General features: G+C 71.3%; 931 protein-coding genes, 3 tRNA genes, 68 pseudogenes and 6 riboswitches (2 of these 1008 running past the window's edge). Of the genes and pseudogenes, 542 read left to right on the top strand and 460 right to left on the bottom strand.

Going from position 1 to position 882339, the window contains the following annotated elements:
• Positions 1-400: the 3' portion of a TetR/AcrR family transcriptional regulator gene (locus tag O0235_RS06800; RefSeq protein ID WP_270057786.1), read on the top strand. The gene continues 215 nt to the left of window position 1, outside the view; 400 of the gene's 615 nt are visible here — the last part of the coding sequence; its start codon lies beyond the left edge, outside the window; the stop codon is at positions 398-400.
• Here the strand turns inward: O0235_RS06800 and O0235_RS06795 are convergent.
• Positions 397-1155, bottom strand: a complete 759-nt coding sequence (locus O0235_RS06795) for a dienelactone hydrolase family protein (RefSeq protein ID WP_270057785.1) — start codon at positions 1153-1155, stop codon at positions 397-399. The genes O0235_RS06800 and O0235_RS06795 overlap by 4 nt on opposite strands.
• A 129-nt stretch (positions 1156-1284) precedes the next feature.
• On the opposite strand from O0235_RS06795, the gene O0235_RS15750 reads away from it, so the two are divergent.
• Positions 1285-1707: a very short patch repair endonuclease gene (locus O0235_RS15750; protein ID WP_373324387.1), complete on the top strand. Its 423-nt coding sequence runs from the start codon at positions 1285-1287 to the stop codon at positions 1705-1707.
• A complete protein-coding gene (locus O0235_RS06790) occupies positions 1694-2707 on the top strand; it encodes a hypothetical protein (RefSeq protein WP_270057784.1) in 1014 nt (337 codons plus the stop codon). Before O0235_RS15750 ends, O0235_RS06790 begins: the two co-directional genes overlap by 14 nt.
• On the opposite strand, the gene O0235_RS06785 is transcribed toward O0235_RS06790, so the two are convergent.
• From O0235_RS06785 to O0235_RS06765, 5 genes are all read right to left on the bottom strand, one after another.
• Positions 2625-3632, bottom strand: a complete 1008-nt coding sequence (locus tag O0235_RS06785; RefSeq protein WP_270057783.1) for a DNA cytosine methyltransferase — start codon at positions 3630-3632, stop codon at positions 2625-2627. The two genes, O0235_RS06790 and O0235_RS06785, sit on opposite strands and share 83 nt — an antisense overlap.
• A gap of 176 nt (positions 3633-3808) precedes the next feature.
• Positions 3809-5974: a catalase/peroxidase HPI gene (gene katG / locus O0235_RS06780; RefSeq protein WP_270057782.1), complete on the bottom strand. Its 2166-nt coding sequence runs from the start codon at positions 5972-5974 to the stop codon at positions 3809-3811.
• 203 nt (positions 5975-6177) lie between these two features.
• Complete coding sequence (locus O0235_RS06775; protein ID WP_270057781.1) at positions 6178-7251, bottom strand: type II restriction enzyme NmeDI-related protein; 1074 nt, start codon at positions 7249-7251, stop codon at positions 6178-6180.
• Positions 7252-7293: 42 nt separating this feature from the next.
• The gene (locus tag O0235_RS06770; protein ID WP_270057780.1) at positions 7294-7722 is read right to left on the bottom strand and encodes a DUF1801 domain-containing protein; all 429 of its coding nucleotides are present in this window, start codon (positions 7720-7722) and stop codon (positions 7294-7296) included.
• The gene (locus O0235_RS06765) at positions 7719-8132 is read right to left on the bottom strand and encodes a DUF1801 domain-containing protein (protein ID WP_270057779.1); all 414 of its coding nucleotides are present in this window, start codon (positions 8130-8132) and stop codon (positions 7719-7721) included. Before O0235_RS06765 ends, O0235_RS06770 begins: the two co-directional genes overlap by 4 nt.
• 595 nt (positions 8133-8727) lie before the next feature.
• Between O0235_RS06765 and O0235_RS06760 the strand changes: the two genes are divergently transcribed.
• The gene (locus tag O0235_RS06760; protein WP_270057778.1) at positions 8728-9063 is read left to right on the top strand and encodes a YnfA family protein; all 336 of its coding nucleotides are present in this window, start codon (positions 8728-8730) and stop codon (positions 9061-9063) included.
• Between the two features lie 9 nt (positions 9064-9072).
• Here O0235_RS06760 and O0235_RS06755 read toward each other — a convergent pair whose 3' ends face one another.
• Positions 9073-9471 carry a hypothetical protein gene (locus O0235_RS06755; RefSeq protein WP_270057777.1) on the bottom strand — a complete coding sequence of 133 codons (399 nt, stop codon included), beginning with the start codon at positions 9469-9471 and terminating at the stop codon, positions 9073-9075.
• Positions 9472-9511: 40 nt separating this feature from the next.
• Positions 9512-9697: a hypothetical protein gene (locus O0235_RS06750; RefSeq protein ID WP_270057776.1), complete on the bottom strand. Its 186-nt coding sequence runs from the start codon at positions 9695-9697 to the stop codon at positions 9512-9514.
• A gap of 38 nt (positions 9698-9735) precedes the next feature.
• Between O0235_RS06750 and O0235_RS06745 the strand changes: the two genes are divergently transcribed.
• Positions 9736-10446: a hypothetical protein gene (locus O0235_RS06745; RefSeq protein ID WP_270057775.1), complete on the top strand. Its 711-nt coding sequence runs from the start codon at positions 9736-9738 to the stop codon at positions 10444-10446.
• Between the two features lie 9 nt (positions 10447-10455).
• Here O0235_RS06745 and O0235_RS06740 read toward each other — a convergent pair whose 3' ends face one another.
• The 3 genes from O0235_RS06740 to O0235_RS06730 all read right to left on the bottom strand — a co-directional run bounded on the left by O0235_RS06740 (position 10456) and on the right by O0235_RS06730 (position 15344).
• Complete coding sequence (locus tag O0235_RS06740; protein WP_270057774.1) at positions 10456-10875, bottom strand: EamA family transporter; 420 nt, start codon at positions 10873-10875, stop codon at positions 10456-10458.
• Between the two features lie 42 nt (positions 10876-10917).
• Complete coding sequence (locus O0235_RS06735) at positions 10918-12759, bottom strand: DUF190 domain-containing protein (RefSeq protein WP_270057773.1); 1842 nt, start codon at positions 12757-12759, stop codon at positions 10918-10920.
• A 75-nt stretch (positions 12760-12834) separates the two neighbouring features.
• Positions 12835-12911: riboswitch (Fluoride riboswitch) on the bottom strand.
• 3 nt (positions 12912-12914) lie between these two features.
• Positions 12915-15344, bottom strand: a complete 2430-nt coding sequence (locus O0235_RS06730) for a plasma-membrane proton-efflux P-type ATPase (RefSeq protein ID WP_270057772.1) — start codon at positions 15342-15344, stop codon at positions 12915-12917.
• Between the two features lie 188 nt (positions 15345-15532).
• Between O0235_RS06730 and O0235_RS06725 the strand changes: the two genes are divergently transcribed.
• A complete protein-coding gene (locus O0235_RS06725) occupies positions 15533-16318 on the top strand; it encodes a hypothetical protein (RefSeq protein WP_270057771.1) in 786 nt (261 codons plus the stop codon).
• 52 nt (positions 16319-16370) lie between these two features.
• On the opposite strand, the gene dnaN is transcribed toward O0235_RS06725, so the two are convergent.
• Complete coding sequence (gene dnaN / locus O0235_RS06720) at positions 16371-17519, bottom strand: DNA polymerase III subunit beta (RefSeq protein ID WP_270057770.1); 1149 nt, start codon at positions 17517-17519, stop codon at positions 16371-16373.
• Between the two features lie 211 nt (positions 17520-17730).
• Between dnaN and O0235_RS06715 the strand changes: the two genes are divergently transcribed.
• Genes O0235_RS06715 through O0235_RS06705 form a run of 3 tightly spaced genes read left to right on the top strand, consistent with a single transcriptional unit; the run spans position 17731 to position 21464 of the window.
• Positions 17731-18825 (top strand): iron ABC transporter substrate-binding protein, encoded by a 1095-nt coding sequence (locus tag O0235_RS06715; RefSeq protein ID WP_270057769.1) that lies wholly within the window; start codon positions 17731-17733, stop codon positions 18823-18825.
• A 13-nt stretch (positions 18826-18838) separates the two neighbouring features.
• Positions 18839-20434 carry an ABC transporter permease gene (locus O0235_RS06710; protein ID WP_270057768.1) on the top strand — a complete coding sequence of 532 codons (1596 nt, stop codon included), beginning with the start codon at positions 18839-18841 and terminating at the stop codon, positions 20432-20434.
• A complete protein-coding gene (locus O0235_RS06705; protein WP_270057767.1) occupies positions 20334-21464 on the top strand; it encodes an ABC transporter ATP-binding protein in 1131 nt (376 codons plus the stop codon). The genes O0235_RS06710 and O0235_RS06705 overlap by 101 nt, the downstream gene beginning before the upstream one ends.
• 14 nt (positions 21465-21478) lie before the next feature.
• Here O0235_RS06705 and O0235_RS06700 read toward each other — a convergent pair whose 3' ends face one another.
• The 3 genes from O0235_RS06700 to O0235_RS06690 all read right to left on the bottom strand — a co-directional run bounded on the left by O0235_RS06700 (position 21479) and on the right by O0235_RS06690 (position 24347).
• A complete protein-coding gene (locus tag O0235_RS06700; protein WP_270057766.1) occupies positions 21479-22330 on the bottom strand; it encodes a VOC family protein in 852 nt (283 codons plus the stop codon).
• Positions 22331-22554: 224 nt separating this feature from the next.
• Positions 22555-23793 (bottom strand): ATP-binding protein, encoded by a 1239-nt coding sequence (locus O0235_RS06695; RefSeq protein WP_270057765.1) that lies wholly within the window; start codon positions 23791-23793, stop codon positions 22555-22557.
• A gap of 128 nt (positions 23794-23921) precedes the next feature.
• A complete protein-coding gene (locus tag O0235_RS06690; protein ID WP_270057764.1) occupies positions 23922-24347 on the bottom strand; it encodes a tyrosine-protein phosphatase in 426 nt (141 codons plus the stop codon).
• Positions 24348-24415: 68 nt separating this feature from the next.
• Here O0235_RS06690 and O0235_RS06685 point away from each other — a divergent pair, with 68 nt between their 5' ends.
• Positions 24416-25219 (top strand): enoyl-CoA hydratase/isomerase family protein, encoded by an 804-nt coding sequence (locus tag O0235_RS06685; protein ID WP_270057763.1) that lies wholly within the window; start codon positions 24416-24418, stop codon positions 25217-25219.
• A gap of 533 nt (positions 25220-25752) precedes the next feature.
• On the opposite strand, the gene O0235_RS06680 is transcribed toward O0235_RS06685, so the two are convergent.
• The 6 genes and pseudogenes from O0235_RS06680 to mutM all read right to left on the bottom strand — a co-directional run bounded on the left by O0235_RS06680 (position 25753) and on the right by mutM (position 29963).
• Positions 25753-26268 (bottom strand): methyltransferase, encoded by a 516-nt coding sequence (locus O0235_RS06680; protein ID WP_270057762.1) that lies wholly within the window; start codon positions 26266-26268, stop codon positions 25753-25755.
• A 74-nt stretch (positions 26269-26342) separates the two neighbouring features.
• Positions 26343-26525 (bottom strand): annotated as a pseudogene (locus O0235_RS15745) (methyltransferase family protein); the annotation flags it as partial.
• Between the two features lie 73 nt (positions 26526-26598).
• Entirely contained in the window at positions 26599-27384 is a 786-nt protein-coding gene (locus O0235_RS06675) for an alpha/beta fold hydrolase (RefSeq protein WP_270057761.1), read from the bottom strand.
• Positions 27385-27430: 46 nt separating this feature from the next.
• On the bottom strand, positions 27431-28162 hold the full coding sequence (locus O0235_RS06670) for a hypothetical protein (RefSeq protein ID WP_270057760.1): 732 nt from the start codon (positions 28160-28162) through the stop codon (positions 27431-27433).
• Between the two features lie 39 nt (positions 28163-28201).
• Positions 28202-29107, bottom strand: a complete 906-nt coding sequence (locus O0235_RS06665; RefSeq protein ID WP_270057759.1) for a phosphotransferase — start codon at positions 29105-29107, stop codon at positions 28202-28204.
• The gene (gene mutM / locus O0235_RS06660) at positions 29097-29963 is read right to left on the bottom strand and encodes a bifunctional DNA-formamidopyrimidine glycosylase/DNA-(apurinic or apyrimidinic site) lyase (RefSeq protein WP_270057758.1); all 867 of its coding nucleotides are present in this window, start codon (positions 29961-29963) and stop codon (positions 29097-29099) included. Before mutM ends, O0235_RS06665 begins: the two co-directional genes overlap by 11 nt.
• Before the next feature lie 57 nt (positions 29964-30020).
• Here mutM and ruvA point away from each other — a divergent pair, with 57 nt between their 5' ends.
• Positions 30021-30680 (top strand): Holliday junction branch migration protein RuvA, encoded by a 660-nt coding sequence (gene ruvA, locus O0235_RS06655; RefSeq protein WP_270057757.1) that lies wholly within the window; start codon positions 30021-30023, stop codon positions 30678-30680.
• A gap of 1 nt (position 30681) precedes the next feature.
• On the opposite strand, the gene O0235_RS06650 is transcribed toward ruvA, so the two are convergent.
• Positions 30682-31053 carry a hypothetical protein gene (locus O0235_RS06650; protein ID WP_270057756.1) on the bottom strand — a complete coding sequence of 124 codons (372 nt, stop codon included), beginning with the start codon at positions 31051-31053 and terminating at the stop codon, positions 30682-30684.
• A gap of 104 nt (positions 31054-31157) precedes the next feature.
• On the opposite strand from O0235_RS06650, the gene O0235_RS06645 reads away from it, so the two are divergent.
• Together O0235_RS06645 and O0235_RS06640 are read left to right on the top strand one after the other, a co-directional pair.
• Positions 31158-31661 carry a hypothetical protein gene (locus O0235_RS06645; RefSeq protein ID WP_270057755.1) on the top strand — a complete coding sequence of 168 codons (504 nt, stop codon included), beginning with the start codon at positions 31158-31160 and terminating at the stop codon, positions 31659-31661.
• A gap of 55 nt (positions 31662-31716) precedes the next feature.
• Positions 31717-33846: a phosphoinositide-specific phospholipase C-related protein gene (locus tag O0235_RS06640; protein WP_270057754.1), complete on the top strand. Its 2130-nt coding sequence runs from the start codon at positions 31717-31719 to the stop codon at positions 33844-33846.
• 10 nt (positions 33847-33856) lie between these two features.
• Here the strand turns inward: O0235_RS06640 and O0235_RS06635 are convergent, their stop codons facing one another.
• From O0235_RS06635 to O0235_RS06625, 3 genes are read right to left on the bottom strand one after another with little or no spacing between them, the layout of a single operon-like run.
• Entirely contained in the window at positions 33857-35527 is a 1671-nt protein-coding gene (locus O0235_RS06635; protein ID WP_270057753.1) for a Na/Pi cotransporter family protein, read from the bottom strand.
• 6 nt (positions 35528-35533) lie between these two features.
• Positions 35534-35974, bottom strand: coding sequence for a DUF6941 family protein (locus O0235_RS06630; protein ID WP_270057752.1), 441 nt, complete (start codon positions 35972-35974; stop codon positions 35534-35536).
• Positions 35975-35984: 10 nt separating this feature from the next.
• The gene (locus O0235_RS06625) at positions 35985-38333 is read right to left on the bottom strand and encodes a heavy metal translocating P-type ATPase (protein ID WP_270057751.1); all 2349 of its coding nucleotides are present in this window, start codon (positions 38331-38333) and stop codon (positions 35985-35987) included.
• 195 nt (positions 38334-38528) lie between these two features.
• Here O0235_RS06625 and O0235_RS06620 point away from each other — a divergent pair, with 195 nt between their 5' ends.
• Positions 38529-40550 carry a methyl-accepting chemotaxis protein gene (locus O0235_RS06620; protein ID WP_270057750.1) on the top strand — a complete coding sequence of 674 codons (2022 nt, stop codon included), beginning with the start codon at positions 38529-38531 and terminating at the stop codon, positions 40548-40550.
• A gap of 223 nt (positions 40551-40773) precedes the next feature.
• Positions 40774-41400 carry a superoxide dismutase gene (locus O0235_RS06615; RefSeq protein WP_270057749.1) on the top strand — a complete coding sequence of 209 codons (627 nt, stop codon included), beginning with the start codon at positions 40774-40776 and terminating at the stop codon, positions 41398-41400.
• Between the two features lie 124 nt (positions 41401-41524).
• On the opposite strand, the gene O0235_RS06610 is transcribed toward O0235_RS06615, so the two are convergent.
• Both O0235_RS06610 and O0235_RS06605 read right to left on the bottom strand, forming a co-directional pair.
• Positions 41525-42832 (bottom strand): glycosyltransferase family 4 protein, encoded by a 1308-nt coding sequence (locus O0235_RS06610; RefSeq protein WP_270057748.1) that lies wholly within the window; start codon positions 42830-42832, stop codon positions 41525-41527.
• The gene (locus O0235_RS06605) at positions 42829-44223 is read right to left on the bottom strand and encodes a glycosyltransferase family protein (RefSeq protein WP_270057747.1); all 1395 of its coding nucleotides are present in this window, start codon (positions 44221-44223) and stop codon (positions 42829-42831) included. The genes O0235_RS06610 and O0235_RS06605 overlap by 4 nt, the downstream gene beginning before the upstream one ends.
• 111 nt (positions 44224-44334) lie before the next feature.
• On the opposite strand from O0235_RS06605, the gene nhaA reads away from it, so the two are divergent.
• Genes nhaA through O0235_RS06590 form a run of 3 tightly spaced genes read left to right on the top strand, consistent with a single transcriptional unit; the run spans position 44335 to position 47931 of the window.
• Positions 44335-45723, top strand: coding sequence for a Na+/H+ antiporter NhaA (gene nhaA / locus O0235_RS06600; RefSeq protein WP_270057746.1), 1389 nt, complete (start codon positions 44335-44337; stop codon positions 45721-45723).
• 55 nt (positions 45724-45778) lie between these two features.
• Positions 45779-47722, top strand: coding sequence for a hypothetical protein (locus tag O0235_RS06595; protein WP_270057745.1), 1944 nt, complete (start codon positions 45779-45781; stop codon positions 47720-47722).
• Entirely contained in the window at positions 47722-47931 is a 210-nt protein-coding gene (locus tag O0235_RS06590) for a hypothetical protein (protein WP_270057744.1), read from the top strand. Before O0235_RS06595 ends, O0235_RS06590 begins: the two co-directional genes overlap by 1 nt.
• A gap of 15 nt (positions 47932-47946) precedes the next feature.
• Here the strand turns inward: O0235_RS06590 and O0235_RS06585 are convergent, their stop codons facing one another.
• Positions 47947-48357, bottom strand: coding sequence for a hypothetical protein (locus O0235_RS06585; protein ID WP_270057743.1), 411 nt, complete (start codon positions 48355-48357; stop codon positions 47947-47949).
• A gap of 229 nt (positions 48358-48586) precedes the next feature.
• Between O0235_RS06585 and O0235_RS06580 the strand changes: the two genes are divergently transcribed.
• Positions 48587-50068, top strand: coding sequence for a sensor domain-containing diguanylate cyclase (locus tag O0235_RS06580; RefSeq protein ID WP_270057742.1), 1482 nt, complete (start codon positions 48587-48589; stop codon positions 50066-50068).
• A gap of 81 nt (positions 50069-50149) precedes the next feature.
• Positions 50150-52435 (top strand): PAS domain S-box protein, encoded by a 2286-nt coding sequence (locus O0235_RS06575; protein ID WP_270057741.1) that lies wholly within the window; start codon positions 50150-50152, stop codon positions 52433-52435.
• Here the strand turns inward: O0235_RS06575 and O0235_RS06570 are convergent.
• Positions 52432-52671, bottom strand: coding sequence for a hypothetical protein (locus O0235_RS06570; protein WP_270057740.1), 240 nt, complete (start codon positions 52669-52671; stop codon positions 52432-52434). The genes O0235_RS06575 and O0235_RS06570 overlap by 4 nt on opposite strands.
• A gap of 465 nt (positions 52672-53136) precedes the next feature.
• On the opposite strand from O0235_RS06570, the pseudogene O0235_RS15740 reads away from it, so the two are divergent.
• Positions 53137-54736 (top strand): annotated as a pseudogene (locus O0235_RS15740) (FAD-binding oxidoreductase).
• A gap of 751 nt (positions 54737-55487) precedes the next feature.
• Here the strand turns inward: O0235_RS15740 and O0235_RS06555 are convergent.
• Both O0235_RS06555 and O0235_RS06550 read right to left on the bottom strand, forming a co-directional pair.
• Positions 55488-56399 carry a diacylglycerol/lipid kinase family protein gene (locus O0235_RS06555; RefSeq protein WP_270057737.1) on the bottom strand — a complete coding sequence of 304 codons (912 nt, stop codon included), beginning with the start codon at positions 56397-56399 and terminating at the stop codon, positions 55488-55490.
• A gap of 725 nt (positions 56400-57124) precedes the next feature.
• The gene (locus O0235_RS06550) at positions 57125-57508 is read right to left on the bottom strand and encodes a (2Fe-2S) ferredoxin domain-containing protein (protein ID WP_270057736.1); all 384 of its coding nucleotides are present in this window, start codon (positions 57506-57508) and stop codon (positions 57125-57127) included.
• Between the two features lie 237 nt (positions 57509-57745).
• Here O0235_RS06550 and O0235_RS06545 point away from each other — a divergent pair, with 237 nt between their 5' ends.
• Positions 57746-59317, top strand: coding sequence for an ABC-F family ATP-binding cassette domain-containing protein (locus tag O0235_RS06545; protein ID WP_270057735.1), 1572 nt, complete (start codon positions 57746-57748; stop codon positions 59315-59317).
• Here the strand turns inward: O0235_RS06545 and O0235_RS06540 are convergent.
• Positions 59314-59901 (bottom strand): phage adaptor protein, encoded by a 588-nt coding sequence (locus tag O0235_RS06540; protein WP_270057734.1) that lies wholly within the window; start codon positions 59899-59901, stop codon positions 59314-59316. The two genes, O0235_RS06545 and O0235_RS06540, sit on opposite strands and share 4 nt — an antisense overlap.
• 73 nt (positions 59902-59974) lie before the next feature.
• Here O0235_RS06540 and O0235_RS06535 point away from each other — a divergent pair, with 73 nt between their 5' ends.
• Positions 59975-60559: an inorganic diphosphatase gene (locus O0235_RS06535; protein ID WP_270057733.1), complete on the top strand. Its 585-nt coding sequence runs from the start codon at positions 59975-59977 to the stop codon at positions 60557-60559.
• A 15-nt stretch (positions 60560-60574) separates the two neighbouring features.
• Here the strand turns inward: O0235_RS06535 and chrA are convergent, their stop codons facing one another.
• Positions 60575-61819, bottom strand: coding sequence for a chromate efflux transporter (gene chrA / locus O0235_RS06530; RefSeq protein ID WP_270057732.1), 1245 nt, complete (start codon positions 61817-61819; stop codon positions 60575-60577).
• A 120-nt stretch (positions 61820-61939) separates the two neighbouring features.
• Here chrA and O0235_RS06525 point away from each other — a divergent pair, with 120 nt between their 5' ends.
• From O0235_RS06525 to O0235_RS06515, 3 genes are read left to right on the top strand one after another with little or no spacing between them, the layout of a single operon-like run.
• Entirely contained in the window at positions 61940-62266 is a 327-nt protein-coding gene (locus tag O0235_RS06525) for a hypothetical protein (protein WP_270057731.1), read from the top strand.
• A complete protein-coding gene (locus O0235_RS06520; protein ID WP_270057730.1) occupies positions 62263-63216 on the top strand; it encodes an ABC transporter ATP-binding protein in 954 nt (317 codons plus the stop codon). Before O0235_RS06525 ends, O0235_RS06520 begins: the two co-directional genes overlap by 4 nt.
• Positions 63213-63950: an ABC transporter permease gene (locus O0235_RS06515; RefSeq protein ID WP_270057729.1), complete on the top strand. Its 738-nt coding sequence runs from the start codon at positions 63213-63215 to the stop codon at positions 63948-63950. Before O0235_RS06520 ends, O0235_RS06515 begins: the two co-directional genes overlap by 4 nt.
• Before the next feature lie 5 nt (positions 63951-63955).
• Here the strand turns inward: O0235_RS06515 and O0235_RS06510 are convergent, their stop codons facing one another.
• The gene (locus O0235_RS06510) at positions 63956-64525 is read right to left on the bottom strand and encodes a TMEM165/GDT1 family protein (RefSeq protein ID WP_270057728.1); all 570 of its coding nucleotides are present in this window, start codon (positions 64523-64525) and stop codon (positions 63956-63958) included.
• 308 nt (positions 64526-64833) lie between these two features.
• On the opposite strand from O0235_RS06510, the gene O0235_RS06505 reads away from it, so the two are divergent.
• A complete protein-coding gene (locus O0235_RS06505) occupies positions 64834-65037 on the top strand; it encodes a dodecin family protein (protein WP_270057727.1) in 204 nt (67 codons plus the stop codon).
• On the opposite strand, the gene O0235_RS06500 is transcribed toward O0235_RS06505, so the two are convergent.
• Together O0235_RS06500 and O0235_RS06495 are read right to left on the bottom strand one after the other, a co-directional pair.
• Positions 65021-66220: a hypothetical protein gene (locus O0235_RS06500; protein WP_270057726.1), complete on the bottom strand. Its 1200-nt coding sequence runs from the start codon at positions 66218-66220 to the stop codon at positions 65021-65023. The genes O0235_RS06505 and O0235_RS06500 overlap by 17 nt on opposite strands.
• A gap of 59 nt (positions 66221-66279) precedes the next feature.
• Entirely contained in the window at positions 66280-66921 is a 642-nt protein-coding gene (locus tag O0235_RS06495; protein ID WP_270057725.1) for a class I SAM-dependent methyltransferase, read from the bottom strand.
• A 164-nt stretch (positions 66922-67085) separates the two neighbouring features.
• On the opposite strand from O0235_RS06495, the gene O0235_RS06490 reads away from it, so the two are divergent.
• Entirely contained in the window at positions 67086-68465 is a 1380-nt protein-coding gene (locus O0235_RS06490; protein ID WP_270057724.1) for an MFS transporter, read from the top strand.
• Between the two features lie 10 nt (positions 68466-68475).
• Here the strand turns inward: O0235_RS06490 and O0235_RS06485 are convergent, their stop codons facing one another.
• Positions 68476-69015, bottom strand: coding sequence for a hypothetical protein (locus tag O0235_RS06485; protein WP_270057723.1), 540 nt, complete (start codon positions 69013-69015; stop codon positions 68476-68478).
• 152 nt (positions 69016-69167) lie between these two features.
• On the opposite strand from O0235_RS06485, the gene O0235_RS06480 reads away from it, so the two are divergent.
• The 6 genes from O0235_RS06480 (at position 69168) to O0235_RS06455 (ending at position 73376) form a co-directional block, all read left to right on the top strand.
• Positions 69168-69464, top strand: coding sequence for a hypothetical protein (locus tag O0235_RS06480; RefSeq protein ID WP_270057722.1), 297 nt, complete (start codon positions 69168-69170; stop codon positions 69462-69464).
• A 106-nt stretch (positions 69465-69570) separates the two neighbouring features.
• Positions 69571-70758, top strand: a complete 1188-nt coding sequence (locus O0235_RS06475; RefSeq protein ID WP_270057721.1) for an MFS transporter — start codon at positions 69571-69573, stop codon at positions 70756-70758.
• Positions 70755-71213, top strand: coding sequence for a hypothetical protein (locus O0235_RS06470; protein WP_270057720.1), 459 nt, complete (start codon positions 70755-70757; stop codon positions 71211-71213). The genes O0235_RS06475 and O0235_RS06470 overlap by 4 nt, the downstream gene beginning before the upstream one ends.
• A gap of 165 nt (positions 71214-71378) precedes the next feature.
• Positions 71379-72278: an enoyl-CoA hydratase-related protein gene (locus O0235_RS06465; RefSeq protein WP_270057719.1), complete on the top strand. Its 900-nt coding sequence runs from the start codon at positions 71379-71381 to the stop codon at positions 72276-72278.
• A gap of 28 nt (positions 72279-72306) precedes the next feature.
• Positions 72307-72990, top strand: coding sequence for a DUF433 domain-containing protein (locus O0235_RS06460; RefSeq protein ID WP_270057718.1), 684 nt, complete (start codon positions 72307-72309; stop codon positions 72988-72990).
• Positions 72987-73376, top strand: coding sequence for a PIN-like domain-containing protein (locus tag O0235_RS06455; protein ID WP_270057717.1), 390 nt, complete (start codon positions 72987-72989; stop codon positions 73374-73376). Before O0235_RS06460 ends, O0235_RS06455 begins: the two co-directional genes overlap by 4 nt.
• A 36-nt stretch (positions 73377-73412) precedes the next feature.
• On the opposite strand, the gene O0235_RS06450 is transcribed toward O0235_RS06455, so the two are convergent.
• On the bottom strand, positions 73413-74588 hold the full coding sequence (locus O0235_RS06450; RefSeq protein WP_270057716.1) for a cytochrome P450: 1176 nt from the start codon (positions 74586-74588) through the stop codon (positions 73413-73415).
• A 343-nt stretch (positions 74589-74931) separates the two neighbouring features.
• A complete protein-coding gene (locus O0235_RS06445; RefSeq protein WP_270057715.1) occupies positions 74932-75768 on the bottom strand; it encodes a DNA adenine methylase in 837 nt (278 codons plus the stop codon).
• Positions 75769-75841: 73 nt separating this feature from the next.
• On the opposite strand from O0235_RS06445, the gene O0235_RS06440 reads away from it, so the two are divergent.
• On the top strand, positions 75842-76729 hold the full coding sequence (locus O0235_RS06440) for an NUDIX hydrolase (RefSeq protein WP_270057714.1): 888 nt from the start codon (positions 75842-75844) through the stop codon (positions 76727-76729).
• Here the strand turns inward: O0235_RS06440 and O0235_RS06435 are convergent.
• A complete protein-coding gene (locus O0235_RS06435) occupies positions 76708-77076 on the bottom strand; it encodes a hypothetical protein (RefSeq protein WP_270057713.1) in 369 nt (122 codons plus the stop codon). The two genes, O0235_RS06440 and O0235_RS06435, sit on opposite strands and share 22 nt — an antisense overlap.
• A gap of 55 nt (positions 77077-77131) precedes the next feature.
• On the opposite strand from O0235_RS06435, the gene gyrA reads away from it, so the two are divergent.
• Both gyrA and O0235_RS06425 read left to right on the top strand, forming a co-directional pair.
• Positions 77132-79798, top strand: a complete 2667-nt coding sequence (gyrA, locus tag O0235_RS06430) for a DNA gyrase subunit A (protein WP_270057712.1) — start codon at positions 77132-77134, stop codon at positions 79796-79798.
• Positions 79799-79810: 12 nt separating this feature from the next.
• Positions 79811-80653: an EamA family transporter gene (locus O0235_RS06425; RefSeq protein WP_270057711.1), complete on the top strand. Its 843-nt coding sequence runs from the start codon at positions 79811-79813 to the stop codon at positions 80651-80653.
• Between the two features lie 73 nt (positions 80654-80726).
• On the opposite strand, the gene O0235_RS06420 is transcribed toward O0235_RS06425, so the two are convergent.
• Together O0235_RS06420 and O0235_RS06415 are read right to left on the bottom strand one after the other, a co-directional pair.
• Entirely contained in the window at positions 80727-81491 is a 765-nt protein-coding gene (locus tag O0235_RS06420; RefSeq protein ID WP_270057710.1) for a YceI family protein, read from the bottom strand.
• 164 nt (positions 81492-81655) lie between these two features.
• On the bottom strand, positions 81656-82960 hold the full coding sequence (locus O0235_RS06415) for a thiolase family protein (protein WP_270057709.1): 1305 nt from the start codon (positions 82958-82960) through the stop codon (positions 81656-81658).
• Between the two features lie 609 nt (positions 82961-83569).
• On the opposite strand from O0235_RS06415, the gene O0235_RS06410 reads away from it, so the two are divergent.
• From O0235_RS06410 to O0235_RS06400, 3 genes are read left to right on the top strand one after another with little or no spacing between them, the layout of a single operon-like run.
• Positions 83570-83827, top strand: a complete 258-nt coding sequence (locus O0235_RS06410; protein ID WP_270057708.1) for a hypothetical protein — start codon at positions 83570-83572, stop codon at positions 83825-83827.
• A gap of 38 nt (positions 83828-83865) precedes the next feature.
• Positions 83866-84171: a nucleotidyltransferase family protein gene (locus tag O0235_RS06405; protein WP_270057707.1), complete on the top strand. Its 306-nt coding sequence runs from the start codon at positions 83866-83868 to the stop codon at positions 84169-84171.
• Positions 84155-84553, top strand: a complete 399-nt coding sequence (locus O0235_RS06400) for a nucleotidyltransferase substrate binding protein (protein ID WP_270057706.1) — start codon at positions 84155-84157, stop codon at positions 84551-84553. Before O0235_RS06405 ends, O0235_RS06400 begins: the two co-directional genes overlap by 17 nt.
• A gap of 17 nt (positions 84554-84570) precedes the next feature.
• On the opposite strand, the gene O0235_RS06395 is transcribed toward O0235_RS06400, so the two are convergent.
• From O0235_RS06395 to O0235_RS06365, 7 genes are all read right to left on the bottom strand, one after another.
• A complete protein-coding gene (locus O0235_RS06395) occupies positions 84571-84864 on the bottom strand; it encodes a zinc ribbon domain-containing protein (RefSeq protein WP_270057705.1) in 294 nt (97 codons plus the stop codon).
• The gene (gene pspAA, locus O0235_RS06390; protein WP_270057704.1) at positions 84854-85147 is read right to left on the bottom strand and encodes a PspA-associated protein PspAA; all 294 of its coding nucleotides are present in this window, start codon (positions 85145-85147) and stop codon (positions 84854-84856) included. Before pspAA ends, O0235_RS06395 begins: the two co-directional genes overlap by 11 nt.
• Positions 85148-85158: 11 nt before the next feature.
• Positions 85159-85866: a PspA/IM30 family protein gene (locus tag O0235_RS06385; RefSeq protein WP_270057703.1), complete on the bottom strand. Its 708-nt coding sequence runs from the start codon at positions 85864-85866 to the stop codon at positions 85159-85161.
• Positions 85867-85971: 105 nt separating this feature from the next.
• Positions 85972-86916 (bottom strand): TerC family protein, encoded by a 945-nt coding sequence (locus O0235_RS06380; RefSeq protein WP_270057702.1) that lies wholly within the window; start codon positions 86914-86916, stop codon positions 85972-85974.
• Positions 86917-87137: 221 nt separating this feature from the next.
• Entirely contained in the window at positions 87138-87764 is a 627-nt protein-coding gene (locus tag O0235_RS06375; RefSeq protein WP_270057701.1) for a hypothetical protein, read from the bottom strand.
• Positions 87765-87972: 208 nt separating this feature from the next.
• Positions 87973-88048: transfer RNA gene (locus O0235_RS06370), tRNA-Thr, on the bottom strand.
• Positions 88049-88102: 54 nt separating this feature from the next.
• Positions 88103-89035: a transglycosylase SLT domain-containing protein gene (locus tag O0235_RS06365; RefSeq protein WP_270057700.1), complete on the bottom strand. Its 933-nt coding sequence runs from the start codon at positions 89033-89035 to the stop codon at positions 88103-88105.
• A gap of 311 nt (positions 89036-89346) precedes the next feature.
• Between O0235_RS06365 and cysS the strand changes: the two genes are divergently transcribed.
• The 5 genes from cysS (at position 89347) to panC (ending at position 94017) form a co-directional block, all read left to right on the top strand.
• Complete coding sequence (gene cysS / locus O0235_RS06360) at positions 89347-90720, top strand: cysteine--tRNA ligase (protein ID WP_270057699.1); 1374 nt, start codon at positions 89347-89349, stop codon at positions 90718-90720.
• 81 nt (positions 90721-90801) lie between these two features.
• Positions 90802-90939, top strand: a riboswitch (cyclic di-AMP (ydaO/yuaA leader).
• 94 nt (positions 90940-91033) lie between these two features.
• Positions 91034-91525: a hypothetical protein gene (locus tag O0235_RS06355; protein WP_270057698.1), complete on the top strand. Its 492-nt coding sequence runs from the start codon at positions 91034-91036 to the stop codon at positions 91523-91525.
• 296 nt (positions 91526-91821) lie between these two features.
• A complete protein-coding gene (panD, locus tag O0235_RS06350) occupies positions 91822-92229 on the top strand; it encodes an aspartate 1-decarboxylase (protein WP_297677448.1) in 408 nt (135 codons plus the stop codon).
• Between the two features lie 37 nt (positions 92230-92266).
• Positions 92267-93109, top strand: coding sequence for a 3-methyl-2-oxobutanoate hydroxymethyltransferase (panB, locus tag O0235_RS06345; RefSeq protein WP_270057696.1), 843 nt, complete (start codon positions 92267-92269; stop codon positions 93107-93109).
• A 98-nt stretch (positions 93110-93207) separates the two neighbouring features.
• A complete protein-coding gene (gene panC, locus O0235_RS06340) occupies positions 93208-94017 on the top strand; it encodes a pantoate--beta-alanine ligase (protein ID WP_373324427.1) in 810 nt (269 codons plus the stop codon).
• 634 nt (positions 94018-94651) lie between these two features.
• Here the strand turns inward: panC and O0235_RS15735 are convergent.
• Both O0235_RS15735 and O0235_RS06335 read right to left on the bottom strand, forming a co-directional pair.
• On the bottom strand, positions 94652-94837 hold the full coding sequence (locus O0235_RS15735; RefSeq protein ID WP_373324384.1) for a type II toxin-antitoxin system HicA family toxin: 186 nt from the start codon (positions 94835-94837) through the stop codon (positions 94652-94654).
• Positions 94834-95049 (bottom strand): type II toxin-antitoxin system HicB family antitoxin, encoded by a 216-nt coding sequence (locus tag O0235_RS06335; RefSeq protein WP_270057694.1) that lies wholly within the window; start codon positions 95047-95049, stop codon positions 94834-94836. The genes O0235_RS15735 and O0235_RS06335 overlap by 4 nt, the downstream gene beginning before the upstream one ends.
• A 257-nt stretch (positions 95050-95306) precedes the next feature.
• Here O0235_RS06335 and rbp point away from each other — a divergent pair, with 257 nt between their 5' ends.
• From rbp to O0235_RS06315, 4 genes are all read left to right on the top strand, one after another.
• Positions 95307-95657 carry an RNA-binding regulator gene (rbp, locus tag O0235_RS06330; RefSeq protein WP_270057693.1) on the top strand — a complete coding sequence of 117 codons (351 nt, stop codon included), beginning with the start codon at positions 95307-95309 and terminating at the stop codon, positions 95655-95657.
• Positions 95658-95788: 131 nt separating this feature from the next.
• Positions 95789-96007 carry a translation initiation factor IF-1 gene (infA, locus tag O0235_RS06325; RefSeq protein ID WP_270057692.1) on the top strand — a complete coding sequence of 73 codons (219 nt, stop codon included), beginning with the start codon at positions 95789-95791 and terminating at the stop codon, positions 96005-96007.
• An 82-nt stretch (positions 96008-96089) separates the two neighbouring features.
• On the top strand, positions 96090-96509 hold the full coding sequence (locus tag O0235_RS06320; RefSeq protein ID WP_270057691.1) for a spore germination protein GerW family protein: 420 nt from the start codon (positions 96090-96092) through the stop codon (positions 96507-96509).
• Between the two features lie 93 nt (positions 96510-96602).
• A complete protein-coding gene (locus O0235_RS06315; protein ID WP_270057690.1) occupies positions 96603-96806 on the top strand; it encodes a hypothetical protein in 204 nt (67 codons plus the stop codon).
• Between the two features lie 777 nt (positions 96807-97583).
• On the opposite strand, the gene O0235_RS06310 is transcribed toward O0235_RS06315, so the two are convergent.
• A complete protein-coding gene (locus O0235_RS06310) occupies positions 97584-98018 on the bottom strand; it encodes a hypothetical protein (RefSeq protein ID WP_270057689.1) in 435 nt (144 codons plus the stop codon).
• A 36-nt stretch (positions 98019-98054) separates the two neighbouring features.
• Positions 98055-98191: pseudogene (locus O0235_RS16195) on the bottom strand (methyl-accepting chemotaxis protein); the annotation flags it as partial.
• Between the two features lie 43 nt (positions 98192-98234).
• On the opposite strand from O0235_RS16195, the gene O0235_RS06305 reads away from it, so the two are divergent.
• On the top strand, positions 98235-98459 hold the full coding sequence (locus tag O0235_RS06305) for a hypothetical protein (protein ID WP_270057688.1): 225 nt from the start codon (positions 98235-98237) through the stop codon (positions 98457-98459).
• A 65-nt stretch (positions 98460-98524) separates the two neighbouring features.
• On the opposite strand, the gene O0235_RS06300 is transcribed toward O0235_RS06305, so the two are convergent.
• The 6 genes and pseudogenes from O0235_RS06300 to O0235_RS06280 all read right to left on the bottom strand — a co-directional run bounded on the left by O0235_RS06300 (position 98525) and on the right by O0235_RS06280 (position 101091).
• On the bottom strand, positions 98525-98668 hold the full coding sequence (locus tag O0235_RS06300) for a hypothetical protein (RefSeq protein WP_270057687.1): 144 nt from the start codon (positions 98666-98668) through the stop codon (positions 98525-98527).
• Between the two features lie 13 nt (positions 98669-98681).
• Positions 98682-98855 (bottom strand): annotated as a pseudogene (locus O0235_RS15730) (HAMP domain-containing protein); the annotation flags it as partial.
• A gap of 19 nt (positions 98856-98874) precedes the next feature.
• Positions 98875-99042, bottom strand: a complete 168-nt coding sequence (locus tag O0235_RS06295) for a hypothetical protein (RefSeq protein ID WP_270057686.1) — start codon at positions 99040-99042, stop codon at positions 98875-98877.
• Positions 99043-99134: 92 nt separating this feature from the next.
• Entirely contained in the window at positions 99135-99539 is a 405-nt protein-coding gene (locus O0235_RS06290) for a hypothetical protein (RefSeq protein ID WP_270057685.1), read from the bottom strand.
• Positions 99540-100034: 495 nt separating this feature from the next.
• A complete protein-coding gene (locus O0235_RS06285; protein ID WP_270057684.1) occupies positions 100035-100319 on the bottom strand; it encodes a hypothetical protein in 285 nt (94 codons plus the stop codon).
• A complete protein-coding gene (locus O0235_RS06280) occupies positions 100291-101091 on the bottom strand; it encodes a nucleotide-binding protein (protein ID WP_270057683.1) in 801 nt (266 codons plus the stop codon). The genes O0235_RS06285 and O0235_RS06280 overlap by 29 nt, the downstream gene beginning before the upstream one ends.
• Before the next feature lie 180 nt (positions 101092-101271).
• Between O0235_RS06280 and O0235_RS15725 the strand changes: the two are divergent.
• Both O0235_RS15725 and O0235_RS06270 read left to right on the top strand, forming a co-directional pair.
• Positions 101272-101799: pseudogene (locus O0235_RS15725) on the top strand (PAS domain-containing protein); the annotation flags it as partial.
• A gap of 312 nt (positions 101800-102111) precedes the next feature.
• Positions 102112-103101, top strand: coding sequence for an ATP-binding protein (locus O0235_RS06270; RefSeq protein WP_270057681.1), 990 nt, complete (start codon positions 102112-102114; stop codon positions 103099-103101).
• Between the two features lie 34 nt (positions 103102-103135).
• Here the strand turns inward: O0235_RS06270 and O0235_RS06265 are convergent, their stop codons facing one another.
• On the bottom strand, positions 103136-103279 hold the full coding sequence (locus O0235_RS06265) for a hypothetical protein (RefSeq protein ID WP_270058107.1): 144 nt from the start codon (positions 103277-103279) through the stop codon (positions 103136-103138).
• Between O0235_RS06265 and O0235_RS15045 the strand changes: the two are divergent.
• A pseudogene (locus O0235_RS15045) lies at positions 103231-103662 on the top strand (response regulator transcription factor); the annotation flags it as partial. The gene O0235_RS06265 and the pseudogene O0235_RS15045 sit on opposite strands and share 49 nt — an antisense overlap.
• 157 nt (positions 103663-103819) lie before the next feature.
• Here the strand turns inward: O0235_RS15045 and O0235_RS06255 are convergent.
• The 6 genes and pseudogenes from O0235_RS06255 to O0235_RS06240 form a co-directional block, all read right to left on the bottom strand.
• A complete protein-coding gene (locus O0235_RS06255) occupies positions 103820-104179 on the bottom strand; it encodes a type III PLP-dependent enzyme domain-containing protein (protein ID WP_270058042.1) in 360 nt (119 codons plus the stop codon).
• Between the two features lie 78 nt (positions 104180-104257).
• A complete protein-coding gene (locus tag O0235_RS06250) occupies positions 104258-104449 on the bottom strand; it encodes a hypothetical protein (RefSeq protein WP_270057680.1) in 192 nt (63 codons plus the stop codon).
• 115 nt (positions 104450-104564) lie between these two features.
• On the bottom strand, positions 104565-105038 hold the full coding sequence (locus O0235_RS15720; RefSeq protein ID WP_373324382.1) for a hypothetical protein: 474 nt from the start codon (positions 105036-105038) through the stop codon (positions 104565-104567).
• Entirely contained in the window at positions 105005-105676 is a 672-nt protein-coding gene (locus tag O0235_RS15715; RefSeq protein WP_373324381.1) for a hypothetical protein, read from the bottom strand. Before O0235_RS15715 ends, O0235_RS15720 begins: the two co-directional genes overlap by 34 nt.
• 49 nt (positions 105677-105725) lie before the next feature.
• On the bottom strand, positions 105726-105926 hold the full coding sequence (locus O0235_RS15710) for a hypothetical protein (RefSeq protein WP_373324461.1): 201 nt from the start codon (positions 105924-105926) through the stop codon (positions 105726-105728).
• Between the two features lie 230 nt (positions 105927-106156).
• A pseudogene (locus O0235_RS06240) lies at positions 106157-107628 on the bottom strand (amidophosphoribosyltransferase); the annotation flags it as partial.
• 73 nt (positions 107629-107701) lie between these two features.
• On the opposite strand from O0235_RS06240, the gene O0235_RS06235 reads away from it, so the two are divergent.
• From O0235_RS06235 to O0235_RS06220, 4 genes are all read left to right on the top strand, one after another.
• Positions 107702-107911 carry a hypothetical protein gene (locus O0235_RS06235; RefSeq protein WP_270057678.1) on the top strand — a complete coding sequence of 70 codons (210 nt, stop codon included), beginning with the start codon at positions 107702-107704 and terminating at the stop codon, positions 107909-107911.
• Between the two features lie 6 nt (positions 107912-107917).
• The gene (locus O0235_RS06230; protein ID WP_270057677.1) at positions 107918-109126 is read left to right on the top strand and encodes a serine hydrolase domain-containing protein; all 1209 of its coding nucleotides are present in this window, start codon (positions 107918-107920) and stop codon (positions 109124-109126) included.
• 413 nt (positions 109127-109539) lie between these two features.
• The gene (locus tag O0235_RS06225) at positions 109540-109704 is read left to right on the top strand and encodes a hypothetical protein (protein WP_270057676.1); all 165 of its coding nucleotides are present in this window, start codon (positions 109540-109542) and stop codon (positions 109702-109704) included.
• 13 nt (positions 109705-109717) lie between these two features.
• A complete protein-coding gene (locus tag O0235_RS06220) occupies positions 109718-110368 on the top strand; it encodes a hypothetical protein (RefSeq protein ID WP_158066980.1) in 651 nt (216 codons plus the stop codon).
• A gap of 527 nt (positions 110369-110895) precedes the next feature.
• On the opposite strand, the gene O0235_RS06215 is transcribed toward O0235_RS06220, so the two are convergent.
• Positions 110896-111834, bottom strand: a complete 939-nt coding sequence (locus O0235_RS06215) for an aldo/keto reductase (RefSeq protein WP_270057675.1) — start codon at positions 111832-111834, stop codon at positions 110896-110898.
• A 94-nt stretch (positions 111835-111928) separates the two neighbouring features.
• Between O0235_RS06215 and O0235_RS06210 the strand changes: the two genes are divergently transcribed.
• Entirely contained in the window at positions 111929-113281 is a 1353-nt protein-coding gene (locus O0235_RS06210) for an MFS transporter (protein ID WP_270057674.1), read from the top strand.
• Here O0235_RS06210 and O0235_RS06205 read toward each other — a convergent pair.
• The 3 genes from O0235_RS06205 to O0235_RS06195 form a co-directional block, all read right to left on the bottom strand.
• Positions 113278-113760: a hypothetical protein gene (locus O0235_RS06205; protein WP_270057673.1), complete on the bottom strand. Its 483-nt coding sequence runs from the start codon at positions 113758-113760 to the stop codon at positions 113278-113280. The two genes, O0235_RS06210 and O0235_RS06205, sit on opposite strands and share 4 nt — an antisense overlap.
• An 86-nt stretch (positions 113761-113846) precedes the next feature.
• Positions 113847-114758: a 1,4-dihydroxy-2-naphthoate polyprenyltransferase gene (locus O0235_RS06200; protein WP_270057672.1), complete on the bottom strand. Its 912-nt coding sequence runs from the start codon at positions 114756-114758 to the stop codon at positions 113847-113849.
• Positions 114755-115450, bottom strand: coding sequence for a ubiquinone/menaquinone biosynthesis methyltransferase (locus O0235_RS06195; protein WP_270057671.1), 696 nt, complete (start codon positions 115448-115450; stop codon positions 114755-114757). Before O0235_RS06195 ends, O0235_RS06200 begins: the two co-directional genes overlap by 4 nt.
• Positions 115451-116140: 690 nt before the next feature.
• Here O0235_RS06195 and O0235_RS06190 point away from each other — a divergent pair.
• From O0235_RS06190 to O0235_RS06140, 11 genes are read left to right on the top strand one after another with little or no spacing between them, the layout of a single operon-like run.
• Positions 116141-116503, top strand: a complete 363-nt coding sequence (locus tag O0235_RS06190; protein ID WP_270057670.1) for an NADH-quinone oxidoreductase subunit A — start codon at positions 116141-116143, stop codon at positions 116501-116503.
• Positions 116500-117060 (top strand): NADH-quinone oxidoreductase subunit B, encoded by a 561-nt coding sequence (locus O0235_RS06185; RefSeq protein WP_270057669.1) that lies wholly within the window; start codon positions 116500-116502, stop codon positions 117058-117060. Before O0235_RS06190 ends, O0235_RS06185 begins: the two co-directional genes overlap by 4 nt.
• Positions 117057-117575, top strand: coding sequence for an NADH-quinone oxidoreductase subunit C (locus O0235_RS06180; protein WP_270057668.1), 519 nt, complete (start codon positions 117057-117059; stop codon positions 117573-117575). The genes O0235_RS06185 and O0235_RS06180 overlap by 4 nt, the downstream gene beginning before the upstream one ends.
• 37 nt (positions 117576-117612) lie before the next feature.
• Entirely contained in the window at positions 117613-118770 is a 1158-nt protein-coding gene (locus tag O0235_RS06175) for an NADH-quinone oxidoreductase subunit D (protein ID WP_270057667.1), read from the top strand.
• Positions 118767-119924: an NADH-quinone oxidoreductase subunit NuoH gene (nuoH, locus tag O0235_RS06170; protein WP_270057666.1), complete on the top strand. Its 1158-nt coding sequence runs from the start codon at positions 118767-118769 to the stop codon at positions 119922-119924. Before O0235_RS06175 ends, nuoH begins: the two co-directional genes overlap by 4 nt.
• Positions 119921-121534: a NuoI/complex I 23 kDa subunit family protein gene (locus O0235_RS06165; RefSeq protein ID WP_270057665.1), complete on the top strand. Its 1614-nt coding sequence runs from the start codon at positions 119921-119923 to the stop codon at positions 121532-121534. Before nuoH ends, O0235_RS06165 begins: the two co-directional genes overlap by 4 nt.
• Positions 121534-122034, top strand: coding sequence for an NADH-quinone oxidoreductase subunit J family protein (locus O0235_RS06160; RefSeq protein WP_270057664.1), 501 nt, complete (start codon positions 121534-121536; stop codon positions 122032-122034). The genes O0235_RS06165 and O0235_RS06160 overlap by 1 nt, the downstream gene beginning before the upstream one ends.
• Before the next feature lie 4 nt (positions 122035-122038).
• Complete coding sequence (gene nuoK / locus O0235_RS06155) at positions 122039-122347, top strand: NADH-quinone oxidoreductase subunit NuoK (protein ID WP_270057663.1); 309 nt, start codon at positions 122039-122041, stop codon at positions 122345-122347.
• A gap of 18 nt (positions 122348-122365) precedes the next feature.
• Positions 122366-124270 (top strand): NADH-quinone oxidoreductase subunit L, encoded by a 1905-nt coding sequence (gene nuoL, locus O0235_RS06150; protein ID WP_270057662.1) that lies wholly within the window; start codon positions 122366-122368, stop codon positions 124268-124270.
• A gap of 4 nt (positions 124271-124274) precedes the next feature.
• Positions 124275-125780, top strand: coding sequence for a complex I subunit 4 family protein (locus O0235_RS06145; RefSeq protein ID WP_270057661.1), 1506 nt, complete (start codon positions 124275-124277; stop codon positions 125778-125780).
• 1 nt (position 125781) lies between these two features.
• Positions 125782-127281, top strand: a complete 1500-nt coding sequence (locus O0235_RS06140; protein WP_270057660.1) for an NADH-quinone oxidoreductase subunit N — start codon at positions 125782-125784, stop codon at positions 127279-127281.
• An 84-nt stretch (positions 127282-127365) separates the two neighbouring features.
• Here the strand turns inward: O0235_RS06140 and O0235_RS06135 are convergent, their stop codons facing one another.
• On the bottom strand, positions 127366-127812 hold the full coding sequence (locus O0235_RS06135; protein ID WP_270057659.1) for a plastocyanin/azurin family copper-binding protein: 447 nt from the start codon (positions 127810-127812) through the stop codon (positions 127366-127368).
• A 168-nt stretch (positions 127813-127980) separates the two neighbouring features.
• Between O0235_RS06135 and secA the strand changes: the two genes are divergently transcribed.
• The 3 genes from secA to O0235_RS06120 all read left to right on the top strand — a co-directional run bounded on the left by secA (position 127981) and on the right by O0235_RS06120 (position 131915).
• Positions 127981-130593 (top strand): preprotein translocase subunit SecA, encoded by a 2613-nt coding sequence (gene secA, locus O0235_RS06130; RefSeq protein ID WP_270057658.1) that lies wholly within the window; start codon positions 127981-127983, stop codon positions 130591-130593.
• Complete coding sequence (locus O0235_RS06125) at positions 130593-130985, top strand: hypothetical protein (RefSeq protein WP_270057657.1); 393 nt, start codon at positions 130593-130595, stop codon at positions 130983-130985. The genes secA and O0235_RS06125 overlap by 1 nt, the downstream gene beginning before the upstream one ends.
• 69 nt (positions 130986-131054) lie before the next feature.
• Positions 131055-131915, top strand: a complete 861-nt coding sequence (locus O0235_RS06120) for a PIG-L deacetylase family protein (RefSeq protein WP_270057656.1) — start codon at positions 131055-131057, stop codon at positions 131913-131915.
• 6 nt (positions 131916-131921) lie between these two features.
• On the opposite strand, the gene O0235_RS06115 is transcribed toward O0235_RS06120, so the two are convergent.
• On the bottom strand, positions 131922-134219 hold the full coding sequence (locus O0235_RS06115) for a CaiB/BaiF CoA transferase family protein (protein WP_270057655.1): 2298 nt from the start codon (positions 134217-134219) through the stop codon (positions 131922-131924).
• A 124-nt stretch (positions 134220-134343) separates the two neighbouring features.
• Here O0235_RS06115 and O0235_RS06110 point away from each other — a divergent pair, with 124 nt between their 5' ends.
• Positions 134344-134889 (top strand): hypothetical protein, encoded by a 546-nt coding sequence (locus tag O0235_RS06110; RefSeq protein WP_270057654.1) that lies wholly within the window; start codon positions 134344-134346, stop codon positions 134887-134889.
• 556 nt (positions 134890-135445) lie between these two features.
• On the opposite strand, the gene O0235_RS06105 is transcribed toward O0235_RS06110, so the two are convergent.
• On the bottom strand, positions 135446-136021 hold the full coding sequence (locus O0235_RS06105) for a hypothetical protein (protein WP_270057653.1): 576 nt from the start codon (positions 136019-136021) through the stop codon (positions 135446-135448).
• A 238-nt stretch (positions 136022-136259) separates the two neighbouring features.
• On the opposite strand from O0235_RS06105, the gene O0235_RS06100 reads away from it, so the two are divergent.
• From O0235_RS06100 to tsaD, 11 genes are all read left to right on the top strand, one after another.
• Positions 136260-137030, top strand: coding sequence for a cytochrome c oxidase subunit II (locus O0235_RS06100; RefSeq protein ID WP_270057652.1), 771 nt, complete (start codon positions 136260-136262; stop codon positions 137028-137030).
• A 3-nt stretch (positions 137031-137033) separates the two neighbouring features.
• Entirely contained in the window at positions 137034-138890 is a 1857-nt protein-coding gene (locus O0235_RS06095) for a cytochrome c oxidase subunit I (RefSeq protein WP_270057651.1), read from the top strand.
• Between the two features lie 12 nt (positions 138891-138902).
• Positions 138903-139106: a cytochrome C oxidase subunit IV family protein gene (locus tag O0235_RS06090; RefSeq protein WP_270057650.1), complete on the top strand. Its 204-nt coding sequence runs from the start codon at positions 138903-138905 to the stop codon at positions 139104-139106.
• The gene (locus O0235_RS06085; RefSeq protein ID WP_270057649.1) at positions 139107-139676 is read left to right on the top strand and encodes a cytochrome c oxidase subunit 3; all 570 of its coding nucleotides are present in this window, start codon (positions 139107-139109) and stop codon (positions 139674-139676) included.
• Positions 139677-139698: 22 nt separating this feature from the next.
• Entirely contained in the window at positions 139699-140205 is a 507-nt protein-coding gene (locus O0235_RS06080) for a hypothetical protein (protein WP_270057648.1), read from the top strand.
• A 359-nt stretch (positions 140206-140564) separates the two neighbouring features.
• Complete coding sequence (locus O0235_RS06075; RefSeq protein WP_270057647.1) at positions 140565-140756, top strand: hypothetical protein; 192 nt, start codon at positions 140565-140567, stop codon at positions 140754-140756.
• A 132-nt stretch (positions 140757-140888) separates the two neighbouring features.
• Positions 140889-141779 (top strand): pyridoxal 5'-phosphate synthase lyase subunit PdxS, encoded by an 891-nt coding sequence (gene pdxS, locus O0235_RS06070; protein ID WP_270057646.1) that lies wholly within the window; start codon positions 140889-140891, stop codon positions 141777-141779.
• 13 nt (positions 141780-141792) lie between these two features.
• Positions 141793-142305 (top strand): DinB family protein, encoded by a 513-nt coding sequence (locus O0235_RS06065; protein WP_270057645.1) that lies wholly within the window; start codon positions 141793-141795, stop codon positions 142303-142305.
• A gap of 461 nt (positions 142306-142766) precedes the next feature.
• Positions 142767-144323, top strand: coding sequence for an MFS transporter (locus O0235_RS06060; RefSeq protein ID WP_270057644.1), 1557 nt, complete (start codon positions 142767-142769; stop codon positions 144321-144323).
• A gap of 175 nt (positions 144324-144498) precedes the next feature.
• Positions 144499-146214, top strand: a complete 1716-nt coding sequence (locus O0235_RS06055; RefSeq protein WP_270057643.1) for a hypothetical protein — start codon at positions 144499-144501, stop codon at positions 146212-146214.
• Positions 146215-146348: 134 nt separating this feature from the next.
• Positions 146349-147335, top strand: coding sequence for a tRNA (adenosine(37)-N6)-threonylcarbamoyltransferase complex transferase subunit TsaD (gene tsaD, locus O0235_RS06050; protein ID WP_270057642.1), 987 nt, complete (start codon positions 146349-146351; stop codon positions 147333-147335).
• Positions 147336-147359: 24 nt separating this feature from the next.
• Here the strand turns inward: tsaD and O0235_RS06045 are convergent, their stop codons facing one another.
• Positions 147360-148049, bottom strand: a complete 690-nt coding sequence (locus O0235_RS06045; protein WP_270057641.1) for a hypothetical protein — start codon at positions 148047-148049, stop codon at positions 147360-147362.
• Between the two features lie 84 nt (positions 148050-148133).
• Here O0235_RS06045 and O0235_RS06040 point away from each other — a divergent pair, with 84 nt between their 5' ends.
• The gene (locus tag O0235_RS06040) at positions 148134-148676 is read left to right on the top strand and encodes a DinB family protein (protein WP_270057640.1); all 543 of its coding nucleotides are present in this window, start codon (positions 148134-148136) and stop codon (positions 148674-148676) included.
• On the top strand, positions 148673-149740 hold the full coding sequence (locus tag O0235_RS06035) for an LLM class flavin-dependent oxidoreductase (protein ID WP_270057639.1): 1068 nt from the start codon (positions 148673-148675) through the stop codon (positions 149738-149740). Before O0235_RS06040 ends, O0235_RS06035 begins: the two co-directional genes overlap by 4 nt.
• On the opposite strand, the gene O0235_RS06030 is transcribed toward O0235_RS06035, so the two are convergent.
• The 5 genes from O0235_RS06030 to O0235_RS06010 form a co-directional block, all read right to left on the bottom strand.
• Positions 149737-150633: a DsbA family protein gene (locus O0235_RS06030; protein ID WP_270057638.1), complete on the bottom strand. Its 897-nt coding sequence runs from the start codon at positions 150631-150633 to the stop codon at positions 149737-149739. The two genes, O0235_RS06035 and O0235_RS06030, sit on opposite strands and share 4 nt — an antisense overlap.
• A gap of 128 nt (positions 150634-150761) precedes the next feature.
• On the bottom strand, positions 150762-151676 hold the full coding sequence (locus tag O0235_RS06025) for an ABC transporter permease (protein WP_270057637.1): 915 nt from the start codon (positions 151674-151676) through the stop codon (positions 150762-150764).
• A gap of 20 nt (positions 151677-151696) precedes the next feature.
• Positions 151697-152644, bottom strand: coding sequence for an ABC transporter permease (locus O0235_RS06020; protein ID WP_270057636.1), 948 nt, complete (start codon positions 152642-152644; stop codon positions 151697-151699).
• Between the two features lie 67 nt (positions 152645-152711).
• Entirely contained in the window at positions 152712-154238 is a 1527-nt protein-coding gene (locus tag O0235_RS06015; RefSeq protein ID WP_270057635.1) for an ABC transporter substrate-binding protein, read from the bottom strand.
• 694 nt (positions 154239-154932) lie between these two features.
• On the bottom strand, positions 154933-155358 hold the full coding sequence (locus O0235_RS06010) for a hypothetical protein (RefSeq protein ID WP_270057634.1): 426 nt from the start codon (positions 155356-155358) through the stop codon (positions 154933-154935).
• Between O0235_RS06010 and O0235_RS06005 the strand changes: the two genes are divergently transcribed.
• The 4 genes and pseudogenes from O0235_RS06005 to O0235_RS16185 all read left to right on the top strand — a co-directional run bounded on the left by O0235_RS06005 (position 155339) and on the right by O0235_RS16185 (position 157185).
• Entirely contained in the window at positions 155339-155881 is a 543-nt protein-coding gene (locus O0235_RS06005) for a cytochrome P450 (protein ID WP_270057633.1), read from the top strand. The two genes, O0235_RS06010 and O0235_RS06005, sit on opposite strands and share 20 nt — an antisense overlap.
• Positions 155878-156105: pseudogene (locus O0235_RS06000) on the top strand (hypothetical protein); the annotation flags it as partial. The gene O0235_RS06005 and the pseudogene O0235_RS06000, both read left to right, overlap by 4 nt.
• 101 nt (positions 156106-156206) lie before the next feature.
• Positions 156207-156754, top strand: a pseudogene (locus O0235_RS16190) (acyl-CoA dehydrogenase family protein); the annotation flags it as partial.
• Positions 156755-156756: 2 nt separating this feature from the next.
• Positions 156757-157185 (top strand): acyl-CoA dehydrogenase family protein, encoded by a 429-nt coding sequence (locus O0235_RS16185; protein WP_444546137.1) that lies wholly within the window; start codon positions 156757-156759, stop codon positions 157183-157185.
• Positions 157186-157237: 52 nt separating this feature from the next.
• Here O0235_RS16185 and O0235_RS05990 read toward each other — a convergent pair whose 3' ends face one another.
• The 5 genes from O0235_RS05990 to O0235_RS05970 form a co-directional block, all read right to left on the bottom strand.
• A complete protein-coding gene (locus tag O0235_RS05990) occupies positions 157238-158029 on the bottom strand; it encodes a ThuA domain-containing protein (RefSeq protein ID WP_270057631.1) in 792 nt (263 codons plus the stop codon).
• Positions 158030-158059: 30 nt separating this feature from the next.
• Positions 158060-158818 (bottom strand): SDR family NAD(P)-dependent oxidoreductase, encoded by a 759-nt coding sequence (locus tag O0235_RS05985; RefSeq protein WP_270057630.1) that lies wholly within the window; start codon positions 158816-158818, stop codon positions 158060-158062.
• Between the two features lie 52 nt (positions 158819-158870).
• Complete coding sequence (locus O0235_RS05980) at positions 158871-160586, bottom strand: PEP-utilizing enzyme (protein WP_270057629.1); 1716 nt, start codon at positions 160584-160586, stop codon at positions 158871-158873.
• 12 nt (positions 160587-160598) lie between these two features.
• The gene (locus O0235_RS05975) at positions 160599-161384 is read right to left on the bottom strand and encodes an SDR family NAD(P)-dependent oxidoreductase (RefSeq protein ID WP_270057628.1); all 786 of its coding nucleotides are present in this window, start codon (positions 161382-161384) and stop codon (positions 160599-160601) included.
• A gap of 124 nt (positions 161385-161508) precedes the next feature.
• Positions 161509-162156 carry a TetR/AcrR family transcriptional regulator gene (locus O0235_RS05970; RefSeq protein ID WP_270057627.1) on the bottom strand — a complete coding sequence of 216 codons (648 nt, stop codon included), beginning with the start codon at positions 162154-162156 and terminating at the stop codon, positions 161509-161511.
• A 165-nt stretch (positions 162157-162321) separates the two neighbouring features.
• On the opposite strand from O0235_RS05970, the gene O0235_RS05965 reads away from it, so the two are divergent.
• From O0235_RS05965 to O0235_RS05940, 6 genes and pseudogenes are all read left to right on the top strand, one after another.
• On the top strand, positions 162322-163290 hold the full coding sequence (locus tag O0235_RS05965) for a thiamine pyrophosphate-dependent dehydrogenase E1 component subunit alpha (RefSeq protein ID WP_270057626.1): 969 nt from the start codon (positions 162322-162324) through the stop codon (positions 163288-163290).
• A gap of 18 nt (positions 163291-163308) precedes the next feature.
• Positions 163309-164310, top strand: coding sequence for an alpha-ketoacid dehydrogenase subunit beta (locus tag O0235_RS05960; protein WP_270057625.1), 1002 nt, complete (start codon positions 163309-163311; stop codon positions 164308-164310).
• A gap of 2 nt (positions 164311-164312) precedes the next feature.
• A complete protein-coding gene (locus tag O0235_RS05955) occupies positions 164313-165320 on the top strand; it encodes an NAD(+)/NADH kinase (RefSeq protein WP_270057624.1) in 1008 nt (335 codons plus the stop codon).
• On the top strand, positions 165310-166665 hold the full coding sequence (locus O0235_RS05950; RefSeq protein WP_270057623.1) for a dihydrolipoamide acetyltransferase family protein: 1356 nt from the start codon (positions 165310-165312) through the stop codon (positions 166663-166665). The genes O0235_RS05955 and O0235_RS05950 overlap by 11 nt, the downstream gene beginning before the upstream one ends.
• Positions 166662-167540: pseudogene (locus O0235_RS15700) on the top strand (FAD-dependent oxidoreductase); the annotation flags it as partial. The gene O0235_RS05950 and the pseudogene O0235_RS15700, both read left to right, overlap by 4 nt.
• A 145-nt stretch (positions 167541-167685) precedes the next feature.
• Positions 167686-168027: an oxidoreductase dimerization domain-containing protein gene (locus O0235_RS05940; RefSeq protein ID WP_270057621.1), complete on the top strand. Its 342-nt coding sequence runs from the start codon at positions 167686-167688 to the stop codon at positions 168025-168027.
• A gap of 8 nt (positions 168028-168035) precedes the next feature.
• Here O0235_RS05940 and O0235_RS05935 read toward each other — a convergent pair whose 3' ends face one another.
• Both O0235_RS05935 and O0235_RS05930 read right to left on the bottom strand, forming a co-directional pair.
• Positions 168036-168467 (bottom strand): DUF3237 domain-containing protein, encoded by a 432-nt coding sequence (locus O0235_RS05935; RefSeq protein WP_270057620.1) that lies wholly within the window; start codon positions 168465-168467, stop codon positions 168036-168038.
• A gap of 95 nt (positions 168468-168562) precedes the next feature.
• The gene (locus tag O0235_RS05930) at positions 168563-169327 is read right to left on the bottom strand and encodes an SDR family NAD(P)-dependent oxidoreductase (RefSeq protein WP_270057619.1); all 765 of its coding nucleotides are present in this window, start codon (positions 169325-169327) and stop codon (positions 168563-168565) included.
• A gap of 78 nt (positions 169328-169405) precedes the next feature.
• Here O0235_RS05930 and O0235_RS05925 point away from each other — a divergent pair, with 78 nt between their 5' ends.
• Both O0235_RS05925 and O0235_RS05920 read left to right on the top strand, forming a co-directional pair.
• Positions 169406-169852, top strand: a complete 447-nt coding sequence (locus tag O0235_RS05925) for a hypothetical protein (protein WP_270057618.1) — start codon at positions 169406-169408, stop codon at positions 169850-169852.
• A 2-nt stretch (positions 169853-169854) separates the two neighbouring features.
• Positions 169855-170397: a carboxymuconolactone decarboxylase family protein gene (locus tag O0235_RS05920; RefSeq protein WP_270057617.1), complete on the top strand. Its 543-nt coding sequence runs from the start codon at positions 169855-169857 to the stop codon at positions 170395-170397.
• Here the strand turns inward: O0235_RS05920 and O0235_RS05915 are convergent.
• Complete coding sequence (locus O0235_RS05915; RefSeq protein WP_270057616.1) at positions 170394-170678, bottom strand: hypothetical protein; 285 nt, start codon at positions 170676-170678, stop codon at positions 170394-170396. The genes O0235_RS05920 and O0235_RS05915 overlap by 4 nt on opposite strands.
• 116 nt (positions 170679-170794) lie before the next feature.
• On the opposite strand from O0235_RS05915, the gene O0235_RS05910 reads away from it, so the two are divergent.
• The 8 genes from O0235_RS05910 (at position 170795) to pyrG (ending at position 178490) form a co-directional block, all read left to right on the top strand.
• Positions 170795-171073, top strand: a complete 279-nt coding sequence (locus O0235_RS05910; protein WP_270057615.1) for a hypothetical protein — start codon at positions 170795-170797, stop codon at positions 171071-171073.
• A gap of 21 nt (positions 171074-171094) precedes the next feature.
• Complete coding sequence (locus O0235_RS05905; RefSeq protein WP_270057614.1) at positions 171095-172480, top strand: aromatic ring-hydroxylating oxygenase subunit alpha; 1386 nt, start codon at positions 171095-171097, stop codon at positions 172478-172480.
• 5 nt (positions 172481-172485) lie between these two features.
• Entirely contained in the window at positions 172486-172989 is a 504-nt protein-coding gene (locus O0235_RS05900; protein WP_270057613.1) for a hypothetical protein, read from the top strand.
• Positions 172986-174476: an acetyl-CoA hydrolase/transferase family protein gene (locus O0235_RS05895; RefSeq protein WP_270057612.1), complete on the top strand. Its 1491-nt coding sequence runs from the start codon at positions 172986-172988 to the stop codon at positions 174474-174476. Before O0235_RS05900 ends, O0235_RS05895 begins: the two co-directional genes overlap by 4 nt.
• Complete coding sequence (locus tag O0235_RS05890) at positions 174473-175285, top strand: SDR family NAD(P)-dependent oxidoreductase (protein ID WP_270057611.1); 813 nt, start codon at positions 174473-174475, stop codon at positions 175283-175285. Before O0235_RS05895 ends, O0235_RS05890 begins: the two co-directional genes overlap by 4 nt.
• 97 nt (positions 175286-175382) lie before the next feature.
• On the top strand, positions 175383-176246 hold the full coding sequence (locus O0235_RS05885) for a sulfurtransferase (protein ID WP_270057610.1): 864 nt from the start codon (positions 175383-175385) through the stop codon (positions 176244-176246).
• Positions 176247-176322: 76 nt separating this feature from the next.
• Positions 176323-176775, top strand: a complete 453-nt coding sequence (locus O0235_RS05880) for a SufE family protein (RefSeq protein ID WP_270057609.1) — start codon at positions 176323-176325, stop codon at positions 176773-176775.
• Positions 176776-176864: 89 nt separating this feature from the next.
• On the top strand, positions 176865-178490 hold the full coding sequence (pyrG, locus tag O0235_RS05875; protein WP_270057608.1) for a CTP synthase: 1626 nt from the start codon (positions 176865-176867) through the stop codon (positions 178488-178490).
• Between the two features lie 18 nt (positions 178491-178508).
• Here pyrG and O0235_RS05870 read toward each other — a convergent pair whose 3' ends face one another.
• Complete coding sequence (locus O0235_RS05870) at positions 178509-179759, bottom strand: NYN domain-containing protein (RefSeq protein ID WP_270057607.1); 1251 nt, start codon at positions 179757-179759, stop codon at positions 178509-178511.
• Between the two features lie 137 nt (positions 179760-179896).
• Between O0235_RS05870 and O0235_RS05865 the strand changes: the two genes are divergently transcribed.
• The 6 genes from O0235_RS05865 to O0235_RS05840 all read left to right on the top strand — a co-directional run bounded on the left by O0235_RS05865 (position 179897) and on the right by O0235_RS05840 (position 183625).
• Positions 179897-180739: an FTR1 family iron permease gene (locus tag O0235_RS05865; RefSeq protein WP_270057606.1), complete on the top strand. Its 843-nt coding sequence runs from the start codon at positions 179897-179899 to the stop codon at positions 180737-180739.
• Positions 180736-181122 (top strand): cupredoxin domain-containing protein, encoded by a 387-nt coding sequence (locus tag O0235_RS05860; protein WP_270057605.1) that lies wholly within the window; start codon positions 180736-180738, stop codon positions 181120-181122. Before O0235_RS05865 ends, O0235_RS05860 begins: the two co-directional genes overlap by 4 nt.
• A 73-nt stretch (positions 181123-181195) precedes the next feature.
• Positions 181196-181333, top strand: a riboswitch (cyclic di-AMP (ydaO/yuaA leader).
• A gap of 72 nt (positions 181334-181405) precedes the next feature.
• Positions 181406-181888, top strand: coding sequence for a hypothetical protein (locus O0235_RS05855; RefSeq protein ID WP_270057604.1), 483 nt, complete (start codon positions 181406-181408; stop codon positions 181886-181888).
• Positions 181888-182409, top strand: coding sequence for a hypothetical protein (locus O0235_RS05850; protein ID WP_270057603.1), 522 nt, complete (start codon positions 181888-181890; stop codon positions 182407-182409). The genes O0235_RS05855 and O0235_RS05850 overlap by 1 nt, the downstream gene beginning before the upstream one ends.
• A 14-nt stretch (positions 182410-182423) precedes the next feature.
• Positions 182424-183074 carry a cytidylate kinase-like family protein gene (locus O0235_RS05845; RefSeq protein WP_270057602.1) on the top strand — a complete coding sequence of 217 codons (651 nt, stop codon included), beginning with the start codon at positions 182424-182426 and terminating at the stop codon, positions 183072-183074.
• Positions 183075-183157: 83 nt separating this feature from the next.
• Entirely contained in the window at positions 183158-183625 is a 468-nt protein-coding gene (locus tag O0235_RS05840; protein WP_270057601.1) for a DUF2269 family protein, read from the top strand.
• Positions 183626-183641: 16 nt separating this feature from the next.
• On the opposite strand, the gene O0235_RS05835 is transcribed toward O0235_RS05840, so the two are convergent.
• Together O0235_RS05835 and O0235_RS05830 are read right to left on the bottom strand one after the other, a co-directional pair.
• The gene (locus O0235_RS05835; protein WP_270057600.1) at positions 183642-184130 is read right to left on the bottom strand and encodes a hypothetical protein; all 489 of its coding nucleotides are present in this window, start codon (positions 184128-184130) and stop codon (positions 183642-183644) included.
• Positions 184131-184173: 43 nt separating this feature from the next.
• Positions 184174-185430, bottom strand: coding sequence for a M16 family metallopeptidase (locus O0235_RS05830; RefSeq protein ID WP_270057599.1), 1257 nt, complete (start codon positions 185428-185430; stop codon positions 184174-184176).
• 265 nt (positions 185431-185695) lie between these two features.
• Between O0235_RS05830 and glnA the strand changes: the two genes are divergently transcribed.
• Both glnA and O0235_RS05820 read left to right on the top strand, forming a co-directional pair.
• Positions 185696-187141 carry a type I glutamate--ammonia ligase gene (gene glnA / locus O0235_RS05825; protein ID WP_270057598.1) on the top strand — a complete coding sequence of 482 codons (1446 nt, stop codon included), beginning with the start codon at positions 185696-185698 and terminating at the stop codon, positions 187139-187141.
• A 111-nt stretch (positions 187142-187252) separates the two neighbouring features.
• Positions 187253-187888 (top strand): DJ-1/PfpI family protein, encoded by a 636-nt coding sequence (locus O0235_RS05820; protein WP_270057597.1) that lies wholly within the window; start codon positions 187253-187255, stop codon positions 187886-187888.
• Here O0235_RS05820 and O0235_RS05815 read toward each other — a convergent pair.
• From O0235_RS05815 to O0235_RS05800, 4 genes are all read right to left on the bottom strand, one after another.
• Positions 187843-189348 (bottom strand): carboxylesterase/lipase family protein, encoded by a 1506-nt coding sequence (locus O0235_RS05815; protein WP_270057596.1) that lies wholly within the window; start codon positions 189346-189348, stop codon positions 187843-187845. The genes O0235_RS05820 and O0235_RS05815 overlap by 46 nt on opposite strands.
• 174 nt (positions 189349-189522) lie before the next feature.
• Positions 189523-189822 carry a hypothetical protein gene (locus O0235_RS05810; protein WP_270057595.1) on the bottom strand — a complete coding sequence of 100 codons (300 nt, stop codon included), beginning with the start codon at positions 189820-189822 and terminating at the stop codon, positions 189523-189525.
• A gap of 108 nt (positions 189823-189930) precedes the next feature.
• Positions 189931-190917 carry an NAD(P)H-quinone oxidoreductase gene (locus O0235_RS05805; protein WP_270057594.1) on the bottom strand — a complete coding sequence of 329 codons (987 nt, stop codon included), beginning with the start codon at positions 190915-190917 and terminating at the stop codon, positions 189931-189933.
• A 52-nt stretch (positions 190918-190969) separates the two neighbouring features.
• Positions 190970-192244, bottom strand: a complete 1275-nt coding sequence (locus tag O0235_RS05800) for an FAD-dependent oxidoreductase (RefSeq protein WP_270057593.1) — start codon at positions 192242-192244, stop codon at positions 190970-190972.
• A gap of 88 nt (positions 192245-192332) precedes the next feature.
• On the opposite strand from O0235_RS05800, the gene O0235_RS05795 reads away from it, so the two are divergent.
• Both O0235_RS05795 and O0235_RS05790 read left to right on the top strand, forming a co-directional pair.
• Entirely contained in the window at positions 192333-193256 is a 924-nt protein-coding gene (locus O0235_RS05795) for a cyclase family protein (RefSeq protein WP_270057592.1), read from the top strand.
• 31 nt (positions 193257-193287) lie between these two features.
• A complete protein-coding gene (locus O0235_RS05790; RefSeq protein ID WP_270057591.1) occupies positions 193288-194415 on the top strand; it encodes an alpha/beta hydrolase in 1128 nt (375 codons plus the stop codon).
• 7 nt (positions 194416-194422) lie between these two features.
• Here the strand turns inward: O0235_RS05790 and O0235_RS05785 are convergent, their stop codons facing one another.
• Both O0235_RS05785 and O0235_RS05780 read right to left on the bottom strand, forming a co-directional pair.
• Entirely contained in the window at positions 194423-195436 is a 1014-nt protein-coding gene (locus tag O0235_RS05785) for a cytochrome d ubiquinol oxidase subunit II (RefSeq protein ID WP_270057590.1), read from the bottom strand.
• Complete coding sequence (locus O0235_RS05780; protein ID WP_270057589.1) at positions 195426-196784, bottom strand: cytochrome ubiquinol oxidase subunit I; 1359 nt, start codon at positions 196782-196784, stop codon at positions 195426-195428. Before O0235_RS05780 ends, O0235_RS05785 begins: the two co-directional genes overlap by 11 nt.
• Positions 196785-196931: 147 nt before the next feature.
• On the opposite strand from O0235_RS05780, the gene O0235_RS05775 reads away from it, so the two are divergent.
• From O0235_RS05775 to O0235_RS05765, 3 genes are all read left to right on the top strand, one after another.
• The gene (locus tag O0235_RS05775; RefSeq protein ID WP_270057588.1) at positions 196932-198161 is read left to right on the top strand and encodes a PQQ-dependent sugar dehydrogenase; all 1230 of its coding nucleotides are present in this window, start codon (positions 196932-196934) and stop codon (positions 198159-198161) included.
• A gap of 72 nt (positions 198162-198233) precedes the next feature.
• A complete protein-coding gene (locus O0235_RS05770; protein ID WP_270057587.1) occupies positions 198234-199277 on the top strand; it encodes an LLM class F420-dependent oxidoreductase in 1044 nt (347 codons plus the stop codon).
• Positions 199278-199300: 23 nt separating this feature from the next.
• Positions 199301-199753 (top strand): hypothetical protein, encoded by a 453-nt coding sequence (locus tag O0235_RS05765; protein WP_270057586.1) that lies wholly within the window; start codon positions 199301-199303, stop codon positions 199751-199753.
• On the opposite strand, the gene O0235_RS05760 is transcribed toward O0235_RS05765, so the two are convergent.
• Positions 199720-200283, bottom strand: a complete 564-nt coding sequence (locus tag O0235_RS05760) for a hypothetical protein (protein WP_270057585.1) — start codon at positions 200281-200283, stop codon at positions 199720-199722. The two genes, O0235_RS05765 and O0235_RS05760, sit on opposite strands and share 34 nt — an antisense overlap.
• Before the next feature lie 83 nt (positions 200284-200366).
• On the opposite strand from O0235_RS05760, the gene O0235_RS05755 reads away from it, so the two are divergent.
• Positions 200367-201221 carry an alpha/beta fold hydrolase gene (locus tag O0235_RS05755; protein WP_270057584.1) on the top strand — a complete coding sequence of 285 codons (855 nt, stop codon included), beginning with the start codon at positions 200367-200369 and terminating at the stop codon, positions 201219-201221.
• 18 nt (positions 201222-201239) lie between these two features.
• Here O0235_RS05755 and O0235_RS05750 read toward each other — a convergent pair whose 3' ends face one another.
• The gene (locus O0235_RS05750) at positions 201240-202220 is read right to left on the bottom strand and encodes a M23 family metallopeptidase (RefSeq protein WP_270057583.1); all 981 of its coding nucleotides are present in this window, start codon (positions 202218-202220) and stop codon (positions 201240-201242) included.
• 259 nt (positions 202221-202479) lie between these two features.
• Here O0235_RS05750 and O0235_RS05745 point away from each other — a divergent pair, with 259 nt between their 5' ends.
• Entirely contained in the window at positions 202480-204471 is a 1992-nt protein-coding gene (locus O0235_RS05745) for a hypothetical protein (RefSeq protein WP_270057582.1), read from the top strand.
• 81 nt (positions 204472-204552) lie between these two features.
• Here the strand turns inward: O0235_RS05745 and O0235_RS05740 are convergent, their stop codons facing one another.
• Positions 204553-205827 carry an ABC1 kinase family protein gene (locus tag O0235_RS05740; protein ID WP_270057581.1) on the bottom strand — a complete coding sequence of 425 codons (1275 nt, stop codon included), beginning with the start codon at positions 205825-205827 and terminating at the stop codon, positions 204553-204555.
• Between the two features lie 131 nt (positions 205828-205958).
• On the opposite strand from O0235_RS05740, the pseudogene O0235_RS15695 reads away from it, so the two are divergent.
• The 3 genes and pseudogenes from O0235_RS15695 to O0235_RS05735 form a co-directional block, all read left to right on the top strand.
• Positions 205959-206582, top strand: a pseudogene (locus O0235_RS15695) (outer membrane protein assembly factor BamB family protein); the annotation flags it as partial.
• Positions 206583-206766: 184 nt separating this feature from the next.
• A pseudogene (locus O0235_RS15690) lies at positions 206767-207117 on the top strand (outer membrane protein assembly factor BamB family protein); the annotation flags it as partial.
• Between the two features lie 22 nt (positions 207118-207139).
• A complete protein-coding gene (locus O0235_RS05735) occupies positions 207140-207313 on the top strand; it encodes a hypothetical protein (protein ID WP_270057580.1) in 174 nt (57 codons plus the stop codon).
• Positions 207314-207336: 23 nt separating this feature from the next.
• On the opposite strand, the gene O0235_RS05730 is transcribed toward O0235_RS05735, so the two are convergent.
• Positions 207337-208182, bottom strand: a complete 846-nt coding sequence (locus O0235_RS05730) for an SDR family NAD(P)-dependent oxidoreductase (protein ID WP_270057579.1) — start codon at positions 208180-208182, stop codon at positions 207337-207339.
• A gap of 136 nt (positions 208183-208318) precedes the next feature.
• Positions 208319-208600, bottom strand: a complete 282-nt coding sequence (gene rpsT / locus O0235_RS05725; protein ID WP_270057578.1) for a 30S ribosomal protein S20 — start codon at positions 208598-208600, stop codon at positions 208319-208321.
• Positions 208601-208631: 31 nt separating this feature from the next.
• Here rpsT and O0235_RS05720 point away from each other — a divergent pair, with 31 nt between their 5' ends.
• The 7 genes and pseudogenes from O0235_RS05720 to O0235_RS05690 all read left to right on the top strand — a co-directional run bounded on the left by O0235_RS05720 (position 208632) and on the right by O0235_RS05690 (position 215026).
• Positions 208632-208934, top strand: a complete 303-nt coding sequence (locus O0235_RS05720; protein WP_270057577.1) for a hypothetical protein — start codon at positions 208632-208634, stop codon at positions 208932-208934.
• Positions 208935-209025: 91 nt separating this feature from the next.
• A pseudogene (locus O0235_RS15685) lies at positions 209026-210039 on the top strand (ABC transporter substrate-binding protein); the annotation flags it as partial.
• A 118-nt stretch (positions 210040-210157) separates the two neighbouring features.
• Positions 210158-210892, top strand: coding sequence for an ABC transporter substrate-binding protein (locus O0235_RS05710; protein ID WP_270057575.1), 735 nt, complete (start codon positions 210158-210160; stop codon positions 210890-210892).
• Positions 210893-211002: 110 nt separating this feature from the next.
• Entirely contained in the window at positions 211003-211956 is a 954-nt protein-coding gene (locus tag O0235_RS05705; RefSeq protein ID WP_270057574.1) for an ABC transporter permease, read from the top strand.
• Position 211957: 1 nt separating this feature from the next.
• A complete protein-coding gene (locus O0235_RS05700) occupies positions 211958-212872 on the top strand; it encodes an ABC transporter permease (protein ID WP_270057573.1) in 915 nt (304 codons plus the stop codon).
• 91 nt (positions 212873-212963) lie between these two features.
• Positions 212964-214268 carry an adenylosuccinate synthase gene (locus O0235_RS05695; protein WP_270057572.1) on the top strand — a complete coding sequence of 435 codons (1305 nt, stop codon included), beginning with the start codon at positions 212964-212966 and terminating at the stop codon, positions 214266-214268.
• A 17-nt stretch (positions 214269-214285) separates the two neighbouring features.
• Entirely contained in the window at positions 214286-215026 is a 741-nt protein-coding gene (locus O0235_RS05690) for a phosphoglyceromutase (RefSeq protein WP_270057571.1), read from the top strand.
• A 39-nt stretch (positions 215027-215065) separates the two neighbouring features.
• Here the strand turns inward: O0235_RS05690 and O0235_RS05685 are convergent, their stop codons facing one another.
• Complete coding sequence (locus O0235_RS05685; protein ID WP_270057570.1) at positions 215066-215737, bottom strand: SDR family NAD(P)-dependent oxidoreductase; 672 nt, start codon at positions 215735-215737, stop codon at positions 215066-215068.
• Complete coding sequence (locus tag O0235_RS15680) at positions 215619-215933, bottom strand: SDR family NAD(P)-dependent oxidoreductase (protein ID WP_373324377.1); 315 nt, start codon at positions 215931-215933, stop codon at positions 215619-215621. Before O0235_RS15680 ends, O0235_RS05685 begins: the two co-directional genes overlap by 119 nt.
• Positions 215934-216055: 122 nt before the next feature.
• Here O0235_RS15680 and O0235_RS05680 point away from each other — a divergent pair, with 122 nt between their 5' ends.
• The 4 genes from O0235_RS05680 (at position 216056) to O0235_RS05665 (ending at position 218342) form a co-directional block, all read left to right on the top strand.
• Positions 216056-216445 (top strand): hypothetical protein, encoded by a 390-nt coding sequence (locus O0235_RS05680; protein ID WP_270057569.1) that lies wholly within the window; start codon positions 216056-216058, stop codon positions 216443-216445.
• Between the two features lie 55 nt (positions 216446-216500).
• A complete protein-coding gene (locus tag O0235_RS05675) occupies positions 216501-216971 on the top strand; it encodes a hypothetical protein (RefSeq protein WP_270057568.1) in 471 nt (156 codons plus the stop codon).
• 100 nt (positions 216972-217071) lie between these two features.
• Entirely contained in the window at positions 217072-217716 is a 645-nt protein-coding gene (locus tag O0235_RS05670) for an SCO family protein (RefSeq protein ID WP_270057567.1), read from the top strand.
• Complete coding sequence (locus tag O0235_RS05665) at positions 217713-218342, top strand: copper chaperone PCu(A)C (RefSeq protein WP_270057566.1); 630 nt, start codon at positions 217713-217715, stop codon at positions 218340-218342. The genes O0235_RS05670 and O0235_RS05665 overlap by 4 nt, the downstream gene beginning before the upstream one ends.
• A gap of 99 nt (positions 218343-218441) precedes the next feature.
• On the opposite strand, the gene O0235_RS05660 is transcribed toward O0235_RS05665, so the two are convergent.
• From O0235_RS05660 to O0235_RS05640, 5 genes are all read right to left on the bottom strand, one after another.
• Positions 218442-218972, bottom strand: coding sequence for a hypothetical protein (locus O0235_RS05660; RefSeq protein WP_270057565.1), 531 nt, complete (start codon positions 218970-218972; stop codon positions 218442-218444).
• 97 nt (positions 218973-219069) lie between these two features.
• Positions 219070-219528, bottom strand: coding sequence for a hypothetical protein (locus O0235_RS05655; RefSeq protein ID WP_270057564.1), 459 nt, complete (start codon positions 219526-219528; stop codon positions 219070-219072).
• A gap of 496 nt (positions 219529-220024) precedes the next feature.
• Positions 220025-220438: a hypothetical protein gene (locus O0235_RS05650; RefSeq protein WP_270057563.1), complete on the bottom strand. Its 414-nt coding sequence runs from the start codon at positions 220436-220438 to the stop codon at positions 220025-220027.
• A gap of 30 nt (positions 220439-220468) precedes the next feature.
• Positions 220469-220900: an Hsp20/alpha crystallin family protein gene (locus O0235_RS05645; protein ID WP_270057562.1), complete on the bottom strand. Its 432-nt coding sequence runs from the start codon at positions 220898-220900 to the stop codon at positions 220469-220471.
• Positions 220901-221012: 112 nt separating this feature from the next.
• The gene (locus tag O0235_RS05640; RefSeq protein WP_270057561.1) at positions 221013-221381 is read right to left on the bottom strand and encodes a response regulator; all 369 of its coding nucleotides are present in this window, start codon (positions 221379-221381) and stop codon (positions 221013-221015) included.
• Positions 221382-221673: 292 nt separating this feature from the next.
• Here O0235_RS05640 and O0235_RS05635 point away from each other — a divergent pair, with 292 nt between their 5' ends.
• The 5 genes from O0235_RS05635 to dnaK all read left to right on the top strand — a co-directional run bounded on the left by O0235_RS05635 (position 221674) and on the right by dnaK (position 226384).
• On the top strand, positions 221674-222144 hold the full coding sequence (locus O0235_RS05635) for a hypothetical protein (RefSeq protein ID WP_270057560.1): 471 nt from the start codon (positions 221674-221676) through the stop codon (positions 222142-222144).
• A complete protein-coding gene (locus tag O0235_RS05630; RefSeq protein ID WP_270057559.1) occupies positions 222141-222356 on the top strand; it encodes a hypothetical protein in 216 nt (71 codons plus the stop codon). The genes O0235_RS05635 and O0235_RS05630 overlap by 4 nt, the downstream gene beginning before the upstream one ends.
• Before the next feature lie 444 nt (positions 222357-222800).
• Entirely contained in the window at positions 222801-223829 is a 1029-nt protein-coding gene (gene hrcA / locus O0235_RS05625; protein WP_270057558.1) for a heat-inducible transcriptional repressor HrcA, read from the top strand.
• 33 nt (positions 223830-223862) lie between these two features.
• The gene (locus O0235_RS05620; RefSeq protein WP_270057557.1) at positions 223863-224459 is read left to right on the top strand and encodes a nucleotide exchange factor GrpE; all 597 of its coding nucleotides are present in this window, start codon (positions 223863-223865) and stop codon (positions 224457-224459) included.
• Between the two features lie 32 nt (positions 224460-224491).
• Complete coding sequence (gene dnaK / locus O0235_RS05615) at positions 224492-226384, top strand: molecular chaperone DnaK (RefSeq protein WP_373324375.1); 1893 nt, start codon at positions 224492-224494, stop codon at positions 226382-226384.
• 55 nt (positions 226385-226439) lie between these two features.
• Here the strand turns inward: dnaK and O0235_RS05610 are convergent, their stop codons facing one another.
• On the bottom strand, positions 226440-227246 hold the full coding sequence (locus O0235_RS05610) for an inositol monophosphatase family protein (RefSeq protein WP_270057556.1): 807 nt from the start codon (positions 227244-227246) through the stop codon (positions 226440-226442).
• Entirely contained in the window at positions 227243-227992 is a 750-nt protein-coding gene (locus tag O0235_RS05605; RefSeq protein WP_270057555.1) for an SDR family NAD(P)-dependent oxidoreductase, read from the bottom strand. Before O0235_RS05605 ends, O0235_RS05610 begins: the two co-directional genes overlap by 4 nt.
• A gap of 75 nt (positions 227993-228067) precedes the next feature.
• Here O0235_RS05605 and O0235_RS05600 point away from each other — a divergent pair, with 75 nt between their 5' ends.
• Positions 228068-228694 carry a DNA-3-methyladenine glycosylase family protein gene (locus tag O0235_RS05600; RefSeq protein ID WP_270057554.1) on the top strand — a complete coding sequence of 209 codons (627 nt, stop codon included), beginning with the start codon at positions 228068-228070 and terminating at the stop codon, positions 228692-228694.
• An 18-nt stretch (positions 228695-228712) separates the two neighbouring features.
• Here the strand turns inward: O0235_RS05600 and O0235_RS05595 are convergent, their stop codons facing one another.
• A complete protein-coding gene (locus O0235_RS05595) occupies positions 228713-229651 on the bottom strand; it encodes an SPFH domain-containing protein (protein ID WP_270057553.1) in 939 nt (312 codons plus the stop codon).
• Between the two features lie 344 nt (positions 229652-229995).
• On the opposite strand from O0235_RS05595, the gene O0235_RS05590 reads away from it, so the two are divergent.
• Positions 229996-230931 carry a CAP domain-containing protein gene (locus tag O0235_RS05590; RefSeq protein ID WP_270057552.1) on the top strand — a complete coding sequence of 312 codons (936 nt, stop codon included), beginning with the start codon at positions 229996-229998 and terminating at the stop codon, positions 230929-230931.
• Between the two features lie 96 nt (positions 230932-231027).
• A complete protein-coding gene (locus tag O0235_RS05585; protein WP_270057551.1) occupies positions 231028-231735 on the top strand; it encodes a DUF4352 domain-containing protein in 708 nt (235 codons plus the stop codon).
• Here the strand turns inward: O0235_RS05585 and O0235_RS05580 are convergent.
• The 4 genes from O0235_RS05580 to O0235_RS05565 all read right to left on the bottom strand — a co-directional run bounded on the left by O0235_RS05580 (position 231717) and on the right by O0235_RS05565 (position 236210).
• Positions 231717-232454, bottom strand: a complete 738-nt coding sequence (locus tag O0235_RS05580) for a helix-turn-helix transcriptional regulator (RefSeq protein WP_270057550.1) — start codon at positions 232452-232454, stop codon at positions 231717-231719. The genes O0235_RS05585 and O0235_RS05580 overlap by 19 nt on opposite strands.
• A 53-nt stretch (positions 232455-232507) precedes the next feature.
• The gene (locus O0235_RS05575; RefSeq protein ID WP_270057549.1) at positions 232508-233875 is read right to left on the bottom strand and encodes a serine hydrolase domain-containing protein; all 1368 of its coding nucleotides are present in this window, start codon (positions 233873-233875) and stop codon (positions 232508-232510) included.
• A 2-nt stretch (positions 233876-233877) separates the two neighbouring features.
• Positions 233878-234318 (bottom strand): nitroreductase family deazaflavin-dependent oxidoreductase, encoded by a 441-nt coding sequence (locus O0235_RS05570; RefSeq protein WP_270057548.1) that lies wholly within the window; start codon positions 234316-234318, stop codon positions 233878-233880.
• Between the two features lie 98 nt (positions 234319-234416).
• Positions 234417-236210 (bottom strand): ABC transporter substrate-binding protein, encoded by a 1794-nt coding sequence (locus O0235_RS05565; protein ID WP_270057547.1) that lies wholly within the window; start codon positions 236208-236210, stop codon positions 234417-234419.
• A gap of 187 nt (positions 236211-236397) precedes the next feature.
• Here O0235_RS05565 and O0235_RS05560 point away from each other — a divergent pair, with 187 nt between their 5' ends.
• Both O0235_RS05560 and thpR read left to right on the top strand, forming a co-directional pair.
• On the top strand, positions 236398-237249 hold the full coding sequence (locus O0235_RS05560) for an amidohydrolase family protein (protein WP_270057546.1): 852 nt from the start codon (positions 236398-236400) through the stop codon (positions 237247-237249).
• The gene (gene thpR, locus O0235_RS05555) at positions 237246-237857 is read left to right on the top strand and encodes an RNA 2',3'-cyclic phosphodiesterase (RefSeq protein WP_270057545.1); all 612 of its coding nucleotides are present in this window, start codon (positions 237246-237248) and stop codon (positions 237855-237857) included. The genes O0235_RS05560 and thpR overlap by 4 nt, the downstream gene beginning before the upstream one ends.
• Positions 237858-237864: 7 nt before the next feature.
• Here thpR and O0235_RS05550 read toward each other — a convergent pair whose 3' ends face one another.
• Together O0235_RS05550 and O0235_RS05545 are read right to left on the bottom strand one after the other, a co-directional pair.
• Positions 237865-238488, bottom strand: a complete 624-nt coding sequence (locus O0235_RS05550) for an MBL fold metallo-hydrolase (RefSeq protein ID WP_270057544.1) — start codon at positions 238486-238488, stop codon at positions 237865-237867.
• A 55-nt stretch (positions 238489-238543) separates the two neighbouring features.
• Positions 238544-239587, bottom strand: coding sequence for a beta-ketoacyl synthase N-terminal-like domain-containing protein (locus O0235_RS05545; protein ID WP_270057543.1), 1044 nt, complete (start codon positions 239585-239587; stop codon positions 238544-238546).
• Between the two features lie 439 nt (positions 239588-240026).
• On the opposite strand from O0235_RS05545, the gene O0235_RS05540 reads away from it, so the two are divergent.
• Positions 240027-240473, top strand: coding sequence for a Fur family transcriptional regulator (locus O0235_RS05540; RefSeq protein WP_270057542.1), 447 nt, complete (start codon positions 240027-240029; stop codon positions 240471-240473).
• A gap of 54 nt (positions 240474-240527) precedes the next feature.
• Positions 240528-241703 (top strand): thiolase family protein, encoded by a 1176-nt coding sequence (locus O0235_RS05535; RefSeq protein WP_270057541.1) that lies wholly within the window; start codon positions 240528-240530, stop codon positions 241701-241703.
• A gap of 27 nt (positions 241704-241730) precedes the next feature.
• Here the strand turns inward: O0235_RS05535 and O0235_RS05530 are convergent, their stop codons facing one another.
• The gene (locus O0235_RS05530) at positions 241731-242348 is read right to left on the bottom strand and encodes a TetR/AcrR family transcriptional regulator (RefSeq protein ID WP_270057540.1); all 618 of its coding nucleotides are present in this window, start codon (positions 242346-242348) and stop codon (positions 241731-241733) included.
• A gap of 22 nt (positions 242349-242370) precedes the next feature.
• On the bottom strand, positions 242371-242544 hold the full coding sequence (locus tag O0235_RS05525; protein WP_270057539.1) for a hypothetical protein: 174 nt from the start codon (positions 242542-242544) through the stop codon (positions 242371-242373).
• Between the two features lie 143 nt (positions 242545-242687).
• On the opposite strand from O0235_RS05525, the gene O0235_RS05520 reads away from it, so the two are divergent.
• Together O0235_RS05520 and O0235_RS05515 are read left to right on the top strand one after the other, a co-directional pair.
• Entirely contained in the window at positions 242688-243596 is a 909-nt protein-coding gene (locus O0235_RS05520) for a matrixin family metalloprotease (RefSeq protein ID WP_270057538.1), read from the top strand.
• A 28-nt stretch (positions 243597-243624) separates the two neighbouring features.
• Complete coding sequence (locus O0235_RS05515) at positions 243625-244581, top strand: Acg family FMN-binding oxidoreductase (protein ID WP_270057537.1); 957 nt, start codon at positions 243625-243627, stop codon at positions 244579-244581.
• A 4-nt stretch (positions 244582-244585) separates the two neighbouring features.
• On the opposite strand, the gene O0235_RS05510 is transcribed toward O0235_RS05515, so the two are convergent.
• Positions 244586-245071: an NUDIX domain-containing protein gene (locus O0235_RS05510; RefSeq protein ID WP_270058040.1), complete on the bottom strand. Its 486-nt coding sequence runs from the start codon at positions 245069-245071 to the stop codon at positions 244586-244588.
• Between the two features lie 57 nt (positions 245072-245128).
• A riboswitch (ZMP/ZTP riboswitch) is annotated at positions 245129-245210 on the top strand.
• Between the two features lie 46 nt (positions 245211-245256).
• On the opposite strand from O0235_RS05510, the pseudogene purH reads away from it, so the two are divergent.
• Together purH and O0235_RS05495 are read left to right on the top strand one after the other, a co-directional pair.
• Positions 245257-246832 (top strand): annotated as a pseudogene (gene purH / locus O0235_RS15675) (bifunctional phosphoribosylaminoimidazolecarboxamide formyltransferase/IMP cyclohydrolase).
• A gap of 118 nt (positions 246833-246950) precedes the next feature.
• Entirely contained in the window at positions 246951-247469 is a 519-nt protein-coding gene (locus O0235_RS05495) for a group I truncated hemoglobin (RefSeq protein WP_270057535.1), read from the top strand.
• Between the two features lie 10 nt (positions 247470-247479).
• Here O0235_RS05495 and O0235_RS05490 read toward each other — a convergent pair whose 3' ends face one another.
• Positions 247480-249789: a DEAD/DEAH box helicase gene (locus O0235_RS05490; protein WP_270057534.1), complete on the bottom strand. Its 2310-nt coding sequence runs from the start codon at positions 249787-249789 to the stop codon at positions 247480-247482.
• Between the two features lie 148 nt (positions 249790-249937).
• Here O0235_RS05490 and O0235_RS05485 point away from each other — a divergent pair, with 148 nt between their 5' ends.
• Genes O0235_RS05485 through O0235_RS05475 form a run of 3 tightly spaced genes read left to right on the top strand, consistent with a single transcriptional unit; the run spans position 249938 to position 253206 of the window.
• On the top strand, positions 249938-250798 hold the full coding sequence (locus tag O0235_RS05485; RefSeq protein ID WP_270057533.1) for an FxLYD domain-containing protein: 861 nt from the start codon (positions 249938-249940) through the stop codon (positions 250796-250798).
• Between the two features lie 57 nt (positions 250799-250855).
• The gene (locus tag O0235_RS05480) at positions 250856-251500 is read left to right on the top strand and encodes a TlpA family protein disulfide reductase (RefSeq protein WP_270057532.1); all 645 of its coding nucleotides are present in this window, start codon (positions 250856-250858) and stop codon (positions 251498-251500) included.
• Complete coding sequence (locus O0235_RS05475) at positions 251497-253206, top strand: cytochrome c biogenesis ResB family protein (RefSeq protein WP_270057531.1); 1710 nt, start codon at positions 251497-251499, stop codon at positions 253204-253206. The genes O0235_RS05480 and O0235_RS05475 overlap by 4 nt, the downstream gene beginning before the upstream one ends.
• A 13-nt stretch (positions 253207-253219) precedes the next feature.
• Here O0235_RS05475 and O0235_RS05470 read toward each other — a convergent pair whose 3' ends face one another.
• The 7 genes from O0235_RS05470 to O0235_RS05440 form a co-directional block, all read right to left on the bottom strand.
• Positions 253220-254992, bottom strand: a complete 1773-nt coding sequence (locus tag O0235_RS05470) for an ABC transporter ATP-binding protein (RefSeq protein ID WP_270057530.1) — start codon at positions 254990-254992, stop codon at positions 253220-253222.
• Complete coding sequence (locus O0235_RS05465; RefSeq protein ID WP_270057529.1) at positions 254989-256737, bottom strand: ABC transporter ATP-binding protein; 1749 nt, start codon at positions 256735-256737, stop codon at positions 254989-254991. Before O0235_RS05465 ends, O0235_RS05470 begins: the two co-directional genes overlap by 4 nt.
• A gap of 169 nt (positions 256738-256906) precedes the next feature.
• On the bottom strand, positions 256907-258148 hold the full coding sequence (locus O0235_RS05460) for a hypothetical protein (RefSeq protein ID WP_270057528.1): 1242 nt from the start codon (positions 258146-258148) through the stop codon (positions 256907-256909).
• A 184-nt stretch (positions 258149-258332) separates the two neighbouring features.
• Positions 258333-258716 (bottom strand): hypothetical protein, encoded by a 384-nt coding sequence (locus tag O0235_RS05455; RefSeq protein WP_270057527.1) that lies wholly within the window; start codon positions 258714-258716, stop codon positions 258333-258335.
• Between the two features lie 181 nt (positions 258717-258897).
• Complete coding sequence (locus O0235_RS05450; protein WP_270057526.1) at positions 258898-259851, bottom strand: LLM class F420-dependent oxidoreductase; 954 nt, start codon at positions 259849-259851, stop codon at positions 258898-258900.
• 169 nt (positions 259852-260020) lie between these two features.
• Entirely contained in the window at positions 260021-260470 is a 450-nt protein-coding gene (locus O0235_RS05445) for a DUF6691 family protein (RefSeq protein WP_270057525.1), read from the bottom strand.
• A gap of 9 nt (positions 260471-260479) precedes the next feature.
• On the bottom strand, positions 260480-260983 hold the full coding sequence (locus O0235_RS05440; RefSeq protein WP_270057524.1) for a YeeE/YedE family protein: 504 nt from the start codon (positions 260981-260983) through the stop codon (positions 260480-260482).
• Positions 260984-261114: 131 nt separating this feature from the next.
• Between O0235_RS05440 and O0235_RS05435 the strand changes: the two genes are divergently transcribed.
• The 3 genes from O0235_RS05435 to O0235_RS05425 all read left to right on the top strand — a co-directional run bounded on the left by O0235_RS05435 (position 261115) and on the right by O0235_RS05425 (position 264437).
• Positions 261115-261477 (top strand): CZB domain-containing protein, encoded by a 363-nt coding sequence (locus tag O0235_RS05435; protein ID WP_270057523.1) that lies wholly within the window; start codon positions 261115-261117, stop codon positions 261475-261477.
• A gap of 82 nt (positions 261478-261559) precedes the next feature.
• Positions 261560-262525, top strand: a complete 966-nt coding sequence (locus O0235_RS05430) for a hypothetical protein (protein WP_270057522.1) — start codon at positions 261560-261562, stop codon at positions 262523-262525.
• An 892-nt stretch (positions 262526-263417) separates the two neighbouring features.
• Entirely contained in the window at positions 263418-264437 is a 1020-nt protein-coding gene (locus tag O0235_RS05425) for a cytochrome c oxidase assembly protein (protein WP_270057521.1), read from the top strand.
• On the opposite strand, the gene O0235_RS05420 is transcribed toward O0235_RS05425, so the two are convergent.
• Together O0235_RS05420 and queC are read right to left on the bottom strand one after the other, a co-directional pair.
• On the bottom strand, positions 264434-265144 hold the full coding sequence (locus tag O0235_RS05420; protein WP_270057520.1) for a 7-carboxy-7-deazaguanine synthase QueE: 711 nt from the start codon (positions 265142-265144) through the stop codon (positions 264434-264436). The two genes, O0235_RS05425 and O0235_RS05420, sit on opposite strands and share 4 nt — an antisense overlap.
• Positions 265144-265893, bottom strand: coding sequence for a 7-cyano-7-deazaguanine synthase QueC (gene queC / locus O0235_RS05415; RefSeq protein ID WP_270057519.1), 750 nt, complete (start codon positions 265891-265893; stop codon positions 265144-265146). Before queC ends, O0235_RS05420 begins: the two co-directional genes overlap by 1 nt.
• 699 nt (positions 265894-266592) lie before the next feature.
• Between queC and O0235_RS05410 the strand changes: the two genes are divergently transcribed.
• Both O0235_RS05410 and O0235_RS05405 read left to right on the top strand, forming a co-directional pair.
• A complete protein-coding gene (locus tag O0235_RS05410; RefSeq protein WP_270057518.1) occupies positions 266593-267225 on the top strand; it encodes a gamma-glutamyl-gamma-aminobutyrate hydrolase family protein in 633 nt (210 codons plus the stop codon).
• Positions 267222-267902 (top strand): phosphoribosylanthranilate isomerase, encoded by a 681-nt coding sequence (locus O0235_RS05405; protein WP_270057517.1) that lies wholly within the window; start codon positions 267222-267224, stop codon positions 267900-267902. Before O0235_RS05410 ends, O0235_RS05405 begins: the two co-directional genes overlap by 4 nt.
• On the opposite strand, the gene O0235_RS05400 is transcribed toward O0235_RS05405, so the two are convergent.
• Positions 267899-268519 carry a cytochrome P450 gene (locus O0235_RS05400; protein ID WP_270057516.1) on the bottom strand — a complete coding sequence of 207 codons (621 nt, stop codon included), beginning with the start codon at positions 268517-268519 and terminating at the stop codon, positions 267899-267901. The two genes, O0235_RS05405 and O0235_RS05400, sit on opposite strands and share 4 nt — an antisense overlap.
• Here O0235_RS05400 and O0235_RS05395 point away from each other — a divergent pair.
• From O0235_RS05395 to O0235_RS05385, 3 genes are all read left to right on the top strand, one after another.
• Positions 268499-269050, top strand: coding sequence for a hypothetical protein (locus O0235_RS05395; RefSeq protein WP_270057515.1), 552 nt, complete (start codon positions 268499-268501; stop codon positions 269048-269050). The two genes, O0235_RS05400 and O0235_RS05395, sit on opposite strands and share 21 nt — an antisense overlap.
• 158 nt (positions 269051-269208) lie before the next feature.
• Positions 269209-269655, top strand: coding sequence for a GNAT family N-acetyltransferase (locus tag O0235_RS05390; RefSeq protein ID WP_270057514.1), 447 nt, complete (start codon positions 269209-269211; stop codon positions 269653-269655).
• On the top strand, positions 269652-270467 hold the full coding sequence (locus tag O0235_RS05385) for a MaoC family dehydratase (protein ID WP_270057513.1): 816 nt from the start codon (positions 269652-269654) through the stop codon (positions 270465-270467). Before O0235_RS05390 ends, O0235_RS05385 begins: the two co-directional genes overlap by 4 nt.
• A gap of 910 nt (positions 270468-271377) precedes the next feature.
• Here O0235_RS05385 and O0235_RS05380 read toward each other — a convergent pair.
• Positions 271378-271614, bottom strand: coding sequence for a hypothetical protein (locus O0235_RS05380; RefSeq protein ID WP_270057512.1), 237 nt, complete (start codon positions 271612-271614; stop codon positions 271378-271380).
• Between the two features lie 89 nt (positions 271615-271703).
• Positions 271704-272516, bottom strand: a complete 813-nt coding sequence (locus O0235_RS05375; protein ID WP_270057511.1) for a PD-(D/E)XK nuclease family protein — start codon at positions 272514-272516, stop codon at positions 271704-271706.
• Between the two features lie 39 nt (positions 272517-272555).
• Here O0235_RS05375 and O0235_RS05370 point away from each other — a divergent pair, with 39 nt between their 5' ends.
• The 4 genes from O0235_RS05370 to O0235_RS05355 all read left to right on the top strand — a co-directional run bounded on the left by O0235_RS05370 (position 272556) and on the right by O0235_RS05355 (position 275669).
• On the top strand, positions 272556-273767 hold the full coding sequence (locus O0235_RS05370) for a CaiB/BaiF CoA transferase family protein (RefSeq protein WP_270057510.1): 1212 nt from the start codon (positions 272556-272558) through the stop codon (positions 273765-273767).
• Between the two features lie 41 nt (positions 273768-273808).
• Positions 273809-274480 (top strand): PaaI family thioesterase, encoded by a 672-nt coding sequence (locus O0235_RS05365; protein WP_270057509.1) that lies wholly within the window; start codon positions 273809-273811, stop codon positions 274478-274480.
• 113 nt (positions 274481-274593) lie between these two features.
• Complete coding sequence (gene dps, locus O0235_RS05360; RefSeq protein WP_270057508.1) at positions 274594-275076, top strand: DNA starvation/stationary phase protection protein Dps; 483 nt, start codon at positions 274594-274596, stop codon at positions 275074-275076.
• A 296-nt stretch (positions 275077-275372) separates the two neighbouring features.
• On the top strand, positions 275373-275669 hold the full coding sequence (locus O0235_RS05355; protein WP_270057507.1) for a hypothetical protein: 297 nt from the start codon (positions 275373-275375) through the stop codon (positions 275667-275669).
• Here O0235_RS05355 and O0235_RS05350 read toward each other — a convergent pair.
• From O0235_RS05350 to O0235_RS05335, 4 genes are all read right to left on the bottom strand, one after another.
• Positions 275666-276460: an enoyl-CoA hydratase/isomerase family protein gene (locus O0235_RS05350; protein WP_270057506.1), complete on the bottom strand. Its 795-nt coding sequence runs from the start codon at positions 276458-276460 to the stop codon at positions 275666-275668. The genes O0235_RS05355 and O0235_RS05350 overlap by 4 nt on opposite strands.
• Before the next feature lie 95 nt (positions 276461-276555).
• On the bottom strand, positions 276556-277029 hold the full coding sequence (locus tag O0235_RS05345) for a hypothetical protein (RefSeq protein WP_270057505.1): 474 nt from the start codon (positions 277027-277029) through the stop codon (positions 276556-276558).
• A gap of 273 nt (positions 277030-277302) precedes the next feature.
• Positions 277303-277908, bottom strand: coding sequence for a hypothetical protein (locus tag O0235_RS05340; protein WP_133117472.1), 606 nt, complete (start codon positions 277906-277908; stop codon positions 277303-277305).
• Between the two features lies 1 nt (position 277909).
• Positions 277910-278386, bottom strand: coding sequence for a hypothetical protein (locus O0235_RS05335; RefSeq protein WP_098502682.1), 477 nt, complete (start codon positions 278384-278386; stop codon positions 277910-277912).
• 415 nt (positions 278387-278801) lie between these two features.
• On the opposite strand from O0235_RS05335, the gene groES reads away from it, so the two are divergent.
• Both groES and groL (O0235_RS05325) read left to right on the top strand, forming a co-directional pair.
• Positions 278802-279128 (top strand): co-chaperone GroES, encoded by a 327-nt coding sequence (gene groES / locus O0235_RS05330; RefSeq protein WP_270057504.1) that lies wholly within the window; start codon positions 278802-278804, stop codon positions 279126-279128.
• An 83-nt stretch (positions 279129-279211) separates the two neighbouring features.
• On the top strand, positions 279212-280834 hold the full coding sequence (gene groL, locus O0235_RS05325) for a chaperonin GroEL (protein WP_270057503.1): 1623 nt from the start codon (positions 279212-279214) through the stop codon (positions 280832-280834).
• 80 nt (positions 280835-280914) lie between these two features.
• Here the strand turns inward: groL (O0235_RS05325) and O0235_RS05320 are convergent, their stop codons facing one another.
• From O0235_RS05320 to O0235_RS05310, 3 genes are all read right to left on the bottom strand, one after another.
• Entirely contained in the window at positions 280915-281997 is a 1083-nt protein-coding gene (locus tag O0235_RS05320) for a Zn-dependent alcohol dehydrogenase (protein ID WP_270057502.1), read from the bottom strand.
• Positions 281998-282076: 79 nt separating this feature from the next.
• Complete coding sequence (gene mscL, locus O0235_RS05315; protein WP_270057501.1) at positions 282077-282466, bottom strand: large conductance mechanosensitive channel protein MscL; 390 nt, start codon at positions 282464-282466, stop codon at positions 282077-282079.
• A 192-nt stretch (positions 282467-282658) separates the two neighbouring features.
• On the bottom strand, positions 282659-284080 hold the full coding sequence (locus O0235_RS05310) for a WD40 repeat domain-containing protein (RefSeq protein WP_270057500.1): 1422 nt from the start codon (positions 284078-284080) through the stop codon (positions 282659-282661).
• On the opposite strand from O0235_RS05310, the gene O0235_RS05305 reads away from it, so the two are divergent.
• Entirely contained in the window at positions 284072-284206 is a 135-nt protein-coding gene (locus tag O0235_RS05305) for a hypothetical protein (RefSeq protein WP_270057499.1), read from the top strand. The genes O0235_RS05310 and O0235_RS05305 overlap by 9 nt on opposite strands.
• A gap of 927 nt (positions 284207-285133) precedes the next feature.
• Here the strand turns inward: O0235_RS05305 and O0235_RS05300 are convergent.
• A complete protein-coding gene (locus O0235_RS05300) occupies positions 285134-286492 on the bottom strand; it encodes a HAMP domain-containing sensor histidine kinase (protein ID WP_270057498.1) in 1359 nt (452 codons plus the stop codon).
• Between the two features lie 3 nt (positions 286493-286495).
• Positions 286496-287203 (bottom strand): response regulator transcription factor, encoded by a 708-nt coding sequence (locus O0235_RS05295; RefSeq protein ID WP_270057497.1) that lies wholly within the window; start codon positions 287201-287203, stop codon positions 286496-286498.
• Between the two features lie 89 nt (positions 287204-287292).
• On the opposite strand from O0235_RS05295, the gene O0235_RS05290 reads away from it, so the two are divergent.
• Complete coding sequence (locus tag O0235_RS05290) at positions 287293-287916, top strand: TlpA family protein disulfide reductase (RefSeq protein WP_270057496.1); 624 nt, start codon at positions 287293-287295, stop codon at positions 287914-287916.
• Between the two features lie 14 nt (positions 287917-287930).
• Here the strand turns inward: O0235_RS05290 and O0235_RS05285 are convergent, their stop codons facing one another.
• Together O0235_RS05285 and O0235_RS05280 are read right to left on the bottom strand one after the other, a co-directional pair.
• A complete protein-coding gene (locus tag O0235_RS05285) occupies positions 287931-288134 on the bottom strand; it encodes a hypothetical protein (protein WP_270057495.1) in 204 nt (67 codons plus the stop codon).
• A 13-nt stretch (positions 288135-288147) separates the two neighbouring features.
• Positions 288148-289467, bottom strand: coding sequence for a ferredoxin reductase family protein (locus O0235_RS05280; protein ID WP_270057494.1), 1320 nt, complete (start codon positions 289465-289467; stop codon positions 288148-288150).
• A 129-nt stretch (positions 289468-289596) separates the two neighbouring features.
• Here O0235_RS05280 and O0235_RS05275 point away from each other — a divergent pair, with 129 nt between their 5' ends.
• On the top strand, positions 289597-293220 hold the full coding sequence (locus O0235_RS05275; RefSeq protein WP_270057493.1) for a PDDEXK-like endonuclease domain-containing protein: 3624 nt from the start codon (positions 289597-289599) through the stop codon (positions 293218-293220).
• A 7-nt stretch (positions 293221-293227) separates the two neighbouring features.
• Here the strand turns inward: O0235_RS05275 and O0235_RS05270 are convergent, their stop codons facing one another.
• The 3 genes from O0235_RS05270 to O0235_RS05260 form a co-directional block, all read right to left on the bottom strand.
• Positions 293228-294454 carry a serine hydrolase domain-containing protein gene (locus tag O0235_RS05270; RefSeq protein WP_270057492.1) on the bottom strand — a complete coding sequence of 409 codons (1227 nt, stop codon included), beginning with the start codon at positions 294452-294454 and terminating at the stop codon, positions 293228-293230.
• Between the two features lie 61 nt (positions 294455-294515).
• Positions 294516-295286, bottom strand: coding sequence for an SIR2 family NAD-dependent protein deacylase (locus O0235_RS05265; RefSeq protein WP_270057491.1), 771 nt, complete (start codon positions 295284-295286; stop codon positions 294516-294518).
• Positions 295287-295445: 159 nt separating this feature from the next.
• A complete protein-coding gene (locus tag O0235_RS05260) occupies positions 295446-296687 on the bottom strand; it encodes an acyl-CoA dehydrogenase family protein (RefSeq protein WP_270057490.1) in 1242 nt (413 codons plus the stop codon).
• 167 nt (positions 296688-296854) lie between these two features.
• Between O0235_RS05260 and O0235_RS05255 the strand changes: the two genes are divergently transcribed.
• Together O0235_RS05255 and O0235_RS05250 are read left to right on the top strand one after the other, a co-directional pair.
• A complete protein-coding gene (locus tag O0235_RS05255) occupies positions 296855-298171 on the top strand; it encodes an AAA family ATPase (protein WP_270057489.1) in 1317 nt (438 codons plus the stop codon).
• Positions 298164-299543, top strand: a complete 1380-nt coding sequence (locus O0235_RS05250) for a vWA domain-containing protein (RefSeq protein ID WP_270057488.1) — start codon at positions 298164-298166, stop codon at positions 299541-299543. Before O0235_RS05255 ends, O0235_RS05250 begins: the two co-directional genes overlap by 8 nt.
• On the opposite strand, the gene O0235_RS05245 is transcribed toward O0235_RS05250, so the two are convergent.
• Complete coding sequence (locus O0235_RS05245) at positions 299540-300700, bottom strand: DnaJ domain-containing protein (RefSeq protein WP_270057487.1); 1161 nt, start codon at positions 300698-300700, stop codon at positions 299540-299542. The genes O0235_RS05250 and O0235_RS05245 overlap by 4 nt on opposite strands.
• 229 nt (positions 300701-300929) lie before the next feature.
• Between O0235_RS05245 and O0235_RS05240 the strand changes: the two genes are divergently transcribed.
• The 7 genes from O0235_RS05240 (at position 300930) to O0235_RS05210 (ending at position 306737) form a co-directional block, all read left to right on the top strand.
• Positions 300930-301367, top strand: coding sequence for an RrF2 family transcriptional regulator (locus tag O0235_RS05240; RefSeq protein WP_270057486.1), 438 nt, complete (start codon positions 300930-300932; stop codon positions 301365-301367).
• Positions 301364-302299 carry a cysteine synthase A gene (gene cysK / locus O0235_RS05235; protein WP_270057485.1) on the top strand — a complete coding sequence of 312 codons (936 nt, stop codon included), beginning with the start codon at positions 301364-301366 and terminating at the stop codon, positions 302297-302299. Before O0235_RS05240 ends, cysK begins: the two co-directional genes overlap by 4 nt.
• Before the next feature lie 89 nt (positions 302300-302388).
• Positions 302389-303495: a molybdopterin-synthase adenylyltransferase MoeB gene (moeB, locus tag O0235_RS05230; RefSeq protein ID WP_270057484.1), complete on the top strand. Its 1107-nt coding sequence runs from the start codon at positions 302389-302391 to the stop codon at positions 303493-303495.
• 42 nt (positions 303496-303537) lie between these two features.
• Positions 303538-303834, top strand: coding sequence for a MoaD family protein (locus tag O0235_RS05225; protein WP_270057483.1), 297 nt, complete (start codon positions 303538-303540; stop codon positions 303832-303834).
• Positions 303835-303844: 10 nt separating this feature from the next.
• Positions 303845-304789, top strand: coding sequence for a PLP-dependent cysteine synthase family protein (locus O0235_RS05220; protein WP_270057482.1), 945 nt, complete (start codon positions 303845-303847; stop codon positions 304787-304789).
• Between the two features lie 438 nt (positions 304790-305227).
• Complete coding sequence (locus tag O0235_RS05215; protein ID WP_270057481.1) at positions 305228-305770, top strand: hypothetical protein; 543 nt, start codon at positions 305228-305230, stop codon at positions 305768-305770.
• A 52-nt stretch (positions 305771-305822) separates the two neighbouring features.
• Positions 305823-306737 carry a DUF4328 domain-containing protein gene (locus O0235_RS05210; RefSeq protein WP_270057480.1) on the top strand — a complete coding sequence of 305 codons (915 nt, stop codon included), beginning with the start codon at positions 305823-305825 and terminating at the stop codon, positions 306735-306737.
• Between the two features lie 72 nt (positions 306738-306809).
• Here the strand turns inward: O0235_RS05210 and O0235_RS05205 are convergent, their stop codons facing one another.
• Positions 306810-307352 carry a ferritin gene (locus O0235_RS05205; RefSeq protein ID WP_270057479.1) on the bottom strand — a complete coding sequence of 181 codons (543 nt, stop codon included), beginning with the start codon at positions 307350-307352 and terminating at the stop codon, positions 306810-306812.
• Positions 307353-307528: 176 nt separating this feature from the next.
• On the opposite strand from O0235_RS05205, the gene O0235_RS05200 reads away from it, so the two are divergent.
• Both O0235_RS05200 and coaBC read left to right on the top strand, forming a co-directional pair.
• On the top strand, positions 307529-308302 hold the full coding sequence (locus O0235_RS05200) for a type III pantothenate kinase (RefSeq protein WP_270057478.1): 774 nt from the start codon (positions 307529-307531) through the stop codon (positions 308300-308302).
• Positions 308303-308318: 16 nt separating this feature from the next.
• Complete coding sequence (gene coaBC, locus O0235_RS05195) at positions 308319-309542, top strand: bifunctional phosphopantothenoylcysteine decarboxylase/phosphopantothenate--cysteine ligase CoaBC (protein ID WP_270057477.1); 1224 nt, start codon at positions 308319-308321, stop codon at positions 309540-309542.
• Positions 309543-309560: 18 nt separating this feature from the next.
• Here coaBC and O0235_RS05190 read toward each other — a convergent pair whose 3' ends face one another.
• Positions 309561-310466 carry a TVP38/TMEM64 family protein gene (locus O0235_RS05190; RefSeq protein ID WP_270057476.1) on the bottom strand — a complete coding sequence of 302 codons (906 nt, stop codon included), beginning with the start codon at positions 310464-310466 and terminating at the stop codon, positions 309561-309563.
• A gap of 87 nt (positions 310467-310553) precedes the next feature.
• On the opposite strand from O0235_RS05190, the gene O0235_RS05185 reads away from it, so the two are divergent.
• The 3 genes from O0235_RS05185 to O0235_RS05175 all read left to right on the top strand — a co-directional run bounded on the left by O0235_RS05185 (position 310554) and on the right by O0235_RS05175 (position 312079).
• Positions 310554-311114, top strand: a complete 561-nt coding sequence (locus tag O0235_RS05185) for a GNAT family N-acetyltransferase (protein WP_270057475.1) — start codon at positions 310554-310556, stop codon at positions 311112-311114.
• 117 nt (positions 311115-311231) lie between these two features.
• On the top strand, positions 311232-311852 hold the full coding sequence (locus O0235_RS05180; RefSeq protein WP_270057474.1) for a hypothetical protein: 621 nt from the start codon (positions 311232-311234) through the stop codon (positions 311850-311852).
• Complete coding sequence (locus O0235_RS05175; RefSeq protein WP_270057473.1) at positions 311849-312079, top strand: hypothetical protein; 231 nt, start codon at positions 311849-311851, stop codon at positions 312077-312079. Before O0235_RS05180 ends, O0235_RS05175 begins: the two co-directional genes overlap by 4 nt.
• On the opposite strand, the gene O0235_RS05170 is transcribed toward O0235_RS05175, so the two are convergent.
• Both O0235_RS05170 and O0235_RS05165 read right to left on the bottom strand, forming a co-directional pair.
• Positions 312076-312906, bottom strand: coding sequence for a GNAT family N-acetyltransferase (locus tag O0235_RS05170; protein ID WP_270057472.1), 831 nt, complete (start codon positions 312904-312906; stop codon positions 312076-312078). The genes O0235_RS05175 and O0235_RS05170 overlap by 4 nt on opposite strands.
• Positions 312903-313325 carry a DUF983 domain-containing protein gene (locus O0235_RS05165; RefSeq protein ID WP_270057471.1) on the bottom strand — a complete coding sequence of 141 codons (423 nt, stop codon included), beginning with the start codon at positions 313323-313325 and terminating at the stop codon, positions 312903-312905. Before O0235_RS05165 ends, O0235_RS05170 begins: the two co-directional genes overlap by 4 nt.
• Positions 313326-313357: 32 nt before the next feature.
• Between O0235_RS05165 and metH the strand changes: the two genes are divergently transcribed.
• On the top strand, positions 313358-316897 hold the full coding sequence (gene metH, locus O0235_RS05160; RefSeq protein ID WP_270057470.1) for a methionine synthase: 3540 nt from the start codon (positions 313358-313360) through the stop codon (positions 316895-316897).
• A 66-nt stretch (positions 316898-316963) separates the two neighbouring features.
• A complete protein-coding gene (locus O0235_RS05155) occupies positions 316964-317896 on the top strand; it encodes a TIGR03619 family F420-dependent LLM class oxidoreductase (RefSeq protein ID WP_270057469.1) in 933 nt (310 codons plus the stop codon).
• Positions 317897-317930: 34 nt separating this feature from the next.
• Here the strand turns inward: O0235_RS05155 and O0235_RS05150 are convergent, their stop codons facing one another.
• The 5 genes from O0235_RS05150 to O0235_RS05130 are packed head-to-tail and all read right to left on the bottom strand — an operon-like array spanning position 317931 to position 320487.
• Positions 317931-318119 (bottom strand): hypothetical protein, encoded by a 189-nt coding sequence (locus tag O0235_RS05150; protein ID WP_270057468.1) that lies wholly within the window; start codon positions 318117-318119, stop codon positions 317931-317933.
• A complete protein-coding gene (locus tag O0235_RS05145; RefSeq protein ID WP_270057467.1) occupies positions 318119-318622 on the bottom strand; it encodes a GNAT family N-acetyltransferase in 504 nt (167 codons plus the stop codon). The genes O0235_RS05150 and O0235_RS05145 overlap by 1 nt, the downstream gene beginning before the upstream one ends.
• 4 nt (positions 318623-318626) lie before the next feature.
• On the bottom strand, positions 318627-319412 hold the full coding sequence (locus O0235_RS05140; protein ID WP_270057466.1) for an enoyl-ACP reductase FabI: 786 nt from the start codon (positions 319410-319412) through the stop codon (positions 318627-318629).
• Positions 319413-319456: 44 nt separating this feature from the next.
• Complete coding sequence (locus tag O0235_RS05135) at positions 319457-319858, bottom strand: pyridoxamine 5'-phosphate oxidase family protein (protein ID WP_270057465.1); 402 nt, start codon at positions 319856-319858, stop codon at positions 319457-319459.
• On the bottom strand, positions 319843-320487 hold the full coding sequence (locus O0235_RS05130; protein ID WP_270057464.1) for an MBL fold metallo-hydrolase: 645 nt from the start codon (positions 320485-320487) through the stop codon (positions 319843-319845). The genes O0235_RS05135 and O0235_RS05130 overlap by 16 nt, the downstream gene beginning before the upstream one ends.
• A 122-nt stretch (positions 320488-320609) precedes the next feature.
• Between O0235_RS05130 and O0235_RS05125 the strand changes: the two genes are divergently transcribed.
• Positions 320610-320816, top strand: a complete 207-nt coding sequence (locus O0235_RS05125) for a hypothetical protein (protein ID WP_270057463.1) — start codon at positions 320610-320612, stop codon at positions 320814-320816.
• Here O0235_RS05125 and O0235_RS05120 read toward each other — a convergent pair.
• Together O0235_RS05120 and O0235_RS05115 are read right to left on the bottom strand one after the other, a co-directional pair.
• Positions 320783-321379 carry an AAA family ATPase gene (locus O0235_RS05120; RefSeq protein WP_270057462.1) on the bottom strand — a complete coding sequence of 199 codons (597 nt, stop codon included), beginning with the start codon at positions 321377-321379 and terminating at the stop codon, positions 320783-320785. The genes O0235_RS05125 and O0235_RS05120 overlap by 34 nt on opposite strands.
• The gene (locus O0235_RS05115; protein WP_270057461.1) at positions 321369-322247 is read right to left on the bottom strand and encodes an alpha/beta fold hydrolase; all 879 of its coding nucleotides are present in this window, start codon (positions 322245-322247) and stop codon (positions 321369-321371) included. Before O0235_RS05115 ends, O0235_RS05120 begins: the two co-directional genes overlap by 11 nt.
• Positions 322248-322312: 65 nt before the next feature.
• Here O0235_RS05115 and O0235_RS05110 point away from each other — a divergent pair, with 65 nt between their 5' ends.
• A complete protein-coding gene (locus tag O0235_RS05110; RefSeq protein WP_270057460.1) occupies positions 322313-322609 on the top strand; it encodes a type II toxin-antitoxin system Phd/YefM family antitoxin in 297 nt (98 codons plus the stop codon).
• On the top strand, positions 322606-322989 hold the full coding sequence (locus O0235_RS05105) for a type II toxin-antitoxin system VapC family toxin (RefSeq protein WP_270057459.1): 384 nt from the start codon (positions 322606-322608) through the stop codon (positions 322987-322989). The genes O0235_RS05110 and O0235_RS05105 overlap by 4 nt, the downstream gene beginning before the upstream one ends.
• Positions 322990-322992: 3 nt before the next feature.
• On the opposite strand, the gene O0235_RS05100 is transcribed toward O0235_RS05105, so the two are convergent.
• From O0235_RS05100 to O0235_RS05085, 4 genes are all read right to left on the bottom strand, one after another.
• Entirely contained in the window at positions 322993-324156 is a 1164-nt protein-coding gene (locus tag O0235_RS05100) for an acyl-CoA dehydrogenase family protein (protein ID WP_270057458.1), read from the bottom strand.
• A 77-nt stretch (positions 324157-324233) separates the two neighbouring features.
• Positions 324234-326126 carry a PAS domain-containing sensor histidine kinase gene (locus O0235_RS05095; RefSeq protein ID WP_270057457.1) on the bottom strand — a complete coding sequence of 631 codons (1893 nt, stop codon included), beginning with the start codon at positions 326124-326126 and terminating at the stop codon, positions 324234-324236.
• 75 nt (positions 326127-326201) lie between these two features.
• The gene (locus O0235_RS05090) at positions 326202-326990 is read right to left on the bottom strand and encodes an acetyl-CoA hydrolase/transferase C-terminal domain-containing protein (RefSeq protein ID WP_270057456.1); all 789 of its coding nucleotides are present in this window, start codon (positions 326988-326990) and stop codon (positions 326202-326204) included.
• Complete coding sequence (locus O0235_RS05085; RefSeq protein WP_270057455.1) at positions 326965-327522, bottom strand: hypothetical protein; 558 nt, start codon at positions 327520-327522, stop codon at positions 326965-326967. The genes O0235_RS05090 and O0235_RS05085 overlap by 26 nt, the downstream gene beginning before the upstream one ends.
• An 87-nt stretch (positions 327523-327609) precedes the next feature.
• Between O0235_RS05085 and O0235_RS05080 the strand changes: the two genes are divergently transcribed.
• The gene (locus O0235_RS05080) at positions 327610-328170 is read left to right on the top strand and encodes a DinB family protein (protein WP_270057454.1); all 561 of its coding nucleotides are present in this window, start codon (positions 327610-327612) and stop codon (positions 328168-328170) included.
• Here the strand turns inward: O0235_RS05080 and O0235_RS05075 are convergent.
• Genes O0235_RS05075 through O0235_RS05065 form a run of 3 tightly spaced genes read right to left on the bottom strand, consistent with a single transcriptional unit; the run spans position 328164 to position 330533 of the window.
• On the bottom strand, positions 328164-328394 hold the full coding sequence (locus O0235_RS05075) for a hypothetical protein (RefSeq protein ID WP_270057453.1): 231 nt from the start codon (positions 328392-328394) through the stop codon (positions 328164-328166). The two genes, O0235_RS05080 and O0235_RS05075, sit on opposite strands and share 7 nt — an antisense overlap.
• Positions 328391-329356 (bottom strand): 4-hydroxythreonine-4-phosphate dehydrogenase PdxA, encoded by a 966-nt coding sequence (gene pdxA, locus O0235_RS05070; protein WP_270057452.1) that lies wholly within the window; start codon positions 329354-329356, stop codon positions 328391-328393. The genes O0235_RS05075 and pdxA overlap by 4 nt, the downstream gene beginning before the upstream one ends.
• Before the next feature lie 40 nt (positions 329357-329396).
• Entirely contained in the window at positions 329397-330533 is a 1137-nt protein-coding gene (locus tag O0235_RS05065) for an acyl-CoA dehydrogenase family protein (RefSeq protein WP_270057451.1), read from the bottom strand.
• 106 nt (positions 330534-330639) lie between these two features.
• Between O0235_RS05065 and O0235_RS05060 the strand changes: the two genes are divergently transcribed.
• From O0235_RS05060 to O0235_RS05040, 5 genes are all read left to right on the top strand, one after another.
• On the top strand, positions 330640-332328 hold the full coding sequence (locus tag O0235_RS05060; protein WP_270057450.1) for an aldehyde ferredoxin oxidoreductase C-terminal domain-containing protein: 1689 nt from the start codon (positions 330640-330642) through the stop codon (positions 332326-332328).
• Between the two features lie 92 nt (positions 332329-332420).
• On the top strand, positions 332421-332687 hold the full coding sequence (locus O0235_RS05055) for a hypothetical protein (RefSeq protein ID WP_270057449.1): 267 nt from the start codon (positions 332421-332423) through the stop codon (positions 332685-332687).
• Entirely contained in the window at positions 332680-332928 is a 249-nt protein-coding gene (locus O0235_RS05050) for a hypothetical protein (protein ID WP_270057448.1), read from the top strand. The genes O0235_RS05055 and O0235_RS05050 overlap by 8 nt, the downstream gene beginning before the upstream one ends.
• Before the next feature lie 44 nt (positions 332929-332972).
• Positions 332973-333872 carry an enoyl-CoA hydratase-related protein gene (locus O0235_RS05045; protein ID WP_270057447.1) on the top strand — a complete coding sequence of 300 codons (900 nt, stop codon included), beginning with the start codon at positions 332973-332975 and terminating at the stop codon, positions 333870-333872.
• Positions 333873-333877: 5 nt separating this feature from the next.
• Positions 333878-334303, top strand: a complete 426-nt coding sequence (locus O0235_RS05040; RefSeq protein ID WP_270057446.1) for a PaaI family thioesterase — start codon at positions 333878-333880, stop codon at positions 334301-334303.
• On the opposite strand, the gene O0235_RS05035 is transcribed toward O0235_RS05040, so the two are convergent.
• Entirely contained in the window at positions 334300-334950 is a 651-nt protein-coding gene (locus tag O0235_RS05035) for a hypothetical protein (protein WP_270057445.1), read from the bottom strand. The genes O0235_RS05040 and O0235_RS05035 overlap by 4 nt on opposite strands.
• An 82-nt stretch (positions 334951-335032) precedes the next feature.
• Here O0235_RS05035 and O0235_RS05030 point away from each other — a divergent pair, with 82 nt between their 5' ends.
• The 3 genes from O0235_RS05030 to O0235_RS05020 are packed head-to-tail and all read left to right on the top strand — an operon-like array spanning position 335033 to position 336725.
• On the top strand, positions 335033-335428 hold the full coding sequence (locus tag O0235_RS05030; RefSeq protein WP_270057444.1) for a nuclear transport factor 2 family protein: 396 nt from the start codon (positions 335033-335035) through the stop codon (positions 335426-335428).
• Between the two features lie 27 nt (positions 335429-335455).
• On the top strand, positions 335456-335629 hold the full coding sequence (locus tag O0235_RS05025) for a hypothetical protein (protein WP_270057443.1): 174 nt from the start codon (positions 335456-335458) through the stop codon (positions 335627-335629).
• Position 335630: 1 nt separating this feature from the next.
• Positions 335631-336725: a glycerate kinase gene (locus tag O0235_RS05020; RefSeq protein WP_270057442.1), complete on the top strand. Its 1095-nt coding sequence runs from the start codon at positions 335631-335633 to the stop codon at positions 336723-336725.
• A 1-nt stretch (position 336726) separates the two neighbouring features.
• Here O0235_RS05020 and O0235_RS05015 read toward each other — a convergent pair whose 3' ends face one another.
• On the bottom strand, positions 336727-337005 hold the full coding sequence (locus tag O0235_RS05015; protein ID WP_270057441.1) for a metal-sensitive transcriptional regulator: 279 nt from the start codon (positions 337003-337005) through the stop codon (positions 336727-336729).
• A 112-nt stretch (positions 337006-337117) separates the two neighbouring features.
• Between O0235_RS05015 and trxA the strand changes: the two genes are divergently transcribed.
• The 3 genes from trxA (at position 337118) to O0235_RS05000 (ending at position 338835) form a co-directional block, all read left to right on the top strand.
• On the top strand, positions 337118-337444 hold the full coding sequence (gene trxA, locus O0235_RS05010) for a thioredoxin (protein ID WP_270057440.1): 327 nt from the start codon (positions 337118-337120) through the stop codon (positions 337442-337444).
• A gap of 76 nt (positions 337445-337520) precedes the next feature.
• The gene (gene trxB / locus O0235_RS05005) at positions 337521-338465 is read left to right on the top strand and encodes a thioredoxin-disulfide reductase (RefSeq protein WP_270057439.1); all 945 of its coding nucleotides are present in this window, start codon (positions 337521-337523) and stop codon (positions 338463-338465) included.
• A 70-nt stretch (positions 338466-338535) separates the two neighbouring features.
• Positions 338536-338835, top strand: a complete 300-nt coding sequence (locus O0235_RS05000) for an FmdB family zinc ribbon protein (protein WP_270057438.1) — start codon at positions 338536-338538, stop codon at positions 338833-338835.
• A gap of 13 nt (positions 338836-338848) precedes the next feature.
• Here O0235_RS05000 and O0235_RS04995 read toward each other — a convergent pair whose 3' ends face one another.
• From O0235_RS04995 to O0235_RS04950, 11 genes and pseudogenes are all read right to left on the bottom strand, one after another.
• The gene (locus tag O0235_RS04995; RefSeq protein ID WP_270057437.1) at positions 338849-339667 is read right to left on the bottom strand and encodes an aldolase/citrate lyase family protein; all 819 of its coding nucleotides are present in this window, start codon (positions 339665-339667) and stop codon (positions 338849-338851) included.
• Positions 339664-340209 carry a DinB family protein gene (locus O0235_RS04990; protein ID WP_270057436.1) on the bottom strand — a complete coding sequence of 182 codons (546 nt, stop codon included), beginning with the start codon at positions 340207-340209 and terminating at the stop codon, positions 339664-339666. The genes O0235_RS04995 and O0235_RS04990 overlap by 4 nt, the downstream gene beginning before the upstream one ends.
• Before the next feature lie 73 nt (positions 340210-340282).
• Positions 340283-341611 (bottom strand): glutamine synthetase family protein, encoded by a 1329-nt coding sequence (locus tag O0235_RS04985; RefSeq protein ID WP_373324426.1) that lies wholly within the window; start codon positions 341609-341611, stop codon positions 340283-340285.
• 49 nt (positions 341612-341660) lie between these two features.
• Positions 341661-343004 carry a 30S ribosomal protein S12 methylthiotransferase RimO gene (gene rimO / locus O0235_RS04980; protein WP_270057434.1) on the bottom strand — a complete coding sequence of 448 codons (1344 nt, stop codon included), beginning with the start codon at positions 343002-343004 and terminating at the stop codon, positions 341661-341663.
• Positions 343004-343432 (bottom strand): PASTA domain-containing protein, encoded by a 429-nt coding sequence (locus tag O0235_RS04975; RefSeq protein WP_270057433.1) that lies wholly within the window; start codon positions 343430-343432, stop codon positions 343004-343006. Before O0235_RS04975 ends, rimO begins: the two co-directional genes overlap by 1 nt.
• Before the next feature lie 292 nt (positions 343433-343724).
• Positions 343725-343919: pseudogene (locus O0235_RS15665) on the bottom strand (helix-turn-helix domain-containing protein); the annotation flags it as partial.
• A gap of 89 nt (positions 343920-344008) precedes the next feature.
• Positions 344009-344833 carry an isocitrate lyase/PEP mutase family protein gene (locus tag O0235_RS04970; protein ID WP_270057432.1) on the bottom strand — a complete coding sequence of 275 codons (825 nt, stop codon included), beginning with the start codon at positions 344831-344833 and terminating at the stop codon, positions 344009-344011.
• Positions 344834-344907: 74 nt separating this feature from the next.
• Positions 344908-345807, bottom strand: a complete 900-nt coding sequence (locus O0235_RS04965; protein WP_270057431.1) for a 50S ribosomal protein L11 methyltransferase — start codon at positions 345805-345807, stop codon at positions 344908-344910.
• Between the two features lie 9 nt (positions 345808-345816).
• Positions 345817-346950 carry a molecular chaperone DnaJ gene (dnaJ, locus tag O0235_RS04960; protein WP_270057430.1) on the bottom strand — a complete coding sequence of 378 codons (1134 nt, stop codon included), beginning with the start codon at positions 346948-346950 and terminating at the stop codon, positions 345817-345819.
• 68 nt (positions 346951-347018) lie between these two features.
• The gene (locus O0235_RS04955; RefSeq protein ID WP_270057429.1) at positions 347019-347768 is read right to left on the bottom strand and encodes an SDR family NAD(P)-dependent oxidoreductase; all 750 of its coding nucleotides are present in this window, start codon (positions 347766-347768) and stop codon (positions 347019-347021) included.
• A gap of 106 nt (positions 347769-347874) precedes the next feature.
• A complete protein-coding gene (locus O0235_RS04950; RefSeq protein ID WP_270057428.1) occupies positions 347875-349275 on the bottom strand; it encodes an amidase in 1401 nt (466 codons plus the stop codon).
• A 195-nt stretch (positions 349276-349470) separates the two neighbouring features.
• Between O0235_RS04950 and O0235_RS04945 the strand changes: the two genes are divergently transcribed.
• From O0235_RS04945 to O0235_RS04930, 4 genes are all read left to right on the top strand, one after another.
• On the top strand, positions 349471-349923 hold the full coding sequence (locus O0235_RS04945; protein ID WP_270057427.1) for a CBS domain-containing protein: 453 nt from the start codon (positions 349471-349473) through the stop codon (positions 349921-349923).
• Positions 349920-351320, top strand: a complete 1401-nt coding sequence (locus tag O0235_RS04940; protein WP_270057426.1) for a ferredoxin--NADP reductase domain-containing protein — start codon at positions 349920-349922, stop codon at positions 351318-351320. The genes O0235_RS04945 and O0235_RS04940 overlap by 4 nt, the downstream gene beginning before the upstream one ends.
• A gap of 45 nt (positions 351321-351365) precedes the next feature.
• Positions 351366-351968, top strand: a complete 603-nt coding sequence (locus O0235_RS04935) for a PilZ domain-containing protein (protein ID WP_270057425.1) — start codon at positions 351366-351368, stop codon at positions 351966-351968.
• A 64-nt stretch (positions 351969-352032) separates the two neighbouring features.
• A complete protein-coding gene (locus O0235_RS04930; RefSeq protein WP_373324425.1) occupies positions 352033-352809 on the top strand; it encodes a DUF169 domain-containing protein in 777 nt (258 codons plus the stop codon).
• A gap of 1 nt (position 352810) precedes the next feature.
• On the opposite strand, the gene O0235_RS04925 is transcribed toward O0235_RS04930, so the two are convergent.
• Together O0235_RS04925 and O0235_RS04920 are read right to left on the bottom strand one after the other, a co-directional pair.
• Positions 352811-353764: an alpha/beta fold hydrolase gene (locus tag O0235_RS04925; RefSeq protein WP_373324424.1), complete on the bottom strand. Its 954-nt coding sequence runs from the start codon at positions 353762-353764 to the stop codon at positions 352811-352813.
• A gap of 122 nt (positions 353765-353886) precedes the next feature.
• The gene (locus O0235_RS04920; RefSeq protein ID WP_270057422.1) at positions 353887-354141 is read right to left on the bottom strand and encodes a hypothetical protein; all 255 of its coding nucleotides are present in this window, start codon (positions 354139-354141) and stop codon (positions 353887-353889) included.
• Positions 354142-354308: 167 nt separating this feature from the next.
• Between O0235_RS04920 and O0235_RS04915 the strand changes: the two genes are divergently transcribed.
• Entirely contained in the window at positions 354309-355085 is a 777-nt protein-coding gene (locus O0235_RS04915; RefSeq protein ID WP_270057421.1) for a phosphatase PAP2 family protein, read from the top strand.
• Here the strand turns inward: O0235_RS04915 and O0235_RS04910 are convergent.
• Positions 355063-355344, bottom strand: coding sequence for a hypothetical protein (locus tag O0235_RS04910; protein ID WP_270057420.1), 282 nt, complete (start codon positions 355342-355344; stop codon positions 355063-355065). The two genes, O0235_RS04915 and O0235_RS04910, sit on opposite strands and share 23 nt — an antisense overlap.
• A gap of 127 nt (positions 355345-355471) precedes the next feature.
• On the opposite strand from O0235_RS04910, the gene O0235_RS04905 reads away from it, so the two are divergent.
• The gene (locus tag O0235_RS04905; protein ID WP_270057419.1) at positions 355472-356320 is read left to right on the top strand and encodes a hypothetical protein; all 849 of its coding nucleotides are present in this window, start codon (positions 355472-355474) and stop codon (positions 356318-356320) included.
• A 22-nt stretch (positions 356321-356342) separates the two neighbouring features.
• Here O0235_RS04905 and purM read toward each other — a convergent pair whose 3' ends face one another.
• Positions 356343-357392: a phosphoribosylformylglycinamidine cyclo-ligase gene (purM, locus tag O0235_RS04900; RefSeq protein WP_270057418.1), complete on the bottom strand. Its 1050-nt coding sequence runs from the start codon at positions 357390-357392 to the stop codon at positions 356343-356345.
• Positions 357393-357909: 517 nt separating this feature from the next.
• On the opposite strand from purM, the gene O0235_RS04895 reads away from it, so the two are divergent.
• Positions 357910-358587 (top strand): GNAT family N-acetyltransferase, encoded by a 678-nt coding sequence (locus tag O0235_RS04895; RefSeq protein WP_270057417.1) that lies wholly within the window; start codon positions 357910-357912, stop codon positions 358585-358587.
• On the opposite strand, the gene O0235_RS04890 is transcribed toward O0235_RS04895, so the two are convergent.
• From O0235_RS04890 to O0235_RS04880, 3 genes are all read right to left on the bottom strand, one after another.
• Positions 358536-358781, bottom strand: coding sequence for a hypothetical protein (locus O0235_RS04890; RefSeq protein ID WP_270057416.1), 246 nt, complete (start codon positions 358779-358781; stop codon positions 358536-358538). The genes O0235_RS04895 and O0235_RS04890 overlap by 52 nt on opposite strands.
• Positions 358782-358900: 119 nt before the next feature.
• Positions 358901-359695, bottom strand: a complete 795-nt coding sequence (locus O0235_RS04885) for a DUF2851 family protein (protein WP_270057415.1) — start codon at positions 359693-359695, stop codon at positions 358901-358903.
• On the bottom strand, positions 359692-359931 hold the full coding sequence (locus tag O0235_RS04880; protein WP_270057414.1) for a helix-turn-helix domain-containing protein: 240 nt from the start codon (positions 359929-359931) through the stop codon (positions 359692-359694). The genes O0235_RS04885 and O0235_RS04880 overlap by 4 nt, the downstream gene beginning before the upstream one ends.
• Before the next feature lie 147 nt (positions 359932-360078).
• Between O0235_RS04880 and O0235_RS04875 the strand changes: the two genes are divergently transcribed.
• Positions 360079-360207 carry a hypothetical protein gene (locus O0235_RS04875; RefSeq protein WP_270057413.1) on the top strand — a complete coding sequence of 43 codons (129 nt, stop codon included), beginning with the start codon at positions 360079-360081 and terminating at the stop codon, positions 360205-360207.
• A gap of 474 nt (positions 360208-360681) precedes the next feature.
• Here O0235_RS04875 and O0235_RS04870 read toward each other — a convergent pair whose 3' ends face one another.
• Entirely contained in the window at positions 360682-361584 is a 903-nt protein-coding gene (locus tag O0235_RS04870; RefSeq protein WP_270057412.1) for a M23 family metallopeptidase, read from the bottom strand.
• A 311-nt stretch (positions 361585-361895) separates the two neighbouring features.
• On the opposite strand from O0235_RS04870, the gene rnhB reads away from it, so the two are divergent.
• The 5 genes from rnhB to O0235_RS04845 are packed head-to-tail and all read left to right on the top strand — an operon-like array spanning position 361896 to position 365344.
• Positions 361896-362828 carry a ribonuclease HII gene (gene rnhB / locus O0235_RS04865; RefSeq protein ID WP_270057411.1) on the top strand — a complete coding sequence of 311 codons (933 nt, stop codon included), beginning with the start codon at positions 361896-361898 and terminating at the stop codon, positions 362826-362828.
• On the top strand, positions 362825-363193 hold the full coding sequence (locus O0235_RS04860; protein ID WP_270057410.1) for a YraN family protein: 369 nt from the start codon (positions 362825-362827) through the stop codon (positions 363191-363193). The genes rnhB and O0235_RS04860 overlap by 4 nt, the downstream gene beginning before the upstream one ends.
• A gap of 59 nt (positions 363194-363252) precedes the next feature.
• Positions 363253-364344 (top strand): Rv3169 family protein, encoded by a 1092-nt coding sequence (locus O0235_RS04855; RefSeq protein ID WP_270057409.1) that lies wholly within the window; start codon positions 363253-363255, stop codon positions 364342-364344.
• A gap of 47 nt (positions 364345-364391) precedes the next feature.
• Positions 364392-364739 carry an FmdB family zinc ribbon protein gene (locus tag O0235_RS04850; RefSeq protein ID WP_270057408.1) on the top strand — a complete coding sequence of 116 codons (348 nt, stop codon included), beginning with the start codon at positions 364392-364394 and terminating at the stop codon, positions 364737-364739.
• Entirely contained in the window at positions 364736-365344 is a 609-nt protein-coding gene (locus O0235_RS04845; protein WP_270057407.1) for a translin family protein, read from the top strand. Before O0235_RS04850 ends, O0235_RS04845 begins: the two co-directional genes overlap by 4 nt.
• A 6-nt stretch (positions 365345-365350) precedes the next feature.
• Here O0235_RS04845 and O0235_RS04840 read toward each other — a convergent pair whose 3' ends face one another.
• On the bottom strand, positions 365351-366355 hold the full coding sequence (locus O0235_RS04840; protein ID WP_270057406.1) for an isocitrate/isopropylmalate family dehydrogenase: 1005 nt from the start codon (positions 366353-366355) through the stop codon (positions 365351-365353).
• 173 nt (positions 366356-366528) lie between these two features.
• Between O0235_RS04840 and O0235_RS04835 the strand changes: the two genes are divergently transcribed.
• The 6 genes from O0235_RS04835 to O0235_RS04810 all read left to right on the top strand — a co-directional run bounded on the left by O0235_RS04835 (position 366529) and on the right by O0235_RS04810 (position 373169).
• Positions 366529-368595 (top strand): sodium-translocating pyrophosphatase, encoded by a 2067-nt coding sequence (locus O0235_RS04835; RefSeq protein WP_270057405.1) that lies wholly within the window; start codon positions 366529-366531, stop codon positions 368593-368595.
• Positions 368596-368703: 108 nt separating this feature from the next.
• Complete coding sequence (locus O0235_RS04830; protein WP_270057404.1) at positions 368704-370602, top strand: hypothetical protein; 1899 nt, start codon at positions 368704-368706, stop codon at positions 370600-370602.
• 26 nt (positions 370603-370628) lie between these two features.
• Positions 370629-371195 (top strand): GNAT family N-acetyltransferase, encoded by a 567-nt coding sequence (locus O0235_RS04825; RefSeq protein ID WP_270057403.1) that lies wholly within the window; start codon positions 370629-370631, stop codon positions 371193-371195.
• A 128-nt stretch (positions 371196-371323) separates the two neighbouring features.
• Positions 371324-371459, top strand: a riboswitch (cyclic di-AMP (ydaO/yuaA leader).
• Between the two features lie 89 nt (positions 371460-371548).
• Positions 371549-371767, top strand: a complete 219-nt coding sequence (locus O0235_RS04820) for a hypothetical protein (RefSeq protein ID WP_158066575.1) — start codon at positions 371549-371551, stop codon at positions 371765-371767.
• A 139-nt stretch (positions 371768-371906) separates the two neighbouring features.
• Positions 371907-372170, top strand: a complete 264-nt coding sequence (locus O0235_RS04815) for an antibiotic biosynthesis monooxygenase (protein WP_270057402.1) — start codon at positions 371907-371909, stop codon at positions 372168-372170.
• Between the two features lie 222 nt (positions 372171-372392).
• The gene (locus O0235_RS04810) at positions 372393-373169 is read left to right on the top strand and encodes a response regulator (protein ID WP_270057401.1); all 777 of its coding nucleotides are present in this window, start codon (positions 372393-372395) and stop codon (positions 373167-373169) included.
• Between the two features lie 100 nt (positions 373170-373269).
• Here the strand turns inward: O0235_RS04810 and O0235_RS04805 are convergent, their stop codons facing one another.
• Together O0235_RS04805 and O0235_RS04800 are read right to left on the bottom strand one after the other, a co-directional pair.
• On the bottom strand, positions 373270-375471 hold the full coding sequence (locus O0235_RS04805; protein ID WP_270057400.1) for a vWA domain-containing protein: 2202 nt from the start codon (positions 375469-375471) through the stop codon (positions 373270-373272).
• A gap of 80 nt (positions 375472-375551) precedes the next feature.
• Positions 375552-376181 (bottom strand): DsbA family oxidoreductase, encoded by a 630-nt coding sequence (locus O0235_RS04800; protein WP_270057399.1) that lies wholly within the window; start codon positions 376179-376181, stop codon positions 375552-375554.
• 81 nt (positions 376182-376262) lie between these two features.
• On the opposite strand from O0235_RS04800, the gene O0235_RS04795 reads away from it, so the two are divergent.
• Positions 376263-377060 carry an enoyl-CoA hydratase/isomerase family protein gene (locus O0235_RS04795; protein WP_270057398.1) on the top strand — a complete coding sequence of 266 codons (798 nt, stop codon included), beginning with the start codon at positions 376263-376265 and terminating at the stop codon, positions 377058-377060.
• Between the two features lie 66 nt (positions 377061-377126).
• On the opposite strand, the gene O0235_RS04790 is transcribed toward O0235_RS04795, so the two are convergent.
• From O0235_RS04790 to O0235_RS04770, 5 genes are read right to left on the bottom strand one after another with little or no spacing between them, the layout of a single operon-like run.
• On the bottom strand, positions 377127-378713 hold the full coding sequence (locus O0235_RS04790) for a long-chain-fatty-acid--CoA ligase (protein WP_270057397.1): 1587 nt from the start codon (positions 378711-378713) through the stop codon (positions 377127-377129).
• 40 nt (positions 378714-378753) lie between these two features.
• Positions 378754-379872, bottom strand: coding sequence for a 5-(carboxyamino)imidazole ribonucleotide synthase (purK, locus tag O0235_RS04785; protein WP_270057396.1), 1119 nt, complete (start codon positions 379870-379872; stop codon positions 378754-378756).
• Complete coding sequence (purE, locus tag O0235_RS04780) at positions 379869-380360, bottom strand: 5-(carboxyamino)imidazole ribonucleotide mutase (RefSeq protein ID WP_279348176.1); 492 nt, start codon at positions 380358-380360, stop codon at positions 379869-379871. Before purE ends, purK begins: the two co-directional genes overlap by 4 nt.
• A 25-nt stretch (positions 380361-380385) precedes the next feature.
• A complete protein-coding gene (locus tag O0235_RS04775; protein WP_270057395.1) occupies positions 380386-381024 on the bottom strand; it encodes a hypothetical protein in 639 nt (212 codons plus the stop codon).
• 58 nt (positions 381025-381082) lie between these two features.
• Complete coding sequence (locus O0235_RS04770; RefSeq protein WP_270057394.1) at positions 381083-381508, bottom strand: hypothetical protein; 426 nt, start codon at positions 381506-381508, stop codon at positions 381083-381085.
• 147 nt (positions 381509-381655) lie between these two features.
• Between O0235_RS04770 and O0235_RS04765 the strand changes: the two genes are divergently transcribed.
• From O0235_RS04765 to O0235_RS04755, 3 genes are all read left to right on the top strand, one after another.
• A complete protein-coding gene (locus O0235_RS04765; protein ID WP_270057393.1) occupies positions 381656-381850 on the top strand; it encodes a ferredoxin in 195 nt (64 codons plus the stop codon).
• Positions 381851-381949: 99 nt separating this feature from the next.
• The gene (locus tag O0235_RS04760; RefSeq protein WP_270057392.1) at positions 381950-383245 is read left to right on the top strand and encodes a cytochrome P450; all 1296 of its coding nucleotides are present in this window, start codon (positions 381950-381952) and stop codon (positions 383243-383245) included.
• 103 nt (positions 383246-383348) lie between these two features.
• Positions 383349-384653 (top strand): cytochrome P450, encoded by a 1305-nt coding sequence (locus O0235_RS04755; RefSeq protein ID WP_270057391.1) that lies wholly within the window; start codon positions 383349-383351, stop codon positions 384651-384653.
• Between the two features lie 290 nt (positions 384654-384943).
• Here O0235_RS04755 and O0235_RS04750 read toward each other — a convergent pair whose 3' ends face one another.
• A complete protein-coding gene (locus tag O0235_RS04750) occupies positions 384944-386230 on the bottom strand; it encodes a S49 family peptidase (protein ID WP_270057390.1) in 1287 nt (428 codons plus the stop codon).
• 262 nt (positions 386231-386492) lie between these two features.
• Here O0235_RS04750 and O0235_RS04745 point away from each other — a divergent pair, with 262 nt between their 5' ends.
• The 9 genes from O0235_RS04745 (at position 386493) to O0235_RS04705 (ending at position 395594) form a co-directional block, all read left to right on the top strand.
• Positions 386493-387110, top strand: coding sequence for a hypothetical protein (locus tag O0235_RS04745; protein ID WP_270057389.1), 618 nt, complete (start codon positions 386493-386495; stop codon positions 387108-387110).
• A complete protein-coding gene (locus O0235_RS04740; RefSeq protein ID WP_270057388.1) occupies positions 387049-387969 on the top strand; it encodes an ABC transporter ATP-binding protein in 921 nt (306 codons plus the stop codon). The genes O0235_RS04745 and O0235_RS04740 overlap by 62 nt, the downstream gene beginning before the upstream one ends.
• On the top strand, positions 387956-388843 hold the full coding sequence (locus O0235_RS04735; protein ID WP_270057387.1) for a hypothetical protein: 888 nt from the start codon (positions 387956-387958) through the stop codon (positions 388841-388843). Before O0235_RS04740 ends, O0235_RS04735 begins: the two co-directional genes overlap by 14 nt.
• Positions 388840-389766, top strand: a complete 927-nt coding sequence (locus O0235_RS04730; RefSeq protein ID WP_270057386.1) for an ABC transporter ATP-binding protein — start codon at positions 388840-388842, stop codon at positions 389764-389766. Before O0235_RS04735 ends, O0235_RS04730 begins: the two co-directional genes overlap by 4 nt.
• The gene (locus tag O0235_RS04725) at positions 389763-390500 is read left to right on the top strand and encodes an ABC transporter permease (RefSeq protein WP_270057385.1); all 738 of its coding nucleotides are present in this window, start codon (positions 389763-389765) and stop codon (positions 390498-390500) included. The genes O0235_RS04730 and O0235_RS04725 overlap by 4 nt, the downstream gene beginning before the upstream one ends.
• Positions 390501-390608: 108 nt before the next feature.
• Positions 390609-392612 carry a PhoX family protein gene (locus O0235_RS04720; RefSeq protein WP_270057384.1) on the top strand — a complete coding sequence of 668 codons (2004 nt, stop codon included), beginning with the start codon at positions 390609-390611 and terminating at the stop codon, positions 392610-392612.
• Between the two features lie 348 nt (positions 392613-392960).
• Positions 392961-394256 carry a DnaA ATPase domain-containing protein gene (locus tag O0235_RS04715; protein ID WP_270057383.1) on the top strand — a complete coding sequence of 432 codons (1296 nt, stop codon included), beginning with the start codon at positions 392961-392963 and terminating at the stop codon, positions 394254-394256.
• Positions 394257-394311: 55 nt separating this feature from the next.
• Entirely contained in the window at positions 394312-394872 is a 561-nt protein-coding gene (locus O0235_RS04710; protein ID WP_270057382.1) for an RNA polymerase sigma factor, read from the top strand.
• On the top strand, positions 394869-395594 hold the full coding sequence (locus O0235_RS04705; RefSeq protein WP_270057381.1) for an anti-sigma factor: 726 nt from the start codon (positions 394869-394871) through the stop codon (positions 395592-395594). Before O0235_RS04710 ends, O0235_RS04705 begins: the two co-directional genes overlap by 4 nt.
• 8 nt (positions 395595-395602) lie before the next feature.
• On the opposite strand, the gene O0235_RS04700 is transcribed toward O0235_RS04705, so the two are convergent.
• Complete coding sequence (locus O0235_RS04700; protein WP_270057380.1) at positions 395603-396286, bottom strand: PIG-L deacetylase family protein; 684 nt, start codon at positions 396284-396286, stop codon at positions 395603-395605.
• 139 nt (positions 396287-396425) lie between these two features.
• Here O0235_RS04700 and lexA point away from each other — a divergent pair, with 139 nt between their 5' ends.
• Positions 396426-397064 (top strand): transcriptional repressor LexA, encoded by a 639-nt coding sequence (gene lexA / locus O0235_RS04695; protein WP_270057379.1) that lies wholly within the window; start codon positions 396426-396428, stop codon positions 397062-397064.
• A gap of 52 nt (positions 397065-397116) precedes the next feature.
• Complete coding sequence (locus O0235_RS04690; protein WP_270057378.1) at positions 397117-398106, top strand: ABC transporter ATP-binding protein; 990 nt, start codon at positions 397117-397119, stop codon at positions 398104-398106.
• On the opposite strand, the gene holA is transcribed toward O0235_RS04690, so the two are convergent.
• The 7 genes from holA to rdgB form a co-directional block, all read right to left on the bottom strand.
• Positions 398103-399224: a DNA polymerase III subunit delta gene (gene holA / locus O0235_RS04685; protein WP_270057377.1), complete on the bottom strand. Its 1122-nt coding sequence runs from the start codon at positions 399222-399224 to the stop codon at positions 398103-398105. The two genes, O0235_RS04690 and holA, sit on opposite strands and share 4 nt — an antisense overlap.
• Positions 399225-399258: 34 nt before the next feature.
• Positions 399259-400842, bottom strand: coding sequence for a citramalate synthase (gene cimA, locus O0235_RS04680; RefSeq protein WP_270057376.1), 1584 nt, complete (start codon positions 400840-400842; stop codon positions 399259-399261).
• Between the two features lie 177 nt (positions 400843-401019).
• Positions 401020-401373, bottom strand: coding sequence for a response regulator (locus O0235_RS04675; RefSeq protein WP_270057375.1), 354 nt, complete (start codon positions 401371-401373; stop codon positions 401020-401022).
• On the bottom strand, positions 401370-402053 hold the full coding sequence (locus tag O0235_RS04670) for a sensor histidine kinase (RefSeq protein WP_270057374.1): 684 nt from the start codon (positions 402051-402053) through the stop codon (positions 401370-401372). The genes O0235_RS04675 and O0235_RS04670 overlap by 4 nt, the downstream gene beginning before the upstream one ends.
• Positions 402054-402087: 34 nt before the next feature.
• Complete coding sequence (gene lipA, locus O0235_RS04665; RefSeq protein ID WP_270057373.1) at positions 402088-403014, bottom strand: lipoyl synthase; 927 nt, start codon at positions 403012-403014, stop codon at positions 402088-402090.
• A 46-nt stretch (positions 403015-403060) separates the two neighbouring features.
• A complete protein-coding gene (locus O0235_RS04660) occupies positions 403061-403570 on the bottom strand; it encodes a hypothetical protein (protein ID WP_270057372.1) in 510 nt (169 codons plus the stop codon).
• On the bottom strand, positions 403567-404190 hold the full coding sequence (gene rdgB, locus O0235_RS04655; RefSeq protein ID WP_270057371.1) for an RdgB/HAM1 family non-canonical purine NTP pyrophosphatase: 624 nt from the start codon (positions 404188-404190) through the stop codon (positions 403567-403569). Before rdgB ends, O0235_RS04660 begins: the two co-directional genes overlap by 4 nt.
• A 95-nt stretch (positions 404191-404285) precedes the next feature.
• Between rdgB and O0235_RS04650 the strand changes: the two genes are divergently transcribed.
• Together O0235_RS04650 and O0235_RS04645 are read left to right on the top strand one after the other, a co-directional pair.
• Positions 404286-405326 (top strand): zinc-binding dehydrogenase, encoded by a 1041-nt coding sequence (locus O0235_RS04650; RefSeq protein WP_270057370.1) that lies wholly within the window; start codon positions 404286-404288, stop codon positions 405324-405326.
• A 55-nt stretch (positions 405327-405381) separates the two neighbouring features.
• On the top strand, positions 405382-407100 hold the full coding sequence (locus tag O0235_RS04645; protein WP_270057369.1) for a cation:proton antiporter: 1719 nt from the start codon (positions 405382-405384) through the stop codon (positions 407098-407100).
• Between the two features lie 99 nt (positions 407101-407199).
• Here O0235_RS04645 and rplL read toward each other — a convergent pair whose 3' ends face one another.
• Both rplL and rplJ read right to left on the bottom strand, forming a co-directional pair.
• Positions 407200-407598 carry a 50S ribosomal protein L7/L12 gene (gene rplL, locus O0235_RS04640; RefSeq protein ID WP_270057368.1) on the bottom strand — a complete coding sequence of 133 codons (399 nt, stop codon included), beginning with the start codon at positions 407596-407598 and terminating at the stop codon, positions 407200-407202.
• A 45-nt stretch (positions 407599-407643) separates the two neighbouring features.
• Positions 407644-408168: a 50S ribosomal protein L10 gene (gene rplJ, locus O0235_RS04635; protein ID WP_270057367.1), complete on the bottom strand. Its 525-nt coding sequence runs from the start codon at positions 408166-408168 to the stop codon at positions 407644-407646.
• A gap of 635 nt (positions 408169-408803) precedes the next feature.
• On the opposite strand from rplJ, the gene O0235_RS04630 reads away from it, so the two are divergent.
• Together O0235_RS04630 and moaC are read left to right on the top strand one after the other, a co-directional pair.
• The gene (locus tag O0235_RS04630) at positions 408804-409016 is read left to right on the top strand and encodes a hypothetical protein (RefSeq protein WP_270057366.1); all 213 of its coding nucleotides are present in this window, start codon (positions 408804-408806) and stop codon (positions 409014-409016) included.
• A complete protein-coding gene (gene moaC, locus O0235_RS04625; RefSeq protein WP_270057365.1) occupies positions 409006-409506 on the top strand; it encodes a cyclic pyranopterin monophosphate synthase MoaC in 501 nt (166 codons plus the stop codon). Before O0235_RS04630 ends, moaC begins: the two co-directional genes overlap by 11 nt.
• On the opposite strand, the gene O0235_RS04620 is transcribed toward moaC, so the two are convergent.
• Positions 409488-410105 carry a nicotinate-nicotinamide nucleotide adenylyltransferase gene (locus tag O0235_RS04620; RefSeq protein ID WP_270057364.1) on the bottom strand — a complete coding sequence of 206 codons (618 nt, stop codon included), beginning with the start codon at positions 410103-410105 and terminating at the stop codon, positions 409488-409490. The two genes, moaC and O0235_RS04620, sit on opposite strands and share 19 nt — an antisense overlap.
• Positions 410106-410214: 109 nt before the next feature.
• Between O0235_RS04620 and groL (O0235_RS04615) the strand changes: the two genes are divergently transcribed.
• The 6 genes from groL (O0235_RS04615) (at position 410215) to O0235_RS04590 (ending at position 414691) form a co-directional block, all read left to right on the top strand.
• Complete coding sequence (groL, locus tag O0235_RS04615) at positions 410215-411822, top strand: chaperonin GroEL (RefSeq protein WP_270057363.1); 1608 nt, start codon at positions 410215-410217, stop codon at positions 411820-411822.
• A 112-nt stretch (positions 411823-411934) separates the two neighbouring features.
• Positions 411935-412375: a hypothetical protein gene (locus O0235_RS04610; protein WP_270057362.1), complete on the top strand. Its 441-nt coding sequence runs from the start codon at positions 411935-411937 to the stop codon at positions 412373-412375.
• Between the two features lie 19 nt (positions 412376-412394).
• Complete coding sequence (locus tag O0235_RS04605; RefSeq protein WP_270057361.1) at positions 412395-412697, top strand: acylphosphatase; 303 nt, start codon at positions 412395-412397, stop codon at positions 412695-412697.
• 78 nt (positions 412698-412775) lie between these two features.
• Complete coding sequence (locus O0235_RS04600) at positions 412776-413066, top strand: helix-turn-helix transcriptional regulator (protein ID WP_270057360.1); 291 nt, start codon at positions 412776-412778, stop codon at positions 413064-413066.
• Between the two features lie 48 nt (positions 413067-413114).
• On the top strand, positions 413115-413786 hold the full coding sequence (locus O0235_RS04595; protein WP_270057359.1) for a nitroreductase family protein: 672 nt from the start codon (positions 413115-413117) through the stop codon (positions 413784-413786).
• Between the two features lie 110 nt (positions 413787-413896).
• Positions 413897-414691, top strand: a complete 795-nt coding sequence (locus O0235_RS04590; protein ID WP_270057358.1) for an alpha/beta fold hydrolase — start codon at positions 413897-413899, stop codon at positions 414689-414691.
• Here O0235_RS04590 and O0235_RS04585 read toward each other — a convergent pair.
• Both O0235_RS04585 and O0235_RS04580 read right to left on the bottom strand, forming a co-directional pair.
• Positions 414688-415164, bottom strand: a complete 477-nt coding sequence (locus O0235_RS04585; RefSeq protein WP_270057357.1) for an MOSC domain-containing protein — start codon at positions 415162-415164, stop codon at positions 414688-414690. The genes O0235_RS04590 and O0235_RS04585 overlap by 4 nt on opposite strands.
• Positions 415154-415567 (bottom strand): PaaI family thioesterase, encoded by a 414-nt coding sequence (locus tag O0235_RS04580; RefSeq protein ID WP_270057356.1) that lies wholly within the window; start codon positions 415565-415567, stop codon positions 415154-415156. Before O0235_RS04580 ends, O0235_RS04585 begins: the two co-directional genes overlap by 11 nt.
• Positions 415568-415619: 52 nt before the next feature.
• Here O0235_RS04580 and O0235_RS04575 point away from each other — a divergent pair, with 52 nt between their 5' ends.
• Positions 415620-415958, top strand: a complete 339-nt coding sequence (locus tag O0235_RS04575) for a hypothetical protein (protein WP_270057355.1) — start codon at positions 415620-415622, stop codon at positions 415956-415958.
• A 12-nt stretch (positions 415959-415970) separates the two neighbouring features.
• Here O0235_RS04575 and O0235_RS04570 read toward each other — a convergent pair whose 3' ends face one another.
• From O0235_RS04570 to O0235_RS04560, 3 genes are read right to left on the bottom strand one after another with little or no spacing between them, the layout of a single operon-like run.
• Complete coding sequence (locus O0235_RS04570; protein WP_270057354.1) at positions 415971-416438, bottom strand: DinB family protein; 468 nt, start codon at positions 416436-416438, stop codon at positions 415971-415973.
• Positions 416439-416474: 36 nt separating this feature from the next.
• Positions 416475-416663, bottom strand: coding sequence for a hypothetical protein (locus O0235_RS04565; RefSeq protein WP_270057353.1), 189 nt, complete (start codon positions 416661-416663; stop codon positions 416475-416477).
• 6 nt (positions 416664-416669) lie between these two features.
• Positions 416670-418142, bottom strand: a complete 1473-nt coding sequence (locus tag O0235_RS04560; RefSeq protein WP_373324423.1) for an NADP-dependent isocitrate dehydrogenase — start codon at positions 418140-418142, stop codon at positions 416670-416672.
• A 146-nt stretch (positions 418143-418288) separates the two neighbouring features.
• On the opposite strand from O0235_RS04560, the gene O0235_RS04555 reads away from it, so the two are divergent.
• Positions 418289-419614 carry an MFS transporter gene (locus tag O0235_RS04555; protein ID WP_270057351.1) on the top strand — a complete coding sequence of 442 codons (1326 nt, stop codon included), beginning with the start codon at positions 418289-418291 and terminating at the stop codon, positions 419612-419614.
• A 70-nt stretch (positions 419615-419684) separates the two neighbouring features.
• Complete coding sequence (locus O0235_RS04550) at positions 419685-420629, top strand: LLM class flavin-dependent oxidoreductase (protein ID WP_270057350.1); 945 nt, start codon at positions 419685-419687, stop codon at positions 420627-420629.
• Positions 420630-420662: 33 nt separating this feature from the next.
• On the opposite strand, the gene O0235_RS04545 is transcribed toward O0235_RS04550, so the two are convergent.
• Both O0235_RS04545 and O0235_RS04540 read right to left on the bottom strand, forming a co-directional pair.
• Entirely contained in the window at positions 420663-421880 is a 1218-nt protein-coding gene (locus O0235_RS04545) for a ribonuclease H-like domain-containing protein (RefSeq protein WP_270057349.1), read from the bottom strand.
• Positions 421881-421923: 43 nt separating this feature from the next.
• Complete coding sequence (locus O0235_RS04540) at positions 421924-423228, bottom strand: dihydrolipoyl dehydrogenase family protein (RefSeq protein WP_270057348.1); 1305 nt, start codon at positions 423226-423228, stop codon at positions 421924-421926.
• Between O0235_RS04540 and O0235_RS04535 the strand changes: the two genes are divergently transcribed.
• The 4 genes from O0235_RS04535 (at position 423197) to O0235_RS04520 (ending at position 426943) form a co-directional block, all read left to right on the top strand.
• Entirely contained in the window at positions 423197-423442 is a 246-nt protein-coding gene (locus tag O0235_RS04535) for a hypothetical protein (protein ID WP_270057347.1), read from the top strand. The genes O0235_RS04540 and O0235_RS04535 overlap by 32 nt on opposite strands.
• Positions 423443-424059: 617 nt before the next feature.
• Positions 424060-424866: an enoyl-CoA hydratase gene (locus O0235_RS04530; protein ID WP_270057346.1), complete on the top strand. Its 807-nt coding sequence runs from the start codon at positions 424060-424062 to the stop codon at positions 424864-424866.
• A gap of 47 nt (positions 424867-424913) precedes the next feature.
• On the top strand, positions 424914-426254 hold the full coding sequence (locus O0235_RS04525) for an MFS transporter (protein ID WP_270057345.1): 1341 nt from the start codon (positions 424914-424916) through the stop codon (positions 426252-426254).
• A 92-nt stretch (positions 426255-426346) separates the two neighbouring features.
• A complete protein-coding gene (locus tag O0235_RS04520; protein WP_270057344.1) occupies positions 426347-426943 on the top strand; it encodes a GNAT family N-acetyltransferase in 597 nt (198 codons plus the stop codon).
• Positions 426944-426957: 14 nt separating this feature from the next.
• On the opposite strand, the gene O0235_RS04515 is transcribed toward O0235_RS04520, so the two are convergent.
• Positions 426958-428469, bottom strand: coding sequence for a leucyl aminopeptidase (locus O0235_RS04515; protein ID WP_270057343.1), 1512 nt, complete (start codon positions 428467-428469; stop codon positions 426958-426960).
• Between the two features lie 103 nt (positions 428470-428572).
• Here O0235_RS04515 and O0235_RS04510 point away from each other — a divergent pair, with 103 nt between their 5' ends.
• Both O0235_RS04510 and O0235_RS04505 read left to right on the top strand, forming a co-directional pair.
• A complete protein-coding gene (locus O0235_RS04510; protein WP_270057342.1) occupies positions 428573-429367 on the top strand; it encodes a phosphatase PAP2 family protein in 795 nt (264 codons plus the stop codon).
• Positions 429368-432157: 2790 nt separating this feature from the next.
• The gene (locus O0235_RS04505) at positions 432158-432898 is read left to right on the top strand and encodes an aldehyde dehydrogenase family protein (RefSeq protein ID WP_270057341.1); all 741 of its coding nucleotides are present in this window, start codon (positions 432158-432160) and stop codon (positions 432896-432898) included.
• Between the two features lie 6 nt (positions 432899-432904).
• On the opposite strand, the gene O0235_RS04500 is transcribed toward O0235_RS04505, so the two are convergent.
• From O0235_RS04500 to O0235_RS04490, 3 genes are all read right to left on the bottom strand, one after another.
• A complete protein-coding gene (locus O0235_RS04500; protein ID WP_270057340.1) occupies positions 432905-433129 on the bottom strand; it encodes a hypothetical protein in 225 nt (74 codons plus the stop codon).
• Between the two features lie 105 nt (positions 433130-433234).
• Entirely contained in the window at positions 433235-433363 is a 129-nt protein-coding gene (locus tag O0235_RS04495) for a hypothetical protein (protein ID WP_270057339.1), read from the bottom strand.
• 19 nt (positions 433364-433382) lie between these two features.
• Entirely contained in the window at positions 433383-433724 is a 342-nt protein-coding gene (locus tag O0235_RS04490; RefSeq protein WP_270057338.1) for a P-loop nucleotide/nucleoside kinase family protein, read from the bottom strand.
• Between the two features lie 123 nt (positions 433725-433847).
• Between O0235_RS04490 and rpsO (O0235_RS04485) the strand changes: the two are divergent.
• A pseudogene (rpsO, locus tag O0235_RS04485) lies at positions 433848-434078 on the top strand (30S ribosomal protein S15); the annotation flags it as partial.
• Between the two features lie 174 nt (positions 434079-434252).
• Positions 434253-436491 (top strand): annotated as a pseudogene (locus O0235_RS15660) (polyribonucleotide nucleotidyltransferase); the annotation flags it as partial.
• A 27-nt stretch (positions 436492-436518) separates the two neighbouring features.
• Here O0235_RS15660 and O0235_RS15655 read toward each other — a convergent pair.
• Positions 436519-436635 (bottom strand): annotated as a pseudogene (locus O0235_RS15655) (P-loop nucleotide/nucleoside kinase family protein); the annotation flags it as partial.
• A gap of 58 nt (positions 436636-436693) precedes the next feature.
• On the opposite strand from O0235_RS15655, the gene rpsO (O0235_RS04460) reads away from it, so the two are divergent.
• Positions 436694-436960 (top strand): 30S ribosomal protein S15, encoded by a 267-nt coding sequence (gene rpsO / locus O0235_RS04460; RefSeq protein WP_270057333.1) that lies wholly within the window; start codon positions 436694-436696, stop codon positions 436958-436960.
• A gap of 153 nt (positions 436961-437113) precedes the next feature.
• Positions 437114-439305, top strand: a pseudogene (locus O0235_RS15650) (polyribonucleotide nucleotidyltransferase); the annotation flags it as partial.
• Between the two features lie 274 nt (positions 439306-439579).
• Here O0235_RS15650 and O0235_RS04445 read toward each other — a convergent pair.
• Entirely contained in the window at positions 439580-440824 is a 1245-nt protein-coding gene (locus tag O0235_RS04445; RefSeq protein WP_270057332.1) for an LLM class flavin-dependent oxidoreductase, read from the bottom strand.
• Positions 440825-440965: 141 nt separating this feature from the next.
• Between O0235_RS04445 and O0235_RS04440 the strand changes: the two genes are divergently transcribed.
• Positions 440966-441448, top strand: a complete 483-nt coding sequence (locus O0235_RS04440) for a DUF1003 domain-containing protein (RefSeq protein WP_270057331.1) — start codon at positions 440966-440968, stop codon at positions 441446-441448.
• Here the strand turns inward: O0235_RS04440 and O0235_RS04435 are convergent.
• The 3 genes from O0235_RS04435 to O0235_RS04425 all read right to left on the bottom strand — a co-directional run bounded on the left by O0235_RS04435 (position 441445) and on the right by O0235_RS04425 (position 443873).
• Positions 441445-442359 (bottom strand): acyl-CoA thioesterase, encoded by a 915-nt coding sequence (locus O0235_RS04435; protein ID WP_270057330.1) that lies wholly within the window; start codon positions 442357-442359, stop codon positions 441445-441447. The two genes, O0235_RS04440 and O0235_RS04435, sit on opposite strands and share 4 nt — an antisense overlap.
• A 69-nt stretch (positions 442360-442428) precedes the next feature.
• On the bottom strand, positions 442429-442653 hold the full coding sequence (locus O0235_RS04430; RefSeq protein WP_270057329.1) for a DUF2277 domain-containing protein: 225 nt from the start codon (positions 442651-442653) through the stop codon (positions 442429-442431).
• 29 nt (positions 442654-442682) lie between these two features.
• Positions 442683-443873 carry an acyl-CoA dehydrogenase family protein gene (locus O0235_RS04425; RefSeq protein ID WP_270057328.1) on the bottom strand — a complete coding sequence of 397 codons (1191 nt, stop codon included), beginning with the start codon at positions 443871-443873 and terminating at the stop codon, positions 442683-442685.
• 79 nt (positions 443874-443952) lie between these two features.
• Between O0235_RS04425 and O0235_RS04420 the strand changes: the two genes are divergently transcribed.
• The 3 genes from O0235_RS04420 (at position 443953) to O0235_RS04410 (ending at position 446691) form a co-directional block, all read left to right on the top strand.
• Positions 443953-444942: a sensor domain-containing diguanylate cyclase gene (locus O0235_RS04420; protein ID WP_270057327.1), complete on the top strand. Its 990-nt coding sequence runs from the start codon at positions 443953-443955 to the stop codon at positions 444940-444942.
• Positions 444939-445898 carry an HDOD domain-containing protein gene (locus tag O0235_RS04415; protein WP_270057326.1) on the top strand — a complete coding sequence of 320 codons (960 nt, stop codon included), beginning with the start codon at positions 444939-444941 and terminating at the stop codon, positions 445896-445898. Before O0235_RS04420 ends, O0235_RS04415 begins: the two co-directional genes overlap by 4 nt.
• Before the next feature lie 61 nt (positions 445899-445959).
• A complete protein-coding gene (locus O0235_RS04410) occupies positions 445960-446691 on the top strand; it encodes a diguanylate cyclase domain-containing protein (RefSeq protein WP_270057325.1) in 732 nt (243 codons plus the stop codon).
• A 16-nt stretch (positions 446692-446707) separates the two neighbouring features.
• Here O0235_RS04410 and pyk read toward each other — a convergent pair whose 3' ends face one another.
• Positions 446708-448153 carry a pyruvate kinase gene (pyk, locus tag O0235_RS04405; protein ID WP_270057324.1) on the bottom strand — a complete coding sequence of 482 codons (1446 nt, stop codon included), beginning with the start codon at positions 448151-448153 and terminating at the stop codon, positions 446708-446710.
• 55 nt (positions 448154-448208) lie between these two features.
• Between pyk and O0235_RS04400 the strand changes: the two genes are divergently transcribed.
• Together O0235_RS04400 and O0235_RS04395 are read left to right on the top strand one after the other, a co-directional pair.
• Positions 448209-448688 (top strand): hypothetical protein, encoded by a 480-nt coding sequence (locus tag O0235_RS04400; RefSeq protein WP_270057323.1) that lies wholly within the window; start codon positions 448209-448211, stop codon positions 448686-448688.
• On the top strand, positions 448685-449224 hold the full coding sequence (locus tag O0235_RS04395; RefSeq protein ID WP_270057322.1) for an FKBP-type peptidyl-prolyl cis-trans isomerase: 540 nt from the start codon (positions 448685-448687) through the stop codon (positions 449222-449224). The genes O0235_RS04400 and O0235_RS04395 overlap by 4 nt, the downstream gene beginning before the upstream one ends.
• On the opposite strand, the gene O0235_RS04390 is transcribed toward O0235_RS04395, so the two are convergent.
• Entirely contained in the window at positions 449221-450531 is a 1311-nt protein-coding gene (locus tag O0235_RS04390) for a CaiB/BaiF CoA transferase family protein (protein ID WP_270057321.1), read from the bottom strand. The genes O0235_RS04395 and O0235_RS04390 overlap by 4 nt on opposite strands.
• 21 nt (positions 450532-450552) lie before the next feature.
• Entirely contained in the window at positions 450553-450834 is a 282-nt protein-coding gene (locus O0235_RS04385; protein ID WP_373324373.1) for an acyl-CoA dehydrogenase family protein, read from the bottom strand.
• A gap of 29 nt (positions 450835-450863) precedes the next feature.
• On the opposite strand from O0235_RS04385, the gene O0235_RS04380 reads away from it, so the two are divergent.
• Positions 450864-451178, top strand: a complete 315-nt coding sequence (locus O0235_RS04380) for a hypothetical protein (RefSeq protein WP_270057320.1) — start codon at positions 450864-450866, stop codon at positions 451176-451178.
• Here the strand turns inward: O0235_RS04380 and O0235_RS15645 are convergent.
• A pseudogene (locus tag O0235_RS15645) lies at positions 451139-451693 on the bottom strand (acyl-CoA dehydrogenase family protein); the annotation flags it as partial. The gene O0235_RS04380 and the pseudogene O0235_RS15645 overlap by 40 nt on opposite strands.
• A gap of 62 nt (positions 451694-451755) precedes the next feature.
• Positions 451756-452838, bottom strand: a complete 1083-nt coding sequence (locus tag O0235_RS04370; RefSeq protein WP_270057318.1) for a phosphotransferase family protein — start codon at positions 452836-452838, stop codon at positions 451756-451758.
• Between the two features lie 110 nt (positions 452839-452948).
• On the opposite strand from O0235_RS04370, the gene O0235_RS04365 reads away from it, so the two are divergent.
• From O0235_RS04365 to O0235_RS04315, 11 genes are read left to right on the top strand one after another with little or no spacing between them, the layout of a single operon-like run.
• Positions 452949-453980 (top strand): glutamyl-tRNA reductase, encoded by a 1032-nt coding sequence (locus O0235_RS04365; protein ID WP_270057317.1) that lies wholly within the window; start codon positions 452949-452951, stop codon positions 453978-453980.
• On the top strand, positions 453977-455107 hold the full coding sequence (locus tag O0235_RS04360; protein WP_270057316.1) for a hypothetical protein: 1131 nt from the start codon (positions 453977-453979) through the stop codon (positions 455105-455107). The genes O0235_RS04365 and O0235_RS04360 overlap by 4 nt, the downstream gene beginning before the upstream one ends.
• A 2-nt stretch (positions 455108-455109) precedes the next feature.
• A complete protein-coding gene (locus tag O0235_RS04355; protein WP_270057315.1) occupies positions 455110-456108 on the top strand; it encodes an aldo/keto reductase in 999 nt (332 codons plus the stop codon).
• Positions 456105-456884, top strand: a complete 780-nt coding sequence (locus tag O0235_RS04350) for a chlorite dismutase family protein (RefSeq protein ID WP_270057314.1) — start codon at positions 456105-456107, stop codon at positions 456882-456884. Before O0235_RS04355 ends, O0235_RS04350 begins: the two co-directional genes overlap by 4 nt.
• A gap of 41 nt (positions 456885-456925) precedes the next feature.
• Complete coding sequence (cobA, locus tag O0235_RS04345) at positions 456926-458404, top strand: uroporphyrinogen-III C-methyltransferase (RefSeq protein ID WP_270057313.1); 1479 nt, start codon at positions 456926-456928, stop codon at positions 458402-458404.
• On the top strand, positions 458401-458922 hold the full coding sequence (locus tag O0235_RS04340; RefSeq protein WP_270057312.1) for a precorrin-2 dehydrogenase/sirohydrochlorin ferrochelatase family protein: 522 nt from the start codon (positions 458401-458403) through the stop codon (positions 458920-458922). Before cobA ends, O0235_RS04340 begins: the two co-directional genes overlap by 4 nt.
• Positions 458919-460370 carry a CbiX/SirB N-terminal domain-containing protein gene (locus O0235_RS04335; RefSeq protein WP_270057311.1) on the top strand — a complete coding sequence of 484 codons (1452 nt, stop codon included), beginning with the start codon at positions 458919-458921 and terminating at the stop codon, positions 460368-460370. Before O0235_RS04340 ends, O0235_RS04335 begins: the two co-directional genes overlap by 4 nt.
• Entirely contained in the window at positions 460367-461638 is a 1272-nt protein-coding gene (locus O0235_RS04330) for a glutamate-1-semialdehyde 2,1-aminomutase (RefSeq protein ID WP_270057310.1), read from the top strand. The genes O0235_RS04335 and O0235_RS04330 overlap by 4 nt, the downstream gene beginning before the upstream one ends.
• A complete protein-coding gene (hemC, locus tag O0235_RS04325) occupies positions 461635-462531 on the top strand; it encodes a hydroxymethylbilane synthase (RefSeq protein WP_270057309.1) in 897 nt (298 codons plus the stop codon). Before O0235_RS04330 ends, hemC begins: the two co-directional genes overlap by 4 nt.
• A 4-nt stretch (positions 462532-462535) precedes the next feature.
• Positions 462536-462985, top strand: coding sequence for a nitroreductase/quinone reductase family protein (locus O0235_RS04320; RefSeq protein WP_270057308.1), 450 nt, complete (start codon positions 462536-462538; stop codon positions 462983-462985).
• A gap of 32 nt (positions 462986-463017) precedes the next feature.
• On the top strand, positions 463018-463878 hold the full coding sequence (locus O0235_RS04315; protein ID WP_270057307.1) for a class I SAM-dependent methyltransferase: 861 nt from the start codon (positions 463018-463020) through the stop codon (positions 463876-463878).
• Here the strand turns inward: O0235_RS04315 and O0235_RS04310 are convergent.
• From O0235_RS04310 to O0235_RS04295, 4 genes are all read right to left on the bottom strand, one after another.
• A complete protein-coding gene (locus O0235_RS04310; RefSeq protein ID WP_270057306.1) occupies positions 463875-464486 on the bottom strand; it encodes a hypothetical protein in 612 nt (203 codons plus the stop codon). The genes O0235_RS04315 and O0235_RS04310 overlap by 4 nt on opposite strands.
• Positions 464486-466174 carry a bifunctional lysylphosphatidylglycerol flippase/synthetase MprF gene (locus O0235_RS04305; RefSeq protein WP_270057305.1) on the bottom strand — a complete coding sequence of 563 codons (1689 nt, stop codon included), beginning with the start codon at positions 466172-466174 and terminating at the stop codon, positions 464486-464488. The genes O0235_RS04310 and O0235_RS04305 overlap by 1 nt, the downstream gene beginning before the upstream one ends.
• On the bottom strand, positions 466171-467262 hold the full coding sequence (locus tag O0235_RS04300) for a lysylphosphatidylglycerol synthase transmembrane domain-containing protein (protein ID WP_270057304.1): 1092 nt from the start codon (positions 467260-467262) through the stop codon (positions 466171-466173). Before O0235_RS04300 ends, O0235_RS04305 begins: the two co-directional genes overlap by 4 nt.
• Before the next feature lie 64 nt (positions 467263-467326).
• The gene (locus O0235_RS04295) at positions 467327-468355 is read right to left on the bottom strand and encodes a PHP domain-containing protein (protein WP_270057303.1); all 1029 of its coding nucleotides are present in this window, start codon (positions 468353-468355) and stop codon (positions 467327-467329) included.
• 59 nt (positions 468356-468414) lie between these two features.
• Here O0235_RS04295 and O0235_RS04290 point away from each other — a divergent pair, with 59 nt between their 5' ends.
• From O0235_RS04290 to O0235_RS04250, 9 genes are all read left to right on the top strand, one after another.
• Complete coding sequence (locus tag O0235_RS04290) at positions 468415-469644, top strand: class I SAM-dependent methyltransferase (protein ID WP_270057302.1); 1230 nt, start codon at positions 468415-468417, stop codon at positions 469642-469644.
• A gap of 87 nt (positions 469645-469731) precedes the next feature.
• Complete coding sequence (locus O0235_RS04285; RefSeq protein WP_270057301.1) at positions 469732-470271, top strand: HNH endonuclease; 540 nt, start codon at positions 469732-469734, stop codon at positions 470269-470271.
• A gap of 67 nt (positions 470272-470338) precedes the next feature.
• Positions 470339-471667, top strand: coding sequence for an acetyl-CoA hydrolase/transferase family protein (locus O0235_RS04280; protein WP_270057300.1), 1329 nt, complete (start codon positions 470339-470341; stop codon positions 471665-471667).
• An 87-nt stretch (positions 471668-471754) separates the two neighbouring features.
• Complete coding sequence (locus O0235_RS04275; protein ID WP_270057299.1) at positions 471755-472657, top strand: crotonase/enoyl-CoA hydratase family protein; 903 nt, start codon at positions 471755-471757, stop codon at positions 472655-472657.
• 31 nt (positions 472658-472688) lie between these two features.
• Positions 472689-472916, top strand: coding sequence for a hypothetical protein (locus tag O0235_RS04270; protein WP_270057298.1), 228 nt, complete (start codon positions 472689-472691; stop codon positions 472914-472916).
• Positions 472913-473497, top strand: a complete 585-nt coding sequence (locus O0235_RS04265) for an SDR family oxidoreductase (protein ID WP_270057297.1) — start codon at positions 472913-472915, stop codon at positions 473495-473497. Before O0235_RS04270 ends, O0235_RS04265 begins: the two co-directional genes overlap by 4 nt.
• Before the next feature lie 203 nt (positions 473498-473700).
• A complete protein-coding gene (locus tag O0235_RS04260; RefSeq protein ID WP_270057296.1) occupies positions 473701-473931 on the top strand; it encodes a hypothetical protein in 231 nt (76 codons plus the stop codon).
• 18 nt (positions 473932-473949) lie between these two features.
• The gene (locus O0235_RS04255; RefSeq protein WP_270057295.1) at positions 473950-474333 is read left to right on the top strand and encodes a DUF2089 domain-containing protein; all 384 of its coding nucleotides are present in this window, start codon (positions 473950-473952) and stop codon (positions 474331-474333) included.
• Positions 474326-475390: an SHOCT-like domain-containing protein gene (locus O0235_RS04250; RefSeq protein ID WP_270057294.1), complete on the top strand. Its 1065-nt coding sequence runs from the start codon at positions 474326-474328 to the stop codon at positions 475388-475390. Before O0235_RS04255 ends, O0235_RS04250 begins: the two co-directional genes overlap by 8 nt.
• A gap of 9 nt (positions 475391-475399) precedes the next feature.
• Here the strand turns inward: O0235_RS04250 and O0235_RS04245 are convergent, their stop codons facing one another.
• A complete protein-coding gene (locus O0235_RS04245; RefSeq protein ID WP_270057293.1) occupies positions 475400-476698 on the bottom strand; it encodes an acetyl-CoA hydrolase/transferase family protein in 1299 nt (432 codons plus the stop codon).
• Positions 476699-476793: 95 nt separating this feature from the next.
• On the opposite strand from O0235_RS04245, the gene O0235_RS04240 reads away from it, so the two are divergent.
• The gene (locus O0235_RS04240; protein WP_270057292.1) at positions 476794-478206 is read left to right on the top strand and encodes a cryptochrome/photolyase family protein; all 1413 of its coding nucleotides are present in this window, start codon (positions 476794-476796) and stop codon (positions 478204-478206) included.
• Here O0235_RS04240 and mgtE read toward each other — a convergent pair.
• Complete coding sequence (gene mgtE / locus O0235_RS04235) at positions 478187-479539, bottom strand: magnesium transporter (RefSeq protein WP_270057291.1); 1353 nt, start codon at positions 479537-479539, stop codon at positions 478187-478189. The two genes, O0235_RS04240 and mgtE, sit on opposite strands and share 20 nt — an antisense overlap.
• A gap of 177 nt (positions 479540-479716) precedes the next feature.
• Between mgtE and O0235_RS04230 the strand changes: the two genes are divergently transcribed.
• The gene (locus O0235_RS04230) at positions 479717-480760 is read left to right on the top strand and encodes a DUF8740 domain-containing protein (RefSeq protein ID WP_270057290.1); all 1044 of its coding nucleotides are present in this window, start codon (positions 479717-479719) and stop codon (positions 480758-480760) included.
• Positions 480757-481056, top strand: coding sequence for a hypothetical protein (locus O0235_RS04225; protein ID WP_270057289.1), 300 nt, complete (start codon positions 480757-480759; stop codon positions 481054-481056). Before O0235_RS04230 ends, O0235_RS04225 begins: the two co-directional genes overlap by 4 nt.
• A gap of 99 nt (positions 481057-481155) precedes the next feature.
• On the opposite strand, the gene O0235_RS04220 is transcribed toward O0235_RS04225, so the two are convergent.
• The 7 genes from O0235_RS04220 to O0235_RS04190 form a co-directional block, all read right to left on the bottom strand.
• Positions 481156-482022, bottom strand: a complete 867-nt coding sequence (locus tag O0235_RS04220; RefSeq protein ID WP_270057288.1) for a class I SAM-dependent methyltransferase — start codon at positions 482020-482022, stop codon at positions 481156-481158.
• A gap of 54 nt (positions 482023-482076) precedes the next feature.
• Positions 482077-482152: transfer RNA gene (locus tag O0235_RS04215), tRNA-His, on the bottom strand.
• 61 nt (positions 482153-482213) lie between these two features.
• Entirely contained in the window at positions 482214-482879 is a 666-nt protein-coding gene (gene phoU / locus O0235_RS04210) for a phosphate signaling complex protein PhoU (protein ID WP_270057287.1), read from the bottom strand.
• Positions 482880-482902: 23 nt separating this feature from the next.
• The gene (gene pstB / locus O0235_RS04205; protein WP_279348177.1) at positions 482903-483706 is read right to left on the bottom strand and encodes a phosphate ABC transporter ATP-binding protein PstB; all 804 of its coding nucleotides are present in this window, start codon (positions 483704-483706) and stop codon (positions 482903-482905) included.
• 99 nt (positions 483707-483805) lie between these two features.
• Positions 483806-484729, bottom strand: a complete 924-nt coding sequence (gene pstA, locus O0235_RS04200; RefSeq protein ID WP_270057286.1) for a phosphate ABC transporter permease PstA — start codon at positions 484727-484729, stop codon at positions 483806-483808.
• Entirely contained in the window at positions 484726-485694 is a 969-nt protein-coding gene (pstC, locus tag O0235_RS04195) for a phosphate ABC transporter permease subunit PstC (RefSeq protein WP_270057285.1), read from the bottom strand. The genes pstA and pstC overlap by 4 nt, the downstream gene beginning before the upstream one ends.
• Before the next feature lie 153 nt (positions 485695-485847).
• A complete protein-coding gene (locus O0235_RS04190; RefSeq protein ID WP_270057284.1) occupies positions 485848-486942 on the bottom strand; it encodes a PstS family phosphate ABC transporter substrate-binding protein in 1095 nt (364 codons plus the stop codon).
• Positions 486943-487267: 325 nt separating this feature from the next.
• On the opposite strand from O0235_RS04190, the gene O0235_RS04185 reads away from it, so the two are divergent.
• Together O0235_RS04185 and O0235_RS04180 are read left to right on the top strand one after the other, a co-directional pair.
• Positions 487268-487945, top strand: a complete 678-nt coding sequence (locus tag O0235_RS04185; protein ID WP_270057283.1) for a response regulator transcription factor — start codon at positions 487268-487270, stop codon at positions 487943-487945.
• Between the two features lie 74 nt (positions 487946-488019).
• On the top strand, positions 488020-489543 hold the full coding sequence (locus O0235_RS04180) for a sensor histidine kinase (RefSeq protein ID WP_270057282.1): 1524 nt from the start codon (positions 488020-488022) through the stop codon (positions 489541-489543).
• Here the strand turns inward: O0235_RS04180 and O0235_RS04175 are convergent.
• From O0235_RS04175 to O0235_RS04160, 4 genes are read right to left on the bottom strand one after another with little or no spacing between them, the layout of a single operon-like run.
• Positions 489494-490456 carry a phosphotransferase family protein gene (locus O0235_RS04175; RefSeq protein WP_270057281.1) on the bottom strand — a complete coding sequence of 321 codons (963 nt, stop codon included), beginning with the start codon at positions 490454-490456 and terminating at the stop codon, positions 489494-489496. The genes O0235_RS04180 and O0235_RS04175 overlap by 50 nt on opposite strands.
• Positions 490456-491391 (bottom strand): phosphotransferase family protein, encoded by a 936-nt coding sequence (locus O0235_RS04170; protein ID WP_270057280.1) that lies wholly within the window; start codon positions 491389-491391, stop codon positions 490456-490458. The genes O0235_RS04175 and O0235_RS04170 overlap by 1 nt, the downstream gene beginning before the upstream one ends.
• A 44-nt stretch (positions 491392-491435) precedes the next feature.
• The gene (locus tag O0235_RS04165; protein WP_270057279.1) at positions 491436-492212 is read right to left on the bottom strand and encodes an SDR family NAD(P)-dependent oxidoreductase; all 777 of its coding nucleotides are present in this window, start codon (positions 492210-492212) and stop codon (positions 491436-491438) included.
• Position 492213: 1 nt separating this feature from the next.
• Positions 492214-493164 carry an SDR family NAD(P)-dependent oxidoreductase gene (locus O0235_RS04160; RefSeq protein ID WP_270057278.1) on the bottom strand — a complete coding sequence of 317 codons (951 nt, stop codon included), beginning with the start codon at positions 493162-493164 and terminating at the stop codon, positions 492214-492216.
• Positions 493165-493312: 148 nt separating this feature from the next.
• On the opposite strand from O0235_RS04160, the gene O0235_RS04155 reads away from it, so the two are divergent.
• Genes O0235_RS04155 through O0235_RS04145 form a run of 3 tightly spaced genes read left to right on the top strand, consistent with a single transcriptional unit; the run spans position 493313 to position 494570 of the window.
• Positions 493313-494068 carry a PIG-L deacetylase family protein gene (locus O0235_RS04155; RefSeq protein WP_270057277.1) on the top strand — a complete coding sequence of 252 codons (756 nt, stop codon included), beginning with the start codon at positions 493313-493315 and terminating at the stop codon, positions 494066-494068.
• 27 nt (positions 494069-494095) lie between these two features.
• Complete coding sequence (locus tag O0235_RS04150; protein ID WP_270057276.1) at positions 494096-494242, top strand: hypothetical protein; 147 nt, start codon at positions 494096-494098, stop codon at positions 494240-494242.
• A gap of 40 nt (positions 494243-494282) precedes the next feature.
• On the top strand, positions 494283-494570 hold the full coding sequence (locus O0235_RS04145; protein WP_270057275.1) for a DUF503 domain-containing protein: 288 nt from the start codon (positions 494283-494285) through the stop codon (positions 494568-494570).
• Between the two features lie 9 nt (positions 494571-494579).
• Here O0235_RS04145 and O0235_RS04140 read toward each other — a convergent pair whose 3' ends face one another.
• The 4 genes from O0235_RS04140 to O0235_RS04125 are packed head-to-tail and all read right to left on the bottom strand — an operon-like array spanning position 494580 to position 497823.
• Positions 494580-495494, bottom strand: coding sequence for a glycosyltransferase family 2 protein (locus O0235_RS04140; protein ID WP_270057274.1), 915 nt, complete (start codon positions 495492-495494; stop codon positions 494580-494582).
• Positions 495473-496105, bottom strand: a complete 633-nt coding sequence (locus tag O0235_RS04135) for a serine O-acetyltransferase (RefSeq protein WP_270057273.1) — start codon at positions 496103-496105, stop codon at positions 495473-495475. The genes O0235_RS04140 and O0235_RS04135 overlap by 22 nt, the downstream gene beginning before the upstream one ends.
• Positions 496089-497042 (bottom strand): ABC transporter ATP-binding protein, encoded by a 954-nt coding sequence (locus O0235_RS04130; RefSeq protein ID WP_270057272.1) that lies wholly within the window; start codon positions 497040-497042, stop codon positions 496089-496091. The genes O0235_RS04135 and O0235_RS04130 overlap by 17 nt, the downstream gene beginning before the upstream one ends.
• On the bottom strand, positions 497032-497823 hold the full coding sequence (locus O0235_RS04125) for an ABC transporter permease (RefSeq protein ID WP_270057271.1): 792 nt from the start codon (positions 497821-497823) through the stop codon (positions 497032-497034). Before O0235_RS04125 ends, O0235_RS04130 begins: the two co-directional genes overlap by 11 nt.
• A gap of 65 nt (positions 497824-497888) precedes the next feature.
• Here O0235_RS04125 and O0235_RS04120 point away from each other — a divergent pair, with 65 nt between their 5' ends.
• Positions 497889-499025 carry an NfeD family protein gene (locus O0235_RS04120; protein WP_270057270.1) on the top strand — a complete coding sequence of 379 codons (1137 nt, stop codon included), beginning with the start codon at positions 497889-497891 and terminating at the stop codon, positions 499023-499025.
• Positions 499026-499035: 10 nt separating this feature from the next.
• On the opposite strand, the gene O0235_RS04115 is transcribed toward O0235_RS04120, so the two are convergent.
• The 6 genes from O0235_RS04115 to O0235_RS04090 all read right to left on the bottom strand — a co-directional run bounded on the left by O0235_RS04115 (position 499036) and on the right by O0235_RS04090 (position 510385).
• Complete coding sequence (locus O0235_RS04115; RefSeq protein WP_270057269.1) at positions 499036-499809, bottom strand: SDR family oxidoreductase; 774 nt, start codon at positions 499807-499809, stop codon at positions 499036-499038.
• 64 nt (positions 499810-499873) lie between these two features.
• Positions 499874-501118, bottom strand: coding sequence for an MFS transporter (locus O0235_RS04110; RefSeq protein WP_270057268.1), 1245 nt, complete (start codon positions 501116-501118; stop codon positions 499874-499876).
• 48 nt (positions 501119-501166) lie between these two features.
• On the bottom strand, positions 501167-502114 hold the full coding sequence (locus O0235_RS04105) for a prohibitin family protein (RefSeq protein WP_270057267.1): 948 nt from the start codon (positions 502112-502114) through the stop codon (positions 501167-501169).
• Positions 502115-502345: 231 nt separating this feature from the next.
• Positions 502346-503392, bottom strand: coding sequence for a Holliday junction branch migration DNA helicase RuvB (ruvB, locus tag O0235_RS04100; RefSeq protein WP_270057266.1), 1047 nt, complete (start codon positions 503390-503392; stop codon positions 502346-502348).
• A 25-nt stretch (positions 503393-503417) separates the two neighbouring features.
• Entirely contained in the window at positions 503418-508268 is a 4851-nt protein-coding gene (locus tag O0235_RS04095) for a PAS domain S-box protein (RefSeq protein ID WP_270057265.1), read from the bottom strand.
• A 71-nt stretch (positions 508269-508339) separates the two neighbouring features.
• Positions 508340-510385 carry an APC family permease gene (locus O0235_RS04090; RefSeq protein ID WP_270057264.1) on the bottom strand — a complete coding sequence of 682 codons (2046 nt, stop codon included), beginning with the start codon at positions 510383-510385 and terminating at the stop codon, positions 508340-508342.
• 133 nt (positions 510386-510518) lie between these two features.
• On the opposite strand from O0235_RS04090, the gene O0235_RS04085 reads away from it, so the two are divergent.
• Positions 510519-511352 carry a universal stress protein gene (locus O0235_RS04085; protein WP_270057263.1) on the top strand — a complete coding sequence of 278 codons (834 nt, stop codon included), beginning with the start codon at positions 510519-510521 and terminating at the stop codon, positions 511350-511352.
• Positions 511336-514038 (top strand): cation-translocating P-type ATPase, encoded by a 2703-nt coding sequence (locus tag O0235_RS04080; RefSeq protein ID WP_270057262.1) that lies wholly within the window; start codon positions 511336-511338, stop codon positions 514036-514038. The genes O0235_RS04085 and O0235_RS04080 overlap by 17 nt, the downstream gene beginning before the upstream one ends.
• Here O0235_RS04080 and O0235_RS04075 read toward each other — a convergent pair.
• Both O0235_RS04075 and O0235_RS04070 read right to left on the bottom strand, forming a co-directional pair.
• The gene (locus O0235_RS04075) at positions 514022-514561 is read right to left on the bottom strand and encodes a hypothetical protein (RefSeq protein WP_270057261.1); all 540 of its coding nucleotides are present in this window, start codon (positions 514559-514561) and stop codon (positions 514022-514024) included. The genes O0235_RS04080 and O0235_RS04075 overlap by 17 nt on opposite strands.
• Entirely contained in the window at positions 514558-514683 is a 126-nt protein-coding gene (locus O0235_RS04070; RefSeq protein WP_270057260.1) for a hypothetical protein, read from the bottom strand. Before O0235_RS04070 ends, O0235_RS04075 begins: the two co-directional genes overlap by 4 nt.
• Positions 514684-514822: 139 nt before the next feature.
• On the opposite strand from O0235_RS04070, the gene O0235_RS04065 reads away from it, so the two are divergent.
• Positions 514823-515728 carry a TIGR03560 family F420-dependent LLM class oxidoreductase gene (locus O0235_RS04065; protein WP_270057259.1) on the top strand — a complete coding sequence of 302 codons (906 nt, stop codon included), beginning with the start codon at positions 514823-514825 and terminating at the stop codon, positions 515726-515728.
• Positions 515729-515733: 5 nt separating this feature from the next.
• Positions 515734-515877 carry a hypothetical protein gene (locus O0235_RS04060; RefSeq protein WP_270057258.1) on the top strand — a complete coding sequence of 48 codons (144 nt, stop codon included), beginning with the start codon at positions 515734-515736 and terminating at the stop codon, positions 515875-515877.
• 13 nt (positions 515878-515890) lie between these two features.
• On the opposite strand, the gene O0235_RS04055 is transcribed toward O0235_RS04060, so the two are convergent.
• Positions 515891-516763 (bottom strand): PAC2 family protein, encoded by an 873-nt coding sequence (locus O0235_RS04055; RefSeq protein WP_270057257.1) that lies wholly within the window; start codon positions 516761-516763, stop codon positions 515891-515893.
• A gap of 53 nt (positions 516764-516816) precedes the next feature.
• Here O0235_RS04055 and dinB point away from each other — a divergent pair, with 53 nt between their 5' ends.
• On the top strand, positions 516817-517998 hold the full coding sequence (gene dinB / locus O0235_RS04050) for a DNA polymerase IV (protein WP_270057256.1): 1182 nt from the start codon (positions 516817-516819) through the stop codon (positions 517996-517998).
• A 49-nt stretch (positions 517999-518047) separates the two neighbouring features.
• A complete protein-coding gene (locus O0235_RS04045; protein ID WP_270057255.1) occupies positions 518048-518713 on the top strand; it encodes a MerR family transcriptional regulator in 666 nt (221 codons plus the stop codon).
• Positions 518714-518767: 54 nt separating this feature from the next.
• On the opposite strand, the gene O0235_RS04040 is transcribed toward O0235_RS04045, so the two are convergent.
• On the bottom strand, positions 518768-519868 hold the full coding sequence (locus tag O0235_RS04040; RefSeq protein WP_270057254.1) for a hypothetical protein: 1101 nt from the start codon (positions 519866-519868) through the stop codon (positions 518768-518770).
• A gap of 253 nt (positions 519869-520121) precedes the next feature.
• On the opposite strand from O0235_RS04040, the gene rplI reads away from it, so the two are divergent.
• The 5 genes from rplI (at position 520122) to O0235_RS04015 (ending at position 524701) form a co-directional block, all read left to right on the top strand.
• Positions 520122-520631, top strand: coding sequence for a 50S ribosomal protein L9 (rplI, locus tag O0235_RS04035; RefSeq protein ID WP_270057253.1), 510 nt, complete (start codon positions 520122-520124; stop codon positions 520629-520631).
• A gap of 81 nt (positions 520632-520712) precedes the next feature.
• Positions 520713-522107 carry a replicative DNA helicase gene (dnaB, locus tag O0235_RS04030; RefSeq protein WP_270057252.1) on the top strand — a complete coding sequence of 465 codons (1395 nt, stop codon included), beginning with the start codon at positions 520713-520715 and terminating at the stop codon, positions 522105-522107.
• Positions 522091-522819, top strand: coding sequence for a DnaD domain-containing protein (locus O0235_RS04025; protein WP_270057251.1), 729 nt, complete (start codon positions 522091-522093; stop codon positions 522817-522819). The genes dnaB and O0235_RS04025 overlap by 17 nt, the downstream gene beginning before the upstream one ends.
• Positions 522734-524137 carry an ATP-binding protein gene (locus O0235_RS04020; protein WP_270057250.1) on the top strand — a complete coding sequence of 468 codons (1404 nt, stop codon included), beginning with the start codon at positions 522734-522736 and terminating at the stop codon, positions 524135-524137. The genes O0235_RS04025 and O0235_RS04020 overlap by 86 nt, the downstream gene beginning before the upstream one ends.
• A gap of 24 nt (positions 524138-524161) precedes the next feature.
• Positions 524162-524701: a DUF4352 domain-containing protein gene (locus O0235_RS04015; RefSeq protein ID WP_270057249.1), complete on the top strand. Its 540-nt coding sequence runs from the start codon at positions 524162-524164 to the stop codon at positions 524699-524701.
• Here O0235_RS04015 and O0235_RS04010 read toward each other — a convergent pair.
• The 3 genes from O0235_RS04010 to moaD are packed head-to-tail and all read right to left on the bottom strand — an operon-like array spanning position 524688 to position 525933.
• Positions 524688-525233 (bottom strand): NUDIX hydrolase, encoded by a 546-nt coding sequence (locus tag O0235_RS04010; protein ID WP_270057248.1) that lies wholly within the window; start codon positions 525231-525233, stop codon positions 524688-524690. The two genes, O0235_RS04015 and O0235_RS04010, sit on opposite strands and share 14 nt — an antisense overlap.
• Positions 525230-525682 carry a molybdenum cofactor biosynthesis protein MoaE gene (locus tag O0235_RS04005; protein ID WP_270057247.1) on the bottom strand — a complete coding sequence of 151 codons (453 nt, stop codon included), beginning with the start codon at positions 525680-525682 and terminating at the stop codon, positions 525230-525232. Before O0235_RS04005 ends, O0235_RS04010 begins: the two co-directional genes overlap by 4 nt.
• Before the next feature lie 2 nt (positions 525683-525684).
• On the bottom strand, positions 525685-525933 hold the full coding sequence (gene moaD, locus O0235_RS04000; RefSeq protein ID WP_270057246.1) for a molybdopterin converting factor subunit 1: 249 nt from the start codon (positions 525931-525933) through the stop codon (positions 525685-525687).
• A 50-nt stretch (positions 525934-525983) separates the two neighbouring features.
• Here moaD and O0235_RS03995 point away from each other — a divergent pair, with 50 nt between their 5' ends.
• The 9 genes from O0235_RS03995 to O0235_RS03955 all read left to right on the top strand — a co-directional run bounded on the left by O0235_RS03995 (position 525984) and on the right by O0235_RS03955 (position 534177).
• On the top strand, positions 525984-526694 hold the full coding sequence (locus O0235_RS03995) for a ComF family protein (RefSeq protein ID WP_270057245.1): 711 nt from the start codon (positions 525984-525986) through the stop codon (positions 526692-526694).
• A 148-nt stretch (positions 526695-526842) separates the two neighbouring features.
• The gene (locus tag O0235_RS03990; RefSeq protein WP_270057244.1) at positions 526843-527832 is read left to right on the top strand and encodes an AAA family ATPase; all 990 of its coding nucleotides are present in this window, start codon (positions 526843-526845) and stop codon (positions 527830-527832) included.
• A 25-nt stretch (positions 527833-527857) separates the two neighbouring features.
• Positions 527858-528799 (top strand): DUF58 domain-containing protein, encoded by a 942-nt coding sequence (locus O0235_RS03985; protein WP_270057243.1) that lies wholly within the window; start codon positions 527858-527860, stop codon positions 528797-528799.
• Complete coding sequence (locus O0235_RS03980) at positions 528796-529713, top strand: hypothetical protein (RefSeq protein WP_270057242.1); 918 nt, start codon at positions 528796-528798, stop codon at positions 529711-529713. The genes O0235_RS03985 and O0235_RS03980 overlap by 4 nt, the downstream gene beginning before the upstream one ends.
• Entirely contained in the window at positions 529710-530657 is a 948-nt protein-coding gene (locus O0235_RS03975) for a VWA domain-containing protein (protein WP_270057241.1), read from the top strand. The genes O0235_RS03980 and O0235_RS03975 overlap by 4 nt, the downstream gene beginning before the upstream one ends.
• Positions 530654-532498 (top strand): VWA domain-containing protein, encoded by a 1845-nt coding sequence (locus tag O0235_RS03970; RefSeq protein WP_270057240.1) that lies wholly within the window; start codon positions 530654-530656, stop codon positions 532496-532498. Before O0235_RS03975 ends, O0235_RS03970 begins: the two co-directional genes overlap by 4 nt.
• Before the next feature lie 69 nt (positions 532499-532567).
• The gene (locus O0235_RS03965) at positions 532568-533023 is read left to right on the top strand and encodes a GerMN domain-containing protein (protein WP_270057239.1); all 456 of its coding nucleotides are present in this window, start codon (positions 532568-532570) and stop codon (positions 533021-533023) included.
• Between the two features lie 35 nt (positions 533024-533058).
• The gene (locus O0235_RS03960; protein ID WP_270057238.1) at positions 533059-533304 is read left to right on the top strand and encodes an Lrp/AsnC ligand binding domain-containing protein; all 246 of its coding nucleotides are present in this window, start codon (positions 533059-533061) and stop codon (positions 533302-533304) included.
• 3 nt (positions 533305-533307) lie between these two features.
• Positions 533308-534177 carry a cytochrome c oxidase assembly protein gene (locus O0235_RS03955; protein ID WP_270057237.1) on the top strand — a complete coding sequence of 290 codons (870 nt, stop codon included), beginning with the start codon at positions 533308-533310 and terminating at the stop codon, positions 534175-534177.
• Between the two features lie 12 nt (positions 534178-534189).
• Here the strand turns inward: O0235_RS03955 and O0235_RS03950 are convergent, their stop codons facing one another.
• Positions 534190-534690 carry a YajQ family cyclic di-GMP-binding protein gene (locus O0235_RS03950; RefSeq protein WP_270057236.1) on the bottom strand — a complete coding sequence of 167 codons (501 nt, stop codon included), beginning with the start codon at positions 534688-534690 and terminating at the stop codon, positions 534190-534192.
• A gap of 124 nt (positions 534691-534814) precedes the next feature.
• On the opposite strand from O0235_RS03950, the gene O0235_RS03945 reads away from it, so the two are divergent.
• Both O0235_RS03945 and O0235_RS03940 read left to right on the top strand, forming a co-directional pair.
• On the top strand, positions 534815-536479 hold the full coding sequence (locus O0235_RS03945) for an acyl-CoA mutase large subunit family protein (RefSeq protein ID WP_270057235.1): 1665 nt from the start codon (positions 534815-534817) through the stop codon (positions 536477-536479).
• A 12-nt stretch (positions 536480-536491) separates the two neighbouring features.
• Complete coding sequence (locus tag O0235_RS03940; protein ID WP_270057234.1) at positions 536492-537655, top strand: pyridoxal phosphate-dependent aminotransferase; 1164 nt, start codon at positions 536492-536494, stop codon at positions 537653-537655.
• 6 nt (positions 537656-537661) lie between these two features.
• Here the strand turns inward: O0235_RS03940 and O0235_RS03935 are convergent, their stop codons facing one another.
• The 4 genes from O0235_RS03935 to O0235_RS03920 all read right to left on the bottom strand — a co-directional run bounded on the left by O0235_RS03935 (position 537662) and on the right by O0235_RS03920 (position 540883).
• The gene (locus O0235_RS03935; protein ID WP_270057233.1) at positions 537662-538225 is read right to left on the bottom strand and encodes a Gmad2 immunoglobulin-like domain-containing protein; all 564 of its coding nucleotides are present in this window, start codon (positions 538223-538225) and stop codon (positions 537662-537664) included.
• A 104-nt stretch (positions 538226-538329) separates the two neighbouring features.
• Positions 538330-538851, bottom strand: a complete 522-nt coding sequence (locus O0235_RS03930) for a DinB family protein (protein ID WP_270057232.1) — start codon at positions 538849-538851, stop codon at positions 538330-538332.
• Between the two features lie 68 nt (positions 538852-538919).
• Positions 538920-539909: a 2-dehydropantoate 2-reductase gene (locus tag O0235_RS03925; protein WP_270057231.1), complete on the bottom strand. Its 990-nt coding sequence runs from the start codon at positions 539907-539909 to the stop codon at positions 538920-538922.
• A gap of 41 nt (positions 539910-539950) precedes the next feature.
• Entirely contained in the window at positions 539951-540883 is a 933-nt protein-coding gene (locus O0235_RS03920; RefSeq protein ID WP_270057230.1) for an LLM class flavin-dependent oxidoreductase, read from the bottom strand.
• 87 nt (positions 540884-540970) lie between these two features.
• Between O0235_RS03920 and O0235_RS03915 the strand changes: the two genes are divergently transcribed.
• The 5 genes from O0235_RS03915 to O0235_RS03895 all read left to right on the top strand — a co-directional run bounded on the left by O0235_RS03915 (position 540971) and on the right by O0235_RS03895 (position 545617).
• Entirely contained in the window at positions 540971-541681 is a 711-nt protein-coding gene (locus tag O0235_RS03915; protein ID WP_270057229.1) for a histidine phosphatase family protein, read from the top strand.
• A 78-nt stretch (positions 541682-541759) separates the two neighbouring features.
• Complete coding sequence (locus O0235_RS03910) at positions 541760-542527, top strand: SDR family NAD(P)-dependent oxidoreductase (protein WP_270057228.1); 768 nt, start codon at positions 541760-541762, stop codon at positions 542525-542527.
• A gap of 10 nt (positions 542528-542537) precedes the next feature.
• Complete coding sequence (locus O0235_RS03905) at positions 542538-543017, top strand: GNAT family N-acetyltransferase (RefSeq protein ID WP_270057227.1); 480 nt, start codon at positions 542538-542540, stop codon at positions 543015-543017.
• 127 nt (positions 543018-543144) lie between these two features.
• On the top strand, positions 543145-544914 hold the full coding sequence (locus O0235_RS03900; RefSeq protein ID WP_270057226.1) for a bifunctional diguanylate cyclase/phosphodiesterase: 1770 nt from the start codon (positions 543145-543147) through the stop codon (positions 544912-544914).
• Between the two features lie 103 nt (positions 544915-545017).
• On the top strand, positions 545018-545617 hold the full coding sequence (locus O0235_RS03895) for a TetR/AcrR family transcriptional regulator (protein ID WP_270057225.1): 600 nt from the start codon (positions 545018-545020) through the stop codon (positions 545615-545617).
• 134 nt (positions 545618-545751) lie between these two features.
• Here O0235_RS03895 and O0235_RS03890 read toward each other — a convergent pair whose 3' ends face one another.
• Complete coding sequence (locus O0235_RS03890; RefSeq protein WP_270057224.1) at positions 545752-546147, bottom strand: DUF1232 domain-containing protein; 396 nt, start codon at positions 546145-546147, stop codon at positions 545752-545754.
• A gap of 93 nt (positions 546148-546240) precedes the next feature.
• Here O0235_RS03890 and folE point away from each other — a divergent pair, with 93 nt between their 5' ends.
• Positions 546241-546819 (top strand): GTP cyclohydrolase I FolE, encoded by a 579-nt coding sequence (folE, locus tag O0235_RS03885; RefSeq protein WP_270057223.1) that lies wholly within the window; start codon positions 546241-546243, stop codon positions 546817-546819.
• Between the two features lie 343 nt (positions 546820-547162).
• The gene (locus tag O0235_RS03880) at positions 547163-547948 is read left to right on the top strand and encodes an EAL domain-containing protein (RefSeq protein WP_270057222.1); all 786 of its coding nucleotides are present in this window, start codon (positions 547163-547165) and stop codon (positions 547946-547948) included.
• A 2-nt stretch (positions 547949-547950) separates the two neighbouring features.
• On the opposite strand, the gene O0235_RS03875 is transcribed toward O0235_RS03880, so the two are convergent.
• Positions 547951-548709 carry a fumarylacetoacetate hydrolase family protein gene (locus O0235_RS03875; protein WP_270057221.1) on the bottom strand — a complete coding sequence of 253 codons (759 nt, stop codon included), beginning with the start codon at positions 548707-548709 and terminating at the stop codon, positions 547951-547953.
• A 99-nt stretch (positions 548710-548808) separates the two neighbouring features.
• Here O0235_RS03875 and O0235_RS03870 point away from each other — a divergent pair, with 99 nt between their 5' ends.
• Complete coding sequence (locus O0235_RS03870) at positions 548809-549234, top strand: pyridoxamine 5'-phosphate oxidase family protein (protein WP_270057220.1); 426 nt, start codon at positions 548809-548811, stop codon at positions 549232-549234.
• Positions 549235-549338: 104 nt separating this feature from the next.
• Positions 549339-549725, top strand: coding sequence for a DUF805 domain-containing protein (locus O0235_RS03865; RefSeq protein ID WP_270057219.1), 387 nt, complete (start codon positions 549339-549341; stop codon positions 549723-549725).
• A gap of 37 nt (positions 549726-549762) precedes the next feature.
• On the opposite strand, the gene O0235_RS03860 is transcribed toward O0235_RS03865, so the two are convergent.
• Entirely contained in the window at positions 549763-551502 is a 1740-nt protein-coding gene (locus tag O0235_RS03860; protein WP_270057218.1) for an acyl-CoA dehydrogenase family protein, read from the bottom strand.
• A 17-nt stretch (positions 551503-551519) separates the two neighbouring features.
• On the opposite strand from O0235_RS03860, the gene O0235_RS03855 reads away from it, so the two are divergent.
• Genes O0235_RS03855 through O0235_RS03845 form a run of 3 tightly spaced genes read left to right on the top strand, consistent with a single transcriptional unit; the run spans position 551520 to position 555444 of the window.
• Complete coding sequence (locus O0235_RS03855; protein ID WP_270057217.1) at positions 551520-552767, top strand: galactokinase; 1248 nt, start codon at positions 551520-551522, stop codon at positions 552765-552767.
• Positions 552764-553510 (top strand): nucleotidyltransferase family protein, encoded by a 747-nt coding sequence (locus O0235_RS03850; protein ID WP_270057216.1) that lies wholly within the window; start codon positions 552764-552766, stop codon positions 553508-553510. Before O0235_RS03855 ends, O0235_RS03850 begins: the two co-directional genes overlap by 4 nt.
• Positions 553507-555444, top strand: coding sequence for a glycoside hydrolase family 36 protein (locus tag O0235_RS03845; protein WP_270057215.1), 1938 nt, complete (start codon positions 553507-553509; stop codon positions 555442-555444). Before O0235_RS03850 ends, O0235_RS03845 begins: the two co-directional genes overlap by 4 nt.
• Here O0235_RS03845 and O0235_RS03840 read toward each other — a convergent pair.
• Positions 555441-555926: a flavin reductase family protein gene (locus O0235_RS03840; protein ID WP_270057214.1), complete on the bottom strand. Its 486-nt coding sequence runs from the start codon at positions 555924-555926 to the stop codon at positions 555441-555443. The genes O0235_RS03845 and O0235_RS03840 overlap by 4 nt on opposite strands.
• A 75-nt stretch (positions 555927-556001) precedes the next feature.
• On the opposite strand from O0235_RS03840, the gene O0235_RS03835 reads away from it, so the two are divergent.
• Positions 556002-556541, top strand: coding sequence for a pyridoxamine 5'-phosphate oxidase family protein (locus O0235_RS03835; protein WP_270057213.1), 540 nt, complete (start codon positions 556002-556004; stop codon positions 556539-556541).
• Here the strand turns inward: O0235_RS03835 and O0235_RS03830 are convergent.
• The gene (locus O0235_RS03830) at positions 556475-556852 is read right to left on the bottom strand and encodes an MGMT family protein (protein ID WP_270057212.1); all 378 of its coding nucleotides are present in this window, start codon (positions 556850-556852) and stop codon (positions 556475-556477) included. The genes O0235_RS03835 and O0235_RS03830 overlap by 67 nt on opposite strands.
• 28 nt (positions 556853-556880) lie before the next feature.
• On the opposite strand from O0235_RS03830, the gene O0235_RS03825 reads away from it, so the two are divergent.
• Complete coding sequence (locus O0235_RS03825) at positions 556881-558056, top strand: CaiB/BaiF CoA transferase family protein (RefSeq protein WP_270057211.1); 1176 nt, start codon at positions 556881-556883, stop codon at positions 558054-558056.
• A 113-nt stretch (positions 558057-558169) separates the two neighbouring features.
• Here the strand turns inward: O0235_RS03825 and O0235_RS03820 are convergent, their stop codons facing one another.
• Entirely contained in the window at positions 558170-558367 is a 198-nt protein-coding gene (locus O0235_RS03820) for a hypothetical protein (protein ID WP_270057210.1), read from the bottom strand.
• Positions 558368-558559: 192 nt separating this feature from the next.
• On the opposite strand from O0235_RS03820, the gene O0235_RS03815 reads away from it, so the two are divergent.
• Both O0235_RS03815 and O0235_RS03810 read left to right on the top strand, forming a co-directional pair.
• Entirely contained in the window at positions 558560-559237 is a 678-nt protein-coding gene (locus O0235_RS03815) for a winged helix-turn-helix transcriptional regulator (protein WP_270057209.1), read from the top strand.
• Between the two features lie 28 nt (positions 559238-559265).
• On the top strand, positions 559266-559757 hold the full coding sequence (locus O0235_RS03810; RefSeq protein ID WP_270057208.1) for a peroxiredoxin: 492 nt from the start codon (positions 559266-559268) through the stop codon (positions 559755-559757).
• Here O0235_RS03810 and O0235_RS15640 read toward each other — a convergent pair.
• Both O0235_RS15640 and O0235_RS03795 read right to left on the bottom strand, forming a co-directional pair.
• A pseudogene (locus O0235_RS15640) lies at positions 559741-560695 on the bottom strand (transketolase family protein). The gene O0235_RS03810 and the pseudogene O0235_RS15640 overlap by 17 nt on opposite strands.
• Positions 560692-561534 (bottom strand): transketolase, encoded by an 843-nt coding sequence (locus O0235_RS03795; RefSeq protein WP_270057205.1) that lies wholly within the window; start codon positions 561532-561534, stop codon positions 560692-560694. Before O0235_RS03795 ends, O0235_RS15640 begins: the two are co-directional and overlap by 4 nt.
• A 75-nt stretch (positions 561535-561609) precedes the next feature.
• On the opposite strand from O0235_RS03795, the gene O0235_RS03790 reads away from it, so the two are divergent.
• The gene (locus O0235_RS03790; RefSeq protein WP_270057204.1) at positions 561610-562017 is read left to right on the top strand and encodes a VOC family protein; all 408 of its coding nucleotides are present in this window, start codon (positions 561610-561612) and stop codon (positions 562015-562017) included.
• A 42-nt stretch (positions 562018-562059) separates the two neighbouring features.
• On the top strand, positions 562060-563958 hold the full coding sequence (locus O0235_RS03785; RefSeq protein WP_270057203.1) for a S9 family peptidase: 1899 nt from the start codon (positions 562060-562062) through the stop codon (positions 563956-563958).
• A 22-nt stretch (positions 563959-563980) separates the two neighbouring features.
• On the opposite strand, the gene O0235_RS03780 is transcribed toward O0235_RS03785, so the two are convergent.
• Positions 563981-564532, bottom strand: coding sequence for a flavin reductase family protein (locus O0235_RS03780; protein WP_270057202.1), 552 nt, complete (start codon positions 564530-564532; stop codon positions 563981-563983).
• A gap of 89 nt (positions 564533-564621) precedes the next feature.
• Between O0235_RS03780 and O0235_RS03775 the strand changes: the two genes are divergently transcribed.
• From O0235_RS03775 to O0235_RS03695, 17 genes are all read left to right on the top strand, one after another.
• Positions 564622-564963, top strand: coding sequence for an HIT domain-containing protein (locus tag O0235_RS03775; RefSeq protein ID WP_270057201.1), 342 nt, complete (start codon positions 564622-564624; stop codon positions 564961-564963).
• A 23-nt stretch (positions 564964-564986) separates the two neighbouring features.
• The gene (gene yqeK / locus O0235_RS03770) at positions 564987-565637 is read left to right on the top strand and encodes a bis(5'-nucleosyl)-tetraphosphatase (symmetrical) YqeK (RefSeq protein ID WP_270057200.1); all 651 of its coding nucleotides are present in this window, start codon (positions 564987-564989) and stop codon (positions 565635-565637) included.
• Between the two features lie 132 nt (positions 565638-565769).
• Positions 565770-567347 (top strand): flagellar basal-body MS-ring/collar protein FliF, encoded by a 1578-nt coding sequence (gene fliF, locus O0235_RS03765; RefSeq protein ID WP_270057199.1) that lies wholly within the window; start codon positions 565770-565772, stop codon positions 567345-567347.
• A 6-nt stretch (positions 567348-567353) separates the two neighbouring features.
• Positions 567354-568373, top strand: a complete 1020-nt coding sequence (fliG, locus tag O0235_RS03760) for a flagellar motor switch protein FliG (RefSeq protein WP_270057198.1) — start codon at positions 567354-567356, stop codon at positions 568371-568373.
• A complete protein-coding gene (locus O0235_RS03755; RefSeq protein ID WP_270057197.1) occupies positions 568357-569055 on the top strand; it encodes a FliH/SctL family protein in 699 nt (232 codons plus the stop codon). Before fliG ends, O0235_RS03755 begins: the two co-directional genes overlap by 17 nt.
• On the top strand, positions 569052-570470 hold the full coding sequence (locus tag O0235_RS03750; protein ID WP_270057196.1) for a FliI/YscN family ATPase: 1419 nt from the start codon (positions 569052-569054) through the stop codon (positions 570468-570470). The genes O0235_RS03755 and O0235_RS03750 overlap by 4 nt, the downstream gene beginning before the upstream one ends.
• Entirely contained in the window at positions 570454-570882 is a 429-nt protein-coding gene (gene fliJ / locus O0235_RS03745; protein WP_270057195.1) for a flagellar export protein FliJ, read from the top strand. The genes O0235_RS03750 and fliJ overlap by 17 nt, the downstream gene beginning before the upstream one ends.
• A complete protein-coding gene (gene flgB / locus O0235_RS03740) occupies positions 570879-571277 on the top strand; it encodes a flagellar basal body rod protein FlgB (RefSeq protein WP_270057194.1) in 399 nt (132 codons plus the stop codon). The genes fliJ and flgB overlap by 4 nt, the downstream gene beginning before the upstream one ends.
• An 11-nt stretch (positions 571278-571288) precedes the next feature.
• Entirely contained in the window at positions 571289-571735 is a 447-nt protein-coding gene (gene flgC / locus O0235_RS03735) for a flagellar basal body rod protein FlgC (protein WP_270057193.1), read from the top strand.
• Positions 571736-571784: 49 nt separating this feature from the next.
• Positions 571785-572072: a flagellar hook-basal body complex protein FliE gene (gene fliE, locus O0235_RS03730; protein ID WP_270057192.1), complete on the top strand. Its 288-nt coding sequence runs from the start codon at positions 571785-571787 to the stop codon at positions 572070-572072.
• Positions 572072-573328 carry a flagellar hook-length control protein FliK gene (locus O0235_RS03725; protein WP_270057191.1) on the top strand — a complete coding sequence of 419 codons (1257 nt, stop codon included), beginning with the start codon at positions 572072-572074 and terminating at the stop codon, positions 573326-573328. The genes fliE and O0235_RS03725 overlap by 1 nt, the downstream gene beginning before the upstream one ends.
• 12 nt (positions 573329-573340) lie before the next feature.
• A complete protein-coding gene (locus O0235_RS03720; RefSeq protein ID WP_270057190.1) occupies positions 573341-573898 on the top strand; it encodes a flagellar hook capping FlgD N-terminal domain-containing protein in 558 nt (185 codons plus the stop codon).
• Positions 573895-574257 (top strand): TIGR02530 family flagellar biosynthesis protein, encoded by a 363-nt coding sequence (locus O0235_RS03715; protein WP_270057189.1) that lies wholly within the window; start codon positions 573895-573897, stop codon positions 574255-574257. Before O0235_RS03720 ends, O0235_RS03715 begins: the two co-directional genes overlap by 4 nt.
• 89 nt (positions 574258-574346) lie before the next feature.
• Positions 574347-575630, top strand: coding sequence for a flagellar hook protein FlgE (locus O0235_RS03710; protein WP_270057188.1), 1284 nt, complete (start codon positions 574347-574349; stop codon positions 575628-575630).
• A gap of 55 nt (positions 575631-575685) precedes the next feature.
• On the top strand, positions 575686-576663 hold the full coding sequence (locus tag O0235_RS03705; protein WP_270057187.1) for a YncE family protein: 978 nt from the start codon (positions 575686-575688) through the stop codon (positions 576661-576663).
• Between the two features lie 24 nt (positions 576664-576687).
• Positions 576688-577128: a hypothetical protein gene (locus O0235_RS03700; protein ID WP_270057186.1), complete on the top strand. Its 441-nt coding sequence runs from the start codon at positions 576688-576690 to the stop codon at positions 577126-577128.
• A 38-nt stretch (positions 577129-577166) separates the two neighbouring features.
• The gene (locus O0235_RS03695) at positions 577167-577943 is read left to right on the top strand and encodes a hypothetical protein (protein WP_270057185.1); all 777 of its coding nucleotides are present in this window, start codon (positions 577167-577169) and stop codon (positions 577941-577943) included.
• A 10-nt stretch (positions 577944-577953) separates the two neighbouring features.
• Here the strand turns inward: O0235_RS03695 and O0235_RS03690 are convergent, their stop codons facing one another.
• From O0235_RS03690 to O0235_RS03680, 3 genes are all read right to left on the bottom strand, one after another.
• Positions 577954-578745, bottom strand: coding sequence for an enoyl-CoA hydratase-related protein (locus tag O0235_RS03690; protein WP_270057184.1), 792 nt, complete (start codon positions 578743-578745; stop codon positions 577954-577956).
• Between the two features lie 68 nt (positions 578746-578813).
• Complete coding sequence (locus O0235_RS03685; protein ID WP_270057183.1) at positions 578814-579713, bottom strand: hypothetical protein; 900 nt, start codon at positions 579711-579713, stop codon at positions 578814-578816.
• Positions 579710-580288 (bottom strand): RDD family protein, encoded by a 579-nt coding sequence (locus O0235_RS03680; RefSeq protein WP_270057182.1) that lies wholly within the window; start codon positions 580286-580288, stop codon positions 579710-579712. Before O0235_RS03680 ends, O0235_RS03685 begins: the two co-directional genes overlap by 4 nt.
• Positions 580289-580367: 79 nt before the next feature.
• Between O0235_RS03680 and O0235_RS03675 the strand changes: the two genes are divergently transcribed.
• A complete protein-coding gene (locus O0235_RS03675; protein ID WP_270057181.1) occupies positions 580368-581609 on the top strand; it encodes a hypothetical protein in 1242 nt (413 codons plus the stop codon).
• Positions 581606-582031, top strand: coding sequence for a VanZ family protein (locus O0235_RS03670; protein WP_270057180.1), 426 nt, complete (start codon positions 581606-581608; stop codon positions 582029-582031). Before O0235_RS03675 ends, O0235_RS03670 begins: the two co-directional genes overlap by 4 nt.
• Here O0235_RS03670 and O0235_RS03665 read toward each other — a convergent pair.
• From O0235_RS03665 to O0235_RS03655, 3 genes are read right to left on the bottom strand one after another with little or no spacing between them, the layout of a single operon-like run.
• Entirely contained in the window at positions 581979-582200 is a 222-nt protein-coding gene (locus O0235_RS03665) for a hypothetical protein (RefSeq protein WP_270057179.1), read from the bottom strand. The two genes, O0235_RS03670 and O0235_RS03665, sit on opposite strands and share 53 nt — an antisense overlap.
• A gap of 30 nt (positions 582201-582230) precedes the next feature.
• Positions 582231-583505 (bottom strand): MFS transporter, encoded by a 1275-nt coding sequence (locus O0235_RS03660; RefSeq protein ID WP_270057178.1) that lies wholly within the window; start codon positions 583503-583505, stop codon positions 582231-582233.
• A gap of 46 nt (positions 583506-583551) precedes the next feature.
• A complete protein-coding gene (locus tag O0235_RS03655) occupies positions 583552-584811 on the bottom strand; it encodes a Glu/Leu/Phe/Val family dehydrogenase (RefSeq protein ID WP_270057177.1) in 1260 nt (419 codons plus the stop codon).
• An 84-nt stretch (positions 584812-584895) separates the two neighbouring features.
• Here O0235_RS03655 and O0235_RS03650 point away from each other — a divergent pair, with 84 nt between their 5' ends.
• The 5 genes from O0235_RS03650 (at position 584896) to O0235_RS03630 (ending at position 589614) form a co-directional block, all read left to right on the top strand.
• The gene (locus O0235_RS03650) at positions 584896-585876 is read left to right on the top strand and encodes a 2-hydroxyacid dehydrogenase (protein ID WP_270057176.1); all 981 of its coding nucleotides are present in this window, start codon (positions 584896-584898) and stop codon (positions 585874-585876) included.
• Positions 585877-585966: 90 nt separating this feature from the next.
• Positions 585967-586614 carry an orotate phosphoribosyltransferase gene (locus O0235_RS03645; protein WP_270057175.1) on the top strand — a complete coding sequence of 216 codons (648 nt, stop codon included), beginning with the start codon at positions 585967-585969 and terminating at the stop codon, positions 586612-586614.
• A 72-nt stretch (positions 586615-586686) separates the two neighbouring features.
• Positions 586687-587292: an RNA polymerase sigma factor gene (locus tag O0235_RS03640; protein WP_270057174.1), complete on the top strand. Its 606-nt coding sequence runs from the start codon at positions 586687-586689 to the stop codon at positions 587290-587292.
• Positions 587289-588476 carry a hypothetical protein gene (locus O0235_RS03635; RefSeq protein WP_270057173.1) on the top strand — a complete coding sequence of 396 codons (1188 nt, stop codon included), beginning with the start codon at positions 587289-587291 and terminating at the stop codon, positions 588474-588476. Before O0235_RS03640 ends, O0235_RS03635 begins: the two co-directional genes overlap by 4 nt.
• Before the next feature lie 79 nt (positions 588477-588555).
• On the top strand, positions 588556-589614 hold the full coding sequence (locus O0235_RS03630) for an NAD-dependent epimerase/dehydratase family protein (protein ID WP_270057172.1): 1059 nt from the start codon (positions 588556-588558) through the stop codon (positions 589612-589614).
• Between the two features lie 90 nt (positions 589615-589704).
• Here the strand turns inward: O0235_RS03630 and O0235_RS03625 are convergent, their stop codons facing one another.
• Positions 589705-590511 carry a LysM peptidoglycan-binding domain-containing protein gene (locus tag O0235_RS03625; protein WP_270057171.1) on the bottom strand — a complete coding sequence of 269 codons (807 nt, stop codon included), beginning with the start codon at positions 590509-590511 and terminating at the stop codon, positions 589705-589707.
• 601 nt (positions 590512-591112) lie between these two features.
• On the opposite strand from O0235_RS03625, the gene rpsL reads away from it, so the two are divergent.
• The 39 genes and pseudogenes from rpsL (at position 591113) to O0235_RS03430 (ending at position 613720) form a co-directional block, all read left to right on the top strand.
• Entirely contained in the window at positions 591113-591559 is a 447-nt protein-coding gene (gene rpsL, locus O0235_RS03620; protein WP_270057170.1) for a 30S ribosomal protein S12, read from the top strand.
• 33 nt (positions 591560-591592) lie between these two features.
• Entirely contained in the window at positions 591593-592063 is a 471-nt protein-coding gene (rpsG, locus tag O0235_RS03615) for a 30S ribosomal protein S7 (protein WP_270057169.1), read from the top strand.
• 12 nt (positions 592064-592075) lie between these two features.
• Entirely contained in the window at positions 592076-594151 is a 2076-nt protein-coding gene (gene fusA / locus O0235_RS03610) for an elongation factor G (RefSeq protein WP_270057168.1), read from the top strand.
• Positions 594152-594199: 48 nt separating this feature from the next.
• Positions 594200-595398: pseudogene (gene tuf, locus O0235_RS03605) on the top strand (elongation factor Tu).
• Between the two features lie 29 nt (positions 595399-595427).
• Complete coding sequence (rpsJ, locus tag O0235_RS03600) at positions 595428-595736, top strand: 30S ribosomal protein S10 (RefSeq protein ID WP_098504685.1); 309 nt, start codon at positions 595428-595430, stop codon at positions 595734-595736.
• Between the two features lie 5 nt (positions 595737-595741).
• Entirely contained in the window at positions 595742-596377 is a 636-nt protein-coding gene (gene rplC / locus O0235_RS03595; RefSeq protein ID WP_270057167.1) for a 50S ribosomal protein L3, read from the top strand.
• Positions 596374-597039: a 50S ribosomal protein L4 gene (rplD, locus tag O0235_RS03590; protein ID WP_270057166.1), complete on the top strand. Its 666-nt coding sequence runs from the start codon at positions 596374-596376 to the stop codon at positions 597037-597039. Before rplC ends, rplD begins: the two co-directional genes overlap by 4 nt.
• Positions 597039-597335 carry a 50S ribosomal protein L23 gene (gene rplW / locus O0235_RS03585; RefSeq protein ID WP_270057165.1) on the top strand — a complete coding sequence of 99 codons (297 nt, stop codon included), beginning with the start codon at positions 597039-597041 and terminating at the stop codon, positions 597333-597335. Before rplD ends, rplW begins: the two co-directional genes overlap by 1 nt.
• Positions 597336-597338: 3 nt before the next feature.
• Complete coding sequence (gene rplB, locus O0235_RS03580) at positions 597339-598166, top strand: 50S ribosomal protein L2 (protein ID WP_270057164.1); 828 nt, start codon at positions 597339-597341, stop codon at positions 598164-598166.
• 14 nt (positions 598167-598180) lie between these two features.
• The gene (rpsS, locus tag O0235_RS03575; protein ID WP_270057163.1) at positions 598181-598468 is read left to right on the top strand and encodes a 30S ribosomal protein S19; all 288 of its coding nucleotides are present in this window, start codon (positions 598181-598183) and stop codon (positions 598466-598468) included.
• Between the two features lie 2 nt (positions 598469-598470).
• Positions 598471-598809 carry a 50S ribosomal protein L22 gene (gene rplV, locus O0235_RS03570; RefSeq protein WP_098504679.1) on the top strand — a complete coding sequence of 113 codons (339 nt, stop codon included), beginning with the start codon at positions 598471-598473 and terminating at the stop codon, positions 598807-598809.
• 3 nt (positions 598810-598812) lie between these two features.
• Positions 598813-599583: a 30S ribosomal protein S3 gene (rpsC, locus tag O0235_RS03565; RefSeq protein WP_373324368.1), complete on the top strand. Its 771-nt coding sequence runs from the start codon at positions 598813-598815 to the stop codon at positions 599581-599583.
• Positions 599583-600002 (top strand): 50S ribosomal protein L16, encoded by a 420-nt coding sequence (rplP, locus tag O0235_RS03560; protein ID WP_270057162.1) that lies wholly within the window; start codon positions 599583-599585, stop codon positions 600000-600002. The genes rpsC and rplP overlap by 1 nt, the downstream gene beginning before the upstream one ends.
• Position 600003: 1 nt before the next feature.
• Positions 600004-600219 carry a 50S ribosomal protein L29 gene (gene rpmC, locus O0235_RS03555; protein WP_270057161.1) on the top strand — a complete coding sequence of 72 codons (216 nt, stop codon included), beginning with the start codon at positions 600004-600006 and terminating at the stop codon, positions 600217-600219.
• 4 nt (positions 600220-600223) lie between these two features.
• Complete coding sequence (rpsQ, locus tag O0235_RS03550; protein ID WP_373324367.1) at positions 600224-600553, top strand: 30S ribosomal protein S17; 330 nt, start codon at positions 600224-600226, stop codon at positions 600551-600553.
• Positions 600550-600921 carry a 50S ribosomal protein L14 gene (gene rplN, locus O0235_RS03545; protein ID WP_098504674.1) on the top strand — a complete coding sequence of 124 codons (372 nt, stop codon included), beginning with the start codon at positions 600550-600552 and terminating at the stop codon, positions 600919-600921. Before rpsQ ends, rplN begins: the two co-directional genes overlap by 4 nt.
• A complete protein-coding gene (rplX, locus tag O0235_RS03540; RefSeq protein WP_270057160.1) occupies positions 600921-601238 on the top strand; it encodes a 50S ribosomal protein L24 in 318 nt (105 codons plus the stop codon). Before rplN ends, rplX begins: the two co-directional genes overlap by 1 nt.
• Positions 601238-601783 carry a 50S ribosomal protein L5 gene (rplE, locus tag O0235_RS03535; RefSeq protein WP_270057159.1) on the top strand — a complete coding sequence of 182 codons (546 nt, stop codon included), beginning with the start codon at positions 601238-601240 and terminating at the stop codon, positions 601781-601783. Before rplX ends, rplE begins: the two co-directional genes overlap by 1 nt.
• Positions 601784-601793: 10 nt before the next feature.
• Positions 601794-602099: a 30S ribosomal protein S14 gene (gene rpsN / locus O0235_RS03530; RefSeq protein ID WP_270057158.1), complete on the top strand. Its 306-nt coding sequence runs from the start codon at positions 601794-601796 to the stop codon at positions 602097-602099.
• A gap of 32 nt (positions 602100-602131) precedes the next feature.
• Positions 602132-602536 (top strand): 30S ribosomal protein S8, encoded by a 405-nt coding sequence (rpsH, locus tag O0235_RS03525; RefSeq protein WP_270057157.1) that lies wholly within the window; start codon positions 602132-602134, stop codon positions 602534-602536.
• Positions 602537-602550: 14 nt separating this feature from the next.
• Positions 602551-603099 carry a 50S ribosomal protein L6 gene (rplF, locus tag O0235_RS03520; RefSeq protein WP_270057156.1) on the top strand — a complete coding sequence of 183 codons (549 nt, stop codon included), beginning with the start codon at positions 602551-602553 and terminating at the stop codon, positions 603097-603099.
• A complete protein-coding gene (gene rplR / locus O0235_RS03515; RefSeq protein ID WP_270057155.1) occupies positions 603096-603461 on the top strand; it encodes a 50S ribosomal protein L18 in 366 nt (121 codons plus the stop codon). The genes rplF and rplR overlap by 4 nt, the downstream gene beginning before the upstream one ends.
• On the top strand, positions 603462-603977 hold the full coding sequence (rpsE, locus tag O0235_RS03510; protein WP_270057154.1) for a 30S ribosomal protein S5: 516 nt from the start codon (positions 603462-603464) through the stop codon (positions 603975-603977). It abuts the gene before it with no gap.
• Between the two features lies 1 nt (position 603978).
• Positions 603979-604164: a 50S ribosomal protein L30 gene (rpmD, locus tag O0235_RS03505; protein WP_270057153.1), complete on the top strand. Its 186-nt coding sequence runs from the start codon at positions 603979-603981 to the stop codon at positions 604162-604164.
• Complete coding sequence (gene rplO, locus O0235_RS03500) at positions 604164-604637, top strand: 50S ribosomal protein L15 (RefSeq protein WP_270057152.1); 474 nt, start codon at positions 604164-604166, stop codon at positions 604635-604637. The genes rpmD and rplO overlap by 1 nt, the downstream gene beginning before the upstream one ends.
• Before the next feature lies 1 nt (position 604638).
• Complete coding sequence (gene secY, locus O0235_RS03495) at positions 604639-605970, top strand: preprotein translocase subunit SecY (RefSeq protein WP_270057151.1); 1332 nt, start codon at positions 604639-604641, stop codon at positions 605968-605970.
• A gap of 1 nt (position 605971) precedes the next feature.
• On the top strand, positions 605972-606610 hold the full coding sequence (locus O0235_RS03490) for an adenylate kinase (protein ID WP_270057150.1): 639 nt from the start codon (positions 605972-605974) through the stop codon (positions 606608-606610).
• 7 nt (positions 606611-606617) lie between these two features.
• Positions 606618-607388, top strand: coding sequence for a type I methionyl aminopeptidase (gene map / locus O0235_RS03485; RefSeq protein ID WP_270057149.1), 771 nt, complete (start codon positions 606618-606620; stop codon positions 607386-607388).
• A gap of 28 nt (positions 607389-607416) precedes the next feature.
• Complete coding sequence (infA, locus tag O0235_RS03480) at positions 607417-607635, top strand: translation initiation factor IF-1 (RefSeq protein ID WP_098504661.1); 219 nt, start codon at positions 607417-607419, stop codon at positions 607633-607635.
• A 28-nt stretch (positions 607636-607663) separates the two neighbouring features.
• Positions 607664-607777: a 50S ribosomal protein L36 gene (gene rpmJ / locus O0235_RS03475; RefSeq protein WP_158067480.1), complete on the top strand. Its 114-nt coding sequence runs from the start codon at positions 607664-607666 to the stop codon at positions 607775-607777.
• A 6-nt stretch (positions 607778-607783) separates the two neighbouring features.
• Positions 607784-608164, top strand: a complete 381-nt coding sequence (gene rpsM, locus O0235_RS03470) for a 30S ribosomal protein S13 (RefSeq protein WP_270057148.1) — start codon at positions 607784-607786, stop codon at positions 608162-608164.
• 12 nt (positions 608165-608176) lie between these two features.
• Positions 608177-608587, top strand: a complete 411-nt coding sequence (gene rpsK, locus O0235_RS03465; protein ID WP_270057147.1) for a 30S ribosomal protein S11 — start codon at positions 608177-608179, stop codon at positions 608585-608587.
• 15 nt (positions 608588-608602) lie between these two features.
• Complete coding sequence (gene rpsD / locus O0235_RS03460) at positions 608603-609232, top strand: 30S ribosomal protein S4 (RefSeq protein WP_270057146.1); 630 nt, start codon at positions 608603-608605, stop codon at positions 609230-609232.
• Between the two features lie 27 nt (positions 609233-609259).
• Positions 609260-610456, top strand: coding sequence for a DNA-directed RNA polymerase subunit alpha (locus tag O0235_RS03455; protein WP_270057145.1), 1197 nt, complete (start codon positions 609260-609262; stop codon positions 610454-610456).
• 4 nt (positions 610457-610460) lie between these two features.
• Entirely contained in the window at positions 610461-611108 is a 648-nt protein-coding gene (gene rplQ, locus O0235_RS15040) for a 50S ribosomal protein L17 (protein WP_308445659.1), read from the top strand.
• Positions 611056-611871 carry a tRNA pseudouridine(38-40) synthase TruA gene (gene truA, locus O0235_RS03445; protein ID WP_270057144.1) on the top strand — a complete coding sequence of 272 codons (816 nt, stop codon included), beginning with the start codon at positions 611056-611058 and terminating at the stop codon, positions 611869-611871. Before rplQ ends, truA begins: the two co-directional genes overlap by 53 nt.
• Positions 611868-612275: pseudogene (gene rplM, locus O0235_RS03440) on the top strand (50S ribosomal protein L13); the annotation flags it as partial. The gene truA and the pseudogene rplM, both read left to right, overlap by 4 nt.
• A gap of 321 nt (positions 612276-612596) precedes the next feature.
• On the top strand, positions 612597-612995 hold the full coding sequence (rpsI, locus tag O0235_RS03435) for a 30S ribosomal protein S9 (protein ID WP_270057143.1): 399 nt from the start codon (positions 612597-612599) through the stop codon (positions 612993-612995).
• Between the two features lie 161 nt (positions 612996-613156).
• Positions 613157-613720, top strand: a complete 564-nt coding sequence (locus O0235_RS03430; RefSeq protein WP_270057142.1) for a hypothetical protein — start codon at positions 613157-613159, stop codon at positions 613718-613720.
• Between the two features lie 10 nt (positions 613721-613730).
• On the opposite strand, the gene O0235_RS03425 is transcribed toward O0235_RS03430, so the two are convergent.
• From O0235_RS03425 to O0235_RS03375, 11 genes are all read right to left on the bottom strand, one after another.
• Positions 613731-614219: a GNAT family N-acetyltransferase gene (locus O0235_RS03425; protein ID WP_270057141.1), complete on the bottom strand. Its 489-nt coding sequence runs from the start codon at positions 614217-614219 to the stop codon at positions 613731-613733.
• Between the two features lie 10 nt (positions 614220-614229).
• Positions 614230-614994: an aminoglycoside adenylyltransferase domain-containing protein gene (locus O0235_RS03420; protein WP_270057140.1), complete on the bottom strand. Its 765-nt coding sequence runs from the start codon at positions 614992-614994 to the stop codon at positions 614230-614232.
• 9 nt (positions 614995-615003) lie between these two features.
• Complete coding sequence (locus tag O0235_RS03415) at positions 615004-615807, bottom strand: alpha/beta fold hydrolase (protein WP_270057139.1); 804 nt, start codon at positions 615805-615807, stop codon at positions 615004-615006.
• A gap of 65 nt (positions 615808-615872) precedes the next feature.
• Positions 615873-616892 carry a VWA domain-containing protein gene (locus tag O0235_RS03410; RefSeq protein ID WP_270057138.1) on the bottom strand — a complete coding sequence of 340 codons (1020 nt, stop codon included), beginning with the start codon at positions 616890-616892 and terminating at the stop codon, positions 615873-615875.
• A complete protein-coding gene (locus O0235_RS03405; protein ID WP_270057137.1) occupies positions 616889-617809 on the bottom strand; it encodes a DUF58 domain-containing protein in 921 nt (306 codons plus the stop codon). Before O0235_RS03405 ends, O0235_RS03410 begins: the two co-directional genes overlap by 4 nt.
• Positions 617806-618756, bottom strand: coding sequence for an AAA family ATPase (locus O0235_RS03400; protein ID WP_373324422.1), 951 nt, complete (start codon positions 618754-618756; stop codon positions 617806-617808). The genes O0235_RS03405 and O0235_RS03400 overlap by 4 nt, the downstream gene beginning before the upstream one ends.
• 246 nt (positions 618757-619002) lie before the next feature.
• The gene (locus tag O0235_RS03395; protein ID WP_270057135.1) at positions 619003-620892 is read right to left on the bottom strand and encodes an aldehyde ferredoxin oxidoreductase family protein; all 1890 of its coding nucleotides are present in this window, start codon (positions 620890-620892) and stop codon (positions 619003-619005) included.
• A 99-nt stretch (positions 620893-620991) separates the two neighbouring features.
• Entirely contained in the window at positions 620992-623355 is a 2364-nt protein-coding gene (locus tag O0235_RS03390; RefSeq protein ID WP_270057134.1) for a CaiB/BaiF CoA transferase family protein, read from the bottom strand.
• A gap of 4 nt (positions 623356-623359) precedes the next feature.
• On the bottom strand, positions 623360-623605 hold the full coding sequence (locus O0235_RS03385) for a hypothetical protein (protein WP_270057133.1): 246 nt from the start codon (positions 623603-623605) through the stop codon (positions 623360-623362).
• A 127-nt stretch (positions 623606-623732) separates the two neighbouring features.
• Positions 623733-626315, bottom strand: a complete 2583-nt coding sequence (locus O0235_RS03380; RefSeq protein WP_270057132.1) for a Calx-beta domain-containing protein — start codon at positions 626313-626315, stop codon at positions 623733-623735.
• A gap of 183 nt (positions 626316-626498) precedes the next feature.
• Positions 626499-628070, bottom strand: a complete 1572-nt coding sequence (locus O0235_RS03375; protein ID WP_270057131.1) for an acyl-CoA carboxylase subunit beta — start codon at positions 628068-628070, stop codon at positions 626499-626501.
• 89 nt (positions 628071-628159) lie between these two features.
• Here O0235_RS03375 and O0235_RS03370 point away from each other — a divergent pair, with 89 nt between their 5' ends.
• Positions 628160-630397: a CaiB/BaiF CoA-transferase family protein gene (locus O0235_RS03370; RefSeq protein ID WP_270057130.1), complete on the top strand. Its 2238-nt coding sequence runs from the start codon at positions 628160-628162 to the stop codon at positions 630395-630397.
• 72 nt (positions 630398-630469) lie between these two features.
• Here the strand turns inward: O0235_RS03370 and O0235_RS03365 are convergent, their stop codons facing one another.
• The 4 genes from O0235_RS03365 to O0235_RS03350 all read right to left on the bottom strand — a co-directional run bounded on the left by O0235_RS03365 (position 630470) and on the right by O0235_RS03350 (position 633981).
• The gene (locus tag O0235_RS03365; protein ID WP_270057129.1) at positions 630470-631678 is read right to left on the bottom strand and encodes a thiolase C-terminal domain-containing protein; all 1209 of its coding nucleotides are present in this window, start codon (positions 631676-631678) and stop codon (positions 630470-630472) included.
• A 2-nt stretch (positions 631679-631680) separates the two neighbouring features.
• On the bottom strand, positions 631681-632097 hold the full coding sequence (locus O0235_RS03360; RefSeq protein WP_270057128.1) for a Zn-ribbon domain-containing OB-fold protein: 417 nt from the start codon (positions 632095-632097) through the stop codon (positions 631681-631683).
• 133 nt (positions 632098-632230) lie between these two features.
• Positions 632231-632995: an ABC transporter permease gene (locus O0235_RS03355; protein ID WP_270057127.1), complete on the bottom strand. Its 765-nt coding sequence runs from the start codon at positions 632993-632995 to the stop codon at positions 632231-632233.
• The gene (locus O0235_RS03350) at positions 632992-633981 is read right to left on the bottom strand and encodes an ATP-binding cassette domain-containing protein (RefSeq protein WP_270057126.1); all 990 of its coding nucleotides are present in this window, start codon (positions 633979-633981) and stop codon (positions 632992-632994) included. Before O0235_RS03350 ends, O0235_RS03355 begins: the two co-directional genes overlap by 4 nt.
• 169 nt (positions 633982-634150) lie before the next feature.
• Between O0235_RS03350 and O0235_RS03345 the strand changes: the two genes are divergently transcribed.
• A complete protein-coding gene (locus O0235_RS03345; RefSeq protein WP_270057125.1) occupies positions 634151-634792 on the top strand; it encodes a carboxymuconolactone decarboxylase family protein in 642 nt (213 codons plus the stop codon).
• A gap of 9 nt (positions 634793-634801) precedes the next feature.
• Here O0235_RS03345 and O0235_RS03340 read toward each other — a convergent pair whose 3' ends face one another.
• Positions 634802-635536 (bottom strand): hypothetical protein, encoded by a 735-nt coding sequence (locus O0235_RS03340; protein WP_270057124.1) that lies wholly within the window; start codon positions 635534-635536, stop codon positions 634802-634804.
• A gap of 65 nt (positions 635537-635601) precedes the next feature.
• On the opposite strand from O0235_RS03340, the gene O0235_RS03335 reads away from it, so the two are divergent.
• From O0235_RS03335 to O0235_RS03325, 3 genes are read left to right on the top strand one after another with little or no spacing between them, the layout of a single operon-like run.
• Positions 635602-635859, top strand: a complete 258-nt coding sequence (locus tag O0235_RS03335) for an FmdB family zinc ribbon protein (RefSeq protein ID WP_270057123.1) — start codon at positions 635602-635604, stop codon at positions 635857-635859.
• Between the two features lie 28 nt (positions 635860-635887).
• Positions 635888-637294, top strand: coding sequence for an FAD-binding oxidoreductase (locus O0235_RS03330; RefSeq protein ID WP_270057122.1), 1407 nt, complete (start codon positions 635888-635890; stop codon positions 637292-637294).
• Position 637295: 1 nt separating this feature from the next.
• Entirely contained in the window at positions 637296-637667 is a 372-nt protein-coding gene (locus O0235_RS03325; RefSeq protein ID WP_270057121.1) for a hypothetical protein, read from the top strand.
• Here the strand turns inward: O0235_RS03325 and O0235_RS03320 are convergent.
• The 10 genes from O0235_RS03320 to O0235_RS03275 all read right to left on the bottom strand — a co-directional run bounded on the left by O0235_RS03320 (position 637653) and on the right by O0235_RS03275 (position 654328).
• Entirely contained in the window at positions 637653-640934 is a 3282-nt protein-coding gene (locus O0235_RS03320) for a UvrD-helicase domain-containing protein (protein ID WP_270057120.1), read from the bottom strand. The genes O0235_RS03325 and O0235_RS03320 overlap by 15 nt on opposite strands.
• Positions 640931-644113, bottom strand: a complete 3183-nt coding sequence (locus O0235_RS03315; RefSeq protein ID WP_270057119.1) for a PD-(D/E)XK nuclease family protein — start codon at positions 644111-644113, stop codon at positions 640931-640933. The genes O0235_RS03320 and O0235_RS03315 overlap by 4 nt, the downstream gene beginning before the upstream one ends.
• Before the next feature lie 40 nt (positions 644114-644153).
• The gene (locus tag O0235_RS03310; RefSeq protein WP_270057118.1) at positions 644154-645146 is read right to left on the bottom strand and encodes a phosphotransferase family protein; all 993 of its coding nucleotides are present in this window, start codon (positions 645144-645146) and stop codon (positions 644154-644156) included.
• 130 nt (positions 645147-645276) lie between these two features.
• Positions 645277-646518 carry an acyl-CoA dehydrogenase family protein gene (locus tag O0235_RS03305; RefSeq protein ID WP_270057117.1) on the bottom strand — a complete coding sequence of 414 codons (1242 nt, stop codon included), beginning with the start codon at positions 646516-646518 and terminating at the stop codon, positions 645277-645279.
• A gap of 57 nt (positions 646519-646575) precedes the next feature.
• Positions 646576-647487, bottom strand: coding sequence for a metal ABC transporter permease (locus tag O0235_RS03300; protein WP_270057116.1), 912 nt, complete (start codon positions 647485-647487; stop codon positions 646576-646578).
• Positions 647484-648209, bottom strand: coding sequence for a metal ABC transporter ATP-binding protein (locus tag O0235_RS03295; protein WP_270057115.1), 726 nt, complete (start codon positions 648207-648209; stop codon positions 647484-647486). Before O0235_RS03295 ends, O0235_RS03300 begins: the two co-directional genes overlap by 4 nt.
• A 50-nt stretch (positions 648210-648259) precedes the next feature.
• Positions 648260-649219, bottom strand: a complete 960-nt coding sequence (locus O0235_RS03290) for a metal ABC transporter substrate-binding protein (protein WP_270057114.1) — start codon at positions 649217-649219, stop codon at positions 648260-648262.
• A gap of 90 nt (positions 649220-649309) precedes the next feature.
• Positions 649310-652000 carry an AAA family ATPase gene (locus O0235_RS03285; RefSeq protein WP_270057113.1) on the bottom strand — a complete coding sequence of 897 codons (2691 nt, stop codon included), beginning with the start codon at positions 651998-652000 and terminating at the stop codon, positions 649310-649312.
• 96 nt (positions 652001-652096) lie between these two features.
• Entirely contained in the window at positions 652097-653122 is a 1026-nt protein-coding gene (locus tag O0235_RS03280; RefSeq protein ID WP_270057112.1) for a metallophosphoesterase family protein, read from the bottom strand.
• 33 nt (positions 653123-653155) lie between these two features.
• Entirely contained in the window at positions 653156-654328 is a 1173-nt protein-coding gene (locus tag O0235_RS03275) for a two-component system sensor histidine kinase NtrB (protein ID WP_270057111.1), read from the bottom strand.
• Positions 654329-654571: 243 nt separating this feature from the next.
• Here O0235_RS03275 and O0235_RS03270 point away from each other — a divergent pair, with 243 nt between their 5' ends.
• The 7 genes from O0235_RS03270 to O0235_RS03240 all read left to right on the top strand — a co-directional run bounded on the left by O0235_RS03270 (position 654572) and on the right by O0235_RS03240 (position 661572).
• Entirely contained in the window at positions 654572-656221 is a 1650-nt protein-coding gene (locus O0235_RS03270; protein WP_270057110.1) for a globin-coupled sensor protein, read from the top strand.
• A 144-nt stretch (positions 656222-656365) separates the two neighbouring features.
• Positions 656366-657013: a helix-turn-helix transcriptional regulator gene (locus tag O0235_RS03265; RefSeq protein ID WP_270057109.1), complete on the top strand. Its 648-nt coding sequence runs from the start codon at positions 656366-656368 to the stop codon at positions 657011-657013.
• Positions 657014-657073: 60 nt separating this feature from the next.
• A complete protein-coding gene (locus O0235_RS03260; protein ID WP_270057108.1) occupies positions 657074-657733 on the top strand; it encodes a helix-turn-helix transcriptional regulator in 660 nt (219 codons plus the stop codon).
• 94 nt (positions 657734-657827) lie between these two features.
• Positions 657828-659072, top strand: coding sequence for an LLM class flavin-dependent oxidoreductase (locus O0235_RS03255; RefSeq protein WP_270057107.1), 1245 nt, complete (start codon positions 657828-657830; stop codon positions 659070-659072).
• A gap of 29 nt (positions 659073-659101) precedes the next feature.
• Complete coding sequence (locus tag O0235_RS03250) at positions 659102-659884, top strand: alpha/beta fold hydrolase (RefSeq protein ID WP_270057106.1); 783 nt, start codon at positions 659102-659104, stop codon at positions 659882-659884.
• A 98-nt stretch (positions 659885-659982) separates the two neighbouring features.
• A complete protein-coding gene (gene ribD / locus O0235_RS03245) occupies positions 659983-661107 on the top strand; it encodes a bifunctional diaminohydroxyphosphoribosylaminopyrimidine deaminase/5-amino-6-(5-phosphoribosylamino)uracil reductase RibD (RefSeq protein WP_270057105.1) in 1125 nt (374 codons plus the stop codon).
• Complete coding sequence (locus O0235_RS03240) at positions 661108-661572, top strand: EVE domain-containing protein (RefSeq protein ID WP_270057104.1); 465 nt, start codon at positions 661108-661110, stop codon at positions 661570-661572.
• A 9-nt stretch (positions 661573-661581) separates the two neighbouring features.
• On the opposite strand, the gene O0235_RS03235 is transcribed toward O0235_RS03240, so the two are convergent.
• The 5 genes from O0235_RS03235 to thrB form a co-directional block, all read right to left on the bottom strand.
• Positions 661582-661998, bottom strand: coding sequence for a YbaN family protein (locus O0235_RS03235; RefSeq protein WP_270057103.1), 417 nt, complete (start codon positions 661996-661998; stop codon positions 661582-661584).
• Between the two features lie 111 nt (positions 661999-662109).
• On the bottom strand, positions 662110-664161 hold the full coding sequence (locus O0235_RS03230; protein WP_270057102.1) for an NHL repeat-containing protein: 2052 nt from the start codon (positions 664159-664161) through the stop codon (positions 662110-662112).
• The gene (locus tag O0235_RS03225) at positions 664148-664561 is read right to left on the bottom strand and encodes a hypothetical protein (RefSeq protein WP_270057101.1); all 414 of its coding nucleotides are present in this window, start codon (positions 664559-664561) and stop codon (positions 664148-664150) included. The genes O0235_RS03230 and O0235_RS03225 overlap by 14 nt, the downstream gene beginning before the upstream one ends.
• Positions 664562-664719: 158 nt before the next feature.
• A complete protein-coding gene (locus O0235_RS03220) occupies positions 664720-665211 on the bottom strand; it encodes a GNAT family N-acetyltransferase (RefSeq protein WP_270058035.1) in 492 nt (163 codons plus the stop codon).
• On the bottom strand, positions 665211-666116 hold the full coding sequence (gene thrB / locus O0235_RS03215; RefSeq protein ID WP_270057100.1) for a homoserine kinase: 906 nt from the start codon (positions 666114-666116) through the stop codon (positions 665211-665213). The genes O0235_RS03220 and thrB overlap by 1 nt, the downstream gene beginning before the upstream one ends.
• A 140-nt stretch (positions 666117-666256) precedes the next feature.
• Here thrB and O0235_RS03210 point away from each other — a divergent pair, with 140 nt between their 5' ends.
• The 7 genes and pseudogenes from O0235_RS03210 (at position 666257) to O0235_RS03180 (ending at position 671061) form a co-directional block, all read left to right on the top strand.
• Positions 666257-666457, top strand: a complete 201-nt coding sequence (locus O0235_RS03210; protein WP_270057099.1) for a hypothetical protein — start codon at positions 666257-666259, stop codon at positions 666455-666457.
• A 58-nt stretch (positions 666458-666515) separates the two neighbouring features.
• On the top strand, positions 666516-667181 hold the full coding sequence (locus O0235_RS03205; protein ID WP_373324365.1) for an NADH-quinone oxidoreductase subunit B: 666 nt from the start codon (positions 666516-666518) through the stop codon (positions 667179-667181).
• Positions 667182-667245: 64 nt separating this feature from the next.
• Positions 667246-667461 carry a hypothetical protein gene (locus tag O0235_RS03200; protein ID WP_270058106.1) on the top strand — a complete coding sequence of 72 codons (216 nt, stop codon included), beginning with the start codon at positions 667246-667248 and terminating at the stop codon, positions 667459-667461.
• A 76-nt stretch (positions 667462-667537) separates the two neighbouring features.
• Entirely contained in the window at positions 667538-668188 is a 651-nt protein-coding gene (locus tag O0235_RS03195) for a phosphoribosyltransferase (protein WP_270057098.1), read from the top strand.
• 48 nt (positions 668189-668236) lie between these two features.
• Complete coding sequence (locus tag O0235_RS03190; protein WP_270057097.1) at positions 668237-669163, top strand: M14 family metallopeptidase; 927 nt, start codon at positions 668237-668239, stop codon at positions 669161-669163.
• Positions 669164-669266: 103 nt separating this feature from the next.
• Positions 669267-670523, top strand: a pseudogene (gene uvrC, locus O0235_RS03185) (excinuclease ABC subunit UvrC); the annotation flags it as partial.
• Between the two features lie 64 nt (positions 670524-670587).
• Positions 670588-671061 (top strand): helix-hairpin-helix domain-containing protein, encoded by a 474-nt coding sequence (locus tag O0235_RS03180; RefSeq protein WP_308445675.1) that lies wholly within the window; start codon positions 670588-670590, stop codon positions 671059-671061.
• Here the strand turns inward: O0235_RS03180 and O0235_RS15635 are convergent.
• Together O0235_RS15635 and O0235_RS03175 are read right to left on the bottom strand one after the other, a co-directional pair.
• The gene (locus tag O0235_RS15635; RefSeq protein WP_373324364.1) at positions 671058-671342 is read right to left on the bottom strand and encodes a type II toxin-antitoxin system HicA family toxin; all 285 of its coding nucleotides are present in this window, start codon (positions 671340-671342) and stop codon (positions 671058-671060) included. The two genes, O0235_RS03180 and O0235_RS15635, sit on opposite strands and share 4 nt — an antisense overlap.
• The gene (locus O0235_RS03175; protein WP_270057096.1) at positions 671290-671520 is read right to left on the bottom strand and encodes a type II toxin-antitoxin system HicB family antitoxin; all 231 of its coding nucleotides are present in this window, start codon (positions 671518-671520) and stop codon (positions 671290-671292) included. The genes O0235_RS15635 and O0235_RS03175 overlap by 53 nt, the downstream gene beginning before the upstream one ends.
• Before the next feature lie 49 nt (positions 671521-671569).
• Here O0235_RS03175 and O0235_RS03170 point away from each other — a divergent pair, with 49 nt between their 5' ends.
• The 4 genes from O0235_RS03170 to O0235_RS03155 are packed head-to-tail and all read left to right on the top strand — an operon-like array spanning position 671570 to position 674721.
• Positions 671570-672193, top strand: coding sequence for an SGNH/GDSL hydrolase family protein (locus O0235_RS03170; RefSeq protein ID WP_270057095.1), 624 nt, complete (start codon positions 671570-671572; stop codon positions 672191-672193).
• Positions 672194-672242: 49 nt separating this feature from the next.
• Positions 672243-672656, top strand: a complete 414-nt coding sequence (locus O0235_RS03165) for a hypothetical protein (RefSeq protein WP_270057094.1) — start codon at positions 672243-672245, stop codon at positions 672654-672656.
• Positions 672657-672701: 45 nt separating this feature from the next.
• Positions 672702-674039, top strand: coding sequence for a M28 family metallopeptidase (locus O0235_RS03160; protein WP_270057093.1), 1338 nt, complete (start codon positions 672702-672704; stop codon positions 674037-674039).
• A 28-nt stretch (positions 674040-674067) separates the two neighbouring features.
• Entirely contained in the window at positions 674068-674721 is a 654-nt protein-coding gene (locus O0235_RS03155) for a LysM peptidoglycan-binding domain-containing protein (RefSeq protein WP_270057092.1), read from the top strand.
• A gap of 13 nt (positions 674722-674734) precedes the next feature.
• On the opposite strand, the gene O0235_RS03150 is transcribed toward O0235_RS03155, so the two are convergent.
• From O0235_RS03150 to O0235_RS03140, 3 genes are all read right to left on the bottom strand, one after another.
• Positions 674735-674983: an MCP four helix bundle domain-containing protein gene (locus O0235_RS03150; RefSeq protein WP_270057091.1), complete on the bottom strand. Its 249-nt coding sequence runs from the start codon at positions 674981-674983 to the stop codon at positions 674735-674737.
• Between the two features lie 349 nt (positions 674984-675332).
• Entirely contained in the window at positions 675333-676553 is a 1221-nt protein-coding gene (locus O0235_RS03145; RefSeq protein ID WP_270057090.1) for a CaiB/BaiF CoA transferase family protein, read from the bottom strand.
• Positions 676550-677785, bottom strand: a complete 1236-nt coding sequence (locus O0235_RS03140; RefSeq protein ID WP_270057089.1) for a CaiB/BaiF CoA transferase family protein — start codon at positions 677783-677785, stop codon at positions 676550-676552. Before O0235_RS03140 ends, O0235_RS03145 begins: the two co-directional genes overlap by 4 nt.
• Positions 677786-677865: 80 nt before the next feature.
• On the opposite strand from O0235_RS03140, the gene O0235_RS03135 reads away from it, so the two are divergent.
• The 4 genes from O0235_RS03135 to O0235_RS03120 are packed head-to-tail and all read left to right on the top strand — an operon-like array spanning position 677866 to position 680180.
• Positions 677866-678516, top strand: a complete 651-nt coding sequence (locus O0235_RS03135) for a nitroreductase family protein (protein ID WP_270057088.1) — start codon at positions 677866-677868, stop codon at positions 678514-678516.
• A 19-nt stretch (positions 678517-678535) separates the two neighbouring features.
• The gene (locus tag O0235_RS03130) at positions 678536-678835 is read left to right on the top strand and encodes an Rdx family protein (RefSeq protein ID WP_270057087.1); all 300 of its coding nucleotides are present in this window, start codon (positions 678536-678538) and stop codon (positions 678833-678835) included.
• A gap of 4 nt (positions 678836-678839) precedes the next feature.
• On the top strand, positions 678840-679364 hold the full coding sequence (locus O0235_RS03125) for a ribonuclease FAU-1 family protein (protein WP_270057086.1): 525 nt from the start codon (positions 678840-678842) through the stop codon (positions 679362-679364).
• Between the two features lie 57 nt (positions 679365-679421).
• Positions 679422-680180, top strand: a complete 759-nt coding sequence (locus tag O0235_RS03120; RefSeq protein ID WP_270057085.1) for an alpha/beta fold hydrolase — start codon at positions 679422-679424, stop codon at positions 680178-680180.
• Between the two features lie 6 nt (positions 680181-680186).
• Here O0235_RS03120 and O0235_RS03115 read toward each other — a convergent pair whose 3' ends face one another.
• Positions 680187-680570, bottom strand: a complete 384-nt coding sequence (locus tag O0235_RS03115) for a hypothetical protein (protein WP_270057084.1) — start codon at positions 680568-680570, stop codon at positions 680187-680189.
• Positions 680567-681118, bottom strand: coding sequence for a Panacea domain-containing protein (locus O0235_RS03110; protein ID WP_270057083.1), 552 nt, complete (start codon positions 681116-681118; stop codon positions 680567-680569). Before O0235_RS03110 ends, O0235_RS03115 begins: the two co-directional genes overlap by 4 nt.
• Before the next feature lie 124 nt (positions 681119-681242).
• Between O0235_RS03110 and O0235_RS03105 the strand changes: the two genes are divergently transcribed.
• On the top strand, positions 681243-681749 hold the full coding sequence (locus tag O0235_RS03105) for a 4Fe-4S binding protein (RefSeq protein ID WP_270057082.1): 507 nt from the start codon (positions 681243-681245) through the stop codon (positions 681747-681749).
• Between the two features lie 59 nt (positions 681750-681808).
• Here the strand turns inward: O0235_RS03105 and O0235_RS03100 are convergent, their stop codons facing one another.
• Positions 681809-682099, bottom strand: coding sequence for a 4a-hydroxytetrahydrobiopterin dehydratase (locus tag O0235_RS03100; RefSeq protein ID WP_270057081.1), 291 nt, complete (start codon positions 682097-682099; stop codon positions 681809-681811).
• A 424-nt stretch (positions 682100-682523) separates the two neighbouring features.
• On the opposite strand from O0235_RS03100, the gene O0235_RS03095 reads away from it, so the two are divergent.
• Positions 682524-683951, top strand: a complete 1428-nt coding sequence (locus tag O0235_RS03095) for an ABC transporter substrate-binding protein (protein WP_308445674.1) — start codon at positions 682524-682526, stop codon at positions 683949-683951.
• Here O0235_RS03095 and O0235_RS03090 read toward each other — a convergent pair.
• The 11 genes from O0235_RS03090 to O0235_RS03040 all read right to left on the bottom strand — a co-directional run bounded on the left by O0235_RS03090 (position 683948) and on the right by O0235_RS03040 (position 694058).
• Complete coding sequence (locus O0235_RS03090) at positions 683948-684631, bottom strand: winged helix-turn-helix transcriptional regulator (protein WP_270057080.1); 684 nt, start codon at positions 684629-684631, stop codon at positions 683948-683950. The two genes, O0235_RS03095 and O0235_RS03090, sit on opposite strands and share 4 nt — an antisense overlap.
• Before the next feature lie 198 nt (positions 684632-684829).
• Positions 684830-685117 carry a flagellar biosynthesis anti-sigma factor FlgM gene (gene flgM, locus O0235_RS03085; protein WP_270057079.1) on the bottom strand — a complete coding sequence of 96 codons (288 nt, stop codon included), beginning with the start codon at positions 685115-685117 and terminating at the stop codon, positions 684830-684832.
• 50 nt (positions 685118-685167) lie between these two features.
• Complete coding sequence (locus O0235_RS03080) at positions 685168-685806, bottom strand: sortase (RefSeq protein ID WP_270057078.1); 639 nt, start codon at positions 685804-685806, stop codon at positions 685168-685170.
• 182 nt (positions 685807-685988) lie between these two features.
• On the bottom strand, positions 685989-686285 hold the full coding sequence (locus O0235_RS03075) for a hypothetical protein (RefSeq protein WP_270057077.1): 297 nt from the start codon (positions 686283-686285) through the stop codon (positions 685989-685991).
• Positions 686285-686698 (bottom strand): flagellar export chaperone FliS, encoded by a 414-nt coding sequence (fliS, locus tag O0235_RS03070; RefSeq protein WP_270057076.1) that lies wholly within the window; start codon positions 686696-686698, stop codon positions 686285-686287. Before fliS ends, O0235_RS03075 begins: the two co-directional genes overlap by 1 nt.
• Before the next feature lie 72 nt (positions 686699-686770).
• Positions 686771-689131, bottom strand: a complete 2361-nt coding sequence (gene fliD, locus O0235_RS03065) for a flagellar filament capping protein FliD (RefSeq protein WP_270057075.1) — start codon at positions 689129-689131, stop codon at positions 686771-686773.
• 3 nt (positions 689132-689134) lie between these two features.
• Positions 689135-689464 (bottom strand): hypothetical protein, encoded by a 330-nt coding sequence (locus O0235_RS03060; RefSeq protein ID WP_270057074.1) that lies wholly within the window; start codon positions 689462-689464, stop codon positions 689135-689137.
• Between the two features lie 132 nt (positions 689465-689596).
• Positions 689597-689989 carry a flagellin gene (locus O0235_RS03055; protein WP_270057073.1) on the bottom strand — a complete coding sequence of 131 codons (393 nt, stop codon included), beginning with the start codon at positions 689987-689989 and terminating at the stop codon, positions 689597-689599.
• Positions 689986-690792, bottom strand: coding sequence for a flagellin N-terminal helical domain-containing protein (locus tag O0235_RS03050; protein ID WP_270057072.1), 807 nt, complete (start codon positions 690790-690792; stop codon positions 689986-689988). The genes O0235_RS03055 and O0235_RS03050 overlap by 4 nt, the downstream gene beginning before the upstream one ends.
• Positions 690793-691048: 256 nt before the next feature.
• Positions 691049-692242, bottom strand: coding sequence for a flagellin N-terminal helical domain-containing protein (locus O0235_RS03045; protein WP_270057071.1), 1194 nt, complete (start codon positions 692240-692242; stop codon positions 691049-691051).
• Positions 692243-692513: 271 nt separating this feature from the next.
• The gene (locus O0235_RS03040; protein WP_270057070.1) at positions 692514-694058 is read right to left on the bottom strand and encodes a flagellin N-terminal helical domain-containing protein; all 1545 of its coding nucleotides are present in this window, start codon (positions 694056-694058) and stop codon (positions 692514-692516) included.
• A 241-nt stretch (positions 694059-694299) separates the two neighbouring features.
• Between O0235_RS03040 and O0235_RS03035 the strand changes: the two genes are divergently transcribed.
• Entirely contained in the window at positions 694300-694512 is a 213-nt protein-coding gene (locus tag O0235_RS03035) for a hypothetical protein (protein ID WP_270057069.1), read from the top strand.
• A 3-nt stretch (positions 694513-694515) separates the two neighbouring features.
• Here O0235_RS03035 and rpe read toward each other — a convergent pair whose 3' ends face one another.
• The gene (gene rpe, locus O0235_RS03030) at positions 694516-695181 is read right to left on the bottom strand and encodes a ribulose-phosphate 3-epimerase (protein WP_270057068.1); all 666 of its coding nucleotides are present in this window, start codon (positions 695179-695181) and stop codon (positions 694516-694518) included.
• Positions 695182-695245: 64 nt separating this feature from the next.
• Here rpe and fakB point away from each other — a divergent pair, with 64 nt between their 5' ends.
• From fakB to radA, 4 genes are read left to right on the top strand one after another with little or no spacing between them, the layout of a single operon-like run.
• Positions 695246-696085, top strand: coding sequence for a DegV family protein (fakB, locus tag O0235_RS03025; protein ID WP_270057067.1), 840 nt, complete (start codon positions 695246-695248; stop codon positions 696083-696085).
• Positions 696082-698520, top strand: a complete 2439-nt coding sequence (gene recG / locus O0235_RS03020; protein WP_270057066.1) for an ATP-dependent DNA helicase RecG — start codon at positions 696082-696084, stop codon at positions 698518-698520. Before fakB ends, recG begins: the two co-directional genes overlap by 4 nt.
• Positions 698521-698545: 25 nt before the next feature.
• Positions 698546-699958 (top strand): hypothetical protein, encoded by a 1413-nt coding sequence (locus tag O0235_RS03015; RefSeq protein WP_270057065.1) that lies wholly within the window; start codon positions 698546-698548, stop codon positions 699956-699958.
• A 40-nt stretch (positions 699959-699998) separates the two neighbouring features.
• Complete coding sequence (gene radA, locus O0235_RS03010; protein WP_270057064.1) at positions 699999-701429, top strand: DNA repair protein RadA; 1431 nt, start codon at positions 699999-700001, stop codon at positions 701427-701429.
• Here radA and rodA read toward each other — a convergent pair.
• From rodA to ligA, 6 genes are all read right to left on the bottom strand, one after another.
• Positions 701352-702515 carry a rod shape-determining protein RodA gene (gene rodA, locus O0235_RS03005; protein ID WP_270057063.1) on the bottom strand — a complete coding sequence of 388 codons (1164 nt, stop codon included), beginning with the start codon at positions 702513-702515 and terminating at the stop codon, positions 701352-701354. The genes radA and rodA overlap by 78 nt on opposite strands.
• Positions 702512-704440, bottom strand: coding sequence for a penicillin-binding protein 2 (mrdA, locus tag O0235_RS03000; RefSeq protein WP_270057062.1), 1929 nt, complete (start codon positions 704438-704440; stop codon positions 702512-702514). The genes rodA and mrdA overlap by 4 nt, the downstream gene beginning before the upstream one ends.
• The gene (locus O0235_RS02995) at positions 704437-704658 is read right to left on the bottom strand and encodes a hypothetical protein (protein WP_270057061.1); all 222 of its coding nucleotides are present in this window, start codon (positions 704656-704658) and stop codon (positions 704437-704439) included. Before O0235_RS02995 ends, mrdA begins: the two co-directional genes overlap by 4 nt.
• Positions 704659-704958: 300 nt before the next feature.
• Positions 704959-705795 carry a rod shape-determining protein MreC gene (gene mreC, locus O0235_RS02990; protein ID WP_270057060.1) on the bottom strand — a complete coding sequence of 279 codons (837 nt, stop codon included), beginning with the start codon at positions 705793-705795 and terminating at the stop codon, positions 704959-704961.
• A gap of 27 nt (positions 705796-705822) precedes the next feature.
• The gene (locus O0235_RS02985) at positions 705823-706884 is read right to left on the bottom strand and encodes a rod shape-determining protein (protein WP_098504569.1); all 1062 of its coding nucleotides are present in this window, start codon (positions 706882-706884) and stop codon (positions 705823-705825) included.
• A 127-nt stretch (positions 706885-707011) separates the two neighbouring features.
• A complete protein-coding gene (ligA, locus tag O0235_RS02980; protein WP_270057059.1) occupies positions 707012-709081 on the bottom strand; it encodes an NAD-dependent DNA ligase LigA in 2070 nt (689 codons plus the stop codon).
• 52 nt (positions 709082-709133) lie between these two features.
• Between ligA and hisH the strand changes: the two genes are divergently transcribed.
• The 6 genes from hisH (at position 709134) to O0235_RS02950 (ending at position 712676) form a co-directional block, all read left to right on the top strand.
• Positions 709134-709787, top strand: coding sequence for an imidazole glycerol phosphate synthase subunit HisH (gene hisH, locus O0235_RS02975; protein ID WP_270057058.1), 654 nt, complete (start codon positions 709134-709136; stop codon positions 709785-709787).
• Positions 709784-710509, top strand: a complete 726-nt coding sequence (gene hisA / locus O0235_RS02970) for a 1-(5-phosphoribosyl)-5-[(5-phosphoribosylamino)methylideneamino]imidazole-4-carboxamide isomerase (protein ID WP_270057057.1) — start codon at positions 709784-709786, stop codon at positions 710507-710509. Before hisH ends, hisA begins: the two co-directional genes overlap by 4 nt.
• Before the next feature lie 61 nt (positions 710510-710570).
• Positions 710571-711359, top strand: coding sequence for an imidazole glycerol phosphate synthase subunit HisF (gene hisF, locus O0235_RS02965; protein WP_270057056.1), 789 nt, complete (start codon positions 710571-710573; stop codon positions 711357-711359).
• Entirely contained in the window at positions 711356-711703 is a 348-nt protein-coding gene (gene hisI, locus O0235_RS02960; protein WP_270057055.1) for a phosphoribosyl-AMP cyclohydrolase, read from the top strand. Before hisF ends, hisI begins: the two co-directional genes overlap by 4 nt.
• Before the next feature lie 10 nt (positions 711704-711713).
• Positions 711714-711935 carry a DUF2905 domain-containing protein gene (locus O0235_RS02955; protein WP_270057054.1) on the top strand — a complete coding sequence of 74 codons (222 nt, stop codon included), beginning with the start codon at positions 711714-711716 and terminating at the stop codon, positions 711933-711935.
• Between the two features lie 9 nt (positions 711936-711944).
• Entirely contained in the window at positions 711945-712676 is a 732-nt protein-coding gene (locus O0235_RS02950) for a dihydrofolate reductase family protein (RefSeq protein WP_270057053.1), read from the top strand.
• Here O0235_RS02950 and O0235_RS02945 read toward each other — a convergent pair.
• The gene (locus tag O0235_RS02945; protein ID WP_270058032.1) at positions 712673-713935 is read right to left on the bottom strand and encodes an SLC13 family permease; all 1263 of its coding nucleotides are present in this window, start codon (positions 713933-713935) and stop codon (positions 712673-712675) included. The genes O0235_RS02950 and O0235_RS02945 overlap by 4 nt on opposite strands.
• 144 nt (positions 713936-714079) lie before the next feature.
• On the opposite strand from O0235_RS02945, the gene uvrA reads away from it, so the two are divergent.
• The 5 genes from uvrA (at position 714080) to O0235_RS02920 (ending at position 720452) form a co-directional block, all read left to right on the top strand.
• Positions 714080-717223 carry an excinuclease ABC subunit UvrA gene (uvrA, locus tag O0235_RS02940; RefSeq protein WP_270057052.1) on the top strand — a complete coding sequence of 1048 codons (3144 nt, stop codon included), beginning with the start codon at positions 714080-714082 and terminating at the stop codon, positions 717221-717223.
• A 198-nt stretch (positions 717224-717421) separates the two neighbouring features.
• On the top strand, positions 717422-718273 hold the full coding sequence (locus O0235_RS02935) for a hypothetical protein (protein WP_270057051.1): 852 nt from the start codon (positions 717422-717424) through the stop codon (positions 718271-718273).
• Between the two features lie 10 nt (positions 718274-718283).
• Positions 718284-718943 carry a hypothetical protein gene (locus O0235_RS02930; protein ID WP_270057050.1) on the top strand — a complete coding sequence of 220 codons (660 nt, stop codon included), beginning with the start codon at positions 718284-718286 and terminating at the stop codon, positions 718941-718943.
• A gap of 58 nt (positions 718944-719001) precedes the next feature.
• Positions 719002-719802: a hypothetical protein gene (locus O0235_RS02925; RefSeq protein ID WP_270057049.1), complete on the top strand. Its 801-nt coding sequence runs from the start codon at positions 719002-719004 to the stop codon at positions 719800-719802.
• Positions 719799-720452, top strand: a complete 654-nt coding sequence (locus O0235_RS02920) for a hypothetical protein (RefSeq protein WP_270057048.1) — start codon at positions 719799-719801, stop codon at positions 720450-720452. The genes O0235_RS02925 and O0235_RS02920 overlap by 4 nt, the downstream gene beginning before the upstream one ends.
• Here O0235_RS02920 and O0235_RS02915 read toward each other — a convergent pair.
• Entirely contained in the window at positions 720446-721375 is a 930-nt protein-coding gene (locus O0235_RS02915; RefSeq protein WP_270057047.1) for an alpha/beta fold hydrolase, read from the bottom strand. The two genes, O0235_RS02920 and O0235_RS02915, sit on opposite strands and share 7 nt — an antisense overlap.
• Before the next feature lie 229 nt (positions 721376-721604).
• Here O0235_RS02915 and O0235_RS15630 point away from each other — a divergent pair.
• The 3 genes and pseudogenes from O0235_RS15630 to O0235_RS02900 all read left to right on the top strand — a co-directional run bounded on the left by O0235_RS15630 (position 721605) and on the right by O0235_RS02900 (position 724138).
• Positions 721605-722593, top strand: a pseudogene (locus O0235_RS15630) (acrylyl-CoA reductase family protein).
• Positions 722594-722646: 53 nt separating this feature from the next.
• Positions 722647-723513, top strand: a pseudogene (locus O0235_RS15625) (pyruvate kinase); the annotation flags it as partial.
• Positions 723514-723592: 79 nt separating this feature from the next.
• Entirely contained in the window at positions 723593-724138 is a 546-nt protein-coding gene (locus O0235_RS02900; protein WP_270057044.1) for a pyruvate kinase, read from the top strand.
• A 132-nt stretch (positions 724139-724270) separates the two neighbouring features.
• Here O0235_RS02900 and O0235_RS02895 read toward each other — a convergent pair whose 3' ends face one another.
• The 6 genes and pseudogenes from O0235_RS02895 to O0235_RS02875 all read right to left on the bottom strand — a co-directional run bounded on the left by O0235_RS02895 (position 724271) and on the right by O0235_RS02875 (position 727039).
• Positions 724271-724909, bottom strand: coding sequence for a glycosyltransferase (locus O0235_RS02895; protein WP_270057043.1), 639 nt, complete (start codon positions 724907-724909; stop codon positions 724271-724273).
• 35 nt (positions 724910-724944) lie between these two features.
• Positions 724945-725187: pseudogene (locus O0235_RS15620) on the bottom strand (hypothetical protein); the annotation flags it as partial.
• Complete coding sequence (locus O0235_RS02890) at positions 725142-725408, bottom strand: glycosyltransferase family protein (protein ID WP_270057042.1); 267 nt, start codon at positions 725406-725408, stop codon at positions 725142-725144. The pseudogene O0235_RS15620 and the gene O0235_RS02890, both read right to left, overlap by 46 nt.
• A 28-nt stretch (positions 725409-725436) precedes the next feature.
• Positions 725437-725850: a UDP binding domain-containing protein gene (locus tag O0235_RS02885; protein WP_270057041.1), complete on the bottom strand. Its 414-nt coding sequence runs from the start codon at positions 725848-725850 to the stop codon at positions 725437-725439.
• Positions 725847-726713: a nucleotide sugar dehydrogenase gene (locus tag O0235_RS02880; RefSeq protein WP_270057040.1), complete on the bottom strand. Its 867-nt coding sequence runs from the start codon at positions 726711-726713 to the stop codon at positions 725847-725849. The genes O0235_RS02885 and O0235_RS02880 overlap by 4 nt, the downstream gene beginning before the upstream one ends.
• Positions 726707-727039: a hypothetical protein gene (locus tag O0235_RS02875; protein WP_270057039.1), complete on the bottom strand. Its 333-nt coding sequence runs from the start codon at positions 727037-727039 to the stop codon at positions 726707-726709. Before O0235_RS02875 ends, O0235_RS02880 begins: the two co-directional genes overlap by 7 nt.
• Between O0235_RS02875 and O0235_RS15615 the strand changes: the two are divergent.
• Positions 726967-727638 (top strand): annotated as a pseudogene (locus O0235_RS15615) (glycosyltransferase family 4 protein); the annotation flags it as partial. The gene O0235_RS02875 and the pseudogene O0235_RS15615 overlap by 73 nt on opposite strands.
• A 617-nt stretch (positions 727639-728255) precedes the next feature.
• On the opposite strand, the gene O0235_RS15610 reads toward O0235_RS15615, so the two are convergent.
• Together O0235_RS15610 and O0235_RS02865 are read right to left on the bottom strand one after the other, a co-directional pair.
• A complete protein-coding gene (locus O0235_RS15610; RefSeq protein ID WP_373324362.1) occupies positions 728256-728624 on the bottom strand; it encodes a hypothetical protein in 369 nt (122 codons plus the stop codon).
• Complete coding sequence (locus O0235_RS02865) at positions 728624-730498, bottom strand: hypothetical protein (protein WP_270057037.1); 1875 nt, start codon at positions 730496-730498, stop codon at positions 728624-728626. The genes O0235_RS15610 and O0235_RS02865 overlap by 1 nt, the downstream gene beginning before the upstream one ends.
• 290 nt (positions 730499-730788) lie before the next feature.
• Here O0235_RS02865 and O0235_RS02860 point away from each other — a divergent pair, with 290 nt between their 5' ends.
• From O0235_RS02860 to O0235_RS02840, 6 genes and pseudogenes are all read left to right on the top strand, one after another.
• A complete protein-coding gene (locus O0235_RS02860) occupies positions 730789-731715 on the top strand; it encodes a carbohydrate ABC transporter permease (protein ID WP_270057036.1) in 927 nt (308 codons plus the stop codon).
• A gap of 141 nt (positions 731716-731856) precedes the next feature.
• Entirely contained in the window at positions 731857-732603 is a 747-nt protein-coding gene (locus O0235_RS15035) for a carbohydrate ABC transporter permease (RefSeq protein ID WP_308445673.1), read from the top strand.
• 85 nt (positions 732604-732688) lie between these two features.
• Positions 732689-734064: pseudogene (locus O0235_RS02850) on the top strand (ABC transporter substrate-binding protein).
• A 74-nt stretch (positions 734065-734138) separates the two neighbouring features.
• Positions 734139-734558: pseudogene (locus O0235_RS15605) on the top strand (ABC transporter ATP-binding protein); the annotation flags it as partial.
• Positions 734559-734911: 353 nt separating this feature from the next.
• Entirely contained in the window at positions 734912-735244 is a 333-nt protein-coding gene (locus O0235_RS15600) for a TOBE domain-containing protein (RefSeq protein WP_373324421.1), read from the top strand.
• Between the two features lie 83 nt (positions 735245-735327).
• On the top strand, positions 735328-736419 hold the full coding sequence (locus tag O0235_RS02840; RefSeq protein WP_270057033.1) for a Zn-dependent alcohol dehydrogenase: 1092 nt from the start codon (positions 735328-735330) through the stop codon (positions 736417-736419).
• 83 nt (positions 736420-736502) lie between these two features.
• Here O0235_RS02840 and O0235_RS02835 read toward each other — a convergent pair whose 3' ends face one another.
• Positions 736503-736976: a redoxin domain-containing protein gene (locus tag O0235_RS02835; protein ID WP_270057032.1), complete on the bottom strand. Its 474-nt coding sequence runs from the start codon at positions 736974-736976 to the stop codon at positions 736503-736505.
• Between the two features lie 151 nt (positions 736977-737127).
• Here O0235_RS02835 and sodN point away from each other — a divergent pair, with 151 nt between their 5' ends.
• The 16 genes and pseudogenes from sodN to O0235_RS02760 all read left to right on the top strand — a co-directional run bounded on the left by sodN (position 737128) and on the right by O0235_RS02760 (position 743641).
• The gene (gene sodN, locus O0235_RS02830) at positions 737128-737574 is read left to right on the top strand and encodes a superoxide dismutase, Ni (protein WP_270057031.1); all 447 of its coding nucleotides are present in this window, start codon (positions 737128-737130) and stop codon (positions 737572-737574) included.
• Between the two features lie 96 nt (positions 737575-737670).
• A complete protein-coding gene (ffh, locus tag O0235_RS02825; RefSeq protein ID WP_270057030.1) occupies positions 737671-738816 on the top strand; it encodes a signal recognition particle protein in 1146 nt (381 codons plus the stop codon).
• Entirely contained in the window at positions 738747-738986 is a 240-nt protein-coding gene (locus O0235_RS02820; RefSeq protein WP_270057029.1) for a hypothetical protein, read from the top strand. Before ffh ends, O0235_RS02820 begins: the two co-directional genes overlap by 70 nt.
• Positions 738987-739192: 206 nt before the next feature.
• Entirely contained in the window at positions 739193-739354 is a 162-nt protein-coding gene (rpsP, locus tag O0235_RS15595; protein ID WP_373324419.1) for a 30S ribosomal protein S16, read from the top strand.
• Positions 739351-739497 (top strand): hypothetical protein, encoded by a 147-nt coding sequence (locus O0235_RS02815; protein ID WP_270057028.1) that lies wholly within the window; start codon positions 739351-739353, stop codon positions 739495-739497. The genes rpsP and O0235_RS02815 overlap by 4 nt, the downstream gene beginning before the upstream one ends.
• A 3-nt stretch (positions 739498-739500) precedes the next feature.
• A complete protein-coding gene (locus O0235_RS02810; RefSeq protein WP_270057027.1) occupies positions 739501-739746 on the top strand; it encodes a KH domain-containing protein in 246 nt (81 codons plus the stop codon).
• Positions 739743-740321, top strand: a complete 579-nt coding sequence (gene rimM, locus O0235_RS02805) for a ribosome maturation factor RimM (RefSeq protein ID WP_308445672.1) — start codon at positions 739743-739745, stop codon at positions 740319-740321. Before O0235_RS02810 ends, rimM begins: the two co-directional genes overlap by 4 nt.
• Positions 740322-740425: 104 nt before the next feature.
• On the top strand, positions 740426-740596 hold the full coding sequence (locus O0235_RS02800; RefSeq protein WP_270057026.1) for a hypothetical protein: 171 nt from the start codon (positions 740426-740428) through the stop codon (positions 740594-740596).
• Positions 740597-740659: 63 nt separating this feature from the next.
• Positions 740660-740735 (top strand) — tRNA-Ala (locus O0235_RS02795).
• 10 nt (positions 740736-740745) lie between these two features.
• Entirely contained in the window at positions 740746-741117 is a 372-nt protein-coding gene (locus tag O0235_RS02790) for a 2Fe-2S iron-sulfur cluster-binding protein (protein ID WP_270058029.1), read from the top strand.
• 3 nt (positions 741118-741120) lie between these two features.
• On the top strand, positions 741121-741375 hold the full coding sequence (locus O0235_RS02785; RefSeq protein WP_270057025.1) for a 4Fe-4S dicluster domain-containing protein: 255 nt from the start codon (positions 741121-741123) through the stop codon (positions 741373-741375).
• A 32-nt stretch (positions 741376-741407) separates the two neighbouring features.
• A pseudogene (locus tag O0235_RS15590) lies at positions 741408-741533 on the top strand (LysR family transcriptional regulator); the annotation flags it as partial.
• Positions 741497-742333, top strand: a complete 837-nt coding sequence (locus O0235_RS02775; protein WP_373324418.1) for a LysR family transcriptional regulator substrate-binding protein — start codon at positions 741497-741499, stop codon at positions 742331-742333. The pseudogene O0235_RS15590 and the gene O0235_RS02775, both read left to right, overlap by 37 nt.
• Positions 742334-742375: 42 nt before the next feature.
• A pseudogene (locus tag O0235_RS15585) lies at positions 742376-742803 on the top strand (nucleotidyltransferase family protein); the annotation flags it as partial.
• Between the two features lie 6 nt (positions 742804-742809).
• Positions 742810-742968 (top strand): hypothetical protein, encoded by a 159-nt coding sequence (locus O0235_RS02765; RefSeq protein ID WP_270057023.1) that lies wholly within the window; start codon positions 742810-742812, stop codon positions 742966-742968.
• Between the two features lie 295 nt (positions 742969-743263).
• A complete protein-coding gene (locus O0235_RS02760; protein ID WP_270057022.1) occupies positions 743264-743641 on the top strand; it encodes a hypothetical protein in 378 nt (125 codons plus the stop codon).
• On the opposite strand, the gene O0235_RS02755 is transcribed toward O0235_RS02760, so the two are convergent.
• Entirely contained in the window at positions 743638-743763 is a 126-nt protein-coding gene (locus O0235_RS02755; RefSeq protein ID WP_270057021.1) for a hypothetical protein, read from the bottom strand. The genes O0235_RS02760 and O0235_RS02755 overlap by 4 nt on opposite strands.
• A 201-nt stretch (positions 743764-743964) precedes the next feature.
• On the opposite strand from O0235_RS02755, the gene O0235_RS02750 reads away from it, so the two are divergent.
• The 6 genes and pseudogenes from O0235_RS02750 (at position 743965) to O0235_RS02720 (ending at position 750532) form a co-directional block, all read left to right on the top strand.
• The gene (locus O0235_RS02750) at positions 743965-744279 is read left to right on the top strand and encodes a YbjQ family protein (protein ID WP_270058027.1); all 315 of its coding nucleotides are present in this window, start codon (positions 743965-743967) and stop codon (positions 744277-744279) included.
• Between the two features lie 78 nt (positions 744280-744357).
• Positions 744358-745375 (top strand): annotated as a pseudogene (gene gap / locus O0235_RS15580) (type I glyceraldehyde-3-phosphate dehydrogenase).
• Positions 745376-746244: 869 nt separating this feature from the next.
• A complete protein-coding gene (locus O0235_RS02735; protein WP_270057019.1) occupies positions 746245-747696 on the top strand; it encodes a hypothetical protein in 1452 nt (483 codons plus the stop codon).
• Positions 747697-747706: 10 nt separating this feature from the next.
• Positions 747707-748735 (top strand): annotated as a pseudogene (locus tag O0235_RS15575) (DUF2298 domain-containing protein); the annotation flags it as partial.
• Positions 748686-749717: a DUF2298 domain-containing protein gene (locus tag O0235_RS02725; protein ID WP_270057018.1), complete on the top strand. Its 1032-nt coding sequence runs from the start codon at positions 748686-748688 to the stop codon at positions 749715-749717. The pseudogene O0235_RS15575 and the gene O0235_RS02725, both read left to right, overlap by 50 nt.
• Positions 749718-750148: 431 nt before the next feature.
• Positions 750149-750532: an eCIS core domain-containing protein gene (locus O0235_RS02720; RefSeq protein ID WP_270057017.1), complete on the top strand. Its 384-nt coding sequence runs from the start codon at positions 750149-750151 to the stop codon at positions 750530-750532.
• 145 nt (positions 750533-750677) lie between these two features.
• On the opposite strand, the pseudogene O0235_RS15570 reads toward O0235_RS02720, so the two are convergent.
• The 3 genes and pseudogenes from O0235_RS15570 to O0235_RS02710 all read right to left on the bottom strand — a co-directional run.
• Positions 750678-750998: pseudogene (locus O0235_RS15570) on the bottom strand (peroxiredoxin family protein); the annotation flags it as partial.
• Between the two features lie 40 nt (positions 750999-751038).
• Positions 751039-751662 (bottom strand): SAM-dependent methyltransferase, encoded by a 624-nt coding sequence (locus O0235_RS02715; protein WP_373324417.1) that lies wholly within the window; start codon positions 751660-751662, stop codon positions 751039-751041.
• A 74-nt stretch (positions 751663-751736) separates the two neighbouring features.
• Positions 751737-751910, bottom strand: a pseudogene (locus tag O0235_RS02710) (SAM-dependent methyltransferase); the annotation flags it as partial.
• 393 nt (positions 751911-752303) lie between these two features.
• On the opposite strand from O0235_RS02710, the gene O0235_RS02705 reads away from it, so the two are divergent.
• The 17 genes and pseudogenes from O0235_RS02705 (at position 752304) to O0235_RS15540 (ending at position 764732) form a co-directional block, all read left to right on the top strand.
• Entirely contained in the window at positions 752304-752708 is a 405-nt protein-coding gene (locus tag O0235_RS02705; RefSeq protein ID WP_270057016.1) for a MarR family winged helix-turn-helix transcriptional regulator, read from the top strand.
• On the top strand, positions 752705-753103 hold the full coding sequence (locus O0235_RS02700; protein ID WP_270057015.1) for a histidine phosphatase family protein: 399 nt from the start codon (positions 752705-752707) through the stop codon (positions 753101-753103). The genes O0235_RS02705 and O0235_RS02700 overlap by 4 nt, the downstream gene beginning before the upstream one ends.
• A pseudogene (locus O0235_RS15565) lies at positions 753100-753222 on the top strand (hypothetical protein); the annotation flags it as partial. The gene O0235_RS02700 and the pseudogene O0235_RS15565, both read left to right, overlap by 4 nt.
• Before the next feature lie 65 nt (positions 753223-753287).
• Positions 753288-753413: a hypothetical protein gene (locus O0235_RS02690; protein ID WP_270057013.1), complete on the top strand. Its 126-nt coding sequence runs from the start codon at positions 753288-753290 to the stop codon at positions 753411-753413.
• On the top strand, positions 753410-754087 hold the full coding sequence (locus O0235_RS02685) for a hypothetical protein (protein WP_270057012.1): 678 nt from the start codon (positions 753410-753412) through the stop codon (positions 754085-754087). Before O0235_RS02690 ends, O0235_RS02685 begins: the two co-directional genes overlap by 4 nt.
• Positions 754088-754158: 71 nt before the next feature.
• Complete coding sequence (locus O0235_RS02680) at positions 754159-754527, top strand: winged helix-turn-helix domain-containing protein (protein ID WP_270057011.1); 369 nt, start codon at positions 754159-754161, stop codon at positions 754525-754527.
• 26 nt (positions 754528-754553) lie between these two features.
• Positions 754554-756315: pseudogene (aspS, locus tag O0235_RS02670) on the top strand (aspartate--tRNA ligase).
• A gap of 141 nt (positions 756316-756456) precedes the next feature.
• Positions 756457-758123 (top strand): annotated as a pseudogene (locus O0235_RS15560) (peptide ABC transporter substrate-binding protein).
• A gap of 3 nt (positions 758124-758126) precedes the next feature.
• Complete coding sequence (locus tag O0235_RS02655) at positions 758127-759077, top strand: ABC transporter permease (RefSeq protein WP_270057008.1); 951 nt, start codon at positions 758127-758129, stop codon at positions 759075-759077.
• Positions 759078-759174: 97 nt separating this feature from the next.
• Positions 759175-759234 (top strand): annotated as a pseudogene (locus O0235_RS15555) (hypothetical protein); the annotation flags it as partial.
• The gene (locus O0235_RS02650; protein ID WP_373324416.1) at positions 759210-760052 is read left to right on the top strand and encodes an ABC transporter permease; all 843 of its coding nucleotides are present in this window, start codon (positions 759210-759212) and stop codon (positions 760050-760052) included. The pseudogene O0235_RS15555 and the gene O0235_RS02650, both read left to right, overlap by 25 nt.
• Before the next feature lie 72 nt (positions 760053-760124).
• Positions 760125-761308 (top strand): annotated as a pseudogene (gene tig / locus O0235_RS15550) (trigger factor); the annotation flags it as partial.
• Positions 761309-761411: 103 nt separating this feature from the next.
• Positions 761412-762042, top strand: a pseudogene (locus tag O0235_RS15545) (ATP-dependent Clp protease proteolytic subunit).
• A gap of 29 nt (positions 762043-762071) precedes the next feature.
• Positions 762072-763391, top strand: a complete 1320-nt coding sequence (gene clpX, locus O0235_RS02635) for an ATP-dependent Clp protease ATP-binding subunit ClpX (protein ID WP_270057006.1) — start codon at positions 762072-762074, stop codon at positions 763389-763391.
• 54 nt (positions 763392-763445) lie between these two features.
• The gene (locus O0235_RS02630; protein WP_270057005.1) at positions 763446-764300 is read left to right on the top strand and encodes a hypothetical protein; all 855 of its coding nucleotides are present in this window, start codon (positions 763446-763448) and stop codon (positions 764298-764300) included.
• Between the two features lie 13 nt (positions 764301-764313).
• On the top strand, positions 764314-764529 hold the full coding sequence (locus O0235_RS02625) for a S26 family signal peptidase (RefSeq protein ID WP_270057004.1): 216 nt from the start codon (positions 764314-764316) through the stop codon (positions 764527-764529).
• A complete protein-coding gene (locus O0235_RS15540) occupies positions 764526-764732 on the top strand; it encodes a S26 family signal peptidase (RefSeq protein WP_373324361.1) in 207 nt (68 codons plus the stop codon). The genes O0235_RS02625 and O0235_RS15540 overlap by 4 nt, the downstream gene beginning before the upstream one ends.
• Here O0235_RS15540 and O0235_RS16245 read toward each other — a convergent pair.
• Together O0235_RS16245 and O0235_RS02620 are read right to left on the bottom strand one after the other, a co-directional pair.
• Positions 764657-764929 (bottom strand): NUDIX hydrolase, encoded by a 273-nt coding sequence (locus O0235_RS16245; RefSeq protein ID WP_506005443.1) that lies wholly within the window; start codon positions 764927-764929, stop codon positions 764657-764659. The two genes, O0235_RS15540 and O0235_RS16245, sit on opposite strands and share 76 nt — an antisense overlap.
• Positions 764872-765702: an NADPH-dependent FMN reductase gene (locus O0235_RS02620; RefSeq protein ID WP_506005442.1), complete on the bottom strand. Its 831-nt coding sequence runs from the start codon at positions 765700-765702 to the stop codon at positions 764872-764874. The genes O0235_RS16245 and O0235_RS02620 overlap by 58 nt, the downstream gene beginning before the upstream one ends.
• A gap of 55 nt (positions 765703-765757) precedes the next feature.
• Between O0235_RS02620 and O0235_RS02615 the strand changes: the two genes are divergently transcribed.
• Both O0235_RS02615 and O0235_RS02610 read left to right on the top strand, forming a co-directional pair.
• Positions 765758-766672: a ribokinase gene (locus tag O0235_RS02615; RefSeq protein WP_270057003.1), complete on the top strand. Its 915-nt coding sequence runs from the start codon at positions 765758-765760 to the stop codon at positions 766670-766672.
• A 1523-nt stretch (positions 766673-768195) separates the two neighbouring features.
• Positions 768196-768900 (top strand): hypothetical protein, encoded by a 705-nt coding sequence (locus tag O0235_RS02610; RefSeq protein WP_270057002.1) that lies wholly within the window; start codon positions 768196-768198, stop codon positions 768898-768900.
• 11 nt (positions 768901-768911) lie between these two features.
• Here O0235_RS02610 and ribH read toward each other — a convergent pair whose 3' ends face one another.
• The 4 genes from ribH to O0235_RS02590 are packed head-to-tail and all read right to left on the bottom strand — an operon-like array spanning position 768912 to position 771218.
• The gene (ribH, locus tag O0235_RS02605) at positions 768912-769382 is read right to left on the bottom strand and encodes a 6,7-dimethyl-8-ribityllumazine synthase (protein ID WP_270057001.1); all 471 of its coding nucleotides are present in this window, start codon (positions 769380-769382) and stop codon (positions 768912-768914) included.
• Positions 769379-770626, bottom strand: a complete 1248-nt coding sequence (locus O0235_RS02600) for a bifunctional 3,4-dihydroxy-2-butanone-4-phosphate synthase/GTP cyclohydrolase II (RefSeq protein ID WP_270057000.1) — start codon at positions 770624-770626, stop codon at positions 769379-769381. The genes ribH and O0235_RS02600 overlap by 4 nt, the downstream gene beginning before the upstream one ends.
• The gene (locus tag O0235_RS02595; protein ID WP_270056999.1) at positions 770623-770877 is read right to left on the bottom strand and encodes a riboflavin synthase family protein; all 255 of its coding nucleotides are present in this window, start codon (positions 770875-770877) and stop codon (positions 770623-770625) included. Before O0235_RS02595 ends, O0235_RS02600 begins: the two co-directional genes overlap by 4 nt.
• On the bottom strand, positions 770832-771218 hold the full coding sequence (locus O0235_RS02590) for a riboflavin synthase (protein WP_270056998.1): 387 nt from the start codon (positions 771216-771218) through the stop codon (positions 770832-770834). Before O0235_RS02590 ends, O0235_RS02595 begins: the two co-directional genes overlap by 46 nt.
• A 150-nt stretch (positions 771219-771368) precedes the next feature.
• Positions 771369-771500, bottom strand: a riboswitch (FMN riboswitch).
• Between the two features lie 924 nt (positions 771501-772424).
• Between O0235_RS02590 and O0235_RS02585 the strand changes: the two genes are divergently transcribed.
• Positions 772425-773219 (top strand): hypothetical protein, encoded by a 795-nt coding sequence (locus O0235_RS02585; protein WP_133117616.1) that lies wholly within the window; start codon positions 772425-772427, stop codon positions 773217-773219.
• Here the strand turns inward: O0235_RS02585 and O0235_RS02580 are convergent.
• The 3 genes from O0235_RS02580 to O0235_RS02570 form a co-directional block, all read right to left on the bottom strand.
• Complete coding sequence (locus O0235_RS02580) at positions 773216-773368, bottom strand: hypothetical protein (protein WP_270056997.1); 153 nt, start codon at positions 773366-773368, stop codon at positions 773216-773218. The two genes, O0235_RS02585 and O0235_RS02580, sit on opposite strands and share 4 nt — an antisense overlap.
• Before the next feature lie 29 nt (positions 773369-773397).
• Entirely contained in the window at positions 773398-773871 is a 474-nt protein-coding gene (locus tag O0235_RS02575; protein ID WP_270056996.1) for an exonuclease domain-containing protein, read from the bottom strand.
• A gap of 207 nt (positions 773872-774078) precedes the next feature.
• Positions 774079-774996 (bottom strand): MFS transporter, encoded by a 918-nt coding sequence (locus O0235_RS02570; protein ID WP_270056995.1) that lies wholly within the window; start codon positions 774994-774996, stop codon positions 774079-774081.
• A 267-nt stretch (positions 774997-775263) separates the two neighbouring features.
• Here O0235_RS02570 and O0235_RS15535 point away from each other — a divergent pair, with 267 nt between their 5' ends.
• From O0235_RS15535 to O0235_RS02560, 3 genes and pseudogenes are all read left to right on the top strand, one after another.
• Positions 775264-775761 (top strand): PmbA/TldA family metallopeptidase, encoded by a 498-nt coding sequence (locus O0235_RS15535; protein WP_373324360.1) that lies wholly within the window; start codon positions 775264-775266, stop codon positions 775759-775761.
• Positions 775707-776636, top strand: a pseudogene (locus O0235_RS15530) (TldD/PmbA family protein); the annotation flags it as partial. The gene O0235_RS15535 and the pseudogene O0235_RS15530, both read left to right, overlap by 55 nt.
• Before the next feature lie 91 nt (positions 776637-776727).
• Positions 776728-778080: a TldD/PmbA family protein gene (locus O0235_RS02560; protein WP_270056993.1), complete on the top strand. Its 1353-nt coding sequence runs from the start codon at positions 776728-776730 to the stop codon at positions 778078-778080.
• 72 nt (positions 778081-778152) lie between these two features.
• On the opposite strand, the gene O0235_RS02555 is transcribed toward O0235_RS02560, so the two are convergent.
• The 5 genes from O0235_RS02555 to O0235_RS02535 form a co-directional block, all read right to left on the bottom strand.
• Complete coding sequence (locus O0235_RS02555; protein WP_270056992.1) at positions 778153-779232, bottom strand: CAP domain-containing protein; 1080 nt, start codon at positions 779230-779232, stop codon at positions 778153-778155.
• 132 nt (positions 779233-779364) lie between these two features.
• Positions 779365-779745, bottom strand: coding sequence for an iron-sulfur cluster assembly scaffold protein (locus O0235_RS02550; protein ID WP_270056991.1), 381 nt, complete (start codon positions 779743-779745; stop codon positions 779365-779367).
• 16 nt (positions 779746-779761) lie between these two features.
• The gene (locus tag O0235_RS02545; RefSeq protein ID WP_270056990.1) at positions 779762-780211 is read right to left on the bottom strand and encodes a UbiA prenyltransferase family protein; all 450 of its coding nucleotides are present in this window, start codon (positions 780209-780211) and stop codon (positions 779762-779764) included.
• A 64-nt stretch (positions 780212-780275) separates the two neighbouring features.
• Entirely contained in the window at positions 780276-781160 is an 885-nt protein-coding gene (locus tag O0235_RS02540) for a YbaK/EbsC family protein (RefSeq protein ID WP_270056989.1), read from the bottom strand.
• Positions 781157-782047, bottom strand: coding sequence for a bifunctional 5,10-methylenetetrahydrofolate dehydrogenase/5,10-methenyltetrahydrofolate cyclohydrolase (locus tag O0235_RS02535; protein WP_270056988.1), 891 nt, complete (start codon positions 782045-782047; stop codon positions 781157-781159). The genes O0235_RS02540 and O0235_RS02535 overlap by 4 nt, the downstream gene beginning before the upstream one ends.
• A gap of 122 nt (positions 782048-782169) precedes the next feature.
• On the opposite strand from O0235_RS02535, the pseudogene O0235_RS02530 reads away from it, so the two are divergent.
• The 7 genes and pseudogenes from O0235_RS02530 to O0235_RS02510 all read left to right on the top strand — a co-directional run.
• A pseudogene (locus tag O0235_RS02530) lies at positions 782170-783528 on the top strand (NAD(P)H-hydrate epimerase); the annotation flags it as partial.
• Positions 783529-783542: 14 nt separating this feature from the next.
• Positions 783543-783752: pseudogene (locus O0235_RS15525) on the top strand (NAD(P)H-hydrate dehydratase); the annotation flags it as partial.
• Positions 783658-784182, top strand: coding sequence for an ADP-dependent NAD(P)H-hydrate dehydratase (locus O0235_RS15520; protein ID WP_373324415.1), 525 nt, complete (start codon positions 783658-783660; stop codon positions 784180-784182). The pseudogene O0235_RS15525 and the gene O0235_RS15520, both read left to right, overlap by 95 nt.
• 30 nt (positions 784183-784212) lie before the next feature.
• Positions 784213-785479 (top strand): annotated as a pseudogene (gene fabF, locus O0235_RS15515) (beta-ketoacyl-ACP synthase II).
• 379 nt (positions 785480-785858) lie between these two features.
• Positions 785859-786107 (top strand): annotated as a pseudogene (locus O0235_RS15510) (DHH family phosphoesterase); the annotation flags it as partial.
• A gap of 434 nt (positions 786108-786541) precedes the next feature.
• Positions 786542-786730 (top strand): annotated as a pseudogene (locus tag O0235_RS15505) (single-stranded-DNA-specific exonuclease RecJ); the annotation flags it as partial.
• Between the two features lie 159 nt (positions 786731-786889).
• Positions 786890-787183 carry a hypothetical protein gene (locus O0235_RS02510; RefSeq protein WP_270056984.1) on the top strand — a complete coding sequence of 98 codons (294 nt, stop codon included), beginning with the start codon at positions 786890-786892 and terminating at the stop codon, positions 787181-787183.
• A gap of 424 nt (positions 787184-787607) precedes the next feature.
• On the opposite strand, the gene O0235_RS02505 is transcribed toward O0235_RS02510, so the two are convergent.
• Together O0235_RS02505 and O0235_RS02500 are read right to left on the bottom strand one after the other, a co-directional pair.
• Positions 787608-788219, bottom strand: a complete 612-nt coding sequence (locus O0235_RS02505; protein ID WP_270056983.1) for a tyrosine-type recombinase/integrase — start codon at positions 788217-788219, stop codon at positions 787608-787610.
• Entirely contained in the window at positions 788216-788515 is a 300-nt protein-coding gene (locus O0235_RS02500) for a site-specific integrase (RefSeq protein ID WP_270056982.1), read from the bottom strand. Before O0235_RS02500 ends, O0235_RS02505 begins: the two co-directional genes overlap by 4 nt.
• A gap of 79 nt (positions 788516-788594) precedes the next feature.
• Here O0235_RS02500 and O0235_RS15500 point away from each other — a divergent pair.
• From O0235_RS15500 to O0235_RS15490, 4 genes and pseudogenes are all read left to right on the top strand, one after another.
• A pseudogene (locus O0235_RS15500) lies at positions 788595-788882 on the top strand (hypothetical protein); the annotation flags it as partial.
• Between the two features lie 62 nt (positions 788883-788944).
• Positions 788945-789091 (top strand): annotated as a pseudogene (locus tag O0235_RS15495) (hypothetical protein); the annotation flags it as partial.
• An 81-nt stretch (positions 789092-789172) separates the two neighbouring features.
• Positions 789173-789538 carry an acyl-CoA dehydrogenase family protein gene (locus O0235_RS02490; protein ID WP_270056980.1) on the top strand — a complete coding sequence of 122 codons (366 nt, stop codon included), beginning with the start codon at positions 789173-789175 and terminating at the stop codon, positions 789536-789538.
• Positions 789535-789983 (top strand): annotated as a pseudogene (locus O0235_RS15490) (acyl-CoA dehydrogenase family protein). The gene O0235_RS02490 and the pseudogene O0235_RS15490 overlap by 4 nt, the downstream one beginning before the upstream one ends.
• Before the next feature lie 86 nt (positions 789984-790069).
• On the opposite strand, the gene O0235_RS02475 reads toward O0235_RS15490, so the two are convergent.
• On the bottom strand, positions 790070-790312 hold the full coding sequence (locus tag O0235_RS02475) for a hypothetical protein (RefSeq protein ID WP_270056977.1): 243 nt from the start codon (positions 790310-790312) through the stop codon (positions 790070-790072).
• Between the two features lie 121 nt (positions 790313-790433).
• On the opposite strand from O0235_RS02475, the gene O0235_RS02470 reads away from it, so the two are divergent.
• Both O0235_RS02470 and O0235_RS02465 read left to right on the top strand, forming a co-directional pair.
• Positions 790434-790592, top strand: a complete 159-nt coding sequence (locus tag O0235_RS02470; protein ID WP_270056976.1) for a hypothetical protein — start codon at positions 790434-790436, stop codon at positions 790590-790592.
• A gap of 11 nt (positions 790593-790603) precedes the next feature.
• Positions 790604-791977 (top strand): Ppx/GppA phosphatase family protein, encoded by a 1374-nt coding sequence (locus O0235_RS02465; protein ID WP_270056975.1) that lies wholly within the window; start codon positions 790604-790606, stop codon positions 791975-791977.
• Here the strand turns inward: O0235_RS02465 and O0235_RS02460 are convergent.
• From O0235_RS02460 to O0235_RS02445, 4 genes are all read right to left on the bottom strand, one after another.
• Positions 791937-792428 carry a SixA phosphatase family protein gene (locus O0235_RS02460; protein ID WP_270056974.1) on the bottom strand — a complete coding sequence of 164 codons (492 nt, stop codon included), beginning with the start codon at positions 792426-792428 and terminating at the stop codon, positions 791937-791939. The genes O0235_RS02465 and O0235_RS02460 overlap by 41 nt on opposite strands.
• A 6-nt stretch (positions 792429-792434) precedes the next feature.
• On the bottom strand, positions 792435-792572 hold the full coding sequence (locus tag O0235_RS02455) for a hypothetical protein (RefSeq protein WP_270056973.1): 138 nt from the start codon (positions 792570-792572) through the stop codon (positions 792435-792437).
• Between the two features lie 216 nt (positions 792573-792788).
• A complete protein-coding gene (locus O0235_RS02450) occupies positions 792789-793067 on the bottom strand; it encodes a hypothetical protein (protein ID WP_270056972.1) in 279 nt (92 codons plus the stop codon).
• 96 nt (positions 793068-793163) lie between these two features.
• Positions 793164-793352 (bottom strand): hypothetical protein, encoded by a 189-nt coding sequence (locus O0235_RS02445; RefSeq protein ID WP_270056971.1) that lies wholly within the window; start codon positions 793350-793352, stop codon positions 793164-793166.
• Positions 793353-793458: 106 nt separating this feature from the next.
• Between O0235_RS02445 and O0235_RS02440 the strand changes: the two genes are divergently transcribed.
• Complete coding sequence (locus O0235_RS02440) at positions 793459-794244, top strand: LOG family protein (protein ID WP_270056970.1); 786 nt, start codon at positions 793459-793461, stop codon at positions 794242-794244.
• A gap of 82 nt (positions 794245-794326) precedes the next feature.
• Here O0235_RS02440 and O0235_RS02435 read toward each other — a convergent pair whose 3' ends face one another.
• Positions 794327-795184 carry a MaoC/PaaZ C-terminal domain-containing protein gene (locus tag O0235_RS02435; protein WP_270056969.1) on the bottom strand — a complete coding sequence of 286 codons (858 nt, stop codon included), beginning with the start codon at positions 795182-795184 and terminating at the stop codon, positions 794327-794329.
• Between the two features lie 114 nt (positions 795185-795298).
• Here O0235_RS02435 and O0235_RS02430 point away from each other — a divergent pair, with 114 nt between their 5' ends.
• Positions 795299-796120, top strand: a complete 822-nt coding sequence (locus O0235_RS02430) for an aldo/keto reductase (protein ID WP_270056968.1) — start codon at positions 795299-795301, stop codon at positions 796118-796120.
• On the opposite strand, the gene O0235_RS02425 is transcribed toward O0235_RS02430, so the two are convergent.
• Together O0235_RS02425 and O0235_RS02420 are read right to left on the bottom strand one after the other, a co-directional pair.
• Entirely contained in the window at positions 796108-796230 is a 123-nt protein-coding gene (locus tag O0235_RS02425) for a hypothetical protein (RefSeq protein WP_270056967.1), read from the bottom strand. The genes O0235_RS02430 and O0235_RS02425 overlap by 13 nt on opposite strands.
• 104 nt (positions 796231-796334) lie before the next feature.
• Positions 796335-796538 (bottom strand): CDGSH iron-sulfur domain-containing protein, encoded by a 204-nt coding sequence (locus O0235_RS02420; RefSeq protein WP_270056966.1) that lies wholly within the window; start codon positions 796536-796538, stop codon positions 796335-796337.
• Between the two features lie 92 nt (positions 796539-796630).
• Between O0235_RS02420 and O0235_RS02415 the strand changes: the two genes are divergently transcribed.
• The 4 genes and pseudogenes from O0235_RS02415 (at position 796631) to O0235_RS02395 (ending at position 802660) form a co-directional block, all read left to right on the top strand.
• Positions 796631-797350: a (Fe-S)-binding protein gene (locus tag O0235_RS02415; RefSeq protein WP_270056965.1), complete on the top strand. Its 720-nt coding sequence runs from the start codon at positions 796631-796633 to the stop codon at positions 797348-797350.
• Between the two features lie 525 nt (positions 797351-797875).
• Entirely contained in the window at positions 797876-799108 is a 1233-nt protein-coding gene (locus tag O0235_RS02405; RefSeq protein WP_373324414.1) for an LUD domain-containing protein, read from the top strand.
• Between the two features lie 86 nt (positions 799109-799194).
• Positions 799195-799866 (top strand): annotated as a pseudogene (locus O0235_RS15485) (PAS domain S-box protein); the annotation flags it as partial.
• Positions 799867-799936: 70 nt separating this feature from the next.
• Positions 799937-802660 (top strand): hybrid sensor histidine kinase/response regulator, encoded by a 2724-nt coding sequence (locus tag O0235_RS02395; RefSeq protein ID WP_270056962.1) that lies wholly within the window; start codon positions 799937-799939, stop codon positions 802658-802660.
• Here the strand turns inward: O0235_RS02395 and O0235_RS02390 are convergent.
• The 3 genes from O0235_RS02390 to O0235_RS02380 form a co-directional block, all read right to left on the bottom strand.
• A complete protein-coding gene (locus O0235_RS02390; RefSeq protein WP_270056961.1) occupies positions 802612-803601 on the bottom strand; it encodes an MBL fold metallo-hydrolase in 990 nt (329 codons plus the stop codon). The genes O0235_RS02395 and O0235_RS02390 overlap by 49 nt on opposite strands.
• A 131-nt stretch (positions 803602-803732) precedes the next feature.
• Complete coding sequence (locus O0235_RS02385) at positions 803733-804632, bottom strand: SDR family NAD(P)-dependent oxidoreductase (protein ID WP_270056960.1); 900 nt, start codon at positions 804630-804632, stop codon at positions 803733-803735.
• Between the two features lie 73 nt (positions 804633-804705).
• On the bottom strand, positions 804706-805176 hold the full coding sequence (locus tag O0235_RS02380; protein WP_270056959.1) for a hemerythrin domain-containing protein: 471 nt from the start codon (positions 805174-805176) through the stop codon (positions 804706-804708).
• Positions 805177-805324: 148 nt separating this feature from the next.
• Here O0235_RS02380 and O0235_RS02375 point away from each other — a divergent pair, with 148 nt between their 5' ends.
• From O0235_RS02375 to O0235_RS16235, 9 genes are all read left to right on the top strand, one after another.
• Positions 805325-805738, top strand: a complete 414-nt coding sequence (locus O0235_RS02375; RefSeq protein ID WP_270056958.1) for a rhodanese-like domain-containing protein — start codon at positions 805325-805327, stop codon at positions 805736-805738.
• A gap of 82 nt (positions 805739-805820) precedes the next feature.
• Positions 805821-806636 carry a branched-chain amino acid ABC transporter substrate-binding protein gene (locus tag O0235_RS02370; RefSeq protein ID WP_270056957.1) on the top strand — a complete coding sequence of 272 codons (816 nt, stop codon included), beginning with the start codon at positions 805821-805823 and terminating at the stop codon, positions 806634-806636.
• Positions 806537-807058: an ABC transporter substrate-binding protein gene (locus O0235_RS02365; protein ID WP_308445670.1), complete on the top strand. Its 522-nt coding sequence runs from the start codon at positions 806537-806539 to the stop codon at positions 807056-807058. The genes O0235_RS02370 and O0235_RS02365 overlap by 100 nt, the downstream gene beginning before the upstream one ends.
• A gap of 102 nt (positions 807059-807160) precedes the next feature.
• Positions 807161-808114, top strand: coding sequence for a branched-chain amino acid ABC transporter permease (locus tag O0235_RS02360; protein WP_270056956.1), 954 nt, complete (start codon positions 807161-807163; stop codon positions 808112-808114).
• 123 nt (positions 808115-808237) lie between these two features.
• A complete protein-coding gene (locus tag O0235_RS02355) occupies positions 808238-809257 on the top strand; it encodes a branched-chain amino acid ABC transporter permease (RefSeq protein ID WP_270056955.1) in 1020 nt (339 codons plus the stop codon).
• Positions 809254-810153 carry an ATP-binding cassette domain-containing protein gene (locus O0235_RS02350; RefSeq protein ID WP_270056954.1) on the top strand — a complete coding sequence of 300 codons (900 nt, stop codon included), beginning with the start codon at positions 809254-809256 and terminating at the stop codon, positions 810151-810153. Before O0235_RS02355 ends, O0235_RS02350 begins: the two co-directional genes overlap by 4 nt.
• Positions 810140-810847 carry an ABC transporter ATP-binding protein gene (locus O0235_RS02345; RefSeq protein WP_270056953.1) on the top strand — a complete coding sequence of 236 codons (708 nt, stop codon included), beginning with the start codon at positions 810140-810142 and terminating at the stop codon, positions 810845-810847. Before O0235_RS02350 ends, O0235_RS02345 begins: the two co-directional genes overlap by 14 nt.
• Before the next feature lie 111 nt (positions 810848-810958).
• A complete protein-coding gene (locus tag O0235_RS16240) occupies positions 810959-812335 on the top strand; it encodes a CoA transferase (protein WP_506005451.1) in 1377 nt (458 codons plus the stop codon).
• A complete protein-coding gene (locus O0235_RS16235) occupies positions 812269-812811 on the top strand; it encodes a hypothetical protein (RefSeq protein WP_506005450.1) in 543 nt (180 codons plus the stop codon). The genes O0235_RS16240 and O0235_RS16235 overlap by 67 nt, the downstream gene beginning before the upstream one ends.
• On the opposite strand, the gene O0235_RS16230 is transcribed toward O0235_RS16235, so the two are convergent.
• Entirely contained in the window at positions 812777-812968 is a 192-nt protein-coding gene (locus O0235_RS16230; RefSeq protein WP_270056951.1) for a hypothetical protein, read from the bottom strand. The two genes, O0235_RS16235 and O0235_RS16230, sit on opposite strands and share 35 nt — an antisense overlap.
• Positions 812969-813501: 533 nt before the next feature.
• On the opposite strand from O0235_RS16230, the gene O0235_RS02330 reads away from it, so the two are divergent.
• Positions 813502-814497 (top strand): alpha/beta fold hydrolase, encoded by a 996-nt coding sequence (locus O0235_RS02330; protein ID WP_270056950.1) that lies wholly within the window; start codon positions 813502-813504, stop codon positions 814495-814497.
• A 71-nt stretch (positions 814498-814568) separates the two neighbouring features.
• On the opposite strand, the gene O0235_RS02325 is transcribed toward O0235_RS02330, so the two are convergent.
• The 9 genes and pseudogenes from O0235_RS02325 to O0235_RS02285 all read right to left on the bottom strand — a co-directional run.
• Positions 814569-815615: a hypothetical protein gene (locus O0235_RS02325; protein ID WP_270056949.1), complete on the bottom strand. Its 1047-nt coding sequence runs from the start codon at positions 815613-815615 to the stop codon at positions 814569-814571.
• Entirely contained in the window at positions 815546-816307 is a 762-nt protein-coding gene (locus tag O0235_RS02320) for a molybdopterin-binding domain-containing protein (protein ID WP_373324359.1), read from the bottom strand. The genes O0235_RS02325 and O0235_RS02320 overlap by 70 nt, the downstream gene beginning before the upstream one ends.
• Entirely contained in the window at positions 816286-817335 is a 1050-nt protein-coding gene (locus O0235_RS02315) for a 2Fe-2S iron-sulfur cluster-binding protein (protein WP_270056947.1), read from the bottom strand. The genes O0235_RS02320 and O0235_RS02315 overlap by 22 nt, the downstream gene beginning before the upstream one ends.
• 7 nt (positions 817336-817342) lie before the next feature.
• Positions 817343-817816, bottom strand: coding sequence for a NuoI/complex I 23 kDa subunit family protein (locus O0235_RS02310; protein WP_270056946.1), 474 nt, complete (start codon positions 817814-817816; stop codon positions 817343-817345).
• Positions 817817-817950: 134 nt separating this feature from the next.
• Positions 817951-819303, bottom strand: a complete 1353-nt coding sequence (locus O0235_RS02305; protein WP_270056945.1) for a GmrSD restriction endonuclease domain-containing protein — start codon at positions 819301-819303, stop codon at positions 817951-817953.
• 87 nt (positions 819304-819390) lie between these two features.
• Positions 819391-820422: an MFS transporter gene (locus tag O0235_RS02300; protein WP_270056944.1), complete on the bottom strand. Its 1032-nt coding sequence runs from the start codon at positions 820420-820422 to the stop codon at positions 819391-819393.
• Positions 820344-820550, bottom strand: coding sequence for a hypothetical protein (locus O0235_RS02295; protein WP_270056943.1), 207 nt, complete (start codon positions 820548-820550; stop codon positions 820344-820346). Before O0235_RS02295 ends, O0235_RS02300 begins: the two co-directional genes overlap by 79 nt.
• An 87-nt stretch (positions 820551-820637) precedes the next feature.
• On the bottom strand, positions 820638-821177 hold the full coding sequence (locus O0235_RS02290) for a Rossmann-fold NAD(P)-binding domain-containing protein (RefSeq protein ID WP_270058022.1): 540 nt from the start codon (positions 821175-821177) through the stop codon (positions 820638-820640).
• Between the two features lie 21 nt (positions 821178-821198).
• Positions 821199-821524, bottom strand: a pseudogene (locus tag O0235_RS02285) (lactate/malate family dehydrogenase); the annotation flags it as partial.
• Between the two features lie 156 nt (positions 821525-821680).
• Between O0235_RS02285 and lepA the strand changes: the two are divergent.
• Both lepA and O0235_RS15465 read left to right on the top strand, forming a co-directional pair.
• Positions 821681-823501: pseudogene (lepA, locus tag O0235_RS02275) on the top strand (translation elongation factor 4).
• Positions 823502-823595: 94 nt separating this feature from the next.
• Positions 823596-823757 (top strand): annotated as a pseudogene (locus O0235_RS15465) (Lrp/AsnC ligand binding domain-containing protein); the annotation flags it as partial.
• A 106-nt stretch (positions 823758-823863) separates the two neighbouring features.
• Here the strand turns inward: O0235_RS15465 and O0235_RS02270 are convergent.
• From O0235_RS02270 to O0235_RS02260, 3 genes are read right to left on the bottom strand one after another with little or no spacing between them, the layout of a single operon-like run.
• The gene (locus O0235_RS02270) at positions 823864-824781 is read right to left on the bottom strand and encodes a nucleoside hydrolase (protein WP_270056942.1); all 918 of its coding nucleotides are present in this window, start codon (positions 824779-824781) and stop codon (positions 823864-823866) included.
• A 39-nt stretch (positions 824782-824820) separates the two neighbouring features.
• Entirely contained in the window at positions 824821-826179 is a 1359-nt protein-coding gene (locus O0235_RS02265; RefSeq protein WP_270056941.1) for a hypothetical protein, read from the bottom strand.
• Positions 826179-827057 (bottom strand): UTP--glucose-1-phosphate uridylyltransferase, encoded by an 879-nt coding sequence (locus tag O0235_RS02260; RefSeq protein ID WP_270056940.1) that lies wholly within the window; start codon positions 827055-827057, stop codon positions 826179-826181. Before O0235_RS02260 ends, O0235_RS02265 begins: the two co-directional genes overlap by 1 nt.
• Before the next feature lie 65 nt (positions 827058-827122).
• Here O0235_RS02260 and infC point away from each other — a divergent pair, with 65 nt between their 5' ends.
• From infC to rplT, 3 genes are read left to right on the top strand one after another with little or no spacing between them, the layout of a single operon-like run.
• Positions 827123-827866, top strand: coding sequence for a translation initiation factor IF-3 (gene infC, locus O0235_RS02255; RefSeq protein WP_270056939.1), 744 nt, complete (start codon positions 827123-827125; stop codon positions 827864-827866).
• Positions 827867-827869: 3 nt separating this feature from the next.
• Positions 827870-828070 (top strand): large ribosomal subunit protein bL35, encoded by a 201-nt coding sequence (locus O0235_RS02250; protein WP_270056938.1) that lies wholly within the window; start codon positions 827870-827872, stop codon positions 828068-828070.
• A gap of 17 nt (positions 828071-828087) precedes the next feature.
• The gene (gene rplT / locus O0235_RS02245) at positions 828088-828453 is read left to right on the top strand and encodes a 50S ribosomal protein L20 (protein WP_270056937.1); all 366 of its coding nucleotides are present in this window, start codon (positions 828088-828090) and stop codon (positions 828451-828453) included.
• 78 nt (positions 828454-828531) lie between these two features.
• Here rplT and O0235_RS02240 read toward each other — a convergent pair whose 3' ends face one another.
• The 22 genes and pseudogenes from O0235_RS02240 to O0235_RS15450 form a co-directional block, all read right to left on the bottom strand.
• A complete protein-coding gene (locus O0235_RS02240) occupies positions 828532-829320 on the bottom strand; it encodes an ABC transporter permease (RefSeq protein WP_270056936.1) in 789 nt (262 codons plus the stop codon).
• A 493-nt stretch (positions 829321-829813) separates the two neighbouring features.
• Positions 829814-830235: pseudogene (locus O0235_RS15460) on the bottom strand (ATP-binding cassette domain-containing protein); the annotation flags it as partial.
• Between the two features lie 66 nt (positions 830236-830301).
• Positions 830302-830532: a YggT family protein gene (locus O0235_RS02230; RefSeq protein WP_270056934.1), complete on the bottom strand. Its 231-nt coding sequence runs from the start codon at positions 830530-830532 to the stop codon at positions 830302-830304.
• Positions 830533-830624: 92 nt separating this feature from the next.
• Positions 830625-830885 carry a YggT family protein gene (locus tag O0235_RS02225; RefSeq protein WP_270056933.1) on the bottom strand — a complete coding sequence of 87 codons (261 nt, stop codon included), beginning with the start codon at positions 830883-830885 and terminating at the stop codon, positions 830625-830627.
• Between the two features lie 124 nt (positions 830886-831009).
• Positions 831010-831195 (bottom strand): annotated as a pseudogene (locus O0235_RS15455) (pyrroline-5-carboxylate reductase family protein); the annotation flags it as partial.
• A gap of 110 nt (positions 831196-831305) precedes the next feature.
• Positions 831306-831671 carry a pyrroline-5-carboxylate reductase family protein gene (locus tag O0235_RS02220; protein ID WP_270056932.1) on the bottom strand — a complete coding sequence of 122 codons (366 nt, stop codon included), beginning with the start codon at positions 831669-831671 and terminating at the stop codon, positions 831306-831308.
• Positions 831668-831811 (bottom strand): hypothetical protein, encoded by a 144-nt coding sequence (locus O0235_RS02215; RefSeq protein ID WP_270056931.1) that lies wholly within the window; start codon positions 831809-831811, stop codon positions 831668-831670. The genes O0235_RS02220 and O0235_RS02215 overlap by 4 nt, the downstream gene beginning before the upstream one ends.
• Before the next feature lie 19 nt (positions 831812-831830).
• Positions 831831-832352: a YggS family pyridoxal phosphate-dependent enzyme gene (locus O0235_RS02210; RefSeq protein WP_270056930.1), complete on the bottom strand. Its 522-nt coding sequence runs from the start codon at positions 832350-832352 to the stop codon at positions 831831-831833.
• 8 nt (positions 832353-832360) lie between these two features.
• Positions 832361-832624 carry a hypothetical protein gene (locus O0235_RS02205; protein ID WP_270056929.1) on the bottom strand — a complete coding sequence of 88 codons (264 nt, stop codon included), beginning with the start codon at positions 832622-832624 and terminating at the stop codon, positions 832361-832363.
• A gap of 97 nt (positions 832625-832721) precedes the next feature.
• A pseudogene (locus O0235_RS02200) lies at positions 832722-835114 on the bottom strand (vitamin B12-dependent ribonucleotide reductase).
• Between the two features lie 68 nt (positions 835115-835182).
• Positions 835183-835506: a hypothetical protein gene (locus O0235_RS02190; protein ID WP_270056926.1), complete on the bottom strand. Its 324-nt coding sequence runs from the start codon at positions 835504-835506 to the stop codon at positions 835183-835185.
• A gap of 4 nt (positions 835507-835510) precedes the next feature.
• Positions 835511-836077 carry a transcriptional regulator NrdR gene (gene nrdR, locus O0235_RS02185; RefSeq protein WP_270056925.1) on the bottom strand — a complete coding sequence of 189 codons (567 nt, stop codon included), beginning with the start codon at positions 836075-836077 and terminating at the stop codon, positions 835511-835513.
• Positions 836078-836224: 147 nt separating this feature from the next.
• Positions 836225-836503, bottom strand: a complete 279-nt coding sequence (locus O0235_RS02180; RefSeq protein ID WP_270056924.1) for a hypothetical protein — start codon at positions 836501-836503, stop codon at positions 836225-836227.
• Between the two features lie 152 nt (positions 836504-836655).
• The gene (locus O0235_RS02175) at positions 836656-837240 is read right to left on the bottom strand and encodes a methyl-accepting chemotaxis protein (protein ID WP_270056923.1); all 585 of its coding nucleotides are present in this window, start codon (positions 837238-837240) and stop codon (positions 836656-836658) included.
• Positions 837129-837521 (bottom strand): methyl-accepting chemotaxis protein, encoded by a 393-nt coding sequence (locus tag O0235_RS02170; RefSeq protein WP_270056922.1) that lies wholly within the window; start codon positions 837519-837521, stop codon positions 837129-837131. The genes O0235_RS02175 and O0235_RS02170 overlap by 112 nt, the downstream gene beginning before the upstream one ends.
• Positions 837490-838287: a HAMP domain-containing protein gene (locus O0235_RS02165; RefSeq protein WP_270056921.1), complete on the bottom strand. Its 798-nt coding sequence runs from the start codon at positions 838285-838287 to the stop codon at positions 837490-837492. Before O0235_RS02165 ends, O0235_RS02170 begins: the two co-directional genes overlap by 32 nt.
• A gap of 112 nt (positions 838288-838399) precedes the next feature.
• Positions 838400-839182, bottom strand: a complete 783-nt coding sequence (locus O0235_RS02160) for a succinate dehydrogenase/fumarate reductase iron-sulfur subunit (RefSeq protein ID WP_373324412.1) — start codon at positions 839180-839182, stop codon at positions 838400-838402.
• A gap of 5 nt (positions 839183-839187) precedes the next feature.
• Positions 839188-841100: pseudogene (locus O0235_RS02155) on the bottom strand (fumarate reductase/succinate dehydrogenase flavoprotein subunit).
• A 9-nt stretch (positions 841101-841109) separates the two neighbouring features.
• Positions 841110-841799 carry a succinate dehydrogenase cytochrome b subunit gene (locus O0235_RS02145; protein ID WP_270056917.1) on the bottom strand — a complete coding sequence of 230 codons (690 nt, stop codon included), beginning with the start codon at positions 841797-841799 and terminating at the stop codon, positions 841110-841112.
• Between the two features lie 223 nt (positions 841800-842022).
• On the bottom strand, positions 842023-842565 hold the full coding sequence (locus tag O0235_RS02140; protein WP_270056916.1) for an NUDIX hydrolase: 543 nt from the start codon (positions 842563-842565) through the stop codon (positions 842023-842025).
• Positions 842566-842671: 106 nt separating this feature from the next.
• Positions 842672-843883, bottom strand: coding sequence for an RNA polymerase sigma factor RpoD (rpoD, locus tag O0235_RS15020; RefSeq protein ID WP_373324410.1), 1212 nt, complete (start codon positions 843881-843883; stop codon positions 842672-842674).
• A gap of 75 nt (positions 843884-843958) precedes the next feature.
• Positions 843959-844030: pseudogene (locus O0235_RS15450) on the bottom strand (sigma-70 factor domain-containing protein); the annotation flags it as partial.
• A gap of 650 nt (positions 844031-844680) precedes the next feature.
• On the opposite strand from O0235_RS15450, the gene thrS reads away from it, so the two are divergent.
• Complete coding sequence (gene thrS, locus O0235_RS02125) at positions 844681-846504, top strand: threonine--tRNA ligase (RefSeq protein WP_270056915.1); 1824 nt, start codon at positions 844681-844683, stop codon at positions 846502-846504.
• 89 nt (positions 846505-846593) lie between these two features.
• Here the strand turns inward: thrS and O0235_RS02120 are convergent, their stop codons facing one another.
• From O0235_RS02120 to O0235_RS02050, 13 genes and pseudogenes are all read right to left on the bottom strand, one after another.
• Positions 846594-846818, bottom strand: coding sequence for a MaoC family dehydratase (locus O0235_RS02120; RefSeq protein WP_270056914.1), 225 nt, complete (start codon positions 846816-846818; stop codon positions 846594-846596).
• The gene (locus tag O0235_RS02115; RefSeq protein WP_270056913.1) at positions 846809-846991 is read right to left on the bottom strand and encodes a MaoC/PaaZ C-terminal domain-containing protein; all 183 of its coding nucleotides are present in this window, start codon (positions 846989-846991) and stop codon (positions 846809-846811) included. The genes O0235_RS02120 and O0235_RS02115 overlap by 10 nt, the downstream gene beginning before the upstream one ends.
• A 57-nt stretch (positions 846992-847048) precedes the next feature.
• On the bottom strand, positions 847049-847480 hold the full coding sequence (locus tag O0235_RS02110) for an FAS1-like dehydratase domain-containing protein (RefSeq protein ID WP_270056912.1): 432 nt from the start codon (positions 847478-847480) through the stop codon (positions 847049-847051).
• Positions 847481-847557: 77 nt separating this feature from the next.
• Positions 847558-848280 carry a dephospho-CoA kinase gene (coaE, locus tag O0235_RS02105; RefSeq protein ID WP_270056911.1) on the bottom strand — a complete coding sequence of 241 codons (723 nt, stop codon included), beginning with the start codon at positions 848278-848280 and terminating at the stop codon, positions 847558-847560.
• Positions 848281-848358: 78 nt separating this feature from the next.
• Positions 848359-849505: pseudogene (locus O0235_RS15445) on the bottom strand (thiolase C-terminal domain-containing protein).
• 1 nt (position 849506) lies between these two features.
• The gene (locus O0235_RS02085) at positions 849507-849920 is read right to left on the bottom strand and encodes a Zn-ribbon domain-containing OB-fold protein (RefSeq protein WP_373324357.1); all 414 of its coding nucleotides are present in this window, start codon (positions 849918-849920) and stop codon (positions 849507-849509) included.
• 66 nt (positions 849921-849986) lie between these two features.
• Positions 849987-850817: a hypothetical protein gene (locus O0235_RS02080; protein WP_270056907.1), complete on the bottom strand. Its 831-nt coding sequence runs from the start codon at positions 850815-850817 to the stop codon at positions 849987-849989.
• Entirely contained in the window at positions 850784-852574 is a 1791-nt protein-coding gene (locus O0235_RS02075; protein WP_270056906.1) for an alkaline phosphatase family protein, read from the bottom strand. The genes O0235_RS02080 and O0235_RS02075 overlap by 34 nt, the downstream gene beginning before the upstream one ends.
• Before the next feature lie 278 nt (positions 852575-852852).
• On the bottom strand, positions 852853-853437 hold the full coding sequence (locus O0235_RS02070; protein WP_270056905.1) for a carboxymuconolactone decarboxylase family protein: 585 nt from the start codon (positions 853435-853437) through the stop codon (positions 852853-852855).
• A 189-nt stretch (positions 853438-853626) separates the two neighbouring features.
• A pseudogene (locus O0235_RS02065) lies at positions 853627-853998 on the bottom strand (HD-GYP domain-containing protein); the annotation flags it as partial.
• The gene (locus O0235_RS02060; protein WP_270056903.1) at positions 853992-854678 is read right to left on the bottom strand and encodes a GGDEF domain-containing protein; all 687 of its coding nucleotides are present in this window, start codon (positions 854676-854678) and stop codon (positions 853992-853994) included. The pseudogene O0235_RS02065 and the gene O0235_RS02060, both read right to left, overlap by 7 nt.
• A 193-nt stretch (positions 854679-854871) precedes the next feature.
• Positions 854872-855141 (bottom strand): annotated as a pseudogene (locus O0235_RS15440) (response regulator); the annotation flags it as partial.
• A gap of 74 nt (positions 855142-855215) precedes the next feature.
• On the bottom strand, positions 855216-855911 hold the full coding sequence (locus O0235_RS02050) for a metal-dependent transcriptional regulator (protein WP_270056901.1): 696 nt from the start codon (positions 855909-855911) through the stop codon (positions 855216-855218).
• On the opposite strand from O0235_RS02050, the gene O0235_RS02045 reads away from it, so the two are divergent.
• The 4 genes from O0235_RS02045 (at position 855910) to O0235_RS02030 (ending at position 859274) form a co-directional block, all read left to right on the top strand.
• Positions 855910-856554 (top strand): PadR family transcriptional regulator, encoded by a 645-nt coding sequence (locus tag O0235_RS02045; protein WP_270056900.1) that lies wholly within the window; start codon positions 855910-855912, stop codon positions 856552-856554. The two genes, O0235_RS02050 and O0235_RS02045, sit on opposite strands and share 2 nt — an antisense overlap.
• Positions 856555-856940: 386 nt before the next feature.
• Positions 856941-857402 (top strand): hypothetical protein, encoded by a 462-nt coding sequence (locus O0235_RS02040; RefSeq protein WP_270056899.1) that lies wholly within the window; start codon positions 856941-856943, stop codon positions 857400-857402.
• Between the two features lie 274 nt (positions 857403-857676).
• Entirely contained in the window at positions 857677-857982 is a 306-nt protein-coding gene (locus tag O0235_RS02035; RefSeq protein ID WP_270056898.1) for a hypothetical protein, read from the top strand.
• A gap of 65 nt (positions 857983-858047) precedes the next feature.
• Positions 858048-859274 carry a hypothetical protein gene (locus tag O0235_RS02030; RefSeq protein WP_270056897.1) on the top strand — a complete coding sequence of 409 codons (1227 nt, stop codon included), beginning with the start codon at positions 858048-858050 and terminating at the stop codon, positions 859272-859274.
• A 58-nt stretch (positions 859275-859332) separates the two neighbouring features.
• Here the strand turns inward: O0235_RS02030 and O0235_RS02025 are convergent, their stop codons facing one another.
• Complete coding sequence (locus O0235_RS02025; protein WP_270056896.1) at positions 859333-859593, bottom strand: hypothetical protein; 261 nt, start codon at positions 859591-859593, stop codon at positions 859333-859335.
• A 474-nt stretch (positions 859594-860067) separates the two neighbouring features.
• Positions 860068-860256, bottom strand: a complete 189-nt coding sequence (locus O0235_RS02020; protein WP_270058103.1) for a hypothetical protein — start codon at positions 860254-860256, stop codon at positions 860068-860070.
• 54 nt (positions 860257-860310) lie between these two features.
• Between O0235_RS02020 and O0235_RS02015 the strand changes: the two genes are divergently transcribed.
• Positions 860311-860643 (top strand): class F sortase, encoded by a 333-nt coding sequence (locus tag O0235_RS02015; RefSeq protein WP_270058020.1) that lies wholly within the window; start codon positions 860311-860313, stop codon positions 860641-860643.
• On the opposite strand, the gene O0235_RS02010 is transcribed toward O0235_RS02015, so the two are convergent.
• From O0235_RS02010 to O0235_RS01940, 15 genes and pseudogenes are all read right to left on the bottom strand, one after another.
• Positions 860636-861745: a glycosyltransferase family 2 protein gene (locus O0235_RS02010; RefSeq protein ID WP_270056895.1), complete on the bottom strand. Its 1110-nt coding sequence runs from the start codon at positions 861743-861745 to the stop codon at positions 860636-860638. The two genes, O0235_RS02015 and O0235_RS02010, sit on opposite strands and share 8 nt — an antisense overlap.
• A gap of 64 nt (positions 861746-861809) precedes the next feature.
• Entirely contained in the window at positions 861810-862325 is a 516-nt protein-coding gene (locus O0235_RS02005; protein WP_270056894.1) for a glycerol-3-phosphate acyltransferase, read from the bottom strand.
• Between the two features lie 168 nt (positions 862326-862493).
• Positions 862494-863159 carry a lycopene cyclase domain-containing protein gene (locus O0235_RS02000; RefSeq protein ID WP_270056893.1) on the bottom strand — a complete coding sequence of 222 codons (666 nt, stop codon included), beginning with the start codon at positions 863157-863159 and terminating at the stop codon, positions 862494-862496.
• Positions 863156-864454 (bottom strand): cytochrome P450, encoded by a 1299-nt coding sequence (locus O0235_RS01995; RefSeq protein ID WP_270056892.1) that lies wholly within the window; start codon positions 864452-864454, stop codon positions 863156-863158. The genes O0235_RS02000 and O0235_RS01995 overlap by 4 nt, the downstream gene beginning before the upstream one ends.
• Positions 864357-865307 carry a UV DNA damage repair endonuclease UvsE gene (uvsE, locus tag O0235_RS01990; protein ID WP_270056891.1) on the bottom strand — a complete coding sequence of 317 codons (951 nt, stop codon included), beginning with the start codon at positions 865305-865307 and terminating at the stop codon, positions 864357-864359. Before uvsE ends, O0235_RS01995 begins: the two co-directional genes overlap by 98 nt.
• A 400-nt stretch (positions 865308-865707) precedes the next feature.
• On the bottom strand, positions 865708-866001 hold the full coding sequence (locus O0235_RS01985; protein WP_270056890.1) for a hypothetical protein: 294 nt from the start codon (positions 865999-866001) through the stop codon (positions 865708-865710).
• Positions 865980-866153 carry an FAD-dependent oxidoreductase gene (locus tag O0235_RS01980; protein ID WP_270056889.1) on the bottom strand — a complete coding sequence of 58 codons (174 nt, stop codon included), beginning with the start codon at positions 866151-866153 and terminating at the stop codon, positions 865980-865982. Before O0235_RS01980 ends, O0235_RS01985 begins: the two co-directional genes overlap by 22 nt.
• Before the next feature lie 25 nt (positions 866154-866178).
• Complete coding sequence (locus O0235_RS01975) at positions 866179-866541, bottom strand: phytoene desaturase family protein (protein ID WP_270056888.1); 363 nt, start codon at positions 866539-866541, stop codon at positions 866179-866181.
• Positions 866429-866728: pseudogene (locus tag O0235_RS15435) on the bottom strand (hypothetical protein); the annotation flags it as partial. The pseudogene O0235_RS15435 and the gene O0235_RS01975, both read right to left, overlap by 113 nt.
• Before the next feature lie 184 nt (positions 866729-866912).
• Positions 866913-867562: pseudogene (locus O0235_RS01970) on the bottom strand (phytoene/squalene synthase family protein); the annotation flags it as partial.
• A 245-nt stretch (positions 867563-867807) separates the two neighbouring features.
• Positions 867808-868131, bottom strand: coding sequence for a GNAT family N-acetyltransferase (locus O0235_RS01965; protein ID WP_270056887.1), 324 nt, complete (start codon positions 868129-868131; stop codon positions 867808-867810).
• A complete protein-coding gene (locus O0235_RS01960; RefSeq protein WP_270056886.1) occupies positions 868056-868352 on the bottom strand; it encodes a GNAT family N-acetyltransferase in 297 nt (98 codons plus the stop codon). The genes O0235_RS01965 and O0235_RS01960 overlap by 76 nt, the downstream gene beginning before the upstream one ends.
• Before the next feature lie 52 nt (positions 868353-868404).
• Positions 868405-869480 (bottom strand): annotated as a pseudogene (locus O0235_RS15430) (alpha/beta fold hydrolase).
• A gap of 126 nt (positions 869481-869606) precedes the next feature.
• Positions 869607-869996 carry a poly(R)-hydroxyalkanoic acid synthase subunit PhaE gene (locus O0235_RS01945; protein ID WP_270056884.1) on the bottom strand — a complete coding sequence of 130 codons (390 nt, stop codon included), beginning with the start codon at positions 869994-869996 and terminating at the stop codon, positions 869607-869609.
• Positions 869997-870026: 30 nt separating this feature from the next.
• Positions 870027-870509 (bottom strand): helix-turn-helix transcriptional regulator, encoded by a 483-nt coding sequence (locus tag O0235_RS01940; protein WP_270056883.1) that lies wholly within the window; start codon positions 870507-870509, stop codon positions 870027-870029.
• A gap of 102 nt (positions 870510-870611) precedes the next feature.
• Here O0235_RS01940 and O0235_RS01935 point away from each other — a divergent pair, with 102 nt between their 5' ends.
• The gene (locus O0235_RS01935; RefSeq protein WP_270056882.1) at positions 870612-871088 is read left to right on the top strand and encodes a hypothetical protein; all 477 of its coding nucleotides are present in this window, start codon (positions 870612-870614) and stop codon (positions 871086-871088) included.
• A 78-nt stretch (positions 871089-871166) separates the two neighbouring features.
• On the opposite strand, the gene O0235_RS01930 is transcribed toward O0235_RS01935, so the two are convergent.
• The 13 genes and pseudogenes from O0235_RS01930 to O0235_RS01870 form a co-directional block, all read right to left on the bottom strand.
• Positions 871167-871295: a hypothetical protein gene (locus O0235_RS01930; protein WP_270056881.1), complete on the bottom strand. Its 129-nt coding sequence runs from the start codon at positions 871293-871295 to the stop codon at positions 871167-871169.
• Positions 871253-871939: an esterase/lipase family protein gene (locus O0235_RS01925; RefSeq protein WP_270056880.1), complete on the bottom strand. Its 687-nt coding sequence runs from the start codon at positions 871937-871939 to the stop codon at positions 871253-871255. The genes O0235_RS01930 and O0235_RS01925 overlap by 43 nt, the downstream gene beginning before the upstream one ends.
• Before the next feature lie 586 nt (positions 871940-872525).
• Positions 872526-873167 (bottom strand): thioredoxin family protein, encoded by a 642-nt coding sequence (locus O0235_RS01920; RefSeq protein ID WP_270056879.1) that lies wholly within the window; start codon positions 873165-873167, stop codon positions 872526-872528.
• A 244-nt stretch (positions 873168-873411) separates the two neighbouring features.
• Positions 873412-874506, bottom strand: a complete 1095-nt coding sequence (locus O0235_RS01915) for a MazG family protein (protein ID WP_270056878.1) — start codon at positions 874504-874506, stop codon at positions 873412-873414.
• On the bottom strand, positions 874503-874670 hold the full coding sequence (locus O0235_RS01910) for a hypothetical protein (RefSeq protein WP_270056877.1): 168 nt from the start codon (positions 874668-874670) through the stop codon (positions 874503-874505). The genes O0235_RS01915 and O0235_RS01910 overlap by 4 nt, the downstream gene beginning before the upstream one ends.
• Positions 874667-875656 (bottom strand): Gfo/Idh/MocA family protein, encoded by a 990-nt coding sequence (locus tag O0235_RS01905; protein ID WP_270056876.1) that lies wholly within the window; start codon positions 875654-875656, stop codon positions 874667-874669. Before O0235_RS01905 ends, O0235_RS01910 begins: the two co-directional genes overlap by 4 nt.
• Positions 875657-875691: 35 nt before the next feature.
• Positions 875692-876168 carry a glycosyltransferase gene (locus O0235_RS15425; protein WP_373324356.1) on the bottom strand — a complete coding sequence of 159 codons (477 nt, stop codon included), beginning with the start codon at positions 876166-876168 and terminating at the stop codon, positions 875692-875694.
• Positions 876169-876448: 280 nt separating this feature from the next.
• Positions 876449-877069: pseudogene (locus O0235_RS15420) on the bottom strand (glycogen synthase); the annotation flags it as partial.
• Positions 877066-878301: a hypothetical protein gene (locus tag O0235_RS01890; protein WP_270056873.1), complete on the bottom strand. Its 1236-nt coding sequence runs from the start codon at positions 878299-878301 to the stop codon at positions 877066-877068. The pseudogene O0235_RS15420 and the gene O0235_RS01890, both read right to left, overlap by 4 nt.
• Before the next feature lie 12 nt (positions 878302-878313).
• Positions 878314-879774, bottom strand: a complete 1461-nt coding sequence (gene glgP / locus O0235_RS01885) for an alpha-glucan family phosphorylase (RefSeq protein WP_270056872.1) — start codon at positions 879772-879774, stop codon at positions 878314-878316.
• Positions 879756-880379, bottom strand: a complete 624-nt coding sequence (glgP, locus tag O0235_RS01880) for an alpha-glucan family phosphorylase (protein WP_270058017.1) — start codon at positions 880377-880379, stop codon at positions 879756-879758. Before glgP (O0235_RS01880) ends, glgP (O0235_RS01885) begins: the two co-directional genes overlap by 19 nt.
• Complete coding sequence (locus tag O0235_RS01875) at positions 880283-880543, bottom strand: hypothetical protein (RefSeq protein ID WP_270058102.1); 261 nt, start codon at positions 880541-880543, stop codon at positions 880283-880285. The genes glgP (O0235_RS01880) and O0235_RS01875 overlap by 97 nt, the downstream gene beginning before the upstream one ends.
• A complete protein-coding gene (locus tag O0235_RS01870; RefSeq protein WP_373324409.1) occupies positions 880540-880779 on the bottom strand; it encodes a DUF3417 domain-containing protein in 240 nt (79 codons plus the stop codon). The genes O0235_RS01875 and O0235_RS01870 overlap by 4 nt, the downstream gene beginning before the upstream one ends.
• A gap of 207 nt (positions 880780-880986) precedes the next feature.
• On the opposite strand from O0235_RS01870, the gene O0235_RS01865 reads away from it, so the two are divergent.
• The 3 genes and pseudogenes from O0235_RS01865 to argH form a co-directional block, all read left to right on the top strand.
• Positions 880987-881115, top strand: a complete 129-nt coding sequence (locus O0235_RS01865) for a hypothetical protein (RefSeq protein WP_270056871.1) — start codon at positions 880987-880989, stop codon at positions 881113-881115.
• Between the two features lie 44 nt (positions 881116-881159).
• Positions 881160-881735 (top strand): HAD family hydrolase, encoded by a 576-nt coding sequence (locus tag O0235_RS01860; RefSeq protein WP_270056870.1) that lies wholly within the window; start codon positions 881160-881162, stop codon positions 881733-881735.
• A 6-nt stretch (positions 881736-881741) separates the two neighbouring features.
• Positions 881742-882339, top strand: a pseudogene (gene argH / locus O0235_RS01855) (argininosuccinate lyase) (its annotated part continues 757 nt past the right edge of the window); the annotation flags it as partial.

Raw genomic sequence — 882339 nt, 5'->3', positions numbered from 1 at the left:
CGAGCTGGCGGCGACCGTCACGGAGGCGCTGGCAGCGCGCCCGGCCGATGAGGACCCGTGGGTCTCGCTCCGCCGGGCGTTCGATGCCGTCGTGGCCGAGGCGGAGGCGGACCGGGCGGCGAACTACGGGCTCACCCGCCTGCTGAACGAAACGGAGGCCCTCCGCGGCCAGTATGCCGAGCGGCAAAAGCGCGCCTGGGTGGAGGCCGCCGCGCCGATCCTCGCAGCGCGCCTGCCGCCGCATGCCGGCCCGGGGCCGGACCTCCGCGCCGAGGCGCTCGTCGCGGCAGCGCTCGGGTGCGTCTCCATCGTTGCCGATGCGTGCCTCGCCTGCGGCCCCGAAGCCGATTTCGCCGCCCTGCTCGACCAGGCGATGGCGGCCGTCCGGCCGCTCAGCTAGCCAGCTGCGGCCCGGCCGAGGTGCCGGGCGAAGAATTCCTCCCACGCCTGCCGTTCGTAGAGCGGGACCTGCACGTGGCGGCCCGGGTTCGCGTGGAGCGTCTTCTCCGCCGAGCCGAGCGCGTCGAACAGCGCGAGCACGGAATCGCGCGGGGCCACCTCATCGTCCCACTGGCACATGACCATCGCCGGCACCGTAATCTGCCGGGCGAGGCGGCCGAATTCCTCGTTCCGCACCCCGGCGAGGCCGAGGACGGCAGCGCGCACGCGCGGTTCGCCCGCGACGAACGGCACGCCGATGGCGGTGCCCATCGACAGCCCCCACCAGCCGACCGGCCCGGCGCCGACCTCCGGCAGCTGCTGCGCCGCATCGAGCACGGCTTTCCATTCGCCGACGGCGCGGCCGACGCGCGCGGCGAGCTGGCGCATCCGATCGGGGTCGATGGGCGGCAGCGCGGCGGCCCCGCGGAGGGCGCGGGCTTGCGCCAGCTCGGCCTCGCTGGCGCGTTCGCCGTGGCCCGGGTTGTCGATGCTCAGGCAGGCGTAGCCGTGGTGGCGGACGAACGCGCGCGCCTTGGCGAGCAGGGTATCGACCCGCTTGTGCTGCATGCCGCCGTGGCAGAGGAGGAGGAGGGGCCGGGGCCCGCGGGCGCCCTCCGGGAGCCAGAGGATGCCCGGCACGCGCTCGCCCTCGATGGTCATCTCGAAGGCGCGTTCGGTGACGCCGAGTTCGGTGGATTCCGCGGTGAACTGCACGGGTGCTCCTTCCCGGCGCGGCGGGGCCGGGGCGCCGTAGATAAGCTAGGGTCCAGCTGTTAACCTAGCCTTGTCAAGGGACCACCCACGCGATTGCCCGTTTTCTAAGAAAAACAGCGGAGCAGCTTTATGGTCGACAGAGTCAATCGAGCAAAGCGATCGGAGATAATGTCCCGCGTACGGTCAAAGCAATGCTCGTCGACGGAGCTTTCCGTAATTGCTGACCTAACAAGCTCCGGCCTTCAGTTCGTTCTCAACCCGCGAGATATAACGGGAAAACCGGACATTGTGATTCCTTCCCTGAAGTTCGCGATTTTCCTTGATGGCTGCTTCTGGCACGGTTGTGATTTGCACTGCAGAATGCCTAAAACCAATTCGGACTACTGGAAGACTAAGATAGCAACCAACAAGCTAAGAGATTCATTAGTCACGACGGTTCTCATGATCAATGGCTGGCGTGTTTGGCGCATCTGGGAGCATGATATTCCTCACATCAGCATTGCTAAACTATTAAAGCCCATAATTGAGGGCCAAGCCGATGGAACTGCATGATATTGAAACTGATTTGCTACAACCTCTTTGTCGAGACTTAGAATCTTTGCTTGCGAACAGTAGTGCTCGCATTAGTTCCGTTACGTTCGAGGAAGTCGTTGCAGAGAGAGCTAAAGAATTTGCCAAAGCGCGGCATCTCCCGTTTATGTATAAAGACCGGCCTTATGCTTTTCCTGACATTGTCATTGACAATGTAGGAATAGAGGTGAAATTTACCAATCAAGACACCTGGCGTGGCGTTGCTAACAGCGTTTTGGAGTCTTCGAAGGTCAAGGACGTTCGCGAGGTATACGTGATATATGGCAAGGCGGGAGGGTTGGTTGCGGTCCGGTGGGCCAAGTACAAAGACGTTATAGTTCACGTGCGGACCTCGCATGTGCCCCGTTTTGAAATCGATATGGACCTTGGCGATCGGGCCGAAGGAAAAAACATTTGGGACCGGGTCGGTATTTCCTACGATGAGTTTAGTGCGATGGATCCTAAAGCAAAGATGAGAATCATCCGAGATTACGCGAGAATGAAGGCTCGTGGGCATAGGGTCCTTTGGTGGCTCCCAGACGACGACGAGCTAGACACAGCGTTACCGGCAGAAGTTCGCCTGTTTCAGGAGCTGGAAGAAAGTGAAAAGAGGCGACTGAGAGCCGAAGTATCTATACTATGCCCGGAAGTAGTTTCTGGTGGTCGGAATAGACGTAAGTATACTCGAGCGGCAAAATTGCTTGTAGCGCGTTATGGAGTAGTCGCTCCTCAATTGCGGGACCTTTTTTCCGCGGGCAGTGTCGCGTTGAGAGGGGACCCAACGCGGGGCGGCAATTATGTACAACGAGCCATGGTGGATATAGAAAAGGAACTAGAGGAAGCTTTGCTTCGTCTGAGCGATGAATTAATTCTCGAATTCTGGGGTGATAGCCCGTCATTTAAAGATCGGAAGCGGACGTGGCTAGCGAAAGTTGATAGGCTGGCCGTGGGATGGGTCCCGTCTGAAGTTCTCTTTCGGTGAGGGTGGCGGCGCACGCCGTAGCGACATGCCAGGCTAGCACGGGAGGGACCGCGTTCCCAATCTGGCGTTCAATGGCACGCATACCGCCATGAAATATAAACGAGTCAGGAAAAGACTGAAGGCGGGCGGCTTCTCGTAACGAAAGACGACGGTGGCCAAGGTAATGGAATTGGATGTTGCCGTGGTGTTCAGCCCTGATGGTTGTGGCGGGACGGTCGCGGGCGATTTGTCGTTTACCTTGGTCTGGACTTGGTTTTGCCCGACTCCAAATGTGCTGTATGGAAGGATTTTCCGGTGAGTCTTCGAGATCGGAAAGGGCGATGTGAGAAGTGATCCACTGGCTTTGGGTGTGAGTTGGGGTGGGGAAGGTGAACGGGGGAATGCCGTGGTGGGTTCCTACGATAAATAGACGTTCCCGAATCTGCGGGACGCCAAAGTCGGCTGCGTTTAAGACCTGAAAGGTCAGTGTGTAGCCGAGGGAGGCAAAATCAGCGAGTATCCTGGAGAAGGTAGTGCGATTGTATTTAAACAGGAGAGATTTGACATTCTCGGCGACGAACATGCGCGGGCGAAGCTGAGAGATGACATCGAGCATCACGGTATAAAGGTTAGTGCGTTTCCCGGCGAGGCCTTGGCGCTTGCCGTTGATTGAGACGTCTTGGCAAGGAAAGCCGCCTATGACGAGGTCGGCTGCGGATGGTAGTTGAGGAAGGGCATCGCGAACGTCGGCGGCAATGATGTTTGGTGCGACATTGGTGGAATAGGTGCGGGCTGCGGAGGGATCAATGTCGTTGGCCCAAATAATGGCAAATGCGTTGAAAGGGTAATAGTGTCCTAGAAACGTGAAACCGCCCACGAAGCCCAAGTCAAAGCCGCCGCATCCGGAAAACAGAGAAACCACTGAAAAGGCCGTTTGGTGGGACATTACACCAACTGGTGGATTCGGGGTATTGGCGGTGGTTGAGTGGGTGGGCTTAAAGTAACTCCCCGCAATGGTAGCAGGGGTGTTTGGGGATGGGCAAGGGGCTGCCCACTGGGCAGCCCCCGGTCCATCGCTGCGTTCCCCCGGCAGCGGATGCGGCGGTTCGGCGCCGGCCGGCCTCAGCTGTGGAGGTCGAACCGGTCCAGGTTCATCACCTTGTCCCACGCGGCCACGAAGTCGCGCACGAACTTCTCCTGCGCGTCGTCGCAGGCGTACACCTCGGCGAGCGCCCGCAGCTCGGCGTTGTGGCCGAAGATGAGGTCGACGCGGGTGGCGGTCCACTTCACGGCGCCGGTCGCGCGGTCGCGGCCTTCGTACTCCTCCTCGGCCTCGCTCGTCGGCACCCACGCGGTGTTCATGTCGAGCAGGTTGACGAAGAAGTCGTTGGTGAGCTGGCCCGGCCGGTTGGTGAGGACGCCGAGCTTCGTCTCGCCGCTGTTCGCTGCGAGCGCCCGCATGCCGCCGACGAGGACGGTCATCTCCGGGGGCGTGAGCGTGAGCAGGGCGGCCTTTTCGACGAGCAGGTGCTCGGCGCGCTTCCGCAGGCCGGGCTTCCGGAAGTTGCGGAAGCCGTCCGCCTTCGGCTCGAGGTAGCCGAACGATTCGACGTCGGTCTGCTCCTGGCTGGCGTCCATCCGGCCCGGGGTGAAGGGCACGGCGACATCGAAGCCGGCATCCTTCGCCGCCTTTTCGACGGCCGCGCAGCCGGCGAGCACGATGAGGTCGGCGAGCGAGATGCGCTTGCCGCCGCTCGCTTCGCTGTTGAACCGCTGCTGGATGCCTTCGAGCACGCCGAGGATGCGGGCGAGCCGCGGCGGGTCGTTCGCGGGCCAGTCCTTCTGCGGCGCGAGCCGGATGCGGGCGCCGTTCGCGCCGCCGCGCCGGTCGGTGCCGCGGAAGCTCGAGGCCGAGGCCCAGGCGGCGAAGACGAGGTCCGAGACGGAGAGGCCGGAGCCGAGGACGGCCGCCTTCAGCTTCGCGATGTCATCGGCATCGACGAGCGGGTGGTCGACCGGCGGGATCGGGTCCTGCCAGGTCCACACCTGGGTCGGCTTGAGCGGGCCGAGGTAGCGGGTGACGGGGCCCATGTCGCGGTGGATGAGCTTGAACCAGGCGCGGGCGAAGGCGTCCTCCAGCTCCTCCGGGTGCTCGAGGAAGCGGCGCGCGATCTTCTCGTAGACGGGGTCCATCTTCAGCGCAAGGTCCGTCGTGAGCATGATGGGCGCGTGCCGCTTGTTCGGGTCGTGCGCATCGGGCACGAGGTTCTGCGCCTCGGGGTCGGTGGGCACCCACTGCCAGGCGCCGGCCGGGCTCTTCGTGAGGTCCCAGTTGTACTTGAAGAGGGTTTCGAGGTAGGAGTTGTCCCACTTCGTCGGCGTCGGGGTCCAGGCGCCTTCGAGGCCGCTGGTGTAGGTATCGCTGCCCTTGCCGGTGCCGTAGCTGTTCTTCCAGCCGAGGCCCTGCTCGTGGATGGGCGCGCCGCCCGGCTCGGGGCCGACGTAGCTGGCAGCGTTGGCGCCGTGCGTCTTGCCGAAGGCGTGGCCGCCGGCGATGAGGGCGACGGTTTCCTCGTCGTTCATCGCCATCCGGCCGAACGATTCGCGGATGTCCTTCGCCGCCGCGAGGGCGCTGGGCACGGCGTTGGGGCCCTCGGGGTTCACGTAGATGAGGCCCATCTGGATGGCGGCGTACGGCTCTTCGAGCTGGCGCTCGCCCTCGTGCCGCTCATCGCCGAGCCATTCCTCCTCGGGGCCCCAGTCGATGTCCTCCGGCTCCCAGACGTCTTCGCGGCCGAAGGCGAAGCCGGCCGTCTTGAAGCCCATCGATTCGAGGGCGACGTTGCCGGCGAAGGCGATGAGGTCGGCCCAGCTGATCTTCTTGCCGTACTTCTTCTTGATCGGCCAGAGGAGGCGGCGGGCCTTGTCGAGGTTCGCGTTATCGGGCCAGCTCGCGAGCGGGTCGAACCGCTGGGTGCCGCGGGAGGCGCCGCCGCGGCCGTCGTGGACGCGGTAGGTGCCGGCGGCGTGCCACGTCATCCGGATGAAGAGCGGGCCGTAGTGGCCGTAATCGGCGGGCCACCAGTCCTGCGAGGTGGTCATCAGCTCGATGAGGTCGCGCCGGAGCGCTTCGACGTCGAGCGTTTTCAGCTCTTCCCGGTAGTCGTAGCCGGGGTCCATGGGGTCGGAGGCGGGATGGTTCTGGCGGAGCAGGGAGAGGTCGGGCTGTTCGGGCCACCAGTCGCGGTTGCGCTTGCCCTTCAGCTTCATGGTGCCATCGGCGGACATGGGCGAGTACTCCTCCAATGCGGTGTGCGGGCGGGATGGATGGTGCCCGGGCGCGGTGTGGGCGGGTGCGCCGCACCGCTGCCCGTGCGAGGGTAGCGAACCGGCCGCGGGCGGGAGGTGAACGGCGTTCCGGCCGCCCCGGCCGCGAAGCGATGGTAGGGCGTGTTTTAGACTCTGTCCAGATCTGGAGTTACTGCGAACGTTCAGATCTCGGCAGGTTCTTCGTAGTCGTCAAGCACCGAATCGGACAGATGCTCGAGGTGCGGCAGGGCGGCAATCTCCCTCACGGCGTCGTAGGAGAGATAGGTGCAGCGCTCCGCGAGGCTCCTCGGCTCGATGAGCGAGAAGACAGGGCGCCGAATCTCGTGGAGGACCTTCTCTCGACGTGCCTCCGGCGCGACGATGTGGAGCTTGATGTCCATGTTCGGCTGGAGCGCGAGCAGGTCGGCCATTCTCAAGATGCCCGAGTAGATGGAAGTCGTGTGCTCGACCTCGAAAGCCCGCCGGATAGACCGTCCTTTGAGCCAGAGTACGTCGATCTGCTCAATGGTCCGGAGGGTGACATCGTCGTAATTGAGGGGAAGGCGTTCAATCAGAGAGTCCGGTTCTCCTCCCCACTCGGCTTTCACCCTGGCCCGGTCATTCGGGGGTATCCACACCTTGAGCCGCATCCGCGAACCGACGGTAGCGAGAAGCGCCTGAATTTGGAGGGACTCGCGAACCTCGGGGAGGGGCGCGCCGTCGTTGGCGGACTCATCCTGGGGAACCACCACCACGACGTCCCGGTCGGTTCCACGAACGAGTGCCACTTGGACCGAAGGGGGCACGGGATAATGAACCGGGTTTTCCTTTTGGCGGGCGAGCTCGCGCGCGATCACGTTCCCGTCTTCCTCTGCGATCGTCACAAGATTCGTCCTGAGCGGTGCCGTCCAGTACCGGAACGTCTTTGGGTGTTTCCGAGTAAATGTAAGTTGATTCCAGATACAGTCTTCCATCATCGGAATTGCATGCTCGAGTGGAAGCAGTGCGCGGGGATTCACGGACACGAGTACCCGATGCTGGCCTTCCGATTCTGGAGAAGCGATAATTACCTCGCCTGTTGCTTCGAGTAGGGCTGCCCATCTGGAGGCTCTCGTCACGTAGCAAACGAAGAGGTCTCCGGCTTTCACGCGGTGTGCCTGCCGAATATGCCGCTCATGAAACCTAACTATCGAACCTCCCGACTTGCGGAAGTCTTCGTATGTTTCAGGCGAGAAGATGCAGGTGTAAAAGGCCATCGTCTACCCATCCTCGGTGTCCCGCCAATGGTAGCGTCGCGTTCAGAAGCCTGCCCAGCCGCGGCGCGCCGCCGCCTGCCGCACCCACGCCTCGAGCTGCGCCTCCAGCGCATCGAAGCCGCCTTCGGGGATATCGACCCAGCGCGCATCCGGGTCCTTCCCCTTCCCCGGCGGCTCCGGTTCGAGCCCGGCGCCGGCGAAGAACGTCACCTTCACGGCGCGCGTGAGGCAGTGGACGCTGCAGAACCAGCCGAGTCCTTCGACGCCGTAGAACGGCGAGTTCCAGCGGACGGCCTTCTTCACGCCGGGCACGGTGCGCTCGACGAGCGCATCGAACCGCCGGCCGATGTCCTGCTTCCAGCCCGGCATCGCGGCGATGTAGGCCTGCACCGGGGCGTTGCCGTCGCCCTTCGGGATTTGCGGGTTGCCGCCCGCCAGCAGCCGCGGCCCCTCGCCGCCCGCGCCGCTCACCGGGCGCGCCCCTTCGCGGCTTTCGCGGCCTCGTTGAGGTCGGCGGCAGCGCGGACGAGCTGGCGGAAGGCATCGGCGTCGAGCGTGTCGCCCTCGGCGAGGTCGATGGCGCGGCGGGTGCCGCCGCCGAAGCCGGCGTTGAAGAGCCCGGACGGGTCGGGCAGGCTCGCGCCGCGGGCGAAGGTGAGCTTCACCTTGTCGCGGTAGGCCTCGCCGGTGCAGAGGAGGCCGGCGTGCGACCACGCCACGACGCCGAGCGGGTTCGTCGGCTTCACCCACTTCAGCTCTTCGACCACGCCGGGGAGGGCCTCGCGGATGAGCTGGCGGATGCGGGCGAGCGTCTCGGCGCGCCAGCCGCCCCAGGCGGCGATGCGCTCGGCGATCGGGTCGGGCGGCGTCGTTTCGGCCATGTGCGAACCCAAGTCTAGTCGCTTGGCGGACGCCGAAACAGACACTGGGCCGGATGTAGTTGCATTGGGGAGGGCCTACCGCCCAAAAAAGATTCCAAATGGTCTTCAGGTTGAGACCCTCGCAAGCTCCCCCTTCAGAGGCGACCACCGAAATAGCAGCAGATCGTTGCCCAAAGATTGCGGAATGCTTTATGCTCAAGAAGATTCCGAATTCTGGACGAGCTTGTCATGTTCTGGACGGGCCCCGCGGATCTTATTGATGAGAATCAGTCCCGAATCGCCGCCGGCGTGGCTCAAGTCGTCGTTCGACGGAATCGTTTCGGGCTAACAGACTGGACCGCGGTCCTTCAAGTTTGGCAGCCGCTTCGAAATAACCCTAGGGCGAGCCTTCAACTTCGGTTGCCGAATGGCTCGAGCGGGCAGTGCCTTCTCGTGAACATCGAAACGGTTGTGAGCGGCAGCTCTTACATAACGCGACTCACGTTGATGGGGAACGGCGAACCGCCATCGTTGCCGGCCTAACCGAGAAGGAATGTGGCCGTCAAGGCGGGCGGCTGGCATCCTCGGGGGCGAACCCCGCTCTGCGAGCGTTGCGATGCCGGAACCGTACCGCGCCATTCTCGTCTTTTTCCTCGCCGGCTGCGCGGAGCTGTTCGGGTCGTGGCTCGTCTGGCAGTGGCTGCGGGTCGAGCGGCCGTTCCCGTTCGGGCTGGCGGGTGCGGCCGTCCTGTTCACCTACGGCGTCATCCACACGCTCCAGAGCGAATCCGAGTTCGGGCGCATCCAGGCGGCCTACAGCGGCATGTTCATCGTCCTCGCGCTGGCCTGGGGCGCCATCGCCGACGGCTGGCGGCCGGACCGGTGGGACCTCGCCGGGGCCGGGCTCGCGCTCGCGGGCATGGCGCTCATGATGTTCGGCCCGCGCGGCTGAAGGGGCGGCTCAGCCGGGGTCGCCGGTCAGCATCCAGTTGAGGAGGCGCTCGACCGTCTCGATGTCGTGCTCTGCGTCGCGGTCACGGTACTGCCGCGGGCCGCGGTTGGCGATGATGGCCTCGGTTTCGATGCCGCCGTTCGCCGCGCGGAGCGGGAGCCGGTAGATGTGATGGCCGGTCCAGCTGCGGAAGAAGTCGACGCACCCTTCCCGGAGGACGCCGACCCACTTGTCGTCCATCGATTCCGGGACGAGGCCATAGGCGAGCCGGGCGAGTTCACGGGGGGCGAACCGGCGGCGGTAAGGGATGACGGCGCGCCGCTTCGGCATGGGACGCATCGCCGCGGCCCATGCGCGGAGCTCTTCGAGCCGCTCGGCGTCGAGTGCGGGAATGGGGGTACGGTCCATGACGGGCGACCCTAGAGCGGGATTTGGGCTCGGCGAGTTCTCAGGTACCGGAGCGGGCGAGCCAGTTGAAGAGGGGCCGAAGCCGGCGAGCATCGCCGATGACGGCAGCTGCGAAATCCGGGGCCACCGCCTGCCACACATCGTAGCTTCGCTCGACGACAACCCCTGGCGCGGCTTCGCCGGCGCGGAAGCGCTCGCCTGCGGCGGCCTGGCCCGGCTGCAGCATTTGTAATGGCGAGTCTGTCCATGAGGTATGATAAGAGCATGAACGCGAAAGCAGAAATGGTCTTGGATGCCCTGCGACAACAGGGCGACGGGCATACGCCTGCCGGTATTGCTTACCAGCTTGAATCCCTCCGGAAATCAGGTAATACAGCCGCCGCGGAGTGTTTCGAGAGGAAGTTGGCTCGGCTGCGTATCCCGGTGGATGGGCAAAACGACCTCTATTTCCGAAACAACATTCTAGGGCTCGGGCGGGAGATTGTGATAGCGAACAGGCTGGCTGAGCAAGGCTTCATAATCACGGTTGAGCCATGCGGGAGGAAAGGTCCTGATTTGGGGATTGAGATTGATAGATGGTCCGGCTATGTGGAAGTCAAGAGATTGGTGCTTCATGAAAAGCTTCGGACAACAGATGATGACTTTTGGAAGAAACTTGAGGCAGTGATGCGCGACGGTTCCAGGCAGTTCTCTGAGAGCCAGAACAATATTCTAGCTGTGGTCGACTTTCGTTCTGCCGGGAGCATCCCAGCTCAAGATACCATCAAAAAGATCTTCGAAGGCGAACCAGGGCATTTTTCAAAGATAGCTGCAGTGTTGTACATTAGTGGAACATCATCGATCAGTTCAGGGTGCTTTCTGAACGAATATAGCCTAGGGAACGTGCCTGAGCAAGTTCTCGCAAGGCTTTCTGCCATCGCGGATGACTCCGACAGTAGATGGCATAATCTTGCGCCGGGTGCTGTCCCCATCTGATGCCCCCGCCTACCCCAGCGCGATCAGGATCGTCCCCGCCGTCACCAGCGCAGCGCCGGCGGCCACCCCCCAGCTCAGCCGCTCGCCGAGGAAGACCGCCGCAAACACCACCGTCAGCACCACCGAGAACCGGTCCACCGGCGCGACCTTCGAAGCCGTGCCCAGCTGCAGCGCCCGGAAATAGAACAGCCACGAAATGCCCGTCGCCAGCCCGGAGGCGATGAGGAAACCGACCGTGCCCCGCGAGAGCTTCCCCAGCTCCTGCTGCGCCCCCGTCGCGAAGACGATCCCCCAGGCGAAGACGAGCACCACCACCGTTCGGATCGCGGTGGCGAGGTTCGAATTGACGTCCTTCACGCCGAGCCGGCCGAGGACCGCCGTCGCCGCCGCGAACACCGCGGAGAACAGCGCAAAGACGAACCAGCTCACCCGCGCACCGTCACCCTTCCCGCCGGCTCGCCGGCCCGGCCCTCAGCTCCCGGCCTGCGCGGCGGCATCCGGCTCTCCCTCGAGCTCGTCCTCGAACACGTCATCGACGACCACCGCGCCTTTCTCGAGGTGCCAGTGCTCGACGGTCTTGTGGACGATGACCTTGCCGGCGAGGAGGTCGCCGTGCCGCTCGCAGAACCGTTCGAGCGCGTCGGTTTCGCCCACCAGTTCGACGCAGAGCATGAGCGACTCGTTCGTCACCTCGGGCGAGGTGCTGCGCGCGTGGATGTCGGTGGTGCCGCTGAAGCCGTAGTGCGTGGGGTGGGCGATGGCGTTCATGAGGCCGTCGCGCCGGGCGGCGTCGATGATCTCGCGGTAGAGCGGGCGGCTGCGGAGGAAGCCGCCGAGGCCGCGGCGCGGCGCGCGCTCCTTCGGCGCCAGGTAGATGCGCACGAGCCCGAGCTCGCGCCGCCGGACGCGGTGGTTCGAATCCATGCCAGGTTCTCCTTCTGCGGGGGTTTTCCCGTTGAACACATCGAAGATGGTGGGCAGCGGCAGCTGGTCGGCTGCCTTCGCCTCGCGCACCAGGCGCAGCGGCGCCTCCGGCGGCACCGTTGCCGGCCGCACCTTCGGCGTCGCCACCCGCTGCGAGAGGTAGATGCCCGAGTGCCCGCTCACCAGGTAGGAAACGAAGCAGGCGACGGCGAGGTAGGGCGCACCCGCCGAGCCGAACAGTTCGATGCCCATCACGGTGCAGGCGAGCGGCGTGTTCGCCGCGCCCGCGAAGACGGCCACGAAGCCGAGCCCCGCGAAGAGGTCCGGCGGCGCCTGGAGCACATCCGCCAGCCGGTTGCCGAGCGAGGCGCCGATGTAGAAGAGGGGGGTGACTTCGCCGCCTTTGAAGCCGCTGCCGAGCGAAACCGCCGTGAAGACGATTTTCCAGAACCAGGCGAAGGGCGATGCGCCGCCCGCGTGGAAGCTCGAGACGATGGTCGTCGCCCCCGGGTCGGGCGAGGTGACGCCGAGCCCGAGGTAATCGCGCGTGCCGAGCACGACGACAAGGCCGATGACGACGAGGCCGCCGGCGGCCGGCCGGAAGAGCGGCTGGCGGATGAGCCGGCGGAAGAGCCGGCCGAGGCCATGAGCCAGCTCTGCGAAGAAGACGGCCGCGAGCCCGAAGATGATCCCGGCGACACACGCCTTCGCCAAAAGCAGGACATCGAACGGCAGGTTGCCGCTCCGGCCGGTGACCGCCACCTGGTAGGCGGTGTGGTGGACATCCCACGCGGCCGCCGTGAAATCGGCGGCGAGGGCGGCGTAGAGCACCGGGATGAGGGCGCTGTACTCCATCCGGCCGATGGCGAGCACCTCCATCGCGAAGATGGCGCCCGCGATTGGGGTGCCGAAGCCGGCGCCGAAGCCGGCCGCGATGCCCGCCATGAGCAGCGTCCGCAGGTCGTCCGGCCCGAGGCGGAGAAGACGGTTGAAGGCGCTCGCGATGCCGCCGCCCATTTGAACGGCGGCCCCTTCGCGCCCGACAGAAGCGCCGAAAAGATGGGCGCCGACGGTGGCGATGAAGATGAGCGGCACGATGCGGGGCGGGATGCCGCCGCCGGGCCGGTGGATCTCATCGACGAGCAGGTTGTTGCCGCCCTCCACGCTCCGGCCCCACCGGTGGTAGAGCGCCGCGCTCGCGATGCCGGCGAGCGGCAGCAGGTAGAGCAGCCACGGGTGATCCCAGCGCGCCTCGGTCGCGTGTTCGAGCAGCCAGAGGAAGAGCGCCGAGACCGTGCCGATGGCCGCCGCGACGGGCGTGAGCAGCAGGAACCACTTGGCGAGGTAGCGGATGACGGCGAGCTGGTCGCGGAAATCGATGAGCGGCATCAGGCGGCCCCCTTCCGGGGGCCCTGCAGGTGGCCGGGTTCGCGGGTCGTCTCCAAAAACGAAACTCCTGCACAGGGTGGTGCAGGAGTCATCAGCACACCGGGCGCCGTGCCGGCGGCGGTTGACGGCAGGACTCCATCGCCGTATGTCCTAGCCTACCGGGCTCCCTGGCCGCTGGCAAGCCCCGGCCCCGCGTGGAGCCCGAGCGCGCGGAAGGCCGCGACCTTCACGAAATCGGCCGCAAGCGCCCCGAGCAGGGTGACCCCCGCCGCGGCGGCGATGACCGGGAGCGGCACGCGCGTAATGAGCAAGCCCCCGCCGACCAGCGCCAGCACGGCCGCGATGTCGGCTGCGGAGGCCGTGACGAGCCAGCGCCCTGGCCGGGACGCCCAGGCGTGGCGCCGCTCCCGCACGAGGTAGATCGTCGCCTGGCTGCTCAGCACGAGGACGAAGAAGGCGAGCGACTGCAGTTCGGCCAGGGCCAGCTTCGGCCAGGCATCGCGCGCGAACCAGACCGTCGTCCCGGAGGCGGCCAGCAGCGGCAGCGCGACGAGCACGGCGCCTGCGAGCAGGGGCCGCGTCGCCCACCGGTCCGGCCGCGGCGAAAACGCGACGCGGTCCGTCATGATCGACATGCTCATCACATCGTTTGCGAGGAGCAGGAGCGCCATCAGCAGCGGGGTGAAGAGCGACTCCTTCCAGAGGAGCACGCCCGCGGTGAGCAGGAGCGGCACTTCGATCTTCTTGATGCTCACGTTCAGGGCGTAGGTGAGGCTCCGCTGGAAGATGCGCCGGCTCTCTTCGATGAGGCCGACCATGTCGACGAGCCCTTCGCGCGTGAGCACCACGGCGGCAGCGGCCTTCGCTACGTCGGTCGCCCCCGCGACGGCGATGCCGGCATCGGCCTGGCGGAGCGCCGGGGCATCGTTGACGCCATCCCCCGTCATGCCGACCACATGGCCGGCGGCCTGAAGCCGGCGGACGAGCCGGAGCTTATCCTCCGGGAGCACCTCGGCGAAGACGGCCGCCTCCACGTCGCCGCCCTCGGGGCCGGAGCGGAGCGCCTCGGCCGTGGCCGCCGGGCCGCTGATGCCGACGCTGGCCGCCACCGCCTTCCCCGTGGCGAGCGTATCGCCCGTGATCATGATGACCCGCACGCCGAGGGCGTGAACTCGGGCGATGAGCTCGGCCGCATCGGGCCGAACCGGGTCGGCGAGGCCGACGAAGCCGGCCTCCTGCCAGCCGCCCGGCCCCGAGACCGCGACCGAGAGGACGCGCATCCCCCGGGCGGCGAGCGATTCGAGCGCGGCCTCCCGCTCCGCCGCCGCAGCGTCGGCGCCGGCAAGCGCAGCGATCACCTGCGGCGCGCCCTTCGTCACGGAGATGCGCCGGCCGCCGTCCTCGATGGTTGCTTCGGACCGTTTCGTCGCGGGGTCGAACGGCTGGAAGGACGTCTTCGGCCGGGGCGGGAGCGCGCCCGGCGCGGCGGCGGCGATGATGGCGAGGTCGATCGGGTCCTGCGTCGCCTCGTCCGAGGCCTCGGCGGCCAGGCGGAGCACCTCCGCCTCGCTGAACCCTTCGCGCGGCACGACGGCCCCGACGGTGAGCCGGTTCTGCGTGATCGTGCCCGTCTTGTCGACGCAGAGGATGTCCATTCCCGCCGCCGCCTGCACCGCTGTCAGCCGCGCGGTCAGGATGCCCTGGTGAGCGAGCTTTCGCGCCCCGAGCGCACCCGCGAGCGTGAAGGCGGCCGGCATCGCGACCGGCACGGAGGCGAGGAGGAGCACCACGATGTAGGCGGCGACGGTCGAGAGGCTCGCCCCGGTGGAGGCGAGGTAGCCCGCGCCGATAGCGGCCAGCGCGAAGTCCAGGATGATGAATGCCCGCACCACCCGGAAGACGACGCCCGCGAGGTGGTCCTCCGCGCCGGAGCTGGCCACCAACTGCGCCGTCTTACCGAAGAACGTGGCCCCGCCAGTGGCCGTCACCTCGCAGGTCGCCTCGCCCTGGACGACCGTGGAGCCGCTGTAGGCGGTGGCGCCCGGCCCGGCATCGACGGCCACGGATTCGCCCGTGAGCGCCGACTGGTCGATGCGGAGGTTCCCCTCGCGGAGGATGACGTCGGCAGGGAGGATGTCGCCCATCCGCACGTGGATGACGTCGCCGATCACGAGCTGCGCCGCCGGGAGGAGCTGCCACCGCCCGTCGCGAAGGACGCGGGCCTGGATGCTGAGCCGCTGACGGAGCAGGGCGACGGCCTCCTTCGCGCGCCGCTCCTGGAGAAAACCGAGCAGCCCGTTGAACAGCAGGACGACGGCGACGATGCCGGCTTCGAGGTACTTGCCGAGCGCCAGCTCGAGGATGACGGTGGCCTCGAGCATCCACGGGATCGGGCCCCAGAACTTGCGCGCGAGCGGCTTCCAGGCCGGCTCTCGCGCCTCCGGGATGACGTTCGGGCCGTGCGCCCGGAGGAGCTCCTCCGCCTGCGCCGTGGTCAGCCCGACAGCCTCGGGCGCGGGCACCTGCGCCGCCGCCCCGGCGGCGGGCGGCGCGGCCGGCTGCTGCGTCCCGTTCGCGCTATCCACCCCGCGGCGATGCTACGCCCGGGAGCCGCCCGGCGGCAACGGAGCGGCCGGCTGCCGCCGGCGTTGCCCTCGAACCGCGCGGGTGCGGCCGCCCGCAGAATGATTTGTTAAACCGGTATTGACTGTGTGTGTGTTTGTGCGTGTAAACTGTCAGCCCATTCGCAGCGAAAACACTCAGGAGGCGGGATATGCTGCGAACTCCAGTCCGAATCCGGAATGCCGTTTTCGCGGTCGCGCTCGCGGCGGCCGTCGGGGCGGTCAGCTTTGCGCTGGGGCGCACCTGCTCCGGGCCCGGCGGCCCCGCCGTCGCATCGCCCGGGGGGCCGCCATCCGCCCCGGGGATGGTGACGCCGCTCGCCACGCCGGGCCCGAACGATGCGATCGACACGAGCAAGCCCGGCTGGGGGCTCCCCTACCTCGAAGCTGATAAGGCGCTGCCCCGCTACGACCAGGTGGTCAACGGCATCGCTGTCGGTCCTTCGGCGAAGCACGAATCCGGGTGGTGCGTCGCGGGCCAGGCGCGGTGGGTCGATGCCAGCGAAGCGGAGGGAACGCCGCTCGCCCTCCCGAAACAGTTCCCCGCCGGCGGCGCGGCGACCGGCGCGCGGGCCGTGCGATGCGGCGACACCATCGTCCACTCGGAGGTTACCGTCGCATTCCCCGCTTCGCCGACCGCGGCGGCGGAGGTCGCCTCGGGGAAGAGCTGGTTCGAGGTTCAGCACGGCGGGCAGGTGGTCATCTACAAGGACCTGGCGACTTCGCCGGGGTTCGCCTCGCAGATCGCATCGGAGCGCTGGGAGGCTGCGAGCGTGAACGGGCTGCCTGCCGCGCTCGGCCGCGCCGTCCTGCGCGATGAATTCGGCGAGAGCGCCGTCGTCGTGTGGGATGAGCGGCGGAACCTGCAAGTCGTGGTGCGGGGCGTCGATATCCACGTCGATGACCTGCTCGCCGTGGCTGCGGAGGCGGTGAAGTGAGCCCCGGTTCCCGGCCCCTGAGCGCTGAGGGCCCCCAAACCCCCTCAGCCCGCTACCACTGCACGAACATCGGCATCACGACGTGGACGTAGCCCGGCTCGGGCACGCCGTTCTCGTCCACGGGGCGGAAGACGCCCTGCGCTGAGGGGCTCGTCATCTCCAGCGCTACCCGGCCGCTTCCCAGCACGTTCAGCACGTCCTGCAGGTAGCGGCTGTTGAAGGCGATCCGCGACGCGTCGCCCTCCACGAGCGCATCGAGCTTCCCTTCGTTGCCACCGACTTCGTCCGCCCGCGCGCTGATCGTCAGCTGGCCCGGCATGCCGCCTTCGCCCGGCGTCATGATCAGCCGGATGATGCCGCTCCCATCGCGCGCGAAGATCGCCGCGATGCGCGCCTCCCGCTTGAACTCGTCCACGTCGACGATCATCCGGGTGTTGAACTGGGCGGGGATGAGCTGGTTGTAGTTGGGGAAGGTGCCCTGGATGAGCTGGGCGACCATCTGCACCTCGTCCCATTCGAACAGCACCTGCGAGCGCTGCGGGTTGATCCGCATCTCGACGGGCAGGTTCGAATCGCCGATGAGGCGGGAAAGCTCGCGCAGCGCCCGCGCCGGCACGATGACTTCGATCGCCTCCGCGGGCGATTCTTCGAGCTGGATATCGGCGACGGCGAGCCGGAAGCCGTCCGCCGCGGCGAGCGTGAGCCGCGGACCGTCGCTCTTCAGGTGGACGCCGGTGAGCACCGGACGCGAATCGTCCGTGGCGGCGGCGAACTCCACGCGCTCGATCGCCCGCTTCAGCGCCTTCGGGTCGAACTTCACCGCCACGCCGTCGCGGATCTCGGCGATGCGGGGGAAATCGGCCGGGTCCATCGCGTTGATGGTCGAATCGTTGCGGGCGCATTCGATGCGGAGCTGGCGGCCGCTCGCCGGCGCTTCGAGCGAGACGGTGGCCGCCGGCAGGTTCGCCACGAAGTCGTTGATCAGGCGGGCCGGCACCGTCGTCGCGCCCGGCTCATCCACCTTCGCGCCGACCCACGCGACGATCGAGATGTCGAGGTCCGTCGCGGCGAGCCGGAGCTTCCCCTCCTCCGTCTGCAGCAGCACGTTGGAGATGATGGGGATGGTGGCGCGCGTGGCCACGGCCCGGCCGACGATGGCGAGGCCGCGCTGGAGGTTTTCCTGGAGCACCTGGACTTTCATGTGTTCACCCGCCTGATCCGATGCGCGGATCCGCGGTGATTATAGGTTCGCCCTCCCCCGCTGGCGAGACCGGGGCCGAAGCGCGTAGGCGCCTTCGCAATTTTCGCCGGGACGTCCAAATCTCTCGATAGAGGCTCGATTTGACACAGGAATTAGGTATCCCTAATCTCCCCGGTGTGACATCTCTCCCTGCGAGGCAACGCTCAGCCCCATGAAACCCCTGCGCACCCTCTTGCTCCTCGCCCTCGCCGCCGCCATCCCCCTCGCGGCCGCAGCCTGCGGCGGCGACGACGATGACGAGCCCACCCCGGCGGCCACCGCCGCCGGCACCGCGCCGGCCACCGCCGCCGCCAGCCCGACGCCCACGCCGAAGCCCTCCGGCTCCATCACCGTCTACTCCGGCCGCGGCGAAGCGCTCGTGAAGCCGCTCTTCGAACAGTTCACGAAGGACACCGGCATCACCGTCAACGTGAAGTACGGCGATTCGGCCCAGCTCGCTACGCTCCTCGCCGAAGAAGGCTCCGCGTCGCCCGCCGATATCTTCTTCCCGCAGGATGCCGGCGCCCTCGGCGCGATCGCGAAGGCCGGCCTCTTCGAGAAGCTCCCCGAGGCGACCCTCGCGAAGGTTCCCGCCACCTACAAGGCCAAGGACGGGACGTGGGTCGGCGTCTCCGGCCGCGCCCGCGTCATCGTCTACAACACCTCCCTCAACCCCGCCGAGCTCCCGACCTCCGTGAAGCAGCTCACGGACCCGAAGTGGAAGGGGCAGGTCGGCTGGGCGCCCACCAACGGCTCGTTCCAGTCGTTCGTCACCGCGCTCCGGAAGCTCGAGGGCGACGCCGCGGCCGAGAAGTGGCTGCGCGACATGATCGCGAACGACGTGAAGGTCTATAAGGACAACCGCGCGATCGTCAGCGCCGTGGCCGCCGGCGAAGTGAAGCTCGGCCTCGTCAACCACTACTACCTCTGGAGCTTCATCAAGGACCAGGGCGAAGGGTTCGCCGCGCGCAACCATTACACCGCAGCCGGCGACCCGGGCACGCTCATCAACGTCGCCGGCGTCGGCCTCCTGAAGACCTCGAAGAACAAGCCGGCGGCGCAGGCGTTCATCGATTACCTGCTCTCGGAAGCCGCGCAGGAGTACTTCGTGAAGCAGACCTACGAGTACCCGCTCGTGACCGGGATGGCGGCCGACCCGCGCCTGCCCGCGCTCGATTCGCTGAAGCCGCCGGCCATCGACCTGAGCGACCTCGACGACCTGCAGGGCACGCTGGCGATGCTCCGCAAGGTCGGCGCGCTCCAGTAGCCGGGGCGCCGCGGTGGCCTTCCTGCCCGGCCGCCGCAGCGCGCAGCGAGCCCCGCTGGCCCTCTGGCCGCCGGGGCTCGCCGTCGTGCTCGCGACGCTCGTGCCGGCGTGGTACCTCCTCCGCCGGAGCACCGAGCGGGGCTGGGCGCCGTGGGAGGCGGTGCTGCGCGACGCCGCCTGGCCGCTGCTCGCGCGCTCGCTCCAGCTCTCCCTCGTCGTCGCCGCCGCCTGCATCCTGGTCGCGCTGCCGGCAGCCTGGCTGACGACGCGGACGGACCTGCCCGGGCGGCGCGCCTGGTCGGTGCTGATGGCCGCCCCGCTCGCCATCCCCTCCTACGTGATGGGCATGACCGTGGTCGAGTTCCTCGGGCCGAAGGGGATGCTGCAGGGCTGGCTGGAGCCGTTCGGGGTCGAGCGGCTGCCGGAGATTTACGGCCTCTGGGGCGCGGCCTTCACGCTCACGGCGACCAGCTTCCCCTACGTCTACCTCGTGCTCCGTGGCGCGCTCGCGGCCGCCAGCTCCGCCGAGGAGGAAGCCTCGCGCTCGCTCGGGGTCGCGCCGTGGCCCACCTTCTTCCGGGTCGTGCTGCCGGGGCTCGTCCCCGCGATCGCCGCCGGCCTCCTCCTCGTCGTCCTCTACGTCCTCAGCGACTTCGGCGGCGTTTCCACGCTCAATTACTCCACCTTCACGCGCGACATCTTCATCGAATACCAGTCCAGCTTCGACCGGACGCGGGCGGCGATCCTCGCGTGCGTGCTCGTCGCGGTGGCCGCCGTCATCCTCGCTGCCGAGATTGCGGTCCGGCGGCGGGCCGGCGGCCGCGTGTCCCGCCGCTCGGCGCCGCCCCGCCCGGTGCCGCTCGGCCGCTGGCAGTGGCCGGCGTTCGCCTTCCTCGGGCTCGTGGTGCTCGCCTCGCTGGCGCTCCCGCTCGGGGTGCTCGGCTACTGGCTGGTGCGCGGCCTGCAGGTCGGCGCCCACTTCCCCGCTATCGGCGAGGCGGCCCGCCACTCGCTGCTGCTCGCCCTCGCGGCGGCCGGGCTGACGGTGGTGCTGGCGCTGCCGCTCGCCATCCTCGCCGCGCGCTACGGCGGCCCCGGCGCGGCGGCCCTCGAGCAAACCGCCTACCTCACGCACGCCCTCCCCGGGCTCGTCGTCGCGCTGTCGCTCGTCTTCTTCGGCATCCGCTACGCCCAGCCGCTCTACCAGACGGTGTGGATGCTGCTGTTCGCCTACCTCGTCCTGTTCGTGCCGAATGCGCTCTCGGCGCTCCGGGCGAACCTCCTCCGCCTGCCGCCGCGGCTGGAGGAGGCGGGCACCTCGCTCGGCCGGCCGCCGCTCCGCGTGCTGGCCACGGTCACCATCCCGCTGGCGCGCCCGGGGATGGCCGCCGCCGCGGCGCTCGTCTTCCTCACCGTCATCAAAGAGCTGCCGGCCACGCTCCTGCTTTCGCCGCCCGGCTTCGAGACGCTGCCCGGGCTCGTCTGGGGCCGAACCTCCGATGCCCTGTATGCTGGTGCAGCGCTGCCCGCGCTCGTCCTCGTCGGGCTCGCGCTCATCCCCCTCGTGGTGCTGGCCTGGAGAGGCGACCCTGCGACCCTCGAATCCTGAACCTGCCCCCCGCCCGGCCGCGGAGGCCCTCCGCATCGACGCCGTCGACGTCCACTACGGCCGCTTCCGCGCCGTCCGCGGGGCGACGCTCGTCCTCGCGCCGGGCGAACTCGTCGCCCTCCTCGGCCGCAGCGGCAGCGGCAAGACGACGCTGTTGCGCGCCGTCGCCGGCTTCGAACGGGTGACCGGCGGCGAAATCCGCCTCGCCGGCGAGCTGATCGAAAGTCCGCTGCACCACGTGCCGGCGCACCGCCGCTCCGTCGGCCTCGTCTTCCAGGAGTACGCCCTCTTCCCGAACCAGACGGTCGCCGGCAACATCGGCTACGGGCTCTCCCGCGGCGAGCGCGGCCGGGTGGAGTCGCTCCTCCGCATGGCCCACCTCGAAGGGCTCGAAGGCCGCTACCCCCACCAGCTCTCCGGCGGGCAGCAGCAACGGGTCGCCCTCCTCCGCTCGCTCGCCCCGCGGCCGCGCGTCCTCCTCCTCGATGAGCCGTTTTCGAACCTCGACGCCGGCCTCCGCGTGCAGATGCGCGACGAAGTCGCCGCCATCCTCCGTGCCGAGGGGATGACCGCCCTGCTCGTGACCCACGACCGCGCCGACGCGATGGCGATCGCCGACCGGGTGGCGGTGATGGACGGCGGCGAAATCATCGAAGTGGCCACGCCCCGGGCGCTCTACTTCGAACCGGCGACGCGCACGGCCGCCTCCTACGGCGGCGACGTCCAGTTCGTGCCCGGCGAGGCGTTCGGCGCGGCGGCCGAAAGTCCGCTGGGGCAGCTGCCGCTGGCGCGCCCGTTCCGCGGCCCGTGTGACCTGCTCATCCGGCCGGAGTGGCTCCGGCTGCGGCACGGCGGCACCCCGGCGCAGGTCTGCGCGCGGCGGTTCGAAGGCGCCGTCACGCGGCTCGACCTCGCGGTGGGCGGCCAGCTCCTGCGGATGACCGCCGCCTCGAGCGAGCTCGCCGACCCCGGCGACGTCGTCGGCGTCACCGTGGCGGTGCCGGCCGTGCCCTTCCCGCGGTCGGAGTAGGGCGTCGCCCGCCCCTACTCCTCGAACAGCTGGAAGAGCACCCCGCCCGAATCCCGCGGGTGGATGAACGTGTGCCGCTTCCAGTCGTTCTCGATGATGCCGCCCCACGGCTCGATCCCCTCTGCCCGCAGCGCCTCGGCCGCGCGGTCCACCGAGGCGACCTCGCAGCAGATGTGGTGCATCCCCGGCCGACGCGTCGCGATGAACTTCTGCACGAAGCTGTCCTCCCGCGTCGGCGCGATCATCTCGAACTGCAGCTTACTCCCCGGGATGGACATGACCGCGCCCCGGTAGCCGAGGTGCTCGTCCTCCCACTCTGAGAGCAGCTGCATGCCGAAGACCCGCTCCTGCCAGGCCACCTGCTTCGCCAGGTCCGGCACGGCCATCGAGACGTGGTCGACCCGCTGCAGGTCGACGATTCCGCCGCCCGCGTTCCGGTCGGCCTCCGGCGGCGGCCGGTGGGCGACGAACAGCTGCCAGAGGATGCCGCCGCTGTCCTTCGGGTGGATGTAGGTGACGTACCAGGCGCCGTCGTCCTGGATGCCGCCGAAGGGGGTGATGCCGAGCCGCTCCAGCTCCTTCGCCGCCGCGTGGATGTCTTTCACTTCGACCGTGATGTGGTGGAGCCCCGGCCCGTTCTGGTCGAGGAACTTCTGCACGAACGAATCCGGCCGGGCCGGCGAGATGACTTCGAACTCGATGCCGGTGCCCCGCACCTGCGAGACGCAGCCGTCGAAGTCCTGGTTCGGGCCGGCCTCCCAGTGATGCAGGAATTTGAAGCCGAGCAGCCGCTCGAGCTTCGCCGACTGGGCCCGCCAGTCGGACGCGGCCATGGAGATGTGGTCGACGCGGGTGATGGGCAGCAAATGGCGCTCCGGGATGGAAGGTGGTGGGGCCTCATCATACCGGGAGGGGCGGGAGGGAGGAGGGAGGAGGGGAGAGAGGGAGAAGGGGAGAGAGGGAGAGAGGGAAGAAAAAGGGAAAGGGCGGGAGATGGACGCCGAACGCGTGAACATTCCTCACATTGTGGCGAAATTTTGAGCACAGTTCGGCGTCGCTGGGGCCGTGGGTCCGGGCGCGGGGCGGCGGCTCAGGCGCGCCAGAGCGCATCGAGCGGCAGCGCCCAGAGCCGGTCGCCCGCGGGGAGCGGCTCCGGGTGAGGCGAGAGCACGGCGCCCGCGATGAACCGGCTGCCCAGCTCGTCGCGGAGCGCCGCGAGGCCGCGGAAGTCCCGCCGCTCCGGCCGCGCGGCTGCCTTCACCTCCAGCGCCGCCACCCGGCCGTCCGGCGCCTCCAGCACGAGGTCGACCTCGAGGCCGGCGTACGTCCGCAGGTAGCTGACCGTCGGCGCGGTCTCGCTCCAGGTCGCCTGCTTCCGCACTTCGGCGACGGCGAACGCCTCGAGCAGCTGGCCTGCCGCCTCCGGGACCCGCTCCGCCATCGCCGCGCCGGTGCCGGCGAGCGCGGCCGAGAGGCCCGGGTCCGCGAGGTACAGCTTCGGGCTTTTCGTCAGCCGGGCGGCGAAGTTCGTCGACCAGGCGGGCAGCGGCGCCAGAAGGTAGAGCGTCTCCAGGTGGCGCAGGTAGCGGGTCACCGTCGAGTGCGGCAGCTGGAGGTCCTGCGCGAGGCCGGCCACGTTCGCCGTGCTGCCGACCCGGCCGGCGATCAGCCGCAGGAGCGCCGGGACGGCGGCGACGTGCTCGATGGCGGCGATGTCCCGCAAGTCGCGCCGGATGATGGTGTCGAGGTACGAGGCGAACCAGCGCCGCCGCCGCGCGGGCAGCTGTCGGCCGACCGCTTCCGGGTAGCCGCCGGCCTCGGCGAGCCGGAGGTAGTCGGCCCGGCCGAGCTCCGAAGGTCCGAGGCCGGCGGCGGGGCTGCCCTCCAGGAGCGCATCGAGGAAGCCCTCCCGGCGGCCGCGCAGCTCGCCCTGGCTGAGGGTGTGGAGTTCGATGATCTCCACCCGGCCGGCGAGCGAATCCGCCACCTGCGGCAGGGCGAGGAAGTTCGCCGAGCCGGTCAGGAGGAAGCGGCCCGGCGCCGGGTCGTCGTCGACCGCCCGCTTGACTGCGAGCAGGAGCTCCGGGAGCCGCTGCGCTTCATCGATGACCAGCGGCTGGCGGGCCGCGCTGGCAGCGAGCCCCGCCGGGTCGGCCCGGGCGAGGTCGAGCGTCAGCGGGTCGTCGAGGGTGAGGTAGCGCCGGCCGGTGCGCTCGGCGATGGCGCGGGCGAGGGTGGATTTGCCGCACTGGCGGGCGCCGGCCAGGTAGACGGCCCGGGTGTCGGCCAGCGCCTCCAGCACGAGCGGCTCGATGTTCCGCCGGTACATGGTGGAAATGCTACCGTTGGATGGTGAAATTTGCACCATGTTCGGCGCTGCCGCGCCCTCCCCCGGGAGCGCCGCGCGGGCGCCCCGGTGGCGAAAAATTCACCACCGGATGGCGAAATTTCGTGCGCTCAGCGCGCAGCCGCGGCGCCGTCCTCCCGCTCCAGCTGCTCCAGGATGTACCGCACCACGCGGCCCGTCCGGTCCATCCCCGCGCTGCAGTGCACCAGCACCGGCTTCGGCAGCTCGAGGAACGCCCGCCACGCCCGTTCGTACTCCTCCGGCCGGTACGGGTGCGTCAGCTGGTCCAGCGTCGGCAGGTGGAAGACTTCGAACCCGCTCCGCCGGTACCGCTCCAGCAGCCCTTCCGGCGCCGCCTTCCGGTAGAGCCAGAGCTGGTCGTTCCCGATGAGGCACATGATCGACCGGATGCCGAACTGCCGCGCCTCCGCAATCCACCGGTCCACCGCCTCGTCGCGCACCGTAAGCTCCGGCCCCGGCGCATAGCCCGGCCGCGGGCTCGTCGCAATCAGCCCTTCGATCACCCAGTTCGGCATCTTTCCAGTAGTCTAGCCCGCGGCCCGCTCACGGTGCGGGCCCGAATGTCCTTTCGCAGGAGTGCCCCATGGCCGCCGAGTACCAGCACCTCCGCATCGCGACTGCCGACGGCATCGCCCTCGTCACCCTCGACCGCCCGGAGGTCTACAACGCCACGAACGACGTCCTCCACGCCGAGCTGACCCGCGTCTGGCGCGACCTCGACGCCGACCCGGCGGTGCGCGTCATCGTCGTCACCGGCGCGGGCGACCGCGCCTTCTCCGCCGGCGGCGACCTCGGCGATATCGAAGCCCGGGCCGCGCTCCCCGCCGAGGAGCGGTTCGAAGCCGTCGTCCGCGTAATGAAGGAGGCGGAGGCGATCGTCTACGAAATGGTGAACTGCGAGAAGGTCATCATCTCCGCCATCAACGGCGTCGCCGTCGGCGCAGGGCTGGCCGTCGCCCTCATGGCGGATATCTCGATCATCGCCGAGGAGGCGCGGCTGACCGACGGCCACGCCCGGCTCGGGGTCGCCGCCGGCGACCACGCCGCCATCATCTGGCCGCTCCTCTGCGGGATGGCGAAGGCGAAGTACTACCTGCTCACCTGCGATTTCATCGACGGGCGCGAAGCAGAGCGGATCGGGCTGGTGAGCCGCTGCGTGCCGCGCGAGCAGCTGATGCCGGAGGCGATGCGCATCGCCCGGCAGCTCGCGGACGGCCCGCAGCATGCGCTCCGGTTCACGAAGAAGGCGCTCAACCAGTGGCTCCGGCTCGGCGGCATCACGGCGTTCGATTACTCCCTCGCGCTCGAAATGCTCGGCTTCTTCTCGGCGGCCCCGGCCGAGGGCGCCCGCGCCATCCAGGAGAAGCGGCCGCCCCGCTGGGGCTAGGGGGAGGGCCGCCTCCCGGCGGCGCGGGATGCCGCCCCCCGGCGGCGGGGGATGGCTCGCCGCCTGTGGCGGCACCGCCGGGGGATGCGGCCGCGCCCCGGCCGCGCGGGCGGCGCTTCGCGCCGGGGAATCATGAGGAAAGGGAGGAGGGAGAAGGGAGAAGGGAGAAGGGGAGAAGGGGAGAAAGGGAGAAGGGGAGAAAGGGAGAGAGCCCCCGGCCGCCCGCGGGTGCGGCAACCTCCGACCTCCAACCTTCAACCTCCGACCTCCAACCGTAGCCGCGGGGCTCCGTCCCCGCGGGGCGCCATGCGCCCAACGGATGCCGCGTGAACCGGGAGGCGGGAGCCGGGAACCGGGAGCCGTGAGAGACGTCCGTCCCCGGCCCCAACCTCCAACCTCCAACCTCCAACCTTCAACCTCCCACCTCCCGCCTCCAGCGCCGGCGCGGAGCGCCGGCATCCCGCGGCGCCGCCGCCGGCAGGCGGCGAGCCATCCCGCCCCGCCGGCAGGCGGCATCCCCCCGCGGCCCGCCCCTACACCAGCCCCCGGCTCGCCGTCAGCACCATCCACCCCGCGGTTCCCTTCACCGGCGCTGCGCCGTCGAAGCGCAGGCCCGCGCGTTCGAAGAGCTTCCGCCACTCCTCCAGCCCGCGCAGGCGGCCGCGCCCCAGCGCCAGCAGCTCGAGGTCGCGCAGCGCCAGCCCCGGCGCCGCCCGCGGGTCGGCTGGCAGCACCGGTTCGAGCAGGAGCAGCCGGCCGCCCGGCGGCAGGGCAGCGTGCGCCGCCGCGACCTCGGCCGCGGCTTCCGCCTCGCCGAGGCAGCTGAGCCCGCCGCCGGCCGCGAGCGGCACGCCCGGCGACGGGGCCCGCCGCGCCCGCTCCAGCCACGCCCGCGCGGCCGGGCTGCCGACGATGCACCCCGGGCCCGGGACCTCGCCCGCGGCCCGGCGGAGCGCGTCGGCCGCGCCCGGCGGCGGCGCGAACCCTCGCCGCCGGCCCGCGGGGCCGCCGGCCGGCCGGTCTCCACCGCCTGCAGCAGCCCGCCCCACGCCTCCCACTCCCGGTTCGCCAGCGCGAGCAGCCGCTCCAGGTAATCGCCCGGCGCCTGGCGGCAGAGGAGGTCGGCCACGGGCGTCGCGCCGAAGCGGCCGTCCTCGCCGACGTCGAGCACGCCCTCGGCGGCCAGCGCGCGCAGCAGCCGGGTCAGCGCCTCCGGGTGCACCCCGGCCGCGCTCGCCAGCAGGAGCGCCGATTTGGGCTGGTCGCGGACGAGGTCGAAGATGCCGAGCCGGGCGGCGACGGCCATCGCCTGGACGAGTGCCGGCGCGGCGAGCGTCCGTTCGAGCCAGCCCGCGGCGCCGCGCTCCCGCCCGGCCACGTCACACCCCCGCCAGCAGGCTGCGCAGCGCGGCTTCCGTCTCCGCCGGCCGCTCCAGGTGCACCCAGTGCCCTGCCGGGATGCGCACCACCCGCGCCGCGGGCGCCGCCTGCGCGAGCAGCTCCGGGTAGCCGGGGTGGTCCATCGCTTCGATGACGAGCGAAGGCTGGCGTTCGAGGGCGGCCAGCAGCCGGCCGCCGAGCGCCGCCATCTCGTCGTCGCTGAATTCGAACAGCGGCGCCCAGAGCCCGAGCGCCACCTCTGGCGGCGTCGCAGCGCTCCGCGCCTCCACGCCCTCCCGCGCCGGCCCTGCCAGCCCGCCGAACATCGAGCCGAACAGCTGCTGCCGGAACGCCAGGTGCGTCTCCGGCGCGCGGATGACCGGCGCAATCGCCTGCATCTGGGCTGCGAACGCGCCCAGCGCCAGCGGCTGGTCGATGACGGCGACGCCGCGCGCGAAGCCGGGCATCCGCGCCGCGATGAAGGCCGCGAGGAAGCCCCCGAAGCTGTGGCCGATGAGCACGGGCCGCTCGATGCCGAGCGCGCCGCACAGGGCCGCGACGTCGTTCGCCAGCGCCTCCGGGAAATAGGCGTGGTCGAACGGCCGCCCGGAGCCGCCGTGGCCGCGCATGTCGGGCGCGATGCAGCGGAACTCGCCGGCGAAGCGCGGCAGCAGCGCCTCCCATGTGGCCGAGCTGTCGCACCAGCCGTGGAGGAAGACGAGCGGCGGCCCCGCGCCGTCGTCGCGGTAGTGGAGCGTCACGGTGGGTCGGGCGAACTCGGGCATGGGCGGCACCTCGGGCGCGGTCGGCGGGGCCGCCATTCTACCCGGCTCAGGGAGCCGCTGCGTCCCCGGCCGCGAAGACCGCCGGCTCGGCTGCCGTCTGCGGGTCGGCCTGCGCCAGCGCCGCCGCGTAGGCTGCGTAGGCGGCTTCGACCGCCGCCATCGTCTCCGCGCCCTTGCCGGCGAGGTAGCCGGCATCGAGCCCCTTCGCGCAGGCGTCGGCCGCCGCCGCGTCGAGCTTCCCCGGCGCCGCCGTGGCGCAGAGCAGCCGGAGCGCAGCCTGCCGCGCCTGGATGGCGCCGATGGAGCCGTTCGGCGCGCCCGCCAGCCAGGCGCCGACCGCCGCGCGGAGGTCGAACAGCTGGAGGGCGATGCGCTGTGCGGCCGTCACCGACGGGTCGGCGCTGCAGGCGAGCGCCCCGGGGAGCGGTGCGGCGGCCCGGTCTGCGCCCGCGGCGGCGGCGGCCTTCGCGCAGAGCGCCTTCCAGCCCTCCGGGGTGCCCGCCGCCGCGGCCGCGATGAGCATCGCCTGCCAGTCGGCCGGCTTCACCGCCTGCCAGCCGCCCTCGGCCGGGAACCAGGCGGCGAAGTCCGGCTCCACCGGTTCGGCCGGCGCGGGCGTCCCCATCGCTGCGATGTAGGCGGGCGTCGCCGGCGGCGGCACGAGCATCGGCCCGACGAAGGGCACGGCGCCGACCCCGGCGGCGAGGTCGGCGGTGTAGCAGCGCGCCGTGCTGAGGAAGAGCAGGGCGAGCACCACCCAGGGCAGCTTCCGAACCACACCGCGATCATCGGCAGGCGGGCCGGCCCGCCGGAGCCGTCAGCCCCAGAGCGCGCCCCGGATCGCTGCCGCGATGGGCGAATCCCCGGCCGGCGCGCGCATCCCCTGCTCGATGCGGACCGCGGCGAGGTTGAGCGCGGCGAGCGCGGCGTCATCGCCGAGCGCCTCCACCTGCCGGCGCGGCAGCCAGAGCAGCTCGTCGGTGCCCCAGGTGAGGCCGGCGAGGTCGGCGAGGTCCGCCGTCGCGGCCGGGTCGAAGCCCCGCAGCCGGGCATACGCCATGGCGAGCGCGCGCCGCGCCGGCGCCCCGAGCCCGCTGGTGAGCAGGAAGGCGGCGAGGTCGAACAGCTGGTGGCCGAAGCCGGCCGCGGCGAAGTTCACGAGCCACGCCTTCCCCGGCGCGAGGAGGACGTTCGCGGCCGTCGCGGCGCGGTGAGCGAAGCCGAACGGCCCGGCGAGGAGCGCTTCGCGGGCGGCGGCGAAGTGCGGCGCGGCGGCCTCCCGCTCCGCCGCCGCGAAGCCCAGCCGGTAGAGCGGCGGCGGGCACTCGGGCAGCACCCCGGCCGGCGCCTTCTCCCAGTCGAGCCCCTCCCGCAGCGGCAGCGCGTGGAGCGCGGCGAGCGCGGCGACGGCCGCCTCCGCCGCCCCCGGCGGCGGTTCGACCTGCAGCGCGGTGAGGCCCGGGACCTCCTCCTCGATGGTGGCGAGGCCGGAGAAGCCGAGCAGCCGCGGCATCGCGGCGAACCCCGCGTTCGCCAGCGCCTCGAAGACGGCGGCGTGGTTCTGCGCCGCCTCGGCCGTGACCGGCCGGCGGACGATGACCGCCCGCCCGCCGCCGCTCCACCGCTCGGGCGCGCCGGGCGCATCGCCGAGCGGTTCGAAGGCCGGTTCGCTGCCGGGCGGCAGCCCGAGCGCCCGCGCCACATCGGCCGGGTCAGCCAGCACGGCGCGCCCCCTCCCCCGCCCGGCGGGGCCGCCGCGCCGGCCGCTGGCAGCGCGGGCAGTAGTGCGTCGCCCGGCCGCCGACGATGCTCCGCGCGATCGGCGTCCCGCAGACGTAGCACGGCTTCCCCGTCCGCCGGAACACCTGCACGAACATGTGCTGCTGGCCTTCGTTCCCCTGCCCGTCGACGTAGTCGCGGAAGCTGGCGCCGCGGTGGGCGATGCCCCGCTCCAGCACCTCGCGGCAGGCGCGGTAGAGCCGCCCCATCGCCGCGCGCGAAAGGTCGCCCGCCGGCGTATCCGGCCGGACGCCGGCGGCGTAGAGCGCTTCATCGACATAAATGTTGCCGAGCCCGGCGAACCGCCGCTGGTCCAGCAGGACGGCCTTCACCGGCGCGCGCCGCCCTTCGAGCACCCGGCGGAACTGCGCCTCCGTCAGCCCGGCGTCGATCGGCTCCGGCCCGAGCTTCGCGGTGACTTCCTCCGCGGAGGCGTGGAGGCGCCACGTGCCGAACTTCCGCAGGTCGCTCCAGCGCAGGTCGTGCCCGTCATCGAGCTGGATGACGGCCCGTTCGTACGGCTCCGGCGGCGCGCCCCGCTCGCGCCACACCAGCCGCCCCGTCATCCGCAGGTGGGCGGCGAACCAGCGCCCGTCGTCGAGTTCGAAGAGAAGGTACTTCCCCCGGCGGCCGAGCGAGCGGATGGTCCGCCCGACGAGGTTCGCGCGGAGCGTCTCGATCGGCGCGCCCGCGAGCAGCGGCAGCGTCCCCGGGTCCACCTCGACGCCCGTGATGGTGCGGCCGGCGACGAGCGGGGCGAGGTCGCGGCGGATGGTTTCGACTTCCGGCAGCTCGGGCACGTCTCGATTGTCGAACCGGCGGCCGGCCACGCGCCACCCGTGGCATACTCGGCGGCGATGATCACCCACCTCCGGGGCCGGCTCGCGCGGATGGACCTCGCCGGCCCGCTCGTCGAGCTCGACGTCCACGGCATCCGGTTCGAAATCCTCGTCCCGATCGTGCTCTGGCCCGAGCTGGCGGAGCTGGCGGGCGAGGCCGACCTCTCCGCCGGCGAAGGCCCCGAACTCGGCCTCCACATCTTCTACCACGTGAACGCGAACAACCCGCTGCCCGTCCTCGTCGGCTTCCTCCGCCGGGCAGAGCGCGACTTCTTCCGGAAGTTCACGACCGTCGAAGGCATCGGCCCGGCGAAGGCCGTCAAAGCGATGAACGTCTCCGTCTCGACCATCGCCCGCGCCATCGAACAGGAGGACCGCGCCACCCTCGCCCGGCTGCCCGGCATCGGCCCCCGCTCGGCCGACAAGATCATCGCCACGCTCCGCGGCAAGGTCGTCGCCGAGGCCGCGCTGCAGGATGGCGGCGTCGAACGGCCGGTCGAGACGGCCGCCTTCGAGGAGCGGCGCCTCATCGCCGACGCCGTCGAAGCGATCGCGGGCCTCGGCTACTCCCGCGCCGAGGCCCGCAAATGGGTCGAAGCCGCCGCCGCCGAGGACCCCTCGCTCGATTCGCTCGATGCGATGCTCGTGGCCGTCCTCCGCCGGCTCGACGCGCGCTGAGCTACCGCCCGGCCAGCCCTGCGCGGATCTTTTCGATGGCCGACATCGCGCCGCGGCCCTGCTGCCGGAGCGCGACCCCCGCGGGGACGGCGGCCGCGGCCTCCCGCCGGACCGCCTCGCGGATGCGCGCGAGCGTCTCCTTCGCCGCCGCGTAGCTGGCCTCCAGCGCTTCGACCGTGTCGCCGCTCAGCAGGGCGGGGTCGAGCGCCGGCTCGGCGGCGGCGAGCGCCTCCCGCAGCCGCGCGATAGCGCGGGCGTGCGCCTCGCGGGCGGCGGCCAGCGCCTCGTCCCGCTCCGCCAGCTGCGCGCGCAGCTCCTCCAGTTCGAGCAGCGCGTCCTGCGCCTGCAGCTCCTCCGGGTCCATCGTCGTCACCTCAGGGTGTGGTCTCCGCCCGACGGTGCCGCGGGGCGGCCCGGAAAGCCAAGGGCAAGCTGGCACATTCCCCGGTGCGGCGGCCTTTGCTACCTTCGGGAGCGATGCGCCTGCCCGTCTCTCCCCGCCGCTTCCTCCTCGCCGCCGCGCTGCCGGCGCTCCTGCTCGCGGGCGCGGCCTGCGGCGACGGTCCCGACCCCGTGCCGACCCCGACGCCGACGCCCGATTACGGGCAGTTCGGCCCGCCGCCGAAGCTGGGCGGCAACATCCTGAAGGTCTATCCCGAGCACGCGAGCACGGTGACGCAGGCCTCCACCCGCTCCCCCGACCCCTCCCGGCCCGGCGGCATCTGCGCCGAGGTCAGCTTCGACGGCACGCCCCAGTACGGCCAGTGGTTCCGCATGGCGGTCGACGGCGTCGAAGTTACCGACAAGCTCACGTGGGTCATCCCCACCCGCGAGCAGCCCCAGAACGGGCGCGTCTGCTACGCCCCGCCGGAGGGCCTCCAGCCCGGCAAGCACGAGGCCGCCCTCGCCGTGCAGGACCCGCTCAACCCGAACGCGCCGACGAAGCAGGTGGTCGGCTGGGCGTTCATGGTCAGCGAGTAGCCGCGCCCGCTAGCTCGAACCCCGTTCATCCGCCAGAATCCCGCGGCACGACGCTATGCCGACGCTCGTCCGTCTCTCCCGCGCCGCCGCATCGACCCTGCTGGGCGTCGCCGCCGCGCTGCTCGTCACCCTCGGCGTCATCCGCCTCTGGCTCGCCGATGTCCTGTACGACGAGGACCGGTTCGCGGCGACCGCCGTCTCGCTGATGGAGAACGACACGGTCCGCGGCGAAGTGCGCCGCGTCGTGGTCGACCAGGCGATCGACCAGCAGCCGGACCTCCTCGCGGCGCGGCCGCTGCTCGAGACGGTCGTCGATACGGCGCTGACGAGCCGGCCGTTCGAGCGCATCCTCGAAGCGGCGGCGCGCGACCTCCACCGCGCCATCTTCTCGAGCGACCGCCAGAGCTTCGTCCTCAACATCTCGGATATCTCCACGCTCGCGCAGGCCGGTCTCCGCGCCTACGACCCCGAGCTGGCCGACCGGCTGCCCGGCGGGCCGAACCTCGGCACCATCGAAGTCGCCAGCCGGGGCGCCGCCACCCGGCTGATGGAGGTCGACCGCCAGCTGCGGGCGCTCACCTGGGTGGTGCTCGCGGCGGCCGCCGCCTGCTTCGTCGCGAGCGGCCTCGTCGGCGGCTCCTTCCGGGCGGCGTCCACCGCCTTCGGCATCGGCCTCGTCGGCGGCGCGCTGCTGACCTGGCTCGGCATCGCCATCGTCGCCGAGCTGCTGGAGACGCGGGTGCCCGGCTCGCGGGTCGCCCGCGAAGCCGCGCGGGAGACGTGGCTCGCCTACAGCCGCGAACTCCGCTCGTGGATGTGGCTCCAGGCCACCGCGGGCGTCGTCATCGCCTCGGTCGCCTCGAGCCTCGTGGCGAACGCCTCCGCCCGCGAGCAGGCCGCGGCCGTCGGCCGCTGGTTCGCCGCCCGCTGGGAGCAGCGGCTCGGCCGGGTCGCGCTCTCCGGCCTCGGCGTGGCGGCCGGCATCCTGCTCTTCCTCTCGCCCGCGAGCACCGGGATGCTGCTCGCGCGGGCGGCCGGCATCGCGCTGGCCTACCTCGCCGGCGTCGAACTGCTGCGCACGCTCGGCCTCGCGCGCGAAGCCGCCCGCCGCGATGCCCCCCGCGCCGCGCGCCGCGAGGCCGCCATCCCGGCGGTCTTCGCCGGCGGCACGCTCGCGGTCGCCGGGCTCGCCGTCGCGGGCCTCTTCTGGCTCAACCGCGATGCCCTCCGCGCGCCCTCGTCTGCCGACCTCGTCCGCTACGACGGCTGCAACGGCCTCGAAGAGCTCTGCGACCGCCGGCTCGACCAGGTGCTCTTCCCCTCGACCCACAACTCCATGGGCGCGGCCGAATCCCCCGGCTGGTTCCTCGCCGAGCACCTCCACCCCATCGACCGGCAGCTGCGCGACGGTATCCGCGCCCTGCTCATCGACGTCTACTACGGCTACCCCACCGGCCGCGGCGTCCGCACCGACCCGACGCTCGTCATCGAGAAGCTGGAGCCCTACTGGGGGCCGCAGGCCCTGGAGGCCGCCAGCCGCCTCGCCGACACCATCGGCCCCATCCCGCCCGGCGCGAAGCCGGGGCTCTACCTCTGCCACGGCTACTGCGAACTCGGCGCCACCCCCTTCGAGGGCGTCATGCGCGACCTCCGCGCTTTCCTCCGCCAGAACCCCGGCGAAGTCGTCATCCTCGTCCTGCAGGATTACGTGGACCCCTTCGACGTCGAAAAAGCGATGACGCGCACCGGCCTCATCGATTACGTCGCCGTGCTCGAATGGGGCCAGCCGCTGCCGACGCTGCGGGAGCTCATCGAAACGGACCGCCGGCTGCTGGTCTTCTCGGAGAACGTGAAGGATGCGCCGGCGCCGCCCTGGTACCACGACGCCTTCACCTGGATGCAGGACACCCCGTTCCTCTTCCGCTCGGCCGAGGAGTTCAGCTGCGAGCCGTTCCGGGGCCGGCCCGACAGCCCGCTCTTCCTCGTGAACCACTGGGTCTCGCGCTTCCCACCGTCGACCCGCGACGCCCTCCCGGCGAACAGCGCGGAGGTGCTGCGCAGCCGGCTCGAACGCTGCTGGCAGGAGCGCGGGATGATGCCGAACATCATCTCGGTGAACTTCTCCGAAATCGGCGACCTCATCCCGGTGGTGGAGGAGTTCAACCGGCGCGGGCCGCGCCAGTAGCGGCTGCCGCTCAGCCGGGCTCCGCGGGCGCCGGCGCGGCCCGTTCGCCAGTCGCCGCCGCTTCGAGGTGGGCGCCCAGCCGCCAGCCGTGGAAGAGCACCCGGGCCATCCAGAGCATCGCATCGAGCCGCTCGACGAGCGGGGGCCGGGGCGCGGGGGGCGCCGGCGCGCCCTCCTCCGCCGGCCGGGGCCGGCTGAACCAGCGGCGCAGCCCCCGGAGTTCGCCCGCCAGCGCATCGGCGACGTTCGGCTCCCGGCGCTCGGCGGCCCGTTCGATCAGCTCCCGGCGCCGCTCCTCCCGCCAGCGGGCATAGGCGGCAGCCTCGGCCTCGGCCGCGGGCAGCGCCTGCCGCAGCGCTTCCGGGTCCGCGAGCGCGCCCGCGAGCGCCCGCGCGGCCGCTGCGAACCGCGGCCCCCGCCGCCGGAACGCCTGCGCTGCCGGCACGGCCGGCGGATGTTCCGCCAGCATCGCCAGCCGGTGGAGGTGGTCCACGGCGTGGAGCAGGGCGACGTACCGCTGCCGGGCGGCCGGGTCGCCGGGTTCGATCCGCTCGACGAAGCGGGTAAGCGGCTCGATCGCTGCCGCTGCCTCGGCCGCGTGCGGCGCGGGCTTCCCCTCGGCGAGGCCCGCTGCCGCCTCGAGCAGCGCCCCGCCGATGCGCCCCGCCGCCCGCCGGGCCGCATCGAGGCCGACGTCCGGCACCTCGGCGACGGCGGCATCGAGGTCCGCCAGCAGCTGCGGGCCGCGCTCCGGCACGAGCCGCGCCACCAGCCGCGAGAACGGCCCGATGACCGGCAGCAGGAGCAGCACGCCGGCGAGGTTGAAGAACGTGTGGAAGGCCGCCAGCGCCACCGCCGGGTCGCCGTCGTCCGCAGCGTCGGCGGAGAGTTCGACGAACGCCGGCAGCGCCGCGAATGCCACCGCGCCCGTAATGGCGTTGAACAGCACGTGCGCCACCGCCGTCCGCTTCGCCGCCGTCGTCGCCCCGATCGCCGCGAGGCCCGCTTTCACCGTGGTCCCCACGTTCTGGCCAATCGCCAGCGCCGCCGCCTCCTCCAGCGTCACCGCGCCGGCATCGACCGCCGCCAGCGTCGTGGCCATCGCCGCCGAGGAGGACTGCATCACGACGGTCATCACGATGCCGACGCCGACGAGGAGGAGCCGGCCGCCGAGCGACGCGCCGCCGAAGCTCCCGGGATCGATCCGCTCCGCGAGGCCCGCCATCCCGTCCTGCAGCGTGCCGATGCCGACGAAGATGAGGCCGAAGCCGGCGAGGGCCATCCCGGCGGCGGCCCGCCGCCCGTCGAACAGCAGCCAGGCGAGCGCCCCGAGGCCGATGAACGGCATCGTCCACTCCGCCACGCGCACCTTCAGGCCGATGGTCGAGACGATCCAGCCGGTGGACGTCGTGCCGAGGTTCGCGCCGAAGATGACGCCGACGGCCCCCTGGAAGCTGAGCAGGCCGGCGCTCACGAACCCGATCGTCATGAGAGTCGTGGCGCTCGAGGACTGCACGAGGGCGGTGACGGCCGCACCGGAGGCGACCGCGGTGAAGCGGTTCCCGGTGAACCGCTTCAGCAGCTCGCGGAGGGCGCTGCCCGCGGCCGTCTTCAGTCCTTCCGTGAGCAGCAGCATCCCGACGAGGAAGATGCCGACGCCGCCGAGGACTTCAAGGACCACCGGCCGCTACCCCGCGGCAGGCCCCGGCGCCGCGCCGGGCGGGGCCGGCACCAGCCGGAACGGCAGCGCCCGCGCATCCTCCCGGCCGCCCGCCATCGCGGCGCGGACGGCGGCCCGGTAGCCGCCGAAGGCCGGCAGTTCGGCGTTCAGCGCGACGGCCGCCTGGATGAGCTGGCTCGAACCGGCGGGCACGTGCGGCGGCCGCCCGACCTGCAGCTGCCCGTCGAGCTGGAACACCGCTGCGCCGTCGTCGTCCTCCAGCCGCAGCTGGAGCGCGATCGGCACGTTCGTCTCGTCCCACGCCACGCGGACGCCGATGGCGACGGCGAACTGGGCGCGGGCGGGCGCGGCGGGGGCCTGCCGCAGGTCCCAGCCGCCGCCCATCAGGTAGAGCTTGCCGTTGATCACTTCGGCGTGGTCGGCGAGGAGCGCGTACTCAATCTCCATGGCCGCCAGTCTACCCCGGCGTCCCGGCGGCCGCCGGGGCCGGGGCCGCAGCCCGCTCCATGCCGAGCAGGGCGGCGAGGTCTTCCTCCTGCGCGAGGTTGAGCCGGAGCAGCGTGGCGAGCCCGATGAGCTGCTGGCGCAGGTCGGCGACGTCTTCCGGGTCGAGCGCCTCGCCGCCCGGCTCGAGGTCCGCCGCCAGCCGTTCGAAGCTGCGGAGCACGCGGAACAGCTCCGCCTGCGTCCGGCTGTGTGCAGCGAGCGGGTCCGGCCCCGGCAGCCGGGCAGCCAGCGCCGGGTAGACGTCGCGCTCTTCCTGCTGCTCGTGGGGCACGACCATCGCGCGGACGCGCGCAGCGGCCGCCTTCGCGCGGGCCGCCAGCTCGGCCGGCGGCAGCGCATCGAGCTCGGCCGCGAAGCTGCGGAGCTCGTCGGCGAGCGCACCCAGCTCGCGGTGGCCTTCGAGCAGCGACTGGAGGACGGCCGGCGGGATGCCCGCCCCGGGCCGCGGCGGCTGCCAGCGGAGCACCCGGAGCGCGTTCAGGATCGCCGCGACGTCGATCCCCTCCTGCAGCAGCGCTCCCGCCACCGGCGGGATGCGGCCGGCCGCCGCGAAGCCCATCGCGAGGAACGACAGCCCCATGCCGAGGACGATGCTCTCGACGGCGATCCGCCGGGCCGATCGCGCCACCAGCATCGCCTCCACCAGCCGGTCCAGCCGGTCGACCATGATGACGCCGTCGGCCGCCTCGGCCGCCGCCGCCGCGCCACGCGCGCCCATCGCCACCCCGACATCCGCCGCAGCCAGCGCCGGCGCGTCATTGATGCCGTCGCCGACCATGAGCGCGGGCGCGCCGGCCCGCGCCGCGACGTGCTCGACTTTCTCCGGCGGCGTCAGCCCCGCCAGCACCCGGTCGATGCCGAGCGAGGCGCCGACCATCTCGGCGAGGCCCGGGTGGTCACCCGTGAGCATCACCGTTTCGCCGATGCCGAGCCGGCGGAGCATGCGCACCACCCGGCCCGATTCCGGCCGGACCGGATCCTCCAGCGCGAAGGCGGCCGCAAGCTCGCCATCGACTCCAAGGAACGTGGCCGAACCGCCGTAGCGGAGCGCCCGCCGCTGCAGCCGGAGCGCCGCCGGCGAGGGCTCCCGCGCGCACACCCACGGCAGCCGGCCGAGCCGCAGCCGCCGCCCGTCGACCTCGCCTTCGAGGCCCATCCCCGGCTCTTCGCGGACCTCGCCCGGGAGCGAAAGCGCGATGCCCCGCTCGGCAGCCGCCCGCACCAGCGCCTCCGACATGATGTGGCCGGAGACCTGGGCGAGGCTGGCCGCCAGCCGCAGCGCTTCGGCCGGGTCGAGCCCGCCCCACGCCGCCAGCACCCGCTCCAGCCGCGGCGTCCCGGCGGTCAGCGTCCCCGTCTTGTCGAAGAAGACGACGCGGACGCGGGACAGCGTCTCGAGCGCGCCGCCGCCTTTGATGACGACGCCGCGCCCGGCGGCCCGCGAAATGCCGCCAACGATGGCGATCGGCGCGGCGAGGATGAGCGGGCACGGCGTTGCCACCACGAGCACGGCGAGCGCCCGCACCGGGTCGCCGCTCCACGCCCAGGCTCCGCCCGCCGTGAGGAGCACGACCGGCACGAAGAGCCCGGCGTACCGGTCGGCCAGCCGCGTCATCGGCGAGCGCGATGCCCGTGCGGCCTCCACCAGCCGGATGATGCCCGCGTAGGTGCTCTCGCCCGCTGTCGCCAGCGCCCGCAGCCGGAAGGGCGCGCCGGCGTTCACCGCGCCTGAGGCAATCCGCTGGCCCGGCCGCGCCTCGGCCAGCCGGCTCTCGCCCGTCAGCGCCGATTCATCGAGCAGCGCCTGGTCCTCGAGCAGCGTGCCGTCGACCGGCACGGTATCGCCGGTCGCGATGAGGAGGAGGTCGCCGGCCTGGACCGCCTCCGCCGGGATGACTTCGACGGCGCCGCCCGCAATGCGGCGCGCCGTCCGCGGGGCCCGGGCGAGCAGCCCGGTGAGCTCCCGCTCCGCCCGGCCGGCCGCGTACGCCTCGAGCGCCTGCCCGGTCGCAAGCATCACGCCGATGACGGCGGCAGCCAGCGTTTCGCCCAGCGCAATCGCCCCGGCGATAGCGAGCACTGCGACCACGTCGACGCCAGCGCGGCGGGCGCGGAGCGCCTCGACCATCCCGCGGAGGGCCGGCACCAGCCCGCCGAGCGCGGTCGCCGCCCAGGCCGCATCCGCCGCCCTGCCGTAGCCCGCAGCGAAGAGCGCCAGCCCGATGGCGGTGCCGGCGACGGTCGCGGCGGGCAGCCGCGCTTCGCGGATGGCAGCCGCCTGCAGCCGGGGAACGCGCATGGCCGCCAGTCTACCCCGGCGTCCCGGCGGCCGCCGGGGCTGAGCAGCTGCTTAGTGGTGGGCCGCGGCCGTCCCCTTAGTGGCAACCTGCCGGCCCCGTAGGTGATCCTCCCGGCGGGCCCGTCGAACTCCGCAAACGATGATGAACACAGCGTGAACGGCGCCCCGAGCGCCGGCGATGGGAGGTCACCAGCTATGGGTTTCGTGCGGGTCCCGCAGGCCGTCTCCAATCTCCGCCTGGTCCACAAAATCCTCGGCGGGTTCGTCGTCGTCCTCGCCCTCATGGCGGTTGTCGCCGGCGTGGGCATCTACCAGCTCGAGCAGGCCGCGCAGCGCGCCGACCGCATGTATGCCATCAACACGCTCGGCGTGCAGTACTCGCTCCAGGCGATCCGCTACCTCAACGCCAGCGCGCGCGACGAGAAGAAGGCGCTCCTCGCTGCCGAGGCCGGCCAGCGCAACCGGGCCATCGATGCCTCGCGCGATTTCCTCGCGAAGGCCCAGCAGGAGCTGGAGAACTACCGGCCGACGATCAGCTCGAAGGATGAGGCCGACCTCTTCCTGCTCATCGAAGAGCTCGCCCAGCGGGTCGTCGCCGGCCGGACGCAGGTGCTCGACCAGGCGGCGAAGGGCGACCAGGTCGGCGCCGTCATCACCGCCTCGCAGATCGAGGCCGATGCCCAGCGGCTGAACGACAACCTGGACCTCCTCGCGCGCTACAACGCGGAGCAGTCGCAAAAGGCCGCGAAGCAGTCGGATACGGCGGCCGCGAATGCGCGGATGCTGCTCATCGGCCTGACCGTCGCGGCCGTGGTGCTCGGCTTCGGCGGCGCGTGGTGGCTCGCCCGCTCCATCGCCGGGGCCGCCCGGAAGGCGGCCGATGCCGCCGACCGCATCGCCAAGGGCGATGTCGAGGTCTCGGTCGACATCCATTCGAAGGATGAACTCGGCCAGATGGCCCGCTCGTTCGAGAACATGACCGCCTACCTGCGCGAGATGGTCGGCGTCGCGAAGGAGGTCGCCAACGGCAACCTCGCCGTGCAGGTGACGCCGCGCGGGTACCAGGACGCGCTCGGCCGCGCCCTGCGCGATATGGTCGAGAACCTCGCGAAGCTCGTGGGCACCGTGCAGGAGAACGCGCAGGCGATCTTCGCCGCCTCGAGCCAGCTCGAGGAGTCCTCGAACCAGATGGCCCTCGCCACCGGCCAGATCGCGCAGGCGATCAACGAAGTGACCACCTCCACCGTCACGCTCAACACCCTCGCGCAGGACAGCACGCACGAGGTCACCCAGCTGGCGGCCGGCTCGCAGCAGCTGAGCGCGAGCGCGCAATCGAGCGCGCAGTCGGCGGCCGAGGGCCAGCGCGAAGCTGAGGCGATGGGCCAGCGGATCGCGCACGCCTCGGAAGTCTCGGCCGAAGTGGCCCGCGCCGCCGAGGCGAGCCGGGAGGCCGCCGTCCAGGGCCAGCAGGCGGTCGCGCAGGCCGTCGCCGCGATGGAGTCGATTGCTGCGGCCGTCGGCCGCGCCTCCGAGCGGGTGAGCGAACTCGGCCAGCTCGGCCAGCAGATCGGCGACATCGTGAAGGTCATCGACGAAATCGCCTCGCAGACGAACCTGCTCGCGCTCAATGCCGCCATCGAAGCCGCCCGCGCCGGCGAGCAGGGCCGCGGCTTCGCCGTCGTCGCCGAGAACGTGCGCGGCCTGGCCGAGCGCTCGAGCGCCAGCACCCGCGAAATCGCCGAGCTCATCGCCCGCGTCCAGCAGGGCACCCGGGAGGCCGTCAACGCCATGGCCGAAGGGGTGCGCGACGTGACCGCCGGCCGCGAAATCACCCAGCACGCCGGCCAGTCGCTCGAGGCGATCATCCAGGCCGTCCAGTCCGCCGCCGAGCGGATGAACGAGGTGGCCGGCGAAGTGCAGGAGCTCGCCCGCGGCGCCACGCGCATCGTCGAAGCCACGGAATCGATCGCGCAGGTGAGCCGCGATTCGGCCGCCGGCGCCGCCGAGATGGCGAGCGGCACCGAGCGGGTGGCGATGGTCATCTCGCAGGTCTCCGTCACTTCGGAGCAGACCTCCGCCTCGGCCGAGCAGGTCTCGGCTTCCACGGAGGAGCTCTCGGCGCAGTCCGAGGAGCTGGCGGCGACGGCCTCCCAGATGCGGGAGTACGCCAAGGCCCTCAGCGAGGCAGCGGCCCGCTTCCGCCTGGCGCAGGGCTGAGCCCGCGGCAGCGGGGCGGAGGAGGCCGGGGGGAGCGGACGCCGCGCTCCCCCCGGCTGCAGCGTGCGCGGCCGCCGGCGGCTTGATGCAAAGAAATGCAGTTGCAAATAACTGCGGAAGGGGCCAGACTACGGGTGCCCGCCCGCCGCCGTCGTCGGTCCTCCTGGGCTGGTGCGAGTGCCCGGCGGCGGGCAGGCCGAACCCTGCGAAGGAGGCACCGGCCTTGCCGACGTATACCCTTCCCGACCTGGCCTACGACTACGGCGCGCTGCAGCCCCACATCAGCGGCGAAATCATGGAGCTCCACCATGCCCGCCACCACGCCGCCTACGTGGCCGGGGCGAACGCCACCCTCGAGAAGCTCGAAGAGGCCCGCGCGAAGGAAGACTTCTCGACCGTCAACATGCTGGCGAAGAACCTCGCCTTCCACCTCTCCGGCCATATCCTGCATTCGATTTTCTGGAACAACCTGAGCCCGCACGGCGGCGACGAGCCGGCGGGCGAGCTGCGCCAGGCGATCGACCGGGATTTCGGCAGCTTCGACGCCTTCATGAAACAGCTGTCGAACACCACGAACAGCGTGCAGGGCTCCGGCTGGGGCGTGCTCGCCTATGAACCCGTCTCCGACCGCCTCGTCATCGAACAGGTCTACGACCACCAGTCGAACATCGCCAACGCCTCGACGCCGATCCTCGTGATCGATGCCTGGGAGCACGCCTACTACCTGCAGTACCGGAACGCCCGCGCGGATTTCGTGAAGGCCGTCTGGAACATCATCAACTGGGAGGACGTGGCGAAGCGGTACGCGGAGGCCCGCGCTGCCCGCGTGCCGATCGTCCGCGCCCCCTGACCGAACCGCCGCGCGTGCGGGCGCGGGGCCTGCGGAGCGCGGCGCTCCCCTCCAACCGCGTTCCCTCCCCGCGCGGCCGCGGGCCGGTGCGGGCGGCCCGGCCCCCGGCGAAGCCGCTCCCGGGCTACAGGTGGAGCGGCGGGCTCTTGCAGGCCTTCTTGAGCGCGACGTAGACGCCGCCCCGGAAAGCGGCCCGCAGCTGCCGCTGCCGCGCCGGCAGCGCGACGCTCTCCCGCCGCGCGCAGAAGTCGGCCAGCGGCTGCACCGCCGCATCCCACGAGAGTTCCGCGCCGATGCGGGCGAGGTTCGCGCGGCAGGTTTCGCGGAAGGCAGCGTCATCCAGCAGCCGCTCGATGCCGGCCGCCACCGCGTCGGCGTCCCGCTCCGGCACCGTGATGCCGAGCGGCTCCCGCTCCACCCGCTCCGCCAGCACATCGCCGCGCGTGCAGACCAGCGGCACCCGCGCCCGGAAGAGGTCGACGTACCGCGTCCGGAAGGCGAACCGCGCTTCGAGGTTTTCGTAGCCGAGGCAGACGCTGGCGTCCGCCTCCGCGAGGTAGCTGTCGATTTCGGCGTAGGGCACCCAGCCTTCGAGGAAGAAGACCGTCCGGTCCTTGAGCCCGAGCTCTTCCGCCAGCTCGATCGTCCGCCGGGTGACGCCCGCGTTCGGGCCGAAGGCGAAATCCGGGTGGTTGATGCCCATGAAGACGAGCTTCACCTCCGGCCGGCGGCCGCCGAGCCGGGCCATCGCCCGCAGCAGCGTCTCCGTGTCGTTCCATTCCGTGATGCCGCCGTTCCAGAGGAGCGCCCGGTCGGCGGGTGCGATGCCCGGCATCACGCCTTTGAGCGCCGGCCCCGCCGGCCGGAGCGGCTGCTGCGGCACGCCGTAGGGCACCACGTCGATGTACCGCCGCAGCGACGGGTCGCGCGCGTAGACCGACGGCGGCACGAGGTCGAGCGCCATCATCATCCCGATCCAGAGGTCGCGCTGGCGGTCGTCCGCGCAGAAGATGAAGTCCGCCAGCGTGAGCTGCATGTTCAGGTACCAGCGGTTCGAGGCCATCCACGTCCGCCGCCACTTCGGCAGGATGTCGCGCTGCGAAAGCTCCATCCATTCGATGAAGAGCGGGGTGAAGGCGTCGAGCGCGAGCCGCGTCTTCCCCATCAGCTGGACGAACTGGGGCGGGAAGTTCCGCGAGACGGTCACGTCATGCTGGCGGGCGAGGAAGAGCGCCTCGCTGTTGCTGTAATACCGCCGGATGCCGACGTTGCGGGCGGGGGGCGCGACCTCGCCCCGGTCGCCCGGCACCGCGAGCGTGATCTCGGCGCCGGGCAGGGCGCGGCCGAGCGCGCCGGCGAGCTGGTACGCCCGCACCCCGGGCGAGGCCATCTGCGGCCCGATCACAGCCCGCGAAAGGACGAGGATTCTCACTTCGCCGCGCTCCCGGCGCCGAGCCGCGCCAGCCGCTCCTGCCGCAGGCGCTCCTTCTTCTCGGCGGCCTCGCGCCGCTCGGAGCGCCGCTTCAGCGCCGCGTCGTACCGGTTGAACACGGCCCGCCGGGCGGTGTAGACAGCGAGCCGCTGCGCCAGCCCGGGCACCCGCTCCCACTTCGGCGAAACCGGCTCGCCCTCCTCCCGGCAGAAGCGGATGAGCGGCTGCATCGTGGCGCTCCACTGGAGCCGCGGCCGGGCGGCGGCGAGGTTCGCCTTGCAGCGGGCGTGGAACTCCCGGTCATCCAGCAGCTTCTCGATGGCGCGCGCCAGCGCCGGCGCGTCGCCCTCCGGCACCACGAGCCCCCAGCCCTCCTGCGCCACCTCCTCCGCCAGCACGTCGCCGTGCGTGCAGATGAACGGCAGCTCGCCCCAGATCAGGTCGACGAACCGGGTGCGGTGGCTGTAGCGCGTCTCCATGTTGTCGAAGTAGGTGCAGGCGGAGATGTCGGCCTCGAGCACGTACTGCTTCGCCTCTTCGTGGGAGACCCAGCCCTCTTCGAAGAAGATCGTCCGGTTGAGCTGGCCGTTGCGCGCCGCGATCGCCTTCGCATCCTGGAAGCGGACGCCCTTGCCGAGCTCCTTGATGCCCGGGTAGGCGGCGCCGAGAAAGAGCAGCTTGATATCGTCCCGGCCGAGCAGCCGGAGCGCCTCGATGAGCGTCGCCGGGTCGTACCACTGGATGATGCCGCCGTTCCAGAGGATGATGCGGTCGGTTTCGCCGAAGCCGGGCCGCACGCCGCGCAGCACCCGCTTTCCCGGCACGGGGAGCTCCGGCCGGATGCCGTGGGGCGCCGAATCGATGTACCGCCGGAGCGTCGGGTCGGCCTCGTACACCCGCGGCGAAATGAGCCCGAGCGACGTCATCATGCCGATGTAGCTGTCGCGCTGCCGTTCGTTGCAGGTGAGGATGAAGTCGGCGAGCGTGAGCTGCATGCCGAGCACCGCCCGCGTCCGTTCGGCCCAGGCGTCGCGATGGCGGCCCTCGTAGTGCTGCATCCCCACCTCCATCCACTCCATCGCGTACTGCGAGAAGAGGTCCACCACGTACCGCTTCCACGGGTAGAAGACGGCGATGTGGGGCGGCAGCATCGAGCTGATGATGATGTCGTGCGATGCGGCCAGCTGGAGCAGGTTCCGCGCGCTCCAGCGGGTCACCCGGTAGGCGCCGTCGGCCGGCTGTTCGGCATCCTCGTTCGGGCCGGCGAGGGTGACCTGCGCGCCGGGCACGTGCTCGGCGAGCACGCGCGCCTGCGCGGTGGCGCGGATGCCCGGCGCCGACATGTGGCTGCCGAGGTAGCCCCGGGCGAGGATGAGGATGCGCGGCCCCATGGCCGCCGATGGTACGGCCCGCCCCTGCCACGCGGAAGCGCGCGCCTGCCCATGCGGGACCGGTTCGGCCCCAATTGACCGCAAGCTTCGCCGATCTACGCTACGGGCGACGTGTTGCGCGCCCTCGATACCCTCATCGGCGGCCATGGCCGCCGTTTCGTTGTCCGGCGGTTCGTGCGTCCTGCCCAGCGCTTTGCCGCTATCGAGGCGTCTGGCGGCATCGTCCTCCTCGTCGGCGCCATCATCGCCCTCGCCTGGGTGAACTCCCCCTGGGACCAGAGCTACTACGACCTCTGGGAAACGGAGCTCGCGCTCGACCTCCACCTGTTCGAAATCCACCAGCACCTCGGCCACGCGGTGAACGACGGCCTGATGGTGCTGTTCTTCTTCGTCGTCGGCCTCGAAATCAAGCGCGAGCTGGTCTCGGGCGAACTCTCGAGCCCGCGCCGGGCGATCCTGCCCGTCGCCGCCGCGCTCGGCGGCATGCTCGGCCCGGCGCTCATCTACACCGCCTTCAACGCCGGCACGGAGACGGCCCACGGCTGGGGCATCCCGATGGCGACGGACATCGCCTTCGCCGTCGGCGTCCTCACCCTCCTCGGCAAGCGGGTGCCGCCGCCGCTCAAGGTCTTCCTCCTCGCCCTCGCCGTCGCCGATGACCTCGGCGGCATCATCGTCATCGCCGTCTTCTACACCGAGTCGCTCTCGCTCGAGGCGCTCGGCTGGGCCGCCCTCCTGCTCACCGTCATGTTCGTCCTCAACCGGGGCGGCGTCCGCGCTATCGGCGTCTACTTCTTCCTCGGCGTGCTCTTCTGGGCCGCGATGCTGAAGTCCGGCATCCACGCGACGATCGCCGGGGTCATCCTCGCGATGCTCACCCCCTCCCGGCCGTACTACACGGACGAGGATTTCGACGCCGCGATGGACCGCCTGCGCACCGAGTACGCCCTCGCCCGCGCGGACGGCGACCACGAGCGGATGCAGCAGGCGCTCGCCCAGATGGAGGACCTCGCCAGCGGGATGGAGAGCCCGCTCGACCGGCTGGAGCACCGGCTCGCGCCGTGGACCGCGTACCTCATCGTGCCCATCTTCGCGATCGCCAACGCCGGCGTGCCGGTGACGGGCGAGATGCTCCGCAACGCCGCCTCCAGCCCGGTGACGCTCGGCGTCGCCTTCGGCCTCGTCTTCGGCAAGCCGATCGGCATCTTCCTCACGAGCTGGCTGTGCGTCCGGCTCGGGCTCGCGCAGCTCCCGGCGAACACCGGCTTCCGGCAGGTGCTCGGCGCCGGGATGATCGCCGGCATCGGCTTCACGGTGGCGCTCTTCATTGCCGGCCTCAGCTTCGACGACCCGTCGCACCTCGACGAGGCGAAGATCGGCATCCTCGCCGCCTCGCTCATCGCAGGTGTGATCGGCTCGCTCTACCTGCTGCTCGCTGCGCCCTCGGCCTCGCACGATACCGGCCTCGAGGCGGCGCGCGCCCGGGCCGCCGGCCACTGACCGCGAGCGTCAGCCGCCGCTCGGAGCTGTGGTCCCGCCGCGCCACGGTGGCGGCATGCGAACCCTCACTCCCTCCCTCCTCGCCCACCAGGCCGCGGCGCGCCGCCGGCCCGCGGTCCGCGTCCTCCTCTCCCGCCGCCGGGCGGGCGTGCCGCTGCTCGCCTTCGGGCCGCCGGCCGCGCTGCCGGGCAGCGAAGCCCCGCACGCCCTCGCCGTCACCGCCGCCGGCACCCGCATCCAGCTGGTCAACGACGGCGGCAGCCTCCGCGCCCGGCGGGACGGGGGCCCGTGGTCGGGCGTCCTCGCCAGCCTGCCCGCCGGCGCGCCCGTCGCCGCCGCCGCCGTGCCGGGCGAAATCGCCGCCGCCTTCGCCGACGGCGCCGCGCTCCGCACCATCCACTCCTTCGACGACGGCCTGACCTGGACCGCGCCGGCGACCCGCGTGACCGAGGCGGTGCCCATCGGCAGCCTCGCCCTCGCCGGCCGCGCCTCGAACGGCAATCTCTGCGCCTTCTACAGCCTGGGCGCGACCCCGGCGGTGAAGCGGCTCCGCCGGACGGGCGGCACCTGGGCCGCCAGCGGCACCACCTGGACGATGGCCGGCAGCTGGGCGGCCGTCAGCGGCCTCGCCGCGGTCCACGCCGCAGGCGACTTCCACCTGCTCGTCACCGGCACCGCGCCCGGGAGCGGCGCCGCCCTCGCGGCGGCCCACGTGATGGGCGACGGCGGGCTGCCGGCGAACGCCTGGTTCGGCCCCCGGGTGGCGGCCGCCGCTGATGCGGCCTCCGGCATCACGTTCGACCGGCCGGCCATCGTCTGGGCGGGGCAGGCTGTCGCCGCCTTCCGCGAAGTGCGCGCTGCGCCGGTCGCGGGCTCCCGCGCGCTGCTCGCGCAGGCCGTTTCGGGCACGCTCGCGCCCTGGAGCGAACCGGTGCCGTTCGCCGCTGGCGCGCCCTTCGGCCTCGCGCTCGCCGCCGATGGGGACGTCCTCCTTGCCGCGCGCGTCGGCGCAGTCCAGGCCGCGCCGCTCGCCGACGAGCTGGACGTCTCCGCCCTGCTGCGCCGGTTCCGGCGGGCCGACGGGCCGGCGGTCTCCCGCGCGCTGGCCGAGCTCGCCGACCCGGCGGGGCTGGCCGGCAGCGAACCGCTCCTCGCGCCGGGCGCCGGCGTGGAAGTGAGCCTCGGCTACTGCTCCGGCCCCGGCGGCGCACCGGAGTACGGCCCCGCCTTCCGCGGCGCGGTCGAAGCGGTCGAGCGGCGCCGGGCGCGCGGCGTGGAGACGGCCGTCCTCCGCATCGCCGGGCCGTGGGAGCGGCTCGCGGCCTACCGCGCCCCGGCCACCTGGCAGCCGCCGCCCGGCAGCACCCGCGGCGAACTGCTCACCGCCCTCGCCGCCCGGGCCGGCATCCCCGTGGCCAGCGCCGCCGACCTGCCGCCGTCCGGCGCGTGGACGACCGAGACGGCCGCCGTCGCCATCCAGGCCGGGGAGGCCGCGCTCCCGGCGGCGCTCCGCCTGCTCGAACCGACCGCCGACGCCTTCCGCGCCGAATCGGGCCTCGAAATCTGCGGGCTCAGCCCGGCCGACCCGGCAGCGTGGGCGCTCGGCGCCGGCGGCCATCCGCTGCTCGCCTTCGAGCCGGCCGCGCGGGCGCTCCCCGCGTGGACCCGGGTGCAGGGCCCGGACCGCGCTGCCGAGGCGTTCCGCGGCGGCGAGCTCTTGCGCGATGGGCCGGCCCTCGTCCCCCGCCGCGAACTCGGCGCCGCCTCCGATTCGCTCGCCGGGGCGTATGCCGCCCGGCTGCTCGCGCGGCTCCGCCGGGGCCGGCCGCTCGCCCGCGCCCGGCTGCCCTTCCACGCCGGCATCCAGCTGTACGACGTCGTCGACGTCGTCCACCCGCTCGCGCCCGGCGGCAGCGCGCGCTACCGCGCGCTCGGCATCGAAACGGCGTACGGCCCGGGCGGGTTCGAAACCGCGCTCACGCTTGGGGAGGTGAACTGATGGCCCTGCGCCGCGCCCGCCTCGTCGCCTTCGATACGGGCAGCTGGACGGCCGCCGTCCGGCTCGACGGTTCGGCCGCCGCTGTCTTCGAGAACGTTGCCGTCAGCCGCGCGCTGCCGGCGGCCGAGATGGTCCCCGGCCGCCGCCTGCTCATCGACACTGGCGACCACCGCCACCCGGCGGACGCCGTCGTCATCGCCGCTTGGTGAGCGCCGCGCCGCCGCTCAGTACTGCGCCTCGAGCGCCTCGTCGTCCGTTTCGAAGGTGTAGACGACCAGCTCGCCGTTCTCCCAGCGCTCGCCGTTCTCCTCGATGCCCGGCGGCACCGCTTCCTGCGGGTCGAACAGCAGGCCGACCACCTGCTCGTAGCTTGCGACCCTCGGGTCGGCGTCGAGCGCCGCTTCGACGTGGACGAGCGGAATCGCTTCATCCGGCAGGACGAGGAACTCCTCCGGCGGGTCTTCGTTCGTGAAGACCGGGCCGATGGGGTCGCCCTCCCGGTCGGTGTAGACGCCTTCGACGAGGTAGGGGGCGCCGGTGTGGGCGAGCGGCTCGCCGAAGGCGCAGCGGTAGGCGATGCGGCGGTGGCGGCGCTTCCCGGTGAGCGCCCCGGGCGGCGGTTCCACGTCGGCCATCTGCGCGAATCCTCCCGGGCGGTGATGGCCCCCAGCGTGCGCCGCCGCGCGGCGCTCCGCAACGGCCGCCCGGGCCCCGCCCCGCCGGCCGCCCGGGCCCCGCCCACTTCCCTAGGGGAACCCCCGGGGCGCGCGAAAAAACACCCTCCTGTTCCGCAGCTGTCTGCCGATATCCACGGTGGAACCACGCGCCCGACACCGGCGCCAACCACCAGGGAGTACCCCGGCCATGCCCGGCTCGCCGCTCGAACGGATCATGCACTCCGACCGCCTGCCGACCATCCCGGCCGTCGCGGTCCGCGTCATCGACCTCGTCCAGCGGCCCGATGTCTCCCTCGATGAGCTCGGCGCCATGATCGAGCGCGACCCGGCGCTGGCCGCCCGCGTGCTCCGCATGGCGAACAGCGGCTTCTACGGCCGGCCCCGCTCCATCTCCCGCGTCCGCGATGCCGTCCTCGTCCTCGGTCTCCGGACCGTGAAGACGCTCGCCCTCGGCTTCACCCTCGTCGCCGACCTCCGCGCCCGCGAAGGCGTCGGCATCGACCACACCTGGCTCTGGCAGCGCAGCCTCTACGCCGCCATCGTCGCCCGCGCCGTCGCCGGCCGCGCCGGCCTCCGCATCGGCGACGAAGCCTTCCTCGGCGGCCTCTTCCACCTCCTCGGCGTCATCGCGCTCGAATCGGCGCTCGGCGACGAGTACCGGGACGTCGCCGCCGAGGCCGGCCGCGACATCGGCCTCCTCCGCGTCCGCGAACTCGAGCGCTTCGGGGTCGACCACAGCCGGGTCGGCGCCGCCCTCGCCGAGCGCTGGAACCTGCCGCCGACTCTCGTCGATGCCGTCCGCCACGCCGGCGACCCCTCCCGCGCCCCGCTCGAGACAGCCCAGCTCGTGATGTGCGTCCACGCCGGCGCCGCCGGCGCCGATGTCATCCTCGGCGACCGGCCCGGCGAACAGCTCGCCGCCCTCCGGACGGCGTGCGAGCGGCTGGGCGTCGCGCCCGCGGCTGCCGAAGAACTCGTCGCCGCCGCCCTCGCCGACGGCGCGGCGCTCGCGGCCACCTTCGATATCCCGGCCAGCTGCCTCGAACCCGGCGAAGTCCTCGCCCGCGCCAACGAAGCCCTCCTCCGCCTCACCATCGAATCCGAGCGCGAGAACGCGGCGCTCCAGGCCGAGCGCGAGCAGCTCATCCAGCAGGCCTCCACCGACGTCCTCACCGGCGTCGCTAACCGCCGCCACTTCCACGAGTTCCTCGAAGAGCATTTCCGCCTCGCCGCCCGCTACGGCACGCCGCTCTCCCTCTTCCTCGCCGACCTCGACCGCTTCAAGGCGCTCAACGACACCTACGGCCACCTCACCGGCGACGAAGTGCTCCGCGCCGTCGCCGCCCGCATGAAGAGCGTCCTGCGCGATGCCGACCTGCTGGCCCGCTTCGGCGGTGAAGAGTTCGTCGTCGTCCTGCCCTCCACGCCGCTGGAGGGCGCCATCCAGAGCGCCGAGCGCGTCCGCGAGGCGATCGCCGCCCGCCCGGTCGAAGTCGCCGGGCAGGAGATCCCGGTCACGGCATCGTTCGGGGTCTCCGCCTACCGCGCCGACGCCCTCATGACGCCCGAGTGGCTGATCAAAGAGGCCGACCTCGCCCTCTACGAAGCGAAGCGCGCCGGCCGGAACTGCGTGCGGGCGGCCGGCGATGAAGTTTCCTCCCGCTTCTGACCAAAAACGCGGGGAAACCCCGAACCCTTCCCGCGAGAAACCCGCTACGCTACTCGCGCGCCGGCGGAGGGCGCCCACGGCATGACCGACGAGCTGCGCGCGGACGCGGGCCTCGACGCCCTTTTCGCTCTCGACCTCTTCCCGGTCGGCGTCTTCCAGACCGACCTCCTCGGCCGCTGCCTGCGCGTCAACCCGCGCTGGTGCGCCCTCGCCGGCCGGACGGCCGAGGAAGCCCGCGGCTACGGCTACCTCGACGCCATCCACCCCGACGACCGCCCGTCCGTCATCGAAGCGACCCGCCGGCACATCGAAGCCGACCGACAGCTCCGCATCGAATACCGCATCGTCCGGCCTACTGGCGAGGTCCGCTGGGTGCTCGCCCAGGCCACCGTCCTCAGCGGCCCCGCGGGGGAACGCATCGGCTACATCGGCACCGTCACCGACATCAGCGACCGCGTCCGCGCCGAGGAGGCCCTCCGCGAGAGCGAAGAGCGCTTCCGCTCCCGCATCGAGTTCAACCCGGAAGCCATCGCCATCCACCAGCAGGGCGTCGTCGTCTATGTGAACCCGGCGGCCGTGGCGCTCATGCGGGCCGCCGGGCCCGGAGACCTCGTCGGCCGGCACATCCTCGACTTCGTCCGGCCCGAATTCCACCCCCTCGTCCGCGACCGCCAGCGACGCCTCGCCGCCGGCGAAGCTGTCGGCCCCGCCGAGATGGAATTCCAGCTCTGCGACGGCAGCACCCGGCTCGTCGAGACCGCCGCATCGCCGACCGTCTTCCGGGGGAAACCGGCCGTCCAGCTCTGGGTGCGCGACATCAGCGAACAGCGCAAGCTGGAAGCGCTCTACCGCGCCGTCGTCGACTCCATCCGCGACCCGATGTGGATCGCCGACCGCGACGACGCCGGCGAATGGCGGCTCGTCTTCGCGAACGCCGCCTACTGCCGCGGCGCGCGCGTCGAGCTCGCCGACATCCTCGGCAAGACATCGCTGGACCTCGCCGCCGCCGGCTACCTCTCCGAACGGCTCGCCCGGGAGCGCGAACAGTACTACCGGCAGGCCGCCGAAGGCGGCCGCCCGGTCGAATACGAGATGCGCGGCGAATGGAACGGCCGCCCCTTCCACATCATGACGACGCTCACGCCGGTCGCCGGGCCGGGCGGCGCCAGCCGCCGCATCGTCGGCTGGTCGCGCGACCTCAGCCGGAAGCTCGAACAGGAGCGCCGCCTCGCCGAATCCGAGCGGAACTACCGCGCCGTCGTCGAAGGCACGAGCGATGCCCTCTGGGTCGCAGACAGGGAAGCCGACGGCGGCTGGCGGATCACCCTCGCCAACCCCCGGACCGCCGAGATGCTGCAGACGCCGCTCGAGCAGCTCACGGGCCGCCGGCTCGAAGAGGCGCTCCCGCCGGAGGCCGCCCGCCGCGCCCTCGAGCGCTACCGGCAGGCCGAGGCCGCCGGCGGCCCCATCGAATACGAAAACGTCATCGAACGCCCCGGCTACCGCCGCGAAGTCGTCACCCACCTGACGCCCGTGTTCGACGAAGCCGGCCGCTGCGTCCGCATCATCGGCTCATCGCGCGATGCTGCCGACCGGCGGAAGGCCGAACTCGCGCTCCTGCAGGCGCAGAAGCTGGAGAGCCTCGGCGTGCTCGCCGGCGGCATCGCGCACGACTTCAACAACCTCCTCACCACCATCCTCGGCAACCTCTTCCTCGTGCGGACCGAGCTGCCGCCGGATTCCCCCCTGCGCGTCTACCTCGACGATGCCGCCACCGCCGGCGAACGAGGCGCCGAGCTCGTGCGCAAGCTGCTCGGTTTCAGCCGGCCCGGCATCGCCGCCCGCGAGCGCGTCTCGCTCACGCGCCTCTTCGAGGAGACGGTCGCGCTCGTCCGCCGGACGCTGACGCCCGCCGTCCGGCTCATCGTCCACTCGGACCCCGGCGACGACACGGTCATCGGCGAATTCGCGGGCCTGCAGCAGGTGCTGCTCAACCTGCTGCTCAACGCCCGCGACGCTATGCCGGAGGGCGGCACCGTCACCATCCTGCGCACCACGCGCGAGCTCGGCCCGGACCCGGGCTGGGCGCGCCGCGGGCTCCTGCCCGGCCGCTACCACGACATCGCCGTCTCGGACACCGGCACCGGGATGCCGCCGGAGCTGCTGAGCCGCATCTTCGACCCCTTTTTCACGACGAAGGGCATCGGCAAGGGCACGGGCCTCGGCCTTTCAACGGCGCTCAGCATCGTCCGCGCCCACGGCGGCTGGCTCGAAGCGGAGAGCGTCGAAGGCCAGGGCAGCACGTTCCGCATCCTGCTGCCGGTCGCCCCGCCGCCGGGGGAGGAGCCGCCCGCCGGGGGCCGCTAGCCGCCCTGGATGCTGACGAGGAACTCGAGCTGGTCGCCGTCCTGCAGCGGCGCGCGGAGGTTCGCCTGCGCCCCGTTCACGATCGGCATGACGGCCTCCGCATCGACCTCCGAGAAGCCCTCGTCGAGGAAGATGGCGAGCGGCGTCAGCCCCTCCCGCCACGCCACCACCGTCTCGGCCTGCTTCGAACGCGTCCGCTTGACCAGCGTCGGGAACCATTTCACTGCGATGCTCATGCCGCGTAGCCTACCGGCCCCCGCGCCCGCGCGCATGGGGCGGGGAGGAGGTTGGAGGTTGGAGGTTGGAGGTTGAAGGTTAGAGGTTGAAGGTTGGAGGTTGAAGAGGCCGCGCGCGGGTGCACGCTCCCTCCCAACTCCCAACTCCCCACTCCGTCGTCGCGGGCCTCCGTGCCCGCGGAGGGCCGGCGAGGCCCACCCCGGCCGTCGAATTCACCCGCCTCCCGCTTCCCGCTTCCCGTCTCCCGGTTCCCGCTTCCCGGACATCCGTTGGGCGCATGGCGCCCCGCGGGGACGGAGCCCCGCGCGCGACGGTGGAAGGTTGGAGGTTGACGAACCTGCGGACGGCGGCAGGCTCCCTCCCAACTCCCAACTCCCAACTCCCAACCCCCAACTCCCGCTTCCCGTCTCCCGCTTCCCGCTTCCCGTCTCCGCTTCCCGCTATCATCCCCGCGGAGGTGACGCATGACCGGACGCCGCAGCTTCTGGGCCTGGGGCCTCGAATCCGAAGAGCCGACCGACGACCAGCGCCGGCAGGCCGCCGCCCGCCTTTCCGCCCGCTACGGCGTCCGCATCGAGGCGCCGCCGGTGCCGCGCATCGAACAGGTCCGCCTCCGGCCGCCCCGCATCCAGCCGCCGCCGTCCCTCGCTGCCATCTGCTCTACCGATACCCATGAGCGCGCGGCCCACCACTACGGCAAGAGCTTCCGCGACATCGTCCGCGCCTTCCGCTGCGACTTCCCCAACCCGCCCGACGTCGTTGCCTTCCCCCGCGACGAAGCGGAGGTTGCGGCCGTCCTCGAATGGTGCGGCGAAGCCGGCGCGGCGGCTGTTCCCTACGGCGGCGGCTCCTCGGTCGTCGGCGGCGTCGAACCCCCGGCCGGCGGCCGCCCCGTCGTCAGCATCGACCTGCGCGAGCTGAACCGCGTCCTCGAAGTCGACCCCGTTTCGCGCGCTGGCGCGCATCCAGGCCGGCGTTCTCGGCCCCGACCTCGAAGCGCAGCTCCGGCCGCACGGCTTCACCCTCCGCCACTACCCGCAGAGCTTCGAATGGTCGAGCCTCGGCGGCTGGATCGCCACCCGCTCCGGCGGCCACTACGCCACCAACCACACCCACATCGACGACTTCGTCGAATCGGTGCGGATGATCACCCCGCGCGGCGCGTGGGAGTCGCGCCGGCTGCCCGGCTCCGGCGCCGGGCCGAGCCCGGACCGGTTCGTCATCGGCAGCGAAGGCATCCTCGGCATCATCACCGAGGCGTGGATGCGCATCCAGGCGCGGCCGCGGTTCCGCGCCTCCGCCGGCATGCTCTTCCCCACCTGGGAAGCCGGCTACGAAGCCGCCCGCCGCGTCGTCCAGGCGAAGCTCTGGCCCGCCAACTGCCGCCTGCTCGACCCCGCCGAAGCCGAGGCCGCGGCCGGCGGCGACGGTGTCCGCGCCCTCCTCATCCTCGGCTTCGAATCGGCCGAGGTGCCGCAGGGCCCGTTCCTGCACGAAGCCGTCCGCATCGCCCGCGAGTGCGGCGGCGAGCCCGACGCCGCCGGCATCCGCATCGCCGACGGCGGCAGCGACGAGGAGGTCGGCCGCCAGGGCGCCGTCGGCGCGTGGCGGAACGCCTTCATCCGCGCGCCCTACCAGCGCAACCTCACCGCCGGCACCGGCGTCGTGAGCGACACGTTCGAGACGGCTATCACGTGGGACCGCTGGCCCGCCTTCGACCGGCTCGTGCGCGAAAAGGTCGGCGAAGCGATCGCGGCCGCCGGCGGGGGGAGCCTCACCTGCCGGTTCACCCACGTCTACCCCGATGGCCCGGCGCCGTACTACAGCTTCCAGGTGCTTTCGAAGCCGGGCGGCGAACTGGAGACCTGGGCCGCCATCAAGCAAGCCGCGAGCGACGCCGTCATCGTCGGCGGCGGCACCATCACCCACCACCACGCCGTCGGCCGCGACCACATGCCGTGGTACCGGCAGCAGCGGCCGCCGCTCTTCGCCGAAGCCCTCCGCGCCGTCAAAACCGCGCTCGACCCGCAGGGCCTGCTCAACCCCGGCATCCTCCTGGAGTGAGGTTGAAGGTTGGAGGTTGAAGGTTGAAGGTTGACGGACCCGCGGGCGGCGGCAGACTCCCTCCCACCTCCCACCTCCCAACTCCCACCTCCCAACTCCGTCGTCGCGGGCCTCCGTGCCCGCGGAGGGCCGGCGAGGCCCACCCGCGCCTCCGAATTCACCGTCTCCCGGTTCCCGGGACATCCGTTGGGCGCATGGCGCCCCGCGGGGACGGAGCCCCGCGGCTACGGTGGAAGGTTGGAGGTTAAAGGTTGGAGGGCGGGAGGTTGGAGGTTGACGGACCCGCGGGCGGCGGCAGGCTCCCTCCCAGCTCCCACCTCCCACCTCCCACCTCCGTAGTCGCGGGCCTCCGTGCCCGCGGAGGGCCGGCGAGGCCCACCTGCACCTCCGAATTCACCCGCGTCCCGGTTCCCGCCTCCCGGTTCCCGTCTCCCGGGACATCCGTTGGGCGCATGGCGCCCCGCGGGGACGGAGCCCCGCGGCTACGGTGGGAGGTTGGAGGTTGGAGGTGGAGGTTGGAGGTTGAAGGTTGAAGGTTGGAGGTTGACGGACCCGCAGACGGCGGCAGGCTCCCGCCCAACTCCCAACTCCTCCCGCCTCCCGCTTCCCCCGCTGCCCCCCACCGCCGGCGCGGAGCGCCGGCATCCCGCGGCGACGCTGCCGAAGGCGGCGAGCCATCCCGCGCCGCGGGCGCCCAGCCCGCGGCACCCCGCGCACGGCCCCCGCGCCCAGCCCGCGGCATCCCGCCCCCTTACCCCTCCCCCCAGAGGTCCGGCAGCGGCCCCGCGGGCAGGCTCACCAGCAGCGCGCCCCGCTCGGCGCGGAACGTCATCGGCGTCTGGCCGACGGGGTCGCCGTCCAGCTGGACGGGCAGGCCCGGCGTTTCGACCGCGACCTCGGCGAAGCGCCCCGCGACGATGTGCTGCCCGCGGCGCTGCCCGGCGAGCACCCGCGCCGCCATCGCGAGGGTCTCGCCCGGGCCGTGGGGACAAAACGCCACCGCATCGAGCAGGCCGTCGTCGATGCGCGCGCCGGGCGTGAGCCGAATGCGGCCGCCGTACAGCCGCGTGTTGCCCAGGACCATCCACGCGAGGGTCTCCTCGCAGAGCGCGCCGTCGGCCCGCCAGCGTGTCCGCCGGGTCCGGAGCGCCGGCAGGTGGAGCAGCCCTTCGAGGATGTAGGCGAGGTCGCCCGCCGCCCGCTTCCAGGCCGGGTTGACGGCGGCGGCGATCTCCGCGTCCCAGCCGATGCCGGCCATCAGGAGGAAGGCGTGGCCGTCCGCCCGGCCGAGGTCCATCGGGACCACCTGTCCGCCGAGGTGGCAATCGATGGCGGCCCGGATGCCGCGCGGGATGCCAGCTTCGCGGGCCCAGATGTTCACCGTGCCGGCGGGGACTGCAGCGAGGGCGGTGCCGCTGCCGGCCAGCCCCTCCGCGGCCTGCCGCAGCGACCCGTCGCCGCCGATGACGAAGCAGAGGTCGTGGCCCCGCTCGGCGGCGGCCCGGGCGGCCTCGGTGGCGCCCGCCGGCGTGGGCGGGACGGCCACCTCCGCATCGACCCCGCGCGCCGCGAGGTAGGCGGCGACCCGCGCGGGGTCGAACCGGCGCGGGACCCCGCGCGCCGCCGGGTTCACGATGAGGGTCGCGCGGCGTTGCATCGTCATGGCACGGGTCCGGTCAGTATAGGGGCAAGCGGAACGATGGCGGCCGGGGGCCGGGTGCGGGATGCCGCGGGCTGGCCGCCCGCGGCGGGGGATGGCTCGCCGCCTTCGGCGGCATCGCCGCGGGATGCCGGCGCTCCGCGCCGGCGCCGGAGGAGGAGGTTGGAGGTTGGAGGTTGGAGGTCGAAGGTTGAAGGTTGGAGGTTGACGGTCCCGCGGACGGCGGCAGGGTCCCTCCCACCTCCCACCTCCCAACTCCGTCGTCGCGGGCCTCTGTGCCCGCGGAGGGCCGGCGAGGCCCACCCGCACCTCCGAATTCACCGTCTCCCGGTTCCCGCTTCCCGTCTCCCGATTCCCGGGGCATCCGTTGGGCGCATGGCGCCGCGCGGGGACGGTCGAAGGTTGAAGGTGGGAGGTCGAAGGTTGCGGGAACGGCGGGGAGCCGTACGCTCCCTCCCAACTCCCAACTCCCAACTCCCAACTCCCAACTCCCAACTCCTAGCTCCCAACTCCCAACTCCTAGCTCCCAACTCCCAACTCCGTGGTCGCGGGCCTCCGTGCTCGCGGAGGGCCGGCGAGGCCCACCCCGGCCGTCGAATTCACCCGCCTCCCGGTTCCCGCCTCCCGGGGCATCCGTTGGGCGCATGGCGCCGCGCGGGGACGAGCCCCGCGGCTACGGCCTCCACCGCCTCCCGCCTCCCGCTTCCCGCTTCCCGGTTCCCGCCTCCCTACCCCAGCGGGTTGCGGCCGATGACGAGGTCCTCCACTTCGCGGCCGCCGATGAGGTGCTCGGCGGCGACGCGCTCGAGATTCTCGGGCGTCAGGCAGGCGTACCAGGTGCCTTCCGGGTAGACCACGCCGGTGGGGCCGGCCTGGCAGATGCGCAGGCAGCCGACCTTCGTCCGGTACAGCTTCGGCGCGCCCGGCGTGCGGTTCACCTTCGCGGCGAGCGACTTCAGCCGCTCCCACGCCCGCTGCCCCTCCTCCGGCGTGCAGCAATCCGGCCCCGTGCAGAGGAAGATGTGGCGTTCGTAGCTGCCGACCTCCCGCTGGCGGGCCGCCTCCCGCGCCGCCTCCAGCCGCGCCCCGTCCGGTTCGCACGCCCCGTCCATCAGCCCCGATCGTCGCCGGGCCGCGGCCAAGGGAAAAGAGAGAGGGAGAGAGGGAGAAGGGGAGAGAGGGAGAAGGGGAGAGAGGGAGAGAGGTTGGAGGTTGGAGGTTGGAGGTTGGAGGTTGGAGGTTGATACTGCCCCCCGCCTCCCGCCTCCCGGTTCCCGGTTCCCGGTTCTCGTCTCCCGCCTCCCGGTTCCCGCCCAACCCCCAACTCCTGCTACCCTCACCCTGTCCCCATGCTTTTCTGCGAACAGGTCGCGAAGTCGTACGGCGCCAAAGAGGTGCTCCGCGATGTCACCTTCACTGTCAGCGAAGGCGAGCGCGTTGGCCTCGTCGGTCCCAACGGTGCCGGCAAATCCACCATCCTCCGCCTCATCGCCGGGCTCGAGCAGCCCGATGCCGGCCGCGCCGGCTACACCGGCGGCAGCCTCGGCTACCTCCGCCAGGAGGCGGACCTCGATGACGGCAACACCCTCCTCCAGGAGCTCTGGCGCGCCTTTCCCGATGCCAGCGCCATCGAGCGCGAACTCGCCCGCGTCGCCGCCGCCATCGAAGCCGGCGAGGGCGACCTCGATGCCCTCGTCGACGAGCAGGCCCGCCTGTTCGAACGGTTCGAAGCCCTCGACGGCTACCGCATCGAAGCCCGCATCGGCCGCGTCCTCGACGGCCTCGGCTTCGAACCCGCCGACTGGCAGAAGCGCTGCAGCGAGTTCTCCGGCGGCTGGCAGATGCGCATCGCCCTCGCCAAGGTCCTCGTCCGCCGGCCCGAGAACGTCCTCCTCGATGAGCCGACGAACCACCTGGACGCCCGCGCCCGCGACTGGCTCGCCGAAGAGCTCACCGAGTGGGACGCCGCCATCCTCGTCGTCACCCACGACGGCGAGTTCCTCGACCGCTTCGCCACCCGCATCCTCGACCTGCGCGAGAAGACCATCGAGAGCTACACCGGCAACTACACCGCCTTCCAGAAGCAGAAAGCCGCGAAGCTCCAGGCGCTCGACCAGGCCGCCGCCCGGCAGGAGCGCGAACTCGCCCGGCAGGAGCGCTTCATCGAACGCTTCCGCGCCAAGGCCACCAAAGCCGCCCAGGTCCAGTCCCGCGAGAAGCAGCTCGCCCGCGTCGAGCGCATCGAACGGCCGAAAAAAGACGCCGAAGTCCACTTCGACATCAGCGCTCACGGCCGCACGGAGCGCGACGTCCTCGTCTTCCGCCACGTCGGCCACGCCTACGGCGACCACCTCGTGCTCGTCGACGTCAACCTCCACATCGAGCGCGGCCAGAAAGTCGTCCTCGTCGGCCCCAACGGCGGCGGCAAGAGCACCCTGCTGAAGATCGCCGCCGGCCTTATCGCGCCGACGGAGGGCACTGTCGAATGGGCCGAGCGCGCCCGCTTCGGCTACTACGACCAGCACCAGGACGAAGCCCTGGCCATGGACCGCACCGTGCTCGAAGAGGTCCGCTCCGTCGCCCCGCACGAGCCGGACGTCCGCCTCCGCACCGTCCTCGGCCAGTTCCTTTTCAAGGGCGACGACGTCTTCAAGCCGATCCGCGTGCTCTCCGGCGGCGAACGGAGCCGCGTCGCCCTCGCGAAATTCCTCCTCCAGCCCACCAACGTCCTCCTGCTGGATGAGCCGACGAACCACCTCGACCGCACCACCCGGCGGAAGCTCATCGAAGCGCTGCAGGCCTACGACGGCACCATCCTCTGCGCCAGCCACGACCCCGGCATCGTCGAAGGCGTCGCCACGCACGTCTACGAAGTGAAGGACCTCGGCGTGCGCGAGCTCCTCCACCTGCGGAAGGGCTAGCCGGTGCCCGCGCGCCGGGCGCGCAGGCGGCCCCGCCCGCCCAGCTCCCGCAGCAGCTGCCGGAACGCCGTCTCCCGCTCGCGGGCCATCGCCGCATAGGCCGCGGCCGTGCCGGCGTTCAGCGTCAGCCGCTCGAGCGTGCCGCTCGCCGCCTCGGCCGCCGCGAACGCCGTCGCCCCGAGCACGGCGATGTCCTCCAGCGCCGCCGGCAGCGTCGATCCCGACTCGTCGGCCGCGTGCAGGAGCCGGCACCAGAGCCGGCAGTCGCTCCCGTCCGGCAGCGGCCCGTCCTCGAACCGCAGCAGGCTGCCGAAGACGGCGAAGCTGCGGAAGGCTGGCGGCTCGAGCCCGGCCGGGTACTCCGCCCGCGCCACCTCGAGCAGCCCGGGGATGCCGGCGAGGCTCAGCTCCCGGCTCCCGGGCGCCGTCGCCATCGTCAGCCGCGCCTCCCGGGGCGCCGCGCGCGAAAGCTCCGCCAGCGCCCGGCCGAGATGGCGGTCCAGCGCCTCGTCCGCCCACCGCTCCCCGGCGGGGTCCTGCAGGTCGATGCGCATCCGTTCGCGAAAATCTGCCAGCGTCGTCATGCAGCCACCCTGCCGCGCCGCCGCTGCAGCTCCAACGGGTGCCTGTCACGTCACTCGCGCCGAGATTCCCGGGGTGCGACACTCGGGGCATCTCACCCCAAGGCGAGCCATCCCCCGATGCATCCCCTGGCACGACATCGCCGTCGACCCCGACAAGATCGAGTCCGAGCTTCCCGTCGTCATCGAAATCCCCGCCGGCAGCAAGAACAAGTACGAACTCGAAAAGAAGAGCGGCATCCTCAAGCTGGACCGCGTCCTCTCCAGCTCCGTCCGCTACCCGGCCAACTACGGCTTCATTCCGCGCAGCTTCTGCGACGACGGCGACCCGCTCGACGTCCTCGTCCTCGGCCAGGAGCCCGTCGTCCCGATGACCCTCGTCTACGTCCGGCCCGTCGGCGTCATGCACATGCGCGACGGCGGCAAAGCGGACGAGAAGATCCTCGGGGTCCACTCCCACGACCCGGCCTTCAACCACATCCGGAAGCTCGAAGACGTCCCGCCCCACCTCGTCGCCGAGATCCAGCGCTTCTTCATCGACTACAAAGTGCTCGAAGAGAAGGAAGTCGTCGTCGACCCCTTCGAAGGCCGGGAGCGCGCGCTCGAAGTCATCCGCATCGCGCTGAGCGACTACTGGAAGATGCGCGCCAACGAGCGCTGAGCCGGCCCGCCCGCCTCAGCCGGCCACCGTCCAGCCGAGGCCGAGCGCGACGCCGCCCAGCACCAGCCACGCCGCGTTGATGCGGGTCGCGGCCGCCGCCGCGAGCGCCGCCACGAAGAGGCTCCAGGCGAACCAGCCGGTGAGCACCTCGCGCGCCAGCTGCACGCCGACGACCACGATGAGCGCCCAGGCCGCCGCGTTCACCCCGTCGAGGAAGGCTGACGAGAGCCGCCACCGCCGGAGCCGCGGCACCAACGGCGCCGCCAGCATCACGAACAGGAACGACGGCAGGAAGATGCCGGCTGCCGCCGCCAGCGCCCCCGCGAAGCCGTCCATCACATAGCCTGCGAACGCCGCCGAGCTGAAGAGCGGCCCCGGCGTCACCTGCCCGGCCGCGATGGCGTCCAGCAGCTGCGCCTCCGTGAGCCAGCCCCGCCGCTGCACGAACTCGTCGCGCATGAACGAGACGAGCACGTAGCCGCTCCCGTACAGCACCGCCCCGATCTTGAGGAAGCCGAGGAAGATGCCGAGCGTCGTCGCCCCGGCGGCGCCGCCGGCAGCCGCCAGCGCGGAGCCCGGCGCGAGCGGCGGCAGCCAGGCCCGGGGGCGCCGGTGCCGGCCGGGCGCATCCTTCCGCTGGCGGGGCAGCCGCCACCAGTCGCCGCCCGCCCGGGGCAGCTCCGGCAGCCGCCGCCGCGCGCTGCGGGTCAGCGCCTGCACCAGCGCGGTCACCCCGGCGGAATAGATGCCCGCCCCGAGGACGAGGGCGACTTCGCTCACGCCCAGGAGCGCCAGGCCCGTCACCGCCGCGATGACGATGACGGACTCGAGGCCGCGGAAGGCTGCCCCCGTCAGGCTCCACGCCGCGTGGAGGATGAGCGCCAGCACCACGGGCTGCGCCCCCAGCAGGATGCCCTCGCCCGCGGGCGTCGTCCCGTACCGCACGTAGGCCCAGGCGAGCGCCGTCACGATCGCCACTGCCGGGAGCAGGAAGAGCAGGCCGCCGAGCCAGAGGCCGGCCATCCCCGCCCGCCGGTGGCCGAGGTGCATCGTCATCTCGGTCGAATTCGGGCCGGGGATGAGGTTCGTCACCCCCAGCATGTCGAGGAACTCCTGGTCGCTCACCCAGCCCCGCTCGCGGACCAGTTCGCGGCGCATCAGCGCGACGTGCGCGGCCGGCCCGCCGAAGGCGATGCAGCCGAGGCGGAAGAAGTAGCGCGCCACCTCGCCGGGGCGGCCAGGGGCCTTCGTCGCAGTCATGGCCCCACAGCCTACGCCGGCCGCCGGCAACGTTCGCACCGGGCACGCGGCTAAGAAATTTCAAGCAGTACATTGACTTTGCGAAGGTACTGCTTAAGATACGCCATCAGGAGTTGAGACATGACCGAATACCCGCACCCCCACCTCCGCCAGCTGCTCGCCCACGCCCGCTGCCTGGTCGCTGCCGTCCGCGACCGCGCCGCGCCGCTCCCCCCGTTCGATGACCTCGTGGACCGGGCCGCCGCCGCCCTCCTCGTCGCCATGGCCTTCCGCGAGGTCAGCCGCGACCTCCCGCTTCGCGGCACGGCCGCGGCCGCCGCGGCCGCGATCGCCGGCCTCGCCCGGGCCGCCCGGGAGGGCGCCGACCCCGCCGATATCGAAGCCGCCCTCGCGGCGCTCGAATCCCTCCTCGCCCGCGCCGGGGCGCCTGCCGGGGCCGCCGGATGAGCGCCCCGCCCGTCCTCGTCCTCCGCGGCGTCACCAAGCGCTACCGCAGCGGCACCCTCGCCAACGCCGGCATCGACCTCGAGCTCCGGCCCGGCGACATCTTCGGCCTCCTCGGCCCGAACGGCGCCGGCAAAACGACGCTCGTCCGCCAGGTGCTTGGCCTCGCCCGGCCGACCTCCGGCAGCATCACCCTCGACGGCGTCGACATCGTCGCCGACCCGGGCTTCGCCCGCCGGAACATCGGCTTCCTCCCCCAGGGCGCGTTCGACCTCCAGTCGCTCACCGTCGCCGAGACGATCGAGTTCGCCGCCCGGCTCCGCGGCATCCCGCCGCGCGAAGCCCGGGCTGCGGCCGCCCGGCTCATCGAGCGGCTCGAGCTCGGCCCCTTCCGCGGCACCGCCATGCGCAGCGCCTCCGGCGGCGTGCGCCGGCTGGCCGGGTTCGCCGCCGCCATCGCCGCCCCCGCGCGCCTGCTCGTGCTCGATGAACCCACGAACGACGTCGACCCCCTCCGGCGCGTCCTCCTCTGGGACCTCATCAGCGAACTCGGCCGCGGGGGCGCCACCATCCTCCTCGTCACGCACAACCTCGCCGAGGCCGAGCGCGTCATCGACAGGCTCGCCATCATGAACGCCGGCCGCATCGTCCGCGAAGGGACGCCCGCCGCCCTCCGCAGCATCGTCACCGAGCGCCTCCGGCTCGAGCTGGCGTCCGCCGGCGCGCTCACCCCCCACCCCGCGCTCGTCCCGGACGGCGCCGGCGCCTACCTCTTCGACGCCGCCGACCTGCCCCGGGTCGCCGCGTGGGTCAGCCGCCTGCGCGAACTCGGCGCCGTCGTCGATTTCCGCATCGGCCCGCCCACGCTCGATGACATCTACGCCGCCGCCATGGCCCCGGCCGCCCCGGCCCGCCCCGGCCCGGGCCTCGCCCCCGAAGGAGCCCCCGCGTGACCTTCCTCCGCCAGTACCGCGACCTCGTCTCCATGGAGCTGCGCAGCATGCGCGGCGAAGTTCCCATCATCGCCGCCGTGCAGATCGGCTTCATGGTCGGCTTCGTCTTCGGCTTCGGCTACCTCATCCCCGGCATCACCGAATCGACCGCCCTCTACATCGTCACCGGCACCGCCACCCAGGGCGTCGTCACCATGGGGCTCGTCATGCTCCCGCAGCTCCTCGCCCAGTCGAAGCACGAAGGCCGGCTCGAGTACTACCTGAGCATGCCGATCAGCCGCGAGGCCTACCTGCTCGCGCTGGTCACCGCCGTCGGGGTGATGGCGCTGCCGGGCATCTTGTTCTGCCTCGCCGTGGGTGCGTGGCGGTACGACCTCGCCCTCGAACTGCACCCGCTGCTGCCCGCGGCGATCCTCCTCGGCGTCGGGTCGCTTGCCGGCGTCGGCATCGCCATGGCCGTGTATTCCCCGCATCTCCAGCTCACGAACGCGCTCACCCAGCTCATCATTTTCTATGTGCTGTTCTTCGCGCCGGTGCTGATGCCGCGCGAGCAGCTGCCCGCGCTGCTGCGCGAGACGGCGCGGTTCGCGCCGCCCACCTACGCCGCCGACGCCATCCGCGCGACGTCGACGAACCTGCCCGGGACGCACCTCGGCACGTCGCTGGCCATCATGGCGCTCTTCGCCCTCGGCTCGATCGGCCTCTCCGCCCTCGCCATCCGCCGCCGGGGGTGACCCTCTCACACCCAGGCCGACCAGAGCGCCCAGGCGCCGAACACCGCGAACAGCAGCGCAGCCACCACCGCGATCGCCCGCTGCGGCAGCCGCTTCCCCGCCAGCACCCCTGCCCCGATCGCCACCGCATCGGCGAGCACCATCCCCAGCGTCGAGCCCAGCCACACGCCCACCGCGCTCGCCTCCCGCCCCGCCAGCGAGACCGTCGCCAGCATCGTCTTGTCGCCCAGCTCCGAGAGGAAGAACGCCGCCGTCACGACCCCGAAGGCGCCGAACCGCTTCCCCAGCCGCGGCTCGCCCGGCTCCTCCTCCAGCGTGTCGCCCCGCAGGCTCCACGCGGCGAAGGCGAAGAACGAAACCCCCACGATGGTGAGCAGCCACCGCTCCGGCAGCAGCTCATCGAACGCCAGCCCCAGCGCAACCGACCCGAGGTGCACCACCAGCGTCGCGAGGCTCACCCCCGCCAGCACGATCCACCACCGGTACCGCGTCGCGAACCAGAGCGCCACCAGCTGCGACTTGTCGCCCAGCTCGGCGAAGAAAATCAGGGCCGTCGAAACGAAAAACGCCGACATCACGAACTCCTCGTGTGCCGGCTCTCGCGGGGAGCACCCTCGGCCGGCACACCATGGTGTGCTGGCCGAAAGTCTCGCCCGCCCGGTCGACCGGACCGCGCCACCGCCCGCCGCAGCGGGAGCATGTCGATGACGCGCGCAGGGCTACTCCCCTTCGGTTCAGGGCCAAGTCTCCACCGCGCCGGCGCAACGGTCCAGCGCCCCGCCGCCGGAAACGGCCGTTCGCACCCGCCAGCCCGCGCCGTTCGGCCCCGGGCCGCTTGCCATGCGGGAGCATAATGAGCGCGATACCACGGTGGAGGCCCGCCATGTCCGTCGCACGCGTCACCGAGATCACCGCCGCCTCGCCCGTCTCCTTCGAAGACGCCATCAAGAAGGGCATCGACCGCGCGAACAAGACCCTCCGCAACGTGAAGGGCGCCTGGGTCCAGGAGCAAACGGTCAGCGTCGAAGACGGCGCCATCAAGGAGTACCGGGTCAACATGAAGGTGACCTTCATCCTCGAGGACTGAGTCCGGCGCCCGCGCGCGCCCGTTCGAACCTGCGGCGGACGGCCAGCGCAACGACGACCGCCGCTGTCAGCAGTCCCTGCGCCGCGAGGTCGAGGCCGAACGCCTCGCGGCCGTTCGCCAGCGTGAGCGCGAACGCCCCGGCCGCGCCGAGCGCGGCATCGGCCGGCCGCGCGAACCCCCGCCGGCAGGCCGCGGCCGCCCCTTCGACCGCGAGCCAGCAGACCGCCGGCGCGGCCATCGCCACGAGCCGCTCCGTATCCCGCGCGACCAGCAGCTGCGCCCATGCGAGCAGCACCACCGGCGCCAGCCGGGCCGCCAGCCGAGGCTTCGCCGCCGCGCCCGCGAACGCCAGCGCCGCCGTCAGCGGCCCGAACGTCCCGAACGTCAGCGCCCGCGCCAGCCTGCCGTCGAACCCCAGCACCCGCTGCTGCCAGCCCACGTCCCGCAGCAGCGCGCGGTAGTCGTAATGGGCCACGATGTCCGGGAAGCGGCTGATGACCGGCGGCAGCGAGGCGATGTAGCCCGCATCGTCGTTCCACGCCGGGATGGCGAGCCGCACCAGGACGGCTGCCGCGGCGCCCGGCAGCAGCGCCAGCGCCCCCGTCGCGAGCTGCCGTCGGCGGCTGCCCGGGAGGCGGTCCGCGAACGCCAGGGCGAGCGGCGCCGCGATGAGCGCGCTCTCCTTCGCGAGCGCCCCGGCGAAGAGCGCTGCCGCGAACGCCCGCGGCTGGCCCCGGGCGGCGAACAGCAGGCAGAGCGTGATGGCCGCTGTTGCGGCCGCATCCGGCAGCCAGAAGTCGGCCAGCTGGTAGCGAAGCCCCCAGCCGGCCGCGAAGAGCAGCAGCACGCCGGCCGCCGCCAGCCCGGGCGGGTGGCCCTCGCAGCGGAGCAGCCGCCAGGTCGCCGCCCCGGCGGCGAGCGCCCCGGCGAACGCGGCAGCGAAGAACGTCCACTGGAGGGGCAGCGGCGCGGCCCAGGCCAGCAGCGGGACGAGCACCCGCCAGCAATACGGCGCGATGTGGAAATCCCATGGCCCGCTGCGGGCTGCCTCGAGGTAGTAGTGGCGGTCCCATCCCGGGTCAGCGAACGCCGCCGTCCCCTCGAACCGGAGGTCGGTAAAGGCCAGCACGGCCGCCGCCGCTGCGGCGGGCAGGAGGAGGGGGAAGAGGAGTGCGCGCGGCACTGCTCGATGCTGACGCTGCCGTCCCATCCCGCGGGGCCGCCGCGTCCTTCCCGCCGCCCCTACCGCCCCGGCTTCAGCGCGCGCAGCCAGATGTGCGCCTCCTCCATCCCCACCCAGTTCCCCCACCACCGCTCGCACACGTACAGCCACCGCTCGTCCCGGTTCGCCAGCCAGTCCAGCACCGCGCCGACCAGCCGCCGTCCCAGCCCCGGCTGCCGCGTGTCCGCATTCAAATTGAAGCAGAGCCGCCGCCGCTCGATTTTGAACTTCGCCGGGTGGTAATAGCCCCACAGCTGCCCATCCAGCGTCGTCGGGTCGAAGTACTCGAACATCGCGAGGTACACACCCCGGCGGTGCGTCGGGTCCTTCCATGTCAGGTACGGCGTCGAACCGTGCGGGAAGCGGAAGTACACGAGCGCGCCCGGCTTGCACACCCGCCACACCTCGCCCATGAACGCCAGCACGTCGTCCACATGCTCGATGAGGTGCGAGGCGTACACCTCATCGACCGAATCGTCCTTCAGCGGCAGCGGCCGCATCACATCGGCCACGACATCGACGCCCGGCACGCGCGCGATATCGAGCCCGATGGCGCCGGGCTTCTTCCGCGCGCCGCAGCCGAGGTCGATGATGACGCGCCGGCGGGTCGGGTCGTCGGCCGGGATAGCGCGGCCGGGAGTCGCGCTGGCGAAGCCGGTCATGCCGCGGATTATCGCGCAGCGCCCGGCTATCCGCCCCGGGCCCAGCCCGGTCAGCTGGCTCGTCAACCCCTAGCGCTGCTCCCCGCTCGCGGATGGCCCGTTCGGTAAACACGGGCCATCCGCGTCATCTAACACTCACGTTCACGTGAGGGTAGGCTGGCAATATGGCAGCGACACCCTCCCTCGGCGAACCCGCCGAACCCGGCCAGCCCGGCAGCCTCCCGGCCGACCTCGCGGAAGCGGCCGCGCCGCGCAGCCTCCGCGCCATCCTCGCCCGCCAGTTCGCCAGCCTCGCCGTCTACAACTACCGCCTCTACTTCGCCGGCCAGCTCATCTCGCTCGTCGGCACCTGGATGCAAACGACCGCCCAGGCGTGGCTCGTCCTCAAGCTCACCGGCTCGCCGCTCGCCCTTGGCACCGTCACCACTCTCCAGTTCCTCCCGATCACGGTCTTCACCCTCTTCGGCGGCGCCGTCGCCGACCGGCTGCCGAAGCGGCGCGCGCTCGTCGTCACCCAAACGCTCGCGATGCTCCAGGCCGCGGTGCTCGCCTTCCTCGTGGCCACCGGCCGCGTCCAGCTCTGGCACGTCTACGCGCTGGCGCTCTGGCTCGGCACTGTCAACGCCTTCGATGGCCCCGTCCGCCAGTCGTTCGTGGTCGAACTCGTCGGACGGGAGCGGCTCGTGAACGCCGTCGCGCTCAATTCGAGCATCTTCAACCTCGCCCGCATCGCCGGGCCGGCTGTCGCCGGCGTCACGATCGGCGTCATCGGGCTGAGCTGGGCGTTCGCCGCGAACGCCGCCAGCTTCATCGCCGTGCTCGCCGCCTATGCGCTCATGCGCCCGTCCGAATTCCGGGCCGTGCCGCGCGCCGCCGCCCGGGGCAACGTCCTCCACCAGGTCCGGGAGGGCATCGTCTACTCCGCGCGCACGCCCACCGTCGCCTTCTTCTTCATCCTGCTCGGCATCATCGGGACCTTCGGCTACAACTTCACCGTCATCGTCCCGCTCGTGGCCGAGTTCGTCCTCAAGGTGGGTCCGGAGAAGTTCGGCATGCTGACCTCCGCCATGGGCGCCGGCAGCCTCATCGCCGCGCTCGTGATGGCGGCCACCGGGCGTCTGCGGCCCTCCTGGCTGCTGCTCGCCTCGGCCGTCTTCGCGGCCCTCCTGGCCGCCATCGCCTTCTCGCCCGTCTACGCCGTCACCGCCGGGCTCCTGTTCCTCCTCGGCATCGTCGGCGTGGCGTTCTCCACGACGATCAACACCTCGCTGCAGGTGGCGGTGCCCGATGAGCTGCGCGGCCGGGTGATGAGCATCTTCTTCCTGCTCTTCGCCGGGTCCACGCCGGTCGGCGGCTACATCACCGGCTTCCTCGCCGAGCACCTCGGCGTAGGCTGGGGGCTCGCCATCATGGCCGGGCTGTGCGGGTTCGGCACGCTGCTGGGCGCGGCCTACTACCTCCGGGCCGGGCGCCGCGCCTTCGCCGCCATCGAAGCAGCGCCCGCGAAGCCGCACCCGCGCGCCGGGGCCGAAGCCGCCGGCTGAGCCGCGGCCGCTACGCCTCCTGGAAGCTCCAGGTGCCCGTCCCGATCATCACGCCCATCACCATGATCGCCAGCGTGAGCAGCAGGCCGAGCAGGCTGAGCGTCATCGACACCGCCCGCGCCCGCCGCAGCGCGGCCTCGTCGATCGCTTCGCCGCGCGCCTTCGCCTCGTACAGCCGCAGCTGCTTCGGCCCCGCCCAGAACATGTGCAGCGCGACCACTGCCAGCATCACGATCAGCACGTTCATCTTGATGATGAACCAGACGCCGAACCGCAGGCTCGTGAACTCCGTGTCCGCGGGGATCGCGTAGTAATCGCGCCACGTGATGATGAGGTACGTGCCCGCGATGAGGATCAGCGCCAGCCCGAACCCGCCGAGGTAGCCGAACCGCCGCGTGATCGTCTTCATCGCCGCCACCCGCGTCGGCAGGTCCGTAATCTGCCGCGAGGCCGGCGCCCACGCGACGGCGAGGAAGACCTGCGGCCCCACCCAGAGCGCGATGCCCAGCAGGTGGAGCCAGGTGAAAAAGATGTGCAGCGTCGAATCCACGGCGGCGCGCTCCTGTCCGAACTCCTCCGATTACAGCCCAGCCAGCGCTACCGGGAAAGCCGCTGAACGCCCGTTCAGCGTTGCGAATACAACCCTCGACGATGTGTCGAGTATTACCTCGTGTTGACTTAGCGCGTGCTAAGCTCGCGGGCATGACCCACACCATCGACTGGCAGGGCGAAGCCCGGCTCACCTTCGGCGACGCCCTCGAAACCCGCGTCCGCGCGGTGCTCTTCCGCAACGGCGGCCCGGCCGGCTGGTCCGGCGAAGTCGTCATCGAGGGCGCTGCCCCCATCACCCCCGGCGACCGCGTCGAACTCACCATCGGCCGCTCCCCCTGCCGCGCGCTCGTCCGCGGAGCGGCCATCCGCGGCGGCGCCGGCCACCGCACGACGAGCCTCCTCATCGACGGCGACGGGCCGCCCCCCGCGCCGCTCGCCCGCCGCTGACGTCCCCTCGAGCGGGTGCCGCAGGCCGGCCGGCCCGGGCCGGGTTCCCCGGCGCGGGACAGTGCCGTCTCTTGTCCGATGATGCGAGGGGCGTAGGATCGCCCCGGTGCGCCGTCGTCCATTCCGCAATATCCCGCGGGCCGCGTGGCTCCTCGGCTTCACGTCGCTGTTCGCCGACCTCTCGAGCGAACTCGTCTACCCGCTCATTCCGATCTTCCTGACTGCCACGCTCGGCGCGCCGGTCGCAGCCGTCGGCCTGGTCGAAGGCATTGCCGAAGCGACCGCCTACGCCACGCGCCCTTTCGCCGGCCGCTGGAGCGACCGCACCGGCGCGCGCAAGCCGTTCGTCGTCGCCGGCTACGGGCTCGCCGCCGTCGGGAAGGCCATCCTCTTCGTTGCGCCCGCCTGGGGCTTCGCCCTCGCCGGCCGGGCGGTCGACCGCTTCGGCAAAGGCGTCCGCACGCCCCCGCGCGATGCCCTCCTCGCCGATGTCACCACCCCGGCCGACCGGGGCCGGATCTTCGGCTTCCACCGCGCCTTCGATACGCTCGGGGCCGTCATCGGGCCGCTGGCCGCCCTCGCCTTCCTCGCTGTCGTCGGCGAAGAGCACCTGCGCTGGGCGATCGGCATCGCCATCATCCCTGCCGTCATCTCCGTGGCCGTCGTCGCCCGCATCCCCGAGCGGCGGCCGCCCGCCCGCCGCGACGGCGATCCGCCCGCGCCCGGCCTGCGCGACCTCCCGGCTGCCTACTGGCTCTTCCTCGGCGCCACCGGCCTCTTCATGGTCGGCAACTCCTCCGATGCCTTCCTCATCCTCCGCGCGAAGGACCTCGGGATGGCGACGACGGCCGTCGTCCTCGCCTACGTCGTCTACAACGCGGTCTACGCGCTGCTCTCCTACCCCGCCGGCACCCTGAGCGACCGGCTGCCGCGGCCTGCCGTGATCGTCGGCGGCTACCTGGTCTTCGCGGCGGTCTACCTCGGTTTCGCGATCGCCGGCTCGCAGGCGGTCATCTGGGTGCTCTTCCCGCTCTACGGCGCCTACATCGCCGCCACCGAAGGCATCACCAAGGCGTTCATCGCCGACCTCGCCCCGGCGGCGGCGCGCACCACCGCGCTCGGCCTCTTCCAGGGCGTGACCGGCGGCCTCGTCCTCGCGGCGAGCCTGCTCGCCGGCGTGCTCTGGGACGCCTTCGGACCGGGCGCGACGTTCGGCTTCGGCGCCGCCACCGCCCTCCTCGCCGCCCTGGCGACGGCCGCGCTCCTCGCCACCGGCCGCCTCCGCACCCCGTGAGGGAGCGCCCCGCCCCGGCCCCGCCCCTCCCCGTTGGAGGTTGGAGGTTGGAGGTTGGAGGTTGGAGGTTGGAGGTTGGAGGTTGGAGGTTGATACTCCCTCGCCGTCTCCCGTCCCCCGTCTCCCGTCCCCCGTCTCCCGTCCCCCGTCTCCCGTCTCCCGTCTCCCGTCTCCCGTCTCCCGTCTCCCGTCTCCCGTCTCCCGTCTCCCGTCTCCCGTCTCCCGTCTCCCGTCTCCCAACTCCCAACTCCGTAGTCGCGGGGCTCCGTCCCCGCGGAGGGCCGGTGAGGCCCACCCGGGCCGTCGAGTTCGAGCGTCCTCCCCTCTCCCGCTTCCCGCGTGCCGGTTCCCCGGGGCATCCGGTCGGCGCGTTGGCGTCCGCGGGGACGGGGCCCCGCGGCCACCCCGCCTCCCTCATCCTCCGCCCCGGTTGGAAGTTGGAGCCTGCAGGTTAGGTGTTGCCCCCTCCCCCTCCTGCCGCCCCTTCCACCGCCGGCGCAGAGCGGCGGCATCCCGCGGCGATGCCGCCGAAGACAGCGGGCCGTCCCGCGCCGCGGGCGGCCAGCCCGCGGCATCCCGCTCCCCGGCTCCCGCCTCCCGGTTCCCTATAATCCCCGGTCATGAGCCGCTCCTTCGACCACCTCCTCATCGACCGCGTCGGGACCGACGGCCGCGTCGCCCGCATCACCCTCAACCGCCCCGAGAAGATGAACGCCCTCTCCCAGGAGCTCCTGTTCGAATTCTGGGACGCCCTCCACGACCTCGAGGCCGACGATTCCGCCCGCGTCATCATCGTCCGCGGCGCCGGCCGCGCCTTCAGCGCCGGGTACGACCTCGCGCCCCCGCGCGGCGGCGCCGACGGCGTCGTCCGCCGCTACCGCACCAGCGACGACAAAGGCCGCCGCCTGCTCATGGGCATCCGCACCGGCATGCAGCAGATCACCGACATCCATCTTTACTTCTGGAACATGGCGAAGGTCACCATCGCGCAGGTGCACGGCTACGCGCTCGCCGGCGGCTGCGAACTGGCGATGATGGCCGACCTCGTCGTCGCCGCCGAAGACGCCCAGCTCGGCCACCCGGGCCTGCGCGGCCTCGGCACCAGCCGCACCGGCGTCATCTGGCCGCTCGTCATCGGCATGCGCAAGGCGAAGGAGCTCTACTACACGGGTGACTCCATCTCCGGCCGCGAAGCCGAGCGCATCGGCATGATCAACTACGCCTGGCCGAAGGAGGACCTCGAGGCGAACACCATCGCCCTCGCCGACCGGCTCGCCAACGCCACCGCCGACCACCTCGCCATCCTGAAGCTGAACATGAACCGGTTCTACGAGAACATGGGCATCTACAGCTCGGTCCGCAGCTCCACCGACATGGATGCGATGGCCCAGATGACCGCGTTCAGCTACGCCTGGCAGGACAAGATGCGGGAGAGCATGGAGGCCGGCACCGGCCTGAAAGGCGCGCTCGACTGGCGCGAAGGGATGTACCGCCCCGACACCCCCGGCCTCAAGCGCTGAGGGGGCCAAATCTCTCACGGAGCGTCTCATGGAAAACCTGGAGCTCATCGACCGGCTGCGCCGAGAGCCTCGCTACACCCTCGGGGAGGCGGCGCGGCTGACCGAAGTGCACCCCTCGACGCTTCGCGCCTGGCTGGCCGGGACGGTCCAGCGGCGTGCGGTCCTCACGCGCGAATTCAGCAGCGACCTTCGGCTCTCGTTCCTTGACCTTTGCGAGGTCGTGGTCGTGCGCGGGTTTCGCGAAGGGCGGGATGGCGTGGCTCGCCTCCCCCTCGAGCGGCTCCGGCGAGCACATGCGTTCGCTTCCGAGCGCCTGCGAATCGAACACCCCTTCGCGAGCCAGCATCTGTTCACCGATGGTGTGAACATCCTTCACGACTTCGAGGGTGAGAATCCTGGACCCGGGCGGCTGGTGCTGGATCTCGATGGGCAGTTTGCTCTGCCGTTCTCGGTAGGTCAGCTTCAAGCACAGTTCGAGTTCGATCTGACGCTGGCCCAGCTCGCGACCCGCTGGTTCCCCGCAGGTCGGGATGGCGCCATCGTGGTCGACCCGACCCGCGCTGCCGGCATGCCGATTATCGTGGGCCGGAACCTGCGAGTCGACTTCATCGCGCAGCGATTCAAACGGGGAGGCGAGAGCATCGAGAGCATTGCCCGCGACCTCGACCTCGAGCCCGTCGACGTCGAGGCGGCAATCCGGTTCGCTGCGTGAAGCTGTTCTTTGATGAAAATATCGGCTCGACTGTGCCGGACGCATTGCGGCACGTCGGAGCGCCCGCCCAGGACATCGCACGGCCCAGGAAGGGCGGTGTGGTTGGCCTCGGCGCCACGGACATCGAGTGGGTTCGGCATGTAGGCGCCAATGGCTACCTCGGTCTTACCGAGGACCTGAAAATTCTCCAGAGCCCCGCGGTGATTCAGGAGGCGCGGCGCTGGGGGGCTGGTCTCATTTTCCTTCCCACCGGCCAGTGGCCGCGCTGGCAGGTGCTGCGCCTCCTGCTCTGGCGCTGGGAGTGGCTACAGACGGTGGACGCGTCTGTTCCTCGGCCGTTCGCATTTCGATGGGACCGTCATGGCAGAGCGCGCCGCATCTACTGAGCCCCGGCACCCCCGGCCTCAAGCGCTGAGGGGTCCCTACCGCCGGCGGAACGCGATGGGCAGCTCCAGCACGCCCCGCATGATGAACGTCGGCACCCGCGGCAGCATGCCCTCCGTCGTCCGCTCGAAGCCGGTCGCCGCGCCCAGCAGCTCCTCATAGGCGACCCGCGCCTCCAGCCGGGCCAGCGGCGCCCCGAGGCAGAAGTGGATGCCGAGGCCGAACGCCAGGTGCCGGTTCGGCGACCGCTCCACGTCGAACCGCAGCGGCTCGGGGAACTGCGCCGGGTCGCGGTTCGCCGCTGCCAGCCACACCACCGTCGGCAGGTTCGCCGGGATCGTCTTCCCGTGCACCTCCACATCGCGCGTCGGCCGCCGCACCGTCGCCTGCACCGGCGAGTTGTAGCGCAGCACCTCTTCGATGGCGCCCGGGATGCGCGCCGGCTCCGCCGCCACCTTCGCCAGCTCGCCCGGGTGCTCCAGGAACGAAAGCATCGTGTTGCTGATCAGGTTCGTCGTCGTTTCGTTGCCCGCCACCAGCAGCAGCACCAGCATCTGGAGCAGGTCGGCGAAGGTCAGCCGCTCCCCGTCCTGTTCCGCCTGCACGAGCCCGCTGATGAGGTCGTTCCGCGGCCGCTGCCGGCGCTCCTCCGTCATCCGGGTGAAGTACTCCCGCATCTCCTCGAAGACTTCCGCCCGGATCTGCCGGCCGCTGCCCCCGAGCGCCGTCCCCAGGCTCGCGACCGCCTCGTCCGACCACTCTTTGAACTTCGCCCGGTCCTCCGGCGGGATGCCAAGGATCTCGGCGATGACGATGACCGGCAGCGGGTACGCCAGCGCCGCCACGAGGTCGCACTCCCCCGCCTCGAGCGCCGGCGCCAAAAGCTCCCGCGTGATCTCCCGGATGCGCGGCTCGAGCTGCTCGACCATCCGCGGCGTGAACGCCTGCGATACCAGCGACCGCAGCCGCGTATGCCGCGGCGGGTCCGAACTCAGCATCATCGGCTCCGGCGGGTCCGTCACCTCCGGCGGCGGCGGGAACCGGGACGACCACGTCTCCCAGTCCTTCAGGATGGCCGTCGCGTCGTCGTACCCGAAGACCATCGCCAGCCCGCGCTCGGGCAGGATCAGCGGGCTCATCGCCCGGCCCAGCTCGTAGAACGGGAACGGGTTCTCGAGGAACGCCGGGTCGTTGATGTTCGGGGCAGCTACCATGCGGGCACCTCCGCTCGCCATTCTACCCGAACCGCGTTCGAGTTTTGAAAAGGAGGGTAGAGGTTGGAGGTGGGTGCTCCCCGTTCCCGCCTCCCAACTCCCAACTCCCGACTCCGCAGCCGCGGGGCTCCGCCCCCGCGGAGGGCCGGCGAGGCCCACCCGGGCGTTCGCGTTCACTGGCGCCGGTGCTCCCGCCTCCCCGTTCGCAACTCCCAACTCCCATCTCCCAACTCCCCCTCCCCCCTCCACCGCCGGCGCGGAGCGCCGGCATCCCGCGGCGATGCCGCCGCCGGCGGCGAGCCATCCCCCGCCGCGGGCGGCCAGCCCGCGGCATCCCGCCGCCTCACCCCACGTTGCCGAAGAGGTACTCCGCCACCGGCGCCCGGCCGTTCGCCTTCGAATTGATGGCGCGCGACATCTGCACCACCCGCGGCCGAAGCCCTTCGTACAGCGCCGCGATGGCCGGGTGGGCCGAGTTCGAGAGCGCGAACCACGCCCCGCGCGCGGCGAGCCCCCGCACCGCCGCCGCCAGCCGCTCCTGGTCGGACCAGCCGAACGCCCGGTCCGTGTACGCCGTGAAGTTCGCCGTCGCGCTCAGCGGGTGGTAGGGCGGGTCGAGGTAGACGAAATCGCCCGGCCCGGCCTCCGCGCACACCTCGGCGAAATCGGCGCACCGCAGCTCCGCATCCGCCAGCTCCGCCGCGCAGGCCCGGAGGTTGGCCTCGTCCAGGATGCGCGGCCGCGCGTACCGGCCGTGCGGCACATTGAAGCGGCCTCGCCGGTTCACCCGGTAGAGCCCGTTGTAGCAGGTGTGGTTGAGGAAGATCACCCGCGCCGCCCGCGCGGCAGCCGCCGCCGGCTCGCACGCCCGCACCCGGTAGTACAGCTCCCGCCGCCCCGTCCGGTCGGCAGCGAGGTACGCCTCGGCCAGCGGCTCCAGCGCGCGAATCACCCCATCGACGTCATCGCGCACGGCTGCGAAGGTCGCGATCAGCTCGGGGTTCGCATCGGCGAGGATGGCCGGCGTCCGCAGCCCGAGCGCCCGCAGCCCGAAGAACATCGCGCCCCCGCCGAGGAACGGCTCGATGTACCGCTCGACCCGCAGCCCCTCCAGCCCGGCGGCCACCGTCGGCACCAGCCGCGCCTTGCCCCCGGCCCACTTCAGGAAGGGCGTCGCCATCGGCCACCATCGTGCCGAACCGCCCGGCCCCGGGCAATTCCCCGCCGGCGCGCCCGGCTGCTACGGTGGAATCATGCCCTACAAAGCGCCCGGCTCCGGCCGCGAAGGCTCCGCCGTCTTCCTCGTCGCGCCCGACGGCTCCATCCTCCTCCAGCAGCGCGACGACGACGTGCCGCCTGCCGGCATCGGCCGCTGGACGCCGCCCGGCGGCGGCCGCGAACCCGGCGAATCCCCCCTCGAGACCGCCCGGCGCGAGTTCGAAGAGGAAACCGGCGTCCGCCTCCAGCGCCTCCGCTACATCGAGACCGTCACCACCGCGCAGGTGCCGGACCTCCTCCCCTCCTGCCTCCACCTCTTCGTGGCCGACGACCCCGTCCCCCGCGCCGCCATCGAGGTGCGCGAAGGGCTCGATTTCCAGTACCACCACCCGTCGGCCTTCGATGCCCTGCCGATGAACCCCGGCACCCGCCAGCTGCTCGCCCGCTTCACCGCCAGCGACGCCTACCGGGGCACCGTCGGCATGCTCCAGCCCTTCCGCGTCGGCGTCGGCGTCATCGCCCTCGACCGCTGGGGCCGCGCCCTCCTCCAGCTGCGCGACGCCGACCTCCCGCCCGAGCGCTTCCCCGGCCTCTGGTCCATCCCCGGCGGCCTCGTCGAACCCGATGAACCGCCCGACGCCGCAGCCTTCCGCGAGTTCGAAGAAGAGACCGGCGTCCTGCTCGACGACCTCCGCCTCTTCCGCGTCTACCGCGCCAGCGAGCTGCCCGGCTCGCTCACCCACGTCTACCACATCTACTACGGCGACCCGGATGTCCCCGAGGAGCTCATCGAGGTGCGCGAAGGGCAGGCGTTCCGCTACTGGGCCCCGCGCGAGGTGGACGCCCTGCCCCTCGCCGGCCCCGCTGCCAGCGTCCTGCGCGACTTCTTCGCCAGCACCCACTACCGCAAGCTCTTCCACTGAGGCGGGATGGCGCGGGCGCACCGCCCGCGGCGGGGAGTGAGGAGTTGGGAGGTGGGAGAGAGCGTGCGCCCGTGCGGGCTGCCGTCAACCTCCAGCCGTAATCGCGGGGCTCCGTCCTCGCGGGGCGCCATGCGCCCAACCGATGTCCACGGGAAGCGGGAACCGGAAAGCGGGAACCGGGAGGCGGGAGATGGGAGATGGGAGATGGGAGATGGGAGTTGGGAGTTGGGAGTACGGAGATCGGAGCTGGGAAACGGGGAGGGGAAACAACCTCCAACCTTCAACCTCCAACCTTCAACCTCCAACCTCCAACCTCCAGCCTCCGTCCCCTCCCCCGAACCTGCCAAAATGGTACAATAACCTCAACCATTTCCCCTGCCCCAGCCTGCCCCGGAGCTGCCCTTGTCCATCGAACCGACGTCGCAAATCCGCCCTGTCCAGATCGAACAGGAGATGCGCACGAGCTACCTCGATTACGCGATGAGCGTGATCGTCTCGCGCGCCCTCCCGGACGTCCGCGACGGCCTCAAGCCCGTCCAGCGCCGCATCCTCTGGGGCATGTACGAAGGCGGCGCACGGGCAGGCACCGCCTACCGCAAATCCGCCGCCACCGTCGGCGACGTCATGGGGAAGTACCACCCCCACGGCGACCAGGCGGTCTACGACACCCTCGTCCGCATGGCGCAGGATTTCTCCCTGCGCTACCCACTCGTCGATGGGCAGGGCAACTTCGGCTCCGTCGATGGCGACCCGCCCGCCGCCATGCGCTACACCGAAGCCCGCATGTCGGCCATCGCCGAAGAAATGCTCGCCGATATCGACCAGAACACGGTCGACTTCGAACCGAACTACGACGGCCGCCACGAGCAGCCCTCCATCCTCCCGGCCCGCATCCCCAACCTCCTCCTCAACGGCTCGGCCGGCATCGCCGTCGGCATGGCGACGAGCATCCCGCCGCACAACCTCGGCGAAATCGCCGATGCCGTCTCCATGCTCATCGAAAATCCGGAGACCACCACCCTCGATGACCTCCTCACCGTCATCCAGGGCCCTGATTTCCCCACCTACGGCATCGCGCTGGTCGGCAAGGACCGCGCCCAGCTGCGCACCGCCTACGGCGAAGGCCACGGCCGCATCACCATGCACGCCCGCACCCACGTCGAAGAATCGAGCCGCGGCCGCACCAGCATCATCGTCACCGAACTCCCCTACCAGGTGAACAAAGCCCAGCTCATCGAGAAAATCGCCGACCTGGTGCGCGACCGGAAAATCGACGGCATCGCCGACCTCCGCGACGAATCCGACCGGAACGGCATGCGAATCGTCATCGAGCTCAAGAAAGAAGGCTCCGTCCAGCAGGTGAAGAACCTGCTCTTCAAGCACACCGCGATGCGCTCCACCTTCGCCATCAACATGATGGCCATCGTCGACGGCGCGCCCCGGCGCCTCGGCCTCAAGCGCGCCCTCGAACTGTTCATCGACCACCGCCGCGAAGTCATCCGCCGGCGCACCGAGTTCCAGCTCGAAAAGGCCCGCGAGCGCGAGCACATCCTCCAGGGCCTCCTGCGCGCCATCGACCTCATCGATGCGGTCATCGCCACCATCCGCGCCTCCGAATCCGCCCAGCACGCCATCGAGCTCCTGCAGGGCAACGGCCTCGTCCAGCTCGAGCGGCTGCCCGCCAACAGCCCCGCCGGCATCCGCGCCCTCGCCCAGCGCAACCCGTTCACCTTCTCCGAAGTCCAGGCGCGCGCCATCGTCGATATGCAGCTCCGGCGCCTCGCCGGCCTCGAACGGCAGGCCCTCCTCTCCGAATACGAAGAGCTCATCAAGAAGATCGCCGAGCTCGAAGACCTCCTCGCCAACCCGCGGAAGATCGACTTCCTCATCCGCGACGACATGCAGGAGCTCAAGAAGAAGTACGGCGACCCCCGCCGCACCGAAATCGTCGAAGCCGACCCCGAGGACTTCCGCGAAGAAGACCTCATCCCCCACCAGGACTGCGTCGTCACCCTCAGCATCCGCAACTACATCAAGCGGATGCCGCTCGAGGAGTTCCGCCGCCAGCGCCGCGGCGGCCAGGGCGCCCGCGGGGCCGCCATCCGCGAAGAAGACGCCGTCATGAAGCTCGTCGTCTGCGACAGCCACGACAACCTCCTCTTCTTCACCGACCGCGGCAAGGTCTACCACCTCCGCGCCTTCGACGTGCCCGATACCAAGAAGCAGGCGAAGGGCCTCCCCATCGTCAACCTCATCGACGTCGAGCCCGGCGAGCGCGTCACCGCCATCCTCCCCGTCCGCAGCTACGACCGCGACTTCATCCTCCTCGCCACCCGCAAGGGCGAAATCAAAAAGACCCGCCTCTCCGAATTCGAAGAGGTCCGCCGCAACGGCAAGATCGCCTTCAACCTCGAGCCCGATGACCAGCTCATCGCCGCCCGCGCCGCCACCAACGAGACGCACGTCATCCTCGTCTCCAGCGAAGGCATGGCGATCCGCTTCAAAATCGACGACCTCCGCGATGCCAGCCGCACCAGCGGCGGCGTCCGCGGCATGAAGCTCACCGGCGACGGCTATGTCGTCGGCGTCGAAACCACCGACGACGGCGCCGACCTCCTCATCATCTCCGAGCGCGGCTTCGGCAAACGCACCGCCATCGACGAATACCCCGTGCAGGGGCGCGGCGGCCAGGGCGTCAAAACCCTCAACATCACCGACAAAACCGGCAAGGTCGCCGCCTGCCGCATGGTCACCCCCGGGCAGGATCTCATGCTCGTCACCCGCGACGGCATCGTCGTCCGCACCCGCGTCGACGGCATCAGCCGCATCGGCCGCAACACCCAGGGCGTCACCGTCATGCGCGTCAACGAAGGCGACGCCGTCGCCAGCATCGCCGCCTTCACCATGTCCGACGACGAGGCGAAAGGCCGCAGCCGCGCCCGCGGAGCCGCCAACGGCGCCGACCCCGGGGCGAACCTGAATGAGACGCTCCCGCTCGACCTCGACGGCGACGCCGACGGCGATGGGAACGGCGCGGAAGACGCCCCGGGCGATGACGCCGACGCCTAGCGCCGCCAGCCGGTGACGTCCATCCTCCTCGGGCTCGGGGCGGCGCTCGCCTGGGGCACCTCCGATTTCCTCGGCGGCCGGTTCACCACCCGCCTGCCCGTCTTCACGGTCGGTTTCGCCGCCCACGTCTCGGCGGTCGCGCTGCTCGCGGCGGCGCTGCTCATCAGCGGGGCCGGCGTCTCGGGCGCCGCGCTCGGCTGGGGGCTCGCTGCCGGCCTCGCGACGAGCTTCGGCGGCCTCGCCCTCTACAAGGGCCTCTCGCTGGGCGAATCAGCGGTCGTCGCGCCCCTGTCGGCCTGCGGCGCCGTCATCCCCGTCGCCGCTGCGCTCATCACGGGCGATGCGCCGGGCCCGGCGGCCCTCGCCGGGATGGCGCTCGCCTTCGCCGGCATCATCCTCGTCTCGCTCCCGGCCGAGGGCCGCCTCTTCGCCGGCGGCCGCCACCTCCAGCCCGTCGCCCTCGGCCTCGCGGCCGCTGCCGGCTTCGGCGTTTTCTTCCTCCTCATCGGCCGCGCCGCCGCCAGCGACGCCGACGCCCTCGTCGCCGTCCTCTTCGCGCGCGTCGGCGCGGCGCTCTTCACGGGCTCCGTCGGCGCCGCCGCGGGCGCGCTGCGCTGGCCGGGCGCGCTCCCCGGCCTCCGCCTCTCGGCCATCGGCGCCATCGATACCGCCGCGAACCTCTCCTTCGCCATCGCCACGGCCCGCGGCAACGTCGCCGTCGCCTCCGTCCTCGGCTCGCTCTACCCGGTGCAGACGCTGCTGCTCGCGCGGCTCGTCGGCGGCGAGCGGTTCACCCCGCGGCGCATCCTCGGCGCCGCCTTCGCCCTCGCCGGGGTGGCGCTCATCTCGGCCTGAGGCCGGGACCCGCGAAACCGGGGGCGCGGCGCCGCACCCCCGGTTCGAACGCGCCGGGTTCGCGGCCGCCGCCCTACTGCTTCTGGAGGAAGAGCTGGAACTCCATGACGCCCTTGTCGTCCACGCTCAGCACGATCGCCGCCCGCGGCTGGGCGATGTCGTAGTCGGCGAATTTGATTTCGATCGACCCCACGACCACGATGAGGCCGTTCTCGACCTTCGCCTGCACCGGGATTTCGACGTCGCGCGTCACCCCGTGCAGCTCGAGCGCGCCCTTCAGCGTGGTGCTGAACGCCTCGCCGTTCGCGAAGCCGGCCGGCAGCTGCACGGCCTCCTTCAGCGTGAACGTCGCGTTCGGGAAGAGGTCCGTCTCCAGCGCCTGCCGCCGGAGCGCGTTGTCGCGCTGCGAGCGGTCGCTCCGGAGCGTCTGCAGGTTCGCCGTGAACGAACTCCCCGGCTGCACCGTGCCGTCCCGGATGGTGACCGTGCCGCGGACCTCGGAGGTGCGGCCCACGGCGGTCACCGCCCCGATCTGCGCCAGCTCCTCCTGCACCCGGTAGCCGACGAACGTCTCGCCGGCGGAAGCGATGCCCCAGGCGCCGTCGATGCCGCCGGCGGCGCTGCTGCCGCTCCCGGCCTGGCCCGTCGCGCCGGCGGCTGGCGTCGAACCGCCGCTCGCCTGCCCTGTCGCCGTCGGCGTGCGCAGCGTCTCGAGCGCACCTTCGAGCGAGACCTCCTCCGGCGCGTCGCTCCGGATGAAGAAGAACCACACGGCGAAGGCGGCGATGGCTACCGCCGCCAGCCCGCCCCCGCCGAACATCAGCAGCTTCCGATTCATGAGCAGCTCCCGGGACACGGATGTCCCGCCTATCTTCGCGCACACGGCAGGAAGGCCCCGTCAGGCCCCTTTACCCCGGTAAAGGCCGGCCGGGCGGCCGAACGCGGCGCGGCGCCGGGAAACGTCCCGGCGCCGCGCGGAAGGGTTGAACCCGGTGCGGCGGGCTAGAGCGCTTCGATGATGGTGCTGATGCCCATGCCCGCGCCGATGCACTGGGTCGCGAGGCCGTAGCGCTTGCCCGAGCGGCGCAGCTCGTGCGCGACGGTGAGGACGAGCCGGGCGCCGGTCGCGCCGAGCGGGTGGCCGATGGCGATCGAGCCGCCGTTCACATTCACCTTCTCCAGCGGGATGCCCAGCTCCTTGCAGGACGGGATGACCTGCGCGGCGAACGCCTCGTTGAACTCGACCCGGTCGATCTGGTCCGCTTCGATGCCCGCGTGGCGGAGCGCCTTCTTCGTCGAGGGGACGGGGCCGAGGCCCATCACCTGCGGCTTCACCCCGGCGATGCCGTAGCCGGCGATCCGGGCGAGCGGCTCGAGGCCGAGCTCCAGCGCCTTCTTCTCGCTCATCAGCAGCACCGCGCTGATGCCGTCGTTCGTCGGGCAGCTGTTGCCCGCCGTGATGCGCAGCTCCTGCCCCGTCGGGCTCACGATGCCCTTCACCGGCGGCAGCTGGCTGAGCGCTTCGATGTTCGTGCCCGGCCGGATGCACTCATCCCGGTCGAAGACGATCATCTTCCCCCGCTCCGATTCGACCCAGTTGCCCTCGGCGTCGAACACCGGGTCCTCCACCTCGAGCGGGATGATCTCGTCCTTGTAGACGCCCTTTTCGTAGGCGGCGACGGCCTTCCGGTGGCTCTCCACCGCGAACTGGTCCATCTCCTCCCGGCTCAGGTTGTAGACCTCCGCCACGTTCTGGGCGGTCTGCACCATCGAGAGCACCGGCGAGTAGTCGAGGATGGCATCCGGGAACGGCACCGAGAAGTTCTCGAAGTGGTCGGGCGCTATGTTCCGCTGCTCCGGCGTCTGCTCGAGCCGGCGGCGGTTGAACTCGGTGATGCGGGTCGTCGGGCCGCGCTGGCCGCCGCCGAGGCCGCGGCCCATCCGCTCCGCGCCCATCGCGATGCCGCACTCCGTCGCGCCGACGGCGATCGACTGCGCGATGCGGTGGAGCACCTCCATGCTCGAACCGCACTGCCGGTTCGTATCGAAGGCCGAGATTTCGGCCGGCAGGCCGGCGAGCCGCGCGATGGTATCCGCGCCGATGCCGGCGAGCTCGCCGGCGCCCTGCACGTTACCGAGGCCGATATCCTCGATCATCGTGGGCTTCACCTTCGGGTTGCGCTCGAGGAGCGCCCGCAACACCTGCGCGCCCGCTTCATCGAGCCGCGTGGCCACGAGCTTGCCGCGCCCGCCGCGCGCAAAGGCGGAGCGGACACCATCGACGATGACGACGTTCTGAAGTTCCAAGGCTGTTCCTTCTTCCTGGGGTTGCCGGGCTGGGCCGGGGAAACCGGCCCGCAATCCCGAGCATGATAGGGCATCGGCCGCAGAATGCGAATCGCCCTCGTTTGAACACGCGCGTCGCCCCCGCGCGACAGGGGATGACGCCTTCCCCTGCTATCATCCGCAGCCGTCATGCGCTGCCGGCCCCTCCTGCCCGCCCTCGCCGCATTGGTTGCCGTCCTCGGCGGCGCTGCCTGTCTCCCGGGCGAAGCCCCGCCCCCGACCCCCACGCCCACCCCCACGCCGACCGCCACCCCGACCCCGACACCCACGCCGACCCGCACGCCGACTCCGACGCCGACCGCTACCCCCACCCCGACGCCCACGCCCGTCCCGCCGACCCCGACGCCGACGCCGCGCCCGCCGACACCAACACCGACCCCCACGCCCCGGCCCTACGTCCCTCCGCCGCCCTACGCCCCGCCCACGCCATGGTCACCGCCGGGGTACCCAACGTCCGGGGTAGGCGGTGCTCCGACTCGGACGCCGACCCCGACCCCCCGTCCGCTATCGTGTGGCCCAGCTTTTGTGACCTCCTACGTTGCCGATGTTTTGGTTTCTGCGAGGTGCAGCATGATCGGGCAATCAGTGACGTTTGAGGTAACGGTTCAGGCCTTGGGAAATTACGATTATCCAGTTTCGGTCGATATGAGGATTTCACCTTCGTTCGGGTTTTACGGTTCAGATTCCGGATTCCTCTATCGTTCGGTGCCCGAGACGCTGCGGGTAACCGCATTCAATATCCAGGCCGGTCATTACAGCGTTACCGTTTCGGCATCTGGGTCGAAGTTGAGCGGAACCATCGCCGCCGGCTCCTTCACCATCCGCTGAGCCCCGCCCCCGGCCGCGGCTTCCGCTACACTCGCCCCATGGACCCGCGCACCCGCGCCATCGCCGACTGGGTGGTCGCCCGCCTCGGCGGCGATCCCCGCATCCGCCGCATCATCCTCTTCGGCTCCCGCGCCCGCGGCGATGCCCGGGAGCGCTCCGACGTCGACCTCGCCATCGAAGCGCCCGGCGCCGACCCGGTCGCCTGGGACGACATCCTCGCCGCGCTCGACGAGGCGCCGACCCTCCTCCAGCTCGACGTCGTCCGCCTCGAAGACGCGCCGGAGGCGCTCCGCGCTGCCATCGAACGGGAGGGCATCGAACTCCACCATGCCGTCGCAGCGTAGCCGGGTCGCCGTCGAGAAGCTGGAGCGCCCCCTCGCGCGCCTCGAGGAGGCGCTGGCAGAGGACCCCTCCAGCCCGCTCGTCCTCGACGGCACCATCCAGCGCTTCGAGTTCGTGTTCGAACTCGCCTGGAAGGCCCTGCGGAGTGTGCTCGCCGACCTGGGCGTCGAAACCGCCAGCCCCCGCTCCGCTATCCGCGCCGCCTACGCCGCCGGCCTCATCGACGACGAGCCAGGCTGGCTCGCCCTCCTGCAGGCCCGCAATGAGACCTCACACACGTACGACGAGGCCCAGGCGCGCCGAGTCTACGAGGCTGTCAGCGCGGCCATGCCGGTCCTCCGGGCCGCCGCCGCCCGGCTGCGGGCCGAACTCGACCCTGCCTGAACCGGGCCGGCCCCGGCCTAGACGGCCGCCTTTGCCCCGCAGCGCGGGCAGAACTTCGCCCGCAGCGGCAGCTGGGCATTGCAGCCCAGGCAGCGCAGCTCCTCCCCGGGGCTCGGGAGGAGCGCCCCGCACTCCATGCAGAAGCGCGCGCCTCCCTCGTTCCGGGTGCCGCAATCGACGCAGAAGATCGGCGGGGCGGCCGGGGTGGCGGCATTGCCGCCCTTCCCGGCCTTCCCCTCTTTCTCCTTCTTCTTTTTCTTGCTCCGGCGCTCGAAGAGCTCCTCGAACACCTCGAACAGCTCATCGACCATCAGCGGCCACCTCCGGCGGCCCGCCCGGGATGAGCCCGTCCGGGTCCATCAGCTTCCGCAGCTCCTCCAGCGAACAGTCCGCCGGCGGCACGAACGCATCGGAAGGCACGAGTTCATCGGCCGGCAGCGGCTCGCCCCGCTCCTCGATGAGCCGGTGCATCGCCTCGAGGTGCGCCCGGAACTCCGTCGCGTCGCCCCGGGTGATGTCGTCGTCGAGCGCGGCGTCGATCCGGTTCAGCTCGTCGACGAGCGCGTCATCGAGCCGCCACTGGCCCCGTCCCATCAGCCGCACGATCACCGGGCACCCCCTTCCGCGGCGACGGCGGCCCGCAGCCGCTCCAGCTCGGCATCGACGCTCGCCTGCCGGCCGAGCGCCTCCAGCTCGCGGTCGATGCCCGTCTTCCCGTCGAGCGAATCCTCCAGCACGCCGCTCTCCAGCAGCTCCTGGATCGCCTGGCCGCGGCTCTTCAGCTGCGCCGTCCGGTCCTCCGCCCGCTGGATCGCGTAGCCCACGTCGGTCATCTCCTCCGAGAGCCCGGTGACCGCCTCGCCGATGCGGACGGTCGCCTTCGCCGCCGTGTACTGCGCCTTCAGCACCTCCTTCCGGGTGCGGAAGGCCTCCACCTTCGCCTGCAGCCGCTGCTCTGCCTGCACGAGCTGTTCCTGCTCGGCCTTCAGGTTCGCCACCTGCGCTTCAAAGCTCTCGATTTGCGCCTGCGTCGAGGCCTTCCGCTCGAGCGCGATGTGCGCGAGGTCCTCGCGGCCGGCCTTCAGCGCCTGCATCGCCTGCGCATCGAACGTCGGCAGCTTCGCGCGCAGCTCCTCCGCCTGCAGCTCGAGCCGCCGCCGCGCCGCCGTCACCTCGACGATGCCGCGCTTCACATCGCGCAGCATCTCCACCTGTTTCTCATAGCTCAGGTCGAGCATCTCGCGCGGGTCTTCGAGCCGGTCGAGCGCTTTGTTCGCCTTCGCCTGGAAGATGGCTGTCAGCCGTTTCCACATCTGGGGTCGACTCCTTTCCTGCTGCTGTCGTGCTGGTTACGGTCTCCCGGACAGGTGCAGTGCTCGACACTGCTCGATCGTACCGGAAGGCCGGGGAACCCGGTGTCAGTGCCCATGCGCCGCCTCCGCTGCCGGGGCTGCGGCGGGTTTCGGCCACCGCCACGAAGCGAGCAGCGCCACCGCGAGGATGCTCACGATGACGCCGAGGCTCGCCAGCGACGGCACCTTGTAGAGGTCGACGAGGAGCATCTTCGTGCCGACGAAGACGAGGATGGCCGCGAGCGCCGGCTTCAGGAACCGCAGCCCGCCGAGGTAGCCGGCGAGCACGAAGTACAGCGCCCGCAGCCCGAGGATGGCGAAGATGTTCGAGGTGAACACGATGAACGGGTCGCTCGTCACCGCGTAGATCGCCGGGATGCTGTCCACCGCAAAAACGAGGTCCGTGCTCTCCACGAGCACGAGCACGAGGAAGAGCGGCGTCGCGTACAGTACCCCCTCCCGCCGGAGGAAGAACTTCTGTCCCTCGTACCGCGCCGTCACCGGGAAGAGCCGCCGCGCCAGCCGCACGAACCGGTTCTTCTCGAGGTCCGGCGCGTGCTCCTGGTCCCGCAGGAACTTGATGCCCGTGAAGATGAGGAACGCGCCAAAGAGGTAGATGACGACATGGAGCGTGTGGATGAGGAAGCCTGCGGCAGCGATGAGCACCGCCCGCATGATCACGGCCCCGAGGATGCCCCAGAAGAGCACCCGGTGCTGGTAGGCCGGCGGCACCGCGAACGCCGAGAAGATGAGCAGGAAGACGAAGACGTTGTCGACGCTGAGCGATTTCTCGATCAGGTAGCCGGTCACCCACTCCACGCCGGCCTCGCCGCCGCGGAAGAAGACGACCCCGGCGTTGAACGCCAGCGCCAGCCCGATCCAGGCCGCGCTCCATGCCAGCGCCTCCCGCCGCGAGACGGCGTGGGCGTCCCGGTGGAAGACGCCGAGGTCGAGCGCGAGCATGCCGGCCACGAGGCCGGCAAAGATGAGCCAGGGTAAGAGGTCGGTCATGGGTGCCCTTCGCGGCCAGCAAAAAACCCCGGCCGCATCCTTCGTGCAGGATGTGCCAGGGTCTTACCAGGCGAAGGTCTCGCCTCGCGGGGCCGGCGCTCAGCGCGCGTGGTGACGACCCTCGCGGTCTCCCGGGGAGCGGGCGACGGCTACTCCCCCTTGCCCACTCACCGTAGCGGCCCGGCGCCGAACACGTCAAGCCGCCGGGGCGGCGGCCGGCGTCAGGGAAGCTTGGCGACCGCCTTTTTCACCAGGGCCTCAAGGTCGGCGGTATCGAACGGCGAAAGAGCATCGAACGCAACCACACCGCTGATGATGCGACCTTTACGCACAACAACATAGTCGAGATGGAAATCGTAGCTTGAAGTTTTGTCGAATCCTTTGAACGAGATTCTCATGGCGCTGACCTCATCACCCACCTTGGGAAACGAGATGCGAGCAACATTTGCATCGCGAAATTCCGCCTCCGAATTGTTCAATCGTCCATCGTTGATGAATCTCGCATTGCATGTCACCACTTCGGCCAGCATTTTAAGCGCGGCAGACGCCTTGCCTTCATCTTCGTAAATAACGACACCATGTTCGACTTCTGCCACCCCGCCCCTGGAGAAAGTCCCAGATTTTGCTCGGCCGGTCATGCCTTCTGCCTCAGCCAGACGCGGGCATTTGGCGAAAGGATCCTCTCCTCCATCGTCTTCGGAGTCGTCGAGGGTTTCCGCCCACCCCGTCGGGAAGTCGTCGACCGTGAGCAGCAGGGAGCGTGCGAGCTCGTCCTCCGAGTTGGCGCTCGGCTGGTCTGTCCCGTCATCGGAGCCTGATCCGCATGCGACAGCCAGGATGGCCACCATCGTCACGACGAAGGATCGAAGAACTGATCTCACGCTGGTGAACCTCCGATTCGGCGGAGGCTGACCGTCGGCTACAGCTCAGCGAGCTCCGCTCATGGAATCGCCGAATGCTATCAGGGGACGCATCAGGGACGCAATCATCACGGGTCGCGCTCCGCTCCGGCCGCTCCGCAGTCGTGGCACGGCGCTCACGGCAGCATGATTATCGTGGAGCCTCGACAGGGACTCGAACCCTGGACCTAGCGATTACGAATCGCTCGCTCTACCAGCTGAGCTATCGAGGCCCACTGCCCATCATCCTACCGCGCCCGCCGCATTCGGTGAATCCGGCCCGCCCCCTACGGGATCGTGATCGCCTCCGGCTTGCAGCTCCACGCCGACCACGGCTTGTGGCCCTGCGCCTCGCTGTAGCGGAACGCCGCCAGCGCCGCCTTCAGGTTCGCCACCGGGTCGGCCCATTGCTCGAAGCTCAGCCCCGCGTAGTCGAACCAGAGCGGGATCACCTGCATGAGCCCGTAGGCGCCGTAGCCCACCGCATCCGGCCGGAACCGGCTCTCGCACCAGGCCACCCGCGCCACGCTGTCCGCCAGCTCCGCCGGCCACCCTGCCTCGATGGCGTACGCAATCACCTGCGCGTAGGTCAGCGGCGGCTGGCTCGCCGCCGGCGGCGCGATGGCCGGGGCCGGCGCCGGGGCCGGGGGAGCTGCCGGCTCCTCCCGGGCGGCCGGGGGCGCCGCGGGCGAAGCCGCCGGCGCGGGCGCGCTGCTCGCAGCCGCGTTCGATGTCGTCGGCGCCGGGGCAGGCCGGGGCTCCTCGACTGCTGCCGCTGCATCGTCCGCCTCAGCTGCTGCCGGCGCGGCCGGCGCCTCCGCAGCCGCGTTCGATGGCCGCACCTCGATCACCCGCGCCGGCGCGGGCAGCGCCGCCGCCAGCGCGAAGCTCACCTGCGGCGCGCGCGCCTCCGGCGTGCCGCCGCCCACGAGGTGCGCCGCCAGGAAGAACGAAAGGCTCAGCATCAGCACTTCCGCCGGCCGCACGAACCACGGCTGCCGCTGCGGCTCCTCCCGGGCCGGGGGCTCCTCCCGCCAGCGCGGGGCGAGCGCTGCCGACATCCCGGCAGGGCGGGCACAGCCGCAGGCGTCGCAGGCGTACGCCGGTTCGAAGGCTGGCTGGAGCAGGGCGGCTTCGGATTTCGCGGGCAGGCGCAGCCTCCGGCACAGCGCCAGGGCCACGGCAAGGCCGTAATCAGCCCACGTTGCGAGCCTGCTCATGACGCGCGCCGGCTCCTCGCGAAGCCGGGCCGTCACGCGGCGGTCTCCACGTAACTTCCGTTTCCCATAGGCAGTCTCGGCGCGCCAGCCCGGGGCGCAGGGGCCGGACCGGGGAATCCGGGCCGGGGGCAAACGCGCCTGTTCACCCCGCCAAGGGTGCCCCTGAGGTTCGCACAGCACCCCGCTAACAGGCAATACGCCCGCCACCATGAGTCATGCGCGGGATTCCCACGATCCCCGCGCAGCCGGCCCCCGAACGTGCCGCAACGCCGTCCTCCGCTACACTGGAGCGACCACCAAGGGGGCACGAGATGCAGCTGACGGACACGCTCTCCACCACGCGCAAGCCGCTCCTCCCGCCCGTTGGCGACGACGGCGTCGTGCGCATCTACGTCTGCGGCATCACCCCCTACTCCGAAGCTCACGTTGGCCACGCCCTCCACGCCATCGCCTTCGATACCCTCCGCCGCTACCTCGACTGGCGCGGCATCCCCGTCCGCCACATCCAGAACTTCACCGATATCGACGACAAGCTCATCGAGCGCGCCAACCGCCTCGGCATCCCCATGGCCGAGCTCGCCGAACAGAACATCCGCCAGTACCTCGCCCAGCTCGCGGCGATGAACGTCCTCCCCGCCCACCAGTACCCCCGCGTCACGCAGGTGATGCCCCAGATCATCCGCTTCATCGAAGGCCTCATCGCGAAAGGCTTCGCCTACGCCGCCGGCGGCGATGTCTACTACCGCGTCCGGGCCTTCGGCGCCGAGCGGTACGGCGCCCTCGCCAAGCGCGACATCGATGACCTCCGCGCCGGCGCCCGCGTCGACCCCACCGAGCACAAAGAAGACCCGCTCGATTTCGCTCTCTGGAAAGCCGCCAAGCCCGGCGAGCCGAGCTGGGAGAGCCCGTGGGGCCCCGGCCGGCCCGGCTGGCACATCGAATGCTCCGCCATGGCCCTCGAAACCCTCGGCGAACAGATCGACATCCACGGCGGCGGGATGGACCTCATCTTCCCCCACCACACCAACGAAATCGCCCAGACCGAGGCCTACACCGGCAAGCCACCCTTCGCCCGCATCTGGATGCACAACGCCCTCCTCCAGCTCGGCAGCGAAAAGATGTCGAAGTCCATCGGCAACCTCGTCTCCATCCAGGAGGCGCTCGACCGGTACGGCGCCGATGCTCTCCGCCTCTTCGTCATCACCAGCCACTACCGCAGCCCGGTCACCTACTCCGAAGACGCCCTCGAAGCCGCCAGGGCCGGCGCCGAGCGCCTCCGCCACGCCGCCTCCGCGCCCGGCGGCAGCCAGCCCGCCGGCATCGACCACGCCGCCGTCCGCGCCCGCTTCATCGAAGCGATGGACGACGACCTCAACACGCCGCGCGCCCTCGCCGCCCTCTTCGACCTCGCCCGCGAGATCAACCGCGCCGCCGCCGCGGGCGGCGACGTCGCCCCCGCCCAGGCCGCGCTCCGCGAACTCTGCGGCGTCCTCGGCCTTACCCTCGAAGCGCCGGCCGGCCGCAGCCGCGAAGCCGCGCCCTTCATCGACCTCCTCGTCGAACTGCGCGCCGAGCTGCGCGCCGCGAAGCAGTGGGCCCTCGCCGACCGCATCCGCGACCGCCTCGGCGAACTCGGCATCGAACTCCACGACAGCCCCGACGGCACCACCTGGAGCGAGCGCTGAGCCGCCCGCGGCGCCGTTTGTTATGCGATTGCAACGCCGAAACGGGCAGTTCGTAGCACACACCGCGCCCCGCTCGTGCTACGGTGACTGATGCCGAACCCCGCCGCAGCCGGCGGGGGCGGGGGACCCACTCCCTGGGGTGTATTGCGCGAGCAGGCGCATAGGCGACTTCCGACGCCGAACCCGTCAGCTAACCCCGCAGGCGTTCGGAGGGCACCGCCCCGGCCCTCCCCGGAATCCGAACAGGCCCGCCGGCCCTCCTCCCCGGAGGCGGCGGCGCGGCCCCACGACGGCATCGCCAGGAGGTTTTGCCATGACTTCAGCACCCACGTCGTATTCCGGCACGTTCGCTCCGCTCCAGGCGGATGGCTCCGTCTTCACCATCCGCGACCCGCTCGCCGAGGCCCGCGACCTGCTCCGCCACGCCGCCCGGCTCCCCTTCCACGCCAATCAGCCGCAGGCCTGGCAGAGCGCCTTCCGCCAGGCCGTCACCGAGGCCCGCGCCGCCATCCGCCACCACATCTGGAGCGCCGAGCTCCCCGATTCGCCCCTCAACCTCGCCGAGACGCTCGAGCCCCGGCTCATGCCCCGCGTTGATCAGCAGCGCGAAGAGCACGAGGCCTTCTCCCGCAAAATCGACGACCTCGTGGCCGAGGCCAGCGCCCCCGGCGATATCGACATCTGGAAGATGATCGAACTTAGCGAGCAGGCCATCCTCCTCGAGATGGCCCTCGCCCGCCACCACAACCGGCTCACCCAGATCGTCTTCGAAACCACCCACCGCGACCTCGGCGAGGCCGGCTGACGCGCCCCCGCGGGGCGGACCGCCAAATCCTGCGGTTCGCCCCTTGACAACGCTTCGCCGTATCGAAACGATCATGCCGCCGGCGATCCCCGGAAGGACGCCGAGCCTGCTACACGAACCGCCTGCACGTTCAACGAGCGTCCGCCTGGACCCGCGTGGCCGGTACGGACCGGGAAGTTGAGCCGGAACCAGCGCCCCGTGCGCCCCCAGCCAAGCCCCGTGACGTCCCCGCCTCGCACGCACCGAAGCGGGGACGTTTGCTGAACGGCCGGCGGCACGCCGGAGGGGACAGCACCATGCGCGTGATGATGAGCGGCAAAATCCACCGCGCCACCGTCACAGGCGCCAACCTCGATTACGAGGGCTCCATCACCATCGACCCGGACCTCATGGAGGCCGCCAACATCCTCCCCTACGAACAGGTCCACGTCGTCGATGTCACCAACGGCGCCCGTCTCGAAACCTACGCCATCCGCGGCGAACGCGGCTCCGGCGAAATCTGCGTCAACGGCGCCGCCGCCCACCTCGTCCACCGCGGCGATATCGTCATCATCATCGCCTACCAGCACCTCACCGACGCCGAGGCGCAGGCCATCGCGCCCCGCCGCGTCTTCGTCGATGCCCACAACCGCATCACCAGCGTCGAAGCGGGCGACGGCTACAGCCACAACCCGCGCGAACTCGCCGGCAGCGCCGCCGGCTGATTCCCGCGCGCACCGCGCGAAGGAGGGGCACCGGGCCATGGGACGGCTCTCGATCCACAAACTCAAAGAATGGAAAGCGCAGGGGCGGCGGTTCGCCATGATCACCGCCTACGACTACCCCACCGCCCGCCTCGTCGAGCAGGCCGGCATCCCCATCATCCTCGTCGGCGACTCCCTCGGCTCCGTCGTCCTCGGCTACGACTCCACCATCCCCGTCACCATGGACGACATCGTCTACCACACCCGCGCCGTCGTCCGCGCCACCGAAAAAGCCATCGTCGTCGCCGATATGCCCTTCATGAGCTACCAGGCCGACCCGAACGAGGCGATGCGGAACGCCGGCCGTCTCCTCAAAGAAGGCGGCGCCACCGCCGTCAAGCTCGAAGGCGGCAGCCAGCTCGCCCCGCTCGTCCGCCGCATGGTCGAAGCCGGCATCCCCGTCATGGGCCACCTCGGCCTCACCCCCCAGTCGGTCAACCAGTTCGGCGGCCACAAAGTCCAGGGGAAGACGCCGGCCGCCGCCGCGAAGCTCATCGCCGATGCCCGCGCCCTCGAAGAAGCCGGCGCCTTCGCCGTCGTCCTCGAAACCATCCCCGCGCCCCTCGCCCGCATGGTCACTGAGCGCATCAGCATCCCCACCATCGGCATCGGCGCCGGGCCCCACTGCGACGGCCAGGTGCAGGTCCTCCACGACATGCTCGGCATCTACGACGACCGCCGGCCGCTCAGGCACGCGAAGCGGTACGCCGTCCTCGGCGAAGCCATCCGCGAGGCCGTCCGCGCCTACATCGGCGAAGTCGAAGGCGGCCAGTTCCCCACCGCCGAGCACAGCTTCGAGATGGACGACGCCACCCTCGCCGAGCTCGCCCAGGCCGGCTGACCCGCCCGCCTATGCCGCCCGCCAGCGACGCCGATTTCTCCCTCGCCGGCGCGCCCCCGCGCCCCGGCGGGCCCGTCATCCTCACCAGCCCCGCCGCCATGCAGCGCTGGCGGCGCGACCACCCCGGCGAGCTCGGCTTCGTGCCGACCATGGGGTACCTCCACGATGGCCACCTCGCCCTCGTCCGCCGCTCCCGCGCCGAAAACCCCCTCACCGTCGTCTCCATCTTCGTCAACCCGGCGCAGTTCGGCCCCGGCGAGGATTTCGAACGCTACCCCCGCGACGAAGTCCGCGACCTCGCCCTCCTCCGCGAGGCCGGCGTCGATGCCGTCTACCTCCCCTCCGCCGCCGAGATGTACCCGCCCGGCTACCAGACCTACGTCACCGTCGAACACCTGACGCAGCGGCTCGAGGGCGCCGCCCGCCCCGGCCACTTCCGCGGCGTCGCCACCGTCGTCCTCAAGCTCTTCAACGCCGTCAGCCCCACCCGCGCCTACTTCGGCCGCAAAGACGCCCAGCAGCTCCGCGTCATCCGCCGCATGGTGCGCGACCTCGACCTGCCCGTGGAGGTCGTCCCCTGCGAGATCGTCCGCGAGCCCGACGGCCTCGCCATGAGCTCCCGGAACGTCTACCTCTCGCCGGAGCAGCGCGGCGCCGCTCCCGTGGTCAAGCGCTCCCTCGATGCCGCCGCCGCTGCGTGGGCCGCCGGCGAACGCGACGCCGAGACGCTCCGCCGCATCGTCCGCGGCGTCATCGCCGCCGAGCCGCTCGCCGCCCTCGAATACGTCTCCCTCGCCGACGACGAAACGCTGGAGGAACTCGAAGGCCGCGTCGAGCGCCCGGCGCTCCTCTCCCTCGTCGTGCGCTTCGGCAGCACGCGCCTCCTCGACAACCTCGAACTCGCCTGAGCCGGGGGAACCGGAACCGGGGACAGGGAACCGGGAGGAGGAGGCGTCTCGCCCCGGCGCTGACGGGCCGCACCCCGGCCGTACGCCCCCTCCCGGCTCCCAAGGCCGTAGCCGCGGGCCTCCGTGCCCGCGGAGGGCCGGGAGGCCCACCCCGGCGTCTCGAATCCACCGCCTCCCGCTTCCCGCCTCCCGCCTCCCGGGACATCCGTCGGGCGCATGGCGCCCCGCGGGGACGGAGCCCCGCGACTACGGTTGGAGGTTGAAGGTTGGAGGTTGGAGGTTGGAGGCCGACACCCCTCCCGTCTCCCAACTCCGAACTCCTACTTCCGTAGCCGCGGGCCTCCGTGCCCGCGGAGGGCCGGCGAGGCCCACCCGGGCGTTCGAATCCACCGTCTCCCGCTTCCCGCTTCCCGGTTCCCGGTTCCCGGGACATCCGTTGGGCGCATGGCGCCCCGCGGCGAAGGTTGGAGGTTGAAGGTTGAAGGTTGGAGGTTTGAGGCCGACACCCCTCCCGGCTCCCGTCTCCCAACTCCCAACACCGTAGCCGCGGGCCTCCGTGCCCGCGGAGGGCCGGGAGGCCCGCCCCGGCGTTTCGAATCCCCCGCCTCCCAACTCCCGCCTCCCGCCTCCCGGCTCAGGGCTCCGCAACGCCCAGGTCGCGGCAGATCTTCCGCGCGAGGAAATCGTTCACCTCGCGATGCCGTGGAACGGTCGAAATGCTCCGCGTCCGCGGGTTCACCCATACGGCGTGGCGTCTGCCCTCGCGGAGCAGGTGGCAACCCTGCGCTTCCAGGTGCCGTTCGAGGTCGCGCCGGTTCATCCGGCGCGCAGCTGCTCCCGGACGACTTCCCGGCCGGCGAGGTCGTGTGCCACGAGCTCGCGATTCGCTGCGATGACGAGGTCGAGCGCATCCCGGAGATTCTCGCGTGCCTCGTCGAGCGTCTTTCCCTGGGTGTTCACCCCGGGCAGCTCTTCGACGAAGGCGACGTAGCCCTCGGGTACACGGACGTAAACCGCAGTGTAGGTGGCCATGGCAGACGCTCCTCACCGGCATCCTACCCCCCACCGAGTTGGTTGGCCACGCCCCCTTCCCACCCTCCCCCGCCTGTGGTACGGTGGACGTGTGGCACCCGGGAACCCCGGGCCAGCCAGCCCAAGGCACGCTCGCTTTCGCTCTCTCTCGCAGGTTCCGTTTCCCGCTGGTCTGTCGTGAGTCGTCGCAGGTGGTCGTCCGTGCCCGAAGCCGGCCTGCCGCATCGACTCACCAGCAGCGAAAGGACCTGCATCACATGAAGCTCTACATCGGCAACCTCTCCTACGAAACCACCGACGCCGACCTCCAGGCGGCATTCGCCGCACACGGCGAAGTCCGCTCCGCCCAGGTCGTCACCGACCGCGAGACCGGCCGCTCCCGCGGCTTCGGCTTCGTCGAAATGGACGACCGCGGCCAGGCCGAGGCCGCCATCAGCGCCCTCAACGGCAGCCAGCTCCGCGGCCGCACCCTCATCGTCAACGAAGCGCGCCCCCGCGAGGACCGGCCCCGCTCGGGCGGCGGCTACGGCGGCGGCAGCCGCGGCGGCTACGGCGGCGGGCGCGGCGGCAGCTTCGGCGGCGGCTACTCCGGCAACCGCCGCTTCTAATCCGCCCCCGGCCGCGCCGCGCGGGAACGGCGCGCACGGTTCGCACCAGGCACACCGCGGGCGGGGGCTCCACACCCCGCCCGCGGCCCATTTTCTCCGCCGACCCCTCACCCGCTACGAAAGGAGCGACCATGGCAGAAAGCGACGGCATCGAAGTCGAAGGCGTCGTCACCCAGCCCCTCCCCAACGCCACCTTCCGCGTCGAGCTGGCCAACGGCCACCTCGTCCTCGCCCACATCAGCGGCAAAATCCGGAAGAACTACATCAAAATCCTCACCGGCGACCGCGTCCTCGTCGAACTCTCCCCGTACGACCTCACCCGCGGCCGCATCACCTACCGCTTCAAATAGCCGAACTGCCGCAGGTTCCAGCCTTGCCATGCGCCCGGGCGGGGCGCACCATGGCCCCCATCCCTCCCGGGAGGTGCCTCCCATGACTGATGACCTCGCCCGCGTCCTCCGCGAAGCCCAGGAGGCCGCGTCCAGCGCCTCCGCCTCCTTCGTCGAACGCATCGCCGCCCGCATTGGGCTCCACGCCAGCGCCGCCGCTGTCTTCGGCGACCCCGTCGACCGCGACGGCGTCACTGTCGTGCCGGTGGCGAAGGTCCGCTGGGGCTTCGGCGGCGGCGCCGGCCGCGGCATCGACGGCGACGGCGACGACGGCGATATCGGCGAGGGCTCCGGCGCCGGCGGCGGCGTGATGGCCAGCCCGGTCGGCTACATCGAAATCCAGGACGGCCAGGCCACCTTCCACCGCATCAAAGACCCGGCCTCCCTCGTTCCCGTCATCCTGGCCGGCGCCGTCGCCGGCTGGCTCACCTTCCGCGGCCTCGCGAAGCTCCTTCGCGGCTGAGGCGGATCCCGCCGGGGTTTTTGGGTCAACCGGGCACGAAACCCGGACCCCTCGATCGTCTTCCGTTCGCGGGCGCCGTTCGACCATGGGGGCATGGCTGTCACGACTGCGACCTGCGTCCTCATTCGCTGCTCACCCGAAGGATGGACTGCCCGGCTCATCGAGCCCGGGACCTCGCCCGCCGGGCTCGAAGACTGGTTCCCGCTCGGGCTCGACGCCTCGAGCCGCCCGGCCGAAGCCCTCGAACGCGCCCGCGCCCTCTTCCCCGGCCGCCTCGTAGCCCTCTACTCCCCGTAGGGAGGTTGAAGGTTGAAGGTTGGAGGTTGACGGCGCCGGCACGCGCCGCGGCCTCTCTCCAAACTCAAAACTCCCAACTCTCAACTCCAATTCCGAACTCCCCGCTTCCCGCCTCCCGGTTCCCGATTCTCGCGACATCCGTTGGGCGCATGGCGCCCCGCGGGGACGGAGCCCCGCGACGACCGACGGAGGTTGAAGGTTGGAGGTCGGAGGTTGGCGGCCCCGGCACGCGCCGCGGCCTCTCTCCCAACTCCCAACTCCCGCCTCCCAACTCCGTAGCCGCGGGCCTCCGTGCCCGCTGAGGGCCGGCGAGGCCCGCCCGGCCGCTCGAATTCACCCGTCTCGCGGTTTCCGCTCCCCGCTTCCCGTTTCCCGGTTCCCCGTTCCCGGGGCATCCGTTGGGCGCATGGCGCCCCGCGGGGACGGAGCCCCGCGACTACGGAGTTGGGAGGTTGGAGGTTGGAGGTTGGAGGTTGGAGGTTGACGGCGCCCGGACGCCCCTTAGCCTCACTCCCACCTCCCAACTCCCACCTCCCAACTCCGACCTCCCAACTCCCGGGCCCGCCTCCCCCTCCGCCGCCGCGGTGCGGCGGCATCCGGCGGCGCCGACGCCGAAGGCGTCCAGCCATCCTGCGCGGCGCCAGCCGTGCCACCCTTCCGCCCGCAACGAACGGCGGGGGCGCAGCCTTGCACCCCCGCCGCAGAACGAGCATCTTGCTCCCGGCTCCCGGCTCCCGGCTCCCGGCTACGCCAGCCGGAACCGCGCCGTCGCCGCGTTCAGCGCCTCGGCCAGGCTCCCGCATCTGGTTCGCCGTCGCCGCCAGCTCCTGCGCCTGCGCCGAGAGCTCCTCCGTCGAGGCCGACACCTCCTCCGCCGACGCGCTCGTCTCCTCGCTCGTTGCCGAGACCTGGATGATTCGGCGTCGCCGTCACCCGGCTCGTCGCCGCCGCCATCGACGTCGCCCCTTCGGCCGATTCGCCGGCCATCGTCGCGATCTGCTCTGCCGAGGCCACGATCCGCTCCGCGCCCGAGGCCAGCCCCTGCACGTCGCCGCCGCAATCTGCGCCATCCGCACGGCCGACTCCTGCACCGAGGCGATGATCGAATCGAGCGAGGCCCCGGCCCGCTTCGCTCGTGATGCCGCGGCCCGCCTCCACGTCGCGCACGCCGGCCGCCATCGCTTCGACGGCCTCCTGCGTGCCCTGCTGCACCTTCGCGATGAGGTCCGCGATCTCCTTCGTCGAGGCGCTCGACCGCCTCCGCCAGCGACCGCACGTTCTCGGCGACGACCGCGAAGCCCCGCGTGCCCTGCTCGCCAGCCCGCGCCGCTTCGATCGCCGCGTTCAGCGCGAGGAGGTTCGTCTGCGCCAGCGATCTCGTCGATCGCCTTCACGATATCGCCGATCTGCTGGCCGTATTCGCCCAGCATGTCGACCGTCTTCGAGGCGCGCTCCACCGCCGCTGCGATCGATTCCATCGAGGCCACGGCCTGCGCCACGGCCTCCTGCCCGCGCTGGGCCGCCAGCCGCGATTCCTCCGCCGAGCGGGCCACGTCCTCCGACGCCGCGGCCACGGCCTGGATCCGCTCGCCGATCTCCGCCGCCACCTACGCGCGACTGCTTCGCCGAGTCAGCCGACGTTGCCGCCGTTGAGGCCAGCTGCTGCGAGCCGCTCGCCAGCTGCTCCACCTCGCGCGCGCTCTCCTGCGAAAGCCCGCTCAGCGCCACCGCCGGCTCCGCGTCACCTCGTCGATCGCGTTCGCGATCTGGCCCGTGGCCGTCGCCATCTGGTCCGAAGAGCCGCGGAGCGATTCCGCCGCCTCGGTGATCGCCGCCGCGCCCTTGCGCACGTTGCCGATCATGTTCGCGCAGGTTCGTCACCATCCCGTTGAGCGCCGTCCCGAGCGTGTCGCCCTGGCTGCGCGGCCGCACCTGCGAGGTCAGGTCGCCGTTCGCCACAGCGGCTGCTGCTGCGGCCATCTCCTTCAGGTAGCCGGTCATCTCGCCGAACGCCTGCGCCAGCTCGCCGATTTCGTCGTTCGAGCGCACCTCCACCGTCACGTCGGTCTCACCCTTGGCGATCCGGTGCGCCGCTTCGGTCGTCTTCGCGGACGCCGGAGACCACCCGCCGCGCGATGAAGAAGCCGACGCCGCCGGCCACCGCCGCCGAGACGACGCCGAGGATGGCCATGAACAGCTTCGCCTGGTTCGCCGAGTCCTCACCGTCCTTCGCCACTTCCTGCGCCCGCTCGCCGACGTAGGCGTTCAGCTCTTCCAGCTTCGACGTCGATGTTGCCGATCACCGTCGGCGACTGGCTCGGCGAGTCTTCAGCAGCGCGGCCGTGTCCTTCTTGTCGAGCGCTTCGCCGTACTTCGTCGCGAACTCTTCGAAGGCGACCACGGCGGTCCGCGCCGTCGTCGTACTTCGCCTTGCCCTCGGCCGTCTTCATGTGCTCTTCCAGCTCGCGGAACTGCTGCGACGCCGTGGCCGAGGCTCTGCGAAATCTCCTCACGAAGCTTCATGAAGGCCGCCGGCTCCGTCGTGTACGTGAGCAGCCCCGCCTTGGTGATGCCGACTTCGAAGCCGCGAGCGGGCCTCGGTGATGTGCATCGTCGCCTGCACGAACCCTCATCGGCGAGGCCGGCTTCGTCGTCCTTCGCCGCCTGGTCCAGCCGCGTCCAGCCGACGAACGCGATTGCGATGGCTGGCGCGACGGCCAGCGCAAACCCCACGAACAGTTTTGCGGATAGAGACAGCTTCACAGTCGAGCGACCCCCTGCACGGTGGCAATCTTTAGGCAGCCGCGAAGGAGTTCGCGGCTGCCCTGCAGGTTCGATCCTCGGCCGCTCCCGGCCGCGCGCGAATCGGGGAACTCCCGGCCCCCTCCTCCACGCCCCCCTTTAGGGAGCCGCCGCTTCTCAGGCGGCCGGCGGGCCGCTTCGGCGGCGGCGATGAAGCGCTCCGCCGCCGGCGGGTGCGCCAGCAGGTAGAGATGGATGAAGCTGCCGAGCACCCGGCCGTCGGTGTAGCCGCTCCGTTGCGCCGCCTTCGGCCTGCCGCCAGGCCGGCGCGCCGCCGGCCTCCATCCGCGCGTAGTGGAATTCGTGGCCGCGCAGCCGCCAGCCTGCCGCCGCCGCCGGGCTGTCGCGCAGGGCGACCACATCGCGGTAGCCGAGGACCGGCCTCGGTCCGCCATCACCGCCTCCCCCGGGACGAGGCCGACCATCTCATGCCGCTGCCCGGCGGGCGGTGATGCCGCGGGCGAGGTACGATGTAGCCGCCGCACTCGGCCACGATCGGCCCCGGGAAGCTCCGCACCGCCTCCCGCATCGGCCGGTTCGCCGCCAGCGCCTCGGCGTGCAGCTCCGGAGGTACATGTAGCCGCCGCCGAGGTAGAGCGCATCAGCCCGCGGCAGCCGCGCATCGGCGAGCGGGCTGAAGGGCACGATCTCGGCGCCGAGCCGCCGCAGCAGCTCCCGCGTCTCAGGATAGGTGAGATCGGAAGGCCGCATCCTCCGCCCATCCGCGAGCCGGGCGCGCGGCGGCCGCGCGGGAGGGAAGACGCTGTCGGCCGGCGGCAGCGGCCCCGCCGACCGGGCGATCGCGGTGATCGCCCGCGAGGTCGAACCGGGCGCCTGCCGCCTCCAGCGCGTCCCGCGGCAGGCCCGCTTCCCCTGCCAGCACGAGGCCGAGGTGCCGTTCGGGCAGCGCAAGGGCCGGGTCACGCGGCAGCCAGCCGCCAGCAGCGGCAGCCCCCCCTCCCCCAGCGCCTCCCGGAGGATCGCCGCGTGCCGCTCCGAACCGACCCGGTTCGCGATGACGCCGGCGACGGTCACTCGCGGGTCGAATCCGGCGAAGCCGCGCGCGACCGCAGCGATGCTCGCCGCCATCCCGCCCGCATCGACGACGAGGATGACGGGCGCAGCCAGCGCCGCTCGCGAGGTCGAAGCCGTCGAGCCCGCGCGCGCCCGCCCCCGCCCGGCCGTCGAACATCCCCATCACGCCTTCGACCACGGCAATATCGGCGCCGGCCATGGCGTGGACGAACGTCGAGCCCGCGCCACCTGCGCCGGCGACAGGAACCACGTGTCGAGGTTGTACGGCTCCCGCGGCAATACCGGCGGCGGCCCCAAGATGGGAAGGGTCGATGTAGTCCGGGCCCGTCTTGAACGGCTGCACGGTCGCCCCCGCAGCCCGGAGCGCAGCGATCAGCGCCAGCGCGGCCGTCGTCTTGCCCGAGCCGGAGGCCGGCGCTGCCAGCACCACCCGCGGGAGCGCGGTCACGCTCGACATCCTCGCACGCCGCTCCGCTGCGGGCACGAAACACGACCGTAACATTGCGCTGCCAAATATCAGCCTTGCAACGACGGCGGATTTCGTAAAGAATCTGCGAAAATCCGGAAGGCCCGCCCGCCGTGCGCTTCCACCCGTCGCTCGCCCCGCGCGACCTCCCCCTCCTGCTCGATGCGCTCCCGGTGCCGATCATCGCGGTCGATGCGGGCGGCCGTGCTCGCGGCCGCCAGCGCCGCCTGGGCTGCGCTCGACCCGGGGGTGTCGCCTGGCGAACCCGCCGCGGAGGCCGTCGACCCGCGCGCTCCCCTGCCTCACCGCCGGGGCCATCTGGGCCGCGCTCCTCGCCGGGGAGTCGCGAGTTCCTCGTCTGCGAGCCGGCGCCGCCCGCGCTCCCGGCGGCCCTCCGCCTCACCCGCAGCCCTGTCGAAGGCTCCCCCGCCGTCGCCGCCGTCCTCGCCCTCCTCCCTGAACCCGCCGGCGAACCCGACCGCTACCGCCCGCAGCCTCGTCGAAGAAGCGAACGACATCATGTTCAGCCTCGACCGGCAGGGCCGCTTCACGGAGATGAACCGCCTCGGCTACGAGGTCTCCGGCTACACCCCGGCCGAGCTCATCAGGCTCGTCCGCCAGGCCAGCTTCGTCGTCCCCGAACACCGGCCCCGCGTCGCCGAGGCGCTCGCCCGCATCTGGGCCGGCCAGCACGTCCCGGTGCTCGAAGTCGAATTCGTCTTCAAGAGCGGCGAACGCCGCTGCGTTCGAAGTGAAAGGCCGCACCGTCCGCGACGGCGATGTCATCACCGGGACGTTCCACGTCGCCCGCGACATCACCGAGCGCCGCGCCCTCTCCGAGGCCCGCGAACTGCTCTCCCGGGCAGCCGCCGCTGCGCCCATCGTCATCTGGGCGGTCGACATGGAGGGCCGCTACACCCTCCTCGAAGGCGGCGCCCTCGGCCGCTACGGCCTCCGCCCCGGGTCAGCTCGTCGGCCAGTCCATCTTCGAATTCAACCGCGATGCGCCCGAGCGCCATCGCCGAGGTCCGCCGCGGCCTCGCCGGCGAGGCGTTCACCACCACCGGCACCTTCAGGCGCGATACCGTCTACGAAGCCCACTACGTCCCCCTGCGCGATGCCTCCGGCGCGCAGGTCGGCCTCATGTCGGTGGTCATCGACATCACCGAGCGCGTCCGCGCCGCCGAGGCCCGCGCCCGCGCCGACAAGCTCGAGGCCCTCACCATCCTCGCCGGCGGCGTGGCGCACGACTTCAACAACCTGCTCGTCGGCATCCTCGGGAACGCTGCCCTCGCCCTCCTCGACCTGCCGGCGGAGAGCCCGGCCCGCCCAACATCCTGCAGGAGATCGAAGACGCGGCCCGGCGCCTCGCCGACCTCGTCCCGCCAGATGCTCGCCTTCTCCGGCCGCGGCCAGTTCGTCCGCCAGCCGGTCGACGTCAGCGCCGCCGTCGCGGAGGCGGCCGCTGCCGCCAGCCGCGAGCACCCGGTCGAGCGGCAGCTCGCCCGCGGCTTCGCCGCCGGTCCTCGGCGACCCCGGCCAGCTCCGGCTCGCCGCCGCCGCGCTCATCGCCAACGCCGTCGAAGCCTCTTCCCGCCGGGTGTCCCGGTCACCGTCCAGCACGCGCCGCGAGACGATCGCGGCCGGCGGGCTCGCCCACGAACTCACCCCGGCCCCCTCCCCGCCGGCGACTACGTCGTCGTCGAGGTCACCGACCGCGGCGAAGGCATCGACCCCGCCCTCCAGCACCGCATCTTCGAGCCGTTCTTCACGACGCGGTCGAGGTCACCGGCCGCGGGCTCGGCCTCGCGACTGCTCTCCGGCATCGCCCGCGGCCACCGGGGCGGCGTCGTCGTCGAATCGGCGCCCGGGGCTGGCGCAACGTTTCGCCTCTACCTCGCCGGCCGCCGGCGGTTCGTGACAGATTTCACACGGAATTCATCGAGCGCCCGGCCGGGGGCGCTCCGCCCGGGCGTATACTGGCCCGGGTAAGGGGACTGCACCGGCATGCGCACCGTTTACCTCGTCACCGCGCCACCCGGACGCCGCCCGCCTCGCGCCCGAGCTGGAGCGCGCCGGGTTCAACGCCCCCGTCATCGCCCCCGAGCGGCTCGCCGTCCGATGAAATCCAGAGCCGCATCGACGTCGCCGTCCTCGACTTCCGCGACATCCCGCCCGCCGCCTTCTCCCGATCATCGCCAGCGCCGCTACGGCGAAAACGGCGTCATCCTCTTCGCCCTCGTCCCGCCCGAGGGGCTCGACCGCATCGCCAGCGCCGACCTCCCCGTCGACGATTTCGCCCTCCTCACCGCGCCGCCGGAAGAGCTCGCCCGCCGCATCGAGCGCGCCCTCTGGCGGAAGCACGGCGTCGATGCCGAGAACACCATCCGCTGCGGCGCCCTCCAGATCGACCTCACCAACTACCGCGTCACCGTCGACGGCGAGCCCGTCGTCCTCACCTTCAAGGAGTACGAACTCCTCCGCTTCCTCGCCATGAACGCCGGCCGCGTCTTCACCCGCGAGCAGCTCCTCAACCGCGTCTGGGGCTACGACTACTTCGGCGGCGCGCGCCGACCGTCGACGTTCACATCCGGCGCATCCGCGCCAAGATCGAAGTCGGCGGCCACGCCTTCATCGCAAACGGTCCGTCAACGTCGGCTACCGCCTCGTCGCCGATGCCCGCAAATCCGGCGGCGAATAGCCCGCCCCGCTACAGCGCCACGTCGGCTCGTCGCACTCCCGCCGCACGAGGTCCTCGAACGTTTCCCGCCGCGCGATGCAGCCGCGCCACCGGCTCGTCCTCCCAGAGCACCTGCGGCACCCGCCCGAGCGACACGTAGTTCGAGGACATCGCCGCGCCGTACGCCCCGGCATCGTGCAGCACCACGAGGTCGCCCGGCTCCGGCCGCGGCAGGTCCCGCGGCTGCAGCAGCTCCTGGTCGTCCCGCGTGAAGACGTCGCCGCTCTCGCACAGCGGCCCGGCGACCACGAACGGCTCCGGCGGGCGGTTGGCGCCCCGCCCGACGATCGAAATCCGGTGGTAGCTGCCGTACATCGCCGGCCGCACCAGGTCGTTGGAACCCGGCGTCGCACATGATGAACTGGTGGCCCGGCCCCTTCTCGTTCGTGCGCGTCGCCTTCACGTCCGTCACGCCGCGCGACGAGCAGCGCCATCCCCGCCACCGGGTAGCGCCCCGGCTCGATTTCGATGCCGATCGGCCGCTCCGCGCGCCGCGCTCAGCTGCCGCACCCCATCGGCGAGGATCGCGCCGTACTCCTCGAGCGGGTAGGCCGGCGCGCCCGGCCGGTACGGGTGGGGGATGCCGCCGCCGAGGTTCACCGCCTCGCGCCTCCGGGTAGTGCGGCAGCAGATGGGCGAAGAGCGCGATCAGCTTCTTCATGTTCTCGTCGAACTCGCGAATCTGCGGGCCGGTGCCCACGTGCGCATGGAGCGATCACCACCGGGAAGCCCGCCTCGTCCGCCAGCCGCTTCGCCGCGAGGTGGTCTTCGTACCAGATGCCGTGCTTCGAAGAGGGCCCGCCCGTATCGCACGCCTGCACGTGCCCGTGCCCGAACCCGGGATTGATGCGCATGGCGATCGGGCCCCGGTAGCCTGCCTCACGCCAGCTCGCGAATCATCCCCGGCGAGCCGACGTTCGGCAGGATGCCTTCCTCCAGCACGACCTGCAGGGCGTTGCTCACGGAAGACGTCCGCCGTGTACATCACCACCGGGGGCTCGTGGCCCATCGGAAAGCCGGCGGCCTTCGCCCGCAGCACCTCGTTGCCGCTGACCGCGTCGATCCAGAGGCCGTGGCGCCGCGCCGTCTCCAGCACCGGGCGGGCGGGGTTCGCCTTCACGGCGTAGCGGCAGATCTGGAGCCCCGGCCCGGCCGTCAGCGCGGCCAGTTCGGCGAACTTCCGGTCCATGATCGCGTCGCGTCATAGAAGTAGAAGGGAGTGCCGACCCGGTCGGCGAGCGCTTCGAGGGGGTACTGCGAGAGGTCCATGCCCGCCATCCTAGCAGCGGGCCCGCTCGGGCGCGTTTCGGCCCTTTGCGGCCCGGGCGGGCGTGGCGTTTGCCGCTTGGCGAGCCGCTCCAGCCGCTTCCGGATGGCGTGCGGCTCCACCGTCAGCAAGCCCCGGCCGCTCACCGGCATCCGCCGCCGGCAGGCGCCTCCAGCTTCCGCGCCCGCTCCTCCGTCAGCCCACCTCGACCGCTCCCCCGCCGGGCCGGGCGCCGGCTGGCCGTCATGATGCTGCTCGTGCAGCCGCGCCAGGTGCTCCTCGAGGTGCGCAATCTGCCGCCGCAGCTCGTCCATCCGCCGGTCGAGGTCGTTCAGCCGCTCCCATTCCGGGTCCGGCAGCCGCTGAATCGCCCCGTTCGAATCGTCGTGGAACGCCACGATGTGGCCCGGCACCCCGACGACTGTCGCGTTCGGCGGCACGTTCGTCACCACCACGCTCCCCGCGCCGATGCGCACGTTCTCGCCGATCTCCACGGCGCCGATGACCTTGGCGCCTGCGCCGACCGTCACCCGGTCGCGCAGCGTCGGGTGGCGCTTCATCTCCGCGGCGCGTGCTCGTCCCGCGCCAGCGTCACTCCCTGGTAGAGCGTCACGTCGTCGCCGATCTCCGCCGTCTCGCCGATGACGTCACGCCCATCCCGTGGTCGATGAAGAACCGGCGGCCGATTTTCGCGCCCGGGTGGATCTCGATGCCGGTGAAGAACCGCGCCGCGTGCATGATGCCCCGCGGCAGGAGCGGAACGCCCCGCCGGTGGAGCGCGATGCGCCAGCCGGTGCGCCAGCCGCGCATGGAAGCCGGGATAGAAGAGGGCGACCTCGATCGCCGAGCGCGCCGCCGGGTCGCGCTCCATCAGCCGCGCGGATATCCTCCCGGATGTCGCCGAGCACTCCCATCCGCTCCACCTTACGCGAAGCGGCGCGCGCCCTGCTACCCGCGAAGCGGAGTGCTACGGCCGGCCGGCCCGGTGCAGGCTCTCGGCTGCGGCCAGCGCCGCGCTCCCGCCCGCGCTCCGCTTCGAGCTTCTCCATCTGCATCTGCACGTTCAGCGGGTAGACGCCCGTGAAGCACGCGTTGCAGAGGTCGTTCGGGTCCTGCCCCGTCGCCCGGTTCAGGCCCTCGAGGCTCAGGAAGCCGAGCGAATCGGCGCCGATGTGCTGGCGAATCTCCTGCCCGATCGAATGGTTCGCCGCGATCAGCTCCGCCTTCGTCGCCATATCCACCCCGAGGAAGCAGGGAATCGACACGATCGGCGGCGTCGCCGTGATCCGCATGTGCACTTCCTTCGCGCCCGCCCGCCGCAGCAGCTGGATGACCCGCGGCGTCGTCGTCCCGCGCACGATGCTGTTCCGTCGACGAGCACGACCCGCTTGCCGGCGAGCACATCGCTGAGTGCGTTGAACTTCAGGCTCACGCCCGCTTCCCGGATGCGCTGGTCAGGCTGGATGAACGTCCGCCCCACGTACCGGTTCTTCACGAGTCCGCCTCGCGGATACGGGATGCCCGAGGCGCGCGCATAGCCGATCGCCGCCGGCGTCGCACGAATCCGGCACCCCGATGACGATGTCCGCTTCCACCGGGTGCTCCCGGGCCAGCGTCGTCGCCCATCTCCTCCCGCGCGGGGTAGACGAGCTGGCCGCCGGATGCGGCTGTCCGGCCGTCGCGAAGTAGGTGTATTCGAACGTGCACAGCGCCCGCTTCCGCGCGGGCGCCGCCGGCCGCGCGAAGTAGGTGTATTCGAACGTGCACAGCGCCCGCTTCCGCGCGGGCGCCGCCGGAAGAAGCTCACCGGTCCGTTGGCGTCGATGACGACCACTTCGCCCGGCTGGATCTCCCGCTCCATCGGCACGCCGAGGTGCTCCAGCGCGCACGATTCGGAGGCGACCACCCATCCGCCGTCGAGCCGACCGAGGCAGAGCGGCCGCACACCCATCGGGTCGCGCATCGCGAACAGCCGGTCCTTCGTCATCATCACCACGCTGTAGGCGCCCTCGAGCCGCCGCATCACGTAGTGGAACCGCTCCTCCATCGTCCGGCCGGGCGCAATCGTGAACAGGTGGGCGATGACCTCCGAGTCGGCGGTCGATTCGAACCGGATGCCCTGCGCCTCGAGGTCTTCGCGCAGGATGTCGACGTTCGTCAGGTTGCCGTTGTGGCCCAGCGCAATCGGCTCGCCCGTCTCGCGGTCGTGGACGACGATCGGCTGGGCGTTGCAGGCGAGCGAACCGCCGGCCGTGCTGTAGCGGGTGTGGCCGATGGCGATGTGGCCTTTCAGGTAGGCGAGGTCTTCTTCATCGAAGACCTGCGCGACGAGCCCCATCCCGGTGCGGAGGCTGAAGTCCTCCCCGTTGCTGGCGGCGATGCCGGCGCTTTCCTGGCCCCGGTGCTGGAGGGCGTACAGCCCATAGAACGTCAGCCTTGCAACGTCATCGCCGGGGCTGTACACCCCGAAGACGCCGCAGGCCTCGCGCGGATTATCGCTTTCCGGGAGCAATCCCCTCCGGCCTCCTTGCGGTGACGGCTACCCCCAGTATATCGGCCCTTCCGCTCCGGCGCTGAGGTGGAGGTTGGAGGTTGGAGGTTGGAGGTTGGAGGTTGGAGGTTGGAGGTTGGAGGTTGGAGGTTGGAGGTTGTTCTCCCTCCCTGCTCCCTCCTCCCTTCTCCCGACTCCCGCCTCCCGCCTCCCGCCTCCCGCCTCCCGGTTCCCTTCTCCCGCCTCCCGCTTCCCGCCTCCCGCTTCCCGTATCATTCCCCCTACGTCCAACACCGGAGTTTGAACACACGTGGAGACTTCCCCCCGCAGCGCCGGCTTCGATGCCGCCCGCCTCGACCGCATCACCGCCCACATCGAACGGAACTACATCGAGCCCGGCAAAATCGCCGGCTGCCAGGTCCTCGTCGCCCGCCGCGGCATCCCTGCCTACTTCCGCACCTTCGGCCTCATGGACCGCGAGCGGAACCGCCCCATGCGCGACGACACCATCTTCCGCATCTATTCGATGACGAAGCCCATCACCTCCATCGCCCTCATGCAGCAGTTCGAAGAAGCGCGCTTCATGCTCAACGACCCGGTCGCGCGCTACCTGCCCGGCTGGGAGCGCCTCCGCACCTGGGTCTCCGGCGATGGCGACGAGATGGAAACGAAGGAGCCCGCCCGGCCGGTCACCTTCAAGCACGTCCTCAGCCACACCGCCGGCCTCACCTACGGCGCAACCAACCACCCCGTCGATAAGGCCTACCGCCGCCTCGGCATCCAGCGCGGACCCGGCGAAACCCTCGATACCTTCGTCGAAAAGCTCGGCCGCGCGCCACTCCGCTACGAACCCGGCGAACGGTGGATGTACTCCTTCGCGACCGACGTCTGCGGCGCCCTCGTCGAACGGATCTCCGGCCAGCGGCTCGATGCATACTTCCGCGAGCGCATCTTCGAGCCGCTCGGCATGACCGACACCGCCTTCTTCGTCCCGCCCGAAAAGCAGGAGCGGTTCGCCGCCAACTACCAGCGCCAGCCCGATAAGACGCTCAGGCTCAACGACGACCCCGAGACCAGCAGCTACCTCCGCGAGCCGTCGTTCCTCTCGGGCGGGGGCGGGCTGGTCGGCACCACCCACGACTACTGGCGCTTCTGCGAAATGCTCCGTCGCGGGGGCGAACTCGATGGCGCCCGCATCATCAGCAGCCGCACGCTCGAACTGATGACCCGCAACCACCTGCCCGGCGGCCAGGACCTCACCAGCCTCGCCATCGGCGCCTTCTCGGAAACCGCAAACGAAGGCGTCGGGTTCGGCCTCGGCTTCGCCGTCACCCTCGATGCCGCCCGCGCCGGCACCCTCGGCGAGGGCGACTACTACTGGGGCGGCGCCGCCTCCACCATCTTCTGGGTCGACCCCCGCGAAGACCTCGTCTGCATCTTCATGACCCAGCTCATGCCGTCAGGCACCTTCAACTTCCGCGGCCAGCTCAAGAACCTCATCTACTCCGCCATCGACTGAGCCCCGGGGGCCTGCCCCGGCCCTTCAACCTCCTCCCTCCTCCCTCGGGGTGGGGCCGGGGATGGGCGGCGCTCCCTCCTCCCTCCCCCAAGGTCAATAGATGGTTAACATGACATTGACAACCCACGCGGCACGAACTACGCTCCCGGCATCGCTCTTGGAGGAGAGATACGATGCTGAAGGCGGTACCTCGGCATGGAGTCAGGGAAGCGCGGTCGTGGCTCCAGTGGATCGCCCTGCTCCCGGTTGTCCTGCTCTTCGCGGGCGCTTCACCGGCAGGCGCCGGTCCCGCGACAGTGACGCTGAACGCCGGCGGATGCATCGGGTACGGCCAGTCCTGGCTCAGCTACCCTGCCGGATACACGGGAACCACTGGCTGCAGCGGGAGTTCCCGCTACCTCTCGGGCACTGTGGTGCTTCAGAACGGAACCTCACGCACGCTTGCCGGCGGGTGGTATTCCGGAGACATCGTCTGGGGCAACATCGGCAATCCATCACCGGTAACTGCTGCGGCCGGGACGCATGCCCTGCAGTTCATCACCGCATTCGATGGCTACTACGGCACGAACACCTGGTAACGGAGGGAACGCAGTGCGCCGCATCATCTTCGCGCTTGGCATCTTCTCGGCTGCAGCCGTCGCCGGTACATGGCTGCTCTTCACGGGCGGGTCCCCGGCAGCCGACGCCAGCCCCGGCTCGCTCGACCGGGATGGCCGGGTCGTTGTCTGGCCCGGCCAGGCCGACCTCGCCCGCAGCGAGGGCGACCTCCTCGCCGCAGACCTCCTGTCCGATGGCCGCCTGTCGTTCGAGGAGTACGACCGCGTGACCCGCGAATTCGTCGCCTGCGTCGAGGCCCGGGGCGGCCAGCTGGCGCGGCCCCTGGTCCCCGGCCCCCTCCAGGTGTACGCCATCGAATTCACCTTCCCGCCCCGCGCCGAGGGCGATGCCGGCGCCGTCGCTGCCGCGAGCCAGGCGACGGTCGACGCCTGCGCCTCGCCGACCTACGCCCGCATCAGCGCCATCTGGTCGCAGGCGCACCAGCCGTCGCCGGCGCAGCTGCGTGACGCTCACGTTCAGCTCGTCGGCTGCCTGCGCGCCGAGGGCCTCGAGATTCCCGAAGCCGCCGCAGCCGGCGGCAGCCTCCTCCCCTTCGTTCGGGATAATATGGAGGCCTTTGTCCGCTGCTCCGGGCCCGTGAGCGACGCACTCGGCATGTCCCCCGGCTACTTCGCCGGCACCTGACCCCAGCCCCCGCCGGCCTCCCCGTCCCGAGGGAGGAGGGAGCCCGGCCCCGGCTGCTGCCCGTCCCCGAGGGAGGAGGGAGCCCGGCCCCTCCCGTCTTCCCCACCGAGCGATGAGGGAGCCCCGCCCCGCCCGCCTCCCGGCCCCCAGCGCGGAGGTTGGAGCTTGAAGGTCGAAGCTTGACCGAATAGGAGCACCGGCCACCCCAGCTCCCAGCTCCCAGCTCCCAGCTCCCGGCTCCCTCGGTGGGACAGCGGATGGGCACGCGGGGTTCCCTCCTCCCTCCTCCCTTCTCCCTCGGCGGGGTTGGGCGGCCGGGTGGTGCTCCCTCCTCCCTCGGCGGGGCAGCTGGGCCGGGCGGGGCTCCCTTCTCCCTCCTCCCTTCTCCCTCGGGGCGGGGACAAGGCGGACGTGGGGCCTCCCTCCTCCCTGGGGCGGAAGGGTGAGCGGCGGAGGGGTTCCCTCCTCCCTCCTCCCTTCTCCCTCGGGGCGGGGCCAGGGCGGACCTGGGGCCTCCCTCCTCCCCGCTACCGCGTAATCGCGTCCACCTCCGCCAGCTCGTCCGCCGTCAGCCGCCACGCGGCCGCCGCCACGTTCTGGTCCACCTGCTCCGGCCGCGTCGCACCCGCAATGACGCTCCCCACGTGCGGCTGGCTCGCCAGCCACCCGATGGCGAGGTCCACCATCCCCTTCCCGCGCGCCTGCGCGAAGGCCTCCAGCTTCTCCAGCACCTCGAAGTTCCGGTCGGTCAGCACGCGCGCGGCCATGGGCCCCGCGTTCGCCAGCCGGGTCCCCGCCGGCAGCTCCTCCCCCTTCCGGTACTTCCCCGTCAGGAAGCCGCTCGCCAGCGGGAAGTACGGCAGGATGCTCAGCCCGTAGGCGTTGCAGGCCGGCACCAGCTCCTGTTCGACCCGCCGGTCCAGCAGGTTGTACTCGTTCTGCGCCGAGATGAACGGCGTCACGTTCAGCCGCTGGGCCACGAAGTGCGCCTCCGCCGTCTGCCAGCCCGCGAAGTTCGAATGCCCGATGTACCGCACCTTCCCCTGCCGCACCAGGTCATCCAGCGCCCGCAGCGTCTCCTCGATCGGCGTGTGCGGGTCCGGCCGGTGCACCTGGTAGAGGTCGATGTAGTCCGTATCCAGCCGCCGCAGCGAATCCTCCACCGCCTGCATGATGTACTTCCGCGAGGCGCCCATCCGGTGCGGCCCCTCGCCCATCTTCATCCCGAACTTCGTCGCGATGACCACCTTCTCCCGGTGGCCCTTCAGGATCTTGCCGAGGAACTCCTCCGAGCGGCCGCCCCCGCCGTAGACGTCCGCCGTATCGAAGAGCGTGATGCCGAGGTCGAGCGCGCGGTGCACCACCGCCTTCGATTGCTCGAAATCGCAGCGGATGCCGAAGTTGTTGCAGCCGAGCCCCACGAGCGACACCTCGAGGCCCGAACGGCCAAGATGACGGAACTCCACGGATCGCCTCCCGGGGGTAGTGGTTGTGGCGCGAAGTATACGCGCGCGCCTGCCGCCCGGCGCCGGCCGCAATCGTTCGTGCTACGCTAACGGGATGCTCGAACTCCCCGCCGAACCGGCCCCGGCCCGCGGCCCGTTGGCCTCTCTCCAGCACCAGCAGTTCCGCTGGCTCTTCGCCTCCAACATCGCCTTCTTCTTCGCGATGAACGGCCAGTTCATCGTCCGCTCCGTGCTCGCCTACCGCCTCACCGGCAGCGAATTCGCGCTCGGCCTCATCAACCTCGTCGTCGCCATCCCCATGCTGCTCGTCTCGCCGTTCGGCGGCGTCATCGCCGACCGCGTCGAGAAGCGGCGGCTGATCATGACGGGCCAGGCGGTGCTCGTCGCCTCCGAGCTGGCGGTGTTCGCCCTCCTCGTTCTCGGTCGGCTCGAGTTCTGGCACCTCCTCGCCGTTGTCTTCGTGATGGGCTGCACGTTCCCGTTCATCATGCCGGCGCGGCAGGCAATCGTGGCCAGCATCGTCGGCCGCCAGGGGATGGCGAGCGCCATGGCCCTCCAGATGGGCGGCATGAACGCCGCGCGGGTGGTCGGCCCCGTCTTCGCCGGCCTCATCATCGCCGTCTTCGGGGTCCGCTGGGTCTACGCGATGGCCGTCACCCTCTATGCGCTCGCCTTCTTCGCCATGGCCCACGTGAGCGCATCGCCGCCCGCCGACGGCGCCGGCCGGCGCCCGGTCCTTTCGGAGCTGGTCGGCGGCCTCCGCTACGTCTCGACCGACCCGCCGGTCCGCGCCCTCCTCATCCTCTCCATCATCCCCATCCTCCTCGCAATGCCGTTCCAGGCGCTCCTCGTCGTCTTCGCCGATGACACCTGGCACGTGGGGGCCGGCGGGCTCGGCGTGCTCCAGGCCGCGGCCGGGCTCGGCGGCATCGCGGGCTCGTTCTGGGTCGCCTTCGCCAGCGAATCCCCGCGCAAGCTCCGCCTGATGATGAGCACGCTCCTCGCCTTCGCCGGCAGCCTGCTGCTCTTCTCGCTCAGTCCGTGGTTCCTGCTCGCCATCCCGCTCGTGTTCGCCGCCGATGTCTTCGCCAGCGCCTTCACGACCACCGTGAACACGCTCATCCAGGTGCTCATCCCGGACGAGGTCCGCGGCCGGGTGATGAGCATCATGATGATGACCTTCGGGCTGACGCCGCTCGGCACCGTGCCCGTGAGCGCCCTCGCCGAGGCGCTCGGCGCGCCCGCCGCGGTCGCCATCGCCTCGCTCGTGACGATGGCGCTCTCGCTCGCCATGCTCCTCGCCAGCGGGTCGCTCCGCCGCATCGACGGCACGGTGGCGAACGCCCTCACCGAGGAGCGCGCGGCGCCGTTCGCCCCCGGGCGGGGCGCCGCCCCGGCGCCCGCCGCCGCGTGGAAGGCCGGCAGCGCCCCGGCCGATGCCGGCTAGTCGGCCGCCGGCGGCTGTTCGAACCGCTCGTAGATGAGGTCGGCCTCTTTCGAGAGCAGGTCGCGCACCCCGGCGAGCATCCGCTCGGCATCGTGCCGGATGGCGGGCAGCGCCTGCAGGTCGCCCTCTTCCACCCGGCGCACCTCCACCTGCAGGTCCGCGGCCTCGGCTTCGAGCCGGCGCAGCTGCGCGCCGAGCTGCCGCAGCCGCGGCTGCGTCCACGGCGCGTCCCGCAGGATCTCCGCGTAGAGCCCTTCCGCCCGCTCCACCTCCAGCCGGTGGTCCCGCAGCGCGGCCACGACCTTCGCCAGCTCCTGCCCGACGAGGGCGGCCCAGTCCCGCTCGCGCCCGGGCTGGGGCCGCCGGAGCGCAGCGAGCAGCCCGTCCTGCGCGATGAGCAGGCCCTCGGTCGTCCGGCTGGCGCCGGAGAGCGCGGCCTGCTGGCCTTCGGTCGCCCGGACGTTCCGTTCAGCTGTCATCGCAATCACCTCCGCTCCGCGTTCGAGGCCGTGCGCGGCGCGGCCGTTCTCCCCTCATTGTAAAGGCGCGATGCAACCGCCCCGGGTCAGGGCCGGATGGCGATCGCCGCCGCCCAGAGCAGCGCGTGCCAGAGCGCGAACCGGGCCGTGCCCTTCAGCACCGGGTTCAGCGCCCGGCCGCTGGCGCCCCCGGACACCTGCCGCAGCAGCGGCCACGCGAGCACCCCCGCCGCCGCTGCCGCCGCCGCCCCGGGCGGCGCAGCTCCCGCGACCGTCGCCCCGGCGGGCACCGCCAGCGCCAGCGCCAGCAGGGCGGCGAACCACCAGCGCGTCCCCCGCTCGCCCAGCACCACGCCCAGCGTCGTCTTCCCCGCCCGCCGGTCCGTCGGGATGTCCCGCAGGTTGTTGACCACGAGGATCATCGTGACGGTCGCCCCCACCGGCACCGCCGCCGCGAAGCTGAACCACGTGACCGTCCCGGCCTGCACGTAGTACGTCCCCATCACCGCGACGAGCCCGAAGAAGATGAAGGTGAAGAGGTCGCCCAGCGCGTGGTAGCCGATCGGCCACGGCCCGCCGGTGTAGATGACGGCCGCGGCGATGCTCGCCAGCCCGATGGCCACGACCGGCCAGCCGCCGACCCACGCGAGGTAGAGGCCGGCCAGCGTCGCGAGGCCGAACGCCGCGGCCATCCCCGTCTTCAGCTCGCGCGGCGTCAGCAGGCCGAGCTGGCTCGCCCGCGGCGGCCCGAGCCGCTCCGCCGTGTCGGCCCCCTTCTCGTGGTCGAAGACGTCGTTCGCGAAGTTCGCGCCCACCTGCAGGCAGAGCGCGCCGAAGAGCGCGGCGAGCGCCGGCAGCAGCGCGAACGCGTCGTCGCGGATGGCGAGCGCCGTGCCGACCGCCACGGGCGCGGCTGCCGCCGGCAGCGTGGGCGGCCGCGCGGCCATCCGCCACGCATGCAGCCGGCCCGGCCGGGATGCCGCCGTCGCGGCCGTCATCGCCGCTCCGCCGTGATGGACTGGATCGCGCCCAGCATCGGCCGGCGCTTCCGGATGCGGTGGAAGCCCGCCTCGCGTAGCATCGCGACCATCTCCGCTTCGCCGGGGAGATAGGCCGCCGAGGCCGGCAGGTAGCGGTAGGCGTCGCGGTCCGCCAGCAGGCCGCCGAGGACCGGCACCGCCCGTTCGAAGTAGGCCCGGTGCCCGAGCGCGATGAGCGGATTGCGCGGGCGGTCGACCTCCAGCAGGCCGAGGCGGCCGCCCGGCTCCAGCACGCGCGCCAGCTCGGCCAGCACCGGCGGAATGCTCGCGAAGTTCCGCAGCGCGAACCCCGAGACCGCCGCGGTGAACGCCCCATCCCGGAACGGCAGCCGGAGCGCATCGCCCTGCACCCAGGCCGCCGTCTCGCCCGAGCGCGCCGCCGCCCGCTCCAGCATCCCCCGGCTGAAATCGAGCCCAATCGCGAGCGCGCCGCGCGCCCGGCACAGCTCCGCGAAGTCGCCAGTGCCGCAGGCGAGGTCGAGCACCACATCCGCCGGCGAAATCCCCAGCCGCTCCACGAGCGCCATCCGCCAGCGCTGGTCCGCTCCGAAGGTCATCAGCCGGTTCACCCGGTCGTACGTCGGCGAAATCCGGTCGAACATCGCCCGCACGGCGCGGGCCTTCTCCTCGGGCGGCGGCAGGTGGGTCATCGTCCCGTATTCTCGCAACCCCCGCCCTACCGCGCAGTCAGCCGGGAGTTGGGAGTTGGGAGTTGGGAGTTCCGAGTTGGGAGAAGGGAGAGGGAGAAGGGAGGAGGGAGGAGGGAGCCATCGCCGGGCGGCGATTCGGCCGCGGGTTGACGGGCCCCGCGCCGGAGCGACGTCCCCTCCCGCCTCCCAACTCCCGTCGTCGCGGGGCTCCGTCCCCGCGGAGGGCCGGGAAGCCCACCCCCACGTTCGAAATCGAGCGCCCTCCCAACTCCCCACTCCGAACTCCCGCTTCCCTCCTCCCACCTACCAGCTCACACCTCCCGCTCCCCGCTTCCCGCCTCCCGCTTCCCGGTTCCCGCCTCCCGCCTCCCGCTTCCCGGTTCCCGCCTCCCGCCTCCCGCTTCCCGGTTCCCGCCTCCCGCCTCCCGCCTCCCGCTTCCCGCTTCCCGATTCCCGCTTCCCGCTTCCCGCCTCCCGCTTCCCGCCTTTCCCTCCCCTTGCCCTCCCCTGCCCCCGAAGGTATCGTTTGTGTGCTTCTTCACGACCGCACGGGCCCGGGCCCCTCGCGAGCCCGTGCCCGTCGCACAAGCCCTGGGAGCCCGCGCCGCCGATGAGTGCAGCAGCCACCTCGCCTTGCCCTGCCCCGGCACGTCGCATCGTGGCCTTGCTCCCCCGCATCCGGTGCGCCCTATGAGCTTCTACGACCAGTGGTCCGCCATCCTCATCGCCGCCATCGCCGGCTTCATCCTCGTCTTCACCGCCCTCATCGCCACGCGCATCCTCGCCCCCTTCGCCCGCGAGCGCGCCAAGGGCATCTCCTACGAATGCGGCATGCTCCCTATCGGCCGCAACTGGGCGCAGGTCCACGTCCGCTACTACCTCATCGCCATCGTCTTCCTCCTCTTCGACGTCGAAACCGTCTTCATCTTCCCGTGGGCGATCACCTACCTCTCGCTCGCTGAATTCATCTTCTGGCAGATGATCCTCTTCATCGCCATCCTCAGCCTCGGCCTCGTCTACGCCTGGAAACGCGGCGTCCTGGAGTGGAAATGAGCGAAGCGACCGTCCCGCCCTACGTCCCCGATTACGGCGCCGAACCCGAACGGCTCCGGCCCGTCGAACTGCCGCAGGCGCGCGCCGCCTACCGCATCGTCCTCCCCGGCGTCATCCAGACCGGCGCCGACCTCGTCCTCGCTGTCAGCCGCAAAAGCTCCCTCTGGCCGATGACCTTCGGCCTCGCCTGCTGCGCCATCGAGATGATCGGCACCTTCATGGCGAACCACGACCTCGACCGCTTCGGCATCGTCCCCTGGCCCAGCCCCCGCCAGAGCGACGTCATGATCGTCTCCGGCACCGTCACCAAGAAGATGGCCCCCGCCATCAAGCTCCTCTACGAGCAGATGCCGAATCCGAAGTACGTCATCTCCATGGGCGCCTGCGCCACCAACGGCGGCCCCTACACCGAATACGACCGCGTCCTCCAGGGCGTCGACAAGATCATCCCGGTCGATGTCTACGTGCCCGGCTGCCCGCCGCGGCCCGAATCCCTCCTCGACGGCTTCCTGCGCCTGCAGGAAAAGATCATGGAAGACAGGCGGATGGTCGGATGAGCAAAACCCTCGCCCCCAAGCCCATCGACCAGGTCGTCAAACTCCTCGAGCAGCGGTTTGGCAAGCTCCCCGTCGCCATCAACCAGACGGCTACCGACGCCAACATCGATTGCCCGCCCGAGCACTTCCGCGCAGTCGTCGAAGAGCTGAAGAACCACCGCGACCTCGCGTTCGACTTCCTCCGCAACATCGTCGGCATCGACATGCTCGAGGAAGGGCTCGCCTGCAAATACCAGTTCTTCTCCTACAAGAACCGGCAGGCGGTGCAGGTCACCGTCCTCACCCCGCCGGGCAACCCCCACATCCCGAGCATCACCGACCTCTACCCCGCCGCCAACTGGCACGAGCGCGAAGCCGCCGAAATGGTCGGCCTCATCTTCGACGGCCACCCCAACCTCAAGAACCTCCTCCTCGATGAGGACGTCCGCATCCACCCGCTCCTGAAGGCCCACCCGCTCCAGAAAGCCGAGATCCTGCAGGGCATCGAAGACACCACCCCGGGGTTCACCTTCTGATGCCCGCCACCCGCCGAGCCAGCCTGAGGTACGCCGCATGAGCATCTGGCCCGAAGAGCGCGTCCACGCCCTCGCCGACGACGGCTTCGAAACCGTCGACATGACCATCAACGTCGGGCCCCAGCACCCGGCCACCCACGGCGTCTTCCGCATGGTCCTCACCGTCGACGGCGAAAAGGTCGTCGATTGCGAACCCTACATCGGCTACCTCCACCGCGGCCTCGAGAAACTCACCGAAAACCACGACTACCGCCAGGCCATGGGCTGGTGGGACCGCACCGACTACCTCGCCGGCATGGCCTGCGAAATGGCCTACTGCATGGCCGTCGAAAAGCTCGGCAACATCAGCGTCCCTCTCCGCGCGGAGTACATCCGCGTCATGATGGTCGAGCTCTCCCGCATCCTCTCCCACTTCATGTTCTTCGGCGCGTTCGGCGCCGACGTCGGTTCCTTCGGCACCTCCTTCATCTACGGCTGGCGCGAACGCGAACGCATCTACGACTTCTTCGAAGAAGTCGCCGGCGACCGCATGTTCCCCACCTACTTCCGCCCCGGCGGCGTCCAGATGGACCTGCCCGAGAACTACCAGGACCGCGTCCGCTGGCTCCTCGGCTCCATCCGCCAGGGCCTCGAAGACTTCGACGGCCTCCTCGTCGGCAACGAAATCTTCGTCGAACGCTGCCGCGGCCTCTCCCCCGTCACCCCCGAACAGGCGATCGCCTGGGGCCTCACCGGCCCCTGCCTCCGCGCCACCGGCTACAAGTTCGACCTCCGCAAGGACGAACCCTACAGCGTCTACCCCAACCTCAAGTTCGATATCCCCACCGGCGCCAACGGCGACGTCTTCGACCGCTTCATGGTCCGCATGGCCGAGGCCTGGCAGAGCACGCTCATCGTCGAGCAGTGCCTCGATGCCCTCTCCCAGATGGAGGGCGAACTCGTCCTCAACCCCGACCTCCCCAAGACCCTCCGCATCGACAGCGGCGAATGCTACGTCCGCACCGAGGGCACCAAGGGCGAATACGGCGTGTACGCCCTCGCGAAGGGCGGCAACAAGCCGTACCGCATGAAGCTCCGCTCGCCCTCCTTCTGCAACCTCTCCGCCCTCCGCGAGATGGTCATCGGCACCTACGTCGCCGACGCCATCATCATCCTCGGCTCCCTCGATATCGTCCTCGGCGAGGTCGACAAATGATGCTCTTTGCCGATCCCCTGTTCGGGCTCCCCAGCTGGATCGACGCCATCATCCGCATCGTCATCGTCGTCCTCGTGATGACGGTGTTCGTCATCTACAGCACCTACGGCGAACGGAAGCTCGTCGCCCGCTTCCAGCAGCGCCTCGGCCCGATGCGGACCGGCCCGTGGGGCCTCTGGCAGGGCTTCGCCGACGCCATCAAGCTCGTCGGCAAAGAGGACATCCGGCCGAAGAACGCCGACCGCTGGGTGTTCGAACTCGCCCCCTACGCCACCTTCATCCCCGTCCTCCTCACGCTCATGGTGCTGCCCTTCGCCGAGAACTGGGGCGTCCGCAACCTCGCCCTCGGCGTCTTCTTCGTCTTCGCCGTCCTCGGCCTCAACATCGTCGGCATCCTCATGGCGGGCCTCGGCTCGGGCAACAAGTACGCCCTCCTCGGCGCCGTCCGCGCCGCCGCCCAGATGATCAGCTACGAAATCCCGCTCGTCGTCTCCCTCCTCTGCGTCGTCATGATCACCGGCGCCGATACGGGCAACGGCGTCGGCACCCTCAACCTCAACACCATCGCCGCCCTCCAGGAAGACCGGCCCTACATCGTCCTCCAGCCGCTCGCCTTCCTCATCTTCTTCACGGCGATGCTCTCCGAGCTCCACCGCGCGCCGTTCGATATCCCCGTCGCCGAATCCGAAATCGTCGGCGGCTACTTCGTCGAGTACTCCGGCATCCGCTGGAGCATGTTCCAGCTCACCGAATACGCCTCGATGTGGGGCTTCGCGGTGTTCGGCTCCGTCGTCTTCCTCGGCGGCTGGGCCTGGCCGTTCGGCGTCGATAGCCACTGGGCGCTCCAGCTCGCCACCACCTTCACGAAGGCCCTCGCCATCGTCGTCGTCATCATCTGGATCCGCACCACCGTGCCCCGCCTCCGCATCGACCAGCTCATGAACTTCAGCTGGAAGGTGCTCCTCGAACTCTCCTTCCTCCAGCTCATCGTCAACGGCATCATCCTCTACTACGACTGGCCGCAGGAACTCCTCGCCCTCACCAGCGCGGTCGGCGCCGGCTTCCTCATCTTCCTCATCATCCGGCACGCCTCCGCCCGCTCCACTAAGGGCCTCCTCGGCACCTACCGCACCCTCGGAGCGTCGTCGTCATGAAAGGCATCCTCAAAGGCCTCGGCGTCACCTTCTCGACCTTCCTCCGGAAGCCCGTCACCGTCGAATACCCCGACGACCGCAAGGCCCTCCCCGTCCGCCAGCGCTCCTTCCCCGTCCTCGTCTGGGACTTCGACCACGACGAGCCGTTCTGCACCGGCTGCAACGTCTGCGTCCGCAACTGCCCCGTCGACTGCATGACGGCCGTCATGATGGACAACCCGAAGTACGCCGAGGGCACCAGCAACCGCCGCAAGATCGTCGAAAAGTTCTGGATCGACTACGCGCGCTGCATGCGCTGCAACATCTGCGTCGAAGTCTGCCCCTTCGAAGCCATCGTCATGGACAACACGTGGAGCGGCCACGAGCACGCCGTCTACGACCGGCGCGACCTCCACATGGACATCGACGAGCTGACGAAGGTCTCCCGCTCCGGCCAGCTCGCCCGGCCGTTCCGCCCGCAGGACAACATCGAGGCGCTCGAGCGCAAAGCCAAAGGCGAAGAGCCGCCGCCGCCCTCGTTCGTCGGCGCCCGGCCCGAAGACCGCCAGCGCCAGCTCGAACGCATCGCCCGCGGCGAACCGGCCGCCATCCAGGAGCGCGAGCCCGAAAAACCGAAAGCCGCCGCAGCCGCCGCCGGCGCTGCCGCAGCAGGCGCAGCCGCCGCCGGCGAAGGCGAAGTCCTCTCCGAATCGAAAATCCGCGCCAAGCGGATGCGCGCCGAGCGCGAGGCGAAAGCCTACCTCGACCGCGGCGAACCGGTCCCGCAGGAGATCCTCGACCGCATCGAGTACTACAAGAATCTGAAGCCGGGCCAGGCCGCCCCTGCGCCCGGGGCCGCCGGCGCGCCCGCCGGCGAAGTCCTCTCCGGCACCAACCCGGATGGCACCATGCGCTTCCCGCCCGGGGTCGGCACGGGCCCGAAGGGCGACCCGAACAGCTACGAAAAAGTGCGCGCCCGCCGGATGCGCGCTGAGCGCCAGTTCAAAGAGCTGACCGAGAAGGGCGAACCGATCCCCGACGAGCTCGCAAAGACGCTCTACGAGCTGGGCAGCGACCTCGCGCCCGGCGGCAGCATCTGGCAAACCCTCGCCGGCCAGGGCGGCGGCGGCGCCGGGGCTGCCGCGGCGCCCCTCTCCGGGACGAACCCGGACGGCACCATGCGCTTCCCGCCTGGCGTGGGCACGGGCCCGAAGGGCGACCCGAACAGCTACGAAAAAGTGCGCGCCCGCCGGATGCGCGCCGAGCGCCAGTTCAAAGAGCTGACCGAGAAGGGTGAACCGATCCCGGACGAGCTCGCAAAGACGCTCTACGAGCTGGGGAGCGACCTTGCGCCCGGCGGCAGCATCTGGCAAACCCTCGCCGCCCAGGGCGGCGGGAGCGCGGCGCCCGCCGCGGGCGGCGGCGGCGCGAAAGGCGGCGCTTGGACGCCCCCGCCCGGCGTGGGCACCGGCCCGAAGGGCGACCCGAACAGCTTCGAAAAGGTCCGCGCCCGCCGCATGCGCGCTGAGCGCCGCGCCCGCGAAGCGCTCGCGAAGGGCGAACCCATCCCCGAGGACGTCATCCAGACGATCAAAGAGCTGGGCGGCACCCTGCCGGAGGGCATCGAGTAATGGCGACCGAAGTCATCTGGTGGATCTTCGCCCTCGGCATCATCGCCCTCTCCGCGGGCGTCGTCTTCTCCCGCTCCGTCATCCACTCCGCGATCTTCCTCATCGGCAGCCTCGCGGGCGTCGGCGTGATGTTCGTCATCCTCACCGTCGAGTTCCTCGCCCTCACGCAGTTCCTCATCTACGGCGGCGCCGTCACCGTGCTCGTCCTGCTCGCGCTGATGCTCACGCGGGCCGACCCGAGCGGCCGCGCCGAGAAGGTGAACGGCCCGCAGGCGCCCTTCGCCCTGCTTGCCGGCATCGGCGTCGCCGCCGTCCTGCTCGTCGCTGCCCTCAGCACCGAATGGGCCGGCAACACCGAATCGCCGACCAACATCGCCATCGAAGCCATCAGCCAGCGGCTCTTCGAGGACTTCGGGCTTCCCTTCATCCTCGCCTCCGTCCTCTTGCTGGTAGCCCTCGTTGGGGCCATCATCGTCGCTCGGCAAGAGGAGGGCGAGTAGACCGATGGTGCCGCTGGAAAACTACCTCGCCCTCAGCGCAATCGTCTTCGCTCTCGGCGTCTACGGCGTCCTCGCCCGGCGCAACGCCGTGATGATCCTCATGAGCGTCGAGCTCATGCTCAACGCGGTGAACATCAACTTCGTCGCGTTCGCCGCCTACCTCGACCCCGGTCGCATCGTCGGCGCCATCTTCGCCGTCTTCATCATCACCGTCGCCGCTGCCGAAGTCGGCCTCGCGCTCGCCATCGTCATCCGGCTCTTCCGGAACCGCGCGACCGCGAACGTCGACGAAGCAGCGACCATGAAGTGGTAAAAGGGGCCAGGACAACGCATGGGAGCTGAACAGGCCTGGGTGCTCGCCGCTATCCCGGCGGGCGTGTTTCTGGTGCTCGCGCTCTTCGGACGCGCCCTTCCGCGCGGCGGCGATTACCTCGGCGTCGCCGCCATCGCGTCGTCCTTCATCCTCTTCTTCGTCGTCCTCGCCGACTTCCTCGATACGCCCGGCAAGCTCGGCCCCGTCGTCAACGACATCCAGTGGTCGAAAATCGGCGACACCTTCGACCTCCGCATGGGCATCTATGTCGACCCCATCACCATCGTGATGTTCGCGGTCGTCGTCACCGTCGCCCTGATGGTGAACATCTTCTCCATCGGCTACATGAAGGGTGAGCCGCGCTACCACTGGTTCTTCGCCGTCCTCCAGCTCTTCGCAGCCTCCATGCTCATGCTGGTGATGGCCGACAACCTCCTCCTGCTCTACATCTCCTGGGAGCTCGTCGGCGTCTGCTCCTTCCTCCTCATCGGCTTCTACTGGGAGAAGCGCTCCGCCACCGAAGCCGCCAAGAAAGCCTTCATCACCACGCGGATCGGCGACGTCGGCCTCCTCATCGGCATCATCCTGCTCTGGCGCGCAGGCGGCACCTTCAACATCCAGGAGCTCATCCACCTCGCCGAAGAGGGCCACTTCAGCCAGCCCTACCTCTTCACCGCCCTGGCCTTCATCTTCATCGGCTGCATGGGCAAGAGCGCCCAGGTCCCCTTCCACGTCTGGCTCCCGGACGCGATGGAAGGCCCGACGCCCGTCTCCGCCCTCATCCACGCCGCCACCATGGTCGTCGCCGGCGTCTACCTCACCGCCCGGCTCCTGCCCATGTTCGAAGTCGCCGACGGCATGCTCCTCACCGTCACCATCGTCGGCCTCATCACCGCCCTGCTCACCGGCTTCATCGCCCTCGCCCAGACGGACATCAAGAAGGTCCTCGCCTACTCGACCGTCGGCCAGCTCGGCTTCATGTTCATCGCCCTCGGCGCCGGCGAGCCGGCCGTCGCGATGTTCCACCTGATGACGCACGCCTTCTTCAAGGCCCTCCTCTTCCTCGGCGCGGGCTCCGTCATCATCGGCACCCACCACAACCAGGAGATGGACCGCCTCGGCGGCCTCTGGAAGAAGATGCCGATCACGGGCACCACCTTCCTCATCGGTTCGCTCGCGCTTGCCGGCCTCCCGCCCCTCGCCGGCTTCTGGTCGAAGGACGAAATCTTCGTGGCGCTCGAGCACAAGTGGGGCGCCTGGGCCGTCATCCTCCTCGGCATCAGCGCCGTCACGACCGCCTTCTACACCACCCGCCTCTTCATCCGCACCTTCATGGGCAAGCCGGCGGACACCCACGTCTACGAGCACACCCGCGAAACCCCGCCCGTCATGACGGGCGCGCTCGTCTTCCTCGCCTTCCTCGCCATCACCAGCGGCTTCGTCGTCTTCCACGAGGTCGGCAAAGCGCTCGGCTTCCCCGGCGGCATCACCGAATTCATCTTCCTGCCGCACCACGGCCCGCACGAATACGAGCTGAAGTGGGGCTTCGCCGCGGCCTCGCTCGCCATGGCCGTCGTGGGCATCTTCTCCGCCGCCTGGATGTACTGGGGGAACGACCTCCGCCGGGCCACGGCCCTCGCCAACTGGCAGCCCGGCCTCTACGACATGCTCCGCCGCAAGTTCTACTTCGATGAGCTCTACCAGGGCATGATCGACCGCGGCGTCCTCGGCTTCAGCTACATCGTCTCGTGGTTCGACCGCTACGTCGTCAACGACACCGGCGTCGATGGCTCGGCGCAAATCACCGGCTTCACCGGCGGTGTTCTCAAATATCTCCAGACCGGCCGCGTCCCGAACTATGCCATGGCCGTCGCCCTCGGCGTCATCGGGCTCGCTCTCGCCGGGCTGGTGGTGAGGGGCTAATCGCATGACCTTCGACGAAGGCCAGGGCTACGTCGTCCTTGCCACGCTCGTGCTGCCGCTCGCGGCCGCGCTCATCCTCATCTTCACCCCCGGCTCCCAGAAGATGGCGGTCCGCTACATCTCAGCCGTCACGGGCGCCATCCTCGCCGCCCTCTCCATCTATATCTTCGTCGCCTACCAGGTCGATGGCCCCGAAGCCCAGATGAACCTGAACTGGGCCTGGGTCGAAAACGTCGCCTTCCTCGGCCCGGGCGGCATCTCCCTCCGCCTCGCCGTCGACGGCATCTCCGCCCTCATGGCGCTCCTCACGGGCGTCGTCGCCTTCGCCGGCGCCCTTGCCAGCTGGAAAATCGAATACCGCAACAAAGACTTCTACATCCTCTACTGGATTCTCCTCGCCGGCGTCTACGGCACCTTCTTCGCCTACGACCTGTTCTTCTTCTTCTTCTTCTACGAACTCGCGGTCATGCCGCTCTACCTGCTCATCGGCGTCTGGGGCTCCACCCGGAAGGAGTACGGCGCCGCCAAGCTCACGCTCATGCTCGTCGGCGGCTCGGTGCTCATCTGGATCGGCATCTTCGCCACCTTCCACCAGGCCGGCATCGGCACCTTCGACCTCCCGTCGCTCTGGGCCGCCGGCCAGGACGGCACCATCAGCGCCACCGCCCAGAAGGTCATCTTCCCGCTCATGGTCGTCGGCTGCGGCGTCCTCGCCGCCCTCTGGCCGTTCCACACATGGTCTCCCGACGGCCACATGTCCGCCCCCACCGCCGTCTCGATGGTGCACGCCGGCGTCCTCATGAAGCTCGGCGCCTTCGGCATCATCCGGCTCGGCATCCAGCTCCTGCCCGAAGGCGCCGCCTTTTGGATGCCGGCGCTCATGGTCCTCGGCACCATCGGCGCCGTCTACGGCGCCACCGCGGCCCTCACCCAGCGCGACTTCAAGCTCATCTCCGGCTACAGCTCGGTCAGCCACATGGGCTACGTGCTCATGGGCCTCGCCACCATGAACACGATCGGCATCACCGGCGCCGTCCTCCAGATGTTCTCCCACGGGGTGATGACCGCCCTCGTCTTCCTCATGATCGGCGCGCTCTACGACCAGGCGCATACGCGCGACATGAAGGAGTTCGGCGGACTCGGGCGCGTCATGCCGCTCTGGGTCATCTTCTACGCCATCGCCGGCCTCGCGAACGTCGGCCTGCCCGGCTTCTCCGGCTTCACCGCCGAATTCCACATCTTCGTCGGCACCTTCCGGACCTACCCGGTCTTCGGCGCGCTCGCCATCTTCGCCGCGGCCCTCGCCGCTGCCTACATGCTCCGGATGTTCGCGACCGTCTTCTTCGGCCCGCTCAACCCGCACTGGAAAGACCTGAAGGACCTCACCCCGCTCGAGCGCCTCTCCGGCGCGATGCTCATCGCCTCCATCGTCATCATGGGCGTCTGGTGGGCCCCGTTCACCGAGCGGGTCGGCCACACCGTCACCCTCCTCCCGGGGGTCACTGGCTAAGATGCGCGATTACGCCCTCTTCATCCCCGAGTACATCGCCTGCGGCGTCGCCCTGCTCGTCATCGCCCTCGAGCTGTTCGCCCCGCGGCTCCGCAAGGACCTCCTCGCCTACCTCACCGCCCTCGGCGCCGTCGCCTGGTTCGCCGCAGGCCTCGCCTTCCTCGACCGCGACCCGAAGTCCTACCAGGGCCTCTTCATCAGCGACGACTTCACCGCCTTCTTCCGGCTCCTCGCCGCCGGCATCGTCTTCGTCGTCGCCCTCATGTCGGCCGAATTCCTCAAGCGCCAGCGCGGCGTCGACCAGGGCGAGTTCTACGGGCTCCTCCTCGTCGCCGGCTCGGCCATGACGATCATGGCCGGCGCCACCGAACTCCTCACCGCCTACCTCGCGCTCGAAGTCCTCTCCTTCTCCCTCTACGTTCTCGTCGGCATCCTGAAGCGCGACCTCCGCTCCAACGAAGCCTCGCTCAAGTACATCCTCCTCGGCGCCTTCTCCAGCGCCCTCTTCCTCTACGGCCTTTCGCTCGTCTACGGCGCCGCCGGCACCACCTCCTACGCCGGCATCGCCGAGGCCTTCGCCGGCCGCGATTCCGGGCTCGACCCGGCCGTCGCTGTCGGCATGATGCTCATCCTCGCCGGCGTCGGCTTCAAAGTCTCGGCCGCTCCCTTCCACATGTGGGCGCCCGATGCCTACGAGGGCGCGCCCCTCCCCATCACGGCCTTCCTCTCCACCCTTTCGAAGGCCGCCGGCTTCGCTCTCATCCTCCGGCTCTTCTCCACCGCCTTCGTCACCGACGCCGAAAGCTGGCGCTGGGCCTTCCTTGCCCTCGCCGCCGTCACCATGACGGTCGGCAACCTCATCGCCATCCAGCAGAAGAACCTCAAGCGGCTCGTCGCCTACTCCTCCATCGGGCAGGTCGGCTACATGCTCATCAGCATCGCCGCCCTCGGCTACGGCGATGCCCAGGTCGGCCTCAACGCGACGAGCGGCCTCCTCGTCCACCTCGTCGGCTACATCGTCACCACGCTCGCGCTCTTCTCCGCCCTCACCGCGGCCGTCAGCCGCACCGGCAGCGAAGAGATCGCCGGCCTCCGCGGCCTCGCCGAGACGCAGCCCTTCCTCGCCCTCGTCATCACCGCCTCGCTCTTCTCGTTCGCCGGCCTCCCCTTCTTCGCCGGCTTCGCCACCAAGCTCTTCATGCTCCAGGGCGCCACCACCGACGAGACCATCTGGATCGTCGCCCTCGCCGTCCTCAACAGCTTCATCAGCCTCTACTACTACCTCATGGTCATCCGCCAGATGTACCTCTTCGACCCGCTCGGCGAAGCGGTCCGCTTCCGGGTCCAGCCGGTGCTCTGGGGCCTCGCCGCCATCCTCCTCCTCGGCATCCTCTTCATCGGCATGTACCCCGGCCCCGCGTTCGAATTCTCGGAGCAGGCCGCGAAGCCGCTCTTCGAGAGCGCCTCCGCCGCAGCCAGCGCGCGCGTCCAGGCTCCCTGAGGCAGCGGCGGCGCGCCGCCCTTCCTGCATGCAACGACCCGGGGCGCTGACAGACCTGCGCCCCGCGCGCTTGCCGCCGGCCCGCTACTGCACCGTAATCACCGTGTGCATGCCGAGCTCGTAGTGCGTCGCGATGTTGCAGATGAGCACGTAGCGCCCCGCCGGCAGCTCCAGCGTCGCCTTCTCGCTCTTTCCCGCCGCGAACTTCTCCACCTCGCCAACCACCTCCACCTGCTGCTCATCCACCTTCTTCTCCTTCACCGGGAGCCTGTCCTCCGGCAGGTCCGTGCGCACGAAGACCACCTCGTGCTCCGTCGTCCCCGTGTTCTTCGCCTTCACCCGCACGTCGCCGGCGGCCACGCTCGCCGGGCTCGCCTTGATGCCCCAGTCGAACAGCTCCACGTTCAGCGTCGGTACGCCGCTGTCGTCATCGTCGCCTGAGCATGCGCCCAGGCCCAGCGCTGCGCTGCCGAGCACGGCAAGCGCCGCCGCGGCCGTTGCCGGCCCGGCAATCCGGTGCTTCCAGGTCATCGGTCTCTCCCCGGGAATGTTGTCCCGCCCCGGAACGTAAAGAAGCCTTTCCCCTTCATCAACGTCAGCGAAATTCATGGCATCACGTGCGGGAAACAGGTTGCCCGCTTCTCCTCGGTCAGGACGCCTTGCCGCGCCTTGCCCAATCCGCGCTACACTGGGCGTAGCATGCCCAAGCTTGGCTTCCTCAACCGCATCCTCGGCGATTCCAACGAGCGGGAACTGAAACGCCTCCAGCACATCGTCGACGAGATCAACGACCTCGCCCCCGGTATCGAAGCCCTCTCCGATGCGGCGCTCGCGGCGAAGACCGCCGAATTCGAAGAGCGCCTCGCCGGCGGCGAAACCCTCGACGACATCCTCCCGGAGGCCTTCGCCGTCACCCGCGAAATGGCCGCCCGGAAAGTCGGCGAACGCCCCTACGACGTCCAGCTCATGGGCGGCATCGTCCTCCACGAAGGCCGCATCGCCGAGATGAAGACCGGCGAAGGCAAGACGCTCACCGCCGTCGCCCCCGTCTACCTCAACGCCCTCGCCCGCCGCGGCGTCCACGTCGTCACCGTCAACGACTACCTCGCCCGCCGCGACGCCGCCTGGTACGGCCCTGTCTACCACGCCCTCGGCATGACCGTCGGCGTCATCCAGAACGCCGGCATCTCGTTCATGTACGAACCCGGCTACGCGCCGGAGACCGAAGGCCCCGCTACCGGCTACAAGGACCTCCGCCCCGCCACCCGCAAAGAGGTCTACCAGGCCGATATCACCTACGGCACCAACAACGAATTCGGCTTCGACTACCTGCGCGACAACATGGTCCGCGAATGGGGCGACAAGGCGCAGCGCGAGCTCTACTTCGCCATCGTCGACGAAGTCGACAACATCCTCATCGACGAAGCCCGCACGCCGCTCATCATCAGCGGGCAGGCCGAAGAAGCCAGCGCCACCTACGTCAAATTCGCCCGCGCCGTCAAAGGCCTCCGCGAAGACATCGACTACATCGTCGACCACAAGGCCAAGCACATCGCCCTCACCGAAGAAGGCATCGAGCGCGTCGAGCGCGCCCTCGGCATCGCCAACATCTTCGAAGGCGACCCCCGCCTCGCCCGCCACCTCGAAGCCGCCCTCGATGCCGAATACCTCAAGCGCATCGACCGCGACTACGTCGTCCGCGACGGCGAAATCATCATCGTCGACGAATTCACCGGCCGCCTCATGCCCGGCCGCCGCTGGAGCCACGGCATCCACCAGGCCGTCGAAGCCAAAGAAGGCGTGCCCATCCAGCGCGAATCCATCACCTACGCCACCATCACCTTCCAGAACCTCTTCCGCCTTTACGAAAAGCTCGCCGGCATGACCGGCACCGCCGAAACCGAGGCCGAAGAGTTCCACAAAATCTACGGCCTCGACGTCGTCGTCATCCCCACCCACCGCCCGATGATCCGCGAGGACCACCCCGACGTCGTCTACATCAACGAGCGGGCCAAGTTCAACGCCGTCGTCGCCGAAATCGAAGCGATGCACGCGATCGGCCGCCCCGTCCTCGTCGGCACCACCTCCATCGAGAAGTCCGAATACCTCTCCAGCCTCCTCACCCGCAAGGGCATCCCCCACGAAGTCCTCAACGCCAAGCACCACGAGCGCGAAGCCCAGATCGTCGCCCTCGCCGGCCAGCGCGGCGCCGTCACCATCGCCACCAACATGGCCGGCCGCGGCACCGACATCAAGCTCGGCCCCGGCGTCGCCGAACTCGGCGGCCTCCACGTCATCGGCACCGAACGCCACGAATCCCGCCGCATCGACAACCAGCTTCGCGGCCGCGCCGGCCGCCAGGGCGACCCCGGCTCCTCCCGCTTCTTCGTCTCCTTCGGCGACGACATCATGAAGCGGTTCGCCCCCGACTGGGTCCCCGGCATGATGCAGAAGCTCGGCATGACCGAGGACATGCCCCTCGAATCGCGCATGGTCACCAAGGCGATCGAGCAGGCCCAGCAAAAAGTCGAAGGCCACAACTTCGATATCCGCAAACGGCTCGTCGAATTCGACGACGTCATCAACGAACACCGCAAGCAGATTTACTCCCAGCGCGACAAGATCCTCCAGGGCGTCGATACCCGCGCCAACGTCCTCGAAGAGATGCTCTTCCGCGAAATCGAGCGCATCACCGAGAACGTCAACACCCAGGACCCGGAATCGCTCGAACTCGCCCACTCCGAACTCCGCGAAATCTTCCTCCCCGAGGACCTCCCCTCTGTCGAAGAGATGGCCGAGCTCGGCGACGACCTCACCGATGAGCTCCTCGACCGCGCGGAAGACCGCTACGAGCAGATGGAGCAGGCCATCGGCGAAGAGAACATGCGCAAGGTCGAGCACTGGCTCCTCCTCGAAGCCATCGATACCCACTGGCGCGAACACCTCACCGCCATCGAAGAGCTCCGCCAGAGCATCGGCCTCCAGGCCTACGCCCAGGTCGACCCCCTCGTCGCCTTCAAGCGCGAAGGCCACGACATGTACGTCCAGCTCGTCCAGAACATCCGCCGGCAGGTGGCGCGCACCATCTTCAAGGTGCGCATTGTCCAGCAGCCCGCGCCCGCCCCGGCCCCGGCCGAGGCGAACGGCGCCGCCGCCCCGGCAGCTCCCGCCCCGGCCGCGAAGGCCGCGCCCGTCCTCGCGAAGCCGACCGGCCCCAGCGAGCAGGAGATTCGCACCCTCGGCGCGGCGCCCCAGCGCGGCGGGCAGGGCAAAGGCAGCACCGCCGCCAGGCGCCGGAAGCTCATCCGCTGATGGGCGCCCTCGCCGACCTCGGCCTCTCCACGGCCGACGGGCCCATCATGCTCGTCTCCGCGCCCGATTCCGTCCTCGCCGAGGCGTCCCGCATGAAGCCGCGGCCCGCCTTCGCCAGCACCATCCTCACCGCCGAGCCGACGCCCCGCATCCTCTGGTGGCCCGAGCGCGCCCACCTCGACCCCGCCGTCCTCAGCCGCCTCGCCTGGATGACCTCCGTCGCCCGCGGCGAAGCCTGGCTCATCCTCGACCCCGCCGAGCCCGAATCGCCCGCCAGCGCCGAGATCCAGCCCCTCCTCGGCCCCGCCTCCCTCGCCCTCGTCGAAGAGCGCCCCATCGGCCGCGGTGAAATCGCCCTCCGCGTCCGCCCCGCGGCAGCCGGTCCGCGCTGATCCCGGCCCGCCTCGGCCCGGCCTCTGCTACAGTTCCCTCCACACCCCCGCGCGAGCAGCCCCGCCCCCATGAGCAAGGACAACGCGAAGAAGCCGGCGAAGAAGAAGAAACAGAAACAGCAGCAGCCCGAGGCGAACCCCGCCACCCTCCTCCAGTCCCCGCCCCTCCCTCCCATCGAAGGGCCAGGCCGCGCCATGGTCATCATGGCCCACCCCGATGACGCCGATTTCCTCTGCGCCGGCACCGTCGCGAAGTGGTGCGCCGAGGGCTGGGAGGTCGTCTACGTCGTCGTCACCAGCGGCGACAAAGGCACCCACGACCCCGCCATGCACCCCGAAAAGCTCGCCGCCATCCGCGAAGAAGAACAGCGCGAAGCCTGCCGCGTCCTCGGCGTCAAAGAGTGCATCTTCCTCGGCTACCCCGACGGCTTCACCAGCGAAAGCGCCGAACTCCGCGGCCAGATCGTCCGCCTCCTCCGCCTCTACCGGCCCGACGTCGTCATCACCTGGGACGCCTTCCGCGGCACCTTCAACCACCGCGACCACCGCAACGTCGGCCAGGCCACCATGGATGCGATCTACCCCATCGTCCGCGACCGCCTCTTCTACCAGCAGCACGAGCACGAAGGCCTCGAAAGCCACCAGGTCAACGAAGTCCTCCTCGCCGGCGCAGAAAACCCCGACTACACCGTCGACATCACGGACTACTGGGAGAAGAAAATCGCGGCCATCCTCTGCCACACCAGCCAGCTCGGCGGCCGCACCCGCGAGGACTTCCTCCGCGACCGCGCCGAGCGCGAGAAGCGCGAGCCCGGCAAGCCGATCGAAGAGCGGTTTCGCCGCTGGAGCATCCGGCGGCCGCCCCGGATGCCGCAGCAGGCCCAGGCCGGCGCCGAGCCCCGCCAGAAGCCCCAGCGGGCAGCCGGGTAGCCCGCGCTACGCCTGCCGCACCACCCCGGCAGCCAGCAGCGCCGCGATCCGCTCGTCCGCGAAGCCGCACTCCCGCAGCACCTCGGCCGAATGCTCGCCCACCAGCGGCGAGCGCCGCGGGTAGCCGTTCGGCATCTCCGGGAACCAGCCCAGCAGCCGCGGCCCGCGAATCGGCCCCAGCTCCGGGTGGTCGAAATCCTCGAAGTAGCCCGACGCGTGCAGCCACGGGTCCTCGAACAGCTCTTCCGCCGAGAGCGCCGGCGCCGCCGGCACCCCCCGCGTCAGCAGCCGGTCCAGCGCCTCCGCCCGCGGCATCCCGGCCAGCGCCGCTGCGATCCGCTCCGCCAGCGGGCTCGACGCCGGCTCCCGCAGTGCCTGCTCCGCCAGCCAGCCCCCGGCCCATTCCGGGTGGCCGAGCGCCGCGCACACCCCGTGGAACTGCTCCGGCTTCGCCGCCGCGATGAGCAGCCAGCCGTCCGCGCACCGGTAGTACCGGTTCAGCGCCGAGAGCCCGAGCAGGTCGAGCCCGCCTTTCGGGTTGGCCGGCCGCCCTTCGTACCACGTCACCTCGCCCGAGAGCGTGAGGATGCTCTGGTTCGCGAGGCAGGTCGTCACCTCCTGTCCCTCGCCCGTCACCTCGCGCGCCGCAAGCGCCGCCACCACCCCGAAGGCGGCCATCATCGCGCTCGCGGTGTCGTTCACCGGGATCTGGTAGAAGACCGGCTCGTCGTCGCCGCCCTGCAGCGCCATCAGCCCGCTCCGCGCCTGCACCAGCGGGTCGAACCCCGGGTCCTGCGCCAGCGGCCCCTCCGGCCCGTAGCCCGTCACCGAACAGCTGATGATGCGCGGGTTCACCGCCCGCAGCGCCGCGTAGTCGATCCCGAGCCGCTCGCGCACCCCGAGCCGGTAGTTGTCGAGCACCACATCGCTCACCTTCACCAGCTCGAAGAACGCCTCCCGCCCTTCCGGCCGCTTCAGGTCGATGGCGAGGCTCCGCTTCCCCCGGTTGTAGCCCACGAACCCGAGGCCGTACGTCCGGAACGGGTCGCCCTCCAGCGGCTCCACCTTGATGACGTCCGCGCCCCAGTTCGCGAGGATCGTCGGCGCGTACGTCCCGGCGATGAACGCCCCGAGGTCGAGCACCCGCACGCCGGCGAGCGGCCCGCCCGGGAGGGGCGCCGCGTTCCCGCCCCGCACCCGCTCGTGCGGCCCGATCTCCTCGAGGCGCGCCGGCTGCGGCAGGTGGCGCACCGCGCCCGGCGTCGCGCTCAGCTTCACCGGCACGCCCGGCATCACCACCGTCCCGAGCCGCTCGTGCTCCAGCTCCACCCGCATCCCGTTCGCGCGCACCGTCTCGCTCGCAAACCATTCCTCGATCGTGCCCACCGGCCCGCGCGGCACCCCTGCCGCGTGGAGGATATCGAGCCACTCCTGCCGCGGCTTCTCCTTGAACCGCGCCTCCAGCGCCTCGATCACCTGCTGGTTGATGCCCGGCTTCAGCAGGTTGGTGAATTCGCCTTCCACCCCCTCGAGCGCCATCAGGTGGAGCATGTCCGTCGCTTCCAACGCCTTCAGGAAGAACTGCGGCGTCAGCGTCCCGAGGAAGAACCATTTGCCATCCGCGCATTCGTACAGCCGGTAGTTCGGCACGCCGCCGCGGCTGCCGCGGCCGCCCAGCCGGAACATCTCGCCCGCCCGGATCGTGCCCCCGCTCTCCACCGCGGCCACCCCGTGGAGGCCGCTCACGACCACGTCCTGCCCGCGCCCCGTGCGCAGCTTCGCGTAGAGCGCGCTCGCGATCGCCCCCGCGCCGAGCATCGCCTGCCCGTAGTGGACCTGCGGCGTCACGAGGTAGGTCGGCCGGTCCTCGTAGCTCATCTGCAGCCACGCCACCCCGGAAACCGCCTCGAGCAGCCCCTCATCCGGCGGCAGCTGGCTCCAGCGCCCGAGGGGGGAGTAGGGCGGAAACCATGCGTGCACCAGGGCGGGGTCGGTGCCTCGCACGGAAACGGTGTCGAGGCCGCTCCGCTCCAGCTCCCCCGGTGTCCAGTCGAACACGGCAGCATCGGCAGTGGCAAGGAGGTCTCGAGCGGCAGTTAGGCCTTCAAACTGGTGGAGATCGAGGGTCACCACCCGCTTGTTCCGGTTCCAGCACCAGTACCCCGGGTGCGCGGCCATCCGGTCGCCTCCCGGCGGCTCGACTTTGATCACCTCGGCGCCGAAGTCGGCGAGCAGCATCGTCGCCATCGGCCCCGCAATCCCCTGGCAGAAGTCGATCACCCGGAAACCGCTGAACGCACTCATGGCCCGGAACTATAGCCCGCCGGCCGCGAACCGGCACCGCACCCCGGGCCGCCCCCTCCCCGTCCCCCGCTGCCCCTCCGGACGTCCTGCAGACCGCCGACGATCCCGGCAGGAGCCGCTCCCGGTGCGCATCGTCGAATCCGCCGACCTGCCGCTCGCCGCCTTCCAGCGCAGCCTCGAGGCCCGCGCCGCCGAGGCGCGGCAGGCCCTCGCCCGGCTCCCGGCTGCGCCGCCCGGCGCCACCGCGCCCGCAGCCGCGCTCCCCGATGCCGTCACCCTCTCGCCGGAAGCCCGCGCCGCCTACCAGCAGCTCCTCCGCGAGCAGCCCGACCTCGCCGCGCTCGCCCGACTCCTCCGCGAAGCCCTCCGGCAGCCCGCCGATGGCGCCGCCTTCCGCGCCCTGCAGACCGCGCTCGCCCGCGCCCCGGCGGCCGCCCTGCCCGCCGCGCCCGGCCAGCTCACGGCGCTGCTTGCTGCGCTCCGCGCCGCCGTCCCGGCCCTCGCCGCCGATGCGGCCGCGGCGCACCTCGCCGCTGCGTGGCTCCTCGCCGGCGGCCCGCGGCCCGGGCTCGAACTGCCGCCCGCGCTCCTCTCGCTCCTCGCCGAGCCGCCCCCGCGCCGCCAGCCCTCCCGCCGCAGGACGCCCCGGCGCGCGCCTCGACAGGCATAGCCAAATATTTGTACAGTCCGCCCAGCATCCCGCGAGGAGCGCCACCCGCATGAACGTCACCTGGGCCGAACTCCAGCCCGAATTCGATGCCATCACCCGCCGCGTCGTCTGGGCCGTCGTCACCACCGTCGATACCCGCGGCCGCCCCCGCTCCCGCATCCTCCACCCCATCTGGGACGGCCACGTCGGNCCGCATCCTCCACCCCATCTGGGACGGCCACGTCGGCTGGGTCGCCACCTCGCCGACGTCCCTCAAGGCGAAGCACATCGCCGCCAACCCGTTCGTCGCCGTCGCCTACTGGGACCAGCAGCACGAGCAGGTCTACGCCGAGTGCCGCGCCAGCTGGGACGACTCGCTCGAGCGGAAGCAGTGGCTCTGGGAGCTCTTCAAGACGACGCCCCCGCCGCTCGGCTACGACCCGGGCATGCTCTGGTCCGGCGGCCCCGCCGACCCGACCTTCGGCGCGCTCCGGCTCGACCCCTTCCGCATCGAAGTCTCCCGCCTCAGCGAGGTGATGACCGGCAAGCCGCCGCGCATCTGGCGGCCGTCACACGGCTAACCCGCGCCCGCCGCGCCCCGCTCCTGCGCTTCGAAGGCTGCCAGCATCTCGGCTCCCATCGCTGGCAGGTCCGGCTCCCGCTCGCCCCGGTACACCCCGGCCGCGACCTGCCGCCAGAGGTCCAGCACCGCCGCCAGCTGCTCCCGGTAGAAGATAGCGTAGGCCCCCGCCAGCTCCTCGACCCGCTCCCCGAGCGCCGAGACGGCCGGCTCGCCGGCCCGCGTCGCCTGCCACGCCAGGCTCGTCCCCATGTGCTCCCACGGCCAGGCGAGCACCGTGTTCTCCCGGTCGGCCAGCGCCGCCTTGAAGCCGTCCGCCGTCCGGCGCGCCACCACGCCCGCCTCCTCCCGCAGCGCCGGCCGCAGGATGTCGGCCCGCCGGAACGCCTCGGGCCGGGCGAACGCCGCCCCGCAGACGAGCGAGGCCGCGTTGCTGCAGGCCCGCTCCAGCTTCGCGAACGGCAGTGACGCGGCCGGCTCGCCGCCGGCGAACTGCCCCAGCAGCCACGCCCCGAAGCTCGCCGGTTTCGCCGCCGCCGCCGGGGGCGCGGCCTGCCGCCGGAACCACCTCATGCTCCCATTGTCGGCCGCCCTCCGTCCGCCGCGCACACGGCCCGCGCCCCTATCGGCGTTCGGCATGCCCCCGATGCCGCCACCCCGCCCCGAGGGCCATCCGGCCGTCCGGCGGGTACCCCAGCGGCCGTACCCCGTTCCCGCAGCCCGTTCCTAGCATGGAGTCGCATCACCGCGGCGGCGAAATGGGGGCGTCCGCCGCGTTCGCTCGCCTTCATCCTTGCGTGGAGCGTTGCCCTTGCACGGCAAACATCTCATCAGCGTCGCCCTCCTCTGGGCCGGCCTCACCGCCGTCGGCGAGCTCCTCGTCTTCGCCGACCTCTTCCCCACCGTCGGGTCGCACGAGGCCGAGGACTTCGACAGCATCTTCCGCTTCCTCCTCATCCTCGGCATCCCCGTCTTCACCTTCGTCATCGCCGTCGTGACCTATGCCGCGCTCACCTGGCGGATCCGCGGCGAGGCGCCGGACGGAGACGGGCCGCCCATCCGCGGCCACGGCTGGATCCCGCGCATCTGGCTCGCCATCACCGCCGGGCTGGCCATCTTCGTCATGATCCACCCCGGCCTGACCGGTCTCGCCAAGCTCCAGTCCAGCGCCACCGCCTACGGCTGGGGCAAAGAAGAAGCCGACCTCGAAATCAACGTCACCGCCTTCATGTGGCAGTGGACGTTCGATTACCCGGACGGCACACAAGTCTCCGTCTCGAAGGGCGGCGAAGTCGTCATCCCCGTCGACAAGTACGTGAAGTTCAACGTCAACTCCATCGACGTCGTCCACTCCCTCTGGATTCCCGCCTTCCGCATGAAGATCGACGCCGTGCCCGGGCGGACCACCTTCATGACCGTCCACCCGACCCGGCTCGGCGATTACCGGGAGGACCAGTCCTACCGCGTCCAGTGCGCCGAGCTCTGCGGACTCGACCACGGAAAGATGTGGCTCCCCGTCCGCGTCGTCACCGAATCCGAATTCGAGGCGTGGCTCGCCAGCCTCAAGCCCCAGGGGAACTAGCAGATGTACGCAGTTAAATCCGTCGCAGGCGCCATGGGCCTCGGCCTCATCGGCTTCTACCTCGGCCTCGGCATCGTTGCCGTCCTCCGCTGGCTGTTCGGCTACCCCGACCCCTGGGGCGGCGAAATCAACATCATCGGCGGCTGGGTGCTCGGCGTCTTCCTCTGGCTCATGGGCATCGGCATGTGGGGCATGTGGGGCCGCGAGTGGTTCGGCCTCAAGACCTACCAGCGCAACCTCCCCGGCTGGCAGCGCTACTTCACCTTCAACACCGACCATAAGGTCATCGGCATCCAGTACCTCGTCACCTTCATGGTCGTCTTCTTCCTCGCCGGCGCCCTCGCCATGCTCATGCGCGCCGAGCTCGCCCAGAGCGGGAACCAGTTCCTCTCCAACAGCCAGTACAACGGCACCATGGGCCTCCACGGCATCCTCATGGTCGCCGTCGCCGTCGCGGCCGTCATCGGCGGCATCGGCAACTACGCCGTCCCGCTCATGATCGGCGCCCAGGACATGGCCTTCCCGCGCCTCAACGCCCTCACCTTCTGGCTCGTCCCGCCCGTCGCCGTCGGCCTCCTCGCCACCCCCTTCCTCGGCGGCATCGAACACGGCTGGACGGCCTACCCCCCGCTCTCCGTCTTCACCAACAGCTCGCAGGTCCTCTTCTCCCTCTCCATCATCACCTTCGGCCTCACTTCCATCCTCGGCGCGCTCAACTTCATTGTCACGATCATCTACATGCGCGCCCCCGGGCTCACGTGGGGCCGGCTCCCCATCTTCGTCTGGTCCATGTTCGCCACCTCATGGATCGCCCTCCTCTACACGCAGGGCTTCGCCGCCGCCCTCCTCCTCATCCTCCTCGACCGCCTCGGCTTCTCCTTCTTCGAAGCCTCGACCGGCGGCGACCCGCTCCTCTACCAGCACGTCTTCTGGTTCTACTCCCACCCGGCCGTCTACATCATGGTCCTGCCCGGCTTCGGGCTCGCCCTCGAAATCATCGCCCACTTCTCCCGGAAGCCGCTCTTCGCCTACAAGTACGCCGTCGCCGCCTTCCTCGGCATCCTCGGCCTCAGCGGCGTCGTCTGGGCCCACCACATGTTCACCTCCGGCATGCCGAACTACCTCCACGGGCCCTTCCTCGTTGCCACCGAACTCATCTCCATCCCCACCGGCCTCATCTTCCTCTCCGCCCTCGGCACCATCTGGCTCGGCCGCCTCTGGCTCAAGCCGCCCATGCTCTTCGCCCTCGCCGTCATCTTCAACTTCGCCTGCGGCGGCGTGACCGGCATCTTCCTCGCCGACGTCCCCACCGACATCCACCTCCAGGACACCTACTTCGTCGTCGCCCACTTCCACTACACCATCGTCGGCGGCGAAATCTTCGCCCTGTTCGCGGCCATCTACTACTACTTCCCGAAGATGACCGGCCGCATGTACAGCGAGCGGCTGGCCAAGCTCCACTTCTGGTGGATGTTCATCGGGTTCAACGCCACCTTCTTCCTCATGCACCTGCCCGGCATCAAGGGCATGAACCGGCGCATCGCCGATTTCCAGTCCGAACTCGACCCGCTCAACCTCACCATCAGCCTGGCGGCCTTCCTCCTCGGCGCGTCCTTCCTCGTCTTCATCTGGAACATGGTCTACAGCTGGGTTCGCGGCCCCGTCGCCGAGGCCAACCCCTGGCAGGTGCGCACCCTCGAGTGGCAGACCACCTCGCCCCCGCCGCACGAGAACTTCCCCGCCCCGCCCGTCGTCCGCGGCGGCCCGTACGACTACGGCGTGCCCGGCTCCATCCACGCCACCTTCCCCTCCGCCCCCTCGGCCGGCTTCGCCGGCGCGCCCGCGGGCGGCGGCCAGTAAGGAGACCGCACCATGCGCAAACCGATGCAGACCGGCCTCATCGTCGCTGCCATCCTCGCCGTCCTCACCATCACCGAGTACCTCTTCGCCACCCACGTCGGCGACGACCTCGTCCGCTTCCTCGGCATCACCGTTTCGGCGCTGGGGAAGGCCGTGCTCATCATCTACTACTTCATGCACATCTACCGCCTCTGGCGGCCCCAGGAGGCCCACTAAATGGCGCTCGCGACCGCACATCACGAAGCTGCCCACGCCCCCGCGCACAACCACCTCGCCATCAACCGCGCCGGGCTCTGGCTCTTCTTCTTCTCCGAGACCATCCTCTTCGGCCTCCTCCTCAGCGCCCGCTTCTACCTCGAGGGCATCCACCGCGAAGAACTCAACCAGGCCCTCGGCCTCCTCATCACCGTCATCCTCCTCCTCAGCTCCGTCACCGCCTACACCGCCGAGACGGCCATCGAACACGACAACAAGAAAGTCGCCAGCTGGTATCTCTTCTTCACCATCGTCCTCGGCCTCATCTTCGCCGGCGGCGTCGCCTACGAATGGTCCATCGCCCACTTCCACCGCTCCGAATCGTTCGGCTCCATCTTCTTCACGATGACGGGCATCCACGCCACCCACGTCATCACCGGCGTGTTCATGCTCATCCTCGTCTGGGCCCAGGCCCTGCGCGGCCGCTACAGCTCGAAGAACCCCTGGGCCGTCAGCGCCGTCGTCATGTACTGGCACTTCGTCGACGTCGTCTGGGTCTTCTACTACCCGGCACTCTACCTCACGAAGTAGCATCCCCCGCGGAGGCCGTCCGATGCGCCAGCTCGCTCGCCCCTGGGTGCGCCAGATGCTCCTCTGGACGCTCGGCGGCTTCGCCGTCGGCTGGCTCGTCAGCCTCCTCTGGTGGTCGATGCTCGTCCCCAATACCCCGGACCCCGTCGAAGAGATCGTCATCCCGCCCGGCGCCGCGGACCTCGTCGCCCGCGGCTTCCGGGTGCCCGGCGTCCCCTCCGTCATCCGCGCCGGCGAAAGCGGCACCGTCCGCATCGTGAACAACGACACCGCCGAGCACTTCCTCGCCGGCAACCTCATCCGGCCCGGCACCATCGCCGACATCCGCCCCGGCCCGGCCGAGGGCCAGATCGCCTGCACCTTCCACCCGGGCGGCGTCATCGGCTATCAGCTCGATGCCCGCCCGCCCATCACCGTCACCTTCATCCCCGCCGCCATCCTCGGCGTCCCGTTCGGCATCGCCTTCGGGGTCGCCGCCATCGTCGCCCGCCGGCTCGGCGATGAACCGGCCGAACCCTCCCCCGCCTGAGCCCTCGGCCAGCGTCCACTGGCCTGGAGAACGTCGTGTCCGAACAGCCTCTCGCTAGCCCGCCTCCGCGCCTGGAAGGACGCCGTGTTGTGCTCGAACCCGTGCATCCCGGGAAGCTCAGCGCTTCCCTCCGCGACCTCTTTCGCGACTGTAGTGAGCGCGTTCGGTCCGGGGTGGATGCCGATTCGGCTTGGACCCGTTCCGCCTCCGCCGTGGTCGCAGGGGAATGTCTTGCCTGGACGATTTCGTGCGTTTGGGATGACCCGGTTGGCCTGGCGTGGCTCGCGCCGGGTCGGCAACTCGGGGGCTTGGACGGTCCAGTGGTCGCGACACTCGGCATCGCGTGGAGAAGCGGGCGCATGCCCGAGTCGTCCTGCGTCACAGAGGTGGCGTACCTCGTCGCCCGGTACGCATTCGATGTCTGTACGGTGCATTCGCTGACGGTGAGGCGGCCGACGTTCGGGACGAACCCGGCAGGCGTTTCCGCTCCCATCCTCCGCGGCGAATGGCCCGCCCTCCGCGCCTCCCTCGAAGCCCGGCTCGCCGGCTGACCCCGCCCTCCCCGTCATCCCGCTCACATGGCCCGCCCCGCCGCCCCGCCATGCGCCCCCCGGTGGCTCTATTGCCAGCACCGCAACCGTCCTACACTCAGAACCACACCCGTCGCACAGGAGCAGCGCACCATGTCCCAGGCACATACCGGCACGTGGGCAGTCAAAGTCGGCCTCGCCCAGATGCTCAAAGGCGGCGTCATCATGGATGTCGTCACCCCCGAACAGGCGAAAATCGCCGAAGAAGCCGGCGCCTGCGCCGTCATGGCCCTCGAACGCGTCCCCGCCGACATCCGCCGCGACGGCGGCGTCGCCCGCATGAGCGACCCCGAAATCATCTACCGCATCATGGAGGCCGTCACCATCCCGGTGATGGCCAAGGCCCGCATCGGCCACTTCGTCGAAGCCGAAGTCCTCCAGGCCATCGGCGTCGACTACATCGACGAATCCGAAGTCCTCACCCCCGCCGACGAATCCCACCACATCGACAAGCACCAGTTCAAAGTCCCCTTCGTCTGCGGCGCCCGCAACCTCGGCGAAGCCCTCCGGCGCATCGGCGAAGGCGCCGCCATGATCCGCACGAAAGGCGAAGCCGGCACCGGCGACATCGTCGAAGCCGTCCGCCACATGCGCGCCGTCCAGGACGAAATCCGCCGCCTCACCACCCTCGCCGACGACGAGGTCTACACCGTCGCCAAGGAGCTCGGCGCCCCGCTCGAACTCGTCCAGCAGGTCAAGCGCGAAGGCCGCCTGCCCGTCGTCAACTTCGCCGCCGGCGGCGTGGCCACCCCCGCCGATGCTGCCCTCATGATGCGGCTCGGCGCCGATGGCGTCTTCGTCGGCTCCGGCATCTTCAAGTCCGAAAACCCGCCCGCCGTCGCGAAGGCCATCGTCGAGGCCACCACCCACTACCAGGACCCGGAGGTCATCGCGCGCGTCAGCCGCGGCCTCGGCAAGGCGATGCCCGGCATCTCCGTCAGCTCCCTCGGCGAAAAGGAGCTGCTTGCCACCCGCGGCTGGTAGCCCGGCAGCGCCCGTGCCGACCCGCGCCGAACGGTATGCCCACCGCATCGAAGCGCAGGCCGAGGCGCTCTTCCGGCGCATCGTGCTCGCCCCGCCGGGCTCGTGGCACCGCCGCGAACCCGGCGGCTGGTCGCCGGCCATCACCGTCGCCCACATCTGCGAATTCCTGCCCTACTGGTCGAGCCGCCTCAGCCTCTTCGCCGCCAACCCCGGCAGCAGCTGGGGCCGCCCTGAGGACGACCCGGACCGGCTCGCCGGCATCGAACCGGGCGCCCTGCTCGAACCGCCCGCCGCCTGCGAACGCCTCCACCGCGTCGCCGCGGCCGCCAGCGCCGCCGTCCGCGCCCTGCCCGGCGAAGCGCTCGGCGTGCCCCTCCAGCACGTCTCCGGAGACCCCGCCCTCGGCACCCTCGAAGCCCTGGTCGAGCGCGCCCTCTGCGGCCACCTCGAATCCCACCACGCCCAGCTCCGGCGCCTCCTCGCCCGGCCCCCCTTCCCCGCTCCCCCGTCCCGGGTTGGAGGTTGAAGGTTGGAGGTGGGAGGCATCCCGGCCGAGCATCACGCTCCCTCCCGCCTCCCAACTCCCACCTCCCGACTCCCAACTCCGTAGCCGCGGGGCTCCGTCCCCGCGGAGGGCCGGCGAGGCCCACCCCGCCCTCGGCCTCCACCCGCCTCCCGACTCCTAACTCCCAGCTCCCGTCTCCCGCTTCCCGTTTTCCGCGACGTCCGTTGGGCGCATGGCGCCCCGCGGGGACGGAGCCCCGCGGCTACGGTCGAAGTCTGGAGATTGCGGGTTACCGAGTGCCAGCATCCCGGCCCGCCGTCCGCTTCTTCCGAACTCCCAGCTCCTAACTCCCGTCTCCCAACTCCCGCTTCCCGTTTCCCGTTTCCCGCCTCCCGCCCCTTCCCCCTTGCAGGGTGCACCCGATCTTTCTATAGTCCGTTGCACCAAACAACGGATCGGTGCGGCGATCCCCGGAGGCCCCGATGTTTGCCCGCGCCGCATCCCCCTCGAAGTGGCTCACCCTCCTCGCTGCCTGCGTCGGCCTCGCCATGCTGATGGTCGACACCTTCATCGTGAACGTCGCGTTCCCCGCCATCGGCCGCGACCTCGATGCCTCGCTCGCCGCTGCCGAGTGGACCGTCTCCGGCTACGTCCTGATGACCGGCGTCTTCCCGCTCGCGATGGGCCGCCTCGGCGACATGTTCGGGCGCGACCGCGTCTACCTCGCCGGGCTCGCCGGCTTCGTCCTCACCTCCGGGCTCTGCGGGCTCGCCCCGGGCATCGAAGCCCTCATCCTGTTCCGCATCCTCCAGGGCATCGCCGCCGCCGTCATGATGCCGCTCACGCTCGCCATCGTGACCGCCGCGTTCCCGGCCGAGCAGCGCGGCCTCGCCATCGGCATCTGGGGCGGCGTCTCCGGTCTCGGCCTCATCGCCGGCCCGATCCTCGGCGGCCTCCTCGTCAACGGCGATGAGTGGCGCTGGATTTTCCTCATCAACCTCCCGATCGGCCTCCTCGCGGTCCTCTTCGCCGTCCTCTGGATTCCGTCCACGCGCGACCCCTCGGCGCCGCGGGTCATCGACTGGCCGGGCCTCGCCGCGCTCTCCGGCGGCCTCCTCCTCGTCCTGTTCGCCGTCAACCGCGGGAACGACCTCGGCTGGACGTCGCCCGCCATCCTCGGGTGCTTCGGCGCCGGGGCGCTCCTCCTCGCGGCATTCCCGGCGATCGAACGGCGGGCGCGCGCGCCGCTGGTCGACCTCTCCCTCTTCCGCAGCGGCCCCTTCGTCACGGCCTCGCTCAGCGCCTTCCTCTTCTCCGCCGCCGTCTTCGGCTCGCAGCCCTACGCGAGCCTCTTCATGCAGAACTACCTCGGTCTCTCCCCCCTCCAGGGCGGCCTCGCGTTCCTTCCTGCGACAGGCCTCGTTGCCGCGCTCATGCCCGTCTCCGGCATCCTCGGGCAGCGCCTCGGCCACCGCATCCGCCTCGTCATCATCGCCGGCTCGCTCTCCGTCGGCCTCTCCTTCGTCTACCTGCTCCAGCTCGACACCGCGAGCCGCTACCTCGATGGCCTGCTCCCCGCCTTCATCCTTCGCGGGCTCGGCATCGGGCTGGTCATCTCCGCGACGTCCTACGCCGTCGTCTCGTCGCTGCCGCCGGCGAAGTCCGGGCTCGCCTCGGGAGCGCTCACGATGGCCCGCAACATCGGCACCTCGGCGGGCGTCGCCATCTTCGGCGCGGTCTACCTCCGCACCATCGAGACGATCCTGCCGCCGCGCCTCGCCGATGCCGGGTTCGATGCTGCCCAGGCCGAACGCCTGGCGGCCGGCGCGGCCCGCTTCGTCCCCGCGCCGGCTGAACCCGCCGCGGCCGTGACCGCGGCCGGCATCGTCGATGCCTACGTCATCCTCGCCGCGGTCGGCATCGGCATCTCCGCGCTCGCGATCGCCGCTGCCGCGCTCATCCGCCCCCGGCCGGCCGACGCCGCTGCAGCGCAACCTGTCCCGCTGCCCCGCCCCGCCTCCCCCCGCGCCGGCGCCTGAGCCCCCGGCCCCTCACTTCTCCCAACTCCGAACTCCCAACTCCGAACTCCCAACTCCGAACTCCCAACTCCCAACTCCCAACTCCCATCTCCCTCCTCCCGCTTCCCCCGGGAACCTCCGCCGCCCGGCCCGGCGTTCTCTATCATGAGTTCGACCCTTGCGGCGGAGGTCTCCCGTGCCCCGGCGTGCCCTGCTCCCGCTCGTCGCCGCCCTCGTCGTCGTCACCGCGCTCGTCCGCGCGCCTGAACCGGGCCGGGCCGCCGCCACCGTCACGTGGACGGGCGCCGGCACGAACGGCCTCTGGTCGAACCCCGCCAACTGGAGCCCTGCCCCGCCCGCACCCGGCAACACGCTCGTGTTTCCCCCGGTGACCGGGCAGCTCAGCCCCGTGAACGACCTCGGCACCGGCCCGTACGCCGCCTTGCAGGTGACGGGCGCCGGCTACACCTTCTCCGGCGGCCAGGTCGACGTCACCGGCCAGCTCACCATCGCTGCGCCCGGCACCGTCCAGCTTGCCGCGCCCATCGGCGGCCCAGGCGGCATCCAGCTCACCGCCGGCACGCTCCGCATCACGGCCGCCCAGCTGTTCGCCGGCCCGGTCGCCGTCGCTGGCGGCACCCTGGTCGCAGAAGACGACGCCGCCCTCGGCACCGCCGCCGGCGGCACCTCCGTCGCGCCCGGTGGGGCCCTCCGCCTCGGCTTCGGCGTCGACCTCGGGGCCGAAGCGGTTGCCATCGCCGGCAACGGCCCCTCGGGCGCGGGCGCGCTGCAGGCGCCATGGGGCGGCGCCAGCCTCGGCAATCTGACCCTCACCGCCGATGCCCGCATGGCCGTTGCCAACGGCACCCTCCTGGTCGGCGCGCTCAGCGGTCCGCCCGCGGCGGCGCTCGAGCTGGTCGGCGGCGGCAAGCTCGAAGTCGATGGCGGCGCCTTCGCTGGCGGCGTCACCGTCACCTCCGGGAATCTCACCTGGGATGCCCCGGCAGCCCCGGCCGCCGCCCGGGCCGGCCGCGATGGCCTCATCCGCGGCACCGGCACGCTCGGCTCCCTCGCCGTCTCGGGCGGGACTGCGTGGCCCGGGACCGGCCTCGCCGTGGGCACCCTCGCGGTCGCCGGCCCCGCGGAATTCGCCGGCGGCGCGCTCCGCATCGACATCGCCGGGACCGCGCCCGGCATCGACTACAGCCGGCTGGCCGCGGGGTCGCTCAGCCTCGCCGGCACGCTGCTCGACCTCCGCCTCGCGCCCGGCTACGCGCCCGAGCCCGGCGATTCGTTCACCATCGTCCAGGTCGGCGCAGGCCCCGTCGCCGGCACCTTCCTCGACCTGCCCGAAGGCGCGACCTTCGCCCGCGCCGGCTACCGCTGGGCCGTCAGCTACCGCGGCGGCGACGGCAACGACGTCGTCCTCCGCGTCGTCCGCCCGCTCGAAGCCGACCTCTCGGCCGCCATCGCCGCCGAACCCGCCGCCTACCGGCCGGGCGACCTCCTCGCGCTCCGCCTGACCATGACGAACGCCGGTCCCGATGCCGCCGCTTCGCCCCGCTTCTACGCCTCCGTGCCGCCCGGCACCAGCTTCGTCCGGGTCGATGCCCCCGGCCACACCTGCGTGACGCCGCCCTACTTCGCCAACAGCATCACCTGCACCGGCGGCACGCTCGAACCCGGCGCCTCGCGGCAAATCACCCTCGTCGTGCGCGTCGAACCTGCAGCCGCCGGGCCGATCCGCGCCACCGTCGCCGTCGCCTCGAACACCAGCGACCGGCACACCGTGAACGACGGGGCCGCCCTCGATATCCCGCCCGCCGCGCCCGGCGCGCTCCCCTACCGCCGCATCCTCCCCGGCCTCGCCGCCGACGCCGCCCCCTCGGCCCCCGGTGAGGTTGGAGGCTGAAGGTTGAGGGTTGAAGGGTGAAGGCCGATGGCCGCGAGCCCCCGGGCCCTCACTCCTCCCAGCTCCCAACTCCCATCTCCCAACTCCCATCTCCCTCCTCCCGCTTCCCGCCTCCCGCTGCTACCCTGAAAGACGTGAAAGTTCTCGCGATCGAATCGTCGTGCGATGAGACGGCGGCGGCGGTCGTCGAAGACGGGCGCGTCGCCCTCTCCTCCATCGTCTCCTCCCAGGTCGACCTCCACGCGAAGTACGGCGGCGTCGTGCCGGAAGTCGCGTCCCGCCAGCACCTGCTCAAGATCGTCCCCGTCATCAGGGAGGCGCTCGAAGCCGCGAACTGCACCCTCGACGACATCGACGCCGTCGCCGGCACCCGCGGCCCCGGCCTCGCCGGCAGCCTGCTCGTCGGCTACAACGCAGCCCGCGCCATCGCCTTCGGCCGCGGCCTTCCCTTCATCGGCATCAACCACCTCGAGGGCCACATCTACGCCAACTGGCTGGTCGAAGGCCCCGAACCCGAGTTCCCCGCCCTCTGTCTTGTCGTCTCCGGCGGCCATACCGACCTCGTCTTCATGCGCGGCCACGGCCAGTACGAGCGCATCGGCGGCACCCGCGATGATGCCGCCGGCGAAGCCTTCGACAAGGCCGGCCGCCTCCTCGGCCTCCCCTTCCCCGGCGGCCCCCACATCGCGAAGGCCGCCCTCGAAGGCGGCCCCTCCTCCCTCGAACTCCCCCGCGCGTGGCTCCACGGCACCTTCGATTTCAGCTTCAGCGGCCTCAAGACGGCTGTCCTCCACACCGTCCGCGAAGGCCGCTACCCCGTCCCCGAAGTCGCCTGGGAGTTCCAGGAATCCGTCGTCGACGTCCTCGCCGGCAAGACCTCCCGCCTCGCCCGCGAACTCGGCGCCCGCAATGTCCTCGTCGCCGGCGGCGTCGCCGCGAACGCCCGCCTCCGCGAGGAGCTCCAGCGCCGCTGCCCGGTCCCCGTCCGCATCCCGCCGCCGAAGTTCTGCACCGACAACGCCGCGATGATCGGCGCCGTCGCCGCCTTCCGCCTCGAACTCGGCGAGCGCACCCCGCCCGAGGCCGACATCTTCACCACGAACGACTGGGCCGCCGTCTAAGCGGCTGGCCCCGGGCGCGCCCGCTCAGCGCGTGCAGGTGCCCCGGCCCGAGCACGTCTCCGGCGGCTCGTCCGCCGGGATGCGCGCCTTGCACAGCTCAGAGGGGATGCACGCCTGGTCCGTCACCAGCCCCCAGTACTTCGCCAGCGCCTCCCCCGGCGTCTCCGGCCCGTAGCTGAAGAGCACCCGGTCGAGGTCGCCGATATTCACCGTCGCCAGCCCGTCCACCGGCACCCCGTTTGCGATGAACGACCACCGCTCCGAGGCCGTGTTGCACAGCTTCTCCCCCGAGGGCAGCTCGAGGCAGGTCCGATCATCCGTCACCCCCGGGAACGACGGGTCCGTCAGCTTGAACCCGAGGCTCTGGAAGAACTCGCCCCACGTCACCAGCGTCGAATGCACGTGCACCACCGTGTAGCGCGGCGCGTGGATGTGCACGTGCTCGCTCAGCTCCTTCCCCTCAGTGTCGGAGATGAACTGCGGCTGCCCGAAATCGAACCGCTCGCCGCGGATGACGACGGCGAAATCCGCGTGCTCGTGGGTCGGCGCGCGCGGTCCGGTCGCTGCCCATCCCGGCCCGCCGGAGGACGCCCCCGCGCCGCCGCCGCCGTCCCAGCGCCACGCCAGCAGCCCCGCGAGCACCGCGGCGGCGATGCCCAGCACCCCCGCCGCGGCCATCCACGCCGTCGGCCGCCTGCCCATCGAGCCGTCCATGCCGCCATGCTACCGCGCCCTCCCCGTTGACGCCTCGCTGCGGAAGTGCGTAGCATCATGCAACTCACTTTCCTGGAGGGTGCCGTGACCGCGCCGGCCGACCCCGAAGCTGCCCGCATCCGTTCCTACCTCGTCTCCGTGGCTGCCCGCCTCCCCCTCATCGAGCTCGTCGAGAAAGTCCGGCACGACTGCCTGCCGCTTGGCGAAGCCGCCGCCCTCGTGCCGCCGGAGCGCTTCGCTGAACGTCCCGGCCCCGGCGCGTGGTCCGCCGCCGAGACCTGGGCGCACATCCTGGACATGAACGAACAGGGCGCCGCCGCCATCGAAGCCATCCTCGACGGCGCTGCGCCCCCTGCCCGCGCCATCGACGACGCCCTGCGCCACGCGCCCGCTGACCTGCCCGGCGGCCCCGCCTGCTACGAACGCTACCGCCGCCGCCGGGAGCAGCTCCTCGCCCGCGTCGCTGCCGCCCGCGGCGACGAGCACCTCGACCGCACCATCCGCCACCCGATGTTCGGCGACCTCTCCTGGCGCGAGTGGCTGCTCTTCATGCGCGTGCACGACCTCGACCACCTGCGCCAGCTCCAGGCCATCGCCGCCGCACTCGGCGGAGGCCGGCAGCCGTGACGGCGGTCCGCGTCGCCATCGGCTTCGGCCCCGGCCCCGGCGGCTGGACCGAGGCGCTCACCTTCGCCCGTGAAGCGGAGCGCCTCGGCGTCGATTCCGCCTGGACGTCCGAGGCGTGGGGTTTCGATGCCGTCACGCCGCTTGCCCTCCTGGCGGGGCAGACGGCGCGCCTCCGCCTCGGCACCGGCATCATGCAGGCCGGCACGCGCACCCCCGCACTGGTCGCGATGACGGCGCTCACCCTCGCCTCCATCTCCGGCGGCCGCTTCATCCTCGGCCTCGGGTCCAGCGGCCCCCAGGTGATGGAGGGCTGGCACGGCGTCCCCTTCGATCGCCCCCTCCAGCGCCTCCGCGAAACCGTCGCCATCGTCCGCGCCGCCTGCCGCGGCGAGCGTCTCGACTTCGCGGGCGACATCTATCGCCTGCCCCTCCCCGGCGGCGAGGGCCGCGCCCTCCGCACCAGCGCGCCGCCCGCTGAGGTTCCCATTTACCTCGCTACCCTCGGCCCCCGCGCCCTCGAAGTCACCGGCGAAATCGCCGATGGCTGGATCGCCTCGTCGTTCATGCCGTCTCGCGCCCGGCCCTTCTTCGAAGCCATCCGCCGCGGCGCAGCCCGCGCCGGCCGCGCCCTCGACGGCTTCGAAACGGTCGCCGGCGGCGTCGTCCAGTTCGGCGACGACCTCCAACGGCTGACCGCGCCGCGCAAGCCCGGCTTCGCCTTCGAAATCGGCGCGATGGGCTCACGCCAGCGCAACTTCTACAAAGACGCCTACGCCCGCCAGGGATACGCCGACCTCGTCGAACGCGTCCAGGCACTCTGGCTCGAGCGCCGCCGCGACGAGGCCGCCGCCCTCATCCCCGACGAGTTCGTGCTCGAAGCCAACCTCCTCGGGACGCCGGCGATGGTGCGCGACCGCATCCGCGCCTACCGCGATGCCGGCGTCACCACCATCCAGGTCGCGCCAGCCGGCGAAACCCTCGCCGAACGGCTCGACACCCTCGGCCGGTTCATGGACCTCGTGGCCGACGTCAACCGCGAGCCGGCCTCCGCCGCCGAGAGCTAGGGCGTCGGCGTCGCGGTCGCCGCGGGGCTGGCGCCCGGCGTCGCCGTCGAACCCGCCTGCGCCGTCTGCGTCGCCAGCTGCTGCTCCACCTGCTGGAAGAGGCTGCGCCAGCCGTCCATGCTCGCCGGCGCGCCCGCGCCGAGCGGCTGCCCGTTCACGAGGAAGCCCGGCGTCCCGCGGATGCCGAACGAGTTCGCCGTCCGCTGCTGCTCCGTCACCTCGTCCAGGTGCTGCGACGTATCGAGGCAGCGGTCGAACTGCGCCGTATCCAGCCCCAGCTCCGCCGCGTACTTCTTCAGATTCTCATCCGAAAATCGGCCCGCGTTCAGCTTCTCGTTGCTCGTCTGCCCCGCCTCCGCCTGCACCAGGAACAGCTTGTTGTGGTACTGCCAGAACTTGTTCTGGTCGGCCGCGCACATGCCCGCCAGCGCTGCCCGCACCGATTCCGCGCCGAGGATCGGCAGGTTCTGATACTCCAGCTGCACCCGGCCCGTCTTCACGAACTCATCGATGATGTCGATCTCCTGCTCGCCCGTGAACTTCAGGCAGAACGGGCACTGGAAATCCGCGTACACCGTCAGCTTCACCGGCGCGTCGTCCTTGCCGAGCTTCATCCCGTTCGCGAGGTCCGTCGGGATGTTCGCGGCGTGGTCCCGCAGCCGCTTTGCGAGGTCGTCGCTCGAGCCGCCGCCCGACGTCGCCACCACCGCGATGAGGATGCCGCCGAGGATGACGATGACGGCCGCGACGACCAGCACGAACGGCCGGGTGAAGATGCCGCTCCCCCCGCCGCCGCCCGTCCGGCGCGGTGCGGGCGTGGTTGGGCGCTGGCTGCGTTGCGGCCGCGTCCCCTGCGTGCGGCTCATTTCGCGGCGGGCCTGGCGGTTCGACATGGGCGCTTCGTTCCTGCAGTGAGTCTCGGATTCAGGTCAGCATCGGGCAGCCGGCCAGCGGCCGGCAGCCCCTCCGAGAGTACCACCAGCGCTGATACGGGATACGGAAGCGCTCTTTACAGCCGCGCTCAGCCCTCGCCCAGCCCGCTGCCGCGCAGCCGCGGGTCCAGTTCGTCCCGCAGCGCGTCGCCGAGCAGGTTGAAAGCCAGCACCGTCAGGCTCAGCGCCACCCCGGGGAAGACCGCCAGCCACCACGCCATATTGAAGTACGCCCGCGCCTGCGGCCCGAGGTCGTTCCCCCAGCTCGGCTCGCCCAGCGGCAGCCCCACCCCGAGGAACGTCAGCGCCGATTCCGCAAGGATCGCCGCCGGCAGCGTCGTGCTCGCCACCACGATCACCAGCGGCCCGATGTTCGGCAGGATGTGCCGGAACATCAGCCGCGCCTCCGAACAGCCGATGACCCGCGCCGCGTCCACATACATCCGCTGCCGCTCCACCAGCACCGCCCCGCGGATGATCCGCATGATGACCGGCGTAAAGATGATGCTGATGGCGATGATCACCGCCTTCAGCCCCGGCCCCAGCCACGTCGCCACCACCAGCCCGAACAGGATCGCCGGGAACGAGAGCAGCACCTCCGAGAGCCGGCTGATCACCGTATCGACCACCCCGCCGAGGTAGCCCGCCAGCAGCCCCAGCACCGTCCCGCCCACCACGCTGATGAGCACCGTCGCCATCCCCACCATCAGCGACGGCCGCGCCCCGTACACCACCCGCGAATACAGGTCCTGCCCGTTCCGGTTCGTCCCGAACCAGTGCTCGCCGCTCGGCGGCACGAGGATATTCGAACCGAACTCCTTCGGGTCCGTCGTCCGCATGAACGGCGCATCCGCGAAGACCGCCGCGAAGATCAGCAGCCCGATCACGACCGCCGAGGCCGTGCCCAGCGGCTGCCGCCGCGCGAACCGCTTCAGCCGCCCGAGCCCGAACGTCGGCCGGCTCACCGGCCCTGCCAGCACTCCCGCCTGCGCTTCCGTCGCCATCGTCGCTCACCTCCCTCCGCTCACGCCCGCAGCCGCGGGTCGGCCCAGGCGTAGAGCACGTCCACGATCAGCGTCACCGTCAGGAACGAGGCCGCGATCGTCACCGTCACCGCCTGGATCGTCTGGTGGTCGCGGTCAGCCACCGCCTTCGCCGCCATCGACCCCATCCCCGGGATGGCGAACAGCTGCTCGATGACGATCGAACCGCCGAGGATGAGCCCGAACTGCAGCCCCAGCACCGTCAGCAGCGTCAGCACCGAGTTTCGGAACACGTGGATCCACACCACGCTCCGCTCCTTCAGCCCCTTCGCCCGCGCCGTCCGCACGTAGTCCGCGTAGAACGCCTCGAGCATGCTCGACCGCACGATGCGCGCCACGTAGGCCGAAGCCCCGATGCCCAGCACCAGCGCCGGCAGGATCAGCAGCCCGACATGGCCGAGCGGGTCTTCCGCGAAGCCCCGCCACTGCTTCACCGGCGTCCAGCCCCACCAGTAGGCCGGCAGGTAGATGACCAGCGTCCCCAGCCAGAAGCTCGGCACCGAGAGCCCGAGAATCGAGAAGAACCGCGCCGTATAGTCCGCCGCCGAGTGCGCCCGCACCGCCGAGAGCGCGCCCACCGGCACCCCGATCGCCAGCGTGAAGAAGACCGTCACCACCCCCAGCTGCAGCGTCGTCAGGAAGCGGTCGCGCAGCTCCGGCGTAATCTCCCGCCGGGTCGCCGTCGAAAGCCCGAAGTCGCCCCGGAGCGCATTCCCCAGCCAGAGCAGGTACTGCTCCGGCTTCGACTTATCCAGGCCCAGCTCCTTCCGCACCACTTCGATGCATTCTTCGCAGGCCGAGCCCGAAGCGCCGAGCCGGATCGTCGCCGCATCAGCCGGGAGCGCCCGGATGAGCGTGAACGAAAGAATCGAGACGCCGAGGAGCGTGACGGGGAAGAGCGCCAGCCGGCGCAGGATGTACGTTCGCATGGGAGCTCACCTGCCAGGAGGTGGAGGGGAAGGCGGAGCGGGGCGGCCCCGCCTTCCCCCGGCGCCATCAGGCGTCGAGCCAGAGGTCCTGCACCCGGAAGAGGCCCGTGCCCGCGTTCGCGTACATGAAGTCCTTCTCCGGGTAGTTCTTCACCCGGTCGCGGAAGGCCGCGTACTGGAACTCCGGCACCGGCAGCGGGACCGCCGGCCCGTACTCCTGGTGGATGGTCCGGACGATCTCCTGCACCTTCTGCTTCCGCGCCTCCGGGTTCAGCTCCTGCGCCTGCGCCGCCCAGAGCTGCTGCATCTTCACCGCGAAGGCCGCCGTCTCGGACTTCGGCGAATCCGGCCGGAGGTTGCCGAAAATCGCGCCGTAGCCCACCGGCACGTAGTGCGCCAGCGCGTTGTAGTCCGGGATCGTCTGGAGCGAGAGCTCCCACGCGATGAACAGGTCCCACGGCTTCGGTGCCTTCTCCGCGAACCCCGCCACCGCCCGCGCCACGTACGTCGCCGGGTCCACCACCTCCACCTCCACCTTCGCGCCGAGGTTCTGCTCCAGCTGCTTCTTCACGAACTCCGTCGCCGTCGCGAAGATGGGGATCGCCTGCATCGTGACCATCTTGACCGTCGGGAACGCCTGCGCCCCGCCCGATTCCTGCCAGAGCTTCTTCGCCTCCGCCGGGTTGAACGGCTGCAGCTTCTTCAGCTCATCCTGCGAAAGCCCGTACCCCTCCTTCGCGAACTCCGACGCCGTCGGCCCGCCGTACAGCCCCTCGCCGAGGTACAGGTTCTTGATGAACGCGTCCCGGTCGATCGCCATCCACACGGCCTGCCGGTGCCGCTTGTCCGTCCACTTGAAGTTGTCGAACTGCATGACGAGGTGGCCGTTCGCCGGCCCCTTCACCACCTTGACGCCCTTCTCCCGGCCGAGTTCATCCGCCACCAGCCGGTCGATGTTCACCACCGTGAGCACGTCCAGCTCGCCCGCGAGGAACTTCGCCTTGATCGTCGCCGGGTCCGGGATGATCGCCTCCTCCCAAACGTCGATGTACGGCCCCTCCTTCACGTACGTCGGCGAGGGCGGGTCGTGCTGGAAGTAATCCGGGTTCCGCTCGTAGCGCGTGCCCGTCGGCTCCCGCTTCACCATCCGGTAGGGGCCGCTGCCCGCGTTCATCACCTTCATCAGGTCGCCGCCGTTCGCCTCCACCACCTCCTTCGCCACCACCGCGAAAGCGCTCGACCCGAGCGAAATCACGTTCGACGCGAACGGGTTCTTCTGCTTGATGACGACCGTGTACTTGTCCGGCGTCTCGATCTTGTCGATCCAGCCCCACTGGATCTGGTTCACCTGCGAGCCCTTCGTCAGCGCCACCGGGAAGCGGGTGTACGAATAGGCGATGTCCTCGGCCGTCAGCTCTCGGCCGTTCGCCACGTCGGCCTGGAACTTCACCCCCTGCCGAATCTTCACCCGCAGCGTGAGCGGGTCCACCTGCTCATGCTCGAGCGCGAGGTCGTAGCAGACCGTCTTCGTCGAGGGCTGGTACGTCCAGAGGTGCGAATACGCCTTCGCCGGGTGGATTGGGTTCGTCACCACGATGTGCGGGTCCAGCCCCGTATCCGGCGACGCCTTCGCGATGCGGMKKSKYCMKCSCCGCTYSCCGSMGSCCGSGGCGMGKSSGGCYGCGCCGMCGGCKGCCRTSCCSKSYCCGSCGCMGGRRSKCGCGGYSGCCGWGSCGSKSYCGYCRKYAKCGSCKCCRGTACGTCGATTCCATCGGTTCCCTCCCCTGTTGGTCGCCCGGCAAGCGTTTCGGGCCAAGACTTTGGTTGTCTGGCCAAATTCCGGGCTCGGCGTATTATAGGTTCGCCTTCCATCGATTCGCAAGCATCGACGCCGCCGATACCTCCCCTTCCCGCCGCGCCCCCGGCCCGCTACACTTCTCGGCGCTGGCCAATCGGCCAAAACCTTGCGGGAGCAGCCAAATGCCCAGCCTCGCCGAGATCAACCCCCTCGCCCCCGAAACCGCCGAGTGCCCCTTCCCCTTCTACGAAGCCATGCGCCGCGAATGCCCCGTCTACCAGGTCCCCGGCGCCGGCTTCTTCATCGTCTCCCGCTTCGAGGACGTCCTCCACGTCCTCCGCCACCCCGAAATCTTCTCCTCCAAATCCGGCCCCGGCCTCCGCCCCGTCCCCGATGAGGAGGTCATCGCCATCATGCGCCAGGGCGTGGATGCCCGTGAACACCCTCCTCACCAACGACCCGCCCGCCCACTCCCGCTACCGCGCCCTCGTCAACGAAAGCCTTCTCCGCACGCCGCGTCGCCAGGCCTCGATGACCCTCCGTCACCGCCATCGCCAGCGACCTCATCGACCGCTTCATCGGCGACCGCGAAGTCGAGCTCGTCCGCCAGTTCGCCGTCCCGCTCCCGCTCACCGTCATCGCCGACGCCCTCGGCGTCGACCGCGCCGATATGGACCGCTTCAAGCGCGACTGGTCCGACGACTCCGTGGCGCCCCTCGGCGGCTTCCTCACCCGCGAGCGCGAAATCGAATGCGCCCGCTCCATCGTCGAATTCCAGCACTACTTCGCCGAGCGCCTCGAAGAGCGCCGCGCCAGCCCGCGCGATGACATCCTCACCCGCGACCTCCTCAACGCCCACATCGGCCTCGATCGGCGAAGAAGCCCGCCCGCTCGACATGGCCGAGATGCTCAGCATCCTCCAGCAGATCCTCGTCGCCGGGAACGAAACCACCACCAACCTCATCGCCTCCGGCATGATGATCCTCGTCCAGCGGCCGGAGCTGCAGGAGCGCCTCCGCGCCGAGCCGGACCGCATCCCCACCTTCGTCGAAGAAGCCCTCCAGCCTCGAATCCCCCGTCCAGGGCCTCTTCCGCCAGGCCGTCGTCGATACCGAAATCGGCGGCACGCCCATCCCCGCCGGCTCCCGCATCCTCCTCTCCTACGCCTCCGCCTCAACCGCGACGAGGCCGAATTCCCCCACGCCGACGAGATCGACCTCGACCGCGAAGCCCCCGAAGGCCACCTCGCCTTCGGCCGCGGCATCCACTACTGCCTCGGCGCCGCGCTCGCCCGCCTCGAGGCCCGCATCGCCTTCACCCTCCTCCTCCAGCGCCTCCGCGCCATCCGCGCCGCCGAGGGCAAGAACGACTACACCCACGTCCCGAGCGTTATCCTCCGGGGGCTCAAGGCCCTCTACCTCGAGTTCGAACCCGCCTGAAGGAGGCGCCCCCGCGCCATGCGAGCTCCGCGATACGCCCGAGCAGGCCGCCTGGCGGCAGGAAGTCCGCGATTTCATCCGCGACAACCTCCCTCGAGTCCATCCGCGGCGTCACCGGCTTCTTCTACGACCCCCGCACCGACCCCGCCTTCGGCCAGTGGCGCGACGCCCTCGTCCGCCGCGGCTGGATCGCCCCCGCCTGGCCGAAGGAGTACGGCGGCGCCGGCATGTCCGTCGTCGAACAGTTCATCCTCAACCAGGAGTTCGCCCAGAGGCGCGGCGCCCCCGTCAGCCGCGGCTGGGCCTCGGCGTCATGATGCTCGGCCCCACCCTCATCGCCCACGGCACCGACGAGCAGAAGCGCGAACACCTCCCCCGCATCCTCAGCGGCGAAGTCACTCTGGTGCCAGGGCTACTCCGAACCTGGCGCCGGCTCCGACCTCGCCTCCCTCCAGACCCGCGCCGTCCGCGATGGCGACGACTTCGTCATCAACGAAGCCAGAAAATCTGGACCTCCTTCGCCCACTTCGCCGACTCCGGTGCTTCCTCCTCGCCCGCACCGACCCGGACGCCNTGGCGACGACTTCGTCATCAACGGCCAGAAAATCTGGACCTCCTTCGCCCACTTCGCCGACTGGTGCTTCCTCCTCGCCCGCACCGACCCGGACGCCCCCAAGCACCGCGGCATCACCTACTTCCTCGTCGATATGAAGAGCCCCGGCATCACCGTCCGCCCCCTCGTCAACATGGCCGGCGGCCACGACTTCAACGAAGTCTTCTTCGAAGACGTCCGCGTGCCTGCCCGCAACGTTGTCGGCGAGGTCAACCGCGGCTGGTACGTCGGCGCCACCACCCTCGATTTCGAGCGCTCGTCCATCGGCACCGCCGTCGGCCAGCGCAAGAGCATCGAGCGGTACACCGCCTGGCTGCGCGAGCACCGGGCCCAGCTCCCGCCGTCCACTGCCGCCGCCGCCCGCCTCGCCTGGGCCGACCGCGCCGTCGAAGTGCAGGTGCTCACCCTGCTCGCCTACCGCATCATCAGCATGCAGGCCGCCGGCAAAATCCCCAACGCCGAGGCCTCCATCGCCAAGCTCTTCACCTCCGAGACCGGCCAGCGCATCGCCCACACCGCCCTCAAGATGCTCGGCACCGCCGGCGCCCTCATGGACCGCTCCGCCGCGCCCTTCCGCGGCGAAGCCGCCCGCGCCTACCTCAATGCCGTCTCGCTCACCATCGCCGGCGGCACCAGCGAAATCCAGCGCAACATCATCGCCCAGCGCGGCCTCGGCCTCCCGCGCGACTGACGTCCGGCGCGCCCGGCCGGCGGGAGGGGGACCGCCGCCGGCCGGGTTCGCCTCACAGGAGGGGATAGTCGCCTTTCGCCCAGCGGATCCCCCGCCGCAGCAGCTCCACGTACTCCGGCACCTCCCAGGAGCCGGGCTCGAAGCGCGGGTACTCCGGCAGCTGGAACCGCCCCGCCAGGCTCCCGTACGCCCGCCCGCCCGGCGCCGTCAGCATGTCGTACCGCCGCCGCCGGTGCCCGGGCGTCAGGTAGAGCACCGCGCCCGCCCCGTACGGGTGGAGGTAGAGCACCGGCCACTCCCGCTCCCCCGGCCACGACGATTCGGCGAACCCCGGCGCCTCGCCCCCGAACCGCGTCACCATCAGCGGCCGCACCTCCCCGTGGTACTCGCACAGGTACAGCTCCTCGCCCTCCCCCGTGCGCCATTCGCCGAGCCCCGCGACGAGCGGGTGCTCCGCCGCCGGCCAGACCGGGTAGCTCCCCACCGGCGGGTGCGCGATGAACTGGCTCCCCAGCACCTCCATGTACCGCCGCAGGATGCGCGGGCTCCGCACCCCGTCCGCCTCCATCTCGAACACCGCATTCGTCCCGTGGAGCGCGAACCACCGTCCGCCCCCTTCCACGAACCGCGCCAGCGCCTCCACCTCCGTCTCCGACGGCCGCAGGTCGCAGGTGTAGGTGATGAGGAACGCGCAGCCCGCGATGCCCTCGGTGTCGCGGAAGTCCCGCCCCACGAGCACCCGCACCTCCTCGTGCTCCGCCAGCAGCTCGAGCAGCCGCAGCCGCGGGAAATCGAAGTCGTGCCAGTTCCCCCCGCAGATGAGGTAGCCGTCGATGCGGCCCATCGCCAGCCTCCTTCCCGCCCGGCCGGCGGCCTAGAAGTTCACCCGCTTCGTAAAGCCGCCATCGACGACGAGGTTCACGCCCGTAATCCACGAGGCCGCCGGGCTGGCGAGGAACGCCACCGCCCGCGCCACCTCCTCCGGCGTCCCCATCCGCCCCATCGGCTGCTGCTTCAGCGTCGCCTCGTAGAAGGGCGGCATCGCCTGCTTGATCATCGCCCACGGCCCGCCCTCGAAGTAAATCGGCCCCGGCGAAACGACGTTCACCCGAATCCCCTTCGGCGCGTACGCCTGCGAGAGCGCATTCGCATAGTTGATGAGCGCCGCCTTCATCGCCCCGTAGCCGTTCGGCTGGCCGAACGTCTCCACCGCGGCCGTCGTGCTGATGAACACCACCGCCGGCGCCTCCGACGTCTCGAGGAACGGCCGCGCCGCTTCGAACCCGCGCACTGCGCCCAGCATGTCGACTTCGAAGTTCTGCACGAACCCCTGCTCGCCCGGCGCCGCGCCCCCGCTCGTGTTGCTCACGAAGATGTCGATGCCGCCCAGCTGCTCGCCCGCCCGCGCGATCCACGCCACGTAGTCGTCCCGCTTCCCGACGTCGACCGCCTCCGCGGCGACTGTCACGCCCTGCTGGCGCAGCTGCTCCGCCGCCGCGTTCAGCCCTTCCGCGTTCCGCGCGCAGATGGCGAGGTGCGCGCCCTCCGCCGCCAGCGTCTCCGCGATGGCGCGGCCGATGCCCCGGCTCGCGCCCGTGATGAGCGCCCGCTTCCCCTTCAGCCCGAGGTCCATAGCTCCGTCCTCCTTCCGCCGGGCGTCAGCCCCGGCCGGTGAAATTCCCCTGTCATGCCAGCGCGACCGTCCCCGCGCTGCCGTCCACGGTCACCTGCTGCCCGTCCCGGATGCGCCGCGTCGCGTCCTTCACGCCCACGACCGCCGGGATGCCGTACTCCCGCGCGACGATCGCCGCGTGGCTCAGCATGCCGCCCGTCTCCACCACGAGCGCGGCCGCCGGCACGAAGAGCGGCGCCATCGGCGCATCGAACACCGGCAGCACGAGCACGTCCCCCGGCTGGATGTCGGCCGCGAGCGCCGCATCGGCGTCCGCGATGACGCGCGCCGGCCCCGTCGCCGTCCCGGGGCTCACGCCCTGCCCGGCGAGGGCGCCCTCGGCCGGCGCGCCGCTCTCCGCCGGCAGCAGCGACGTCGGCAGCTCGAACACCCCCTCCGGCAGCCGGAAGCCCTCCAGCCGGCGGTACTCCTCCTGCCGCGCGCGGACAGCCGCCTTCGCCGCCGCCGCGTCGAGCGTCTCGAACTCCCGCACCTCCGCCAGCCGCAGGAAGAACACGTCCTCCGGCTGCTCGAGCGCCCCCCGCCGCGCGAGCCGCCGCCCGGTCTCCAGCAGCGGCGGCCGGAACGCCCGGCAGGCGCGCGCCCAGTTCGCCTTCGTTCCTTCGCGGCCGCGGTTCAGCCGCTGCGCCATCGCGAGCGTCTCCCGGAACGCCGCCTGCGCCTTCGCCGGCAGCTTCGCCGCGATCTGCTCCTCAAGCCGTTCGCGCGCCGCCGCCGCCCGCGCCTCCTTCCGGTGCGGGTCGGCCGAGGCTGGCGCCGCCATGTCCGCCCGCAGCGCGCCGAGCAGCAGTGCCGGCGCCTCATCCCACGTCGCCGTCGAAGGGTCGGTCTCCCGCGGCCCGCGGAAGCCGTACTCCCGGATCAGCTCCCGGTAGCCCGCCGCAAACGCCTCCCACGCCGGCGAGACCGGCGCCGCCAGCCGCGCCAGCAGCGCATCGTTCGGAAGCTCCGCCGCCGCCGCGCTGATGACCGCGCTCTTCCGGCCCGCCCGCGCCAGGTCCCAGGTCGCCTTGCCCGGCTTCGCGCTCTCCACGTCCGTCAGCGCGCTCGTCAGCGTCGTCACCCACGCCGGCGGGTGGCCCGGCAGGTGCTCGCCCAGCAGCGCCCCCAGCATCCCCGTGTACTCCGCGCCCCCGACCGACACGATGACGTGCGACGTGAACAGCCCCGCGACGACGCCGACGTTCTCCTCGACCGCCCGCAGCAGCTCCTCGCCGCGCAGCCGCGGGTACTCCCGCGCCCACGCCTGCCGGTACGCCCGCTCCGAGATTTCCCGGCCGCGCTCGATCTCCCGATCCGCGTTCCGCCAGCGCGCCATGATCCGCCGGCGCGCCGCCTTCGCCCGCTCCAGGTTCTGCGCCTGCCCCGCCGTCAGCTCGTCACCCTCGACGAACTGCTTCAGCATGTCCGTCCCGCCGCTCACCTGGTAGGTCGACGTAATCGCCATCGACCACGCCACGCCGAGCGTCCACCGGCCGCCGACCACGCCGAGCACGTTCATCGCCGGCGGCGGCGCCGTCGGCACGAGGTCGAGCACGCCCAGCTCCTCCGCCATCCGCGTCGTGAACCGGTAGTCCCACTGGTTGATGAGGTCCGCCGTCAGGGGCTTGATGATGCCCGGCAGCACCTCCTCCACGTTTCCCGTCGTCACCAGCCGGTAGCGGGGGTTGATCTCCGCATCCCACGAGCACAGCTTCTCGCCAGCCATCGTCCCGCCCCCTCAGTACTGCGCCGTCCCGCAATCGACCGAAATGCACGCGCCCGTGATCCCGGCCCCTGCCTCCCCGGCGAGCAGCAGCGCCACCGCGGCCACCTGCTCGACCGTGTTGATCTCGCCCGTCGCCGTCTTCGCCTTGAAGATCTTCTCCACCATCTCATCGAGCCCGGAGAGGCCCATCGCCTTCGCCGTCGCGTCGCCCGAGTCGCGCACCGCGTCGGTGATGACGAGGCCCGGGCAGATGGCGTTGCAGGTGATGCCCAGCCGCCCCACTTCGAGCGCCGTCGTCTTCGTCAGGCCGTTCACCCCGTGCTTCGCCGCCACGTAGCCGGCCATCCCCGCCGCGCCCTGCTTCCCTTCGACCGACGAGATGTTGATGATGCGGCCCGAGCCCTGCGGAATCATCCGCTGGAGCGCCCACTTCGTCCCGTAGAACACCCCGCTCAGGTTCCAGCGGATGTCGTTCTCCCAGGCGTCGTCATCGAGCTGGGCGATCGGCGCCGGCCGGGTGATGCCGCCGGCATTGTTCACCATGATGTCGAGCCGGCCCCAGCGCTCCGCCGCCGTCTCCACCAGCCGGCGCACGTCCTCGCTGCTGCGCGCATCGCCCTGCACGAAGACGGCCCGGCCGTCGGCGCACAGCTCCGCAAGCGCCCGCTCGCCCTTCGCCTGGTCCCGGCCGCTGAAGGCGACGAACGCCCCTTCCCGGAGGAACGCTTCAACGATCCCCCGGCCGATGCCGCGGCTCCCGCCCGTGACCGCGGCCACCTTCCCTTCGAGCATCTGCATGGCTGTCCCCTCCATCCGCGGGACGCGCTGTCCCGGCGCGCCCGCGCTGCTGCCGGGAGCTTTTACCACATTGCCCGAAGCTTTGGAAGACCAGCCAAGAAATTGGGCAGGACGAGCGAGCGCGCTACCGGTTCGCTGCCGCCGCAGCCGCCCCCGCGCCCTCCCCGCCCGGGGCATCCGCCACGAGGTACGCCATCAGCATCTCGACCGTCTGCCGCTCCGTCTCTTCGAAGTCGAACGCGCCCGGCTCCAGCAGCCACTGGAGCGCCACCCCGGTGACGGCCCCGATGTGCCGCGCCGCCGCCGCGTCGGCATCGATGTCCCGCCGGAACGCGCCCGCCCGCTGGCCCGCCCGGATCGCCGCCGCCGTCGTCCGCCGGAACCCCTCCCAGAGCGCCCGGATCTCCTCGCCGAGCCGCGGGTCCCGCTTCGCGCTCGCCGTGAACTGCACGAACACCTCGTACGGCACCGGGTTCACCTTCGCCAGCTCGATGCCGATGCGCGTCACCGCCCGCATCGTCTCCACCGGGTCGCTGCTTTCGCCCAGGGCTTCCTGGACGGATTCGTTGAAAATCTCCTGGCAGCGCGCCAGCACCCCGGAGAGCAGGTCCGCCTTGTCCTTGAAGTGGTACGAGACGAGCCCGCGGCTCACCTCGGCCCGCTTCGTCGCCTCGTCGATCGAGGTCTCCGCCCAGCCCTTCTCGGCCATCACGGCCACGGCCGCGTCGATGATCTGCCTGCGCCGAATCGCGTTGATATCCAGTCGTGCCATCCTCATCCATCCCCGCGGGGCGCCCGGCGCCCCGGTTCGTTTGCGTGGCTAACATTTAGGCTAACAGGCCGAAGCCCTGAACGCCCCCTTTCGGCCCGCTCCGTGTTTCGGTACAGTTACGCCGCCGTTGGACGCCCGGCCAAAACCCCAACCGGTGGTGTCAAAATGCCCCTCTCCGCCGAGACCCTGCGCGACCTCCACCGCCGCATGCTCCGCATCCGCCTCTTCGAAGAAGAGGCCGGCCGGCTCTCCGAAGCCGGCCGCATCCCCGGCGCGCTCCACCTCTACGTCGGCGAAGAAGCCGTCGCCGCCGGCGTCGCCGCCCACCTCGGCCCCGGCGACCAGGTCACCAGCACCCACCGCGGCCACGGCCACCTCGTCGCTGTCGGCGGCGACTTCCGCCAGATGTTCGCCGAGCTCTTCGGCCGCGCCACCGGCTACTGCCGCGGCAAAGGCGGCTCCATGCACATCGCCGATATGGACCTCGGCATGCTCGGCGCCAACGGCATCGTCGGCGGCGGCCCGCCCATCGCCGTCGGCGCCGCCTTCTCCAACAAGTACCGCAAGACCCAGAACGTCACCGCCTGCTTCTTCGGCGATGGCGCCTCCAACGAAGGCTCCTTCCACGAAGCCGCCAACATGGCCGGCCTCTACCGCCTCCCCCTCATCTTCGTCTGCGAAAACAACGGCTTCGGCGAATTCACCCGCCAGGACCGCCACCAGGCCATCCGCGACATCGCCGACCGCGCCGCCGGCTACGGCTTCCCCGGCATCGTCGTCGACGGCATGGACGCCGTCGCCGTCTACGAAGCCGCCGGCGAGGCCATCGCCCGCGCCCGCCGCGGCGAAGGCCCCACCCTCCTCGAATGCAAGACCTACCGCTTCTTCGACCACGTCGGCGTCCGCGGCATGGGCGTCGTCTACCGCTCCGACGATGAGGTCCGCGCGTGGCGGGAGCGCGACCCCATCACGCTCCTCGAGCGCCGCCTCGCCGAACTCGGCATCCTCGACGAAGCCGGCGCCGCCGCCGTCCGCGAGGCCATCCAGGCCGAAGTCCGCGAGGCCGTCGCCTTCGCCGAGGCCAGCCCCTTCCCCGACCCTGCCGCCCTCACCGAGGACGTCTACGCCAGCTAGCCCCACGGAGCCGAACCGATGACCGCCGCCACCGCCCAGCGCCAGCTCCCCACCGTCATGGCCATCAACGAGGCCCTCCGCCAGCTCATGCGCGAGGACCCGAACGTCTTCCTCGCCGGCGAGGACGTCGCCCTCTACGGCTCCGTCTTCGGCTTCAGCCGCGGCCTCCTCGATGAATTCGGCCCCGAACGCGTCGTCGATACGCCCATCAGCGAAGCCGCCCTCGTCGGCCTCGGCGTCGGCGCTGCCGCCACCGGCCTCCGCCCCATCATCGACATCATGTTCATGGACTTCATGGGCGTCGCCATGGACCAGCTCGTGAACCAGGCCGCCAAGATGCGCTACATGTTCGGCGGCAAGGCCCGCCTGCCCCTCACCATCCACACCATGGCCGGCGCCGGCCTCAACCTCGCCGCCCAGCACTCCCAGAGCCTCGAAGCCTGGTTCTGCCACGTCCCCGGCCTTAAGGTCGTCATGGCCTCCGGCCCGTACGAAGCCAAAGGCCTCCTCATCGCCGCCGTCCGCGACGAAAGTCCCGTCATCGTCATCAACCACAAGGCGCTCCTCGGCCTCGCCGGCCCCGTCCCCGAGGAGATGTACGAAATCCCCCTCGGCCAGGCCGCCGTCGTCCGCCCGGGCACGAACTTCACCATCATCGCCACCGGCCGCATGGTCCACGAAAGCCTCGCCGCCGCCGAACAGCTCCGCGAGCACGGCATCGACGCCGAGGTCATCGATCCCCGCTCCCTCGTCCCGCTCGATACGGAGACGCTCGTCGCATCCCTCCGCAAGACGCACCGCGCTCTCGTCGTCCACGAAGCGGTCCGCTTCGGCGGCTTCGGCGCCGAGATCGCCGCGCAGCTGCAGGAGGCCGCCTTCGACCACCTCGATGCGCCCATCGGCAGGGTCGGCGCGCCGTTCTCGCCCGTGCCGTTCAGCCCGGCCCTCGAAGCCCACTACGTCCCCAACGCCGACCGCATCGCCGGCGAAGTCCTCCGCCTGCTCGGCCGGGCAGCGTAGCCATGCCCCCCGGCCCGATCGGCGTCATCGCCAATCCCGCCTCGGGCAAGGACATCCGCCGCCTCGTCGCCCGCGCGCCGGTCTCCGCTGACGCCGACAAGGTGGCCGTCCTCCGCCGCTTCTTCGCCGGGGCCGCGGCCGCCGGCGCCCGCGCCATCTGCTACCTGCCGGGCCCCCACCGCCTCGCCGAGGACGCGCTCGAAGGGTTCGCGCCGCCCCTCCAGCCCGTCCCGCTCCCGGTGCCGTTCACCGGCTCCGCCCTCGACACCCGGAATGCCGCCGCGGCCTGCCGCGACCGGGGCGCCGCCGCCGTCGTCGTGCTCGGGGGCGACGGCACCTGCCGGGCTGCCGCCGCCGGCTGGCCCGGCCTCCCCATCCTCCCCATCTCGACCGGCACCAACAACGTCTTCCCGCTCGCCTGCGAACCCACCGCCGCCGGGGCCGCTGCCGGGCTGGTCGCCGCAGGCCGGGTGCCCATCGAGGCCGCCGCCGTCCGCTGCCCCGTCATCACCGTCGAAGTCGAGGGCGAACCGCCGGACCTCGCCCTCGTCGATGCCGCTCTCGTCGACGGCCTGTTCAGCGGCGCCCGCGCCGTCTGGCGGCCCGGCGAGCTGCGCGCCGCGCTCGTCCTCCGCTCCGACCCGGCCGTCACCGGCCTCGCAGCGGTCGGCGGCATGCTCGGCCTCGCCATGCCCCCCGCGGCCGCCCTCGCCTTCGACTTCGGCGAACCCGGCTGCGCCGTCCGCGTCCCGCTCGCGCCCGGGCTCATCGCCCCCGTCGACGTCCGCAGCTACCGCCCCGTCCCCTTCGGCGAGGCCGTCGAATGGCGCGGCCCCGGCATCCTCGCCCTCGACGGCGAGCGCGAGCGCCGCCTCCTCCCCGGCCAGCGCACCCGGCTCGTCCCGTCGGCCGCCGGCCCGCTCCTCATCGAACCGCGCCGCGCCCTCAGCTGCGCGGCCCGCACCGGCTGCTTCATCGAACCCCTCAGCGGAGCACCCTATGCCGACTGACGTCCTCATCCCCAAGCTGGGCATGACGATGACCGAAGGCACCGTCGCCGAGTGGCTCGTGCCCGATGGCGCGCCCGTCCGCGCCGGCGACATCGTCTACCGCCTCGAGACCGAGAAGATCGAGTTCCAGGTCGAAGCCGAGGCCGACGGCATCCTCCGCCACGCCGTCCCTGCCGGCACCACGCTGCCGCCCGGGGCCGTCGTCGGCTGGATCCTCGCGCCGGGCGAAGCGCCCCCCGCCGGCGCCCCGGCCGCCCCGCCCGGTGACGCTGCAGCAGCGGGCGCGGGCCCCGTCCCGCCGCCGCCCCCGGCCGAAGGCCGCCTCCCCGCCTCGCCCGCTGCCCGCCGGCTCGCCGCCGAACTCGGCGTCCCGCTCGAGGCCGTCCTTGGCACCGGTCCCGGCGGCCGCATCACCGAGGAGGACGTCCGCCGCGCTCACACGGCCCTCGGCGCTACCGCGGCGGCCCCCGCCCAGTCCGCTGAACCGCCAGCCGCCACCCCCGTCGCGCGCGCCCTCGCCCGCGAACTCGGCGTCGACCTCGCGGCGGTCCGCGGCACCGGCCCCGGCGGCCGCATCACGAAGGAGGACGTCGAAGCCGCGGCCGCCCGCCCCGCGCCTGCCGCCCCGTCCCCCGCGCCGGCCGCACCGGCCCCCGCCGCCGGCGAGCGCATCCCGCTCCGCGGCATGCGCCGCACCATCGCCGACCGCATGCACCGCAGCCTCCAGGAGATGGCCCAGCTCACCCTCGGCATGCGCGTCCGGATGGACGAAGCGCTCCGCCTCCGCGAACAGCTCATCGCCGAGTGGCAGCCCGAGGGCATCCGCCCCTCCATCACCGACCTCGTCATCCGCGCCGCCGCGAAAGCCCTCCGCCGCCACCCCGCTCTCAACGCCCGCGTCGAAGCCGACGCCATCGTGCTCGAGCCCGCAGTCCATATCGGCATGGCCGTCGCGCTCGACGCCGGCCTCGTCGTCCCCGTCATCCGCGGCGCCGACGCCCTCAGCCTCCGCGACCTCGCCCGCGAAACCTCCCACCTCGCCGAGGCTGCCCGCGCCGGGACCCTCGGCCTCGATGACTACGCCGGCCAGACCTTCTCCGTCACCTCCCTCGGCATGGCCGGCGTCGAATTCTTCACGCCGATCATCAACCCGCCCAACGTCGCCATCCTCGGCATCGGGCGCGTCGTCGACGACATCGCCTGGGAGGGCGACCGGCCGGTGCGCGCCCGCTCGCTCACCCTCAGCCTCACCATCGACCACCGCGCGGTGGACGGCGCGCCCGGCGCGGCCTTCCTCGCCGAGGTGCGCGATCTCCTCGAGTCCCCCTACCGGCTGCTCGTATGACCGCGCCCGCCCGCTTCGACGTCGCCGTCATCGGCGCCGGCGCCGCCGGCGGCGCCGCCGCCCTCGAAGCCGCGCGCCTTGGCGCCTCTGTCGCCCTCATCGAGGCCCAGCAGCCCGGCGGCTCCTGCGTCCACCACACCTGCATCCCCACGTCCATCCTGCTCGACGCTGCCGAGGGCTTCGCCCGCGCCCGCGAGCTCGCCCTCGCCGGCGTCCTCGCCGCTGGCGGAACGTTCCAGCTCGGCCGCGCGAACGACCGCGCCCGCGCCCTCGTCCGCAGCCTCGCCGCGGGCACCCAAACCGCGCTCCGCCGCGCCGGGGTCCAGCTCATCGCCGGCCACGCCAGCTTCCTCGAGCCGTCGCTCCTCGCCGTCGCCGGGGGCGAGCCGGTCCGCGCCGACGCCGTCGTCATCGCCGCCGGCGCCCGCTGGGAGCCCCTGCGCATCCCCGGCCTCCCCGCCGACCGCCTCGCCACCCCCGACCTCGTCCAAACCTGGCGCGAACCCCCGCCTTCCTGCCTCGTCCTCGGCGGCGGCCCCTCCGGCGGCCTCTTCGCCGTCGAATACGCGGTCCTCCTCGCCCTCGCCGGCTCCGCCGTCACCCTCGCCGCGCCCGGCCCCGCCGTCTGCGCCGGCTTCGACGACGACCTCCAGCCGGTGATCGCCGACGTCCTCGGCGGGCTCGGCATCGCCGTCCACCGCGACGCTGCGCCTTCCGCCGCCGAGGGCGCCGCCGTCCGCCTCGCAGCGCCCGGCGGGGAGGTGGAGGTCGACGCCGCCGTCGTCCTCGCCGCCGACCCGCGCGTCCCCGCGGCCGAGGGCCTCGCGCTCGAACGCGCCGGGCTCGCGGCAGCCCCGGATGGCACCATCCCCGTCGACGAGTCGGCCGCGGCCGGCGCGCCGGGCGTCTTCGCCGCCGGCGACGTCACCGGGCGGGGATGCTCTCCAGCACCGCCGCCGCGATGGGCCGGGCCGCGGGCGCGGGCGCCGCTGGCGACCCCGCCGCTGCCGCCTCGAGGCTGTGCCGCGGCTGGTCCACGCGCTCCCGCCCCTCGCCGCCGTCGGCCGCATCGCCGCCGAAGCGCGCGCCCGCGGCGCCGCTCTCGCCACCGCGACCGTCCCGATGGAAGGCTCCGCGTGGTCTGCCGTGCGCGGCGGCCAGCCCGGCTTCGTCCGCCTCCACGCCGACGCCCGCACCGGCGAAATCCTCGGCGTCCAGGCCGCCGGCCCCGGCGCGCACGAACTGGTCAGCGCCGCCGCCGCGCTCATGCAGGCCGAGGCCACCGCCGGCCAGCTGGCCGCGGCCCTTGCCTGGCACCCCTCGCCCCTCGAGCTCCTCGCCGAGGCGGCCCGCCGCCTCTGAGCGCCGGCTCAGGCGCGCAGCGCGTACACCTCGTAGGTCACCCCGCCCGGCGTCGTCGTGCCCACCCCCACGGCCTGCACGTTGTTCAGCCAGGCGTACTTCTCCGCCCCGGTCTCGAACAGCGGCGTCGAATACACCTTCGTCGTCCCGTCCGCGCCGCGCGCCCCGATGCCCGTATAGGTCACCAGGATGTGCGCCCCGTCTTCCGTCTGGAGCGTCAGCCGCACGTCCAGCTTCATGCTCCCGTCCGGCCGCAGCGTCACCCAGTCGCCGCCCGAGTGGGCGACGATCGTGCCCTTCAGCTTCGGGCCTTCGAACGTGCCGCCCGGCACGCTCACGATGAACCGCGACCCCTGCGGGCCGACCTGGATGATCGTCGGCGGCGCCACCCGCGCCGTCATCGTGAACAGGAACTCCACCGGCAGACTCTCCATCGGCATCGCAGCAACTCCCTTCTCGTGTGCGTTCTTCCTTCAGGGTTCGAAGCAGGCCGCTCCCGCGGCCGGGCCGCGTCCCGCTCCCGGGCGGCCGTATCCTACCCGCCCGCGGCCGGCGCCGCGCTCTCGTGCATCACCACGCTGACTTCTCCCGCCAGCGCATCGTCCCGGATGAGGCGCACCACCTCCTCCGCGATCCGCTCCGGCTGCAGCAGCACGGCGCCCGCCAGCGACGGCTCCAGCCACGCCGCCGGCCGCGTCCCGTCGCCCGTCTTCGCGATGATCGGCGTGTCCACCATCCCGGGCGCCACCGCGTTCACCCGCACGTTCTCCAGCTCTTTCAGGATGGCGCACGACTTCGTGAAGTGGATGACCGCCGCCTTCGAGGCCGCGTACACGGGGTCGAACGGCAGCGGCCCGAGCCCCGCGATGCTCGCCGTGTTGACGACGGCGCCGCCCTCTCCGTGCTCCCGGAACGCCTCCACCGCCGCCCGCGTGCCCATCACCACCCCCGCGGCGTTCACCGCCAGTACCCGGAACACCTTCTCCAGCGGCGCATCCGGCCAGCCCGGCGTGTCGCCCGTCATGATGCCCGCGTTGTTGTGGACGATGTCCAGCCGCCCGAACACCCGCTTCGCTGCCCGGAACGTCTCCGCGACTCCTTCCGGCGTGCCGATGTCGCCCTGCACGAATGCCGCTTCGCCGCCCGCCGCCGCAATCCGCCGCACCGTCTCCTCCCCGCCCGCCGCATCGACGTCGACCACGACGACCTTCGCGCCCTCGCGCGCCAGCCGCTCCGCGCACGCCCGGCCGATGCCCGAGCCCGCGCCCGTGACCAGCGCAACCTTGCCCGCGATCTCCATGCCTGCCTCCCGTGGCGAAAAATCGGCGGGAGTTTATCCTGCTGGACAAAGCTTTGGCCAATGGTCCAGTATGCCGGCGTGGCACGTCCCGTCATCCCTGCGCCGCTCGCCGCCCACCTCGAGCCCCTCCCCCACCTCCGGGCCGGGTTCGAACGCTTCCTCGCCGCCTGCTTCGATACGGACGCCGTGCCCGCCGCCACGCTCGAGCGCTGCCGGCGGCTCGTCGCCGCCCTCCACGGCGCCGCCCCGGCTGCCTGCGGCCCCGCCTTCGCGGAGCTCCCGCCCGGCGAAGCCGAGGCCCTCGCCCGCGGCGAATGCCCGCCCGGCCTCGCTCCCGCCGATGCCCTCGCGCTCGAGATCGCTGCGCACCTCCCCTGGCGCCACCACGACCTGCCCGATGCGCCGGTCCTCGCCTACCGCGAGGCCTGCGGCGAACGCGCCGCCGTCACCCTGCTCGCCGCCCTCGCCATGTTCGATGCCCTCTGCCGGATGACCCGCGCAGCCAGCCGCCTCGAAGGAGCCTGACCGTGTCCACCGTCCCCCGCGTCCCATCCGCCGTCCCCGGCCAGCCGCCCGCCTTCCACACCGTCCTCGCCCACGCGCCCGCCATCCAGCAATCGTTCGCCGCCCTCTACGCCGACTTCTGGATGGACCCCGCCCTCTCCCAGCGCGACCGCGAAATCGCGCGCATCCGCAACGCCCGCGTCACCGCCTGCGGCTTCTGCCGACAGGTCCGCTTCTCCCTCGCGCGCGAGGAAGGCCTCGATGAAGCCACCCTCGACTTCGTCACCGACGCCTACGCCGAGTCCCCCCTCTCCGCCCGCGAAAAGCGCATCCTCGCCTACACCGACGCCATCATCGGCGACCCCGACCGCGCCGACCCGGCCCTCGGCGAAGCGCTCCGCCGCGAGCTCGGCGAGGCCGGCCTCGCCGCCCTCACCCTCGGCGTCGGGCTCTTCCTCGGCCTCGCGAAGGTCCTCATCACGCTCGGCCTCGAACCGGAGCAGATGCCCGTCACCGTGCTGCCCACGCCCGGCTCCGCGGCCTACCGCGCCCCGGCGGTCTCCTAGCCCCGCAGCACCCGCGGCGGCGCACCCAGCCCGAACAGCGTCCCCCGCCCCGTCACGGCGTCGAAGCTCTCCACCATCACCTCCAGCTCGTCCCCGTCATCGAGCGTCACCACCCCCCGGCCGATGGCCGGCACGATGAGCGGCTCGGCCCGGAATGCCCCGCCCCAGCCCTGCACCTTCCCGGGCGGCGTCGGCTTCGTGAACAGCTCCAGCGCCACCCGCTTCCTGAACCCGGCCCGGAGCACTTCCAGCTCCGCCTCGCCTTCCCACCTGCGCATCATTCCCTCCAGCGCATCGGCCGCGTCGATACCCGCGAGAGGCCGTTGCAATCGTTCGCGGCCCACAGTATAGTCGCGCCACTGGCCGTATGGCCAAAAATCTGGCAGGCAGGATAGCCATGGCCGACCCCAACGCCGAACCCGCTCCCCTCACCCGCCCGCCCCGCAAGAAGCGCCACCCCCTCTCCGGCGCCATCTACGAAGAGCTCCCCGGCAACCGCGTCCGCGTCATCAAAGGCGAGGCCTATGGCATCTTCGACGGCTTCACTACCCGCCACCTCGAAGGCCCCCTCACCTACGCCGACCCCCACATGATCATCTGGGTCGGCGGCAAACCCGTCGAAGGCATGGGCCACCGCGCCGAGCGCGCCCGCGGCCTCGAAATCGTCCACGACTGACCCGAAGGAGGTTCCCCCACCATGGCGCTCAAGACCGTCGGCGACCAGGGCCGCCTCACCTCCGCCGGCTACCGCTCCGCCGGCACCCTCTACCAGGAGCTCCTCGACCAGGACTCCCGCCCCGTCCCGCCCGTCCTCCGCCTCGAATCCCCCATCGAGCCCGGCGTCACCCGCGTCCCCGCTGAGCAGTACTACAGCAAGGCCATCCACGACCGCGAAGTCGAGAAGATCTGGAAGCGCGCCTGGCAGATGGCCTGCCGCGAAGAAGACATCCCGAACGTCGGCGACTACATCGTCTACGACATCGCCCATCTCTCCTTCCTCGTCGTCCGCTCCGCGCCGGACCGCATCCAGGCCTTCCACAACGCCTGCCTCCATCGCGGCCGCCAGCTCCGCGAATTCGACGGCCGCGGCGCCCAGGAGTTCCGCTGCCCCTTCCACGGCTGGTGCTGGGAGATCGACGGCTCCCTCAAGGAAGTCGTCTGCCAGTGGGACTTCCCCGAAGTCAACGAGCGCGACTACCGCCTCCCCGAAGTCAAGGTCGGCACCTGGGGCGGCTTCGTCTTCATCAACCCCGACCCGGATGCCGAACCCCTCGAACAGTTCCTCGGCGACCTCCCTCGCCACTTCGAGCGCTGGAACCTCGCCAACCGCTTCAAGCAGGCCCACGTCGCCAAGGTCCTCCGCTGCAACTGGAAGGTCGCGCAGGAAGCCTTCATGGAGGCCTACCACGTCGTCGCCACCCACCCCCAGCTCCTCAACGGCATCGGCGACTCCAACTCCCAGTACGACGTCTTCGGCAACTTCTCCCGCGCCATCACGCCCAACGGCACGCCCAGCCCCCACCTCCGCGACACCCCCGGCCAGCAGGACATGCTCGACGCCATGTTCGACCGCAACCTCGATACGCCGCCGCTCGCCGAGGTGCCCCCGGGCATGGGCGCCCGCCAGTTCGCCGCCATGCTCAGCCGCGAAGGCATGCGCGCCGTCATCGGCGACGACGCCGATACCTACTGCGACGCCGAATACCTCGATTCCATCTACTACACCGTCTTCCCCAACTTCCACCCCTGGGGCGCCTTCAACCGCATCACCTACCGCTTCCGGCCCCACGGCGACAACCCGGACGAGTGCATCATGGAGTGCATGTTCCTGGCGCCGTGGCCGAAGGGCGAACCCCGGCCGCCCGCCGCGCCCATCCACTGGCTCGGCCCCGATGACGACTGGGCCGATGCCCCCGAGCTCGGCATGCTCGCCCGCGTCTTCAACCAGGACACCTTCAACATCCCGAAGGTCCAGCTCGGCCTGAAGACCATGCGCCGGCCCGAGGTCGTCTTCGCCAGCTACAACGAAACCAAAATTCGCCACTTCCACCAGCTCTACGACCGCTGGATGGAGCTCGAATAGCCGCCATGACTCCCGCCGGCGCGCTCAGCTGGCTCGAACACCCGCCCGCGCCCGGTGCGCTCGCCGAAGCCCTCGCCGGGGCCGGCGCAGCCACCGCTGAGGAGGCCGCGGCCCTCGCCGACGCCGTCGACGCGGCCCGCGCCGGCCTCGAAGCCGCCGCCCGCGCGGCCTTCGCCGGCGCGCCCGTCAGCCGCTCGACCGCCGCCTTCCACAGCGCCCTGCCCGACCTCCGCCCCTTCGTCCTCTACCGCCTGCCCGGCCTCCTCGATGAGGCCGGCATCGCCCGCCCCGGCGAACTCCGCACCCTCGCCGGCTCCGCCTCCCCGGGCTGGCTCGCCGCCCAGGCGCTCCGCCAGCTCGCCGCCCTCGCCGGCGCAAGGGAAGCCGTCCGCCGCCTCGCGGCCGGCGACCTCCCGCCGGCCGCCTTCCCCGCTGCCGTCCGCAGCGCGGCCGCCGCCGCTGCTGCCGCCCGGCCCGCCGCTGCAGTTCAACCGGAGGAGCCCCGATGACTGCCACCTCGACCCGCCGCTACCGCGACTGGCGCGACGAGTTCGAGTCGCGCAAGAAGAGCCCCGCCGAAGCCCTCGAAGCCGTCCAGGAAGGCCACCTCGTCGGCCTCGGCATCCTCTGCCCCGGCGTCCTCACCCAGGCCCTCCTCGAGCGCGCCCGGAAGCTCGAACGCGTCGACATCCGCTGCCTCGCCCCGCGCGAAGTGCCCCTCTTCGCCCCCGACGGCCCCAAAGGCGAGAAAGAGATCGAACTCTTCATCGGCGACGCCCTCCGCCCCGCCCACGACCAGCGCATCGCCACCTACCTCCCCAACACCTTCATGCTCGGCTTCAAGGCCTTCGATGCCGGCCGGCCCGAGGCCCGCATCCCCGATGTCTTCCTCGTCGCCGTCTCGCCCCCGAACGAAAAGGGCTACGTCAACTTCGGCCCCCACATGTGGCACAAGAAGGCCTACGTCCGCCGCTGCCGCCACACCATCGCCGCTATCGACCCCAACATCGAGCCCGTCTTCGGCGACACCTGGATCCACGTCTCCGAGATCGACACCTTCGTCGACGGCGCCATCCAGCCCGTCGACCTCGCAGCCGTCCGCCGGCGCATCGAGACCCAGGCCCCGCCCGAACACAGCGACGCCCTCCTCGAGATCTTCAGCCAGGCCTCCCCCGACCAGGTCGCCCTCGTCGAGGACATGTTCCACCTCATGCCGCCCGGCATCCTCCAGCAGGCCTTCGGCCTCGCCGAGGTCGACTCTGCCGCCCAGGCCATCGCCGACCACCTGAAGACGCTCATCCGCGACGGCGACACCATCCAGGTCGGCGTCGGCCAGCCCAGTTCCCTCATGTTCAAAGCCGGCGCCTTCGACCACGCCCGCGACCTCGGCCTCCACACCGAACTCGGCTCGCCCGGGCTCGCCCGCCTCTGGGAGCAGGGCGTCCTCACCGGCGCCCGCAAATCCATCCACCGCGGCCGCGCCGTCGCCACCGCCTGGACCGGCTGCGACGGCACCGACCTCCGCATCATCGCCGGCAACCCCGCCTTCGAACTGTACGACTCGAACTACCTCCTCAACCCCCTCCTCATGGCCCAGAACCGCCAGATGACCTCCATCAACAGCGCCATCGCCGTCGACCTCCTCGGGCAGGTCGCCAGCGAAGACCGCTTCGGCGGCCATATGGTCAACGGCACCGGCGGCCAGCCCGATGCCCACCTCTCCGCCGCCCTCTGCCCCGACGGCCGCGCCATCACCGTCCTCCGCTCCACCGCCCTCGAAGGCACCGTCTCCAAGATCGTCGCGCAGCACCCGGAAGGCACCCTCGTCACCGTGCCGCGCTACCTCGCCGATACCGTCATCACCGAGTACGGCATCGCCCGCCTGCTCGATAAGAACCACCGCCAGCGCGCCGAAGAGCTCATCGCCATCGCCCATCCCGATTTTCGCGCCGAGCTCCGCGCGCAGGCGAAGCAGCTCTGGGGCAGCCTCGAATGAGCGAGCCCGCCCCGGAGCCCGGCGCCCCGCCCGCCGCCGCCGGCCGGCTCGCCGGCAAAGTCGCCGTCGTCCTCGGCGCCTCCTCCGGCATCGGCCGCGCGGCCGCCCTCCGCTTCGCCCGCGAAGGCGCCGCCGTCATCGCCGCCGCCCGCCGCCTGCCCGAGCTCGAATCCCTCGCCGCCGAATGCGGCGCCATTCCCGTCGTCTGCGACATCACCCGCGACGACCAGGTCGAGGCCCTCGCCCGCGCCGCCCTCGACCGCTACGGCACCCTCGATGTCGCCCTCAACTCCGCCGGCTTCGAGCAGAGCACCCCCATCCGCGACCTCACCCCCGAGCGCCTCCACGCCATGGCCGCCGTCCAGTTCCTCGGCGCCGTCTCCTTCATCCGCCACATGGCCAACGCCATGGCGAAGACCGGCGGCGGCTCCCTCATCACCATCTCCTCCATCACCGCCCGGCTCGTCGGCGAAGGGCTCGCCGCCTACGGCGGCTCCAAGGCCGCCGTCAACCACATCACCCGCATCGCCGCCCTCGAATACGGGCCCCAGCGCGTCCGCGTCAACGTCGTCTCCCCCGGCCTCATCGAAACCCCGATGACTGCCCACATGTTCATCCCGCCCGTCGTCCGCGCCTTCACCCGCGAAACCCCGCTCCGGCGCATGGGCACCATCGACGACGTCGTCGAAGCCGTCACCTGGCTCGCCTCCGATGCCTCCAGCTTCGTCACCGGCCACGACCTCCCCATCGACGGCGGCCAGCTCACCCGCCGGCTTCCCGGCCGCGACGACTTCCTCGCACCCGGCTGATTGTTGACTGTCTCACTCGACTTTCTCGGGCCGCCGATCTACACTCGAGCCGGCGGCACCCGCCGCCTATCCCCAGCCCACCCCAGGGAGGTCGTCCATGGCCGAAATCGCATCCCGCGGCTACGCCCACCCCGAAGTGCTCGTCTCCACCGACTGGGTGGCCCAGCACCTCGATGACCCCGCCATCCGCATCATCGAATCCAACGAAGACCCGCTCCTCTACCCCTCCGGCCACATCCCCGGCGCCGTCCAGGTCGACTGGGCCGCCGACCTCAACGACCCGCTCCGCCGCGACTACCTCGACCGCGCCGGCTTCGAAAAGCTCGCCAGCCGCATCGGCATCACCCCCGACACCACCGTCGTCTTCTACGGCGACAAGAACAACTGGTGGGCCTGCTACGCCTTCTGGGTCTTCCAGCTCTTCGGCCACAAGAACGCCAGGATCATGGACGGCGGCCGCCTCAAATGGGAAAAAGAAGGCCGCCCCCTCGTCCGCGAAGTCCCAACCTACCCGCCCACCCGGTACGAGGCTCCCGAGCGCGACGATTCCAAAATCCGCATCTTCCGCGACGAAGTCCTGAAGAAGCTCGGCACCGGCGTCAAGCTCGTCGACGTCCGCAGCCCGCAAGAGTACTCCGGCGAACGCACCCACATGCCCGAGTACCCGCAGGAAGGCGTCCTCCGCGGCGGCCACATCCCCGGCGCCAGGAACGTCCCCTGGGCGCGCGCCGCCAACCCCGAAGACGGCACCTTCAAATCCGCCGCCGAACTCAAGGCGATCTACGAACAGGAACAGGGCCTCAGCCCGGACGACGAAGTCATCGCCTACTGCCGCATCGGCGAGCGCAGCTCCCACACCTGGTTCGTCCTCACCTACCTCCTCGGCTACCCCAACGTCCGCAACTACGACGGCTCCTGGACCGAGTGGGGCAACTCCGTCGGCGTCCCCATCGAACGCTGACCTTCGCTACGCTTGGATCATCACGGCGCGGCGGGCGGCCCGGCTGCCCGCCGCGTCCACTCCCCGGAGCGTCCCCATGGCCCAGCCCCCCAAAGCCTTCCAGCAGGTCATCGACGATTTCGCCTTCGCTGACCGCCAGGAGCGGATCGAGATGCTCATCGAGTACGCCGACCGCTTCCAGGAAGTCCCCGAGCGCATCGCGACCCGCCCCTTCCCCGAAGAGCACCACGTCCAGAAGTGCGAATCCGATGCCTACGTCTGGGCCGAAGACCTGCCCGACGGCACCCTCAAATTCCATTTCGCCGTCGAAAACCCGCAGGGCCTCTCCGCGAAAGCCTGGGCCGTCATCCTCGATGAAACCCTCTCCGGCCAGCCCCTCGAAGAAGTCGCCGCCGTCCCCTGCGACAGCGTCTTCACCGTCTTCGGCAAAGAAGTCTCGATGGGCAAAGGCATGGGCCTCATGGGCATCGCCGATATGGTCACCGCCTTCGCCCGCCAGCGCCTCGCCGCCCGCAAATCGCCCGCCTGAACCGCCCGCGCGACGTAACACAAATGTTCGTTGACCGCGCCCACCCCGCGCCGTAGCATCGGAAGAGCACCCCGGGGACGCAGGAGGCCATGCCGAAATTCATCTTCGTCACCGGCGGCGTCGTCAGCTCCGTCGGGAAGGGCATCACCACCGCCAGCCTCGGCCGAATCCTCAAATCCCGCGGCATCAACGTCTCCATCCAAAAGCTCGACCCCTACCTCAACGTCGACCCCGGCACCATGTCCCCCTACCAGCACGGGGAAGTCTTCGTCACCGTCGACGGCGCCGAAACCGACCTCGACCTCGGCCACTACGAACGCTTCATCGACCAGGACCTCGAAGCCGCCTCCTCCGTCACCTCCGGTCAGGTCTACCTCGCCGTCCTCGAACGCGAGCGCCGCGGCGATTACCTCGGCGGCACCATCCAGCAGGTCCCCCACCTCACCAACGAAATCAAAGCCCGCATCTACGGCGTCGCCGAGCGCACCGGCTGCGACGTCCTCATCTGCGAAGTCGGCGGCACCGTCGGCGACATCGAGGGCGAAACCTTCATCGAAGCCATCCGCCAGATCCGCCACGAACAGCCCCGCGATGCCACCCTCTCCGTTCACGTCTGCTTCCTCCCCTGGGTCGGCGCCACCGGTGAGCTGAAAACCAAGCCCACCCAGCACTCCGTCCGCGAACTCCGCTCCAAAGGCATCCAGCCCGACGCCATCGTCCTCCGCAGCGACCACCCCGTCCCCCGCGACATCACCGAGAAGGTCGCCCTCTTCTGCGACGTCGAACCCCGCGCCGTCATCCCCATGGAAACGGCCGATACCATCTACGAAGTCCCCATCACCCTCGAAGAGCGCGGCCTCGGCGATTTCGTCCTCGACCGCCTCGGCCTCACCGGCCAGCGCGACCTCGCCGAGTGGCGCGACCTCGTCTACCGCCTCAAACACCCGAAGCGCACCGTCGAAGTCGCCGTCGTCGGCAAATACGTCGAACTCCGCGATGCCTACATCTCCGTCAAGGAAGCTCTCGTCCACGCCGGCATCGCCCACGAAGCCGATGTCGCCATCCGCTGGGTGCCCGCCGAAGCCCTCGAAACCCGCCCGCCCGCCGACCTCCTCGCCGGCGCCGACGGCATCGTCGTCCCCGGCGGCTTCGGCGAACGCGGCTGGGAAGGCAAGATCCGCGCCGCCGAATACTGCCGCACCACCGGCACGCCCTACCTCGGCCTCTGCCTCGGCATGCAGGCGCTCGTCACCGAATTCGCCCGCAACGTCGCCGGTCTCGTCGGCGCCAACAGCACCGAGTTCGACCCGGAGACGCCCCATCCCGTCATCAGCCTCCTCGAAGAGCAGCACGGCGTCGTCAACCTCGGCGGCACCATGCGGCTCGGCGCCTACCCCTGCCGGCTCCTGCCCGGCAGCGTCGCCCACCGCGCCTACGGCGCCGACCTCGTCAGCGAGCGGCACCGCCACCGCTGGGAGTTCAACAACGCCTACCGGCCCCGCCTCGAAGAAGCAGGCCTCCGCGTCAGCGGCACCTCGCCCGATGGCGCTCTCGTCGAAATCTCCGAAGTCGCGGCCCACCCGTTCATGCTCGGCACCCAGTTCCACCCCGAACTCCAGAGCCGGCCGAACCGCCCGCACCCGCTCTTCCGCGAATTCGTCGCCGCCGCGCTCGCCCGCCGCCCCACCGGCGCCGCCGCCCCCGCCACCGCCTGAACCCCCGCGCCGCCGCGGCTACTCCAGGTGCAGCGCCCGCCGCACCTCCGGGTTCTGCAGGTCCAGCTCGAACGTCTTGTATTCGTACTGCGCCCCCGTCTCCGGCGCATGCCCCACCTTCGTCTCCCCCACCTTCAGCACGCCCCACGAAATCATGCTGTTCACCAGGTTCTTCACGTCCGTCTCCTCGCGCCGCACCACCGGCTTCAGCGTCTCCACGATCCGGTTGAACGTCAGCCAGCCCACGCCCGGCCGGTACCGCTCATCGTGGATAGCGACGATGACCCTGTGCCGCTGCTCCTCACTCAGGTCGTTGTAGTTGAACCGGCCGTAGTCGTACCGGCCCGGCTCCGGCCCCGTGTTCCGCGGCCGCTCGATCGCCTCCGCGCGCTCCGTCGGCAGGTACAGCCAGTCCGTGAAGTCCGCGTTCACCATCTTCACGAGCCCGGACTCGTGGAGCGCCCGCGCAAAGTCGCCCGCCCGGCCCCGCGCCAGCCGCTGGAAATCGGCCTGCGGCATCCGCTTCTGCAGCTCCTGCCCCACCAGCGAAAGCGGCAGGTCGCGCCCGTCCCGCCGGAAGTCCTCCACGATGGCGATGATGTGGCCGAGCACATCCGCGATCTCCCGCGGCTCCGCCGAGACCGGTCCCTTCGCCTGCGCCAGCTCCAGCGCCCGCGCCGCCGCCGCCGCCAGCCGCGGCTCGATCTTCGCCACCGGCGCCGGCTCCTTCGCTGGCGCGGCCGCCGCCCGCTCCACATCCGGCTCCACGTCCAGGTCGTAATACAGCACCACATCCGCCTGCTGCACCAGCTGCGCCGAGGTCGCCCAGGAGACCCCGATCACCACCACCCGCTTCCCCCGCGCCCGCAGCAGCATCACCACGTGGAAAAAGCTGTGGTCGCCCGAGGCGATGACGAACGTGCCGATGTTCGGGTAGAGGTGGCTCGCCTCCACGCAGTCCACCGCCAGCTTCACATCCACCGAATTCTGGATGCGCACATCCCCCTCGGCCGTCGTGTACCGCCGCGTCAGCACGTACACCGGCTCCAGCCCCGCCGTGTACAGCGAGGCCGGGTCGCCCGCCTGCACCGGGTCCATCCAGTCGGCGTAGGCCCGCGCATAGGCCACCCGCCCGAACCGCTCCGCCGCCTCCCGCAGCGCCGTCACGTTCGGCCTCCGGTTCCGCTGCATCAGGCTGAACTTCAGGTTCTCCCAGTCCACCAGCAGCGCCACGTCCTCGTGGCCCGGCCCGTTCGTCGGCTCCCGCATGCGCCGATCCTACCCCATCCGCCAGCCGCCGCCCGTGTCATGGGTCGAACCTGTCACTAGACATTAGGCAGGCCTAACTTCTATGTTTCGAACTGCCGATATCGCGCGGCAGCGCGCCGCTTCCCCGGGGTCCCTGCATGGTCTACGCCCTCCTCATCACCTTCCGCGAAGGCCTCGAAGCCGCCCTCATCATCGGCATCGTCCTCTCCTGCGTCCGCCGCGCCGACGCGGGCGCCAGCACGCGCCCCGTCTGGCTCGGCGCCGCCCTCGCCGGCGGCCTCAGCCTCGGCGCCGCCCTCACCCTCGAAGCCCTCGCCGTCGAGCTGCCGGGCCGCTGGCAGGACGCCATCGAAGGGTTCGCCATGCTCCTCGCTGCCGCAGTCCTCACCTGGATGCTCGCCTGGATGCGCCGCCAGTCGGCCACCATCGGCCGCGACCTCCGCCAGCGCGTCGACCGCGCCCTCGATGCCGGCGCGGGCTTCACGCTCGGCCTCCTCGCGTTCACCGCCGTCGGCCGCGAGGGGCTCGAAACCGCCCTATTCCTCTTCGGGGGCAGCGGCCGCGCCGAGTCCGCCGCCCTCTACTGGGCCGGCGCCGCCGCCGGCCTTGCCCTCGCCGCCGCCGTCGGCGCCGCCATCTACCGCGGCGCGAAGACCCTCCCGCTCCGCGCGTTCTTCGATGTCTCCGCCGCCGCGCTCGTCCTCCTCGCTGCCGGCATGGTCCCCAACGCCCTCAAAGAGCTCCACGAAGCCGGGTTCATCGCCGCCCTCGGCCCCCGCCTCTGGGATACCTACACCCTCCTGCCCGACAACTACGGCCCCGGCCGCTTCCTCGGCACCCTGCTCGGCTACGATGCCAGCCCCTTCGCCGGCCAGGTCATCGCCTACGCCGCCTACCTGGCCATCGCCGCCGTCGTCTTCTTCCGCGCCGCCCGCCCGGCGCACCCCACCCCCGCCCCCGCTGGAGTACGCGCCGCATGACCGCCCGCCCGCTCGCCAGGTTCGCTCCGCTCGCCGCTGCCGCCCTCCTCGCCGCCGTCTCCCTCGCCTGCTCCGGCAGCGAAGGCCGCCGCATCGATATCGCCGCGGGCGAAGGCCCCGGCAGCGCCATGTACTTCGAGCCGAACACCATCACCGTTCAGCCCGGCGAAAAAATCACCTTCTACGTGCGCAACGACGGCTCCGGCGACCACGAGTTCGAATCCGACGAAGCCGCCATCGAAGAAGTCGTCATCCCGAAGGGCCGCCTGCGCAAAATCACCTGGACCGCCCCCCAGCGCGGCGAATATCCCATCTACTGCGACATCACCGGCCACCGCCAGGCCGGCATGGAGCTCATCGTCCGCGTCCAGCCCGCGCAGTAACGGCCCGGCCCCGGCCCGTTACAACCCCATATCAACGACGGTCAAGATCGATCCGCAGCGCCCCGCCTGTGGTACGTTGACTGCGCCGAATCCCGGCGCCCGCCGGGAACGGGGGACCCACCCACTGGGGTGCATCCTTCCGGGCTGGAAGGACGGCGACTTCCGACGCCGAACCCGTCAGCTAACCCCGTAGGCGTTCGGAGGAGCGTTGCCTCCTCTCATCCTTCCGCACCGGCCGCGGCTGCTCCGCAGCCCGGCCCCACCGCGCACAGGAGGAACGCGCATGCAGTACGCCATCTCCCCGTCCACCATCCTGCCCCGCCGCACCGTCTACCGGGAGGCCGAGTTCAGCCTCACCCGCGTCGTCGAAGCGGCCACCCGCCTCCGCTCCTGGGCCCTCATCTCCGGCGAGCGGATCGTGGGCCTCCCCTTCGTCCGCGTCCGCGGCGACCTCACCTGCGAGGTCCACCTCCCCGTCGACGGCATCGTCCAGCCCCACCCCCAGACCGGCGTCGCCGCGCACGAAGCGCCCGAGTCGCCGGCCGTCTCCCTCCGGGTCGTCCGCTTCGACGAAGTCCGCGCCGTCATCCGCGAGCTGAGCAGCGAAATCGCCGTCGATTGCGGCCTCGCCGGGCCGGTCGAGTTCCACCCTTCCACCGCCGAGTTCACGCACGGCACCCTCCTCTGGCCCGTCCACCGCCTCTCGCCGGCCCTCGCGCCGTCCGTCGCCATCCCCGGCAACCGCGTCCTGGAGGTGGCCTCTTGATGCGGCTCCGCCGCTGGCGGACCGCGGCCGCCGCAGCACTGGCCGCCGGCGCCCTCGCGCTGGCGGCCTGCGGCGGCGGCGACGAACCCGCGCCCACCCCCACGCCCGCCAGCGGCGAAACCCCCGCCGACACCCCGGCCGCCACCGCGACGCCCGGGGCAGCGAGCCCCACCCCGGCCGCCAGCCCCACCCCCGTCGTCTTCACGCCGACCTTCACCTGCGCGAACCCCATCGCCCCGCTCGAGGCGCGCCTCCACCGCGGCGAAGCGGTCGAGCTCCAGGGCCGCGTCTTCGGCACGGCCGACCGCAACGGCGATGCCGTCCTCGCCGTCGGCGCCTCCCTCGATGCCCTCCTCCGCGTCGAAGTCATCATCCCCGCCGCCAGCCGCGCCAGCTTCCCCGGCGACCCGGCCGTCGGCTTCGCCGCCCGCGACGTCTGCGTCCGCGGCACGGTTGAAGATCGCGGCGGAATCCTTACCATCACCGCCACCTCGCCCGGCGACATCACCGTCGTCGAATGACCCCGGAGGTTCCCATGGCCATCTCCATCATCACCATCGCCCGCCAGGTCGGCACCGGCGGTGAGGAGGTCGCCCGCATCGTCGCCGAGAAGCTCGGCTACCGCCTGCTCGACTACCGCATCGTCCAGGAAGCCGCCATCGAAGCCGGCGTCTCCCCCGAGACGATCGCCGAGGCCCAGCGCCGGCCGTCGTTCTTCGCCCGCATCATCGAAGCCCTCGCGCGCAACCCCGGCGCGGGCGCCGTCCAGTGGGGCGAACCCGTCAACATCGGCGCCACCCCCATCCTCACCTCCGCCGACTACCGCCAGCTCGTCCAGCAGGTCGTCGAAGACTTCGCCGCCGCCGGCCGCGTCGTCTTCCTCGGCCACGGCGCCCAGTTCATGCTCCACGAGCGGCCCGACGTCTTCCGCGTCCTCGTCGCCGGCAGCGAGGGCCACCGCGTCCGGCGCCTCATGCAGCAGATGGCCTGCGACGAAGCTACCGCCCGCGACGTCGCCCAGCGCACCGACCGCGAGCGCGTCGCCTACTTCCGCGAATACTTCGGCGCCGAATGGCTCAGCCCCGCCAGCTACGACCTCGTCGTCAATACCGACCGGCTCGAACCTGAGGCGGCAGCCCGCGTCGTCCTCGGCGCGGTCGAACTCCTCCAGCCTGCCGCCGTCTAAAACTCGACCGAGCCGCCGCCGCTGCCTAGTCTGGGGTGCGAAGCCCGTCCGCTTCGCACCCCTCGCACGTCCGGAGGCCCCCGTTGGACTGGTGGCGCATCGTCCACGTCCTCTCCCTCATCTGGCTCGGCGCCGGCCTCGGCGCCACCTACCCCCTCATCCTCCGGGCCTGGGCCACGAAGGACCTCCGCTACCGCGCCACCCTCCTCATCGAGGCCGCCAACAACGAGACCCGCGTCCTCCTCCCCGGCGCCATGGCCAGCGGCATCACCGGCTTCTTCTGGGCCGTCGCCGCCGAGTACAACTTCCTCAAGGATGCCTGGCTCGGCATCCTCACCCTCCTCTACATCTTCTTCTACTTCGTCTGCCTGCCCCTTCTCGGGTTCGGCCTCCGGCGCGCCCGCCTCGCCGCCCTCGTCGCCCAGAAGAAGGGCGAAGAAACCGAAGAACTCCGCACCGTCCTCGAAGACCGCGTGCCGATCGTCTTCGGCACCATCCTCGTCCTCAGCGTCCCCCTCCTCGCCTGGCTCGCCGTCTTCAAACCCTTCTGACCGGCGCCGGCCCGCCTCAAAACACCAGCGGCGCCTCCCCGCCTCCCGCTTCCCGCCTCCCGCCTCCCGCTTCCCGCTTCCCGCTTCCCGCGCCCACCCAGCGCAGCAGGTCGACCGGGTCGAACGGGCCGATCGCATCCGCCTCGCCCGGCGCGTACTGCACCGGCCGCCGGTGCGCATCGCCCGCCGGCAGCGCCGTCAGCTCCGCCCGGTAGACGAGCGCCAGCTCCCAGCCGTCCGCATCGAACGGGAACGAGAGCGCGTCCGCGATCTCCAGCGCCGCGACCGCGCTGTCGCACCAGTCGTCCGCCAGCGCCGCCGCCGTCTCGTACGGGTTCTCCCCGTAGCCCATCACCGTCCACGGCAGCCAGCGGCCCCGCAGCCCCGGCGCCTCGACCTCGAACACCGTCAGCCGCCCCTCGAACACCGGCACGAGGTAGACCGCGACGTGTGCCCCGCCCGGCGTGAACGTCGCCTGCGGCTTCCCGAAGAACGCCTGCGTCACCCGGCTATCTTCCCGCCCCGGCCGGCCGCCGTCGATGCGCCCCTCAGCCGAGGATGCCGGCGAACGTGCCCTCGTCGAGCGGCCCGACCGCTGCCAGCACCGCGTGCGCCGGGTCGAGCACCCGCCGGCCCGCGTCGAGCACCTCGTCCGCCGTCACCGCATCGAACCGCGCCACCGCCTCGTCCACCGTCAGGATGCGGCCCCGGAGCAGCTCCTGCGAACCGAGCCAGCCTGCCACCGCGCGCGTATCCTCCATCCGCAGCTGGATGCGGCCCTTCGCCATCTCCTTCGCCTTCTGGAGCTCCGCCGGCGAGATGCCGGCCAGCAGCTTCGCCGCCTCCTCCAGCGTCGCCTCCGCCGTCACCCGCGCGTTCTCCGGGTCGCAGCCCGCGTAGATCGTCAGCGAACCCGCATCGCGGTACTCGCTCGTGTAGCTGTGGATGTCATAGACCAGCGCCCGCTCCTCCCGCAGTTCGAGGAACAGCCGGCTCGACATCCCCTCGCCCAGCAGCATGTTCAGCAGGCTCACCGCGAACCGCTCGTCGCTGTCGAGCGGCACCCCCGGGAAGCCGAAGCAGAGGTGCGCCTGCTCCGTTTGCTTCTCCCGCACGCGGAGGCGCGGCGCGCCGTCCCGCGGCACCGCCGGGAACCAGCCGCCCGGCTCCGCCGCCGGCACTGCGCCGAGCCACCGCTCCGCCGCGGCCACCACCTCCGCGTGGCGGATGTTCCCCGCCACCGCCAGCACCATGTTTCCCGGCACGTACTGCTTCCTGAAGTACCGCACCACCGCCTCCAGCGGCAGCGCCTGCACGCTCTCCGGCGTTCCGCCGATCTCCCGGCCCAGCGGCTGCCCCGGCCAGAGCGTCTCATCCGCGAGAATCGCGCTCATCTCCGCCGGGCTGTCCTCGATGCCCGCCAGCTCCTCGAGGATCACCGCCCGCTCCTTCTCCAGCTCCGCCGCGTCCATCACCGGCGCCGTCACCATATCCGCGAGGATGTCGATCACCGTCATCGCCGCCGTATGCGGCACCTTGGCGTAGTAGAGCGTCGCCTCCCGGTCCGTCGCCGCGTTGTGCACCCCGCCCACCGATTCGATCGCTTCCGAAATCTCCCGCGCCGTCGGCCGCCGCGAGGCCCCCTTGAAGAGCATGTGCTCGAGGAAGTGCGAAAGCCCCGCCTCCTCGTCACGCTCGTAGCGGCTCCCCGCCCCCACGTAGATGCTCACCGTCGCCGAGCGCGTGTGCGGCAGCTCCGCCGTCACCACCCGCAGCCCGTTCCCGAGAACCGTGCGCTGATACATCGAAACTCCCCTGCCCGCCCGGGCACCACGCCGGATCCTACGCGCGCGCCCGCCTTGCCGCGAATCGGCCCGCGAAACCTGTTCGTAACACCGGCGCAATTCCCCCGAAATCCCCTCCCCCTACCCTGACGGCAGCACGCAGGACTTCCCGGCTGCGCCCCGCGAAACACGAACTTCATCGTTCCGGCACCCCCCGGCCCGTGGCCGTAGCCCCGCGCCGGGCGACAATCGGGAAGCCAGCCCACCACACCGCCAGAGGAGTTCGATGACCCCAGAGGAAATCAAGGCCTACTGCGAACAGCACGGCGTCCGCTTCGTCGACATCAAATTCGTCGACCTGTTCGGCCAGTGGCAGCACATCACCCGCCCCATCCGCGAACTGAACGACTGGACCGACTACAACCGCTCCCCCTGGCGGAACGGCTACGGCTTCGACGGCTCCTCCGTCCGCGGCTTCCAGAAGATCGAGGAGTCCGACATGCTCCTCATCCCCGACCCGGACACCGCCTTCATCGACCCCTTCATCCAGGTCCCCACCCTCTCCGTCATCGCCAACGTCGAAGACCCGGTCTCGCGCCAGCCCTACACCCGTGATGCCCGCTACATCGCGAAGAAGGCCGAGCAGTACCTCCGCGAAACCGGCGTCGGCGATACCGTCTACATCGGCCCCGAACTCGAATTCTTCGTCTTCGATGAAGTCCGCTTCGACAACCGGATGCACACCGCCTCCTACATCGTCGATTCCGACGAGGGCATCTGGAACTCCAACGCCGAGGCGACCCTCCGCGGCGACCTGAACCAGGGCTACCGCCCCCGCGTCAAGGGCGGCTACTTCCCTGTCGCGCCCCACGACTCCCAGACCGACATCCGCAACGAGATGGTCGAAGTCATGGAGGAGTGCGGCATCCAGGTCGAACTCCACCACCACGAAGTCGCCACCGCCGGCCAGGGCGAAATCGACATGCGGTTCGACACCCTCACCCGCATGGGCGACAAGGCCCTCCTCTACAAGTACATCGTGAAGAACGTCGCCAAGCGGAACGGCAAAGTGGCGACCTTCATGCCCAAGCCGCTCTTCGGCGATAACGGCTCCGGCATGCACACCCACCTCTCCATCTGGAAGAACGGGGTGAACCTCTTCGCGGGCGAGGAATACGCCGGCATCTCGAAGCTCTGCAAGCACTACATCGCCGGCCTCATCCGCCACGGCCGCGCCCTCATGGCCATCGCCGCGCCCACCACCAACAGCTACAAGCGCCTCGTCCCCGGTTACGAAGCGCCCGTCAACCTCGTCTACTCCGCGCGCAACCGCTCCGCGGCCTGCCGCATCCCGCTCGTCAGCCCCGACCCGCGGCAAAAGCGCGTCGAATTCCGCCCGCCGGACCCCTCCGGCAACCCCTACCTCACCTTCGCCGCCATCCTCATGGCCGGCCTCGACGGCATCATCAACGAATGGGACCCCGGCGAGCCCCTCGATAAGGTCAACCTCTTCGACCTCAGCCCCGACCAGCTCGCCAGCATCCCCACCGTCGCCCAGTCGCTCGATGGCTCGCTCAAAGCCCTCGAAGAAGACCACGAGTTCCTCCTCAAGGGCGGCGTCTTCACCGAAGACGTCCTCGAAACCTGGATCGCCTACAAATACGAGAACGAGGTCGATCCCATCCGCATGCGCCCCCACCCCTACGAGTTCGAACTCTACTTCGACGCGTAGGCCCCGGCGCTCCGTTCGCTACCGGCGGCGGCTCCCCCCAGGGGAGCCGCCGTTTCGCTTTCCCGCCGGGCCTGCTACCGTAGCCCGCCACCCGCGCCGGAGGCCCGCCTGATGCCCCGCACCATCGCCTTCCTCCTCTTCGACGGCGCCGAAGAGCTCGACGTCGCCGGCCCCTGGGAGATCTTCACCATGGCCGAAGAGCTCCAGCCCGGCACCGTCCGCTGCTACACCGCCAGCGAAACCGGCAGCCCCGTCACGTGCGCCAAGGGGCTCCGCGTCCTCCCGGACTTCGCCTTCGCCGAAGCCCCGCCCGCCGACATCGTCATCGTCCCCGGCGGCATCGGCACCCGCCGCGAGCGCCGCAACCCCGCGTTCCTCGCCGCGCTCGAACGGCTCCGCGCCAGCGCCGGGGTCACGGCCTCCGTCTGCACCGGCGCCCTCGTCCTCGAAGCCGCCGGCCTCCTCGATGGGCGCCGCGCCATCACCCACCGCGTCGGCATTCCCATCCTCCGCCAGAACCCCCGCATCACCGTCGTCGAAGGCGCCCGCTACCTCGATGAAGGCGACATCGTCACCGCCGCCGGCGTCTCCGCCGGCATCGACATGGCGCTCCACCTCGTCCGCCGCTTCTGGGGCGCGGAGCTCGCCGCCCGCGTCCGCGAGGCCGCCGAGTACTACCCTGAGCCGGACGAACCGCCCGCTCAGCCCCCGAGCAGCGATTCCGCGGCCCGCCGCTCCTCCGCGTAGGGGTCCCGCTCCAGCCCGCTCTCCCGGTCGAACACCATCGTCGGGCGCGACTCCGCGTCGTACGGCTCCCACCGCCCGATGCCCGCGTGCGACGGGTCGCCGCCGCGCGCGAACGCGATCCACGCGTCCATCATGTTCGCCGAGAGCCGCTCCGCATCCGGCCCCGTCCCCGCGAAGCGGTCCTGCCCCGGCGCGTCCAGCGTTCCGAACACGAACGGCATCTCCAGCGCGTGGCAGGCGCCCAGCGCACCCCGCCGCGCGGGCGAGGCGTAGGTGAAGAAGTAGACGTACGTGCGCGGCTCGTGCTTCCGCTGCGCCAGCGCCAGCCGCAGCGCGTTCTGCCGGAAGATGCCCTCCGACCAGAGCGCATCCAGCACGTCCAGGTTGTCCGCCGGCAGGCCCCGCCCCCGCCGCGCCTCCCGCACCGCCGCGATCGCCGCCCGCAGCCGGTCCGGCGCAGCCCCGGGGAAGAGCGCGCCCGCCGCCCGCTCGAGGGCCGCATCGTCCATCGGCTCCCGCTGCTGCATCGCGAAGAACAGCTTCGCCTCATCCCGGTTCGTCCCGATCATCACCGGGATGCCGGCCGCCGCGCCGGCCGCCACGGCCTCCAGCGGCTGCTGCGGCAGCGTCTCCCCGTCGACCATCGGCGCGAAGAGCATCGTGCCGAAGCCCCGCGCCGCCGCCACCTTCGCCTGCGCCTCCAGCAGCCGGTCAGCGTCCAGCGTCAGCAGCCCCTCCGCCGCGGGCAGCCCGGCTGCTTCCGTCACCCGGTCCACCACCTGCCCCGCCTCCTCCGGGCGCGCCGCCCGCCCCGTCCCGCTCTGCAGGATCGCCTTGTGGAAGAGGCCCCGCGCGGCCGGCATCGCCAGCAGCGTGCCGACCGCTGCCGCGCCCGCCGATTCGCCGAACACCGTCACGTTCCGCGGGTCGCCCCCGAAGGCCGCGATATGGTCGTGCACCCAGCGCAGCGCCGCGATGGCGTCGAGCTGGCCGCAGTTGTTCGCCAGTCCCCGGCCCGGGAGGCGCGTCGACGGGTGCAGGTAGCCCCACGCGCCCAGCCGGTAGTTGATGGTCACCACCACCACATCGCCCCGCCGCGCGAGCGGCCCCCCGTCGTACAGCGCCTCCGAACCGCTCCCGTGGGTGAAGCCGCCGCCGTGAATCCAGAACAGCACCGGCCGCCGCCGGCTGTCGCACGCCGGGGTGAAGATGTTCAGGTAGAGGCAGTCCTCGCTCTGCGGTCCGCTCGCCGCGAACCCCGGGATCGGGTGGCCCGTCTGCCGCGCCGCCGGCCCCGGCTTCGAAGCCGGCCGCGTCCCCGGCCACGCCATCGGCGGCAGCGGCGCCTTCCAGCGCAGCGGCCCCGCCGGCGCCGCCGCATACGGCACCCCGAGGAAGGCCGCATGGCCCGCGCGCGAAACCCCCTCCAGCCGCCCGAAACTGGTCTCGACGATCGGCATCCCCGTTGCTCCCTGCCCGGCGTTGGCCGGCATTCTACCCGCGTCACCCCCGCGTCAAGTTGCGTCGACAAGAATTCGACGAACTTGTGCGAAAACTTTACCTTCGTGAAAAACGGCGCAAAGGCCAAAAAACGGGGGCGGCGTACGCCGCCCCCGCTTCGCTGCGCCCGGCGATTACGCCCGGGTGCCCTTCCAGCTCCCCGAGCCGAACGCCCCGAACTGCACCGTCCCGCCGATGGTGTCCCCATCGACCGCCCCGGTGAACGTCAGCTCCATCGGGCCCATCGCGCCGTTGAAGCTCGTCTTCCAGCTCACGTTGTTCCCGTCCACCGTGCCCCCGGTGAACTCCTGCGAGCCCCGCTCGCTGCCGAACGTCCCGCTCAGCGCGTTCCCGTCCGTCTTCAGCGTCAGCTGCGCCGGCCGGTCGCCCATCGGCGTCGAAAGGGTGATGTTCCAGGTGCCGTCAACGGCCATCGTCAGGTCTCCTCGTCCGAGCGTTAGAATCCGAGCGGCATTCGAAAACGAAACCCGCTGCGGTCACGCTGCACCGTAGCCGCTCCCGCGCGAACGCGTCAACCGCTTTCACCCCGAAACCAGCACGATCTTCCCGAAATTCGCGTTCGTCGCCATGTAGGCGTGCGCCTCGGCCGCGTCCCGCAGCGCATACACCCGGTCGATCACCACCTTCACCCGCCCGCTCGCGATGTGCGGCAGCACGCTCTTCTCGAACGCCCGCGTCGCCAGCGCCTTCTCCTCCAGCGGCCGCGCCCGCAGTGTCGTCCCCCGGACCTGCAGCCGCTTCTGCAGGAGCACGCCGAGGTTCGCCTGCGCCGCCGTGCCGCCCATCAGCCCCACGATCACCATCCGCCCCTTCACCGCCAGCGCCCGGAGGTTCCGCTCCCAGTAGTCCGCGCCGATGACGTCGAGGATGACGTCCACGCCCTTTCCGTCCGTCGCCTGCAGCACCGCCTCGGCGAAATCCTGCTCCCGGTAGTTGATGCCGAGGTCGAGCCCGAGCTCGGCCGCCCGCGCCAGCTTCTCCGCGCTCCCCGCCGTCCCTGCCACGAACGACGCGCCCATCACCTTCGCGATCTGCACCGCCGCGACCCCCACGCCGCTCCCGGCCGCGTGGATGAGCACCCGCTCGCCCGCCGCGAGCCCGCACTGGAGGAGCGCGTCGTGCGCCGTGATGTACACCTCCGGCGTCGCGCCGGCCTCCTCCCAGGAGAGCGCGTCCGGCACCTTCACCGCAAGCCGGTGGTGCGTGGCCACCAGCTCGGCGTAGCCGCCCCCGGCCAGCAGCCCCATCACCCGGTCGCCGACGGCGAACCCTTCCACCCGTTCGCCGGCCGCCACGACCTCGCCCGCGTACTCCAGCCCCGGGATTTCGAACGCCGGCTTCGGGCCGGGCTGCGGGTAGCCGCCCATCCGCTGCAGCAGGTCGGCCCGGTTGAGCGCCGTCGCCCGCACGCGGATGAGCAGGTCCTCCGGCCCGGCGGCCGGGTCCGGCACCTCGCGGTATTCGAGCACCTCCGGCCCCCCGGGCCGGGTGATGACGACTGCTTTCATGGCGAACGCCCCCGCGCGGAACTTCGCCGCCGATCCTACGCCACCCGCCCCGCTACGGCCCCGGCAGCCACGCCCCCGCCGCCCGCAAGCGCGCCTGCAGCGCCCGCACGTCCACCTCCGCCAGCCCGCAGCCGCGCTCCAGCGCGAGCGCCGCCCCCGTCCCCGCCGCCTCGCCCGTCGCGAAGCACGCCGGGATCTCCTTCGTCGCATGGTGCACCCGGTGGTCGACCGAAATGCACCGGCCGGCCGCCGCGAGGTTCGCCGTCCCCTGCGCGACCAGCGACCGCCACGGGATTTCGTACACCGCGCCGTACTTCGTCCAGTGCCCCGTCACCGCCACGACGTCGTCCGCATGCCGGTCCATCTCCTCGCGCACGAGCTGGTGCAGCCCGACCAGCCGGCGCGATTCGGTGATGCCCAGCGTCGCCGCGAACCCGGCCAGCCACGCCCGTTCGAACCCGGCCGCCTTCCCGCGCAGCCGGTCGAGCTCGGCCCGCGCCAGCCGCCGGCACTCCACCTCCGCGTACGTCAGGTCGTCCGGGTTCACCGGGTCGATCGCCCGCCCGATCCGCTCCGCCGCGCCCCACGGGTGGAGGTAGCCGCGGGGGTGCACCGTCCGGTAGTACCCGGACCGCTGGGGCGAGGCCTCCGCCGCCGCCTCGTCCACGTTCGCCGTCCGGAACCAGAGCCACGGGTGCACGAGCTCCTGCTCCACCGGCTCGCCGGCCAGCACCGCGATGTCCGCATCACCCGTCGCATCGATCACCGCGCCGCACGCGACCGCCTCCCGGCCCGCTTTCGACTCGAAGATGACGTGCGTCACCCGGCCGCCGTCCTTCCGCACGCCGACCGCCCAGCGGTGGAAGCGCAGGTCGACTCCGGCCTCCAGCACCAGCCGGTCCGCCTCCACCTTGAACTCCTCCGGGTCGTACGCGACCGAGTAGCGCACCGCGTGCGGCCCGCTCCCCCATACGAGCCCGAGCCGCCGGTACTTCTCCACCAGCGCCGGGTCCGGCGAACCCCACTCCTCCCGCGGCGGGAACAGGCAGGCCCCGCGCGCCGCCAGCCGGTCCACCAGCTCCTGGCAGAGCCCCGCCACCACCTGCCGCCCGCGGCCGTCGTCCAGCGTCAGCAGTAGGATGATCAGCCCGTTCGTCGCCAGCCCGCCGAGCGAGCCGTACCGCTCCACCAGCATCGCCCGCGCACCCTGCCGCGCCGCTGCGACCGCCGCCGCGATGCCCGCCGCTCCGCCCCCCACCACCAGCACGTCCGTCTCCGCGATGACGGGCACCCGGCGCTCCGGCTCCACGATGAACGTCCCGGCCATGGCCCGCATTCTGCCCCGCCCGCGCCCGCCTGTCGCGCCCCGGCCCACGCTACACTGCCCGCCGACAGCCGCGCCCGGAGGTGTTCCCATGCCCGACCATCCCCTGCCCCCGCCCGAAGAGGTCGCCGGCTACTTCGACCGCTGCTCCAACTGGGGCCGCTGGGGCGCCGACGATTCCGCCGGCACCATCAACCTCATCACCCCCGAGAAGCGCCGCCGCGCCGCCGCCCTCGTCCGCAGCGGCCGCACCGTCTCCATCGCCCACCCCCTCAATACCGTCGGCGGCCCCGGCAACTGGAACCCCGCCCAGCACTGGGTCCGCGTCGGCCCCACCGCCTCCGTCGATTACGTCGGGCTCCTCTTCCACGGCTACGCCACCACGCACGTCGACGCCCTCTGCCACATCTTCTGGCAGGGGCAGATGTACAACGGCCGCCCGGCCAGCGAGGTCACCTCCCTTGGCGCCCGCGCCGGCGCCGTCGACGCCTGGAAGGACGGCATCGTCACCCGCGGCGTTCTCATCGACATCCCCCGCTTCCGCGGCGCCGACTTCGTCACGCTCGATGCGCCCGTCCGCGGCTGGGAGCTCGAAGCCGCCGCCGAGGCCCAGGGCAGCCCGCTCGAACCCGGCGACGCCGTCCTCGTCTACAGCGGCCGCTCCGCCTTCTACGCCGCAAACCCCGGCAGCACCCCCGGCGTTCCGCCGACGCCCGGGCTCCACGCCGATACCGTCCCCGTCCTGAAGCGGCACGATGCCGCCCTCCTCGGCTGGGACATGATGGACGCCCGCCCGAGCGGCTCTGAGCTGTTCGACAATGCGGCGACCGCGGGCGGGCCCGTCCACGTGCTCGCCATCGTCTTCGCCGGCATGCCCTTGCTCGACAACGCCAACCTCGACCCCCTCGCGCAGGCCTGCCGCGATGAAGGCCGCTGGGAGTTCCTCCTCACCATCGCCCCGCTCCACATCCGCGGCGGCACCGGCTCCCCCGTCAACCCCATTGCCGTGTTCTGACCCCGCCCCGGCGGTCCGCTACCATCGAACCATGCGCAGCCGCACCCTCGCCGCCGGCGCGGCCGCCGCGGCCGGTCTCGCCCTCGCCCCCGGCCTCGGCCTCGCCCGCCTCCTCCACCGCCAGGCCTTCGACCCCGCGAACGACCGCCTGCCCGGGCCGTTCACCGTCACCGTCACCGCCCTCGCCCCCGGCCGCGCCACCCTCCGCCCCGCCCCCGGCGCTCCCGCCGATGCGCACCTCGCGCCCGGGCGCTACCTCCTCGAAGCCGCCCGCGGCCGGGCCGCCCTCGGCCCCGTCCTCCAGTCCAATGGCGTCGCCGCCATCCGCGAACTCCAGCCTCTCGAGGGCAGCCTCCGCCCCGGCGATTTCGCCCGGCTCGATGCCTTCGCCTTCCCCGGCGACCCGCTCACCGCCCACGGCATCGCCTTCGACGAGGTCACCGTCCACGCGCCGCTCGGCGAATTCCCCGCCTGGCACGTGCCCGGCCGCCGCGACACCTGGGCCGTCATGGTCCACGGCAAGGGTGCGAACCGCCGCGAAACCCTCCGCCTCCTCCCCCTGCTGACCGAGGCCGGGTTCCCGGCGCTCGCCATCACCTACCGCAACGACGAGGGCTGCCCGCCCGCTCCCGGCGGTCGCTACGCCTACGGCCGCGACGAATGGGAGGAGCTCGATGCCGCTGCCCGCTTCGCCCTCGGCCTCGGCGCGCGCCGCCTCTTCCTCGTCGGCTACTCCATGGGCGGCGCCATCTGCCTCAGCTTCATGGAGCGCTCCGACCTCGCCCCGAAGGCCGCCGGCTTCATCCTCGAAGCCCCCATGCTCGACCTCCGCACCACCGTCGCCCACGGCGCCCGCCAGCGCCGCATCCCCCTCCGCTACCTCGCCGTCTCGAACCGCATCGCCGCCCGCCGCTACGGCTTCGACTGGGACGACTTCGATTACCGCCGCACCGCCATCGACCTCCAGCGCCCCGTCCTCCTCTTCCACGGCGACGCCGACCCGACCGTGCCCGTCGAACTCAGCGACAGCCTCGCCGCCGCCCGGCCCGATATCGTCCGCTACGTCCGGGTGCCCGGCGCCGGCCACGTCCGCGCATGGAACGTCGACCCGGAGGGCTACGCCGACGCCGTCCGCGCCTTTCTCGCCGCGCTCGAATGACCGCGCCTCAGTGCGCGATCTCCTCGCCCCGCAGCGTATCCCGCGAGAACGTCCAGTAGAGCAGCCAGAGCGACGGCACGAGGATGAGCGCCCCGATCGGCAGCGCCACGAGGAACGACACGACGGTGATCCGCTCCGCCGCAGCCGCCTCGTAGGTCAGCGCGTTCGCCAGCAGGTACGGCTCCTGCGCGAGCCCCCATGCGCCCACCACCCCCGCCACCGTCGCCGCGGCCAGCGGCGGCGCCAGCCGGTAGCGCCGCGTCCAGAGCGCCCACAGCCCGGCGAGCCCCAGCAGCGCCGTCACCCCCATCGCGCCCACCACCCGCGCATCGTTCAGGTGCGAAGCGAACGCATCCGCGTCCCACGCCGCCACCGGGATCGCCGCCGTCGTGGCCGCGCCTAGCGCCAGCGACGCCGCGATCGCCCGCTTCCGGAAGTCCTCCCGCAGCTCGCCCTCCGTCCGCGCCACCATGTACGCCGCCGCGAGGAACGCGCAGACCAGCAGCCCGATCAGCCCGCACACCAGCGCGAACGGCCGCAGCCAGCCAGCGAACGCCCCGGAGAGCACCCGCGTCCCCTCCACCTCGATGTGCCCCGTCGTCACGGCCCCGATGACCAGCCCGAACGTGAACGGCGTCAGCACGCTCGCCCACGAAAACCACTGCAGCGACTGCCGCGCCAGCCGGCTCTCACGGTCCCCGTAGTGCCGGAAGGCGAAGGCGGCCCCCCGCGCCACGATGCCCAGCAGCGCGATGAACAGCGGCACGTAGAGCGCCTCGAAAATCACCGCATACGCCGCCGGGAAGACCACGAACAGCGTCACCACCAGCAGGATCAGCCACACGTGGTTCGTCTCCCACACCGGCCCGATCGCCTTCTCCAGCGCCAGCCGCTGCTCCTCCTTCCGCGGCCCCGAGGCCAGCAGCGACCAGATGCCGCCGCCGAAATCGGCGCCCCCGAACATCGCGTACATCATCACCGCAACGAGCGCGATGCCCGCCGCTGCCAGCTCAGGCGACACCCTCGGCCTCCTTCCCCGCTGCGCCGGGCAGCCGCTCCGGCTGCCGCGGCCCGTGCGGCCACTTCAGCAGCGCCACGATCAGCGCAATCGAAATCACGATGTACAGCAGCGTGAACAGGATGAAGAACACGAGAATCCCGTCCCGCTCCGTGACCCCCTCCGAGGTGCGCAGGTAGCCGTACACCACCCACGGCTGCCGCCCGAACTCGGTCACGAACCAGCCCGCCTGCAGCGCCGCGAACGACAGGAATCCGCTCGCGATGAGCGCCAGGCTCAGCGCCCGGCCCGGCAGCCAGCTCCCCGCCTCCCGCCGGCGCCGCCGCCACCACGCAACCCAGTACCACGCCGCGATGAACAGCAGCGCGAAGCCCGCGCCCACCATCACCTGGAAGGAGAGATGCACCAGCAGCTCGTTCGGCCGGTCCTCCGGCGGCACGTCGTTCAGCCCCAGCACCTCGGCGTTCAGGTCGCCGTACCCCAGCCAGCTCAGCATCTTCGGGATCTCGATGGCGTACTTCGTCTCGCCGTCCATCGGGATGCCGCCGATGCGCAGCGGCGCGCCCCGCTGCGTCTCGTACTGCCCCTCCATCGCCGCGAACTTCACCGGCTGCAGCTCCGCCACCCGCTTCGCCGCGAAATCCCCCGCGATGATCTGCAGCGGGATCGAAACCGCCGCCACAGCCATCGCCAGCTGCAGCCCCAGCTTCGCGTTCACCGCAGGCTTCTTCCGCCAGAGCAGCCATGCGTACACCGCCGCCACCGAAAACCCCGTCACCACGTACGACGCCAGCGTCCCGTGGATCGCCTCGTGCAGCCACGCCGCGTTGAACATCGCATCCCACGGGTCGACGTCGACGACCTGCCCGTCCACCACGCGGAACCCCTCCGGCGTGTTCATCCACGCGTTCGCCGAGATGACGAACACCGCCGAAATCGCCGAGCTGATCGCGATCGGAATCGTCACCAGCCAGTGCGCGAAGGCCGACATCCGGTTCCAGCCGTAGATGTAAATCGCGAGGAAGATCGCCTCCGTGAAGAAGGCGAACCCCTCCAGCGAGAACGGCATGCCGATGATGCCGCCCGCGTACTCCATGAACCGCGGCCACAGCAGCCCCAGCTCGAACGACAGCACCGTCCCCGAGACGGCGCCCACCGCGAACAGCAGCCCCACCACCGGCGTCCACGCCCGGGCCAGCTGACGGTACCGCTCGTCCTTCTTCCAGAGCGCCATCCCCTCCGCCACGAACAAGAGGAGCGGCAGGCCGATGCCGAGCGGCGTAAAAAACGTATGGAAGACCAGTGAGAGGCCCATGAGGGCCCGCGCCGAAAGCAGCGTGTCGAACTCCACGCGCGTTCCCCTCCGCGCCGAACCGGGCGCCGGCCACAGTATCGCGAATTCGCATGCCCGTTGCGCGAAATCCCCTCGATAGCTCCATCGGAGCCGTCGATGCCCCCTTTCTCCCCGCCTAACCTTCCCCTGTGCCACCATGCCGTGGTGCGAGCGCTGTCCATCGGCATCCTCCCCTTCGTCATCTGGGTCGTCGGCGTCGCCTGCGACGGCACCGGCGGCGCCCCTGCTCCCTCGCCAACCCCGCCGCCCGCCGCGACGCCCACCCCCGCGCCCGGCGGCGAACTCCCCGCCCTCCCGTCGATCGCCTTCGAACGCGTCGTCGGCGGCTTCGAACGCCCCACCTTCGTCACCGGCGCCGGCGACGGCAGCGGCCGCCTCTTCGTCCTCGAAAAGCGCGGCACCATCCGCATCGTCCTCAACGGGCAGGTCGCGCCCCAGCCGTTCCTCGATATCCGCTCCCGCGTCACCTCGAGCGGCAACGAGCAGGGCCTCCTCGGCCTCGCGTTCCATCCCGGGTTCGCCGCCAATGGCCGCTTCTTCGTCTACTACACCGCTGCCAACGGCGGCGCGAACACCCTCGCCGAATTCCGCGTCGCCCCCGGCGACCCCGACCGCGCCGACCCCGCCTCCGGCCGCGTCCTCTTCGCCATCGAAGACCAGTACAGCAACCACAACGGCGGCATGCTCGCCTTCGGCCCCGACGGTTACCTCTACATCGCCCTCGGCGACGGCGGCGGCGCCGGCGACCCCCTCCGCGCCGGGCAGGACCTCGCCAACCCCCTCGGCTCCATCCTCCGCATCGACGTCGACAGCCCGCCAGCCGCCGGCCGCGCCTACGCCATCCCGCCCGACAACCCTTTCGCCGCCCGCGACGGCGCCCGCCCCGAAATCTGGGCCTACGGCCTCCGCAACCCGTGGCGCTTCAGCTTCGACCGCGAGACCGGCGACCTCTGGATCGCCGACGTCGGCCAGAACGCCCGCGAAGAGGTGAACTTCCAGCCCGCCGGCGCCCCCGGCGGCCAGAACTACGGCTGGAGCATCATGGAAGGCAGCATCTGCTACCGCCCGGCCCAGGGCTGCGACCGCTCCGGCCTCACCCTCCCCGTCTTCGACTACACCCACGACGACGGCTGCTCCGTCACCGGCGGCTACGTCTACCGCGGCCAGGCCTTCCCCGCCCTCCGCGGCGCCTACCTCGTCGCCGACTACTGCACCGGCAGCGCCTGGGCCCTCCGCTGGCAGGGCAGCCAGCTCCAGGTCACCCGCCTCGCCGACTTCCCCACCGGCATCTCCTCCTTCGGCGAAGACGACGCCGGCGAGCTCTACATCGTCCGCGACCAGGCCGGCACCCTCGAGCGCATCACCGCCCGCTGAGCCGCACCACGCTGCACAGGCGCGCCCCGGGACGCTACGCTATCCCCCGACCCCTGCACCTGGAGCACGACCATGAAGCTCGGCCTCTACCTCGGCTACTCCGGCGCCCGCATGGAGCTGCCCGTCGAATCCGTCCTCGAAGCCGAACGCCTCGGCTGGGATTCCGTCTGGACCGCGGAAGCCTACGGCTCCGATGCCGTCACCCCGCTCGCCTACCTCGCCGCCCTCACGAAGCGCATCAAGCTCGGCACCGCCATCATGCAGATCCCGGCCCGCACCCCGGCCATGACGGCGATGACGAGCATGACCCTCGATGCCCTCTCCGGCGGCCGCATGCTCGTCGGTCTCGGCCTCTCCGGCCCCCAGGTCGTCGAAGGCTGGCACGGCCAGCCCTACGGCAACCCTGCCGCCCGCCTCCGCGAATACGTCGCCATCCTCCGCAAAATCTGGGCCCGCGATGAGCCCGTCGAATTCCACGGCAAGGAGTACAACCTCCCCTACACCGGCCCCGGCGCCACCGGCCTCGGCAAGCCCCTGAAGAGCATCCTCCACGGGCGCAACATGCCCATCTACCTCGCCACCCTCGGCCCCAACAACATCCGCCTCACCGCCGAGATCGCCGACGGCTGGATCCCCGCCTTTTTCACCCCCTACCGCATGGACGTCTTCAAGCCCGACCTCGAAGCCGGCTTCGCCCGCGCCGGCAACGGCAAGTCCATGAAGGACTTCGACATCGTCGCCACCTGCAGCGTCATCATCACCGACGACGTCAAAGCCGGGCTCGCGACCACCAAGCCCGGCATCGCCCTCTACGTCGGCGGCATGGGCGCCCGCCAGAAGAACTTCTACAACGAACTCATGCACCGCTACGGCTACGGCGACGCCGCGGCCCGCATCCAGGAGCTCTACCTCGCCGGCCGCAAAGCCGAGGCCGAGGCCGCCGTCCCCGATGAGCTCGCCGACGAAATGGCCCTCGTCGGGCCCGTCGAGCGCATCCGCGAGCGCTACAAAGCCTGGGAAGACGCCGGCGTCGGCACCCTCCTCATCGGCACCCGCGACCCGCGCGTCCTCCAGCTCATGGCCGAGCTCACCGGCGCCCTCTCCAGCGCCCGCTGACCGCCGCACCGGAGGTCCGTTCCGTGGCCGAGGAGTTCGTCATCATCCTGCCGCCCCACCTCTCCGCTGAGGCCCGCCGCCGGCTGCATGCCGAGCGCGTCTTCGAGCGCGAAGTCCTCGGGCTGCTCGGCGAACTCCTCGGCTGCGAACCCCCGCCCGTCCACGCCTGCGCGGAAGAACACCGCGCCGCCGACACCTGGGACTGGCACATCGTCCGCGCCTGGGAAGCCGGCAGCGTCACCGTCCGCGCCGTCGCCCGCCCCATCGGCCGCGCCGGCGCCGTCCACGGCGAAGACATCGAATTCGACGTCCTCGGCCTCGAAGGCCCCCTCCGCATCGCCGCCATTGCCAGCCTCGACGTCCGCGTCGGCGGCTCCGTCCGCGTCACCATCGGCGGCTGCCCGCCGGACCGCCTCGCCGCCGCCCGCCGCGCCTTCGGCCGTCAGCTCGAAGCCCTGCTCGGCGCGCTCGCCTGACCGGCGCCGTCCCGCTCGGCCAGGTACGCCGCCCAGAGCTCGTCCCGCTTCCGCGCACCCTTCCGGTAGCCGATTTGCGCCCCGATCAGCGTCCCGAACAGCTGCGCCAGCACGTAGCCGCCCAGCAGCAGCACCGCGAACGCCAGCGCCGGGTGCCCCAGCAGCCCCGGCCCCCAGATCACCATCCAGAGGAACAGCGCCGAGGCGAGGATGAGTCCGAAGAACGCGCCCCCGTGCACCCACCGCGCCTCCGTCTTCTGCTTGGTGAGGTAGAGCCGCAGCACCTCCTGCGGAATCTCCGTCACCGTCGGCCGCTCGGCTGTCGCCGTCCCGCAGAACGGACAGACCGCATCCTCCGCCCGCAGCCGCGCATAGCAGAAGCCGCAGAACCGGCCCGTCGCCGGCACCCGGCGCGCCAGCCGCTCCTCCATCTTCGGCTGCAGCCGGTCCAGGTACGGGTACGGCGATTCGTACCCCGCCACCCCGCGCACCTCCTGCGCCGCGCCGGCCTTCGCATCACCATCAGCCACGCCGTTAGCGAACCACCCCGCGCCCTCGCCCGCAACCCGCCCGCTCACCACCGAAAGCCGCCCCCTTCGTATACTCACTCCTCGTGACCACCCAACCGGCCCTCCACGGCGAAGACGGCTACCTCACCATCCACGGCCTCCGGCACCACTACATCCGCTGGGGCAGCGTCGAGAACGAGCCCCTCGTGCTCCTCCACGGCCTCATGAACAACGCCCGCTACTGGGAGCACATCGCCGAGCGCTTCATCGACCGCTGGTGCGTCTACGCCCCCGACCTCCGCGGCCACGGCGAAAGCGAGCACGCCCCCGGCGGCTACCTCGTCTGGGCCTTCGCCATGGACCTCCGCGGCTTCGTCGAAGAGATGGACCTCGAAGCCTTCGACCTCGTGGCCCATTCCATCGGCAGCCGCATCGCCATGGCCTACGCCCGCGACCACTCCCACCGGCTCAAGCACCTCGTCCTCGCCGACATGGGCCCCCAGATGGCCGACCAGGGCGCCCGCGGCATCCGCAAGAGCACCGGCGAAGCCCAGAAAGCCCCCGGCTTCGCCACCGAAGCCGAGGCCATCGAGCACTTCGCGCAGCTCTACCCCGGCCGCGACCGCGACTTCCTCCTCCGCCAGGTCTACGCCTCGCTCCAGCTCGACGAGGCCACCGGGAACCTCGTGTTCCGCTTCGACCCCGCCATCCACCAGGCCACCGGCCGCGGCGCCATCGCCGAGATCCCCTACCTCTGGGAGAGCCTCGAGCACATCACCTGCCCCACCCTCGTCATCCGCGCCGAAAAGAGCAAAATCCTCTCGCGCGACATCGCCGAGGAGATGGTCCGCCGCCTCCCGAACGGCCGCTTCGTCGAAATCCCCGATGCCGGCCACCAGGTGCCGCTCCACCAGCCGGAGGCCTTCGCCCGCGCCGTCCGCGAATTCCTCGAATCCTGAGCCCGGTGCGCCGCCGCCTCAGAACCCGTTCGTCCCGTCCGTGAACCGCAGCGCATCGAGCAGGATGCCGTGCGCCGCCATCTCCCAGTGCAGGTGGGCGCCCGTCGAAAGCCCCGTGTTCCCCACCGCTCCGATGAGCTGGCCCGCCTCCACATGGTCGCCCTCCGCCACCGCGATCGAACTCAGGTGCGCATACCCCGAATACAGCCCGCCGCCGTGGTCGATGATCACCATGTTGCCCCGCACCCTCAGCTCCCGCGCCAGCACCACCGTGCCCGAGTTCGTCGCCACCACCGGCGTCCCCTCCTCCGCTCCGATATCCGTGCCCCCGTGGTGGCCGCTCGGCGGCGCCCCGTTGATCGACCGCTGTTCGCCGAACCGCGCCGTCAGCGCCCCCTGTGTCGGGATGAGCCACGGCCCGCTCCAGAGCTTCACCGGCGTCACCTTCACGTAGATGCTCTTGAGGAGCGCCAGCTCGTCTGCCACCACCTGCGGGTCGAGCAGCGTCGCCGTTTGCTCGTCCGTGAACTCCAGGTAGTCCACCGTCCACGGCGTCGCCAGCACCGTCACCGTCGCCTCGAGCGTCCCCCGCGTCCCGTTCGGCATCCGCACGTCCACCGTCAGCCGGTGCGTCCCCGGCGGGTCCTCCGTGTCGACCGGCACGAACGTGTACTGGCTCTGGCTCCCTTTCGTCAGCGGGAACTTCCGGCCAAGGAACTCCACCTGCCCGCCGATGATGTCGCCCGTCACCGAAACGAGCACCGCGCCCGCCTGGTACACCTCGAGCGTCGAGACGATCAGCTCCGGCGGCACCAGCGGCGTCGGCGAAACGCCCGGCGGCAGTGTCGGCGTCGGCGACGGTCCCACCGGCGTCACCATCCGCGTCGTGATCTCCGGCGTCCCGTCGGCCCCCGCCGAGCACGCCGCGGCCGTCAGCAGCCCGAGCGCCGCCAGCGCGGCGAGCGCTCCCCGTCGCCAGTGCGCACCGTGGGCGGGCATCTCCCGCAGGGTCGCCCATCCCGGCCCGGCCCGCAACCCGCTGCCCCCGCGCCGCCGCGGCCCGCGCCCGGCTCCGCCACACGTTCCGTCATTCCCTTCCATCACATGCTCGTCGCCCTCTTTTCCCGTGCCCTGCGCCCTCCGAATTTCCCCATGGGCGTTACCGGATTGCCCATCAAGCGAGCGGCCCCGCCGGCGCGGTCGGCGGGGCCGCGCTGGCCTCCGGTGCGCCACGCCCGCTTCGGAGTCGCCCCTGCACATGTCGCCGCCCCTGCTGTTGCCCGCCCTTCCACGCCGCATCGCCGCAGCCGCCGCGCTGGCGCTCATCGCTGCCCTCGCGGCGCTCCTCCTGCTCAGCCGGCCCGGCCGCGCCGAAGGTCCGCCCGCCGTCACCGTCACCGCCGCCGCGTCGCCCGCCGCCGTCGCCGTCGGCGGCAGCTTCGAGTGGACCGTGACCATCGACATCCAGGGGCCCAGCCCCATGGAAACGGGCGGATGGCTGCTCTTCCAGGCCGACCTCTACCTGCCGGGTGCGCTCACCCACGACCCGCCCGATTTCTCCGGCCCGGACCGGTCCTGCAGCCCCGGCTCCCCGTCCGACTACGAATGCGAAGCGTGGGCCTTCCTCGAACCCGATGCCCCCGCTGCCACCCTCGTCATCCCCATCGCCGCGCTGGCCCCCCGCAACGCCGACGTCTGCGGCCCGCACGAGCTCTTCGTGAAGTACAGCTGGACCTACTGGGAGGGCGAGACCGAGGAGCCGACCGCCTCCGGCAACGGGTCGGCCGCCGCAACCGTGACCGTCCAGTGCAAGGTCGCCGCCCAGCAAGGCCGCGTCCTCGTCGGCAAGGTCGTCCCCGGCTTCCCCGGCGATACCGCGGCTTTCTCCGCGACCCTCACGCCCTGCTCCGGGGGTGAAGACCAAGCCGGCCCCGCGGTGAACGTCGCCTTCAGCCAGCCCGCGCCCGGCAGCGCTTCCGTCGCGCCCGGCTGCTGGGAAATCTCCGAGCAGATCACCCTGCCCGGCTACAGCCTCCTCGGCTGGGCCTGGGCCAAGCACGACGCCGAGGGCAACGTCTACTGCCCCACGCGCGAAGAGTCCGCCGAGCAGCCCGTTCGCTTCACGCTCCAGGCCGACCAGGTCGTCGCCATCTGCTTCTTCAACAACCGCAAGGAAGCCACGCCGATCGACCCGCCCGCCCGCGGCACCATCGCCGTCGTCAAGGTCGTCGATGGCGACCCGGCCGACGATACCGAATTCACCGCCGAAGTCTGGGGCCCCGGCAGCGAACCGGAATTCGTCGGCTTCTCCCAGGCGGCGCCCGGCGAACTCTCCGGCCTCGCCCCCGGCAGCTACAAAGTCGTCGAACAGGAGCTCCCCGGCTACCGCCTCCTCGGCTGGGCCTACGGCAAGCCCTCCCGCTTCGGCCCCGTCTGCCCCGGCACCCCGGCCTTCGATGGCAACGGCGCCCCGGTCACGATCGCCTCGGCCGATGCCGCGGCCGAAGCCCAGCCCGGCACCGGCGAGCTGGTCGCCGTCTGCTTCTACAACCAGCGGCTCGACGTGAGAGAGGACCCCATCGAGCCCGAAGACCCGCTGGACCCCGAGGAGCCCGCGATTCCCGTCATCATCATCGTCGAGAAAACGGAGAGCGTGCTCGGGCTCGAACGGCCCGGCGCCGGCTGGCAGTTCACCGTCAGCGGCTGCGGCATCGAGCCCCGCACCGCCCCCACGGGCGCCGACGGCAGCGTGAAGTTCGCCGTGCCTCACGTGCCCGGCTGCAGCTACACCGTGACCGAAACGCTCCAGTCCGGCTGGGTGGCCGTCACGCCGTCCCAGGCCGCCAGCCCCCGCAAAGCCGGCGATGTGGTGACGCTCACCTTCCTCAACATCAAGGAATGGAACCCGCCCTGCATGGCCGGCTGCTACGAACTCCCCGTCGACCCGCCCCCGCCCCCGCCGGCCAGCCCGCAGCCGCCCGCCCAGCAGGCGAACCCGCCCGCCAGCCCTGCGACCCCGGCCCCGCAGGCGCCCGCCCCGGCGCCGGCTGACCCCGCGCCCCCCGGCGCCTCCTCGGCCACCGGCGCGCCGCCGGCCCCGGCCGCCTCGCTCGGCGTGCCGCTGCCGCCGAACACCGGCACCGGCGCAGCCCGGGAGGACGCCCTCGCCGGCCTCCTCCGCGCCGCCGCGGCCGTCGTCCTCAGCCTCTCTGCGGGGCTGACCCTCGTCGCCGTCGCCCGGCGCCGCTGACGCCCGGCGGCCCGTCCCTGTCCCGCGCCCGGCGGTCCCGCGCCGCCGGGCGTCCGTTTGCCCGGCGCACCCGGAGCACCGTCAGCGGCTCAGCGCCTGCTCTGCGTACGGCCGCAGCATCTGCATCGGCGAGAGCGGCGCCCCGAGGCTCGCGCACACCCCCCGCAGCAGCCCGATCACCCGCCCCAGCAGCACGAGGTCGCCCGGGATCTGCTCCACCGGGTTCGCCCGCATCGCGCGGTTCCGCACCCGCAGCTCGCGCGGCCCAGCATCGATCGGCCGCGGTTCGAACAGGATCGCCAGCGTCGCGAGGACCGCCTCCGGGTCTTCGTTCCGCACCCGCACCCCCAGCTCCCGGAAGGCCGCGATGATCGTCTCCCCGTCCCGGTTCGCCGTCCCCAGCACCAGCCGCGCGAAGCCGCGCCGCGCCGCGTCCGGCAGCTCCTTCGTCAGCCCGAAATCGAGCAGCGCCACCCGCCCGCCCGGCAGCACGAGGATGTTCCCCGGGTGCGGGTCCGCCTGGAACAGCCCGTCCACCATGATCTGGTGGCCGTAGGCGCTCGTGATCGCCTGCGCCAGCGCCGCCCGGTCCGGCGCGTGCGCGTCGCGCCGCTCCGCATCGAGCAGCCGCGCCCCATCCACGTACTCCGTGACCAGCACCTTCGGCCGCACGTAGCCGTCGACCACCGCCGGCACCACGACGCCCGGCAGGTGGGCCAGGTTCTGCCGCACCCGCCGCGTCATCTCCGCCTCCCGCTCGAAGTCCAGCTCCAGCGGCACCTGGCTCGCGATTTCGTTCACCACCGTCCGAAAGTCGAAGTTCCGCTCCAGCCGCGCCACGATGCCGACGAGCGTCCGCATGTTTCGCACGTCCAGACGCACCAGCCCGGCGACCTCCGGGTACTGGACCTTCACCACCACCTCCCGCCCGTCCGGCAGCTGCGCCCGGTGCACCTGCGCCAGCGACGCCGACGCCAGCGGCTCCGCATCGAACCGCGCGAACAGGTCTTCCAGCGCCGCCCCGAACTGCTCTTCGATCGTCGCCCGTACCACGCCGAACGGGTGCGGCGGCACCGCATCCTGCAGGCGCGAGAGCGACCGCGTGTAGGCCTCCGGCAGCAGGTCCGTCCGCGTCCCGATGAACTGCCCCGACTTGATGTAGAGGCCACGCAGGTCCGTCGCCAGCCGGTAGAGCGTCTCCGCGAACTCCTCGTGGCGCGCCTCCCACGCGGCGGCCGCCGCCTCGGGCGGCAGGTTTCGGACGCGGCGCTGCGTCCGCTTGTAGCCGAAGTAGATGCGGGCCGCGGTGCGGCCCACGCGCGCGGAGCGGCGGAGTCGTCGGACGGTTTCGAACATCGTTCGGGAAGTATATCGGGTCGGCGATGTCCCGTTCGACACCCGTGCCCGGGGGAACGGCTCGCCCGCCAGCCGCGAGTCAGCTAGCCTCTCAGCATCCGAACACCGTTCGAATGTGATGGGAGGCTGCGATGCCCTCGAAAACTCCCCTCCTCCTTGCCGCCGCTGCAGCCCTTGCCGGGCTCGCGGGGTGTGCCGACGGCAGCCGGGCGCCGGGGCCGACGCCGGCGGCGACGCCCGGCGCCGCCGCTGCAGCGCCCACTCTCGCCTCCCCTTACGCGCCCGGATGGTCCGCCGTTCATGCCGACGCCCGCAACAGCGACTATGCCCCCGCCCCGGCAGCCGGCGACCTCTCCCTCGCCTGGAGCGTCCGCCTCGAAGCCGGCCAGCAGGCCGGGCCCCTGCCGTGGGCCATCAACCTCGGCCCGACCCTCGGCCCGGAGGGCAACCTCTACGTCACCTCGACGTCGCCCGGCTGCCACCTCCGGGCACTCGACGCGGCGACGGGCGAGTTGCGGTGGTGCGCCCGCGGCATCGACAGCCTCGCCGTCGTCTCCTCCCCCACCGTTGCCCGCGACGGCACCCTCTTCATCGCCGACGGCGGCGGCCTCCACGCCATCACCCCGGCCGGCGACGAGCAGTGGCGCCTCCCCCTGCGCGGGGTGCCGCTGTCCCTCCAGTTCACCCCCGATGGCAACCTCGTCTTCGTTACCCACACCGGGACCGTCTACCTCGTCGACCCGTCGGCGGGCGCCGTGATCGGCCAGCCGCTCGACCTCGCCCCCGGGGCCGCCTGGCAGCCGTCCGACGGCCTCTGGGCCTGCAGCGCGCGGGCTGCAGGGCTGCCCCAGCGCCAACACGCTCGCCGTCGACCCCGCCTCGGGCACCATCTACTTCACGTTCTGGGCGCCGGGGTCGCCGTCAGCCGGCCTCCGCGCCATGCGCTACCGCCCCGGCCATTCGCCGGCCTTCGAGCCGCTCTGGACGAACGACAGCCTGCCCGGCGGCACCGCCTCGAGCCCCGCACTCTCGTTCGACGGGCGCCGGCTTTACGTCACCGACAACGAAGGCTCGCTTCACGCCATCGACGCCGCCAGCGGTGCCAGCGCCTGGAGCCTCCCCATCGGCTACCCGGCCGACGGCAGCCCGTCGGTCTCCCCCGAAGGGCTCGTCATCCCCGCCGGCGGGCGCGGCGGCTGGGTCGTCGCCGTCCGCGACGAAGGCGACCGGGGAGTCCTTGCGTGGGAACGGCGCGACCTCGCCAATCGCGGCGTCGTCATGCAGTCCCCTGGCGGCCGCGCGCTTCGCCGCCGTGGCAGCCGGGGACTACCGCCTCGAGCTCGTCGTTCTCGACACGCGCGACGGCACCGAACTCGACCGCGAGACGCTCCCCGGCCAGGGCGTCTTCAGCGTCGGGACGACCGCCGCCCTCGACGGTACCGTCTTCGTCGCCGCAATCACCGGCTGGCTCGCCGCCCTGCGCTGATGCGGGCCGCCCCGCATCGCCGGCTAGATCTGGCTGTAGCCCGAGCCCTTCCGGTCGATGCCGATGCCCTTCCCTTCGCGGATCCAGCCGAACTCGAGCAGGATCTCCTGGCTGTAGGTCACCCGGCCCGCCACCTTCTCCTTCGGCTCCGTCGCCAGCAGCAGCGCTGCCTGCGCCATCAGCAGCGGCGGCTCCCCGCGCGGGTCGTCCATCCCCGTCACCAGGTGGTGGAACACCGTCCCCGGCGTCGGCACCACCTGCGACGGCGAAACGCACGTCACGCTCACCCCGTCGTGGTACACCTCGCTCGCCAGCCCCTGCGTGAACCGCTCCAGCGCCGCCTTCTCCGCTCCGTAGAGCGTCCCGCCCCGGCCGATGTTCTCCGGGTACGGCCCCCGGCCCGGGCCGATCGCCGCCCCGCTCGAGATGTTCACGATCGCGCCCGACTTCCGCGGCAGCATGTCCTGCAGCACCAGCTGGCTCAGGTAGAACGGCGCGTGGAAGTTCACCGCAATCGAGCGGTGCCACTTGTTGATGGGGTAGTCCTTGATCGGGATGAAGTACGTGAGCGCCGCATTGTTCACCAGCACGTCGATCGGCCCGTAAGCCGCCCGCGCCGCCTCCACCGCCCGCGCGCACTGCTCGTATTCCGAGATGTCCGCGGCGATGGCCATCGCCTCGCCGCCCGCCTCCCGGATCATCGCGACCGTGTGCTCGAGCGACCCCTCCAGCGGGTGGTCGCCCTCCCGCAGCGTCCGCGCGACGCAGGCCACCCGGCCGCCCTCCGCCGCGAACAGCCGCGCAATCTCCGCCCCGATTCCCCGGCTCGCGCCGGTCACGATGACCGTCTTGCCATCCAGCCTGCCCATGGGCTCCTCCCTGACGTGAACGTAAGCGTTCGCGGATTCTAGCCCATCCGCGGCCGGCGCGCCGGGCGCGAAAAACGCCCGCCGTCTTCGGCGGGCGTTTCCCGGTTCGAACCTCAGCCCCGGGAGCGGGGCGGCATCAGGCCGCGTCCTGCGCTGCCTGCGCCTTCTGCACGAGGTGCGCCATCCGCCGCTTCAGGCGGTCCGCCTTCCCCACGTGGATCGCGCCCTTCTTCGCCGCCCGGTCCACCGCCGAATAGGCGCGGCTCAGCGCCTCCTTCACGGCGTCAGCATCGCCGGCCGCGACTGCCTCCCGCAGCTTCCGGATGGCATTCTTCGCGCGCGTCCGTCGCGAACGGTTCCGCTCCCGCTCACGGAGCGACTGGTGCCAGCGTTTGATAGCCGATTTGTGGTGCGCCATGACTGTTCGAACCCGGGGCAAAATCTCGTTGGTGCCGAACCTCGAGCGTAGCAAGCGGCCCCCTACCGGGCAATCCGGGCGGGGAGGTTGGAGGTTGGAGGTTGGAGGTTGGAGGTTGGAGGTTGGAGGTTGGAGGTTGGAGGTTGGAGGCTGGAGGTTGGAGGTTGGAGGTTGGAGGTTGGAGGTTATCCTCCCTCCCAGCTCCCAGCTCCCAGCTCCCAGCTGCCGCCTCCCGCCTCCCGCCTCCCGCTTCCCGGTTCCCGGTTCCCGCTTCCCGGTTCCCGCTTCCCGGTTCCCCCTACTGGCCGGTCAACCTTTTCAAATCTGCCGATGACAATCCGTCGAAAGGCGTTCGGTTTCGAGCGTTTTCACCCGATCATCCATTGACGTTTCCCCGCTGCGCCACGTACATATCGCAAGACGCTATGGGTGCGTATAGGCCAGATAGGCCAATCCTATCGGCCGCCGCCGACGTACCGTCGGTGTACCAAGCTTCAGCAGGGGGATTCTCAATGTCTGGTTCATACTGGGACCGCTTCTGGAAGGAGCGCCGCACCCGGCGCCGCTTCCTCGGCGGTGCCACCGCCCTCTCCGCCGGCGCCGCAGGCCTCGCCCTCGTTGGCTGCGGCGGCGGTGATGACGACAACGGCGGCCTCTCCGGGCTCGCCACGCCCACGCCCGGCCCGCAGGCCACCCCGACCCCGTCCGACCCCTTCGCCAACGCCAAGCGCGGCGGCACCTACCGCATCACCTTCACCGGCGACCCGCCCACCATCGACCCCTACGGCAACCTCTCCTTCCTCACCAAGGGGTACGCCGCCTACGTCTACGGCCGCCTCTTCAAGTACAACGCCGGCCCCGGCGTCCGCCAGGCCGACCTCCGCCCCGTCCCCGACATCGCCGAGAGCGCCGAGGCCAGCCCCGACGGCCTCACCTGGACCATCAAGCTCAAGCCCAACGTCAAGTTCCACAACGTCGCCCCCGTCAACGGCCGCGCCGTCGATACCGACGACGTCAAATACTCCTGGGGCCGCGCCACCGCTGAGACCAACACCAACCGCTCCCAGGTCGCCTTCGTCGATTCCGTCCAGTACCCCGACAAGCAGACCGTCGTCTTCAAGCTCAAAGAGCCCAACGCCGCCTTCCTCGACGTCCTCGCCGACGCCAACCTCGTCTGGATCATGCCGAAGGAAGCCGAAGGCGGCTTCGACCCGACCAAGACCTCCATCGGCTCCGGCCCCTGGATCCTCGAGAGCTACACCCCCTCCGTCGGGTTCAAGCTCAAGAAGAACCCCGATTGGTACATGAGCGGCTTCCCGCTCATGGATGGCGTCGAAATCTCCATCATCCCCGAATACGCCAACCGCCTCGCCCAGTTCCAGGCCGGCAACACCGACGCCGAAGGCCTCAACGCCGAGGACCTCGTCAACGTCAAGAGCGCCCTCCCCAACGTCCAGCTCTACGGCGAAGTCTCCCAGCTCCTCGGCTTCGTCTACATGGACTCCAAAGCCGATTCGCCACTGGAACAAAGACCCGCGCGTCCGCCAGGCCATCTCCATGTCCTTCGACCGCGACGGGCTCCTCGACCTCCAGTACAACATCAAGAAGCTCAAGGAAGCCGGCCTCGCCGTCTCCGAGCGCTGGAACAACCTCATCCCCGCCGGCCTCGTGCGCTTCTGGCTCGACCCGAAGAGCGCCGCGCAGGGCGAATCCGCCAAGTACTTCAAGTACGACCCCGCCGAGGCGAAGAAGCTCCTCGCCGCCGCCGGCTACCCCGACGGCTTCAGCACCGTCTACCAGTACACGGCCAACCGCTACGGCTCCGGCTTCAACGCCGCCGCCGAAGCCAAGATCCAGATGCTGAACGCCATCGGCATCAAGACCTCCACCGACGTCCAGGACTACTCCTCCAAGTACATCACCCAGACCTTCACCGGGAACTTCACCGGCATCGCCTTCGGCTACCAGACGCCCTTCCCCGAGGCCGGCGGCTACCCCATCCGCTTCTTCACCGACAACCAGCTCAACCACTCGCGCATCAAGGACCCCGAGCTCGAACAGCTCGCCCGCGCCCAGCAGCGCGAACTCGACCCCGACAAGCGCAAGCAGATCTTCTTCGACATCCAGCGCAAGAACGCCGAGAAGATGTACTACATCCCCGTCTCGGCAGGCGCCGGCACCGCCTGGACCGGCTACCGCGAGTGGGTGAAGAACATCGACATCCAGACCGTCCCGGGTGCCTACTCCGCCGGCACCGAGGAAGTCCCCTTCATCTGGCTCGACCGGGCCTGATACCGGGGGACGCTCCCCACAACGGAACGGAATTCGACTACACTACGCGCCCCGGGGTGGGCCGGCCCCAACCGGCCCACCCCTCATAACGCCCGCCGGGTTCGCACCATATGCAGCGCTACATCCTTCGCCGCCTCCTCCTCATGGTCCCCACCCTCCTCGGCGTCACCTTCGTCGTCTTCGTCATCGTCCGGGCCGTCCCCGGCGATGTCGTCGACCTCGTCCTCGGCGAATTCGGCGCCGGCGACCAGGCCACCAAGGAGGCGATCCGCAAGGAATTCGGCCTCGAAGGCAACATCGTCGCCCAGTACGTCCGCTGGCTCGGCGATATCGTCCAGTTCGACCTCGGCCGCTCCCTCATCTCCAGCCGCGAAGTCACCTCCGAGCTGCGCAACCGCCTCCCCGTCACCTTCCAGCTCGGCGCGATGGCCATCTTCTTCTCCCTCCTCATCGCCATCCCCGTCGGCGTCATCTCCGCCATCCGCCAGGACACCTGGGCCGACTACGCCGGCCGCAGCTTCGCCATCGGCCTCCTCGCCGCCCCAAACTTCTGGATCGCCATCCTCCTCATCTCCCTCGCCGCACGCTACTTCCAGTGGGGCGTCCCGCCCGCCAAGTACATCCCCTTCACCGATGACCCCATCGGCAACTTGAAGCTCATGTTCATGCCCGCCCTCATCCTCGGCGGCGGCCTGAGCGGCTCCGTCATGCGCTTCACCCGCTCCTCCATGCTCGAAGTCCTCCGCCAGGACTACATCCGCACCGCCTGGGCCAAGGGCCTCCGCGAACGCGTCATCATCATCCGCCACGCCATGCGGAACGCCCTCATCCCCGTCGTCACCGTCGTCGGCCTCCAGCTCCCCGTCCTCGTCGGCGGCACCGTCATCATCGAAACCGTCTACTCCATCCCCGGCATGGGCCGCTACTACGTCTCCTCCATCGACCAGAAGGACTACCCGGTCATCCAGGCCGTCAACATCGTCGTCGCCCTCGTCGTCGTCTTCGCCAACCTGACCGTGGACGTCCTCTACTCCGTCATCGACCCCAGGATCCGGTACTCGTAGCATGGCCACCGACGCAAAAGTCCTCGAAACCTACGCCCTCCGCCGCGAACTCACCCGCGCCGAACGCTGGCGCCGCTCGGTGACCAGCTTCATCCGCACCAAGCCCCTCGGCACCTTCGGCGCCGCCGTCGTCATCCTCCTCATCCTCATGGCCGCCTTCCCGCAGGCCTTCACCTTCGGCAAAGACCCGAACGTCGGCGTCCTCTCCGAACGGTTCCAGGGCCCCTCCCTCAGCCACTGGTTCGGCACCGACCAGCAGGGCCGCGACCTCTACACCCGCATCGTCTACGGCGCCCGCAACTCCATCCTCATCGGCTTCGGCGTCGTCGCCATCTCCTCCTCCGCCGCCCTCGTCCTCGGCGTCGTCTCCGGCTACTTCGGCGGCAAATTCGATATCCTCCTCCAGCGGCTCGTCGATATCGGCATCGCCCTCCCCGGCCTCATCTTCATCATCCTCTTCGTCACCTCCATCCAGCAGATCCCCGTCAACCTCCGCATCGTCCTCGCCGTCGGCACCCTCGTCGCCCTCAGCCAGTCCCGCGTCATCCGCGGCGCCGCCATCGCCGCCAAGCAGAACCAGTACGTCGAAGCCGCCCGCGTCCTCGGCGCCTCCGATTTCCGCATCATCTTCCGCCACGTCACCCCCAACGTGTTCCCCGTCCTCATCGTCGGCGCCTCCATCCAGGTCGGCGGCGCCGTCCTCGTCGAATCCTCCCTCGCCTTCCTCGGCTACGGCGTCCAGCCGCCCACCGCCTCCTGGGGCCGCATGCTCAACGAAGCCCGCGAACGCCTCACCCAGTACCCCCACGTCGCCATCTTCCCCGGCCTCGTCATCTTCCTCACCGTCTACGCCTTCAACATGTTCGGCGATGCCCTCCGCGACGTCCTCGACCCCCGCCTCCGCGGCTCCCGCTGAGGCCCGCCCATCCCCCGCTCGCGGGTAGCCCAATCTCCCCGTACAATACCTCGACGGGCCCCCGGAAAACGGGGGCCCGGAGTCTGTTCAGATGCCCATCATCGTCGTCGTCGGCGGCCAGTGGGGCGACGAAGGCAAAGGCCGCATCGTCGACCTCCTCGCCCGCAAAGCCCGCGTCGTCGCCCGCTATTCCGCCGGCAACAATGCCGGCCACACCATCGTCAACGAACTCGGCGAATTCAAACTCCACCTCGTCCCCGCCGGCATCTTCTACCCCGAAAAAACCTGCGTCATCGGCAACGGCGTCGCCATCGACCCCGAAGTCCTCCTCGGCGAAATCGACGGCCTCGAGCAGAAGAACATCGACACCTCCCGCCTCGTCGTCTCCGACCGCGCCCACGTCATCATGCCCTGGCACCGCCGCCTCGATCAGCTCGATGAACAGGCCCGCGGCGCCCACGCCATCGGCACCACCGGCAAAGGCGTCGGCCCCTGCTTCGCCGATAAAGTCGCCCGCCGCGGCATCCGCATCTGCGACCTCCTCCGCCGCGAAGACCTCGTCCCCCGCATCGAAGCCGCCCTCGCCTACCAGAACCGCGTCATCACCGGCGTCTACGGCGCCGAGCCGATCGACTTCCGCGAGTGCCTCGAGCGCTACATCGAATACGGCCAGCGCCTCCGCCCCTACGTCGGCGACGTCCAGGAGATCGTCCTCGAGGCCCACCGCCGCGGCGAATACGTCCTCCTCGAAGGCGCGCAGGGCTCCCTCCTCGACCTCGACCACGGCACCTACCCCTACGTCACCTCCAGCGTCCCCTCCTCCTCCAGCTCCGGCGCCGCCCTCGGCGTCGGCATCGGCCCCACCGACATCTCCCGCGTCGTCGGCGTCTTCAAGAGCTACTGCACCCGCGTCGGCAACGGCCCCTTCCCCACCGAACTGTTCGACGACACCGCCGACCAGCTCCGCGACCACGGCAAAGAGTTCGGCCGCGGTGAATACGGCACCACCACCGGCCGGCCCCGCCGCATCGGCTGGCTCGATGCCGTCGCCGCCCGCTACAGCGTGCGCTTCAACGGCCTCGCCGCCGTCGCCCTCACCCGGCTCGACGTCCTCGATACCCTCCCCTCCATCAAAATCTGCACCGCCTACGAACTCGACGGCCGCATCATCGATACCTTCCCCGCCCGCGAATCCGAACTCGAACGCGTCCGCCCCGTCTACGAAGAACTCCCCGGCTGGCAGACGCCCACCACCCACGTCCGCTCCTTCGATGACCTGCCCCCCCAGGCCCAGGCCTTCATCAGGCGCGTCGAAGACCTGCTCGAATGCCCGGTCGACCTCATCTCGGTCGGCCCCTCCCGCGAACAGGCCATCATCGTCAACCCCATCTTCTGACCGGGAGCGCAGGCGCCATGTACACCCTCGTCCTCCTCCGCCACGGCGAATCCGCCTGGAACCGCGAAAACCGCTTCACCGGCTGGCACGATGTCCCCCTGACCGACACCGGCCGCGAAGAAGCCCGCCGCGCCGGCGAACTCATGCGCGCCGAAGGCCTCACCTTCGATGTGGTCCACACCTCCCTCCTCCGCCGCGCCATCGAAACCGTCAACATCGCCCTCGATGTCATGGACCAGCACTGGATCCCGGTGAAGCGCCACTGGCGCCTGAACGAACGCCACTACGGCGCCCTCCAGGGCCTCAACAAAAAGGAAACCAGCGAGCGCTACGGCCCCGACCAGGTCTTCGCCTGGCGCCGCAGCTACGACGTCCCGCCCCCGCCCCTCGACCCCGGCGATGAGCGGCACCCCCGCTTCGACCCCCGCTACGCCGGCCTCGCGCCGGACCTCCTCCCCGCCGCCGAATGCCTCAAAGACGTCGTCGCCCGCATGCTCCCCTACTGGCACGACGCCATCGTGCCCGACCTCCGCGCCGGCAAGCGCGTCCTCATCGGCGCCCACGGCAACAGCCTTCGCGCCCTCGTGAAGCACCTCGACGGCATCAGCGACGACGCCATCGCCGAGCTGAACATCCCCACCGGCATCCCGCTCCTCTACCAGCTCGATGAACAGCTCCGGCCGGTCAGCTCGCGCTACCTCGGCGACCCGGAAGCCGCCCGCGCCGCCGCCGAGGCCGTCGCCCGCCAGGCCGGCTGACGCCGCCCCGCCAGCCGGCCGCGCCCCGCGCCTCCGGGCCTAGCGCGACGCCGCCGCTTCCCGCTCCGCCGACCGCTGCTCCTCCCGGCGCGCATCCGCCAGCTTCCCGAACGTCTTCTGCACCCCGAAGACCGGGTAAATCTTCTCGAACGTCCCCGGCATCAGCTCCGCCAGCGCCGCCGTCGGCCGCGCCGGCACCCAGAACTGCAGCATCTCCGGCCGGTCCTTCCGGATCGCCTTCACCACATCCCGCGCCACCCGCTCCGGCTTCACCGTCCCCGCCAGGAACGTCGCCTTCGCCCCCGTCTGCCGCTCCCAGTCCGCGTACATCCCCGCCTCGGCCACGAAGCCCGGGCAGATCGCGCTCGCCGAGACGCCGCGCTTCCGGAACTCCATCCGGATCCCCTCCGTAAACGCGATCAGCCCCGCTTTCGATGCCGAGTACGGCGACGAGTACGGCACCGGCACCTTCCCGGCCAGCGACGCGATGTTCACGATGTGCCCCCGCTTCCGCTCCAGCATCCCCGGCAGCACCAGCCGCGTCAGCTGCATCGCCGCGATCAGGTTCACCCGGATGATCCGGTCCAGCTCCTCATCGTCCTGGTCCTCGAAGTGCGCCGTCACCTCGATGCCCGCGTTGTTCACGAGGATGTCGATCCGCCCGAACTCCGCCTGCGCCGCGAGACACCAGCGACCGCCGGCTGTCAGCATCCGCCACGTCGCAGGCCACCGCCAGCGCCCGCCGGCCCATCCCGCGAATCTCCTCCGCCAGCGATTCCAGCGCCGGCGCCGTCCGCGCTGCCAGCACCAGGTGGCAGCCCGCCCCGGCCAGCTCCTTTGCGATGTACGTCCCCAGCCCCCGCGATGCCCCCGTCACGATCGCGACCCGGTCCTGCAGATTCTTCATCGTCATTCCCTCCGGTTCTTTCCCTGATGACAGGGTGCCCGGGAGTGTACGGCAAAACCTGTCCCCGCGGGAATCCCGCCGCGCCGCTGGCACTCGCGCCGAACCTTTGCGATCCTGACACCGTGCAATACCCGCACCGCAGCGGCGCCGGCAGCCCGCGGGCCGCGGCCCTCCTCCTCGCGGCCCTCCTGCCGATGCTCACCTATTTCGGCCACTGGCCCGCGGTGAGCATCCCCATCCCCGGCACCGGCATCGCCGTCGCCATCCCCTTTGCTGCCGAAGAAGCCCCGGGCGACCACCACCAGCACTGCCACGGCGAGTCGGCCGGCTGCGCCAGCAGCCCCGGTTCCGTCGGCCTCGCCGTCACCCTCCTCGCCGCTGCGGTCGCCGTCGCCATCCCCGGCGGGCGGCTCATCCCCGTCCCCGCCGCGCCCGGCGGCCTCCGCCTCCAGCACCTCCCCATCCCGGACCCCGCGCCGCCGCGCCCCGCTCCCGTCGCCGCGCATTCCTGACCGGGCGCCCGCCCAGCGGGCATCCCCGGGCCACACCGCGATGGGAGATTCGACTATGCTTCGCAACCGTTTCGGCTGGCCAGCCCTCCTCGGCGCCGCCATCCTCCTCCTCGCCATCCCCCTCGCCGCCGCCTGCGGCGGCGACGACGGCGAAGCCCACGCCGACGACGCCGGCGTCGCCAGCGTCGTCTCGGCCGTCGCCTTCCTCGATGGCCTCGGCCTCCACGCCATCGATGACAGCATCAACAAGGACCAGAAAGTCCCGGCAGACGCCCGCGCGAAGGCCCTCAAGGCCCAGGCCGTCGCGAAGACGACCCCCTGGCCGGCCGAGCTGAAGCCGAAAGCCGACGCCCTCGCCGCCATCTTCGGCGAGATGGCCGCGGCGCTCGAAGGCGACAGCCCCGACCTCGCAAAGGCCGGCGCCGCCGCAAAGAAAGCGCACGACGCCGAGCACGAATTCGCCGACGCCGCCTGGGCGTGGGTCTTCGAACAGGCTGGCATCGAAGGCCCCGGCCACGGCCACTAAGCCCGGTCCGGGCGGCCCCGCGCCGGCGGCCCCGCGGGCCATCCCCCGCCGCCGGCCGTGGGCTACACTCGGATCGAGCCCATCTTCGAAGGAATACCCCATGCCACGTCTCCGCTGGCGCACGACCGCCCTCCTCCTCGCCGCGCTCGCCGTCCTCCCGCTCGCCATCGCCTGCGGCGGCGGCAAGAACGACGACGACACCGCGGGGGCCCAGTACATGGGCGCCATCGTGACGCCGCCCATCGAAAAACCCGACGCCGTCCTCATGGACGAGAACGGCCAGCCCTTCGACCTCCGCAAAGAGACCGAAGGCTACGTCACGCTGCTCTACGTCGGCTACACCCACTGCCCCGACATCTGCCCCACGCACCTCTACGAAATCAGCGAGGCGCTCAAGAAGGTCGACCCGGACGTGCGCAAGCAGGTCAAAGTCGTCTTCGCCACGGCAGACCCGGAGCGCGACACGCCGCAGCAGCTCAAGCAGTACCTCGATACCTTCGACCCCGACTTCATCGGGCTGACCGGCACGCGCGACCTCATGGACCAGTTCCAGGTCGCGCTCGGCCTCCAGCCCGCCACCCGCACCGACCTCGGCGGCGGCAACTACGCCGTCAACCACGCCGCCTACGTCATGGCTTTCACCAAGGACAACTACGCCTACACCGTCTACCCCTCCGGCATGGGGCAGAAGGAGTGGCTCAACGACCTCCCGCTCCTCGTCAAGAAAGGATTCCGCACCGAATGAGCACGCTCTTCCGCAGCCGCGCATTCCTCCCCATCCTCCTGCTCGGCGCTTTCGCCGTCGCCCTCCTCGCCGCAGCCTGCGGCGGCGACGACGATGACGACGCCAGTCCCACCCAGGGCGCCGGCGCCGGCACCGCCTTCCAGCCCGTGAAAGCCGGCGACCTCACCATCTCCGACGCCTGGGTTCGCGCCTCGACCGGCACGAACGTCACCGCCGCCTACATGACCATCAAGAGCGCCGGCGCCGCCGATACGCTCGTCAGCGCCTCCTCGCCCATCGCCGGCATGGTCCAGCTCCACGAAGTCGTCACCGAAGGCTCCACCTCGAAGATGCAGGAGAAGCCCGGCGGCTTCCCCGTCCCGGCGAACGGCACTGCCGAGCTGAAGCCCGGCGGCTGGCACATCATGCTGATGGACCTCAAGCAGCAGCCGAAAGCCGGCGAAACCGTCGAGCTCACCCTCAAGTTCGAAAAAGCCGGCGAAGTGAAGATCGTGGCGCCCGTCCAGGCGGCCTCCGGCTCCACGCCCGACATGAGCCACGACAGCCACGGCGGCAGCAGCATGACCCCGTCCGGCGGCATGAGCGGCGGCATGGGCGGCACCGCCACCCCCGCCATGGGCCGCTGACCTCTCCTCCGCTGCGCTGCGGCCGAACCGCCGCACACGACAGGGGCCGGGAGCTGATGCTCCCGGCCCTCATGCTCCCCAGTCCGCGAAATCCCGCCCTCAGTCGGCCGCCAGGTTCGGGCCCACCGCGCAGCCGACCCACTTGCAGGCCGGCGGCCGCGCCGGTGTCGGCGGCGCAATCGGCGTCGCCGTCGGCGTTGGGGTGGGCGTCGGCGTCGGCGCCTCCTTCGCGCACGCCACCTGCCACGTGTTCGAGCGTGGCGGCGTCAGCACCTCGACGAAGTGCCCCGCATCGCTGAAGTACCGGTCTGTTGTACCCGCCGTGTAGCTGATGACCGTCGACAGCTGCCCGGGGTCGAGCGTCCAGTCCGGGTCTGGCGGCAGCCCGCCGATTTGCGGTTTGTACACCCGGATGGTCGTCGTCCCCACGTTCTTGAACTGGATCTCGTCGCCCCGGTTGATCCGGCAGGTGCGCGGGTTGAACCCCTGCTCGTTCACTTCGATCAGGTAGCGGTCATAGGCCGAGGCCGATTCCGTCCGGGCTCCGAAAAACGCCAGGCTCAGGCCGCCGGCGAGCGCCGCCGCCAGCGCCAGGGCCGCCAGCAGCGGCCGGTAGCGGTGTTCGCGCATCAAACCTCCACGGTCCCCCACACCCCGCCACGGGGCACCCCCGAGCGTACCCCAGCCCTCGCGATCCTGTCACCGCGCGGTCAAGAGCCGCCGCCCCTCAATCCGCCGCCAGCCCCGGCACCCGCAGGCAGTACGCCGTCCCCGTGCACGGCGGCGCCGGCGGCCGCTTCGCCGGGTCCGGGCTGCACTCCACCGGCCACGTCGCTGAGAACACTGGCGTCTTCACGATGACGTAGTTCGCCGGGTTCTCGAAGTCCTCGAACCGGAACGTCCCCGGGAAGCCCATGTACTCCTCCCGCGACGTCTCCCCCGGCTGCAGCCAGCCCGAATCGAACGACAGCCCGCCGCCCGGCGTCGGCGAATGCCGCACCACCCGCCGCGGCGTGCTCCCCACGTTCTTGAACCGCAGGAACTCCCGGTTCATCTGGCAGACCGCAGGGTTGAAGCCGCCCTCCGAGACCTCGATCGTCTGCACCGTGTAGGCCCCGGCGCCCGGCGCTGCTAGGAGCCCCGCCAGCACGGCCAGCGCCGCGATTGCACCGCCGAATCGTCGCACGCGCCAAGCCTACCCGTTCCGCCGCCAACGCGCCCGGCCCCCGGACACGCAAACAGGCCCCGCACGACGCGGGGCCTGCTGGTCGTTCACTCGCCTCCTCAGCCGGCCGCCGGGCGCTGCACCGGCTGGAGGTCGCCGCCGTTGTGCCGGGACTTCCGCATCCGTTGCCGCTCCTTCACGGAGCGATCCGGGGCGCCTGCATCGCACAGGACTTTTCAGCTCCCGGGCACCTGGGGCAACACGTGGATACGTGCCCGCGGCGGCTGGCGAACGGCCTGCTTACTGCAGGCCAGCTCTCTGCACGATGAAGACTCCGTAGAGGGCGTGCAGCTTGTTCCGCATGTCCGCACCTCCTTTCGAGCCTCTGCGAGTCGGCGGGGACCGGGCCTCTTCAGCACCGGGCGCCTATCGCATTCTTACTGTTAACAGTACTCCCGCCGGGAGGCCTGTCAAGAGGTTTTCTGCCCCGCCGAACGTGAAAAAGCGGGAACAGCGATCAATACCCGCGGTGCTCTTTTCCCAGCTCTTTCGCGTCCGGCATCGGGTGGGCCTCCCGCGGCTTCGGCGGCTTGCCGCCCGGCCCGCCCTCGGCCATCTCCGAGACGGTATCCGGCTCCGGCACCACGACGCGCGGGTCCGATTCCGCCGGGTCGAGCAGCTCCGCGGCCTTCTCCATCGCTTCCTTCACGGCCTTCAGCGGGTGGAGGTGTTCGATGAACTCCTTCGCCCCCTTCAGGTCTTCCCGCGGGTCGAGCTCGTGCTCTGCCATGATCGGTGCCTCCTCGGCGGCCCGGTCCACCCGGCCGCCATCCCCAGTATGCGCCCCGCGGGGCGCCCGGCGCACCACCCGTCCCGTCGCCGTTTCCACGTACCAGCCCGTCCCGGGCTCCCGCCCCGCGAGCGCGGCCATCTCGCTGCCCTCCCTGGCGTCCGGCCGGCCTCAGCCGGCCTTGATGTCGATCTTCCGCGCCGGCGCCTTCGGCTCCGGCTCCCGCTTCGGCAGCACGACTTCGAGCACGCCGTCCTTCATCGACGCCGAAATCCGCTCGGCGTCCACCGTCTCCGGGATCGCGATCCGCCGTTCGAACGAGCCGAAGAACCGCTCGCTGTAGGTGCGGCCCTTCTCCTCTTCCTTCCGCTCCGAGCGCTTCTCGCCCCGCAGCGTCAGCACCCCGTCCTCGACGGTCACCTCCATGTCGCCCGGCGCGACGCCCGGGAGCTCCGCCTGCACGACGATCGCGTCGTCCCGCTCCGTCACATCGCAGCGGGGGCTCCACTCCGTCTCGCCCGGCAGCCCCAGCCGCGCCAGCCAGTCGCGCGGCACGAGGCTCCACATCTCCTCGAACGGGTTCCAGCGTACGACGTTTGCCATGGGACCAGCCTCCGGTCGAATGGAATCGCCCGGAGTCTGCCCCGCGTGCCGTTATCGCGTCAATAACCGATCGGTGCAGTTGCGAAGGTGCGAACGGCCCCCGGCCGGCCCGCTACCGGCCCGCCGCCAGCGTCGCCTCCACCAGCGCGAGGAACTGCTCTGCCGCGAACGGCTTCTGCACGAACACCGTGTGCGGCGTCCGGGCCGCGAACTCCGCCGGCCCCTCCGCGCTGTAGCCGCTGATGAGGATGAACGGCAGCTCCGGGAACTGCTCCAGCATCGCGCGCCGCAGCTCGATGCCCGATTCGCCCGGCATCACGATATCCGAGACCACGAGGTCGACCGGCTGGCTCGCCAGGACCGCCCGCGCTTCGTTCGCGTGGGCCGCTTGCAGCACCGTGTACCCGTGCGTCCGCAACAGCCGCGCGAGCATCACCCGCACCGGGTCGTCGTCATCGACTACGAGGATTGTCGCCGCCAATGGCCCCTGCTCCTCCGGCCGCTCGCCGACCCTCCCGGGCCTGGCCACTGCGGTTGCTTCGAAATTCCGGTGCACGCGTCCCCATCTCGCGCCGTACCGCGCGTCCTTTCCACCCGATTCTCCGCCAGCCGGCACCGGTTCGGCATTCGGGATTCCCCTGATAGGGACTGCCGCTGATACATAAGCTGTCGTGAATTCACCAGATTCTCACCTGCAGTTCACCGGGAGGGAAGCGCTTTGCTCAGGCCGCAGTTCGCACCTATCATCGGCCCTACGCTCGGAGGTGCCCGGCATGCGCTTCATCGTGACCGTCGTTTTCGCCGCGATCCTCCTCTTCCTCGTCTACCTCGTCGTCGGCGCCATCGCCGATGGCTATTTCGGCGCGAACATCATTCCCGACCGCGCCGTCCCGGATTCCTGGGCCGCTCCCGACTCCTGGAGCGAATGGCGCGACATCGTCATCGTCCTCCTCGGGCTCTTCTGGGTCCTCGCCGGCATCCTCGCCGTCGTCTTCATGGCCGCCCTCATCGCTCTCGTCTTCGCCGTCCGCAAAGTCGTCCGCGAGAACGCTGCCCCGGCGCTCGATTCCCTCCGCCAGTCGCTCGATAACATCCGCGGCACCGCCGAGTTTGCCGGCGAAACCGTCGCCAGCCCCATCATCCGCGTCTACGCCGTCGCCCGCGGCGTCCGCAGCGGCCTCGCCGCCGTCACCAGCCTCCCCGACCGCATCCGCGGCCGGCGCCACGGCAAGAAGAAGAAATGAACCCGGAAGACACGGCTCCCGGCCCCGAACCCCTCGCCCCCGAACCCCCGGAGCGCGAGGAGCACCCGCTCATCGCCTGGGCGCGCGCCATCGTCCTCGGCATCGGCGATACCGCCCGCGATATGCTCGAAGCCGGCCGCCAGGCCGCCCGCGAGGCCATGGACGAAGGCTGGCAGCGCTTCGACGAAAAGACGAAGCACCGCCGCCGCTGAGCACCGGCCTCCCCGCCCGTCCCCGCCCCCGGTTCGAGGTTGCAGGTTGGAGGTGGAGGGCATCCCAGGCAGGCGTACGCTCCCTCCCACCTCCCACCTCCCACCTCCCACCTCCCACCTCCCAACTCCCACCTCCCAACTCCCAGCTCCCGGGTCCCGTCTCCCGCTCGACCCGTTGGGCGCATGGCGCCCCGCGGGGACGGAGCCCCGCGACTACGGCGGAAGGTTGGAGGTCGGAGGTTGGAGGTTGGAAGTCGAGGTTGAGGGCATCCCGGGCACCCGTACGCTCCCTCCCACCTCCCAGCTCCCCACTCCCACCTCCCACCTCCCACCTCCCAACTCCCAACTCCCTTCTCCCTCCTCCCCCGTGGTACACTTTCTCCACGGCTGTTAGCACTCCAATCTCAGGAGTGCTAACATGGCAGCGAGAGGTTGATAATGCCATTGTCAGAGCGCCGGGCCCGCATCCTCGCCCTCATCGTCGACGACTTCGTCGGCTCGGCGCAGCCTGTCGGCTCGCAGGCCCTCGTCGAACGCCACCGCCTGCCCCTCTCCCCCGCCACTGTCCGCAACGAAATGGCCGCCCTCGAAGACGAGGGCATGATCACCCACCCTCACACCTCCGCGGGCCGCATCCCCTCCCACCGCGGCTACCGCTACTACGTCTCCTCCCTCATGCCCGAGCGCTCCCTCACCCCGCAGGAGCAGTTCACCATCCTCCACCAGTTCCACCAGGCCTCGCGCGACCTCGAAGAGTGGGTCGGCCTCGCTGCCTCCGTCCTCGCCAACAGCCTCCACAACATGGCGCTCGTCACCCAGCCCCGCGTCGCCGAGGTCCGCCTCAAGCAGCTCCAGCTCGTCGAGCTCACCGAAACCCGCGCCCTCCTCGTCGTCGTCACCTCCGACGGCGGCGTTCATCAGCGCATCCTCGATTTCCCCATCGCCGCCTCGCAGGAGTATCTCTCCCGCCTGGCCCTCCGCCTCAACACCGAACTCGGCGGCAAGAGCGTCGCCGAATTCCCCAAAGCCGAGACCATCGAACCCCTCGGCGCCGTCGAAGCCGCCGTCCTCGCCGCCCTCGGCGACCTCCTCCTCCGCGAACAGGCCGCCCGCGTCGAAGAACCGGTCGTCGAAGGCGTCCGCGACCTCCTTCGCCAGCCCGAATTCGAAAAAGCCGACCGGCTCCTCGATGCCCTCGAAGCTGTCGACGAGCGCCGCCTCCGCGACGCCATCCCCGCCGAGGCCGTCGAAGACGCCTCCGTCGCCATCGTCATCGGCGACGAGAACCGCGAAGGCCCCTACCAGGAAATGTCCTTCGTCCTCGCCCGTTACGGCCCGCCCGGCGGCGCCGCCGGCATCGTCGGCCTCCTCGGCCCCACCCGCATGCACTACAGCGACGCCGTCGCCCACGTCCGCTACGTGAGCGACGTCCTCACCGAACTCATCCGCGAATTCTACGGCGGGGGCGATTGACCTCCCCCGCACCACCCCATCCCAGGAGGCACCATGAGCGAACCCGGTGACGACCGCACCGTCGAACCCAACCCCACCGCCGACCCCGATGAGCGGACCGCCAATCCCGGCGCCCTCGACGGCGAGCGCGCGGACCCGCCCGCCGACCCGGCCAGCGAACTCCAGGCCGAGCGCGAAAAAGCCGAATCCTACTACCGCAGCTGGCAGCGCACCGCCGCCGACTTCGCCAACTACAAGCGCCGCGTCGAACAGGAGCGCAGCGAGGCCCAGCGGCTCGCCAACGCCGCCCTCGTCATCAACCTCCTGCCCGTTTTCGACGACCTCGAGCGGGCCGTCGCGTCCGTCGATTCCCACCTCGCCGGGCTCAACTGGGTCCAGGGCATCATCAACATCCACCAGAAATTCTGGCGGCTCCTCGAATCCATGGGCCTCAGCGAAATCCCCGCTGAAGGCGCCGAATTCGACCCCGCCTGCCACGAAGCCGTCGCCCGCCAGGCCGGCCCCGAAGGCCGCGTCCTCCACGTCGTCCAGAAGGGCTACAACCTCGGCGGCAAAGTCCTCCGCCCTGCCATGGTCATCGTCGGCGATGGCAGCCGCACCACCGACCAGGCCGGCACCCCCGGCAGCTAACCACCTCACACCCAACCAGGAGCACACATCACATGGGTAAAGTCCTCGGCATCGACCTCGGCACCACCAACAGCTGCATGGCCATCATGGAAGGCGGCGAACCCGTCGTCATCCCCAACGCCGAAGGCGCTCGCACCACGCCGTCCGTCGTCGCCATCACCAAGAGCGGCGAGCGCCTCGTCGGCCAGGTCGCCAAGCGGCAGGCCATCACCAACCCCGAAAACACCATCTTCAGCATCAAGCGCTTCATGGGCCGCAAATACAGCGACCCTGAAGTCCAGCGCGACCTCAAGCTCGTCCCCTACAAAGTCTCCGCAGCCCCCAATGGCGACTGCCAGGTCACGCTCGGCGGCCGCACCTACAGCCCGCCCGAGATCAGCGCCATGATCCTCCAGAAACTCAAGGCCGATGCGGAGGCCTACCTCGGCGAGCCCGTCACCGAAGCCGTCATCACCGTCCCCGCCTACTTCAACGACGCCCAGCGGCAGGCCACCAAGGACGCCGGCAAGATCGCCGGCCTCGAAGTCCTGCGCATCATCAACGAGCCCACCGCCGCCTCCCTCGCCTACGGCCTCGATAAGAAGAAGGACGAACTCATCGCCGTCTACGACCTCGGCGGCGGCACCTTCGATATCTCCATCCTCGAAATCGGCGACGGCACCTTCCAGGTCCTCTCCACCAACGGCGACACCCACCTCGGCGGCGACGACTTCGATCAGCGCATCATCGACTGGCTCATCGACGAGTTCAAAAAGCAGGAAGGCATCGACCTCCGCCAGGACCGCCAGGCCCTCCAGCGGCTGAAGGCCGAGGCCGAAAAAGCCAAGATCGAGCTCTCCTCCGCCCAGCAGACGGAGATCAACCTCCCCTTCATCACCGCCGACGCCAGCGGGCCGAAGCACCTCAACATCACCCTCACCCGGGCCAAGCTCGAACAGCTGGTCCACGACCTGCTCCAGAGCACCCTCGAGCCCGTCAAGAAGGCCCTCGCCGACGCCGGCAAGAAGGCCTCCGATATCGACGAAGTCGTCCTCGTCGGCGGCCAGACCCGCATGCCCGCCGTCCAGAAGCTCGTCGCCGACTTCTTCGGCAAAGAGCCCCACAAGGGCGTCAACCCCGATGAGGTCGTCGCCATCGGCGCCGCCGTCCAGGCCGGCGTCCTCAAGGGCGAAGTCAAGGACGTCCTCCTCCTCGACGTCACCCCGCTCACCCTCGGCATCGAGACCCTCGGCGGCGTGATGACCCCGATCATCCCGCGCAACACCACCATCCCGACCGCCAAGAGCCAGGTCTTCTCCACCGCCGCCGATAACCAGCCGAGCGTCGAAATCCACGTCCTCCAGGGCGAACGGCCGATGGCCGCCGACAACAAGTCCCTCGGCCGCTTCATCCTCGATGGCATCCTCCCCGCGCCCCGCGGCGTCCCCCAGATCGAAGTCACCTTCGACATCGACGCCAACGGCATCGTCAGCGTCTCCGCCCGCGACAAGGGCACCGGCCGCGAGCAGAAGATCACCATCCAGCCCTCCTCCGGCCTCACCAAGGAGGAGATCGAGCGGATGCAGCGCGAGGCCGAGCTCTACGCCGAAGAGGACCGCCGCAAGCGCGAAGCCATCGAGGTGAAGAACACTGCCGACTCCATGGCCTACCAGGCCGAAAAGACCCTCCGCGACAACGCCGACAAGATCCCGGCCCACCTCAAGACCGAGGTCGAGGAGAAGGTCAAGGCCGTCCGCGAAGCCATGGAGGCCGATGACGTCGCCCGCATGCGCTCCGCCATGGACGCCCTCTCCGCCTCCCTCCAGAAGATCGGCGAGGCCGTCTACGGCGCTGCCGGCGCCGGGGCAGCCGGCGCCGCCGCCGATGGCGCCGCTTCCGGACCCGCCGAGGAAGGCACCGTCGAGGGCGAGTTCCGCGAGGTCTAACCGGCCCGCGCCCGCCCAGCGCGCCGCAAGGGGGCCGGCATCGCCGGCCCCCTCCTCACGTCCCGGCCGTCTCCCGGTACGACCGGTCGACCAGCTCCGCCAGCGCGCCGAAGAGCCCCGGCGCCGCCGCCACCACGTAGCCGTCCTCGAACCCGTAACCGCCGAAGCCGCCCGTCACCGCCCCCGCCTCCCGCGCGATGAGCCCGCCCGCCGCGATGTCCCACGGGTTCAGCCGGTACTCGTAGTAGCCGTCCAGCATCCCGCACGCGACATGCGCCAGGTCCAGCGCGGCCGAGCCCATCCGCCGGATATCCCGCACCCGCGGCAGGATGCGCGCCGTCATCGCCGCCTGCGCCGCCCGCCGCGCCGGGTCGTAGGCGAACCCCGTCGCCAGCAGCGCCGTCGCCAGCGCCGCGCCCTCCCGCGCGCGGATCGGCCTCCCGTTGCAGGCCGCCCCGCCCCCCAGCGCCGCGCTGTACGTCAGCCCGTGCGCGACGTCGTGCACCACCCCGGCCACCACCTGCCCCTCCCGCTCCGCCGCAATCGAGACCGCGTATGCCGGGATGCCGTAGATGAAATTCGTCGTCCCATCCAGCGGGTCCACCACCCACCGCACGCCCGAGCTGCCGGCCTCCCGCGCACCCTCCTCGCCGACGAAGCCGTCGCCCGGCCGCGCCCCGAGCAGCCGCTCGATGAGCAGCCGCTCCGCCGCCCGGTCCGCCTCCGTCACCATGTCCGTCGCCGTCGATTTCGTCCCGATGGCGAACCCTTCCGCCGCGTACCGCGCGATGAGCGCGCCCGCCTCCCGGGCCGCCGCCTCGGCCAGCGCCAGCAGCTCCTGCGCCAGCGGGTCCGCGCTCACCGGAGCTGCCGCCCGCCGTCGATCACCACGATGCTGCCGGTCACGTAGCTCGCCGCCTCGCTCGCCAGCCAGACCGCCGCCCCCGCCACGTCGTCCGGCGTCGCCAGCCGCCCCATCGGGATATCCGCCCGCAGCCGCTCCCCGTGCCGGCTCGCGAACAGCTCGTCCACGAGGTCCGTCTCCACCCAGCCCGGCGCAATCGCGTTCACGCGGACGCCCCGGTCCGCCCACTCCAGCGCCATCACCTTCGTCAGCTGGTGGAGCCCCGCCTTCGCCGCCGCATACACCCCCTGCCGCTCCAGCGGCACGATGCCCGCCACCGAGCTCACGTTGATGATGCAGCCCCCGCGCCCGGCCGCGAACATCCGCTTCGCGGCCTCTACGCTGGCGAAATACGCGCCCCGCAGGTTCACCTGCATCACCTGGTCGAACTCCGCCACGCTCACCGCCTCGACCCGCTTGTAGTACGGGCTGATGCCCGCGTTGTTCACCAGCACGTCGAGCGGCCCGAGCGCCCAGGCCCGCTCGATGAGCGCCGCCACGTCCTCCGGGTCGCCCACGTCGCAGCGCAGCCCGATGCAGTTCACCCCGAGCGAAGCCGCCGCCTCCTGCAGCGGCCCCTCGCTCCGCGCCGCGATGACGACCCGCGCCCCCGCCTCGATGAACGCCCGCGCGATGCCGTACCCGATGCCGCGCGAACCCCCGGTAATCAGCGCTGTCTTCCCTTCGAGCGAAAACCGTTCCATGCGCCTCATTCTCCGCGCCGGCCGCGAACCGATCACCCGCGGCGCGCTCGCGCCCGCCTCGCGTACCATCGGCGCGTGGCCCTCGACCTCGAACGCGCCGACGCCCACCTCGCCGCCGCCGACCCCGTGATGGCTGCGCTCATCGAATCGGTCGGCCCGCTCGAACCGCGGCCGCCCCGGCCCGGCCATTTCGAAGCGCTCTGCCGCTCGATCGTCTACCAGCAGCTCTCCGGCCGCGCCGCCGGCGCCATCTTCGAACGGTTCCGCGCCCTCTACGGCAGCGATGGTTTCCCCGCGCCCGCCGACGTCCTCGCGACGCCGCCCGAGACCCTCCGCGCCGCCGGCCTCTCCCGCCAGAAGATCGCTTCCATCCTCAGCCTCGCCGGGCACTTCGCCAGCGGCGAACTCGACGACGCCAACCTCCACCGCTGGCCCGATGAGGAGGTCATCGCGCATCTCCAGCGGGTCCGCGGCATCGGCCGCTGGACCGCCGAGATGTTCCTCATCTTCCAGCTCCAGCGCCCGGACGTCCTCCCCGTCAACGACCTCGGCATCAACCGCGCCATCATGCGCCGGTACGGCCTCCCGGGCATGCCGAAGCCCGCCGAGGTGCGCGCCATCGGCGCGCCGTGGCGCCCGTTCGCCAGCGCCGCCTGCCTCTACCTCTGGCGCGGCGAAGACACCGCCCTCCCCGCCGGCTGACCGCCGGCCGCTCCGCCGCTACATCCCGCTGCGGTCCGGCCGATCGACGTCCGCCTGCGTCGTCGCCGCGTTCGCCGCGATCAGCGCATCGCGAATCTGCGAATAGAAGTCCGACATCCCCGCCGGCGAATACGGCACGAAGATCGTGTTCGCCCGCGAGGCCGCGCCAATCTCCTTCACCGTGTCGTAGTGCTGCGTCATGAGCACCAGCTGCATGATCGCCTCCGGCGTCACCCCCGCAATGCTCTGCTGGAACTGGTCCACCGAGTCCCGCAGCCCGTCGATGATCGCCCGCCGCTGGTTCGCGATGCCCTGCCCCTGCAGCGCCTTGCTCTCCGCCTCCGCCTCGGCCGCCTTCACTTTCAGGATCTTGTCCGCCTCGCCCCGCTCCTGCGCCGCCTCGCGCAGCCGCTTCGCCGCGTTGATCTCGTTCATCGACTCCTTCACCTTCTTGTCCGGGTCGATGTCCGTCACCAGCGCCTGCACGATCTGGAAGCCGAACTCGTTCATCTCCCCCGAAAGCTCGTTCTTCACCGCGATCGCGATCTCGTCCTTCCGCTCGAACACATCGTCCAGCTCCATCTTCGGCACCCGCGCCCGCACCGTGTCGAACACGTACGCCGTGATCTGCACCGTCGGCTGGTCCAGCCGGTAGAACGCGTCGTACACGCGGTCCGGGATCACCATGTACTGCACCGCCACGATGGTGTGGACGAACACGTTGTCCAGCGTCTTCGTCTCCACGCTCACGTCCAGCTGCTGCACGCGCAGGTTCACCCGGCCTGCGACCCGCTCGATCAGCGGGATTTTCACGTTCAGGCCGGGCCGCGCCACCCGCCGGAACTTCCCGAACCGCTCCACGATCGCCGCCGTCTGCTGCTCCACCGTGAACAGCGACCCGAACAGCAGCACCAGCACGATGACGCCCGCGACGCCCAGCACGATCAGCCCGGCCATGGCTTCCCTCCTCGCTCGAACGGGCCACGAAAGACCCTTGATTGCGGCCCAGTATACGCGCCGCGCGTCCCCCCCGGCGGCGGCCGCGCCCGCCGGCCCGCCCCGCACGTTTTGCGAAGCGTTTACGAAGAATCGGGAAAATCCCGGTCGTTTCTCCTGCGCCGCCGGGCTACGGTGAACCCGGTGGCGCCCTGAGGAGGAGACCAGCCCTCGCCCCCGGCAGCCTGCCCGGCCCCGGCGAGCACCGGAACGACGAACCGGCGACCGAAAAACCAGCACTTTTCTGACACCTTTTGCGCCCCCGGACCGATGTGCCCTGCGAACCACAGGCCGGAGGAATCCCCATGCTGCTTCGCGCGCTCACGCTTGCCGCCGTCATCACGGCCGCTGCCGCCCTGCCGCTCGCCGGGGCGCACCGCAGCGCTGCCGCGCTCACGAACTGCGACGTCCCGGACTCGGCCGTCGCCCTCGACGCCGATGAGCAGGCCTTCATCCAGCTCCTCAACGACTACCGCGCCCAGAACGGGCTCCAGCCGGTCGCGGTCGATACCGCCCTCAGCCGCGCTGCCGCCTGGATGAGCATCGACCTCGCCGGCCGCGCCGGGCTCGACCACACCGACTCGCTCGGCCGCTCGCCATGGAAACGGATGCCCGATTGCGGCGCCGCCAGCCCCGGCGGCGAGAACCTCGCCGCCGGCACCCCGCTCGCCAGCCCGGCGGCCGTCCTCCAGGCGTGGAAGGGCTCGCCCGGCCACAACGCCATCATGCTCGGCAAGGACTTCACCCTCGTCGGCGTCGCCCGCCACACCGCTCCCGGCAGCAAGTTCGGCGTCTACTGGACGCTCACCTTCGGCTACGGCCGCCCGGCCGCGCAGCCGCCCGCGCCGGCGGCGACGCCCACGCCCGTCCCGCCCACCCCGGCGCCCACCCGGCCCGCGCCGACCGCCACGCCGACCGCCGTCCCGCCGACCGCCGCGCCGACTCGGCCCGCGCAGCCCCCTGCGCCCGCCGGCGGGCAGGCGCAGGCCCAGTCGCACACCGTCACGTTCCCGGCCGGCGTCACCACGTTCACCTGGAGCGGCAGCCCCGCGCCGGTCGACCAGCTCTTCGCATCCGCCGGCACGGCCCTCCGCGGCGTCTACGCCTACGATGCCGCCGCCGGCCGCTGGCTGCGGTGGAGCCCGCGCCTCCATCCCCGGCTCAACACCATCACCCACATCCAGCCCGGCGTCCGCTACTGGCTCGTCGCCGCCAGTCCTGTCACCCTGTCGCTCCCCTGACCGCCGCAAATTTCGCGCAACTGTCGCGACATCCCGACACGACCTGACGCGAACCCCGCCGAGAATCGCCCCTGATTCCACCGGCGGGGTTCACTTATGGCCAAATCTCCAACCGAAAAGCTGCTCCAGGAACTCGACCAGCTCCGCGCCCGCGGCCTCGTCACCGACGAGGAATACGCCGCCCGGCGCCAGGCCATCATCTCAGGCCAGGTCCAGCTCCCGGCCGAGAAATCCGGCGGCGGCTTCCTCAAGAAGGTCGGCATCGGCTGCGGCGCGCTCATCGGCGTCTTCATCGTCATCATGGTCATCGCCGCAGCGGCCGGCGGCGGGAGCGACAGCGGTTCGGGCGGCTCGTCGTCCTCCGCCTCGAAGAGCGCCGACGTCCGCGTCACCCTCGCCGAGGGCGCCGTCGGCGAAATCGCCCCCGAAGGCAACGAGGCCCGAAAGTCCCGCGTCACCATCGTCCGCATCATGGACCCGGTCGTCTCCACCAACCAGTTCAGCCAGCCCAAAGCCGGCATGCGCTGGGTCGGCTTCGAAGTCATCCACGAGAACATCGGCACCCGCGAAATCAGCTCCCTCACCTGGAAGCTCCGCGACACCAACGACAACGAGCACGCCCAGGACGTCATGGGTCCCGTCGTCGATATGCCGGACCTCGAACCCTTTTATGCCGACCTCACCCCGGGCGGCAAGAAACAGGGCTGGATCTACTTCCAGGTCCCGGAGGGCGCAGGCGTGAAATGGCTCCGCGCCGACCCCAACACCTTCCTGAAGGGCGACCTTTACTTCGAGGCCCCCTGAGCCGCCTCGACGCCCGTCGCGCGCTCCATCCCGGCTTCCTCCGCGGGGAAGACCCTGCGGAGGAAGTCGTCGATCTCCCGTCCGGGCTCCCGCGGAAACCGCTCAGCCTCCACTTCGGCCGCAGCGATGCGGTCCAGCCGAAACTCGCGGAAATCGTTCCGCAGCTCGCACCAGGCCAGCAGCGTCCACGACCACCCCCAGAAGAACAGCCCGAGCGGCCGTACCCGCCGCGCCGTCGCCGCCCCGGCGCTGTCGGTGTACCGCAGGGTGAGGTAGCGGCGCCCGTCGATCGCCTCGCGAAGCTCGCTCAGGCGCGCCGCGAACCGCTCGCCGGGTCCGCGCACCGGCGTGTACACCGGCGTCTCGACGAGCCGCTCCCGCAGCTCCGGCGGCAGCGCCGACTCGATCCGCTGGAGCGCCGCCGCAGCGGCCTTCGCCGCCGGCGCGTCGGCCCACGCCTGCACCAGCCGGCTCCCCAGCGCCAGCGCTGCCACCTCCTCAGCCGTGAACGTCAGCGGCGGCAGCTCCAGCCCCGGCCGCAGCGTGTACCCCACGCCCGCTTCGCCCGCGACCGGCACGCCGCTCCGCGCCAGCTGCTGGATGTCCCGGTACACCGTCCGCGCCGAGACCCCGAGCGCCTGTCCGATCTCAGCCGCCGTCAGCACCGGGTGTTGCCGCAACAGCTGGATCACCTGGAAGAGCCGCTCCGTCCGCTGCATCCCCCTATCCTGCTCCCTTCCCGCCGGCGCGAACAGATCCAGTTCGCCAGGCTTCAATGGCCGGAGCGGCGCGCCAGCCGCCCGTCCCACCGCAGCCAGGCGGCCCGGCCGGCGTCGTCGCGCAGGAACTCCACCCGCTCGCCGCGCCGCGGCCCATCCGCCACCACCCACCGGTCGCGCGCCACCCGCGCGAGCCGGGCCGGCGGCGCCGGCAGCGGCCGGTGCTCCCGCTCCGCCAGCATCCGCTCCGGCGCCCGGTCGCGGATGGTGAGCCCGCCGCCCGGGGCGGCCGCCACCTCCAGCACCGCCAGCGTCGCCTCGTACCGCCCGGCAAGCTCGGCCGCTTCTGCCGGATCGCCGGCAGCGGCCGGCGGCAGCCCCGGTTTTCCGAAGCCCAGGAAATACTCCTGGCACCGGTCCGCAATCGTCTGCCGCGCCTCCCGGCCCGTGTCCGCGTTCGTCAGCACCGTCACCGCGAACCGGCGCACCGGCACCAGCTCGAAGGCCGAGAGCTGCCCGTTCGTCGCGCCGCCATGCTTCACGAGCCGTTCGCCGCCGCCCGCGTCGTCGAGCATCCAGCTGATGCCGATCTCCGCGCACATGCTCCCCGCTGGCCGCTGCGGCTGCCGCATGAACGCGACCGTCCCGGGCGAAAGCACCTCCCGCGCCTCCAGCTCGCCGAGGTGGAACGCCGCCCACCGCAGCTGGTCCAGCACCGTCGAGACCAGGCCGCCCCCCGGCGCGATGCTCCGCGCCGTCGCCCACGGCCGCGCCGGCCGCGGCCCTTCCGACGTCACCACGTGCCCCGCCGCGAACCGGTGCACCATGCACTCCTCCGGGAAGAAGAAGCTCATCCCCATCCCCAGCGGCTCCAGCAGCCGCTCCCGCACCGCCTGCTCATACGTCCGGCCGCTCAGCTCCGCCGCGATCAGCCCGAGCACGTAGAACCCCGAGTTGCAGTACGAAAAGTGGCTGCCCGCCGGCACCAGCTGCGGGCTCCGCGCCATCTTCCGCACGATCCGCTCCAGCGCGTCGTCGCCCCGCCCGGTGTCCTTGAAGTAGTCGCCCGCGAAGCCCCCGTGGTGCGTCAGCAGGTCGCGCACGGTCACCCGTTCGGCGTCCGCCTCCGAGGCGAGCGCGAACCATGGCAGGTAGCGGCGGACCGGCGCGTCGAGCTCCACGAGCCCCATCTCGACCAGCTGCATCACCGCCGCCGCCGTGAACGTCTTCGTCGTCGAGCCCACCTGGAAGAGCGTCTCCGCCGTCACCGGCAGCGGATGGTCGACGTTCGTCACGCCGACGCCGCCGGCATAGGCGGTCCCTTCGAACAGCACGCCGATGGCCGCGCCCGGCACCTGCAGCCGCCGGCACTCCGCCTCCGCCGCATCGAGCAGCTCGCCCGGCAGCGCGCGGACCTCCACCGTCAGCCGCCCGCCGGCGTGAGTTCGAACACCGGGTGGCGGTCCGCCTCCTCGATGAACCGCTGGACCGGGTCCGTGGGCTTCGCATCGAAATACGGCCGCGTAATCGCCACCCGCTCGGCGTACCGCTTCAGCACCGGGCCCGCCTCATCCGCGCTCACTTCCCGCGCCCGCACCCGCTCCGTCCGCCGCCCCCGCCGCAGCTCGCACTCGCCGGCAGCCCGCAGGTTCTTCACCCAGGCGCGTTCGCCGTACGGCGAAACCAGCCACCGCCGCTCCCCGTCGACGACCAGCGTCACGGGCGTCGACATCGGCGTGCCGCTCTTCCGCCCCCGCACGACGAGGAGCCGCGTGTTCCGCTCGCCGACGCCGAGCGCAAGCCCGGCCCGCACCGCCGCATTGGCGATGCGCCGACCCGCGTTCATCCGAAACATCCGCGCCATGGCCTGCCATCGTACCGGATGGTGCGAGGCCCCCGCTCCGCTCCCTCGATAGCGGAACGGGGGCCCCAGCAGGGGGGTTCTCAATAAGGTCTGATGGGTCAGGCCTTATCGAGCCAAAAGTAGGGGAGCTCCTCGGTCGGTGCGCCGTAGGAGCCCGGCACCGTCTGAACGCCGATGTTCTTCACCCACTCCTGGTAGCCGGTCCAGGCTGTCCCGGCGCCCTGGTTCTGCGGGATGTACCACATCTTCGCGGCGTTCTTCCGCTGGATCTCGAAGAACAGCTCTTTCCGCTTCGCCGGGTCGAGCTCGCGCTGCTGCTGCTTCGCGAGCTGCTCCAGCTCCGGGTCCTTGATCTTGCTGTGGTTCAGCGGGTTGTCCGTGAAGAACCGGATCGGGTAGGCGCCCGCCTCCGGGAACGGCGTCTCGTAGCCGAACGCAATCCCCGTGAAGTTCCCCGTGAACGTCTGCGTGATGTACTTCGACGAGTAGTCCTGCACGTCCGTCGTCGTCTTGATGCCGATGGCGTTCAGGTACTGGATGTTCGCCTCCGCCACCGTGTTGAAGGCCGACCCGTACCGGTTCGCGGTGTACTGGTACACCGTGCTGAAGCCGTCCGGGTAGCCGGCCGCCGCCAGCAGCTTCTTCGCCTCCGCCGGGTCGTACTTGAAGTACTTCGAGGTCTCCCCCTGCGCGCTCGAGAGCGGGTCCAGCCAGAACCGCTCCAGCCCTGCCGGGATCAGGTTGTTCCACCGCTCCGAGACGGCGAGCCCTGCCTCCTTCAGCTTCTTCACGTTGTACGCCAGGTCCAGCAGCGCCGCCCGGTCCGTGCTCATCGAAATCGCCTGCCGCACCCGCGGGTCCTTGTTCCACGGCGAATCCGGGTTCGAATCCATGTAGAAGAACGACAGCAGCTGCGAGACCTCGCCGTAGAGCTGCACCTTCGGCAGCGCGTTCTTCACGTTCACGAGGTCTTCCGAGTTCAGCCCGGAGATGTCCGTGTTGCCCGCCTGGAACTGCGCCAGCCGGTTCGCGTACTCGGGGATGATCGCGATCTCCACCCCGTCCATCAGCGGGAAGCCGCTGAAGTGCCAGTTCGGGTTCTTCGCGAACTTGAAGCCGACCGACGGCGTGTAGCTCTGCAGCACCCACGGCCCCGAGCCAATCGCCACCTTCGTCGGGTCGAAGCCGCCGCTCCCGCCCGCGGCCTCCTTCGGCATCACCCAGAACAGGTTCGCATCGGCGAACACGTCCAGGAACGCCGCGTTCGGCTCCTTCAGCTTGAAGACCACCGTCGAGGCGTCCGGCGTCTCCACCTTGTCGACGAACGCCACCTGCGAGCGGTTCGCCGACGTCTCGGCCGTCATCTTCCCCCACGAGAACATCACGTCCTCGGTGGTGATCGCCCGCCCGTTCACCGGCGCGACGTTGTGGAACTTGATGTTCGGCTTCAGCTTCACCGTCCACGTCAGGCCGTCCGGGCTCGCCTCCGCCGACTGCGCGAGGTCGCCCACCGGCCGCAGGTCCGCCTGCTTCACGCCGATGCCCGTGTTGTACCGGAAGAGCCGGCTGTAGACGTAGGCCGCGAAGCCCTTCGTCAGGAACGACAGGTTGCCGTACGGGTCGATCGAGGGCGGGTCGCCCGTCGAATCCACCTTCAGGATGCCGCCCCGCTTCGCGTTCGCGTATGGGTCGCTCGGTGTCGGCGTCGCTGCCGGGCCGCTCGTGGCGGTGGCCCCGCCCGCGGTCGGCGTCGCGCCGCCATCGTCGTCGTCATCGTCGCCGCAGCCCACGAGCGCCAGCCCCGCGGCACCGGCAGCTGCGCCCGTCGCTGCCCCGAGGAACCGCCGCCGGCTGCGCCGATCCCTCCAGAACCTGTCCCAGTACTCCGACAATGCAAAACCCCCTTGCAACGCGCCTGTTTAGCCATCGACGCTGTTGATGCGTCGTATAGGCCATGCGCAAAGATGCCGGAATCCTGACGCCGCGCTCAGCCCGTGTCAATGCATCGTTCGACAGCGTCGAATACTTCGCCAGCGCACCTTCCCCGGCTGCTGCCCCCGCGCCTGCTACCATCCCCCCGTGCGCGGCTTCGTCGATGCCCACACCCACCTCTTCCCCCCGGCTCAGGCCGCCCGGCGGGCCGACCTCGCCGCCACCGACCCCACCTTCGCGGAGATGTACGTCGACCCTGCGGCGAAGCTCGCCGATGCCCCCGCCCTCCGCGCCGCGCTTGCCCGCGCCGGCATCGACCGCGCCGTCGCCGCCGGCTTCGCCTTCCAGTCGCCGGCCCGCCTCGCCGAGCAGGCCGAGTACCTGCTCGCCGCCGCGGCCGAGGCCCCCGGGGTCATCGCCCCCCTCCCCTGCCTCAACCCGGCCGCGCCCGGCTGGGAGCGCGACGCTGCCCGCTGGCTCGCCGCCGGCGCCCGCGGCTTCGGCGAGCTCCGCCCCGGCAACCAGGGCTGGGACCCGCTCGGCCCCGAGAGCCTCCGCCTCGCGCACCTCGCCGCCGAGGCGGGCGCCGTCCTCCTCTGGCACGTCTCCGAACCCGTCGGCCACGCCTACCCCGGCAAGCGCGGCGGCATCGCCCCTGCCGAGCTCATCGAACTCGCCGCCCGCGTCCCCGCCGCCCGCATGGTCGCCGCCCACCTCGGCGGCGGCATCTCCTTCTACCTGCAAATGCCCGAAGTTCGGCAGGCTATCGGAAATATCTATTTCGATACCGCTGCCGTGTCATTGCTGTATGATGAAGGCAGCGTCGCGCGCCTCGTCGCCCTCGCCGGCGCGGAGCGCGTGCTCTTCGGCTCCGATTTCCCGTTGCTCGCCCCGGGGCGCCAGCTCAAGCGCATCGCCGCGGAACTCCCGCCCGATGCCGTGGACCGGGTGTGCGGCGGGAATGCGCTATCCCTCTTCTTTGGAACCGCCGCACCATGAGCGAAGCCTCCCAACAGGAACACGTCCGGCTCTTCGTCGCCTGCGAAGTCCCGGACGACGTCAAGGACGCCATCCGCACCGTCATCGATGACCTCCGCTCCCGCTCCGGCAACGCCGTCCGCTGGGTCCGCCCCGAAGGCGTCCACATCACCCTCAAATTCCTCGGCGAAGTCCCCGCCCGCAAACTCCCCCACGTCAAGCTCGCCATCCAGGAAGCGGTCGTCGGCCACTCGCCCTTCGAGCTCGAATTCTCGACCATCGGCACCTTCGGCGGCCGCGAAGGCCTGCGCCTCATGTGGATCGGCGTCGCCGGCGATGTCCTCCGCCTCGAAGCCCTCGTCCGCTCCGTGAACGCCGCGCTCGGCGTCGTCGGCTTCGAACCGGAGCGCCGCCCCTTCCGCCCGCACCTCACCCTCGGCCGCGTCCGCGACGACGTCTCCACCCGCCAGCGCGCCGAGATCGAAGTCGCCGTTGGCAAGACCGAGATTCCGCAGGTCAGCTGGCGCACCGCCCAGGTCTCGCTGATGCGCAGCCGCCTCTCACCCGCCGGCGCAAGCTACGAAACCGTCGCGAGCTTCCCGCTCCGCGTCGTCCAGCAGCCCGTCTGAACCCGCCTCAGCCGACCAGCCGCGGCTCGAGCACCACCACCGTCAGGTCCGCCGGCAGCCCGCTCCGCGTCAGCTGCAGCTTCGGCTGCGGCTCCGGCTTCGTCCCGGTCTCCTTCAGGAACTTCTCCAGCGGGTCCAGCTCGAGCGTCTCCGGCCCCACCCGGTAGTGCATCGGGATCGCCACCCGCGGCTCGATGCGCGTCATCACGTCCGCCGCCGCGACCGCCGAGAGCGAGCCGTCGCCGCCCACCGGCAGCAGCAGCACGTCGACGTCCTTCAGCTCCGCGAGGTTCGCCGTCGCCGGCAGCCCGAGGTGCCCCACCCGGATGCCGTCCAGCTCCACCACGAAGCTCACCGTCCGGCTGCCGTCCGCCCGTTTCATGGCCGTCGCCGTCACCAGCACGCCGCCGATTTCGTACTCTCCGGGCGCGTCCAGCACCATCGGCTCGCCGCTCACCAGCTCCCGCGCGCCGTAGCGCGGGTCGCCCGGGCAGCTCAGGGTCACGATCTCCGCCTGCTGCTTGCCGAGGGCGAACCCCGAATCCGGCGGCACCGGGTCCATCAGCACCGTGCCGTCGCGACCTTTCAGGCGGAAGCAGGTCCGGCCGAGGAACGTGATTTCGAGCGCCACGCCCCCATCCTACCCCGGCCGCCCACCACGAGGAAGATTCGGCGAACCCGGCTGATCAGTTCCCGTCCCGCGTCAGCAGCACCCCGGCCGCCAGCCCGCCCGTGCCCAGCGCAGTCACCAGCGCGCAATCGACCTTCGCCTGCTTCGCCGCCTTCACGAACGCCAGCTCCAGCCCCTCGATCGGCGTCGCGAGCCCCGCCACCGGCCACACCTCGCCCCGCGCCATCGCCTCCAGCGCCAGCGCCGCCGCCGCCGGGCCGCCCGCCGCCAGCAGCTGCCCCAGCGTCCCCGCGGGCGCCGTCACGTCGGCGAAGTACGCATGCCGCCCGAACGTCCGCAGCGCCCCGAAGCCGTCCGCCACGTCCGCCTCCGGCCGCCCGTCGGCGCACGAAACGAACAGGTCGACCTGGTTCTGCAGGTAGCCCGCGTCCGCGAGCACCGCCTGCATCAGCCGCCCGGCTTCGTTCGCGCCGGGCAGCGCCGTCGGCTCGGCAGCCGGGTCGAACACCTCTGCCGCGCCCGCGACCCGCGCGAGCACGCGCGCGCCGCGCCCCCGCGCATGCGCCTCCGACTCGATGACGAGGAATGCTGCGCCCTCAGCCGGCACCATCCCCGCGTGCTCCCGGTCGAACGGCAGCGCCCGGCTCGCGCTCATGCCCCGCAGGTGCTCCAGCAGCGGCCGCTGCAGCGCCTGCGCCGCCCCCGCGATCACGACGTCTGCCTCGCCGCGCGCCACGAGCCGCGCCCCCTGCACCACTGCCGACAGCCCGCTCGCCTCGCCGCCCGCCACGCAGACGACCGGCCCCCGCACGCCGAGCACCCGCGCGATGAGCTGGCCGTACGGCGCGAAGATCCCCGGCTGGCCCGGCGCCCGCAGCGGCAGCCCCTCGGCGACGCCGAACCGCCGCGCATCGCCTGCGCCCGCGCCCAGCCCTGCCGACTCCAGCGCGCGCAGCGCCGCATCGAGCGCCAGCAGTGAGCCGCGGTCCAGGAAGTGCACGACGTTCCGCGGGATGCCCGGGTGCGGCCGGAAGTCGTCGCCGAAGCCGATGCCGGGCAGCGGCTCTCCTTCGTCGCCGGGCGCGAACTCCCCGGCCACCGGTTCTCCCGCCAGCAGCCGCTCCCACACGCTGCCGCCGCCCGCTGCCGCGGCGGTCAGCCCGAACCCGGTGACGACCGGGCGGTTCTCCGCTGGGTCGGCCCCGTCAGCCAGCTAGTCCAGCTCCTCATCGAGGAATTCGTCATCTTCCTGCCGGCGGCGCCAGAACATGATCGCCCCGGCCAGGGCGCCCAGCAGCGCAAGAATCCCGAGCACCTTCTTCATGGCGGAGTACCTCCTTGGCCTGCTCACGCCGCTCCCCGGGGGAGACGCGCCCACCGGCCCGCGTCAAGTATAGGCGGCCCCCGCCGGTTGACACTATCCGCCGCCCCGCCGGAGCAATTCCAGCCCGAGAACCAGTGCGAAACCGGAGTGCGCATCGCCCTGTCCCGCCCGTCAGCTTGAATCGCGTCTCACCCGGCGCGAAACTGGGAAGCGGATGAAATCCTCCCGCCCCACGAGCGAACTCCTCGAGCTCCTCGCGAGCCGCGGCCTCGCCGCCACCACGCAGCGGCTGGCGCTGCTCGCCGCCGTCCTGGATTCGCACGACCGCCACCTCTCCGCCGAGGACCTCTACCGCGAGCTCTCCGAAGAGCTCCCCACCCTCAGCCGCGCCACCGTCTACAACAACCTCGCCGCGCTCGGCGCCGCCGGCCTCATCGAAAAGCTCGCAACCCCCGACGGCTCCCGCTACGGCCCCGTCGCCCGGCCCCACGTCAACCTCGTCTGCACCGCCTGCGGCAGCATCTCCGACGTGCTCGTCGGCGACCCCGACCTCGAAGCGCTCATCGGCCGCGCCGCCGCGGCCGGCCAGTTCCAGCCCCGCTCCGTCTCTCTCAGCGTCAACGGCCTCTGCGGCCCCTGCGCCGCCTCCCCCGCCGGCTGAGCCGCCCCCGCCATCCTGTACCTTCGCCGCGCCCGCGGCTACGCTGGAGCCGCCATGCCTGCCGCCTTCATCTACGACGCGACCCGCACCCCGTGGGGCAAATTCGGCGGCGCCCTCAAGGACCACTCCGCCAGCGACCTCGCGGCGCTCCTCATCCGCACCCTCGTCCAGCGCAACCGGCTCGACCCGGCCGCCATCGATAACGTCATCCTCGGCCAGGTCCTCCAGGCCGGCGCCGGCCAGCTCCCCTCGCGCCAGGCCCTCATCGCCGCCGGCCTCCCCGAATCCACCCCCTCCACCCTCGTCAACAAGGTCTGCGGCTCGGGCATGCGCGCCGTCACCCTCGCCGCCTCGCTCATCCAGCTCGGCGAGGCCGACCTCGTCCTCGCCGGCGGCATGGAATCCATGTCCAACGTCCCCTACTACGACGTCCACACCCGCTGGGGCGCCCGCATGGGCAACAAGACGCTCATCGACGGCATGGTCTACGACGGCCTCTGGTGCGCCTTCGATGACGTCCACATGGCCAACCAGGCCGACGACATGGCCGCCCGCCGCGAAGTCTCCCGCGAAGAAATGGACGAGTGGTCCGTCCGCAGCCAGAAGCGCTGGGGCGCCGCCTTTGAAGCCGGCCACTTCGAGCGCGAAATCACCCCCGTGCCGAACCGGCGCGACCCCAACCACATCGCCCTCGCCCGCGACGAAAGCCCGCGGCCGAACTCCACCGTCGAACGCCTCGCGCGCATCCCCACCGTCTACGGCACGCGCGCCATCACCGCCGGCAACGCGCCCGGCACGAACGACGGCGCCGCCGTCCTCCTCATCGGCTCCGAAGACGCCGGCCGCCGCCACGGGCTCGCCCCGCTCGCGCGCATCGCCGGCTGGGCCGAATCGGCCACCCGGCCGGCCGAATACCCCGTCGCCTCGGCGCTCGCCCTCCGCCGCCTCGCCGAGAAAACCCGCCTCGCCGTCGACGATTTCGAAATCATCGAAGTCAACGAAGCCTTCGCCTGCGTGCCCCTCATCTGCGGCCGCGAACTCCACTGGGACCCCGAGCGCGTCAACCGCTGGGGCGGCTCCGTCGCCATGGGCCACCCGATCGGCGCGACCGGCGCCCGCCTCGTGCTGACCAGCGCCTACCAGCTGCAGGAGGCCGGCGCGCGCTACGCCGCCGCCGCCATCTGCTCCGGCACCGGCCAGGGCGACGCCATCCTGCTCGAACGCCCCTGACCGCCGCTGCCGTGCGCCGGCCCCCGCTCAGCCTGCGGGCTGCTCCTGCTGCCTGCCGAAGGCCGCCTCCATGAGCCGCTGGAGCGCCTCCAGCTGCCGCACCGGCCCGGGCGCGCCCGGCGCCATCAGCTGCACGAACCGCGCGCCCCAGTAGAACGAATAGAGCGCCTGCGCCAGCGCTTCCACGTCCCATCCTTCCAGCCGCTCGCCGAAGTCCCGCTTCAGCAGGAAAGCCACCCCCCGCAGTATCCGCCCCAGCTCCTCGCCGAACTCATGCAGCAGCGCCGCATCCTCGTCCCGCACCGCCACCAGCGCCCGCTCGAACAGCAGCCGCGTGTCCAGGTCCGCCCCCGGCAGCTCGAGCGCCGCGAAGGTCGCCCGCGAAAGCTCCGCGAAGCCCGTCTCCACCTGCTCCGGGTGCTCCCACGCGGCCTTCACCGCCTCCGCCGGCCCCGCCATCCCCGCGCGCGCCAGCTCTTCCTTGCTCGCGAAGTAGCGGTAGATCGCGCCCGGCGAAATGCCTGCCTCGTGCGCAATCTCGGCCATCGTCGCCGCCGCGATGCCTTTTTGCGAAAACACCCGCGCGGCGGCTTCGAGGATGCTCCGCCGCCGCGCTTCCAGGTGTGCCTGCGAAACTTTCGCCATCCGTGTCCCTGCTCCCGCCGGCTCAGTTCGCCTTCGCCAGGTCCGGGAGCACCTGCAGTTTAGCGCGGGCGCGCTTCAGCGCACGCTCCAGCTTCTCCACCCGCAGCAGCCGCTCCAGCGTCATCCGCTGCGCAATCTCCCGCTCGAACGCCTCCAGCTCGCGCTGCCGCGCCACCATCAGTTCGTACAGCATCATCGTGCCCTCCGTGAAAGACTGTGAACGACCATTCACTGAATGAATAATCGTTCATTTTTGCGCGGACGTCAAGGCCTCTCCCGCCCCGGCGGTGAACATCCCGCACCGCTTCCCCGGCCCGCCCCGTGCGATACTCCCGCTGCATGCGCTTCGCATATCTCGCCGCCGCGCTCCTGCTCCTCGCTGCGTCTCTCGCTGCCGGCCAGCCCGGCCCCGCGCCCGTGCGCGCCGGCCCCGGCGAACCCCCGCCCCCGGCCGCGCCGCCGGCCTTCACCGAAACCCGCCTTGCGTTCCTCCTCCCCGGCCCGGCTGGCCCGCTCGTCCTCGACATCGCCGCCGTCGCCCCCGCTGGCGCCGGCGCTGACCCGGCGGCCCTCGCTGCCGGGGTCCTCGCGGCGCACCCCGGCGCCGTTCCCCTCCAGCCAGCCGCCGCATCCGCCGCCTACGTCCTCGGCGATGAGCGGGGTGGCGTCCGGTGGCGCGTTCCCGTCGTCGCCTGGCGCTACAACCCCGCCGGGGCGACCCCCTTCCTCGACCCGAAGGCCGCCCTCGAAGCCGTCACCCTCGGCGCCGACGGCTGGCGGTTCGCCGGCGGCACCCCCGTCCAGTTCGTCTATGAGGGCGAGACCGCCACCCCGACCGGCTGCCGCGGCGACCCCGGCGCGACCGGCTACGCGCCCGACGGCGAGAACGTCGTCGGATGGGGGCCGATCCCGGGCGGCTACCTCGGCTACGCCTGCTGGGTTTCCTCTCCCTCTCTGGTCGAAGGCACCCCGTTCTTCGAACTGGTCGAGTTCGACATCGTCTTCCGCCCCGATTTCCAGTACACGCCCGAACTCCTCCGCGCGCTCGCCCTGCACGAATTCGGCCACGCCCTCGGCCTCGGTCACAGTGACCGCTGCCCCGGCGCCGCGATGTGCGGCGGCCCCGCCTCGCTCGACCACATCGAACCCCAGGCGGACGACATCGCCGGCCTCATCGCCCTCTACGGCCGGGCCGGCCCGGCGCCGCTCCCCCCGCGCGCCCTCCTGCCCCTCGTCGCCCGCGATTGAGCGCCGCCCCGGCGCTACACTCCCCCGCATGACCATCGTGCAGGTCGACCACTGGCTGCGGCTGGCCGCGCTCGCCCCCTCGCCGCTCAACACGCAGCCGTGGCGGTTCCGCGTCACGCCCGCTGCCATCGAGCTGTTCGACGACCCGGCCCGCGCCCTGCCCGTCGCCGACCCCGGCGGCCGCGAACGCACGATCGCCTGCGGCTGCGCCCTCCTCAACCTGCGCGCCGCCGGGGCTGCCGCCGGCTGCGAAGAGCAGGTCGCCCTGCTCCCCGACCCCGCCCGCGGCGGCCTGCTCGCCCGCGCCGTCCTCGCCGAGGGCCCGGCCGATGCCGCCCTCGCGGCCCTCGCGCCCGCCATCGAACAGCGCTGGACCACCCGCCGCGCGCTCCGCGCCGCCCCCCTGCCCCCCGGCCTCCTCCCCGCCCTCGCCGCCGAGGCCGCCGCCGAGGGCGCCGAACTCCTCCCGGTCGACGGCCGCGCCGCGCGTCAGCTGCTCGCCGACCTCTGCGCCGAGGCCGACCGCCTCCAGCACCACGACCCGGCCTGGCGGCACGAGGTCGCCCGCTGGATCCATCCCGGCCGTTCGAACGACGGCCTCCCCGCCTCCCGCCTCGGCGGCCGCGCCCTCCGCTTCCTCGTCGACCACTTCGACTTCGGCGGCACCTCCGCCTCCCGCGATGAGGTGTACATCCTCCATGCCCCGGCCGTGCTGCTCCTCGCGACACCCGGCGACGAACCGCGCGACTGGCTCCGCGCCGGCCAGGCGCTCCAGCGCGTCCTCCTCCGCGCCGCGCTCGACGGCGTGCAGGCCGGCTACCTCCAGCAGCCGCTCCAGCTGCCCGGCCTCCGCGAGCGGGTCGCCGCCGCCTTCAGCCCCGGCCGCTGGCCGCAGGTCTGCCTGCGCCTCGGCCTCCCCGTCGAGGACCCGCCCCGCCGCCGGCGCCGCCCCGTCGCCGATTTCGCCGACTTCGTCCCGGCCTGAGCGCCTACCAGCGCCCGGCGTGCGGGCCCCCGCCCGCCAGCCACTCCCCGACCCGGCGCGCGCAGCCCGGGTCGATGTCCGCCGGCAGCCCGCCGCAGGCGAACCACCGCGCCTCCGCGATCTCCCCGTTCGCCGCCGGCGGCTCCCAGGCGAACTGCTCGCTCCCGAACACGGCGATGTAGTCCTCCTTCGCCTCCGAGAAGTCGGCGTACACCCCGAGCAGCCGCGCCTCCTCCAGGATGGCCCCCGCCTCCTCCCGCGCCTCCCGCCGGGCCGCCTCCTCCAGCGTCTCCCCTTTGTCGACGCCCCCGCCCGGCAGAAACCACCCCGCCCGGTAGCTGTGCCGCACCAGCAGCACCTGCCCCTCCCGCACGAGCACGACCCGCGCCCCGATCGTCACCGGGTGGAAGAGCCGCCAGCGCAGCCGCTCCCCTTCCCACATCCCCCGGCGGGCGAGAGCCTCCGCGCGCGTCCGCAGCCGCTGCCACATGGCCACCAGCCTACGCCCTCCCGCCCCTGCGGCGAACCGCCCCCGCTGCTACACTCGAAGCTGCCGGGCGACTGGCGTCACGCGGAGCACCGCGGGGAAGCCCGGCCTCGCGCATGGCCGCTCGCACTGGGCCGGCGGGCCTCACCGCACCCGCCGCAACCAACCCTCCCCAGGAGCCCTGCCCCATGCGCGCCCTCCTCGGCGTCTACGACAAGACCGGCATCGAAGCCTTCGCCCGCGGCCTCGCCGACCTCGGCTGGGAGCTCGTCTCCACCGGCGGCACCTTCGCCGCCCTCCAGGCCGCCGGCCTCCCCGTCCGCAAGGTCGAAGACCTCACCGGCTTCCCCGAAATGCTCGACGGCCGCGTGAAAACCCTCCACCCCGCCGTCCACGCCGGCATCCTCGCCCGGCGCGACCTCCCCGCCCACATGGCGGCGCTCGAGGCTCACGGCATCGGCCCCATCGACCTCGTCGCCTGCAACCTCTACCCCTTCTACGCGACCGTCACCCGGCCCGGCGGCGTCCCCTTCGCCGAGGCCATCGAGAACATCGACATCGGCGGCCCCACGCTCCTCCGCGCCGCCGCCAAGAACCACGAGGCCGTCCTCCCGGTCGTCGACCCCGCCGATTACGCCCGCGTCCTCGAAGCGCTGCGCGCCGGCGGCGCCGGGCCGGACCTCCGCCGCGAACTCGCGTGGAAGGCCTTCGCCCACGTCGCCGCCTACGACAGCGCCGTCGCCGAGTGGCTCTGGAGCCAGCAGCGCCCCGGCGAGTTCCCGCCCCGCTTCACCGTCCCGCTCGAACTCGCTCAGCCCCTCCGCTACGGCGAAAACCCCCACCAGCGCGCCGCCTTCTACCTCGACCGCTCGCTCGCTGGCCACGGCCGCGGCGGCATCGCCACCGCCGTCCAGCACCACGGCAAAGAGATGTCCTACAACAACTACCTCGATGCCGACGCCGCACTGGAACTGCGTCAACGATATCCCCACCCCCGCCTGCGTCATCGTCAAACACACCAACCCCTGCGGCGCCGCCACCCGCGACGACCTCTGCGAAGCCTACCGCCTCGCCGTCCGCGCCGATGCCACCAGCGCCTTCGGCGGCATCGTCGCCTTCAACCGCCCGGTAGATGAGGCCCTCGCCCGCGAAATCCGCGAATTCCGCAGCCCGAACGACGGCGAAACCCGCATGTTCTACGAAATCGTCATCGCCCCCGGCTACACCCCCGAAGGGCTCGCAACGCTCAAGGGCAAGTCCAAAGACCTCCGCATCCTCGAAGCCCGGCCCCTCGCACCCGGCGGCATCGCGCTCCGCCAGGTCGGCGGCGGCTGGCTCCTCCAGGACCCGGACGACCTCCCCGCCGACCGCATCGACTTCCGCGTCGTCACCGAACGCCAGCCCACCCCGCAGCAGCTCGAGGACCTCCGCTTCGCCTGGCGCATCGTCAAGCACGTCAAGAGCAACGCCATCGTCATCGCGAAGGACGGCCGCCTCCTCGGCATGGGCAGCGGCCAGCCGAACCGCGTCAAGAGCGTCGAAATCGCCATGGAGAAGGCCGGCGAGGAGGTCCGCGGCGCCGTCCTCGCCAGCGACGCCTTCTTCCCCTTCGCCTGGAACGACAGCATCGAAAAAGCCTGCCAGGCCGGCATCGCCGCCATCGCCCACCCCGGCGGCGCCCTCCGCGACCAGGACGGCATCGATTGCTGCAACCAGTACGGCGTCGCCATGGTCTTCACCGGCGTCCGCCACTTCCGCCACTGAGCCCCGGGGGCCGCGGAAACGTGCGGTAAAGCTGCTGCCAGCCCGCGCCGCCGCGCCGTCAACACCCCCGGCCCCGCCCGCGTACTCCTGAACAGCTTCCGCACAGGAGACGCAGCCCATGTCCGATTCCCGCTCCCTCATCATCCGCGGCGGCCAGTCCCGCCGCGCCTTCCTCCGCTCCGCCGGGGCCGTCGCCGTCTTCGGCGGCGCCTTCCTCGTCGTCGGCTGCAGCGACGATGACAGGAAATCCATGCCGACACCCGTGCCCACCCGGCCCGGCCAGGCGAAGCTCTACGACCGGCTCGGCGGCAAACCCGCCATCACCGCCGTCGTCGACGCCTTCGTGGCCAACGTCGCCGCGGACGCCCGAATCAACAAGTTCTTCGCCAATACCGATATCCCCACGCTCAAGATGCACCTCGTCAACCAGATCGGCGAGGCGACCGGCGGCCCCGAAAAATACACCGGCCGCGACATGAAGACCGCCCACGCCGGCCTGATGATCACCAAGGCCGACTTCGACGCCCTCGTCGAGGACCTCGTGAAAGCGCTGGACCAGTTCAAGGTGCCCGAGCAGGAGAAGATGGAGCTCCTCGGCCTCCTCGGCCCGATGGAGAAGGACATCGTTACCGCCTGACCGAACCCCCTCAGGCGCCCCCGGCGAGGCGCTCCAGCAGCGCCAGCGCGGCGCGCTTCGCCGGGCTCCCCCGCTCCGCCTGCGGCCCCACGCAGGAAGGACAGCCGCCCTCGCACCGGCACCCCCGGACGGTCTCCAGGCACGCGCGCAGCAGCCGCTCCCGCGCCTCGAACACCCGCTCTGCCAGCCCGATGCCGCCCGGCACCATGTCGTAGAGGTACACCGTCGGCGCGCCCGTCGAAGGCGAGCGCACCTGCGCATCCGCCCCGAGGTCGCGCGGGTCGCACAGGCAGAACACCGGCGCGAGGTTCCGCAGCACGTGCGCCAGCCCCTCCAGCCCGAGCGCCAGCTCGTCCCGCCGGAGGCCCGCCGCGGCGCCCTCCCCCAGCGCCAGCCACGCCGCCGCCGTGTGCATCGTCTCTTCCGGGATGGCGATCTGCCCCCAGCCCACGTTCTCGTGCGTGTGCAGCTTCACCTTCTTGAAGATGGTCGCCAGGAACGTGATCGCCGCTTCGCCCAGCTCCCACGCGCTGCCGCCGCCCGCCGGCGCCTCCCGCTCCCGCTCCAGCACCTTCAGGTCCACCGCCAGCTGCGCATCCGTGTAGTAATCCACCGAGACTGCCTGCACGTACGCCTTCTTGTCGTCCCAGTCGAGGTGCTCCACCTGGTACTGCTGCCCGCGGTGCAGGTAGATCGCGTCCTCGTGGATGAGCAGCGGCGCGGTCGGCCGGTCGCACTCGCCGATGACGCGCGGCTTCGGCCCCTGCTCGATGATCACGAAGTTGTCCGTGCTCGCCGTCCGGAGGCTCACCTCCTCCGCCGGGTACGCCTCCGACATCCAGTAGTAGCGGCCGTTCGCCAGCTGCAGCACGCCCTCCTCAGCGAGGATGTCGAGCATCACCTCGCCGTGCGCGCCGAACGGCTCGCCGTTCGCGAACGGCAGTTCGAAGGCCGCGCACTTCAGATGGCTCGCGAGGATGTACGGGTTGTCCGGGTCGATCGCCGCGCCTTCGACGCCCTGCTCGAAGATGAACTCCGGGTGCTGCGCCACGTACTGGTCGAGCGGGTTCGATGACGCGACCAGCACCGCCAGCGAACTCTCCCGCGCCCGGCCGGCCCGGCCGAACTGCTGCCAGAGGCTCGCCAGCGAACCCGGGTAGCCGGTCACCACGCTCGCCCCCAGCCCGCCGATGTCGATCCCCAGCTCCAGCGCGTTCGTCGCCACCACCCCGCGCACCGTCCCCTCCCGCAGGCCCCGCTCGATCGCCCGCCGCTCGTTCGGCAGGTAGCCGCCCCGGTAGCCTGCCACCCGCTCCGGGCCGCCCGGCTTCTCCCGCAGCGCCTCCCGCAGGTACGTCAGCAGGAGCTCGACCCGCACCCGGCTCGGCGCGAACACGATCGTCTGCACCCCGGAGCGGATGAGCTCCGCCGCGATATCCCGCGCTGACTTCAGCGATGACTGCCGGATGCCCAGCTCCCGGTTCACCACCGGCGGGTTGTGCACCACGACGATCCGCTCGCCCCGCGGCGCCCCGCTCTCGTCCACCACCTCCACCGCGTCGCCGATGAGGCGCTCCGCCAGCTCGCCCGGGTTCGCAATCGTCGCCGAGCAGAGGATGAACGCCGGGTCGCTCCCGTAGAACTGGCAGATGCGCCGCAGCCGCCGGATGACGTTCGCCACATGGCTGCCGAACACCCCCCGGTAGCTGTGCAGCTCATCGATGACCACGAATTCGAGGCTCTCGAACAGCTGCACCCACTTCGTGTGGTGCGGCAGGATCGCCGTGTGCAGCATGTCGGGGTTCGTCAGCACGATGTGCCCCGCCTGCCGCACCGCCCGCCGCGCATCCGCCGGCGTATCCCCGTCGTAGGTGAACGTGCCGATCTCCGCCCCGAGGTCGCCGATCAGCCCGTGCAGCTCGTCCAGCTGGTCCTGCGCCAGCGCCTTCGTCGGGAACAGGTAGAGCGCCCGCGCTGAGCGGTCCTTCAGCACCCGGTCCAGCACCGGCGCGTTGTAGCAGAGCGTCTTGCCGCTCGCCGTCGGGGTCACGACCACCACGTTGCGGCCCGCCATCGCGGCGGCGATCGCCTGCGCCTGGTGGGTGTACGGCTGGCGGATGCCCCGCCGCGCGAGCACCTCGATGAGCCGCGGGTCCAGCCCCGCCGGCCAGGCGCCGAATCGCGCCGGCTCCTCCTCCAGCCGCCGGACCCACGTCTCCGTCTCCTTCTGCCGCAGCTCCGTCACCAGCCGCCCGGCGACGAGCGCCGGCGGCACCGGGCGGACGGCGGGAACCGGGTAGCTCGGCGGCGGCTTCGCCATCGGGCGCCCTCCATCGCACAGATGTTCGCATTCTGGCGGCCAGCCGGCCGCGGCGCAAGATGCTGCCCCGGCTCCCCCGGCCATGCGTCAACAGGTGACGCCCCCGCGCGCGAAACTTCGGCGCCAATCCCTCGCACAGGAGCGGACCATGCCGCGCCCCCGCTATCTCCTCGCCCTCGCCGGGCTCCTCTTCGCCGGCCTCGCCGCCGCCCTCGCCAGCGCCCCGCGCGATGCGGGCAGCCAGGTGTTCTCGCCCCGCGCCGTCGTGCCGATGGTCGCCCGCGACGAAGGCGCGCCCCCGCCGCCCCCGGCCACCCCGACGCCGTTCGCGCCCACTGCCACGCCCACGCCGCGTCCCCCGACCGCCACCCCCACCGCCGCCCAGCCCACCCCGACCCCGCGTCCCCCGACCGCCACCCCGACGCCCGCCCCCTCCGGCCTCCGCCTCCAGGGCGTCAACTGGTACGTCAACACGACCGGGACGATTTACGTCATGGGCATCGTCGTCAACGGCCTTTCCACCCCGGTCGAGTTAGTGCGCATCAATGTCCGTTTTTACAACGCGAGCGGCCAGCTACTTGCGACCGACACTACCTACGCCGACGTCAGCATCATCCCGGCGGGTGGCAGCTCGCCATTCTGGACGCTCCTGCTCAATCCTCCGCCCGGCGTCGCGAGCGTGGAGGCCGTGCTCGGCACCTACAGCGTTTCATCCCGACCGCCCATCACGGGCCTCACACCCACGGTCACGAACATCTACCGCAGCTCCTCAATAGCGCTGCGCGTTGTCGGAACGGTGCGAAACGATTCGAGCGCGACCTACCAGTTCACGCGCGTCATTGCGGCTTACGTCGATTCCGCCGGGTACGTCATTCGGATTGAGACCGACTACCTCGAGCCGAGCACCCTGGCGCCGGGTCAGCAGGGAACCTTTGAAGCGATCTTCTTCAACGCTCCGGCCGGCCTCGAGACCAACAACCTCCTCATTTGGACCACAGCCAGCCGCTAGCCCCCTTTCCCCCGCCCAACCCGGTCCGGTGGTACGCTCGTACCGCCGGACCGCCCCATGACTGACCAGCTCCCCGACGAACGCCCGCAGCGTCGCCGCGAATACTCCGGGCCCGCCTCCACCCTCGGGCTCGCTGCCCTCGTCATCGCCGTCGTCGGCTTCGCCCTCTGGTGGTTCGAGTTCCGCGATGACCCCTCCGCCGGGACCGCCCGCTCCGCCGGCGGCCTCGGCGTCATCGCCCTCCCCGATGACCTCAACCCCACCGGCCAGCCGCCGGCCGCCCGCGAAGGCCGCGCCGCGCCCAACTTCCGCCTCGCCGCCCTCGACGGCGGCCCCCGCTCCCTCGATGAGTTCCGCGGCAGCTGGGTCCTCCTCAACTTCTGGGCCTCCTGGTGCGGCCCCTGCCGCGCCGAGACCCCCGACCTCCAGGAGTTCCACTCCCGCAACCTCGACCGCGGCATCGCCGTCATCGGCGTCAACCAGCAGGAGGACGCCGCCACCGCCCGCCAGTTCACCGCGCAGTTCGGCGTCACCTACCCCATCCTCCTCGACACCAGCGGCGCCGTTTCCCAGGCCTACCGCACCGGCGTCGGCGGCCTCCCCATGACGGTCCTCGTCGACCCCCAGGGCGTCATCCAGCGCATCTACCTCGGCCGCATCACCTGGGACCAGCTCAGCGAACTGGAGGCCCAGCTGCCGTGAGCGCCAGCCCCCGCGCCGCTTCCGCCTCCACCCTTCAGCCGGGCGGCCTCGACCCCCTCCGCTGGGCCTGGCAGCTCCTCACCAACGTCAAGTTCGCCCTCCTCCTCGTCGGGCTCGCCGGCGTCGCCGGCCTCATCGGCACGGTCCTTCCGCAGATGCCGGCGCCGATGATCGGCAATCCCGCCGCCAAATCCGCCTGGCTCGAACTCCAGCGCGAAACCTACGGCCCCTTCACCGGCATCTTCGACGCCCTCGGCTTCTTCCAGGTCTTCCATACCGCCTGGTTCAACGGCCTCTGGTTCCTCATCATCGTCGCCGTCACCGTCTGCACCGTCTCCCGCCTCCGCCCCACCATCCGCGCCGTCCGTCAGCCGCCGAAGCGCGTCCCCGACGCCTATTTCGAACGCGCCCACCACCGCGCCAGCTTCTCCCACCCCGGCGGCGCCGATGCCGTCGAACGCCTCCTCCGCCAGCGCCGCTACACGGTCCAGCGCGTCCGCGAAGAGCCCGGCGCCGTCTACCTCTTCGCCGACCGCTACCCCTGGAGCCAGTACGGCACCTTCCTCTCCCACCTCGCCCTCCTCATGATCCTCCTCGGCGGCCTCCTCACCGTCTTCGCCGGCTTCGACCGCACCATGGTCATCGCCGAATCCACGCCGCCCGCGCCCGTCTTCGCCGAAGCCGGCCCCAACCAGCTCTTCATCCGCATGATCGACGCCAACCGCGGCCTCGATGACGACGGCAACATCATCGACTACCACTCCATCATCGAAGTCCGCCGCGGCGACGAAACCATCCGCTGCAAGACCACCGTCAACCACCCCTGCCACGCCTTCGGCTACAAGGTCCACCAGGCGGCCTGGTTCGATGACATCGCCCGCCTCCGCATCACGGCCCCCAGCGGCCAGGTCATCTTCGACGACATCCTTGATTTCGAAGGCCGCAGCGCCGTCATCCCAGTCTTCCGCGTCGTCGATGCCTCCGGGCGCATCCTCTTCGCCCAGCAGCTCCCTCAGATGGCGACTGACCCCGGCATCGACCCCGCCGACCGCGCAGACGACACCGCCCTCTCCCTCCTCGTCTTCCCGAAAGCGCCCGGCTCCGACGAACTCGTCAACTACGCCGTCGCCTGGCAGTTCCGCAACGGCCAGATGCTCGTCACCATCACCAGCCCGGACTTCGACCCCATCCTCCTCCGCCCCGGCGAGGAGCGCGACGCCGGCCCCTACCGCATCCGCTTCGAAGGCGCCGCCACCATCCCCGCCACGACCGTGCTCGATATGCCCGGCGCCGCCGGCCCGGAGGGCGCCGTCGTCCAGATGCCGCTCGGCGGCGACGGCCGCCCCTACCTCATGGTCGCCGGCATCGACCAGCGCAACGTCGTCCTCCAGCAAGGGCAGGCCGTCACCACCGCCGCCGGCTACACCTACCTCTTCCAGGGCCGCGTCGAGGCCTCCGGCGTCAGCGTCCGCCGCGACCCCGGCCACACCTTCATCTGGATCGCCGTCGCCATGGCGATGATCGGCCTCAGCATCACCTTCTACGTCCCCCGCCGCCGGCTCTGGGTGAAGGTCACCCCTTCCCGCACCTACATGGCCGGCATCGCCGAGAAGACGACCCGCTTCTCGCGCGAACTCCGCTTCATGGGCCGCGACCTCGGCGCTCGCGACGCCCTCCAGCCGGGCGACACCGACCCGGACCGCTGAATCCCGTCCCCGCTCAGGCGCTGCGCGCCGCCCGCCCCGCCACCCACTGGCGGTAGAGCGCCGTGTAGTAGCCGCCCCGCCGCAGCAGCTCCGCGTGCGCGCCGTCCTCCACCACCCGCCCGCCGTCCACCACCAGGATCCGGTCCGCGTGCTCCGCCGTGCTCAGCCGGTGCGCGATCACCACGCTCGTCCGCCCCTCCAAAAGCGCCCGCAGCGCCCGCTCCACCTGCTCCTCCGTCTGCGGGTCGAGGCTCGACGTCGCCTCGTCCAGGACCAGCACCGGCGGGTCGGCGAGGAACGCCCGCGCGATCGACACCAGCTGCTTCTCGCCAGCGCTCAGCCGCGACCCCCGGAAGCTCACCAGCGTTTCGTACCCGTTCGGCAGCGACCGGATGAAGCTGTCGATGCCGAGCCGCTCGCAGGCCGCCCGCACCTCCTCGTCCGTCGCCCCCGGCCGCCCGAAGAGGATGTTTTCGCGGATCGACCCCGTGAACAGGAACCCCTCCTGCGGCACCATCGTCACCGTCCGCCGCAGGTCCGCCGCGCGCAGCGTCCGCAGGTCGTGCCCGCCGATGCGCACCGTCCCCGCCGTCGGGTCGTACATCCGCGTGATCAGCTTCGCCAGCGTCGATTTCCCCGCGCCCGTCGGCCCCACGAGCACCACGTGCTGCCCCGGTTCGATGCGGAGGTCGATGTCGCGCAGCACCGGCCGCGCCGGGTCGTACCCGAACGTCACCCCCTCCAGCTCGATCCGGCCCTCCAGCGGCGGCTCCACCCGCGCGGGCCGCTCCGGCTCCGGCACGTCCGGCTCCACCGCCAGCACCCCGAAAATCTTCCCCAGCGCCGCGTTCGCGCTCTGCACCATGTCGAACACCTGCGAGAGGTTCTGGATCGGCTGGAAGATGAATTCGAGGTAGAACACGAACGCCGCCACGGTGCCCACCGTCACCGCATCGCCTGCCACCTGCCGCCCGCCGAAGTACAGGATCAGCCCGATCGCCGCGCCCCGCAGGAACTCGACGAACGGGAAGTAGAGCGACGACAGCTTCACCGTGTACACGTTCGCCTCGAAGTTCCGCTCGTTGATCTCGCCGAACCGCTCCCGGTTCTTCTGCTCCCGCGCGAACGCCTGCACCACCCGCAGCCCCGAGAACGTCTCCTGCATGTGGACCATCACGTCCGCGATCCGCTCCCGCACCCGGTGGTACGCCCGGTCCGAATACACCCGGAAAACCGCCGTCGCCACGATGAGCGGCGGCAGAATCAGCGCCACCGCCAGCGAGAGCCGCACGCTCATCGTCAGCAGGATGATCGAGGCCCCCAGCAGCGTCAGCGTCGACTGCACCACCACGAGGAACCCGTTGTTCAGCACGTCGTTCACCGTGGTCACGTCGCTCGTCATCCGCGCCACCAGCCGGCCCGCGTTCTCCCGCCCGAAGAACGCCAGCGACATCCGCTGGTAGTGCTCGAACAGCCGCATCCGCAGGTCGAAGAGGAAATCCTGCCCGACCCGGTTCACGAGGTACGTGCTCAAACCCTGGAAGACGTAGACGGCGAGCAGCAGCCCGAGGAACGCCGCGCACGCGCCGAACAGCGCCGCCCGGTCGCCCTTCGCCACGCCCTCGTCCAGCGCCCGCTGGATCGCCAGCGGCCGCGCCAGGCTCGCGCCCGTGAAGGCGATGATCGTGACCGTCGCCAGCGCCAGCATCGGCCAGCGCGGCGCCAGCATCCGCAGCGCCCCCGCCAGCCCGTTCACCCGCGGCGTCGGCCGCTCCTCCGCGCTCACGAGGCCATCGCCTCCAGCTGCCCGAGCACTTCGCGGTAGCGCCGGCTCGTCCGCAGCAGCTCCTCGTGCGTTCCCGTCGCTGCCACCTGCCCGCCGTCCACCAGCACCACCTGGTCCGCCAGCGAAATCGTCGAAAGCCGGTGCGAGATGATGAGCGTCGTCCGCCCCGCCATCACCTCTTTCAGCGCATTCCGGATCTCCTCCTCCATTCGCGCGTCCACGCTCGAGGTCGCGTCATCGAGGATCAGCACCCGCGGCTCCATCAGGATCGCCCGCGCGATCGCCAGCCGCTGCCGCTGCCCGCCCGAGAGCGAGAACCCTTGCTCGCCCACCACCGTGTCGTAGCCGGCCTCCAGCCCCGCGATGAACTCGTGCGCATGCGCCAGCTTCGCCGCCCGCTCGATCTGCTCGTCCGTCGCTTCCAGCCGCCCGTAGGCGATGTTGTTCCGCACCGTATCGCTGAAGAGGAACGTGTCTTCGAAGACGATGCCGATGCTCCGCCGCAAATCCCGAAGCCGCAGCGTCCGGATGTCCGCCCCGTCCAGCAGGATCCGCCCCTCGTCCACGTCGTAGAACCGCGGCAGCAGGCGCGCCACCGTCGACTTCCCGCTGCCCGTCGCCCCCACCAGCGCCACCGACCGCCCCGCCGGGATCTCGAGCGAAAACTCCCGCAGCACCGGCAGCCCTTCGCGGTAGCCGAACGTCACCCGGTCGAAGACGATGTGCCCGTTCCCCGGCGGCAGCGGCCGCGCGTGGGGCCGCTCCTTCACGCTCGGCTCCTCCTTCAGCACGTTCCACACCCGCGCCGCCGAGACGATCGCCCGCTGCCCCGAGGCGATCATTTCGCCGAGGCTCTGCACCGGCCACGCGAGCATCCCGAGGTACTGGAGCGCAGCCACCAGCGCGCCGAGCGTCATCCGCCCTTCGACGACCAGCCAGCCGCCGTACGCCAGCACCACCAGCTGCCCCAGCCCCGGCAGCAGTAAGAAGAGCGGCCCGTACACCGTCCGCAGCCGCACCACCTCCATCGCGTCCCGCCGCACCCGGTCCGCCGCCGCCCGCATCCGCCCGACTTCGTGCTCCTCCCGGCCGAACGCCCGCACGAGCCGCGCCCCCGCAATCGTCTCCTCCGTCACGCTCGCCACATCCGCAAGATCCTGCTGCACCCGTTCCGTCCCCGGCTCCAGCCGGTTGAAGAAGCGCACGCTCAGCCACGTCACCACCGGGAAGACCGCCATCGCCAGCACCGCCAGCGAAAGGCTCGTCATCACCAGCAGCACGAACGCCCCGGCCGCCATCAGCAGGTACGCCGAGTTGATCGGGATGTTCACGAGGAACGCCTGGATCTCCCGCAGGTCCGCGCTCCCGCGCGACATCAGCTGGCCCGTCGCCGTCCGGTCGTGGTAGTCGAACGACAGCCGGTTCACCCGGTCGTACAGCTCGAGCCGCAGGTCGGTCTCGATGCGGTAGCTCGTCCGCATCGCCCAGTACCGCCGCGTCCCCGCGCATACCGCGAGCACCGCGGCCACCCCGAGGAAGGCGAGCACGTACTGTGTCAGCCTCCGGAGGTCGCGGTCGACGATGGCATGGTCGATGGCCAGCCCGACGAGGTACGGTTCGACCAGCCGGAGCAGCCCCCAGCTCAGCCCGGCGCTGAAGGCCAGCGCGAGCATCGGCCAGCGCGCGCGCAGGTGACGCAGGACCAGGTCCCTGCCCGCGCGCAGATCTAAGGCTTCCTCGGTCACGGTGCCTCCCGGGGTGAGCGCCGGAGCGGAACACGGCGGCGCCCGCAGGCGCCGCAAAGGCTATCGTCGGTATCGATGGCAACGCCCCGGCGCCCTCGATAGTTAACCGCCGTTAATCGAAAGCCGCCACCCGGCGGGAAAGGCCGCCTTCCCCGGCCCGGCCCTGCGCTCAGTCCGCCGGGCCGAGCTCCACCTCCCACGGCCCCGCCGCGGTCTCCGCGGGCGCGCCAAGGCTGACCGCCACCGTGCCCATCAGCTCCGAAACGTCGTCGACGTCGATCGCCAGGGTCGTCACCGCCCCGACGACCGCGCCCGTGCCGTCGCGCTGGTAGCCGACGCCCCAGGCGTTCACCGGCAGGAGCTTGCCGCCCGGCAGCGCCACCCAGCCGACCGGCCCCGGCTCGCCGGGCGCAGGTTCGGCCGCGCCGCTCAGCTCCAGCTGTGCGCGCGTCTTCCCGCCGGGTCCGAGGTCGAACCACAGCCGGAGCGGCACGAACGCGCCCCGCACCGCCCGGACGGCCGCCGGGCCGATGACTGCCGATTCGCCCGGCCGCCCCGCGAGGCCGTTCGCCGCGATGACCGCGCCGAGATCGACCGCCGTCTCGTGCGCCGGGGCGCCAGCCGGCGCCGGCAGCGCCATGTGCCCGAACACCAGCGTCACCGGGCCATCGACCGGCGGGAAGATGAACCGGAACGGCCCATCGCCGAGCCGCTCGAGCGCCGCGCCCGGGAAGGCCGTCCCATCCGGCCGCCGAAGCACCGGCACGTCCAGCGGCACCGCGCCCCCGCTGAAGGCCACGACGACCTCGACCTCCGTGGTCGACCGCGCCGCGGACACGACCTGCACCTGCACCCCCGCCGGGCCCCGCACGGCTGCCGCCTCCAGGGGCTCCACCGGCAGCAGCCGGTCGATGTCGCCCGGCGGCCGCACCGTCAGCCGCCACGGCCCCGTCACGCTCCACGCCGTCCCGTCGGCCGCGTACAGGTCCACCTGCGCGACCTCGAGCACCCGTTCGCGGGCATCCGTCACGGGAGAGAGCCGCAAGGTCAGCGGCGCCGCCTTGCCGCCGGTCAGCGCCCCGCCGGCCGAGGCCGTGAGGGCGGCAAAATCCCCCCGCACGCCGCCCCGCGCAATCACCAGCGCGGCCGGCGCCCGGCCCCCCTCAGCGAGACCGCTCGCCTCCGCCTCCAGCCGGACCAGCGTCGCCGTCCCGCTGAAATCCGCCGACGTCAACCGCAGCGTGATGCCGCCCGCGGTCGCCGCAGCCTCCTGCGCGTAGGGGAACTCATCCGCAAGCTTCCGCGGCTCCCCATCGCCGCCGCGGAGGGCAGCGAACGCCGTCGCTGCCGCTGCTGCCGCAAGGACCGCCGCCCCCGCGATGACCCAGCGCCAACTCGCTGAACGCGCCATCTTCCGCTCCTTTCCGCCCGCCGGCTCCCGCGCCGCATGTCGCGAATGCGTCGCCCCGGTCGAGCCCCCGCAATCCGCGCAAAGCGCGCCGGCGAATATCGCCTATTTTTTCCCCGCAGCTCCGCGTGTCAATACATCAGGGGTGAAAAATGCCCCGGGAATCGAAACCTCCCCGGGGGCAGCCCTACGCCGCGCGGCCGAACCAGCTGAACGCCGCGACCGGCTCGTTGCCGGCCACCGGCCGCCGCGCCGGGAACCACAGCGGTGAAAGGATGTTTTCCAGCCGGCTCACCCGCGGCAGCGCCGGCCGCCGCGTCACCCATGCCGGCATCCCCTCACCGTCCCGCCGCGCTTCGCCCGGCCCCGCAGGGCTGTCGCCGCTCGCCCGCTGGCGCTCCCGCTCCGCCCGCACCCGCAGCCCCCACGCCTCCAGCGCCGCCACGATGACGTCCAGCGAGGCGTCCCCCTCGATGTACAGCACCCGCCGCCGCTCCTGTGACACGACGGTCACCGGGCTGCCGCCCGGGGCTTCTTCGTCGGCGCGGGGAACGGGCTGGAGGTAGCGCATCGTATTGTCGAAGACGGCACCCCGGCCCCGCCCCAACAGGCCCCCGAAAACCGGTTCGGTAACACGCCGGTGGAGCCCCGGAGACACCCCCGCGGCATCGCAAACGCCGGGTAAACCGCCCGCCAAGCGCGCGCAAAACGGCCCGCGGCCCGCCGCCCGGTGAACGCCCGTGAACCGCCGGTTACAGGCCCTTCGCCGCCGGCGCGATCTCCGCCGCGAGGAACTCCGGCACCGTGTCGTCATCGAACAGGAAGTGCTGGAACTGCACCTCCTGCAGCCCGAGCGCCGCGTACCGCCCCAGCGCCTCCAGCACCTCCTCCTTCCCGCCGGTGATCATCCCCCGCGCCCGCAGGCCCGCCCGGTACTCTGCCGGCGTCGTCCCCGGCCGCGCACCCCACATCGCCATCATCCGCTCCGTCGCGCGGTCCAGCGTTCGCTCGTCCGGCCCGATCACCGCGAAGGTCATCATCGACCGCCGGATCGTCGCCGGGTCGCGGCCCTCCGCCTCGCAGTGCCGTTCGAGCACCGCCGCCTTCTGCGCGTACACCTCCGGCGAGACGTTCACCGCGTTCCACTCATCGGCGTAGCGCGCCGCCAGGCGGAGCGTCTTCTTCTCGCCCGTCCCGCCGATGAGGATCGGCGGCCGCCCCGGCGCCGGCTTCGGCAGCAGGTTCGCTCCCTCCAGCCGGTAGAAGCGGCCCGCGAAATCCGCCGGCCCCTCGCTCCAGGCCGCCTTCATCAGCCGGATCGCCTCCTCCAGGCGCGCGAACCGCTCCGCGATGGGCGGGAAGGGAATGCCGTACGCCCGGTGCTCCGCTTCGTTCCAGCCCGCGCCGAGCCCCATCACGAACCGCCCGCCGCTCAGCAGGTCGATCTGCGCCGCCATCCGCGCCACGTCGACCGGCGTCCGAAACGTCACCGGCGACACCAGCGGCCCGAACCGGATGCGCGACGTCTCCCGCGCGGCGACCGCGAACGAAAGGTACGCCTCCAGCCAATCCTGCTGCGGCCCGATGAAGTAGTGGTCCGACCGGAACACCGTCGGGAAGCCGAGCCGCTCCGCCAGCTGCAGGATGTGGAGCCACCGCTCCCACGTCAGGCCGTTCTGGCCCTCCACCATCAGCCCGATCTCCATCGCCGAACCCCCATGGCGCCGTTTTCCCGGATGCTACCCGCGCCGGCGCAGCCGCGCCCGCCAACCCCGCGAGCCCGAAAGGTTCTGGCCCCAACCTTTCACCTCGCCGCCGCCGATAGCAACAACCTTGCTATCGATCACCGGAGTGAGCCATTCCGGCCGGACGCCCTCACCCCTCCCCCGTCCCCACCGCCAGCGGCGGCAGCCGGAACGGCCGCGTCAGCACCCGGTACGAGCAGCCGAACAGCGCTGCCCCCGCCAGCACCCCGGCGAGCGCCGCCAGCGCATACAGCTTCCCTTCGCCCACGTTCACCAGCACCGGCCCCGGGCACATCCCCGTGATCGACCACCCGACGCCGAACAGGATGCCGCCGTACACGTTCCCACGGTGCCCCGCCTTCCGCTCCACCACCAGCGGCTTCCCCGTCAGCGTCTTCCCGTACCGCTTCAGCAGCCAGATGCCCGGCGCCGTCAGCGCCACCGCCGTCCCGATGATGCCGTACAGCTGGAACTCCTCGAACAGGAACATCCCCTGGATGTAGTTGTAGTCCGCCGCCCCCGAGCGGCTCAGGATGAAGCCGAACAGCGTCCCCAATGCGACATAAAACAGCGTCATCATCTCCGCCCCCTACACGATGACCCGGTAGATCAGGTTCGTCGTCACCGCGCCCGCAGCCATGAAGCTCACCGTCGAAACGAGGCTCGGCAGCTCCAGGTTCGAAAGCCCGAAAATCCCGTGGCCGCTCGTGCAGCCGCCCGCCAGCCGCGTCCCGAACCCGATCAGCAGCCCGCCGACGAACATCCACGCCACCTTCCCCGCCGGCCCCCAGCCGATCGCCGTGTCGAACATCCCCAGCGCCCACGTCGGTTCCCAGCCGCCGCCCAGCACCGCCGAGAGGAACCCGCCGAGCACCAGCCCGCCCAGCAGCGGCAGCCGCCAGCCGTTCGACCCCCGGATCGCATCACGGCCGAAATACGGCGCGCGCACCACCAGCGAGCACACGTTCTCGAACCCCGTCGAAACCCCGAGCCGGTTGCTCGAGACCCACAGCAGCGCCAGCGTCACGAACGCGATCCCCGCGCCCGCCAGCCACCACGGGATCGGCTCCAGACCGTTCAAAATCAGCGGCATACGTCCCTCCAGCACACAGCGTGCGCCAAGCATAGCCCCCATCGAACCTGCGCACTCCCCCTCAAGTCCGACGCCGCTTCGGCCGAAACGATCGGAGGACACCGCACCTGAGCGACTGCTAAGGAGGAATCATGTCGATGAGCCAGGATGTCATCCTCAAAGCGATTGCCGCCCACGGCCAGTGGAAGCAGCGCCTCCGCGATGCCGCCGCCACCGGCAAATCCGAATTCCGGCCCGAAGTCGTCAAGACCGACAACGCCTGCGACCTCGGCAAGTGGATCTACGGCGAAGCGAAGGCGAAACTGCCCGGCGACCCCCGCGTCGAAGAAGTCCGCAAGCTCCACGCCGAATTCCATGAGCACGCCGCCCAGGTGCTCTCGCTCGCCCTCGTCGGCAAGAAGGCCGAGGCCGAGGCCGCCATGGCGCTCGGCTCGCCCTACAGCAAGGTCTCCACGGCGCTCGTCAACGCCCTGAAGAAGCTCCAGGCCGCCTGACCTCCGATCGCGGCCGGCCGGCGCCCGATCCCCCGGCCGGTCGGCCGCTCCCCCCCGCCGCCCGCCGCGCGAAGCTCGAAGCATGAGACGCCGGCGGGCGCTGCGTTCGCTCCTCGCTTGCGCCCTCCTCCCGTTCCTGCTCGCCTGCGCGGGCGCTCCTCCCGCTTCCCCCGGCGCTCCGCGGCCGGCCGCGCCCGACCCGGGCACGATCGCCTTCGTCGACGCCGAGGGATGCATCGCCTGGGTGCCCCTCGCCGGCGGCCAGTCCGGCCGCGCCTGCCCCGCCACCCGCGGCCGGGTCTCCGCCATCACCTGGCTCGATGCCCGCACCATCGCCTACGTCACCCCCGAACTGGCCCGCACCGGCTGGCGCGCCGTCCGCACCGATACCGGCGGCGACATCGCGCTCGCCCCCGCCGAATCGCCCCGCATCTACCAGGTCGGCGCCCCGCAGTTCTATTCCGTCCTCGGCGACCGCATCGATGTCGAGGCCGGCGCGGCCATCTTCACCTCCGCCGACGGCAGCGCGCGCCGCACGCTCCTCGCCCCCGGGCCGGGCCGCGCCGCGCTCGCCATGGTCACCTGGTCGCCCGATGGCGAAGGCGCCGTCCTCGCCGAAGGCGCGGCCAAGGCGCTCTGGGTCGTCGCCCGGGCTGGCGGCGAACCGCGCCGCATCGCCGCAGCCAGCAGCGGCATCGTCTCGTGGTTCGTCCCGAATGCCGGCGCCATGCCCCACGCCGACCTTACCTGCACGCTCCCCGGCGAATCGACCTGGCGCTGCGAGCCCCAGCCCTGGCAGCCCGCCGAAGGCCAGGCGGCCGCCGCCGGCGAAGAAGCCGTCCTCGCCTGGTCAGCCTGCCCCGGCGCCACCGGCTACGAACTCGAAATCACCGGCCCCGGCGGCGCCGTCATCGTCAGCCGCATCTCCGCCGCGCCAGCCCAGCGGTTCACCCCGCCAGCTCCCGGGGCCTACACCTGGCGCGTCCGCTCGCGCATCGGCAGCGCCCCCGGCCCCTGGGGCCCGCCCCGCACCCTCACCGCCCAGTGACAGGTTGGAGGTTGGAGGTTGGAGGTTGATACCCCCTCCCTACTCCCGTCTCCCAACTCCCAACTCCCAAATCCCACCCCGCAGCCGCGGGGCTCCGTCCCCGCGGAGGGCCGGGAGGCCCACCCGGACGTCCGCAGCCCACCCTCCCGCCTCCCGGTTCCCGTCTCCCGCCTCCGCGCTCCCACCCCCGTAGCCGCGGGGCTCCGTCCCCGCGGCGGGCCGGGAGGCCCACCCGGACGTCCGCAGCCCACCCTCCCGCCTCCCGGTTCCCGTCTCCCGCTCCCGCGCTCCCACCCCCGTAGCCGCGGGGCTCCGTCCCCGCGGCGGGCCGGCGAGGCCCACCCGGACGTTCGCAGCCGACCCTCCCGCCTCCCGGTTCCCGTCTCCCGCCTCCGCGCTCCCACCCCCGTAGCCGCGGGGCTCCGTCCCCGCGGCGGGCCGGCGAGGCCCACCCGGACGTTCGCAGCCGACCCTCCCGCCTCCCGGTTCCCGTCTCCCGCCTCCGCGCTCCCAACCCCGTAGTCGCGGGACTCCGTCCCCGCGGAGGGCCGGCGAGGCCCACCCGGACGTTCGCAGCCGACCCTCCCGCCTCCCGGTTCCCGTCTCCCGCTCCCGGGAACATCCGTTGGGCGCATGGCGCCCCGCGGGGACGGGGCCCCGCGACTACGCCTGGGGCTGGAGGTCGGCGCCGGGATAACTTTCAACCTCCAGCCTTCCATCTCCCAACTCCCATCTCCCAACTCCCTTCTCCCGCCCCGCCCCCACCGCCGCCGCGGAGCGGCGGCATCCCGCGGCGCCGCCGGCGAAGCCGGCCAGCCATCCCCCGCGGCGCCAGCCGCGCCAGCCGCGCCGCTGCCTCCAACCTCCCGCCCCCAACCTCTACACTGGAACCATGCGCGCCCGCCTCGCTGCCGTCACCCCGCGCCAGTTCGCCCTCGCCTGGCTCATCGGCTTCGCCGCCGCCGTCCTCCTGACCTGGTGGCTGCGCGCCGGCAACTCTGCGAGCGTCGCCTTCGTCTTCGTCTGCGCCCCCGGCAACGTCCCGCCGCCGGAGTTCCCCGACGTTTTCTTCACCTTCGCCCTCGAGCCGATCCCCGTTTACCTCCTCGTCTCCGCAGCCGCGGCCTACCTGCTCATGTGGCTCAAGGTGCGCGCCGGCGGCCGCGGCCGCCTCTTCCCCGCCTGGCGGCTGGCCATGTTCATGAGCGGCATCGCGCTCGTCATCCTCACGGTCTTCGGACCCCTCGCCGCCTACGATCGCGTCTTCCTCTTCGTCCACATGATCCAGCACTTCATCCTCATCACCATCGCGCCGCCGCTCATCCTCCTCGGCGGCCCGATGACGCTCCTCCTCGTCGCCGCCGGCCCGGCCCGGCGCGAGCGCTGGATCTACCCCGTCACCCACAGCCGCCCGTTCGAACTGTTCACGAACCCCATCGTCGGCCTCTTCCTCTTCGCCGCTGTGCCGGTCCTCTGGTACATCACCCCCGCCTTCGAGTGGTCCTTCGATAACGAATGGCTCCACTTCGGCGGCTACGCGCTCTTCCTCTTCGCCGGCATCCACTACTGGTGGCCGGTCGTCGGCGGCAATCCCACCCGCTGGAACCTCCCCCACCCGGTCCGCATCTTCTACCTCTTCGCGCTCGTGCCCATCCACGCCTTCCTCGGCTCGCTCTTCTACGAACCTTCCCGCGTGCTGTACGAACAGCTCGCCGCCCAGCCGCGGCTCTGGGGCCCGGACCCCCTGCTCGACCAGCAGATCGGCGGCGCCATCATGTTCCTCCTCGGCGAAGCCATCGGCCTCATCGCCGTCATCGCCGCCGCTGCCGCGTGGGCTCGCGCCGACGAGCGCGAAGCGAAGCGGAACGACGCCCGCCTCGCCCGCGAAAAAGCCCGCGCCGCCGCCCCCTAGACCCCTCGCCGGTCGCCCCAGAGCAGGATGTGCAGCCGCGTGCTGAACCGGTAGCCTTCGCGCGCGCAAAGCTCCGCCAGCCACCGGCCCCGCTCCGCCAGCACCGCCGCTGAGGTCCCCTCCGGCATCAGCACCACCCGCCCCGGTTCGATGCCGGCCGCCGCGCACACCCCGCGCACCTCCGCCAGGTCGCCCGGCTCCGCCACCACGAACTTGAACCACGCCCGCCCGGTCGCCGCCAGCTCCCGGAGCGCCGCCGGCGCGATGCGCCGCAGCCCCTCGTTGCCGGAATGCGCCAGCTTCGGCGAAACGTTGAACTGGTCGATGAGCTCCGCCAGCGGCCCCGGCCCGGCTGTCCCGTTCGTCTCGACCTCGAACCGGTAGCCCTCCGCCCTGAGCGTCTCGACCAGCGGGACCAGCTGCCGCCGCTGCAAGAGCGGCTCCCCGCCGGTGACGACCACGTTCCGCGGGGGCAGGGCCCGCACCGCCTCCGCCACCTCCCCCGCCTCCAGCGCCAGGATCGAAGCCGCCCGGTCGAATCGCGCCCAGTCCCACGTGTAGGCCGTATCGCACCACCGGCAGCGCAGGTTGCAGACCGCCAGCCGGACGAAGGTGCTCGGCAGGCCCATCGAGACCCCTTCGCCCTGGATGGAGGCGAAGATCTCCGGCCCGCCGTCGGCCATCTTGGCCAGCACGAGCCGCTCCATCAGCCGACCCCGGCCGCCGGGTCGGACACGCCGGCAGCTTCGAACCCCGCGGCGCGCAGCCGGCACGCGTCGCACGTCCCGCAGGGCCGCTCGCCCCCCGCGTAGCAGCTCCACGTCAACGCCAGCGGCGCCCCCAGCGCGAGCCCGTGCCGCACGATGTCCGCCTTCGACATCGTGATGATCGGCGCTTCGATCCGCATCGGCACCCCGTAGACGGTCCCGGCTTTGCTCCCCAGCCGCAGCACCTCCTCCAGCGCCCGGTAGAACTCCGGCCGGCAGTCCGGGTAGCCCGAATAGTCGATCGCGTTCGCGCCCACGTAGATGCGCCCTTCGAGCCCTGCCGGGTCCGCGCCCTCCCGCTCGATCCGGTCCAGCAGCCAGCTCTCCAGCGCCGCCGCTGCGACGGTCACGAAGAACGTATTCCGCAGCGGCACGTAGGTGATCGGCACCTCAGCGGCCATCGCCTCCGCCGGCCGGCCGCCCGGCACGGCGTAGTCCGCGCTCGTCAGCGCCGAGTGCGCCGCCAGCCGCCCGTAGAACGCCGCATCCGCCTCGATGAGCTCGATGCCGAGCGCCGCCGCGACGGCCCGCGCCGCCGCCAGCTCCCGCGCGTGCCGCTGCCCGTAGGCGATGCTGAGCGCCCGCACCCGCACCCCCTCCCGCACCGCGTGCGCCGCCACCGTCGTCGAATCGAGCCCGCCCGAGAGCAGCACCACACCCAGCCGTTCCCCGGCACCCTCGGTTCCCATACCTCGAGCCTAGCACCGGGAGGCGGGAACCGGGAGGTGGGAGGTGGGAGGTTGGAGGTTGGAGGTTAGAGGTTAGAGGTTAGAGGTTAGAGGTTGGAGGTTGGAGGTTGGAGGTTGGAGGTTAGAGGTTGGAGGTTAGAGGTTGGAGGTTAGAGGTTGGAGGTTGGAGGTTGGAGGTTAGAGGTTGGAGGTTAGAGGTTGGAGGTTAGAGGTTGGAGGTTAGAGGTTGGAGGTTAGAGGTTAGAGGTTGGAGGTTAGAGGTTAGAGGTTGGAGGTTAGAGGTTAGAGGTTAGAGGTTAGAGGTTAGAGGTTAGAGGTTAGAGGTTAGAGGTTGGAGGTTAGAGGCTGGAGGTTGGAGGTTGGAGGTTGGAGGTTGGAGGTTAGAGGTTAGAGGTTGGAGGTTATCCTCCCTCCCTCCTCCCTCCTCCCTCCTCCCAACTCCCAACTCCCGGCTCCCGGCTCCCGGCTCCCCGCTCCCGGCTGCCTCCTCCCTACTCCCTCCTCCCTTCTCCCTTCTCCCGCTTCCCGCTTCCCGCTTCCCGTCTCCCGGTTCCCGCTTCCCGCTTCCCGCTTCCCGCCTCCCTCCTCCCGGTTCCCGTACACTTCCCCCATGCCCCCCACCGTCCTCCTCCCCTCGGCGCCGCGCCCCGCAAGAGCGACGACGCCTACATCCGCGCCCTCGAGGCCGCCGGGCTCCGGGTGGAAGTCGTCCGCCCCGGCGAAACGCCGCGCCTCGAACCGCTCGCCGGCCTCGTTCTCGCCGGCGGCACCGACGTCGACCCCGCCCGCTACGGCGAACCGCCGCACCCGGCGGCCTACCCGCCCGAGCCCGCCCGCGACGCCCTCGAACTCCAGCTCCTCGAAGCCGCCGCAGCCGCCGGCGCTCCCGTCTTCGCCATCTGCCGCGGCATGCAGCTCCTCAACGTCGCCCGCGGCGGCGGCCTCATCCAGCACCTGCCCGACGTCGTCGGCCACGAACGCCACGCCGACGCGCCCCCGGTCGACGCGAAACACCGGCCCGCCCACGCTGTCGCCATCGATGGCCCGGGCCGCCTCCGCGGCCTCCTCGGCCCCGGCCCGGTCGACGTGAACTCCCGCCACCACCAGGCCGTCGACCCCGCCCGCCTCGGCGCCGGGCTCCGCATCGCCGCCCGCGCCGACGACGGCACCGTCGAAGCCCTCGAGCCCGCGGAGCCCGGCCCCGCCTTTCTCCTCGCCGTCCAGTGGCACCCGGAAGATATCGCCATCGGCCCGCCCGGCCCCATGCGCGAGCAGGCCCGCGCCCTCTTCGAAGCCTTCGCCGCGGCCGCGCGGGAGTTCGCCCCCGCATGATCCTCCGCCGCCCCCGCGTGCAGATCGCCGGCATCTCCACGCTCGACGACGCGCTCGCCTGCGAACGCGCCGGCGCCGACGCCATCGGCTTCACCATCGGCTTGCCGTCCGGCCCCCACAACGGCCTCGACGAAGCCGGCGCCGCCGCCATCATCCGCGCGCTCCCGCCCTTCATCACCCCCGTCCTCATCACCTACCGCGTCACCGCGGCCGAAGTCGTCCCCATGTGCCGTGAGATGGGCGTCAATCAGGTCCAGCTCCACGCCCCGGCCGACCCCGCCGAGCTCGAGCGGATGCGGGCCGCCATCCCCGGCCTCAAGCTCATCCTCGCCGTCAACGTCACCGGCCCCGAGGCGCTCGACCTCGCCCGCGAACGCGCCGCCCGCGCCGACGCCCTCATCCTCGATACCTACGACCCGGCCACCGGCCGGCACGGCGCCACCGGCAAGACCCACGACTGGTCCCTCAGCGCCCGCATCGTCGAGGCCGTCGATGTCCCCGTCATCCTTGCCGGCGGGCTCACCCCCGCGAACGTCGCTGCAGCCATCCGCCGCGTCCGCCCGTGGGGCGTCGACGTCCACACCGGGGTCGAACGCCCGGACGGCACGACCGACCACGACCTCGTCCGCGCCTTCATCGCCGTCGCCCACGCGACCCCGGTGCCGGTCCAGGGCTAGCGGAGGAGCGCCGGCACCGGCCGCCGCCCGAACCCCATCACCCCGCCGCGGATGGGCGGGATCGCCCCGGCCGGCCGCATCGCCGGGAACCGCTCGAGCAGCATCCGCAGCGCGATGCGCGCCTCCAGCCGCGCGAGGTTCGCGCCGAGGCAGAAGTGCAGCCCCCAGCCGAACCCCAGCTGCGGGTTCGGGTCCCGCAGCAGGTCCACCTCGCCCGGCCGTTCGAACACCGCCGGGTCGTGGTTCGCCGCCGCGATGCAGAGGAACACCGTCTCCCCGGTCCGCAGCCGCTGCCCGCCCCGCTCGTGGTCGGCCCGCACCTTCCGCGGCATCACCCGCGCCGGCCCGCCGATGCGCATGAACTCATCCACCGCCGTCTCGTCCGCCTCCGGGTGCGCCGCCAGCCATTCCCGGAGGTCCGGCCGCTCGAGCAGCAGCGCCAGCGTGTTGATGAGCAGCGTCGTCGTCGTTTCGTGCCCGCCGAACAGCAGCAGCGTGCACAGGCCGACCAGCTCCCCCGGCTCCAGCCCTCCCGCCGGCGAATGCACCACGTACGACAGCAGCGAATCATCCGGCGCCCGCCGCACCCGCTCGATGTGCCGCGCGAAGAACCCCATGAACTCCTCTGCCGCGCGCTCACCGGCCCCTCCTCCACCGCCCCCGGCCGCAGCGAAAAGACGAGGCTCGCGATGTCGTCCGACCACGCCTGGAACCGCTCCCGCTCCTCCCCCTCGACCCCCAGCACCGCAGCGATCACCAGCGCCGGCAGCGGCCGCGCGAACTCCGCCGAGAGGTCGACCGGCCCCTCCGCCGCCGCCAGCGCCGCCAGCCGCTCCTCCGCGATCGCCCGGATGCGCGCCTCCAGCCCGCTCACCGCCCGCGGAGTGAACGCCGCTGCCAGCGGCTCCCGCAGCCGGGTGTGCGCCGGCGGGTCGCGGAAGTTCAGCCACGCGTGCAGCATCTCCACCGCCCGGTGGAACGCCGCCGAACGGCCCTGCGCCGCCCGCTCGAACGTGTCCATCCGGTCCGACGAAAGCCGCTCCCCGTCCCGGAATCCTGCCGCCACCTCCGCGTGCGAGAGCACGGCCCACGCCCGGTGGCGCGCGCTCCACTGCACGTCGCCCGCCTCCAGTGCGCGCGCGAAGTAGCCCGCCGGGTCGCGGATCGAGGCCTCGCAGCCGAGGTCCAGCTCCATGTCCGGGAGCCTACACCGTCCGCCGAGGGGTTTCACCCACGCGGGGCCCGCCATCACCCGCTACCATGACCCGAAGCCCGCCGCCGTCCCGGCGGCTGCAGGAGGTCGCCCATGCCCGCCGGGTTCGTCATCCGCCCCGCCATGCCCGCCGAAGAGCCCCAGCTCTACGCCATCCACCGCGCCGCCATGGAAGACTACGTCGTCCAGACCTGGGGCCCCTGGGACGACGCCGACCAGCAGCACCGCTTCGCCGGCTCCTGGCCCGACCTCCGCCTCGCCATCGAAATCGACGGCGAACTCGCCGGCTTCCTCGACCTCGACGAACAGGGACCCACGGTCGACATCGCCGCCCTCGAGCTGGCGCCCCGCTGGCAGCGCCAGGGGATCGGCTCCGCCATCATCCGCGCCGTCCAGGCCCGCGCCGCCGAACTCGAGCGGCCCGTCACGCTCCAGGTCCTCAAAGTGAACCCCGCCCGCGCCCTCTGGGAGCGCCACGGCTTCCGCCAGGTCGGCGAATCGGAAACGCACTACCAGATGGCCTGGCAGGCCGGCGCATGACCGCCCGGGCCGTCCGCCGCCTCACCGCCTTCCTCGACGGCGAAGACCGGCCCGATATCCCCAACCCGATCCATTCGACCGCCGTCGCCCACGCGCACGGCTTTGCCGGACCGCTCGTCGGCGGCGTCACCGTCTACGGCTGGCTCGTCCCGTCCATCCTCGAACTCCTCGGCGACGGCTGGCTCAGCGGCGGCTGGGCTGACGTCCGCTTTCGCCGCCCGGTCTACCCCGGCGACGAACTCGAAGCCGTCGCCGAAGGCCCGCCAGGCGGCCCGGCCGCGCTCCGCATGGCGAAGGCCGAGGGCGCGGCCATCGAAGGAGAAGCTGGCCTCGGCCGCGCGCCCTGGCTCGCCGACCTTACCCTCCCGTCCGACCGCCAGCCCGTCCCGCCGCACGAGCCGCTCCCGGAGCTGACGCTCGAGACGGCGCCGCGCGGCCGCGACCTCCCTGCGATGGCGGTCGCCCTTTCCCTCGAGGACGCGCGCGCCTGGGCGCTCGAAAAACAGCGCGACGGGCACGAACGCTGGACCGGCCCCGCTGCCCTCGCGCACCCCTCCTGGCTCGCCGCCCGCGCCACGCCGCTGCTCAAGCACAGTTACGCCTACGGCCCCTCCATCCACACCCGCTCGCAGATTCAGCACCTCGCCCCCGCCCGCGCCGGCCAGCAGTTCACCGTCGCCGGCCGCGTCGTCGACGCCTTCGACGACCGGGGCCACCACACCGCCGTCCTCGACGTCGCCATCATCGACGCCGCCGGCACCCTCGTCACCCACCTGCGCCACACCACCATCTTCCTCATCCGCCCCCGCTGAAGGAGGGAGAAGGGAGAAGGGGAGGAAGGGAGAGGGGGAGAAGGGGAGAAGGGGAGAAGGGGAGAAGGGGAGAAGGGGAGAAGATCCCGGCCCTCCCGTCTCCCGGTTCCCGCCTCCCAACTCCCAACTCCAAACTCCCAACTCCTCCGCCACGGGGCTCCGTCCCCGAGGAGGGCCGGGAGGCCCACCCTAATGTTCGCATCCACCCGACTCCCGCCCCCCGGTTCCCGTCTCCCGCTTTCCNGTTGGAGGTTGAGGGAACCCCGGTTCCCGCCTCCCGGTTCCCGAAACATCCGTTGGGCGCCGGCGCCCCGCGGGGACGGAGCCCCGCGGCTACGGGCATCCCCTCCCCGGCCCCTCCCCGCCCGCATGGCGCCCGCGGGGACGGAGCCCCGCGACTCGGGTTGGAGGTTGAAGGTTGAAGGTTGAGGAAGCCTCCTCCCGGTTCCCGGTTCCCGTCTCCCGGTTCCCGAAACACCCGTTGGGCGCATGGCGCCCCGCGGGGACGGAGCCCCGCGGCTACGGGCATCCCCTCCCCGGCCCCGCCCCGCCCCGGGTTGGAGGTTGAAGGTTGGAGGTTGGCGGAGCCCCGTTTCCCTGGTTCCCGTCTCCCGCCTCCCAGCTCCCAGCTCCCAGCTCCCAGCTCCCAGCTCCCAGCTCCCAGCTCCCAGCTCCCAGCTCCCAGCTCCCAGCTCCCAGCTCCCAACTCCCTTCTCCCAACTCCCAACTCCCTTCTCCCAACTCCCTTCTCCCTTCTCCCAACTCCCTTCTCCCCGCCCCCGCGCCGCCGCGGAGCGGCGGCATCCCGCGGCGCCGCCGGCGAAAGCCGGCCCGCCATCCCCGCGGCGCCAGCCGCGCCACCGCCGGCGAAGCCGGCTCGCCATCCCCGCGGCGCCAGCCGCGCCACCGCCTACCCGAAAAACGCCTCCGCCGGCGCCACCTGCCCCGCCATCGGCGCAGGCGCCTCGTACCGCCGCAGCTCCCGCCGCTTCACCGGCAGGTAGCAATGCACGCACGCCCGCGGCCGCGGCAGCTCCACCGGCACCTGCACCCGGTAGACGCCGTGCTCCGGGCACTCCAGCTCGAACTCGATGACCTCGATGTTCATCGGCGACCTCCCCGGCGTCCTCCAGCGCCGCCCGCGCATGGATCGATAGCATAGATCGATATCCTTGCCCGTGAAGGGCCGAATGGCCGTCGAAATGTGAACGTTCGGCAAAATCCCCGGTTTCAGGCCTATTCGATAGCGAAATCTTCCAGCGCCGGCAGCTCGTCCTCCTCGTCCCACAACGCGTCAAGCCCCTCCGTCTCCAGCCGCGCCGCATCCGCGCAGCGGTCCCGCCAGCCGCAGAACCCGCAATGCACCCCCGGCGTCGCGAGGAACTCCTCCTCCGCCCGCATCACCCGCGCCATCCGCCCCAGGTAGCCCATCGTCCCCGCGGCGTCCTTCCGCGTCAGCTCCCGCACCCGCTGCTGCCCCGTCCGCAGATTCCACGCCACCGCCCGCACCGTCGCCTCCGGCGGCAGCCGCCGCACCGTCCGCACGATCACGTGCGCCAGGTCGAGCTGCCGGTCCACCACGTCGTCGAGGTCGAACTTCCCCGTCTTCCAGTCGATCACCTGCCACCGGTCCGGGCCCAGCCGGTCTACCCGGTCCGCTTTCGACCACACCGTGATGCCGAGCTTCCGCGATGGCGCCCAGCTGTCGAGCTCTGCCCAGCGCGCCTCCGACACGATCGAGCGGTGCGCCTCGATGCCCCGCTCGTACCACGCGCGCGCCTGCTCCCACCACTCCGTCCCCGGCCCCGCCGCCGCGTGCTTCGGCATCCGCAGGTAGGCCTCCAGCTCGGCGTACCCGTCCTCCGGCTCCCCCGTGTCGCACAGCTTCTGCATCGCCCGGTGGACCGCGTTCCCGGCGAGCGCCGCCGGGGTATCCTCCTGCTCGGGCCACGGCATCCCCGAGACGTAGGCGAACCAGTACTGCTTCCGGCACCGCCGGAACGTCTCGAGCTTCGTGTGCGACAGCCGGAAGGGCTCCTCGCCTGCCATCGCCCCGCAGTTTACGCTTCCCGAAAACGCCCCTCGACCATGCACGAACCAGCTCCGCTCGAAGGCATCCGCGTCATCGAACTCGCCAACTACGTCGCCGCCCCCAGCGCCGGCGGCCTCCTGCGCGACCTCGGCGCCGAGGTCATCAAACTCGAACCGCCGGGCGGCGAAGTCATGCGCGGCGTCGTCCCCACCGGCACCGGCGCCGGCACGGCACCGTTCAACTTCCTCTTCGAACTCGAAAACCGCGGCAAGAAGTCCGTCACCGTCGACCTCGAGGCGCCCGGCGGCCCCGACCTCGTCCACCGGCTCCTCGCCGGCGCCGATATCTTCCTCACCAACCTCCTCCCCCGCCGGCTCGCGAAGTTCCGCCTCACCCCGGAAGAAATCCACGCGCGGAACCCCCGCGTCGTGATTGTCGCCATCACCGGCTACGGCCTCGACGGCCCCGATGCCGACCGGCCCGGGTTCGATTTCTCCGCCTTCTGGACCCGCAGCGGCATCATGTCGCTCATCGGCCACCCGGGCAGCCCGCCCGTCATCAGCCGCATCGCGCAGGGCGACCACACCACGGGCATGGCGGCCGTCGCTGCCGCCCTTGCCGCCCTCCGCCTCCGCGACCGCACCGGCCGCGGGCAGGTCGTCGATATCTCCCTCCAGCAGACCGGCCTCTACACCATCGCCACCGATGTCGCCAAGACCCTCATCGACGGCCGCCAGCCTCGCCGCTTCGACCGCACCGCGCCCGAAAACCCCCTCTTCAACACCTACCCCACCGGCGACGGCCGCTGGGTCATGCTCGTCCACATGACGCCCGACCCCTACTGGCCCCGCCTCTGCCGGGTCATCGGCCGCAGCGACTGGGCTGCGGACCCGGCCCTGGCCACCATGGCGGGCCGCCGCCAGCGCGGCGCCGAACTCGCCGCCGGCATCGAACAGGCCTTCCTCGCCGAAACGCTTCCCTCCCTCGCCGAAAAGCTCGACCGCGAAGGCCTCATCTGGGCCCCCATGGTCGAACTCCCCGACGTCGTCGCCGACCCCCAGCTCCGCGGCCGCGGCGCCTTCCAGCCCCTCGAAACACCCGCCGGCACCTTCGAAACCGTCGCCGCGCCCTTCCGCATCCGCGGCGCCGACGTCCGCGTCCGCGGCATGGCCTCCGAACCCGGCGCCGACACCCTCGAGGTCCTCCGCGAGGCCGGGCTGGGCGACGACGAGATCGCCGCCCTCGCCGAGTCCGGCGTCTTCGGCTGAGGCTCGTGGCTCTCCGGCGCGCCGCCGCCCATAATTCACGCATGAGCGACGACCCCTTCGGGCAGTCCATCGCCTCCCTCGCCAACTGGATCCCCACCGGCGAACCCGCCACCGGCCAGCGCGCCGCCCTCCACCGCCTCGCCGCCGCCATGCGCACCGTCGCCGAAGCCCTCACCGACATGCAGGCGGAGGAGGCCGACCTCCTCGCTGCCGCCGAGGCGATGGAGCAGTTCGGCGCCCGCCTCGAAGCCACCCGCACCGGCCACCGCCCGTGGGGCTTCGCCGAATCCGCGCCCGCCGGCGATGCCCGCGCCATGTTCGACCGCAGCCCCGTCATCGGCCTCGGCAACCCCGTCGCGCCCCCGCTCCGCATGGAGATCGACGGCGACCGCATCCTCGGCCGCGCGAACTTCGGCGCCCAGTACGAAGGCCCGCCCGGCCACGTCCACGGCGGCATCATCGCCGCCGCCTTCGATGAAGTCCTCGGCATGGCGCAGGCCCGCACCGGCCAGCCCGGCATGACCGGCACCCTCACCATCCGCTACCGCCGGCCCACGCCCCTCCATACGGACGTCGTCTTCGAAGCCCGCGTCGACCGCGTCGAGGGCCGCAAAATCTTCGCCGCCGGCACCCTCCATGCCGGCGAAACCCTCTGCGCCGAGGCCGAGGGCATCTTCATCTCCGTCGATTTCAGCCAGCTCCGCCGCGCCTGACGCCCGCCTGCCACGTGTTGCAATGCCCCCGCAATGCCGCCGGCGCGCCGGTTACGCGCCCGCGATGCCCTTCGCGCTACGCTCGAAGCAGCACGAATGGAGGTGCATCCCACATGGCAACCGCAACCGCCGCGAAAAACACCGTCACCCTCTCGGCCGCCCGGAAGAACGAAATCGCGGCCGACCTCAACACGTCCCTCGCCCATCTCATCGACCTCGCCCTTCGCGCGAAGCAGGCCCACTGGAACGTCACCGGCCCGAACTTCCACGGCCTCCACGAGACCTTCGACGCCATCGCCCGGGACGTCCGCGACTACGCCGATGATATCGCCGAGCGTGCGCGCGCCCTCGGCGCCCTCGCCCAGGGCACCCTCAGCGACGTCTCGGTGAAGTCGACCCTCGGCGGCTTCCCCGCCGACGCCGCCGACTGGAAGCCGCTCGTCCAGGGCGTCCATGATGCCCTCGTCACTACGAGCCAGGTCATCCAGGGCTTCGCCGCCCGGACCGAAGACGACCTCGCCACCCAGGACGTCTACATCGAAGTCATCCGCGGCCTCGACAAGTGGGCCTGGATGCTCGCCTCGCACCTCGCCTGACGTTTCCCCCGTTCCCCCGGGCCTGCGGGCGTGCCGCCGCCCCCGCAGGCCCGTTCGCGTCTCCACGCCCGCGCCTCCGTCCCGCGGTCGATGCCTCAAGGCCGGAGGTTGACGGGTCCGGGACGCGCCGTTCACTCCCTCCCAACTCCCAACTCCCAACTCCCAACTCCATCGCCGCCGGGCTCCGTCCCCGCGGAGGGCCGGCGAGGCCCACCCGCACGCTCGCACCCACCGGTTCCCGCCGCCTCCCGGTTCCCGCCTCCCGCCTCCCGGTTCCCGCCTCTCGGGAACATCCGTTGGGCGCATGGCGCCCCGCGGGGACGGAGCCCCGCGGCTACGGTTGGAGGTTGGAGGTTGGAGGTTGGAGGTTGGAGGTTGGAGGTTGGAGGTTGGAGGTTGGAGGTTATCCTCCCTCCCGGCTCCCGGCTCCCGGCTCCCGGCTCCCGGCTCCCGGCTCCCAGCTCCCATCTTCCAACTCCCAACTCCCCACTCCCGCCTCCACCGCCGGCGCGGAGCGCCGGCATCCCGCGGCGCCGCCGGCGAAGCCGGCCAGCCATCCTCCGCGGCGCCAGCCGCGCCACCGCGCTCCCTAGAACTTCGAGTAATCCGGCTCCCGCTTCTCGAGGAACGCCTGCACCCCCTCGCGGAACTCCGGGCTCGCGAGGCACGCCTTCTGCTGCGCCCATTCGAACGCCAGCTGGTCCGCCAGCGACGTCCCATCCAGCGACCGGCGGACCGCCCGCCGCGTGTACGTCATCGCCGAGGGCGGCAGCGCCCCGTACTCCCGCGCCGTCGCCAGCGCGGTCTCCATCAGCTGGTCCGCCGGCACGACCTTCGAGACGATCCCCAGCAGCAGCGCCTCCCGCGCGTCCACCATCCGTCCCGAGAAGAAGAGGTCCGCCGCTTTCTCCGGCCCGATGAGCCGCGGCAGGAAGTACGAAAGCCCGCAATCCGGCGCCAGCGCCCGTTTGATGAAAATCGTCGAAAAGCGCGCGTCCTCGCTCGCGATGCGGATGTCGAACGCCGAGCAGAGGCCGAAGCCCCCGCCCACCGCCACCCCGTTCACCGCCGCAATCAGCGGCTTGTCGCAGTGGTGGAGCGCGAGCACCACCCGCCCCACATCGCCGATGTCGTCGACCGCCGCGAACCGGCGCCCGTGCTCGTCCGCGCCCGCCGCGCCGATCGCCTGCAGGTCGGCCCCCGCGCACCACGCCCGCCCCGCACCCGTCACCACGAACGCTTTCACCCGGTCATCCCGCCGCCCCTCTTCCAGCGCAGCGACGAACTCGGCGAGCAGCGTCCCGCCCATCGAGTTCATCCGCTCTGGGCGGTTGAACGTAAGCACCATCACGGGACCGTCCCGTTCGACCAGGCAATCAGGCATCGCAGGGGCTTCCTTTCACAGGCAGAATCGGCCCGCCGGGACCGGCCGGCCACGCCGATTCTGCGCGAACGCGCGCGCTCGCGAAACCGTCCGCGTCAACGGGGGGGCGCCATCAGCCACGCGTCGACCGGCACCAGCGCCGCCATGTCGCTCGCCGACGCCCCGCAACCGAAGTCGGCGCTCACCACTTTCCCGTCCCGCACCATCACCATGAACGCGAGCGAACCATCCGAGAACACGACACCGAGTGTCCCAACCGGGAGCCGCTCGACCCGCGGGTGCTTCTCACCCGGCCGGAAGATTCCGTACACCTGCGGCGCCGGGTACCCTTCCGGGCGCCGCACGAACAGCCCTTCGAGCTCGTGCTCGTACACGAAGTTGTGGCAGCTCGCGGCGGGGAATACCGGCACTTGCGTCCCCGCTGCCGCACCCGCCGGGCACGGCGGCGCCTCCGTATCGATCCGCACCTCGGTGATGCACGGCTCATCCCGCCGGGCCAGCAGCGGCGCAATCCGCGCCCAATCCCGGGAGACGAGGGCGTCGATCACGGGCTGCAGCGAGGGTTCCACCGTCGCGCTTCCCCCGGGCCCGGCCGTCGCTGTCGCTGTCGCTCTCGCCCCTGCGGTTGGCGTCGCCGCTGGCGTTGCTGCCGGCTTTGCTGCGTCCTCGTCATCGTCCGAGCAGCCCGCGGCCCCGGCAGCGACAAGTGCCGCCAGCAGCACCAGCGGCACGCGCCGCATCCACCGATGAATTCGCATCATCCGCTCCGTTCCTCCGTAAATTCCTGGCGTGCTCCCGTCGTTGAATCCGCCCAGTCGTGGAATCATCAGTACTGACCAGCGCTAATAGTACAGGATCAGCTGCGAAGGCGAGACCGTAGAACCTTGAGGCGGATTGATGTACTCGATGATCCCGTCATTCGCGAGGTGGCCGAAGTGCAGATGCGCGGGACTTCCGCAGCTCGCCACGGTGTAACCAACGTACAACCACGTTTCAGACTGCCCGGGAGCAATGTCGGCCGACCGTCCCCAGAGAAAGGAATGGTCGCCGAGATGAACGTAATTCACCGTTCCGTAGTAGTAGTACGTGTTTCCTGTATGCCGATACAGGTGAAATTTGCTGCCCGGACATGAGCTGGTTCCCTGGTAGTTGTACACCTCGTAATAGAGGTAGTCTGAAGAGCTTGGGTTTTGCAGGTTCGAATAGACGCTCACCCCGCTCGCGGAAAGGTCGAGCGCCCGCTCGCCGTAGCTGCTCCCGTGACTCCACTCGGAGGTGACGGTCGCGCTGGCTGCCAGCGGAGCCCGTACATACCCGTAATGGGCCGCGACGGTGGATGCGGTCAGCGCGGCGAGCACGACGGCCGCAATCGCGGTCGAAAATCTGGCACAACCGGACTGGACGAACCAACCAGCACGCCGCGCCAGGTGTTTCCTTACGGGAACCATATCAGCCCTCCCTCCCCGTGCCGCGGACCACCGCCTCCAGTGCAGCGATGAACGCGCCATCCGACGTGAACCCCGTCCCCTCCGCCGCCACGACCCATTGCCCGGACGCGGCCCACGCCTCCCGCGGGCCGAACCCGCCCGCCACGCGCTCCGATGGCACGAATGCCCGGAACGCCCAGCCGTGGATATCGAGGTCGAGCTCCCGTACCACCGGGCTCGATGCCGGCCGGACCAGCGTCACCCCGCCGCACTGGGTCCATGCGGCAATGCGCAGCCCCCGGCGCTGGACCGGGTCCTCGAGGAATGCACGCACGTGCGTCGCCCCGGCCGCCGTTCGCACCTCCACCGACCGCACCGAAAATCCCGGCACCGGCTCCAGGCCCTCCAGCCGCAGCGGCAGGCCCGCCGCATCGATGGCCCCGGGGCGTTCGGCAGCCGCCGCGTCGGCCAGCTCCGGCAGGAGACCGAGCGATTCCACCGCGCCCGAGGCTGCCACCGTGACCCCCGCTGGCGCAGGTGGGCAGGCAGCCGAGCCTGTGCCGGGGCCACCAATGCCGAGCACCGCCGCAATCCCGCTCAGGGCCGCCAGGCCCCCGCCCGCCGCCAGGATGCTCCGTAGCAGAACAGTTCTTGAGACTCGCATCGCCCCAGGTCCTTTGAAGGGCTCTGGAGCTTCCGCTGCATGGCTTCCGCTCCAGGCTGCTCGAACCGTATCAAAGGTACTCGCGGTTTGCAATATCCGACCTGACCCGGCCAGCCGCAAAGCCCCACCGGGGCCGCCGCTCCCGGGCGGCCCGTCGACCGCACCCCTCTAGCACTCTCCCGTTGCGAGTGCTAATATGCGCACGCTACCCTCACACCAGCAGCAACCCATAGGAGGAAACGCATACCCCATGGCTGCCAAGACCGCGACCAAGACGGACACCAAGTCCAAGCTCATCCCCCTCGCTGACCGCGTCGTCATCGTCCCCCTCAAGCAGGAAGAAATCACCGCCAGCGGCCTCGTGATCCCCGATACCGCCAAGGAGAAGCCGCAGCAGGGCGAAGTCGTTGCCGTCGGCCCCGGCCGCCTCGATGAAAACGGCAAGCGCGTCCCCATGGACATCGCCGTCGGCGACCGCATCCTCTACGCCAAGTACACCGGCACCGACGTCAAGATCGACGGCCAGGATTACATCGTCCTCAACGAGAAGGACATCCTCTGCAAGGTCGAATACTAACGGCCGCCACTCTCGGGGGGCGCGCAGCCCGGGCCTTCGCCCGCCGCTGACGCGCCCCTCCGCGCGAAGAACGGAGCTATCCCATGGTTGCCAAGCAACTGCTGTTCGATGAATCCGCGCGCCGCCGCCTCCGCGATGGCGTCGATGCCCTCGCCGACGCCGTCAAAGTGACCCTCGGCCCCCGCGGCCGCAACGTCGTCATCGATAAGAAATACGGCGCACCCAACATCACCAAGGACGGCGTCACCGTCGCCCGCGAAATCGAGCTCGAAGACCCCTTCGAGAACATGGGCGCCCAGCTCGCCAAGCAGGTCGCGACCAAGACCAACGACGTCGCCGGCGACGGCACCACCACCGCTACCGTCCTCGCCCAGGCGCTCGTCCATGCCGGCATGAAGGTCGTCACCTCCGGCTATAACCCGATGATGGTCAAGCGGGGCATCGAAGCCGGCCTCGCCGAAGTCGTCAAGGACCTGCGCGCCCAGGCGAAGCCCGTCCTCACCAAGGAGCAGATCGCCCACGTCGCCTCCATCTCCGCCAACGACAAGGAGATCGGCGAGCTCATCGCCGACGTCATGGAGAAGGTCGGCAAGGACGGCGTCATCACCGTCGAAGAATCCCGCGGCATCAAGTTCGAAACCGAATTCGTCGACGGCCTCCAGCTCGACCGCGGCTACGTCTCCCCCTACTTCGTCACCAACCCCGACCGCATGGAAGCGGTCATCGAAAACCCCTACATCATCATCACCGATAAGAAGATCTCCTCCGTCCAGGAGATCCTCCCCCTCCTCGAAAAAGTCCTCCAGGTGACGAAGGACATCGTCATCATCGCCGACGACGTCGAAGGCGAAGCCCTCGCCACCCTCGTCGTCAACAAGCTCCGCGGCACCATCAACGTCCTGGCCGTCAAAGCCCCCAGCTTCGGCGACCGCCGCAAGGCCATCCTCGAAGACATCGCCATCCTCACCGGCGGCACCCTCATCACCGAGGACATCGGCCTCAAGCTCGATACCGCCACCGTCGCCGACCTCGGCCGCGCCCGCCGGGTCGTCGCCAACAAAGACGACACCACCATCATCGAGGGCATGGCCAGCGACGAGAAGATCCAGGCCCGCATCAAGCAGATCAAGGCCCAGATCGAAGACGCCACCAGCGAATTCGACCGCGAAAAGCTGCAGGAGCGCCTCGCCAAGCTCGCCGGCGGCGTCGCCGTCATCAAAGTCGGCGCCGCTACCGAAGTCGAGCTCAAGGAAAAGAAGGCCCGCGTCGAAGACGCCCTCAGCGCCACCCGCGCGGCTGTCGATGAAGGCGTCGTCGTCGGCGGCGGCGTTGCCCTGATCCGCGCCCAGAAGGCCCTCCAGGCCCTCGAAAAGAAGACCAAGAACGAGGACGAAAAGGTCGGCATCCGCATCCTCGCCGAGGCCCTCGAAGCCCCGACCTTCACCATCGCCGAAAACGGCGGCCTCGAAGGCGCCGTCATCGTCGACCGCGTCAAGAAGCTCACCAACCCGAACGAAGGCTGGGACGCCGAGACCAACACCTGGGGCGACATGTACGAACTCGGCATCGTCGACCCCGTCAAGGTCACCCGCTCCGCCCTCGAGAACGCGGTCAGCATCGCCGCCCTCGTGCTCACCACCGAAACCCTCGTGGCCGAGATCCCGCAGCCGCCCGCCGCGCCGCCGCCTCCGCCCGAGGACTACTAACCCCGCATCCCGCCCTCATCACACGCCGGCCCCGGTCATCGCGACCGGGGCCGGCGCTTCGTTTCGCCCGGGGCCGCGGCTCAGTCGAACAGCAGCACCGTCCGGGCCACCTCGCCCGCCTTCATCGCCCGGAACGCCTCGTTCACGTCCTCCAGCCGGCCCGTCCGCGTGATCATCTCGTCCAGCTTCAGCCGGCCCTGCATGTAGAAATCCACGTACCGCGGCATGTCCTTCAGGAACCGGTTCGAACCCATCGACGAGCCCTGGATCCGCTTCTCCTGCAGGAAGCTCGGGCCGTCCAGCTCCACCTTCTGGCCCACCGGGATCATCCCGATGATCGTCGCCGTCCCGCCGATGGCGAGGCATTCGAACGCCTGCTCCGCCGCCCGCTTCAGCCCGATCGCCTCGAACGAGTACTCGACGCCCCCGCCCGAGATCTCCCGAATCGCCTCCACCGGGTCGCGGCTCGAGGCATCCACCACGTGCGTCGCGCCCAGCTCCTTCGCCTTCGCCAGCTTCGACTCCACCGTATCCACCGCGATGATCATCCGCGCGCCGCCGATCCGCGCCCCCTGGATTGCCGCCAGGCCGACGCCGCCGCAGCCGAAGACCGCCACCGAGGCGCCCGGCTCCATCTTCGCCGTGTTCAGCACCGCGCCCACGCCCGTCGTCACCCCGCAGCCGATGAGCGCCGCCGCCGCCAGCGGCATGTCCTCCCGGATCTTCACGATCGCGTTCTCGTGGAGCAGCATCTTCTCCGCGTACGAACCCAGGTTCGCGAACTGCACCACCGGCGTGCCGTTCCACGTTAGCTTCGGCGGCATGTCCGCGCTTCGCTGCCGGCTCGGCGCCCGGCACAGGTTCGGCCGGCCGCTCACGCACATCTCACAGTGCCCGCAGAACACGCTCAGGCAGCAAATCACGTGGTCGCCCGGCTTCACGTAGGTCACCTGGTCGCCCACCTCTTCCACGATCCCCGCCGCCTCGTGGCCGAGAATCGCCGGCGCCTGCAGCGGGTACAGCCCATCCACGAAGTGCAGGTCGCTGTGGCACACGCCCGAGGCGACCGTCCGCACGATGACCTCCCGGCCCCGCGGCCGGTCAATCTCCACGTCCTCGATGGTCAGCGGCTGATGCGGGCCATGGAACACCGCAGCTTTCATGGGGTAGCGTCCTCCTTCTCCTGCTGCCGAATCGGCGCGCGGAGTCTACCCCATCGGGCCGGCCGCGTGGCGAGCCCCGCTACCGCGTTTTCAGCAGGTCGCGAATCTCCCGCAGGAGCTGAATCTCCTCCGGCGTCGGCAGGTCGGCCGGCGCCTCGCCCCGCTTCCGCCGCTCCATCAGCAGGTTCACCGGCTTGATGATGAAGAAGAAAATCACCGCCGCCACGATGACGAAGTTCACCACCGCTTCGAGGAACAGCCCGATCTCGATCGTCGCGTCGCCGACGTCGAAGTTGATGCTCGCGAAGCTCGGCTGACCCACGATCGCCGCGATGAACGGCGTCAGGATGTTCGCGACCATCGAATTCACCACGGTCGTGAACGCCGCGCCGATGACCACCGCAATCGCGAGGTCGAGCACGTTCCCCCGCAGGACGAAATCCCGGAACTCTTTCAGGATGCCAGCCACCTTGGTCCTCCGTTTCCGGCCGGGGGCGCCCGCCGGATGGCGGATTCTCGGTGCCGCCCCGCGCAACGGTCAAGATGCGCCGGCCAGGTGCCGGGGCGCGCCGCCCTGGAGGAACGCCGCAGCGCGGCCGGCGGCGCAGCCCCGCACCCACACGTACGCCCGCGCCGCCCCGCCCCGATCAGCCCCGGGCGGTCAGCGCCACTGCCCGAACATCCCGCCCGCCGCCGGCCACGCGTCGCCCGTCCGCGGGTCCAGCAGCCAGCTCATCGCCGGCAGCTCGCCCTTCTCGCCCGCGTAATCCTGCACCGTGAAGGTCAGCAGCCCCGCGCCGGCGGGCCGCAGGTCCAGCACGTTCACGAAGGGGTAGACCCGGCGTTCGCCCGTGCGCAGGTTCGCGACCACGATGCCGTTCCCACCGTCCCCCTGCAGAAGTTCGTGCCACGCGACCGTCTCCTCGTCGGCCCAGGCGGACGTCAGCCCCGGCGAGCCGCCGCAGCGGCCCCTCACGAACCCCGGCGCCGGCCGCGCGAACTCCCGCACCGACCCGCTCTCGAGGTCCACCACCCGAACCGGCCCCGTGAACGGCACGAGCAGCGCCTTCGTCCCCGACGGCGATACCGTCAGCTCGCCCGGCCACTCCTCCGGCGGCACCGCCAGCGGAATCGTCCGCTCTCCTCCCTCCAGGGTCTCGACCCGCAGCCCGGCGTCCGGGACCCACGTCACCACGCCGCTTCCATCGGGGAGCCACGCCAGGTTCCACGATGCCGGCCCCGCGAACGGCCGAACCTCCCGGAACGGCGGCGAAGTCCACCCGTAGCCGCCCGGGCACGCATCGCACACCGCCGGGATGCGCACCGCGAGGCGGTCGCCCGGTCCCCACATCACCGGCAGCGCGCCGTTCAGCTCCGCCGCCGCTCCGGTCGCCGTATCGAACACCACACCGCCCGCCATGTCCGGGTCGAACTGTCCCGCGGCGACGAAGCGCCCGGATGGCGACAGCGGCGACGGCCGCACGCCGCTCCAGCCCGCGTTGAACGGCAGCCACGGGCTTCGGGACACCGTCCCGCCGCTGTCCGCCGCGGCCACCTGGCTCCATTCGCCCAGCGCCCCCGCCACGGCGGTCACCGAAGCGAAGGGGCCGAAGCCCTGCCGCGCTCCCGGCGCCGGCTCCGTGTACCGCACTGCTACCCAGCCTCTCCCCAGCGCATACCGCCAATTTTCGCCATCGGCGTCAGCGGGTTCGCCCCAGAGCCACAGCAGCGTCCCCTCGGCCGCGCATTCCCGCGGCGCGCCCTGCCCCGAAAGCCCCGGCAGGTAGCGCACGTTCAGGCAGTCGCCGTCGCCCGTCCGCACCCGCACCGGGTCGGCCGTCACCGGCCCGAAACCGGGCCAGTCGCCCGCTGGCGGCGCCGAGCGCGCTGGCGCCGCAGGCGGCGGGGTCCACGGTGTCGGCGTCGGCGCCGCCAGCGCCGTCGCCGTCGGCGAGGCCGCTGCGGTTGCCCCCGGCGCGGTGGCGGGGCTTTCCGCCCGCGTCCCCGCCGCGGCTGCGCCGGCGATGAGCGCCGCGCAGGCGGCAGCCAGGACCAGGTTTCGCCGGCGGCCACCGTGCAGCATCCGCGCCACCTCCCGGGCCATCGCCCTGTCCTTGAGGACGTCCCCTGCCGGCCAAAAGTTCCCCGCTCCCGGGCGGAGGCTGGAGGTTGGAGGTTGGAGGTTGGAGGTTGGAGGTTGGAGATTTGAGGTTGGAGGTTTGAGGTTTGAGGTTGAGGTTTGAGGTTTGAGGTTTGAGGTTTGAGGTTTGAGGTTTGAGGTTTGAGGTTTGAGGTTTGAGGTTTGAGGTTTGAGGTTTGAGGTTTGAGGTTTGAGGTTACTGTTCCTCCCAGCTCCCAGCTCCCAGCTCCCAGCTCCCAGCTCCCAGCTCCCAGCTCCCAGCTCCCAGCTCCCAGCTCCCAACTCCCAACTCCCCGCCCCGTAGCCGCGGGGCTCCGTCCCCGCGGAGGGCCGGTGAGGCCCACCCGGGCGTGCGCATCCACCGCTTCCCGCTCCCCGTCTCCCGTCTCTCGCTTCCCGCCTCCCGGGACATCCGTTGGGCGCATCGCGCCCCACCCCGTAGTCGCGGGGCTCCGTCCCCGCGGAGGGCCGGTGAGGCCCACCCGGGCGTTCGCATCCACCCGCCTCCCGCCTCCCGCTTCCCGCTTCCCGCTTCCCGGTTCCCGCTTCCCGTCTCCCGGTTCCCGCCTCCCGTCTCCCGGGACATCCGTTGGGCGCACCGCGCCCGCCCCGTAGTCGCGGGGCTCCGTCCCCGCGGAGGGCGGGCGAGGCGCGGACGAGGCGGGCGAGTGCCTGCTCGTAGTCGCTCCGTCCCCGCGGAGGGCCGGTGAGGCCCACCCGGGCGTTCGCATCCACCCGCCTCCCGCTTCCCGCCTCCCGGTTCCCGGGACATCCGTTGGGCGCATGGCGCCCCGCGGGGACGGAGCCCCGCGACTACGGTTGGAGGTTAGAGGTTGGATGTTGACACTCCCTCCCTCCTCCCTCCTCCCCGCCCCCTGCGCCGCCGCGGAGCGGCGGCATCCCGCGGCGCCGCCGCCGAAGGCGGCCAGCCATCCCCCGCGGCGCCAGCCGCGCGAGCGCCGGCGAAAGCCGGCCCGCCATCCCCCCCGCCGGCCCCTACCCCATCGGCGCCCGCCGCCGCCCGATGAACCGCTTCGGCAGCCGCACCGTGAATGCCGCCCCCTGCCCCGGCCGGCTCGCCACGGTCGCCGTCCCGCTGTGCGCCCGCACGAGGTGCTTCACGATCGCCAGCCCCAGCCCCACCCCCGCGTTCGCCCGCGAGGCATCCGACTTGAAGAACCGCTCGAACACCCGCGGCTGGTCCTGCTCCGGGATGCCGGGGCCCTCGTCCCGCACGGTGATTGCGACGAGGTCGCCTTCGTCCTGCGCCGTCACCCACACGCGGCCGCCCGGCGGCGACCACTTCACGGCGTTGTCGAGCAGGTTCGTCGCCACCCGGAGCAGGGCGGCCCGGTCCGCCTCCACCTCGAGCTCCGTGCCCTCCACGATGATCGTGACATGCCCGGCCTCCGCCCGCGTCTGCAGCAGCCCGGCCGCTTCCGCCAGCAGCTGCCCGACCTGCACCGGTTCCGGCTTCAGCTGAATCGCTCCCGATTCGATGCGCGACAGGTCCAGCAGCTCGTTCACGAGCACCGTCAGCCGGTCGACCTGCCGCAGAATTCGCGTGTAGAACTCCGGGGCTTCCGCCGGCTCGACCCCGTCGGCCAGCGTCTCCACCAGCGCCCGGATCGAGGCAAGCGGGGTGCGCAGCTCGTGCGAGACGTTGCTGACGAAATCCCGCCGCACCTGGTCGAGCCGCTGCACCTCCGTCAGGTCGGTCAGGATGAGCAGCACTGCCCAGTCGCCGCCCTCGCGGATCGGCAGCGCCGCCGCCCGGAGCGGCACCCGGGCCGTCCCGAAGCTGATGATCGCCGTCTGCCCGCGCCCTTCCTCCGCAGCCCGGCGGACGAGCGCCTCCAGTTCGTAGTCCCGCGCCACCTCGATGAGCCGCCGGCCGATCGCGTCGGCCATCGGCATCTGGAAGAGCGCTGTCGCCGCCGGGTTGAGGAACCGCACGCTCGTGTCCGCGCTCAGCGCCGCCATCGGGTCGGATGAGGCATCGAACACGGCCTCGAGCCGCGCGTGCTCGAATGCGACGCTTTCGAACAGCGTCGCGACCCTGCCGGCCATCACATTGAACGCGCGCGTCAGCTCGCCGGCCGGCCCCGGCTCATCCGGCACGCGCTGCGCCAGCTCGCCTTCGGAAATCCGCTCTGCTGCCTCCACGACGGTCCGCACGGCCCGCGACGGCCGCCAGAAGGCGAAGTACCCGGCGGCCCCGCCGGCCGCTGCCGTGGCCGCGAACGCGAGCAGCTCGCGCATGCCCGGCCCGTCGCTCACCAGCCCCGCGAGGAATCCGACGACCGCCGCGAGCAGCGCGATCCCCGCGCCCCGCGCCGCCAGGTCCCGGCTCATCGCTCAGCCTTCGAAGAGGTAGCCGCTCCCCCGGATGGTCCGCAGCCGGGTCGGGTTGGCCGGGTCGTCCTCGATTTTCTGGCGCAGCCAGCGGACATGGACGTCCACCGTCCGCGGCCCGCCGTAGAAGTCGTAGCCCCACACGTCATCGAGGATCTGCTCCCGCGAGAACACCTTTCCCGGGTGTTGCGCGAAGAATAGCAGGAGTTCGAATTCCTTCGGCTTCATGCGGAGCACCCGCCCGTTCCGCGTCACCTCCCGCCGCTCCCGGTCCAGCGCAAGGTCGCCCGAGACGATGACGCTCGGGCCTAAATCCGGCGCCGCCCGCGGCCCGGACCGGCGCAGCAGCGCCCGGATGCGCGCCATCAGCTCCCGCATCCCGAACGGCTTCGCCATGTAGTCGTCGGCGCCCGTATCGAGCCCCGCCACCCGGTCGCCTTCCCCGCCGAGCGCCGTGAGCATGATGATGGGAACGTCCGAGTCCCGCCGCAGCATCCGGCACACCTGGATCCCGTCGATCCCCGGCAGCATCACGTCCAGCACGATCAGGTCCGGGTGCTTCTCCCGCGCCAGCCGCAGCCCGTCGTCGCCCCGGGCTGCCGTCAGCACCTGGTAGCCTTCGCGCTTCAAGTTGTGCGCGAGGGTGAAGAGCAGCGACTCTTCGTCTTCGACGACCAGGACTTTCGGGTGGCGTTCGCTCACGGCGGCCATTGCGTACTTTCATCGTACGCGAGCGTGTTAACGGAAAGGGAACGGAAACGCGGGGGCGCCCAACGCCCCCGGCCGGTACACTCGAACCGATGACCAGTGCGCCACCTTCGCGGCCGCGCCAGCTCGCCGGCTACGTCGCCCTCGGGTTCGCGGCCGTCTTCGCTATCGGGGCCGGTGTCTACTTCTTCCTCCTCGCCCCGGATGAAGCGGCGGCGCCCGGGAGCCCCGCCCTCCCCACCGTCTACCCCAACACCGGCCCGCTCGTCCCCGACCGCCCCGAGATCGGCAAGCCCGCGCCCGATTTCGCCCTCGTCGATGCCCGCGACACCTCCGTGGTCCGCACACTCTCCGACTTCCGCGGCAAGGTCCTGCTCCTCAACTGGTACGCCAGCTGGTGCGACCCCTGCCGGCGCGAAATCCCGGCCTTCCTCGCCGCCCGCGAGGCCCTCGGCGGCCAGCTCGAAATCCTCGGCATCGATTACCTCGAGCCGCCCGAGAAAGCGGTCGGCATCCTCGATGAGCTCGGCGCCGATTACCCGGCCCTGCTCGATGCGAACGGCTCCGTCGCCAGCCACTACCGCATCCCCGGCATGCCGACCACCTTCCTGATCGCGCCCGACGGCACGCTCCTCGCTATGCGCGCCGGTGAACTCCGCGAAGCCGAGCTCGCCGACTTCCTCGCGAAAGCCGGCCTCGAGTACCGGCCGAACTAGGCGCCCCGGCGCACTCACCCCCGGTCGGTTTCGAGCCACCACGGCCCGCCGCCCACCGGCGCCGCGCCCCGCCGCTCCTCCTGCCCCGCCCGCGGCCCCGGCCCGGCGCTCCGTCCCGTCTCGTCCTCCGACCGCCACCAGCCGAACGCCGCCGCCATGATCACCAGCAGCGCCGTCAGCGCGATCACCAACCGCCGCGTCCTCAGGTAGTGCGGCATCTGCGCTCCTCCTCTAGGCGATATCGAACCGTTCCGCGCGGATGTGCCCCGCCGGCACGCCGTGCGCCAGCAGCGTCCGCTCGGCGAGGTCCATCAGCGGCGGCGGCCCGCAGACGAGGTAGTGCGTCCCTTGCGTCCCGAACCGCTCCACGAGCTGCTCCACGGTCGCCGCCGTCGGCAGCCCCGCCTGCCCGGTCCAGCCCGCCGGCGCCTCCCGCGGCAGCAGGATCAGCTCCAGCGGCCGCTCCGCCGCCATCCGCTCCAGCTCCTCCCGGTACACCATCCCCTCCAGGCTCCCCGCCGCGTACAGCAGGGCCATAGGCCGCTCGTCGCCGCGGTCGCGCCACGTCCGCAGGATGCTCATGATCGGCGTGATGCCCACCCCGCCCGCGATGAAGACCGCCCGCTCCGCGCCGGGCTCGAGCGTGAACGCCCCGTAGGGCCCGTCGAGGTACGCCCGCGTCCCCGGCCGCACCTGCCCGATGCGCGACGTCCAGTCGCCGAGCTCCTTGATCGTGAACTCCACCCGGCCGCGCTGCTCCGCGCTCGAGGCGAACGAGAACGGATGCTGTTCGAGCGAAAACGGGCTCGCACCGATGGTCACCCACGCGAACTGGCCGGCCTCGAACCGCAGCCCCGCGTGGCCCTCCGGCTCCAGCGCCACCGTCCACGAACTGCCCGGCTCGCGCCGCACCTCCGCCACCCGCCACGGCCGCCGCCCCATCCGCCACGGCCGCACCACGCGCGTGTAGCCCAGCAGGCCGATCGCCCCCGCCGTCAGCACCGTCCAGAGCGCCCGCTTCCACCAGTCGTCGATGTAGAAGCCGACCCGCAGCACATGGACGAGCCCGATGAACACGATGAGCGTCGCCAGCACCGCGTGCGCCAGCCGCCACCATTCGTACGGGATGCCGAGCGCCCGCCGCCAGAGACTGCTGACGAGGATCGCCGCCAGCGCCAGCATCGCCACCCACAGCGCCCCCGCCCGCGCCAGCCCCTCCCGCGGGTCGAGGAAATCGAGGAACCGGTCGTCCGCCGCGATTGCCAGCACCGGGTGCGCGAGCACCAGCGCGAACGCCGAGATGCCGGCCTGCCGGTGGAGCTGCATTAGCGTGTCCAGCCCGGAGCCCGGCGCGATCCAGCGGAACCGGGCCGTCAGCGCAAACTGCAGCCACATCATCGCCAGCCCGATGAACCCGAGCGCCACCGAGAACTCCAGCAGGAACTCCCGCCCCCGCCGGTCGTGGTCCACCGCCGCAATCCACGGCATCGCCGCGATGATGAGCACGTACGCGGCCGTCCAGGCAGCTGCCTGCCTCCTGCTGCGTGACATCAGCGTCCCCCTTGCCGGTCTCCCCCGAGAGTGTGGCCTCCCGGCCTGCCGCCCGCTACCGCCGGTCGGCCGGCACCGCCGGGGCCGCTGGCCCGTCCCCCGGCACCCGCCCGCCTATAATCGAACCCCGTGGCCAGCGAACCCGTCGTCGATTTCGGCTTCCGCGGCCGCGAGCCCGCGCCCCAGTCGCCGCAGGTCAGCCCGCTCCTCCGCCAGCGCATCGAACGCTGGAAACAGCAGCTGCTCGATGTCTCCCGCCGCAACCGCGGCATCAACTACCGGCCCGCCCGCAACACCCTCGCCCTCCCCCTCGGGCCGGAGGAAACCTGGCACGCCCTTCTCGCCCAAGAATCCGCCGTCGAGCTGACGGCCCGCCAGTTCGCGCCCGACGCCCCGAACCCCACCGAGGACGAGCGCGCACGCGCCGCGTTCGATGCCGCCCGCCGCCTCATCGACCGCGCCCGCGAGGCCGACCGCGAACAGGGCATCCGCGTCCTCTTCCTCGCCCTCGGCTGGCTCGACTGGGTCGATGCCGATGGCCACCGCCTCCGCTCCCCGCTCATCCTCATCCCGGTCGACCTCGACCTCGACCGCGCCGCCCGCGCCATCCGCATCTCCCCCGCGGACGACGACGCGCCGGAGGTGAACCCGTCGCTCGCCTACGTCCTCCGCGCCCAGTTCGGCATCCGCCTCCCGGCGTTCGAAGACGAAGACGGCGAGCCCCTCTTCGATGGCCTCGAGGCCTACCTCGCGGCCGTCCGCGCCGCCATCGCCGCGCAGGACGGCTGGTCCGCCGAGGCCGACGGTCCCGCGGTCGACGTCTTCGCCTTCGCCAAGCTCGCCATGGTCGAAGAGCTCGAGCGCAGCGCCGGCCGCCTCGCCGCGAGCCCCGTCATCGCGCGCCTCATCGGCGAGTCCTCCCCGCCCGCCGGCGGCGCGCCGCCCGACGCCGAGCCTGCCGCGCCCCGGCCGCCGATCGACGAGCGGGTTCCGCCCGGCAGTCTCCATGTCGTCATCGACGCCGACGCCTACCAGCTCGAAGCCGTCGCCATGGCCGCCGCCGGCCAGAGCTTCGTCATCGAAGGGCCGCCGGGCACCGGCAAGTCGCAGGTCATCACCAACATCGCCGCCGAACTCCTCGCCGCCGGCAAGACCGTCCTCTTCGTCGCCGAGAAACGCGTCGCGCGCGAAGTCGTCCTCGAAAACCTCCAGAAGGCCGGCCTCGGCGAAGCCTGCCTCCACCTCGCCATCAACGCCGGCGCCGGCGCGCGGGCCGATACGAAAGCCGCCGTCATCCGCGAAATCATCGAGACCCTCGATGCCGGGCCGCCGCCGGCCCCGCCGCCCGCCGACCTCCCCGCCCGGGTCGCCGAGGTCCGCCAGCGGCTGAACGCCCACGCTGCCGCCATGGCCCGCCCCCTCGGGGAGGGCGGCTGGACGACCCTCTACGACCTCATCGGCCTCGCCGAGGCCAGCCGCGCCGACCGCCGCCAGCTCCCCGGCATTCCGCCGCTCGAGAGCTGCAGCCGCTACTGGCTCGACGACGCTGCTGCCGAGTTCGCCCGCCTCGACCGCCTCCCCTCGGGCGCCCTCGAAGCGCTCGCCGGCCCCTGGGCCGCCTTCCGCGGCCCGGGCGCCGCCGACCCGGCAGCCTTCCGCGCCGCGCTCGAGCGCATCGCCGCCGCGCCAGCCGCTGCTGCGTCAGCGCTCGACGGCGCCCTCGCGCCCGGCGCCCCGGACCCGGGGGCCCGCACCCCGGCGGACCTGGCCGCTGCCGCCGCGCACCTCGAGGCGTTCCCCGCGCTCGAGCGCCGTGCCGCCTCCCCGCTCCGCTTCCTCGCGCCGGGCTACTACCGCGCCCGTACGGCTGCCGCCGCGGCCCGCCGCGCCGGCTTCCAGCCCGTCCCGAACGCCGCGGAGCGCGCCGCCCGCCTGCGCGCCCTCGCCGAGCAGTACGCCGCCGATACCGCGCTGCTGGCGCCGGCGTTCGGCAGCGAGCACCCGCTCGGGGGTCCTGTCGCGCACGCTGCCGCCTGGGCCGCTGCCCTCCTTCCCGGCCTCGACCACTGGCACGCGCTCGCCGAGGCCGCCGACGCTCTCGCCGAGCTGGAGCGGCTCGGCATGCGGAGCGCGGCCGCCGCGCTCCTCCGCGATGCTTCCGCCCGCGGCCGCCTCGAAGCCGCCGCCCGCGCCTCGGTGCTCGGCGCCTGGGCTGATGCCGCCATCGCCGCCGCGCAGCCCCTCACCCCCACCCAGTACGAGCGCCTCACCGAATCGCTCGCCCGGCTGGAGCAGGAGCTCATCGGCGCCGCGCGGGCGGATGTCCTCGGGCGGCTCCGCGCCCGCCGCCGCAGCCTCGCGCCGCGCACCCCCGCCATGCAGCAGCTCGCGAAGTACCACCGCGCGAAGCGACGCCCGGCCCTCCGCACCATGCTCGGCACCACCCGCGAGGCGGTCCAGCTCCTCAAGCCCTGCCTCCTCATGAGCCCCCTCGCCGCCGCCCAGTACCTCTGCCACGGCGACGACTCCCGCACCTACCGGTTCGATTGCGTCATCCTCGATGAAGCCTCGATGGTGCCCACCGCCGACATGGCCGTCGCCCTCAGCCTCGCCCCCCAGGCCATCATCGTCGGCGACTCGAAGCAGATGCCGCCGACCAGCTTCTTCAGCCGCGACCTCGGCGAAAACGGCGCCCTCGAAGAAGACGACGTCACCTTCGAAAGCATCCTCGACGAAGCCGCTCCCGCCCTCCCCTCCACCATGCTCCAGGCGCACTACCGCAGCCGCGACGAGACGCTCATCGCCTTCTCGAACGTCCACTTCTACGACGGCCGGCTCGTCGCCTACCCGGATGCGTGGGGCTCCCGCCCCGAATCCGGCGTCCGCTTCGAGTACGTCGCCGATGCGGCCTACGGCCGCGGCGCTACCCGCGCCAACCCCGCCGAGGCGGCCCGCTGCCTCGCCCTGCTCCGCCAGGAGCTCGAGGCCTCCGGCTTCAAGCGCCAGGTCTCCATCACCGCCATGTCCATCGCCCAGCAGCAGGAGATCCTCCGGCAGGCGGAGGAGGCCGCCCTCGCCGACCCCGTCATCCGCCGCTGGCTCGATGAAGGCGGCACCGTCCGCAACCTCGAAACCGTCCAGGGCGACGAGTCCGACGTGATGATCCTCAGCGTCGGCTACGGCCGCGATTCCGACGGCCGCCTCATCATGAACTTCGGCCCCATCGGGCAGGAGAAAGGCGAGCGCCGCCTCAACGTCGCCATCACCCGCGCCCGCTGGAAGACCATCGTCGTCTCCTCGCTCCGCGCCGCCGACATCGACCCCGCCCGCGCGACCTCCACCGGCGCCCTCCGCCTCCGCGACTACCTCGATTACGCCGAGCGCGGCCTGCCGGCCCTCCAGGCCAGCGGCCGCTTCGCGCCACGCCAGCCCGGCCCCTTCGAACAGGCCGTCCGCGCCGCCCTCGAAGCCCGCGGCCTCCGGGTCGTCCCGGCCGTCGGCGCCGGCGGCTACACCGTCGACCTCGCCATCGCCCACCCCGACGACTCGGAGCGGTACGTCCTCGGCATCGAATGCGACGGGCCGGGCTACCGGGCCGTCCCTGCCTGCCGCGACCGCGAGGTCGGCAACCCGGCCGTCCTCCGCCGGATGGGCTGGAGCCTCCACCGCGTCCTCGCCGCCGCCTGGTATCGCGACCCCGAGGCCGAGCTCGCCCGCATCCTCGAGCGGTACGAGGCCGCGCTCCGCGCCTGAGCGTCCGCTATTCGGCCAGCGCGGAGTAGACGATCGCGCGCAGCTCCCGCCGGATGTTGTACGCGTTCGACGGCATCAGCTGCGTCATGAAGATGACGACCAGGTCCTCCAGCGGGTCGATCCAGAACGTCGTGCTCGCCGCGCCGCCCCACGAATACTCGCCCGGCGTCCCGGAAATCTGCGCCTTCGCCGGGTCCAGCGTCACCGAGAACCCGAGCCCGAAGCCGATCCCCGCGAACGTCGTCTCCGCCCACCGGCCGAGGGCGTGAGTCGCGAGGTCCTTCCCGTCCGGCAGGTGGTTCTCCGTCATCAGCTCCAGCGTCTTCCGGCCGATGATGCGCGCGCCGTCCAGCTCGCCGTCGTTCAGGAGCGCCGCGCAGAACCGGAAGTAGTCGCCGATGGTCGACACGAGCCCGCCGCCGCCCGAGAAGAACGTCGGCTCCTGCAGGTACGCACTCTCCGCCGGGTCATCGATGAGCCGGATGCCCTTCGGCCCCCAGCCGTAGCAGGCGGCGAACCGCTCCCGCTTCTCCGGCGGCACCCAGAACGCGGTATCCCGCATCCCAAGCGGCTCGATGATGTGCCGCGCGAGGTACTGGTCGAACCGCTCTCCGCTGATCACCTCGACGAGGTAGCCGCACACATCCGTCGAGACCGAGTAGTTCCAGTGCTCGCCGGGCGAAAACTCCAGCGGCAGCTCGGCCAGTGCCTCCACCATCCCCCGCAGCGTCCCGTTCAGCTCCACCGTGCCGATCTTCCGCTCCCGGTACATCGCGTCCACGTTCGTCCGCTCGAGGAAGCCGTAGGTCAGCCCGCTCTGGTGGGTGAGCAGGTCGCGCACCGTCATCGGCCGGCTCGCCGGCTTCGTCACCAGCGTCGGGCCGCTGCCCATCACGTAGACCCGCAGGTTCGCCCACTCGGGGATGTACTTCTCCACCGGGTCGTCGAGCTGCACCAGCCCGCGCTCGTACAGCTGCATCAGGGCGACCGACGTCAGGGGCTTCGTCATCGAATAGATGCGGAAGATCGTGTCCTCCCGCATCGGCACGCCCCGCTCCCGGTCCGCCATGCCGTACGCCGCGAGGTAGCCGATTTCGCCCCCGCGGGAAACGAGCACCAGCGTCCCCGCCAGCCGGCCCGAATCGACGTACCGGTGCAGGTGCTCATCGAGGTAGCCGAGCCGGGCCGGGTCCAGCCCGAGGTCGGTCGGCGACGACGTTTCGAGGACGGCCATGGCGACAACCCCCGCGCAAACTCCGCGCGCGAGCCTACCAGAAACGGCCGAACCGTGTTCGCTACACCGCGGCGACGATGCGCGGGAGCACCTGCCCGATCGGTTCGCGCAGCACCGCGTGCGCCAGCCCGTCGTACGGCGTCTCCTGCGCGTTGATGATGACGAGCCGCGCGCCGTTCCGCAGCGCCACCTCGGGCAGGTACGCCACGGGGTAGACCGTCAGTGACGTGCCGATGGCGAGGAACAGCTCGCACCGCGCCGCCGCCCGCTCCGACCGCGCGTAGTCTTCCGCCACGAGATTCTGGCCGAACGAAATCGTCGCCGACTTCAGGATGCCGCCGCACCGCCGGCACGGGGGATCGTCCTCGCCGGCCCGCACCCGCTCGAGCACCCGCTCGATGGGGCCGCGCTCGCCGCAGCCCATGCAGACGAACTCCCGCAGGTTGCCGTGGATCTCCACCATCCGCTCGAGCGAGTTCCCCGCCTTGAGGTGGAGGCTGTCGATGTTCTGGGTGATGAGGAGCTCCAGCTTCCCCTTCCGCTCCAGCTCTGCCAGCGCGAGGTGGCCGGCGTTCGGCTCGGCATCGGTCCAGAGCCCGCCTTCGACCCGGCCGCGCCACGCTCGGACCCGCACCTCCCGGTCCGCGAGGTAGGTCTGGAGCGTCGCCGCCTTCTCGGCGCCCGGGTTCTTCGTCCAGAGCCCGTTTGGCCCGCGGAAATCCGGGATGCCCGATTCCGTGCTGATCCCCGCGCCCGTCAGCACCACCGTCGAGCGGCTCTCCCGCAGCCAGTCGGCCACCTGCCGGACCGCAGCATCGAGCGTCGTCTCCATCGCCAGCCTCCTTCGAGCGCCGCGCCGCGCGGCCTCCTCTCGAGTCTAGGAGCGCGGGCCGCGCGCGCGTCAATTGACCCCCCCAACCACCGCGCCCCGCGCTGCGCGGACCAGGGGCCGGCCGTCAGCGCGGGGCGCTACAGGAGGGAACGGCCCGTCTCAGGTGCCGGCGGGCCCCACGAACGTAATCTCCCGCCCGAGCGCCGCCAGCCCGAGCGAGTGCTGCAGCTCGTCCGTCTTCCACGCCATCACGTTGCCGCCCACCATATCGCGGAAAATCCGCTCCAGCGGCCGCACCTTCACGTAGGCATGCGCCCCGCACACCCGCATCGCCCCCATCGACACCTCCTCGCTCATCCGCCGCAGGTGGTACACCGTCCGCACCAGGTAGCGCGTGAACGCCTGCGGCGATTCGAACGGCGTCTCCAGGCGCCGCACCGCCTCGTACAGCACGATGCGGCCTGTCTCCAGCCAGTGGTCCATGTTCCCGATGGCGAACTGCGCCCACGGCTGGTCCGCCCGGTAGCCCGGCTGTGAGGCGCCGACCGCCGCCATCGGCCCCGCCAGGTAGCCGTGCCGCTCCTTGACGTACCCAACGGTGAAATCAAACGCCGCCTGCGCCAGCCCGAGCCAGATCGCGAGGATGCCCAGCGCCCCCCGCGCCCGCATCTGGCTCTGCACGTTCACCACCTTCGCCTGCGCCTCCAGCACCATGCGCAGCATCGCCGCCGGGATGATCAGCACCTCCGACTTGGGCAGCCGCGCCTCCTCCGCGACGATGTCGTGGCTCGCCGTCCCCCGGAGCCCCATCGCATCCCAGTTCCCCAGCACCCGGATGCCCGGCGTCGCCAGCTCCGGGATCGCGATCACCACGTCCGGCTCCTGCCCCTCCGGCTTCTCCAGCTGCCCCCCGATGAGCGCATACTTCGCCCCGTCGCTCATGCTCGCGAAGCCCGCGCGCCCGTTCAGCACCACCGTGTCGCCCTCGTCCCGGAAGCGGAAGCCCGCCTGCCGGTTGTCGAGCTGTCCCGTCGGGATCGACCCCGGGCCGCAGATGAGCGCGCCGTTCTTCCCGATATCGGCCAGCACCCGGTTCCGCCGCTCGAACGGCGGAGTCGATTCGAGGAAGCTCGCCACCAGCACGTGCATGTTCAAAGCCACCGCCGTCGAGCCGTCCCCGTAGGCGACCTCCTCCATCACCCGCATCTGGCCCTCCGCGCTGATGCCGAGCCCGCCCAGCTCCGGCCCCAGCGCCATCGATGGCACCTTCAGCGCCAGCAGCTCATCGATGTTCTCCCGCGGGAAGCGCCCCTCCCGGTCGTACACCGCCGCGCGCTCCTGCCACCGCCCGCGCGCCAGCTCCCGCACCTTCGCGACCAGGTCTTCTTCCCACGGTTCCATCCGTCGCCCCCGATATTTCGCTTTCGGCGAAAGACTGTCAGAAGCATAGCGAATCGTGCCGTAAGCGACACCCGCGACACAGCCTCGAAACGATAGAAGCCGCCTATCTGGTGTATCGTATGCGCAGAAGCTGACGGCCGCGCGCCGTCCCGGCCAGCGAGGCACGCATGCGCGACCCCTCGAGCCTCCTCATCCCCGCCGACGGCCGCCCCTACCACTACCGCGGCGAACCTCTCGATGTGCCCCGCGCGGTCGAAGCGCTCAAGGGCGCCCTCCTCCGCGTCTCCGAGGCCCTCCCCGGCCGCTCCCAGCTCCTCCAGCAAACCGCCCTCGCTCTCCTCACCCGCCGCCACCAGCTCCTCATCTCCCGCGCCGGCACCGGCAAATCCCTCTACGGCGACAGCGTCTTCAGCCACTTCGAAGGCGACGTCTTCAAAGCCCAGTTCTCCCAGGGCACCCGCCTCGAAACCATCCTCGGCGGCCTCGACCTCAAGCAGTTCCACGAAGGCCGCCTCTGGCACAACACCGCCCACTCCCTCGTCAGCGCCGATTTCGCCTACCTCGACGAATTCATGAACGCCAACGACGTCGTCCTCGAGGCGATCCTCGGCATCCTCAACGAGCGCCGCTTCCAGCAGGGCGAGCAGCAGGAGGACGCCCGCCTCCACACCGCCCTCGCCATGACCAACCACCTCAAGTTCTCCGCCATCTCCGAGCCGATCCTCGACCGCTTCATGTTCAAAGCCTCGATCGACCCGGCCGGCGATGCCCTCAACGACATCCTCATCGACCTGGCCTACGCCCGCCACCACGGCCGCGCCTTGCCGCCCGAGCACCGCATCCCCCTCGACGCCCTGCGCGAACTCTCCAGCATCGCCCTCGGCGACCACCCCGACCGCCACATCGACGCCCCCCACGACATCCTCTTCCTCAAGAACGAACTCATCGAAGCCTACCTCGCGCGCCATGCCGCCCGCGCCGGGGCCGCCGGCGGCGCCCGCCCCCCGACCGACGGCTACGTCTCGCCCCGCACCAAGGCTGCCTGCCGCGACGTCCTCAACGCCTCCGCCCTCCTCCACCACCGCGATCGCGTCGACAAATCGGACCTCGCCGCCCTCCGCTTCGTCCTCACCATCATCCCCGGCAACGACCGCGCCCTCCACGACCCCGGCCAGGACATCTTCGCCGAGGCCCTCCAGTCCACCCTCGCCGGCTACACCGAATCGGACCTCGAAACCGTCCGCGAACTCACCGCCATCGCCCAGTCCTTCCACCTCTTCCTCCACGGCATCCCGCTCGAAGCGCAGCCCGCCCACCGCGGCCTCATCCGCTTCGTCCTCAGCCTCATCGGCAAGTCCAGCTGGCACGACGTCACCATCGACACCTTCCTCCACGCTCTCCGCGGGCGCGACATCTCCAACCCACGGGTCAATGCCCTCCGGGAAGAGATCCTCGAAGAAGTCGAGGAGCACGCCGATGCCTGAGCCCGCAGCCGACCTCGCCGGCGCATCCCCCGCCGCCCGCGCAGCCGCCCTCCAGGCCGACCTCGAAGCCCTCTACCGCTCGTGGGGCATCCTCGACCTCGTCGGCGAAACCGTGGATGCCCTGCCGCCCGAGTGGCTCCGCATCCTCAACATCGCCCGCACCCTGCGCGAAGGCCTCCCTCTCCCCGGCATCGACCTCCCGGACGACGTCCAGCGCCTCGTCCGCCCCCAGCGTCCCGAGTACGAAACCATCGAGCGCCGCGAGCGGAAGCGCCGCATCGTCTACCCGGTCCAGCCCGACACCCGCATCCAGCCCCTCCGCCACCTCGACGACCTCCCCCGGGTCACCATGCCCGACCTCCTCATGCGCGACCTGGACCCGGCCATCTTCGAGTTCCGCCTCCTCTCCGGCGACGTCAACGCCCTCTACCACGTCGACCCCGGCCCCGCCGAAGAGGACTACGACGAGGTCACCGAAGAGCGCGTCCTCAAGACCCCGCCCCAGCTCCGCCGCCGGCAGCGCGTCTACGTCCTCCTCGATGTCTCCAACTCCATGCGCGACGCGAACAAGCTCGAGTTCGCCAAGGGCCTCGTCCTCGCCTACCTCATCACCGCCTGCGAAGAGCGCGCGCGCATCTACTTCCGCACCTTCGCCAACCGCGTCCACCCGCGGACCGACTGTCTCGCGCCCGCCGACTTCCCTGCCCTCGCCCGGCGCGTCCTGGCCGTCACGCCCGACGGCTCCACCGACATGCGCGTCACCCTCGCCACCGCTATCGGCGATATCGGCGAGCTCGACGCCGTCGGCCGCGACCGTTCCGGCTTCGAACCCTCGCCCACCGAACTCCTCCTCATCTCCGACGTCGAGTCCTACGCCATCCCGTCCATCCCGCGCTGGATCCGCCTCCACACGATCCACCTCAAGGGCGGTCCGATGGCGAAGAACTACGTTCCCAGCTTCGAACAAATCCGCGAAGCGAGCGCTACCTTCACCGAAATCGATACCACTCGCTTCGTCCTGCCCGTCTCCGTCCGGGAACGGTGGCTCCTCCAGCAGGACGGCCGCCTCCACGCCGGCCCCGAGACGGCGACCGATGCCGGCGCCGCCCCCGCCGACCGGCTCCAGCGGCGCAACGCCCTCCTCCGCGCCTACGAGCGGATGGCCGCCCCGCCCGGCGCGCCGCGGGAGCGCGCTGAAGCCCCCGCCATGCGCTCCCCCGGGCTCGGCCTCGACCTCTCCCTCGGCCGCCTCCTCCGCCGCTGGGCCCGCGCCCTCGCCCGCCTCTGGCGCGCCCTCCGTCCCGCCCGGCCGGCCGGCGCCGCTGCCCCGCCCCTTGCGGCCGGGAGCATCACGTTCCGTCCCCGCCGCTAGCCCCGCACACTCCCGTCCGGGAACACCGTCGATTCCAGCCGCCCCCGCGCGATGAGCGACGGCGTCACCAGCGCCCCCGAGAAATCCGCCCGCGCCAGGTTCGCGAACTCGAAATTCACCCCCGGGCCGACCGCGCCCGCGATCGTCGCCCCGGAAAGGTCGGCCCGCGCGAAGAGCGTCCCCGCCAGCGCCGCCTGGCCCAGGTCCGCCTGCCGCAGGCTCGCGCCTTCGCACCGCGCATGCGAGAGGTCGGCCCAGCGCAGCAGCGCCCCATCCAGCCGCGCTCCTCCGAGGTTCGCCCGGCGGAGCGAGCACGCCTCGAGGTTCGCCCCGGTCAGCGCAGCGCCGCGGAGGTCGCAGCCTGCGAGGTCGAGTCCCCGCAGGTCAGCCCCGCGCAAGTCCGCCCCACGGAGGTCGGCGCCGGCCTCGACCGTCAGCCCGCCGACGGCGACCGGGCCCTGCCGCCAGCCCGCCGGCACGCGCCCGTTCTCCCGCGCCGGCGATGCCCCCGTCCCGGGCCCGGCCGCGCCGGTCATCCGCAGGTGTTCTTCCCGCGCCCGGTCGTAGGCTGCGCGCAGCCGCTCATCGCCGAGGATCGCCCACGCCTCCCGGAGCCGCTGCCGCTGCTTCGTCACCCGCTCGCCCGAGACGCCGCTTCCCAGCAGCTCCTCAGCGAGGTCCGCGATCGCCTGCCGCACCGCCTCCCGCGAGGCCCCGGCCGGGACGCCGAGGAAGCCGTACCAGTCCACCGCGCCGTCGATGCGCGGCCCGCCGGCGCCGCCGGGCGGCCCGTCCTGCGGCGGCGGCTCCGCCGGCCGCGGCCGCGGCGCCTGCCGCGCCGCCCCGGAAGGCCGCGCCCGGGGCCGCGCAGTCCCCTGGCCCGCAGCGCCGGCCGGCCCGGGACGGGTGCCCCGCGCCCCCGCGAATGCCCGCGCCGCCCCCGCCGGCCGCGAGCGGTCGTACTCCGCCCGCCGCGCCGGGTCGCGCAGCACCTCCCACGCCTCGTTGATGCGCCGCATCCGCTCTGCCGCCTCTTCCGACGGGTTCACATCCGGGTGGTGCGCACGCGCCAGCCGCCGGTACGCCGCCCGGACCTCTTCGAACGAGGCCGTTGCCGCCACCTCAAGCTCCGCGTAGTAATCCCGTCGCTGCGCCACCCTCCCAGTATCCCACCCGGAGGTTGGAGGTTGGAGGTTGGAGGTTATCTTCCCTCCCAGCTCCCAGCTCCCAGCTCCCAGCTCCCAGCTCCCTCCTCCCAACTCCCAGCTCCCAACTCCCAACTCCCAACTCCCAACTCCCTCCCCTCCCTTGCATCCCCGCCGCCCACCCCCTACCATTGTTGAGCGAGTTACTCGACTTTCCGCGAAGGAGGGCACCCCGGCCACCATGCGCGTCTCCACCCGCGGCGATTACGGCCTCCGCGCCCTCATCGAGCTCGCCGCCAACTACGGCGGCGGCCCGCTCCAGTCCTCCGAAATCGCCCTCCGCCGCCACATCCCCGAGCAGTACCTCGACCAGCTGCTCTCCACCCTTCGCAAAGCCGGTTTCATCCGCAGCGTCCGCGGCCCGTCCGGCGGCCACGAACTCGTCCGCCCGCCCGACCAGGTCAGCGTGAAAGACGTCATCGAAGTGCTCGAAGGCTCCCTCTCCCCCGTGGCCTGGCTCGATGAACCCCCGGAGATGACCGACCACCCCCACCAGAGCGGCCAGCGCGAAATCTGGGAGCGCATCCGCAAAGCCACCGAAGAGATCCTCGCGTCCTACACCCTCGCCGACCTGCTCGAACGCGAGCCCACCGCCACCGCCGGGAGATGGGTCATATGACCGTTGAAACAGGCCGCCCCCGCATCGCCGATTCCGTCCTCGACCTCATCGGGGCGACCCCGCTCGTCCGCCTCAAGCGCGTCATCCCACAGGATGCCGCCGCCGTGCTCGGCAAGATGGAGAGCCTCAATCCTGGCGGCTCCGTCAAAGACCGCATCGCCCTCGCCATGATCGAGGAGGCCGAACGCAGCGGCCGCCTCCAGCCCGGCTCCACCATCGTCGAGCCCACCTCCGGCAACACCGGCATCGGCCTCGCCCTCGTGGCTGCCGTCAAAGGCTACCGCCTCATCCTCACCATGCCCGAAGACATGTCCGTCGAGCGCCGCCGTCTCCTCGAGCGGTACGGCGCCGAACTCGTCCTCACCCCCGCCATCGAAGGCATGACCGGCGCCGTCTTCGCTGCCCAGGAGCTCTGCCGCGAGCACCCCGACTACTTCATGCCGCAGCAGTTCGAAAACCCCGCCAACCCCGAAATCCACGCCCGCACCACCGCCCGCGAAATCCTCGAGGCCACCGGCGGCCGCATCGACGCCTTCGTCGCCGGCGTCGGCACCGGCGGCACCATCACCGGCGTCGGCCGCGTCCTCCGCGAACGCCTCGGCGATCGCGTCCGCATCGTCGCCGTCGAACCGGCCCGCTCCCCCGTGCTCTCCGGCGGCCGCGCCGGGATGCACGCCATCCAGGGTATCGGCGCCAGCTTCGTGCCCGGCGTCCTCGACCGCACCATCTACGACGAAATCATCCGCGTCGAAGACAAGGACGCCATCCAGTGGTCGAAGCGGCTCGCCCGCGAAGAAGGCATCCTCGCTGGCATCTCCGCGGGCGCCAACGTCTTCGCCGCCCGCAAAATCGCTGAGCGCCTCGGCGCCGGCAAGACGGTCGTCACTGTCATCTGCGACACTGGAGAGCGCTACCTCAGCGTCAACATGTAACCCCCGCCAGAGCCGTGCCCGCGCCGCGCGCAGGGAGCGTTGCAATGTGCAACCATATTCCAGCTGACCAGAGCCGAAGGAGGACCCCCGTGTCAGTCAACGTCTACATCCCCACCCCGTTCCGCCACCTCGTCGGCAACCGGGCCAGCGTGCGCGCCACCGGCGTCACCGTCCGCGACATCATCGAAGACCTCGACCGCCAGTTCCCCGGCTTCCGCGCCCAGCTCGTCGATTCCACCGGCGAACGCGCCCGCCACATCAACATCTACGTGAACCAGGTCGAAATCGAAAACCTCGCCGGCGAAGCCACCGAGCTGAACGAAGGCGACGAAGTCGCCGTCATCCCCGCCCTCGCCGGCGGCGCCCCCACCGCCCTCACCCCCGAAATGGTCGAGCGCTACAGCCGCCACATCATCATGCCCCAGGTCGGCAGCGCCGGGCAGCGCAAAATCATCGAAGCGAAGGTCCTCATCATCGGCGCCGGCGGCCTCGGCTCTCCCGTCGCGCTCTACCTCGCCCTCGCCGGCGTCGGCACCATCGGCATCGTCGATTTCGACGTCGTCGACCGCTCCAACCTCCAGCGCCAGATCCTTCACCAGACCGACGACATCGGGAAGCCCAAGGTCCAGTCCGCCCGCGAAACCCTCCTCGCCCACAACCCCAACATCGAGGTCGTCACCCACGAGACCCCGATCACGAGCGACAACGCCTTCGAAATCATCAGCCAGTACGACATCGTCGTGAACGGCGCGGACAACTTCGCCACCCGGTACCTCGTCAACGACGCCTGCTACCTGCTGAAGAAACCGCTCGTCGACGGCTCCATCCTCATGTTTGACGGGCAGGCCACCACCTACCTCCCCGGCAAAGGCTGCTACCGCTGCCTCTACCCCGCGCCGCCGCCGCCCGGCATGGTTCCCTCCTGCGCCGAAGCCGGCGTCCTCGGCGCCATGTGCGCCACCATCGGCAGCATCCAGGCCACCGAAGTGCTCAAGCTGATCCTCGAAATCGGCGAACCCCTCGTGAACCGCCTCCTCCTCTACGATGCCCTCACCCTCGAATTCCGCATCGTCAAGGTCCGCCGCGACCCGAACTGCCCGCTCTGCGGCGATAACCCCACCATCCATGAACTCATCGACTATGAAGCCTTCTGCGGCGCACCCATCCCCCACGCCGCCGCGCCCTTCGGCGGCTGAGCCCGCGACCGCATCCCATCACCGGAGACGACCCGACCAGCCATGACCAGCACCTCCACCCCCACTGTCAGCGTCCGCGTCACTGCCGTCCTCCAGAAGCTCACCGGCGGCCAGAAAACCATCGAAGCCGCCGGCCGCACCGTCGCCGAGGTCTTCGACGACATCGAAGCCCGCTACCCCGGCTTCAAAGCGCAGGTGTACGGCCCCGACGGCAAGCCGCACCGCTTCGTCAACATCTACCTCAACGACGAAGACATCCGGTACACCGGCGGCATCGAGACCGCCCTCAAGGCCGGCGACGTCCTCGATATCCTCCCCGCGCTGGCCGGCGGCCAGTAGCCCCCGCGCCATGGCGCTCTACCGCTCCGTCCTCGAACTCATCGGCAACACCCCGCTCGTCGAGATGCGCCGGCTCTCCCCGCGGCCGGGCATCCACCTCTATGCCAAGCTCGAGGGCCAGAACCCCACCGGCTCCGTCAAAGACCGCATCGCCAAGTACATGATCGAAGCCGCCGAGGCCCGCGGCGAGCTCAAACCCGGCGACACCATCCTCGAGCCCACCTCCGGCAACACCGGCATCGGCCTCGCCATGATCGGCCGCGTCAAGGGCTACCGCGTCGTCTGCGTCATGCCCGAATCCGTCAGCGAAGAGCGCACCTTCCTCCTCCGCGCCTACGGCGCCGAAATCATCTACACCCCCGGCGAACTCGGCTCCAACGGCGCCATCGCAAAAGCCAGGGAGATCGTCGAAGCCAACCCCGGCAAGTACTACTTCCCCTACCAGTACGGCAACGAAGCCAACCCCCGCGCCCACTACGAAACCACCGGGCCGGAAATCCTCCGCGACCTCCCCGAGGTCACCGTCTTCGTCGCCGGCCTCGGCACCGGCGGCACCCTCACCGGCACCGGCCGCTACCTCAAGGAGAAGAAGCCCGGCGTCAAAGTCATCGCCGCCGCGCCCCATCCCGGCGACCTCGTCCAGGGCCTCCGCGCGCTCGAAGAAGGCTTCATCCCGCCCGTCTTCGATGAAACCGTGCTCGACGGCAAGATCGTCGTCGATAGCCGCTCCAGCTTCGCCATGGCCAAGGAGCTGACCCAGAAAGAAGGCCTCTTCGTCGGCATCAGCTGCGGCGCCGTCGTCAGGGCCGCCCTCAAAGCCGCCGAGCGGCTCGAAGGCGAACAGCACATCGTCTGCCTCCTCGCCGACGGCGGCTGGAAGTACCTCTCTTCCAACCTCTGGACCACCGACTGGGAAGACCTGCCCGGGGACATCGAAAGCAAGATCTGGTGGTAGCCCCGCCGGCCGCCCTCCGCGACAGCACCTGACGCGACCGCGCCGTAAACTTCCGCGCCGTCATCCTGCTGTCGCGAGGTTTGCCCTATCGTGTACTGCTCGTCCTGTGGTGAAGGGCTCCCTGCCGGGGCCCGGTACTGCCACAAGTGTGGCTCCCGCGCCGTGAGCCTCGATGGCTCACCGTCCGGCGCTGAGTCCACCGCGCCGCAGGTTGAACCTCCCGGCGCCCTCCCGGTCGGCGCCCCGCTCGCCCCTGCATCCCCGCCTCCGGCTGGACCGGCCATGGCCCCAAGACTCGGGTGGGTTCCCACCGACCCCCTCCTCATCTCATACGACGGCTGGGTCTACCGCTCTGCATCCGGTCTCGCGCTCGCTGCGACCATCGCCGGGTCCATCGCCATGGGGTGCTTTGGGCTGGGGGCATTTCTCGGGCTTTCCGTGGAGTACGAAGACGAGTGGGACACGATCGATGCCGCGCTCATCTGGATCGGTCTTGGAGCGATCACCGTCATCCCGACCATGGGGCTGATCATTGCATGGACGCGCCGGGTCACCGGGAACCTGAAGCCGTTCGGCGCTGATCTCGAGCTCGGCACGGCGTGGGCGGTCGGGGCCTTCTTCACCCCGATTCTCATGTTCTGGTTCCCTGTCCGTCTCTGGAATCAGGCGTGGCGCGCGACCTCCCCCAATCTCCCGCCGCCGATCGGTTGGAACTACAAGTGGATGCAGGGCCGACACCTGCACTGGGTCGCCAACACGCTGTGGCTGACCGTTGCGGTGGGCTCCAGAGTCCCAGTCGACACCACGGAGTGGACCGCGTTCGATGCCGGGGGTTACCTTGCCGTGCTCGGCGGAGGGGCTGCCGTCGCCCTGCTCCTCCTTATCCTCCTCGTCCGCGGCCTGACGGCCCGGCAGGATACCTATGCCCGCATCTGGGCCGGTGCGGTGCCCGCCGCGTGGCCCGCGCCGCCCGGCGGGTGACGGCGACATTCCCGGCACCTCACAATTCCCCCATCCCACGGAGGAGCGCCCCATGTACTGCACCCGCTGCGGCGCCTGGAATGCGCAGGGAGCCGCCTTCTGCTGGAAGTGCGGCGCCAGCCTCGCCCCCGCTGCGCCGTCTTCGCAGCCCGCGCCGGCACCTCCCGCCGCCCCGCCTGCATCCCCGGCCGGGGCGGCCCCGCCCCCGCCGCAGCCGGGCAGCTACGGCCAGCCGGCGGCGCAGCCCCCGGCCTGGCCCCAAGCGCCCTACGCTACCTACCCGCCGCCGGCCGCGCCGGTTTACGGGCCGCAGTGGTTCTACCTCTCCGCCTCCGGGCTCGCGCTCGGCATCTCGATCACCGCCGCCATCGCCGCCGCCCTCTACGGCATCGCCGCCGGGCTCGGCCTCGCCGGCGCCGCCACCGATGACTGGGACGCGCTCGACATCTCCGGCGCGTTCATCGGCTTCGGCTCCCTCGCCGCCATCGCCGTCGGCATCCTCCTCATCATCTGGACCCGCCGCATCACCGGGAACCTCCTCCCCTTCCAGCCCGCGCTCGAACTCGGCACCGGCTGGGCCGTCGGCAGCTGGTTCGTCCCGGTCATCAACTACTGGTTCCCCCTCCGCATCTGGAACCAGGCCTGGCGCGCTACCGACCCCGCGATCGCCCCGCCCATCGGCTGGCAGTGGAAGGGCCGCCCCGTCCCGGCCATCCACGTGCTCTGCTGGGTCGCCTACCACGTCGGCACCTGGGTCGCCCTGGTCGGCATCCCCACCGAAGACGATACCAGTACCGCCATCGGCTACGCCGGCTTCGCCGGCGGCACCCTCGTCGCCATGAGCATGGTCTTCCTCATCGTCCTCGTCCGGAACCTCACCGCCCGGCAGGACGAGTACGCCCGCCGCTACCTGCCCGGGCTCGGCGCGCCCGGCGCCGTCCCCCAGGGCCCCATCTCCCGCGGCTGAGCCCTCCGCTGCAACGCAACGGCCCGGCGGGCATGCATCCCGCCGGGCAGTCGCAGATGCCAGCGCGCGCGCTCAGGCGCCCCCGCCGTCCTCCTGCTCCGCCGCCGCGCCGGCGTGCGCTGCCCCTGCCCGCTGACCAAGCTCCCGGTCGAGGAACAGGATGCCCGTCCGGTCGTCTCCCACCATCCGCAGCCGGTCGAGGATCTGCGAGACCGTGGCCTCCTCCTCCGTCTGCTCGTTCACGAACCACTGCAGCAGCGGCAGCGAGGCGTAATCCCGCTCCTCCAGCGCCTGCGCGTAGAGGTCGTGGATCGCCTTCGTCACCCGCTGCTCGTGCCGCAGCGCGGCTTCGAACGCCTCCACCACCGTCGGCGGCGTCGGCGCCGGCTTGTCCAGCGCCAGCAGCTCCAGCCGCCCGCCCCGCTCCAGCACGAAGTTGATGAACTTCATCGCGTGCGTGTACTCCTCCGACGATTGCAGCCGCATCCAGTGGCTGAACCCCGGCAGGCTCCGCAGCTCGAAGTCGCCGCCCATCTGCAGGTACACGAACGACGATTCGAACTCCAGCTTGATCTGCGCGTTGTACGCGCGCGTCAGCGATTCCGATAGCTGCACGATGCACCTCCAGCTCCAATCGAGCACAAGCCCAGTCTACCCTACCTCCCCCCGTCTCCCGCTTCCCGTCTCCCGCTTCCCGCCTCCCGGTTCCCGCTTCCCGCCCGATCCGCTATCCTGCCCCCGGCACCGGGACCACCCCACACGGCCCGAAGCCAGGATGGTTCACCCGCCTCATGCTCCTCGCCTTCGATATCGGCAACACCTCCATCCACATCGGCCTCTGGGACGGCGACCGCCTCGTCGATACCTGGCGCATCGGCGTCGAGCGCGAAAAACTCCCCGATGAGTACGGCGTCCTCATCCTCTCCCTCCTCGACTACAGCGGCATCGATTCCGGCGCCGTCACCGCCTGCATCATCGGCTGCGATGTCCCCCCGCTCATCCCCACCTTCGAGCAGGTCTGCCGCAAGTACTTCCGCGTCGAACCGCTCCTCGTCGGCCACGGCCTCCGCACCGGCGTCCGCATCCTGTACGACAACCCCCGCCAGCTCGGGGCCGACCGGATCATCGATGCCGTCGCCGCCAGCCGCCTCTACGGCACCCCCGTCATCGTCGTCGACTTCGGCACCGCCACCGTCTTCGATGCCGTCAACGAACACGGCGACTACCTCGGCGGGGCCATCGCCCCCGGCATCGGCATCGCCAGCGAGGCCCTCTTCTCCCGCGCCGCCATGCTCTACCGCGTCCAGCTCGAACGCCCGCCGGCCGCCATCGGCAAGAACACCATCCACGCCATGCAGTCCGGCATCCTGTTCGGCTACGTCGGCCTCGTCGAAGGCCTCGTCGCCCGATTCAAACAGGAGCTCGGCGGCAACCCGCCCGTCGTCGCCACCGGCGGCCTCGCCTCCCTCGTCGCCTCCGAAACGGACTGCATCGATATCGTCAACGGCGACCTCACCCTCATCGGCCTCCGCCTCATCTACGAACTCAACACCGACCGCGACTGACCTGCCGGGGAACTGCATGGCCGATTCCACCCCCCGCGATCTCCCGCTCCAGGGCCGCCACATCGTCCTCGGCGTCACCGGCTCCATCTCCTGTTACAAGGCAGCCGACCTCGCCAGCAAGCTCCGCCAGGCCGGCGCCGCCGTCGAAGTCGTCATGACGCCGGCCGCCGCGCAATTCATCGCTCCCCTCACCTTCAAGTCGCTCACCGGGCGCGATGTCGTCATCGACATGTTCGCGGCAGCCGAGACCGAGGCGCACGTCGAAGTCGCCCGCCGCGCCGATGCGATGGTCATCGCCCCCGCCACGGCCGATTGCCTCGCCAGCCTCGCCCACGGGTTCGCCGGCGACATGGTCGCCCTCACCGCCCTCGCCACCGCCGCGCCCATCCTCGTCGCCCCTGCGATGGACAGCCAGATGTGGGAGCACCCCGCCACGCAGGAGAACGTCGCCACCCTCCGCGACCGCGGCGTCGAGGTCGTCGGCCCGATGATCGGCCGGCTCGCCAGCGGCCGCAGCGGCCCCGGGCGCCTCGCCGAAGTCCCCGAAATCCTCGGCGCGCTCCGCCAGCTCCTCGGCCAGCGCACCGGCGACCTCCGCGGCCGCCACATCGTCGTCTCCGCCGGCCCCACCTACGAACCGATCGACCCCGTCCGCTTCGTCGGCAACCGCTCCACCGGCAAGATGGGCTTCGCCATCGCCGAAGCCGCCCGCGACCGCGGCGCGTTCGTCACCCTCGTCGCCGGCCCGGTCGCGCTCGAAACCCCGTGGGGCGTCCACCGCGTCGATGTCCAGACGGTCGCCGAGATGCTCGTCGCCCTCGAACAGGCCACCGCCGATGCCGACGCCGTCATCATGTCCGCTGCCCCGGCCGACTTCCGGCCGGTCAGCCCGGCCGACCACAAGATCAAAAAGGCCCCCGGGCAGGAAACCCTCGCCATCGAGCTCACCCAGAACCCCGACATCATCGCCAGCCTCCCCGGCGGCGGCGTCCGCGTCGGGTTCGCCGCCGAAACCCGCAACCTCGCCGACTACGCCCGCCAGAAGCTCCCCGCCAAGCGGCTTCACTTCATCGTCGCCAACGACGTCTCCGCCCCCGGCTCCGGCTTCGGCACCGAAACCAACGAAGTCGTCATCTTCCACGACGACGGCCGCGTCGAGGAGTTCCCGCTCCTCTCCAAGTACGCCGTCGCCCACCTCATCCTCGACCGCGTCCTCGAGCGCCTCCAGCCGGCGGACTGACCGGGCCCCCGGGCCCCGCTACGCACCCGGCGTGGGGTCGCCCGCGCTCAGCATCCGCCCCACCCACTCCCGCGGCGGCGGCAGCTGCTTCCGGTAGCGCATGTAGAACACCGTCGCCGGCACCGCCAGCGCCACCGCGATGAGCGCCGCCGAAACCGCCTGCGCCTGCCACGACTTCCCGAACGAGTCGCCGAACGCCACCACCACCGTCGTCGGCACGATCGACCCGAGGAACACCAGCGCCGTGTACAGCCGGAACGACATCCCAGTCAGCCCGGCCGCATAGGCCGCGAAATCGAACGACACCGGCATCATCCGCCACCAGAACACGAGGTGCGGCCCCATCTCCTTCGCCAGCTGGTCGACCTTTTCCGCGCCCTCCTGCCCGATGAGCCGCGGGATGAACCGCCGGCCGAACTTCCGCGAAATCGCGAAAATCACCACCGACCCCAGCAGCTGCCCGATGACCGCGTACACCACGCCCCAGAACGTCCCCCACGCAATCCCGGCCGCGATCATGAAAGGCGGATTGGGGATCGGCGCCACGATCATCGCCAGCGCCAGCACGAGAATGAGCAGCGCCGGTCCCCACGGCCCGAGGTCGCGAATCCAGCTCCGAACCTTCTCCACATCGATGTCGCCGGTCAGCAGGCCGAGCAGGATGACGCCGCTCGCACCGCCCAGCGCCAGCACTCCCAGCACCCGCCGCCGGAACTTCGGATTCATCAGCAGCGGCGTCCCCGGCGGCAGCGGCTCCTCCCGCCGCCCGGAACCGATGAGGTCCGTCAGCTCACCCCACACGACGTACGCCACGACCACCCCGAGCCCCACCGCGACCGTCGTCGAGTGCAAATACCGCAGCCCCAGCAGCGTGACGGCCGCCCCCAGCGCCAGCGCAAACACCCCGATCAGTCCGTCGCGCATCCGCCCAAAATCCTACGGCATCGCCGACATCGCACAATGAACGCCCCGCGACACCCGTCCCAAACCTTTCCGCAGTACCATCCGCCCGTGGACGCCGCCTCCGCCCGCATCCGTCCCGCCCGCGAGGCCGACCTCCCGGCCATCAACCGCATCTACAACGACGAAATCCTCCGCGGCATCGCCACCTGGGACACCGAACCCTGGTCCGAAGCCCGGCGCGCCGCCTGGTGGGCCGCCCACGCCGACGGCCTCCAGCCCGTCCTCGCCGCCGAGTCCGCAACCGGTGAACTCCTCGGCTTCGCCTGCCTCACGTTCGTCAGCGATAAGCCCGGCTGGCGCTTCACCCGCGAGGACACCATCTACCTCGACCCCGCCGCCCGCGGCCTCGGCCTCGGCCGCCAGCTCCTCGCCGCCCTCCTCGATGAGGCGCGCCGCATCGGCGTCCGCACCGTCCTCGCCTCCATCACCTCCTCCAACACGCCCAGCATCCGCCTCCACGAACGGCTCGGCTTCGAACGGGTCGGCACGCTGCGCAACGCCGGCTACAAGTTCGGCCAGTGGCTCGATACCTGCTACTACCAGCTCGACCTCGGCGAACCGCCGCCCGGGGCGCCCGCCTGGGGCATGCCGGCCAGCCGCGCGACATAAAGCTTCATCGAAGGTTGAGAGGTCGCGCGGGCGCCCCCGGCCGCGCCGCCGCGCCCTGCGGAACGGCGAAAAGCGGGCGTATATTTCGGGAGAAACAGGTGAATCCGGGCCCGCCCCATGCGCTTCCCACTCCGCAAGTCCCCGCCGCAGGAACCGCCGCCCCCGGAGGCGCCGGCAGCCCCGCCGCCCATCCCCTTCCCCGCCGGCCACGAGACGCCCGGCACGTGGGATGAGCTGCTCCAGCCGCCCCGCCCCGCCGCCGCGCCCCTGAAGAGCCAGGCATCCGCCGCCGACGCCCGCGCCGAGCGCCTCGTCCGCCAGGTCCGCAAGGACCTCGACCGGCTCCAGGCCAGCCTCGACCGCCTCGCCGCCGAGCAGGGCGACCTCCTCGCCGTCGACCCGGCTGCCGCGGCCGCTGCGCCCGAGGCCGCCGCCGCCCTCCCGCCCGCCGCCCTCGTCCGGGCCCTCGTCGCCCTCTACGAAGAAAACCGCGCCCTCCGCAAGCAGCTGCGCAAGGCCCGCAAGCAGCGCGACCGCGCCCTCCAGCTGGCCCGCTCGCTCGAACTCACCGCCGCCGGCCGCGACGCCCGGCTTGCCGCCCTCGAAGAGGTCATCGCCGCGCTCCACGGCAACCTCCAGGACCTCCGCCAGCACCGCGACCTCCTCCTCCAGCGCGAACCCGCGGCCCTCCGCGAACCCGGCCCCGGTTCGCTGCCGCCCCCGGGCGGGCCGCGGTGAGCGCCCTGGTCCGCCCGGCCGACCTCCGCGCCGACATCGAGGCCGTCCGCCGCGACGCCCTCGCGCGCGTCACCGAGATGGACCTCCTTGTCGCGGCGCTCCGCGACCACATCCGCGACCTCCAGGCCGAGCGCGACCAGCTCCGCGCCGAACTCGCCCGCCTTCGCCGCGAGCGCCTGCTCCAGGAGGCGCGCTGGCTCCACCGGGGCCTGCAGCCCCAGCGCTAATCTTCTTCGCCGTCTCCCGGCTGCCGCCGCACCACCCGCCGGAACACCCTGTCCTCCAGCTGCCACAGCCGGTCCTCGAGCGCCCTCCGGTGCGGCAGCGTCCGCGGCCCCGCCGCCAGTTCGCACGTGTGGAACCCGTTCGTCTCGGCCCACTCCCGCGCGCGCTCGACCATCCACACCTCCAGCCCCCGCCCTTCGTAGGCCGGCTCCAGCACCGGCTCCGAAAGCCGCGCCAGCCCGCCGCCGGCATCGGCCGCGCTGATGACCCCGACGACCCGTTCGCCGTCCGCCGCCACGAACCAGCCCGGCCGCGCGCCCTGATCGAACACCCACGGGTCGGTGCCGGTCAGCCGCCCGATCGCCGCCGCGTCCGCCCGCCGCTGCTCCCGCACCGTCAGTAGCGGCAGCCGCCGCTCGAACACCGCCAGCCGCTGACCGGCCTCGTCCCGCGTGTGGCCCACCGGCAGGTAGCCGAGCCGCGCGAAGTACGCCGCCATCGCAGCAGTATCCGGCGCCGCGCAGCGCGCCGTGCGCAACCCGCGGTCCTGCGCCGCCCGCCCGACCGCCCGCACCAGCTCCGCCCCCGCCCACGGCTCCAGCGACCGCAGCAGGTCGAACCACGCCACCCCCTCCTCCTCCCGCCAGCGCACCGCCCCGGCGATGCCGGCGTCATCTTCCGCCAGCAGGAACGCCGCCCCGGTCTGCAGCAGCCGCGCCGCCTCCCCCGCGTCCCCGGGCGCGCCGGCCAGCCCGCTCCCGGCGTACAGCTCCGCCAGCGCCTCCGCATCCTCCGCGCCCGCCGGCCGAATCCGGAACCGCTCCATCATCCCGGGTCGTCGCGCACGAACGTCGAGGGGTTGAAGTACGCGTCGATCTGCATCCACGCCACCCGCGAGTAGTGGAATGCCGCCGGCGTCACCAGTCCCACCAGCACGAACGCCGCCGCGGCGATCGCCCCGAACGGCGCCCCCGCCAGCAGCAGCCACAGCCAAACCGGCAGCGTCGCGAACAGCCCGATGAAGTAGCTCGCGTACATCGCGCCCGTGAAATACCCCGGCTCCCGTTCGAACGCCAGCCCGCAGACCGCGCACCGCTCCCGCATCCGGAACGGCCCGGCCCACACCGCCCCGCGGCAGCAGCGCGGGCAGCGCATCGCCAGCGCCGCGCCCACCCGCCGCAGCACGCCGAACCGCGGCCACGCCGCACCGCCCGCCGGTGCGCCTCCCGCTGCAGCACGGTTCTCCACTGTCTTCCATGGTGTACGCTTGAATCCCACCGATGTACAGGCCGCGCGACCTCCCGCTGCTCAACCGCCTGCGGGACCAGGTGCTTTACGCCGCCGGTCCCATCGGCTCCAGCCTGCTCGCCCTCAACCTCGGCCCCGAAGCCTACGTCGCGCCCGACGGCGAAGCGCACGACGGCTGCCCCGAATGGCTCAACGTCGCCAACCCCGGCATCCTCGAAGGCATTTACGCCTCCTTCTACGAGGTCGGCGTCGACGCCGTCGATAGCTGCTCCTTCGGCGCCAACCCCGTCGTCCTCGCCGAATTCGGCCTCGCCGACCGCACCCGCGAACTCAACCGCATCGCCGCGCAGGTCATCGGCCGCGTCCGCGACCGCTACTCCACCCCCGAATGGCCCCGCTACGCCTTCGGCACCATCGGCCCCGGCACCCGCCTCCCCTCCCTCGGCCACATCACCTACCGCGAAATTCGCGAAGGCTGGCGCGAGCAGTGCATCGGCCTCCTCGAAGGCGGGATCGACGTCCTCAAAATCGAAACCTGCCAGGACCTCCTCCAGACGAAGGCGGCCCTCGCCGCCGCCGAGGACGCCATGGCGATCACCGGCCGCCGCGTGCCCGTCATCGCCTCCGTCACCATCGAGAGCACCGGCACCATGCTGCTCGGCTCCGATATCGCCGCCGCCCTCGCCGTGCTCGAACCGCTCGACGTCGTCGACATCATCGGCATCAACTGCGCCACCGGCCCCGAGCAAATGGTCGAGCACGTCCGCTACCTCGCCAGGAACTCCCGCCGGCCCGTCTTCATCGGCCCAAACGCGGGCCTGCCCGAGGTCATCGACGGCCGCGCCTGCTACACCCTCTCCCCCGAAGAGTTCGCCCGCTACCACGACATCTTCGTCAACGAATTCGGCACCTCGATCGTCGCCGGCTGCTGCGGCACCACCCCGCCCATGTTCGCCGAGGCGATCCGCCGCATCGGCCGTCCCCGCCCCAAAGCTCGGCCCACCCGCTACGTGCCCGCCGCAGCCTCCCTCTACACCGCCGTCCCGATCGAACAGGAGACCTCCTTCCTCGTCGTCGGCGAACGCACTAACGCCACCGGCTCCCGCGCCTTCCGCGACCTCCTCCTCGCTGAGGATGTCGACGGCATGGTCGCCCTCGCCCGCGAACAGGCCGCCGAGGGCGCCCACGTCATCGACGTGATGGTCGACTACGTCGGCCGCGACGGCGCCGCCGACATGGCCCGGGTCGTCTCCGCCTTCCGCACGCAGGTCGCCGTCCCGCTCGTCTTCGACAGCACCGAAGTCGCCGTCATCGAAACCGCCCTCGAACTCTACGGCGGCCGCGCCATCGTCAATTCCATCAACCTCGAAGACGGCGAACGGAAGATCACGAAGCTGCTCCCCCTCATCAAGCAGCACGGTGCCGCCGCCGTCGCCCTCACCATCGACGAAGAAGGCCAGGCCCGCACTGCCGACTGGAAGCTCCGCGTCGCCCGCCGCATCTACGACATCGCCGTCGAACGCTACGGCATGGAGCCCGGCGACCTCCTCTTCGACTGCCTCACCTTCCCGATGACGAGCGGCCAGGAAGAGCTCCGCCGCGACGCCATCGAAACCCTCGAAGCCATCCGCCGCGTCAAAGAAGAGCTCCCCGGGGTCCACACCATCCTCGGCGTCTCCAACTGCTCCTTCGGCCTCAAGCCGGCCGCCCGCCGCGTCCTCAACTCCGTCTTCCTCCACGAAGCCATCCAGCACGGCCTCGATGCCGCCATCGTCAACGCGAAACAGATCCTCCCGCTCAGCCGCATCCCCCAGGAGCAGCTCGACACCGCGCTCGACCTCATCTACGACCGCCGCCGCGAGGGGTACGACCCGCTCACCCATTTCATCTCCCTCTTCGAAACCGCGGAGCAAGCAAAGCCCGCCGCCTCCGCCTCCGCGGCCCGCCTCCCCGTCGAAGAGCGCCTCCGCCGCCGCATCATCGACGGCGACCGCCGCGGTCTCCACGACGACCTCGACGAAGCCCTCGCCCGCTTCGACCCCCTCACCATCATCAACGAACACCTCCTCGCCGGCATGCGCGAAGTCGGCGACCTCTTCGGCGCCGGCAAGATGCAGCTCCCGTTCGTCCTCCAGTCCGCCGAGACGATGAAGGCCGCCGTCGCCTACCTCGAGCCCCACATGCCCCGCGTCGAGGGCCAGTCCAAGGGCAAAGTCGTCCTCGCCACCGTCCGCGGCGACGTCCACGACATCGGCAAAAACCTCGTCGACATCATCCTCACGAATAACGGCTACACCACCTACAACCTCGGCATCAAACAGCCGATCGCCAACATCATCGAAAAGGCGCAGGAAGTGCAGGCCGACGTCATCGGCCTCTCCGGCCTCCTCGTCAAGAGCACCGTCGTCATGCGCGAAGACCTCGAAGAGCTCAACGCCCGCGAGCTCTTCCACTACCCCGTCATCCTCGGCGGCGCCGCCCTCACCCGGAAATACGTCGAAGAAGAGCTCCGGCAGGTCTACAAAGGCCGCGTCTACTACGCGCAGGACGCCTTCGAAGGCCTCTCGACCCTCGACCGCATCATCCCCGCCCTCCGCGAAGGCAAACCCCTGCCCGAGCTGACGCGCGGCGGCCGCGAAGTCACCCCGCAGGACACCGGCTACGACCCCGTCGGCGACCCGAACGCCGCCTCCGCCCCCTCCGACCGCGACTACGCCCCCTCGGATGTCGAACGCGGCGTCCCCATCCCGGCGCCCCCGTTCTGGGGCTCCCGCGTCGTCCGCGGCATCCCCCTGCGCGACATCTACCCCTACATCAACGAAGTCGCCCTGTTCCGCGGCCAGTGGCAGTACCAGCGCGGCGAACGCAGCGAAGAGGAGTACGCCCGCTTCATCGAAGAAGAGGTCCGCCCCATCTACCGGCGCTGGCAGGAGCGCGCCATCGCCGACCAGCTCCTCCTCCCCGCCGTCGTCTACGGCTACTTCCCCGCCCTCGCCGAGAAGAACGACCTCATCGTCTGGCCCGCCCTCGAAGGCGGCGAACCCGCCGGCGAGCCCGTCCGCTTCCACTTCCCCCGCCAGCCCTCCGGCCGCCGCCTCTGCATCGCCGACTTCTTCCGCTCCGTCGAGGAGGTCGCCGCCGACCCGGCCGGGCCCCGCTTCGACGTCGTCGCCATCTCCCTCGTCACCATGGGCCCCCGCGCCAGCGAGTTCGCCCGCCAGCTCTTCGAAGCCAACGAATACCGCGACTACCTCCACTGGCACGGCTTCTCCGTCGAAGCCGCCGAGGCCCTCGCCGAATTCTGGCACAAGCGCATCCGCGAAGAGCTCGGCATCGCCGGCAAGGACGCCGCCGACATCCGCAAGCTCTTCGCCCTCGGCTACCAGGGCTGCCGCTACAGCTTCGGCTATCCCGCCTGTCCCGACCTCGAAGAGCAAACGAAGATCGCCGCCCTCCTCCGGCCCGAGCGCATCGGCGTCGAGCTCTCCGAGACCTTCCAGTGGCACCCGGAGCAGACCACCGCCGCCGTCATCGTCCACCACCCCGGCGCCCGCTACTTCGTCATCCGCTGAGTCCCTCGCGCAGCGCGCCCCGCCCCGCTAGGCTGTCTCCGCCAGCACATCCCGCGGAGGCCGCCCATGCCCCCCATCCATTTCGGCGTCACCATCCCCCAGATCAAGCGCACCTGGGAGGAGGCAAAGACCAACGCGCGCGAGTTCGAAGCCATGGGCTTCGATTCCCTCTGGGTCTGCGACCACCTCTACGGGCCGCAGTCGCCCCAGATCCCCATCCTCGAAGCCTGGTCGCTCGTCAGCGCCGTCGCCGCCATTACCGAGCGCGTCGAAATCGGCACCCTCGTCACCCCCGCCGGCATGCGCAATCCGGCCCACCTCGGCAAAGTCATCGCCACCATCGACAACATCGCCGGCGGCCGCATCATCCCCGGCCTCGGCGCCGGCTGGATGCCCCGGGAGTTCACCGACTTCGGCGTCCCCTTCCTCCCCATCGGCGCCCGCATGCGCCAGCTCCGCGAAACCCTCGACCTCCTCACCGCCATGTGGACCGAGCCCGACGTCACCATGGAGGGCGAATTCGTGAAGGTCCAGCACCTCGTCTGCGAGCCGAAGCCGGTCCGCAAGCCGCCCATCCTCGTCGGCGGCGCCGGCGAAAAAGTCCTCCTCCGCATCGCCGCCCGCCGCGCCGATATCTGGAACAACCTCGCCGCGCACCACCACGCCCTCCCCCGCAAAATCGACGTCCTCCGCGAGCACTGCCAGGCCGTCGGCCGCGACCCGGCCTCCATCACCATCAGCCAGCAGTGCCTCGTCGTCATCGCGCCCGATGACGACGCCGCCCGGCCGATGATCGAGACCGCGAAGAAGATCTTCGGCGGCCACATGGGCGACCCGACCGGCCCGCTCGCCATCGCCGGCAGCCCCGCCCGCGTCCGCGACCAGATCCAGCGGCACATCGACCTCGGCTGCACGATGTTCGTCATCGAGTTCTTCGGCCGCGACACCCGCGAGCCCGCCCGCCTCTTCGCCGAGACCGTCCTGCCCCACTTCAAGTAACTGCGCCGCCGGGGCGCGCCTCAGCCGCCCCGGCCTACCACCACCCCTCCTTGTACCACCAGCCCTTGTGCTCCCGGCCCGCCTGGCCCGCCTCCTTCAGCCGCGCCAGGTGCTTCCGGCAGAGGTGGACGGTCAGCCGCTCGCGCTCCTCGCCCCGCCACTTCAGCACCGCCACCTCCTGGTACGGCGGTTCGATACACCACAGGCACCGCATCCGCGCCATCAGCGCGCCTCCTTCCCGGTCTCCTCGAATTCCATCACGAATCCCCATTCCCGGCTCTGCCACGGGTCCGGCGCATACCGGAAGCGGTTCCGCCGGAAGCCGCACCGCTCGTACAGCCGGTGCGCATGCTCGAACGCCACATCGCTGAACAGCACCAGCCGCCGCGCGCCCGCCTCCCGCGCCATCCGCACCACCTCCCGCGTCAGCCGCTCCCCCAGCCCCTTCCCGCGGGCCGCCGGCAGCAGGTACAGCCGGTGCAGTTCGAACTCCCCGCCGCCCTCGTCCGTCAGCCCGACGCAGCCGACCACCTCGCCCGCCGGCGATTCCGCCACGAGGAACCACCCCGGCGGGTAGTGCGCCTCCGGCCGGAGCACGTCGGCGTCGTAGTCCGCCTCCGCGAACGGGAAGCCGTACTCCGCGAACACCGCCGCCACTACCCGCCACGGCCCGTCCCCGTGCCGCGCCCGGTCGTACGGCACGACCCGGTAGCCGTCCGCCTCCACGGGATTACCCCCGCTCCTCCGCCACCAGCCCCATGATGTTGTAGCCGCTGTCGACGTACAGGATGTCTCCCGTCGTCCCGCTCGACATCTCGCTCCCGAGGAAGACCGCCGCCTCGCCGACCTGCTCGATCGTCACGTTCCGGTGCAGTGGCGCGATATCCGCGAACGCCTTCAGGTAGTCGCGGAAGCCAGAAATCCCGCTCGCGGCCAGCGTCCGGATCGGCCCCGCGCTGATGGCGTTCACCCGGATGCCCTCCGGCCCGAGGTCCCACGCGAGGTAGCGCACCGTCGCCTCCAGCGCCGCCTTCGCCACGCCCATGACGTTGTACTTCGGCGCCACCTTCTGCGACCCGTAGTACGTCAGCGTGATGATGCTCCCCCCGTTCGGCATCAGCGGCCGCGCTGCCCGCGCCAGCGCCACGAGCGAGTACACCGACACGTTGTGCGCCAGCAGGAACCCCTCGCGCGAGGTGTCGATGAACCGCCCCGCGAGGTCCTCCCGGTTCGCGAACGCGATCGCGTGCACCAGCACGTCGATCGTCCCCAGCCGCTCCTGCGCCGCCGCGAACACCCGCTCGATGTCCTCGTCCTTCGTCACATCGCACAGCTCGATGAAGTCCGCGCCCACGCTCTCCGCGAGCGGCCGCACGCGTTTCTCGAGGTTCTCCGCCGCGTACGAAAACGCCAGCTTCGCCCCCTCGCGGTGGAACGCCTGCGCGATGCCCCACGCAATGGACTTATCGTTCGCGACGCCGAAAATCAGCGCGGTCTTGCCGTCGAGCTTTCCCATGGCTCGCTAGGGTACGGCCTGCCTCTCCGACGGGGAAGGCGCGCTCACCACTGGCCCCACCAGCGCGCCGGGCGGAGCCGCACGAGCACCATCCCCTCGTGGCCGCCCTTCGCCGTCTCCTCCCGCGCGACGGCCTCGCCCCGGTAGTGCGCCCAGAGCGCGAACCGGTCCTCGAAGCGCAGCGGTTCGATGGCCACCTGCCCCTCGGCGGTCAGGTAGCGCCAGTCATCGAGCCACGTCAGCGTTGCCCGGCCGTTCCGCGCGAGGTTCCGGTGCTTCTGCGAGCCGCGCCCCGTCACGATGTGCGCCTCGCCGTCCCGCCACAGGTACCAGACTGCCGCCGCGTGGGGCCGCCCCCGCCCGTCGACGCTCCCGAGCACGGCCGTCCGCGGCTCTCCCAGCCGCCCGGCCCACCAGCCCGCCGGCGGCGCTACGAGTTCAGCCACGTGACATCCCCGCAGAGGTCCGGCGCGTGCTCCCGGCTCGCGAACACCGCGTACTCCGCCTTGCTCGCCCCGATGGTCGTCGTCGGCCCGTGGCCGGGATACACGACCGTGTCCTCCGGCAGGCGGTACAGCTCCCCCACGATGGAGGCGATCTCCTGCTGCAGCGCCGCGTTGTCCTTCGAACGGCCCGGCCCGCCCGGGAACAGCGTATCGCCCACGAAGACACTCTTCCCGCACAGGTAGGCCGTGCTCGCCGGCGTATGTCCCGGCACGCTCAGCACCCGGAACCGCAGGTTCCCCACCGGGATCTCCTCCCCGTGGCGCACCGGCACGTCCAGCTGCCCTTCCTTCAGGCCCGGCTCCGCCGGGTCGGCGTACAGCTTCGCCCCGTAGGCTGCCTTCAGCGCATCGATCGCCGGCGTATGGTCGAAGTGCCCGTGGGTCAGGAAAATCCGCGTCGGCCGGACCCCGGCAGCTTCCGCGGCCGCCATGTTCGCTTCCGGCTCGCCCGGCGCATCGATGAAGGCCGCCTCGCCTGTCGCCCGGTCCACCACCACGTAGACGTTGTTTCCGTAGCCCGTCGGCCCCCCGATGACGATCTCGAGGTCGCCGTCGCGAATCCGTTCCATCGGACCCTCCCGCGCGTGGTGCCCCCATCCTACCCTGTCCGCTGCGGCACCGGCGCCGCGACGCTACCTGTCGCGCACTGTGGGTATCCTCGGCGCGCTATCCCGCCGCAAAGGAGGTTGCCATGCCAGCTGAACCCGGCCAGCCCGCCCGGCCGCCGGCCCCGGACTCCGCGGAGGAGCAGCCGCTGGACCCCGCGAAGACCGCCGTGATCTGGTTCTCCAGCCGTCCCATCAGCCGCCCCGTCCCGCCGGGGCCCGCCGCGCACGACGGCGAAGCTGACGGCCTGGCCGGCGCTCAGCCCGGGGACCCCGGCGCCCCTGCGGGCTGAGCGTTCCGCACGAGGTACGCCGCCTGCCCCGGCGTCCGCAGCCGGTACACCCGTGTGCCGGGCCGCCGCAGCGTCGCGAGCGATTCGGCCACGCTGCGGCGGCTCCGCCGGAACGCCGTCAGTCCCCACAGCAGCATCGAATCCCGCGACAGGAACGTCTGCCGCAGCGTCTCACGGTTCCCGTTCCACAGCTCCGCGCCGCGCAGCGACCGCGAAACGGTCCGCCAGGCCAGCCGGCGGTACACCACCGGAAACGGCAGGTCGAGCCAGGCCACTGTGTCCGCCCGGGGGAGGATCAGGTCCCGCACGGCCGCGTAGTTCCCCTCGAAAATCCACCCGTCCCCGTGCCGCTCCAGCAGCCCCTCCACCGCCGCGCGGAACTCCTCGCGCGAAAGGTCCTCCCAGCCGGGCCGCGCGTGGTACACCGCATCCAGCTCCACGACCGGCAGGCCGAGGCGATCCCCGAGCGCCCGCGCCAGGGTCGATTTCCCGCTGCCCGACGGCCCGTAGACGGCGACCCGCCGCCCGAACGGCACCGGCCGCTCGGCCCGCTCAGCCGCCATCCGCCTCCCGCGCCAGCTCGGCGAGCGCCTCCGCAAACTGCGGCCAGAGCTGCTTCGGCAGGTCGTGCCCCATCCCCGGGAACGTCAGCAAGCGCGCGCCGGGCACCGCCTCCGCCGTCGCCTGCCCTCCGCTCAGCGTCACGAGCGGGTCCGCCTCCCCGTGGATCACGAGGGTCGGCACCCGGACCCCGCGGAGCCCCTCCGTGCGGTCGCCCGTCGCGAGGATCGCCACGAGCTGCCGCGCCGTTCCCTCCGGGTAGAAGCAGCGGTCGTAGTCGGCGGCGAGGCGCGCCCGCAGCTCTGCCTCATCGGGCGGGTACCCCGGCGAGCCGATGATCTTCCATGTCTTCAGCCCCTGCTCGATGGCCGCTTCCCGGCTTTCCGGCGGCGGCGCCAGCAGCGCGGCCATCGCCTCCGGCTGCGGCTGCCCCACTGCCGGGTTTCCCGTCGTCGACATGATCGACGTCATCGACCGCACCCGGCTGCCGTGCCGGATGGCCATGCACTGGACGATCATCCCGCCCATCGAGGCGCCGGCGATGTGCGCCCGCGCGATGCCCAGGTGGTCGAGCAGCCCCGCCGCATCGTCGGCCATGTCCCAGAGCGTGTACGACGCTGTCGAATGGTCGCCCGCCATCGCCTTCGCGATATCCGGCTGCGGCCCGCCCTCGATCTTCGACGACAGCCCGACATCCCGGTTGTCGAACCGGATGACGTAGAACCCCTGCCGCACGAGCAGGTCGCAGAGTCCCGGCTCCCAGAGCGTCAGCTGGGCGCCGAGGCCCATCACCAGCAGCAGCGGCCGGCCGCCCGGGTCGCCGTGCGTCTCGTAATACAGCTCGATTCCATTCGAAGGCGCGTATGGCATGCGCGGGATCATACGCCGGGCGGTGCCCCCCGCAAGCCCTCCCGCTGCCCTGTTACGATGGTGCCATGCCCCGCATCGTCAGCATCACCGAGGCGAAGACCCACCTGTCCGAACTGATCGACGCCGTCGCCCGCGGCGAAGAAGTCGTCATCGCCCGCCGCGGCCGGCCGGTCGCCGCGCTGCGCCCCGCCCCCTCGCCCGAGGAGATCGCTGCCCGCCGCGCCCGCGGCTTCGGCGCCCTTCGCGGCAAGGTCTGGTTCAGTGAAGATTGCTTCGACCCCCTCACCGGACAGGACCTGGAAGATTGGGAAGGCGGCAGCCTTCCCGAGAGCCCCGAATCGCCATCGCCTCGAGAGCCGTGAGTTACCTGGTCGATACCAGCGTGCTGTTCTACTACGTGACGGCGCCCGAGCGGATCTCGCCGAAGGCGGCTGAGCTGCTTGCCGGCCCGGCTCCCCTCCAGATTTCGGTGGCGTCAGCGCTCGAGATCGCGATCAAGGTCACGATCGGCAAGGCCCGCACGCACCGGCCCGTGGACGAGTTCATCGATGAGCTGACCGAGATGCTGTCTGCGACGATTCTTCCCATCTCGGTCGAACACGCAGCCGCGCTGCCGCGGCTGCCCGTGGTGCACCGCGACCCCTTCGACCGCATCCTCGCTGCGCAGGCCATCGCCGAAGGGCTGGTCATCGTCTCCCCCGATGCCGCCTTCGACGCTCTCGGCGCGCCCCGCGCCTGGTGACCGTCAGCCGTACACCAGGTTCCGGTCGATGAGCGCCCGGCTGATCACCACCCGCTGAATCTGGCTCGTCCCTTCCACGATCATCAGCTGGCGCGCATCCCGGTAGTGCCGCTCCAGCGGGTGGTCCTTCATGTACCCCTGCGCCCCCAGCACCTGCAGCGCATCGAACGCCACCCGGTTCGCCACCTCCGTCGCGTAGGCCTTCGCAATCGAAAGGTGGTGCGCGTACTCCCGCGTGTACTTGCCCTGGTCCACCAGCCATGCCGCCTTGTAGACGAGGTTCCGCGCCGCCTCGATCTGGATCGCCATGTCCGCGAACATGAACTGGATTGCTTCGAAATCGATGACCGAGCTGCCGAACGCCTTCCGCTCCCGCGCCCACTCCAGCGCGTAGGCCGCGGCCCCCTCCGCCAGCCCCACGCCGCGCGCCCCCACCGTCGGCCGCATCGAGCTCAGCGTCAGCATCGCCACGTTGAAGCCCTGTCCTTCAACGCCGCCCAGCAGGTTCTCCGCCGGCACCCGCACGTCCTGGAAGCTGAAGTGCGCGGTCGGCACGCTCCGGACGCCCATCTTGTCGTCCGTCCGGTCGATCCGCACTCCCGGCGCATGCGCGTCCACCACGAATGCGCTGATGCCCTTCGCCCCGGGGCCGCCGGTCCGCGCGAACACCGTCAGGTAGTCCGCCACCGTCCCGCCGGAGATGTAGACCTTGTTCCCGTTGAGGATGTAGTCATCCCCATCCCGCACCGCGCGCGTCTCGAGGTTCGCCGCATCGGACCCGTGGTCCGGCTCCGTCAGGCAGAAGGCGGCCTTCGCTTCGCCGCTCGCCAGCGCCGGCAGCCACCGCTGCTGCTGCTCCGGCGTCCCGCCGAAGACGATGGGGCGCGTCGGCAGCCCGCTCAGCACCAGCATCAGCCCCGCGCCGCACTCGTACTTCGCCACCTCTTCGATGGCGAGGCAGAGCGGCAGGATGCCGTTCCCCGTCCCGCCCATCGATTCCGGGATCGCCATCCCGAGCAGCCCGGCCTTCTTGAACGCCTCGAAGAAGTCGTGCGGGTACTCCCCCGTCTCGTCCACTTCCTTCGCCCGCGGCGCGATGACCTCGCGCGCAATCCGCCGCGCCGTTTCCTTGATCAGCCGGTGCTCTTCGCTGAGTTCGAAGTCCATCGGGTCGTGCCTCCTGCAGCCTTGCCGGCTATTGAAGCACGCCCCGCCCGAAAAGGCATGGCAGCCGCGCCCTGCTCTTACGCCTCCGCGGCCGGCAGAAGCAAGATTCCCAGCGTCCCCCGGCCCGGCGCGGATTCGAGCCCCACGAACCCGCCGTGCCGCCGCGCGATCCCGAGCGTCGCCGGCAGCCCCAGCCCGCGCCCCTCGAACCGCGTCGAGAAAAACGGGTCGAACGCCCGCGCCAGCGCATCCGCATCCATCCCTTCGCCGCCGTCTTCGATGAGCACCGCCACGTACTGCCCGGCTGGCGGCTCCGAAGGCTCCCACCGGTGCGGCCGCCGCGGCTGCAGCGCCCCGGCATCGATGAGCGCGGTCCGCACCTCCACCGCGCCCGGTGATGCCTCGAGCCCGTTCTCGATCAGGTGGGCGATCGCCTGCGCCAGCCCATCCGCCTGCCCCGCGACGGCCGGCAGGCTGGCTGCCAGCGTCACCGAAAGCCGCTGCCGCTCGCCGGGGCCAAACCGCGCCAGCGCGTCCGCCACGCAGCGGTTGATGTCCGCGGTCGCACCGGTCCCGCCCGCCGGCGCCGAATACGCCCGCAAGTCCTGCACCAGCTGCGCGGCCGCCCGCGCCACTGCCTGGATCTCCGCGACCGATTCCTGCTGCTCCGGCGTCAGGTTCTCCCCCCTGCTCAGCAGCCACGCGTTCCCGATGACCGCCGTCAGCTGGTTGTTCAGCCGGTGGGCGACGCCGCCGGAGAGGGCCGCCAGGCTCTCGAGGTGCCGCGCTCGCGCCATCGCCTGCTCCAGCGCCCGCCGCTCCGTGATGTCGTAGAACGTCGTGACCACGGTCTCCACTTCACCACCCGGCGCCCGCTCGAGCGGGCTCGCGCTCACCAGCAGCCAGCGGCGGCTCCCGTCACCCCGCCGCACCCCCATCACCACCCCGTGCACCGCCCGCCCCGTCTGCAGCGCCTGCTCGGCCGGGAACTCTTCGAACGGCATCGGGCTGCCGTCCTCCCGGGTCGCCTGCCACGTCTCCGCGTCCAGCCTCAGCTCCCCCAGCTGCTCCCGCGTGATGCCGAGGACCTCCAGCGCCGCCGCATTCGCCACCGGAAACCGCCGTTCGCGGTCCACCACGATCACCCCGGCGTCCAGCCCCTCCACCAGCCGCCGCAGCCGCTCCTCCTGCGCCTCGACCTCCATCCGCGCGCGCTGTTCGGCGGTCACATCGAGGTAGAAAAACACCTGCCCCAGCACCGCGCCCGCCGCATCCCGGAGCGGCTGCGTCGTCACCCGGATGAACCGCCCGTCCCACGTCTCGAACGTCGCCGCGTAGCTCTGGTCCGGGGCGCTCCTCCAGCGCAGGTTGAACGCCCGCGCCGCCGAAACGTCCCTCGCCAGCCCCTCGAGCTTCGCCATCCGCTCGAGCACCGGCAGCCGGGTCCACGCCTCGTCCAGCCCCGACATCTCGAAGAACCGCCGGCTCGCCCGGAGGAACCGGCCGTCCATCCCCACCACGATGATCCCGAACGGCGACCCTTCGAACTGCGCTTCCAGCAGCCGGCTCGCCTCCTCCAGCTCCCGGCGCGCCTGCACCAGCTCCGTCACGTCCCGGTAGTACCAGATTCGGCCGGGGCGGCGCTCCCCCAGCGCGATCGGCCGCGAATGCATCTCCAGCGTCCGCCCGTCGGCCAGCTCCACCAGCCGGTGGAGCACCGCGCCCGGCGCCGACGCCACTTCCTCGGCCTCCGCGAGGAACGCCTCCGGGTCGCGCACCAGCCGCGCCGCGAACTGCCTGCGCAGCTCGGGCCGCGGCAGCCGCATCACCTCCTCGCTCAGCCCCCACATCGCGAGAAACGCCTGGTTCCAGAGCACCGCCCGCCCCTCGGCATCGACCACGATCATGCCGTCCGGCGCTGCCTCGAAAGCGCCCCGCAGCAATTCGACGCCCGTATCCTGCACGTTCACGCGCCCTCCCCCGCCCGGATCGTCAGCAATCCGCTCCCGGCCCGGCATCGGGGAACTCCCGAACTTCGCACCCGCTCAGGCCCGCCGCAGCGCCCGCCGGAGGTCTGCCCGGTGGTCCGGGTGGGCAATCGCGATCAGCTCCTCGGCCCGCTCCCGGTCGCTCTTCCCGAACAGCCGCGCCACCCCGTACTCCGTGACGACGTAATCGACGAACTGCCGCGGCACCGTCACCACCGTCCCGGGCGGGTGCTCCGCCACGATGCGGCTCACCGCGCCGTCCTTCGCCGCCGCCGGCAAGAGCGTGATGCTCCGCCCGCCCTTCGCGTACATCGCCCCGATGACGAACTCCAGCTGCCCGCCCGGCCCGCTCCACATCGCCGGCCCGATCGACTCGGCTGCCACCTGCCCCGTCAGGTCGATCGTCATCGCGTTGTTGATCGCCACCATGTTCTCGTGCGCCGCGATGACCTGGATGTCGTTCGTGTAGGCCACGTCCCGCAGCTCGTACACCGGGTTCTCGTGGATGAACTCGAGGTCCCACTCCGTCGTCGCCGAGAGCGCCGTGGCCACGAACTTCCCCGGGTTCACCGTTTTCCGGGCCCCGGTGATCACGCCCTTCGCCACCAGCTCGTTCAACCCCGGGATGCTCACCTCGCTGTGCACCCCGAGGTCCACGAGCCCGTCGAACGCCCCCGCCCGCGCCAGCGGCAGCGTCGAAAGCCCCGTGCCGATCTGCAGCGTGTCCCCGTGCCGCAGCAGCTCGTTCACGAACCCGGCCATCGCCGGGTGGAACGGGTTCGATTCCCGCGCCGCGCGCACCGGCGGCAGCTCGCCGCCTTCAACGAACGCCGCGATCTCGCTCACGTGGATCCGGTTGTCGCCGCCCGTCCGCGGATACCCCGCGAACACCTCCGCCAGCACCGTCCGCGCCCGGCGCGCTGTAGCTCCCCTTGTTCCACACGCTCGTCCCGAAGCTGCAGTAGCCGAACCGGTCCGGGGGCGACACCCCGATGAACACGACATCGATGGCGAACCGCCCGCCGCCCCGCTCGTCCTCCCCCTTGAAGCGCCGGCTGAACGGGATCGAGACGAAGTCCGTCGACCCGCGCACCATCGAGGCCCGCGCTACCGCCGTGTTGAACAGCTCCACGTGCGTCCGAAACGCCGGGTGCCCCGGCTCGTACCAGCCCGGGTCCACGAACGGCGCGCAGGCCAGCACATCCACGTCGTGCAGCTCCTCCCGCCGCTCCCACAGCGCCGCGCACAGGTTCGGCGTGATCGCCCCGATCGGGATGACCACCGTGTCGCCCGGCCGCACCAGCTGCGCCGCCTCGGCCGGCGTCATCAGCTTCGCCGCGTACTCCTCCGGCCAGTCGAGGTAGCGCGACCGTTCCACGGCGGCGGAGTATACGCGCCCCTCCGGGCCGCGCGTTCCTCCGCCGTCTGGCAGAATCCGGCCACCCCTGCACGCGAGGTCCGTTCGATGTCCCAGGTCCCCAACCTCCCCGGGATGGGCAACCCGCCCGATACCCCTACCCAGCTCGCCGTGGTCGTCGGCCGCGTCCTCCAGTACGCCCTCCGCGCCACCGACGGCCTCACCGTCGACCAGCTCTGTGATACCCGCGGCGGACTCACCAACTCCATCGGCTGGGACGTCTGGCACGTCGTCCGCACCATCGACAACATCATCCACTTCGTCTTCGAACGCGAGCAGCCCGTCTGGCTCCAGCACGCCTTCCACGAACGCTGGAACCTCCCCCGCGTCGACCAGGGCACCGGCCAGGACCCCCGCGACGCCTACAGCATGCGCTTCCCGCCCCCGGCTGAGTTCGACGAGTACACCCGCGCCGTCGAGGCCGCCGTCGTGCCGCGCATCGCCGCGATGAGCGAGGCCTACCTCCGCGAAGTCCAGGTCATCCGGCCGTGGGGGCCGGTCCCCCGCATCGAAGCCATCCTCCATGGCCTCATCGGCCACGGGAACGGCCACCTCGGCCGCGCGAGCTACGCCCGCACCCTCTTCGGCCTGCCCGGGCTTCCCTACTGAGGCTGGCGGTTCGGCCCCAGCGCCGCCGCCTCGATCGCCGCGAGGTTCCGCCCCTCATTCCGCGCCGCCCGCAGCACGTCGGCCGCGAGCGCGAACCCCCCGAGCAGCGCGCCCGCCAGGGCTGCCGCCACGTAACCGAGGTAGGTCCGGTCCTCCTTCGCCGGCGCCGCGCCCGCACCCCGCACCACCGGCGGCTCGAGCGGGATGTCGCCCGCCCGGCTCACGCGGGCCCCTCCGCCGCCATCCCGCGCCCGGCCGCCAGCCGTGCCGCGAGGAGCACCGCCTCCGCCATGCTCTCCCCGCTCGCGATGCCCCGCCCCGCGATGTCGAACGCCGTCCCGTGGTCCACGCTCGCCCGGGTGAACGGCAGCCCGAGGTTCACGCTCACGCTCCGCTCGAAGCCGTGCACCTTCACCGCGATGTGGCCCTGGTCGTGGTACATCACCAGCACGGCGTCGAACTCCCCCGCGATCGCCCGGGTGAAGACCGAATCCGCCGGGAACGGCCCCCGCGCGTCGATGCCCTCCGCCCGCGCATCGCCGACTGCCGGCCCAATCTCGTCCAGCTCTTCCCGGCCGATGAGCCCGCCCTCCCCTGCGTGCGGGTTCAGCGCCGCTACGGCGACCCTCGGCGCAGCGAATCCCCACCGCCGGAACTCCCGGTCGGTCAGCCGCAGCGCCTGGAGCACGTTCGCGCGCGTGACATGAGCGCAGGCCTCCCGCAGCGGCTTGTGCGTGCTCAGGTGGACACAGCGCAGCCCGCCCGTCTGCAGCATCGTCAGCACCTGCTCCGCGCCGCTCACCCGCTGCAGCACCTCCTGGTGGCCCGTGTCCCGGATGCCCGCGGCGGCGAACGCCGCCTTGTTCACCGGCGCCGTCACCATCCCGTCCGCCCGGCCGGCAAGGCACGCGCGCGCCGCGAACTCGACCCACCCGTGCGCCAGCCGCCCGGCCGCCGCATCCACCGCCCCGTGCCGCACCGTGAAGCCGTCCCCGGGCATCGGCTCGATGACCTCGACTTCGCCCCCGCCGAACCGCTCCAGCCACGGCGCGAGCACCGCGCGCAGCCCCACCACGGCGAGGTCCGCGGCGGCGCGCACGTCCGCCCGCGCGAGCGCCTTCGCCGTCACCTCCGGCCCGATGCCGTTCGGGTCGCCCAGCGTGATCAGGAGCCGCGGCCGCGCCATGCGGCGAGTATAGGCGCCGCGGCCTCCGTGCCGCGCCCGGTCAGTCCGTCAGCAGCTCAGCGCCCCGCGGCGCCAGCACCGTCGGCCGAATCGCCCCGTGCTGCCCCGCCGTCATGAGGTCGCGCCACGCCCGCCCGGCCTCGCTCGCGCGCTGGTTCAGCCCCATCCCGCCGATGGGCGCGAGCAGCCCCGCCGCCCGCAGCGCGCTCGAGGCCGCGAAGTTCGCCCCCAGCGAGAGCCGCGCCAGCGTCGCCGCCGCAGGCCGCCCCCGCTCCGCCTCCGCCCACGTCTGCCGCGCCGCGTCGAACAGCAAGGTCCGGCCGGCCTCGATGCCGACGAGCGCGTCCGCGAGCCGCGCCCGCACGTCGTGCCGCTCCGCCAGCAGCCGCGGCCCGCCGTATTCGCCCCGCTCCTTCGCCGAGGCGGCCACCAGCTCGAACAGCCGCAGCGCGATGCCCGGCAGCACCGCAGCCGTCGTCGCCTCCGCGAACTCCACGAACGGCACCCGGAACACCGTCCCCGCGTGCCACGGCTCGCCCTCGAAGACCGAGAACATCCGCTCCAGCGGCACGAACGCGTCATCGACCTCGATGTCGTGGCTCGCCGTGCCCCGCATGCCGTTCGCGTCCCACGTCGAAAGGATCCGCACCTGCCCCGGCTCGAACGCCATCGCCCGGATGAGCGGCGCGCCGTTCGCCCCCTGCACCGGCTGTCCGCCGTCGGTCACCACGCAGTTCGCCGTGAACGTCGTCGCCCATGGCGCACCGCTCGCCCACTGCCACCGCCCGCGCACCCGGAAGCCGCCGGGCACCCGCTCCGCCGTCCCGCGCGGGTTCCCCGAGCCGGCGATGACCGCCTCCTTCGGGTCGAACACCGCGTGCGCCGTCGCCTCCTGCATCAGCCCGGCGAAGACGCCGCCCCCGGCGCCGATCATCACGCTCCAGCCGAACGACCCGTCGGCCCAGCCCGCCGCCTCGAACAGCCGCAGCCCGGCTTCGAGGTCCAGCTCCAGCCCGCCGAACTCCCGGGGCACCCACGCCTTGAACCAGCCCCGCTCCACGATGGCCGCGACCTGCGCCGGCGTCAGCGCGCTCCGCGCCTCCGCCTCCGCCGCCTCGGCGCGCGCCAGCTCCGCGACATCCCGGCCGATGACCGCTTCCGGCTCCCACCAGCGCATGCCCCGAGTATACCGCTCTCCCCGCGCTTCCCCGCCCCGCGCGCTGACCCTCCACCGCTGATTGTGTAGGATGCCCGCTACATAAACCCGAACCCCCGGAGCCTCCATGGAGATCGACCGCATCGTCCGGGTCGATATGACCGCGGGCGAGATTCGTGAAGAGCGCGCCCCGGAGCGCTGGCGCTACCTCGGCGGCCGCGCGCTCGGCGCCCGCATCCTGCTCGAAGAGACCGACCCGGCCATCCACCCCCTCCATCCAGCGGCCACCCTCGCCATCTGCCCCGGCTTCCTCGGCGGCACCGCCGTCACCACCAGCGGCCGCACCTCGTTCGTCTTCAAGAGCCCGCTCACCGGCGGCATCAAAGAGGCCAACGTCGGCGGCCAGCTCGGCCACCGCCTCGCCCGCCTCGGCATCAAAGCCCTCCTCATCACCGGCGCCTCGCCCTCCGGCTGGCAGCGCCTCGACATCGACAGCGCCGGCATCCGCCTCCGCCCGGCGCCGGACCTCGCCGGCCGCTCGAACTACGACCTCCACCGCGAACTCGTCGGCGAAGCCGCCGGCTTCCGCGCCGCCGCCACCATCGGCCCCGCCGGCGAGCACCGCATGGCCGCCGCCTCCGTCGCCGTCACCGACCCCGAAGGCCGGCCCACCCGCCACGCCGCCCGCGGCGGCCCGGGCGCCGTCATGGGCGCGAAAGGCCTCAAGGCCATCGTCGTCGATGACACCGGCGCGCCCCGCACCATCCCCGGCCTCCGCAAGGACGACTTCCGCCAGCAGGTCACCAGCTTCTCCAAACTTGTCCTCGAAGACCCCCGCACCCGCAACCTCTCCACCGTCGGCACCGCCGGCGTCGTCCGCTTCGTCAACCGCGACACCATCCAGTCGATGCCCACCCGCAACCACCGCTTCGGCACGTGGGAGCACGCCCACACCATCTCCGGCCAGCACATCGAAGAGCTCGGGGCCAGCCGCGGCGGCAAGATGCTCCCCTGCATGGCCGGGTGCATCATCAAATGCGCCATCCTCTTCAACGACGAACACGGCAACCACGTCACCACCGCGCTCGAATTCGAAACCATCGCCCTCCTCGGCTCCAACCTCGAAATCGGCCCCGCCGACGCCGTCGCCGAGCTCGACCGCCTCTGCGACGACATCGGCCTCGACACCATCGAAATCGGCAACGCCATCGGCGTCGCCATGGAAGCCGGCGTCCTCCCCTGGGGCGACTGGGACGGGACCAAGCGCCTCCTCGAAGAGGTCCGCGCCGGCACCCCGCTCGGCCGCATTATCGGCAACGGCACCGTCCACACCGCCCGCACCTACGGCATCGACCGCGTCCCGGCCGTCAAAGGCCAGGGCCTGCCCGCCTGGGAGCCCCGCACCCTCAAAGGCATGGGCATCACCTACGCCACCAGCCCCCAGGGCGCCGACCACACCGCCGGCATGGTCACCGCCCGCGGCGTCAACGCCGAGACCCTCGTCAAACAGAGCCGCCACGAGCAGCTCGTCATGATGGCCATCGACTCCGCCGGCGTCTGCCAGTTCACCAACGCCCTCCCGGCCGATATCGCCGCCTTCGCCAGCGCCCGCTTCGATATCCCCTGCGACGACGAAGCCGTCCTCCGCATGGCCCGCGAAGCGATCGACGCCGAGCGCGAATTCAACCGCCGCGCCGGCTTCACCCGCGCCGACGACCGCCTCCCCCGCTGGCTGCGCGAAGAACCGCTCCACCTCCCCGACGGCCCCGCCGTCTTCGACATCCCCGACGCCCTGGTCGACGCCGTCTGGACCTGAGGAGGCCGATGCCGAAGAACGTTTTGAAGGCCTCTTGCCATTTGACGGCCGCGCGGTGCAGGAACGACCATGAACGACCCGGAGGACTCGCCGTGCCCGTACCGACCCGCCGCCTGACCCTCGATATCCGCCGGCGCGAAGACGGCAGGCTCATGGCGACGTGCCGCGAGCTCCCTGCGCTCATCGTCGCCGCCGACGAACCGTCGCTCCTCCGCAAGCTCGCAGACCTCATCGAAAGCGTCGAGCGGTACGCCGCCAGCCTCGATGAGCCCGCCCGGGCCGCGTTCCTCGAGTCGCTCAGCCCGAGGCCAGCGGATGACGCCGAGACGTGGCAGGTCCGGGTGCCTATCGGTGCCTGACTTCGGGCAGTCCGAAGTCGCCGCCGTCCTCGAGCAGCTCGGCTACTTCGACGGCGGCGACGGGATTCACTGGCTCTCTTCTGGCAAAGTCACAGGTCCGAAGGCTACCTGGGTCGGCCGCCTCGAGGACGGCGAATCTATCACACCGGCCGAGCTCCGGGAGTTCCTGGTCGTGCAGTGTGACCTCGACGGCGATGTGGTCAGGGACGCCATCGCACATGCCCTGCGCAGCTCGGGGTAGCCCCGTCGACATCCCCCGCCCGCCGCGCCACAATCCCCGCTGCCATGAAGGACTACCGCGACATCCTCACCATCAAGCAGCAGCGCCACGGCATCATCCAGCTCAACCGCCCCGAAAAAATGAACGCGCTCAGCCACAACCTCCGCGCTGAGCTCTTCGACGCCGTCAAAGACTTCGAAATGGACCCCGATGTCCGCGTCATCATCATCCGCGGATCCGGCCGCGCCTTCTCCGCCGGCTACGACCTCTCCGGCATCTCCAAAACCGCCGACGACCGCGACTACGTCGAAAAGCGCTCCGGCCTCCCCAATGTCGGCCCCATCCACCCCGGCCAGGGCCAGTGGCCCCAGCACCTTCTCTCCGGCTACTGGATCCTCTGGGAGTGCACCAAGCCCATCATCGCCCAGGTCCACGGCTACTGCCTCGCCGGCGGCACCGAACTCGCCACCATGTGCGACCTCATGGTCGTCGCCGAGGACGCCATCATCGGCTACCCGCCCGTCCGCGCCATGACCCCGGTCGACATCATCTACCACCCCTGGCACCTGCCCATGCGCAAAGTCCGCGAACTCCTCTACACCGGCGACAGCGTCACCGGTCGCGAAGCCGTCGAACTCGGCTGGGCCAACCGCGCCGTCCCCATCGACCGCCTCTGCGAAACCGCCGAAGCCCTCGCCGAGCGCATCGCCAACATCGACGGCCCGATGCTCCAGATGACCAAGCGGCAAATCAACCGCGTCTACGAAATCATGGGCTTCCGCACCTCGCTCCAGGTCGGCGGCGATATCCAGGAGCTCGGCCGCGTCCGCCCCGGCGGCGAAACCTTCGGCCGCATCGCCCGCGAAAAAGGCCTCAAAGCCGCCCTCGACTGGCGCGACGGCCCCTTCGGCGATTACGGCTGCGCCCCCGCTGACGCCCCCAAACCCGCTGCCGCGGCCTGGTAGCCGCCATGGGCGCCGTCCCGCCCCACCTGGCCGAGCGGTTCGCCGCCACCGAACTCCACCGCCTGCTCGGCCTCGAACTCCTCGAGGCGCGCCCCGGCTACGCCCGCATCGCCCTCCGCACCGGCCCCGCCACCCTCTCCGGCGTCGGCGGGGCCGTCCACGGCGGCGTCCTCGCCGCCATGGTCGATATCGCCATGCTCTTCGCCCTCCAGGCCAGCCTCCAGCCCGGCGACGTCCCCAACGGCACCGCCGACCTCGGCATCACCTACCTCCGCCCCGTCCACGGCCCCCGCGCCGAAGCCGAAGCCCACATCATCCGCAAAGGCCGCAGCCTCGCCTACGCCGAAGTCGCCATCACGGATGCCCAGGGCAGCCTCTGCGCCCGCGGGCGCACCCTCTACGCCCTCCGCCAGGCGCCGCCGCCGGGTTAGCCGCCGCGCTCCGCCGCCGCGAACGCCGCATCCACCCGCGCCAGCTGGCGCTCCGCCAGCCGGATGAGGAACGCGACATCCTCCACCCCGGCAACGCTCGTCGCCTGGATCGCGTGCACGACCCGCCCCGTCCGGAAGCAGACCGTCGCGTCCACGAAGGTCGGCGCCCCTTCCGAGAACTGCCGCTCGAGGAAGCCGTTCGAACCGTCGCCCAGCTTCGGCACGAGCAGCGGCTCCAGCTGCACGTTCGCCTCGATCGGCAGCCCGCAGGCGAACTCCCGCAGCGACCGCTCCGCCGCCGCCGCGTCCGTGTAGAGCGTCGAAATCGCCGTCACCGCCAGCACTGGACCGAGCCCCTGCGGCCCGAACAGCGTCACGAAGTTCCGCTGCCGGCCCTGCGCCTCCAGCTGCCGCAGCTTCGCCTCCACGTCATCCGTCTGGAACACCGAGGCCCACGCCTCGTTTTCGAACTCCCCCGGGCTCTGCTGTTCGAACCCCGGCGGCAGGTCCGCCGGCTGCAGCGCCATCGCCTCCAGGTCGTACGCGTCATCTGCCAGCCCGGCCGGGTATCTCGCGGCCCCGTCCCCGCAGCCGGCAGCCAGCAGCACCGCCCCGGCGACCAGTGCACCAATCCCGAATCCGCGCATCAGCGTGCCCTTCTCCAGCGATTGCCCTATCGTACGCCAGCAGCCGCCCCGCGGCGCACCATTTCCGGAGGTTTCCGCTCCCGTGCCCCTCAGCGTCGACGACCAGCTCGCCATCCAGCAGCTCTACGCCCGCTACAACCACGCCATCGATGCCGGCGACGGCGCCGCCTGGGCCGCCTGCTTCACCCCCGACGGCACCTTCTCCTCCGCCACCGGCACCTTCACCGGCCGCGACCAGCTGCAGGGCTTCGGCACGGCCTTCGCCACCCGCATGAAGGCCCGCCACTGGACCAACAATCTCGTCCTCGAAGGCGACGGCGACGCCGCAACCGGCTCCTGCTACCTGATGCTCCTCCGCCTCACCCCCGGCGAGCAGCCCCCGGCCTCCATCCTCGTCACCGCCATCTACCGCGACGAACTCCGCCGCACCGCCGACGGCTGGAAGTTCGCCAGCCGCACCGTCGTCGGCGACAGCTGAGCCAACGCCCGGCGCGCCGGCCCACGCATGAAGTCGCTCCTCGCCTTCGCCATCGTCACCTTCTTCGCGGTGACCATCGTGATGGCGGTCGTCTTCCGCGACCGGCGCGCCCGCGATACCCTCCGCTTCCTCCGCAACGTCGCCTACGGCTACATCATCGCCATCGTCCTCATCGCCGCCTGGCGGCTCTGGCTCAGCTGACGTGCGCGTCCTCATCGCTCCCCAGGAGTTCAAAGGCAGCCTCGCGGCCGACGAAGCCGCCGCCGCCATCGCCGCCGGCATCCGCGCGGCCCGCCCCGGCTGGCAGCTCGACCTCCTCCCGCTCTCCGACGGCGGCCCCGGCCTCCTCGATGCGCTCCGCCGCGCCGTCCGCGCCGATACCGCCGCCGCCGTCGTCCATGACCCCCTCGGCCGCCCGGTCCTCGGCCGCTACCTCCGCCTCCGCGAAACCGGCGACGCCGTCATCGAAGCCGCGCAGGCCAACGGCCTCTTCCACCTGAAGCCCGAAGAGCGCGATGCCCTCCGCGCCGATACCTTCGGCGTCGGCGAACTCATCGCCGCGGCCGCCGCCGATGAACCCCCGCGCATGCTCATCGGCGTCGGCGGCAGCGCCACCACCGACGGCGGCGCCGGCGCGCTCCGCGCCCTCGGCGCCCGCTTCCTCGATGGCGCCGGCGCCGACATCCCGCCCGGCGGCGGCCCGCTCGCCCGCCTCGAGCGGATCGAATGGAATCCGCCCGCGTGGCTCGGCCGCTTCTCCGTCGTCGTCGCCGCCGATGTCCGCTCGCCCCTCTGCGGCCCGGCCGGCGCCGCGCGCGTCTTCGCGCCCCAGAAAGGCGCCTCCCCCGCCGAGGTCGACCTCCTCGAGGAAGCGCTCGAACGGTTCGCCGCCGTCGTTCGCCGCGTTACCGGGGTCGACCTCCGCGACCTGCCCGGTGCCGGCGCCGCTGGCGGCCTCGCCGGGGGCCTCCGCGCCTTCCTCGGCGCGGCCATCGAAAGCGGCTTCGATATCGTCGCCGGCGTCACCCGCTTCGCCGGGCGGCTCGCTGCGGCCGACCTCGTCATCACCGGCGAGGGCAGCTACGACGAGCAGTCGCTCGCCGGGAAAGTGACGGGCCGCGTCCTCGAAGCCGCCCGCGCCGCCGGCAAGCCCGCGGTGGTCTTCGCCGGCCGCGCCAGCCTGCCCGGCGCCCGCACCCTCGCCGCGCTCGAACCCGACCCCGCCCGCGCCATGGAGCGCGCCGCCGACCTCCTCCGCCAGCTCGCCGCCGACTGGGCCGCCGAACAGCCGGCCTGAATCAGCCGGCCCGCCCGCTGTGCCGGCTCCACAGCCGGAGCGTCTCCCGCAGCCGCTCCGCCGTCCGCTCGTCCACCGCCCCCTCGCCCAGCACGCAATCGTTCAAGTGCCGCTCCAGCACCAGCTGCCCCGCGCTCTCCAGCCCCGACCGGGCCGCCAGCAGCTGCGTCAGCACATCCTCGCAGCAGCGCTGCTCCTCCAGCATCTTCCGCAGCCCGCGCACCTGCCCCTCCACCCGCGCCAGCCGGTCCAGCAGCCGCTTCATCTCCTCATCGTTCACGCGCCGCCTCCATCCCGGGGCTTGACTCGGTATACCCCTCGGGGGTATAGTCGCACTACCGGTCCAACACCGCAATCCCCGAGGCAGCCACGCCGGGAAAGGAACCACCCCCATGTCCGAAGTCCGCGAAGTCACCGACGCCACCTGGGAACACGACGTCGTCAAGTCCGACCTGCCCGTCCTCGTCGATTTCTGGGCCCCCTGGTGCGGCCCCTGCCGCATGGTCGCCCCCATCGTCGAAGAGCTCGCCCAGGAGTACGCCGGCAAGGTCAACTTCCTCAAGATCAACACCGACGAGAACCCGATGGTCCCTGCGAAGTTCGGCATCCGCTCCATCCCGTCGCTCCTCATCTTCAAGGGCGGCGAACTCAAAGGCACCATCGTCGGCTTCCGCCCCAAGAGCGACCTCAAGAAGCGGCTCGACGAAGCCCTCGCCTGAGCCCGGCACCCCACCGGCGCCACCCCCAGCGGCCGCCCGGGCAACCGGCGGCCGCTTCCACTCCCCGGAGCACCCTATGAGCGACTACGACATCGCCATCATCGGCGCCGGCGGCGCCGGCCTCACCGCCGCCATCTACGCCGCCCGCGCCCGCCGCAAGACCATCATCTTCGAGGGCAAAGTCATCGGCGGCCAGATCGCCACCACCGACATCGTCGAAAACTTCCCCGGCTTCCCCGACGGCGTCAATGGCTTCGACCTCGCCCAGCTCATGTTCCGCCAGGCCGAAAAATTCGGCGCCGAGTTCGCCTACGAGCCCGTCGACCGCCTCACCCCGCGCCCCGGCGGCGGCTTCGAACTCGCCACCTCCGAGCGCACCATCACCGCCCGCGCTGTGATCGTCACCGCCGGCGCCGACTACAACAAACTCGGCGTCCCCGGCGAAGCTGAATTCACCGGCCGCGGCGTCTCCTACTGCGGCACCTGCGACGCCGCCTTCTTCGCCGGGAAAGACGTCATCGTCGTCGGCGGCGGCGATTCCGCCATCGATGAAGGCCTCTTCATCACCCGCTACGCCAGCACCGTCACGGTCGTCCACCGCCGCGACACCCTCCGCGCCAGCGCCATCCTCCAGGAGCGCGCCTTCGCCGAACCGAAGATGCGCTTCCGCTGGAACACCGTCGTCGATGCCATCGAAGGCGCCGAAAGCGTCGAGCGCGTCCGCCTCCGCAACGTCCTCACCGGCGAAACCGAGACCGTCCCCATCGACGGCGTCTTCATCTTCATCGGCCAGACCCCCAACTCGCACCTCCTCGAGGGCCTCGTCCCGCTCGACCCCGGCGGCCACGCCATCGTCGACCTCGACATGACGACCGCCCTCCCCGGCCTCTTCGTCGCCGGCGACCTCCGCACGAAGGCCGCCCGCCAGCTCATCAGCGCCGCCGGCGACGGCGCCACCGCCGCCATCAGCGCCGAGCACTACCTCGCCGAACTCGACGCCCGCCCCGAGCGCCACGGGTAACGCACGCCCCCGCCGGCGAAACCCGCCGGCCCGCCTTCGCAAGCCCGGCCCGAACCGCTAGGATCCGCGCATGCCGCTCTACGAGTTCAAGTGCGCGAAATGCGGGGCCATGGCCGAGGTCTTCACCCGCACCGTCCTTGCCCAGGTCGACCCGCCCCCCTGCCCCGCGGCCGGCCGCCAGCGCGGCCACGAAATGCGCCGCGTCGTCAGCGCCTTCGTCCGCCACCAGACCTTGAAGGACAAGATCGCCGAGGCCGAAGCGAAATACGGCAAGGAAGTCGATGCCGCCATGGGCCCCGCGCCCGACGTCGGCAAGTACGCCCGCCGCTACGAAAAGCTCGCGAAAGACCTGCCGCCCGAGCCGGACTGAGCGCCCGCCGCGCCTACTCCCCGATGAGGTGGCGCAGCTTCCGCGCCGCCTCTGCGTCGATGACCTCGTCCTCGAACCGCGCCGCCCAGGCGCCCTCGGCGCGCGCCGCCTCGTACGCCTCCACCGCCGCGTTCGCCCGGTCCTTCACCAGCGGCGCCGGCGCGAACGCCGCGTTCGCCGTCACCACGTACCGCACGTCCGGCAGGACCGCCCCCGCAAACCCGCACTGTGCGAGGTACGTCAGCTCCAGCCCGTCGCTCGTCACCAGCGGCATGATCCCCAGCCCCCGGCAGACCGCGACCACCTTCCCCCGCGCGTACGCCAGCCGGTCGCCCCGCTGCTCCGGCCGCGCCCCGAGGTCGCGCGCCAGCCGCTCGGCGTGCAGCACCAGCCCGCCGACCCGCGGCGCCGCCATCGCAATCTGCTCCGCATGCAGCAGCCCCCGCGCCGTATCGATCACCGGGAAGACGGCCGTGTCGCCGGGCTCGATCCCCCGCCGGAGCTCGAACTCCCGCAGCGCGACCGCCATATCCCGCACGTCCTGCGCCTCGACCGCGTGCGGCAGCAGCACCCCGCGCACCAGCGGGCTCAGCAGCGCATCGAGATCGTCCCGCAGCAGCCGCGTCTTCGGGTGGTTCACCGTCACGAGCGCCGCCTTTTCCGCCTGCCCGGCCGCCCCCAGCACCGCCGCAGCGTTCCGCCGCGCCGCATCGAGCGGCACCCGCGCATCCGCCACGCTCAGCAGGATCGCGTCCGCCGCCGAGCCGAGCGCCTCCTGCGCGGCGTCCAGCCCGCCGCTGCCGACCGCCACGATGCTGCGCAGCCGCCTCACCGGTTCGCCCCGCCGCCGATGTAGCCGCCCACGATGATCGGCGGCGGCTCCAGCGCCGCCAGGTGCAGGTCGCCCACGAGCGCCATCACCCCCTGCAGGTGGTCCAGCGCGTGCCGGTACATCACCTCCGCGATCCACTGGCAGGTCAGCGGCCCCCAGCGCGTGTCCGTCCGGTAGCGCGTCCAGGTCGCGTCGCCCATCGCCCGGAAGATGGCCAGCTCCTCATCCCGCATCCGCTGGATGTCCGCCATGATCGTCCCGAGCGGCTCGTCCGGGTCGTACCGCCGCTCCCGCCACTCCCGCCGGCTGTAATCGCGCGGGTCCAGCATCTCCGGCACCGTCGCCCACCGGAGCAGCGGCAGGTACACCTCCTGCTCCATATCGCGCAGATGCGAGAGATGTTCGTGTATCGACCACTCGCCGGGGACTGGCCGGTAGTGCGCCTGTTCCGCCACCAGCCCCCGCACCACCCAGGCCAGGTCGTCCGTCACCGAACGCAGCCGCGCCGTCAACTCCGAACGGTACGTCCCGATTTCGCTCACGTGCGCCTCCATCCCCGCTGGGCGCCAGTCTACGCGAAATCGATCACCAGCGCGAGCAGTTTTTTGCCACCCCCTACAGGATCGGCAGGTACTCCCGCAGCTCGAAATCCGTCACGTGCCGCCGGTACCGCTCCCACTCGATCCGCTTGTTCGCGATCAGGCTTTCGAACACGTGGTCGCCGAGCGCCTCCCGCAGGAAGCTCGACTTCTCCGCCACCTCGATCGCTTCGATGAGCGACCCCGGCAGCATTTCGATCCCGCGCGCCGCCCGCTCCGCCGGCGTCATCTCGAACACGTTCTCCTCCACCGGCGGCGGCAGCGGCCGCTCGTTTTCGATCCCGTCCAGCCCTGCCGCCAGCATCACCGCGAACGCCAGGTACGGGTTGCAGGCCGCATCCGGCGACCGGTACTCGATCCGCGTGTGGATCTCCTTCCCCGGCTTGTACTCCGGAATCCGGATGAGGTCGCTCCGGTTCCGCCGCGCCCAGCTCAGGTAGACCGGCGCCTCGAACCCCGGCAGCAGCCGCTTGTAGCTGTTCACCCACTGGTTCGTCACCAGCGTGATCGCCCGCGCGTGGTGCAGCAGCCCCGCGATGTACCCCTTCGCCACCGCGCTCAGGTGGTACGGGTCGTCCGGGTCGAAGAACGCGTTCCGCTCCCCTTTGAAGAGCGACTGGTGCACGTGCATCCCGCTCCCGTTCACCCCTTCGATCGGCTTCGGCATGAACGTCGCGTACACCCCGTTCGCCGCCGCGATCTCCTTCACCACCAGCCGGTACGTCATCGCCGCGTCCGCCATCGTCAGCGCGTCGGTATACCGGAGCGTAATCTCGTGCTGGCTCGGCGCCACCTCGTGGTGGCTGTACTCCACCTCGATCCCCATGGCCTCCAGCGTCAGCACCGTCTCCCGCCGGAGGTCGCTGCCGGCGTCGCTCATCTGGTCGAAGTAGCCGCCCCGGTCGAGCGGCACCGGCTCGCTCTCCGAGGCGAAGTAGAAGTACTCCATCTCCGGGCTGACGTAGAACGTGTAGCCGAGGTCCGCCGCCCGCTTCAGCTGCCGCTTCAGCACGTACCGCGGGTCGCCCTCGAACGGCTCGCCGCCCGGGTAGGTGATGTCGCAGAACATCCGCGCGACGCTCGCTTCCTTCGGCCGCCACGGCACCAGCTGGAAGGTCGCCGGGTCCGGCTTCGCCACCATGTCCGACTCATCGATGCGGGCGAACCCCTCGATGCTGCTCCCGTCGAACCCCATCCCCTCCTCGAGCGCCTTCTCCAGCTCCTCCACCGTAATCGCGAAGCTCTTCAGCGCCCCCACGATATCCGTGAACCAGAGGCGGATGAACTTCACGTTGTGTTCGCGGCAGGCAGAGAGGACGTACTCAGCGGATTCGTTCATCGGCAGCGGCTCCCGGCGCGCTCCGCGCACCACCGGGCAGTGTACCGAACCCGTGTTACGGGGAGATTGCCCGGCCCCGCCGGCGCGGCCCGCCCCCGCCCAGCACCCGCCCGAAGAGGTCGTACGCCCCGGCATCCTCGATCCGCACGCGCACCCGCTCCCCCGGTTCGGCCCGGCCGCGCGCGAACACCAGCCCATCCACCTCCGGCGCCTCCCGGTACGTCCGCCCGGCGACGACCGGCCGGCCGTCCTCGTCCTCCCCGGTCCCCTCCACCAGCAGGTCGAGCTCCCGGCCGATGAACCGCGCCGCACGCCGCGCCGAGATCTCCTGCTGCATCGCCATGAACCGCTCCCGCCGCTCCGCCTTCACCTCGTCCGGCACCTGCCCCTCCATCCCGTATGCCCCCGTCCACTGCTGCCGCGAATAGGTGAAGCAGCCCGCATGGTCGAACTCCACCGCCTGCGCGAACGCCAGCAGCTCCTCGAACTCCGCCTCCGTCTCCCCCGGGAACCCGGCGATGAACGACGTCCGCAGCACGATGTCCGGCATCGCCGCCCGCAGCTCTTCGATGAACCGGTGCACCTTTTCGAGGTTGTGCGGCCGCTTCATCCGCCGGAGCACCGCCTCGCTCCCGTGCTGCAGCGGCACGTCGAGGTAGTGCACCACGTTCGGCAGCTCCGCCATCGCGGCGATCAGCTCCGGCGTCACCCGGCTCGGGTAGGCATACATCAGCCGCAGCCACGTCCCCGGCACCGCCTCGCTCAGCATTCGCAGCAGGCCCGGCAGCCCGCTCCCCGCCGGCATCCCGAGGTCCTCGCCCCACGCCGTCGTGTCCTGCCCGACGAGCACCAGCTCCTTCGCGCCGGCCGCCGCCAGCCGCTGCGCCTCCTTTACCAGCAGCCCCGCGGGCGCGGAGCGCAGCCCGCCCTTGATCTTCGGGATCACGCAAAACGTGCACGGCGCATCGCACCCGTCCGAAATCTTCAGGTACGCGCTCGGCCCCGCGACCCGGACGTTGCTCTCCGGGATGTCGTAGATCGCATCCACGTCCACCTGCAGCAGCTTCGCCACCTCATGCCACTGCCCCACGCCGAACACGTGGTCGATGCCCGGCGTCCCCTCCTTCACCTCCCGCCCGTACAGCTGCGTCATGCACCCGGCCACGATGAGCGTCTGCCCGTCCCGCTTCGCCGCCGCCAGCTCCTTCACCGCCGCCATCGATTGCGCCTGGCTCTGTTCGATGAAGCCGCAGGTGTTCACGATGATCGCGTCGGCTTCCCGCGGGTCCGCCACCGGCAGCAGCTCGCCGCCCTCCAGCAGCCGCGCCAGGTGCGAACTGTCCACGTCGTTCTTCGGGCAGCCCAGCGTCACGAGGTGGTACGTCCGCGGCACCGCCATCACTGCCCCTCGCTCACGACGATCTGCACCCGCGACCCGGCCGCCATCTCCACGTCCGGCGCCGGCGACTGGTCGATGACCGTCCCCGCCGGCTGGTTGCTCTTCACCCGCTGCACGAGCGGCTCATAGCCCGCCTCCCGGATCGCCAGCACCGCGACCGCCTCCTGCACCCCGCGAACGTCCGGCACCAGCCCCGGCGTCACCGGCAGCCCGCTCGACCCCGTCGGCGTCGAGCCCGCCGCCTGCGTCGGCGCCGGCGTGTTCCCCAGCGACCCCGGCGGCGTCGTATCGTTCCCCCCCGCGAGGTTCGCGAGCAGGTAGGCCACGAACACGACGCCCAGGATCGCCGCAATCGCCACGATGGCGATGAACGCCGAGCGGGTCTGCGCCGCCGGGTCCGGGTTGATCCGCCGCGCCGGCGCCGGCACCCCGATGTCGACCCCGATGATCGGCTCGCGCCCGCCCCCGGCAGGCGTCGGCTGCCGGCCGCCGCGGCGCCGCCGCCCGCCCGATGACCGGCTCTTCCTCGCGGGGGGCCGGCCGGCCCGGCGCCGGCCGCGGCCCGGCGGGCCCCGCAGCCGCCGCGCCCGGCTTCGTCCGCCACGCCGGCCGCGAGGCCGAAACGGGGCTGATCGGCCGGTCCATGCTCGGGCGCGCCGGCTCCGCCTCCCGCCCGTACGGGTCTTCGTCCTCCCGCGGGAACATCGCCAGCATCTCCTGCGGGTCCAGTCCCAGGTACTGCGAATACGACCGCAAAAACCCGCGCGCATACACCGGCGCAGGGATCACGTCGAACTGCTCCGCCTCCAGCGCCGCCAGGTACCGGCGCGAAATGCGCGTGTCGCGTTCAGCATCCTCGAGCGTCAACCCGCGCGCCTCCCGCGCGCGCGTCAACAGGCTCCCAAGTTCACCCATAGGCCGTCGTGCCCCAGCAGGGGTATCGCGAACGTATCAGGTTCCACCCCTAAACGGTAGACGAACGAAAACCGCCCTATCCCGTCCCGTCATTCACCCGCTTCCCTGTCCAGCAGCTGCGTGATCCACTCCACCCCCGCCCCCGGGCCGAGCGCCACCCGCCCCGTCGCTCGCAGCTCCTCCAGCGCCCGCCGGAACTCCTCGAAGTGCCGCAGCATCACCCCCAGCTGCAGGTAGACGCGGAAGCCCAGCGCCTCCGCCTCCGCCGGCGTCACCAGCCACGAGTTCAGCACCATCGGCACGTCCGCCAGCTCCCTGGCCGCCCAGGCGATCGTCTCCCGGTCCTTCAGCCCGTCGAGGAAGACGAGGTCCGCCCCCGCGGCGTAATACCGGCGCGCCCGCTCGGCCGCCGCCTCCCGGCCCAGCGGCGCCAGCGCATCCGTCCGCGCGATGATCACCGTCGCGGGGTCCCGCCGGGCCCGCACGGCGGCCCGCACCTTCAGCTCCATTTCCTCCGCCGGGATGACCCGCTTCCCCTCGAGGAAGCCGCACCGCTTCGGCCACTCCTGGTCTTCGAGATGCAGGGCGGCCACGCCCGCCCGCTCGTACAGCTCGACCGTCCGCGCGACGTTCGCCTCGTTCCCGTAGCCCGTATCGGCGTCGGCGATGACGGGCACCCGGACCGCCCCCGCGACCCGCGCCGCGTTCGCCGCCATCTCGCCCAGCCCGATGAGCCCCCGGTCCGGGAGCCCCCACGATGCCGCCGTCCCGAAGCCGCTCAGGTAGACCGCCGCGAACCCTGCCGCCTCCGCCAGCCGCGCCTGCACGCCGTCGAACACGAACGGCGCCAGCACCAGCCCGCGCGCCATCAGCGCGCGCAGCCGCGCACCCGGCGACTCCGCCGCCGCGCTCATCCCGCCATCCTCCCGGCCCGTCCGGTCCCCATCGCCCGCGGATTCTCGGCTCGCCCGGCGGACCTGTCCACCGCTCACCCCGCCCGCCGGAGGTGAATCGCCGCCCAGTCCCGCTCCAACCGCGTCTCGGCGGGCGCGAACCCGGCCGCCGCGCAGGCCGCGGTCACCCGCGGCACGTCCGGCTCCAGCACCCCCGAAAGGAGCAGGTCGCCGCCCGCCCGGACGGCCCGCTCGAACACCGGCACGAGCCCGATGTTCGCGTCCGGGCTGATGTTGGACACCACGAGGTCGTACGCCGCCGCGATGTCGCCCGGCTCCAGCCGCCCTGCCCGCACCCGCACCCGTGCCTCGACGCCGTTCGCCGCGCAGTTCGCTGCCGCCACCTCCGCCGCCACCGGGTCGATGTCGATCGCGTCGACCTCCGCCGCGCCCAGCTTCACCGCAGCGATCGCGAGGATGCCCGACCCCGTCCCCACGTCCAGCACGCGCGCGCCGGGCTGCACCAGCCCGTCCAGCATCGCGAGGCACAGCCGCGTCGTCTCATGATGGCCGGTCCCGAATGCCTGCCCCGGGTCCAGCCGGATGACGATCTGCCCGTCTGCCGGCGCGTGCTCCACCCACGACGGCACCACCACCACCCGGCCGCCCGTCTCCACCACCCCGAAAAACTCCCGCCACGACACCGCCCAGTCCTGCTCGTAAATCGGCCGCGCGCTCAGCTCCACCGACGGGTACGCCTCCATCGCCCGCCGCAGGTCCTCCACCAGCACGGCCCCCAGCTCCGATGACGGCAGGTAGCAGCGGATGAGGACCGGCTCCCCGCCCCGCACCCGGAACCCCTGCTCCGGCCCGAGGATGTCGACCGGCTCTTCGATGCTGATGCCGCCCGGCGAGACCCCCCGCACGATATCCGCCACCGCATCGGCCAGCGCCGGCGGCGTCTTCGCCGTGATTTCGAACCAGAGGTGCGTCACCCGGCCGCCTCAGCCCGCCATCGCATCGCGGATCCGCTCGAAGAACCCCTTGTGCCGTTTCGGCAGCGTCGGCGTCCCCATCGTCTCCGCCAGCTCTTCCAGCAGCTTCCGCTGGTGGTCGGTCAGCTCCTCCGGCACGACGACCGTCACCCGCACGATGAGGTCGCCCCGCCCCGCGCCCCGCAGGTGCGGCACGCCCTTCCCGCGGATGACGAACTCCTCGCCGCTCTGCGTCCCCGCCGGGATCTCGAGCGCCATGTCGCCCTCGAGCGTCGGGATCGTCACCTCCGAACCGAGCGCCGCCTGCGCGATGTTCACCGGCAGCTCCAGCACGAGGTGGTCCTCCACCCGGTGGAACCGCTCGTGCGGCGCCACGCTCAGCGCCACGTACAGGTTGCCCGGCTCGCCGCCCCGCGGCCCGGCCTCCCCTTCGCCCGTCAGCCGGATCTGCGCGCCGTCGTCGACGCCCGCCGGCACCTTCACCACGATGCGCCGCGTCTCCCGCGTCCGCCCGCTCCCCCGGCAGACGGCGCACGGGTTCGTGATCACCCGGCCTTCGCCCTGGCAGCGGGGACACGTCATCACGTTCACGAACTGCCCGAAGAAGCTCTGCTGCGCCCGCCGGATCTCGCCCGCGCCGTTGCACTCCGGGCAGACCGCCGGCGCGCTCCCCGGCTCCGAACCGCTCCCGCCGCAGGCCGCGCACCGCTCCAGCCGCTGGTACTCGATCTCTTTCTCGCAGCCGAAGACCGCTTCCTCGAACGTCAGCCGCAGCGTGTAGCGGAGGTCGTTCCCCCGCTGCGGGCCGCGCCGCCGTCCCCGCCGCGCCGAGCCCCCGAAGAACGCATCGAAGATGTCGCCGAAGCCTTCGAAGTGCGCGAAGCCGTCGAAGCCGGAGGCCCCGCCGGCGCCGCCCTCCACCCCGGCGTGCCCGAAGCGGTCGTACATCGCCCGCTTCTGCTCGTCGCCGAGCACTTCGTACGCCTGGTTGATCTCCTTGAACTTCTCCGCAGCATCGGGCGCGGGGTTCCGGTCCGGGTGGTACTCCATCGCCAGCTTCCGGAACGCCCGCTTGATCTCGGCCTGGTCCGCGCTCCGCGGCACGCCGAGCACCTCGTAGTAGTCGCGCTGACCCGTCGCCATCGATTAGCAGTGTAGCAAACCGAGTGCCAACGCCCCCGGCGGCGGGCCAGCGCCTCCTGCCGTGCCCCTTACCGCGCGATGAACCCGCCGTCGACCGGCAGCGCCGCCCCCGTCACGAACGACGACTCATCGCTCGCGAGGAACAGCGCCAGCGCGGCCACCTCCTCCGGCGTGCCCATCCGGCCCACCGGCTCCGTCGCCGCCAGCTGCGCCTCCGCATCCGGCGAGGCGCTCGTGAACCGCTCCACCATCGGCGTCCGGATGACGCCGGGGCAGATCGCGTTCACCCGGATGCCCTGCAGCGCGTACTCCAGCGCCGCCGTCTTCGTCATCTGCACCACGGCCCCCTTCGAAGCCGTGTACCCCACGATGCCCGGGAACCCCACCAGCCCCGCCACCGACGCCGTGTTGATGATCGACCCGCCGCCCGTCTCCAGCATCAGCGGGATGCCATACTTCATCCCGAGGAAGACGCCCTTCGCGTTCACCGCGAGCACCCGGTCGAACTCCGCTTCCTCGTAGTCCGCCGTCGGCGCCTGCGCCCCTTCGATGCCCGCGTTGTTGAAGAGCACGTCGAGCCGGCCGTACAGCGCCTTCGTCCGCTCCATCATCTCCCTCACGTCGGCCGCCTTCGAAACGTCGACCGTCATCGCCGCCGCCTGTGCCGGCCCGATCTCCATCGCCGTCGCCGCCTCGGCGCCCGTCACGTCCGCGCAGACCACCTTCGCGCCCTCGGCCGCGAACAGCTTCGCCGCCGCCTTGCCGATGCCCGAGCCGGCGCCCGTCACGATCGCCACCTTGCCGTCCAGCCGTCCCATTCCGGTCACCTCCAGTGCATGCTTCGCGGGCATTCTGCCCGATCCGCATCAACGGATTCGCGTCCGAACGGCCGGTCCCCGGCGTCCCTTCGGCCGGTTCGGCCGCTCAGTCCTGCCCCGGGTAGCGCCACGGGCTCGCCGCCTCGTAGGCCGCGCTCACCCGCAGCAGGAACGCATCCGCGAACCGCGGCGCGACCGCCTGCAGCCCAACCGGCAGCCCGTCCGGCGCCAGCCCGGCCGGCAGCGAGGCCGCCGGCAGCCCGAGGAAGTTGAACGGGTAGGTGAACGGGATGAACCCCGCCGGCCCCACCTCTTTCCCCCCGATGACCGACGGCGGCGGCCCCTCCGCCGCGAACGCCGTCGCCGCCGTCGTCGGCGTCAGCAGCAGGTCGTACCGCGCGAAGAAGCGCGTCATCTGCCGGTTGACCTGGTGCCGGTGCTCCAGCGCCCGCGCCACGTCGACCGCCGTAAACCGCCGCCCGACCTCCGCGAACCGCACGAACCCCGGCTCCAGCTTCGCCCGCTGCTCCGCGGGCATCTCGTCCACCAGCCGCGTGTCCCCCGCCGCCGCGATCGTCATCCAGGCCTCCATCGTGTCGCCGAACCCCGGGTGCGCCTCCTCCAGCTCGGCCCCGACCGCCGCCGCCAGCCGCTCCGCCGCCGCCCGCGCCACCCGCGCCACGTCCGGGTCGACCGCCGCGTAGCCGAGGTCCGCGCTCCACGCCACCCGCCGCAGCCGGGGCGCCGGCCCCAGCACTGCCGCCTCGAAGCCCGCCGGCCCGTCCAGCACCTCCGGGTCATCCGGGTGCGGCCCCGCGGCCGCATCGAGGTAGCGCGCAGCGTCCCGCACCGTCCGCGCCATTGGCCCCAGTGTCGAGAAATACCCCCACGTCGGGGCGTGCTCCCCGGCCCGCGGGATGCGGTGCGCCGTCGGCTTGATGCCGTAGCAGCCCGTCATCGCCGCCGGGATCCGGATCGAGCCGCCCCCGTCGCCCGCCGTCGCCAGCGGCACCATCCCGGCCGCCACCGCCGCGCTCGAACCGCCGCTCGAACCCCCGGGCGTCTTCGCCGGGTTCCACGGGTTCCGCGTCGGCCCCCACAGCCGGTTCTCCGTGAACCCCTTGTAGCCGAACTCCGGCGTGTTCGTCTTCCCCACGACCACCGCTCCCGCCGCCCGCAGCCGCGCCACCTGCACCGAATCCGCCTCCGCCACTTGCCCTTCGAACGCCCGCGAACCGTACGTCATCACCAGCCCCTTCGCCGGCTCGAGGTCCTTCACGCCGATGGGCACCCCCGCCAGCGGCCCCGGATCCTCGCCTGCCGCCACCCGCGCGTCGATCGCCGCCGCCTGCCGCAGCGCCCCCTCCGCATCGACCTGGATGAAGGCGTTCAGCGGCGGATTCAGCGCCGCAATCCGGGCCAGCGCCCGCTCGGTCACGTCCCGCGCCTTCCACTCCCCCCGCCGCACCCGCTCCGCAATCTCCCAGGCCGGCATCCATCGGTCCATCCGTGCGTCCCTCCGTGCGTGCTGCGCGCCGCCCGCGCCCCGCGCATTGTAGCCCTCGCGCCCGCCATTTCGGGGCCGCCCGGCCCTCCTCCGCCGCCCCCGCGCGCCCTACCGTCAGCCCCGGGATTCTCCCGATTGCCGGGCATGTCCATCCGTGGTTCCCTCGATGCGGCCCATCTCCCGCGGAGGTCCGCCGTGAAGCTCGCCGAAGTCCTCGCCACCAAAGGCCCCGGCGCCGCCTGCATCGCCGCCGATGCGCCGCTCGCCGCCGCCATCGCCGAGCTCGCAGCCCGCAACATCGGCGCCCTCGTCGCCCTCGATACCGCCGGCGCCGTCGCCGGCATCCTCTCCGAGCGCGACATCGTCCGCGCCCTCGCTGCCGGCCGCCCGCTCGACCGCCTCGCCGTCGCCGACCTCATGACCCCCGGCGTCATCTGCGGCCGCCTCGACGACGACCTCGAACCGGTCCTCGCCGCCATGACCGAAGGCCACTTCCGCCACCTCCCGGTCGTCGACGGCGGCGCGCTCGTCGGCCTCGTGACCACCGCCGACCTCGCCCAGGCGCTCCTCCGCAGCCTCGCCGGCCGCCTCGTCACGCTCGAACTCCGCCTCGAGGCCGACATCGACGAATCCGGGGTCGGCCGGTGACCGCCGCCGTCCCCCTCCGCGTCGCGGTCATCGGCTCCGGTCCGGCCGCCATGTACACCGTCGAACACCTCCTCGCCGCCCGCGCGGACGTCTCCGTCGACGTCTTCGAACGGCTCTTCGCCCCCTACGGCCTCGTCCGCTACGGCGTCGCGCCCGACCACCAGAAAATCAAAGGCGTCACCCGCGCCTTCGAGCCGCTGCTCCACGACCCCCGCGTCCGCCTCTTCGCTGCCGTCGATGTCGGCCGCGACCTCGCCTTCGGCGACCTCGCGCGCCGCCACCACGCCGTCGTCGCCGCTGCCGGCGCCCGCGCCGACCGCCGCATGGGGATCCCCGGCGAAGACCTCCCCGGCTCCCTCCCCGCCACCGCGTTCGTCGCCTGGTACAACGGCCACCCGGACTTCACCGGCCTCGCCATCGACCTCCAGCGCGAATCCGCGGTCGTCGTGGGGGTCGGCAACGTCGCCATCGACGTCGCCCGCATCCTCGTCCTCACCCCCGATGAGCTGCTCCGGACCGACATGCCCCGGTACGCCATCGACGCCCTCGAAGCGGGCCGCATCCGCGAGGTGCACATCCTCGGCCGCCGCGGCCCGGCCCAGGCCGCCTTCACCGCCCCCGAATGGAAGGAGCTCACCACCCTCGCCGGCGCCGCGCTCCGCATCGACCCCGCTGAGGCCGCCCTCGACCCCGCCAGCGCCGCCGAGGTCGAACGCTCGCCCGACCGCACCCTCGCCCGCAAGGTCCAGCTCATCCAGGAAATCGCCGCCGCCCCGGTCCCCTGCCGGCCGCGCACCATCCATCTCCGCTTCTGCGTCTCACCCGTCGAACTCCTGCCGGGGCCAGACGGCGCCGTCGCCGCAGTCCGCGCCGTCCGCAACCGCCTCGTCGCGTCCCCCGCCGGCGGCATCGCCGCCGAGCCGGCCGGCGAGGAGGAGACCATTCCCGCCGGCCTCGTCTTCCGCAGCGTCGGCTACCGCGGCCTCCCCATCCCCGGCCTCCCCTTCGACGAGCGCCTCGGCGTCATTCCCAACCGCGCCGGCCGCGTCATCGACCCCGCCAGCGGCGCGCCCCTCCCCGGCCGCTACGTCGCCGGCTGGCTCAAACGCGGCCCCACGGGCGTCATCGGCACCAACAAGCCCGACGCTGCCGAGACGGTCCGCTGCCTGCTCGACGACGCCGACGCCGGCCGCCTCCCCCTCCCGCCGGACCCCGACCCCGCCAGCGTCGAAACGCTCCTCCGCGCCCGCGGCGTCCAGTGGCTCGATTGCAGCGACTGGCAGCGCATCGACGAGCTCGAGCGCGCCGCCGGCGCCCGCGAGGGCCGCCCCCGCATCAAGTTCACCGCCCTCGCCGCCGTCCTCGAGGCGCTCGGCCGCGCTGCTCCCGCTTCCTGAGCCGTCCCCCTCAAGGAATCCCCCAATCCTGCCGTCTATCTCGGGGTGGATGAGGACCTCGGCCCCATCGCCGCGCCAGTCATCGGCGCGCCCGCCATCGTCATCCCCCGCGGCGCCGCCCCCGGCGGCCGCGGCGCCCTCGTCGCCGACCGCCTCTTCGCCATCGTCCTCGCCGTCGCCGAGGCCCCCTGGGAGTACGGCGACGAGGTCATCATCTCCGTCGGTGAGCGCGGCGCCGCCGTCGCTGCCCTCGCCCGCTTCCGCGAAGCCCGCCCCGGCCAGGCCGTCTTCACCCGCCAGAGCCCCTGGCGCCCGTTCGACCGGCGTGCCTTCGAACGCTACCCCGTCGCCATCGCCGCCGCCATCGCCGCGCCGCCCGAACGCCTGCCCGCCACCATCGTCGACCTCTCGCTCGGCGGCTGCGCGGTCGACGTCGACGCGCCCGGGCCGCCGCCGGGCGCCGCCCTCGAGCTCGAATGGCCCGGCCTCGCGGCGCCCGTCCGCGCCGTCCTCGTCCGCAGCCGCCCCGCCGCCGGGGGCCGCCACGCCTGGCACCTCCGCTTCGAACCGCTGACCCCCGAGGCCGAGACCGTTCTCCGCGAACTGATCGCCGCCCTCGCCGCCTCCCTCGAAACGCCCGCTGCCTGAGCGCGCTACCATACCGGCACCCTCGCCCCGGAGGTGCCGCGTGTCGACCATTCACCCCGACGCCATCCCGCTCGAAGAACCCGCCAGCTACGATTGGCCCGCGCTCGTCGCCTCCCTCGAGCGCCTCCTCCGCCTCCGCACCCCGCCCGTCGGCATGAAGCTCTTCGAAACCGTCGAGGCGATGGAAGCCGTCCCCCGCATTCGCCGCCCCTCCGCCATCCACACCACCGACCAAATCGTCGCTCAGGCTGCCCGGCTCGGCTGGACCGTCGGCATCACCGCCGACGACCTCGTCGGCGCCCAGTGCGGCGCCGTCATCGGCCTCCACCCTCAGGACGACGAGTGGCGCTCCGGCCGCCGCATGGCCGGCGTCTGGTTCGAAACCCCGGAGGACGCGGCCGCCCACCAGGCCGCCATGGACGTCGTCCCCTTCGGCCGCTACCGCGCCATGGCCGTCTCGCCCCTCGCCGCTGGCCGGCTGGACCCGCCCGACATCGTCCTCCTCTACCTCACCCCCGGGCAGGCCATCATCTTCATCAACGGCCTCCAGTGGAGCGGCTACCGCAAGTTCAGCTGGGGCGTCGTCGGCGAATCCGCCTGCGCCGACAGCTGGGGCCGCGCCCTCGCCACCGGCGAACCGAGCCTCGCCATCCCCTGCTACGCCGAGCGCCGCTACGGCGGCGTCCTCGATGACGAGCTCCTCATGGCCCTGCCGCCGGCCTACCTCCCCCGCGCCATCGCGGGGATGGAGCGCCTCGCCGCCAACGGGCTCCGCTACCCCATCCCCCAGTACGGCATCCAGGCGGACGCCCGCGCCGGCCTCGCCCGCAGCTACGGCTGAGCTACAGGCTCCGCAGGAACCGGATGAGCGCCTCGTTCACCGCCTCGGGCGCCTCCTGCTGCACCCAGTGGCCCGCGCCCGGCACCAGCACGAGGTCCTTCAGGTTCGGCACGTGCTGCCGGATGTTTGCCTCCGGCGCGAAGCCCCGCACCGGGTCCTTCTCCCCCGTGATGAACAGCGCCGGCACCGTCACCTTCGCGTTCCGCCACGCGCCCATCAGCTCCCAGTTCCGGTCGATGTTCCGGTACCAGTTCAGCCCGCCCCGGAAGCCCGTCCGCTGGAACTCGCCCACGAAGAAGTCCAGGTCCGCCTCGCTCAGCCACGGCGGCAGCTCCGCCGGGTCCACCATGTTGTCGAGGAACTTCGCCGTCTTCGGCCGCGGCTGCCCCATCTCCGGCGTCGGCACCAGGTTCCCCGAGGCCGAATACAGCAGCTTCCGCATCGTGACCCGCACGTCCGCCTCCAGCTCCGCCTCTGCCTTCCCCGGCTCCTGGAAGTACAGGATATAGAAGAAGTTGTCCCCGAAGATTGCCTTCATCCCGTCCGTCGGCCGCACGTCTCCCCGCGGCCCGTACGGCACGCTCATCCCCACCACCGCCGGGAACCGGTCCGGCCGCAGCAGCGCCGAGTTCCACGCCACCGGCGCGCCCCAGTCGTGCCCCACGATGACCGCCGTCTCCTCCCCCAGCGCATCCAGCAGCCCCACGATGTCGCCCACCAGGTGCAGCTGCGTGTACTTCTCGATCTCCTGCGGCGCCGTCGTCTGCCCGTACCCCCGCTGGTCCGGCGCCACGGCATGGAAGCCCGCCTCCGCCAGCGCCGTCAGCTGGTGCCGCCACGAATACCACGACTCCGGCCACCCGTGGCAGAGCACCACCAGCGGGCCGCGCCCCGCCTCCGCGATGTGCATCTGGATGCCGTTCGTCGAAATCGTCCGGTGGGTGATCGCTGTCATCATCACGCCCCTGCGAAATCTCCGGCCGCGCCGGGAAGCCGTAGCCTAGCCGACTCCTTCGCATGACACAAAAGACCCCGCTCGCCGAGCGGGGTCTTGCGCGTGCTGCCGCGTGGGGCTGCCTACTCCGAACCGGCCGACACCGGCTCCGCCGGCCGGTCGTCGCTCTTCTTCACCCGCTCCATGTGCTCGAGCCCCTGCATGCTGAAGCCGAGGTCGCCCAGCTCGCACAGGAAGCTGCAGTACGTCAGCCGCAGCGCGCTCGTCGACTTCGACGGCGTGTACGACAGGTTGCACCGCTTGCACCGGATCAGCCCGGTGAACTCGGCATCCCGACCGAGGGGAATCGTCTGCTCGCGGTCGTCCGTTGCGTTCATCGCATCGTCCCTTCCATCTACAGTATGCGGCACCCGCCCGCAACGCGCTCACCGGCGCATGCCGACTTCTTTCCGCCCTCCAACATTCCGGCCCTGTGCGCTGGCCCTTGCCGTCCGAACTTCTTCCCCGTAGCGTTATCTCACCGTTAACGCGACAGCGTCCCGCCATGGCCGAATCCGCCGCCCCGCCGCTCCCGCCCGCCCGCCGCTTCCGCGCCATCGCCGCCGAGGCCGGCCTCACCGCGGCTTTCATGCTCGTCTACTTCTACCTCCGCGGCGTCCGGCCCGATGACGTCGACGCCGCCGTCGCCCGCAGCCTCAAGCTCATCCACGTCGAACAGCAGCTCGGCCTCTTCCTCGAAGTCCGCTGGCAGGCCGCCTTCCTCCAGAGCGGCCCGGCGATGGCCATCGCGAACTGGGTCTACGCCTGGGGCCACTACCCCGTCATGCTCCTCATCGGCGCCTGGCTCCTCTGGAAGGACCCCGTCCGCTTCCGCTTCGTCCGCAACGTCCTCGTCGTCTCCGCCCTCATCGGCATCGCCGCCTACTGGCTTCTCCCCGCCGCGCCGCCGCGCCTCATGGCGCTCCACGGCTACGACTTCGGCTTCGTCGATACCGTCCACGGCGCCGCCAGCAATGTGAACTACTTCCAGCCCGGCCCCTTCGTCAACGACTACGCTGCCCTGCCCAGCTTCCACTTCGGCTGGATCCTGCTCTCCTCCATGGCGATCTGGGTGAACACGTCCAGCCGCCTCGCGCGCGCCGGCGCCGCCGCCATGTCAGCCGTCATGTGGTGGGCCGTCACCGTCACCGGCAACCACTACTTCTTCGACATGGTGATGGGCGGCCTCGTCGTCATCCTCTCGTGGTGGTTCGTCCGCAGCCTTGGCGACGTCCGCCTCCGCCGCCTCCCGGCTGCCGTCATCGAACGGCTGCGCTGGTGACGCCGCGCCCGGCGCACGCGCCCCGGCCCGCCAGCGCTGCTTCGAACCCGGGCAGCGGCGCCCCCGCCCGCGGCCGGCTCGCCCGCCGCTGCCGCCACGCCCGCTCGCGCAGCGCCCGCAGGTAGGCCCGCTCGAACAGCTCCGAACACCCGGGGCAGATCCCGTGCGACACCTGCCCCTCGCCATCGGCGAGCACCGCGCCGCACCACGCACACACCACACGCATCTTCCACGACCTCCAGCCGAAATCCGGGCGCACCACCATCCTCCCCCGGTCCCCCGCCCTGCCGCTATCGGGGGTTCCCCCGATAGGACCCCCCGGCCGTAAACGCTCCGAAAACATTCGGCCCGCTCCCCGCAAACGCCGGCTCCGCTACACTCGCGCCGTGGCCCAGTCCCCGGCCGAAGGCCCGCGCGCCCTGGTCGACGAGCTCACCCGCCAGCTCGACACCACCCGCCGCCTCCTCACGTCCAGCCCGGACGACATCGCCGAGCGCGCCCTCGCCGCCCTCGAACCCGAAGCCGGCGCCGAAGCCCGCATCGCCGCCAGCCTCGCCGCGCCGCCGCTGGCGGACCCCGCCGCCTTCCCCGCCGCCCACCGCCTCGCCGTCCGCGCCCTCGAGGTGCTGGACCGCGAAGCGGCGCAGGACGTGCCCGTCGGCCGCCGCTACTGGCGGTTCCGGCCCCTCGCCAGCCTCGCCGCCGGGTTCGTCGCCGGCTACATCACCCGCAGCTACGCGCGCGCCGTCGCACACCGCCTCGCCGTCCTGTACGCCCGCCGCGAGGCGCAATGCCTGCCCGGCACCACGGAGCGCGCCAGCCTCGCCCGCGCCCGCGCCGAGATGGACCGCCTGCTGCCCGGCTTCGCCGGCGGCGGGGCCGGCGTCCCCGCCCTCGTCGCGGGCGGCGCCCTCGTGCCGCTCCTCGCCTCCCTCGGCCAGTACCTCGGCGCCGTCGATATCCTCGCCCGGCCGGTCATCGCCGCCCTTTTCGGGAGCCTCTTCCTCCTCTTCCTCCTGCTCTCCTCGCTCCTCCTCACCGGCGCGCGCTTCGCCCACCGCCGCGCCGCCCTCGTCATGCGCCAGCCGCTCGCTGCCCTCTGGGCCGCCATCGGCGACGCCGGCGACCCGCCCGAAGATGCCGCCCGCCTCTTCGCTGCCGTCGCCATCCTCCTCACCGGCGCCGTCTGGCTCGTCATCCCCGCCGCCGCGGTGACCCTCTACCTGCTCGCCTGAGCTCGCGCCCGGGCCGTTCCGCTTACTCCAGCCCCAGCAGCTCCACCGCCCTGCCGGTCCACGCGCGCACCTCCCCGACCCGCACCGCGCCGGGGATCGCCGCCAGCACCGCCTCCGCATCCTCCTGCCCGACCATGAGCACCATCCCGATCCCCATGTTGAACACCTCGTACATCTCCTCGGCCGCCACCCGGCCGCGCGCCGCGATCAGCCGGAAGATGCCCGGCACCTCCCACGCGCGCGTGTCGATGACCGCCGTCACCCCGCCGGGCAGGATGCGCGGCACATTCTCCCGGTAGCCGCCGCCCGTGATGTGCGCCATCCCCCGCACCATCCCGATGACCGGGCGCACCTCCTTCGCGTACGGCCGGTGGGTCGCCAGCAGCGCCTCCCCGAGCGTCGCGCCGCCCAGTTCCGGCGGCCGCTCCTCGAGCCGGCGGCGCGTCTCCTCCGGCGGTTCGCCGTTCGCCACGTCCAGCGCCCGCCGCGCCAGCGAAAAGCCGTTCGTGTGCAGGCCCGAACTCGGCAGCCCGATGAGCGCATCGCCCGGCCGGATGCGCGAGCCGTCGATGATCGCGTCCCGCTCCACGACGCCGACGATGAACCCGGCGAGGTCGAACTCCCCCGGCGGGTACACGTCCGGCATGTCCGCCGTCTCGCCCCCGAGCAGCGCGCAGCCCGCCTCCGCGCAGGCGTTCGCCACCCCCTCCACCAGCGCCTCCTTCTGCGCGTTCGAAAGCCCGTTCCCCGCGATGTAGTCGAGGAAGAAGATCGGTTCCGCCCCGCAGACGAGGATGTCGTTGATGCTGTGCCCGAGGATGTCCGGCCCGCAGAGGTCGAGCCGGCCCGCTGCCAGCTGCAGCTTCACCTTCGTCCCGATGCCGTCCGCGCTCGCCGAGAGCACCGGGTCCCGGTAGCGGTCCCCCAGCCGGAACAGCCCGGAGAACGGCCCGGCGTCGCTCAGCACCTCCGGCCGCCGCGCCCGCGCGAGGATGCCCGGCAGCCGCCGCGCGAACACGCTCCGCGCCGCGATGTCGACCCCAGCCTCAGCGTACTTCCGTTCCCCGGGCACGCCATCAGCCTACCAGAGCCCGCCGCACCGGGCAGGCGAAGCCGCGCCAGCCCCGCCCAGCCGCGCCTCCCGCGGGATGCCGGCGCCCTGCGCCGGCGCGGGATGGCTCGCCGCCGGCCGGCGGCATCGCCGCGGGATGCCGGCGCTCCGCGCCGGCGCTGGCCGGGGAGGTTGACGGCATCCCCGGCAGCATCACGCTCCCTCCCAACTCTCAACTCTTAACTTCCAACTCCGTAGTCGCGGGGCTCCGTCCCCGCGGGGCGCCATGCGCCCAACGGATGTTCCGGGAGGCGGGAGGATTCGGCGAACGGGGTGGGCCTCCCGGCCCTCCGCGGGGACGGAGCCCCGCGGCTACGGCTAGAGGTTAGCCTCCCTCCCTCCTCCCAACTCCCAGCTCCCAACTCCCATCCCCCGCCGCCGCCGCGGAGCGGCGGCATCCCGCGGCGCCGCCGCCGAAGGCGGCCAGCCATCCTCCGCGGCGCCAGCCGCGCCACCCCGCTTCCACTACACTCCCCGCGTGACCCGCGATTCGCCCGCACGCCACACCCCGGTTCTCGAAGGCGAAGGCCTCGTCCTCCGGCCGTGGGATGCGGAGCTCGTCGCCCAAATGGCCCGCTGGGGCGAATACGGCTTCCCCTACCACGCCTTCGACCTCGGCTGCCTCCGCGACCCCGCCCGCGCCGCCGCCGAGCTGCGCGAGCGGACCGCCCCCGGCCGCCACCGCCACTACGTCGCCGTCCAAGCCGGGCAGGCCGTCGGCCGCTGCTCCGTCAACCTCGAAGACGAGGCCGGCCTGTACCTCTGGGCCGTCCACGTGCCGCCCGAACACCAGGGCCGCGGCGTGGCCCGCCGCATGCTCGCCGTCCTCATACGCGCCCTCGAAGCCGAGTTCCCCGGCCGCGACTTCGTCCTCACCTCGAACACCTTCGCCGTCCGCGCCCACCGCGCCTACCTGGCGCTCGGGTTCCGTATCACCGAGACCCGCTGGCAGGTCGACCGCGAAATCGCCGAGCGCCTCTGGCGCGTCACCGAAGCCGAGCGCGCGCCGCTCGCCCGCCACATCCGCTTCCACGACGGCCGCTGGCAGGTCCGCGCCTACGTCTTCCGCCGGGCCCCCGGCGCCCCGATGGACCTGGCCGCCGCTCAGCCGGGCGGCGAAAGCGGGCAGCGGCCGCAGGCGCCCTTCGCGCAGTAGTCCGCGTGCAGCAGCAGCCCGCCCTGCAGCAGCGCCGCCGAGGCGAACGGCGCGGCCTCCGTCCCGCCGAGCCACCGCTCGAGCGGCCGCAGCTTCCCGTACGTCCCCGGCGACGGCAGCGCCGCCCACGCGGCCTCCGCCTCCGCTTCGCTCCACGCGCCGGTCGCCAGTGCGGCCGGCACGACCGCGTTCACCAGCACCTCGATCGCCGCTGCCCGCCCGATCCCCTCTGCCTCCGCCGCCCGCCGCCCGGTCCCCGGGGCCAGCCCGGCGGGCCAGCCGTTCCCGAAGCCCGGCGGCCACCACCGGTCGATCAGGTGTGCCAGGCCCCCCAGCCGCTTTCCCGGGGCCGCCGCCGGCCGAACGCGTCCGCCACGCGCGCCCGCCCCGCCCGCCGGCAGCGCGCGCTGCAGCGCCGCCGAGAGCGCCAGCCGCCGCCGTTCGCCGGCCAGCCCGCCGGCTTCCTCCAGCAGCGCGGCGAGCCGGAGCTGCGCCGCCGCGTCCGCCGCAGCGCGGTTCGCTGGCCCGAGCAGCGCGCCGGCCGCCAGCGCCAGCAGCACGTCGCCGGGGTGCGCCCGGCAGCGAGCAGCGCCGCCCGGTTCGCCTTCATCCGCAGCCGCCGCAGTCCCATCCCGCGGAGCCGCCCCGCTACATCGAGCCCCGCGGCGCGCGCGAACGCGCAGGGCGGCACGAACCCCGCGCCCGGCTCCGGCGGCGGCCCGAGCACGAGCAGCGGAACCCGCCGCCCGCCGGCGTGCGGCGTCGCGGCGAGCGGCAGGTCGTTCTCCCCGGCGACGTGGAGCGCCACCCCGGCGTACGCCGGGTCCCGGTCGTGCCCGTGCGCGAACCAGCCCGAGTGGCGCAGGTGGACCTCCACGTCGCCCCGCACGAGGTCGCCCTCGACGTCGAGGATCGCATCCCGGAAATCCGGCCCGCTCCCGTCGCCGGGCACCCCGGGGAAGACGACGCGCAGCGCGCGCCCGTCCGCCAGCCGGAGGATGCCCGCCGGCGCGGCGGCCCACGCCGACGCCAGCGCTGCCTCGTCCGCGAAGCCGGGTGCCGGCATCACCGGGCGGCGCGCGCGGGCCGCCGCAGGTCCGCCCGTCACGGCGAATCCCCGGCGTCGTACGGCGCGCGCTCCTCGGCCAGCAGCCGCAGCAGCCGCGCGCTCGCCCCGCGCGGCCGGTGGAGGCCCGTCTCCCAGTCCGACACCGTCTGCTGGCGCACGCCGAGCCGCCGCGCCATCGCGGCCTGCGACAGCCCGAGCCGCCGCCGGAGCGCCAGCACCTCCTCGGCCGTCCAGGCATCGCGCCCCCGCAGGCTCTCCACCGCGCGCTCTTCCACGGCCGGCATCCTACACGATTCCGTGTAATCCCGGAAGCAGGCCGGNTACACGATTCCGTGTAATCCCGGAAGCAGGCCGGGGGATGCCGCGGGCTGGCCGCCCGCGGCGCGGGATGGCTCGCCGCCTGCCGGCGGCATCGCCGCGGGATGCCGGCGCTCCGCGCCGGCGCTGGCCGGGGAGGTTGGAGGTTGGAGGTTATTCCTGCTCCCTGCTCCCTGCTCCCTGCTCCCTCCTCCCTCCTCCCTCCTCCCTCCTCCCAACTCCCGACCCCGTAGCCGCGGGGCTCCGTCCCCGCGGAGGGCCGGCGAGGCCCACCCGGACGTTCGAATTCGAGCGCCTTGCCAACTCCCAACTCCCGCTTCCCGTCTCCCGAAACATCCGTTGGGCGCAAGGCGCCCCGCGGGGACGGAGCCCCGCGGCTACGGTTGGAGGCTGAACGTCGGAAGTTGACGGGTCCCGGACGCGCCGCCTTACGCTCTCCCGCTCCCCGCCTCCCGCCCCCCGTATCCCGTATCCCGCTTCCCGCCTCACGGGACATCCGTTGGGCGCATGGCGCCCCGCGGGGACGGAGCCCCGCGGCTACGGTAGGAGGTTAGCCTCCCTCCCAACTCCCAACTCCCAACTCCCAACTCCCAGCTCCCAACTCCCCTCCCCGCCGCCGCCGCGGAGCGGCGGCATCCCGCGGCGCCGCCGACGAAGGCGGCCAGCCATCCCCCGCGGCGCCAGCCGCGCCACCCCGCCCCTCCCCCTCAATACGCCCGCGGGAGCGGTGTCGGCGTCCGGGTCGGCGGGCGCGGCGTCGGCGTCGGCGTCGGCGTCCAGGTCGGTGTCGGGGTGATGGTCGGCGTCGGCGTCACCGTCGGGGTGTTCGTCGGCGTCGGCGTCTCGGTCGGCGTCGGCGTGGCCGTCGGCGGCGCGGCGGACGGCTTCGCCCCCGAGCCGCTGCCCGGGAACCAGAGCGGCCCATCCGAAAGCGGCGTGCCCGGCGGAATCTTGAAATCGAGGTAGTGCTCCGGGTTCACCGGCGTGTCGTTCCAGCGGATTTCGAAGTGGAGGTGTTCGCCCGTCGAGAAGCCCGAGCTGCCGGTGATGCCGATCACGACGTCGTTGGTGACCGCATCGCCCGGCTTCGCGAGCACCTGGCTGAGGTGGGCGTAGAGCGTCGACCACCCGTCGCCGCAGTCGACGATGACGTGGTAGCCGTAGGCGCTCGAGTAGTCGGTCGCAGCGACGGTGCCGGTGCAGGCGCTGTAGACGGGTGAGCGGCTGAGGCCTTCGAGCGCGAGGTCGATGCCGCCGTGGATGCGGCCCGGGCCGCGGTTCGTCGCCCCGTAGCGGTCGGTCACGCGGCTCCACGCGCGGAGCGGCATCTGGAAGCGGCTGCCGGCCGCCTCGGCGGCCTGCGCATCGGGGAGGGCCCCCTCCGCCGGGAGGTCGACGGCCCCTTCGTCGGTGTGCGCCGCGGGCGACGGGGTGGCGGTCGGCGGGACGCTCGCGGGCGGGCCCCCGCGCCCCGCCATCGCGGCCGCCGCGGGCTCGTCCTCGCCGCCCCCGGCCTCGGTCCCGCTCGGCTGGCGCGCCGTGATGACGGCTGCGATGCCCGCGGCGAGCGTGCCCGCCAGCATCACCCGCGCGGCATGCGAAACCCGCATCGGCAGCCGAATCCGCGGCATCATCCCTTACCAACATCGGCTGCCGCCCTGCCCCTCCACACCCCCGCGGGATGCCGGCGCTCCGCGCCGGCGCGGGATGGCTCGCTGCCTGCCGGCGGCATCGCCGGGGATGCCGGCGCTCCGCGCCGGCGGGGAGGTAGGAGGTAGGAGGTAGGAGGTAGGAGGTGGGAGGTGGGAGGTTGGAGGTTGGAGGTAGGAGGTAGGAGGTAGGAGGTGGGAGGTGGGAGGTTGGAGGTTGGAGGTTGGAGGTTGGAGGTTGGAGGTAGGAGGTAGGAGGTAGGAGGTGGGAGGTGGGAGGTTGGAGGTTGGAGGTTGGAGGTTGGAGGTTGGAGGTTGGAGGTTATCCTCCCTCCCTGCTCCCTGCTCCCTCCTCCCTCCTCCCTCCTCCCAGCTCCCAACTCCCTCCTCCCCGCCCCACCGCCGCTGCGGAGCGGCGGCATCCCGCGGCGGCGCCGCCGAAGGCGGCCAGCCATCCCCGCGGCGCCAGCCGCGCCACCGCCGGCGAAGCCGGCCAGCCACCCCCCGCGGCGCAAGCCGCGCCGCTGCCGCCTCCCCGCTTCCCGCTCCCCGCTCTGCCGCCTACACTCCACGCGATGGCGGCCCCCGCACCCGTCCCCACCCTCAGGTTCGAGCGCGAAGCCTGGGAGGCCGGCGCCGAGTGGGTGGCCGGCGTCGACGAGGTCGGCGTCGGACCGCTCGCCGGGCCGGTCGCTGCCGCCGTCGTCGCCCTCCCCCGCGGCCGCCGCTTCCGCTGGTACGCCGAGGTCCGCGACTCCAAGGTCCTCACCGGGGCCGCCCGCGACCGCCTCGCTGCCGCCATCCGCGAATCGGTGCCCTGGGCCATCGGCTGGGCCACCGTCGAAGAGATCGACCGCATCGGCATCCTCCCCGCGCGCCGGCTCTGCATGCTGCGCGCCTTCGAACAGCTTGCCGTCCGGCCCGGCGCGGTCATCAGCGACGCCCTCGACCTCCCCCTGCCGAACGTCCGTCCTGTCATCGACGGCGATGCCCTCTCCGTGGCCGTCGCCGCCGCTTCGATCGTCGCCAAGGTCGCGCGCGATGCGGTGATGGTGGAGCTCTGCGCGCGCTACCCGGGCTACGGCTTCTGCCGGAACAAGGGCTACCCGACCGCCGAGCACCGCCAGCGGCTCGCCGAGCGCGGCCCCAGCCCCGTCCACCGGAAGAGCTACGCGCCGGTCGCGCAGGCCGCCCTGCCGTGGTGACGGAGCGCCGCCGGCTCGGCGATTTCGGCGAACGGGTCGCCGCCCACCGCCTCGAAGCTGCCGGCATGGCCATCCTCGGCCGCAACCTCCGCATCGGCGGCGGCGAAATCGACCTCCTCGCCCGCGAGGGCGAGACGCTCGTCTTCGTCGAAGTCCGCACCCGCCGCGGCGCGCCCGGCCTCGCCGCCGAATCCGTCGATGCCGCCAAGGTCGCGAAGCTCCTCGCCGCTGCCCGCGCCTACTGCGAGCGCGAAGGGCTCGACCCCGAGGCCACCCGGCTCGACGTCGTCGCCGTCGACCTCGACAGCGCCGGCCGCGCCCGCGCCGTCCGCCACTTCCGCGGCATCGACGCACCCGGCCTTTGACCCGTTCACGAACCGGCGCGTATGTTCCCACCCGCGAATCCCCCGCGGAGCCCCTCCCGATGGCCATCACGCCCGCCGACGACTTCCTCATCCACCAGACGCCCTACACCTTCGACCGCGTCGCCACCAGCGACCGCAACTTCTACGACCGCTACTTCTTCAACGGCTACAGCCCGGATGGCGCCGTCTACTTCGGCGTCGCCATGGGCCAGTACCCCAACCTCGGCATCACCGACGCCGCCTTCAGCATCGTCGTCGACGGCCGCCAGCGCGTCGTCCGGGCCTCGAAGCGGCTCGGCCCGGACCGCATGGCCAGCGCCGTCGGCCCCATCTCCGTCGAAGTCGTCCGGCCACTGCACGAACTCCGCGTCCGCGTCGAACCCAACGCCTACGGCATCGAAGCCGACCTCCGCTTCATCGCCCGCTCCCTCCCCGTCGAAGAGCCGCACTTCTTCCGCATGGCCGGGAACGTGCCCGTCATGGATTACACCCGCATGACGCAGCACGGCGGATGGTCCGGCACCATCCGCGTCGACGGCCGCGAATTCGCCCTCGAGGCCGCCAGATGGTGGGGCTCCCGCGACCACTCGTGGGGCATCCGCACCGTCGGCGTCCGCGACCCCCGCGGCGCTCCGCCCCAGCAGCCCCCGCAGTTCTTCTGGAACTGGGCGCCCCTGAACTTTCCCGACCTCTGCACCCTCTACACCGTCTCCGAACACGGCGACGGCACCCGCTGGCACCAGTCCGGCGTCATCCTCACCCCTTACCCCGATGCAACCATGACGGAGGCCGCCGTCGACTACCGGCTGAAGTTCAAATCGGGCACCCGCTGGCTCGAATCCGCCGTCATCACCCTCGCGCCCGAACACGGCGAGCCGCTCGAAATCACCTTCGAACCGCTCTACGCCTTCCTCATGAAAGGGCTCGGCTACGGCGACCCGAAATGGGGCCACGGCATGTGGGTCGGCGAAGACGCCGTCGACGGCACCGAGTACGTCCTCAGCGACGAGCAGCCGCTCCAGAACCTCCACGTCCAGCAGGTCTCCCGCGTCCGCGCCGGGAGCCGCGAAGGGCTCGGCGTCTTCGAAATCATCGTCTTCGGCCCGCACGCGCCGACCGGCTTCAAAGAGATGCTCGACCCGGCGCCCTGAGCCGCGCGGGCGTGGACACCGCACCCGCCGCTTTCGACAATAGCACCATGCCGATCTACGAATTCCGCTGCGCCGACTGCAAGAAGGTGACCAACTACTTCACCCGGAAGATCGACACCGAGGTGCGGCCCCCCTGCGAACACTGCGGCAGCGCCAACACCTCCCGCATGATGTCGAAGTTCGGCCGCACCTACACCCGGCAGGACATCCTCGAAAAATACGGCGACCCCTCCAGCGGCCGGGGCGGCCCGGAGGACTACCGCGACCCGCGCCAGATTGGCACGTGGGTCGAAAAGAAATTCGAAGAGTACGGCATGGACCTCCCCGAGGAGGCCCGCACGATGATCGACGCCGCCCGCGAGGGCGAGTTCCCCGAGCCTGTCAAAGACCTGTGAGCGACACCGGCCCGCTCGAGCGCATCGTCCCCGAAATCCTCGAGCGGTTCGCCGCCAAGAACGCCGCCCGCGAACAGGCCCTCGCCGCCAGCCGCGTCATCATCCGCATCAGCGCCAACGCCATCCGCGCCGTCCACCGCGGCGAACTCGATGCCGCCCGCCGCCTCATCGCCGAGGCCCGCGCCACCCACGAGGCCGCCGTCCGCGCCCTCGAGGGCCACGCCGATATCTACCACGCCGGCTTCCTCCACGACGCCCAGAAGGAGTACGCCGAGGCCGTCACCACCCTCGAACTCTGCTCCGGCGGCGCCATCCCCGGCCCGGCCGAGCTCGGCGTCGAAGACCCCGCCTACCTCAACGGCATCGGCGAAGCCGTCGGCGAACTCCGCCGCGTCATCCTCGACCGCCTCCGCGCCGGCTCCTTCGAGGGGTGCGAAGCCCTCCTCGCCGCCATGGACGACATCTACGGCGTCCTCGTCACCATCGACTACCCCGACGCGATGACCGGTGGCCTCCGGCGCACCACCGACCAGGTCCGCGGCATCCTCGAAAAGACCCGCGGCGATCTCACCCTCGCCATCGTCACCCGCCGCGCCGCGGAGTGACCCCGCTCAGGCGGGCACGACCCGCCGGATGACCGCCTCCGTGAACGCCATCGTCCCCAGCGTCCCGCCGAGGTCGCGCGTCTTCTCGCCCGCCGCGATGGTGTCGTGCACCGCATCCACCAGCTGCCGGCCGAGCGCGCCGTACCCGCAGAACTGGAGCAGGTAGCCGAACGCCTCGATCGCGCCCGAAGGGTTCGCGATGCCCTGCCCGGCGATGTCCGGCGCCGTCCCGCCCGCCGGGTCGAACACCCCGATGATCGGCTGGTGGCTCTTCGAAAACGCGTACGAAGCGCTCGCCCCCAGCCCGATGGAGCCGATCAGCCCGTACACCATGTCGCTCAGGAAGTCGCCGTATTCGTTCGGGCAGACGATGACGTCGTACCGCTCCGGATTGATGATCAGCTTCGCCAGCAGCGCATCGAACAGCTCGCGCGTGTGGCGCACGTTCCGGTACTCGGTCGCGACCTCGGCCACCACCTCCTCGAACAGCCCGTCCGTCGCCCGCTGGATGGTGTACTTGCTCGTCGAGGTGACCGTCTGCCGGTGCTGGTCGGCGAGTCGGAAGGCGAAGTGGGCCGCGTGCTCCACCGGCGTCCGCTCCATCACCCGCACGCTCACCGCCGAGTAGTAGCCGATGCGCATCCCCGCATCCTCGTACGTCCCGCCGGTGGCGATGCGCACCACGTGGAGGTCGACGTTCCCCGTGTAGTTGCGGCTCACGCCGGGGTAGCTGCGGCACGGCCGGTGGATGACGGCCAGCCCCAGCCGGTCGCGCAGCACCTGGTTCGGGCTCACCGTCTCCGTCACCGTGGGGTACTTCATCGCCGCGCCGAGCGCCCGGGTTGCCTCGATGCCTTCCTCCAGCGCCGCCGGCGAGGCTTCCCGCCGCTCGAGCGACCAGTCCACCGGCCGGAAGACGACCGGCGAGCCGAGCGCCTCGTTCACCGCGTGGATCGCCTGCCGCAGCTCCGCTGCGATGCCGTCGCCGTTCAGTTCAGCCACTTCGCGCATGCCTGCCAACCCTCCCCGGGCCAGTCCTCCCCAGAGTGTGCACCCGAAACCGTCTACGGTGGACGAACGAAATTCCCCGTAACCTTCCCCGTTGGTAGGATTCGGCCGGCTTCCGTGCACCGGCGCGCACCTGTCGCGCCGCACAGCCGGACCACACTCTACCGGGGGACGACATGAACAACTTGCTCGTGGCGCTCGGGGCAGGCGTCATCGCCCTGCTCTTCGCAGCGTGGACGGCCCGCCGCGTCCTCGCCGAAGACGAAGGCACCGAGACGATGAAGCAAATCGCCCGGGCCATCCAGGAAGGCGCCGCCGCCTTCCTCCGGCGCGAATACACCTTCCTCGCCGTCTTCGTCGTCATCGTCGCCGTCGCGCTCGCCGTCTTCGTCGATTACGACGTGCTCGACCGCTTCGGCCCGCAGCACGGCGAACTGACCGACTTCCCGCGGACGGCCGCCGCCTACGTGCTCGGCGCGATCAGCTCGGCGCTGACCGGCTACATCGGCATGTACATCGCCGTCCGCGCCAACGTCCGCACGGCCGCGAAGGCGCGCCAGGGCCTCAACCCCGGCCTCCGCGTGGCCTTCAGCTCCGGCGCCGTCATGGGCATCACCGTCACGGGCATCAGCGTCATCGGCCTCGCGCTCGTCTACCTCATCACCCAGGATGTCCAGCCCCTGACCGGCTACGCCTTCGGCGCCTCCTCCATCGCCCTCTTCGCCCGCGTCGGCGGCGGCATCTACACCAAGGCTGCCGATGTCGGCGCCGACCTCGTCGGCAAGGTCGAAGCCGGCATCCCCGAGGACGACCCGCGCAACCCGGCCACCATCGCGGACAACGTCGGCGACAACGTCGGCGACGTCGCCGGCATGGGCGCCGACCTCTTCGAGTCCTACACCGGCTCCATCGTCGCGGCGATGGCGCTCACCACCGCGGCCGTCGTCGGCGCCGACAAGGGCGTCTTCGATGCCGCCGATGTGAATGCCTGGGATGCGAAGGCGTTCGCCCTGCCGCTGCTCATCATGGGCATCGGCATCATCTCCGCCATCATCGGCACCTTCCTCGTCCGCACGAGCGAAAACGCGACCATGGGCCGGCTGCTCTGGGCGCTCCGCACCGGCATCTTCTCCGCCAGCGGCCTCGTGCTCGCCGGCACGGCCGTTCTCCTCGTTGCGATGGACCTGCCGTTCGAACTCTTCTGGGCCGTCCTCATCGGCCTCGTCGCCGGGCAGGTCATCGGCACCGCGACCGAGTACTACACCGCCTACGAATTCCGGCCCACGCAGAACCTCGCGAAGACGGCCGAGACCGGCCCCGCCACCGTCATCATCGGCGGTCTCGGCCTCGGCATGCTCTCCACCGCCGTCCCGCTCATCGCCATCGTCATCGCCATCTGGAGCACCTACCAGATCGCCGGCCTCTACGGCATCGCCCTCGCCGCCGTCGGCATGCTCTCCCCGCTCGGCATCACCCTCGCCACCGATGCCTACGGCCCCGTCGCCGACAACGCCGGCGGCATCGCCGAGCAGGCCCACCTCGACCCCTCCGTCCGCGAGCGCACCGACGCCCTCGACAGCCTCGGCAACACCACCGCCGCGACCGGCAAGGGCTTCGCCATCGGCTCCGCCGTCCTCACCTCGCTCGCCCTCATGGTCACCTACTCGCAGGTGGTCGGCATCAACGACATCGACATCCTCGACGTCGACACGATGCTCGGCCTGCTCATCGGCGGCCTGATGCCGTTCGTCTTCGCCGCCCTCGCCATGGGCGCCGTCGGCCGCGCCGCGATGGCGATGGTGAACGAGGTCCGCCGCCAGTTCCGCGAAATCCCGGGCATCATGGAAGGCACCGGCAAGCCGGATTACGCGCGCGCCGTCGCCATCTCCACGGACGGCGCCATCAAGGAGATGATCCTCCCCGGCCTGCTCGCCGTCGTCGTGCCGATCCTCATCGGCGCGATCATCGGCGCCGAGGCGCTCGGCGGCCTGCTCATCGGCTCCATCGCCTCCGGCGCCGTCCTCGCCCTCATGATGGCGAACGCCGGCGGCGCCTGGGACAACGCCAAGAAGTACATCGAAGCCGGCCACCTCGGAGGCAAGGGCTCCGAACCGCACAAGGCCGCCGTCGTCGGCGATACCGTCGGCGACCCCTTCAAGGACACGGCCGGCCCGGCCCTCAACATCCTCCTCAAGCTGATGTCGATCGTCGCAGTGGTGTTCGGGCCGCTCTTCGTCGGCTGAGCACCTCCGCGGGTCGCCCGCGTCGCCGTGCGGCCGCCGGTTGAGCACCGGCGGCCGTTTTCTCTATCCTGCGGCCTCCGGGCAACCCGCCCGGGGAGTCTTCCATCGATGCTGCTGGCCCAGGCTCTCGTCCCGCTCGCCGTCGTCCTCGCGCTCGCCGCCGCCCTGGTCAGCCGCGCCGCCGCCCGCGATACCGCGGCGCCGCCTCCGGCCCCGCGCGGCGCGCGCCTGTTCGAACTCGCGGCCATCCTGCTGCTGGCCGGCGTGATCGGCACGGCCGCGCTCGCCCTGTTCATCGGCGGCTACGCCGGCTCGCTCGAACGGGCGGCCTGGGCGGGCGGCAGCTTCCTCGCCGGCTTCGCCGCCGCGGCCATCGCCGCGCTGCTCGCCGTTGCCCTCGATGCCGATGACGGCCGCCCCGCCGCCGCCGGGCCGCTCGCCGGGGCAGCCCTGCCCTTCGGCGCCGCAGCAGGGGCCTTCGCCCTCGCCGCCGGCCCGGCCGGCGAAGGCCCGTGGACGGCGGCATCGCTCGCCGTCCCGGCTGCCGCCGGCGCCGGGCTCGCCGCGCTCATCGCTGCCGCTGCCGGCCCCCGCGAACCCGCCCGGGCGGCGGGCGCTGCCTGGGCTGCCGCGGCCGCGCCGGCTGCCGCCCTCGCCGGGCTGCTCGCCGGCGGCGAAGCTGCCGCGCTCGCCCGCGATGCCGCCAGGGCCGCCTATCCCCTCGCAGTGCTCGCCTGCGCGCTGGCCGGCGCGGCCGTCGCCGTCATCCCCGGGACCGTCATGGCCGCCGCGGGCCGCCGGGCTGCCGGCCTCGCCGCCGCGTGGGTCGCCGCGCCCGTCACTGCGCTCGCCGCCCTCGGCGCCGCGGTCGTCCTCCTCCCCGGTGGCGAAGGGTGGGCTGCCGGCGCCGCAGCTGCCGGCGCGCTCGCCGGGCTCGCCCTCGCCCACCCCGGCGCCGTCCCGCGCGCGCCGTCGGCCGCCGCCTTCCTGCCCTGGCTGTTCGCCGCCGCCGGCGCCGCCGCCGCGTGGCTCCTCGGCCGCGAACTGACCGACGAAGGCTTCGGAGCCCCAGCTGCCGGCTGCTACGGCCTGGCGCTCGCTGCTGCCGCCGCGCTCGGCCCGGTCATCGCCCGCGCCTCGCTCGTCCCGCTCGTGCCTGCCGCGGCCGCGTCGTCCGCGGAGGAGGTGAGCATCACCCTCTGGGCCCGCCCGGGGGAGGGCGCCGGCCTCGCCCTCGAATCCCGGCCGGCCGCGCCGCCTCCTGCGCCCTCGCCGGCCGGCGCCGCGTTCGGCGGGGCCATCCTCGCCGCCGCCGCGCTCGCGCTCGCCGTGGGCGCGCACGGCCGCCACGAACTCCTCCGGACCGCGGCGGCCGACCCCGTCGCGTACGCCGAAACCGTCCAGGCGCTCGGGCTGGTCCCGCCCGGCGCGCCGGACCGCTACGCCCTCGCCAACGAGGTCCGCGCCCACCGCGAAACGCTCGATGAGCTCCGCGCGGCCGTCGGCGACGACGCCGACTTCGGCCCGGCCGACATCCGGCTCCTCCTCGTCGCCGATGCGGCGTCCCGCGACGCCTTCGTCGCCACGCGGCTCGCCGCCGGCGACCTCATCGAAGGCGAAGCCGCGGCCATCCGCGCCGCCCGCTGGCCGCTGCCGTCGCTCCTGCCGCTCCCCGCTGCGAGCGCCGGCGGCGTCCTCGGCATCCTGCTCGGGTTCGCCGCCGTCGCCGGGTCCGGCCTCCTCCTCGAGCGCCGTCCGCGGCCGTGGCTTGTCTTCGCTGCCGCGCTCGCCGTCCCGGCCGTCCTCCTCGCCGCAGCGCCGGCCCTTCGCTTCCTCGGCCCCGGCCCCGCCGACGCCTTCGCCCTGCTCGCCGCGTTCGCGCTCGCCGCCGGGCCCGGCGCCGGCCTCCTCGCCGCCCGCGCGGCCGACCTCCGCGCTGCCGCGCTCGGCCCCGCGTTCGCGGCGCTCGCGCTCGCCCTCGCCGCCGGCGCGCTCGTCTCGACGTAGCCCGCTGCGGGGTGCATCCTTCCGCCATGGAAGAGCCCGCTCCGCCGAGTCCCTTCGAAGGCCGCCTCATCCGCCTCCGCGCCCGCGAGCCGCGCGACGCCGACCAGCTCCACCGCTGGTTCAACGACCCCGAGGTCACCCGCTACCTCAGCCTCCGCTACCCCGTCTCCCACCGCACCGAGGCTGAATTCCTCGCCGCCCACAGCCAGCCGGGCTACGCGAACGCCAGCTTCGCCATCGAGGCCCTCCTCGACAGCCAGCTCATCGGCGGCGCCGACCTCCGCACGTCGGGCCCCGAAGACCGCTGCGCCGAACTCGGCATCGCCATCGGCGACCGCACCCGCTGGCACGGCGGCTACGGCACCGACGCCGTCGCGACCCTCTGCCGGTTCGGGTTCGAGATGATGAACCTCCACCGCATCGAGCTCTGGGTCTTCGCCGAAAACGAGCGCGCCGTCCGCCTCTACGAGCGGCTCGGCTTCCAGCGCGAAGGCACCCGGCGGCAGGCCGCGTGGAAATTCGGCCGCTGGCACGACCTCCACCTCATGGCCATCCTCGAAGGCGAGCTGCGCGAATCTCCCGGCGCGCCGTAGGGCGTCACCCGGACCACCCGGTAAATTTGTGACGAAAAGCGCAAAGACCTATTGACAGCCCCCGGCGCATTGGGTAGCTTGCGCCGAGTGAACGGCGTTCGTCGTCGTTCGCATGCGCGTTCGGTTCAGTGCACCACCTGCCTAGTGCGCCACAGCGGCGCAGCGGGGGACCCATCACCCCGGGGCGAACGCGGCCACCCGGCCGCCAGGGCGCCTTCCGCCCGAGCCCGTCAGCTAACCCCGTCGGCAGTCTGGAAGGCCTGGCGAGCAGGTAGCTCGTTTCGAGGTCTTTTTTTCTGTCCTCGAAGGTCACCATAACGGCTCTTTATCGAAAGGAAGAGGAGGGAATCGTCATGCCAGCTCTGCAGGAAGCACCGCCGAAGTCCTGCCCCAAGTGCCGCGGCTCGATCATCGTCGAGCGCGACTGGCACGGCACCTACGGCAGCTGCATCATGTGCGGCTACGTCCACGAGGTGCTCACCAGCCCGCCCGTCGACCTCGCCGCCGAAGAAGCGGCCCTGCCCCAGCGCCAGCGCCGCCGCCAGCCTTCGCACGGCAAGCTCCGGCTCTGACCCGCAGCCGAACCAGCGCCCTGGAACCGGGACCCCCGCAGCTGCGGGGGTCCCGCCTTTTCGTCAGCACGGCAGCGCCCTAGAATTCGCGCTCCGGAGGTAGCAGAGCACACCCATGCCGTACATTCGCCTGTCCATCATGAAGCCCCGCCGCGGCGAAGAAGCCCGCTGCGAAGAACTCCTGCGCAAGCTCGATGAAGCCGCCGCAGCCCACGCCGGCTGCCAGGTCCACTACCTGATGCGCCCCCACGACGACAGCGGCGAAATCGCCCGCCTCGCCATCTACGATTCCGAAGAATCCGCCGAGCGCACCGCCAACGACACCCACATCATGGCCCTCCGCTCCGAAATCCACCTCCTCGTCGAGCCCGGCCACACCGAGCGCGCCTTCTTCACCATCTGATGCGGGCCGCGGCCCCCGCAGCGGGGCCGCGGGATTCCCCCGATCTCGCCGCGCGGCACCCCTCACCACCGGGAGTTCGCCGCCGAGGATCAGGGTTTTCGCCAATACGCCCCCGCGAGGCAGCCCCTAGACTCCTCCCTGTCGCCGGGTTCCCCACACGGGCAACCCCAACGGCACGGCACCTCCCCGCCGCCGCCGGAGACTACCTGAGGAGTTCGACCTGTGAACCAACTGCGCCCCCAGCCCCGGACCTTCCCGGCCCGCCCGACGAACGGCCCGGCCCGCGCCGCAGCCCCCATCCGCATCCTCCTCGTCGATGACCACGCCGTCATCCGCCAGGCCCTCCGGATGCTCCTCGAGGCGCAGCCCGAACTCGAAGTCGTCGCCGACGTCGAAAACGGCCGCGAAGCCGTCCAGGCCGTCGAACGCCTCCAGCCCGACGTCGTCCTCATGGACGTCGTCATGCCCGGCCTCAACGGCCTCGAAGCCACCCGCCAGATCCGCCGCATCGCCCCCTCCACCCGCGTCGTCATGCTCAGCGGCTTCGTCGATGAAGACCAGCTGCTCGACGCCATCCGCTCCGGCGCCTCCGGCTACATCATCAAAAAGTCCGACGTCTCCGAACTCGTCCTCGCCATCCAGACCGTCCACCGAGGCAACAGCTACTTCTCCAGCGCCCTCTCCGAAGGCTTCGACCTCGCCGAAGTCCTCTACCAGGCGAAGCGCTCCGACCAGCGCAACGGCATGGATACCCTCACCAGCCGCGAGCGCGAAGTCCTCCAGCTCATCGCCGAGGGGTACACCAACCAGGGCATCGCCAACGAGCTCTACATCTCCGTGAAGACCGTCGAGGCCCACAAAGCCCACATCATGGCGAAGCTCCACGCCCGCAACCGCACCGACCTCATCCGCTACGCCATCCGCAAGGGCATCGTCCGCCTCGAGAGCGTCGAAGAGGCCCAGTCGATGCTCGACGACGCAGAGGCCGCCGCCGGCTGAAAGGCCGGCCGCACCTGCCGCTGCCCGCACGTCCTGCCGACGAACGAAGGGGCCCGAACTCGGGCCCCTTCCGCGTTTCACCGCCCTGCGCCGCCGCGGCTCAGCCCATCCCGGCCAGCCGCTTCCGCTTCTGCGCCACGTAATCCACCAGGATGTACTCGCCCAGCTTGTCCGGCGTCGTGTAGAACACCCGCCCCTTGTTGATCCGGGCGACCTGGTTCACGAACTCCTTCAAGTAGTAGTTCCGGTCGAGCATGAACGTGTTGATGGTGATGCGCTTCTGCGTGCAGCGCTTCACCTCCTTCAGCGTCTCCCGGATGGTGATCGGGCTCGGCGGGTAGGCGAAGTAGGAGCGCCCCCGCTCCAGGTGCGCCGTCGGCTCGCCGTCCGAGATCATGATGATCTGGCGCGTGCCCTGCGTGTGCTTCGCGAGCAGCCGCTGCGCGATCATCAGCGCGTGGTGCATGTTCGTGCCCAGCACTGATTCGTCCCAGCGGACGTACGGCAGCTCCTCCGTCTTCAGCTCCCGCGCGTAGGCGCTGAAGCCGATGATGTACAGGCTGTCGCGCTGGTACTGCGATGAAATCAGGTTGTTCAGCGCCATCGCCACCTTCTTGGCGGCCTGGAAGGAGCCGCGCAGCGCCATCGACCAGCTCAGGTCGAGCATGATCACCGTCGCCGTCTGCGTCAGCAGCTCCGTCCGCGCCACCTCGAAGTCGTCCGGCTTCAGCCGCAGCGGCGTGCCCGGCCCCTCCCGGTACATCGAGTTCATCATCGTTTTCTGGATATCGAGGTAGAACGGGTCGCCGAATTCGTACGGCTTCGTCGTATCCGTCCGCTCGCCGCCGGTCCCCGTTTCGCGCACCTCGTGCTTGCCGAAGGTGTCGGCCTTCAGCTGCTGGTAGATCTCCACCAGCGCCCGCTGGCCGATTTTCCGGGTGCCGCGCGGGGTCAGCTCCCACTGGTTGCCCTTCTTCCGGATGTAGCCGGCCTCTTCGAGGATTTCGAGGAACTGCTTCAGCTGCTCCAGCGTTTCCCGCGCCTCCGGCCCGAGCAGCTCTTCGAGCTTGTCCGCGTCGATGTCCTCGATGTCCCCGCCGTACTGCGTCCGCTCGATCTGCCGCTCCAGCTCGTCGATCGACTGCATCTGGTCCATCAGCCGCATGGCGGATTGCAGGTCGAGCTCCTCGTCGCCGCGGAAGGGGTACTGGTTGCGCAGGTCCCGCATCGGGTAGAGGTACTCGAGGTTTTGCGCCAGCTCGTTCAGCGCCTGCTGCAGCTCCGGGTCGCCCACCTTGTCGGAGAGGAGGTCCTGCAGCTGCTGCCGCAGGTCGCCCGGGAGCGAATCGAGGAGCGACTGCATCTGCCCCATCTGGTGCTGCATCTGCCGGATGAGGTCGTCGAGCGATTGCGGCGGGTTGTCGCCGAAGAGGTCGCCGTACTTCTCCATGAACTGCTCGAAGTTCGGCTCCCGCCCGGCCATCCGGTCCTGCAGCATCTGGTTCAGGTCGCGGACCATCTCCTTCATCCGCTGCAGGTCCTCGGGCGACATGTTCGCGATCTGGTCGTACAGGTCCTTGAAGAAGGTGTCGAGCATCGCCTTCTTCAGGGATTCGAGCAGCTCGTTGAACTTCTGCTGGGCCTCCGGGTCCATGAACTCGTAGTTCTGGAGCTGGCGCACCTGCCCGGCCACGTCCTGCGGCAGGTTCTCGAGGAACTCTTTCTTGCGGTTCGCGATGTTCCGGAGCATCTCGGCGAACTCGCGCGGCGGCGTCGGCTGGCTGTGCTCCTGCCCCGCGCCGCCCTGCTGCCCGGCGCCGCCCTGCTGGCCGGCCTGCTGCCGGCCCTCCGGCCGCTGCTGCCCCTGCTGGCCGGCCTCGCCCTGCTGCTGCTCGCCGTCCTGCCGGCCCTGCGGCGGCTGCTGCCCCTGCTGGCCGGCCTCGCCCTGCTGCTGCTCGCCGGAGGCGCGCTCCGCCTCCTCCAGCCGCCGCTCCAGCGTGTTCCGCTCGAGGTCGAGGATTTCGTCCAGCTGCCGCTTCAGGTCATCGAAAATCGAGGAGAGGTTGAAGCGGTCCAGCTGCTGCCGCCGCTGCTGCCGGAGCTGCTGGAGGAGGTCCCGCAGCCCCTGCATCCGCTGCCCCATCGGGTTCCGCATGCCGCGCTGCATCAGGTTCCGCAGCGCATGCTGCAGGTCCCCGAAATTCATCAGGTCGTCGGTGATGTTGTCCAGGATCTGGTCCGGGTCGAGCGCCGGCACCTCCTGCGTCCCATCCCACATCGAGTAGCGGTAGCGCATCGCCATCGGCCAAACCTCCCCGGGCGCGGGGGACCGCGCCGTGTGCGTCGAGCGTAGCGGAATCGCAGGGGGTTGTCAGTCGGGCCTCACCCGGCCCGCCGGGGCACCCCGAGCCGCTCCATCACCGCATCGAAGACCGCCGCATCCTGCGCCCCGGACATCGCGAACCGGTCGCCGAAGACGAACGTCGGCACGCCGGAGACGCCCGCCTCCCGCGTCCAGCCGATCGCCTCGAGCACGCGCTGCCGGTAGGTGTGCGCCTCGAGCGCCGCGCGCAGCGCGCCCGGGTCCAGCCCGGCCCGCGCGCCAACCTCCACCACCACGTCCAGCCTGCCGATGTCCTCGAGCTCCGTGAAGTAGGCGCGGAACATCTCCCGCGCAAACTCCCGCGCCCGGCCCGCCTCGTGCGCGAACTCAGCGCCTTCGTGCGCCAGCACCGAATTCGAGGTCCACTCACGCCCGCGCGTGAACCGGATGCCCGCCGCCTCGGCCCGCAGCTCCATCGCCGTCGGCGGGTCGCCCGGGCGCGTCATCGGCCGCCGCGGCTTCCCTTCCGGCGGCGTCGCCGGGTCGAGCAGGTACGGCACATGCCGCACCTCGACGTCGTACTCCCGCTCCACCCGCTCGATCTCGACGAGCCCCAGGTAGCACCACGGGCAGACGAAGTCGGAAATCATGAGGATCTGCATCGGCCCGGCCGGCGGCTCGGCGTCCATCGCGGGCACGATACGCCGCTCGACAAGCCCCGCGCAATCCGCTTCACTCCCCGCACCATCCTGCGCCCCGGAGGGCCGCCCGTGCCGTTCACCTGCCTTCGCCTCGACATCGCCGATGAGGTCGCAACCGTCACCCTCGACCGCCCCGAAAAGCTGAATGCGCTCAACCGGGCGCTCCAGCAGGAGCTGCTCGAGGTCTGCCACCAGCTGAAGCACGACGACGGCGTCCGCGCCGTCATCATCACCGGCGCCGGCCGCGGCTTCTGCTCCGGCGCCGACCTCTCCGGCCCGCTCCCGGAGCAGCCCGGCCGGGTGCCCTGGCAGCAGCTCACCGACGAGGACAGCTGGGTCGGCCGGCAGGCGCGGGCCGTCGCGTCCATCGACAAGCCAACCATCGCCGCCGTCAACGGCATCGCCGCCGGCGCCGGGTTCTCCCTCGCGCTCGCGTGCGACATCCGCATCGGTAGCGAGCACGCCCGCTTCAAGTCCGTCTTCATCGAGCGGAACCTCTCGCCCGATTCGGGGATGAGCTACTTCCTCCCGCGCATCGTCGGGCAGGGGAATGCGCTCGACATCATCCTCACCAGCCGCGCCGTCGAGGCCGAGGAGGCGCTCCGCATGGGGCTGTTGCAGCGGCTCGTCCCCCACGACCGGCTGCTGGAAGAGGCGCAGGCCGCCGCCCGGCAGATCGCCGCCCACCCGCCGATCGCCGCCATCATGTCGCGCCGCGTCGTCCAGCGCTCCTGGGAGAACGGCCTCGATGCTCAGCTGCGCGAGGAGATCCACGCCATCGCCATCTGCCGCCGGGCGGTAAACGATGCCCGCGAGCAGCGGCAGGCGTTCCTCGAAAAGCGCCCGCCCCGCTTCACCGGCAGCTGACCGCACGAGAAGCGCGGGGGCCGCGCCGCCGCGGCCCCCGGTTCATCCCTTCGCTGCGCGGCGGGCTCAGTTCACCCGCCGCTCTTTGCCCGCCCAGTACCGCTCCCGGATGAGGAACTTCTGCAGCTTGCCCGTCGCCGTCCGCGGCAGGCTCTCCACGAAGTCCACGCCTGTCGGGCACTTGAAGTGCGCGAGGTGCTCCCGGCAGAAGGCGATGATCTCCTCCTCCGTCGCCGTCATCCCCGGCCGGAGCACGACGAGCGCGCGCGGCGTTTCGCCCCACTTCTCGCTCGGCACGCCGACCACCGCGCACTCCAGCACTGCCGGGTGCTTGTAGAGCGCGTCCTCCACCTCGGCCGAGGAGATGTTCTCGCCGCCGGAGATGATGACGTCCTTCTTCCGGTCGACGATGTTGATGTTGCCGAATTCGTCCCACGTGGCGAGGTCGCCCGTGTGGAAATAGCCGTCGTAGATCGCCTTGTTCGTCTCCTCCGGCTGCTCCCAGTAGCCCTTGAGCACGACGTTCGAGCGCGCGCACACCTCGCCGATCGTCCGGTCGTCCTTCGGCACGGGGTTGCCGCTGTCGTCGAGCACCTGGATTTCGACGCCGATCGCTTCGACGCCCGCGCGGGCGCGGCGCTGGTAGTTCCGGCCGTCCGGGTTGTGGTAGTCGGGCGTGCTGACGGTGAGGATGGGCGAGGTCTCCGTCAGGCCGTAGATCTGGATGAACTCCCAGCCGAGCTCGTTCTCCAGCCGCTCGATGAACGCCGCCGGCGGCGGCGCGCCGGCGACGACGAACCGCGGCCGCGTCGTGATCGTGTACTTGTCCCGGTCGGGGAAGGTCAGGATCGTGTTCAGCACCGCGGGCGCCATGCAGGCGAACGTGATGTTCTCGTCCTGGATGAGCCGGAAGATGTCGGCGCCCACCACGGCCCGCAGCACGACGTGCGTCGCCCCCATCGCGGTGATGGCGAAGGGGCCGCCCCAGCCGTTCGCATGGAACATCGGCAGCGTCCACAGCTCCCGGTCCTCGTGCCGCACGCGCAGGTGGGCGATGAAGTTGTAGGCGTTGATGTAGACGTTCCGGTGCGTCAGCATCACGCCCTTCGGCCGCGCGGTCGTCCCCGAGGTGTAATTGATGGAGGTGACGTCGTTTTCGTCCTGCTCCACCGGCGGCGTCGGCCCTTTCGGCTGCTGCCCGACCAGCGCATCCCAGTCGACCCAGCCGGCCGGCGTCTGCTTCGGCGTCCGCGGGTCGGCCACGATGAAGTGCTCGACCGTTTTCAGGTTCGGCCGGATGTCATCGATCACGTGCGTGTAGTCATAATCGACGAGCACCACCTTCACGCCGGCGTGGTTGATGATGTACTCGTGGTCGGCGGCCACCAGCCGGTAGTTGAGCGGCACGAGGATGGCGCCGATCTGCGTCACCCCGTAGTAGCTCTCGAGGAAGTAGTGGCTGTTCGGGCTGAGGATGCAGACCCGGTCGCCTTTGCGGACCCCGAGCGAGAGGAGCGCATGCCCGAGCTGGTTGCACCGCTCCTGGTAGTCCCGGTACGTCATCCGCAGGTCGCCGTCGACGATGGCTTCCTTGTTCGGGTAGAGCTTCGCCGCGCGGCGCAGGAAATCGTTGAGCAGGAGCGGTACTTCCACCGGCCTGGTCCCCCGCGTTCGAAAAATGTGCGCGCGGATTCTAGCCGATTTCGCAGCCCGGGCGAGCCGGCGGCGGCTCCACCGCGTTTGAACCGAGCACCGTGACGTGGCCGAGCTTCCGGCCGGGCCGCGGCGCCTTCCCGTACCGGTGCACGAAGACGCGCCCCGGGTGCGCCGCCGCCAGCGCCGCCAGCGCCGCCTCGTCGATGTCGCCGATGAGGTTGAGCATCGTCGCCGGCTCCCGCAGATCGGTCGGGCCCGGCGGCAGCCCCGCCGCGATGCGGATGAGCTGGGCGAACTGGCTCGTCGCGCACGCTTCGATGGTCAGGTGGCCCGAGTTGTGCGGCCGCGCCGCGACTTCGTTCACCAGCACCTCGCCGCCCGGCAGCAGGTAGCACTCGAGGCATGCGATGCCCACCAGCCCGGCGCCTTCCGCGAAGCGCTGCGCGAACGCGCGCGCCTGCGCCGCCGATGCCGCGGGGATGCCCGCCGGCGCGCTCGACACGCGCAGGATGCCCTCCCGGTGCACGTTCCGGATGGGGTCGAAGAACGCCAGCCGCCCCTCGGCGTCGCGGCAGACGATGACCGAGAACTCCGCCGCGAAGTTCACCCGCTCCTCGATGACGCACGTTCCGCCGCCGAGCGCCTCCCATGCGTCGGCGAGGCCGCGCGGCGTCGCTGCCCACGCCTGCCCGCGGCCGTCGTAGCCGCCCGTCGCCCGCTTCACCACGGCGGGCAGCGCGAGCTCCCGTCCCGCCGCCTCCGCCTCCGCTGCGCTGGTCACGATCCGGTGCGGCGGCACGGCGATGCCGAGCCCGGCGGTGAACGCCCGCTGCTTCGCGCGGTCCTGCGTCGTCAGCACGATGCCGGCCGCCGGCCGCAGTTCGACGCGCGCCGCGACGGCCTCCAGCAGCGCCGCCGGCAGGGTCTCCGTCTCGACCGTCGCGACGGCGATCATCGCAGCGAACCGTTCGACGACGCCCGGGTCGTCGAAGCTCCCGGCGACGACCTCGTCCGCGGCGGCGGCAGCGGGGCAGTCGGCGGCATCGTTCAGGACGACGGTGCGGTAGCCGAGTTCGCGGGCCGCTTCGGCCAGCATCAGCCCGAGCTGGCCGCCGCCGATGATGCCGATGGGCGAACCGGGCGGCAGCGCCGTCATTCCAGCCGTTCGCCCAGCACCCGGTCGCGCTCCTCCGCCATGAACGCCGCCACGCGCTCGCGGAGCGCCGGGTCCTCCGCGGCGAGGATGCGCACGGCGAGGTGCGCCGCGTTCACCGCGCCCGCCTCGCCGATGGCCATCGTGGCCACCGGCGTGCCGCGCGGCATCTGGACGATTGAGAGGAGCGAATCGAGCCCCTGCAGCGCCTTCGTCTGGATGGGCACGCCGATGACCGGCAGGGGCGTTTGCGCGGCCGTCATGCCCGGCAGGTGGGCGGCGCCGCCGGCCCCGGCGATGATCACCTTCAGGCCCCGCGCCGCCGCCGATTGGGCGTACTCCGTCACCAGCCCCGGCGTGCGGTGGGCCGAGACCACGCGCGCCTCGCACGGGACGCCGAACCGCTCCAGCACGTCGACCGCCAGCCGCATCGTCGGCCAGTCGCTCGAACTGCCCATGATGATGCCCACCAGCGGCGCGTCCCCGGCCATGCCGGCATTGTACGGCCCTGCAGCGCTACGGGCGGCGGTTCCGCGCGTGCTCCTCCAGCGCCCGGAACAGCTGCCCCACGCCCGTCGTCGGCACGGTGATGATCGGCGGGTCGCCCGGCTCCCGCCGCCGGTAGAGGTCGCTCACCTTGTGGGGCAGCGGCGTGCCTGCCCATGCCAGCACCACGTCCGCCCGCGCCTTGTCCGCGCGGGCGTCGCCTTCCGTCACCCGGCTGTCGCCGTCCACGAAGACCAGCTCTGGGCCGCCCGCCGCCTGCGCGAGGCGGAGCGCCTCCTGCCGCGCCGCCGGGCTCCCGCCCAGCACCACCGCCCGGCGGAGGTTCGCCCGCCGGCAGGCTGCTGCCGCCGCCCGCGCGGCCTGCAGCGCGTTCGAGCCCCCGCAGCCGGCGCACCGCTCCCGCACCGTCCGCACCACGGTCTTCCCGGTCGCATCGGCCGCCGCCCGGCAGGCGGCCGCGCCGCACCAGCCCGCCAGCGCCGCCCACGCCGCCTCCCGCGCCCGCTCCCGCTTCGCAACGGCCATCCGCTGCTTCTTCCCGGTCGTCAGCCCCGCGGCCACCAGCGCCGCGCGCGCGAGCGCCAGCCCCTCGTCATCGAGGAGCCCTTCCTCCCGCAGCCAGTCGTCGATCGCGAAATCGGCGCTCACCCGCGCATTCTCGCAGGGAGCGCCGACATCGCCTGTCGCCCGGCTGCCGCCGGCCGCGCTACTGGGTGGTGAAGCTCACGGACTCGCCGTTCACGACCACCGCATACGTCGTGCCGCTCGCGAAATCGGAGCCGAGGTCGACCACCGACTCGTGCGTGCCGTAGATCATCGTGCACGCCACGTCGTCGCTGTCCGGCACGCGGTTCGTCACGCGGATGGTGATATCGGTGCCGCTCCGGCCGGTGATCTCCCAGGCTTCGAACTTCGCGCAGCCGCTCGGCAGCCCGCTCACGATGCGCACCGCGTACGAGGGCGGCGCCGTCTCGCGCGTCAGCACCTCGAGCCCGTCGATGGGGGCGTCCACCACCTTCGTCGGGTAGCTGTCGCCGGGCCGCGAACCCGTCGAGCCGGTGTCCTCGATGCAGGCGGCAGCGGCCGCCGCGCCGAGGACGAGGACGAGGAACAGGGGAAGAAGACGTCGCATGTTGCCCATGCCGATGAAGACGCCGGCAGGGCCGAAAAAGTTCCCGGCGGATGCCGCGTCCGGTGGCTTACCGTGCGGTAAACCGCTATGCTTCGCCCTCGGGCGGCCCCCGGCCGCCGGATACCCCACAGCCCTGGAGAACCACCCGTGAAAGTTCGCGTCAAAGCTGAAATGTGCGAAGGGCACGGCAAGTGCGAGAAGGCCGCGCCCGAGATCTTCAAGCTCGGCGACGACGATATCTCCATCGTCCTCATCGAAGGCGACCTGCCGAAAGAGCTCGAGGAGAAGGCCGAGCGCGCCTACCGGCTTTGCCCCCGCCAGGCCATCGAGCTGATTCCCTGACCAGCTTTCGTAAACGGTCGTTCACTTTTCCCGACCGGTAAGCTACCATCGCACCATCGATATCCCGGATAGACCGGGCCATGCCCCCGGAGGAGTGCCGTGACCGCACCAGCCATCGAACCCTCGGACATCAACCTCAACAACCCTGAGCACTTCCAGCGCGAAGAGTTCCACGAGCTCCTCCGCATCCTGCGCCACCGCGACCCGGTCCACTGGAACCCGCCCGGCGAAGTCTCCAACGGCTTCTGGTCGATCACGAAGTACGAGGACATCCTCTTCATCTCCCGCCGGCCCGAGATTTTCATCTCCAGCAAGGGCATCGCCGGCCCCGGCATCAAGCCCGAGAAGCTCGCCGAGCTCGACTTCGCCGCGCAGCAGCAGAACGCCGGCGGCAACGCCTCCATCATCACGATGGACCCGCCCCGCCACGTGAAGATGCGCCGCCTCGTCAACAAGGGCTTCACCCCGCGCGCCGTCAACGCCATGGAGCCCGAAATCCGGCGCGTCACCAACGAAATCCTCGACCGCATCGCCCACAAAGGCGAATGCGACTTCGTCCTCGAGGTCGCCAGCCAGCTCCCGCTCGCCGTCATCTGCGGCATGATGGGCGTCGAGCAGAAAGACTGGCCCCTCATGTTCGAGCTGACGAACAAGGTCCTCGGCTCCGGCGACCCCGAATACCAGACCGACATCCCCGAGGAAGAGCGCGGCACCGGCCAGGCCGCCCGCCTCACCGCCATGAAGGGCCTCCAGACCATGCTGGAGTACTTCCGCGGCGTCCTCGAAGACCGGCGCCAAAACCCCCGCGAGAACGACCTCCCCACCATCCTCCTCGAGGCCGAGGTCGACGGCGAAAAGCTCACCGAGGGCGACATCCTCCAGTTCTGCTTCCTCCTCATCGTCGCCGGCAACGAAACCACCCGGAACGCCATCTCCGGCGGCCTCCAGGTCCTCTGCCAGCACCCGGACCAGAAGCGCGCCCTCATCGAGGATCCCTCCCTCATGGATACCGCCATCGAGGAGATCCTCCGCTGGACCTCGCCGCTCCACCACATGGCCCGCACCGCCACCGAGGACGTCGAACTCCGCGGCAAGCAGATCCGCGCCGGCGACCGCGTCCTCATGTGGTATCCCTCCGCCAACCGCGACGAGGACGTCTTCCCGGACCCGTACCGCTTCGATATCCGCCGCACGCCGAACGACCATCTCGCCTTCGGCATCGGCGAACACTTCTGCCTCGGCGCCGGGTTCGCCCGCAAAGAGCTCAAAGTCATGTTCGAAGAGCTCTTCCGCCGCTTCCCCGATATCGAAGTCGTCGGCCCGCCGGAGCGCCTCCGCTCCACTTTCATCAACGGCATCAAGCACATGCCGGTCCAGTTCACCCCCGAACGGTGAGCCCCGGCCGAATCATCCCGCCGGCCGGTCTTCCCGCCGGCGGGCCGATTCGCGTACCTTATCGACCGATCGGTAAATCAGCCGGGCCAGGGACCCCGGCGCCATGACAGCACCCGCGGAGCAGTACGTGACCACCGAAGCGCAGAGCCTCACCCTCGCCGACATCGACCTCAACGACCCGGTCCTCTTCGAAAGCGGCCTCTCCCACCAGGCCTTCAAAATCCTCCGCAAGGAGGACCCGATCTCCTGGACCCCGCCCACCGACGAGGTGAAGGGCCACTGGAACCTCGTCAAGTACGAAGACGTCCTCTTCGTCTCCCGCCACCCGGAGATCTTCAGCTCCGAAAAGGGCATCACCGAATACGAGCCCATCAGCGAAGAGGACGCCCTCCTCGCCGCCCAGGGCAACGGAAAGATGATCATCACGATGGACCCGCCGCGCCATGTGAAGATGCGGCGCCTCGTGAACAAGGGTTTCACCCCCCGCGCCGTCGCCCAGTGGGAGCCCAAGATCCGCGAAACCACCAACATCCTCCTCGACCGCATCGCGAAGAAAGGCGAATCCGACTTCGTCCTCGATGTGGCCTGCAACATCCCGCTCGCCGTCATCTGCCAGATGCTCGGCGTCCCGGAGAAGGACTGGGACCTGATGTTCGCCCTCACGAACAAGGTCCTCGGCTCCGGCGACCCCGAGTACCAGACCGACGTGCCCGAAGACCAGCGCGGCACCCCCGAAGCCGCCCGCATCACCGGCAACATGGGCACCATGCAGATGTTCGGCTACTACGCCCAGGCCCTGATGCAGCGGAAGACCGCCCGCACCGAGGACATCATCTCCCTCCTCGTCGATTCCGAAGTCGACGGCGAGAAGCTCACGGATGAGGACATCCTCTGGTTCTGCTTCCTCCTCATCCTCGCCGGCAACGAAACCACCCGGAACGCCATGTCCGGCGGCCTCCTCGCCCTCTGCGAGCACCCCGACCAGAAGAAGAAGCTCCTCGACGACATGTCGCTCATCGATTCCGCCGTCGAAGAGATCCTCCGCTGGGTCTCGCCCGTCACCCACATGGCCCGCGTCGCCAAGGAAGACACCGCCATCCGCCACCAGCCCATCAAGGCCGGCGAGCGCGTCGTCATGTGGTATCCCTCCGTCAACCGCGACGAGGACGTTTTCCCCAACGCCGACGTTTTCGACATCACCCGGACGCCGAACGATCACCTCGCCTTCGGCATCGGTGAGCACTTCTGCCTCGGCGCCGGCTTCGCCCGCCTCGAGCTGAAGGTGCTCTTCCAGGAGCTCTTCCGCCGCTTCCCGGACATCGAACTCGCCGGGCCCGCGCAGCGCCTCCGCTCCACCTTCATCGGCGGCATCAAGCACCTGCCCGTCAAGTTCACCCCGGAGAAGTAATCCGGTTCTCCTTCCCCCCGCGCCTTTCCCCTCGTTCGACGGGGGCCGGTTTCCCGCCGGCCCCCGTCGGCCGTCCGGTGGCCGGCAGGCTCGGGGTTGGGAGGTTGGAGGTTGGAGGTTGGAGGTTGGAGGTCGGAGGTTGGAGGTTGGAGGTTATTCTCCCTCCCTGCTCCCAACTCCCAGCTCCCAACTCCGTAGTCGCGGGGCTCCGTCCCCGCGGAGGGCCGGCGAGGCCCGCCCCCTCAGTCCGAGCTCCCGCTTCCCGCTTCCCGGTCCCTCCCGCCTCCCGTCTACCGCCCCTGCGCGCAGAGCGCCACCGGGTCGCCGTAGTACGCGAGGATGGCGTGCGCCGGGAAGCAGATCCGCACCGGGCCGCCTGCCTGGACCGGCGGCTTCGACGAGCTGCCCAGGCCCAGCTTGCCGAGCAGCCCCGACCAGACCGACCCGCCGCCCGATTCCCGCACCACCCGGAACTTCCCGGCCTCCAGCCCCGCCAGCGCCGCCGTCCGCTCGTACGCCTCGTAGCGGTCGGCTGTCGCGTCGATGAGCCCGAGCTCCTGCGCCGTCTGGTTGTCGTACACCATCGCGCCGATGCGGTCCCGGATGGTCGCCTCCGGGATGTTCCGCGCCGCCGCCACGTGCCGCACGAACTCCGCGTATTCGTTGTCGACGCCCCGCTGCAGCTCCTGCTTCTCCTGCTCGGTGAGCGGCCGGTAGGGCGCCCCGACGTCCTTCGACCGCCCGGCCGTGATGGGCTGGAAGACGATCCCGTCGCGGGTCGTCACGCCGCCGCCGAAGAGGCCGCCTTCCGTCGCGAACAGCCCGTCCCAGTACTCGATTGCGCCCATCGTCACGCCGATGCTCCCGACGAGGCTGCCGTAGTCCGCGATGATCAGGTCGGCCGGCGCCATCGCGTACAGCCCGCCCGAGGCGCTCAGCCCGGCGACGAACGCCACCACCGGCTTGCCGGTCTTCTCCCGGTACTCCTGGATGCCCTGCGCGATCGCCCGCGCCCCGAAGATCGTCCCGCCCGGCGTCTCCAGCTCGAGCACGACGCCGGCGATGCTGTCGTCCTCCGCAGCCTTCCTCAGCTTCTCCCGGATTTCGTAACCGTAAACGACGCCCGGGAGGCCGAAGATGCCCGCCGGCTCCAGCTCTTCGCCGAGGATGACGCCGGTCACCGGGATGGAGAGCAGCTTCCCGCTCGCGCCCGAATCGCCGTAGACGACATCTTCGCCGCCGCCCGAATCCGAGGCTGCCGCGATGATCGCGGCGAGGATGATGAGCGGCAGGAAGAGCGCGAACGAAAGCGTCACCCCGAAGCAGCCCGCGGCGACGATGGACTTGACGCCCGTCCGCCAGATCATCGTCCAGGTGCCCTCGCGGGCGCCGGGCGGCGGATATGGCCCGCTGTACCACGCCTGCAGCCCCGGCCCGTAGCCGACGTATGGTGCAGCGGGCGGTATCGGCGGCTGGGCCCCGGGCGGTGTCCCCGGCGGCGGCGCGCCCGCGCCCTGCGGAGATTGCGGCGTTCCTGCCCCTTCTCCCGTCGGCATCGAACCCGGCTGGTCGCTCATCGCACCTCACCCTGCCCGCGCCGTCGCGCGGCCTCGCGGGCCTGATCAGCGTAGCAGGGAGCAGGGAGCAGGGAGCAGGGAGCAGGGAGCAGGGAGCAGGGAGCAGGGAGCAGCCCTCCTCCCCCGGGTCTCCCAGCTCCCCACTCCAATCTCCCAACTCCCCACTCCGTCCCCGCGGAGGGCCGGCGAGGCCCACCCGGACGTTCGCATCCGCCCGTCTCCCGCTTCCCGCCTCCCGGTTCCCGGGACATCCGTTGGGCGCATGGCGCCCCGCGGGGACGGAGCCCCGCGGCAACGGTTGGAGGTTGGAGGTTGGAGGTTGGAGGTTGGAGGTTGGAGGTTGGAGGTTGGAGGTTGGAGGTTGGAGGTTGGAGGTTGGAGGTTGGAGGTTGGAGGTTGGAGGTTATCCTCCCTCCCAGCTCCCAGCTCCCAGCTCCCAGCTCCCAGCTCCCAGCTCCCAGCTCCCAGCTCCCAGCTCCCAGCTCCCAGCTCCCAGCTCCCAGCTCCCAGCTCCCAGCTCCCAGCTCCCAGCTCCCAGCTCCCAGCTCCTCCTCCCTCCTCCCAGCTCCCTCCTCCCAACTCCCCGCCCCGCGCCGCCGCGGAGCGGCGGCATCCCGCGGCGCCGCCGCCGAAGGCGGCCAGCCATCCCCGCGGCGCCAGCCGCGCCACCGCCGGCGAAGCCGGCTCGCCCCCCCCGCGCCGCCGCCCTTCCCCGCCCCTTGCGCCATCTCCTCTACACTCCTCCCATGCACGTCATCGAAACCCGCTGGATGTCGTCGAGCGCTTCGAGCGCGGCGTATCCCCTCTACACTCCTCCCATGCACGTCATCGAAACTGCGGGCCTCACGCGCCGCTTCGGCGACGTCACCGCCCTCGATGACCTCACCATCGCCGTCCCGCCGGGCATCACCGGCCTCGTCGGCGCCAACGGCGCCGGCAAGAGCACCCTCATCCGCATCCTCCTCGGCCTCCTCCCGGCCACCTCCGGCTCCGCCCGCGTCCTCGGCTACGACGTCGCCAGCGAAGGCCCCACCCTCCGCCAGTTCGTCGGCTACATGCCCGAGCACGATTGCCTCCCGGGCGATGTCTCCGCCACCGAATTCATCGCCCACATGGCCCGCGTCAACGGCCTCCCCGGCGATGCCGCCCGCGAGCGCACCGCCGAGACGCTCCGCCACGTCGGCCTCTTCGAAGAGCGCTACCGCGACATCCGCGGCTACTCCACCGGAATGAAACAGCGCGTCAAGCTCGCGCAGGCGCTCGTCCACGACCCGCGTCTCCTCTTCCTCGACGAGCCGACGAACGGCCTCGACCCCGCCGGCCGCGACGACATGCTCGACCTCGTCCGCCGCACCGGGCATGAATTCGGCATCTCGATCGTCATGGCCTCCCACCTCCTCGGCGAAATCGAACGCGTCTGCGACCAGGTCGTCGTCATCGACGGCGGCCGGCTCCTCCGCCAGGGCGCCATCGCCGATTTCACGGCCGCCACCGGCACCCTCATCGTCGAGGTCGAGGGCGACCCTGCGGCGCTCGCCGACGCACTCCGCGCGGCCGGCCTCCGCGTCGAAGGCGACGGCCGCCAGCTCCTCCTGCCGTTCGACGGCGACCACGTCCTCGACCGCGTCCGCGATGCCTGCGCCGACCTCGGCCTCGGGCTGGTCCGGCTCGAACGGCGGCGGCAGGCCCTCGAAGACCTCTTCCGGCCGGCCCCGGAGGCTCTCCATGCCGGGAGCTGATCCCCGCGCCGGCGCCATCTACGACCTCGGCTACCGGACCTACGACGGCCCGCGGCTCGGCCGCCGCGCAGCCATCCTGGCGCTCTACACCTTCACCCTGCGCGGCGCCTTCGGCATCGGCCGCCGCACCTCCGCGAAGATCGTCCCGCTGGTCGTCGCCGCCTTCGCCTTCATCCCCGCGCTCATCCAGCTCGGCGTCGCGGCCCTGCTCGGCAGCCGGATCGAGATCATCGCGCCGTGGAACTACCTCGGCTACAGCGAAGTCCCTGTCGCCCTCTTTTGCGCCGGCGTCGCCCCCGATATCTTCGGCCGCGACCTGCGCTACCGCACGCTTTCGCTCTACTTCTCCCGCGCCCTGCTCCGCTCCGACTACGCCATCGCCAAGACGGCCGCCTTCGTCACTGCGCTCGCCGTGCTGACGCTCGGCCCGCTCCTGCTGCTCACCATCGGCAACGGCCTCGCCAGCGATGACCTGCCCGGCTACCTCGCCGACCACTGGCGCGAATTCCCGCAGTCCCTCGCGGCCGGCCTCGTCATCGCGGCCGTTGCGGGGTGCGGCTCCCTCGCCATCGCCGCCCACGCGCCCCGGCGCGCCTACGCGACCGTCGGCGTCGCGGCCTGGTTCCTCGTGACGCTGCCGCTCGCCGGCATCCTGGTCGAAATCGGCGGCGAAATCGGCCGCTTCGCCGCCTGGTTCAGCCCCTTCGACCTCCTCTACGGCGCGGCGCTCGCCATCTTCGGGCACACCCCCGGCGCCGATTCCATCCAGGCGCGCGCCGACCTCCCGCTGTTCAGCTACCTCCTCCTCGCGGTGGCGCACTTCGCGGCCGCCGCGCTCCTCATCCTCCGCCGCTTCCAGCGGGTGCAGGCATGAGCGGCGGCTCGCCCCCGGCCATCGAACTCCGCGGCGTTTCCCGCTGGTACGGCAACGTCGTCGCCGTCAACGACGTCTCCTTCGAGGTCGGCCCCGGCGTGACCGGACTCCTCGGCCCGAACGGCGCCGGCAAATCGACCATCCTCCACATGGCCGCCGGATTCCTCCGGCCGTCCGCCGGCGACGTCCGCATCCTCGGCGAGCCGGCGTGGCGCAACCCCGGCATCTACCGCCGACTCGGCCTCGTGCCCGAGCGCGAAGCCGTCTACGGCTTCCTCACCGGCCGGGAGTTCGTCGAACTCGCCGCCCGCCTCCACCGCCTCCCCGACCCCGCGGCCGCAGCGGAGCGCGCCATCGCCCTCGTCGACATGGACGCCGCCGCTGGCCGTCCCTGCGGAACCTACTCCAAGGGCATGAAGCAGCGCATCAAAATCGCCGCCGCCCTCGTCCACGACCCGCAGGTGCTCATCCTCGATGAGCCGTTCAACGGCGCCGACCCGCGCCAGCGCCTCCACCTCATGGACCTCTTCCGCCGCATGGCCGCGGAGGGCCGCGCCATCCTCTACTCCTCGCACATCCTCGAAGAAGTCGAGCGCCTCGCCGATACCGTCCTCGTCATCGTCGCCGGCCGGCTCGCCGCCTCCGGCGATTACCGCCAGATCCGCGCCCTCATGACCGACCGGCCCCACGCCTTCACCGTCCGCTCCAGCGACGACCGCGCCCTCGCCGCGCGCCTCCTCGCCGAGCCCGCCATCCGCGGCGTCGCCTTCGACGACGGCCGCCTCGAGGTCCGCGCCGACGGCCTCCTCGCCGCCGCCCGCGCCCTGCCGGCCGCCGCCCGCGCGGCCGGCGTCACGCTCTACGAAGTCCGCCCCACGGACGAGTCCCTCGAAAGCGTCTTCGCCTACCTGGTCCGCCGATGAACCCCGATATCGCCCGCCTCACCGCCCGCACCCTCCTCGGCCAGCGACGCACCATCCTCGTCGTCCTCCTCGCGCTCCTGCCGGTCGCCATCGCCCTGCTCTACCGGTTCGCAGCGCCCGCCGACGCCGACCCGGAGCGGTTCGCCGCCCGCGCCCTCCTCGGCGGCATCGTCACCACCACCATCCTCCCCCTCGTCACGCTCATCTTCGCGACCGGCGCCTTCGGCCAGGACATCGAGGACGGCACCGCCGTCTACCTGCTCGCCACGCCGGTCCCCCGCCGGGATATCGTCCTCGCCCGGTTCCTCGTGGCGTGGGCCGCGTCCCTCGCCGCCCTCCTCCCCGCCGCCGTCGCCGCCGGCCTCATCGTCCTCGGCGGCAGCGGCCCGGGCATCGTCGCCGGCTTCGCCGTCGGCATCGCAGCGGGCTCGTTCGTCTATGCGGCGGCCTTCACCTGGCTCAGCATCGCCACCAGCCGCGCCCTCGTCGCCGGCCTGCTCTACGTCTTCCTCTGGGAGGGCACGCTCTCCGGCCTCTTCAGCGGCATCCGCTTCCTCTCCATCCGCCAGTACGCCACCGGCATCGCCGGCGCCTTCTTCGACCTGCCCGCGAGCGTCTTCCAGCCCCGGCTCGAACCGGCCCCCGCCGCCGTCCTCGCTGCCCTCGCCGCTGCCCTCATGCTGCTCCTCGCCGTCCGCCGCCTCCAGCGCTGGGAGGCCGGCGAGGCCGCCTGACGTCCGCTAATCTCGCGATCACCATCCGTTTGCCAGACGTTTACCACGCTCCCGAACGATGGCGCATGGCCCGCCGGCCAGCCATCCCAACGCAGCGAGGTTTCCTCCATGTCCCTGGACCACGACCCGTCCGACCTCCTTCCCGTCGTCGACGACTACCGGTCCAACCAGTGCTTCGTCCACCCGCAGACCTGCCGCTGGAGCTGCGGCAACCAGTGCGCCCACCCCGCGCCGAACGAAAGCGGGAACGAATATTTCGGCGCCGTCGCCCGGCGCTACATCTCCCGCCGCCGGCTCCTCGGCTTCGGCGCCCTCGCCGCCGGCATGCTCGTCGTCGGCAAGAACACCGTCCTCGGCGCCGAGACCGCCCGCGCCCAATCGGCCGGCAGCAGCTCCGGCCTGAACTTCACGCCCGTCAAGCTCGACGGCTCCGACCGCATCATCGTCCCGCCCGGCTACAAATCCGAAATCCTCATCCGCTGGGGCGACCCGCTCTTCCTCGACCCCGGCACCGGCTTCGAATTCGGCAAGCAGACCGCCGCCCAGCAGGAGCGCCAGTTCGGCTACAACTGCGACTACCTCGGATTCATCCCGCTGGCGAAGGACCGCGCCCTCCTCATCGCCAACCACGAATACACCAACCCCGAGCTCATGTTCCCCGGCTACGACCCGGAGAACCCGACGAAGGAGCAGGTCGACTACGAACTCGCCGCCCACGGCGTCAGCGTCGTCCACATCGAGCGGCACCCGATGCGCGGCTGGCGGTACACCCTCGGCGCATGGCACAACCGCCGCATCACCGGCACCACCCCGATGCGGCTGACCGGCCCCGCCGCCGGCCACCCGTGGATGCGCACCAGCGCCGACCCGGCCGGCTACACCGTCCTCGGCACCCTCAACAACTGCTCCGCCGGCATCACCCCGTGGGGCACCGTCCTCACCTGCGAAGAGAACTTCAACCAGTACTTCGCCAACAACGACCAGGTCGCCGATGCCGCCAAGAAAGCCGCCCACAAGCGGTACGGCCTCCCCGGCGGCGCCAGCGAGCGGAAGTGGGAGCGCTTCCACAAGCGGTTCGACCTCGCCCAGGAGCCGAACGAAGCCTTCCGCTTCGGCTGGGTCGTCGAATTCGACCCCCACGACCCCGGCTCCCTCCCCCGCAAGCACACCGCCCTCGGCCGCTTCAAGCACGAAGCCACCTCCACCGTCATCGCCAGAGACGGCCGGGCCGTCGTCTACATGGGCGATGACGAGCGGTTCGACTACGTCTACAAATTCGTCAGCGACGGCAAATACGACCCGAACGACCGCCAGGCGAACTTCCGCCTCCTCGAATCCGGCACGCTCTACGCCGCGAAGTTCAAGGACGACGGCACCGGCGAGTGGATTCCGCTCATCGCCGGCCAGGGCAAGCTCACTGCCGCCAACGGCTTCGCCAACCAGGGCGACGTCTGCATCAAGACCCGCCTCGCTGCCGACCTCGTCGGCGCCACCAGGATGGACCGGCCGGAGGACATCGAAGTCAACCCCGCCAACGGCTACATCTACGCCGCGATGACCAACAACTCCCAGCGCGGCACGAGCGGCCGCCCCGGCACCGACGCCGCCAACCCCCGCGCCGAGAACCGCCACGGCCACATCATCGAGATGATGCCCGCCGGCGGCGACCACGCGGCGCCGACGTTCCAGTGGCGCTTCCTCATGCTCTGCGGCGACCCCGCCAAGGACAAGGGCACCTACTTCGCCGGCTTCGACCAGTCCCTCGTCAGCCCCATCTCCTCGCCCGACAACATCACCTTCGACCGCCGCGGCAACCTCTGGATCTCCACCGACGGCCAGCCCAGCACCTTCAAGAAGAACGACGGCGTCTTCGCCGTGCCCGTCGCCGGCCCCGAGCGCGGCTACAACCGCCAGTTCCTCTCCGGCGTCCCGGGCGGCGAATGCGCCAGCCTCGTCTTCAGCGACAACGACGACACCCTCTTCGTCTCCATCCAGCACCCGGGCGAAGGCTCGACCCTCGAGAACCTGACCAGCAACTTCCCCGACGGGAAGGAGCCGCGCCCGACCGTCATCTTCGTCATGAAGGACGACGGCGGCGTCATCGGCTCCTGAGGCCGGCCGCACACGTCGCGCCGCGGGGGCGCGCCAGGCGGCGCGCCCCCTGTTGCGTTTCCGCCCAATTCGAAGGTTTTATCGGGGCCGAGTTCGGCGCCTCCTTGCTCCTTGGGGCACATTCTGGGCCGAAATTGGGCCGCCACACATAAACGCCGCCCCGCGTGAATCCTTGCCGGCGGCGCCCCCGGCTTCGACATAAGAGCGTTGAACGCCCGGCCCGCCCGGGCGTACCCTTCGGCCCTGCCCCACCGGGGATCCCGGGGGAACGGCCCCGGACCTCCAGCTCCCAGGCTCGAAGACCCTACCGCGACATCGCCCGCCCCCGCGCGGGAGGAAGGAGTGTGTGTGCCGTTGGAACCAGCCGCCAGCGCGAGCAGCGAACCCCGCCACCTCGCCCGCTCGTGGCGCGCCGTCCTCGGCTGCCTCGAGGTCCAGCTCAACCCGCACACCTTCGCCACCTGGCTCAAGGGCGCCGCCCCCGGCGCCTTCGACGGCCGCACCCTCGTCATCAACACCCCGAACGACATCGCCCGCGACTGGCTCGACAGCCGCCTCCGGCCCGTCATCGAACGCGCCGTCGCCCAGGTCTTCGGCGAAGTCGACGTCGTCTTCCGCGGGCCGGGCGCGCCCCCGGCCGCCGTCGCGCCCGGCCCAATCCTCGGCATCGTCGACCCGGCCCTCACCTTCGATGCCTACCAGCCCGCCGAAGGCAACCTGCTCGCCTTCCACGCCATGCGCGACCTCGCCGAGGCCGTCCCCGGCGCTCCCTCGCCGGTCGTCATCTACGGCCCGCCCGGCCTCGGCAAGACGCACCTCCTCCACGCCGCCGCCGGCGCCGCCAGCCGGGCCGGCCGCGCCGTCGCCTGCCTCGATGCCGGCACCTTCACCGCTCGCTTCGTCGGCGACATCCGCAGCGGCCGGAGCGGCGAATTCCACGATGCCCTCTGCGGCCTCGACCTCCTCATCCTCGATGACCTCCAGCAGCTCGCCGGCCGGCGCGCGACGCAGGAAGCCTTCGCCGCCGCCCTCGATGCCGTCATGCACCGCGGCGGCCACGTCGCCGTCGCCTCCGAACAGCACCCCTTCGACCTCGACCTCCTCGACCGGCTCACCTCCCGGCTCGCGCAGGGCATCGTCACCCGGGTCGAACCTTTCGACGACACCGCCCGCCGCGCCTTCGTGGAGCGCGTCGCCCGCCGCCACCGGATCGCCCTCCCCGCCTGGGCCGTCGACCGGCTCGCCGCCTGCCGCGCCCCGTCCGTCCGCCTCCTCCTCGGCGCCGTCAACCAGGCCATCGCCCTCCAGCGGATGGGCCGCCTCGACCTCGCCGGGCTCGATGCTGCGGTCGCGCGCATCGCCATCGCCGAAGCCGCCGGCGCCGAGCCGACTCCCGGCCTCCTCGAGCGCATCGCCCGCTACTTCAGCGTCGAACCCGCCGAGATCGCCGGCCGCTCCCGCCAGCCCCGCGTCGGCGAAGCCCGGGCCGTCGCCGCGGCCCTCCTGCAGGAGCAGGGCATGAGCCTCGCGCAGGTCGGCGCCCTCCTCGGCGGCCGCGACAAGAGCACCGTCAGCGCGCTCGCCCGCAAAGGCGCTGCCCTGCTCGATGCCCACCCTGCGCTCCGGGAGCGAAAGTCGGCCTGACGCCGGGAGACCCCGCGCGTGATCACCTCCGCTTCGCCGAACGTACGATCTCGGCGTGAACGCCCTCGCCGACGATGTCTCCGCAGTCCGCGCGCTCGCCCGCGGTGATGATGCCGCCCTCGGCGCCCTCTACGACCGGTACAGCCGCCCCTGCTACGCCTTCGCCATCCGGATGCTCGGCTCCGAAGGAGATGCCGAGGAGGTCGTCCAGGAGACGTTTCTTCGCGCCTGGCGAAACGCCGGCGCCTACGACCCGGCGCGGGCCAGCGTCTCCAGCTGGCTCCTCGCCATCACCCGCAACCTGTGCATCGACGAACTCCGCCGGCGCCGCCGCAATCTGCCCGCAGCCCCGCTCGACGACGCCGTCCCGCTGCCAGCCAGCGAGCGGACCGAGGCCGCCGCCGAACTCGCGCTCGACCGGGAGCGCGTGCGCACCGCCCTCGCCAGTCTTCCCGGCGAGCAGCGCTCCGCCATCGAGCTGGTCTACTACCATGGGCTCACCAGCACCGAAGTCGGCCGCATCCTCGGGGTGCCGTCCCCGACCGTCCGCAGCCGCCTCCGGCTCGGACTCCTGAAGCTCGCCGGCATCCTTCGCCCGGGAGAACTCCGCTCATGACGCAGCCCGCCGGCCATCCCATCGAATTCCTGCCCGAACTCGCCCTCGGCGTCCTCGCCGGCGCCGAGGCCGAAGCCATCCGCGACCATCTCCAGTCCTGCAGCGCATGCGCGGAAGAGTTCGCCGAACTCGAGCGTGTCGCCGCCCTCCTCCCGCTCGCCGCCGAAGCTCCCGCACCGGAGCCCGGGCTGCGGGAAGCGCTCCTCCGGCGCGCCCGCAGCGAGCGGCCCCGCCGCCTGCGCCTCACTCCTCCCCGCTGGACGCTGGAGCTTGCGGCCGGCCTCCTCCTCCTCGCCGCCGGCAGCCTCCTCGGCTGGCTCGCCGCGCCCGGAAGCCCGGCAGGCCAAGCCTCCGACCTCGCCCGCAGGGACGCCCTCCTCGCCGCCGCTGCACGCGGCGACACCATCCGCGCGGGCGTCGCCGCCCCCGGCGGCATCAGCGCCAGCGTGCTCGTCGACCCCGCCGGCGGCCTCGCCATTGCCGTTCTCGATGGGCTCCCGCAGGCTCCCGAAGGCCGCACCTACCAGGGCTGGCTGCTCGAAGGCCAGGAAGCGCGGCCCGCGGGCCTCCTCCCCGGCGACGGAAGCCTCTTCCTCGCTCCCGGGGGCGACCTCCGCCGCTTCACGGCCTTCGCCGTCACGCTCGAGCCAGCCGGCGGCGCGCCCGCGCCCACCAGCGAGCCCCTCATCGTCGTGCCGCTCGCGCTTGCGGCCCGCCGCTGAAAGCTCTCTCAGAACTCCAGCGCCACCCGCCGGAACCGCTCCACGAATCGCCCGTCCGGCGTCCGCCACCGCTCCTGCGCGAACCGCGCCAGCTCCTCGCCCCGCCCGAACTGCGAAACGTGCGCCGAGAGCGACCACACCTTCCGCTCCAGCTGCGCCCCGATATCCACGTCGAAGTTCGGCGCATTCGTATTCCAGAGCAGCAGCTCGCGCACCCGCCACGGCTCCAGCCCTTCCGCCACCTGCTCCGGGAAGTTCAGGTGGTCCCGCGCTGCCGGGTACACCGCATCGAGCGCCGCCGCCCCCGTCGCCCGGTGGTCAGCGTGGTTGATGAACCGGTCCCGGATGATGAAGTCCGTCGGGTCGTGCGTCAGCACCGCCTCCGGTCGCACCTCCCGGATGACGCGGACCAGCGCGCCCACCAGCTCCCGCGAATACGCCAGCTCCCCGTCCTCGAAGCCCAGCAGCCGCGGCGGCGCCGTCCCCAGCCGGCGGCACGCCTCCGCCTGCTCCTCCCGCCGCAGCGCGATCAGCCGCTCGCGCGGCATCGAGCGGTCGGCCGTGCCCTTCGCTCCGTTCGTGGTCACCACCCAGTGCACCGTCCAGCCCGCCTCGATGAGCTGCAGCACGTACCCGCCGCAGCCCAGCTCCCCGTCGTCCGGGTGTGCCGCAATCACCAGCGCCACCGGCATGCCAGTCCCCTTCCGCAGTCCTCCCGATCGTCGCAGCCGCGCCGCCCTCGCGCGAGCCCGGCGTCCTGTTCCGAACACGTTTGACGATAAACCCGGCGATTTGTTACCGTTCCCGCGAACATCCGTTCGGACGGCGCCGATGACCACCCTTTCCCCCCGCCAGCAGCAAATCCTCGACTTCCTCCGGGCCTTCATCGAAGAGCACGACTACCCGCCCTCCATCCGCGACATCCAGGAGGGGTGTGGCATCTCCAGCACCTCCGTCGTCGACTACAACCTCCGCAAGCTCGAAGAAAAAGGGTTCATCCGCCGCGACCGCGAAATCTCCCGCGGCATCGAACTCCTCGGCGCCCGCGGCCGCCGCACCCGCATCGTCGAAGTCCCGCTCCTCGGCACCATCGCCGCCGGCCAGCCCATCCCCGTCCCCTCCTCCGACCGCTGGGCCGCCGACGCCGAAGACTACGTCCCCGTCACCGAAGAGATGGTCCGCGGCCGCACCAACGTCTTCGCCCTCAAAGTCCGCGGCAAATCCATGATCGAAGACCTCATCGACGACGGCGACATCGTCTTCCTCGAACCTGTCCGCCACGCCGACGACGGCGACCGTGTCGCCGTCTGGCTCAAAGACCGCGGCGAAGTCACCCTCAAGCGCATCTACCGCGAGAACGGCCGCATCCGCCTCCAGCCGGCCAACAGCGCCATGGAGCCCATCTACACCACGCCCGACAACGTCGAAATCCAGGGCCGCTTCATCTCCTCCATCCGCCCCAGCGAGTAGACTGTCCACCATCACCCCGTGCCGGGGAACCCTCGGCCGCCGGCAGGAACCCATGCCCCAGGCGCTCCTTGAGGTGCGCGACCTCTCCATCGAATACCGCGCCCGCGACGCCACCGTCTACGCCGTATCCGGTGTCTCCTTCCAGCTCGCACCCGGCGAAGTCCTCGCCATCGTCGGCGAATCCGGCTCCGGCAAGACGACCGTCGGCATGGCGATCCCCCGGCTCCTCCCCGGCGAGGCAGCCGTCACCGGCGGCGCCATCCGCCTCGGCGGCACCGACCTCCTGGCCCTCCACGATGCCGAACTCCGCAGCTACCGCGGCCGCCGCGTCGCCATGATCTTCCAGGACCCGGTCGCCGGCCTGAACCCCGTCATCGATATCGGCAGCCAGGTCGCCGAGATCCTCACCAGCCACCTCCAGCTCGACCGCAAAGAGGCCCGCCGCCGCGCCGTCGATCTCCTCTACCGCGTCGGCCTCGCCGAGCCCGAGCGCGTCGCCCGCGCCTACCCCTTCCAGCTCTCCGGCGGGATGTGCCAGCGGGTCATGATCGGCATCGCCACCGCGCTCGACCCCGAACTCATCATCGCCGACGAGCCGACCAGCGCCCTCGACGTCACCATCCAGGCCCAGATCCTCTACCAGCTCGAACGGCTCCGGCAGGAGCGCGGCACCGCCATCCTCCTCATCACCCACGACTTCGGCGTCGTCGCCCAGGTCGCCGACCGCGTCGCGGTGATGTACGCCGGGCGCATCGTCGAAGAAGGCCCGGTGCGGGAGATGCTGAAGCAGCCGCTGCACCCGTACAGCCACGCGCTGCTGGCCACCCTGCCCCGGGTCGACGGCGCCCGGGCGCACCTCCACCAGATCCCGGGCCAGCCGCCCGAGCTGACCCGCCCCGCCGAGCGCTGTCCCTTCCTCCCCCGCTGCCCGAAAGCGCTCAGCCGCTGCCGGCAGGAGCCGCCGCCCCTGCTCGAGCAGCCGGGGGGCGCCACCCACCGCGTCGCCTGCTACAACCCCGTCTGGCAGGACGCCGCCGGCTAGCGCCGCCCGCCCCGGCCCGCCGCCAGCGGCCCCCGCACCGGCGCCAGGGCCGCCAGCCGGGCAAACGCCGCCTCCAGCGCCGTGTCCTCGTCCATCTCGTTCGTCTTGTGCGCCCGGTCCGCTTCGACGAGGATGGCGAACGCCTCTCTCACCGCCGCCGTCCCGTGCCGGCGCGCCCGCTGGATGGCCGCCTGCTTCAGGTTTGCGAACCGCGCCACGTTGCCGAGCTGTTTGTCGATGTCCGCCTCCGGCGCGCCCTCTTCGATCAGCGCCGCGAGCGCCCCGAGCGACCGGTACCGCTCGACCACGGCGCCGAGGATGCCCTGTCCCGATTCACCCAGCGCCAGCCGCCGCCGCAGCATCTCCAGCGCCGTGCCGAGGTCGCCGTCCATGAGCGCGTCCACCATCCGGAAGTGGTCCGGCTCCCGCTCGCCGGCGCACACCCGCATCACATCGAGCACGGTCACCTCGCGCCCCATCGCCCAGAGCGCCAGCTTGTCGAGTTCGTTCGCGATGAGGAGCGTGTTCCCGCCCAGGATGCCCGCCAGGTAGGCGGTCGGGTCCGTCTCCGGCGGCGGCTCCTCGCCCGGCAGCAGCTCCTCCCGCCGGGGCGCGCCCGCGCGGAAGCGGATGCCCCGCACCGCCGCCTCCTCCCGGATGTACCGCTGCCGGTCCTGCAGCTTCGCCAGGGCAGGGTAGTGCTCCACCTGCGCGCCCGGCACCTTCTTCAGCAGCTGGACCAGCGGGTTCGCGTCCGTCACCTGCCGCATCTGCTGCTCGGCGAGGAACGGCCGCCCGAGGAAGACGATGAGCGAGGTCGGCGGCACCCGTTCGAGCAGGGCCGGCAGCTCGGCCCACGCCCCCGGCGCGCGGGCGCCGCGCGCCCCGCCCCGCGGCTCGTACCGCGCCAGCAGGTGCTCCACGATGACCAGCCGCAGCGGCGCGAGGAACGGCGGCGCCATCGCCGGCGCGACGACGTCTGCCGGCTTCAGGTCGCGCCCCTCCAGCTCCGCCAGGTTGTGGAGGAGCATCCCGGTGCCGCCGTCGGCCTCCGCTTTCAGCTCGCGCAGCCGCCGCCGGATCGCCGCCTCGTCGCCGCCGTAGAGCAGTAGGATCACGCGCCGAAGCCTACCGCAGCCGGCCTTCGCCCGCTCACCCTTCGGTCGTCAGGGCGTATTCGAGCGCGTCCGCCAGCGCCAGCCAGCTCGCCTCGATGATGTCCGTCGACGAGCCGACCGTCGTCCAGTGCCGCGTCCCGTCCGTGCTCTCGATGAGCACGCGCACCCGCGCTCCCGTCGCCGACTGGCTGTCGAGGATGCGCACCTTGTAGTCGACGAGCTTCACCTGCTCGAGCTGCGGGAAGAGCGGGTTGAGCGCCTTCCGCACCGCGCCGTCGAGCGCATTCACCGGCCCGTTGCCCTCGTGCGCCGTGTGGATGGTTTCGCCGTTGATGGTCAGCTTCACCATCGCCTCGGCGAGCATCTCGTTCCCGCCGTCGCCCTTCCGAACGCGCCGCCGCTCCACGATGACGAAGTCCTCCAGTTCGAACGGCGGCCGGTAGCCCGGCAGGCTCCGCCGCACCAGCATCTCGAAGCTCGCTTCCGCGCCTTCGTACTGGTAGCCCTGCGCCTCCCGCTCCTTCACCAGTTCGAGCAGCCGCTTGATCTCGTCCTGTGAGAGGAAATCGAGCCCGGCCTCCTTCAGCTTCATCACGAGGTTCCGCTGGCCCGAAAGCTCCGAAACGAGCACCCGCGACCGGTTGCCCACCAGCGCCGGGTCCACGTGCTGATACGCCTTCTCGTCTTTGATGATGCCCGCGACGTGGTAGCCCGCCTTGTGCGCGAACGCCGCGGCGCCCACGTACGGCGTCTGCGGGTTGAGCGCCATGTTCGCCAGCTCGGCCACGTAGTTCGCCACCTCCGTCAGCCGCGCCAGCTGCTCGTCCTCCAGCACGTCGATGCCGTACTTCAGCTTCAGGTTCGCCGCGATGGTCAGGATGTCGGCGTTCCCGCACCGCTCGCCGTAGCCGTTCACGCAGCCCTGCACCTGCCACACCCCCGCTTCCACCGCGTGGAGCGAATTCGCCACCGCGAGCCCGGCATCGTTGTGAAGGTGGATGCCGAGCCGCACGTCCTTCACCCGCTGCTGCACCGCCTCCAGCGCCCGCAGCATCGACCGCGTCGTCATCCCGCCGTTCGTATCGCACAGGACGAGCGCATCCGCCCCTGCGCGCGCCGCCGTTACGAGGCACTGCAGCGAATAGTCCGGGTCGCCGTAGAACCCGTCGAAGAAGTGCTCGGCGTCGAAGAACACCGTCTTCCCGAGCTGTTTGAAGTAGCGGACCGTGTCCGCGATCATCGCCAGGTTCTCTTCCGGCGTCGTCTCGAGGATGTCGGTGACCTGGTAGAGGCTCGCCTTGCCGACGAGCGTCACGCCCGGCGTATCGGCCGCCACCATGCTCTGGATGTTGGCGTCGGCCTCGCAGGTGGTGTTCGGCTTGCGGGTGCCGCCGAAGGCGCTCACCTTCGCGTGCCGCAGCTTCACCTCCCGCAGCCGGCGGAAGTACTCGGCATCCTTCGGGTTCGAACCCGGGAAGCCGCCCTCGATCCACTCGAAGCCGAGCTCGTCCAGCTTCTTCGTGATCCGGATCTTGTCTTCGACCGAGAGCGAAATCCCCTCCATCTGCGAACCGTCGCGGAGGGTCGTGTCGTACAGCTGCACCTGGTCAGTAGGCATAGGAATCCCTTTCTCCAACGCGTGGGCGAACGCCGGGCGGAACGAACCGGGTTGGGAAAGGCGCTAAATCGCACCCCCGCGCGATGGACGCGGGGTTGTTCTCACCTGGGGCCGGTCGGCCGGACTCACGTCTCCCATGCTATCACGCCAAACGCACCGTTCCGCAAACGTTCGCAGCTAGGCCACGAACGAATTGACGGCCCGCTCCAGCTCGTCGAGGTCGAACGGCTTCGGCAGGATCGTGGCCACCCGCCGCGACCGCGGGTCGTCCGCTTCCAGCACCCCTTCGCCGGTCATCAGCACGACGGGCGGGCCGGGCTCGCTGGCTGCTTCGATCGCCGCCACCACCCGCATGCCGTCGCCGTCCGCCAGGTGCAGGTCGAGCAGCACGAGGTCGAACCGCTCCCGCTCCAGCAGCTCCACCGCTTCCGCTGCCGAGGCGCACCACGCCACGTCGTGCCCGTTGTTCACCAGCACCTGCCGGATGAGGCGGGAAATGGTGCGCTCGTCTTCGGCGAGCAGGATCTTCATCGCGCGTTGCCACCTCCGCCGCCACCGGTTTCGCCCAGCGGCAGCACGACGGCCGCGCGGGCGAAACGTTCGCGACGTTCGCAGTGTACGGAGCCGCCCATCGCGACGACAAGCTGCCGGGCGCGAAAGTAGGAGAAACCCGCATCCGCCGCGATCGGCCGGAGTTCGCCGCTCCGGGAGCCGCTCGCGAGTTCGATGACCGCGGCCCCGGGCTCCAGCCGCGCCGCCAGCCGGACCACGCCGCTCCCGTCGCCCACCCGGTTCACCGACCGGGCCAGCCCGGCGATCGCCCGCACCAGCCTGGCCGCGTCCCACGGCCCCTCCACGCCCGGCACAGGGCCGCCCTCCAGCCGCGGCGCGCCGCCGAGCAGCTCCGCCGCCGCCGCGACGGCTGCCCCGAGGTCGCACGGCCCGGGCGCCAGCGTCAGCTTGCCGCGCTCCAGCCGCGACATCTCCTGCAGGTCGTCGGCCAGCGCCTGGAGGTCATCGACCGACGCGAGCAGCATCTCCGCGAGCTCGCGGTCGAGCCGCAGCCCGGCGTCCCCATCGGCGCCCCGCTTCGCCAGTTCGATGACCATCCGGATCGAAGTCAGGGGCGTGCGGATTTCGTGGGCGAAGGCGCCCATCGCCTCCCGGCGCAGGGTTTCGGCATCCGGCTCTGCCGGCCACGCGTCGCTCATGCTCCCCCCGGTGGCGGCGCGTCCCGCCGCGCCGTCATCCGCCCGCCGGGTCCGCCCCGCGGACGGTGAGCGGAATCATACCGGCTCCCGCGGCATCGCTGCGCGCGGCGACGGCCTGCTCCTCCGCGTGGTACGAGCTCCGCACCAGCGGCCCGGCCTCCACGTGCCGGAACCCCATCGCCAGCGCGGCCTCCCGCAGCTCCTCGAACTCCGGCGGCTCCCAGTAGCGCGCGACCGGCAGATGCGCCGGCGTCGGCCGCAGGTACTGCCCCACCGTCAGGATGTCGACGCCGGCCGCGGCGAGGTCCCGGAACACGGCCAGCAGCTCCTCCCGCGTTTCGCCCAGCCCCACCATCAGGCCGCTCTTCGTCAGCGCCCCGGGGTCCAGCTCCTTCGCCCGACGCAGCACCCGGAGCGACCGCTCGTACACCGCCTGCGGCCGCACCTGCCGGTAGAGCCGGGGCACCGTCTCGGTGTTGTGGTTGAGGATCTCCGGCCGCGCCGCCATCACCGCCGCCAGCGCATCCTCGTCGCCCTTGAAGTCCGGGATGAGCACCTCGAACGTGGTGCCCGGCGAGAGCCGACGGCCCCAGCGAATCGTCTCTGCGAACATCCGCGCGCCGCCGTCCGGCAGTTCATCCCGGTTCACGCTGGTGATGACCGCATGCCGCAGCCCCATCCGCTGGATGGCGAGCGCCACCCGCCGCGGCTCGTCCGTGTCGAGCGTCCCCGGCCGGCCCGTCTTCACCGCGCAGAAGCCGCAGGAGCGCGTGCAGGTATCGCCGAGAATCATGAACGTCGCCGTCCCGCGTCCCCAGCACTCGCCGATATTCGGGCAGCGCGCCTCTTCGCAGACCGTGTGCAGCTCGCTGTCGCGCAGCAGGGCCAGCAGCTCGCCGAAGCGCGGCGACGCGGGAAAGCGGACCTTCAGCCACGGCGGCCGGGGGCCTGCACCGTCCACGCTTTCGAGCGTAGCACGCCGCGCAAGCGCTGCTCCGCGCCGCCGCTCACGGCGCCGCGTTCGCCGCCGCCTCCACCGCATCGAGCTTCGCATCGACCCCCGCATACCACTCCCGGTACTGCGAGACGTTCCGCGTCCGGACCGCCTCCCGCCCCGCCGCCGTGTGCGCGATGAGCGCGTCGAGCGCCGCGTCGACCCCCGCCTTCCACGCGGCCAGCCGGTCCGTCGGCGCCGGCAGCCCGCGCAGCTCCCGCGCGAGGCAGAGCGTCCGGTCCGCGTAGGCGGCGAAATCCGGCCGGAACGTCTCCCGCCGGTAGAATGTCTCGTTCGGGTAGACCTCCCGCAGCCGCTCCCGCGCCTGCTCCAGTTCGCGCGCGCCGGCCCGGATGCGCCCCACGAACGCCTGCGGCGAGACCGTCCCCGGCGCCGCCCTGCTCGTCGGCAGCGCCTGCGGCGAGGGACAGGCCGTCTCCGCCGGGAAATTGCTGTCGGGCGTCCCGCAGCCGGCCAGCGCGAACGCCGCCAGCCCGGCTGCAACCGCCGCCCGCAGCCTCACCCGCCCGCCTCCCGCGCGAGCCACGCGAGCGCTGCCCGCACGGCGATCCCGCGGTGGCTGATCGCGTCCTTCTCCTCGTCGGTCAGCTCGGCCTGCGTTCGCCCGTCCGGCAGTTCGAACACGGGGTCGTAGCCGAAGCCCCGCCCGCCGCGCGGCGCGAACCCGATGCGGCCCTCCTCCACGCCCTCGAAGGTGACGGCCGGCCGGCCGGCCGCCTGCGGCCAGGCGAGCGCCACCACCGCCCGGTAGCGCGCCGTCCGCTGCTCCGCGGGCACGCCCGCCAGCCGCTCCAGCAGCAGCGCCGTCCGCCCGGCATCGTCCAGCCCCGGCCCGCCGAACCGCGCGGAGTACATCCCCGGCCCGCCGCCGAGCGCATCGACTTCGATGCCCGAGTCATCGGCCAGCGCCAGCGCCCCGGCCGCGTCCGCGCACGACTGCGCCTTTTTCACCGCGTTCTCCGCGTAGCTTGCGCCGTCTTCCACGACGTCGAAGGCGATGCCCAGCTCACGCGGCGTCACGACCGCCCAGCCCGCCGGCTCGATGAGCCGCCGGAACTCCCGCACCTTGCCCGGGTTGTTCGTCGCCAGCACGATGCGCCGCCGCGCGCGCTCGGAGTCCACAGGATGAGTGTCGGCCACGTCCCGCCCGGCGGGCAATCGGGCAGGTCCCTGTGGTACATTCCCGCGCGCGAAACTTCGCACGAGGCAAAACGTCCATGCGCGCCATGGTGCTCCGCGGCAAGACCCTCGCCGTCGAAACCCTCGATGTCCCCGAGCCGGGCCCCGGTCAGGTCCTCGCCCGCGTCCTCGCCTGCGGCATCTGCGGCTCCGACCTCCACGCCGCGAAGTACCTCGACGACATGATCGCCGCCGCCCGCCGCTCCGGCTCCACCCAGTGGGACGACTCGGTCGCGACGGCCGGCATGGTGATGGGCCACGAGTTCGTCGCGGAAGTCGTCAAGGCCGGCGCCGGCGCGGAGGCCTGGGAGCCCGGCACCCGCGTCACCTCCATCCCCGTCATGATCGACCCCTCCTCGCCAACCGGGATGGCCGCCATCGGCTACAGCACGAAGTTCCCCGGCGCCTACGGCGAATACGTCCTCATGAGCGCGCCTCTGCTCCTCCGCGTGCCCGACGGCCTCCCCGACGAGGTCGCCGCCACCACCGAACCGTGCGCCGTCGGCCTCCACGCCGTCCGGGAGGCCCGGATGCAGCCCGGCGAGACCGCCCTCGTCATGGGCGCCGGCCCCATCGGCCTCATGACGCTGCTCTGGCTCAAGCACGACGGCGTCCCGCACGTCGCCGTCTCCGAGCTCTCCGCCGAGCGCCGCGAACTCGCCCGTAAGCTGGGCGCCGACCTCATCATCGACCCGCGCGAAACCCCCGTGCTCGAAGCCATCCAGCAGGCGACCGGCCGGCCCGCGCCCCCGGTCGTCTTCGAATGCATCGGCGTCGAAGGCACCCTCCAGCAGGCGATGGACCTCGTCGACCGCATGGGCCGCGTCATCGTCGTCGGCGTTTGCATGCAGGAAGACCGCATCATGCCGATGGTCGGCATCAACAAGCAGCTCACCCTGAAGTTCGTCCTCGGCTACACCCCGGCCGAGTACGCGGAGGCGCTCGATGCGCTCGGCAGGAAAGCGGTCGATACCTCCCCCCTCATCACCCGGGTCATCGGCCTCGATGAGCTGCCCGCCGCCTTCACCGCCCTCGCCGACCCCCGCGACTGCAAGGTCATCGTGATGCCGTCGCGCTGAGCCGCCCTCCCGCTGGCCGGGCGGCCCGCCGGGCTGCTAGGCTACAGCTCCCCACGTGGAGGACTTCTCGCTCATCACTGCGATCGCGATAGCCCTCGGCCTCGCAGCGGCCGGGGGCTTTCTTGCGCGCTCGCTCCGCCTCTCCCCCATCGTCGGCTACCTCGCCGCGGGGCTCATCATCTCCCCGGTCACCCCCGGCTACCGCACCGACCCGGCCGCCATCGCCCAGCTCGCAAACATCGGCGTCATCTTCCTGATGTTCGGCGTCGGCCTCCACTTCAACCTCCGCGACCTCATGGCCGTGCGGACCATCGCCATTCCCGGCGCGGTCATCCAGGTCGTCGCGGCCAGCGCCTTCGGCACTGGCGTCGGCCTCGCCTTCGGCCTCCCCTGGCGCGAAGCGCTCGTCCTCGGCCTCGCCATCAGCATCGCCTCGACCATCATCCTCATCCGCACGCTCGAAGACCGCGGCCTGCTCGGCACCATCCACGCCCGCGTCGTCATCGGCTGGCTCATCGCGCAGGACATCATCACCGTCGTCGCCCTCGCCATCCTCCCCACGCTCGGCCACGCGGACAACGGTCCCATCTGGCAAAGCGTCGCCTTCGCCGTCGGCCGGGCCGCCGTCTTCGTCGCCGTCATGCTGGTCTTCGGCGCGCGCCTCCTCCCCTACCTCCTCTCCCTCGTCGCCCGCACCGGCTCCCGCGAGCTGTTCGTGCTCGCCTTCGTCGCCGCCGCGCTCGGCATCGCCGCCAGCGCCGCCGCCTTCGGCCTCTCCATCGCGCTCGGTGCCTTCATCGCCGGCGTCGCGGTCTCCGAAACCGAGACCTCCCACCAGGTCGCCGCCGACGTCGTCCCCTTGCGCGATGCCTTCGCCGTCCTCTTCTTCGTCTCCGTCGGGATGCTCCTCGACCCCGACATCGTCCGCGCCAACAAAGCGCTCTTTCTCGCCGTCCTCGGCTCCGTCCTGTTCGTCAACGCGGCCATCGCCTTCGTCGTCGCGGCCGTCTTCCCCTTCCCCGGCCGCACTGCCCTCGTCGTCGGCGCCGGGCTCGCCCAGCTCGGCGAATTCACCTTCATCGTCGGCTCCGAAGGCCTCCGCGAAGGCCTCATGAGCGACGAAACCTACGCCATCATCCTCGCCGTCGCCGCCATCTCCATCGTCATCAACCCGTTCGCGTTCAGTACCCTCGACGCCATCGAAAGCGTCCTCCGCCGGCTCGGCCCGGTCTGGCGGTTCGTCGACCGGCAGGGCGATATCCCGGAGCCCGATGTGCCCCGCTCCGGCCACGTCGTCATCGTCGGCTACGGAAGGGTCGGGGAGCTCACGGGCCACGCTCTCGCCCAGCTCGGCATTCCGTTCGCCGTCATCGAAGTCAACCTCGAACGCGCCCGCGCCCTCAACGAGGCCGGCATCCCCACCATCTGGGGCGACGCCGGCACCCGCGAGGTGCTCGAGCGCAGCAGCATCGAGCACGCGCGCGCCGTCTGCATTACCGTCCCCGACGAAAGCACCGCCTTCGTCGCTACCGCCACTGCCCGGGCCCTGAACCCCGCTGTTCCCATCCTCGTCCGCGCCCGCACCGGCGGCGAAATCCGCCCCCTGCGCGAACTCGGCGCGAACGAGGTCGTCGTCCCCGAGTACGAAGGCGGGCTCGAAATTATGCGCCAGGCTCTCTGCGTCCTCGGCTTCGACCCGCAGGAGGCGCTCCACCTCAGCAACGCCGTCCGCGACATCCACTACCAGGCCGAGGCCCACGACCACCCCATCTGAAGCCGGGCCCCGGCGCGCGCAGCCGGGACACGACGCAAAAGAACGGGCCCGGTCGCCGGACCGGGCCCGCTGGCATGCGCCCTGCCTCGCGGCGGGGCGTTACTCGATTTCGACGACGGCGCCGGCTTCGGTCAGCTTCGCCTTGATCTGCTCCGCCTCTTCCTTGCCGATGCCTTCCTTCACCTTCGTCGGCGCGGCCTCGACGAGGTCCTTCGCCTCCTTCAGGCCGAGGCCGCTGATGACCTCGCGGATCGCCTTGATGACGTTGATCTTGTTGTCACCGAAGCTCTTCAGGATGACGTTGAACTCGGTCTTCTCTTCCTCGGCCGCAGCCGCGGGGGCCGCGCCGCCGGCCGCCGGGGCCGCGCCGGCCGCGACGACCATCGGCGCCGCCGCCGTGATGCCGAACTCCTCCTCGATCGCCTTGTTCAGGTCGCGGAGCTCGAGGATCGTCATCCCCTTGATGATTTCCAGCACTTCTTCAACTTTCGAAGCCATCGTTCTCTCCTCGTGATTCCTTTCGTGCGGTGGTCGCTGGCGGCCTCAGGCCGATTCCAGCTGCTTGGCCCGGGCATCGATGAGCCCGGCGAAGTTCCGGATGGTCGACTGCAGCAGCCCGGAGAACTGGTAGAGCGGCGACTGCAGCTTGCTCACCACGTCCGCGATGAGCTGCTCCTTCGGCGGCATCGTGGCGAGGCTTTCGACTTCGGCCCGGCTGAGCACCCGGCCTTCGAGCCAGCCGCCGTGCACCTCGATGTTCAGGCGCTTGCTGCGCAGGTGCTCCGTGAGCGCCTTGACGGGCCCGATCGGGTCATCGAAGCCGAAGACCAGCGCCGTCGGCCCCTTCACGATCTCCGCCATCTCGGCCCGGCCGGCTTCCTTCGCCGCCATCGCCGCAAGCGTGTTCTTCACGACTTTCACTTCCGCGCCCGTCGGGCGGAGCGCCCGGCGCAGTTCGGTGATTTGCGCGACCGTCAGCCCACGATAGTCGGCGCTCACCGCAATCGAGGCCCGCGCCATGCGGTCCTTCACCTCGGCGAGCATCTCGACCTTCCGTGGAGTCGGCATACCCTCCTCCTTCACTCGACTGGCGGCGGGCGCTGCGCCCGCCATAGGCTCAGCCGTCGCACGCGCAGGAACCAAAAAACCCTGCCGCCGCGGCAGGGTCCACACCCCGGCCGCGCAGGCACACGGCCCCGCGCCGGGTTCACCACTGCCTCGGCAGGCGCCTTTCGGCATTCTCCCCGCGCCCCCGGGATGGGGACGCGTCGCATTGGGACCTGCGGTCTCAGGCTCTTCGACTGTCCTCCATACCCTATCGGCATCGCGCCCAACGGACAAACCGGGGGCGGGAGAAAGGGAGAAAGGGAGAAGGGAGAAGGGAGAAGGGGAGAAGGGGAGAAGGGGAGAAGGGGAGAAAGGGAGAAAGGGAGAAAGGGAGAAGGGCGAAGGGTCTCCCTGTCGAACCTCCCAACTCCCGGCTCCCAACTTCGTAGCCGCGGGGCTCCGTCCCCGCGGAGGGCCGGTGAGGCCCACCCGAACCTTCGCTTCACCCTCCCCGTCTCCCGCTTCCCTCCTCCCGCCTCCCAACTCCCAACTCCCAGCTCCCAGCTCCCAACTCCCTTCTCCCAACTCCCAGCTCCCAGCTCCCAACTCCCAACTCCCAGCTCCCAACTCCCTTCTCCCTCCCCTACACTCTCCCCATGGCCGACCCCCTCCGCGAACGGTTCGAAGCCGAGCGCCGGCGCACCGCGTTCCTCTCCTTCCTCGCCGGGGCCGGCATCGGCATCATCGCCGCGGACACCTGGGTCTCGCACTGGCTCGGCGTCCCGGGCGGCCTCGCCGTCGGCGCCGTCGCCTACGGGGTCACCTACGGCTACGACACCCTCATGTGGCGGAGGCGCCATGGCCGGTGAGCTCTCCCACCTCGATGAGCGCGGCGCCGCCCGCATGGTCGACGTCTCCGCCAAGGCCGACACCGTGCGCGAGGCCGTCGCCGAGGCGCTGGTCGTCATGCAGCCCGCCACGCTCCGCCTCATCCTCGAAGGAGCCGTCCCCAAGGGCGACGTCATCGCCGCGGCCCGCATCGCCGGCATCATGGCCGCGAAGAAGACCCCGGACCTCATCCCGCTCTGCCACCCGCTGCCGATCACCGGCGCCGCGCTCGAGTTCGAACCCCTCGGCGACGACACCCTCCGCATCGAGGCGGCCGTCCGCACGACGGGCAAGACCGGCGTCGAAATGGAGGCGCTCACCGCCGCCGCTGTCGCTGCCCTCACCATCTACGACATGTGCAAGGCGGCGGAGAAAGGCATCCGCATCGAAGGCCTCCGCCTCCTCGAGAAGCGCGGCGGCAAGAGCGGCGACTGGCGCGCAGATGCGCCGGGTCAGCCCCCGCCGCGGTAGAGGCCCCGTTCGGCGATGAACGCCTCCACGGCCGCGGGCACGAGGTAGCGGGTCGGCTGCCCGGCCCGGACCCGCGCCCGGATGAGCGTCGAGCTGACATCGAGCCGCGGCATCGCCACCCGCTCGAACCCCGGCGGGGCCGGTGCGTCCCCCTTCTCCGCCACCGCCACCCGCGCGAGCGCCCGGATGCGGCCCGGCTCGCGCCAGTTCGGCAGGTCGGCCGCCGCGTCGCTCCCCAGCACCAGCACGAGCTCCTCCCAGCCCTCCGCCCGGAGCGCCTCCAGCGTCTCGACCGTGTAGCTCGGCCCCGGCCGCGCCACCTCCCGCCCGTCCGCGGCGAAGGCCGGGTTCCCGGCGATGGCCAGCCGCACCATCTCCAGCCTCAGCTCGCCCGGTGTGACGGCGCGCCGCTCCGCCGGCCCCCCGGCCCGCGCGTTCTCCGGCGTCGGTGTCCCCGACTTCCGGTACGGGTCGCCCGCCGGGACGAACAGCACCCGCGCCGCGCCGAACTGCCAGCGGGCGCACTCCCCCAGCACGAGGTGGCCGATGTGGGGCGGGTCGAACGTTCCCCCGACGATCACCAGCGGCCCCGGCGGCATGCCCGCAGTCTCGCCCGCGGCCGCCGCCCCCCGCAACCGTTAGCACTCATTGACAGGGAGTGCTAATATACGGGTCGCAGACCACACACCCCCCTGCGAAGAGGTATCCATGGCAAAGCAGCTGCTCTTCGATGAAGAAGCCCGGCATTCCCTGAAGCGCGGCATCGACGCCCTCGCCGATGCCGTCAAGATCACCCTCGGGCCCAAGGGCCGCAACGTCGTCCTCGATAAGAAGTTCGGCGCCCCCACCATCACCAACGACGGCGTCACCATCGCCAAGGACATCGAGCTCGAAGACCCCTTCGAGAACATCGGCGCCCAGCTCGCCAAGGAGATCGCCTCCAAGACCAACGACATCGCGGGTGACGGCACCACCACCGCCACCGTCCTCGGCCAGGCCATCGTCCAGGAAGGCCTGAAGAACGTCGCCGCCGGCGCCAACCCGATGGCCCTCAAGCGCGGCCTCGAAGCCGGCGCCGCCGCCCTCGTCGAAGCCATCAAGAAGAACTCCATCAAGGTCACCGAGCGCGCCCAGATGGCGCAGGTCGCCACCATCTCCGCCAACAACGACCCCGCCATCGGCGAACTCATCGGCGAGTGCATGGAGAAGGTCGGCAAGGACGGCGTCATCACCGTCGAAGAGTCCAAGTCCATCCAGACCGAAGTCGAATACGTCGACGGCATGGCCTTCGACCGCGGCTACATCTCCCCCTACTTCGTCACCAACCCCGAGCGGATGGAAGCCGTCGTCGAAGACCCCTACATCCTCATCACCGATAAGAAGCTCTCCTCCGTCCAGGAGATCCTCCCCGTCCTCGAGCGCATCCTGCAGGTCACCAAGAACCTCGTCATCATCTGCGGCGACCTCGAAGGCGAAGCCCTCGCCACCCTCGCCGTCAACAAGCTCCGCGGCACCCTCAACGTCCTCGCCGTCAAGGCGCCCGGCTTCGGCGACCGGCAGAAGGACAACCTCGGCGACATCGCCGTCCTGACCGGCGGCCAGGTCATCTCCGAGGAGATCGGCCGCACCCTCGAAAGCGTTGACATCAGCGACCTCGGCCGCGCCCGCCGCGTCGTCTCCACCAAGGAAGAGACGACCATCATCGAGGGCAAGGGCAAGAAGAAGGACATCGACGCCCGCATCGCCCAGATCCGCGCCATCCTCGAAGAAGCCAAGAGCGACTGGGACCGCGAAAAGGCCCAGGAGCGCCTCGGCAAGCTCGCCGGCTCCGTCGCCGTCATCAAGGTCGGCGCCGCCACCGAAGTCGAGCTGAAGGAGAAGAAGCACCGCGTCGAGGACGCCCTCAGCGCCACCCGCGCGGCCGTCGAAGAAGGCATCGTCGCCGGCGGCGGTGTCGCCCTGATCAACGCCGCGCCCGCGCTCGACAAGCTGAAGCTCGAAGGCGATGAGGCCACCGGCGTCCGCATCCTCCGCCGCGCGCTCGAAGAGCCGCTCCGCCGCATCGCCATCAACGCCGGCAAGGACGGCTCCGTCATCGTCGAAGAGGTCAAGAAGCTCCCCAAGGGCCACGGCTACGACGCCGCCAAGGACGAGTTCGGCGACATGGTCGCCAAGGGCATCATCGACCCGGCCAAGGTGACCCGCTCCGCCGTCGAGAACGCGGTCTCCATCGCCGCTATGGTGCTCACCACCAACTGCCTCGTCACCGAAAAGCCCGAGGAGAAGCAGGCCCCGGCCGCGCCGCCGATGTACTAGGCGGCCAGCGCGCCCAGCGCCTCCGGGGACTCGCCCGGCAATCCCCGAGGGGGTGGAACGGCACCGGCCGGACCACCCCCTCGCTCCATCACCCGAAAGGAGGTCCCGCCGCATGCGCACCGAAAACGGCATCGATGTCGACATCCAGGCCATCGAGCGCATCCTCGCCGAGGGCGACCTCATCACCATCGGGTTCTCCCTCTTCCCCCTCCGCCTCCTCGTCGATACGCGCGAGAACGAGCACGACGGCCAGTGGGCGGGCATCGTCGAACCCGTCGCCTCCGTCCAGGAGCGCTACCTCTGGCTCGGCAAGCACCGCGGCTCCTTCGGCCCGCCCCGCGCCTTCGCCTTCTTCGTCTGGCCGAAGACGGTCCGCAACCTCATCGAACGGGGCACCCTCGGCATCCTCCGCTCCCGCCTCCGCGGCGAGGCGCTCCAGCGCTTCGATGCAGCCGTCGAACAGGCGCTCGAACTCGAACGCGAAGCCATGAAGGAGGCGGTTCGCGGCTCCCGCGCCTGGCCCGCGATCTGGGAGGCTCAACCGCGCTCCTGAACCGTCCGAAAACCACGGTATGGAGCGCGCCGCGAACGCCCTCTACGTCCTCGAACACCGGCAGATCATCATCCGCGGGCAGGTCCAGGGGATCGGCATCCGCCTCTGGCTCCGCAACGTCGCCAACTCCCTCAACCTCTTCGGCTCCTGCCGCCTTCTCCCCGATGGCACCCTCCAGGTCCGCGTCCAGGGCGAACGGAGCCTCGTCAAACAGTTCATCATCGCCTGCAAACGCGGCCCCGCCGATGCCCGCATCGACAGCATCGAAGTCTCCAGCCTCCCTCTCGACCCCCGCCTCGGCGCCTTCCTCGTCGAACGCTAGGCCGCTAAATAAGGGCAACTTTATTCACGCTACATGTTTCGCTAGTGCGTAAGGGTGACACAGACGTAGCCTCGTTCCATGGCTGAGTGGTCTCTCTTCACCAATCACGCAAACGTCCTCCTCGCCATCACCCGCAACCCGGACATCCGCCTCCGCGAACTCGCCGCCGAAGTCGGCATCAGCGAGCGCGCCGTCAAGCGCATCGTTGCCGACCTCGAGCGCGCGGGCTACCTCCAGCGTGAGCGCCACGGCCGCCGCAACCACTACGAAATCAACGCGGACGCCGCCGTCGCCACGCCCATCGCCCGCGGTGTCCACCTCGGGGCGCTGATCGCCGCGCTCCTCCCGATGCTCGCGCAGACGCTCTAGCCAGCACCCGCGCGACAGCTCCCCCGGCGGGGCGGCACAATCCCGCGCATGGACCTCTACGACGTCATGCGCACCGCATTCTCCGCCCGCGAGTTCGCCGCCGACCCCGTCGACGACGACACCCTCTACCGCATCCTCGACAACGCACGCTTCGCTCCCAGCGGGGGCAACCGCCAGGGCTGGCGCGTCATCATCATCCGCAGCCCCGAGACCAAAGCCGCGATCGCCGAAGCCGCCATCCCCGCCGCCCGCCGCTACGCCGCCCAGGTCGCCGCCGGCGAAAACCCCTGGAACACCGTCGTCCCCACGAAGCTCACCCCGGAGCAGATCGCCGCCGCGCCCGTCCCCCCGCTCCTCACCGAGCCGTACCGGAACGCCCCCGTCCTCCTCGCCGTCTGCGTCGACCTCTCCGTCGTTGCCTCGATCGACCAGGACCTGCCGCGCGTCGGCATGGCCAGCGGCGCCTCCATCTACCCCTTCGCCTGGAACATCCTCCTCGCCGCGCGCAACGAAGGGCTCGGCGGCACGCTCACCACCATGCCCATCGCCCGCGAGCCCGACCTCCAGGCGCTCCTCGGCCTCCCGCCGCACGTCGCCGTCGCGACGATCATCACCCTCGGCCAGCCGGCGAAGCAGCTCACGCGCCTGAAGCGGAAGCCCGTCGAAGCCTTCGCCACCCTCGAACGGTTCGACGGCCCGCCGCTCACCCGCCCCGCCTGACCCGCGCGGTGGCGCCCCCACCCCGATTCCGGTAGAGTTCCGGCCGTGCTTCGCCCCGGCCGAATCATCCCGCCGGGCAGCTGCATCTCACCTCAGCGAAAGGCGATGCCATGACTTCCCCCGAACCGCAGATCGTCTCCGTGCGCAACGGCATGTTCCAGGTCCCCGTCTACCGCAAAGGTTCGGGCCAGCCCCTCCTCTACCTCCACGCCGCCGGCGGCGTCCGCAAAGGCATGACCCCCGAAATGCTCGCCCTCGCCGAGCACTACGACGTCATCGTCCCGACCCACCCCGGTTGGGACGACACCCCCGGCCTCGAACACATCGACGACGTCCACGACATGGTCGTCTACTACCAGGATTTCTGCGACGCCCTCGGCCTCACCTCGTTCTTCCTCGCCGGCCACTCCATCGGCGGCATGTTTGCCGCTGAACTCGCCGCCGCCCGGCCCGACATGGTGAAGAAGCTCGTCCTCGTCTGTCCCGTCGGCCTCTGGATGGACGAGACCCCCGTCACCGACCTCTTCATCCTCATGCCGAACGAGCTGCCGGGCGTCATCTTCGGCGACCTCACGAACCCGGTCATCCCGAAGCTCTTCGCGCCCCCGGCGAACGAAGAAGAGATGGCCGAGAACTACTACTTCCAGCTCGCCAACTTCAGCGCCACCGGCAAGTTCATCTGGCCCATCCCGGATAAGGGGCTCAAAAAGCGGCTCCACCGCATCAAGGCGCCCACGCTCATCGTCTGGGGCGACCAGGACAAACTCGTGCCGCCGGCCTACGCCGAACTCTTCCGCTCGAAGATCGCCAACAGCCAGGTCGCGATGATCCCCGGCGCCGGCCACATGGTGCCGCTCGAGAACACCCCCGAGTTCACCCGGGTCGTGACGGAGTTCCTCGGCTAAGCCTCAGCCAGCCGCACCACCGGGTCGCCGACCCGCACCGTCCCCTCCCGCAGCACCCGCGCGTAGACCCGGCTCTCGCCCGGGTGCTGCGCGTGGTGGATGCGGTTGAACTCGCCCTCCCGGAACGACCCGCGGATCGTCTTGCACGGCGTCGTCGGCCGGGTCACTTCGATCTCCACCTCCGCGCCGAGCCGCCAGCGCGACCCCGGCGCCATCAGCCCCCAGTCGAGGCCGGCGATGGTGACGTTCTCCCCCGTCGTGCCCGGCGCGATGGGGTGCCCCTCGGCCTGCAGCGCGGCGATGACGTCCGCCGAGAAGAAGCAGAGCGCCCGCTCCGGCCCGCCGTGAATGTCGGGGTGCGCCTGCCGGTCGCCCTCCATCCCCAGCTGCGTGACCCGCGCCTCCGGCACCGGCAGTTTCGGCACGCCGCCCTGCGAAACGTTCAGCGAGACGACTCGCCCCTCAGCGCCCATCGCCGCCCTTCGCCGCGCGGTCGTCGAAAACCGCGAACGTGCCGAGCGCCTTCGCCACCAGGCGCTCGCCGCTGCGCACCTCGGATTCGAGCACCGCCACCCGCCGCCCGCGGTGCACGATGCGCGATTCGCACTCCAGCACGCCGGCGCGCACCGGCGCGATGTAGACCATCTTCAGCTCGATCGTCGCGCACGACTCGTCCGGCTCCAGCCGGCTGTACACCGCCGCGCCCATCCCCGTGTCCGCCATCGAATAGAGGACGCCGCCGTGCACGACGCCGTGGGGGTTCAGGTGCTGCTCGCCGACCGCCAGCCGGCAGCGGCTCACGCCGTCGCCGCGCTCCGTCATCTCGAGCCCGATGAGCAGCTGAAACCCCATCGGCGGCAGCGATTCCTTTGCCACGCCCCGCATCGTACGCTGCCGGCCCTGCCCCTGTCCCGTACACTGGCCCCGTATGGACCGCGTGCTCGTCCTCGTTCCCGCCGATGCGCCGGCGGACCTCGCCTGGCCCGGCGCCGAGGTGCACCGCTACTCGTCGCCGCTCGATATTCCCGGGCTGCTCTCGAGCTGCCCGCTCCCGGCCATCCTGGTCTGCGACGGCATCGGCCCGGCGCATGCCGCGCGCGTAGCGGATGCCGTGCGCGCCCACGGGGCGCCGGTCGTCGCGGTCAGCAGCCAGCCCTGGGACGGCGAAACGCCGGACCCGATCGCCGCGGCCTGCCGGGGCATCGTCGCCGGGTTCGGCTATGCTGCCGTGGCCCGCCTCCTCCCGCTCGTCGCCCCCGCCGGCTGACCGCGCCTCGCCTCACCCCCGCAGCGCCCGCACCTGGGCGGCGTGCTCCTCGCCGTGCGCAGCGCCCCGCCGGACCAGCTCGGCCGCGCTCACCGGCTCGCCGCCGATGATGCCCGCCCGTTCGAGCGCCGCCGCGTCGCACTGCCGCAGCACCTCCAGGTTCGAAAACACCAGCGCATCGTAGAGCGCCAGCGCCGCCTCCGGGCTCCGCCACAGGTACGAAAGCCGCCGCTTCCACCGCTCCTCATCGAACGCCGGCAGCAGCGGCGGCGATTCGTCGGCGAGGATGAACCGCAGCCGCGCCGCCCGCACCAGCTCGGCATCCGCGAGGTGCACCAGCACATCCCGCACCGACCAGCCGCCGCTTCCCGGCCGCGAAAGCTCGGCCGGCCCCGCCCCGCTCACCGCCTCGCGAACGAGCGACGGGCCCCGCGCATACCGCGCGAGGGTCTCTTCGAAGTCGGCGGGCAGCCGCGGCACCGGCCCATTCTACGGCCGATGCCGCGGCCCCGCGCATCAATCCAGCAGTTCGGCGGGCGCGACCCGGTAGCTCAGCGCCGAGCCGAAGAGCCGGCAGCCGCGGCGGTGCGCCTCCGCGGCCCGCGCCGCTTCGCCCGGGTCAGCGAAGCAGGCCCGCCCGGCCGCGCAGCTGCACCAGACCTCCTGCCAGCCCCGCCGCGTCGCGACCAGCACCCGGTACGCCATCGCGCATCACTCGCCCTGGCCCTTCGAGAACGCGGCTTCGCCGTCGAAGGTGCACAGGTGCTCCGTCTTGATGAAGTCGATGCCGGCGCCGGCGAGCCGGCCGAGCAGCCCCACGATCGCCGCGTGGCTCGTCGCGCCGTCGGCCATGAACCGGCAGCGCCAGTGGTCCGTGCAGAACGTCTCCGGCAGGCCCTCCGGCCACACCTTCACGCCCCGGTTCGTGATCATCGTCAGCCGCAGGCCGTCGCCTTCGTGCTGCTGCAGCCGCGCCGCCAGCGCGTCCGGCGTCGCCGCCGGGTCGTGCACGAAAACGTCCACCCCGATGGTCTCCTTCTTCGCCGGGGGCTGCGGCTTCAGCGCGGGCGGCGTGAACGCGCCCCCGGCCGCGTAGCTCACCGGCCGGAGATGCGCCGGCTCCTGCCCCAGCCGCGCGATGACCGCGTCGGCGAACGCCCGCGTGCCGACCTTCTCCTTGCTCACGTTCGGGTCGTAGATGTCGTAGGTGTGGATGCCGTCCTCGATGGTCCGCAGCCACGCGTTGTGCACCCGCGTCGCCACGTCCGCCTGCCCGATGTGGACGAGCATCATGACCGCCCCGAGCAGCAGGCCCGAGGGGTTCGCGAGGTCCTGCCCTGCGCGCCGCGGCGCCGACCCGTGAATCGCCTCGAACATCGCCCCGTGCTCGCCGATGTTCGCCGAGCCCGCGAGGCCAACCGACCCCGCAATCTGCGCCGCCACGTCGCTCAGGATGTCGCCGTACAGGTTCGGCAGCACGATGACGTCGAACGCTTCCGGCGTGTCGGCCAGCTTCGCCGAGCCGATATCGACGATCCAGTGCTCGGCCTCGATGCCCGGGTACTCCGCCGCGACCTCTTCGAACACCTTGTGGAAGAGCCCGTCCGTCATCTTCATGATGTTGTCTTTGGTGAAGCAGGTGACCTTCTTCCGGCCGTTCATCCGCGCGTATTCGAACGCGTAGCGGACGATCTTCTCCGTCCCCGGCCGGGTGATGAGCTTCAGGCACTGGTACACCTGGTCCGTCTGCCGGTGCTCGATGCCCGCGTAGAGGTCCTCTTCGTTCTCCCGGATGATGACGACGTCCATGCCCGGGTGCTTCGTCTCGACGAACGGCGCGTAGGCGGTGCACGGCCGCACGTTCGCGTACAGGCCCAGCGTCTTCCGCACGGTCACGTTCAGGCTCTTGAAGCCGCCGCCCTGCGGGGTCGTGATCGGCGCCTTCAGGAACACCTTCGTCCGCCGGAGCGAATCCCACGCCTCCGGCGCGATCCCGGCGCTGTACCCCTTCAGGTACGCCTGCTCGCCGATCTCGATCTCTTCGATGTCGAGCGCGGCCCCCGCCGCCTCGAGGATGCGCAGCGTCGCATCCATGATTTCGGGGCCGATGCCGTCCCCCCGCGCTACCGTAACCGGGACCTTCGCCGTCACTGGCGGACCTCCTGAAAGCCTTGCTCCGGCCATCATACACGAAAAAGAAGTCGTGAGTTCAACATCGTACGTCGCGTGACGCACCGGTCCTGCGATGGCATGATGGGGGCAACCTCCCGCGCCCGGTGACGTTCCGTGCCTCCCCTCCCTCGACCACCCGCCGCCGGTGACCGGCCCTGATGGCTGCCGCCCGGGACAGCCGCCCGCCGGCGCCCGCGGCCTGGCGCCGCAACCTCGTCTTCATCTGGATCGGCGTCTTCGTCGGGCTCATGGGCGCCAACTTCGTCTTCCCCTTCATCCCGTTCTTCATCCAGGACCTCGGCGTCACCGACGAATCGCGCGTCGCCTTCTACACCGGCATCACGGCCAGCGCGACGGGGCTCTCGCTCACCCTCACCGCCCCGCTCTGGGGCTCGCTTGCCGACCGCTTCGGGCGGAAGCCGATGTTCCTCCGCGCGCTCATCGGCGCCGGGCTCCTCATCGGCATCATGGGCATCGCCCAGGCCGTCTGGCAGCTCGTCATCCTCCGCTTCCTGATGGGCGCGTTCGCCGGCACGATGGGCGCCGCCGCCGCGCTCGTCGCCGCCACCACGCCGAAAGAGCAGGTCGGCCGCGCCCTCGGCACGCTCCAGACCGGCCAGTTCACCGCGAACATGCTCGGGCCCGTCCTCGGCGGCATCGTCGCCGCCAACCTCGGCATCCGCGAGTCCTTCATCTTCTGCGCCGCCCTCTACGGCATCGCCGCCGTCCTCGTCTACCTCTTCGTCCGCGAAACGCCGGTCGACGGCGCGCCGCCCGCCCCAACCGGCGCAGCGAAGCACGGCGGCGGCAGCCTCATCGGCAACCTCCGCGCCGTCATCGGCGAGCGGCAGGTCGTCTTCGTCCTCGTCCTCCTCTTCATCCTCTGGCTCTCCACCACCTTCGTCCGTCCCGTCATGCCGCTCAGCATCGACGGCTTCGCCGCCGGCACCCCGGGCGACGGGCGGGTCCACCTCGAGTTCCCCGGTTTCGCGTGGGACATGCGCAAGGAGGCCGCCACTGGCATCGTCTTCGCCGTCATCGGCCTCACGAGCACCATCGCCGCCCTCGCCGTCGCGCCCCTCGGCGAGCGCGTCGGCTACCGCAACACCGTCGTCGGTGCGGCCCTCGTCACCGGCATCCTCTATCCGCTGCTCGCCTTCGCCCACAGCCTCCTCGCCTTCATGCTCCTCTTCGGCGCCGTCGGGCTCTTCCAGGGCGCGATGGTCCCCGGCACGAACGCCCTCATCGCCGCCGGCACCCCGGATGGCAAACAGGGCAGCGCCTTCGGCCTCGCCGCCAGCATGCAGTCGATGGCCCTCCTCCTCGGTCCCCTCGGCGGCGGCTTCACCTCCGGCATCGGCGGCATCGGCGCGGTCTACGTCGTCATCGGCGTCATCCTCGTCGCCGCCGCGGCGGCAGCTGCGCTGCTCGTCCGCGAGCCGGACGTGTTCGCCGTCCGCCGGCGCTCGACGGCCGCGCCCTGAGCCGCTTCCGCGCCCGGCCGGCGGCCGGTAGAGTTCGGCTCACCACCCTCGACCATGGAGGCCCCTGCCCATGCGCGACGTCACCGTCGGTGTCCACATCGTGGCCCGCACCGCTCCCGAACTCGTCGACGGCATCGTCGCCGCCGAACAGGCCGGCGTCGAATGCGCCTGGCTGACCGTCGGCGGCCTCGCCCCGGACCCCTTCGCCGTGTTCGGCGCCGCCGCCGTGCGCACCAGCCGCATCAAGTTCGGCACCTCGATCGTCCCCACCTTCCCCCGCCACCCGCTGGCCATGGCGCAGGGCGCCGCGGCCGTCGATGCGCTCGCCCCCGGGCGGCTCCGCCTCGGCGTCGGCCCGAGCCACAAGCCGGTGATCGAAGGCACGTGGGGCATCCCCTTCGAACGCCCCCTCGAACACCTCCGCGAGTACCTCACCATCCTGAAGTCCATCCTCGGCACCGGCTCGGTGAACTTCGAAGGCAAGCGGCTGACCGCCCGCGGCACCATCGGCGGGCCGACCGGCGTCACCGTCATGGCGTCCGCTCTCCGCGCCAACGGCTTCCGCCTCTGCGGCGAACTCGCCGACGGCGCCATCAGCTGGGTCTGCCCCCTGCCCTACCTCCGCGATGTCGCCGTGCCCGCCATCCGCGCCGGCGCGGAGAAGGCCGGCCGCACGCCGCCGCCGCTCGTCGCCCACATCCCCGTGGTCGTCTCCGAGGACGTCGAGGCCGTCCGCGAAGGCGCGCGCCGCCAAATCGGCATCTACCCCCGCGTGCCCTTCTACCAGCAGATGTTCGCCGACGCCGGCTTCCCCGAGGCGCTCGAAGGCCAGCTCTCCGACCGGATGATCGACGCCCTCGTCGTCCACGGCAGCGCCGAGCAGGTCAAGGCCCGCCTGCGCGAAGCGCCCGCCTTCGGCGCCGGCGAAATCCTCGCGATGCCGATCCTGCCGCCCGGCGACCGCGAGGCCCTGCCGCGCACCCTCGCCGCCCTCGGCGAACTCGCCGCGGAGTGACAGCGCGGGGCCGGCCCCGCCGGCCCTGCCCCCTCAGCGCCCCCGCAGCCGCTCCAGCCGCCGCCGCATCGCCGGCAGCGAAAGCTCGCCGCTCCCCGGCCTCAGCAGCCCGCGCTCGGCAAGGGCCACCGCCTGCTCCATCAGCGCGAGCGCGCCGGCGCGGTCCCGCAGCCGGTGCTCGCGGAGCTTCGCCAGCTCCACGTAAGGCGCGACCCGGCGCGCGCGCGGCTCGGCGATGAGCGCCTCCCAGCAGGCCGCCGCCCGTTCGGCATCGCCTGCCCGCGCATACGCCCGGGCCGCCTTCTCCAGCGCTTCAAGCCGAACCGCCCGCTGCGCTTCGCCCGCGGCCGCGGCTTCGTACCGGGCGGCCGCCTCCGCCCAGTCGCCCGCGTACTCCGCCGCCCGCGCCGCCTGCAGCGGCCGCGCCGGGTCGTCGCAGGCCGCGCCGAGGTGGGCCGCCAGCGCGACGAGCGAGAGCACGTCCCACGCGTTGTGGCGCAGCACCGGCAGGATGTGCGTCGGGTTGCCGTCCCGCGCGAAGCGGCGGTAGCGCTCCGGCACCTCCGCCGACGGGCAGTCGTCCTCCCGCTCGAACCCGAGCAGCTCGCGCTCCACGACGGCCAGCCGGTGCGAACTGAACTCCCCGCGGAAGAGCCGCCGGTTCGGGTGCAGCAGGTCGAGGTGCGGGAGCTCTCGCAGCCGCGGCCGCTGCCGCGAGAGCACGTAGCGGGTCTCCAGCGCCGGGATGTCGAACGCCTTGCCGTTGTAGCTCACGAGGCCGGAGGCCGCCTCGAGCTCTTCGCCGAGCCCGCCGAGCAGCCCGCCTTCGTACTCCGGCCCCGGCAGCAGGAACTGCCGCAGCACCAGCCGCGCGCCATCGAACCGCGCGACGCCGCAGAGGAAGACCATCGTCCCCGCCCCGCCGAGCCCCGTCGTCTCCGTATCGACGAACCGGAGCGCTGCCGGCTCGAGCCCGGCCAGCCGCTCATCCCGCGCCTGCCGCGCCAGCCGCTCCAGCGGCAGCGCCAGCGCCCGGTGGAGCGGCACGTCGCCGTGGCAGTAGCCGGCGTCGTACACGCTCTCGATGACGTAGCCCGGCCCCAGCGGCGACTCGAACCAGCGGCCCCCGAGCGCCGAGAGATCGGCCCGCGCCGTCACGCTCCGGTCGAGCCCGGCCCGGTCCCGCCGCACCGGCTGATGGAGCGCCGCCCGCAGCCGGTCGCGCAGCGCCGTTTGCCCCGTCCCGAACATGTGTGCGAGCGTACGGCGGCACCCGGCCGCTGCGCAATCGCTCCTACCGCCGGCCCGAGACCGCCCGCGCGCACGCCCAGCGGAACAGCTCGCCCGCCGTCGGGTAGGGGTGGATGGTCGAGGCCACCTGCCGGGCGGTCAGCCCGTGCTGGATCGCGAGGCTCGCTTCGCCCGCGAGCGTGCTCCCCCGCGCGCAGAGGAAGTGCGCCCCGAGCAGCGCCCCCGTCTCCGCATCGGCGACCACCTTCGCGAACCCCTCCACCTGCCCCGTCGTCCGGAACCAGTCGAGGTCGCGCGCGGCCAGCATCCCGGTGCGCACGGCGAGCCCGCGCTCCCGCGCCTGCGCCTCCGTCATCCCGGCGTGGCCGATCTCCGGGTCGGTGAAGATCGCCCACGGCACGATCGCCTCGGGGATCGGCTCGCAGGCGTCCTCAGCGATGTGCTTCGCGATGTGGTGCGCCTGGTAGGCGGCGTAGTGGGTGAACTGGAACTTCCCCGTCACGTCGCCGGCCGCCCAGGTGCCCGGCACGCTCGTCCGCCCGCACGGCTCGATGACGATGAAGCCCCGCGCATCCGTCTCGAGCCCCAGCTCGGCCAGCCCCGCCGGGATGACCGGCTTCCGCCCCGCCGCCACGAGGACGTCATCGAACTCGAACTGCCCGTCCGGCGTCGTGACGGCAACCGTCCCGTCGCCCTGGCGGTCCACCCGCGCCAGCTTCGCGCCGGTCACCACGCGGATGCCCTCGGCTTCGAAGAGCCGCTGGAGTTCGAGCGAAATCTCCGGCTCTTCGGCCGCGGCGATGCGGTCCAGCGCCTCGAACAGGGTGACCTCGGCGCCGAGCCGGTGGAGCGCCTGCCCGAGCTCGAGCCCGATCGGCCCGCCGCCGATGACGGCCAGCCGCCGCGGCAGCCGCGCCACCCGGAAGACCGTCCGGTTCGTCAGCGGGCGCGCCTCGGCCAGCCCGGGCACGGGCGGCAGCCCCGGTTCCGTGCCGGTCGCGACCACCACGTCCGGCGCGCACAGCACGTCGTCGCCGACGGCCACGCGCCCCGGCGCGAGGAAGCGCGCCTCGCCCCAGAAGAGGTCGACGCCGTCGCGGTCGAAGCCGCCGCCCGGGTCGTTGCCCCGGACCAGCAGCTGGACGGCGTGCACCCGCGCCAGCGCCTCCGTCCACGAGACCGTGCGCCAGCGCGCTTCCCGCGCGACCTCGATGAGCGCCTTGCTCGGCACGCAGCCGTCGTTCAGGCATTCGCCCCCGAGGTGGGCCTTTTCGATGAGCGCCACCTTCCGGCCCTGCCGGCCCAGCGTGCGCGCGATGTTGTCGCCCGCCGACCCGTTCCCGATCACCACGACCTCATACCGCCGCTCCGTTCCTGCCACAGGCGTCACTCCTCGCAAGCATTCGGCAGCCGCGCCGCTCCTCCCGGCCGCCATCAGCCTACCACCGGGGAGGTTGGAGGTTGGAGGTTGGAGGTTGGAGGTTGGAGGTTGGAGGTTGGAGGTTGGAGGTTATTCTCCCTCCTTGCTCCCAACTCCTTGCTCCCAACTCCCAACTCCGTAGCCGCGGGGCTCCGTCCCCGCGGAGGGCCGGCGAGGCCCACCCGGACGTTCGCTTCCACCCCTCCCGCCTCCCGGTTCCCGCCTCCCGCTTCCCGCCTCCCGAGGCATCCGTTGGGCGCATGGCGCCCCGCGGGGACGGAGCCCCGCGGCTACGGTCGGAGGTTGCACGTCGGAGGTTGACGGGTCCGGAACGGGCCTTACGCTCTTCCAACTCCCAACTCCCAACTCCCAACTCCCGCTCCCCTTCTCCCGCCTCCCGGTTCCCGTTTCCCGTTTCCCGGGGGCATCCGTTGGACGCATGGCGCCCCGCGGGGACGGAGCCCCGCGGCTACGGTCGGAGGTTGCACGTCGGAGGTTGACGGGTCCGGTTCCCGTCTCCCGGTTCCCGCCTCCCGCCTCCCGTCTCCCTCCTCCCGCCTCCCGCCTCCCGTCTCCCTCCTCCCGCCTCCCGCCTCCCGTCTCCCTCCTCCCAACTCCCAACTCCCTCCTCCCAACTCCCTCCTCCCAACTCCCAACTCCCAACTCCCAACTCCCAACTCCCAACTCCCAACTCCCAACTCCCCGTCCCCACCCCGTACAATCCCTCCCACCCCTCATTGCCGAAAGGACCTTCTCCCAATGTCCGACGTCGTGCTCACGTCTACCGAAGACAGCGTCCTCGTCATCACCCTCAACCGCCCCGAATCGCTCAATGCGATGAACCCGGAGATGCTCGATACCCTCGCCGCCGTCGCCGCCAAAGCGGCCGACGACCCGGCGGTCCGCTGCGTCGTCATCACCGGCGCCGGGCGCGCCTTCTGTGCCGGCGGCGACGTCAAAGCCATGGCCGAATCGAACGAGCGCGCCGGTTCGAGCGGCGGGGGCGGCCTCGTCTCGCGCGCCGACGTTCTCCGCCAGCAGGAAGAGGTTTCCCGCCTCCTCCATGAGATGCCCAAGCCCACCATCGCCGCCGTCAACGGCGTTGCTGCCGGCGCCGGCCTGAGCGTCGCCCTCGCCGCAGACCTCCGCATCGCCAGCGACCAGGCCCGCTTCACCACCGCGTTCGCAAAGGTCGGCTTCAGCGGCGACTTCGGGGGGACGTGGCTCCTCCAGCGGCTCGTCGGCCCGATGCGCGCCCGCGAACTCTACTTCCTCTCCGACATCCTCGATGCGAACCGTGCCCTCGAACTCGGCATCGTCTCCCGCGTCGTCCCGCATGACCAGTTCTGGGCCGAGACGATGGCGCTCGCGAAGCGGCTCGCCAGCGGCCCCACCCTCGCCTACGCGCGCATGAAGGACAACTTCGTCTACGGCGAAACGAACACCTTCGCCGATACCCTCACCCGCGAGGCGGAGAACATGATCGCCAGCGGCCAGACGGAGGACCACCGGAACGCCGCCCGCGCCTTCGTCGAAAAGCGCGAGCCCGTCTTCCAGGGCCGCTGACGCGCCGGCCCGCGCGCCCGGCCCGCGGTTTCATTACAGTACGCTGAATGACAGCGCCGACCCCGGCCCGCGCCCTTCCGCCGGCCGCCCGCTTGCTCCCCGGCGGCTGGTTCTACGGCTGGTACGTCGCCATCGCCTGCTCGCTCCTGATGATGGTCGGCGTCGGCGTCGGCTACTACGGCCTGCCCATCTTCCTCAAGCCGCTGCGCGATGCCCACGGCTGGTCGACGGCCGAGGTTTCATGGGCGCCGGCCATCTACTTCTGCGTCTCCGGGCTCACCGCCGCCATCGTCGGCCCCTACGTCGACCGCTACGGGCCGCGCCGCTTCATGCTCATCGGCAGCGTCATCAACGGCGGGAGCGCGGCCCTCATCGGCGTCGTCAACGAACTCTGGCAGCTCTACCTGGTCTACTTCGTCTTCGCCGTCGCCTTCGGCATGTCGAGCAACATCGCCGTCAATGCCATCCTCACCCGCTGGTTCATCCGCCGCCGCGCGCTCGCCATGAGCATCTCCTTCACCGGCGTGTCGCTCGGCGGCGTCATCCTCGCGCCCATCGCCAGCCGCCTGATCGATGCGGGCGGCCTCGAACTGGCGACCCCGATCCTCGGCGCCCTCGTCATCGTCACCGCCATCCCCGTCATCCTCGGCGTCATCGTCTTCGACCCGCGAGAGGTCGGCATGCTGCCGGACGGCGACAGCGCCGATGCGCCGCCGCCGGCCGCGCGCCAGGCCGTCCTCGATGCCCAGATGCGCACCTGGACCCGTGCCGAAGCCGTGCGCACCGTCGGCTTCTGGGGCATCCTCATCGCCTTCCTCCTCGTCCTCATCGCCCAGACCGGCTACGTCGTCCACCAGGTCACCTTCCTCGAAGACCGGCTCGGCTCCCGCAGCGCCGCCGCTTTCACCATCTCCGTCACCGCCTTCGGCTCCATCATCGCCCGCCTCGCCGTCGGCATCTTCGCCGACAACGTCGACCGCCGTCTCCTCACCGTCATCCTCTTCGTCGTCCAGGCGACCGCCATCCTCCTCATCATCCACACCGAGAGCGTCCCCGCGACCTGGGCCCTCACGCTCGTCTTCGGCCTCACCATCGGCAACGTCTACATGATGCAGTCGCTGCTCGTCGGCGAAATCTTCGGGATGGTTTCCTTCGGGGCCGTCTTCGGGCTGATTTCGCTCGCCGGGCAGGTCGGCAGCGGCCTCGGCCCGATCGGCGTCGGGCTCATCCACGATGCGACGGGCGGCTACACCGTCCCGTTCACCATCACCGCCGGCCTCACCTACCTCGCGGCCGTCGCCATCCTCTTCGCGCGCCCGGCCAGGCGCCCGCAGCAGGCCGGCACGCCCGGCCCGGCAGCCGTCCGTTCGCCCTCCGGCGCCGACTGAGCCGATAGACGCACCGGGGGCCGCCTATCGGAACCCGCAATCTGCACCCGCCGATAACCGGATGCCCGCTCGCCGTCTGCAATACTGAAGACATGGACGTCACGTATCCGCCCGAACGCACGTTCACCACGCGCTCCGGGCAGGCGATGCGCCTCCGCCCCATCCGCCCGGAGGATGTGCCGAACCTCTTCGCCTTCCACGAGCGGCTCTCCCGCGAGTCGCTCCGCATGCGCTACTTCACGCCCCGGCGGCGCCTCACCGAGGACGTCGCCCGGCACCTCTGCACGGTCGACTTCCGCGACCGGGCCGCCTTCGTCGCCAGCCCGCTCGAGAGCGATGCCATCCACGGCATCGGCCGCTACGAGCGCGATGCGCCGCATTCGGCCGAGGTCGCCTTCATCGTCGAGGACGCGCTCCAGGGCAACGGCATCGGCCCCGCGCTCCTCCAGCGGCTCGCCGAGCACGCCCGGGCGCAGGGCATCGAGCGGTTCACCGCCGCTGTCCTCTACGAAAATACCGCCATGCTCAGCGTCTTCCGCAACTCGCCGTTCCGGCCGCAAATCTCGGTCGAGCACGACTGCGCCTTCGTCAAGCTCGACCTCACCGTGCTGCCCGAACCCGCCGCGCAGCGGCCGGCCGGTCGCGGCCTCGCTGCCGCCCGCCTTCGGTCCCTCCAGGCCCCCGCCTGACGTCCCGGCGCCCGTCAGCGCTCGCCCAGCGCCAGCCCGAGGTTGATCATCGCCCGCACGCTGTAGCCGCTGGCCCCCTTCGTCACCCAGCCGCGGTCGGACGACATGTTGTCGACGCCCGCGATGTCCATGTGCACCCACGGCGTCTTCCCGGCGAACGGCTCCAGGAACTTCGCCCCGACGATCGTCCCGGCGCCACGGTTGCCGGCGCCGACGTTCCGGCAGTCCGCCACGTCGCTCTTGATGTACTCGTCGTACTCCTTCCACATCGGCAGCCGCCAGGTCTTCTCCCCGGCCGCCGCCGCCGCTGCCTCCACCTGCCGGCAGAGCGCGTCGTCGTTCGTCATCAGTGCGTAGCAGACGTCGCCGAGCGCCGTCGTCACCGCCCCGGTCAGCGTCGCGACGTCGACGATGCGCTTCGCCCCCAGCTCGTTCGCCCAGCAGATGGCGTCGGCGAGCACCAGCCGGCCCTCCGCATCGGTGTTGATCACCTCGATGGTGCGGCCGTTCATCGCCGTGACCACGTCGCCCGGCTTCGTCGCGCTGCCCGAGGGCATGTTCTCCGTGCAGGGGGCGATGGCGAGCACGTTCACCTTCGCGCCGAGCCGCGCGAGCGCCCATGCCGCCGCGATGACCGACGCTGCGCCCGTCATGTCGGCTTTCATCGCCTCCATGTTCGCCGCCGGCTTAATGCTGATGCCGCCCGTATCGAAGGTGATGCCCTTGCCGACGAGCGCGAGGTCCCAGCCGTCCCCCCCGCGGCCGCGCCAGCCGAGCCGGATGAGCTTCGGCGGCTCCGCGCTCCCCTTCGCGACCGACAGCAGCGACCCCATCCCCTTCCGCTCCATGTCGGCCCGCTCGAGCACCTCGAACTCGAGGCCCGCCTCCCGGGCGAGCGCCTCCGCGCGCTCCGCCATCATCGCCGGCGTCAGGTGGTTCGAAGGCTCGTTCGCCCAGTCCCGCGCGATGTTCGTCGCCTCCGCGAGGATGCTGCCCCGCTCGGCCGCGCGCTGCATCGCCGGCACCTTCGCGCCGTCGTGCTCGACGATGACGAGCTCTTCCAGCTCGGCCCGCTCCTCATCGCTCGCCGACTTGTGCTTGAGGAACCGGTAGCTGCCGAGGATGGCGCCTTCCGCGATGGCCTGCGCGCAGGCCTCCGGGTCGAGCCCGCCGATGCCCGCGCCGTGCGCCAGCGTCGCCGCCCGCCGGATGCCCGGCCGGCGGAGCGCCCGCGCCACGTTCGCCGCGAGGTTCCGCACTGCGTCGATGTCGAACCCGTCGCGGCTGCCGAGCCCGGCGACCAGCACCCGCGGCGCGGGGATCTTGCCGAACGTGTGGAGGGTCACCAGCTCGCCGGATTTGCCCCGCAGGTCGCCCGCGGCGATCACCTGCGAAATCGCCCCGCCGAGCGCGGCATCCACCGCGCCCGTGCCGCCGCCCGGCGCCGTCACCCCCTCGAACAGGTTCACCACCAGCACATCCGCCCCGTACCGTGCGATATCGCCCTGCTCGACTCGAACCTTCACGTGTCTCTCTCCCGTCGGACTCCCGGCCTTGCGCCGGCATGCTACCTTGGAAGGTGCATTATCGCCGCGCCTTGCCCGGGCGGCCACCGGAGCGCACCGACCGATGTCCCGGCCAGCCGACCGCCTGCTCGAACGCAGCCTCCGCGCCTGGGCCCTCATCCGCCGCTACGGCATCTACGAAGCCGTGGTGGTCGTCGTCGCTTTCGTCATCTACTTCGCCGTCCGGGGCCTTGTCGTCGACCGCGCCGGCGAAGCCATGGTCCGCGCCTTCAACCTCATCGAGCTCGAACAGCGGCTCCACATCTACTGGGAGCTCCGCATGCAGAGCTGGATTCTCGATTCCTACTGGGCCATCCGGGCGCTCAACTGGGTCTACTTCTGGGGCCATATGCCGCTCGTTGCCCTCCTTGCCGTCTGGCTCTTCGTCTTCCACCGCCACGCCTACTACCGAACCCGCAACGCCTTCCTCGCCTCCGGCGCCATCGGGGTCGTCATCTACTGGATGTTCCCCGTCGCCCCGCCCCGCCTCGTTCCATTCGCCGGCTTCATCGATACGATGGCCGCCTTCGACCGCTTCGGCTACAACGCCCAGGAAACGCAGGCGTTCGTCAACCCCTTCGCCGCCGTGCCCAGCCTCCACTTTGGCTGGGCGCTGCTCCTCGGCGCCGTCGTCGCCTGGGTCGGGCGCCACCCCCTCGCCCTCGCCTTTGGCATCGCCTGGCCCGTCGCCATGTTCTTCGCCGTCGTCATGACCGGGAATCACTTCATCCTCGATGCCGTTCTCGGCGGCATCGTCAGCTTCGCCGGCTTCGGCATCGCCCTCCTCATCGAACGCTGGTGGCCCGCCATCCGGGGGGCCCTCACCGCCCGCCTTCTCGCCCTCGAACCGGTGGAGTAAAGCCTGTCCGCTTTCGCCGCGAGCCGGCTCCGTGCTGGAAGCTGATGTTTTGCCGCCCGTTTGCCAACCGGCGAACTGGGTGATGCACTGGGCCTTGATTCTTCATTATTGCTTGTGCTATAGGCGACCAAATGCCCCAGTTGCGGACCCTTGAGCCGGGGGGGGGCAGGAGTGGATCGTGTATCAGCCGCGAGAAGTGCTCCGCCTGCTAGGTGGACGCCACGCCCGTGACCTCACCGACTACCAGCAGCGCCTGATAGCAGCCATCTGCGTGGGCTGGACGCCGCAGGACATCGCCGCGGCCAGCGGCCGAAGTTCGAAGTCGGTCTACCGGCACATACGAGAGCTTGCCTGCCACGTCCTGGACCCGGTTGGATTCGAGCCAACCCGGGCTTTCCTTCGTACTTGGGCGGAGCTGCACGGAACCTGCTGCTGCGCSSSWGCSTTCMRMATGMTCRSSGAMRACSSSRTSTTCTGMGAARWATTCTCARAYMGGAMYCSRMGCCKGAGGKWMKCYKKMYSCGGKYRAYSSSAKRMARRRRGWKGWKKCRMKRAGTSWSGMSSYGASMSRTYMYSMKCMWGYTGGCAGCSGGMMSCMKKKCGSYGGCYGSMKYCATGSTKSWCMYGCKGKKSSYSCGMMKSMGCKMWKYMGSSSSYKYMRCWRWTGCAKSYRCGGCTYGKWCKCRGRAKWRCKYWWCMWCGRKSWYSWKCKWSTYRYRCYSKKYKYRASSYRYMYGSYWAWKMWKWMSKSMMWWMSRGWMKAWCWKGCGRMGATMSSRTGCTCCKSGKSCTCWSGYSGSYYTKSWRKKMCYYMWWMKWRRWSYYTWRSYMTSRSKRGCSGKYKSYWGWTCTGAGKCGAWGRCYWSSSRGARRSMYMSKYKSWWKMSSMSMSRRYSMKSSCSWSGCARKMCRSSYSMRYRCSTWYMSSKWMRCSYYYGRYSRYSGCSRMMMYRKCTCGMYCKYCKYTGCMAGKWMKCGTCWRAKMKSYSRMMKRKKCKRTYSKYKWYYSMKRMSCMKRCWSRYYKYYCSAATTKYWYRGCSGYMRKCCRGRRKMRWKSKRSMWKRCCYSGSGGCMRGGAAKTGSKRKTGSRRYMWACMYGAMCKKTSCWCSMKSWSSGAGSYCSRKRWYRCKKKYMGGRSWGWWYRYCRSARTCRGCKWYYKCKWGGGYGTWAMCGSMSYKRMMSRMCSRRSYGTGRWGGATAGCRWMRKYMRMCKGMRCGWSGAMGKYRYSGAGTYSKAMGMSSTSRTYTKGSGSKRGTGAYTAYGKKSMKCMYGMMSRSMRYKMCTWSSWCWTCKRMGGAASGTCGRGWSAGKSGSTKKMYSYSCRMTTSSRKKCARSSMSRSYRRRAGKTGCKGSYRWRWWCWMSSRSWKMMKYWWKTCRYSSKCGRSRSYRSTYWKSKWYKGGACGGCCAKCGSARRMKCATTWTYRMGYWCWWKMMGGMTGASRKKGKRMRYKWWSKYGGRAKMGRKRKSSSSKRAYASKTSRKRSCATSCAGKTGSYKKYSAWTSRMWKSSYKKSRKSMSKSGSMGKMRKYKYMKGCRYCMTYRRKCKTSGYTAYMKSMRSKRMKYYGSMKMKSCYSYTSYCKCYKSRKGCMKMKKSYGSRSSRGRSSYMWWGKSCWCYWYGKCRMCRGYRKSSCSRMMWKMSMRSWMKSGGTTGGWYTSGSRKSKCWSRGYSTSSMGKYKGKMRRRMSSSCRWKYKGGRSYKYYKKRSYKYWSGCSMTGCYWKKMSKRCYRSKWGSKGSRSGSCWRGYYGYKRKTYWKWGRYRRMKWKTSMWSCSMTASRYGTCGSCTGCKWYRGKARGACGTSMGGGCCKMWSSSRRSSMSGWMYWYCGTCCGCSCMGMSSYCSWRSYSMYRMKRSSRKWRKSGRMCRWYRWMKKSKSATRKYCYMYYKYYGGCWKWMCCCSRMTCCYCCSGMKAKSMWYSSSGMRRMWYWWTRYYCCTGGASCCSSYMSCRYSMSGKCSRTMSMCGRWSRCSCCGGCRYCKSMAMMKRSAWKCRRTYCRYSGRKRRYKMMTGRYKCGMWSCCGKSMRCGGCGCGWCYTYSRCYCSCWYSMKSMMCTRCTGRCGKYKSMGKSKKYGKCGYSYRCYSMRMYSGMRKYMYCSRMGWWSSYMMSSGCGSSWTMCKMGYYSMKCGCCGCGSCTWCGWKGWRMYYWSCKRGSSSAMMKMSSYSGYSSMCSWSSKSSYSSSCWTCCKKCSSRRRSCMGYSSRSCKCSWYRSYGRGCSGSYCSMCGMMKTSKYCAMKKSCRTCRMCSYSRAKGTCGGMWRGYCGAAGWSGRTGGCMCTCGCCGMWSYCRKKRCCMMCGWCGRKSKMYTCCAGCTSKYCKCSGCCRWGKSSCKMARCCYRMAAKGMRRGTSRYKSWSCSMGSMWWYSCSSGMKKCYRTCGSSAKYGKCRWMMMCSRSCSSGYMKKSRTCSTYSGCWKSMWCWSYCSYYKKMMYTKCSYKSKYYTGMYSATSYYCKKSRRSWKYGGYYCSKSYWKSSYCSMSRGCYSCWYGMKGRKCKCMRMSSCSTCSCMSWAYMCYYSSSKCMRSMSMCWSWKSCKYGMMSSMYTSSTCGYCKMMGCCGGCMWYYSYMRYRRCGTYYYCMAYGYYGYYWSCCATCTMSSKRGMSCKCCACAACGGCGCCCTCGTCGGCCAGCACGATCGCCGCCTCCGAACTCGTCGATAAGCGTCGCCTTCACCGGCTCCACCGCCAGCGGCAAAGCCGTCATGCGCGCCGCCGCCAACAACGTGAATGAAGGTCTCGCTCGAGCTCGGCGGCAAGTCGCCCAACATCGTCTTCCCCGATGCCGCCGATCGATGCGGCCGTCGCCGGCGCCTTCTTCGGCATCTACCTCAACAGCGGCCAGGTCTGCCAGGCCGGCTCCCGCCTCCTCGTCTCCAACCGCATCAAAGACGAATTCGTCGGCAAGCTCACCGCCCTCAGCCAGACCCTCAAGCTCGGCGACCCCTTCGACCCCGCGACCACCATGGGGCCCGTCATCAACGAATCCCAGCTCGCGAAGATCGAGAGCTACCTCGAACGCGGCAAGCAAGAGGCGAAGCTCCTCACCGGTGGCTCCCGCGCCGCCGAGCCCGGCCTCGAAAAGGGCCTCTTCGTGAAGCCCACCATCTTCGACGAGGTTTCGAACCAGGCGACCATCGCGCGCGAGGAAATCTTCGGGCCCGTCCTCTCCGTCCTCTCCTTCGACGATATCGACGACGTCATCCGCACCGCGAACGACACCATGTACGGCCTCGCCGCCGCCGTCTGGACGAAGGACATCAACGTCGCCCTCAAGGTGGCGAAGGGCCTTCGCGCCGGCACCGTCTGGGTGAACGCCTACCACAGCACCGGCCTCTACAACATGCCCTACGGCGGCTACAAGCAGAGCGGCCTCGGCCGGGAGCTGGGCGACCTCGGCCTCGAGGAGTACATGGAGACCAAATCGATCCAGATCAAGCTGCCAGTAGGCCCAGCGCCGCCGCATTCCGCCATACCCCGGCCCGCGGCAGCCCGCCGCGGGCCGGTTCGCCTGTGCAGCTGACCCCTGTCAGTTGATCGACGCGAACACCCGCAGGGGCGGCACCGGCGCATAGATTTCGAACCGCAGCTCGGCCAGCCGGTCCGCCCACTGCTCGAGCGTCCCCCGGGCGTAGGCCGCCTCCGCGCTCTGGAGCGCCTGTCCCACCGCCTCGCCGTCGCGCAGGACGTAGACGGCCAGCACCTCGCCGCAGGGGGTGAGCGCCGCCCGCACCGCGACCACCCCACGGCACAACCCGCGTATCCCGCATGTGCACCTCCCGCACCCAGCGGAAGAACACCTCCGCCTGGCCGGCGAGCGGCCGCGCCCGCATCACCATCACCGGCCGCGCCGGCCCGCTCACCGCAGCCGCTCCACCAGCCGCGCGACCAGCGCGACCGTCGGCTCGAGATCGAACCGGGTATCGACCACGACCGCCGGCACCTCGAACGGTTCGGCCCGGCCCAGCATCCGCTCGAACACCTCCACCCCGGCCTGCGAATACCCCTCACGTGGCGCGCGCGAGCCGCCGGCGCACCACCTCCTCCGGCGCCGTCACCCGCACCGCGACCACGCCGCCTGCCCGCTCCCCCAGCCGGAGGAACCGCCGCCGGTCCCGCCGCGCCAGGTTCGTCGCGTCCACCACCACCACCTTCCCCTCCCCCAGGGCATCGGCCGCCAGCGCCTCCGCCCGCGCGAAGACCGCGCCATGCTCCGCCGGGGTGTAGGAGGGTTCCGGGAAGAGCTGCCGCCGGATGGCGTCGCTCTCCACGTGGACGGCGCCCAGGCGCTCGCAGAGCCGGCCCGCCAGCGTCGTCTTGCCGCTCCCCGGCACGCCGGAGAGCAGCATCGAGCACGCCTTCGCCGTTCCCCGGATTGCCGCTAACCATGCCCATATGCTAGCGTGAAGGCGTAGAGACGACAGGAAAAGGAAGACAGAGAACAAGGTTGCTGACGAAAGAGCGCAAGACCGATAGGCCTCCTCATCAAGGAGTTCGGCACCCACCCGTCCGATACCGGGTCCCCGGAAGTGCAGGTCGCCATCCTGACCGAGCGGATCAAGTACCTGACCGAGCACCTCAAGGCCCACAAGCACGACTACCACACCCGTCGCGGGCTCCTCAAGCTCGTCGGGCAGCGTCGCCGCCAGCTCCGTTACCTGAACAGCCGCGACGTCAACCGCTACCGCGAACTGATCGCCCGCCGTCGGCCTGCCGCAAATAGCGGAGGCTTTTTCGCTTCCCGCGGGGTCCGCAACCGCCCCGCTGCCGCCTTCCTCACCTGCGTCCCGCCATCGCGGCACCGCCGCGCAACGGGCACCGTGGCCCACTCCCACGGCCACTCCAGCAGCTGAGATGAAGCACACGACGTGACCACCATGAACGACCCGCGCACCTACGAAATCGAAATCGGCGGCAAAACCCTCACCATCCAGCACGGCATCCTCGCCCAGCAGGCCAACGGCGCCGTCACCGTCCGTCTCGGCGATACCGTCGTCCTCGTCACCGTCTGCATGGCCGACGCCCGCGAAGGCGTCGACTTTTTCCCCCTGACGGTCGACTACGAAGAGCGCCTCTACGCCGTCGGCAAGATCGGCCCGGCGGCTTCGCCCCGTCCGCGAAGGCCGCGCCTCCACCGAGGCCATCCTCGCCATGCGGCTCACCGACCGTCCCCTCCGCCCGCTCTTCCCCAAGGGCTTCCGCAACGAAGTCCAGGTCATCGCCACCACCCTCTCTGCCGATCCGCGAGCACCAGCCCGATACCCTCATCGAGACCATCGGCGCCGTCCGCTGCCCTCGGCATCAGCGATATCCCCTTCAACGGCCCCGTCTCCTCCGTCCGCGTCACCCGGCTCGACGGCGAGTACATCGTGAACCCCACCTTCGATGAGACCGAGCGCGGCGACCTCGATCATCGTCGTCGCCGGCACGAAGGACGCCGTCGTCATGGTCGAAGCCGGCGCCGTAAGCAGCGTGTCCGAAGAGGTCGTCCTCGTAGGCCATCGAAGTCGCCATGGAGGCGAACCGGAAGATCATCGCCCTCCAGGAGCAGATCGCCAGCGGACGTCGCGCCCGTCAAGAAGCCCTACACCCCGGCGAAAGAGAACGAAGACGCCATCGCCGTCATCAGCGAGTACCTGAAGGACCGCATCCCCGAACTCGTCGCCACCGCCGCCTCCGAGCGCTCCGACGCGAACAAAGCCGTCCGCCAGGAGCTGCAGGAGCAGTTCCGGCGACCGCTTCTCCATCCGCCGACATCGCTGATGCCCTCTGGAACATCATCAAGAAGGCGATGCGGAAGCAGATCCTCGAGCAGGGCATCCGCGCCGACGGCCGCGGCATCAAGGACATCCGCCCCCTCGATATCCACGTCGGCGTCCTCCCGCGCACCCACGGCTCCGGGCTCTTCCAGCGCGGCCAGACGCAGGTGCTCACCATCGCCACGCTCGGACGGCCTCAGCATGGTGCAGAAGCTCGATACCCTCTCGCCCGACGAGTACAAGCGGTACATGCACCACTACAACTTCCCGCCCGTCCACTCCGTCGGCGAAGTCCGGCCCCTGCGCGGGGCCGGCCGCACCGCGAAATCGGCCACGTGCGCCCTCGCCGAGCGCGCGCTCGACACCGGTCATCCCCTCCGAGGAGGAGTTCCCCTACGCGCTCCGCCTCGTCAGCGAGGTGATGTCCTCCAACGGCTCCACCTCCATGGCGTCCGTCTGCGGCAGCACCCTCGCCCTCATGGATGCCGGCGTGCCGATCTCCGCCCCCGTCGCCGGCATCGCCATGGGCCTCATCATGGGCGACAACGGCGACTACCGCGTCCTCACCGACATCGCCGGCCAGGAAGACTTCATGGGCGACATGGACTTCAAGGGTTCGCCGGCACGGCGAAGGGCATCACCGCCCTCCAGATGGACATCAAGATCGGCGGCGTCTCCCGCGAACTCCTCGCCACCAGGCCCTCCAGCAGGCGCGCGAAGCCCGCGAGTACATCCTCCGAGCGCATGCTCGAGGTCATTCCCGAGCCGCGGCCCGAACCGTCTCGCCGTCACGCAGGCCGAAGATGTACAAGCTCAAGATTCCACAGGACATGATCGGCACGCTCATCGGCCCCGGCGGCAAGACCGTCCGCCGCATCCAGGACGAAGCCGGCGGCGCCACCATCGACATCCAGGAAGACGGCACCGTCATCGTCGGCTCTCCCAACGAGGAGGTCGCCCGCAAGGCCATCCGCATGATCGAAGGCCTCACCAAAGAGGTCCAGGTCGGCGAAATCTACACCGGCAAAGTCACCCGCCTGCTCAACTTCGGCGCCTTCGTCGAAATCCTCGGCCCGGCAAGGAAGGCGCTCGTCCACATCTCCCAGCTCGGCGCCGACCACGTCCGCAACGTCGAAGACGAAGTCAAAGTCGGCGACGAAGTGCACCGTCATGGTCTCCGAGATCGACAACCTCGGCCGCATCAACACTCTCCCGCCGCGCCGTCCTCCTCGGCGAATCGCCCGAGCAGGCGGCCGCGGCGGCCCGCGACGGCGCCCGCGACCGCGGCCGCCCGCGGCGGCTCCGGCGCGAAGACCGCGCCATGCTCCGCCGGGGTGTAGGAGGGTTCCGGGAAGAGCTGCCGCCGGATGGCGTCGCTCTCCACGTGGACGGCGCCCAGGCGCTCGCAGAGCCGGCCCGCCAGCGTCGTCTTGCCGCTCCCCGGCACGCCGGAGAGCAGCACGAGCACGCCTTCGCCGTTCCCCGGATTGCCGCTAACCATGCCCATATGCTAGCGTGAAGGCGTAGAGACGACAGGAAAAGGAAGACAGAGAACAAGGTTGCTGACGAAAGAGCGCAAGACCGACCTCATCAAGGAGTTCGGCACCCACCCGTCCGATACCGGGTCCCCGGAAGTGCAGGTCGCCATCCTGACCGAGCGGATCAAGTACCTGACCGAGCACCTCAAGGCCCACAAGCACGACTACCACACCCGTCGCGGGCTCCTCAAGCTCGTCGGGCAGCGTCGCCGCCAGCTCCGTTACCTGAACAGCCGCGACGTCAACCGCTACCGCGAACTGATCGCCCGCCTCGGCCTCCGCAAATAGCGGAGGCTTTTCGCTTCCCGCGGGGTCCGCAACCGCCCCGCTGCCGCCTTCCTCACCTGCGTCCCGCCATCGCGGCACCGCCGCGCAACGGGCACCGTGGCCCACTCCCACGGCCACTCCAGCAGCTGAGATGAAGCACACGACGTGACCACCATGAACGACCCGCGCACCTACGAAATCGAAATCGGCGGCAAAACCCTCACCATCCAGCACGGCATCCTCGCCCAGCAGGCCAACGGCGCCGTCACCGTCCGTCTCGGCGATACCGTCGTCCTCGTCACCGTCTGCATGGCCGACGCCCGCGAAGGCGTCGACTTTTTCCCCTGACGGTCGACTACGAAGAGCGCCTCTACGCCGTCGGCAAGATCCCCGGCGGCTTCCCCCGCCGCGAAGGCCGCGCCTCCACCGAGGCCATCCTCGCCATGCGGCTCACCGACCGTCCCCTCCGCCCGCTCTTCCCCAAGGGCTTCCGCAACGAAGTCCAGGTCATCGCCACCACCCTCTCTGCCGACCGCGAGCACCAGCCCGATACCCTCATCACCATCGGCGCCTCCGCTGCCCTCGGCATCAGCGATATCCCCTTCAACGGCCCCGTCTCCTCCGTCCGCGTCACCCGGCTCGACGGCGAGTACATCGTGAACCCCACCTTCGATGAGACCGAGCGCGGCGACCTCGACATCGTCGTCGCCGGCACGAAGGACGCCGTCGTCATGGTCGAAGCCGGCGCCAAGCAGGTGTCCGAAGAGGTCGTCCTCGAGGCCATCGAAGTCGCCATGGAGGCGAACCGGAAGATCATCGCCCTCCAGGAGCAGATCGCCGCGGACGTCGCGCCCGTCAAGAAGCCCTACACCCCGGCGAAAGAGAACGAAGACGCCATCGCCGTCATCAGCGAGTACCTGAAGGACCGCATCCCCGAACTCGTCGCCACCGCCGCCTCCGAGCGCTCCGACGCGAACAAAGCCGTCCGCCAGGAGCTGCAGGAGCAGTTCGGCGACCGCTTCTCCTCCGCCGACATCGCTGATGCCCTCTGGAACATCATCAAGAAGGCGATGCGGAAGCAGATCCTCGAGCAGGGCATCCGCGCCGACGGCCGCGGCATCAAGGACATCCGCCCCCTCGATATCCACGTCGGCGTCCTCCCGCGCACCCACGGCTCCGGGCTCTTCCAGCGCGGCCAGACGCAGGTGCTCACCATCGCCACGCTCGGCGGCCTCAGCATGGTGCAGAAGCTCGATACCCTCTCGCCCGACGAGTACAAGCGGTACATGCACCACTACAACTTCCCGCCGTACTCCGTCGGCGAAGTCCGGCCCCTGCGCGGGGCCGGCCGCCGCGAAATCGGCCACGGCGCCCTCGCCGAGCGCGCTCGAACCGGTCATCCCCTCCGAGGAGGAGTTCCCCTACGCGCTCCGCCTCGTCAGCGAGGTGATGTCCTCCAACGGCTCCACCTCCATGGCGTCCGTCTGCGGCAGCACCCTCGCCCTCATGGATGCCGGCGTGCCGATCTCCGCCCCCGTCGCCGGCATCGCCATGGGCCTCATCATGGGCGACAACGGCGACTACCGCGTCCTCACCGACATCGCCGGCCAGGAAGACTTCATGGGCGACATGGACTTCAAGGTCGCCGGCACGGCGAAGGGCATCACCGCCCTCCAGATGGACATCAAGATCGGCGGCGTCTCCCGCGAACTCCTCGCCACCGCCCTCCAGCAGGCGCGCGAAGCCCGCGAGTACATCCTCCAGCGCATGCTCGAGGTCATTCCCGAGCCGCGGCCCGAACTCTCGCCGCACGCGCCGAAGATGTACAAGCTCAAGATTCCACAGGACATGATCGGCACGCTCATCGGCCCCGGCGGCAAGACCGTCCGCCGCATCCAGGACGAAGCCGGCGGCGCCGCCATCGACATCCAGGAAGACGGCACCGTCATCGTCGGCTCTCCCAACGAGGAGGTCGCCCGCAAGGCCATCCGCATGATCGAAGGCCTCACCAAAGAGGTCCAGGTCGGCGAAATCTACACCGGCAAAGTCACCCGCCTGCTCAACTTCGGCGCCTTCGTCGAAATCCTCCCCGGCAAGGAAGGCCTCGTCCACATCTCCCAGCTCGGCGCCGACCACGTCCGCAACGTCGAAGACGAAGTCAAAGTCGGCGACGAAGTGACCGTCATGGTCTCCGAGATCGACAACCTCGGCCGCATCAACCTCTCCCGCCGCGCCGTCCTCCTCGGCGAATCGCCCGAGCAGGCGGCCGCGGCGGCCCGCGACGGCGCCCGCGACCGCGGCCCCCGCGGCGGCTCCGGCGGCGGCCCCGGCCGCCCCTCCGACCGCGGCGACCGCGACCGCGGCGGCCGGCCCGGCGCCGGCGGACCCCAGCGCTCCAGCCAGCCCCAGCCCGCGCGGCCCGCGCCCGCCAGCCCCGGCCCCGTCGGCGGCGCCACCCGCGGCTGGGTGCGCCGCTCCCCCGGCCCCGAAGGCGCCCCGCCGCCCCCGCGCCGCGACTTCGGCGGCGGCATGGACGACGATTAGCCGGCAGCGCAGCCCGAAGCCGCGCCGTCGGCCCAGCGACGACAGGCAGGGCCGCCCACCCGGGCGGCCCTGCATCGTTCTGTTCGGTTCCGCCGGCTACACGCGCACCGGCTCCGGCCACTCCGCCGGCTTCGCCCGCTGCTCCTCCGGCAGCGGCTTGATCCACCAGCGGTCCTCGTACTCGCTCCAGAGATGCCGGAGCTTCGGCATCACCTTCTCCGCGAAGAGCTTGGTGTTGTACATCACCTTCTCCCGCGGCATGTTCCCGATCTGCATCAGGCACATCAGGTGGCCCACCCTCAGCCCCTTGATGACCTCCTCCATCTGCTGCGCGACGCTCTCCGGGCTCCCGGCCACCACGTAGCCCTGCTTCACGAAGTCCGCCCACCGGAGCCCCGACCGCTGCGCGCTCGCCTGCGCGCCCACCTGCGCCGTGATGCCCGCCTTCACGGTCCGCAGCGTGCGGTAGCCCGGCGCATCGGCGAAGCCGCCGTAGACGTGCAGGCAGCGGTTGTAGAAGTAGTCCACGTGCTCGCTGTACAGCCGCTCCGCTTCCGCGTCGCTCTCCGCCACGCAGACGAGCTGCAGGAACCCGGCCCGGTAGGGGTTGAACTCCGCCCCCAGCTCATCCACCCGCGCCCAGTACTGGTCCATCACCCCTTTGCCGCGCAGGTAGCCGAAGTAGGAGAGGTAGCAGTAGACGTAATCCTTCTCGGTCGTCCAGTCCCACGTCTCGAGCGAGCCGCCGCCCGGGATCCAGATCGGCGGGTGCGGCTGCTGCAGCGGCCGCGGCCACGGGTTCACGTACCGCACCTGGTTGTACTTCCCGTTGAAGTGGAACGTCTCCTTGTTCGTCCACGCCTCGAGGATGAAGTCGTGGTTCTCGTAGTACCGCTCCCGCAGCGTCGCCGGCGTCATCCCGTAGGCGAAGTTCGTATCCATGCTCGTCCCCACGGGGAAGCCCGCCACCAGCCGGCCGCCCGAGATGCAGTCGAGCATCGCGAACTCTTCCGCCACCCGCAGCGGCGGGTTGTAGAGCGCGATCGAATTCCCCAGCACCACGAGCCCCGCCCGCGACGTCCGCCGCGCCAGCGCCGCAGCGATGAGGTTCGGGCTCGGCATCAGCCCGTAGGCGTTCGAATGGTGCTCATTGCAGCAGATCCCGTCGAAGCCGCACCGCTCCGCGTACTCCAGCTCATCGAGGTATTCGTTGTACACGCGGTGCCCCTTCACCGGGTCGAAGAGCGAATACGGCACATCCACCCAGACGCTCCGGTAGCGCTCCTTGAAGTCGTCCGGCAGGTACGGGTACGGCATCAGGTGGAACCAGTGGAACTTCACGCTGCTCCCTCCCCGGGGCGCACCCGCGCCCCAGCGCGTCGTGTCCATTGCATACGCCCGCGCAATACCCGCGTCAAGCCGCGTTGCTCGAATCGCGCGCCGGCGTACCGTCATCGCACACCCTCCCGGAGGAGAACCGCCATGTACGAAAAGGTCGGCGTCGACCGCATCGCGAACCTCGTGGAGCGCCACGCCCGGCCCGGGCTGCCCATCCACCCCCAGCAGGTCCTTGCCGCCGCCCGGCGCGAGGAGGCAGCCGCCCGCCGCGCCAACGGCTGGCTCGCCGACCACGTCGTCGCCGTCGCCGGCACCATGGCCTTCTTCCACTTCCTCTGGCTGCTGATCGCCGGCTGGGCCCTCTGGCAGACCGGCTTCCTCCACAACCGCGGCTTCGACCCCTACCCCTACAGCTTCCTCTTCTTCATCCTCGGCGGCATCATGCAGTCCCTCTTCGTGCCGACCATGCTCACCGCATCGAACCGCGCCGCCGAGCGCGACCGCATCAAAGACGAAGCCGACCACCGCGCGTGGTCGCACCTCTACGAGGTGAACGACGCCCAGCTCGAACTCCTGCGCTCGCTGGCCGCGCGGCTCGAAGCGCTCGAACAGCGCAAGAACGATTAGCCCTCCGGCGCCGCGCCCCCGCGCGGCTGCGGCGCCCGGAACAGCCCCTCCTGCGCCACCGTCGCGATGCGCGTACCCGAGCGGTCGTACATGCCGGCGAGCATGATTGCGCGGGCCGCGTGCGCCGCCGGGCTCTCGCTCACGTACAGCACCCAGTCATCGAACCGCGGCGGCCGGTGGAACCACATCGCGTGGTCGAGGCTCGCCGAGCCGCCGCCCGGCGCCCAGAGCCCGTAGTGGTGCGCCACCGTCGCCACCAGCCCGCTGTCGCTGAAGTACGCCAGCGCCGCCGCATGCAGCACCGGGTCCTCCGGCAGCGGCTCGACCATCCGCCCCCACACCGCGCGGGCCGGCAGCCGCCCTGTCCCGTCGTCCGCCCGCGTCGGCTCCGCCGCCGAGCGCAGGTCGATCGGCCGGCCCAGCCGGCTCCGCATCCGCTCCGCCATTTCCGGCGGCAGGTTCGCCATCCGCGGCAGCGCGATGGTCGTCCACCAGGGCGGGCAGCTTTCGGGGTCCGGCGCCGGCGGCATCGGCGCCTGGTGCGAAATGCCCTCTTCCGGCGCGGCGAAGCTCACCGAGGCCTCGAAAATCGTGTGCCCGGCCTGCACCGCCGTCACCCGCCGCGTGAGGAAGTTTCGCCCCTCGCGGATGCGCTCCACAGTGTAGTCGATGGGGTCCTGCGGCTTGCCGGCCCGCAGGAAATATGCGTGGAGCGAATGGATGGCCCCGAACGACGCCGTCCGCCCGGCCGCCACGATCGCCTGCGCGAGCACCAGCCCGCCGAACAGCCGCCCCTCCTCCTGCCCCGGCTGGCCGCGGAACCGGTCGTAGTCCGCCGGCTCCAGCGTCACCTGCCGCAAAAACTCCCGGATGCCCGGCCCGCCGCCGGGCTCGCCCTGCGCCTCGGTCATGTCTGCACACCCTTCGCCGGGGCGCCGCGCCCTGCGCCCGCCCCGCAGCTGAACTTCGTACGTCCAAGCCTACCCCGGCTGCGGCTCCCCGTCTGCCCGGTCTGCGACCGCCGCGAGGAGCCGCTCCGTCGCCGCCGCCACCTCCGCGACCGCCCGCTCGAACGCCGCCGCATTCCGCCGTGACGGCTGGCGGTAGCCGCTCACCTTCCGCACGTACTGCAGCGCGGCCGCCCGCACCTCCTCCGCCGTCGCCGGCGGCACCTGCCCGCGCAGCGTCTTGATGCTCCGGCACATGCGCCCACCCCCTTCCGCGCCGCCCGGCCCTAGGCCCGCGGCAGGCCCAGCCCGCGCGTGGCGATGATGTTCCGCTGCACTTCGCTCGTGCCGCCGCCGATGGTCGCCGCCACGGAGTGCAGCTGAAACCGCCCGATACGGCCCATCAGCAGCTCCCACCGCGACGCCCCGCGCGACGTCACCTGGGCCCGCAGCCCCGCCATCCGGTACAGGGCTGCCGCCATCCGCTGCTCCACCTCGCTCGCGTACAGCTTCACGATGCTCGCCTCATAGTTCGGCTGCACGCCGCGCGCCTGCATCGAAACGACCCGCAGGCTCAGGTTCCGCGCCACTTCGATTTCGATGGCCAGGTCTGCCAGCCGGTGCCGCGCCCACGGCAGGTTCGCCAGCCCTTCCGCCTTCGCACAGGCGATCGCCTCCTCCAGGATTGCCCGGTACTCCACGCACAGGTCCACCAGGCTCCGCTCGAAGTCCAGCGTCGTCGCCGCCACGTACCAGCCCCGGTTCTCCTCCCCCACCATGTTCCGCGCCGGTACCCGCACGTTTTCGAAGAACACCTGGTTGAAGCCGCTGTTCCCCACCATGTTGATGATTGGCGAGAGCGAAATCCCCGGGCTCTTCATGTCGACCAGGAAGTACGAGAGCCCCTTGTGCTTCGGGGCCGCAGGGTCCGTCCGCGCCAGCAGGATCATCCAGTCGGCGATGTGCGCCCCGCTCGTCCAGATCTTCTGGCCATTCACGACATAATCGTCACCGTCCCGGACCGCCCGGGTTTGCACGCTGGCGAGGTCGGAGCCCGCGCCCGGCTCGCTGAAGCCCTGGCACCACCGCTCCTTCCCCGAGAGGATCGGCTCGATGAACCGCTCCTTCATCCACTCCTCGCCGTACTGCATCAGGGTCGGCGCCACCCAGCCGATGCCCACGCCGCCGAAGCGCGGCGCCCGGGCGCGGGCCATCTCCTCCTTCAGGATGAACTGCTGCATCACCGGCAGCTCGGCGCCGCCGTACTTCTTCGGCCAGGCCGGGGCGACCCAGCCGCGCGACTGCAGCCGGCGCCGCCACTCCGCCAGCGCCTCCTTGTCCCGCTCGTGGCCGCTCGAAAGCTGGCCCCATTCACCTTCGCCCGCGTCGCCTTTCAGCGCATCCGGCAGGTTCGCCGCAATCCAGGCGCGCACCTCGGCGCGGAAGGCCGCCTCCTCCGGGGAGTCGCGAAAATCCATGCGGCGCAGGATACCGCCGCCCGCGCTCCCGATCATGCGCGCCTGAACGAACCGCGCACCCCTGCCGATACCTCCACTGATGGGACGTTCGAACGCCGCGCTCGCCCGCCGTGCCGACTTCCTCGCGGTCCTCGCCGACCCGGACCTGCTCCAGCTCATGCTCGTCGCCTGCCCCGATGCCGTCGTCGTCACCTCCCCCGAGGAGCGCATCGCGCTCTACACCGGCGCCTCGGAAGCGCTCTTCGGGTTCGCGCCGATCGAAGTCCTCGGCCGCCGCGCCGGTCTCCTCTTCCCCGACCGCGACGCCTGGCGCGAACTCCAGGAGACCCTCGCGCGCGACGGCTACGTCCGCACCTTCGAGCTCGCCGCCCGCCGCAAGGACGGCCCGAACCTCGTCGCCGCCGTCTCCGCGGCCCGCGTCGCGAACCGCTTCGGTGAACGGCTCGGCACCGTCTACTACATCCGCGACCACTCCGCCGTCCGCGAAATCGAAGACGCCCTCCGCCGCAACAACGCCCAGCTCAGCACGCTCGTCGCCCGGCTCGACCACCTCGCGCGGCACGACCCCCTCACCCGCCTCCTCAACCGCGCCGCCGCCTACGAAGCCGCCGAGAACGTCCTCCTGGCCTTCCCCGTCGGCGAAGCCCGCCTCGGCGTCGCCATCTTCGACCTCGACCGCTTCAAGGCCATCAACGACTCCTACGGCCACCTCGCCGGCGATACCGTCCTCGAAGCGTTCGGCACCATCCTCCGCCAGCAGGCCCGCCACGGCGACGTCATCGCCCGCTTCGGCGGCGAAGAGTTCGTCGCCTTCCTCCCCGGCGCCGGGCTCGACGAGGCCGCCCGCTTCGCCGAGCGCATCCGCGAAGCCGTCCAGCTCCGCCCCGTCGCCATCGACGACACCATCACCGTCACCGTCACGGTCAGCGCGGGGGTATCCGCCATCCCGGATTGTGCCGAAAACCTCGAAGAAGCCGTCCGTCTCGCCGATGAGCGCCTCTACGAGGCCAAGCGCGGCGGGCGGAACCGCGTCGTCGCCGACTCCTGCCAGCAGAGGAACGCCGCATGACCGCCGACCCCACCGCGGATTCCCCGTACTTCCGCAACCGCCTGCGCACCATTGTGCAGGCCACCACCGACCTCGCCCCGCTCAAGGCCGTCGCCACCAAGGCCATCCAGCTCGCCGAGGACGAGCGCTCCGCGGCCATGGACCTCGCCACCGTCATCAGCTCGGACCAGGCGCTCACGGCCCGCCTCCTCAAGCTCTCCAACTCCGCCTACTACGGCTACGCCCGCCGCATCTCCAACGTCCGCGAAGCCGTCATCCTCCTCGGCATGCGGACCGTGCGCTCCGTTGCCATCTCCACCGCCATCATCGATGCCCTCCGCATCCCCCAGCTCGAGGACACCCGCTTCGACCAGGACCTCTTCTGGGCCCACTCCGTCACCGTCGGCATCATCGCCGAGGTCATCGCCCGCGAAACGCGCGTCGCCCGCCCGGAAGACGCCTTCACCGCCGGCGTCCTCCACGATATCGGCAAGCTCGCCATGATCCTCGCCGACCCGGCCGCGTTCGCCGAGGTCATCGACCTCGTCGAAACCGAGCACATGCGCTACCGCGACGCGGAGTTTGCCGTCTTCGGCTTCGGCCACGAACTCGTCGGCGCCCGCCTCGCCGCCCGCTGGAAGTTCCCCGAGCCGCTCGTCTCCGCCATCCAGGCCCACCACCAGCCCGTCGCCGCCATCGAATCGATGGCCGACATCGTCGCCTCGGCGAACCTCATCGCAAACCGCGAAGGCCTCGCCGCCGGCTTCGACTACACCCGCGACCCCGAGCGGCGCCCCGCCGCCGCCGTGCCGCCCGCCTGCGACCTCGCCATCGGGAAGGTCCACGGCGGCATCGCGACCCTCGAAGAGAAGGCCCGCGCCTTCCTCACCCACGTCACCTCCCGCGCGCCGCGCTGGTATCAGCCCCACCACGGCGAGGAGGCCGAACCCGCCGCCGAGGAAACCCCCGCAGCCTGATGAACCGCCCCCGGCCGGTCGAATTCTCCTGTGAGGACCGCGTATGAATTCGGCGCCTACCATGCCGGCCAACCCCGACGAGGAACCCGAGGCCCCCCAGCGCCACCTGCTCCGCATGGCCGCGCTCGCCGGCTGGGGCATCGTCCTCGCCGTCCAGGTCGGCCAGTACCTCCACCGGCCCACGACGGCGAACCTCATCGTCACGATCGGCCTCGCCACCCTCTTCGGCCTCTTCATCGCCCACGCCCTCTTCATGCGCGTCGTCCAGAAGCGCCACTGGCACCGCGTCGCCGCCCGCCTCCAGGGCGCGGCCTACCTCTCCGAATTCCACAACCTCCCCAACCGCAACTACGTCCTCGCCGAACTCCGCCGCGAGATGCCGCGCGCCCGCGCCCTCCAGGCGCCCTTCGTCCTCATCCAGCTCTCCATCGAAAACATCGCCGAAATCCGCGAGCGCCGCGGCGACGATTTCGCCAACCGCGCCCTCAACGCCCTCGCCGACGTCCTCAAGCGGCTCACCCGCTCCTCCGACTTCCTCGCCCACCTCGGCGGCGCGAAGTTCTGCGTCATGCTCGTCGAATGCACCCTCGAGCAATCGTTCATCTACCTGAAGCGCGTCCCCGGCACCATCTCCGTCTCCGACGGCCACAACGTCCTCGACGTGCCGGTCACCGCCCGCGTCCTCCAGTACGACCTCGAAGCGCTCTACGCGACCGACGTCCTCCGCGACCTCGAAGAGACGCGCCCCCTCCGCCGCCGCGAACCGCCGCGGCCGGATTCCCTCGCTGCCTGAACCCCCCGCGGCCCCGCTACCACTGGTAGGTCGCCGCGTCGCCCACCCGGTGCAGCTTCAGGAAGTTCGTCGTGCCCTGCGCCCGGACCGGCAGGCTCGCCACCACGACCACCTCATCGCCGGCCTCGACGAATCCGCCGTCCACCAGCGCCCGGTCCAGCTCCCGGAGCAGCTCATCCGTCGTGAGCACCGCCGCGCTGAGCACCGGCACCACCCCCCGCGCCAGCGCCAGCCGCCGGTACACCGCCTCCGTATGCGTTACCCCGAAAATCGGGGCCTCGGGGTGCACCTTGCTCATCAGCAGCGCCGAATAGCCGCTCCGCGTGAAGCAGGCGATGCCCCGCATGTTCGGGTCCGACTCCACGATGCGCCGCGCCGCCAGCGCGATGACGTACGAGTGGTCGTCCTGCTCATCGGTTCCCCGTGCCTCCGGCGCCGGCCCCTGCACCGCCTCCGCCCGCCGGAGGATCCGGTCCATCATCGCCACCGCCTCGACCGGGTACTGCCCGATCGCCGTCTCCCCGCTCAGCATCACCGCGTCCGAAAACTCCCACGCCGCGTTCGCCACGTCCGAGGCCTCGGCGCGCGTCGGCCGCGGCGAACTCACCATCGATTCCAGCATCTGCGTCGCCGTGATGACCGGCACCATCTCCCGCGCCGCCGCCGCGATGATCCGCCGCTGCCAGACCGGCACCTCTTCCGGCGGCAGCTCGACCCCGAGGTCGCCCCGCGCCACCATCAGCCCGTCCGCCTCTCCCGCGATCGCGTCGAGGTGCTCCACCGCCTGCTTCCGCTCGATCTTCGCCACGATCGGGATGTCGCCCCCCAGCGCCGCCACGGCCGCCCGCGCCGCCGCGATGTCTGCGGCGTCCCGCACGAAGCTCAGCGCCGCGTAGTCGACGCACTCGGCCACGGCCATCGCCAGCGCCTCCCGGTCCCGGTCCGTCAGCGCCGGCGCGGTGAGCGCCGTCTCGGGGAAGTGGACGCCCCGCCGCGGGGCGAGCAGCCCGCCCACGACGACCTCGCAGACCAGGTCGCTCCCCTCCCGCCGCAGCACCCGCAGTTCGACCTTCCCATCGTCGAGCAGCACCCGCTCGCCGGGCGCCACGTCCTCCAGCAGCCGGTCGTAGGCGATGTGCAGCCGCTCTTCCGTCCCGGGGACGGCCTCCGGCGTGAGCCGGACCGTCGCGCCGGGCCGCAGGTCTAGCGCCCGGTCGTACGCGTTGTCGCCGGTCCGGATCTTCGTCCCCGCGAGGTCGAGCAGTACGGCGACGGGCTTCCCTTCCGCCTTCGCTGCCTCGCGCACGAGCCGCACCGCCTCCCGGTGGCTTTCGAGCGTCCCGTGGCTGGTGTTCAGCCGCGCCACGTCCATCCCCGCCCGGATCATCGCACGGAGCGTCGCCGGCTCCAGCGAGGCCGGCCCGAGCGTCGCCACGATTTTCGTCCGCCGCATCGCTGCCATGCGTTCGACTATAGCAAGCCGCGGCCAGCGCCCCGGTGAACGGTACACTGCGGCCATGCCCCGCGAAGAACTGAAGGCGCGCGAGTTCCTCTTCCTCGCCGAGGAGCTCGCCCTCCGCGCGCTCCCGGCCGGCATCCCGCCGCCCCAGCGCAGGGTCATGTGGACCATCCTCCAGCTCTCGTGGGGCGCACCCCAGTTCCACGTCGAGCTCCAGCCGCAGCCGGCGCGCGCCATCGTCGAACTCGGCCTCCATTTCGAAGGCCCGCCCGAGGCGAACGACGCCCGCGCCGCCCTCGTCGCCGCCCACGCTGCCCCGCTGATGGCCGCGCTCGGCCCGGCGTGGGAGCTCGAGCACTGGACGCCCGCGTGGCGCCGCCTCCACCGCACGTTCCCGTTCGAACGCCTCACGCGGCCCCTCGCCGAGGCAGTCGCCGCCGAGATGGCGCGCGCAATCCCCCTCCTTTACCCCTTCTGTCTGCCCGAGCCGCAGCCCGCCTTATCCCTTAGCGCCGCCGCCGCTACCCTCGGCCCATGACCCGATTTGCACCTCTGCTGCTTGCTGCGCTCGCTGCCGGTTCACTCGCCGTCGCCGCTGCCTGCGGCGGCGACGATGACGACGCGCCGGCCTCGACGCCCTCCCCGGCCGGCACCGGCACCGCGGCCGCCAGCCCGGCCCCGGCGCGCACCCCCACGCCGGCCGCGAACGCCGCGGCTGGCCCCATCACCCTCGAGAACCCGACCGTCACCGCCTCCGGCCTCCGCTACGAAGACGTCGTCGCCGGCGATGGCCCGTCGCCCCAGCAGGGCCAGCGCGTGACCGTCCACTACACCGGCTACTTCACCGACGGCCGCAAGTTCGACAGCTCCATCGACCGCGGCCAGCCGTTCACCTTCGTCCTCGGTGTCGGGCAGGTCATCCGCGGCTGGGACGAAGGCGTCGCCACGATGAAGGTCGGCGGCAAGCGCCTCCTCTACATCCCGTCGAACCTCGCCTACGGCGCGCGCGGGCAGGGGCCCATCCCGCCAAACACCGACCTCATCTTCGAAGTCGAACTGCTCGATATCCGCTAATCCGGCCGGGCGCCCGCCCCGGGCGGCGTCCACGCGCGCACCACCCGCGCGGCGATGAGCTGCTCGATTTCGTCATCCGCGAAGCCGAGCTCGGCGAGCACCTCCCGCGTATGCTGCCCGAGCGCCGGCGAGGGCAGCCGCGTGCCCGTCTCGCCGCCGCTCATCCGCAGCGGCGAATTCGCCATCACGACCGGCCCGAGCACCGGGTGCTCGAACTCCCGCAGCAGCTCCATCGCCTGCACCTGCGGATCGTCGAACAGCTCCGCCGTGTACCGAACGGGCCCGCTCGGCACCCCCGCCGCGTCGAACGCCGCCACCCACTCATCCGTCGTCCGCGTGCTGAAGATCGCGGCGATGAGCTCGTTCAGCACGAGGTTTTCGTCCGGGGAGAGCGCCTCCGTGTCGAACTCGTCGCCCTCGACGCGCGGGTCCTCCACCCCGAGCACCCGCACCGCCGCCCGGCGCAGCCGGTTGTTCAGGCAGGCCAGCGCGATGTACGAATCCTTCGTCTCGTACACCTTGTAGTACGGGTTGTTCCGCCGGCCGGTCTCGTGGCGCGGGGGCACCTCCTTCAGCGCCTCCTCCACGCGGCGGCCTTCGGCCCGGGCGCGCGCCATCGCCGCCAGCAGCCGCTCCCGGTGCTCCCGGTCGAGCCGCTCGATGCTGAACATCGGCCGGTACTGCACGGCGATGCCCGCGGCGAAGAGGCTCGTCTCGATGAACTGGCCCCGGCCCGTCTTCTCCCGGTGGTAGAGCGCCGCCGCTGCCCCGTAGGCGAGGAACATCCCGGCGGCGAGGTCCGTCGGCGAAGTCGTGATGATCGGGTGCGGCAGCCCGCCCGCGCCTTCGAACGCCATGATGCCGGTCATCGCCTGCGACACGAGGTCGAAGCCCGGCCGCTCCCGGTACGGCCCCGCGCTCCCGAACGCCGTGTTCTGGCAGTAGATGAGCCGCGGGTTGATCGCCGAGAGCGTCGCGTAGTCCACCCCCAGCCGCTCCGCCACCCCGGGCCGGTAGTTCGCGAGCAGGATGTCGGCCGTCCGCACCAGCCGCTCGAAGACCGCCTTCCCCTCCGGCCGCTTCAGGTCGATGGAGATGCTCCGCTTCCCCTTGTTCACCCCCATGAAGCCGCGGCTCTCGCCGGGCGCGACCGGCGCCGTGTGCCGCCAGAAGTCGCCCAGCGGCGGCTCGACCTTGATGACGTCCGCCCCGAGGTCGGCCAGCATCTCGCCCGCCAGCGGCCCCGCGATGTACTCGCTCAGGTCGAGCACCCGCACGCCCTCGAACACCCCGCCGATCGTCTCCATGCCCGGCTGTCCTCCTGCCCGTCAGCCGCGCGGCAGCCCGAGGCCCCGCGTCGCGATGATGTTCCGGTTGATCTCCGAGGTGCCCGCCGCAATCGTCAAGGAGACGGTCTGCAGCACCGCCATCGGCACCTGCCCGCCGAGGGGCGCCCACGCGCCGTCCATCAGCTGGCCCCGCAGCCCGAGCGTCGCGTACGCCGTCCGCGCCATCCGCTGGTGGAGTTCCGTCCCGAACGTCTTCGCCATCGACGCCTCGTAGTTCGGCACGAGCCCCCGGCTCTGCATCCACGCCACCCGGTATGACATCAGCCGCCCGACACTGGAAGCCGAGCGCGATGTCCGCCAGCGCCAGCCGGACCGCCGGCCGGTCGTACAGCGTGCCGCCGCCCCCGTCCCGCGCCGGGGCGGCCTTCGCGTACGCCACCACCTCCTCGAACGTCCGCAGCCCGCCGATCACCCGCCCGATGCCGGAACGTTCGAAATCGAGCGTCGCCGTCGACACGTACCAGCCCCGGTTCACCTCGCCGACCACCATGTCCGCCGGCACCCGCACGTCGTCGAAAAACACTTCATTGAACCCGGCCTGCCCGGTCATCTGGACCAGCGGCCGCACGGTGATGCCCGGCAGCGTCATATCGACGAGGAAGTAGGTGATGCCGCGGTGCTTCGGCGCATCCGGGTCCGTCCGCGCGAGCAGGATCATGAAGTCGGCCCGCTGCGCATTCGAGGTCCAAATCTTCTGCCCGTTGATCACCCAGCTGTCGCCGTCCCGCACCGCCCGCGTCTGGAGCGACGCGAGGTCGGACCCTGAGCCCGGCTCGCTGAAGCCCTGGCACCAGGTCATCTCGTCCCGGGCGATGGCCGGCAGGAAGCGCGCCTTCTGCTCCTCCGTCCCGAAGAGGATGAGCGTCGGGCCCACCCGGTCGGCGCCCATCGTCTGGCCGGGGGCGCGGTGGTACGCCATCTCCTCGTTGTAGACCAGCTGGCGAAGGTGGGGCGCGCCCTGGCCGCCGTACTCCCGCGGCCACGACATCGTCAGCCAGCCTTTCGCCGCCAGCTTCTTCGTGAACGACTCGCCCGCGCGGGCCTTCGGCAGCTCCGCCCGGATGAAGGCGCGCACCTCCTGCCGGAACGCCTCGTCCTCGGCCGAAAAGCGGAACTCCATGGCGCGCCCCCTCGCCGCGTTTGCCGAACTCTACCGCGGCGCCGGCCCCGGCGGTAGCCGCCTCAGGCGGCACCCCGCAGCCGCGGGTCGGCCGCCCGGTCCGCCATCGCGAGCGCCTCCTCCACCAGCATCTCGGCCCGCTTGCCCATCCCTTCGAAGCCTTCGCCGACCGTCTCACCCTTCAGGTAGCGCGCGTGGATGCCCTCCACGATGACTGCCAGCTTGTAGGCGGCGAAGATCTCGTACCACTCGATCGCCGAGACGTCCCGGCCGCTCAGGCGGGCGTACATCTCGATCAGCTCCTGCCGGGTGTGGAAGCCGGGCTGCGCCGTCACCGCCGAGGCCGCCCGCGCCGCGAGGTACTCCTCCGAATCCCCGACCTGCCCCCAGTAGCCGAGGGTGTACCCAACGTCCGTCAGCGGGTCGCCCAGCGTCGCCATCTCCCAGTCCAGCACCGCGACCACGCGGCCCGGGTCCTCCCGGTCGAGCATCATGTTCCCCAGCCGGTAGTCGCCGTGGACGATGGTCGGCTTCGGCGAGACGGGGATGCTCGCCCGCAGCCGCCGGATCAGCTCGTCGATGGCCGGCAGCGGCCGGGTTTGCGACCGGGCCCACTGCTCGCTCCAGCGCCGCACCTGCCGCTCGAGATACCCCTCCGGCCGGCCGAAGTCCCCCAGCCCGACGGCCTCGTAGTCGATGGCGTGCAGCTGCACCAGCGTCTCGATCAGCGCCCGGCCGATCGCGTGCCGGCGCTCCGGCGTGTCCGCATACCCCTCCGGGATGCGGTCCGCGATGATCACCCCCTCGCGGTACTCCATCACGTAGAACGGGTAATCGTTCACCGCCGGGTCCTCGCAGAGCGCAATCGGCGGCGGCGCCGGGAAGCCTGCCCGCTGCATCCCCTGCAGCACCCGGAACTCGCGCGTCATGTCGTGCGCCGTCGGCAGCACGTGGCCCAGCGGCGGCCGCCGCAGCACCCACACCCGGCCGCCCCCCTCCACCCGGTACGTCAGGTTCGAACGCCCGCCGCTGATGAGCGTGAACCGCAGCGGCACGTCCCCGCCGGGGACGTGCTCGGCGAAAAACTTCGAGACCGCCTCGTAGCGGATCCCGGCCGGCACCCCGTTCGTCGTTTCGTTCGTCATCGAACCGGAAAGTATACGCCCCGGGCCCTTGCGCCGAAGCCCCGCGCCCACGAAGATGACAAAGCTCAAAATCTTCGTAGATCTGAAGCATGACGGATCATTTGGAAGATTTGGATCGTTTGACCGTCTGTTCGTGGGACACGGCCTCCTGCGGCGCCGCCGCCTTCATGGCCGCCCGCGACGCGGCCGCCGCCCACAACGCCGCGCGCATCCTCACCTGCCAGCGCATCGAAGCGGTCAGCCTCGCCCCGTGCCCCCTCGGCTGCCCTGTCCGCCGCTCCGGGCGGGAGGCCTTCCGCTACCTCGCCGCCCTCGCCGCCGGCCTCCACTCCATCGCCCTCGGCGAACGTGAAATCCTCGGCCAGGTCCGCGGCGCCGCCGATGACGCGCAGCCCCGGGTCGCGGCCATCCTCCACCGCGCCGTCGCCGCTGCCCGCGCCTTCCGCAAGCGCCACCCCGTCGACGCGGACGCCGGCACCCTGCTCCGCCTTGCCCTCCGCTGCCAGCCGACGCCGTCCAGCCTCCTCGTCGTCGGCTCCGGCCCCACGGCCGCCGCCGTCTGCCGCTCCGGCCGCGGACTCGGCATCCCCTCCATCACCGTCGCCTCCCGCGCGCGCCCGGCGTGGCTCCCCGGCCGCGCCGACGCCTGGCACCCCTTCGAGACGCTCGCGGCCCTCCCGGCGCATGGCCTCGCCGTCGTCGCCCTCGGCGGCGATGCCCCCGTCCTCGCGCCCCCGCAGCTCCCGGCGGCGGCCGTGCTCGACCTTTCGACGCCGCGCCGGACGGACCCCTGCGACCCGCGCGTCCGCACCCTCCGCGACCTCCGCGCGGAAGCCGGATTCGAAGGCCGCGCAGCCCTCTTCGCCGACCTCGACCGGGAGGTCGAGCGCGTCCTCGCCCACTGGGCGGAAGACGCCGCCTCGCCCGTCGGCCGATTCCGCCGCGCCGTCGAACTCCGCCGGCAGGCCGACCTCGAGCGGATCGCGCGCCGCCACCCCGAAATCCCCCGTCCCGTGCTCGAGACCATCACCCGCAGCCTCGTCGCCCACATCCTCCACGAGCCCTCGGAGCGGCTCCGCGCCCTCGACCCCGCGATCGCGCGCGCCGTCGCCGCCATCTTCGACGTTTCGGAGTCCGCATGACCGCAGCCGTCCTCAGCACCCGCCACCCCGAAACCGCCGCCATCCTCGCCGTCGCCGAGGACGGCCTCGCCGGCTTCCACGAGCGGCCCTTCGCCGCCATCGCGGAGCGCGCCGGCCTGCCCGAGCCGCTCGTCATCGACCGCATCCGCAGCCTCCTCGAAGCGGGCGTCGTCCGCCGCGTCCGCCAGACGCTGAACACCGGCAGCCTCGCCCGCGGCGCTCTCGTCGCCTGGAACGTGCCGAACGAGGCCCTCCACGCGGCCTTCGACACGCTCTTCCGCGGCGACCCGTTCTCCGGCCACGTCGTCATCCGCTCCACGGATTCGAACCTCCCGGGCGCTTCCTTCCGCCTCTGGACCACCGTCAAGGTGCCGCAGGGCTTCTCCCTCGAGCGGCACGTCGCCCTCATGGGCGGCGTCATCGGCGCCGCGGCCTGGCGGGTCATGCCGGCCCGCTGCCTCTTCGCCCTCGGCGTCGGCCACGTCCGCCGCCGCAGCCTCGAGCCCGGCGCCCGCGCCGACGCGCCCGCTGCGCCGCAGCACCCCGAACTCACCCGCCTCACCCCCTTCGAGTGGGAGGCGCTCGCCGCGCTCAAGGAGCCGCTCGAGCCCGCCGAGCTGGTCAGCGAGCCGTGGCGCGCCCGCGCCGGCCGCCTCGGCATCGACTACGCCCGCTTCCTCGACGCCGTCCGATCCTTCGAGGCGAAGGGGCTCATCGCCCGCTTCTCCACCTTCCTTGAACACGTGAAGGAGCTGCCCACCGGCGAGCGCGTCACCCGCTACAACGCCCTCTTCCACTGGGCGGTCGAGCCCGGCCGCGAACTCGAGGCCGGCGGCGAAGTCGGCCGCCACCACATCATCACCCACGCCTACTGGCGCGAAGCCGGCCCCGACTTCGGCAACGTCAACATCATGGCCGTCGCCCACGGCACCGAGAAGGAGGCGCTCCTCGCCCACAAGGCCGCCATCGATGCGCACCTCGCGGAGGCCGGCATCCCCGTCCGCTACACCACCCAGTTCTGGGGCGGCCGCTCCGAAATCAAACCCTCCGAAATCCTGCCATCCGCCTACGAAGCCTTCTGCCGCCAGCGCGGCATCGACCCCGACACCATGCGCGAGGAGCCCTGACCATGCAGTACCGCCCCCTCCACGGCACGCCCCTCACCCTCTCCGCCGTCGGCTTCGGCGTCTGGACCGTCGGCACCTCCTGGTGGGGCATCACCGACCGCGCCGAGGGCATCCGCCTCCTCCGCCTCGCCTTCGACCTCGGCATCACCTTCTTCGATACCGGCAACACCTACGCCGACGGCGCCGCCGAGACCATCCTCGCCGAGGCCCTCGGCAGCCGCCGAGGCGACATAGTCATCGCCACCAAGTTCGGCTACGACCTCTCCGTCCCGCCCAGGCCGAACCAGCAGGAGCGCCCGCACGACTGGTCGCCCGCGCACATGCGCAGCTCGCTCGAAGCCTCCCTCCGCCGGCTCGGCACCGACTACATCGACTACTACCAGCTCCACAATCCCCGCCTCGACGCCATCCAGCGCGATGACCTCCTCGGTGCGCTCGAGGACGCCCGCCGCGAAGGGCTCATCCGCGCCTACGGCGTCGCCCTCGGCCCCGCCTTCGACCTCCGCCAGGCCGGCGAGGGCATCGCCGCCGTCCGCCGCGGCATGCCCGCCCAGCTCATCTACAACATCCTCGAACAGGAGCTCGGCGAGGCGATCTTCCCCGTCGCCCGCGAGTGCGGCATCGGCACGCTCGCCCGCGTCCCGCACGCCTCCGGCCTGCTCGACGGCACCGCCACCCGCGCGACCGAATTCCCGCCCGGCGACCACCGCCGCTGGCGCATCGACACCCCGGAGAAGCGCGCCCTCTGGGAGGAAGGCATCCGCCGCGCCGGCACGCTCAGCTTCCTCGCCCGGGACGGCCGCACGCTCGGCCAGGCCGCCATCCAGTTCATCCTCCGCGAGCCCTCCATCGGCGCCGTCATCCCGAACATCTACGACGAATCCGGCCTGCGCGAGTTCGCCGCCGCCTGCGAAGCCCCGCCGCTGACCGATGCCGAATTCGACGCCGTCCAGCGCCTCCGCGCCGCCGGCTACCCCGAACCCGAAGGAGCCACCGCATGAGCACCGACGCCGCAACCCCGCCCCAGCCGCCCGCCCGCCCCCGCGGGCCGATGGTCGAGCTCGACCCCTCCGGCCGGGTCAGCCTCAAAGAAGCCGACCGCGCCCCGCGCCAGTTCCTCAACTACGCCTTCTTCCGCATCGACCCCGCCTTCCGCCGCCTCCCGCAGGAGGAGCGCTGCGCCCTCCACCGCGAGTACGTCGATGTCCTCCGCCGCTGGGCCGCCCGCGACGACCTCATCCTCCGCACGTACACGCTCGAAGGCCTCCGCGCCGACTGCGACTTCATGCTCTGGCGCATCGCGAACGATGTCCGCCGCTTCAACGAGATGCAGCGCGACCTCAACGCCACCCGGATGGCGGGCTGGCTCACCCCCGCCTACAGCTTCCTCTCCCTCCAGAAGCGCTCCCAGTACGTCAACCGCATCGAGGGGTCCGGCCACGGCGTCGAACTCCTGCCCGGCCAGGGGCAGTTCCTCTTCGTGTACCCCTTCGTGAAGACCCGCGCGTGGTACGCGCTCAGCCCCCACGCACGGCAGGGCATGATGGACGAGCACATCCACGTCTCCAGCCCCTTCAAAGGGGTCCGCCTCAACACCAGCTACAGCTACGGCATCGACGACCAGGAGTTCGTCGTCGCCTTCGATTCCGACTATCCGCAGGAGTTCGTCGACCTCGTCGGCCGGCTCCGCTTCACCGAAGCCTCGCTCTACACCCAGCGCGATACGCCGATGTTCACCTGCCTGAAGACCCCGCCCGAGGGCATCTTCCAGCCCTGAGCGGCCAGCCCGACCGCCCACGCCGTGCCACAATGAACGACATGCCGAACTCCACCGGCCACGCCTGGCTCGTCGGCGCCGGCCCCGGCGACCCGGGGCTCCTCACGCTCGCCGGCCGCGAAGCCCTCCAGCAGGCCGACGCCGTGCTCTACGATGCCCTCGTCGGCCCGGAAGTCCTGGCGTTCGCCCGGCCCGGCGCGGAACTCATCCCCGTCGGCAAGCGCGCCGGCGCCCACGCCATGCCGCAGGAGGAGATTACGCGCCTGCTCGTCGAGCTCACCGCCGCCGGCCGCCGCGTCGTCCGCCTGAAGGGCGGCGACCCGTACGTCTTCGGCCGCGGCGGCGAAGAGGCGCTCGCGCTCCGCGAGGCGGGCCTCCCCTTCACCGTCGTCCCCGGCGTCACCTCCGCTATCGCCGTGCCGGCTGCCGCCGGCATCCCCGTCACCCACCGCGGCCTCGCCGCCCGCTTCACCGTCCTCACCGGCTCCGAACACACCGGCGAAGCGCCGGCCGACCTCCCGGGCCCTGAGGCCGCCGGCACCCTCGTCATCCTCATGGGCGCTGCCGCCCTGCCGCTCCTCGTCGAGCGCCTGCTCGCCGCCGGCTGGGACCCGGCGACGCCCGCCGCCTCCATCGCGAACGGGACGCTGCCGGCCCAGCAGGCCGTGACCGCACCGCTGGCCCGCATCGCCGACGCCGCGGCCGGCCTCCCCACGCCCCTCATCACCGTCGTCGGCCCCGTCGCCGCCCTCGCCGAGCGGCTCGGGCCCGGCCGCTTCGGCCCGCTCGCCGGCAAGTCCGTGGTCGTCACCCGCTCCCGCAGCCAGGCCTCGCAGCTGAGCGAAGCGCTCCGCGCGCTCGGCGCCGCCGTAGTCGAAGCCCCGGCCATCCGCATCGACCTTCACCCCGAGCGGCTCATCGCCGACGAGCGCGCGGCCAGCCGCTGGGACTGGGTCATCTTCACCAGCCAGAACGCCGTAGCGGCCATGTTCGCCGCCCTCGACGCCGCCGGCCGCGACGCCCGCGCCTTTGGCGGCACCGCCATCGCCGCCGTCGGCGAGGCCACTGCCGATGCTCTCCGCGCCCGCGGCATCCGCCCCGACTTCCTCCCCTCGCGCCCCACCTCGGCCTGCCTCGCCGCCGAACTGCCGCGCGCCGCCGGCGCCCGCGTCTACCTCCCCATCTCCTCGCTCGCCGGGCCCGACCTCGAAGACGCCCTCCGCAAGCGCGGCGCGCACGTCGAACGCGCCGACGCCTACGACACCCTGCCCGAGGCGCTTACCCCCGATACGCTCGCCCGGGTCCAGGCCGCCGACGCGATCACCTTCACGAGCGCCTCCACCGCGCGCTTCCTGCGCGCCGCCCTCGGCGAGGCCGAGCTGCCGCCGGGCGTCCGCCTCGTCAGCATCGGCCCGGCCACCTCGGCGGCGGTCCGCGCCTGTTTCGGCCGCCTCGATGCCGAGGCGGCCGAGCCCTCGCTCACGTCCCTCGCCGCCGCCGTGCTGGAGGCCCTCGGATGAGCATCCTCATCGAACTCCGTCCCTCGGCCGGGCCGGTGCTCGTCGTCGGCGGCGGCGCGGTCGCCGCCCGCAAGGTCCGTGTTCTCGCCGAAGGCGGCTTCCAGGTCGTCGTCGTCGCGCCCGCCATCGCCGGCGAGATCGCGGCGCTCCCGGGCGTCACCGCCATCGCCCGCGCCTTCGTCCCCGTCGACGTCGATGCCCGCCCCTGGGCGCTCGTCCTCGCCTGCACGAACGACCGCGAGGTGAACCGCGCCGTCGGCGAAGCCGCCCGCGCCCGCCGCATCCCCGTCCTCGTCGCCGATGCGCGCGACGAGAGCACGGTCAGCTTCCCCGCGCTCTACCGCGACGGCGACCTCCTCGTCGGGGTCTCGACCTCCGGGTCCGACCCCGCCCTCGCCGCGCGCCTCCGCGACGCCGTCGCCGAGGCCCTCGGCCCCGGCCGCGCCGCCGAAATCGCCGAGGCGCGCGACGCCCGCCAGGCGCGGCTCGCCGCCCGCCAGCCGGAGGCCGGCGCATGACCCACCTCGTCCTCGCCGGCCACGGCTCGCACCTGAACGCGGCTTCGAGCGAGCCCTTCCACCGCCTCGCCGCCGCCCTGCGCGCATCCGGCGAGTTCGATGCCGTCTCCCTCGCCCTCTGGAAGGAGGAGCCCTCGCTCGCCCGCGCCCTCGATGCCGTCGACGACCCGGACGTCGTCGTCGTCCCCATCTTCATCTCGAACGGCTACTTCACGCGGACGGTCGTCCCGCGGGAGATGCGGCTCGACGGCCCCCTCACCGAACGCAACGGCCAGCGCATCCGCTGCACGCCGCCCGTCGGCACCCACCCCCGCCTCGCCGGCGTCATCATCGAGCGCGCCCGCGAAGCCGGCGCCGGCCCCGCCGATGCCCTCGTCGTGCTCGGCCACGGCACCCGCCGCGACTCCGAATCCGAGAAGAACGTCTACGCCATGGCCGAGCTCGCGGCGCAGCGCGGTCTCTTCGCCGAGTGCGGCGTCGCCTTCATCGACCAGGAGCCGGGCATGCTCACGATGCTCGACCGTTTCCGCGCTCCCCGCCTGTTCGTCGTCCCGCTCTTCATCGCCGAAGGCTGGCATGTCGGCGAAACCATCCCCGCCGACCTCGCGCTCGACGGCCCCGAGACCCGCCGCGGCGGCCGCGCCGTCCACTACACGCCGCCCGTCGGCACCCACCCCGCCCTCGCCGCCGTCGTCGCCGAGCTCGCCCGCGAAGCCCTCGCCCGCTTTCCCGCTCCCTCCTCCCGTCTCCCGCTTCCCGCGCCCCGCTTCCCCCTTCCCGCTTCCCTCGGCGAGCTGCGCATCGACCCCGGCCGCGTCTGCGGCCCCGGCGAACCCGCCTGCGAACTCCCGCCGGACGCCGAGGCCATCCGCCGCCGCGTGCGGTTCGATGCTGCCGGCCGCTACCGGCCGCTCTCCGGCGCCCGCAGCCTGCCCCCGGGGTGGTTCGTCCCGCTCGATGGCCGCATCGCCGCGGAAGACGTCGTCGAGGCCGTCTACCCGCTCGCCCTCGTCCACCGCGCACAGGCCGAAGCCGGCACCCTTCGCGTGGTCCCGCTCGACCAGGCGCTCGACCGCCAGTCCGGCCGGTACGAACCCGCCCGCCAGCTCTCCGAACGCGGCCGCGAGGTCATCCGCGGCGTCCTCTGCGGCGGCTGCGTCCGCACGCCCGCCTGGCCCCTCACCGCCTCCCAGCTCCCAGCTCCCAACTCCCAACTCCCATCTCCCAACTCCCAACTCCCATCTCCCGGCGCCATCCCCTGCCCCGAGCCGTGCAGCGTCTTCGTCGCGCTCGCCCGCGAAGCCGCAGCCTGGGAGCGCCAACCGCCGGACCCGGCGCCCCCGGACCCGGCTGTCCCTATTGCGGACTTCGAAGCGCCCGGCAACGAGGTCCGCGAAGCCGTCCTCGCCGCTCTCCGTGAATCGGTCCACCCCGGAGCCGCCCCATGACCAACCAGTCCATCCGCGAAGCCGCCGCCGGCCTCTTCCCCGGGGGCGTGAACAGCCCCGTTCGCTCCTACCGCTCCGTCGGCGGCGACCCTGTGCCGATCGCCCGCGGGCAGGGCCCGTTCGTCTTCGACGCCGAGGAGAACCGCTACATCGACTTCGTCGGCGGCTTCGGTCCCGCCATCCTCGGCCACGCCCACCCGGCCGTGACCGCGGCAATCTCCCTCGCCGCTGCAGAGGGCCTCGCCTTCGGCGCGCTCGGCCCGCGGGAGGTCGCGCTCGCCGAAAGCATCCGCGAGGCCACCGGCCTCGAACGGCTCCGCTTCCTCAACTCCGGCACCGAAGCCACGATGACGGCCATCCGCATCGCCCGCGCGGCGACCGGCCGCGACCTCATCGTGAAGTTCGACGGCTGCTACCACGGCCACAGCGACGGCCTCCTCGTGAAAGCCGGCAGCGGCGTCGCCACCCTCGGCATGAGCGACTCCGCCGGCGTCCCCCAGGCCGTCGCCGGGCTCACCGCCGTCCTGCCCTACAACGACCCCGCCGCCCTGATGCGCTGGTTCGACGCCCGCGGCGCCGAGACCGCCGCCGTCATCGTCGAAAGCATCCCGGCGAACGTCGGCATCCTCGCCCCCGACCCCGAGTTCCTGGAAACGCTCCAGTCCCTCCCCCGCGCCCACGGCGCCCTGCTCATCGCCGACGAAATCATCACCGGCTTCCGCCTCCGCCGCGGCCTCTCCGGCGTCCTGCCCGCGGCCGACCTCGTCACGCTCGGCAAGATCATCGGCGGGGGCCTCCCGGTCGGCGCGGTCGGCGGCCGGGCCGATCTCCTCGGCCTCCTCGCGCCGGAGGGCCCGGTCTACCAGGCCGGCACGTTCAGCGCGAACCCCGCCGTCATGGCCGCCGGCCTGGCGACCCTCGAGGCGCTCACCCCGGCCGCCTACCAGCGCCTCGACCAGGTCGCCCGGCACCTCGAAAACGGCCTCCAGGCGGCCGTCAAGCGCGCCGGGGCCCCCGCCTCCGTCGTCCGCTTCGGGTCGATGCTCAGCCTCTTCTTCCGGCCCGCGCCCCCGCGCGATTACGCCGAGGCCCGCGAGGCCGACACGGCCGCCTTCGCCCGCTTCCACCGCGCCATGCGCCAGCGCGGCATCCTCATCCCGCCCTCCCAGTTCGAGACCTGGTTCGTCTCCCTCGCCCATAACGAACCCGAAATCGACGCCGCCGTCCGCGCCGCCGCCGAGGCGCTCCGCGAGGCCCTCCCGGCATGACCTCCCTCCGCCTCGGCACCCGCGGCAGCCAGCTCGCCCTCGCGCAGGCGCGCCTCGTCGCCGGGCGCCTCGAGGCCGCGGCCCCCGGGCTACGGGTCGACCTCGTCACCATCGCGACCGCCGGCGACCGCGACCAGTCGACGCCCCTCGCCGAAGGGGAGCGCCCCGGCTGGTTCACCACCGCCATCCAGGAGGCCCTCCAGCGCGGTGAGGTGGACCTTGCCGTCCATTCCCTCAAGGACCTGCCGACTCGCCGGCCCGAGGGACTCGTCATCGCTGCCGTCCCCCTCCGCGAAGACCCGCGCGACGCCCTCGTCTCCCGCGCGGGCCAGCCGCTGCGCGCCCTGCCGCCCGGCGCCGTCGTCGGCACCGGCTCGCCGCGCCGCGAGGCGCAGCTCCGCGAAATCCGGCCCGACCTCCAGGTCCGGCCCATCCGCGGCAACGTCGAGACCCGCCTCCGGAAAGTCCGGGACGGCGAGTACGACGCCGCCGTCGTGGCCCTCGCGGGCCTTCGCCGCCTCGGCCTCGAAGCGGAGGCTGCCGAGGTCTTCGGCTTCGAAGAGATGCTCCCCGCGCCGGGCCAGGGCGCCCTCGCCGTCGAATGCCGCGCCGCCGACGAAGCGGTCCGCCAGCTCCTCGCCCGCATCGACGACCCGCAGGTCCGCCTCGCCGTCACGGCCGAGCGCGCCTTCCTCGCCGCAATCGAAGGCGGCTGCAGCTACCCCGCCGCCGCCTACGCCGAGCACTTCGGTTCGACACTGAAGCTCCACGCGCTCATCGCTCCCGGCGGCCGTATCATCCGCTCGAAGATGGGCGGCCCGGCCGAGACCGCCGCCGGGCTCGGCCGCCAGCTCGCCGCCGAGCTGCTCGAACGGGCCGCCCGGGGAGGCTGAACTCGTGGACCCCGCCGCGTTCGAGCGCGACTTCTTCCGCGCCCTCAACGCCTTCGTCGAGCCCGCCGTCCGCGCCGGCCTCGGCGGCCCCTGCCTCGTGCCCGCCGGGCTCATCGTGCTCGAAACGACCGGCCGCCGCTCCGGCCGGCCGTACCGCACGCCGCTCCTCGCCTCGCTCGTCGACGGCTGTATCATCGCCGGCACCTTCCGGCCCCGGTCGAACTGGGTCCGCAACGCGGAGGCCGCACCGTCCGTCCGCTGCTGGGTGAACGGCCGCGAACTCCGCGGCCGCGCCCACGTCCTCCGCCCCGGCCGGGCTCCGGAGCTTCCCGAAACCGTCAGCCAGCTCGTCCGCGCCATCGCCGACAACCTGCTCGCGCGCTACACCGCCTTCGGCTGGTCGTTCGCCGTCATCGAACCCGACGCCGACGAGCCCTCGGCCGGCGCCGCATAGGCCCTGCCGCCGCGCACGGCTACACTCGGACTATGTCCTCCCCGCGCCGCGACCTCCACGAATTGAACCGCCGCAGCTGGAACGAGGCGACCCGCGCCCACAACAGCCACAAAGGCGACCAGGCCGCCTTCTTCCGCGCGGGCGGCTCAACCCTCTTCCCCGAAGAGGTCGACCTTCTCGGCCCGCTCGAAGGCAAGCGCCTCGTCCACCTCCAGTGCAACGCCGGCCAGGATACGCTTTCGCTTGCCCGTCTCGGCGCCGACGTCACCGGCGTCGACATCTCCGACGAAGCGATTGCGTTCGCCCGCCGGCTCGCAGCAGAAACCGGCATCCCCGCCCGCTTCGTCCGCGCCGACATCTACGACTGGTTCGAGGAGGCCGCCGCCCGCGGCGAACAGTACGACCTCGTCTTCTCCTCCTACGGCGCCGTCTGCTGGCTCTCCGACCTCGCCGCCTGGGGCCGCGGCATCGCCGGCGTCCTCGCGCCGGGCGGCGCCTTCGCGCTCGTCGAATTCCACCCCGTTGTCGGCATGTACGACGACCAGCTCCGGCTGACCTGGCCGTACCGCGACCCGGAGCCGTTCATCGGCCCGGGCGTCGGCGACTACGTGGCCGCCTCCGGCGAAGGCCTCGTGCCGTGGGGCTTCGAACCGGGCGTCACCGGCTTCGAGAACCCCCACGCGGGCGCCGAGTTCGCCCACGGCACCAGCGATGTCATCATGGCGCTCATCGGCGCCGGCCTCGTGCTCGAAGTCTTCCGCGAGTACGAGTACGCCAACGGCTGCCGCTTCTTCGAACGCGCCGAGATGCGCGAAGGCCGCCGCTTCTACCTCCCGGCCGACACCCCGGCCATCCCGCAGATGTACGCCGTCCGCGCCCGGAAGCCGGCCTAGCGGTCCGTTTCAGCAGTCCCGGCGCGGGTGCGGCCGGGCGGCCCCTGGGTGAGCCACAGCAGCAGCGTCACCGTGCCCACCGCCAGCGCGTGCTCGATATCGAACACGCGGTGGAAGATGGCCAGCCGCCCCGCCGCGAAGATGACGATCCCTGCCGCCGCGCCCGCCGCCAGCGTTCGCGGCAGCCGCCACGCCGCCATCAGCGCCAGCCCGAACAGCCCCGCCGAGGAGCCGGCGTCCGGGTCGGCCAGCAGCCGCGCCGCGTGGTCGCTCCACTCCGCCGCGACCCGCAGGCCGAGCAGCGTCGGCCAGGTTCCCGCCGCGTCTGCGCCCCAGAAGCCGAGCGGCATCAGCCGCGCCGGCCACAGCGCGGCGAAGGCCGGCACGACGGCCAGCGCGAACAGCCACTCCGTCCCCACGAGCCCCGGCCGCGGCTGCACCAGCGGCGAGAGCACGAGCCGCCACGGCTCATGCCAGGCGAGCTCCCACGTGAGCGCCCAGTGCTCGATGAGCCAGGCGTGCAGCCCCGGCCGGAACTCGCTCGCGACCTGCGGCGCCAGGACGAGCGCCAGCATCCCGATCGCCGCCGCTGCCTGTCCACGCCGCATCACGCCGCGGGGAGCTCCGGCAGGTCGCGCTTCGCCCACGGCAGGCGGACCGGGCTCGACCGTTCGCCCACCAGCGCCACCGCCAGCGCGATCCCGGGCAGGTCCGCGTCGCTCCGGTACACCAGGTAGCGCGGCTCCCAGGCCGGGTCCCACTTGTCTTTGAAGGCCCGCAGCCCCTGGAAGTTGAACAGCCGTCCCCCGTACTCGTACAGCCAGTTCAGCACCCGCCCCTTGACGCCGGTCTCCTCGACGTTCGCCAGCGGCGCGAAGCCGAGGTTCAGCCCCTCCATCCCCGCATCGCGGAACCGCTCGGCCATCCGCACGAAGAGGAAGTCCATCGCGCCGTTCGGCGAGTCCGGTCGCCGCCGCATCAGGTCGAAGTTCGCCTCCTTCGACTGGAACGACGGCAGGACGTTCGCGAACGCCTCGATCCGGCCCGAGGGCGCCCGCACCGCCAGCACCTGCGTCTCCCGCAGGTAGTCCTCATCGAACCAGCCCAGCGTGAACTGCCGCTCCCGGTGGCGGCCGTCCGCCAGCCACGCATCCGAGACCTCCCGCAGCTCCGCCATCGTCGCGTCATCGATCGGCTGCGGCAGCTCCACCACCTCGTATCCCTCCCGCTCCATCCGGTTCACCGTCGCCCGGATGTGCTTGAACGATTTCCCCGAGAGGCTGAAGCCCGGCAGCCGGATGACCGCATCCTCGCCGATCTTCAGCGCTTTGAGGCCCAGCGACTGCAGCAGCTCGACCTCCCCGGGCGCGCACTGGTGGAAGCAGAACCCCCAGCCGTTCAGGTCGCAAAACTCGATGAACTCCCGCACCACCGCCCGGCACGCCTCCGGCTCCCCGACCGGGCCGCCCAGCACCACGGCCACCCCGCGCGAGACCCGGTAGCCGAGGAACGCTTCGCCCTCGCTCGCGAAGAAGTGCGACTTGTCCGGCATCAGGTGGAAGTACGCCAGGGACGTCGTCGCCCAGCGCTCGAGGATGCCCCGCACCCGGTGCAGCTCTCGCTGCTCTTCGGTCAGGCGGTAGCGCACGGGCGAGAGCGCGTGCCACGTCCCGACCGCGAGGCTCGCCCCCATGAACAGGCGGACCGAATCGAGGAACCACCGCCCATGCCGGCCGACCGGCTCCGCGTTCGCCTCCGGCACGATGAGCACGAGCCGCACCGCATCCTCCGCGATGGCGATGAGCGAGTCCGTCCCGTGGAAGTGCCGGTCAAGCCACCAGAGGCCGGCCAGCGCGTACGCGAACGCCCCCGCCGTCCCGAGCACGAACCAGGCGAGCCCCCGGCGCGCCATCGCCGGGTCGCTCCGCGCCGGGAAGAGCGGCGCCCACGCGATGAGCAGCGCCGCTGTCGCCGCCGAGGCCGCGATGCCCACGAGGTCGGCCCGCTTCACCTGGAAGCAGGCGATGGCTGCCAGCGCCGCCACCGTCGCGATGAGCCACGCCTGCCGCTTGCCGCGCAGCAGGCCGCGCACCGTGCCCGCCTGCGCCAGCGAGGCCAGCACCAGCAGGAACCGCGACGTGATGACCGCCTCGACCGGGAACGCCCGGTGGAGCGGCCCGACCTGGATCGGCGGGTGGTGGACCATCACCAGCATGAAGCCGAGCAGCGCGTTCGCTGCCACGACCGTCGCCGCGATGCGCCGCCGCCGCTGCCCGGGGATGCCTGTGCGCGTCACGAACCTTCGCCCTCCTCGATCCATGCCGGTGCAGGCGCGCCCGGCCGCTCGCGCCCCGAAAGCCGCAAGGCCGCCAGGCCCGCGGCCAGCGGGATCCACGCTTCGCCGATGCGGAAGAGCACCACGGCCGCTGCCGTGCCCGGCAGGCTCACGCCGTAGCTCCGCAGCATCGCGCCCAGCGACGCCTCGGCGAAGCCGAGCCCGCCCGGCAGCACGCCGACGGTCGAAAACAGCACGGTCATCGCGTAGCCCGAGAGCGCCACCACGGGGCTCGCCGGCTCGCCCAGCGCGTTCAGCACGCTCCAGAGCAGCCCGGCGCCCGCCAGCTCGACCGCCATGCCCCACGCGAATGCTCCCGCCAGCCTGCCCGGCGCCCGCCGCAGCGCCGATACCGCCTCGAACAGCTCATCCGCCGCTTCGTCGTTCGGCACGTAGACGCCGTGTTCGCGCCCCAGCAGCCGGCGGCCGGCGTGCGCCGCCATCCCTGCCGCCCGGTAAACCCGCCGGACCGCTGACCGGCTCCAGAGCGCGCCCGCCAGCACCGCCGCCTGCGCGATGACGTAGACCCCGAAAATCGCCCCGGCCAGCAGCTCCAGCCGCGTCACGTGGCCGTCCAGCCACATCACCACGAACACCGCTGCCAGCGTCAGCGTGAACGTCGCGTGCGCGATGACCACCACGCCGGTGTACGCCGTCGTCACCAGCCCGGCCGGTTCGCCGGCGCGCTTCGCCCGCGCGAGGAACACCGCGAGGCCGCCCATGCCTGCCGACTTCGAGACGATGTTCAGCGCGCCGCCGGCCAGCGACGGCTGCAGCAGCTCCCGCATGCTGCCCTGCAGCCCCACGGCCCGCCACGCCCCCGCGTACATCCCGGCCTGCCCGACCAGGTAGAGCGCCGTCCACCCCAGCCCGGCCAGCAGCCACCACGGGTTCGCCGTCCGCGCCGCGTGCCATGCATCCGGGATGTCCCGCCGGTTCGCCCAGGCGAAAGCCGTCGCAGCAGCGATGACGATGACCCACGCCGCGGCCCGGACCCACCGGCCGGCCCGGGGAACTGCAGCGGCCGGCTCGGGGGATTGGCGCGTCATATCCCGATGATTTCGTCCAGCGGGCCAGGAGAAAAGATGACACAGATGGCACCTTCATCAGCCATTACCCGCTCTCCCGCCCGTGCCCCCGCGCCCACGCCAGCAGCCGCTCCGCCGGCCACGTGTTCACCACCCGCGCCGGCGGCACCCCGGCCGCTTCCGCCCGCGCCGTCCCGTGTGAAAGCCAGTCCAGCTGCCCCGGCGCATGCGCGTCCGAATCGATTGCGAACAGGCAGCCGAGCTCGTTCGCCAGCCGCAAAAGCCGCATCGGCGGGTCCAGCCGCTCTACCCGCGAATTGATCTCCACTGCCTTCCCGAACCGTGCGCACGCCGCGAAGACCGCCTCCGCATCGAACGCCGACTCCGGCCGCGTCTTGCCCTGCACGTACCGCCCCGTGCAGTGCCCGAGGATGTCGAGGTGCGGGTTCTCGATCGCCGCCAGGATCCGCGGCGTCATCTCCTCCGCCGGCATGCGCAGCTTGCTGTGCACGCTCCCGACCACCACGTCGAGCTCCGCCAGCAGCTCCTCCTCCTGGTCGAGGCGCCCGTCGTCGAGGATATCGACTTCGATTCCCGTCAGGATGCGGAACGGCGCCAGCTCGCGGTTCAGCGCTGCCACCGCCTGCAGCTGCTCCCGCAGCCGCGCCGCCGAGAGGCCGTTCGCCACCCGCAGCCGCGGCGAATGGTCGGTCAGCACGATGTATGCATGCCCCAGCGCGCGCGCCGTTTCCGCCATCTCGCGGATCGGACTGCCGCCGTCCGACCAGTCGGAGTGGACGTGACAGTCGCCCCGCAGGAGCGCCCGGAGCCTGCCGCCGTGTCCCGGCCCCCATGCTGCCGCCTGTTCCGCCTCCAGCTGCGCGAGGTAGGCGGGCACTTCGCCCCGCACGGCCTCGGCGATGACCCGCGCCGTCACCGCGCCGATGCCCTTCACCTCCTCGAGCCGGCCCTCCGAGGCGCGCCGCGCGACCTCCCCCGGTCCCAGCTCCTCCACGGCTGCCGCCGCCCGCCGGAACGCCCGCGCGCGGAACTCCGGGGCGTTCTCCCGCTCCAGCAGGAAGGCGATCCGGCGCAGCGCCCGCGCAGGCTCCATCCCCCACAGCCTACCCTCCCTTGGACGCCGCGGCTCCCTTCCGGCAGAATGCAAAGTCCATGCAGCCGCCGCCGGTTTCCGAGCGCGACCCGGAGTCGCTCAAGCGCTACCTGCTCAGCTTCCGCTGGCCCTTCCGCAACGAAGAGGTCCACCACATCCTCGTCAACGGCGGCCTCCCGCTCTGGCGGCAGGTGCTCCGCTTCGTGCCGAACCCGAAGGAGCGCGGCAAGGCGCTCGAACTCGGCAGCCCGCCCTTCCACATCACCCTCCTCCTCCAGCGCTTCCGCAACTACGACCTCTCCCTCACCGGCTACGCCGCGGACGGCCGCCCCGAAATCCGGCAAACGCTCGAAAGCCCCGAGTTTGGCGAGACCTACGACTTCGTCTGCACCTGCTTCAACGCCGAGGCCGATACCTTCCCCTACCCCGACGCCACCTTCGACCTCGTCACCTGGTGCGAGGTCATCGAACACCTGACCGAAAACCCGGTCCACACCCTCGCCGAGATTCACCGCGTCCTCAAGCCCGGGGGCGCGCTCGTCATCTCCACGCCGAACGCCTCCCGCGCCGACTCGATCGCGAACTTCCTCGCCGGCCGCAACATCTACGACCCGTACCACCTCGGCGCCCCGCTGAAGGGCTCCCGCCACAGCCGCGAATACACCCTCGCCGAGCTCACCGGCCTGCTCGAAGGCTGCGGCTACACCGTCGAACGCGCCGCCGATATCGACATCTACCCCCCGGCGAGCCGCAACCGCCGCATCTTCCGCTGGCTCATGAACGACGTCGTCAGCCGGTTCACGAAGGGGCACTACCGCTACCACCTGTTCGTCCGCGCCCGCAAGACCGATGCCCCCTTCCGCTGGCATTTCCCGCCGGGCCTCTTCGATATGGGCCACCTCGCCTTCTACATGGCCCCGCGCGACCCGGATGTCACCTTCGGCATCAACGAGGTGCCCCACATCGCCATGGGCTGGGGCGACCTCCAGCGCGGACCCGGCGGCCGCGAGTACCGCCGCTCGGGGCAGGTCGGCGATATCTACCTCCTCGCCCGCGAGCCGCGCTCCCGCGCCGTCGTCACCCTCGCCAGCGGCCGCGGCGAAGCCCAGGCCTGGCACGACAACGGCGGCGACCTCGTCCTCCTCGGCTCCACCCGCTTCGATGCCCCGGCCGGCGAATGGACCGACGTCGCCATCCCCCTGTCTGCCGACTTCCAGCCCGGCAACCCCCTCCACATCCGCCTCGACACCGAGGCCGGCGTCGACGTCCACCGCGTCGTTACGACATAACCGCGTCATCCGCGGTTAACACCCCGCAATTGCTGAGCGATCGCGCGCTTTGCTACGATCCTGCAAAGGCAGGCCGGGGGCCCTTCGATGGGGATAGATGGCATCGCCGTCCTGGTCCTGAACCAGAACTACGAGCCGCTCAACGTGTGCTCCGTGCGGCGCGCGATCGTCCTCGTCCTCCGCGGCAAAGCTGAAGTCATCGAATCCGCCCGCACCGTCCTCCACACCGCCCGCGCCACCCTCGCGCTTCCCTCCGTCATCCGCCTCGTCCACATGGTCCGCCGTCCCCGGCCGAAGCTCCGCCTCAGCCGTCGCGAAATCTTCCAGCGCGACGGCTGGCAGTGCGTCTACTGCGGCCGCCAGACGCGCGACCTCACGCTCGACCACGTCATCCCCCGCCACCGGGGCGGTCCGCACACGTGGGAGAACCTCGTCGCCGCCTGCCGCGCCTGCAACCACCGCAAGGCCGGCCGCACCCCCCAGGAGGCCCGCATGGTCCTCCTCCGCGAGCCCGCCCAGCCCCGCGTCAGCATCTACCACACCTTCTTCCCGTATCTCGAAAGCGAAGAAGCCTGGCGCAAGTTCATCCCCGGCTGGCACGACGGCTCCCTCGCTGCCGCTGGCTGAACGCTTAGCAAGGTTTCGCCGGCCTCCGGTATCATCTCCGCCCAAACCCCCGCGGAGGTCGCACCCGGTGAAGCCAACAGCGCCGAACTGGCGCGAAATCGTCGCATCGAAGCTCGTCTCCCCTGAAGAAGCCGTCGCCCTCGTGAAGGACGGCGACTGGGTCTGGACCGGCGGCTGGACCTCCGTCCCGCCCCAGCTCTGCGCTGCCCTCGCCGCCCGCGCCGGCCAGGTCAAGGACGTCACCATCGTCAACTTCCTCTCCCCCTTCAACTGGGACCGGCCCGAAGTCCTCGCCCACTGGAAGGTCATCACCGGCTACTGCAGCCCCTTCGACCGCAAGGCCGCCCGCGAAGGCCGCATCGAGTACGTCCCCGTCTCCCAGTTCCGCGAAGGCAAGATGCCGCCCGGTCTCGACCACATCGACGTCGCCCTCATCCCCATTTCGCCGCCGGATGAGGACGGCTGGTGCTCCTTCGGCTCCGGCGTTTTCTTCGGCCCCACCGTTTCCTCCATCGCCACCACGCTGGTCGGCGAAATCCACGAGAACTTCATCCGCACCGGCGGCGGCAACCGCATCCACATCGACCGCTTCGCCCGCGTCTGCGAATACACCCTCCCGCCCGCGCAGGCCCCCATCCCGCCGCGCACCGAAGAGACCGAACTCGCCGCCAACGTCATCTGCACGCTCGTCGCCAACGAAATCGTCTACGACGGAGCGACGCTCCAGTTCGGCATCGGCGACGTCTCCGCCGCCCTCCCCGTCTTCCTCGAAGAGAAGCACGACCTCGGCGTTCACACCGAGCTCCTCCCCGGCGGCATCCCCGACCTCGTCGAAAAGGGCGTCATCACCGGCAAGCACAAGCCCCACCACGTCGGCAAGGTCGTCGCCAGCGCCCTCGGGCAGGTCCCGCCCGAAGACCTGGCCCGCATCAACGGCAACCCCACCTACGAGCTGTACGACTTCACCCACACCGACGATATCCGCCTCCTCCTCCAGATCGAGAACTTCATCGCCGTCAACAACGCCCTCGCCGTCGACCTCACGGGCAACGTCTCCTCCGAGACGCAGGGGCCGCTCGTCTACTCCGGCACCGGCGGCCAGGCCGTCTTCGCCATTGGCGCCTCGACCGCCGCGGGCGGCTCCGTCATCGTGCTCCCCTCCAGCACCCTCGTCGGCGACACGCGCCACACCCGCATCGTTGCCGGCCACGCGCCCGGCACCGTCGTCACCGTCCACCGCGGGTTCGTCGATTACGTCGTCACCGAACAGGGCATCGCGAAGCTGCGCGGCAAATCGCTCCGCGAGCGCATGGCCGAGCTCATCTCCGTCGCCCACCCGGACTTTCGCGGCGAACTGAAAGCCGAAGCGAACCGCCTCTACGGCATCACCATCTGACGGCCGCCCGGCCGTTCGCGGCGGGCGGGGTTCCGGCCCCGCCCGCCCCTCCGCCCGCGGCTATACTGCCGCCACGGAGGCAGCACCATGAACGACTACCGCACCATCCTCTACGAGGTCGAACGCGGCCGCGCCCGCATCACCCTCAACCGCCCCGAAAAGCTCAACGCCCTCAGCCTCGAACTCCAGCAGGAGCTGCACGACGCCCTCTGGGAAGCCGATAACGACACCCGCGTCCACGCCGTCATCATCCGCGGCGCCGGCCGCGCCTTCTCCGCCGGCTACGACCTCACCCCGCTCGGCAACCGCCGCCCGGCCCCCGAGGGCGACCACTACACCGCCGTCTACCGCGGCGCCCGCACCTTCGACGACGACGCCTGGCAGCTCGAACGCGCCCAGCGGCTCCGCATGGCCATCTTCGACATGCACAAGCCGGTCGTCGCCCAGGTCCACGGCTACTGCCTCGCCGGCGGCACCGACATCGCCTTTCTCTGCGACATCGTCATCGCCGCCGAGGACGCCACCATCGGCTTCCCGCCCGCCCGCGCCATGGGCTCCCTCCCCAACCAGATGTGGGTCTACCACTGCGGCCCCCAGTGGGCGAAGCGCCTCTTCCTCACGGGCGACACCATCACCGGCGCCGAAGCCGCGCAGATCGGCCTCGTCCTCAAAGCCGTCCCCGCCAGCCTCCTCCAGCAGGAAGTCGAAGGCCTCGTCGACCGCATGGCGATGATCGACGCCGAGCTGCTCTCCGCCAACAAGCGCATCGTCAACCTCGCCCTCGAACTCATGGGCGCGCGCACGATGCAGCGGCTCGGGGCCGAAAACGACGCCCGCGCCCACCTCGCGCCGTCCGTCCGCGAATTCGGCCGCATCGCCGCCGAGCAGGGCCTCAAAGCCGCCCTCCACTGGCGCGATGCGAAGTTCGGCGACGGCCGCGCCCGCGTCGACGGCCCGGAAATCCGCGACGAGCACGGCCGCCTCGTCTGACCCCGCGCCGCCCCTGCGCTACCATGGGGCCGTGCAGCCCGATGACGACGACCGCATCCCCCTCGGCCGCGACGCCGCCGGCGACAGCCGCGACCTCGGCCCCGATGAGCGCGACCGCGACCTGATGGACGGCTCCTGGGAGCAGCAGTACTACAGCGGCCAGCTCCGCACGCGCGACTGGAACACCGTCGCCCTCGGCATCGCCATCATCGTGGTGATTGCGCTCGTCCTGCCCATGCTGCTGGTGGCGCTCCGGTGACCCGCGGGCCCGTCGCGCTCTTCGGCCCCGGCGGCGAGCCCCTCCGCAGCGCCGCCCTTGCGCTCGCCGAGGCCGGCCGGCCCATCGGCCTCGCCACGCTCGCGGCCGAGCAGCAGCAGGAGTTCGCCTCCGCCAGCATCGCCAACGAACTCTGGGTGCTGGGCGCCGACCACCTCCACCGCGTCATCGACGCCGCCGAGCCGGCCGCCGCCGGGGCGTACCTCGCCGAGCTCGAGGACCGCTTCGGCCCGCTCGCCGCCTGCGTGCTCGACCCCGGTCCGCTCCCCGCCATCGCCTTCGACGAATGTTCGCTCGACGAATGGCTGGCCGTCGCTCGCCGGCAGCTCGCCGCCGTGCTGGCTGCCGCGCGCGCTGCCATCCCGCTCCTCGAGCGGCGCGGCGGCGGCGCGCTCCTCGTCGTCCGCCACCCCGCACCGCCCGGGGCCGCCGCCGCCGTCCTGGATGCCGCGCTTGGCACCCTCCCCGGCGCCCTCGCCGCCGAATACGCCGGCCGGCCGCTCCACTTCGCCGCCGCCGGCGCCTCCCATCTCCCGGCAGCGCTCCTCGCCGCCCTCGCCTGACCGCCCGCTTGCCCGGTGCTCCCTCCAGCCGCGCCTCGCCGCAGCGGCCGCTCCTGCTGCGCGCCCGGGGGCCCGCCGTCCCGCGCGAATCGCCGAAGACCTCGCTAAAATCAATATCAACCTTGATAATTTCAAGAAGCATATTGACTTTCATCGCGCAAAGGCCGAAGATGCTCCCGGAGCCGCTGCTCCCGAGGAGTCCCATGTTCGAGCTCAGCCACCACTTCATCGCCGCCTACGCCGACCACTACGTCGCCAGCCGCCGCGCCGCCGCCCGGCGCTGGCGGTACGGGCGCCCCGGCCCGCTCCCGGCTATGATCAGCGCCAGCGCTGGCGCGCTCCGCCGGCTCGCCGCCGCCCTCGACGCCTGGGCAGCCGGCAGCCCCCGGGAACTCCCGGACCTGCTCCCCCGCGGGCCGCGCAGCGCCCACTGACCCGGAGCACCACCGCCTATGGCCCGCCTCATCGGCGCCTGCCCCAGCTGCGACAGCCCCATGACCATCCGGCGCCTCGAATGCCCCGAGTGCGGCACCGGCGTCGACGGCCACTTCGATGCCGGCCCCCTCGCCCGCCTCAACCGCGAGCAGCTCGCCTTCGTCGAGACCTTCCTCCGCGCCCGCGGCAAAATCAAAGACGTCGAAGAGGAGCTCGGCATCTCCTACCCCACCGTCGTCGCCCGGCTCAACGACGTCCTCGTCGCCCTCGGCTTCGAAACGGGCGAAGACCCGCGCGACGCCGAGCGCCGCCAGGCCATCCTCGACGACCTCGCCGCCGGCCGGCTCACCGCCGCCGAGGCGGCCGAACAGCTCCGCGCCCTGGCCCTCCGCGATGGCTGAGACATCCCGGGACGCCGACCGGCTGCTCGACGAGGCGCGCCGCGCCCGCGAAGAGGCCGACCGCCTCCGCCGCGAGGCCCGCGCCGAGGCTGCGCGCCTCAAAGCCGAGGCCCGCCGCATGCGCGAAGAAGCCCGCCGCGAGCGGCAGGCAGCGCGCGGCAAATCGTCCCCGCCGCCCGAGGAACCCCCCGCCCGCGTCGAGCTGCCCCTGCCTTCCTTCGAGGGCATCCGCGGCGTCGAAATCGACTGCACCGCCGGCCGGCTCTCCGTGCACACCTGCGCCCCCGGCGAAACCCCGGCCGTCGTCGCCGCTGCCAAGTCGCCCCCGCAAGTCGACATCGAACGCGCCGGCGAAACCCTCCGCATCCAGGTCAAAATCCCCCGCGGCTGGCTCTTCCGCGGCCGCCAGGGCGCCGCCGCCCTCGTCCGGCTTCCCGCCGAGGACTTCCGCTTCCTCCGCATCGCCAACAACTACGGCGAAATCGAAGCCGCCGGCCTCGCCGCCGAGTCCATCCGCGTCAGCACGGGCGCCGGCGCTGTCACCGCCGTCCAGCTCCGCGCCGACCTCGATGTGAGCGTCGGCGCCGGGAAGATCTCCATCCTCTCGCACGACGGCACCGCCTCCGCGCATTCCGGCACCGGCGATATCACCCTCGACCTGGCGGCGGTCCGCCCCGGCGTCTACCGGGTCGACGTCGGACTCGGCCGCGCCGAAGTGCGCCTCCCGCCCGGCGCCGACGTGGAAGTCCGGGCCACCTCCGGCCTCGGCAAATCCCCGGTCGATGTCCCGTCCATCCCCGGCGCGCCCGCGCTCATCAAGGTGAACAGCGGCATCGGCGAAGCCGCCGTCCGCTACCGCGCTCCCGCCGGCGAGCCGACCCCGCCGCCTCCCCGCTCCGCCGCCGCGCCCCGCGCCGCCGGCCGCCGCCGCGAAAGCGAAGAGCTGCGCGTGCTCCAGCTGCTCGAACAGGGCCGCATCACCCCGCAGGAGGCCGCCGACCTCATCGCCGCGCTCCGCGGCGCCCCCCCGCCGCCCGTCGGCGGCCCGCCCTCCTGAGGCCGCCCTTTAGAGACCGGCGATGTGCTCGTGCCGGCCCAGGTAGCCCAGCTCCGTCGCCCGGCGCGCCAGCTCCTCCCGGAATTTCGGGTGCGCAATTTCGATCAGCATCCGCGCCCGCTCCCGGATCGTCCGGCCGTGGAGGTTCCGCGCCCCGTACTCCGTCACCACCCAGTGGACGTCGCCCCGCGTCGTCACCACCCCGCTCGCCGGCGCCAGCTCCGGGCAGATGCGCGAGACCGTGCCGCCCTTCGCCGTCGAGGGCAGCGCGATGATCGGCACCCCGCCCTTCGACCGCGCCGCCCCGCGGATGAAATCCACCTGTCCCCCGATGCCGCTATAGAAGCGCGGCCCGATGGAATCCGCCACCACCTGCCCGGTCAGGTCCACGCTCAGCGCCGAGTTGATCGCCACCATCCGCTCCTGCGACGCGATCACATCGACGTCGTTCGTGTAGTCCACCGGGTGGAACTCCACCTCCGGGTTCCAGTCCACGAAGTCGTACAGCTCCTGGTTCCCGACCGCGAACGCCGAGACGACCTTCCCCGGGTCCCGCGTCTTCCGCGCGCCGTTCACGACGCCGCTGCGGATGAGCGGCAGCAGCGCCTGCGTGAACATCTCCGTGTGCACGCCCAGGTCCCGGTGGTTCGTCAGCTGCCGCAGCACGGCGCTCGGGATCGTCCCGATGCCCATCTGCAGCGTCGAGCCGTCCGCCACGAGCGCCGCCACGTGCCGGCCGATGTCCATCGCCTCCGGGCCCGGCTCCTCCAGCACCACCTGCGGCAGCGGCTCGTCCACCTCGATCGCGAGGTCGATGAAGCTGGCGTCGAGGCTGTGCCCGAAGGTCCGCGGCATCCGGCGGTTGACCTGCGCCACCACCGTCCGCGCGTGGATCGCCGCCGCCATCGCGCAGTCGACCGAAACGCCGAGCGTGCACCGCCCCTCCCGGTCCGGCGGGCTCACCTGGATGAACGCTACGTCCAGCGGCAGCGCGCCGCCGGCCTCGAACTGCCGCGGGATGTCCGAGAGGAAGATCGGCGTGTAGTCCGCCCGCCCCTCCTGCACCGCCTGCCGCACGTTCGGCCCGATGAAGAGCGCGTTGTGCCGGAACCGCCCCTCCATCCCCGGCTCCGCGTACGGCGCCGGCGCATCGGTATGGAGATGGACGATCTCCACATCCCGCAGGTCCTGCCGGATGGCGACCAGCCCCTCCACCAGCACCCGCGGCGTGCAGACCCCGCCGTGGACGTACACCCGGTCGCCGTGCTGCACCGCGCCGACGGCTTCGTCGAGCCGAACGTACCTCATGGGCCACAGGGTGCCCGCATCCCGGTGAACGCCGCAACCGCCATGCGGGCGCGATCACTGCGGCCGTTCGCCCGCGCCTGCCACACTCCGGCGCGATGACCAGCGTCCTCTGGTTCCGGCGCGACCTCCGCCTCCACGACCACCCGGCGCTCGCGGCGGCCATCGAAGCCGGCCCGGTCGCGCCTCTCTTCGTCCTCGACCCGGCCCTCCTCAGCGGCCGCTGGGCCTCGGCCAACCGCACGGCCTTCCTCCTCGCCTCGCTCCAGGAGCTCGATGCCGCCCTCCGCGAGCGCGGCGCCCGCCTCCACGTCCGCATCGGCCGCCCGGCCGACGACGTGCCGCGTTTCGCCCGCGAGGTCGGCGCCGCCGCCGTCTTCGTCTCGCGCGATTACTCGCCCTACGCCCGCCGTCGCGATGCCGCCGTCGCCCGCGCGCTCGCAGGGCAGGGCATCGCCTTTCACGCGCGCCGCGGCACGCTCGTCCACGAGCCGGAGGACGTCCGCGGCGCAGCGGGCCAGCCCCTCACCGTCTTCACGCCCTTCTACCGTGCGTGGAGCGCCCTCCCCCTCCGCGCCCCGCTGCCCGCCCCCGCCGCCATCCCGGCCGCCGGCCACCCTGACCCCGGCGCGCTCCCGCGGTTGGAGGCGCTCGGCCTGCCGCGCCCCGTCGACGCTGTCCTCCCCGCCGGCGAATCAGCCGCCCGCGCCCGTCTCGAACGCTTCCTCGCCGGTCCCGTGTGCGCCTACGCCGACACCCGCGACCGGCTCGACCTCGCCGGCACCTCCCGCCTCAGCCAGGACTTGCGGTTCGGCCTCCTCTCGCCGCTCGAAGTCGTGACCCGCGCCCGCGCCCTCCCCTGCGACACCGCGAAATTCGTCGCCGAGGTCGCCTGGCGCGAGTTCTACCACCACATCCTCTGGCACCACCCCCGCGTCCTGCGCGAACCGTTCCAGCAGGCCTACGCCGCCATTCCCTGGCGCGGCGACCCGGCCGCGTTCGAGGCCTGGGCCGCCGGCCGCACCGGCTACCCCCTCGTCGATGCCGCCATGCGCGAACTCGCCGCCACCGGCTACATGCACAACCGCGCCCGTATGGTCGCCGCCTCCTTCCTCGCGAAGGAACTTCTCCTCGACTGGCGGCTCGGCGAAACGCACTTCATGCGCCATCTCGTCGACGGCGACGTCGCCAACAACGACGGCGGCTGGCAGTGGGCCGCCTCCGTGGGCACCGACCCGCAGCCCTACTTCCGCATCTTCAACCCCGTCCTCCAGTCGAAGAAGTTCGACCCCGGGGGCGTCTACCTCCGCCGCTGGCTGCCCGAACTCCGCCGCGTGCCCGACCGCTACATCCATGAACCCTGGACCATGCCCCCGTCCGTCCAGCAGGCCGCGGGCTGCGTCATCGGCCGCGACTACCCCGCGCCGATCGTCGACCACGCGGCTGCCCGCGTCCGCGCCGTGCACGTGTTCGAACAGGTCCGGAACGCGGCTACGACAGGCGATCGATGAGGATCGTGCCCGTCCCGAGCAGGATGAGGAACCCGAGGATATCGGTGAACGTGGTCAGCCAGATCGCGCCCGCCACCGCCGGGTCGCCGCCGAGCCGCTTGATCGCGAGCGGGATTACCGCCCCGAGCAGCCCGGCGATGATCACGTCGGCAACGAGCGCCCCGAACACCACCGCGCCCAGCCACGGGTTGAACGAGAGCAGCAGGCCCAGCACGGCGGTCGGCACCCCCGCCACGATGCCGTGGATGATGCCGAATGCCAGCTCCTTCCGCAGGACCGTCAGCCAGTCCCCGAGCCGCACCTCGCCGATGGCCAGCCCGCGCACGACGAGCGTCACGACCTGCGTCCCGGTGTTCCCTGCGTGCCCCGCGATGATCGGCATGAACACGGCGAGCGTTGCCGCGCGCGAAATCGTATGTTCGAACGGCGCGACGACGAACGCCGCCAGGAACGCCGTCGCGAGGTTCACCAGCAGCCACGGCACCCGCCGGCGCACCGACTTCATCACCGGCGCCATCACCGATTCTGTCTCGTCGAGGCCGACCATCCGGTACATGTCCTCGGTCGCCTCTTCCTGCAGGACGTCGATGAGGTCGTCGGCCGTCATCACGCCTTCGAGCCGCCCCTCGGCATCCACCACCGGCACGGCCAGCAGGTTGTACTTCTGCAGGATGCGCGCCGCCTCCTCCTGGTCCGCGTCCGTCGTCACGGCGTGGACGTCCCGCTGGGTGATCTCCTTCAGGAGCGTCTTCGGCGATGACACCAGCAGGTCGCGGATCGAAACGACCCCCTGCAGCACCCGGTCGTTGTCGACTACGTACAGGTAGTAGGCCCGGTCCGAGGGTGGCCGCAGCACGCGCAGGTAGTCGATCGCCTGCTGCACCGAAATGTTCTCGTTCAGGGCGACGAACCCGCGCGACATGATGCCGCCTGCCGATTCGTCGCCGTACTGGAGCAGCTCCGCGACCTCTTCGCCGCGGTCCATCTGCGCCAGCGTCTCCGCCTGCTCCTCCGGCTCCAGCTGCTGGATGACGTCGGCGGCGACGTCGTCCTCCGCCTCCTCCAGCACCGCCGGCAGGTCCTTGACGCCGACGCTCTTGATCAGCTCCCGCAGGTCGTCGTCTTCGACGTACTCGAAGAGCTCCGCCACGATGTCCGTCGGCAGGTGGTCGAGCAGCGCGGCGCGCTCCTCCTCCGGGAGCTCGAGGACCAGTTCCGCCAGGTCAGCAGGGTGGAGTGAGGTTACGAGCGCGACGAGCTTCGCCCACTCGCCGCTCGCCGCAAGCGCGCGTGCATCATCGAAAAGCTCCCGGACAGCCACGTCATCGGCCACGGAAGAGTCCTGCGTTGCGGAGGTTCGAGGCACGCGGGTGTGCGCACGTGGCCGAACGTACGCCCGGCCCCCGGAACGGTCAATCGCCGTCCATTAACACGGTGTTTGCCCCCAGTTTGCTCACCTGCTTGATCGGATGATCTATAATCCCCGGGATTTCACCGCGAGGAGGTTCCCGTGCGCCGGAACCGCGTCCTGGCCGCCGCAGCCGCCCTGCTCGGCGCAGCCGCCCTCGTCCCCATCGCTACCGTCCTCGGCGATGACGGCCCCGGCGGCTCCCGCGTCGAATTCGCCACCGCCCTCACGACCAACTTCACCTACCAGGGCCGCCTCACCGACGGCGGCAGCCCGGCCAACGGCGCCTACGACCTCCGCTTCATCCTCTACGACGCCGATACCGGCGGCGCCCAGGTCGGCGCGACCGTCACCCGCGACGACGTCCAGGTGACCAACGGCCTCTTCACCGTCGACCTCGATTTCGGCGCCTCCGTGTTCCAGGGCGATGCCCGCTGGATGGAGATCGCGGTCCGGCCCGGCAGCTCCACGGGCGCCTTCACGGTCCTGTCGCCCCGCCAGCCGGTGAGCCCGGCCCCCTACGCGCTCTTCGCCGCCAGCGCGGGCAGCCTCAAAGTCCCGCTCGCAGTCGGCGGCAACACGGCCGGCGCTCCCTCCACCCCGTCGGGTCTCATCACCGTCAACCAGGCCGGCACGGGCATCGCCATCGCCGGCAACCGCACCACGACCGACCCCGCCGAATACCCCGCCGTCCTTGGCGTCAACGCCGGCGGCGGCGCTGGCGTCCAGGGCGAGGCGACGGCACCGAATGGGGTCGGCGTCCGCGGCTTTGCGACCCAGGGCACGGCGGGCGCCTTCGTCGGCCCGGTCGCCCTCGAGCTCGACGGCGCCCTCAAGGTCTCGGACGACATCGCCTTCGTCCACAACGTCGTCACTAGCGGAACGAGCAAGAACACCTGCACCGGTTCGGATGCAATCACGGTTCTGACGCATCCCCTCCTCGATAACAATCCTGACGCGCTCGTTTTCGTGACGCCCCAATTCCTAGGCTCGCTGCCAACCGACCCGATCGCCGTGAGGGTTGATTACCGGCTTGATTCGACGGCACCCTGCGCCGGCGTAGCGGGCAAGTGGACGATCCGCAGCATCAACGGGGCGGACTTTCCGCCGGGTGCGACGTTCAACGTCCTGGTCATCACGAAATGAGCCGCCGAACCCGCCGCGCCGTCGCGCTCGCTGCTGCCGCCTTCGCCGGCGGGGCGACCATTGCCGCCGTCCTCGGGCAAGTCTCCAGCGGCAGCTACGAACTCTGGTGGCGCACGACCTCCGGCGGCGGCCGCTCCGCCGCCGGCGACTACGAAGTTCGCGCCGCCATCGGCCAGCCGCTCACCGGCCGCTCCACGGGCGGCGACTACGCCGTCGCATCCGGCTTCTACCCCGGTGGCGGCCAGGATCGCTACTTCCGCTTCCTTCCCCAGCTCGCCAAAGACGGCACCAACTGACCACGCCAGCCGTCTGAAGCTCCGCAGGGGCCGCAGCCAGTGGGAGAGGCTGCGGCCCCGGTGCTTTCCATGAGCCGCCCGCCGCCCCGGGGGTGCCCGTCAGCGCTCCACCGGCCACGAAATGACCGACGAGTACCGCCGCACCACCGGCGGAACGGCGAGCCCGCCGCCCGCGCCGCAATGCTTCGCGACCAGTTCGCGGAACCGCTCCAGCTTCGCTTCGTAGCCGGGAATCCCCGGCCGCACGTGGTACATCCACGCGTAGTCGTTCGCGATGTCGCCGGCCGGCCGCGGCTCGAGCGGCACGGGCGGCAGCGGCTCGACCCGCACCCGCCGCCCCATCGCCAGCAGCACCGCGACGATCTCCCGCAGCGCGGGGAGTTCCCGGAACTCGCTGCCCCAGAGCTCCCGCCACAGCCCGGGCAGCGGCGTATTCGGCGCCCGGTCGAACGCTACGACGGCGCAGGTCCGCCGCGTCTGCCGCTCCATCGCCGCGATGAAGGCGCCGACGTCGTCGATCGCGTACAGCACGTTCGCCGCCAGCGAAACGTCGCCCTCCGGCGCCGCGGCGCCGTCGGCCGGCGGCCACGTCAGCTCGACGATCTCGATGTTGTCCCGGCCTGCCTCCCGTGCCGCCTCCGCCAGCTGCGCCCGCATCGACGGCGACGGTTCGATGGCGACCACCCGGGCAACCCGCTCTGCCAGCGGCACCGCGAACCGGCCGCCGCCCGCGCCGATGTCCAGCCACGTATCGCCGGGTTCGGCAAGCTCGAGCAGCAGCCCCAGCTCCGGGAGCGGCGCCCGGCCCGGCCGGAAGCTCGGCGCGCGCGATGCCCAGTAATCGTGGCCCGGCGGCCGCTCGCCTTCGAGGGCGTCGATGTACGCGCGGTTCGCCAGCACCTGCGCGCGGTAGGCCGCCAGCGCGTCCTCGAGCGGCGGCCGCAGCAACCGCTCAGCGCCCGTCACGGGAGCCCTGCCCGGTGTTGAGGCTGGAGATGGAAGCGGGAAGGGGGAAAACGATGGGGCGAGCGGTGGGATTCGAACCCACGATCTTCTGAGCCACAATCAGACGCGTTAACCACTACGCTACGCCCGCCATGGCGCGCCTTCATCCTATCAGCCCGGGGCCGCTTGGCGCCATTCACGTCCCGGGCTCGTCAGTAGCGTGAGACGTTCAGCTCGTCCATGTGCCCGGTGACCGTGTACACCACCCGCTCGCAGATGTTCGTGCACCGGTCCGCGATCCGTTCGATGTTGTGCGCCGTCCAGAGCAGGTAGGTGTTCCGCTGGATGGTCGCCGGGTTCGCCACCATCTGCTGGATGCAGTCCTCGTACACGCTGTCCTGCAGCCGGTCGACCTCATCGTCGGCGTTGCAAATCTGCACGGCGGCGTCGACGTCCATCTCGATGTACGCCTTTAGCGAATCGCGCAGCATCGCAACGGCCCGGTCGGCCATCGCCGGGATGTAGCCCAGCCGCCGCGGCAGCGGCTCCGGCTCCATCATCGTGTTGATCCGGGCGATGCCCTCCGCGTGGTCGGCGATCCGCTCCAGGTCCGTGATGATGTACAGGATGCTCGCCAGCGCACGGAGGTCCGTCGCCATCGGCTGCTGCGAGGCGATGACGAAAATCGCCCGGTCCTCGATTTCGAACCGCTTCTTGTTGATCCGCTGGTCGTCCTCGATGATCCGCCGGGACCACTCCACATCGCCGTCGCGCATCGATTCGAGGGCGTCGAGGATCGCCTTCTCCGCCATCGAGCCGAGCGTCAGCACGTCGTCCTGCAGCTGGCGCAGCTCCGCGTTGAACAGGTCCCGTGTCATCCCCGCGCCCCCTTGCTGACGCCTTAGCCGAAGCGGCCGCTGATGTAGTCCTCGGTCCGCCGGTCCTTCGGCGTCGTAAAGAGTTCCTCAGTGGGCCCGTATTCTACCAGCTGCCCCGTCACCTGCTCGTCGGTGAGCATGAATGCGGTGTAGTCCGAGACGCGGGCCGCCTGCTGCATGTTGTGCGTCACGATGATGATGGTGTAGTCCTTCACGAGCTCCCGCATCAGGTCCTCGATCTTCAGCGTCGCGATCGGGTCCAGCGCCGAGCACGGCTCGTCCATCAGGATGACGTCGGGCTGGTTCGCAATCGCCCGCGCGATGCAGAGCCGCTGCTGCTGCCCGCCCGAAAGCGCCAGCCCGCTCTTCTTCAGGTTGTCCTTCACTTCTTCCCAGAGCGCAGCCCGCCGCAGCGACTGCTCCACCAGCTGGTCCAGGTTCCCCTTGAAGCCGTTCACCCGCGCGCCGAAGGCGACGTTGTCGTAAATCGACTTCGGGAAGGGGTTCGGCTTCTGGAAGACCATTCCGATGCGGCGCCGCACCTCGACGGGGTCGATGTCAGGCCCGTACAGGTTCACCCCGTGGTAGTACAGGCTGCCCTGGATGCGGACCGTCGGGATCAGGTCGTTCATCCGGTTGATGCAGCGCAGCAGGGTGCTTTTCCCGCAGCCGGAGGGCCCGATGAGCGCCGTCACCTTCCGCGCCGGGATCTTCATGGAAACGTTCGTGAGCGCCTGCTTCGGCCCGTACCAGAGGCTCAGGTTCTCGATCGTGATGGCGATTTCGCCCTCGGGCTCGACGATGGCGCCGGGCTGCGCCTGCGCCATCGGCCGCTCGAGCGTCCCTTCCGCAGCCCGCTGCCCAGTCGATGCCGGCCGGAGGTCCACGCTGTTGCTCATGTTCGAAAAGACTCCTTCCCCCGCGGCCTACCAGGACCGCCGGAACTTCTCGCGGATGACCACCGCGATGAGGTTGAGGCCCACCACCAGCGTCATGAGCACGATGATGCCCGCCGCCGCGTTAACCCTGAAGCCTTCCTGCGGCAGCGTCGTCCAGTTGTAAATCTGGATCGGCACCGTCGTGAAGCTCTGCATCAGGCTCGTGTTGTCGAAGGCGATGAACGCGAAGGCCCCAATCATGATGAGCGCCGCCGTCTCGCCGGCCGCGCGCGCAATCGCCAGGATCACGCCCGTCATGATGCCCGGGATCGCGCCCGGCAGGATGTGATGCCACACCGTCTGCCACTGGGTCGCCCCCAGCGCCAGCGACCCGTCCCGGATGCTCGGCGGCACCTGCCGAATCGCCTCCACCGAGGCGATGATCGTCATCGGCAGGATCATGAGCGTCAGCGTCAGCGCGCCCGCGAGGATGGTCGGCCCCAGGCTCGGGAACAGCGTGATGCCCCAGAGGTCGAACCCCCGCACGAAGACCGCCAGCCCGAGGATGCCGTAGATGATGCTCGGCACGCCGGCCAGGTTCGAAATGTTCAGCCGCACCAGCTCCGTGAACCAGTTCCGCGGCGCGAACTCCTCGATGAACAGCGCCGACCCGATCGCCAGCGGCACCGCCATTACGATGACCGCCCCCATCAGCCACAGCCATCCCAGCAGCGACGACCGCAGCCCCGCGTCCAGCGGCCGCCGCGACGGGTACGACGTCAGAAAATCCCAGCTCAGCCGCTCCCACCCCAGCCGCACGACGTCCTGCATCAGGTACACCAGCACGAACACCGCCAGCATCGTGGCCGAAAAGAGCACCCAGCGCGACATGCGCGACAGCCGCTGCCGCCGCGCCACGTGCCCCGTCGCCTTCAGGGTGAACGGCGTCCCCGTCTCGCTCGCCGCGCTCATTCGTACTGCTCCTTGAACTTCTTCACGATGATGTTCGCCGCGACGTTCGCGCAGAAGGTGAAGATGAACAGCGTCGAACCCACCGCGAAGATCGAGGTGTAGTCCACCGTGCCGCGCGCCGAGTCGCCCAGGCCGATCGCGAGCATGTAGCCCGTCATGGTCTGCACGCTGTTCAGCGGGTTCAGCGTGATCTGCGGCGTCGAGCCCGCCGCCACCGCCACGATCATCGTCTCGCCGATGACGCGCGCCACCGCCAGGAGCACGGCCGCGATGATCCCGCCGAGCGCCGCCGGGAACACCACCCGGAACGCGACCTCCAGCCGCGTCGCCCCGAGCCCGTACGCTCCCTCCCGCAGCTCGCGCGGCACGTTCGACATCGCGTCCTCCGAAACTGAGGCGATGGTCGGCAAAATCATGACCGCCATCACGATGCTCGCGCTCAGCGCGTTGAAAATCGGCACCCGGTCCTGGCCCAGCAGCGGCCGCAGGATGTCCTGCGTCACGACCGTCAGCGCGAAGAACGCGTACACCACCGTCGGCACGCCGGCCAGCGCCTCCAGCACCGGCTTCAGGATGCGCCGCGTGTTCGGGTGCGCATACTCGCTCAGGTAGATGGCCGCCGCCAGGCCGAGCGGCAGCGCCAGCACCATCGACCAGAACAGCACGTTCAGCGTGCCGAAGACCAGCGGCCAGACGCCGAAGTGGGCAGGTTCGAACTGCGGTGTCCACTTCGTGTCGAAGATGAAGTCCCGGAGCGGAACCTCCATGAAGAAGGCCCGCGTCTCCTCCGCCAGCGTCAGCACGATCAGGACGGTCGTAATCATCGAGACCGTGCCGCACAGCCAGAGGGACAGGACGATCAGCCGTTCGAAGGGCGCTTTGCTCCAGCGCTTGCGCATCGCGCGCTCGAGCTCAGCACCCCGCAGCTGCGCGCTCGCTCCCGTAATCGGCAAACTTTCCTGCATCTTCCTCGCCTCAGTCGATGCCGGACGGCGCCGGCGCCTGCGTCATCTTCGCCGACGAACCCCGTCTCGTCTTCCCCGTAAAGACGTTGCGGCAGGGGCCCATCCGGGCCCCTGCCGCGCACCCGGCTGCAGCGCGGCCGGGCATGGACGTCACTACTTCAGTTCCGCCGGGAGGAATGGGTCCACCTTCTCCTGCTGCTTCGCCAGCAGGTCCTTCGGCAGGCTCACGTACCCGACGTCGGCAGCGAGCTCCTCCATGTTGTCCACGTAGAACTTCACGAAGCCGAGGACGTCCTTCCGCTCCGTCAGGAGCTGCTTCGTCGTGTAGATGAAGAGCGGGCGGCTCAGGGGCTTGTACTTCCCGCTCAGCGCATTCTCGAAGGTCGGCTCGACGCAGCCGTTCCCGCCGTCGATCGCCACCGCCTTCAGCTTCCTGCCCTCGTTCAGGTAGTAGGCGAAGCCGAAGTACCCGAGGGCGTTCTTGTTGCCCTCGACGCCGCGGACGAGGACGTTGTCATCTTCCGATGCCGTCGCGTTCGGCCCCGTCGCGCGGTGGGCCGGCTCGTTGTTCTTCTCGCCCCGGAGCTTGATCGCCTCCTTGAAGTAGTCGAACGTGCCGGAGTCCGAGCCCGGGAAGAAGAACTGGATGGTCTCGTTCGGCCACTTCGGGTCCAGGTCGCTCCACTTGATCGGCGTGCCGCCCTGGTCAGCCTGGAACGCCTTCTGCAGCTGCGCCGGCGTCATGCACGTCGCCCACGTGTTCTGCGGGTTCACCACCACGGTGAGCGCGTCGATCGCCACCTGGATCTCCACCAGGTCCGATTCCGCGATGCCGTTCGCCGCGCAGGCGTCCTTCTCCTTCTGGCTGATCGGCCGGGACGCGTCGGAGACCTGGATCTCCTTGCGGCAGAACTTCTCGAAACCGCCGCCCGTGCCGGAGAGCGCCACGTTCGCGCGGACACCGCGGGCGACCTTGCTGAATTCCTCAGCGACCGCCTGGGAAATCGGGAACACCGTCGAGGAACCGTCCACGCGGACCTCCCCGCTCAGGCTCGCGTACCAGTCCTTCAGCTTGTCGGCTGCCGCCTTCGTCGGCGTCGCCGCCGGCGTCGTCCCGCTGCCGCCGGCTGCGGTCGGCGTCGCGGCGTCGTCATCGTCGCCGCCGCACGCCACGGCAACGACGGCGATGAGAGAAACGAGCGCGCCGAAGATGAGCGCCCACTTCCCTCCCCTCTTGGTTCGAAGCATCACGTATCTCCCCTGAAGTCAGTATGGTTGGTGCTTCGCCCGGCATGCTCACCCCGCACCTTTAACCCCGGTTTAACGCTCTCCGGCGCTGCGAAACTCCCCGCGCCGACGTTTTACACGCCGTTTGCAGCCTCATGCGGATTCCGCGGCGGCGTACCCGCACCATACCGCCAGGTGGCGGGCGGCTGACGGCCCCGCCCGCCTGCCGCCCCTCAGGCGCCGGGGGCCCGCAGCCTGCCAGTCCCCCGTCCCGGCATCGCTGCCGGGTGGCAGGCTCCCGGGTTCCCGGCGCATACTCGCATCACACCCCCGGCCAAAGGCGCCCATGGCCCAGAAAATCCTCCTGGTCGACGACGAAGCCAACATCCGCGACCTCAACGCCCTCTACCTCGAAAAAGAGGGCTACACCGTCGAGCATGCCGCCGACGGCCGCGATGCCCTCGCCCGCTTCGCCCAGTCGCCCCCGGCGCTCGTCGTCCTCGACGTCATGATGCCCGGCCTCGACGGCTTCGAAGTCCTCCGCGAACTCCGCCGCGAGAGCGACGTCCCGGTCATCATGCTCACCGCCCGCAGCGACGACATCGACAAGATCGTCGGCCTCGAACTCGGCGCCGACGACTACATGGCCAAGCCCTTCAACCCCCGCGAACTCGTCGCCCGCGTCAAACGCATCCTCCACCGCGTCGAAGGCGGCCGGAAACCCCAGAACACCATCGCCGTCGGCAACCTCACCGTCGACAAGGCCCGACGCGAAGCCCGTGTCGATGGCCAGCTGCTCGACCTCCGCACGAAAGAGTTCGACCTGCTCGTCGCCTTCGCCGAAAACCCGGGCATCGCCCTCACCCGCGACCAGCTCCTCGGCTCCGTCTGGGGCTACGACTTCGCCGGCGAAACCCGCACCGTCGATGTCCACGTCCAGCACCTCCGCTCTAAACTGGTGAACGCGACCGTCCAGATCGAGACCCTCCGGGGCGTCGGCTACAAACTCATCGAACCCGAGTGACCCGGTCGTCCATCCTCCACCGGGAGACCGGAGCGCTATGACCCGGCCGCGCCAGCCCGCCCCCCACCGCCGCCATGGGTAGCCTCCAGGTCCGCCTCCTCTTCACCTACCTCTTCATCATCGCCGTCACGCTCTTCCTCGCTGCCCTCTCGCTCTTCCTCCAAATCGGCGGCTACCGCGACGACATCTCCTACGGCAACCTCGAAGACCTCGGCCGCCTCATCAACGCCCAGGCGAACGCCGAACTCCAGGCCCGGCTCGAAACCGCCCCCGGCGACCCCGTCCCCACGACCAACGACCTCCTCCTCACGCTCCGCAGCTTCCTCGGCCGTCCCAACCGCGTCTCCGCCGAGACGGCCCTCGCCCTCGTCGATGCGAACGGCCGCGTCATCCCCGGCCTCACCTCCGCACCCGCCGACCTCGCCCTCGACGACGCCGTCGTCCGCGACCTCGTCAGCCAGCCGCCGCCCGCGCCGGGCACCCCCGCCTCCCTCGAGCCGCGCCGCTGCCGCCTCGATGTCCCCGGCCGCGAGCCGCTGCTCTGCGTCTCCATGGCCCTCGAGCCCGAAGTCCTCCAGGCGCTGGCCGAGACCGGCGCAGCCGCGATCATCGTCGCCCGCCCGGCCGCCAGCCTCGGCGAAATCGTCGGCGACCTCATGCCCCGCCTCCTCTTCTCCGGCCTCATCGGCGTCGCCGCCGCCCTCGTCCTCGGCTTCGCCTTCAGCCAGAGCGTCGCCTCGCCGCTCCGCAACATCGCCCGCGCCGCCCGCTCCGTCGCCCGCGGCAACTACCGCCAGCGCGTCCCCGCCACCGGCCCCCGCGAAGTCCGCGACCTCGCTGCCAACTTCAACCGCATGACCGAAGAAGTGCAGCGCTCCCAGCAAACCCTGCGCGACTTCCTCGCCAACATCTCCCACGAGCTGAAGACCCCGCTCACCTCCATCCGCGGCTTCAGCGAAGCCATCCTCGACGGCACCATCGACGACCCCGCGGGCATCCAGCGCTCCGCCCGCATCATCAGCGACGAATCCGCCCGCGTCCTCCGCCTCGTCCAGGAGCTGCTCGACCTCTCCCGCATCGAGTCCGGCCAGGTTTCGATGGAGCAGGAGGACGTCGACCTGCGCGAGCTCTTCGCCCACCTCGCTGATGTCTTCTCGCTCCGCGCCGAAGAGCGGCAGGTCACGCTCGAATTCGCGCCCGCCGGCACTGCCCGCGTGCGGGGCGACTTCGAACGGCTCGAACAGGTCCTCAACAACCTCATCGATAACGCCCTCCGCTACACGCCGCGGGGCGGCACCGTCCGCGTCGCCTGCCGCGACCTCCAGCCCGGGACCCTGCAGGTCGCCGTCAGCGATACGGGCCCGGGCATCCCGCCGGAGGACCTCCCCCACCTGTTCGAGCGGTTCTACCGCAGCAGGCACACGCGCGAATCGAACGACGGCCGCAAAGGCCACGGCCTCGGCCTCGCCATCGCCCGCGAAATCGTCCGCGCCCACGGCGGCGAAATCTGGGCCACGAGCGAACTCGGCCGCGGCACCACCTTCGTGTTCACGCTCCCCATCGCGGGCCGAGCAGCACCGCGAGCCGCCGCGCGATGACTTCCAGCGTGTGCCCCGTCGAGAGCGCGCCGAAGCGGCCCGCCCAGCCAGCCATCACTACCGCCATGCGGTAGAGTCCCAGCGCCTCGTAATACTCCAGCGCCGTGAGCTGCCGCCCCGTCACTCCCGCGTAGGCCTCCGAGAGGAGCGTCTCGCCCCGCGGACCGCCCATCCCGCCGAAGACCGTCTGCAGCGCGGCGTAGAAGCCGAGGTCCGAGCGCGGGTCGCCCAGCCCCGCCAGCTCCCAGTCGACCACCGCAACCACCCGGTCGCCCTCGAACAGGTAGTTCCCCGGGTTCGGGTCGCCGTGGAGCAGCGCCGTGCGCGCGTCTGCGGGCTGGTTCGCGCGCAGCCATTCGCCCAGCGCGATGAGCAGCGGCGCCCTCCCGATGCGGAGCCGCTCCGCGCGCATCCGCCACGGCCCGAGTTCCGCCTCCAGCGGGTCGTCGGCGGACCCCTCAGCGAGAAACGCGAGCCCCGCGGCCTGCCAGTCCACCGCGTGGATGCCGGCGAGCGCCTCCGCCGCTGCCGCCAGCCGCGGCGACCTCCCGTACCAGAAAAGCGGCAGGGTCTCCCCGCGCACCCGCGCCATCACGTAGAACGGCGTGCCCAGCACCTCGCCCGTCGGTTCGAACCACGCCGCGGCCGGCACCGGCACCGCCGTCGCCCCCAGCGCCCGCAGCACCCGGAACTGCCGGCCGACGTCGTACGGGGCGAGGATGCCGTCTTCCCGCTGCGGCCGGAGCACCAGCGGCAGCGTCCACGTCAGCCCGTCGGCCCGGACCCGGAGGTCGAACGCGACCGTTTCATTGCTCGCGCCGGCCGGCATCGCCCGCGGGTTCGCCACCTCGACCGCCTCCGCCGCCGGGAGATGCGCCGCGAGGTAGGCCGCCAGCCGCGCCGTCCAGTGCATCAGGCCAGCTCGGCGAGCGCCATCTCGAGCAGCTCGCCCGCCCGCTCCAGCGTGTACCACGGCGCGCTGCCGTTGCCGTACCGGCGCCAGCCGTAGTGGATGACGCCCAGCTGCCACAGCCACGCGGCCCGGAACCAGCGCAAATCGCCCGGGTCGCGCCCGCTCGCCGCCGCGTACCGCACCGCGAAGGGCATCCGCTCTGCCGGCCCGAACGGCGCGCCCTTCAAATGGGAGAGCGCCAGCAGCTGCCCGATGTCCATCCGCGGATCCGAAATCTTCGCCTGCTCCCAGTCGACCACCGCGACCACCTCGCCGCCCCGGAAGAGGTAGTTGAACACGTTGATGTCGCCCTGGCAGAGCGCCAGCCGGCCGTCAGCCGGCACCGCTGCCCGGAGCCGCGCCAGCCCCTCCCGCAGCATCGGCTCGCCGGCGCAGCCGAAGGCCAGCATCCGCCGTTCGATGGCCGCGAGCTCCGCCTCCAGCGCCTCCCGGGGGCCCCGCGGCACGCCGAGGAACGCCAGCCCCGCCGCCGCCCAGTCCACTGCGTGGATGCGCGCCACCATCCGCGTGAAGGCGTCGAAGTCGGCATCCGGCGCCAGCCCCATGTGCGGCGCGTCGACCCACTCGAGCACGATGAACGGCGCGCCGAGCACCGCCGGGTCCGGCTCCATCCCGAGCAGCCGCGGCACCGGCACCGCCGTCCCCGCCAGCGCCGCGATGACCCGCCCCTCCCGGATGACGTCGTACGGCTCGAAGATGCCGCGCTCGCGCTGCAGCCGAAGGCAGACGGTCCGCGGGCCGCTCCCCAGCAGCTCTGCCCGGCAGGTGATGTTCGATGCCCCGCCGTCGACCGGCGTGATCGAGGCCACCCGGGCGTCGCCGAAGCCGGGCAGCCGGTTCAGCCACGGTTCGAAATCCCCCGGCCGCGGCACCATGCCGCCGATTCTACCCCGGCGGGCCGCTGCTCACCCCGCCCGCGTCAGCGCGCGTCGTAGCCGCCGTCCACCGGGAGCACTGCGCCCGTCACGAACGAGGCATCCTCGCTGGCGAGGAACGCGACCGCCGCCGCGACCTCCTCCGGCCGCCCCAGCCGGCCGATCGGGTGGAGCCCGGTGAGGAACTCCTCCGCCGTCTCCATGCTCCGGATCTCTTCCGTCATCGGCGTCACGATGTAGCCCGGCGCGACGGCGTTCACCCGCACCCCGCGCGGCCCGTAGATGATGGCGAACTGCCGCGTCAGGCCGACCACGCCGTGCTTCGCTGCCGTGTACGCCCCCGCGCCCGGCAGCACCGGCGACCGCTCCGCCCCGGGCAGCGGCGGCCCCACCAGCCCGTTCAGCCCGGCCACCGACGCCGTGTTCACGACGGCCCCGCCGCCCAGCTCGGCCAGCTTCGCGCAGCCGTGGAAGCACCCGTAGTACACCCCGGTCAGGTTGACTGCGATGGTCTGCTCCCACGAATGCCCGCGGCCGCCGATGCCCGCGTTGTTGAACACCACGTGGAGGCCGCCCAGCTCCCGCACCGTCCGGTCGAGCGCCGCCTGGAAGGCCGCCTCGTCGGTCACGTCGAGCGGAATCGCGATCGCCCGGCCGCCGTGCTCGGCGATGCCGGCCGCCACCCGCTCGGCGCCCTCCCGGTTGATATCCGCGCAGGCGACCGCCGCCCCCTCGGCGGCGAAGCGCAGGGCCGCGGCCTCGCCGATGCCCGACCCTGCGCCCGTCACGAACGCCACCCGGCCGTCGAACCGGCCGGCCACCCTACGCCTGCTCCGGCGGCCGCGGGTTCACCAGCCCCGCGCCCAGCGTCCCCGGGAAGACTTCGATGAGCGACTCCAGGTCCCAGCCGCCCTTCTTGTAGATCGTCTTCTCGCGCGTCGGCAGGCTCATCAGGCTGATCTCATCGCCGCCGACGATGAAGTCGCGCCCGTTCACGTTCGCCGCTTCCGGCAGGCAGAGGTAGACGACCAGCGGCGCGACCAGCTCCGGCGCCATCGACGCGATGCGCGCAATCGCTTCCTCGGCCGAGGACTGCGGTGCTGCGGGCTCCTGCCCCTGCGCCGCGAGCTGCGCCCGCCGCGCCCGCGCCGCCTCCATCTCCGGGCTCAGCGTCAGCCGCGTCGCCGCCCGCGGCCGGATCGCGTTCGCCGTCACCCCGTACTTGCCGAGGTCGAGCGCCAGCGTGCGCGTCAGCCCGACGATGCCCTCCTTCGCCGCCGCGTAGTTCGCCTGCCCGAGATTGCCCAGCCCGCTCTCCGAACTCGTGTTCACGATGCGGCCGCTCCGCTGCTGCCGGAATACCATCGCCGCGTGCTTGGTGATCGTGAAGTGCCCTTTCAGGTGGACCGCGATAACCGCATCCCACTCCGCCTCGGTCATGTTGAAGATGATCCGGTCGCGCAGGATGCCCGCGTTGTTCACGAGGATGTCGAGCCGGCCCCACGTGTCGAGCGCCTGCTTCACGATCGCCTCGCCGTCCGCCATCGAGGTCACATCGCCGAAGTTCGGGACCGCCTCGCCGCCCATCTTCTTGATTTCGGCGACCACCTCCTCGGCCGGCGTCGTGTCCTTCCCCTCGCCGGCCGCGCTCCCGCCCACGTCGTTGACGATGACGCGGCAGCCTTCCCGCGCGAGCGCGAGCGCCTCCGCCCGGCCGATGCCGCGGCCCGCGCCAGTCACGATTGCCACTTTGCCTTCCAGTCTCCCGGGCATCTCCTGTTCGAACTCCTGTGCAGGGGTCTTGGCGGCCGCCGGGGAACGCCGAAGCCCCTCCCGCGGCCGGCCGAGAATCTACCACCTCGGCCCGGCGCTGTCTTTCGGCCCCCGCGAACGATTCCTCCGCCCGCGGTACGATCCGCGCATGCCCCGCATCCTCGCGCTCGTTCCCCATCCCGACGACGAGGCCTACAGCGTCGGCGGCACCCTCGCGCTCGCCGCGCGCGCCGGCTGGACCTGCACCGTCATCGCCTGCTCGGCGGGCGAGGCCGGCAACTGCTACACCGGCGAAGCCGTTCGCCCCGCCGACGTCGGCGCGCTCCGCCTCCGCGAGCTGGCTGCCGCCTGCGCCGCGCTCGGCGCCTGCCCCGGCGTTTCCCCCCGGCTGGCCGACGGCGGCCTCGCCCGGTTCCCCCGCCTCCCCAGCGTCGTTGCGGCCGCTATCGACGCCTGCCAGCCTGACCTCGTCTTCACCCTCGGTCCCGACGGCGCCTACGGTCACCCCGACCACCTCGCCCTCCACCGCGCCGTCATCGCTGCCGTCGAGGCGATGCCGGCGCCGCCGGCGCTCCTCTTCGCCGCCTTCCCGCGCGGCCTCTTCCGCCCGCAGTACGAGCTCTGCCGGCCCCTCCTCGGCGACCCGCCGGCGCTGGCCGCCGCCGACCTCGGCGTGGAGGCCCCCGACTTCCGCATCCCCATCCGTGCGGCGGCGCCGGCCAAGCTCGCCGCCATCGCCGCCCACCGTTCGCAGCTCCCCGGCGGCGAACCGGAGGCGATCTTCCCGCCCGGCATCGTCCGCGCCCTGCTGGCCGAGGAGTGGTTCCTCCTCCACCGGCCCGCCGATATGCGCCGCGTCGCGCCCCTCCTCTTCGCCCTCGACGCCGCGCAGCCGGGAACCTGAGCCGCCCCTGCCAGCGTCTCCCGGGGTGTGGCGCGCTCCGCTCAGCTGCTCGAGGCGCTCCGCGGCGACGCGTCGCCCGCCTGGATCGCCGCCCTCGTCATCGGCGGCGCCCTCCTGCTGCTGTTCGTGGTGCTCCTCGGCGGCCCCCGCGACGACCGGCCGCGCCGCCGCTGAAGCCGTCGCTCCTGCCGGGCGCGCTCCCTACACTCACCTGGTGACCGTCGGTGTCCTCCGCATCACCCTCCGGCTCCCCAGCCGCTCGCTGAAGGAGAAGCGCGCCATCGTCCGGCCTATCGTCGAACGCCTCCGGAGCCGCTTCAACGCCGCCGTCGCCGAGGTCGACGCCCTCGACGCAGCCGGGAGCGCCGTCATCGCGGCCGCCGTGCTCTCGAACGATGCCCGCCACGCCGACGAGCAGCTCGCCGCCATCGCCGCCGCGGTGCAGGAGTGGCGGCCCGACGCCGAACTCCTCGACCTCGAAACCGAACTGCTCGACGCCTGACCGCGTCCGTCAGCGCCGCGGCCCCATCCGCCCCAGCACGAAATCCCGCATCCCCGCTGCCGTCGCGCGCGCGAGGTCGGCGCGGCCCTGCCCCAGCCACAACCCCATTCGCGCCGCCCGCGTCGCCGCATAGTAGGCGAAGAAGGCTGCGAACGGCAGCAGCCCGCGGTGCTTGCGGATGAGGTACGGCCGGTTCCGCGCGAGGTAGTAGCAGCCGAACGCGCTCGCCTGCCCGCCCAGCGTGGCCCCCTTCCGGTGGTACACCACGGACCGCGGCTCGAAGAAGATCCGGTAGCCTGCGGCCCGCGCCCGCCGGCAAAAATCGGTGTCGTCGTAGTACACGAAGAAGGCGTCGTCGAGCAGCCCCACCTCCCGGAACGCCCCCGCCGGCACCAGCAGGCAGGAGAGGTTCGCCGTCTCGATGGCGTGGGGGTAGCAGTCAGCCGGCCCCTCCCGCCGCCCCAGCACCCGCCGCCTCCACGTCCCCCGCCACCAGTCGAACGCGCCCGCGGCGTCGTCGAGGATGCCCGGCTGCCCCGCGAGGTAGGTCTTCGGCGCGACCAGCGTCCGCGCGTCGGCCAGCGCGGCGAGCGGCTCGAGGAAGCCCGGCGTCACCTCCGTGTCGTCGTTCAGGAAGAGGACGTAGCCGATGTCCGGCCGCGCAAGGATCTCCCGGAGCGCCCGGTTGCAGGCCCCGGTGAAACCGAGATTCTCGCCGTTCTCCAGCACACGCGCCCCCGGCATCCGCTCGCGCACCATGGCCGCCGAGCCGTCCCTCGAACCGTTGTCGACCGCCCACAACTCCCACGCCGGGTAGGTCACCCGCTCCAGCGCATCGAGGTACGCCGGCAGGTGCGCCGCCGCGTTCGTCGTCACGGTCAGGATGGCGATGCGCGGGGTGCTCACGCCTTCGGCGGCTCCCACCGCTCCGTCTCCCGCCGCCGGCCGCCCGGGATCGCCCGCGCCGGCACCCCGACCGCCGTGTGGAAGGCCGGGATATCGCTCACCACCACCGCGTTCGCCCCGATCTTCACCCCCTCACCAATCTTTATCCGGCCGACGATCTTCGCGCCGGTCCCGATGTTCACGTCGTCGCCGATTTCCGGCCCCCAGAGCTCGAACGGCTTCCGCGAGCTGTTGCCGATGCCCAGCGTCACGAACGGGTTGATCTCGACCCGCCGGCCGATCCGCGTCCAGCCGTCCAGCACCACGTGCCCGTGCGCGATCAGCAGCCCCCCGCCCGCACGCACGTGGTTGCCGATCGTCACATCGAACAGGAACGAATTCAGCCGCGAAACGAGCGTCGCCAGCCGCGGGAACCCGCTCTCGTAGAGGAACACCTGCACCCGGTAGAGCACGACCGCCGGGAACATGTGGACCGCGAACAGCAGATAGAGGAACGTGAACCACGCCGGCCGGTCCGCCCGGATGAGCCCGAACGTCCGCGGCCACTGCGCCTGCAGCTCGACATCCTCCCGCAGCAGGGCCTTCATCTCGCGCCAGGCCGTCCGAATCCGCTCAATCCGCCCGCGCATCGCTCCCTGCTCCCTGCCCGGCCTGTTGCTGCCGGAGCTTCTCGTGGAAGGCCGGGTTCTGCTCCAGCGCCGACGCAAAGGCCGCCGCCCACTCGGGGTCCTCTTCCAGCAGCCGCCGCACCCGCTCCTCGTCGGCTGCCATCCCTTCGTCGATCGCCTGCCGGATCTCCGGCGACGTCTCGGCCAGCCGCTCGAGGTGGAGGCCGACCACCTTCCGCGGCGCGCCGATCGCCACCATCCGGCCCCGCTCCATGAGCGCCGCCCGGTCCGAAAACCGCTCCACCGCGCCGAGGTCGTGCGAGACCATCACGATCGTCACGCCCCGCGCCTGCAGCTTCGCGATATGGTCGTAGCACTTCTCCTGGAACTTCGCATCGCCGACCGCCAGCACTTCATCGACCAGCAGGATCTCCGGGTCCATGAACGCCGCAATCGCGAAGCCCAGCCGCACGTACATCCCGGACGAGTAGGTCCGCATCGGCTGGTCGATGAACTCCCGCAGCCCCGCGAACTCGACGATGCCCGGCAGCAGCGCCTCCATCTCCCGCTTCGTCAGCCCCATCAGCAGCCCGTTCATGATGACGTTTTCCCGGCCGCTCACCTGCGGGTGGAAGCCGCTCCCCAGCTCCAGCAGCGTGCTCACCCGACCGCGCAGCTCGACCGTCCCTTTCGTGGGCTTCGAAAGTCCCGCCAGCAGCCGCAGCAGGGTGCTCTTGCCGCTCCCGTTCGCCCCCACGATCGAGAAGAACTCGCCCCGGCGGACCTCGAACGAGACGTCGCGCACGGCCCACAGCTCCCGCCGCTGCCGGTGCCGCCACGCGGCGAACGCCTGCCCGGGATGGAGCAGCGTCGTCTTCAGCGCCTGCCCCGGGACCGCGAGCGGGTAGCGCCGCGAGACGCCGCGCGCCGCCAGCACGACCTCCCCCTCAGATGGCATCGGCGAACCCGTCCTCCAGCCGCCGGAACGCCCCCCAGCCGGCCGCCAGCGCCAGCGCGGTCAGCCCCGCCGAGGCGGCGAGGTGGTCTGCCGCGGGCATCGCGCCATCGAGCAGGATGCCCCGCCACCCTTCCATGATCGGCGCGAGCGGGTTCGCGTACGTCAGCCAGCGGTAGCCCTCCGGCACGAGGTCGGCGCTGTAGATGATCGGGGTCGCGTAGAAGAGCAGCGTCAGCAGCACCTCGGTGATGTGTTCGAGGTCGCGGAAGTAGACCGTCACGCTCGCCACGAACAGCCCGATCCCCGTCACCAGCCCCAGCTGGAGCGCGAAGATGAGCGGCAGCCCGAGCCACGCCGCCGTCGGCCCGTTCCCCGCCGCGATCACGAACCCGATGAGGACCGGCAGCGACAGCGCGAACTGGAGCGTCGCCCCCAGCACCGTGCTGAGCGGCAGCACCGCCCGGGGGAAGCGGACCTTCTTCAGCAGGCCGCCGTTGCCGATGAAGCTGCCGGCCGCGCCCTGCACCGCGCCCTGGAACCAGAACCACGGGAACAGCCCCGCCAGCAGGAACTCTGCCGTGATGCCCGTGCCGAGCACCCGCCCGAGCGCGAACGCCAGCACCGCGCCCAGCGCGAGCGGCCGCGCCAGCGACCACGCCCAGCCCAGCACGCTCCCCTGGTAGCGCAGCCGCAGGTCCCGGCTCGTGAGCGCCGTCACCAGCTCCACCGCATTCCGCAGGCTGCGGCCCTGCGCCGGCCGGGCCATCGCCATCGCCGTCATGCCGCCAGTATCGCCCGCCCGAACCTGCCGGAGAAGCGGCCGCCGCCCCCGGCTATACTCGAACCATGATGCGGCGAATCATCGCGGCGGCTGCCGTCGCCCTCGGCCTGCTCGCTGCCTGCGCCGGCAGCGACACCCCCGAAGGCGGCGTCGTCGTCGCGCGGGTGGACGGCACCGTCGGCCCGATCATGGAGCGGTACATCGACCGCGTCATCTCCGACGCCGAAGAGCAGCGCGCCCGCCTCGTCGTCCTCGAGCTCGACACCCCCGGCGGCCTCGACTCCTCCATGCGCAAGATCGTCCAGCGCATCGGCCGCGCTGATGTCCCCGTCGCCGTCTACGTCGCCCCCATCGGCGCGCGCGCCGCCAGCGCCGGCACCTTCATCACGATGGCGGGCCACATCGCCGCCATGGCGCCGAACACCGCCATCGGCGCCGCCGCCGCCATCAACGCCGACGGCTCCGACATCGAAGGCACCCTCGGCAAGAAGATCGAGAATGACGCCGTCGCCTACATCCGCGGCATCGCCGAGCTCCGCGGCCGCAACGCCGACTGGGCCGAGCAGGCCGTCCGCGAGGCCGTCGCCGTCAACGAAAACGACGCCGCGAAGCTGAACGTCGTCGACTTCGTCGCGGCCGACCTCGATGACCTCCTCCGCCGGTCGGAAGGACGCACCGTCACCCTCCGGCCCGGCGTCACGGCCACGCTCACCGGCCTCGCCGAAGCCCCGCGGGTCGACCTCGAGATGACCCCGTGGGAGCGGTTCCTCGCGTTCATCGCCGACCCCACGATCGCCTCCCTCCTCCTCTCCATCGGCTTCCTCGCGCTCATCATCGAGCTGTACGCCCCGGGCCTCGGCGTCCCGGGCGTCGCCGGGGCGATCGCCATCATCCTCGGGTTTCTCGGGTTCGGCCTGCTGCCCGTCGATACCGCCGGCCTCGTCCTCATCGGCCTCGGCCTCGCCCTCGTCGCCGCAGAGCTGTTCGTTACGAGCGGCATCCTCGGCGCGGCCGGCGCCGTCGCCATCGTCCTCGGCGGCATCATCGCCTTCCGCGATACCCCGGCCGACTTCCGCCCGCCGGCCTGGGCGTTCGCCACCGCGGGCGGCATCCTCGCCGCCGTCGTCCTGCTGCTCTTCGCCGTCGTCTTTTTCGCCGACCGCGCCAGCCGGCGCGCCCGCTCCGACCCCTTCGCCTTCTAAGGGCCCCCGCCTACTGGTGGCGGGTCGACATGCCGCCGTCCACCGGGATCACCGCCCCGGTCACGTAGGCGCCCGCTTTCGATGCGAGGTAGATGGCCGTGCCGGCCATGTCCTCCGGCACGCCGATGCGGCCCAGCGGGTTGCTCGCCTTGATGCTGTCGCCGAACCGCCGCAGCGTCTCGGCCATCATCTTGCTCTCGAACGGCCCCGGCGCGATCGCGTTCACCGTGATGCGGCTGGGCGCGAGCTTCTGCGCGAGGTGCCGCGTCAGGTGGTGCACTGCCGCCTTGCTCGACGAGTACGCGTAGGTGTCGAAGCCCGGCGCCTGCAGCCCGTCGATCGAGCCGATGTTGATCACCCGCGCCGGGTCTTCGTCGCTCGCCGCCTTCTCCAGCAGCGGCACGAGGAACCGCGTCAGGTGGAACACGCCCTTCACGTTCAGGTTCATCACCTTGTCCCACGCTTCGTCCGGGAACTCCGCGAGCGGCGCGTTCCAGTTCGCCCCGGCGTTGTTCACGAGGATGTGCAGCCGCTCCTCCCGCTTTGCCAGCTCGTCCGCGAGGTAGCGGCAGCCCGCCTCCGTCCCGAGGTCTGCCGGGATGGCGATGCAGGTGCCGATTTTCGACAGCTCAGCTGCGGCCTCCGCGCAGGCATCCGCCTTGCGCGAGGAGATGTACGTCTTCGCGCCCGCCTCCACGAACCCGCGCGCGATCATCAGCCCGATGCCGCGCGAGCCGCCCGTCACGAGCGCGACTTTCCCCGAAATATCGAACAGCCCGGTCATAACGCCTCCCTGGGGTCATCGTCGAACGTCTGAGGGGCGTTCGCCATTCTCCCGCGGGAGTCGGTTACGTTCCCGCCGCCGGGCTCGCCGCCGCTGCGGCAGCCGCGCCGTCGCGCTCCCGCCATGCCGCCAGCGCGGGCGCGCCGAACAGCGCGATGCCCGCCGCCGTCGCCGCCGCGCCGAGGCCGAAGGCGGCGCCCGTTCCCCAGGCATCGACCATCAGGCCGATGACCGGCGCCAGCACCGCCATCGCCACGCTCACGGTCATGCTCCCGATCGACAGCACCGTCGCCCGCCGCTCCGAGGAAACCTGCCGGTTCACCGCCCCCGTCATCAGCGGCCACGCGCACGAATTCGCCGCCATCAGCACCGGCAGCGCCCAGTAGAGCCAGAGCGACGGCGCCAGCGCCAGCGCTCCGAGCATCGCCATGCCGACGGCGGAAAGCAGCAGCAGCCCCCGCACCGGACCCGCGCCCCGCTCGACCCGGGACGCCAGCAGCGCTCCGCCCATCCCTGCAGCGAAGAGCGGCACCTGCAGCAGCGAGAAGGCTGTCCCGACCCGGACGCCGTTCTCCACGAGGTACGGCTGCACCAGGTAATGGACCGTCTCCAGCCCCGCCACCGTCACGCCGAAGAGGAGCAGGACGTAGCGCACCGCCCGCGCCTGCCACGCATCCCGGAACGCGGCGCCGATGGTCCCGACGTAGCCCCGCATGCCGCCGGTCCGCTCCACCGCCGCCCGCGGCGGCTCCCAGAGCGCGAACGCGACCGCCGCCGCAGCCAGGCAGGTCGCAGCCCCGATCAGGATCGTCGCCCGGATGTCGAGCACCGCCGCGACTGGCCCCCCGAACAGCGTCGCCAGCCCGACCCCGCTCCACGACATCGCCTGGCCCCGGCCCGCCAGCCGCTCATACTCGTGCTCCCGCCCCGCTGCCTTCAGCGTGTCGAACAGCAGCGCCATATCCGCCCCGGACATCAGTGTCGTCGCCACCGCCCACCACGCGAACGAGACGAACAGCACGACCGGCGACGTCGTGAACGCGAACACCGTGACCGACGACGCGAGGCTGACCGCCCCCAGCCCGAGCGACACCCGCCGGCCGTAGCGGTCCGCGATAGCCCCGGTCGGCACTTCGAGCGCCAGCACCCCGAGCAGGTAGACGCTCTCCGCGGCCGTAATCTGGCTGAACGAAAAGCCGCGCTCCAGCGTCAGGTACACGATCCACACGGGAATCCAGAGCTGGAACTCCCGCAGGAACCAGAACCCGTACAGCAGGCGGAGGTTGCGGCGCGCGGGCGCAGCGAGCATCAGGAAAGCGTACCAGTCCCGGCCCGCCCGGCGCTCCGCGCGCCAGCCTCACCGGTTCGCGCCCGCCTGCCCCAGCAGCGTCGTCGGGTCGAGGATGATCCCTTGCCCCGAGGGCAGCAGCGCGATCTGGATGTTGTCGCCGAGCTTCTGCAGCGCCTGGAACTGGATGACCTCCGGCGTCAGCGACTGCGAGAGCAGCCGGTTCGCCTCCGCCTGTCCTTCCGCGCGCACCCGGATCGACTCCGCCTCGCCCCGCGCCAGCTCGATCTGCTGCTGCGCCTCGAACTGCCGCTGCCGCACGCGCTCCTGCTCCCGCAGTGCGTCCTGCGTGGCGATCTGCTTCTGTTCGATCGCCGCCTTGAACTCGGCGCTGAACTCGATGTTGTCGATCAGCAGGTCGTTGATTTCGATCGAGAACGGCGCCAGCTCAGCCGCCAGCCGCGCCCGCACCGCCGACCGGATGTTCTCCCGGTTCGGGCCGACGTCCACCGTCGAGTACTTCACCGTCTCCTCCTTGAAGAAGTTCAGCACCCGCGGCTCGATCAGGCGGTCGAACCAGCGCGGCCCCACCGTCCGGAACAGCGTCTGCACCGCCGAGGGCGAGACCGAATAGTTCAGCGTCGCGATGAAGAAGACGTCCTGCGTCTCCTGCGAAAACGCCGTGATGTTCTCGAAGCGGTAGCGCTGGACCTGCACACTCTCGACCCGCAGGTCCTGCCACGGCCAGATGAACTGCAGCCCTTCCGGCTTCTGGCCCACGATTTCGCCGAACTGGTACACCACGCCGACGTGCCCCGCTTCGATCGGCTTCACCGAGCGGAGCGCGGTGTGCACGCCGACCCACGCAACGAACACCAGCGCCGCGACGCCCATGATGATGGCGCCCCGCATCCGCTCCGGGGTGCCCGGCTGCGCCGCCGCCCGCGCAGCCCGCCCGACGAGCAGCGCGCCGCCGCACAAGAGAATGGCAAGGAAGACGCTCACGACCCACGGCATGACTCGAACCTCCGAACACGGGATGTCGGAGTCACTCTACCCGGTTCGGCCGGCCCCCGCCGTCAGGCCCCGCCCCCGGCCGCATGGCGGGGCAGCACGACCAGCCGCTCCGGCGACCCCGCCCGCACCACCTCCACCGGGTGCTCATAGATGCGGCTGAGCACGTCGGCGGTCAGCACGACGGGGGCCGGCGCCAGCCGGCCCTCGCCCGTTGCCGCGCCGGTTTCCGGCTTACGGTTCCGCCGCCGAGTCCCACAGCTCGGCCTGCGCCGGCCGGCCGCGCGGCGGCTCCAGCCCGAGATGCCGGTACGCTGCCTCGGTGGCAATCCGTCCCCGCGGCGTCCGGTTCAGGAAGCCGCACTTCAGCAGGAACGGCTCGTACACGTCCATGATCGTGTCGGCCTCCTCCGAGATCGCCGCCGCTATCGTCTCGAGCCCGACCGGCCCGCCGCCGAACTTCTCGCAGATCGCCCGCAGCACCGCCCGGTCGGATTCGTCCAGTCCCAGCTCGTCCACGTCGAGCATCGCCAGCGCTTGCCGCGCCGCCTCCACCGTCACCACCCCGCCGTTCCGCACGGCGGCGAAGTCCCGCACCCGCCGCAGCAGCCGGTTCGCAATCCGCGGCGTCCCCCGCGAGCGCCGCGCAATCTCCATCGCCGCATCGGGCGGCACGTCGACCCCGAGGATCGCCGCCGAGCGCCGCACGATGACGGCCAGCGTCTCCGGCTCGTAAAAATCCAGCCGGTACACCGAACCGAACCGGTCGCGCAGCGGCGCGCTCACCATCGCGTACCGCGTCGTCGCCCCGATGAGCGTGAACCGCGGCATCGCCAGCCGCACCGACCGCGCGCCAGCCCCCTTCCCGATGACGAGGTCGAGCGCGAAATCCTCCATCGCCGGGTAGAGGATCTCCTCCACCGCGCTCGAAAGCCGGTGGATCTCATCGATGAACAGGATGTCGTGCTCCTTCAGGTTCGTGAGCACCGCCGCGAGGTCGCCCGGGCGTTCGAACGCCGGCCCGCTCGTCGTCCGGATCGAAACCCCCATTTCGTTCGCGATGATGTTCGCCAGCGTCGTCTTGCCGAGCCCCGGCGGCCCGTACAGCAGCACGTGGTCGAGCGCTTCGCCCCGCTGCTTCGCCGCTTCGATGGCGATCGCGAGGTTCCGCTTCGTCCGCTCCTGCCCCGGGAACTCCTCCAGCCGCCGCGGCCGCAGCGAACGCTCCAGCTCCGCGTCCTCCGCCAGCGCCTGCGGCGCCACCAGCCGTTCCTCGGTCACCCGAGCAGTATAGCGTACAGATGTTCTATCCGGCGCTCTCCCCGAGCGCCCGGCGCACCGTCTCCCGCAGCGCCGAAAGCTCGTACGGCTTCTGCAGGAAGCCGGTCAGCCCGTCGGCGCCGACCTGCTCCTGCGCGTCCTGCTCGGTATACCCGCTCATCAGCACGACCTTCGCAGCCGGGTCGATTGCCCGGACCGCCCGGAACGCCGCTTCGCCGTTCATCCGCGGCATCGTCATGTCGAGCAAGACGAGCCGGACGCGGCCGCGCTCCCGGGCGAAGAGCTCCACCGCCTCCTGCCCGTCCGCCGCCTCGGCGACCTCGAACCCCATCGACCGGAGCGCCCGCGCGGTGACCGCCCGCACGCTCGGCTCGTCGTCGGCGACGATGACGAGCCCCTCGCCCCGCCACTGCCCGGCGCCCGGCGCCGCGGCGGCCTCCTTCGCCTCGCCCGGGGCCGCCGGCAGCATCAAACGGAAGGTCGTGCCGGCGCCCGGCGCGCTCTCCACATCGATGCCGCCCCGGTGCCCGCGGATGATCCCGAGCACGGCCGCGAGCCCGAGCCCCCGCCCGGTGAACTTCGTCGTGAAGAACGGGTCGAAAATCCGCGAGAGCGTCGCCGCGTCCATCCCTGAGCCGGTATCCGCCACCTCGAGCACGACGTACTGCTCCGCGAGCTGCCCCGGCGCCAGCACCGCCCGCTCGAACAGCGCCGGCGCGCCGGCTGCAAGACTCGTCCGGACGCGGACCGTCCCCTCGCCGCCCCCGATCGCATCCGAGGCGTTGATGACGAGGTTCATGACCACCTGCCGCAGCTGGGTCGCGTCGCCGACGACCGCCGGCAGCCCGGGCGCGAGGTCCAGCACCAGCCGGACGCCGGCCCCGACCGAGACCCGCAGGAGGTGCGCCATCTCCTCGACCACGCCGTTGAGGCTGAGCGGCTGGACCACGAACTTTCCCCGGCCGGAATACGCCAGCATCTGCCGCGCGAGGTCCGCCGCCCGCTGGCCCGCCAGCTCGATCTCGGCCACCGTCTCCCGCACCGGCGATTCCGGCGGGAGCTCGGCCAGCGCCAGCCCCGCGTTCCCGAGAATCCCCACCAGCAGGTTGTTGAAATCATGCGCGATGCCGCCGGCCAGCACTGCCAGCGACTCGGCCTTCTGCGCCTGCAGCAGCCGCTCCTCTGTCCGCTTCCGCTCCGTCAGGTCGCGCGTGCTGAACGCGATGCCGCGCACCGACCCGTCGGGCAGCTCCACCCGCCCGAACGACAGCTCGAACCAGCGCTGATTCCCCGCGACGTCCGCGAGCTGCAGTTCGAACGTCGATGACTCCCCGCCGAGGGTGCGTTCGACGACCGCCTGGAACCGGTCGTGCCAGTCGTCAGGGAGCACTTCCCGCCAGTGCATGCCCGGCGCTGGGGAGGCCCCGAAAACCTCGGCAACGGAGGCGCGGGCTGCCGGGTTGACCCCGAGGATGACACCGTCCGCACCGAGAAGCATCACCCCTTCCCGGATGGCGGCCAGCGTCGCCGCCAGGTCGGCCGCAGACTCCGCAACCCGCCGCTCCATCTCGCGCTCCCGGGTCACATCGTGCGAGGTGCAGCCCACGCCGATGACCACGCCGTCCCCATCCCGGAGCGGGAAGTAGACCGATTCCACCAGCAGCCGCTCGCCCTGCTTCGTCAGCCGCGCCATTTCGCCCCGGTGCGACTCCCCCGCCAGCAGCCGCGCGAACAGCTCGACGGTGGGCGCCCGCTCCTCCGGCGGGAGGATGATGCTGAACGGCTGCCCGATCGCCTCCTCGGCCGTCCAGCCGTAGAGCGCCTCGGCGGCCCGGTTCCAGCTCTCGATCCGCCCGTCCCGCCCGACCGCCAGCGCCGCCTCGGTCGAGCTCTCGACCATCGCCGCCAGCCGCCGCGCCTCTGCCAGCGCCGCTTCCCGCTCCTCCTCCAGCAGCCGCCGCTCCGTCACGTCCCGCCCCGTGTAGACGGCCCCCGTCACTTCGCCGGATTCGGTCACCACCGGCCGAATGCGCACCTCGAACCAGCGCCGCTGCCCCGGCGACTGCGACTGCACTTCGAAACTCACCCGCCGGCCGGCGAGCGCCTCCTGAACTTTCCCCAGCAGGAACGCCGCGCTCTCCGGCGAAACCGTCTCCGTGAAGTGCATCCCCGGCCGCGGCGCGATGCCCCGCCGCAGCTTCGTCCCCTCCGCAAATTCGGTGTTGAAGGCGACGACCCGGCACTCCCGGTCGAGCAGGATGACCCCTTCGTCGGAGTTCTCGATGATCGTCGAGAGCTTCGCGTACTCCTCGGCCAGCGCTTCCCGCGCCTTCCGCAGCTCCCGCCGCGCCAGCGCCTCCGCTGTCACATCCCGCGCATCCACCAGCACCCCGGTGATGCCGCGCCGCTCATCCCGCACGGGCGTCACGTGGATGTTGAAGTACGTCTTGGAGCCGTCAGCATGGGGCACCGCCAGTTCGCCCTCCGGCTCCTGCCCCTCGAGCGCCATCCGGATCGCCGCCTCGAGGATGGGCCGGCCCCGCTCGTCTGCGAACTCCAGCATCGAATCGCCCGGCTCCGGCCGCCGCCCGAACCGATGCTCCGAAAACTCCGCCGCCGGCGTGTTGCAGGTCACCAGCCGCCCCTCGCGGTCGAGCAGCCAGAGATGGTCGCGGGTGCTCTCGAAGATGCTCCGGAGCGTCGCCTCCCGCTCGCGCAGCGCCCGCTCGGCCTCGACCCGCTCCGTCACGTCCCGGCCGACGAGCGCCGCCGCGGTCACGGCGCCGTCTGCGTCGTGCACCGGACGATAGGTCATCTCGTACCAGAACGGTGCGCCGCCGTCTCGCGTCAGCCGCCCGAGCAGCGTCGTGGTGTGCCCTGCGAGCGCGCCCTCGAACGCCGCTTCCCAGGCCGGCCGGTCCTGCGGCCGCACCCACCGCTCGATCGGCGCGCCCACCTCCGGCCGCTCGCCGAAGGTCGCCTCGCCGATGGCGACGGCCGCCCGGTTGAACCAGCGGATCCGCCGCTCCCGGTCGACGAGGATGATCGCTTCGCCCGCGCTCTCGAACAGCGCCCGCAGCTGCCGCTCCCGCTCCTCCAGCGCGGCGAGCATCGCCCGCTCGTCGCTGATGTCCCGCAGGAACGACGCGGAGCCCAGCCGCCGACCCTCCCGGTCGTAGACCGGGAACGTCACCGCCCGCACCGGGAAGACCCGTCCCTGCCGGTCCTGCCGCAGCACGTCGGCCTCCACCCGGTGCTCGCTCGCGACCTCCCGCGCCCGCTCCCGGTACTCCTCCCGGCGCGACTCCGGCACCGTTTCGTAGCCGTACCCGCCCACCATCTCCGCCGCGGTGTAGCCGAAGAGCCGCTCCGCTGCCGCGTTCCAGCTCGTGATCCGGCCCTCCAGGTCGCGGCCGATGACGGCGTCGTCCGCCGATTCCACGATCGCGGCAAGCCGGCTCCGCTCCCGCTCCGCCTCGACGAGCGCCGTGATATCGCGCGCGACCGCCGCGGCGCCGGCGATGCGTCCCTCGGCATCCCGCAGGGGGAACGCCGAGAGGCTCAGGTAGCCCGCCGTTCCCGGGTTGCCCTCCCGCCGCACCACCAGCCCCGAAATCGCCTCCCCGCTGAGCACCCGCATGACCATCGCCCGGCGCGCCTCCTGCTCGGCCGGTTCCGCGAGCTCCCACGCCTTCCTGCCGACCACCTCTGCCGCCGGGCGGCCGTAGATGCGCTCCGCCGCCGCGTTCCGGCCGGTGATCGTCCCTTCGCGGTCGTACATCGTGATCGCGTCGTCGCTCGATTCGACGACGCCTGCGAGCTGCGCCAGCCGCTCCTGCTGCGCCCGCTCGGCGCTCAGGTCGAGGATGGCGCCGATGGCGCCCGTCACTTCGCCCGCCTCGTCCCGCAGCGGGGCGGCGCTCACCAGCGCCGGGAACGTCGAGCCGTCGGCGCGGCGCAGCTCGCGCGCCTCGGTGACCGTCTCGCCCGCCAGCACCCGCGCCAGCTGCCGCGCGGTCGCGGCTTCATCGGTCGAAAAGCCGCTCACCGCCCGCGTGCCCAGCATGCTGACGGCCGCCTCCCCGAACATCCGCTCCGCCTCGCGGTTCCACGCCACGATCCGCCCTTCCCGGTCGACCGCGACGGCGGCGACGCCGAGCTGTGCGAACAGCTCCGCCTGCCGCCGGACCTCCGCCTCGGCCCGCCGCCGCGGCCGCAGGTCGCGCGCCACTCCCTCGACGGCCCACGGCCGCCCTTCCTGGGTGACTACCCGGCTGTTGATTTCGACCGGCACGGTCTCGCCCGACGCCGTCGTGATGTTCACCTGGAGCAGGCTCGACTGGACCCGCCCCGCCACCTTGTCAGCCATCTCGGCTGCCAGGAGGTCGAGGTCACCCGGGTCGCGTACGAGCTCCGAAAAGTGCATGCCGATGAGCTTCGCTCGGGGATACCCGGTCAGCCGCTCTGCGGCCTCGTTGACCCACAGGAGCCGCCCCTCGAGGTCGAACGAATACATCGGGTCATTCACGTTCGCCGCCGCGAGCCCCGCGCCCACGTCGCGCGGCCCGGAAGCCTCCAGCACGGCCAGCCGCGCCACCAGCGCCGCCGCGTCCCCCGCGGGGTAGACGTCCGCAGCGCCGCCCCGCAGCGCCGCCGCCACCCCGCCCGGGATGTCGCAAATGCCCGCGATGAAGTGCACCCGCTGGCCCAGCGCCGCGGCCTGCGCTTCGTGCCCCGCGCCGTCCCCCGGCAGGCCGTCCGCCACGAACACGTCCGCCGGCTCCCCCGGCTCCACGACAGCATGGCCCGCGGCGCGCAGCGCCGCTCCGATGCGCGCCCGGCTCTCGTCGTCCGCTGCGGCGAGGGCGACTCTCACCGGGGCCCCCCGTTCATCCGGCTGCATCCTACAGGAGTAGTCGGACGCCCCACGTCGGGGAACATCCTGATTTAGCCGCCTGCCGCTGTGCGATGCCGCCGCCGGCCCAGCCCGCCCGGGTGGTAGACGTACCGCTCCACCCGGACCCGCCGGTTCCCCCGCAGCCGCCGCGCAATCGCCCCCGCGCTCTGGTTCACCAGCAGCCGCTCCCACCACCGACGCGTCCCGATGATCGGAAGCAGCACCGTCACGCCATACGGCGGCTCCCGCAGCCGGTCCTCCACGTACCGCGCGAACGGGTCCGCCACGTTCCGGTAGGGCGAATCGATGACGACGAGCGGAATGCCCGGGAACTGCCGCCGCCAGAGGGGTTCGATCTCGTCCGGCTGGTCCGGGTCGACGACCACGTGGACGCCCTCCACGGCCCGCGCCCGCTCGCACGCTGCCCCCAGCGCCATCACCAGCGCGAGGTTGATTTCCTGCACCGGCACCAGCACCGGCTCCGGCGCATCGCCCCGCGGCCGCATATCGAACGTCGCCTCCGCCGGCACGTGGAGCAGCCGTCGCAGCCGCGCATAGTACCGGCCGACGAAGAACAGGCCCGCGGCCGCGGCCGGCACGGCCGCCACGACCATCCACCCGCCTTCGTTGAACTTCGTCACCACCACGATCGCGGTCACGACGGCCGTGACGGCCGCCCCGAACCCGTTGATCGCCATCGAAAGCCGCCAGCCCCGGCCCCGCAGCCGCTGCCAGTGCCGCACCATCCCTGCCTGCGACAGCGTGAACGACAGGAACACCCCGAACGCATACAGTGGGATGAGCCGCGTCGTCTTCGCCTGGAACAGCACGATGAGCCCGACCGCCATCGCCGCCAGCGCGAGGATGCCGTAGCTGAACACCAGCCGGTTCCCCCGCTGGCGGAACACCCGCGGCAGATAGGTGTCCTTCGCCAGCACCGCCGCCAGCCGCGGGTAATCCGCGAACGACGTGTTCGCCGCGAGGAACAGGATGCCCGCCGTGAAGGCCTGCAGCGCGAAGAACATCGCCCCCCGGCCGAAGACGTGCTCCCCGATCTGCGCCAGCACCGTCGCGTGGTCGCCCTCGAGGTAGACCACCCCGTAGTGCCGCGCGAGCAGCGTCGTCCCCAGCAGCAGCGACCCGAGGATGATCGCCATCGCCGTCATCGTCTCGATGGCGTGCTTCCACTCCGGCGGCTTGAACGCCTGCACGCCGTTCGACACCGCCTCCACGCCCGTCAGCGCCGAACACCCGGCCGCGAACGCCCGCAGCAGCAGGAAGAGCGAGAGGCTGTGCGTCGCCTCGGGCAGCGCCCGGTCCGGCGTCCCGGCCGCGAAGATGTTCGGCGAATCGCTCAGCAGCACCTTCGCAACGCCGACCGCAATCGTCGTCCCCAGCACGATGATGAACCCGTAGGTCGGGATGGCGAACACCGTCCCGGATTCGCGCACCCCGCGCAGGTTCATCGTCGCGATCACCCCCACCATCGCGACGGCCAGCTCCACCGACAGCGGCTGCAGGCCCGGGAACGCCGCCACGATCGCTTCCACCGACGCCGAGATCGAGACCGAGACGGTGAGGGTGTAGTCGATGAGCAGGGCCGCTGCGGCCGTCAATCCCGCCGCCGTGCCGAGGTTCTCCAGCGCCACCGTGTACGCCCCGCCGCCGTGCGGGTACGCCCGGATCGTCTGGCTGTACGACAGCACCACCACCGCCAGCAGCCCCACGATGGCGAGCACGATCGGCAGGCTGTACGTCAGCGCCCCCGACCCGGCCAGCACGAGGATGAGCAGCACCTCCTGCGGCCCGTACGCAGTCGACGAAATCGCATCCGACGAGAAGACCGCCAGCGCGACCTTCTTGCTCAGCCGCTGCTCGGCGAGCCGCAGGTTCGACATCGACCGCCCGATGACGAGGTCCTTCAGGTCCAGCGCGAACCCGCCCAGCCCCCGCCGCCGCTCGGCGTAGGGCGTCGCCTCGTACCGCCCGGCCCCCGTCTCGACGATGCCCGCTTTCGGCAGGCTGACCCGGTAGCGGGTCACCCGGCCCTGCGGGCTGAATAACGGCGTGAGGTCGGGCCCCCCTGGTGTGCCCACGGCCACCTCACCGTAGCACTGCCCGCGCAGGGGAAAAGATGCCGCGTTTTGCCCGCGATTCGCACCGAAAGGCCGGCCTGCCCGGGCCGTCCGCCCGCTCACCGGCCCCGCCGGGATCGGCCATACTCGTGCCATGACCGTCCTCTGTGCTCTTCCCGCCGGCGATACCGCGACCCTCGCCCGCGCGGCCGAACCCCTCGCCCGCGCCCTCGGCCTCCCCCTCGCCGCGACCGCGCTCTTCGACGCGGCGGCGGCGGCCGACCCGGCGAACCCCGCCGACGTCGAAGCCGCCCGCGCCGTCGCCGAGGCCGACCTCGCGGCGCTGTTGCCGCCCGGCGTCGCCTCCGCCGGCCTCAGCCTCCGCCTGAACGGCGAGCCGGCATGGGCGCCGCCCGTCCGCCTCGCCATCGCCGCTGCCCCCCGACTCCTCGCCGTCGACGCGCGCGAAGCCCCCTGGCTCGGCGATCTCGGCCGCGCGGTCCGCGCCGCGCCGGTCCCGGTCCTCGCCATCGGCCCGCGCTACGCCGGCCCGCCGCCGACCCCCGTCCGCATCCTCGCCCTCGCCGACGGGAGCGCCGAGGCCGCCGCCGTCGCCCCGGCCCTCGCCCGCCTGCTCGGTGATGCCGCCGTTCCCATAGAACTCTTGGCCATCGCGGTCCCTGCCGTCGGCGAGCGGCCCGAAGACCGGGAAGTGGAACTCGCGGCCGCCCTGGAGGCGGTCGAGCCGTCGCTCCCGGCCCCCGCCGCCCGCCGCCGGGTCGAACCGCCGCGCGCCTTCGAATCCGTCGCCGCCGCCGCGCTCCGGGTCGCCGCCGAAACCGGCGCCACCCATGTCGCCCTCGCCACCCACGGCCGCGGCCGCGCCATGCGCTTCCTCCTCGGCTCCGTTGCCGAGGCGCTCCTCCGGACGAGCCCCCTGCCGCTCATCCTGACCGCCCCGGGAGGCGCCCATGCTGCCGGCCGGTGAGGGCGCCCCTGCCCCGCCGCCCTGGCACGCGCTCCCGCTGCCGGAGGTCGAAGCCCGCCTCGGCACCGGTCCCCACGGCCTGCCCGCCGCCGAAGCCGCGAGCCGGCTCGCCCGCTTCGGCCCCAACGAACTCGAGCCCGCGCCGCCGACGCCCTGGTACATCACGCTCCTCCGCCAGTTCCGCTCGCCCGTCATCTACATCCTCCTCGCCGCCGCGCTCGTCACCCTCGTCCTGCGCGATGTCGTCGATGCGGCCGTCATCGCCGCAGTCCTCCTGCTGAACGCCTCCATCGGCTTCACCCAGGAGCGCCGCGCCGAGCGCTCCGTCCGCGCCCTCATGAGCCTCGTCGCGCCCCGCGCCCGCGTCCTCCGCGACGGCCACGAACGCGAAATCGAGGGCCGCGATGTCGTCCCCGGCGACCTCGTCCTCCTCGAATCCGGCATGCGCGTCCCTGCCGATATCCGCCTCGTCCAGGTGACCGGCCTCGTCATCGACCAGTCCCTCCTCACCGGCGAGTCCGAAGGCGTCGCCCGCCACGCCGACCCGGTCGACGAAGCCGCCCCCATCGCCGACCGCGCCTGCATGGCCTACTCCGGCAGCATCGTCGTCCGCGGCCGCGGCCGCGGTTACGCCGTCGCCACGGGCATGGCGACCGAACTCGGCGCCATCGCCGGCAGCATCCGCGAGCAGGCCACGCCGCAGACTCCGCTTCAGGAGCGGATGGAGCGCTTCGCCCGCACCATCGGCGTCATCGTCGCCCTCGGCGCGCTCGTCTCCTTCCTCCTCGGCGTCGCCGTCGGCGAATCCCCCTCCCAGATGTTCAAGGTCGCGGTCGCCCTCGCTGTCGCCGTCGTGCCGGAGGGTCTCCCCGTCGTCTTCACCGTCGCGCTCGCGCTCGGCGTCCGCCGCATGGCCCGCCGCAACGCCATCATCCGCAAGCTCCCGGCGGTCGAAACCCTCGGCAGCACCACCGTCATCGGCACCGACAAGACCGGCACCCTCACCGAAAACCGGATGACCGTCCGCGAACTCTGGACGCCCGGCGGTGCCCGCCCCCTTCCGCCGCCCGGCCCCGGAGCCGCTCCCATCGACCTCACCCCGCCCGAGCGCCTCCTCCTCATCGCCGGCGTCATGACGAACGAGGCCGACGCCTTCCTTGCCGGCGATGTGTACGAAACCAGCGGCGACCCGACCGAGGCCGCCCTGCTCCTCGCAGCCATCGCCGCCGGCATGGAGCCCGCCGAGCTCCGCGCCGCGCCCGTCCTGCTCGACATCCCCTTCGAATCCGAGCGCCAGTACTCCACCAGCTGCCGCGACTTCGAGGGCGCCCCGACCTGGTTCGTCAAAGGCGCCCCCGAGCGGCTGCTCGAACGCTCGACCGCCATGCTCACGCCGTCCGGCCCGGTGCCGCTCGACCGCGAGGCCGTGCTCGCCGCCGCCCATGAGCTCGCCAGCCGCGGCCACCGCGTCCTCGCCATGGCCTACCGCGCGCTCGAGGCCCCGCCCGGCCCGGACGACCACCCGGAGGGACTCGTCTTCCTCGGCCTCCAGGCGATGATGGACCCGCCCCGCCCCGGCGTCCGCGAGGCCATCGCCGGCTGCCGCGATGCCGGCATCCGCGTCGTCATGATCACCGGCGACCACGCCGCCACCGCCAGCGCCATCGCCGCCGAACTCGGGATCGCCCCGCCCGGCGCACCCGTGCTCCCCGGCCCGGAGGTCGACCGCCTCTCCGACGACGACCTCCGGGAGCGGCTCCGCGAAACCGCCGTCGTTGCCCGCGCCGCGCCCGAGCACAAGCTCCGCGTCGTCCAGGCCCTCCGCGCCGACGGCCACGTCGTCGCCGTCACCGGCGACGGCGTCAACGATGCTCCGGCCCTCCGCGCTGCCGACATCGGTGTGGCGATGGGCCGCTCCGGCACCGACGTCGCCCGCGAAGCCGCCGATATGGTCCTTGCCGATGACAACTTCGTCACCATCTACGCCGCCGTCGAAGAGGGCCGCGTCACCTTCGAAAACGTCCGCAAGGTCACCTTCTTCCTCGTCTCCAACGGCGCGGTGCTCCTCGTCGTCATCCTCGCCGCCGTCCTCTTCCAGTGGCCGCTCCCGATGGTCGCTGCTCAGCTCCTCTGGCTGAACCTCGTCACCAGCGGCATCCAGGACCTCGCCCTCGCCTTCGAACCCGGCGAAAAGGACGTCCTCAAGTTCCCGCCCCGCCGCCGCAGCGACGGCATCATTTCGCCCCTCCTCTGGGAGCGGACCGTCGTCGCCGGCATCCCCCGTCTCATCGGCACCCTCGCCCTCTTCCGCTGGGAGCTCGACCACGGCGCCTCGCTCGAATCTGCGCAAACGGTCGCGCTCACGACGATGGTCCTCTTCCAGGCGTTCCACCTCGGCAACGTCCGCTCCGAGCGCCAGTCCGCCTTCACCCGCAGCCCGTTCCTCAACCCCTTCCTGCTCATCGGCACCATCGCCGCCCTCTCCCTGCACGTTGCGGCGCTCTACCTGCCGCCGACGCAGTTCGTCCTCCGCGTCGAACCGCTCTCCTTCGAAGCCTGGTGGCGGATGATCGCCGTCGCCTCCACCATTCTGCTCGCCGTCGAGGCGCACAAGCTCTGGGTGCGCCGCTTCGGGCCCGTCTACCGGCTCTTCGTCCGGCGCGCCGCTGTCAGTTCCACGGCGTGAAAATCTCGTCGCGAACGAAATGCCAGGTCTGCGCCTCCCGGTAGTGCATCACGTACTCCTGCAGCACCTTCGGAGGCGTGACCGCCGCGAGCCACAGCACAGCCTCGCCCCAGCCGCGCAGCCGGTAGCCCGGCCGAATCGACCGGAGCCCGGCGAGCACGAGGTAGTAGTTCTCGAACACGTTCGGCGCGAACAGGATGACCTCCCGCGCGCCCGTCAGCTCGAAGACCGCGATCCCCAGGAGCCGCAGCGCGAACAGCCCCGCCAGCATCCACCGCGCGACAGGGTCGCCCCACCGCAGCGCCACCCCCAGCTCGATCGTCAGGTAGTACGTATCGAAGACCTTATCGAACTCGTGATAGCAGCCGCGCAGCGGTTCCGCCCCGAGCACGTCCTGGATGATGGCGTCACTCCCGTCGGCCGCGATCGCCAGCAGCGCCCCCGCGAGGTTCCAGCGGAAGATGAGCAGCGGCACCAGGCCCCGCACCGCCACGATGACCGCCAGCACCGCAGCGTCGTTCATGCCCGGCCCGCCAGCAGCATCCAGAGGGTCACGACCCCGGGCACGTAGACGACCGCCGCCACCGCGGCGATGACCAGCGCCCGGCGCAGCCGTTCCGCCAGTCCCGGCGCTTCGTTCTTCACGCGGGAAGTTTCGATGCTTCCGCCGTCCCGTCCAGTCCCCGGCGGCGGTGAACCGCTTCCCCGGAAGGCCCCCGCGCCCGCACGCCGCCGCTCCGGTACGATGGCGCCACCCTGCCAGTCCCCCGGAGGCGCGACCCCGATGAAATTCGCCGTCTGGCCCGGCCCGAACGACCCCTGGACCGAGACCCTCGCCATCGCCCGCCACGCCGAGGCGACCGGCTGGGACGGCGTCTACTACGCCGACCACTTCATGCCGAACGCTGCCGACGTTTCCGCCCCCGTCAGCGAATGCTGGACCACCCTCGCCGCTTTGGCCGCCGCCGTGCCGCGCGTCCGCATCGGCCCGCTCGTCACCGGCAACACCTACCGCCACCCCGCCGTCCTCGCCAAGATGGCCGCCACCGTCGACAACATCAGCGGCGGCCGCCTCGTCCTCGGCCTCGGCGCCGGCTGGCAGGAGAACGAGCACCGCGCCTACGGCATCGAATTCTCGACCGTCAAAGGGCGGCTCGATCGGCTCGAAGAAGCCTGCGAGGTCATCACCAGCCTCTTCGCCAACCGCCGCACCACCTTCGAAGGCCGCTACTACCGCCTCGAAGAGGCCCCGCTCGAGCCGAAGCCCGTCCAGCAGCCCGTCCCGCTCCTCATCGGCGGCGGCGGCGAACGGCGCACCCTCCGCATCGCCGCCCGCTACGCCAACGAATGGAACACCTGGGGCACGCCCGAGGTGCTCGCCCACAAGGGCCGCATCCTCGACCGCCACTGTGAAGAGCTCGGCCGCGACCCGCGCACCATCCGCCGCTCGGCGCAGGCCCTGCTCGTGATGTCCGACGACCCGGCCGTCCTCGAGCGCGTCGGCCGCGCCGGCTTTCCCGTGCTCGGCGGCTCCCCCGCCGACCTCCGCGCCGCCGTCGAACGGTACGCCGAGGCCGGCGTGCACGAACTCATCATCCCCGGCTTCAACCTCGGCCGGACGCTGGAGGAGAAGCTCGCCGTGCTCGACCGTTTCAACGAGCAGGTCATCAGCCGGGTCTCGCGGGAGTAGCTGCCGTGCGCGCCATCGCCGCCGTCCCCGCCGCTCTCCTCCGCCGCGCGTTCCGCATCGCCGTCGTCACGCTCGTCGTCGTCGGCCTCTACCTCGTCCTCGATGCCCTTCTCCTGCCCCGGGAGGACGGCGGCGAACCCTCCGCCTGACCGGCCGGGCGCCTCAGCCCTCGCCGCGGCCTTCGCGCTGCTCCCGGAGGAACCGCTCGATATCGAGCACGAGGTCTTCGCCGCGCGGCAGCTGGGGCGCCTCCGGCGCCGCCTCCTCGTAGCTCGCCTCGAGCCGGCGCACGTACTCCTGCGCCTCCGGGTTCGCCTGCAGCGCGCCTTCCACCTCGGCCACGAAGCGCTGCGCCGCCGCGTCCATCTCCGCGAGGTCGAACTCCACCCCGAGCAGCCCGGACACCCGGCGCAGCAGCGCCGCCGTCGCCGCCGGGTTCTGGCTCGAGGTCAGGTAGTGCGGCACGTTCGCCCAGAGCGTCGCGCCGGCCAGCCCGGCATCGCGCAGCGCCGTATGCAGCACCCCCACGATGCCCGTCGGCCCTTCGTAGCGCGAGGGCTGCAGCCCCAGCCGCTCCGCGACCGCGGGGTCGAGCGCGCTCCCCGTCACCCGCACCGGCCGCGTATGCGGCACGTCCGCGAGCAGCGCCCCGAGCGTCAGCACCAGCTCCGCCCGCACTGCCTGCGCCAGCTCCACGAGCTCCCCGGCGAACGTCCGCCACTTCAAATTCGGCTCCGTGCCGATGAAGACGACCACGTCGTGCGGCCCTGTCGGGTTCCGCGCGAAGTACGCCTCGTTCGAGGGCCACGTGATCTCCCGCTCCCCGCGCACCGTCAGCCGCACGAGCGGCCGCACCTCCCGGAAATCGAAGAACGGCTCAGGGTCGAAGCTCCCGAACTTCCGCGCGCCGAACCGGCGCACGACGAACCGCGCCGCGTTCGTCGCCGCCGAAGCCGCATCGTTCCAGCCCGCGAACGCGCAGACCACCAGCGGCGAACGGAGTTCGGGCAGCGAATCCAGCTTCAGGTGCTCCATCGCCCCCAGCATACACCCCGCGCCGGCACGCCGGCCTGCTACCATGCGAACATATGGTCGACACCGCCACGGTCCTCCACGTCGACCTCGATGCCTTCTTCGTGGCGATGGAGCTCCTCCGCCGCCCGGAGCTGCGCGGCCGGCCCGTCATCGTCGGCTACCCCGGGCCCCGCGGCGTCGTCAGCACCGCCAGCTACGAAGCCCGCCGCTTCGGCGTCCGCTCCGCCATGCCGATGGCCCGCGCCCGCGAGCTCTGCCCCGGCGCTGTCATCCTCCCGCCCGATTTCAGCTGGTACGCGCCCGCCTCGCGCGCCTTCCACGCCATCCTCCGCAGCTACTCCCCCGCCGTCGAACCGGTCAGCGTCGACGAAGCCTACATCGACGTCGCCGGCTCCGAACGGCTCTTTGGCACCCCGGCCGAAATCGGCGCGGCGATCCGGGAACGCATTCGCGCCGAGATCGGCATCACCGCCTCCGTCGGCATCGCCGTCAATCGCCTCGTCGCGAAAGTCGCCAGCGATGCCGCGAAGCCCGACGGCCTCCTCCGCGTGCCGCCCGGCGAGGAAGCCGCCTTCCTCGCGCCCCGGCCGGTCCGCGACCTCCCCGGCGTCGGCCGCCGCACCGCCGACGTGCTCGCCGGGCTCGGCATCGCGACCATCGGCGAGCTCGCCGCGGTGCCCGAATCCGTCCTCGAAGCGAAGTTCGGCCGCCATGGCGCCGACCTCCGTCGCCGCGCCCTCGGCATCGCGCCCGGCGGCGTCGCCTCCGCTCTCCCCGGCCGCCGGTCCATCTCCCGCGAACACACCTTCGACCGCGACGAACGCTCCGCGGAGCGCCTCCGCGCCGTGCTGCTCAGCCAGGCCGAGCGCGTCGCCGATGACCTCGCCCGGCAGCAGCGCGCCGCCCGCACCGTCGTCCTCAAGCTCCGGTTCCCGCCCTTCGAAACCATCACCCGGTCGGCCACGCCCGGCCGCCAGCTGCTCTTCGCCGACGAGCTGTACGACACTGCCGCCGGCCTCTTCGAGGCCGCATGGGAGGAGCACGGCCGCCGGCCGGTCCGCCTCATCGGCCTCGGTGCGGCCGGCCTCACCGAGCGCGCGCGCCAGCTCGCCCTTGGCGAAACCCCCGCGCCCGGCGCACTCCACGATGCCGTCCTCGCCCTCCGCGAACGGTACGGCGATGCCGTCATCCGCCGCGCGGCCGAACTCCCGGGTCCCCCTGCCGATGCGCCCTGACCGGGCGGCGTTGACAGCTGCCGCCGTTCGGCGAAAGAATTGGCACGCTTTGGAGAAGTTTGGCGACCAGCCCCCGGATCTCGACCTGCCCGGCCAGCGCTGGGTCACCCTCGGCGCGGCCAGCAAGCTCCTCGGCGTCAGCGAATCGACCATCCGCCGCTGGGCCGATGCCGGCGAAATCCGTTCCTACCGCACGAGCGGCGGCCACCGCCGCATCCTCGCAGAAGACCTGAAGCACATCGTCGCCAGCGTCAGCCCCGCCGCAGCCGCCCGGAACGCGAGCCGCATCAGCGACCTCGCCACCGCCCGGGTCCGGCGCCGCCTTCACCCGCGCGGCCGCGCCGCCCAGGCCGCCCCCGCCTTCGACCAGCTCAGCCCGGAGGCCATCGAGCGGCTCCGCCTCCTCGGCCGGCAGGTCGTCGACCTCTTCTCGCGCATCATCGCCGGCGAAGCCCGCCGCGACCGCGCCGTCGAGGACGCCCGCTCCATCGGCCGCGAATACGGCCGCACCCTCGTCGCCGAGCACGTCAGCCTCACGACCGCCGTCGCCACCTTCAACGCGCTCCGCCGCTCGCTCGAGGAAACCGCCGCCCAGATCGCCACCGAAGCCGGCCTCTCCGCCGAAGAAGCGGTCGACGCCATCGAGAACGTCCTCTCCCTCGCCGACGTCATGCTCGAGGGCATGGCCTCCGTCTACGAATCCCACACCCCCTGACCCCCACTCCCAACCTCCCACCTCCCACCTCCCAACTCCCAACTCTCTCCTCCCTCACCTCCCTTCCCACGCGGCGTCGTTCAGCGCCATCAGGCCGCCCGAGACCAGCGAGTGCCCCCCGAGGATGACCGGCACCGGGGCCTCCAGCGCCGCCTTCGTAAACCGCCGCAATTCCGGTTCCTCCACCAGCTCCCAGGCGCCCAGGTCGCTCTGGAACCGGTCTTCCCGCGACGGCGCAATCCCGAGGTGCGCCTCGATCACCCGCGTGTCGATGATGACCGCATCGCCCAGCTCCGCCATCCGCTGGAAGAACCGCTCCGCCCCGACCTCCTCCAGCAGGAACCCGAGCGCGCTGCGCGGCCGGTGCCCCTCAGGGGCGGTTGCCAGCCCCCGCTCCTCACTGAACAGCCGCACCCGGCAGGCCGTCTCCCGCTCCAGGTACTGCCAGGCCTGGCTCCCCACCCGGCCCGCCACCACCAGCTCCGCCGCCCGGTCGCACAGCACCGGCATCACCGACCGCAGCCGCTCCGTCAGCGCGCGCACCGGCTCCGCGGCCGCCCGCAGGCCCGGCGGCACGCCCGGCGCCAGCCCGAGGATGGCCAGGTCCGTCGGCGTATCGAGGTCGAACTGCGTCGCCGTCGTCCGCGGCAGGATGACCGGCGCCAGCCCGGCCTCGTCGCGCAGCATCCGCGGCAGCAGGTTGTCCCGGGGCAGCTCCCGAATCGCCGCGAAGGCCGACCCCGGCGTCCAGCCCGTCAGGTCCGCCGAAAAGAAGTTGTTCGTCACGAACCGCGCGTCCCGCGCCTGCAGCTGTTCCACCACCAGCGCGAACTCATCCGTCCCGAGGAGCGGCACCGAGCCCGACCCCATCACCGCCGGCCGCTCTAGCCCGTACCGCTCGATGAGCCGCGCCAGCCGCTCCCGGTAGGCGAACCGTTCGCCCGGCCGGTCTTCGTCGATGAGCACGCCCGCCGGCAGCGGCGCGAACGCGCCCGGGTCGTCCGTCGCGATGATCACGGCTTCGAACCCCGCTGCCAGCGCTGCCTCCGCCGAGTTCCGCGCCGCCGCGACGCGCGCCCGCGCCATCACCCGCTCGGCCGGGCCCTCCCCCGTGCCCCCGTGGAAGATCACCAGCACCGGCTGCGCGTAGCCCATCCCCGGAAGCGTAGAACCGGCCCGCCTTCCCCGCGACCCTCCCGCTCGGCGGCATTTCGCGACAGCACCTGTCGCTCCCGGGCGCTATCCATAACGGCAGGCGAACGTGAACGCTCCGTCAAAACCCTGCAGACCTGACCATAATCGCTGGAAGCGATATCCTGACCTCTCTACCCTGCCCCCGGGATCGTCCCGGGCGGGTTCCACACCCCGCCAGGTCCCGCCGGGCCATCCCGCACCACCAGAGGTCAGCATGAAAGTCGTCTTTTTCGAAGACGTCGAAGGCACCGCCCACGTCGGCGAAGTCAAAGAAGTGAAGAACGGGTTCGCCCGCAATTACCTCCTGCCGCGCGGCATCGCCGGGCCCACGACGAAGGAGAACCTCCAGCGCGCCAACGCCCTCGCCCAGCGCGAAGCGCGCCGGCAGGAGAAGCTCGACGCCGAGGCCCGCACCGTCGCCGCCAAGCTCGAAAACCTCACCGTCACCATCGAAGCCCGCGTCGGCGAAACCGGCCGCCTCTTCGGCTCCGTCACCAACCGCGACATCGCGGCCGCCATCCAGTCGGCCGCCGGCGTCGAGCTCGAGCACCAGCAGGTGCTCCTCCCCGAGCCGATCCGCGAGCTCGGCCAGCGCACCGTCGAAATCAAGTTCACCCGCAACGTCAGCGCCGAGGTGACCGTCGACGTCGTGCCCGATGCGGCCTCGAAGCCCGTCGCCGAAAAGCTTGCTGCCGCCCAGGCCGAGGCCGCGGCGGCTGATTAACCTGCTCGAAAGGAGGGCCGCAGGGACCGGAACCGCTCCCCCGCCGCGCGCTTCCCGCGCACCCGCGTCCCTCCTCATTCCATGACCCTCGCACCCCTCGAACGTCTCCCCCCGCACGACATCGAGGCCGAGGAGGCCGTCGTCGCCTCCCTCATGGTCGACCCCGACGCCATGCTCGCGGTCGTCAACATCCTCAAGCCCTCCGATTTCTTCCGCGAAGTCCACGGCTGGATCTACGAGGCCTGCCTCGACCTCTGGAGCCGCGACGAAGTCATCAACCAGATCACCGTCGCCCACGAGCTCGCCACCAAAGACCGGCTCGCCGCCGTCGGCGGGCAGACCTACCTCGCCGAGATCATCCGCCGCCTCCCCACGTCCATCGGCGTCGAGTTCTACGCCCGCATCGTCAAGCGCGACGCCACCTACCGCGGCCTCATCCATGCCGCCGCCGCCATCATGCAGATGGCCTACGAGGCGCCGGCCGACATCGAAGCCGTCTTCTCCCGCGCCGAATCGCTCATCCAGCGCCTCCGCGGCGGCGAATCCTTCCGCGATTTCGTCCACATCCGGCAGGTCCTCGATGCCTACCTCGAGCAGGACCCCGCCGAGATCGAACGCCTCCAGCTCTCCGCCATCCGCACCGGCTTCACCGACCTCGATACCCTCCTCGCCGGCTTCAAGCGCTCCGACCTCGTCATCATCGGCGCCCGCCCGAGCGTCGGGAAATCCAGCTTCGCCCTCGGCATCGCCCGCAACGCCGCCATCCTCCAGAAAGCCAACGTCGCCGTCTTCTCCCTCGAAATGTCCGCCGAGCAGCTCGCCGTCCGGCTCCTCAGCGCCGAGGCCGGCGTCGAAGCCAACCGCCTCCGCCTCGGCCAAAACACCGAGTTCGAAGAGCGCAAAGTCATCGATGCCGCCGCCCGCCTCTCCGAGGCCAACATCTGGTTCGATGACTCCCCGTTCCTCACCGTCGCCGAGCTCCGCGCCCGCGCCCGCCGCCTCGCCGGGCAGGCCGGCGGCCTCGACCTCATCGTCATCGACTACCTCCAGCTGATGCACGGCGACGGAACCGGCTCCCGCGAAAACCGCGTGCAGGAGATTTCCTACATCTCCCGCACCCTCAAGAGCCTCGCCCGCGAGCTCGACGTCCCCATCGTCGCCCTCGCCCAGCTCTCCCGAGCCATCGAAAACCGCCACCCCCGCATCCCGATGCTCTCGGACCTCCGCGATTCCGGCTCCATCGAACAGGACGCCGACATCGTCATGTTCCTCAGCCGCGAAGAGATGTACGTCACCCCCGAGCAGTGGGCCCAGCAGCACCCCGACCTCCCCGAATCCGCCTACCCCAAGGGCGTCGCGCAGGTCATCGTCGCCAAGAACCGCCACGGCCCCATCGGCACCGTCGAACTCCGCTTCCGCGAACGCTTCGCCCGCTTCGAAGACTGGGTGCTCCGGACCGATGACGTCGCCAGCTGACCGCGCCGCGTTCGACGGCTTCCCCGGCATCGGCAAAGCGACCGCCATCCCCAACCTCTTCTTCACGGCGGTCCTGCCGAAGCTGACCGCCCCCGGCGACCTCCTCGCCTTCCTCTGGGCCGCCCGGCTCGTGCAGGAGCTCCCCGCCGAGCCGCGCTGCGTCACCGCCGAGGCCATCTGGGAGCACGAGCCCGCCCGCCTCAGCTTCGAAACCCTCGCCGGCGGCCGCGCCGGCCTCGAGGCGGGCCTCCACCGCTGCCTCCAGCTCCGCGCCCTGCTCGCCCTCGAAGCCCGCACCGCCGCCGGCGCCGAGACCTTTTACTTCGTCAACAACCCCGCTTCCCGGCGCGCCATCGCCCGCGCCCGCGCCGGCCGCCTCGAACTCACGCCCGGCGCCGCGATCGCGCCGCTCCGCGCGCCCGAAGAGCGCCCCGGCATCTTCCGCCTCTACGAAGAGCACATCGGCACCATCACCCCGCTCATCGCCGAAAAGCTCGCCGAGGCCGAATCCGTCTACCCGCCCGAATGGATCGAAGCGGCCTTCCGCGAGGCCGCCGAACTGAACGTCCGCAACTGGCGCTATATCCAGCGCATGCTCGAGAACTGGGCACTGGAGGGCCGCCCCGATGAAACGCCTGGACGAGATGCTCTCGAAGATGCGAAACGCCGCTACCTCGGAGGCTCCCTCGGGCACATCGCCCGCTACCGCTGACGACCCGGACGAGGCCGCGGCCTGCCCCATCTGCCGCGGCGCCGGCTTCGTCCGCCGCCCCTACCCCGTCGACCACCCCCGCTTCGGCCGCGCCGAACCGTGCGAGTGCGTCCTCCGCGAGCGCGAAGACCAGCGCCGCGAACGCCTCACCCGCCTCAGCAACATCGGCGCCCTCGCCCGCTTCACCTTCGCCTCCCTCGACCCCGCCGGCCGCGGCGGCCGCGACCCCGCCTTCGCCGAAGCCATCGCTGCCGCCCGCGCCTACGCCGACGACCCGCGCGGCTGGCTCGTCCTCACCGGCCCTTCCGGCAGCGGCAAGACCCACCTCGCCGCCGCCCTCGCCAACCGCCGCATCGAACTCGGCCACCCCGTCCTCTTCATGGTCGTCGCCGACCTCCTCGACCACCTCCGCGCCGGCTACGACACCGACGACGACGACCTCGCCTTCGACCGCGTCTTCGACCAGGTCCGCAACGCCCCGCTCCTCATCCTCGACGACCTCGACGGCGCCTCGGGCACGGCGTGGGCCCGCGAGAAGCTCCTCCAGGTCCTCAACCACCGCTTCAATCTCGCCCTCCCCACGGTCATCACCCTCGCCGCGCCGCCCGCCTCTCTTGACCCGCGGCTCGCCACCCGTCTGCTCGACCCCGCCCTCGCCCGCGTCGTCACCCTCGGCCGCGCCGGCGATGCCGCCTACCGCGAAGTCGGCGGCATGTCCCGCGACCGGCTCGCGGCGTTCCAGTTCTCCGCCTTCGAAACCCGCGTCCCCGGCCTCCGCGACGAGGAGCGCATCTCCCTCGAAGCCGCCTTCGAGGCAGCCCGCCGCTACGCCGACGACCCGCAGGGCTGGCTCGTCTTCGTCGGGCCCAACGGCTGCGGCAAGACCCACCTCGCCGGGGCCATCGCCAACCGCGCCCTCGAGCGCGGCCGCTCCGTCTTCTTCGCCGTCGTCCCCGACCTCCTCGACCACCTCCGCGCCTCCTACATGCCCGGCCGCGAACTCCCCTACGACGAACTCTTCGACCGCGTTCGCACCGCCGACCTCCTCGTCCTCGACGATTTCGGCGCGCAGGCGGCCACCCCGTGGGCGCAGGAAAAGCTCTACCAGGTCGTCAACTACCGCCACGTCAGCGGCCTCCCGACGGTCGTCACCAGCGACCGCTCCCTCGAGGAGCTGCAGGCCGCGAATCCCCGCATCGTCGCCCGCATCGCCGACCCGCGCGCCGGCGCCGTCGTCGCCATCATCGCGCCCCATTACCACCTCGGCCGGGCCGCCGCCGGGCCGTCCCCGGCCCGTTCCCCGCGCCGCCCGCGTTAGGCGGCCGCCCGCTACGATGCGCCCGTGAGGTGGTCCCGCGCCCTGCTCATCCTCGCCGGGGGCATCCTGCTCTTCCTCGCCGGCGTCCTTACCTTCGCCGAGCGCGAGGGCGAGCGGGTCGGCGTCACCACGCCCCCGGTCGCCGATGCCGGCAATCCCCGCGCCCCGCTCGGCGCCAGCCCCGCGCCGGCCTCCAGCCCCGTCGCCGGCCGCTCGGCCGAGATGGACGGCGTCCGCTACACCATCATCGACATCGCCGACCCTGAGCCGCCCGGGAACTTCCCGGTGAAGGCCGGCCACCGCCGCATCGGCATCCTCCTCCAAGTCGAGGGCCTCCAGCCCCGCGCCAGCTACAACTTCGCGCTCCTCCGCCTCCGCGGCAGCGACGGCCAGCTCTATGCCTGGGCCCTCTCCAACCAGGAGCCGGCGCTCCGCCAGGGCGTCCTCGAGCCCGGCCAGGCCGTCGAGGGCTGGGTCGCCTACGACCTGCCCCCCGGCGTCCGCCCGGCAGCGCTCGAATACGGCCGCGGCGTCAGCACCGCGCCCCTGCTCAGCCTCGATTGACGTCGTTCAGGCCGAGCAGCCCCCGCTGGTTCGCCCACGCCCGCAGCGCCGCTTCCGTGCTGTCGAATGCCAGCTCCTCCCACGGGATCTCCCCCGGGGCGAACCAGCGCACCTCGCTCGTCTCGTGGCCCGGCGCCCCTTCCCCCAGCGCGCGCCCCTCGTAGACGATGACCACGATTCCCGGCCCCGTCCGCGTGAACACCCCGACCAGCCGCAGGTCCGCCACCTCCAGCTGCGCCTCCTCCAGCGTCTCCCGGATGGCTGCTTCCTCCGCCGTCTCGCCGAGGTCCATGTAGCCGCCCGGGAAGACCCACGTCCCGGCCCGCGGCTCGATCGTCCGCCGCACCAGCAGCAGCTCGCCGCTCTCCCGCACCGGGATGACGCCGGCGACCGGCCGCGGGTTCAGGTAGTGGATGAACCCGCAATCGAGGCACACCATCCGCCGCTTCGTGTCCCCCTCCGGGACCGCCGTCGTGAGCCGCTGCCCGCAGTGCATGCAGTAGCGGCTGAACGCGTGCGGGTGGCTGCTCATCGCTGCATGCTCGCCGGCGCCTGCTGCATCCCCAGCGATTCCGGCCCTTCGATCCACTCCTCCCCGTCCTCCCAGACTTCCTTCTTCCACACCGGCACCCGCTTCTTCACTTCGTTCACCACCCAGAGCCCCGCCTCGTACGACTCCCGCCGGTGGCCGCAGCTCACCGCCACCACGAGGCTCGTCTCCCCAATCTCCAGCCGCCCCGTCCGGTGCAGGATGGCGCAATCCTCCAGCCCGAACCGCGCCTTCGCCTCCTCCGCGATCGCCCGCATCTCCTTCTCCGCCATCGAGGGGTACGCGTCATACACGAGGTGCGAGACCGCGCGCCCGAGGTTGGTGTTCCGCACCACGCCGAGGAACACGTTGATGGCCCCCGCCGCGGGCGACGCGACCGCCCGCGCCCCCTCGTCCGCCGAAATCGGCGCCTCCGTCACCCGGATCAGCATCGCTACCCTCCCGAGACCGGCGGGATCAGCGCGAGCGTGCTCCCCGGCCGAACCGGCGCGTCCTCCCGCGCGTACTCCTCGTCCAGCGCATACATCAGCGTCGGCACGGCCGGCGCCAGCTGCGGGAACTGCGCCACCACCCGGTCCCGCACCTCGCCCACGGTCGCGCCCTCCTCCAGCGGCAGCTCCAGCCGCCGCGTCCCCGCGCGCTCCGCGAGCGAGGCGAACAGCAGCACCGTGACCGTACCCATCGCTCCCATTGTAGCCCCGCCCGTCCCCGCGGGTTGCTATCCTCCCCGGCGTGCGCCCCCGGCAGCTCATCGCCCGCGCCGCCGACCTCCTCTTCCCGCTCCGCTGCGCCGGCTGCGGCGCGTTCGATACGCCGCTCTGCGCCCGCTGCGGCGCGGACCTCGTGCCCGCGACCGGCCCCGGCCGCTGCGGCTTCTGTTCGGCCGCATGGGACGGCGAGGGCTTCTGCCCCCGCTGCTTCGGCTGGCGCGAACTCGCCGGCGTCCGCGCCGTGTACGAGCACACCGGCGCCGCCCGCGCCCTCGTCCACCGGCTGAAATACGAGCGCTACCGCGCCCTCGCCCCGCTGATGGCGAACCGCCTCGCCGCGGCCGCCGCCGCGCTCCCCGTCGATGGCTGGGTCGCCGTGCCGCTCCACCGCCGCCGCGAGCGCGAGCGCGGCTTCAACCAGGCCGAGCTGCTCCTCCGGCGCGCCGGCCTCCCGCCGGCGCCCGCCCGCCTCCGCCGCCTGCGCCACACCGGCAGCCAGGTGCGCCGCACCGCCGCCGAGCGCGCCGCCGCCCTCGCCGGGGCCTTCGCCTGCGACGGGCCGCCGCTCGACGGCCTCCGCATCGGCATCATCGACGACGTCATCACTTCCGGCGCCACCGTCCGCGAGTGCGCCCGCGCCCTCCGCGACCGCGGCGCCCGCGAAGTTTGGGCCTTCAGCTTCACCCGCGCCAGCCTCGACCTCGCCCGGCCCGACTCCCCCATCGACCACTGACCCCCGCCTCCCGGTTCCCGCCTCCCGCCTCCCGGTTCCCGCTTCCCGCTTCCCGCTTCTCCGTTCCCGGTTCCCGTCTCCCCCGGTTCCCCCGGCTTTACCTCTCCGGCGCCTACAATACGGGCACCTCATTGCCCCGGAGCCACCCGTGCCGCCCGGCGCCTCCGCCCTCTCTCCCTCCGCCGCCCTCGCCTCCGACACCCTCGCGCGCGTCCGCGCCGAAGTCCACCGCGTCATCGTCGGCCAGGACCGCCTCATCGACCGCCTCCTCATCGGCCTGCTCTGCAGCGGCCACATCCTCGTCGAAGGCGTGCCCGGCCTCGCCAAGTCGCTCACCGTCTCCACCCTCGCCCGCGCGCTCGACCTCCACGCCGTCCGCATCCAGTTCACGCCCGACCTGCTCCCGGCCGACCTCATCGGCACCGAAATCTTCAACGCCCGGGATGGCCAGTTCTCCATCCGCAAGGGCCCCATCTTCGCGAACTTCGTCCTCGCCGACGAAATCAACCGCGCCCCGGCTAAGGTCCAGTCCGCGCTCCTCGAAGCGATGCAGGAGCGCCAGGTCACCATCGGCGGCCAGACGTTCCCCCTCGATGACCCGTTCCTCGTCATCGCGACCCAGAACCCCATCGAGCAGGAAGGAACCTACCCCCTGCCCGAAGCCCAGCTCGACCGCTTCCTCCTCAAAGTCCGCGTCGACTACCCCTCCCGCGCCGAGGAGCGCCAGGTGCTCGAAATGAGCCTCGCCCCCTCGCCGCCGGCGGTTAGCGTCGTCGCCTCCCGCCAGGCCATCCTCGATGCCCGCGCCGCCGTCCACGAAGTCGCCCTCGACGACGCCATCCGCGACTACATCACGCAGCTCGTCGCCGCCACCCGCCGCCCTGCCGCCTACCGCATGCCCGACCTCCAGCCGCTCGTTGCCTTCGGCGCATCACCCCGCGCGTCCATCGCGCTTGCCCTCGCCGCCCGCGCGCACGCCTTCCTCGAGGGCCGCGGCTACACCATGCCAGCTGACGTGAAGGCCGTCGCCCACGAGGCCCTCCGCCACCGCATCATCACCACCTACGAAGCCGACGCCCGCGAGCTGACCGCCGACGACCTCATCGACCGCATCCTCGAAGGGGTCGACGTCCCCTGACGCCGCCCGCGCCCGGAGCTGCCTGATGCGTCTCCGTCTCCCGCGCCTGCTCCGCCGCCCCGCTCCTCCTCCGCCGGCCGGCCCCGCCGACGGCCTCACGCCCGAACTGCTCGCCCGCGTCCGCGCCATCGAACTCCGCGCGCGCCGCCTCGTCAACACCCTCTTCCTCGGCGAATACCACGCCGTCTTCCGCGCCCGCGGCATCGAATTCGACGAACTCCGGCCCTACGTCCCCGGCGACGACGTCCGCGCCCTCGACTGGAACGCCTACGCCCGCACCGGCGAGCCGTTCATCCGCCGCTACCGCGAAGACCGCGACCTCACCGTCATCTTCGCCGTCGATTGCTCCGGCTCCCAGTTCGCCGGCGCCGGCCCCGAGCCCAAAGCCGCCCTCGCCGCCGAGATCGCCGCCGTGCTCGCGCTCGCTGCCATCCGCAACGGCGACCGCGTCGGCCTCCTCCTCTTCTCCGGCGAGCCCCAGCGCTACGTCCGCCCCCGCAGCGGCGCCACCCACGTCCTTCGCGTCATCCGCGAAATCCTCCGCGCGCGGCCTGCCGCCCCCGGCACCGATATCGCCGCCGCGCTCCAGTATCTCGTCGGCGTCCAGCACCGCCGCGCCACCGTCTTCCTCATCTCCGATTTCCTCGAACCGCTCGATGCCGCCCGCCTGAGGGCCGCTGCCAGCCGCCACGACCTCATCGCCGTCACCGTCCGCGACCCGGTCGACGAAGCGCTGCCCGCGGCCGGCATCGTCACGCTCGCCGACGCCGAAACGGGGGCCGCCGTCGAAGTCGATACGTCCGACCCCGCGGTGCGCGCGGCCTACGCCCGGCGCGTCGCCGCCCTCGACGCCGCCCGCGCAACCCTGTTCGGCCAGCTCGGCCTCGACGAAATCCGCGCTGACGTCGGCGCCGACTACGTCCCCGCCCTGCTCCGCTTCTTCCGCCGCCGGGGCGCCGCCGCATGAGCCGACGCGTCTTCCTCTCGGCAGCGCTCCTCGCAGCCGCAGCGCTCGGTGCGGGCGCAGCCGGCGCGCAGCAGCCCCCCGCCGTCGAGGTCACCGTCGAACCCTCCAGCGCCCGCATCGGCGACCACCTCCGGCTCACCGTCCGCCTCGTCCTCCCCGATGGTCAGCAGCCCGAGTTCGCACCCGGCACCGCCGGCTGGGGCGCCGTCGAACCCGTCCGCCTCGAGGCCCCCCGTCAGCTCAGCAGCGCCGGCGGCGAAACCGCGTGGCTCCTCGAGGCGACGGTGGCGCCCTTCGCCCTCGGCGACATCGCCTTCAGCCCCACCATCGCCGTGACCGCCGGTCCCGACGTGCAGCCGATCGAGCCGGCGCCGGTGCCCCTCCGTGTCCTCCCGACCCTCCTCCCCGATGCCCCGCTCGAGCTGAGCCCGCTCGCGCCGCCCGTCGCCATCGCGGGCGCAGAATCGCCGCTCCTCCGCCCGGCTATCGCCGCGGGCGCCGCCTTCGCGCTCGGGCTGTTCGCCGCGCTCGCCATCCTCCTCGTCCGCCGCGTTGGCCGCCGCGCGCCTGCCCCCGGCCCGGCCGCGCCGCCCCCGCCGGCGGAGCCGGCTCTCGAAGGGCTCCTCCTCGCCGAGTCCGCCATCGAGACCGACCCCGTCGCAGCCTACCGCGCCCTCGCCGCCACCGTCCGCGCCGAGCTGACGCGCCGCTTCGGCATCCCCGCGACCGCCCTCACCGCCGCCGAACTGCGCGCCCGCCTCGAAGCCTCCGGCGCCGACCGCTGGGTCGCCCGCCTCGCCGGCGGCCTGCTCGAAGAGTGCGACGCCGTCGTCTACGCCGGCTACCGGCCGGCGCCGGAGCGCCGCAGGGCCGACCTCGCCATGGCCTACGAACTGGTGGGCGAAGCGGGATGACCGGCATCGACTTCGCCACGCCCGGAGCCCTCGCCCTCGCGCTCCTCGCGCTGCCGCTCCTGTTCGTCCTCCGCACCCGCCGCCGCGCCGCCATCCCCGTCAGCTCGGCTGCCGCCCTGTCCGGGGCCCGGCCCGGCCCCCGCCTCCGCCTCGCGCGGGCGCTCCCGGCGCTCCGCGTCCTCGCCGTCGTCCTCCTCGCCGTCGCTGTCGCCGGCCCCCGCCGCGGCGACGCCCGCACCATCGTCCCCGGCGAAGGCGTCGATATCGTCCTCTCCCTCGACCTCTCCAGTTCGATGCTCCAGACCTTCGGCGATTCCACCCGCCTCGCCGTCACCAAAGAGGTCGTCCGCGAGTTCATTCGCACCCGCGAGAACGACCGCGTCGGCCTCGTCGTCTTCCAGCAGGACGCCCTCGCCCTCTCGCCGCCCTCCACCGACTACGCGGCCCTCGACCGCATGGTTGCCGACCTCGATTCGGGCCTCCTGCCCGACGGCACCGGCATCGGCGTCGGCCTCGCTGCCGCCCTCACGATGCTCCAGGAATCCACCGCCGCCTCCCGGGTCGTCATCCTCCTCACCGACGGCGAGCACAACGCCCCCTCCATCCGCCCCGAGGCCGCCGCCGCCCTCGCCGCCGCGCTCAACATCCGCGTCTACACGATCGGTGTCGTCAGCGAATCCCCGCTCGAGCGCGGCCGCGAAATCGACGAGCGCCTCCTCCGCGCCATCGCCGACCAGACCGGCGGGCGCTACTTCGTCGCCAGCAACCCCGGCCAGCTCCAGGACGTCTACGACGAAATCTCCTCCCTCGAGCGCTCCCGCATCACCCGCGACGCCTTCGACGACTACGACTACTTCTCGCCGTGGTTCGCGGGCGCCGCCGCGGCCCTGCTCGCCCTCGAGCTCGCCCTCGGCGGCACCGTCCTCCGGAGGAGCCCGGGATGAGCGGCCTCTCCTTCGCCCACCCGTGGGTCCTCGTGCTGCTCGCCATCCCGGCCGCAGCCGCGCTCGCCTGGGCCCTGGGCGTCGTCCGCGGCCGCCGGGCCGCCCGCCGCCTCTCCCGCATCCTGCCCGGGCCGCCCTCCCTGTTCGCCGCGGGCTGCTACACGGCCGCCGCCGCGCTCGCCATCGCCGCGGCTGCCCAGCCGCGCTGGGGCACCCGCGTTTCCCAGGTGCCCCGCACCGGCGCCGACCTCGTCATCGTGATGGACATCTCCCGCAGCATGGACGTCCCCGACGTCGAGCCGTCGCGCATCGCCGCCGCGAAGGCCGCCGCCATCCGCTCCATCGACCGCCTCGCCGGCGACCGCGTCGGCCTCGTCGTCTTCGCCGGCAGCGCGCGCATCCGCTTCCCGCTCACGACCGACACCGCCGCCGCCGCCCGCGTCATCGAAGGCCTCGAGACCGGCGTCGTCCTCGTCGAAGGCGGCACCGACGTCGCCCGCGGCCTCGAACTCGCCCTCGAACTCCTCGCCGGCGACGATTCCGCCGGCAGCCTCATCCTGCTCATCACCGACGGCGACAACCTCGGCGGCGACGTCGCCGCCGTTGCGCAGCAGGTCCGCCAGTCGGGCGCCGAGCTGCTCATCGCCGGGGCCGGCACCCCGGAAGGCGGCATCGTCCCGGCAGTCGACCCGCTGACCGGCCGCACCGGGCGCCGGCTCGATGCCGCCGGCCAGCCGATCACCTCCCGGCTCGACGAAAGCTTCCTCCGCGCCCTCGCCGCCGCCAGCGGCGGCCGCTACCTCGGGAGCGACCTCAGCGTCGTCCCCGGCGTCGTCGAAGGCCGGGTCCGCGCCCTCGAACGCGCCCGCCTCGATGAACGCACCACCACGCTGCCGGTCGAACGCTTCCAGTGGTTCGCCGGCGCCGCGCTCGCGCTCCTCGTGCTCGGCACGGCCTGGGAGCGCATCCGCCCCCGCCGCCCCGCGGTGCTGCTGCCGGCCGCCCTCCTCGCGCTCCTCCTCGGCGGCTGCGCCACCCCCGCCTACCAGGCGAACGAACGCGGCCGCGAGGCCCTCGCCGCCGGCGACGCCGACGCCGCCATCGACGCCTTCCTCGAAGCCCAGGTCGCCCGGCCGAACGACCCGGACGTCACGCTCAACCTCGCCGCCGCCTACCACGCCGCTGGCCGCTACGAGGACGCCATCCGCGCCGCCCGGCGCGCCCTCGAATCGAATGACCCCGACATCCGCCGGCGCGCGTTCGCCAGCATCGGCCACCACCAGTTCGAAGCCGGCCGCCTGCAGGAGGCGCTCTCCGCCTTCCGCGACGCCCTCATCATCGACCCGTCCGACGACGCCTCGCGCCACGACTTCGAAGTCGTCCTGCGCCTCCTCTATCCGCCGCCGCCCGAGACGCCGACGCCGTCCCCCTCCCCTTCGCCATCGCCCGGCGCCTCCCCATCGCCTGGCCAGGACGGCGAGGGCACCCCCGGCGCCGGGCAGGGGACGCCCGCCCCGGGCGACGGCACGCCGGCCCCCGGCCAGGGGACGCCCGCGCCCGGCCAGGGCGGCCAGACCCCGGTGCCCGGCGCCTCACCGGCCGGCACCCCGGGCGCCACCGGCACGCCCGTCCCCGGGCAGGGCGGCCAGCCCGGCCCCACCATCGCCCAGCTCAACCGCCAGATCGAGGCCATCGACCGGCAGGTCCAGCAGCTCCTCCTCGAAGCCGGCGAGCAGCCCACGCCCGCCCAGGCGCTCCGCATCCTCGAACTCCTCGCCGAGCGCAGCCGCCTCGCCCAGCTCCGCGATGCGCTCGCCGGCAGCCCCGGCACCGACTACTGACCTTCGGCCGTCCGGCCCTGCCCCGCCCGGCCGATGACCGGCGGCGATGCCCTTCCGCATCCTGCTGGCATGCGCGCCGCGCTCCCCGTCGCCGCCGTCCTCCTGCTCGCCGTGCCGCTTGCGGCCGCCGCATGCGGCGGCGATGAGGAACCGGCTCCCGTCGAGGTCTCGCTCGTCTACCCCGTCGCCGAGATGACCGGCTTCCGCCCCGTCCGGCGCACGCTCCCGGCCGGCGCCGACCCCCTGCCGGCCGCCCTCGAGCTCCTCATCGCCGGCCCGACCGCCGAAGAGCGCGCCGCCGCCGGCGTAGTCAGCCCCTTCCCGCCGGGCACGCGGCTGCTCGGCGTCTCCCGGGAGGGCGCTGCGGTCACCGTCGACCTCTCCGCCGAAGTGCTCGGGTACGGCGGCGGCTCCGCGGCGGTCCTCGCCATCGAAGGCGCCATCGGCCGCACCGTCAGCGCCATCGTCCCCGGCGCCGAAACCGTCATCCTCGTCGAAGGCCAGCCCGGCCGCCTCCAGCCCTGACACCCGCGCCGCCCGCCGTGCCGTACACTCCATCCATGCGCGCCGTTTTCGTGATGATCAAAACCGAGCCCGGCCACACCACCGACGTCGCCAACCGCGTCGCCGAGGTCCCCGCCTTCTCCGAGTGCTACAGCATCACCGGCCAGTACGACCTCCTCGCCAAGCTCTACGTCGACGACATCGACAGCATCGGCCGGGTCATCGAGCGCGACATCCAGTCCATCCCGCACGTCCGCGAAACGTTCACCATCCTCACCTTCGAGGCCTTCGGGGTGCGCTGACCCGTGACCGTCGCCGGCTGGACGCTCGACCCGTTCTGGCTCCCCCTCCTCGCCGCCGCGGCGCTGCTCTACGCCCGCGCCTGGCGGGCCGCTGGCGGCCGCCACCCGGCATGGCGCCTCGGCTGTTTCGCGGCCGGGCTCGTCATCGTCGCCGCCGCCACGGTCACCCCGCTCGAATCCCTCGGCAACCGCGTCCTCTGGGTCAACTTCACCGGCTTCCTCGCGCTCACCATGGCCGCGCCGCCGCTCCTCCTCCTCGGCGCGCCGCTCACCCTCGCTTTCCGCGCCGCGGGCCCGGCCGGCCGCCGCCACCTCCGCCGCGCCGTCCGCAGCCGCCTCGTGAAGGCGCTGACGTTCCCGGTCTTCACCTGGCTCCTGTTCGCCGTCGTGACCTACCTCTGGCAGTTCACCCGGCTCACCGACCTCGCCGCGACGAACTGGCTCCTCCGCGACCTCCAGCTCGCCACGCTGCTCGTCACCGGCCTCCTCTTCTGGCTGCCCGCCCTCGCCATCGACCCGGTCGGCTGGCGGCTGCCGTACCCGCTGCGCGCCCTCTACGTCTTCGTCGAAATGACCCACAAGGCGCTCTTCGGCGGCATGTTCCTCAGCATGAACACCGCCATGCACGCCGGCTTCGCCGAGCGCGCCCCGGCCTGGGCGCCCGAGCCCATCGCCGACCAGCGCATCGCCATCATGATCCTCTGGCTCGCCGGCAACCTGCTCTTCGTCGCCGCCCTCGCCAGCATCATCGTCGGCTGGATCCGCTACGAAGCCCGCAACCAGCGCCGCATCGACCGCCGCCTCGCCCTCCAGCGCGAAGCCGAGCGCCGCCGCCGCGCCGCCCTCGAGCAGGTCTTCCACCGCCCCATCTGAGGCGCCCGCCCCTCAGCGGTAGTTGCCGAACTTCAGCTCGATCCCCCAGTCCTGCGCCTTCACGTCCCGGATCACCTGCTGCAGCTCGTCCCGGCTCGGCGAACTCACCCGCACCGCGTCGCCCTGCACCTGCGCCTGCGCCTTCTTGTACTTCTGGTCCCTGATGAACTTCACGATCTTCCGCGCAATCTCCGGCTCGATGCCCTGGACGATCGTCACCTCCTGCCGCAGCGTCCCGCCGGAGGCCTTCTGCGGCGTTCCGCGCACGAGGTTCTTCAGCGGCACGTTCCGCGCCACCATCCGCTGCGCCACCACCTGCCACATCGCCTCGAGCTTGTAGTCGTCCTGCGCATGCAGCACGAACCGCGTCGTCCCGTGGTCGTAATCGATTTCCGCCACGACCCCCTTGAAGTCGAACCGGTTCGCAATCTCCTTCCGCGCCTGGTTGATGGCGTTCGCCACCTCCATCAGGTCCGCGCCCGTCGTGATGTCGAAACTCTCGTCCTTCGCCATGCCCAAGAGCGTAGCCCGCAGCCCGCCCGAAACGCATCCCGGAGGTCTCCCACCCCCGCCGCCGGCTCGTGTACAGTTACCGTTGGCCGCCCGGCCAAACCTTCGCCCCTACCGGAGTCCTCCCATGCAGATCGACCCCGACCGCGCCCGCCAGCTCCGCGCCGAGTACGACGACGCCGTCCTCCGCGAAGGCAAAGAACTCGCCGGGCCCTTCATGACCGTCTCCGGACGGCCGATCAACCGCGTCTACGACCCGACCGACACCGCCGACCTCGACTACGAGCGCGATATCAACCTCCCCGGCCACTACCCCTTCACCCGCGGCATCCACCGCACCGGCTACCGGGGCAAGCCCTGGACGATCCGCATGTTCAGCGGCTTCGGCTCCGTCGAAGAAACGAACCAGCGGTACAAAGACCTCCTCGCCGCCGGCAACAACGGCCTCTCCATCGCCTTCGATATGCCCACCCTCATGGGCTACGACCACGACGACCCCTGGGCCGAGGGCGAATTCGGCGCCTGCGGCGTCGCCGTCGACCACCTCGGCGATATGGAGCTCCTCCTCGAGGGCATCCCCCTCGACAAAATCACCACCTCCATGACCATCAACAGCCCGGCGCCCGTCGTCTGGGCCCTTTTCATCGCCGCCGCCGAAAAGCGCGGCATCCCCCGCGCAAAGCTCGCCGGCACCCTCCAGAACGACATCCTCAAGGAGTACATCGCCCAGAACGAGTTCATCTACCCGCCGGCCGAATCGATGCGTCTCGTCACCGACACCATCGAGTTCGCATCGAAGGAAATGCCGCTCTGGAACCCCATCTCCGTCTCCGGCTACCACATCCGCGAGGCCGGCGCGACCGCCGCGCAGGAGCTCGCCTTCACCCTCGCCGACGGCATCGAATACGTAAAGTGGGCCCTCGCCCGCGGCCTTGATATCGACAGCTTCGCCCCCCGCATCTCCTTCTTCTTCAACGCGCATAACGACTTCTTCGAAGAGATTGCCAAGTACCGCGCCGCCCGCCGCATCTGGGCCCGCCAGATGCGCGAGCGCTTCGGCGCGAAGAACCCCCGCTCCTGGGTCCTCCGCTTCCACACCCAGACGGCCGGCGTCTCCCTCACCGAGCAGCAGCCCGAGGTCAACCTCATCCGCGTCGCCATCCAGGCGCTCGCCGCTGTCCTCGGCGGCACCCAGTCGCTCCACACCGACGCCATGGACGAGGCGATCGCCCTGCCCTCGGACAAGGCCGCCCGCCTCGCCGTCCGCACCCAGCAGGTCATCCTCCACGAAACCGGCGTCATCAACACCGTCGACCCCCTCGGCGGCTCCTGGTTCGTCGAACGGCTCACCGCCGACATCGAGCGCGACGCCCTGGACTACTTCGAGAAAATCGAAGCCCTCGGCGGCGTCATCCCGGCGATCGAAACCGGCTTCTTCCAGAAGGAGATCGCCGATGCCTCCGCCCGCTTCCAGCGCGAGGTCGACACCCGCGACCGCATCATCGTCGGCGTCAACGAATACATCCTCGATGAGCCCCGCGAAATCCCCATCCTCCGCATGGACCCGGAGGGCGAAAAGCGCCACCTCGCCCGCCTCAAAAAGCACCGGGCCGAGCGCGATGCCGAACGCCACGCCGCCGCCATGCGCGCCCTCGAAAACGCCAGCCGCGACCCGAAGGCGAACACCATGCCCTACATCCTCGATGCCGTGAACGCCGGCGCCACCGTCGGCGAAATCTGCGGCATGTGGCGCCGCGTCTTCGGCGAATACCGGGAGCACGTGGTGGTGTAACCTTTCCGCTCGATGCCCCGCGCCCACGTCGCACGCCGCACCAGCGTCTTCAGCGAGTCCGTCATCCGCGAGATGACCCGCCTCGCCATGCTCCACGGCGCGATGAACCTCGCCCAGGGCTACCCCGACTTCCCCGCGCCCGCCTTCATCAAGCAGGCCGCCGTCGACGCCATCAACGCCGACATCAACCAGTACGCCATCACCTGGGGTTCGCCCCGGCTCCGCCGCGCCATCGCCGACAAGGCCAGGCGCTTCTACGGCCTCGACCTCGACCCCGACCGCGAAGTCACCGTCACCTGCGGCGCCACCGAGGCGATGATGTGCGCCATGCTTGCCGTCGTCGAAGAGGGCGACGAGGTCATCGTCTTCGAACCGTTCTACGAAAACTACGTCCCCGATGCCGCGATGTCCGGCGCGAAGCTCGTCTTCGTCACCCTCCGCGGCGAAGGCTTCTCCTTCGACCCCGATGAGCTGCGCCGCGCCTTCTCCCCGCGCACGCGCGCCATCATCGTCAACACGCCGAACAACCCGAGCGGCAAAGTCTTCACCCGCACCGAACTCCAGCAGATCGCTGACCTCTGCCAGGAGTTCGACACGCTCTGCATCACCGACGAAATCTACGAGCACATCCTCTACGACCACCACGAGCACGTGCCGATGGCCACCCTGCCCGGCATGTACGAGCGCACCATCACCATCAGCGGCCTCTCCAAGACCTTCTCCGTTACCGGCTGGCGGCTCGGGTACCTCATCGCCCCGCCCCGCCTCTCCGACGCCCTGCGGAAAGTCCACGATTTCCTCACCGTCGGCGCGCCCGCTCCGCTCCAGGAAGCCGCCGCCGTCGCCATCGAACAGGCAGACAGCTACTACCCCGAACTCCGCACGATGTACGCCGACAAGCGCGCCATCCTGCTCGATGCGCTCCGCCGCGCCGGCTTCGCCTGCCACCAGCCCGAGGGCGCCTACTACATCATGGCCGACTTCTCCGCCCTCGGCTTCGACGGCGACGACACCGCCTTCGCCCATCATCTCATCCGCGACATCGGCGTCGCCCCCGTCCCCGGCTCCAGCTTCTACCGGCCCGGCAGCGGGGCGGGCAGCCGCATGATCCGCTTCACCTTCTCGAAGTCCGAAGAGACGCTGCGCGAAGCCGCCCGCCGGCTCCTCAGCCGCTGAGCCGCCTCACGGCAGCAGCACCAGCGGCACCAGCAGGATCTTCGTGTCCGATCCGTCCTTCGCGCTCTGCTGGTAGATGCGGAGGCAGCCCGGCGTCGGCGCAGTGACGGAAAACGTCAGCTGCACGCTGAACGGCGAGAGGACCTGCCCCTGCTGCGCCATGCCGACGACATGCGCCAGCTGGTTCTGCTGCGCGTCCAGCAGCTCGGCCTGGAAGGTCGCCTCGAACGCTTCCACCATCCCCGTCACCGTCAGCGGGCTCGTCACGCTCGCATTCGGGGCTGGCTGCGTCACCACCGCCACGCTCGCCGGGGCCGGGTCCGGGTTCGGCGGGCACACCCCCGTCATCTGCACCGTCGTCGGCCCCGCCGGGGCAGGACGTCCCGGGGTCGGCTGCGTCGTCGGCTGCGCTGTCGTGGGGGGCGGCTCCGTGGGCGCCGGCGCTGTTGTGGTCGGCGGCTCCCCGCCGGCGGCCGGCGGCGCAGGCCCGTCGTCCCGGTCGCTGCAGGCCGCGAAGGCAGCCCCGGCCGCGAGCAGCCCTGCCGCCGCAGCCGTCCTCAGCCATCCCATCCGGTCCATCGTCGTCCTCCCGTGCGCCGTCCTCAGCGCATCCTCCCAGCGTAGACCGGCGGGGCAAGCCTCGTCTTACGCAGAATCGCCGGGCAGCGGCCGCGTCAGATCGAGAACCCCATCCCCTGGGCGCCCTTGATGGTGTTCACTTCGCCCAGGTGCATGAACCCGTGCGTCATCACCACCTGCCGGAGCACCTTCCACTTCGGCATCTCGCCCAGCGGGCGAATCTGCTGGATCTGCTCCAGCTCCTCCTCCGGGACGTTCTTCACGAACTCGAGCGTCACGGCCTTCACCCGCTGGCAGTACTCCCGCAGCGGTTCGACCGAGACGCGCAGCGCCCGCGCGTCCTCCAGCGACATCCCGGTGCCCTGCCCAACGGGCGGCAGGCCGAGCCGCTCCGCAAACCCTTCGCTCATCCAGACCGTCGGCTTCCGCCCCTGCAGCACGAAGTTCACGATGTCGTCCTGCGTCCGCAGCGTGTGCCAGGCGTTGAACCCGATGCTCACCGTCTTCCCCGGCGGCAGCCAGTTCGCCTGCTCGTCCGTCAGGCCTTTCAGCGCGTCGTCGAACCAGTCGTTCAGCTGCTCGATCCCGTCGATCAGCATCTCGCGAATCCCGGTCATGCTCTCTCCCTCCTGGGCAGCTGCTCAGTGCGTGTGCCCGGCGAGTCTATACCGCCCGGTAGGTTTCTTCAAACAACCGAACGGGGAACTGCCAGGTCGCCCGCTTGCAGCAGCCGCCGCTCACCCCGCCGCGCAAGGTCGGCGTGCCGCACCAGCGCGTACAGCGCCTCCATGCGCGGCGCGGCGACACCCAGCTCCCGCGCCCGCCGCACCGGGTTCCCGAGGATAGCTTCCGACTCGAGCGGCCGCCCCAGCGCGTAATCAATCACCATGCTCGTCCGGTAGTCGCCCATCGTCTCCGTCTGGGCGAACATCCGCGCTACCACGTCCTCCTCGTCGAGCCGCGCCTCGCTCCCGGCCGCCGCAAGGTCGGCGTTCCCGGCCCGCACGGTCTCCCGCATCGCGCCCTCGGCGAACGCCCGCAGCTCCGCGTCGCGCAGGATGGTCTTCGTCCCAACGCCCCCGGCTGCCACGCTCAGCCCGTTGAACGGCACGTTCCAGCAGAGCTTCTCCCAGCGCGCGTACCGCAGGTTCGGCGCGACCACCGTATCGATCCCCGCGCTCCGCAGCAACGCCGCCAGCTCGCCGCATGCCGCCGGGTCGTCGCCGAGGTGTCCGATGGAGACCCGGCCGTAGTCGAGGTGGTGGATCACCCCCGGCTCGCCCCGGTTGATGCAGACGAACGCCATCCCGCCGAACACCCGCGCGGCGCCGAACCGCTCGGCCAGCCGCTGCTCATTCCCCAGCCCGTTCATGAGCGCCACGATGCGCGTCCCCGGCCCCGCGCAGGGCGCGATGAGCTCGGCCGCCTCGCCGATCGCCGTCGCCTTCAGCGCGCAAATCACCCAGTCAGCCGGCCCGATCTCCCGCGGGTCGCGGAAGCACTGCACCTCCCGCAGGTGGAAATCGCCGTCCTTGCTGAACACCCGGAGCCCGTTCGCTCGCCACGCCTCGTACTCGCTCCGGACGAGGAACCGGACGTCGTGGCCCGCCAGCGCGAGCCGCCCGCCATAGTACCCGCCGACCGCGCCGGAGCCGATGACCGCAATCGTCGCCACGCGCGCAGGATACGGAATCCGCGCCTGCCCGGGCAGCCCCCTCAGCCCGCCAGCTCGTGGAGCGCCGCGCGGACCTCCGCCGCCCGCTCGACCGCCTCCTCCGGCGTCGCCTGCGCCGTGATCAGGTTCACGTGCCGCGCCCCCCGTTCGACGAACTGCCAGAGGAATGCCGCGACCTCCTTCGCCATCCCGAACGCCGTGTACTTCTCGAACCGCTCGAAGGGCAGCCGGTAGGTGGCTTCCATCGCCCGGCCCACCAGCTCCCGCGCCGCCGCCCGGTCGTCCGCCACGCTCGTCCAGAACTGCATCCCGCCTTCGACGGCCGCCGGGTCGCGTCCCGCCTCCGCCGCGAACGCGCCGACCCGCTCCATCGCCTCCGCGAACCGCGCGGGCGTCAGCCAGATGCCGGTGTAGCCGTCGCCCAGCCGCCCCGCCCGCCGCAGCGCCGCTTCGCTCCGCCCGCCGACGAAGATCGGCACCGGCCGGAACGGCTTCGGATAGACCGTGACGTCCTCCAGCGTGAAGTGCCGGCCCCGGAACGTCACCCCGTCCTCCGTCCACAGCCGCCGCAGGATGGCGATCGCCTCGTTCGTCCGCGCCCCGCGCGTCCGCGGGTCCACCCCGCAGCTCCAGAACTCGTGCGGGTCTTCGCCCCCCACGCCGATGCCGAGCGTGAACCGCCCCATGCTCAGCTGGTCCAGCTGGGCCACCTGCAGCGCCACCGGCACCGGGTGGCGCAGCGGCAGGAGGTACACCCCCGTCTTCAGGTCGATCCGCTCCGTCACCGCGGCCGCCGCCGTGAGCGTGACGAGCCCATCGTTCCCGTACCCGTAGAACGTCACATGATCGCCGGCGACCAGCCCGTCCAGCCCCAGCCGCTCCGCCCGCCGGGCCGCGTCGAGCACCATCTCTCCCGTCGTCCCCGTCCGGATGTCCCAGCCGCGGAGCATCACCGACACGTGCGGCGCCTGCATGGCCCCCATCATAGGCCCGCGCACCGCTTTTCGCGTTCACGCGCATCTGGGATAGTCCCACCGAAACCCTCAGGTCCCGGAGCCTCCATGTCCCACGGCACCGCCCGCTCCCCGATGATCTTCGACCGCGCCTTCCTCACCGACGTCGAAGGCGTCACCGAGCTCATCTTCGTCCGCCACGGCGAGCAGTACGTCCCCGACCCCCGCACCGGCCCCGTCGGCGACACCATCGACCCGCCCCTTTCCGACCGCGGCCGCCAGCAAGCCGAAGCCGTCGGCGCGCGCCTCAGCGCCGACCGCGTCGATGCCGTCTACGCGAGCCCGCTCCAGCGCGCCCTCGAAACCGGCCGCGCCATCGCCCGCCACCACCGCCTCGAGCCGATCGTCATCGACGACCTCCGCGAGGTCGAAATCTTCCGCGACATCCCGCCCGAAAAATCCGCCATCGACTTCCTCGGGCGCGAACTCCTCCTCGGCATCCGCGAGCGGATGCTCCGCGAGCGCAAGTGGGACGTCTACCCCTACTCGGAAAGCTCCTTCGAATTCCGCAAGCGCACCGTGAACGCCGTCGAAGCGATCATCGCCGGCAACCAGGGCAAGCGCGTCGTCATCGCCTGCCACGGCGGCGTCATCAACGCCTACATCGGCCACATCATCGGCAGCCCCTACGACATGTTCTTCCGCCCGGCCCACGCCTCCATCTCGGTAGTCTTCGCCGGCGAAGGCGTCCGCGCGCTCCAGTCGCTCAACGACGTCCACCACCTCCGCACCGGCGAGTGGAACCTCGTCTCCCACTGACATCAGGAGCCCGGGCGCGAAGGGCGGCCCCCGGATAGAATCCGCCCACGCTCAAATTCGCGCTTCCGGAGGTTCCCCGTGCCCGTCGCCGATTTCTCCCTCGCCGGCAAGGTCGCCATCGTCACCGGCGGCAGCCGCGGCATCGGCCGCTCCATCGCCATCGCGCTCGCCGAGGCCGGCGCCGATGTCGCCGTCGCCGCCCGCAAGCCGGAGTCCCTCGAAGAAACCGTCGCCGCCATCCGCGCCACCGGCCGCCGCGGCATCGCCGTGCCCACCAACGTCCGCGACATGGCCGCCCTCGAAAACCTCGTCGCCGAGACGAAGCGGCAGCTCGGCCGCATCGACATCCTCGTCAACAACGCCGCCACCAACCCCGTCTTCGGCCCCGTCGCCAACCTCGACGAGCGCGCCTGGGACACCGTGATGAACACGAACGTGAAGTCCGTCTTCTTCCTCAGCAAGCTCGTCCGCGAGGCGATCCTCGAGCACGGCCAGGGCGGCTCCATCATCAACGTCAGCTCGACCGGCGGCTTCCGCGCCTCCACCGGCCTCGGCGCCTACTCCGTCTCCAAGGCCGCCATCATCATGCTCACACAGGTCTGCGCGAAGGAGTGGGGCGCCGACGGCATCCGCGTCAACTGCATCGCCCCCGGCCTCATCCGCACCGAATTCTCCCGCGCCCTCTGGGAGAACGAAGCGATCCTCAAGAACTCCGTCCAGACCTCCGCCCTCAAGCGCATCGGCGAGCCCGACGAGATGGCCGGCGCCGTCGTCTACTTCGCCAGCCCCGCCAGCTCCTTCACCACCGGCCAGACCCTCATCCTCGACGGCGGCGCCCTCGCCTGAGCCCCCGTCCATGACCGACATGCTCGTCCGGCTGTACGACCTGCCCCCGGCAGAGCCGCTCCTCCAGCGGCTCGCCGCCGAAGGGGTCGTCTGCCGGCGGCCCGAAGCCTACGAGCGCGCCGCGGTGCTCGCCTTCGTCCGTGCGCACTTCCCCCGCTGGGAGGATGAGCTGACCGTCTCGCTCTCCCGGAGCCCGGCCACCTGCTACGTCGCCGCCCGGGACGGCGCCGTGCTCGGCTTCGCCTGTTACCACGCCACGCGGCCGAACTTCTTCGGCCCCACCGGCGTCCACGAAGCCGAGCGCGGCCGCGGCATCGGCACCGCCCTCCTCCTCTGTTCGCTCCGCGCCATGGCCGCCGAGGGCTACGCCTACGCCGTCATCGGCAGCGTCGGCCCTGCCGACTTCTACGCCCGTGCCGTCGGCGCCGTCCCCATCCCCGGCAGCGACCCCGGCATCTACGGCAGCCGCCTGCGGCCGCCAGCTTCGTAGCCGGCGCGGGGCGGCCGGGTGACAGCCGGTTACAGTCCGTTTAACGATCGACGCAGGCGGTGCGGCGGCGGCGCCAGCGTTCCGACACTCCCGGTGAGGCCGATAACGAAGGAGCGACACGCGCGTCATGCCGTCCACCGGGCCCCTCGCCGCGACCATCTCCGCCGCCGCCACCCGGCGCACGGTGCGCGCCGTCCTCGATGGCGGCGCCGTCCGCAGCCTCTGCCAGCCGATCGCCTCCCTCTCCACGGGCGACGTGCTCGGCTACGAAGCCCTTTCGCGGCCCGAAGCGCCAGCACCCCTCGATAACCCGCAGGAATTCCTCGCCGCCGCCAGCGCCTGCAACCTCCTCGAGCAGGTCGACCACAGCTGGCGGGTCGCCGCCGTCAGCCGCTTCGGTCCCGTCATCGCCCATGATCAGATGCTCTTCCTCAACTGCACCCCCTCGGCGCTGACCTCCGGGCTGCTCTCCCCCTCCTCCTTCCAGGCGCTCGTCCGCCGCCACGGTCTCCAGCCCGAGCGCGTCGTCCTCGAAATCACCGAAGAACAGGCGATCGAAGACTTCGCCCAGATGCGCCGCGTCGTCGGCGCGTTCCGCGCCTGCGGCTTCCTCTTCGCCATCGACGATGCCGGCGCCGGCGCCTCCAGCCTCCAGTCCATCGTCGAACTCCGCCCCGACTTCATCAAACTCGACCGCTGGCTCGCCCGCGACATCGAGTTCGACCGCGGCCGCCGCTCCATGGTCGAAGCCATCTGCACCTTCGCCCGCCAGGTCGGCGCCCGCGTCATCGCCGAGGGCATCGAAACCCGCGAGCAGCTCACCGCCTTCATCGAGCTCGGCGCCGACTACGGCCAGGGCTACTTCCTCGGCCGCCCGGCACCCCTCCCCGCGCCGGCCGCATCCGAAGCCCGCCTCGCCATCCACCGCGCCAACCGCCTCCGCCGGGCTGCTCCCGTCGTCACCCGCGTCGGCGACCTCGTCACCATCACCCCGACCGTGACCGCCGCGACACCGGGCAGCCGCCTCATGGAGCACTTCACCCACAATCGCCACCTCGAGGCCGTCGTCGTCCTCGATGGCCGCCGCGTCGAAGGCATCGTCACCCGCGGCCGCATCTTCGAACGCCTGTCCGGGCAGTTCGGCCTCCCGCTCAACGGGAAGCGTCCCGCCTCCGAACTCTGCGCCCCCGCCACCTGCGTCGACGCCTCCGCCTCGCCCCGCACCGCCGCCCTCGCTGCGCTCGAGCGCGCCGCCCCCTTCCAGCAGGACCCGGTCGTCGTCCTGGACGGCGATACCCTCGCCGGCATCGTCCGCGTCCACGAGCTCCTGCAGGCCGTCCTTGCCGAAGAAGTCGCCGAGGCCCGCAACCTCAACCCCCTCACCGGCCTCCCCGGCAACCAGCGCATCCGCGAACACCTCGAACACCTTCGCGATGACCCCGCGGGCTGGTATCTCCTCTACGCGGACCTCGACCAGTTCAAGCACTTCAACGACGCTTTCGGCTTCGCCCATGGCGATACCGCCATCCTCGCCCTCTCCCGCATCCTCGTCGACGCCGCCACTGCCGCCAGCCGCGACGCGTTCGTCGGCCACGTCGGCGGCGACGACTTCATCGTCGCCGTCCACGCCGAGGACCTCGAGACCTTCCGCGCCGCTTGCCAGCGCGCCCTCGCCCGGCCGGGCTGGTTCGACCCGGAAGGCAAACTTCCCCCGGAGACGCGCCTCACCGCGTCCATCGCCGGCTGCCCCTTCGAACGGGTCGCCGCGCTCTCCTATGAAGACCTCGCCGCCACCATCGCCCGCGCCAAGCGGCTCGTGAAGCGCTCGGGCGGCGACGGCTTCGATATCTTCGACGACCTCGGTCTGCCGCTGGACGGCGCCGCCGAGGCCGCCTGAGCGCCCGCTGGCCGGGACGCCGAACGCTGCGTAGACTGCATTCGAGTCCGAACTCTCCCCGCAGTGGGCGACGGTTCGACTCAGCCCTCGCACCGGAGACAGCATGACCGCAGCCCCTGCAGCGCCCGGCCGCCTCGAACGCCGCAAAGCGCGCACCCGCGCCGCCATCCTCGACGCCGCCAGCCGCCTGTTCCACGAACAGGGCTTCGAAGACACCTCCATCCAGCAGATCGCCGAGCTCGCCGATACCGGCGTCGGCACCCTCTACGGCTACTTCGCCTCCAAGGAAGACCTCCTCCGCGAAGTCCTCCGCGTCTCCCGTGACGACGCCGTGGCCCGCTACCGCGCCGCCGTCGCCGGCGATACCCCCGCCATCGACCGCGTCTGCACCGCCCTCGGCACGATGGCCGAGTACCTCGAAGCGCACCGCCGCCTGCTCGTCTCGGTTTTCCGGCTCGCCGCCCGCAGCGAGTCGTTCGAAGACGACTACGCCGAGTGGCTCCAGCGCAGCTTCACCGAGCTCATCGAGTCCGGCATCCGCTCCGGCGAATTCCGCCCCGTCCCCGCCGACGCCGCCGCCCGCATGCTCATGACCACCATGATGACGGCCAGCCTTGGCATCGGCGCCTGGGCCGGGCGGGCCGGGGACCCTGCAGCCATCGTCGAAATCCAGCAGCTCGCCCGCGCCCTGCTCCTGCGCTGAAACGAGCGAGCGGCGCGACGGCACACTCCGGAATGGGGGACCGGGGCGTCTCACCTGCCGTCGCGCCGCAACCGCCGGGGCACCACAGCAACCCCGCCGGCTCCCGTAAGCCTGCGCGGTTCCCCCGCTGCCGCCTACGGCCCTTCGTCCCCCTCCGCGCCGTCCGAACGTTCCGCGCCCTCCGCCTCGGCGAAGGCCGCTTCGAGGCTCGCCCGCGAGACCACCGCCAGCAGCAGCCACATGAACAGCACGAACACCGCCGCATCATCCGCCATCCCGAGCACCGGGATGACGTCCGGGATCAGGTCGAACGGCAGCAGCAGGTAGCCGAGCAGCGCCGCCGCGGCGAGCCGCCCGGCCCAGCCGAGCCGGCCCGCCCGCAGCAGCGCCCGCAGGAAGCGCAGCTTCTGGCGCCGCCGCAGCCCCAGGAATCGCCGCCCCGCCGCGCTGCGCCGCAGGCCCCACCACCCCAGCGCCAGCCCGGCGCCTGTCGCCGCCAGCACCGCCGCGGCCGCGATCAGCCAGTCCATCGCCCTTCCTCCGCGCCTGGTGTCAGCGGCCGCGCCCCGCCGCTGCCGCTCTCCCTGCTACGATCCTCCCAACTCTCCGCCCCGGAGCACCACGTGACCACCACCGCCGGCCCCGACCAGGCCCGCATCCGCGCTGCCGTCATCGAACTCCTCCAGGCCATCGGCGATGACCCCACCCGCGAAGGCCTCCGCGATACCCCGCGCCGCATCGCCGAAATGTACGCCGAGATCTTCGAAGGCCTCTTCATCGACCCCCGCGAACACCTCCGCGTCGGCTTCGAAGTCGCCCACGACGAGATGGTCATCCTCCGCAACATCCCCTTCTACAGCATGTGCGAGCACCACTTCCTCCCCTTCCACGGCGAAGCCCACGTCGGCTACATCCCGGATGGCCGCGTCGTCGGCATTTCCAAGCTCGCCCGCGTCGTCGAAGGCTACGCCCGCCGCCCGCAAATCCAGGAGCAGCTCACCAGCCAGATCGCCGAGGCGATCCAGGAGGTCCTCCAGCCCGACGGCGTCGCGGTCGTCATCGAAGCCGAGCACCTCTGCATGACGATGCGCGGCGTCAAGAAGCCCGGCTCGCTCATGGTCACCTCCGCCATGCGCGGCGATTTCAAAAACTCCCACGTCACCCGCGCCGAGTTCCTCTCGCTCGTTCACGGCCACCACTAGCCCCTCAAGCCGCGTCACCCGCCGGCCGATGATCCCCGCGTGACCCCGCCGCACGCGCGCACCGGCCCGGCCTGCGTCGATTGCCAGGTCCTGCCGCCCGCCCCGCCGGCGCGCGGCCGGCTCGTCGTCGCGCCGCCCCTCGCATGGTCGCTCGAAGGCCTCGGAGCGGCCCTCCGCGCAGCAGGTTTCGCACCCTTCACGGAATTCGACTCCACCGTCTCGGTCCCGTTCGAACCCGGCCAGCTCGAACCGCTCGCCGCCTGCCTCGAAGCCGCGCTCTCCTCCGTCGAACTCCACGACGCCCGCGCCCTGGTCGTCGAGGCCGGCGCCGCCCCCTCGTTCGATGCCCTCCTCCGGATGGAGCCGCTCGCCGACTTCCTCGCCCGCGTGCGCGCTCGGCTGGCTCATCGGCCTCCTCGCCGAGCAGCGCGCCGTCACGTACTTCCAGCCCATCTACACCGCAGACGGCCGCCTCTTCGCCCACGAATGCCTGCTCCGCGGGCTCGAACGCGACGGCCGGACCCTCATCTCCCCCGCGGTTCTCTACGGCGCCGCGGCAGCCGGCGACCTCCTCTTCCACCTCGACCGCTTCGCCCGCCTCCTCGCCATCCGCAGCGGCGCCGGGCTCGGCCGCCTCTTCATCAACTTCACCCCCACCGCCATCTACAACCCGGCCTTCTGCCTCCGCTCCACCGTCGAAGCCGTGCACGCCGCCGGCATCCCGCCCGCCGATGTCGTCTTCGAAGTCGTCGAAAGCCACCGCGTGCAGGACGTCGGCCACCTCGTCCGCATCCTCGAGACCTACCGCGCTGCCGGGTTCGCCGTCGCCCTCGACGACTTCGGCGAAGGCTACTCCTCCCTCAACCTGCTCGACCGCGTCCGGCCCGACTACCTCAAGCTCGATATGCAGCTCGTCCGTGGCGTCGACGCCAACCCCTACCGCGCCACCATCCTCCGCCGCATCGTGGCGATGGCCCGCGACCTCGGCATCCGCACCCTCGCCGAGGGCATCGAAACCGAGGCTGAGCTCGCCGCCGTCCGCGATGCCGGCGTCGACTTCGTGCAGGGTTTCCTCCTCGGCAGGCCGGCCGCCCGCCCCGCGCCCGGCAGCGCCGCCGCAGCCGCCTGAGGCTACTCCCCGCGCACGTCGTTGCGGAGCACCCCCGCGCCCGTCACCTCCACCTCCACCACGTCGCCCGGGCGGATCTCCGGCGGGCTCCCCGGCGTCCCGGTGTAGATGATGTCGCCGGGCACCAGCGTCATCACCGCGCTCACGTACCGCACGATTTCCGGGATGTCGCGGATGAGCTCGGTCGAGCGGCCCCGCTGCACCTCGCGCCCGTTCACGCGGGTTGCCACCTCCAGCTCGTCGTGCCGCAGCCCGGTCACGATGGCTGGCCCGAAGACGCCGAACGTGTCGCTCCCCTTCGCCCGCCACCACTGGCCGTCGGCCTGCTGCCACGCGCGCGCCGAGACGTCGTTCCCCGCCGTGTAGCCGAAAATCGCCGCTTCCGCCTCCTCGCGCGTTGCACCCTTCACCCGTTTTCCGATGACGATGACGATTTCGCCTTCCGGGTCGACCCGGCCGCAGTTCGGCGGCAGGACGATCGCGTCGCCCGGCCCGGCGATGCTCGAAAGCGGCTTGAAGAACAGCGTCGGCGGGTCCGGCGCGGGCCGCCCCTGCAGGTGGCTGGCGTAGTTGAGCCCCACGCAGACGATGCTGCGGGGCGCACACGGCGGGAGCAGCCGCACCGACGCCAGCGGCACCGTCTCGCCGGTCGGCCGCGTCCCCTCCCAGAACGGCTCCTCGATGACCCGCACCGTCTCCCCCTCCAGCAGCCCCGCCCCGCGGCGGCCGTCCGCCCGTTCGAACCTCACATAGAGCGCCATGCGCGAACCCTCCTGCGTTGCCGCTCATCCTCACTCGACAGCCGCAGCCGGGCAACCCAAACTTGCACCTGCCCTGGGAATCCCGTCTCGGAGTTCCGCATGCCCGGCAAGATGTCCCTCGACGAAATCCACGCCTTCCTCGACTCCCGCCCCGGGTGGATCGCCCTCTCCACCATCAGCCGCAGCGGCCACCCCCACACCGTCCCCATCGGCTACTTCCGGCTCGGCGAGAAAATCTACATGGGTTGCCGCAAGGGCACCCAGAAGACGAAGAACATCGAGCGCAACCCGAACGTCTCCGTCATGCTCGAATCCGGCAGCACGATGCAGGACATCAAGGGCGTCTGCATCCAGGGCACCGGCCGCGTCATCACCGACCCCGCCGAGGTGCTGCCCCTCCGCCGCGAAGCGATGCGCCGCCGCGGCGTCCCGGAGGACCAGCTCCCCACCGAAGCCGGCCCCGAGACGGCCTACATCGAAGTCACCCCGGTGAAGTACATCTCCTGGGACTACAGCAAGGCGTAGGCCTTCGGCACACGCGCCTCCCGCTCATCGCGGGACGAACCTGTCCCTTGAACAGGCGCCGCGCAGTTCGGTAGGCTCCCGCCACCTCGCGACAGGAGCCCGCCATGCAGGCCGCTGCGCCCGCTCAGGTTTCACCCATCCAGTGGTATCTCTCGCCCTGGAAGCGGTACGTCCTCTTCGAAGGCCGCGCCGGCCGCCCGGAGTTCTGGTGGTTCGTGCTCGGTCAGGCGATCGTCGGCTTCGTCCTGGGGGTGCTGGGGGCCTTCAGCAACTTCTTCGACCTCGTATCGCTGGCGTTCTCCCTCGCCGCTTTCTTGCCGTCCATCGGCGTCACCGCCCGCCGCCTGCACGATATCGGGCAGTCCGGGTGGCTCCAGCTGATCGGTCTCATCCCCCTCCTCGGGTGGATTGCGCTCATCGTCCTCTGCGCCCAGCCGACGAAGCCGATGCCCAACCAGTACGGCGAGGCGCCCCTCCCGCCGGCCCCCTGAGTCCGCGCCCGCCCGACCCTGCCGGCGACGCGCGGCGCTATCCCAGCGCCGCCCCCGGCACCGGCGCCCCGTCGACCAGGTGGCCGAGCCACCGGAGCGCGCCGGCATCGGCCTCCAGCGGGTCCTGCCGCTCCACGTACCGCCGCCGGTACTCCCGCGCCGCCAGCAGCTTCCCGTAGCCGAGCCCTGCCCGCGCTTCCCGGTCGCCTTCCGCGGTCAGAAGGCAGGCGCACACCAGCGCCGCCAGCCGGTCGCACATCGCGGCCATCTTCGCCTCGCGTTCGTCCTCGCTCGCCTGCAGCAGGCGAGCGAACGCGGCGCGGACGCGCGCGAGCCCCGTCCGCGCCGCTTCGGCTTCGCCGCGCGCCCGCTCGTCGGTCACGCCGTCCAGCCGCGTCTCCAGCTCCCGGAAGAGCGCCTCGTGCGCGCCGTTCCGCATCGCCGCCCGCGCCACGTCGAGCGCCACCACGTTCTCCGCCCCCTCCCAGATGCTCCCGAGGTGCGCATCCCGCAGCAGCCGCGCGTTCACCCATTCCTCGATGTAGCCGTTCCCGCCCCGCAGGTTCATCGCCATCCCGGCCGTCCAGCGCGCCCGCCGGCAGTTCGCGTACTTGATCAGCGGCGTGGTGATGCGCACGACCAGCTCGTCGTGCTCCGAACCGCCGTCCGCCCGGTCCAGCGCCTGCGCCGCGAACAGCACGATGGCGAGCGCCGCCTCGCTGTCGAGCACCATCTCGAACAGCTGCTCCCGCACCAGCGGCAGGTCGAAGAGCGCCCGCCCGAACGCTGACCGTCCCCGCGCGTGCACCGCCGCCTCCAGCAGCGACCGCCGCATGAGCGCCGCCGCCCGCATCCCGTTGCTCAGCCGCGAGACGTTGATCATCTCCGCCATCTGCGCGAACCCGCGGTCGATGTCACCCACCACGTACCCCGTCGCGCCCTCGAACTCGTACTCCCCCGTCGGCATCGACCGCGAGCCGAGCTTCTCCTTCAGCCGCCGGATGACGTACCGGTTCCGGCGCCCATCCGGCAGCACCTTCGGCACGAGGAACATCCCGAGCCCCTTCGTCCCCGCCGGGGCGCCGGCCGGCCGCGCCAGCGCGAGGTGCACATCCGCGCCCGCATTCGAACAGAACCACTTCTCGCCCCAGATGCGCCACGCGCCGTCGACCAGCCGCGCCTCGCACTCGCTCGTGCCCACGTCGCTCCCGCCCGTCCGCTCCGTGAGCAGCTGCGCCGATTGCATCAGCTCGCTGAATTCCGTGCTCGTCAGCCGCGGCACGTACCGCGCCTGCAGTTCCGGCGCGCCGAACATCCGCAGCACCCGCGCCGCCGAATCCGTCATCGAAATCGGGCAGAAGAGGCCGAACTCCGATTGAACGAAGACATAACTGAGCGCGAACTTCACCACGTGCGGCACCCGGCCCGGCCACCCCAGCACCCCCTCCCGGTGCGACATCGCCGCGAACCCGAACCGCGAAAAGCCGAGCCGCTGCATCTCCACGAACGCCGGGTGGTAGACGATCTCGTCCACCCGCTGCCCGAGCCGGTCGTGCGTGCGCAGCACCGGCGGGTTCGCATCTGCGATGGCCGCCAGCTCGTCCAGCTCATCCCCCGCGCAGCGCCCGACCTCCCGCAGGAGCGGCACCGCCCGGTCCGCGTCGGCCGGCTCGGCGTAGGCCCGGAGCGCCCGCTCGAGGTTCGGGTCCGCTTCGAAGAAGTTCAGTCCCCGGGTCGAAGGCATCGCGCGGTTCGAAGGTGTGGTCACGGTCGTCATGCCCGGATAATACCCCCGTGGACCCCGCTGCGGCCGCCGCCGCTCTCTTCCGCTCGACCTTCGCCGCGGAACCCGCCGCCGTCGCTATCGCCCCCGGCCGCGTCAACCTCATCGGCGAACACACCGACTACAACGGCCTCCCCGTGCTCCCCTTCGCCATCGGCCAGTCGACGGCGGTCGCCGTCGCGCCGTCCGGGGCCGGGCTGCTCGAGGGCGTCTCGCGCGAATTCCCCGAGCCCGCCCGCCTCCCTCTCGGCGCGGACCCGGCCGCCTGCCCCGAGCCGTGGCACCGCTACCTCGCGGCGGCCGCCGCCGTCCTCGGCCCCCGCCTGTCCGGCCGGGGCGCGCGCATCGCCGTCGCCAGCGACCTCCCGCCCGCGAGCGGCCTCAGCTCCTCCAGCGCGCTCACCGTCGCCCTCCTGCTGGCGCTCGATGCCGCCTTCGGCCTCGGCCTCGACCGCGCGGCCCTCGCCGCGTTCGCCGCGCAGGCCGAACGCCTCGCCGGCGCTGAGACCGGCGGGATGGACCAGCAGGTCATCGCCTTCGCCGAGGCCGGCGCGCTCCTCCGCATCGACTTCCTGCCGCCGGCCATGCGTCCCGTGCCCGTGCCGGCAGGCTGGGCCTTCGTCGTCGCCTCTTCGGGCCAGCCCGCGCCGAAAGGCGGCGCCGCCCGCGACGCCTACAACGAGCGCGTCGTCGCCACCCGCATCGCCGCCGCCCTCCTCGCCGACATGCTCGGCGCAGAGATCGAGGGCACGCCGCTCCTCGGTCACGTCGCCGCCATCGATGCCGCGCCCGTCCTCGTCGACGAACTCCCGGCCCGCAGCTCCGCCCGCAAAGCTGCTGCAGCGGCCGGCATCCCGCTGGAGCGCCTCGTCACGCTCGCCGCCGGCGCCTTCGACCCCGACGCGCAGCTCCCGGTCCGCGCGTACGCCCGCCACGTCCTCGCGGAGGCCGAGCGGGTCGACCTCGCCTGCGCAGCGGTCGAAGCCGGCGACCTCGCCGCCCTCGGCGAGCTGATGGCCGCCTCCCATGCCTCCCTCCGCGACGACTACCGCTGTTCGACGCCCGCCCTCGACGCCCTCGTGAAGGCCATGACGCGGGCCGGCGCGGCCGGGGCCCGCCTCACCGGCGCGGGCTTCGGCGGCTTCGCCATCGCCGTCTGCGAACGCGGCCGCGAGCAGGCGGTCATCGGCGCGGCCGCGGCCGCGGCCGGCGGCCCCGCCTTCGAGGTCGCGCCCTCCGCCGGGGCCCGGCTGGCATGAGCGCCCGCCAGGCCGTCATCCTCGCCGCCGGGCGCGGCACCCGCCTCGGTCCTCTCACCGCCGACACCCCGAAGCCGCTCCTCCCGCTCGCCGGCCGCCCGCTCCTCCTCCACACCCTCGACGCCCTCGCGGCCGCAGGCATCGAAACGGCCGTCGTCGTCGTCGGCTACCTCGGCGACCGCATCCTCGATGCGCTGACGGCGGCGCCGCCGCCCGGGATCGGCCTCCGCTTCGTCCGCCAGGAGCGGCTCGAAGGCACGGCCCGCGCCGCGGCCCTCGCCCGCCCCCACCTGTCCCCTGGCCCCTTCCTCGTCACCTGGGGCGATGTCTACCTCGACCCCGAGAGCTACGCGGCGCTCCTCGGCGCCGCGTCCGGTTCCGACGGCGCGCTCCTCGTCAACCCGGTCGATGACCCGTGGGCCGGCGCAGCCGTCTACGTCGACGGCGCCTTCCGCGTCACCCGCATCGTCGAAAAACCGCCGCGCGGCACCTCCGCGACCCCGTGGAACAACGCCGGCCCCGCCGTCCTCGGCGCGTGGCTCTGGCCGTTCGTCGAAGCGCTCGAACCGTTGCCACGCGGCGAGTACGAGCTGCCCCGCGCCCTCGCTGCCGCCGTCGAAGCCGGCCGCACCATCCGGGCCGTTCCCGTCGCCGGCGCCTGGTTCGATATCGGCACCCCCGAATCGCTCGAGGCCGCCCGCCGCTACGCCGAAGCCCGCCGGGGCGGTAAGGTTCACCCGTGAGCACCCTGCCCTGGGACCTCTGGCTCGTTCCCGAAGGCCTGCCGCCCGGCCTCGATTGCGCCGCCGGCTACGACGCCGCCGCCGGCGAACTCCGCATCACGCTTGCGAACACCGGCAGCGAGCCGGCGGCCCCCCGCGAGGTGCGCCTCGCCGCTGACCTCGATGTCCCCGCCGCCGACGGCTGGCTCTGGATTCACGGGCGCTACATGCAGATGGACGCCCTCGTCCGCAACTTCGGCGCGCCCGCCCCCGAAGGCTACGACGGCCGGTTCGCCCGCCCCGCCGCGGATGCGGTCACGTACGTCAGCCGCGACCAGGCCGTCCTCTGGCTTCCGTACCACGCCAGGCCCGCGCTGCTCGCCGGCTGCCTGCAGCTCGATCGCTTCTTCTTCGACATCGAAGTGACCCTCGACGCCGCCGAGTCGCTCGTCACCCGCATCGCCCTCGTTTACGACGTCGACGGCCTCGCGCTTGCCCCCGGCGAATCGGTCCAGCTGCCGCCCGTCGCCCTCCGCGAAGGCGGCGACCCCCTCGAGCTCATCGAACGGTACGCCGACGACGTCGCCGCCCGCATGGGCGCCCGCGTCCCGGACCGCGTGCCCACCGGCTGGTGCAGCTGGTACTACTTCTACGACCGCGTTTCGGAGGCCGACGTCCTCGCCAACCTCGAAGCAATGGTCCGCGAGCGCCACCCCGCCGAGGTCGTGCAAATCGACGACGGCTACCAGGCGCACACCGGCGACTGGCTCACCCCGAACGCGAAGTTCCCCTCCGGCATGGCCGCGCTCGCTGCCCGCATCCGCGAGGCCGGCTACCGGCCCGGCCTCTGGCTCGCGCCGTTCGTGCTCAACGAGAACTCCGCCGCCCTGCGCGACCACCCGGAGATGGTCCTCCGAACCCCGGACGGCGAAACCGTCTTCGTCCAGACCTGGCTCGGCCGCTGCGCCGTCCTCGATTGCACGCACCCTGAAGCCGAAGCCTGGCTCCGCAACGTCATCCGCACCGTCGTCCGCGAATGGGGCTACACCTACCTCAAGCTCGATGCCTGCTCCTACGCCGCCAGGCCCGCCTCGGCCGTCCGCTACCACCGGCCGGGCACCACCGCGCTCGCCAACCTGCGCCGCGGCCTCGAAATCATCCGCGAAGAAGCCGGCGGCGACACCTTCCTGCTCGGCTGCACCTGCCACTTCGGCCCCGCCATCGGCCTCGTCGACGCCATGCGCGTCGGCCCCGACGTCAAAGAGACCTGGGCCGCCGGCCCGAATCCCTCCGTCCGTCATGCCATGCGCCTCACCCTCCAGCGCAACTGGATGCACCGCCGCTGGTGGGTCAACGATCCCGACTGCCTCATCGTCCGCGACACCGACACCGAGCTGACCGAGGCCGAAGTGCGCTTCCTCGCGACCGGCATCGCGCTCTCCGGCGGCATGGTCGTCGCCAGCGACGACCTCCCGAAGCTGCCGCCGGCCCGCCGCGAGATGGCGCTCGCCCTCTTCCCGCCCGCCGCCGCTGCCCGGCCTGTCGAACCCGGCGACGGCCCCGTCCCCCGCGCCTGGCGCGCCGACCTCGGAGACGGCCGCGCCCTCGTCGGCGTTCTCAACTGGTCCGATGAGCCGCTCTGGGTGCCCTGGACCGAACTCCTCCGCCCCGGCGAGGTCGGCTTCGACGTCTGGAACCGGCGCCCCCTGCCGATGGGCGACGTCTATCTCCGGCCCCACGAGGGGACGCTCTGGCAGGTCTACGCCCCGGCGCGCACCCCCCGCCTCGTCGGCGATTCCGGGCACATCACCTCGGAGGGGCTCTTCCAGCGGCCCGTGAGCGGCCGGCTCCAGCTCCGCAACGACCGCCCCTACCCGCGGACCGTCGCCGTCCTCCACCGCGGCTATACCCGCGTCGTCGAGCTGGCCCCCGGCGAAAAGCGCTGGTTCGACTAGCCGCCGTACTTCACGCCCAGCTCGTCCAGCGTCAGCGGCTTCGCCTCCCGCTTCAGCACCGCGTTGGTCACCTCGCCCACCACGCAGCTGTGGTCGCCGAGGTCCACTTCGCCGACCACGCGCCCTTCCACCCAGCCCGGCGCCGCCGCGATGACCGGCGCGCCGTTGCTCGCGGTCTCCGTCTCCTGCCCGTTCACCTTCGAGCCCTCGACCGTCGTCGGCTTGAAGAACGCGTAGGCGATGTCGCCCTGCCCGCTTTCGAGGAACGAGAGCGCGAACTGCCCCGTCCGCTTCAGCAGCGCGTAGGCCCCGCTGTCCTTTTTCACGCCCATCGCGACCAGTGGCGGCGTGAACGACGTCTGCGTCACCCAGTTGATTGCCGCCGCCGAGACCTCGTCGCCGTCCCGCACGCCCAGCACGTACAGCCCGTACGGGATCATCCGCAGCAGCGTCTTCTTCGCGGCCTGCGCCTGCTCGTCCATGACCGGCTCCTCCAGCGTTCGAACGTTGGGCGTATCCTACCCAATCGCAGCGCCGCCACGCGCCCGGAGGCCGTCATGCCCGCCCTCACCCCCGCCGAACGCGACGAATTCCTCCAGCAGCCCGGCATCCTCTGCCGCATCGCCACCGTCGACGCTGAAGGCGCGCCCCACGTCACCCCCGTCTGGTTCATCTGCGAAGACGGCGCCATCTACATCACGCCCCGCGCCGCCTCCGAGTGGCTCGACCACATCCGCCACGACCCCCGCGTCGCGCTGACCATCGACGACCAGCACCACCCGTACCGGAAGGTCGTCATCGAAGGCGTCGCCGAGGTCGTCCGTCAGCCCGGCGACGATGCAGCATGGCGCGACCTCTACCGCCGCATCGCCCGCCGCTACGTCCCGCCCGAGGCGGCCGACCGCTATATCGAGGAGACCATCGACCAGCCCCGCGCCCTCATCCGCGTCCCGCTCGCCGGCGCCCGCATCCGCACCTGGCGCATGCCGCTCGAGGGCGAACCCTACCGCGGCATCTGGCACGACCGCTACTACCTGCCCGGCACGAAGCTCGCCCCCGAATCTCCAGCCGGGCCGCCCGACGGGAACCAGCGGTAGCGCCGCAGGCCCATCCGCCCGTCCGGCCCGAACACCACTCCCTCCGCCTCCAGCAGCCGCCGCTGCAGGTCGGCCTCCTCGCCGCGGCCCCGCAGGCTGATGCCGCCTTTGGCATTCACCACCCGCCACCACGGCACATCGGTCCCCGGCGGCAGCCACGCCAGCGCATAGCCGACCGCCCGCGCCGCCGCGGGCGCGCCGAGTTCGAGCGCCACCTGTCCGTAGGTCATCACCCGCCCCTCCGGGATGCGGCGCACCAGCGCGTACACCGCGTCGTAGAACCTCCCCGCCGGCTCGCGTGCAGCCCCCATCGCCCGAACCGTATCATTCCCGGTCACCATGCCGCCCGCCCTCCCCGCGCTCGCCGGCATCCGCGTCATCTCCGCCGGCCAGATCCTCGCAGCCCCGTTCTGCGCCACCCTCTTCGCCGAATTCGGCGCCGAGGTCATCAAAATCGAGCCGCCCGGCACCGGCGAAGCGAACCGCGGCAATCTCTCCTTCGAACAGGACAACCGCGGCCAGAAATCCGTCACCCTCGACCTCGGCCAGCCGGAGGGCCGCGCCCTCTTCCGGCGCCTCGCCGCAACGGCCGACCTCCTGGTCGAAAACTTCCGCCCCGGCACCCTCGAAGCCTGGGGCCTCGCGCCGGACGCCCTGCGCGAGGAGAATCCCGGCCTCGTCGTCGTGCGCATCTCCGGCTACGGCCAGGATGGCCCCTACCGCGACCGCGCCGGCTTCGACCGCGTCGCCCTCGCCTTCAGCGGCATCACCGCCGTCACCGGCTACCCCGACAGGCCGCCCGTTCGGCCCGGCTACTTCATCGGCGATTACGGCGCGGGCATCTTCGCCGCCTTCGGCGCGCTCGCGGCGCTCCGCGCGCGCGACCTCACCGGCCGCGGCCAGGACGTCGACGTCGCCCTCTACGAAGCCGTCTGGCGGATGAGCGGCACCCACGCCGCCAACTACGGCCTCACCGGCCGCGACCGGCCCCGCAGCGGCAACTACTACCCCGGCGTCGTCCCCGCCGAGCAGTTCGAAACCGCCGACGGCCACGACCTCGTCATCAACGCCACCACCCAGCGTTCGTTCGAACGGCTCTGCGCCGCCATGGGCCAGCCGGAGCTCGCCGCCGACCCCCGCTTCACCCCGCGCCAGAACCTCCTCGCCAACCACGAAGCCATCCACGCCATCATCCGCCGCTGGGTTGCAGGCCTCACGCTGGCCGAGGCCCAGGCCGCGCTCGACCGCCACGGCGTCCCCGCCTCGAAGGTCTACCAGGTCAGCGACATCGTCGCCGACGACCACTATGCCGCCCGCGAGCAGGTCGTCACCGTCGATTCCCCCGTCTTCGGCCCGGTCCTCCAGCCCGGCGTCGTGCCGCGGCTGACTGCCACCCCGGGGACGGTGCCCGGCCGCGCTCCGCTCCTCGGCGAGCACAATCGCGAGGTGTACCAGGGGCTTCTCGGCCTCGCCGATGCCGAACTCGACGACCTCGCCGCCCGCGGCATCATCTGAAACCGCGACCGCCGGGCGCGAAAAACCGCCGCCCCGGGCCATCGGGGCGGCGGCGCTGCTGGTGGGCCGGCGGGCGGGAGAGGACGCCCGCCGCCCGGGGCAGGGACGGAGGCTCAGGCCGCGGAAGCCATCGCCCGGTGCTCTTCATTCGTGATGAAGTCGCCCTCGGCGAGCCAGTTCTTGAACTCTTTCTCCGCGCCGCAAACCTTGCAAACACCGCGGCTCGTCGGGCCGTTCGGCTCCTCGATCCGCCAGCGGTGGAAGTGGTCAGCCTGGGGAGCCTTCGTCGTCTCGATCGTGGCGTCAGCCATGGTGGTGGACCCCCTTTCCTTTTGTTGACCGGGCAACTGCCGCTCGGCTAGGCTAGTTCTCGGCGAGTGCTGGTACTAGCGTTTCCGTAGCAGTGCTCGTAGGCGAATCATAGCATCGGGCGCTATCATGTCAATAGTCCCGGCGCTAGCGCCGTGAAGAACCTTGACACTATCCAAACCGGAGCCCAGCCCATGGCCCAGCGCGCAGAATCCGACACAGGCCGCACCTACAACCTCCCCTGTGTCATCGCCCAGGTGCTCGACGTCCTGGGCGACCGCTGGACCCTCCTCATCATCCGCGACCTCATGTCCGGCCTCCACCGCTACAACGACATCCTCGAAAGCTGCGCCGGCATGTCCCCCAACGTCCTCTCCGACCGCCTCCGCCGGCTCGAGGCCATGGGCATCGTCGAACGCCACTACTTCAAAGCCCTCCCGCCGCGCGTCGAATACACCCTCACCGAAAAAGGCTGGGAAGTCCGCCCCATCCTCCTCGCCCTCCTCGACTGGGGCCGCAAGTACGTCGAACCCATCCGCGAAGAACACGTCGGCTCCCGCGTCAGCCACGATTTCGCCGTCCGCGTCATCCCCACCTTCGCCTTCCACCCCGAGCGCGCCGAAGACCTCGAAGCCCGCATGACCATCGAAATCAGCGATGCCGGCGACGCCAACACCTGGACGTTCGACATCCACGACGGGCACCTCCACCCCCGCCGCAGCGGCGCCCCCGATGCCGACGTCTTCCTCCGGACTGACACCCCCGGATTCTTCCGCTTCATCCGCGGCGAGGCCCGCGCCGAAGAAGTCGGCGAACTCACCGGCTCGCCCGAACTCGCCGCCGCAATCCAGGCCTGCTTCCGAACCCAGTAGCCCCCGAAGCGCCGACGGAGGTCCCGCCATGCTCAATCCCGGCACGCCCGCCCCCGACTTCACCGCCACCCTCGACGACGGCTCGACCTTCACGCTCAGCGACTGCCGCGGCAAGAAGCACGTCGTCCTCTACTTCTACCCGAAGGACTTCACCCCCGGCTGCACCGCCCAGGCCTGCTCCTTCCGCGACAACTACGGCGCCATCGCCGCCTACGACGCGATCGTCATCGGCGTCAGCGGCGATTCCTCCAGCTCCCATACCTCCTTCCGCGAAAAGCACAGCCTGCCGTTCCCGCTCATCCCTGATAGCGACGGCCGCCTCCGCGACCTCTACGATGCGAAGGGCTGGATCCCGTGGATGCCGCCGCGCGTCACCTACGTCATCGATAAAGAGGGGATCATCCGCGCGGCCATGCGGCATGACTTCCGCGTCACCGCCCACGTCCCCGAGGTCATCGCAGCGCTCGAGAAGATCGCGCCCCGCGCCGCCGGCGAATCGCCCGCTACCGCTTCCGGCTGAGAGCGTCCCGGGCCGCCGCCGCTACCCGCGCCGGCGTCAGGTCGAAATACGTCAGCAGCTCGTCCCACTTCCCGCTCGTCCCGTACCGGTCCACCCCCACGAACGACACCGGCACCGGCACCGTCTCGGCCAGCACCCGCGCCACCGCGGTGCCCAGTCCGCCCGTCGTCTGGTGCTCCTCGGCCGTGACGATCGCGCCCGTCTCCCGCGCCGCCGCGATGACGGCCTCCCGGTCGATCGGCTTGATCGTCGCCATGTCCAGCACCCGCGCCGAGACGCCCTCGTTCGCCAGCAGGTTCGCCGCCTCCAGCGCGATGCTCACCAGCACGCCGCAGGCGCATGATCGTCACGTCGGACCCCTCCCGCAGCCGGTGCGCCTTGCCGAGTTCGAACCGGTAGCCGCTCCCGTAGACCGCCGGCACCTTCGGCCGCCCCGTCCGCACGTACGCCGGGCGGGTCGTCTTCCCCACCGCCACGATCGCCTGCTTCGCCGCCTCGAAATCGGCCGGCACCACCACGTCGAACGGGATGAGCGAGGTCACCAGCGCGAGGTCCTCGATCGCCTGTGCGCTCATCCCGTCCTCGCCGACGGTGATGCCGCCGTGGCTCGCCACGCACTTCACGTTCAGACCGCCCCGCGGCTGCGCCACCGACGTCCGCAGCTGGTCGAAACACCGCCCCGGCAGGAAGGCCGCGAAGCTCGCGATGAACGCCGTCTTCCCGCAGGCCGCCAGCCCCGCCGCGATGCCGACCATGTTCTGCTCCGCCACGCCGACGGTGTACCACCGCTCCGGGTACTTCTCGCCGAACTGGTAGCCCATCGTCGAAACCGAGAGGTCCGCATCGATTGCCACCACGTCCACGCCCTGCTCCACGAGCTCGATGAGCGCGAACGGGTACGCCTCCCGCGTCGCCGCCGCCGGTGCCGTCTGCGTCATGCCAGCCCCTCCGCGATCTGCGCCAGCGCCTGCTCCAGCTGCTCCCGCGTCGGCGCCTTCCCGTGGAAGCCCGGGTTGTTCTCCATGAACGACACGCCCTTCCCCTTCACCGTATGCGCCACCACCACCCGCGGCCGCTCATCCGGCCGCTCTGCCTCCGCCAGCGCTGCATCAACCGCCGCCATGTCGTGCCCGTCGCACTCGATCACCTTCCAGCCGAAGCCTGCGAACATCGCCGGCGGGTTCGTCCGCATGATCCTGTCCGCGAAGCCGTCGTTCTGGATGCCGTTCCGGTCGACCAGCGCAATCACGCGGTCGCCCAGCCCGAAGTGCGGGATCGCCATCGCGGCCTCCCACACCTGCCCTTCGTTCAGCTCGCCGTCGCCGAGCAGCACCCAGCAGCGGAACTCCCGCCCTGCCAGCCGCCCCGCCAGCGCATGCCCGATGGCGAACGACAGCCCCTGCCCGAGCGACCCGCCCGACATCTCGATGCCCGGAAGCGCCTGCATCGAGGGGTGCCCCTGCAGCGGGCTCCCCAGCTTCCGGAACCCCTTCAGCAGCTCCGTCGAAAAGAACCCCCGCTCCGCCAGCACCGCGTAGTAGAACGGCGTCGCGTGCCCCTTCGAGAGGATGAACCGGTCCCGCCCCGGGTCTTCCGGGTTCGCCGGGTCGATCCGCAGGTGATTCCAGTACAGCGCCACCCCCAGCTCGACCGACGAGAGCGACCCTCCCGGGTGGCCGCTCTGCGCTTCGTAGACCATCTCCACGATGTGCGCGCGCACGCGCTTCGCGATGGCCTTCAGTTCGTCGATGGAAACAGGGGCAAGACTCGTGGGCATCGCAGGCAAGGATACGGCCTCGCCCCCGAACGCGGAACGCGCGCCCGCATCCCGCCCGTGCTACGATGACGCGCCATGTTCACGCGCGTCGCCATCTCCCAGCTCTACGTCCTCGACCAGGACGCCGCCCTCGACTTCTACGTCGGCAAGCTCGGCCTCGAAGTCCGCACCGACGTCGACCTCGGCGTCATGCGCTGGCTCACCGTCGGCGTGCCCGGCGACCCCCGCGAAATCCTCCTCGAGCTGCCCGGCGGCCCCATGATGGACGCCGAAACGGCCGAAACCGTCCGCCGCCTCGTCCCAACCGGCGAAGCCGGCGGCTGGCTCATCTTCCACACCGACGACTGCCGGCAGACCTACGAAACGCTCGTCGCCCGCGGCGTCGAGATGACGCAGGAGCCCATGGAACAGGCGTGGGGCATCGACTGCGCCGGCCGCGACCCCTTCGGCAACCACTTCCGCATCACCCAGCCGCCAGCCTGACCCGCCCGGCGCGCGCCCCACCGCCGCCGTACAATCGCCGCCATGGCACGCGAACAGCGCATGTTCGGCCTCTGGCCGAGCCCCATCACCCCCGCGGCGCTCGGCGCCGCCCTCCGCCTCAACGAACCGGCCTGGGACACCGACGGCCGCACGCTCGCCTGGTCCGAAGGCCGCTCCGACCGGGGCGTCGTTGCCGCCCGCAAGGACGGCGAATCCGCGACCCGCGACCTCACCCCGGAAATCTCCGTCCGCGCCTTCGTCGCTTACGGCGGCGGCGATTTCACCCTCGCCCATGGCGCCTGCTACTTCGTCGGCCAGGCCGACCAGCGCATCTACCGCCAGGACCTCGCCGGCGGCCCCGCCCGCCCCATCACCCCGCCCTTCGGCGCTGCCGCCTCCCCCGCCGTCTCCCCCGATGGCCGCTGGGTCGCCTACGTCCACACCTTCGAAGATGTCGACTGCATCGCTGTCGTCGACAGCGAAGGCCGCCAGTGGCCGCGCCGCCTCGCCGAAGGCCGCGACTTCTACATGCAGCCGGCCTGGCACCCCGCCGGCGACCGGCTCGCCTGGGTCGAATGGGACCACCCGAACATGCCGTGGGACGGCACTGAACTCCGCCTCGCCGCCCTCGATTGCAGCGGCCCGTTGCCCCGCATCGCCTCGTCCGGCGTCGTCGCCGGCGGTCCGGACGTCAGCATCTTCCAGCCCGCCTTCACCCGCGACGGCGCCGGGCTCCTCTACATCTCCGACGAAACCGGCTGGGGCCACCTCTGCCGGCGCGACCTCGCCTCCGGCGCCGTCCGCCAGCTGACCGCCGGCGAGGCCGAGCACGGCGCCCCCGCCTGGATGCACGGCATGCGCACCTTCGCCGAGCTCCCCTCGGGCCGCATCGCCGTCATCCGCTCCATCGCCGGCTTCCACCGCCTCGTCCTCCTCGACCCGGCCGGCAGCGAACGCGACCTCGCCCCGCACCACCCGGGCTACACCTCGTTCTCTGCGCCCGCGGCCTCGCCCGCCGCCGAGCGGCTCGCCGTCGTCGCCAGCGGCGGCCAGCAGCCCCCGCGCGTCCTCGATATCGACCTCGCCGACCCCGGCGCGCCCCGCATCGACGTCGTCCGCCGCAGCGACAGCGAGCTCGTCCCCCCGTCCGCCCTCTCCGCCCCCCAGCCGGTCAGCTGGACCTCGTTCGACGGCGGGGAGGCGCACGGCCTCTACTACCCGCCGGCCAGCGACCGCTTCGAAGGCCGCGGCGCCCCGCCGCTCGTGGTCCTCGTCCACGGCGGCCCCACCAGCCAGGTTACCGCCGCCTGGAACCCGCAGGCCCAGTTCTTCGCCACCCGCGGGTACGCCGTCCTCCTGCCGAACTACCGCGGGTCCACCGGCTACGGCCGCGCCTACATGCTCGCGCTGCGGCAGTCGTGGGGCATCTACGACGTCGAAGATGCCCGCACCGGCGCCCTCGCCCTCGCCGACCGCGGCCTCGCCGACCCCGGCCGCCTCGTCATCATGGGCGGCTCCGCCGGCGGCTTCACCGTCCTCCAGTCGCTCGTCCAGCACCCCGGCGTCTACAAAGCGGCCATCTGCATGTTCGGCGTCGCCAACCAGTTCACCCTCGCCTCCGACACCCACAAGTTCGAAGCCCGCTACCTCGATTCGCTCCTCGGGCCGCTCCCCGAAGCCGCCGCCGTCTACCGCGAGCGCTCGCCGATCTTTCACGCCGACCGCATCCGCGACCCCATCGCCGTCTTCCAGGGCGAAATCGACCGTGTCGTCCCGCGCGAGCAGAGCGACAGCATCGTCGCTTCGCTCCGCGCCCGCGGTGTCCCGCACGAATACCACGTCTACCCCGGCGAAGGGCACGGCTGGCGCAAGTCCGAGACCATCGACCACTTCTACAAGGCCGTCGAAGCCTTCCTCCGCACCCACGTGCTCTACGCCTGAGCGCAGGCGGCTTCCCGCCCGCTCACGCCAGCCACCGCATCGCCCGCTCGGCCGCGGCCCGGTCGCGCGCGCTCTTCTCCGCCCACTTCGCAAGGAATGCCTCGCCGACCGTCCGCTGCGCCGTCTGCCACCGCAGCGGCGTCCCTTCGCCCGCACCCGTCTCCTCCACCGCCGCCAGGAACGCCGTCGCATCGCCGAGGTCGAACGCGTCGATGACGCGCCCCCGCAGCCAGCCGGCGCCGCCGGCGAAGACCGGGTCGCCCTCCGGCGTCAGCCGGCAGTCCAGTCCGCCCAGCTTCGGCCCTTCACGGCCGCTCCGCAGCCCGAGCGGCGCCAGCAGCCCCTCCTGCCCCTCCGCCAGCACCGTTATCGCCAGCGTCCCTGAGGCGCGGACGAGGTCGTGCGTGTAATTGCCCTTCCAGAGCGCGACGAGCAGCCGCGGCCGCGCCGGCACGATCGAGGCCCCCAGCACCGAGAGGCAGATTTGCGCGTTCGGCCCCGCCGGCCCGTGGCTTCCCACCGCGCACAGCGGCGACCAGAACAGCGAGAGCACGCTCCCCGAAGGCTGCGTCATGCCGCGCACCGTAACGCCCCCGCAAGCCGCCCGCAAAATCCGCCCCCCGCCCATCGACACAGCCGCCCGCCCTGCACACAATGGCGCCCATGCAGGACTGCCTGTTTTGCCGCATGCACCGGGGCGAAGTCCCGGTCACGAAGATCGCCGAAAACGCCCACGCCTTCGCCATCCGCGACATCAACCCCCGCGCGCCGGTCCACTGTCTCATCATCCCGAAGGTCCACATCGACAACGCCCGCGAGGTCGAATGGAGCCACGCCGAGACGCTCGCCGGCATGTTCATGCTCAGCAAGGACGTCGCCCGCGTCGAAGGCGCCTGGGAGCCCGGCTACCGCCTCGCCTTCAACGTCGGCGACGCCGCCGGCATGACCATCCACCACCTCCACATGCACCTCCTCGCCGGCCGCCGCCTCGGCCCCGAGGGCTGACTCCGCCGGCGCCGCCCCCGCGCATGAGCGACATCGCCGCCCAGCTCGCCGCCGTCCAGGCCGAATACGACCGGCTGCCGAGCGGCCTCCGCCAGCACGTCGAACGCGTCGCCGCCGAAGCCCGCGACCTCGCCGCACGCTGGGACCTCGACCCGGCCCGCGTCGAACTCGCCGCCTGGGGCCACGACCTCTTCCGCGCCCACCCGCCGGCCGAGCAGCTCCGCCTCGCCGCCGAGTGCGGCCTTCCCGTCTCCGACGTCGACCGCCTCGAGCCCGTCCTCCTCCACGGCCCCATCGCCGCCGTGGTCCTCCGCGAACGCTTCGGCGTCACCGACGGCGAGGCCCTCGCCGCCGTCCGCGACCACACCCTCGGCGCCGCCGAGATGCCGCTCATCGCCAAGGTCATCCTCCTCGCCGACAAGGTCGAGCCGCGCAAACGCAAGCGCGACCCCATCCTCCGCGCCATCCGACGGCTCGCCCGGCGCGACCTCGATACCGCCCTCCTCTGCTGGGCCGACTGGAAATGGGTCGAAGAGCGGGCCCGCGGCTGGCCGAGCCACCCCGCCCACTGGGACGCCCGCCGCCGCTGGGTCGCCGAGCACCACCTCGACCGCGCCATGCCGCCCATCCTCCCGCTCGACCCGGCCGACCCCGATTTCGCGCCGGCCGAATAGCCGCCACCGCACGGCAGGATCAGGGTTTTCTCCCCAGACTTCACGGGAACGCCACCCGCGCATCGGTGACTCCCCGATGCGGAGCCGCGAGCCCCATCGCTACCTTCGGAGCACTACCGCCCGGAGCACCGCATGGGGAACCTGCAGTCCTCGCCGCTCGGTCCATGGCTCGAACGCTGGAACGCGCTCCCGCGCAGCCGCCAGGTGATGCTCGCCGCGGTCGGCATCGGCGGCCTCGTCCTGGTCTGGGTACTCTTCCTCTCCTCCTCCAGCCCGAAGATGGTCACCGCCTACTCCGGCCTCGCCCCGGAGGACAGCGCCGCCATGGCCGATGAGCTCGAATCGCTCGGCATCCCGTACCAGCTCCGCGCCGGCGGCTCCGCCATCGCCGTCCCGGCCAACAAAGTCGCCGAGGTCCGCATCAAGCTCGCCCAGGCCGGCCTCCCCTCCGGCGGCGCCGTCGGCCTCGAAATCTTCGACAAGACCAACTTCGGCGCCACCGACTTCGTCCAGCAGGTCAACTTCCGCCGCGGCCTCGAAGGCGAACTCGCCCGCTCCATCAACACCCTCGACGCCGTCAAAGCCTCCCGCGTCCACATCTCCATTCCGAAGCAGGCCGTCTTCAAGGAAGACCAGCACGAGGCGACCGCCAGCGTCCTCCTCCAGCTGAAGCCCGGCGCCCGCCTCACCGACGAGCAGGTCAAAGGCATCACCAACCTCGTCGCCAACTCCGTCGAAGGCCTCAGCGAAAAGGGGATCACCATCATCGACGACTCCGGCCGCGTGCTGTTCGACGGCGCGACCTTCGGCGGCAGCTTCTCCGCCGGGGCCACCGCCTCTCAGCTCGAACTCCAGCGCCAGTACGAACTCGCCCTCCAGCGCGACGTCGCCGATGTGCTCGCCCGCATCGTCGGGCCCGGCCGCTCCGCCGTCACCATCCGCGCCAGCCTCAACTTCGACCAGGTCACCCAGGTCAAAGACGAGTACGGCACGCCCCAGCAGGCCGTCCCCCGCTCGCAAACCACCGTCGAAGAGACCTTCACCGGCACGAACCTGAACGTCGGCAACGTCCCCGGCACCGGCGCCAACGGCGGCACCGGCGGCGGCGCCAACACCACCGCCAACGGCAACTCCCAGTACTCCCGCACCGAAACCACCACCAACAATGAGGTGCCGAAGACCTCCTCCACCACCATCCAGGCGCCCGGCAAGCTCCAGCGCCTGAGCGTCTCCGTCGTCCTCGATGAGAGCGTGACCGCAGCGCAGGAGGCCGCCATCACGAGCGCCGTCGCCGCCGCCGTTGGCCTCGACCAGGTCCGCGGCGATATCCTCAGCGTCACCCGCCTCCCCTTCGACGAAAGCGCCCGCGCCGACCTCATCGGCGAGACGCCCGGCGGCCTCGCCGTCTACTTCGAATACCTCAAGCTCCTCATTCCCATCCTCGCCGTCATCCTCGCGTTCATCCTCGTCATGCTCCTCCTCCGCTCGCTCTCGAAGCGGCAGCTCCGGCTGCCGGCCCCGGTCATGCCCCAGGCCCTGCCCGCCGGCGCCGCTGCAGCCCTCGCCGCCCTCCCCAGCGCCGCCCCGCAGGAAGACCTCCCGGTCCTCGAAACGCCGCCCGACCCCCACGAAGAGCGCGTCCTCCGCCTCGCGGAGGCGAACCCCCGCGCCGTCGCCGACGTCGTCCAAACCTGGATGAGGGAAGAGTAACGGGCCATGGTCGCAAAGGATGAGAAGCTCAAGGGCCGCCGCAAAGCCGCAGCGCTCCTCATCACCCTCGGCAAGGAGCGCTCCGCCGAGGTTCTCCGCCATCTCTCGGACGAGGACATCGAGCGCCTGACCTGGGAGATCTCCGCCATGGGCGAGCTCCTCCCCGAGCAGCGCAAGGAAGTCGTCGAAGAGTTCGAAGAAGCCGCCGTCGCCCGCAACGTCATCTCCCTCGGCGGTCTCGATTACGCCGAAGAGCTCCTCCGCCTCGCCCTCGGCGAAGAGAAGGCTGCCGAGCTCATCGACCGGCTCTCCGCCACCTCGCCGACCGTTCCCTTCGGCTTCCTCCGCCACCTCAACGTCCAGCAGCTCGTCAACTTCCTCGCCCAGGAGCACCCCCAGACCATCGCGCTCCTCACCTCCTTCCTCCAGCCCGACAAGGCCGCGCAGGTGCTTGCCGGCCTCGAACCCGAACTCGCTGCCGATGTCGCCCGGCGCATCGCGCTCATGGACCGCGCCAACCCCGAAATCGTCAACGAGGTCGAGGCCGTCCTCCGCCGCAAGCTCAGCGCCGTCCTCCAGCCCTCCCGCCAGGCCCAGTCCGTCGGCGGCATCGAAGTCCTTGTCCAGGTCCTCAAGCAATCCTCCCGCATGACGGAGAAAACCATCATCGAGGCCCTCGAAGAGAACGAGCCTGAGCTTGCCGAGCAGATCAAGAAGCGCATGTTCGTCTTCGAGAACATCGCCACCCTCGACGACCGCTCCATCCAGCGCATCCTCCGCGAAGTCGAGGTCCGCGACCTCGCCCTCGCGCTCAAGGCCACCTCCGACGCCGTCAAGGAGTGCATCCTCCGCAACATGTCCCAGCGCGCCGCCCAGATGCTGCGCGAGGACATGGAGGCCTCCGGCCCCGTCCGCCTCCGCCAGGTCGAAGAAGCCCAGCAGCGCATCGTCGAAGTCATCCGGCGGCTCGATGAAGCCGAGGAAATCGTGATCTCCCGCGGAGGCGACGATGAACTGGTCGGCTAGGCCGCCCCGCGTCATCCGCTCCGCCCGCGCCCGCGCCGAGAGCGACGTCTTCGTCATCGGCGCCAGCTCCCCCGCGGTGCCGGTCGATGCCCCCGTCGCGACCGCCGCCGAGGTCATCGCCGCCGCCGAAGCCCGCGCCGCCGAGATCATCGCCGCCGCCGAGGCCGAAGCCGCCCGCATCCGGGGCAGCTCGTCCGCCGAAGCTGCCGCCGCCGCTGCCGCGGCTGCCGAGCAGGGCTACCGGGACGGGCTCGCGCGCGCCGAGGCCGAGGCCCGCGACCTCCTCGAACTCCTCCGCGCCGCCGCACGCGAAGGCCGCGCCATCCGCGACCAGGTCGCCGCCTCCGCCTCCGGCCTCCTCGCCGAGGCCGTCGTCCTCGCCGTCCGCCGCATCGTCGGCCTCGCCTACCAGGCCGACCCGGCCCTCACCGCCGCCGCCTGCGAAGAGGCCGTCCGCGCTGCGGCCGGGCAGGAGCTGCTCAGCATCCGCGTCAACCCCGCAGTGGAAGCCGGGGTCACCGCTGCCCTCGGCGACCTCGGCGCCTACGTCCGCCCCGATGCCGCGATCGGCGTCGGCGGCTGCATCGTCGACCTCCGCAGCGGCACCATCGATGCGACCCTCGATGCCCGGCTCGACCTCGCCGAGCTCGCCATCCGCCGCGCGGCCGGGGGCGAACCGTGACGGCCGCCCTCGAATCCGTCATCCGCGCCGTCTCGGGCGCGACCCTCTACCGCCGCACCGGCACGCTCCTCCACAGCACCGGCGAGATGGCTGCTGCCGCCGGCATCAACCTGCAGCCCGGCGAACTGGTCTTCATCGAAACGCCCTCCGGCGCGCCCGTCGCCGCCGAGGCTGCCGGCTCCGCGCCCGGCATCGCCCACCTCGCCCTCCTCGAACGGGCCGTCCTCCCCGCCGGCGCGCGCGTCTATGCCGCCGGCACCCCGCCGCTCGCCCCGGTCGGCCGCGCCCTCCTCGGCCGCATCCTCGACGGCCTCGGCCGGCCCATCGACGGCGGCGAACCGCCCGCCGGGGTCCGTTGGGTCGCCGCCTCCGCTGAGCCGCCCCACCCCCTGGATCGCGAACCGATCGCCCGCCCGCTCCCCAGCGGCGTCCGCGCCGTCGATGGCTTCCTCACGCTGGGCCGCGGCCAGCGCGTCGGCATCTTCGCCGGCTCCGGCGTCGGCAAGAGCACCCTTCTCGGCATGCTCGCCCGCGGCACCCGCGCCGATGTCACCGTCATCGCCCTCATCGGCGAGCGCGGCCGCGAAGTCCGCGACTTCATCGAACACGACCTCGGCCGCGACGCCCTCCGCAACTGCGTCGTCGTCGCCTCCACCGGCGACAACCCGGCCGCGATGCGCATCTGCGCCGCCCGGGCCGCCACCGCCATCGCCGAGGGCTTCCGCGACGAAGGCGCCGATGTCCTCCTCCTCTTCGACAGCCTCACCCGGGTCGCCATGGCCCGCCGCGAAATCGGCCTCGCCGCCGGCGAGCCGCCGACTGCCCGCGGCTACCCGCCGTCCGTCTTCTCCATGCTCCCGCACCTCATGGAGCGCGCCGGCCCCGGCGCCCGCGGCTCCATCACCGCCGTCTACACCGTCCTCGTCGACGGCGAGGACATGGACGAGCCCATCGCCGACCTCGCTCGCGCCACCCTCGACGGCCACATCGTCCTCCGCCGCGCCCTCGCCTCGGCCGGCCACTACCCGCCCATCGACGTCCTCCAGAGCGTCTCCCGCCTCATGGACCGGGTGGCGAGCCCCGCCCACCGCGAGGCTGCGCGCCGCCTCCGCCAGCTCCTCGCCGCCTACGAAGACGCGCGCGACCTCGTCGCCATCGGCGCCTACGCGCGCGGCGCCGACCCGCTCGTCGACCGCGCGCTCGAACTTCTGCCCGCCATCAACGCCTTCCTCCGCCAGCGCGCCGACGAGTGCCCGTCGTTCGACGAGGCGCTCGCGGCCCTGTTCGCCATCGACCCCGAATTCGCCGCCGGGGCGGATGTCCCCGCCAACCCGGCATTCCGCTACATCGACCCCGAGGAGGTGACCGGTGAGCCTGTCATCGAAACGGCTGAAACGGTTGATCCGGCAGCGTGAGCTCGCCGAGCTCGTCCAGCGCCGCGAACTCGCCGAGGCCATCGCCCTCCGCGAGCGCCGCGCAGCCGCCCTCGCTGAGGCGCGCGCCAGCCGCGAGCACCTCTTCGCGGCCGAACCCCCGGCCGGCCCGCTCGACATCGCCGACGCCCTCGCCGGCGCGGCCTACCTCCGCCGGCTCGAGCGCGACATCGCCGCCCGCGAAGCCGCCCTCGCCCACTCCGACGAGGACGTCGCAGAAGAGCGCGCCGTCCTGATGGAGCGCCGCCGCGACCGCCGCGCCCTCGAACTGCTGCTCGAACGCCGCCAGGCCGAGGAGCGCCTCGAGCGCGCCCGCGCCGCCGCCCGCCAGCTCGATGACCTCGTCGCCGCCCGCTGGCGCAGCCAGCCCATCCCCACGGAGGAGCCCGCATGAACCCCATCGCCGACCGCGGCATCGCCCAGGTCACCGCCTGGCTCGCCGGCCTCGGCCGCCGCCAGGGCGCCATCGCCAACAACATCGCCAACATCGATACCCCGGGCTACGTCCGCCAGGACGTCACCTTCGAGACCGAGCTCCAGCGCGCTTTCGGCCGCCACTCCAGCCAGCTCGCCGTCACCGACCCGCGGCACATCGCCGCGCCCTCCCGCCGCACCGGCCAGCTCGGCCTCGACCCGCAGCAGCTCCTCGTTACCAGCCGCCTCGACGCCAACACCGTCGACGTCGACCAGGAAATGGTCCTCCTCGCCGAGACGCAGATGCGCTACCAGGCCGCCGCCAGCGTCCTCTCCCGCAAGCTCAACAACATCCGCACCGCCATCACCGGCTAAGGAGCACCGCCATGAGCCTCATCCGCGCCATCGCCTCCACCGCCTCCGGCCTCGCCGCCCAGCGCGTCCGCATGGATGTCGTCGCCAACAACGTCGCCAACATCGATACGACCGCCACCCCCGAGGGCGGCCCCTACCAGCGCCGCGTCGTCCGCTTCGCCTCCGGCGACCCGGCCCTCCCCTTCTCCGGCGTCATCCGCAAGTTCCTCGGCGGCGGTTCGATGGGCGTCGTCCTCACCCAGGTCGCCGTCGATGCCGAAACCCCCGGCCGCACCGTCTACGACCCTTCCCACCCCGACGCCGACCCCGAAACCGGCTACCTCCAGATGCCCAACGTCGACCTCGTCCAGGAGATGACCGACCTCACCTCCGCCAACCGCTCGTACCAGGCCAACGTCACCGTCCTGAACGCCATGAAGCAGATGGCGCTCCGCGCCCTCGATATCACCAGCAGATAGTCCGCTCAGGGGTTTCCCCGCCCCCAATCCGCGCTCCCCGGAGGTTCCCGTGGATATCGCACCGATTCAGAGCCAGCTCCCCCTCGCCCAGACTGGGGCGAAGACGGCCGCGCCGGCCGCCGGGTTCGCCGACCTCCTCGGACGCGCGCTCGGCCAGCTCCAGGCCATCAGCGACAACGCCGACCAGAAGGTCAACGCCCTCGCGACCGGCCAGGACGTCGAATTGCACGACGTCATGCTCGCCGTCGAAGCCGAAAGCCTGGCGATCTCCCTCGCCACGCAGGTCCGAACGAAGGCCGTCGAGGCCTACCAGGAAATCTTCCGGATGCAGATCTGATGGGACTCGTCGTCGAACTCCCGCCAGCCTCGCTCGAAGCCCCCGGGCTCGCCGCCGCCGGCGACGGCCAGGCGCCCCCCGCCGACCTCTTCGCCGGCCTGCTGGCCGCCCTCGAAGCGGCCCCGGCCGACGGCGGGGCGCCGCTCCCGGCCATGCCGCCGCTCCCGAAGCGCGGCCCGGCCGCCGATACGGCCGGCCTCGTCCCCGCGCTCTTCCTCGCGGTTCCGCTGCCCGCCGCCGCGGCCCCGGGCCTCCCGGTCCCTGCAGCCTCCGCGCCGCGCGCCGAGGCCGCCCCCGGCGAGGCGCCCGCCCCCGCGCCGCTCGCTCGATTGTCCGCGGCCCCCGCGCCGGGCGAGACGGGCCCGGGAGCGCTCCCGCTCCCCGCGGGCTCCGCGGCGGATGCGCCGGGTGCCGGCCGCGCGTCTGAACAGACGGCCGCTGCGCTGCCCGCCGAGCCCGCTGCGGCGGCCGGCGATGCCGCGCCCGCCACAGCCGAACCGTCCGCCCCCGCCGGCTCCGCCGAAGCGAGGGCAGCTGAACCGCCCGGTGTGCCGGCCGAAGCGCCCGCCGCCGAACCAGCCGCCGCCGAGGGCGTGGTCCGCTCCGCCGGGAACGCCCCCGCCGACCCTGAGCTCCCGCTTCCGCCGGGCGCCGTCCTCCGCGAGGAGCGCCGGCCCGCCGGCGAGCGGCCCCTCCCCCGCGCCGCCGAGCCGGCCATCCAGCACGCCGCCCCGGCCTCTGCCGTCGCACAGCCCCGCGAGGCCCCGGCGCCGGCGCCGTCCGCCGCTGCTGAGCCGCCCCCCGCCGCCGAACCGCCGCCTGCGGCCATCGAGAACCTCGATGCCGTCGCCACCGCCGTCATCGAACGCGTGGAAGCCGGCGGCGGCGAGGCCCGCATCCGCCTGGAGCCGGCCGGCCTTGGCGAAATCACCATCCGCCTCCACGCCCGGCACGACGCCGTCCATGTCGACGTCCACGCCGAGACCCCCGAGGCCGTCCAGCTCCTCCGCGACGCGGCCGCGGACCTCTCCTCGCTCCTGGGCCAGCGCGGCATGAACCTCGCCGGCCTGAACGTCGGTCTCGGCGCGCGCCAGGGCGAGGCCGGCGGCTGGGCGGAGCCCCGTCCGCAGCGGCCCGCCCCGCGCGACGGCGAATTCGCCGCCATCCTCGGCATCGAGGACCCGGCTGCCGCCGCCCGCCAGCATCGCCTGCGCGCCGCCTACAACCCCGACGGCTCGCTCCTCTACCGCGTCTAGGAGGCCCGCCCCATGGCAGGACTGCAAATCGACCCCGTCACCGGCCTCAAGAACGCCACCTACACGCCCTCGACCGGCGCGCCCTCCAACGAGCTCGGCCAGGTCGACTTCATGAAGCTCATCATCGCCCAGATGCGGAACCAGAATCCGCTCGAACCCCAGAAGGACTCCGACTGGATGGCCCAGATGGCCCAGTTCGAAGCCCTCAACCAGATGCGCGCCGTCGCCTCCGGCATGAAGGCGCTCCAGGGCCTCACCGAGCTCACCAGCGCCGCCGGCCTCATCGGCAAGACCATCACCGGCAAACAGGTCGATGCCATCGCCATCACCCGCGACCTCGTCGCCCGCGAGAAGTTCGGCCGCCCCTTCGCGAAGCTCACCTCCCCCGAGCGCGTCGCCGTCAACGAAGACGAGCGTGTCGTGGCCGCCGCCGCCGACCTGCCCAACGCCGGCCGCGAAGTCACCGGCGTCGTCGAGAAAGTCGTCATGGATGCCTCCGGCATCCCCTTCCTCTACGTCGGCGGCAAGGTCGTCGACCTTTTCACCGTCGCCCAGGTGCAGCAGCCGTGATCGACCGCGCCGCCCCCATCGGCCCCGCCGCAGCACCCGCCCCCCGGCCGCAGCCCGCCGCCCCCGCGGGCGCCGCCTTCGGCGACCTCCTCCAGCGCGCCAGCGCCCGCCTGGTGCTTTCGAACCACGCCGCGAAGCGCATCGAGCGCCGCGACCTCGGCCTCGATGCGCCGAAGCTCCAGCGCCTCGACGCCGCCATCGACCGCGCCGCCAGCAAAGGCGCCCGCAACACCGTCGTCATGCTCGACAACCTCGCCGTCATCGTCGATGTCCCCGGCCGCACGGTCGTGACAGCTCTCGACACCACCCGCGGAAAGGAGAACGTCTTCACCAACATCGATTCCGTCGTCATCGCCTAGGCAGTACCGGGCCGGTCCGCGCGTCGGAGGCCCGATCCCGCACCACCACCCGCCGCAAACCCCGGTAGCGAAAGGATCGAGTACCCACCATGATGCGAGCCCTCTTCTCCGCCATCTCCGGCATGAAGAACCACATGGCCTTCATGGACGTCGTCGGCAACAACATCGCCAACGTCAACACCATCGCTTTCAAGTCCTCCCGCGTCACCTTCCAGGACATCCTCGGCCAGACCATCAAGGGCGCCAGCAGCCCCCAGGGCGGCCGCGGCGGCACCAACCCCGCCCAGGTCGGCCTGGGCATGCAGCTCGGCGGCATCGACAACATCATGACCCAGGGCTCCCTCCAGAGCACCGGCAAGCTCACCGACTTCGCCATCCAGGGCGACGGCTTCTTCGTCGTCTCCGACGGCACGCGCAACTACTACACCCGCGACGGCGCCTTCGACATCGACGTCGCCGGCAACCTCGTCAACCCTGTCACCGGCCTCAAGGTCATGGGCTGGCGCGCGAACGCGATGGGCGTCGTCGATACCGAAGGCCCGCTCGTGCCGCTCTCCATCCCCTTCGGCACCCGCATCAGCGCCCGCGCCACCAGCCAGGTCGTCATGGCCGGCAACCTCGACGCCGGCACTCCCACCTACAACGCCGGCCCGCCCGCCACCGGCCTCGTCGGCTCCACCCTCACCGTCTACGACTCCCTCGGCAACGCCATCACCCTCAAGCTCGAATTCCGCAAGAACTCCGCCGCCAACACCTGGGACGTCTTCGCCTTCTACGACGACGACGCCAACAACTCCACCCCGGACGTCCAGGTCACCCCGACGCCGGCCCAGCTCGTGTTCGACAACTCCAACGGCACCCTCCAGACACCGGCCAACGGCCTGCTGAACTTCTCCCTCGCCACGCTCCCCAGCGATGCCCTGACGCCGCTCGCGTTCGACATCGACTTCTCGTCGCTCACCCAGTTCGCCGGCCAGAGCCAGCTGAACGTTTCCAGCCAGGACGGCGCCCCCGCCGGAGCGCTCGTCTCCTTCGCCGTCGGCTCCACCGGCGAAATCACCGGCATCTACTCGAACGGCGCCAACCAGGTCATCGGCCAGCTCGCGCTCGCCAGCTTCGTCAACTCCGGCGGCCTCCAGCGCATGGGCCAGAACCTCTGGTCGCCCAGCTCCAACTCCGGCGAACCGATCATCGGCGCGCCGAACACCAACGGCCGCGGCTCCGTCAGCACCGGCACTCTCGAATCCTCCAACGTCGACCTCGCCCAGCAGTTCACCAGCGTCATCCTCGCCCAGCGCGGGTTCCAGTCCTCCTCCCGCGTCATCACCGCGGGCGACCAGATGCTGCAGGACCTCGTCAACATCATCCGCTAACCCTCGCTCCAGCCGGGGGCGGGCGGCCTCCCCCGCCCCCGGCCTCCCCCACGCCATGCGCCACTCCTCCCTCGGCCGCTTCAACCGCTTCGCCAGCCTCGCCGTCCTCCCGGTGATGCTCCTGGCGATTCTCGCGTTTTCGCGGCAGGCCCAGCGCCAGCCGGCGGTGCCCGCCCCGGCCGAGGGCATCCTCGCCGTCGCCAGCCTCCGCAGCGGCCAGCTCACGCTCTTCGACCTCGCCCGCGGCGAAACGCGCGCGCTCGCCCTCCCGGCCGCGCCCCACGAGCTCGAGGTGCGCGGCGCCCGCCTCTACGCCACGCTCACCCGCGCCGATGCCCTCGTGGAGCTCGACCCGCGCGCTCCCGGCATCCTCCGCCGGGTCGTCCTCCCGGGCCGGCCCCACGGCCTCGCCTTCGACCCGGCCGCCGGCGTCCTCTACGTCACGCTCGATGACGCGAACGCGCTCGTCGCGCTCGATGCCGCCTCCCTCGCCGAAATTGCGCGCTGGGCGACCGGCGAAACCCCCCACGCCGTCGCCCTCGCCGACGGCGTCCCCTACGTCGCCGCCGCCCGCGCCGGCCGGGTCGAAGCCGTTCGGCCTTCCGGCGGCGCGGCCGCCGCGTCCGGGCGCCTCCCGGAGAGCCTCGCCGCCGCCGATGGGCTCCTGCTCGCTGCCGATTACCTGGGCGGCACCCTGCACCTGTTCGAACCCGCGACCCTCCAGCCGGCCGGCGCCGTCCACCTCGGCGGCGGCCCGGTCCGCATCCTCGGCCTCGGGGGCGGGATGGCCGCCGTCGCGCTGCAGGATGCCGGGCAGGTCGCCATCGTCGACCTCGCGCGCCGCCAAGTCGTGCGCCGCCTCGACGTACCCCCCCGGCCCGACGGCCTCTGCGTCTCGCCCTCCGGCGCCTACCTCGCCGTGGCGTCCAACGGCGCCGCTGCCGTGACCGTCTTCGAAATGGCCTCCTGGCGTGTGGCCGCCCGGTACGCCGTCCCCGAAGGCCCCGGCGCCTGCGCCTGGCTCGCCGATTGACCGCCCGGCCGCCGCAGGCGCACCATGGCCCTTATCCACCGTGCGGTGATGGGGATGATCGTCGGCCAGCGCTGCCGGCTCGGCGGCCGCTTCTCGAAATGCGCCGAACTCGCCGAAGAGACCTGCCAGTACTGCGGCCGGCCCTTCTGCGCGCGCCACACCTACTACCGCGAAGGCCACGAAGCCGTCTGCACCGCCAGCCGCTGCCGCGCCAAGCGCGACGACCTCGTCGCCTACCAGGCCTACCGCGCCGCCGTCGCCGCCCGCAACCGGGCCGGCCTCTGCGGCATCGACGGCTGCGGCCCCCACCCGGCCCACGAATGCTCGCTCTGCCGCGGCCACTTCTGCGGCGACCACATCCGCGAGCGCATGTACCCCTTCCGCCAGGGCTGGGTCACCATCGAACGCCCCGCCTCCGTCTGCGCCCGCTGCTGGGACCGCCGCAAAATCTGGCGCGGCGCCTGAACTCGGGCCTGCCCCGGCCCCGTGCTACCATCGACACGATGTCCACCGCCGGCGGCCCCGCTCCCGTCCTCGAAGGCGACCTCCTCGACGGCCGCCCGCTGCCCGCGCCCGACGAAATCGTCCTCCGCATGCGCCAGGCCATCGCCGGCGGCCAGCACTGGTTCGAAGCCCTGCTCGACGCCGTCGCCCGCTGGCGCATCCCCGAAGAAATCGTCCGCGGCCGCCGCTACCGCTACCTCATCGCCGGCGAGGCGTTCGACTGGCTCCTCCTCGCTGAGCGGCTCCTCGACGAAGCCGCTGACCTCGTGCCCGCCGCCGCGCGCGACGCCCTCCTCTGGCAAAACCGCTGGCCCGCCGACCTCGATATCGATGACGCCGAGTTCGCCCGCCGCATCGGGCCCGCCAAGCACAGCGCCCACCTGAACTACCTCTACGGCGTCCTCGTCGAAGAAGCCCTCCAGCTCTCCGTCGAAGAGGAGATCCACAAAGAGGTGCGGAGCCGGGTCTGGGGCTTCGACGAGCGCGTCGATGAAACCATGTACCAGCGCATCTACGGCAAATCGCGCGATGAGCTGCTCGCCCTCCACTACGAGGAAACGGGCAGCCTCCTCACCGGCGACGTGGCCCTCGATGACTGGAAGGCGTTCACCTACTGGCTGTTCAAGCGCCGCCTGAAATCGCAGGACCGCGCCCGCGTCGCGAGCGACACGCGCAAAGGCCTCGCCCAGCTCACCCGGATGGAGCTCGCGGTGAGCGAGCGGCGGTTCGGCGCCCGGCTGGATGACGCCGACTTCGCCGCCCGCTACTCCGCCTGAGCCCGGCCGCCTACCGCCCCTGCCAGTTCGGGGCCCGCTTCTCCGCGAACGCCCGCGGCCCTTCGAGCGCGTCCTCGCTCGTCCGCCGCCGCATCTCCCATTCGTACCGCTGGGCCCCCGCCTCCTCGAGGCTCAGGTGCAGGCCGCGCATCGCCGCTTCCTTAGTGGCCCGGACCGAAAGGGGCGCGCACGCGAGGATGTCTTCCACCCAGCGCTCCACGGCAGCGTCCAACTCGTGGAGCGGCACCACCTCGTTGACGAGGCCCAGCTCCGCGGCCCGCTTCGCCGGGATGTGTCGGCCCGTAAGCATGTACCCCATCGCGATCTTGAGCGGCAGCTGCCGCGGCAGCCGGTGGACGCCCATCGCCCCGGCGATGAGCCCCCGCCGCGGCTCGGGCAGCCCCAGCTCCGCGTGCTCCGCCGCCACGATGATGTCGCAGGCGAGCGCCATCTCCAGCCCGCCGCCCAGCGCGAAGCCGTTGACCCGCGCGATGATCGGCTTGAACAGGTCGTACCGGTTCGTGATGCCGCCGAACCCGCCCTTCGGCCACGCCAGGTTCGGCCGCTGCTCCTTCGGCAGCCGCGAGACCTCCGCCGTGTACTTCAGGTCGTTCCCCGCCGAAAACGCGCGGTCGCCCTCGCCCGTCAGCACCGCGATCCACGCATCGTCGTCCGCCGCGAACTGGTCCCACGCCTGGTCCAGCTCATGGCTGGCTGGCGGGTGCAGCGCGTTCATCACCTCCGGCCGCGTGATCGTGATGGTCACGACGTGGCCCTTCTTCTCGTACCGGCAAAACTCCACGGGTCTCTCCTTCCGGGTCGGGGTGCCCCGCCATTCTGGCCGGTCGGGCCGCCGCCCGCAAAAGCCCCTCAGCCGGCCTCCCGCTCGTCTGCCGCGGCGTATTCCGGCGCGTCCCCTGCGTCGGCCGGCGCCCCGGCCGTCCGCCGTTCGAGCAGCTCCAGCCCCCACGCCGCCGCGACGAGCGCCAGCCCTGCGCCGGCGACGATGGCGCCGTTCCGCGTCCCCGCCGAGACGCCCGCCTGCGCGATCGCCCGGAGGTGGGAGACGAACGGGTCGCTGCCGCCGAACTGCCCCGCGATGGCCCACGCGGCGAGGCTCAGGGCAGCCGCCCCGACGCCCCCGAGGGCTGCGGCGGCAGCGGGTGCCCGTAGCCGGCTCCACCCCGTCGAAAGCGCGGCGAGGAGCGCCGCGAGCGCCGCCGTCGCCGCCGCCAGCACCGCCGCCGCTGTCCCCGCCCGCTCGTGCGCCGGCCCGGAGAGCTGGCCCGCCATCAGCTCCAGCAGCCCGTCCACCGAGAACCGGTCGATCGATTGCGCGCCTGTCAGGTCGAACGCCCGCAGCCCCTCCGCATAGACGAGGGCCGCCGAGCGGTCGAGGAGCATCGCCTGCAGCTCGGCGTCGCTCGCGCCGCGCACCTCGCGCGCCTCCAGCGCGATCGGCAGCGGGTAGCCCGGCAGCTCCAGCACGCCCTCCTGCCGTGCCGCCGCCTCCCGAAGTCCCGGACCCTCCTCGGCGAGGAACCGGTCGACCTCCGTCAGGCTCGCGATGGCGCTCCGCAGCATCGGCAGCGCCGTCGCTTCGCCCGTCACCTGCCATGCGCTCACGCTCAGCGCCATCCCGAACGCGGCCAGCGCGAGCAGCACTGCGACGAGCGACCGCCGTCCTTCGCCCGGCGAGGCCACCTCAGCGAACAGCCGCTCCCGCACCGGCGGCTCGGCGCCGAATTCGTCCGGCCCCAGCCCGCTCACACCAGCCGCACCACGATCGTGCCGGCCAGCCGGTCGTGCAGCGTCCGCCGGTGCCGGTCGAACGCCGCCCAGAGGATGCCCAGCGCCGCCAGCACGAACGCAATCGCCAGCGCCGCGCCCGCCAGCAGCGTCGATTCCCGCAGCGCGTAGGCCGCCACGATGCCCGCGCCCGCGAGCAGGACATAAAACAGCTGCCCGATGACCCGCGCCATCGCCCCCAGCACCCCCAGCGGCCGCCCGTCCGACCGCACCACCATCAGCTGCATCACCGCAGCGCCGACCGTCTGCCCCTTCCACGCGAGCCCGATGAAGAAGTACAGCAGCAGCGCCACCGGGATGAGCCCGACGCACACCCAGAACGCCGAGAGCGCCGTCGACGACGGCTCCACCCGCTCGAAGTCGGAAGAAATCAGCACGATGAGCGACCCCGCCGTCACGAACAGCGAGGCGATGATGAACAGCACGAGGATGTCCAGCGCCCCTGCCGCCACGCGCGATTCGAACGAGGCGTAATGGAGCCGGTAGGCCGGCCGCCGGCCCTCGCCGCGGGTGTCCATCGTCGCTTCCGCGCCCATCCCCGCCAGTCTACGACGGCCCGGGTAAGGCGGTAGCGGCTTCACCCTGCCTCGCCGGGCGCCACGGTACAGTTACCGTATGGCCGCCTCACCGGTCTCCGCCGGCCCGCCGGCCGTCCTCGAGCCGTGGCGCCCCCACGGCTGGCTCCTCGCGTTCACCCTCGCCGGCGTCCTCGGCATCGTCATCGGCCTCGGCATCGCCCTCTTCGCGCCGCGCGGCGAATTCGCCGGCGAGCGCTACCACCTCTGGCGCTGGCAGGCCGAGACCTTCGTGCCCACCCTCGCCCGCATCGCCGGCATCGGCCCCGAACCTGCCGAGGCCGCCGGCGACGAAGCCGTCCGCCGCTACTTCGCCCTCACCTCGCAGCTCCGCGCCGAGGCGGCGCGGCCGAACCCCGACCTCGCGCTCATCGCCGCCCTCGAAAACGAGCGCGCCGCCTACGAGAACGACGTCGAGCGCTTCATCTCATCAGCATTGACCGAGGTCATCGCGACCGCCGGGCTGAAACGTCAGCTCCCCCTCTTCACCGGCGTCGAAATCACCTGGCCCCCCGTCGCCTTCGAACTCACCAGCCCGCCGCGCCTCCTCGTCCGCTCCCCGCGCGACCGTATCGAGCGCGCCGGCGACACCCTCCTCCAGCCCGGCCTCACCCTCGCCGATATCGAGCGCATCGAAGCGCAGGCCGATACTGCGGATTCGGTCTCGATCGTCGTTTCGCTCGGCGGGCTCGCCGCCTACCCCGCCATCGTCCGCGACGACCGCACCTACGCGAGCGTCCTCGAGACCGCTGCCCACGAATGGGTCCACCACTACCTCGCCTTCTACCCCCTCGGCCAGCAGTGGGGCAAAGGCGGCGACGCCGAGGTGCTCAACGAAACCGTCGCCTCCATCGCCGGCCGCGAACTCGCCCGCCTCGTCATGCTCCGCTACCCCATCGACTTCCCGCCCGGTGAAGACGGGAGCGCCCCGCCCGCCGACCGCAACCCGCAGGTCGATTTCAGCGCCGAGATGCGCAGCCTCCGCCTCGCCGTCGATGACCTCCTCGCGCAGGGCCGCGTCGCCGAAGCCGAGCAGCTGATGGAGCAGAAGCGGCAGGAGCTCGCCGCGAACGGCATCGTCATCCGCAAGATCAACCAGGCCTACTTCGCCTTCTACGGCACCTATGCCGACAGCCCCCAGTCCTCCAACCCTATCGGCCCGCTGTTCGAAACCCTCTGGGCGAAGACCAGCGACGTCGGCGAATTCCTCCGCCTTGCCCGCGGCATCACCAGCCGCGAGCAGCTCGAGCAGCTCGTCGCCGCCTTCGGAGGCCCGCCGTGAGCCGCGCCGCCCGGCCCTGGCTCATCGGCCTCCTCGCCTGGGCCGCCGTCATCTTCACGCTCTCGAGCTTCCCGAACCCGCCCGGCCCGCGCGTCACCGAGCCCCGCGCCGTCCTCGCCCACATCAGCTTCTACGCGGTGCTCGGCTACCTCGCGGTCCGCTGGCTCGCCGCGTGGCGCGGCAGCGCCGGCATGGGGATCGCCGCCGCGGCGTGGCTCCTCGCCGTCGCCTACGGCATCTCTGATGAGGTCCACCAGGCCTTCGTGCCGAACCGCCACGCCTCGGCGTTCGACGTGCTGGCCGATGCGGCCGGCGCCGCCCTGGGCGTCGCCCTCGGCGCGCGGCATGCGGCGCGGCGGGTGCCCCGCATCAGCCGAACAGCGGCCCCCCCGGGTCCAGCACCGAACCATCCAGCGCGATGACCGCCGGCCGCTCCTCGCAGTACCCCTCGTTCTCACACTTGTCGAACACGAACGCTCCGCGCTTCTTGTCGAACTGGATCTTCCACGTGCCGATGACCGGGCTGCCCGGCCCCTCCTCCCGCGCCCGTTCGAGGATGGCGATCAGCGCGGCGATCTCTTCGCGTCCCATAGCGGCTCCCTTCGTGCGTTCCCCGAAAGCTTAGTCGCCGCCCGCCGGCCGCGGTAGCGTCTCCGCATCGATTTCGATGGCCGGCGCGCCCGGGCGGAGGGGCACCGACGCCGCCCACGCCGCACCGATGATGGCCAGCACGCCCGCCGCCATCACGCCGAGCGTCTCCCGCTCCCCGATCCGGTCCGCGAGCGCGCCGAACGGGTACGCCACCAGCCCGTTCACCCCCCACGCCAGCATCGTCAACGACATCACCCGCCCGTGGTACGCCGGCTCCGCCTCCCGCATCACGATCGCGTTGTTCAGCACCTGGAAGGCGCCCGTGCCCGAGCCGATCGCCAGCATCGCCAGCATCGCGACCCCGAAGTTCGGCGCCGCCGCCAGCAGGATGAGCGACAGCCCCAGCACGACGCCCCCGGCCACCATGAGCATCCACGCATGCCGCGAGCCCGCAGCACCAGCGACCGCCAGCGACACGACGAAGCCGCTCGCAGCGCCCGCCGCCATCAGCAGCGCCATGTCCTTCGACGATCGCCCCAGCTCGTTCTCGAGGAACCCCGGGAGCACGACGAAGTACGAGAACCCCGCCATGATCACGCCGATGAACGTCACCACCGCCAGCATCAGCCGCTTCCGCTCCCGGATATGCCGCATCCCCAGCGCCATGTCCTCCCGGAACGACCGCCCGCCCCGCGCCACCGCCCGCGACGGCGGCAGCATCGCGAGGCTCCCGATGACGAACACGAACAGCCCCGCCATGAACAGGTAGGTGCCGCCCGTCCCGACGAACGAGAGCCCGATCAGCCCCGCCGCGATGAACGGCCCAATCACCCTCGTCAGCGTCATCCCGACCTGCTGCAGCGCAATCCCGTTCGGCAGGTCCTTCGGCGGCAGCAGCTCGCCGATCCATGCCTGCCGCGCCGGCCCGATGAACGAGAAGACCGCGCCCATCACCAGCGTCGAAAGCGCCAGCAGCGGGATCGTGATCAGGTCGAAGATGATGAGCAGGCCGACCGCCGCGAAGTTCAGCCCGATGATCGTCTGCCCGGCGAACAGCATCCGCCGCTTCGGGAACCGGTCCGCCACCACGCCCCCGAACGGCGACACGAGGAACGTCGCCAGCCCCATCCCCAGCGAGACGAACCCGACCGCCCCGTTTCGCCCCGTCAGGTCGAACGCCACCACCGCCTGCACCACCGACGACATCATGAACGCGAGGAACGCCAGCGACGTGCCGATCCAGAGCACCCGGTAGTCCCGGTACTCGAGCGCCTTGAACGTCCGCGCGAACCACGCCCCGACCATTCACTGCATCCTAACGGTCAGGGGCCGCCCCTGCCACCCTTTCGGCTTAGACGAACCCGCGCAGCTGGATCGCCCGCGCCACCCGCTCCAGCCCGATGTCGAAGGCCGCGTCCCGCGGCTGCGTCCCGTCCCGCGCCGCCCGCGTCATCAGCTCGTCGAACGTCGCCACCATTCGCTTTTCGAGCTCCTCCAGCACCCGCTCCAGCGGCCAGCGGAACTGCTGGATGTTCTGCGTCCATTCGAAGTACGACACCGTCACGCCGCCCGCGTTCGCGAGGATATCGGGCAGCACGTGCACCTTCCGCGCCCGCAGGATCGCGTCGCCCTCCGGCGTCACCGGGTGGTTCGCCGCCTCCACCACCACCCGCGCCTTCACCCGGCCCGCATTCTCTCCCGTGATGACCTCGCCGATGGCCGCCGGGACGAGGTAGTCGCAGTCCAGCTCCAGCAGCGCCTCGTTGGTGATGGGCTCCGCCGGTTCGAACCCCGCCACGCTCCCGGCCACGCCGAACCAGCGGTCCAGCGCCGCCACGTCGATCCCGTCCGGGTTGTACACCCCGCCTTTCACGTCGCTGACGGCGATGACCCGGAAGCCCATCTCGCTCGCCACCCGCGCCGTCCAGCTGCCGACGTTGCCGTACCCCTGGATCGCCACCCGGATGTCCTGCGGCGCGACCCGCTCCATCCGCGCCAGCTCCCGCATGCAGATCGCCACGCCCCGCCCTGTCGCCTGGTCCCGGCCGTAGCTGCCGCCCAGCTCCACCGGCTTGCCGGTCACGATGCCCGGCGTATAGCCGTACCGCGCGCCGTAGGCGTCCATCATCCACGCCATCGTCTGCTGATTCGTCCCCATGTCCGGCGCCGGGATGTCCCGGTTCACGCCCAGGACCATCCCGATGTGCTGCGTGTACGTCCGCGTTAGCCGGTTCAATTCCGATTCGCTCATGTGCGTCGGGTCGCACATCACGCCGCCCTTCGCGCCGCCGAACGGCAGGTCCATCAGCGCGCACTTGTAGGTCATCAGCATCGCCAGCGCCCGCACCTCGTCGAGGTCCGCTTTCGGGTGGAAGCGCACCCCGCCCTTGTACGGGCCCCGCGCCCCGTTGTGCTGCACCCGGTAGCCTTCGAAGATCCGCAGCGTCCGGTCGTCCATCCGCACCGGCACCTGTGCGCGCACCTCCCGCCACGAGGTCCGCAGCAGGTCCACCACTTCCGGCGGCGTGCGCAGCCGGTCGGCCGCCGCCAGCACCCCTTGCAGGACCGACTCCGTCGGGGAGACCGGCCGCGGTTCGCTCGTCGTGGTCATCGCGCTGCACCTCCGAATGCCAGCCTGCCGGCAAGCCTACACCCGCGCTGGCCTTGCTGCGCCCTCCGCGCCAAACTCTCCGCCATGGCCCGCGTCTTCATCACCCGCGCCGTCCCCGGCCGGGCCGTCGAACAGCTCGTGGCCGCCGGCCACGCCGTCGAAACCTGGCCCGGCGACCTTCCCCCGCCCCCTGCCGACCTCGCCGCTGCGCTCGCCCGCAGCGATGCCGTCATGGCCATGGTCGTCGACCGCATCACCCCGGAGATGCTCACGGCCGCGCCCCGCCTCCGCATCGTCGCCAACATGGCCGTCGGCTACGACAACATCGACCCGGCCGCCGCCGCGGACCTCGGCGTCTGGGTCACGAACACCCCCGGCGTCCTCGCCGAGACCACCGCCGACCTCGCTTTCGGCCTCCTCCTCGCCGCCGCCCGCCGCATCGTCGAATCCGACCGCGACACCCGGGCAGGCGGCTGGAAGACCTGGTCGCCCACCGGCTTCCTCGGCGTCGATGCGTTCGGCGCGACCCTCGGCATCGTCGGCCTCGGCGAAATCGGCGAAGCCGTCGCCCGCCGCGCGCGCGGCTTCAAGATGCGCATCCTCTACCACTCGCGCACCCGCAAACCCGCCCTCGAAGCCGACCTCGGCCTCGAATACCGGCCGCTCCCGGAGCTGCTCGCCGAATCCGATTTCGTGTCGCTCCACACGCCGCTCACCCCGGAGACGCGCCACCTCATCGATGCCGCCGCCCTCGCCGCGATGAAGCCCGGCGCCATCCTGATCAATACGGCGCGCGGCCAGGTCGTCGACCAGGATGCTCTCGTCGACGCCCTCCGCGCCGGCCAGCTCGGCGGGGCCGCGCTCGATGTCACCACCCCGGAACCGCTCCCGCTCGGCCACCCGCTGTACACCTTCCCCAACGTCATCGTCACGCCCCACATCGGCTCCGCCAGCCGCGCCACCCGCGCCCGCATGGCCGAGATGGCGGCGGCCAACATCCTCGCCGTCCTCGCGGGCCGCGAGCCGCCCAACCCCGTCAACCGGCCCGCGAACCCCCGTTCGTAACTTGACACAGCCCCGGCCGCGCAAGAAAAAAGAACCTTACGTGGCGTGCACGTTCGCGGCCGCGCTCCCGACCTATCCCCGGGGTGCCCCTTGAGCAAATCCTCCAAGCCGCCCGGCAACCTCTGGCTTGCCGAAGAACTCTGGAAACTGAACGCCATCGAATTCGGCGATTTCACCCTCGGCCGCACCGCCGTCCACTCCCCCATCTACATCAACCTCCGCCGCCTCATCTCCAACCCGAAGGCGCTCAAGAAATGCGCGCGCATCATCAAGGAGGAGCTCGAAGCCCTCATGTCGATGCGCAACCCCCACGTCCAGCCGTTCACGCTCGTCGCCGGCGTCCCCTTCGGCGGCCTCCACGTCGCCACCGCCTTCTCCCTCCTCGTCAATACCCCGATGATCTACATCCACCCGCCCGGCACCGATAAGGCCGACGTCATCGAAGGCATCTACGTCCGCGGCCAGAGCTGCCTCATCATCGATGACCTCATCACCGGCGGCGGCTCCATCCTCCAGACGGCGGCCACCCTCGAATCCGCCGGGCTCGTCGTCCGCGACGCCGTCACCCTCATCGACCGCCAGGAAGGCGGCAAGCAGGCCCTCAAGGCCGCCGGCATCAACCTCGTCTCGATCCTCTCGCTCGAACAGATCGCAAACTACCTGATGTCCGAGGGGCACATCGCCGAGGACCAGTACCGCGCCACCATGGAGTACCTCCGCTCCCGCAACGGCGGCTGAACCGCGCCTGTCCCCCGGTAAAGCCCCGTCACCTTTCACCTTCCCCGGGCCATTCGTACAGTGAATCCCGCTGTGCGCGAACCCGGGGAAGGGCCCCATGAACCCACGCACGAAGGCGACCAGGCCGACGCCGACCTCGCGGCCCGCGCTGCCCGCCGCGAACCGGCCGCGTGGGAAGCCCTCTTCGACGCCCACTACCGCCGCATCTACGCCTACCTCCGCTTCCGCCTTGCCAGCCCGGACGAGGCCGAGGACCTCGCCTCCCAGGTCTTCGAAACCGCCTACGCCCGCGCCGATGCCTTCGACTACCGCGGCGTCCCCATCGAAGCCTGGCTCCTCGGCATCGCCCGCAACCTCGCCCGCGACGTCATCAAGAAACGCATCCGCCGCGGCCCGACGGATGACCTCGAAGCTGCCGACCTCGCCGGCGCTCTCGCCGACGACGACCCGGCGCCGGCCATCCAGCTCCGCAGCGACCTCGCCGGCGCCCTCCGGTGCCTCACCGAAGACCAGCGCGAGGTCATCCGCCTCCGCTTCCTCCTCGACAAATCCGTCGCCGAGACGGCGCACCTCATGGACCGCTCCGAGGACGCCGTCAAGAACCTCCAGCGCCGGGCGCTCGCAGCCCTCCACCGCGCCCTCGGCGGCGAAGCCTACCCCGCGGGAGGCGGCGCATGACGCGTGACCGCCTCGACGACCTCCTCCAGCGCGCCCTCGAAACCGGCGCCATCCCCCCGGAGGCCGCGGCGGACGAGTGCGCCGAACTCGAGCGCCTCCTCGCCGCCCGCGCCGACATCGAAACCATCCGTGCCGGCATCGACGCCGAGGCCGCGGACGCCCTCCCCGCCGCGCGCGCCCGCTTCCAGCGCTACCTCGCGGCGCAGCGCCCGGCCCCCGTCGAAGTCCGCGCCGCCGCGGCCCGGCCCGGCCGCTTCGAGCGCCTGTTCGGCGGCCGGCGTCTCTCGCTCGCCGGCTCGCTCGCGGCCATCCTCCTCGTCGCCGCTGTCGCCCTCTTCGTCTCCCGGCCGTTCCATGGCGCGCAGCAGGTCCAGGCGCTCGGCGTCGACGACTACGTCCAGCTCACCGGCACCGTCGCCGCCGCGGACGCATCCGGACTCACCATCGAAACCGCCGAGTTCGGCCGCGTGGCGGTCGCCGCATCCGGGGCGACCTTCCTCGATGCCGCCGGCGCCGTCATGGACCGGCCGCCGCGTCCCGGCGAGGCCGTCTCCGTCGCCGGCTTCGTCCGCGACGCGCGCCAGGGCCGCCTCGCTATCGACGGCCAGACCGTCGCCCTCGCGGCGGCGCTCCCCGGCGGCGACGGCCGCCCGCTCGAGCGCCTCGCCGCGCCAGCCGAGGGCACCGTCACGCTCGTCGCCATCGACCGCGACGGGAAGGAAGCCCGCGCCGTCATCCTCCTGCCCGACGGGCGCCGCGCCCTCGTCGAGGTCGACGTCGATTCGCTCGGCCAGCTGCTCGCCGCGACGGGCTCCCCGCTCGGCAGCAAAGTCAAAATCGACCAGCCCGGCGGCCGCCTCCTCGAAATGCGCCTCGACCCGCTGCCGGGCGGCCATGACGGTGACGGCGACGGCCATCACCGCGATGGCCCCCCGCTCACCCGGCTCACCGGCACGCTGCAGAACGTCTCCGCGACCGGCTTCACCCTCCAGGCCGCCGACGGCCCGGTGCAGGTCGTCCGCCGCCCGCGCCTGAAGATCCTCCCCGGTGAAAGCGGCCTCACCATGGCCGACCTCCGCGGCGGCGCCTCCATCGAGGGCTACACCGCGACCGTCGCCGGCGGCTTCGACCCCCGCACCGGCGCCTTCATCGCCGAACTCGTCGTCCTCGGCCCGAAACCCTGACCTGCCGGCTGTGGCTTGAGCGTCACGCACCCGTGGCGCACCCTGAGCGCATCACACCCTGCAGGCAGAGCGATTCCGCATGACCACCCCCGCCACCGCGCCCCGCTGGCTCATCACCGGCGGCACCGGCTTCCTCGGCTCTCACATCGCCCGCCGCCTCCTCGACGACGGCATCCATCCCGTCCTCTTCGACATCGCCCCCCTGCCCCCGGACGATGCCGATATCGCCGACCGCGTCACTTTCATCCAGGGCGACGTGCAGGATCGTGACGCCATCCGCCGCGCGCTCGACGGCGTCGATGTCGTCATCCACGCCGCCGCGGCGCTCCCCATCCAGGTCTCGAAACGAAAGATCTACGCCACCAACGTCCGCGGCACCCGCTACGTCCTCCACGAGGCCTGGAAGGCCGGCATCCGCCGCGTCGTCTTCATCTCCTCCACCGCCGTCTACGGCGTCCCGAAAGTCCACCCGATCGACGAGACCTCGCCGCTCCACCCGCTCGGCCACTACGGCTCCTCCAAGGTCGTCGGCGAACAGCTCTGCAGCGACTACCAGCAGCGCGGCCTCCAGGTCAACATCATCCGCCCCAAGACCTTCCTCGGCACCGGCCGGCTCGGCGTCTTCGAAATCCTCTTCGAATGGATCGCCGAGGGCCGCCGCATCCCGCTCCTCGGCGACGGCACCAATCACTACCAGCTGCTCGAAGTCACCGACCTCGTCGACGCCATCGTCCGCGCCGCCACCAACCCGGACGTCGTCAACGAAACGATGAACGTCGGCGCCGACCGCTTCCAGACCCTGAACGAGGACATGCAGGCCCTCTTCGACCACGCCGGTTCCGGCTCCCGGCTCTGGCACCTGCCCGCGCGGCCGGGCGAACTGGCGCTCCGCGTGCTCGAACTGCTCCGTCTCTCGCCGCTCGCCGCGTGGCACTACGGCACCATGTGGCGCGACTCTTACGTCGAAGTCGACAAGGCGAAGCGGCTCCTCGGCTGGCAGCCGAAGTACTCCAACGCCGAAGCCCTCATCCGCGCGTGGGACTGGTACGTCGAGAACAGGGGCCGCTACGACACCGGCGTCACGCACCGCGTCGCGTGGCAAAAGGGCGCGCTCGCCATCCTCCGCCGCATCAGCTGAGGCCGCTCGCCCTCACCCGCGAAGCCGCGCTGCTGTCCTGCACGCGCACGCGCCACTCGTAGGTCGCTCGCCTTCACCCGCGGAGCCGCGCTACGGCAGGCGAAGCTGCTGCCCCACCGCCAGCCGCGTGCAGTCGTCCTCGGTCAGGTTGTTCGCCTCCAGCAGCTGCTGAAGGCTCACCCCGTTCGCCTGCGCAATCGAGAAGCACGTATCGCCTTCTGCCACCGTGTACGTCCGCCCGCCGTTGCCGCCGGGGGTCGGCGTCCCCGCGCCCGGCGTTCGCGTCCCGTTCGCCGGTGTCCCGGTCCGCGGCGTCCCGGCCGGCTGCGTGCCCGGCTGCTGGGTTTGCGGGGTCGGCGTCCCGCTCGCGGCCTGCGCCGTCTGCGTCCGGTTCAGCGCATCCCGCGTCGCCACGGCGTCCGCCGGCGAAATCGTGCTGCCGCCGCCGTTGTCCACCACCCGCTGGATGATGAACGCCAGCGCCACGACCACGATCGCCAGCGCGAACAGCCCGATGGTTGCCACCGGCAGGCTGATGCCGCCCGGGCGCGGCCGCGGCCCGAGCGTCCCCGGCGACGGCCGCCGCTGCGGGCGCGGAGCCGGTGCCGCCCCCTGGCCGAACGGCCGCCGCGGCGCTTCCCGCGGACCGGGGACCGCGCCCGCGGCGGGCGGCGGCGCCGCCTGCGGCTTCCGGCCCGGGATGCCTTCGCCGAGGTAGACCGGGCAGGTCACGTGGTTCGCGCCCAGGCAGTAGCTCTCCTGGTGCGGCAGCGCGATGCGCGTCGGGGTCTCCAGCCGGTAACAGCGGTGCGCCTCGGTGGCGTAGGTCGCGTGCGAATCCGCATCGTCCGCCAGCCCGAGGTACGGGCACACCTGCGAATACTCTTCCTGCGTCACGCCCTCTCCTGTCCCCGGGGGCTATCCCACCACCGCGCCCATCCTACCAGCAAACCGCAATAGAGAAACCGGAACGGAGAAGAAGCGGTGAGGCCCCGCCTGCGCGCTGCTCATGCCTTTGGGGGTGGGGGCGCCCCTTGCGGAGCGCCCCCGTGCGACGGGGAGGACATTGTCGCCTGGCGTCCTTTGGTCAGGAGGCCGCCTACCTCCAAGGACGGCAGCCCCCGCGGCGCCGCTCAGGGACCATTGCCGAACGGTTCGGTAGCGAGTTGGGGATGCCTGTCATATGCTCGATGCAGGCGGCCAGCGAACGCGGCCCGGCCGCCCGCGGCTTCACCTCTCGAGCGCCGGCGGTTGACAGCATCCCGCGCTGTGCTAGTCTTCTCCCTTGGCGCTTATTGACTGGCGAACCTTCTGAGTTTGCACAGGTCGCGAAGCTGCGTGCTTGAAGACGGCTCTGCGCACGGGTAACCAGCGCGGGGCGCTGTTCACGAACAGGCTTTTCGGCCTGTTTTCGTGCCCAAAACACCAGCCGGCCCCACAGGCCACGCCGCAGGCGCCCGCCGGCGCCGCCAAACGCTGAAACGCAGGGGAAGCAGGAATGCCGACCATCAACCAGCTCGTTCGCAAAGGGCGAACCAAGAAGTCGAAGAAGTCGGGCGCGCCTGCCCTGCTCTTCAGCTTCAATTCGAACACCGGCAAGCTCACCAAAGCGGTCGGCCGCGGCAACCCGCAGAAGCGCGGCGTCTGCACGCAGGTCCGCACCCAGACGCCGAAGAAGCCGAACTCCGCGCTTCGCAAGGTCGCCCGCGTCCGCCTCGTCAACGGCATCGAAGTCACCGCCTACATCCCCGGCGAAGGCCACAACCTCCAGGAACACTCCGTCGTCCTCGTCCGCGGCGGCCGCGTCAAGGACCTCCCCGGCGTCCGCTACCACATCGTCCGCGGCGCCCTCGATGCGACCGGCGTCAACAACCGGAAGCAGGGCCGCTCGAAGTACGGCACCCGCAAGAACGCCCAGCCCGTGGCCGCCGGCCGCAAGCGCTAACCACCAGGGTCAGAAGAACGCAGGAGTCCGCCCATGGCCCGACGCACCAAGCCCGAGAAACGCCCCATCCCGCCGGACGCCCGCTACGGCAACGTCCACGTCCAGATCTTCATCAACAAGGTCATGCGGCGGGGCAAGAAGAGCGTCGCTGAAAAGGTCGTCTACGGCGCCTTCGACCGCATCCAGGCGCAGACTGGCCGCGACCCGCTCGATGTCTTCCAGCAGGCCATCCGCCAGGCGACGCCCGTCCTCGAAGTCAAACCCCGCCGCGTCGGCGGCGCCACCTACCAGGTCCCGGTCGAAATCCGCCCCGACCGGCGGCTCGCCCTCTCCATGCGCTGGATCCTCAACGCCGCCCGCAACCGCAACGGCCGCTCCATGAGCGAAAAGCTCGCCGCCGAGCTCCTCGATGCTGCCAACGGCACGGGCGCCGCGATCAAACGCCGCGACGATACTCACCGGATGGCGGAGGCCAACCGCGCCTTCGTCCATTACCGCTGGTAAGCCAGGAGTCCCATGCCCCGCAACGCCGACCTCGAACGCATCCGGAACATCGGTATCATCGCCCACATCGACGCGGGCAAGACCACCGTGTCCGAGCGCATCCTCTTCTACACGGGCAAGACCTATAAGCTCGGCGAAGTCCATGAAGGCGCCGCCACCATGGACTGGATGGAGCAGGAGCGCGAACGCGGCATCACCATCACCGCCGCCGCCACCACCTGCGAGTGGAACGGCCACCAGATCAACCTCATCGATACCCCCGGCCACGTCGACTTCACCGCCGAAGTCGAGCGCTCCCTCCGCGTCCTCGACGGCGGCGTCGTCGTCTTCGATGCCGTCGCCGGCGTCGAACCCCAGTCCGAAACCGTCTGGCGGCAGGCCGACCGCTACGGCGTCCCCCGCATCGCGTTCGTCAACAAGATGGACCGCGTCGGCGCCGACTTCTGGCGCACGGTCGAGATGATGAAGGACCGCCTCGGCGCCAACCCCGTCCCGCTCCAGATCCCCGTCGGCGCGGAAGCCGACTTCGACGGCTGCATCGACCTCGTCGAAATGTGCTGGTGGTGGTTCGGCGGCGAAAAGGGCGACAAGCCCGAGCGGCGCGAGATCCCGGCCCACCTCCGCGAGGCCGCCGAAAAGGCCCGCGAACAGCTCATCGAAGGCATCGGCAACGTCGACGACCAGATCGCCATCGCCTACCTCGAAGGCCACGACATCGGCGTCCACGAGCTCAAGACGGCGATCCGGCGGGCTACCCTCCACAGCCTCGCCCACCCCGTCCTCTGCGGCTCGGCGCTCAAGAACAAGGGCGTCCAGCTCATGCTCGACGCCGTCGTCGATTACCTGCCCAGCCCGGTCGATATCCCGCCGGTGAAGGGCATCGACCCGAAGAACGGCGGCGAAGTCGTCCGCCACGCCTCTGACGACGAGCCGCTGGCGGCTATCGCCTTCAAGATCGTCTCGGACCCCTACGTCGGCCGCCTCGCCTACATCCGCGTCTACTCCGGCGTCCTCAAGGCCGGCGAGACGGTCCTCAACTCCACCAAGCAGGAGCGCGAGCGCATCGGCCGCCTGCTCCAGATGCACGCCAACCAGCGCGAAGAGATCACCGAGATGGGTGCGGGCGGCATCTGCGCCGCCGTCGGCCTGAAGCAGACCTTCACCGGCGACACCCTCTGCGCCCCGGACCATCCCATCGTCCTCGAGAGCATCCAGTTCCCCGAGCCGGTCATCCGCGTCGCCCTCGAGCCGAAGAGCAAAGAGGACCAGGACAAGCTCGCCACCGCGCTCTCCAAGATGGCCGAGGAAGACCCCACCTTCCACTGGACCTTCGATGAGGAAGCCGGCCAGACCATCATCTCCGGCATGGGCGAGCTCCACCTCGAAGTCATCGTCGACCGCATGAAGCGGGAGCACAAAGTCGAAGCAAACGTCGGCCGGCCGCAGGTCTCCTACCGCGAAGCCATCACCCGCCCGGCGAAGGCCGAGGGCCGCTTCGTGCGCCAGTCCGGCGGCCGCGGCCAGTACGGCGTCGTCGAACTCGAAATCGAACCGCTCGAGCGCGGCCAGGGCTTCGTCTTCGAAAACCGCATCGTCGGCGGCGCCGTCCCGAAGGAGTACATCCCCGCCGTCCAGCAGGGCGTCAAGGAAGCCCTCGAAGGCGGCGTCGTCGCCGGCTACCCGGTGCTCGATGTCAAGGTCGCCCTCGTCGACGGCTCCTACCACCCCGTCGACTCGTCCGAAATGGCCTTCAAGAATGCCGGCTCCATCGGCGTCAAAGAGGCCATCAAGAAGGCCGGCCCCATCCTCCTCGAGCCGATCATGAAAGTCGAAGTCCGCTGCCCCGAGGAGTACTTCGGCGCCGTCGTCGGCGACATCAACGCCCGCCGCGGCATGATCCTCGGCTCCGAATCCATGGGCAAGACCCAGATCGTCCACGCCATGGTCCCGCTCGCCGAGACCTTCGGCTACTCCACCGAACTCCGCTCCATCACCCAGGGGCGCGCGAGCTACTCCATGGAGTTCGACCACTACGAGGAAGTTCCCAAGAACATCGCGGCCACGCTCACCAAGCAGGCCGTCGGCTAAACCCCACCATCACCGCCCACCCGGGCAAGCACGAAAGGAAGCATCACCATGGCGAAGGCGAAGTTTGAGAGGACGAAACCGCACGTCAACGTTGGGACGATTGGGCATGTGGACCACGGGAAGACGTCGTTGACGGCGGCGATTACGAAGGTGCTGGCGCTGAAGGGCGAAGCGGAATACCGGCCGTTCGATTCGATCGACAACGCGCCGGAGGAGCGGGCGCGCGGCATCACGATTGCGATTGCGCACGTGGAGTACGAGACCGACAAGCGCCACTACGCGCACGTGGACTGCCCGGGGCATGCGGACTACATCAAGAACATGATCACGGGGCGGCCCAGATGGACGGGGCGATCCTCGTGGTGGCCGCGCCGGAAGGGCCGATGCCGCAGACGCGGGAGCACGTGCTCCTGGCGCGGCAGGTGGAAGTGCCGGCGCTGGTGGTCTTCCTGAACAAGGTGGACATGATGGAGGACCCGGAGCTGCTCGAGCTGGTGGAGCTGGAGCTGCGCGAGCTGCTGAGCTCGCAGGGCTTCCCGGGCGATGAAGTGCCGATCATCCGCGGCTCGGCGCTCAAGGCGCTGGAGTCGACGTCGACCGACCCGAACGCGCCCGAGTACAAGTGCATCTGGGAGCTGATGGACGCGGTCGACAACTACATCCCGACGCCGGTGCGGCCGCTGGACAAGCCGTTCCTGATGCCGATCGAAGACGTGTTCGGCATCAAGGGGCGCGGCACGGTGGTGACGGGCCGGATCGAGCGCGGCGTCGTGAAGGTCGGCGATGAAGTCGAAATCGTCGGCCTGCGGGAGACGCGGAAGACGACCGTCACGGGCGTCGAGATGTTCAAGAAGCTGCTGGAGGAGGGCCAGGCGGGCGACAACGTCGGCTGCCTCCTGCGCGGCATCGAGCGGGATGACGTGGAGCGCGGGCAGGTGCTCGCCAAGCCGGGCAGCATCAAGCCGCACACGAAGTTCGAAGCCCAGGTTTACGTCCTCTCCAAGGAGGAAGGCGGCCGGCACACGCCGTTCTTCAACGGCTACCGGCCCCAGTTCTACGTCCGCACCACCGACGTCACCGGCGCCATCCAGCTGCCCGAGGGCGTCGAGATGGTCATGCCCGGCGACAACATCACCATGACCGTCGAACTCATCCAGCCCGTCGCCATCGAAGACGGCCTCCGCTTCGCCATCCGCGAAGGCGGCCGCACCGTCGGCGCCGGCGTCGTCACCAAAATCCTCGCCTGAGGCACAGGACACCCGAGGGGACCGGCACCATGGCACGACAACAAATCCGCATCAAGCTCAAAGCCTTCGACCACCGCCTGCTCGACCAGTCGGCGCGGCAGATCGTGGAGGCTGCCGAGCGGACTGGCGCGGCCGTCGCCGGGCCGGTCCCGCTCCCGACCTCCATCGAAAAGTTCACCGTCATCCGCGGCCCGCACATCCACAAGGACGGCCGCGAGCAGTTCGAAATCCGCACCCATAAGCGGCTCATCGACATCATCGAGCCCACCTCCAAGACCGTCGATACCCTCATGCGGCTCCAGCTCCCGAGCGGGGTCGACATCGAGATCAAGCTGTAACCGCCATGACCATCGAAGGAATGCTCGGCCGCAAACTGGGCACGACCCAGGTTTTCGACGAACAGGGCAGGCTGCGCGGCGTCACCGCCGTCGAAGTCGGCCCCTGCTACGTCACGCTCATCCGCACCCCCGAGAAGGATGGCTACGCCGCCGTCCAGGTCGGCTACCAGGAAGACCGGCGCCTCAACAAGCCCGAGACCGGCCACCTCCGCGCCGCCGGCGGCCTCAAGCTGCGCCACCTCGCCGAATTCCGGACCGATGGCTCCACGGCCTACAGCCTCGGCGACAGGCTCGGCGTCGACCTGTTCGATGTCGGCAGCCGCGTCGATGTCACCGCCACCTCCAAGGGCCGCGGTTACCAGGGCGGCGTCAAACGGCACGGCTTCCGCGGCGGGCCCCGCACCCACGGCCAGAGCGACCGGCACCGCGCTCCCGGCTCCATCGGCTCCGGCACCACGCCCGGCCGCGTCCTCAAAGGCACCCGCATGGCGGGCCACATGGGCGCCGAGCGCGTCACCGTCCGCAACCTCGAGGTCGTCAGCCGGAACGACGAGGCCGGCGTCATCTTCGTCGCCGGGTCCGTCCCCGGGCCGAAGGGCGGCCTCGTGCGCATCCGCAAAGCAAGGAAGGTATCGAAATGAAGCTCCCGGTCTTCGATACCGCCGGCAACCGCATCCGCGAGATCGACGCCGCCGATGAGGTCTTCGCCATCGAGCCGAACGGCGCCGTTCTCCACCAGGCCTACGTCGCCCAGATGGCGAACCGCCGCGCCGGGCTGGCGAACACCAAGCGCCGCGGCGAGGTCGCCGGCTCCACCATCAAGATCCGGCGGCAGAAGGGCCTCGGCCGTTCCCGCCAGGGTTCCATCCGCGCGCCGCACCACGTCGGCGGCGGTTCGGCCCACGGCCCCAAGCCGCATTCCTTCGCGAAGCAGCTGCCCCGCACCATGAAGCGGCTCGCGCTCCGCTCCGCGCTGAGCAACCATGCCCGCAACGGCAGCCTGTTCGTCGTCGACGGCCTCGCCGCCCCGGATGGCAAGACCCGCACGGTCCAGGCCATCCTCGATGCCCTCAAGGTCGACCGCCGCGCCATCGTCATCAGCGGCGAGCACGACCCGTCCCTCGCCCGCGCCGCCCGCAACATCGACAACGTCAAGGCGCTCCCCGCGCAGAACCTCAACGTCGTCGACCTCGTCAACGCCCACCACCTCGTCATGAGCGAAGACGCGGTCCGCAAGTGCGAGGCGCTCTGGGGCGGCGCCAACGTCAAGCCGCAGCGCGGCCGCACCCGGGAGGCTGTCTGATGCCGAACGAACTGCATCCCTACGCCGTCCTCATCCGGCCGATCATCACGGAGAAGTCCACCATCCTCGCCTCACAGGACAAGTACGTCTTCGAGGTCGACCCCCGCGCCAACAAGGCGCAAATCAAAGAGGCCGTCCAGCTCGCGTTCAACGTCCGGGTCGCCGAGGTCAACACGATGACCATGAAAGGCAAGCCCCGGCGCTTCGGCCGCCGCGTCGTCCACCGGCCGAACTGGAAGAAGGCCGTCGTCACGCTCGTCCCGGGCGACAAGATCGAACTGTTCGAGGGGGTCTAGGCCATGCCGATCAAGCAGTACAAGCCCACGTCCCCCGGCCGCCGCAACGCTACCGGCGCCACCTTCTCCGAAATCACGAAGGACCGCCCGGAGAAGTCGCTCGTCGTCTCGCTCCGCAGCAAGTCCGCGGGCCGCAACAACCAGGGCCGCATCACCGTCCGCCACCGGGGCGGCGGGCATCGGCGGCTCTACCGCATCATCGACTGGAAGCGCGAGAAGCACGGCATCCCGGCGAAGGTCGTCGCCATCGAATACGACCCGAACCGCACTGCCCGCATCGCGCTGCTCCAGTACGCCGACGGCGAGAAGCGGTACATCCTCGCGCCCAACGGCCTGTCTGTCGGCGCCACCCTCATGAGCGGCCCCGATGCCGAAGTCCGCGTCGGCAACGCCCTCCCGCTGGCGAACATGCCGACCGGCACGCAGGTGCACAACATCGAGCTCACGCCCGGCAAGGGCGGCCAGCTCGTCCGCAGCGCCGGCGCCGCCGCTCAGCTGATGGCGAAGGAAGGCGAATACGCCCTCATCCGCCTGCCGAGCGGCGAAATGCGGCGCGTCCGCATCGAGTGCATGGCCACCGTCGGCCAGGTCGGCAACCTCGAGCATTCGCTCATCAAGCTCGGCAAGGCCGGCCGCACCCGCCACCGCGGCCGCCGGCCCGAAGTCCGCGGCGCCGTCATGAACCCCCGCGACCATCCGCACGGCGGTGGCGAAGGCCGCGCGCCCGTTGGCATGCCCGGGCCCAAGACGCCCTGGGGCAAGCCCGCGCTCGGCTACCGCACCCGCAACAACAAGCGCACCGATAAGTACATCGTGCGGCGCAGGTCGTAGGAGAGGAGCACGACATGTCCCGTTCGACCAAAAAAGGACCGTTCGTCCACCCGTCGCTCGAGAAGAAAGTGATGGCGATGCGGAACGCCCAGAACCGCACCGTCATCAAGACGTGGTCCCGGGCGTCCACCATCCTCCCGGAGATGATCGGGCTCACCATCGCCGTCCACGACGGGCGGCGCCACGTGCCCGTCTTCATCACCGAGAACATGGTCGGCCACAAGCTCGGCGAGTTCGCGCCGACGCGCACCTTCCGCGGCCACGTCGCCAAGAGCGATAAGCAGAGCAAGGTGAGGCGGTAGCCATGGAAGTCCGAGCCGTCACCCGCGGCATGCCCGCCTCGCCCCGCAAAGTGCGCCTCATTCTCGAACGCCTGCCCGGCCTCTCCGTCGACCAGGCGCTCGCGCTCCTCCGCTACGTCCCGTCGCCGCACGCGCGGACCATCTCGAAGACCGTCCTCTCCGCCGCCGCCAACGCGGAGAACAACTACAACCTCGATGTGGATGAGCTCTACATCAAGCGGGCCTACGCCGATGAAGGCCGCACGCTCAAGCGGTTCCGGCCCCGCTCCCGCGGGCGCGTGAGCCCCATCCTCAAGCGCTCCAGCCACATCACCATCATCCTCGACCAGAGGGAGGCCTAGCCCATGGGACAGAAAGTCCACCCCCACGGCTTCCGCCTCGGCATCCTCTACGACTGGGAATCGAAGTGGTTCGCCGACCGCGACTACACCCAGAAGCTCCACCAGGACCTCGACCTTCGCAACTTCGTCCTGCGTGAGCTGCGCGATGCCGCCATCAGCCGCATCGAAATCGACCGGAACGCGAACCTCACGACCATCACCATCCACACCGCCAAGCCCGGCATCGTCATCGGCCGCGGCGGCCAGAAGGTCGAAGAGCTCCGCACCGCGCTCGAGCGCTACACCGGCGGCCGGGTCCGCGTGAACATCCAGGAGATCCGCGTCCCCGAGCTCGATGCCTACCTCGTCGCCCGCTCCGTCGCCGACCAGCTCGAACGGCGCGTCGCCTTCCGGCGCGCCATCAAGCAGGCCGTCCAGCGGACCATGCAGCGCGGCGCCCGCGGCTGCCGCATCACCATCTCCGGCCGCCTCGGCGGCGCCGAGATGTCACGCCGCGAAACCGAGACGCAGGGCCGCGTCCCGCGCCACACCCTCCGCGCCGATATCGACTACGGCCTCGCCGAGGCGCTCACCACCTTCGGCACCATCGGCGTGAAGGTCTGGATCTACAAGGGCGACGTCCTGCCGCAGCGCGCCGAGCGGCCGGCCGAAGAAGCCGCGCCCGAGCCCGTCCTCGCCGCTGCGCGGCCGGCCGAGCCGGAAGGCCCGGCGCACACCGCCATCTCCATGGAACAGCAGGCCGCTGTCCGTGAATCCACCGAGGGGGCGAACTGATGCTGCAGCCTCGCCGCGTCAAGCACCGCAAGCAGCACCGCGGCCGCATGGACGGCTCCGCCCAGGCCGGCAACTACGTCGCCTTCGGCGAATGGGGCCTCCAGGCCCAGGGCGCTGCCTGGATCGACTCCCGCCACATCGAATCCGCCCGGCGCGCCATCACCCACGAGATGAAGCGCGGCGGCAAAGTCTGGATCCGCATCTTCCCCGATAAGCCGGTCACCGCGAAGCCGGCCGAAACCCGCATGGGCTCCGGCAAAGGCGCGCCCGACCGCTGGGTCGCCGTCGTCAAGCCCAACCGCATCATGTTCGAAGTTGCCGGCGTCCCGGAGCACGTCGCCAAGGAAGCGCTCCGGCTCGCCTCCCACAAGCTCCCCGTGCCCACCAAGATCGTCCAGCGCGAAGAGGCGGTGATCTGACATGGCGAAGAAGGCACAGGAATACCGGCAGCTCGACGACGCCCGGCTCGACCACGAGATCAACGAGGCGTACCGGGCGCTCTTCACCCTCCGCTTCCAGCACGCCTCCCGGCAGCTGCAGAACTACCGGGCCCTGCGCGATGCCCGCCGCACGATCGCCCGGCTTCGCACCATCAAACGCGAGCGCCAGCTCCAGGCGCTCGCCGGACAGGAGTAGGCCCATGGGCAGCCAGCGCGTCCTCCAGGGCACCGTCGTATCCAACAAGATGCAGAAGACCGTCGTCGTCGCCGTCGAACGGAAGAAGACGCACCGGCTCTACCACAAGGTGGTCACCGTCACCGGCCGCTACAAGGCCCACGACGAGAACAACGAGTGCCGGCTCGGCGATGTCGTCCGCATCCAGGAGTGCCGCCCCCTTTCGAAAGAGAAGCGGTGGCGCGTCATCGAAATCGTCACCCGCGGCGACGTCGCCGAGGTCGCACCCGAAACCATCGGCCGCGACATCGAAGCCACCACGCAGGTCGCGCCGAAGTCGGAGGTGAACGCGTGATCCAGCAGGAAACCCGCCTCAAAGTTGCCGACAACTCCGGCGCGCGCTCCCTGCTCTGCATCCGCGTCCTCGGCGGCAGCAAGCGCCGCTACGCGCGCCCCGGCGATGTCATCGTCGCCTCCGTCAAATCGGCCCAGCCCCACGGCAACATCAAGAAGGGCGACGTCGTCAAAGCCGTCGTCGTCCGCGTCGCCAAGGAGTACGGCAGGCCCGACGGCTCCTATATCCGCTTCGACGACAACGCCGCCGTCCTCCTCGCCAACGACGGCGAAAACCCCCGCGGCACCCGCATCTTCGGGCCGGTGGCCCGCGAACTGCGTGACCGCAACTTCATGAAGATCGTCTCCCTCGCGCCGGAGGTGCTCTGATGCCGGCCAAGATCAAGAAAGGCGACAAGGTCGTCGTCATCGCCGGGAAGGACCGCGGCAAGCGCGGCACCGTCCGGCAGGTCATCACCAAGCACAGCCGCGTCATCGTCGAAGGCGTCAACATCATCAAGAAGCACCAGCGCGCCCGGCAGCCCGGCCAGGCCTCCCAGATCGTCGAGCGCGAGGCGCCCATCCACATCAGCAACGTCATGCTGATCGACCCGAACACCGACCAGCCCACCCGCGTCACCTTCCGCCGGCGCGAAGACGGCACCCTCGTCCGGGTCGGCAAACGCAGCGGAGAGGACATCGAATAATGCCGCCCCGCCTGAAAGAGAAATACCAGAAGGAAGTTGCGCCCGCCCTGCAGCAGCAGTTCGGTTACCGCAACGTCATGCAGATCCCGCGCATCACCAAGGTCGCCGTCAACGTCGGCCTCGGCGAAGCGCTGCAGGATGCCAACGCGCTCGACCGCACGGCGGAGCAGATCATGGCCATCACCGGCCAGAAGCCCGTCGTTACCCGCGCCAAGCGCTCCATCGCGAACTTCCGCCTCCGCGCCGGCAACGCCATCGGCGTCGCCGCCACCCTCCGCGGCGACCGCATGTACGAATTCCTCGACCGCCTCATCTCTGCCGCCCTGCCCCGCATCCGCGACTTCCAGGGCCTCAACCCGAACGCTTTCGACGGCCGCGGCAACTACAGCCTCGGCCTGCGCGAACAGCTCATCTTCCCGGAGGTCGATTACGACCGCGTCGATAAGGTCCGCGGCCTCCAGGTCACCATCGTCACCACCGCCAAATCCGATGAAGAAGGGCGCCGCCTCCTCGAACTCATGGGCATGCCCTTCCGGAAGAACTAGGAGCACCGCGATGGCATCCAAAGGCATCGTCAACCGCGACCTCCGCCGCCGCCAGCTCAACGAGAAGTACGCCGGCAAGCGCGCGGCCATCAAAGCCGAGCTCAAGAAGTCGTGGGGCGACCCGAAGCGCGTCGCCGAGCTCTACGACGAGCTCCGCAAGCTGCCGCTCAACAGCAGCCCGACGCGCATCCATAACCGCTGCCTCGTCACCGGCCGGCCGAAGGCCTACATCCGCAAATTCGGGCTCTCGCGCATCACCTTCCGCGAATACGCCCACCGGGGCCTCCTCCCCGGAGTCACCAAGTCCAGCTGGTAAGTGCGCAAGCAAACGCCAGGGGGAGATCGCACATGACCGTTAGTGACCCCATCGCTGACATGCTCACGCGCATCCGCAACGCGAACGCCGCGCGGCACGACGTCGTGAACATCCCGGCCTCGAAGATCAAGATCGCCATCGCCAAAGTCCTCAAAGAAGAGGGCTTCATCCGCGACTACCAGGTCATCGAAGAGCCGGGCAAACCCCAGCCGAACCTCCGCGTCGAGCTGAGCTACAGCGGCCGCAAGCAGCCCGTCCTCAACGGTCTGCAGCGCGTCTCCCGCCCGGGCCTCCGCGTCTACGTGCAGCGCCGGGAGATCCCGCGCGTCTACGGCGGCCTCGGCATCGCCATCCTCTCCACGCCCAAGGGCGTGATGTCCGGGCAGGAAGCCCGCCGGCAGGAAGTCGGCGGCGAGCTTCTCTGCTACGTCTGGTAAGGGGTCCGTATCCGATGTCTCGAATCGGCCGACAACCCATCCCCGTCCCGCCCAACGTCACCATCACCATCGACGAGCACAACAACGTCGTCGTGAAGGGGCCGAAGGGCGAGCTCAGCCGCCAGTTCCCGCCGCGCGTCTCCTTCGAGCGGCAGGACGGCGTCATCACCGTCCGCCGTGCCAGCGACGACGGCGAAGACCGCGCCCTCCACGGCCTCAGCCGGACGCTGCTCGCCAACATGGTCACCGGCGTCACCAGCGGCTTCACCAAAGTCCTCGAAGTCCAGGGCGTCGGCTACCGCGCCCAGCTGCAGGGCTCCAACCTCCAGCTCGCCCTCGGCTTCTCCCACCCCGTCATCGTCAACCCGCCCGAGGGCATCAAGTTCAGCGTCGAAGGCCCCCGCATCACCGTCGAAGGCATCGACAAGGAGCGCGTCGGCCAGGTCGCGGCCAACATCCGCAAAATCCGGCCGCCCGAGCCGTACAAGGGCAAGGGCATCCGCTACCTCGGCGAACGCGTCCGCCGCAAGGCCGGCAAGTCCGGGAAGGTTGGCAAGAAATGAGCACCACCACCAGCGTCCTCGCGCGCAAGCGGCGCCACCTCCGCGTCCGCAAGAAAGTCTCCGGCACGCCCCAGCGCCCGCGGCTCAACGTCTTCCGCAGCGCCCAGCACATCTATGCCCAGGTCATCGACGACACCACCGGGCATACGCTCGCTGCCGCCAGCGACGTCGAGCCCGCGCTCGCTGAACAGGCCAAAGGCAAGACGAAAACCGAGCGCGCCGCACTCGTCGGCGCCGCCATCGCCGAGCGCGCCCGCGCGAAAGGCATCGAGGCCGTCGTCTTCGACCGCGGCGGCTTCCTCTATCACGGTCGCGTTCGCGCCCTCGCCGAAGCAGCGCGCGAAGCGGGATTGGGGTTCTAAATGGCCGACAATCGCCCGGATCGCTACGAACAGCCCGGCCCGGAGGACCTCTCCGAGAAGGTCATCTACATCAACCGCGTCGCCAAGGTCGTCAAGGGCGGCCGCCGCTTCAGCTTCTCCGCCCTCGTCGTCGTCGGCGACGGCCGCGGCTCCGTCGGTGTCGGCCTCGGCAAGGCGAACGAAGTGCCGGAGGCCATCCGCAAGGGCTCCGCGCAGGCGCGCCGTAACATGGTCCGCATTCCCATGAAGGGCGGCACCATCAGCCACCCCGTCTGGGTCCGCTTCAAGGCCGCGAAGGTGATGCTCAAGCCCGCCAGCCACGGTACGGGCGTCATCGCCGGCGGCGCCGTCCGCTCCATCATGGAAGCGGCCGGCGTCACGGACGTGCTCGCCAAGACCTTCGGCTCGCGCAACCCGATCAACGTCGCCCAGGCCACCATCCGCGGCCTCGCCACCATGCAGGACACCGATGGCGCGCGCGAACGCCGGCTCGCCATCGCCCGTGGAGAACAGTGAGATGGCTCGCGTCACCGTCACCTGGCGCAAGAGCGCCATCGGCTACAACAAAGAGCAGAAAGACACCATCCGGAAACTCGGCCTCCGCCGGCTCCAGCAGACCGTCGAAGTCGAGGACACCCCCGCCATCCGCGGCATGCTCCAAAAAGTCGCCCACCTCATCGACGTCAAAGAAGGAGGCGCCTGATGTTCGGCGCGCATGAACTCCGCCCGCCCCGCGGCGCCACCCACGCGAAGAAGCGCGTCGGCCGCGGCAACGCCAGCGGCCACGGCACCTACGCCGGCCGCGGCCTCAAGGGCCAGCGCTCCCGCTCCGGCAAGAAGCTCGCCTACGACGCGTTCGAAGGCGGCCAGTTCCCCACGTCGCGGAAGTTCCACGTCCTCCGCGGCTTCAACAACAAGTGGCGCGTGCCCTTCCAGCCCGTCAATCTCGAAGCCCTCGAGCGCTTCGCCGACGGTGCCGAGGTGACCCCGGAAACGCTCAAGCAGGCCGGCATCCTCAAGCACCTCCGCGAACCGGTGAAAATCCTCGGCCGCGGCGAGCTGACCCGGAAGCTCACCATCTCCGCCCACGCCTTCAGCGCCACCGCGAAGGAGCGCATCGAAGCCGCCGGCGGCACCGCCATCGTCATCTCCGACGCCGCGGAAAAGGACAGCTGACATGACCGTCCAGGCAGCGCAGCGCCCTCGCCTCCTCCAGGCCATGGTCGATGCCTTCCGGCAGGAAGACGTCCGGCGGAAGCTCCTCTTCACGCTGGCGATGCTCGTCGTCTTCCGATTCGTCGCCCACGTCCCGCTGCCGAATATCGACCGCCAGGCGCTCAAGCAGGCGTTCGAAGGCAACGCGCTGCTCGACTTCCTGAGCATCTTCTCCGGCGGCGCCCTGCAGAACCTGAGCGTCGCAGCCCTCGGCGTCTACCCCTACATCACCGCCTCCATCATCATGCAGATCCTCCAGCCGCTCGTGCCCTCGCTCCGGGCGCTCGCGGAGGAAGGCGAACAGGGGCGGCGCCGCATCCAGGTCATCACCCACTGGGTCGCCGTCCCGCTCGCCATGATCCAGGGCTACGGCCAGATCCTCTTCATCAACGCCCAGGGCAACGACGTCGTCCGCAACTTCGGCTTCCAGAACGACGTCTTCGGCACCCTCGCGACCCTCTTCACCCTCGCCGCCGGCACCATGTTCCTCGTCTGGCTCGGCGAACTCATCACCGAGCACGGCATCGGCAACGGCGTCTCCCTCATCATCTTCGGCGGCATCGTCGCCACCCTGCCTTCCCTCATCCCGAGCATCACCACCACCAGCATCCTGACCGTGCTCGCCTTTGCTGCCGGCGCCCTCGCGCTCATCTACCTCGTCGTCTTCTTCCAGGAGGCTCAGCGCCGCGTCCCAGTCCAGTACGCCCGCTCCGCCTTCCGCGGCGGCCGGATGTACCGCCAGCAGGGGCAGAGCCACATCCCCCTGCGCGTCAACATGGCCGGCATGATCCCGCTCATCTTCGCCTTCTCGATCATGATCCTCCCGGCCACGATCGCCTCGTATTTCATCAACTCCGGCGGCTGGGTTGGCTCCGTCGCCCGCTTCTTCGTCGACCAGTTCCAGGGCGGCCGCGGCGGCGGCGGCACCGGCTGGTACTGGCTCATCCTCTTCGTGCTGGTCGTCATCTTCACCTTCTTCTACACGATGGTGCAGTACCAGCAGCAGCAGATCGCGAAGAACCTCCAGCGGCAGGGCGCCTTCATCCCGGGCATCCGCCCCGGCCCGCCCACCGAGGCCTACCTCATGCGCGTCGTCACCCGCATCACCTGGGGCGGCGCCTTCTTCCTCGGCTTCGTCGCCGTCATCCCCTTCTTCGTTGGCCTCTTCACCGACGTCCGGGCCCTCACCATCTCCTCCACCGGGTTCCTCATCGTCGTCGCCGTCGTGCTGGACACGATGAAGCAGCTCGAAGCCCAGCTACTCATGCGCAACTACGAGGGGTTCATTCGCTAACGTGTACATCGTCCTCCTTGGTCCACCCGGCGCCGGCAAAGGAACCCAGGCCCAGCGCGTCGCTGCGGCCACCGGGCTCGTCCATATCTCCACGGGCGACATGTTCCGCGAGCACGTCCGCAACAACACCGAACTCGGCCAGCTCGCAAACCAGTACATGTCGCGCGGCGAACTCGTGCCCGACGAGGTCACCATCAAGATGCTCCTCGAGCGCATCTCCCGCGAGGACGCCGCCGCCGGCGCCATGTTCGACGGCTTTCCCCGCAACGTCGTCCAGGCGAAAGCCCTCGATGACGCCCTCGCCGCCCGCGGCGCCCGCATCGACCGCGCCCTCCTCATCACGGTCTCCGATGAGGAGCTCGTCGCCCGCCTCGGCGGCCGCTGGATCTGCCGGAACTGCGGCAAGCTCTACCACGAACGGAACGACCCGCCGAAGCAGCCCGGCGTCTGCGACGCCTGCGGCGGCGAACTCTACCAGCGCGACGACGACCGGCCCGAGGTCGTCCGCGCCCGCCTCGAAAAGCAAAAGCCCCCGGCCGACCTCATCGAGCACTACCGCAAGGCCGGCGTCCTTCGCGAGATCGACGGCGAACGCTCGCTCGACGAAGTCACGGCTGCCCTCCTGGAGGCCATCAGGTAGCAGCGGCATGGCGATCAAGCTGAAATCCGAGGAAGAGATCCGCCTGATGCGCGAGGCCGGCCGCCTCGTGGGGCGCACCCTCGCCCAGATTCGCGAGATGGTGCGGCCCGGCCTCAACATCCTCGAGATTGAAGCCTTCGTCTCCCAGGAATTCAAAAAGGCCGGCGCGAAGGAAACCTTCCGCAACTACCGGCCGTCCCCGCGGTATCCGCCCTACCCCTCCAACATCTGCATCAGCATCAACGAGCAGCTCGTGCACGGCATCCCCGTCGACCGCGTCCTGCAGGAAGGCGACATCGTCACGTTCGACCTCGGCGCCACCCTCAACGGCTACGTCGGCGATTCGGCCATCACCGTCGGGGTCGGCAAGATCAGCCCCCTGGCCGAGAAGCTCCTGCGGGTCACCGAGGACGCCCTCTGGGCCGGCATCCGCGCCGCCCGGGCCGGCAACTACCTCAACGACATCCGCGGCGCCATCGAAGACGCGATCCGGCCGCACGGATTTGGTATCGTAAAAGGGTATGGCGGCCACGGCGTGGGCCGCGACATGCACGAAGAGCCGCACGTCGAGAACTATCGCCAGCGCTTCCGCGGGCCCGAACTCAAGCCCGGGCTCGTCCTCGCGCTCGAACCCATGGTCACCGCCGGCTCGCCGGAGGTCGTCGAAGGCCCCGACGGCTGGACCGTAAGCACGAAAGACGGTAGCTTATGCTGTCATTTCGAGCATACCATCGCCATCCGCGCCGAGGGTGAGGCCGAGGTCCTCACCCTCCCATGACGTTCCGAACTCCACCGCACGAGGTTCTATGGCAAAAAAGGACGCGATCGAAGTCGAGGGCACCGTGGTCGAACCCCTCCCCAATGCCATGTTCAAGGTCGAGCTGGCCAACGGCCACGAAGTGCTCGCCCATGTCAGCGGAAAGATCCGGATGAATTTCATCCGCATCCTTCCCGGCGATCGCGTTCTCGTCGAACTTTCGCCCTACGACCTCACCCGCGGGCGCATCACCTACCGATTCAAATAGGCCGACCGGGCCGACGACCAGGAGAGCCATGAAAGTACGAGCATCCGTCAAGCCACGCTGCGACAAGTGCAAGGTCATCCGCCGGCACGGTCGCGTCATGGTCATTTGCGAAAATCCCAAGCACAAGCAGCGCCAGGGGTAAGGCCGCATGGCACGTATCGCAGGAGTCGACATCCCAGCCGACAAGCGACTCGAAGTCGCCCTCACCTACATCTATGGCATCGGCCCGACCCGCGCCAAGGAAGTCCTCGCGGCCACCGGCATCTCCCCCGATGCTCGCGCGCGCGACCTCACGGATGAAGAAATCCTCCGGATTCGCGACTTCATCGAGAAGAACTACATCGTCGAAGGCGACCTCCGCCGCGAAGTCCGCCAGAACATCGCGCGCCTCATCGAAATCAACTGCTACCGCGGCCAGCGCCACCGCCGCAACCTCCCCGTCCGCGGCCAGCGCACCCGCACCAACGCCCGCCAGAAGCGCGGCGCCCGCAAGACCGTCGCCGGCAAGAAGCGCGCCGGGAAGAAGTAACAGGAGCTCCCCATGGCCGATCAGAAACGTGGTGCTGCCGACAAGAACCGCCGCCTGAAGCGGCGCGAACGCAAGTCCATCCCGCGCGGGCGCGCCTACATCAAGAGCACCTTCAACAACACGCTCGTGACGCTGACCGACCCGAACGGCAACGTCATCGCCTGGGCATCGGCCGGCGCGTCCGGCTTCAAAGGTTCCCGCAAAGGCACTCCCTTTGCCGCCCAGATGGCGAGCGAAAACGCCGCCCGCCGCGCCATGGAGCACGGCCTCCAGTCTGTCGAAGTCTACGTCCGCGGCGCCGGCAGCGGCCGTGAAGCCGCCATCCGCTCGCTGCAGGCCGCAGGCCTTACCATCACCGCCATCCGCGACGTCACCCCCATCCCCCACAACGGCTGCCGCCCGCCCAAGCGGCGCCGCGTCTAGGAGCGCATCACCCCTATGGCACGCTACACCGGCCCCGTCTGCCGCCTCTGCCGCCGCCACGGCGAAAAGCTCTTCCTCAAGGGCGAACGCTGCTTCACGCCCAAGTGCGCCTTCGAGCGCCGGCCCAACCCGCCCGGCCCGCGGCCGGCCCGCCGCCGCAAAATCAGCGACCGCGGCCTCCAGCTCCGCGAAAAGCAGCGCGCCCGCGCCTCCTACGGCGTCCTCGAAAAGCAGTTCGTCCGCTACTACAAGGAGGCCATCCGGCGGCCCGGCGTCTCCGGCGAAAACCTCGTCCGGCTCCTCGAAACCCGGCTCGACAACATCGTCTACCGCCTCGGCTTCGCCGACTCCCGCGCCCAGGCCCGCCAGATCGTCCGCCACGGCCTCATCGCCGTGAACGGCCGCAAGATGGATATCCCCTCCGCCCACCTCAAGGAAGGCGATACCGTCTCCTTCACGCCCCGGGGCCAGCGCAGCGAGTTCTTCAAAATCGTCCAGGACGCCATCAAGTCCAAGAACCCGCCATCGTGGCTCACCCTCGACCTGGCGAACATGACCGGCAAGGTCACCGCGCCGCCGGCCGTCGTCCCCGGCGAAACGCACCTGTTCAACGAAAACGTCATCATCGAGTACTACTCGCGCTAACCCCGTCAACGGTTGAGGGCACCCATCATGGAATCTCTCGAGCTGCTCGGGCACCCGGGTGAAGCCGCCCACCCCCGGCTCACGGTCGAAGACCAGACCGCAACCTACGCCCGCCTCGTCGCCGAACCCCTCGAGGCCGGCTACGGCATCACCCTCGGCAACGCCCTGCGCCGCGTCCTCCTCTCCTCCCTCGAAGGCGCGGCCATCACCTCCGTGCGCATCGACCAGGTGCAGCACGAATTCTCCACCATCCCCGGCATGGCCGAGGACACCACCGAGTTCCTCCTCAACGTGAAGGAGGTCCGCCTCAAGCCGATCTCTAACCGGCCCGCCACCATCTCCCTCGATGTCGAAGGCCCGGCCGTCATCACCGCCGCCGACCTCCAGGTCCCGGCTGACTTCGAGCTGGTCAACCCCGACCTTTACCTCGGCCGCCTCGAAACCGCCGGCAGCCGCCTCACCGCCGAATTCCATGCCGAGCTCGGCAAAGGCTACCAGCCCGCCGGCACCGTCGAAGGCATGCCCATCGGCGTCATTCCCGTCGACGCCATCTTCACCCCCATCCGCAAGGTCAACTACCGCGTCGAAAAGACCCGCGTCGGCCAGTCCACCAACTATGACCGCCTCATCCTCGAAGTCTGGACCGACGGCACCATCGACCCGGTCGAAGCCGTCGGCTTCAGCGCCGAGATCCTCGTCGAGCAGTTCTCCCTCTTCATCCAGCACGCGCGGCCGGAGCTCGGCCACGCCTACCACCCCTCCCTCACCAGCGGGGCCACTGGCGGCCTGCTCATGCCGCCCGACCGCTACAACACGCCGATCGAAGACCTGCAGCTCTCCGTCCGCGCCTACAACTGCCTCAAGCGCTCCGGCCTCATGACCGTCGGGCAGGTCCTCGAAAAGACCGAGGACGAACTCCTCGGCCTCCGCAACTTCGGCCGCAAATCCTACGACGAACTCCGCGAGCGCCTCATCGAGCTCGGCTACATCGACCCGAACCAGCCCGGGCTCGTCCCGCTCGTCGACCAGCCGGCGCGCCCCGGCGGCCGCCCCGCTGCCCGGCCCGGCAGCGCGGCCGCCCGCACGGCCCGCACCAGCGCCGTCATCATGGATGACGAAGAAGAAGACGAAGAAAACCTGAGCGCCCTCGGCAAGGCCCTCAAAGAAGCGCTGCTCAAAGACGGCAGCGCCGAGGACCTCATCGGCGCCGACGACGAGGAGTAGCCCCATGCGACACCGCGTAGCCGGCCGCCACCTCGGCCGCGAAACCAGCCACCGGATGGCCCTCTACCGGAACCTGGTCACCGACCTCCTCCGGTACGAGAAGATCACCACCACCGAAGCCAAGGCGAAGGAGATTCGCCCCATGGCCGAGCGGATCATCACCCTCGGCCGCCGTGGCGACCTCCACGCCCGCCGCCAGGCGCTCCGCTTCCTCTACGACCCCAAGGTCGTCAAAAAGGTCTTCGATGACATCGGCCCCCGGATGAAGGACCGGCCCGGCGGCTACCTCCGCATCACCGCTCTCGAACCGCGCAAGGGCGACGGCGCCCGCATGGCCACCATCGAACTCGTCGACATCGCCGGCGCAGTCGCCATGCCTCGCCCCCAGCGCGTGACCGCTCCGCCGTCGCAGCGCCGCGCCCCCACCCCCGGCGCCGCCGCCGCAGCCGCTGCCGCCGCCGAGATCGAAGCCGCCCGCGCCGCCGAGGCGGAAGCCGCCCGCGCCGCCGAGGCGGAAGCCGCCGCCGAAGCGCAGGCTGAGGCGCAGGCCGAAGAAGCGTCTGCCGCCGAGCCCGAAGCGCCGGCTGAAGCCGCTTCCGATGCCGAGACCCCGGCAGCCGAGGCACCCGCAGAGGAGGAAAAGAACGACTGACCCCGCTGCCGCGAAACGGTTCGCGGCGACGGTCAGCTACGACGGGACCGACTTCGTCGGCTCCCAGGTCCAGCCCAACGGCCGGACCGTCCAGGAAGAACTCGAACGCGCCGCGGAGCGCCTCTTCGGCACCCCAACGCGCGTCGACCTCGCCGGGCGCACCGATTCGGGCGTCCACGCGCGGGGGCAGGTGGCCGCCTTCACCGCCGCAACCCGGCTCGAAGCGGCCGCCATCGGGCGAGCGCTCAACGCGCTCCTGCCCGAAGATGTAGCAGTGCGCGCAGTGCGCGAAGTCCCGCCGGGGTTCGACCCCCGCCGCTGGGCCCGCCGCCGCCGCTACCGCTACACCATCGCCAACGGCGAGGCGCGGGACCCCCTCGCGCGCCGCTACGCCTGGCACCTCGAGGGAAACCTCGACCTGCCGGCCATGCAGCACCTCGCCGGGGCGTTCGCCGGCCGGCGCGACTACAGCGCCTTCGCCGGCAAACTCGAACCGGGGCGCTCACCCGTGCGCACCGTCTTCGAGACCACCGTCAATCGCTCCGGCGATTGGCTGTACATCGACATCGAGGCAGACGCGTTCCTGCCCCAGATGGTCCGGCGCATCACCGCCGCACTCGTCCGGGTCGGGCGCCACGCCGCAACCGAGGAGGAAATCGTCAGCCTGCTTCACCAGGCACGCCCGGGCAGCTTCATCCACGTCGCCCCCGCCCGCGGCCTCTGCCTCGAACGCGTCTGGTACGACGAGGGATATCAGCCATGAACACCACCGTCCGCATCAAAGCTTCCCAAATCTATAAGGATTGGCACGTCATCGATGCCGCCGGGCAGCCCCTCGGCCGCGTCGCGACCCGCGTCGCCACCCTCCTCCGCGGCAAGCACAAGCCCACCTTCGAGCCCCACCTCGATGACGGCGACTTCGTCATCGTCGTGAACGCCTCGAAGGTCCGCGTCTCCGGCAAGAAGGCGCAGGAGATGGTCTACTACCGCCACTCCGGCTACCCCGGCGGCCTCAAGGCGCGCAGCTTCGCCGAGCAGCTCCAGCGCTTCCCCGAGAAGGTCATCGAGCGCGCCGTCTGGGGCATGCTCCCGAAGGGCCCGCTCGGCAAGCAGATGCTCAAGCACCTCAAGGTCTACGGCGGCCCCGAGCACCCGCACCAGGCGCAGGTCATCGCCAGCCAGCGCGCCCAGGAAGCCCGCAAGGCCCAGCTCGAGGCCCTCGCGAACGAACCATACCGCCCGAAGGGCCTCCGCCCGCTGACCGCTGCCGCGGTCGTCGTGCCCGCCGCGCCCTCCAGCGAAGCCGCTGAAGTCGCCCGCCGCGCCCGCGCCCGCGTCCTCCAGCAGGAAGCCGAAGCCCCGGCGGCCGAAATTGAGGCCCCGGCGCAGGCCGCTGAAGAAACCGCGGCTGAGGCACCCGCCGAGACCGACGAGAAGCCGGCCCGCCGCCGCCGCACCCGCGCAGAGCAGACCGAGGAGTAACCACCCATGGCCGAGCAGCAGTACTACTACGGCACTGGCCGCCGCAAGACCGCCGTCGCGCGCGTCCGCCTCATCCCCGGCCCCGGCGCCATCATCGTCAACGGCAAGCCGATGGAAGAGGTCTTCGCCCGCGAAACCCACCGCGTCGAAATCCTCGAGCCCCTCAAGCGGCTCGGCCGCGAAGGCCGCTTCTCCGCCACCATCAAATGCGCCGGGGGCGGCATCAGCGGCTGGGCCGGCGCCATCCAGATGGGCATCGCCCGCGCCCTCGTCGCGTCCGACCCCTCCCTCAAGCCGCTCCTCAAGCGGCCCGAAAACCTCCTCACCCGCGACGCCCGCATGAAGGAGCGGAAGAAGCCCGGCCTCAAGCGGGCCCGCAAGGCGCCGCAGTTCACGAAGCGCTAACCCGCGCCGCTGCCCCGTCTGCGCTGCATCCCGGGAGGCCCCATCGCGGGCCTCCCGGCCTTTTCATGCCCCGGTCACCATCCCGTCACCCGCGGGTTCCCGCCCTCCCGCTCTGCCCCGCGCCGCCGCGCGCTCGATCGCCACGCTGGGGAGGCCATCGCGTGGACAAAGGGAACCTCGTCTTCGTTGGCGCGCTGCTCGCGGCCGGCGCCCTCGCCTACCAGTCCACCATGGGGGGCGCCGCTTCGCCGCCTGCCGCGGAGACGCCGGCTGCAGCAGCCAGCGAACACGCCGCCGACAGCCACGGCGACGATGGACACGCGACGCCCGAAGCCGCGCACGCCGCCCGCACGCCGACGCCGGTCCCCCACGGCTCCGCCACCCCGGCCGCCGGCACGCCCTCGCCCACACCGACCATCCGGCTGACGCTCGACCAGGTCCGGTCGCTCCCGAGGGCTACCCCCGTGCCTGCTCGGCCGGCAGCGCCGCCGTTCCGGCCGTCTGCGCCCGCCAGCGCCCCCGCCGAGCCGGCGGCTCCCCCTCCCCCGTCGCCGCCCGCGCCGGCTCCAACCTCAGCGCCGACGCCGTCTCCGAGCCCGTCACCGGCGCCGCCGGCATCGCCGCCCGCGCCAGCGCCGACCCCGACCGTGCCCCCTGGCCTCCCCTATCCCCCGCCGCTGCCGCCTCCGCCGGACGGCAGCCTCGGCTTGCCCCCGCGCGAATGAGCGCCGCCGCCTACGGCAGCTCCCGCCCGGTCCCGATGCGCAGCTCGAGCACGTCGACCGGCGCGGCGAACCCGTGCCGCGCGTAGAGGTCGCGGCTTCCCGAGGTCGGCCACAGGATCACCGAATCCACCTGCGCCGCCCGGCAGGCATCTAGCGCCGCACCCAGCAGCGCCGCCCCGATGCCCCGGTTCCGCCAGGCCGGTGCGACGTACATGCTCGTCACGTAGCCGTGCAGCTCCTCCTCCGGCCCCGGGTTCGGCACCTTTTCGATGAGCTGCAGCCAGGCGCAGCCGATAGCCTCGCCGCGGTCATCTTCGACCAGCCACGCCTGCCAGCGCCGGCCCTCGTCGAGCCGTGCCGCCATCCAGGCTGCCGCCCGTTCGAGGAATGCGGCTTCGGCCTCCGCCGCCTGCCCGAGTTCGGCCCGGAATGCCCACCGGAGCCGCGCGAGCGCGTCCGCGTCCGCCGCAGCCGCCGGCCGGAGACTCCAGCCGTCCATGCGAGCGGGCCTATTCGTCCTCGTCCAGGTCCATCCGAACCCGGTTGATCTCGTCCAGCACCCAGCCGACGAACCGCTCCGCGTGCTCCTGGCTCGGGCCCGTCGCCGAGCGGCCGAGGTGCTGCTTCAGCGCCAGGCGCACGGGCATCATGTTCTTCCGCTGCCGGAAGAACCAGTACGCGCCCTCCTGCTTGCTCACCAGCTCGCCCGTGTAGGCGTACCGCAGCGCGCGCACCGCGTTCAGCACCGCGTAGCCCGGCGTGGCGTTCGCCACCGCCCAGCCCAGCTCATCCGCCATCGCCTCCAGCACCCAGCTGCGCGGGATGATCGGGAACATCTCCTCCGGCTCGGGGCCGATGATCGCCCGCCCCTTCTCCCGTGCCACCGCGTAGTGGAGCAGCAGGTCCGGGTCGCCCGGGTGCCCGTGCCCGTCGACGAATGTCCGCGCCTCCGGCACCGTGCACAGGTGCAGTTCGAACGGCGGCGAGTGGCTTTCGACGTCGAGCGACGCATCCGTCACGATGCTCAGCTCGAGCCCGGAGCCGGGACACGGCATCTCCGGGTCCATCAGCAGCTCGGCGATGAGCCGCTGCTGGTCCTTCGTCAGCGGCTCCTCGACCACTGCCAGCATGTCGAAATCCGACCGCAGGTACTGAAACGCCCCCATCGTCGCGGAGCCGTGGAGGTAGAGCCCGATCAGGTTCTCCCCCAGCGCCCGGTCGAGACGCCGCCCAACGTCCCGCGAAAACCCCATGATCTTTCGCTGCAAATGCATGCCCGCACCCTACCTTGTGGTGTGACGCTCCAGGAACCCCATCACCGCCGCGCCCGCTTCCTCGCGAAACTCGATGAAGTACCCGTGCCGCCCTCCTTCGACGAGGTACAGCTCCGCCCCCGGGATCCGCCCGGCCAGCAGCGCCGCGTTCGCGGTCGGATTTATCCGGTCCTCCGACCCGTGAATCACCAGCACCGGCGCGCGGATCTCCGTCAGCCTCTCCCATGCATCGTGCCCCTGGCTCGCTTCGTAATGCAACCGCTGGGCATACGCCGGGATGGGATTCCTCGCCCGTTCGCGCAAAAATGCCAGGTACTCCGGGTGCGCCGCCAGCCAGCCCGGGCTCACCATCTCCTCCGCGAGGAACTGCGCCGCCTCCTCCGGGTCTGCCGGCCGCGTGCGCATCTTCGCATCGACCTCAGGCGGCCGCTTCACCCCGTGCGCATCCCCCGGCGTCGTGCACCCGAGCACCACAGCGCCCACCCGGTCCGGGTAGTCGATGGCGATCCACTGGCAGATGCGGCCGCCCATCGAGATGCCGTAGATGTGCGCCCGCTCGATGCCCAGGTGGTCCAGCAATCCGACCGCATCCGCTGCGAACATCCGCGTGGTGTACGGCGGCTCGCAGGGCTTGTCGCTCTGCCCCGTCCCCCGGTGGTCGTAGACGATGACCTGGAAGCGGCTGGCGAAGTCGTCGAGCACCGGGTCCCAGCCGTGGTGGTCGCTCCCCTGTCCCATCACGAGCAGCAGCGGCTCGCCCGAACCGTGCACCTCGTAATACAGCCGCACCCCGTTGCATACCGCGAACGGCATGGCGGAACCCTACCGAATCGCCGTCCTCGATGCAATCTCGTTCCAGCCTGAACGAATGGTCAGGATTACGGGAACCGGTTGAACCACAGCAGGCCCAGCGCGCCGCCGGCGAGCACCAGCACCCCCGCCAGCCCGGCCGCCGCCCAGCTCACTTCCGTCCGCTCCTCGACGTAGCCGATGCGGTCGCCGAGGTCGCGGTAGATGCTCTCGAGCTGGCTCGCGCCCGGCGCCTCGAACGCCCGCCCGCCGGTGACCTCCGCGATCGCCTGCAGCGTTTCGAAGTCCGGCGGCACCCGCACGGTGCGCTGCCGGCCCTGCGGGTCCGTCACCACCGCGATGCCGTCCGGCGTCCCGAGCGCGATCGCATACACCGGCACGCCCGCGTCGGCGGCGAGCTGCGCCGCGTCCAGCGGCTGGTACGTCCCCACCGTCTGCGCGCCGTCGGAGAGCAGCACGATGACCGCCGGCGCCGCTTCGCCTTCGCCCCGGATTGGCGCCGGCGTCGCGGGCGTGCCGTCCGCGTTCGTCCCCGCCGGCTGCTGCTCCAGCGCCGCCCGCACCACGTCCACCGCGGTCGCCAGGGCGTCGCCCATCGCCGTGCCGCCGAGCGGCGCCAGGCGGTCGATCGCCGCGTGCACCTGCTCCTTCTCCGTCGTCGGCGGCACGAGCACGTTCACCCCGCTCGAAAAGCTGATGAGGCTGATGCGGAAGTCCTTCGGCAGCCGGTCGACCAGCGTGTGCGCCGCCTCCTGCGCCGCCGCCATTCGCGTCGGCGCGACGTCCGTCGCGTTCATCGAGCCCGAGACGTCCGTGACGAGGACGACCGTGCCTTCCTGCCGCGGCGTCTTCGTCACCAGCTGCGGCCGCGCCAGGGTGAACACCACCGCCGCAATCGCGAGCAGGTACAGCGCCGGCGGCAGGTGCCGCCGCCAGTTCGGGCTCGCCTCCACCACGTTCGCGAGCAGGTCCAGGTTCGTGAACCGCGCCGCGTACTTCGGGCGCCGCCGCTGCGCCAGCGCATAGAGCCCCGCCAGCAGGGGCACGACCGCCAGCCCCAGCAGCATCCACGGCCAGAGGAACGTCATCGCACGTATCCTTTCTCGAGCAGCCCGGCCGCGAATGCGCGCAGCCAGTCGCCCGACGTCGAAAGCACGATATGGCGGGCCCCGGCCCGCGCGATCGCCGCCGCCACCTCCGCCCGCTCGGCCGCCGCCGCCGCCGCGAACCGCTCCCGCAGCCGCCGCGACCCCGTATCCACCCGCAGCTGCCGTCCCGTCTCCGGGTCCATCAGCCACAGCTCGCCCACATCCGGCAGCTCCTGCTCCCGCGGGTCGCGAATTTCGACCGCGACGACGTCGTGCCGCCCGCACAGCTGCAGCAGCGGCCGCTCCCAGTCCCGCGGCCCGCGGAAGTCCGACACGACGAGCACGAGCCGCCCGCGGCCGGCAAGCCGGTCAATCTTCTGCAGCGCCCGGCCGAGCGACGCCGTCCCCCCTGCCGGCGGCTGCAGCCGCAGCGCCAGCAGCAGCGCGAGCAGCCCGGCGCGGCCCTGCGCCGGCCGCATCAGCCGCTCCCGCTCGCCGTCGAACAGGTACACCCCCAGCGCGTTCCCGTGCCGGGTCGCGACATGCCCCGCGGCCAGCGCCACCCCCTCCGCGACGTCGTACTTCCGCCGGTCCGCCGTGCCGAACAGCATCGACGCCGAGGCATCGAGCACCAGCCACGTCGTCAGCACCCGCTCCGCTACGAACTCCCGCACATGGGGCACGAGCGTCCGCGCCGTCACGTTCCAGTCGATGCGCCGCACGTCGTTCCCCGGCACGTATTCGCGCACCTGGGCCAGCTCCGTGCCCGTCCCGAGCCCGTGCGAGCGGAAATCGCCCGCGAGCAGGCTGCTGACCCGCCGCCCGACGGTGATGTCGAGCGCCCGCAGCACCGCTTCCGGCATCGGCCCCGGCCCCGGGGCGTCCGGCGTCGGCCGCCGGGCGAGCAGCGCACTCACGCGGACGCCTCGGCCGCCAGTTCGATGCGCGGCACCGGCACCGCCGCGAGGATCCCGTCCAGGATCTGGTCCGGGGTGACCCCCTCGGCCAGTGCCTGGTAGGTGAGCACCATCCGGTGGCGCAGCACGTCCCGCGCCAGGTCGAAGACGTCCCCCGGCAGCACGTACGCCCGCCCGCGCAGCAGCGCCACCGCCCGCGCGGCATGGACGAGGTTGATGCTCCCGCGCGGGCTCGAGCCGAACGCGATGTGCTCCTTGTGGCGAACCAGCCCGTACCGCTCCGGGTGCCGCGTCGCATCCGCCAGCGCCACCGCGTACTCCGCCACCGCCCGGTCGACGTAGACCTCGGCCGTCAGCGCCTGGAACTTCGCCAGCTCCTCCACGGGCAGCACCTGCTTCACGCTGCCGACCGGCGCCAGCGACCGCTGCACGATCGCCAGCTCCTCCGCCTGCGCCGGGTAGTCCACGATCACCTTCATCATGAAGCGGTCGACCTGCGCCTCCGGCAGCGGGTAGGTGCCCTCCGACTCGATCGGGTTCTGCGTCGCCATCACGAGGAACGGGTGCGGCACCCGGAACGTCTCCAGCCCGATCGTCACCTGCCGCTCCTGCATCACTTCGAGCAGCGCCGACTGCACCTTCGCCGGGGCACGGTTGATCTCGTCCGCCAGCAGGATGTTGCAGAACACGGGCCCCTTCTCGGCCACGAACTGGCCCGTATCGGGCCGGTAGATCCGCGTGCCAACGAGGTCCCCCGGGACGAGGTCCGGCGTGAACTGCACCCGGTGGAATGTCCCCCCGAGCACGTCCGCCACCGTCTTCACCGTGAGCGTCTTCGCCAGCCCGGGCACGCCTTCGATGAGCAGGTGCCCGTTCGCCAGCAGCGCGACGAGCACCCGCTCCAGCATCTGCTCCTGCCCGACGATCACCCGCTTGATTTCGAACATCGCCGCCTCGAAGACGGCATGCGCCCGGGCCGCCGCCTCCTGCCGGGACTCATCCTGCCAACCGGTCACGCGCTACCTCCGCGAGTTGGGGGCCCTCGCAGGCCCGTGCCACCTACCCTGAAGCATGGCGCCGCAAATGGCGGTAAAGCATGCCGGCCGCAGCCGGCCGGTTTTCCCTTCCCCGAACGCAGCGCGCCCCTCCCGGGTGCCGGGAGGGGCGCGTCGCATCAGCCGGGAAGCCGGCAGCTATGCGTGGAGGACCGCCGCCACGTCCTGCAGGCCGAGCGACTCGAGCTTCGCCTTCGACGGCTTGCAGGTCTCCGTGTCCCAGTCGCAGGCCTTCAGGAACTCGACTTCGAGCGTCTCGGTGTCGAGCTTGATGCCCTGCAGCGGGCCGGCGTGCGTCGCCTCGGTCGATTCACCGGTGACCCGCGGCGGCACGTGCCGCTTCCGCGGGTTGCCGCCCTCGCGCACCTCGTAGGCCATGCGCAGGTTCGCGATGCGCTCGCCGATCTGCATCATCTCGTCGAGGTCGATGTCCCAGCCGGTCACCGAGTTGAACCACGTCGGGATGTTCGCCGTGTTCGCCGCCATCATCACGAACTGGCACATGCCGCCGGCGTTGACCACGTGCATGTACTCGCTCGCCGCCTTGTGGTGCTCGCCGCGGCCAGTGTAGACCTTGTTGTCGGCCGGCGCCGGCGGGATCTTGCCGAGCCGCTTGTTCCCCTCGTACTGGGTGTGGCGCGCGGGCGTCGGGTCCAGCTTGTAGGTGGTGTGGTATTCGGGCTGGAGCTTCGGGTCGTGCATCGGCAGCTCCTGCCCGCCGATGTGCATCGCGTACTTCTCAGCCCCGCGCCCGATCTTCTCGGCCGCGACCTTCACGCCGTCGGCGAACACCGCCGCGATGCCCTTGCGCTCGCCCATCGCCTTCAGGAAGGCGATCATCGCGTCCGCATCGCCCCACCGGAGCTCGATGCCCTCGGTGTCTTCCTTCGTGATGATGCCGTTCTCGTAGCACTCGATCGCCATCGAGATGGCGCCGCCGGCGCTGATGACGTCGAACCCGTATTCGTTGCACAGGTGGTTCGCGTAGATCAGCGCGTCCGGGTCGGCCACGAGGTTCATCGTGCCGAAGGCCGCCATCGCCTCGTACTCCGGCCGGTGCGTGTGGTGCGGGTACGGGTACTTCGGGTTCGTCGACTCCTTCGATTCGGCGCCGCACGCCATCGGGCACCGCCAGCAGCCGTACGACTTCTCCATCCGCGGGTTGATCTGCGACCCGCCGTCGATCTGCTGCGCGATCGGGAAGTCGATGATGCCGACGCCGCCCCAGTTCTTCACCGGGCTGTCGCCGTTCAGGGCCGACATCGCCGTGATGCCCGTCGTCCCGAAGTTGTGGAAGAAGTCCCGCAGCGGCTTCACGAACTGGTCCAGGTTCTCCCGGAGCAGCTTCGTCGTCTCCGGCGTCTGGCTGATGACCTTCCGCTCGGCCAGCACCACGACGGCCTTCAGCTTCTTCGAGCCCATCACCGCGCCGACGCCGGAGCGTGCCGCCAGGCGGCCGTGGTCGTTGCACACCCCGCTGATCAGCGAGAGCGTCTCGCCCGCCGGGCCGATGTTCGCCACGCTCGCGCGCTTGCCGTGCCGGTCCTTCAGCACCTTCTCGTTTTCGATGGCGCCCTGGCCCCAGAGGTCGCTCGCGTCGCGCAGCTCGAACTTGTCGTTGTCGATGAGCAGGTAGACGGGCTTCTCGGCCTTGCCGAAGAACATGATGCCGTCCCAGCCCGCGAGCTTCAGCACGCCGCCGAAGTCGCCGCCGCAGTTCGCATCGCCCCAGCCGCCCGTGAGCGGGCTCTTGCACACCACCTGCCACCGCTGCCCGAACAGCGGCGTCCCCGTCAGCAGCCCCGCGAACATGCCGAGCATGTTCTCCGGGCCGAGCGGGTCCGCGCCCTTCGGCACGCGGTCCCAGAGCATCCGCGCGCCGATGCCGTACCCGCCGAGATACTGCCGGTACAGCGATTCGTCCGGGTATTCGACCGTGATCTCACCCGTGGTGAGATTCACGTTCAGCATTTTCCCGTTGTAGCCCTTCTCCGCGAGGGCACCATTCGTCGCCGTTGCTGTCGTCAACTCCCTTTGCCTCCCTGGCGCTGGTTGCGCCGTGCTGCGCCCTGCATCGTTGCCGGTTTCACGAACGCCCGCAATATGCTCGGACCGGCATAGCGAAACTCACCCGATGCCCGCCGCCAGCCGCGCCACTTCGTCCGCATCCAGCCCCAGCACCTCCAGCAGCACCTCCATCGAGTGCTCGCCGAGGCACGGCGCCGGCCGCCGCGGCCCGCTCCGGTAGCCGCTCACGATGAACTGGTGCCCTTCGTACGGCACCTCGCCCATCTCCGGGTGGACCATCGGGTGGAAGAACTCCCGGTGCGCCAGCTGCGGGTCGCAGAGCAGGTCGCTCGACCGCTGCACGAACCCGGCCGCCACCCCGGCGGCCTGCAGCCGCCGCATCAGCTCGAGCCCGTCCTGCCCGGCCGTCCACGCGGCCAGCTTCGCGTCGATCTCGTCCTTCCGCGCCCGCCGTCCTTCAGCGGTCGCGAATGCCGGGTCGGCCGCCCACGCTTCGCCGATGACGCTGGCGAGCCGCTCCCACATCGCATCATTCTCGACCGCGATGGCGATCCACTCGTCGTGCCCGGCCACCGGGTAGGCGCCGTGCGGCGCCATATCGCGGTCCTCGTTCCCGGCCCGCCGGGGCACCCGCCCGTTCAGCTGGTACTCGACCAGCTCCGTCGCGAGGAAGTGCAGGGCCGCCTCCATTTGCGCCTGCTCGATGCGGCACCCCTCCCCCGTCCGCTTCCAGCGGTCGACGGCCGCCATCACCGACGTCGCGAGGAACCGCGGCGCGATCGTATCCGTGTACGCCGTGAACGGCCCCGACGGCGGCCGATCGTCCCAGCCCGTCACCTCATAGAAGCCCGAAATCGCCGCCGCATGGTTGCCGTAGCCGGCCAGCTTCGCTCCCGGCCCCGTCTGCCCCATCAGGCAGGTCGACACGTAGATGACGTCCGGGTTCACCGCCTTTGCTGCCTCATAATCCAGCCCCAGGTCCGCCATCGTCCCCGGCGTGAACGACTCCAGCACCACATCCGCCCACGCGATGAGCTTCCGCGCGATTTCGCGCCCCTCCTCAGTCTTCAGGTTGAGCGCAATCGACCGCTTCGACGTGTTGAAGGCGCCGAAGAACTGGCTCCGGTTCGGCCCGAACACGCCGTCCTTGAACGGCCCGCCGACCCGCAGCCGGTCCGGCGGGTTCGACGTTTCGATGCGGATGACGTCCGCGCCGTGGTCCGCGAGGTACTTGCCGGTGATCGGCCCCACGCCGATCCACGAGAAATCCGCCACCTTCAACCCGGCGAACGGCAGCGTTCCCTCCGGTTCGCCGCCCGCTACCTGGCGCGGTTCGCGCGCCGCCGGCTCGCCTTGCGGTTCGACCTTGCTGCCGAACTCCAGCGGGTCGCACATCGCCCGCACCCACGGCCCGGGCGCCTTCACGACGACACCCGGCCGCACCTCGAGGTCGCGCCAGTAGTCGCGCACCTGCAGGTGCACGAAGTCGAGGATCTCCGGCACGGTCGTCACCGGCGCGAAGGTGACCCCGGAGGCCAGCCCGATCTCCAGCAGCTCCTTCTTCGTCCGCGTCTGGATCCACTCCTGGAGCTTCCCGAGGACCTCTTCGTAGCCGTACTTCAGCGGCTCGCCAGCGAGCACCTTCACGTCATACCGGGCCCACTCCTCCCCTTCCAGCCACTCTTCCGGCACGATGCCGTCCCGGACCAGCCACGCCATCATCGGCTTGAGCGTCGCCCCGTTCCCCAGCACCACCACCTCGCCGTCCTTCGCCCGGTAGACCATCGGCAGCGTGATCGTCCCGAGCTGGAGCGCCGTCCCGGCACGCTCGAAATCCCGCCCCTGGATGGCGTGCGCGATCATCGCCTGCAGCCCCGTCCAGAAGACCGCGGCCTGCACCGAGACGTCGACGAACCGCCCCACGCCCGTCCGCTCCCGCAGGTGGTGCGCCACCATCGCCCCGACCGCGCTCTCCGCTGCGCCGTGGAGCCAGCACTGCGGCACCGTCACCCGGACCGGCGGCCGGTCGGGGTCGCCGTTCAGCGCCATCATGCCGCCCATCGCGGCGAGCACCAGGTCGGGCGCATGGTAGTGCGCGTAGGGCCCATCCTGCCCGAAGGGGCTCAGTGCCACGTACACCAGCCGGGGGTTGATGCCGAGCAGCGCCTCGTGCCCGAGCCCCCGCGCGGCCATCGCGCCCGGCCCCCCGTTCTCGAACAGGAAATCCGCACCCCGCACGAGGTCGAAGAACCGGTTCCGCCCCTCCTCCGTATCGAGGTCGAGGCCCACCCGCTGCTTGCCGCGGTTGTACACCGCATAGCGCAGCGCGTTCCCCGGCTCCGGTTCGAACCCGGGCGGTTCGACGCGGATCACCTCCGCGCCGAGGTTCGCGAGCATCATCGGGCCGAGCGCGGCACGCTCATCGGTCAAATCGAGCACGCGGTAGGGGCTCAGCATGCCCATCGTCTTACTCCCCTTTGCTCTCCAGGCGGTCGAGCCGCGCCATCAGCTTCTGGTCGATGCTGTAGTGCCGGAGCACCTCCCAGCCGAGAATCCCGACGCCTGCGATGATGCCGCCGGCCACCGCAAGCCATCCCGTCCCGTTCGCCGCGCCGATGCCCACCAGCACCGCGCCCGCCCCGGCGATGAGCGCGCCCGCCGCCGACGTGACGTGTCCCGCTTCGCTCTCGTGGAGCCTGCGCCAGCTCCCCATATCTGCGCCTCCGATTGCTGGAATCGGGCGCAACTATAGCAGCGCCGGCGGCCTCCTGAGCGCCTGCAAAACGAAAAAGGGGCCAAATCGGCCCCTTTTTCTCCCGGCTCGCGGGCGGCGGCCCGGCTCAGTTCGCCGGCGCGACCCAGGTCAGGCTCGCCGGCGCCGTCGGCCGCAGATAGATGAAGTACGCCGTCCCGGTCCGGAAGGTCGTGAAGTCGTTCGCGCCCGGCACGTTTTCCGTGCCCGGGAAGTAGCCGCCCCACGACTGCGTCTGCGGGTTGAATAGCCAGACGGCCCCGACCTGCGCCGAGATGTTCGTCGTCCCGGCCTGCGTCCCGCCGATCGCCTGGCTGATCGGCTTGTTGTCCGCGCCCGTCCAGACGATGAGGGTGAACGTCCGGTAGAGCGTGTACGTGATCGTCCCCGCCGAGGTCACCGTGAAGTTGTCCGCCGACGTGTTCGCGCTCGTCCCCGCCGGGGTCGTGACCCGGATGTCGTACGTCCCGGCTGCCAGCCCGGCCGGCACCGTCGCCGTGATCGTCGTGCTGTTCACCACCGTGAACGACGCTGCCGTGGTTCCGAAGGTCACCGCCGTCGCCCCGGTGAAATTCGTGCCGGTGATCGTCACGGTCGTCCCGGCCGGCCCGCTGGCCGGGCTGACGCTCGTCACCGTCGGCGCCGGCGACCCGGTGCAGGTGAAGTCGTCCGCAACGGTGTTCGGGCTCGTGCCGCCGGGCGTCGTCACCCGCACGTCATACGTCCCCGCGGGCTGCACCGGCGCTACCGCGACCAGCTGCGTCGAGGACAGGTATGTGAACGTCGCCTGTACGGTCCCGAATGCCACCGTCATGCCGCTCGAGGTGAAGCCCGTCCCGGTCACCGTCACGATGGTCGCGCCGTTGCAGAGCCCTTCCGTCGGGCTGATCGCCGTCACCGTCGGCCCCCCGGTGTAGATGAAGTCGTTCGCCGTCCCGGTCGTCACGTTCTGCCCGTTCGGCGTCGTCACTACCACCTCCGCCACGCCGGCCGGGTTCGGCGGCGTGACGCAGGTAATCGTGGTCGCACTGACCACCACGAGCGACGTGCACGGGACGCCGTTGAAGGTGACCGACGTCGCGCCGGTGAAGTTCTGGCCGGTAATCGTCACCGGCGTGCCGCCCGCGACCGGCCCGGCACCCGGCACGATCGACGTGATGACCGGGATGATCGTCGAGTCGGTGATCGTCAGCGTCGCCGACGACGGCGTCCCGAGGACGGCGCCGCCCGTCGGGTTGCTCAGCTGGAGGATGACCGTCTCCGGCAATTCGGTCAGGGTGTCCGGGATGGGCGTCACCGTGAACGACTTGTTCCCGCCCTCGCCGTTGGCCCAGGTCAGCGTCCCGCTGGTGGGGGTGTAGTCGACGCCGGCCGTCGCCGTTCCCCCGGCCACCGTCGCGTAGTCGACCGTGACCGCGCCGGTCGTGCCGCCCGTGCGCGAGACGGTAATCGTGATCGCCCCGCCCGCTTCGGTGCCGGTGTACGTCGCCGAGGTGAACTGGATGCTGCCCGTGCCGTCGTCATCGAGGATGGTCAGCGTCGCCGTCGCCGGCGAGCCCAGCGTGGCGCCGGTCGCCCCGCTCAGCTGCACGATGACCGTCTCGGGGACTTCGACCAGCGTGTCCTGCAGGATCGCGATGGTGCAGAACTTGGTCGCGCTGTCGCCGCTGGCCCAGGTCAGTGTCTGACCGGTAACGGAGGTGTAGTCAGCGCCGGCCGTCGCCGTCCCGCCCGCGATGGTGCTGCACTGCACGCTCGCAGGTCCGGTGCTCCCGCCCGTCCGCGTCACGGCGATGCTCGCCGTCCCGGCGCCCTCGTTGACGCTGTACGCCGCCTGCGCGAACTGCACCGTTCCCGGCCCGTCGTCATCGATGATGGTGAGCGTGTGCTGGGTGATCGAACCGCCGCCCCCGCTGAAGCCCGTTATCGGCGTGCCCAGCTCCAGCACGATGGTTTCGTTCGGCTCCGTCGACGTGTCGCCGACGATGGTCACCTGGCAGTTCTTCGGTCCCGTCTCCGACGGGTTGAAGGTGATGGTCTGGTTCGTGAACGAGTAATCGACACCGCCGCCGGTGGCTGTGCCCGGCGAGGCCGCCAGCTTGCACGTCACGCTGTCGGTGCCCGCGGTCGAGCCGCTCCGCACCACCGCGACGTTGACCACCTGCGTGCCGCTGTTCCCCTCGGTCACGCTCGAGCTGGCGCTCTGGAACGAGTACTGCGGCGGCCCGTCGTCATCGATGATCGTCACCGTCGCGCTGGCCGTGCCGGTGCTGCTTCCCGGCGGCACGCTGATGGTCACGCTGAACGTCCGGTTCCCGTCGTTTGCCGCGTTCTGAATCGTCGAAACGTTGAACGAAAAACTGTTGCTTCCCGGAACCGTGAAGATGTAGCTCGTGACGCCCGGGTGCACGTAGTCGGTCCCGTCGACTGCCGTCCCGTCGGTGATGGCGATCGTCACCTGGACGTTCTGCGTGCCGCCGCTGCGGTTGATGGTGATGGTGACGGCATTGCCCTCGATCACGCTGTACGCGTTTGAGCTCAGGCTGAACGTCCCGTCGGCCCGGGCGCTGCGCAGCCCCACCCCCACCGCCAGCGCGGCGGCCGCCAGCACGGCCAGCACCAGCAGCAGGTTGCGGCGCGCAGGATGACTCATCGCGCTCGTCGCTCGCATGTGCACACCTCCTGCATCTCCAGAACGTCCGCTCGCCGTTCCCGTGTTCCCGGCGCGCGGGGGCACTCCGTAACTCTACCCAGAGTGTCAAGATTTCGGCACCCGGGGTTTCCTTACATTTCCATGGCGCGAACCGCCCCGCGGGCGCCCGCCTCCCCCAGGACGTTCCGCCGTTGGCAGCCCCTACGGCCGGTGGCCCCGCAGCCGCGGCCCGAGCTGGTGCCGCTCCACCGCGTACGCCTGCTCCACCCAGTCGCACAGGATCGGCCGGGTGTCCCGCGGGTCGATGAGATGCTCCACCCCGAACGCGTGCGCCGTCCGCAGCGGCGACCGCACTGCGCCGAGCTTCGCCATCAGCTCCGCCCGCAGCGCATCCGGGTCCTCGGCCGCAGCCAGGTCCCGCTTGTACGCGGCCTCGATCCCGCCTTCGAGCGGCAGCGACCCCCAGTCCGCGCTCGGCCACGCGTACCGCAGGTTCAGCCCCGCCGTGTTCGCGTGGCCCGCCCCGGCGACCCCGTACACCCGCCGCAGGATGACCGTCACCCACGGCACCTTCGCCTGGAACACCGCGGCCAGCGCCAGCGCGCCCTTCCGGATGGTCGCCGCCTTCTCGCCCCATGTCCCGATGACGAACCCCGGCTGGTCCACGAGGTTCACGCACGGCAGGTGGAACGTATCGCAGAGGTCCACGAACCGCGCCAGCTTCTCGCTCCCCTGCGCCGTCAGCCCGCCGCCGTAGTGGTACGGGTCGTTCGCCACCACTCCGACCGGGTAGCCGTCGAGCCGCGCGAAGCCGGTCACGACGCTCTGGCCCCAGCCCGCGCCGATTTCGAAGAACGATTCCCGGTCGAACACGCTCGCGATGATCTGCCGCACCCGGTACGGCCGCCGCCGGTTCTTCGGAATCGCGCCGATGAGCCACTCGTCGCGCCGCTGCGGGTCGTCGTTCGGCTCCGCCCGCGCCGGCTGCTCCCACGCGTTCTGCGGCAGGTACGAAAGGAACCGCCGGATTTGCTCGAACGCCTCCTCCTCGCTCTCCGCGAGGTTGTCCACTACCCCGTTCCGCCAGTGAATCTCCCAGCCGCCGAGCTCCTCCTTCGTGACCGTTTCGCCCATCCCCGCCTCCACCACCGGCGGCCCGGCGACGAACACCTGCGAGGTGCCCTTCACCATGATGCTGAAGTGCGAGGTGACCACGCGCGCCGCGCCGAGCCCCGCTACGCTCCCCAGCGCGGCAGCCACCACCGGCACCTCAGAGAGGTTCGCGATCACCGTGTCCCAGCCCGGGTTCGCCGGGATGTACGTGTGCCCCTGCGTCCCCTGCGTCCGCACGCTCCCGCCGCCCCCGGTGCCGTCGACCAGCCGGATGATCGGCACCTTCAGCTCCCGCGCCATCCGCTCGGCGTACACCTGCTTGCCGGCGATCGCCGCATCCGCCGCGCCCCCGCGCACGGTGAAGTCGTCGCCGCCGATGACCACCCGCCTGCCGCCGATTCGCGCCATCCCGGCCACGAAGTTCGCCGGACGGAAGCTCACGAGGTTCCCCTGCTCGTCGTACTCCGCCTTCCCCGCGAGCGCGCCGACCTCGGCGAAGCTCCCGGGGTCCGCCAGCTTCGCAATTCGCTCCCGAACCGTCAGCTTGCCGCCCGCGTGCTGCCGCTCGATGTTCTCCGGCCCGCCCATGCCGTAAGCGAGCTGCTCCCGCCGCCGGATCTCCTCCACCTCCGGCAGCCACGTCTCGTTCGACTGCGTCATCGGACTACCCCCTGCCTGCGTCTGCCTGTGCCGCAGGATTCTACGCCCCCCGCACGGCGCCCCGGCGGCTGCGCTATCATCCGCGCGCCATGGAGCTCCTCGCCGGCCTGCGTGTCTGCGCCGCCTCCCGCTCGCCAGCGGCCGCGTATGCCGCGTGGCTCCTCGGCCAGTTCGGCGCCGAAGTCCGCCACGCCACGGCGCTGGACCCCGAAGGCCTCGGCGCGTTCCTCGCCCCCGGCGCCATCGTCGAACCGGAGCCGCAGCTCCGGCCGCAGCCCGGCGACCTCCTCATCACCGACGCCCCCGTCACCGATGCGAGCCGCGCTGCCCTCGATGCCCTCGCCCGCGACCACCTCGTCGCATGGGTCACGCCCTTCGGGCTCGATACCCCCTGGGAGTGCGCACCCTCCACCTCGCTCACCCGGTACGCCGCCGGCGGCTGGATGCACCAGGTCGGCGACCCCGCCCGAGAACCGCTCGCGCCGCCCGGCGCGCAGGACCTCTTCGTCGCCGGTCTCTGGGCGGCGCTCGCGGCCGCCGCCTTCGCCGAACGCGGCCCGGGCCTCATCGACGTGCCAGTGGTCGCCGCCCTCGCCGCCACGACCATCTACGACGCGGTCGCATTCCAGTACTTCGGCCGCCTCCGCGGCCGCGTCGGCGAGCGGTACGCCCCGACTCAGCCAACCATCGTCACCCTGCCCTGCGCCGACGGCTTCGTCGGCATCCACGCCGCCCTCCACGGCATGTGGGTCACCCTCGCGCAGCTCGCAGGCCACCCGGAGCTGGTCGACGACCCCCGCTTCGCCTCCCCCACCGACCGCGCCGCGAACATCCGCGACCTCGACGCCTGCCTGCTCCCGTGGCTCGGCCGCCACAGCCACTGGGAGCTCTACCACCTCCTCCAGCAGCACCGCGTCTGCGCGGCCGCCCTGCCGACCCTCGACGAAGTGCTCGCCTCGCCCCAGCTGGCCGCCCGCGAGGCCTGGCGCACCGCCGAAACCCCCTCCGGCCGCCGCTACCGCGTGCCCGGCCCGCCGGCCCGCGTCCTCGCCGAAGCCGGCCCAGCCGAGCCCGGCTACCGCGCCGCGCCCGGCCCGTGGCGGCCCGGCGCGCTCCGCGTGGTCGACCTTTCGATGGGCTGGGCCGGCCCGCTCGTCGGCCACGTCCTCGCCGCCCTCGGCGCCGATGTCATCAAGGTCGAAAGCCACACCCACTTCGACTGGTGGCGCGGCTCCCGCCCGCCCGGCGACGACCCCGGCCTCGAACTCCACGAACGCTCCCACGTCTTCAACGCCGTCAACCGCGGCAAGCGCGGCATCACGCTCGACCTCGCGCACCCGACCGGCCGCGACCTCGCGCTCCAGCTCATCAGCTCCGCCGACGTCCTCATCGAAAACTTCGCCGCCGGCGTCCTCGAGCGGCTCGGCCTCGGCTGGGACGAACTCGCGGCCCGCAACCCCCGCCTCGTCATGCTCCGCCAGCCGGCCTTCGGCTCATACGGCCCCGAGGCCGGCTACGTCGGTTTCGGCAACACCATCGAAGGGATGTCCGGCCTCTCGAGCCTCATCGGCTACGAAAACGGCCCGCCCACCATGCTCGCCAACGCCTGCGGCGACCCCGTGTCCGGCCTGATCGGCGCGCTCGCCGTCCTCTCTGCGCTGCGCGCCCGCGAGCGCGACGGCCGCGGCCGCCTCCTCGAATGCGCCCAGCTCGAAGGCTTCCTCCCGCTCGTCTCCGACGAACTCATCGCGTTCCAGCGCACCGGCGACCTCCCCCGCCGCCGCGGCAACCGCCGCCCGGGGCACACTCCCTCGGGCGTCTATCCGGCCGCCGGCGACGACCGCTGGGTCGCAATCGAGGTCGCAACCGAAGCGCAATGGGCCGCCCTCGCGGAACTCGTCGGCGGCCCGCTCGCGGACCCGGCCCTCGCTGACGCCGCGGCCCGGGAAGCCCGACGCGATGCCATCGATGCCGCGCTCTCCGCTTGGACCGCGGCGCAGACCGACGGCGAGGCGGCCAGGCGCCTCCAGGAGCGCGGCATCCCCGCTGCCCCGGTGAATACGGAGGCCGACCTTCTCACCTTCGGGCCGCTCGACGGCCCGGGGTTCTGGGTCGGCGAAGAGCGCGAGCCGGTCGGTTTCCATCTTTACCCCGCGCTCGCCGTCCGCAGCGGCGGCCAGTACGTCGCCGCCATGGGGCCTGCTCCCCGGCTCGGCCAGCACACTGCCGAGGTCCTCGCCGGTCTCGGCCTCGAACCCGCGGCCATCCTCGGCCTCGAAGCGGCCGGCATCACCGGCACCCGCCCGGCGCCGCGCGCCCGCGCTTGATTCCATGCGGAAGCGGAACGGCCCGCCCCCGCGCAGGGACGGGCCGGTTGCGTCGCGGCCGCGCGGCCGGGTTCAGTCCGCGACGAGGATGAGCGTCCCGGTCGTCGAGAGGCTCCCGCCCGTCCCGTTGACGATGCAGGAGCGGGCATCCACCTGCTTGCCGGGCAACCCGGTTACGCCGTCTTCGGCCGTCCGCGAGAGCTGCCGGTACGCCTCGACCAGCAGCTGCATCCCGTACATGCCGGAGTGGTTGAACGACAGCCCGCCGCCGTTCGTGTTGATCGGGAACTTCCCGCCCGGCGCCGCCCGGCCGTCCTTCCAGAGCAGGAACCCCTCGCCACGCGGCGCGAGGCCGAGCATCTCTGCCGTAATCCCGGCGGTGATCGTGAACGAGTCGTAGATCATCGCCATCTCCATGTCTTCCGGGCCCATCCCTGCCATCCGGTAGGCCGCCGCCGCCGAGGCCGCAGCCGAGGTCGCCGTGAAGTCCTCCATCTCGAGCATGTTCGCATGGCCCATGCTCTCGCCCGCTCCCGCAATCCACACCGGCTTCGTCTTCACGCTCCGGGCCACCTCCGGGCTCGCCACGAGCACCGCCCCGCCGTAGTCCGTCACGAGGCAGCAGTGCAGCAGCGTCAGCGGCCACGCCACGACCCGCGAATTCTGCACGTCCTCCACCGTGATCGGCCCGCCGCCCGGGTTCGTCTCCTTCGAGAACATGATCGCCCGCGGGTTCAGCATCGCCCACTGCCGCGTCACCACGGCGATGTGCGCGAAATCCTCCGGCGTCGAACCGAACCGGTGGTTGTGACGCGTCATCGCATGCGCATAGTTCGAAGGCGCGCCCGAGACCCCGTAGATCTGCTGGAACTGCTGGCCCGGGTCCCACGGGTCAGGCGCGCCCCGCGGCCGCCCCGTCCCGCGGCCCCCGGTCGCACGCGCCGACCAGCCGTTCTCGCCGTGGCTGATGAGCGCCACCTCGATGATGCCCGCGTGGATCGCCGCCAGCGCATGGTGCACGTGCATCTCGAACGAGCACCCGCCCACCGACGTCGTGTCGATGTACTTCGGATGCAGCCCGAGGTGTTCCGCCAGCTGCGACGACCACCCGGCGCTGAACACCCCGTCGATGCGCGAGATCGGGATGCCCGTTTGCTCGCTGACGTTCTTGATCGCCTCGATATGGAGCTGGAGCGCCGTCTTCGGGGTCGCCGGGTAGCCGATTTCGTTCGCCTCCGCCGCTCCGATGATTGCCGCCGCGCGGGAAAGTTCGCCGGGCATCGCTACTCCTCCACCACGCGCCAGAACGGGATGCTCACCTCGTCGCTGGCCTGCTCGAACTCCACGCGCACCTTCGCGCCGATCCGGATGCGCTCCGGTTTGGTCGGGTCCACGCCCCGCAGCACGGTGAACATCCGGTCGCCCTCCTTCAGGTCGATGTACGCCGTCACGAACGGCACCTCGTCCGCCCAGCCGCCGAAGGCCCGGTGCTGGACCGCGAACGTGTGGATGCGGCCCTCGCCGCTCGCCTCGATCCACTCCAGCTCCCGCGAATGACAGAACGGACAGAGCAGCCGCGGGTACCAGTGCACCCGGTTGCAGGTCGTGCAGCGGGGCAGCATCAGCTTCCCCGCCTTCGCCCCCTCCCAGAACACGCGGTGCACGGGGTCGGGCTCGGGTATCGGCTTCGTATAGGCCATGGGCGCGCGAACCTCTCCTTCGTCGCCGGGCACGGCCCGCCGCGGGGCGGCCCCGGCGTGGTGCCCCGAACCTACGGACCGCCCCCGCACCGGTCAACTATCCGGACGGCCAGCCAGGCAAGCCCCCGCCCCGCTACTGCCGCACCCGCGACCGCAGCGCCAGCAGCGTCAGCGTCAGCGTCACCGCCCCGATCGCGAGCACCGCGACGCCGCCCTTCGCCAGCGCCGCCGCATCCCACCCCTCGGTCACCAGCGACCGCATCCCCAGCAGGATGTACGTGACCGGGTTCGCCCGCGCGATGGCCTCCAGCCACGCCGCGAACACCTCGATCGGTGCGAACGTCGGCGCGAGGAACAGCAGCGGGAAGAAGACGATGAAGCCCGCCTGCGCCGCCTGCGGGCTGCCGGTCTTCAGCGCAATCGCGACCCCGATGCCCGAGTACGCGAGCGCGAACCCGAACGTCGCCGCCATCAGCACCGCCATCCCGGGGACGCCCGTTTTGAACTCCGACCCGTACAGCAGCGCCAGGACGATGATCGCCCCCGCGAGGATGACCGCCTTGATGGCGTCTGCCAGCATCCGCCCCAGCACGATCGCCAGCCGCGGCGTCGAGGTCAGCGCCAGCTTCTCGAAATAGCCCGACTGGATGTCCAGCGTCATCGCCAGCCCGGCGCCGCTCGCGACGCCCGCCGCGCCCTGCAGGATGGCGACCGGCAGCTGGAACCCCTTGTAGTCCGCGACCCCGAACGCGTTTTGCGCCACTGACCCGATCGCTCCGACAGTCACGACATAAAAGAAGAGCGGGATGAACGCGTTCGCTACTTCGTTTGCCGGCTGCCGGACCGATTCCCGCAGCGCCCGGGCCGTCAGCAGCCACGTAGCCGCCAGGACGTTCATCGCGTGCCTCCAGGTGCTGCGGCCTCCGCCGCTCGCGGGCTCCCGTCATCCAGGTGGTGCCCGGTCGCCCGCAGGAACACGTCATCGAGGGTCGGCTGCTTCAGGACGAGCGTCCGCGCCGGCGCCCCCGCCTCGTCCAGCAGCCGGACGATGGCGGCCACGGCCGCGGCCCCGTTCGGCAGGTAGACCGCGACCTCGCTCCCGGCCGTGAGGACGCGCTGCACGCCTTCGAACAGGTTCAGCGCCGCCGCCGCGCGCCCGGCATCCGCCTCGCTGCCGAAGGTCAGCGTCACCACGTCCGTCCCGATCGTCGCCTTCAGCTCCGCAGGGGACCCTTCAGCCACGATCCTCCCCCGGTCCATGATTGCGACCGTGTCCGCCAGCCGGTCCGCCTCCTCCAGGTACTGCGTCGTCAGGAAGAACGTCACGCCGCGCTCCCGGTTCAGCTCCAGCACGTACTGCCACACGGCGTCCCGGGTGACCGGGTCGAGGCCCGTCGTCGGTTCGTCGAGGAACACGATCTCCGGCCCGTGCACCAGCGCACAGGCGAGGTCGAGCCGCCGCTTCATCCCGCCCGAGTAGCCGCGAATCGGCCGGTCCGCGGCCTCCGTCAGGGTCACCACCTCCAGCAGCCGGGCCGCGACCTCCCGCGCCTCCTTCGCCGGGAGCCCGAAGAGCCGCCCCTGCAGCGTCAGCAGCTCCCGCCCCGTCTGCAGCTCATCGAGCCCGACTTCCTGAAGCGCGACGCCCACGCGCCGCCGCACTTCGGCCGGGTTCGCCAGCACATCGACCCCCGCCACCCGCGCCGTCCCCGCCGTCGGCCGCAGCAGCGTCGTCAGCATCCGCACCGTCGTCGTCTTCCCCGAACCGTTCTGCCCGAGGAAGCCGAAGATCTGCCCCGCCTCGACCCGCAGGTCGATCCCGTCGACCGCCCGGATCTCGGGGCCGAAGTGCTTCGTCAGCCCGGTCGCCTCGATAGCCAGCACGTGCTCCTCCTGCGCCCGGTGAGCGGGGCGCTCCAGCGATCGTAGCCCCTCGGCCGGCGTCTGACCCGGCAGGGGCGGCCTCCTGCTGACAGGAGCGTGGCGGGAGCCAGCGTCGGCTACAATCCGCCCGCCCCGCGTCCGCGGGAGCTCTTGCTGGGAGGTCACCGACATGCCCCGACTGCGCCAGGTCCCCCGCGCCGAGGCTTCGCCCGAGGCCCTCGCCGCGTACCAGCGCCTCTTCGGCGACCGCGACCCCGTCTCCGAGCCCGGCACCGCCACCGGCACCCCCGGCAACTGGTGGACCGTCTTCGCGCTCGTGCCCGATGTGCTCGTCCATGCGCAGGACGGCTTCGCCCTCCTGAACAGCCGCCGCCGGGCGCTCACCCCGTACCAGCGCGAGCTCGCCCTCGTCCGCACCGGCTACCTCGGCCAGTCCCAGTTCGTCTACTCCCAGCACTGCAAGGCCGCCCGCGCCGCCGGCATCCCCGAAGCGAAGCTCGCCGCCATCCCGGCCTGGTCCACCGCCGAGGTCTTCGATGCCGCCGACCGCGCCATCCTCGCCGCGACCGATGAGCTCGTGCTCCAGGACGGCCGCATCCACGACGCCGCCTTCGCCGCCCTCCGCGACGTCCTCTCCGACGAGGCGATCCTCGAGCTCGTCTACGCCGTCGGCACCTACCGGATGCACGCCATGATCTGCCGCGCGCTCCGCCTCGAGTACGACGACGTCGACGAGCGCATCGTCGAAGTGCCGGCCCCCGGCCAGGGCAGCGCTGCCGTCGACGTCATGGGCCAGATCCAGCGCCAGTAGCCGCGCGGCTTACTCCGCCGCGCCGCCCGCCGCGATGTGCGCCTGCCAGTAGTGGTTGCACTTCGCGACCACCGTGATGACGCTCTTCACCTCGTTCTTCAGCCGGAACGACGGGTGCGCCGGCACCAGCAGCCGCTCTTCCTCGCACCGCGCATCCACGTTCTCGAGGATGATCGAGGCCGCCATCCACGCCGCCATCTTCTTCGAATGGCAGGTCACCGCCAGCCAGCCCGGCTCGCTCGCCGGCTCCGAAAACAGCCCCGTCGTCTCGTAAATCCCCCGCCGAATCTCCGCGATCGCGTCGATCTCCGGGTTCGCCGGCACCTCCAGCGGCTGCTCCACGGCGTGCAGGGCATCCGCCTCGCCGCGGTGCGGCGGCCCGCCGTAGAGCGCGAGTTCGCAGAAGCCCTGCCACATCGCGCCCCAGTCCGGCCGCCCATCTTCCCGATAGACGAACGGCGCCGAGCTCATGCTCGCCGCTTTCGAGGTCGGCGGCGCCACGAACCGGATCTCCCAGCCGCCTGCGCCGCTCAGCTCGTCGAGCGTTGCCTCCAGCGGCCGGCCGCCCGTCACTGCCAGCGCCACCGGCGCCCCCAGGAACCCTGAAAACGACCGGCACAGCTCTTCGACGTCGATCAGCAGGTCGGCCGGGAATCCTTCGTGCACCAGCACCGCGAGTGTCGGCCGCCCGCTCTCGACGCCAGCCCCAGAATCCATGACCCTGTTCATCACTTCGTCCTGCATGCGCTGCATTCTGCAATCTCTTGCAGATGCGGTAAACTGCAAGAGCCCCTGCTGGAGGTCGCCCGATGCCGCTGTACGACTACCGCTGCGACCGCTGCGGCCTCGAGTTCGAGGTCTCCCGCAGCATCAAGGACTCCGACATCCCGGCCGACTGCCCGATGTGCAGCGTCCCGGCGAAGCGCGTTTTCACCCCGCCGATGATGACCTTCACCCGCGGGGCCGCGCGCGAATCCCTCGGCGCCCCGTCCCCGCCCTCCGGCGGCTCCCGCTGGTCCCACCACGGCCACAGCCACGGCCCCGGCACCCGCCCCCACTCCCACTGACCCCGGCCCCGCGCGGTAGACTCCGCGCGTGCACCCCGAACTGCGCAGCCGCCTGCTCGCTGCCTGCGGCCCCGGCCACCTCCTCGACGACCCGGACCTGCGCGCCTCCTACGAGACCGACTGGACCCGCCGCTTCACCGGGCCGGCCGCCTTCGTCGCCCGCCCGCCCGATACCGCCGGCGTCGCGGCAGTCGTCGCCGCCTGCCGCGAGTTCGGCGTCCCGCTCGTGCCCCAGGGCGGCAACACCGGCCTCGTCGGCGGCAGCATCCCCCGCGCCGGCGAAGCCGTGCTCAGCCTGCGCCGGCTCGACCGCATCGAAGACTTCGACCCCGTGGCGGGCGAGGTCACGGCCGGCGCGGGCGTCACCCTCCAGGCGCTCCAGGAGTTCGTCCGCCCCCACGGCTGGGACGTCGGCGTCGACCTCGCCTCCCGGGCCTCTGCCACCATCGGCGGCATGGTCGCCACCAACGCCGGCGGCGTGCGCGTCATCCGCTACGGCCCGATGCGCCACCAGGTCATCGGCATCGAAGCCGTTCTCGCCGATGGAGCCATCCTCGCCCGCCTGCCCGGCCTTCTCAAGGACAACTCCGGGTACGACCTGCCCGGCCTCCTCGCCGGCAGCGAAGGCACCCTCGCCGTCGTCACCCGCGTCCGCCTCCGCCTCATCCCGGCGCGCCCCGCGCGGGCTGTCGCCCTCCTCGGCCTCCCCTCGCTCGCCGCCGCGCTCGAATTGCTCCGCGCCGTCCGCCGGCAGGCCCCGGGCCTCGAAGCCGCCGAAGTCTTCTTCCCCGAGGGACTCGAACTCGTCCAGCGCCACGCCGGCCTGCCCCCGCCCTTCCCGCGTCCCCACGCCTGCTACCTCCTCGTCGAATGCGCGGGCGCGCATGACCCCGCGCCCGCCCTCGCCGCCGCCCTCGAATCCGCCGCCGACCCGGATGCCGCCCTCCTCGCCGTCTCCCGCCCTGAGCGCGACCGTCTCTGGGCCTACCGCGAGCGCCACACGGAGGCCATCTCGGCCGAGGGCATCCCGCACAAGCTCGATGTCACCCTGCCCGCCGCCCGGCTCGGCGACTTCGAATCCCTCGTCCGCGCCCGCCTGGCAGAAACCTCCCCGCACGTCCGCCCCGTCCTTTTCGGCCATGCCGGCGACGGCAACCTCCACGTCAACATCCTCGGCGCCGACCCGGATGATGAATCGCCCGACGACGCGGTGCTCCGGCTCGTGGCGTCGCTCGGGGGCTCGATCAGCGCCGAACACGGCATCGGCATCGCGAAAAAGCGCTGGCTCAACCTCACCCGCAGCCCCGCCGATATTCAGGCCATGCGGGCGATCAAGCGGGCGCTCGACCCGGCGGGCATCCTCAACCCCGGCGTCATCTTCGACCTCGAACCCCCTCCGGTCGTGAGCAGCACACCTCCCGTCCGCGGAGCGTGACATGGCCTACCAGATGCTCGACCACGGCCAGTACGTCGAATTTCGGCTCCACGGGCTGGTCCTCGGCGTCGATCTCCCCGGCCCGGAGTGGTACCGGCGCATCGTCGTGTGCGGCCGGCTCCTGCTCGATGCCACCGACGTCGAGCGCGTCGAGGCCGACATCCTCTGGATGGCCGGTTTCGCCCGCTCGGTGCAGCTGCTGGGCCCCTTCCGGACCGCGGTCGTTGCCCCTTCCCCGGTCGTCTTCGGCACCTTTCGGCAGGCGCTCGCCTACCGTGGCGACCTGCCCCACCCCGCACCGGTCGAGTTCTTCCGCGCGCGCGAACTCGCCGTCGCCTGGCTCCTCGAGCCCGGGGACTCAGCCGCCGGCTGACGCCGCCAGCCCGGCCAGCTCACGCGCCCGCTCCAGCGCCTCCGCCTTCGCTGCCGCCAGGTCGTCGACCCGCCGCTCGATGCTCGGCTCGGTGAAGACGAACACCGCCGCGGCGGCCGCCAGCCCGGCGGCCTGCTCGAGCGCCGCCGCGTAGGCGCCCGCCTGCAGGCGGTACTGCGGCATCACCCGGTCCGCCTCGGCCGCGCTCCGCAGCCCGTCCGTCTTGTAATCGACGATGACCAGGCCATCCTGCCCCTCGTAGAGCAGGTCGATGAACCCCTCCACGAGCACCCCTCCAACGTCCGCCCCGACGTACACCTCGCGCCAGTACCGGCCGCTCGCGACAGCCGCCTGCACCGCTGCCGATGCCAGCGCATTGCCCGCCAGCCGCTTTACCTCGTCCGCCCGGTCGGCGATGCCCTCGGCTTCGGCCTGCGCTGCTGCTGCCGCTTCGAGCCCCTCGCCGGTGCCGAGGTCGATGCCCTGCAGCACGGCATGCACCGCCCGGCCGATCGCAGTGCCGGCGCGCCCCTTCCGCCAGGGCTCCGCCGGCGTCGCCGGCGGCTCTTCCGGCTCCTCCGGCGCGCCCGGCGCTGCCGCGTGGGCGATGGCCGTCGCCGCCGCTACCGGCGCCGCGGCGCACTTCGCCGCCGATTCCCGCCGTTCGCGCCACGCGTCGGCCGCCGGCACGGGCGGCGGCTCCCCCGGCCTGGCACGTACCCCGGGGACTTCGGCCGGCTTCGGCGTGAATCGTTCGAACGTTCCCGCGGGCGCGGCCTCCAGCGCCGCCTCCACGCGCCCCGCCAGCGAACCGCCATCCGACCGCTTCGTCCGGTAGAGCGAGACCGCCAGCGCCTGCTGCGCCCGCGTCGCGGCGACGTAGAACAGCCGCGCCGCCTCCGCCTCCTCGTGCGCCTTCTCCTCGTCTTCGACCGCGGCGAACCCGGCTGTCTCGAACCGCTGGTCACCTGACCCGCAGCGCACCTCCGGCAGGCCGCCGTCGCCGTGCGGCGGCCACCAGGTTCGAATCGACGGGCTGCGGTTCGTCCCCGTCCCGAGCCCGGCGACGAACACCACCGGGAACTCGAGCCCCTTCGCCGCGTGGATCGTCATCACCCGCACGGCGTCGTCGTCCGGCTCCGGCGCGATTGCTTCGTTGACGCGCACGCCTTCGTCCTGCTGCTGCTCGAGCCACGCCGTGAACTGCCGCAGCGTCGCGACGGCGCCCCGCACCGTCAGCGCCCGCGCCTGCTCGGCGATGATCCGGTAGCGCCGCCAGGTCTCGCGCGGCCGCGTGTCGCCGAGCGCCTTCAGCAGCAGGTGCGATTCCGCGATGAGCCGCTCGATGAGCCCCGCGGGCGACACCGTCCACCGCTCCCGGTGCCACGCCGCGAGCTGCGCCATCGCCCGCCGCACCCGCTCCGGGCTCCCGTCCGGCGCTGGCCTCTCATACGACCACCGCCCGCCGGCCGCCGCGTGTTCCGCCAGCTCCCGGTCCGTGCAGGCGAACAGCGGCGACCGCAGCGCCGCCACCAGCGCGATTTCGTCCGTCGGGTCGTCGATCGCCGTCAGCACGTTCAGCAGGTCCCGTATCTCCTCGGCCGCGTACAGCAGCGACTGGCTCTCGACGCGGTACGGGATGCCCCGGTCCGCCAGCGCCCGCTCGAGCGCCCCCAGCACCGTGCGCCGCGGCAGCAGGATGGCGATGTCTTCGAACCGCGTGCCGCCTTCGCGCCCGCCCCAGTTCTCCGCGCGCGCCTGCAGCACCCCCAGCGCGACGTCCGCCGCTTCGCGCTCCTGCACCTCGGCCGCCGCGGCGTCCTCGACGAGCCCGCCGAAGACCCGGACCGGTTTCCCGTCCGGTGCCCCCGGCCGCGCCTCGAGGTCGGCCCACCCGGCCTGCGCCCCGGCCGCGTCCGCTTCGAACAGCCGGCGGCACACCCCGTTCACCCACGCGATGACGGATTTGGCCGAGCGGAAGTTCGTCACCAGCTGCACTTCCTGCGACCCGAAGGCGCGTTTCGCCTGCTCGTAGATGCGGATATCCGCCCGCCGGAATCGGTAGATCGACTGCTTCGGGTCGCCCACGAAGAACAGCCGCCCGGGTGCAACGTCCGCCGTCTGCCAGTCCGCCGGCTGGCCGGGGTCCGCTGCGATGAGCGCCGCCAGCTCGACCTGCGGCGGGTCGGTGTCCTGAAACTCGTCGATGAGAAGCTGTCCGAACCGCCCGTGCACCGCCCGCCGCGCCGTCTCGTCCTCCCGCAGCAGGTCGGTCGTCAGCACCAGCAGGTCGTGAAAGGTCAGCCGGCCGCGCCGCCGCCGCTCCGCCGCGTAGTCGAGCGCGAACGCCTGCACGGCGGGCAGCAACCGCGCGAGCGCCCACCGCCGCACCTCCGTCAGCCACGCGTCCCAGCCGTCTTTGACAGGGCGGAAGGTTCCCTGCCGCCCGGCGTTCAGCGGAATCTTCACTCGCCCGGCCAGCGTCAGCACCTCGGCCAGCCCGGCCTCCCTTTCGGCCGCGCTTTCCGCTGCCTGGACCTGCCGATACGCCCGCTCCAGCCTCCCGGCGACCTCCAGCAGCCCGTCGAATGCCGGCTGGAAGCTGTCCGATTGCCCATTCTGGTTCACAGCATCGAGCAGGCGGCCCAACGGCGGCTCCCAGTCCGGCTCGGCAGCCGGCAGGTCGAACTCCCCGCCGCGGAGCCGGTCCCAGTTCCGCGCGAACTCCCGCGCCAGCTCCCGCAGGCGCCCCGGCTGCAGGCCCAGCGCGTACGCCGTCATCACCGCCGTCCGCGTCGCGTCGCTCCGCTCGACCTCGTCGAGGAACCGGCGCACGGCTTCGCGCAGCTCCAGCTCCTCCTCCGTCCCGTCCAGCACGTCGAACTCCGGCGGCAAGCCCGCCTGCACCGGGTGCGCGGCCAGCAGCTTCCGCGCGAACGCGTGGATCGTCTGGAACGACGCGCCGTCGAGCCCGCCGATCGCCGCCCGGCACCGCTCCCGCTCCTCCGGGCCCAGGCGGGCATATTCGCCGTCTCCTGCTGCCGCCCGCTCGAGCCGCTCCCGCACCCGGTCCGTCAGCTCGGCCGCCGCCTTCTCGGTAAACGTGATCGCGGCGATGCGTTCGACCGGCATCCCGCCTGCAACCAGCTCGACGATTCGACCGACCAGCGCCGTCGTCTTCCCTGCGCCCGCCGCCGCCTCCACGAACAGCGTTTGCGCCGTTTCCCGGGTCACCCGTTCCCGCGCCGCAGCATCCGGCAGCGTCATCCCTCGCCCTCCGTTGCTCCCCCGTCGCCCTCCCGCAGCACGAGGCGGCAGAACCCCGCCAGCCGCCCGTCCTGCTTCCACCGCTCCCACAGGCGGTCCCGGTCGCGCTTCGGGCACACCCGGTCGAAGGGGCAGAACCTGCAGTTCTCCCAGCCGTTCCATACCGGCTTCCCCGGCACCGCGGGGTAGATGCCCAGCTCCCGCAACCGCAGCGCCTCCCGCACCACCGCCCGGAACTGCTCCTCGGCATCGCCGTCGAGCGCCACTTCCCGCCGATCGAACTTCCCCTCCTCGGAGATGAACCAGTAGAGCGCCCGGACCGGTGTCTTCGCCTGCCCCCGCGCCGCGAGCGCGTAAATCGGCAGCTGCAGCAGCCACCCGCCATCCTGCTTCGCCAGCGGCGAATCCTTCGCCTGCTTGAACGGGTCCGCCTTCCCCGTCTTGTAGTCGATGACCACCAGTTCGCCGCCGTCGCGGACGTCGACCCGGTCTGCCTTCCCGCGGAACCAGATGGCGCGGCCCGGCTCGACCTCGAAGTCCACCGGCCGCCCGGCCTTCTGCCCGAACGCCAGCTCCGCGTCGCGGATGCTCGCCCCGGTCGCCGCGCGCCACGCGTCGTCTTCGTCGAGGAACCGCGCGAGGTCCTGCCCGAGCCGCTGCTTCGTCGCGGCCCAGCTTGCCGGCCGCCCGGTCACCCCCCGCTGCTCATACGCCGCGAACGCCTCGTCCGCGATCGTCATCAACAGCTCCCGCTCCGCATCCGACCACCGCCCGCCAATCGATTCCGTGCGCCGCAGCTCCTTCACGTTCTTCACGAACCGCTCCAGCACCTCGTGCACCAGCGAGCCCCGCTCGGCCGGGTCGATGGCGTCCAGGTCCTCCGGCCGCTCGGCCTCGGTGACCCGCAGCTCGTGCGCAAGGAAGTAGCGGAATGGGCAGCTCGTCAGCGTCTCGAGCGCGCTCGCCGAGCGTTCGAAGCCGGGTTCCGCCTGCAGCGGCAGCGCCTCCCCGCTCCACAGTCCCAGCCCCGCCGGCGCGGGAGCGGCCGAGGCCCGCGCCCGCTCTGCCCGCGCGCGGACGCCGTCCAAAGCACCCCGCGCCTCGAGGAGTGAGTGCACCCACGGGTTGCCGTCTGCCCGGCAGATTTCGGCGAGGTCCCGCTCCTGCGCGTCGGCGAAGGCATCCCCGCCGCGCACCCACGCCGCGAAGGAATCGACGCATGTCAGCCAGCCCGGCCGGGCCTCCGGCTCCCGCAGCCACCGCTCCAGGTCTCGCGCGTAGACCGGGCTGCCGTGGAGCCGCGCCGCTGCCTCGAAGAACCACGCCGAGGGCTGCGCGGGCCGCTGGTCCCGGAGCGAAACCCGCGGCGCGGTCGCCGTGCAGCTCCCGGACATCGCCGCCGCCGCGAGGTACGCGCGCCGCGCCGCGAGCACGCGCTCCGCCGCCGAGGGCACGGCGCCGTCCAGCTCGCGCCGCAGCCGTTCCGGCAGCAGCGGGTCGTCCGACGGCTGCGGCGGGAACACCCGCTCTGCCAGGCCGAGCAGGAAGACGTGGTCGAACGCCATCCCCGATGCTTCCTCGATCGTCCCGGCGAAGATCCCCTCGCCCAGCTTGCCGTGCCGCCCGGCCGGCACATCCAGCGCCTCCCGCAGCGTCGCCTCGAAGGTCTCGAGCGCCACCGGGCTGCCGCCGCCGGGCAGGCCGCCGAACCCATCGAGCACCCGCAGGGCATCGTCGTACGCGGCCAGCTCCGCTTCGACCACAGCAGCGGCCGCCGCGTCGCCGGCGGGCGCCGCGCCTGCCAGCGCTTCGCGCGGCAGCCAGGTGCGCACGGCCTCGGCCGCAGCCCGGCCCCAGGCGGCCATCGGCTTCTGTGTCTTGGGCTCGAGCGCCTCCGCCGCGCCCGCCACGAAGCGGCCCATCCGCGCCGCCTCCTGCGCCCCGCGTTCAAGCCACTCCGCCGCCTCCGGGTTCTCGGCGGCACGGCTGCTGCGGGCCGCCCGCACCGCTTCCCCGGCGCGCTTCCAGCCGTCGAGCCCCCGCACCACGCCAGCTTCCGCCGAGAGCGCATCCCACGCGTGCCCGGGAATCTCGCCGGCCTCGTCGCGCAGCGGCGCCGAGGTCACCCAGTCGGCCACGGCGTCCCGCCGCCAGTCCAGCCGCGCCGCCCGGAGCGCCCCGAGGATGGCGCGGCCCGCCAGCGAATCAGCCAGCCGGCGCGCGCCCGCACCGTTGTGCGGGGTCCCGCTCGCGGTCAGCCGTTCGTGCACCAGCGCTGCGTACTGCTCCGCGTTCCCGTACAGGATGGCGATGCGGTGGAGCGGCGTCCCTGCCTCGGCCAGCCGCCACGCCTCGCGGACCGCGAACCGCACCTCTTCGTCCGGGTCTGGCAGGCTCGCCAGCCGCCCCGGCAGCGCGGGCGCAGCGGGCGCCATGTCGGCCAGTGGGGGCTCCACCCCAAGCAGCCGGCACCAGCGCCGCGCCTGCCCGTCGACGTCCGCATCGCCCGTCATCCCGAGGATGACCGTCGCGCCGGCGGCCCGCGCCAGCCGGGCCAGCGCCGCCGTCATCCGGTCCGGCAGGTACCACACGACGGCCCCGCTCTCTCGCGTCCCGGCGCCGCCCGTTTTGAACACCGCCGCCGCTTCTTCGACCAGGTCGTGGTCGTCGTACAGGTCCCGCGCGGCCGCTTCCGCTGCGCGTATGACCCGGACCGCTTCCGCGACGAGCGGCTCGCCGCGCTGCTCGAGCCCGTCCAGTATCCCCGCCGGCACCCCGCGGAGGTCTGCCGCCAGCGCCGCCAGCCGGCGCAGCGTCGCGGGGTGGTGCGCAACTTCCCGCAGCGGGCCCTTCGCGCCCCCGGCAGCCGCCCGCAGCGCTTCCAGCCACCGCCAGCGGCTCCGCGGCCGCATCCCGCGCGCCTGCAGCCTCGGCGCTGCCAGCAGCTCGGCGAACCGCTCCGCCACGAGGAACCGCACGTTCGCCACGGCCTGGCGCGCCGCGAGCCACCGCCGCGTATCGAGCGCGACCAGGTTCGACGCGACCACCACCGTCACCGGGGCCAACGGGTCATCGCCTTTCAGCCCGGCGATGACCTCCGCCAGCGCCTCGCGCGCCTCGCCATACCCGACCGCGCGCAGCGTTACCGTCCCGGGGCCAGCCTCCGCTGGTTGCCTCATCCCTCCAGCATAGCCGCCATGCGCGACAGGCCCTGTCGCGTCAGCCGCCGAGCATCCGCAGCGCGTACTCCATGTTCGCCTGCATCGAGGGCTTGATCTCCTCCCAGTGCGGGTCGTGCCGCTTCCCGCGCCGGTGCAGCATCAGGTTGAACCCGCTGATGATGGCGAACTTGTACACCGCGAGCGCCTTGAACCAGCGGATGTCGCCGGGCTTCCCGCCCATCGCCTCCCAGTACCACGCCTCCAGTTCGTCCGCGTGCGGCATCCGGCTGCCCCGGTCGTGCGCCCACGCTGCCGGGTCGCTGAACGCGCACACCCACCCGAGGTCGTTCAGCGTCGGCCCCACGCCGCACAGCTCCCAGTCGATCACCGCCAGCAGCTCGCCCGCGGGCGAATAGAGCAGGTTCGACCACTGGAAATCCCCGTGGTACAGCCCGATCGGCGCCTCGTGGGGAATCTTCTCCAGCAGCAGCTGCTTCACCCGCGGCTGCAGCGCCAGCAGCTCCTGCTCCGCCGCCCGCTCGTAAAACCGATCCCACCGCGTGATGTCGAACTCGTACCCCCAGAAGTCGCCGAGGTAGCCCAGCCGCTCCCGCGGGACCCGGTGGATGCCCGCCAGCGCCGTCATCGCCTGCCGCGCCATGTCGCGCAGCTGCGCATCGCTGAACCGCTCCGGGTAGTCGTCCTTCAGCGTGTCGCCCGGCAGCCGCGGCTGGACGAAGTACGGCAGCCCGAACCAGTCCGGCTCCGTCCCCGCCCACAGAATCGGCGCATGCGGCACCCCGGTGCCCTCCAGCGCCCGCACCGCCGTCACCTGCCGCATCAGGTCGGCTGTGCCCTCGAGCTTCACCCCCGGCGGCGGCAGCCGGAGGAAGTACGCGCGCCGCTCCCCGTCCGAAAGCACCGCATCGAAGAAGTACGAGAACCCGGCGTGCCCCGGCCCCTGCTTCACGTTCTCCACCGCCGCCCCCGGGTCGCCCAGCTTCTCGCGCACGAACGGCGCGAGCCGCGCCTGCAGTTCATCCAGTTCCATCGGTCCCTACCCGCCGTCGTTCCTCTGCCGGCCGCGCCGGCCCCGCCAGTCTGGCCGTTTCGCCCGCGCCCTGCAACGAAACGCCGGGGCCCGCACCTGGACCCCGGCGTCCGAACCGTGTGCCCCGGGCCTACTGCAGCCCGAAGTCCCAGCCGTTCCCGGCCTTGAAGCTCTGCAGGATCCGCCGCGAGACCACCATCCGGTGCGTCTCATCCGGCCCGTCGTAGATCCGCGCCGCGCGGGCATTCCGGTACATCGACTCAAGCGGCGTATCGCCCGAGACGCCGAGCGCGCCATGCACCTGGATCGCCCGGTCGATCACGTTGTGGAGGACCTGCGCGCCGAAGAACTTGATGGCCGAGATCTCCACCCGCGCCTCATCGCCCTGGTCGATCTTCTTCGCCGCCGAGAGCGTCAGCGCCCGCGCCGCCTGGATCTCCACGTAGCTGTCCGCGATCCAGTTCTGGACCGTCTGCTTCTCCGAGAGCGTCGAGCCGAACACCTCGCGCTTCAGCGAGTACTCGCACATCAGCTCGAACGCCCGCTGCATCTGGCCGAGCCACCGCATGCAGTGGTGGATGCGCCCCGGACCGAGCCGCTTCTGCGCAATCCGGAAGCCGCTCCCCGGTTCGCCCAGCGTGTTCGTGATCGGCACCCGCACGTTCGTGTACCGGATTTCGCAGTGCGAACCCTCCACCTCGCCCATCACCGGCACCGGCCGCACGATTTCGAAGCCCGGCGTATCGGTCGGCACGACGATCTGCGTGAACCGCCGGTGCGGCGGCTGGTCGAGTTCCGTCGCGCACATCACGATGGCGAACGTCGCGCCCTCGGCCTGGCTCGTGAACCACTTGTGGCCGTTGATCACCCACTCGTCGCCGTCGCGGACCGCCGTCGTCCGCAGCCCCGTCGGGTCCGCGCCCGAGACCTCCGGCTCGGTCATCGAGTAGCACGACCAGATTTCGCCGGCCACGAGCGGCTTCATGTACTTCTCCTGCAGCTCCTTGGTGCCGAACTGCCAGAGAATCTCCGCGTTGCCCGAATCCGGCGCCTGCGAGCCGAACGCCAGCGGCGCAATCGGACTCCGGCCGAGGATCTCGTTCATATAGACGTACGGCATGAAGCCGATGCCCATGCCGCCCGCCGCCGCCGGGAGGTGCGGCGCCCACATCCCCATCGACTTCGTGATCGCCTGCAGTTCTTTCATCTTCTCCCGGCCCGCTGCCGATTGCCGGGGATGGTTCGCATGGAAGAACGGCTCGTTCGGGTAGATGTGCTCCGCCATGAAGGCCTTCACCTTCTCGCGGAGCTCCATGATTTCGGCGTCGCTCAGCTGTCGGTCGCCTGCATGCGGATGGTCTGCAACGGACATGAGGGGCACTCCTCTGAAAAGTGGCGCTCGAACTCTACCGCGCCCCCGGCCCGTTCGCTACCGGCTCGCCGCGTCTGCCGCCGCCTCTTCTTCTCCCGCCGGGTGGTAGTGGTGCGCGTGGTGATGCCCCCGCCGCCGGTGCACCCACCCCGCCACCAGCCCGTGGTTCGGCGCGAACACCAGCGCCAGCAGGAACAGCACCGTCGCGGTCAGCACGATCGTCGCGCCCGCCGCCGTCCCGAGGTGGTACGAGAGGTACAGCCCGGCGACCCCCGCGGCGACCGCCGTGAGCATGCTCAGCCCCATCATCCGCAGCAGGCGGTCCGTCAGCAGCCGCGCCGTCGCCGGCGGCGTCACCACCAGCGCCAGCACGAGGATGTTCCCGACCGTCTGCAGACTCACCACGATCGTCGCCGCCACCAGCAGGAGCAGCAGCAGGTCCAGCGCGAAGACCGGGTAGCCGAGCGTCCGCGCCATCACCGGGTCGAACGACGCCAGCGTGAACTCCTTCAGCAGCGCCGCCACGATGAGCGCCACCGCCGCCGCGATGACCGCCGTCACGAAGACGTCCGTCATCGACACGCCGAGGATGTTCCCGAACAGCAGCGAGCCGAGGTCGCGCCGGAACCCGCCCTGCCGGCTCAGGATGACGACCCCGAGCGCGAAAAACGCCGCAAAAATCACCCCGATCGCTGTGTCTTCGCTCACCCGCCGGCTCCGCGCCAGCAGCCCGATGCCCAGCGCCGTCAGCGTCCCGAACCCGAACGCCCCGACGAGGATGCTCTGCCCCGCGAGGTAGCTGAGCACGACCCCCGGAAACACCGCATGCGCCAGCGCATCGCCGATGAACGCCAGCCCCCGCAGCACCACGAAGCTCCCCACCAGCCCGCAGAGCGCGCCGATGATGAGCACCTCGAGCATCGCCCGCTGCATGAAGCCGTACTGGAGCGGTTCCGTCAGCCAGCTCATGGCGCGCGCTCGAAGACCGGCACCTGTTCGAACACCGCCACCTGCCCGCCGAACGCCGCCCGCAGGTTCGCCGGCGTGAACGTCGCGGCCGTCGGCCCGAACGCGACCATCCGCCGGTTCAGCAGGAGCACGTGCGTCGTCGTCGCACGCACCTCGTCGAGGTCGTGCGTCGCCACCAGCACCGTCACGCCGGCCTCGGCGAACCGGCGGATCTGCGCGTGGAACACCTCGCGGTTGCGCACGTCGACCCCCGTGAACGGTTCATCCAGCAGCACGAGCTCCGGCTCCTGCACCATCGCCCGCGCGAGGAAGATGCGCTGCTGCTGCCCGCCGGAGAACTGGCTGATGTGCCGGTCGCCCATCCCCTCCAGCCCGAGCGCTGCGAGCGCGGCATTCGCCGCCGCCCGCTCCCTGCGCCCCGGCCACCGCAGCCACCCGAGCGCCCGGTAGCGCCCCATCGCCACCACGTCGCGCGCCGTCACCGGGAAGTCCCAGTTCACCTCTTCCCGCTGCGGGACGTAGGCGATCCGTCCCGTGAACCGCCCGGCCGGCTGGCCGCCGAACCGGATGCTGCCCGCGGACAGCGGCACCGACCCTGCTATCGCTTTCAGCAGCGTCGATTTCCCGCTCCCGTTCGGCCCGATGAGCCCGACGATCGACCCGCGCGGCACCTCTGCCGTCACGTCGCACACCGCCAGGTTGTGGCCGTAGGCCACCGCCACCCCGTCGAGCGACAGGGTGCGATCGCCAGCCGCCGGGTCGAGACGCGCAGCTATCGAAGAGCCTCCGCGATGAGCCGGGCGTTGTGCAGCAGCATGCCGTCCACCGTGTCGGCGCCGCTGCCTGCCGGCCCCAGCGAATCAGCATACAGCCCCGTCACGACCTTGACCCCGGTGTCCTTCGCCAGCTGCTCCGCTACCTTCGGGTCGATCTCCGCCTCGGCGAAAATCGCCTTCACCCCTTCCGCCCGGATGAGGTCGGTCAGCCGGGCCAGGTCCTGCGCCGAAGGCTGCGCATCCTTCGCTGTCCCGGGGATGATCGCGCCGACGACCTCCAGGTCGTACCGCCGCGCGAAGTACTGCAGCGACTCGTGGTTCGTCACGATCTTCCGGTTCGCTGCCGGGATCGGGTCGAGCAGCGCCCGGATCTCCCGGTCCGTCTCGTCCAGCTTCGCCGCGTACGCCTCCGCCCGCGCCCGGTACTCGGCCGCGTTCGCGCTGTCGGCCTCCGCCAGCGCCTCCGCGATGTTCCGCACCATCACCTTCACGTTCTCCGGGTCGTGCCACACGTGCGGGTCGCCGGCGTCGTGGCTGTGGTCGTGCCCATCGTCCTTCCCGTCGCCGTGCGCGTGGTCATCGCCCTCGAGCGGCGTGATGCCCTCGGTCGTCACCACGACCTTCGCCTTCGTCCCCGAGTTCTTGATGAGGCCGTCCAGCCAGTCATCCAGCCCGATGCCGTTCTTCAGCACGAGCTGCGCGTCCTTCAGCCGCCGCGAGTCCTGCGGCGACGGCTCGTAGTCGTGGGCGTCCGCGCCGGCCTGGAGCAGGGTCACCACCTGCGCCCGGTCGCCCGCCACCTCCCGCGCCAGCGCCCCGATCTGCGTCGTCGTCGCGACCACCCGCAGCTGGCCGCCGTTTCCGCCGTTGTCGCCCCCGCCGCAGGCCGCCAGCAGCGCGCCGCCGAGCACCGCGGCCGCGAGCACCGCCGCGAACCGGGCCAGTCTCCCGCGCATACCGCACCTCCATGAGAGTCAGTATCAGTTAAAGCTACGATACGCAGTCTCATGTGGAACGGCAAGCGCTGTCGGCATCCGCGGGGCCCGTCAGGCGCCGTCCGGGAAGAGCTCGCCCTGCCCCGGCCTTCCCCTCGGGCCGCCGGCTGGGCCGGTCCGCCCCCCATCGATGCGCACGACCGCTGCGCCCTCCGCTGCCGCGAACCGCCCCGGCTGGCAGGTGAGCACGACGACCTGCACGTCGCGCGCCAGGTCCGCCAGCACCCGCGCCATCTCCGCCAGCCGCCCTTCGTCGCTCCAGCCCAGAGCGTCGTCGAGGAAGAACGGCACCCCGCCGTCGCCGGCCGCGGCCGCGCACGCCGCCCGGTGGAGCACGGCCAGCTGCTCCCGGGCGCCCACGCTCAGCTGCCGCACGTCGAGCCACGTCCCGCCGAGGCGTCGGCGTGCCGGCGCGAGCCCGTCGTCCAGCTCGACCTCGAAATCGTTGCCGAATACCCGCCGCCCGAGCGCGCCGAGCCGCTCGGCGAGCAGCGGGCCGTACGCCCTCCGCGCCGCCTCGCGGTGCCTCGCCAGCGTGTCAGCCAGCAGCCGCGCCGCTCGCGCCCGCCGTTCGACAGATTCCAGCCGCACCGCCGCCGCTTCCAGCCGGCTCCGCGCCGCGTCCAGCTCTGCCTGCAGCGTGCCTTCGCCCTCGTGACTCAGCGCGCCGCGCGCTGCCGTCACCCGGTCTTCGATGCTCCGCAGCTCCTTCCTCGCCGCCTCCAGCTGCCGCTCGACCTCCGCCGCCTCGGCGCCCGCGCCGGCCAGCTCCCTGAGCCGCTGCTCGGCCTCCGCCAGCTTCGCCTCCGCCAACGCCGCCTCGCCGCGCGCCGCCGCGAGGTCAGCGTCGAGCGCTGCGGTCGGCCGTTCCGCCTCCGCCGCCGCCAGCGCGGCGCGCGCCTGCGCGAGCTGACGTTCGAGCGCGGCGGCCCGCTCGCCGGCCGCTGCCGCCTCCCGCTCGGCGCGCCCGAGGGCGTCGCGCGCCGCTTGCAGCGCCTGCTCCGCCTCCCGGGCACGAGCGCGCGCGGCCGCGAGCTGCTCGCTGCCTGCCTCGCTGACCCGCCGCGCCTCCTCGAGCGTCGACGGCAGCCGCCGCCCGGCGTGCGCCGCGCGGTAGGCCTCCACCCGCCGGCGGGTTCGCTCCAGCCGCCCGGCGAGGTCCGCCCGGTTCGGCAGGTCGCGGAGCGCCTGCCGCATCACCCGGGCCGCGTCCTCGACCTCCCGCTCCGCCTCCCGCCGCCGCTGCTCCAGCTCCCGGGCCTCTTCAACCGTCCCGGCGCCCGCTTCGGCCAGCAGCCGGTCGAGCTGCTCCCGCTGTTCCTGCAGCCGCCGCTCGAGCAGCCCCTGGCTCTGCGAGGGCCGCACCGTCACCGCGAAGCCGCCCGGCAGCTCGATGCGCAGCTCCTCCGCGGCGTCGAACCGGAGCAGACCGCCAGCCAGCGTCTCCGGCTTCCCGTCGACGTACACCGTTGCGCCCGCCGGGCCCTCCACTTCCACCCTCGCCGTCACGGAGCGCAGCTGCGCTTCCGTCCGCGCGAGCGCCGCTTCCGCGTCTTCGATCCCGTTGAGCCGCGCCGCATCGATGCGGCACCCTGCGAGGAACGCCTGCGCCGCCCTGCGCCGTTCCGCCGCGTCGTCGTACGCGGTCAGCCGGTCCTGCATCTGCGCGAGCTGGAGCTCCTCCTGCAGGTGCGCGTAATCACTCGCAGCCAGCTCTGCCCCGCCCTCGAACTCCTGCACCCGCGCCCTCGCAGCCTCCGCGGTTCGCTCCGCATCAGCGAACGCCGTCCGCGCCGCTTCGGCCGACTCCAGGAGGTCCGCAGCCCGGGTTCGAGCTGTCTGCGTCTCCTCCTCGAGCCGCTTCGCCTCCCGCCGCGCGGCCTCCCGCCGCTTCACCTCGTCCTCGAGCCGCTCCTGCCGCTCCCGCGCTGTCGCAGCCTCGGTTCGCGCCAGCTCGGCCGCCTGCTGCGCGTCGCGGTGCGCGTCAGCCAGTCCCGCCAGCTCGCCTGCCCGCCGCTCCAGCTCGCCGATCGCCTGCCGGAGTTCGGCCGCCCTCGGCTCCAGCTCTTCGACCTCCTGCACCCGCGCTTCCAGCGCACGCAGCCGCGCCTCGAGCCGCTCCACGTCGTCCTTCGCAGCCTTTGCTGCCTCCCGCGCCTGCCGCAGCTCGCCCGTTTCCTGCCGGCGGTTCCCGGTGTAGTAGCGCTGCACTTCCTTTTGCGCCCGTTCGAAGAGGCTCTCCCCCGCGGGGTCCGTCCCGGCGCCGCCATCGAGCGCCCGCAGGAGCGACGCGCTCGCCGCGAGGTCGCCCGCCATCGCCAGGCTCTCGCCCTGCAGCACCCGGAGCGCGCGGAAGACCCCGCTGTCGACGCCCTCCTCCAGCAGCCGCTTCGCTTCGTTGTGCGCCTCCCGCCCCGCCAGCCGCCGCCCGCCCGGCAGCCCCACTTCCAGCTCGGTCGCGCCCCGCCGGCCGAAGACTTTCCGGTAGCAGCAGCGCTGCCCGCCGACGGTGAATTCGAGCTCCACCTCAGGGTCGGCGTCCCTCCCCTCGGGCCGCACCGCCCGCACCTCCTCCGCGTTCGACTCCGCCGTGAATTCGAACAGCAGCCCGATCGCCTCCACGATGCTGCTTTTCCCCGCCTCGTTCGGGCCTTCGATGACCAGCAGCCGGCCATCGGGAAACACGACCTCCGCCTCGGCGATGCCGCGGAAATGCCGCACCCGCACCCGGTGGTACTTCATGCCGGCGCACCCCGCACCAGCCGGAAGAGGAGCGTCAGCGCGTCGCCCGCCGCCGCTGCGTCGGGTCCGTCCTCGCTCGCCAGCCGGTCGAGCTCCTCAGCCGCCGCGCGCGCTGAACCCCGCCAGCCCCAGCGCCTCCCACCCCTCGCCTTCCGCGCGCACGATGAAGTCCGCGTACCGCTCCCACGGCTCCACGGCCGCGAACGACTGCGCCAGCTCCTCGATGGCGGCCTCGATCGCTGCCCGCAGCTCGGGGCCGCCCGTCCCCCGCACCCGCAGCCGCAGCACGGTCCGCCGGCGCTCCGGCAGCCGCTCGAGTTCCTCCGCGGCGGCCCGGAGCTCTGCCTCGTCGTGCACCTCCCACGCCCGTTCGATGAAGCGCCAGCGCCCCACCGGCACCGGCGTCACCTCGCAGCGTCCGCCCTCGAGCGCGGCCAGCAGCGCCTTCCCCGGCTCCAGTTCGTCATAGTCCGTCGGCTCCGGCGTCCCCGAATACCACGCCCGCCCGTCGACGCCTGCGTCCGTCAGCGAATGCCGGTCCCCGAGCGCTGCGTACCCGATGCCGAACTCCCGCACTGCCCGCTCCAGCCACGCCCGCGGCAGCGTCACCGCAGCCTCCGGGGCCAGCTCCACCTGCCCGTGCGCCGCGAGCACCCGCTCGCCGCGCCTCCCGGCCAGCGCCTGCGCGGCCGCGAAGAACTCCGCTTCACCCGGCGCCTGCTTGCTCCGCCACGGCACGCCGGCCAGCCACACCCCGGGCGCCGCCTCGAACGGCTCCGGCCCGAGCACGTGCACGTTCCGCGGCTTCCGCCGGGTGAACCGCTCCGATTCGTACACCGACCCGGGCGAACGCGCGTCGTGGTTCCCCGGCAGCAGGTAGAACGGCACGCCCGCGTCGCCCATCGCATCCAGCGCCCGCCGCACGACATCCGCCGGCACGAGGTTCGTCTCGAACACGTCACCTGCGACGACCACGAACGCCGCATCCTTCTCCCGCGCGATCCGCCCGAGCGTCTCGATCGCCTCGATGCGCGCGTCGCTGAACCGCCCCTGCGCCTCCTCGCTGAGGAAGTGCCGGGTCATCCCCAGCTGCCAGTCCGAACTGTGCAGGAAGCGCACCACGCGCGCACGATATCAGAACATCCGTGCTGCTGGCTACCGCGCGTCGGTCGCCGCCGGCAGCAGCACCCGGAACGTCGTCCCCCGGCCCGGCCGGCTCGTCACGCGGATCAGCCCCCGGTGCGCCCCCACCACCCCCGCGACCGCCGCCAGCCCCAGTCCCCGCCCCGCCAACTTCGTGCTGAAATACGGGTCGAAAATCCGCTCCCGGGTTGCCGCGTCCATCCCGACCCCGGTGTCGGCGACCTCGATGACGCCGTACGGCCCCGGGACCGCCGCCCCGCACCCGTGGCAGGTGACGCGCCGGCAGCTCCGGAGGTACCGCTCCGTGACCTCCTGCAGCCCCGTCCGGACCGTCAGCACGCCGTTGCCGCGCATCGCCTCGCCCGCGTTGATGACGAGGTTCATCAGCACCTGCCGGATCCCCACCACATCGCCGATGACCACGACCGGCACCCTGCTGAAGTGCGTCTGCACCCGAACCCCGCGCCCGAGCGCGCTCCGCAGCAGCTGGAGCGTCTCCCCCGCGAGCAGCGACAGCTCCACCGGCTCCCGCGCGGTTTCTCCCTGCCCCGCGAATCGCAGCATCTGCTGCACCATCTCCGCCGCCCGCCGCCCCGCCTCCCGGATGTCGTGCAGCGCCAGCCGCGCCGGCGAACCCTCGTCCGTCACCTGCAGGCCGAACTCCGCGTTCCCGATCACCGTCGCGAGGATGTTGTTGAAGTCGTGCGCCAGCCCCGCGGAGAGCACCCGCAGGCTTTCCAGCTTCTCCGCGCGCACCAGCGCGGCTTCCATCTCCAGCCGCTCCGTCGCGTCCCGCACGATGCAGGCGACCGCACCCGCGCCCTCGACCGTCACGGGGATGAGCGCAATCTCCGCCATGAACTCCTGCCCGTCCGCCCGCACTGCCGGCACGGCCCCCCGCTCCGCCATCCCCCGCGCGCTCACCGCTGTCGTGAAGAACTCCGCCATCTCCGCCGCGTGCCGGTCGCGCAGCCGGGCGGGGACGAACTCCTGAACCGGCCGGCCGGCCAGTCCCCCGGGCGCCGTCCCGAAGATCCGCTCCGCCGCCGGGTTCGCATCCGCAATCCGCCCGTCCCGTCCCACCAGCAGCACCCCATCCGGCGAGCCCGCGACGACCGCCTCCCGCCAGGAACTGCCCCGGCCGCCCGGCACGACGATCAGGTGCGGCATCGCATCACCGTCCATCGCCGGGCAGGATGATACGTTTCAGCAACCGCCTGTTATCGGGGAATTCCCTCACGCCGGGATTGTTCGCATAACTTCCTGCGCAAACCGCGAATCGTTTTCTCGGTTTGCCACGAAGTTATTCGCCTTACCTCCACGGCAGGGATTCTCCTGATACCCGATTGCTGCCCGCAATTGCTGCAGTGATGACGGCCGGTTGATGCCCCTCGCCGGCACACCACCACAGGAAGCCAAGCAGCCCCCATGTCCGACCGACTCACGCAGCGCCTCCACATCGACCGCGCCGACCAGGCCCTCCGCCTCCGCTGGATCGGCATCACCGACCGCGAGGCCGCAGCCATCCGCCGCGCCGCGGATCTCATCCGGCCCCATGCCCAGGACGTCGTCCGCCGCTTCTACGACCACTCCTCCGCCTTCCCCGAATGGCAGCGGAAGGTCCGCGAGGCCGGCTCCGACCGCTCCCGCCTCGAAGCTGCCCAGCTCGACTACCTCCTCCGGCTCCTCGACGCACGCTTCGACGAGGACTACTTCGAACACCGCCTCCGGGTCGGCGCAGCCCACGCCCGCCTCCAGATCGAACCTCGCTGGAACGTGGGCAACTACGGCCTCTACGGCGACCTCCTCTTCCCGCTCCTCGCAGCGAAACTGAAAGGCCGCGAGCTGGCCGAGACCATCGCAGCCCTGGTGAAAGCGTTCGTCCTCGACGCCTCGCTGGCCGTCGAAACCTTCATCAGCGAAGGCGTCCTCGAAAAGCTCGTCGACATCCACGACACCCTCGGCCAGCCGCTCCAGAATCTCGGCAGCAACATCGCCCAGGTCGACCAGGCCACCAGAGAAATCGCTTCCGCCGTCTCCGACGTCGCCCGCGGCGCCGCCTCGCAGACGGCCACGATGTCGGCCCTCAACAGCGAAATCGACGCCCTCGGCCGCGCCAGCGGCGACGTCGCCCGAGCCGCCGCCGAGCAGTCGTCGGCCCTCGATGACGCCGTCCGCGCCACCGACGCCGTCCGCGCCGCCCTCGAACGCGCCCGGGACGCCGCCGCCGCGGCCCGCGAGCGCGGCGATGCCTCCCTCGCCGAGGCCCGTGAAGGCACCGCCGCCGTCCAGCAGACCATCGAGGCCATGGGCGCCATCCGCGATACCGTCCGCCAGACCGCCGGCGAAATCGAAGACCTCGGCCGGCAGGGCTCCCAGATCGGCGCCATCGTGCAGGTCATCGACGACATCGCCGCCCAGACGAACCTCCTCGCCCTCAACGCCGCCATCGAAGCCGCCCGCGCCGGCGAGCAGGGCCGCGGCTTCGCCGTCGTCGCCGAAAACGTCCGCTCCCTCGCCGAGCGCACCGCCGTCGCCACGAAGGAGATCGCCGCGCTCATCGCCGGCGTCCAGGGCGGCACCCAGCGCGCCGTCCGCGCCATGGAAGCCTCCATCGCCAACGTCGAAGAAGGCGCTGCCCGCGCCGAGCGTGCCGGCGCGGCCCTCGGCCGCATCGTCCAGGGCGCCTCCGCCGTCCGCGACGAAATCGAACGCATCAGCGAAGCCGCCGCTTCCGTCGACCAGAGCGTTGGCACGCTCGTTGGCGTGCTCGAGCGGGTCGCCGGCCTCGCCCGCGAATCTGCCGCCCGCGCCGCCGAGATGACCGCCGCTGCCGACCGCGTCCGCAACGCCGTCACCGACGCCTCGGCCACCGCCGAGCAATCCGCCGCCGCCAGCCAGCAGGTCTCCGCCAGCGTCGAGGAAATCGCGGCCCAGGTCTCCGAAATCGCGCGCGAAACGCAGTCGCTCGCCGGCACCACGGCCGAGCTTGCCGCCTTCATCGCCCGTTTCGGCGCCCTCGCCCACAACTCGCGCGGCGAAACCTTCGCATTCCGCCAGGCCGCGGCCGCAGCCTGACCGGCGCCCCTCCAGCAGCCGGCCGGCGGTCGCTCCTTCACGCTTCCCCCATCGCTCCCGACCGCCGGCCGGCCCTCTCCGCCGGGGCCGTTCGGCCCTGCCCGGCCTTCAGGGTTTTCCCTTACCCTCCAATCGATTCCTTCGATGCCTGAAACGCTCACCCCGCAGCTCGAACTCCTCCCCCCGGCCCGGCGGCTGCTCCTCCTCGGCCTCAAGCAGCTCGGCGAATCCGACGCCGAGGCGCTTTCCGCCGTCGCCTACCTCTCGGTCCCTGCTGTCCGCGCGCACCTCGCGGGGCTGGCGAAGCTCGGGCTCGTGACCATCACCCGGCGGCCCGAGGGCCCGGGCCGCCCGCGCAACCGCTACGCCCTCACGCCCCGCGCCGAGTCGCTCTTCCCGCAGGGCTACGCCCGCATCGCCCACTGGCTCCTCGAAGCCGCCGAGCGCGACCCCGCCATCCGCCGGCCCCTCTTCCGCGCCCTCGTCGAAGCCCGCCTCCAGCAGGCCGCCGAGGCGTTCGATGCCCCCACCCCGGCCGGCCGTGTCGAGCAGCTCGCCAGGGCCCTCGACCAGCTCGGCTACTACCCCGTCCTCGAGACGGTCCCCGGCAGCAAATGGCGCCTCACGCTGCGCCATTGCCCCTTCATCGAACTCGCCAGCGAACACCCCGAAATCTGCGCCATCGAAGCCCGCGTCCTCCAGGTCGCCCTCCCCGGCGGCCGCGTCGAGCGCGCCTGCAGCCGGGCTGAAGGTGCCCCGGCATGCACCTATCTCCTCCAAAGTTTCCGCTGATTCAATTCAGAAACCTCCGGAGATTCGCGCTATCTGCAACCTGACGGTATCGTTGCCCCCGTGTTGGGGAGCGATTCGCCGCAGGGCGGGAGCCTCGAGTATCTGACCCCCACCCGGCAGGCCCTCGTCATGGCCATCAAGGCCCTCGGCGAAGCCACGACCGACCAGCTCGCCCGCGAAACCTTCCTCTCCCCCGGCGCCGTCCGCCAGCACCTCCTCTCCCTCGAAGCCCAGGGCCTCGTCAGCTTCACCAAGGTCCGCGAAGGCCCCGGCCGCCCCCGCCACGTCTTCCGCCTCACCCCGCGCGGCGAAAGCCTCTTCCCCCACCAGTACGCCGATATCGCCGTCGCGCTCATCACCGCTATCCGCGGCGAATCGCCGGAACTCCTCGACCGCGTCCTCGGCCGCGTCGTCGAAAGCCAGGCCGAACTCGCCGAACATCACATCGCCGCCGCCGCCCGCCACTCCCGCCTCGCCGGCGTCATCGACCTCCTCGAGCGGTACGGCTACTTCCCCCGCCTCGAAGTCGAAGACCGAGGCGCGGCCCGCATCGTCCTCCGCCACTGCCCCCTCGTCCGCCTCGCCGCGCAGGTGCCGGAGGTCTGCGATGCCGAGTGCGCCGTCCTCCGGGCCGTCCTGCCCGGGATGGCCGTGACGCGCGTCGAACACCGCCTCGCCGGCGACTCCCTCTGCACCTACGAACTCACCCCCGACGAGTAGCCCATCGGCCCGCGCGGCAGGGCCGTTCGGCCGTCTCCGCCAGCCGCCGCGGGCCCTTAGCCTCCCGCAAAACATCCCCATCGGGAGGCCCGGCATGAAGTTCCACTGGTTCAACCTCATGCCCTATCCCTACCTGCCGGACGACTTCCGGCAGAACCACCGCTCCGTCTGGGTCGACGTCGATTCCCGCCTCTACGACCCCGTGAAAGGCCACCGGATCTACCACGACTACCTCGACCTCCTCGAATTCGCCGCCGAACTCGGCTTCGACGGCATCGGCGTCAACGAGCACCACGCGAACGCCTACGGCCTCATGCCCTCCCCCGCCCTCATGGCGGCCACCCTCGCCCGCCGCACGCGCGATGTCTCCATCGTCCTCCTCGGCATGTCGATCGCCCTCTACAACCCGCCCACCCGCGTCGCCGAGGAGATGGCGATGCTCGATGTCATCTCCGGCGGCCGCCTCATCGCCGGCTTTCCCGTCGGCACCTCGATGGACACCAACTACGCCTTCGGCGCGAACCCCGCCACCCTCCGCGAGCGCTACCAGGAGAATCACGACCTCATCATCCGCGCCTGGACCGACCCCGACGTCTTCCCCTGGAACGGCAAGTTCAACAAGCTCCGCTACGTCAACATCTGGCCCCGCCCCATCCAGAAGCCGCACCCGCCCATCTGGATCCCCGGCGGCGGCTCCATCGAAACGTGGGACTTCTGCGCCGAGCGCGGCTACAACTACTCCTACCTCAGCTTCTCCGGCTTCAAGCGCGCCGCCCAGCTCATGAATGGCTTCCACGACCGCGTCGCTGAGCTCGGCCTCCCCTTCAACCCCTACCAGGCCTCCTTCGCCCAGCAGATCATCGTCGCCGAATCCGAGGCTGAAGCCGAGGAAAGCTACTTCCCCCACGCGAAGTACTTCTTCGAGCGCTGCCTCCACATCTACCCCGGCTTCGCCGACGCCCCCGGGTACCGCACCGAAGCCACCATCCTCGCCGGCCTCAAGGCCCAGGTCGGCGGCGTCTCCTCCGGCGGCGCCGTCGGCAAGTCCTTCCGCCAGTGCGTCGACGAAGGCTTCCTCATCGCCGGCACGCCCGACCAGGTGACCGAGCAGATGGAGCACCTCATCACCTCCCTCCGCGTCGGCCACGTCTTCTGCCTCCTGCACATCGGCGACATGCCCCGCGAAAAGTGCGAGAAGAGCACCCGCCTCTTCGCCGAGAAGGTCATGCCCCGCCTCCGCCACCTCTGGCAGGGTTACGAAGACCGCTGGTCGCCGAAACCCCTGCCCGCGCAGCTCATGGCCGAGCCCCGGCCGATCCGCCAGCCCGTCCAGGCCTGACCACACCGAAGACGCCAGGGAGCACCGCCATGGAACAGCTCACCATCACCCTCCGCCCCGGCAGCGTCCCCGTCCACTTCTTCCGCGGCGGCGCCGGCGAGCCCGTCCTCTATCTCCACCACCTCGCCGGCCTCCAGGGCTGGGAGCCCGCCATCGACGAGCTCGCCACCCGCTTCGAAGTCTTCGCCCCCTACCACCCCGGCTGGGGCCCCAGCCAGGGGCTCGAAGATCTCGACTCCGGCCTCGACCTCGTCCTCCACTACGTCGACTTCCTCGATGCCCTCGGCCTCGACCGCGTCCACGTCGTCGGCCACTCCATCGGCGCCTGGATCGCTGCCGAGCTCGCCGCCATCCGCCCCGACCGCGTGAACAGGCTCGCCCTCTTTACCCCGATCGGCATCTGGGACGACGCCATCCGCGGCGAAGACCCCTTCGCCCAGAACCCCCTCCGCGCCACCGAAGTCCTCTTCGCCGACCCGGCCCGCCGCGAAAACCTCATCCTCCGCGACGGCACCGTCGACCCGCTCGAAAACTACGTGCAGGAGATGAAGGACCTCAAAGCCGCCGCCAAGTTCCTGTGGCCGATTCCCGATACGGGCGTCATCAAGCGTCTGCCGCGCATCAAAGCCCCCACCATCCTCGTCGGCGCCAGCGGCGACCGCGTCGTGCCGCCCGCCTACATCCCGATCTGGAAAGCGAACATCCCCGGCAGCGAGGCGAAAACCGTTCTCGATGCCGGCCACCTCGTGAACCTCGAACAGCCCAGCCGCTTCGCAACTATCGCCGGGAGCTGGTTCCTCCGGCCCAACTGAGGCTCCGGCGGCGGGGCATGGCTACCGCCGGGGTCGTGCGGGGCGTCCTGCGGGGCGCCCCGCACGCACGTTCTGCGCCGCTTCGCTACCCTGAGCGCGTGAGCGACCCCTCCCCCTTCATGCAGGAGGCTCTCCGCCTCGCTGCCTCCGTCCGCGGCCGCACCTCCCCCAACCCGTGGGTCGGCGCCGTCCTCGTCCGCGACGGGGTGATCATCGCCCGCGGCGCGACCGCGCCCTACGGCGGCCCCCACGCCGAGGCCGCCGCCCTCGCGGCAGCCGCCGATGCGGCCCGCGGCGCGACGCTCTACTGCACGCTCGAACCCTGCGTCCCTTTCCCCGGCAAGCGCACGCCGCCCTGCTCCGACGCCATCATCGCTGCCGGCGTCCGCCGCGTCGTCGTCGCCCTCCTCGACCCTCACGTCGGCGGCCCCGGCATCGAACGCCTCCGCGCCGCCGGCATCGAGGTCGACATCGGCGACGGCGCCGAAGCTGCCGCCGAGCTCCTCCGGCCCTACCTCAAGTGGCGCCAGCTCGGCCTCCCGTACGTCATCGCCAAGTTCGCCGTGAGCCTCGACGGCGCCGTCGGCGCCCCCGCCGAGGGCGTCACCTGGCTCACCGGGCCCGCGGCGGTCGAGCGCGTCCACCGCGACCGCGACCGGGCCGACGCCATCCTCGTCGGCAGCGGCACCATCCTCGCCGATGACCCGGCCCTCACCGCCCGCCCCGGCGGAGCGCCCGCCGAACGCCAGCCGGTCCGCATCGTCCTCGACGCCCGCGGGCGCACCCCGCCCGAATCCCGCGTCTTCGCCCCCGGCGGGCCCGTCATCGTCGCCACCGCCCACGGCTCGCCGCCCGCGTGGCGCCAGGCGCTCGTCGGCCGGGGCGCAGCCCTCATCGAACTCGACCGCGCCGAGGGCCGCCTCGAACTCCGCCAGCTCCTCCGCGCCCTCGGCCAGCGCAACATCCAGTCGCTCATCGTCGAAGGCGGCCCCACCGTGCTGGCCTCCTTCTTCGAAGCCGACCTCGTCGATGAGGTCCACGCCTACGTCAGCCCCCGCATCCTCGGCAGCGCCGGCATCCCGCTCATCCCGCGCGGCGCCGCCGTCCCGCTCCTCCACCTCGAATCCGTCGTCATCGAACCGCTCCCGCCCGATGTCCTGGTCCGCGGCTACACTGGAAGCTGGCAACCGCCGCTGCTGCCTACCCTCGCCCCGGAGACCTGAATGCCCCGCAACTGGATCGTCGTCGGCTCCCCGGAAATCTTCGAAACGACCCGCGCCCTCGGCTTCACCCGCCACGGCTTCAAGAGCACCCGCCGCAACATGGCCAACAGCATCCAGCCCGGCGACCTCCTCGCCTTCTACGTCTCCGGCCGAAAGCAGTTCGCCGCCATCTGCCGCGTCACCTCACCTGTCGTCGAGGAGCACACCCGCATCTGGCAGAGCGCGAAGAAGCCCGACGAGCTCTACCCCTACCGCGCCGGCATCGAACCCGTCGTCGTCCTCCCCGAGGACCGCTGGCTCGATGCCGAGCCCTACCACGACCGCTTCCGCTGGACGCAGCGCTGGCCCCGCGCGAACTGGACGCTCGCCTACCAGGGCAACCTCCACGAAATCCCGCAGGAGGACATGGACCTGCTGCTCGCGGACTTCCAGCGCGCCGCCAGCGAGGCCGCTCCCGCCGGCTGACCGCCCCGCTCAGTTCCGAATCGTGCGCAGCGTCACCAGGTGGACCGTCACCGCCACGCCGATGGCGATGAGCAGCAGCTGCACCCACGGGATGTTGAGGAAGTATTCGCTCACCCCGATGCCGACCCACAGCGTCGCAATCGACCACGCCTTCGCGCCGATCGTCGCGCCCCGCTGCTCCTTGTAGTCACGCAGGTGCCTCCCGAACCACCGGTTCGTCGTCAGCCACCGGTAGGCCCCGGGTGAACTCTTCCCGTACAGTCCCGCCGCCCCGAGGAAGAAGACCGTCGAAGGCAGCAGCGGCAGGAAGATGCCGAGGATGCCGATGCCGACCAGCAGGCTCCCCAGCCCCACGTAGACCCACCGGCGAAGCCCGCGGGCCGTTGCGCGGGGTTCCGGCCGCTGCGAACCTGTCAATTCTCCCATTCCAGCGAAACTGGTCTCCTGCACTGCAGGAAGAGTATGCCATGCCGGAATTGGCCCGTCACCAGTCCATCCGGACCATCTCTCCCGGACCTTTGCCCTTTCCTGCCAGTCCTACCAGGTGATGCGCCGCAGGGCAGCCCCACTCAGGATGTACGCCTCGCCGCCGCGCACCGTGAACGCCCGCGCCCCCGCGAAATCCGGGTGCCGGTACTGCCGCTCGAACGCCCCGTCGCGCAGGAACACCACCACCCGGTTGTTCGCCGGGTCGAGCACTGCGACCTCCGAGTCCGTCAGCGCCTGCGGCGTCTCCGGTGCGACCAGCTTCCGGTCGATGCCCGCCTGCGACAGCGTCAGCGCCACGCCGCCGCCGATGAACCGGTGCAGCGTGCCGTCCGCGTCCGCCGTCAGGATCTCCATATCCACGAACAGCCGGCGCGCATTGGCGAGGTCGCCCGTTTCGAGCGCCTTCACCGGCGGGTTCGGGAAGCCGTCCCGCTCCTGCGCGAACCGGTACACCGTCTTGTGCGATGCGTCCAGCACGTAGAGGTCGCGGCCGCGCACCGCGATATCCGTCACCGCCAGCCCCGAGGGTGCGTTGAAGGCGAGCGCCGTCAGCTGGCCGTTCTCCCACGCCCAGAGCCGGTTCTCGTGGTCCATGATGAGCAGCGCCGGCACACCCCGGTCGTTCGCGTCCAGCTGCGCAATCGCGATTGGCCGCCCCCGCTTCGCCCCCGCGTCCTCCGCGTACACCGCCCGCGCGGAGCCGTCCGCCAGCGACACTTCGATGACCTGCGGCGTGGCGGCATCCAGCAGGTACACGTGGTCGGGGCCAGCAACCATCCGCGAGGGCGCCACCGGCCGCTCGCCGAACCGCTCCAGCGATGTGATCGTCTCGACCGCCGCCGGCTCCCGGACCCGGTCCATCTCGTTCAGCGCCCCGGCCACCTCGTTGAAGAGCGTTTCCGCCTGCGGGTCGCCCGTCTGCAGCTCCCGCGCCTTCAGCAGCAGCGCCTGCGCCTCCACCAGCGCCGCCCGCCGCTGCGCCGGGTCCTCCACCACGCGCGCCACCGCCAGCTTCTGCGCCGCGCCGTTCAACAGGTTGCTGTACTCCGCGCCGCGGTCGGCCTCCAGCATGGAGGGAACGGTCATGATGCCGACCAGCACCAGCAGGACCGCGAGCCCCGCCATGATCACCGCCCACGTCGGCGGCAGGGTGTAGCCCCCCAGCCGCGCCCGGTCGAGCGACCCGCTGCCGCGCCATCGGCCGCCCATCGACGACCGCACGCGCACGAGCGTCCCGCTGCCCGGCGCCAACCCGGCCTCGCGCGCCACCGACTGCTCGGAGACCGCCCCGCCTGCCGGCCGCGCGCGCCGCTCCGCCGCGAGTTCATCGACCAGCGGCAGGTCGCGCGCCTCCGCCGAGGGGCCCGGTTTCGGCGTCTCGGGCGGTGCGAGGCTCCGCGTGAAGCTCTGCGCCCGCGGGTTCCGCCGCGGCGCAGGCGGCGTGCCGCTGGTTGTCGCGGCCGCGTTCCCCCACGCCGGCCGGGCGGCCGCAGCGCCGGCGTCGCCCAGCGCCGCCCGCGCGCGATCCGCGCGGTCGCGGCTCTCTGCCACTACCCGGGCGAGGCGCGCCCGCCGCTCCCCGGCCGCCAGCGCCAGCGGCACCTCGGCCTGCTCCTCCTCCGCCGCAGCCGCCCCGGTCCGCACCGGCAGAGGCCGCGGCGCCGCCGCTTCCAGCGCACGCCGCGCGCGCACCAGCTCGTTCTGGCGGTCATCCTCCACGAAGAGGCTCGGCTGGTACTGCCGGTCGTCGTGGCTCCCCTCGCCGCTCCCGCTGCCCCCCGGGGTCGCGTCGATGACCGTCTCGGCGGTCTCGCCGCCCGCGGGCTCCGCGGCCGGCCGGTCCTCCCGGCGGCCGGGCAGCGCAGCGAGGAGCACCGTCTCGTGCCGGAGATGCTGCACCCGCCGGTACAGGTCCGGCAGGACCTCTTCCAGCGGCAGCCCGGCGATGCCGCGCAGCACCTCCTCCTCGACCTCGGCGAGCGCGGGCGTGGACAGCAGCACCACCCGGTCGCCCGGTTCGAAAGCCAGCCGCCGCAGCAGCGGCCCCGGTCCGCGGCCGCTCCCAATCGGCTGGTCGAACGGCGGATCAGGCCGGAGCACTTCGGAGCGGCCGCCATGCACCGCGACCGCCGCCGCCGGCCCCGCCTGCCCCAGCACCACCTGCCCGCCCCGCCGCGCGAGAGCAGCTGATGCCCAGCGCCACCCGGTGCTGCGCGATGCTCTTCCGGTTCCAGTCCAGGACGACCCGCTCCGCCTCGGCGAACAGCCGCCGCAGGATGCCCGTCAAGCTCATATCGAGCCCGGCCAGCGCCTGCCCCATCGCCGAGACGACGTGGCCGGCAAAGGCCTCGCCCGCGGGCGTCGTCCCCTCGGCCACGATGAACAGTTCCACGCGGTCGTCGGCGGGGCCCCTGCCGTGGAACGTCCCGGCGTTCGGCCCCCGGTCGACCGGTTCGTGATCCACGATCGCGAACTGGCCAACCTGGAGTGGCTCGGTCAAGGGCGACCGTCCTCCAGCTCGCAGTGTTGGTCACGGGGAAGCGTCACGATGCCCCCGGCAGCAGCACTGCCAGGACCCCGCCGGCACCGTCGGCCACTATACCACCGTGTCACGCCACCAAATCAACCTTTGATGCGCCAGTCACTCAGCAAAATCCCTCATCCGCCGGCCCGCCGCCCCTCATCCCCGAGCCGCGCCAGCGCCTCGCCCGTGAGCCGGTAGGTCGTCCATTCATCCATCGGCATGGCCCCCAGCGCCCGGTAGAACCCGATCGCCGGCTCGTTCCAGTCGAGCACCGCCCACTCCAGCCGGGCGCAGCCCCGCTCCAGCGCCAGCGCTGCCAGCCGCGCCAGCAGCGCCCGCCCGTACCCCTTGCCCCGCGCCGCGGGCCGCACGAACAGGTCCTCCAGCCAGATGCCGGGCCGTCCTTCCCACGTGCTGAAGGTGTGGAAGAACAGCGCGAACCCCTGCACGCCCTCCGCATCCTCTGCCAGCAGCACCTCCGCGTACGGCCGCTCGCCGAACAGGTGCCCGGCCAGCACCTCCGGCACCAGCCGCACCGCTTCTGGCTCCCGCTCATACTCCGCGAGCGCGCGGATGAGCTCGATGATCACGCCCAGGTCGCCCGGCCCGGCCCACCGGATGCGCATCACGCCTCGACGAGCTCCACGCGCGACACGGTCGCGCCCTCCCTGGCGATCCGCGTCACCAGCGCCCTGCCGTCGTAACCCGCGGCCTTCGCCGTCGCGAGCATCGCGTTCGCCACCGCGCGCGCCGGCTCCTCCGGGCAGATCGCCGCCACCGAGCTGCCGGCCCCGCTCAGCCACGCCGCATACGCGCCCGCCGCGCGCGCCGCCGCGAAGATGTCGAACAGCGGCGGAAAGAGCGAGGCCCGCTGCCGCTGGTGCACCCGGTCGTCCGTCGCCTCCGCCAGCAGCTCCAGCCGGCCCGACGCCATCGCCGCGACGAACAGCGCCGCCCGCCCGATGTTGTGCACCGTGTCCGCCTTCGAATACACGTCCGGGAGCGCCTTCCGCGCCTCCTTCGTCGGCATCGAATGGTCCGGGATGAGCAGCGCGATGTGCGCGTCCGCCGGGAACCGCGCCGCCGCCCGCACGTAATGCCCGTCCGCGCCCTGCACACACACCTGCAGCCCGCCGAACAGCGCCGGGCACGCGTTATCGCCGTGCCCCTCGAGTTCGCTCGCCATGTCCAGCAGCGCCTGCTCGTCGAACGGCTGCCGTTCGAACTCGTTCACCGCCAGCAGTCCCGCGACCCGCGCCACCGCGCTCGCGCCCAGCCCCCGCCCGAGGGGAATCGCCACCTGGTAGCGCGCCCGCACCCCCGGCATCGGCTTCCCCAGCCGCTGGTACGCGTGCCGGACCGCCGAGATCACCATCTTCTCGCCCACGTCCTCCGTCGGCGGCTGCTCCGCCTCGCAAAACGTCACCGTCACCGAAGCGAACATGTCGAGCGCCAGCCCGAGGCAATCGAACCCCGCGCCGAGGTTCGCGCTCGTCGCCGGCACCCGGACCGTGACTGCAGTAGCAGACATTCAGGCCTCTCCAGTTCCCAAATCCCAAAGCCCGCATGGTACCAACGACCCCCGCCCAACCTCCAACCTTCCCCATCCACGCCCTCTTGCTCCTTCCGACAGCCGTGCCATAGTATCCCCGACTTTGGGGGAGGAACGGGATGTATCAGTTTCCGAAATGCCGCAAATGTGACTATGGGGACCTCGTCCCCTTCTCCGATTTCGGCAGCCAGGGTGCGCCCATCCACTTCAAGGCGTGGGTCTGCACCAATCCCGACTGCGGCTACAACATCAAAATCCGCAACGGCGACATCTTCATCGACGAGCCGATCAACGACGGCCAGTCCTTCATCCGCCGCTAGCTGACCGGCGCGCCCGCCCGCGCGGGGCCCGCCCCCTTTGTGATAGACTGCACGAGCGATGGCACAGCCGAACAAGGTCTACCAGCCCCTGCCCCTGCGCACTGAGAGCGACGTCGAGCAGGAAGTCCAGCAGAACATCCTCGTCACCAGCGTCGACCAGGTGCTCAACTGGGCCCGCAGCTCCTCGCTCTGGCCCTGCATGTTCGGCCTCGCCTGCTGCGCCATGGAGATGATCGCCACCGCCGCGCCGCGGTACGACATCGCGCGCTTCGGCGCCGAGATCTTCCGCGCTTCGCCCCGCCAGGCCGACCTCCTCATCGTGCCCGGCACCGTGACCTGGAAGATGGCGCCCGCCGTCCGCCGCATCTGGCTCCAGATGCCCGAGCCCAAGTGGGCCCTCGCCATGGGCGGCTGCGCCATCATGGGCGGCCCCTTCGCCTATGCCTACAGCGTCACCCCCGGCGTCAACACCCTCCTGCCGGTCGACGTCTACGTCCCGGGCTGCCCGCCCCGCCCCGAATCCCTCCTGACCGGGCTCATGCTCCTCCAGGACAAGATCAAGAAGGACACCATCGGCAAAGGCTGGGTCCGCCGCGACGTCGAACCCCAGTTCCAGCGCTACCTCCCCGAAGGCGATCCCATCCGCAAAGAGCTCGAATCCCTCTGGCCGCCCTACATCGACTACGACCGCCCGCTCGAAGGCGACGCCTTCGGCGGCCGCTGACCCGTCCGCCCTGCATCGACCGGGTGGCTCCCCACGCGGTCCCAGCACCACCCGGAGATCGCCCGTGCCCGCAGCATCCTGGAACGATATCGTCCGCCTCGCCGGCCCGCTCTTCGAACAGGGCCTCCAGCCCGACCGCTCCGACCTCCTCGAAATCGCGTTCACCGGCGACTTCTCCGACGACGTGATCGACGCCATCGACAGCCTCGACGGCAAGCCAATTCCTACGCTCGACGAACTCCGCGCCCGCCTCGCCGCGAAGGGCGTCCTCGCCGACTAATCCCGGCCCGCCCGGCCCGCCAAAGCCGCGCCCTTCGCACCTCGACGGCCCCGCCGTCCCCGCGCACACTCCCCCCATGGCTGAACGCTTCGCCGACCGCCGCGAGGCGGGCCGCGCCCTCGGGGAAGCCCTCCGCCGTCTCGGCCTCCCGCCGGATGCCGTCGTCCTCGGCCTCGCCCGCGGCGGCGTGATCGTCGCCGCCGAGGCCGCCCGCGCGCTCGGCCTCCCGCTCGACGTCCTCGTCGTCCGCAAACTCGGCGTCCCCGGCCAGCCCGAGCTCGCCTTCGGCGCCATCGCCCGCGGCGTCCGCGTCCTCAATCCCGATGTCGTGGCCGAGCTCCAGCTCACCCCGGCGCAAATGGATGCCGTCGCCCGCGACGAACAGGCCGAACTCGAACGCCGCGAAGCCGCCTACCGCGCCGGGCGCCCCGCCCTCGACCTCCGCGGCCGGACTGCCGTCCTCGTCGATGATGGCCTCGCGACGGGCGCCTCCATGCGCGCCGCCATCGAAGCTGTGCAGGCGCTCGGGGCGGCCCGCGTCGTCGTCGCGGTCCCGGTCGCCCCGCCCGGCGCCTGCGGCGAGCTCGCGGCCCGCTACCCGGCGATCGAATGCCTCGCCCTCCGGACCCCCGACCCCTTCTACGCCGTCGGCCTCTGGTATCGCAGCTTCCCCCACGTGACCGACGCGCAGGTGACGGCGGCGCTCGAAGCCGCCCCGCTGCCCTGACACCCCGCTTTACCCCGCCTCTTCGAAGCGGGCCGTATCCCTGCCCCCATGGCGCGGAGATTCGCCCGCCGCCGCGTCCTCGCAGCGCTCCCGGCTGCGGGCTTCCTCGCTGCCTGCCGCGGCGCTGCCGCCCCGGTTCCCCAGTCCCCGCCCGCCGCCGCCGAACCGGCCGAGACGCAGCATGGCGCGCTGCCGACGGCCGCACCTCCCCTCCCGACGCCCACCCCGGCCCCTGCGCCCCATCCCCGCGGCACCGACACGCGCCTGCTGATGCCCGGCACGCCGCACGAAACCGCGCTCGTCATCCACCATTCCGGCGCTGCAGGCCCGGCGGCCTTCGTCCTCGGCGGCGTCCACGGCAACGAACCCGGCGCCTGGCTCGCCGCCGACGATATCGCCGCCTGGCAGCCCGCCGCCGGCACCCTCCTCGTCCTTCCCCGCGCCAACGTCACCGCCATCGCCGCCTTCGTCCGCACCTTCGACGACATCGGCGACCTCAACCGCCTCTACCCCGGCGACCCGGCGAGCCCCCTCGCGATGGAGCGCATGGCCTACCACATCCTCGAAGCCGCCCGCGAATTCTCCGTCAGCCTCCTCCTCGACCTCCATGAATCGTGGGCCTTCTACGCGGAACTCCCGGGCACCGGCACCGGTGCCCTCGGCCAGACCATCACCGTCGGCCCCGGCCCCCTCCAGTCCGCCTTCGGCCAGCAGCTCGCCGACCGCATGAACCCCCTCGTCTCCCGCCGCGAGCAGATGATCGTCCGCGACGGCACCCGCTTCGGCCGCCCCGCGACGCCGGTCCCCGCCGGCCAGCCCAACCGCGGCCGCAGCTCCCTCTCCGCCGGGGGGCACGTGCCCGGCCTCACCCCCGTCCTCGTCGAAATGGGCCAGCTCGACCAGCCGCTCGCGCGCCGCGTCGAACTCCACCGCCTCGCCGCCCGCTCCGCCCTCGAACTCCTCGGCATCCTCTGATGCTGCCGCCCATCGCTACACTGGAACCGTGGCCTCCTCCACCATCTCCGAAAAGCTGCGGAAACAGCTCGCTGCGCTCCCCGCGCGGCCCGGCGTCTACATCATGCGGAACGCCGCCGGCGAGGTGATCTACGTCGGCAAGGCCGCAAGGCTGCGCGACCGCGTCCGCTCCTACTTCGGCTCGCCCCACGGCCTCGAACCGAAAACCCGCGCCCTCCGCGAACAGGTCGACGACTTCGAGTACATCGTCGTCTCGAACCCCGGCGAGGCCCTCCTCCTCGAAGCCACCCTCATCAAGCGCCACCAGCCCTTCTTCAACATCCGCCTCAAGGACGACAAGCGGTACCCCTACCTGAAAATCGACGTCCAGAACCCTTGGCCGCGCGTCACCATCACCCGCCGCATCGAAAACGACGGCGCCCGCCACTTCGGCCCCTACGCCAGCGCCGGCTCCGTCCGCGCCGCCCTCGACCTCACCAAGAAACTCTTCCCCTGGCGCTCCTGCACCAAGGAGATCACCGGCCGCGACCCGCGCCCCTGCCTCGACTACTACATCAAGCGCTGCATCGCCCCCTGCACCGCCTACTGCACCAAAGAGGAGTACGAAGAAGTCATCCAGCAGGTCATCCTCTTCCTCGAAGGCAAGGCCGACGACGTTCTCCGCCGCCTCCGCGCGCAGATGGACGAAGCCGCCGAGCGCCTCGAGTTCGAGCGCGCCGCCCAGCTCCGCGACCAGCTCCGCGCCATCGAACGCACCGTCGAGCGCCAGCACGTCGCCACCACCCGCAACGAAGACGCCGATATCTTCGGCCTCGCCCGCGACGGCGACGACGCCTGCGTGCAGGTCTTCTTCATCCGCGGCACCCAGATGATCGGCCGCGACAGCTTCATGCTCGCCGGCGTCCGCGATGAGCCCGACGCCGCTGTCCTCGCCAACTTCCTCCTCCAGTACTACGAAGGCGCCCAGTACACCCCGAAACTCGTCGCCGTCCCGCTCGAGCCCGACGACCGGGCCGCCATCGAAGCCCTCCTCACCGAAAAGCGCGGCGCCCGCGTCGAAGTCCGGGTCCCCGCGCGCGGCGAAAAACGCCGGCTCGTCGACCTCGCCGCGGAAAACGCCCGCGAAGCCCTCGCCCTCGCGCGCGTCCGCTGGCTCGCCGACGCCAGCAAGACCGAACAGGCCCTCGACCAGCTCCGCGAGGAGCTCTCCCTGCCCGCCGTCCCCCGCCGCATCGAGTGCTACGACAACTCGAACATCCAGGGCGCCAGCCCCGTCTCCAGCATGGTCGTCTTCATCGACGGCCGCCCGGCACCCAACCAGTACCGCCGTTTCCGGGTGAAAACCGTCCAGGGCGCGAACGACTTCGCCACCATGCAGGAGGTGCTCCGCCGCCGGTTCGGACGCCACGCCCGCACCGCCGCCGCTGCCGCCGACGGCGACGAGCCTGCCGCGCCCGCCGCCGACGCACTGGGACCTCCCCGACCTCGTCATCGTCGATGGCGGCAAAGGTCAGCTCTCCGCCGCCCGCGAGGTCATGCAGGAGCTCGGCGTCCACCACATCCCCGCCGTCGGCCTCGCCAAGCGCCACGAAGAAATCTTCGTCCCCGACGATGACGAGCCGATCATCCTCCCCCGCGGCTCCGAGGCCCTCTTCCTCGTCCAGCGCATCCGCGACGAAGCCCACCGCTTCGCCATCACGTTCCACCGGCAGGTCCGCGGAAAGTCCAGCATCCAGAGCGCCCTCGACACCATCCCCGGCATCGGCCCGAAGCGGAAGAAGGCGCTCCTCAAGAAGTTCGGCAGCGTCAAAGCCATCCGCGAAGCCGACGTCGACGAGATCGCCGCCACCGTCGGCTTCACCCGCGCCCTCGCCGAGCGCGTCAAAGCCGAGCTCTAATCCGCGAAGAAGTCACCCCGGAGCTCCTCTTCGGCGACAAACCGGCTCGCCTGGCGAACGATTGCCCGCAGGGTTCCCGGCGCGAGCTCATCATGAAGCGGCACCACGAGCGTCTGCCGCTCACCCCCGGCCCCGGTGCGGCGCAGCTTTGCGTGTGACCCCCGGACGCTCACGACCCGGACCCCGTGCCGTTCGAGCGCCGCGACGGCCTCCGGACCCGAAAGTCGTCTAGGCCGGGGCAACGGCCGGTTCGACCTCGATCGCGGCGAGGATGACCGCATCCGGCGCGAGCCCGAGGTCCTCCGGCGCCTCACCCTCCAGGGCGAGGCCGACCGCCTCCCGGAGGTTCGCGACCAGCTCATCCAGCGTCGTCGCCTGCGTGACGACGCCGAGCTGCGGCACATCCGCGATGTACCACCCCGCCTCCTGCCACACCGCGGCCTGGATCGTGTGCTGCACGGGGTCATCTTACACTTTCCCGAAGCCCACCCACGCGGCCCCACGCCCCATGCCCCTCCGCTTCCTCCACCTCGGCGACTCCTACACCATCGGCGAAGGCGTCGCCCCGCCGGAGCGCTGGCCCGCGCAGCTCGCTGCCCGCCTCCGCCGCGAAGGGCTCGACCTCGAGCCGCCGCGCATCATCGCAACGACGGGCTGGACGACCGCCGAGCTCACCGCTGCCATCGACGCCGACCCGCCCGCAGGACCCTTCGCGCTCGTGACCCTCCTCATCGGCGTCAACGACCAGTACCGCGGACTCCCGGCCGACGCCGTCTACCGTGCGCGGCTCGATGGCCTCCTCCGCCGCGCCGTCCGCTTCGCCGGCGATGACGCCTCCCGCGTCATCGTGCTCTCCATCCCGGACTGGGGCGTCACCCCCTTCGCGGCCGGCCGCAACCGGGCCGCCGTCGCCGCCGCCATCGATGCTTTCAACGCTGTCAACCGCGCCGCCGCGGAGGCGGCCGGGGCGGGCTGGCTCGATGTGACGGCGGTCTCCCGCGAGGCCGCCGCCGACCCTGCCCTCCTCGCCGCCGACGGCCTCCACCCGTCCGCTGCGATGTACGCGCGCTGGGTCGACCTCCTCCTGCCCCGGGTGCGCGACGTCCTGCCGGGTGCCCCGCCGGGTTCTTGACCGTCGCCCCATCGACGCGCGCCGCCGAATGTCCTACGGTGGAAGCGTCATGGCCGACCGCATCGAGCGCGAGATCGAAGAGCTGCTCGCGAAGCTCGAAAACGAGCTCCCCGAAGGGGGCCGCCAGCCGATCTCCCTCGAAGAGCGCCGCCGCCAGCGCCGGAAGCGCCGCCCGTTCCCGAAGCCGTCCCTCCCCTCGGTCAACCCCGCCTCCCTGCTGCTCTCCGGCGCCGGCATCATGATCGCCGGCCTCTTCCTCGCCATGTTCTGGGCGCCGCTCATCTGGCTTTCCTTCGCCGGCGTCGTCATCTTCATCGCCGCGTTCCTGCTCTCGTTCCGCAGCCGCCCGGCCGGGACCGTCCGCGGCGGCCGCCCGGGCAAGGTCTTCTGGCGCGACCGCTACATCGACTACGGCCCTCCCGAGGACGGCCGCCGCTTCAAGAACCCATTCCGCCGCCGCTGACGGCCTTCCCGCGCGCTTTACGGGCCCTCCCCGTACCCTGCCAGCGTGACCGTTCGCGCACCCTTCGCGTTCGCCGCTTCCGCCCTGCTCGGCCTGTTCGCGCTCGCCTGCTCCTCCAGCGGCGCGCCGCCGGCCGCAGCGCCGGACGGCACCCCGGCTCCCGCCGCTTCCGCCTCCCCTTCCTCCGCAGCAGCCGCGCCCGGGCAGCCTGCCGTCACCCCGCCGCGCGGGCAGGCGTCCGGCCCCGAAGGCCACGACGCCGACCTCGCCTTCGCCCACGTCGAGGCCCTCGCCCGCGAGCCGCGCGTCGCCGGCACCCCGGCCGAACTCCGCGCCGTCCAGTACCTCGAAGCGCAGCTCGCCTCCTACGGCTGCGAGGTCGAGCGGATGCCGTTCACCTTCGAGAACGACCCCTTCCGCGTCGGCGAAGTCCGCCTCGGCGGCCGCGCCATCGAAGCCCTGACCATGGCCGGCAGCCCCGGCGGCACCGTCGAAGCGCCCGCCGTCGAAGTCGGCCTCGCTGACGATGCCGGCATCGCCGGCCGCGACCTCTCGGGCCGCATCGCCGTCGCCGAGCGCGGCGTCCTCAACTTCGGCACCAAGTACGAAAACGTCGCCGCGGCCGGCGCCGTCGGCCTCATCGTCGTGAACAACCGGCCCGGCCCCTTCTCCGGCAACCTCACGATGGCCGCCCGCTTCCCGGTCGTCTCCGTTGCGCAGGAGGAGGGCGCGGCGATCCTCGAGGCCGCCCGCGCCGGCAGCGTGATCGCCATCCAGGCGCCCCCGACCGTCGGCGCCACGCAGGCGTACAACGTCATCGCCCGGCCGCCCGGGAGCGCGGGGTGCTCCATCATCGTCGGCGGCCATTTCGATACCGTCCCCGGCGCGCCCGGCGCTAACGACAACGCCAGCGGCACCGCCAACGTTCTCGAACTCGCCCGCGCCTTCGCCCTCGGCGGCCCGAAGCCCGGCCTCTGCTTCGCACTGTTCGGCGCCGAGGAGTCCGGCCTCCACGGCAGCAAAGCCCTCGTCGAACGCCTCCGCGCCGCCGGCCAGCTTCCCCGCTACATGGTCAACCTCGATGTCACCGGCATCGGCCGTCGCGTCGAAGTCATCGGCGACACGCCCGCCGCCGCCCGCGCCATCGAGCTCGCGAACGCCGCCGGCATCGAGGCGGTCCCCTCGCAGCTGCCGCCCAACTCCGGCAGCGACCACATGAGCTTCGCCGACGCCGGTGTCGAAGTCGTCTTCTTCACGTCGGGCGACTTCTCCACCATCCACTCCCCGCAGGATGTCGCTGCCGCCATCGACCGCGGTATCCTCGACCGGGTCGGCGATGCTGCCTACCTTCTCATCCGCGACCTCCTGCGCGAGGTTGACTGACCCGGTGCCCGGCATGAGCATGGAGCCCATGCGCCGCCCGCTCTCCCGCTGCTTCGTCGCGTTCCTCACCGGCGCCGCGCTGCTCGCGGGGCTCGCTGCCGCAGCCTGCGGCGGCGGCGGCCAGCCTGAATCCGCCGCCGGCGAGCGCATCACCGACCCCGCCCGCGTCCCGACCGCGACGCCGATGCAAAATCCCGTCCTCTACCGCATCCAGGGCAACCAGGTCATCCTCGAAGGCGGCAGCCCTGCCGCCATCACCCCGGTTGGCGGCACGGCGACCGCTACGCCGCGCAAGACGTACACCGTGAAATCCGGGGACACCTGCTCCGCGATCGCCGCCGCCGAGGGCATCAGCCTCGATGCCCTCATCAAGGCGAACCCCACCGCCTGCGACAACCTCCGCGTTGGCGATTCGCTCATCATCCCGGCGCCCACGCCCACGCCGGTCGCCGGCACGGCGGGCGGCCTGACCTCCAACCCGACCGTCCGGCCGACGCCCACCGTCCCGCGCTCCAGCGGCGGGTCATCGGGTTCCTCCGGCAAGGTCTACGTCGTCAAACCCGGCGACACCTGCGCCGACATCGCCGCCAGCTACGGCGTCACCGTCCAGCAGCTCATCGCGCTCAACGGCCTGACCGCCGATTGCCTCCTCCAGGTCGGCCAGGAAGTCAAGATTCCATAACGAAGCCCGCGCCTCAGTGCACTGCTGCCGCGTCCCGCGGCGCGGTCTCCCCGCGCCCGAGCGCAGCAGCCAGCCGTTCCGGGCTGAGGCCCGCCCGCCGCGCGGCCGTCAGCACCGGCGCCCCGAGGTCGTCCCGGTCGACGCCGAGCGCGCTCACCTCCCGCAGCGGCACGTGCCGCGCCCGCAGCAGCTCGTAGAGCGAAACACGGAGCGAACCTGCAGCACCCTCGACCATCGGTGTCACCCCCAGCGATGGCGTCATCCTGCGGCCCGGCTGTGACGCCCGCATGACGGCGGCGTGAACAGCAGATGTCGCAGGCTCCCACCGTACCCCCGGCCGCCGCTCCCGTCAGCCGCTGCTACCGAATCTTCACGCTCGCGGGGGCTTTCGTTCCGAATCCGGGCAAATACGTTCCCGAATCCAGCGGTCTCGCCCGGCGGCCAGGGAGGACCGGCAGGCAAACGAAGAAGGAGGGCCCGGCGGCACCGAACGCCGGGCCCTCACACTGCAGCGCGCCCGGAGGGGACAGGGGAGGCGGCTGCCTCGGGAACGTCCCGATGCCCGCAGTATCCCGCCCGCCGATGAACTCCCCGTTATCACCGCGTATCGGTCATGTTTCGAATCCCAGCCACTCCCGCAGCACCTCGGCGGTGTGCTCCCCCAGCTTCGGCGCCGGCCGCCGCAGCGCCCACGGCGTCGCGCTGAACCGGTACGGCGCGCCCGGCATCCGGACCGGTTGCCCTTCCCGCCCTTCGCCTTCGACCTCCACCCAGAACCCGCGGTCCTCCCAGTGCGGGTCCGCCAGGTTCTCCTCCGGGCTGCGCACCACACCCCACGCCTGCCGCCGCTCCTGCCCGCCGCGGTACACCTCCTCCGCCGGGTGCGCCGCGATGAACTTCTGCAGCTCGGCGAAAATCTCCGCCGCCTCCGGGCTCCCCCGGCCCGGCTGCCGCGCCGCCGGGTCGTCGAACCGCGGCGCATCGAACTGCCTGCCGAACCCCTTCGACTGGAACCACTCCTTGATGCGCTTCCAGCTCGCGTTGTCTCGCCCCACCCCGAAGATCAGCGTCCACCGGCCGTCGGCTGCCCGCTGCAGCCACCGCTCCGTCCGGCTCGCCGCCGCGTGCCGCCCCGTCTGCCGGATGACGTTCACCTGCTGCGTGAACCAGTACGGCAGCGCCACTTCCGTCGTGCTGCTCACCGCCTCGTGGACCGAGCAGTCGATGAACTGCCCTTCCCCCGTCCGGCCCCGCCAGAGCAGCGCCGCGAGGATGCCCTGCACCGCGTAGTGACAGCCCGTCGCGTACCCCTGGTCCCCGTGTCCGCGCATGGGCGGCGCCCCCGGCGCATCCTCCGGGTCGTAGCCGTTCATCATCATCGCTCCGCCCAGCGCGAGCGAGACCATGTCCGTCGCCGAAAACTGCGCCCACGGCCCGTCCTGCCCGAACGGCGTGATCGCGCACCAGATGAGGCCCGGGTTGCCCGGGGCCGCTGCCGCGTACCCCATCCCCGCCGCGTCCAGCTCGCCCGGTCGCCGGTCCTCGATGACGATGTCCGCAGCCGAAACCAGCCGCCGCCACGTCTCCCGGTCCTCCTCGCGGTCGAAGTCCAGCACCGTCGACCGCTTGTTCGTGTTCCAGTACCAGAAGCTCAGCGACCGGTCCGGTCCCGGGACATCGTCCGCGAACGGCCCGACGCGGCGCGCCTCCCCGCCGTCCGGCGGCTCGACCTTCACCACGTCGGCGCCCATGTCCCCGAGCAGCTTGCCCGCGTACTGCCCCATCGGCCCGCACAGCTCGAGCACCCGCAGCCCTGCCAGCGGCCCGCTCACATGAACACCCCCATCGCCTCCCGCTCCGCATACTCATCGGCGCTCATGCCCAGCGTCCCGGTCATCACCTCGAAGGTGTGCTCGCCCATCAGGGGCGAGGCCGTCCGGTTCGTCCCGGGCGTCCGCGACAGCCGCGGCGCCACCCCGTCGAACCCCGATTCCCCCAGTTCGGGGTGCGGCATCGACGTCCACCAGCCGCGCGCCTGCAGCTGCGGGTCCCGCTCCACGCGGTCGCCGGCCGTCTGGCATACGCCCGCCGGCACCCCGGCGGCCTGCAGCGCCTGCATCACCGCGTAGGCGTCCCGCTCCCGCGTCCACTCCGCGATGCGGGCGTCGAGCTCGTCCTCGTGCGCCAGCCGCCCGGCGTTCGCCGCAAAGCGCGCATCCGCCGCCCAGCCCGCCTCGCCCATCGCGCGCCGCATCGCCTCCCACTCCGTATCGTTCCGCACGGCGATGGCCACCCAGCGGTCCTCCCCCGCGCACGGGTAGGTGTTGTGCGGCGCGATGCGCGGCTCCCACGCCCGGTTCCCCGGCGGCATCCCTTCACGCAGCCAGCTCCGCCCGTTCACCGTGAAATCCAGCACCGCCGGCCCGGTCAGCACCATCCCCGTCTCCACCTGCGCGATGTCGATCGCCTGCCCCTCGCCCGTCCGGTTCCGGTGGTGGAGCGCCATCATCACCGCGATTGCCGCGTAGTAGCCCGCCGTGTGGTCGAGGTACGAATACCCCCAGCCCGCCGGCGGCTTCCCCGGCAGCCCCGACATCAGCGTCAGCCCGCTCAGCGCCTGCGCCGTCGGCCCCCACGTCGTAAAGCGCCGGTCCCGGCCTGTGTGGCCGAACCCCGAAATCGAGCAGGAGATCACGCGCGGGTTGATCGCCCGCATCGCCTCGTAGTCCAGCCCCCACGACTCCAGCACCCCGCTCGAGAAGTTCTCGATGACCACGTCGCTCACCGCGATGAGCCGGTGCAGCACCTCCATCCCCAGCGGATGCCGCACGTTCAGCAGCACGCTCTTCTTGTTTCGGTTGAAGTAGTTGAAGAACCCCGAGTTGTTCAGCGTCGGCCGCTCCCCCGCGATCGGCCGCCCGAAGCGAATCGGGTCCGCCGCCTGCCCGTGCTCCACCCGGATGACCTCGGCGCCGAAGTCCGCGAGGATGCGCGTCGCCGTCGGCCCCGCGATCACCCACGTCAAATCGCACACCCGCACCCCGGAGAGCGGCAGCTCCGTCATCGCCGGCGGATTATAGCCGCCTCGCGCCTCCCCGCTGACACTGTAGGATCGGACCACACCTTCAACGCCCGGAGCCCCACGTGCCCGAACCCGCCGTCGTCGAACCCGATATCTTCGAAGTCATCGGCACCCAGCGCGCCATGCGCCGCCTCAAGCCGGACCCCGTCCCCGATGAGTACATCAAGAAAATCCTCTGGGCTGCCACACGCGCCCCCAGCGGCGGCAACCGCCAGAACTGGCGCTGGCTCGTCATCACCGACCCGGCCAAGAAGCAGCAGCTCCAGCAGTGGTACAAGGAAGGCTGGGACCGCCTCGTCGCCAGCGGCTACGGCAACCGCCCGGACCTGCCCCCGGACGAAGCCGCCAGCAACGACCGCGTCATGCGCTCCGCCCAGTACCTCGCCGACCATCTCCACGAAGTCCCGGTCCTCATCCTCGCCTGCCTCCTCGTCGACCCCGGTGCCCGCCCCGACATCACCGCCGGCTCCAGCATCTACCCCGCCGTCCAGAATCTCATGCTCGCCGCCCGCGCCCTCGGCCTCGGCACCGCCCTCACCACCCTCCACCGCTTCCGGCAGGACGACGTCCGGAAGCTCCTTGGCATCCCCGAGACCGTCGAAACCGCCGCGCTCATCCCGGTCGGCTGGCCCCGCGGCAAGTTCGGCGCCGGCTTCCGCAAGCCCGTCGAAGACGTCACCTACTGGGACCACTGGGGCAACAAGCGCCCCTAGCCTCCGCCCGGAGCCGGCCGTGTCCACCCGCCTCACCGTCGCCATCACCTACTGCCGGCGCTGCAACTTCCTCCCCCGCGCCCTCTGGACGGCGCACGAACTCCTCCACACCTTCGGCGACTACATCGCCGAGCTCCGCCTCGTCCCCGCTGGCGGCGGCGATTTCGACGTCGACGTCGACGGGGAGCGCATCTTCTCCCGCCGCGCTGCCGGCCGCTACCCGGAAATCGCCGAGCTGAAGGAGGCGCTCGCCGCCCGCCTCGACCCCGCCGAGGCCGCCGGCCTCAAGCGCCATCCGCACCGCCCCACGGATCAGTGAGCCGGTGCCGAACCCCGTCGTCGTCCGCAAGCTGAAGTACGGCGGCGCCGTCCGCTACGAATGGGAAGGCGACCTCGTCGATGCCCGCGGCGACGACTGGCTCATCGTCCTGCACGACAGCGAACGCCATCGCAAGCTCCCGCCCGCGGCCGACGAGTCGCCCGGGTTCGGCGTCCACTGCATCGGCCTCACCGCTCCCCTGACCGTCCTCCTCTGGTTCGACCCCCTCGGCCACTTCGTCGACGCCAAGTGCGACGCTGCCCTCCCCGCCCGGCTCGCCGGCCGCACCATCGACTTCGTCGACCTCGACCTCGATGTCGTCGTCATCCCCGGCGGCCATCACCACGTCCGCGACCGGGACGTCTTCGCAGCCCGGGCGGCCGAACTCGGCTACCCGCCGGGCGTCCGCCGGGCGGCATGGTGCGGCATCCTCCGCGCCCTCCGCGTGGTGCGCCGCGGCCGGTTCCCCTTCGACGGCTCGGCCGAAGCCATCCTCGGCCGCGAACTCGCCGCCCGCGGCCCGCTCTGACGCGCCGCACCCGCCCGCGTAGAATCCCCGCCACCATCACCCCGCCCGGAGGCACCCGTGCCCTTCATCGATCGCGACGGCGTCCGCATCTTCTACGAGGCAGCCGGCGACGGCCCGCCCGTCCTCCTCAGCCACGGCTACTCTGCAACCTCCCGCATGTGGCAGGGCCAGGTCGAAGCGCTCGCGCCGCGCTACCGCGTCATCACCTGGGACATGCGCGGACACGGCCAGTCCGACAGCCCCGATGACCCGGCCTGCTACTCCGAAGCCCACACCGTCACTGATATGGCCGCCATCCTCGACGCCCTCGGCATCGACCGCGCCGTCATCGGCGGCCTCTCCCTCGGCGGCTACATGTCGCTCGCCTTCCATCTCGCCCACCCGGGCCGCACCCGCGCCCTGATGCTCTTCGACACTGGCCCCGGCTACCGCAACCCGGCCGGCCGCGAAGCCTGGAACCGCACTGCCGAAGCCCGCGCCGTCGCCTTCGAAACCCGCGGCCTCGAGGCGCTCGGCCCCGGCGCCGAGGTCCGCATCGCCCAGCACCGCAGCGCGAAGGGGCTCGCCCTCGCCGCCCGCGGCATGCTCGCCCAGTTCGACGCCCGCGTCATCGAATCGCTCGAAACCATCCGCGTCCCCACCCTCGTCCTCGTCGGCGAACGCGACGAGCCGTTCCTCGGCGCCACCGACTACATGGCCGCGAAGATCCCCGGCGCGCAGAAGGTCGTCATCCCCGGCGCCGGCCACGCCGCCAACATCGATAACCCCGCTGCCTTCAACGCCGCCGTCGAGGCGTTCCTCGCCGCCCTCCCCTGAAGCGCCTCACCCCGCCCCGCCATGGTGGGCGCGAACCGCACGCCGCACCCGATCGGGAACGTAGGGCGAATCCGCCACGCGCCGCTGCATCTCCCGGAGGAGAGCCATGCGCAGCGGCGGCCTCAGGTCCAGCGTGCGCCGCTCGCGGGCGGCTTCGAGAGCCGCATCCTCTGCGAAGGTAGCGCCGCGCCAAAACACGCAGCTCTCGCGGGTGATGAACGGGTGGTCACCCGGTGCGAGGACGAAGCAGTCGCCGCGAGCGCAGATCGGCGAACGGCCGTGCGTCGTAATGTTGACCACGACGACACGACCTTCTGCGTCAGGCCCGGTCAGCACGAACCACAGGTGCCCCTGGAAGTCGAAGCCGACGAAAGCTTCGCCGGGATTCACGCGCGGGCGGCGCCGGCGCGGCGCCGGAGGGCGAGGACTGCCTCGGCATCCTGGACCGTCTGGCGAACCGTGGCGTCGTCGAAGCCCTCCGCCCGCAGGATCTCGGCGGGGTCGATTGGCACTGACGAACCGGAAGGGTCGCGCCACTCGGGGAGCCCATGCGTGAACCTGACGAGTTCCCACCGGTCCCAGTGGCCCCAGCGGTCGAAGACGCGGCTGAGCACTTCCCGGTCATAGTCACTGAGCGCGTCACCGGCGCCCATACGCAGCTCGACCTTGTGCCCGGCTATCGCCCCCACGTGGAGCGACCAGGGGGACTCACGGTCCGTGCCCTGGCTTGCGGCCTCGTACACCTCGCTCAGCACCGGCCCGTACGGCATCGCCACCATCTTCGCGCCAGTGATGGTGTAGCCGGTCTCGACGAGCGATTCGCGGTCCGCCAGGTACAGGAGCTTCATCAAGGTCAGGAGGTACATCTGCCCTCCCGCCCGCTGCAGGAGAAATGCCGCGGCCTGGGCGGCGCGCTCCTCGTCATAAACGAACCGCATACCTCATCCCCAGTTCCTTCGCAGGCTGCCCCGAGACTATAGCACTACCGCCCTCCCCTGACGCGCCTCACCCCGCCCCGCCATGGTATCCTGACCTCCACACCCGCACGCAGGGGGACGCTTCGTGCCCTATTCCATCGTCGAAACCTGCATCGGCTGCACCGCCTGCACCAAGCGGTGCCCGACGAACGCTATCACCGGCGAGCGCAACCAGCTCCACGTCATCGACCCCACCCTCTGCATCGACTGCGGCGCCTGCGGCGTCGTTTGCCCCCCCGAAGCCATCCTCGATACCTTCGGCAACGTCTGCCGCTCCTACAAGAAGGACCAGTGGCCCCGCGCCGTCGTCATCGAAGAGAAATGCATCGGCTCCGGCTGCGAGCTCTGCATCAACATCTGCCCCTTCGACGCCCTCAGCCTCCAGCACACCGACCGCATCGACGACTTCTTCGGCGTCTCCACCGTCGATGAGAAGAAGTGCACCGGCTGCCGCCTCTGCGAGGACGTCTGCGGCTGGGACGCCATCCACATCTTCCCGCTCAAGCACGAGGTCGTGAAAGACTTCTCCGAACTCACCGAAGAGGAGAAGCAGATCGTCACCCGCGCCCGCAAAGCGCTCGGCGTCATCTAGGCCGTCGCGTTCGGCGTCCATCGCGGCCGCTCCCGTTCCGGGGCGGCCGTTTCGTTCCTTCAGCTCGCGGCCAGCTCCTCGATCCGCCGCGCCAGCGCGAGGTCGCGCTCGGTCATGCCGCCCGCGTCGTGCGTGCTCAGCCGGAACGTCACCCGGTTGTAGACCCACGCCACCTCCGGGTGGTGGTTCATCACCTCCGCCGCCGCCGCGACCCGCACCACGAACCCGAGCGCCGCGATGTGGTCCGCCAGCCGGAACGTCTTGCTGATCGCCTCCGCGCCCTCGGCTTCCCAGCCCGGCAGCGCGCCGAGCGCCTCGCCAATCGCCTGCTCCGTCAGCCGCTGCGTCATCTCGCCAGCTCCTTCCCCCCGAATCTGCCGAAATCTGCCGCCTGAACCGGCCGTTGCCGGTCCATAGCGGCACCTCGCCATAGTATGGAAGCCAGCATGACATCGGAACCGTCACCGCGCGGGCGAACCATCTCCCGCCGCCGCCTCCTCGGCGCCGGCGGCGCGCTCCTCGGCGCGGCAGCCGCTGCCGCAGCCTGCTCCCGCGGCGGCAGCCCGCAGCCCACGCCTTTCGGCCCTTCGCCGACGCCGGCCGGCGACCCGACCCGGGCGCCCTCGCCCTCTCCGCCCACCCTCTCCAGCCGCCACGGCCACGCCCTCCGCCACACCGGCTTCGTCGAACGCGACGCCTTCGTCGACCCCCACAAGACCCAGGCCGGCCCCCTCCACGGCCACCAGGCGATGATCTTCAGCCGGCTCCTCACCTATCAGGACCAGGCGCAGGGCACCATCGCCGCCGATCTCGCCGCCGCCCTGCCCGAACGCCCCGACCCCCTCACCCTCGTCTTCCGCATCAACCCCCAGTGCCCGCTGGCACGACCTCCCGCCCCTCAACGGCCGCCCCGTCACCGCCGACGACGTCAAGTTCAGCATCGAGCGCCAGCTCAGCGGCGATACCACCTTCGTCCGCGCGCCCCAGTGGTCCGTCATCGATTCACTCGAGGTCACCTCCCCGACGGCGATCACGGTGAAGCTCAAGGCGCCCATCGCCGCCGCCCACCACCTCTTCGCCGACGTCGCGTCCTTCATCGTGGCGCCCGAGCTCGCCCCTGACGGCCGCGACATCACCCTCGACCACCAGGTCGGCAGCGGCCCCTTCCTCTGGGTCGAATGGAGCGACCAGCGCTTCGCCTCCGTCCGCCGCAACCCCGCCTGGTTCGGGGGCGACCGCCGCCCCTACCTCGACGGCATCTCGCTCGTCCAGCCGCGGACGACCGCCGAAGTCGAGAGCGGCCTCCGCACCCGCGCCCTCGACGTCGCCGTCGTGAACCGCACCCTCGCCGACCACCTCAAGCGCGCCCTGCCGCAGCTCGTCGAATACACCGTCGGCCACTCGATGTTCTTCAGCGTCCGCTACTCGCTGGTCAATCACCCCTACAACGACCATCGCTTCCGCAACGCCATCACCTGGGCCCTCGACCGCCGCGAGATGGTCCGCAAGTTCTTCGACGGCTCCGGCGGCCTCAGCCCCTGGGTCAGCTGGCCCGTCTCCCGCTGGACCCTCCCCGAGAGCGAACTCACCGTCGTCCCAGGCTACCGCCCCGGCGACGGCGGCCGCGAAGCCGACCTCCGCGAAGCGCGCGCCGCCCTCGACGCCTTCCGCTCAGAAAAAACACTGCCCGCCGACCCCCTCCCGCTCTTCGTCGTCGATGCCACCGAGAGCGCCATCGGCCTCGGCTCCGTCATCCGCGACCAGCTCAAAGCCGCGCTCGGCCTCGACATCCGCGTCGTCCCCATGCCGCTCAGCCAGCTCGTCGGGCTGCTCCTTTCGGCCGAAGCGCCCTTCGCCGCCGGCCCCGATACCGGCTGGATCGACCTCGACGACTGGGTCTACCCCTACTTCCACAGCGCCGGCACCCGCAACAGCTTCCCCCTCCGCGACCCCGACCTCGATGCCCTCATCGAAAAGCAGCGCCTCGAGCTGAACGAAACGGCCCGCCGCGACCTCGGCTACGAAATCCAGCGCCGCATCCTCGCCCTCAACCCGGGCGCAAACCTCGTCAGCGAGCGCGTCGTCGCCCTCGCCTGGCCCTACGTGAAGGGCTACCCGCTCGACACCACCGACGGCTACCAGGACCGCTTCGCCAGCTGCTGGATCGACGCCAGCGACCCCACCTTCCGCGGCCGCGCCTAGCCCGCCCGCACCTCGAACCGGTAGCCGGTCCCGCGTACGGTTCGCACCGCGCGCCGCTGGCCCGTCTCCGCCAGCTTCCGCCGGATGTTCGAAATGTGCCGGCGCAGGATCTGGAGCGAGCGCTCGTCGACGTCCAGGCCCCAGCCCCGCTCGATGATGTCGGCAGCCGGCACCGTGCGGTTCGGCCGCGCCAGCAGCAGCGACAGCACTTCCGCCTCGCGCTCGGTCAGGTCGATGTCGCCGCCCGGCCCGTGCAGCCGCAGGCGGACCGGGTCGAGCTCGAACGGCCCCGCAACGACCGCCTCCGCCCCGGCAATCCCCTCCCGCGCCAGGTCCCGGATGCGCCGCTCCACCGCCGCGCTCGCCCGCGTTCCCCGGACGATGCCGTCCACTTCGGGCCGGAACGTTCCCGGGATCGTGAGGCCCGGCGCTGCGGGGTCGCTCACGTACAGGACCGGCACGAGCCGCCACCGCCGGTGCGCGTGGAACGCCGCCGCCAGCTCGGCCTGCTCCTCCGCCGGCATCCCGCAGAGCACGAGCAGGTCGAACACGTCCGCGGCGGCCCGCTCGAGGGCGGCCTCCGGGTCGCCGGTGAGATGCGCTTCGAGGCCGTCGCCCAGCAGCGACCGTCCCTCCAGCGCCTTCGGCAGCCCCCGGTCGATGATCAGCACCCGCGGCATGGCTGGAATCGTCCCCTCCTGGCGGTTCGCGCCGGCGCCAGGCCCGGCATTCGGTGCAAGCTCAACCATCCACCTCAGGCTACGCCCGCGGCGCCGGCCCCCGGCATCAGGGCAACCCCCGTTTCGCGGCCGGGAGCCGCTGCAACCGGGCCCGCCAGCTCCTGCACCGGTTCGTCGCCTCCCCGGCGAAACCGCTCCTCAGCCTTCAGGGTCGAAGCCGCCCCGCTCCATCAGCCTCCGCGCAATCTCCCGCGGGTCGGGCTGATACCGCCCCTCGGCGATCGCCTTCCGCAGCGCCGCGATGCGGATCTCGCGCACGTCCGGCGCAGCCTGCACCGCCTGCAGCGCCCGGGCCAGTTCGCGCGCGTCCTCGGTGATGCCGGCGCGGTCAGCCGGCTCAGGCGGCGGCGCGGGGCGCGGCCCGCGCAGCGGCGTCGGTTCGAACGAAACCCCGCGGGTGCTTCCCGTCCGTCGTACTCCGGTCATGCGCAGCTCCTCTCAGACATGCGGCCTCTCCTCCCCATCGCTGCCCCGGCTCATGCCGGGTCTCCCGGCGAAACCTCGCCGACCAGCCGCCCGGTGACCACCAGGCGGTGCCGCAGGTCGGGCGTGCAGGTGATCAGCGTCACCGTCGCCCGCGCATCCGAACGCAGCACCTCCACGGCGTCCGGGTCGACCACTGCAATCGATTCTACGATGTACCGGTATCCCCGTTCCCCCGCGTACACCACGACCGCATCCCCGGCCTTTACCCGGTGCAGCGTCGCGAACACGGCCAGGTTCCGCCGGTCGGCAACCGAAACGTGGCCGCTGATCACCATATTCCCCGGCTGGCCGGGCATCGCCGAATCCAGGTGGTGGCCCGCTGCGTGCCACGCGGTCTCCCAGCGCGCGGTGCCGTCTTCCACCACCACGCCGACCTCGACGACTGGCGCATCGATGCCCGCTGCCGGCACCACGATGCGGGTCGGCAGGCCGCCGTTCGATACCGCGCGCACCGCCGCTGGCGCCGCGGCCTCGGCTGCCCGCCCCGGCAGCGTCGCCGTCTCCGCCGGGCCCGCGGGGGCGGCCGGCTGCGCCCGCCCGCCGAACCAGGCGATGGCCCCTGCGGCGAGCACCATGCCCGTCGCAACGAGGGTCGAGCCCCGCTGGCCCTTTGCCGCCTTGCCCGCCATAGGTCTCCGTGTCTCCTCCCGCGGCTGCGCGCTGTCCAGAGTGTCGGCAGCGCGCGGGGCAATCTTGATCGCCGCCAGGTTGTCGGTCAGGCGCTATCCGATGACGCCGGGGTGACGAACCGGTGACCCTGCCGATTCTTCACGGGCGGTTATCCCGGGCTTTCGAACCGTTTACGCGCCGCTTACGCGCCGGCCCGGTAGGCGGCGCTCCCCGCCTGGCCCTCGCGCAGCCGCCGCATCCGGGCCCCCAGCGCTGCCAGCTCCGCGCTAATCAGGCGGTCTGCTGCCGCGTGGACTGCCAGCAGCTCCTCGATCAGCGGGGCGTCGCCTGCGCGGAGGTCGGCCCCGGCCGCCGCGCAGGCCGCCGCGAGGTCGGCATCCAGCGTCTCGAGCCCCTCGAACTCCCCGCCGGCCTCCAGCAGCCGGAGCCGCTCCCGCGCCAGCTCCAGCGCCCGCTCGACCGGCCGCCGGCCGTCCATCAGGCCGCCGCTTCGGCGCCGCGCACCGCGCCGCCCTGCGCCTGCGCCCGCAGCTGCGCCGTCGCCGTCTTCCACGCCTCGCCGATCTGCCCGATATGCCGCTCCACTTCTTCGAGCTTCGCGAGGTCGCCCAGCGAGGCTTCCACGATCCGCCGCAGGCAGTAGGCGTAGATCGCCGCGAGGTTCTCCGCCAGCTCGCCCTGGCTCATGTCCAGCGTCGCCCGCAGCTCCCCGATGATCAGGTACGCCCGGTTCGTCTCGTCGTTGAACCCCTGCCGGTTGCCGTTCTCCCAGTGCAGGCGCGCCTTCCGCAGCGCCTTCACCGCCCCGTCGAAGAGCATCGTCGTCAGCGTGACCGGGTCCGCGGTCAGCGTCTCCACGGTGCGGTAGGCGGCGTACGGGTTGCTGGTCATCTGGTGGTTCTCCCTCGTGCGTGTCGTTTCAGTTGTCGGCCGAAATCAGCGCCCCTGAATGGGCATCGCGCCTCACTTCTGTCCGTTGTTCGCGGCCAGATGGTTCGCCAGCTGCTGCAGGCTCCCGAGCACGCTCTGCGCCCGCGCCTGCGCCTGCTCCATCGCCGCGAACTTCCGCCGCAGCTGCTCCATCTCGGCCTCGATCCGCTTCTCCAGCGTCGCAATCCGCTCCGAGATGTCCGAGCCGATGCGGTCATACGTCGCCTTCCGCTTGTCGAGCGACCCGCCGACGCCCGCCTGGTTCTCCGCGAACCGCTTCAGCCGCTGCACGACGCTCTCGGCCGTCGCCCCGACGGTGATCGTGTGCGAACCCGCCTGCAGCGTCGGCCCCGCCGTCAGCGTCAGCCCCGGGATCAGGTTCCCGTTCGTCCCGTTCGGCGCGATCGTCCCTGACGACGAAATGGTCGGCCCGCCGTTCGCCGGCGTGAAGACGGCGGTCAGGTTGCCCGCCCCGTCGTCCGTAATCGCCCACGTCCCGGGCTCCAGCCCCGCGTAGGTGCCGCTGATGCCCGTCAGCGAACCCGTCCCGCCCGGCTGCAGCGTCGCCGAGAGGCTGAGCCGGCTCAGCAGCTCCTGCACCCCGGCCTGGTTCGTCCGCACCGCCTCCGCGAACTTCGCCTCGTCGAACTGGAGCGTGTTCGTGGTCCCCACGGCCGACCCGATAGCGCCGAACGTCAGCCCAATCTGCGACAGCGTCGTGAACCCGCCCTGCAGGTTCGTCCCCGGGCTCGTGATGATGCTCCGCAGGTCCGACTTCAGCTGCCGCAGCGACGAATCCCCGCTCAGCGGCCCCGACTGGTTGTTCGTCTTCGAACCGTCCGCTTTCGTCGCCACGTCGATCGCCTTCATCACGTTGTTGAACTCGGTCACGAACGCCTTGATCGCGTTCGCTGCCGATGTCGTGTCCTGCCCGACGGTCACCGTGACCGGCGCGGTCGTGACCTCCTTCAGCGTCAGCGTCGTCCCGCTGAACGTCACCGCGTTCGAGGCTGACTCCTGCACCGGTCCGCCGTCGATGCTGTACTGCGCGTTCTGCCCGGCTGTCACCGTCCCGGTCGTCAGCCCGAGCTTCGCCGCGAGATTCCCGCCCGGCGCATCTTCGACCGTGAGCATCAGGTCGCCCGTCGCCTTGTTCTGCAGCCGGACCGTATCCGTGAGCGAGTCATACCGCGCCGTCACGCCCGCGCCGCTCGCGTTGATCCGCGCGATGACGTCCGTCAGCGAATCCGTTGCCGCGTTGTAGCTGATGCTCACCCCGTTGATCACGATCGCCTGGTCGCCCGCGTTCGGCGGGCCGCCGTTCAGCCCGGCATCCTGCAGCTTCGCGGCCGTGCTGAGCCGCGCGATCGGGTTCGCGCTCGACCGCGTCGTGCCCGGCGCCGAGGTCAGCAGCCCCGTCACGGCGAGGAAGTTCGAGGTGTCGCTGCCGCTCCCGAACGAAATGTTCCCCTGTGTCGAGGTCACCGTCAGGATGTTCGGCCGCCCGTAGCTGTCGTTCGCCAGGCTCGCCGTCACCCCGATGCCGCTCGCGTTGATGTCGGCGATGACATCGTTCAGCGTCATCTGCTTCGTAAACGCCTCGCCCGTGCGGGTCGTCCCCGGCGCCGAACTCAGCAGCCGCATCGCCGAGAGGAAGTTCGAGGTGTCCCCGACCCCGCCGACGATCACGTCGCCGCTGCTGGAGGTCAGCTGCAGCCGGTTCGCCCGCCCGTTCGCGTCGTTCACGATGCTCGCCGTCAGCCCCACCCCTGCGCTGTTGATCTGGTTCACCACGTCGTCCAGCGAGTCCGTCGTCACGTCGATGGTGATCACCGCCGTCCCGCCGCCGGTCGTCCCGACCGTGAACGTCCCGCTCGTCACCGCCATGTCGATGTTCGCCGACTGCAGCGCAACGCTCGTCTGCGCCGCCGCCGGCCCCACCGTGAACGTCTGCGAACCGCCGAACTGCGTCGCAATCGTGAACGTCCCGTTCGTCGGCGCCGTCCCGAAGTTCGACTGGTTCATCGGCTTCGCCGCATCGAGCCCCGCCGAGATCGGCGTGCCCTGGAGCCGGGTCGCCGTCGCCAGCTGGCTCACGCTGACCGTGAAGCTCCCGGGCTGGGCGCCGGGCAGCGCCGCCGCCGTGACCGCCGTCCCGCTGGAGGTCGCCGTCATCCCGCTGACGGACTGGGGCGCGGCCAGCGCCTTCACCCGGTCGAGGAAGGCCCGCATCGCCGTCTGCACGGCGTTGACGGCCGCCTTCCGCGCCTGGTTGTCCGCCCCCTTCTGTTCGAGCAGCGTCACCTGCCGCATCCGGATGGCCGTCAGCTGCTTGATGACGGCTTCCGTGTCGAAATTCGCGTAGAACCCGCCGATCCGCACCGGGTCGCTCATCGCCTAACCTCGCCGTTCCAGCAAAAGTCCTCCGGCTGCCTCTTCGCTCGCCAGCCGCCACAGGTCTTCTGCCCTCACCCGCGCGATGACGTCCCCCGTCCGGGCGTCGCGAACCTGGATGGCGACCATCATCCCCTCGTGGTCCACGACGTACTCCAGTTCCAGCGTCCCCGGGTCGCGGCCCGGCGCCAGCATCCGAATCATCCGCTCCCGGTTGCCGCCGTCCTGCCGCGGACGCGGCATCCGCCGGTCGCGTCCGCCGCCCTGGCTCCACGACGCCGGGGCCGGCGAAATCCCCACCGGGGCGATGCCTTCGAGTCTAAGCTCGCGCATGACGCCGTTCCTTTCCGGAAACTACCTGATCATCGGCCCGCCGCTCCCCCACCTTGAGCCGCGGCCGCCGGACGAAAACGGGGCCCCCGGGTGGAGTCCCGGGGGCCCCTCAGCTGGCGGTCAGCCCGCCGCTTAGCCGCGGAGGAGGCTGAGGATGCTCTGCGCCGACTGGTTCGCCTGCGCCAGGACGGCCACGCCGGCCTGCTGCAGGATCGTCTTGCTCGCGAGCTCGCTCGAGAGCTGGGCGACGTCGGCGTCGCGGATGCGGCTCTCGCTGGCCGTCAGGTTCTCGACGGCGACGCCGAGGCTGTTGACGGTGTGCTCGAGGCGGTTCTGGGCGGCGCCGAGGTCGGAGCGGCGGGTGTTGAGGGTGGTGATCGCCGCGTCGATCTGGTTGATGAAGGCCTGGGCGGCGGTGTTGGAGGCGACGATGGTGGAGGCGCTGGTCCAGTCGACGCCGCCGCCGGAGAGGAGGTTGAGGCCGGTGGACTGGGTGGCGCGGACGTCGTTGAAGGAGACGTTCATGACGTCGTAGGCGGTGGTGTTGGCGCCGACCTGGAGTGCGGCTGCGCCGGAGCCGGTGACGACGATGGTGTCGTTGGCGGCGGTGGTGAGGGCGGCGCCGATGTTGTCGGCGGTTTCGCCGGCGGTGGAGTTGAGCTTGATGGAGATGCCGAGCTGGTTGAAGTTGAGGGTCTGGGAGCCGTTGGCGGCGATAGCGGAGACGGTGATGACTGGGCCTGGCCGGAGGGGCCGGTGAGGGTGAGCTCGTCGGTGGAGCTGTTGTAGCTGAAGGTGTAGGTGCCGGGCTTGGCGCCAGCGACGTTGATTTCGGTGGCGATGGCCGCGCCGACGGCATCGTTGACGACGAGGTCGGTGCCGGTGGCGCCGCCGAGGGTGCCGGTGAGGGCGCCGGTCAGGAGGTTCTGGCCGTTGAAGTTCGTCGCGTTCGCAATCCGGTCGATCTCCTGCCGCAGCTGGATGAGCTCCGTGCCGATCGACGTCCGCGCGGCCGTGTCGTAGGTGTCGTTCGCGGCCTGGACGCCCAGCTCGCGCATGCGCTGGAGGATGGAGTGGATCTCATCCATGGCGCCTTCGGCGGTCTGGATCATCGAGATGCCGTCCTTGGCGTTGCGGATGGCCTGGCTGTTGCCGCGGATCTGGGCGCGCATCTTCTCGGAGATGCCGAGGCCGGCGGCATCATCGGCGGCGCGGTTGATGCGGTAGCCGCTGGAGAGCTTCTCCAGCACCTTCCCCATCTTCGCGTTCGTGATGCTCAGGTTCCGGTTCCCGTTGAGCGCGGCGATGTTGGTGACGATCGACGACATGTTACCTGTTCTCCCCTTCGTTGTTCCCCCGGCGTTGCCGCCGGCGCCACCTCGGTGGCGTTGGTGTCAGCTTGGGTATCGCCCGGTGGCGAACCGGCGTCGGGGGGCGATTCCGGGGACGGCCGGTGGCGAACAGGTGGCTGCGGTGGACGGATCGGGGCTGCCCGGTTGCTATCAGGTGAACACCGCCCGCAGCGAAGCGGCCCTCCCGTCACCGGGAGGGCCGCCCCAGGGGAGTGCCGCCGTTACCGCCGGCTTACCGGAGGAGGCTGAGGACCGCCTGGCTCGACTGGTTCGCCTGCGCCAGGACCGCCGTGCCCGCCTGCTGCAGGATCTGGCTGCTCACCAGCTGCGTCGAGAGCTGGGCGACGTCGGCGTCGCGGATGCGGCTCTCGCTGGCCGTCAGGTTCTCGACGGCGACGCCGAGGCTGTTGACGGTGTGCTCGAGGCGGTTCTGGGCGGCGCCGAGGTCGGAGCGGCGGGTGTTGAGGGTGGTGATCGCCGCGTCGATCTGGTTGATGAAGGCCTGGGCGGCGGTGTTGGAGGCGACGATGGTGGAGGCGCTGGTCCAGTCGACGCCGCCGCCGGAGAGGAGGTTGAGGCCGGTGGACTGGGTGGCGCGGACGTCGTTGAAGGAGACGTTCATGACGTCGTAGGCGGTGGTGTTGGCGCCGACCTGGAGTGCGGCGGCGCCGGAGCCGGTGACGACGATGGTGTCGTTGGCGGCGGTGGTGAGGGCGGCGCCGATGTTGTCGGCGGTTTCGCCGGCGGTGGAGTTGAGCTTGATGGAGATGCCGAGCTGGTTGAAGTTGAGGGTCTGGGAGCCGTTGGCGGCGATAGCGGAGACGGTGATGACCTGGGCCTGGCCGGAGGGGCCGGTGAGGGTGAGCTCGTCGGTGGAGCTGTTGTAGCTGAAGGTATAGGTGCCGGGCTTGGCGCCAGCGACGTTGATTTCGGTGGCGATGGCCGCGCCGACGGCATCGTTGACGACGAGGTCGGTGCCGGTGGCGCCGCCGAGGGTGCCGGTGAGGGCGCCGGTCAGGAGGTTCTGGCCGTTGAAGCTCGTCGCGTTCGCGATCCGGTCGATCTCCTGCCGCAGCTGCATGATCTCCGTGCCGATCGAGGTCCGGGCCGCGCTGTCGTAGGTGTCGTTCGCGGCCTGGACGCCCAGCTCGCGCATGCGCTGGAGGATGGAGTGGATCTCGTCCATGGCGCCTTCGGCGGTCTGAATCATCGAGATGCCGTCCTTGGCGTTGCGGATGGCCTGGCTGTTGCCGCGGATCTGGGCGCGCATCTTCTCGGAGATGCCGAGGCCGGCGGCATCATCGGCGGCGCGGTTGATGCGGTAGCCGCTGGAGAGCTTCTCCAGCACCTTCCCCATCTTCGCCGCCGTGATGTTGAGGTTGCGCTGACCGTTGAGGGCAGCAACGTTCGTGACGATCGAAGACATCCTGCGTCTCCCCTTCCTTTCTGCTCCGGGGGAAGCCCCCGGCCCTGCCCCGCGTGGTTTTGGGCAGGCGTGACGCCTTGGTTATCGCCGCCGTCACGAACGATTAGGGGTGCAGGACGGGAACCGCAGGGGGTACGCCGGTGACGAATCCGTGCCGCCGGTGGATGACAGGTGGCAATTCTCCCGCCTGTCACCGGCCCAAACGCCAAACGGGGAGGTCACCCTGGGTGACCTCCCCGTCCCGGGAGAGCGGCCTCGATCAGTCCGCGGATTAGCGCTGCAGCAGCTGTAGCACCGCCTGCGGCGTCTGGTTCGCCTGCGCCAGCACTGCCACGCCGGCCGACTGCAGGATGTTCGATGCCACCAGGTCGCTCGAGAGCTCGGCGATGTCCGCATCCCGGATCCGGCTCTCGCTCGCCGTGAGGTTCTCGACGGCCACGCCGAGGCTGTTGATCGTGTGCTCGAGCCGGTTCTGCGCCGCGCCGAGCGTGCCGCGCCGGCTGTTCAGCGTCTGGATCGCCCCGTCCAGCGCGCTCATCAGGTTGTGCGCGTCCTGGATCGTCTTCACCACCTGGTCGCCCAGCGTCGTGATGAGCCCCGTCGGCCCGCCCAGCTTGTACGCCGGCGAACCGAGGTTCTCGCTCAGCATGCTGACGAACTCCAGCTGCAGCGTATCCGGCACGTTCGCGCCCACCTGCAGCGTCGACGTGTTCCCCGTCCCCTCGATGATGATCGTATTGTTCGTCGCGCCCGTCAGGTCGGTGATGACCTGCGCCGCCGTCCGCCCCGCAGGCCCCGTCTGCAGCGTCACGCTCACGCCGAGCTGGTTGAAGTCCAGCGTCCGCGTTTCGTTCGGCGCCATGTTCGTAATGGTGAGCGTCTGCGAAGTGCCGTCAGCCCCCGTCAGCGTCAGCTGGCCGGCGCCCGGCGAGGTGAACGTGTAGGTCTGCGGCCGCGCGGTCGTCGCCGTGATGGTCGTCGCCGTGAGCCCGTTGATCGAAAGGTTCGAGTTCCCGCCCACCGCCATGTCCGCCAGGAAGCTCGTCCACGAGTACGCGCCCGGGTCCGTCGTAATCGTCAGCGTGAACCCGTTGCTGAAGACCACCGAGCCTGCCGAGCCGCCCGGGATCGTCGACCCGGAGGCGAACCCGGCCGCCGTCGCAACCAGCGTCCCGCTCGCGCTGCCGAGGCGCATCTCGAGCACGCCGCCGTTGTTCACGAAGACGTAATCGCCGGCCGGCGCGGTGCTGAAGGTCACCGTGCGTGTGCCGCCCGAGGGCAGCGGGTCGCCCGAGACGAGGTGCGTCGCGGCGGCGCCGGCGTTCGCGTAGCCGATCGTCTCCCCCTGCACGAGGTTCGTCGCGGCCACGCCCGCCGAGACGCTCGAAAGCGCGCCCGTCAGCACCTTTTGCCCGTTGAACTCCGTGCTGTACGCGATCCGGTCGATCTCCTTCCGCAGCTGCACGATCTCCTCGCCGATGCTCGTCCGCTCCGGGCCGTTGTCGGCGTAGGTGCCGTTCGCCGCCTGCACCGCCAGCTCCCGCATCCGCTGGAGGATGGCGTGCACCTCGTCCATCGCGCCCTCCGCGGTCTGCAGCATCGAAATCCCGTCCTGCGCGTTCCGGAGCGCCTGCTTGTTGCCCCGGATCTGCGCCCGCATCTTCTCGCTGATGGCGAGCCCCGCCGCGTCATCCGCGGCCCGGTTGATGCGGTAGCCGCTCGCCAGCTTCTCCAGCGTCTTCCCCATCTTCAGGCCCGTCTTCGCAAGGTTGCGCTGCCCGTTGATGGCGCTCACGTTCGTCATGATGCGAGTCATCGTCGTGCTCCTTCGCCGGTCCATGCCCGGCTGGCTGGGTGATATCGCCCCGGCGAGGTTGCCGCCCTCCCGGGCTTCTACGGTGACAATCGGGTGAACAGGGTGGACATTGAGTGACAAAACGGCGCCGGCCGCGAAATTCAGGGTTTCGCCCGATGGGCCCGGATCCGCGGTCCTCCGGCCCCCGCATGCCTCGCCGCGCTGTGGCACACTGGCCGTACCCGCCCGACGGAGGACCGCCATGCGCACCACCGACGACTGGGTCGCCCGTCACGTCCCCGATACGCAGGAAGCCGTCCGCCAGGCGCTCGACATCCTCGAACGGTACGGCTACACCGCCGGCGACCTCGACTACCTGCTCTACGAAGGCCAGGCCCACGAGCGCGACCCCGAGCTCGAGGAGGCCATCGGCCTGCTCGCCCGCCTGCGCGAGGCCGGGGTCACCATCCGCTGAGGGCTACGTTCCCGCGACCGCCCGGCGCAGGTCGGCGAGGTTCTCCGCCACGCTCTTCTCCGCGTTGTAGACCGAGCTCCCGCACACCAGCACCGTCGCGCCCGCGCGGACACAGTCCGCCGCGTTGTGCGCCTTCACCCCGCCGTCGATTTCGATGTCGGCGCCGAACCCGCCGGCGTCGAGCAGCCGCCGGATCTGCGCGACCTTCTCCAGCTGCCGCCGGATCATCTGCTGCCCGCCCCAGCCCGGGTTGATCGTCATCACCATCACCTGGTCCGCGTCCGGCAGCGACTCCTCGATCGCCGCCACCGGCGTCCCCGGGTTGATGCACACCCCCGCCTTCTTTCCCAGCCGGTGAATCGCGTCCAGCGTCCGGTTGATGTGCGGCGACACCTCGATGTGCACGTTGATGATGTCTGCCGTCTCCGCGAACTGGTCGATCAGCCGCTCCGGCTCCACCGTCATCAGGTGGATATCGAACGGCAGCGAGGTCACCTTCCGCAGCGCCTCGACCACCAGCGCGCCGAACGTGATGTTCGGGACGAACCGCCCGTCCATCACGTCGAGGTGCAGCATATCCGCCCCGCCCGCTTCCGCTGCCCGCACTTCGTCGGCCAGCCGCCCGAAATCGGCCGTCAGGATGGAAGGCGCCAGCTTTACCGTCGTCATGAGCCGCTATTCTACCCGCCCGGCGCGAACCCTTATACTCTCCCGCATAGGCGCCTGAACAATTATGACCGTTCGCATCGTCACCGATTCGACCTGCGACCTCCCGCCCGCGCTCGCTGCCGAGCACGGCATCACCGTCGTGCCCCTCACGGTCATCTTCGGCGATGAAGCGCTCGAAGACGGCGCCGCCATCACCCCGGTCGACTTCTACCAGCGGCTCCGGTCGTCAAACGTCCTCCCGCGGACCAGCCAGCCTTCCGTCGAGCGCTTCCAGCAGGCGTACCGCGCTGCCGCCGCCGACGGTGCCGAGATCGTCTCCATCCACATCTCCTCGAAGCTCTCCGGCACCCTCAATTCCGCCTCCGTCGCCCGCGAAACCCTCAAGCACGACCTCCACATCGACCTCATCGATTCCTACAACGTCAGCGTCGGCCTCGGGCTCATCGTGCTCGAAGCCGCGCGGGCGGCCGCGGCCGGCGCCTCCCTCAGCGACGTCGTCGCCGTCACCCGCCGCGCCATGGACCGCGTCACCGTCTACGTCGCCGTCGATACGCTCGAATACCTCCAGCGCGGCGGCCGCATCGGCCGCGCCCGCTCGCTCATCGGCTCGATCCTCAGCATCAAGCCGATCCTCACCGTCGACCAGGGCGAGGTCGCCCCCTTCGAACGGGTCCGCACCCGCGCCCGCGCCCACGAGCGCATCCTCGAACTCGCCGCCGGCATGCCCCGCGCGAAAGAGATGTTCATCGCTCACGGCGACCTCCCCGCAGAGGCCGAGGCCGCCATCGAGCGCCTCCGCCCGCAGCTCCCGCACACCGCGCTCCACGCCGCCTACCTCGGCCCCGTCGTCGGCACCTACACCGGCCCCGGCGCCTTCGGCGTCGCTGCCCTCGCCCGCGAATGAGCGGCCCCGCCCGCGCGCTCGATACTGCCCGCCTCCGCCGGGTGTTCGAACTCGAGCGGCAGGGCGGCTGCCGCAACACCGCCGTCCTCGGCGGCCTCGACCGCCTTCTCATCCAGCTCAGCGAAGACGGCCAGCTCCGCGGCTCGCCGCTCGCCGCCGCCGTCCGCCAGCTGCCGCCCGGCGGCTACCGCGCGCTGCCCGCCGGGGAACGGGAGCGCTGGGTCGATGGCGTGCTCGCCGCGCTCGGCGGCGTCGCGCCCCGGCCTGCCGCCGCGCCGGCAAGCCGCAAGCAGCCCCGGCCCGCCGAAGCGCCGCCCCCGCCCCCGCCCATCACCCCCGCCAGCCCCATCGCCGCCCTTCCCGGCCTGCCCCGCGGCGCGGCCGCCCGGTTCGAAAAACTCGGCGTTGCGACCGTCGGCGATGCCGTCTTCCTCTTCCCCCGGCGCTTCAACGACTACACCAACCTCCGCCGCATCGCCGACCTCCAGCCCGGCTCCGAGCTCCAGACCATCGTCGGCGAACTCCTCGATATCGCCGAGTTCCGCGTCCGCGGCCGGGTCCGCGGCGCGCGCGCCCTCGTCGCCGACGGCACCGGCGCGCTCCCCGTCGTCTGGTGGAACATGCCGTACGTCGCCCGCAACCTCCGCGAAGGCGACCGGCTCGTCCTCGCCGGGCGCGTGCGCAGCTACCGCGGCCGCCTCCAGCTCGAGAACCCCGAGTTCGAGCAGCTCGAACGCGGCGGCGACGCCTTCGCCCGCCTCGAGCCCGTCTATCCCGCCACCGCCGGCCTCGGCCAGAAGACCATCCGCGCCGCCGTGGCCCGCGCCGTCGACCTCGCCGCCGACCTCGTCGATGACCCCATCCCTGCGTGGCTCAGGCGCGAAGAAGGCATCCCCCCCATCGCCGCGGCCATTCGCACCTACCACGCCCCCGCCAAAGCCGAGGACGCCGAGGCTGCCCGCCAGCGCCTCGCGCTCGGCGAATTTCTCGCCGTGCAGTGCGCCGTCCTCATCCGCCGCGCCGAGTGGCAGCGGAACGACGACGCCCCGGCCATCGATTTCGGCCCGCTGCGCAGCGGCTTCCTCGAGGCCCTCCCCTTTCCCCTCACCCGCGCCCAGCAGCGCGCCCTCGCCGAAATCGAGCGCGACCTCCGCGGCCCCAACCCGATGCTCCGCCTCCTGCAGGGCGACGTCGGGTCCGGGAAAACGGTCGTCGCCTTCGCCGCCATGCTCGCCGCCGTCGCCTCGGGCTTCCAGGCCGCCCTCATGGCCCCGACCGAAATCCTCGCCGAGCAGCACGAGCGCTCCCTCGCGCGGCTCCTCGGCGGCGGCGAGCTCTCCGCGCTCGACGGCGTCTTCAGCCCCCCGTGGCTCGGCCGCCCGCTCCGCGTCCTGCTCGTCACCGGCTCCCTCACCCCGGCACAGAAAGCGCAGGTCCGCGGCGATGCCGCCCACGGCGGCGCCGACATCGTCATCGGCACCCACGCCCTCATCGAAGACGACCTCCAGTTCCCCCGCCTTGGCCTCGCCGTCGTCGATGAGCAGCACCGCTTCGGCGTCATGCAGCGCGCCCGGCTCCGCCAGAAGGGCCGCAACCCCCACCTGCTCGTCATGACCGCCACCCCAATCCCCCGCACCCTCGCCCTCACCGTCTACGGCGACCTCGAAGTCTCCACCCTCGATGAGCTGCCCCCCGGCCGCCAGCCCATCCGCACCCGCTGGTACCGCCCCGATGAGCGCGACGACGCCTACCGCTTCCTCCGCAAGCGCCTCGATGCCGGCGAACAGGTCTACGTCATCTGCCCGCTCGTCGAGGAATCCGAGTCGCTCGAGGTCCGCTCCGCCGAAGAGGAGTACGAATTCCTCCGCTCCGGCCCGCTGGCGGGCTACGCCGTCGAACTTCTCCACGGCCGCATGTCTGCCCGCCAGAAGGACGAAGCGATGCAGCGCTTCGCCCGCAACGAAGCCCAGGTCCTCGTTTCCACCAGCGTCATCGAAGTCGGCATCGACGTCCCCAACGCGACCGTCATCGTCATCGAGGGCGCCGAACGGTTCGGCCTCAGCCAGCTCCACCAGTTCCGGGGCCGCGTCGGCCGCGGCGCGAAGCAGAGCTACTGCATCCTCTTCTCCAGCGAGGAAGACCCGGGCCCCGACGCCCGCGAGCGGCTCAACGCCATGTGCGAAACCACCGATGGCTTCGCTCTCGCCGAGGTCGACCTCCGCATGCGCGGCGAAGGCGAAACCTGGGGCCGCCTCCAGAGCGGCACGAACACCATGCTCCGCGTCGCCCGCCTCACCGACCGCGATATCCTCCTCCGCGCCCGCGGCCTCGCTGCGCGCGTCCTCGCCCGCGACCCCCGCCTCGAACACCCGGACCACGCCGCCCTCGCCGCCGCCGTCCGCCCGTTCCTCGACCGCGCCGCCGAGGCAAACTGAACGCCGTTCGGCTACAATCCGCCGGATGCGCGAACGGCTCCCGCGGGCGGCCCGGCAGAGCTGGCCCCTCGCCCTCATCCTCTCCGCCGCCGTCGTTGGTTACGCCCCCGCTGTCGCCTCCCCGTTCTGGCTCGACGACTACTTCTACCTCGTCGCCGCACGCGACCTTTCGACGGCCGACTACGCCCGCGCCGTGTTTACCCCCTGGAGCAGCGAGCCGCTCCTGCCCTTCACGCGCGACTTCTGGCGCCCGCTCGCCTTCCTGGCCTTCGAGCTGCTCGAACCGGCCGCAGGCGGCCGCAGCTGGCCGTACCACCTGCTCGTCCTCGCGGGCCACCTCGCAGCCGTTGTCCTCACGTGGGCGATCGCCGCCCGCATCGACCCCCGGCCGCCGGTCCGCGTCATCGCCGCCGGCATCGTCGCCCTCCACCCCGGGCCGTACCAGGCGGTGGCCTGGGTTTCCTCCGTGAACAGCCTCGCGCTGCCGCTCGCCCTCGTGGCCTGGCTCGCCTTCCTCGCCGCGACGCCCCCCGGCCAGCCGGTGCGCTGGCGGCTGGTTGGCCTCTCCGCGGCCCTTCTCGCCCTCGGTGCGATGACCCGCGAAGGCGCGTGGGTCGCCGTGCCGGTCCTCGCTGCCTGGCACGTGGCGGTCACCGCCCGCTGGCAGCTCCGCCGCCGCGAAACCTGGCTGCCGCTCCTGCCGTTCGCCGCGCTGGCCGCGCTCTACGTCGTCATCCGCACCCGCGGCTTCACCGAGCCCCTGGCCAACCGCGAGATCTTTGACTGGCGAGGCAGCCATACGTGGCGAAACTACCGCGCCTGCCTCGAATTCCTGCTCTTTCCCTTCCGCGAACAGCTCGGCGGCCTGGCCGGCTGGCGGCATACCCTCCAGCAGCTCTCCATCCCGGTCGTCCCGCTCCTCGCGCTCGGTTCGGCAGCGCTCCGCCGCTGGCCGCCAGCCATCCTCCTCGGCGGCGCGCTCCTGTCCCTCCTCGCCGTCGCCCCGAATCAGCTCGGCATCGGCCCGCGCTACCTCTACTTCACCATCCCCTGGCTCGCCCTCGGCCTCGCCACCCTCGCCGCCGACCTCCTGGAGCGGTTCCCCCGCGTCCCCCGCGCGCTCCCGGCCGCGGCCGGCGTCGCCGCCATCATCCTCGCCGCCGTCGCCCTCAATGACCGCGTCGCCGACTGGACCCGCTGGGGGCCGGGCGAACAGCAGCGCTGGGTCGATGCCCTGCGCGCCGAATACCCCGACCTCCCGCCCGGGACCACCGTCTACGCTGGCGGCAACGTCCCCGGCTGGCTCACCGTCTTCGGCGGCGTCAACCTCGGCCCGGCCGTCCGCTGGTACTACCCGGAGGCAGCTGGCGCCGTCTACGTCCCGCCCGGCGAGATTCCCGAACTCGGCCCCGGCGACGTTCTCTTCATCGCCCCCTGACGCGTCGTCCCATGTCGCCCGAGCGGCCTATACTCGGCCGGTGCCACGCGCCGAACGCGGCTACCGCTGCTCCGCCTGCGGCTGGACGGCCGTCGCCTACGTCGGCCGCTGCGCCGGCTGCCAGGCGTGGAACACCCTCGAACCCTTCGCCGAGGCTCCCCGGAGCGGCCCGGCAGGCCGCCGTCCCGCCGCGGCTGCGCCCGCCCGCCTCCTCCGCCTCGACGAGGTCGAAGGCGATACCGCCGCCCGCCACGCGACCCGCATTCCCGAGTTCGACCGCGTCCTCGGCGGCGGCATCGTCCCCGGCTCGCTCGTCCTCGTCGGCGGCGACCCGGGCATCGGCAAATCGACCCTCATGCTGCAGGCGGCGGCCGCGCTCGCCGGGCAGGGCCTCCGCGTCGCCTGCGTCTGCGGCGAAGAATCGCCCCGCCAGGTCCGCATGCGCGCCGCCCGCCTTGGCGTCGCCGGCGCCCCGATCGATCTCATCCCAGAGCCGGGCATCGAAGCGGCCCTCGCGGCTGCCGAATCCGCTGGCGTCGACGTCCTCATCGTCGATTCCATCCAGGCCGTCACCGTCGAGGGGCTCGAATCCCGCGCGGGCGGCCCCGCCCAGCTCGCCGAGGCCGGCGCCCGCCTCCTCGCCTTCGCCAAGGGCACCGGGACCGCCACCCTCGTCACCGGCCACGTCACGAAGAGCGGCGACGTCGCCGGCCCGCGCCTCCTCGAACACCTCGTCGATGTCGTGCTCTACTTCGAATCCGCCGAGGGCGGCGTCCTCCGCCTCCTCCGCGCCGTCAAGAACCGCTTCGGCGCCACCGACGAACTCGGCCTCTTCGAGATGACCGGCGCCGGCCTCCAGAGCGTCGAGAACCCCGGGGGCCTTCTCCTCGCGCCCCACGACCCCGCCGCTTCCGGCTGCGCCGTCACCGCCGTCATGGAAGGCTCCCGGCCCCTCGCCGTCGAGGTGCAGGCCCTCGCCGTGCCGACGGCGCTCGCCGCGCCCCGCCGCATCGCTGCCGGCATCGAGCCCGCCCGCCTCCACCTCCTCCTCGCCGTCCTCGCCCGCCGCGGCGGCATCCCCTCCGGCGCCCTCGATATCGCGGCCAGCGTCTCCGGCGGCCTCCGCATCCGCGACACCGCCGCCGACCTCGCGGTATGCCTCGCCCTCGCCTCAGCCATCCACGACCGCCCCCTCCCCCGCGGCATGGCCTTCCTCGGCGAAGTTGCCCTCTCCGGCGCGCTCCGGCCCGTCCACCAGCTCAGCCGGCGCCTCGCCGAACTCGCCCGCCTCGGGCTCGAGGCGGCCGTCGTTCCCCCCGGCGCGCCCGCGCTCGAAGGTCTGCGGCTTTTGCGCGCCGCCTCGCTCGCCGAGGTCCTCGAAGCCGCCGGGCTCTCACGTCTGCCGGTACGACCGGTGCCGCATCACGATGCTCTGCAGCAGCCCCAGCGAGGCGAACAGGCTCACGAGTGACGAACCGCCCTGGCTCACGAACGGCAGCGGGATGCCCGTCACCGGGAAGAGGCTCACGTTCACGGCCACGTTGATGAACGTCTGCATCAGGATCAGCATCGTGATGCCCACCGCTACCAGCTGCCCCGCGGTGTCGCCCGCCAGCTGCGCCGCCCGCACCCCGCGCATCAGCAGCAAAATGAACAGCGCGAAGATGACCATCGCCCCGGCGAACCCGAACTCCTCCCCCAGCAGGCTGAAGATGAAGTCCTTCGTCGCCACCTTCAGGTACTCGAGCTGCGTCTGGTCGCCCTGCATGTACCCCTTGCCGAACAGCTGCCCGGAACCCAGCGCGATCTGCGACTGCAGCACGTTGTACCCCGAATCCAGCGGGTCTTCGTTCGGGTCGACCAGCACCGCCACGCGCTCGACCTGGTAATCCGCAATCGCGAACGTCCACGCGAACGGCAGCACCGCGAGGAAGATCGCCCCCATCATGAGCAGGTGGCTCCGGTTCGCTCCCGCAATCACGACGATGCCCAGCCAGATGCCTCCGAAGACGACGCTCGTCCCGAGGTCTGGCTGCAGGAACACCAGCCCCGCCAGCGGCGCCACGATCGCCATCGAGAGCAGCAGCGACCGCACGTCCCGCGCATCGCCACCGTGCTCTGAGAAGAACCGCGCCAGGCACAGGATCGCGGCCAGCTTCGCGAACTCCGACGGCTGCACCTGCACCGGCCCGAGGTCGAACCACCGCGTCGACCCGTAGGCCGTGCTCCCCAGCGCGAACAGCGCCAGCAGCGACACGATCGAGAGCGCGTAGAACACCCACGCGAAGTGCAGGAACCGGTGGTAGTCCACGCGCGAAATTCCCAGCATCACGGCGATGCCGATCACCGCGAACAGCGCCTGCTTCGCCACCGGGCTCGCGAGGCTCGTGATCGGCCCGTCGTACCACGGCCGCGACCCGCTGTGGATGAGCGCCAGGCCGGACCCCACGAGCGCCAGCGCCGCCGCCACCATCACGTAGTCGAACCGGTCCCAGCCCCGCCAGAACGACGTGCGCGCCCGCGCCCGGCCGAAGTTGCCCAGCGTCACGCTCGTCACGGCCGCACGTGCTCCATGAAGTAGTCGATGATCTTCCCCGCCACCGGCGCCGCCTTGTCGCCGCCGACGCCGATATCGAAGTACACCGTCACCACCACCTCCGGGTCGCTGTACGGCGCAAACCCGGTGAACCACGCGTGCTGCGACTTCGTCCCGTCCGGCTTGAAGAACTCCGCCGTCCCCGTCTTCCCCGCGACGGTCGTCTTCGAACTCGCCGCGCGCGCGCCCGCGCCGTACTGCACCGAGCCCAGCATCCCCTCCCGCACCACCTGCAGCCAGCGCGGGTCGACGTCGATGGTCTCGCCCTGCGGCGAAATCGTCCGCACCACCTTGCCGTCCGGCCCGATGATCGCGTCCGCCACGTGCGGCACCGGCAGCGTCCCGCCGTTGGCGATGGCGGCCGTCATCCGCGCGATCTGGAGCGGCGTCGCCAGCACGTCGCCCTGCCCGATCGCTGTGTTGTACGTATCCCCGAGGAACCAGTCGTTTTCGCCCGGCGCGAACCCTTCGCCCACCTTCGTCCGCCGCTTCCACTGCGGGTCTGGCACCCGGCCCGACGCCTCGCCGAAGAGGTCGATGCCCGTCGGCTTCCCGAAGCCGAACTTCCGCGCCCACGCCGCCAGCACCGCGCCGGACGTTTCGACGTCCTTCCCCAGCCCCCGCTGCCGCTCGAGGTCGCCGCCCGAGGTGAGGAAGAAGAACACGTTCGACGACCACGCGATCGCCGCCCGCACGTCCATCAGCATGTTGTGGCAGCGCCAGTCCGGGTAGTTGTAGATGACGTCGTTCTCGCCTTTGATGTCGAGGCTGCAGCCGATCTGGAACGTCGTGTTCGGCGTGATGCTGCCCTCCGCCAGCCCGGCCGTCGCCGTCACCAGCTTGAAGGTCGAGCCCGGCGCTGCCGGGTTCAGCGCCTTGTTGAGCAGCGTGTAGGTCACCGTGTCGTTCTGGATCCGCTCCAGCTCGGCCGCCCGCCGCTGCGCGTCGGCGTAGATGTTGTTGTCATACGTCGGAATCGAAACGATGGCGTACACCTGCCCCGTCTTCGCGTTCATCACCACTGCGGCTGCCTGCTTCGCATCGCCCCACCCGCTGCCGTTGTCCGCCATCGAGGCCTGCAGCAATTCGGCGACGTACTGCTGCAGCCCGGCGTCGATGTTCAGCCGCACCGTGTTCCCCGGGACCGGGTCCTGCCGCCCGAGCAGCGTGATCAGCCTGCCCTGCGCATTCTGCTCGGCTGCCGTGTAGCCGATCTGCCCCCGCAGGTCCGATTCGTACCACGCCTCGATGCCGTCCTTCCCCACCGGCTCGTTCAGCTGGTAGCCCTGCTGCCGAAGCACGCGGGCCTCCTCAGCCGTCTGCGGCCCGATGTAGCCGAGGATGTGCGAGAACGCCGGCCCCGCGATGTACTGGCGGCCGGGCGTCACCTCGAGGCTCACCCCCGGCAGGTCGACGGCTGCCTCTTCGAGCGCCAGCGCAGCCTCCCGCGGCAGGTTCGTCGCGATCCGGATCGCGATGTACGCCCGCCCGGCGGCGATCGCCTCGTCCACGCGCGTCTGCACCTCCAGCGGCGACACCCCGATCAGCTCCTGCAGCCGCAGGTAGATCCGGTAGCGCGCCTCCTGCGAATCGGGCAGCAGCTCCGGCAGGATGGTCGCCGAATACACCCCCACGTTCTTCACCAGCGGCTCGCCGTTCCGGTCGGTGATCAGGCCGCGCGTCGGCAGGATGTTCGTCCGCACGATGTGGTTCTCCCGCGAGCGCTGCGCGAACTCCTCCCCCCGGAGGATCTGCATGTCCACGAGCCGCAACGTCAGCACCCCGAAGAGCAGCAGGATGAACGCCCGCAGCACCGCCACGTTCCCGTGGGGGCGGTTGCGCGATGGCCCCGCCGGCGTCCGCAGCCCCTCGTCCAGCAGGCTCATAGGCTCGCGAAATACCTTCCCCGCTGCAGCCGGAACCCGCTCCCCTCGAGTCCCGCCAGCCGCAGCGGCACATAGCATATCGTGAGCAGCACCATATCCACGAAAAGTCCCGGCAGCAGCACGTCCGCCGCCAGCGCGCCGAACGCCGCCGGCGCCCCGCCGAGCATCGCGCCGATCGCCAGCACCGTCCGCGCCGCCAGCCCCGCGCCCAGCGTCATCGCGTACGTGCGCGCTGGCGTGCCCCAGCGGCAGCGGCGCGTCTTCCAGCAGCGCGCCGATCAACGCCACCGGCAGGTACGCCAGCAGCAGCAGCCCCGGGTCCCGGTCCGAAATCATCCCCAGCAGCAGCGCCCCGAGCGGCGTGAGCGCCATCACCGGGCCCGGCCCGCTGAACGCCCCCGCCAGGCAGATCATCAGCAGCACCAGCTCGGGCACCGCCCCCGCGACCGGGAAGAGCGGCGCCACCGTCACCTGCGCAACCGCTGCGAGGAACACGAGCGCGAACCAGCCGAGCGCCTTCACCGGCCGGCCCCCGTGTCCAGCGTCTCCGGCACGAAGCTCATCAGCACGAGGACCGTCGTCGCCGTGCCCAGCCGCGTCATCGGCTCGACCGTCACCTTCGGGAACAGGTCCTGCGTCGAACCCTCCACCGACGTGACCGTGCCGATCGGGATGCCGTAGGGGAACGCGCCGCCCAGCCCTGCCGTGATGATCGTATCGCCCACCTTGATGTCGCCCTGCGCGAGGTCGAGCGTCAGCGTGCGCCCCGGGTTCCCCCGGAGGATGCCGTCCGCGCCTTCGCCGCCCAGCACCGCCGCCCGCACGTTGCTCCGCGTATCCGTGATGAGCCGCACGAACGACCGCGTCGGCGTCACCCGCGTCACCGTGCCCATCAGCGAACCCTGCGTCGAGGTGACCACCATCCCCTTCACGACGCCGTCGTTCGAACCCCGGTCGATGGTGATGACGTCGCTGAACGGGGAGCTGTCGCGGTGGACCACGTTCGCCGCCAGCCTGCTCTGGGAGGTATCGCCCTGCGCAAGCCCCAGCGCGGCTTCGAGCTCCTTGATGCGCTGGGCGTCCTGCTGGCGCTGCGCCAGCTCGTTCCGCAGCCCCTCGTTTTCCACGCGCAGCCGCGCGTTCTCCGACCGCAGGTCATCCACTTCGCCCGCGCTCGACAGCAGCCCCGCGACCGGCCGGAAGATGCCCGTGAAGATCCCTTCGAACGGCGCCGTCACCCGCAGGAAGACGCCCTGCACAGGGCTGAGCACACCCACCTGCCCGGCGACTCCGAGGAGGATCGCCAGCCCCACCATGGCCCCCAGCCACCACGAGTACCGGTTCAACGTGAGCATGACGGTCCCTCGAGGCGCACCCCGATGCTACCGCCCGGGCCGCCGCGAAACCAGCTGCGACTGCACTTTCTCCAGCAGCGCCGATTCCTCGAGCACTTCGCCGGCCCCGCGCACGACGCAGAGCAGCGGGTCTTCCGCCACGTACACCGGGAACCGCGTCTCCTGCGAAAGCCGCCGGTCGAGCCCCCGCAGCAGCGCCCCGCCGCCCGCCAGCGCGATGCCGTGCGCCATCAGGTCGCTCACCAGCTCCGGCGGCGTCACTTCGATTGAGGAGCGCACCGCCTCGACGATCGCCGCGATCGACCCCGCCAGCGCGTCCCGGATTTCGACCGTGCTCACCTCCACCGATTTCGGCAGCCCCGTGGCGAGGTCGCGCCCCCGGATTTCGATCGTTTCCTCCGGGTCGAGCGGCGCCGCCGAACCCGCCAGCTTCTTGATCTCCTCCGCCGTCCGTTCGCCGATGAGCAGGTTATGCACCTGCCGGGCGTAGGCGATGATGTCCTGGTCCATCTCGTCGCCGGCCACGCGGATCGAGGTGCTCACGACCATGCCCCCCAGCGAAATCACCGCCACCTCCGTCGTCCCGCCGCCGATGTCGACGATCATGCACCCGGCCGCGTCCATGACCGGTAAACCGGCGCCGATTGCCGCCGCCATCGGCTCTTCGATCAGGTAGCAGGCGCGCGCACCCGCGTTCAACGCTGCGTCGTGGACCGCCCGCTTCTCTACCTCCGTGACGCCGCTCGGGATGCCCACCACCACCCGCGGCTGCGCCAGGAAGCTCCGGTCGTGCACCGCCCGGATGAAGTAGCTCAGCATCTTCTCGGTCACCTCGAAGTCCGAGATGACCCCGTCCCGCAGCGGCCGGACCGCCACGATGTTCGCCGGCGTCCGCCCCACCATCCGCTTCGCCTCCGCTCCGATGGCGAGGATCTTCTTCGTCGTCCGGTCGATGGCCACGACCGACGGCTCGTCGATGACGATACCGCGGCCCTTCACCATCACCAGCGTATTCGCCGTCCCGAGGTCGATGGCGATGTCGTGCGAGAGAAACCCGAATAACGATCCGAAAATATTGGGAAACGCCAAGGGCGTGAACCTGTCGCGCAAAACCGCGAGGAGCCGCGGGGATAGTCAGACTCGAAGTATACCGGCCATGACCCCGGCCCGCGAACCGCCGCCCGCTTCGCGCTCAAAGAACGGTCGAAACCGTTTCCTAAGCGTCTGAAAGTGCCGCGGGCCCCCGCTCCAGCAGCGCCAGGAACTCCTCCTCCGTCAGCTGCCGCGTCCCCAGCTTCTCCGCCTTCGCCAGCTTCGACCCCGCGTCGGCGCCCACCACCAGAAAATCCGTCGCCGTCGTCACGGAGCTGCCCACCTTCCCGCCGCGCGCCCGGATCGCGTCTTCCGCCTCGCCCCGGCTCATCCGCTCCAGCCGCCCGGTCACGACGATGGTCAGCCCTTCGAGCGGGCCGGCGCCTCCCGCCGGCTTTTCGAACGTGGGGTTCACCCCGGCCGCCACCAGCCGCTCGACGATCGCCCGGTTCTCCGGCCGCTGCACCCAGCTCTCGATGCTCGCCGCGACGACCGGCCCGATGCCTTCGACCTGCTGCAGCTCGTCTGCCTTCACATCGAGCAGCCCCGCGAGGCTGCCGATGTGCTCGGCCAGCAGCCGCGCGGTTTCGAACCCGACGTGCCGAATGCCCAGCGCGAACAGCACGTTCGGCAGCGGCCGCCCCTTGCTCGCCTGGATGTTGCGCACCAGCGCTTCCGCCGTCTTCGTCCCCGATTTCCAGAGCGGCCGCAGCTGCTCCACCGTCAGGTCGTAGAGGTCGGCCACGTTCCGCACCAGCCCCTGCTGGTAGAGCTGGATGGCCATCTTCTCGCCCAGCCCTTCGATGTCCATCGCCGCCCGGCTCCCGAAGTGCTCGATGAGCCGAATCTGCTGCGCCGGGCAGCTCGCGTTCGGGCAGTACACTGCCGCCTGGTCCGGGTCCCGCGAGACCGGCGTCCCGCACACGGGGCACCGCTCCGGCATCGTGAACTCCCGCTCCTCGCCCGTCCGCAGCTGCACCACCGGCCCGACCACCTGCGGGATGACCTCGCCCGCCCGCTGCACGATGACAGTGTCGCCGATGCGGATGTCCTTCCGCCGGATGTCGCCTTCGTTGTGGAGCGTGGCCAGCGACACCCGCGCGCCGCCGACCACGACGGGCTCCAGCACCGCGAACGGCGTCAGCACCCCGGTCCGGCCCACGTTCACCTGGATGTCCAGCAGCTTGGTCGTCCGCTGCTGCGGCGGGAACTTGTAGGCCGTCGCCCAGCGCGGCTCCCGTCCCACGGCGCCGAGCCGGTCCCACGCCCGCGTGTCGTCGATCTTGATGACCACCCCGTCGATGTCGTACTCGAGCCGCTCCCGCTCCTGTCCCCACCAGGCGACGCGCGGCAGCACGTCGTCGAGGCCGGCATGGAGGCGCGCCTCGGGGTTCACGTTGAACCCCATCTCGCGCAGCCAGCCGAGGATTTCGTAGTGGCTCTCCGGGTGGCTCCCCTCGCACCACCCCAGCTGGTAGGTGAACATCGCCAGCGGCCGCGACGCCGTCACCGAAGGGTCCTTCTGCCGCACCGCCCCCGCCGCCGCATTTCGCGGGTTCGCGTACAGCGGGAGGGGCCGCTTCCCCTCCTTCTCCCGGCGCAGGTTCTCCTCCCCGATCGCCTCGTTGAGCGCCTCGAACCCGGCCCGCGGCATGTACACCTCCCCCCGCACTTCGAACCGCTCCGGGTAGCTCCCCCGCAGCTGCTTCGGGATCGTCGGAATCGTCCGGAGGTTCTCCGTCACGTTCTCCCCGTGGTAGCCGTCCCCCCGCGTCGCGCCCTGCACGAACCGCCCGCGCTCGTACACCAGCGCAATCGCCAGCCCGTCGATCTTCGGCTCGGTTACCAGCGCGAACGCGTCCGAGCCCAGCCGTTCCGCCGCCCGCCGGTGCCACGCCCGCAGCTCCTCCTCGCTGAAGCAGTTCGAAAGGCTCAGGAGCGGCAGCCGGTGCTCCACCACCTCGAACGTCGGCAGCGGCGCGCCGCCCACCCGCTGCGTCGGCGAGTCCGGCGTAATCAGCTCCGGGTACGCCGCCTCGATCGCCCGGAGCTCGTTCATCAGGTCGTCGTAGACCTCGTCGGAGATTTCCGGCTGGTTCAGCTCGTAGTACAGGCGGTTGTGATAGTTGATGAGCGACCGCAGCTCCTCGCTCCGCAGCCGCGCCTCGTACTGGGTCTTCGGCACCTCGCGCATGGCCCGAAAGTATAGCCCCGGATCGCCGGGCCCTCCGTGATACACTCGCCCCATGCGCGACCGCGTGGTCGTCATCGATTACGACGCCGGCAACCTCCGCAGCGTCGCCCGCGCCCTCGCCCACGTCGGCGCCGACCCCATCGTGTCCGCCGACCCGGCCGAGATCGCTGCTGCCGGCGCCCTCGTCCTGCCCGGGGTAGGCGCCGCCGCCGATACGATGCGCAACCTCCGCGAGCGCGGCCTCATCGAACCGATCCGCGACTACATCGCCGCCGGCCGGCCCTTCCTCGGCGTCTGCATGGGCCTCCAGGCGCTCCTCGAACGGTCCGAAGAAGGCGGCCAGGAGTGCCTCGGCGTCCTCCCCGGCGAAGTCCGCCGCTTCCCGGCTGCCCCCGGCCTCAAAGTCCCCCACATGGGCTGGAACACTGTCGAATGGCGGTTCGACCACCCGGTGACGGAGGGCATCCCTTCGGGCAGCTACTTCTACTTCGTCCACTCCTACCACCCCACCACGCCCGACCCTGCGCTCGTCCTCGGCGAAACCGAGTACGGCGTGCGCTTCCCGTCGGTGCTCGCGCGTGGCTACCTGGTGGCTACGCAGTGCCATCCCGAGAAGAGCGGCCGCGACGGGCTCCGCTTCTATGCGAACTTCGTCCGCTGGGCGCGCGAAGGGGCGCCCATGCCCGCAGCCGCAGCCGCGCCGTGACCTTCGAAGTTATCCCCGCCATCGACCTTCGCGGCGGCCGCTGCGTCCGCCTCCGCCAGGGCGACTACGCCCGCGAAACCGCCTACAGCGACGACCCGGCCGCGGTCGCCCGCCAGTGGGAAGCCGAAGGCGCCCCCCGCCTCCACGTGGTCGACCTCGACGGCGCCCGCGAAGGCCGCCCCGTCAACTCGGCGGTCATCGAGGCCATCTGCCGCGCCGTTCCCATTCCCGTCGAGGTCTCCGGGGGCATCCGCACGCTCGAAGCCATCGAGGCCGCCCTGGCCCGCGGCGCCGACCGCGTCCAGCTCGGGTCCATCGCCGTGAAAGACCCGGCCCTCGCCCGCGAAGCCATCCGCCGCTTCGGCCCCGCCATCGTCGTCAGCATCGATGCCCGCGACGGCGAGGTCCGCACCGATGGGTGGCTACACGGTAGCAACGTCCGTGCGCTGGACCTCGCCCGCGAGCTCGACGCGGCCGGCGTCGCCCGCATCATGTTCACCGACATCTCCCGCGACGGCACCCTCTCCGAACCGAACTTCCAGGCCTACCGCGAGCTCATCGCTGCCGTTCGCTGTCCCGTCATCGCCTCCGGCGGCATCTCCGCCCTCGATCACCTCCGCCAGCTCGCCGCCATCGGCTGCGAAGGCGCCATCGTTGGCACCTCCCTCTACGAGCGCCGCTTCACCCTCGCTGAGGCCCTCGCCGCTGTAGCTGCGGTGTAGCTACATGCCGGCACCGGGCGCGCGGTCGACAGCGCCCGGCCCCAAACCCGACAATCGAACCATGCTCACCCGGCGCATCATCCCCTGCTTCGACGTCGACCGTGGCCGCGTCGTCAAAGGCGTCTCCTTCGTCCAGCTGCGCGACGCCGGCGACCCCGTCGAACTCGCCCGCCGGTACGAAGAGGAAGGCGCTGATGAGCTCGTCTTCCTCGATATCACCGCCTCGGCAGAGGACCGCGTCACCACCTACGACATGGTCGCCGCGACCGCCGAGCAGGTGTTCATCCCCTTCACCGTCGGCGGGGGCATCCGCACCACGGCCGACATGAAAATCATGCTCGAGCTCGGCGCCGAAAAGGTCAGCATCAACACGGCCGCCATCCAGGAGCCCGACCTCATCAACAGCGGCGCCGACCGCTTCGGCAGCCAGTGCATCGTCGTCGCGATCGATGCGCGCCGGGTCGAGGGTGTCCCCGGCAGGTGGGAGGTCTACTCCCACGGGGGCCGCATGCCCACCGGCCTCGACGCGGTCGAATGGGCCGTCGAAGCCGCCCGCCGCGGCGCCGGCGAACTCCTCGTGACCAGCATGGACACCGATGGCCACCAGCAGGGCTACGACGTCGAACTCCTCCGCGCCATCTCCGAGGCCGTTCCGGTGCCCGTCATCGCCTCCGGCGGCGCCGGCGGCCCCGAGCACATGGCCGCCGCCCTCACCGACGGCCGCGCCGATGCCGTCCTCGCCGCCAGCATCTTCCACTTCGGCACCTACTCCATCCGCCAGGTGAAAGAACACCTCGCCGCCCGCGGCATCCCCGTCCGCCCGGTCCCGCCTGCGGAGGACACGCCGTGAGCGAAGCCGAACGGCTCACCTTCGGGCCCGACGGCCTTGTGCCCGCTGTCGTCCAGGACGCCGATACCGGCGAGGTGCTCATCCTCGCCTACATGAATGCCGAAGCCCTTCGCCGCACCCTCGAGACCGGCCTCGTCACCTTCTGGAGCCGCTCCCGCGGCCAGCTCTGGCAGAAGGGCGAAACGAGCGGCAACACGCTCGCCCTCGTCTCCATCGCCAAGAACTGCGAGGCGAACTCCCTCCTCGTCAAAGCCCGCCCCTCGGGCCCTGCCTGCCACACCGGGCACAGCTCCTGCTACTACCGCCCGCTCGACCCTGCCGCCGACCTCGACCCCGCGCCCTGACCAGCGCCCGATGGACCCGCGCAGCCTCGGCCTCGTCATCGTCATCCTCGGCGTGCTGCTCGTCGTTATCGGCAGCCTCGTCGCCGCCGGCGCGTTCGGCTGGTTCGGCCGCCTCCCCGGCGACATCCGCATCGAAACCGGCTCCACCCGCATCTATATCCCTATCACCACCATGCTCCTCCTCTCGCTGGGCCTCTCGCTCCTCGCCGCCATCTTCCGCCGCTTCCAGTAGCATCACGCCATGCCCAAGCCCGATTACACCGTCCTCGAATTCCCGCCGCCGCCGGAAGGCCGCCCCTACGTCGTCATCAACATGGTCATGTCCGTCGACGGCAAGGTCGTCGTCGACGGCACCGAACAGGGCCTCGGCTCGAAGGTCGACCAGCGCCTCATGCGCGAACTGCGCGTCCACGCCGATGTCGTCCTCAACGGCGCGAACACCCTCCGCGCCAGCGGCTCCTCCTCCCGCCTCGGCGACCCCCTCCTCGAACAGGTCCGCGCTGCCCGCGGCCGGGAAGGCCTTCCCATCGCCGCGACCATCACCGCCACTGCCGACCTCCCCCTCGACCGCATCTTCTTCACCGCCAGCGATTTCGACGCCGTGGTCTACATCGCCCGCGGCGCTCCTGCCGCGAAGATCGCCGCCGTTCGCGCCACCGGCCGGCAGGTCGTCATCCTGCCGAAGCGGAACGACCTCGCCGCCATGCTCCGCCACATGCGGGACGACCTCGGCGCCTCGCTCCTCCTCTGCGAAGGCGGCCCCATGGTCAACGCGGGCCTCTTCGCCATCGGCGCGGTCGATGAGCTGTTCATGACCATCGGCCCCCGCATCGTCGCCGGCCGCGACACGCTTACCCCCGTCGAAGGCGAGCGGCCCTTCACCCGCCGCACCATGAAGCAGCTCGAACTCGTCTCCGCCGTGCCCAACGAGGAAACCGGCGAGCTCTACTGCCGCTACCGGGTTCGCCGCTAGCTCCAGCCGACGGCCGCCGCTCCCGCCGCCGCCGCCGCGGTGACCGCCGCCAGCGTCGGCCAGAACGCCCGCCGCGCGTACCGTCCCGGTCCGTAGTCCGCCCCGTGCTGCCGCGCGAGGCTGAGCCAGAACACCGTGCTGAGCGACCCGACGACGGTGAAATTCGCCCCGATCGTGGCCCCGATGAGCGTGCCCACGACGAGCGCCTCGTGGTCGCCCGGCCGCGAACCGATCGTCGCCGCCAGCAGCAGCGCCGCCGGCCAGTTGTTCATCAGGTTCGCGAGCACTGCCGCCACCAGTGCGCCCCCGGCCACCGTCACCAGCGCCGGCCGCGCCTCCAGCCAGCCGAGCAGCCCTGCCAGCCAGTCGAGCGCGCCGGCGGCGACCACGTTTTCGACCAGCAACAGCAGCCCGGCGACGAACACCAGCACCCCCGGCGCCACGTGCCGCCGGTACTGCGTCCCGTCGATCGGCCCCCCGAGCCGCGCCGCCGCGGCCATCGCGGCCCCGCCCGCCAGCGTCACTGCGCCCAGCGGGAAATCGAGCACCCCCGCCGCCACGTAGGCCGCCGCCAGACCGGTCACGACCGCCAGCGCCGGCGCCGCCGGCCGCCCGACCGCCAGCCGCCGCGGCGCGCCCGCATCGTCGGCCCGGCCCGTCCCGGAGCGCCGCCACGTCGCCAGCATCATCGCTGCCGCCCCGGCCAGCGCTGCCGGCGTCACGGTCCGCAGGTAGCCCCCGAACCCCAGGTCGAACCGCTCGAAGAAGAGCAGGTTCACGGGGTTGCTCACCGGCAGCAGCAGGCTTGCGCCGTCCGCGATGAACGTCGCCGCGAAGGCCGCGTCCGTGGTCGACCGCGCCCCGGCCGCGCCGGCCGCGAAGATCGCCGGCGTGAGCACCAGCGGCGTCGCATCGTTCGAGAGCACCGCCGTGATCCCCGCGCCCGTCAGCAGCACGATGCCGACCCGGCCCCGGGCCGTCCCCCGCGCGGCCAGCAGCGCGGCCACCCGCGCGTACAGCCCCGCCGCCTCTGCCCCCGCCGCGATGAGCATGAGCCCGAGGAAGAACGCGAGGATGTTCGCCGCATCCGCCACCACCTCCGCCCCGCCGCGCAGCCCGAGCGGCCCCAGCGCCCACGCTGCCGCTCCGCCCGCCGCCGCCACCTGCCAGTCCCGCGCGCCGAACGGCCGCAGGTAGAGTGCCGCCACCGTCGCCAGCAGCACGGCACCCAGCAGCAGCGCCTGCACGCCGCGTAGCATCACCCCGCCCCGCCTTCCGCGCACCTCCCGCCACTTGAACAAACGTTCTTCCCTTCGCTACCATCCCGAAGTCCCGGCGGGCGCTACACTCGATTCCGGGCGCCCCCGCGCCGCCCGAGCCCTCACCTCCCCGAAAGGCCGACCGTGCCACTCGACCACATCGTCGTCCGCGGCGCTCGCGAACATAACCTCAAGAACATCGACGTCCGCATCCCCCGCGACAAACTCGTCGTCATCACCGGCCTCTCCGGCTCCGGCAAATCCTCCCTCGCCTTCGACACCATCTACGCCGAAGGCCAGCGCCGCTACGTCGAATCCCTCTCCGCCTACGCCCGCCAGTTCCTCGGCCTCATGGAGAAGCCCGACGTCGACCACATCGACGGCCTCTCGCCCGCCATCTCCATCGACCAGAAGTCCACCTCCAACAACCCCCGCTCCACCGTCGGCACCGTCACCGAGATCTACGACTACATGCGCCTCCTCTGGGCGCGCGCCGGCCGGCCCCACTGCCCCGTCTGCGGCCGCCCCATCGAGCGCCAGACCGTTCAGCAAATCGTCGACGCGACCCTCGCCTATCCCCCCGGCTCGCGCCTTCTCCTCCTTGCCCCCGTCGCCCGCGCGAAGAAGGGCGAGCACGCCGGCATCTTCGATGAAGCCCGCCGCGCCGGCTTCGTCCGCGTCCGCGTCGATGGCCAGGTCTACGACATCGAAGAGGTGCCCGCCCTCGACAAGAAGAAGCGCCACGACATCGACGTCGTCGTCGACCGCCTCGTCGTCCCGGAGCCCGGCAGCGACCCGGCAGCCGCCAGCCGCATCGCCGACTCCGTCGAGCAGGCCCTCAAAGTCGGCCAGGGCGTCATGATCGTCGCCACCGCCGGCGGCGCTCCCGCCGGCGCGCCCGAACCCCCGGCCGAGCGCATCTTCTCCGAGCATTTCGCCTGCCCCTACGACGGCACCTCCATCGGCGAGATCGAGCCCCGCACCTTCTCCTTCAACAGTCCCCACGGCGCCTGTCCCCGCTGCACCGGCCTCGGCGTCGAAATGCAAATCGACCCGGCCCTCGTCATCCCCGACCGGACGAAGTCCATCGCCGAGGGCGCCGTCGAACCCTGGTCGAAGTCCCCCAGCATCGCCGGCTGGTACCTCCGCCAGCTCGAAGCCGTCGCCGAGGACCAGGGCTTCACCATCCACACCCCCATCAGCGACCTCACCGACGCCCAGCTCCACGCCCTCCTCTACGGCACCGGCGATCGCCTCCTCCGCCTCCGGTTTACCAACCAGTACGGCCGCACCCAGGTCTACGACACCCGCTACGAGGGCGTCATCCCCAACCTCCAGCGCCGCTACAAAGAGACCGACTCCGACTACGTCCGGCAGGACATCGAGAAGTACATGGCGGCCATCCCCTGCCCCGAGTGCCGCGGCCGCCGGCTCCGTCCCGAGGCCCTCGCCGTGCTCATCGACGGCCGCCCCATCGCCGACGTCAGCGCGATGAGCATCGCCGAGGCGCGCGCCTGGTTCGACCGCCTCGCCGGCCCCGAAACCCCGCTCTCGCAGCGCGAGCAGGCGATCGCCGTCCAGGTTCTCAAAGAAATCCGCTCCCGCCTCGAATTTCTCGTCGACGTCGGCCTCGATTACCTCACCCTCGACCGCGTCTCCGGCACCCTCTCCGGCGGCGAATCCCAGCGCATCCGCCTCGCCACCCAGATCGGATCTGCCCTCATGGGCGTCCTCTACATCTGCGACGAACCCTCCATCGGCCTCCACCCGGTCGACGGCGACCGGCTCATCCGCACGCTCGAACGCCTCCGCGACCTCGGCAACACCGTCCTCGTCGTCGAACACGACGAAGCGATGATGCGGGCCGCCGACTGGATCATCGATATGGGCCCCGGGGCCGGCATCCACGGCGGCCGCGTCGTCGCCGAAGGCCCCCTCCCGGCCATCCTCGGGCACCCCGAAAGCATCACCGGCGCCTACCTCTCCGGCCGCCGCCAGATCCCCGTCCCGCGCAAGCGCCGCCCCGGCAACGGCAAAGCCCTCCGCATCGTCGGCGCCCGCGAGAACAATCTTCGCAACCTGACCGTCGAGATCCCCCTCGGCAAGTTCGTCGCCGTCACCGGCGTCTCCGGCTCCGGCAAATCCTCCCTCATCACCGACATCCTCGTGCCCCGCGCGCTGCAGGTGCTCCACGGCGCCCGCCAGCGCCCCGGCGCCCACGACGCCATCGAAGGCCTCGAGTACATCGACAAGGTCGTCGATATCGACCAGTCGCCCATCGGCCGCACCCCCCGCTCCAACCCGGCCACCTACACCGGCGCCTTCACGCTCATCCGCGACCTCTTCGCCTCCGTTCCCGAAGCCCGCGCCCGCGGCTACAAGGCCGGCCGCTTCTCCTTCAACGTCAAAGGCGGCCGCTGCGAAGAATGCGCCGGCGACGGCTACAAGGTCGTCGAGATGCAGTTCCTCCCCGATGTCACCGTCCCCTGCGAAGCCTGCCACGGCAAGCGCTACAACCGCGAGGCCCTCGAAATCACCTTCCGCGGCAAAAACATCGCCGAAGTCCTCGATATGACCGTCTCCGAGGCCGTCGAGTTCTTCGAACGCTTCCCCCGCATCAAACGCATCTTCGATACCCTCGAAGCCACCGGCCTCGGCTATATCAAAATCGGTCAGCCCGCCACCACGCTCTCCGGCGGCGAAGCCCAGCGCATCAAACTCGCCTCCGAGCTCTCCCGCCGCTCCACCGGCCGCACCCTCTACGTCCTCGACGAACCGACCACCGGCCTGAGCTTCCAGGATGTCGCTCACCTGCTCGACGTCCTCCACCGCCTCGTCGATGCCGGCAACACCGTCGTCGTCATCGAGCACCACCTCGACGTCATCAAGTCTGCCGACCATATCATCGACCTCGGTCCCCTCGGCGGCGACCGCGGCGGACAGCTCATCGCCGCCGGCACCCCGGAGGAGGTGGCCCGCTGCGAAGCCAGCTTCACCGGCCGCTACCTCCGGCCTCTCCTCGAAGCCGCCGGAACGCTCAGCCAACCCGCCGGCGCAGCACCGGCGGGGACCATCCGCCCCGTCCCGGGGGCCAACGGACGCAGCGGCGCCGATGCCGTCGCCCGCCGCGCCGCAGCCGCAGCCGCCCGCATCGATGCGCGTGCCGCCCGCGAGGCCGCGCCTCCGCCGCAGCCGGCGCCCGCCCCGAAAACCCGCGGCCGCGCCCGCCCCGAAACTGCCTCCGAGCGCGAACTCCGGTCGCAGTGCGCAGCCCGCGAGACGGGCTGACGGTCCGGCTCCGGGGGCGCTCTGCTCAACGCCGGTTCGTACGACATCCTGTGTTGACACCCCCCCCCGGTTTTGCTACCGTCTCCGCAAACTCAGGTGACGCGGCCGACCCGTGACCGACCCCGTCGCTCCTCCGGTCGGTTTCCCGTCACCCATCGATGGCCTGGTCGACCGACATCACCGACGGGAGGTGAACCGATGAACGAACGTCGACCCCGCCGCCTCCTCCTGCTGGCCGGCAGCCTCGGCGTCCTGGCCCTTTTCCTCCTCGGCGGGTTTATCGCCGGGCGGGTGCTCGTCGGCGGCGATGACGCCGCTCCCGCAGCCGCCGAGGGCGGCGGCGCCGCACCCGCCACCCCGTCGCCGGCTGCGGGTGAGGACGGGAGGCAGCCCGCTCCGCCCCGCGATGTGCCCGTAGCCCCCACGGTCGGGGGCAACGACCCGGTGACCGGGCTGCCGCTCGACCCGGACCGCACGAAACCATTCTGGGCTCTGCCCTACCTCGAGGCGGAAGCGCGGCTCCCGTTCTTCGAGGGCAAGCTCGCCGGGGTGACCATCAGGCGAGCGGGCGACCCTTCCCTCGAGTTCGTGCGCCAGTGCCCGCCCGGCGGGTACACCGAAGACGCGGCAGCGTCGCAGGGAACGCCGTTCGACGTCACCCTCCCGGAACTGCTCCGCGGGGCAGCCGAGCCCGTGCGGGCGATGGTCCTCTATTGCGCTGATGGGACGCTCCGGGGTGCCGAGGCGGAGTACTTCGTGCATACCGCCCCCGAGCGCGGCTGGTACGGCGGCTCTCTCTTCCTGATGCGGTACGAGCCGTTCGACCCGGCCGAACCCGTTGCCCCGGTCGACCTGCGCGCCCCGCGGGTGCGCGAGATGACGGTTGCGGGAGGCCCCGCCGTCGTCGCCGTGCCGCCCCTCCCGCACATCGGCTGGCACGATGGAGCGGTCGTCGTCTACCGGGACGGCATCGTGACCGTCATCCGCTCGGCCGGTCTCCCCCTCGCTGACCTCCTGGTCCTCGCCGAACAGGTCCTGCAGCCGCGCTGAGGAGGCTCCCATGCTGACGGTCCGCCGACTCGTGCTCCTCGCCGTCTTCGGCCTCGGCGTCCTGCTGGGCGCCCTCCCGTTCCCGTCGCGGCCGGGCCCCGCCGGCGCAGTAACCGAGAACGTCACGCTCCAGGTCCACCCGGGTCCGGCAGCCGCGAACGCGGTACTCAACTGCAGCTGGCACGGCGCTTGCACCTCCCCGCCCACACCAGGGTCGGCGCTCGACTGGAACAATGGGCCCAACGCCGATGTCCGCTGGCGCTCTTGGGGTTGGCGCTCCGTCGGAACCGGGTCGGTGGCCCTCGGCACCATCGTTCAGGAACAAGGGATGACCTGCACCGCAGTTGCCGTCTCGGTCAAAGATGTGTTCAACTTCCCCAAAGGATCTGTGCGGTACTCGCACAGCGGCACATGGACTCCGGGCTGGAGCTTTTCCATCGCTGGGAGCCCCTCGTGGGCATCGACCAACGTGGTGGTGGGCTTCACCCTCGCCCTCGAGAATCAAACCTGTATCAACAGCGGCTTGTGGACAGCTCCCCATCTCCACCAGGACCGCGTCGGAACTTGGTGGGAGGTGAACTGGGGCAATTTCCTCTCGCCCGGCTCGAGCTACCCCGTCTTCTCCCTCGCGAACTGGCAGTACCGTCAGTCCTGGACCTGGAACTACTGACGCCCCCGCGCCGCGTGCTACGCTAGGCGATAACCCGAACAGGAGGAGTGGTATGACGATGTCGCGTGCACGCGTCGTCATCGGAGCGGCGCTCGTCGCCCTCGTGTTGGGAGCGGCGGGCTTCGCGCTTGGCCGCCAAATTGGCGGGGAGGAGGGCTCACCGCCCGCGGCCGCAGTGGGGACGCCTGCCGCCCCAACCGCAACCCCGACAGCCGCTGCCCCAACCGCGACCCAGGCCGCTGCCGTTGACCCGTATACCGGGCTCTCGCTCGACCCGGACACGAGCAAGCCATGGTGGGCGATTCCTTACCACGAGGCGGACCTCCGGCTGCCGCGGTTCGATGGAGTGATCGCCGGGGTCCACATCGGCCCCGGTGCAGGGGACTTCTACGACCCGACGGCGTGGTGCGACGACCCCGCCTGGTACTCCGAGCTCTCCGTCACGCGCGGGAGCCGGGTCGAGCTCCCGCTGGTCCATCCGATCCCGGGCGGGTTGCCTCCCCACGCCATCTACGTGCTCTCCTGCAGCGGCCGCGGCCCGGTCGGCGCGAGTGCGTCGTACTCCCTGCCGGTCATCCCCGGGTTGGCCCCGTTTGGTGGAGCGTTGTCGGTCAACCGGGTGGTGGTCGACCGGGAGCCGCCTGCGGTGTCGCTGCACCTGCCCGCGCCCCGGGTGCGCGAGATGGAGGTGGCGGGTGCCCCTGCGGCGGTAGCGGTCCCCATCCTGCCGGACCTCGGCGTCGGCATCACCGCGCTGGTCACCTATCGCGATGGCGTGCTCACGTGGATGCAGGGCAACATGCCGCTGCCGCTCTTGCTCCAGTTCGCCGAGGCGATCTTCGGGGAGACCCGGCCGTGACCCGCTTACTCGCCCTGCTCACCTTCACCGCCGGGTTCATCGCAGGATTCGCCACCTCACTGCCTGGCCCCCGCCAGGCCGCGGCCGTCACCGAATACCTCACACTCCGGGTTCACCCCGGTCCGGAGGCCCGGTTCGCCGCCCTCAACTGCAGCTGGCACGAAACGTGTTTGAACCCGCCGACGCCTGGCAACGCACTCGACTGGGCGAACGGACACCAGTCGTGGGCGCCCAACCGTCCCATCTTCTGGCGCTCGTACGGCTACCGCTCCGGCGGAACCGGCACCATCGCCAGGGCGCAGATCCTGCAGAACGACACGGGGCACTGCTCTCGCGTCACGCTTCGCGTCTTCGACGCCTTCGACTTTCCGAAGGGCGATATCCATTACGTCCACAGCCGGACGTGGACGCCGGAGTGGTGGGTGTACGCCAGCGGGAGCCCGTCCTGGTCCTTCAGCAAGGCGGAAGTCGGCTTCTCCGTCGCGCAAGAGAAGAGCGCGTCCTGTCCCTGGGCCGGCCAGCACCTGCATCAAGGGGCGGAACCATCGTTCTGGTCCGCCAACTGGACGAACTTCGGGAGCCTCGGCACCTACGACATCGAGAACACGGCAAACTGGCAGTACCAGCAATCCTGGACCTGGAACTACTGACGCCGCCGTCCCGCCAGCAGGTCGCCGCACCACGCCGTCACCGCCGAGTTGAGTGCGTGCGCCGCTTCCCACTGTACGAAGTGCCCGCAGTCGCGGAGCCGGAACGGCCCGGTGTGTTCCGGGAACACCGCCGCCGCCATCCGGTCGAAATCCGGGTAGATGACGTGGTCGCTCGGCCCGAACAGCACCAGTGTCGGCGTGGGGTTCGGGCACGCCATCGCCGTCGGCTCGCTCCGCGCCGCCTCGCTGAAGGTCGATTCGTACGCGCCGAAGCTCGCCCGCAGCTTCGCGCCGTCGCCGAACGGCTCCGTCATGAAGTCGACCTCCTCCGGGGCGAAGGCGCCGGGGTGTGCCCAGAACCTCGACGTGTAGAAGGTCGCGATGTACCGCCGCCGCATCTCCGGCGTCGCCAGCTCGGCCGCCAGCGCGTCCGCGTCCGTCCCCTGCGGCACGAAGTAATCCGACGCCTCCCGCGGCGGCCGCGTCCGCAGCCCCGCCATCCGCTCGCGGTCGTACGGCAGCGGCGAATTGAACAGCACCATCCGCTCGACGAACCCCGGGAACCGGAGCGAAAGGTCCTGGATGACCGGCCCGCCGAGGTCGCCGCCCACCGCTACCACCCGCTCGTGCCCGAGATGACCGCGCACCAGCGCGTACAGGTCCCGCGCGTGCGAGGGCACATCGTGGAAGCCGTCCGGCCCCACGTCCGAATCGCCGAACCCGCGCAGGTCCGGCGCTATCACCTCGAAGCCGGCCGCCGCCAGCGGCGCGATGTTGCGCCACCAGATCCGTTTCGTCTCCGGCCAGCCGTGCACCAGGAGCAGCGGAACCCCGCCGACCCCCTCCCGCACGTACACCTGCCGAAACCCCCGCGGCGACGCCGCCTCCGTTCGGAACTGGTCCGCCCGCAGCTCATCGCCCATCGTTGGTCACCCCCTGCCCGCAGCTCCCGCGCAGTCTACCGGTTGGAGGTTGGAGGTTGGAGGTTATTCTCCCGCCCGGCTCCCGGTTCCCGGTTCCCAATTCCCTCCTCCCTCCTCCCTCCCCCCCCTCCCTCCTCCCTCCCCCTCCTCCCTCCCCCGCCCCTCCCCTTGCCCCTCTCGCCCCGCTCCCCCACCCTTCCCCTCACACCACCCGCCCGAGGTGCACCCCATGGCCTACCGCGCGCTCGTCGTCGATAAGCAGGGCGACGCCTTCTCTGTCGCCGTCCGCGACCTCTCCGAGGCCGACCTCCCGCCCGGCGACGTCACCATCCGCGTCCACTGGAGCTCCATCAACTACAAGGACGGCCTCGCCCTCTCGCCCGGCGGCCGCGTCATCCGCTCCTACCCCATGGTTCCCGGCGTCGACCTCGCCGGCGTCGTCCTCGAATCGAAGGACATCCGCTTCGCGCCGGGGCAGGAGGTCATCGTCACCGGCTACGACGTCGGCGTCAGCCACCCCGGCGGCTTCGCCGAGCTGGCGCGCGTCCCCGGCGACTGGGTGATGCCGCTTCCCCGGGCCTCACCCTGAAGGAAGCGATGGCCATCGGGACCGCGGGCCTCACCGCCGCGCTCTCCCTCGAAGCGCTCGAGCACAACGGCCTCCGCCCGGCGAACGGCACCGTCATCGTCACCGGCGCCACCGGTGGCGTCGGCTCCACCGCCGTCGCGATGCTCGCCCAGGCTGGCTACACCGTCGCCGCCAGCACCGGCAAAGCCTCCGAACATGCCTACCTCCGCGACCTCGGCGCCTCCGAAATCCTCTCCCGCGAAGAAGTCAGCGCCGAGAGCTCCCGTCCGCTCGAATCGGAGCGCTGGGCCGGCGCAGTGGACCCCGTCGGCGGCAGCACCACCGCCTACCTCATCCGCACGATGAAGTACGGCGCCAGCATCGCCCTCTCCGGCCTCACCGGCGGCAATGCCATCGCCACCACCGTCTACCCCTTCATCCTGCGCAACGTGAACCTCCTCGGCATCGACTCCGTCTTCACGCCGATGGAGAAGCGCCAGCGCACCTGGCAGCGGCTCGCGACCGACCTGAAACCCCGCGGACTGCTCGACTCCATCGCCGTCGAGACCGACCTCGATGGCGTGCCTGCGGTCTGCGCGGACATCCTCCAGGGCAAAGTCCGCGGCCGAACCCTCGTGCGGCTCGCGTGAATCACATCCCGCGTTAACGGGGCGTTTGCCGCCCCTGCGGCACGATCGCCCCGATGGAGCGCGACGAACTCCTCCGGCGCATCCGCGAACTGCAGGATGACGCGTCCCGCGCGGCGGCCCGCGTCCCGCCGGCCCTGTCCGGCGACGCAGCCCTCAGCGCCGCGAACCTGCTCGCCTACCGCGCCCTCCGCACGCGCGATATCGCCGCCGTGCAGGTCGCGCTCGCCGATATCGGCCTCAGCTCGCTCGGCCGCCTCGAGCCGAACGTCCTCGATTCGCTCGAGCACGTTCGCGCGTGGCTCAGCGGCAGCGAACCCCGCTGCGTCGCGCCCTCGCGCGAACAGGCCCTCCGCCTGCAGGAGCAGCGGGCTGCGCGCCTCTTCGGCCGCCCCCGCCCCGGCCGGGCGACCCGCATCATGGTCACGCTCGACCACACCGTCGCCGACCCCGTCCTCGAAGCGATGCAGCTCCTGCGCGCCGGCATGGACGTCGCCCGCATCAACGCCGCCCACGGCCGCGCCGCCGACTGGCACGCCCTCGCCGAATCCGTCCGGCACGCCGAACTCGAACTCGAACGGCAGGGGACGCCCCCGCCGCGCCGCTGCCATATCCTCTTCGACCTCTCCGGGCCGCGGCTCCGCGTCGGTCCGTTCGAAGGCGAGCTCCGCGTCAGCGCGGGCGACCGGCTGCGCCTCCTGCGCTCCGAAGCGGCGAGCCCCGCCGGGCTCGCCGCCGGCGTCCCCGCGTTGCCCTGCAGCCACCCGGCGGCGCTCGAGGCCGTCGCGCCCGGCCAGCCGGTCGCCATCGACGACGGGAAGTTCGCCGGCCGGGTCGTCGCCGCCGATGCTGACGGCGTCGAAATCCTGCTCGAGGCGCCCGCCGGCCGGCCGCGCCGCCTCCGTCCCGAGAAAGGGCTCAACTTCCCGGGCCTCGTCCTCCCCTCCCGGCCCTCACCCCTGCCGACATCGCCAGCCTCGATGTCGCGGCCCCTTCGCCGACATGTTCGGGCTCTCCTTCGTACACGGCCCGGACGACGTGGCCCGGCTCGCCGCCGAGCTCGACGCCCGCGGCCTCCACGGCCGCGGCATCGTCGCCAAGATCGAGACCCGCGCCGCCGCCCACCGTCTCACGCCGATCCTCCTCGAAGGGCTTCGCCACCCCGCCTTCGGCGTGATGATCGCCCGCGGCGACCTCGCCGTCGAAGTCGGCTGGGACGACCTCGCCCTCTACCAGGACGCCATCCTCTGCCTCGCCGAAGCTGCCCATCTGCCCGTCACCTGGGCCACGCAAGTGCTCGAAACCCTCGCCCGCCACGGCATGCCGGCCCGCCCCGAGATCACCGACGCCGCCGCGGCCACCCGCGCCGATTGCGTCATGCTCAACAAAGGCCCCCATGTCGCCGCCGCCGTCAGCTTCCTCGACCGCCTGCTCACCGCCGAGCACCGCAACCGCGAGAAGAAGCGCGAGCTCTTCCGCGCCTTCATCGCGCTCGAAGACGATGGCGCCGCTGAACCGGCGCCCCCGCCGGTCTTCCACGGGTGTTAATGCCGGCACCCGATGATCCGGGCATGAAGCTGATCGCTGCGCTGCTCGTGGCCTCCGGGTTCGCCTGGCTCGTTTCGCTCCTCAGCGACGCCTCCGAGCTCCTCACGCCCGCCGCTCCGGACTGACGCCGCCTCACTTCGCGAACGAACGGGGAACGTCGACCGGCCCCGGCGCGTCCCCCGGCGCCAGCAGCTCCACCAGCCGCAGCACCAGCGCCTGCCACGAAAACCGCCGCGCATACTCCGAGGCCGCCAGCCCCATCGAGCGCCGCATCGCTTCGTCCTCGATGAGCCGCCGCACCGCCGCCGCCAGCGCCCCGGGCCGCCCGGGCGCGACGTGCAGGCCGCACACCCCCGCCGGCACCAGCTCCGCCGTCGCCGAGCCCGTCCCCACCACCGGCGGCACGCCGCTCGCCATCGCCTGCAGCACCACCTGCCCGAACGTGTCCGTCGCGCTGGGGAAGACGAAGACGTCCGCCGAGGCGAACGCCTCCGCCAGCTCGATGCCCCGCAGGTAGCCCGTAAAGACGGCCGGCCGGCCCGCGAACAGCGCCTCGAGCCGTCCCCGCTCCGGCCCGTCGCCGACGAGCGCCGGCGCGCGCCCGGGTTCCCGTCGAGCACCTCCGCCAGCTGTTCGACCCGCTTCTCCTTCGCCAGCCGACCCACATACAGCACCAGCGGCTTCCAGGGCTCCCCGCCCGTCAGCCGCTCCCGCATCATCGCGCTCCGCCGCCCCGGGTGGAACAGCGCGGTATCGACGCCGCGCCCCCACACCTCGAGGCGCGGAAAGCCGAGCGCCGCCAGCTCCTCCTGCACGAAGCGGGTCGGGCAGAGCGTCCGCACCGAACGCTCGGCCATTCGCCGCAGCAGCCACGTCGCCGGGCTGACGAACCGGTGCATGCCGTACGTCCGCAGGTACCGCGGGATGTCTGTCGTGTAGATGTTGAGGAGCGGCGTGCCCCGGGGCAGCGCCAGCGCCGCCGTCGCCCCGATCGGCCCGGGCGTCAGCACGATCGCCCCGTCCCACCGCGCCCGCGCGATGCGAACCACCCGGTCGAACTCCCACCCCAGCCGCAGCTCGGATAGAGCGGCGCCGGCAGCGACCGGATCCGCGCAACCTGCGCTCGCTCGACGCAGCGCGGCCCCGGCGCCGGCGCGACCACCCGCGGCGTGTGGCCGAGCTGGCCGAGCACCCGCGCGACCGTCGCCGCGGTGTCCGAAACCCCGTCGATCTTCGGCGGGAACGAATCGGTCGCGATGAGCAGCCTCACCGCTCGGCCCCTTCGCCCGCCCGTGCGGCTACCCGCGGGCAGCGGTTCGTCGCGAAGCCGGCCGCGGTCCAGGCCGCGTGGTCGAGCGCCCCGGCGCATCGAACGCGACCAGCCGCCGCATCAGCGCGGCCGCCGACCCCGGGTCGATGGCGCGCACCCAGTCTGCGCGGTGCGCCGCCACCACGGCGTCCGCCCCGTCCAGCGCCGCCGGCAGCGTCCCCGGGCATTCCAGCCCCTCGGCGCCCCGCACCAGCGGGTCGAACCCGCGCACCGCCGCGCCCCGCGCCCGGAGCTCCCCGGCCAGCGCCAGCGCCGGCGAGGCCCGCAGGTCGTCCGTCCCCGGTTTGAAGGCCAGCCCCAGCAGTGCGACCGTCCGCCCTTCGAGCCCCTCGAGCGCCTGCGCGAGCCACTCCGCCGCGCGCTCCACCCGCAGCGCGTTCACCCGGATGGTCGCCCGCAGCTGGTGCAGCTCGATGCCCCGCGCCGCCGCGACGTACTCGAGCGCCGCCGTGTCCTTCGGCAGGCAGTGCCCCCGAACCCGAGCCCCGGCCCGAGGTAGGCCTCCCGCCCGATGCGCCGGTCCGCCTTTAGCACCTCGAACAGCCGGTCGGTGTCGGCCCCGAAGCAGGCCGCGAGGTCGGCCATCTCGTTCGCGAAGCTCACCGCCGTCGCGAGGTAGGCGTTCGCCGCGTACTTCGCGAGCTCCGCCGTCACCCGGTCCATCCGGTACACCGGCGCCGCGATGTCCGTGAACAGCCGCGCCACGCGCTCGCCCGCTGCCGGGTCGTTCGCGCCGATCGCCACCCGGTCCGGTTCGCGGAAGTCCTCCCATGCCCGGCCCTCCCGCAGGAACTCGGGCACGTGCACCACTGCGAGATCCCGCCGCCCCGCCGCCCGGAGCGCTGCCTCCAGCCGGTCGCCCGTCCCCGGCGGCACCGTCGACCGCGTGACGACGACCCCGCCCCGCGCCGTCACCCGCGCCGCGAACTCCCCGGCCGCGAAGAGCTGCCGCAGGTCCGGTTCGCCGCCGGGCAGCGGCGGCGTGTCGACGCACAGGAACGTGACGTCGTGGTCGCCCGGCGCCACCGCCCGCTCGAACCGCAGCTGCCGCAGCCGGAGGGCGCTCTTGAGCGCTGCCCGCAGCCCCGGCTCCGCCTCCCGCAGCCGCCCCGCCCGCAGCTCCTCCACCCGCTCCGCGTTTGTGTCGACGCCCGTGACGTCGTGCAGCAAATGCGCCAGCCCAATCGCCGTCACCGCCCCGATCCGCCCGACGCCAATCACCAGGACCCGTTCGCCAGTCACCATGGGTGCTCCTGTTTCGGTTCCTTCAGGAGTACCCCGCCCCGGTTGTCGTGCCGTTCACGTCCCGCGAACGGACCGTTAAGGAATCGCCGTCCCGGATCCGTCCGTTCACGTTTACCCGCTTCACTCGCACCGTGATCCTGTTCGTCACCCGCAAATACCCGCCTGCCATCGGGGGCATGGAGGAGTTCTCGCGCCAGCTCACGGGCCACTTCCCCCGCCCGGCCGAGGTCTGCGCCCTCCGCCGCGGCCAGCGGTGGCTGCCCCTGTTCCTTCCTGCCGCTGCGTGGCGCGTCTTCAGCCTCCGCGGCCGCGTCGATGCCGTCCACCTCGGCGACGGCCTCCTCGCGCTCGCCGCGCCGCTCGTCGAATTCCTCGCCGCCGCCCCGCCGTCGTCACCGTCCACGGGCAGGATGTCACCCGCCCGTTCCCCGGCTACGGCGCGCTCGTCCGCTCGGCGCTACGCTGGCTCGGCCCGGGGCGCGTCGTCGCCGTCAGCAGCTACACCGCCGACGAAGTCGAAGCCCGCTGCGGGTTCCGGCCCCGTGTCATCCTGAACGGCGTCGATGCCGGCCGCTTCGCCCGCATCCGCCGCGCGCCGGACCCGTCCGCAGCGCGCCGCCCTCGGCCTCCCGCGCGGCGGGCCCTGCTCGTCACGACCGGCCGGCTCGTCGAACGGAAAGGCGCCGCCTGGTTCGCCGCGCACGTCCTGCCGCTGCTGCCGTCCGGCGTCACCTTCGCCGTCGTCGGCGAAGGCCCCGAGGCGCCGCGGCTCCGCGCCCTCGCCGGCCGCGAACCCCGGCTCTGCCTCCTCGGCGCCCTCCCGCCGGACCGCCTCGATGCCCTGTACGCCTGCGCCGACCTCTTCGTCGCGCCGAACATCCCCGTGCCCGGCCGCCCGGAAGGCTTCGGCATCGCCCCCGCGGAAGCCGCCGCCGCCGGGCTCCCCGTCCTCGTCGCCGGCCTCGAAGGCCTCGTCGATATGGCCCGCCTCTGCGGCGCGCGGCTGGTTCCCCCGCCGACCCGGCGGCACGGGCCCGCGCCGTCGCCGACGAGCTCGCCGCCCCGCCCCGTCCCCGCCCCCGCGTCCGCTCCTGGGCCGACGTTGCCGCCGACTACGCGCGCCTGTTCGATGCCGTGGCGGCTGAGTGGCGCCGCGAAGCCCCCGCGCCAGCCAGCCTGCCCCGTAGGCGCCCGCCAGCAGCACGGCATCGACCAGCACCGCCGTCGCCCGCGCCACCACCGCGACCGTCAGCGCGGCCGGCGCCCCGAGCGTCCCGCCCAGCAGCGCCACGATGATGCTCTCGCGGACTCCCGCGCCCGACAGGGCGAACGGTGTAACGTACCCGGCAAGGCTCGCCAGCGAGAACACCAGCACCCCTTCCTCCCACCGCGAAAGCGGCCATGGGCTCACCACCACGGCGGTGACGTGGAACGCCAGCCCGGCGAGCAACGCTGCCCCGGTGTACGCCGCGAACCCTGCCGCGGCATCGCGCGGGGCGACCGCGGCCCCTTCGCGTTCGCCCCGCGGCCCGAACCGCCCGCTCACCCGCCGCACCAGCCCCGGCCGGGCCCCCGCCCCGGCGAGCGCCAGCGCGCAGGCGGCTGCCGGCGCCGCCGCCCACAGCCACCCAGCGCCGAAGGCCGGCACCGCCAGCGCCGCCGGCACCGCGACCCCGCCGCCAGCGACAGCACCTGGTCCACCCACAGGAGCGCCGCCGCCGCCGGCACCGTCATGCCCGCGTCGCGCAGGGCGAGGTACTTGCCCGCCGGCCCCGTCGGCGGCCCCGGCACGTACCGCGCCGCCCAGCCGTGCGCGAACGACCGCAGCCACGTCCAGCGCTCTCCCGGCGGCCAGTGGCTGCGGCCGATCGCCCGCCACCCGGCGGCCAGCAGCACGACCTGTGCCGCCATCAGCACTGCCGCCCACCCGAGCGCGTCCAGCGCCCAGCCCCGGTGGCTTGCCGCAATCTCCCGCGCCGCCACGACGGCGGCGAACCCCAGCGCCCCGACTGCCGCCGCGCGGCGCCAGCGCCGCCGTCCGCAGGCTCACCTCGCCGCCGCCGCCAGCCGCTCCCGCTCCGCCGCGCGCTCCAGCACCGCAATCGCGTACACCCCCACCTCCAACCGGCCGCCCGGCCCGGCGCGGCCGTCGCCCTCCACCCGCAACCGCGTCCCCGGCCGCCCCGCACCTCCGCCCGCAGCGGCGCGTCCCCGTAGTTCACGAGGTGGACTTCGAACCCGCGTTCGCTCTCCCACAGGTGGACGTACCCGGGGCCCGAAAGTTCGACCTGCACCGGGTTCGTCGCCGCCAGCAAGCGCGCCGCATCCTCTCGCATCGGCACCCGCTCGAACCGCCCGCCGAAGACCAGCCGGAACAGCAGGTCCAGCCGGTCCACGAACCGCCGCACGTGCACCCGGCTGTAGTAGCCGTCGACCACTCGCGGCCCGAGCACCCGGACCGCCGGCTCCAGCGGCCCGCCGAACCAGCGGAACGGCCGCGACCGCGGCATCCGCAGCCCCAGCTCGGCGAACCGCATCACCCTCCCGCTGAACCACGCCGGCGGCTCCGCGCTCGCCGGCACGAGCAGGCAGCCGAGGTCGCACGGCTCATTCCGCTCGCCGATGACCCGGAACGGGATCCCCGCCCCCACGAGCGCCTGGATGACCGCGAGGTAATCGTCGCCGCTCCCCGGGTAGAGGTCCCCGCCCCAGCCGACCGCGTCGGGCACGTACACGCCCACCCGCGCGGCCTCCCGCCGCTCGCCGCCGGCGCGCAGCAGCGCTGCGTACGCCGCAGCGACCCGCCCGAACGCCTCGAGCCGGCGGTCGTCGGCACCGGGCTGCAGCAGCGACCACTTCCCCTCGCGGATGTATTCCCCCGCCCGCAGCACCGGCGTTCCCCCGGCCGCGAAGCCCTCGGCCGCGATCCGCGCGAACACCGCCGGCGCCGGCGGCCCGTCCACCCCGATACCCCGCTCGTACGCGATGCTCAGCGCCGGCGCCCCCGGCCGCAGCGCCCGGAGCAGCCCGTACGTCCCCGCGTTCTGGACCAGCCGCGGCCCGTCGCACCGCGGCGATTGCAGGTTCTCCACGAACAGCCAGTCCATGAACGAGGCGATCGCCGGCAGGTCGGCGCCGAACACGTTGAACGTGTTCACGTTCACCCCGCCCACCGTGTTGGTGACGAACTTCGTGCCGGGGTAGGCGAGCCGCACGTCTTCCACGATGCCGCGGAGGAACCCCGTCAGTGTCTCTGCCCGCCACCGCGCGAACCGCCGCGCCGCCTCGTCCCGCGCCGGCCGGAACAGCCGCGGCAGCTCCAGCGGCGTCAGTCCCTGCCGCTCCTGCCACGCCGCGAACCGCTCCCGGCACCGCCCGCATGCGCAGCCGGCAAACGCCGTGTAGTCGCGCGACAGAGGAATCGGCATTCCCCCGAACGCGCAGTTGTCGAAGAACAGCACGTCGGCGCCCCGGCGGCAGGCGTCCATGCACCGCTCGAACACCCACTCCCTCCACTCCGGGTCGTTCAGGCAGGTGAAGAACCGCCCGTTGTAGTACGGGATGCGCTTCCCCTTCGGCGTCAGCGCGTACCAGCCCTTGCGCGCGAACGACCCCGAGGCTGCCGCGTTCGAAGGCTGGATGTACGCCGCCGCCTGCATCCCGAGGTCGCGGCATGTCCGCGCCGCGCGTTCGAACGCCCGCCAGTCCTCTGCCTCCAGCTCCGGCGGAAGCCCCAGTTGTAGCTGAGGAACACGCACGTCACCCCGGCCCGGTCCCGCAGCCACCGAAGCCGCTCCGGCTCGTAGGCCCGCAGGTACGCCTCGCCGTCCACCGGCCGCCCGAAGCCCTTCAGCCGGTGGATCACCATGCTGCCGTTCCCGGCCCAGTAGTACGCCGGGACGATCAGCCCCGGCCCCTGCCCGCTGCCCCGTTCCGCGCGTTCGAATGCCATGCCTGCCAGCGTCCGGCGCAACGGTTTGCAATCGATTGTCGAACGATGAACAGGACGTAAAGCGCGCCTCGAACCTGATCGCGATTCGTTCATGCACCGTTCCATCCCGGTTAAACCAGCAGCGTGACCATCCCGCTCATGGCTCACGCAGCACCACATCCCGCGGCGCCGCGCCGATTCCAGCGCCTGCTTCCGTACCTTCTCTTCCTCCTGTTCATCGCGCCGAATATCACCCTGCTGATCCTTTTTACCTACCGTCCGCTCGTCGAAAGCATCCGGCTTTCGTTCTACGACTGGGACCTCATTTCGCCGCAGAAGACGTGGGTCGGGTTCGAGAATTATTCCGACTACTTCACCGACCCGACGTCGCGCTACATCATCCGCAATACCCTCGTCTTCACCGCCGCCACCGTCGGCACGACGATGGCCATCGGCCTCGGCCTCGCCCTCCTCCTCAACCTCCGCCTCCGCGGCCGCAACGCCGCCCGAACCGTTCTCTTCGCCCCCTACGTCCTCGGCGGCGCCGCCATCGGCATCATCTGGCTCTTCATCTTCGACCCCCGCTTCGGCCTCGTATCCGCCCTCCTCGGCCGCCTCGGGCTCCCGTCGCCCAACTGGTACAACGACCCGAACTGGGCCATGCCGATGGTCATCATCGTCTACACCGGAAGAACCTCGGCTACGCCACCGTCATCTACCTCGCCGGCCTCCAAACCATCCCCCGCGAACTTTACGAAGCTGCCCGCGTCGACGGCGCGGGCCCCTGGCGCGCTTCTGGCACGTCACGCTCCCCAGCTCTCGCCTATGACCTTCTTCCTCCTCGTCACCACCATGCTCAGCTCCATGCAGGCCTTCGACATCATCAGCGTCATGACGGCCGGCGGGCCGCTCGATGCCACCAAGACCATGGTCTACCAGGTGTACGAAGAGGCCTTCGTGCGCTTCCGCGTCGGCGATGCCTCCACCGTCGCGACCGTCCTCTTCTTCATCCTCCTCGGCGTGACGCTCCTCCAGGTCCGCTTCCTCGAGCGCCGCGTCAACTACGGGTGACCTTCCGATGACCACGAGCGAACTCTCCCTGCCCGCACGCCCGCGCCGCCTTGCCGGCATCCGCGCCGCCCTCCCCCTCCGCACGCTCGCCGCCTACGCCGCGCTCGCGCTCGCGGTCCTCGTCATCGTCCTCCCGCTCGCCTGGATGCTCACCGCGTCGCTGAAAACCCGCCAGGAGATCTACACCCTCCCGGTGTCCTGGATTCCCGAGACCTTCCGCTGGGAGAACTACCGCCAGGCCTGGACTGCCGTCCCCTTCGAGCGTTTCTTCATCAACAGCGTCATCACCACCGTCGCCGGCAGCGGCCTCGAACTCATCAACGGCGTCCTCACCGCGTACGCCCTCGTCTTCCTCCCCTTCCCGAAGAAGAACCTCATCTTCCTCCTCGTCATCGCCGCCCTGATGGTGCCCTTCCAGGTCACCATCATCCCCAACTACGTCCTCGTCGCCGAGCTCGGCTGGGTCAACACCTACCAGGGCATCGTCATCCCGGGCGCCGCCGTCGCGTTCGGCGCGTTCCTCATGCGGCAGCAGTTCCTCAGCCTCCCCGCGACGTCATCGAAGCCGCCCGCATCGACGGCGCCGGCCACCTCCGCATGCTCTGGAGCATCGTCCTCCCCATGTCCCGGCCAGCCCTCGTCACCTTCGCGCTCATCTCCATCGTCGCGAAATGGAACGACTACCTCTGGCCGCTGCTCGTCACCAACAACGACCGGCACATGACGCTCCCCGTCGGTCTCACCCAGCTCCAGCACTCAGAAGGCTCCAGCGAATGGGGCGTCGTCATGGCCGGCGCGGTCATGGTCATCACACCCGTCCTGCTCATCTTCCTCTGGGCCCAGCGCCACATCGTCGAAGGGCTCACCGCCGGCTCAGTCAAAGGCTGAGCCGCGCCACCCGGCGATTCCTGCCCGTGCCGGGGCAGTTCGCGCATCACACCACAGGCACCACCCAAAAGGAGTTCCACGACCCATGACGCATATCTCACGGCGCCACCTCCTCGGCATGGCCGGCGGCGCGGCCGCCCTCGGCCTCGTCGGCTGCGGCGGCGATGACGACGACGCCGGGCAGCCCCCGGCTGCCGCGACCCAGGCCTCCGGCGGCGCCTCCCCCGCTGCCACCCCGACCCCGCGCGGCATCAAGCCCGCCGCCGAAATCACCTACTGGAGCGTCCACCCCGCCAACTCCAAGGCCGCCGAGGAAGAGCTGATCAAGCGCTTCCAGGCCGCCTACCCCGATATCAAAGTCAAGCTCGAAACCGCCGGCGCCAACTACGCCGAGGTTTCCCAGAAGTTCAACGCCGGCCTCGCCGCGAAGCAGATCCCCGACGTCGTCATGCTCTCCGACGTCTGGTGGTTCAAGTACTTCCTCGCCGGCACCATCGAACCCCTCGATGCCCTGCTCGATGAGGTCAAGGTCGACCGCTCCGACTACCAGGACACCCTGCTGAAGGATTACCAGTTCGACGGCAAGCAGTGGGGCATGCCCTTCGCCCGCAGCACCCCGCTCTTCTACTACAACAAAGAGAAGTGGGCCGCCGCCGGCCTCCCCGACCGCGGCCCCAAGACCTGGGACGAATTCGACGAGTGGGCCGCCAGGCTCCAGGCGATGGCCAAGCCCGGCGAATTCGCCTTCACCCACGTCAAAGGCGACAGCTACATCGCCTGGACCTTCCAGGGCATCATCTGGCAGTTCGGCGGCCGCTACTCCGATGAGAAGTTCACGATGCTGATGGACTCCCCGGAGGGCATCGAGGCCGGCAACTACATCCGCTCCCAGGTCTTCACGAAGAAGTACGCCAACGTCACCGCCAAGGACGAAAAGGCCGACTTCCTCGCCGGCACCACCTACTCCATGCTCTCCTCCACCGGCGGCCTCGCCGGCGTCCTGAAGGACGCGAAGTTCCCCGTCGGCACCGCCTTCTACCCCGAGAAGAAGCAGTTCGGCTGCCCCACCGGCGGCGCCGGCCTCTGCATCCCGAAGGCCATCTCCGACGAGAAAAAGCTCGCCGCCATGCTCTTCATCGCCTTCATCACCAACCCCGAGAACACCGCCTACTACTCCCAGAACGTCGGCTACATGCCGGTCCGCAAGAGCGCCGTCAACGGCCCCCTCATGTCCGAGTTCTTCGCCGGTACCCCCAGTTCAAGACGGCCGTCGACCAGCTCCCCAAGACCCAGCCGCAGGATTCCGCCCGCGTCTACGTCCCCGGCGGCGACGCCATCCTCGGCAAAGGCCTCGAGCGGATGATCCTCAACAACGAGGACGCGAAGAACGTCTGGCCCGACGTCAAGAAGGAGCTCCAGAAGATCGTCGACACCGAAATCCGGCCCAAGCTCAAGATCTGAGCCCCCGGCCGCCATCCCCCTCCGGCAGCCCGGGGACGCGCCCCGGGCTGCCCCATTCCCCTCGGGAGGCTTCCATGGGCGTCGAATTCGACCGCGTCCACAAGACCTTCGGCCATGTCCGCGCCGTCCGCGACCTCACCCTCGAGGTCCGCGAAGGCGAGTTCCTCGTCCTCGTCGGCCCCTCGGGCTGCGGGAAGACCACCGCCCTCCGCATGGTCGCCGGCCTCGAAGAGCCCACCTCCGGCGATATCCGCATCGACGGCCGCTCCGTCCTCGGCGTCGAACCGCGCGACCGCGACATCGCGATGGTCTTCCAGTCCTACGCGCTCTACCCCCACATGAGCGTCTACGACAACCTCGCCTTCGGACTCCGCCAGCGCAAGACGCCGAAAGCCGACGTCGATCGCCGCATCCGCGAAGTCGCCGAGATGCTCGAAATCGGCCATCTCCTCAACCGCCGGCCGCGCGAGCTCTCCGGCGGCCAGCGGCAGCGCGTCGCGCTCGGCCGCGCCATCGCCCGCCGGCCCCGCGTCTTCCTCATGGACGAGCCGCTGAGCAACCTCGATGCCCAGCTCCGGCTCCGCACCCGCGCCGAGCTCAGCGACCTCCACCGCCGCCTCGGCACCACCCTCATCTACGTCACCCACGACCAGGTCGAAGCCATGACCATGGGCACCCGCATCGCCGTCATGCACGACGGCGTTCTCCAGCAGGTTGCTACCCCGCAGCTCATCTACGACCGCCCGGCGAACACCTTCGTCGCCTCGTTCATCGGCAGCCCCGCGATGAACCTGCTCCGCGGCGACCTCGTCCCCGGCCCCGGGGCGCCCGTTTCGCGGCGGCTGCCATCGATATCCCGGTCAGCCGGCCGCCAGCCGTCGCGCTCCCCGCGCCCGCTATCCTCGGCATTCGGCCCGAGGCGTTCCACCGCTGGCCGCAGGCCGCCCCGGCGCCAATCGCCGGTCCTGTCGCCCTCGTCGAACCCCACGGCCCGGACCTCTACGTCACCGTCGACGCGGCCGGCCAGCAGGTCACGGCCCGCCTCGACCCGGCAGTCGACGTCCGCCCCGGCGAGGTGCTCGGCCTCGTCCCCGCCGGCGACGCCTTCCACTGGTTCGATGCCGAGACGGGGCAGCGGCTCGATGCCGAACCCGCCCCCGCCGAGCTGATCCCGGCCTGAACCTTCCCCCGCCGCCGCGCTTGACGCCGAACCTACCGGGCGGAAGAATCCCCATGCTTCGAGAAGGAGGAGCCCTACACCCCATGAACGTCAAAGCAGCGGTCCTGTACGCCCCCAACCAGCCCCTCAGCATCGAGGAGATCGAGCTCGACGAGCCCCAGGCCGGCGAGGTCCTCATCAAAACCGCCGTCACCGGCGTCTGCCACTCCGACCTCCACTTCATGGAAGGCAAGTGGCTCTACCCCATGCCCGTCGTCCTCGGCCATGAGTCCGCCGGCGTCGTCGCCAAGGTCGGCCCCGGCGTCACCAACGTCAAAGAAGGCGACCGCGTCGTCGTCGCCTTCGTCCAGTCCTGCGGCACCTGCAACCGGTGCGTCACCGGCCGGCCCAACCTCTGCGAGAACACCCAGGCCCTCAACCGCATGGGCCGCGTCAAGCTCAAGGGCCAGCCGATCATGCAGTTCGCCGGCATGTCCGCCTTCGCCGAGTACCAGCTCGTCAGCGCCCACGCCTGCGTCCACGTCCCCGAAGGCGTGCCCATGCAGGCCGCGGCCCTCGTCGGCTGCAGCGTCATGACCGGCGTCGGCGCCGTCACCAACACCGTCAAGCTCCAGGCCGGCCAGACCGTCGCCGTCGTCGGCTGCGGCGGCGTCGGGCTCAACATCATCCAGGGCGCCAAGATCGCCGGCGCCTCCCGCATCATCGCCGTCGACCTCATGGAGTCGAAGCTCGCCGCCGCGAAAGAATTCGGCGCCACCGACGTCGTCGACGCCTCCAAGGGCGACGCCGTCCAGCAGGTCATCGCCATGACGGGCGGCGGCGTCGACTACGCCTTCGAAGCCATCGGCCTCATGAAGACCGCCCAGCAGTGCTTCGAAATGGCCCGCCGCGGCGGCCAGGCCGTCATCGTCGGCATGCTCCCCCTCACCGAGCAGCTCACCATCCCCAACGCCGGCATGGCCTTCCTCGGCGAAAAAGGCATCGTCGGCAGCTTCTACGGCTCCACCCGCCAGACCTACGACATGCCGTGGCTCATGGAGCTTTACCGCCAGAAGCGCCTCAAGATCGACGAGCTCATCTCCCGCCGCTACACCCTCGACCAGATCAACGAGGCCTACGACGCGCTCAAGAAGGGCGAGGTCAACCGCTCCGTCATCGTCTTCGACGAGAACTAGCGCCCTGCCCGGCGCTTCCGGAACGCATGAAGCGCCCCGCCGACTCGGCGGGGCGCTGTTCGTCCAGGCGCGAACGGGGAGCCTCAGCCCTTTGCGCAGGCCACCACCGGGTCGTAGTCCGGGATGTCCGTGATCTTCTCCGTCGGCTGAATCCGGGCCACCTTGCCGTGCTTGTCCACCACGATCACCACCCGGTTGGCGATGCCGCGCGATTCGATCAGCACCCCGTACTTCCGCGCCGTCTCGCCCAGCGGATTGAAGTCGCTCAGGATCGGGAAGTCCACGCCCAGCTCCTTCTTCCACGCCGCCTGCGCCCACGGGCCGTCGCTCGAAATCACCACCGGGATCGCGCCCTGCGATTCGAACTCCTTCCGCTTCTGCTCGATGAGCGGCAGCTGGTTGCTGCACACCGGCGAAAACGCCGCCGGCACGAAGTTGATGATGACCGCGTTCTTGCCCCGGTAGTCCGAAAGCTTGAACTTCTCGCCCGTCGGGCTCATCGGCAGCTCGAAATCCGGTGCCTCATCCCCAACCTTCAGCGTTGCAGTCTCAGCCACGGGAACAAACCCCCATTCCTCGAAAGATGACCCACCGATCGTACAGGCTCGCCCCGCGCCCCGTCTGCCCGCCCCGGGTGCAGGCCGTTCACGGGCCCGCCTATAATCGCTAACGGCACTCGCACCATCCCACCAGGAGTAACCACAGGCCATGAACCTCCTCCGCTTCCTCCGCCCGTCGACCATCGCCAGCGCCCACTGCGATGGCCCCTGCGGCGTCTACGACCCGGCCGCGGCCCGCATCGCAGCCGAGGCCGTCCTCTCCATGGAAAAGAAAATCGCCGCCCTCGGCGATGCCCGGGACCTCGCCACCATCAACACCCGCACCCGCTTCATCGTCATCAAGGAGCAGCAGGCCGACATCGTCAAAAAGGAGCTCGACATCCTCTGGCACGACTACTTCAAGCCGGAGCACCTCGAGAAGTACCCGAACCTCCACGACGTCTTCTGGAAGGCCGCCAAGGCTGCCTCCAAGTGCAAGCACGAGTCCAACCCCGCCAACGGCGAGGCCCTCCTGAAGGCCGTCGAAGAAATCCACAACATCTTCTGGGCCACGAAGAACCGCACCGACGTCCCCTTCTACCGCGCCAACCCCTGAGCACGGCGCAACGCCGCTCATCGGCGAGGGGTCTGCCGCCGCAGGCCCCTCGCCGCATCTGCCCCGTTCACCCCAACCCCGGTACACTGAGAATCGATGTTCGAAACGCTGACCGACCGGCTCCAGGGCGCCTTCCGCAAATTCGGCTCCCGCGGCATCGTCACCGAAGAGGACCTCGACCAGGCCCTCCGCGAAGTCCGCATGGCCATGCTCGAGGCCGACGTCAACTTCCGCGTCGTCCGCGAATTCACCGCCCGCGTCCGCGAAAAGGCCCTCGGCGCCGAAGTTCTGCGCAGCCTAACCCCCGCCCAGCAGGTCATCGACATCGTCCACCAGGAGCTCGTCGATATCCTCGGCGGCGAAGCCCCGAAGCTCGCCACCGCCAGCCGGCCCCCGACCGTCATCATGCTCGTCGGCCTCCAGGGCTCCGGGAAGACCACCAGCGCCGCCAAGCTCGCCAACCTCCTGAAGAAGCAGCGGCTCCGCCCCCTCCTCGCGGCCTGCGATATCTACCGCCCGGCGGCCGTCGACCAGCTCGTCACCCTCGCCCGCACCCTCGACGTGCCGATCCACGAAGAAGGCACCAGCGTCAAACCCGCCGTCATCGCCCAAAACGCCCTCGAAAAAGCAAAGCGCATGGGCGCCACCCACCTCATCGTCGATACCGCCGGCCGCCTCCACATTGACGACGACATGATGAACGAGGTCGCCGAACTCCGGCGCCTCCTCGACCCCGCGGAAGTCCTCTTCGTCGCCGACGCCATGGCCGGCCAGGACGCCGTGAACGCCGCCAAAGAGTTCCACGAGCGCGTCGGCACCACCGGCCTCATCCTCACCAAAATGGACGGCGATGCCCGCGGCGGCGCCGCGCTCAGCATCCGCGCCGTCACCGGCGTCCCCGTCAAATTCATCGGCGTCGGCGAAAAAGCCGATGCGCTCGAACCGTTCTACCCCGACCGCCTCGCGAGCCGCATCCTCGGCATGGGCGACCTCCTCACGCTCATCGAAAAAGCCAAGGAGACGATGGGCGAAGAGGACACCGACGCCTTCAAGGACAAGCTCAAGCGCGGCACCTTCGACCTCCAGGATTTCGTCGACCAGCTCCGCAAAGTCCGCAAGATGGGCCCCTCGGCCAGCTCGTCTCCATGCTCCCCGGCTTCAACCGCATCAAGATGCAGCTCCAGGTCGACGACATCGACGACCGCTTCTTCGCCCAGGCCGAGGCCATCGTCCTCTCCATGACCCCGTGGGAGCGCCGCCACCCCGAGAAAATCGACGGCAAGCGCCGCAAGCGCATCGCCCGCGGCAGCGCTACCGACCCCTCCCAGGTCAACCAGCTGCTCAAGCAGTTCTTCGAAGCCCGGAAGATCGCCAAGACCCTCAGCACCGGCAAGATGCCCCTCTTCCGCTGAGGCCGCTCAACCCGGCGCGCCGCCCGCCGCGTGGCGCTAACGCCGTCATGTCGTATCCTCAGTAGCACCGCCAATCCCGTCCGCCCCGCGCGGCGTTTCGCAGGAGCTCCCATGATTCGCATCCGCCTCCGGCGCACCGGCAAGAAGGGCTACCCCTCTACCGCGTCGTCGTCGCCAACCAGCCCGACCGCCGCGACGGCCGCTTCATCGAAACCCTCGGGTCCTACGACCCGCACCAGGACCCGCCCCGCATCACCCTCGACGCCGACCGCACCCGCGAGTGGATCAGCAAGGGCGCCCAGCCCTCCGAGGCGGCCGAGAAGATCCTCGTCCGCGCCGGCGTCATCGAAAGAAGCCGCCCGTCGTGAAGGCGAAGCTCGAAGCGAAGCGCGCCGAGCAGGCGAAGGCCGCCGCCGAGCGCGCTGCCGCCCGCGCCAAGGCCGAGGCCGAAGCTGCCGCAGCTGCCGCCGAAGCCCCCGCTGAGGCCGACTCCAGCGAACCCGCCGAGTAAGCCATGCCCGAGACCATGACCGGCGAGCTCATCGAATACCTCGCGAAAGCGCTCGTCGACCACCCCGACGACGTCCAGGTCAGCGAGTCCATCCAGGGCGACCGCGTCACCGTCTACCTCAACGTCCACGAAGACGACTACGGCAAAGTCATCGGCAAAGGCGGCCGCATCGCCACCTCCCTCCGCGCCCTCGCTAAGGTCGCCGCAGTCCGCGAAGACGTTCGCGTCAACCTGGAGATTGGCCACTGAGCGGGACGCCCTCGCCCGGTCCCTCCCGTCCACCGCGCCCCCGCAACCCCGTCACGCTGCCCGCCGAACCCCGGCCCGGGTACACCGCCGTCGCCCGCGTGCTCCGGCCGCACGCGCTCCGCGGCGAACTCCGCGTCGAAGTCTTCTCCCCCACCGCCCGCAACATCCAGCGCGGCCGGCCCGTCTACCTCCGCGGCGTCCGCCGCATCGTGCAGCGCGCCCGCCCGGCCGGCGACGACTGGATCATCAAACTCTCGGGGCTTGAGACTCGCACCGACGTCGAAGACCTCCACGGCGAGCTGATCGAAGCCCTCGATAGCGACGTCCTCCGCGACGACGCCGAGTCGTACTTCATCCACGAGCTCATCGGACTCGCCGTCGTCACCGCCGCCGGCGAAGCCCTCGGCACCCTCGTCGAAGTCCTCCAGCCTGGCGCCAACGACGTCTACGTCGTCCACGGCGCGCGGGGCGAAATCCTCGTTCCCGCCATCGGGCAAGTCGTCCAGTCCATCGACCTCGCTGCCGGCCGCGTCGTCATTACACCTTTGCCCGGCATGCTGGACGAATCGCCATAAACGATTGAAACCGTCTATAACCCCGACTACACTGACCCCGGCCGGTGGCGGGGTGCTTAGCCCTGGCCAAACACCACAACCTGAACGACCCAGGGGATAGTTGCATGTCCAAGGCCGAAGCGCTCCAGGTAGTCGCGGAATGCGTGCATCACTGGATCCTCGAACCTCCGCGTGGAGAGCTGACGCCCGGGCGGTGTAAGAAGTGCGGCAAAGAGCGCGAGTTCACCGGCGAAACCTCCTACCGCATCGGCCGGGGCTCCTCCCACCGCTCCTAGCCCTCCGCACCAGTTGACCCAGCCGCGAGCCGCTTCCTACGATGGAGGCGGCTCGTTCATCGTGGGGACGTAGCTCATCTGGGAGAGCGCAGCATTCGCATTGCTGAGGTAAGGGGTTCGAGTCCCCTCGTCTCCACCACCCCCACACCATCGACAGCCCCCGCGCCTCGCCGCACAATACCGGCCGTGCACCGCGTCCGCGTCGAGCCCGGGGCTTCGAATTCCCCGCACCCCATAACGAAACCGTCCTCGATGCCGCCAACGCCGCCGGCTACTACTGGCCCGTCGGCTGCAGCCGCAACGGCGAATGCACCAACTGCGCCATGACCGTCATCTCCGGCCTCGGCCGCCTCAGCGTCATGGGCCGATTCGAACGCGCCAACCTCATCCGCCAGCGCGGCCCGCGCGCCATCGAAGACCCCCGCCTCCGCCTCGCCTGCCAGGCCCGCGTCCTCGGCGACATCGTCGTCGAAAAGACCGGCGTCTTCCCCGACCCATTCGCACGCCAGGAGGCCCGCTGACCCATGCCCTATGTCATCACCGAACCCTGCATCGGCGTCAAAGATGCCTCCTGCGTCGACGTCTGCCCCGTCGATTGCATCCACACCACCGACGACGCTCCGCAGTACTACATCAACCCCGACCAGTGCATCGACTGCGCCGCCTGCGAGCTCGCCTGCCCCGTCAGCGCCATCGCTCACGACGCCTCCCTCGAAGGCGACATGCGCCGCTACATCGAGATCAACGCCAACTTCTACCGTTCCCAGGCGCTACCCTAAAAACCGACGGCACCCCGCCGCGGAGGAACCCCGTGGAACTGGCACAGCTCGAAGCCTTCATCCAGGTCGCTCACCACCGCTCCTTCAGCCGTGCTGCCGAGGCCCTCTTCCTCACCCAGCCATCCGTCACCGCCCGCATCCAGTCCCTCGAGCGCGAGCTCGGCGAGCGCCTCTTCGAACGCACCGGCCGCAGCGTCACCCTGACCGATGCCGGCCGCGCCTTCATGCCCCACGCCCAGCGCGCCCTCACCGCCGTCCAGGAAGGCACCGACGCCATCGAAGCCGTCCGCCACGGCGAAGTCGGCACCATCCGCATCGGCGCCTCCACCTCCATCGCCACCTACGTCCTCCCCGCATCCTCAAAAAGTTCCGCGAGCTCCGCCCGCGCGTCCACATCCACCTCGCCACCGGCCAGACCGAAGACATCATCGACTCCCTCCTCGCCGGCGACTTCCACGTTGCCGTTACCCGCCTCGCTCAGCACCCCGAAATCCAGTCGCTCCACCTCTACAACGACGACCTCGCCCTCGTCGTTCCCCCGGACCACCCCTTCGCCGAAAAGGGCCGCGTCTCGATCGCCGAAGCCGGCCGCCAGCCGTTCCTCTTCTTCGAACGCGGCTCCAGCTACCACAGCCTGGTCTACTCCATGTTCCTCCGCGCCGGCGTCGTCCCCGAATCCGTCATGGAGCTCGACGACATGGAGACCACGAAGCACATGGTCGAAGCCGGCCTCGGCGTCGCCATCCTCCCCGTCGTCTCCTTCGAGCGCGAACGGGAGCGCGGCACCCTCGCCCGCGTCGAAATCCGCGAAATGGAGCAGCCCGCGCAGCTCGAAGTCGGCGTCCACATCCTCCGCAACCGCATCCTCGCGCCGCCCATCCACGAATTCCTCCGCATCCTCACCCGGGAATTCGGCGTCGAGAACACCTTCCAGGCCGCCGCGGCCGCCCGCGCCTGACCATCGCCCCAAGCCGCAGGCCTTCCTACACTAGGAGTCGCCATGAACTCCGCCATCATCCTCGCCGCCGGCATCTCCCAGCGCATGGGCACCCTCAAGCCCCTCCTCGACTGGGGCGGACAGCCCCTCATCCGCTACGAACTCGAACAGCTCTGGGAAGCCGGCGCCGATGAAGTCATCGTCGTCCTCGGCTACCGCGCCGACGACGTCTCCCGCCAGCTCCGCGGCATCCCCTGCCGCATCATGTTCAACCCCGCTTCCAGCTCGGCCGCGCCGGCTCCCTCCGCATCGGCGCCAAGGCCGCCAACCGCGACGCCGACCGCATCCTCATCGAAGACGTCGACCAGCCCCGGCCCGCCGCCTTCCTCCGCGCCCTCTACGAAGGCCATCCCGCCGAGGCGGACTACACCATCCCCGTCCACGCCGGGAAACACGGCCACCCCGTCGTCGTCGCCGGCCGCCTCCGCGAAGAGCTCATGCGCGCCGACGATGCCAGCGAGGGACTCCGCGGCATCCTCCGCGCCCACGAAAGCCGCCACGCCGAAGTCGACGCCGGCGACCTCCTCGACCTCACCTTCAACACCCCCGAGGAGTACCAGGCCGCGCGCGACCGCTTCTTCGCCGCCGTCCGCTGATGCCCCTCGTCGGCAGCGGACGCCCGCGCCCGCGCCTCGTGGTGTTCGACCTCGACCGCGCCCTCATCGATAGCCGCCCCGCCTTCACCTACGCCCTCGAAGAAGCCGTCGCCGCCGTCACGGGCCGCCGCATCTCCGCCCGCGACCTCGCCGACGCCTACCACGCCCGCCCTGGCGCGAGGCGCTCCGCATCCTCCTCGATGACCCGCGCGAGCGCGACGCCGCCGAAGCCCTCTGCGAACAGTACGCCGCCCGCAGCGCCCTCAAACGGCTGCTCGTCTTCGAGGGCATCGGCATGGCGCTCGATGAGCTCCGCGGCGAACTCATCGAGATGGCCGCGATTTCGCGGCTCCCCTACCCCCTCGCCCGAAAACACGCCGAGTCGACCGGCCTCGACCGCTTCCTCACCGTCATCGTTCCGCCCCGCGGCGGCGCCTACGCCCCGGCCGACCAGCTCGCCGAGTGCCTCAGCCTGCTCGACACGCATCCCACCGAAACCGCGTTCGTCGCCCCCGGCCGCCACGAACGCGCCGCTGCCGACCGCGCCGGCGCCATCGCCTTCACCGCCGTGTGGGCGGTCGAGCCCGACCCCGGCGGCATCGAAATACCTTCCCCCGCCGCCCTCCGCGAGGCCATCCTCCGCCGCTGGGAAGGCCGGGCCCCCGCCGGCTAACGCCCCGCCGCCGCGCGCGCTCGCGGCTCCACCAGCGCGTGGCACCCCGGGCAGTAGGTCAGCTCCCGGTTCGAGGTGAATTCCAGTTCGCACTTCGGGCAGGTCACCAGCTTCCGCTTCATCGTCGTTCTCCTTCGCGGGGTTCACCTCCAGCATCGGCCGGCCGCGCTGTGCGAGGTAGGCGAAATTCGGCATCGATTCCGGAATAGCCATACGCGTAGGCTATCGATCGATAGGTTCAGTGAACATCCGGGAACATCCCCGCTCCGCTAGACTGGGGATGCGCACGGCCCCAAATCCCCGCCCGGAGGTTTCGCATGGCCATCATCCTCACCACCACCAACACCGTCGAAGGCCGCCCCATCCAGCAGTACCTCGGCCTCGTCGCGGGCGAAGTCATCCTCGGTGTCAACGTCTTCAAGGACATCGCCGCCGGCTTCCGCAACATCGTCGGCGGCCGCTCGGGCAAGTACGAAGAGGAGCTCCGCAAGGGCCGCGACCACGCCGTCGCCGAGATGCTCCAGTACGCCCAGCAGCTCGGTGCTGATGCCGTCGTCGGCGTCAAAATCGATTACGAGACCGTCGGCGGCCAGATGCTCATGATCACCGCCTCCGGCACGGCCGTGAAGCTCGCCTGAACCCGGCCATTCGGCGGGTGGAACGTTAGTGCCTGCCCGCTAGGCTACGAACACGAACCACCCACCGGAGGGACTCCCTTGGTCACCAGGATCGGCATCAACGGCTTCGGCCGCATCGGCCGCCAGGTCTTCAAAGCCATCACCGACCGCTACGCCGGCAAGCTCGAAGTCGTCGCCATCAACGACCTCGTCGCCACCGACGTCAACGCTAACCTCCTCAAGTACGACTCCAACTACGGCCGCTGGAACCGCGATATCCGCGCCGAGCAGGACGCGCTCGTCGTCGACGGCCGCACCGTCCGCGTCTTCGCCGAGCGCGACCCCGGCGCCATCCCGTGGGGCTCCGTCGGCGCCGACATCGTCATCGAATCCACCGGCCTCTTCACCGACGCCACGAAAGCCGCCGCGCACCGCCGCGATTCGGTCAAGAAGGTCATCATCTCCGCCCCCGCCAAGAACGAAGACGTCACCATCGTCCTCGGCGTCAACCCCGAGGCCTACGACCCGGCGAAGCACCACGTCATCTCCAACGCCTCCTGCACCACCAACGGCCTCGCCCCCGTCGTCAAGGTCATCGTCGACAACCTCGGCCTCGTCAAAGGCCAGATGACCACCATCCACTCCTACACCAACTCCCAGCAGATCCTCGACAAAGCCGCCGGCAGCGACTCTCCGCGAAATGCGCGCCGGCGCCCTCAACATCGTCCCCACCTCCACCGGCGCCGCCCGCGCCCTCAAGCTCGTGATCCCCGAGGTCGAAGGCAAGCTCGACGGCCTCGCCTACCGCGTACCCACGCCCACCGTCTCCATCGTCGAAGTCGTCGCCCTCACCGAGAAGGACATCACCAAAGACGCCCTCAACGACCTCATCCGCGAAACCGCCGCCGAGAAGATGAAGGGCATCCTCGGCATCACCATGGACCCCGTCGTCTCCATGGACATGAAAGGCGACGAGCGCTCGTCCATCGTCGATGGCCTCTCCACCAACGTCGTCGGGGGCAACCTCGTGAAGGTCGCGGCCTGGTACGACAACGAGTGGGGCTACGCCTGCCGCCTCAGCGACCTCGCCGCCTTCGTCGCCGAACAAGGCCTGTAGCCCCCGCTCCCGTTCGTCCCGGACCCGCTGCCCCCGCGCTCCGCGAGGGCAGCGCCGTTCCCGGCCCGTTCGCGAGGCCCCGGCGCCTCCGCCCGCGGTCAGCGGCGTCGCTGAGCCGCCGCCTTGCCTTCGGCGGTGCTCCGCGCCCCGGACGCCCGGACCGCGGATGCAGCGCCGGCCGGCCCGCGGCCCGTTTCCTGTCCCGAACGCCCGCCGGCCGTATCCTGTAGCCCACCACTGGAGGAGCGCGTGGCCGAGACCTCCCCGCCGTCACGCCCGCCCGCGGCCGCCTCGCCGCCCTGCGGTCCGGCTTCCTCGCGCGCGTCCTCACCTGGCAGGCCGGGCTCGCCGCGGTCCTGGTCCTCGGCGCCGTCCTTCGCTTCCACGGGCTCGGCTGGGACCAGCCGCCGGAAGCCGACTACCCCTCCAGATGCACCCTGATGAGCGGTTCCTCTCCCTCGTCGCGAACCGCATCGACTGGCCCGGCAGCATCGGCGGCTACTTCGATACCGCCGGTTCGCCGCTCAATCCCTACAACGACGGCGAAACCAACTCCTACGTCTATGGCACCTTCCCGCTCTTCCTCGTCAAAGCCGTCGCCACCCTTCGCGGCGACGACCCGCCCGGCCCGGGCAACTCCTACGCCGCGACGGTCGCCTCCGGCCGCCAGGTGACGGCCGCCTTCGATGTGTTCGCCATCCTCCTCGTCTTCCTCCTCGGCAGCGCCCTCGGCAGCCGCCGCCTTGGCCTCCTCGCGGCCCTCCTCTACGCCCTCGCCGTCCTTCCGACCCAGCTCGCCCACTTCTGGGCGATGGACCCGTACCTCAACGTCTTCGCCCTCCTCACCCTCCTTTTCTCCGTTCACTGGAGTGCGCGCCGAAGGCTCCCGCGCCTGGTGGCTCGCCATCGGCTTCGGCGCCAGCATCGGCCTCGCCACGGCCTGCAAGGTCAACGGCGCGATCTTCGCCGCCATCCCCGTCCTCGCCTTCGCCGTCCGCATCGCGCTCTATGACCTCCGCCGTCTCGCCGCCCGATGGGACGGGAGCGAGCCGCCGCCCCGCCACGGCTCGGCCTGGCTGAGCGACGTCTCCATGCTCTGCCTCGCCGGCGCTGTCTCGCTCCTCGTCTTCCGCGTCGCCCAGCCCTACGCCTTCGCCGGCCCCCACGTATGGGATTTCGCCCTCAACCAGCGGTGGTGGGACGACATCCAGCGCGAACGCGACTTTCAGCAGGGCAACGCCGATTATCCGCCGTTCATCCAGTTCGCGGGCACGACGCCGTTCCTCACAGCCCTCCGCAATATCACCCTCTGGGGCCTCGGTCCCGTCCTCGCCGCCGCCGCATTCGCCGGCCTCATCGCAGCCGCGGTTCGAACCGCCCGCTCCCGCGACCTCATCCTCCTCCTGCCGCTCGCCTTCGCCCTGCTCGTCTTCGGCTTCTGGGGGCCGCGCTTCGTCGCGTTCATGCGCTACTTCCTGCCGATGTACCCTGTCCTCTGCCTCTTCGCCGCGTGGGGCCTGCTTCAGCTGCTCGAGCGAAGCCGCGCCGGCTTCCGGCTCCCCGCGGCTGCGTCCGCGCGTCCCTGCCCCCGCCGCGCGCCCGCGCCCTCGCGTTCGCCGCGCTCGCCATCGTCCTCGGGACCTCGGCATGGTGGGCGCTCGCCTTCCAGCGCGTCTACCTCGAAGAGCACCCCCGCATCGCCGCCACCCGCTGGGTCTACGCGAACGTCCCCCCGGCAGCGCCATCACCACCGAAATCTGGGACGACCCCGTGCCACGGGACCTCCCCGGCCGGCCCCGCGCGTACCGCTTCGTCGAACTCGACATGTACCGCACCGACGCGCCGGAAAAATCCGCGACCTCGTCTTCGGCGTCCCCGGCGACCCCGCGAAGGCCGGCCTCGCGGGCGCTGACTACGTCGCGGTCACTTCCAACCGCATCCGCGACTCGGTCACGAAGCTCGAGCGGGAATACCCGGCCACCATCCGCTACTACCAGCTCCTCGAATCCGGCGACCTCGGCTTCCAACGCGTCGCAACCTTTACCGTCAATCCCTCGTTCCTCGGCATCTCGGTCGACGATTCCGGCGCTGAGGAGTCGTTCACCGTGTACGACCACCCCGAGGTCCGCATCTACCGGAAGACCGCGGCCTTCGACCCTGCCCGCGCCTACGCGCTCCTCAGTGAGGCGCGACCGGAGTCCGCCGTGAACCTCCTCCCCGCCAGGGCCGCTCGAACGGCCTCCAGTTCACCGCCGCCGAGGCCGAAATCCAGCAGTCCGGCGGCACCTTCACGGACGTTTTCGATGCCCCCGGCTGGCTGAACCGCACCGCATGGGTCTGGTGGCTGCTCTGGCTCGAGGCCGCGAGCCTCGCCGCCGTGCCGTGGGTCACCTGGCTCTTTCGCCCGTTCGCCGGCCGCGGCTACGGCCTCGCGAAGCTCTTCGGCCCGCTTGCCGTCGTTCTCTTCACCTGGATGGCCGTCGCCTGGGGCCGTTCCACTTCTCGAAAGGCCTCGCATGGGCCGCGTTTGCCGCCGTTCTCGCCGCCGGCGTTGCCGTCGGCCTCCTCCGCCGCCGCGCCCTGCGGGACGACCTCCGCGGCCAGTGGCGCAACTGGCTCGCCGCCGAGGCCGTCTTCCTCCTCGCCTTTGCCGCCTTCCTCCTCCTCCGCATGGCGAATCCCGACCTCTGGCACCATCCGCAGGGCGGCGAAAAGCCGATGGAGATCGCCTACTTCACGGCCGTCGTCCGCTCCACCATCCTCCCGCCCTACGACCCCTGGTTTGCCGGCGGCAGCCTCAACTACTACTACATGGGGTGGTTCTACCTCGCCGTGCCGGTGCGCGCCTTCGGCATCCTTCCCGAATACGCCTTCAACCTGGGCGTGCCTACCTTCGCCGCCACGGCTGCCGCCGCTGCCTTCGCCGTCGTCAGCGGCCTCGTGGGCGCGGCGGCCCCATCCATTGCCGCCGTCCGGCGGCGCGCCGCCGAACCGCTCCTCGCCGGCGCCTTCGCCGCCTTCCTCCTCGTCGCCATCGGCAACCTCGATGCCGCCCACCAGTGGGTAGAACGGCTCCAGGCGCTCAACCAGAGGTCGTTCGCCTCGGGCACGCCCGTCGTCGGCGGCGCCGTCGGGATCGCGGGCGGCCTCTGGCGCTGGCTCTTCGGCGGCGCGCAGCTCCCGCCCTTCGACTGGTGGCGCAGCTCCCGGGTCCACTTCGGCAGCTTCGATATCACCGAGTTCCCGTACTGGTCGTTCCTCTTCGCCGACCTCCACCCCCATCTGATGGGGATTCCCTTCTTCGTCAGCCTTGCCGGCACCGGCGCGGCGCTCGCGCTCTCCGCCGCGCGCGGCGATCGGCTTCGCCCTTGGGTCATGGCCGCCGTCGCGGGCCTCTTCGTCGGCCTCATCCGCACCGTCCACACCGGGACTTCCCGACCGCCGCGCTCATCGCCGCCGGCGCCATCGCCCTCGCCGGGCTCCTCGCGCCCGGCTCAGCCGAGCGCCGCGCCTGGACCGCTCTCGGTCAGCTCGCGCTCGCCGGCCTCGTCTCCGCCGCCGCGTTCGCCCCTACAACGCCCGCTTCGAAACCTTCGACCCCGGCATCACCCGCGCCCCGGCGACCACGCCGCTCCACCAGTTCGTCGTCCAGTACGGCGTGTTCCTCGCGCTCACGGCAGCGTTCGTCGCCCTGCGCTGCCGCGAAGAACTCGAAGCCCGCGGCTTCGACCCCGGGCGCAACCCGGTGCTCGCGGTCGTCGCCGGCCGCCTCGAGGTCGCCTCCCTCGCCGTCTTCCTCGCAGGGCTCATCGCCTTCACGTGGCCCTTCGGCCTGGCGACCCTCGCGATGTCGCTCGCCGCCCTGGCCTTCCTGCTGAACCTCGCCTGGCTCGACCTGCGCGCGTCCGAACGCGATGTCCCGCGGCTCATCGCCACGCTCTTCCTCGCGCTCGCGGTCGCCATCGCCGCCGGCGTCGATGTCGTCACCCTGAAGAACGACATCGTCCGGATGAACACCGTCTTCAAGTTCAGCCTCCAGGCGTGGCACCTCTTCGCGCTCGGCGGCGGCTACGCCGGCTGGTACGCCGTCCGCGGCCTCGTCGAACGCGCCCGCGGGCGGCAGCGCCGGCCCGCGCGGCTGCCGGGCTCGCCGTCGCCGCGCTCGCCGCCGTCGTCGTCGCCTCCAGCCTCTTCCTCGTCTCCGGCACCCGCGGCGCCAGGAGGCCCGCTTCGGCGACACGCCCCTCACGCTCAACGGTTTCGCCTTTTTCGAACACGGCGTCTTCACCGAGCCCCGCAGCGACGCGACCCCGGCCGACGACGTCACCTTCCGCCTCGATGAAGACCTCCCGCTCATCGCATGGCTCCGCCAGAACGTCGAAGGCTCGCCGGTCATCGTCGAAGCCGTCGGACCGCTCTACCGCTGGACTGGCCGCATCTCGCAGTACACCGGCCTTCCCGCCGTCATCGGCTGGGACTGGCACCAAATCCAGCAGCGCACCGACTACGCCCACCTCGTCCGGGAGCGCCGCACCGACGTCCAGCTCTTCTACACCGACCCCTCCACCGACCGCGCCGAGCGCTTCCTCCGTAAATATGATGTCCGCTACGTCGTCGTTGGCACCGAGGAGCGCGTCCACGGCACCGAAGCCGGCCTGGCGAAGTTCGCCGCCATGCCGGCCCTCACCGAAGTCTTCCGCGACGGTCCCAACGTCATCTACCGCGTCGACCAGGCCCGCCTCGCGGCCGACATCCTCGCCCGGGACCTCGGCCGTGCGCCTTGACGCCCCGGTCATCGGCCTCCTCGCCGAATGGGTGCCCCGCCGCGACCTCGAGGCGATGCGCGTCGTCACCGGCTGGCCGTGGCGCTGGATTCCGGCCCTGCTCGGGAAGACGGCCATCACCTTCGCGCCGTTCGTCATTTTCCGCGCCGGCGGCTACCGGCCTGGCACGGCTGCCGGCCTCGCGCTCATCGCCCACGAAGCGCTCCACCTCACCCAGGTCCGCGAGATGGGCCGGCCCCGCTTTTACGGCCGCTACCTGCTCGGCCAGCTCCAGTCCGGCTTCCGCCACGGCCGCCACCCGCTCGAAATCCCCTGCATCGAACGCCAGCGCGAGATCCGCGCGGCCCTCCGCGCCCGCGGCCTCCCCGGCTGATCAGCCGTCGAACAGCCCCAGCGCCCGGAACACCCCTTCGAAGGCCGAGAGACTCCCCGGGTTGAAGTGCGGCAGCACGTACGCCACCCGCCCGTCCTGCCCGATGACGACCACCCCCGGCGGGATTTCCGCTCCCAGGGTCCCAGAAGCCGTACGCCTTCACCGCCTCCCCGTAGAAGTCGCTGATCAGCGGGAACGGGAAGTGGTCCCGCTCGTGGAACTTCGTGTGCGAGCCGATCCCGTTCGTGTTGATGCCGAACACCTGCACGCCCGCCTGCCGCAGCGTTTCGTACTCCTGCGCGAACGCCTTCAGCTCGCTCGTGCAAATCGGCATCCCGTCGTCCTGGTAGAAAATCAGCAGCACCCGGCCCTTCCGCAGCAGCTCCCGCAGCCGGACCGTGAACGGTTCGCCGCCGTCCGGCACGGCCGGGAGCTCGAAATCCGGCGCGGGTTCGCCCGGCTGCACCGGCCCCGCAGCGGCGGCTCCTGCCCGTTCGCGTGCCCGCTCACGGCAGCGGCTCGAACCCCGGCGGCGGCCCGTCGATGCCGCGTGTCCCGGCGATGACCCGGATGCGCCCCAGCCCGGCGCCGTCCGTGAGCTGCTCGAGCGCACGCCGCCGCGTGAAGTACTCCTGCAGGTCCCCGCGCGCCGCTTCGACGAGTCCGCCGAGCCCCACGCTGTACAGGAACTCCTGCTGAGAAACCGGCCCCCACGGCTGCATCCCCGCATCCTCCACCGCCGCCAGCAGCTCCGAGAGGTTCACGTGCGAGGTCAGGTCCTGTTCGCCGACGTGGATGTACGGGTTCTCGTGCGCCGTGTGCCGGTAGAAGCAGAGCAGCGTCCCCTGCCGCCGCCACGGCGCCCACAGCTCCTCCTGCGGGTAGCCGTAGTCGAACACGAGCACCGCGCCGCGCTCCACCAGCCCGCACAGGCTCACCATCGCCGGGTAGGCCGCCGGGTTGACCTCGAACCGCCCCTCGGCCGGCGCGTCGTCCATCGTCGCAATCGGCCCGCGCTCCTCCACGAACTGATCGCCATCCCAGCGCACGAACACTTCCACCGGCCCTCGCGGCGAGCCCTCGAACACCCGCACCGGGAACGCGTCGAACAGCTCGTTCGCCACGACCACGCCGGCCGCGGCCGGCTCCACCGGCGGCACCCGCCAGTCGACCCGCGGGTCGTCCCCGGGCTGTTCGGCTCGATGGCAACATAACGAATTGCCGCCGCGAACGCCGGGTCCCGCCCTTCCGCCCAGTCGAGCACGGCCTTCGCGAGGTGTCCCTCGCCCGCGCCCGGCTCGAAGATGGTGAACTCCGCCGGCTCGCCCAGCCGCCGCCAGGCGTCGCGCGCCCAGCCGGCCACCGCCCAGCCGAACATCGGGTGCACCGCCGGGCTCGTGAGGAAGTCGCCCTGCCGCCCGATGCGGCCCCGCTTCCGGTAGTAGCCGTGCTCCGGGTGGTAGAGCGCCAGCTCCATGAACCGCCGGAACGGGATCGCCCCGCCGTCCATCTCGGCGACGATCGCCGCGATGAGCCGCGGGTTCCCCAGCGCCGCCGTGCCCGGGTCGAGGTCGAGCGTCATCATTTCCAGTATGCGCGCCGCTCCCGGGGAGGAGGCAAGCCGCAATCGGTGCTAAAGTCCCCTTCGTACGACGAACCACATTCGAGGCGTGCCCGTGCAGTCTCCGCCCACCTCTGAAAGCGCCGTCGACGCAGCCATCCGGCTCTTCGGCGAAACCGTCAACCTCTTCGACCCCCTCCGCTTCCGCGCATGGGCCGAGATGGGCCTCACCACCGCCCAGCTCCGCGTCCTCTTCCTCGTCCGCGAAGCCCCGGGGTCACCGCCGGCGAACTCGCCACGCGCCTCGGCGTCACCCCGCCGACCATCTCCGGCATCGTCGACCGCCTCGTCAAATCCGGGCTCATCCGCCGCGAAGACGACGAGTCCGACCGCCGCCTCGTCCGCAACTTCCTCACTGAACAGGGCGAAGCCACCTGCTCCCGCCTCGAAACCGGCAGCGAAATCTTCACGCGCCGCATCCTCGTCGAAATGCACCACGAAGACCTCGAAGCCCTCGTCCGCGGCCTCGCCGCCTTCGTCGCCGCCAGCGAATACGTGCAGAAAGTCGAGCCCAACCTCGCCGCCGTCGCCATGCCCGGGGTGAACCTCGCATGACCTCCGTCCGCCGCGTCCGCACCATCGACCTCGAAAACCCCTTCGTCGATTCGTTCGAAGGCATGGTCGAAATCCTGCTCATCCGCCACGGCGAGCAGAAGTTCTTCGAGAACATCCCCCTCGGCCAGGCCTACGATGCTCCCCTCTCTGAACTCGGCCAAAAGCAGGCCGAAGCCGTCGGCCTGCGGCTCGCGCCCGCCCGCCTCGGCCGCGTCTACTCCTCCGACATGCGCCGCGCCCACGACACCGCGAAAGCCATCGCCGTCCACCACGGCCTCGAGCCCGTCGTCATCCCCGACCTCCGCGAAATCGACCTCTGGCAGCGCGCCCGCAGGACAAGAGCCTCCTCGATATCTACACCCGCGAACAGCTCGCCGACATCTACCGCGAGGTGACCCGCACCCGCAAACACAGCGCCTACCCCTTCTGCGAAGACGTCGACGCTTTCCGCACCCGCGTCTTCCGCGCCATGGACCGCATCATCGAGGAGTCCATCGGCATGCGCGTCGCCGTCGTCTGCCACGGGGGCGTCATCAACGCCATCCTCAGCCAGGTCTTCGGCTCCCCTTCGACCACCTCGTGCCGGTCCACCACACCTCCATCTCCGTCATGCGCGCCGCCGACACCCGCCGCGTCATCCTCACCATCAACGACTACTCCCACGTCATGCCGATCCAGTCGTCCCGCAGCGACCTCAACGCATGAGCCGCACCCTCGAACCATCGCCCTCCTGGTTCGAGATCGACCCGGCTTTCTACGCGCACGGCGGCTCCTGCTTCTCCGACCTCGAGGCAGAGTACCTCGGCGAGGTCGGCGGCCTCCGCGTCCTCGCCGGCCCGGTCACCCCGGAGAACCGCGCTGAAGAGGCGCTCTCCCTCGCCAACCTCGGCGCCCGCGTCACCGCCTGGGCGCTCGATGAGGCCGCCGCCGCGCCGGCCCGCCGCCTCGCCGCCGAGGCCGGCATCGACGTGGCCTGGGAGTTCGGCGACCTCGAAGCCATCGCGGCCCGCGCCCCCGCCGCGTTCGACCTCCTCTACCACGGATGGAGCGGCCTCGACGCCGTCGACGACTTCGACGCCTGGGCCCGCCATGCCGCCGCCCTCCTCCAGCCCGGCGGCCGCCTTTACCTCTACGACCGCCACCCCTTCGCCCGCGTCGTCGGCCTCCACAAGGGCCTGCTCGTCATCTCCCACGCCTACTTCCGCTTCCGCGACGGCGACAACCCTGGACGCTCGCCGACCTCCTCAGCGCGCTCGCCGATGCCGGCTTCGCGCTCGACGCCTTCGAGGAGATCGCCGGCTCCGAGCGGTACCGCACCGACATCGACCGCCTCCCCGGCCTCAACTGGGAGCAGCGCTTCCGCGTGCCCTCCGCGATGATCGTCACCGCCTCCCTCGCCTTCCAGCCGCAGCCGGTGGCCGAGGCCCCCGCCCCGCAGTAGGCTGGCGCCATGGGCGACCTCGTCCCCCGCTACAAGCTCTGGCTCGAGTCCGGCGACGGCCTCGTCATGTCCGACTACCGGCTTCGCCTGCTCGCACTCATCGCCGAGACCGGCTCCCTCGCCGCCGCCGCCGCCGCCATGGGCCTCTCTTACCGCCGCGCGTGGGGCAAGGTGAAGGAGCTCGAAGCGAACCTCGGCTACCCGCTCGTCCGCTCCGAAGTCGGCGGCGCCGGCGGCGGCCACACCGCCCTCACCCCGGAAGGCGCCCGCCTCGTCGAGGCCTACGACCGCTTCCGCCGCCGCGTCGATGCCGCCGTCCAGGCCGCCTTCGCCGAGGAGCTCGGCCCGCTCGCCGCCGAACCCCGCACCACCGCGTAAGCACGCCCTCGGCTACCCTGTAGTCCATGCTCAAGGATGCCTACTGCGGCGAACTCCGCCGCGCCGACGAAGGCCGCCGCGTCACCCTCGCCGGCTGGGTCCACCGCCGCCGCGACCACGGCGGCCTCATCTTCATCGACCTCCGCGATACCTCCGGCATCGTCCAGGTCGTCTTCAACCCCGATACCCCGGAAGCCCACGCCGTCGCCCACCGCGCCCGCACGGAGTGGGTGCTCCAGTCGAAGGCACGGTCGCCCTCCGCAGCCCCGCCACCGTCAACCCCAACCTCCCCACCGGCGAGGTCGAAGTCATCCCCTCCGCCTGCACCGTCCTCGCCGAGGCCCAGACGCCGCCCTTCTACATCAACGAACCCGCCGAGGTCGACGAGCACCTCCGCCTGAAGTACCGCTATCTCGACCTTCGCCGGCCTGAAGTCGCCCGCGTCATCAAGCTGCGCCACGAGGTCGTCCGCTTCATCCGCGACTACCTCAGCAGCCGCGGCTTCTGCGAAATCGAAACCCCCACCCTCATCAAGAGCACCCCCGAGGGCGCCCGCGACTTCCTCGTCCCCGCCCGCATCCGGCCCGGCACCTTCTTCGCCCTCCCCAGTCGCCGCAAATCCTCAAGCAGCTCCTCATGGCGGCCGGTTTCGAAAAATACTTCCAGCTCGCCCGCTGCTACCGCGACGAAGACTTCCGCGCCAACCGCGTCGCCGAACACACCCAGCTCGACCTCGAAATGGCCTTCGTCGACGAAAACGACGTCATGGGCCTCGTCGAAGACCTCTACGTCGAAATCCTCTCCCGCTTCGGCGCCGCGAAACTCCCCTCCCGCACCATCCCGCGCCTCTCCTACGCCGAGTGCATCGAGAAGTACGGCATCGACCGGCCGGACCTCCGCTACGGCCTCGAGTTCGTCGACATCTCCGAACCGCTCCGCGGCACCGCCTTCCAGGTCTTTGCCGGCGCCCTCGCCGCCGGCGGCCAGGTCAAAGCCATCCGCGTCGAAGGCCAGGCCGACATGACCCGCCGCGACATCGACGAATTGACCGCCATCGCCCGCGGCGGCGGCGCGAAAGGCCTCGCCTACATCGGCTTCACCCCCGGCGAACTCCGCTCCCCCATCGCCAAGTTCCTCACCGCAGACGAGCTCGCCGCCATCCGCGCCCGCACCGGCGCCCGCGACGGCGACATGCTCTTCATCGTCGCCGACCAGCCCGGCGTCGTTGCCCGCTCCCTCCACGAAGTCCGCGACGAACTCGGCACCCGGCTCGGTCTCAAAGACCCGTCCGTCTACCGCATGGCCTGGGTCACCGGCTTCCCCCTCCTCGAATGGCGGCCCGAAGAGCAGCGCTGGGACGCCACCCACAACCCCTTCAGCGGCTTCCTCCCCGAGCACGAATCCCTGCTCGATACCGACCCCGGCGCCGTCATCGCCCGCCAGTACGACCTCATCCTCAACGGCGCCGAGGTCGGCGGCGGCTCCATCCGCATCAACAACCGCCGCCACCAGGAGAAAGTCTTCAGCCTCATGGGCTACACCCCCGAGGAGCAGCAGGAGCGCTTCGGCGTCATCCTCGATGCCCTCGATTACGGCGTCCCGCCCGAAGGCGGCGTCGGCATGGGCATCGACCGCCTCATGATGTCCCTCGTCGGCACCGACAACATCCGCGACGTCATCGCCTTTCCCAAGGCCTCCTCCGGCACCGACCCGCTCATGGGCGCGCCTTCGCCCGTCGACCCCAAACAGCTCGAAGAGCTCGGCATTCAGGTCATCGCCCCGGCGTAAAGCGTTCTTTTCCCGCCGTGGTGAGCCGATGCATCCCCTGAGCCCGCCGCGGCGTGTACGCTTGTAGGCCATCCGGGGCCCGCGACCGCCGCCGCCCCGGGTGCCCGCCTGCGAAAACCGCTGACGCTGGGAGTCTGCTCAATGTCGAACCGCATGCTCGCCCTCATGATGGGCGTCGTCGCATTCCTCATCCTCGCCGTCGGCGTCGTCTTCGTCATCGCCCTCGCCGGGGGCGGCGGCGATGATGGCACCGCGCCGGCCAGCGGCGGCTCCGAAAACCGCCCCGGCGCATCCGCCGGCGGCATCTGCAAGGGCAACTCCCTCATCATCCCGGGCTCCCAGCCCAACACCGTCCTCGACCCCATCCAGGTCGTCGATGTCTCCACCAGCGAATACGTCGTCGAAATCTTCGGCGGCCTCGTCACCCTCGACCCCGACCTCAAGGTCGTCGGCGACATCGCCGAGAACTGGGAAGTCACCAACGGCGGCCGCACCTACACCTTCCGCCTCCGCGACAACGTCGTCTTCCATACCGGCAATCAGCGCCGCGTCACCGCCGAAGACGTGAAGTATTCCATCGAGCGCGCCGCCGACCCCGCCAACGCCTCCCCCACCGTCGTCGCCTACCTCGGCAACATTGTCGGCCTCAAAGACCGCTTCCAGGGCCGCGCACCCTCCGTCTCCGGCGTCAAAGTCATCGATGAGCGCACCCTCCAGATCGACCTCATCGAACCCTCCGACTACTTCATCTTCGAACTCACCTACCCCGTCTCCTTCGTCGTCGACCGCCAGCAGATCGAATCCGACCCGCGCAACTGGACGCGCAACCCGAACGGCACCGGCCCCTTCCGCCTCGCCGAATTCAAGCCCGCCGAGCGCATCCGCCTCGTCAAGAACCCCCGCTACCACCTCGGCGCCCCCGGGGTCGATGAGGTCATCTTCCAGCTCGGCGGCGGCTCCCTCCTCACCCAGTACCAGAACGACGAAATCCACATGACGCCGCTCCCGGCGTCCCTCCTCGACTCCATCGTCGACGGCTCCAACCCGCTCTCGAAGGACTACCGCTCCTATCCCGGGCTCGCCACCTTCTACTTCACCCTCAACCCCAACAAAGCCCCTTCGATGACCCGAAGGTCCGCCAGGCCTTCGCCATGTCCATCGACCGCGAGACCATCAACACCGTCCTCCTCTTCGATTACTACGACGTCGCCGGCGGCATCGTCCCCGGCGCGATGCCCGGGCGCTCCAGCAGCGTCAAGACCTACCCCTACGACCCCCAGCGCGCGAAGCAGCTCATCGCCGAATCGAAGTACGCGAACAGCATGCCTCGCATCGTCCTCACCTACGCCGGCACCGGCGCTGCCCCCGGCGACCTCCTCGTCGCCATCCAGGAAAACTGGCAGCAGGTCCTCGGCGTCACCGTCGAACTCCAGGCCATCGATACCGCCGCCTTCCTCCGCGAACAGCGCCAGGGCAACTTCCAGATCCAGAGCGAAGGCTGGTCCGCCGACTACCCCGACCCCGAAAACTTCCTCGGCAAGCTCTTCGCCAGCGACAGCCCGCTCAACTACACCAAGTACAGCAACCCGGAGGTCGACGCCCTCCTCAAGCAGGCCCGCGTCGAAACCAACCGCGAGCGCCGCTACCAGCTCTACGGCCAGGCCGAGCAGAAGATCATCGACGACGCCTCCATCATCCCCACCTTCTGGTCCGTCGAGCACATGCTCGTCAAGCCGTGCGTCAAAGGCCTGCCCGATGCGCCGATGACCATCCCGAAGTTCCGGTACGTCGAAATCAAGGAGCCGTAGACCGTGGCACCGGGCCTCGCCGGCTACATCGTTCGTCGGCTGCTCTGGGCGATACCGGTCCTCTTCGCCATCTCCGTCATCGTCTTCTACATGCTCCGGCTCGCCCCCGGCGACCCGGTCGATTCCCTCCTCGGCCAGCGCTACCGCGAGGAGGAGGCTGCCCTCATCCGCAAGAAGTACGGCTACGACCAGCCCATCCACGTCCAGTACGTCAAATACATGCAGAACCTCCTCCGGGGCGACCTCGGCGTCTCCACCCGCCACCAGTCCTTCACCGTCTCCGAAATCATCATCCCCAAGATTTGGGTCTCCACCCGGCTCGGCCTCATCGCCCTCGCCATCAGCTTCTTCCTCGGCATCTCCGCCGGCATCTACGCCGCCATCGCCCGCGGCACCTTCCTCGACCCGCTCACCATCTCCTTCTGGCTCGCCATCGACGCCGTCCCCATCTTCGTCGCCGTGCCCTTCCTGCAATGGCTCTTCGCCGTCAAGCTCGACCTCGTCGGGCTCAGCTGGCAAGGCTTCACCAGCCCCAACATCATCCTCCCCATCCTCATCCTCGCGCTGCCCGGCACCGCCGGCATCGCCCGCTTCGTCCGCGCCTCCGTCCTCGGCGTCCTCCGCGAGGACTACGTCCGCACGGCGCGCGCCAAGGGGCTCCCCGAGCGCATCGTCATCATCCGCCACGTCGCCCGGAACGCCCTCCTCCCGCTCATCACCATCATCGGCCTCTCGCTCCCCGGTGTCGCCGGCGGCTCCCTCATCGTCGAGCAGCTCTTCGGCATCCCCGGCATCGGCGCCGAAAGCTTCGAAGCCGTCCTCGCCCCGGATTTCGACGTCATCCTCGCGCTCGTCCTCTTCGGCTCCGTCCTCTTCGTCCTCGCCAACATCCTCATCGATATCCTCTACGCGGTGATCGACCCGCGAATCCGCCTCGGGGCCCAGCGCGGATGAGCACCGCCGTTGCCGCTTCCGACCCCTGGCGTTCGAAACCGCCGCCGCCCCCGCCCGGCGCCGCTTCCTCCGCCAGCTCCTGCGCAAGAAACTGGCGATGCTCGCTATCGTCTACCTCGCCATCTTCTACACCTGCGGCATCTTCGCCCCGCTCATCGCTCCCCACGACCCCTACCAGCAGAACCTCACCCCCGGCGCCACCCGCCGGGCCCCTCCGCCGAACACTGGCTCGGCACCGACGCCCTCGGCCGCGACCTCGCCAGCCGCGTCATCTACGCCGCCCGCACCACGGTCGTTTTCACCATCGTCGTCCTCATCAGCGGCAGCCTCGTCCTCGGGCTCGGCCTCGGCCTCCTCGCCGGCTACCGGGGCGGCTGGGTCGATACCCTCATCATGCGCGTCGGCGAAGTCCTCGCCGGCCTCCCGACCCTCCTCCTCATGCTCGCCATCACCGCCGCCTTCCGCACCCGCATCAACGACGTCGCCTTCTGGCTCCAGGACAACACCTTCCTCGGCAGCGATGCCCGCACCTTCGTGAAGTTCAGCATCATCGTCTTCGCCACTGTTCCCTTCGCCTGGATCGGCACGAGCCGCATCGTCCGCAGCCAGGCCCTCGCCATCCGCGAAGAAACCTACGTCCTCGCCGCCGAAGCCATGGGCGCCTCCTCGTGGCGCATCATCTTCCGCCACATCCTCCCCGGCGTGCTCCCGCTCTTCGTCGTCGGCGTCTCCGCCGGCATGGCCGGGACGGCCGGCGCCGAGGTCACACTCAGCTTCCTCGGCCTCGGCATCGACCCGCCGACGGCCAGCTTCGGCTCGCTCATCGCCGCCGGCGCCGGCCCCCAGACCTTCGAGCGCTACCCCCACCTCCTCCTCGCGCCCGCCATCCCCGTCACCCTCTTCTTCTTCGCCTGGAACCTCCTCGGCGACGCCCTCGTCGACCTCCTCGAGCCCCGCACCCAGGCCCTCCGCTGAGGCCCGGCCGCGCGCCCCGGAGCCCCAGCGAACCCGTTTGCTATACTCGAACCCGGAGGAACGTTTCAGCCCGTGAAGGTAACGCTCGAGCGGCTGCCCGAAAGCCGCGTCAAACTCGAAATCGAAGTCGATGACGAGCGACTCGAACAGTCGCTCGATGCCGCCTACCGCCGCATCGCCCGGCGCAACCGCTTCCCCGGCTTCCGCCCCGGCAAAGCCCCCGCGCCATCGTCGAACGCGCCTACGGCCGCCAGGGCCTCATCCGCGAAGCCCTCGATACCCTCGTCCCCGACGTCTACAACGAAGCCATCGAAGCCGAGGACGTCCCCGCCATCGGCCAGCCTGAGCTCGAGATCGACTCCCTCGAGCCGCTCCGCTTCAAAGCCATCGTCCCCGTCCGCCCCTCGGTCGAACTGAACGACTACCGCAGCATCCGCGTCGAGCGCGAAACCGTCGAAGTCACCCCTGAAATGGTCGACGAGCAGCTCGAGGCGCTCCGCAAGCGGCACGCCACCCACGTCCCCGTCGACCGCCCCGTCCAGTGGAGCGACATCCTCATCGCCGATGTCTCCGCCACCATCGACGGCGCAGAAGTCCTCCGCGACGACCGCGCCGAGTTCCAGCTGCGCGAAGGCGAGACCCTCTTCGTCGACGGCCTCGCCGAGGCGTTCCTCGGCCTCGAAAAAGGCAAATCGCGCACCTTCGACATCGAATTCCCGGCCGACTTCCGCATCGAACGCTTCCAGGGCAAGACCGCGACCTTCACCATCACCGTCCACGAGGTGAAGGAAGAACAGCTCCCCGCGCTCGATGACGAGTTCGCCCAGTCCATCAACGCCGACGAGTTCCCGACGCTGCAGGCGCTCCGCGACCGCATCGAGGCCGACCTCCGCCGCACCCTCGAGGAAGCCGCCGAAAACCGCTTCCGCGCCGCCGCCGTCGATAAGCTCGTTGAAACCGCCACCATCGAATACCCGCGCATCCTCGTCGAGCACGAAATCGACCACCTCATCCGCGATGCGATGGGCAACGACCGCCAGCAGTACCTCGCCTACCTCCAGACCATCGGCCGCACCGAGCAGGAGTTCCGCGAGACCTGGCGGGAGGCCGCCGAGACCCGCGTCAAGCGTTCGCTCGTGCTCGAAGCGCTCGCCGAGGCTGAAGGCATCGACGTTTCGGCCGAAGAGATAGAACAGGAGCTCGATTCGCTGGTCGCGCCCATGGGCGACGATGCCGAACGGTTCCGCCAGATGTTCGCCACCGAAGAGGGGTCGCCACCATCCGCCGGAACCTGCTTTCGCGGAAGACCCTCGAACGCCTCAGCGCCCTTGCCCGGGGCGAACTCCAGGAGGAACAGGCATGAGCCAGCAGCAGCCCCCGCGCGTCCACCCGCTCATCTACGACGTCATCCCCACGGTCATCGAATCCGGCCCCCGCTCCGGCGCGCCTTCGATATCTTCTCCCTGCTCCTCAAAGAGCGGATCGTCTTCCTCGGCACCCCCATCGACGACCAGATCGCCAACCTGATCGTCGCCCAGCTCCTCTACCTCCAGCGCGAAGACCCGGAGCGCGACATCTCGCTCTACATCCACTCGCCCGGCGGCGTCATCACCGCCGGCCTCGCCATCTACGACACCATGCAGCTCATCGAGCCCGACGTCTCCACCATCGCCGTCGGGCAGACCGCGTCCATGGCCACCGTCCTCCTCTGCGCCGGCGCCAAGGGCAAGCGCTACGCCCTCCCCAACGCCACCGTCCACATGCACCAGGCCCTCGGCGGCGCCCGCGGCCAGGCCGCCGACATCGAAATCGCTGCGAAGGAAATCCTCCGCAACAACGAAATCATCCGGAACATCATCGCGAAGCACACCGGCCAGCCCGTCGAACGCGTCACCCGCGACTTCGACCGCGACTTCTACCTCGACGCCGAAGGCGCCAAAAGTACGGCTTCGTCGACGAACTCCTCCGCCCCGTCGCGGAAACCAACTAGACAGCACACGCAGAGGGGACACCACCGCCTTGGCCACCAACCGAACCAACCGCGTCCAGTACCACTGCTCCTTCTGCGGCAAGAGCCAGGACCAGGTCCGGCGCCTCATCGCCGGCCCCGGCGCCGTCTACATCTGCGACGAATGCGTCGACCTCTGCCGCGAAATCATCGACGAGGAGAACGGCCAGGCCGCGTCCGGTTCCGCCAGCCGCCAGGGCAGCGTCACCCTCCAGAACGTCCCGCCCCCGCGCAAAATCTACGAACACCTCAACGAGTACGTCATCGGCCAGGAGCAGGCCAAGAAAGTCCTCTCCGTCGCCGTCTATAACCACTACAAGCGCATCGGCCAGCCCGCCGACGGCGACATCGAGCTCGAAAAGTCCAACATCCTCCTCGTCGGCCCCACCGGCGTCGGCAAGACCTACCTCGCCAAGACGCTCGCCAAGCTCCTCGATGTCCCCTTCTCCATCGCTGATGCCACCGCCCTCACCGAAGCCGGCTACGTCGGCGAAGACGTCGAGAACATCCTCCTCCACCTCATCCAGGCCGCCGATTTCGACATCCAGAAAGCCGAGCGCGGCATCATCTACATTGACGAAATCGACAAGATCGCCCGCAAAGGCGATAACCCCTCCATCACCCGCGACGTCTCCGGCGAAGGCGTCCAGCAGGCCCTCCTCAAGATCATCGAAGGCTGTATCGCCAACGTGCCCCCGCAGGGCGGCCGGAAGCACCCCCACCAGGACTTCCTCCAGATCAACACCGCCAACATCCTCTTCATCTGCGGCGGCGCCTTCGAAGGCCTCGAAAACCACATCGAAAAGCGCCTCACCCGCGACCACGTCCGCCTCGGCTTCCAGGCTGCCCAGCGCGGCGGCTTCCGCGGCCAGAAGCGCAAGGACGAACTCCTCGCCCACGTCACCCACGACGACCTGCTCGAATTCGGCCTCATCCCCGAATTCGTCGGCCGCCTGCCCATGGTCGTCGGCCTCCAGTCGCTCGATGAGGACGCCCTCGTCCGCATCCTCACCGAGCCCAAGAACGCCCTCGTCAAGCAGTACCAGCGCTACTTCGCCATGGACGGCGTCGAGCTCGTCTTCACCGACGACGCCCTTCGCGCCGTCGCCGACCTCGCCATCAAGCACAAAACCGGCGCCCGCGGCCTCCGCACCGTCCTCGAAGAGACGCTCATGGACGTGATGTACGAAATCCCCGGCCGCACCGACATCAAGAAATGCGTCGTCAACGCCGACTGCGTCATCAACAAGACGCGGCCGCTCCTCCTCACCCGCGGCGGCCAGGCCGTCGACCTTTCCACCTCCGGCGAAGGCGTCCGCGAACCCGCCTGACCCCTGCCCCATCCGCCCCTCCCTGTGCTTCAATAGCCCTGCCGGAGGTGCGCCATGCTCACCCGTCTCGACCGCATCCTGCTCGTCGTCCCGGACCGCGCGGAAGCAGCTGAGCGCTTCGCCGCGCTTTTCGGCGCGCGCCGCCTCGCCGAAGACGGCTCCGCCGTGCTCAGCGCGCCGGACGACCCTCCAGGCCGGCGAATCCCTCATCGAACTGCTGACGCCCACCGGCCCCGGCCCCGTCCAGGAATTCGCCGACCGCTGGGGCCAGGGCCTCTTCGGCGCCGGCTTCGCCACCCCTTCCATCGAGGCCATGGCCGCCCGGCTCGATGCCAACGGCGTCCCCTTCGCCGCCGAGCACGGCGTCCTCTACCTCCGCGAAGCCCGCTACGGCATGCCCGCCGTCATCGTCCCCGATACCCCCGCGACCCCGTCGGCGATATCCGCTCCATCTACGAAGTCACCAACCCCGTCGCCGACTGGCGCGAAGCCGCCGACTACTACACCCGCATCTTCGGCCTCGAGCCGGCGCACTTCTGCCCCATCCGCAGCGAGCGCTACGGCTACGACGGCGTCCTCACCCTCTTCGACCCGCCGCGCCGGCTCGACCGCATCGAAATCACCCAGACCTTCGGCGGCGGCGCCATGGACCGCTTCTTCCGCCGCCGCGGCCCTCGCTCTACATGTGCTACCTCGAAACCGACGACGTCCCCATGCTCGAAGCCCGGCTCGACGCGCTCGGCCTCCCCGGGCGCCCGCCGAGGGCGCCCGCCCGGGACGAATCTCTTCATCCACCCGAAGGCCCTCTTCGGCATGCTCGTCGGCGTTTCGAAGACGAACTTCGCGTGGCTCTGGAGCGGCCGTCCCGACCTCAGCGGCGCCCCCGCAGACACGCCGCTCATCCACTGACCGGGACATCCGCATGCGCCTCCTCGCCGGTTTCCTCCTCATCGCCGTCCTCGCCGGCTACCTCAGCCGCCGGTTCCAGCGCATCGCCGTCGAGGGCGACAGCATGCGTCCCGCCCTTCGCCCCGGCGACTGGGCGATCGCCGACCGCCGCGCCTACCGCACCCACCCGCCCCGCCCCGGCGACGTCGTCATGGCCCGCGACCCCGCGATTTCGACCGGCTGCTCGTGAAGCGCGTCGCCCGCGTCCATGCTGACGGCAGCCTCGATCTCCTCGGGGACAACGCGGCCGCCAGCACCGACAGCCGCGCCTTCGGGCCAGTCCCGCCCTACCTCGTCGAAGGCCGCGTCGTCGCCCGCTACTGGCCGTGGCCTTCCATCGCGAGGCGGCGCAGCACCAGCGCGTCCGTCGGGAACGCCAGCTCCGGCGGCTGAGCCGGGTCGAACCACCCCAGCTCGCTCAGCTCGCCGTCGGCCGGGTGCAGCTCCCCGCCGGTCACCGTGCCCGAAAACCAGATCCCGACCGTCAGCCGGTCCGGGTCGTGGAAGTTGCTGTGCACGTCGTAGACGCCCGTCAGCTCGACCTCGAGGCCCGTCTCCTCGCGGAATTCGCGGAGAGCCGCCGCCCGCACCTCCTCCCCCACTCCAGCCGCCCGCACGGGATGCACCAGAGCCCGGCCCGCCGTCCCCCGGTGCGCCGCCCCAGCAGCACCCGCCCCAGCGTATCCCGGACGATGACGGCGACGCCGACGCCCGGGTAGCGCGCCTCCCGGTGGCCGCACGCCGGGCAGGCACTCGACGGGTCGTCCAGCCCTGCCGGCCGCTGCGCACCGCAGGCCGGGCAGTAGCGCCAGCCGCTCACGGCCCCGGCAGCCGCCCCTCGGCCCGCAGCCGGCAGAGCGCGAGGAATGCCGCGGCCCCCGCCGCGCCAGCTCGGCCGCCTCCGCGCTGGCCGGGTCGACCCCTTGCCCCACGCGTCGCCCGCCCGGGAGACCACGACATTCGGCCCTCCCGCCACCCCGCCGATGTGCCGCAGCACCCGCGTCACGTCCGTCGCCGCCGGCTCCGCGTCGCCGCCGGCCACCGCGACGACGAGGAACGGCTTCCCGCCCGCTTCCGGCGCGTCGAGGTAGTCCAGCGCATTCTTCAGCCCGCCGGGCATCGCGCCGTGGTACGAGGGCGTCGCCACGACGAAGCCGTCCGCCGCCCGGCACGCTTCCCGCCACGCCGCGACGCCCGGCGGCAGCTGGTCCGCCGGGCGCCCGTCGAGCAGCGGCAGCGTCCCGATGTCGAACGTCTCGCACGCCGCGCCGTCCGCAGCGAGCAGCCCGAGCACGTGCCGCAGCGCGCGGTCTGCCGTGCTCCCCGGCCGAATCGCCCCGTTGATGCCAAGAATCCGAACCATGCCCCGGAGCCTACGCGCCCGGCGGCTCCCGCGCGAGCCGCGCTACACTCCTCCCGTGGCCCGGATCGCCGTCGTCGGCTCCCTCATGATGGACCTCGTCGTCCGCGCCCCGCGCCCGGCGGTGCCGGGCGAATCCCTCATCGGCCGCTCCTTCGCGACCTTCGTCGGCGGAAAGGGCGGCAACCAGGCCGCTGCCGCCGCCCGCCTCGGCGCCCGGGTCGCGATGGTCGGCGCCGTCGGCGCTGACGCGTTCGGCGAGGCCATCCTCGCCAGCCTCGCCGCCGACGGCATCGAAACCGGCTTCGTGCGCCGCCTCGGCGGCGAAGGCACCGGCGTCGCCGTCCCCGTCGTCTTCGACGATGGTTCGAATCTCATCTACGCCCTCCCGCGCGCGAACCTCGCCCTCGCGCCGGCCGATATCGAGGCCGCCCGGGCCGTCATCGAAGCCGCCGACGTCCTCCTCGTCCAGTTCGAAGTCGCGACCGAGGCCACCCTCGCCGCCCTCCGCATCGCCCGCGCGGCCGGCGTGCGGACCATCCTCAACCCCGCGCCGGTCGCGCCCCACCCGGGCGAAGTGTTCGCCCTTGCCGACGTCCTCGTCCCCAACGAAGTCGAGGCCGCCGCCCTCTCCGGCGCCGCCGGCGCACCGCCCGAAACGCAGGCCGCAGCCCTCCGCGCCCTCGGGCCGTCGGCCGTCGTCATCACCCTCGGCGAGCGCGGAGCGCTCATCGAGAGCGACTCCGGCGTGCGGCGCGTCCCGGCCCCGCGCGTCGAGGCCGTCGACACCGTCGGCGCCGGCGACGCCTTCTGCGGCGCGCTCGCCGTCCGCCTCGCTGCCGGCGGGCCCCTCGAAGCGGCGGCCGCCTACGCCTGCCGGGCCGCCGCGCTCGCCTGCACGCGCCCCGGCGCCGCCGCCTCCCTTCCGTCGTTCGACGAAGTCGAAGAATTTACACGGCGGCTGACCGCCTGAACGGAACCTTTCGCGCCCGGCCGGCGTTTCGTCTTGAAGAAGCCGATCGCGACACCGATACTGGGAGGCGCCCCGGGGTCCCAGCTGAGCGTCCAACAGCGATTTTGCCCCTGTGTGACCGCGCATTCGACGACGGCGAGGCGGTGCTCCGCTGCACCGGCTGCGGCGTCCTGCATCATCCCGGCTGCTGGGTCGCGAACAACGGCTGCGCCACGCAGAACCCCCACCAGTCCACGCCCCAGGCGATGGCCTACCCCGGCGCTTCGCGGCCGCCCGGCGAGCCGGCCCCGCACCCCGGCGAAGGCACCCGCACCGCGCAACACCCCGCCCCGGGACCCATTCCCTTTCCCCAGTCGCCGCCGCGCGAGCCCGCGCCCCCGGGCCGCCCCCGGCTCCTGCAGCCTCGCCCGAGCCGGTCATCGGCGCGGGCTTCGTCCGCCGCCAGCTGCCCGAAGACGTCGCGCCGCCCATCGGCAGCGGACCGCGCCGCTATCAGCCCCCGCGCGACGAGCCCCTGCCCCGCAAGCCACTCCCCGCATCTACGACCGCCACCGCTGGCTCGGCTACTGGTACATCCCGGCCGCCGTGCTCGTCGCCATCGGCGTCGCCTTCGGCCTGATCTGGGCCGTCGGGCAGGTCACCGGCGATGGCGCAGCCTCCCCGCGGCGTCGCCCACCCCGGCCGCCGGCGGCCAGCAAGTCCCGACGCCGACGCCGCCCGCCTTCGCCACCCCATCCCCTCCGCCCTCCCCGGCCGGGTCGCCAACCCCTGCCGCGACCGCATCCGTCGGACCGGGCCGCTTCACGGCTGGCCAGCGACTCCTCGTCACCGGCACCGGCGATTGCCTGAACGTCCGCACCAACCCCGGCACCGAAAACGACGCCATCGTCTGCCTCCAGGACGGCGCCGAAGTCCGCGTCACCGGCGGGCCGCAGCAGGCCGGGAACTTCACATGGTGGAAAGTCCAGACATCGCTGGGTGAAGGATGGGCGGTCGAAAACTACCTCACCCCGCGCCCTGACGGCCCTGCTGGCCTTCGTCCTGCCGCTCCTCGCTGCCGGCTGCGCCTGCGCCAGCGGTGAGACGGCTGCCACGCCCATCCCCTCCCCGGCGGAAACCGTTTCCCCGGGCCCCCTCAGCCCCTCGCCCGTCCCGACCCCGACCCCCGACCCCGTCGGCCCGCCCCCGCGCGATATCCCGGAGGCACGCGCCGCCCTCGACCGCCTCGAGCGCACCATCGGCGCATGCAGCCCCGCCGTCGCCGACCGCTGGCAGCTCGCCTGCCTCCAGGCCGACATCGACGGCGACCTCGCGCCCGATACCGCCGTCCTGCTGCCGCTCAGCCAGCCCGCGCCGGTCGGTCCCTATCCCGGCGTCGTCCTCGTGCATCTCTCGACAGCCCCCGGCTTCGTCGCCCTCAGCCCGCCGGGCGCCGCCGATACCTCCATCCTCGGCCGCGCTGTCTTCTCCATCGCCGACCGCGACGGCCAGCCGCGCCCGGAAGTCGCCTTTCTCGAAAACCTTTGCACCGCCAGCCGCTGCGCCAGCCTCGTCCGCGTCTACACCGGGACGGCGCGACCTGGCGCGATATCGGCCCCGCCGACCAGGGCATCGCGGCCATCGACCGCGTCGCGTTCGAAGGCGAAGGCGCCGCGACCGCGATCGTCCTCCACAACCAGCCCGCCAGCAGCCTCGCCGCCGGTCCCACCCGCGGCGGGAGCTACCGCTACACCCTCTCCCGCGGCCGGTTCGCCGCCCTCGAAGTCGAACTCGACCCGCCCGTCTTCCTCTTCCACGCCATCGTCGATGCCGATGCCCTCTTCGAACGCGGCCAGTGGCGCGAGGCCATCGCCGCCTACGAACGCGCCATCGCCGACCGCACCCTCCGCGACTGGAAGTTCGAAAACGGCCGCGGCGAATCCCGCGAGGCTCTCGTCAGCTACGCCCTCTTCCGCATCGCCGTCGCCACCGCCGCCAGCGGCGAGGACGCCAACCCCGCGATCGACCGGGTCATCCGCGAGGCGAAAGAACCCGTCTTCCTCAACGCCGCCGAGGCCTTCCGCAAGGGCTATCAGGAGCGCGAATCCGTCACCGGCGGCTGCCTCGAGGCCACCCGCTACCTCGCCGCGACTGGCCCCGGCATCGATACCCCCGGCTACGTCCAGCGGCTCATGGACCACGGCTACGCCAACCCGGCCTACACCTACCGGGATGTCTGCCCGCTGTAGCGGGCGCTGCTTCAGGCGGTCAGCAGCTTCCGCAGATTCGCCATCTCGATCGCCGCCTGCGCCGCCTCCTCGCCCTTGTGGCCGTCCTTGCCGCCCGTCCGCGAAAGCGCCTGCTCGACCGTATCCACCGTGAGCACGCCGAAGATGACAGGCACCCCGGTGGACTGCGCCGCCTGCCGGATGCCCTCCGCCGCGCCCCCGGCCACGTACTCGAAGTGCGCCGTCTCGCCGCGGATGACCGCCCCAAGGCAGATGACGGCGTCGAACCGCCCCGACGACGCTGCCCACGTCGCCGCGGTCGGCAGTTCGAACGCCCCCGGCACCCACGCGACCGTCACCGCGTCGTCGGCCAGCCCGCGCTCGCGCAGCACCTTCTCCGCGCCCTCCAGCAGCCGCCGCGTCACGAACTCGTTCCACCGCGACACGACGACGCAGACGCGCAGGCCGGCGCCGTCCAGCGCCCCTTCGAGCACGCGGCTCATACGCCGCCCTCCACGACCAGCGACTCCAGCCCATCGAGCAGGTGGCCCATCCGCTGCCGCTTCGTCTCGAGGTACCGGATGTTGTGCGGGTTCGGCGTCGTCACGATCGGCACCCGCTCCACCACCTCCAGCCCATACGCTTCGAGGCCGGCGCGCTTCGCGGGGTTGTTCGTAATCAGCCGCATCTTGCTCACGCCGATGTCCCGCAGGATCTGCATCCCGATGCCGTAATCCCGCCGGTCCGCCGGGAACCCGAGCGCGAGATTCGCGTCCACCGTGTCCAGCCCGCGCTCCTGCAGCTCATAGGTCCGGAGCTTGTTGTGCAGGCCGATGCCGCGCCCCTCCTGCCGCATGTAGAGGAAGACGCCGCCTTCCTCGGCGATCATCTTCAGCGCCTTCTCCTTCTGCTCCCCGCAGTCGCACCGCAGCGAACCGAAGACGTCGCCCGTCACGCACTGGTCGTGCACGCGCACCAGCGTCGGCTTCTCCGGGTCGATCTCGCCCTTCACCAGCGCGACGTGCTCGTCCGGCTGCCCCTCGGCCTTGTACCCGAGGATCATCATCTCTCCGTAGGGCGTCGGCAGCCGCGTCTCTGCCACCCGCGTCACCAGCCGCTCCGTCCGCAGCCGGTAGCGGATGATGTCGTTCACCGTCACGATGCGCAGCCCGTGACGCCGCGCGAACCGCTTCAGGTCCGGCATCCGCGCCATCTCCCCGTCCATCTTCATGATTTCGCAGATCACCGCCGCCGGGTACAGCCCCGCCAGCTTCGCAAGGTCGACGCTCGCCTCCGTCTGCCCGGCCCGCACGAGCACCCCGCCCTTCCGCGCCCGCAGCGGAAACATATGTCCCGGCCGCGCGAGGTCCTCCGGCCGCGTCGCCGGGTCGATCAGCACCTGCACCGTCCGCGCACGGTCCGCCGCGCTGATCCCCGTCGTCACCCCCGTCCGCGCCTCGACCGAGACCGTGAACGGCGTCCCGAACCCCGACGTGTTCGAACGCGGGTCCACCATCAGCGGCAGCTGCAGCTCATCGCACCGCTCCTCCGTCAGCGAACAGCAAATCAGCCCCCGCCCATACTTCGCCATGAAGTTGATGTGGTCCGGCGTCACGAACTGCGCCGCGATGCAGAGGTCGCCTTCGTTCTCCCGGTCCTCGTCGTCCGTGATGATCACGAACTTCCCGCGCCGGTACTCCTCGACCGCCTCCGGCACCGTCGCCATCACCGGGTCGCGCTCCGTCATTGCCCTGCCTCCTGCGCGCGCGCCTCGAGCAGCGCGTCGATGTAGCGCGCCATGATGTCCGTTTCCGGGTTCACCCGGTCGCCTGGCTTCCGTCCCACGAGGTTCGTGTGCTCCTGCGTGTACTGCACCAGCGAAACCGAGAAGCTCTCCGCGTCCTTCGCGATGATGGTCAGGCTGATGCCGTCGATGCACACCGGCCCCTTCACTACCATGTACCGCAGCAGCTCCCGCGGCGCCCGCACCCGGACCACGACCGCATCACCCTCCGGCGTGAACGAATCGATCGTCCCCGTGCCCTCGACCACCCCCGCACGATGTGCCCGCTCAGGCGGTCTGTCGGGCGGCACGACCGCTCCAGGTTCACCCGGTCCCCGGGCCGCAGCTCACCGAGGTTGCTCCGACGGTACGTCTCCGGCATCAGGTTCGCGAAGAACGTGTCCCCGGCGATCTCCGCCACCGTCAGGTCCACCCCGTTGATGGCAATCGAGTCGCCGAGCTTCGTGTCCTGCAGGATGAGCGGTGCGCGGATGCGCAGCGTCCCCTCGCCCGCCTCCACCACCTCGCCAACCTCTTCGATGATTCCCGTGAACATCAGCCGTGCCCCTCGCCCGCCGGATGGCTGATGTCACCTTGCGCTGCTGCCATCGATGCCTGGCCCCCGGGTCCGTAGTCGCGATCTCCCCGGGGCAGACGGGCATACGACGGCGACCGCCGACCGGCGCCGCGCATAGCGCAGCGCCAGCCCTGTTCTCTCCCATCCGGACTGTTACCGTCGGCCCCGGGATTCCACCGGGTCAGCCCCTCGCCGCGCCAGCGCTCGGGGTCGCGGGCTCTCACCGCCGGTGGGGAATTGCACCCCGCCCCGAGAACATCACCTGTATCGTTCGCCTTGGGCTAAGGGTTGTCAAGGGGCCAGCGCCCGCTGCCGGCGCCCCTCGCTCACCGTTGCCGAGCCCTTGACCCCCCCAATTTGTGGCTAGCATGACGAAAATTATGCACCGGAGGTCGCCCATGAAGCGAGTGGCTGTCATCGTTGCTTGTGCGACAGTCACGCTCGCGTCGTTCACGGCAGAACGGAGCGCTGGGGCACTTGCGACGCAGGTCTGGGTAATGCCAGCCCATCAGAACGGCGGTGCTTCCGTTGCTGATTATGGACTGCATTTCGACGACTACGCGGGCCTCGGAGCCTATGACTACTCTGGGTCGCTCTCGCTTTCAACACCGGTCTACGTCCGGGCGATGGCACCCGTCACGCAGGCGTATCCCGTCCGGTACTGGTACTTCCTTGCCGAGGACTGCCGCGTGCGGGCCCGCATGCAGCGCCTGGTCGCAGGGACCTGGGTCACCGATTACGACCACGACATTGACATCCTTCACGTTTCCACGGCCTCTGTGAGCTCCGGGTACACATCAGCCGTCAGCTCCGCAGGGCAGTGGCTTGCTTCCGTCGTTGCCAATCCGGGGTATTGTGGGACGGCGCGCTCCACCTTCATATGGCCATGCGGCCCTCAGCGTACGTGGCCGTCGTGGATAAGACGGACGACACGTGCTGGGCGAACGGTTCAGAATGTTCGGTAATGGGCGGCAAATCAGTGGGGCTGCATGGACCTTCGGCTACGTCGTGCCCCGGATATCGTGTCGGCTCGACCATCAACCGGTCGGGCGGGGTTGGCTATTCCCCGTCATGGATTCCCTACTCCTGTCAGAACTGGTCCTTACGCTGGCGCTCGCCCGACACGCCAGCGTTCGAAGCACATTGAGCGGCCGGGCAGTGGCGCCCGGCGAAAGGAACCGCGCCATGGCTTCATCGAACATCTCGTGGAGGCACCCCCGGCAGCTTGCGCTGACGGCAGCCGCACTCGCCGCGGTCATCATCGCCGCCGGCGCGCTCCTCTGGAACGCGAGGAGCGGCAGCAGCGAGCAGCCGCCGGTGTCTGCAGCCCCGACGCCTACGCCCGGCCTTCTCTCCGGAGTCCCCGCTGACCCCGTTGGGGCGCTTTCCCGGCTGCAGCAGGAAGCTCCTGCGGCGGCTTCTGCCCTCGATGGGCTCCTCCGCGGCGACCCGGCAGCGACGCTCTCCCGCCTTCGCACCCTGTCGGTCGCCTGCGAAACGATCATGGTGCGCGGCGAAACAGACTGCACGCGCCTCGGCGTGGCCCCCGGCACCGTCATCCGAAAGGTGACGCTCGACCGGCGGCCGAACGGCTTCTGGGCTGATGAAGCCGATGCTCGCAGGGCGGTCGAGTACCTCCTGGCAGGCCCGGTGCCGCGGCTCGACCTCCTCGCCACTATGGCGGATGGCACCACGCTGGCGATCCTCGGGATCGAACCGCGCGACCCGTTCGACGTCCCCGGCGGGCCTGTGCAGGCCTCCCGCCCCGAGAACCGGGTTGCACGCCTCCAGGTTCACATCGCTCCGGACGGGACCATCCTCGGGATCGCTCAGGCCACGTTCTCGACGCCCCCGCTCGAGGTGATCCGCTACGACGAGCACAACGGCATCGGCAGATACACCATCCGCTACGCCTCGCCCGAGCTCCGGCAGCAGGAGGCGGACTTCGCGGCAGGGCTCGCGGACGCCAGCAGGCCTTAGCGTTCCCTCTCGGCCGTCAGCCGGGCGACCCGTTCCACCAGCTTCACGAGCACGTCGTACGTCGCGTAGGCGTCCGCGAGTGCGCCGTGCTCCCCCATCCGCCCGATCCCGAGCCGGTCCGCCACGTGCCCCAGGTTGAACCGGTCCACCTCGCCGTTCCCCTTCAGCAGCGCCCGCGCTATCGCCTGTACGTCGATCGCCGCCAGTGCGAACGGCCACGGCTCCCCAGCTGCCGGAACGCCTCGCTCAGGAAGGCAAGGTCCTGCGCCATCCCCCAGCCGGTGAGCACGGCGTCGCGCCCCGTCCCGGCGAACCGGTCCATCGCCGCCTCGAGGTCCAGCGCCGTCCTCCACTCCTTCGGCGAATAGCCGACCACTTTCAGCGCCGCCGGCACCGCGTTTCCGATCCGCTTCGGCCGCACCCGCGCGCTCCACGACTCCTCCTCCGGCAATCCCGGCGCCAGCGCCGCCCGCACCCCGGCGATGTCGAGAATCTCGTGCACCTGCGGGTTCGGCCCCGACATCTCCAGGTCCACCACGTACAGCGCTGCTGCGGCGGCGAGGTCAGCGAGTTCCGCCGGTTCGCCCGTCGGCCGTCCCTCCGCATCCAGCCGCCGGAGCCCCATCGACAGGACCGACTGCAGCGCCTCCATCCCCTATACCCTCCGCAGCTCCCGGCTCCCCACGGCCAGCGCCAGCGTCAGCCCCGCCGCAGCCAGCATCCACGCCAGCACCGTGTGCGGCGCGCCCACCGGTCAATCATTGCCCCCATCAGCAGTCCTGCGAACGGCGTGAGCCCCACGTCACCGTCTGCAGCGCCACCACCCGCGAGCGGAACTCCGGCGCCGCCTTCATCTGCATCAGCGATGCATTGAACGCCGCGTAGATGCTGTGGAACACCCCGCCACCACCAGCGCCCCGACTGCCAGCCACAGGTGCCGCGCGAAGGTGAACGACGCCACCGAAAGGCAGTAGAACAGGCAGGTCCACATCATCGGCGGGCCCAGCCGCGGCCGGTTCGAGGTCGCCGCCACGATCGCCCCGCCCGCCAGCGACCCCAGCCCCACGGCCCCCGCGAGGAAGCCGTACGCCTCCGCGCCTTCGTGCAGCACGTCCTTCGCGAACACCGGCAGGAAGCTCACGTACGGGTAGACGAGCACGCTCGGCAGCACCGCCATCCCCACGATGAGCGTCATCCGCCGGTCGCGCAGCACGTACGCCAGCCCCCGCCCGACGCTCACGAACGCGTTTTCCTTCGCCTCCCGGAGCTCCGGCTCGAACCGCGGCAGCCGCGCCGTCAGCGCCAGCGACACGACGAGGCAGCCCGCCTGCACTTCGAACGTCCCCTGCGTGCCGATGAGCCCGATGAGCGCCCCGCCGATCGCCGGCCCGATGACCCGCATCGCGTTCCCGCCCAGCGCGTTCAGCGCCACCGCGTTCGTCATCTCCTCCGGCCCTACGGTATCGAACACGAGCAGGCTCCGGATCGGCCCCGCCAGCGCCTCGACGATGCCCGCCAGCGCCGCCAGCACGTACACCATCCACAGCTCGATGTGCCCCGTGCCGACCAGCACCGCCAGCAGCACGGCGATCGCCGCGCTCACCGCCGTGTACACCATCAGCAGGCTCCGCCGCTCGTACCGCGCCGCGAACACCCCGCCGAACGGCGATACCAGCACGAGGAACGCCCCCGCAGCAGCGCTACCACCGCGAGGTTCGTCGCCGAACCGCCGAGGTCGTTCACCACCAGCCAGCCCTGCCCGATCGTCTGCACCCACGACCCGACCTGCAGCGCCATCGTCGAGAAGAGCAGGACGCGGAAATCGCGGTGCCGGAGCGAGGCCAGCGGCCGGCCGGGCGCAGTCAGCCCCCCGCCCGGGGGCTCCGTTCGGCCGCAGGAACAGCACCGGAGGACAAGCGAAAGCTCCGGGCGCAGGGGCGCCCTGTCGTTCGATCCTGCACAATCACCGGCCAACGCTCCACCCTTCCCGTCCCCCGCCCCCGGCCTGTTACGATCGAATCACCGTCACAGGAGCCGACCCGTCATGTCCGACCCCGCCCTTGCCGCACTCCAGTTTTTCCGCGACCGCTTCGCCATCGACCCCTCGGTCACGTCGAGCCTCCTCTCCGTCGCCCTCTCCCGCGGCGGCGACTTCGCCGAGCTCTACTTCGAACACCGCACCAACAGCGCCATCACGTGGGAGGACCAGCGCGTCAAGTCCGCCACCCGCACTGTCTCGCAGGGGCTCGGCATCCGCGTCGTCCGCGGCGATGCCATCGGCTACGCCTACACCGAATCGTTCGAGTTCGAAGCCATGCGCCGCGCCGCTGAAACTGCCGCCCGCATCTCCGCCGGCGAACGCACCGCCCCGCCCATCGACGCCACCCCTTCCTCTCCGGCGCGACGTACTACGACATCGACCATCCCCTTGCCGCCGAGCCGGCCGCCGCCAAGGTCGCCCTCCTCGAACGCGCCGACCGCGCCGCCCGGGCCTTCGACCCCTCCATCGCCCGCCTCGATGCCTCCATCGGCGACGAGCTGAAGTACATCCTCATCGCCCGCAGCGACGGCAAGATCGTCGGCGACGTCCAGCCCCTCATCCGCTTCAACGTCTCCGCCCTCTCCCAGCGCGGCGAAAGCCGGCAGGTCGCCCGGCAGGGCGGCGGCGGCCGCATGGGCATCGAATACTTCGACCGCGTCACGACCCCCGAGGAGCTCGCGCGCGAAGCCGCCCGCCAGGCCGTCCTCCAGCAGGACGCCCCGGAGGCCCCCGCCGGCACCCTCCCCGTCGTCCTCGCCGCCGGCGACAGCGGCGTCCTCCTCCACGAAGCCGTCGGCCACGGCCTCGAAGCCGACTTCAACCGCAAGGGCACGAGCAACTACACCGGCCGCATCGGCCAGCCCGTCGCGAGCCCCCTCGTCACCGTCGTCGATGACGGCACCATCGCCGCCTCCCGCGGCTCCATCAACGTCGATGACGAAGGCAACCCCTCCGGCCGCAACGTCCTCATCGAAAACGGTGTCCTGCGCGCCTACCTCCAGGACGAAATCTCCGCCCGCCACTTCGGCGTCGCGCCTTCCGGCTCCGGCCGCCGCCAGTCCTTCAAGGACTACGTCATGCCCCGCATGACCAATACCTTCATGCTCCCCGGCGAGGACACCCCGGAGGACATCATCCGCTCCGTCGACCGCGGCATCTACGCCGTCTCCTACTCCGGCGGCCAGGTCAATATCTCCAACGGCGATTTCGTCTTCTCCGTCACCGAGGCCTACCTCATCGAGCACGGCCGGGTCACCGCGCCCCTCAAGAACGTCATGCTCATCGGCAACGGCCCCGACGTCCTCTCGAAAGTCACCCGCGTCGCCAACGACTACCGCCTCTCCGACGGCCGCTGGACCTGCGGCAAGGACGGCCAGTCCGTCCCCGTCGGCGTCGGCATGCCGACCGTCCTCGTGTCCGGCATCACCGTCGGGGGACGAAGCTGTGACCGCCCGCGCCGCCGAAGGCGTGTCCGCGCTCGACATCGCCCGCCGCGCCGTCCAGCTCGCACGCCGCGCCGGCGCCGAGCAGTGCGACGCGATCGTCGTCGCCGGCAGCGAAAGCACGGTCACCGTCCGCCTCGGCGAGATCGAGAAGCTCATCGAAGCCGGATCCATCGGCCTCGGCCTCCGCGTCATCCAGGGCGGCCGCACCGCGATCTGCGCCACTTCCGACCTCGCCCCCGACGCCCTCGAGCGCTTCGCCGCCGAGACCGTCGAACTCGCCGCTATCAGCGCCCCGGACGACTACGCCGGCCTGCCCGAACCAGGCCTCTTCGGGACCGCGCGCGATGCCGCCGCGCTCGGCCTCTACGACGAGCTCATCGAAGCCCTCTCGCCCGACGAGAAGATCCGCCTCGCGCGCGAATGCGAGGCCGCGGCCCTTGCAGCCGACCGCCGCATCACCAACACCGACGGCGCCACCCTCTCGACCCGCGTCGGCGAAGTCGCCCTCGTCAACTCCCTCGGCTTCGAAGGAAGCTACCCGGCCACCTCCATCTCGCTCGTCGCCGAGGCGATCGCCGACGATGCCGACGGGAAGAAGCGCCCCGGCTACTGGTTCTCCGCTGAGCGCTCCCTCTCCCGCCTCGGCGACCCCGCGGAGGTCGGCCGCATCGCCGCCCGCCGCGCTGTCGACCAGCTCGGCGCCCGCAAGCCCGCCACCGCCCGCGTCCCCGTCGTCTTCGAACCGATGATGGCCGTCTCGCTCCTCGGCCATCTCGCTGCCTGCGCCACCGGCGACGCCCTCTACCGCGGCGCCACCTTCCTCGCCGGCCGCGAAGGCCAGCCGCTCGCCTCGCCCCTCGTCACCATCGTCGATGACCCGCTCCTGCCCGGCCGCTTCGGCACGCGCCCCTTCGACGGCGAAGGCGTCGCCGCCCGCCGCAACGTGCTCGTCCAGTCCGGCCGCTTCGAAGGCTTCCTCTTCGACTGCTACACCGCCCGCCGCCTCGGCCGGGCCACCACCGGCAGCGCCGTGCGCGGCCTCGAATCCGCGCCTGCGCCGTCCTCGTCCAACCTCGTCCTCGAACCCGGGAGCCTCGAGCCGGCCGACATCCTCCGCGGCATCCCGCAGGGCCTCTACGTCACCGCGCTCATGGGCGCCGGCTTCAACCCGGCCACCGGCGACTACTCCCGGGGCGCAGCCGGCTTCTGGATCGAAGACGACCAGCTCGCCTACCCCGTCTCCGAGGTCAACGTCTCCGGCAACCTCGCGCAGATGCTCGCCGACATCGACGCGGTGGGCAGCGACCTCGCCTGGTTCGGCGCTGCCGCTGCCCCCACCGTCCGCATCCGTGAGATGACCGTCTCCGGCCGCTGACCGCTCAGGGGATGGCGATCTGCGCCTGTCCCCGCGCGATGACCCAGTACGCCGCGCCCGTCCGCAGCTGTGTCAGCGTGTTGAGGTACCCCGGCATCCCCGGCAGGTACCGGCGCCAGCTGCCCGTCGACGGGTCCCATTCGTACACCACGGCCACGTTGCTGTTCGGCCCGAACACCTGCGCCGGCGGCACGTTCCCGCCCGGCCACGCCACCAGGTTCGCCCCCGGCGAGAGCGGCAGCGAAGGCGCTCCTGGCCGCCCGCCGGCGTCGGTGTCGGCGTCCGCGTCGGCGTGGCCGTGGCGGTCGGCGTCGGCGTCGGCGTGTTCGTCCGCGTCGGCGTGGGCGTCGGTGTGTTCGTCGGCGGCAACGGCGGCATCGGCGGCGCACCCGAGCCCTGCGCCTGCGTCGGCGTCGGGGTGGGCGTCGCCGTCGGCGGCATCGTCGGGCTCGGCGAGGGCGACGGTGAAGGCGACGGCTGCGCGCTCTGCGTCGGGGTCGGTGTGGGCGTCGGCGTCCGCGTCGGCGTCGCGGTGGGCGTCGGCGTGTTCGTCGGCGAGGGCGTATTCGTCGGCGTGTTCGTCGGCTGGCCGCTGCTCCCGCCGCCGCCCGTGCCGTCGTTCGTCGCCCCGAAGTTCGTCGCCCAGTACCAGCCGTAGGGCGAGCCCGCCCGGTAGTACCGCGCGATGCCGATCTGCTGGTAGAAGCCGGTCAGCATGTTCTGGTTGTGCCCCGGCGAAGCCCGCCACGCATCGAAAGCCGCCTGCGCCGAAGACCACGTCGTCCCCGCGGCGAGGTTCTCGCCCGCGCCCGTCGGGTAGCCGCAGTCGATCGCCCGCTGGAACGGCGACCGCCCGAGGCTGTCCGTGTGCGAGAAGTACCCCTTCGTCGCCATGTCCTCCACCATCCACGCCGCCGCCCGGTTGAGGTTCGTCGAAATCGTCAGCGGGGCCAGCCCGTTCTGCTGCCGGTACTGGTTGATGAGCACCAGGAACTGCTGCTCCTCGCTGTCGAGCGCATCGTGCGTCACCGAGCAGTTCGTCAGCGCCTCGGCGCGCCGGTCCGCGCCCATCGTCAGCGCCAGCGCGGCCAGCACCGCCCCCGCCAGCGCCATCCAGAGCGGCATCGTCGTCTGTCGTACCCCTGCAGCCATGTCATCCCCCGGGCCCGCGGATGCCTGGTGGGCCCGGTTGGAAGTTCGGCCGAACAGGGGAACCATCCGGTGGACGGCGCGTTGAACCGCCGGAACGATCCGGGACGTGCGGGAATTCCCCGATGCCGCGCGCTACCGCTTCGCTAGCTTCGCCTCGTAATCCGCGATGGCTGCCTTGAGCGCGTCCGCCGCCAGCACGCTGCAGTGCACCTTATCCCGCGGCAGCCCGCCCATCGCCTCCGCGATCGCCTCCCGCGTCAGCCCCCGCACCGCCTCCAGCGTCCACCCCGTCACCAGCTCGCTCGCGAACGAACTCGTCGCAATCGCCGCCGGGCAGCCCCGTGTTTGCCACCGCACCGCTGCGATGCGCCCGTCCGCCACCCGGATCATCACCCGCATCCGGTCGCCGCAGACCGGGTTCGAACGCTCGCCCTCGCCGTCGGCGCCCTCCAGCACCCCGGCGTTTCTCGGGTGCTCGAAATGGTCGCGAACCAGCTCGGAATACCCTGCCATCGGCTCCCCGCCCATCCTAGCGGTGCGCCACCAGCACCGCGAGGGCCGTCGCCGTGAACCCCGCGACCGCCAGCAGCACCTGCGGGTCCGTGAACAGCACCCGGTCCGGCGCCTCCGCCTGCCGCGGCCCGCTCATCAGCAGCAGGAACCGGAACAGCCCGAACGCGACGAACGGGATCGTCAGCGCCATCGAGCCGTCGGCCGGCACCCGCGCCGACTCGATCGTATAGAGCGAGTAGCTGAGCAGCGCCCCCGCCGCGCTCACGCCGAGCATCAGCTCCAGCACCTCCGCGTTGTAGGCCGCCAGCGACGGGCGGTGCTTCGCCGCCTCCGGGCCCAGCTGCCGGAACTCCGCCCACCGCTTCGTCGTGGCCACGAAGAAGGCTGCGAAGCTCGAACACACGTACAGCCACGGGCTGATGTCGACTTCGATCGCCGCCGCCCCGCTCACGGCGCGCCCCACCACCCCGCGCTCAGCAGCAGGATGTCCAGGATGGCGACCCGCTTCAGCCCGAGAGAGTACAGGGCCATCAGCGCGACGTAGCCCCCAGCACCAGCCCCGCCACCGGGTCGAGCGCGAACGCCCCCGGGACGCTCGCCGCGGTCAGCACCCCTGCAGCGGCGAGTGCCGTGCCGGTGTTCACCCGCCCGCTCGCGATCGGCCGCAGCCGCTTCCGCGGGTGCAGGCGGTCCGCTTCCCGGTCCCGGACGTCGTTCAGCAGGTACGTCGCCGAGGCAGCGAGGCACCACATGCCGAACAGCACCAGCGACCGCCAGAGCAGCGGCCACCAGCTCTCCGGGTCGCCCGGCGTCCACGCCTCCCCGCGCTGAACACGAACGCCGCAAAGACGACGGCGTTCTTCGGCCACTGGTACGGCCGCATCGCCATGAGCAGGGGCATGGGGCCCCCGGCCCGTTCGGCCTGTGCCGCCGCGCTCATTCGCGCTCCCGGCTGATGCGCGCCCACTGCCCGCCGATCGCCGCCGCGAGCCGCTCGACGTTGGCTTCGAACACCGCGTTCGGCGCCCCGCAGCGGCCCACACCGTCTCGAACCGCCGCAGCGAGTCGTCCACCACCACATCCGCCCCGGCGGGCCAGCCGACCGGCGCCACGCCCCCGACCTCGTAGCCGGTGTGCGCCCGCACCTCCTCCGGCGAGCCCATTTTCAGCCGCTTCCGGCCGACCCCGAGGATTTGCGCGAGCGCCCCGGTGTCCACCTGCCGGTCCCCCGCCGCGAGCACCATCGTCGGCCGCCCGTCGGCGAGGAAGAACAGCGTCTTCACGATCTGCCCCGCTTCGCACCCGACAGCCGCCGCCGCCTCCTCCGCCGTGGCGGTGCTCGCTTCGAACACCCGCACCTCGCCGGGCAGCCCGAGCGCGCGCAGCGCCGCGGCCACCCGCTCGGGCGGTGTCACGCCCGCCCCTCCAGCGCCCGCCGCGCGGCCCGCACCGTGTTCACCAGCAGCATCGCCACCGTCATCGGCCCCACGCCGCCCGTGTACGGCGTCACCTGGCTCGCCACCTCCCGAACGTCCAGCGCCGCATCGCCGACGAGCCGGTAGCCGCTCGGCCGGTCCGGCGCGTCCACCCGGTTCACCCCCACGTCGATGACCACCGCGCCCGGTTTCACCATCTCCTTCGTCAGGGTCCCCGCCCGGCCCGCGGCCATCACGATGATGTCGGCCCGCCGCGTGTGCTCGGCGAGGTCCGGCGTCGCCGTATGGCAGATGGTCACCGTCGCGTTGCCGCCCCGCGCCTTGTTCGAAAGCAGCACCGCCAGCGGCCGCCCGACCAGCGTGCTCCGGCCTACGACCACCACGTGCTTTCCCGCCGGGTCGTTCCCGGTCCGCAGCAGCAGCTCCACCACCCCGTGCGGCGTGCACGGGATCGCCCCGTCGAGCTCGCCCCGGAGCAGCTTGCCGAGGTTCACCGGGTGGAGCCCATCGGCGTCCTTCGCCGGGTCCATCGCATCGATGACCCGCAGCTCGTTCACCTGCGGCGGCAGCGGCAGCTGCGGCAGGATGGCGTGGAACCGCGCGTCCGCGTTCAGCAGCCGGATGAGCGCGACGACCTCCGCCTCCGTCGCCGTTGCCGGGAGCCGGAACGTCTCCGAGAAGATGCCGGCTTCCGCGCACGCCTTCGTCTTCATTGAGACATAACTGATCGACGCGGCGTTGTCGCCAACGATGATCGCCGCCAGCCCCGGGGTCACCCCTGCGGCCCGCAGCTCCGCCGCCTCGCGCGCCACCTCCGCGCGGATCTCCGCGGCAATCGCCGCCCCGTCGATGAGCTTCGCCGGCATGCGCGTAGCGTAGCCGGGAACCTCTCTCCGGGCCAAAGCCGGCCCGGCCACGCGCCAATCTCCGCCCTCGCGTACGATCCGCGCAGCACAGTCATCCACCCTGCACGAACAGGCTGATTCTCATGTCCGACGACACCGCGCCGCCGCGCCCGCGCAAGTTCGCCCACGGCATCGACGTCATCGAAACCCACCGCATCGCCGACGTCATCCGCCGCCACGGCGACCGCTTCCTCAACCGCGTCTACACGCCCGACGAAATCGCCCACTGCCGCGGCCGCATCCCGGAGCTCGCCGTCCGCTTCGCCGCGAAAGAAGCCGTGATGAAAGCCCTCGGCACCGGCATCCGCGGCGTCGGCTGGAAAGACATCGAGATCCTCCCCAACCGGCGCGGCAAGCCGCTCGTCTTCCTCTACGGCCGCGGCGCCAAGCGCGCCGAGGAGATCGAACTCCGCGGCCTCGAAATCTCCATGACCCACCTCGCCGACCTCGCCATGGCCTCCGTCGTCGGCGAGCGCGCCTCACCGAGGCCGAAGACACCCGCGGCGCGGCGACAACGCCCTCCGCCTCATCCGGGAGAAAGGCCTCCGATGAAGCTCGTCACCGCCGCCGAAATGCGCCAGCTCGAAGCCGCGGCCATCGCCGCCGGCTCCAGCGAGGCCCAGCTCATGGAGGAAGCCGGCCTCGCCGTCGCCCAGGAATCCTGGATGCTCCTCGGCACCCTCGAAGGCCGCCGCATCCTCGTCCTCGCCGGCCCCGGCAACAACGGCGGCGATGGCCTCGTCGCCGCCCGCCACCTCTACGACTGGGGTGCCGAGGTCGCCGTCTACCTTCCCGCCGGCCACCGCGATGAATCCCGGTGCGACGAACTCCGCGCGCGCGAGGTCCCCCTCCTCATGGGCGAGGACGACCCCGATGGCGCACAGCTCCGCGCCCGGCTCGAAGCCGCCGACCTCGTCATCGATGCCCTCTTCGGCATCGGCCAGCGCCTCCCGCTCGACCCGGCCAGCCCGGTCGGCCGCGCCCTCGCCGCCCTCTCCGCCGTCCGCGCCGGCTCCTACCAGCCCCCGAAAGTCGTCGCCGTCGACCTCCCCACCGGCCTCGACAGCGACTCCGGCGCCGTCGACCCGCTCCTCGTCGTGCCCGACATGACCGTGACCTTCGGCCTGCCGAAGGTCGGGATGTACCAGGCGCCCGGCAGCGACGCCGTCGGACGCGTCCAGGTCATCGACATCGGCATCCCGAAAGAGGCCCTCAACGCCGTCGCCCTCGAACTCATCACCTCCCGCTGGGTCCGCCAGCACCTCCCCGCCCGCCCGGCTGACGCCAACAAGGGCACGTTCGGCCGCGTCCTCGTCGTCGGCGGGTCCAGCCGCTACCGCGGGGCAGTCCTGCTCGCCGCCCGCGGCGCCTACCGCGCCGGCGCCGGGCTCGTCACCATCGCCGCAGCCGAAGATCTCGCGGCCGGCCTCGCCCCGGCGCTCCCGGAAGCCACCGGCTGCCGCTGCCCGCCGCCCCGGGAGGCACCATCGCCGCCGAGGCTGCGCCGGCGCTCCGCCCGGAGTGGTCCGCCGCCCGTGCGGCCGTCATCGGCCCCGGCCTCGCCCTCGCCGATGACACCCGCGCGTTCACCTGGGCCGCCCTCCCCGATACCGCCGATTGCCCCGGCGGCGTCGTCATCGACGCCGATGCGCTCAACGCCCTCGCCGCCATGGACGACGCCCCGGCCCGGCTCCACCCGCGGGCCATCCTCACCCCCACCCCGGCGAGATGGCGCGGCTCCTCCGCACCACCATCCCCGAAGTCCAGCGCGACCGTCTCGGCGCCGCCCGCACGGCCGCCGCGCGCTCGGCTGCGTCGTCGTCCTCAAAGGCGCCCACACCGTCGTCGCCGAACCCGGCGGCGCCGCCGCCCTCTGTCCGTTCGCGAATCCCCTCCTCGCGACCGCCGGCAGCGGCGACGTCCTCGCCGGCATCATCGCCGGCTACCTCGCGCAGGGCGCGGACCCCTTCACCGCCGCCCGCCTCGGCGTCTACCTCCACGCTGCCGTCGCCGAGGCCGCCGAACCCGAGTTCGGCCGCGCCGGCCTCCTCGCCGGCGACATCGCCGACCGCCTCCCCGTGTCGTCCGGGACCTAACCCAATCCTGATGTACACTCAGGGCAACCCGTGACGAGCAACGCACCAACCTCCGCCCGCCGCGTCGTCGTTACCGGCCTCGGCATCGTCAGTCCCCTCGGACATAACGCTTGCGATACGTGGGCGGCCCTCGTCGAAGCCCGCTCCGGCACCCGCCGCATCACGCTTTTCGACCCCGATGGCTTCGCCTCGCAGGTCGCCGGCGAAGTCCCCGACTTCGACCCGGCCGCCTACATGGACCGCAAGGAAGCCCGCCGCGCCGACCGCGCCACCCAGTTCGCCTTCGTCGCCGCCGATGAGGCCCTCGCCCAGTCCGGCTACCGCCCCGCGCCCGGCAACGGCTCCGAACTCGCCATCATCATCGGCACCGCCATCGGCGGCATCACCACCCTCGTCGCCGAATACGAAACGATGCGCGCGAAGGGCCCCGGCCGCGTCTCGCCCTTCCTCATGCCCATGATGCTCGCCGACATGACGAGCGGCCAGCTCAGCATCCGCCTCGGCGCGCGGCGTGAACTACTGCCTCGTCAGCGCCTGCGCCAGCGGAGCCGACAGCATCGGCGAAGCCGCCAACATCATCCGCCGCGGCGACGCCGAGGTCGTCCTCGCCGGCGGCACCGAAGCCCCCATCACCCCCATCGTCGTTGCCGGGTTCGCCTCCGCGAAAGCCCTCACCACCGCGAACACCGACCCCGCCCGCGCCTCCCGCCCCTTCGACGCCCGCCGCGACGGCTTCGTCCTCGCCGAGGGCGCTGCTGTCCTCGTCCTCGAAAGCGAAGCGCACGCCCGCGCCCGCGGCGCTGCCATCCTCGCCGAGCTCGCCGGCTACGGCGCCACCTCCGACGCCTACCACATCACCCAGCCCGACGACCGCGGCGAAGGCGCCGCCCGCGCCATGCAGATCGCGCTCCGCCAGGCTGGCCTCCAGCCCGACGAAATCGACTACCTCAACGCCCACGGCACCTCCACCCCCATCAACGACCGCCTCGAAACGCTCGCCCTCAAGCGCGTCTTCGGCGAATACGCCTACGACCTCCCCATCAGCTCCACGAAATCGATGACGGGCCACCTGCTCGGCGCCGCCGGCGCCGTCGAGGCCGCAATCTCGGTCCTCGCCCTCCAGAAGCAGGTCATCCCGCCCACCGCCAACTACGAGGTGCCGGACCCCGACTGCGACCTCGACTACGTGCCCAACGTCGCCCGCCCGGCCCGCCTCGAGGCCGTGATGACGAACTCCCTCGGCTTCGGCGGCCACAACTCCAGCCTCATCTTCCGCACCTACCGGCCGTCGCCATGACACAGCTCGTCGGCGCCCTGCCTCCCCGCTGGCGGCTCCGCGACCCCTACGCCCACCAGAACGGCATCCCCCGCTTCCCGCCCGTCGTCGCTGCCGTCCTCGCCGCCCGCGGCATCACCACCCGCCAGCAGGCTGACGCCTTCTACAAACCCCACCTGCTCCCCGCCCACGACCCGCTCCTCCTCCCCGGCATGGCCGACGCCGTCCGGCGCGTCGCCCGCGCCATCGAGGACGGCGAACTGATCGCCCTCTACGGCGACTTCGACGTCGACGGCGTCACCTCCATCGCCATCCTCCGCGAAGGCCTCACCCTCCTCGGCGCCCGCACGCTGCCCTACATCCCCGACCGCTTCACCGAAGGCTACGGCCTCAACTTCGGCGCTGTCCGCTCCTCGCTGCCGCCGGCGCGACCCTCCTCGTCACCGCCGACTGCGGCATCTCCTCGGTCGCCGAAGTCGCCTACGCCAACGAACTCGGCCTCGATGTCATCATCCTCGACCACCACACGGTGCCCGAGGTGATCCCCGATGCCCTCGCCGCCGTCAACCCGAAGCGCATCGATTCGCCCTACCCGTTCGACGAACTCGCCGCCTGCGGCGTCGCCTACCGCTTCCTCGAAGTCCTCTACGACCACCTCGGCCGCCCGTTCGAGGATGCCGACTTCATCGACCTCGCCGCTCTCGGCACCGTCGCCGATGTCGCGCCGCTCATCGACGAGAACCGCCGCATCGTCGCGCGCGGCCTCGAGGTCATGCGCACCGGCGGCCTCCGCCCCGGCCTTGCCGCCCTCGCCCGGGTCGCCGGCGTCACCCCTGAGCGCTTCACCTCCGAGACGCTTGGCTTCGCCCTCGGCCCGCGCATGAACGCCGCCGGCCGCCTCGCCCACGCGAACATCGCCCTCCAGCTCCTCCTCGAACGGGATTTCCGGCGCGCCCTCGACCTCGCGAACGAGCTCCACGCCCTCAACCGCGAACGCCAGCGCCAGACTGAGGAGGCCACCCAGCTCGCCGAAGAACTCCTCGGCCCCGCCGATGTTCCCTCCTCTGGGTCGTCACCGACCAGATCGCGCCCGGCATCGTCGGCCTCGTCGCCTCCCGCCTCGCCGAGCGGCGCAACCGGCCCGCCGTCGTCCTCTCCCGCGGCCCCGAAGAATCCCGCGCCAGCGCCCGCAGCGTCCCCGGCTTCGACATCGTCGCAGCCATCCGCGCCGAGAAGCACCTGCTCGTCCGCCACGGCGGGCACCGCGCCGCCGCCGGCTTCACCGTCCGCAACGAGCACCTCGACGAACTCCGCGAGCGGCTCACCGCGACCGCCGCGGCCCGCCTCGGCTGGGAGCCGCCCCGCCGGGTCATCGACATCGACGCCGAGGCGCCCCTCAGCGCCCTCGACGGCCTCGAAGTGAAGGGCCTCATGCGCTTCGAGCCCACCGGCCACGGCAACCGGAAGCCGGTCCTCCTCAGCCGCGGCGTCCGCCTCCTCCAGGCCAAACCCGTCGGCGCTACCGGCGACCACCTCCGCCTCACCGTCCGCCACGGCCCGGTCACCTGGCGCGGCATCGCCTTCCGCCAGGCCGGCGCCGAGCTCGATGCCGAGGTCGACCTCGTCTACTCCCTCCAGCCCGATGTCACCGGGCAGGGCGTCGAACTCGACGTGCTCGATATCGCCCCCTCCGCCCTTGCCCGCCCCCTCGAACGCGGCGGATGAGCAGCGAAGAACTCACCCTCGCCGCCGACGCCGCACGCGCCCTCCGCGAGGCGCAGGCCCTCTGCTACCGGACGAACTGCGCCATCGTCGCGCCGGAGCACCTGCTGGCGGCCTGTCTCCTCCAGCTCCGCTCCGCCGGGCTCGAAGGCCTGCCCGAACCGGCCGCCGTCCAGCAGGCTCTCGTGGCCACCCAGGGCTCGGCGAAGACCCGCTCGACCGCGACGTCATCTTCGGCTCCGCCGCCCGCGAGGCGATCTCCCGCGCTGCCGCCGCCGCCCGCGCTGCCGGCAGCGCGACCATCAGCTGCAGCGACCTTGCCGCCGCCCTCGTCGAATCCGGCGAATGCAGCCCGATGTTCTTCGCCTCCCTCGGAGTGCCGCGGGCGGCGCTCCTCGAGCTCCTGCGCGCGCCCGGCGCCTGAGCCCTACGCCGAGGCCCGCGGATGGGCCTTGTCGTACTCCTTCCGCTTCTGCTGGTCAGTCAGGTGCGTGTAGATCTGCGTCGTCGAGATGCTCGCGTGGCCCAGCGCATCCTGCACGTACCGCAGCGGCATCCCACCCGCCAGCATGTGCGTCGCGTACGTGTGGCGGAGCGTATGCGGCGTGATCGCCGTGTCCAGCCCCGCCTCCTTCGCGTAGTTCTTCAAAATCAGCCAGAAGCCCTGCCGCGTCAGCCGCTCGCCCCGCCGATTGACGAACAGCGCCGCCTCCCGGCGATTCCGCACCAGCTTCGGCCGGATGTGGAAGATGTACTGCCGCAGCTCGTCCACCGCCGTCGGCGGCAGCGTCAGCACCCGCTCCTTGTCGCCCTTGCCGACGCACCGCACCGTGACCGGGTCGCTTTCCAGCGCCACGTCGTTCACGTCCAGCGAGACCAGCTCCGTCACCCGCAGGCCAGTCGCATACAGCAGCTCGAGCATCGCCTTGTCGCGACGCGCCTCCGGCGTGTTCCGGCGCGCCGGCTGCTCCAGCAGCTCGTCCACCTCTTCGACCGTGAGCGCCCGCGGCAGCTGCTTGCCCACCTGCGGCGATTTCACCTGCTCCGTCGGGTCCGCCCCGATGACCCCTTCCCCGCGAGGAAGCCGAAGAACGACTTCAGCGACGCCACCTTCCGCGCCACCGTCGTGTCCTTGTACTTCATCTCCTCGCGCAGGTACTCCACGAACCGCACCAGGTGGTCCTTCGTCATCGCCTCCGGCGCCACCCCCGGGTAGACGCTCGCCATGAAATTCGTGAACTGAGCAAGGTCATTCCGGTAGGCGGCCAGCGTATTCTGCGATGCGTTCTTTTCCACCGCCAGGAAATTCAAAAACTGGTCGATGCGCTCGTTCATCACGTCGCGTTACCTCGATGCCGTTGCGGTCGTGGGGTCCAGGGCGGCGCCATGATAGGCACCCCTTCCCCGGGTGTCCATGGAATTCGGCCCGCCCCTCCGTGAATTTCTCGGTGCCCTCCGCGGCCCCCATCATCACGCTCCAGTATCCCCGGCCGGCCTCCCCTGCCCTGCTGCGCGGCGCCATGTCACGAGCCTAGCCGTCCGCCGCGATCCGCGCATCCCCGCCCGCGCCCCTTTCGCCTACCGGCTGGTAATCTTGCTCCAGGCCAACCCGGAGGAACCCATGGTCTCACTCGAACTCAACGACGAAGAAAAGCTGGTCCAGCAGGTCGCCCGCGACTTCGCCCGCAAGGAGATCCGCCCCGTCGCCGCCTACTACGACGAGCGCGAAGAAGTCCCCTACGACCTGATCAAAAGGCCGCCGCCATCGGCTTCGGCATCTCGAAGCAGGGCTCGCTCCTCGATGGCTCCGGCTCGTCGCTCATCCCCTCCATCATCGCTGAGGAGCTCTCCTGGGGCTGCGCCGGCATCGCCCTCGCCATCAACAGCTCCGGCCTCGCCGCCGCCGCCATCGCCGCCACCGGCACGCCCGAGCAGCGCGAACGGTGGCTCGCCGCCATCGCCTCCGACGAAAACGAAGTCCACCTCGGCGCGATGTGCCTCACCGAGCCCGACGCCGGCTCCGACGTCGCCAACATCCAGACGACCGCCACCCGCGACGGCGACTTCTACGTCCTCAACGGCGAAAAGCAGTTCATCACCAACGGCGGCATCGCCGATGTCCACGTCGTCTTCGCCACGGAAGACCGCTCGAAAGGCTGGGGCGGCATCAGCGCATTCGTCGTGCCGAAGGGCACGCCCGGCCTCCAGGAAGGCACCGTCTGGAAGAAGATGGGCATCCGCGCCTCTCACACCGCCAACGTCATCTTCACCGACTGCCGCATCCCGGCGGAGTACAAGCTCGGCGCCCCTCCAAACCCGGCGGCTCCGCCGGCCCCGGCGCCGTCGGCGCCCTCATGACCCTCGAGCGCACCCGCCCCGTCGTCGGCGCCTACGCCGTCGGCATCGCCCGCGCCGCCTACGAATACGCGCTCGACTACGCGAAGTCCCGCGTCCAGTTCGGCCGGCCGATCATCAAGAACCAGGCCATCTCGTTCATGCTCGCCGATATGGCCATGGCCGTCGATTCCGCCCGTCTCATGGTCTGGCGCGCCGCCTGGATGGCCGGCGCCAACGTCCCCTACCTCCAGGCCGAAGGCTCCATGGCCAAGTGCTTCGCCTCCGACGTCGCCATGAAGGTCACCGTCGATGCCGTCCAGGTCCTCGGCGGCCAGGCTACATGCGCGACCACCCGGTCGAAAAGTGGGTCCGCGACGCCAAGATCTTCCAGATCTTCGAAGGCACCAACCAGATCCAGCGGCTCGTCATCGGCCGCGCCCTCGAAGCGCTCCCGCCCCGCGGCTGACCGCCCGCACCCGCCGCATCACGAACCACAGCGGCCCGCCCCCGAATCGGGGCGGGCCGCAGCATCATGCTCGACTGCCGGGGTCCTCAGCTCTGCGGCGTGTCCGGGCAGCTGTCGCCGGGCTTCCCCTGCGCGTCCCCCGAGCGGTACGCCAGCGCGTCATCCCGGGGCGCGAACTCCTGCGCATCCCAGGCCGCCACGTTCACGCCGGCGCCGGCCCCGTGCGCGTCGGCCGTCTCCAGCACCAGCGTGCCCTGCGGCGCTTCGCCGCCCCCGCCCATCACCACCGCCGCCAGCGGCAGAAACGCAAACGTTAACGGAAGCACCATCAGAATGGCGAAGGTTCGGCGCACGCGCGCACCTCCTCAACCGGCTGGCATGCAGTCTACCACACACCGCGCAATCGCCCCTTGTTCCGCCCACGTCCCGGGCGCATGCTGGGATCAGCATATGCCAGTCGTTCCCCGGCAGACCGTCGCCGTCATCGACGTCGGCTCGAACTCCATCCGCCTGCTCGTCGCCCGCGCCCTCAGCTACCTCGCCTTCGAAGTCATCGACGAAGCCCGCTACGATGCCCGCCTCGGCGCGGGCCGGCCGGCGGCAACCTGACGCCCGAAGGCATGGAGCGCGGCCTCCGCGCCCTCGCCATCATGCACCAGCTCGCCGAAGCCCACGCGCCTGCCGAGATCATCGCCGTCGGCACCGAGGCCCTCCGCCGCGCCCCCAACGCCGACGACTTCCTCGAACGCGTCCGCGAGCGCATCGGCCTCCGGGTCCGCGTGCTTTCCGGCTACGAAGAAGCCCACGCCGGCTACCTCGGTGTCATCAACAGCACCACCCTCACCGACGGCTACCTCCTCGACCTCGGCGGCGGCTCGCTCGAACTCATGACCGTCGAAGGCCGGGCCCTCCGCGAAGTCCAGTCCGTCCCCCTCGGCGCCATCTACAGCCGCGAAACCTACCTCCACGCCGACCCGCCCCTTCCCCGCGAAATCCGCGCCCTCCGCAAGGCCGTCCAGCGCTCGTTCGTCCCCGGCAACCTGCCGCCCGTGCTCTTCGCCACCGGCGGCGCCGTCCGCAACCTCGCCCGCATCATCCGCATCCGCCGCCGCTACCCGCTCGGCCGGCTCCACGGGCTCGAAATCACCCGCAAAGAGCTCCGCCGCCTCGCGCGCGAACTCGCCGCCGTCCCGACCGAGGCCCGCCGCCGCATCCCCGGCGTCGGCAGCAACCGCGCCGACCTCCTCCACGCCGCCGCCATCGTCATCGACGAAGTCATGGAGCTCCTCGGCGCGCCTTCGCTCGTCGTTTCCGGGCAAGGGCTCCGCGAAGGCCTCGCCTGGCAGGCTATCCGCGGCGAAAGCCCCGTCCTCCCCGACGTCCGCGCCGCGAGCATCGCGGGCCTCGCCCTCGCCAACGGCGTCGACATCGCCTCCGCCGAGCCGACTGTCGAGGCCGCCGACCGCATCTTCGAGGTCACCCGCGCGCTCCACGGCCTCGGCGACACCGACCGCGCGCTCCTTCGCGACGGTGTCCGCCTCGCCGGCATCGGCACCCATATCGACTATTACAACCGCGACCGCCACGCGGAGTACCTCGTCCACAGCGGCGACCTCCACGGCTACTCCCACCGCGAGGTCGTCCTTCTCGCTGCCCTCGTCCGCTGGGCCGATTCCGGCACGCCCGACCTCGCCCCCTACCGCGCCATCACGAACGGCGACGATGTCCGCCGGGCCGCCATCCTCGCCGCCGTCCTCGGCCTCGCCCGCGCCATCCGCCGCCGCTCCCCTCCCCGGTCCGCGGCCTCCGCCTCGACCTCGGCGGCGAGACGCTGCGCCTCGACCTCGAGGCCGACGCTCCGCTCGATGCCGAGCTCCACGAAATCGAGCGCCAGCGCCGCCGCTTCGAGACCGTGCTCCGCTGCCGGCTGGTCGCCAGCGGCCCCGCCCTCGTCTAGCTGCCCGCCATCCGCCGCAGCGCTCCCGGCGGGATGAACCACTCCAGCCAGCAGTTGCCCGCCCGCGGTTCGCCGGCCGCCCGCACGAGCGCCGCCCCGCCCTTCTTGAACGTCACCGCCATCCCCGCCGGGTCGCCCGTCAGCAGGTAGGCCAGCAGCTCGCCCATCCACGGCTCGTGGCCCACCAGCGCCACCGGCGAGGCGTCCGTCTCCGCCGCCATCTCGACGACCGCCTGGTAATCATCGCCGGCGAGCGTCTCCGAAATCCGCACCTTCCCCAGCCCGAACTGCTCCCGCAGGATCTCTGCCGTCTGCACCGCCCGCAGCCACGGCGAACTCACGATGACCTGCGGCGTCACGAGCCGCGCGAGCCCCCGCGCCGCCTCCCGCATCCGCTCCGCCCCTTCGGGCGTCAGCGGCCGCTCCGCGTCGTTCGCTACGGTGCCCCGTTCCGCCGCAATCGCATGCCGAACGAGCACCAGGTCCATCGCCCCTCAGCCTCCCGTTCCCGCCCCGGGCTGCTCGGGCGCCTCGAACCCCGCCAGCCCGATCTCCACCACCTTCCACTGCCCCAGCATCGGCCGCCAGCGGGTCGCCACTGCCACCGTCCCCGCGCTCGAACGGAACCGCACGAGGAACCGCGCCTCGCCGTCGTCGGCCGCCTGCTCTTCCAGGTCGAACCCGTCGATCCCCGGCAGCTGCGCCGGCGAGAGCCGCTGCGCGCCGAGGCGAGCTGCATCAGCTGCGCCATCGCCTCGGGCGCCAGGTCCGCCATCACCTGGGCGAGATTCCCGGTCATCACCGCGCGCCGTCCGTTCGGCCGCAGCGCGCCTCGCCCGGGTCCGCGCTCACGACCCCGTGACTTCCTTCACGTCGTCGATTTGCCACTTCCCGCCGTTCTCCACCCACTTGCTCCACACCACCCGCGTCTTCTCGCCGATGTACGAAATCTCGACCTCGTTGTTGCCGAGGTCCTTGATTTCGAACCGCGTGGCCGTAATGGGATTCGCCGCCAGCGCCATGACCTTCGCCATCGCATTCGGTGTGAAGTCGCCCATCAGCCCCGCGACGTTCCCGTTCACGACATCCTGCGCGTGGCGCTCCTGCGTCGCCCTCAGGTCGCTCATCGTCAGCCTCCGATTGGTAGGGATGCTCCGCCGCAAACTCGGCGGGCCGCCGGCAGCATACCCCCGCCGCGGCCAGCCCTTCAATCGCACGCCGTGCTACCAAACCCGCCGCTCGTGCACCACCAGCCGCACCGCTCGCGCCCCCGCCGTCGCCGCGTCGATCGCCGCGCCCAGTTCCCGGTAGACGCCGACCGGCCGCTCCGTCCCCGCCGCCACCAGCAGCCAGCCCTCGCGCGCCGGCACGAGGTGCAGCTCCCTCGCCGGGGTTCCCCGCGCCTCTTCCATGGTTGAACATTCGGCAGGCCCGGTCCCGGGCCGCGTAGGAAACTCCCGGTTTGCCTCTCCCCATCCCCCGGCGGCCCGCGCGCGCTCGACCCGATAGACTTGCCCCATGTCCGATGACGTCCGTCCCCTCCCTGCGCCGCCAGCCCGCGCCCCCGAATGGGGCAAAGCCCCGGATGGCGCCGATGAGCGCCGCTTCCTCGAAGGTCCGGCCGACCGCGGCTCCGAATTCCTCCGCGTCCTCCGCATCGGCGGCGAATTCATCCGCGGCTTCCGCAAGCTCCACTTCGTCGGCCCCTGCGTCACCATCTTCGGCTCTGCCCGGTTCACCGAAGACCACCCCTACTACGACCTCGCCCGCCGCGTCGGGCAGGCCGTCGCCCGCGAAGGCTTCACTGTCATGACCGGCGGCGGCCCGGGGCTCATGGAGGCCGCCAACCGCGGCGCCAGGGACGTCGGCGGTTACTCCGTCGGCTGCAACATCGAACTCCCCCACGAGCAGAAGCCGAACCCCTACCTCGATACCTTCGTCGAGTTCCGCTACTTCTTCGTCCGCAAGGTGATGCTGGCCAAGTACTCCTACGCCTTCATCGCCATGCCCGGCGGCTTCGGCACGCTCGACGAGCTTTTCGAAATCGCCACCCTCATCCAGACCCGCAAAATCCGCGATTACCCCTGCATCCTCGTCGGCGTCGACTTCTACGAGCCGCTTATGGATTTCATGCTCAACCGCCTCGTCGCCATGGGCACCATCGACCCGGAGGACCTCGACCGCCTCGTCCTCACCGACTCGCCCGAGGAGGCTGCCGCCATCGTCCGCGAGGTCGGCATCCGCAAGTTCGGCCTCCGCTACCGGAAGGCCGCCCCGCGCCGCCGCCGCTTCCTCTTCGAGTAGCCGGCTTTCACCTCGCGGGCGAACGAATGGCGGGGCCGCGCCAACCGTCGCGGCCCCGCCGTCGCAAGCTTGCCGGTGAACGCTAGCCGCGCACCGTAATCGCCGCGTTCGTGATGACCGGCGTTCCCCGCTCCTTTGTCTGCGCCGCCACGAGGATCGTGTTCCCTTCCCGCCAGTACGAAGTCACGATCGTCTCGCCCGGGAAGACCACGCCCGCGAACCGCGCCTGGTAGCGCGCCACCTTCGCCGTGTCGCCGCCCAGCGCGTGGTCCACGACCGCCTTGCACACCACCCCGAACGAGCACAGCCCGTGGAGGATCGGCCGGTCGAAGCCGCCCATCTTCGCGAAGTCCGGGTCCGCGTGCAGCGGGTTCTTGTCGCCCGAGAGCCGGTAGAGCAGCGCCTGCTGCGGCAGCGTCTTCGACTCCACCGTGCCGTCCGGCGCCCGGTTCGGCGCTTCGTTGCCCGCCGGCGGCCCGCTCTCGCCCCCGAAGCCGCCCTCGCCCCGCAGGAAGAGCGAGAACCGGTTCACGAACAGCGGCTCCGCTTCGCCCTTCAGCTTCGTCTCGGTCTCGAGCACGACGAGCGCAGCCTTCCCCTTGTCGTAAATCCCGGCCACCTTGCCGCTCGTCTCCACCTCGCCCTCGACCGGGATCGGCTTCCGGATTTCGAGGTCCTGCTCGCCGTGGAGCAAGAGCGCCGGGTTGAACTGCAGCCCCGGCACCTGCCCAACCCCGCCGAGCGACCCGAACGCCGGGATGACGCCGAAGCTCGGCAGCACCTTCAGGTTCCGCTCGTAGGTGTACGCCAGCTCGTTCGGGTCCGTCGGCGGGTCGCCGGCGCCCACGCCGAGGTGATAGAGGATGACCCGGTCCCGGTCCCAGCGGAACGTCCCGCCTCGGATCGGCGCCCCAAGCGCCTTCGAAGGATCGATTGGCACGTCAACGACCTCGCTGTCTCAGGTGTCGCGGCCGAACCTCGTTCGGCCGCCCCCGAGCGTACACCGCCCGCGGCTTGCTGTCCTACCTCGCCGCTCCCGCGCTACCCTCTCCCCGTGCTCATCCCCAGCCGTCCCTTCGGTTCGACCGGCCTCGACCTCCCCATCCTCGGGCTCGGCGCCATGGATACGCCCCACTCGCCCGACGCCTTCGCGACCGTCGCCGCCGCTATCGACCTCGGCATCCGCCTCATCGACACCGCCCGCGACTACGAAGGCTCCGAACACCTCCTCGGCCGCGTGGTCCGCGAACACGGCGCACCCGGCGTCCTCTTCGCCAGCAAGACCTTCCGCCGAACTGCCAGCAGCGCCCAGTACGACATCGACCGATCCCTGCAGGTGCTCGGCCTCGCGACGATTGGCCTCTACCACCTGCACGACGTCTCTACCCCGGAAGCGTGGGCGCAGGTCACGGGCCCCGGCGGCGCACTCGAAGGCCTCCGCGCCGCGCAGGAGCGGGGCGCCATCCGCTTCATCGGCATCTCCACCCACAGCCTCGAGGTCGGCCGCCTCGCCGTCGAATCCGGCGCCTTCGACGCCGTCATGCTCGAATACTCGGCCTTCTACCCCGAATCGCGCCCGCTGCTCGACCTCGCCGGCGAGCGCGGCGTCGCCGTCATCGTCATGCGGCCGCTCGGCGGCTCCGGCCGGACGAGCGCCATCCGCGGCCGCCTCGCCCGCGGCCAGGCCGGCATCCTGGCGCCGGAGAACCTCCTCCGCTACGTCTGGAGCCACCCCGCCGTTTCGGTCGCCATCCCCGGAGCGCGCCACCCGGACCGCGTCCGCGCCAACGTCGCCGCCGCAGAAGCGTTTTCACCCCTCTCCCCGGGCGAACAGCGCGAACTCGAAGCGGCCGCCGCCCGCCTCTACGACGACTGAGCCCGGCGCCCCTGCCGCGGCAGCCGCACCGAAACCGTCGGCTGGCCGCCGGCGCCGACCCGGATCGCCAGCGCCCCGTCGCCGAGCGTCACCGTACCCGTCCGGTTCATCACCAGCCGGATGCCCCCGGGCAGCTCGACCCGCGCCGGTGTTCCTGCCCGGCGGGTCCGCGCCCTCCGCGTCGGCCGCGCCGCCGAACGCCGCCGCGCCGCCATCACCCGCCCGCCCGCGGCGCCGACTGGAAGCCCTCCCGGTTGTGCGACCCGTCGCAGAACGGCTTCGTCGCCGAATGCCCGCAGCGGCAGAGCGCCACCGCATCCTTCCGCTCGAACTGGTTCCCTTCCGCATCGGTCACCACGAACTCCCCGCGCACGACGTACGGCCCGTGGTCTCGCACCGTGATGGTCGTCTCAGCCATGAATCGCGTTCTCCTTCGAAACGTGCTGCGCCCGGCCCGGATCCTGCGGCACCCGTAACAGCCTGCGCAACGCCCCGGCGTACAATGCCCCCATGGCCTCGGTCGCCCTCTTCGACCCCTGCTACCTCCAGGCCCTCCGCCCGGGCGATGCCGGGGACGCCCGGCGCGTCCTCGAAGCCCTCGGCGATACCGTGACCCTCATCGACGGCCGCTGCTGCGGCCAGCCTGCCTTCAACAGCGGCTTCCGCGCCGAGGCGCGCACCGTGGGCCGCCAGCTCCTGAAAGCGGCCCGCGCCCACACCGCGATCGTCACCACCTCCGGCTCCTGCACCGCGATGGTCCGGCACTACCTCCCCGGCCTCTGGCAGCCCCCGCGCGATGCCGCCGCCGCCTCCATCGCCTCGCGCTTCGTCGATTTCGCCACCTACGTGGCGCGGCACCCAGGCCTCGACCGCCTCGGCCTCCGCCTCCCGGGCGTCGTCGTCCTCCACGAATCCTGCCACTCCCGGCGCGAACTCCGCGCTTCCGCCGCCATCAACGCCATCCTCCGCCGCATCGAGGGCCTCGAGGTCCGCCAACCGGCCTTCGCCGAGGAGTGCTGCGGCTTCGGCGGCACCTTCGCCGTCAAGCAGCCCGAGACATCGGTCGAAATCATGCGCGCGAGGCTCGAAGCCCTCGGCGCGACCGGCGCCCGCGTCGTCGTCTCGCCCGACTACTCCTGCCTCGCCCATCTGCAGTCCGGCGCTGCCGGCCTCGGCATCCAGCTCGAAGCCTGGACGCTCCCCGAACTCCTCGCGAGGGCGCTCGCATGACCGGCTTCCGCGACCGCGCCCGCCGGGAAATCACCGAAGAACACCGGAGCGCGGTGCTCCAGCCCATCATGCGCAAGCTCGTCGCCGATTCCCGCGCGATGCTCGCCCGGGGCCCGCCGACGCCCGCGACCGCGCCGCCGCAGCCCGCGCCGATGCCGTCGACCGCCTCGAAGCGCTCCACCGCCGCCTCCGCGAGCAGCTCGCCCTCCGCGGCGTCGGCTACCACCGCGCCGCCACTGCCGCCGAGGCCGTCGATATCGTTCGCCGCCTGCTCGGCGATGCCCGCCGCGTCGCCAAGTCGAAATCCATGGTCGCCGAGGAGATCGGCCTCACCCGCGCGCTCCGCGAGGCCGGCGCCGACGTCCTCGAAACCGACATCGGCGAGTACATCGTCGACCTTGAGGGCCGCGGGCCGAGCCACATCACCGCGCCCGCTGTCCACCTCAACCGCGCCCGCATCCGCGACCTCCTCGCGCGCGCCGGCGCCCCCTCGAAACCGACGACCCGGTCGTCCTCTCGCAGCACATCCGCGACGTCGTCGCCCGCTACTTCCAGGACTGCGATGCGGCCATCACCGGCGCCAACACCGCCATCGCCAGCAGCGGCCGTTTCGCGATCGTCGAAAACGAAGGCAACGTCGCCCTCGGCGTCTCCCACCCCAGGAAGCACATCGTCGTCACCGGCCTCGAAAAAATCGTCGCCGACGAAGCCGGCGCCCTCGCCGTCCTCCAGGTCCTCGCCCCGAGCGCGACGGCTCAGCCGCTCACTGCCTTCACCCACATCCTCGGCAGCCCGCCGCCCGGGCAGGAGCGGCACGTCGTCGTCGTCGACAACGGCCGCTCCCGCATCCTCGCCGACCCGCGCTACCGCGATGTCCTCCGCTGCATCCGCTGCGGCGCGTGCATGAACGCCTGCCCCGTCTACCGGGCCGTCAGCGGCCTCGCCTACGGCTCGCCCTACATGGGGCCCATCGGCGCGGTGCTTTCGCCGCTCCTCTGGCCGCGCGGCGCCCAGGCCGACCTCCCCTTCGCCAGCACCCTCTGCGGCGCATGCACCGAAGCCTGCCCCGTCGGCATCCCGCTCCACCGCATGCTGCTCGACCTCCGCGCCGATGCCGTCGAACGCGGCGCGGTCGCCGGCCGCGCCGAACGCGCCGCCTGGAAGGCCGGGCGGCGGCCTTCTCCCTCCCCACCGGCGCGCGCTGCCGCCGCGATGGCCCGGATCGGCCTCCGGGGCGGCGGCCGCCTCGTCCGCCCGCTCGCCGGGCGCCGCGCCGACCCGCGCGTCCTCCCCGAGCCGGCCCAGCCCCGCGACCCCGCCCTCCTCACCGCCGCCGGCCCCGACCGCTCGGAGCGCCCGCTCATCGCGCCGGAGGACGTGCTCCCGCCCACGCCCGTCGAGCGGTTCCGCCTCCGCGCCAGCCAGCTCGGCGTCGCCTTCCCCGCCGCCGCACCCCACGGCGCGCTCGAACTGTCGGCCGCCGCCGCGGTGGCCGCCACCGGGTCGGTCCTCCTCACCGGGACGCCGGTCGACCGCCGCGCCCTCCTCGCCGCGCCTGCCGTCGCCCTCCGCGTCGACCCCGCGACGATCGTCGAATACCCGGCCGGCCTCGAACCGTTCCTCGGCAGCGGCGACGCGCTCATCCTCACCGGCCCCAGCCGCACGGCCGATATCGAGAAGGTCATCGTGCGCGGCATCCACGGCTCCCGGAGTACGCCGTCCTCCTCGAGCCGCCCGTTGCCTGAGCGGGCCGGGTAGTCGAAGAATCTTCATCCGAAATAGGAAATCCCTGAGGCAGCGCCTGCACCTTTCTTTAGGATTCCCCTAACCAAAGGAAGCCATCGGTGACATCCGACAAGGGCGAGCTCCAGCCACCGGACCCCGCGAGCGGCGAACCTCCGGCCTTCGAGGCCCGGGAGCTCCCGCCCGGCATCTTCTTCGAAACGCACCCCCTGCCCGCGCTCGTCTTCGAGCGCGGCACCCTCCGCATCCTCGAGGCCAACCGCGCCGCCTGCGCCCTCTACGGCTACGCTCCCGAGGAGTTCCGCGCCCTCACCCTCGCCGATATCCGCCCGCCTGAGGACGTCCCTGCCCTCCTCCGCCTGGCCCGCGGCGAGCGCCCCGACCCGCCCGGCGGCTACTGGCGCCACCGCACCCGCGACGGCCGCATCCTCCAGGTCCGCATCGCCGGCGAAAACATCACCGTTCGCGGCAAACCGGCGCGCGTCGCCTTCATCCTCGAATCGACGCCTGCCGAGGCTGCCCTCGCCCGCGCCCGCGAAGCCGAGCAGCGCTACCGCACGCTCTTCGACTACGCCGGCCACGCCATCGTCGTCCTCGACCTCGACCTTCGCCGGTTCGTCGAAGCCAACGATGATGCCTGCCGCCTCTTCGGCCTCCCGCGCGAAGAGCTCCTCCAGCGCGACCCCGTCTCCGTCAGCCCCGAATTCCAGCCCGGCGGCCAGCGCAGCGACGCCCTGGCTGCCGCCTACCTCGAGCGCGCTCTCCGGCGAACCCGTCGCGTTCGAATGGGTCCACCAGGACGCCGCCGGGCAGCGCATCCTCTGCGAAGTCCGGCTCATCCGCATGCCGCCGTTCGAACGCCGCCTCATCCGCGGCGCCATCTTCGATATCCGGCAGCGCCGCGCCGCCGACGCCGAGCTCCTCCGCCGCGAGCGCGAATTCCGCACCCTTGCCGAGAACTCCCCCGACCTCATCGTCCGCTTCGACGACGACCTCCGCATCGTCTACGCCAACCCTGCGGCCCTCCAGAGCGTCGCCGCCGACCTCCCTGCCGTCGCCGGCCGCAGGCCTGCCGAACTCTTCCCCGGCAACGCCGCCCTCGAACGCTGGGAGCGCGCCGTCGCCGCCGTCTTCGAAACCGGCCAGCCGCTCGTCCAGGAAGGGCCGTCCGACTTCCGCGGTCCCGGCGCCTACAGCCAGACCTGGCTCATCCCCGAGCGCAACGACCGCGGCGAAGTCGAGTCCGTCCTCTCGCTCACCCGCGACCTCACCGACCTCTACCGCACCTCCCTCGAGAATGCGCGGCTCGCCGCCATCGTCGCCTTCTCCCGCGATGCGATGATCACGACCGACCTCTCCGGCGCCATCACCGCCTGGAACCGCGGCGCCGAACTCGCCCTCGGCTACGCCGCCGCCGAAGTCCTTGGCCGCACCACCGAATTTCTGTTCGAGCCCGACGCCCGCCGCCTTCGGGAGGAAATCCGCGCCCGCGTCCTCGCCGGCGAGAGCATCGAGGACATGGAGCGCGCCGGCGCCGCAAAGATGGTTCGACCGTCATCCTCGCCACCTCCTACTTCCCCTCCGCGACGCCTCCGGCGCCATCGTCGGCATCGGCAGCGTCGCCCGCGACGTCACCGAGCGCGCCGCTGCGCCGCCGCTCTCGCCGAGAGCGAAGCGCGCTTCCGCACCCTCGCCGATTCCGCCCCCATCATGATCTGGACCGCCGGCCCCGACGGCCAAACGGACTTTCTCTCCCGGACTTGGCGGGAATTTACAGGTCGAGCCGACGAGGACCTGGGCAGCGGCTGGACCCGGGTGATTCATCCCGACGACCTGCCGGCCGTCATCGCCCTTTACCGGGAGTCGATAGCGCGCCGCGCCCCGTACTCGATCCGATATCGTCTCCGGCACCATACAGGCGTCTACCGCTACATGCTCGAATACGCGACGCCGCGCTTCGACGACAGCGGCGCGTTCCTCGGCCAGGTCGGCTGCGTCATCGACATCCACGACGCCGTCCTCGCCGAAGAAGCCCTCCGCCAGAGCGAAACCCGCCTCCGCCAGCTCCTCGATGCCGTCTCCGCCGCCGTCTGGGTCTCCGATGGCGTCAACGCCCTCTTCGTCAACGCCGAGATGGAGCGGCTCACCGGCTACCCGCGCGAACAGCTCATGGCGCCCGGGTTTCTCGCGTCCCTCATCGGTCCCGATGACATCCCCGTCATGGTCGAGCACTTCCAGCGCCGGCAGGCTGGACTCGAACAGGTCTCCCGCTTCACCATCCGCGTGACGGCCGCCGATGGCCAGGTCCGCCACCTCCGCGTCGCCGCCTCGCCCTTCGACTTCGACGGCCGGCCTGCCACCCTCCTCTCCGCGCTCGACACCACCGACCTCGTCCGCGCCGAGGAGGAGCGCCGCCGCTTCGACCTCCAGATGCAGCAAACCCAGAAGCTCGAGAGCCTCGGCGTCCTCGCCGGCGGCATCGCCCACGACTTCAATAACCTCCTCGTCGCCATCCTCGGCAACGCCGGCCTCGCCCTCATGGAGCTGCCGCCCGAATCGCCGGCCCGCCAAACCGTCCTCGCCATCGAAACCGCAGCCCAGCGCGCCGCCGAGCTCACCCGCCAGATGCTCGCCTACTCCGGCAAGGGCAAGTTCGTCATCGAGCGCCTCAACCTCTCCCGCGTCGTCGAAGAGATGGCCCACCTGCTCGAGGTCTCCGTCTCCAAGCGCGCCGTCCTCAAATACCGCTTCGCCCCCGACCTGCCCGCCATCGAAGGCGACGCCACCCAAATCCGCCAGGTCATCATGAACCTCATCACCAACGCCTCCGACGCCATCGGCGAGCGCTCCGGCGTCATCTCCGTCTCGACCGGCCTCCTCTACGCCGACCGCGCCTACCTGAAAACGGCCTATATGGATGATGACCTGCCCGAGGGCGACTACGTATACCTCGAAGTCGCCGATACCGGCGTCGGCATGGACGAGGAGACCGCCGCCCGCATCTTCGACCCCTTCTTCACCACGAAGTTCACCGGCCGCGGGCTCGGCCTCGCCGCCGTCCTCGGCATCGTGCGCAGCCACCGGGGCGCCATCAAGCTCTACACCGAGCCCGGCCGCGGCACCACCTTCAAGATCCTCTTCCCCGCCGCCGGGCCCGCCGCCGCGCCAGCCCCCGCAGCCCCGGCAGCGGCGTCCGCGGCCGGGCGGGGCGGCACCATCCTCGTCGTCGACGACGATGAAACGGTACGGACGGTGACCCGCCGCATGCTCGAGCAGGCCGGCTACACCGTCCTCCTCGCCGCCGACGGCAGCGAAGCCCTCCGCTGCTACCGCGAACGCCCGGGCATCGACCTTGTCCTGCTCGATATGACCATGCCCCACATGGATGGCGAGGAAACCTTCCGCGAACTCCGCCGCATCGATCCCCGCGTCCGCGTCCTCCTCACCTCCGGCTACAACGAGCAGGACGCCACCGACCGGTTCGCCGGCAAAGGCCTCGCCGGCTTCATCCAGAAGCCCTACCGCCCGCTCGACCTCCTCGAAAAGGTCCGGGAAGCGCTCGGCTGAACCTCAGGCCAGGCAGCGCAGCGGCTTCCCGCCGTTGAAGGCCAGCATCTCCGCGAACATCTGCCGGAAATCGAGCGGCGTCCCGCGCGGCTCGCCGCGCAGCTCGCTGTACACCCGGTGCAGGTTCGGCACGATCCGCTCCCGGTCGTGCCACTCCGCGAATTCCCCGAAGTCGAGCTGCCCCGCCAGCTCCAGCGGCGGAACGCCCCGATCGAACCCGTCGCGCCCGACCCGCATGAGCCATTCGAGATACCGCCGCACCTGCGCCAGCACCTCCGGCCCCGCCACCGGCCCGTGGCCCGGCACGATCGTCTCCGCCCCCAGCGCTTCCAGCCGGTCCAGCGCATCGAGCCACCCCCGACCGACCCGCCGAGCGCGAACGGCGTCCCGCGGTTGAACACGAGGTCGCCGCTGAAGAGCAGCTTCCGCTCCGGAATCCACGCCACGATGTCGTTCGTCGTGTGCGCCGGCCCCATGAACAGCAGCTCCACCCGGAGGTCGTCGACGTAGACGTTCAGCCGCTCGTCGAACGTCACCGTCGGCGGCGTCACCGGGCAGTCGCCGAAGTCGACCATCGGGAAGAGCGCATACGCCGCGTGGCCGGCGGCGATGATCTCCTGCCGGCAGCGCTCGCTCGCGATGATGGCGCTCGCCGGGGCGAACATGAAGTTCCCGTGCGTGTGGTCGCCGTGGCTGTGGGTATTGATGAGGGCGCTCACCGGCAGCTGCGTCACCTGCCGGACCGCCGCATGGAACGCCCGCGCCCGCTTCTCGGTCCCGGTCGTATCGATGACCGTCGCCGAACGGCTGCCGACGATGCAGCCGGCGTTGTTCAGGAACCAGCTGCCGTCCAGCTGGATATAGGCATAGATGCCCGGGCTGACCTCCTCGATGGTGGGCGGCGGCACCTCCTCGTGCGCCGCCGGCAGCTGCGTCGACACGTCGCACCCCTCCGGCGTGGTGCGCGGAGTCTAGCAGCCGCACCTCTGCCGGGTCAGCCAGCACCTGCGCACGGCCTGCAGCGCGGCCCGGCGCGAAATCCCTGCCCCGTCCGGCCCTGCAGCGCGGCGCGCTACTGGATGGGCGGGATGAACTGCTTGAACGTCGGCTCCATCCGCTCGAACAGCTCGTCCACCGTCCACATCTTCGCGCCCTGCAGCACCACCTGCGGCGCGATGTTGTTGTAGAGCGTGATCCGGTAGCCCGCGATGCCGAAGCAGCGCCCCGTAATCCAGCCGCCGGCGTCGCTCGCGAGGTACACCAGCGGCGGCGCGATGTTCGCCGGGTCGCGCTCCGTCCCCTTCGCCGCGTCCGAAACGACCCGGTTCGCGCCCTGCGCCGACCGCTCCGTCGGCACCGTGTCCGTCATCCGCGTCGCCGCCCCCGGCGCAATCGAGTTCGCCGTCACCCCGTACCGCCCGAGCGCCCGCGCGCAGCTCAGCGTGAACCCCCAGATCCCCATCTTCGCCGCTGCGTAGTTCGGCTGCCCCGGCGCGCCGAACAGCCCCGACCCGGACGTAAAGTTGATCAGCCGCCCGCCATTCCGCGACTGCCGCCAGTAGAGCGAAGCGAACTTCGTCGTCGCGAACGTCCCCTTCATATGCACCCGCACCACCGCGTCCCATTCTTCCTCCGTCATGTTGAACACCATCCGGTCCCGGAGGATGCCCGCGACGTTCACGAGGATGTCGAGCTGTCCCCACCGGTCCAGCACCGTCCGCACCATATCCTCCGCCGCGTCGAGGTCGGCGACGTCCCCGTAGTGCGCCACCGCCTCGCCGCCGGCGGCCTGGATTTCGGCCACGGTCTGCGCAGCCGGCGACGTATCCGCCCCTTCGCCCCCGACCGACGTCCCGAGGTCGTTGACGAGGACCTTGCAGCCCTCCTGCGCGAACAGCAGCGCGACCTCCCGCCCGATGCCGCGCCCTGCGCCCGTGATGATCGCCGTCTTCCCGGCAAGCCGACCAGCCATGTGCGAGCCCCTCCGTGCGAAGTGCAGGTGTGGCCCGCAAGCTTACCCTCACGTCAACGTTCGCGAAAAGCCCTCACCCCGCCGCCTTCGCCGCCGTGATCCGCTCGCTGTTCTCCACCAGCACGTTCACCTGGCTCTCGCTCAGGTGCGCATCCAGCAGCGGCAGGAACACCGCGTCCTCGCTCTCCAGGTGCGCCCGCGCCAGCCCGTACAATCCGAACAGCAGCGGCTGCAGGTACCGCCCGTAGGCGCAGGTGTCGCCATCCTGCTCCGCAGCCGCCGCCACCTTCCGCAAGTCCGACGCCATCTCCCGCAGCGCCTCGTGCTGGAGCTTCAGCGGCTCGCATGCGCCCGCCATCCCGAACACCCCGTCGACCGTCGGGAAGAGCGTGAACTCCTCCGCCTCCGAGGCCGGCAGCAGCGTCCCCTGCACGTACCGCAGCGCCTCGGCCAGCGCCGTCCGCGCCGCCGCCTCGTCCGTCCCCCGGCCGCCGCGCCCGCCTTCGCCACTGCCTGCAAACCCGGGCGGAGCGACATCCGCCATGCCCGGTACGGCCCGATGACCCTCTCGTCCATCGCGCGTCCTCCGTTCGATTCCCCGCGAGTCTGATGCCGCCGCCCCCGCGCGGCAACTGACGGGGTGCCGTGCTACCCTGTTTCCCACACCCCAGCGCACGAAACCGGAGACCACCGTGGCCACCAAAGACCCCCGCGAGCCCTTCACCCGCATCTCGGTGCAGGAAGCCAAAGAAAAGCTCGACCGCGGCGAGGCCGTCATGATCGACGTCCGCGAACCCCACGAATACGTCGAAGTCCACGCGAAGGGCGCCCGGCTCATCCCCGTCAACACCGTCATCAACGAAGTGAAACAAATCCGCGAATTCGCCAACGGCAAAGAAGTCCTCTTCATCTGCCGCAGCGGCCAGCGCAGCGCGCTCGCCGCCGAATTCGCCACCGCCGCCGGCCTCGACGACCTCCCCTCTACAACGTCGAAGGCGGCACCCTTGCCTGGGTCGAAGCGGGCTACCCCACCGGCGATTGAGCTCCTCCGCGTCCCTTTACCGGAGGGTAAATTCGTCTTGACCATCAGAGAAAGCCATGCCTAGGATTCCGCGACTGCGAGCGCCGTAATCCGCTCACGCTTCGTGCGGCGCACTCCATGCAGTCGAACAGAGGAGGGAATCCAGCATGATCGGTCGTAAGGGTCGAGGCAGATTCGCCTGGCTCCTGCTCGCCGCATCGTTCGCCCTCGTCGTCGCTGCCGCCTGCGGCGGCGATGATGACGACGACACGGGCGGCGGCGACGTCACCTACGGCAACGCCGGCTTCAAGACCATCGAAATCGCCGCCGGTCAGCCCATCAAAATCGGCTACTCCGGCCCCCTCTCAGGCGACCTGAAGGGCATCGGCGAACCGATCCTCAAGGCCATCGAACTCGCCGCCAAGGACAAGACCATCAAGGGCCACAGCATCCAGGTCGTCGCCAAGGATGACCTCTGCTCGGCCGATGGCGGCGCCTCCGCCGCCACCCAGCTCCTCCAGGAAGGCGTCGTCGCCGTCGTCGGGCCCGTCTGCTCCGGCGCCGTCGTTGCCGCCCAGCCCCAGTACGAGCAGGCCGGCATCACCCACGTCTCGCCGTCCTCCACCGCACACAAGCCCACCTACCCCGACCGCGGCCAGGTCTTCCAGACCTTCCTCCGCACCACTTACTCCGACGACATCCAGGGCCCGGCCCAGGCCAAGTTCGCCTTCGAAACCCTCGGCGCCAAGACCGCCTACGTCGTCTACGACACCGACGCCTACGGAACCGGCCTCCGCGACGCCTTCACGAAGGCCTACGAGAAGGAAGGCGGGAAGATCCTCGGCAGCGAAGGCTTCGAAAGAAGCAGACCGACTTCAAAGCCATCGTCACCAACATCAAGAACGCCAAGCCCGACCTCGTCTACTTCAGCGGCTTCTACTCCGAAGCCACGCCCTTCATCAAGCAGCTCCGCGCCGAGATGAAGGACGTCAAGTTCCTCGCCGGCGACGGCGTCAAGAACGACGAGTTCATCAAGGGCGCCGGCGCCGACGCCGAGGGCGCCTACCTCTCGCTCCCCAGCCCGGTCTACACCGGCGAGGCCTACAAGACCTTCGGCGACCTCTTCGAGAAGGAAACCGGCATCAAGCGCGATGCCAGCCCCTTCGTCGCCGAGGCCTACGATGCCGCCACCGTCATCATCCGCGCCCTCGAAAAGGTCGCGCAGGAGAAGGACGGCAAGCTCGTCATCGACCTCAAGAAGCTGAACGAAGAAATCCGCAAGACCGAGCTCGACGGCGCCTCCGGCAAGATCAAGTTCGATGCCCGCGGCGAAAACGTCGGCGGTGAAACGCCCGTCAGCCTCTTCCAGGTCAAAAACGGCGCCTTCGAACAGCTGAAGCAGTAGCGCCCGGGGCCGAACGTCCCATACTCGCGCATCGCAGCGGAGAGGCGCCGAACCCGGCGCCTCTCCGCGCGTCATCCAACCCGCCCGGCAGAGGAACCCCGCATGCCCGTCGCGCTCACCCTCTCCGTCAGTTTCTGGTCCGACCAGTTCGTCAACGGCCTCACCACCGGCAGCCTCTACGCCCTCATTGCCCTCGGCTACACGATGGTCTACGGCGTCCTGAAGATGATTAACTTCGCCCACGGCGAAGTTTTCATGCTCGGCTCCTTCGCCGGGTACGGCGCGCTCGTCGCCATGGGCGGCAACGAGCTTTCCGGCCCGGTCATCGCCCTCGCCATCCTCGGCGCCATCATCGTCGCCATGAGCGCCTCCGTCAGCGCCTCCGTCGTCATCGAGCGGCTCGCCTACCGGCCGCTCCGCGGCGCCCCCGCCTCGCCCCCTCATCAGCGCCATCGGCGTCTCCATCTTCCTCCAGTACCTCGTCCTCGAGCAGACTTCCGCCCGCGCGAAGTTCTACCCCGACATCTTCCCCGCGGGTCCCTCAGCGCCGGCCCGTTCGAAATCACCTACATCCAGCTCTTCCTGATCGCCAGCTCGGTCGCCATGATGGCGCTCCTCTACGCCATCATCCAGCGCACCCGCCTCGGCCGCGCCATCCGCGCCGTCGCCGAAAACCCCACCAACGCCTCCCTGATGGGCGTCGACGTCAACCGCACCATCGTGTTCGTCTTCATCCTCGGCGCCGCGATGGCCGGGGTCGCCGGCGTTCTCTACGGCCTCTTCTTCCAGACCATCCGCGGCTCCATGGGCTTCATCCCCGGCATCAAAGCCTTCACCGCCGCCGTCCTCGGCGGCATCGGCAGCATCCCCGGCGCCATGGCCGGCGGCTACGTCCTCGGCCTCGCTGAGACGGTCGGCCGCGAACTCCTGAACGAACTCCCCGGCGTCAACCTCGGCAACCAGTGGCGCGACGTCATCGCGTTCACGCTCCTCGTCACCATCCTCATCTTCCGGCCCACCGGCATCTTCGCCCAGCGGAGCACCACCCGTGCCTGACCGCGCACCCTCCCCCGTCCCTGGGCCCGGACCCTCGAGCGCGTCCGCTGGCCCCTCTTCATCGCCCTCGCCTGCATCCTCCCGTTCGTCCTCACCGACGTCTGGGTCCAGATGCTCGTCTTCGTGGCGCTCTTCGTCGTCCTCGGGCTCGGCCTCAACGTCGTCGTCGGCTTCGCCGGCCTGCTCGACCTCGGCTACGTCGCCTTCTTCGCCGCCGGCGCCTACACCATGGGCCTCCTCACCTCGCCCGGCTCCCCCATCGACGCAGGCCTCAACTTCTGGCTCATCCTGCCGATGGGCATCCTCATCGCCAGCGCCGTCGGCCTCCTCCTTGGCCTCCCGGTGCTTCCCCTCCGCGGCGACTACCTCGCGATCGTCACCACGGGCTTCGGCGAAATCATCCGCCTCTTCCTCATCAACCGCGACGACCTCACCCGCGGCTCGCAGGGCCTCTCGGCCATCCCCCGGCCCGACCTGTTCGGCTACCGCATCGACTCCTTCACCGAATGGTTCTACTTCGTCGTCGCCGCCGCCGTCATCGTCGGTTTCTGCACCAGCCGGCTCCGCGACTCCCGCATCGGGCGCGCCTGGGAAGCCATCCGCGAAGATGAAGACGTCGCCGCCGCCATGGGCGTCAATACCACCAAGTACAAGCTCCTCGCCTTCGCCAGCGGCGCTGCGATCGGCGGGCTTGGCGGTGTCATCTACGCCGCCTTCATCGGCTTCATCAGCCCGGCCGCCTTCTCCCTCCAGGTGAGCATCGATGTCCTCGCCATCGTCATCATCGGCGGCATGGGCTCCACGCCCGGCGTCATCCTCGGCTCGCTCATCCTCATCGGCGTTCCCCGCATCCTCCAGTTCCGCGAGACGAGCGACTTCCTCGCCAACCTCGGCTGGCTGCGGGACGGGCTCAACGGCCTCATCGGCGCCGTCGATGCACTCACCCCCGGCAGCATCGGCCGCCTGCCGCCGGCCGAAACCTGGGGCGCCCAGCTCGCCGATGACACCCGCTTCATCATCTTCGGCGCGCTCCTCGTCATCGTCATGGTGGTCCGCCCCTCCGGCCTCTGGCCTTCGTCCCGCCGCCGGCTCGAGTTCGCCCACGACGATGCCCCGGCGCCTGCCCCGGTGACTGCCCCGTGACCGCCGCCGAACTCATCGTCGACGGCCTCGGCATGCAGTTCGAGGGCCTCACCGCCCTCGCGGATGTCACCCTGCGTGTGCCTCCCGGCGAAATCCACGGCCTCATCGGCCCCAACGGCGCCGGCAAGACGACCTTCTTCAACTGCCTCACCGGCTTCTACCGCCCCACATCCGGCGCCGTCTACCTCAGCGGCCAGCGCATCGACGGCCTGCCGCCTCACGTCATCACCGGCCTCGGCATCGCGCGCACCTTCCAGAACATCCGCCTTTTCGCCAACATGACGGTGCTCGAAAACGTCCTCGTCGGCCAGCACCAGCACATCCCCGTTGGCGGCACCGACATCCTCAGCACCCGCAGGCCGGTGTATCCCACCGCGGTCGAGCGCCTGCTCATCCTCCGCGGATTTCCCCGCGCGGCCGTCAACGGCGTCATCGAAATCGCCGGCGCCATCGCCCGTCCGCCGCGCGTCCGCGCCGCCGAGGCAGCCGCCGTCAGCCGCGCCCGCGACCTCCTCGCCGCCGTCGGCCTCCGCGGCCGCGAGAACGACCTCGCCCGCAACCTCCCCTACGGCGATCAGCGCCGGCTCGAAATCGCCCGCGCCCTCGCCACCCGCCCGTCCCTCCTCCTCCTCGATGAACCCACCGCCGGCATGAATCCCAGGAAGCCGCCGCCATGGTCGGCCTCATCCGCCGCATCCGCGACGAATTCGATACCACCATCATCCTCATCGAACACCAGATGCGCGTCGTCATGGGCGTCTGCGAAAACATCACCGTCCTCGATTACGGCCGCAAAATCGCCGAGGGCCCCCGTAGCCATCCAGCGCAACCCCACCGTCATCGAGGCCTACCTCGGCACCCGCGCCATCCAGGGAGGCGGCCATGCCGCTCCTTGACGTCCGCGACCTCCGCGCCGGCTACGGCGCCATCCTCGCCGTCAAAGGCATCTCCCTCCACGTCGATGAAGGCGAAATCGTCACCCTCATCGGCTCCAACGGCGCCGGCAAATCCACCACCCTCCGCGCCATCTCCGGCGTCATCCGGCCCCGCGGCGGCCAGGTCACCTTCGACGGTCAGCGCATCGACCGCCTCCAGCCCCACGCTATCGTCCGCCTCGGCCTCTCCCACGTGCCCGAAGGGCGCGGCATCTTCCACAGCCTCTCCGTCTACGAAAACCTCCTCATGGGCGCGTACACCCGCGGCGATGACCTCCACGATGACCTCGAACGCGTCTATCGCCTCTTCCCCCGCCTCAAAGAGCGCCTCCGCCAGCCCGGCGGCACCCTCTCCGGCGGCGAACAGCAGATGCTCGCCATCGGCCGCGCCCTCATGGCCCGCCCGCGCCTCCTCCTCCTCGACGAACCCTCCATGGGCCTCTCCCCTGTCCTCGTCGAGACCATCTTCGAAACCATCCAGGCCATCCGCCGCGAAGGCGCTACCGTCCTGCTCGTGGAGCAGAACGCCCTCATGGCCCTCGAAATCGCCGACCGCGCCTACGTCCTCGAGTCCGGCGAAATCACCCTCGCCGGCACCGGCGCCGAACTCGCCCGCGACGACTCCGTCCGCCGCGCCTACCTCGGTGAAGGCTGACCCGCCCGCCCCTCGACCGGGAGCCCGCGCCCGCTACGATCACCGGGTCACCCCTGCCGAGAGGCGCCCGCTCACCGCAAAACGGGACAGCGCGGGCACGAATCCGGCACAATGCCGGCGGCAGCATCACGCTTCACGAACGGGAGTACCATGGACGCACTGCAGGGCGTCACCGTCCTCGACTTCACCAGTCACCTCGCCGGCCCCTACTGCACCAAGCTCCTCGCCGACCTCGGCGCGCGCGTCATCAAGGTCGAACGCCCCGGCGGCGACCCGGCCCGCAACCTGCCGCCCTTCCTCGGCGATCAGCCCGGCCCCGACCGCAGCGCCACCTTCCAGTACCTCAACACCAACAAAGAGTCCGTCATCCTCGACCTGAAGCAGCCCGCCTCCCGCGACGTCGTCCGCGCCCTCGTCGGGCTCGCCGACCTCGTCGTCACGGCCTCCCCGCCGCGCGTCGAAGAAGCCCTCGGCATCGACTACGCCACGCTCTCGAGCTACAAAGACCTCCCCGTCGTCGCCATCACCAACTTCGGCCACGACGGCCCCTACCGCGACTACTCGCTCGATGACCTCGTCGTCTACGCCATGGGCGCCGAGATGTACAGCCACGGCCTCGCCAGCCGCGAACCGCTCAAGCTCGGCGGCACCGCGGCCACGCTCCAGTGCGGCGCCATGGCTGCCGTCGCCGCGATGGGCGCCCTGACCGCCTACGAAGTCCACGGCGTCGGCCAGCTCGTCGACGTCCCCTGCTTCACCGTGCAGATCAGCAACATCGACCGCCGCAGCTCCAGCATCCTCGCCTACCGCTTCTCCGGCCGCGTCCAGGACCGGCCCGCCTCCCACATCTCCGGCCTCGCCGGCGGCATCTACCCCGTCGCCGACGGGTACGTCGAAATCGCCGCCCTCCCCGGCACCTACTGGCGCCGCTTCGTCGAGATGATCGGCGATGACACCCTCAAAGACCCCTCCCGGGACAGCCCCTCGCCGCCCTCCAGCCCGGCGCCCGCGAAACCGTCGACGCCATCGTCTTCCCTGGATGCTCGAACGCACCCGGGCCGAAGTCTGGGAAGCCGCCCGCGAGCACCACGTCATGTGCGGCCCCCTCTACACCGGCCTCGACCTCTGGAACGACGAAAACTTCCGCGAACGCGGCCTCTGGACCACGGTCCAGCACCCCGACCTCGGCGAACTGCCGATGCTCGGCCGCCCCTACATCTTCGAAAAGACCCCGTGGCGCATCCGCTCCGCAGCCCCGCGCCCCGGCGAACACACCCGCGCCGTCCTCCAGGAGGCCGGTCTCGAACCCGCTGCCATCGAATCCCTCGCCGCCGAAGGAGTCATCGCATGAGCGCCCCCTTCCGCTCCAGGGCATCCGCATCTGCGACTTCACCGCCGTCTGGGCCGGGCAAACCGCCACCATGTACCTCGCCGACCTCGGCGCTGAGTGCATCAAAGTCGAAAACCCCTTCATCTGGAACCCCATGACGCGGGCCGCCAGCCCCCGCATGAACGCCATGATGGCCCAGCTCATGCCGCCCTGGATCGCTGGCCACCCGCCGGAGCCCGGCCCGCGCCCTGGAACAACAGCCCCGCCTTCATCCAGGTCCTGCGCAACAAGAAATCGTTCACCGTCGACAGCCGCCGGCCCGAAGGCCTCGCCATCGTCAAGCAGCTCATCGCCATCAGCGACATCCTCGCCGAGAACCTTGCCATCGGCACCCTCGAAAAACTCGGCCTCGACGACGACGCCATCCGCGCCATCCGCCCGGACATCATCATCCTCCACATGCCCGCCTTCGGCCGCACCGGCAAGTACGTCGAAGGCCGCGGCTACGGCGCCCACATCGACTCCGTCTCCGGCGCCACCATCCTCCGCGGCTACCGCGACACCGCTCCCGCCGACAACGTCAGCATCTTCGCCGGCGACTACTGGGGCGGCATGCACGGCGCCGTCGCGGTGATGGCGGCGCTGCGCCACCGCCGCCGCACCGGCGAAGGCCAGGTCATCGAAATGGCCCAGGTCGAATCCTCCGCCCACATGTTCCCCAGGCCGCCCTCGACGCCGCATGGAACGGCCGCGAACACCGCACCGTCGGCAACCGCTCCATCGAAGGCCACGTCCCCAGCGGCGTCTTCCCTGCCGCCGGCACCGACCGCTGGATCGCCATCGCCTGCCGCGACGACGCCGAGTGGCGGGCCCTCGTCGCCTTCATGGGCAGCCCCGCCGGGCCGCCGACCCCGCCCTCGCCACCGCCGCCGGCCGCGAAGCCGCCCAGGACATGATCGAAGAGCGCCTCGCCGAGTGGACCGCCACCCGCGACCGCGACGAACTCTTCCACGCCCTCCAGCAGTCGGGCGTCACCGCCGGCCCCGTTCTCACCGCGAAGGAGGCCGCCGAAGACCCCCACCTCGCCGCCACTGGCGCCTGGAAGCGCCTCCCGCGACCGACGACTACCCCGAGGTCGACTGGCTCCGGCCGCCCTACCGCTTCTCCAGGTCGGACGTCGACCTGCGCACCCCGCCCTGCCTCTTCGGCGAACATAACGACTACGTTTACCGCGAGGTCCTCGGCCTCTCCGACGAGGAGATCGAAAGCTCGCCGCCGCCGGGCACATCGCCACCACGTTCGACCCGGAGGTCATCGCGACCGCGTGATTCCCGGCACCGCCCGGCGGACGCTCGAAACCGCGCCCGGCGTCGCCCTCGAGCTGTTCGAGGCTGGCGCCGGGCCGCCCGTCATCCTCCTCCACGGCTTCCCCGAACTCGCCTACTCCTGGCGCCACCAGGTTGCGCCCCTCGCCGCCGCCGGCTTCCGGGTCATCGTCCCCAACCAGCGCGGCTACGGCGCCAGCGCGGCCCCTCCCGCCATCGAGGACTACGACATCGAGGCCCTCGCCGGCGACGTCGCCGCCATCGTCCGCTGGGCCGGCGCCCCCGCGGTCGTCATCGGCCACGACTGGGGCGCCCCGGTCGCCTGGCACACCGCCCTCCGCTACCCCGAACTCGTCCGCGCCGTCGGCTCGCTCAGCGTGCCGCACGCCGCGCGGGCGCCGCGCCCGCCTCTCGACCTCATGCGCGAAGCCGCCGGGCCGGACCACATCCACTACATCGATTACTTCCAGCAGCCTGGCCTCGCCGAAGCTGAGTTCGAAGCCGACGTGCGCGCAGGCCTCGCCGGGTTCTACTGGTCCATTTCCGGCGATGCCCCCGCGAAGAGCGCTTCCGCCCCATTCCCCGCGGCGGCCGCTTCATCGATTCGTTCGCGCCGCCCGCCGCCCTGCCGGCCTGGCTCACGGAAGCCGACCTCCAGATCTACGTCGATGCCTTCACCGCCAGCGGCTTTCGCGGCGGGCTCAACTGGTACCGCAACGTCAACCGGAACTGGGAACGCTCCGCCGACCTCGCGGGCGCCGTCGTCCGCCAGCCCGCCCTCTTCGTCACCGGCTCGCGCGACCCGGCCCGCAACCCGCCCGCCATCGACCGGCTCCGCGAGGTCGTCGCCGACCTTCGCGTCTTCGCCATCCTCGACGGCTGCGGCCACTGGACCCAGCAGGAGCGGCCTGCCGAGGTCACCGCTCTCCTGCGCGAATTCCTGCGGTCGCTCGACGCCTGACCCGCTCCGCCGCCGTTCACCGGCCGGCAACTGAACGTCCTCCCTGCCGTCCGCACATTTTGCGGGCCGTTTACGAACACCCCGGACCGGTTTGACACGCGCCCGCTACCGTATCCCTCGAAGGGTACGGAGGTTCGCACGCTCTCCCCCACCTTCTCCGGAAGCGGGCCCTGGGGCCCGCGCCCGGTTCCGGCGAACCTCCTCCCTCGGCAAGCCCCCGCGGGCGCCGCCCGCGGGTCCGTCCTCACAGGCGCCCGCCTTTCCCCGGGGCGGGCGCCTGTCCAAGAACCCCATCCCGAATCCTGGCGTCGAAACTCCTGCCTCTCCAGTTGCGCGCCACCCACAGCGAACCCGCCGTTTGGCCCGGCGGGTTCGCTGGTTCTTGACCGCTGAATGAATCGCTGCCTGCGGCGTCAGCCGGCCGCAGCCGGCACCCGCGCCTCCACGCGAACTGTCGCGACGCCGTCGCTCCCGAAGAGGCCGGTCACTGCGCCGCCCTGCAGCAAGCTCGAAATGTAGACGTGGCCCTGCGGGACCCGTTCCGTCACCCAGTGCCGGGGCCTCGATGCTCGCGCCGCTGCCGCTGACCCGCACCGGGTCGCCCGTCGCGATGCCGAGCGCCCGCGCGTCCTCTTCGCTCACCTGGATCCGGTCGTACCGGTGGAGCTTCTCCGCCTCCGGGTGCCGCAGCGCGGCGGCGTCGAGCGCCGTATACAGGTCGCGCGAGGTGATGACGCGCCAGCCGTCGCCCGCCGCCGGTGCCTCGACCGGCTGCGCCGCAGCCTTCGAAGCGCGGGTCACCGGCAGCTTCACCCCTTCACCGATGATCAGGTCCCACGCCGGTTCGTACACCGGGTTCGCCTTCGCGATGGCGCCAAGCGCCTCGTCGGGCGTCGCCGGCACTTCGACGCCCAGCTCCTTCGCGAGCGCCTGCAGCGCCTCCCACAGCGGCACCGCATCGCCTTCCGGCCGAACCGCCGCCGCCAGCCGCTGCGCGCGGAAATCCGCCGCGGTGTACGTCCCGGTCGAGGCGTAGGCCCGTCCCTCTGCGATCACCGCCTGTGCCCGCCTCGCCGTCGCGTTCAGCACCCCGTCGATGACCACGACGGTGCCAATCGCGTCCAGCGCTGCCGCCGCGCCCGGCAGCCGCATCGTCGGGTCGTCGCGGACGACGAGCAGCCCGGCGAGGCCCTCCAGCGGGTTCGCGCCGCCTTCCGCGCCGATGCCCTGGTCGAGCAGGCCCCGGTGTTCGCTTCCGGCGGCAGCACGGCCAGCCCCTCGCTGGCGGCATCGCCCAGCAGGGCAATCGCCAGGTTTGCCGCGCCGCCGGTCATCGCTGCCGCAATCGCCGGGCTGACGGGATTGGGCGCGCACACGACCATCGTCTGCTCGCGCGGCGCCTCGCGCAGGAGGTCCGCCGCCCGCGCGATGTCTTCGCTCGCCGGCGCGCCGCCCTGCAGCGCCTCGGCCAGCTGCTGGGCCGCCAGCCCCTCCTCCCCGGCCTTCGTGCGAATCCACACCGCCGCGAAGTCGACCAGCTCGCTGCGCAGCGGCCCGATGACCACCAGCTTCGCCTTCTCCCAGACCACCGCATCCTTGATGCGGACGCTCACCACGTTGTGGCTCTCTTCGATGTCGTCCGCCACTGTGACGATCGCTTTTGCCTTCGGCAGCCGCTCGAGGTTCGACGCCATGCGCCACGTGCCGAACCGCGCTTCGAGCGCCGACGTCACGGCCCGCACCACCGGGCCCACGGCCTGGTCGGCCGGCGCGCCCAGCGCCCTGGTGGCGAGCTGCTGGATGACCAGCGCTTCTTCGTTCGTCACCGTTCCGCCGACGAGCACCCCGACCCGGCCGCGGGATTTCGCCTCCCGCAGCAGCCTCGCGGCCTCAGCCGCCGCCTCGGCGAGCGTCGCCGGCGCCTGGATGTTGCCCTTCCGCAGCAGGTGCTTCGAAGCCGCTCCCGCGGCTTGAGCGAATCGTAGTGATACCGGCCCCGCACGCAGATCTGGTCCCCGCTGAATGCGTTGCCGTCGCCCGGCCGCACGATGACGCCCCGGCCGTCCTTCGAGCCCAGGCGGATGCTGCACCCCACCGCGCACGAATCGCACGTCGTCGACGTCCACTTCTCCGGTTTCGCGACCCACTTGTTCGGGTGCTCCATCAGCGTCGCCGTCGGGCAGACGTCGATGCACGCGCCGGAGAAGTCGCAGTTGCTCTCGTGAATCGGCCCGCCCGCGCCGAACGCGATCATCGCGTCCCAGCCGCGCCCGCTCAGCGTGATCGCGCCGGTGTGCCGCTTCTCGTCGCACGCCCGCACGCACCGCGTGCAGATGATGCACATCTGCGGGTCGAACTCCATGAACGGGTTGCCCCGGTCGGCCGGCGGCTGCGGCGTCTGGTACCAGGTCCGCTGCTCGCCCACCCACGGCTCGTACCCCGCGCTGCCGACCATCTCGCAGGTCGCCTGCAGCTCGCACCGGTAGTTCTTCGAGCAGGTCAGGCAGCGGTGCGTCACCACGTCGTCGCGCAGGCAGATATCGCCCGGGTGGCAGTGCTCCCGCCGGTGGCAGGTCAGGCAGCGGTCGCTGTGGTTCGCGAGGATGATGGAGAGCACCGAGCGGCGCCCTTCCAGCACCTCCGGCGTGTTCGTCCGCACCACCATGTTCTCGGTCACGACCGCGGTGCACGAAAGCTGGAGCCCCGGCGGCCCCTCGATGTCGACCAGGCACGAACGGCAGCCGGCGTACGGCTTCAGGCCATCGATGTAGCAGAGGCTCGAAACGTAGAACCCGTTGTTCTTCAGCACCTCGAGGAGCGGCGCCCCGGCCGGCGCCTCGATGACCTTGCCGTCGACAGTTATCTGGACCATGGGCTCCCTACAGGCGGTGGAAATCGGCGTCCGGGTCGGGTGCCTTCATGCCGTTCGGATACGTGTTGTTGTTCCGCTTCAGGAACTCCTGCGCCACCCGGGTCAGCGCATGCTTGTCGCGGTACATCTCCTCGAAGTCGTACACCGCGTCGTCGAGCGGGCCGCCCGGCTGAATCGCCTCGTACGGGCACGCCTCCGTGCACAGCCCGCAGTACATGCAGATCCGGAAGTCGATCTCGTACCGGTCGATGTTCCGCCGCCCCTCGGCGTCCTGGCTCGTCGCCACGAGGATGCAGCCGTCCGGGCACGCCTGCGCGCACGTCGAACACCCGGTGCACCGCTCTTCGAACCAGAGCAGGTTCGTCCGCGCATAGACCGGGACCTTCCGGACCTCCTCCGGGTACTGGATCGTCGCCGGCGGCCTGAACATGCTGCGCAGCGTCAGGCTCATCCCCTTCGCGATGCCCTTGCCGTATGCCATGTGGAGGTCCCCGGGTAGCGCCGGGCCCGAGTCCTTCGCCGGCGCCCCCGATCCTACCAGCGGGGGATTGTGATTACAAACACAAGGCGGCCCACGCCATGAGCTCCAGCCCGCGGCGCGGCAAAGCGGCGAGATCACTTCTGCCGCGAAGCGTTACAGGAACGGTGAGCGAGGCGCGCGTTCTCAGGGACAGTTTTGCCACCTCTCCAATAGTGTTGTTCGTGATCGAGAACAGCGTCCTCTAAAACCTTAATCTCGTTTCCGCAAATGGCACAACGTCGATCTTGCGCCCACATTTGCGATTTCAAACTTCGAGAAAAGAGGCGCTTGGAATCATTTGGCGGAATGGTACGGAGAACTTCGTCAAGTCGCCTTGTCCAGGTCTCGAAAACGTAGTCGATTCTTGTCGATTCACCCGTAGCTCGACGTACGCAGTCAACCCAGTGCTCGTCGGTTGATATAAGGTCGCAATACTCTTCATAAATGGAATCAGAGGCCCTCGTAATGGCTCCTAGATCATACTTAGAGAACGAATTGGCAACCGCCTGAAAAATGGCTGCGTTTGGCCTAGTCGACCATCCACCACTTGCCCTCATGTTTTCAGCAAACAAGCGAAAAGAATGACTCCCAAAAACCGTTACAGAGGCTTTCATGCATTTATCGAAAACGTCTTCGTATTCTCTCAATTTGGCATCAGGAGCGTTGCGATAGGTTTCAAGAAACTCATTTAGGAAGCGCTTCAAGCCCCCTCGCGCCTTCAAGTGCGTCCGCTCGTAAAACGCCAAAAAGCGGAGAACAAGTGCCCTATCCTGCATTCTTTTGGAGATTTGGGGCTGAGATAGTGCTCTCTTGAAGCTCTGGTTCTCCGCCAGCCTTTTGATCAGGTCGTTCAAGGGCCCTCGGAATAGAGAATTCCGAATCTCCATGTCATTGAGTGCTTGGCCTCCGGTATTGAGCCGTTCAAAAATCAGAAAGATGAGATCCTTGGGAGTCTTGGGCGAGAGCTCAAATGTACGCAGGGTTGCGTCGTGTAGGCGGTTCTGGTCTTTGAGGGGAAGGTCTTTGAAGAACTTTCCTTTCAGATCTGGGCGTATCTCGAGAGAAGAAAGCTTGAACTCATTGTCAAAGAAACGGAATACAGAGGTCAGGCGTTGTAGACCGTCGATTACCTCGTAGTTGCCTTCGTCATTTTTGGCCAGATAGATGACAGGTATTGGAAGCTCGATCAATACAGACTCGATCAAGCGGGATGCTCTGGGTCTATCCCATACGTAGTGCCGCTGCCAGTCTGGGTCTAATATGAGCCGACCTGACTTCCACCAGCGGAATAGTTCGGAGAGACTTCTGTCATTCTTTTCGAGAACTATTCCTGAAGAGGGCAATTGCACCTGAAGGTCGCCCTCGTCCATTCCTTGGACCGACTCTTCGATAGATGCGGGGTCCGCTGATGTTGCGGCCTCGAGGTCGGTGATGATTTCTTCGGCCATTGTGGTTCTATAGTGCAGTGCTTATATTTGGTGCGGTCAAGGGATGTTGGTAGAGTGGCGGTAGGCTAATCGACACTCCCAGCGCTGTCAACGGGCCGCTAGCTCCCGCGCCCCGCCGGCCCGCCCCCGCTCCTGCACGAACAGCCCGTACATCGCCATCGAAACGAGCGCGATCGCGCCAGCCGTCGGCCCCAGCGCCGTGTACCCGCCCGCCTCCAGCGCCAGACCGCCGACCAGCGACCCCGTCACGATGCCGAACTGCTGCCCCGCCGCGTTCAGCGCCATCACCGTCCCCCGGTCGCCCGGCGACATCTCCGTCATGATCGCCTGCGAACTCGCGAACCGCGCCCCGCCCGAGACGGCGAACAGGAAGAGGAACCCCAGCCCCGCCGCCATCGCCGCCGCGGCCGTCGTCGTCAGCGAAATGAACACCGCGCAGGTCAGCGACGTCCAGAGAATCACCGGCCGCTTGCCCACCCGGTCCGAAAGCCGGCCGCCGGCGTTGCTCCCCACCAGGACGCCCAGCCCCATCACCATCGTCAGCCCGCCGAGCGCCCATTTCGCCAGCCCGAACTCATCGTGGAAGTAAGCGCCCATGTACGTCGCGAACACGAACCAGTAGCTCGTCGAGAGGTAGTTCGAGAACAGCGCCGCGCTCGTCGGCAGGTCCCGCAGCACCCGCGGGATGGCTGCCATCCCGCTGCCCGCCTCGCCGCCCGCCCGCCGCGGCGGGTCGGCCGGGAGTTTCCGGAACAGCAGCCACGTGAACAGCACCAGCAGCACCGCCAGCGCCGCGAACGTCCACCGCCACGAGAGCACCCCGCTCAGCACCGCTCCCGCCGGCACGCCGAAGATGCTCGCGCTCGTGTTCGCCGAGATCACCCACGACATCGCCCGGCCCCGCTCTTCGTACGAGAAGTAGTCGCCCACCGCGGCGAACACCGCCGGCGTCAGGCAGGCCACGCCGAGCCCGGCCAGCGCCCGCGCCAGCAGCAGCGGCGCGAACCCCGGCGCCGCCGCCGAAAGCGCAGTGGCCGCCGTCAGCGTCGCCATCCCCGCCACGACGACCGGCTTCCGCCCGAGCCGGTCGATGAACGGCCCCGAAAACACCGCCGCCACGCCCCCGTCACGGCGTAGGCGGTCACGAGCAGCCCCGCGACCGCCACCCGCACGCCGAAGTCCTCCGAAATCTCCGGCAGGATCGGCGTGATGATCAGGTTGTTGAACACCACAGCAAACGAGGCCACGCACAACAGCGCCAGCACGAGCGTCCGTTGTGACCGTGGCCCCGCGAGCGACACGTCCCTCAGCCTACACGGCAGCTGCCGAACGCGTCAGTTCAGCAGCTTCAGCAGCTCCTTGGTCGCCTCTGCCGCCGCGACGACCTTCGCCCGCTCCTCGTCCGTCAGCGGCAGCTCGAACGTCCGCTGGATGCCGCCCTCGCCCAGCTGGCAGACCGTCCCGCTGAACACGTCGCGGATGCCGTACTCGCCCTGGTGGTAGACCGAGCAGGGGATGAGCCGCCGCTGGTCCAGCAGGATCGCCTCCACCATCGCGATCGTCGCCGCCGAGGGCGCGAAGTACGCCGACCCGGTCTTGTACAGTTCGCCGATTTCAGCGCCGCCGCGCATCGCCCGCGCGACGATCGCCTGCACCTTCTCCGCCGGGAGCAGGTCCGTCAGCGGCACGCCGCCGACCCGCGTCTGCGAAACCACCGGCACCATCGTCGTGTCCGTGTGCCCGCCGATGACGTACCCGTGCACGTCGTTCACCGACACGCCGAGCTCCGCCGCGATGAAGTACCGGTAGCGCGCGCTGTCCAGCGCACCGCCCTGCCCGATGACCCGCTCGCGCGGGAAGCCGCTCGCCTGCATCGCCACGTGGCACATCGCGTCCATCGGGTTCGAAAAGATGATGATGACGGCGTTCGGCGACGCCTTCGCCGCTGCCGCCACCTTCGACCGCACGATCTCCGCATTGCCGTTCAGCAGCTCCTCCCGGCTCATGCCCGGCTTCCGGGCGCCCCGGCGGTCACCACCACGACGTCGCTGTTCGCCGTCTCCTCCCAGCCGTCCGTCGCCGTAATCCGCGTCGAAAACCCTTCCCACGGCGCCGCCTGCGATTCATCCAGCGCCTTCCCGTGGTGCATCGTCCCCGCGAACTGCGGGTCGTCCTGCAGCACCACATCGCAAATGCCGCGCTCGATCAGGCGCTGGGCCATGGCACCGCCGGTCATCCCGGCGCCGACAATCGTGACCTTCTTCCGAGGCATGGGGCTCCCTGCTGAACTGGAATTCGCCAGCCAAGGCTAGCACCAACCCGCCTTACCCGCGCCCGCGCCACGGCCCCTACGCCCCGCCTCGCGTACACTCGAACCGTGGACCAGCCCCGCATCCGCAACTTCTGCATCATCGCGCACATCGACCACGGCAAGTCGACCCTCGCCGATCGCCTCCTCGAGCGCACCGGCACCATCTCCGCGCGCGAAATGGCTGAACAGGTCCTCGACTCCATGGACCTCGAGCGCGAAAAGGGCATCACCATCAAGGCCGCCGCCGCCCGCATGCTCTACCGCGCCAGCGACGGCATCGAATACGAACTCAACCTCATCGATACGCCCGGCCACGTCGACTTCGCTTACGAGGTCTCCCGCTCCCTCGCTGCCTGCGAAGGCGCTCCTCGTCGTCGACGCCTCCCAGGGCATCGAAGCCCAGACCCTCGCCAACGTCTACCTCGCCATGAACCAGGACCTCACCCTCATCCCGGTCCTGAACAAAATCGACCTCCCCACGCCGAGCCCGACCGCGTCGCCGCCGAGCTCGAACGCGTCATCGGCTTCTCCCGCGACGAAGTCATCCTCGCCTCCGCCAAAGAAGGCACCGGCGTCGACCAGATCCTCGAGGCCATCGTCCAGCGCATCCCTCCGCCCTCCGGCAACCCCGACGCCCCGCTCAAGGCACTCATCTTCGATTCGAAGTACGACGCCTACAAAGGCGTCGTCGCCCACGTGCGTGTCGTCGACGGCGAGATGCGCGGCCGCCGCAACCTCAAACTGATGTCCACCGGCGCCATCTTCGAACCGCTCGAGTTCGGCATCTTCAGCCCCGGCATGAAGCCGCTCGACGGTCTCTCCGCCGGCGAAGTCGGCTACGTCGCCACCGGCCTCAAGGACGTTGCCGAGTGCCGCGTCGGCGACACCATCACCTGGGCCGACGCCCCGGCCCCCGAACCGCTCCCCGGCTACCGCCGCGCCAAGCCGATGGTCTTTGCCGGCATCTACCCCACCGACTCGGACCAGTACCAGGAGCTCCGCGACGCCCTCGCCAAGCTCGTCCTCAACGATGCCTCCCTCGTCTACGAACCCGAATCCTCCGCCGCCCTCGGCTTCGGCTTCCGCTGCGGCTTTCTCGGCCTCCTCCACCTCGAAATCGTCGTCGAACGCCTCGAGCGCGAGTACGGCCTCGAACTCCTCACCACCGCGCCGTCCGTCGAATACCGGGTCCAGACCACCTCAGGCGAAGAAATCCTCGTCGATAACCCGGCCCACCTCCCCGACCCCTCCAAAATCGCCGTCATCTCCGAGCCGTGGGCCAAGATCGACGTCATCACCCCCAGCCGCTACATCGGCCAGGTGATGGAGCTCGTCACCTCCCGCCGCGGCCAGTTCCTCCGCATGGAATTCCTCGAAGCCGAGAACGACCTTGCCCCGGGCGAGGCCCGTGTCCTCCTCGAATACGACGTTCCGATGGCCGAGATCCTCGTCGATTTCTACGACCAGCTGAAAGGCTCGACCTCCGGCTACGCCAGCCTCGACTACCAGGTCAAGGAGTACCGGCCCGCCCGCCTCGTCAAAGTCGACATCCTCGTCAACGGCCAGCCCGTCGATGCCCTCTCCGTCATCACCCACGCCTCGAACGCCGACAAAGTCGGCCGCGCCCTCGTCACGAAACTCAAAGACCTCATCCCCCGCCAGCTCTTCGAGGTGCCGCTCCAGGCCGCCGTCGGCGGCAAAATCATCGCCCGCGAGACCATCCGCGCCATGCGCAAGAACGTCCTCGCCAAGTGCTACGGCGGCGACGTCACCCGCAAGCGCAAGCTCCTCGAAAAGCAGGCCGAAGGCAAGAAGAAGATGAAGCGCGTCGGCAGCGTCGAAATCCCGCAGGAGGCCTTCATGGCCGTCCTCCGCCTCCGCGAGTGACGCTCGCCGCTTGCCCGCCGCGTAATCCGCTCGAAACGCCGCCCTGTTAACCTAGCGCCATCCCGGCGCACCGCGCCGAACCCCGGAGCGCTCCGTGATCAAGGCCTTCGTCCTCATCGTCGTCGACCCGGCCAAGACCGTCGAAGTCTACGAAAAACTCCGCGCCGTCGAAGGCATCTCCGAGGTCTACCAGGTCATGGGCCCCTACGACATCGTCGCCGTCGTCGAAGTCCCCTCCCTCACCGACGTCCCCGCCGTCATCTCCCGCCACATCCGGGCCATCGACGGCATCGAAAGCACCACGACCTGCGTCACCTTCCCCGAGTCCTCCGGCGCGCTGACCGCGCGTCACGGGCAGGCCGCTAGCGCCGCCGCGACGAGGTCGAACAGCCGCGCTGCATCCACCTTCGTCGCCACCCGGCAGTTCGTCTCCCGCGTCGGCTCCCCTCCGTCAGCGTTCGCCGGTCCATCACCGTCATCCCCCGCGTCAGGTCGCCCCGCGTCTCGACCTCCACCCGCGCGAACGCGAATTCGAACAGCTCCGGCGCGGACAGCGCCGCCACCGCGCAGGGGTCGTGCAGCGGCACAGCCGGCGCCCCGGTCAGCCGCTCCGCCGCCGACCGGTAATACTCCAGCAGGTCCGCGACCACGCCGGCCGTCCGGGTCCCCGCGGCGCGGAACCGCCCAATCGCCGCTGCATCGACGGCCGCCTGCCGCGTCAGGTCCAGCCCGCACATCGTCAGCTTCGCCCCGGAAGCGAACACGATCCGCGCGGCCTCCGGGTCCGCCCAGGCGTTGAACTCCGCCGCCGGCGTCACGTTCCCCCATGTCGTCGAGCCGCCCATGATGCTCAGCCGGGCCATGCTCCGCGCGAAGCGCGGCTCCATCCGCATCGCCAGCGCGATGTTCGTGAGCGGCCCCGTCGCGATCACCGCCGTCCCCGGGTTCGCCATCACCGTCTCGACGAGGAATTCCACCCCGTTCCGGGGGATGACCGCCCGGCTCGGCCTCGGCAGCTCCGCACCATCCAGCCCGGTCGTCCCGTGGACCCGCTCGCCTGCCCGCGGAAGGTCGCCCAGCAGCGGCCCCGCGGCCCCGGCCGCCACCGGGATGTCCGGCCGCCCGATCAGTTCGAGCACCTTCAGGGCGTTCTCCGTCACCCGCCAGAGCGGCGCGTTGCCGCCGACTGTCGTCACCCCGAGGAGCTCGAAGTGCCGCGCCGCGAGGATGATCGCGACCGCATCGTCGTGCCCCGGGTCGCAGTCGATGATCGCCTTCATGCGCCCACCTCCCGCAGGGGGATGCTGTGACACCGAAGTTTAGAAAATCGGGCCGCTCTCCGGCGCCTCTTCCCCTTCCAGCCCGAGCAGCCGTTCAGCTGCCAGCAGCCCGCTTCCCTGCATCAGCCGCCGCCGGATGCCCAGCAGCGCCGCCTCGTCCGCCCCGCCGAGCGCCCGCCGCACCAGCTCGAACAGCGCCCGGCCCGTCACCAGCGCATACCGGTAGTTCTCGCACGCCCGCACGAGCGGTTCGCTCAGCTCCTGCTCCCGCTGCTCCGGGTCGCGCTCCCGGAAGCCGTTGACGATGACGATGCCCTTTGGCGCCGGCCGGCCCGCCAGCACCTCCGCCTCGACCCGCCGCTGCAGCCGGACGTACGGCCACTCGGCCACCTGTCCCGTCGCGCTCTCCGTTTCGACGAACGCCGCGGAGTCGTCCGAGCGCACGGCGAGCGGCTCGCCCGGCCCCGACACCACGGCGAAGCCGAGCGCCTGCAGCGCCGCCGTCACCGCTTCGCGGAAGCCTGCGCCGTCCCGCCACAGCAGCCCCCGGTGCCGCGCCAGCGCATCGTGCCGCTCGCGCACGGCATCGAGCCGGCTCCGCGCCTCGGCCTCAGCGGCCTGCGCCTCTTCGAGCTCCGCCTCGACCTGCTCGAGCCCCGGGACGGCGACGCCGCGCACCCAGTACGGCGCCTCCTCGTGCCCGCCCGCCCCGCGCAGCTGCCGGCACGCATCGACCAGCGCCTGCGCCAGCTGCGAGCGCTGCGCCCCGTACGACTCCATCACCACCGGGATGAAGACCACCCTGCCGCCCAGCACCTCGAACTCCGCTGCGATCGGCACGCCCGAGCCGCCGAGCGCAATCGGGCGGCCGTGCCGCCGGAACTCCGCCTGCCGGTCGTCGAACCACGCCCGCCACGCCGTCTCGGACCGGAACTCCCGCAGCACCGCGCTCATCGGGTGGTGGTCATCGGCAATCCGCACCGTCCGCCCTTCGCCCGCCCGCAGCCACGGGCTCGACCAGCTCATCCCCGGCGGCGCAGGCAGCCAGTGATACCGGTCGCACCCTTCGAAGCCGACCACGCCGCCCTGGAACGCGTCCGGCCGCCCCAACACCACCACCAGCCCGCCGGCCTCGAGCAGCCGCCGCGTTTCCTCCTGCCGCCGCCGCAGCTGGTCGGCCAGCCCCGCCGCCGTCGCCGAGCCGGGGACGTTCAGCACGGGCCGCCCGTCGAACGCCTCGTACTCCTTCCCCTCGTCCACCAGCTCCCGCACGACCCGGTCGATGCCCGCCGGGTCGATGATGACCGCGTCGTAGTCGTTGTAATTCGGCGCGGTGACCGGGTTGTAGTTGTCGATCGCCACATTCGGCAGCGGAAACGAAATGCTCAGGATGCGCATCAGCCCTCCCCCTCGAGCAGCGGCGCCAGCCGTTCGCGCAGCCCCGGCGCGAGCTCCGGCCGCCGCATCGCCGCAGCCACGTTCGCCACGATGTACCCCAGCGGCCGGCCCGTATCGTACCGCCGGCCCTCGAACCGCAGCGCCGAGACCGGCTCCCCCGCCGCGATCTGCCGCGCGATCGCGTCGGTGATCTGCCGTTCGCCGTTCCGCCCCGGCGGCGTCTCGTCGATGTGCCGCAGGATGCTCGCCCCCAGCACGTAGCGCCCGACGATGCCCAGCCGCGAGGGCGCGTCCTCCAGCTGCGGCTTCTCGACCACCCGCCGGAGCCGCGCCGGGTTCGCATCATCGACCGGGTCCACGATGCCGTACTGCGGCACGTCCGCGTCTGCCACCTGCTCGACGGCGATCACCGTGCCGCCGGTCCGCTCGTACGCCTCCACCAGCTGCGCCGTGCACGAGCGCTCCCCGAGGATCACGTCATCCGGGAACAGCAGCGCGAACGGCTCACCCTCGATGTACTCCCGCGCGCACGCCACCGCGTGGGCGATGCCCAGCTGCTTCGGCTGGTAGACCGCGTGGAACTCCGCCTTCGCCGCGATCGCCGCGAGCGAATCGGCCAGCGCCTGGTTCCCCGTCTCCCGCAAGGCCGTCTCCACCCGCGCCCCGGCGCGGAAGTGCTCGAGGATCGACTCCTTCCCCTCGGCGATGACGAACACGATGCGCGAAATCCCCGCCGCCACCGCCTCATCCACGCAGTAATCGACCAGCGGCCGGTCCACCACCGGGAGCATCTCCTTCGGCACCGCCTTCGTCGCCGGCAGCATCCGCGTCCCGAGGCCCGCCGCCAGGATCACCGCCGTCGTCACGCGCTGGCTCATACCCGCCCCATCCTAGGCCGTGCCATCGTTACCGGATATACAGAACACGCCTTCCTTGCTAGCATGTGAAGCTGTTTCAATCTCTTGCGGGGAGCAGTTTGAGGAGACGACCTAAGGTTCCACCACGGCCGGCACCGCCGGAGCCACGGATCAACGAGCGCATCCGCGTTCCGGAAGTCCGCCTGATCGACGAAGAGGGCCGCCAGATCGGCATCGTCAAGACCTCCGAGGCGCTCGCGATGGCCCGCCAGCGCGACGTCGACCTCGTCGAGGTTGCCGCCCGGGCCAGCCCGCCCGTCGCCCGGCTCATGGACTTCGGCCGCTTCAAATACGAACAATCCAAGAAAGAGCGCGAGGCACGCAAGCACCAGCAAAACGTCCAGCTTCGCGAAGTCCGCATGAAGCCGAAGATCGATGACCACGACATCGACTTCAAAACCCGGACCGCCGCGAAGCTCCTCAAGGAGGGCGACAAAGTCAAGGTCACGGTCATGTTCCGCGGGCGCGAAATCACCCACCCGCAAATCGGCAAAGCCCTCATCGACCGCGTCGTGAAGAGCCTCGAACACATCGCGACCGTCGAGAAAGAGGCCACGCTCGAAGGCCGCCACATGACCGTCATCCTCGCGCCCGACAAGAAGAAGATCGCTGCCCTGGCCAAGGCCGCCGCCCAGCAGCCCGCCGCCAGCGACAAAGCCTCCGAAGAGGACGAGGCGGCCATCGCGGCCGCCGCCGCAGCCGCCCCGGTCGTCGGCGACGACGGCCACGATATCGACGACGATGACGGCGACGACGCCGACGAGGAGTAACCGATGCCCAAGCTCAAGACCCACAAAGGCGCCGCCTCCCGCTTCCGCGTAACCGGCGGCGGCAAGATCATGCGGATGTACGGCAGCCGCAACAACTTCCGCCGGAAGAAGCGCGGCCCCGTCAACGCCCTCTACAGCCGCACCGTCGAGGTCGCCAGCTCGCACACCAAGCTCGTCCGCCGGCTCCTCGCCGGCCAGGGCTGACCCGCACCTACCGGAGATTGACCCATGAGCCGCGTCAAGCGGGCGTCACCGCCCATCGCCGACATAAGAAAGTCCTCGCCCTCACCAAAGGCCACGCCGGCCAGCGCCACCGGCTGTTCCGCCGCGCCAACGAGAGCATGCTCCACGCGCTCCGGTACAGCTACGAAAACCGGCGCGACCGCAAGGGCGATTTCCGCGAACTCTGGATCGTGCGCATCAACGCCGCGGCCCGCCTCAACGGCCTCACCTACAGCCGCTTCATCAGCGGCCTCAAGAAGGCCGGCGTCGACCTCGACCGGAAGATGCTCGCCGACCTCGCCGTCACCCGGCCCGACGCCTTCGCCAGGCTCGCCGACCAGGCCCGCGCCGCCCTCGCCTCCTGACCTCCTCGCGCACGGTTCGAACCCGCCCCGGGGACGATGCACCGCATCGTCCCCGTCGTGCGTCTCCCTCCGCCGTTCCTACTCGCCCGAATACGTGAGCTTCGGCACCCGGCTCAGCCCGAGCCCGTACACCGCGGCGCCCAGCACCCCGAGCACCGCGAAATCGATGCCGTAGCCGATGAAGCTCCCGCTGCCCGTCGCGTAGGTTGCCAGCTGCAGCCCGTCGACCGCATACGTCAGCGGGTTCACATACGCCAGCACCTTCATCCACGCCGGCAGCCCGTCCACCGGGAAGAAGGCGCCCGAGAAGAACAGCAGCGGGAAGAGCGCCAGGTTCATCACCAGGTGGAATCCCTGCATCGAATGCACCCGCGTCGCTAGCGCCTGCGCCAGCCCCGTCAGCATCAGGCTCAGCAGCACCACCGTCAGCAGCGCCAGCGCGATGCCGCCCCCGATGCCGTACTGCCAGCCGAAATCCACGAACGGCGCCGCGACCGCCAGCACCAGTGCCGCCTGCAGCGCCCCAATCGTCATCGCCGCCAGCGACTTCCCCAGCATCACCGTCCGCGGCGAGTGCGGGCTCGAGAGCAGCAGCCGCAGGAACCCGCTGTCCCGGTCCCGGTAATACGACGCCGACGAAAACGTCGACGAAAACACCGACGTCATCACCACCGTCCCGGCTACGAGATACGCCGTGAAGTTCCCGGCCGGGAGCGCCGCCGGCTCCAGCCCGTGCGATACCCCGTTGCCGAGGAACACGAGGAACAGCAGCGGCGTCAGCACCGACGAGTACAGCTGCGACCGCGCCCGGGCGACGCTCTTCAGGTCGCGCAGCGCGATCGCGGCAGCAGCCCGCACCCCGCTCACCGCGCAGCCCCGCGCGCCGCTGGATGAACTGGAAGTACGCGTCCTCCAGCGACGCCTCTTCGATGCGCAGCCCCCGGATCGCGTCGCCCGCGGCGGCGAACAGCCGCGGCACGAGCGCCGTCGCATCGTCCGTCATCACCAGCACCTCGCCATCCATCACCGTGACGCGGTCGGCCCCCGCTTCGGCAGCGATGCGGTCAACCGCGGCCGCGTTCGGCGCGCTCAGCTCCACGCGCACCGCCTGCCGGCGCAGGTCGCGCTTCAGCTCCGCCGGCGCCCCGGCCGCGACCACGCGTCCAGCCTGCACGAACGCCACGAGGTCGCAGACTGCGTCCGCCTCGTGGAGGTCGTTCGTCGCGAGCAGCACCGTCGCGCCGCCCCGCTCGGCCCGTACCGTCTCCCAGAGCAGGCGCCGCTCCTCCGGGTCCACCCCGGTCGTCGGCTCGTCGAGCAGCAGCAGCTCCGGCCGGTGGAGCAGCGCGCGCGCTGCCTCGAGCCGCCGCCGCATGCCGCCCGAGAGCGTGCTGATGGGGTCGTTCGCCCGCCCCGCGAGGCCGAACCGTTCGAGCAGCTCGTCCGCCCGGCGCCGCGCCTCGGCCCCGCCCACCCCGAACAGCGTCGCGGCGAACAGCAGGTACTCGCGCGGGCTCATCAGCGGGTCCGAGGCATTCTCCTGGAACACGGTCCCGATGCGCGCCCGAGCCGCGGGTGCGGCGCTTCGCCGAGAATCGTCAGCGTTCCCGCGGGCGGCCGTTCGGCCGCAGCGACGAGCGCGAGGAAGGTGCTCTTGCCGCTCCCGTTCGGCCCGAGGACCCCGAAGACCGACCCCGCAGGGACCTCGAGCGTGAACCCGTCCAGCGCGGCGCGGTCGCCGTAGCTCCGCCGAATCTCCCGCGCCTCGATTGCGCTGTTCACAACGAAAGTGTCACACCGCCGCCCGCTCGGATCGAGTGCCGCACACGCCCCCGGCCTGCCGTGCTGTCAGGCCGGCACGACCAGCATCGCGACCAGCTGCTGCATCACCAGCAGGGCCGGGATCGCCATCATCGGCGAAAGGTCGATCATCCCGGCCCGCGGCATCACCCGCCGGAACGGGTCGATGATCGGCTCCGTCACGCGGAACAGGAGCTGGTAGAGCGGACTCCCTGGTCCACCGGGAGCCAGCTCAGCAGCGCCCGCGCGATGATCGCCCAGGTCAGGATGTTCAGCCACGTAAACGTCAGCTGGGCAACGTACGGATTGATGGCTCGACCCCCGGCGTCGCTCCCCTCAGCTTACCAGATCGGCCGGTGAAGCCCCCGTCATCATTGCGCCGCAGCCCGCTGCACCACCGAAATCATCACGTACAGCAGGATGATCACGACCATCCCGGAAAAGTCGATGAACCCCGTCCTCGGCAGCACCCGCCGGACGGGCTCCAGCAGCGGCTCGGTGACCCGATAAAGCAGCCGCGCGACCTCGTTGTCCTGGCTGATCGGGAACCAGCTCATCAGCGACCGCAGGAAGATCGCGAGGATGAGCAGCCACAGGAACAGCGTGAACAGCTGCGCAATCGCCGGGTTCACGCCGGGCCTCCGAGCTCGACCGCCCGCGCGAACGCGGCCCGCACCGCTTCGATGACCGACGCGCGCAGCGCGCCTTCTCCAGCTCGAGCAGCCCCGCTGCGGTCGTGCCCGCCGGCGAGGTAACCATCGCCCGCAATTCCGCGGCGCTCTTGCCGCTCTCCTGCGCGTACTGGGCCGCGCCCAGCACCGTCTGCACCACCAGCTCCTCCGCCTGCGCCCGGGGCAGCCCCACCGCGACCGCCCCGTCGATGAGCGCCTCGATGAACAGGAACACGTACGCCGGCCCGCTCCCGCTCACCGCCGTCGCCATGTCGACCTTCCGCTCGTCGTCCACGTACACTTCGCGGCCAATCGCGCCGAGCAGCTGCCGCGCGATGCTGCGCTGCTCCACCGTCACCGCCGGGGCAGCGGTCCACGCGGTCATCCCCGCCCGGATCGCGGCTGGCGTGTTCGGCATCGCCCGCACGACGAACGGGTGGTCGAACGCGGCCTGGATCGTCGCGATCCGCACCCCCGCCATGACCGAGAGGATGGCGCGCCGGGCCGCACGCGCCCCTTGACGCTCGCCAGCTCCTGCGGCTTCACCGCGAGCACCACCAGCCCCGCGTCGCCCATCGGCCCGAAATCGCCCGTCGCCTCGATGCCGTAGGCCGCCCGGAGCTGCGTCCGGCGCGCCTCGACCTTTTCCACGACGGTGACATCCGCCGGTTCGAAGACGCCGCGGTCGAGCGCCCCGGCGAGGATCGCTTCGCCCATCACCCCGCCGCCGACGATCGCAACCTTCATGCCCGTTCTCCGAAAATCGCCCGGCCGATGCGCACCATCGTTGCCCCTTCTTCGATGGCGACCTCGAAATCGCCAGTCATGCCCATCGAGAGCTCGCGCAGTCCGTGCGCCCGCGCCAGCCGCGCCAGTTCGCGGAACACGGGCCGCACCTCCTCCGGGTCAGCGCGCCGGCGGCGCAACCGTCATCAGCCCGTCGACCCGCACCCGGCTGAGTCCCCGCGCGTGCGCCACGGCCGCGCCCACCTCGCCGGGCGCGAAACCGTATTTGGTCGCCTCGCCGGCGACGTTCACCTCGAGCAGCACCGGGATGGTCCGGTCCCCGGCGGCGCGTTCCAGGACGTCCAGGAGGCGGGTCGAGTCGATGCCGTGGAGTATAGCAAAGGGCCCTGCAGCCGCCCGCGCCTTGTTCGATTGCAGGTGTCCCACCATGTGCCAGCGCGGCGCGGGCGGCCCGCGCGTCGCCGCGAGCTCCGCCACCGCCGCGACCTTCGGAAGCGCCTCCTGCACCCGGTTCTCGCCGAAGTCCGTCACCCCCGCGGCCAGCGCCTCGGCCACGGCGTCCGGACCGAACGTCTTGCTCACCGCAATCAGCCGGACCTCGCCCGGGTCACGCCCCGCGCGCTCGCAGGCAAGGGCGATGCGCTGCCGAACCCCGGCGATCGCCTCGCGAATCGACGTCATCGATGCCGTCACGAGAGGTCCGGCGGGTGCCGCGCTTCCCAGATGCCCCGCGCCACGACGGCCGCCACGACCAGCCCCAGCAGCGCCAGCCCGAGCAGCGCCGAGGTCAGGAACGCCCAGAGCACGATGACGAAACCCAGGATGGCGCCGAACAGCAGCCCGAGCGGCAGGGCCAGCGTCTTGAACACCACCCAGATGATGATGAACGTCTCTTTCCACGAGCCCGGCGGCGGGTCATCCTGCGGCGAACTCGGCCCGTAGTAGAACCCCATGGCTCGATTGTGGCGGGCCGCCGCCCCGCTGTCGAACGCCGCAGGGGCGCGGGAGACCCCGCGCCCCTGCCGCAGCTGGTGCGTTCGAACCGTCAGCTCAGCCGCACTTGTTGTAGAAGCAGTTGTGGCAGACGAGGCAGCCCTCCGCGTAGTACAGCACCGCGCCGCACTCCGGGCAGCCCACGCCGCTCGCGACCGCGTCGCTGTGCAGCTTCGCCGCCACGCTCGGGCCCGTGCTCTCCACCACGAGGTCCGGCGGGATGAGCGCCGGCTGCGCCGCCGCCTTCGAGCCGCCGAACTTCAGCTCCAGCCAGCGGAACACGTAGTCCACGATGCTCGTCGCGATCGGGATCTCCTTGTTGCTCGTCGGGCCGCTGGGCTCGAACCGCGTGTTCTTCAGTTTCGAGGCCAGCTCCGAAAGCGGAACGCCGTACTGCAGCGCGTAGCTCGTCAGCATCGCCACCGTGTCCATCAGGCCCGAAACGGTCGACCCCTGCTTCGAGACGTTGATGAACACCTCGCCCGGCGTCCCGTCTTCGAACAGGCCGACCGTCATGTAGCCTTCCTGTTCGCCGACGCGGAACTTGTGCGTGATCGCCTGCCGCTCGTCCGGCAGCCGCCGCCGAACCGGCCCGGCGGCCTGCGCCACGATCGCCTGTGCGGCCTCTACCGCCTTCTCGGCGTCCGACTTCTCCGCGTGCTTGAGCACCTGGAACTCGCGCGAGCCGTCCCGGTAGATGGTGATGCCCTTGCAGCCCGTCCGGTACGCCAGCTCGTATGAGATCCGCACGTCGTCGACCGTCGCCGAGTTCGGGAAGTTGATCGTCTTCGAGACCGCGTTGTCGGTGAACTGCTGGAAGGCCGCCTGCATCCGCACGTGCCACTCCGGTGCAATCTCGTGCGCGGTGACGAACACGTCCTTCACCCACTGCGGCACTTCCGGCCGCTCGGCGAGGTGGCCGCCTTCCGCGAGGAACCGCATCAGCTCGTCGCTGTAGAACCCCTCGGCCCGCGCGACCGCTTCGAACTGCTCGTTCACCTCGGTCAGCTCGGTCCGCTTCGTCGGGTCGTTCTTGTCCAGGTAGTGCGAGCGGATGAACGCCAGCGCGAACACCGGCTCGATGCCGCCCGAGCAGTTTGCGATGATGCTCAGCGTCCCCGTCGGCGCGATCGTCGTCCGCGTTGCGTTCCGCATCGGCCGTGGCCCCTCCGGACCCTTCGGCCCGTAGATCGAATCGGCCCAGTCCGGGAAGTTCCCACGCACCCGCGCCAGCTGCTCGCTCGCCGCGTCCGCCTCCTTCTGGATGAACGACATGACGTCCCGCGCCAGCTGCAGCGCCGCCTCCGAGTTGTACGGGATGCGCAGGTCGATCAGCATGTCCGCCCAGCCCATCACCCCGAGGCCGATCCGCCGGATGGCGTGCGACGTCTCCGCAATCTCCGGGATCGGGTAGGCGTTCATCTCGATGACGTTGTCCAGCATGTGGACGCACCGCCAGACCGTCGTCCGCAGCCGGTCGAAGTCCACCCGCTTCGAACCCGGCTCGCCCACCGTGAAGTTCTTCAGATTGATGGAGCCGAGGTTGCACGAATCGTGCGGGTAGAGCGGCTGCTCGCCGCACGGGTTCGTCGATTCGATCGGGCCGCGCTTCGGCACGGGATTCGCCCGCCCGCGTTGATCCGGTCGATGAACACCACGCCCGGGTCGCCGTTCTTCCAGGCGTTCCGCACCATCTTCTCCCACACTTCGCGGGCGTCCCGCTTGCCCACCGGCTCGCCCGTCTGCGGGTCGATGATGTCGTACGTCGTCCCGCGCTCCAGCGCCTCCATGAAGGCTTCGGTCACCGCCACGCTGATGTTGAAGTTCGTCAGCGTCGTCATGTCCGCCTTCATCTCGATGAACTCATCGATGTCCGGGTGGTCGACGCGGAGGATGCCCATGTTCGCGCCGCGCCGGGTGCCGCCCTGCTTGATCGCCTCCGTTGCGGCGTCGAACACCTTCATGAACGAGACCGGGCCGCTCGCCACGCCCATCGTCGTCTTCACCTTGGCGTTCGCCGGCCGCAGGCGCGAGAACGCGAAACCGGTGCCGCCGCCCGACTTGTGGATGATGGCCGTCTGCTTGATCGCCTCGAAGATCCCTTCGATCGAATCCGGCACCGGCAGCACGAAGCACGCCGAGAGCTGCTGCAGCTCGCGGCCCGCGTTCACCAGCGTCGGCGAGTTCGGCAGGAAGTCCAGCGACGCCATCAGCCGGTAGAACGACTCCTCGGCCGCCGCCCGGTCCTGTTCGGTGCCGCCGAACCGCAGCTCGGCCTCCGCAAGGTTCCGCGCAACCCGGCGGAACACCTCATCCGGCGTCTCGACCGCGTCGCCCTGCTCGTTCCGCTTCGCGATCCGGCGCTCGATCACCACCTTCGCGTTGTGCGAAAGCTCCGCGGGGCGAAAGTCGCCCCCAAGCCCGGGCAAATCGTGCGTCGTGGTGACCATGGCCTTCCTCCCTTGTTCGCGGCCCCGTCGGGGTGGGGCCGTAGATTACGAACGTTTGTTCTTCCTGTCTAGGGCCGCCAGCGCCCGGCTTCCGCCGGCGCCGGCTCGTCGCTCCTCCGCAGAATCGGCTCCCCGAGCCGCGTGCGGCCCATCGCGAGCGTCCGCCCCGTCCCATCCACGCCGTCGCCGGCGAGCATGCCGATGAGCCGCTCCGCTGCGCCGGCCGGCCCTTCGGCCTCGACCAGCTGCGCGAGCTCGTGCGGACGCATCACCCGCATCACGAGCAGGTACGCCTTCTCCGAGAGCAGCAGGCCGCCTACGTCGGCGTCGCCGTCCGGCGTCGTGCGGATGGGGGCGTGTCCCAGGCTCGCGTGCACTTCCCAGATCTTCACGGCGCTACCGTGCCGATTCCGCCAGCGCCCCGGGCGCTTCGCGCTGGACCCGCGCCGCGCGCAGGTCGGTCGGTTCCGGCTCCGGCAGCGAAAGCTGCAGCGTGCGCTCCTCGAACGTCGGCACCCGGCCCTGTTCGAGCTGCTCCACCGCCTCCTTCAGCGATTCGATGTCGGCGAACGAGCGGTAGACCGAGGCGAACCGGATGTACGCGATGTGGTCCAGCTTCCGCAGCGCGTCCATCGCAAGTTCTCCCACAACCTGCGATGGCACCTCCGCCCGGCCGTCGGCCAGCACCTTCGCCTCGATCTCCGCCACGATGCTCTCGAGCTGCCCGACGGAGATATTCCGCTTCGCGCACGCCGCCCGGAGGCCCCGCAGCAGCTTCTCGCGCGAAAACTCCTCCCGCCGGCCGTCCCGCTTCACCACCTGCACGGTTGCCAGCTGCACCAGCTCCACGGTGGTGAACCGCTCGCCGCAGCGGATGCACTGCCGCCGCCGCCGGATGCCGTCGTCCGTCGACCGGCTGTCCGTCACCCGCGAATCCCGGTAGTGGCAGTAGGGACACCGCACCGCGACATAAACTCCTGAGGTGTGTAGGCGCCTTCGCAGTTCTCGGTGAGCCGCGCGGCGCAGGGCGAATAGTGCAGCACCCCGCACAGCCCTGTCAACTGGATCTGGGACACAAGCCGCAAAGAACCACAAGATCTTGTAGGCGCGTCACCAGGCCGATGCCTGCCGGCGGCCGCCGCGGCTCCAAAAGTCGCACCCCGCGGTGTCGGTCCACGGGTGCAGCACTCCGCTCCCCGGGTGCAGGCACGTCCCGCGGCCCAGCTCGCCGTCCTCGACGAACTCCCGACAGCCCCCGCAGGTCCGCGCCGGCGCCCCATCGCGCCCGGCGGAGAACGCCGCCAGCAGCTCGCCGTCGTCCCACGAGCCGCCCGGCCCGAAATCCTCGAACGGGTCCGCCTGCGCGCGCTCCGCGCGCCCCGGCCGCACCGTCGCGCGGCTCCCGGGTGACCTCTTCCCACCACGTCCGGCCCCGCTGCTGGAGCCGGCGTTGGGCTTTCCTCGTTCGGCGCCGTCCCACGCTCCTACGTTACCCGAGCCTGGCCCGCCCCGTCAGGCGGGCACCGGCCGGCCGCAGAAACTCACGCCGCCGGCCGCTTCCGCCGGTCCACCGCCACGGGCAGGTTGACCTTCCGTCGCTCCCAGGCGAACTTCTCCGAACTCGCCTTCAGCTCCTGCGCCAGCGCCTGCATTCGCTTCGCGGTCTGGTCCAGCCGCCCGGCGTGGGCCGTCAGCTCCTCGGTCGAAGCGGCCACCTGCTCGGCCGCGGCCGAATTCTCCTCGCTCGTCGCTGCGACCTGCAGGACCGCGCTCCGCAGCGATGCCGCTGCCCGCGCCGTCTCGGCCGCCCGCTCCGCTGACTGCTCCGCACCCGCGGCAATCGTCGTCACCGCCGCGATGATGCGCTCGGCGCCGGCCTTCAGGCTGCCGATCTCGGCCGCGATGCTCTGCATCTGCGACGTCGACCCCCGCACCGCCTCGATGATCGCCCGGAGCGAATCGCCCGCCCGCGCTGAGACCGTCCGCCCTTCTTCCGCCTGCGCGACCCCCGCGGTCATCGCCGCGACCGCCTGCTGCGTGCCTTCCTGCACACGCCCGACGAGCGCCGCGATCTCCTTCGTCGCCGCCGAGGAGCGCTCGGCCAGCGCCCGCACGCTGTCGGCCACCACGGCGAACCCCGCCCCTGCTCCCCGGCGCGCGCCGCCTCGATCGCCGCGTTCAGCGCCAGCAGGTTCGTCTGCCCCGCAATCTCGTCGATCGTGCGCACGATGTCGCCGATCTGCTCGCCGAACGTCCCCAGCTCGTCGACCGTCCGCGCCGTCGCCTCGACCGAGGCCGCCAGCCCGTCGATCGCCCGGATCGCCAGCTGCACCGCCTCGTACCCCTCCGTCGCCACCTCCTGGCTGCGGGCTGCCTCATCCGCCACCCGCGAGGCGTGCACCGTCACCTCGGCGATCCGCTGGCCGATCCGTTCCGCCTCCTCCCGCGACGCGCGCCGCCTCGGCGCTCTCCCGCGCGCTCTCTACCATCGCCTCGAGCGCGCCCGTCAGCTCCGCCGCGTCCCGGTCCGAGGTCGACGCCAGCTCAGCCAGGTGTACCGAAGACGCGCTGACTTCGCCGGTCGCATTCGCGATCTCCTGCGCCGCGCTCCGCATCAGGTCGGACGAAGTGCCTACCTCCTCCGACGCGGCAACCACCTCCCGCGTCCCGGTCAACACCTTGCCGACGACGTCGCGCAGGTTGTCCACCATCCCCTGCATCGCGCAGCCGAGCACGTCCTGCTCCGAGACCTTCGGCACCGGCGTCGTGAGGTCGCCCGCGGCGATCTTCTGCGCCACCTCGCTCAGCCGCCGGAGCTGGGCAATTGCCTCCCCGAACGAATCCGCCAGTTGGGCAAACTCGCCGACGCCGCCGGAAGGCGGCTCCGCCGGCAGGATGCCCAGCGCGAGGTCCCGCGCCGCCCGGACGACCGGCTCCGAACCTGCCCGGATCTGCCGCCAGAGCCACACGCCCGCCGCTGCCGCCCCGATGCCCGCCGCCGCGGCGATGCCAGCCAGCAGACGCGCCTTCCCGGCCTCGCCCGCGCCAGCGAGGAAGCTGTATCCCAGTGCTCCCATCACCGCAATCATCGCGACCGTGCCGAAGCACGCCGCCAGCAGCAGGTTGGCGACGGAGATGCGCGAAAGCAGCCCGCGGCTCCCGGTTTCGGACATGCAGAGGCCCCCGAACTGGTGTCACCGCCAGTGTCGGGGCCCGGGTCTGCGTCGATATCCGGCCCCTCCCTGAGCCGCGGCCGCCGCGAGCCCTAAGGGACGCGGCGCCGCCTCAGCCGGCCGCCTCCGTCATATCCACCTTCACCACCGCCCGCCGGTCCTTGAACTTCGCCTTCAGGTAGTCCCGGTTCATCTTCGCGATGAACTCGATGCTGATGCCCTTCGGGCAGACCGCCTCGCACTCCGCGTAGTTCGTGCAGCTGCCGAAGTACTCCTCCATCGTGTCCACCATCGCTACCGTGCGGCTCCAGCGCTCCGGCTGGCCCTGCGGCAGCAGGTTCAGGTGCGCAATCTTCGCCGCCGTGAAGAGCTGCGCCGCGCCGTTCGGGCACGCCGCCACGCAGGCCCCGCAGCCGATGCACGCCGCCGCGTCGAACGCCTGGTCCGCAATCTGCTTCGGGATCAGGATGCTGTTCGCGTCCCGCGCAGCGCCCGTCGGCGCCGTGATGTAGCCGCCCGCCTGGATGATCTTGTCGAACGCCGACCGGTCGACCACGAGGTCCTTGATCACCGGGAACGCCGTCGCCCGCCACGGCTCCACCACGATCGTGTCGCCGTCCTTGAAGTTCCGCATGTGCAGCTGGCAGGTCGTCGTCAGCTTCTTCGGCCCGTGCGGCACGCCGTTGATGACCATCCCGCACGACCCGCAAATCCCCTCCCGGCAGTCGTGGTCGAAGGCAATCGGCTCCTTGTTCTCGGCGATGAGCCGCTCGTTCACCACGTCCAGCATCTCGAGGAACGACATGTCCTCGTTGATGCCGTTCGCCTCGTACACCTCGAAACGCCCCGGGTCGTTCGGCCCGGCCTGCCGCCAGACCTTCAGGGTCAGGTTCAGCGTGCTCATTTGTAGCTCCTCTGCGTCGGGTGCACGTACTCGAATACCAGGTCTTCCTTGTGGAGCTTCGCGTCCTTGCCCGGGCCGCAGTACTCCCACGCGGCCACGTATGCGAAGTGCTCGTCATCGCGCTGCGCCTCGCCGTCCGGCGTCTGGTACTCCTCCCGGAAGTGCCCGCCGCACGATTCCTCCCGGTGCAGCGCGTCCTGGCACATCAGCTCTGCGAGCTCGAAGAAGTCCGCCACCCGGCCGGCCTTCTCCAGCGACTGGTTCAGGCTCTCGCCCTCGCCCAGCACCTTCACGTCCTTCCAGAACTCCTCCCGCAGCTCGGCGATCCGCTGGCGGGCATGCTTCAGCCCCTCCGCGTTCCGCGCCATGCCGCAGTAGTCCCACATCAGCTTGCCCAGCTCCCGGTGGAACGAATCCACCGAGCGGCTGCCCTTGATGCTGAGGAGACGGTTGATCTGCTCCCGAACCCCCTCCTCCGCCTCCCGGAAGGCAGGCGAATCCGTCGAGGGCACCGGCGTGTTCAGCTGCGGCGCGAGGTCCCCGGCGATGGTCGTCGGCAGGATGAAGTAGCCGTCCGCCAGCCCCTGCATCAGCGCCGACGCGCCAAGCCGGTTCGCGCCGTGGTCGCTGAAGTTCGCTTCGCCCAGCACGAACAGCCCCGGCAGGTTCGACATCAGGTTGTAATCGACCCAGAGGCCGCCCATCGTGTAGTGCACCGCCGGGTAGATGCGCATCGGCACCTCGTATGGGTTCTCCCCGGCGATGTTCTCGTACATATCGAACAGGTTCCCGTACCGCTGCTCGATGACCGACCGGCCGAGCCGCTCGATCGCCGTCTTGAAGTCGAGGTACACCCCGTTCTTCAGCGGCCCGACGCCGTAGCCCGCATCCACCATCCGCTTCGCCGCCCGCGACGCCACATCGCGCGGCACGAGGTTCGCGAACGAGGGATACATCCGCTCGAGGTAGTAGTCCCGCTCCTCCTCCGGGATCTGGTTCGGCGGCCGCGTGTCGTTCGGGTTCTTCGGCACCCAGATCCGGCCGTCGTTGCGCAGCGACTCGCTCATCAGCGTCAGCTTCGACTGGTAGTCGCCGCTGACCGGGATGCACGTCGGGTGAATCTGCGTGAAGCACGGGTTCGCGAAGTAGGCGCCCTTCTTGTGCGCCCGCCACGCGGCCGTCACGTTGCTCCCCTTTGCGTTCGTCGAAAGGTAGAAGACGTTCCCGTAGCCGCCCGTCGCCAGCACCACCGCGTGGCCCGCGTGCCGCTGGATCTCCCCGTCACCAGGTCCCGCGTGATGATGCCGACCGCCCGGCCGTTCTCCACGACCAGGTCCAGCATCTCCGTCCGCGGGTACATCTTCACCGTGCCCGCCTCGATCTGGCGCGAAAGCGCCTGGTACGCGCCCAGCAGCAGCTGCTGCCCCGTCTGGCCGCGCGCGTAGAACGTCCGCGCCACCTGCGCGCCGCCGAACGACCGGTTGTCCAGCAGCCCGCCGTACTCCCGCGCGAACGGCACCCCTTGTGCCACGCACTGGTCGATGATCTGAACGCTGATCTCCGCCAGCCGGTAGACGTTCGCCTCGCGCGCCCGGTAGTCGCCGCCCTTGATCGTGTCGTAGAACAACCGGAAGACAGAGTCGCCGTCGTTCTTGTAGTTCTTCGCCGCGTTGATGCCGCCCTGCGCCGCGATCGAGTGGGCCCGCCGCGGGCTGTCCCGGAAGCAGAACACCTTCACGTTGTAGCCCATCTCGCCCAGCGTCGCCGCCGCCGAGGAGCCAGCCAGCCCCGTCCCCACCACGATGATCTCGAACTTCCGCCGGTTTTGCGGGGCGACCAGCTTCGTCTCGAACTTCGCGTTGCTCCACTTCTCCGAGATGTGCCCAGCGGGAATCTTCGCGTCCAGCATGGCCTTCCCCTACTCCACGATGCCTGTCAGCACGGCAATCGGGAACGACACGTTGCCGATGACGATGATGGCCGCGAACGCCGCCGCGAACACCCGCCGCCAGTGATTGAACCGCGGGTGCGACCAGCCCAGCGACTGGAACAGGCTCCACGCGCCGTGATAGATGTGCATCCCCAGCAGCAGGTTCGCCACGATGTAGACGCCCGCAATCGGCCAGCGGGAAAGGCTCGCCACCACGTTCTGGTACGGCTCGCCCTTCGTGAAGTCCGCCCCGCCCATGCCCCAGGTCAGGTCCATCAGGTGGTAAATGACGAACAGGCCGACGATGACCCCGCTCCACCGCATCGTCCGGGCCGCGTAGTTCGCCGCGATGTAATCCCGCCCGCCCTGGTACTTCGTCTTCCGCGATTGCCGGTTCATCACCGTCAGCGAATAGGCCGCGTGGATGTGCAGTGCAAACGCCAGGATGAGCACGCTCCGCACGATCCAGAGGAGCCCCGTCCGCGGCAGGATCGGCTCGCCGATCTCCCGCAGGTACTCCCCGTACCAGTTCATCTTTTCGGCGCCTTCGTAGAGGTGCAGGTTCCCCAGCATGTGCACCAGCACGAAGCCGAGCAGCACGATGCCGGTGACCGCCATCACCGCCTTCTTGCCGACTGCCGAGCCGTAGAAGTCCGGGATCCAGATCCGCGGCCTCACGCGCCGCTGCCGCAACGGCTGCACGCCGCGCGCCCGTGTCCCTGAGAGCATGCCCCCTCCTTGGACGTCGCCCGCCCGGCTCAGGCTGGTCTCCCGGGCGGACAGGACCGGACCCGGCGAACCCCCGCACCGGCCGCCTGCCGCAGTTCCCCGCGCATCCTACGACCGGCCCCCGCGCGTTCAATCAGCGCTCATACATGCCTGCTATAGAACCTTCGCCCACCTACCGATTCGATGATTCGACCATTCGCGCCCAGCGCAGCACGCCAATCACCGACTTCGCGTCGCAGATCTCCCCGCGCTCCACCGCCGCCACCGCCTCCGCCAGCGTCCGCCGCTCCACCTCGATGTCCTCGTCCTCGTCCGCCGACAGCCGCGATTCCGCCAGTTCGAGGCAGGCGAACAGGTGGAGGTACTCGCTCGTGTACCCCGGCGCCACGTAGAACCCGCCCATCGGCACCACCCGCCCCGGGATGTGCCCCACCTCCTCCTGCAGCTCCCGCGCCACCGCCGCCTCCGGCGCCTCGCCCGGCTCGAGCGTCCCCGCGGGCAGCTCCAGCAGCCGCCGCCCGGCTGCGTGCCGGTACTGCGTCACCAGCAGCAGCGAACCGTCCGCCAGCACCGGCACCATGCAGACCGCCCCCGGGTGGCGGATCGTCTCTCGCCGCGCGACGACCCCGCCGTCCATCTCCAGCGTCGCCAGCTCGACATCGAACAGCCGCCCCCGGTACACCAGCTCTGTCGAGACCACGCGCGGTTCGGCCATGCCGCCGATTCTCCGCCTTCCGCCCTGAACGGTCGAACCGGCCGGCAGCGAACGACGCCGGCCCCGGGTCCCGGGGCCGGCGTCGTTCGCTGCGTGTTGCCGCGGCTCAGTCGAGGTAGTCGCGCAGCTTCTTCGAGCGGCTCGGGTGGCGCAGCTTCCGCAGCGCCTTCGCTTCGATCTGCCGGATCCGTTCGCGCGTCACGCCGAACTCCCGGCCGACCTCCTCCAGCGTCCGGCTCCGGCCGTCCTCCAGCCCGAACCGCAGCTGCAGCACCCGGCGCTCCCGCGCCGTGAGGCTCGCCAGCACGTCCTCGACCTGCTCGCGGAGCAGCTGCTGGCTCGCGGCCTCTGCCGGCGCCAGCGCGCTCGGGTCTTCGAGGAAGTCGCCGAGGTGGCTGTCCTCCTCTTCGCCGATCGGCGTCTCCAGCGAGACCGGCTCCTGCGACACCTTCTGGATTTCGCGGATGCGCTCCGGCGTGAAGAGCGCCGCATCGCCCTTCCCCGATTCGCTCATGCCGCGCGCGATTTCCTCGCTCGTCGGCTCCCGGCCGTACTCCTGCACGAGCCGCCGGCTCACCCGCACGAGCTTGTTGATCGTCTCCACCATGTGGACCGGGATCCGGATCGTCCGTGCCTGGTCGGCAATTGCCCGGGTGATCGCCTGCCGGATCCACCACGTCGCGTAGGTCGAGAACTTGAAGCCCTTCCGGTAGTCGAACTTCTCCACCGCCCGGATGAGGCCGATGTTCCCTTCCTGGATGAGGTCCAGCAGCGACATCCCGCGGCCGATGTACTTCTTCGCCACCGAGACGACGAGCCGGAGGTTCGCCTCCGTCAGCCGCCGCTGCGCCTTCTGCCCGTTCCGCTTGATGGTGTCGAAGTGGTACCGGAGCTTCTCCTCGAGCGGCGCCAGCTTCTCGATCAGGTCGTCCGCCGGCGGCACGAGGTGCTCCTCGCCCCCGGCCTCCTCGCCCATCTCCCGGACGAGCTCCGGCGTCAGCACCGCCGTCACGATCGACAGCTTCACGATCCGCTGGTGCGCGTCCTCATCCGAAATCTTCAGCTTGTTGACGATGTGCTGCTTGAAGTCCGGGTCGATCTCCCCGTCGACGAGCCCGCGGAACTGGGGGTCGCCGATGACCTCGCTGTAGCTCAGGTTCTTCAGCTTCCGCCCGTTCGGGTCGCGCCACTTCCGCACCACCGTCATCTCGCCGTCCGGGCCCGGCTTCACGAACTTGTCGAACTCGTCGACGAACCGCTTCGCCTCCTTGTACACCGGCAGCAGCGCGGCCCACTGCTCCAGCAGCCGCACCGCAATCCGGCCTGCAGAGGGCGGGTGTCCGTAATTCTGGACGTACTCCTTCTCGATCTCTTCGATGTGCAGGCCGTGCTCCATCTGCCGGGCCAGGTGCTTCTCGTCATCGGCCGTCAGCAGATAGACCTTCCCGATTTCGCGCAGGTACATCCGGACCGGGTCGTCGATCCCTTCCGACTCCTCGGTCAGCAGCGCGATGCTCGCCTCCTCGTCCTCCTCCTCGTCGAGCGGGCTCTCCTCCTCGACTTCAGGGCCGAGCCCCGCCAGGTCCTCGTCGGCGGCCTCCCCGTCTTCGTACGAAGACAGGCGGCTCAGCACGCCATCGAGCACCGAGTCGTCGCTCGTGATCGTCGAATCGGCCAGGACATCGTCCGACATGCTCAGTTCGTCGCTTCCTCTCTCCCTCTCGGGAATCGTGGTCTTGCGCAGGGCAGAATACGCCTTTTCCATCATAGCAAGTGAACGGCCAAACGCAAGCCCCGCGCAGCCCGGTGCTATACTCTCCCTCGACAACCCGACGGCGGCTCGCCAGCCGCCAGCCAAAGGCGTCGACCGGGACGAGTAGCCCGCCGCCACCACCAGAGAGCCGCGCCACCGGCTGAAAGCGCGGCGCCAGGCGGGCGAACACCACCCGCGAGCCCGCGCCGAAGCGCCCCCGGGCGATAAGGCAGCGCGGAAGGCCCCGTTATCGGCCCCCAACGAGTCCGTGCCTCCGCGCGGAGAAGCCGGGTGGAACCACGAGCGCGCCGCTCGTCCCGGCACCGCGGCGCGCCACACCCCGCCGGAGGTTCACCTGCCCCGTGGCTACCCCCATCGAATCCCGCGTCGACCTCGCCGCCCTCCCCAAGGAGGAGCGCCTCGCCCGCATGCGCCACTCCGCTGCCCACGTCCTCGCCGAGGCCATGCTCGAGCTCTTCCCTGATGCCGAACTCGGCATCGGCCCGCCCATCGATACCGGCTTCTACTACGACTTCCGCCTCCCGCGCTCCCTCACTCCCGAGGACCTCGCCTGGCTCGAAAACCGCATGCGCGAGAGCGTCGCCCGCAAACTCCCCTTCCAGATGGCCAGCATCTCCCGCGATGAAGCCCTCGAACGCTGGAAGAACCAGCCCTTCAAGCTCGACCTCCTCCGCGACCTCGAGGATGGCGCCATCACCCAGTGCACCCACGGCAGCTTCACCGACCTCTGCAAGGGCGGCCACGTCAACCACACCGGTGAAATCGGCGCCTTCAAGCTCACCTCCGTCGCCGGCGCCTACTGGCGCGGCTCCGAAAAGAACCCCCAGCTCCAGCGCGTCTACGGCGCCCTCTTCGAAACCGAAGAAGAACTCGACGAATACCAGCGCCAGCTCGAAGAAGCCCGCCGCCGCGACCACCGCCGCATCGGCAAAGAGCTCAAAATCTTCGAACTCTTCGACGAGACCGGCCCCGGCCACGTCGTCTGGCTCCCCAACGGCGCCACCATCCGCCGCGAGCTCCAGCGCTGGATGGAAGACCTCGAGCTCGACCGCGGCTACCGCCACGTCGTCACCCCCAACGTCTCCAAGCGCCAGCTCTACGTAAAGTCCGGCCACTGGGACCACTTCCACGACGCCATGTACCCCGTCATGGAGCGCGAGGGCGAGGAGTACGTCCTCCGCCCCATGAACTGCCCGTCCCACATCATGGTCTTCGCCTCCGAACTCCACTCCTACCGCGAATTCCCCATCCGCATCGCCGAGTTCGGCAACATGCACCGCTGGGAGAAGAGCGGCCAGGTCACCGGCATGAGCCGGGTCCGCATCATGACCCTCAACGACGCCCACATCTTCTGCACCGGCCCCGAGATGGTCGAAGCCGAAGTCGAAGGCGTTCTCCAGCTCATGGAGCACGCCTACGGCGTCCTCGGCCTCCAGAACTACCGCTACCGCCTCTCCCTCGGCGACCCGGACGACAAGGAGAAATACGTCGACAACCCCGAGATGTGGGAAAAGGGCGAAGCCCTGCTCCGCCGCGTCCTCGACCGCCTCGGTCTCGATTACTTCCCCGCGAAGGGCGAAGCCGCCTTCTACGGCCCCAAGATCGACGTCCAGTTCATGACCGCCCAGGGCAAAGAAGAGACCCTCGCCACCATCCAGGTCGACTTCCACTTCCCGCGCCAGTTCGGCCTCGAATACATCGGCGAAGATGGCTCCCGCCGCCAGCCCATCATCGTCCACCGCGGCATCATCTCCACCATGGAGCGGATGGTCGCCCTCCTCATCGAAGAATACGAAGGCAACTTCCCGCTCTGGCTCGCGCCCACCCAGGCCGTCGTCATCCCCATCGCCGACCGCCACCACGCCTACGCCCGCGACGTCGCCGCTGCCCTCCGCGCCCACCGCCTCCGCGTCGAGGTCGACGACCGCAACGAGCGGATGAACGCCAAGATCCGCGACGCCCAGCTCATGAAGGTGCCCTACATGCTCATCGTCGGCGACCGCGAAGCCGAGGCCCGCGCCGTCTCCCTCCGCGTCCGCGGCGAGGGCGACCACGGCTCCGTCCCGCTCGGCGCCGTCGTCGAGCGCCTCCGCAGCGAACGCGACGGCCGCGTCCTCGGCCCCGGCGTCCACCCGGCGACGCCGGCGCCCCGCCTCGGCGACTGATACCGTCATCCTGGCCCGGGCGCGAAACGAGGGCCGGCGCGCAGCCGCGCCGGCCCTCTCGCGTGATTCGTTCGCGAACCGCCGAACCGCTAGACGGCGTCCGCCTTCGCGATTGCTTCGCCCTCGATGACCGTCTCGCCGTTCTGGTTCACGGTCACGACTTTGATCGTCGCGAGGCCGTCTTCGACCTTCGTGACTTCGAACTTCGCCGTCAGCGTGTCCCCCGGCCAGACCTGCCGCGTGAACCGCACGCCGTACCGCTTCAGCGCCGTGACGCCGAGCCAGTCCGTAAGCGCCCGCCCGGTCAGCCCCATCGACAGCATCCCGTGGGCGAACACCGAGGGTAGCCCGCCACTTCCTTCGCGAAGATTTCGTCGTGGTGGATCGGGTTGAAGTCGCCGCTCGCGCCCGCGTACTTCACGATGTGCGTCCGGTTGATCTTCTCGATCACCACCTGCTCGCGCGTATCGCCAACCTGCAGTGCCATCCCGCGCCTCCTACTGCTCCACAGCCTTCTCGGTCTGCACGCCGACGCTGATCGCCGTCACGCAGAGCACGCCGTCCTGGTTCCGGTACTCGGTAATCGTCTCCGAGAACTGGAGCTTCCGCCGCGGCGGCCTTCCTTCTCCCAGCGCCGCCCGGGCCGCGTCGTCACCGTGAGCGTATCCCCGACATAAATCGGGTGGTGGTATTCGTAGTGCTGCTCCGCGTGCAGGCCGCGCCCCAGCCCGCCGCCGCCCTGGCCCTCCGGCCGCGGCTGCCGCGGCTCCTTCCGCGGCCGCGTCAGGTCCAGCGGGTAGTCCGGCTGCCAGTGCGCGCTGCACTGCACGAACGTCGGCGGCACCGTAATCCCGCCGACCGCCTTCGTCGCCGGGTCGTTCGGATCCCAGTACTCCGGCCGGATGTCCGGGAGCGACCGCGCGAACAGCATCACCTGCGTGCGGTCGACCGGGAACTCGAAGCCTTCGTCAGCCATGTGCTTCTCTCCTCGGTGCGAATGGTGTGCGCCGAGATGCTACCGGAGCGCTCCCTCGGCCGCTATCGCGCCCCCGGTCAGGGCGCGTCCGCGCGCTCCGGGATGGTCACGCCCGTCTGCTTCAGCCGCTCCCGGTTCTGCTCGAGGAACGCCGCCCACCATGCCGGGAACTTCGACTCCAGCGGCTCGCCCGCCGCCCGCTTCGCCAGCAGCCGGTCCAGCTCACCGTACACCGCGGCCCGCAGCTCCTCCAGCGTCCCGTTGTTCCGGTACACCCAGTCCGCGCCCGGTGCGCGGACCGCCAGCGGCACCATGCTCGCCAGCCGCTGGTTCGCCTCCTCTTCCGACATCCCCCGCGTTTCGATGAGCCGCCGCCGCGCGATGTCGTCATCGACGCCGATGAGCCACGTCTGGTCGCACCAGCGCGCATACCCCGGCTCCATCAGGTTCACCGCCTCCATCACGCACACCGCATCGTCGCCCAGCTCCGCACGCCAGCCGTCGATGACGCCCTTCACCGCCTCGGTAATCGAGCCGATCGCGCGGGTGAGCTTGTTCATCTCCGCCGGCTTGCCGAACACCTTCGCGCCGAGCACCTTTCGGTCGATGTACCCGTCCGGCCCGATGATCTCCTCGCCGAACGCCTCCACCACGCGCGCGAACCCCGGCGTGCCCGGGTCGTACAGGCGGTGGACCAGCTTGTCGGCGTCGCAGTGCTGCGCCCCGCGCTCCACCAGCAGCTGCGCGACGGTCGATTTCCCGGCGGCGATCGTCCCCGCCAGCCCGATGACGAGCGGCATCCTGCTCCTCCTTCGTGCGCGAAGGAGGCGGGCCAGCCCGGCCCGCCTCGCATCGCACCTGGTCGTCGTCAGCGAACCTTACGGCCGCTCGTTCGAAAGCACCACCGTGCCGGAGGCGGCGAACATCCCGCCGACACCGTGCGCCACGCTGACCTTGACGCCCGGGATCTGCGCCGGCGCCGTGCCCCGGCACTGCCGCACGCTCTCCTGCAGGGCGTACATCCCGTACATCCCCGAATGCGTGTAGCTCAGGCCGCCGCCGTTCGTGTTCAGCGGCAGCTTGCCGTTCGCCCGGGTGTTTCCTTCCCAGATGAACTGCGCCGCTTCGCCGCGGCCCACGAACCCGAGGTCCTCCAGCCCGTAGAGCGGCAGGTGGGCGAACGCGTCATAAATCATCAGGTGGTCGACGTCGTCGTGCGTGATGCCGGCTTCTGGAAGGCCCGCGGCCCCGCCACCCGGAACGCCCGCGAGCTGGTGAAGTCCTCCATCTGGCTCACCATCGGCGTCTCCACGCTTTCGCCCGTGCCCAGCACGTACACCGGCTTCGTCGGGAAATCCTTCGCCCGGTCCGCCGAGGTCAGGATCAGCGCGCCACCCCGTCCGTCACCAGGCAGCACATCAGCAGCCGGAACGGGTACGCGATCATCCGCGAGTTCAGCACGTCCTCGATGGTGATCGGGTCCTTCATCATCGCGTTCGGGTTCCGGGCCGCGTATTCGCGCTGCACCACCGCCACCATCGCGAGGTGCTCTTCCGTCACCCCGTACGTCTTCATGTACCGGAGCACCGGCACGGTGAACATCGTCGGCGGGCCCATGGGGCCGGTCCAGCCCTCAAACTGCGCATTCAGCGACTGCCGCGCGAACCCGAAACCGCCCCGCCCGATGCCCGACCGCCCGCTTTCGCCGTGCGTGATGAGCACCGTCTTCGCCAGCCCGGACTCGATCGCGGCCACCGCATGCCGCACGTGGATCATGAACGAGCAGCCGCCCACCGCCGTCCCGTCGACGTACGTCGGCGTGATGCCGAGGTAGAACGCCACCTCCGTCGGGCTCGCGCCCGCGCAGGCCACCCCGTCGATGTCCGACGGCTTCAGCCCGGCCTCCTTCATCGCCATGATGGCCGCCTTCGCATGCAGCCCCAGCTGCGACAGCTCCGGGAACCGGCCCTCCGGCGATACCAGCTCCGCCGCCCCGACGATCGCGACACTTCCTGGCTTCGGCATCCTAGCCCTCCTTCGCCGGCCGCCACGTCGGCAGCGTGATCTCGTCGTTCACCTTCGTCGGCGCCAGCTCCAGCCGCATATCCAGCTGCAGCGCCTCGGGCGTCTGCGGGCAATCGATGATGTTCGTCATCATCTTGATGCCCTCGTCCGTCTCGACCACGGCGATCGCGAAGGGCGCTTCGAAGCCCGGGGGCGGCCGGTGACTGATGACGTAGCTGAGGAGACGGCCCTTGCCGCTCGCCTCGAACCACTCCACCTCCGCGAACGGGTCGCGCGGGTCGAAGGGCCGCGGCGGGAAGTACGCCCGGCCCGTCTGCTTGTTGCGCTGGAGCATCAGCTTGCCTTCCTTCAACCCATCCCAGTAGGGCTGGGTCTCCGGCGTTGCCTGCGGGAGAACCTTGGAATAGTCGTGCAACCCTGTGCCTTTCCGGAAACCAAGAGTCCGGGCCGCCGCGCGGTCCCGGCTGCGAACGCAACTGTCTTATCTACCGTGCACGTGAAGGTGAGGCAAGCGGCCAGTCACGCCGCCTCGATCTCCGCCGTCCGCACCAGCACCCCCGCCTCGTCCGCCAGCAGCTTCACCCGGTCGTCCACCTGCCGGCCGCCGACCGCCGGGCGCGCGGTAGCCTGCCCGTTCGAGGATCTTCGCCCGGGCCAGGGCTCGCTCCACGTCGCGCGCCTCGATGGTCCGCGACACCTCGACGGCCAGCAGGACCGGCCGCCGCTCGGGGTCCGCCCGGTCCTGGCCTTCGACCAGCAAGTCGAGCGCCCGGAGTTCGGCCATGTCCCGTTCGGTCAACACGCCGGCATCCTCCGCCTGATCGACCAGGTCGAGGTCGCTGAGTGAAATGACGCGCGGCTTCCGCAGCCAGGCGCCGAACAGCGACGGCGCACGCCGTTCGAAGCGCATCTCGTACAGGTAGCCCAGCTCCGCGTCCAGCCGGCGATGCGCCCGCTCGGTCTCCCCGCGCAGGGCCTCCGTCGCCCGAACGAGGTCGGCAATCTGCGCCTCGACCCGGTCCATGCGCTCCGTGAGCTGGTCCATCCGCACGGTGAGCTCTTCGACGCGCTGTTCCGTACGGCGCTGGGCTTCGGCGAGCTCTTCGACACGCTGTTCCGTGCGGCGCTGGGCTTCGGCGAGCTCTTCGACGCGCTGTTCCGTGCGGCGCTGGGCTTCGGCGAGCTCCTCGACGATGCGCGGGAGGCGGTCGAATTCGTCGCCCAGGATGAGCGGACGCAGCTGGGCGCGCCATTCCGGCCGCTCCGCGAGCAGCCGGATCAGGTCCTGGACGTCTTCGACCGTGAATGCCACGGCGTTATCGTACCATCGGCCGCGCGTTGGCCCTCACCGGCTCCGTAGAGCACCTCGCGCAAGTCGATGCACACGCTCGAACCGTCCAGCCGCAAGTGCCGCGGGTTGAACCCCTCAGCGTGGACGGCCGCCAGCAGCTCCCGCGGCTCCAGCTCCGCCGGCACCGCGCACGCCGCGAGCCCGTTCTCGTCCGTCCGCACGCGCGCCACGAGGCCGTCTTTCCGGTCCGTCACGACGACCTCGGCGCCCGCGACCGGCGGATACACGCCATGCTCGTCCGCGTCGTTGTCCATCACCGCGAACCGCGCCGACCGGCCGTCATGCGTCACCTCGACCTCGACGCGCAGGTCGCGCAGGTAGATGCACGGCTCTGCGGTGACGGCGGCCATCCCGTCCCGCTGCGGGATGCGCGAGGGGTTCGCCCGCAGCTCGACGTTCTGCGTCGCCATCCCGTGGTCCGTCGTGACGATGAACAGCGTGGTCTCGAACAGCCCCCGTTCTTCGAGCGTCCGCAGGAGGTGGCCGATCCGCCGGTCCGTCTCGTCCAGCGCCGCCCGCGCACCCTCGTGGTGCGGGCCGTAGTCGTGCGCCGAGCTGTCCGGCTGGGCGAACTCGTGGAACACGAACACCGGCGCCGGGTGGCTCTCGTCGAGAAACAGCAGCCGCGCCTGCGCCAGCGCCCGGTTGTCGATTTGCCCTTGCAGCTTGTGCCCTTCCTCCTCGAGCTCCTCGAACCAGCGCGGGCTGATCTCGTGCTCCGTCTCCTTCGTCAGCGCGATGAGCCGGCCGCGGTCGCCCACCAGCCGCCGCTCCAGCGAGGCGTGGTCGGCCCCGCGCGTGCACGGCTCGTTGATCGACGCCGTGAACACCCCCGGCCCGAACACCCGCTTGAACGCCTCGTACAGCGTCTCGACATCGCCGTTCAGGTACTTGCCCGTCTCGAACTGCTCGCCCTGCGGCGACACCAGCCGGCGCTCGGCCCGCAGGTAGTACGTCGGGTTCACGATGTCGTGGTGGCCGCTCCACGTCCCCGTCCCGATGGCGTTGTGGCTCGGCCAGGTGATGCTCGGGAAGTTCGTGATGCTCCCGTACTGCAGCATGCACCCGCGCTCGATCAGCCGCCGCAGGTTCGGGATCGCCCCCGGCTCCTGCTCGAGCCGGTACCGCAGCTCCGTGTGCGATTGCCCGTCCAGCAGGATGAGGTACACCCGCTCCGGCCGGCCAGCGCTTTCGTCCAGCACTTCGTGCAGCACCCGCCCGTCCTGCCGCTTCAGGTAGACGTCCGGCCCATTCCCGCGTTCGCTCGAGGTCCGCCCCGTGATGTCCTTCCCGTCGATGAGCGGGAAGCCCATCAGGTGCGCAATCGTCGGCGCGATATCCACCTGCTTCGCCGGCGCATCGACCATCGCTCCCCGCTTCACGCCAGGCCCCGAAAACACCAGCGGCGACCGCGACTGGACGACGTCGAGCGCACCGTGCTGGCCCGGCTGGCGCCCGTAGGTGTAGCTCTTCGGGTTGACGATGAGGTCCGGCGCGTTCGGGCTGTCGAACAGCTGCGAAATCCGCTCGTACGCGTACGGGTAGGTCAGCCGCTCCGGCTCGATGTACGCCTGCTGCACGTCCGCCGGGTTGCCGGCCGCCGCCATCTCCTCTTCGTACGTGGCCAGCGCCCGGTAGTCCTGCCGCTCCAGCGGGTTCTCGCCGATGACCTCGACGACCTCGTACTCGTACCCGCCGCCCGGGGCATACCGCCGCACCCACCGGACCATCCCCGGAGCGCCCACGCCTCGTACCACCAGGTGCCGTCCCGCCCCTGCCGCGCCGTCGCGACGAAGTCCGTCCAGGCGCGACCGTCCTCCGTCGTCAACAGCTTGTGAATGGCGAGGTTCCCCGACTCTTCCTGGTGCAGGTCGAGCCCTGGCCCCCGGGCCGCTCCGGGCCGACCGACGTTTCGATGTCGACCATGGTCATCGCGCTACCTCCGCGGCGCAGCCAGCCGCGCCGCCAGCGTGCTCCCCGTTTCGCGAACGTTCGGTTAGCCGTGCAGCCGCCAGCCCACGAAGGGTTCTTCCAGCTCGACCTCCATCGCCGCGAGGAAGCGCGCCGTCATCCCGTAGAAGCCCGTCAGCAAGTTCACGCCGACGACCGTTCCGGCCGGCACCAGCGCCGCCAGCCGGTCGTGCACCTCTTGCGCCGGGTGCCCCGAGGCGTTCACGGCATCCACGTACTCGAGGATCGCCCGTTCGGTCTCGCTGAACAGCGGGCTCGCCCTCCAGTGGTGCAGCGCCACGATCTTCTCGTCGCTGAGCCCTGCCTGCCGCCCGATGCGCACGTGCTGGTGCCACTCGTACTGGCTGTGGTGCAGGATCGCGGTCCGCAGGATGACCAGCTCCCGCGTCGCAACGTCCAGCCCGCAGTGGTTCCAGAGTCCGTTGCCCAGCCGCAGGTACGCCCGCCACGTCTCCGGGTTGTTCGCCATCACCCGGAAGATATTCGGCACCTCCCGCCCCACGGCGTTCCGGTCCCAGACGTACCGCAGCTCCTCGGGAAGCGCTTCCCGGGACATGAACGGCAGTCGCGCCATCGTGAGCACCCCCTCGCGCCGGCCGTCCGCCGGCACGCCGGGGAGTGTAGCCCCTCGCGCCGCCGCCTTCAGCCCCGCCGCCGGGAGGCTGCGATGACCGCGCCGGCCGCCGCCCCGGCCCCCGCCGCCGCCCATCCCCCGCCAGCATCCCCAGCGCCGCCCGCGCGCCCAGCTCGAACAGACACCAGGCCACCATCGCCCAGGCGCCCGCCTGCACCGCGCGCGTCATGCCGCCTGCCCCTGCGCCGCGTCCCCCGCCGACCGCTCGATCATCCGCACGAACGCCTCGGCGAGCTCGGGGTCGAATTGCGTGCCCCGCCCGCGCAGGATCTCCTCCGCCGCCATCTCCAGCGTCAGCCCCTTCCGGTACGGCCGGTCCGTCGTCATCGCCGAATACGCGTCCGCGATGCTGAACAGCCGGGTTGCCAGCGGCACTTCCGGGCCCTTGAGCCGCCCCGGGTACCCCTCCCCGTCGTACCGCTCGTGGTGGTGCCGCACGAGGTTCACCACCGAATCGAGGTCCGTGACCGCCGCCGTGATCGCCGCCCCCATCACCGGGTGTTCCTCCATCGCCCGCCGCTCCTCCATGGTCAGCGGCCCCGGCTTCCGCAGGATCTCGTCCGGCACCACGATCTTCCCGAGGTCGTGGATCGGCCCCCGATGGCGAGCGCCTGCATCATCTCTTCGCCCAGCCCGAGGTCGCTGCCCAGCCGGATCGCCAGCTGCGTCGCATGGTCGCTGTGGAACCGGGTGTACGAATCCCGCCGGTCGATCGCCTTCACGAGGTTCCGCAGCGCCTTCACGTTCCCCGCCTTCAGCAGCGCCTCGTCCCGCGTGAGCGCCCGCTCCATCGCAGCGGTCACCATCCCCGGCGTCACTGCCTTGTCGAGGTACATCGCGTCCTCCGCCTCCGCCACGAGGTCCCGCGGCGACTGGCCCTCCCGCAGCGCCGCGACCCCGACCGAAATCCGGGTCGGGAGCGTGACCCGCGCCCCGTTGACCACTTCGATCTGCCCGATCGCGCGGCGCACCTTCTCCATCAGCCGCCGCGCCCGCTCCTCGCTGAGCCCCGGCAGCACGACCACGAACTCGTCGCCGCCGAACCGGCCGAACTGCGCCGGCGGCTCGATGTGCGACGAAAGCGCCCGCACCACCCGCTGCAGCACCCGGTCGCCTTCCTCGTGCCCGACGAAGTCGTTCAGCAGCTTGAAATTGTCGATGTCGAGGTACGCCACCGACAGCGGCCGCTCGAGCTTCCGCGCACTGGAACACCGCATCGGCGAGGAACTCGTCGATGAACCGGCGGTTCGGGCACCCCGTCAGCGCGTCGGTGTACGCCAGCTGCCGGTACACCGCCGCCTGCTCGGCCGCAATGTGCCGCGCCCGGTTGTCCGCCGCCTTGTTCAGCACATGCCACAGGATCTCCGCATCGAACGGCTTCCCGAGGAAGTCGTCCGCCCCCGCCTTCATCGACCGCACCGCCGTATCGACGTCCACGAATCCGGTGATCGCCACGATGCCGGCCGCCGGCGCCAGCTTCCGCGCCTGGGCGATGACATCGAGCCCCGACATGTCGGGCAGGCTGATATCCGACGCCACGGCATCGAAATGCCCGGCCGTCAGCTCCGCGACCGCCTCGGCGCCCGACTTCGCCAGCCGCACCTCCGAAAAGTGCTGCGCCAGCACCAGCTGGATGAGCCGCCCGAGCGCGGGGTCGTCCTCCACCACGAGGACCCGCATCGGCCCCCGCGAGTCCCGCAGATGCAACGGTTCCACGTAGAGGTTGTCGGCGGGATCTGCCCCGGGGTGAAGCGTTACTGCCGTGTTTCGGCCCCGGTTCCCCGTCCCGGCGGCACCACCCAGATCTTGTTCGCCACCGGCGTCCCGAGGACGACCCGCCGCTCGCCCACCCGCACCGTGATCGTCCCACGGTAGGGCGCGACCTCTTCCACCACCACCTTCACCCCCGGCCGGATGCCCTCTTCGTCGAAGAACTGGAGCAGCTGCTCATCCTCTTCGTACACTCGGTCGATCTCCGCCTGCTGCCCTTCCTTCAGGTCCCCGAGGGTCACCATGGAGAGCTTCCGCGGCGCGCCCGGCCCCGGGATCGGGTAGCCGAACGGGCTCTTCTGCGGCCGCCCCAGCATCTCGTACAGGTTCCGCTCCGTGATATCCGAGATGCCGTGCTCCAGCAGGTGCGCCTCCTCGTAGGCCCGCCACCAGTCCACCTTCAGCACGTCCGTCAACAGGCACTCCGCCAGGCGGTGTCGTCGCACCATCTGCTCCGCCCGCCGAAACCCCTCCGGCGTCAGGTGGATCACCTTCTTCGCGTCGATGTGCACGAGCCCGTCGCGCGTCAGCCGCTTCAGCATCCCCGCCACCGACGGCGGGGTGATCTCCAGCCGGTCCGCGAGCCGCACCGCGATCACGTCCTGTCCCTCGTCGTGGCTCATCCGGTAAATCGCCGTCAAATAGTCGTCGCTGGCTACGTTCTTGACCTGTTTCGGCATGGCGCCACGATCATGGCACGCGCCGCCCTCCCGGGAAATTCCGCTGGCGCATCGCTGCCACACCGCCCAAACTGCGCCTGATGTCGCTCCGATTCGCCATCCTCGGGCTCCTCACCGGGGCGACCTTTCCGGCTACGAAATCACCCGACGCTTCGAACAGTCGGTCGGCTACTTCTGGCACGCCCGCGCGCAGCAAATCTACCCCGAACTCGCCCGCCTCGAATCCGAAGGCCTCGTCGCCGGCCGCGCCGTCCAGCAGACTGGCAAACCCGATAAGCGCGTCTACGCGCTCACCCCGCGCGGCCTCGACGAACTGACCGCCTGGGTTGTCACCCCCTCCCCGCTCACCCTCACCAAGGACGAATTCCTCGTCAAAGTCTGGAGCTACGGCCTCGTCGAACCCGCAGCCGCCCTTGCCGCGCTCGCGGCCCACCGCCGCCAGCAGGAGGAGCGGCTCGCCGCCTACCGCGCCATCGAGGCCGCCTTCGAAGGGGCCGACCCGGTCGCTGTCCCTCCCGGCTTCCTCGGGCCCTACCTTACCCTCAGGGCCGGCATCGCCTTCGTCGAAGCCTTCCTCGCCTGGGCCGACGAAGCGGAGCAGGTCCTCCGCGCCCGCGCCGGCCTCGAGCCTCCGGCCGTGTAGCCGCTCAGGCCGCCTTCCGGCTCGGCCGCCGCTCCAGCAGGTCCAGCCGGACGACGCCTTCCCCGCAGGGCTCCCGCCCAGGTATGCCGCCACGCAGGGCGGCACGCCGCCGTGCGCCGTCCAGCAGCGCTCGCAATGGCTCGCGCGCGTTGCCGCCGTAAAAGGACAGGCCTTCTCCATCCGTGACATGTTCGTGTCCTCCCGGTGTCTACCACAGGTATCGGCCGCGCCGGTCCCGGAGAAAAGAGGTGACCGCCGCGCTGCGCCCGGGAGGTTTCGAACCTTCGCTTCGCCCAAATTTACCCCGCGGTAGCCTCCTGCCTTCCAAACCCCATCGCCAAGATGTAGGCTATCGCGGACATAGACGCCGGCCCCGGGAGTCCCCCATGGCAGCCAATCCCGCGACCGAATCCAGCCTCGACCTCTCCTGGCTCGACCTCTACGAGGACGCCGCCTCCGCCGAGCCCGGGAAGAAAGGCCTCACCCTCAAGGAAATCAACCTCGGCCGCTACGCCGATTCCGCCCGCGGCGCCGGCGATATGACCTACCGCATGCGCGGCGCCATCCCGCGCCCCGGCGCCCAGCGCTTCGGCCCGAACTACCAGTCCAAGGCCGACGTCTGGGCCGAAAACTGCCTCATGCTCTACGAAGAGGCCACCCAGCGCCAGTGGAGCTCCGCCCGCGATATCCCCGGGATACGCTCGAACCCCTCCCCGATGAGCTCGAGCGCGCCATGTGCCAGCTCGCCACCATGCTCACCGAAGTCGAATTCATCGCCGGCGACGTCCCCGGCCAGTGGATGCCCTTCGTCTCCGCCCAGGACTTCGAAGCCGGCCTCTTTCTCATGACCCAGATCATGGACGAGGCCCGCCACACCGACGTCTTCCGCAAGCGCGCCCTCGCCAACGGCGGCGGCCTCCTCGCCCAGGGCGCCGGCCTCGGCCTCCGCACCCTCATCGAGGCCCGCGACTTCACCGAGATGTCCGTCCTCATGCACGTCCAGGCCGAAGGCTTCGTCCAGTCCATGTTCCGCATGGGCGAACTCATCGGCCAGACCGAAGCCGACAAGCGCATCTTCCGCATGAGCGCCAGGACGAATCCCGCCACCTCGCTTTCGGCGTCATGCACCTCAAATACGTGCTCGATACCGAGCCCGAGCGCCGCGAAGAGATCCACCACTACCTCGACAAGGCCGAGGGCGACGCGGCCGGCGGCGGTTCCGGCGATGTCACCTTCCCGCCCGTCTTCGAAGCGCTCTGCATCCTCCTCGGCGGCGGCGTCGACAAGTTCGACGAAGGCCTCCAGAAATTCCTCCTCCTCCGCAAGCGCCAGATCAACGAGTACGTCCACCGCCTCACCGTGGCCGGCCTCGGCGACCGCCGCGAGCGCCTCGGGCCGCTGATGGCCCAGTTCCTCGACCCGGCCTGACGCCGTCCCGCCCTCGTCCGCCCGCCCGGCCGCGCCTGCGGCCCCCAGCCCCCGTCCACGGAGTCTTGCCCAATGTCCACCGGAGAGGCTCTCGCCCGCGCCGCCCAGGCCACGAAAGTCGAAATCCCCAGGAAGCCCGCGATAAAGCCCGCGAACTCGGCTGGGAGGACGGCCTCATCGAACTCGCCCTCGCCAAGGGCCACTCCCTCCAGGTCATCTGGCAGGCCCTCCGCGCCGGCGTCGACGGCCAGCGCGCGAAAGAGTTCCTCCAGGGCGGCCAGACGGCCATCCCCCGCGACCTCTCCTGGATGAACGTCCCCACCGAGTGGGGCATCCGCGCCCGCCCCAGCGACCCCGCCATGGGCCTCACCATCGCCGACCTCATGATCGGCACCTACGGCGACGTCCCGGACGTCTGGACCAACCGCTCGGAAATCGCCCGCGGCTCCTACCCCAACCCCATCGTCGAGGACATGGGGTACACCATCTTCGAAAAAGCCCTCGTCTGGGCCGATTGCTGCGTCCCCCTCTACGAAGAGGCCATCCGCGATCGCTGGGTCTCCGCCACCGACCTCAACTGGAACAGCCTCGAACCGCTCCCCCACGACCTCGAGCGCGCCGTCTGCCAGTTCATGACCGAACAGTCCGAGCGCGCCTACTTCACCGGCGCCCTCTGGTCCGGCTGGCTGCCCGAGATCTCCTACGGCTTCCTCGAGCTCAAGCTCTTCCTCTCCACCATCATCTACGACCTCGCCCGCCACAGCGAAGCATTCCGCAAGCGCGCGCTCGCCAACGGCGGCGGCCTCGGCCTCCAGGCCCCGACTGACTACTCCCGCGTCGCGAAGGAAGCCCGCTCGTTCCCCGAACTCGCCGCCATCCTCTTCGTCCAGGACTCGATGCTCTACACGCTCTTCTCCCACGGCGACGAGTTCGCCCAGAACGAGCTCGAGCGCGACCTCTACCGCTTCGTCGCCCGCGACCGCAAACGCATGCTCGACTACCACATCGAGCGCATGAAGCACATGCTCTTCAAGCTCCCCGACCGCCGCGACGAGCAGAACCTCTACTTCAACAAGGCGGAGTCCCGCATGGGGAAGGACTGGGCCGACCCCGCCGTCAGCGAACCCCTTGCCATCCTCCTCGGCGGCGGCGTCGCCAACATCGAAGAAGGCAAGCGCAAGCTCCGCGACCTCCGCAAGCTCCAGGTCGATAACTACCTCGCCGACCTCCAGAAAGCGACCTTCATTCGCAAGCACATCAACGGCCGGCTCGAACAGGCCATCCAGGCCTGACAGCCTCGCCGCTCGCGACGAAGAACCGGGGCTCCCCGAATTCGGGGAGCCCCGGCGTTTAGCGGCCCTGCCCGCGCACCGCGGGCTCCTCACTGGCCGGAGCCGGGCGCCCCGGCGCGGTTCGCTTCACCGCCTGCGCCGCCGCGAGCGCCTCCGCAGCCTCAGCCGCGATGGTCGCCTCCCGGCGGCGTTCCCGCCGCAGCGCAGCGAGCGCTGCCCGGTGGACGAACCCCGGCCGCCGCTCGACCTCCGCGCCGAGCGGTTTTCCGGTGATCCACGCAGTTTCCTGCACCGAATGGCCCAGCATCGGGTGCAACATGTCGACACCTCCTGGAAAAACACGCAGTGAACGTGACGAAAACGACCAACCAGCCGACGCGCAGCGTCAGCTGTCACTGTTGAGACGGATCGATGAGTTGGGAAAAGAAAAGCGCCGTACCTTTCGCGGTACGGCGCTGTGCCGTCGTCTCGAAAGGTAGACCCTTACGCTGGGAATTCCTTCGCGAACCCGTCACGGGACGGGAGCTGATGGGTGCTCGTGCGTGCCATCGTCGACCTCCGCGGCCACTGCGGCCCTTCGAAACCGTAGAACGAATGTACCGCCCAAAGGTTACCCCGTCAGGGCCAATTCGGGCTCCATACCGGGAACCACTCCGGGCCGCTACACTGGCGGCGTGCGCACAGGATGCCGCCGCAGCGTTCTCGCCGCGGCCGCGGCGCTGATCGCCGCCCTTGCCCTGCCAGCCGCCGCGGAGGCCCCCGCCGACCCTCCGCCGTTCGCCCCGGCCCTGCGTTACATCGGCCGCGACCCGCTCACCGGCCTGCCCTCCCGCGTCGACGACCGCTTCATCGCCGACTGGGACCGCGCCATCGAACGGTACGGCCGCGATGCGGGCGAGCCCGTCCCGCCGCCTCCGCCCGGCCCGGTCGACGTTGCCGGCATCTCCATCCCCGCCATCGGCGTCTCGGACGCCCCGGTCATCCGGCTCGGTCTCGACGCCTACGGCCGCCTCGACGTCCCCAGGACACGGTCTCCATCGGCTGGAACCCCGCCTACACCTCCCTGCCCGGCACCGGCGGCTCCACGTTCTTCGCCGCCCACTACGAATACGGCGGCCGGCCCGGCATCTTCTTCCGCCTCGCAGCCCTCCAGCCCGGCGCATCCGTCGCCGTCGCCCTCACCGACGGCTCGACCCACACCTACCGCGTCGCCTCCGTGGTCGATTACCCCCTCGCGGCCATCGATATGGGCGCGCTGCTGGCCGGGCTCGAAGGCCGCGAAAGCATCGTGCTGATGACCTGCAGCGGGCCACCGGACGAGGGCAACTACCCGTTCCGGACCGTCGTCCTCGCCGAGCGCGTCAGCTGACCAGCCGCCGGCCCTTCCACGCCGCCGTCCCGGCCCGCCACGCCCGCAGCGACCGCGCCGCTGCCCACGCGCCCGCCAGCGCTGTCAGCGGGCCTTCGAACGCCAGCCGGCGGGGCAGCCCGAACCGCCGCGCGACGAGGTGCCACGTGAGAGCCCCGAGCGCCAGCTGCGCGGCCGGCGCAGCAGCGCGCCCCGGCCGCCCCCGGCAGAGGGCCGCGGCTGCAGCGGCAGCCGGCCACGCGAACGCCCGCACGACCCACGCCCACGCGAACACGAAGGACAGCGCCCGGCCGCCCAGCGCCGGGTAGAGGTTCTTTTCGAGCCCGGCGAGCGCCTCCGCCCCGCCCCGGTACATCCGGCAGCGGCTCACCCGCCAGCCCGCCGCGACCCGCCAGCGGACCCCGGCCCGCGTCGCCAGCCGCGCGAAGGCTATGTCTTCCGCGACCTCGGCCCGCACGGCCGCGTGTCCGCCCAGCCGCCGGTACGCCTCGGCCCGGAACGCCAGCACCTGCCCCACCGCGCCCGCGGCCGGCGCGAACCCGAACGCCTGCGCCCCGGCCGGCGAAAGGTGCATCATCAGCGCCCACGGGATGAGCGGCACCAGCCAGCGCTCCGCCGCGCCGCCCAGCTCCTGCCCCGGCACCGCCGAGAGCATCCCCAGCCCATCCCGCTCTATCGCCGCCGCCACCGCTGCCGCCATCCCCGGCGCGTGCCGCGTGTCCGCGTCGACGAAGAGCAGCAGGTCGGCGTCACCGGCAGCCGCCGCCAGCTGCGCGCACGCCCACGGCTTCCCCAGCCAGCCCGGCGGCACCGGCGCGCCCGTCACCACCCGGAGCCGCCCATCTTCCCGCTGCAGCCTCAGGAGGACGTCGCCCGTCCCGTCGGTCGACCCGTCGTCGAGCACGATGACCCGCAGGTCCGGCCAGTCCTGCGCCAGCAGCGACCGGACGCACGGCCCAATGTTCTCGGCCTCGTCCCGCGCCGGCACCAGCACCGCGATCCGCGGACGCCACCGCGCCGGCCGGTCTCCCGGCCGAAGGTCGATGACCCCCGAGAGATTCCATGCGGTATTCGCCAGCACCGCGCCGAGGTACACGAGCACCCCCGGTCATCGCGAAACGCCCGCGCCGCGGCGCGCAGCGCGAGCCGCGCGGCAGCGCCGGACCTCATCGCGCCCGGAACGGCGGCCAGCCGAACTGCCGCCGGTACGCCCACGCCAGCGACGCCGTCGTCAGCACCCACGCCGCCGCGATCTCGCCGCGCCGCTGCGGCCGGTTCCAGAGCGCGGCCAGCAGCGCCGGCGCCCCGGCCACGACAGCCCAGCCTTCGCGCAGCCGCAGCAGGCCGTAGCCAACGCCGAGCGCGCCGCCGAACGCCACCGCCGCCCACGGCCCGCCCAGCGCCGTCCAGGCGCCGAACGTCGGCGCGAGCCCCTTTCCGCCCCGCCCGCCCAGCAGCGGGCTGGTCCGGTGCCCGAGCACCGGCGCAGCCGCCGCCGCCACCAGTTCCGCGCCCCGCGCCTGCCGCCGCAGCGCCAGCGCGACCGGCAGCGCCGCCTTTGCCCAGTCCGCGACGGCCGCGGCCGCGCCGGCCGCCTTCCCGGCGCCCTTCCACGCGTTCGCCGCCCCCGGGTTGCCGTCCCCACCCGGCGGATGTCCGTCCCGCGGAGCCGCGCGGCCCACGCCGCGAACGGGAGCATCCCCAGCGCGTACCCGGCCAGCGCCCAGCCGCCGCTCATGCGCCCTGCCGCTCCGTGCGCGCGAGCCCCAGGGCGCCGAGCATCGTCCGCGCCCGCTCCCGCCCTTCCGGCACGAGGAACAGCGTCAGCCCGAACGCCAGGAGCAGGTTCGTCACGAGGAAGAACACGAACTCCTCGATCGGCAGCCCCCGGGCAGGAACACCCCGGTCGATGTTCGTTCCGTGATATGCCACGTCCCCGCGCCGATGGCGATCGTGTCGGCCGCCGCGAGGTACGCGGTCGGCACCGCGAAGCCGGGCAGCACCGTTCGCCACCGCCGTAGCAGGATGTCGGCGCCGAACCCCGCCTGCAGCGCGAGCGGCGGTAGCGCCCACGCGAGGATCAGCCCGAGATACCGCAGCGATTCGGGCCCGGCCAGCATCGCGGCCCCGGCAGCCGCGCCGCCGAGCAGGGCGATGGCGCCCGCGGTCCGCACCGCGCGCCCGTTTGCCGCGCTCGCGTTCGCCTCGCGGGTCCGCAGCAGCAGCCCGACCCACAGCCCCGTCATCACCGTCTGCAGCACGAAGAACGTGTACTCCTCCAGCGGCACCCACCCGAGCCGGATGCCCCACGTCCGCTCCTCGGGGTAGGTCCACGTCCCGGAAGCGACGAGGTAGTTGTCCCACGGCGTCGTGTAGACCACGGCGATGACGGCAAGCACGCCGATCCCCGCAGCCAGCTCCCGCAGCGGCGGCGCCGGCCGCCAGCGGAAGACCGCCGCGAGCAGCGTCACGATAGGCGGCAGCAGGTACAGCCCGAGGAACGCCCCGTAGGTCATCGGCGCCGCACCCTCAGCAGGCCGCCGCGCGGCTCCAGCGTCGCGCCCATCGCGCCCCGCAGCGGCCGCCGCGTCACCGCGAGGTCGAACCGCTGCAGCACCCGCGTCAGCACGAGCCGCGCCTCCAGGTTCGCGAACGCCGCGCCGATGCAGTTGCGCGGCCCGCCGCCGAACGGCAGGTAGGTGTACGGCCCAGGCGCGCCGCCGCCGTCCAGCCACCGGCCGGGGTCGAACCGCCCCGGCGCGGCCCACGCCGCGGGGTCGCGCTGCGCGAGGAAGTACGAAAGCATCACCCGCTGCCCCGCCGGGATCGCATAGCCGTCCAGCTCCGTCTCCCGCAGCGACCACCGCCCGCCCACGTGGATCGGCGGCCACAGCCGCAGCGTCTCCTTCAGCACGGCGTCGATGACGGGCAGGTCGTCCGCGCGGACCCCGGCCAGCCGCTCGCCATCCGGGGCCCGCCGGGCCTCGCGGGTCGCCCGCGCCAGCCACTCGGGGCTGCGCGCCAGCAGGTGCAGCGCCCACGAGAGCTGCGCCGTGCTCGTGTCGTGCCCCGCGATCAGCATCGTCAGCGCGTGGTCGCGCACCCGCTCGTCGTCGAACGCCTCCAGCAGCAGGTCCAGCATCGTCGGCGGCTCGGCCGGCTGCCCTTTCCGCTCGGCGATGACGCCCCGCACGTGCGCTTCGAGCGGCCGCACCCGCCGCGGGACGCCCCCGGCCCGCCCCCGCAGCACCCACACCCCCGGCCCGATGTACCGCAGCGCCGCCAGCAGCCCCGGCAGCGTCCGCTCCAGCTCCTCGCCCCGCAGGTCGTACCCGAAGAACACAAGCTCGAAGCTCCGCCACGCGACCCGTCGCATCGCCTCGACCGCCTCGACCCGGCCTTCCGCCGGCCAGCCGTCCAGCTCGTCATCGGTGACCGCCAGCACGGCGGGCGCTGCGGCGCGAAGCCGGGCCGGTTCGAACGCTGGCGCCATCGCCTGCCGCGCCCGGTCGTGCTCATCCCCGTCGGTCACGAGGATGCTCCGCCGGAACAGCCGCACCGCGGGGTCGCCCTCCGGCCGCCAGCCGAACTCCTCCCGGCGCTCGACGAGCGCCTCGCGCAGACCCTGCGGCGACGCCACGACGATCGGCCGGAACCGCCCGAAGCCGAGTTCGAACACGTTCCCGAGCCCCGCCCGCGCGATCTCGAGCGCTTCATACAGCCCCGGCGTTCCGTGCCGCAGCGTCCAGAGCGCCCGGAGGCCGTCCCTCGCGGCCAGCCCGTCCGTCCGCGGCGGCTTCGCCCCGCTCATCCGGCGCGCGCCCGAGGAGTGCGAAGACCGCCAGCTCCTTCGCTTTCGCCTCCACCATCACGTCCAGCGTGAGCCCGGCTCCGGCCTCGCGCAACCGCGCGAAGTCGTCCGGCTCGACCAGCTCCGCATGCGCCCCGGGCCGCGCTCCCGGCGCCTGGCTGGAAAGGTGCACCTTCTGCCGCGTCCGCCAGGTCGCCGCCGCCTCGCTCAGCGCCTCGCGCAGCGTCATCCCGCCCGGGTTCCAGCCGTGGTGCAGCGTATCGACCGCCACAGGCACCCCGAGCCGGCGCGCCGCCGGCAGCAGGTCGCGGACGCTCCACGTCCGCTCGTCGTTCTCCAGCGCGAGGTGCCGGAGCACCGCGTCCTCGCCCGCCAGCGCTGCCGTGAGCCGTTCGAGCGACCCCGCCGGCCCGCCGTGCAGCACGATGACGCCGTCCCCCGCGCCCGCCAGCTCGAGCACCCGCGCCGAATACCGCAGCTCCGCCAGCGACCGTTCGACCACCTCCGGCCGGCTGCTGCCTGGCTGCACGAACTGCCCCGGGTGCATCGACAGCCGGACGCCGGCCGCCCGCGCCAGCGCGCCGATCTCCGCCAGCCGCTCCCCGTGAACCGCCGCCCAGTCGTACGGGAACGCCGGGTGCGAGGCGAACGGGATGAGCTGCTGGCCCATGCGCAGCAGGCCGATGCCGTGTTCGGCGTTGAACCGGACCATCCGCTCGAGGTCGTCGATGTTCGCCTCCGCCTTCTCCCGCGCCCGCTCGGCAGTCAGGTTCGCCAGCCGGAGCGTCCGCAGCGTCGTCGCCCCCAGCATCCGGTTTTCGCAGAGGTAGCCGAACCGCCAGCCTGCGGTCACCCGCCTTCTTCCTCGGCGATGATCCGCTCGACCACCTTTGCCGACGAAAGCACCCCGGAACCCCCGCCCCCGGGTGCGTGCCTGCCCCGACGAAGTACAGGTTGTCGATGTCTTCCGAGCGGTTGTGCGGCCGAAACCACGCCGACTGCCACAGCGTGGGCTGCACGCTGAAACCGGTCCCGAGGTAGGTGTTCAGGTTGTCCCGGAAGTGCCGCGGGTCGATCGTCCGCTCGACGACGATGTGGCTGCGGAGCCCCGGCAGGTACTCCCGTTCGAGGAACTCGAGGATGAGCTCCCGGTAGCGCGGCGCCATCCGCTCCCAGTCCGTCGGCGAACCGAGGTGCGGCACCGGCGAGTGCGTAGAACGCCTCGTGCCCCGGCGGCGCGCCGCTCGGGTCCGTCAGTGTCGGCACGTGGACGTAGAGCGAGAAGTCCCGGGGCAGCCCCTTCGCCCGGAAGATGTCCCGGATGAGCCCCTGTACCGCTCGCTCAGGATGATGTTGTGGTGCACGAGCGGCGTGTCCCGGTACTGCCGGTCCGTCCCGAAGTACACCACGAAGAGCGACATGCTGTAGGCCGTCAGCTTCCGGTAGCGCAGGTCCGAATTCCGCCAGCTCCGGTGCTCCGGGTCGATGAGCGAGAGGTACGCCTGCGGCACGTCCCCGTTGCAAATCACCCGGTCCGCTTCGAGCACCTCGCCGCTCGCGAGTTCGACCCCGTCGCCCGCCGGCCCCGCACCCGGATGCGCGTCACCTCGGTCCCGAGCCGCACCTCGCCGCCGAGCTCTTCGAACAGCCGCACCAGCGCATCGACCAGCGCACCGGTTCCGCCCTCCGCGTACCACACCCCCACTCCCGCTCGAGGTGGTGGATCATCGCGTAAATCGACGACGCCACGAACGGGTTTCCCCGATCAGCAGCGGGTGGAACGTGAAGCACCGCCGCAGGAACGGGTCCTCGATGTACTGCGAGACGAACCCGTAGACCGACCGGTACGACTTCAGCCGGATGAGGTCCGGCGCCACGCGCAGCATGTCCGTGACGTGGAGGAACGGCGCGTCCGCCAGCTCGACGAATCCCTTCTGGAAAATCGCGCGGCTCGCCTCGAGGAACCGGCGATACCCGTCGATGTCGCGCAGATTCCAGCGCGCAATCTGGGCCGCCACTGCGTCGAAGTCGCCGTTGTACTCGAACCAGCGTCCCTTCGCGTCGAAGATGCGGTAGAACGGGTCCACCGGGATGAGCCGGGCATAGTCCTCGAATCTTCTCCCCGCGAGCGCGAACAGCTCTTCGAACAGGAACGGGGCCGTGATGACGGTCGGCCCGCCGTCGAACCGGAACCCCCGGCCTCCACCGGCGCCGCACGGCCCCGGCGCGCGGCTGCTTCTCCACCAGCGTCACCCGGTGGCCGCGGGCCGCCATCCGCACGGCCGCCGCCAGCCCGCCGAATCCGCTCCCGATGACGACCGTCCGGCTCACGCGCCCTCCCCCGCTGCCGCCGGCGCCGGAACGCCCGCCACGCCGCCAGCGGCAGCGGCGCCGCGCGGCGCCAGCCCGGAACCGTCGCCCGCCCGCTGAAGACGTCGTAGCCGCGCCGTTCGATGTCGTCGAGGATGCGCGAGTACAGTTCCAGCGCTGCCGTCACGGCCAGCCGGCCGTCCCGGTTGAGCAGGCCAACCCCGGCCGCGCGCCGGCGTACAGCGCCCGCGCCCGCGCCACCTGGAACTGCATGAAGGCCCGCCACCGCTCGTCGACCAGCCCCTCCGCGAGGTGCCCCTCGCTGACCCCGAACCGCGCCATCTCATCCCGCGGCAGATAGACCCGCCCGTTCCGCCAGTCCTCCGCCACGTCGCGCAGCACGTTCGTCAGCTGCATCGCCACGCCGAGCCGGATCGCGTACAGCGCCGGGTCGCCCCGGCTCCCGATGATCCGCATCGACATCAGTCCGACCGTCGAAGCGACCCCGTAGCAGTACCGCGCCAGCGCCGGGAAGTCGTCGAAGCCCTGGTGCCGCAAGTCGTCCGCCAGCGCCTCCACCAGCTGCGCGGGCAGGTGCGGCGGAATGCCGTAGGCCTCGCGCGTGGCCGCCCACGCCCGGAGCACCGGCTCGCCGTCAGCGCGGGCCTCGCCGGTGCCCGCCGCGCCCCAGGCGCGAAGCCGCGCCTCCCGGTCCTCGCCCGGCTCATCGACGATGTCGTCCGCCACCCGGCAGAACGCGTAGAGGGCGCGCACCGCCCGCCGCTTCGCCGCAGGCAGCAGCCGGGTCGCCGCGTAGAACGTCCGGCTGTGCGCTTTCGTGATCGCATCGCAGCAGGCGAAATCCCCGGCCCGGCTGCCGGCGCGGCCCCGTTCCGGTGAGGGGCAGCGGCCCCGGAGCCCTGCGCTATCGCGAGCAGCTCGCTTTCCCAGGGCGCGAGCCGTTCTCCGGGCTGGCTGTCGGCGTCCATGTTCCTCAGCCTACCCGGCTGCCCGGGGCCGCCGGTGTAAGCCGCCCGGGCCCGTCATCCCCCGCCCAGCGCCTCCGCGACCCCGTACGCCGAACGCACCGCTTCGAACCGCGCGACGTCGTGGCTCAGCACGAGGAGGTCGTGCTTGTTCCCGTCCCGGTCCTTCACCTGGTCCCGCAGGAGCGCTTCAGGCCGGAAACCGAGCCCCTCGAACGTCGCAATCGCCCCTTTCTGGTCGAGCGTCATCTGGGCGATCATCTTCTCGATGCCGAGGCCGAGCGCGTTCGCGAACGCCTCCTGCGTCAGCAGCCGGCCGAGGCCCTTCCCCGCCAGCTCTCCGCCACCGTCACCCGCAGTTCGGCCACGTGCGCCGTCCACCGCAGCGAATTCCGGTGAATCGTCGCATACCCTGCTACCTCGCCGCCCGCTTCCGCAAGGATCGTCAAAATCTCGCCGCGTTCGATCTCGTCGACCCAGTCGTCGACCGCCTCCGGCTGGGTGATGTCGCGGCGCAGGAAGAGCAGGTCGTGCTCGGGCAGCTTCCGCGCGAAGGCGAGCACCGCCTCGCGGTCGGCGGCCCCCATCGGCCGGAGCGTCACCCGCTGCCCCCGATATCGTGGTGGACCGGGTAGGTTCGAACCGTTTCGACCGTCATACCGAACGCTCCGCGAGCCAGGATTCGAGCTGTGGCCACAGACGATAGATGGCGTTGCCCCCGGCCACAAGGCTCACGTGCCCGCCCTTCAGCATCACTTCCCGCTTGTCCTCGCTCCCGATGAGCGGCACCAGCGCCCGCGCCGAATCGTACGGCACGATGTGGTCGTGCTCCGCCACCACGTGCAGGAACGGCACGGTGATCGCGCCGAGGTCCACCCGCCGCCCGCCGACCTCCAGCTCGTTCCTCACCATCCGGTTCTCCCACATGAACTGCTTCGTGAACTGCCGGAAGCACTCACCCGGGAACGGGATCTGGTCCGCCGCCCACCGCTCGAACAGCCGGTACGACCGCACGAAGTCGTCGTTCCACAGGTTGTCCCAGAGCTGGATGTTCTTCGCCACCCGCTGCGCCGGCTTCAGCATGTCGAACGACGCGTAGATCAGCTCCGGCGGCACGTTCCCCAGCGTGTCCACCACCCGGTCCACGTCGAAGTACCGCGGGTCCAGCCACCGCTTGAACAGCACCATCCCGTCCGAGTCGACCGGCGTCGTGAAACAGGCGAGGTTCTTCAGCGGCCCGTCGGTATGGAGCGCGGCGTACATCGTCGAAAGCTGCCCGCCCATGCAGTAGCCGACGAGCGAAATCTCGCGCTCGCCCGAGTCCTCGAGCACCCGCTCCACACAGTCCGGGATGAAGTCGAGCACGTAGTCTTCGAGCCGCAGCCGCGCATCCTCCGGCCGCGGCACCCCCAGTCGATCATGTAGACGTCGAACCCCCGCTTCACGAGGAATTCGACGAGGCTCTGCCCCGGCGCGAGGTCCGGGATGTACGGCTTGCTCACGAGCGACATCACGAGCATCACCGGCACCCGGTACACCTCGTCCGCTTGCGGCCGGTAGTGGTACAGCTTCAGCGTCCCCCGGCTGTGGATGACGTCCTTCGGCGTCAACCCTACCGCCGGGTCGCCGGTCGAGATGTATTCGAGCCCCTTGATGCTCCGCTGGATCGCCCGCTCGATCTCCATGCGCACCCGGGCTTCGAGCGAAGCGTCGCCTGCCGGAGCTGTCATCGAACACCCTCCTCACGGGCATGCAGCAGCGTGCGCGGAAGTGTACTCCCGCGCATGCGGCGAACCATGACAACTTTGCGAAACGTCAATTAAATCTGCGTCACGGGCAGCGCGTTCCTGCCGGCGCTACTTCTCCGCCGTCGGGGGCTTCTTCGTCCGCGGCGGGCGCTTCACCGGCACAGCGCCATTGTCCTGGGCGGCCGGACCGGCTGCCGGCGCCTGCTTCGCCAGCATCCCCTCGATCCGCCCCAGCCGCTCCTCGATGGCGCTCAGCCGCTCGCCCAGCGCCAGCACCTCCTGCCGGCTCGGCATGTTCACCAGCTGCAGGTAGCGGCCCATCGTCTCGTTCATGCCCTTCTGCAGATTCAGGTAGAAGTCCATGAACCGCCCCATCGCCTTGCTGAACTCGTCGGTTGCCATCGCCTGGTTCAGGAACGCGTTCCACTGGCGCTCCGATTGCGCCACCCACTCCCGCCACATCGCCAGCGGGTCCATCGTCTGCTGCTTCTCGGCCATTTGCTGCCCTCCCGGGGTGTCGAAATGCGTTCAGCCCCGCGCCTGGCTGTCGTCGCCGTTCCTGTCTTCGCGCGGCTCGCCGGCAAACGCCCGGAAGCCCTCCGCCGCCTGCCGCAGCACCTGCTGGTACCGCTCGAGGATATCGATCCAGCCGCTGAGGAACGCCTCCCCCGCGGCCGTCAGGCTGTACATCCGGCGCGCCGGCCCGCTCTCCGACGTGTCCCAGAAGGAGGACACCAGGCCCGAGCGCTCCAGCTGCCGCAGCGTCCGGTAGACCGTCCCGCTGTCCGATTGCGGCAGCCCGGCCTGCGCCAGCCGCTGCGTCAGCTCGTAGCCGTACGCGTTCCAGCCCCGCAGAAACGCCAGCAGCGTCGTCGAAAGCATCTCCCCGTGGAGCCGCGGCTGCGGCGCCGCCTCCTGCTCCCCATCGCGGCCGTTCCGGCCGCTGGCGCCGGCGGCCGGGGCCGCCCCGTTCGTTCTCTCGTTCGGTGTCGCGGATTTCTTCTTTCCCATCGCTACGTGCAGTATGCACATACCGGCAGAGCGTTGACAAGCGCCGCAGCTATCTGTACCTTGCAGATAGCAACGGGCTGCAGCCCACGAAAGGACCACGCCATGACCGCCACCGCCGAAACCGTCCAGAAGTACTACGACGCCCTCATCGAGGGCTACGACCTCCTCGTCGACGCCATCGAAAAAGCCAACGAGCGCGGCATCAAGGTCACCCGCCAGTTCGCCGCCGACGTCGTCGCCGGCCAGCGGGATGCCCTCCAGCTCGGCAAGAAGCTCGCTGCTGAACCCGGCGACCTCGGCCAGTTCTACGCCGCCCTCCTCGAAGCCACGACGGCCGCCCAGGGCCGCGCCCTCGCCTTCACCCAGGCTGCCTATCAGGAGGCCCTCGCCTCCGGCGCCGACGCCCGCGAACTCATCCAGAAGCTCGCCGAGGCGAACCGCGAAACCGCCGCTGCCGCCGTCGAAGTCGCCCGCCAGTGGGCCGGCGCCAACCCCTTCGCTGAGGTCATGAAGAAGAGCCTCGAGGCCTTCCAGGCCCCCGCTGCGAAGCAGAAGAAGGAGAAGGCGGCCACCGCCTGACGCTCCGTCCCGCAGCCCCAGCGCAACGGCCCGGGCATCGCCCGGGCCGTTCCTGTCCAATCCGCCAGCCTGCCGGATTCAGGCCATCCGAAGCCGCCGCGCGATGACCCGGTACGTGCCGGCGTGCACCACCATCCCGAGATGGCTCGAGTGCACCTCGTCGTTCAGCGCCGGGTCCTCCTCGATGCAGCTCTCCCACTCCACCACGCCGTCGCGGCGGAGTAGACCGCGTACCGCGGCACTTCCCAGTCCTCGGGCGCCAGCATGTTCTTCACGAACGTGCACATGCAGTGCCCGCTGAAGCAAGCCGGCCGCACGTTCTTCGCGAGGCCCGTCCCGCCATGCTCCCGCAGCGTCGCCGCCGCCGAGATGAGCACCGGGTGCGCCCGCACCGCGTCCCGGAACGGCGACCCGAGCGTGATGACCATCGCCACCTCGTCCGGGTGCTCCAGCGCGAGGTTCCGGCTCAGCATCCCGCCGAGGCTGTGCCCCACGAGCCGCACCCGCTGCCCTGTTTCCTTCCGCGCGCGGCGCACCGTCTCCAGCAGCCGGCCCGTGATGTGGTCCGGGCAGTCCACGTTCCGCCCGATGTTCGAGAAGTACGGCCGGTAGCCGATCCGCGCCAGCCACCAGTACAGCTCCACCAGCGAAACGTCGCTCGCGAGGAACCCCGGCACCACCACCACCGGCTCCCCATCGCCGTGCGGCACGCCGAAGCCCCAGTACACCGGCGATGCCCGCAGCGCCAGCCACTCCAGCGGGAACATCGCCTCGCGCCAGATCGGTGTCGCCGCCGGGATGAGCGACGCATCCTCAGCGAACGGGTCGATGGAGTAGGCCGCCTGGCTCATCGCCTCCCCTTCTGGGCACTGGCGTTCTACCGGTCGGTAGCCCCGGCGCCTGCGCGAAACCCTACCGCCCGCGACCCTGCGGAGCAAGAGGTTTCACCTCGCTTCATCGGCCGCAAACCCCGCGTCCGCACCGGCGAACTCCCGGATTCGCCTCCTCAGCAGTGCCAGTGGCGAATCAGCCCGTTCTGTCCGCCTGCGCACGCAAGCTCGAAGGACGCCACCTGGATCGCGACCATCGCCACCGCCAGCACCACCACGAACAGGACCGCGAACGCGACCCCGAGCCCGTTGATCCACTTGCCGGCCGCAAACCCCGCAACCGCCCCGATCGCCAGCAGCCCCCGTGCAGCACGAGATACACCGTGTCCCGCTCTGCCGCATCGCGGTCGCTGTGCACCTCGGAAACCCCGAGCGTCGCGCGCATCGCCGCCACGTAGCCCACGAGCAGCAGCGCGAGCAGCACGATGGCCAGCAGGCCACGTCCGCCGCCCGTCCGCATCTCCCGCCCCGTCCCGGTCACCGGTGCATTCCACGCCGGGGAGCCCCGCCGATCAAGTGACGGCGAGGCCCCCGGTTCGCGGCAGCATCAGCCGGCCAGCTTCGAACGCAGCAGCGCGATGCACTCGTCGACCGTCGCAACCCGCCAGTTGGCCCACGTCTCGCCCTTCTGCCACGCGAGGTACCGCTCCCGCGCCGCCGCCCGCGCCGCCTTCATCTCTTCCTCCGAGGGTTCGTGGCCGAGCTGCTTCGCAATGCCCGCCGGCGAAATGTCGCCCAGCGCCTGCTGCGCGAGGTGGAGCTGCTCGTTCGCCAGCTGCGGCCGTTCGATGAAGTGCGCAATCTCCCGGTGGTCTTTGTCATAAAAGATGAACACCGGGATGGACTCGAACTCCCCGTCCTTCAGGTACTCCGCCATCATGTCCTTGTTCTGGTCGCGCTCGAAGAACCGGAGCTCGGCGCCCATCGCCTCGGCCATCCGCTGGGCCACGCCCGTGCCGCGGTAGACGTCCGGGCACCAGTCCTCGCCGATGACGACGATGTGGTGCGGCCCGTTCGGCCGCGCCGCCAGCTCCTTCAGCGCCGCCTCCTGCTCCGCGGTCAGCTTCGTGCCCTCGTAGTTCTCCACGAACAGCTCGCGGTTCCGAATGCCCGAATCGAGGTACTTCTGGAACGTCTTCCCCTGCTTGAAGCGCTCCAGCGTGATGACCGATTCCTTCGCCTGTGTCACGTGCGTCCTCCGCGAGGGTTGCTGATTGCAACACACCAGCCTACGCGCCTCTGCGGGCCTTCTCAATCACCCTTCGGCGGCCTTCGCCTCATCCCAGAGCCGGTCCAGCGCCTCGAGGTCCAGCTCGCGCAGGTCCAGCGCCCGCTCCTTCGCCAGCCGCTCCACCTCGCCGAAGCGCCGCCGGAACTTCTCGTTCGCCCCCTGAGCGCCTGTTCCGCATCGACACCCAGCCGGTCGGCGATGTTCACCAGCGTGAACAGCACGTCGCCGAACTCGCCCTCCCGCTCCGGCCCTGCCCCGGCCCGTGCCAGCTCGCCGACCTCCTCCGCCAGCTTCTCGAGCGGCCCCTCGACGTCCGGCCAGTCGAAGCCGACCCGCCGCGCCCGCCCTGGATCGCCTGCGACGCCGCGAGGGCCGGCAGCGTCCGCGGCACCCCATCGAGAATCGAGGTCCGCGGCTTTTCCTGCTGCTTCAGCGCCTCCCAGTTCCGGTACACCTCCTCCGCCGTCTCCGCCACCGCTCCGCCGAAGACGTGCGGGTGCCGCCGGATCAGCTTCCGGGCGATGCGCTCCACCACGTCGCCGAGCTGGAACGTCCCCTCCCGCTCCGCAACCGCCGCGTGCATCAGCACCTGCAGCAGCAGGTCGCCCAGCTCCTCCTCCAGCGCGGCCGGGTCGCCCCGGTCGATCGCTTCGAGCGCCTCGTACGCTTCTTCGAGCAGGTGCGGCCGCAGCGTCGCGTGCGTCTGCTCCCGGTCCCACGGGCAGCCCTCGGGGCCATTCAGCCGCCGAACGACGTACTCCAGCCCGTCGAATCGGCGCACGTCCTCCAGCGGCGCCAGCGGCGGCACGTACACCGCATCGAGGTACCCGAACGGCCCGTGGTCGAGTGCCCGCAGCTCCATCGCTTCGACCCGCTCGTCGGCCGTCCCGAGCCGCCGCAGCACCCGCACCGGGTGGTCCGCCGGGTACCACTCCAGCAGCCGCAGCTTCAGCTCCGAGGCCACCTCGCGCCGGTAGACCTGCCCGATGATCGCCGGCCGCCACGTGTCGATGCGCAAGTCCTCCGCGTCGCACACCTGCACGTTGCCCCCGTCGATGCCGAGCCGCGCAAGCGCGACGTCCGCAAAACTGACGCCCGGGTAGACCCGCACGGCGAGGCCGCGCTCCGCCGCCAGCCGCAGCAGCTCGGCGACGCTCCGCTCTGCCACGAGCGGGTGGCCGGGCACCGCGTAGACGACCGGCCCCGGCCCTGCGGCCGTGAGCACGCGCTCCGCCGCTGCCCGGTACACCTCGTCGAACCGCTCCGCCGCCCCGTACAGGTCGTCGCAGTCGCTCACCGGCCCCCGAACGCCAGCCCCGCCACCGTCGGGTGGTGCCGCGTCCGCAGGATGACCGGCAGGCCCGAGGCGAGCAGCGCTGCCGTCGCCTGCGTCAGCAGCCCCGGGTCGCCCGGCCCGAGGCCGACGACGTGAATCCGTACGCCGTCCTGCCCGGCCGTCATTCGACCCGCTCGACGGCGCCGGACTCGAGGCTCCGGTGCAGGGCCACCAGCAGCTTCGTCACGGCGACGCCATCCTCGAAACTCGCCCCCGTGCTGGTCCGTCCTTCCGCGGCCCGCAGGAAGGCCGCCAGCCGCTGCGGTGCCCACTGCAATACCGCCGGGTACCGGTACCGCTCCGACGCCAGCGCCAGCCCCTGCTGCCCGCCGTCGATGTCGGCCGCGCCGCGCGTCCCCACCACCCGCAGCGCGAGGTCGCTTGCCGCCGGCCAGCTGTCCGGCAGAATCCAGCACGCTTCGAATACCCCGTCCGCCCCGTCGGCATACCGCACGATGGCGTGCACCCAGTCATACGTCTCGATGCCGCGCCCCGCGAGTTCGCCGCGGCCGCCCAGCGCGTAGACGCTCACCGCCCGCTTCCGCCCCAGCCAGAGCGCGAGGTCGAACAGGTGCGACATCAGGTACCACGCCGGTGTCGTCCCTCCGCTCCAGTGCAGCCGCTCCCGCGGCGACGAAACCAGGTGGTTCAGCCGCCCGTTGAACAGCCGGACTTCCCCCAGCTCGCCCGCGCTGATGGCGCGCGCGGCCTCCGCGAACGGCGGGTTCCACCGCTGGAGCCAGTTCACCTCCGCGTGGACGCCCGCCCGGCGGACCGCCTCCGCCATCGCCTCGGCATCCTCCGCGGTCGGCGCCAGCGGCTTCTCGACCAGCACGGGGATGCCGAGCCCCGCCAGCTCCTCCACCGGCGCCCGGTGCTGCGCGTCCGGCGTCGCCACGTAGGCGGCGTCGGGCAGCGTCTCCCGCACCGCCGTCGAGATGTCGCCGAACGCCCGCGTCCCCGCGGCGTTCGCCAGCTCCAGCGCCCGCGCCCCGTCGATGTCCACCACCCCCGCCGGGGCGACGCCCGGCGCGCGGCCCTCTGCCAGCATCCGCGCCAGCGCGGTGCCCATCGTCCCGGCGCCGACCACGAGAATCCGCTTCTCAGCCATCCCGGCCGCGAGCATAGCACGGCCCGCTCCGCGCGCTACTCCAGCGGCACGATGCCCCGCGCCCGCAGCGCGTTCGTGTAGGCCTCCACGTAGTAGGTCGCCGAGGCCCGCCACGAATAATCCCGGCTCATCCCGTTCCGCTGGAGCCGCAGCCACGTCTCCGGCTCCCGGAACGCCCGCACCGCCCGCTCGTAGGCCGAGGCGAGCGAAAACTGGCTGAACTCGTCGAACAGGAACCCCGTGCCCGTCTCGGGGTGCTCATCGAGGTCCGAGGATCGTGTCCGAGAGTCCCCCGTCCGCCGCCCGATCGGCACGGCCCCGTACCGCATCGCGATCAGCTGGCCGAGTCCGCACGGCTCGTACCGCGACGGCATCAGGAACAGGTCGCACCCCGCGTAGATCCGCTGCGCCAGCCCCGGGTCGTACCTCGGCGCCAGCCGGACGTGGTCCGGGTATTCCCGCTCCAGCCGCTTCAGCTCGTCCTTCAGCCACTGGTCGCCGTCTCCCAGCACGATGAACTGGCCCCCGCCAGCACCATTTCCGGCACGATCTGGATCGCCAGGTCGACCCCCTTTGCTCCGTCAGCCGGGTCACCATCGCCGCGATCGGCCCGTCCGTCTTCGGCAGGCGCAGCTCCTCCCGCAGCGCGTCCCGGTTCGGCCAGCGCTGCTCCACCGTCGCGAGGTCGTAGTGGTGCCGCACGTGGGGGTCCGTCCGCGGGTTGAACAGGTCGTAGTTCAGCCCGTTCAGGATGCCCATCAGCGCATCGCCCCGCAGCCCGAGGAGCGCCTCCAGCCCCTCCCCGTACTCCCGCGTCAGAATCTCCCGCGCATACGTCGGACTCACCGTCGTCACGATGTCGCTGTAATAGATCGCCTGCGCGAGGAAGTCGTTCAGCTCGTCCGGCCCCCGGTAGCGCAGGTTGTGGATCGTGAACACGCTGGCGACGCCCCGCAGCCGCGGGTTCGACCACGCCTGGTTCCGCAGCCCGAACGCCAGCGGCGCCGTGTGCCAGTCGTTCAGGTGCAGGATGTCCGGCACCCACTCGTCGGTCCGCAGCATCTCGATAATCGCCCGGCAGAAGAACTGGTACCGCAGCAGGTCATCCGGCTCCCCGTACACGTTCGCCCGGAAGAAGTAGTGCCGGTCGCCGACCAGCTCCACCGGCACCCCGCCGACCCCGTCGACCGTTGCGATGTCGACGTCCCGCGGTTTCCCCGGGCTCGCGACCCGCAGCAGCCGGTGCGCCCGCGCGGCCGCATGCGCCTCCGCCGCCGAGGCGTGGCACGGCGTCACGACCCGCACATCGTGGCCGATCTCCTTCAGCCGCTGGGGCAGCGAGGCCGCCACATCGGCGAGGCCCCCGACCTTCGCAAACGGGTCGACCTCCGCAGAGGCGAACAGGATTTTCACGGCGCCCGGCTCCTGATCAGCTCACGCTCCAGCTCCACGCGCGCCTCATTCGCTGCCGCCAGCCGCCACCGCGCCTCCCGCTTCACCGGCTCCGAAGCGTCGCCGACGGCAATCGCATGCGCTGCGTACGTCGCCACCTGGTTCAGCAGCAGGAACCCCCGGTAGATCATCGGGATGCTCCACATCGGCCGGCGGCTCGCCCACCAGAACTGGCAGCTGTGGAGGGCCGGGCCCAGCCGCTCGTAGGCCGCCGCCGCGAACTCCTTCGCTTCCGGTGTCGTCGCGTACCGCCGCGCCACCGCCACCAGGTCGAGGCAGTGGTCCACGTACTCCCATTGCAGCTCGTGAATCCGGTTCCCCGGCGATTTCCAGAGCGGGAACGGGTTGTGCGCCGCGAGGTCGTCGAGGCTCGTGCTCCAGCTCGACGCGTGCGGCTCGACCACCGGCCCATCCGGGAACAGCTCCAGCAGCTCGCTCGGCAGCACCATCCGCACCCGCGGCGCCTTCCCCTGCGCCTCGGCCGCCAGCAGGTCCAGCGTCGCCCCGAGGAACTCCCGCTCCCAGTCCCGGATGTGGTGGCCGTAGGTCTCTGCGTCCATCGCCGTGACCACGTAGGCGTCGCGGCCCTGCCCCACCTTCGCCAGGTCGTCGAGGAACGCCTCCGGGTTCGTCTCCCGGAACGAAATCCGGTTGCTCCGGAGGTCATCCCGGAACAGCACGCGGGCTTGCGCCCCGTTGACCGGCACCCGGCAGATGACGTCGACCGGCCACGCTACCGGGCACGCCACGCCGCTCACGATCAGCCATTCGTGGCCGCTGGCGTGCACCGAAGCCAGGATGTCGCGGCTGTAGCACATCTCCGGCGGGAAGAACCCGCGCGGGTTCCACGCCCGCCCGAACGCCGCCCGGTTCGTCCGCGCGTTCTCCGCAATCTGCCGCTTCCGCTCCGCCTCCGGGATGAGCGGCAAAATCGGGTGGTACTTCCCGCTTCCCACGAATTCCACTCGCCCCAGCTCCGCCAGCTCGCGCAGGCCGGCAACCACGTCGCCCAGTCCGTGCTCCTGCAGCAGGTCCGTCAGCACGCCCTGCAGGTTGACCGCCACCCGCGCGTTCTCGTGCGCCCGGAGCACCCGGATGAGCGGCCGGTACGACTCGTCGGCCACCTTCGCCAGCACGTCGTGCGTCTGCGTCGGCGGCTGATAGAAGTGCAGCAGCAGCGCCCAGTAGGTCATCGTGTCCCTCCGCTAGGCCCAGTGGGCGAGCCCCGTGCAGATGACGCCGGGCAGGTGGGGGTGCTGCGGCATCACCCGCACGGCGAAGCCGACGCGCCCGCCGGAGCCCGGCCGGAAGCTCCCCTCGTACCGGCAGAGCCGGTCCTCCTGCTGCCCGGCGAACGCCAGCGGCGCCTCGGCCTCGATGTGCAGCTCCCGCCGCGCATCCGTCTGCCCGTACACGATATCGACGCGCAGGTCCTCCGGCTGCAGCGGCCCCGGGTAGAGCTGGACGCGCACCGTCACCGGCGCATCCGCCGGGCGGAGCTCGCTGCCGTCATCCTCCACGGCGTACACCTTCACCGCGTCCCAGCCGGCGCGCACGCGCTCCAGCCACGCCGCGAGCTCGCGCGCCCGCCCGAGGTTCTCGGCCCGGAGCTCGTGCCACGCCGTCGCCGCCGGCCCGTACGCCCGCCGGGCGTAGTCCGAAACCATCCGGCTCGTGCTGAACTGCGCCGCGTACGTGACGATCGTCTCCTTCATCCGCCGCACCCACTCCCGCGGGATGCCCTGGCTGTCCCGCTCGTAGAAGAGCGGCGCCACCTCACCCTCCAGCAGCCCGTAGAGCGATTCGGCGTCGAACGCGTCCTGCGCCTCCGGGTCGTCGTCGACCCGGTTCCGGCCGATCGCCCAGCCCGTCCCCGGCCGGTACGCCTCCCACCACCAGCCGTCGAGCACGCTCAGGTGCAGCACCCCGTTGGCGCACGCCTTCATGCCGCTCGTGCCGCTCGCCTCCAGCGGCCGCAGCGGTGTGTTCAGCCACGCGTCCGAGCCCGCCACCAGCAGCCGCCCCAGCTCCACGTCGTACCGCTCGAGCAGCACCAGCCGCCCCCGGAACTCCGGCGACCGGCTCACCTGCACCACCTCGCGGATGAGCGCCTTCGCCCCGTCATCCCGCGGGTGCGCCTTCCCCGCGAACAGCACCTGCACCGGCCGCTCGAAGTCGTCCAGGATGCGCGCCAGCCGCTCGAGGTCGCGGAAGAGCAGCGTCGCCCGCTTGTACCCGGCGAACCGCCGCGCAAAGCCGATCGTCAGCACCTCGGGGTCCAGCACCGGCGGGCCGCCCGGCTCGTTCGCCGGCAGCCCCCGCCGCAGCATGTCCTCCGTGTATTGCTGCCGCGCCCGCAGCACCAGCTGCTGCCGCTGCCGCTCGTGCACCCGCCACAGCTCCTCATCGGGGATGTCGTAGACGGCGGCCCAGTTCGCGCTCGCAGGGTCGTCCCGCCACGCCGGCCCGACGTACCGGTCGAACAGCTCGCCCATCTCGTGCGAGACCCACGTCGGCAGGTGCACGCCGTTCGTGATCGCGTCGATCGGGATGAGGTCGTGGGGCAGATTCGGCCACGCCGATTCCCAGAGCCGCCGCGAGACCCCGCGGTGCAGCTGCGACACGCCGTTCCGGTAGCCGCTCAGGTTCAGTCCGAGCACCGCCATGGAGAACGGCTCGCCGTCGTCCCCGGCCGTGTCCGGCCGAGGTCGAGGAACGCCCGGTCATCCAGCCCCAGCCGCGCCCAGTAGTGCCCGAGATACCGCCGCAGCAGGTCCGGCGGAAACAGGTCGATGCCCGCGGCCACCGCCGTGTGCGTCGTGAACACCGTCGCGCCGGTCACTGGCAGCCGCGCCTCCGCGAACGATGCCCCGAACCGCTCCATCGCCGCCCGGACCCGCTCGATGCCCAGCAGCGCCGAGTGCCCTTCGTTCATGTGGCAAACCGCCGGCTCGATGCCCAGCGCCTGCAGCAGCCGCACGCCGCCGATGCCCAGCACCATCTCCTGCTGGATGCGCATCTCGTTGTCGCCGCCGTACAGCCGGGCCGTAATCTCACGGTCCGCCGGCGGATTCCGCTCGATGTTCGTCGTCAGCACGTAGAGCGGCGTCTTGCCGACGTCGATCCGCCACGCCTGCGCCCATACATCCCGCCCGTCGAACGGCACCGCGACCTCTACCGGCCGCCCGTTCCCATCCACCACGTGCGCCATCGGCAGCGCCGCCGGGTCGAGGTCGAGGTAGACTTCCTGCTGCCAGCCGTCGGGCGAAATCTCCTGCCGGAAGTACCCTGGTGGTAGAACAGCCCCACGCCCACCAGCGGCAGGCCGAGGTCGCTCGCCGACTTCAGGTGGTCGCCCGCGAGCACGCCCAGCCCGCCCGAGTAGTTCGGCAGGCACTCCGCCAGCGCGAACTCGAGCGAGAAGTAGGCGATCACATCCCTGGCTCGAGCCCTTCCACCTCCAGCAGCGGCGGCCGCCCGAGGTACGCCTCGAGCGCCGCGGCCACCCGCCGCTGGTGTTCGAGGAAGCCCTCGTCCTCCGCCAGCTCGTGCAGCCGCTCCGGCCGCACCAGCTGCAGCAGCCGCACCGGATTGTGGTCCGTCTCGCGCCACAAATCCCGGTCGATCCGCTCGAAGAGCGCCGCCGCATCCGTGTTCCACGTCCAGTACAGGTTCCGCGAGAGCTTCCGCAGGGCTCCAGCGGCCCGGGAGGTTCGGTTCGACGATGAACGTCCGCGCAGCCCGAATTCGCATCCCCCATTCTAAGCGCGCCCTCCCGTACGCCGGTAAACGGCTGAAGAACTGCCCGGTGTCCCGTTGCCCCATCCTCTGCGATCATCGTGGTCACGGCTTCCGCCGCCGCGAGGTCACCCCGAGCTATGCCCGTCCGCGCGGTCCTCTTCGATGTCGGCGATACCCTCTGGCACGCCGCCGAAGCGCCGCCCCGGCGGAATTCCGCCGGCGCGCCGCCGAGCGTGCCGCCGCCTTCCTCGCCGCCAACGGCGTAGAAAGCGTCGACCCCGCCGCCCTCGCCCGCGCCTGCTGGGATGCGATGGACGGCGCCATGCGCGCCGCCCGCGCCGGCGACCTCGCCGAGCCCGACTACGCCGCCGTCGCCGCCGAGGCCGCCGCTGCCCTCGGCGTCCGCCTCGACCGCGGCCTCGCCGCCGCCTTCCTCGAGGCGATTTACGTCTCCGGCGCCGAGGGCGGAAAGGCCGCCTACCCCGATGCCCGCCCCACCCTCGAAGCGCTCCGCGCCCGCGGGTTCCGTCTCGGCATCGTCACCAACCGCGCCTTCGGCGGCGAGCGCTTCCGCGCCGACCTCCGCGAAGCCGGCCTCGATATCGACTGGGACGTCATTGCCGTCTCGGTCGAAGTTGGCTACCTCAAGCCCCATCCGCGCCTCTTCGAAGCCGCGCTCGACGCCCTCGGCCTCGCACCTGCCGAAGCGGCCATGGTCGGCAACTCCCTCGCCGAAGACATCGCCGGCGCCCAGCGGCTCGGCATGCCGGCGGCCTGGAAGCGCTCCCGCCCCGATGCCGACGGCGTCGTGCCGGACTTCACCTTCGACCGCGTCAGCGAGCTGCTCGACTGGTCGCTCCTCGCGGAGGCTGCACGTGTCCGCTGACGGCCGCACCGGGGCGGCCGCTTCGAAGGCGCCGTCGCCGACCTCACCCTCGAATACACCGCCGGCATGGACCGCGACCTCTGGGAGTTCGACATCGCCGGCTCGATCGCCCACGCGCGCATGCTCGGCCGCCAGGGCATCATCCCCGCCGCCGACGCCGATGCGATCATCGCCGGCCTCGAAGCCGTCCGCGAGCAGTTCCGCCGCGGCGAAGTCACCTGGCGGCCCGAGCTCGAAGACATCCACACCCACATCGAAGCCCTCCTCCGCGAGCGCATCGGCGAGCCGGCCGGCCGCCTGCACACCGCCCGCTCCCGCAACGACCAGGTCGCCCTCGTCAACCGCATGGCCGTCCGCGCCCTCTGCGATGACGCCGCCGACGCGCTCCGCGACCTCATCGCCGTCATCTGCGACCTCGCCGAGCGGCACGCCGCCGACCCGATGCCCGGCTACACCCACGTCCAGCGCGCCCAGCCCATCACCCTCGGCCACCACCTCCTCGCCTACGGCGAGATGCTCTTCCGCGACCGCGACCGCTTCCGCGACTGCCGCCGCCGCACCAACGTCATGCCGCTCGGCTCCGGCGCGCTCGCCGGCTCGCCCT

Source organism: Tepidiforma flava (genome assembly GCF_027594505.1).
GTDB classification, from domain to species: Bacteria; Chloroflexota; Dehalococcoidia; order Tepidiformales; family Tepidiformaceae; genus Tepidiforma; species Tepidiforma flava.
Note: the sequence above shows the minus strand (reverse complement) of the source record. Positions and strands in the feature narration are given on the sequence as shown.

Bases quoted from the DNA above. Each gene is read 5' to 3' on its own strand.
- O0235_RS04315 (WP_270057307.1), top strand. From the start codon at position 463,018: ATGTCCTCCCCGCGCCGCGACCTCCACGAATTGAACCGCCGCAGCTGG.
- O0235_RS03110 (WP_270057083.1), bottom strand. From the start codon at position 681,118: ATGCGGTTCGTTTATGACGAGGAGCGCGCCGCCCAGGCCGCGGCATTT.
- O0235_RS05740 (WP_270057581.1), bottom strand. From the start codon at position 205,827: ATGTTCGAAACCGTCCGACGACTCCGCCGCTCCGCGCGCGTGGGCCGC.
- O0235_RS06465 (WP_270057719.1), top strand. From the start codon at position 71,379: ATGAGCCGCTCCTTCGACCACCTCCTCATCGACCGCGTCGGGACCGAC.
- O0235_RS06265 (WP_270058107.1), bottom strand. From the start codon at position 103,279: ATGTCGCGGAAGTCGAGGACGGCGACGTCGATGCGGCTCTGGATTTCA.
- O0235_RS02755 (WP_270057021.1), bottom strand. From the start codon at position 743,763: ATGAAGCGGAAGCTGGTGACCTGCCCGAAGTGCGAACTGGAATTCACC.
- O0235_RS05645 (WP_270057562.1), bottom strand. From the start codon at position 220,900: ATGGCAAACGTCGTACGCTGGAACCCGTTCGAGGAGATGTGGAGCCTC.
- O0235_RS15750 (WP_373324387.1), top strand. From the start codon at position 1,285: ATGGTCGACAGAGTCAATCGAGCAAAGCGATCGGAGATAATGTCCCGC.
- O0235_RS03810 (WP_270057208.1), top strand. From the start codon at position 559,266: ATGCTCAATCCCGGCACGCCCGCCCCCGACTTCACCGCCACCCTCGAC.
- O0235_RS06210 (WP_270057674.1), top strand. From the start codon at position 111,929: ATGCTCGAACTCCCCGCCGAACCGGCCCCGGCCCGCGGCCCGTTGGCC.
- O0235_RS02385 (WP_270056960.1), bottom strand. From the start codon at position 804,632: ATGGCTGGTCGGCTTGCCGGGAAGACGGCGATCATCACGGGCGCAGGG.
- O0235_RS06675 (WP_270057761.1), bottom strand. From the start codon at position 27,384: ATGCCCGAGTTCGCCCGACCCACCGTGACGCTCCACTACCGCGACGAC.
- O0235_RS02440 (WP_270056970.1), top strand. From the start codon at position 793,459: ATGTCCGATGACGTCCGTCCCCTCCCTGCGCCGCCAGCCCGCGCCCCC.
- cimA (WP_270057376.1), bottom strand. From the start codon at position 400,842: ATGCCTACTGACCAGGTGCAGCTGTACGACACGACCCTCCGCGACGGT.
- O0235_RS05885 (WP_270057610.1), top strand. From the start codon at position 175,383: ATGGCCGAAATCGCATCCCGCGGCTACGCCCACCCCGAAGTGCTCGTC.
- O0235_RS02360 (WP_270056956.1), top strand. From the start codon at position 807,161: ATGCCCGTCGCGCTCACCCTCTCCGTCAGTTTCTGGTCCGACCAGTTC.
- O0235_RS02050 (WP_270056901.1), bottom strand. From the start codon at position 855,911: ATGCCGAAACAGGTCAAGAACGTAGCCAGCGACGACTATTTGACGGCG.
- O0235_RS04510 (WP_270057342.1), top strand. From the start codon at position 428,573: ATGTCCCGGCCAGCCGACCGCCTGCTCGAACGCAGCCTCCGCGCCTGG.
- O0235_RS05120 (WP_270057462.1), bottom strand. From the start codon at position 321,379: ATGGCGGCTGAGCGGGCCGAGCGGCCGGTGCCGTTCGGGCGGCGGGTC.
- O0235_RS02420 (WP_270056966.1), bottom strand. From the start codon at position 796,538: ATGGCTGAGACGACCATCACGGTGCGAGACCACGGGCCGTACGTCGTG.
- rpsG (WP_270057169.1), top strand. From the start codon at position 591,593: ATGGCCCGACGCACCAAGCCCGAGAAACGCCCCATCCCGCCGGACGCC.
- O0235_RS02120 (WP_270056914.1), bottom strand. From the start codon at position 846,818: ATGGGGCTGACCGGGCGGGCGCTTACGGACTGGCTCGGCGTCACGGCG.
- O0235_RS03340 (WP_270057124.1), bottom strand. From the start codon at position 635,536: ATGCAGGACGAAGTGATGAACAGGGTCATGGATTCTGGGGCTGGCGTC.
- moaD (WP_270057246.1), bottom strand. From the start codon at position 525,933: ATGGGTACGGTCACGGTGCTGCTGTTCGCCTCGCTCGCGGAGCGCGCG.
- rplF (WP_270057156.1), top strand. From the start codon at position 602,551: ATGTCTCGAATCGGCCGACAACCCATCCCCGTCCCGCCCAACGTCACC.
- O0235_RS05900 (WP_270057613.1), top strand. From the start codon at position 172,486: ATGACTCCCGCCGGCGCGCTCAGCTGGCTCGAACACCCGCCCGCGCCC.
- O0235_RS05635 (WP_270057560.1), top strand. From the start codon at position 221,674: ATGCGCTTCATCGTGACCGTCGTTTTCGCCGCGATCCTCCTCTTCCTC.
- O0235_RS02995 (WP_270057061.1), bottom strand. From the start codon at position 704,658: ATGACGCTGGGCGCGGGGCTGGCGGCGCGGACGGTGCTGGCGATCGGC.
- O0235_RS04915 (WP_270057421.1), top strand. From the start codon at position 354,309: ATGGCCGAATCCGCCGCCCCGCCGCTCCCGCCCGCCCGCCGCTTCCGC.
- O0235_RS02470 (WP_270056976.1), top strand. From the start codon at position 790,434: ATGCCAGTCGTTCCCCGGCAGACCGTCGCCGTCATCGACGTCGGCTCG.
- O0235_RS05210 (WP_270057480.1), top strand. From the start codon at position 305,823: ATGTACTGCACCCGCTGCGGCGCCTGGAATGCGCAGGGAGCCGCCTTC.
- O0235_RS02915 (WP_270057047.1), bottom strand. From the start codon at position 721,375: ATGGGCGATGAGCTGCGGGCGGACCAGTTCCGAACGGAGGCGGCGTCG.
- dnaN (WP_270057770.1), bottom strand. From the start codon at position 17,519: ATGAAAGTCCAGGTGCTCCAGGAAAACCTCCAGCGCGGCCTCGCCATC.
- O0235_RS05905 (WP_270057614.1), top strand. From the start codon at position 171,095: ATGGCGCTCAAGACCGTCGGCGACCAGGGCCGCCTCACCTCCGCCGGC.
- pyk (WP_270057324.1), bottom strand. From the start codon at position 448,153: ATGGCAGCGATGCGGCGGACGAAAATCGTGGCGACGCTCGGGCCGGCC.
- O0235_RS04755 (WP_270057391.1), top strand. From the start codon at position 383,349: ATGACAGCACCCGCGGAGCAGTACGTGACCACCGAAGCGCAGAGCCTC.
- O0235_RS02810 (WP_270057027.1), top strand. From the start codon at position 739,501: ATGCCCGAGACCATGACCGGCGAGCTCATCGAATACCTCGCGAAAGCG.
- O0235_RS03860 (WP_270057218.1), bottom strand. From the start codon at position 551,502: ATGACGACCGTGACCACACCTTCGAACCGCGCGATGCCTTCGACCCGG.
- O0235_RS02510 (WP_270056984.1), top strand. From the start codon at position 786,890: ATGCGCTTCGAGCCCACCGGCCACGGCAACCGGAAGCCGGTCCTCCTC.
- O0235_RS03695 (WP_270057185.1), top strand. From the start codon at position 577,167: ATGTCCACCGCCGGCGGCCCCGCTCCCGTCCTCGAAGGCGACCTCCTC.
- O0235_RS15720 (WP_373324382.1), bottom strand. From the start codon at position 105,038: ATGGACCGGAAGTTCGCCGAACTGGCCGCGCTGACGGCCGGGCCGGGG.
- O0235_RS03360 (WP_270057128.1), bottom strand. From the start codon at position 632,097: ATGGCCTATACGAAGCCGATACCCGAGCCCGACCCCGTGCACCGCGTG.
- O0235_RS04530 (WP_270057346.1), top strand. From the start codon at position 424,060: ATGTCCGACGTCGTGCTCACGTCTACCGAAGACAGCGTCCTCGTCATC.
- O0235_RS04550 (WP_270057350.1), top strand. From the start codon at position 419,685: ATGCGCGACGTCACCGTCGGTGTCCACATCGTGGCCCGCACCGCTCCC.
- rpsH (WP_270057157.1), top strand. From the start codon at position 602,132: ATGACCGTTAGTGACCCCATCGCTGACATGCTCACGCGCATCCGCAAC.
- O0235_RS04850 (WP_270057408.1), top strand. From the start codon at position 364,392: ATGCCGATCTACGAATTCCGCTGCGCCGACTGCAAGAAGGTGACCAAC.
- O0235_RS05080 (WP_270057454.1), top strand. From the start codon at position 327,610: ATGTCCCAGGTCCCCAACCTCCCCGGGATGGGCAACCCGCCCGATACC.
- O0235_RS02025 (WP_270056896.1), bottom strand. From the start codon at position 859,593: ATGTTGCACCCGATGCTGGGCCATTCGGTGCAGGAAACTGCGTGGATC.
- O0235_RS03425 (WP_270057141.1), bottom strand. From the start codon at position 614,219: ATGGACGGCTGGAGTCTCCGGCCGGCGGCTGCGGCGGACGCGGACGCG.
- O0235_RS04545 (WP_270057349.1), bottom strand. From the start codon at position 421,880: ATGTTCGGGACGGGGCAAACGGCGCTGCGCGACCGGCTGCGGGCGGCG.
- O0235_RS05520 (WP_270057538.1), top strand. From the start codon at position 242,688: ATGCGCTTCGCATATCTCGCCGCCGCGCTCCTGCTCCTCGCTGCGTCT.
- O0235_RS02315 (WP_270056947.1), bottom strand. From the start codon at position 817,335: ATGGTCCAGATAACTGTCGACGGCAAGGTCATCGAGGCGCCGGCCGGG.
- O0235_RS02620 (WP_506005442.1), bottom strand. From the start codon at position 765,702: ATGGTTCGGATTCTTGGCATCAACGGGGCGATTCGGCCGGGGAGCACG.
- O0235_RS04410 (WP_270057325.1), top strand. From the start codon at position 445,960: ATGCCGGCCAACCCCGACGAGGAACCCGAGGCCCCCCAGCGCCACCTG.
- O0235_RS06645 (WP_270057755.1), top strand. From the start codon at position 31,158: ATGCGCCTGCCCGTCTCTCCCCGCCGCTTCCTCCTCGCCGCCGCGCTG.
- O0235_RS02575 (WP_270056996.1), bottom strand. From the start codon at position 773,871: ATGGAGGCGCTGCAGTCGGTCCTGTCGATGGGGCTCCGGCGGCTGGAT.
- O0235_RS15710 (WP_373324461.1), bottom strand. From the start codon at position 105,926: ATGCGCGGCTGGCGCACCGGCTGGCGCATCGCGCTCCACCGGCGGGGC.
- O0235_RS05860 (WP_270057605.1), top strand. From the start codon at position 180,736: ATGACCGCCCGCCCGCTCGCCAGGTTCGCTCCGCTCGCCGCTGCCGCC.
- rplP (WP_270057162.1), top strand. From the start codon at position 599,583: ATGCTGCAGCCTCGCCGCGTCAAGCACCGCAAGCAGCACCGCGGCCGC.
- O0235_RS05855 (WP_270057604.1), top strand. From the start codon at position 181,406: ATGCAGTACGCCATCTCCCCGTCCACCATCCTGCCCCGCCGCACCGTC.
- O0235_RS05795 (WP_270057592.1), top strand. From the start codon at position 192,333: ATGCCCGACCATCCCCTGCCCCCGCCCGAAGAGGTCGCCGGCTACTTC.
- O0235_RS02625 (WP_270057004.1), top strand. From the start codon at position 764,314: ATGCGCCTCCTCGCCGGTTTCCTCCTCATCGCCGTCCTCGCCGGCTAC.
- O0235_RS06440 (WP_270057714.1), top strand. From the start codon at position 75,842: ATGCCCTACAAAGCGCCCGGCTCCGGCCGCGAAGGCTCCGCCGTCTTC.
- fliG (WP_270057198.1), top strand. From the start codon at position 567,354: ATGGTCGCAAAGGATGAGAAGCTCAAGGGCCGCCGCAAAGCCGCAGCG.
- O0235_RS04135 (WP_270057273.1), bottom strand. From the start codon at position 496,105: ATGCGCGGGCGGATTGAGCGGATTCGGACGGCCTGGCGCGAGATGAAG.
- mreC (WP_270057060.1), bottom strand. From the start codon at position 705,795: ATGCTCACGTTGAACCGGTACTCGTGGTGGCTGGGGGCCATGGTGGGG.
- O0235_RS06020 (WP_270057636.1), bottom strand. From the start codon at position 152,644: ATGCGAACGTACATCCTGCGCCGGCTGGCGCTCTTCCCCGTCACGCTC.
- O0235_RS06745 (WP_270057775.1), top strand. From the start codon at position 9,736: ATGAACGCGAAAGCAGAAATGGTCTTGGATGCCCTGCGACAACAGGGC.
- O0235_RS02290 (WP_270058022.1), bottom strand. From the start codon at position 821,177: ATGCAGGCGAGCGGCTTCCCGCGCGAGCGGGTCATCGGGCAGGGCGGT.
- O0235_RS06285 (WP_270057684.1), bottom strand. From the start codon at position 100,319: ATGCGGCCTTCCGATCTCACCTATCCTGAGACGCGGGAGCTGCTGCGG.
- groL (WP_270057363.1), top strand. From the start codon at position 410,215: ATGGCAAAGCAGCTGCTCTTCGATGAAGAAGCCCGGCATTCCCTGAAG.
- O0235_RS05800 (WP_270057593.1), bottom strand. From the start codon at position 192,244: ATGGCCGGGACGTTCATCGTGGAGCCGGAGCGCCGGGTGCCCGTCATC.
- O0235_RS06490 (WP_270057724.1), top strand. From the start codon at position 67,086: ATGGCAGCGACACCCTCCCTCGGCGAACCCGCCGAACCCGGCCAGCCC.
- O0235_RS06005 (WP_270057633.1), top strand. From the start codon at position 155,339: ATGGCCGAGATGCTCAGCATCCTCCAGCAGATCCTCGTCGCCGGGAAC.
- O0235_RS06090 (WP_270057650.1), top strand. From the start codon at position 138,903: ATGCGCAAACCGATGCAGACCGGCCTCATCGTCGCTGCCATCCTCGCC.
- O0235_RS16235 (WP_506005450.1), top strand. From the start codon at position 812,269: ATGTACCTCGCCGACCTCGGCGCTGAGTGCATCAAAGTCGAAAACCCC.
- O0235_RS04650 (WP_270057370.1), top strand. From the start codon at position 404,286: ATGCGCGCCATGGTGCTCCGCGGCAAGACCCTCGCCGTCGAAACCCTC.
- O0235_RS03700 (WP_270057186.1), top strand. From the start codon at position 576,688: ATGGCCCTTATCCACCGTGCGGTGATGGGGATGATCGTCGGCCAGCGC.
- O0235_RS03455 (WP_270057145.1), top strand. From the start codon at position 609,260: ATGGAATCTCTCGAGCTGCTCGGGCACCCGGGTGAAGCCGCCCACCCC.
- O0235_RS05970 (WP_270057627.1), bottom strand. From the start codon at position 162,156: ATGGCACGACTGGATATCAACGCGATTCGGCGCAGGCAGATCATCGAC.
- O0235_RS04295 (WP_270057303.1), bottom strand. From the start codon at position 468,355: ATGGAGCCTGCGCGGGCGCTGCGCCGGATCGCCTTCCTGCTGGAGCGG.
- O0235_RS03720 (WP_270057190.1), top strand. From the start codon at position 573,341: ATGGCAGGACTGCAAATCGACCCCGTCACCGGCCTCAAGAACGCCACC.
- O0235_RS04720 (WP_270057384.1), top strand. From the start codon at position 390,609: ATGTCCCTGGACCACGACCCGTCCGACCTCCTTCCCGTCGTCGACGAC.
- O0235_RS05960 (WP_270057625.1), top strand. From the start codon at position 163,309: ATGACCGCCGCCACCGCCCAGCGCCAGCTCCCCACCGTCATGGCCATC.
- O0235_RS03155 (WP_270057092.1), top strand. From the start codon at position 674,068: ATGCGCCGCCCGCTCTCCCGCTGCTTCGTCGCGTTCCTCACCGGCGCC.
- O0235_RS06760 (WP_270057778.1), top strand. From the start codon at position 8,728: ATGCCGGAACCGTACCGCGCCATTCTCGTCTTTTTCCTCGCCGGCTGC.
- O0235_RS04385 (WP_373324373.1), bottom strand. From the start codon at position 450,834: ATGTCATACCGGGTGGCGTGGATGCAGAGCCGGGGGCTCGTGCCGAAC.
- O0235_RS04630 (WP_270057366.1), top strand. From the start codon at position 408,804: ATGGCCGACCCCCTCCGCGAACGGTTCGAAGCCGAGCGCCGGCGCACC.
- O0235_RS03795 (WP_270057205.1), bottom strand. From the start codon at position 561,534: ATGCCCACGAGTCTTGCCCCTGTTTCCATCGACGAACTGAAGGCCATC.
- O0235_RS06355 (WP_270057698.1), top strand. From the start codon at position 91,034: ATGACTTCAGCACCCACGTCGTATTCCGGCACGTTCGCTCCGCTCCAG.
- O0235_RS03165 (WP_270057094.1), top strand. From the start codon at position 672,243: ATGGCCGACCGCATCGAGCGCGAGATCGAAGAGCTGCTCGCGAAGCTC.
- O0235_RS06200 (WP_270057672.1), bottom strand. From the start codon at position 114,758: ATGACGGCCGCGACGGCGGCATCCCGGCCGGGCCGGCTGCATGCGTGG.
- O0235_RS05660 (WP_270057565.1), bottom strand. From the start codon at position 218,972: ATGCGCGAACACCGCTACCGGCCGCTGCTGGCGGCCCTGGCGCTGGCG.
- O0235_RS04525 (WP_270057345.1), top strand. From the start codon at position 424,914: ATGACAGCGCCGACCCCGGCCCGCGCCCTTCCGCCGGCCGCCCGCTTG.
- O0235_RS03835 (WP_270057213.1), top strand. From the start codon at position 556,002: ATGCCCGCCCTCACCCCCGCCGAACGCGACGAATTCCTCCAGCAGCCC.
- rpmC (WP_270057161.1), top strand. From the start codon at position 600,004: ATGGCGAAGAAGGCACAGGAATACCGGCAGCTCGACGACGCCCGGCTC.
- O0235_RS05270 (WP_270057492.1), bottom strand. From the start codon at position 294,454: ATGGCCGTCCTCGAAACGTCGTCGCCGACCGACCTCGGGCTGGACCCG.
- O0235_RS06540 (WP_270057734.1), bottom strand. From the start codon at position 59,901: ATGACGACGCTGGCAGATTTTCGCGAACGGATGCGCATCGACCTGCAG.
- O0235_RS04040 (WP_270057254.1), bottom strand. From the start codon at position 519,868: ATGGGCTACGCGCAGCCGGTGCTGGTGATCTTCCACGGGGGCACGGGG.
- O0235_RS06165 (WP_270057665.1), top strand. From the start codon at position 119,921: ATGAAAGGCATCCTCAAAGGCCTCGGCGTCACCTTCTCGACCTTCCTC.
- O0235_RS03335 (WP_270057123.1), top strand. From the start codon at position 635,602: ATGCCGCTGTACGACTACCGCTGCGACCGCTGCGGCCTCGAGTTCGAG.
- O0235_RS05435 (WP_270057523.1), top strand. From the start codon at position 261,115: ATGTCGATGAGCCAGGATGTCATCCTCAAAGCGATTGCCGCCCACGGC.
- O0235_RS03325 (WP_270057121.1), top strand. From the start codon at position 637,296: ATGGCCTACCAGATGCTCGACCACGGCCAGTACGTCGAATTTCGGCTC.
- O0235_RS02250 (WP_270056938.1), top strand. From the start codon at position 827,870: ATGCCCAAGCTCAAGACCCACAAAGGCGCCGCCTCCCGCTTCCGCGTA.
- O0235_RS05665 (WP_270057566.1), top strand. From the start codon at position 217,713: ATGAGCACGCTCTTCCGCAGCCGCGCATTCCTCCCCATCCTCCTGCTC.
- O0235_RS03050 (WP_270057072.1), bottom strand. From the start codon at position 690,792: ATGTCGTCGATCGTCACCAACATCGCCGCGCTCAACGGGAACCGGAAC.
- rplR (WP_270057155.1), top strand. From the start codon at position 603,096: ATGAGCACCACCACCAGCGTCCTCGCGCGCAAGCGGCGCCACCTCCGC.
- O0235_RS04855 (WP_270057409.1), top strand. From the start codon at position 363,253: ATGGCCATCACGCCCGCCGACGACTTCCTCATCCACCAGACGCCCTAC.
- O0235_RS03780 (WP_270057202.1), bottom strand. From the start codon at position 564,532: ATGACGCAGCCTTCGGGGAGCGTGCTCTCGCTGTTCTGGTCGCCGCTG.
- O0235_RS05000 (WP_270057438.1), top strand. From the start codon at position 338,536: ATGCCGCTCTACGAGTTCAAGTGCGCGAAATGCGGGGCCATGGCCGAG.
- O0235_RS04190 (WP_270057284.1), bottom strand. From the start codon at position 486,942: ATGCTTCGAACCAAGAGGGGAGGGAAGTGGGCGCTCATCTTCGGCGCG.
- O0235_RS06025 (WP_270057637.1), bottom strand. From the start codon at position 151,676: ATGGCGACGGAAGCGCAGGCGGGAGTGCTGGCAGGGCCGGTGAGCCGG.
- O0235_RS04370 (WP_270057318.1), bottom strand. From the start codon at position 452,838: ATGACGAACGAAACGACGAACGGGGTGCCGGCCGGGATCCGCTACGAG.
- O0235_RS06510 (WP_270057728.1), bottom strand. From the start codon at position 64,525: ATGTCGGCGTTTTTCGTTTCGACGGCCCTGATTTTCTTCGCCGAGCTG.
- O0235_RS06125 (WP_270057657.1), top strand. From the start codon at position 130,593: ATGGGCGCCCTCGCCGACCTCGGCCTCTCCACGGCCGACGGGCCCATC.
- O0235_RS06060 (WP_270057644.1), top strand. From the start codon at position 142,767: ATGTTTGCCCGCGCCGCATCCCCCTCGAAGTGGCTCACCCTCCTCGCT.
- hemC (WP_270057309.1), top strand. From the start codon at position 461,635: ATGACCTCCCTCCGCCTCGGCACCCGCGGCAGCCAGCTCGCCCTCGCG.
- O0235_RS04595 (WP_270057359.1), top strand. From the start codon at position 413,115: ATGGACCTCTACGACGTCATGCGCACCGCATTCTCCGCCCGCGAGTTC.
- O0235_RS03235 (WP_270057103.1), bottom strand. From the start codon at position 661,998: ATGGGAGAATTGACAGGTTCGCAGCGGCCGGAACCCCGCGCAACGGCC.
- O0235_RS02380 (WP_270056959.1), bottom strand. From the start codon at position 805,176: ATGGCGGATGTCGCTCCGCCCGGGTTTGCAGGCAGTGGCGAAGGCGGG.
- O0235_RS05140 (WP_270057466.1), bottom strand. From the start codon at position 319,412: ATGGGAAAGCTCGACGGCAAGACCGCGCTGATTTTCGGCGTCGCGAAC.
- O0235_RS03370 (WP_270057130.1), top strand. From the start codon at position 628,160: ATGGAGCTCCTCGCCGGCCTGCGTGTCTGCGCCGCCTCCCGCTCGCCA.
- O0235_RS05250 (WP_270057488.1), top strand. From the start codon at position 298,164: ATGCCTGAGCCCGCAGCCGACCTCGCCGGCGCATCCCCCGCCGCCCGC.
- trxA (WP_270057440.1), top strand. From the start codon at position 337,118: ATGTCCGAAGTCCGCGAAGTCACCGACGCCACCTGGGAACACGACGTC.
- rpsJ (WP_098504685.1), top strand. From the start codon at position 595,428: ATGGCACGACAACAAATCCGCATCAAGCTCAAAGCCTTCGACCACCGC.
- O0235_RS04555 (WP_270057351.1), top strand. From the start codon at position 418,289: ATGGCTGCCGCCCGGGACAGCCGCCCGCCGGCGCCCGCGGCCTGGCGC.
- O0235_RS04745 (WP_270057389.1), top strand. From the start codon at position 386,493: ATGGCGCCCCGCGGGGACGGAGCCCCGCGGCAACGGTTGGAGGTTGGA.
- O0235_RS05650 (WP_270057563.1), bottom strand. From the start codon at position 220,438: ATGGCCGCGCTCGCGGGGCGGGAGCCCGGGACGGGCTGGTACGTGGAA.
- O0235_RS06375 (WP_270057701.1), bottom strand. From the start codon at position 87,764: ATGGTGGCCATCCTGGCTGTCGCATGCGGATCAGGCTCCGATGACGGG.
- O0235_RS03240 (WP_270057104.1), top strand. From the start codon at position 661,108: ATGCCCCGCAACTGGATCGTCGTCGGCTCCCCGGAAATCTTCGAAACG.
- O0235_RS05385 (WP_270057513.1), top strand. From the start codon at position 269,652: ATGACCGCCCGGGCCGTCCGCCGCCTCACCGCCTTCCTCGACGGCGAA.
- rpmJ (WP_158067480.1), top strand. From the start codon at position 607,664: ATGAAAGTACGAGCATCCGTCAAGCCACGCTGCGACAAGTGCAAGGTC.
- O0235_RS03255 (WP_270057107.1), top strand. From the start codon at position 657,828: ATGAAGTTCCACTGGTTCAACCTCATGCCCTATCCCTACCTGCCGGAC.
- O0235_RS04565 (WP_270057353.1), bottom strand. From the start codon at position 416,663: ATGGCGTACCGGGTGCTGGTCGCGACGCGGCGGGGCTGGCAGGAGGTC.
- O0235_RS05365 (WP_270057509.1), top strand. From the start codon at position 273,809: ATGAGCGACGACCCCTTCGGGCAGTCCATCGCCTCCCTCGCCAACTGG.
- O0235_RS02110 (WP_270056912.1), bottom strand. From the start codon at position 847,480: ATGGCTGACGAAGGCTTCGAGTTCCCGGTCGACCGCACGCAGGTGATG.
- O0235_RS06180 (WP_270057668.1), top strand. From the start codon at position 117,057: ATGAGCAAAACCCTCGCCCCCAAGCCCATCGACCAGGTCGTCAAACTC.
- O0235_RS05705 (WP_270057574.1), top strand. From the start codon at position 211,003: ATGCAGCGCTACATCCTTCGCCGCCTCCTCCTCATGGTCCCCACCCTC.
- O0235_RS04335 (WP_270057311.1), top strand. From the start codon at position 458,919: ATGACCCACCTCGTCCTCGCCGGCCACGGCTCGCACCTGAACGCGGCT.
- flgC (WP_270057193.1), top strand. From the start codon at position 571,289: ATGAGCCTCATCCGCGCCATCGCCTCCACCGCCTCCGGCCTCGCCGCC.
- O0235_RS02415 (WP_270056965.1), top strand. From the start codon at position 796,631: ATGGCCTCGGTCGCCCTCTTCGACCCCTGCTACCTCCAGGCCCTCCGC.
- O0235_RS06685 (WP_270057763.1), top strand. From the start codon at position 24,416: ATGGCCGCCGAGTACCAGCACCTCCGCATCGCGACTGCCGACGGCATC.
- O0235_RS05430 (WP_270057522.1), top strand. From the start codon at position 261,560: ATGAGACGCCGGCGGGCGCTGCGTTCGCTCCTCGCTTGCGCCCTCCTC.
- O0235_RS06585 (WP_270057743.1), bottom strand. From the start codon at position 48,357: ATGGCCGACGTGGAACCGCCGCCCGGGGCGCTCACCGGGAAGCGCCGC.
- O0235_RS05460 (WP_270057528.1), bottom strand. From the start codon at position 258,148: ATGGCGCGTTCAGCGAGTTGGCGCTGGGTCATCGCGGGGGCGGCGGTC.
- O0235_RS03900 (WP_270057226.1), top strand. From the start codon at position 543,145: ATGCCGTCCACCGGGCCCCTCGCCGCGACCATCTCCGCCGCCGCCACC.
- O0235_RS02950 (WP_270057053.1), top strand. From the start codon at position 711,945: ATGCCCAAGCCCGATTACACCGTCCTCGAATTCCCGCCGCCGCCGGAA.
- O0235_RS06480 (WP_270057722.1), top strand. From the start codon at position 69,168: ATGACCCACACCATCGACTGGCAGGGCGAAGCCCGGCTCACCTTCGGC.
- O0235_RS04055 (WP_270057257.1), bottom strand. From the start codon at position 516,763: ATGGAGCACCTGAAGCTGGATTCGCTGCCCGAACTCCGTTCGCCGCTG.
- O0235_RS05515 (WP_270057537.1), top strand. From the start codon at position 243,625: ATGACCATCGTGCAGGTCGACCACTGGCTGCGGCTGGCCGCGCTCGCC.
- O0235_RS02685 (WP_270057012.1), top strand. From the start codon at position 753,410: ATGAGCCGCACCCTCGAACCATCGCCCTCCTGGTTCGAGATCGACCCG.
- O0235_RS05290 (WP_270057496.1), top strand. From the start codon at position 287,293: ATGACCAGTGCGCCACCTTCGCGGCCGCGCCAGCTCGCCGGCTACGTC.
- O0235_RS06630 (WP_270057752.1), bottom strand. From the start codon at position 35,974: ATGGAGATTGAGTACGCGCTCCTCGCCGACCACGCCGAAGTGATCAAC.
- moaC (WP_270057365.1), top strand. From the start codon at position 409,006: ATGGCCGGTGAGCTCTCCCACCTCGATGAGCGCGGCGCCGCCCGCATG.
- O0235_RS04830 (WP_270057404.1), top strand. From the start codon at position 368,704: ATGCTGCTGGCCCAGGCTCTCGTCCCGCTCGCCGTCGTCCTCGCGCTC.
- O0235_RS01995 (WP_270056892.1), bottom strand. From the start codon at position 864,454: ATGAGCGGGGCGAAGCCGCCGCGGACGGACGGGCTGGCCGCGAGGGAC.
- O0235_RS04130 (WP_270057272.1), bottom strand. From the start codon at position 497,042: ATGCCATCTGAGGGGGAGGTCGTGCTGGCGGCGCGCGGCGTCTCGCGG.
- O0235_RS06120 (WP_270057656.1), top strand. From the start codon at position 131,055: ATGAGCAAGGACAACGCGAAGAAGCCGGCGAAGAAGAAGAAACAGAAA.
- O0235_RS05580 (WP_270057550.1), bottom strand. From the start codon at position 232,454: ATGCAGCGGACGGAGCGGCTCTTCCAGGTGATCCAGCTGTTGCGGCAA.
- rplO (WP_270057152.1), top strand. From the start codon at position 604,164: ATGTTCGGCGCGCATGAACTCCGCCCGCCCCGCGGCGCCACCCACGCG.
- O0235_RS03965 (WP_270057239.1), top strand. From the start codon at position 532,568: ATGCGCGCCGCGCTCCCCGTCGCCGCCGTCCTCCTGCTCGCCGTGCCG.
- O0235_RS04250 (WP_270057294.1), top strand. From the start codon at position 474,326: ATGGCTGAGACATCCCGGGACGCCGACCGGCTGCTCGACGAGGCGCGC.
- O0235_RS02590 (WP_270056998.1), bottom strand. From the start codon at position 771,218: ATGTTCACGGGAATCATCGAAGAGGTTGGCGAGGTGGTGGAGGCGGGC.
- O0235_RS05605 (WP_270057555.1), bottom strand. From the start codon at position 227,992: ATGGAACGGTTTTCGCTCGAAGGGAAGACAGCGCTGATTACCGGGGGT.
- O0235_RS04505 (WP_270057341.1), top strand. From the start codon at position 432,158: ATGCCGCCGATCGATGCGGCCGTCGCCGGCGCCTTCTTCGGCATCTAC.
- rpmD (WP_270057153.1), top strand. From the start codon at position 603,979: ATGGCTCGCGTCACCGTCACCTGGCGCAAGAGCGCCATCGGCTACAAC.
- O0235_RS02020 (WP_270058103.1), bottom strand. From the start codon at position 860,256: ATGACCGGGGCGTCCGAGACGCCGATGGCGGGGATGGAGATGCCGGCA.
- hisH (WP_270057058.1), top strand. From the start codon at position 709,134: ATGCGCGACCGCGTGGTCGTCATCGATTACGACGCCGGCAACCTCCGC.
- rpsL (WP_270057170.1), top strand. From the start codon at position 591,113: ATGCCGACCATCAACCAGCTCGTTCGCAAAGGGCGAACCAAGAAGTCG.
- nuoH (WP_270057666.1), top strand. From the start codon at position 118,767: ATGATGCTCTTTGCCGATCCCCTGTTCGGGCTCCCCAGCTGGATCGAC.
- O0235_RS02700 (WP_270057015.1), top strand. From the start codon at position 752,705: ATGACCTCCGTCCGCCGCGTCCGCACCATCGACCTCGAAAACCCCTTC.
- O0235_RS03415 (WP_270057139.1), bottom strand. From the start codon at position 615,807: ATGCCGTTCGCGGTATGCAACGGGGTGCGGCTGTATTACGAGGTGCAC.
- rbp (WP_270057693.1), top strand. From the start codon at position 95,307: ATGAAGCTCTACATCGGCAACCTCTCCTACGAAACCACCGACGCCGAC.
- O0235_RS05695 (WP_270057572.1), top strand. From the start codon at position 212,964: ATGCCCATCATCGTCGTCGTCGGCGGCCAGTGGGGCGACGAAGGCAAA.
- O0235_RS06205 (WP_270057673.1), bottom strand. From the start codon at position 113,760: ATGACAGCTGAACGGAACGTCCGGGCGACCGAAGGCCAGCAGGCCGCG.
- panC (WP_373324427.1), top strand. From the start codon at position 93,208: ATGCAGCGCTGGCGGCGCGACCACCCCGGCGAGCTCGGCTTCGTGCCG.
- O0235_RS02820 (WP_270057029.1), top strand. From the start codon at position 738,747: ATGCAGCTCCAGGTCGACGACATCGACGACCGCTTCTTCGCCCAGGCC.
- O0235_RS02220 (WP_270056932.1), bottom strand. From the start codon at position 831,671: ATGAAGGTTGCGATCGTCGGCGGCGGGGTGATGGGCGAAGCGATCCTC.
- O0235_RS05910 (WP_270057615.1), top strand. From the start codon at position 170,795: ATGGCCGACCCCAACGCCGAACCCGCTCCCCTCACCCGCCCGCCCCGC.
- O0235_RS05295 (WP_270057497.1), bottom strand. From the start codon at position 287,203: ATGGCCGCCGTGAGCGAACGCCACCCGAAAGTCCTGGTCGTCGAAGAC.
- O0235_RS04870 (WP_270057412.1), bottom strand. From the start codon at position 361,584: ATGCGGGTTTCGCATGCCGCGCGGGTGATGCTGGCGGGCACGCTCGCC.
- O0235_RS04585 (WP_270057357.1), bottom strand. From the start codon at position 415,164: ATGGGCGCTGAGGGGCGAGTCGTCTCGCTGAACGTTTCGCAGGGCGGC.
- dnaK (WP_373324375.1), top strand. From the start codon at position 224,492: ATGGGTAAAGTCCTCGGCATCGACCTCGGCACCACCAACAGCTGCATG.
- rpsM (WP_270057148.1), top strand. From the start codon at position 607,784: ATGGCACGTATCGCAGGAGTCGACATCCCAGCCGACAAGCGACTCGAA.
- O0235_RS02265 (WP_270056941.1), bottom strand. From the start codon at position 826,179: ATGCGCATCCTGAGCATTTCGTTTCCGCTGCCGAATGTGGCGATCGAC.
- O0235_RS05880 (WP_270057609.1), top strand. From the start codon at position 176,323: ATGGCCCAGCCCCCCAAAGCCTTCCAGCAGGTCATCGACGATTTCGCC.
- O0235_RS06075 (WP_270057647.1), top strand. From the start codon at position 140,565: ATGCCCGAGTCGTCCTGCGTCACAGAGGTGGCGTACCTCGTCGCCCGG.
- O0235_RS04275 (WP_270057299.1), top strand. From the start codon at position 471,755: ATGAACGACTACCGCACCATCCTCTACGAGGTCGAACGCGGCCGCGCC.
- O0235_RS03785 (WP_270057203.1), top strand. From the start codon at position 562,060: ATGGCACGCGAACAGCGCATGTTCGGCCTCTGGCCGAGCCCCATCACC.
- O0235_RS06395 (WP_270057705.1), bottom strand. From the start codon at position 84,864: ATGGTCGATGAGCTGTTCGAGGTGTTCGAGGAGCTCTTCGAGCGCCGG.
- O0235_RS04110 (WP_270057268.1), bottom strand. From the start codon at position 501,118: ATGCTCGCTGCGCCCGCGCGCCGCAACCTCCGCCTGCTGTACGGGTTC.
- O0235_RS04800 (WP_270057399.1), bottom strand. From the start codon at position 376,181: ATGGACGCCGAGCCGCCGGCCGGGCCGATGCAGATCCTCATGATTTCC.
- O0235_RS04390 (WP_270057321.1), bottom strand. From the start codon at position 450,531: ATGGAGACGATCGGCGGGGTGTTCGAGGGCGTGCGGGTGCTCGACCTG.
- O0235_RS04835 (WP_270057405.1), top strand. From the start codon at position 366,529: ATGAACAACTTGCTCGTGGCGCTCGGGGCAGGCGTCATCGCCCTGCTC.
- O0235_RS05455 (WP_270057527.1), bottom strand. From the start codon at position 258,716: ATGCGCTACCTCCAGCCCGTTCCCCGCGCCGACGAAGAAGCCCCGGGC.
- O0235_RS03755 (WP_270057197.1), top strand. From the start codon at position 568,357: ATGAACTGGTCGGCTAGGCCGCCCCGCGTCATCCGCTCCGCCCGCGCC.
- rimO (WP_270057434.1), bottom strand. From the start codon at position 343,004: ATGGCGGTGCCGCGGACGTACCACCTCGTGACGCTGGGCTGCCCGAAG.
- O0235_RS06300 (WP_270057687.1), bottom strand. From the start codon at position 98,668: ATGATCGGCAACGTGCGCAAGGGCGCGGCGGCGATCACCGAGGCGGCG.
- O0235_RS06380 (WP_270057702.1), bottom strand. From the start codon at position 86,916: ATGACCGACCTCTTACCCTGGCTCATCTTTGCCGGCCTCGTGGCCGGC.
- O0235_RS04590 (WP_270057358.1), top strand. From the start codon at position 413,897: ATGACTTCCCCCGAACCGCAGATCGTCTCCGTGCGCAACGGCATGTTC.
- O0235_RS02115 (WP_270056913.1), bottom strand. From the start codon at position 846,991: ATGGCACTGCAGGTTGGCGATACGCGCGAGCAGGTGGTGATCGAGAAG.
- O0235_RS02935 (WP_270057051.1), top strand. From the start codon at position 717,422: ATGAACGAACGTCGACCCCGCCGCCTCCTCCTGCTGGCCGGCAGCCTC.
- O0235_RS06755 (WP_270057777.1), bottom strand. From the start codon at position 9,471: ATGGACCGTACCCCCATTCCCGCACTCGACGCCGAGCGGCTCGAAGAG.
- O0235_RS05390 (WP_270057514.1), top strand. From the start codon at position 269,209: ATGCCCGCCGGGTTCGTCATCCGCCCCGCCATGCCCGCCGAAGAGCCC.
- O0235_RS16240 (WP_506005451.1), top strand. From the start codon at position 810,959: ATGCCGGCGGCAGCATCACGCTTCACGAACGGGAGTACCATGGACGCA.
- O0235_RS04020 (WP_270057250.1), top strand. From the start codon at position 522,734: ATGAAACGCCTGGACGAGATGCTCTCGAAGATGCGAAACGCCGCTACC.
- O0235_RS06405 (WP_270057707.1), top strand. From the start codon at position 83,866: ATGGACCCGCGCACCCGCGCCATCGCCGACTGGGTGGTCGCCCGCCTC.
- O0235_RS02500 (WP_270056982.1), bottom strand. From the start codon at position 788,515: ATGAACGAGCGCATCGACCAGTTTTTGAATTTCCTGGCGGTGGAAAAG.
- rpsE (WP_270057154.1), top strand. From the start codon at position 603,462: ATGGCCGACAATCGCCCGGATCGCTACGAACAGCCCGGCCCGGAGGAC.
- O0235_RS15735 (WP_373324384.1), bottom strand. From the start codon at position 94,837: ATGAACCGGCGCGACCTCGAACGGCACCTGGAAGCGCAGGGTTGCCAC.
- O0235_RS04330 (WP_270057310.1), top strand. From the start codon at position 460,367: ATGACCAACCAGTCCATCCGCGAAGCCGCCGCCGGCCTCTTCCCCGGG.
- O0235_RS04080 (WP_270057262.1), top strand. From the start codon at position 511,336: ATGCTGCCGGCCGGTGAGGGCGCCCCTGCCCCGCCGCCCTGGCACGCG.
- O0235_RS02585 (WP_133117616.1), top strand. From the start codon at position 772,425: ATGGCTTCATCGAACATCTCGTGGAGGCACCCCCGGCAGCTTGCGCTG.
- rpsI (WP_270057143.1), top strand. From the start codon at position 612,597: ATGGCCGAGCAGCAGTACTACTACGGCACTGGCCGCCGCAAGACCGCC.
- O0235_RS01925 (WP_270056880.1), bottom strand. From the start codon at position 871,939: ATGAGCCAGGCGGCCTACTCCATCGACCCGTTCGCTGAGGATGCGTCG.
- rplE (WP_270057159.1), top strand. From the start codon at position 601,238: ATGCCGCCCCGCCTGAAAGAGAAATACCAGAAGGAAGTTGCGCCCGCC.
- O0235_RS04180 (WP_270057282.1), top strand. From the start codon at position 488,020: ATGGGTAGCCTCCAGGTCCGCCTCCTCTTCACCTACCTCTTCATCATC.
- O0235_RS03920 (WP_270057230.1), bottom strand. From the start codon at position 540,883: ATGCAGGCGCCGCACGTGTCGGTGATGCTCCGCGGCTGGGACATCCGG.
- O0235_RS03940 (WP_270057234.1), top strand. From the start codon at position 536,492: ATGCCCCGCGCCCACGTCGCACGCCGCACCAGCGTCTTCAGCGAGTCC.
- nuoL (WP_270057662.1), top strand. From the start codon at position 122,366: ATGGGAGCTGAACAGGCCTGGGTGCTCGCCGCTATCCCGGCGGGCGTG.
- O0235_RS05915 (WP_270057616.1), bottom strand. From the start codon at position 170,678: ATGATGCGCAGGTGGGAAGGCGAGGCGGAGCTGGAAGTGCTCCGGGCC.
- O0235_RS04820 (WP_158066575.1), top strand. From the start codon at position 371,549: ATGCCAGCTCTGCAGGAAGCACCGCCGAAGTCCTGCCCCAAGTGCCGC.
- O0235_RS04160 (WP_270057278.1), bottom strand. From the start codon at position 493,164: ATGCCCGGGAGACTGGAAGGCAAAGTGGCAATCGTGACTGGCGCGGGC.
- O0235_RS02325 (WP_270056949.1), bottom strand. From the start codon at position 815,615: ATGCGGCTGCCGGGCGCGGCGGCAGCGCTGGACGCGATTGGCACCGTC.
- O0235_RS04400 (WP_270057323.1), top strand. From the start codon at position 448,209: ATGCCCCGCGAAGAACTGAAGGCGCGCGAGTTCCTCTTCCTCGCCGAG.
- glgP (WP_270056872.1), bottom strand. From the start codon at position 879,774: ATGGCGGTGCTCGGACTGAACCTGAGCGGCTACCGGAACGGCGTGTCG.
- pdxA (WP_270057452.1), bottom strand. From the start codon at position 329,356: ATGGCGCGGCCGCGGCTCCTGATCACGCTGGGCGACCCGAACGGCATC.
- O0235_RS03285 (WP_270057113.1), bottom strand. From the start codon at position 652,000: ATGAAGTACCACCGGGTGCGGGTGCGGCATTTCCGCGGCATCGCCGAG.
- nuoK (WP_270057663.1), top strand. From the start codon at position 122,039: ATGGTGCCGCTGGAAAACTACCTCGCCCTCAGCGCAATCGTCTTCGCT.
- O0235_RS04240 (WP_270057292.1), top strand. From the start codon at position 476,794: ATGACCAGCGTCCTCTGGTTCCGGCGCGACCTCCGCCTCCACGACCAC.
- O0235_RS06190 (WP_270057670.1), top strand. From the start codon at position 116,141: ATGAGCTTCTACGACCAGTGGTCCGCCATCCTCATCGCCGCCATCGCC.
- O0235_RS03705 (WP_270057187.1), top strand. From the start codon at position 575,686: ATGCGCCACTCCTCCCTCGGCCGCTTCAACCGCTTCGCCAGCCTCGCC.
- O0235_RS03190 (WP_270057097.1), top strand. From the start codon at position 668,237: ATGGCGCGGAGATTCGCCCGCCGCCGCGTCCTCGCAGCGCTCCCGGCT.
- O0235_RS06495 (WP_270057725.1), bottom strand. From the start codon at position 66,921: ATGACCGGCTTCGCCAGCGCGACTCCCGGCCGCGCTATCCCGGCCGAC.
- O0235_RS04260 (WP_270057296.1), top strand. From the start codon at position 473,701: ATGTTCGAGCTCAGCCACCACTTCATCGCCGCCTACGCCGACCACTAC.
- O0235_RS06400 (WP_270057706.1), top strand. From the start codon at position 84,155: ATGCCGTCGCAGCGTAGCCGGGTCGCCGTCGAGAAGCTGGAGCGCCCC.
- O0235_RS04620 (WP_270057364.1), bottom strand. From the start codon at position 410,105: ATGCCGCCGGGGCCGCTGGTGATCGTCGGGGGAACGTTCGACCCGCCC.
- O0235_RS01940 (WP_270056883.1), bottom strand. From the start codon at position 870,509: ATGGGAAAGAAGAAATCCGCGACACCGAACGAGAGAACGAACGGGGCG.
- O0235_RS02550 (WP_270056991.1), bottom strand. From the start codon at position 779,745: ATGGCAGGGTATTCCGAGCTGGTTCGCGACCATTTCGAGCACCCGAGA.
- O0235_RS05445 (WP_270057525.1), bottom strand. From the start codon at position 260,470: ATGATGACGCTGTTTTATGTCGCATTGGGGACGCTGTTCGGCTTCATC.
- O0235_RS05225 (WP_270057483.1), top strand. From the start codon at position 303,538: ATGACCAGCACCTCCACCCCCACTGTCAGCGTCCGCGTCACTGCCGTC.
- glnA (WP_270057598.1), top strand. From the start codon at position 185,696: ATGACCCCAGAGGAAATCAAGGCCTACTGCGAACAGCACGGCGTCCGC.
- O0235_RS03390 (WP_270057134.1), bottom strand. From the start codon at position 623,355: ATGGGCATGCTGAGCCCCTACCGCGTGCTCGATTTGACCGATGAGCGT.
- rplX (WP_270057160.1), top strand. From the start codon at position 600,921: ATGCCGGCCAAGATCAAGAAAGGCGACAAGGTCGTCGTCATCGCCGGG.
- O0235_RS02035 (WP_270056898.1), top strand. From the start codon at position 857,677: ATGCACCTCAAATACGTGCTCGATACCGAGCCCGAGCGCCGCGAAGAG.
- O0235_RS02425 (WP_270056967.1), bottom strand. From the start codon at position 796,230: ATGAACCGGACGGGTACGGTGACGCTCGGCGACGGGGCGCTGGCGATC.
- O0235_RS03310 (WP_270057118.1), bottom strand. From the start codon at position 645,146: ATGGAACTGGATGAACTGCAGGCGCGGCTCGCGCCGTTCGTGCGCGAG.
- yqeK (WP_270057200.1), top strand. From the start codon at position 564,987: ATGAGCGACATCGCCGCCCAGCTCGCCGCCGTCCAGGCCGAATACGAC.
- O0235_RS06625 (WP_270057751.1), bottom strand. From the start codon at position 38,333: ATGCGCGTTCCCCGGCTGCAGGCGGCTGCCATCCGCGAAGCGCGGCTG.
- O0235_RS03970 (WP_270057240.1), top strand. From the start codon at position 530,654: ATGAGCGGCCTCTCCTTCGCCCACCCGTGGGTCCTCGTGCTGCTCGCC.
- O0235_RS02630 (WP_270057005.1), top strand. From the start codon at position 763,446: ATGCTCACCCGTCTCGACCGCATCCTGCTCGTCGTCCCGGACCGCGCG.
- O0235_RS05350 (WP_270057506.1), bottom strand. From the start codon at position 276,460: ATGCCTGATTGCCTGGTCGAACGGGACGGTCCCGTGATGGTGCTTACG.
- O0235_RS05685 (WP_270057570.1), bottom strand. From the start codon at position 215,737: ATGCTGACAGCCGGCGGTCGCTGGTGTCTCGCGGCGCAGGCGGAGTTC.
- O0235_RS06520 (WP_270057730.1), top strand. From the start codon at position 62,263: ATGAGCGCCCCGCCCGTCCTCGTCCTCCGCGGCGTCACCAAGCGCTAC.
- phoU (WP_270057287.1), bottom strand. From the start codon at position 482,879: ATGACACGGGACCTGTTCAACGCGGAGCTGCGCCAGCTGCAGGACGAC.
- secA (WP_270057658.1), top strand. From the start codon at position 127,981: ATGCCCAAGCTTGGCTTCCTCAACCGCATCCTCGGCGATTCCAACGAG.
- rplW (WP_270057165.1), top strand. From the start codon at position 597,039: ATGCCGAACGAACTGCATCCCTACGCCGTCCTCATCCGGCCGATCATC.
- O0235_RS03375 (WP_270057131.1), bottom strand. From the start codon at position 628,070: ATGACGCAGTCGAACGAGACGTGGCTGCCGGAGGTGGAGGAGATCCGG.
- O0235_RS06175 (WP_270057667.1), top strand. From the start codon at position 117,613: ATGAGCATCTGGCCCGAAGAGCGCGTCCACGCCCTCGCCGACGACGGC.
- O0235_RS04970 (WP_270057432.1), bottom strand. From the start codon at position 344,833: ATGAGCGCGGCGGCGGAGTCGCCGGGTGCGCGGCTGCGCGCGCTGATG.
- O0235_RS03815 (WP_270057209.1), top strand. From the start codon at position 558,560: ATGGCCCAGCGCGCAGAATCCGACACAGGCCGCACCTACAACCTCCCC.
- O0235_RS05965 (WP_270057626.1), top strand. From the start codon at position 162,322: ATGCCCCTCTCCGCCGAGACCCTGCGCGACCTCCACCGCCGCATGCTC.
- fakB (WP_270057067.1), top strand. From the start codon at position 695,246: ATGACCGTTCGCATCGTCACCGATTCGACCTGCGACCTCCCGCCCGCG.
- O0235_RS04705 (WP_270057381.1), top strand. From the start codon at position 394,869: ATGACGCAGCCCGCCGGCCATCCCATCGAATTCCTGCCCGAACTCGCC.
- O0235_RS06095 (WP_270057651.1), top strand. From the start codon at position 137,034: ATGTACGCAGTTAAATCCGTCGCAGGCGCCATGGGCCTCGGCCTCATC.
- O0235_RS05690 (WP_270057571.1), top strand. From the start codon at position 214,286: ATGTACACCCTCGTCCTCCTCCGCCACGGCGAATCCGCCTGGAACCGC.
- O0235_RS06605 (WP_270057747.1), bottom strand. From the start codon at position 44,223: ATGGGGCCGCGCATCCTCATCCTCGCCCGGGGCTACCTCGGCAGCCAC.
- O0235_RS05155 (WP_270057469.1), top strand. From the start codon at position 316,964: ATGCCCCCCATCCATTTCGGCGTCACCATCCCCCAGATCAAGCGCACC.
- O0235_RS05170 (WP_270057472.1), bottom strand. From the start codon at position 312,906: ATGATGGAGCGGTTCCGGATTCGGCCGGCGGGCGCGGAGGATGCGGAG.
- rpsN (WP_270057158.1), top strand. From the start codon at position 601,794: ATGGCATCCAAAGGCATCGTCAACCGCGACCTCCGCCGCCGCCAGCTC.
- O0235_RS05495 (WP_270057535.1), top strand. From the start codon at position 246,951: ATGTCCGATTCCCGCTCCCTCATCATCCGCGGCGGCCAGTCCCGCCGC.
- O0235_RS04425 (WP_270057328.1), bottom strand. From the start codon at position 443,873: ATGGATTTTCGCGACTCCCCGGAGGAGGCGGCCTTCCGCGCCGAGGTG.
- O0235_RS03630 (WP_270057172.1), top strand. From the start codon at position 588,556: ATGACCACCCCCGCCACCGCGCCCCGCTGGCTCATCACCGGCGGCACC.
- flgB (WP_270057194.1), top strand. From the start codon at position 570,879: ATGAACCCCATCGCCGACCGCGGCATCGCCCAGGTCACCGCCTGGCTC.
- O0235_RS04825 (WP_270057403.1), top strand. From the start codon at position 370,629: ATGGAAGAGCCCGCTCCGCCGAGTCCCTTCGAAGGCCGCCTCATCCGC.
- O0235_RS03820 (WP_270057210.1), bottom strand. From the start codon at position 558,367: ATGGCTGACGCCACGATCGAGACGACGAAGGCTCCCCAGGCTGACCAC.
- rplI (WP_270057253.1), top strand. From the start codon at position 520,122: ATGAAAGTCGTCTTTTTCGAAGACGTCGAAGGCACCGCCCACGTCGGC.
- O0235_RS02045 (WP_270056900.1), top strand. From the start codon at position 855,910: ATGGCGCCACGATCATGGCACGCGCCGCCCTCCCGGGAAATTCCGCTG.
- O0235_RS05595 (WP_270057553.1), bottom strand. From the start codon at position 229,651: ATGGCCGGGCTGATCGTGCTGGGCGTCGCGGGCGTCATCGTGCTGGTG.
- O0235_RS03195 (WP_270057098.1), top strand. From the start codon at position 667,538: ATGGCTGAACGCTTCGCCGACCGCCGCGAGGCGGGCCGCGCCCTCGGG.
- O0235_RS04560 (WP_373324423.1), bottom strand. From the start codon at position 418,142: ATGGCCGGAGCAAGGCTTTCAGGAGGTCCGCCAGTGACGGCGAAGGTC.
- rplC (WP_270057167.1), top strand. From the start codon at position 595,742: ATGACCATCGAAGGAATGCTCGGCCGCAAACTGGGCACGACCCAGGTT.
- O0235_RS06420 (WP_270057710.1), bottom strand. From the start codon at position 81,491: ATGAATCGGAAGCTGCTGATGTTCGGCGGGGGCGGGCTGGCGGCGGTA.
- O0235_RS05850 (WP_270057603.1), top strand. From the start codon at position 181,888: ATGCGGCTCCGCCGCTGGCGGACCGCGGCCGCCGCAGCACTGGCCGCC.
- O0235_RS06270 (WP_270057681.1), top strand. From the start codon at position 102,112: ATGCGCCCGAGCGCCATCGCCGAGGTCCGCCGCGGCCTCGCCGGCGAG.
- O0235_RS03895 (WP_270057225.1), top strand. From the start codon at position 545,018: ATGACCGCAGCCCCTGCAGCGCCCGGCCGCCTCGAACGCCGCAAAGCG.
- O0235_RS04350 (WP_270057314.1), top strand. From the start codon at position 456,105: ATGAGCACCGACGCCGCAACCCCGCCCCAGCCGCCCGCCCGCCCCCGC.
- O0235_RS04955 (WP_270057429.1), bottom strand. From the start codon at position 347,768: ATGGGACGGCTGGACGGCAAGGTGGCGATCGTGACGGGCGCCGGCTCG.
- O0235_RS05955 (WP_270057624.1), top strand. From the start codon at position 164,313: ATGCCCCCCGGCCCGATCGGCGTCATCGCCAATCCCGCCTCGGGCAAG.
- O0235_RS05980 (WP_270057629.1), bottom strand. From the start codon at position 160,586: ATGGCTGGCGAGAAGCTGTGCTCGTGGGATGCGGAGATCAACCCCCGC.
- O0235_RS02900 (WP_270057044.1), top strand. From the start codon at position 723,593: ATGTTCGGGCTCTCCTTCGTACACGGCCCGGACGACGTGGCCCGGCTC.
- O0235_RS04600 (WP_270057360.1), top strand. From the start codon at position 412,776: ATGGCTGAGTGGTCTCTCTTCACCAATCACGCAAACGTCCTCCTCGCC.
- O0235_RS06030 (WP_270057638.1), bottom strand. From the start codon at position 150,633: ATGTCGAACCGCCAGGCCCGCCGCGAAATGAGCCGCACGCAGGGGACG.
- O0235_RS01860 (WP_270056870.1), top strand. From the start codon at position 881,160: ATGGACGGCGCCATGCGCGCCGCCCGCGCCGGCGACCTCGCCGAGCCC.
- O0235_RS04360 (WP_270057316.1), top strand. From the start codon at position 453,977: ATGACCGCAGCCGTCCTCAGCACCCGCCACCCCGAAACCGCCGCCATC.
- metH (WP_270057470.1), top strand. From the start codon at position 313,358: ATGTACAGGCCGCGCGACCTCCCGCTGCTCAACCGCCTGCGGGACCAG.
- O0235_RS05380 (WP_270057512.1), bottom strand. From the start codon at position 271,614: ATGCGCGGGCGGCGCTGGAGGACGCCGGGGAGGTCGCCGATGAACATC.
- O0235_RS03365 (WP_270057129.1), bottom strand. From the start codon at position 631,678: ATGCCCGGCGAACTTTCCCGCGCGGCGGCAATCATCGGAGCGGCGGAG.
- O0235_RS05710 (WP_270057575.1), top strand. From the start codon at position 210,158: ATGTCCTTCGACCGCGACGGGCTCCTCGACCTCCAGTACAACATCAAG.
- O0235_RS04010 (WP_270057248.1), bottom strand. From the start codon at position 525,233: ATGAGCAGCCACCCGCACGCGTTCAGCCGCTACTGCATGCACTGCGGG.
- chrA (WP_270057732.1), bottom strand. From the start codon at position 61,819: ATGACTGCGACGAAGGCCCCTGGCCGCCCCGGCGAGGTGGCGCGCTAC.
- O0235_RS04025 (WP_270057251.1), top strand. From the start codon at position 522,091: ATGACGTCGCCAGCTGACCGCGCCGCGTTCGACGGCTTCCCCGGCATC.
- O0235_RS02450 (WP_270056972.1), bottom strand. From the start codon at position 793,067: ATGAGCGACCTGAGGGCGACGCAGGAGCGCCACGCGCAGGATGTCGTG.
- O0235_RS15535 (WP_373324360.1), top strand. From the start codon at position 775,264: ATGTCCGACCCCGCCCTTGCCGCACTCCAGTTTTTCCGCGACCGCTTC.
- O0235_RS02465 (WP_270056975.1), top strand. From the start codon at position 790,604: ATGGAGCGCGGCCTCCGCGCCCTCGCCATCATGCACCAGCTCGCCGAA.
- O0235_RS02370 (WP_270056957.1), top strand. From the start codon at position 805,821: ATGATCGGTCGTAAGGGTCGAGGCAGATTCGCCTGGCTCCTGCTCGCC.
- O0235_RS05150 (WP_270057468.1), bottom strand. From the start codon at position 318,119: ATGGCGCGGATGCGGTGCCTGTGGTGTATCGAACCGCCGTACCAGGAG.
- O0235_RS02765 (WP_270057023.1), top strand. From the start codon at position 742,810: ATGCGCGCCGACGATGCCAGCGAGGGACTCCGCGGCATCCTCCGCGCC.
- O0235_RS04115 (WP_270057269.1), bottom strand. From the start codon at position 499,809: ATGACCGGGCTGTTCGATATTTCGGGGAAAGTCGCGCTCGTGACGGGC.
- O0235_RS05375 (WP_270057511.1), bottom strand. From the start codon at position 272,516: ATGGCAGGCGAGGAGCCCTTCCGGCTGTCGCACACGAAGCTCGAGACG.
- O0235_RS02000 (WP_270056893.1), bottom strand. From the start codon at position 863,159: ATGACCTACGGGGCGTTCCTCGGGCTGTACCTGCTGCCGCCTATCGTG.
- O0235_RS05745 (WP_270057582.1), top strand. From the start codon at position 202,480: ATGTCGCCGCCCCTGCTGTTGCCCGCCCTTCCACGCCGCATCGCCGCA.
- O0235_RS03345 (WP_270057125.1), top strand. From the start codon at position 634,151: ATGCCCCGACTGCGCCAGGTCCCCCGCGCCGAGGCTTCGCCCGAGGCC.
- O0235_RS03655 (WP_270057177.1), bottom strand. From the start codon at position 584,811: ATGACCACGACGAGCGAACCGCGGCCGGTCTCCCCGACGGAGTCGGTC.
- O0235_RS06555 (WP_270057737.1), bottom strand. From the start codon at position 56,399: ATGACGATGCAACGCCGCGCGACCCTCATCGTGAACCCGGCGGCGCGC.
- O0235_RS03290 (WP_270057114.1), bottom strand. From the start codon at position 649,219: ATGCGCGGGAGACTGGCCCGGTTCGCGGCGGTGCTCGCGGCCGCGGTG.
- O0235_RS05975 (WP_270057628.1), bottom strand. From the start codon at position 161,384: ATGCAGATGCTCGAAGGGAAGGTGGCCGCGGTCACGGGCGGGAGCCGC.
- dnaB (WP_270057252.1), top strand. From the start codon at position 520,713: ATGACCCTCGCACCCCTCGAACGTCTCCCCCCGCACGACATCGAGGCC.
- O0235_RS03305 (WP_270057117.1), bottom strand. From the start codon at position 646,518: ATGTCCGTTGCAGACCATCCGCATGCAGGCGACCGACAGCTGAGCGAC.
- O0235_RS03850 (WP_270057216.1), top strand. From the start codon at position 552,764: ATGAGCGCCCGCCAGGCCGTCATCCTCGCCGCCGGGCGCGGCACCCGC.
- lexA (WP_270057379.1), top strand. From the start codon at position 396,426: ATGACCACCCTTTCCCCCCGCCAGCAGCAAATCCTCGACTTCCTCCGG.
- O0235_RS03880 (WP_270057222.1), top strand. From the start codon at position 547,163: ATGCCCTCCTCCGGATGGAGCCGCTCGCCGACTTCCTCGCCCGCGTGC.
- O0235_RS02345 (WP_270056953.1), top strand. From the start codon at position 810,140: ATGCCGCTCCTTGACGTCCGCGACCTCCGCGCCGGCTACGGCGCCATC.
- O0235_RS05440 (WP_270057524.1), bottom strand. From the start codon at position 260,983: ATGCCGCTGATTTTGAACGGTCTGGAGCCGATCCCGTGGTGGCTGGCG.
- O0235_RS03150 (WP_270057091.1), bottom strand. From the start codon at position 674,983: ATGACGCCATCGCTGGGGGTGACACCGATGGTCGAGGGTGCTGCAGGT.
- O0235_RS06410 (WP_270057708.1), top strand. From the start codon at position 83,570: ATGATCGGGCAATCAGTGACGTTTGAGGTAACGGTTCAGGCCTTGGGA.
- O0235_RS03905 (WP_270057227.1), top strand. From the start codon at position 542,538: ATGACCGACATGCTCGTCCGGCTGTACGACCTGCCCCCGGCAGAGCCG.
- O0235_RS03140 (WP_270057089.1), bottom strand. From the start codon at position 677,785: ATGACGGAGCTGCCGCTCTCCGGGGTGCGGGTGTGCGATTTGACGTGG.
- O0235_RS05300 (WP_270057498.1), bottom strand. From the start codon at position 286,492: ATGAGCCGGGACCTGGCGGCGCGGGGCGCGGGGATCGCGCTGCTCGCG.
- O0235_RS04740 (WP_270057388.1), top strand. From the start codon at position 387,049: ATGCACGTCATCGAAACTGCGGGCCTCACGCGCCGCTTCGGCGACGTC.
- O0235_RS03355 (WP_270057127.1), bottom strand. From the start codon at position 632,995: ATGAACGTCCTGGCGGCTACGTGGCTGCTGACGGCCCGGGCGCTGCGG.
- O0235_RS03665 (WP_270057179.1), bottom strand. From the start codon at position 582,200: ATGGGACGCGAAGAGATCGCCGCGCTGATCGCCATCCTCGAACGGGCG.
- O0235_RS06550 (WP_270057736.1), bottom strand. From the start codon at position 57,508: ATGGACGGGGCGTGCGAACCGGACGGGGCGCGGCTGGAGGCGGCGCGG.
- O0235_RS06450 (WP_270057716.1), bottom strand. From the start codon at position 74,588: ATGGTAGCTGCCCCGAACATCAACGACCCGGCGTTCCTCGAGAACCCG.
- mrdA (WP_270057062.1), bottom strand. From the start codon at position 704,440: ATGAGCCTGCTGGACGAGGGGCTGCGGACGCCGGCGGGGCCATCGCGC.
- O0235_RS02930 (WP_270057050.1), top strand. From the start codon at position 718,284: ATGCTGACGGTCCGCCGACTCGTGCTCCTCGCCGTCTTCGGCCTCGGC.
- O0235_RS02760 (WP_270057022.1), top strand. From the start codon at position 743,264: ATGGCGCTCGATGAGCTCCGCGGCGAACTCATCGAGATGGCCGCGATT.
- O0235_RS03675 (WP_270057181.1), top strand. From the start codon at position 580,368: ATGGCCGCCTCACCGGTCTCCGCCGGCCCGCCGGCCGTCCTCGAGCCG.
- O0235_RS04440 (WP_270057331.1), top strand. From the start codon at position 440,966: ATGTACGAAAAGGTCGGCGTCGACCGCATCGCGAACCTCGTGGAGCGC.
- O0235_RS05060 (WP_270057450.1), top strand. From the start codon at position 330,640: ATGGAGATCGACCGCATCGTCCGGGTCGATATGACCGCGGGCGAGATT.
- O0235_RS04690 (WP_270057378.1), top strand. From the start codon at position 397,117: ATGCCCCAGGCGCTCCTTGAGGTGCGCGACCTCTCCATCGAATACCGC.
- O0235_RS06010 (WP_270057634.1), bottom strand. From the start codon at position 155,358: ATGCTGAGCATCTCGGCCATGTCGAGCGGGCGGGCTTCTTCGCCGATC.
- O0235_RS06590 (WP_270057744.1), top strand. From the start codon at position 47,722: ATGGCCCTGCGCCGCGCCCGCCTCGTCGCCTTCGATACGGGCAGCTGG.
- O0235_RS04670 (WP_270057374.1), bottom strand. From the start codon at position 402,053: ATGAGCGACGCGTGGCCGGCAGAGCCGGATGCCGAAACCCTGCGCCGG.
- O0235_RS03400 (WP_373324422.1), bottom strand. From the start codon at position 618,756: ATGTTCGAAATCAAGCGGGTGATCGTCGGGCAGGAGCAGATGCTGGAG.
- O0235_RS15715 (WP_373324381.1), bottom strand. From the start codon at position 105,676: ATGAAGCGCCACCCGACGCTGCGCGACCGGGTGACGGTCGGCGCAGGC.
- O0235_RS05400 (WP_270057516.1), bottom strand. From the start codon at position 268,519: ATGGGGTTCTTCGCGCGGCACATCGAGCGGGTGCGGCGGGCGCCGGAT.
- O0235_RS02600 (WP_270057000.1), bottom strand. From the start codon at position 770,626: ATGACGGAGCGCGACCCGGTGATGGCGACGGTGCCGGAGGCGGTCGAG.
- O0235_RS05895 (WP_270057612.1), top strand. From the start codon at position 172,986: ATGACTGCCACCTCGACCCGCCGCTACCGCGACTGGCGCGACGAGTTC.
- O0235_RS02785 (WP_270057025.1), top strand. From the start codon at position 741,121: ATGCCCTATGTCATCACCGAACCCTGCATCGGCGTCAAAGATGCCTCC.
- O0235_RS05590 (WP_270057552.1), top strand. From the start codon at position 229,996: ATGCTGCTTCGCGCGCTCACGCTTGCCGCCGTCATCACGGCCGCTGCC.
- O0235_RS03060 (WP_270057074.1), bottom strand. From the start codon at position 689,464: ATGCGCGAGCTTAGACTCGAAGGCATCGCCCCGGTGGGGATTTCGCCG.
- O0235_RS03635 (WP_270057173.1), top strand. From the start codon at position 587,289: ATGACGCGTGACCGCCTCGACGACCTCCTCCAGCGCGCCCTCGAAACC.
- O0235_RS06385 (WP_270057703.1), bottom strand. From the start codon at position 85,866: ATGTGGAAACGGCTGACAGCCATCTTCCAGGCGAAGGCGAACAAAGCG.
- ligA (WP_270057059.1), bottom strand. From the start codon at position 709,081: ATGCGCGAGGTGCCGAAGACCCAGTACGAGGCGCGGCTGCGGAGCGAG.
- O0235_RS03055 (WP_270057073.1), bottom strand. From the start codon at position 689,989: ATGAACGTCTCCTTCAACGACGTCCGCGCCACCCAGTCCACCGGCCTC.
- O0235_RS05810 (WP_270057595.1), bottom strand. From the start codon at position 189,822: ATGGCCGTTGACGGCACCTGGAACATCACCCTTTCGACGCCGATGGGC.
- O0235_RS06335 (WP_270057694.1), bottom strand. From the start codon at position 95,049: ATGGCCACCTACACTGCGGTTTACGTCCGTGTACCCGAGGGCTACGTC.
- O0235_RS06105 (WP_270057653.1), bottom strand. From the start codon at position 136,021: ATGAGGTGGTTCCGGCGGCAGGCCGCGCCCCCGGCGGCGGCGGCGAAA.
- O0235_RS04420 (WP_270057327.1), top strand. From the start codon at position 443,953: ATGGGACGTTCGAACGCCGCGCTCGCCCGCCGTGCCGACTTCCTCGCG.
- pstC (WP_270057285.1), bottom strand. From the start codon at position 485,694: ATGCAGGAAAGTTTGCCGATTACGGGAGCGAGCGCGCAGCTGCGGGGT.
- O0235_RS05525 (WP_270057539.1), bottom strand. From the start codon at position 242,544: ATGATGCTGTACGAACTGATGGTGGCGCGGCAGCGCGAGCTGGAGGCG.
- O0235_RS06045 (WP_270057641.1), bottom strand. From the start codon at position 148,049: ATGGACGGCTCGATGGGCAGGCGGCCGACGGCGTGGATGGCCGCGGCG.
- O0235_RS03040 (WP_270057070.1), bottom strand. From the start codon at position 694,058: ATGACTCGCATCATGACGAACGTGAGCGCCATCAACGGGCAGCGCAAC.
- thrB (WP_270057100.1), bottom strand. From the start codon at position 666,116: ATGTCTGCTACTGCAGTCACGGTCCGGGTGCCGGCGACGAGCGCGAAC.
- O0235_RS02140 (WP_270056916.1), bottom strand. From the start codon at position 842,565: ATGGCCGAACCGCGCGTGGTCTCGACAGAGCTGGTGTACCGGGGGCGG.
- O0235_RS06735 (WP_270057773.1), bottom strand. From the start codon at position 12,759: ATGCCGCTCATCGATTTCCGCGACCAGCTCGCCGTCATCCGCTACCTC.
- O0235_RS04675 (WP_270057375.1), bottom strand. From the start codon at position 401,373: ATGAAGATCCTGCTCGCCGAAGACGAGCGCACCATTTCCCGCCTCATC.
- rpsD (WP_270057146.1), top strand. From the start codon at position 608,603: ATGGCACGCTACACCGGCCCCGTCTGCCGCCTCTGCCGCCGCCACGGC.
- O0235_RS06195 (WP_270057671.1), bottom strand. From the start codon at position 115,450: ATGACCCACCTGCCGCCGCCCGAGGAGAAGGCCCGCGCCGTGCGGGCG.
- O0235_RS05425 (WP_270057521.1), top strand. From the start codon at position 263,418: ATGCGCGCCCGCCTCGCTGCCGTCACCCCGCGCCAGTTCGCCCTCGCC.
- O0235_RS03265 (WP_270057109.1), top strand. From the start codon at position 656,366: ATGCCTGAAACGCTCACCCCGCAGCTCGAACTCCTCCCCCCGGCCCGG.
- O0235_RS03045 (WP_270057071.1), bottom strand. From the start codon at position 692,242: ATGTCTTCGATCGTCACGAACGTTGCTGCCCTCAACGGTCAGCGCAAC.
- O0235_RS02270 (WP_270056942.1), bottom strand. From the start codon at position 824,781: ATGAAGGCGATCATCGACTGCGACCCGGGGCACGACGATGCGGTCGCG.
- O0235_RS03270 (WP_270057110.1), top strand. From the start codon at position 654,572: ATGTCCGACCGACTCACGCAGCGCCTCCACATCGACCGCGCCGACCAG.
- pyrG (WP_270057608.1), top strand. From the start codon at position 176,865: ATGCCGAAATTCATCTTCGTCACCGGCGGCGTCGTCAGCTCCGTCGGG.
- rplQ (WP_308445659.1), top strand. From the start codon at position 610,461: ATGCGACACCGCGTAGCCGGCCGCCACCTCGGCCGCGAAACCAGCCAC.
- O0235_RS05065 (WP_270057451.1), bottom strand. From the start codon at position 330,533: ATGCGCTGGTGGGAGCCGGAAGCGGTCATCGGCCGGGATGTCGCGGAG.
- O0235_RS06320 (WP_270057691.1), top strand. From the start codon at position 96,090: ATGACTGATGACCTCGCCCGCGTCCTCCGCGAAGCCCAGGAGGCCGCG.
- O0235_RS05130 (WP_270057464.1), bottom strand. From the start codon at position 320,487: ATGGAACGGATTCGCGACGGCGACCTCGAGATCGTCATCGGGGGGCCG.
- O0235_RS01935 (WP_270056882.1), top strand. From the start codon at position 870,612: ATGACCGCCACCGCCGAAACCGTCCAGAAGTACTACGACGCCCTCATC.
- O0235_RS04840 (WP_270057406.1), bottom strand. From the start codon at position 366,355: ATGCGCGAAGTGGCTGAACTGAACGGCGACGGCATCGCAGCGGAGCTG.
- panB (WP_270057696.1), top strand. From the start codon at position 92,267: ATGGGACGGCTCTCGATCCACAAACTCAAAGAATGGAAAGCGCAGGGG.
- O0235_RS03790 (WP_270057204.1), top strand. From the start codon at position 561,610: ATGTTCACGCGCGTCGCCATCTCCCAGCTCTACGTCCTCGACCAGGAC.
- O0235_RS05675 (WP_270057568.1), top strand. From the start codon at position 216,501: ATGCTTCGCAACCGTTTCGGCTGGCCAGCCCTCCTCGGCGCCGCCATC.
- pstA (WP_270057286.1), bottom strand. From the start codon at position 484,729: ATGAGCGCGGCGAGCGAGACGGGGACGCCGTTCACCCTGAAGGCGACG.
- O0235_RS05820 (WP_270057597.1), top strand. From the start codon at position 187,253: ATGCCCCGCACCATCGCCTTCCTCCTCTTCGACGGCGCCGAAGAGCTC.
- O0235_RS02955 (WP_270057054.1), top strand. From the start codon at position 711,714: ATGGACCCGCGCAGCCTCGGCCTCGTCATCGTCATCCTCGGCGTGCTG.
- rpsS (WP_270057163.1), top strand. From the start codon at position 598,181: ATGTCCCGTTCGACCAAAAAAGGACCGTTCGTCCACCCGTCGCTCGAG.
- O0235_RS04340 (WP_270057312.1), top strand. From the start codon at position 458,401: ATGAGCATCCTCATCGAACTCCGTCCCTCGGCCGGGCCGGTGCTCGTC.
- O0235_RS05815 (WP_270057596.1), bottom strand. From the start codon at position 189,348: ATGCCGATCGTCGAGACCAGTTTCGGGCGGCTGGAGGGGGTTTCGCGC.
- O0235_RS03950 (WP_270057236.1), bottom strand. From the start codon at position 534,690: ATGGCGAAGGACGAGAGTTTCGACATCACGACGGGCGCGGACCTGATG.
- O0235_RS06365 (WP_270057700.1), bottom strand. From the start codon at position 89,035: ATGAGCAGGCTCGCAACGTGGGCTGATTACGGCCTTGCCGTGGCCCTG.
- O0235_RS02535 (WP_270056988.1), bottom strand. From the start codon at position 782,047: ATGCCGGCGAAGCTCATCGACGGGGCGGCGATTGCCGCGGAGATCCGC.
- O0235_RS02060 (WP_270056903.1), bottom strand. From the start codon at position 854,678: ATGCGGTGTTCCAGTGCGCGGAAGCTCGAGCGGCCGCTGTCGGTGGCG.
- O0235_RS04120 (WP_270057270.1), top strand. From the start codon at position 497,889: ATGATGCGGCGAATCATCGCGGCGGCTGCCGTCGCCCTCGGCCTGCTC.
- O0235_RS02555 (WP_270056992.1), bottom strand. From the start codon at position 779,232: ATGGCTGCAGGGGTACGACAGACGACGATGCCGCTCTGGATGGCGCTG.
- O0235_RS05320 (WP_270057502.1), bottom strand. From the start codon at position 281,997: ATGAAAGCTGCGGTGTTCCATGGCCCGCATCAGCCGCTGACCATCGAG.
- O0235_RS05285 (WP_270057495.1), bottom strand. From the start codon at position 288,134: ATGCCGCACTACCTGAGGACGCGGCGGTTGGTGATCGCGCTGACGGCG.
- O0235_RS04805 (WP_270057400.1), bottom strand. From the start codon at position 375,471: ATGGCGATGCGCTACCGCTACTCGATGTGGGATGGGACGCAGGAGGTG.
- O0235_RS05035 (WP_270057445.1), bottom strand. From the start codon at position 334,950: ATGCGCGGATTCGGGATTGGTGCACTGGTCGCCGGGGCGGTGCTGCTG.
- flgM (WP_270057079.1), bottom strand. From the start codon at position 685,117: ATGACCGGAGTACGACGGACGGGAAGCACCCGCGGGGTTTCGTTCGAA.
- O0235_RS05990 (WP_270057631.1), bottom strand. From the start codon at position 158,029: ATGGGCCGCATCGACGGCTACCTCATCTGCGGGGGGAACTGGCACGAC.
- O0235_RS04415 (WP_270057326.1), top strand. From the start codon at position 444,939: ATGACCGCCGACCCCACCGCGGATTCCCCGTACTTCCGCAACCGCCTG.
- O0235_RS02460 (WP_270056974.1), bottom strand. From the start codon at position 792,428: ATGGACCTGGTGCTCGTTCGGCATGCGATTGCGGCGGAACGGGGCACC.
- rplD (WP_270057166.1), top strand. From the start codon at position 596,374: ATGAAGCTCCCGGTCTTCGATACCGCCGGCAACCGCATCCGCGAGATC.
- O0235_RS05265 (WP_270057491.1), bottom strand. From the start codon at position 295,286: ATGGAGACGACGCTCGATGCTGCGGTCCGGCAGGTGGCCGACTGGCTG.
- O0235_RS06580 (WP_270057742.1), top strand. From the start codon at position 48,587: ATGCCCGGCTCGCCGCTCGAACGGATCATGCACTCCGACCGCCTGCCG.
- O0235_RS05450 (WP_270057526.1), bottom strand. From the start codon at position 259,851: ATGGAGATCGGGCTGATGGTGGAGGGCCAGAACGGCCTGACGTGGGAG.
- O0235_RS04005 (WP_270057247.1), bottom strand. From the start codon at position 525,682: ATGCTGATCCGGGTGACGGAGGCGCCGATTTCGGCGGACGAGGGGGCG.
- O0235_RS03680 (WP_270057182.1), bottom strand. From the start codon at position 580,288: ATGGGCGCGGAAGCGACGATGGACACCCGCGGCGAGGGCCGGCGGCCG.
- thpR (WP_270057545.1), top strand. From the start codon at position 237,246: ATGAGCGAAGCCTCCCAACAGGAACACGTCCGGCTCTTCGTCGCCTGC.
- queC (WP_270057519.1), bottom strand. From the start codon at position 265,893: ATGGGAACCGAGGGTGCCGGGGAACGGCTGGGTGTGGTGCTGCTCTCG.
- fusA (WP_270057168.1), top strand. From the start codon at position 592,076: ATGCCCCGCAACGCCGACCTCGAACGCATCCGGAACATCGGTATCATC.
- O0235_RS03945 (WP_270057235.1), top strand. From the start codon at position 534,815: ATGCAGATCGACCCCGACCGCGCCCGCCAGCTCCGCGCCGAGTACGAC.
- O0235_RS05480 (WP_270057532.1), top strand. From the start codon at position 250,856: ATGACTGACCAGCTCCCCGACGAACGCCCGCAGCGTCGCCGCGAATAC.
- O0235_RS06505 (WP_270057727.1), top strand. From the start codon at position 64,834: ATGTCCGTCGCACGCGTCACCGAGATCACCGCCGCCTCGCCCGTCTCC.
- trxB (WP_270057439.1), top strand. From the start codon at position 337,521: ATGAGCGACTACGACATCGCCATCATCGGCGCCGGCGGCGCCGGCCTC.
- O0235_RS05370 (WP_270057510.1), top strand. From the start codon at position 272,556: ATGCACGAACCAGCTCCGCTCGAAGGCATCCGCGTCATCGAACTCGCC.
- O0235_RS04065 (WP_270057259.1), top strand. From the start codon at position 514,823: ATGAAATTCGCCGTCTGGCCCGGCCCGAACGACCCCTGGACCGAGACC.
- rpsT (WP_270057578.1), bottom strand. From the start codon at position 208,600: ATGGCGCACCACAAATCGGCTATCAAACGCTGGCACCAGTCGCTCCGT.
- O0235_RS02310 (WP_270056946.1), bottom strand. From the start codon at position 817,816: ATGGCATACGGCAAGGGCATCGCGAAGGGGATGAGCCTGACGCTGCGC.
- O0235_RS06085 (WP_270057649.1), top strand. From the start codon at position 139,107: ATGGCGCTCGCGACCGCACATCACGAAGCTGCCCACGCCCCCGCGCAC.
- rplV (WP_098504679.1), top strand. From the start codon at position 598,471: ATGGAAGTCCGAGCCGTCACCCGCGGCATGCCCGCCTCGCCCCGCAAA.
- O0235_RS05570 (WP_270057548.1), bottom strand. From the start codon at position 234,318: ATGGCGCGGATGTTTCGGATGAACGCGGGTCGGCGCATCGCCAATGCG.
- O0235_RS05190 (WP_270057476.1), bottom strand. From the start codon at position 310,466: ATGCGCGACGGACTGATCGGGGTGTTTGCGCTGGCGCTGGGGGCGGCC.
- O0235_RS05280 (WP_270057494.1), bottom strand. From the start codon at position 289,467: ATGTCACGCAGCAGGAGGCAGGCAGCTGCCTGGACGGCCGCGTACGTG.
- O0235_RS06775 (WP_270057781.1), bottom strand. From the start codon at position 7,251: ATGGCCTTTTACACCTGCATCTTCTCGCCTGAAACATACGAAGACTTC.
- O0235_RS04290 (WP_270057302.1), top strand. From the start codon at position 468,415: ATGCAGCCGCCGCCGGTTTCCGAGCGCGACCCGGAGTCGCTCAAGCGC.
- O0235_RS03015 (WP_270057065.1), top strand. From the start codon at position 698,546: ATGCGCGAACGGCTCCCGCGGGCGGCCCGGCAGAGCTGGCCCCTCGCC.
- O0235_RS04725 (WP_270057385.1), top strand. From the start codon at position 389,763: ATGAACCCCGATATCGCCCGCCTCACCGCCCGCACCCTCCTCGGCCAG.
- O0235_RS03650 (WP_270057176.1), top strand. From the start codon at position 584,896: ATGGCCCGCGTCTTCATCACCCGCGCCGTCCCCGGCCGGGCCGTCGAA.
- O0235_RS04225 (WP_270057289.1), top strand. From the start codon at position 480,757: ATGAGCCGCCGAACCCGCCGCGCCGTCGCGCTCGCTGCTGCCGCCTTC.
- O0235_RS03410 (WP_270057138.1), bottom strand. From the start codon at position 616,892: ATGACGTTCCTCTGGCCGTGGATGCTGCTGGGGCTGGCGGTCGTGCCC.
- O0235_RS06305 (WP_270057688.1), top strand. From the start codon at position 98,235: ATGTCGACCGTCTTCGAGGCGCGCTCCACCGCCGCTGCGATCGATTCC.
- truA (WP_270057144.1), top strand. From the start codon at position 611,056: ATGCCGAGACCCCGGCAGCCGAGGCACCCGCAGAGGAGGAAAAGAACG.
- O0235_RS05200 (WP_270057478.1), top strand. From the start codon at position 307,529: ATGCTCCTCGCCTTCGATATCGGCAACACCTCCATCCACATCGGCCTC.
- sodN (WP_270057031.1), top strand. From the start codon at position 737,128: ATGAACCTCCTCCGCTTCCTCCGCCCGTCGACCATCGCCAGCGCCCAC.
- recG (WP_270057066.1), top strand. From the start codon at position 696,082: ATGAGCGGCCCCGCCCGCGCGCTCGATACTGCCCGCCTCCGCCGGGTG.
- O0235_RS03660 (WP_270057178.1), bottom strand. From the start codon at position 583,505: ATGGTCGGGGCGTGGTTCGCGCGGACGTTCAAGGCGCTCGAGTACCGG.
- O0235_RS06595 (WP_270057745.1), top strand. From the start codon at position 45,779: ATGCGAACCCTCACTCCCTCCCTCCTCGCCCACCAGGCCGCGGCGCGC.
- O0235_RS06460 (WP_270057718.1), top strand. From the start codon at position 72,307: ATGGAAAACCTGGAGCTCATCGACCGGCTGCGCCGAGAGCCTCGCTAC.
- O0235_RS05870 (WP_270057607.1), bottom strand. From the start codon at position 179,759: ATGCGGGAGCCGACGAACGGGCCGGGCCACGAGGACGTGGCGCTGCTG.
- O0235_RS05510 (WP_270058040.1), bottom strand. From the start codon at position 245,071: ATGTGGCAGCGGCTGCGGACGCGCGCGGAGGCTCTCGCCCGCCGGGGG.
- O0235_RS04125 (WP_270057271.1), bottom strand. From the start codon at position 497,823: ATGACGGCGATGGCGATGGCCCGGCCGGCGCAGGGCCGCAGCCTGCGG.
- O0235_RS06785 (WP_270057783.1), bottom strand. From the start codon at position 3,632: ATGTCCCACCAAACGGCCTTTTCAGTGGTTTCTCTGTTTTCCGGATGC.
- O0235_RS06570 (WP_270057740.1), bottom strand. From the start codon at position 52,671: ATGAGCATCGCAGTGAAATGGTTCCCGACGCTGGTCAAGCGGACGCGT.
- O0235_RS04075 (WP_270057261.1), bottom strand. From the start codon at position 514,561: ATGAACGACGCTGCGGTGCTGGCGGTCATCGTGGCGGTGCGGGGCCTG.
- O0235_RS06790 (WP_270057784.1), top strand. From the start codon at position 1,694: ATGGAACTGCATGATATTGAAACTGATTTGCTACAACCTCTTTGTCGA.
- O0235_RS06575 (WP_270057741.1), top strand. From the start codon at position 50,150: ATGACCGACGAGCTGCGCGCGGACGCGGGCCTCGACGCCCTTTTCGCT.
- O0235_RS04925 (WP_373324424.1), bottom strand. From the start codon at position 353,764: ATGACAGCGATCACCCACCGGACGATTTCGACGAACGGCATCCAGATG.
- O0235_RS03870 (WP_270057220.1), top strand. From the start codon at position 548,809: ATGCCCGGCAAGATGTCCCTCGACGAAATCCACGCCTTCCTCGACTCC.
- cysK (WP_270057485.1), top strand. From the start codon at position 301,364: ATGACCGTTGAAACAGGCCGCCCCCGCATCGCCGATTCCGTCCTCGAC.
- O0235_RS03710 (WP_270057188.1), top strand. From the start codon at position 574,347: ATGATGCGAGCCCTCTTCTCCGCCATCTCCGGCATGAAGAACCACATG.
- O0235_RS05790 (WP_270057591.1), top strand. From the start codon at position 193,288: ATGCGCAGCCGCACCCTCGCCGCCGGCGCGGCCGCCGCGGCCGGTCTC.
- O0235_RS02945 (WP_270058032.1), bottom strand. From the start codon at position 713,935: ATGCTACGCGGCGTGCAGGCGCTGCTGCTGGGTGCCGTGCTGCTGGCG.
- fliS (WP_270057076.1), bottom strand. From the start codon at position 686,698: ATGACCAGCAACCCGTACGCCGCCTACCGCACCGTGGAGACGCTGACC.
- O0235_RS05670 (WP_270057567.1), top strand. From the start codon at position 217,072: ATGCCACGTCTCCGCTGGCGCACGACCGCCCTCCTCCTCGCCGCGCTC.
- O0235_RS02165 (WP_270056921.1), bottom strand. From the start codon at position 838,287: ATGTCCGAAACCGGGAGCCGCGGGCTGCTTTCGCGCATCTCCGTCGCC.
- O0235_RS04950 (WP_270057428.1), bottom strand. From the start codon at position 349,275: ATGGACCGATGGATGCCGGCCTGGGAGATTGCGGAGCGGGTGCGGCGG.
- infA (WP_270057692.1), top strand. From the start codon at position 95,789: ATGGCAGAAAGCGACGGCATCGAAGTCGAAGGCGTCGTCACCCAGCCC.
- O0235_RS05930 (WP_270057619.1), bottom strand. From the start codon at position 169,327: ATGGAGATCGCGGGCAAGGTTGCGCTGGTCACGGGCGCGGGCTCGGGC.
- dps (WP_270057508.1), top strand. From the start codon at position 274,594: ATGGCAACCGCAACCGCCGCGAAAAACACCGTCACCCTCTCGGCCGCC.
- O0235_RS06705 (WP_270057767.1), top strand. From the start codon at position 20,334: ATGCTGGTGCAGCGCTGCCCGCGCTCGTCCTCGTCGGGCTCGCGCTCA.
- O0235_RS03315 (WP_270057119.1), bottom strand. From the start codon at position 644,113: ATGAGGCAACCAGCGGAGGCTGGCCCCGGGACGGTAACGCTGCGCGCG.
- rplB (WP_270057164.1), top strand. From the start codon at position 597,339: ATGCCGATCAAGCAGTACAAGCCCACGTCCCCCGGCCGCCGCAACGCT.
- O0235_RS06765 (WP_270057779.1), bottom strand. From the start codon at position 8,132: ATGGCCGAAACGACGCCGCCCGACCCGATCGCCGAGCGCATCGCCGCC.
- O0235_RS02395 (WP_270056962.1), top strand. From the start codon at position 799,937: ATGCCGCCGTTCGAACGCCGCCTCATCCGCGGCGCCATCTTCGATATC.
- O0235_RS06185 (WP_270057669.1), top strand. From the start codon at position 116,500: ATGAGCGAAGCGACCGTCCCGCCCTACGTCCCCGATTACGGCGCCGAA.
- O0235_RS06725 (WP_270057771.1), top strand. From the start codon at position 15,533: ATGCTGCGAACTCCAGTCCGAATCCGGAATGCCGTTTTCGCGGTCGCG.
- O0235_RS03875 (WP_270057221.1), bottom strand. From the start codon at position 548,709: ATGGCGCTCTATGTGAGGTTCGAACGGGCGGACGGCCGCCGCGGGGCG.
- O0235_RS04920 (WP_270057422.1), bottom strand. From the start codon at position 354,141: ATGAACGCAACGGACGACCGCGAGCAGACGATTCCCCTCGGTCGGGAT.
- O0235_RS04285 (WP_270057301.1), top strand. From the start codon at position 469,732: ATGGGGATAGATGGCATCGCCGTCCTGGTCCTGAACCAGAACTACGAG.
- O0235_RS02260 (WP_270056940.1), bottom strand. From the start codon at position 827,057: ATGAGCCAGCGCGTGACGACGGCGGTGATCCTGGCGGCGGGCCTCGGG.
- O0235_RS03775 (WP_270057201.1), top strand. From the start codon at position 564,622: ATGCAGGACTGCCTGTTTTGCCGCATGCACCGGGGCGAAGTCCCGGTC.
- dinB (WP_270057256.1), top strand. From the start codon at position 516,817: ATGGTCGACACCGCCACGGTCCTCCACGTCGACCTCGATGCCTTCTTC.
- groES (WP_270057504.1), top strand. From the start codon at position 278,802: ATGGCTGCCAAGACCGCGACCAAGACGGACACCAAGTCCAAGCTCATC.
- O0235_RS03220 (WP_270058035.1), bottom strand. From the start codon at position 665,211: ATGCGCATCCGGTGGGCCGGGCCGGGCGACCTGGGCGTGATCATCGAG.
- O0235_RS06525 (WP_270057731.1), top strand. From the start codon at position 61,940: ATGACCGAATACCCGCACCCCCACCTCCGCCAGCTGCTCGCCCACGCC.
- O0235_RS06445 (WP_270057715.1), bottom strand. From the start codon at position 75,768: ATGGCGACGCCCTTCCTGAAGTGGGCCGGGGGCAAGGCGCGGCTGGTG.
- O0235_RS05730 (WP_270057579.1), bottom strand. From the start codon at position 208,182: ATGGGCAGGCTGGATGGCAAGACGGTCATCGTGACCGGCGCGAGCCGG.
- O0235_RS05240 (WP_270057486.1), top strand. From the start codon at position 300,930: ATGCGCGTCTCCACCCGCGGCGATTACGGCCTCCGCGCCCTCATCGAG.
- O0235_RS05220 (WP_270057482.1), top strand. From the start codon at position 303,845: ATGGCGCTCTACCGCTCCGTCCTCGAACTCATCGGCAACACCCCGCTC.
- cysS (WP_270057699.1), top strand. From the start codon at position 89,347: ATGCAGCTGACGGACACGCTCTCCACCACGCGCAAGCCGCTCCTCCCG.
- O0235_RS02705 (WP_270057016.1), top strand. From the start codon at position 752,304: ATGGGCCGAGATGGGCCTCACCACCGCCCAGCTCCGCGTCCTCTTCCT.
- O0235_RS03035 (WP_270057069.1), top strand. From the start codon at position 694,300: ATGCGCACCACCGACGACTGGGTCGCCCGTCACGTCCCCGATACGCAG.
- rpe (WP_270057068.1), bottom strand. From the start codon at position 695,181: ATGACGACGGTAAAGCTGGCGCCTTCCATCCTGACGGCCGATTTCGGG.
- rpsQ (WP_373324367.1), top strand. From the start codon at position 600,224: ATGGGCAGCCAGCGCGTCCTCCAGGGCACCGTCGTATCCAACAAGATG.
- O0235_RS04875 (WP_270057413.1), top strand. From the start codon at position 360,079: ATGCCGGCGCTCCGCGCCGGCGCTGGCCGGGGAGGTTGGAGGTTGGAG.
- O0235_RS06620 (WP_270057750.1), top strand. From the start codon at position 38,529: ATGGGTTTCGTGCGGGTCCCGCAGGCCGTCTCCAATCTCCGCCTGGTC.
- O0235_RS02800 (WP_270057026.1), top strand. From the start codon at position 740,426: ATGTCCAAGGCCGAAGCGCTCCAGGTAGTCGCGGAATGCGTGCATCAC.
- O0235_RS05985 (WP_270057630.1), bottom strand. From the start codon at position 158,818: ATGGACCTCGGGCTGAAGGGGAAGCGGGCGCTCATCACGGGCGCGAGC.
- O0235_RS04750 (WP_270057390.1), bottom strand. From the start codon at position 386,230: ATGAGCGACCAGCCGGGTTCGATGCCGACGGGAGAAGGGGCAGGAACG.
- O0235_RS03250 (WP_270057106.1), top strand. From the start codon at position 659,102: ATGGAACAGCTCACCATCACCCTCCGCCCCGGCAGCGTCCCCGTCCAC.
- O0235_RS05100 (WP_270057458.1), bottom strand. From the start codon at position 324,156: ATGGACTTCGAACTCAGCGAAGAGCACCGGCTGATCAAGGAAACGGCG.
- O0235_RS03300 (WP_270057116.1), bottom strand. From the start codon at position 647,487: ATGAGCTGGCTGACGGAACCGCTCCAGTACGGCTTCATGCAGCGGGCG.
- O0235_RS04735 (WP_270057387.1), top strand. From the start codon at position 387,956: ATGCCGGGAGCTGATCCCCGCGCCGGCGCCATCTACGACCTCGGCTAC.
- O0235_RS05845 (WP_270057602.1), top strand. From the start codon at position 182,424: ATGGCCATCTCCATCATCACCATCGCCCGCCAGGTCGGCACCGGCGGT.
- O0235_RS05045 (WP_270057447.1), top strand. From the start codon at position 332,973: ATGAAGGACTACCGCGACATCCTCACCATCAAGCAGCAGCGCCACGGC.
- O0235_RS05700 (WP_270057573.1), top strand. From the start codon at position 211,958: ATGGCCACCGACGCAAAAGTCCTCGAAACCTACGCCCTCCGCCGCGAA.
- O0235_RS03090 (WP_270057080.1), bottom strand. From the start codon at position 684,631: ATGCCGCGGGTGCTGATCATCGACCGGGGGCTGCCGAAGGCGCTGGAG.
- O0235_RS04700 (WP_270057380.1), bottom strand. From the start codon at position 396,286: ATGCCGGTGGCGCTGGTGATTGCGGCACACCCGGACGACGGGGAGCTG.
- O0235_RS04085 (WP_270057263.1), top strand. From the start codon at position 510,519: ATGACCGTCCTCTGTGCTCTTCCCGCCGGCGATACCGCGACCCTCGCC.
- O0235_RS05420 (WP_270057520.1), bottom strand. From the start codon at position 265,144: ATGGAGCGGCTCGTGCTGGCCAAGATGGCCGACGGCGGGCCGGAGATC.
- ffh (WP_270057030.1), top strand. From the start codon at position 737,671: ATGTTCGAAACGCTGACCGACCGGCTCCAGGGCGCCTTCCGCAAATTC.
- O0235_RS06690 (WP_270057764.1), bottom strand. From the start codon at position 24,347: ATGCCGAACTGGGTGATCGAAGGGCTGATTGCGACGAGCCCGCGGCCG.
- O0235_RS03275 (WP_270057111.1), bottom strand. From the start codon at position 654,328: ATGGACGGTGATGCGATGCCGCACCTGATCGTCGTGCCGGGCGGCCGG.
- O0235_RS05110 (WP_270057460.1), top strand. From the start codon at position 322,313: ATGCCCCGCATCGTCAGCATCACCGAGGCGAAGACCCACCTGTCCGAA.
- map (WP_270057149.1), top strand. From the start codon at position 606,618: ATGGCGATCAAGCTGAAATCCGAGGAAGAGATCCGCCTGATGCGCGAG.
- O0235_RS06080 (WP_270057648.1), top strand. From the start codon at position 139,699: ATGCGCCAGCTCGCTCGCCCCTGGGTGCGCCAGATGCTCCTCTGGACG.
- O0235_RS05340 (WP_133117472.1), bottom strand. From the start codon at position 277,908: ATGGTTCCCGTAAGGAAACACCTGGCGCGGCGTGCTGGTTGGTTCGTC.
- O0235_RS03380 (WP_270057132.1), bottom strand. From the start codon at position 626,315: ATGCGAGCGACGAGCGCGATGAGTCATCCTGCGCGCCGCAACCTGCTG.
- katG (WP_270057782.1), bottom strand. From the start codon at position 5,974: ATGTCCGCCGATGGCACCATGAAGCTGAAGGGCAAGCGCAACCGCGAC.
- coaBC (WP_270057477.1), top strand. From the start codon at position 308,319: ATGGCCGATTCCACCCCCCGCGATCTCCCGCTCCAGGGCCGCCACATC.
- pspAA (WP_270057704.1), bottom strand. From the start codon at position 85,147: ATGGGACGGGGCCAGTGGCGGCTCGATGACGCGCTCGTCGACGAGCTG.
- O0235_RS04105 (WP_270057267.1), bottom strand. From the start codon at position 502,114: ATGCCGTGGGTCGTGAGCGTCTTCCTTGCCATTCTCTTGTGCGGCGGC.
- O0235_RS05830 (WP_270057599.1), bottom strand. From the start codon at position 185,430: ATGTATCAGCGCACGGTTCTCGGGAACGGGCTGCGGGTGGTGACGGCG.
- O0235_RS06640 (WP_270057754.1), top strand. From the start codon at position 31,717: ATGCCGACGCTCGTCCGTCTCTCCCGCGCCGCCGCATCGACCCTGCTG.
- O0235_RS05770 (WP_270057587.1), top strand. From the start codon at position 198,234: ATGAAGCTCGGCCTCTACCTCGGCTACTCCGGCGCCCGCATGGAGCTG.
- O0235_RS04380 (WP_270057320.1), top strand. From the start codon at position 450,864: ATGTCCGCCAGCGCCAGCCGGACCGCCGGCCGGTCGTACAGCGTGCCG.
- O0235_RS03420 (WP_270057140.1), bottom strand. From the start codon at position 614,994: ATGCATTTGCAGCGAAAGATCATGGGGTTTTCGCGGGACGTTGGGCGG.
- dnaJ (WP_270057430.1), bottom strand. From the start codon at position 346,950: ATGGCGACGGGTCAGCGCGACTACTACGAGGTGCTCGGCGTGCCGCGG.
- O0235_RS03075 (WP_270057077.1), bottom strand. From the start codon at position 686,285: ATGGACGGCCGGCGGCCGGTCGAGCGGGCGCTGGAGCTGGCGCGGGAG.
- O0235_RS04610 (WP_270057362.1), top strand. From the start codon at position 411,935: ATGCGCACCGAAAACGGCATCGATGTCGACATCCAGGCCATCGAGCGC.
- O0235_RS01905 (WP_270056876.1), bottom strand. From the start codon at position 875,656: ATGGCTGAGAAGCGGATTCTCGTGGTCGGCGCCGGGACGATGGGCACC.
- O0235_RS03205 (WP_373324365.1), top strand. From the start codon at position 666,516: ATGGCACAGCCGAACAAGGTCTACCAGCCCCTGCCCCTGCGCACTGAG.
- O0235_RS04490 (WP_270057338.1), bottom strand. From the start codon at position 433,724: ATGCTGCTCTCCGGCGTGCCGGGGAGCGGCAAGACGACGCTGGCGGGC.
- O0235_RS04255 (WP_270057295.1), top strand. From the start codon at position 473,950: ATGGCCCGCCTCATCGGCGCCTGCCCCAGCTGCGACAGCCCCATGACC.
- O0235_RS03320 (WP_270057120.1), bottom strand. From the start codon at position 640,934: ATGACGCTGCCGGATGCTGCGGCGCGGGAACGGGTGACCCGGGAAACG.
- O0235_RS05950 (WP_270057623.1), top strand. From the start codon at position 165,310: ATGCCGACTGACGTCCTCATCCCCAAGCTGGGCATGACGATGACCGAA.
- O0235_RS03865 (WP_270057219.1), top strand. From the start codon at position 549,339: ATGCAGGCCGCTGCGCCCGCTCAGGTTTCACCCATCCAGTGGTATCTC.
- infA (WP_098504661.1), top strand. From the start codon at position 607,417: ATGGCAAAAAAGGACGCGATCGAAGTCGAGGGCACCGTGGTCGAACCC.
- rplL (WP_270057368.1), bottom strand. From the start codon at position 407,598: ATGGCTTCGAAAGTTGAAGAAGTGCTGGAAATCATCAAGGGGATGACG.
- O0235_RS05115 (WP_270057461.1), bottom strand. From the start codon at position 322,247: ATGCCATACGCGCCTTCGAATGGAATCGAGCTGTATTACGAGACGCAC.
- O0235_RS03975 (WP_270057241.1), top strand. From the start codon at position 529,710: ATGACCGGCATCGACTTCGCCACGCCCGGAGCCCTCGCCCTCGCGCTC.
- pdxS (WP_270057646.1), top strand. From the start codon at position 140,889: ATGTCCCAGGCACATACCGGCACGTGGGCAGTCAAAGTCGGCCTCGCC.
- O0235_RS02305 (WP_270056945.1), bottom strand. From the start codon at position 819,303: ATGGCCGAAGAAATCATCACCGACCTCGAGGCCGCAACATCAGCGGAC.
- O0235_RS04770 (WP_270057394.1), bottom strand. From the start codon at position 381,508: ATGCGACGTCTTCTTCCCCTGTTCCTCGTCCTCGTCCTCGGCGCGGCG.
- O0235_RS02840 (WP_270057033.1), top strand. From the start codon at position 735,328: ATGAACGTCAAAGCAGCGGTCCTGTACGCCCCCAACCAGCCCCTCAGC.
- O0235_RS05805 (WP_270057594.1), bottom strand. From the start codon at position 190,917: ATGAAAGCAGTCGTCATCACCCGGCCCGGGGGGCCGGAGGTGCTCGAA.
- O0235_RS05890 (WP_270057611.1), top strand. From the start codon at position 174,473: ATGAGCGAGCCCGCCCCGGAGCCCGGCGCCCCGCCCGCCGCCGCCGGC.
- O0235_RS04310 (WP_270057306.1), bottom strand. From the start codon at position 464,486: ATGCGGCGTGGACAGGCAGCGGCGGCGATCGGGATGCTGGCGCTCGTC.
- O0235_RS05255 (WP_270057489.1), top strand. From the start codon at position 296,855: ATGCGCGACCCCTCGAGCCTCCTCATCCCCGCCGACGGCCGCCCCTAC.
- O0235_RS03170 (WP_270057095.1), top strand. From the start codon at position 671,570: ATGCCCCTCCGCTTCCTCCACCTCGGCGACTCCTACACCATCGGCGAA.
- O0235_RS05025 (WP_270057443.1), top strand. From the start codon at position 335,456: ATGAAGTCGCTCCTCGCCTTCGCCATCGTCACCTTCTTCGCGGTGACC.
- O0235_RS01865 (WP_270056871.1), top strand. From the start codon at position 880,987: ATGCCCGTCCGCGCGGTCCTCTTCGATGTCGGCGATACCCTCTGGCAC.
- purK (WP_270057396.1), bottom strand. From the start codon at position 379,872: ATGACGGCGCTGCCGCCCGGTTCGCCCATCGGCATCATCGGCGGCGGC.
- O0235_RS05535 (WP_270057541.1), top strand. From the start codon at position 240,528: ATGCCTGCCGCCTTCATCTACGACGCGACCCGCACCCCGTGGGGCAAA.
- O0235_RS05530 (WP_270057540.1), bottom strand. From the start codon at position 242,348: ATGGCGAAAGTTTCGCAGGCACACCTGGAAGCGCGGCGGCGGAGCATC.
- O0235_RS04535 (WP_270057347.1), top strand. From the start codon at position 423,197: ATGTTGTCGCCCGCCGACCCGTTCCCGATCACCACGACCTCATACCGC.
- O0235_RS02475 (WP_270056977.1), bottom strand. From the start codon at position 790,312: ATGGTGCTTCCGTTAACGTTTGCGTTTCTGCCGCTGGCGGCGGTGGTG.
- panD (WP_297677448.1), top strand. From the start codon at position 91,822: ATGCGCGTGATGATGAGCGGCAAAATCCACCGCGCCACCGTCACAGGC.
- O0235_RS04300 (WP_270057304.1), bottom strand. From the start codon at position 467,262: ATGACGCGCCAATCCCCCGAGCCGGCCGCTGCAGTTCCCCGGGCCGGC.
- O0235_RS06315 (WP_270057690.1), top strand. From the start codon at position 96,603: ATGGCTGTCACGACTGCGACCTGCGTCCTCATTCGCTGCTCACCCGAA.
- O0235_RS15635 (WP_373324364.1), bottom strand. From the start codon at position 671,342: ATGCGGTCATCCTCGCCGCGATCGAGGTCGAACCGGCCGTTGCCCCGG.
- O0235_RS02040 (WP_270056899.1), top strand. From the start codon at position 856,941: ATGGCAGCCAATCCCGCGACCGAATCCAGCCTCGACCTCTCCTGGCTC.
- O0235_RS04355 (WP_270057315.1), top strand. From the start codon at position 455,110: ATGCAGTACCGCCCCCTCCACGGCACGCCCCTCACCCTCTCCGCCGTC.
- O0235_RS01910 (WP_270056877.1), bottom strand. From the start codon at position 874,670: ATGACGGCCGGGCAGGACGGCGTACGGATTCACGTCGTCGGCCTCGGG.
- O0235_RS04245 (WP_270057293.1), bottom strand. From the start codon at position 476,698: ATGAGGTACGTTCGGCTCGACGAAGCCGTCGGCGCGGTGCAGCACGGC.
- O0235_RS03985 (WP_270057243.1), top strand. From the start codon at position 527,858: ATGCGTCTCCGTCTCCCGCGCCTGCTCCGCCGCCCCGCTCCTCCTCCG.
- O0235_RS03960 (WP_270057238.1), top strand. From the start codon at position 533,059: ATGCGCGCCGTTTTCGTGATGATCAAAACCGAGCCCGGCCACACCACC.
- O0235_RS04155 (WP_270057277.1), top strand. From the start codon at position 493,313: ATGCCCCGCATCCTCGCGCTCGTTCCCCATCCCGACGACGAGGCCTAC.
- O0235_RS04520 (WP_270057344.1), top strand. From the start codon at position 426,347: ATGGACGTCACGTATCCGCCCGAACGCACGTTCACCACGCGCTCCGGG.
- rpsC (WP_373324368.1), top strand. From the start codon at position 598,813: ATGGGACAGAAAGTCCACCCCCACGGCTTCCGCCTCGGCATCCTCTAC.
- O0235_RS02205 (WP_270056929.1), bottom strand. From the start codon at position 832,624: ATGGGGTTCTACTACGGGCCGAGTTCGCCGCAGGATGACCCGCCGCCG.
- O0235_RS03080 (WP_270057078.1), bottom strand. From the start codon at position 685,806: ATGGCGGGCAAGGCGGCAAAGGGCCAGCGGGGCTCGACCCTCGTTGCG.
- O0235_RS06715 (WP_270057769.1), top strand. From the start codon at position 17,731: ATGAAACCCCTGCGCACCCTCTTGCTCCTCGCCCTCGCCGCCGCCATC.
- hisF (WP_270057056.1), top strand. From the start codon at position 710,571: ATGCTCACCCGGCGCATCATCCCCTGCTTCGACGTCGACCGTGGCCGC.
- O0235_RS03100 (WP_270057081.1), bottom strand. From the start codon at position 682,099: ATGACGCAGCGGCTGACGGAGCAGGCGATTGGCGAGGCGCTCGGCGCG.
- O0235_RS05865 (WP_270057606.1), top strand. From the start codon at position 179,897: ATGGTCTACGCCCTCCTCATCACCTTCCGCGAAGGCCTCGAAGCCGCC.
- O0235_RS04605 (WP_270057361.1), top strand. From the start codon at position 412,395: ATGGAGCGCGCCGCGAACGCCCTCTACGTCCTCGAACACCGGCAGATC.
- O0235_RS04170 (WP_270057280.1), bottom strand. From the start codon at position 491,391: ATGGTGCCGCGGCCGGGGGATTTCGAACCGTGGCTGAACCGGCTGCCC.
- O0235_RS02210 (WP_270056930.1), bottom strand. From the start codon at position 832,352: ATGACGTCGATTCGCGAGGCGATCGCCGGGGTTCGGCAGCGCATCGCC.
- O0235_RS04185 (WP_270057283.1), top strand. From the start codon at position 487,268: ATGGCCCAGAAAATCCTCCTGGTCGACGACGAAGCCAACATCCGCGAC.
- O0235_RS15610 (WP_373324362.1), bottom strand. From the start codon at position 728,624: ATGGCGGCACAGGTCGTGCTGCTGGCCGCCGGGTGGCGGGCGATCGGC.
- O0235_RS06140 (WP_270057660.1), top strand. From the start codon at position 125,782: ATGCGCGATTACGCCCTCTTCATCCCCGAGTACATCGCCTGCGGCGTC.
- O0235_RS01945 (WP_270056884.1), bottom strand. From the start codon at position 869,996: ATGGCCGAGAAGCAGCAGACGATGGACCCGCTGGCGATGTGGCGGGAG.
- O0235_RS03385 (WP_270057133.1), bottom strand. From the start codon at position 623,605: ATGGGGAGCTGGCGCAGGCTCCACGAGAGCGAAGCGGGACACGTCACG.
- O0235_RS03930 (WP_270057232.1), bottom strand. From the start codon at position 538,851: ATGACCGGGATTCGCGAGATGCTGATCGACGGGATCGAGCAGCTGAAC.
- ribH (WP_270057001.1), bottom strand. From the start codon at position 769,382: ATGAGCCGCGTGCTCGAAGGGGCGCTGGACGGCGCCGGCCTGCGCGTC.
- O0235_RS06695 (WP_270057765.1), bottom strand. From the start codon at position 23,793: ATGTACCGGCGGAACATCGAGCCGCTCGTGCTGGAGGCGCTGGCCGAC.
- O0235_RS06750 (WP_270057776.1), bottom strand. From the start codon at position 9,697: ATGCTGCAGCCGGGCCAGGCCGCCGCAGGCGAGCGCTTCCGCGCCGGC.
- O0235_RS04175 (WP_270057281.1), bottom strand. From the start codon at position 490,456: ATGCACTGGACGGCGCGGCTGGCGGCCTACCTCGCGGCGCATCTCCCG.
- O0235_RS03725 (WP_270057191.1), top strand. From the start codon at position 572,072: ATGGGACTCGTCGTCGAACTCCCGCCAGCCTCGCTCGAAGCCCCCGGG.
- O0235_RS05260 (WP_270057490.1), bottom strand. From the start codon at position 296,687: ATGGAACCGTGGGAAGAAGACCTGGTCGCGAAGGTGCGGGAGCTGGCG.
- O0235_RS05630 (WP_270057559.1), top strand. From the start codon at position 222,141: ATGAACCCGGAAGACACGGCTCCCGGCCCCGAACCCCTCGCCCCCGAA.
- O0235_RS05180 (WP_270057474.1), top strand. From the start codon at position 311,232: ATGCGCTTCCCACTCCGCAAGTCCCCGCCGCAGGAACCGCCGCCCCCG.
- O0235_RS04430 (WP_270057329.1), bottom strand. From the start codon at position 442,653: ATGTGCCGGAGCATCAAGACGCTGCGCGGGCAGGTGCCGCCGGCGACG.
- O0235_RS06545 (WP_270057735.1), top strand. From the start codon at position 57,746: ATGCTTTTCTGCGAACAGGTCGCGAAGTCGTACGGCGCCAAAGAGGTG.
- O0235_RS03210 (WP_270057099.1), top strand. From the start codon at position 666,257: ATGTATCAGTTTCCGAAATGCCGCAAATGTGACTATGGGGACCTCGTC.
- O0235_RS04730 (WP_270057386.1), top strand. From the start codon at position 388,840: ATGAGCGGCGGCTCGCCCCCGGCCATCGAACTCCGCGGCGTTTCCCGC.
- pstB (WP_279348177.1), bottom strand. From the start codon at position 483,706: ATGGCGCAGGCGCAGCCCGGCGCCATCGTCGAGCCCGAGGGCGAAATC.
- O0235_RS05310 (WP_270057500.1), bottom strand. From the start codon at position 284,080: ATGCTGCACGGTGGCCGCCGGCGAAACCTGGTCCTGGCTGCCGCCTGC.
- groL (WP_270057503.1), top strand. From the start codon at position 279,212: ATGGTTGCCAAGCAACTGCTGTTCGATGAATCCGCGCGCCGCCGCCTC.
- O0235_RS03830 (WP_270057212.1), bottom strand. From the start codon at position 556,852: ATGGGGGCTGCACGCGAGCCGGCGGGGAGGTTCTACGACGCGGTGTAC.
- O0235_RS03935 (WP_270057233.1), bottom strand. From the start codon at position 538,225: ATGGGATGGCTGAGGACGGCTGCGGCGGCAGGGCTGCTCGCGGCCGGG.
- O0235_RS02925 (WP_270057049.1), top strand. From the start codon at position 719,002: ATGTCGCGTGCACGCGTCGTCATCGGAGCGGCGCTCGTCGCCCTCGTG.
- O0235_RS02880 (WP_270057040.1), bottom strand. From the start codon at position 726,713: ATGGTGACTGGCGAACGGGTCCTGGTGATTGGCGTCGGGCGGATCGGG.
- O0235_RS05585 (WP_270057551.1), top strand. From the start codon at position 231,028: ATGGCCAAATCTCCAACCGAAAAGCTGCTCCAGGAACTCGACCAGCTC.
- secY (WP_270057151.1), top strand. From the start codon at position 604,639: ATGACCGTCCAGGCAGCGCAGCGCCCTCGCCTCCTCCAGGCCATGGTC.
- ruvA (WP_270057757.1), top strand. From the start codon at position 30,021: ATGATCACCCACCTCCGGGGCCGGCTCGCGCGGATGGACCTCGCCGGC.
- O0235_RS15520 (WP_373324415.1), top strand. From the start codon at position 783,658: ATGACACCCGCGCGTTCACCTGGGCCGCCCTCCCCGATACCGCCGATT.
- O0235_RS05750 (WP_270057583.1), bottom strand. From the start codon at position 202,220: ATGCCCGCCCACGGTGCGCACTGGCGACGGGGAGCGCTCGCCGCGCTG.
- O0235_RS03840 (WP_270057214.1), bottom strand. From the start codon at position 555,926: ATGGACGAGCAGGCGCAGGCCGCGAAGAAGACGCTGCTGCGGATGATC.
- O0235_RS05490 (WP_270057534.1), bottom strand. From the start codon at position 249,789: ATGGCGAAGCCGCCGCCGAGCTACCCGGTTCCCGCCGTCCGCCCGGTG.
- fliD (WP_270057075.1), bottom strand. From the start codon at position 689,131: ATGAGCGACCCGGTGCGGATCGGCGGGTTCTACGCGAATTTCGACACG.
- O0235_RS05485 (WP_270057533.1), top strand. From the start codon at position 249,938: ATGCCGCGCCCCCGCTATCTCCTCGCCCTCGCCGGGCTCCTCTTCGCC.
- O0235_RS04395 (WP_270057322.1), top strand. From the start codon at position 448,685: ATGACCCGATTTGCACCTCTGCTGCTTGCTGCGCTCGCTGCCGGTTCA.
- O0235_RS05405 (WP_270057517.1), top strand. From the start codon at position 267,222: ATGATCCTCCGCCGCCCCCGCGTGCAGATCGCCGGCATCTCCACGCTC.
- O0235_RS15680 (WP_373324377.1), bottom strand. From the start codon at position 215,933: ATGAAGAATCTGCAGGACCGGGTCGCGATCGTGACGGGGGCATCGCGG.
- O0235_RS01890 (WP_270056873.1), bottom strand. From the start codon at position 878,301: ATGACCTACTGGGCGCTGCTGCTGCACTTCTATCAGCCGCCGACGCAG.
- O0235_RS02490 (WP_270056980.1), top strand. From the start codon at position 789,173: ATGTGCCTCACCGAGCCCGACGCCGGCTCCGACGTCGCCAACATCCAG.
- O0235_RS04815 (WP_270057402.1), top strand. From the start codon at position 371,907: ATGAAGCCCCGCCGCGGCGAAGAAGCCCGCTGCGAAGAACTCCTGCGC.
- fliF (WP_270057199.1), top strand. From the start codon at position 565,770: ATGGGGAACCTGCAGTCCTCGCCGCTCGGTCCATGGCTCGAACGCTGG.
- O0235_RS04435 (WP_270057330.1), bottom strand. From the start codon at position 442,359: ATGACCGAGGCGCAGGGCGAGCCCGGCGGCGGGCCGGGCATCCGGGAG.
- O0235_RS05040 (WP_270057446.1), top strand. From the start codon at position 333,878: ATGGGCGCCGTCCCGCCCCACCTGGCCGAGCGGTTCGCCGCCACCGAA.
- O0235_RS03980 (WP_270057242.1), top strand. From the start codon at position 528,796: ATGAGCCGACGCGTCTTCCTCTCGGCAGCGCTCCTCGCAGCCGCAGCG.
- rplJ (WP_270057367.1), bottom strand. From the start codon at position 408,168: ATGCCGACTCCACGGAAGGTCGAGATGCTCGCCGAGGTGAAGGACCGC.
- O0235_RS02445 (WP_270056971.1), bottom strand. From the start codon at position 793,352: ATGGAAGAGGCGCGGGGAACCCCGGCGAGGGAGCTGCACCTCGTGCCG.
- O0235_RS03915 (WP_270057229.1), top strand. From the start codon at position 540,971: ATGTCCCACGGCACCGCCCGCTCCCCGATGATCTTCGACCGCGCCTTC.
- O0235_RS04575 (WP_270057355.1), top strand. From the start codon at position 415,620: ATGGACCGCGTGCTCGTCCTCGTTCCCGCCGATGCGCCGGCGGACCTC.
- O0235_RS05620 (WP_270057557.1), top strand. From the start codon at position 223,863: ATGAGCGAACCCGGTGACGACCGCACCGTCGAACCCAACCCCACCGCC.
- O0235_RS05935 (WP_270057620.1), bottom strand. From the start codon at position 168,467: ATGCCGATGGAGAGTCTGCCGGTGGAGTTCCTGTTCACGATGACGGCG.
- cobA (WP_270057313.1), top strand. From the start codon at position 456,926: ATGCCGAACTCCACCGGCCACGCCTGGCTCGTCGGCGCCGGCCCCGGC.
- O0235_RS02680 (WP_270057011.1), top strand. From the start codon at position 754,159: ATGGGCGACCTCGTCCCCCGCTACAAGCTCTGGCTCGAGTCCGGCGAC.
- O0235_RS03890 (WP_270057224.1), bottom strand. From the start codon at position 546,147: ATGGACTGGCTGATCGCGGCCGCGGCGGTGCTGGCGGCGACAGGCGCC.
- O0235_RS06160 (WP_270057664.1), top strand. From the start codon at position 121,534: ATGGCGACCGAAGTCATCTGGTGGATCTTCGCCCTCGGCATCATCGCC.
- O0235_RS05540 (WP_270057542.1), top strand. From the start codon at position 240,027: ATGAAATCCTCCCGCCCCACGAGCGAACTCCTCGAGCTCCTCGCGAGC.
- O0235_RS06115 (WP_270057655.1), bottom strand. From the start codon at position 134,219: ATGAGTGCGTTCAGCGGTTTCCGGGTGATCGACTTCTGCCAGGGGATT.
- O0235_RS03825 (WP_270057211.1), top strand. From the start codon at position 556,881: ATGCCGCCCGCCCTCCCCGCGCTCGCCGGCATCCGCGTCATCTCCGCC.
- O0235_RS06145 (WP_270057661.1), top strand. From the start codon at position 124,275: ATGACCTTCGACGAAGGCCAGGGCTACGTCGTCCTTGCCACGCTCGTG.
- purE (WP_279348176.1), bottom strand. From the start codon at position 380,360: ATGGCCGGGGACGCGCCGCTGGTGGGCATCATCATGGGCAGTTCGAGC.
- O0235_RS06135 (WP_270057659.1), bottom strand. From the start codon at position 127,812: ATGACCTGGAAGCACCGGATTGCCGGGCCGGCAACGGCCGCGGCGGCG.
- O0235_RS05125 (WP_270057463.1), top strand. From the start codon at position 320,610: ATGCCAGCTGAACCCGGCCAGCCCGCCCGGCCGCCGGCCCCGGACTCC.
- coaE (WP_270056911.1), bottom strand. From the start codon at position 848,280: ATGCCGCTCGTCATCGGGCTGGCGGGGACGATCGCCGCCGGGAAATCG.
- rpsK (WP_270057147.1), top strand. From the start codon at position 608,177: ATGGCCGATCAGAAACGTGGTGCTGCCGACAAGAACCGCCGCCTGAAG.